Origin of the sequence: Microbulbifer pacificus (assembly GCF_002959965.1) — a bacterium.
Taxonomy (GTDB): domain Bacteria; phylum Pseudomonadota; class Gammaproteobacteria; order Pseudomonadales; family Cellvibrionaceae; genus Microbulbifer; species Microbulbifer pacificus_A.
Genome location: NZ_PREV01000027.1, coordinates 403,700 through 1,326,445, shown reverse-complemented (window position 1 = coordinate 1,326,445; position 922,746 = coordinate 403,700). Strand labels below are relative to the sequence as shown.

761 protein-coding genes, 19 tRNA genes, 1 other RNA gene and 1 riboswitch (2 of these 782 only partly in view) are annotated in these 922,746 nt (G+C 57.5%); of the genes, 297 read left to right on the top strand and 484 right to left on the bottom strand.

Annotated features, from left to right (window positions below):
* The 5 genes from C3938_RS16340 to C3938_RS16320 all read left to right on the top strand — a co-directional run.
* Positions 1-625, top strand: partial view of an OmpA family protein gene (locus C3938_RS16340; RefSeq protein ID WP_105104277.1) — the 3' portion only. It extends 26 nt beyond the left edge of the window; only the last 625 of its 651 coding nucleotides appear in the window; the start codon falls outside the window, past its left edge; it ends in the stop codon at positions 623-625.
* A 97-nt stretch (positions 626-722) separates the two neighbouring features.
* A complete protein-coding gene (locus C3938_RS16335) occupies positions 723-1,268 on the top strand; it encodes a hypothetical protein (RefSeq protein ID WP_158681743.1) in 546 nt (181 codons plus the stop codon).
* A 321-nt stretch (positions 1,269-1,589) separates the two neighbouring features.
* Positions 1,590-2,042 (top strand): hypothetical protein, encoded by a 453-nt coding sequence (locus C3938_RS16330; RefSeq protein WP_105104275.1) that lies wholly within the window; start codon positions 1,590-1,592, stop codon positions 2,040-2,042.
* Positions 2,043-2,173: 131 nt separating this feature from the next.
* Complete coding sequence (locus C3938_RS16325; RefSeq protein WP_105104274.1) at positions 2,174-2,542, top strand: STAS/SEC14 domain-containing protein; 369 nt, start codon at positions 2,174-2,176, stop codon at positions 2,540-2,542.
* A gap of 32 nt (positions 2,543-2,574) precedes the next feature.
* Positions 2,575-3,372 (top strand): class I SAM-dependent methyltransferase, encoded by a 798-nt coding sequence (locus tag C3938_RS16320; RefSeq protein WP_105104273.1) that lies wholly within the window; start codon positions 2,575-2,577, stop codon positions 3,370-3,372.
* A gap of 15 nt (positions 3,373-3,387) precedes the next feature.
* Here the strand turns inward: C3938_RS16320 and C3938_RS16315 are convergent, their stop codons facing one another.
* From C3938_RS16315 to C3938_RS16300, 4 genes are all read right to left on the bottom strand, one after another.
* Positions 3,388-4,773: an L-serine ammonia-lyase gene (locus C3938_RS16315; RefSeq protein WP_105104272.1), complete on the bottom strand. Its 1,386-nt coding sequence runs from the start codon at positions 4,771-4,773 to the stop codon at positions 3,388-3,390.
* A gap of 260 nt (positions 4,774-5,033) precedes the next feature.
* On the bottom strand, positions 5,034-6,008 hold the full coding sequence (cmoB, locus tag C3938_RS16310; protein WP_105104271.1) for a tRNA 5-methoxyuridine(34)/uridine 5-oxyacetic acid(34) synthase CmoB: 975 nt from the start codon (positions 6,006-6,008) through the stop codon (positions 5,034-5,036).
* A gap of 12 nt (positions 6,009-6,020) precedes the next feature.
* On the bottom strand, positions 6,021-6,761 hold the full coding sequence (gene cmoA, locus C3938_RS16305) for a carboxy-S-adenosyl-L-methionine synthase CmoA (RefSeq protein ID WP_105104270.1): 741 nt from the start codon (positions 6,759-6,761) through the stop codon (positions 6,021-6,023).
* Between the two features lie 10 nt (positions 6,762-6,771).
* On the bottom strand, positions 6,772-9,684 hold the full coding sequence (locus tag C3938_RS16300; protein WP_105104269.1) for an insulinase family protein: 2,913 nt from the start codon (positions 9,682-9,684) through the stop codon (positions 6,772-6,774).
* A gap of 218 nt (positions 9,685-9,902) precedes the next feature.
* Here C3938_RS16300 and C3938_RS16295 point away from each other — a divergent pair, with 218 nt between their 5' ends.
* Positions 9,903-10,607, top strand: a complete 705-nt coding sequence (locus tag C3938_RS16295; RefSeq protein ID WP_105104579.1) for a DUF599 domain-containing protein — start codon at positions 9,903-9,905, stop codon at positions 10,605-10,607.
* Positions 10,607-11,386, top strand: a complete 780-nt coding sequence (locus C3938_RS16290) for a methyltransferase domain-containing protein (RefSeq protein ID WP_105104268.1) — start codon at positions 10,607-10,609, stop codon at positions 11,384-11,386. The genes C3938_RS16295 and C3938_RS16290 overlap by 1 nt, the downstream gene beginning before the upstream one ends.
* Positions 11,387-11,413: 27 nt before the next feature.
* Here the strand turns inward: C3938_RS16290 and C3938_RS16285 are convergent, their stop codons facing one another.
* Positions 11,414-11,941, bottom strand: a complete 528-nt coding sequence (locus C3938_RS16285) for a molecular chaperone DnaJ (protein WP_233998984.1) — start codon at positions 11,939-11,941, stop codon at positions 11,414-11,416.
* A gap of 55 nt (positions 11,942-11,996) precedes the next feature.
* The gene (locus C3938_RS16280) at positions 11,997-13,262 is read right to left on the bottom strand and encodes a porin (protein ID WP_158681742.1); all 1,266 of its coding nucleotides are present in this window, start codon (positions 13,260-13,262) and stop codon (positions 11,997-11,999) included.
* 310 nt (positions 13,263-13,572) lie between these two features.
* Between C3938_RS16280 and C3938_RS16275 the strand changes: the two genes are divergently transcribed.
* Entirely contained in the window at positions 13,573-14,190 is a 618-nt protein-coding gene (locus tag C3938_RS16275) for a class I SAM-dependent methyltransferase (protein WP_199775633.1), read from the top strand.
* A 71-nt stretch (positions 14,191-14,261) separates the two neighbouring features.
* Positions 14,262-14,891, top strand: coding sequence for a peptide-methionine (S)-S-oxide reductase MsrA (gene msrA, locus C3938_RS16270; RefSeq protein ID WP_105104264.1), 630 nt, complete (start codon positions 14,262-14,264; stop codon positions 14,889-14,891).
* A 17-nt stretch (positions 14,892-14,908) separates the two neighbouring features.
* Here the strand turns inward: msrA and C3938_RS16265 are convergent, their stop codons facing one another.
* The 4 genes from C3938_RS16265 to C3938_RS16250 all read right to left on the bottom strand — a co-directional run bounded on the left by C3938_RS16265 (position 14,909) and on the right by C3938_RS16250 (position 19,647).
* The gene (locus C3938_RS16265) at positions 14,909-15,763 is read right to left on the bottom strand and encodes a sulfurtransferase (RefSeq protein ID WP_105104263.1); all 855 of its coding nucleotides are present in this window, start codon (positions 15,761-15,763) and stop codon (positions 14,909-14,911) included.
* A gap of 63 nt (positions 15,764-15,826) precedes the next feature.
* The gene (locus C3938_RS16260; RefSeq protein ID WP_233998956.1) at positions 15,827-17,497 is read right to left on the bottom strand and encodes an alpha/beta fold hydrolase; all 1,671 of its coding nucleotides are present in this window, start codon (positions 17,495-17,497) and stop codon (positions 15,827-15,829) included.
* An 86-nt stretch (positions 17,498-17,583) separates the two neighbouring features.
* Positions 17,584-18,210, bottom strand: coding sequence for a trimeric intracellular cation channel family protein (locus tag C3938_RS16255; RefSeq protein WP_105104262.1), 627 nt, complete (start codon positions 18,208-18,210; stop codon positions 17,584-17,586).
* A gap of 249 nt (positions 18,211-18,459) precedes the next feature.
* Positions 18,460-19,647, bottom strand: coding sequence for an acyl-CoA dehydrogenase (locus tag C3938_RS16250; protein WP_105104261.1), 1,188 nt, complete (start codon positions 19,645-19,647; stop codon positions 18,460-18,462).
* 351 nt (positions 19,648-19,998) lie between these two features.
* Between C3938_RS16250 and C3938_RS16245 the strand changes: the two genes are divergently transcribed.
* Genes C3938_RS16245 through C3938_RS16235 form a run of 3 tightly spaced genes read left to right on the top strand, consistent with a single transcriptional unit; the run spans position 19,999 to position 25,891 of the window.
* Positions 19,999-21,459 (top strand): efflux transporter outer membrane subunit, encoded by a 1,461-nt coding sequence (locus C3938_RS16245; protein ID WP_105104260.1) that lies wholly within the window; start codon positions 19,999-20,001, stop codon positions 21,457-21,459.
* Positions 21,459-22,730, top strand: a complete 1,272-nt coding sequence (locus C3938_RS16240) for an efflux RND transporter periplasmic adaptor subunit (RefSeq protein ID WP_105104259.1) — start codon at positions 21,459-21,461, stop codon at positions 22,728-22,730. The genes C3938_RS16245 and C3938_RS16240 overlap by 1 nt, the downstream gene beginning before the upstream one ends.
* Complete coding sequence (locus tag C3938_RS16235) at positions 22,727-25,891, top strand: efflux RND transporter permease subunit (RefSeq protein WP_105104258.1); 3,165 nt, start codon at positions 22,727-22,729, stop codon at positions 25,889-25,891. The genes C3938_RS16240 and C3938_RS16235 overlap by 4 nt, the downstream gene beginning before the upstream one ends.
* Before the next feature lie 390 nt (positions 25,892-26,281).
* Here C3938_RS16235 and C3938_RS16230 read toward each other — a convergent pair whose 3' ends face one another.
* The 4 genes from C3938_RS16230 to phhA all read right to left on the bottom strand — a co-directional run bounded on the left by C3938_RS16230 (position 26,282) and on the right by phhA (position 30,988).
* Positions 26,282-27,451 carry a cation:proton antiporter gene (locus C3938_RS16230; RefSeq protein ID WP_105104257.1) on the bottom strand — a complete coding sequence of 390 codons (1,170 nt, stop codon included), beginning with the start codon at positions 27,449-27,451 and terminating at the stop codon, positions 26,282-26,284.
* Between the two features lie 266 nt (positions 27,452-27,717).
* Positions 27,718-29,370: an aminotransferase class V-fold PLP-dependent enzyme gene (locus C3938_RS16225; protein ID WP_105104256.1), complete on the bottom strand. Its 1,653-nt coding sequence runs from the start codon at positions 29,368-29,370 to the stop codon at positions 27,718-27,720.
* 67 nt (positions 29,371-29,437) lie between these two features.
* On the bottom strand, positions 29,438-29,908 hold the full coding sequence (locus C3938_RS16220; RefSeq protein ID WP_105104255.1) for an Lrp/AsnC family transcriptional regulator: 471 nt from the start codon (positions 29,906-29,908) through the stop codon (positions 29,438-29,440).
* A 282-nt stretch (positions 29,909-30,190) separates the two neighbouring features.
* On the bottom strand, positions 30,191-30,988 hold the full coding sequence (gene phhA / locus C3938_RS16215; RefSeq protein WP_105104254.1) for a phenylalanine 4-monooxygenase: 798 nt from the start codon (positions 30,986-30,988) through the stop codon (positions 30,191-30,193).
* A gap of 166 nt (positions 30,989-31,154) precedes the next feature.
* Here phhA and C3938_RS16210 point away from each other — a divergent pair, with 166 nt between their 5' ends.
* Positions 31,155-32,600, top strand: coding sequence for a TyrR/PhhR family helix-turn-helix DNA-binding protein (locus tag C3938_RS16210; RefSeq protein ID WP_325027400.1), 1,446 nt, complete (start codon positions 31,155-31,157; stop codon positions 32,598-32,600).
* A gap of 5 nt (positions 32,601-32,605) precedes the next feature.
* On the opposite strand, the gene C3938_RS16205 is transcribed toward C3938_RS16210, so the two are convergent.
* Positions 32,606-32,956, bottom strand: a complete 351-nt coding sequence (locus C3938_RS16205; RefSeq protein WP_105104252.1) for a DUF962 domain-containing protein — start codon at positions 32,954-32,956, stop codon at positions 32,606-32,608.
* A gap of 163 nt (positions 32,957-33,119) precedes the next feature.
* Between C3938_RS16205 and C3938_RS16200 the strand changes: the two genes are divergently transcribed.
* The 4 genes from C3938_RS16200 to C3938_RS16185 all read left to right on the top strand — a co-directional run bounded on the left by C3938_RS16200 (position 33,120) and on the right by C3938_RS16185 (position 37,558).
* A complete protein-coding gene (locus C3938_RS16200; protein ID WP_105104251.1) occupies positions 33,120-34,343 on the top strand; it encodes a CaiB/BaiF CoA transferase family protein in 1,224 nt (407 codons plus the stop codon).
* A gap of 151 nt (positions 34,344-34,494) precedes the next feature.
* The gene (locus C3938_RS16195) at positions 34,495-36,171 is read left to right on the top strand and encodes a carbon starvation protein A (RefSeq protein WP_105104250.1); all 1,677 of its coding nucleotides are present in this window, start codon (positions 34,495-34,497) and stop codon (positions 36,169-36,171) included.
* 83 nt (positions 36,172-36,254) lie between these two features.
* Positions 36,255-36,548, top strand: a complete 294-nt coding sequence (locus C3938_RS16190) for a cory-CC-star protein (protein WP_199775632.1) — start codon at positions 36,255-36,257, stop codon at positions 36,546-36,548.
* On the top strand, positions 36,548-37,558 hold the full coding sequence (locus tag C3938_RS16185; RefSeq protein ID WP_105104249.1) for an ArsA family ATPase: 1,011 nt from the start codon (positions 36,548-36,550) through the stop codon (positions 37,556-37,558). The genes C3938_RS16190 and C3938_RS16185 overlap by 1 nt, the downstream gene beginning before the upstream one ends.
* Before the next feature lie 175 nt (positions 37,559-37,733).
* On the opposite strand, the gene C3938_RS16180 is transcribed toward C3938_RS16185, so the two are convergent.
* Together C3938_RS16180 and C3938_RS16175 are read right to left on the bottom strand one after the other, a co-directional pair.
* Positions 37,734-38,294 (bottom strand): DUF934 domain-containing protein, encoded by a 561-nt coding sequence (locus C3938_RS16180; RefSeq protein WP_105104248.1) that lies wholly within the window; start codon positions 38,292-38,294, stop codon positions 37,734-37,736.
* Positions 38,278-39,942, bottom strand: a complete 1,665-nt coding sequence (locus C3938_RS16175; protein WP_105104247.1) for a nitrite/sulfite reductase — start codon at positions 39,940-39,942, stop codon at positions 38,278-38,280. Before C3938_RS16175 ends, C3938_RS16180 begins: the two co-directional genes overlap by 17 nt.
* Positions 39,943-40,249: 307 nt before the next feature.
* Between C3938_RS16175 and C3938_RS18320 the strand changes: the two genes are divergently transcribed.
* The gene (locus C3938_RS18320; RefSeq protein ID WP_267893054.1) at positions 40,250-40,384 is read left to right on the top strand and encodes a hypothetical protein; all 135 of its coding nucleotides are present in this window, start codon (positions 40,250-40,252) and stop codon (positions 40,382-40,384) included.
* 151 nt (positions 40,385-40,535) lie between these two features.
* Here C3938_RS18320 and C3938_RS16170 read toward each other — a convergent pair whose 3' ends face one another.
* Both C3938_RS16170 and metH read right to left on the bottom strand, forming a co-directional pair.
* The gene (locus C3938_RS16170; protein ID WP_105104246.1) at positions 40,536-40,745 is read right to left on the bottom strand and encodes a DUF2970 domain-containing protein; all 210 of its coding nucleotides are present in this window, start codon (positions 40,743-40,745) and stop codon (positions 40,536-40,538) included.
* Between the two features lie 128 nt (positions 40,746-40,873).
* A complete protein-coding gene (gene metH, locus C3938_RS16165) occupies positions 40,874-44,569 on the bottom strand; it encodes a methionine synthase (protein ID WP_105104245.1) in 3,696 nt (1,231 codons plus the stop codon).
* Between the two features lie 206 nt (positions 44,570-44,775).
* Between metH and C3938_RS16160 the strand changes: the two genes are divergently transcribed.
* From C3938_RS16160 to C3938_RS16150, 3 genes are all read left to right on the top strand, one after another.
* Complete coding sequence (locus tag C3938_RS16160; RefSeq protein ID WP_105104244.1) at positions 44,776-45,462, top strand: type 1 glutamine amidotransferase domain-containing protein; 687 nt, start codon at positions 44,776-44,778, stop codon at positions 45,460-45,462.
* Positions 45,463-45,626: 164 nt separating this feature from the next.
* A complete protein-coding gene (nfuA, locus tag C3938_RS16155; protein WP_105104243.1) occupies positions 45,627-46,229 on the top strand; it encodes a Fe-S biogenesis protein NfuA in 603 nt (200 codons plus the stop codon).
* Between the two features lie 109 nt (positions 46,230-46,338).
* Complete coding sequence (locus tag C3938_RS16150) at positions 46,339-46,827, top strand: TIGR00645 family protein (RefSeq protein ID WP_105104242.1); 489 nt, start codon at positions 46,339-46,341, stop codon at positions 46,825-46,827.
* A gap of 85 nt (positions 46,828-46,912) precedes the next feature.
* Here C3938_RS16150 and C3938_RS16145 read toward each other — a convergent pair whose 3' ends face one another.
* Positions 46,913-47,659 (bottom strand): SDR family NAD(P)-dependent oxidoreductase, encoded by a 747-nt coding sequence (locus tag C3938_RS16145; protein ID WP_105104241.1) that lies wholly within the window; start codon positions 47,657-47,659, stop codon positions 46,913-46,915.
* A 124-nt stretch (positions 47,660-47,783) separates the two neighbouring features.
* Between C3938_RS16145 and C3938_RS16140 the strand changes: the two genes are divergently transcribed.
* A complete protein-coding gene (locus C3938_RS16140; RefSeq protein ID WP_105104240.1) occupies positions 47,784-48,725 on the top strand; it encodes a LysR family transcriptional regulator in 942 nt (313 codons plus the stop codon).
* Between the two features lie 66 nt (positions 48,726-48,791).
* Here the strand turns inward: C3938_RS16140 and C3938_RS16135 are convergent, their stop codons facing one another.
* The 3 genes from C3938_RS16135 to C3938_RS17975 all read right to left on the bottom strand — a co-directional run bounded on the left by C3938_RS16135 (position 48,792) and on the right by C3938_RS17975 (position 53,445).
* Positions 48,792-50,312: a family 16 glycosylhydrolase gene (locus tag C3938_RS16135; RefSeq protein ID WP_105104239.1), complete on the bottom strand. Its 1,521-nt coding sequence runs from the start codon at positions 50,310-50,312 to the stop codon at positions 48,792-48,794.
* A 302-nt stretch (positions 50,313-50,614) separates the two neighbouring features.
* Positions 50,615-53,158, bottom strand: a complete 2,544-nt coding sequence (gene hrpB, locus C3938_RS16130; protein WP_105104238.1) for an ATP-dependent helicase HrpB — start codon at positions 53,156-53,158, stop codon at positions 50,615-50,617.
* 8 nt (positions 53,159-53,166) lie between these two features.
* Entirely contained in the window at positions 53,167-53,445 is a 279-nt protein-coding gene (locus C3938_RS17975) for a hypothetical protein (RefSeq protein WP_158681741.1), read from the bottom strand.
* A gap of 52 nt (positions 53,446-53,497) precedes the next feature.
* Here C3938_RS17975 and C3938_RS16125 point away from each other — a divergent pair, with 52 nt between their 5' ends.
* The 3 genes from C3938_RS16125 (at position 53,498) to C3938_RS16115 (ending at position 55,352) form a co-directional block, all read left to right on the top strand.
* Positions 53,498-53,950, top strand: coding sequence for a MarR family winged helix-turn-helix transcriptional regulator (locus tag C3938_RS16125; RefSeq protein ID WP_105104237.1), 453 nt, complete (start codon positions 53,498-53,500; stop codon positions 53,948-53,950).
* Positions 53,951-54,084: 134 nt separating this feature from the next.
* A complete protein-coding gene (tmpT, locus tag C3938_RS16120) occupies positions 54,085-54,726 on the top strand; it encodes a thiopurine S-methyltransferase (protein WP_105104236.1) in 642 nt (213 codons plus the stop codon).
* Between the two features lie 20 nt (positions 54,727-54,746).
* Positions 54,747-55,352: a nuclear transport factor 2 family protein gene (locus C3938_RS16115; protein ID WP_233998983.1), complete on the top strand. Its 606-nt coding sequence runs from the start codon at positions 54,747-54,749 to the stop codon at positions 55,350-55,352.
* 39 nt (positions 55,353-55,391) lie between these two features.
* On the opposite strand, the gene C3938_RS16110 is transcribed toward C3938_RS16115, so the two are convergent.
* The gene (locus C3938_RS16110; RefSeq protein ID WP_105104234.1) at positions 55,392-55,877 is read right to left on the bottom strand and encodes a VOC family protein; all 486 of its coding nucleotides are present in this window, start codon (positions 55,875-55,877) and stop codon (positions 55,392-55,394) included.
* 58 nt (positions 55,878-55,935) lie between these two features.
* On the bottom strand, positions 55,936-56,199 hold the full coding sequence (locus C3938_RS17970; RefSeq protein ID WP_158681740.1) for a hypothetical protein: 264 nt from the start codon (positions 56,197-56,199) through the stop codon (positions 55,936-55,938).
* A 64-nt stretch (positions 56,200-56,263) separates the two neighbouring features.
* Here C3938_RS17970 and C3938_RS16105 point away from each other — a divergent pair, with 64 nt between their 5' ends.
* A complete protein-coding gene (locus tag C3938_RS16105; protein ID WP_158681739.1) occupies positions 56,264-58,456 on the top strand; it encodes a hypothetical protein in 2,193 nt (730 codons plus the stop codon).
* 49 nt (positions 58,457-58,505) lie between these two features.
* On the opposite strand, the gene C3938_RS16100 is transcribed toward C3938_RS16105, so the two are convergent.
* From C3938_RS16100 to C3938_RS16075, 6 genes are all read right to left on the bottom strand, one after another.
* Positions 58,506-59,750 carry an MFS transporter gene (locus C3938_RS16100; protein WP_105104232.1) on the bottom strand — a complete coding sequence of 415 codons (1,245 nt, stop codon included), beginning with the start codon at positions 59,748-59,750 and terminating at the stop codon, positions 58,506-58,508.
* Positions 59,751-59,962: 212 nt separating this feature from the next.
* On the bottom strand, positions 59,963-61,000 hold the full coding sequence (locus tag C3938_RS16095) for an NAD(P)H-dependent flavin oxidoreductase (RefSeq protein WP_105104231.1): 1,038 nt from the start codon (positions 60,998-61,000) through the stop codon (positions 59,963-59,965).
* A 91-nt stretch (positions 61,001-61,091) separates the two neighbouring features.
* On the bottom strand, positions 61,092-61,445 hold the full coding sequence (locus C3938_RS16090; protein ID WP_158681738.1) for a GFA family protein: 354 nt from the start codon (positions 61,443-61,445) through the stop codon (positions 61,092-61,094).
* Positions 61,446-61,452: 7 nt separating this feature from the next.
* The gene (locus tag C3938_RS16085) at positions 61,453-62,148 is read right to left on the bottom strand and encodes a class I SAM-dependent methyltransferase (RefSeq protein ID WP_105104229.1); all 696 of its coding nucleotides are present in this window, start codon (positions 62,146-62,148) and stop codon (positions 61,453-61,455) included.
* A gap of 80 nt (positions 62,149-62,228) precedes the next feature.
* The gene (locus C3938_RS16080; protein ID WP_105104576.1) at positions 62,229-62,435 is read right to left on the bottom strand and encodes a hypothetical protein; all 207 of its coding nucleotides are present in this window, start codon (positions 62,433-62,435) and stop codon (positions 62,229-62,231) included.
* A 160-nt stretch (positions 62,436-62,595) separates the two neighbouring features.
* Complete coding sequence (locus C3938_RS16075) at positions 62,596-64,758, bottom strand: PHB depolymerase family esterase (protein ID WP_105104228.1); 2,163 nt, start codon at positions 64,756-64,758, stop codon at positions 62,596-62,598.
* A 301-nt stretch (positions 64,759-65,059) separates the two neighbouring features.
* On the opposite strand from C3938_RS16075, the gene C3938_RS16070 reads away from it, so the two are divergent.
* Together C3938_RS16070 and C3938_RS16065 are read left to right on the top strand one after the other, a co-directional pair.
* Positions 65,060-65,518, top strand: coding sequence for an ATPase (locus C3938_RS16070; protein ID WP_105104227.1), 459 nt, complete (start codon positions 65,060-65,062; stop codon positions 65,516-65,518).
* Positions 65,519-65,588: 70 nt separating this feature from the next.
* Entirely contained in the window at positions 65,589-66,815 is a 1,227-nt protein-coding gene (locus tag C3938_RS16065; protein WP_199775630.1) for an alpha/beta hydrolase family protein, read from the top strand.
* Position 66,816: 1 nt separating this feature from the next.
* Here the strand turns inward: C3938_RS16065 and C3938_RS16060 are convergent, their stop codons facing one another.
* A complete protein-coding gene (locus tag C3938_RS16060; protein WP_105104225.1) occupies positions 66,817-67,191 on the bottom strand; it encodes a winged helix-turn-helix transcriptional regulator in 375 nt (124 codons plus the stop codon).
* A 94-nt stretch (positions 67,192-67,285) separates the two neighbouring features.
* Between C3938_RS16060 and C3938_RS16055 the strand changes: the two genes are divergently transcribed.
* Positions 67,286-67,612 (top strand): nuclear transport factor 2 family protein, encoded by a 327-nt coding sequence (locus C3938_RS16055; protein ID WP_105104224.1) that lies wholly within the window; start codon positions 67,286-67,288, stop codon positions 67,610-67,612.
* Positions 67,612-68,391: an SDR family oxidoreductase gene (locus tag C3938_RS16050; protein WP_105104223.1), complete on the top strand. Its 780-nt coding sequence runs from the start codon at positions 67,612-67,614 to the stop codon at positions 68,389-68,391. Before C3938_RS16055 ends, C3938_RS16050 begins: the two co-directional genes overlap by 1 nt.
* Positions 68,392-68,490: 99 nt before the next feature.
* Here the strand turns inward: C3938_RS16050 and C3938_RS17965 are convergent, their stop codons facing one another.
* The 6 genes from C3938_RS17965 to murI all read right to left on the bottom strand — a co-directional run bounded on the left by C3938_RS17965 (position 68,491) and on the right by murI (position 78,650).
* The gene (locus tag C3938_RS17965; protein WP_158681737.1) at positions 68,491-69,099 is read right to left on the bottom strand and encodes a hypothetical protein; all 609 of its coding nucleotides are present in this window, start codon (positions 69,097-69,099) and stop codon (positions 68,491-68,493) included.
* A gap of 91 nt (positions 69,100-69,190) precedes the next feature.
* Positions 69,191-70,114, bottom strand: coding sequence for a hypothetical protein (locus C3938_RS16045; protein ID WP_105104222.1), 924 nt, complete (start codon positions 70,112-70,114; stop codon positions 69,191-69,193).
* Positions 70,115-70,224: 110 nt separating this feature from the next.
* A complete protein-coding gene (locus C3938_RS16040) occupies positions 70,225-71,298 on the bottom strand; it encodes a 3-deoxy-7-phosphoheptulonate synthase (protein WP_105104221.1) in 1,074 nt (357 codons plus the stop codon).
* Between the two features lie 265 nt (positions 71,299-71,563).
* A complete protein-coding gene (locus C3938_RS16035) occupies positions 71,564-75,001 on the bottom strand; it encodes a UvrD-helicase domain-containing protein (RefSeq protein WP_105104220.1) in 3,438 nt (1,145 codons plus the stop codon).
* 4 nt (positions 75,002-75,005) lie between these two features.
* A complete protein-coding gene (locus tag C3938_RS16030; RefSeq protein WP_105104219.1) occupies positions 75,006-77,717 on the bottom strand; it encodes a PD-(D/E)XK nuclease family protein in 2,712 nt (903 codons plus the stop codon).
* Positions 77,718-77,813: 96 nt separating this feature from the next.
* Positions 77,814-78,650 (bottom strand): glutamate racemase, encoded by an 837-nt coding sequence (gene murI / locus C3938_RS16025; RefSeq protein ID WP_105104218.1) that lies wholly within the window; start codon positions 78,648-78,650, stop codon positions 77,814-77,816.
* A 230-nt stretch (positions 78,651-78,880) separates the two neighbouring features.
* On the opposite strand from murI, the gene rmuC reads away from it, so the two are divergent.
* The 3 genes from rmuC to C3938_RS16010 are packed head-to-tail and all read left to right on the top strand — an operon-like array spanning position 78,881 to position 81,732.
* Entirely contained in the window at positions 78,881-80,305 is a 1,425-nt protein-coding gene (gene rmuC / locus C3938_RS16020) for a DNA recombination protein RmuC (RefSeq protein WP_105104217.1), read from the top strand.
* Positions 80,306-80,326: 21 nt separating this feature from the next.
* Positions 80,327-81,271 carry an AEC family transporter gene (locus C3938_RS16015; RefSeq protein ID WP_105104216.1) on the top strand — a complete coding sequence of 315 codons (945 nt, stop codon included), beginning with the start codon at positions 80,327-80,329 and terminating at the stop codon, positions 81,269-81,271.
* A complete protein-coding gene (locus C3938_RS16010) occupies positions 81,268-81,732 on the top strand; it encodes a DUF2489 domain-containing protein (RefSeq protein WP_105104215.1) in 465 nt (154 codons plus the stop codon). The genes C3938_RS16015 and C3938_RS16010 overlap by 4 nt, the downstream gene beginning before the upstream one ends.
* An 8-nt stretch (positions 81,733-81,740) precedes the next feature.
* On the opposite strand, the gene trmA is transcribed toward C3938_RS16010, so the two are convergent.
* Positions 81,741-82,832 carry a tRNA (uridine(54)-C5)-methyltransferase TrmA gene (trmA, locus tag C3938_RS16005; RefSeq protein WP_105104214.1) on the bottom strand — a complete coding sequence of 364 codons (1,092 nt, stop codon included), beginning with the start codon at positions 82,830-82,832 and terminating at the stop codon, positions 81,741-81,743.
* Positions 82,833-83,208: 376 nt separating this feature from the next.
* Here trmA and C3938_RS16000 point away from each other — a divergent pair, with 376 nt between their 5' ends.
* Both C3938_RS16000 and C3938_RS15995 read left to right on the top strand, forming a co-directional pair.
* On the top strand, positions 83,209-83,826 hold the full coding sequence (locus C3938_RS16000) for a MarC family protein (RefSeq protein ID WP_158681736.1): 618 nt from the start codon (positions 83,209-83,211) through the stop codon (positions 83,824-83,826).
* A 13-nt stretch (positions 83,827-83,839) separates the two neighbouring features.
* Positions 83,840-84,253: a secondary thiamine-phosphate synthase enzyme YjbQ gene (locus C3938_RS15995; RefSeq protein ID WP_105104212.1), complete on the top strand. Its 414-nt coding sequence runs from the start codon at positions 83,840-83,842 to the stop codon at positions 84,251-84,253.
* Positions 84,254-84,272: 19 nt separating this feature from the next.
* Here the strand turns inward: C3938_RS15995 and C3938_RS15990 are convergent, their stop codons facing one another.
* The 5 genes from C3938_RS15990 to C3938_RS15970 all read right to left on the bottom strand — a co-directional run bounded on the left by C3938_RS15990 (position 84,273) and on the right by C3938_RS15970 (position 86,410).
* Positions 84,273-84,608 carry a TusE/DsrC/DsvC family sulfur relay protein gene (locus tag C3938_RS15990; RefSeq protein ID WP_105104211.1) on the bottom strand — a complete coding sequence of 112 codons (336 nt, stop codon included), beginning with the start codon at positions 84,606-84,608 and terminating at the stop codon, positions 84,273-84,275.
* Positions 84,609-84,614: 6 nt separating this feature from the next.
* Positions 84,615-84,893, bottom strand: a complete 279-nt coding sequence (gene tusB, locus C3938_RS15985; protein WP_105104210.1) for a sulfurtransferase complex subunit TusB — start codon at positions 84,891-84,893, stop codon at positions 84,615-84,617.
* A 1-nt stretch (position 84,894) separates the two neighbouring features.
* The gene (gene tusC / locus C3938_RS15980; RefSeq protein WP_105104575.1) at positions 84,895-85,257 is read right to left on the bottom strand and encodes a sulfurtransferase complex subunit TusC; all 363 of its coding nucleotides are present in this window, start codon (positions 85,255-85,257) and stop codon (positions 84,895-84,897) included.
* Positions 85,258-85,261: 4 nt separating this feature from the next.
* A complete protein-coding gene (gene tusD / locus C3938_RS15975) occupies positions 85,262-85,654 on the bottom strand; it encodes a sulfurtransferase complex subunit TusD (protein WP_105104209.1) in 393 nt (130 codons plus the stop codon).
* Positions 85,655-85,729: 75 nt separating this feature from the next.
* Entirely contained in the window at positions 85,730-86,410 is a 681-nt protein-coding gene (locus tag C3938_RS15970; protein ID WP_105104208.1) for a Bax inhibitor-1/YccA family protein, read from the bottom strand.
* Positions 86,411-86,710: 300 nt separating this feature from the next.
* Here C3938_RS15970 and C3938_RS15965 point away from each other — a divergent pair, with 300 nt between their 5' ends.
* Positions 86,711-87,136 carry a beta-lactamase hydrolase domain-containing protein gene (locus C3938_RS15965; RefSeq protein WP_158681735.1) on the top strand — a complete coding sequence of 142 codons (426 nt, stop codon included), beginning with the start codon at positions 86,711-86,713 and terminating at the stop codon, positions 87,134-87,136.
* Here C3938_RS15965 and C3938_RS15960 read toward each other — a convergent pair.
* From C3938_RS15960 to ycaC, 8 genes are all read right to left on the bottom strand, one after another.
* Positions 87,133-89,694 carry an endonuclease/exonuclease/phosphatase family protein gene (locus tag C3938_RS15960; protein ID WP_105104206.1) on the bottom strand — a complete coding sequence of 854 codons (2,562 nt, stop codon included), beginning with the start codon at positions 89,692-89,694 and terminating at the stop codon, positions 87,133-87,135. The genes C3938_RS15965 and C3938_RS15960 overlap by 4 nt on opposite strands.
* Positions 89,695-89,737: 43 nt before the next feature.
* Complete coding sequence (locus C3938_RS15955) at positions 89,738-91,018, bottom strand: glycosyltransferase (RefSeq protein ID WP_105104205.1); 1,281 nt, start codon at positions 91,016-91,018, stop codon at positions 89,738-89,740.
* The gene (locus C3938_RS15950) at positions 91,015-93,258 is read right to left on the bottom strand and encodes a hypothetical protein (protein ID WP_105104574.1); all 2,244 of its coding nucleotides are present in this window, start codon (positions 93,256-93,258) and stop codon (positions 91,015-91,017) included. The genes C3938_RS15955 and C3938_RS15950 overlap by 4 nt, the downstream gene beginning before the upstream one ends.
* Complete coding sequence (locus C3938_RS15945) at positions 93,258-93,962, bottom strand: TVP38/TMEM64 family protein (RefSeq protein ID WP_233998955.1); 705 nt, start codon at positions 93,960-93,962, stop codon at positions 93,258-93,260. Before C3938_RS15945 ends, C3938_RS15950 begins: the two co-directional genes overlap by 1 nt.
* A gap of 242 nt (positions 93,963-94,204) precedes the next feature.
* The gene (locus C3938_RS15940) at positions 94,205-95,656 is read right to left on the bottom strand and encodes an alginate export family protein (RefSeq protein ID WP_105104204.1); all 1,452 of its coding nucleotides are present in this window, start codon (positions 95,654-95,656) and stop codon (positions 94,205-94,207) included.
* Positions 95,653-97,299, bottom strand: coding sequence for an MFS transporter (locus C3938_RS15935; protein ID WP_105104203.1), 1,647 nt, complete (start codon positions 97,297-97,299; stop codon positions 95,653-95,655). The genes C3938_RS15940 and C3938_RS15935 overlap by 4 nt, the downstream gene beginning before the upstream one ends.
* Before the next feature lie 15 nt (positions 97,300-97,314).
* Positions 97,315-99,321, bottom strand: coding sequence for an amidohydrolase (locus C3938_RS15930; protein WP_105104202.1), 2,007 nt, complete (start codon positions 99,319-99,321; stop codon positions 97,315-97,317).
* A gap of 59 nt (positions 99,322-99,380) precedes the next feature.
* On the bottom strand, positions 99,381-100,007 hold the full coding sequence (gene ycaC, locus C3938_RS15925; protein ID WP_105104201.1) for an isochorismate family cysteine hydrolase YcaC: 627 nt from the start codon (positions 100,005-100,007) through the stop codon (positions 99,381-99,383).
* 181 nt (positions 100,008-100,188) lie between these two features.
* Here ycaC and C3938_RS15920 point away from each other — a divergent pair, with 181 nt between their 5' ends.
* Positions 100,189-100,467: a hypothetical protein gene (locus C3938_RS15920; protein ID WP_158681734.1), complete on the top strand. Its 279-nt coding sequence runs from the start codon at positions 100,189-100,191 to the stop codon at positions 100,465-100,467.
* Between the two features lie 76 nt (positions 100,468-100,543).
* On the opposite strand, the gene C3938_RS15915 is transcribed toward C3938_RS15920, so the two are convergent.
* From C3938_RS15915 to rne, 3 genes are all read right to left on the bottom strand, one after another.
* Positions 100,544-101,824 (bottom strand): MgtC/SapB family protein, encoded by a 1,281-nt coding sequence (locus tag C3938_RS15915; RefSeq protein ID WP_105104199.1) that lies wholly within the window; start codon positions 101,822-101,824, stop codon positions 100,544-100,546.
* A 109-nt stretch (positions 101,825-101,933) separates the two neighbouring features.
* A tRNA-Ser gene (locus C3938_RS15910) sits at positions 101,934-102,021 on the bottom strand.
* Positions 102,022-102,137: 116 nt separating this feature from the next.
* Positions 102,138-105,251, bottom strand: coding sequence for a ribonuclease E (gene rne / locus C3938_RS15905; RefSeq protein WP_105104198.1), 3,114 nt, complete (start codon positions 105,249-105,251; stop codon positions 102,138-102,140).
* Between the two features lie 852 nt (positions 105,252-106,103).
* Between rne and rluC the strand changes: the two genes are divergently transcribed.
* Positions 106,104-107,066 carry a 23S rRNA pseudouridine(955/2504/2580) synthase RluC gene (gene rluC, locus C3938_RS15900; protein WP_105104197.1) on the top strand — a complete coding sequence of 321 codons (963 nt, stop codon included), beginning with the start codon at positions 106,104-106,106 and terminating at the stop codon, positions 107,064-107,066.
* A gap of 53 nt (positions 107,067-107,119) precedes the next feature.
* Here the strand turns inward: rluC and C3938_RS15895 are convergent, their stop codons facing one another.
* Positions 107,120-107,713, bottom strand: a complete 594-nt coding sequence (locus C3938_RS15895; protein ID WP_105104572.1) for a Maf family protein — start codon at positions 107,711-107,713, stop codon at positions 107,120-107,122.
* Between the two features lie 136 nt (positions 107,714-107,849).
* Here C3938_RS15895 and C3938_RS15890 point away from each other — a divergent pair, with 136 nt between their 5' ends.
* The 15 genes from C3938_RS15890 to C3938_RS15820 all read left to right on the top strand — a co-directional run bounded on the left by C3938_RS15890 (position 107,850) and on the right by C3938_RS15820 (position 120,371).
* The gene (locus C3938_RS15890; protein ID WP_105104196.1) at positions 107,850-108,392 is read left to right on the top strand and encodes a YceD family protein; all 543 of its coding nucleotides are present in this window, start codon (positions 107,850-107,852) and stop codon (positions 108,390-108,392) included.
* A gap of 92 nt (positions 108,393-108,484) precedes the next feature.
* Complete coding sequence (rpmF, locus tag C3938_RS15885; RefSeq protein WP_043316110.1) at positions 108,485-108,676, top strand: 50S ribosomal protein L32; 192 nt, start codon at positions 108,485-108,487, stop codon at positions 108,674-108,676.
* Positions 108,677-108,703: 27 nt separating this feature from the next.
* Positions 108,704-109,714 carry a phosphate acyltransferase PlsX gene (gene plsX / locus C3938_RS15880; protein ID WP_267893062.1) on the top strand — a complete coding sequence of 337 codons (1,011 nt, stop codon included), beginning with the start codon at positions 108,704-108,706 and terminating at the stop codon, positions 109,712-109,714.
* A gap of 77 nt (positions 109,715-109,791) precedes the next feature.
* Positions 109,792-110,736, top strand: a complete 945-nt coding sequence (fabD, locus tag C3938_RS15875; protein WP_105104194.1) for an ACP S-malonyltransferase — start codon at positions 109,792-109,794, stop codon at positions 110,734-110,736.
* A gap of 73 nt (positions 110,737-110,809) precedes the next feature.
* On the top strand, positions 110,810-111,565 hold the full coding sequence (fabG, locus tag C3938_RS15870) for a 3-oxoacyl-ACP reductase FabG (RefSeq protein ID WP_105104193.1): 756 nt from the start codon (positions 110,810-110,812) through the stop codon (positions 111,563-111,565).
* A gap of 224 nt (positions 111,566-111,789) precedes the next feature.
* Positions 111,790-112,026 (top strand): acyl carrier protein, encoded by a 237-nt coding sequence (acpP, locus tag C3938_RS15865; RefSeq protein WP_010130751.1) that lies wholly within the window; start codon positions 111,790-111,792, stop codon positions 112,024-112,026.
* 170 nt (positions 112,027-112,196) lie between these two features.
* Positions 112,197-113,438 (top strand): beta-ketoacyl-ACP synthase II, encoded by a 1,242-nt coding sequence (gene fabF, locus C3938_RS15860; RefSeq protein WP_105104571.1) that lies wholly within the window; start codon positions 112,197-112,199, stop codon positions 113,436-113,438.
* A 73-nt stretch (positions 113,439-113,511) separates the two neighbouring features.
* Positions 113,512-114,375 carry an aminotransferase class IV gene (locus C3938_RS15855; protein WP_267893052.1) on the top strand — a complete coding sequence of 288 codons (864 nt, stop codon included), beginning with the start codon at positions 113,512-113,514 and terminating at the stop codon, positions 114,373-114,375.
* 73 nt (positions 114,376-114,448) lie between these two features.
* Positions 114,449-115,492, top strand: coding sequence for an endolytic transglycosylase MltG (gene mltG, locus C3938_RS15850; RefSeq protein ID WP_233998954.1), 1,044 nt, complete (start codon positions 114,449-114,451; stop codon positions 115,490-115,492).
* 65 nt (positions 115,493-115,557) lie between these two features.
* Positions 115,558-116,196, top strand: coding sequence for a dTMP kinase (gene tmk, locus C3938_RS15845; protein ID WP_105104570.1), 639 nt, complete (start codon positions 115,558-115,560; stop codon positions 116,194-116,196).
* Positions 116,197-116,199: 3 nt separating this feature from the next.
* Positions 116,200-117,255 carry a DNA polymerase III subunit delta' gene (locus C3938_RS15840; RefSeq protein WP_105104190.1) on the top strand — a complete coding sequence of 352 codons (1,056 nt, stop codon included), beginning with the start codon at positions 116,200-116,202 and terminating at the stop codon, positions 117,253-117,255.
* 135 nt (positions 117,256-117,390) lie between these two features.
* The gene (locus tag C3938_RS15835; RefSeq protein ID WP_105104189.1) at positions 117,391-117,744 is read left to right on the top strand and encodes a PilZ domain-containing protein; all 354 of its coding nucleotides are present in this window, start codon (positions 117,391-117,393) and stop codon (positions 117,742-117,744) included.
* A gap of 119 nt (positions 117,745-117,863) precedes the next feature.
* Positions 117,864-118,640, top strand: a complete 777-nt coding sequence (locus tag C3938_RS15830) for a TatD family hydrolase (RefSeq protein WP_105104188.1) — start codon at positions 117,864-117,866, stop codon at positions 118,638-118,640.
* Between the two features lie 29 nt (positions 118,641-118,669).
* On the top strand, positions 118,670-119,302 hold the full coding sequence (locus tag C3938_RS15825) for a dUTP diphosphatase (RefSeq protein WP_105104187.1): 633 nt from the start codon (positions 118,670-118,672) through the stop codon (positions 119,300-119,302).
* An 88-nt stretch (positions 119,303-119,390) separates the two neighbouring features.
* Complete coding sequence (locus tag C3938_RS15820) at positions 119,391-120,371, top strand: malate dehydrogenase (RefSeq protein WP_105104186.1); 981 nt, start codon at positions 119,391-119,393, stop codon at positions 120,369-120,371.
* A 77-nt stretch (positions 120,372-120,448) separates the two neighbouring features.
* On the opposite strand, the gene asnS is transcribed toward C3938_RS15820, so the two are convergent.
* The gene (gene asnS, locus C3938_RS15815) at positions 120,449-121,849 is read right to left on the bottom strand and encodes an asparagine--tRNA ligase (RefSeq protein WP_105104185.1); all 1,401 of its coding nucleotides are present in this window, start codon (positions 121,847-121,849) and stop codon (positions 120,449-120,451) included.
* A 342-nt stretch (positions 121,850-122,191) separates the two neighbouring features.
* On the opposite strand from asnS, the gene C3938_RS15810 reads away from it, so the two are divergent.
* From C3938_RS15810 to C3938_RS15785, 6 genes are all read left to right on the top strand, one after another.
* The gene (locus tag C3938_RS15810; RefSeq protein WP_233998953.1) at positions 122,192-122,713 is read left to right on the top strand and encodes a DUF2244 domain-containing protein; all 522 of its coding nucleotides are present in this window, start codon (positions 122,192-122,194) and stop codon (positions 122,711-122,713) included.
* Between the two features lie 87 nt (positions 122,714-122,800).
* Positions 122,801-123,277, top strand: coding sequence for a thioredoxin-dependent thiol peroxidase (gene bcp, locus C3938_RS15805; RefSeq protein ID WP_105104183.1), 477 nt, complete (start codon positions 122,801-122,803; stop codon positions 123,275-123,277).
* A gap of 327 nt (positions 123,278-123,604) precedes the next feature.
* Positions 123,605-124,051, top strand: coding sequence for a helix-turn-helix domain-containing protein (locus C3938_RS15800; protein WP_043316188.1), 447 nt, complete (start codon positions 123,605-123,607; stop codon positions 124,049-124,051).
* 135 nt (positions 124,052-124,186) lie between these two features.
* On the top strand, positions 124,187-124,519 hold the full coding sequence (gene yajC, locus C3938_RS15795; protein ID WP_105104182.1) for a preprotein translocase subunit YajC: 333 nt from the start codon (positions 124,187-124,189) through the stop codon (positions 124,517-124,519).
* Between the two features lie 130 nt (positions 124,520-124,649).
* On the top strand, positions 124,650-125,696 hold the full coding sequence (locus C3938_RS15790; protein WP_105104181.1) for a D-cysteine desulfhydrase family protein: 1,047 nt from the start codon (positions 124,650-124,652) through the stop codon (positions 125,694-125,696).
* Positions 125,697-125,961: 265 nt separating this feature from the next.
* Entirely contained in the window at positions 125,962-127,620 is a 1,659-nt protein-coding gene (locus C3938_RS15785) for an alanine/glycine:cation symporter family protein (RefSeq protein WP_105104180.1), read from the top strand.
* Positions 127,621-127,682: 62 nt separating this feature from the next.
* On the opposite strand, the gene C3938_RS15780 is transcribed toward C3938_RS15785, so the two are convergent.
* Positions 127,683-129,017, bottom strand: a complete 1,335-nt coding sequence (locus tag C3938_RS15780) for a glutamine synthetase family protein (protein ID WP_105104179.1) — start codon at positions 129,015-129,017, stop codon at positions 127,683-127,685.
* A 258-nt stretch (positions 129,018-129,275) separates the two neighbouring features.
* Between C3938_RS15780 and C3938_RS15775 the strand changes: the two genes are divergently transcribed.
* From C3938_RS15775 to cysB, 5 genes are all read left to right on the top strand, one after another.
* Positions 129,276-130,583, top strand: coding sequence for an NAD(P)/FAD-dependent oxidoreductase (locus C3938_RS15775; protein ID WP_105104178.1), 1,308 nt, complete (start codon positions 129,276-129,278; stop codon positions 130,581-130,583).
* 178 nt (positions 130,584-130,761) lie between these two features.
* Positions 130,762-133,134: a TonB-dependent receptor gene (locus tag C3938_RS15770; RefSeq protein WP_158681732.1), complete on the top strand. Its 2,373-nt coding sequence runs from the start codon at positions 130,762-130,764 to the stop codon at positions 133,132-133,134.
* Positions 133,135-133,261: 127 nt separating this feature from the next.
* Entirely contained in the window at positions 133,262-133,942 is a 681-nt protein-coding gene (locus tag C3938_RS15765) for a TetR/AcrR family transcriptional regulator (protein ID WP_105104176.1), read from the top strand.
* Positions 133,943-133,954: 12 nt separating this feature from the next.
* Positions 133,955-134,872 carry a 5'-nucleotidase gene (locus C3938_RS15760; RefSeq protein WP_105104175.1) on the top strand — a complete coding sequence of 306 codons (918 nt, stop codon included), beginning with the start codon at positions 133,955-133,957 and terminating at the stop codon, positions 134,870-134,872.
* A gap of 263 nt (positions 134,873-135,135) precedes the next feature.
* A complete protein-coding gene (cysB, locus tag C3938_RS15755; protein ID WP_105104174.1) occupies positions 135,136-136,110 on the top strand; it encodes an HTH-type transcriptional regulator CysB in 975 nt (324 codons plus the stop codon).
* Positions 136,111-136,195: 85 nt separating this feature from the next.
* On the opposite strand, the gene C3938_RS15750 is transcribed toward cysB, so the two are convergent.
* The 3 genes from C3938_RS15750 to C3938_RS15740 all read right to left on the bottom strand — a co-directional run bounded on the left by C3938_RS15750 (position 136,196) and on the right by C3938_RS15740 (position 139,005).
* Entirely contained in the window at positions 136,196-136,468 is a 273-nt protein-coding gene (locus C3938_RS15750; protein WP_105104173.1) for a hypothetical protein, read from the bottom strand.
* Positions 136,469-136,647: 179 nt separating this feature from the next.
* On the bottom strand, positions 136,648-137,979 hold the full coding sequence (pabB, locus tag C3938_RS15745; RefSeq protein ID WP_233998952.1) for an aminodeoxychorismate synthase component I: 1,332 nt from the start codon (positions 137,977-137,979) through the stop codon (positions 136,648-136,650).
* 147 nt (positions 137,980-138,126) lie between these two features.
* On the bottom strand, positions 138,127-139,005 hold the full coding sequence (locus C3938_RS15740; protein ID WP_233998951.1) for a pyruvate, water dikinase regulatory protein: 879 nt from the start codon (positions 139,003-139,005) through the stop codon (positions 138,127-138,129).
* Positions 139,006-139,034: 29 nt separating this feature from the next.
* Here C3938_RS15740 and C3938_RS17960 point away from each other — a divergent pair, with 29 nt between their 5' ends.
* From C3938_RS17960 to C3938_RS15710, 7 genes are all read left to right on the top strand, one after another.
* A complete protein-coding gene (locus tag C3938_RS17960; protein WP_158681731.1) occupies positions 139,035-139,235 on the top strand; it encodes a hypothetical protein in 201 nt (66 codons plus the stop codon).
* Complete coding sequence (gene ppsA, locus C3938_RS15735; protein WP_105104171.1) at positions 139,232-141,598, top strand: phosphoenolpyruvate synthase; 2,367 nt, start codon at positions 139,232-139,234, stop codon at positions 141,596-141,598. Before C3938_RS17960 ends, ppsA begins: the two co-directional genes overlap by 4 nt.
* Before the next feature lie 559 nt (positions 141,599-142,157).
* Positions 142,158-142,703 (top strand): L,D-transpeptidase, encoded by a 546-nt coding sequence (locus tag C3938_RS15730; protein ID WP_233998950.1) that lies wholly within the window; start codon positions 142,158-142,160, stop codon positions 142,701-142,703.
* Between the two features lie 217 nt (positions 142,704-142,920).
* Complete coding sequence (gene rraA, locus C3938_RS15725; RefSeq protein WP_105104170.1) at positions 142,921-143,409, top strand: ribonuclease E activity regulator RraA; 489 nt, start codon at positions 142,921-142,923, stop codon at positions 143,407-143,409.
* Between the two features lies 1 nt (position 143,410).
* Positions 143,411-144,253 (top strand): DMT family transporter, encoded by an 843-nt coding sequence (locus C3938_RS15720; protein ID WP_105104169.1) that lies wholly within the window; start codon positions 143,411-143,413, stop codon positions 144,251-144,253.
* A 129-nt stretch (positions 144,254-144,382) separates the two neighbouring features.
* On the top strand, positions 144,383-146,623 hold the full coding sequence (locus C3938_RS15715; RefSeq protein WP_105104168.1) for an acyl-CoA dehydrogenase: 2,241 nt from the start codon (positions 144,383-144,385) through the stop codon (positions 146,621-146,623).
* A gap of 15 nt (positions 146,624-146,638) precedes the next feature.
* Complete coding sequence (locus tag C3938_RS15710) at positions 146,639-148,861, top strand: acetyl-CoA hydrolase/transferase C-terminal domain-containing protein (RefSeq protein ID WP_105104167.1); 2,223 nt, start codon at positions 146,639-146,641, stop codon at positions 148,859-148,861.
* A 149-nt stretch (positions 148,862-149,010) separates the two neighbouring features.
* Here C3938_RS15710 and pta read toward each other — a convergent pair whose 3' ends face one another.
* The 3 genes from pta to C3938_RS15695 form a co-directional block, all read right to left on the bottom strand.
* Positions 149,011-151,149 (bottom strand): phosphate acetyltransferase, encoded by a 2,139-nt coding sequence (pta, locus tag C3938_RS15705; protein ID WP_105104166.1) that lies wholly within the window; start codon positions 151,147-151,149, stop codon positions 149,011-149,013.
* Positions 151,150-151,152: 3 nt separating this feature from the next.
* Positions 151,153-152,388 (bottom strand): acetate kinase, encoded by a 1,236-nt coding sequence (locus tag C3938_RS15700; protein WP_105104165.1) that lies wholly within the window; start codon positions 152,386-152,388, stop codon positions 151,153-151,155.
* A gap of 128 nt (positions 152,389-152,516) precedes the next feature.
* The gene (locus tag C3938_RS15695) at positions 152,517-154,115 is read right to left on the bottom strand and encodes an isocitrate lyase (RefSeq protein ID WP_105104164.1); all 1,599 of its coding nucleotides are present in this window, start codon (positions 154,113-154,115) and stop codon (positions 152,517-152,519) included.
* A gap of 221 nt (positions 154,116-154,336) precedes the next feature.
* On the opposite strand from C3938_RS15695, the gene C3938_RS15690 reads away from it, so the two are divergent.
* From C3938_RS15690 to C3938_RS15670, 5 genes are all read left to right on the top strand, one after another.
* A complete protein-coding gene (locus tag C3938_RS15690; RefSeq protein ID WP_105104163.1) occupies positions 154,337-155,272 on the top strand; it encodes a LysR family transcriptional regulator in 936 nt (311 codons plus the stop codon).
* A gap of 129 nt (positions 155,273-155,401) precedes the next feature.
* Entirely contained in the window at positions 155,402-157,576 is a 2,175-nt protein-coding gene (locus tag C3938_RS15685; RefSeq protein ID WP_105104162.1) for a malate synthase G, read from the top strand.
* A 139-nt stretch (positions 157,577-157,715) separates the two neighbouring features.
* Positions 157,716-158,036, top strand: coding sequence for a heavy metal-binding domain-containing protein (locus C3938_RS15680; RefSeq protein ID WP_105104161.1), 321 nt, complete (start codon positions 157,716-157,718; stop codon positions 158,034-158,036).
* Between the two features lie 61 nt (positions 158,037-158,097).
* Complete coding sequence (gene fdhD / locus C3938_RS15675) at positions 158,098-158,919, top strand: formate dehydrogenase accessory sulfurtransferase FdhD (protein ID WP_105104160.1); 822 nt, start codon at positions 158,098-158,100, stop codon at positions 158,917-158,919.
* 11 nt (positions 158,920-158,930) lie between these two features.
* The gene (locus tag C3938_RS15670; protein ID WP_105104159.1) at positions 158,931-161,264 is read left to right on the top strand and encodes an FdhF/YdeP family oxidoreductase; all 2,334 of its coding nucleotides are present in this window, start codon (positions 158,931-158,933) and stop codon (positions 161,262-161,264) included.
* On the opposite strand, the gene C3938_RS15665 is transcribed toward C3938_RS15670, so the two are convergent.
* The 8 genes from C3938_RS15665 to C3938_RS15630 all read right to left on the bottom strand — a co-directional run bounded on the left by C3938_RS15665 (position 161,261) and on the right by C3938_RS15630 (position 169,658).
* Positions 161,261-162,658 carry a sensor histidine kinase gene (locus C3938_RS15665; protein WP_105104158.1) on the bottom strand — a complete coding sequence of 466 codons (1,398 nt, stop codon included), beginning with the start codon at positions 162,656-162,658 and terminating at the stop codon, positions 161,261-161,263. The genes C3938_RS15670 and C3938_RS15665 overlap by 4 nt on opposite strands.
* Entirely contained in the window at positions 162,655-163,323 is a 669-nt protein-coding gene (locus C3938_RS15660) for a response regulator transcription factor (protein ID WP_105104157.1), read from the bottom strand. Before C3938_RS15660 ends, C3938_RS15665 begins: the two co-directional genes overlap by 4 nt.
* A 420-nt stretch (positions 163,324-163,743) precedes the next feature.
* A complete protein-coding gene (locus C3938_RS15655) occupies positions 163,744-164,205 on the bottom strand; it encodes a GNAT family N-acetyltransferase (protein ID WP_105104156.1) in 462 nt (153 codons plus the stop codon).
* Entirely contained in the window at positions 164,205-165,413 is a 1,209-nt protein-coding gene (locus tag C3938_RS15650; RefSeq protein ID WP_105104155.1) for a cupin domain-containing protein, read from the bottom strand. The genes C3938_RS15655 and C3938_RS15650 overlap by 1 nt, the downstream gene beginning before the upstream one ends.
* A 39-nt stretch (positions 165,414-165,452) precedes the next feature.
* Positions 165,453-166,826 carry an adenylosuccinate lyase gene (purB, locus tag C3938_RS15645; RefSeq protein WP_105104154.1) on the bottom strand — a complete coding sequence of 458 codons (1,374 nt, stop codon included), beginning with the start codon at positions 166,824-166,826 and terminating at the stop codon, positions 165,453-165,455.
* A gap of 65 nt (positions 166,827-166,891) precedes the next feature.
* Entirely contained in the window at positions 166,892-167,527 is a 636-nt protein-coding gene (gene hflD / locus C3938_RS15640) for a high frequency lysogenization protein HflD (protein ID WP_105104153.1), read from the bottom strand.
* Positions 167,524-168,741, bottom strand: a complete 1,218-nt coding sequence (gene mnmA / locus C3938_RS15635; RefSeq protein ID WP_105104152.1) for a tRNA 2-thiouridine(34) synthase MnmA — start codon at positions 168,739-168,741, stop codon at positions 167,524-167,526. The genes hflD and mnmA overlap by 4 nt, the downstream gene beginning before the upstream one ends.
* A gap of 242 nt (positions 168,742-168,983) precedes the next feature.
* Positions 168,984-169,658 (bottom strand): pseudouridine synthase, encoded by a 675-nt coding sequence (locus C3938_RS15630; RefSeq protein WP_105104151.1) that lies wholly within the window; start codon positions 169,656-169,658, stop codon positions 168,984-168,986.
* A 217-nt stretch (positions 169,659-169,875) separates the two neighbouring features.
* Between C3938_RS15630 and icd the strand changes: the two genes are divergently transcribed.
* Positions 169,876-171,126, top strand: a complete 1,251-nt coding sequence (icd, locus tag C3938_RS15625; protein WP_105104150.1) for an NADP-dependent isocitrate dehydrogenase — start codon at positions 169,876-169,878, stop codon at positions 171,124-171,126.
* 337 nt (positions 171,127-171,463) lie between these two features.
* Here icd and cspD read toward each other — a convergent pair whose 3' ends face one another.
* Positions 171,464-171,751 (bottom strand): cold shock domain-containing protein CspD, encoded by a 288-nt coding sequence (gene cspD / locus C3938_RS15620; RefSeq protein ID WP_105104149.1) that lies wholly within the window; start codon positions 171,749-171,751, stop codon positions 171,464-171,466.
* A gap of 358 nt (positions 171,752-172,109) precedes the next feature.
* Between cspD and clpS the strand changes: the two genes are divergently transcribed.
* A complete protein-coding gene (gene clpS / locus C3938_RS15615; protein WP_105104148.1) occupies positions 172,110-172,505 on the top strand; it encodes an ATP-dependent Clp protease adapter ClpS in 396 nt (131 codons plus the stop codon).
* Positions 172,506-172,639: 134 nt separating this feature from the next.
* Positions 172,640-174,928 (top strand): ATP-dependent Clp protease ATP-binding subunit ClpA, encoded by a 2,289-nt coding sequence (clpA, locus tag C3938_RS15610; protein ID WP_105104147.1) that lies wholly within the window; start codon positions 172,640-172,642, stop codon positions 174,926-174,928.
* A gap of 102 nt (positions 174,929-175,030) precedes the next feature.
* Here clpA and infA read toward each other — a convergent pair whose 3' ends face one another.
* From infA to trxB, 4 genes are all read right to left on the bottom strand, one after another.
* Positions 175,031-175,249, bottom strand: coding sequence for a translation initiation factor IF-1 (infA, locus tag C3938_RS15605; RefSeq protein WP_010130378.1), 219 nt, complete (start codon positions 175,247-175,249; stop codon positions 175,031-175,033).
* Positions 175,250-175,420: 171 nt separating this feature from the next.
* Positions 175,421-176,152 carry an arginyltransferase gene (locus C3938_RS15600; RefSeq protein ID WP_105104146.1) on the bottom strand — a complete coding sequence of 244 codons (732 nt, stop codon included), beginning with the start codon at positions 176,150-176,152 and terminating at the stop codon, positions 175,421-175,423.
* Between the two features lie 190 nt (positions 176,153-176,342).
* Complete coding sequence (aat, locus tag C3938_RS15595) at positions 176,343-177,074, bottom strand: leucyl/phenylalanyl-tRNA--protein transferase (protein ID WP_199775627.1); 732 nt, start codon at positions 177,072-177,074, stop codon at positions 176,343-176,345.
* 115 nt (positions 177,075-177,189) lie between these two features.
* Positions 177,190-178,131: a thioredoxin-disulfide reductase gene (trxB, locus tag C3938_RS15590; protein ID WP_105104145.1), complete on the bottom strand. Its 942-nt coding sequence runs from the start codon at positions 178,129-178,131 to the stop codon at positions 177,190-177,192.
* Positions 178,132-178,832: 701 nt separating this feature from the next.
* Here trxB and C3938_RS15585 point away from each other — a divergent pair.
* The 7 genes from C3938_RS15585 (at position 178,833) to C3938_RS15555 (ending at position 186,845) form a co-directional block, all read left to right on the top strand.
* The gene (locus C3938_RS15585; protein WP_105104144.1) at positions 178,833-181,154 is read left to right on the top strand and encodes a DNA translocase FtsK; all 2,322 of its coding nucleotides are present in this window, start codon (positions 178,833-178,835) and stop codon (positions 181,152-181,154) included.
* A gap of 145 nt (positions 181,155-181,299) precedes the next feature.
* Positions 181,300-181,917 (top strand): outer membrane lipoprotein chaperone LolA, encoded by a 618-nt coding sequence (gene lolA / locus C3938_RS15580; protein ID WP_105104143.1) that lies wholly within the window; start codon positions 181,300-181,302, stop codon positions 181,915-181,917.
* Positions 181,910-183,274 (top strand): replication-associated recombination protein A, encoded by a 1,365-nt coding sequence (locus tag C3938_RS15575; RefSeq protein WP_105104142.1) that lies wholly within the window; start codon positions 181,910-181,912, stop codon positions 183,272-183,274. Before lolA ends, C3938_RS15575 begins: the two co-directional genes overlap by 8 nt.
* A 131-nt stretch (positions 183,275-183,405) precedes the next feature.
* Positions 183,406-183,780, top strand: a complete 375-nt coding sequence (gene crcB, locus C3938_RS15570; protein ID WP_105104141.1) for a fluoride efflux transporter CrcB — start codon at positions 183,406-183,408, stop codon at positions 183,778-183,780.
* Positions 183,781-183,798: 18 nt separating this feature from the next.
* Complete coding sequence (gene serS / locus C3938_RS15565; protein ID WP_105104140.1) at positions 183,799-185,073, top strand: serine--tRNA ligase; 1,275 nt, start codon at positions 183,799-183,801, stop codon at positions 185,071-185,073.
* A gap of 18 nt (positions 185,074-185,091) precedes the next feature.
* Positions 185,092-186,471 (top strand): siroheme synthase CysG, encoded by a 1,380-nt coding sequence (cysG, locus tag C3938_RS15560; protein ID WP_105104139.1) that lies wholly within the window; start codon positions 185,092-185,094, stop codon positions 186,469-186,471.
* A 110-nt stretch (positions 186,472-186,581) separates the two neighbouring features.
* Entirely contained in the window at positions 186,582-186,845 is a 264-nt protein-coding gene (locus C3938_RS15555; protein WP_105104138.1) for a hypothetical protein, read from the top strand.
* Positions 186,846-186,956: 111 nt separating this feature from the next.
* Here the strand turns inward: C3938_RS15555 and C3938_RS15550 are convergent, their stop codons facing one another.
* Together C3938_RS15550 and C3938_RS15545 are read right to left on the bottom strand one after the other, a co-directional pair.
* Positions 186,957-187,562 (bottom strand): FMN-dependent NADH-azoreductase, encoded by a 606-nt coding sequence (locus tag C3938_RS15550; RefSeq protein ID WP_105104137.1) that lies wholly within the window; start codon positions 187,560-187,562, stop codon positions 186,957-186,959.
* A gap of 288 nt (positions 187,563-187,850) precedes the next feature.
* Entirely contained in the window at positions 187,851-190,208 is a 2,358-nt protein-coding gene (locus C3938_RS15545) for a penicillin acylase family protein (RefSeq protein WP_105104136.1), read from the bottom strand.
* Between the two features lie 377 nt (positions 190,209-190,585).
* Between C3938_RS15545 and C3938_RS15540 the strand changes: the two genes are divergently transcribed.
* The 5 genes from C3938_RS15540 (at position 190,586) to C3938_RS15520 (ending at position 197,316) form a co-directional block, all read left to right on the top strand.
* Complete coding sequence (locus tag C3938_RS15540) at positions 190,586-193,183, top strand: TonB-dependent receptor (RefSeq protein ID WP_233998948.1); 2,598 nt, start codon at positions 190,586-190,588, stop codon at positions 193,181-193,183.
* Positions 193,184-193,384: 201 nt separating this feature from the next.
* Complete coding sequence (gene egtB, locus C3938_RS15535) at positions 193,385-194,770, top strand: ergothioneine biosynthesis protein EgtB (protein ID WP_105104134.1); 1,386 nt, start codon at positions 193,385-193,387, stop codon at positions 194,768-194,770.
* 2 nt (positions 194,771-194,772) lie between these two features.
* Positions 194,773-195,744, top strand: coding sequence for an L-histidine N(alpha)-methyltransferase (gene egtD / locus C3938_RS15530; RefSeq protein ID WP_105104133.1), 972 nt, complete (start codon positions 194,773-194,775; stop codon positions 195,742-195,744).
* A gap of 268 nt (positions 195,745-196,012) precedes the next feature.
* On the top strand, positions 196,013-196,261 hold the full coding sequence (locus C3938_RS18345; protein ID WP_233998947.1) for a DUF411 domain-containing protein: 249 nt from the start codon (positions 196,013-196,015) through the stop codon (positions 196,259-196,261).
* An 83-nt stretch (positions 196,262-196,344) separates the two neighbouring features.
* Complete coding sequence (locus C3938_RS15520; RefSeq protein WP_105104566.1) at positions 196,345-197,316, top strand: hydrolase; 972 nt, start codon at positions 196,345-196,347, stop codon at positions 197,314-197,316.
* A gap of 29 nt (positions 197,317-197,345) precedes the next feature.
* On the opposite strand, the gene C3938_RS15515 is transcribed toward C3938_RS15520, so the two are convergent.
* From C3938_RS15515 to C3938_RS15495, 5 genes are all read right to left on the bottom strand, one after another.
* Entirely contained in the window at positions 197,346-197,681 is a 336-nt protein-coding gene (locus C3938_RS15515) for a hypothetical protein (RefSeq protein ID WP_158681730.1), read from the bottom strand.
* A gap of 168 nt (positions 197,682-197,849) precedes the next feature.
* Positions 197,850-199,118 (bottom strand): tyrosine-type recombinase/integrase, encoded by a 1,269-nt coding sequence (locus C3938_RS15510; RefSeq protein WP_105104130.1) that lies wholly within the window; start codon positions 199,116-199,118, stop codon positions 197,850-197,852.
* A 242-nt stretch (positions 199,119-199,360) separates the two neighbouring features.
* Positions 199,361-200,992: a hypothetical protein gene (locus C3938_RS15505; protein ID WP_158681729.1), complete on the bottom strand. Its 1,632-nt coding sequence runs from the start codon at positions 200,990-200,992 to the stop codon at positions 199,361-199,363.
* A gap of 56 nt (positions 200,993-201,048) precedes the next feature.
* Complete coding sequence (locus tag C3938_RS15500; RefSeq protein ID WP_158681728.1) at positions 201,049-202,275, bottom strand: serine hydrolase domain-containing protein; 1,227 nt, start codon at positions 202,273-202,275, stop codon at positions 201,049-201,051.
* Positions 202,276-202,423: 148 nt separating this feature from the next.
* Positions 202,424-204,721: a TonB-dependent receptor gene (locus tag C3938_RS15495; protein ID WP_105104127.1), complete on the bottom strand. Its 2,298-nt coding sequence runs from the start codon at positions 204,719-204,721 to the stop codon at positions 202,424-202,426.
* A 157-nt stretch (positions 204,722-204,878) separates the two neighbouring features.
* Between C3938_RS15495 and C3938_RS15490 the strand changes: the two genes are divergently transcribed.
* Positions 204,879-205,772 (top strand): LysR family transcriptional regulator, encoded by an 894-nt coding sequence (locus C3938_RS15490; RefSeq protein WP_105104126.1) that lies wholly within the window; start codon positions 204,879-204,881, stop codon positions 205,770-205,772.
* Positions 205,773-205,872: 100 nt separating this feature from the next.
* On the opposite strand, the gene C3938_RS15485 is transcribed toward C3938_RS15490, so the two are convergent.
* On the bottom strand, positions 205,873-208,830 hold the full coding sequence (locus tag C3938_RS15485; protein ID WP_105104125.1) for a TonB-dependent receptor: 2,958 nt from the start codon (positions 208,828-208,830) through the stop codon (positions 205,873-205,875).
* A 129-nt stretch (positions 208,831-208,959) separates the two neighbouring features.
* On the opposite strand from C3938_RS15485, the gene C3938_RS15480 reads away from it, so the two are divergent.
* From C3938_RS15480 to C3938_RS15465, 4 genes are all read left to right on the top strand, one after another.
* Positions 208,960-210,297, top strand: coding sequence for an MFS transporter (locus C3938_RS15480; RefSeq protein WP_105104124.1), 1,338 nt, complete (start codon positions 208,960-208,962; stop codon positions 210,295-210,297).
* Positions 210,298-210,306: 9 nt separating this feature from the next.
* A complete protein-coding gene (locus C3938_RS15475) occupies positions 210,307-211,389 on the top strand; it encodes a M24 family metallopeptidase (protein WP_158681727.1) in 1,083 nt (360 codons plus the stop codon).
* Between the two features lie 73 nt (positions 211,390-211,462).
* A complete protein-coding gene (locus C3938_RS15470; RefSeq protein ID WP_158681726.1) occupies positions 211,463-212,743 on the top strand; it encodes a S28 family serine protease in 1,281 nt (426 codons plus the stop codon).
* A gap of 337 nt (positions 212,744-213,080) precedes the next feature.
* Complete coding sequence (locus C3938_RS15465) at positions 213,081-213,572, top strand: Crp/Fnr family transcriptional regulator (protein WP_105104121.1); 492 nt, start codon at positions 213,081-213,083, stop codon at positions 213,570-213,572.
* A 16-nt stretch (positions 213,573-213,588) separates the two neighbouring features.
* Here the strand turns inward: C3938_RS15465 and C3938_RS15460 are convergent, their stop codons facing one another.
* Positions 213,589-214,191: an HD domain-containing protein gene (locus tag C3938_RS15460; protein ID WP_105104120.1), complete on the bottom strand. Its 603-nt coding sequence runs from the start codon at positions 214,189-214,191 to the stop codon at positions 213,589-213,591.
* An 8-nt stretch (positions 214,192-214,199) separates the two neighbouring features.
* Positions 214,200-214,973: a class II aldolase/adducin family protein gene (locus C3938_RS15455; protein WP_105104119.1), complete on the bottom strand. Its 774-nt coding sequence runs from the start codon at positions 214,971-214,973 to the stop codon at positions 214,200-214,202.
* Positions 214,974-215,075: 102 nt separating this feature from the next.
* Here C3938_RS15455 and C3938_RS15450 point away from each other — a divergent pair, with 102 nt between their 5' ends.
* Positions 215,076-215,768 carry a Crp/Fnr family transcriptional regulator gene (locus C3938_RS15450; RefSeq protein WP_105104118.1) on the top strand — a complete coding sequence of 231 codons (693 nt, stop codon included), beginning with the start codon at positions 215,076-215,078 and terminating at the stop codon, positions 215,766-215,768.
* A gap of 11 nt (positions 215,769-215,779) precedes the next feature.
* On the opposite strand, the gene C3938_RS15445 is transcribed toward C3938_RS15450, so the two are convergent.
* Entirely contained in the window at positions 215,780-216,844 is a 1,065-nt protein-coding gene (locus C3938_RS15445) for a DNA-binding protein (protein ID WP_105104117.1), read from the bottom strand.
* A 222-nt stretch (positions 216,845-217,066) separates the two neighbouring features.
* On the opposite strand from C3938_RS15445, the gene C3938_RS15440 reads away from it, so the two are divergent.
* The gene (locus C3938_RS15440; protein ID WP_105104116.1) at positions 217,067-218,074 is read left to right on the top strand and encodes a site-specific integrase; all 1,008 of its coding nucleotides are present in this window, start codon (positions 217,067-217,069) and stop codon (positions 218,072-218,074) included.
* Positions 218,075-218,107: 33 nt separating this feature from the next.
* On the opposite strand, the gene C3938_RS15435 is transcribed toward C3938_RS15440, so the two are convergent.
* Both C3938_RS15435 and C3938_RS15430 read right to left on the bottom strand, forming a co-directional pair.
* Positions 218,108-218,467: an AzlD domain-containing protein gene (locus tag C3938_RS15435; RefSeq protein ID WP_233998946.1), complete on the bottom strand. Its 360-nt coding sequence runs from the start codon at positions 218,465-218,467 to the stop codon at positions 218,108-218,110.
* A 13-nt stretch (positions 218,468-218,480) separates the two neighbouring features.
* Positions 218,481-219,188, bottom strand: a complete 708-nt coding sequence (locus C3938_RS15430; RefSeq protein ID WP_105104115.1) for an AzlC family ABC transporter permease — start codon at positions 219,186-219,188, stop codon at positions 218,481-218,483.
* Between the two features lie 304 nt (positions 219,189-219,492).
* Between C3938_RS15430 and C3938_RS15425 the strand changes: the two genes are divergently transcribed.
* The 4 genes from C3938_RS15425 to C3938_RS15410 all read left to right on the top strand — a co-directional run bounded on the left by C3938_RS15425 (position 219,493) and on the right by C3938_RS15410 (position 225,516).
* Positions 219,493-221,142, top strand: coding sequence for a VRR-NUC domain-containing protein (locus C3938_RS15425; protein WP_105104114.1), 1,650 nt, complete (start codon positions 219,493-219,495; stop codon positions 221,140-221,142).
* Positions 221,139-223,649, top strand: coding sequence for an ATP-dependent DNA helicase (locus C3938_RS15420; RefSeq protein ID WP_105104113.1), 2,511 nt, complete (start codon positions 221,139-221,141; stop codon positions 223,647-223,649). Before C3938_RS15425 ends, C3938_RS15420 begins: the two co-directional genes overlap by 4 nt.
* Before the next feature lie 2 nt (positions 223,650-223,651).
* Positions 223,652-224,455 (top strand): CLCA_X family protein, encoded by an 804-nt coding sequence (locus C3938_RS15415; RefSeq protein WP_105104112.1) that lies wholly within the window; start codon positions 223,652-223,654, stop codon positions 224,453-224,455.
* Positions 224,456-224,604: 149 nt separating this feature from the next.
* On the top strand, positions 224,605-225,516 hold the full coding sequence (locus C3938_RS15410; protein WP_233998945.1) for a mechanosensitive ion channel family protein: 912 nt from the start codon (positions 224,605-224,607) through the stop codon (positions 225,514-225,516).
* A gap of 24 nt (positions 225,517-225,540) precedes the next feature.
* Here the strand turns inward: C3938_RS15410 and C3938_RS15405 are convergent, their stop codons facing one another.
* The gene (locus C3938_RS15405; protein ID WP_158681725.1) at positions 225,541-233,886 is read right to left on the bottom strand and encodes a GH36-type glycosyl hydrolase domain-containing protein; all 8,346 of its coding nucleotides are present in this window, start codon (positions 233,884-233,886) and stop codon (positions 225,541-225,543) included.
* On the opposite strand from C3938_RS15405, the gene C3938_RS17955 reads away from it, so the two are divergent.
* Positions 233,869-234,216: a hypothetical protein gene (locus tag C3938_RS17955; RefSeq protein ID WP_158681724.1), complete on the top strand. Its 348-nt coding sequence runs from the start codon at positions 233,869-233,871 to the stop codon at positions 234,214-234,216. The two genes, C3938_RS15405 and C3938_RS17955, sit on opposite strands and share 18 nt — an antisense overlap.
* Here C3938_RS17955 and C3938_RS15400 read toward each other — a convergent pair.
* Positions 234,207-235,214, bottom strand: coding sequence for a universal stress protein (locus C3938_RS15400; RefSeq protein ID WP_105104110.1), 1,008 nt, complete (start codon positions 235,212-235,214; stop codon positions 234,207-234,209). The two genes, C3938_RS17955 and C3938_RS15400, sit on opposite strands and share 10 nt — an antisense overlap.
* Before the next feature lie 369 nt (positions 235,215-235,583).
* Positions 235,584-236,942, bottom strand: a complete 1,359-nt coding sequence (locus C3938_RS15395; protein WP_158681723.1) for an alginate export family protein — start codon at positions 236,940-236,942, stop codon at positions 235,584-235,586.
* A 135-nt stretch (positions 236,943-237,077) separates the two neighbouring features.
* On the opposite strand from C3938_RS15395, the gene modA reads away from it, so the two are divergent.
* From modA to modC, 3 genes are read left to right on the top strand one after another with little or no spacing between them, the layout of a single operon-like run.
* Entirely contained in the window at positions 237,078-237,917 is an 840-nt protein-coding gene (gene modA, locus C3938_RS15390; protein WP_233998944.1) for a molybdate ABC transporter substrate-binding protein, read from the top strand.
* Complete coding sequence (gene modB, locus C3938_RS15385) at positions 237,907-238,599, top strand: molybdate ABC transporter permease subunit (protein ID WP_199775626.1); 693 nt, start codon at positions 237,907-237,909, stop codon at positions 238,597-238,599. Before modA ends, modB begins: the two co-directional genes overlap by 11 nt.
* A 55-nt stretch (positions 238,600-238,654) precedes the next feature.
* On the top strand, positions 238,655-239,743 hold the full coding sequence (gene modC, locus C3938_RS15380) for a molybdenum ABC transporter ATP-binding protein (protein ID WP_105104108.1): 1,089 nt from the start codon (positions 238,655-238,657) through the stop codon (positions 239,741-239,743).
* Between the two features lie 12 nt (positions 239,744-239,755).
* Here modC and C3938_RS15375 read toward each other — a convergent pair whose 3' ends face one another.
* The 3 genes from C3938_RS15375 to C3938_RS15365 all read right to left on the bottom strand — a co-directional run bounded on the left by C3938_RS15375 (position 239,756) and on the right by C3938_RS15365 (position 245,093).
* Positions 239,756-240,562 (bottom strand): TOBE domain-containing protein, encoded by an 807-nt coding sequence (locus tag C3938_RS15375; RefSeq protein ID WP_105104107.1) that lies wholly within the window; start codon positions 240,560-240,562, stop codon positions 239,756-239,758.
* 136 nt (positions 240,563-240,698) lie between these two features.
* The gene (locus C3938_RS15370; RefSeq protein WP_105104106.1) at positions 240,699-243,872 is read right to left on the bottom strand and encodes an efflux RND transporter permease subunit; all 3,174 of its coding nucleotides are present in this window, start codon (positions 243,870-243,872) and stop codon (positions 240,699-240,701) included.
* Between the two features lie 6 nt (positions 243,873-243,878).
* Entirely contained in the window at positions 243,879-245,093 is a 1,215-nt protein-coding gene (locus tag C3938_RS15365) for an efflux RND transporter periplasmic adaptor subunit (protein WP_105104105.1), read from the bottom strand.
* Between the two features lie 372 nt (positions 245,094-245,465).
* On the opposite strand from C3938_RS15365, the gene C3938_RS15360 reads away from it, so the two are divergent.
* From C3938_RS15360 to xthA, 3 genes are all read left to right on the top strand, one after another.
* Positions 245,466-246,128, top strand: coding sequence for a TetR family transcriptional regulator (locus tag C3938_RS15360; RefSeq protein ID WP_105104104.1), 663 nt, complete (start codon positions 245,466-245,468; stop codon positions 246,126-246,128).
* A 349-nt stretch (positions 246,129-246,477) separates the two neighbouring features.
* On the top strand, positions 246,478-248,580 hold the full coding sequence (locus C3938_RS15355; RefSeq protein ID WP_105104103.1) for a carboxy terminal-processing peptidase: 2,103 nt from the start codon (positions 246,478-246,480) through the stop codon (positions 248,578-248,580).
* 110 nt (positions 248,581-248,690) lie between these two features.
* Entirely contained in the window at positions 248,691-249,506 is an 816-nt protein-coding gene (xthA, locus tag C3938_RS15350; protein ID WP_105104102.1) for an exodeoxyribonuclease III, read from the top strand.
* Between the two features lie 66 nt (positions 249,507-249,572).
* Here xthA and C3938_RS15345 read toward each other — a convergent pair whose 3' ends face one another.
* Positions 249,573-250,376: a S1/P1 nuclease gene (locus C3938_RS15345; RefSeq protein WP_105104101.1), complete on the bottom strand. Its 804-nt coding sequence runs from the start codon at positions 250,374-250,376 to the stop codon at positions 249,573-249,575.
* A 271-nt stretch (positions 250,377-250,647) separates the two neighbouring features.
* On the opposite strand from C3938_RS15345, the gene C3938_RS15340 reads away from it, so the two are divergent.
* Positions 250,648-253,785, top strand: a complete 3,138-nt coding sequence (locus C3938_RS15340; protein ID WP_105104100.1) for a TonB-dependent receptor — start codon at positions 250,648-250,650, stop codon at positions 253,783-253,785.
* A gap of 65 nt (positions 253,786-253,850) precedes the next feature.
* Here C3938_RS15340 and C3938_RS15335 read toward each other — a convergent pair whose 3' ends face one another.
* The 16 genes from C3938_RS15335 to C3938_RS15260 all read right to left on the bottom strand — a co-directional run bounded on the left by C3938_RS15335 (position 253,851) and on the right by C3938_RS15260 (position 269,668).
* Positions 253,851-256,058, bottom strand: coding sequence for a hybrid sensor histidine kinase/response regulator (locus tag C3938_RS15335; protein ID WP_105104099.1), 2,208 nt, complete (start codon positions 256,056-256,058; stop codon positions 253,851-253,853).
* A gap of 69 nt (positions 256,059-256,127) precedes the next feature.
* A complete protein-coding gene (locus tag C3938_RS15330; protein ID WP_105104098.1) occupies positions 256,128-256,334 on the bottom strand; it encodes a DUF2788 domain-containing protein in 207 nt (68 codons plus the stop codon).
* A gap of 142 nt (positions 256,335-256,476) precedes the next feature.
* On the bottom strand, positions 256,477-256,746 hold the full coding sequence (locus C3938_RS15325; RefSeq protein WP_105104561.1) for an acetyltransferase: 270 nt from the start codon (positions 256,744-256,746) through the stop codon (positions 256,477-256,479).
* 327 nt (positions 256,747-257,073) lie between these two features.
* Entirely contained in the window at positions 257,074-257,562 is a 489-nt protein-coding gene (gspM, locus tag C3938_RS15320; protein ID WP_105104097.1) for a type II secretion system protein GspM, read from the bottom strand.
* A gap of 60 nt (positions 257,563-257,622) precedes the next feature.
* Positions 257,623-258,969 carry a type II secretion system protein GspL gene (gspL, locus tag C3938_RS15315; protein WP_105104096.1) on the bottom strand — a complete coding sequence of 449 codons (1,347 nt, stop codon included), beginning with the start codon at positions 258,967-258,969 and terminating at the stop codon, positions 257,623-257,625.
* The gene (gspK, locus tag C3938_RS15310; protein WP_233998943.1) at positions 258,970-259,944 is read right to left on the bottom strand and encodes a type II secretion system minor pseudopilin GspK; all 975 of its coding nucleotides are present in this window, start codon (positions 259,942-259,944) and stop codon (positions 258,970-258,972) included.
* Positions 259,941-260,783, bottom strand: coding sequence for a type II secretion system minor pseudopilin GspJ (gene gspJ, locus C3938_RS15305; protein ID WP_105104095.1), 843 nt, complete (start codon positions 260,781-260,783; stop codon positions 259,941-259,943). Before gspJ ends, gspK begins: the two co-directional genes overlap by 4 nt.
* Positions 260,780-261,181, bottom strand: a complete 402-nt coding sequence (gene gspI, locus C3938_RS15300) for a type II secretion system minor pseudopilin GspI (RefSeq protein ID WP_105104094.1) — start codon at positions 261,179-261,181, stop codon at positions 260,780-260,782. The genes gspJ and gspI overlap by 4 nt, the downstream gene beginning before the upstream one ends.
* Positions 261,171-261,782: a type II secretion system protein gene (locus C3938_RS15295; protein ID WP_105104093.1), complete on the bottom strand. Its 612-nt coding sequence runs from the start codon at positions 261,780-261,782 to the stop codon at positions 261,171-261,173. The genes gspI and C3938_RS15295 overlap by 11 nt, the downstream gene beginning before the upstream one ends.
* Before the next feature lie 18 nt (positions 261,783-261,800).
* Positions 261,801-262,229, bottom strand: coding sequence for a type II secretion system major pseudopilin GspG (gene gspG, locus C3938_RS15290; protein ID WP_105104092.1), 429 nt, complete (start codon positions 262,227-262,229; stop codon positions 261,801-261,803).
* Positions 262,230-262,310: 81 nt separating this feature from the next.
* The gene (gene gspF, locus C3938_RS15285; protein WP_105104091.1) at positions 262,311-263,531 is read right to left on the bottom strand and encodes a type II secretion system inner membrane protein GspF; all 1,221 of its coding nucleotides are present in this window, start codon (positions 263,529-263,531) and stop codon (positions 262,311-262,313) included.
* Between the two features lies 1 nt (position 263,532).
* On the bottom strand, positions 263,533-265,011 hold the full coding sequence (gspE, locus tag C3938_RS15280; RefSeq protein WP_105104090.1) for a type II secretion system ATPase GspE: 1,479 nt from the start codon (positions 265,009-265,011) through the stop codon (positions 263,533-263,535).
* A complete protein-coding gene (gene gspD, locus C3938_RS15275) occupies positions 265,011-266,996 on the bottom strand; it encodes a type II secretion system secretin GspD (RefSeq protein WP_105104089.1) in 1,986 nt (661 codons plus the stop codon). The genes gspE and gspD overlap by 1 nt, the downstream gene beginning before the upstream one ends.
* 84 nt (positions 266,997-267,080) lie before the next feature.
* Positions 267,081-267,764, bottom strand: a complete 684-nt coding sequence (locus C3938_RS15270; RefSeq protein ID WP_105104088.1) for a type II secretion system protein N — start codon at positions 267,762-267,764, stop codon at positions 267,081-267,083.
* A 225-nt stretch (positions 267,765-267,989) separates the two neighbouring features.
* A complete protein-coding gene (locus C3938_RS15265) occupies positions 267,990-268,919 on the bottom strand; it encodes an electron transfer flavoprotein subunit alpha/FixB family protein (RefSeq protein ID WP_105104087.1) in 930 nt (309 codons plus the stop codon).
* Entirely contained in the window at positions 268,919-269,668 is a 750-nt protein-coding gene (locus tag C3938_RS15260) for an electron transfer flavoprotein subunit beta/FixA family protein (protein ID WP_105104086.1), read from the bottom strand. Before C3938_RS15260 ends, C3938_RS15265 begins: the two co-directional genes overlap by 1 nt.
* A gap of 440 nt (positions 269,669-270,108) precedes the next feature.
* On the opposite strand from C3938_RS15260, the gene C3938_RS15255 reads away from it, so the two are divergent.
* Entirely contained in the window at positions 270,109-271,746 is a 1,638-nt protein-coding gene (locus C3938_RS15255) for an electron transfer flavoprotein-ubiquinone oxidoreductase (RefSeq protein WP_105104085.1), read from the top strand.
* A gap of 166 nt (positions 271,747-271,912) precedes the next feature.
* On the opposite strand, the gene C3938_RS15250 is transcribed toward C3938_RS15255, so the two are convergent.
* The 4 genes from C3938_RS15250 to C3938_RS15235 all read right to left on the bottom strand — a co-directional run bounded on the left by C3938_RS15250 (position 271,913) and on the right by C3938_RS15235 (position 277,996).
* The gene (locus tag C3938_RS15250; RefSeq protein ID WP_105104084.1) at positions 271,913-274,636 is read right to left on the bottom strand and encodes a TonB-dependent receptor domain-containing protein; all 2,724 of its coding nucleotides are present in this window, start codon (positions 274,634-274,636) and stop codon (positions 271,913-271,915) included.
* A 163-nt stretch (positions 274,637-274,799) separates the two neighbouring features.
* Positions 274,800-276,467, bottom strand: a complete 1,668-nt coding sequence (locus tag C3938_RS15245; protein ID WP_105104083.1) for a serine/threonine protein kinase — start codon at positions 276,465-276,467, stop codon at positions 274,800-274,802.
* 271 nt (positions 276,468-276,738) lie between these two features.
* Entirely contained in the window at positions 276,739-277,293 is a 555-nt protein-coding gene (locus C3938_RS15240) for a DUF1285 domain-containing protein (RefSeq protein WP_105104082.1), read from the bottom strand.
* Positions 277,286-277,996 (bottom strand): TetR/AcrR family transcriptional regulator, encoded by a 711-nt coding sequence (locus tag C3938_RS15235; RefSeq protein WP_233998942.1) that lies wholly within the window; start codon positions 277,994-277,996, stop codon positions 277,286-277,288. The genes C3938_RS15240 and C3938_RS15235 overlap by 8 nt, the downstream gene beginning before the upstream one ends.
* 338 nt (positions 277,997-278,334) lie before the next feature.
* On the opposite strand from C3938_RS15235, the gene C3938_RS15230 reads away from it, so the two are divergent.
* The 6 genes from C3938_RS15230 to C3938_RS15205 all read left to right on the top strand — a co-directional run bounded on the left by C3938_RS15230 (position 278,335) and on the right by C3938_RS15205 (position 283,026).
* Positions 278,335-279,183 (top strand): acyl-CoA thioesterase, encoded by an 849-nt coding sequence (locus tag C3938_RS15230; RefSeq protein WP_105104081.1) that lies wholly within the window; start codon positions 278,335-278,337, stop codon positions 279,181-279,183.
* A gap of 120 nt (positions 279,184-279,303) precedes the next feature.
* A tRNA-Pro gene (locus C3938_RS15225) sits at positions 279,304-279,380 on the top strand.
* Between the two features lie 183 nt (positions 279,381-279,563).
* Positions 279,564-280,778: a hypothetical protein gene (locus tag C3938_RS15220; protein ID WP_199775623.1), complete on the top strand. Its 1,215-nt coding sequence runs from the start codon at positions 279,564-279,566 to the stop codon at positions 280,776-280,778.
* 552 nt (positions 280,779-281,330) lie between these two features.
* Positions 281,331-281,404: transfer RNA gene (locus C3938_RS15215), tRNA-Cys, on the top strand.
* A 71-nt stretch (positions 281,405-281,475) separates the two neighbouring features.
* Positions 281,476-281,562: transfer RNA gene (locus C3938_RS15210), tRNA-Leu, on the top strand.
* Positions 281,563-281,778: 216 nt separating this feature from the next.
* Positions 281,779-283,026, top strand: coding sequence for a serine hydrolase domain-containing protein (locus tag C3938_RS15205; protein WP_158681722.1), 1,248 nt, complete (start codon positions 281,779-281,781; stop codon positions 283,024-283,026).
* Between the two features lie 27 nt (positions 283,027-283,053).
* On the opposite strand, the gene C3938_RS18265 is transcribed toward C3938_RS15205, so the two are convergent.
* From C3938_RS18265 to C3938_RS15150, 11 genes are all read right to left on the bottom strand, one after another.
* The gene (locus C3938_RS18265; RefSeq protein ID WP_233998941.1) at positions 283,054-283,572 is read right to left on the bottom strand and encodes an HNH endonuclease family protein; all 519 of its coding nucleotides are present in this window, start codon (positions 283,570-283,572) and stop codon (positions 283,054-283,056) included.
* A 158-nt stretch (positions 283,573-283,730) separates the two neighbouring features.
* The gene (gene pgsA / locus C3938_RS15195; RefSeq protein ID WP_105104079.1) at positions 283,731-284,297 is read right to left on the bottom strand and encodes a CDP-diacylglycerol--glycerol-3-phosphate 3-phosphatidyltransferase; all 567 of its coding nucleotides are present in this window, start codon (positions 284,295-284,297) and stop codon (positions 283,731-283,733) included.
* A gap of 102 nt (positions 284,298-284,399) precedes the next feature.
* Positions 284,400-286,214, bottom strand: coding sequence for an excinuclease ABC subunit UvrC (uvrC, locus tag C3938_RS15190; RefSeq protein WP_105104078.1), 1,815 nt, complete (start codon positions 286,212-286,214; stop codon positions 284,400-284,402).
* Positions 286,215-286,330: 116 nt separating this feature from the next.
* Complete coding sequence (locus C3938_RS15185; protein WP_105104077.1) at positions 286,331-286,975, bottom strand: response regulator; 645 nt, start codon at positions 286,973-286,975, stop codon at positions 286,331-286,333.
* 468 nt (positions 286,976-287,443) lie between these two features.
* Positions 287,444-288,460 (bottom strand): UDP-N-acetylmuramate dehydrogenase, encoded by a 1,017-nt coding sequence (murB, locus tag C3938_RS15180; RefSeq protein WP_105104076.1) that lies wholly within the window; start codon positions 288,458-288,460, stop codon positions 287,444-287,446.
* Positions 288,461-288,530: 70 nt separating this feature from the next.
* On the bottom strand, positions 288,531-289,307 hold the full coding sequence (kdsB, locus tag C3938_RS15175) for a 3-deoxy-manno-octulosonate cytidylyltransferase (RefSeq protein WP_105104075.1): 777 nt from the start codon (positions 289,305-289,307) through the stop codon (positions 288,531-288,533).
* Complete coding sequence (lpxK, locus tag C3938_RS15170; RefSeq protein ID WP_233998940.1) at positions 289,304-290,365, bottom strand: tetraacyldisaccharide 4'-kinase; 1,062 nt, start codon at positions 290,363-290,365, stop codon at positions 289,304-289,306. The genes kdsB and lpxK overlap by 4 nt, the downstream gene beginning before the upstream one ends.
* A 64-nt stretch (positions 290,366-290,429) precedes the next feature.
* A complete protein-coding gene (msbA, locus tag C3938_RS15165) occupies positions 290,430-292,265 on the bottom strand; it encodes a lipid A export permease/ATP-binding protein MsbA (protein ID WP_105104073.1) in 1,836 nt (611 codons plus the stop codon).
* Positions 292,266-292,374: 109 nt separating this feature from the next.
* Positions 292,375-292,794, bottom strand: a complete 420-nt coding sequence (locus C3938_RS15160) for an ExbD/TolR family protein (RefSeq protein WP_105104072.1) — start codon at positions 292,792-292,794, stop codon at positions 292,375-292,377.
* A gap of 26 nt (positions 292,795-292,820) precedes the next feature.
* Positions 292,821-293,441: a MotA/TolQ/ExbB proton channel family protein gene (locus C3938_RS15155; protein ID WP_105104071.1), complete on the bottom strand. Its 621-nt coding sequence runs from the start codon at positions 293,439-293,441 to the stop codon at positions 292,821-292,823.
* 54 nt (positions 293,442-293,495) lie between these two features.
* On the bottom strand, positions 293,496-296,027 hold the full coding sequence (locus tag C3938_RS15150) for a DNA internalization-related competence protein ComEC/Rec2 (RefSeq protein ID WP_105104070.1): 2,532 nt from the start codon (positions 296,025-296,027) through the stop codon (positions 293,496-293,498).
* A 335-nt stretch (positions 296,028-296,362) separates the two neighbouring features.
* Here C3938_RS15150 and C3938_RS15145 point away from each other — a divergent pair, with 335 nt between their 5' ends.
* Positions 296,363-297,304 carry a porin gene (locus tag C3938_RS15145; RefSeq protein WP_105104069.1) on the top strand — a complete coding sequence of 314 codons (942 nt, stop codon included), beginning with the start codon at positions 296,363-296,365 and terminating at the stop codon, positions 297,302-297,304.
* Positions 297,305-297,387: 83 nt separating this feature from the next.
* On the opposite strand, the gene C3938_RS15140 is transcribed toward C3938_RS15145, so the two are convergent.
* Positions 297,388-299,613 carry an OsmC domain/YcaO domain-containing protein gene (locus C3938_RS15140; RefSeq protein ID WP_105104068.1) on the bottom strand — a complete coding sequence of 742 codons (2,226 nt, stop codon included), beginning with the start codon at positions 299,611-299,613 and terminating at the stop codon, positions 297,388-297,390.
* 475 nt (positions 299,614-300,088) lie between these two features.
* Here C3938_RS15140 and C3938_RS15135 point away from each other — a divergent pair, with 475 nt between their 5' ends.
* Positions 300,089-300,817 carry a hypothetical protein gene (locus tag C3938_RS15135; RefSeq protein WP_105104067.1) on the top strand — a complete coding sequence of 243 codons (729 nt, stop codon included), beginning with the start codon at positions 300,089-300,091 and terminating at the stop codon, positions 300,815-300,817.
* Between the two features lie 336 nt (positions 300,818-301,153).
* On the opposite strand, the gene speB is transcribed toward C3938_RS15135, so the two are convergent.
* Both speB and C3938_RS18110 read right to left on the bottom strand, forming a co-directional pair.
* Positions 301,154-302,071 (bottom strand): agmatinase, encoded by a 918-nt coding sequence (gene speB, locus C3938_RS15125; RefSeq protein WP_105104065.1) that lies wholly within the window; start codon positions 302,069-302,071, stop codon positions 301,154-301,156.
* 471 nt (positions 302,072-302,542) lie between these two features.
* Positions 302,543-302,749, bottom strand: coding sequence for a lipocalin-like domain-containing protein (locus tag C3938_RS18110; RefSeq protein WP_199775622.1), 207 nt, complete (start codon positions 302,747-302,749; stop codon positions 302,543-302,545).
* Between the two features lie 301 nt (positions 302,750-303,050).
* Here C3938_RS18110 and C3938_RS15115 point away from each other — a divergent pair, with 301 nt between their 5' ends.
* Positions 303,051-303,479: a hypothetical protein gene (locus C3938_RS15115; RefSeq protein ID WP_105104064.1), complete on the top strand. Its 429-nt coding sequence runs from the start codon at positions 303,051-303,053 to the stop codon at positions 303,477-303,479.
* A gap of 509 nt (positions 303,480-303,988) precedes the next feature.
* On the opposite strand, the gene C3938_RS15110 is transcribed toward C3938_RS15115, so the two are convergent.
* The gene (locus tag C3938_RS15110) at positions 303,989-304,567 is read right to left on the bottom strand and encodes a tRNA-uridine aminocarboxypropyltransferase (protein WP_105104063.1); all 579 of its coding nucleotides are present in this window, start codon (positions 304,565-304,567) and stop codon (positions 303,989-303,991) included.
* On the opposite strand from C3938_RS15110, the gene C3938_RS15105 reads away from it, so the two are divergent.
* Positions 304,561-305,025, top strand: coding sequence for a GNAT family N-acetyltransferase (locus tag C3938_RS15105; protein WP_233998939.1), 465 nt, complete (start codon positions 304,561-304,563; stop codon positions 305,023-305,025). The genes C3938_RS15110 and C3938_RS15105 overlap by 7 nt on opposite strands.
* An 80-nt stretch (positions 305,026-305,105) precedes the next feature.
* Here the strand turns inward: C3938_RS15105 and C3938_RS15100 are convergent, their stop codons facing one another.
* The 4 genes from C3938_RS15100 to C3938_RS15085 all read right to left on the bottom strand — a co-directional run bounded on the left by C3938_RS15100 (position 305,106) and on the right by C3938_RS15085 (position 307,640).
* The gene (locus C3938_RS15100; protein ID WP_105104061.1) at positions 305,106-305,669 is read right to left on the bottom strand and encodes a TetR/AcrR family transcriptional regulator; all 564 of its coding nucleotides are present in this window, start codon (positions 305,667-305,669) and stop codon (positions 305,106-305,108) included.
* 70 nt (positions 305,670-305,739) lie between these two features.
* Positions 305,740-306,876 carry a thiolase family protein gene (locus C3938_RS15095; protein WP_105104060.1) on the bottom strand — a complete coding sequence of 379 codons (1,137 nt, stop codon included), beginning with the start codon at positions 306,874-306,876 and terminating at the stop codon, positions 305,740-305,742.
* 160 nt (positions 306,877-307,036) lie between these two features.
* On the bottom strand, positions 307,037-307,414 hold the full coding sequence (locus C3938_RS15090; RefSeq protein WP_105104059.1) for a hypothetical protein: 378 nt from the start codon (positions 307,412-307,414) through the stop codon (positions 307,037-307,039).
* Positions 307,380-307,640: a hypothetical protein gene (locus C3938_RS15085; RefSeq protein ID WP_105104058.1), complete on the bottom strand. Its 261-nt coding sequence runs from the start codon at positions 307,638-307,640 to the stop codon at positions 307,380-307,382. Before C3938_RS15085 ends, C3938_RS15090 begins: the two co-directional genes overlap by 35 nt.
* On the opposite strand from C3938_RS15085, the gene C3938_RS15080 reads away from it, so the two are divergent.
* The gene (locus C3938_RS15080; RefSeq protein ID WP_105104057.1) at positions 307,639-308,550 is read left to right on the top strand and encodes a LytR/AlgR family response regulator transcription factor; all 912 of its coding nucleotides are present in this window, start codon (positions 307,639-307,641) and stop codon (positions 308,548-308,550) included. The genes C3938_RS15085 and C3938_RS15080 overlap by 2 nt on opposite strands.
* A gap of 65 nt (positions 308,551-308,615) precedes the next feature.
* Positions 308,616-309,050: an OsmC family protein gene (locus C3938_RS15075; protein ID WP_105104056.1), complete on the top strand. Its 435-nt coding sequence runs from the start codon at positions 308,616-308,618 to the stop codon at positions 309,048-309,050.
* A 31-nt stretch (positions 309,051-309,081) separates the two neighbouring features.
* Here the strand turns inward: C3938_RS15075 and C3938_RS15070 are convergent, their stop codons facing one another.
* The 28 genes from C3938_RS15070 to C3938_RS14925 all read right to left on the bottom strand — a co-directional run bounded on the left by C3938_RS15070 (position 309,082) and on the right by C3938_RS14925 (position 343,217).
* Positions 309,082-310,134 (bottom strand): hypothetical protein, encoded by a 1,053-nt coding sequence (locus C3938_RS15070; protein ID WP_158681721.1) that lies wholly within the window; start codon positions 310,132-310,134, stop codon positions 309,082-309,084.
* A 264-nt stretch (positions 310,135-310,398) separates the two neighbouring features.
* Entirely contained in the window at positions 310,399-310,833 is a 435-nt protein-coding gene (locus C3938_RS15065) for a GFA family protein (RefSeq protein ID WP_105104054.1), read from the bottom strand.
* Between the two features lie 162 nt (positions 310,834-310,995).
* Positions 310,996-311,919, bottom strand: coding sequence for a M14 family metallopeptidase (locus tag C3938_RS15060; RefSeq protein ID WP_105104053.1), 924 nt, complete (start codon positions 311,917-311,919; stop codon positions 310,996-310,998).
* Positions 311,920-312,064: 145 nt separating this feature from the next.
* Entirely contained in the window at positions 312,065-313,222 is a 1,158-nt protein-coding gene (locus tag C3938_RS15055) for an acyl-CoA dehydrogenase family protein (protein ID WP_105104052.1), read from the bottom strand.
* 19 nt (positions 313,223-313,241) lie between these two features.
* Positions 313,242-314,012, bottom strand: coding sequence for an SDR family NAD(P)-dependent oxidoreductase (locus C3938_RS15050; RefSeq protein WP_105104051.1), 771 nt, complete (start codon positions 314,010-314,012; stop codon positions 313,242-313,244).
* Positions 314,013-314,040: 28 nt separating this feature from the next.
* Positions 314,041-315,240: an acetyl-CoA C-acetyltransferase gene (locus tag C3938_RS15045; RefSeq protein WP_105104050.1), complete on the bottom strand. Its 1,200-nt coding sequence runs from the start codon at positions 315,238-315,240 to the stop codon at positions 314,041-314,043.
* Positions 315,241-315,255: 15 nt separating this feature from the next.
* Positions 315,256-316,080 carry a plasmid partitioning protein gene (locus C3938_RS15040; RefSeq protein WP_105104049.1) on the bottom strand — a complete coding sequence of 275 codons (825 nt, stop codon included), beginning with the start codon at positions 316,078-316,080 and terminating at the stop codon, positions 315,256-315,258.
* Positions 316,081-316,166: 86 nt separating this feature from the next.
* On the bottom strand, positions 316,167-317,798 hold the full coding sequence (locus C3938_RS15035) for a long-chain-fatty-acid--CoA ligase (protein ID WP_105104048.1): 1,632 nt from the start codon (positions 317,796-317,798) through the stop codon (positions 316,167-316,169).
* Positions 317,799-317,877: 79 nt separating this feature from the next.
* Entirely contained in the window at positions 317,878-320,154 is a 2,277-nt protein-coding gene (locus C3938_RS15030; RefSeq protein WP_199775621.1) for a TonB-dependent receptor, read from the bottom strand.
* Between the two features lie 30 nt (positions 320,155-320,184).
* Positions 320,185-321,015, bottom strand: a complete 831-nt coding sequence (locus C3938_RS15025; RefSeq protein ID WP_105104047.1) for an alpha/beta fold hydrolase — start codon at positions 321,013-321,015, stop codon at positions 320,185-320,187.
* Positions 321,016-321,176: 161 nt separating this feature from the next.
* Entirely contained in the window at positions 321,177-321,812 is a 636-nt protein-coding gene (locus tag C3938_RS15020; RefSeq protein ID WP_105104046.1) for a TetR/AcrR family transcriptional regulator, read from the bottom strand.
* A gap of 164 nt (positions 321,813-321,976) precedes the next feature.
* Complete coding sequence (locus C3938_RS15015) at positions 321,977-324,316, bottom strand: DNA polymerase II (protein WP_105104045.1); 2,340 nt, start codon at positions 324,314-324,316, stop codon at positions 321,977-321,979.
* 136 nt (positions 324,317-324,452) lie between these two features.
* Complete coding sequence (locus tag C3938_RS15010; RefSeq protein ID WP_199775620.1) at positions 324,453-325,682, bottom strand: sensor histidine kinase; 1,230 nt, start codon at positions 325,680-325,682, stop codon at positions 324,453-324,455.
* The gene (locus tag C3938_RS15005; protein WP_199775662.1) at positions 325,682-326,359 is read right to left on the bottom strand and encodes a response regulator transcription factor; all 678 of its coding nucleotides are present in this window, start codon (positions 326,357-326,359) and stop codon (positions 325,682-325,684) included. Before C3938_RS15005 ends, C3938_RS15010 begins: the two co-directional genes overlap by 1 nt.
* Positions 326,360-326,442: 83 nt before the next feature.
* Positions 326,443-328,827, bottom strand: coding sequence for a TonB-dependent receptor (locus C3938_RS15000; protein ID WP_105104042.1), 2,385 nt, complete (start codon positions 328,825-328,827; stop codon positions 326,443-326,445).
* Positions 328,828-329,059: 232 nt separating this feature from the next.
* Positions 329,060-330,034, bottom strand: a complete 975-nt coding sequence (locus tag C3938_RS17950) for a hypothetical protein (protein ID WP_158681720.1) — start codon at positions 330,032-330,034, stop codon at positions 329,060-329,062.
* Positions 330,035-330,158: 124 nt separating this feature from the next.
* Positions 330,159-330,839, bottom strand: coding sequence for a DUF998 domain-containing protein (locus C3938_RS14980; protein ID WP_105104038.1), 681 nt, complete (start codon positions 330,837-330,839; stop codon positions 330,159-330,161).
* Positions 330,840-330,849: 10 nt separating this feature from the next.
* Positions 330,850-331,059, bottom strand: coding sequence for a transposase (locus C3938_RS14975; RefSeq protein ID WP_105104037.1), 210 nt, complete (start codon positions 331,057-331,059; stop codon positions 330,850-330,852).
* A gap of 150 nt (positions 331,060-331,209) precedes the next feature.
* A complete protein-coding gene (locus C3938_RS14970; protein ID WP_105104036.1) occupies positions 331,210-333,315 on the bottom strand; it encodes a hypothetical protein in 2,106 nt (701 codons plus the stop codon).
* A 141-nt stretch (positions 333,316-333,456) separates the two neighbouring features.
* A complete protein-coding gene (locus C3938_RS14965) occupies positions 333,457-334,332 on the bottom strand; it encodes a DUF2971 domain-containing protein (protein WP_105104035.1) in 876 nt (291 codons plus the stop codon).
* Positions 334,333-334,380: 48 nt separating this feature from the next.
* Positions 334,381-334,680: a hypothetical protein gene (locus tag C3938_RS14960; protein WP_105104034.1), complete on the bottom strand. Its 300-nt coding sequence runs from the start codon at positions 334,678-334,680 to the stop codon at positions 334,381-334,383.
* Between the two features lie 89 nt (positions 334,681-334,769).
* A complete protein-coding gene (locus C3938_RS14955; RefSeq protein WP_158681719.1) occupies positions 334,770-335,474 on the bottom strand; it encodes a hypothetical protein in 705 nt (234 codons plus the stop codon).
* An 8-nt stretch (positions 335,475-335,482) separates the two neighbouring features.
* Positions 335,483-335,788: a hypothetical protein gene (locus C3938_RS14950; protein WP_158681718.1), complete on the bottom strand. Its 306-nt coding sequence runs from the start codon at positions 335,786-335,788 to the stop codon at positions 335,483-335,485.
* Between the two features lie 517 nt (positions 335,789-336,305).
* Positions 336,306-337,517 (bottom strand): 2-methylaconitate cis-trans isomerase PrpF, encoded by a 1,212-nt coding sequence (prpF, locus tag C3938_RS14945; protein WP_105104031.1) that lies wholly within the window; start codon positions 337,515-337,517, stop codon positions 336,306-336,308.
* Between the two features lie 2 nt (positions 337,518-337,519).
* Entirely contained in the window at positions 337,520-340,117 is a 2,598-nt protein-coding gene (acnD, locus tag C3938_RS14940; RefSeq protein WP_105104030.1) for a Fe/S-dependent 2-methylisocitrate dehydratase AcnD, read from the bottom strand.
* A gap of 171 nt (positions 340,118-340,288) precedes the next feature.
* Positions 340,289-341,413 (bottom strand): bifunctional 2-methylcitrate synthase/citrate synthase, encoded by a 1,125-nt coding sequence (prpC, locus tag C3938_RS14935; protein WP_105104029.1) that lies wholly within the window; start codon positions 341,411-341,413, stop codon positions 340,289-340,291.
* A gap of 195 nt (positions 341,414-341,608) precedes the next feature.
* The gene (prpB, locus tag C3938_RS14930; RefSeq protein WP_105104028.1) at positions 341,609-342,487 is read right to left on the bottom strand and encodes a methylisocitrate lyase; all 879 of its coding nucleotides are present in this window, start codon (positions 342,485-342,487) and stop codon (positions 341,609-341,611) included.
* A gap of 22 nt (positions 342,488-342,509) precedes the next feature.
* Positions 342,510-343,217, bottom strand: coding sequence for a GntR family transcriptional regulator (locus C3938_RS14925; RefSeq protein ID WP_233998938.1), 708 nt, complete (start codon positions 343,215-343,217; stop codon positions 342,510-342,512).
* A gap of 420 nt (positions 343,218-343,637) precedes the next feature.
* Between C3938_RS14925 and C3938_RS14920 the strand changes: the two genes are divergently transcribed.
* Positions 343,638-344,174, top strand: coding sequence for a DUF2062 domain-containing protein (locus C3938_RS14920; RefSeq protein ID WP_105104027.1), 537 nt, complete (start codon positions 343,638-343,640; stop codon positions 344,172-344,174).
* Positions 344,175-344,220: 46 nt separating this feature from the next.
* On the opposite strand, the gene C3938_RS14915 is transcribed toward C3938_RS14920, so the two are convergent.
* From C3938_RS14915 to C3938_RS14900, 4 genes are all read right to left on the bottom strand, one after another.
* Positions 344,221-345,489, bottom strand: a complete 1,269-nt coding sequence (locus C3938_RS14915) for a lipoprotein-releasing ABC transporter permease subunit (RefSeq protein WP_105104026.1) — start codon at positions 345,487-345,489, stop codon at positions 344,221-344,223.
* Between the two features lie 8 nt (positions 345,490-345,497).
* Positions 345,498-346,247 carry a lipoprotein-releasing ABC transporter ATP-binding protein LolD gene (gene lolD, locus C3938_RS14910; protein ID WP_105104025.1) on the bottom strand — a complete coding sequence of 250 codons (750 nt, stop codon included), beginning with the start codon at positions 346,245-346,247 and terminating at the stop codon, positions 345,498-345,500.
* 11 nt (positions 346,248-346,258) lie between these two features.
* On the bottom strand, positions 346,259-347,500 hold the full coding sequence (locus tag C3938_RS14905; protein ID WP_105104024.1) for a lipoprotein-releasing ABC transporter permease subunit: 1,242 nt from the start codon (positions 347,498-347,500) through the stop codon (positions 346,259-346,261).
* A gap of 97 nt (positions 347,501-347,597) precedes the next feature.
* Positions 347,598-349,244 carry an alpha/beta hydrolase gene (locus tag C3938_RS14900; RefSeq protein WP_233998937.1) on the bottom strand — a complete coding sequence of 549 codons (1,647 nt, stop codon included), beginning with the start codon at positions 349,242-349,244 and terminating at the stop codon, positions 347,598-347,600.
* Positions 349,245-349,419: 175 nt separating this feature from the next.
* Between C3938_RS14900 and C3938_RS14895 the strand changes: the two genes are divergently transcribed.
* A complete protein-coding gene (locus C3938_RS14895; protein WP_105104022.1) occupies positions 349,420-349,719 on the top strand; it encodes a hypothetical protein in 300 nt (99 codons plus the stop codon).
* A gap of 123 nt (positions 349,720-349,842) precedes the next feature.
* Here C3938_RS14895 and C3938_RS14890 read toward each other — a convergent pair whose 3' ends face one another.
* The 11 genes from C3938_RS14890 to C3938_RS14840 all read right to left on the bottom strand — a co-directional run bounded on the left by C3938_RS14890 (position 349,843) and on the right by C3938_RS14840 (position 360,917).
* Complete coding sequence (locus C3938_RS14890) at positions 349,843-350,310, bottom strand: thioesterase family protein (RefSeq protein ID WP_105104021.1); 468 nt, start codon at positions 350,308-350,310, stop codon at positions 349,843-349,845.
* The gene (gene sthA, locus C3938_RS14885; protein ID WP_105104020.1) at positions 350,307-351,704 is read right to left on the bottom strand and encodes a Si-specific NAD(P)(+) transhydrogenase; all 1,398 of its coding nucleotides are present in this window, start codon (positions 351,702-351,704) and stop codon (positions 350,307-350,309) included. The genes C3938_RS14890 and sthA overlap by 4 nt, the downstream gene beginning before the upstream one ends.
* 89 nt (positions 351,705-351,793) lie before the next feature.
* Positions 351,794-352,063, bottom strand: a complete 270-nt coding sequence (gene nqrM / locus C3938_RS14880) for a (Na+)-NQR maturation NqrM (protein ID WP_105104019.1) — start codon at positions 352,061-352,063, stop codon at positions 351,794-351,796.
* 2 nt (positions 352,064-352,065) lie between these two features.
* Positions 352,066-353,154 carry an FAD:protein FMN transferase gene (locus C3938_RS14875; RefSeq protein WP_105104018.1) on the bottom strand — a complete coding sequence of 363 codons (1,089 nt, stop codon included), beginning with the start codon at positions 353,152-353,154 and terminating at the stop codon, positions 352,066-352,068.
* 6 nt (positions 353,155-353,160) lie between these two features.
* Positions 353,161-354,387, bottom strand: coding sequence for an NADH:ubiquinone reductase (Na(+)-transporting) subunit F (nqrF, locus tag C3938_RS14870; protein ID WP_105104017.1), 1,227 nt, complete (start codon positions 354,385-354,387; stop codon positions 353,161-353,163).
* 18 nt (positions 354,388-354,405) lie between these two features.
* A complete protein-coding gene (gene nqrE / locus C3938_RS14865) occupies positions 354,406-355,014 on the bottom strand; it encodes an NADH:ubiquinone reductase (Na(+)-transporting) subunit E (protein ID WP_105104016.1) in 609 nt (202 codons plus the stop codon).
* A gap of 3 nt (positions 355,015-355,017) precedes the next feature.
* On the bottom strand, positions 355,018-355,692 hold the full coding sequence (locus C3938_RS14860) for an NADH:ubiquinone reductase (Na(+)-transporting) subunit D (RefSeq protein ID WP_105104015.1): 675 nt from the start codon (positions 355,690-355,692) through the stop codon (positions 355,018-355,020).
* 2 nt (positions 355,693-355,694) lie between these two features.
* Positions 355,695-356,477 (bottom strand): Na(+)-translocating NADH-quinone reductase subunit C, encoded by a 783-nt coding sequence (locus C3938_RS14855; RefSeq protein WP_105104014.1) that lies wholly within the window; start codon positions 356,475-356,477, stop codon positions 355,695-355,697.
* Complete coding sequence (locus C3938_RS14850; protein ID WP_105104013.1) at positions 356,470-357,681, bottom strand: NADH:ubiquinone reductase (Na(+)-transporting) subunit B; 1,212 nt, start codon at positions 357,679-357,681, stop codon at positions 356,470-356,472. The genes C3938_RS14855 and C3938_RS14850 overlap by 8 nt, the downstream gene beginning before the upstream one ends.
* 2 nt (positions 357,682-357,683) lie before the next feature.
* Positions 357,684-359,024 carry a Na(+)-translocating NADH-quinone reductase subunit A gene (locus C3938_RS14845; RefSeq protein WP_105104012.1) on the bottom strand — a complete coding sequence of 447 codons (1,341 nt, stop codon included), beginning with the start codon at positions 359,022-359,024 and terminating at the stop codon, positions 357,684-357,686.
* A 507-nt stretch (positions 359,025-359,531) separates the two neighbouring features.
* Positions 359,532-360,917, bottom strand: a complete 1,386-nt coding sequence (locus tag C3938_RS14840) for a glyceraldehyde-3-phosphate dehydrogenase (protein ID WP_418903587.1) — start codon at positions 360,915-360,917, stop codon at positions 359,532-359,534.
* A 416-nt stretch (positions 360,918-361,333) separates the two neighbouring features.
* Between C3938_RS14840 and mfd the strand changes: the two genes are divergently transcribed.
* The 3 genes from mfd to C3938_RS14825 all read left to right on the top strand — a co-directional run bounded on the left by mfd (position 361,334) and on the right by C3938_RS14825 (position 367,172).
* On the top strand, positions 361,334-364,819 hold the full coding sequence (gene mfd, locus C3938_RS14835) for a transcription-repair coupling factor (protein WP_105104011.1): 3,486 nt from the start codon (positions 361,334-361,336) through the stop codon (positions 364,817-364,819).
* Positions 364,820-364,933: 114 nt separating this feature from the next.
* Positions 364,934-365,821, top strand: coding sequence for a CsiV family protein (locus C3938_RS14830; RefSeq protein WP_105104010.1), 888 nt, complete (start codon positions 364,934-364,936; stop codon positions 365,819-365,821).
* A gap of 115 nt (positions 365,822-365,936) precedes the next feature.
* Positions 365,937-367,172, top strand: coding sequence for a DUF819 domain-containing protein (locus tag C3938_RS14825; protein WP_105104009.1), 1,236 nt, complete (start codon positions 365,937-365,939; stop codon positions 367,170-367,172).
* 189 nt (positions 367,173-367,361) lie between these two features.
* Here the strand turns inward: C3938_RS14825 and C3938_RS14820 are convergent, their stop codons facing one another.
* The 4 genes from C3938_RS14820 to C3938_RS14805 all read right to left on the bottom strand — a co-directional run bounded on the left by C3938_RS14820 (position 367,362) and on the right by C3938_RS14805 (position 370,807).
* Positions 367,362-367,577 (bottom strand): cold-shock protein, encoded by a 216-nt coding sequence (locus C3938_RS14820; RefSeq protein WP_066964075.1) that lies wholly within the window; start codon positions 367,575-367,577, stop codon positions 367,362-367,364.
* A gap of 278 nt (positions 367,578-367,855) precedes the next feature.
* Complete coding sequence (locus C3938_RS14815; RefSeq protein WP_199775619.1) at positions 367,856-368,989, bottom strand: mechanosensitive ion channel family protein; 1,134 nt, start codon at positions 368,987-368,989, stop codon at positions 367,856-367,858.
* Positions 368,990-369,091: 102 nt separating this feature from the next.
* Positions 369,092-370,105, bottom strand: coding sequence for a beta-N-acetylhexosaminidase (gene nagZ / locus C3938_RS14810; RefSeq protein ID WP_105104008.1), 1,014 nt, complete (start codon positions 370,103-370,105; stop codon positions 369,092-369,094).
* Positions 370,106-370,168: 63 nt separating this feature from the next.
* Complete coding sequence (locus tag C3938_RS14805) at positions 370,169-370,807, bottom strand: TetR/AcrR family transcriptional regulator (RefSeq protein WP_105104007.1); 639 nt, start codon at positions 370,805-370,807, stop codon at positions 370,169-370,171.
* A 277-nt stretch (positions 370,808-371,084) separates the two neighbouring features.
* On the opposite strand from C3938_RS14805, the gene C3938_RS14800 reads away from it, so the two are divergent.
* Entirely contained in the window at positions 371,085-371,420 is a 336-nt protein-coding gene (locus C3938_RS14800; RefSeq protein ID WP_105104006.1) for a DUF6763 family protein, read from the top strand.
* Positions 371,421-371,462: 42 nt separating this feature from the next.
* Here the strand turns inward: C3938_RS14800 and C3938_RS14795 are convergent, their stop codons facing one another.
* Positions 371,463-372,104 carry a TIGR00730 family Rossman fold protein gene (locus C3938_RS14795; RefSeq protein ID WP_105104005.1) on the bottom strand — a complete coding sequence of 214 codons (642 nt, stop codon included), beginning with the start codon at positions 372,102-372,104 and terminating at the stop codon, positions 371,463-371,465.
* Positions 372,105-372,307: 203 nt separating this feature from the next.
* Here C3938_RS14795 and lexA point away from each other — a divergent pair, with 203 nt between their 5' ends.
* Complete coding sequence (lexA, locus tag C3938_RS14790; protein WP_105104004.1) at positions 372,308-372,916, top strand: transcriptional repressor LexA; 609 nt, start codon at positions 372,308-372,310, stop codon at positions 372,914-372,916.
* A 149-nt stretch (positions 372,917-373,065) separates the two neighbouring features.
* Here the strand turns inward: lexA and C3938_RS14785 are convergent, their stop codons facing one another.
* The 4 genes from C3938_RS14785 to C3938_RS14770 all read right to left on the bottom strand — a co-directional run bounded on the left by C3938_RS14785 (position 373,066) and on the right by C3938_RS14770 (position 377,551).
* On the bottom strand, positions 373,066-373,320 hold the full coding sequence (locus C3938_RS14785; protein ID WP_105104003.1) for a hypothetical protein: 255 nt from the start codon (positions 373,318-373,320) through the stop codon (positions 373,066-373,068).
* A 100-nt stretch (positions 373,321-373,420) separates the two neighbouring features.
* The gene (locus C3938_RS14780; RefSeq protein ID WP_105104002.1) at positions 373,421-373,948 is read right to left on the bottom strand and encodes a DUF6586 family protein; all 528 of its coding nucleotides are present in this window, start codon (positions 373,946-373,948) and stop codon (positions 373,421-373,423) included.
* An 8-nt stretch (positions 373,949-373,956) separates the two neighbouring features.
* The gene (gene topA, locus C3938_RS14775) at positions 373,957-376,698 is read right to left on the bottom strand and encodes a type I DNA topoisomerase (protein ID WP_105104001.1); all 2,742 of its coding nucleotides are present in this window, start codon (positions 376,696-376,698) and stop codon (positions 373,957-373,959) included.
* Between the two features lie 283 nt (positions 376,699-376,981).
* Positions 376,982-377,551 (bottom strand): hypothetical protein, encoded by a 570-nt coding sequence (locus tag C3938_RS14770; RefSeq protein WP_199775618.1) that lies wholly within the window; start codon positions 377,549-377,551, stop codon positions 376,982-376,984.
* A gap of 215 nt (positions 377,552-377,766) precedes the next feature.
* Between C3938_RS14770 and C3938_RS14765 the strand changes: the two genes are divergently transcribed.
* Entirely contained in the window at positions 377,767-378,213 is a 447-nt protein-coding gene (locus tag C3938_RS14765) for a universal stress protein (RefSeq protein ID WP_105104000.1), read from the top strand.
* A 44-nt stretch (positions 378,214-378,257) separates the two neighbouring features.
* Here C3938_RS14765 and C3938_RS14760 read toward each other — a convergent pair whose 3' ends face one another.
* Positions 378,258-380,159, bottom strand: coding sequence for an ATP-binding cassette domain-containing protein (locus tag C3938_RS14760; RefSeq protein WP_105103999.1), 1,902 nt, complete (start codon positions 380,157-380,159; stop codon positions 378,258-378,260).
* A gap of 168 nt (positions 380,160-380,327) precedes the next feature.
* On the opposite strand from C3938_RS14760, the gene C3938_RS14755 reads away from it, so the two are divergent.
* Positions 380,328-382,367 (top strand): transglycosylase SLT domain-containing protein, encoded by a 2,040-nt coding sequence (locus C3938_RS14755; RefSeq protein WP_105104555.1) that lies wholly within the window; start codon positions 380,328-380,330, stop codon positions 382,365-382,367.
* Between the two features lie 90 nt (positions 382,368-382,457).
* On the opposite strand, the gene C3938_RS14750 is transcribed toward C3938_RS14755, so the two are convergent.
* Positions 382,458-382,718 (bottom strand): glutaredoxin family protein, encoded by a 261-nt coding sequence (locus C3938_RS14750; protein ID WP_233998936.1) that lies wholly within the window; start codon positions 382,716-382,718, stop codon positions 382,458-382,460.
* Between the two features lie 9 nt (positions 382,719-382,727).
* The gene (locus C3938_RS14745) at positions 382,728-383,615 is read right to left on the bottom strand and encodes an FHA domain-containing protein (protein WP_233998935.1); all 888 of its coding nucleotides are present in this window, start codon (positions 383,613-383,615) and stop codon (positions 382,728-382,730) included.
* A gap of 299 nt (positions 383,616-383,914) precedes the next feature.
* Here C3938_RS14745 and C3938_RS14740 point away from each other — a divergent pair, with 299 nt between their 5' ends.
* Together C3938_RS14740 and C3938_RS14735 are read left to right on the top strand one after the other, a co-directional pair.
* Positions 383,915-384,904, top strand: coding sequence for a PP2C family protein-serine/threonine phosphatase (locus tag C3938_RS14740; RefSeq protein WP_105103998.1), 990 nt, complete (start codon positions 383,915-383,917; stop codon positions 384,902-384,904).
* Positions 384,905-384,930: 26 nt separating this feature from the next.
* Positions 384,931-387,306, top strand: coding sequence for a bifunctional serine/threonine-protein kinase/formylglycine-generating enzyme family protein (locus C3938_RS14735; RefSeq protein WP_105103997.1), 2,376 nt, complete (start codon positions 384,931-384,933; stop codon positions 387,304-387,306).
* A 129-nt stretch (positions 387,307-387,435) separates the two neighbouring features.
* Here the strand turns inward: C3938_RS14735 and rlmKL are convergent, their stop codons facing one another.
* On the bottom strand, positions 387,436-389,643 hold the full coding sequence (rlmKL, locus tag C3938_RS14730) for a bifunctional 23S rRNA (guanine(2069)-N(7))-methyltransferase RlmK/23S rRNA (guanine(2445)-N(2))-methyltransferase RlmL (protein ID WP_105103996.1): 2,208 nt from the start codon (positions 389,641-389,643) through the stop codon (positions 387,436-387,438).
* 397 nt (positions 389,644-390,040) lie between these two features.
* On the opposite strand from rlmKL, the gene rmf reads away from it, so the two are divergent.
* On the top strand, positions 390,041-390,244 hold the full coding sequence (gene rmf / locus C3938_RS14725; protein ID WP_105103995.1) for a ribosome modulation factor: 204 nt from the start codon (positions 390,041-390,043) through the stop codon (positions 390,242-390,244).
* 207 nt (positions 390,245-390,451) lie between these two features.
* Here rmf and C3938_RS14720 read toward each other — a convergent pair whose 3' ends face one another.
* A complete protein-coding gene (locus C3938_RS14720) occupies positions 390,452-391,492 on the bottom strand; it encodes a quinone-dependent dihydroorotate dehydrogenase (protein WP_105103994.1) in 1,041 nt (346 codons plus the stop codon).
* 163 nt (positions 391,493-391,655) lie between these two features.
* Entirely contained in the window at positions 391,656-396,542 is a 4,887-nt protein-coding gene (locus C3938_RS14715) for an NAD-glutamate dehydrogenase (protein ID WP_105103993.1), read from the bottom strand.
* 276 nt (positions 396,543-396,818) lie between these two features.
* Here C3938_RS14715 and C3938_RS14710 point away from each other — a divergent pair, with 276 nt between their 5' ends.
* From C3938_RS14710 to C3938_RS14685, 6 genes are read left to right on the top strand one after another with little or no spacing between them, the layout of a single operon-like run.
* Entirely contained in the window at positions 396,819-397,778 is a 960-nt protein-coding gene (locus C3938_RS14710) for an AAA family ATPase (RefSeq protein WP_105103992.1), read from the top strand.
* Between the two features lie 12 nt (positions 397,779-397,790).
* The gene (locus C3938_RS14705; protein WP_105103991.1) at positions 397,791-398,756 is read left to right on the top strand and encodes a DUF58 domain-containing protein; all 966 of its coding nucleotides are present in this window, start codon (positions 397,791-397,793) and stop codon (positions 398,754-398,756) included.
* Positions 398,757-398,758: 2 nt separating this feature from the next.
* Positions 398,759-399,334: a DUF4381 domain-containing protein gene (locus tag C3938_RS14700; protein ID WP_105103990.1), complete on the top strand. Its 576-nt coding sequence runs from the start codon at positions 398,759-398,761 to the stop codon at positions 399,332-399,334.
* Positions 399,327-400,385 carry a vWA domain-containing protein gene (locus C3938_RS14695; RefSeq protein ID WP_105103989.1) on the top strand — a complete coding sequence of 353 codons (1,059 nt, stop codon included), beginning with the start codon at positions 399,327-399,329 and terminating at the stop codon, positions 400,383-400,385. The genes C3938_RS14700 and C3938_RS14695 overlap by 8 nt, the downstream gene beginning before the upstream one ends.
* Complete coding sequence (locus C3938_RS14690; protein ID WP_105103988.1) at positions 400,382-402,280, top strand: VWA domain-containing protein; 1,899 nt, start codon at positions 400,382-400,384, stop codon at positions 402,278-402,280. Before C3938_RS14695 ends, C3938_RS14690 begins: the two co-directional genes overlap by 4 nt.
* 47 nt (positions 402,281-402,327) lie before the next feature.
* On the top strand, positions 402,328-403,992 hold the full coding sequence (locus tag C3938_RS14685) for a BatD family protein (protein WP_233998934.1): 1,665 nt from the start codon (positions 402,328-402,330) through the stop codon (positions 403,990-403,992).
* A gap of 8 nt (positions 403,993-404,000) precedes the next feature.
* Here C3938_RS14685 and C3938_RS14680 read toward each other — a convergent pair whose 3' ends face one another.
* Both C3938_RS14680 and C3938_RS14675 read right to left on the bottom strand, forming a co-directional pair.
* Positions 404,001-405,089 carry a glycosyltransferase family 4 protein gene (locus tag C3938_RS14680; protein WP_105103986.1) on the bottom strand — a complete coding sequence of 363 codons (1,089 nt, stop codon included), beginning with the start codon at positions 405,087-405,089 and terminating at the stop codon, positions 404,001-404,003.
* 2 nt (positions 405,090-405,091) lie between these two features.
* Positions 405,092-406,204: a glycosyltransferase gene (locus C3938_RS14675; protein WP_105104553.1), complete on the bottom strand. Its 1,113-nt coding sequence runs from the start codon at positions 406,202-406,204 to the stop codon at positions 405,092-405,094.
* Positions 406,205-406,249: 45 nt separating this feature from the next.
* On the opposite strand from C3938_RS14675, the gene C3938_RS14670 reads away from it, so the two are divergent.
* From C3938_RS14670 to C3938_RS14655, 4 genes are read left to right on the top strand one after another with little or no spacing between them, the layout of a single operon-like run.
* Positions 406,250-407,581 carry a glycosyltransferase gene (locus tag C3938_RS14670; RefSeq protein ID WP_158681716.1) on the top strand — a complete coding sequence of 444 codons (1,332 nt, stop codon included), beginning with the start codon at positions 406,250-406,252 and terminating at the stop codon, positions 407,579-407,581.
* Complete coding sequence (locus tag C3938_RS14665; RefSeq protein ID WP_105103984.1) at positions 407,553-408,329, top strand: ABC transporter permease; 777 nt, start codon at positions 407,553-407,555, stop codon at positions 408,327-408,329. The genes C3938_RS14670 and C3938_RS14665 overlap by 29 nt, the downstream gene beginning before the upstream one ends.
* The gene (locus tag C3938_RS14660) at positions 408,326-409,027 is read left to right on the top strand and encodes an ABC transporter ATP-binding protein (RefSeq protein WP_105103983.1); all 702 of its coding nucleotides are present in this window, start codon (positions 408,326-408,328) and stop codon (positions 409,025-409,027) included. The genes C3938_RS14665 and C3938_RS14660 overlap by 4 nt, the downstream gene beginning before the upstream one ends.
* Positions 409,027-410,232, top strand: coding sequence for a hypothetical protein (locus C3938_RS14655; protein WP_105103982.1), 1,206 nt, complete (start codon positions 409,027-409,029; stop codon positions 410,230-410,232). Before C3938_RS14660 ends, C3938_RS14655 begins: the two co-directional genes overlap by 1 nt.
* Positions 410,233-410,272: 40 nt before the next feature.
* On the opposite strand, the gene C3938_RS18400 is transcribed toward C3938_RS14655, so the two are convergent.
* From C3938_RS18400 to C3938_RS14565, 18 genes are all read right to left on the bottom strand, one after another.
* Positions 410,273-410,917 (bottom strand): CatB-related O-acetyltransferase, encoded by a 645-nt coding sequence (locus tag C3938_RS18400; protein WP_418903586.1) that lies wholly within the window; start codon positions 410,915-410,917, stop codon positions 410,273-410,275.
* Between the two features lie 87 nt (positions 410,918-411,004).
* Positions 411,005-412,483: a hypothetical protein gene (locus tag C3938_RS14645; RefSeq protein ID WP_105103980.1), complete on the bottom strand. Its 1,479-nt coding sequence runs from the start codon at positions 412,481-412,483 to the stop codon at positions 411,005-411,007.
* On the bottom strand, positions 412,416-413,393 hold the full coding sequence (locus C3938_RS14640; RefSeq protein WP_105103979.1) for a glycosyltransferase family 4 protein: 978 nt from the start codon (positions 413,391-413,393) through the stop codon (positions 412,416-412,418). The genes C3938_RS14645 and C3938_RS14640 overlap by 68 nt, the downstream gene beginning before the upstream one ends.
* Before the next feature lie 216 nt (positions 413,394-413,609).
* The gene (locus C3938_RS14635) at positions 413,610-414,614 is read right to left on the bottom strand and encodes a glycosyltransferase (RefSeq protein WP_105103978.1); all 1,005 of its coding nucleotides are present in this window, start codon (positions 414,612-414,614) and stop codon (positions 413,610-413,612) included.
* A gap of 68 nt (positions 414,615-414,682) precedes the next feature.
* Positions 414,683-415,651, bottom strand: a complete 969-nt coding sequence (locus tag C3938_RS14630) for a glycosyltransferase family 2 protein (protein WP_158681715.1) — start codon at positions 415,649-415,651, stop codon at positions 414,683-414,685.
* Positions 415,644-418,067, bottom strand: a complete 2,424-nt coding sequence (locus tag C3938_RS14625; protein WP_158681714.1) for a CDP-glycerol glycerophosphotransferase family protein — start codon at positions 418,065-418,067, stop codon at positions 415,644-415,646. Before C3938_RS14625 ends, C3938_RS14630 begins: the two co-directional genes overlap by 8 nt.
* Before the next feature lie 75 nt (positions 418,068-418,142).
* Positions 418,143-418,538 carry an adenylyltransferase/cytidyltransferase family protein gene (locus C3938_RS14620; RefSeq protein WP_105103975.1) on the bottom strand — a complete coding sequence of 132 codons (396 nt, stop codon included), beginning with the start codon at positions 418,536-418,538 and terminating at the stop codon, positions 418,143-418,145.
* A 39-nt stretch (positions 418,539-418,577) separates the two neighbouring features.
* Positions 418,578-419,447 (bottom strand): NAD(+) kinase, encoded by an 870-nt coding sequence (locus C3938_RS14615; RefSeq protein ID WP_105103974.1) that lies wholly within the window; start codon positions 419,445-419,447, stop codon positions 418,578-418,580.
* A 179-nt stretch (positions 419,448-419,626) separates the two neighbouring features.
* Positions 419,627-420,604 carry a 1-aminocyclopropane-1-carboxylate deaminase/D-cysteine desulfhydrase gene (locus C3938_RS14610; protein ID WP_105103973.1) on the bottom strand — a complete coding sequence of 326 codons (978 nt, stop codon included), beginning with the start codon at positions 420,602-420,604 and terminating at the stop codon, positions 419,627-419,629.
* Positions 420,605-420,617: 13 nt separating this feature from the next.
* Positions 420,618-421,400, bottom strand: coding sequence for an RES family NAD+ phosphorylase (locus tag C3938_RS14605; protein ID WP_105103972.1), 783 nt, complete (start codon positions 421,398-421,400; stop codon positions 420,618-420,620).
* Positions 421,397-421,759 carry an antitoxin Xre/MbcA/ParS toxin-binding domain-containing protein gene (locus C3938_RS14600; RefSeq protein ID WP_105103971.1) on the bottom strand — a complete coding sequence of 121 codons (363 nt, stop codon included), beginning with the start codon at positions 421,757-421,759 and terminating at the stop codon, positions 421,397-421,399. The genes C3938_RS14605 and C3938_RS14600 overlap by 4 nt, the downstream gene beginning before the upstream one ends.
* A gap of 182 nt (positions 421,760-421,941) precedes the next feature.
* A tRNA-Asp gene (locus C3938_RS14595) sits at positions 421,942-422,018 on the bottom strand.
* Between the two features lie 24 nt (positions 422,019-422,042).
* Positions 422,043-422,118 (bottom strand) — tRNA-Val (locus C3938_RS14590).
* 183 nt (positions 422,119-422,301) lie between these two features.
* Positions 422,302-424,710, bottom strand: a complete 2,409-nt coding sequence (locus C3938_RS14585) for a DUF6351 family protein (RefSeq protein ID WP_105103970.1) — start codon at positions 424,708-424,710, stop codon at positions 422,302-422,304.
* Between the two features lie 315 nt (positions 424,711-425,025).
* Positions 425,026-425,649 (bottom strand): adenylyl-sulfate kinase, encoded by a 624-nt coding sequence (gene cysC / locus C3938_RS14580; protein ID WP_105103969.1) that lies wholly within the window; start codon positions 425,647-425,649, stop codon positions 425,026-425,028.
* A 176-nt stretch (positions 425,650-425,825) separates the two neighbouring features.
* Positions 425,826-425,901, bottom strand: a tRNA-His gene (locus C3938_RS14575).
* Between the two features lie 211 nt (positions 425,902-426,112).
* A tRNA-Arg gene (locus tag C3938_RS14570) sits at positions 426,113-426,189 on the bottom strand.
* A gap of 18 nt (positions 426,190-426,207) precedes the next feature.
* Positions 426,208-426,284 (bottom strand) — tRNA-Pro (locus C3938_RS14565).
* Positions 426,285-426,548: 264 nt separating this feature from the next.
* Here C3938_RS14565 and folD point away from each other — a divergent pair.
* Genes folD through C3938_RS14550 form a run of 3 tightly spaced genes read left to right on the top strand, consistent with a single transcriptional unit; the run spans position 426,549 to position 429,216 of the window.
* A complete protein-coding gene (folD, locus tag C3938_RS14560; protein WP_105103968.1) occupies positions 426,549-427,394 on the top strand; it encodes a bifunctional methylenetetrahydrofolate dehydrogenase/methenyltetrahydrofolate cyclohydrolase FolD in 846 nt (281 codons plus the stop codon).
* A complete protein-coding gene (gene rsuA / locus C3938_RS14555) occupies positions 427,387-428,142 on the top strand; it encodes a 16S rRNA pseudouridine(516) synthase RsuA (protein WP_267893046.1) in 756 nt (251 codons plus the stop codon). The genes folD and rsuA overlap by 8 nt, the downstream gene beginning before the upstream one ends.
* A 36-nt stretch (positions 428,143-428,178) precedes the next feature.
* A complete protein-coding gene (locus C3938_RS14550) occupies positions 428,179-429,216 on the top strand; it encodes a class I SAM-dependent methyltransferase (RefSeq protein WP_105103967.1) in 1,038 nt (345 codons plus the stop codon).
* 9 nt (positions 429,217-429,225) lie between these two features.
* Here the strand turns inward: C3938_RS14550 and C3938_RS14545 are convergent, their stop codons facing one another.
* The 10 genes from C3938_RS14545 to C3938_RS14500 form a co-directional block, all read right to left on the bottom strand.
* Positions 429,226-429,681, bottom strand: a complete 456-nt coding sequence (locus C3938_RS14545) for a hypothetical protein (RefSeq protein WP_105103966.1) — start codon at positions 429,679-429,681, stop codon at positions 429,226-429,228.
* A 95-nt stretch (positions 429,682-429,776) separates the two neighbouring features.
* On the bottom strand, positions 429,777-430,523 hold the full coding sequence (locus tag C3938_RS14540) for a spermidine synthase (protein WP_105103965.1): 747 nt from the start codon (positions 430,521-430,523) through the stop codon (positions 429,777-429,779).
* A gap of 19 nt (positions 430,524-430,542) precedes the next feature.
* Complete coding sequence (locus C3938_RS14535; protein ID WP_105103964.1) at positions 430,543-431,013, bottom strand: GAF domain-containing protein; 471 nt, start codon at positions 431,011-431,013, stop codon at positions 430,543-430,545.
* An 81-nt stretch (positions 431,014-431,094) separates the two neighbouring features.
* The gene (locus C3938_RS14530) at positions 431,095-431,583 is read right to left on the bottom strand and encodes a hypothetical protein (protein WP_105103963.1); all 489 of its coding nucleotides are present in this window, start codon (positions 431,581-431,583) and stop codon (positions 431,095-431,097) included.
* A gap of 141 nt (positions 431,584-431,724) precedes the next feature.
* Positions 431,725-435,360 (bottom strand): ATP-binding protein, encoded by a 3,636-nt coding sequence (locus C3938_RS14525; protein WP_105103962.1) that lies wholly within the window; start codon positions 435,358-435,360, stop codon positions 431,725-431,727.
* A 5-nt stretch (positions 435,361-435,365) separates the two neighbouring features.
* Positions 435,366-436,061 carry a DUF4194 domain-containing protein gene (locus tag C3938_RS14520; protein ID WP_105103961.1) on the bottom strand — a complete coding sequence of 232 codons (696 nt, stop codon included), beginning with the start codon at positions 436,059-436,061 and terminating at the stop codon, positions 435,366-435,368.
* The gene (locus C3938_RS14515) at positions 436,054-437,493 is read right to left on the bottom strand and encodes a Wadjet anti-phage system protein JetA family protein (protein WP_105103960.1); all 1,440 of its coding nucleotides are present in this window, start codon (positions 437,491-437,493) and stop codon (positions 436,054-436,056) included. Before C3938_RS14515 ends, C3938_RS14520 begins: the two co-directional genes overlap by 8 nt.
* A 31-nt stretch (positions 437,494-437,524) precedes the next feature.
* Positions 437,525-437,713, bottom strand: a complete 189-nt coding sequence (locus C3938_RS14510; RefSeq protein WP_105103959.1) for a DUF3012 domain-containing protein — start codon at positions 437,711-437,713, stop codon at positions 437,525-437,527.
* A 155-nt stretch (positions 437,714-437,868) separates the two neighbouring features.
* Positions 437,869-439,242 carry a cysteine--tRNA ligase gene (gene cysS, locus C3938_RS14505; RefSeq protein WP_105103958.1) on the bottom strand — a complete coding sequence of 458 codons (1,374 nt, stop codon included), beginning with the start codon at positions 439,240-439,242 and terminating at the stop codon, positions 437,869-437,871.
* An 85-nt stretch (positions 439,243-439,327) separates the two neighbouring features.
* Positions 439,328-441,001 (bottom strand): glutamine--tRNA ligase/YqeY domain fusion protein, encoded by a 1,674-nt coding sequence (locus tag C3938_RS14500; protein ID WP_105103957.1) that lies wholly within the window; start codon positions 440,999-441,001, stop codon positions 439,328-439,330.
* A gap of 153 nt (positions 441,002-441,154) precedes the next feature.
* Here C3938_RS14500 and C3938_RS14495 point away from each other — a divergent pair, with 153 nt between their 5' ends.
* Positions 441,155-441,664, top strand: coding sequence for a peptidylprolyl isomerase (locus C3938_RS14495; RefSeq protein ID WP_105103956.1), 510 nt, complete (start codon positions 441,155-441,157; stop codon positions 441,662-441,664).
* A 29-nt stretch (positions 441,665-441,693) separates the two neighbouring features.
* Positions 441,694-442,428 carry a UDP-2,3-diacylglucosamine diphosphatase gene (locus tag C3938_RS14490; RefSeq protein ID WP_105103955.1) on the top strand — a complete coding sequence of 245 codons (735 nt, stop codon included), beginning with the start codon at positions 441,694-441,696 and terminating at the stop codon, positions 442,426-442,428.
* 137 nt (positions 442,429-442,565) lie between these two features.
* On the opposite strand, the gene C3938_RS14485 is transcribed toward C3938_RS14490, so the two are convergent.
* Both C3938_RS14485 and C3938_RS14480 read right to left on the bottom strand, forming a co-directional pair.
* Positions 442,566-444,206, bottom strand: coding sequence for a SulP family inorganic anion transporter (locus C3938_RS14485; protein ID WP_105103954.1), 1,641 nt, complete (start codon positions 444,204-444,206; stop codon positions 442,566-442,568).
* A 90-nt stretch (positions 444,207-444,296) separates the two neighbouring features.
* Entirely contained in the window at positions 444,297-444,971 is a 675-nt protein-coding gene (locus C3938_RS14480) for a carbonic anhydrase (RefSeq protein WP_105103953.1), read from the bottom strand.
* A 123-nt stretch (positions 444,972-445,094) separates the two neighbouring features.
* On the opposite strand from C3938_RS14480, the gene C3938_RS14475 reads away from it, so the two are divergent.
* Positions 445,095-446,036 (top strand): hydrogen peroxide-inducible genes activator, encoded by a 942-nt coding sequence (locus tag C3938_RS14475; protein ID WP_105103952.1) that lies wholly within the window; start codon positions 445,095-445,097, stop codon positions 446,034-446,036.
* Positions 446,037-446,044: 8 nt separating this feature from the next.
* Here C3938_RS14475 and C3938_RS14470 read toward each other — a convergent pair whose 3' ends face one another.
* A complete protein-coding gene (locus C3938_RS14470) occupies positions 446,045-446,665 on the bottom strand; it encodes a tRNA-(ms[2]io[6]A)-hydroxylase (RefSeq protein WP_105103951.1) in 621 nt (206 codons plus the stop codon).
* 265 nt (positions 446,666-446,930) lie between these two features.
* On the opposite strand from C3938_RS14470, the gene C3938_RS14465 reads away from it, so the two are divergent.
* Entirely contained in the window at positions 446,931-447,875 is a 945-nt protein-coding gene (locus C3938_RS14465; protein WP_199775616.1) for a hypothetical protein, read from the top strand.
* A gap of 147 nt (positions 447,876-448,022) precedes the next feature.
* Here the strand turns inward: C3938_RS14465 and C3938_RS14460 are convergent, their stop codons facing one another.
* Positions 448,023-448,484, bottom strand: coding sequence for a DUF1289 domain-containing protein (locus C3938_RS14460; RefSeq protein WP_105103950.1), 462 nt, complete (start codon positions 448,482-448,484; stop codon positions 448,023-448,025).
* Between the two features lie 384 nt (positions 448,485-448,868).
* Between C3938_RS14460 and acnB the strand changes: the two genes are divergently transcribed.
* On the top strand, positions 448,869-451,484 hold the full coding sequence (gene acnB / locus C3938_RS14455; RefSeq protein ID WP_105103949.1) for a bifunctional aconitate hydratase 2/2-methylisocitrate dehydratase: 2,616 nt from the start codon (positions 448,869-448,871) through the stop codon (positions 451,482-451,484).
* Positions 451,485-451,607: 123 nt separating this feature from the next.
* Here the strand turns inward: acnB and C3938_RS14450 are convergent, their stop codons facing one another.
* Positions 451,608-452,150 carry a hypothetical protein gene (locus C3938_RS14450; protein ID WP_158681713.1) on the bottom strand — a complete coding sequence of 181 codons (543 nt, stop codon included), beginning with the start codon at positions 452,148-452,150 and terminating at the stop codon, positions 451,608-451,610.
* Between the two features lie 209 nt (positions 452,151-452,359).
* Between C3938_RS14450 and C3938_RS14445 the strand changes: the two genes are divergently transcribed.
* On the top strand, positions 452,360-453,205 hold the full coding sequence (locus tag C3938_RS14445) for a DUF72 domain-containing protein (RefSeq protein ID WP_105103947.1): 846 nt from the start codon (positions 452,360-452,362) through the stop codon (positions 453,203-453,205).
* A gap of 120 nt (positions 453,206-453,325) precedes the next feature.
* Here C3938_RS14445 and katG read toward each other — a convergent pair whose 3' ends face one another.
* Complete coding sequence (gene katG / locus C3938_RS14440) at positions 453,326-455,452, bottom strand: catalase/peroxidase HPI (protein WP_418903585.1); 2,127 nt, start codon at positions 455,450-455,452, stop codon at positions 453,326-453,328.
* A 375-nt stretch (positions 455,453-455,827) separates the two neighbouring features.
* On the opposite strand from katG, the gene C3938_RS14435 reads away from it, so the two are divergent.
* From C3938_RS14435 to C3938_RS14425, 3 genes are read left to right on the top strand one after another with little or no spacing between them, the layout of a single operon-like run.
* A complete protein-coding gene (locus C3938_RS14435; protein WP_158681712.1) occupies positions 455,828-456,949 on the top strand; it encodes an efflux RND transporter periplasmic adaptor subunit in 1,122 nt (373 codons plus the stop codon).
* Positions 456,949-460,116 (top strand): efflux RND transporter permease subunit, encoded by a 3,168-nt coding sequence (locus tag C3938_RS14430; RefSeq protein WP_105103944.1) that lies wholly within the window; start codon positions 456,949-456,951, stop codon positions 460,114-460,116. Before C3938_RS14435 ends, C3938_RS14430 begins: the two co-directional genes overlap by 1 nt.
* Positions 460,116-460,700 carry an exopolysaccharide biosynthesis protein gene (locus C3938_RS14425; RefSeq protein ID WP_105103943.1) on the top strand — a complete coding sequence of 195 codons (585 nt, stop codon included), beginning with the start codon at positions 460,116-460,118 and terminating at the stop codon, positions 460,698-460,700. Before C3938_RS14430 ends, C3938_RS14425 begins: the two co-directional genes overlap by 1 nt.
* Positions 460,701-460,729: 29 nt before the next feature.
* Here C3938_RS14425 and C3938_RS14420 read toward each other — a convergent pair whose 3' ends face one another.
* On the bottom strand, positions 460,730-461,296 hold the full coding sequence (locus tag C3938_RS14420; RefSeq protein ID WP_158681711.1) for a CPBP family intramembrane glutamic endopeptidase: 567 nt from the start codon (positions 461,294-461,296) through the stop codon (positions 460,730-460,732).
* A gap of 324 nt (positions 461,297-461,620) precedes the next feature.
* On the opposite strand from C3938_RS14420, the gene ahpC reads away from it, so the two are divergent.
* The 3 genes from ahpC (at position 461,621) to C3938_RS14405 (ending at position 464,890) form a co-directional block, all read left to right on the top strand.
* Positions 461,621-462,187: an alkyl hydroperoxide reductase subunit C gene (gene ahpC, locus C3938_RS14415; protein ID WP_105103941.1), complete on the top strand. Its 567-nt coding sequence runs from the start codon at positions 461,621-461,623 to the stop codon at positions 462,185-462,187.
* A gap of 216 nt (positions 462,188-462,403) precedes the next feature.
* Entirely contained in the window at positions 462,404-463,987 is a 1,584-nt protein-coding gene (gene ahpF, locus C3938_RS14410) for an alkyl hydroperoxide reductase subunit F (protein WP_105103940.1), read from the top strand.
* Between the two features lie 324 nt (positions 463,988-464,311).
* Positions 464,312-464,890, top strand: coding sequence for a YceI family protein (locus C3938_RS14405; RefSeq protein WP_105103939.1), 579 nt, complete (start codon positions 464,312-464,314; stop codon positions 464,888-464,890).
* A gap of 214 nt (positions 464,891-465,104) precedes the next feature.
* Here C3938_RS14405 and C3938_RS14395 read toward each other — a convergent pair whose 3' ends face one another.
* The 3 genes from C3938_RS14395 to C3938_RS14385 form a co-directional block, all read right to left on the bottom strand.
* Positions 465,105-466,427: a metal-dependent hydrolase family protein gene (locus tag C3938_RS14395; RefSeq protein WP_105103937.1), complete on the bottom strand. Its 1,323-nt coding sequence runs from the start codon at positions 466,425-466,427 to the stop codon at positions 465,105-465,107.
* Positions 466,428-466,614: 187 nt separating this feature from the next.
* The gene (locus C3938_RS14390) at positions 466,615-469,461 is read right to left on the bottom strand and encodes a M16 family metallopeptidase (protein WP_105103936.1); all 2,847 of its coding nucleotides are present in this window, start codon (positions 469,459-469,461) and stop codon (positions 466,615-466,617) included.
* 270 nt (positions 469,462-469,731) lie between these two features.
* Entirely contained in the window at positions 469,732-470,820 is a 1,089-nt protein-coding gene (locus tag C3938_RS14385; RefSeq protein WP_105103935.1) for a Glu/Leu/Phe/Val dehydrogenase dimerization domain-containing protein, read from the bottom strand.
* A 349-nt stretch (positions 470,821-471,169) separates the two neighbouring features.
* Here C3938_RS14385 and C3938_RS14380 point away from each other — a divergent pair, with 349 nt between their 5' ends.
* Together C3938_RS14380 and C3938_RS14375 are read left to right on the top strand one after the other, a co-directional pair.
* Positions 471,170-473,158 (top strand): VacB/RNase II family 3'-5' exoribonuclease, encoded by a 1,989-nt coding sequence (locus tag C3938_RS14380; RefSeq protein ID WP_105103934.1) that lies wholly within the window; start codon positions 471,170-471,172, stop codon positions 473,156-473,158.
* Between the two features lie 142 nt (positions 473,159-473,300).
* Complete coding sequence (locus C3938_RS14375; RefSeq protein WP_105103933.1) at positions 473,301-474,773, top strand: aminoacyl-histidine dipeptidase; 1,473 nt, start codon at positions 473,301-473,303, stop codon at positions 474,771-474,773.
* 47 nt (positions 474,774-474,820) lie between these two features.
* Here the strand turns inward: C3938_RS14375 and C3938_RS14370 are convergent, their stop codons facing one another.
* Positions 474,821-475,879 carry a WD40/YVTN/BNR-like repeat-containing protein gene (locus C3938_RS14370; RefSeq protein ID WP_199775615.1) on the bottom strand — a complete coding sequence of 353 codons (1,059 nt, stop codon included), beginning with the start codon at positions 475,877-475,879 and terminating at the stop codon, positions 474,821-474,823.
* Positions 475,880-476,057: 178 nt separating this feature from the next.
* Between C3938_RS14370 and ybaK the strand changes: the two genes are divergently transcribed.
* The 4 genes from ybaK (at position 476,058) to C3938_RS14350 (ending at position 479,036) form a co-directional block, all read left to right on the top strand.
* The gene (gene ybaK, locus C3938_RS14365; RefSeq protein WP_105103932.1) at positions 476,058-476,525 is read left to right on the top strand and encodes a Cys-tRNA(Pro) deacylase; all 468 of its coding nucleotides are present in this window, start codon (positions 476,058-476,060) and stop codon (positions 476,523-476,525) included.
* Positions 476,526-476,555: 30 nt separating this feature from the next.
* Complete coding sequence (locus tag C3938_RS14360) at positions 476,556-477,248, top strand: HAD hydrolase-like protein (protein WP_105103931.1); 693 nt, start codon at positions 476,556-476,558, stop codon at positions 477,246-477,248.
* Positions 477,249-477,417: 169 nt separating this feature from the next.
* Positions 477,418-478,407, top strand: coding sequence for a recombination-associated protein RdgC (rdgC, locus tag C3938_RS14355; protein ID WP_105103930.1), 990 nt, complete (start codon positions 477,418-477,420; stop codon positions 478,405-478,407).
* A gap of 95 nt (positions 478,408-478,502) precedes the next feature.
* Entirely contained in the window at positions 478,503-479,036 is a 534-nt protein-coding gene (locus tag C3938_RS14350) for a DUF4136 domain-containing protein (protein WP_105103929.1), read from the top strand.
* A 68-nt stretch (positions 479,037-479,104) separates the two neighbouring features.
* On the opposite strand, the gene gndA is transcribed toward C3938_RS14350, so the two are convergent.
* Positions 479,105-480,625, bottom strand: a complete 1,521-nt coding sequence (gndA, locus tag C3938_RS14345; RefSeq protein WP_105103928.1) for an NADP-dependent phosphogluconate dehydrogenase — start codon at positions 480,623-480,625, stop codon at positions 479,105-479,107.
* Between the two features lie 183 nt (positions 480,626-480,808).
* Here gndA and C3938_RS14340 point away from each other — a divergent pair, with 183 nt between their 5' ends.
* Together C3938_RS14340 and C3938_RS17945 are read left to right on the top strand one after the other, a co-directional pair.
* Positions 480,809-481,333 (top strand): PH domain-containing protein, encoded by a 525-nt coding sequence (locus C3938_RS14340; RefSeq protein WP_105103927.1) that lies wholly within the window; start codon positions 480,809-480,811, stop codon positions 481,331-481,333.
* A 187-nt stretch (positions 481,334-481,520) separates the two neighbouring features.
* The gene (locus tag C3938_RS17945) at positions 481,521-482,645 is read left to right on the top strand and encodes an esterase/lipase family protein (RefSeq protein WP_158681710.1); all 1,125 of its coding nucleotides are present in this window, start codon (positions 481,521-481,523) and stop codon (positions 482,643-482,645) included.
* 36 nt (positions 482,646-482,681) lie between these two features.
* On the opposite strand, the gene C3938_RS14330 is transcribed toward C3938_RS17945, so the two are convergent.
* From C3938_RS14330 to cysM, 11 genes are all read right to left on the bottom strand, one after another.
* Positions 482,682-483,689, bottom strand: a complete 1,008-nt coding sequence (locus tag C3938_RS14330) for a tryptophan--tRNA ligase (RefSeq protein WP_105103926.1) — start codon at positions 483,687-483,689, stop codon at positions 482,682-482,684.
* A 97-nt stretch (positions 483,690-483,786) separates the two neighbouring features.
* Positions 483,787-484,932, bottom strand: coding sequence for a tRNA-queuosine alpha-mannosyltransferase domain-containing protein (locus C3938_RS14325; RefSeq protein WP_233998933.1), 1,146 nt, complete (start codon positions 484,930-484,932; stop codon positions 483,787-483,789).
* A gap of 24 nt (positions 484,933-484,956) precedes the next feature.
* Positions 484,957-485,841, bottom strand: coding sequence for an NAD(P)-dependent oxidoreductase (locus C3938_RS14320; protein ID WP_105103925.1), 885 nt, complete (start codon positions 485,839-485,841; stop codon positions 484,957-484,959).
* 24 nt (positions 485,842-485,865) lie between these two features.
* Complete coding sequence (locus C3938_RS14315) at positions 485,866-486,666, bottom strand: undecaprenyl-diphosphate phosphatase (RefSeq protein WP_105103924.1); 801 nt, start codon at positions 486,664-486,666, stop codon at positions 485,866-485,868.
* Between the two features lie 60 nt (positions 486,667-486,726).
* Positions 486,727-487,452 (bottom strand): tRNA (adenosine(37)-N6)-threonylcarbamoyltransferase complex dimerization subunit type 1 TsaB, encoded by a 726-nt coding sequence (gene tsaB / locus C3938_RS14310; RefSeq protein WP_105103923.1) that lies wholly within the window; start codon positions 487,450-487,452, stop codon positions 486,727-486,729.
* Between the two features lie 215 nt (positions 487,453-487,667).
* Entirely contained in the window at positions 487,668-488,162 is a 495-nt protein-coding gene (locus tag C3938_RS18250) for a hypothetical protein (protein WP_233998932.1), read from the bottom strand.
* A 530-nt stretch (positions 488,163-488,692) separates the two neighbouring features.
* Complete coding sequence (gene hemH / locus C3938_RS14300; RefSeq protein ID WP_105103921.1) at positions 488,693-489,739, bottom strand: ferrochelatase; 1,047 nt, start codon at positions 489,737-489,739, stop codon at positions 488,693-488,695.
* A 238-nt stretch (positions 489,740-489,977) separates the two neighbouring features.
* Entirely contained in the window at positions 489,978-490,631 is a 654-nt protein-coding gene (gene adk / locus C3938_RS14295) for an adenylate kinase (RefSeq protein ID WP_105103920.1), read from the bottom strand.
* A gap of 198 nt (positions 490,632-490,829) precedes the next feature.
* The gene (gene mazG / locus C3938_RS14290; RefSeq protein WP_105103919.1) at positions 490,830-491,645 is read right to left on the bottom strand and encodes a nucleoside triphosphate pyrophosphohydrolase; all 816 of its coding nucleotides are present in this window, start codon (positions 491,643-491,645) and stop codon (positions 490,830-490,832) included.
* Positions 491,646-491,671: 26 nt separating this feature from the next.
* Positions 491,672-493,924, bottom strand: coding sequence for a GTP diphosphokinase (relA, locus tag C3938_RS14285; protein ID WP_105103918.1), 2,253 nt, complete (start codon positions 493,922-493,924; stop codon positions 491,672-491,674).
* 55 nt (positions 493,925-493,979) lie between these two features.
* The gene (gene cysM / locus C3938_RS14280) at positions 493,980-494,888 is read right to left on the bottom strand and encodes a cysteine synthase CysM (protein ID WP_325027411.1); all 909 of its coding nucleotides are present in this window, start codon (positions 494,886-494,888) and stop codon (positions 493,980-493,982) included.
* Positions 494,889-495,059: 171 nt separating this feature from the next.
* On the opposite strand from cysM, the gene C3938_RS14275 reads away from it, so the two are divergent.
* Positions 495,060-498,026: a response regulator gene (locus C3938_RS14275; RefSeq protein WP_233998931.1), complete on the top strand. Its 2,967-nt coding sequence runs from the start codon at positions 495,060-495,062 to the stop codon at positions 498,024-498,026.
* A 13-nt stretch (positions 498,027-498,039) separates the two neighbouring features.
* Here the strand turns inward: C3938_RS14275 and recO are convergent, their stop codons facing one another.
* The 7 genes from recO to C3938_RS14240 form a co-directional block, all read right to left on the bottom strand.
* Positions 498,040-498,834: a DNA repair protein RecO gene (gene recO / locus C3938_RS14270; RefSeq protein ID WP_233998930.1), complete on the bottom strand. Its 795-nt coding sequence runs from the start codon at positions 498,832-498,834 to the stop codon at positions 498,040-498,042.
* A gap of 14 nt (positions 498,835-498,848) precedes the next feature.
* Positions 498,849-499,784 carry a GTPase Era gene (gene era / locus C3938_RS14265; protein ID WP_105103917.1) on the bottom strand — a complete coding sequence of 312 codons (936 nt, stop codon included), beginning with the start codon at positions 499,782-499,784 and terminating at the stop codon, positions 498,849-498,851.
* A gap of 80 nt (positions 499,785-499,864) precedes the next feature.
* Positions 499,865-500,545, bottom strand: coding sequence for a ribonuclease III (rnc, locus tag C3938_RS14260; RefSeq protein WP_105103916.1), 681 nt, complete (start codon positions 500,543-500,545; stop codon positions 499,865-499,867).
* Positions 500,546-500,603: 58 nt separating this feature from the next.
* Positions 500,604-501,056, bottom strand: a complete 453-nt coding sequence (locus tag C3938_RS14255) for a DUF4845 domain-containing protein (RefSeq protein WP_105103915.1) — start codon at positions 501,054-501,056, stop codon at positions 500,604-500,606.
* Positions 501,057-501,145: 89 nt separating this feature from the next.
* Positions 501,146-501,922, bottom strand: coding sequence for a signal peptidase I (gene lepB / locus C3938_RS14250; RefSeq protein WP_105103914.1), 777 nt, complete (start codon positions 501,920-501,922; stop codon positions 501,146-501,148).
* 52 nt (positions 501,923-501,974) lie between these two features.
* Positions 501,975-503,780 carry a translation elongation factor 4 gene (gene lepA / locus C3938_RS14245; RefSeq protein ID WP_105103913.1) on the bottom strand — a complete coding sequence of 602 codons (1,806 nt, stop codon included), beginning with the start codon at positions 503,778-503,780 and terminating at the stop codon, positions 501,975-501,977.
* A gap of 187 nt (positions 503,781-503,967) precedes the next feature.
* The gene (locus C3938_RS14240) at positions 503,968-505,371 is read right to left on the bottom strand and encodes a DegQ family serine endoprotease (RefSeq protein ID WP_105103912.1); all 1,404 of its coding nucleotides are present in this window, start codon (positions 505,369-505,371) and stop codon (positions 503,968-503,970) included.
* Positions 505,372-505,591: 220 nt separating this feature from the next.
* Between C3938_RS14240 and mpaA the strand changes: the two genes are divergently transcribed.
* The gene (gene mpaA, locus C3938_RS14235) at positions 505,592-506,362 is read left to right on the top strand and encodes a murein tripeptide amidase MpaA (RefSeq protein WP_105103911.1); all 771 of its coding nucleotides are present in this window, start codon (positions 505,592-505,594) and stop codon (positions 506,360-506,362) included.
* On the opposite strand, the gene ycjG is transcribed toward mpaA, so the two are convergent.
* From ycjG to rpoE, 5 genes are all read right to left on the bottom strand, one after another.
* On the bottom strand, positions 506,363-507,370 hold the full coding sequence (gene ycjG, locus C3938_RS14230; RefSeq protein WP_105103910.1) for an L-Ala-D/L-Glu epimerase: 1,008 nt from the start codon (positions 507,368-507,370) through the stop codon (positions 506,363-506,365). It lies immediately after the preceding gene.
* 111 nt (positions 507,371-507,481) lie between these two features.
* Positions 507,482-507,958, bottom strand: a complete 477-nt coding sequence (locus C3938_RS14225; RefSeq protein ID WP_105103909.1) for a SoxR reducing system RseC family protein — start codon at positions 507,956-507,958, stop codon at positions 507,482-507,484.
* A gap of 54 nt (positions 507,959-508,012) precedes the next feature.
* Positions 508,013-509,071 carry a MucB/RseB C-terminal domain-containing protein gene (locus tag C3938_RS14220; protein WP_158681709.1) on the bottom strand — a complete coding sequence of 353 codons (1,059 nt, stop codon included), beginning with the start codon at positions 509,069-509,071 and terminating at the stop codon, positions 508,013-508,015.
* 84 nt (positions 509,072-509,155) lie between these two features.
* The gene (locus tag C3938_RS14215) at positions 509,156-509,851 is read right to left on the bottom strand and encodes a sigma-E factor negative regulatory protein (protein WP_105103907.1); all 696 of its coding nucleotides are present in this window, start codon (positions 509,849-509,851) and stop codon (positions 509,156-509,158) included.
* Positions 509,852-510,105: 254 nt separating this feature from the next.
* The gene (gene rpoE / locus C3938_RS14210) at positions 510,106-510,720 is read right to left on the bottom strand and encodes an RNA polymerase sigma factor RpoE (RefSeq protein ID WP_105103906.1); all 615 of its coding nucleotides are present in this window, start codon (positions 510,718-510,720) and stop codon (positions 510,106-510,108) included.
* Positions 510,721-510,900: 180 nt separating this feature from the next.
* On the opposite strand from rpoE, the gene nadB reads away from it, so the two are divergent.
* Positions 510,901-512,511 carry an L-aspartate oxidase gene (nadB, locus tag C3938_RS14205; protein WP_105103905.1) on the top strand — a complete coding sequence of 537 codons (1,611 nt, stop codon included), beginning with the start codon at positions 510,901-510,903 and terminating at the stop codon, positions 512,509-512,511.
* A gap of 23 nt (positions 512,512-512,534) precedes the next feature.
* Here the strand turns inward: nadB and C3938_RS18340 are convergent, their stop codons facing one another.
* Positions 512,535-513,044 carry a protein YgfX gene (locus C3938_RS18340; protein WP_325027399.1) on the bottom strand — a complete coding sequence of 170 codons (510 nt, stop codon included), beginning with the start codon at positions 513,042-513,044 and terminating at the stop codon, positions 512,535-512,537.
* Positions 513,019-513,264, bottom strand: coding sequence for a succinate dehydrogenase assembly factor 2 (locus C3938_RS14195; RefSeq protein WP_105103903.1), 246 nt, complete (start codon positions 513,262-513,264; stop codon positions 513,019-513,021). The genes C3938_RS18340 and C3938_RS14195 overlap by 26 nt, the downstream gene beginning before the upstream one ends.
* Positions 513,265-513,382: 118 nt before the next feature.
* On the opposite strand from C3938_RS14195, the gene C3938_RS14190 reads away from it, so the two are divergent.
* Positions 513,383-514,447 carry a YgfZ/GcvT domain-containing protein gene (locus C3938_RS14190; protein WP_105104546.1) on the top strand — a complete coding sequence of 355 codons (1,065 nt, stop codon included), beginning with the start codon at positions 513,383-513,385 and terminating at the stop codon, positions 514,445-514,447.
* Positions 514,448-514,499: 52 nt separating this feature from the next.
* Here C3938_RS14190 and ung read toward each other — a convergent pair whose 3' ends face one another.
* The 5 genes from ung to C3938_RS14165 are packed head-to-tail and all read right to left on the bottom strand — an operon-like array spanning position 514,500 to position 517,967.
* Positions 514,500-515,222, bottom strand: coding sequence for a uracil-DNA glycosylase (gene ung / locus C3938_RS14185; protein WP_105103902.1), 723 nt, complete (start codon positions 515,220-515,222; stop codon positions 514,500-514,502).
* A 45-nt stretch (positions 515,223-515,267) separates the two neighbouring features.
* Positions 515,268-515,858, bottom strand: coding sequence for a uracil-DNA glycosylase family protein (locus C3938_RS14180; RefSeq protein ID WP_105103901.1), 591 nt, complete (start codon positions 515,856-515,858; stop codon positions 515,268-515,270).
* A gap of 2 nt (positions 515,859-515,860) precedes the next feature.
* Complete coding sequence (locus C3938_RS14175; protein ID WP_233998929.1) at positions 515,861-516,868, bottom strand: hypothetical protein; 1,008 nt, start codon at positions 516,866-516,868, stop codon at positions 515,861-515,863.
* A 28-nt stretch (positions 516,869-516,896) separates the two neighbouring features.
* Entirely contained in the window at positions 516,897-517,379 is a 483-nt protein-coding gene (locus C3938_RS14170; RefSeq protein WP_105103900.1) for a YajQ family cyclic di-GMP-binding protein, read from the bottom strand.
* Positions 517,380-517,430: 51 nt separating this feature from the next.
* The gene (locus C3938_RS14165; RefSeq protein ID WP_105103899.1) at positions 517,431-517,967 is read right to left on the bottom strand and encodes a YaeQ family protein; all 537 of its coding nucleotides are present in this window, start codon (positions 517,965-517,967) and stop codon (positions 517,431-517,433) included.
* 96 nt (positions 517,968-518,063) lie between these two features.
* Between C3938_RS14165 and C3938_RS14160 the strand changes: the two genes are divergently transcribed.
* The 4 genes from C3938_RS14160 to C3938_RS14145 are packed head-to-tail and all read left to right on the top strand — an operon-like array spanning position 518,064 to position 521,049.
* A complete protein-coding gene (locus C3938_RS14160; RefSeq protein ID WP_105103898.1) occupies positions 518,064-518,693 on the top strand; it encodes a LemA family protein in 630 nt (209 codons plus the stop codon).
* A gap of 39 nt (positions 518,694-518,732) precedes the next feature.
* Positions 518,733-519,485 carry a TPM domain-containing protein gene (locus C3938_RS18310; RefSeq protein ID WP_105103897.1) on the top strand — a complete coding sequence of 251 codons (753 nt, stop codon included), beginning with the start codon at positions 518,733-518,735 and terminating at the stop codon, positions 519,483-519,485.
* A gap of 45 nt (positions 519,486-519,530) precedes the next feature.
* Complete coding sequence (locus C3938_RS14150) at positions 519,531-520,139, top strand: TPM domain-containing protein (protein ID WP_105103896.1); 609 nt, start codon at positions 519,531-519,533, stop codon at positions 520,137-520,139.
* Between the two features lie 37 nt (positions 520,140-520,176).
* Entirely contained in the window at positions 520,177-521,049 is an 873-nt protein-coding gene (locus C3938_RS14145; protein ID WP_105103895.1) for a PDZ domain-containing protein, read from the top strand.
* 77 nt (positions 521,050-521,126) lie between these two features.
* On the opposite strand, the gene lysS is transcribed toward C3938_RS14145, so the two are convergent.
* Together lysS and prfB are read right to left on the bottom strand one after the other, a co-directional pair.
* Positions 521,127-522,620 (bottom strand): lysine--tRNA ligase, encoded by a 1,494-nt coding sequence (lysS, locus tag C3938_RS14140; RefSeq protein ID WP_105103894.1) that lies wholly within the window; start codon positions 522,618-522,620, stop codon positions 521,127-521,129.
* A 226-nt stretch (positions 522,621-522,846) separates the two neighbouring features.
* Positions 522,847-523,942, bottom strand: a protein-coding gene (prfB, locus tag C3938_RS14135; RefSeq protein WP_105103893.1) for a peptide chain release factor 2 whose coding sequence is annotated in 2 segments (ribosomal slippage) — positions 522,847-523,869 and positions 523,871-523,942 — 1,095 coding nt in all. Because the reading frame shifts where the segments join, the coding sequence is not laid out codon by codon here.
* 225 nt (positions 523,943-524,167) lie between these two features.
* Between prfB and C3938_RS14130 the strand changes: the two genes are divergently transcribed.
* The gene (locus C3938_RS14130; RefSeq protein ID WP_233998928.1) at positions 524,168-525,337 is read left to right on the top strand and encodes a pectinesterase family protein; all 1,170 of its coding nucleotides are present in this window, start codon (positions 524,168-524,170) and stop codon (positions 525,335-525,337) included.
* Between the two features lie 5 nt (positions 525,338-525,342).
* Here the strand turns inward: C3938_RS14130 and C3938_RS14125 are convergent, their stop codons facing one another.
* On the bottom strand, positions 525,343-525,732 hold the full coding sequence (locus tag C3938_RS14125) for a MerR family transcriptional regulator (RefSeq protein ID WP_105103892.1): 390 nt from the start codon (positions 525,730-525,732) through the stop codon (positions 525,343-525,345).
* A gap of 309 nt (positions 525,733-526,041) precedes the next feature.
* Between C3938_RS14125 and C3938_RS14120 the strand changes: the two genes are divergently transcribed.
* Together C3938_RS14120 and C3938_RS14115 are read left to right on the top strand one after the other, a co-directional pair.
* A complete protein-coding gene (locus C3938_RS14120; protein WP_105103891.1) occupies positions 526,042-527,217 on the top strand; it encodes an efflux RND transporter periplasmic adaptor subunit in 1,176 nt (391 codons plus the stop codon).
* Positions 527,218-527,229: 12 nt separating this feature from the next.
* The gene (locus tag C3938_RS14115; RefSeq protein ID WP_105103890.1) at positions 527,230-530,370 is read left to right on the top strand and encodes an efflux RND transporter permease subunit; all 3,141 of its coding nucleotides are present in this window, start codon (positions 527,230-527,232) and stop codon (positions 530,368-530,370) included.
* Between the two features lie 72 nt (positions 530,371-530,442).
* On the opposite strand, the gene C3938_RS14110 is transcribed toward C3938_RS14115, so the two are convergent.
* From C3938_RS14110 to C3938_RS14100, 3 genes are all read right to left on the bottom strand, one after another.
* Positions 530,443-530,709 (bottom strand): hypothetical protein, encoded by a 267-nt coding sequence (locus C3938_RS14110; protein WP_105103889.1) that lies wholly within the window; start codon positions 530,707-530,709, stop codon positions 530,443-530,445.
* Positions 530,710-531,176: 467 nt separating this feature from the next.
* Positions 531,177-531,264, bottom strand: a tRNA-Ser gene (locus C3938_RS14105).
* 195 nt (positions 531,265-531,459) lie between these two features.
* Positions 531,460-532,032, bottom strand: a complete 573-nt coding sequence (locus tag C3938_RS14100; RefSeq protein WP_105103888.1) for a nitroreductase family protein — start codon at positions 532,030-532,032, stop codon at positions 531,460-531,462.
* Between the two features lie 335 nt (positions 532,033-532,367).
* Between C3938_RS14100 and C3938_RS14095 the strand changes: the two genes are divergently transcribed.
* Positions 532,368-533,762: an adenylate/guanylate cyclase domain-containing protein gene (locus C3938_RS14095; RefSeq protein ID WP_105103887.1), complete on the top strand. Its 1,395-nt coding sequence runs from the start codon at positions 532,368-532,370 to the stop codon at positions 533,760-533,762.
* Positions 533,763-533,818: 56 nt separating this feature from the next.
* Here the strand turns inward: C3938_RS14095 and queF are convergent, their stop codons facing one another.
* From queF to msrB, 9 genes are all read right to left on the bottom strand, one after another.
* Positions 533,819-534,649 carry an NADPH-dependent 7-cyano-7-deazaguanine reductase QueF gene (queF, locus tag C3938_RS14090; RefSeq protein WP_105103886.1) on the bottom strand — a complete coding sequence of 277 codons (831 nt, stop codon included), beginning with the start codon at positions 534,647-534,649 and terminating at the stop codon, positions 533,819-533,821.
* An 86-nt stretch (positions 534,650-534,735) separates the two neighbouring features.
* Positions 534,736-535,530 carry an ABC transporter permease gene (locus C3938_RS14085; RefSeq protein WP_199775614.1) on the bottom strand — a complete coding sequence of 265 codons (795 nt, stop codon included), beginning with the start codon at positions 535,528-535,530 and terminating at the stop codon, positions 534,736-534,738.
* Positions 535,506-536,456: an ABC transporter ATP-binding protein gene (locus C3938_RS14080; RefSeq protein ID WP_105103884.1), complete on the bottom strand. Its 951-nt coding sequence runs from the start codon at positions 536,454-536,456 to the stop codon at positions 535,506-535,508. The genes C3938_RS14085 and C3938_RS14080 overlap by 25 nt, the downstream gene beginning before the upstream one ends.
* Positions 536,457-536,594: 138 nt before the next feature.
* Positions 536,595-536,670: transfer RNA gene (locus C3938_RS14075), tRNA-Gly, on the bottom strand.
* Positions 536,671-536,710: 40 nt separating this feature from the next.
* Positions 536,711-536,786 (bottom strand) — tRNA-Glu (locus C3938_RS14070).
* Positions 536,787-536,915: 129 nt separating this feature from the next.
* Positions 536,916-536,991 (bottom strand) — tRNA-Gly (locus C3938_RS14065).
* Positions 536,992-536,993: 2 nt separating this feature from the next.
* Positions 536,994-537,069: transfer RNA gene (locus C3938_RS14060), tRNA-Glu, on the bottom strand.
* 242 nt (positions 537,070-537,311) lie between these two features.
* On the bottom strand, positions 537,312-538,073 hold the full coding sequence (locus tag C3938_RS14055; protein WP_105103883.1) for a DUF1499 domain-containing protein: 762 nt from the start codon (positions 538,071-538,073) through the stop codon (positions 537,312-537,314).
* Between the two features lie 46 nt (positions 538,074-538,119).
* Positions 538,120-538,527, bottom strand: coding sequence for a peptide-methionine (R)-S-oxide reductase MsrB (gene msrB / locus C3938_RS14050; RefSeq protein WP_105103882.1), 408 nt, complete (start codon positions 538,525-538,527; stop codon positions 538,120-538,122).
* 292 nt (positions 538,528-538,819) lie between these two features.
* On the opposite strand from msrB, the gene C3938_RS14045 reads away from it, so the two are divergent.
* Together C3938_RS14045 and C3938_RS14040 are read left to right on the top strand one after the other, a co-directional pair.
* On the top strand, positions 538,820-540,034 hold the full coding sequence (locus C3938_RS14045; RefSeq protein WP_105103881.1) for a pyridoxal phosphate-dependent aminotransferase: 1,215 nt from the start codon (positions 538,820-538,822) through the stop codon (positions 540,032-540,034).
* A gap of 34 nt (positions 540,035-540,068) precedes the next feature.
* Positions 540,069-540,464 carry a hypothetical protein gene (locus C3938_RS14040; RefSeq protein WP_105103880.1) on the top strand — a complete coding sequence of 132 codons (396 nt, stop codon included), beginning with the start codon at positions 540,069-540,071 and terminating at the stop codon, positions 540,462-540,464.
* Positions 540,465-540,861: 397 nt separating this feature from the next.
* Here the strand turns inward: C3938_RS14040 and C3938_RS14035 are convergent, their stop codons facing one another.
* Genes C3938_RS14035 through C3938_RS14015 form a run of 5 tightly spaced genes read right to left on the bottom strand, consistent with a single transcriptional unit; the run spans position 540,862 to position 545,604 of the window.
* On the bottom strand, positions 540,862-541,800 hold the full coding sequence (locus C3938_RS14035) for a class I SAM-dependent methyltransferase (RefSeq protein ID WP_233998927.1): 939 nt from the start codon (positions 541,798-541,800) through the stop codon (positions 540,862-540,864).
* A complete protein-coding gene (locus tag C3938_RS14030) occupies positions 541,801-542,994 on the bottom strand; it encodes an ATP-NAD kinase family protein (protein WP_105103879.1) in 1,194 nt (397 codons plus the stop codon).
* 14 nt (positions 542,995-543,008) lie between these two features.
* Positions 543,009-544,151, bottom strand: a complete 1,143-nt coding sequence (locus tag C3938_RS14025; RefSeq protein WP_105103878.1) for a 4-phosphoerythronate dehydrogenase — start codon at positions 544,149-544,151, stop codon at positions 543,009-543,011.
* Positions 544,148-545,089, bottom strand: a complete 942-nt coding sequence (locus C3938_RS14020) for a 5'-3' exonuclease (RefSeq protein ID WP_105103877.1) — start codon at positions 545,087-545,089, stop codon at positions 544,148-544,150. The genes C3938_RS14025 and C3938_RS14020 overlap by 4 nt, the downstream gene beginning before the upstream one ends.
* Positions 545,086-545,604 carry an elongation factor P hydroxylase gene (locus C3938_RS14015; RefSeq protein ID WP_233998926.1) on the bottom strand — a complete coding sequence of 173 codons (519 nt, stop codon included), beginning with the start codon at positions 545,602-545,604 and terminating at the stop codon, positions 545,086-545,088. The genes C3938_RS14020 and C3938_RS14015 overlap by 4 nt, the downstream gene beginning before the upstream one ends.
* Positions 545,605-546,184: 580 nt before the next feature.
* On the opposite strand from C3938_RS14015, the gene C3938_RS14010 reads away from it, so the two are divergent.
* Positions 546,185-546,871, top strand: a complete 687-nt coding sequence (locus C3938_RS14010) for a hypothetical protein (protein WP_105103875.1) — start codon at positions 546,185-546,187, stop codon at positions 546,869-546,871.
* An 83-nt stretch (positions 546,872-546,954) separates the two neighbouring features.
* Here the strand turns inward: C3938_RS14010 and C3938_RS14005 are convergent, their stop codons facing one another.
* Entirely contained in the window at positions 546,955-547,140 is a 186-nt protein-coding gene (locus tag C3938_RS14005; RefSeq protein WP_418903583.1) for a sulfurtransferase TusA family protein, read from the bottom strand.
* 210 nt (positions 547,141-547,350) lie between these two features.
* Here C3938_RS14005 and C3938_RS14000 point away from each other — a divergent pair, with 210 nt between their 5' ends.
* Positions 547,351-547,635 (top strand): antibiotic biosynthesis monooxygenase family protein, encoded by a 285-nt coding sequence (locus C3938_RS14000; protein ID WP_105103873.1) that lies wholly within the window; start codon positions 547,351-547,353, stop codon positions 547,633-547,635.
* Here C3938_RS14000 and C3938_RS13995 read toward each other — a convergent pair.
* The 3 genes from C3938_RS13995 to C3938_RS13985 all read right to left on the bottom strand — a co-directional run bounded on the left by C3938_RS13995 (position 547,613) and on the right by C3938_RS13985 (position 549,477).
* Positions 547,613-548,269, bottom strand: a complete 657-nt coding sequence (locus tag C3938_RS13995; protein WP_233998925.1) for an alpha/beta fold hydrolase — start codon at positions 548,267-548,269, stop codon at positions 547,613-547,615. The genes C3938_RS14000 and C3938_RS13995 overlap by 23 nt on opposite strands.
* Positions 548,269-548,499 carry a YheU family protein gene (locus C3938_RS13990; RefSeq protein ID WP_105104541.1) on the bottom strand — a complete coding sequence of 77 codons (231 nt, stop codon included), beginning with the start codon at positions 548,497-548,499 and terminating at the stop codon, positions 548,269-548,271. The genes C3938_RS13995 and C3938_RS13990 overlap by 1 nt, the downstream gene beginning before the upstream one ends.
* 162 nt (positions 548,500-548,661) lie before the next feature.
* A complete protein-coding gene (locus C3938_RS13985) occupies positions 548,662-549,477 on the bottom strand; it encodes a class I SAM-dependent methyltransferase (RefSeq protein WP_105103872.1) in 816 nt (271 codons plus the stop codon).
* 211 nt (positions 549,478-549,688) lie between these two features.
* Between C3938_RS13985 and C3938_RS13980 the strand changes: the two genes are divergently transcribed.
* The 4 genes from C3938_RS13980 (at position 549,689) to mnmC (ending at position 553,551) form a co-directional block, all read left to right on the top strand.
* Positions 549,689-550,219 (top strand): glycine cleavage system protein R, encoded by a 531-nt coding sequence (locus C3938_RS13980; protein ID WP_105104540.1) that lies wholly within the window; start codon positions 549,689-549,691, stop codon positions 550,217-550,219.
* A gap of 205 nt (positions 550,220-550,424) precedes the next feature.
* A complete protein-coding gene (trmL, locus tag C3938_RS13975) occupies positions 550,425-550,889 on the top strand; it encodes a tRNA (uridine(34)/cytosine(34)/5-carboxymethylaminomethyluridine(34)-2'-O)-methyltransferase TrmL (protein ID WP_105103871.1) in 465 nt (154 codons plus the stop codon).
* An 82-nt stretch (positions 550,890-550,971) separates the two neighbouring features.
* Positions 550,972-551,493, top strand: coding sequence for a flavodoxin FldB (fldB, locus tag C3938_RS13970; protein ID WP_105103870.1), 522 nt, complete (start codon positions 550,972-550,974; stop codon positions 551,491-551,493).
* 12 nt (positions 551,494-551,505) lie between these two features.
* A complete protein-coding gene (mnmC, locus tag C3938_RS13965) occupies positions 551,506-553,551 on the top strand; it encodes a bifunctional tRNA (5-methylaminomethyl-2-thiouridine)(34)-methyltransferase MnmD/FAD-dependent 5-carboxymethylaminomethyl-2-thiouridine(34) oxidoreductase MnmC (RefSeq protein ID WP_105103869.1) in 2,046 nt (681 codons plus the stop codon).
* Positions 553,552-553,717: 166 nt separating this feature from the next.
* Here mnmC and C3938_RS13960 read toward each other — a convergent pair whose 3' ends face one another.
* Positions 553,718-554,341: a DUF502 domain-containing protein gene (locus C3938_RS13960; protein WP_105103868.1), complete on the bottom strand. Its 624-nt coding sequence runs from the start codon at positions 554,339-554,341 to the stop codon at positions 553,718-553,720.
* 52 nt (positions 554,342-554,393) lie between these two features.
* Here C3938_RS13960 and C3938_RS13955 point away from each other — a divergent pair, with 52 nt between their 5' ends.
* Positions 554,394-555,173, top strand: coding sequence for a glutaminyl-peptide cyclotransferase (locus C3938_RS13955; protein WP_105103867.1), 780 nt, complete (start codon positions 554,394-554,396; stop codon positions 555,171-555,173).
* Positions 555,174-555,229: 56 nt separating this feature from the next.
* On the opposite strand, the gene C3938_RS13950 is transcribed toward C3938_RS13955, so the two are convergent.
* Positions 555,230-555,718 carry a hypothetical protein gene (locus tag C3938_RS13950; RefSeq protein WP_158681707.1) on the bottom strand — a complete coding sequence of 163 codons (489 nt, stop codon included), beginning with the start codon at positions 555,716-555,718 and terminating at the stop codon, positions 555,230-555,232.
* A gap of 163 nt (positions 555,719-555,881) precedes the next feature.
* On the opposite strand from C3938_RS13950, the gene recQ reads away from it, so the two are divergent.
* Complete coding sequence (recQ, locus tag C3938_RS13945) at positions 555,882-557,768, top strand: DNA helicase RecQ (RefSeq protein ID WP_105103865.1); 1,887 nt, start codon at positions 555,882-555,884, stop codon at positions 557,766-557,768.
* Positions 557,769-557,859: 91 nt separating this feature from the next.
* The gene (locus C3938_RS13940; RefSeq protein WP_105103864.1) at positions 557,860-559,212 is read left to right on the top strand and encodes a serine hydrolase domain-containing protein; all 1,353 of its coding nucleotides are present in this window, start codon (positions 557,860-557,862) and stop codon (positions 559,210-559,212) included.
* A gap of 110 nt (positions 559,213-559,322) precedes the next feature.
* On the opposite strand, the gene C3938_RS13935 is transcribed toward C3938_RS13940, so the two are convergent.
* From C3938_RS13935 to C3938_RS13920, 4 genes are all read right to left on the bottom strand, one after another.
* Positions 559,323-560,213 (bottom strand): SDR family NAD(P)-dependent oxidoreductase, encoded by an 891-nt coding sequence (locus tag C3938_RS13935; protein ID WP_105103863.1) that lies wholly within the window; start codon positions 560,211-560,213, stop codon positions 559,323-559,325.
* Positions 560,210-561,214, bottom strand: coding sequence for an SDR family oxidoreductase (locus C3938_RS13930; RefSeq protein WP_105103862.1), 1,005 nt, complete (start codon positions 561,212-561,214; stop codon positions 560,210-560,212). Before C3938_RS13930 ends, C3938_RS13935 begins: the two co-directional genes overlap by 4 nt.
* 70 nt (positions 561,215-561,284) lie before the next feature.
* Positions 561,285-562,250 carry a bile acid:sodium symporter family protein gene (locus tag C3938_RS13925; RefSeq protein WP_233998924.1) on the bottom strand — a complete coding sequence of 322 codons (966 nt, stop codon included), beginning with the start codon at positions 562,248-562,250 and terminating at the stop codon, positions 561,285-561,287.
* Between the two features lie 13 nt (positions 562,251-562,263).
* Positions 562,264-563,628 carry a flavin-containing monooxygenase gene (locus C3938_RS13920; RefSeq protein WP_105103861.1) on the bottom strand — a complete coding sequence of 455 codons (1,365 nt, stop codon included), beginning with the start codon at positions 563,626-563,628 and terminating at the stop codon, positions 562,264-562,266.
* A gap of 147 nt (positions 563,629-563,775) precedes the next feature.
* Here C3938_RS13920 and C3938_RS13915 point away from each other — a divergent pair, with 147 nt between their 5' ends.
* The gene (locus C3938_RS13915) at positions 563,776-564,771 is read left to right on the top strand and encodes a helix-turn-helix domain-containing protein (RefSeq protein ID WP_105103860.1); all 996 of its coding nucleotides are present in this window, start codon (positions 563,776-563,778) and stop codon (positions 564,769-564,771) included.
* Positions 564,772-564,830: 59 nt separating this feature from the next.
* Positions 564,831-566,273, top strand: a complete 1,443-nt coding sequence (locus C3938_RS13910) for a helicase HerA-like domain-containing protein (protein WP_105103859.1) — start codon at positions 564,831-564,833, stop codon at positions 566,271-566,273.
* 22 nt (positions 566,274-566,295) lie between these two features.
* On the opposite strand, the gene C3938_RS13905 is transcribed toward C3938_RS13910, so the two are convergent.
* Positions 566,296-566,793: a hypothetical protein gene (locus C3938_RS13905; protein WP_105103858.1), complete on the bottom strand. Its 498-nt coding sequence runs from the start codon at positions 566,791-566,793 to the stop codon at positions 566,296-566,298.
* A 75-nt stretch (positions 566,794-566,868) separates the two neighbouring features.
* Between C3938_RS13905 and C3938_RS13900 the strand changes: the two genes are divergently transcribed.
* From C3938_RS13900 to C3938_RS13890, 3 genes are all read left to right on the top strand, one after another.
* Positions 566,869-567,636 (top strand): hypothetical protein, encoded by a 768-nt coding sequence (locus tag C3938_RS13900; protein ID WP_233998922.1) that lies wholly within the window; start codon positions 566,869-566,871, stop codon positions 567,634-567,636.
* 507 nt (positions 567,637-568,143) lie between these two features.
* A complete protein-coding gene (locus tag C3938_RS13895) occupies positions 568,144-569,277 on the top strand; it encodes a M14 family metallopeptidase (RefSeq protein WP_105103857.1) in 1,134 nt (377 codons plus the stop codon).
* Between the two features lie 60 nt (positions 569,278-569,337).
* Complete coding sequence (locus C3938_RS13890) at positions 569,338-571,125, top strand: M28 family metallopeptidase (protein WP_105103856.1); 1,788 nt, start codon at positions 569,338-569,340, stop codon at positions 571,123-571,125.
* A 109-nt stretch (positions 571,126-571,234) separates the two neighbouring features.
* Here the strand turns inward: C3938_RS13890 and C3938_RS13885 are convergent, their stop codons facing one another.
* The 7 genes from C3938_RS13885 to C3938_RS13855 all read right to left on the bottom strand — a co-directional run bounded on the left by C3938_RS13885 (position 571,235) and on the right by C3938_RS13855 (position 578,250).
* A complete protein-coding gene (locus tag C3938_RS13885; protein ID WP_233998921.1) occupies positions 571,235-571,747 on the bottom strand; it encodes a phosphate-starvation-inducible PsiE family protein in 513 nt (170 codons plus the stop codon).
* Between the two features lie 146 nt (positions 571,748-571,893).
* Positions 571,894-572,253: a DUF1428 domain-containing protein gene (locus C3938_RS13880; RefSeq protein WP_105103855.1), complete on the bottom strand. Its 360-nt coding sequence runs from the start codon at positions 572,251-572,253 to the stop codon at positions 571,894-571,896.
* 103 nt (positions 572,254-572,356) lie between these two features.
* Positions 572,357-573,994, bottom strand: a complete 1,638-nt coding sequence (locus tag C3938_RS13875) for an AMP-binding protein (protein ID WP_105103854.1) — start codon at positions 573,992-573,994, stop codon at positions 572,357-572,359.
* Between the two features lie 361 nt (positions 573,995-574,355).
* Positions 574,356-574,682 (bottom strand): SCP2 sterol-binding domain-containing protein, encoded by a 327-nt coding sequence (locus C3938_RS13870; protein ID WP_105103853.1) that lies wholly within the window; start codon positions 574,680-574,682, stop codon positions 574,356-574,358.
* A 106-nt stretch (positions 574,683-574,788) separates the two neighbouring features.
* Positions 574,789-576,582, bottom strand: coding sequence for an acyl-CoA dehydrogenase C-terminal domain-containing protein (locus C3938_RS13865; RefSeq protein ID WP_105103852.1), 1,794 nt, complete (start codon positions 576,580-576,582; stop codon positions 574,789-574,791).
* A gap of 316 nt (positions 576,583-576,898) precedes the next feature.
* Positions 576,899-577,963 carry an AraC family transcriptional regulator gene (locus tag C3938_RS13860; RefSeq protein WP_105103851.1) on the bottom strand — a complete coding sequence of 355 codons (1,065 nt, stop codon included), beginning with the start codon at positions 577,961-577,963 and terminating at the stop codon, positions 576,899-576,901.
* A gap of 80 nt (positions 577,964-578,043) precedes the next feature.
* The gene (locus C3938_RS13855) at positions 578,044-578,250 is read right to left on the bottom strand and encodes a hypothetical protein (protein ID WP_105103850.1); all 207 of its coding nucleotides are present in this window, start codon (positions 578,248-578,250) and stop codon (positions 578,044-578,046) included.
* A 252-nt stretch (positions 578,251-578,502) separates the two neighbouring features.
* Here C3938_RS13855 and C3938_RS18305 point away from each other — a divergent pair, with 252 nt between their 5' ends.
* A complete protein-coding gene (locus C3938_RS18305; RefSeq protein ID WP_267893045.1) occupies positions 578,503-578,625 on the top strand; it encodes a hypothetical protein in 123 nt (40 codons plus the stop codon).
* A gap of 35 nt (positions 578,626-578,660) precedes the next feature.
* Here the strand turns inward: C3938_RS18305 and C3938_RS13845 are convergent, their stop codons facing one another.
* The 7 genes from C3938_RS13845 to C3938_RS13815 form a co-directional block, all read right to left on the bottom strand.
* Entirely contained in the window at positions 578,661-580,067 is a 1,407-nt protein-coding gene (locus C3938_RS13845) for a class II fumarate hydratase (RefSeq protein WP_105103848.1), read from the bottom strand.
* 240 nt (positions 580,068-580,307) lie between these two features.
* Positions 580,308-580,742, bottom strand: coding sequence for a hypothetical protein (locus C3938_RS13840; RefSeq protein ID WP_105103847.1), 435 nt, complete (start codon positions 580,740-580,742; stop codon positions 580,308-580,310).
* Between the two features lie 165 nt (positions 580,743-580,907).
* On the bottom strand, positions 580,908-582,944 hold the full coding sequence (gene ligA / locus C3938_RS13835; protein WP_105103846.1) for an NAD-dependent DNA ligase LigA: 2,037 nt from the start codon (positions 582,942-582,944) through the stop codon (positions 580,908-580,910).
* Between the two features lie 97 nt (positions 582,945-583,041).
* Complete coding sequence (gene zipA, locus C3938_RS13830; protein ID WP_105103845.1) at positions 583,042-584,463, bottom strand: cell division protein ZipA; 1,422 nt, start codon at positions 584,461-584,463, stop codon at positions 583,042-583,044.
* A 105-nt stretch (positions 584,464-584,568) separates the two neighbouring features.
* On the bottom strand, positions 584,569-588,072 hold the full coding sequence (smc, locus tag C3938_RS13825; RefSeq protein ID WP_105103844.1) for a chromosome segregation protein SMC: 3,504 nt from the start codon (positions 588,070-588,072) through the stop codon (positions 584,569-584,571).
* 229 nt (positions 588,073-588,301) lie between these two features.
* Complete coding sequence (gene ccmI, locus C3938_RS13820) at positions 588,302-589,564, bottom strand: c-type cytochrome biogenesis protein CcmI (protein WP_105103843.1); 1,263 nt, start codon at positions 589,562-589,564, stop codon at positions 588,302-588,304.
* Positions 589,557-590,087, bottom strand: a complete 531-nt coding sequence (locus C3938_RS13815; protein WP_233998920.1) for a cytochrome c-type biogenesis protein — start codon at positions 590,085-590,087, stop codon at positions 589,557-589,559. The genes ccmI and C3938_RS13815 overlap by 8 nt, the downstream gene beginning before the upstream one ends.
* Before the next feature lie 191 nt (positions 590,088-590,278).
* Between C3938_RS13815 and C3938_RS13810 the strand changes: the two genes are divergently transcribed.
* The 4 genes from C3938_RS13810 (at position 590,279) to C3938_RS13795 (ending at position 590,934) form a co-directional block, all read left to right on the top strand.
* Positions 590,279-590,354: transfer RNA gene (locus tag C3938_RS13810), tRNA-Val, on the top strand.
* Positions 590,355-590,402: 48 nt separating this feature from the next.
* Positions 590,403-590,479, top strand: a tRNA-Asp gene (locus C3938_RS13805).
* A gap of 254 nt (positions 590,480-590,733) precedes the next feature.
* Positions 590,734-590,809: transfer RNA gene (locus C3938_RS13800), tRNA-Val, on the top strand.
* A 48-nt stretch (positions 590,810-590,857) separates the two neighbouring features.
* Positions 590,858-590,934 (top strand) — tRNA-Asp (locus C3938_RS13795).
* A 68-nt stretch (positions 590,935-591,002) separates the two neighbouring features.
* Here the strand turns inward: C3938_RS13795 and C3938_RS13790 are convergent.
* The 13 genes from C3938_RS13790 to C3938_RS13730 all read right to left on the bottom strand — a co-directional run bounded on the left by C3938_RS13790 (position 591,003) and on the right by C3938_RS13730 (position 604,340).
* On the bottom strand, positions 591,003-592,643 hold the full coding sequence (locus tag C3938_RS13790) for a glycosyl hydrolase family 18 protein (protein WP_105103842.1): 1,641 nt from the start codon (positions 592,641-592,643) through the stop codon (positions 591,003-591,005).
* A gap of 72 nt (positions 592,644-592,715) precedes the next feature.
* Positions 592,716-595,178 carry a glycosyl hydrolase family 18 protein gene (locus C3938_RS13785; protein ID WP_199775613.1) on the bottom strand — a complete coding sequence of 821 codons (2,463 nt, stop codon included), beginning with the start codon at positions 595,176-595,178 and terminating at the stop codon, positions 592,716-592,718.
* A gap of 343 nt (positions 595,179-595,521) precedes the next feature.
* Positions 595,522-596,115 (bottom strand): IMPACT family protein, encoded by a 594-nt coding sequence (locus C3938_RS13780; protein WP_233998919.1) that lies wholly within the window; start codon positions 596,113-596,115, stop codon positions 595,522-595,524.
* Entirely contained in the window at positions 596,078-596,659 is a 582-nt protein-coding gene (locus C3938_RS13775; RefSeq protein WP_105103839.1) for a DsbE family thiol:disulfide interchange protein, read from the bottom strand. The genes C3938_RS13780 and C3938_RS13775 overlap by 38 nt, the downstream gene beginning before the upstream one ends.
* 46 nt (positions 596,660-596,705) lie before the next feature.
* Complete coding sequence (locus C3938_RS13770; protein WP_105103838.1) at positions 596,706-598,709, bottom strand: heme lyase CcmF/NrfE family subunit; 2,004 nt, start codon at positions 598,707-598,709, stop codon at positions 596,706-596,708.
* Positions 598,706-599,155, bottom strand: coding sequence for a cytochrome c maturation protein CcmE (locus C3938_RS13765; RefSeq protein ID WP_105103837.1), 450 nt, complete (start codon positions 599,153-599,155; stop codon positions 598,706-598,708). The genes C3938_RS13770 and C3938_RS13765 overlap by 4 nt, the downstream gene beginning before the upstream one ends.
* Before the next feature lie 98 nt (positions 599,156-599,253).
* A complete protein-coding gene (gene ccmD / locus C3938_RS13760) occupies positions 599,254-599,487 on the bottom strand; it encodes a heme exporter protein CcmD (protein WP_105103836.1) in 234 nt (77 codons plus the stop codon).
* 31 nt (positions 599,488-599,518) lie between these two features.
* Complete coding sequence (locus tag C3938_RS13755) at positions 599,519-600,283, bottom strand: heme ABC transporter permease (protein WP_105104535.1); 765 nt, start codon at positions 600,281-600,283, stop codon at positions 599,519-599,521.
* A 72-nt stretch (positions 600,284-600,355) separates the two neighbouring features.
* On the bottom strand, positions 600,356-601,045 hold the full coding sequence (gene ccmB / locus C3938_RS13750; protein WP_105104534.1) for a heme exporter protein CcmB: 690 nt from the start codon (positions 601,043-601,045) through the stop codon (positions 600,356-600,358).
* A 40-nt stretch (positions 601,046-601,085) separates the two neighbouring features.
* Positions 601,086-601,790 carry a cytochrome c biogenesis heme-transporting ATPase CcmA gene (gene ccmA / locus C3938_RS13745; protein WP_105103835.1) on the bottom strand — a complete coding sequence of 235 codons (705 nt, stop codon included), beginning with the start codon at positions 601,788-601,790 and terminating at the stop codon, positions 601,086-601,088.
* A gap of 33 nt (positions 601,791-601,823) precedes the next feature.
* Entirely contained in the window at positions 601,824-603,599 is a 1,776-nt protein-coding gene (locus C3938_RS13740; protein ID WP_105103834.1) for an ATP-binding SpoIIE family protein phosphatase, read from the bottom strand.
* Positions 603,600-603,613: 14 nt separating this feature from the next.
* Entirely contained in the window at positions 603,614-604,042 is a 429-nt protein-coding gene (locus tag C3938_RS13735; RefSeq protein ID WP_199775612.1) for an STAS domain-containing protein, read from the bottom strand.
* A gap of 124 nt (positions 604,043-604,166) precedes the next feature.
* Entirely contained in the window at positions 604,167-604,340 is a 174-nt protein-coding gene (locus tag C3938_RS13730; RefSeq protein ID WP_158681706.1) for a PA3496 family putative envelope integrity protein, read from the bottom strand.
* Positions 604,341-604,747: 407 nt separating this feature from the next.
* Here C3938_RS13730 and C3938_RS17940 point away from each other — a divergent pair.
* Positions 604,748-604,823: transfer RNA gene (locus tag C3938_RS17940), tRNA-Arg, on the top strand.
* Positions 604,824-604,847: 24 nt separating this feature from the next.
* On the opposite strand, the gene C3938_RS13720 is transcribed toward C3938_RS17940, so the two are convergent.
* The 5 genes from C3938_RS13720 to C3938_RS13700 all read right to left on the bottom strand — a co-directional run bounded on the left by C3938_RS13720 (position 604,848) and on the right by C3938_RS13700 (position 609,882).
* Positions 604,848-605,930, bottom strand: coding sequence for an isoaspartyl peptidase/L-asparaginase family protein (locus C3938_RS13720; RefSeq protein WP_233998918.1), 1,083 nt, complete (start codon positions 605,928-605,930; stop codon positions 604,848-604,850).
* Positions 605,931-606,207: 277 nt separating this feature from the next.
* Entirely contained in the window at positions 606,208-607,749 is a 1,542-nt protein-coding gene (locus C3938_RS13715) for an NADPH cytochrome P450 oxidoreductase family protein (RefSeq protein ID WP_105103830.1), read from the bottom strand.
* 41 nt (positions 607,750-607,790) lie between these two features.
* Positions 607,791-608,624, bottom strand: a complete 834-nt coding sequence (locus tag C3938_RS13710; protein WP_105103829.1) for a DUF4198 domain-containing protein — start codon at positions 608,622-608,624, stop codon at positions 607,791-607,793.
* Between the two features lie 31 nt (positions 608,625-608,655).
* Positions 608,656-609,189: a DUF2271 domain-containing protein gene (locus tag C3938_RS13705; protein WP_105103828.1), complete on the bottom strand. Its 534-nt coding sequence runs from the start codon at positions 609,187-609,189 to the stop codon at positions 608,656-608,658.
* 33 nt (positions 609,190-609,222) lie between these two features.
* On the bottom strand, positions 609,223-609,882 hold the full coding sequence (locus tag C3938_RS13700; RefSeq protein WP_105103827.1) for a PepSY-associated TM helix domain-containing protein: 660 nt from the start codon (positions 609,880-609,882) through the stop codon (positions 609,223-609,225).
* Positions 609,883-610,011: 129 nt separating this feature from the next.
* Here C3938_RS13700 and C3938_RS13695 point away from each other — a divergent pair, with 129 nt between their 5' ends.
* The 6 genes from C3938_RS13695 to C3938_RS13670 all read left to right on the top strand — a co-directional run bounded on the left by C3938_RS13695 (position 610,012) and on the right by C3938_RS13670 (position 620,784).
* Complete coding sequence (locus C3938_RS13695; RefSeq protein ID WP_105103826.1) at positions 610,012-611,385, top strand: Na+/H+ antiporter NhaC family protein; 1,374 nt, start codon at positions 610,012-610,014, stop codon at positions 611,383-611,385.
* Between the two features lie 287 nt (positions 611,386-611,672).
* On the top strand, positions 611,673-615,140 hold the full coding sequence (gene pulA, locus C3938_RS13690) for a pullulanase-type alpha-1,6-glucosidase (RefSeq protein WP_233998915.1): 3,468 nt from the start codon (positions 611,673-611,675) through the stop codon (positions 615,138-615,140).
* Positions 615,141-615,333: 193 nt separating this feature from the next.
* On the top strand, positions 615,334-616,707 hold the full coding sequence (gene ppnN, locus C3938_RS13685; RefSeq protein WP_105103824.1) for a nucleotide 5'-monophosphate nucleosidase PpnN: 1,374 nt from the start codon (positions 615,334-615,336) through the stop codon (positions 616,705-616,707).
* Between the two features lie 200 nt (positions 616,708-616,907).
* Positions 616,908-619,553, top strand: coding sequence for a DNA mismatch repair protein MutS (gene mutS, locus C3938_RS13680; protein ID WP_105103823.1), 2,646 nt, complete (start codon positions 616,908-616,910; stop codon positions 619,551-619,553).
* A 150-nt stretch (positions 619,554-619,703) separates the two neighbouring features.
* Complete coding sequence (fdxA, locus tag C3938_RS13675) at positions 619,704-620,027, top strand: ferredoxin FdxA (protein WP_105103822.1); 324 nt, start codon at positions 619,704-619,706, stop codon at positions 620,025-620,027.
* Positions 620,028-620,157: 130 nt separating this feature from the next.
* On the top strand, positions 620,158-620,784 hold the full coding sequence (locus C3938_RS13670) for a polysaccharide deacetylase family protein (protein ID WP_105103821.1): 627 nt from the start codon (positions 620,158-620,160) through the stop codon (positions 620,782-620,784).
* A 62-nt stretch (positions 620,785-620,846) separates the two neighbouring features.
* Here C3938_RS13670 and C3938_RS17935 read toward each other — a convergent pair whose 3' ends face one another.
* The 8 genes from C3938_RS17935 to C3938_RS13640 form a co-directional block, all read right to left on the bottom strand.
* Positions 620,847-622,892 (bottom strand): hypothetical protein, encoded by a 2,046-nt coding sequence (locus C3938_RS17935; RefSeq protein WP_158681705.1) that lies wholly within the window; start codon positions 622,890-622,892, stop codon positions 620,847-620,849.
* A 430-nt stretch (positions 622,893-623,322) separates the two neighbouring features.
* Entirely contained in the window at positions 623,323-624,543 is a 1,221-nt protein-coding gene (locus C3938_RS13660) for an ABC transporter permease (RefSeq protein ID WP_105103820.1), read from the bottom strand.
* Entirely contained in the window at positions 624,530-625,261 is a 732-nt protein-coding gene (locus tag C3938_RS13655; RefSeq protein ID WP_105103819.1) for an ABC transporter ATP-binding protein, read from the bottom strand. Before C3938_RS13655 ends, C3938_RS13660 begins: the two co-directional genes overlap by 14 nt.
* Positions 625,258-626,727, bottom strand: coding sequence for an efflux RND transporter periplasmic adaptor subunit (locus tag C3938_RS13650; RefSeq protein WP_199775611.1), 1,470 nt, complete (start codon positions 626,725-626,727; stop codon positions 625,258-625,260). Before C3938_RS13650 ends, C3938_RS13655 begins: the two co-directional genes overlap by 4 nt.
* 22 nt (positions 626,728-626,749) lie before the next feature.
* Entirely contained in the window at positions 626,750-628,111 is a 1,362-nt protein-coding gene (locus tag C3938_RS13645; RefSeq protein WP_105103818.1) for an efflux transporter outer membrane subunit, read from the bottom strand.
* 862 nt (positions 628,112-628,973) lie between these two features.
* Positions 628,974-629,402, bottom strand: a complete 429-nt coding sequence (locus C3938_RS17930) for a hypothetical protein (RefSeq protein ID WP_158681704.1) — start codon at positions 629,400-629,402, stop codon at positions 628,974-628,976.
* A 321-nt stretch (positions 629,403-629,723) separates the two neighbouring features.
* A complete protein-coding gene (locus tag C3938_RS17925) occupies positions 629,724-629,864 on the bottom strand; it encodes a hypothetical protein (RefSeq protein WP_158681703.1) in 141 nt (46 codons plus the stop codon).
* A 116-nt stretch (positions 629,865-629,980) separates the two neighbouring features.
* A complete protein-coding gene (locus C3938_RS13640; protein WP_105103817.1) occupies positions 629,981-630,382 on the bottom strand; it encodes a CHC2 zinc finger domain-containing protein in 402 nt (133 codons plus the stop codon).
* Between the two features lie 25 nt (positions 630,383-630,407).
* Here C3938_RS13640 and C3938_RS18105 point away from each other — a divergent pair, with 25 nt between their 5' ends.
* On the top strand, positions 630,408-630,545 hold the full coding sequence (locus C3938_RS18105; protein ID WP_199775610.1) for a hypothetical protein: 138 nt from the start codon (positions 630,408-630,410) through the stop codon (positions 630,543-630,545).
* An 84-nt stretch (positions 630,546-630,629) separates the two neighbouring features.
* Here C3938_RS18105 and C3938_RS17920 read toward each other — a convergent pair whose 3' ends face one another.
* The 6 genes from C3938_RS17920 to C3938_RS13615 all read right to left on the bottom strand — a co-directional run bounded on the left by C3938_RS17920 (position 630,630) and on the right by C3938_RS13615 (position 644,283).
* The gene (locus C3938_RS17920) at positions 630,630-630,935 is read right to left on the bottom strand and encodes a hypothetical protein (RefSeq protein WP_158681702.1); all 306 of its coding nucleotides are present in this window, start codon (positions 630,933-630,935) and stop codon (positions 630,630-630,632) included.
* Positions 630,936-630,943: 8 nt separating this feature from the next.
* A complete protein-coding gene (locus tag C3938_RS13635; RefSeq protein WP_158681701.1) occupies positions 630,944-637,312 on the bottom strand; it encodes an RHS repeat-associated core domain-containing protein in 6,369 nt (2,122 codons plus the stop codon).
* A gap of 600 nt (positions 637,313-637,912) precedes the next feature.
* Positions 637,913-638,806: a MaoC/PaaZ C-terminal domain-containing protein gene (locus C3938_RS13630; protein ID WP_158681700.1), complete on the bottom strand. Its 894-nt coding sequence runs from the start codon at positions 638,804-638,806 to the stop codon at positions 637,913-637,915.
* Between the two features lie 195 nt (positions 638,807-639,001).
* Complete coding sequence (locus C3938_RS13625) at positions 639,002-641,176, bottom strand: prolyl oligopeptidase family serine peptidase (RefSeq protein ID WP_105103814.1); 2,175 nt, start codon at positions 641,174-641,176, stop codon at positions 639,002-639,004.
* 183 nt (positions 641,177-641,359) lie between these two features.
* Complete coding sequence (locus C3938_RS13620; protein WP_325027398.1) at positions 641,360-642,730, bottom strand: SLC13 family permease; 1,371 nt, start codon at positions 642,728-642,730, stop codon at positions 641,360-641,362.
* Positions 642,731-642,732: 2 nt separating this feature from the next.
* Positions 642,733-644,283 carry a hypothetical protein gene (locus C3938_RS13615; RefSeq protein WP_158681699.1) on the bottom strand — a complete coding sequence of 517 codons (1,551 nt, stop codon included), beginning with the start codon at positions 644,281-644,283 and terminating at the stop codon, positions 642,733-642,735.
* Between the two features lie 197 nt (positions 644,284-644,480).
* Between C3938_RS13615 and C3938_RS13610 the strand changes: the two genes are divergently transcribed.
* Positions 644,481-645,368 carry a zinc-dependent peptidase gene (locus C3938_RS13610; protein WP_233998913.1) on the top strand — a complete coding sequence of 296 codons (888 nt, stop codon included), beginning with the start codon at positions 644,481-644,483 and terminating at the stop codon, positions 645,366-645,368.
* On the opposite strand, the gene C3938_RS13605 is transcribed toward C3938_RS13610, so the two are convergent.
* From C3938_RS13605 to C3938_RS13585, 5 genes are all read right to left on the bottom strand, one after another.
* Positions 645,259-645,924, bottom strand: coding sequence for a nucleotidyltransferase family protein (locus C3938_RS13605; RefSeq protein ID WP_158681698.1), 666 nt, complete (start codon positions 645,922-645,924; stop codon positions 645,259-645,261). The two genes, C3938_RS13610 and C3938_RS13605, sit on opposite strands and share 110 nt — an antisense overlap.
* Positions 645,925-645,982: 58 nt before the next feature.
* On the bottom strand, positions 645,983-650,017 hold the full coding sequence (locus C3938_RS13600) for a translocation/assembly module TamB domain-containing protein (protein WP_105103810.1): 4,035 nt from the start codon (positions 650,015-650,017) through the stop codon (positions 645,983-645,985).
* Between the two features lie 2 nt (positions 650,018-650,019).
* A complete protein-coding gene (locus C3938_RS13595; protein ID WP_105103809.1) occupies positions 650,020-651,882 on the bottom strand; it encodes an autotransporter assembly complex protein TamA in 1,863 nt (620 codons plus the stop codon).
* Positions 651,883-651,997: 115 nt separating this feature from the next.
* Positions 651,998-652,384 carry a hypothetical protein gene (locus C3938_RS13590; protein ID WP_105103808.1) on the bottom strand — a complete coding sequence of 129 codons (387 nt, stop codon included), beginning with the start codon at positions 652,382-652,384 and terminating at the stop codon, positions 651,998-652,000.
* A gap of 213 nt (positions 652,385-652,597) precedes the next feature.
* Positions 652,598-654,571 (bottom strand): acetoacetate--CoA ligase, encoded by a 1,974-nt coding sequence (locus tag C3938_RS13585; RefSeq protein ID WP_105103807.1) that lies wholly within the window; start codon positions 654,569-654,571, stop codon positions 652,598-652,600.
* Between the two features lie 201 nt (positions 654,572-654,772).
* Here C3938_RS13585 and C3938_RS13580 point away from each other — a divergent pair, with 201 nt between their 5' ends.
* Positions 654,773-655,669, top strand: coding sequence for a LysR family transcriptional regulator (locus tag C3938_RS13580; RefSeq protein ID WP_105103806.1), 897 nt, complete (start codon positions 654,773-654,775; stop codon positions 655,667-655,669).
* Here the strand turns inward: C3938_RS13580 and C3938_RS13575 are convergent.
* The 5 genes from C3938_RS13575 to ffs all read right to left on the bottom strand — a co-directional run bounded on the left by C3938_RS13575 (position 655,640) and on the right by ffs (position 660,242).
* Positions 655,640-656,611, bottom strand: coding sequence for a hypothetical protein (locus C3938_RS13575; RefSeq protein WP_158681697.1), 972 nt, complete (start codon positions 656,609-656,611; stop codon positions 655,640-655,642). The two genes, C3938_RS13580 and C3938_RS13575, sit on opposite strands and share 30 nt — an antisense overlap.
* Before the next feature lie 29 nt (positions 656,612-656,640).
* Complete coding sequence (locus tag C3938_RS13570) at positions 656,641-656,979, bottom strand: PadR family transcriptional regulator (protein WP_105103804.1); 339 nt, start codon at positions 656,977-656,979, stop codon at positions 656,641-656,643.
* 241 nt (positions 656,980-657,220) lie between these two features.
* On the bottom strand, positions 657,221-657,691 hold the full coding sequence (locus C3938_RS13565) for a Dps family protein (RefSeq protein WP_105103803.1): 471 nt from the start codon (positions 657,689-657,691) through the stop codon (positions 657,221-657,223).
* A 217-nt stretch (positions 657,692-657,908) separates the two neighbouring features.
* A complete protein-coding gene (locus tag C3938_RS13560; protein ID WP_105103802.1) occupies positions 657,909-659,831 on the bottom strand; it encodes a M2 family metallopeptidase in 1,923 nt (640 codons plus the stop codon).
* 314 nt (positions 659,832-660,145) lie between these two features.
* Positions 660,146-660,242: signal recognition particle sRNA small type (gene ffs, locus C3938_RS13555), an RNA gene on the bottom strand.
* A 215-nt stretch (positions 660,243-660,457) separates the two neighbouring features.
* Here ffs and C3938_RS13550 point away from each other — a divergent pair.
* A complete protein-coding gene (locus tag C3938_RS13550) occupies positions 660,458-661,300 on the top strand; it encodes a 6-carboxytetrahydropterin synthase (RefSeq protein ID WP_105103801.1) in 843 nt (280 codons plus the stop codon).
* A 5-nt stretch (positions 661,301-661,305) separates the two neighbouring features.
* Positions 661,306-662,046, top strand: a complete 741-nt coding sequence (locus C3938_RS13545) for a 16S rRNA (uracil(1498)-N(3))-methyltransferase (RefSeq protein ID WP_105103800.1) — start codon at positions 661,306-661,308, stop codon at positions 662,044-662,046.
* Between the two features lie 159 nt (positions 662,047-662,205).
* Here C3938_RS13545 and ald read toward each other — a convergent pair whose 3' ends face one another.
* Complete coding sequence (ald, locus tag C3938_RS13540) at positions 662,206-663,351, bottom strand: alanine dehydrogenase (RefSeq protein ID WP_105103799.1); 1,146 nt, start codon at positions 663,349-663,351, stop codon at positions 662,206-662,208.
* A 237-nt stretch (positions 663,352-663,588) separates the two neighbouring features.
* Between ald and C3938_RS13535 the strand changes: the two genes are divergently transcribed.
* Positions 663,589-664,074 carry an Lrp/AsnC ligand binding domain-containing protein gene (locus C3938_RS13535; RefSeq protein ID WP_105103798.1) on the top strand — a complete coding sequence of 162 codons (486 nt, stop codon included), beginning with the start codon at positions 663,589-663,591 and terminating at the stop codon, positions 664,072-664,074.
* Between the two features lie 58 nt (positions 664,075-664,132).
* On the opposite strand, the gene C3938_RS13530 is transcribed toward C3938_RS13535, so the two are convergent.
* The 6 genes from C3938_RS13530 to C3938_RS13505 form a co-directional block, all read right to left on the bottom strand.
* Positions 664,133-664,597: a DUF962 domain-containing protein gene (locus tag C3938_RS13530; protein ID WP_105103797.1), complete on the bottom strand. Its 465-nt coding sequence runs from the start codon at positions 664,595-664,597 to the stop codon at positions 664,133-664,135.
* Between the two features lie 167 nt (positions 664,598-664,764).
* Positions 664,765-665,277, bottom strand: a complete 513-nt coding sequence (locus C3938_RS13525; protein ID WP_105104530.1) for an O-acetyl-ADP-ribose deacetylase — start codon at positions 665,275-665,277, stop codon at positions 664,765-664,767.
* A 71-nt stretch (positions 665,278-665,348) separates the two neighbouring features.
* The gene (gene putP, locus C3938_RS13520) at positions 665,349-666,818 is read right to left on the bottom strand and encodes a sodium/proline symporter PutP (RefSeq protein ID WP_105103796.1); all 1,470 of its coding nucleotides are present in this window, start codon (positions 666,816-666,818) and stop codon (positions 665,349-665,351) included.
* 395 nt (positions 666,819-667,213) lie between these two features.
* Positions 667,214-667,624, bottom strand: a complete 411-nt coding sequence (locus C3938_RS13515) for a hypothetical protein (RefSeq protein ID WP_105103795.1) — start codon at positions 667,622-667,624, stop codon at positions 667,214-667,216.
* On the bottom strand, positions 667,605-668,567 hold the full coding sequence (ttcA, locus tag C3938_RS13510; RefSeq protein ID WP_105103794.1) for a tRNA 2-thiocytidine(32) synthetase TtcA: 963 nt from the start codon (positions 668,565-668,567) through the stop codon (positions 667,605-667,607). The genes C3938_RS13515 and ttcA overlap by 20 nt, the downstream gene beginning before the upstream one ends.
* Before the next feature lie 45 nt (positions 668,568-668,612).
* A complete protein-coding gene (locus tag C3938_RS13505) occupies positions 668,613-669,302 on the bottom strand; it encodes an arylesterase (RefSeq protein WP_105103793.1) in 690 nt (229 codons plus the stop codon).
* A gap of 55 nt (positions 669,303-669,357) precedes the next feature.
* On the opposite strand from C3938_RS13505, the gene C3938_RS13500 reads away from it, so the two are divergent.
* From C3938_RS13500 to bioA, 3 genes are all read left to right on the top strand, one after another.
* Entirely contained in the window at positions 669,358-670,086 is a 729-nt protein-coding gene (locus tag C3938_RS13500) for an ABC transporter ATP-binding protein (protein ID WP_105103792.1), read from the top strand.
* A complete protein-coding gene (locus C3938_RS13495) occupies positions 670,086-672,539 on the top strand; it encodes an ABC transporter permease (protein ID WP_105103791.1) in 2,454 nt (817 codons plus the stop codon). The genes C3938_RS13500 and C3938_RS13495 overlap by 1 nt, the downstream gene beginning before the upstream one ends.
* A 249-nt stretch (positions 672,540-672,788) precedes the next feature.
* The gene (gene bioA / locus C3938_RS13490) at positions 672,789-674,060 is read left to right on the top strand and encodes an adenosylmethionine--8-amino-7-oxononanoate transaminase (protein ID WP_105103790.1); all 1,272 of its coding nucleotides are present in this window, start codon (positions 672,789-672,791) and stop codon (positions 674,058-674,060) included.
* A 46-nt stretch (positions 674,061-674,106) separates the two neighbouring features.
* Here bioA and C3938_RS13485 read toward each other — a convergent pair whose 3' ends face one another.
* The 3 genes from C3938_RS13485 to C3938_RS13475 form a co-directional block, all read right to left on the bottom strand.
* Positions 674,107-674,754 (bottom strand): thioredoxin family protein, encoded by a 648-nt coding sequence (locus C3938_RS13485; RefSeq protein ID WP_233998911.1) that lies wholly within the window; start codon positions 674,752-674,754, stop codon positions 674,107-674,109.
* A gap of 99 nt (positions 674,755-674,853) precedes the next feature.
* On the bottom strand, positions 674,854-676,824 hold the full coding sequence (locus tag C3938_RS13480; protein WP_325027409.1) for a protein-disulfide reductase DsbD family protein: 1,971 nt from the start codon (positions 676,822-676,824) through the stop codon (positions 674,854-674,856).
* Between the two features lie 260 nt (positions 676,825-677,084).
* On the bottom strand, positions 677,085-677,618 hold the full coding sequence (locus C3938_RS13475; protein ID WP_105103788.1) for a carboxymuconolactone decarboxylase family protein: 534 nt from the start codon (positions 677,616-677,618) through the stop codon (positions 677,085-677,087).
* Between the two features lie 93 nt (positions 677,619-677,711).
* Between C3938_RS13475 and dinB the strand changes: the two genes are divergently transcribed.
* The 3 genes from dinB (at position 677,712) to C3938_RS13460 (ending at position 680,183) form a co-directional block, all read left to right on the top strand.
* The gene (gene dinB / locus C3938_RS13470; RefSeq protein ID WP_105103787.1) at positions 677,712-678,794 is read left to right on the top strand and encodes a DNA polymerase IV; all 1,083 of its coding nucleotides are present in this window, start codon (positions 677,712-677,714) and stop codon (positions 678,792-678,794) included.
* Between the two features lie 203 nt (positions 678,795-678,997).
* Positions 678,998-679,336 carry a DUF6116 family protein gene (locus C3938_RS18100; RefSeq protein WP_199775609.1) on the top strand — a complete coding sequence of 113 codons (339 nt, stop codon included), beginning with the start codon at positions 678,998-679,000 and terminating at the stop codon, positions 679,334-679,336.
* Between the two features lie 124 nt (positions 679,337-679,460).
* A complete protein-coding gene (locus tag C3938_RS13460) occupies positions 679,461-680,183 on the top strand; it encodes an RNA polymerase sigma factor (RefSeq protein WP_105103786.1) in 723 nt (240 codons plus the stop codon).
* A 551-nt stretch (positions 680,184-680,734) separates the two neighbouring features.
* On the opposite strand, the gene C3938_RS13450 is transcribed toward C3938_RS13460, so the two are convergent.
* The 6 genes from C3938_RS13450 to C3938_RS13425 form a co-directional block, all read right to left on the bottom strand.
* On the bottom strand, positions 680,735-681,661 hold the full coding sequence (locus C3938_RS13450) for an SDR family NAD(P)-dependent oxidoreductase (protein WP_105103784.1): 927 nt from the start codon (positions 681,659-681,661) through the stop codon (positions 680,735-680,737).
* Between the two features lie 121 nt (positions 681,662-681,782).
* Complete coding sequence (locus C3938_RS13445; protein ID WP_105103783.1) at positions 681,783-682,577, bottom strand: SDR family NAD(P)-dependent oxidoreductase; 795 nt, start codon at positions 682,575-682,577, stop codon at positions 681,783-681,785.
* Between the two features lie 2 nt (positions 682,578-682,579).
* Positions 682,580-683,356, bottom strand: coding sequence for an SDR family oxidoreductase (locus C3938_RS13440; RefSeq protein ID WP_105103782.1), 777 nt, complete (start codon positions 683,354-683,356; stop codon positions 682,580-682,582).
* Positions 683,357-683,388: 32 nt separating this feature from the next.
* Positions 683,389-684,438: a phosphotransferase gene (locus C3938_RS13435; RefSeq protein WP_105103781.1), complete on the bottom strand. Its 1,050-nt coding sequence runs from the start codon at positions 684,436-684,438 to the stop codon at positions 683,389-683,391.
* On the bottom strand, positions 684,439-685,653 hold the full coding sequence (locus C3938_RS13430) for an acyl-CoA dehydrogenase family protein (RefSeq protein ID WP_105103780.1): 1,215 nt from the start codon (positions 685,651-685,653) through the stop codon (positions 684,439-684,441). It abuts the gene before it with no gap.
* Between the two features lie 15 nt (positions 685,654-685,668).
* Positions 685,669-686,340, bottom strand: a complete 672-nt coding sequence (locus tag C3938_RS13425; protein WP_105103779.1) for a histidine phosphatase family protein — start codon at positions 686,338-686,340, stop codon at positions 685,669-685,671.
* Between the two features lie 210 nt (positions 686,341-686,550).
* Between C3938_RS13425 and C3938_RS13420 the strand changes: the two genes are divergently transcribed.
* The 3 genes from C3938_RS13420 to C3938_RS13410 all read left to right on the top strand — a co-directional run bounded on the left by C3938_RS13420 (position 686,551) and on the right by C3938_RS13410 (position 694,743).
* Complete coding sequence (locus C3938_RS13420) at positions 686,551-687,441, top strand: LysR family transcriptional regulator (protein WP_105103778.1); 891 nt, start codon at positions 686,551-686,553, stop codon at positions 687,439-687,441.
* 215 nt (positions 687,442-687,656) lie between these two features.
* Complete coding sequence (locus C3938_RS13415) at positions 687,657-689,690, top strand: NADPH-dependent 2,4-dienoyl-CoA reductase (RefSeq protein ID WP_105104528.1); 2,034 nt, start codon at positions 687,657-687,659, stop codon at positions 689,688-689,690.
* Positions 689,691-689,925: 235 nt separating this feature from the next.
* Positions 689,926-694,743 carry a CapA family protein gene (locus C3938_RS13410; protein WP_105103777.1) on the top strand — a complete coding sequence of 1,606 codons (4,818 nt, stop codon included), beginning with the start codon at positions 689,926-689,928 and terminating at the stop codon, positions 694,741-694,743.
* Between the two features lie 61 nt (positions 694,744-694,804).
* Here C3938_RS13410 and C3938_RS13405 read toward each other — a convergent pair whose 3' ends face one another.
* From C3938_RS13405 to C3938_RS13380, 6 genes are all read right to left on the bottom strand, one after another.
* A complete protein-coding gene (locus tag C3938_RS13405; protein ID WP_105103776.1) occupies positions 694,805-695,722 on the bottom strand; it encodes a transglutaminase-like domain-containing protein in 918 nt (305 codons plus the stop codon).
* Positions 695,723-695,735: 13 nt separating this feature from the next.
* Complete coding sequence (locus C3938_RS13400; RefSeq protein WP_105103775.1) at positions 695,736-697,016, bottom strand: HlyD family type I secretion periplasmic adaptor subunit; 1,281 nt, start codon at positions 697,014-697,016, stop codon at positions 695,736-695,738.
* Positions 697,016-699,199: a type I secretion system permease/ATPase gene (locus tag C3938_RS13395; protein WP_199775608.1), complete on the bottom strand. Its 2,184-nt coding sequence runs from the start codon at positions 699,197-699,199 to the stop codon at positions 697,016-697,018. Before C3938_RS13395 ends, C3938_RS13400 begins: the two co-directional genes overlap by 1 nt.
* Positions 699,200-699,240: 41 nt before the next feature.
* The gene (locus C3938_RS13390; protein WP_233998907.1) at positions 699,241-700,734 is read right to left on the bottom strand and encodes a TolC family outer membrane protein; all 1,494 of its coding nucleotides are present in this window, start codon (positions 700,732-700,734) and stop codon (positions 699,241-699,243) included.
* Between the two features lie 162 nt (positions 700,735-700,896).
* Positions 700,897-703,287 carry a BapA/Bap/LapF family prefix-like domain-containing protein gene (locus C3938_RS18335; RefSeq protein ID WP_158681696.1) on the bottom strand — a complete coding sequence of 797 codons (2,391 nt, stop codon included), beginning with the start codon at positions 703,285-703,287 and terminating at the stop codon, positions 700,897-700,899.
* 351 nt (positions 703,288-703,638) lie between these two features.
* Complete coding sequence (locus tag C3938_RS13380) at positions 703,639-704,982, bottom strand: MDR family MFS transporter (protein ID WP_233998906.1); 1,344 nt, start codon at positions 704,980-704,982, stop codon at positions 703,639-703,641.
* A 536-nt stretch (positions 704,983-705,518) separates the two neighbouring features.
* Between C3938_RS13380 and C3938_RS13375 the strand changes: the two genes are divergently transcribed.
* Positions 705,519-707,141, top strand: a complete 1,623-nt coding sequence (locus C3938_RS13375) for a carboxylesterase/lipase family protein (RefSeq protein ID WP_105103773.1) — start codon at positions 705,519-705,521, stop codon at positions 707,139-707,141.
* 95 nt (positions 707,142-707,236) lie between these two features.
* Complete coding sequence (locus C3938_RS13370) at positions 707,237-707,827, top strand: histidine phosphatase family protein (protein ID WP_158681695.1); 591 nt, start codon at positions 707,237-707,239, stop codon at positions 707,825-707,827.
* Between the two features lie 72 nt (positions 707,828-707,899).
* Here C3938_RS13370 and pepN read toward each other — a convergent pair whose 3' ends face one another.
* Entirely contained in the window at positions 707,900-710,545 is a 2,646-nt protein-coding gene (gene pepN / locus C3938_RS13365) for an aminopeptidase N (protein WP_105103771.1), read from the bottom strand.
* 39 nt (positions 710,546-710,584) lie between these two features.
* Positions 710,585-712,321 carry a gamma-glutamyltransferase gene (gene ggt / locus C3938_RS13360; protein ID WP_233998904.1) on the bottom strand — a complete coding sequence of 579 codons (1,737 nt, stop codon included), beginning with the start codon at positions 712,319-712,321 and terminating at the stop codon, positions 710,585-710,587.
* A gap of 312 nt (positions 712,322-712,633) precedes the next feature.
* Between ggt and C3938_RS13355 the strand changes: the two genes are divergently transcribed.
* The 3 genes from C3938_RS13355 (at position 712,634) to C3938_RS13345 (ending at position 716,444) form a co-directional block, all read left to right on the top strand.
* Complete coding sequence (locus C3938_RS13355) at positions 712,634-715,675, top strand: intermembrane phospholipid transport protein YdbH family protein (protein WP_158681694.1); 3,042 nt, start codon at positions 712,634-712,636, stop codon at positions 715,673-715,675.
* A gap of 162 nt (positions 715,676-715,837) precedes the next feature.
* The gene (locus C3938_RS13350; RefSeq protein ID WP_267893044.1) at positions 715,838-716,047 is read left to right on the top strand and encodes a YnbE family lipoprotein; all 210 of its coding nucleotides are present in this window, start codon (positions 715,838-715,840) and stop codon (positions 716,045-716,047) included.
* Positions 716,048-716,099: 52 nt separating this feature from the next.
* Positions 716,100-716,444, top strand: a complete 345-nt coding sequence (locus C3938_RS13345; protein WP_105104523.1) for a YdbL family protein — start codon at positions 716,100-716,102, stop codon at positions 716,442-716,444.
* 107 nt (positions 716,445-716,551) lie between these two features.
* On the opposite strand, the gene rpoS is transcribed toward C3938_RS13345, so the two are convergent.
* The 12 genes from rpoS to tilS all read right to left on the bottom strand — a co-directional run bounded on the left by rpoS (position 716,552) and on the right by tilS (position 728,839).
* Complete coding sequence (rpoS, locus tag C3938_RS13340) at positions 716,552-717,652, bottom strand: RNA polymerase sigma factor RpoS (protein WP_233998902.1); 1,101 nt, start codon at positions 717,650-717,652, stop codon at positions 716,552-716,554.
* Between the two features lie 245 nt (positions 717,653-717,897).
* Positions 717,898-718,533 (bottom strand): peptidoglycan DD-metalloendopeptidase family protein, encoded by a 636-nt coding sequence (locus tag C3938_RS13335; protein ID WP_105103769.1) that lies wholly within the window; start codon positions 718,531-718,533, stop codon positions 717,898-717,900.
* A 415-nt stretch (positions 718,534-718,948) separates the two neighbouring features.
* Positions 718,949-719,908: a DUF368 domain-containing protein gene (locus tag C3938_RS13330; protein ID WP_105103768.1), complete on the bottom strand. Its 960-nt coding sequence runs from the start codon at positions 719,906-719,908 to the stop codon at positions 718,949-718,951.
* Positions 719,908-720,579: a protein-L-isoaspartate(D-aspartate) O-methyltransferase gene (locus C3938_RS13325; protein WP_199775606.1), complete on the bottom strand. Its 672-nt coding sequence runs from the start codon at positions 720,577-720,579 to the stop codon at positions 719,908-719,910. The genes C3938_RS13330 and C3938_RS13325 overlap by 1 nt, the downstream gene beginning before the upstream one ends.
* A 107-nt stretch (positions 720,580-720,686) precedes the next feature.
* On the bottom strand, positions 720,687-721,676 hold the full coding sequence (gene truD, locus C3938_RS13320) for a tRNA pseudouridine(13) synthase TruD (protein ID WP_105103767.1): 990 nt from the start codon (positions 721,674-721,676) through the stop codon (positions 720,687-720,689).
* The gene (gene ispF, locus C3938_RS13315; protein ID WP_105103766.1) at positions 721,673-722,167 is read right to left on the bottom strand and encodes a 2-C-methyl-D-erythritol 2,4-cyclodiphosphate synthase; all 495 of its coding nucleotides are present in this window, start codon (positions 722,165-722,167) and stop codon (positions 721,673-721,675) included. Before ispF ends, truD begins: the two co-directional genes overlap by 4 nt.
* On the bottom strand, positions 722,164-722,907 hold the full coding sequence (ispD, locus tag C3938_RS13310) for a 2-C-methyl-D-erythritol 4-phosphate cytidylyltransferase (protein WP_105103765.1): 744 nt from the start codon (positions 722,905-722,907) through the stop codon (positions 722,164-722,166). The genes ispF and ispD overlap by 4 nt, the downstream gene beginning before the upstream one ends.
* A complete protein-coding gene (locus C3938_RS13305; RefSeq protein WP_105103764.1) occupies positions 722,904-723,215 on the bottom strand; it encodes a septum formation initiator family protein in 312 nt (103 codons plus the stop codon). Before C3938_RS13305 ends, ispD begins: the two co-directional genes overlap by 4 nt.
* Positions 723,216-723,445: 230 nt before the next feature.
* Positions 723,446-724,732 (bottom strand): phosphopyruvate hydratase, encoded by a 1,287-nt coding sequence (eno, locus tag C3938_RS13300; RefSeq protein WP_105103763.1) that lies wholly within the window; start codon positions 724,730-724,732, stop codon positions 723,446-723,448.
* Positions 724,733-724,847: 115 nt separating this feature from the next.
* Positions 724,848-725,693 (bottom strand): 3-deoxy-8-phosphooctulonate synthase, encoded by an 846-nt coding sequence (kdsA, locus tag C3938_RS13295; RefSeq protein ID WP_105103762.1) that lies wholly within the window; start codon positions 725,691-725,693, stop codon positions 724,848-724,850.
* Positions 725,694-725,780: 87 nt separating this feature from the next.
* Positions 725,781-727,412: a CTP synthase gene (locus tag C3938_RS13290; protein ID WP_105103761.1), complete on the bottom strand. Its 1,632-nt coding sequence runs from the start codon at positions 727,410-727,412 to the stop codon at positions 725,781-725,783.
* Between the two features lie 125 nt (positions 727,413-727,537).
* Positions 727,538-728,839: a tRNA lysidine(34) synthetase TilS gene (tilS, locus tag C3938_RS13285; protein ID WP_233998900.1), complete on the bottom strand. Its 1,302-nt coding sequence runs from the start codon at positions 728,837-728,839 to the stop codon at positions 727,538-727,540.
* A gap of 258 nt (positions 728,840-729,097) precedes the next feature.
* Here tilS and bglX point away from each other — a divergent pair, with 258 nt between their 5' ends.
* From bglX to C3938_RS13250, 7 genes are all read left to right on the top strand, one after another.
* Positions 729,098-731,392 (top strand): beta-glucosidase BglX, encoded by a 2,295-nt coding sequence (bglX, locus tag C3938_RS13280; RefSeq protein ID WP_105103759.1) that lies wholly within the window; start codon positions 729,098-729,100, stop codon positions 731,390-731,392.
* A gap of 268 nt (positions 731,393-731,660) precedes the next feature.
* Positions 731,661-733,115 carry a sugar porter family MFS transporter gene (locus C3938_RS13275; RefSeq protein WP_105103758.1) on the top strand — a complete coding sequence of 485 codons (1,455 nt, stop codon included), beginning with the start codon at positions 731,661-731,663 and terminating at the stop codon, positions 733,113-733,115.
* A 335-nt stretch (positions 733,116-733,450) separates the two neighbouring features.
* Positions 733,451-736,108: a glycoside hydrolase family 3 protein gene (locus C3938_RS13270; protein WP_233998898.1), complete on the top strand. Its 2,658-nt coding sequence runs from the start codon at positions 733,451-733,453 to the stop codon at positions 736,106-736,108.
* Positions 736,109-736,111: 3 nt separating this feature from the next.
* On the top strand, positions 736,112-737,023 hold the full coding sequence (locus C3938_RS13265) for a DUF4380 domain-containing protein (protein ID WP_105103757.1): 912 nt from the start codon (positions 736,112-736,114) through the stop codon (positions 737,021-737,023).
* A gap of 211 nt (positions 737,024-737,234) precedes the next feature.
* On the top strand, positions 737,235-738,125 hold the full coding sequence (locus tag C3938_RS13260) for a DegV family protein (RefSeq protein WP_158681693.1): 891 nt from the start codon (positions 737,235-737,237) through the stop codon (positions 738,123-738,125).
* A 176-nt stretch (positions 738,126-738,301) separates the two neighbouring features.
* Positions 738,302-738,508, top strand: coding sequence for a hypothetical protein (locus tag C3938_RS13255; protein WP_105103755.1), 207 nt, complete (start codon positions 738,302-738,304; stop codon positions 738,506-738,508).
* Between the two features lie 79 nt (positions 738,509-738,587).
* Positions 738,588-739,871, top strand: a complete 1,284-nt coding sequence (locus tag C3938_RS13250) for an OmpP1/FadL family transporter (protein WP_105103754.1) — start codon at positions 738,588-738,590, stop codon at positions 739,869-739,871.
* A gap of 29 nt (positions 739,872-739,900) precedes the next feature.
* On the opposite strand, the gene C3938_RS13245 is transcribed toward C3938_RS13250, so the two are convergent.
* Both C3938_RS13245 and C3938_RS13240 read right to left on the bottom strand, forming a co-directional pair.
* The gene (locus C3938_RS13245) at positions 739,901-741,418 is read right to left on the bottom strand and encodes a phospholipase D family protein (RefSeq protein WP_105103753.1); all 1,518 of its coding nucleotides are present in this window, start codon (positions 741,416-741,418) and stop codon (positions 739,901-739,903) included.
* A 9-nt stretch (positions 741,419-741,427) separates the two neighbouring features.
* The gene (locus C3938_RS13240; RefSeq protein ID WP_105103752.1) at positions 741,428-743,785 is read right to left on the bottom strand and encodes a multiheme c-type cytochrome; all 2,358 of its coding nucleotides are present in this window, start codon (positions 743,783-743,785) and stop codon (positions 741,428-741,430) included.
* A gap of 106 nt (positions 743,786-743,891) precedes the next feature.
* On the opposite strand from C3938_RS13240, the gene C3938_RS13235 reads away from it, so the two are divergent.
* The 8 genes from C3938_RS13235 to C3938_RS13200 all read left to right on the top strand — a co-directional run bounded on the left by C3938_RS13235 (position 743,892) and on the right by C3938_RS13200 (position 753,249).
* A complete protein-coding gene (locus C3938_RS13235) occupies positions 743,892-744,905 on the top strand; it encodes an AAA family ATPase (protein ID WP_105103751.1) in 1,014 nt (337 codons plus the stop codon).
* A 78-nt stretch (positions 744,906-744,983) separates the two neighbouring features.
* The gene (locus C3938_RS13230; RefSeq protein WP_233998896.1) at positions 744,984-745,943 is read left to right on the top strand and encodes a DUF58 domain-containing protein; all 960 of its coding nucleotides are present in this window, start codon (positions 744,984-744,986) and stop codon (positions 745,941-745,943) included.
* Complete coding sequence (locus tag C3938_RS13225) at positions 745,930-746,499, top strand: DUF4381 domain-containing protein (RefSeq protein ID WP_105103749.1); 570 nt, start codon at positions 745,930-745,932, stop codon at positions 746,497-746,499. Before C3938_RS13230 ends, C3938_RS13225 begins: the two co-directional genes overlap by 14 nt.
* Positions 746,496-747,506 (top strand): VWA domain-containing protein, encoded by a 1,011-nt coding sequence (locus tag C3938_RS13220; protein ID WP_199775605.1) that lies wholly within the window; start codon positions 746,496-746,498, stop codon positions 747,504-747,506. Before C3938_RS13225 ends, C3938_RS13220 begins: the two co-directional genes overlap by 4 nt.
* A gap of 2 nt (positions 747,507-747,508) precedes the next feature.
* Positions 747,509-749,167 (top strand): VWA domain-containing protein, encoded by a 1,659-nt coding sequence (locus C3938_RS13215; protein ID WP_105103748.1) that lies wholly within the window; start codon positions 747,509-747,511, stop codon positions 749,165-749,167.
* Positions 749,164-750,450, top strand: coding sequence for a BatD family protein (locus C3938_RS13210; protein WP_105103747.1), 1,287 nt, complete (start codon positions 749,164-749,166; stop codon positions 750,448-750,450). The genes C3938_RS13215 and C3938_RS13210 overlap by 4 nt, the downstream gene beginning before the upstream one ends.
* A gap of 173 nt (positions 750,451-750,623) precedes the next feature.
* Positions 750,624-751,634, top strand: a complete 1,011-nt coding sequence (locus C3938_RS13205; RefSeq protein ID WP_105103746.1) for an HAD family hydrolase — start codon at positions 750,624-750,626, stop codon at positions 751,632-751,634.
* Between the two features lie 46 nt (positions 751,635-751,680).
* Entirely contained in the window at positions 751,681-753,249 is a 1,569-nt protein-coding gene (locus C3938_RS13200; protein ID WP_105103745.1) for an arylsulfatase, read from the top strand.
* 80 nt (positions 753,250-753,329) lie between these two features.
* On the opposite strand, the gene C3938_RS13195 is transcribed toward C3938_RS13200, so the two are convergent.
* Positions 753,330-755,291: a DUF3604 domain-containing protein gene (locus tag C3938_RS13195; RefSeq protein ID WP_105103744.1), complete on the bottom strand. Its 1,962-nt coding sequence runs from the start codon at positions 755,289-755,291 to the stop codon at positions 753,330-753,332.
* Positions 755,292-755,512: 221 nt separating this feature from the next.
* Here C3938_RS13195 and C3938_RS13190 point away from each other — a divergent pair, with 221 nt between their 5' ends.
* Positions 755,513-756,640, top strand: a complete 1,128-nt coding sequence (locus tag C3938_RS13190; RefSeq protein ID WP_105103743.1) for a cation diffusion facilitator family transporter — start codon at positions 755,513-755,515, stop codon at positions 756,638-756,640.
* Positions 756,641-756,662: 22 nt separating this feature from the next.
* Here C3938_RS13190 and C3938_RS13185 read toward each other — a convergent pair whose 3' ends face one another.
* On the bottom strand, positions 756,663-756,986 hold the full coding sequence (locus C3938_RS13185; protein WP_105103742.1) for a TfoX/Sxy family protein: 324 nt from the start codon (positions 756,984-756,986) through the stop codon (positions 756,663-756,665).
* A 518-nt stretch (positions 756,987-757,504) separates the two neighbouring features.
* A complete protein-coding gene (gene purL / locus C3938_RS13180; RefSeq protein ID WP_199775604.1) occupies positions 757,505-761,383 on the bottom strand; it encodes a phosphoribosylformylglycinamidine synthase in 3,879 nt (1,292 codons plus the stop codon).
* 568 nt (positions 761,384-761,951) lie between these two features.
* Between purL and mltF the strand changes: the two genes are divergently transcribed.
* The 5 genes from mltF (at position 761,952) to C3938_RS13155 (ending at position 766,696) form a co-directional block, all read left to right on the top strand.
* Positions 761,952-763,430, top strand: coding sequence for a membrane-bound lytic murein transglycosylase MltF (gene mltF, locus C3938_RS13175; protein WP_105103740.1), 1,479 nt, complete (start codon positions 761,952-761,954; stop codon positions 763,428-763,430).
* A 146-nt stretch (positions 763,431-763,576) separates the two neighbouring features.
* Positions 763,577-764,089 carry a hypothetical protein gene (locus C3938_RS13170; protein ID WP_105103739.1) on the top strand — a complete coding sequence of 171 codons (513 nt, stop codon included), beginning with the start codon at positions 763,577-763,579 and terminating at the stop codon, positions 764,087-764,089.
* A gap of 26 nt (positions 764,090-764,115) precedes the next feature.
* Positions 764,116-764,397 carry a PepSY domain-containing protein gene (locus C3938_RS13165; protein WP_105103738.1) on the top strand — a complete coding sequence of 94 codons (282 nt, stop codon included), beginning with the start codon at positions 764,116-764,118 and terminating at the stop codon, positions 764,395-764,397.
* The gene (gene dld, locus C3938_RS13160) at positions 764,394-766,133 is read left to right on the top strand and encodes a D-lactate dehydrogenase (RefSeq protein WP_105103737.1); all 1,740 of its coding nucleotides are present in this window, start codon (positions 764,394-764,396) and stop codon (positions 766,131-766,133) included. The genes C3938_RS13165 and dld overlap by 4 nt, the downstream gene beginning before the upstream one ends.
* Positions 766,134-766,267: 134 nt before the next feature.
* A complete protein-coding gene (locus tag C3938_RS13155; RefSeq protein WP_105103736.1) occupies positions 766,268-766,696 on the top strand; it encodes a hypothetical protein in 429 nt (142 codons plus the stop codon).
* A 21-nt stretch (positions 766,697-766,717) separates the two neighbouring features.
* Here the strand turns inward: C3938_RS13155 and C3938_RS13150 are convergent, their stop codons facing one another.
* From C3938_RS13150 to C3938_RS13135, 4 genes are all read right to left on the bottom strand, one after another.
* Entirely contained in the window at positions 766,718-767,773 is a 1,056-nt protein-coding gene (locus C3938_RS13150) for a peptidase M42 (RefSeq protein WP_105103735.1), read from the bottom strand.
* Positions 767,774-767,853: 80 nt separating this feature from the next.
* On the bottom strand, positions 767,854-768,825 hold the full coding sequence (locus tag C3938_RS13145; protein WP_105103734.1) for an alpha/beta hydrolase: 972 nt from the start codon (positions 768,823-768,825) through the stop codon (positions 767,854-767,856).
* Between the two features lie 139 nt (positions 768,826-768,964).
* Entirely contained in the window at positions 768,965-769,354 is a 390-nt protein-coding gene (locus C3938_RS13140; RefSeq protein ID WP_105103733.1) for a VOC family protein, read from the bottom strand.
* Between the two features lie 27 nt (positions 769,355-769,381).
* Complete coding sequence (locus C3938_RS13135; protein ID WP_199775603.1) at positions 769,382-770,707, bottom strand: pectate lyase family protein; 1,326 nt, start codon at positions 770,705-770,707, stop codon at positions 769,382-769,384.
* A 401-nt stretch (positions 770,708-771,108) separates the two neighbouring features.
* On the opposite strand from C3938_RS13135, the gene C3938_RS13130 reads away from it, so the two are divergent.
* From C3938_RS13130 to C3938_RS13110, 5 genes are read left to right on the top strand one after another with little or no spacing between them, the layout of a single operon-like run.
* Entirely contained in the window at positions 771,109-771,339 is a 231-nt protein-coding gene (locus tag C3938_RS13130; RefSeq protein WP_105103732.1) for a hypothetical protein, read from the top strand.
* Entirely contained in the window at positions 771,340-772,914 is a 1,575-nt protein-coding gene (locus C3938_RS13125) for a cytochrome ubiquinol oxidase subunit I (protein ID WP_105103731.1), read from the top strand.
* An 18-nt stretch (positions 772,915-772,932) separates the two neighbouring features.
* The gene (gene cydB, locus C3938_RS13120) at positions 772,933-774,066 is read left to right on the top strand and encodes a cytochrome d ubiquinol oxidase subunit II (RefSeq protein ID WP_105103730.1); all 1,134 of its coding nucleotides are present in this window, start codon (positions 772,933-772,935) and stop codon (positions 774,064-774,066) included.
* A gap of 12 nt (positions 774,067-774,078) precedes the next feature.
* A complete protein-coding gene (gene cydX / locus C3938_RS13115; protein ID WP_105103729.1) occupies positions 774,079-774,198 on the top strand; it encodes a cytochrome bd-I oxidase subunit CydX in 120 nt (39 codons plus the stop codon).
* Positions 774,199-774,235: 37 nt separating this feature from the next.
* Positions 774,236-774,493: a cyd operon YbgE family protein gene (locus C3938_RS13110; protein WP_105103728.1), complete on the top strand. Its 258-nt coding sequence runs from the start codon at positions 774,236-774,238 to the stop codon at positions 774,491-774,493.
* Between the two features lie 57 nt (positions 774,494-774,550).
* Here the strand turns inward: C3938_RS13110 and nhaA are convergent, their stop codons facing one another.
* Positions 774,551-775,993: a Na+/H+ antiporter NhaA gene (gene nhaA, locus C3938_RS13105; protein WP_105103727.1), complete on the bottom strand. Its 1,443-nt coding sequence runs from the start codon at positions 775,991-775,993 to the stop codon at positions 774,551-774,553.
* Positions 775,994-776,222: 229 nt separating this feature from the next.
* Here nhaA and C3938_RS13100 point away from each other — a divergent pair, with 229 nt between their 5' ends.
* A complete protein-coding gene (locus tag C3938_RS13100; protein ID WP_105103726.1) occupies positions 776,223-776,990 on the top strand; it encodes a TlyA family RNA methyltransferase in 768 nt (255 codons plus the stop codon).
* A gap of 23 nt (positions 776,991-777,013) precedes the next feature.
* Here C3938_RS13100 and C3938_RS13095 read toward each other — a convergent pair whose 3' ends face one another.
* Together C3938_RS13095 and C3938_RS13090 are read right to left on the bottom strand one after the other, a co-directional pair.
* A complete protein-coding gene (locus tag C3938_RS13095; protein WP_233998894.1) occupies positions 777,014-777,235 on the bottom strand; it encodes a DUF1272 domain-containing protein in 222 nt (73 codons plus the stop codon).
* A 125-nt stretch (positions 777,236-777,360) separates the two neighbouring features.
* Positions 777,361-777,705, bottom strand: coding sequence for a 4a-hydroxytetrahydrobiopterin dehydratase (locus C3938_RS13090; protein WP_105103724.1), 345 nt, complete (start codon positions 777,703-777,705; stop codon positions 777,361-777,363).
* 203 nt (positions 777,706-777,908) lie between these two features.
* Here C3938_RS13090 and C3938_RS13085 point away from each other — a divergent pair, with 203 nt between their 5' ends.
* Positions 777,909-779,753: a DUF885 domain-containing protein gene (locus C3938_RS13085; protein WP_105104517.1), complete on the top strand. Its 1,845-nt coding sequence runs from the start codon at positions 777,909-777,911 to the stop codon at positions 779,751-779,753.
* Positions 779,754-779,998: 245 nt separating this feature from the next.
* Here the strand turns inward: C3938_RS13085 and C3938_RS17910 are convergent, their stop codons facing one another.
* From C3938_RS17910 to C3938_RS13060, 6 genes are all read right to left on the bottom strand, one after another.
* Positions 779,999-780,256, bottom strand: coding sequence for a hypothetical protein (locus C3938_RS17910; protein WP_158681691.1), 258 nt, complete (start codon positions 780,254-780,256; stop codon positions 779,999-780,001).
* Between the two features lie 170 nt (positions 780,257-780,426).
* On the bottom strand, positions 780,427-781,269 hold the full coding sequence (locus tag C3938_RS13080; RefSeq protein WP_233998979.1) for an IS3 family transposase: 843 nt from the start codon (positions 781,267-781,269) through the stop codon (positions 780,427-780,429).
* Positions 781,266-781,595 carry a transposase gene (locus C3938_RS13075; protein ID WP_233998893.1) on the bottom strand — a complete coding sequence of 110 codons (330 nt, stop codon included), beginning with the start codon at positions 781,593-781,595 and terminating at the stop codon, positions 781,266-781,268. The genes C3938_RS13080 and C3938_RS13075 overlap by 4 nt, the downstream gene beginning before the upstream one ends.
* A gap of 81 nt (positions 781,596-781,676) precedes the next feature.
* A complete protein-coding gene (locus C3938_RS13070) occupies positions 781,677-782,207 on the bottom strand; it encodes an SMI1/KNR4 family protein (protein WP_105103722.1) in 531 nt (176 codons plus the stop codon).
* A gap of 124 nt (positions 782,208-782,331) precedes the next feature.
* Positions 782,332-782,700: a zinc ribbon domain-containing protein gene (locus C3938_RS18220; protein ID WP_233998892.1), complete on the bottom strand. Its 369-nt coding sequence runs from the start codon at positions 782,698-782,700 to the stop codon at positions 782,332-782,334.
* Between the two features lie 167 nt (positions 782,701-782,867).
* Entirely contained in the window at positions 782,868-783,254 is a 387-nt protein-coding gene (locus C3938_RS13060; RefSeq protein WP_158681690.1) for a hypothetical protein, read from the bottom strand.
* A 203-nt stretch (positions 783,255-783,457) separates the two neighbouring features.
* Here C3938_RS13060 and C3938_RS13055 point away from each other — a divergent pair, with 203 nt between their 5' ends.
* Together C3938_RS13055 and C3938_RS13050 are read left to right on the top strand one after the other, a co-directional pair.
* On the top strand, positions 783,458-783,700 hold the full coding sequence (locus C3938_RS13055) for a type II toxin-antitoxin system ParD family antitoxin (RefSeq protein ID WP_105103720.1): 243 nt from the start codon (positions 783,458-783,460) through the stop codon (positions 783,698-783,700).
* On the top strand, positions 783,697-783,999 hold the full coding sequence (locus C3938_RS13050; RefSeq protein ID WP_105103719.1) for a type II toxin-antitoxin system RelE/ParE family toxin: 303 nt from the start codon (positions 783,697-783,699) through the stop codon (positions 783,997-783,999). Before C3938_RS13055 ends, C3938_RS13050 begins: the two co-directional genes overlap by 4 nt.
* A 145-nt stretch (positions 784,000-784,144) precedes the next feature.
* Here the strand turns inward: C3938_RS13050 and C3938_RS13045 are convergent, their stop codons facing one another.
* The 12 genes from C3938_RS13045 to C3938_RS13000 all read right to left on the bottom strand — a co-directional run bounded on the left by C3938_RS13045 (position 784,145) and on the right by C3938_RS13000 (position 793,334).
* On the bottom strand, positions 784,145-784,435 hold the full coding sequence (locus C3938_RS13045; RefSeq protein ID WP_158681689.1) for a hypothetical protein: 291 nt from the start codon (positions 784,433-784,435) through the stop codon (positions 784,145-784,147).
* 195 nt (positions 784,436-784,630) lie between these two features.
* Positions 784,631-785,041, bottom strand: coding sequence for a GNAT family N-acetyltransferase (locus tag C3938_RS13040; protein WP_105103717.1), 411 nt, complete (start codon positions 785,039-785,041; stop codon positions 784,631-784,633).
* Positions 785,042-785,165: 124 nt separating this feature from the next.
* Complete coding sequence (locus tag C3938_RS13035) at positions 785,166-785,573, bottom strand: SMI1/KNR4 family protein (RefSeq protein ID WP_105103716.1); 408 nt, start codon at positions 785,571-785,573, stop codon at positions 785,166-785,168.
* A gap of 124 nt (positions 785,574-785,697) precedes the next feature.
* Entirely contained in the window at positions 785,698-786,093 is a 396-nt protein-coding gene (locus C3938_RS17905) for a hypothetical protein (protein WP_158681688.1), read from the bottom strand.
* 130 nt (positions 786,094-786,223) lie between these two features.
* Positions 786,224-786,712, bottom strand: coding sequence for a GNAT family N-acetyltransferase (locus C3938_RS13030; protein WP_105103715.1), 489 nt, complete (start codon positions 786,710-786,712; stop codon positions 786,224-786,226).
* Positions 786,713-786,843: 131 nt separating this feature from the next.
* Positions 786,844-787,338, bottom strand: a complete 495-nt coding sequence (locus C3938_RS13025) for a hypothetical protein (protein WP_105103714.1) — start codon at positions 787,336-787,338, stop codon at positions 786,844-786,846.
* Positions 787,339-787,487: 149 nt separating this feature from the next.
* Positions 787,488-787,856 (bottom strand): nuclear transport factor 2 family protein, encoded by a 369-nt coding sequence (locus C3938_RS17900; RefSeq protein ID WP_158681687.1) that lies wholly within the window; start codon positions 787,854-787,856, stop codon positions 787,488-787,490.
* Positions 787,857-788,005: 149 nt separating this feature from the next.
* Entirely contained in the window at positions 788,006-788,545 is a 540-nt protein-coding gene (locus C3938_RS13020) for a hypothetical protein (protein ID WP_105103713.1), read from the bottom strand.
* A 186-nt stretch (positions 788,546-788,731) separates the two neighbouring features.
* Positions 788,732-789,166 (bottom strand): hypothetical protein, encoded by a 435-nt coding sequence (locus C3938_RS17895; RefSeq protein ID WP_158681686.1) that lies wholly within the window; start codon positions 789,164-789,166, stop codon positions 788,732-788,734.
* A complete protein-coding gene (locus tag C3938_RS13015) occupies positions 789,144-789,524 on the bottom strand; it encodes a hypothetical protein (protein ID WP_105104514.1) in 381 nt (126 codons plus the stop codon). The genes C3938_RS17895 and C3938_RS13015 overlap by 23 nt, the downstream gene beginning before the upstream one ends.
* A 1,345-nt stretch (positions 789,525-790,869) precedes the next feature.
* Positions 790,870-792,378 (bottom strand): fumarate hydratase, encoded by a 1,509-nt coding sequence (locus C3938_RS13005; RefSeq protein ID WP_105103711.1) that lies wholly within the window; start codon positions 792,376-792,378, stop codon positions 790,870-790,872.
* Positions 792,379-792,575: 197 nt separating this feature from the next.
* Complete coding sequence (locus C3938_RS13000; protein ID WP_105103710.1) at positions 792,576-793,334, bottom strand: hypothetical protein; 759 nt, start codon at positions 793,332-793,334, stop codon at positions 792,576-792,578.
* A gap of 339 nt (positions 793,335-793,673) precedes the next feature.
* Here C3938_RS13000 and C3938_RS12995 point away from each other — a divergent pair, with 339 nt between their 5' ends.
* From C3938_RS12995 to C3938_RS12980, 4 genes are all read left to right on the top strand, one after another.
* On the top strand, positions 793,674-794,255 hold the full coding sequence (locus C3938_RS12995) for a superoxide dismutase (RefSeq protein WP_105103709.1): 582 nt from the start codon (positions 793,674-793,676) through the stop codon (positions 794,253-794,255).
* A 186-nt stretch (positions 794,256-794,441) separates the two neighbouring features.
* Complete coding sequence (locus C3938_RS12990) at positions 794,442-796,343, top strand: DUF885 domain-containing protein (protein WP_105103708.1); 1,902 nt, start codon at positions 794,442-794,444, stop codon at positions 796,341-796,343.
* A gap of 124 nt (positions 796,344-796,467) precedes the next feature.
* Positions 796,468-798,543 carry a di-heme-cytochrome C peroxidase gene (locus C3938_RS12985; protein WP_105103707.1) on the top strand — a complete coding sequence of 692 codons (2,076 nt, stop codon included), beginning with the start codon at positions 796,468-796,470 and terminating at the stop codon, positions 798,541-798,543.
* Entirely contained in the window at positions 798,540-799,865 is a 1,326-nt protein-coding gene (locus tag C3938_RS12980; RefSeq protein WP_158681685.1) for a catalase family protein, read from the top strand. Before C3938_RS12985 ends, C3938_RS12980 begins: the two co-directional genes overlap by 4 nt.
* Here C3938_RS12980 and sodC read toward each other — a convergent pair.
* The 3 genes from sodC to C3938_RS12965 form a co-directional block, all read right to left on the bottom strand.
* Positions 799,859-800,398: a superoxide dismutase [Cu-Zn] SodC gene (sodC, locus tag C3938_RS12975; RefSeq protein WP_325027394.1), complete on the bottom strand. Its 540-nt coding sequence runs from the start codon at positions 800,396-800,398 to the stop codon at positions 799,859-799,861. The genes C3938_RS12980 and sodC overlap by 7 nt on opposite strands.
* 122 nt (positions 800,399-800,520) lie before the next feature.
* A complete protein-coding gene (hda, locus tag C3938_RS12970) occupies positions 800,521-801,273 on the bottom strand; it encodes a DnaA regulatory inactivator Hda (RefSeq protein WP_233998891.1) in 753 nt (250 codons plus the stop codon).
* 2 nt (positions 801,274-801,275) lie between these two features.
* Positions 801,276-802,373 (bottom strand): DUF2066 domain-containing protein, encoded by a 1,098-nt coding sequence (locus C3938_RS12965; protein WP_233998890.1) that lies wholly within the window; start codon positions 802,371-802,373, stop codon positions 801,276-801,278.
* 216 nt (positions 802,374-802,589) lie between these two features.
* On the opposite strand from C3938_RS12965, the gene purM reads away from it, so the two are divergent.
* The 8 genes from purM to C3938_RS12925 all read left to right on the top strand — a co-directional run bounded on the left by purM (position 802,590) and on the right by C3938_RS12925 (position 812,176).
* Positions 802,590-803,642: a phosphoribosylformylglycinamidine cyclo-ligase gene (gene purM / locus C3938_RS12960; protein ID WP_105103705.1), complete on the top strand. Its 1,053-nt coding sequence runs from the start codon at positions 802,590-802,592 to the stop codon at positions 803,640-803,642.
* Positions 803,643-803,648: 6 nt separating this feature from the next.
* Positions 803,649-804,326: a phosphoribosylglycinamide formyltransferase gene (purN, locus tag C3938_RS12955; protein WP_105103704.1), complete on the top strand. Its 678-nt coding sequence runs from the start codon at positions 803,649-803,651 to the stop codon at positions 804,324-804,326.
* Between the two features lie 61 nt (positions 804,327-804,387).
* On the top strand, positions 804,388-805,152 hold the full coding sequence (locus C3938_RS12950; protein WP_233998889.1) for a DUF3108 domain-containing protein: 765 nt from the start codon (positions 804,388-804,390) through the stop codon (positions 805,150-805,152).
* Between the two features lie 230 nt (positions 805,153-805,382).
* Positions 805,383-806,813: an OmpP1/FadL family transporter gene (locus tag C3938_RS12945; RefSeq protein ID WP_105103702.1), complete on the top strand. Its 1,431-nt coding sequence runs from the start codon at positions 805,383-805,385 to the stop codon at positions 806,811-806,813.
* A gap of 676 nt (positions 806,814-807,489) precedes the next feature.
* Entirely contained in the window at positions 807,490-808,872 is a 1,383-nt protein-coding gene (locus C3938_RS12940) for a CmpA/NrtA family ABC transporter substrate-binding protein (RefSeq protein ID WP_105103701.1), read from the top strand.
* An 83-nt stretch (positions 808,873-808,955) separates the two neighbouring features.
* Positions 808,956-809,948 carry an ABC transporter permease gene (locus C3938_RS12935; protein WP_105104510.1) on the top strand — a complete coding sequence of 331 codons (993 nt, stop codon included), beginning with the start codon at positions 808,956-808,958 and terminating at the stop codon, positions 809,946-809,948.
* 34 nt (positions 809,949-809,982) lie between these two features.
* Complete coding sequence (locus tag C3938_RS12930) at positions 809,983-810,867, top strand: ABC transporter ATP-binding protein (protein WP_105103700.1); 885 nt, start codon at positions 809,983-809,985, stop codon at positions 810,865-810,867.
* A gap of 82 nt (positions 810,868-810,949) precedes the next feature.
* Positions 810,950-812,176, top strand: a complete 1,227-nt coding sequence (locus C3938_RS12925) for an alginate export family protein (RefSeq protein ID WP_158681684.1) — start codon at positions 810,950-810,952, stop codon at positions 812,174-812,176.
* An 81-nt stretch (positions 812,177-812,257) separates the two neighbouring features.
* Here the strand turns inward: C3938_RS12925 and C3938_RS12920 are convergent, their stop codons facing one another.
* The 9 genes from C3938_RS12920 to C3938_RS12880 all read right to left on the bottom strand — a co-directional run bounded on the left by C3938_RS12920 (position 812,258) and on the right by C3938_RS12880 (position 824,537).
* Entirely contained in the window at positions 812,258-813,034 is a 777-nt protein-coding gene (locus tag C3938_RS12920) for a HesA/MoeB/ThiF family protein (protein WP_199775602.1), read from the bottom strand.
* A 19-nt stretch (positions 813,035-813,053) separates the two neighbouring features.
* Positions 813,054-814,601: a thiamine phosphate synthase gene (thiE, locus tag C3938_RS12915; protein WP_105103698.1), complete on the bottom strand. Its 1,548-nt coding sequence runs from the start codon at positions 814,599-814,601 to the stop codon at positions 813,054-813,056.
* Complete coding sequence (locus C3938_RS12910) at positions 814,598-815,407, bottom strand: thiazole synthase (RefSeq protein ID WP_105103697.1); 810 nt, start codon at positions 815,405-815,407, stop codon at positions 814,598-814,600. Before C3938_RS12910 ends, thiE begins: the two co-directional genes overlap by 4 nt.
* Before the next feature lie 2 nt (positions 815,408-815,409).
* Positions 815,410-815,613, bottom strand: a complete 204-nt coding sequence (gene thiS / locus C3938_RS12905; RefSeq protein ID WP_105103696.1) for a sulfur carrier protein ThiS — start codon at positions 815,611-815,613, stop codon at positions 815,410-815,412.
* Positions 815,613-816,695, bottom strand: a complete 1,083-nt coding sequence (gene thiO, locus C3938_RS12900) for a glycine oxidase ThiO (protein ID WP_233998887.1) — start codon at positions 816,693-816,695, stop codon at positions 815,613-815,615. Before thiO ends, thiS begins: the two co-directional genes overlap by 1 nt.
* Before the next feature lie 182 nt (positions 816,696-816,877).
* Positions 816,878-818,803, bottom strand: a complete 1,926-nt coding sequence (gene thiC, locus C3938_RS12895; protein ID WP_105103695.1) for a phosphomethylpyrimidine synthase ThiC — start codon at positions 818,801-818,803, stop codon at positions 816,878-816,880.
* Positions 818,804-818,901: 98 nt separating this feature from the next.
* Positions 818,902-819,000: riboswitch (TPP riboswitch) on the bottom strand.
* Positions 819,001-819,216: 216 nt separating this feature from the next.
* Positions 819,217-820,584 (bottom strand): sulfoacetaldehyde dehydrogenase SafD, encoded by a 1,368-nt coding sequence (safD, locus tag C3938_RS12890; RefSeq protein ID WP_105103694.1) that lies wholly within the window; start codon positions 820,582-820,584, stop codon positions 819,217-819,219.
* 17 nt (positions 820,585-820,601) lie between these two features.
* Complete coding sequence (locus tag C3938_RS12885; protein ID WP_105103693.1) at positions 820,602-821,375, bottom strand: sulfite exporter TauE/SafE family protein; 774 nt, start codon at positions 821,373-821,375, stop codon at positions 820,602-820,604.
* Positions 821,376-821,609: 234 nt separating this feature from the next.
* Positions 821,610-824,537, bottom strand: a complete 2,928-nt coding sequence (locus C3938_RS12880) for a di-heme oxidoredictase family protein (protein ID WP_233998885.1) — start codon at positions 824,535-824,537, stop codon at positions 821,610-821,612.
* Between the two features lie 10 nt (positions 824,538-824,547).
* Here C3938_RS12880 and C3938_RS17890 point away from each other — a divergent pair, with 10 nt between their 5' ends.
* On the top strand, positions 824,548-824,913 hold the full coding sequence (locus C3938_RS17890) for a hypothetical protein (protein ID WP_233998883.1): 366 nt from the start codon (positions 824,548-824,550) through the stop codon (positions 824,911-824,913).
* A 268-nt stretch (positions 824,914-825,181) separates the two neighbouring features.
* On the opposite strand, the gene C3938_RS12875 is transcribed toward C3938_RS17890, so the two are convergent.
* The 11 genes from C3938_RS12875 to C3938_RS12825 form a co-directional block, all read right to left on the bottom strand.
* Complete coding sequence (locus C3938_RS12875; RefSeq protein ID WP_105103691.1) at positions 825,182-826,138, bottom strand: acetyl-CoA carboxylase carboxyltransferase subunit alpha; 957 nt, start codon at positions 826,136-826,138, stop codon at positions 825,182-825,184.
* Between the two features lie 147 nt (positions 826,139-826,285).
* The gene (gene dnaE / locus C3938_RS12870; RefSeq protein ID WP_105103690.1) at positions 826,286-829,816 is read right to left on the bottom strand and encodes a DNA polymerase III subunit alpha; all 3,531 of its coding nucleotides are present in this window, start codon (positions 829,814-829,816) and stop codon (positions 826,286-826,288) included.
* Between the two features lie 469 nt (positions 829,817-830,285).
* Complete coding sequence (locus C3938_RS12865) at positions 830,286-830,528, bottom strand: DUF1289 domain-containing protein (protein ID WP_105103689.1); 243 nt, start codon at positions 830,526-830,528, stop codon at positions 830,286-830,288.
* Positions 830,521-831,072: a gamma carbonic anhydrase family protein gene (locus tag C3938_RS12860; protein WP_105103688.1), complete on the bottom strand. Its 552-nt coding sequence runs from the start codon at positions 831,070-831,072 to the stop codon at positions 830,521-830,523. Before C3938_RS12860 ends, C3938_RS12865 begins: the two co-directional genes overlap by 8 nt.
* Positions 831,073-831,177: 105 nt before the next feature.
* Complete coding sequence (locus tag C3938_RS12855; protein ID WP_105103687.1) at positions 831,178-831,660, bottom strand: methylated-DNA--[protein]-cysteine S-methyltransferase; 483 nt, start codon at positions 831,658-831,660, stop codon at positions 831,178-831,180.
* Positions 831,657-833,159 (bottom strand): DNA-3-methyladenine glycosylase 2, encoded by a 1,503-nt coding sequence (locus C3938_RS12850; protein ID WP_105103686.1) that lies wholly within the window; start codon positions 833,157-833,159, stop codon positions 831,657-831,659. The genes C3938_RS12855 and C3938_RS12850 overlap by 4 nt, the downstream gene beginning before the upstream one ends.
* A gap of 290 nt (positions 833,160-833,449) precedes the next feature.
* Positions 833,450-835,195, bottom strand: coding sequence for a dipeptidyl-peptidase 3 family protein (locus tag C3938_RS12845; protein WP_105103685.1), 1,746 nt, complete (start codon positions 835,193-835,195; stop codon positions 833,450-833,452).
* Between the two features lie 230 nt (positions 835,196-835,425).
* Positions 835,426-837,234: an ABCB family ABC transporter ATP-binding protein/permease gene (locus C3938_RS12840; protein WP_105103684.1), complete on the bottom strand. Its 1,809-nt coding sequence runs from the start codon at positions 837,232-837,234 to the stop codon at positions 835,426-835,428.
* 55 nt (positions 837,235-837,289) lie between these two features.
* Positions 837,290-837,919: an NUDIX hydrolase gene (locus C3938_RS12835; RefSeq protein WP_233998881.1), complete on the bottom strand. Its 630-nt coding sequence runs from the start codon at positions 837,917-837,919 to the stop codon at positions 837,290-837,292.
* 103 nt (positions 837,920-838,022) lie between these two features.
* Positions 838,023-841,169: an efflux RND transporter permease subunit gene (locus C3938_RS12830; RefSeq protein WP_105103683.1), complete on the bottom strand. Its 3,147-nt coding sequence runs from the start codon at positions 841,167-841,169 to the stop codon at positions 838,023-838,025.
* 33 nt (positions 841,170-841,202) lie between these two features.
* The gene (locus C3938_RS12825; RefSeq protein WP_105103682.1) at positions 841,203-842,645 is read right to left on the bottom strand and encodes an efflux RND transporter periplasmic adaptor subunit; all 1,443 of its coding nucleotides are present in this window, start codon (positions 842,643-842,645) and stop codon (positions 841,203-841,205) included.
* Positions 842,646-842,737: 92 nt separating this feature from the next.
* On the opposite strand from C3938_RS12825, the gene C3938_RS12820 reads away from it, so the two are divergent.
* Positions 842,738-843,274 carry an NUDIX hydrolase gene (locus tag C3938_RS12820; RefSeq protein ID WP_105103681.1) on the top strand — a complete coding sequence of 179 codons (537 nt, stop codon included), beginning with the start codon at positions 842,738-842,740 and terminating at the stop codon, positions 843,272-843,274.
* Here C3938_RS12820 and C3938_RS12815 read toward each other — a convergent pair.
* The 5 genes from C3938_RS12815 to C3938_RS12795 all read right to left on the bottom strand — a co-directional run bounded on the left by C3938_RS12815 (position 843,271) and on the right by C3938_RS12795 (position 847,862).
* The gene (locus C3938_RS12815) at positions 843,271-843,588 is read right to left on the bottom strand and encodes a YqfO family protein (protein ID WP_105103680.1); all 318 of its coding nucleotides are present in this window, start codon (positions 843,586-843,588) and stop codon (positions 843,271-843,273) included. The two genes, C3938_RS12820 and C3938_RS12815, sit on opposite strands and share 4 nt — an antisense overlap.
* A 22-nt stretch (positions 843,589-843,610) precedes the next feature.
* Positions 843,611-844,465 carry a thioredoxin gene (gene trxA, locus C3938_RS12810; protein ID WP_105103679.1) on the bottom strand — a complete coding sequence of 285 codons (855 nt, stop codon included), beginning with the start codon at positions 844,463-844,465 and terminating at the stop codon, positions 843,611-843,613.
* A gap of 110 nt (positions 844,466-844,575) precedes the next feature.
* Positions 844,576-845,304: a DUF4349 domain-containing protein gene (locus tag C3938_RS12805; RefSeq protein ID WP_158681682.1), complete on the bottom strand. Its 729-nt coding sequence runs from the start codon at positions 845,302-845,304 to the stop codon at positions 844,576-844,578.
* Positions 845,305-845,516: 212 nt separating this feature from the next.
* A complete protein-coding gene (locus tag C3938_RS12800; protein WP_199775601.1) occupies positions 845,517-846,887 on the bottom strand; it encodes a hypothetical protein in 1,371 nt (456 codons plus the stop codon).
* Positions 846,888-846,950: 63 nt separating this feature from the next.
* Positions 846,951-847,862, bottom strand: a complete 912-nt coding sequence (locus tag C3938_RS12795; RefSeq protein WP_105103677.1) for a LysR family transcriptional regulator — start codon at positions 847,860-847,862, stop codon at positions 846,951-846,953.
* Positions 847,863-848,049: 187 nt separating this feature from the next.
* On the opposite strand from C3938_RS12795, the gene C3938_RS12790 reads away from it, so the two are divergent.
* Entirely contained in the window at positions 848,050-848,625 is a 576-nt protein-coding gene (locus C3938_RS12790; protein ID WP_105103676.1) for an NADPH-dependent FMN reductase, read from the top strand.
* Between the two features lie 5 nt (positions 848,626-848,630).
* Here C3938_RS12790 and C3938_RS12785 read toward each other — a convergent pair whose 3' ends face one another.
* The 5 genes from C3938_RS12785 to C3938_RS12765 all read right to left on the bottom strand — a co-directional run bounded on the left by C3938_RS12785 (position 848,631) and on the right by C3938_RS12765 (position 854,855).
* A complete protein-coding gene (locus C3938_RS12785; RefSeq protein WP_105103675.1) occupies positions 848,631-849,071 on the bottom strand; it encodes a potassium channel family protein in 441 nt (146 codons plus the stop codon).
* Positions 849,072-849,084: 13 nt separating this feature from the next.
* A complete protein-coding gene (gene tadA / locus C3938_RS12780) occupies positions 849,085-849,519 on the bottom strand; it encodes a tRNA adenosine(34) deaminase TadA (protein ID WP_105103674.1) in 435 nt (144 codons plus the stop codon).
* A gap of 59 nt (positions 849,520-849,578) precedes the next feature.
* Positions 849,579-850,397 (bottom strand): 23S rRNA (guanine(745)-N(1))-methyltransferase, encoded by an 819-nt coding sequence (gene rlmA / locus C3938_RS12775; protein ID WP_105103673.1) that lies wholly within the window; start codon positions 850,395-850,397, stop codon positions 849,579-849,581.
* Positions 850,394-852,022, bottom strand: coding sequence for a GMC family oxidoreductase (locus C3938_RS12770; RefSeq protein ID WP_105103672.1), 1,629 nt, complete (start codon positions 852,020-852,022; stop codon positions 850,394-850,396). Before C3938_RS12770 ends, rlmA begins: the two co-directional genes overlap by 4 nt.
* A gap of 97 nt (positions 852,023-852,119) precedes the next feature.
* Positions 852,120-854,855 carry a family 20 glycosylhydrolase gene (locus tag C3938_RS12765; RefSeq protein WP_105103671.1) on the bottom strand — a complete coding sequence of 912 codons (2,736 nt, stop codon included), beginning with the start codon at positions 854,853-854,855 and terminating at the stop codon, positions 852,120-852,122.
* 494 nt (positions 854,856-855,349) lie between these two features.
* Between C3938_RS12765 and C3938_RS12760 the strand changes: the two genes are divergently transcribed.
* Positions 855,350-855,853, top strand: a complete 504-nt coding sequence (locus C3938_RS12760) for a hypothetical protein (protein WP_233998875.1) — start codon at positions 855,350-855,352, stop codon at positions 855,851-855,853.
* Positions 855,854-855,914: 61 nt separating this feature from the next.
* A complete protein-coding gene (locus tag C3938_RS12755) occupies positions 855,915-856,421 on the top strand; it encodes an RDD family protein (RefSeq protein ID WP_105103670.1) in 507 nt (168 codons plus the stop codon).
* A gap of 15 nt (positions 856,422-856,436) precedes the next feature.
* Here the strand turns inward: C3938_RS12755 and lptG are convergent, their stop codons facing one another.
* Positions 856,437-857,498: an LPS export ABC transporter permease LptG gene (lptG, locus tag C3938_RS12750; protein WP_105103669.1), complete on the bottom strand. Its 1,062-nt coding sequence runs from the start codon at positions 857,496-857,498 to the stop codon at positions 856,437-856,439.
* Positions 857,485-858,648, bottom strand: a complete 1,164-nt coding sequence (gene lptF, locus C3938_RS12745; protein WP_105103668.1) for an LPS export ABC transporter permease LptF — start codon at positions 858,646-858,648, stop codon at positions 857,485-857,487. The genes lptG and lptF overlap by 14 nt, the downstream gene beginning before the upstream one ends.
* Positions 858,649-858,972: 324 nt before the next feature.
* On the opposite strand from lptF, the gene C3938_RS12740 reads away from it, so the two are divergent.
* The 4 genes from C3938_RS12740 (at position 858,973) to C3938_RS12725 (ending at position 865,051) form a co-directional block, all read left to right on the top strand.
* On the top strand, positions 858,973-860,442 hold the full coding sequence (locus tag C3938_RS12740; RefSeq protein ID WP_105103667.1) for a leucyl aminopeptidase: 1,470 nt from the start codon (positions 858,973-858,975) through the stop codon (positions 860,440-860,442).
* Positions 860,443-860,813: 371 nt separating this feature from the next.
* Positions 860,814-861,239 (top strand): DNA polymerase III subunit chi, encoded by a 426-nt coding sequence (locus tag C3938_RS12735; protein ID WP_105103666.1) that lies wholly within the window; start codon positions 860,814-860,816, stop codon positions 861,237-861,239.
* Between the two features lie 20 nt (positions 861,240-861,259).
* On the top strand, positions 861,260-862,132 hold the full coding sequence (locus C3938_RS12730) for a hypothetical protein (RefSeq protein ID WP_105103665.1): 873 nt from the start codon (positions 861,260-861,262) through the stop codon (positions 862,130-862,132).
* A 147-nt stretch (positions 862,133-862,279) separates the two neighbouring features.
* A complete protein-coding gene (locus tag C3938_RS12725; protein ID WP_105104505.1) occupies positions 862,280-865,051 on the top strand; it encodes a valine--tRNA ligase in 2,772 nt (923 codons plus the stop codon).
* Between the two features lie 225 nt (positions 865,052-865,276).
* Here the strand turns inward: C3938_RS12725 and C3938_RS12720 are convergent, their stop codons facing one another.
* From C3938_RS12720 to C3938_RS12690, 7 genes are all read right to left on the bottom strand, one after another.
* Positions 865,277-867,415 carry a TonB-dependent receptor gene (locus C3938_RS12720; protein ID WP_158681681.1) on the bottom strand — a complete coding sequence of 713 codons (2,139 nt, stop codon included), beginning with the start codon at positions 867,413-867,415 and terminating at the stop codon, positions 865,277-865,279.
* A gap of 8 nt (positions 867,416-867,423) precedes the next feature.
* Positions 867,424-868,410 carry an alpha-L-glutamate ligase-like protein gene (locus tag C3938_RS12715; protein WP_105103663.1) on the bottom strand — a complete coding sequence of 329 codons (987 nt, stop codon included), beginning with the start codon at positions 868,408-868,410 and terminating at the stop codon, positions 867,424-867,426.
* Positions 868,410-869,942, bottom strand: a complete 1,533-nt coding sequence (locus C3938_RS12710; protein WP_105103662.1) for an inactive transglutaminase family protein — start codon at positions 869,940-869,942, stop codon at positions 868,410-868,412. The genes C3938_RS12715 and C3938_RS12710 overlap by 1 nt, the downstream gene beginning before the upstream one ends.
* A 108-nt stretch (positions 869,943-870,050) precedes the next feature.
* Positions 870,051-870,746: an ATP-dependent zinc protease gene (locus C3938_RS12705; RefSeq protein WP_105103661.1), complete on the bottom strand. Its 696-nt coding sequence runs from the start codon at positions 870,744-870,746 to the stop codon at positions 870,051-870,053.
* Between the two features lie 292 nt (positions 870,747-871,038).
* On the bottom strand, positions 871,039-871,365 hold the full coding sequence (locus C3938_RS12700) for a YqcC family protein (RefSeq protein ID WP_105103660.1): 327 nt from the start codon (positions 871,363-871,365) through the stop codon (positions 871,039-871,041).
* Between the two features lie 13 nt (positions 871,366-871,378).
* The gene (gene dinG, locus C3938_RS12695; protein WP_105103659.1) at positions 871,379-873,514 is read right to left on the bottom strand and encodes an ATP-dependent DNA helicase DinG; all 2,136 of its coding nucleotides are present in this window, start codon (positions 873,512-873,514) and stop codon (positions 871,379-871,381) included.
* 499 nt (positions 873,515-874,013) lie between these two features.
* Positions 874,014-875,189: a 1-acyl-sn-glycerol-3-phosphate acyltransferase gene (locus tag C3938_RS12690; RefSeq protein WP_105103658.1), complete on the bottom strand. Its 1,176-nt coding sequence runs from the start codon at positions 875,187-875,189 to the stop codon at positions 874,014-874,016.
* Between the two features lie 394 nt (positions 875,190-875,583).
* Here C3938_RS12690 and nhaC point away from each other — a divergent pair, with 394 nt between their 5' ends.
* Positions 875,584-877,080, top strand: a complete 1,497-nt coding sequence (nhaC, locus tag C3938_RS12685; RefSeq protein ID WP_105103657.1) for a Na+/H+ antiporter NhaC — start codon at positions 875,584-875,586, stop codon at positions 877,078-877,080.
* Between the two features lie 76 nt (positions 877,081-877,156).
* Complete coding sequence (locus C3938_RS12680; RefSeq protein ID WP_233998873.1) at positions 877,157-878,248, top strand: DUF3549 family protein; 1,092 nt, start codon at positions 877,157-877,159, stop codon at positions 878,246-878,248.
* 378 nt (positions 878,249-878,626) lie between these two features.
* Here the strand turns inward: C3938_RS12680 and C3938_RS12675 are convergent, their stop codons facing one another.
* A complete protein-coding gene (locus C3938_RS12675; RefSeq protein WP_158681680.1) occupies positions 878,627-878,974 on the bottom strand; it encodes a hypothetical protein in 348 nt (115 codons plus the stop codon).
* A 222-nt stretch (positions 878,975-879,196) separates the two neighbouring features.
* On the opposite strand from C3938_RS12675, the gene pgi reads away from it, so the two are divergent.
* Positions 879,197-880,810 (top strand): glucose-6-phosphate isomerase, encoded by a 1,614-nt coding sequence (gene pgi / locus C3938_RS12670; protein ID WP_105103654.1) that lies wholly within the window; start codon positions 879,197-879,199, stop codon positions 880,808-880,810.
* Between the two features lie 393 nt (positions 880,811-881,203).
* Here pgi and C3938_RS12665 read toward each other — a convergent pair whose 3' ends face one another.
* From C3938_RS12665 to C3938_RS12635, 7 genes are all read right to left on the bottom strand, one after another.
* Positions 881,204-881,965, bottom strand: a complete 762-nt coding sequence (locus C3938_RS12665) for a slipin family protein (protein ID WP_105103653.1) — start codon at positions 881,963-881,965, stop codon at positions 881,204-881,206.
* Positions 881,966-881,983: 18 nt separating this feature from the next.
* The gene (locus tag C3938_RS12660; RefSeq protein WP_105103652.1) at positions 881,984-883,423 is read right to left on the bottom strand and encodes an NfeD family protein; all 1,440 of its coding nucleotides are present in this window, start codon (positions 883,421-883,423) and stop codon (positions 881,984-881,986) included.
* 120 nt (positions 883,424-883,543) lie between these two features.
* Positions 883,544-885,220, bottom strand: coding sequence for a lysophospholipid acyltransferase family protein (locus C3938_RS12655; protein ID WP_105103651.1), 1,677 nt, complete (start codon positions 885,218-885,220; stop codon positions 883,544-883,546).
* Positions 885,217-886,008, bottom strand: coding sequence for a UDP-2,3-diacylglucosamine diphosphatase (locus C3938_RS12650; RefSeq protein ID WP_105103650.1), 792 nt, complete (start codon positions 886,006-886,008; stop codon positions 885,217-885,219). Before C3938_RS12650 ends, C3938_RS12655 begins: the two co-directional genes overlap by 4 nt.
* A 155-nt stretch (positions 886,009-886,163) precedes the next feature.
* Positions 886,164-886,898 (bottom strand): hypothetical protein, encoded by a 735-nt coding sequence (locus tag C3938_RS12645; RefSeq protein WP_105103649.1) that lies wholly within the window; start codon positions 886,896-886,898, stop codon positions 886,164-886,166.
* A gap of 73 nt (positions 886,899-886,971) precedes the next feature.
* Positions 886,972-888,345 carry a hypothetical protein gene (locus tag C3938_RS12640; RefSeq protein WP_105103648.1) on the bottom strand — a complete coding sequence of 458 codons (1,374 nt, stop codon included), beginning with the start codon at positions 888,343-888,345 and terminating at the stop codon, positions 886,972-886,974.
* A gap of 342 nt (positions 888,346-888,687) precedes the next feature.
* Positions 888,688-889,020 carry a DUF1820 family protein gene (locus C3938_RS12635; RefSeq protein WP_199775600.1) on the bottom strand — a complete coding sequence of 111 codons (333 nt, stop codon included), beginning with the start codon at positions 889,018-889,020 and terminating at the stop codon, positions 888,688-888,690.
* Between the two features lie 181 nt (positions 889,021-889,201).
* Here C3938_RS12635 and miaB point away from each other — a divergent pair, with 181 nt between their 5' ends.
* The 6 genes from miaB to C3938_RS12605 all read left to right on the top strand — a co-directional run bounded on the left by miaB (position 889,202) and on the right by C3938_RS12605 (position 896,289).
* Entirely contained in the window at positions 889,202-890,593 is a 1,392-nt protein-coding gene (gene miaB, locus C3938_RS12630) for a tRNA (N6-isopentenyl adenosine(37)-C2)-methylthiotransferase MiaB (RefSeq protein WP_105103647.1), read from the top strand.
* Between the two features lie 350 nt (positions 890,594-890,943).
* Positions 890,944-892,011 (top strand): PhoH family protein, encoded by a 1,068-nt coding sequence (locus C3938_RS12625; protein WP_105103646.1) that lies wholly within the window; start codon positions 890,944-890,946, stop codon positions 892,009-892,011.
* Complete coding sequence (gene ybeY / locus C3938_RS12620; RefSeq protein WP_325027392.1) at positions 891,965-892,582, top strand: rRNA maturation RNase YbeY; 618 nt, start codon at positions 891,965-891,967, stop codon at positions 892,580-892,582. The genes C3938_RS12625 and ybeY overlap by 47 nt, the downstream gene beginning before the upstream one ends.
* Before the next feature lie 8 nt (positions 892,583-892,590).
* The gene (locus C3938_RS12615) at positions 892,591-893,487 is read left to right on the top strand and encodes an HlyC/CorC family transporter (protein ID WP_199775599.1); all 897 of its coding nucleotides are present in this window, start codon (positions 892,591-892,593) and stop codon (positions 893,485-893,487) included.
* Positions 893,487-895,061 carry an apolipoprotein N-acyltransferase gene (gene lnt / locus C3938_RS12610; protein ID WP_105103645.1) on the top strand — a complete coding sequence of 525 codons (1,575 nt, stop codon included), beginning with the start codon at positions 893,487-893,489 and terminating at the stop codon, positions 895,059-895,061. The genes C3938_RS12615 and lnt overlap by 1 nt, the downstream gene beginning before the upstream one ends.
* 295 nt (positions 895,062-895,356) lie before the next feature.
* Positions 895,357-896,289 (top strand): TIGR01777 family oxidoreductase, encoded by a 933-nt coding sequence (locus C3938_RS12605; protein WP_105104501.1) that lies wholly within the window; start codon positions 895,357-895,359, stop codon positions 896,287-896,289.
* An 88-nt stretch (positions 896,290-896,377) separates the two neighbouring features.
* Here the strand turns inward: C3938_RS12605 and C3938_RS12600 are convergent, their stop codons facing one another.
* The 3 genes from C3938_RS12600 to C3938_RS12590 form a co-directional block, all read right to left on the bottom strand.
* Positions 896,378-896,764: a hypothetical protein gene (locus tag C3938_RS12600; protein ID WP_105103644.1), complete on the bottom strand. Its 387-nt coding sequence runs from the start codon at positions 896,762-896,764 to the stop codon at positions 896,378-896,380.
* Between the two features lie 196 nt (positions 896,765-896,960).
* Positions 896,961-897,743, bottom strand: coding sequence for a YdcF family protein (locus tag C3938_RS12595; protein ID WP_233998871.1), 783 nt, complete (start codon positions 897,741-897,743; stop codon positions 896,961-896,963).
* A 78-nt stretch (positions 897,744-897,821) separates the two neighbouring features.
* The gene (locus C3938_RS12590; protein WP_105103642.1) at positions 897,822-898,292 is read right to left on the bottom strand and encodes a zinc ribbon-containing protein; all 471 of its coding nucleotides are present in this window, start codon (positions 898,290-898,292) and stop codon (positions 897,822-897,824) included.
* 102 nt (positions 898,293-898,394) lie between these two features.
* Here C3938_RS12590 and leuS point away from each other — a divergent pair, with 102 nt between their 5' ends.
* The 3 genes from leuS to holA all read left to right on the top strand — a co-directional run bounded on the left by leuS (position 898,395) and on the right by holA (position 902,757).
* Positions 898,395-900,992: a leucine--tRNA ligase gene (leuS, locus tag C3938_RS12585; RefSeq protein ID WP_105103641.1), complete on the top strand. Its 2,598-nt coding sequence runs from the start codon at positions 898,395-898,397 to the stop codon at positions 900,990-900,992.
* Between the two features lie 226 nt (positions 900,993-901,218).
* On the top strand, positions 901,219-901,737 hold the full coding sequence (gene lptE / locus C3938_RS12580; RefSeq protein WP_233998870.1) for an LPS assembly lipoprotein LptE: 519 nt from the start codon (positions 901,219-901,221) through the stop codon (positions 901,735-901,737).
* A 15-nt stretch (positions 901,738-901,752) separates the two neighbouring features.
* On the top strand, positions 901,753-902,757 hold the full coding sequence (holA, locus tag C3938_RS12575; protein ID WP_105103639.1) for a DNA polymerase III subunit delta: 1,005 nt from the start codon (positions 901,753-901,755) through the stop codon (positions 902,755-902,757).
* Positions 902,758-902,814: 57 nt separating this feature from the next.
* Here the strand turns inward: holA and C3938_RS12570 are convergent, their stop codons facing one another.
* The 5 genes from C3938_RS12570 to arfB form a co-directional block, all read right to left on the bottom strand.
* Positions 902,815-903,966 carry a glycoside hydrolase family 18 protein gene (locus C3938_RS12570; RefSeq protein WP_199775598.1) on the bottom strand — a complete coding sequence of 384 codons (1,152 nt, stop codon included), beginning with the start codon at positions 903,964-903,966 and terminating at the stop codon, positions 902,815-902,817.
* 206 nt (positions 903,967-904,172) lie between these two features.
* The gene (locus C3938_RS12565) at positions 904,173-905,381 is read right to left on the bottom strand and encodes a pyridoxal phosphate-dependent aminotransferase (protein ID WP_105103638.1); all 1,209 of its coding nucleotides are present in this window, start codon (positions 905,379-905,381) and stop codon (positions 904,173-904,175) included.
* On the bottom strand, positions 905,378-906,832 hold the full coding sequence (locus C3938_RS12560; protein WP_105103637.1) for an amidase: 1,455 nt from the start codon (positions 906,830-906,832) through the stop codon (positions 905,378-905,380). Before C3938_RS12560 ends, C3938_RS12565 begins: the two co-directional genes overlap by 4 nt.
* 112 nt (positions 906,833-906,944) lie before the next feature.
* A complete protein-coding gene (locus C3938_RS12555) occupies positions 906,945-907,997 on the bottom strand; it encodes an Ldh family oxidoreductase (RefSeq protein ID WP_105103636.1) in 1,053 nt (350 codons plus the stop codon).
* A gap of 31 nt (positions 907,998-908,028) precedes the next feature.
* Complete coding sequence (gene arfB / locus C3938_RS12550; protein ID WP_105103635.1) at positions 908,029-908,445, bottom strand: alternative ribosome rescue aminoacyl-tRNA hydrolase ArfB; 417 nt, start codon at positions 908,443-908,445, stop codon at positions 908,029-908,031.
* Positions 908,446-908,563: 118 nt separating this feature from the next.
* On the opposite strand from arfB, the gene C3938_RS12545 reads away from it, so the two are divergent.
* The 5 genes from C3938_RS12545 to C3938_RS12530 all read left to right on the top strand — a co-directional run bounded on the left by C3938_RS12545 (position 908,564) and on the right by C3938_RS12530 (position 915,888).
* Positions 908,564-910,549, top strand: a complete 1,986-nt coding sequence (locus C3938_RS12545; protein WP_105103634.1) for a BCCT family transporter — start codon at positions 908,564-908,566, stop codon at positions 910,547-910,549.
* A gap of 41 nt (positions 910,550-910,590) precedes the next feature.
* Complete coding sequence (locus C3938_RS12540) at positions 910,591-912,579, top strand: BCCT family transporter (RefSeq protein WP_105103633.1); 1,989 nt, start codon at positions 910,591-910,593, stop codon at positions 912,577-912,579.
* A 16-nt stretch (positions 912,580-912,595) separates the two neighbouring features.
* The gene (locus C3938_RS17885; protein WP_158681679.1) at positions 912,596-912,817 is read left to right on the top strand and encodes a hypothetical protein; all 222 of its coding nucleotides are present in this window, start codon (positions 912,596-912,598) and stop codon (positions 912,815-912,817) included.
* Between the two features lie 52 nt (positions 912,818-912,869).
* Positions 912,870-915,239 (top strand): autotransporter outer membrane beta-barrel domain-containing protein, encoded by a 2,370-nt coding sequence (locus C3938_RS12535; protein ID WP_105103632.1) that lies wholly within the window; start codon positions 912,870-912,872, stop codon positions 915,237-915,239.
* Positions 915,240-915,345: 106 nt separating this feature from the next.
* The gene (locus C3938_RS12530; RefSeq protein WP_105103631.1) at positions 915,346-915,888 is read left to right on the top strand and encodes a GNAT family N-acetyltransferase; all 543 of its coding nucleotides are present in this window, start codon (positions 915,346-915,348) and stop codon (positions 915,886-915,888) included.
* Between the two features lie 111 nt (positions 915,889-915,999).
* Here C3938_RS12530 and C3938_RS12525 read toward each other — a convergent pair whose 3' ends face one another.
* Complete coding sequence (locus C3938_RS12525) at positions 916,000-917,700, bottom strand: sodium:solute symporter family protein (RefSeq protein ID WP_105103630.1); 1,701 nt, start codon at positions 917,698-917,700, stop codon at positions 916,000-916,002.
* 3 nt (positions 917,701-917,703) lie between these two features.
* A complete protein-coding gene (locus C3938_RS12520) occupies positions 917,704-918,039 on the bottom strand; it encodes a DUF4212 domain-containing protein (protein ID WP_105103629.1) in 336 nt (111 codons plus the stop codon).
* Positions 918,040-918,233: 194 nt separating this feature from the next.
* Here C3938_RS12520 and C3938_RS12515 point away from each other — a divergent pair, with 194 nt between their 5' ends.
* On the top strand, positions 918,234-918,524 hold the full coding sequence (locus C3938_RS12515) for a DUF1540 domain-containing protein (protein WP_105103628.1): 291 nt from the start codon (positions 918,234-918,236) through the stop codon (positions 918,522-918,524).
* 97 nt (positions 918,525-918,621) lie between these two features.
* On the opposite strand, the gene lipA is transcribed toward C3938_RS12515, so the two are convergent.
* The 5 genes from lipA to C3938_RS12490 form a co-directional block, all read right to left on the bottom strand.
* Entirely contained in the window at positions 918,622-919,671 is a 1,050-nt protein-coding gene (gene lipA / locus C3938_RS12510; RefSeq protein WP_233998869.1) for a lipoyl synthase, read from the bottom strand.
* Positions 919,664-920,374 carry a lipoyl(octanoyl) transferase LipB gene (lipB, locus tag C3938_RS12505; protein WP_105103627.1) on the bottom strand — a complete coding sequence of 237 codons (711 nt, stop codon included), beginning with the start codon at positions 920,372-920,374 and terminating at the stop codon, positions 919,664-919,666. Before lipB ends, lipA begins: the two co-directional genes overlap by 8 nt.
* Positions 920,374-920,655, bottom strand: coding sequence for a YbeD family protein (locus tag C3938_RS12500; RefSeq protein WP_105103626.1), 282 nt, complete (start codon positions 920,653-920,655; stop codon positions 920,374-920,376). Before C3938_RS12500 ends, lipB begins: the two co-directional genes overlap by 1 nt.
* Before the next feature lie 187 nt (positions 920,656-920,842).
* On the bottom strand, positions 920,843-921,994 hold the full coding sequence (locus C3938_RS12495; protein WP_105103625.1) for a D-alanyl-D-alanine carboxypeptidase family protein: 1,152 nt from the start codon (positions 921,992-921,994) through the stop codon (positions 920,843-920,845).
* A gap of 97 nt (positions 921,995-922,091) precedes the next feature.
* On the bottom strand, positions 922,092-922,746 hold the 3' portion of the coding sequence (locus tag C3938_RS12490; RefSeq protein ID WP_105103624.1) for a septal ring lytic transglycosylase RlpA family protein. 245 nt of this gene lie beyond the right edge of the window; 655 of the gene's 900 nt are visible here — the last part of the coding sequence; its start codon lies beyond the right edge, outside the window; its stop codon occupies positions 922,092-922,094.

Genomic DNA, 922,746 nt, shown 5'->3' with positions numbered 1-922,746 from the left:
CCTGGGCTCACTGGTAGGTTGTACCACTCTGGACCCCTACACCCAGGAAAGTAAAACCAGCAACGCCGCCAAAGGCGCAGGTGCTGGTGCGGTAGCGGGCGCTATCATTGGCGCAGCCACTGCCAGCAAGAGCGATCGCAAGAAAGGCGCCATCACCGGGGCCCTCGGTGGCGCTGCCATCGGCGGCGGTATCGGTTATTACATGGACCGTCAGGAAATGGCATTGCGCCAGAAGCTGGAAGGCACCGGTGTGCGGGTCCAGCGTGAGGGCGACAACATCCGCCTGATCATGCCGGGCAACATCACATTCCCCACCAGTGGCTACGAAATCCGTACCGATTTCTACGACACGCTGGACTCCGTGGTTCTGGTACTGAATGAGTTCGACAAGACTGCGATCCGCGTCAGCGGCCATACCGACAGCACTGGTTCCGACGTTACCAACCAGACCCTGAGTGAGCGTCGCGCGCAGTCTGTTGCCAATTTCTTCAGCTCCCGCGGTGTTGCCGCTGGTCGTGTGCAGGCCGTTGGTTACGGTGAGCGCTACCCCATCGCCAGCAACGACAACGACGCCGGCCGCCAGGCCAACCGTCGAGTAGAACTGGAGCTGCTTCCGCTGCAGTAACAGAAAGAGAGGGCGCTTCGGCGCCCTTTTTTGTTGATGATTTTCATGACAGGGGCTGGTGAGTCTCGCGGGCTTCGGATGGTTGAGGAGGGGAAGCGTGTCGAATAATTCAACTACAGGTTTCGTACTCGGCGCGACATGCGCATTGGCGCTGATGGCAGTAGCGACAGTCATCACCGGCTGCGCGGGCGCACCCGTGTCCGACGCTGCGCTGCATGCGGGCAATCCTCAGGATACAACGGCGACAGCCTCCGATGTTCCGAGTCTTAACAGCGAACGCCAGCCACTGGATGAAGCGGTATCCCGCCGTATCGACGACGCGGAACTGGTGGCGAAAGTCCGTATTACCGGCGTACACCGCATGATTGACCACGCATTGTCGGAGCCCGGAATGATGGCGATTCTCGGTTATGTCTATTCCGGAGTGGCGGAAAAGGTATGGAAAGGGGAGACCACACGATTGCTGGCATTCCGGCTGACGCTGGATGTCTGCAATGAAAAGCTCCAACAGGGCGAGCAGTATCTGATTTTCGCGAAAAGCGATGCACAAGGACGGCTGCAACTGGAAAGTTGTGAGGCAGCGGTTGCGGATGGCGAGGCGGGCAGTTTGCTGGTTCAGCTGGACCGCTACATACAGGGCTGAGTACCCGAGCAGTGTCGGGCCCAACCTGTTCCCGATGCCCCGGTCTGGCCGTTACATAGATCCTGCGCAAATAATCCAAAGATTTTTAATAGCAATTAAAACTGACATCAGGGAATAATGTTCCTTGAAGTGCAGCAATTGAAGATTATTCTTATCAGTATTGGCGTCCACTTCTTCCACTAACCTGAATTCTGCGAAATCCGTTGTGGCGCTGACCGGTAACGAAAAGGCAAATTGAGTACCGCGCTTAGCGGCGCATTGGGTAGATGCTTGCCTGATTCGTTCTGAATCCTGCACAACCGACCAGGGGTCATTGGGTATATGAAGAAATTACTGTTACCACTGATTATTCTGTTGCTGATCATCGGCTACTTCATGGCGAAAAAATCGGACCACTCCGTGGACGATGCCTACGACAAACTGGAAAAACCCCCGGCTGAAAGCACCCAACCGGCTCCAGACAGCGACTCGAGTATGCCGGACACCACTACGCCTCCGGATACAGATTCCGATCCCACCATGCCGCAGGAGGGGGACGATGTTGCCCCGACCACCGATGATCCTCAATCCTCAGGCTCTCTGAGAAATGAGGCCCGGGAAGCGGGTGACGCTATCAAAGATGCCGCGGATGAAACCGGTGATGTCCTGAAAGGCGCTGCCGAAGAGGCTGGCGATGCGATCAAGGATGCCGGCGATGCGACAAAAGATGCCGCCGAGGATGCTATGGACAAACTCCGTGGTGAAGATAAAACCGAGGAGGAACCGCAGCAATAAGCGGTGGATACGAAGGCCCCTTTTCCGCGGGGCCAAACGGAAAAAGGCCGCGAATTTCTCGCGGCCTTTTTCTTTCGCGCTCTGCCATTCTTTTCTAGGCTGATAGAGTAACCATGAGTTTCTGACCGCCGATGATTGAGCACTGTTGGCACCACGATCACGATATTCTTGAAATCCGACCGGTTGCGGAGTTGAGGCCCGCAGAGTTTCGCGCTCTGGCGGCGCAGGTGGACCCTGTGATCTGGCAGCACGGCTATCTACAGGGATTGCTGATCGACGCGCGTCATTTTCGAGGTTGGCAGAATTTCGCCGCGCTGGTATCAAACTGCGTGTTTACCCGTAACCAACACCGCCATCTGCACCGGATTGCCGTACTTTCCGACAACGTACTGCTCGGTTTCATGCCACAGTTGCTAAATCACTTTGTTGCCGCTGAAGTGCGCCCCTTTCCTGTCAGCGACAGCGAATCCGCTCTGGAATGGCTGCTCCATCCCGGTTAAATTCCCCGCTTTGAGCGAAGGAAGAGCCCGTCATGCAGTTGGCAGTCATCGCCGCGGAGCAGTTATATCTCGAACGAGCTGAAGTGATGGCGGCACAGCTGCAGCTGCCATTTCTCGCTCTGGCGGATGAAAAAACCATTGAAGACCGACCGTTCGTGCTGAGCTTTGGCGCGAGCCTGCAGCTCTGTGCGACCGGGCGCAAGGCGCCGGGTCCGATTGCGGTGGACTTCGTCACTGGCGCCGCTGCGCACCGCCGTAAATACGGCGGTGGCAAGGGGCAACAGATTGCCAAGGCGGTCGGGGTGCGCAGCGGGTTCTACCCGCAGGTGGTGGATGCTACCGCGGGGCTCGGACGGGACGCGTTTGTATTGGCGTCCCTGGGTTGCGAAGTGCGGATGCTGGAACGAAACCCGGTGGTACATGCGTTACTGGAGGACGGTATCAGACGTTTGCGGGTGGCGGCGGAGCGGGATGCGGAGCTGGTTCCCATCGCCGAACGCATGCTATTGGAGCCGCGCATAGAGAGTGCGGTGGGGTGGCTTGAGGCACAGCCGGCGGAGTCTGTCCCGGTAGTTTACCTGGACCCGATGTTTCCCAGCCGCGAGAAAAGCGCCAAGGTGAAAAAGGACATGGCCGCGTTTCACGAAATCGTTGGTACCGATGAGGACGCGGATGCGCTGCTGGCGCCAGCCTATGCTGCCTGTTACTACCGTACCGTGGTAAAGCGGCCGCGACTGGCACCGGACCTGAATGGAGAGAAGCCGAACCTGCGTTTTGAAGGTAAGTCCGGCCGCTTTGATCTTTACACCCGACACGGCGTGCCAGGCTGAGTAGAAGAGGGGACCTCAGCAGTTGACGGCATTCACCGCGAGCCCGCCGAGCGAGGTTTCCTTGTACTTGCTCTGCATGTCGATTCCGGTCTGGCGCATGGTTTCGATCACACTGTCCAGCGGCACGATGTGTGCGCCGGTACCGCGCAGGGCGAGACGCGCGGCGTTGATCGCCTTCACGGCACCCATGGTGTTGCGCTCGATGCAGGGTACTTGCACAAGACCGCCGATCGGATCGCAGGTGAGCCCCAGGTTGTGTTCCATACCGATTTCGGCGGCGTTTTCGATTTGCTGATTGGTCCCACCCTGTACCGCCGCGAGGCCGGCGGATGCCATGGAGCAGGCGACACCAATCTCCCCCTGGCAGCCCACTTCCGCGGCGGAAATGGAGGCGTTTTTCTTGAACAGCATGCCAACTGCACCCGCGGTCAGCAGAAATTCCACCACCTGATCTTTGAGATCCCCGTGTTTTTCCGGCTCGTGCACGAAATGCACGTAGTAGGCGATCGTGGCCGGAATCACACCGGCGGCGCCGTTGGTGGGCGCGGTGACAATGCGCCCGCGGGCCGCGTTTTCTTCATTTACGGCCAGTGCGAACAGGCTCACCCAGTCCAGGATTGCCAGCCCCTGACGGCGTTCTTCGTCGGTCTGTTTGGACAGTTCGCGGTAGTGCTCCTCCGCGCGGCGACGCACGCCGAGACCGCCCGGCAGTACGCCTTTCTGGTGGCAGCCGCGCTGGATGGAGGCGTCCATCACCTCCCAGATTTTCCACAGGCCGTCTTTCACTTCCTGTTCGCTGCGATAGGCCTTCTCGTTTTCCATCGCCAGCTCGGCAATGGTCCACCCCTGGCGCTCACAGATTTCCATCATTTCCTGGGCGGAGCTGAAGTCGTAGGGCAGCAGGGTGGCAATCTGATCCTTGTTGTGAAAATCCTCTTCGGACAGCACAAAGCCGCCGCCGATGGAAAAATAGCTGCGCTCAAACAGCAGCTCGCCAGCGGCGAAGGCCTTACAGGTCATGCCATTGGAGTGCTGGGGCAGGAAGACGTCCTTGTGGAACTGCAGGTCGCGCGGCTTTTCAAAGTGGATGGCGCGGGTGCCGTTCAGGATCAGCTGCTGGTGCTCGTCGATCGCAGCCAGACGGGCGTCGATACGATCCACGTCAATGGAGTCGGGGGCCTCACCCTCAAGCCCCATCAGTACCGCCATATCAGTACCATGGCCGACGCCGGTGAGTGCGAGCGAGCCGTACAGATGCACCTCCACGCGCTCGGCCTTTACCAGCTCACCGCGGGCGTCCAGATCGCAGACAAACTGCCTGGCTGCCACCATGGGGCCGACGGTATGAGAGCTCGATGGGCCCACGCCAATTTTGAACAGTTCGAAAACACTGATGCTCATGTGTGCGGATTTTCTCTCGTCGTGCGCTGGAAGCGTTCCCGCGCTCAGTAATCGTTATAGGAAGTGTAGTTACGGCGCATGGCTGCCCGTTATTCGCGGCGTACACGTTCGCCGAAGCCTTTATGTGGCGCAATATACGGGCGGGAAATCAAAATTTTATTTGGCGCGTTTGGTGCCTGGTGCAACAAACGACTAGCCTGCTGCACGCAGGCGCATGGAATATTGCGGATAAAGGCGAGAGATTGGTCGCGATCTTCGCGCTAGGCGGTTGCGGTCAGGGTGGCGCGCAGCGGTGCGGGGTGGCCCTCGATGGTACGGCTGTGGTCGTCCGGATCGAGAAAGTCGACGAGCGATTCAAACTGCATCCAGTCGGTTTTGCGCTGCTCCTCCAGACGGGTGTGGTCCAGGTCCACGGTGCGCACATCGGAGAAGCCGGTTTTGCGCAACCAGCTTTCCAGGGTGGCGGTACTGGGGAAGAAAAATACGTTGCGCATTTTGGCGTAGCGGTCTTCCGGCACCAGGCAGTCTCCAGGTCCGCCGTCGATCACCAGGGTTTCCAGCAACAGCTGGCCGCCGGGGCGCAGGGTTTCCCTGAGTTCGCGCAGGTGATCCAGCGGCGAGCGGCGGTGGTAAAGCACCCCCATGGAAAGTGTGGTGTCGAATGCCTGGAGATTTGCGGGCAGGGCCTCGATACCGACCGGTAGTACGTCCACCGGTTCGTTCAGCCCCAGATATTTTTTCAGCGCATAGAACTGCGCGACAAATTTGGCGGAAGGATCGATGCCGATCACCCGGCGCGCACCGGTGCCGTAAAGTCGCCAGCAGTGGTAGCCGCTGCCACAGCCCACATCCAGCACCAGACGATCCGTCAGATCGTGCAGGTGCGGGGCGACCCGATCCCATTTCCAGTCCGAGCGCCACTCGGTATCGATGAATATATCGAACAGGGTCCAGGGACCCTTGCGCCAGGGGTGAAGCTTGCGCAGTTGGGTTTCGAGAATCTGGCGCTGGTGGTCACTGGCATCCGCACGGCTGCCGATACGCACTTCGGCAGCAATTTCCAGCGAACTCGGCGCAATATCCGGCAGCGTCTCCAGCACCGCCCGCCACTCCGGCAGGTCGCCCCAGCGCGCGGGGCTGAGCCCCTCGGCGATCTGCTGTGGCAGGGTAGTGAGCCAGGGGCGCAGTGCGGGAATGTGCTGGAGGCCGGCGTAGAGCGGGGTGTAGTCAATCATCGGAGAGGTCTGTCAGCCGTCGCGTTGTTTGATGGCGATCAGCGAGGCAAAGTTGAAACACTGGAACCAGACATCGACGCTGTTGAAGCCGACATTTTTCAGGCGGGTGCGGTGGTCGAACAGGGTTTCCGGGATCAGCACATTTTCCAGCGCACTGCGTTTCTGGGCGATTTCCAGTGCACTGTAGCCGTTGGCGGCTTTGAACGAGTGGTGCAGGTCAATCATCAGTTCGTGGTGATCGGTGTCGGAGAAGGCGACCTTCTCCGACAATATCAGCACGCCGCCGGGGCGCAGGCCGTCGTAAATGTTTTGCAGAATCGCTTCGCGTTCACCGGTGGGAATGAACTGTAAGGTAAAGTTCAGCACCACCACCGAGGCGTTTTCGATGGCGACATTCTGCAGGTCGTCGCACACCAGATGCACCGGAATCTGGCCGCTGTCCGCGGCCAGGACCGTGCGTGCGCGCTCCACCATCGCAGGGGAATTGTCCACCGCGATGATTTCGCAATCCGCCGCCGGAATCCGGTGGCGCATGGCGAGGGTGGCCGCGCACAGCGAGCTGCCCAGGTCGTAACAGCGGCTGCCAGACTGGGCGTAGCGTTCAGCCAGGGTACCGATCATCGCCACGATGGTGGTGTAACCGGGCACCGAGCGCTGGATCATGTCCGGGAAGACTTCCACCACCGACTGGTCAAAGCTGAACCCGGCCACCTGGCCCAGGGGTTTGGCAAAAATGTTGTCTTTCTTGCTCACGTCGGACCGCTCACAACTTCTCTTCGTGCAGATCCAGTGCGAGGCCCGCCTCGCGGCCCTGGCTGCCGGTAACCACCGCGGTGCTGGCCTTTTCCGGTTGCAGGTAGGTTTTGCCCACTCGCTGCAGGTCTTGCAGGGTGACCTCGGTGACCTTGCGGCGGAACGCCTGACGCACGGCGTGGGTGCGACCGTAGAGGTTGGAGTGGAAGGCTTTCTTGGCTTCGCCGGCGGGAGAACCGGGCTTGTCCATACCGCCCACCACACCGAGGATCGCTTCTTCCACCTGGGAATCGTCGTGGGATTCGTTCAACAGCCAGTCGATGGACGCGTCGAAGTCCTTCAGGGTTTCCGCCATGCGCGGATCGCGATAGGAGTAAAAACGGAAGGCGCCGATGTTTACATCGTGGCTGGCGCCGCCACCGTAGGCGCCACCCTGTTCGCGGATGGTGCGGTGCAGGTAGCCGTTGCGCAGGAAACCGCCGAGCACCGCAAGCGCCGGGGCGTCGTCATGGGACATGGGCACGGTGGGGTAGGCCCTGGCGCAGAAGTTTACCTGGCTGTTGGCGACCCACACCTGCTGGATCTTGTGCGGGCTGAACGACGAACCGTCTTCGCTGCCATTTTCCGATCCGCTGTTCACCAGCGGTTTCAGGGCGTCGGTAAAGCCCGCCAGCTTGTCGTCTTCACCGATCAGCAGGAACTGGCGCTGGGCGCCGGCAATTTTCTGGTGAATGGCGCTGAACTTGCCGGCGAGGGCTTCCAGACCCGCCGCGGTGTCGAGGGATTTCACCATCGCTTTCAGCTGACGCAGGCCCAGCAGGCCGCCGGACTCGTGGCCATCGGCGGCGGCGCGGTTGAAGCCGGCGCTGGCGGCCGCCATGGCGAGGGCGTGGCCGTTGCCCACTACGGACTGTTCGCGACGGGCGAGGGTCTGCAGCAGCAGTTCCTTGATGCGTGGCAGCTCATCAAAACGTACGTCTTCGATGGTCGCCTGCATCAGCTCGGTGAGCGCGGCCTGATTTGCGGCCAGCGCTTTGCCAGACAGGATGAAGTGGCCGGACTGGCTGTGCAGGTTGTCGAGCGCGGTGCGGTGGCTGGTAAAACCGTGCAGGGAGCCCGCCACCGCGGCCTGCCACTGCTGCACGTCAAGGTAGCTCTTGTCGCCGACACCCAGCTCGCACAGGGTCTGGCAGTAGTAGGGCAGCAGGATGCGCTCTTCTTCGGTGAACTCCGGGAGGGTGGCCACCAGTTGCTGGTACACCAGACCATTGGTGCCGGCACTGTAACGGCTTACCTTGGCACCGCCCAGTTCGAGCTCTTCGCCTTCCACCTTGGGCAGCTCGGGTGGAATATCTTCCACGCCCACCTTGGGCAGGATGGACTCGTCGTCCTTGCGCTGCTGGCGTTCGGCCAGGGCCTTCGCGGTCTGGATAATTTGCTGCTTTTCGCCGTCGTCGAGACCGGCCTTGATGGCGGCGAGACGGGCTTTCTCCGCCTGCTCGGCGCGGCTGGCCATGTCAGGGTCCGGTGACAGTACCAGGCGCACCCGGTGCTGGTTGTCCAGCAACAGTTTGCGCGCGGCACTGGCGATGAATTTCGGGTCCTGGATCTGCTCGCGCAGTTTTTCCAGCGCGGCGTCGATATTGAGCAGACCGATGGCGTCTCCACGATGGGTGGCGCCGGTCAGTGCGGTGAGGATCAGCTGCAGACCGTAGGGGTAGCCGTCGCCACCGATCTCGCGCTGTTGCAATTCCAGCTGGTGCAGGGCGGCGGATACCTGCTCGTAGGGCACGCCGTTTTCCGCCACGTCTTCGAGTACCTTCAGTACCTGCTGTTCCAGCTCGTCGGCGCGCTCGCGCTCGCTGCCCTCGATACCGCACACGAATACCAGTTCGCGCTGGGAGTCGTCGAGGCCACACAGAGGGGAGGGCGCCTGGCCGAGTTCGGTGGTTTCCAGCAGATGCATCAGTGGGGAGGCACTGTTGTCCAGCAACACGCCGGCCAGCAGGTGCGCGGTCAGTGCCTCTTCCAGGTCGGTGACATCGCCCAGCAGCCAGCCGAGCACGATGTGGGTTTTCTCTTCCAGGCCTTCCTCTCCGGAAAGCGGGTATTTTTCTTCCACCCGCACTGGCGCCACATAGAGCTTTTCCCGACCCACTTCGATGGTCTTGTGGAGTTGGTCGAATTTGTGCAGGGCTTTTTCTTCGAACACCGCCTGGTGCTCCGCCGCTTCGATATTGCCGAAGGTCATGAAGATGGCATTGCTGGGGTGGTAGTGGGTGCGATAGAAGTTCACCAGTTCTTCGTAACTGAGGTCGGGAATATCCGCGGGTTCGCCACCGGAGTTGAAGTGATAGGTGGTGGTGGGGAACAGGTATTTGCTCAGCTTCTGCCACAGCTGGGAGGTCACCGAACTCATGGCGCCTTTCATCTCATTGAAGACCACGCCCTTGTACACCAGATCGCTGTCCGGGTTGTCGGCTTCCGCGAATTCCAGTCGGTGGCCTTCCTGGGCGAAGTCCAGCGGGTCCAGGCGAGCAAAAAACACCGCGTCCAGATACACGTCCAGCAGATTGTCGAAATCCTTGCGGTTCTGGCTGGCGAACGGGTAAGCCGTCCAGTCGGAACTGGTGAAGGCGTTCATAAAGGTGTTGAGAGAGCGACGTATCATCATGAAGAACGGATCGCGCACCGGGTATTTGTCGCTGCCGCACAGTGCGGTGTGCTCGAGAATATGCGCGACGCCGGTGGAATCTTCCGGTACTGTGCGCAGCGCCACCAGGAACACGTTTTCGGGGTTGTCGGCAGCAATGTGCAGGTGCTGGGCGCCGGTGCGGCGGTGGCGGTACTCTTCCACGCGGACACCGAGGGATTCGATCTCGGCGCTGGTAATCGGCTCGAATGCGGGGTGTACGTTACTCAAATGACAGCTCCATTGGGTAATTTGCGGTTGCCGGTCGCACCGGCTGGTCCGGCACAGGCAGAAACGGCGGCCATTTTAGCGCTCCGGGGCGGCGAATTGACAGGGTTGACAGGTTGGAGTTGACACCTGCGCCGCCGGTGCGAAACTTCCGGCTAGTCGTATGTTTTTAATTAGCGCCATAAATGTAGTAGTTGAAAGGGGAATACGCGTTGAACTGGATGGACTATGTAAGCTTGGCGGGATTCTGTCTGACGTGGGCGGGGTACACCCTGTTTGCCCGCAAAAAGGCAAAAACCGCCTGGTGTCTGGCATCGTCCATGCAGTGGTATCGCGTCGAATGGATGCTGCGCATGCTGGAGCGGGATATGCGCATGCCAGACGCGGCGATCCTCGGAAACCTGGAACGGGTGATCGGTTTCTTCGCCTCCACCAGCATCCTGATTCTCGCGGGTCTGGTAACGGCGCTGTCTGCCAACAGCGCCGCGGTGGAGGTATTGAGCAGCCTTCCATTTGCGCAGCCGACCACGGTGCAGCAGTTTGAACTCAAGGTGCTGGTGCTGATCCTGATTTACATCTTTGCCTTCTTCAATTTCACCTGGTCTCTGCGCCAGTACTCCTTCGCCAACGTACTGCTCGGCGCTGCGCCCCTGGTGGAGGAGGATGAAGTTACCCGGGAAGAACGCCGTCGCTACGCCATCAGTGCCGCGAAAGTGATCGACCAGGCCGGACACAGCTACAACTACGGGCTGCGCTGCTACTACTTTTCCATGGCGGTCATGGGCTGGTTTGTGCACCCGGTACTGTTTATCGCAGGCTTTGTGGCCGTGGTGTGGGTGTTGTACATGCGCGAATTCCACTCCAGGACCCTGCAGGCGATTCTCGCCGCCGAGGGGCGCTCCCTCGATCAGCAGCGAGAAAAATAGTGGGCGACCGCAATTTTGACGACCTCGCGCAGCGTTTCAGGAAGCGCATATATGGTGGTCTCAAGGGCGACATCCGTCTCGCGGTACTGAATCGGGATCTGGCGGCGCTGCTCGCTCCAGCGGGTGGCGTCCCCCTGAGTGTGGTGGATGCCGGCGGCGGACAGGGGCAGTTTGCGCTGGATCTCTGTGAACGCGGTCACCGTGTCTGGATCACGGATATCTCCGGCGAGATGTTGGCGCTCGCGCAGGAGCAGATCGACGCACGAGGGCTGGATGCGCGAACAATACAGTTGCCGCTGCAGGCATTGAGTTCGGATACACGTCTTCCCGCGGCGGATCTGCTGTTGTGTCATGCCGTGCTTGAGTGGTTGGAGCAACCGCAGCAGGCGCTGGTGCATCTGGCGGAGTGCCTGAAGCCCGGCGGCTACCTCTCGCTTACCTTTTACAATCGTCGCGCACTGGAATTCCGCCTGTTACAACGGGGCAGCTTGCGTCAGTTGGACCGCAATCGGGCAAGTGGCGACTGGAGCGGCCACCCGGGCAGCCTGACGCCGAGGAACCCTCTGTTGCCGGAAATGGTGATGGATTGGGTTGCGCAAGCGGGGCTGGCGTTGGTGGCTCACAGCGGTATTCGGTGCTTTCACGACTTCATGACTCCGGAAATGCGCGACAAGCTGCCAGCGGAGGCCATCGTGGAAAAGGAATTGCTCTATTCGCGCATCGACCCGTACCGGCAGCTGGCACGCTATGTGCACCTGTTGTGCCGGCGAGAACAATAGGCGGTCGATGCACTGGAGATATCCGGATCAGTGGCCCAGATGCTTCAGCAGGAGCACCTTCGCGGCATTGATACGGGCGGCGAGGTAGTCGTTGCCGCCTCGATCCGGGTGAAATTTCTGAATCAGCTTGCGGTGCGCGCCGATGATTTCCTCGCGGCTTGCAGTGGCGGAAACATTCAGAATCTTGCGGGCTTCCTCCAGCGTAAGTTCGGGGGCGCGCTGGGGTTGTTCGCCGGCTTCATTACTACGGCCGGCTTTTTCTTCGGCAGCCTTCTTTTTCTCCGCTCTGGCCTGCGCGTGTTTGGCGATCAGCGGCGCTATCCATGGAAGATGCCGCCCGAACATACGCCAGGCCTGGCTGATGATGGGCAGAACGACGGCGATGGCAGCACCCACCCAGTGCAGGCGACCGGTTATGGCAAGGAGTACAGCGGCCAGCGCCAGTGCAATCAGAACCCACTGAACGATCAGTTTGCGTCGCTGCTTTGGTGGGGTGTATTTGAATTTCTGAATTGCCAGCCAGGCAAAGATGCCAACGGCAACCAGCAGGATCATACGGCCCAAGGTGTGCGCTCCCGGGGTGGAGTGGATACGTCAGGCCGCAAGCGTATCAGATGTCGATGCGAAAACCGACGGCGATGAAGTCATCAAACTCGGGGCGCGCCACTTCATTGCTGTCATCGAAGGCATTTTCGAAATACAGGCGAACCCGTTCGTTCCAGCGGTATTGGAATCCCAGGTAGTACTGCGCCAGTTTGTATCGGTCGTCCACTACCAGGGCCGCGTCAAACTCCGGGTCGTCGGAAACCAGGTAGTTGTGCCCGCCGTACACGGAATAGCAGTTTTCTGGGCCCCAGGTGTAACTGAGAAAGGATTCCGAACCTTTGGCATCAAAAAAGTTGGTGACCCCAACCACGGATCCGGGTGGTGCCAGCTGATTATTCTGAGAACGCTGGAATACCACTGCGCCGTAAAAACCCTTGGCAAAGGCTTCCTTGCCGTAATACATGCCGACTGCGGTGGTCCAGTCATTGCTGCTGGCGTTAAAGGCATAGTCGTCCCGGATCAGTTCTGGCTGACCGCTGGAGACGTCATAGATACGCCCGTCCTGGCTGGCGATGTCCAGTTTGACGCGGTTGTAGGCCGCGCCGAAGAACAGCCCGTCGCCAATGTTGGCCCGGTAGACCGCAGCGATACCGTGACTGATGCCGTACTCACAATCGCCCACCGGGCACTCCAGCGTTGTGTCCGGGCCGGCGATATCCTCTACATTGATTTCCAGGTCGGCTACGTGTGCGGCGTATTGCAGACCGATCTTGAGTTCACCGGAATCAAACTCCCAGCTTTTGCGCCACGCAACCGCGCTGTCCGCACGACCGGTACCGGCGGGACCGCCGTCGGTGTTGAGCCCATAGGTGCCACTGGCGAGCCCTCCGGACACGTTATACCAGTCGGTGATATAGGTGACTTCGTAATACACTCCCCACTGCTTGCCCAGCGAAAACTCGCCCCACTTGGGATGCTTGAAGAAGCCGTGCCCCTGACGCAGGTAAAGTGATTGCCGCTCCTCTCCTGGGGCTGCCTGTTGGTCCCCCTGAATGACGATGTCCTGGGCGGCATTGATTGCCCGCACACCCCACTCGAGATTGAATCCGGTATCCCACTCGTCGTACGCGGGAACATTGAGCCCGAAGCGGATGCGCGACGCGCCGTTTTGCATGGTGGTATCGCCCATGGTGTTGACCATGTGTGCGGTAAAGTAACCCTCCATGTACAGGGTGACCTGATTGGACTGGTAAATGGGGACCGCCTGAACACCGGATGCCGTGGCAACCATGGAAGCAGCGAGAAGCTGTCTGCGGATGTTTTTCTTCATGCCCATTATCTCGTACGCGAAACCCATTGAGTTTATTGCCGTCACTGCAAAGCACTTTCTGGTGTGGGGGACCTGTCTGTGTGGGCGGCATTTCGGATTGCCGAAAAGGCTCATTTGCAAAAGTAGACCAAGAGGCTGAACCGCGCGGGTGGAATGGGTACACTTCGCAGTATTGGCAGTGGCTGCTTCGTTTTGGTGGAAAACTCCGCAGCGGGTATCACGGGATTGTTGTGGCGTGCTGGAATCTGATTTTCTGGCCACTGCATGGAATTGACAGGCTACGGCGATAGAAAACAGGGAGTAGAAAACTTTGTCTGAAAGCAATTCTCTCAGTCGACAAATGTTTGGCCTTACGGTGCGCACCAATGCGCACCCGGATATGCGTCGCTTGCGGCGGGAAGCGGGAGAGGCGAGCCTGCACGGCAACAAGTTCTGGAAGAGCTCCTGCCTGACCATGGACTACCTGACCAAAAACCCTCTGATTAAAGGCGCGCGGGTTCTGGATCTCGGGTGCGGCTGGGGGCTGGGGGGGATTTTCTGTGCCAAGGCCTTTGGTGCAAAAGTGACCTCGCTGGATGCGGATCCGTCCGTCTTTCCATTTGCGGAGTACCATGCCGCCCTGAACGGCGTGGAGATCACAACCTGGCGCAACCGTTATGAGAAGGTGACCCAGGCGGATCTTGCCGAGTTTGACGCGGTGATCGGTACCGACATCTGTTTCTGGGACAAACTCGAAGCACCACTGTTCAACCTTACCCGCCGGGCTTTGCGTGCCGGTGTTGACCGAATCGTGCTGGTCGATCCCGGGCGCCCGCCGTTTCGGCAGCTGGCCGAGCGCGCTGAGGAAAAACTCGACGCTAGTTATTTCGAGTGGCAGACTCAGCACCCCATGAAAGCGACGGGCTGTATCCTGCACGCCTGTGCTTAGGCGGCCCCAGAAAAGCCATCCGCAGGCCAGGTTTTTCAGTGGCGCTCACAACATGATTTCTGAGGTTCGCGATGCAATACGACAAATCCAGCATTCCCTCCGCCGTCGATGCCCTGCCGGGGCGCGCGGATGCCATGCCCATCAGCGGCAAGCACTTTGTGTCCGGTCACCCGATGAAGCCGCCATTCCCTGAGGGGCTGGAGCAGGCGGTATTTGGCATGGGATGCTTCTGGGGTGTGGAACGGCTGTTCTGGGAAGTCGACGGCGTTTATACCACCGCCGCGGGGTATGCCGGTGGCCACACCCCCAACCCTAACTATCGGGAGGTGTGTAGTGGTGGCACCGGTCATGCGGAAGTTGTACTGGTGGTATTCGACCCCGCCAAGGTGAGTTACGACGCGCTGCTGCGCCACTTCTGGGAAGAGCACGATCCGACTCAGGGCATGCGCCAAGGCAATGATCTGGGTACTCAGTACCGCTCCTGCATTTACACCTATGGCGATGAGCAGCTGGCCTCGGCGCAGGCCTCGGAGAAGGTGTTCCAGCAGGCGCTGCAGGAAAAAGGTTTCGGGGCCATCACCACCGAGATTCGCCCCGCGCCGGAATTTTTCTACGCGGAAGAGGATCACCAGCAGTACCTGGCAAAAAATCCCGGGGGTTACTGCGGTCTCGCCGGCACCGGCGCCTGCCTGTTACGCTGATCCATCTCAAGCTATCTTCATGCGGATTCGGTGCGCGGATGCAGAATATGCGCGCACCAGTCACTCCAGCTGCCTGGATACAGTCGCGCCTTGCGGCCTATCAGACTGAGCGAAAAGAGGTTCACACAGGCCGTCACTCCTGATCCGCAGTAGCAAACGATCTCGTCGTCCGCGGGGATGCTTTGCCAGTGCTCCCGCAATTCCACCAGTGGTCGCAGAAAACCATCGTCATCGCTGATGGCCTGCCACGGTTTGTTGATGGCGCCGGGAATGTGCCCGGCAATGGGGTCAATGGGCTCTTCCAGCCCCTGGAAACGCTTGTGGTCGCGTGCGTCTACGAGCTGCCACGGAAGATTGTCCAGGTGTTGGTAAATTTCTTCATAGTGCCGCAGTTCATCGTGGCTTGGTGACGGCGAGAAATTACCGCGATTCGGGGTGCTTGCGCTTCCCTCTGTCGTCTCCAGTCCGGCTTCTAACCACGCGCCAAATCCGCCGTTAAGGATTGCTACCCGCTGATGGCCAAAGTGCCTCAGGAGCCACCAGGCGCGCGCGGCAAAGGCGAAGCGCTGGGAGTCGTACACCACCACCTGGGTATCCTTGGAAATTCCATTGGCGCGTGCAAATTCCGCGAACTGGCTTGCGGAGGGGAAGGGGTGACGGCCGCCGTAGAGGGAGCAGGGGGCCGACAGATCTCGGTGCAGGCTGGCGTAGCGCGCCCCCGGAATATGCGCTGCGAGAAAAGCATTTTCTCCCGCATTGCTATCCGCCAGATCATAGCGGCAGTCGAGAATGACCAACTGGCCGCTTTGCTGCCCCAGCTGGCGAATACACTCAGTCAGCTCGGAGACTTCGATGACACCCTGATAGTTCATAGCTACTGCTTTTTTCTAATCGTTATGGGGCCAAATTAAGTCCCCGAAACGGATTTGTCCAGCTCAGCGTGACTCGGAATAGCGGCTCCCGGCGGGCGTTTGCCGCAGTCGCTGTTCGGTGTCCTCCTGGTCAGTGGACTGAACTGTCTTTTCTTCCGCGGTTGGCCGAGTGGGATCTGTTTCTGTGTGGAATGCCTTCTCCTCTTTTTCGCGCTCAGCTTCCAACTCAGCAATTTTTTTCTCCAGCTCTGCCTGTCGTGCCAGCTCCTCTTTGCGGCAGTTGGTCGCCATCTCCGTCACCGGCTGGTCCGGGTGGTCGAGGAACGCAGCGGCGGCCTGCGTGGCGCAGTCACTCGCAGAAATGACGTCATGGGCCAAGTGGGGAAACAGCAACCATTGGTGATTCGGCAATTTTTTGCGCGCGGTGTTGGCATCGTCGGCGGACAGCACCGGGTCGAGCGCGCCATGCATTACCAGTGTCGGCACTTCGGTTTTGATCGCGCGGGACTCGAGCAGCGCCGCGGAGGGGATGGCCCAGATACGGCACTGTATCTGCATCATGTCGATGTCCGAACGCACCGAGCCACCCAGGATGCCGCTGGTAGCCGCGGACTGGCGGGCCTGCTCGAAATCCACAAATGGCGCTTCTTCATAGCAGAAGTGGCTGATACCGGCGGCATCGCCGAAGTTGGGATCGAGTACCAATCCCATAAAACTGACAATGGCCGGTTTCAACTGCTCGGCCTGGTTCGCTTCCAGCTCTTCGATGATCGCCGGAAACTCCTTGTAGAAGTTCTCGTTGTAGAGGGCCTGAAACAGTACTCGCAGGAGGCGCTGGCCGGTGAGTACAAAGGGGTATGTCTTGCCTGGATGGATGTTGCCCGTTTCCACCGTGAGTGGCGACTCGTCCAGTTCCTGAACCAGGGCCTCCAGCCGGCGCTTCAGATCCGGATAACGCTTGTTGCACTCGGTGTCCTTCGCGCAGTAGTCGATACCGCGCTGATAGGCTGCGATCACATCCTGCGGTAGCTGCTGGGTATAGATGATATTGGGGAAAACGGCACTGTTCAGCACCATGGCGCGCACGGATTGCGGGAAATCCCGTGCGATGGTAAGGGCATAGCGGCTGGCATAGGACACCCCGTACAGATTCAGTTTGGGCACGCCCAGTGCCTGGCGCAGGGCTTCTATGTCTTTCGCCACCGCAGCACTGTTGTACTGCGCGAGATCGGCGGTTTCGCTCAGACGGCTGTAGCAGCGTTCCATGCTGTAGGTGAATACACGGGACTCCTCATCGGTACTGAGATTGCGGGTAAACGCGAGGCTGGCATCCTTGATGAATTCGTCACAGGCGAGTTTGGGGGATGCCATGCCAGTGCCGCGTGGGTCGATAACAATCAGGTCGCGTCCATCCTCGACACTCATACCGGCGTAGTTGACCCACAGCCAGTCACTGGCATTCTCCGGTTCCAGCCCCATGCTGGCGCCCGGGCCGCCGGCGCCCAGATGCAACAGGGGTTCCTTGTCCGGGTCGGTGATGTTGGCGAAAAAGCGCACAACCGGGAACTGGATCTTGCGCCCTGCGGGCCTGGCGTGGTTTTCCGGTACTTCCATCATGTAGCACCGGGTCGTCGGCCAGTTGCTCTCGGCATCGAACCAACAGGACTTGGGAATCAGCCGATTCGGGTTTGCGGCCCGGGTATTGTCTTCCGGTGCACAGCCTGTCACGAGCATTAGGGTCAGCGAGAGAAGCAGAGTGGCAGAAGAGAAGTGTCGGAGCATAGTTTGTATCTGGATTGTTGGGGGGCGTTGAAGCGGCATCAGGAGCCAGCTTTCGGGCCGATGCGGGCAACGGGGGCCGACAGGTTCCAGCGCAGGGCTGCGAGGCGGATGCTCAGTGTGACCAGAATGGCAATCGCCACCGCGGCTTTGCCGGGCAGGGCTTCAATGTCGTCCAGTATCACCAGAGCTGCGGCACCACTCAAGGCCGCGGTGGCATATATTTCCCGTCGCAGCAGCAGGGGGATATCGCCGCAGAGGATGTCCCGTATCAACCCACCAAAGGTGCCGGTCATTACGCCCATGACGATGGCGATGGCGGGGGAGTGGCCGAGATCGAGGACTTTCTGGGTGCCGATCACCACAAATACCGCGAGCCCGGCGGCGTCGGCGATCATCAGCAGGCGCATGGGCACCTGCAGGTAGCGAATGAGGTAGAAGCTGATGATCCCGGTGGCGGCGGCGATCCACAGGTAATAGCTGTCGGTGAGCCAGAACACCGGCACGTTCAGAATCATATCGCGGGTGGTGCCACCGCCAACGGCGGTCACGCAGGCGAGAACCACCGCGCCGAACAGGTCCATCTGCTTGTGACCGGCCGCCAGAACACCGGTAAAGGCGAAGACGATGATGCCGATCAGGTCGCACCAGTACAGCAGTTGTTCCATGGGAATCCGGCCCGCGATGAAATTTTCTGGCACTAGTTCAGCTGAAGTGGACCACAGAACTAGATGGGAAGGAGGCGATGCCGGGGACAGCCTTGTGAGACCTTCCGCGAGAGGGACCTCGCGGAAGAGCCCCCATGGATGGGTTCACGGCGTGTCTCACAAGGCTGTCCCCGGCAGCGGCTCCGCTATGCAAGACACGGCTCCTCTAGGCGGGGATTATGGAGTTCTATGTGACCTTGGTACAGCTCCTCAGAAAAACGCCTGCAATCCAGTCTGCGCACGCCCCAGAATCAGCGCATGCACATCGTGCGTGCCCTCATAGGTATTCACCGCTTCCAGGTTCATCGCATGGCGAATCACATGGAATTCATCGGCGATACCGTTGCCACCGTGCATATCGCGGGCGATGCGGGCGATATCGAGAGCCTTGCCGCAGTTGTTGCGCTTGACCAGAGAGATCATCGTCGGGTCAAAGCCGTTCTTCTGTTCGTCCATCAGTCGGCCCACCCGCAGAGAGCCCTGCAGGCCAAGGGTGATTTCCGTCTGCATGTCTGCGAGTTTTTTCTGAAACAGCTGGGTCTGGGCCAGCGGTTTGTTGAACTGCTTTCGGTCGAGGCCGTACTGGCGCGCGGCGTGCCAGCAGAATTCCGCTGCCCCCAGTGCCCCCCAGGAGATGCCGTAGCGTGCGCGGTTGAGACAACCAAACGGCCCACCCAGGCCCCTGATGTCGGGGAAGCGGTGGTCTTCGGGGACAAAGACATTGTCCATCACAATTTCGCCGGTGATGGAGGCGCGCAGGGAGAATTTGCCTTCAATCTTCGGTGCACTCAGGCCTTCCATGCCTTTTTCCAGTACAAAGCCGCGGATATCCCCTTCGTCGTCCTTGGCCCAGACCACGAACACATCGGCGATGGGGCTGTTGGTGATCCACATTTTGGAGCCCGTCAGGCGATAGCCGCCATCCACCTTCTTGGCCCGGGCTTTCATGCCGCCGGGATCGGAACCGGCATCCGGTTCGGTGAGACCGAAGCAACCCACCCATTCGCCGGTGGCCAGTTTGGGAAGGTACTTTTCTTTCTGGGCTTCGCTGCCGTAGGCGTAGATGGGGTGCATGACGAGGCTCGACTGCACGCTCATGGCGGAGCGGTAGCCGGAGTCCACGCGTTCTACCTCGCGCGCCACCAGGCCGTAAGACACGTAGTTGAGGCCGGCGCAGCCGTAGCCATCGATGGTGGAGCCCAGCAGGCCCAGCTCGCCCATCTCGTTCATGATCTCGCGATGAAAAATCTCGTGGCGATTGGCTTCGAGTACCCGCGGCATCAACTTGGACTGGCAGTACTCGCGCGCCGTGTCGCGGATCATACGTTCTTCATCGCTGAGCTGGCGGTCCAGCAGGAGAATGTCGTCCCAGTGCGCCAAAGGCTGGTTTTTGCTCATGGTTCGTGTCCGTGCGTTTTGGTGGTTTTCGTACTTGGGGCATTGACCGCAAAAAGGGGCTGCCCATCTCTCTTCAATCAATCTTAGGCAAATGGCCGGCGACTCTTCGGTTCCGGTGATGGCAGAATGCCCACCGGCATTGCGAGACGCCGAACCCGGTTTGAATACCGGGTCATCATAGCTGACCTGTCCAGCGACTTCGATAATGTGATCACTTTTTTGCGGGGTGATTGCAGCGGATTATTCGGAGCGGGCGTTTTCCCCACCGCAGGGTAAACAAACGTAAAACGCCTTGGCGCACCGGTCAAAATTTCGATAATGAGCACAATGCTGTCTTTTCGAACAAGAATTATGGGTTTTTTGCCGAAATTAGCCTCCTTGGGCTTGCTGGTGTGCGCACTGTCTTTGGGGGCGTGCAGTAGCCAGCCGCTTCCGCCCGATCTGCCGCAGCAAGCGCTCGGGCTTCCGCAGCAATTCTCCGCTTCCGGCGCGTTTGCGCAGGATCAGCGTTGGTGGCAGAGCTTTGGTGAGCGCGATCTCAACCAGCTGGTGGACATGGCGCTCGCCGCCAATCCGGATCTGCAGGCGACCTACTGGCGTTTGCAGCAGGCCGACGCCGCCGCGGCACAGGCCCGCAGCGGCTTCTGGCCGCGCCTCACCGGCTCTCTGGAAAATACCGAACAGCGGCGCTCTTCTGCAGATGGTTTCGACTTTTCCGGGGCGGAGAACGAGGGCAACAGCTGGAGTGGCAGTCTGGCTGCCGGTTATGAAGTGGACCTGTGGGGCCGGGTGCGCAGTGGCGCGCGGGCGGCGGAAGCCGGAAGGTTGGCACAGCAAGACATTCTGCAGATTGCCGCGCTCACTCTGGCGGCAGAGGTGGCGGGTGTGTGGTTGCAGTTGCAGGAAGCCTGGGGACAGCAGCAGTTGCTTGAGCAGCAGTTGGACATCAACCGCAAGACCCTGCGTGCGTTGGAGTTGCGGTTTGGCGGTGGTGTCGGTGCCGCCGCGGATGTGCTGCAGCAGCGCCAGCTGGTGGAGCAATCGCGTCAGGAGCTGGATCAAAGCCGCGCGGATGCGCGGATTCTGTTGACGCAACTGGCCGCCCTGCTGGGTGTGAGTAGTGAAGACCTTCCGGCGTTTGCGCATCAGCGCGAATCACTGCCGGAATTGCCCGCACTACCCGCTACCGGTGTGCCTTCGGAGCTTCTGCTGCGCAGGCCGGATGTGCGCCGCGCCCAGCGTGAATTGCTGCAGGGGCGCTACCTCGCGAACCAGGCCTGGGCGGAACGTTTGCCGGCACTGACCCTCGGCCTGTTTTTCAGTGGCGGTGGCCGCTCGCTGTCGGATATTACCGAGGACTGGTTGTTGAATTTCAGTGCCGCGCTCGACGGCGTCATTTTTGACGGTGGCAACCTGGCGGCGGCGGAGCGCCAGCAGAAGGCGGTGGAGCAGGAGCGCTGGGCGGTATTTCGCAACACGGTAATGCAGTCTCTGTCGGAAGTAGAGCAGGCCCTGATCAACGAGCAGGCCATTCGCGTGCGTCTGCAGCATCTCGAAACCCGATCGCAGCTGGCCGACCAGATTACGGTGCGCCAGCGGCGGGCCTATGGTCGCGGCGCGGTAGATTTTCTCAATGTTCTGTCGGCCACCGACAATCAACAATCTCTTGAGCGGCAGCTGTTGACGGCGCGCCGCGAACTGCTGGAAAACCGGGTAACACTGTACCGCGCGCTTTCCGGTGGGCTGCCGGCTGCGGATCTGCCGGCGCCCGCGGCGGTAGAGCTGGAAATTTACCGGGTGGAGAACCATTAATGGCGAAGTATGCGTTACTGAAAAAAATCAACTGGAGCATTGCCATTCCGGTGTTGTTGATCGCGCTGGCATCACTGATGTCGAGCTGGTTGCTGCGAGAGAAGCCCACCATGCAACGCGGCGAGCGCAAAGCGCCACCGCTGACGGTGGATGTTGCCCGCGCCGAGTACGGACAGTTTCCGTTAACGGTGCGCGCGCTCGGAAAGGTGAGTGCGCGGGAGTTGGTGGAGCTGCAGCCGCAAGTAGACGGCCGCGTAGAGTGGCTGAACTACAATCTCGGCCCCGGATCGACGCTGAACAAAGGCGAAGAGCTGCTGCGTATTGAACAGGAGCCATACCAGCTCGCGCTGCAGACGGCGCGCAGCACCCTTGCCGAGCGCCGTGCCGAACTGCAGCAGGAACAGGGCCAGCGCCGTGTTGCTCAGGAAGAGTACGAACTCCTGGGCGCATCCCTGCCGGACGCAGACCAGTCCCTGGTACTGCGCGAACCGCAACTCGCAGCCGCCAAAGCCCGCGTCGACGCCGCCCAGGCCCAGCTCCGGCTGGCGGAGCGCGACCTGCGTCTGACCAGTCTCTCCGCCCCATTCAATGCTCTGCTGGTTTCCCGCAGCGTGGATATCGGTGATCGCGTCGCGCCGGGCACCGTGATGTATACCCTTGCCGGCGCGGACCGATTCCAGATTGAAGTGGAAGTGCCGGCAAGTCAGTTGCCGCAACTCAACTCGCCCAAGGCGCAAGTGCGCATTCGCGGCAGCCAGTGGCCTCAGGGAGTGTATCGCGAGGGGCGCTTTGTGCGGGTGATTCCCGTGTTGGAAGAGCAGGGGCGGCTGGCTCGGGTACTGGTGGAGCTGGACGATCCTCTGGGCATCGAAAATCCCTCTCTCCCGCAACTGCTGTTGAATGATCTCGCCCGCGTAGAAATTACCGGTCGCGCTGACGGTGAGCAGGTGCGCATCCCCCTCACGGCGTTGCAGGATGGCAACCAGGTATGGGTGGTACAGGACGGAAAGATCCACATCCAGTCTGTAGTGGTCGCCCATTTCGATGGGGAACATGCTGTGCTGAAAAGCGGTTTGCGCGGTAGGGAAACCCTGGTGACGACACGCCTTACCAGCGTGACCGAAAATATGCCGGTGCGCATCGCCGGGGAAGCCCGCGGCGGTCGCGCGTCTCAACCATCGGAACAACCGGCGGGAAACCGTGAGCCGCCACAACTGCCGGAGCCCGGCGAAAAGAGCCGTAAGGCGGGCACCGATGGTGAACGCGGATGAGCAGTAATACCGATCTCAAACCCTTTGATGGCAAGCGTCCGCGCCCGCCGGTGGATACCCGGCACGGTGCCATCGCCTGGATGACCCACAACCATGTAACCGCCAATCTGTTGATGTTGGTATTCCTGATCGGCGGACTGTTTTTTGCCTTCGCAATCAAGAAAGAGGTCTTTCCCGATTTCGCCCTGGATATGGTTACCGTCAACATCTCCTATCCCGGCGCGAGCCCGGAGGAAGTGGAGCGCGGAGTGCTGGTGCCGGCGGAACAGGCCATTACCGGTCTCGAAGGGATCAAGGAGCTGCGCGGCAGCGCCGGCGAGGGCAATGCCAGTCTCACCCTGGAACTGGACGAGGATGCGAACGGCAACAAAGTCTTCCAGGATGTGCAGGCGGCCATCGACCGAGTGAGTACCTTTCCCTCGGATATCGAGCGTCCTCAGGTCAGCCTCGCAGAGCGCAAGCGCGATGTGCTGGACCTCGTCATTCACGGCAATGTTGACGAGCGCACCCTGCGCGAATTCGTTATGCAGGTGTACGACAAACTGGAAGCGCACCCGGACATCACCCAGATTGAGGCCTACGGGGTAAAGGATTATGAGGTGGCGATCGAAGTCGACCGCGACGACCTGCGCCGCTACAACCTCTCGCTGCCGGATATCGCAACACTGGTGCGTAACGCCGCGGTGGATGTGCCGGCGGGAGGCGTGAAATCGGAAGCTGGCGAGATTCTGGTGCGGGTGACGGAGCGCAAGGACTGGGCGCGTCAATTTGGCGAAATTCCGGTGGCCCGCAGCGATGGCGGCGGCACCGTGCGTCTGCGGGATATTGCCAGTATCCGCGACGCGCTCGTGGACGAGCCGCGCAACATGGTGTTCAACGGCGAGCCCGCGGCGGGCATCGACGTCTTCCGCATCGGTGATCAGACCCCCATGAGCGTCAGCGACGCCACCCACGAGGTACTGGCGGAACTACGGGAAACCCTGCCGCCGGGAATTCATGTGAGCGTGCGCGACGACGATTCGGAAATCTTCAAAGAGCGCCTGGCGCTGTTGTTGAAAAACGGTTTTCTCGGTCTTTTGCTGGTGTTTGTGGTGCTCGGCGCGTTTCTCGAATTGCGCCTCGCATTCTGGGTCACTCTCGGTATTCCCACCAGTTTCCTCGGCGCGCTGCTGTTCCTGCCGGCGATGGACATTTCCGTCAATATGGTCAGCATGTTTGCGTTCATCATTGCGCTCGGGATCGTGGTGGACGACGCGATTATTGCCGGGGAAAACATTCACGAGTGGCGCCAGCGAGGCTACAGCAATTTCGAGGCGGCGGTGGCCGGTGCGCGACAGGTTGCCGTGCCGCTGACCTTCGCCATTCTCACCAATATCGTTGCGTTTATCCCGCTGATGGAACTGCCCGGTTTTATGGGAAAAATTTTCGGGGTGATTCCGTTTGTGGTGGGGGCGGTATTTACGATTTCCTGGGTGGAGGCGCTGTTCATCCTGCCCGCGCACCTCGCGTACTCCAAGCGCGGCTACAAGAGCCGCTCCGCACGCCGGTTTGCCGCGCGTCAGAAAATGATTGCCCGCAGCCTCGATCGGTTTGTCGATAAGCGCTTTAAACCCGCGCTGGATCTGTGCGTGCGCCACCGTTACATCACCATCGCCATTTCGGTAGCGATTCTGATTGTGATGAGCGGCTACGCAGCCAGCGGACGCATGGGTTTTACGTTGATGCCGAAAGTGGAGCGGGATTCCGGGCGGGTGGAGGTCACTTTCCCGCCGGGTACCGCGGAAGCGCAACTGGATCGCGCGCGCCAACAGATCATGAATGCCGCGGATGAGATTCTCGAGGAAACTGGTCGCGAGGGTTTCTTTATTGGCATGCGCGGCCTGATTCGCAATGACTCGGTGCAGGTGGACGTCTATCTGACCCCGGGAGACCAGCGCAGCGTGACCACCGGCGAATTTGTCAGCCGCTGGCGCCGTGCAGTGGGTCCCGTACCCGGTGCGTTGCACTCAAGCTTCGCCAGTGATCGCGGTGGCCCCGGCGCGGGGCCGGCATTGACGGTGGAGCTGCGTCACACCGATACGGATCTTCTGGAGCAGGCGGCGCACCAACTGGCGGACGCGCTGAAAGGCTTTCCCGCGGTTGGCGACATCGACGCGGGTGTTTCCCAGGGCAAGCGCCAGCTCGATCTCACTCTCACCGACACGGCAAAAAGCCTCGGTCTTACCGCCGAAGATATCGGTCGCCAGCTGCGTGCCTCGCTGTACGGTGCGGAGGCCTTCCGTCAGCAGCGCGGACGCGATCAGGTGAAGGTGATGGTGCGTTTACCAGAGGAGGAGCGGGTCACCCTGGACGATGTAAACAACATCATGATCCGTGCGGGCAATGGGCTTTGGTTGCCTCTGCCGGATCTGGTGGAGATCGAGCAGGGCCGTGCCTATGCGACCATCAATCGCCGCGAGGGCCGCCGGGTGATGACGGTGACGGCGAACGTGGAGCCGGCGGATCAGGCGGCGCTGGTAATCAATGAGCTGAACCAGAGCGTGATGCCGCAGTTGCGCGCGCAGTATCCGGGTCTTTCCCTTTCGTACGAGGGGCGTCAGGCGGAGGAGCGGGAGGGGCTTTCTTCTCTCGGCGTTACGTTTTCACTGACGTTGGCGGTGTTGTATTTCCTGCTGGCGATTCCGCTGAAAAGTTACATTCAGCCGTTGACGGTGATGGTGGCGATTCCGTTTGGTGTGATCGGTGCGCTGCTGGGGCATCTGGTGATGGGTTACGGGCTCAGTATGGTGAGCATGCTGGGGATGGTGGCGCTGGCGGGGGTTGTGATCAACGATACGCTGGTGATGATCGAGTACGGGAACCGTTTGCGCGAGGACGGTATGCCGATTACCGATGCAATCAAGGCCGCTGCTGCCCGCCGTTTCCGTCCGATTATTCTGACTACGGTGACGACGTTTTGTGGTCTGATGCCGATGATTTTTGAAACGTCGGTGCAGGCAAAATTCATGATTCCCATGGCGATTTCTCTTGGCTATGGAATTCTTGCTGCCACCACGATTTCGTTGCTGCTGGTGCCTTGTCTGTATCTGATGTTTTCGCGGGACATTCCGGCGTTGTTTGGAATGATGAAAGGACGAGCTTTAAGTCGCCCAGCTTCCTGATTTTCACTCCGCATCGTTGGTGCTTTGGGCTGGCGTGGTGGCGGCAAAGCACTGGGTAACCCTTTTTGAAACCGCCATGAATACGTCCCTGTAGGCTGCGTCGGAAACATCCCTGTTTCCGACGCTTTCAAAAAGGGTTACCCAGCACTTTCCCTTCAATTCTTATTTATGTACTTCGTGAGCAATGGCGCTTACGGAGTAATGAAATTGGAATCGAAGGTGGAGCGCTGGGTGGCTGCTTTCAGGACTGTCGCAAACAGGGACGTTTGCGACAGAGCGTACAGGGATGTATTCACAGCGGTCCTGAAAGCAGCCACCCAGTGTTCCGCCGCCACAGGGCCTGCTTCAATGCACCAAAAGGCGTGGCTACGAAGCACCACACCAAAAAGCTCAATCCCGCCGCAGATGGTCCTTGATCGCAATCGGATTGGGGAAGTTCAAAACCACGATATAAGAAGAAACCAGGAAGGTAAGAATCGCCGTCGCCTGGATCAGGTGTGAGGCAGCGCTGCCGATCAGTTGCTGGCTCATGGCCAGGTATGCAATCAACAGCGAGAATTCGCTGATCTGCCCGAGGCGGAAGCCGATATCCCACGCGAGAATGGTTCTTTCGCTCTGTTGCCCCAGCAGGTAGCGGAACACCACCGGTTTGATGGTAAGTACGGCAATCGCGGCCACCAGTGCGGGCAGGGCGATTTCCGGCACCATGTCGAGATGGAACTGGGCGCCGAGGCTGAAGAAGAAGAGGATCAGGAAGAAGTCTCGTAACGGCTTCAGGCTGAGGGCGATGTACTGGGAAATGGGACTGGTAGCGAGGGTAATGCCGGCAATAAACGCGCCGATTTCCCGCGAGAGGCCGACGACTTCAGCGAGTTCGGCGAGACCCATGCACCAGCCGAGGGCGAGCAGGAATACGTATTCGTGGAAGCGGTCGAACTTTGCCAGTAGTGGTTGCAACACGTAGCGCACGGCGGCCCAGGCGACGGCAATGAGCAGGGGCAGGGCGGCGAAGGAGGTGCCGAGGCGGGTGAAGTCTACGGAGCCGGTGCTACCACTCAGCAGGATCATCAGGCAGGTAATGGCGACGAAGTCCTGGAACAGGAGCAGCCCGACCATCATTTCACCGAGATGTTTGTGGTGCAGGACGGTGGTAGGCAGGAGTTTGATGCCAATGATGGTGCTGGAGAACATCATGGCCATGCCGATAACCCAGGATTCGGTGCTGGTGAAGCCAAAGAGCTTGCCAATGGCGTAGCCGAGACCAAGGAATATGGCGCAGCTGATGATGCCGACAAAAGTGGCTTTGCGCAGGACGGAGATGAGCGCTTTGGGCTGCATGTCGAGGCCGAGCAGGAACAGCAGGAAGACGATGCCGATGCTGGACATTTCGGCCATGAGTTCGAGGTTGTCGATGATGCCGAAGACGGAGGGGCCGAGCAGCACGCCGAGGGCAATGTAGGCGACCAATAAGGGTTGTCGTCCCCAAAGGGCGAGTGAGGCGACGATGGCGGCGCCGCTGAAGATCAGGAAAAACGACTGAAACAGGGAGGTCTCGGGCACTGCGCGTCCTTGTAGCAGACTGGAGAATTACTTTGTTAGGGCATTATGGTTGTGGATCAGCAGGCTTTTCAATGGGCTCTGCGAGTTTCGGTGCTCTGGTTTGGCACTGTGGCGGTCAAGCGTCGGGTACCCATTTTCAGAACCGCTGTGAATACATCCATGTAAGCTGCGTCGCAAACGTCCCTGTTTGCGACGCTTCTGAAAATGGGTACCCGACGCTTGACCTTCAATTTTGAGTTACGCACTCCGTAAGCGTTGGGTACAAATCAAAGCTTGAACCAGCGCAAACTCTCACCTTTTTCGGAGAGGATTGGCTGTTCGCATTTTTCTCCCGGTGGATGTTCCAGAATCGGGCGCGCCTGCCGGATAAATTCATTCAGCGGTGTGCCTAGCTTCTCGGGAGCGGAAATATCCGTGTCAAAACTCAGCGCAAACGGCTCGTCCGCTTTGATGCCCTGGTAGCGCCATACACCGTGGCTGGTGTCGTACTGGTAGTAAGGCAGCATGCGGTGGCCAAATTCGGCGATGAGTTCGATGGCGTCGATCAGGTAATCGACGGTCTCTTCATCGAGGAAGTAGTTGAAGTTGAGGCGCACCCAGCCTGGCTTGAGGATGCTTTCACCTTGGCTGACGAGTTGTTCGATGGCGGTGCTCTGTTCGTCGGTGAGGTGCAGCAGGTGGTGGCCGTAGGGGCCGGCGCAGGAGCAGCCGCCGCGGACCTGGATGCCGAAGAGGTCGTTCAACAGGGCGACGACGAAGCCGTGGTGCAGGGGTTTGCCGTCGTGCAGCAGGTGCAGAGAGACGATGCTGACCCGCTCGGCGTCGGTGCCGCCGAGGATCTGGATGTTTTCGTTGCCGCCCCAGCGCGCGAAGGCACGGGCGAGCCAGTGGGCTTCGCGGGCTTCGATGGTGTGGGCACCTACCTGGTCTTTGAGGGTGAATGCCATGCCGGCGCGGATGGACTCGACGATCGCGGGGGTGCCGGCTTCTTCGCGGCGTTCGCCGGCGGGCAGGTAGGTGTGGCGCCCTGGACTAACCCAGGAGACGGTGCCGCCGCCGGTGACAGCGGGCTGGCTTTGCGGCAGCAGGGAGCGGCGCACGATGAGCAGGCCGGGGGTGCCGGGGCCGCCGACGAATTTGTGCGGAGAGATAAACAGGGCATCTTTGCTGCTGAGCTCGTCTTCTCCTTTTACGTCGATACCGACATAGGGGGCTGCGGCGGCGTAATCCCAAAAAGAGAGTGCGCCGTTTCTGTGCAGCAGGCGGGTGACGGCGTCGACTGCGGTACGGATACCGGTGACATTTGAGGCCGCGGAGAAACTGCCGATTTTCAGGGGGCGTGCGGCGTGCTGGTCGAGGGCGCTCTGCAATGCTTTGAGGTCAACACCGCCGTTGGCATCCAGAGGAATGGTGACGACGTCGGCAACGGACTCCCGCCACGGAAGGTCGTTGGAGTGGTGCTCGTAGGGACCGATGAATACCACTGGGCGTTTGTCGTCGGGAATCTGCCCGGCGCTGCCGCCAAACCGGCTGTAGCCGTCGGCGCGCAGGCCGAGGGAATCCACCAGGCGGTTGACCGCCGCTGTGGCGCCGGCACCGCAGAAGATGATTGCGTGATCGTCGCCGGCGTTTACCGATTTGCGAATGGCGGCGCGGGCCTGTTCGCGGAAGGCGGTGGTCTGGCGCCCGGTGGCGGAGGTTTCGGTGTGGGTGTTGGCGTACCACGGCAATACACGATTGCGGATCGCGTCTTCGATAAACGTGAGCGCGCGACCAGATGCGGTGTAATCGGCGTAAATCAGTGGGCGTTGCCCGAACGGCGTCTGCAGCGGCATGCGCTCGCCGATGACGTTATCGCGAATGCGTTGCAGCAGGGATTCGGTATTGTTATCGATTTCTGATGAATCGTTTGCGGACATGGCAACCTCAAATAATTGTGCCCGCGGGGATCACCCGCGGGCTTTGCGTAGCATTATTTGAGCTGGGCTATTCTCCCGGCGGTATGGGCAGTTCAGTAGAACTCTTGATCTGCTCCATGGCGAAATTGGAGGCTACATCGGATATTCCCGCGTGGGCGATCAGCTTCTTGTAGAAGCGGTCATAGGCGGCTACGTCGCTGACCACCACCCGGAGTATGTAGTCGTAGTCGCCCGCCATTCGGTAGCAGTCGACGACTTCCGGCAGGTCGGCCATGGCGTTGGAAAAGGAATCCGCCCATTCCGCGTTGTGCTGATTGGTTTTTACCTGGGCGAAAACCGATACCGGCAGGCCGAGGACTTCCGCATCCAGCAGTGCCACTTTGCGGCGAATGATGCCGCTTTTCTCCAATTTCTGTATCCGGCGCCAGCAGGGGGTCTTGGTAAGGCCCACGCGCTCGGCCAGCTCTTCGATGGAGAGACTAACATCAGATTGAAGGATGGCAAGAAGTTGTCGATCAATCGCGTCAAGTGAGGACATAGTGCTAAACATCTCCCGAAAACGCGGGGATCGGTTCCATAAAACGGTTCGGTTTCGCCGTCCTTAGCAACAAAATACCCCAGTGATTTTGGCGGGCGCAGCGAGATCCGACTTTGGCGAGCCTCGGAAGAATCCTTTGCTGTGCCCCGTATCATGTCGGTAACGATAATCTCTGATCTGGCGAATCAGTAGTGGAATTTTCTCTACGTCTTTACCGCATCAAAAAAGCCGGGCAATGCCCGGCCAATCAACAGGGGGATGTTGGAAATTTGTCCTGAAGAATCAGGCGGCTTCTTTGGGTGGGAATAGCGGTTCGTAGAGGCCGGCGGCCATCGCTTCGCGGACCCGAGCCATCAGGTCGATCTCGGTGAGTTGCTGCAGGTTCTCCAGATCGCTGAGTACGTAGTAAATGGGTTGCACAATATCAATGCGGTAGGGCGTGCGCAGTGCATCCACCACGTCAAACGGTGCGCGTACCGGTGCATCGCTCAGTGCATACAGGGTTTCTTTCGGTGAGGAGAGAATGCCACCGCCATAGATGCGCAGGCCGCCTTTGGTCTGCAATAGACCAAATTCCACGGTGAACCAGTAAAGGCGTGCGAGGTAAGCGCGCTCTTTCGGTGAGGCGTTCAGACCGAGCTCGCCATAGGTCTGGGTGAAATTGGCAAATGCCGGATTGGTGAGCATGGCGCAGTGGCCGAAAATTTCGTGGAAGATATCCGGCTCCTGCAGATAGTCGAATTCTTCCGGGGTGCGGATAAATGTCGCTACGGGAAACTTGCGCTCGGATAAAAGGCGGAAGAAGGTCTCGAAGCCAATCAGTGCGGGCACCCGCGCGCATTCCCAGCCGGTTTCCCGGCGCAGTACGGCGCTCACCTCGTCTAATTGCGGGATGCGGTCACGGGGGAGGTCGAGCAGCTCCAGCCCATTCAGATATTCGTCGCAGGCGCGACCGGGCACGACTTGCAGCTGGCGTTCGATCAGGCGCTGCCAGGTCTGGTGCTCGAGTTCGGTGTACTCGATAAAACCGTTGGCATCGGGTTCGCGGGCGATGTACTTGCTGGGCTTTTTGCCGCTCATGGCTGCTACCTCTGGCGGGCGGTCAGGTTGTGCCGCCTATCTGTTGTTATCTTCTCTCTATTTTTAGACACCCGGGTGTGGCTTCGGCAGAGGGGGCAGTGGAGAACTTGAAGGTCGGGGCGGTGGCTGGCTACACTTCCTGTAAATAAATGTTTACAGGTGTAACGTGAGAATTGAAATAACTTGCACGGATCGTGTAGGTATCCTGCAGGAAATAATGGAGATTTTTTCCAATTTCCGGGTCAACGTGCGCACTGGTGAGATTGGTGGCGATAGCGGGGACAAGGTGTACCTGTCTGCACCGGAGCTCCTCGTGGCGCAATACCAGTCCATAGAGCGGGCACTGCTCCGGGTGCCCGGGGTGAAGAAGGTGCGCAGGATTGCCCTGATTCCCTCGGAGCGTCGGCACTTCGAGCTGGATACTCTGCTGCGTCATGTGGCCTTTCCGGTGTTGTCTGTAGACAGGGAAGGCGCGATTGTCGCTGCCAATCTCGCGGCGGCCAGAGCGTTTGGTGTGAGCCTGGATCAGGTACCGGGAATGCACCTGCAGCGTTTTCTGCCGCGTTTGCAACTGGAAGAACTACTCAGGGGAATTACCGCCCCCCGCTATGGATTTCCGGTAACCGTGCGCGGGCGCGATTACCTGCTGGATTGGTCGCCCCTCGCCCTCACAGACGTCGCCGGCGACGTGCGCTCGCTGGCGGGCGCGGTACTGACACTGCAGCGCCGGGAAATGCCGCAGGACCAGGAACCGTCGCGGGAGCCTCCGCCACCGAGTGTCCTCTGGGATTTCGACCGGCGCCGGGAGTGCTGTCTGCGTCTGCAGCAGCTCGCACCATTACCGGATGCGCTGTTGATTACCGGCGAGCGCGGCAGCGGGAAAAGTACCTTTCTCAGCGCGGCCTACTACCTCAGTCCATTGGCCGAGTACGGAGACGTGCGGCATTTTTCCGGTGGGGAATTTACTCTGCAGGCGCTCGCGGAGACAACCGCACTGGCGCAAACGGCGGTACTACTGGTTGACGATCTCGACCTTGCGCCGGAAGCGACACAGCGCGGTCTGGCGGAATGCCTCCTGCACGGGAGGTTTCCACCACGGTTGATCACCGCCGCGCGGGCGCTCGACAGATTGCCTGCGCCACTGCGGCAGCTGTTCTCCACCAATGTAATTTCCCTGCCGCCTTTGAGATTCATGCGGCCGGCAATAGGCAAATTTGCAGACATGATTCTGAGGGATCTGGGCGAACGGGAAGCATCACTGGTGGATGAGGTTGTTCACACATTGCAATTGTGCGACTGGCCGACCAATTTGACCGGGCTCTGCGGGCACCTGCAGGGCGCGCTGGGTCACAGGCATGCGCGTAACGGCGGCGCGCTGACCGTTCAGGATCTACCGGGGTTACCCATAGAAGAGCGGCTGCCGTGGCGGGTGTGGGGGAGGGGCCTCAGCCTGCCAGAGCAGATGGAAAAGGTAGAGCGGGCCATTCTCGCGGAGCTGCTGGCGGAAACATCGGCAGGGGAACAGTCCAGCCGTGAGTTGGCGCGGCAACTGGGGATTTCCCATACCGCCGTCGCCAACAAGCTGCGCAAATACGGACTCTCAAGGGAATAGCGGCGTCAGCGCTCGATGTTGCCCAGCCACATATCCTTGTACATCACAAAATCCCCCCACAGCGAATACAGGGGATGCTTGAAGGTGGCGGGGCGGTTGTGTTCGAAAAAGAAATGCCCGACCCAGGCAAAGCCGTAACCCGCAACCGGCAATGCAGCGAGATACCACCACTGGCCAGTGAGCAGGGCCGTGGCAAGTAGAGCGATCACCAGGCTGGTGCCGACAAAATGCAGGCGACGACAGGTGAGATTGCTGTGCTCTTTCAGGTAGTAGGGGTAGAAGTCTCGGAAGCTGCGGAACTCGGTTGTTTCATTTGCTGGTGGTTGTTGCTGATGGTTCATTGTGCTGTCGACCATGTCGCTATCCTGTTATCAGTTATTGTGGATTCACTCATCGGGTTGCGCTGGCCAAAGTGTACGGCCGTTCCAGCATTTGACCAATCGGTACTGCTTTATCGTCGTCGGGCTGTTAATGTTCGCACCTGAATTTGTGATCACTTTTACAGGCAGGGTGGTAGTTATGGCTGGTCCGTTGGCGCATCTCAAGGTTCTCGATCTCAGTCGGATTCTGGCTGGCCCCTGGGCCGGTCAGGTGCTGGCGGATTTCGGGGCTGAAGTCATCAAGGTGGAGCGCCCGCAGAAGGGCGATGACACCCGCCACTGGGGGCCGCCCTATCTGAAGAATGAGGTAGGCGAAAATACCGGGGAGGCGGCCTATTACCTGTGTGCGAACCGCGGCAAGAAATCCATGACCGTCGATATCACCAGCGCGGAGGGGCAGCAGTTGATTCTCGCTCTGGCCAGGCAATGCGACGTAGTGCTGGAGAACTACAAGGTTGGCGGCCTGAAAAAATACGGCCTCGATTACGACGCCGTGCGCGCGGTCAATCCGCGGATCATCTACTGCTCCATTACCGGCTTCGGGCAGACGGGCCCCTATGCGCAGCGCGCCGGCTACGATGCGATGATACAGGGCATGGGTGGCTTGATGAGCCTTACCGGTGTGCCCGATGGCCAGCCCGGCGCCGGCCCCCAGAAGGTGGGCGTGGCGGTGGCGGATTTGATGACCGGGATGTACGCGGTCTCCGGAATTCTCGCAGCTGTGATCCATCGTGACCGCACCGGAGAGGGCCAGCAGATCGATTTGGCGCTGCTGGATACCCAGGTGGCGTGGCTTGCGAACCAGGCCCAGAACTATCTCACTTCCGGCAAAAGCCCCGAACGCCAGGGCACCGCGCACCCGAACATCGTTCCCTATCAGGCGGTGCCGGCAAGCGATGGCCACTTTATGCTTGCGGTGGGCAACGACACTCAGTTCCAGAAGTTCTGCGCCATTGCCGGGCTGGATGACATTGCACAAAACCCCGCTTATGCCAGCAATAATGCGCGGGTGGCGGCGCGCGAACAGCTGGTGCCACTGATTGAACAGGCCACACGGAAGCACCCCGCGGCCTGGTGGCTGGAAAAACTGAGTGATGCCCATGTGCCCTGCGGGCCCATCAACAATCTCGCGCAGGTATTTGCCGATCCTCAGGTGCTGGCAAGGGGCATGGTGGTGGAGCAGGATCATCCGACCGCAGGCAAGGTAAAAACGGTGCGCAATCCGCTTGGTTTTTCCGCGACAAATCTCGAGTATGAGCAGGCGCCGCCGGTGCTGGGGCAGCACACCAGCGAGATATTGCGATCAGTACTGCGCAAAACCGACGATGAGATCCGACTGCTTCGGGAGCGGGGTGTGATCTGACCGCGCTGATATTTAGCGTTCGGCGCCATGAATACAGGGAATCACGTGCCAATTGCTGTGTGGTAATTGGCGACTACGCTACTATTTTCTGAGTTCGGCAGGTTTTGAGTTTGTCGGGCGCGGACAATAATGCACAACAGGGATGGTATGCATGAGTGCAATTCTCCTGATGGTACTCGGGTTGGGGGGCATGGCCGCCGGCTATTTCTTTTACTCCAGTTTTATTGCCGATCGTATCTATCGCTTTGATCCGGATTTCATGACACCTGCGCATGAGTTTGAAGACGGCGTGGACTACGTGCCCACCAACAAGTTTGTGCTGTGGGGACACCACTTTACCTCTGTAGCCGGCGCCGCGCCCATTGTCGGTCCGGCGATAGCGGTGATCTGGGGCTGGCTGCCGGCATTTCTGTGGGTGGTACTGGGTACCATCTTTTTTGCGGGGGTGCACGACAGCGGCGCCATCTGGGCGAGCGTGCGCAATCGCGCGCTTTCTGTGGGATCGCTCACCGGCGAAGTCGTCGGCAAGCGCGCCCGCAGTATCTTCATGATCGTCATCTTTCTGGTACTGCTGATGGTCAATGCGGTGTTCGGTGTGGTGATCGCCGGGTTGCTGATCAAAAACCCCGCGTCGGTCGTGCCGATCTGGGGGGCAATCGCGGTGGCACTGGTGATCGGGCAGCTGATTTACCGCTTCAAATTCAATCTCGCGCTGGTTTCCCTGTTTGGTGTCATTGCACTGTACGCGCTGATCTATATCGGACCATCCGTACCGGTGTCGCTGCCTGAAACGGTGTTTGGCATGTCCGATGGCGCGGTCTGGATTTTGATTCTGTTTGCGTATGCGGCCATCGCTTCACTACTGCCCGTGTGGGTGCTGCTGCAACCGCGGGACTACATCAACGGATTGCAGTTGTTTGTAGGGCTCATCCTGCTGTACAGCGCGGTACTCATTTCCAGCCCGGAAGTGGTGGCACCCATGATCAATCACGATGTGCCTGCCGGCGCGCCGCCATTGATTCCCCTGCTGTTCGTAACCATCGCCTGTGGGGCGATTTCCGGTTTTCACGGCCTGGTGGCGTCCGGGACCACGTCGAAACAATTGAACAGAGAAACCGATGCGCGCTTTGTGGGGTATTTCGGTGCGGTAGGCGAAGGTGCACTCGCGCTCGCCGCCATTATTGCCGCGACTGCGGGCTTTGCCTCACTGGGCGACTGGCAGGCGGTGTACACGTCCTTCGGGCAGGGCGGGGTGCAGGCATTTGTGGATGGCGGTGCGACTATTCTGCAAAATGGCGTCGGTATTGATGTTGCTGTTTCCGGCACCATGCTGACGGTCATGGCTGCGCTGTTCGCCGGCACCACCATGGATACCGGGTTGCGCCTGCAGCGATATATTTTTCAGGAATTCGGCGAGATCTATGGTATCCGCTGGCTCGGCAAGCCGGCACCGGCAACGCTGATGGCGGTGGGTTGCTGTATTCTGCTGGCCTTTGGCGCCGGTGGGGCGGATGGTTCCGGTGGCCTTCTGATCTGGCCATTGTTCGGCACTACTAACCAGTTACTCGCCGGACTCACGCTGTTGGTGATTACCGTGATGCTGGTGCGCCTGAAGCGTCCCATGTGGATCACGCTCATTCCGCTGGTGTTTTTGCTGGTGATGACTCTGGCAGCGCTGCTGATCCAGTTGAACGAGTTTTACCGGAAACAGGACTGGTTTCTGCTGGGGCTCGACGTTGTCGTGCTGGTGGCGGCGATTCTGGTCACTCTGGAGTGTGCCTCCGCGTTCAGGAGGCCGGCCCGGGATTCCATTGGCGAGGAGTCCTGACGTGGCGGTAGCTGCTATTAACCCGGTGACATTTAGTTTACCGGGTTAATACTATCCCTGTTCATTCGCAAGAGGGTTCGGTGATGGAAACACCGCAGAAACCTGGATTGCCGAAGAATCTGAAGCTGGTATTTCGCAGAATCGGCGAACAACTGGAGGCCTATTACAACGGCCCCTATCGCAGTGCGCTGGCCCGCGCCGAGCGGGATGAAGAGGACCTGTTCATGCTGCTGGTGTATGCGGAGTCCCTCGGCATCCCCAATCCGGTGAGCCTGTATACGCTCGAGTTACAGCCGCTCATGTTGGAGCGATTTCACCAATGGCACCAGCGTATGGGGATGGAGCGATCCCCGCTCGATGAATTGCGCTGCTGTTGATGAAAAAAATACTGAATCTCGATGACCTGTTACAGCGCCGACTGATGCTGGTCGGTGGCAAGGGCGGTGTGGGAAAAAGCACCGTCGCCGCCGGTCTGGCGGTGGCTGGAGCGCAACGCGGACACAAGGTATTACTGGTATCCACCGATCCAGCACACAATCTCGGTGACCTGTTCGAGTCCTCCCTCGGCCGCGCCCCGCAAACGATCCCCTGGGCAGGGGCACTGCAGGTGTTGGAGTTGAATCCATGCACCGCGTTGAACCGTTATCTGGAATCCCTGCGCGCACAGATGTTGCCACATGTAGCACTCAATTTGCGCCCGCAGCTGGAGAAACAGTTGCACCTCACTCGTCACTCGCCGGGTGCGGAAGAGGCGGCCCTGCTCGATGAAATGACGCGGCTGATCCAGCGCCGCGACGACTACGACCTGATCATTTTTGACACCGCGCCAACCGGCCACACCCTGCGTCTGCTGTCGCTGCCCGCGGTGATGTCGACATGGGCCGACGGACTTGTCGCACAGAAAAAGCGCGCGGGCAGATTCCGGGATGTGATCGGCTCCCTGCGCAGCTCCACTCGGGAAGAGGAGGTCGAACGGGAAGCACCTTCAGTACTTGCGCCTCTGATCGAGCGCCAACAGCGTTTTCGCGAAGCCGCGCAGGTTCTGCGCGACGCGGAGGCAACCGGTTTTCTGTTCGTCATGACCGCGGAAAACCTCCCCTTTGAAGAGACCTGCCGCGCCGCTGCCGCACTCAAAGAGGTCGGCATCATGATTGCCGGGCTGGTGCTCAACCGGTTGCTGCCAGCAGAAGCGGAACCGGTGGAGTTTCTACAGGGCGCATGGTCAATGCAGCAGCGGGTGTTGGTAAAGGTGTCTGAAAAATTGGGTGATCTACCGCAGGTCCAATTGCCCATGACCGGACGAGCGCTGCAGGGCAGGGAAGGTTTGCGCTGGCTGGCCGGAGAGCTGGCCAGGTATTCGGCAACGGCAGAACTTCAACAGGCATAAAAAACCGGGCAGTGTTTTACCCGGCTTTAGGTAAATTAGAAAAACGTAGCGAGCGAGTGGCTGGTGGTGGCCGCCTGCGCGGAGAAAGCGGAGCGTACTTAAAGTACGTGAGCATTTCGACCGGGCTGGCGCACCAGCACAGCCGGACGCCACCAGGCGCTCGCGCAGTAGTTTTTCAGCCAAGTAGGGCGCGGCGGCGATAGATGGGCAGCGGCTGATCGACAGCCGACTGATAGCTGTCGGTAAAGTCCCGCAGGGAGTCCAGCAGGTTTTCCAGTGGCTGTTCGCTCTGAAATGCGAACGCATTAAAGCCGCAGCGCGTCAGATAGGTCAGCTGGTCGCGCATAAAGTTCCCCACGGCCCGCAGCTCGCCGGTAAAGCCATAGCGCTGGCGTAGCAGACGACCGGCGGTGAAGGCGCGACCGTCAGTAAACAGGGGGAAGTGCGCGGCGATCAGGGGCAATTCACTGGCGTCATCGCCAATCAGGTCTGCGGTCTCATCGCTGTCCAGCCACACGCCGATTTCGTTTTTGCGGTTTTGCAGTTCATCGCGCAGTACCAGCCAAACACTCAGGGGAAGAATGACTTTGCCCGGCGCCAGGTTGGCTGCGGTAATTTCTGTTTCGGCGTCCAGCGGTAACAGGTTCCATTGGTTTTCTGCCACCGCGCCATCGAGAATCAGATGTGCTGGATTTTCCGGCTGTGCGCCCACGGGTGTCTTAACTGGCTTTGGCATACACACGCTCCTTGAATGGCTGCAGCCCGATACGGTTGTAAGTGTCGATAAACAGCTCTTCCGGCTGACGGTTTTCCACGAACACGTCGAGGATCTTGCCGATGGTGTCTGGCATCTCATCGCGGGAGAAGCTCGGACCCAAAACCGTACCAAGGGCTGCCTTCTCGTTGGCGCTGCCGCCAAGCTGTATCTGGTAGAACTCTTCGCCTTTCTTGTCCACGCCGAGAATACCGATATGGCCGATATGGTGGTGTCCGCAGGCGTTCATGCAGCCGGAAATATTCAGGTGCAGGTCGCCCAGGTCGTAGAGGTAGTCCAGGTCATCGAACCTGCGCTGGATCGCTTCCGCCACCGGGATGGATTTGGCGTTGGCGAGCGAGCAGTAGTCACCACCGGGGCAGCAGATCATGTCGGTCAGGGTGCCGATGTTCGGGGTGGCAAAGCCGTGTTTGCGGGCTGCCTGCCACAGTTCATACAGGCGCTCCTGTTCCACATCCGCAAGCACCACGTTCTGCTCGTGGGTAACCCGCACTTCGCCAAAGCTGAATTCGTCAGCGAGGTCGGCAATAGCCTCCAGCTGGCGGTCGGTCACGTCGCCGGGAGGAATACCAGTGGGCTTGGTACTGAGCGTTACCGCCTGGTAGCCGGGCACCCGGTGCGGAAACGTGTTGCGTTCGAGCCAGCGGGAAAATGCCTTGTCGGAGCCCGCCTGGTCGCGCAGTACCGCCTCACCGTGGCTGTCGCTAAAGGATTTGTAGGCCGGCTGCGGGAAGAAGCGTTTGGACCATGCAATGGCTTCTGGTGGCAGCTCGTCGGCGCCGTCCCGAATCTGTTCCCACTCGGTTTCCACAAGGCGGGCAAACGCTTCGGCACCCAGCGCCTTCACCAGAATTTTGATGCGCGCCTTGAATTTGTTATCGCGGCGGCCGAGCTGGTTGTACACACGCACAATGGCTTCAAGGTACGAGAGCAGATGCACTTCCGGCAGGAAGTCGCGGATGGCAACACCGATGATCGGGGTGCGGCCAAGGCCGCCGCCCACAAACACCTGGAACCCGGTTTCACCCTGAGTGTTCTTCACGATCTGCAAGCCGATATCGTGGGCGCGAATGGCCGCGCGGTCTTCTTTTGCACCGCACACGGCAATCTTGAACTTGCGTGGCAGGAAGGCAAATTCCGGGTGGAAGGTGGACCACTGGCGGATCAGTTCGCAGTAGGGACGGGGGTCCACCAGTTCGTCGCGGGCGACACCGGCGAACTGGTCGGTGGTGGTATTGCGGATGCAGTTGCCGCTGGTCTGTACCGCGTGCATTTCCACTTCTGCAAGTTCGGCGAGAATATCCGGCACATCTTCGAGGTTCGGCCAGTTCAACTGTACGTTCTGGCGCGTGGTGAAGTGGGCATAGCCTTTGTCGTACTTGCGCGTAATGTGCGCAAGTCGGCGCACCTGAGTGCTGTTCAGGAGGCCGTAGGGCACGGCGATACGCAACATCGGTGCCAGGCGCTGGATATACAAGCCATTCTGCAGCCGCAGGGGCAGAAATTGTTCTTCACTCAGCTCACCGGCGAGATAGCGCTCGGTCTGGCCGCGAAACTGGGCCACCCGTTCCCGGATCAGCTTGTGGTCCTGTTCGTCGTATTGATACATAAGAGCTTGATTCCATTGCTTTTTTACGCCGAATCCGGGTGCCTGGCCAGTGTCTGGAGGGACTTCTGGAGCCTATCAGCCACCCTGAGATGGCGCATAACATACCAGCGGCCTTATACGAAAAATAACAATTTTTTTCGCTAAACCAGTAACTGCTGGTTATAAGCATCGGGTTGCAGTGCGCTGGCGGGAAAGGCGTGTGGTTGCGCCCCTCGCGGGGATTTGATCTACTTGGGCAACCGCCGTTTTTCCGCGGTACTGCTACCTTTAAAAACAATAATGAGTTCTTGAGTGACGGAGTATTCCGATGAGCGATCATGTAGCCCGAGAAGTAGTAGTTGTATCCGACGATAGCGATAATCTGGTAGACGCCCTTGCGGCGGTGGCCCTCGTAGCCATCTTCGTGGCGACCTGTATATTCTGGGTAGCCTCCCAGGGATAGCCCGGGGATAAATAGGTAAGCACGGAAGGTAAGCACTGAAAGCCGCGCGCGAATGCCCTGATGGCGTCCGGCCGTGCCGGGACGCCAGCGGCTCACTCGCTACGTTTTTCAACACTTCCCCGAAAAGGCTCGATGGGTCAAGTTTGGGGGCTTACCCCATATTGCTAAGAACCGTTTTCACTACCAGGATCAACGTGATCACAAAGAGGGTGGTGAAGATCACGCCTGCGGCAATGTACGCTTTGATACTGCCGCCCTTGAAATCCCTTTCCCGGTTTTTATTGGACTGTACGCCGATGGCGGCGGCCAGGGTGCTGAGTACCACCTGGCCGAAGGACGGTTTCTTGTCTTGATCTTCCATATTTTCCTCTCCTGCCCGCACTTTTCTCTGCCCTCACTTTGTAGGAGCCTGCTTGCAGGCGAACACTGCAAAGCAGTGAAACCTATCTCCGATTCGTCTGCAAGCAGGCTCCTGCACAGCAGGCGTCGTTAATCCTCGAGGTTCGGCCGCACCCAGCGCTCCAGCTCATCCACGCTCATGCCCTTGCGTTCTGCCAGGCTTTCCAGCTGATCCCGCGAGATCTTACCCACATTGAAGTACTTGGATTCCGGATGGGCGAAGTACCAGCCGCTGACCGCCGCCGCCGGTATCATGGCGAAACTGGAGGTCAGCTCAATACCGGTATTTTCCTCCGCGTTCAGCAATGTGAACAGCGTTGCCTTTTCGGTGTGGTCCGGGCAGGCAGGGTAGCCGGGGGCAGGGCGTATACCGGAGTACGATTCCCTGATCAGCTCCTCATTGCTGAGTGCCTCATCCGGCTGATAACCCCAGTACTGTTTGCGCACTTCCCGATGCAGGTATTCCGCGAACGATTCCGCCAGGCGGTCCGCCAGTGCCTTCACCATGATCGCGCTGTAATCATCGTGTTTTGCCTCATACTCAGCCGCCAGTTTATCGGCGCCGATACCGGTGGTTACCGCGAAACCGCCCACGTAATCCGCCACACCGGAACCGACCGGCGCAATAAAGTCCGCGAGCGAGCGACAGAAACCGTCGCCGCCGCGCTTCTGCACCTGCTGACGCATCTGATGCAACCGTGCGCGCTCCTCGGTGCGGCTTTCATCGGTATACACCACGATGTCGTCGCCGTCCGAATTCGCCGGCCACAGGCCGAGCACCGCGCGGGCTTTCAGGCGCTTGTTGTCGATGATGTCCGCCAGCATGGTCTGGGCATTTTTGAACAGATCGGTGGCCGCTTCGCCCACGACTTCATCATTGAGGATGGCCGGGTATTTGCCGGCAAGATCCCAGGATATGAAGAAGGGCGTCCAGTCGATAGTGTCGACCAGTTTTTCCAGCGGGAAATCGTCCAGTACCGTCAGGCCCGGCTTGTTCGGAGCCTTGGGTGTAAAGTTGGCCCAGTCGAGCTGGGGGCCTGCCTTCAGGGCGTCTGCATAGCTCAGGCGCGGGTCGTTGCGCTTGCGATTGGCGGTACGCTCGCGCACCTTCACGTACTCGTCCTGCACACCTTTGACAAAGTTCGGGCGCAGCTCGTCGGAGAGAAGGTTGGTGGCAACACCCACCGCGCGCGAGGCGTCCGCCACGTACACCACCTGATTGCGCTTGTACTGCGGTTCGATTTTTACCGCGGTGTGCGCCTTGGAGGTGGTGGCGCCGCCAATCAACAGCGGAAGATCAAAGCCCTGACGCTCCATTTCCGCAGCCACATGCACCATCTCGTCGAGCGATGGGGTGATCAGGCCAGAGAGGCCGATGATGTCGCACTGCTTTTCCCTGGCGGTCTGCAGAATGGTTTCCGCCGGCACCATCACGCCGAGGTCGATCACCTCAAAGTTGTTACAGGCCAGCACCACGCCGACGATATTCTTGCCGATATCGTGCACATCGCCTTTTACCGTCGCCATCAGAATACGGCCGTTGGGTTTGCTGTCTTCGGTTTTTTCCGCCTCGATGTAGGGCTGAAGATAAGCCACGGCCTGCTTCATCACACGCGCGGATTTCACCACCTGTGGCAGGAACATTTTGCCCTCGCCGAACAGGTCGCCTACCACGTTCATGCCGTCCATGAGTGGACCTTCGATCACATCCAGCGGGCGGCTGGACAGCTGGCGCGCCTCTTCGGTGTCTTCTTCGATAAAGTTGTTGATGCCTTTTACCAGCGCGTGTTCCAGGCGTTTCTTCACTGGCCACTGGCGCCAGGCCAGGTCTTCCTTGCGTTCGGCGGTGGCGCCGTCACCGCGGTATTTCTCCGCAATATCCAGCAGCGCTTCGGTGGCGTTGTCGTTGCGGTTCAGGATCACGTCTTCGACCTTGTCGCGAAGCTCCGCGGGCAGCTCGTCGTACACCTCGAGCATACCGGCGTTGACGATCCCCATGTTCAATCCCGCCTTGATGGCGTGGTACAGGAATACAGAGTGGATCGCCTCGCGCACCGGGTTGTTGCCGCGGAACGAGAAGGAAACGTTGGAAACACCACCGGAAACATTCGCACCCGGCAGGTTCTTGCGGATCCAGCGGGTGGCCTCGATAAAGTCCACCGCGTAATTGTTGTGCTCCTCGATACCGGTGGCTACCGCGAAAATATTCGGGTCGAACACGATATCCGTGGGGTTGAATCCCACCTTATCCACGAGGATGTCATAGCTGCGCTTACAGATTTCGATCTTGCGCTGGAAGGTATCCGCCTGGCCGGTTTCGTCGAAAGCCATCACCACCACCGCGGCGCCATAGCGCAGGCACAGGCGGGCTTTTTCGACAAATTCCTCTTCGCCTTCCTTGAGGCTGATGGAGTTGACGATGGGCTTGCCCTGGATGCACTGCAGGCCCGCCTCGATCACTTCCCACTTGGAGGAGTCCACCATAAACGGCACCTTGGCGATGTCCGGCTCGGTGGCGCACAGGTTGAGGAAGCGGCGCATGGCGGCGACGGAATCCAGCATCGCCTCGTCCATGTTGAAGTCGATTACCTGAGCACCGTCTTCCACCTGGGCGGCGGCGATCTGCAGGGCCGTATCGTAATCCTCTTCCATGATCAGACGCTTGAAGCGCGCGGAGCCGGTGACGTTACAGCGCTCGCCCACGTTCACGAACAGTGCGGTCTCGTCGGCCACGTAGGGCTCAAGACCGGACAGGCGCAGGGCCGGTTTGATCTGCGGCAACTTGCGCGGGGCGATATCCACCACCGCATCGGCAATCGCGCGGATATGTTCCGGCGTGGTGCCACAGCAGCCACCGAGAATATTGATAAAACCACTGCGCGCGAACTCCGCTACGATCGCCGCGGTTTCTTCCGGAGTCTCGTCGTATTCGCCGAACTCGTTCGGCAGGCCCGCATTCGGGTGGGCGGAGACGTGCTCCGCGCACACGCCGGACAAGGCTTCCACATAGGGGCGCAGCTCGGTGGCGCCGAGGGCGCAGTTAAGGCCCACGGAAAGAGGTTTGGCGTGCGCGACGGAATAGTAGAAGGCTTCCGTCGTCTGGCCGGACAGGGTGCGGCCGGAGGCATCGGTGATGGTGCCGGAAATCATGATCGGCAGCTCAAAACCGAGCTGGTCAAACACTTCCTGCACCGCGTAGATCGCCGCCTTGGCATTCAAGGTGTCGAAGATAGTCTCGATCAGGATGATGTCAGACCCGCCGTCGATCAGCGCATGGGTGGACTCGATATAGTTTTCCACCAGCGTTTTGAAGGTCACATTGCGCGCGCCCGGATCGTTCACATCGGGAGAAATACTTGCGGTGCGCGACGTCGGGCCAAGCACCCCGGCAACAAAGCGCGGGCGCTCAGGCGTGGAGAGCGCATCCGCCGCGCGGCGTGCCACTTCCGCGGCCACCCGGTTAAGCTCCGGCACCAGGTCTTCCATGTCGTAGTCCGACTGGGACAGGCGGGTCGCGTTGAAGGTGTTGGTCTCGATGATGTCCGCACCGGCCTCGAGATAGTCGCGGTGGATGCGCTCAATCAGGTCCGGCTGGGTCAGCACCAGCAGGTCGTTGTTGCCCTTGATATCCGATGGATAGTCCGCAAAGCGCGTGCCGCGATAGTCCGCTTCACCCAGTTTTTCCCGCTGGATCATGGTGCCCATGGCGCCGTCCAGAATCAGGATGCGCTCGCCCAGGGCGGCGTACAGCTGTTTCAGACGTTGGTCGCGGGACTGCAGAGACATGGAAACTTCCTATACCGAATTTAGCGGGGCACCGAGCCAGTGCCGGGGATCAAAAGGGCGGCAATCTTAGCACAGTTACCGGTGTTCTTTGGCGCCGCAGTCACTGGGCAATACCGAGTATGCATAAGCTTGTAACCAACGGATCTAGCGTCGTATCGGGGGCGCTTCACACTACACTCGGTGGACTGACGACAGGGGAGGAGCCCATGAAGATCCTGATGATACTGACGTCTCACGACCAGCTGGGAGACACCGGCAAGAAAACCGGCTTCTGGCTGGAGGAGTTCGCTGCGCCGTATTACGTATTCGTGGATGCTGGGGCGGATGTGACGCTTGCGTCCCCGAAAGGAGGGCAACCTCCGCTCGACCCCAAAAGTGATGCCCCCGATGCCCAGACACCTGCGACCCGGCGGTTCCGTGATGACCCTGTTGCTCAGCAGGCCCTGGCCAATACGGTCACTCTGGACGAAGTGGATACAGATGACTTCGACGCGCTGTTTTATCCCGGTGGCCACGGCCCCCTGTGGGATCTGGTGGAGGATCAGCGTTCGGTGGTCATCATTCACGGCTTCTACCGCGCGGGTAAGCCGGTGGCTGCCGTGTGCCATGCTCCGGGAGTGTTCCGTCATACCCTGGATGAGCAGGGCGACCCTCTGGTCCGGGGGAAAAAGATCACCGGTTTCAGCAACAGCGAAGAGGAGGGTGTCGGGCTCACCGATGTAGTGCCATTTCTGGTGGAAGACATGCTCAAGGAATGCGGGGCGGATTATTCCAAGGGCGATGACTGGCAGAGCCACGTTTGTACTGATGGACTGCTGATAACCGGTCAGAACCCCGCCTCCTCGGAAGCCACCGCGCGTGCACTGCTCGGTGCGCTGTCCCAAGTGCGCTGAGTGGCTGTGTTGAGTGGTTGCGCTGAAATGAGAGATTCCCCGGGTACCGCAGCCTGGTTTAACTCGGACGCGGATGGGCGTAGAATACCCGACCGCTGAGCTGGGTTATTCCCGCCCGGCGCGGTTTCAGCCAGTCCGCTTAGCCCGGTTATTTGAGAAGGTTTATGTCAGAACAGCCGTCAGAATTGAACGTCACCATCACAGACTCCGCCCAGGAGTACCTGCGCGACCTGCTCGCCAAGCAGGACTGCGAGGGCATCGCCATTCGTATGTTCGTGTCCAATCCGGGCACCCCGAACGCGGAAACCTGCATCGCCTACTGCCGCCCGGGAGAGGAAAAAGAAGGTGATGTGGCCATGGAGCTGAACGGCCTCAAGGCGTACTTCGAAGGGCGCAGCATTCCCTACCTGGACGAAGCCAGGGTGGATTACTCTTCAGACAAAATGGGTGGCCAGCTCACCATTCGCGCACCCAATTCGCGTATGCCGAAGGTGACCGACGACAGCCCCATCGAAGACCGTATCAACTACGTACTGTATGCCGATGTAAACCCGGGGCTCGCCTCCCACGGTGGCCAGGTCAGCCTTGTGGAAGTCACTGAAGACATGTACGCAGTGTTGAAATTTGGTGGTGGCTGCCAGGGTTGTGGCATGGTGGACATGACCCTGAAAGAGGGCGTTGAGAAAACCCTCAAGGAAAAAATCCCGGAACTGGCCGGTGTCAAAGACATCACCGATCACACCGATAAATCGCAGGCGTATTACTGACCGCGCAAGTCCGAGACGTATTGTTGATTAAGAAAGTCGCGGCAAAGCCGCGATTTTTTTGTTGCTAATCCCTTGTTAACGCGAATTGCATTGCCGCTGTGAGGTAAATTTGGAAAAGCTGATCGAACAAACCATGTACCGCTCCCGCTGGCTGTTGGCCCCCATATATCTGGGGCTGAGCCTGGCTGTGGTGGCACTGGCCATAATGTTTTTCAAGGAAACCTTTCACCTGCTCGCACATATTTTCACCATCCAGGAAGCGGATATGGTCCTGGTGGTTCTCAGCCTGATCGACATTGCCATGGTGGGCGGCCTGTTGGTCATGGTGATGATGAGTGGGTATGAAAATTTCGTGTCCCAGCTGGACATTGGCGATGACGACGAGAAGCTGAACTGGCTGGGGAAAATGGACTCCTCGTCACTGAAAGCAAAAATTGCCGCAAGCATCGTCGCCATTTCCTCCATTCACCTGCTGAAGGTGTTTATGGCAGTGGAAAAAACAGATGACTCCAAACTCCTGTGGTATGTGGTTATGCACCTGACCTTTGTGCTGTCCGCTTTTCTGATGGGCTATCTGGATAAGCTCACCAAGCACTGATGGCACCCCGGATACCCGTACATGCAGGCGTGCCACTGGGTATCCGGGGACAATACGGCGGGGGATGACTGGCAGAGGGCTGTAGTTACAGGGTGAAGCCTCCGTCTATGTCCAGGCAGGAGTTACGCATTCCCACGCTGGCATCGCTCAGCAAATAGCTGATGGCCGCTGTCATGTCATCAGGTCTCAATATTCTTCCCAGCGCCGTGCTCTGCATTACGCCCGATAGTTCTGCGATTTGTTCTTCATCCATTCCCGCCTTGCGCTGGATTTCAGTCGCGGTCACTCCGGGCCGTATCGAGTTAATGCGAATTCCCCGCTCTGCGAGTTCGAGGTTGAGTACCCGTGCAGCGGCCTCAAAGGCGGCTTTGCTGGCGCTGTACGAAGTGGCACCCGCGAAGGCTTTGTGGACCACCAGCGATGATATGAATACGACACTCGCTGGGTTATTCAGGCAGGGCAGTAGCGCATGCAGGGTGAACAGGGGCGCCTTGAAGTTGACCGTCATCGTCTGATCAAAACTGGCCTCGCTGAGCTCAGAAAAGTTCTGCGGCATAAAGATGCCCGCATTCAACACAATGCCGTCATAAGCAAGACCGTCACGCTGCAGTGCGGCAGCCATGCTAGTGATCTGCGTCATATCACCACTATCACACCGCTGAGTGATCACTTCACCGTTGCCAAGCCGGGCTATTTCTACCGAGGCATCCTGTAACTTTTGAGTGTTGCGCCCAACGATCGTCAGATTGTGTCCTTCGGACGCCAGCTGTTTAGCGGTGGCCAGCCCGATGCCCGCAGTTGCCCCGGTAATCAAATAGTGTTTCTGATTCATAAAATGCTCATTGCTTGTGATTGACGGTGATCACTCTAACTCTGACAATCCGTTCTGATTAGGCGCGTGCAAGGAAACGGATTGTTTCCATTTTGGAATCTTTTGAGTTGTGGAGATGTGAATAATGGACGAGCCGCTGCATTTGCAATTACCCAATCTCTATGTGTTTCGGCAGGTTGCCAAGCGCGGCAGCTTTCAGGCGGCTGCAGATCACTTGCAACTGTCTCGCTCAGCGGTCAGCAAAAAAGTGGCGCAACTGGAAGGGCATCTCAGCCAGCGTCTGTTACAGCGTTCTACCCGAAAACTGCGATTGACTGAAATCGGTGAATCTCTGCTGAAAGCCACGGCAACACTGGAACAATTGGTGTTTGATACGGAGCAATTGCGGCTGAACCGCCAGCAACAACCGTCGGGCTCGGTAAAAATAAGCAGTTCCACGCTAATCACTCAGCGACTGCTGCTACCTGTACTGACTGGGCTGAAAACGGAGTTTCCGCGGATCACGCTTGACCTCAATATTGATGATCAGCAGGTTGACCTGATCGATACCGGTGTGGATATTGCGGTGCGTATCGGGCATTTGCCTGACTCTTCCCTGGTGGCGCGCCAGATTGGTGTGAAGACCTGGGGGTATTTCGCGAGCCCGGCCTATCTGCGGTTGCACGGCGAGCCAGTTGATCCGTCGGGGCTGCGGGATCACCAATGCCTGGTTTTTCGCAGCCGGCAATTGAATGCAAACCACTGGTTATTTGTCGATTCCGAGGCGTCCGTCGGTGCTATTGAGTCAGCACTGATTGAGCCGGCTATTACGTCGGACAATGCCAGTACACTGGTTGAAATGGCAATAACGGGATTGGGGATCATTCAGGTCGATCCGTTGATCATTGAGCGGGAACTTGCGAGTGGCGCGCTGGTACCTGTTCTGCGTCGCTGGAGGCATCCGGAGAGCGCTCCGATTCACTTGGTGTGCCTTGGTCGCAAAGCCCGCAATCGTGCAGTGGATGCGGTTTGGGAATTTCTGGGGGAGAGGCTGCCGCCGAAAGCGGTCGATACTGGTATCGCTTAGCCTCAGTTACGGCATCAACGCCATTGAATATAAAAAACGCGGCCGTAGCCGCGTTTTTTATATTTACTACTGATAGACCCGCACGTAGTCCACATACATCCGCTGCGGGAACACACTGCCACCGTCCGGGCTTCCTGGCCAGCTCCCGCCGACTGCCACATTCAACAGGATGAAGAACGGGTGATCGAAGGCCCAGGGACCATATTGCTCCACCTGCGCGCGGGAGGCGTTGTAGAAGTTGTTGCCGTCCACGAACCAGCTGATACCGTTGCTGTTCCACTCCACCGCGTACACATGGTAGCCAGCATCGACACTCTGCCCGACATTGTAGGTACCCATGATCGGAGTGTTGCCGGAGTAGCCAGGACCGTGAAGGGCGCCGTGCGTGAGTGTCGGCTCGTATCCGACGTGCTCCATGATGTCGATTTCCCCGGAGTTCGGCCAAGGGGTACCGGTTCGGATATTGCCTCCCAGCATCCAGAACGCCGGCCAGATACCCTGGGTTTGCGGCAGCTTTATACGGGCTTCGATGCGGCCGTACTGAAACTCCTTTTTACCGCCTGTGATCATCCGGGTCGATGTATATTGGCAGGCGCCGTACCAGCAGCTGTAGCCACCCTCCCGACGCGCTTCGATCACCAGCACGTTGCTGCCCGCCTGGGCATCGTATTGGATTGAAGCGTTCTGGCCTGCGGTGTAGTACTGCAATTCACTATTGCCCCAACCACCACCGCCGGTTTCAAAGGTCCAGTCAGCGGTATTGATCGCATTGAACTCGTCCGCCCACACCAGGCCATTGGTGGCAGCGGGGCTGATAACGATGGATGTCACATTGTCATTGAAGCCCTCGTTGACCAGGCAATTGTCATCGCCGGTGATCGTTACCGAGGCGCCGGTAAAGTTGTCGTTGGCGTACAGGGTTGCCTGGTAGCCCGACGACACGCGAATGGATGAGGCATCGTTGTCCACAAATCCCAGCGCTTGCATGCTTGCCAGATTGTAACTGCCGACGCCGAGCCCCGCGGACCAGCCAGTGTAATCGCAATGCTGGTAAACCGTGGCGACGCCACCCGCCGGACTTGCGGGTACCACTTCAATCCAGTTCAGGTTCCAGTCTCCGGTCGTGGCATACACACCGAGGCTGTATGTGCCCGCATCGATATGGACCTGGTGAGAAATGGTCTGCCAGTTCTGCCAGCCGCCGGTGTTGGGCACATTCACGCTGCCGAGAATGATCGAACCACCATTCAGGTCGTTCGACAGGGTTCCGCCAGTAGCACTCGCCACACGAAATCGCACGATGTACTGACCGCTGGAGGGAATGACGAGATTGTTGTAGGCAAGCCACTCACCGGCAACCACCCAGCCCACATTGTGGCCACCGCCGCTATCGCTGGTGGCTTCGATATCCACATCATCGGCGCGGTAGGCACCGCCGGTATTGCCGGGGGTCGTATCGTAAAAGGCGTTGTAATCTTCCGCCTGAAAAATGGTGGCTTGCGCCTGGCTATACAGCACCGTTGCGCACAATCCTGTAACCAGCGAGTGAATCCATCGGCGTTTTTGCGTCCGGTTCTGATTTCTCATTTCGAATTTCTCTTTTTATTGTTAGGAGGTTACCCGCCGCTCCATCGCACAGCCGATCGGGTCCCGGAAATATCCAGAGAATTTTGTGAAGTGGCGTCCCAGAAACGCGCGAAATCAAAAGTGGCACGGTGGAAACAAGAAAATTGGCGGCTTGTTATTCCTGTTGATGACATCGCTGTCTTGATGGCGTGTGCGACAGGACCTCGGTAAAACCGAAGCCACAGCATTGTGGCTATGGTGCGGGCGTACCAGTTGGATGGGGTTTTCGGCAAGTGGTGCAGTCGTGCCAGTATGGAGGCTCGTTATTGCTCCATGCGCTTCTTGGTCTTGTTCGTCGCCTGCGCTGTCGTTGGGTCATCCGGCCAGAAGTGTTTCTGGTATTTGATACGGAGTTCCCTTTTTACTTCCTGGTAAGTGTTTTTCCAGAAACTTGCCAGATCCCGCGTGACCTGGACCGGGCGTTGGGCGGGGGAGAGGAGGTGGATCATCAGGGGGTAGCGGCCGCCGAGGATGGTTGGCGTTTGCGCGAGGCCGAACATTTCCTGCAGGCGTACGGGGAGAACCGGTGGTGTTTCGCCGTACTGAATGGCGATGTGCGAGCCGCTGGGAACCTGGATATGACTGGGGGTCAGTTCATCCACACGCTGCTTTATGGGCCAGGCCAGTTGCGACTGCAGAATCACTTTCAGATCCAGTTGCTTTACATGGTCCAGTTTGCTGAAACCGTCGAGGTGTGGAAGCAGCCATTCCTCCATAGTTTCCAGCAGCGCCGTTTCGCTCCAGTCGGGTAGTTCGAGAGGATCTACCAGATCCGAGAAATGTTCACGCTGGTTCTGTAAAAATCGAACCCGCTGCAACAGGCTTTCCGCTTCGTTGCTCCACGGAAGCGCACGCAGTCCCATCTGGCGGATGGCATCCAGAAGTGCGCGGCTCACCAGCGCCGGTGAGATATCCTGTGCCGGCTTTTCTTCCAGTACCAGTTTCCCGAGCCTTGTCTGGACGCTGGCGTTCGCACGGCCGGCGCTGTTGTCCCAGCGTACGGATTCTTCGGTTTCGATAAGATCGGCAAAATATTCGAACAGTGCCTCGCGGCTGATGCGTGCTGCCAGCTGGATGCGCGCATCGCGGCCCTGCCCATCGAGGTCGGCAATGACAAGGTAGTCCTGGAGCGCCAGTTCATCGTCGTGGGAAAAATGCGCACCGCGTCCGCTGGACAACAGAAAGCGCCGTTCGCGGTCGCGGCGGTTTTTGGCGATCCGGTCCGGATAGGCAAAGCCGAGCAATACCCCGGTGGTGTCGAACGGATCAGGCGCGTCGGTGACTTTCTTTACACTATCAGCCAATTGCGAGCGCCAGGTCTTTGCCTGCTGGCGAATCCGTTGAATCGCCGCGAAATCCGCGCTGTTGTTTCTGGATGTGCCGGTCAGCACTTCCGTGCGCTTGTGAATATCCCGGTCCCAGCGCTGCTCTCCTCGGAAAATATCCCGCTCGGACAACAGTGCGGCGAGCAGTGTAGCGGGTTCTTCAAGACCGAGTTCTCCACTTTTCAGCATCATGTGCGCGAGGCGCGGATGGGTACCGAGATTCAGCATCTTCGCGCCGTGATTGGTGATACGCAGATCGCGGTCGAGTGCCCCCAGCGCTATCAGCAACTCCCGGGCCTGAGCCGTTGGCCCCGGAGGCGGCAGGTCCAGCCAGCGCAGCTCGCGCACATCGCTCACTCCCCACTTGGCCAGCTCCAGCATCACCGGGGCCAGATCGCTCAGCAGGATTTCCGCGGAATTTTTCCTGGCCATACCGCGCTGGGTGGATTCACTCCACAGGCGCAGGCAGTGGCCCGCGCTAAGACGTCCGGCGCGGCCGGCGCGCTGGGTGGCAGAGGCCTGGGATATTTGCGTGGTCACCAACCGGTTCATGCCGGTGTTGGGGTCAAAGCGGGATTCCCGCATCAACCCGGAATCCACCACCAGGCGAATGCCTTCGATGGTGAGTGAGGTTTCCGCAACATTAGTGGCCAGTACTACTTTCCGGCGCCCTTGGGGGCAGGGGGCAATCGCCGCATCCTGCTGTTCTTTTTTCAGATCCCCATACAGCGGTGCGATGAGAATGTCCGGTCGCTGGCCCAGCGACTCGCGCAGGTTGCATTCCACCTCACGGATCTCGCTCACACCGGGCAGGAATGCCAGCACACTGCCTTCCTGTTGTTCAATCAGCTCGCGGATCTTGCGGGCCATCAGCGCAGGCATCTGGCGCGGATCATCAGCGACCTGCTGGTGGGGGAGGTACTCCACATCCACCGGATACGCACGCCCCTCGCTGGTAATGACCGGCGCATTGTCGAGCAGGGCGGCTACGGTGTCTGCGTCGAGTGTTGCCGACATCACCAGAAGCCTCAGATCATCCCGCAGTACTTCCTGGGATTGCAGACACAGCGCCAAGGCCAGGTCACCCTGCAGATTGCGCTCGTGGAATTCGTCAAAGATCACCAGTGCGGTGTCCGCAAGTTCCGGGTCAGACTGCAGCAGGCGGGTGAGAATACCTTCGGTCACCACCAGAATGCGGGTGTCGCGGCCGGATTTGCGCTCCGCGCGAATCTGGTAACCCACCGTCTTACCCACCGGTTCTCCCAGCAGATCCGCCATGCGCGCGGCCGCCGCGCGGGCCGCCAGGCGCCGAGGTTCCAGCATGATGATCCTGCGGCCGGCAAGCCAGGGGCTGTTCAGCAGCGCAAGCGGCACCGCCGTGGTCTTGCCGGCACCGGGAGGGGCCTGCAACACCACGTTGCTGTGATGGTTGAGTGTGTCCAGCAGCGCCGGCAGCACTTCATAAATGGGTAAATCTGACATGGCGGCGATTATAACGGTGGTGTGGCGGGCAAGGTATTGTTCGATCGCAAGCTCTTTGGGCGAAACGGCGACAGGCCCGTAAGCGGCAGGTTGTGTTCATCTCGGGCCTCTTCGCGGATTGCGGTACCTGGGCAACCTGAACAGAGCTGGCTATCCCTCAAGGCCGGTGTCACCGGTGCAGTGAAAAGGCGTAACGACAAGTTGCCGGTAACGGCCGCCCCCATCTGACTGACCAGCGGATGAAGGAGAAAGGTGTCGAGAATCTGCGGCTTGGTTGACAGTGTCATCTAAATCCCGGTATGGTTGACACTATCAATTAAGTGCGGTGGGCATGCACATATGAGTGAAGCGCATACGGATGAATCCCTGAGCAATATCCTCCACCGGCTGGTACACGGTTACAGAACCTGTTTGCGCGCCGAGGTTTCCGAGCGCAAGCTGGGGCTTCCCATCACCCATATCCGTGTCCTCAAGGGCATTTGCCGCAATTCCGAGTCCACTGCCTTTTCCATCGCTCAGCGCATGCAGCGCGATAAAGCCCAGATTACTCGTGTGCTCAAGGAGTTATTGAGCGACGGCCTTATCGAGAAGCGCCCGAACCCCGACGATGGCCGCAGCCAGTTGCTGTTTCCCACCGAAAGGGGCTGTCTCGTGATGGAACAACTGCTGGAGGTCGAGCGAAACACGGCGAACCGCATGACCCACGGCCTGACAAAGCGCGAGCTGCAACAGTTCACCGAGTTGAGCGCGCGCATGGTCGCGAACCTCAATACCGAATCCGGCGAGCAATGAAATCTCGAGGTAAACAGAATGTCGAGACCAGCACCGAGGGAGTTGGAAGTTATTGGCAGTCGCCAGGTCAAACGGCAAGATAAAAAAACGGCAACGCTCAAATGAGCGTACGGCAAACACGGAGCAGAACATTCATGGAAAAATCATTCTGGCTGGAGAAATGGCAGCGCAGTGAAATTGGTTTCCACAACCCGGAGGCTCATCCATTACTGGTAGAGCATTTCTCGCGGCTCGGGCTACATCCGGGCGCACGACTGTTTCTGCCGCTTTGCGGCAAAACGCTGGATATCCATTGGCTGCTGGCGCGGGGTTTTCGTGTGGCTGGCGCGGAGCTGAGTGAAATGGCTGTTCAGCAACTGTTCGAGGAGTTGGCGGTTGTGCCCGACGTGACGGAGCAGGGGGCTCTGAAGCGGTATCGCACTGAGGACCTGGATATTTTTGTCGGCGATATTTTCCAGCTGCAGGCTGAGGTTCTCGGTCCCGTGGATGCCATCTACGACCGCGCCGCACTGGTGGCATTGCCGGAACAGATGAGGGTGGATTACGCGGCGCATTTGCAGCGGCTGACGGGCTGCGCGCCGCAATTGCTGATTTCCTTCGACTACGATCAGAGCCAATTGCCAGGCCCTCCATTCTGTGTAAACGATGAGGAAATTCAGCGGCTATACAGGGATGAGTACCAGTTGCAACTGGTGGATGCGGTGGATGTGCGCGGCGGGCTGAAAGGAAGGGTCGCCGCGCGGGAAAAAGTCTGGCTGCTGCAACCCGACGGATAACGAAAAGCGGAGTGAAAATAATGACAAGAAAACGTGATAATTTTCTCTCTCCAGTTGTGGGAGCATTGCTGGGCTGCTTCTTCGGAACTGCTGTGGCGGAGGAGGCAAAGGTATCTCCTCGGCCCATCACCGACGAGCACCCGCTGCGGGTCGTATCCTCTGAAGTGCGTGCAACGGCACTTGCCGAAAGGATGCTTGTGGATACCCATGACCACGAGACCGCGCTGAAGGATGTACGGGGTACGTTGGATAGCTTTCACAACGCCGCGGCCGATGCAAATTTCGAAGCCTACTTCGATCTGTTCAGTAAGGAAGGTGTATTTATCGGCACCGACGCCGGTGAGCGCTGGACCGTAGATGCCTTCAGGGAGTTCGTGAAACCCTATTTCAGCCAGGGCAAGGGTTGGACCTATGTGCCGAGAGACCGCACTGTTGTGATTCACGGTGACGTGGCGTGGTTTGATGAGCTGCTGGACAATCCGGTCTATGGCGAATGCCGTGGTTCTGGTGTGCTGGTAAAGGAAAACGGCGAGTGGAAAATTGCCCAATACAATTTACATTTCCCGATTCCCAATGATCTTGCCAAACAGATTACAGCAATGATCAAACAATCCCGGAAAAAATGAACATTACTGTTCGTGCGCTGAGCCGTATTCGCGAGGGGTTCAACCAGCGATCGCGGCCTCAATCCGGGCAATATCAATTTTCCGCATCTGCATCATGGCATCAAATGCACGCTTGGCTATGGCGGGGTTGGGGCTGGTAATAGCTTCGATCAACGCGACAGGCGTAATCTGCCAATTCAATCCCCACTTGTCCTTGCACCAGCCACAGGCGCTTTCCTGGCCACCGTTGCTGACGATTGCATTCCAGTAACGATCCGTCTCTTCCTGATTCTCAGTGGCAACCTGAAAGGAAAAGGCCTCGTCGTGTTTGAATGCCGGCCCGCCATTCAGCCCCAGGCAGGGGATGCCCATTACGGTGAACTCGACGGTGAGCACGTCGCCGGCTTTGCCGGATGGATAGTTTCCTGGCGCAAGGTGTACCGCAGTAACCGATGAGTCGGGGAAGATCTCCGCGTAGAAGCGCGCAGCTTCCTCTGCGCAACCGTCATACCAGAGGCACACGGTATTCTTGGCGAGGGTTGTCATTTACTTCCTCCAGTTTTGTCAGAATTACGCCAGACGCCTTCGATAGCGGCATTGAATATCAATGCATGCGCAAGCGCAATATATCTGGGGTAGCCATCGCCAACATGACGGTGCGACCTATGCCGAGGAAACTTTCGTGCCATTGTTTGCGCAGGAGCCTCAGAGAATGCAATCGCGCTCGATCTCGAATATTCCTGTGCCATACTTTTTTCAATGGAATTGATGTCACTGAACTGCGTAGTAAAGGAGTGAGGTTCATGATGGATTCTGGCAGTTCGGGCTGCGTTTTTTTCAACAGAAAAGTAGCGGTCACCGTATTCATTCTCGCTCTGTCATGCGGCCTGGGCGTTTCTGATAAAACCAGAGCACAGAGCGCCTGGGGTGGTTTGTACAATTCCCCCCAGACACTTCCCGATTCCATTCCCCATGTCTCGTCGCCCAATGTCTCCTCGTTCAATGTCTCCACAAATTTGATCCCCCATGGTGCCGGAAATTTCACCGGCCAGGGCTGGGGTCATGCCGGCTTTCCCGGGCCCATTGGAAAATGGCTACCTTCGCGAAAATCACTGCTTGGAAGAGTGGAAGGCAATGGCAGCCCATTGCGCGGTTACAAGGTGTCACTGTATGCCAGTTATGTTGCCGGCCTGCCGTTTGACCAGATACTCGCGACCACCCACACGGACGCCTCTGGCGAATTTGAATTACCGTACTGGCTACCCCGGGGGCTGCCTGACAAGCTTAGCCCCGTGCTGTTTGTGATTGCCGAACGGGGTCCGGTTATGTTGGTCACTGCATTCAGCAGCGGCGAGAGAAGGCCCGAAAAAATTGTTGTGAATGAGCGTACCACGGTCGCTGCGGGCGCGGCGTTTGCTCAGTTTGTAGAGGGGCGCAAGATTCGTGGAAACACCTATGGTGTGCTCAACGCGGTGAGAATGGCGGAGAACATGGCCGACCCGGCAACAGGCAACGTTGGTGAGGTGCTGCGCCGTACCCCCAACGGAACAAAAACATCTACCTTCGCTACCTTCAACTCATTGACAAATGTTGTGGCCGGATGTGTCGCCGACAGCATAAATTGTGAGGCACTGTTCGCCGCTACCAGTCATATCGGTGAGCCCGTAACCACGAATGTGCTGCAGGCGATTGCGAATATCATGAAGTTTCCCGCGTACCCTAATTATCCTTCAGTTGCCGACGACCCGGTGTATCTGCTGTCACTCGCGTCTCCTTTTTATCAGCCCGCATTAACTGAACGGCCAACCAACTGGCTACTGTTTATCAAATTCACAGGTGGTTTTTACTCGAAACAGAACAGCAACAACCTGATGAATGGGCCGGGTAACGTCGCCATCGACGAAAAAGGCTATGCCTGGGTGATTAACAACTACAAGCCGCGGGCGCCCGACGAATTTGCCTGCACCGGGCAGCGTTTGCTGAAGTTTTATCCCTGGGGTGAAACCTTTCCCGGGTCACCTTTCACCGGTGGTGGTCTCAGTGGCGCCGGTTTCGGTGTGACCTTTGATCCCCGCGGCCTATTGTGGGTGGGCAACTACGGATTTGAGGCGCCAAGCTGTGCCAACGGCAATATTCCCCCCGACCCGGCGGAAAAAATTCCCGCGACGCACAACAGCGTTGCCCTTTTCTTACCCAATGGCAAGCCGCTGTCTCCCAAGAGTGGGTTTACCAAAGGCAATATCTGGTGGCCGCAGGGTACGGTTTCCGACCGGGAAGGCAACATCTGGATCGCAAACTGCGGTAATGACACCATCACCCTGTTGCCGAAAGGAAATCCACTGCTCGCTAAAAACTTCCCGTTGCCGGGCGCGGGAACACCGGAGGCGCCGAACCTCAAACCTTTTGCGATCGCCATCGATCCCAAAGGACGGGCATGGGTGACGGGAAATAATTCCGGTGAGGTATACATGCTCAATACGGATGGCGATATCGAAGTCAAAGACACCTCCATGGTCGATATTTCCTATCCCATCGGTATTTCCGGTGACAGCAAGGGCAATATGTGGGTGAACAGTACCAGCGGGGTTAGAATTCCCTGCGTTGATCCCTACGAGCCGCAGGAAGGCCCCAATCCATCGATTGTCTTTTTTCCCGCGGATGGCGGTGCACCCACGCAGATCACGAATCAGGGTGGACTCGGCTTGCCATGGGGGAACGCCATCGATGGCGCCGACTCACTGTGGGTATTCAATTTTGGCCAATCGCCCGTAGAAGGTATTACCGAGGATACCCAGTTCGCTGACACGGCCATTTCCCATTTCTGCGGCTCAGGCAAATGTCCCCATGGTCTCGGTCTGGGTGATCCTATTTCACCGCCAACAGGCTATACAAGCGATGCACTGGACCGCCTCACCGGCGGCGGCGTAGATCCGTCCGGCAACATCTGGCTGATGAACAACTGGAAAAAGGCGGGCCCGGCCCTCTACGACATCAACCCCGGTGAAAACTCCATTGTGATTGTTCCCGGTGCCGCAACGCCCGTCAAAACACCACTGATCGGACCTCCGCGCACGTTTGCGAAGCCGCACTTGGTCGATCACGACAACGCGAATGTGTCGCCGTAAAAGCAGGGGCTGAGGGTTAATCCTCAGCCTGCAAAAAACATAGCGGGTGTCAGAGGCTGTCCGCCACGCCAACATTTGCGCGCAGTGCCTCAGCGGATTCACTGCGTTTTTCCACCCATCGACCGGCAAGAAACACCAGTAGTCCGCCGATCGCCAGCACGGCACCCACGGGGCCGGTGATCGACCAGGCGTAGCCCGCATTGATTGCCACGCCGGCCAGCCAGGCGCCGAGGGCATTGGCCAGGTTGAACGCCGCGTGATTCAGGGAGGCTGCCATCGTCTGGCCGCCCTCGGCCACATCCATCAGACGGGTCTGGATGGCGGGGCCGAGGGCGATGCTGGTACCAACCAGCCCGACGAACAGAATACCCGGCCACACGAAATCCGCCGCAAAAAAGAAGCCTGCCTGCACCACCGCGCACCAGGTCAGAATCAGCGGGAAGGCCCGCAGCACATTCCAGTCCGCCACACGCGCGCCAAGCAGATTGCCGGCGATGGCACCGAGCCCGAATACGACCAGAACGATTGGCCCGAGGGATTCCGCCATACCCGCCTGCTGGGTCAGCGTCGGCATCACATAGCTGAATACCGAGAACATTCCGCCAAAGCCGATCGCCGCAATCCCGAGGGTAAACAGCACCCGATGATTCAGCAGCGCCGACAGCTCCCGCGCAGGGCTGGCATCGGGATCTTGCGGTTGTCTCGGCACAAATCGCCACACCATCAGTGCCGTCAGCAGCGCGACAATGCCCACGCCGACAAACGCGATCTGCCAGCCGAACAGGTTGCCGGCCCAAGTCGCGAGCGGTGCACCGAGCAGAATTGCTACCGTGAGTCCCGTCATCACCCGTGCGATGGCACGCGCCCGCTGGTTGGGCGGCACTGCCGCAGCGGCCACCAGCGCCGCCACACCGAAGTAGGCGCCGTGAGGCAGTCCAGCAATAAAGCGCAGGCCAATAAACGACCAGAATCCCGGCGCAACGGCGCTGGCAATATTGCCCAGCGCAAACACCAGCATCAGCACAATCAACAGTGCCCGCCGCGGCGCCCGCGCGGCAAGAAGGGCAATGATTGGTGCACCCACCACCACACCCAGCGCATAACTGCTGATGGCATAACCGACCTCTGGTGCCGTGACCCCCAGGTCCGTCGCCACCCGATTCATCAGCCCCATGATGACAAATTCGCCGGTACCAATACCGAAACCACCCAGAGCCAGGGCGATTTCCGCGAGGTAAGAATGCGGGGGCACACCGGTTGCGGCAGGCGCAACGGTGGAAGCGGGGGAGCGCATAGAATGTCCTTACAGCAAGAACGCGGATCTACGGGCGGTGCAACAGATCAGCGCAGAGTGGTAAAGCGCCGCAGTGTACGCCCGACAATGGATTTATGACAGTTATGTCAAGCAGAAAGAGTAATCCTCTATCCGCGCGTAGCAAGCACTGGGGCAGTGTTCGCCGCAGGTGTAAGCGGTGCAGAATTTTCTCAAGTTTTCTTTGCGCAGAACTAACTCAACTTCGCCAATTCGCAAGTAAGCTGCGCAGCTGAAATTTCCCTGCAACCGCTCGTATTTTGTCCGGCCCACAACGGCGAGAAATCTCCGCTGCCCAGGCTTTCCGCTTTGGTTCGCAACGGGGCAAGCGCGGTGGATGCAAGAGGGAAAGCGGGAGCGGCATCATTAATCGGGCCGAGTTCGCGCATCAAACGGTTTACGATTCCACGTGCGGCGCCGCCGCTGAACAGGTTTGTGAGCGCGGTAACTCGGGCCTCTTGCGTTTTCAATGCCGCTCGGTGCACTGCGGAAGTGGTGGCTTCTGGGCAGAGTAGGTAGGCGGTACCGACTTGCGCACCCGCGGCGCCGAGTGCCATCGCTGCCGCTACGCCATCGGCATCGGCGATACCGCCGGCGGCGATGACGGGCACCTTGACCGCGTTTACCAGCTGTGGAATCAGTGCAAAGGTGCCGACCTGAGTTGTCAGATCCTTTGACAGAAAGAAGCCGCGATGTCCGCCCGCTTCAAGTCCCTGAGCGATGATCGCATCGACACCATGGGCTTCCAACCACAGCGCTTCATCAACGGTGGTCGCGGAAGAAAGAATTTTTCCACCCCAGTCTCGAATCCGCTCCAATAGTTCCGGCCTGGGAAGTCCGAAATGAAAGCTCACCACAGGCGGTTTGAAGTCTTCCAGAATATCTGCGGCATCCGCTGAAAATGGTGAACGTCCCGCTTGTGAAGTTGTGCTGTTTGCATCAACGCCCAACTCATCGAAATAGGGTAAAAGTAATTCTCGCCACTGTTTTTCGCGCTGCGTATCGGGTACCGGCGGCACATGGCAGAAAAAATTGACATTGTAGGGTCGGTCAGTTTGACGGGTGATCTCCGTCAGTTCACTGCGCAACTTTTCCGGATTAAGCATTGCGCAGGGCAGCGAGCCAAGTCCCCCGGCATTGGAAACGGCGACCGCAAGCGCATGGTCCTGCACGCCCGCCATCGGCGCCTGGATAATGGGTAATTCGATTTGCAGCAGTTTCTGGATATTCATAATGTGCTTTCCATGGCCAAACGGGTGCGGCACTTACCACACAGCGGACATAAAAACTCCTCAAGCGGGTAGGGTGGAATTGTGATTCACTCTAGAAGGAAGCACCATCCACATGCCGGATGTTCAGGCTCTCCAGTAGTTTCGGGTCCGCCATGCGCGCATTCACCGCCACGCGTTTTACCGGGCATTTTTCCGTGGTTATGTAGTGCGTCAAGCTCCCACAATTGTGGCAGCGGTGGTGCTCGATATCGTGATCACCCCAGATGTAAAAGGTCTTTATGGGATTTTTGTAATGAATAGCGACTTCGCCGGGCTTATAGAAGGCCCAAAGCCCCATATTTCGCCTACACAGGGAGCAGTTACAGCTGGTAACCTCCGTTGGATGTGTAGCGACCTCCAGACTGATATTGCCGCAGTGGCAGCTGCCGAATGGTTGCATCTGCATTTGAACCTCAAACCCGTTTGGACGCCCAGGCATGAATCAGTCCCGCCTGAAAAAACTGCACCGGCAATTTAAACCCGCCCGAAACAATAATCTCTGCAATGCGCTGCGGCGGCAGCACGCCGACGTCGTTGGCGTAGGCCTTGCGCATGCGGTCAATCGCTTCAGGAGTGATGTCGGTCGCGGACATCATGTTCATCCATGCGTGCAGCAGAACATCGTACTCTGGCGAATTTACATCGGATGCCAGGTCGGAACTTGCGAGCAGGCCACCCGGTACCAGGCGAGTGGCGATTTCACGGAAGAAGCCGGCGCGTGACTGTTGGTCGAGAATAAATTGCGAGACCAGAAAACAGGTGGCCGCGTCATGTGCTTCCGTTTCCGGAAGTGAGTCGAGGTAGCCTTCATGGAATTGACAGCGATCGGCGAAGCCGTCCATTTCCGCACGCTTGCGGCATTTATCCAACATTGCGCCGGAGGGCTCTACGGCGGTAAACCGCCACTGAGGATTCTGCCGCGCGAGGTGTGCCATCTCCGCACCGGTACCCACGCCTACGCAGAGAATACGCGCATTTGCTGGCAAGCCGGAAAAAATGGAATCCACCAGGAGATGCAGGCAATTGCGGATCGGTGCGGTCTTGGCCCACTGGTTATCGTAATTGGCGGCTTGCTGGTCAAACAGGGCTTTGATTTCGTCTTGATTCATAGCTCACTCCGTAAATGCAATCGTTCAGTACTGGCGAATCGGATATACGTGCTGTGAGGGAGTAAATCCAAACACGATATTTACTGTTGCTGTGCCGGTTTGTGGCCCAGCACACGAGCGGGCAGCATAAGCAGGGCGCGCAGGAAGGCGAACAGGGCTTCGAAGGTGATGCCAACGAGGCGAAATGGCAGAGACAGGAGCCAGACGAGTGGCCAAAGAATAAGCGCGAGTAGCGCGAGCGGCCAGCAGAGAACAAACAGAATAAGCCAGAGTAGGAATTTGAGCATCGGGTCCTCGTCGACAGCAGTAATAATCCGAATCCGGTTGTGGTGAACTTCACAGCCTGTTTTGCCACCCATACCCTCGCGCGGGGCGAGGGCAGGGCGGCCAACAGTCTACGACCGATTCGGTTTTACTGCATTCTTTCCAAGGACAGTCAGACAGGTATCAGGGGCAGTTGCCCTTCACGTAGTAACCAGCGGCCGTCTCCGCCAGTGTGCTTGTCACAAACAGGTTGTATAGGCCCAGGTTGTTCCCCGAACCCACCGCATAGACGTAGCCGCCGTTGGTGGTGGCGCGGCCGGCCTGTACGTGGCTGTAGTTATTGGCGGTGTACTGGGTGCAGGTAAATGAGCCGTCCGGGGTGCTGTCACAGGCGTTGCCGATGCCATCGCCATCGTTGTCCTGCTGGCCGGGGTTGGCGACCGCGGGGCAGTTGTCGACGCTGTCGTTGACGCCGTCACCATCGCTGTCCAGCGGTTCCCCGTCCGGGGTGCTGTCGCAGGCATTGCCGATGCCGTCGCCGTCGTTGTCCGCCTGGTTGGCATTGGCGGTATTCGGGCAATTATCCAGCGCGTCTTCCACGCCGTCGCCATCGCTGTCGGTGGGTTGTTCGCCGCCGCCAGACGAGCAGGCCTGAACCGGGCCGGCACAGCTGCTGTTGCCATCGGCGATCCACTTGCAGTCGCCGCCAGATGGATACTCGCGCATGGTGAACTGGCTGGTACCGAAGGCCAGATAACAGGCCGAGTAACCCACGCCCCAGGTGATGTGCCCGGCACTAATGTGGAAGTTGTAGTCGCCAGTCTGTCCGGCATCGATGGTGAAATTTACGCTGGCCTGGCTGGTGAGTGAGGTGGTGTCGGTGGCGGTGACCGTCGCGGTGTTGGCTCCGCCGGGCAGGTTGCAGCCCTGTGCGGAATAGCTGTTGCCCGCAACATTCGCGGTGACATTGCCATTGGCAAATGCCACCACCACGGACGCCAGGTTCTGATTCGCATCCACCACGGTTCCGGTCACAGTGGCGCACTGACCGTTGACGCTGGCGGCGGTATCGCTCAGCACCGGCGCGGATGCCGCCGGCTCCGGGCCCACGCGGGTGGTGATGCTGGCGGCATCGCCATCGGCGCCTTCATTGTCCGTGGCCACCGCGCGCACCTGGTACAGGCCGTCGGCCAGCGTGGAGCTGGTTGCGCTGAAGAAGCCTGCAGAATCCACCGACGACAGGTTCAGGGTCTCTACCAATACCGGGGTGCCGCTGTCGATATTGCTGATGGTGATGACCACACCCGCCACGCTGCCCTCGGCATCTACCGCATTGCCGCTGATGCTCAGCAGGCCGTTGTTCTCACTGGCGGCGAGATTGGAGATTGCCGGGCCGCTATTGCGGTCCACACGCTTGTTGTTGGCGGCAAAGTACTGCCCGAGGTAGGAGGCATAGTTGATGCTGTTTGCGGAGATGTAACCGCCGGAGGCGCCCTCACCACCGGACCACGCGTGGGGCACGTCGTTCAGCCACAGCATGGAAACGCGGCCGTCCTGCCACAGGGTTTCTTCCGCAGTCCGGCTGCTGCCCTCGCTGACGGTATTGGTGCCGCTCAGTTTGGTTACCCCGTAAACCCCGGCCATGCCGTTGGCGTTCTGCTCGTTGTAGCAGAGGTTCACCGTGGTATCGGCATCGCCGTGGGCGATGGACGCGATCTGGGTAGAGAAATGGCTCTTGTAGCTACCTGCATAGGTGTTGCAGCGGGAGGTCACGTCCGCCGTTTCACAGGGGCCGAGGGCACCGTTGGACGAGGTTCCAATACTCGGGCCCGCGCTCACACCCACGCCGGCAAATACATCCGGTGCCAGGCAGGCGGTGGTATTGGCAAAGGACGCGCCGGAAGACAGGCCGGCGATGTATACCTGGTCCGGGTCGATATTGCGGCTGGCGTCACTACTCATGGTATTTGCCAGTGTAATCAGGTTCTTGTAGTCGCCCGCGGTGCGCGACTTGGTGCCCTGCCAGTACGACCAGCAACTGTAACCGGCCTTGTTCATGGCATCCGGCACCGCGATCACCATACCGTACTGCTCTGCCGCCACTTCCAGTTTCGCGGTCAGGTAATTGCTGGTGGGCTGCACACAGCCGTGTAACACAATCAGCAGCGCCTTACCGTTGCCGATGGGCGACACGGAATCCGGCGTATACACGTGCACAGAGTTGAAACCGCCGATGGACTGGCTCTGTTGCCAGCTGCCTGCGCTTGCAGCGGTGGCGAAGAGCCCGGAGAGAAATAGCAGGAATAGAGTAAGGACGCCCCTGTAGGGCGGTCGTTGATCGTTCATCGCTAGTACCTTCATTATTTGAATTATGTTTGGCTGCACAAACGACAGGCGCGCAAGGCAGCAAGCAAACCGCGCAGACGACGTTTGTCCCCCCAGCTTATTCAAGTACCAGATGGGGGCCACTAGACCAAGGTTGTAGAGCGCCGCAGTTCGGGGCGCTCAAACCGTCGACCGATTCACAATTTCGGGCTGGCTGCCCCGAAGCCCCACAGGGGCCCTTGCTACGCTTTGATAGAGACTTAATGGCGGTGATGACGCTGGCTGTGGCGCTCGCCGTATTAACTGCCACCGGAGACTGAACGTGCAAGTCGAGACCTTGAGAGATGTGCTGATGTGGACCCGTGAGTTCCACAAGAATTTAGCCGCCTGCCTGCAACACTGCGCGGGCAAGAATGAGAACGCCCGCTCCCAGATGCTGCTCGAATACCTGGCGCGGCACGAACATGAGCTTGCCCAGACCGTCGACGGTTTTGTGGGCTCCGCCGATACCGAGGCACTGAATACCTGGTGTTACGACTACATGGACAAGCACCCCATACTGCACAGCACCGACTGCGACGCGCCGTTTCAGAACCTAGATCCCGATGAAATCATGAGCGTCGTCACCGACCAGCACGACCAGGTGGTCGAGCTATACCGCTACCTGTATGGCAGGGCGGACATTGAAGAAACCCGCGAACTGATGGATGAGCTGCAATCGCTGGAAGAGCAGCAAATCAAGCAGATGGTGCAGGGCGTGAACCGGATGCAGGATATGTAAATCGCGGTGCTCAACCCCAACCGCTTCAATGCTCTTGTAGCTTCAGACCCATAATCGGGACGGCAATGAAATGGATAAATGTAAACCCACGCAACATTTCATGCAGCATGAACAGATGGACTTCGAGATCCAGGCTCTATTGGGTGGGTGCTTTTACCAGGCCACCGACGCCGGGGAAATTCTCGCGATGGCCGAGCGTATTCCGTCTGGTGATTTCGAGCAGTGGTACCGGCAGTGGTTCGCACTGGGCGAGCGGATACAGAGTATCGCGGAAGAGTGTTTGGCGGACGGTCATATCGTCAGTGCTCGGCAGGCCTTTCTGCGCGCTGCCAATTATTTTGCGACCTCGATCAATTTTATCGACGGCACCACCGATCCGTCTCGTGGCCTGAACGCCTGGAAGCGGCATCGGCACTGCTGGGATCGTTTTTGCGCGCATCTGAATCCGCACGCGGAGCAGGTACAAATACCCTATGAAAACACCGCCATGCCGGGCTACTTCTTCCGCCCGGCGGTTCGCGAAAATCCCAATAAGCCTCTTGCCACGATCATCTTCAATAATGGCAGTGACGGCGCCACCAGCTGCATGTGGCAATTCGGTGTGGCGGCTGCGCTGGAGCGGGGCTACGCCGCTTTGGTGTTTGATGGCCCGGGGCAGAACGCAATGCTGTGGTTGCAGGGCATTCCATTCCGTCACGACTGGGAGAAGGTTGTTGGCCCGGTAGTGGATTTTCTCTCCGATCATCCGGATGTGGACACTGGAAAGATTGCTCTCTCGGGCCTGAGCCAGGGCGGTTACTGGATATTGCGCGCGCTGGCATTCGAGCACAGGATCGCTGTCGGTATGGCAGATCCCGGGGTGATGGATGTTTCCACCAGTTTTTTCCGTCACATGCCGCCGGAAATGATTGCGCTGCTCGATGCCGGTGAAAAAGACGCATTCAACGAGGCGATGGAAGAGGGGCTCAATCTGGAGGGGCACAGCGTGCGACAGAATTTGGCGTGGAGAATGAAACCCTACGGCGTAAAAAATTATTTCGACCTGTACCGCGCCGTGCGCCAGTACAGCGTGCGCGATCTAATAAACCAGATTCAGTGCCCGATTTTTATCGCCGACCCGGAGGGCGAACAATTCTGGCCCGGGCAATCTGGAGAAGTCTACAGTGCGCTTACCAGCGCGAAAACACTCGCCCGTTTCACCGCAGAGGAGGGCGCCGCCTGGCACTGCGAACCCAAGGCCCGTAGCCTCTACGATCAGCGGATGTTTGATTGGCTTGCCGGTATTATGCCGGCGTAACTTAGGCCGTCGATCCCCCGCCCGTTGCCGGGTTTGGCTCTGCACCGCAGAGTGTTTCTTTCTGCTCGGCCCATTTCAGCATGGCATCCAGGGCAGGGCACAGTGCCTGACCCCAGTCCGTCAGGCGATACTCCACCTTCGGCGGCACCTGATCGTAGACCTTGCGCGTGACTATGCCATCCGCCTCGAGTTTACGCAGTTGCTGCGCAAGCATTTTCTGCGAGATACCGGGGATCAGTTTCTCGAAGTCCGAATAGCGCTGCACCTTGCCGTCGAATAGATGAAACAGAATCACCAGCTTCCAGCGCCCTTCAAGCAATTTCAGTACATCTTCGACACCTGCTGCTGCAGTGGTCGGGGTATAGGACTTACTCATAGGTAAGTTACTCACTTTTCTGTGCGTTCTTGCGAAAAAGTATGTGTGTTACCAGAATTGTAATCTCCCGATGGTTACCAGGAAACACACGAAAATGAGCCAGAAACTACCAGACTGCATATCCACCTATTTCACGGTGAGCAACGGTGCCGATGACGCATTGTTGGAGCAGTGCTTTACCGGTACCGCAGAGGTTCGCGACGAAGGCGAGACCCATGTGGGCATCCCGACCATTCGCGCTTGGCGGCGCAACGCGCAGAGCAAATACCAGTACACCCTGGAGCCACTGGAATTTTCGCGGCAGGACAACAGTGTGCTGGTGGTTACCAGAGTGAGCGGTAATTTCCCCGGCAGCCCGGCAAACCTCCAGCAAAGGTTTCAGCTGGCAGGCGATAAGATCCAAGTATTGGAGATTCAATAATGTCTTTGGATTTACAACTGCGCGGCAAGCGCGTGCTCGTCACCGCCGGTACCAAGGGCACCGGTGGTGCGGTGCTGGAACTCTTTCGTGAGCAGGGTGCGAGGGTACTCACCTGTGCACGCAGCCGCCCGGACGCACTGCCGGAAGAACTGTTCGTCGCCGCGGACCTGACCAGTGCCGAAGGCTGCGCGGCACTGGCGGAGGAGGTAAACCAACGACTCGGTGGTGTCGATATTCTGGTACACGTACTCGGAGGCTCCTCCGCACCGGGTGGCGGTTTCGCGGCGCTCGATGAAGTAGAGTGGCAGCGTGAGCTGGACCTGAACCTGTTGCCCGCCGTGCGCCTGGACCGCGCGCTGGTACCGGGCATGGTGGCCCAGGGTTCTGGTGTTGTCATTCACGTGACATCTATCCAGGATCGCCTGCCACTACCGGAATCCACCACCGCCTATGCCGCGGCCAAGGCCGCGCTGTCGACCTACAGCAAAAGCCTGTCTAAGGAGGTAACGCCGAAGGGCGTACGCGTGGTGCGCGTATCACCGGGCTGGATCGAAACAGATGCCGCGGTCGAACTTGCACAGCGACTCGCCGCACAAGCGGGTACCGACTACGAAGGCGGCAAGAAAATGATCATGGATGCTCTCGGTGGCATCCCGCTCGGACGCCCGAGCTATCCGAGAGAAATTGCTAATCTGATTGCCTTCCTGGCTTCTCCGCTTGCTGGGTCGATTTCTGGTACGGAATATGTGATTGATGGAGGCACTATTCCCGTAGTGTAAATCGGAAAACAGGTTGTTAGAGCTCGTCCGTGTGTTGGAGCTTATGCAGACTGCAGTTAGTCTGGTAGATTCCCGTTAGCAATTTTAATTCTTTCTACTTTAGGCGGCTCCTTTGGCATTGGTGTCTAGTTGGGTTGAGCAGTGAGGCTCGCGAATTTTAAATCCTGACATGAATGAAACGGATTTTTTAAAATTGGAATGTCGTATTAGACATGACACCGCTATTACGAATAAAGAAGCTGAAAAAATCGTTACAGGGGTGTCACTATAACTTGCAAAGCCATTTATGAAGATGGGGGTCAATGCAAGTGAGGCTGTAACTACGTACCAAGCGAAAAACCACTTGCTTGCTACAACTCTTGCGAAATTGTATCTATATACACCTTTCCATTCATAGGTTTTTGAAACATTGTTGAAAGATACAAAATTATCACTGTCCCGCCGTAGTTCCAGTGTGGTAGAGGGTGATGGTTGCGCCAAAAGGAATTTAATTTCTGGTACGGGATAAGTGCTTCCAGTTAGTGCAAAAAAGCCTTTTTCTAAAGTGTATGTATGTTCTGAATCATTTTTGAGGGCTAACAGATATTCCTTTACAAATTTGTATTCATCTCTTCGTCTGGCTGAGCGTGCTAGTACAACATCTACAACTATTTTGTAAACGGCAAAAAGAGTTGCAATTACTCCGACAGCTTTAATTAATTCATCCATTTCAGGTTTCCGATTCAAGGGTGTAGATTTGTTGGATTTTAATGGCTTGAAAAAGAGAATTATTGGGTGTCAGGGAAATTCATGCGGATTTTCACAGCCCCAGATTCGACAGCACAAACGACTTGGTGTTCGAATGCAGCCTGATCCACAACCCCGGATTCGCATTCAACTGCTGCAGCGCTTCCTCTCTATCCGAACTCAGGCGCGTATTCAGCACTTTCGCATAGGTCTGGACTTTGGCGGGTGCGGTATCCGCATCGACTACAGATTGCACAACTTTCTTAGCCTGCAGAATCGCTGCAGGACCCAGGGTGAGGATGTACTGGGCTGCGCGGCATTCGGCTTCATCTTGTTCATTCACCGCGCTGCCGCCGGCTTTGAACTTGCTGATATGGTGTTCGAGGATGCTGCTGGAAATCGGGATTACCCCGGCCACATGGTTGCTCTTGGCACCGGAGAAGGGCTTGATGTAGGCGAGGTGGGAGGCCTGGTTGGCTTCCGGGCCGTGGCCGATGAAGAAGATATCCAGGCCGCCCAGTGCCTCCAGTTTGTTCAGGTACGCAATCAGGCCGGCTTCCAGGTCCGCGGTATCGGTCTGCATAGGGGTAAAGCTTTTGATCTTTTTGAAGAAATCCGGGCCCAGGATGCGCTCGAAATCCCGCACGAAGCTGAAGCCGTTGGCCATGCCTATGGGGGCGAGGGCGTCCTGGGTGAATACGTTGAGGCGGCCGAGCAGTTCGTCGTGCTCTGAGGATTTGGCCAGCTCTCCCAGCAGGCGGTGCAGTGCCTGGGCGCCGCGGCCGCCGAGGAGGGCGATATTGATATCGCCGTCTTTCGCATTGGCGGTTTCGAACAGTTCGTTCAGCATGGCCTCGCCGACTTCCGCTTCTGTATCGAGTACGGTTGGGGTGATGCCGTGGTCGGTCAGTTCCAGGTCTTGTGCGGCAGCTTGAGCCAGCCAGACGTTGCCGGCTTCTTCGACTCGGGTGAAGTTTGTGTTGTTGCTGCTGTTCATTGGGTTTACCTCTTTATTCTCGTCTGTGGCATGCGCCGCGAAGTTCTAAATTTTATCTACAAAAAAGCCGGCAATGCCGGCTTCTTGTTTGAGTGTTGACAGGCTGGCGATCAGCCGTTGCGCGCCTTGAGTGGTCCGCGCAGTTGTTCGGCCATGTTCAGCAGCAGGGATTCGGTGGTTTCCCAGTCGATGCATTTATCGGTTACTGAAACGCCGTATTCCATCTTGCTGCGGTCTGCATTGATCTTCTGGTTGCCGGCTTTGATGTTGCTCTCGACCATGATGCCGATGATGGACTTGTTGCCATCCAGGATCTGGTGGGTGACGTTGTCGACCACCAGCGGCTGCAGCTCGTGGTTTTTGTTGGAGTTGGCGTGGCTGCAGTCGACCATGATGTTGGGAACGAGGCCGGCTTTCTCCAGTTCTTTTTCACACACCGCAACGCTGACGGAGTCGTAGTTGGGCTTGTCGTTGCCGCCGCGCAGTACCACGTGGCCGTATTTGTTGCCGGCGGTGTGGATGATGGCTACCTGGCCTTCCTTGTTGATACCGAGGAAGCGGTGCGGGTTGGCGGTGGACTGGAGGGCATTGATGGCCACTTCCAGGCTGCCGTCGGTACCGTTCTTGAAGCCTACGGCAGAGGAGAGGCCGCTGGCCATTTCGCGGTGGGTCTGGGATTCGGTGGTGCGCGCGCCGATGGCGGACCAGGAGATCAGATCCTGCAGGTATTGCGGAGAAATGGGGTCCAGCGCCTCGGTGGAGGTGGGCAGGCCCAGTTCGGAGATATCCAGCAGCAGTTTGCGGCCGATGTGCAGACCTTCCTCGATCTTGAACGAGTCGTCCAGGTGCGGGTCGTTGATCAGGCCTTTCCAGCCCACAGTGGTGCGGGGCTTCTCGAAATACACGCGCATGACGATCAGCAGGGTGTCGGAAACCTGGTCTGCGACCGCCTTCAGGCGGTGGGCATAATCCATGGCGGCATCGACATCGTGAACGGAGCAGGGACCGATAACGACCATCAGACGGTGGTCTTTGCGGTCGAGGATATCGCGTACTGCGGCGCGGCCGGCGGCTACCGTGGCTTCAGCGGCATCGCTGACGGGCAGTTCCGCTTTCAGGGCCTGCGGGGTGATGAGTACGTCCTGGGAGAGGACATTTAAGTCGTCAAACTGCTGCGTGGTCATGATCTTTCTATCGCTACTTACTGAATTGAATCGTCTTCCTTGTCCGCGGCATGCGCACCGCGGGCTGTCATCCTAACCAGACGCTGGGGGCAGGGCTAGGGTTTCATTTGAAACAGTTTTAAGTGTCACCTTTGCCGCTGATCGCTGTAATACCCATCCGGTATTTTCGGTACTTGAGGGGATGCTTTTGCCCGGCGGTTAGTATGTGGGGCTGTCTGTAGGATGGGGTGCTCGTGGCACCCCATCCCCGATTGCGGCGGAATGGTTACTCCGCTGGCAGCTCGGCGAGCCGCTGGAGCAGGGGGAAATACAGCGCGCAGCGCACGTTGCGCTCGCCGCGCTGGTAGAACAGGCGGCGGTAGCCGTCGAGCTGCCGGCGGTATTTCTCCAGCTGGCTTTCGATAAACACTTCCATTGATTCGCTACCGACAGGCTCCGCGGTTTTGTAGTCGATGATCCAGCGGGTGTCGTCGCCGTCGATAAACGTGCGGTCGATGATGTTGCGGCGCAGTTCTCGGCCACCGCTGTGCAGTTCCAGTTCCGCGGCGGAATCCCGATGGCTGGCATCCAGTAACCAGCGGCCGGTTTGGCAGAGCAGGGTGCGCAGCACCGCCTGTTCGACTTTTTCCTGAGCCTTTTCCAGGCTGCTGCCGTTGAGGCCGGACTGACTCAGGCGCAGTTGCCACAGCGGGCGCAGCTCTTCGATCAACTGTTCGGGTGCGGTGGCCAGGCGCTCGGGATTTTCGCTAAGCGTGGCCAGCGTCTCGTGGGCGACGGTGCCGGCGTGACGGAACCAGCGCTGGGTGACCAGACCCAGTTCCGGCAGGTTGAGTTCCTCTTCCGCCTTGCGCTCGAAATCCCCCATGCGATAGCGGGCGAGATAGTCCTCGCGCGGTATTGGCGGTGCCTGCCAGCCTTCCGGTGTGCGCAACAGGTAACTCTGGTCGGTGTGCTCCGACTTCCGCACGGTTTCTTCCGCGCTGAGCCAGTGACACCAGTCCGCATCGGTGGAGAGCGCGGGCCAGATGCTCGCCAGCAGTGAGGCGCTGGCCGGAGCCTTGTGGTCCTCGTTCTTTTTGTCCGACGACTTTACACAGGCCAGCAGGTGCAGGCTGTGAATGGCGCGGGTGCAGCCCACGTACAGCAGGCGCGTGCCTTCGAGGCGTTCGCGTTCGCTGTTGTCGTGTTTCACGTAGGCGTAGAGTGGGTCCTTGCCGCTGCGCGGGCTTTTGGGCGCGAGCAGGAAGCGGGTTTCCACATCGCTATTGAGCCAGGTGCACCAGCGCAGCAGCTGGTCGCTGCCGCCGGCGCCGCCGGTTTTGTCGAGCCCGGGAATCAGCACATGCTCGAATTCCAGGCCTTTGGATTTATGGATGGTCATCACCTGTACGCGCGCTTCCTGCGCGGGGCGGGCGAACAGCTGTTGCAGGGCCAGTTCGAACGCGGGCCAGTCGGTGATGCTGCCGCCGCCGTCGTATTTTTCCAGCAGCTGGAAAAAGTCCGCGGCGTTGCTGAGTTCCCGTTTGTCCGCCACGGTGGCGGGGCCGCCGAGGGCGAGCCACAGGCCTTCCACCCACACCCGTAGCGGTTTGCGGCCGCGCTGATGCCAGCTCTGCAGAATCAGGGCGGCGGTTTTCTGCAGTCGGCTGCGACCGTCGTCGCTGAGGCCGACGATTTCATCCAACGCTTCTAGGGAATTCAGGATTGGCGGCACACGCGGGTCGCGCGGGCCGTGTTCGCTCGGGTTGTGGTTGGCTACGGCGTAGAGGTCCGGCAGTGCCAGGCCGCACCAGGGGGCGCGCAGTATCGCGAGCCAGCTGATGCGGTCGCTGGGGTCCTGCAAGGCGCGGGTGAGGCTGAGCAGGTCCAGCACCACCATTTTGCTGGCGAGCGGCGCCAGGTCCTGGGCCTGGTAGGCGATGCCGGCACGGGTGAGGGCGGGCAGCACCTGCTGCAGGTGTTTCTTGTTGCGCACCAGGATGGCGATGTTGTCTTGCGGCGCCTTTGCTTGCAATTGCTGGATAATCTCCACGCATTGCTCGGCTTCTTTCAGTCGCTCTTCGTCATCCACACAGCCGTAGAACGACACCGGTGCGCCTTCCCATTGTTGCGGTTTGAACGCCACGGAATCCAGATAGCGCACGGCGCCGCGGCTGATGTTGTCGCGGGGCGGGAAGGCTTTGACGAAGGTGCGGTTGACCCAGTCCACCACCGCATTGCTGGAGCGGAAGTTCACCTGCAGGTTGAGCGGCGTGAGTGGCAGTTCGCCGATGCCCTCGTTACGGGCGTCGAGGAAAATACCCACGTTGGCGTTGCGGAAGCCGTAACAGGACTGCATGCCGTCGCCGACGATAAACAGGCTGCGGCCGTCTTCCGGCTCCCAGCCGGCGGTGAGTTTCTGCAGCAGTTCCAGCTGCAGCTGCGAGGTATCCTGAAATTCGTCCACGAGAATGTGGCGGATCTGCACGTCCAGTTTCAGCGCCACATCGGTGGGGGAGTCGCTGTCTCCCAGTGCCACCAGTGCGGCCTGGGCCACTTCGGTAAAGTCGGTGCTGCCGAGCTGCTGGAACACCAGTTTCAGTTCCGCCACCAGCAGCGGCAGCACGCGCGCCATTGCACGCAGAATCTGCCACTGGCTCTCGTCCATGCCGGCGGGCAGGGTGCGTACTTCGGCGATGACATTCAGCAGTTCGTCATTGTCGGCCAGCGCTTCCAACAGTGCGGTGATGCGATCCTTCTGCGCCTTGGCGCGCTCCGGGTCCGGGGATTTTTTATCTGCGGTGGGGAAGCCGGTGGTTTTGGTAACGGACTTGCGCCAGGTGCCGGTGCCGGTTACCAGCAGCTCCGCCAGTGCCAGCCACTGCGGCAGGCCCTGATCATTGCAAGGCGGCAGCTCGGTGATGCCGGCAAGGCTGCAGATGATGTGGTCGGGTTTTTCCTGTTGCAGGTTGGTGCCGGCGTAGTCTGCGAGGTCCAGCAGTTCACCGGCAAAGGTGCCCAGCGCTTTTTTGAATTCGCCGAGCTGTTGTTCGATCAGTTCGCGAATTACGAAGGTGAAATAGTCTTCCGCTTCCTCGCGGTGCACCGACAGCAGCGGCTCCAGCCATTGCTCGCGCTTTGCCAGCAGGGTCTGCAGCAGGTCCGTTACTTCCGGCAGGTTGTTGTCCAGGTGCAGCAGCAGAAGACTCAGGTTCTGGTCCGGCTCATCTTTCTCCAGTTTCTTCAGCAGGTTGGCGATGGCCATCTGATAGGCGATGGCGGGCTGCTCCAGCGGCTCACCGGGCGCGCCGAGGCCGCTGTCGATAGGCAGCTGGCTGGCGATATTGCGGCACAGGCCGTCGATGGTCTGGATGCGCAGGCGCTGCGGACTTTGCAGCAGGTGCCACTGGTGCTTTTCGTCGTGGGCGAGCAGATTGCTGGCCAGCTGCCAGGTAATTTTTGCGTGGGGGTTTTCCGGCTCGGGGTTGTCGCGGGCATCGAGCAGCGCGTGCAGCAGGCGCTCGCGCATTTCACCGGCGGCCTTGCGGGTAAAGGTAATCGCGAGCACTTCTTCCGGCTGCTGGCACGCGGCCAGCAGCTTCAGCAGGCGCTGGGTGAGCAGGCCGGTCTTGCCGGAACCGGCGGGGGCGGAAACCGCGAAGCTCTGCTGGATGTCCAGCGCCCGTTCGCGTTCGCGGGCGTCTACGGGAATATGTGTGGTCATGGTGTTACTGCCTCTCCGGCCAGCGGTTCAGGGGCCAGAGTGCCTTCTGGTTTTCATTGTCCGCCGGGCGATCGAAGGCGAGGGCGGCGTGGCCGGTTTTGTACTCTTCCGCGAGGCCTGCCAGTGCCTGTTGCCAGTGCTCCTTTAACTGGTCCCACTGGATGATTTCGGGTTCCTGTTGTTTTGAAGAGCCTTTCTGGCTGTCCGCCACGGTTTTGATGCCGTTGATCGGCTGGCTCAGTTCGCCGCAGCCCTGGTATTTGCAATCGCCGTTTCTGACAACGCCGAAGGCGATGGCTTTGGCTTGAGGCTGGACCAGGGCGTAGAGCGGCAGCTGTGGTTCGCGCACGCGCTGCTGTAGCCAGTCGGCCACGGAGGGCTGTCCGGTTTTGTAGTCGATCACCAGTTCCTCGCCTTCCGCCAGGGTATCCATGCGGTCGAGGCGCAGGGTGAAGGTCAGGCCCTGCAGGGTGACCGTGAGTTCGGATTCCACCTGGGAGACGGTAAACGCGGGGCGATCCTGTTCGAGCGGCAGCCACTGCTCGAAAATGTCGCGCAAACGGATCTGTTCCAGCTGCCAGAAGGCCTCCGGCAGTTCCGGGTGTTTGCGCTTGAGCCTGGCGATGGCAGTGTCGATGGCGGAGCGGATTTGCTGGTCGCGCTGCTCGGTTGTCATGGCGGCGAGCTGGTCTGAGCTTGTGCACTGCTGCCAGAAGGCGGCGAGCATTTCGTGGATCAGGTTGCCGCGCTCAGCGGCGCTGAGGCCAAGGGCGGGCTCGGCAAACGTTTCCGCACCCAGGCGGTAGCGCAGCTGGGCATTCTGCGGACACAGGGCCTGGGCCTTGAGCACACCGGCACCGCCGCGCACTTGGGCGCAGTCCTCGGGGCTGAGTGGGGGCAGGGTTGCGTCGCTGATGCACTCCAGTTCAGGGGCATCGGTAAGCGTCTGGTACAGGCTGGAGAGCGCGTCGCCGTCTTTTGTCTGCACGTCTAAGTCGCTGACAAACAGCGCGCTCAGTAGTTGGCCCACACCGTCTTCCTCGCAGGCGTAGCTGACCACGATATCGTCACTGGCATTCAGCAGGTCGCGGGTGAGCTGTTGGGCGAGCGCCAGTTCGCGCTCGGCGCTGGCGCGGGGCATCTTCCATTCTTTCTGCCACAGAACCGGTAGCATGGGGTTGGGGGACGGTGGCGTGGGCCACTGTTGCTGGCCGAAGCCCACCAGTCGGATATGGTCGAAGGCGAGGCCGCCGGCTTCCAGTACACCGAGGATCTGCAGCGGCCCATCGCGGGTTTCCGCCTGGAACGGCGTACGGCTGGCGATTTGTCGCAGCTGTTGCAGCGCCTTGTTGAGTGGCTGTGCGCCGGTGAATTCGCTGAGGCCGGCAAAGTTTTCCAGGGCCTGCTCCCACAACATCAGCTGTTGATATTCCTGGCTGTCGGGGTTGCGCTGGCCGGGCCAGCCGAGGTTGTTCAGCAGTTCAGAAAAGCGCTGGGCCCAGACTTCGGCAGGCGCGCGCTGCCAGCGGCGCGCCCAGTCCCCCAATTGATTCAGTTGCGCGGGCAGCGGGCTCTCCGGTGCGAGTTCTGCGGCGAGTTTCTCGGCCCAGGTGCGCAGGATATTGCCGGGAATTTCCTGCAGCTCGAGTTTTTGCAGGCGGCGGAACAGGGCGCTGCGCAGGTGCTGTTCCTGTGTACTGCTGTCGCCCCAGAACGGCGAGAACAGTACGTTGCGCAGCTGGCTGTAATCGAATTTGTCCCGCAGCATTTCCAGCAATTGCAGGGTGGCGGAGCCTACAGCCGTTTTCGCCAGCGGCGTACCGGCGGAAAAGTTGAACGGCAGGGTGTAGGCGGCCTGTGCAGGATCGAGCCACTGTGGCTCCAGCACACGGGCGAAAATTTGCTCGACCTGCGGTCGGCACTGGCCCAGGTTGTTCACGACAATGCCGATGCTGGTGTCGGGATTCTGCTGCAGCTTTTCCGCGGCCCAGCGCGCCGCCTGGGTGAGTTCGTCTTCCAGGCTGTGGCAGCGGGCGACCTGCAATTTGCTGTGTGTTTTTTCGGGAACGTCGAAGGATTCAATCGTGCCCGCGGCGCAAGTGAAAATGTGTTCGGTCAGCGGGGAGTTCTGTACGAAGCCGGCAAGGGAAAGCCGCGGTATTTTTCGCAGCACGCCTTCGGCGAATGCACGCGCGATCAACAGGTCGCGCTGGTCCTGGGTAATGGCGTTGTGCGTGCGCAGCTCCCGGTGGAATTTTGGCAGTATCGCGAACAGCGGATAGTCCGCCGGCTGCAGGCCGGTTCTTTCCCAGTGGTGGGCCAGAGTGGTGTCGGCCTCGTCCAGGTTTTCTACTAATCGCCACTGGATCAGCTGCGACAGCGCGGTATCGCAGTTGGCGGCGAGCTGCTGGGTGTTGATCAGCCCCTTGTCGAGACTCTCTTCCACGCAGCGTTGCCACAGCAGCTGGCGCTGTTCCCGGTTCAACATCCGGCACATGGCCGGTTGCCATTGTTGTTGCTGCAACTGGAACCAGAGTTTGTCGAGCCAGCCCTGCAGGGATTCCACCGCAGGCGGCGCCCAGTTTTTGCTCGCCTGCTGCCAGGTGCCGTACACCTGTTGGCAGCGGTTGCGCAGGCGATTGGTGGGCGTCAGCAACAGGCCGCCCGAGGGCAGCTGCTCGAGGATCTGCTTGAGCGGGAATGCGGGTTGCAGCATGGGTTCTGTGGGAACTCTGGTTGTCGTTATCTGTGAGGAAGCCGTGCCGCCCGGGTCTGCGGGCGGTGCGGCAAAGCGGGATACAGTCTAACCGGCTCAGGCTTTGATTGGGATGCTGGCGCCAAGGTAGGAGGGGGAAAACTCGGCGAAGGCGTGTTCGATCTGTTCGCGGTTGTCGTCGCTGCTGGTGAGCAGCTGGCTGGTGGCGGGGTTAAGCGGCAGCTCGAGCTTCAGTTCATCGAGCAGCCAGCGCACGCGGCGGGCAATGGCGTCGCCGGAATCCAGCCAGTTCACCGGACGCGGTGCCGCCTTGGCGAGTTCATCTTTCAGCAGCGGGAAATGGGTACAGGCGAGTACGGCGGTATCCACCAGGTTGCCGTTGGGAACGGAGAAGATCCGCTCGATCACCGGAATCAGGTCCGCGCTGGTGACCAGCTCTCCGCGCAATTTGGCTTCCGCGAGGCCCACCAGTTCCGGCGCCGGTACATTGATGACATGGGTGCCGTTGGCGAACTGTTCGATCAGCTCGCGGGTATAGCGCCGGTTGACGGTGCCCTCGGTGGCAATCAAGGCAATGGTGCCGGTGGCGCTGGTGGCGGCGGCGGGTTTGATGGCGGGAACCACACCCACCACGGGCTGGCTCAGGGCGGAGCGCAGCGGTGGCAGCGCGAGGGTGCTGGCAGTGTTGCAGCCCACTACAAGAATATCCGCGCCGCACGCGGCCATCATGCCGGAGGCCACATCCACAATGCGCGGCCGCAGCTCATCTTCAGATTTGTTGCCGTAGGGGTAGAAGCCGTTATCGATGCCGAAATGCAGGGTGAGCCCGGGAATCTGGCGGCGCACCTCTCGGGCGATGCTGATGGCACCGACGCCGGAATCGAATATCAATGCACTGGGGGCCTTGTTAGAATGGCCGCTTCCTGTTGGCATGTAAAAACCTGTCTCCCGTAGCCATTGGGTTGCGGGACCAAGGATAACTCAGCCCGCGTTCTGTATTAAGAGACCACTAAAAATCGTAGCGAGCGGGTGGCTGGTGGTGGCCGCCGGAGCGGAGCAACCGGAGCGTACTGAAGTACGTGAGGATTGCGAGCACCGCCGGACGCCGCGAGGCGCACGCGCAGTAGATTTTTCGAGGTCTCTTTAAGTTTAAGTGAATATTTATGACTTGGTTTCCCCTCGAATTATCCGTTGAGCAGGCCATTTTAGCCGCCGTGGCTGTGCTGATTGCCATGGTGCTGGCGGTGTGGGTGGGCAGGGCGCGTCTGGCGGAGCGGGTTCGGTCACTGGAGGCGGAGCGCCGGATCAGCGCCGCGCAGCTGGCGAACGCGCTGGAGCGTGAGGCCCGCCAGGATGTGGAGATCCAGCAGTTGCGGGAGGAGGTCTCCGGCAAGTCCCAGCAGCTGGCGCGGTTTCAGGTGCTGGTGGAGAAAGGCGAGGCGGCGCTGGCGGAGCAGAAGCAGCAGCTGGAGCAGGCCCGCGCTTCCATGACCCAGCAGTTCGAAAACCTCGCCAACCGTATTTTTGAAGAGAAGCAACAGGCCTTCGTGCGCCGCAGCGAAGACAGCCTGCGCAAGAGTCTCGACCCGCTGGAACGCCAGCTCGGCGACTTCCGCAAGCGGGTAGAGCACGTTTACGACCGCGAGAACGCGGAGCGCAACAGCTTGCTGGGCCAGATCAAGGCGCTCCGGGAGCAGACCCAACGCATCAGCGACGAGGCCCTGAATCTCACCTCCGCACTCAAGGGCGACCGCAAGATCCAGGGCAACTGGGGCGAGGTGGTGCTGGAGCGACTGCTGGAAGAGTCCGGCCTGCAGAAGGGCCGCGAGTACGAAACCCAGGTGAGCTTCACCAGCGACGGCCGCCGCCGTCAGCCGGACGTGATCGTGCGTCTGCCGGAACATAAGGACCTGATCATCGACTCCAAGGTCTCGCTGGTGGATTACGAGCGCTACGCCTCGGCGGAGACCGACGAGGAGCGCACTCAGGCGCTGAAACAGCACGTGAATTCCCTGCGTGCACACATCACCGGCCTGAATAAAAAGGCCTATGAGCAATTGGAAGGCGTGCGCACCCTGGATTTTGTTTTTATCTTCGTGCCGATCGAAGCCGCCTACATGCTGGCGATGCAGGCGGACCCGGAATTGTTCCGTTTTGCCTATGAAAAGCAGATCGTGCTGGTGAGCCCCACCAGCCTGATGGCGACCCTGCGCACCGTGGAAAATATCTGGCGCTACGAAAAGCAGAACAAAAATGCGGAAAAAATCGCCGCGGAAGCGGGCAAACTGCACGACCAGTTTGCCCTGGTGCTGGAATCCCTGGATATTCTCGGCAGCCGTATCCGCCAGGCGGACGAGGCCTATCAGGAAACCTACAAGCGCCTGGCCACCGGCCGTGGCAACGCGGTGAAACGCATCGACAGTTTGCGCAAGCTGGGGGCGAAAACCCGCAAGCAGATTGCCGCGCATCTGCGGGAGAAAGCGGAAGACGCACACCGGCTGCCGGCGCTGGAGCACAGCGAAGAGGACGAGTTGCTTGAGGATGTGCTGGCCGAGGATGAACTCGCCGGCGAAACCGAAACGGATTAAATCTGGGACATCGTTTACATCTTGGAATCCCTGCTCGAAACTTTTTCCTTTGCGCTCTCGGTTACCGCGCCTATCTTTCTGACCTTGCTGGTGGGGTATGGGCTTGCGTGCGTAGGCCTGCTGAGTGAAAGCTTCGTCGACGATGCTTCGAGGCTGGTGTTTCTGGTCACGCTGCCCGCATTGCTGTTCTTCAATATTTTCGGCTCCGATGCGCGTCTTGGTGACGAGTGGCCGCTGTTGCTGGCGGGCCTGATCGGCACCGTGCTCACGGTGCCGCTGGCTTGGCTCGCGGCACGCCCATTTGAATTCGGTGATCGCAGCACATTTATCCAGGGGGCCTTCCGCGGCAACCTGGGAATTATTGGCCTTGCCTGGGCCGCCAATGCCTACGGCCCGCACGGGCTTGCGCAGGCGGCGCTGCTGATGGCGGTGATCACGATTTTCTATAACATCGCCGCAGTGGCGCTGTTCGCCGTGTACAGCCAGAAAGCCAAATTCAGCTGGGCCAGACTCGGCAAGGACATCGCGCGCAATCCGCTGATCCTCGCGATTGTCGCGGCCCTGATCGCCAAGGCCGTCGGGCTCAAGCTGCCGGCGATGCTGGTGCAGACCGGTGATTATCTGGCCTCGGTGACGCTGCCATTGGCGCTGCTGTGTATCGGTGCCAGCCTCGACTTGAGTATGTTGAAGCGCAGCTCCTTCGGTGCATTTGCTGCGAGTGCCTTCAAACTGTTGATCGTGCCGCTGGTACTGCTCGCATTTGGTTTCCTGTTCCAGCTGGACGGGCAGGCGATGGCGATTCTGTTCCTGCTCGCTGCTGCGCCAACGGCATCCGCCTCGTTCATCATGGCGCGGGCGCTGGGTGGTAACAGCCAGCTGGCGGCCAATATCATTGCGATCAGTACTCTTTTATCCATTGTTACTGCCAGCCTTGGGCTGGCGCTGTTGAAGGTGTCTCTCTCATGACCGAAGTGCCGGTTTGGATTCTGGTGATTGCCGGACTGATTATTTTTACTCTGTCTGCTATTGCGACTTACTACTGCCTGGAATTGCGCAAGGCGCGCAAACGTCAGGCCCAGCAACTGGCCGAGCTGGAAGCTGCTGCGGAAGCACAGCGGGACCGGGTGAATACCAGTATCCAGATAATTGCCAAAACGCTGCTGGACGAGGGTGTGGGCCTGACCGAAGCTTCACTGCGAATCCGCGTGCTGCTGGATTCGCTACAGGTGGATGAGCCGGTGAAGAAGGAGTTTGTGGCTTTCTACAAAGTCGCCGACCAGACCAGCCACATTCCGATTCTGCAGGATTGGAAAAAGCTCACCCGCAAGGAGCAGTTTGCGTTCGAGAAGGAAATGGCGCGGGTGGAAGACGAGTACCGTGATTTTGCGCTGGATGCAGCCAAGCGGATTCTTGGCCGCAAATTCTGACTTTCGGTTTATTTCTTTATAAGCAGTACACCGGATTCGGTGTGGTCGGTGTAGGGGAACTGGTCGAAGATCGCAAAGCGCTCGATCTTGTGAGTCTTGGTGAGCTCGGCCAGATTTTCCAGCTGGGTCTCCGGATTGCAGGAGATGTACAGGATGCGCGGGAAGCGGGCTATCATCGCGCAGGTGTCCGTATCCAGGCCTGCGCGGGGTGGATCTACCAGCACGGTTGAGAAATCGTAGCTGTCGAGATCGAAATCCTTCAGGCGGCGGAAGGGGCGGACCTTGTCGATGGCCTGGGTGAATTCCTCGGCAGAGAGCCGCAGGATGTGCAGGTTCTCCACTCCATTAGCCGCGATATTTTCCTGGGCGGCATTTACCGACACTTTGGAAATTTCCGTGGCCAGTACGTTGCGGAACTTTTCTGCGAGCGGGATGGTGAAGTTGCCGTTGCCGCAGTAGAGCTCTACCAGATCACTTTCTTCACTTTTCTCGCAACAGCTTCTGGCCCACTGGATCATGGAGCGGCAGATTTCGCCGTTGGGTTGGGTGAAGCTGCCTTCCACCTGTTTGTACTGGTAAGTGCGGCCGTCGATCTCCAGCGTTTCAATCACGTAATCGCGGTCGAGCACGATTTTCTGTTTGCGCGAGCGGCCTAGCACCGGCACGCCGAGCTGATCCTGCAGTGCGCGGGCTTCCGCCTCCCACGTCTCGTCCAGCTGCTTGTGGTAGATCAGGGTAATCAGTGCGTCGCCACCAAGGGTTGTGAGGAATTCGGTGCAGAACAGGCGTTTGCGCAGGATTTCACTGCTGTTGATGGCCTCCAGTAACACTGGCATCAATTCGTTGATGCGCTTGGAGCCAACGGTAAACTCTTCGATCACGAATGGCTTTTTGTACTCGCCCTGCTTGTACATGGCGTAGTCCACGCGGCCGCCTTCCTGCCACATCTTGAATTCCGCGCGCAGTCGGTAATGGCTGGGTGGGGAGGGGAAGACCTCGGGGGCGAGATCGGTATACAAGGCATAGGCCTCCTGCAGGCGGGCCACCTTCTGGTCCAGTTGCTGCTGGTAGTCGTCGGGGTTTACGCGGTGAAGGGCCATGTCGGTACCGTAATTAGGGGTATTTCTGGATTGCGGGCGCGGATTATAGCGGATGTTGCCCGCGGTTGGATGGCAGGCAGTGACGATGCTGCCGCTGGGTCGGATTACCAGCGGTACACGTGGCCAATGCCGCAATTCGTGACCGTTCGTTCTATTTCGTTATTTCGCAGCAGATCTGTCTTGTCTGCACGCTGTCATTAGCAGGAGCACGCGCACACTGGACATCCCCGGCCGGGATACGCACGGAGGGCGGGCGATACGTCTATGCTTTTCGGTAAACGCGCCACTGGGTCTACCTCGATTCTCTGACGGATTGCCGAAGACCGGTCCCGGTGCTGAACCCAGCTTCACTAATTACCTGTTGTTGAACCGTGCTATGGATTACATGAAGGTTGTCCAGGCGACGATAACGTTGCTGTCTCTGATTAATCCCGTGGTCTGTGCCCTGATGTTGTCGCAAGTCAGCGCGGGACAATCGCCAGCGGCGCGCGCTATCAGCGCCACCAGGGCGAGTGTATCCATATTTGTCATTCTCGCGGTTTTTGCATTGGTCGGCGCGAAACTGTTGAAGCTTTTCGGTATTTCTCTGGATGTGTTTCAAGTTGCTGGTGGTCTGGTTCTGGCCGCCATGGGGTTTGGCATGATCCGCGCGAGCTTTGGCCAATCTTCGCCACGTGATCCGGCCGTGGGCAATCAGTCACATTCACTTACACCTTTGATTCTGTTTGCGGCAAGCCCCGGCACGATCACCGGAATCATCACGCTCTCGGTAAATCATTCCGGAGCGGAATTACCCATTACCGCTTTACTCGGAGCGCTGATCGCCGTAGTGGCTCTTTGGTTGGTGCTTCTACTTACATCCAGAATGTCCGGCTCGGGTGATGGTGATAATTTTTTGCACAACCTGGTCTCCGGTATGATGGGGCTTATTGTGATCGCCATGGGCTTTCAGTTCGGCATGACAGGGGCCAAGGCGTTTTTTACCGGAGGGTGATTCGGGAGGGATAATGGCGGTTGGACAATTGGATATTTCCGTGCCTGGGCAGGGGCTGCACGAGTTTACCGATATGGTGGAACACTGGCTGCAAGGCCAGATATTTTCTGGTGACGGTTTGTGTACTCTGTTTATCCAGCACACTTCGGCGAGTTTACTGATTCAGGAAAACGCGGATCCCAGTGCACGAGTGGACCTGGAAAACTGGTTGAACCGCCTGGTGCCGGAAAATGATTCGTTATATACGCACACCATGGAGGGTGCGGATGATATGCCCGCGCACATAAAATCTGCGCTTACTGCCAGCAGTCTTTCAATACCAGTCCACGGCGGTAAATTGATGCTTGGAACATGGCAGGGAATCTTTCTCTGGGAACACAGGCACCACCGCGGAAAGCGGCGGGTACTTGTGCACGTGAGCAGTTGATCATCCAGTGAACGCTGGCCTACAGACAGTTGGTCGGCTTGGGTAATCCCGCAATCTTGCTGCCAACCCTGGCGGGGCTCGGTGGAAACAGTTGCATCAGAAAAATACTGCGGCCTTTCTCCGGGCCCAGATGTTGGCCCACGTATTTGACCAACGGGCGCATCGCCGGTGACAGCTCGAACTCCCGGTAAAAATCCTGCAGCAGCCGGATTACGTCCCAGTGATCGTCCGTCAGTGCAATATTTTCCTGTGCGGCCAGCGCTTCTGCTACCTGCGGGCTCCAGTCGTCCAGATCGCGCAGGAAGCCCTCTTTATCCAGCGGAATTTCGCGGCCTTCGATCTTCAGATTTTCCATTGTGTATTACCGGAACCAGCTGACGACGGGGTTATGCTCGGTGCAGAGGGTGACCCAGCGGGCTTCATCGATACTTTCGACAGTGGCGGGAATGGAAACGCCACGCGCACGTGCGTCGGCAGTGAGACAGTAGGTGGCACCGGTGGGAAGTGCTGTTTGCCGGTCGGCGGCGGCGTAGACGCCGTCTTCAATCAGCAGCAGTGCGTCGCCGGGATGGAAGGCGTTCAGGCAATCCCGCAGGGCGCTGCCGGCGAACGGGGACTGGTTGACGATATGCAGGGTCATTTCAAAAACTCAGTACCTGGTCGAAGCCACTAATGAATTCGCCGGGCTGTTTCAGTATTTTCAGTTCCGCACCGGGGAGAGCCAGTTGTGCCGGATCGATACCGCGCTCCTGCAGACTGCGCTCGCACAGGTGCAGCGTTTCAACGCCGAACATGGGCAGCGCGGTCAGATTTCGACGCAGGTTTTTTTCTCCAATCTGCTGAGCGTCCTGATCCAGTAACAGGAATACCCCATCGTTGATCAGCAGTACCTCCGGAATCTGGTCCATTGCGGCGCAGGCAAGTACGGCTTCCAGCCCCTCGCGGGCGAGGGTATTGCCGTAGGGCGCATGGCGGCAGATAGCGAGGATGGATTTTCGGGGCATCGCATCAACCTCCAAACGTGACAACGCGGTCGCTGAGTGCCGCGGCTTCTGCCAACTGTCCGAGGCCGGCCAGTGCAAATCCGGCGGCCACATTCGCGGCAGGCTTTTCCAGGCGCCTGGCTTCACTGTCACTGAGCACCCCACGGCGCTGAGCGGCGGCGATACACAGGGTGAGATCGAGATCGTGCGCCTGCCGTAGTTGTTGCCACTGGGCGAGCAGATCCTGCTCATCCTGGGGGGGGGCCGCGAGCGCGCTGCCATTGTGAATGCCGTCGCCGTAGAAAAACACCCGGTAAATCCCGTGACCGGAGTCGAGCACGGCGCGGGCAAAACGCAGCGCGGTAGCGGCACTTTCAGAGGCGTGAGGGGCGCCGTAGACGACGAGGGTGAATTGCATCCGAGTAAATTTCTATTGCCGATAAAAAAATGCCCCGCGGAGCGGGGCACTGTTTGATCCTGTCGCGCGCGCTGATCAATCGTCGGAAGCGAAGCCGAAGATGTGCAGCAGGCTGGTGAACAGGTTCAGGATGTTCAGGTACAGCGAGGTGGTGGCCATGATGTAGTTGGTTTCACCGCCGTTTACGATACGGCTGGTGTCGTACAGGATGAATCCAGAGAACAGCAGGGCAATCACACCACTCAGGGCGACGCTGGCCAGCGGCATGTGTACGCCGAAGAAGCTGGCAATCATCATACCGAGGGCGCAGACCAGAACCGCGATCAGGCCGACAAACAGGAAGCCGCCCATGAAGCTGAAGTCTTTGCGGGTAGTCAGCACGTAGGCAGACAGTGCGAAGAAGATCAGCGCGGTGGTGCCCAGAGCCTGCATAACGACCTGGCCGCCACCGGGCAGGCCTACGAAATGATTCAGCATCGGACCCAGGGACGCACCCAGCAGGCCGGTGAACGCAAACACCACACCCACGCCGGAGGCGGAGTTGGCGGTGCGAGGCAGTACAAACCAGATCAGGGCCAGTGCGCCCAGGGAGCAGATCAGGCTCATGCCGCGGCCCATGCCGATGGCCATGGATACACCAGCGGTGACTGCGCTGAATAGAACAGTCATTGCCAGGAGTGCGTAGGTGTTGCGCAATACCTTGGCGGCCTCCGAGCGTTCCAGTACTCCGGACTGTGAATAAACTTGCGGCTGCATTAGCGTCTCCTGCTAGTGAACATAAAATCTTTCGGGATCATATAACCAGTGCTTTGGACCTTCAAGTAGGCACCGGGTTCGACCTTATTTGAAAACTTGGGGCAAAATAGCGTGTAAAACCGAGGATTGGAAATGAATTTGCCAAAAAGACCTTCAGTATTGTTTCTCTGTGCTTTCACTCTGCTTACAACCGCCTTGGTGGCCAGTGCGTCGAATGCGCAGGACGCCCAAACATCGCTGCCCCAGAGGTCAAAACAGGGATCAAACGTTCAAGTCCCGTCAGCGGATGAGATGGGGGCTGTGGTAGCGAATTACAATCGCCTGCGCCCGCAACTGGCCACTGGAGGCAGTATAGATCTTGATAAGGTGAGCGCCCTGAAACAGAAGGGCTTTCGCACGATTGTGGATCTGCGAACCCCGGAGGAGGGGACCGCGGAAGAAAAGGCGGTGGTTGAGGCGGCCGGTATGCGTTACATCAATCTGCCGGTCTCCGCGGGTGCGCCCTCCGATGCTTTGATCGCGGAGCTGGGAGAAATTCTGGCAGATACTTCAGGGGCGCCGGTGCTCTTGCACTGTGCCTCGGGCAATCGGGTGGGGGCCGTGTGGGCCATCTATCGCGTCAGAAAGGGCGCGCCATTGGAGACTGCACTCGAAGAAGGGCGTGCCGCGGGCATGCGCAGCGCCAGAGAGGCTCAGGTGCGTGAACTGTTGGGCACAGCGGATTAGTCGCGCGTTTGTTCGTGATCAGTGCAACGGAGTACGGGCACCTTGAGGTCAACAATCAGCGGCAGGTGATCCGAAGCCTGGCGAGTGAGTTCGCTGCGGGGTACGTGGATGCCATGGACCTCGAGTTCCGGGTCCACGAATACATAGTCGATACGAGCCTTCGGCAGCCGGCTGAAAAACGTGCCTTTTGGTTTATGACCTTTCAGCTTCAACTGCGTGTCGTCGAGAAATGCGGACATGCGCTTGATTTCCTGAGAACCCGGTAGCGCATTGAAGTCTCCTACCAGTATGCGTGGTCGCGGGCACTGCTCGCTGCCCATCCACTCCTTTCCTGTCAGCGCGTCGATCTGTCGCAGACGCTCCGCCTTGCTGAGCCCGAGATGGGTGTTGAACACCTGCACCTTGGTGCCGTGGAAGTCCACCTCTATCCAAAGCGCGCCCCGCGGCTCCGCGAAGCCGGGTAGCCGGGAATTGGTCGGTGGCCCGGGGAGAATATCTTTCTTGATCAGCCGCACCGGGTAGCAGGACATGATGGCGTCGCCGTAGCGTTCATCTTCCAGATGCATGGCCGGCTGGAAATGGCAGTCCATCGCCAGCAGGCGGGAAATCTGATGTGCCTGGTCGATGCCGCCCGTGCGCTGGCGCCGCACGTCCACTTCCTGCAGCGCCACAACATCCGGCGCGTACCGCGCAATCACTCTAGCAATGCGCTCCGGCGACAACTTGCCATCGGTGCCTTTGCAGATATGCACGTTGTAGGTCATCACCCGCAGGGTTTTGGTGACGGTGGCTTGTTCTTTGGGCGCCGATGCCACCGGGACGGCAGCGGAATCTGGATGCCGGGTGTGGGAAGCCGTTGACGAGACAACCGTGACCGGGGGGGGCGATTTAAGCTGACGTGCGGGTTGCGCGCGCAGAAATTTCAGCGCTGCATCACGTATATCCCTGGGGCGCCAGTGGCCCTTGCCATCCTCTGGAAAATGGATGTCGCCAGGCATCAGGGCAAACGCGTGCGTCTCGTTGGGCGCCGCACCGCCGTGGCTGCCGCACTCAATGGCAAAGGTGATGCTTTCGTGCCCTGCGCACCAGCCGCAGACGATGAAATCCCCGGCATCCGGGTGACGGCAGAGGTTGGCGAGATCCTCCACGGCCTCATCCGCAAAAGGGTGCTCTTCCCCCATGATCTTGCGACCGTCTTCGGGCAGGGAGAACGCGCCGTGACGCCACCAGCCGCGCACCTTGCGCACTTTTTTTCCGTCTGGCTGCACTTCCGTAGTTTCGGGGTCTTCGTACAGGACCATCGGTGCCCGGGTCTTCTCCACGATCAGACGGGCGACTTCCGCCGGTGGGGTATCCCTGCAATGGATGTTGTAGAGAAGGGCCAGTGGCCCCATGGCGGAGAGTGCCATGGGGGCTTCTCCATCCCGGTGTTTCTCGGGATCTTTGACCGGAAAGAGTTTCTGCACCCACTGGCCGCCAAACAGGCGGATACGTTGCAGCTGTATACCGTGGTTGCCACTGGCGCGATAGCCGCTGGGCTTTTGCGGCAGGTCGGAAAGCGCCTCACTCACGGCATCGGCGAAGCTGCGACCGTGCAGGGTTTCATAGGGGGTGCTGTCTTCCTGACCGTGGTCTGAATAGACCCACACATCGTAGTGGCGACGGGAGGAGCGGTGCGCAGCACGCCAGATGCGTCCGATGGCGTCGTCGATGCCTTTCAGTGTCCAGTGCGCAAATTTGGAGCTGGGGCCGCGGCGGTGTGACTGTTCGTCGTAGCCCAGAAAATTGATGTAGATCACCGGAAGGCCGCGGGCAATATCGATCTTGACGCCCACGGTGGATAATTCCCGCAGCAGGATGGTAATGCCTATACGAGTAGGGATGAACATCAGCTCGCGGATGAAATCCTGACCGTCGGTAAGGCCGCGGAAAAAATCCACAATCGACAACACCAGCTCCAGTAGAAGCAGCGCGCCGGTGCGGATCAGGCTCCAGATATTGGCCAGCAGTAACATCAGTAGCGCCAGCGGCCCCGCCTCCTTGAGAGAGGGACCCCAGCCCTGGGACGCGGGGCAGAAGTGAGCCTCGTCGTTGTCGGCACCAGCGCGAAATACGCTGACATAACAGCTACCGTGTTTCAGCAACGGCTCGCAACCGGCGTCGGTCAGCCGTTTTTCCACCTTGTTCGCCGCGTTGGATTCGTACATCCGCAGCATTTCCTGGGAGTCGGTGGACATAAACCCGAATGCCGGTACCGCCGCTTTTACACCATAGAAAATCTCCGCCTGCACCGCGGGGGTGGTAGCGGGCACGCCGGAATACATGTGATCCAGGTGGTAGTGTTCGCGCTCGATCAGGCGTTTCAGAAACGGCATCTTGCCTTCCGCGAGCGCGCGGTCGAGTTGCGGGCGAGCGAGACCGTCGACCTGGATCAGCACCAGTGCCGGTGCGTCAGGGTCACGTTCATTGATCTGTAACTTGAGCATCCGTGCCAGCCACTCGCTGCGGCTGATGCGGCGGCGCCATCGGCGCAGGGTGCTCTCGATACGGGTCATCATAGGGTTACGCCCACCTGTCCGTTGATCGACGTTATTGTGTGATTCACTTCTTCAGCGCATGGTCCCGGTCCAGTGCCGCGGTGGCGGCACTGGTGACGCCCTCGAGAATTTCCCACTGGGCGCCGATGGTGTTGCGCAGGCGCATCCACTGGGCATAGAGCGAATCGTCCAGTGGCCAGTGCTGGTGGACGAGCGACTGGTAGTGCTGCAGCGCGGATGCGGCGCAGTTTTCCATGGAAAAACGCTCCGCGGTCTGTACGGCGGCATGGCGCAGGTGCCGATACTCCTCTGGCTCGAGATCGTGAACCCACTGCAGGGCGGCCAGCATTTCCCGCGGGCAATGCTTCAGGACCAGACGACCATTGATGTGATCCTCCACCACCTCGCGGCTGCCGCTCGCATCCAGCGCCACCACTGGCACGCCGGCCGCCATGGCCTCCGTGAGCACCATGCCCTGGGTTTCACTGGTGGAGGAAAAACCGAAAACATCCATGGCGCTGTAGGCATCGCGCTGGGCTTCTCCCTGCAGGGTCCCCGTGAGGTGCAGGCGGGAGGAACAGCGCTGTGCTTCGAACTGGTCGGCTATGCGTTGTTGCATCGGACCAGAACCCACCAGCAAAAAATGAATGTCGTCGTTGCGGTGCATCAATTCGAGCACCACATTGGCCAGAAACTCCAGGTTTTTTTCTTCCGCCAGCCGCCCGAGGTGGCCGATCACAAATGCCGTTTCCGGAATGCCATACCGTTTACGCAGCGCGCCACCGTCGCCGTTGCGGTAGTGTGCCAGCTGCACGCCGGTCGGCACCACGGCAATGGGTTTCTTTACCCCGCGTTCACGCAGCAGGTCGGCGACGCTCTCGCTGGGGGCGAATACCATGCTCGCGAGATTTGCGTAGCGGGTGGCAAGCTCAATTACGAAACGCTTCAATGTCTCCGAGTCTGCGGGCACATAGTGGGTGTAGCGCTCATACAGCGTATGGTGGGTGAATATCAGCGGTAATTCCCGGCTGCGCGCGATGCGAAGGGCCGTCATGCCCAGCAGAAACGGGTGGTGGGAATGCACCAGATCCGGTTCAAAAAAATCGAGCCTTTCCGTCAGCTCACCGGAGAGCGGCAGCGCCACAGAAAAATCGCTGCCATTGAAATTCTGGATGGCCGGGATGCGTACTACGTCCAGTTCGTTGTCGATTTTTTCGGAAAATTCCGGCGCGACCACAAGTACGTGGTGCCCCTGTTTGCGATATTCCCGGCAGAAGGCATCGACGGATCGTGCCACACCGCCCACATGGGGCAGGTAGGTATTCGTGAGCATGACGATGTTCACTTGGGTTGCAGCTCCATCATTTCCACACCGGCTTCGGCAATTTCCGCGTTGTAGCCGAATGCGCGGACTTCAATGGTGGGCGCTTCCTTATGCCATTTCCCCGACCAGGAAATTCTCGGCTTTTCTCCCGGCGTGATTTCCAGCGAGATGGTTCCGAAATGGGTGGGTGCCGGTCCAAAGCGTATCGGCTTCTGCGCCGTGTTGTCGCTCAGCCACTCGGGTGGCAGTCCCGAAGCCAGAATCAGGCTGTCGCCTTCCTCGCGTACAAAACAGTTACGCTGCATGGTGACCCACTCCGCCGCCGCCCACGCGTGCTGCCCATCGCCCATACAACCACCGAAAGAGTGCGGGTGAATCGCCTCCGGCCACTGGCCGGTAGGCGAGGCGAGATTGGCCACATTGCGCATCAGCTCGATACAGCGCGGGTCGCCCGCACGCAGCAGGACCTGCGCCACATGAATGGTGAGATAGGCATTGATACCGGAGTGGATCATGTCCTGGAAGAAGCCGCCGGACACGAAACATTTTTCCTGTAGGAACTCCACCAGATCCAGAAGGCGCGGATCATTTTCCGGATAGAGTTTCAGCGGGTAACCGGCGGCGATGGAACCGATGGCGCCGGCATCCAGGCGGCGCTTGGGGGAGGCGGGCATGGCGGGGCGCTTGAGGCGCGCGGCACATTGCTGCAATGCGTCATCTACGGTAAGCAGGAAGTCATCCGCCTGATTCTGGAAGGTCTCTGCGTCCTGGGAATACCCCTCGCGCTGACAGATGGCCACGGCGGCCAGCTGGCCGCCAATACCCCAGAAGTCATCCCAGAAATAGCAGTCGTTCGGACCCAGGTGTTCGGCGCTGAAGCCGGCCGGTAGCAGACCACCGGTGAGGGTGCCATCTTTCGGCATGCGCTTGTTGTGAATCCACTGTGCGCCGCGCAGTACCGGGTCCAGCCATTCCGGTTTCAGTTTACTGCCGGTAATACGGCAGTACTGGTCGATGATCCACAGCGCCTCGCCGTTGGAATCCCATTCGCCATCCTGAGAGTGGAAGTACCCATCGCGCTTTTGCCGCGAGGGAAATCGTTCCAGCGCGCGCTCTGCGCGCTCCAGCAGTCCCGCGTGCAGCAGCGACTGGATCATGAACGCGGCGTCGCGGAACCAGAAGCGTTTGTAGGTATAAGGCCCGGGGTAAACGTCGTAGGGCGAGTGCAGGATCAGGGTGCGCACGGCAGCGTCGTAAAGAAACTGCAGCTGTGTGTCGGGCACGGACATGGCGCAGTGTCGTTCGAGATTCTGCTTCCACCCGGAGGGGGCGTTGCCGCTGGTGAGCTTGCAGCGCTGAGGAATTTTTACCAGGGTATCGACGGATTTTCCGGGTTCCAGACGAAACAGCGCAGCTGCCGTGGCCATGCCCACATCGCACTCCGCATGATTTTCATTGCCCTCGTCCCGCAGGTAGAGGGCGATGTCGCCCCGGCGGTAATCCGATGCGTGGTGGCGATCCACCGGGCGGTCGAAGAAAATCCGGTCCTTGCCGTCGATCAGCCAGCGGTCGCGATTCTGGTCGAGTGCGACCTTGTTGATAAAGGCCACACCCTCGGGGTTGCAGGGGCGGAGTGCCACCACCAGCCAACCGCCGGTGTTGTGCTGCGCCTGCACCTGTAGCAGGCAATTGTTGTTGCGCTCGTCCAGCTCTGCCCACACGCGGCTGGAAAGGGTCGCCTGCTCGGATTGCGCTTCTGTCACGACGGCCACGCCATCCTTCAAATCCAGACGCTGGGTGACGTGTTTGTGCTGGGAGGGATACAGATCCAGACCGTCGTCGCCGATGACCCAGCTGTCGATTGACCAGCCATCATAGTGGGGTGTGAGCAGTCCGCGAGGGTCGACAATCGGCATTTCCTCACTGCCCGGAACTCCGACCGCCGTCCAGTTGCGATGGCTCAGGTTGCAGTGTGTGATGGAAAACGCGCGGGGGATGAACGCTACATCCGCCGGGTCGAACTGGCGCTCGATCCAGTAGGGCCACACCCAATCCAGATTGTGCTGGATCACCTTGCTGTTCATCAGCGCGCGGGCGTGGAAAATAACCCCGGCGCGCAGCAGCTCGATGGGTTCACTGACCTCCGAGGGCTCGGCGAAACGCTGCAGGCGGGCCATGACCGCGAGGGGATCGAGGAATCCGTGCGCGGTGGCGAATTTGCGCACGAAGAACCGCCAGGGAAGCCATTTCATCCAGGGCATCATTGTGCTCCTTCGTCGATTTTTTTCCTCAGCGCGCGACGGGCCATGCGTGTCAGGCCGATAATGGCCACGACGGCGAGTGCAAAGCCAATGCCGTACAGCGTCCACTCTGTTGTTGTCCGCTCCGCGCGCTCACTGCCGATGCTGGCGAGATCCGCAGCGATCGACCCCACATATACGTTGTTCACCGTGATGGGGATGACGCCGATAAAGGTACCGATAACAAAGTCGCGAAATTTGAGTGGCGTCAGGCCGAAAAAATAATTCGTCAGCTTGAATGGGAACAGCGGCACCATACGCGTGAGCATGATCATGCGCCAGCCTTCATCGCGCACAATCTCGCCGAGATTGTCCGGTTTGATTTTTGACATCACCCACGCCGAGGTGCGCTGGCCAAACAAGTATCGGGCGATGAGAAACGCCATTGCCGCGCCGAGTGTCGTGCCCAGTACCACATAGATCGTGCCTTTGATCACCCCGAACACAAAGCCCGCGCCCATGGTGAATATCACCCCGGGGAACAGGAAAACGATGGCCACCGCGATCACCAGGGCGAACCAGATGCCCGCCTGCCAGCCCAGGGTGTCCATCCATTGCATCAGCTCGATCAGGCGGTCATCCAGATTGAAATAATGCAGGATCGCCAGTACTACAGCGACTGTAGCGACACTGACGAGGACCAGCCAAATAGGGGAAAACTTCACGCGGCTACTTTCCACATTCGTCCACAGACATCCACCGTTGCCTGAGCATGCCAAAGAGTTTCGGCGCCTCACTTTAGACTAGTCAATCGCGTGACGGCAGGGGGGAAAGGAAATCCCACGCAGGATGCCTCACTCTGATTATTTCAATTCGCTATATGACAGGGCGCCTGCGACACTCCACTGCGCAACTATTTAAAGCAGTGCAGGTTAAAGCTGTGCGGGTGATTCGAGGATCAGTGCCGTCAAAACCGATATTGCAGCGTCAATTCAGTGAAGTTGAGATCTTGGTGGGTGCCGGTCTGCTCAAGGAATGCCTCGGGTTTGCCGAACGTCTGTATGGCGGTAAACACCAGTCCGCGGGATAAGGTGTACTCCAGTGTCATGGACAGGGTCGTCGCTGAGAAATGGGCATCGCTGCCACCGGGGTAGCGAACGATCTGACCACTGGGGCTGTACAGGCCATCGGCGGTTTCCAGGCGCCAGAACAAATTGAGATCGGCCGTGAGAGACAGGTTCGGGCAGGGAAGAGCATTGACGAACACGTGGAAGTTGTAAAAATTACGCGGCCCCAGAACCGCGGCCTCCGAGAAATAATTGCCGCGGGGAAAGAGGGGGTTGAAGGTGCCCAGTTCGCGGTCCTCCGGATCGTCATCCCCACTGGCTATGTTGATGCTGAATCGCAGCTCCGGTTGCCAGGGCAGGTCGGTATAGTGATACCCGGTTTCGGTAGCCAGCGTCCATGCCGCTATCTCTCCACCCGCAAACGTACCCGACTGATAAAGCGTTTCCCAGTTCCAGCGCCAGTTTCCGGATTCTCCCCAGTAGCGCGCGCCGAAGGAATTGCGCTCCTCACGCCCACTTCCCTGTACGTACAGCGCGTCGGTATCCCGATATCCCAGGTAGTAGATATCCAGATTGCCGGGCGCGGTATACGGGCGCTGAATGGTCGCGTAGGCGCCCCACAGGGACAGTCGGCCGCTGCTTTCGTCATCAAAGACACCCGGGTTATCGGTGCGTGGGTGCACGGCCAGCAGGTCCAGGCGCCACTTCTCAACATCGTCGAACAACACTCTGCCACCGTCGAAGGTGCGCCGGACATTGGGCCCTTCGCGCACATCAACCAATCGCCCTGAACCCAGCACGATTTCCTGTCGTCCGGGGCGCAGAATAAGACTGTTTTGGTCGCCCGCGGGAACGTGGAAATCCAGGAACAGGTTCTGCCACTCGAGCTGATTTTCATCGACGGGACTTGGGCCCTCCGCACGCCCGGACTCCAAGGCACTGTTGAGCTGCCCGAACAGCCGCACATACGGGTTCCAGTGCAGGTCGGCCAGCAATACGTAGCGCTGGAACCAGACACCGTGGGGGTCCTGCGGGGCCTGCCCATAAGTGGGATTACTGGTGTATTCGTAGCGCTGACGGATTTCTCCGCCGAGGTTTACATAGCCGCCGGCGTTGTTGTCCAGTGGAATGGCTTTCCAGCATGCCGGCCAGCAGGATGACCTGGGTTGAGTAAGCAGTGACGCGTAGTCTTCATCAAAGCGCAGTTTTTCGAGTGGGGGCAGATCTTCAGCTTCGGCGCTCGCCACCGTCGGTGTGAGCGAAATCGAGATCGGCATTACCAGCCGTGCGACAACCGCCACAGACAGAGGGAGAACCGGCTGGCGCCAGATTTTCCGGGTTACCTCCGTCATTTCAGGGTGCCATCGGCACAAGCGTTATTTCGCACCGCGCGCCGGCTTGGGTCTGGCGCCAGCCGATGGATCACGATTGGTGCGGTACCCGGGCGCTGATACTGGAGCACGCGCTGTTGTATTTCGCTGTCGAGTACGGATGTCCGTTGGTGATGACGCAGGTGGGCGACCCAGGATTCTTCGATGAAATATTCCAGCATGCGCCCCGGAATGGCGACGTCCTCAAACAGTCCCCACGCGTAGGCGCCATGGCGCTCGCGCGACGCCTTCAGTGGGCGTATGGCATCCACGAAGGGTGCGGTATCGCTGGGATCGATCTGGTATTCCACGGTAACCATCACCGGTCCCCGATCCAGTGCAATGTCCTCGGCTACCAGCGGTTGCGGCCAGTAACCGCTGGGGGAGTGGTCCAGCGCGTCTCCCTGCAACAATTTGAAACGCCAGCTGAGCAGTGCCGCGAAAATTGCGCCGGCGGCAGCGATCAACTGGGTGGTGGGGATACCGAGTCTGGTTGCCACTTGCCCCCAGACAATACTGCCGAGTGTCATGGCACCAAAAAAAATCGTGATGAAGATGGAGAGTCCGCGGGCGCGTACCCAATCGGGGAGGGCGAGTTGCGCCGACACGTTCAGGCGTGACAGAACGGTGATCCAGCAGGCACCCGCGAGCAGGCTCGCGGCAATCACGGCGTCCGGGCGCTTCACCAGCGCCAGTACGGCAAGTACCAGCGCGGTACCCAGTGTTCCCATGGCCACCAGATGATCGGGAGAGAACTTCTTCGTCAATGTTGGGAGCCACATCGCGCCGGCCACGGCACCCACGCCAACAGCGCCCAGGATGAATCCGTAAAGCTGTGGTCCTCCATTCAACTCTTGCCGCGCAACCAGCGGCAGCAGTGCCCAGAATGCGCTGACAAACAGGAAAAATGCAACGGCGCGGATCAGCGTTGAACGCATCGCCCGGCTCGCGCGTACGTAGCGCACTCCGGCACGCATGGCGCTGAAGAACCGCTCCGCGGGCAGATCGCCGGGCACTGAGGGAGGCGGTGTCCACCAGCGCAGCGCGGCCACCACGACCAGAAAGCTTAGGGCGTTGATCAAAAAGGGCCAGGCAATACCGATCGCCGCAATAATGGCGCCGGCCAGTGCGGGCCCGATGGCGCGACTGATGTTGATCCCCACTCCATTGAGGGCAATGGCAGACTGGAGGCTTGCGCGCGGTACCAGCTGAGGCACGATGGCCTGCCAGGCCGGTGCAACAAAGGCGGCGCCGGCGCCATTGAGGAAGGTGAATAGCAGGAGCAACCAGGGTGTGATTTTCCCTGCCGTGACCAGAATAGCGAGCGCCAGTGTGTTGATAAACAGCAGTACCGTCGCGGTCATAAGCAACCTGCGCCGGCTGGTGAGGTCCGCCAGCGCACCGGCGGCCAAAGCGAACAGGAACACGGGAGCGCTGGTCGCCGCCTGCACCAGGGCAACCATCAGCGGCGACGGCGAGAGTGATGTCATTAGCCATCCGGACGCGACATCGTGCATCCAGGTGCCCACATTGGAAATCACCGTCGCCAGCCACAACACCGCAAAGGCGCGGTGCCGGAAAGGGGCCCAAGGCGAGCCGGGTTCCGTTGTTTTACCTGCGACCATGAATGTACCCGCCGTTCAGAATGCGAAGCAGGAGCATCCGAGCACGCCCCAGAAATCCCGCGGACTGCCCACGGGTATCGGTGAGTTCCAGGCGATCTGGTGATTGTGTCCGTGGAGCGCACAGGTACTTGCGCAACTGTCGTGGCAGGCACGCTGGGTTGCACCGCTCCGGAGCGGCGCCCTGGCCTGGCGCATGGCCGGCGAGGGCTCGCTGCGCACGGGGCTCCAGCCGGGGCTTGCCGGTGGCAGAGGGGGATCAAAGCGCGAAAACGGACCGGCGGCATACACGATGTTGCCGCCGACAATAGTGAGTTCGGAAATGATCTGGCGAATGGCATCGTCACTGACCTTGAAATAGTCCTGCGCGAGCACCGCCAGATCGGCGTATTGCCCGGGCCTGAGGGTACCTTTTACCTTGTCTTCGCCCGAGAACCACGCGGAGCCCGCCGTCCACAGGCGCAGCGCGGTGGCACGATCGAGAATGTTTTCGCGGTCGTAGAGTGACAGGCCGCCGACGGTTTTGCCGGTGGCCATCCAGTAGAGCGCCGTCCAGGGATCATAGGAGGCAACCCGTGTGGCGTCGGTGCCGGCACCGACCGGTAGATCCATGGCGAGCATTTTTGCGATGGGGGGTGTGGTTTTCGCCGCATCCGCTCCGTAGCGGTCGACGAAGTATTCCCCCTGAAACGCCATGCGGTGCTGGGTGGCAATACCGCCGCCGAGCGCCTTGATGCGCTCCATATTGCGTTCGCTGATTGTTTCCGCATGGTCGATGATGAAACGTGTCTTGAATGGCGTCTTGCCGTTCACCCGTTCAAACAGGGTGAGAAACCGGTCGATGGATTCGTCGTAGGTGGCATGAATGCGAAATGGCCACTCGTTTTCCGCCAGCAATGTAACAATGGGTTCCAGCTCCTTCTCCATCGTAGGGGCAAGATCTGGGCGGGGTTCGAGAAAATTTTCGAAATCAGCCGCGGACCAGGTCAGGTTCTCGCCGCCGCCATTCATCCGCAACATGGTGGAACCGGCACCGGGCTCCGTCATGGCGACCCAGCGCTCGTAATCACTTAACTCCGAGCCCGCCTTCTGTGCAAACAGGTTATACGCGATGCGCACGGTGAGCTGGTTGTCGCGGTCGAGCTTCTGCACAACCTCATAATCATCGGGGTAATTCTGGCCGCCGCCGCCGGCATCAATAACCGAGGTGATGCCAAGTCGGTTCATTTCGCGCATGTAATGGCGTGTGGAATTGATCTGGTCCTGCAATGGCAGCTTTGGCCCCTTTGCCAGGGTGGAGTAGAGAATCAACGCGGATGGCTTGGCAATCAACATCCCGGTGGGCTCGCCCTTGCTGTCCTTCTCGATGACACCGCCGGGAGGATTGGGTGTATTCCGATCGATACCGGCTGCCTTGAGAGCGGCGCGATTGAGCAGCGCATGGGCGTAGAGGTGGAGAATGAACACGGGGGTATCGGGCGCAGCCTGGTTGATTTCCGCCAGTGTTGGCATACGTCGTTCAGCAAACTGGAATTCCGACCAGCCGCCAACGACGCGAACCCACTGCGGTGCCGGTGTGCGCTCTGCCTGGTCTTTCAACATCCGCAGCGCATCGGCGAGAGAGGGGACATTCTCCCAGCGCAACTCCATGTTGTAATTCAGCCCACCGCGGATCAGATGTGTGTGGCTGTCATTCAAGCCTGGGATGACCCGTTTGCCGCCGAGATCGATTACCTGTGTCTCGCCGCCGGCGAGTGCCATGATGTCTCTGTCGTTGCCGATGGCCTGTACCAATCCCTTCTGCAGAGCAATCGCCGTGACTTCCGGTTGCCTGGGATCGAAGGTTGTGATGACACCGTTGCGAAGAATCAGATCTGTCACAGCACTACCCGTGGATTCCGATGCCTTTCCCGCAAGCGGTCCCAACAGCGTCAGTGCGCCAAAGGCCGCAGAGCCTTTGATGACCTGTCGACGTGTCGGGCCCGCAATGCCTGATTCAACTTCGCGTTCGGGTGAGTCAGACATATGTTTGCTTCAATGACCTTTTCCAGACGATGACCGAAGGGGTGCGGATCACCGCGGGACTACTTTGAACTTGTCACGGTGTTATAGCTCGTCATCAAATTCCGATAGTCGGGAATATGATTGCTGAAAAGCGTCCCCAATCCTTCGATGTCATTGCGCCAGTCCCGGTGCAGTTCACCTGCAACTCCAAACCAGGTCATAAGCTGAGCACCAGCTGCAGCCATACGGCTCCATGCTGAGTGACGGGTCAGCTCATCAAATGTTCCGGAGGCATCGGTCACCACAAAAACGTCAAACCCTTCTTCAATTGCCGAGAGCGTGGGAAAGGCCACACAAACCTCGGTGACAACACCGGCAATAATTAACTGCTTTTTGCCCGTTGCTTTCACCGCAGCCACAAAGTCTTCATTGTCCCATGCATTGATCTGACCCGGCCGGGCAATATAGGGAGCCTTTGGGAAACGTTCTTTCAGTTCAGGCACTAAGGGGCCATTGGGGCCGTCCTCAAAACTGGTGGTCAGGATTGTGGGGAGTTTGAAATAGGCAGCACAGTCCGCCAGCGCCAGTACATTGTTCTTGAATTTGTCCGGGGAGATATCTCTTACCAGCGACAATAGACCGGCTTGGTGGTCCACGAGTAAGACGGCAGCGTTATCTTTATCCAAACGTATATATGGGGGTTTCATTTGGTGACCTTGTGTTTGATCCAGATTCGGGAATGGCAATTCAATCGTTACTGCGTTGCGCGGAGCGTGCGGTAAATGGGCAGCAACAATTACTGATTCGAGTGTCGTGCATACGCACGAGCTTCAGCCTAGCAGACACTAGGGTTACTGCTTTGGAATTCAAAACGTGGGGAAGACAATCATGCGACTTTTGATGCAAATCGTGATTCCGGTAGAAAAGGGCAATGCGGCCGCCAGCGATGGCAGCCTGCAGAAGGCGTTTGATGACTTTGTAACGGAAGCCAAGCCGGAAGCAGCCTATTTTTTTCTCAGGGAAGGCAAGCGGGCCGCGTTTTTTGTGTTTGAGGAAGAGAGCCAGAAAAACCTGATTGCGCACAACGAAAAAATGTTTGTTGCGCTGGATGCGGAGATCAGTATCCAACCGGTCCTGAGTCATGGGGAATTGAGTGAACAGCTCTGATTGACGGTGAGACCAGCCTTGAACGTTCACCTAAGCCAAGTGTGCGCTGATTAAACGGGGGCGTGAACAGTCTCCATTACTCGGGCCAAAGGCACAGCACAGCCAGCCCCGCAGCGAAGGGAACCGTAAACAGCAGTAATACCCAGCGAAACAATGCAAGTCCTCCGAGAACGCCGGCGGCGCCAGCCTTGAATGCCAGGTTGGCGAGGCTTGCGATGACCATGGAGCGCCAAGCGGTGCTCACCTCCATGCCACCTTGGGCCGCGAGGTTGGCGGTCGACAGGGTGATGGCATCGACATCGGTGAAACCGGAAATCAGCGCGACCACGTAGATTCCCTGATTGCCGAAATAGTCCTTGGCCGCGGCGATGGCGAGGGTGACCAGGGCATACAGTGCGCCGAAAATCAGCGCTGGTTTCAGCTCTGCGGGGTTACCCGGTTCCGGCATGGAGTCCTCCCGCTGCCGAATGCGGAGGTAGGTGAGGGCGCAGATCACCAGGCTAATGGCAAATAACATGCCGAGTGGCGGTAAGAACGCTGTCAGCTTTCGCGGTGCTACCACCGCGATCTCCACGAATATACGGAGGAACATGGTGGTCGAGGCAATCAGTATCACCAGTGCCGACAGCCCTACGGCTTTTTTCTGATTGCGTGCCAGGCGCGCGTAAGTGACGGTCGTGGCGGTGGAGGAAATCAGTCCGCCGATCAATCCCGAGAGCAGGGTACCGGCACGGGCTCCCACCGTTTTGTAAGCCGCATATCCGCCGAGGCCAATGCCGACAATCAAGACCACCAGCAGCCAGATGGAAAAGGGGTTGAGCACGTCATATGGGCCAAAAGTGCGATTGGGCAGTACCGGCAGAATAATCAGAGACAGCACAGTGAACTGCATGATGGAGCGCAGATCTTTTTCCGAGAGCTTTTCCGCGAAGGCGTGCATGCCCGGCTTGAAATGCAGCAGTACCGCAATGGTCCCGCCCACCACCACCGCCACGGTTTTGTCGCCAAGTACGATAAACGCCCCCAGCAAGTACACCAGCAGTGCACTGACTTCCGTGGTGATGCCGGTATAGTCGTCGTTACCCCGCAGGCGCTCCAGATTGCCGAGCAGTATCAGTACGGTCATGGCGATCAGGCCTGTAACCATCAGCCAGCTGATCTCCGGCGCGCGACTGAGGTGCGCCGTCAGTGCGCCGAACAGGGCAATCAGCGGAAAGGTGCGGATCCCGCCGAGTCGATCGCTGGTGCGCTCACGCTGAAGGCCGATCAGCAGGCCGAGACCCAGCGCAATCGCAAACGCGAGAATGCTCTCCGAGTCGAGAATAGGGGGAGGATGTGCCGAATTGTCCGGGGCCATGGTGATGTGAGGTTTTGCTTGTCACATCAGTGTAGTGGAGGGGGCACAAAGTCTGCCCCAGCAGGAACTACCAATAAAAAAACCCGGCATAAAGCCGGGTTTTTCAGTATGGCGGAGGGGGTGGGATTTGAACCCACGGAGCTGTTACACTCGCCGGTTTTCAAGACCGGTGCTTTAGGCCACTCAGCCACCCCTCCAAATTGTTGGCGCATTATATCGGACTGTTTTTCCGGTACAAGAGCGCAGACAATTTTTTTAAGGAAGTTCAATGGGTTAGCTGCATTTTTAAGCAGCCAACCCATATTCCATTCCCTTAGCCTGCTTCCGCAGAGTCAGATCCCGCTTCCATTGTCGCATCGCGTTTGACACGGGGGTCATTGGCGGGGCGCTGTAGCGGGCGCGGGTTATGGGTGATGTTTGCAGGCTGAGCTGTGTCCAGTGGGCGCAGCTCGCCGATTTCCGGACGCGCGGTAACGACAGCGAAATCAACCAGTGGCTTGGGATTGATTCGCGGGTCGTTGCTGGCGCGGCCAGGCTGGCGCTCGGCGGCAGCCGGTGCGGTAGCAGTTTGAGTGGCAGTAGCTTCCGGTTGCTCTGCTGAAAGCGCTTCCGCAGGGGCTTCTTCCACCTTGCCGGCTGTTTCAGGTTCGGTCTGTTCAACGGCCGCAGGTTCCTTCGCTTCCTCTTTTACGGCTTCCGCTTCAACGACTTCGGTCGCTTGCGTTTCGACGACGGCTTCCGCAGGGTGAGCCGCTTCAGAAGTGTCCGCGGTTGCTTTTGGCGCGACTTCTTCAGCAGCTACCGGTGCAACTTCCTCGGCAGCGACATCCTGAGATTCGGCCGCAGGGGCCTCAGTTTCCACATCAGCGATGCGTTCTGCGAGCTCGGCCGCAGGCCTCTCTGCGGATTTCTTCTCAGATTCAGAGGCTTTTGCTATCGGTGCTTCCACCGCAGGTTCGACAGCGGCAACCTGGGGCTTGGCGTCGGCCCAAGGATCGCGTTTACGCGGCTGCTCTTTTTCAGCGACCGGGGTGTCGGTTGCGGCTTTCTCGGCACGCTCAGCCTCGACACGCTCCGCGCGCGCCGGCTTGGCGGCAGTTTCGCGCTCGGCGTTGTCGATGGCCTCATTGACTTCGCGGTTCAGGTCCTGCTGTTCGCTGTCGACACTGTCTGCTTTATCGCTGACATCCGTGCTGTCGCCGCGACGGCCGCGACGACGGGGTTGCGGGCGTCCGCGCACATTGCTCGGGCGGCGCGCCGGACGCTGCTGGTCGTCATCGGAATCCGCGGTTTGCGCCTCGCTGTCGAGGTTGAGGTTTTCCGCTTCCGCTGCACTTGGCTGCTGTTCGCGACGATCGCCGCGGTCGCCACCGCGACGTCTGCGGTTGCGGCGCTGGCCGTCGCGCTGATTCTCGCGGTTGTCCTGGGCGCTGTCGCGAGAAGTGTCACGAGCGGTTTCCGTTTCCTGGCGACGCTCGGCGGGTGCGCTTTCTTCACGATTGCGGTCATCGCGGTTTCTGTCGTTGCGACGGGAGCGGTTGTCGGACTTGCGCTCTTCGCGCTCATCGCCGGCCTGTTCGTCGCGGCGACCACCGCGATTGCCCCGGCTGCGTCCGCGGCCACCGCGCTGGTTATTGCGGTTGCGCTGCTGTTGGTAATTCTTGCCGCGACCGGTGGTTTTCTTGTGCTTGCCATCGGACTCTTTTTCTTCACTGCCGCTGAAGAGAGAGGCAATGGCGCTGATCAGGCGACTGAACAGTCCGGGTTCGGACGGGGCCTCTTTTCTCACCTTCGGTTTGGCCACCGGCGTCGGGGCGGGGGCGGTGTGAGCAATCTGCTGCACTGCGGGCTGGGCCGCAGTCGGCGCACGCAAAGGTTCTTCTTCGCGGTTCTTGTTGACCGTTTCCTCGATGGTGCCCGAGATCTTGTAGGAGGTCTCTACGGTCGCGGAATCGTCGTCGCGCAGGCGCAGTACTTCGAAATGCGGGGTTTCCAGATCGGCATTCGGTACCACCACAACGCGGGTGTGGTTGCGCGCTTCGATGTTGGAAATGGCTTTGCGCTTTTCGTTAAGCAGGTAGGTCGCCACATTCACCGGAGTGATCGCGCGAATCTCTGCACTGCGCTCTTTCTTCGCTTCCTCTTCCACCAGTCGCAGGATGGACAGGGCGAGGGACTTGGTGCCGCGAATGGTGCCCTGGCCGCTACAGCGGGGGCAGACACGGAAGGTAGTTTCGCCCAGGGACGGACGCAGGCGCTGGCGGGACATTTCCAGCAGGCCGAAACGGGAGATGCGGCCTACCTGTACCCGTGCGCGGTCCATGCCGAGCGCTTTTTCCATACGCTTTTCGACTTCGCGCTGGTTCGACTTGTTCTGCATGTCAATGAAGTCGATGACCACCAGGCCGCCCATGTCGCGCAGGCGCAGCTGGCGGGCGATTTCATCCGCGGCTTCCAGGTTGATGGTGCGCGCGGTTTCCTCAATATCCCCGCCTTTGGTGGCGCGGGAGGAGTTGATGTCGATGGAGACCAGGGCTTCGGTAACGTCGATAACGATGGAGCCGCCGGAGGGCAGTTTCACTTCGCGTTCGAATGCCGTCTCGATCTGGCTTTCAATCTGGTAGCGATTGAACAGCGGAATGTTGTCTTCGTAGTACTTCACCTTGTTGGCGTAGTTCGGCATCACCTGACGGGCGAACTCGGCGGCCAGCTGGTAGGCACCTTCTTCATCGACGATGACTTCGCCAATGTCATCGCGCATGTAATCGCGGATGGCGCGGATGATGACGTTGCTTTCCTGGAACAGGAAGTGGGGCGCCTTGGCTTCGTCCGCTTCCTTCTTGATCGCGGTCCACAGTTGCAGCAGGTAGTTGAGGTCCCACTGCAGTTCTTCACCGCTGCGGCCAACGCCGGCGGTGCGCACAATGATGCCCATGCCGGAGGGTACTTCAACATCAGAGAGCGCGTCGCGCAGGTCGCTGCGTTCTTCCCCTTCAATACGACGGGAAATACCGCCAGCGCGGGGGTTGTTGGGCATGAGCACCAGATAGCGGCCGGCGAGGCTGATAAAGGTGGTCAGGGCGGCGCCCTTGTTGCCGCGCTCTTCCTTGTCCACCTGGACAATGACTTCCATTCCCTCTTTGACCACATCCTTGATCTTGATGCGGCCTTCGATGTCTTTGGGCTGCTTGTTGAAGTATTCGCGGGAGATTTCTTTCAGCGGCAGGAAGCCGTGGCGCTCTGCACCGTAGTCGACAAAGGCGGCTTCAAGAGAGGGTTCTACGCGGGTGATTTTGCCCTTGTAGATGTTGGCTTTTTTCTGTTCGCGGGTACGGTTTTCGATATCCAGGTCATACAGCCATTGGCCGTCGACCAGTGCAACGCGCAGCTCTTCGGGCTGGGTTGCGTTGATCAGCATTCTCTTCATGCGTTTGTTTTTTCCTTGCGTTACGCAAAGGCAAAACACCGCTGAAGCTCGCAGGCTTTGGTGGTACGGCGGTGAAAGGGGGTGTCCCGCGTTCACGGCAGTGTGTATGCGCGCCGTACGGGGCCACCTTGTGGGCACCTGCGGACGTCATACTTTGTTAACTCCGGATACCCGTTCTCGTTTGGTATCCGTTCCTGCCAGTCCGGCCTCGTTTAGTTCCCGGGCGGGTCCTGGCTGCCTGCCGGGTAGGGCAGACATGGGTTACATCGCTTTTGGCTCCGGGGCCGGCTCGTGGCTGGGCCCTGGTGGTCATATCTAGTTGTTACCGGGGTGCGAGGATGGCATCAGGCATCGTTGCAGGGGCCGGGGGCCAGTTCGGTCGCTGGCGGATTGTTCTCGGAGCGAGATGTAACGAATCGAGTTTGTTCCAAGCGCTGCGGGCGTCAGCCCGTCTTACCTTCGCAAAAATCCCGCTATGTGCGGGGTCAGGTCGGCGAGAGCTTCAGGGGTGGCTCATTTTAGCCTCGTTCCCTTGGTGCAATCTTTGGCGCTATCTCGCGATATGCCTTTTGACGCGCTCTCGAAGTGTCTCGCCGACAGAGTTTTGTTGATAACGCGGTTTTCCGCGCACCGGCCCGACTGGCGGTATTTTCTCAAGAGCGGCACCTGAGTTTTTGTATAGCAGAAAAACCGTGCACCGCCGAAAACCAGCCCCAATTCAGGCCGGCCGAATATACCACGGGGTATGGACAGCTTCAATTGCGGCGCTTTAAAAGGGCAGAGCATGGGGCTATCATGCGCCCGGTATTGCAGTAACCCTCCCGTTTCCACCTCCCAGGTCGCCATTCCTCCATGAGTACTGATCAGTCGCCATCGCCCAAGGGCTCCGGTGTGCAATTTTTTACCGTTCCCGAAGAGCTGGCGGGGCAGCGTATCGACAATTTTTTGCAGGCCCGCCTCAAGGGGGTGCCGCGCTCGCGCATCTATCGAATCCTGCGCAAGGGTGAGGTGCGAGTGAATAAGGGGCGAGTGAAGGCGGAGTATCGGCTGCAGGGTGGTGATCTGGTGCGGGTGCCGCCGATCCGTATGGCCGAAGAGTCGGCGCCGGCGGTTGCCGGTGATTCCCTGCGCAAGGCGCTGGAAAGTGCAATCCTCTTTGATGAGGGCGGGCTGCTGGTGGTCAATAAGCCCGCCGGGCTGGCCGTGCACGGTGGTAGCGGTGTTCGCCTGGGGCTGATTGAAGCCCTGCGTCAGATGTATCCGGAAAGTCCGTTTATGGAGCTGGTGCACCGCCTAGATCGCGATACCAGTGGTGCGATTCTTGTAGCGCGCAAGCGCGCCGTGTTACTGCACATTCAGTCTGAGTTGCGCGCGGGCAAGCTCGGCAAGTCCTATCTGGCGCTCGCGGCGGGCAAGTGGCCACGCGGACGCAAGATTGTCGAAGCGCCGCTGAAGAAGAATACCCTGAAAAGTGGTGAGCGCATGGTGGTGGTGGATGGCGCGGGCAAGCCGTCGACGACCCGCTTCCAGGTGGAGGAGCGCTTCAATGGCGCGACCCTGGTGTCTGCTGAACCGGTTACCGGGCGCACCCACCAGATTCGAGTGCATGCGCAGTTTGTCGGCTGCCCGCTGGCGGGGGATGTGAAGTACGCACCGGACGAGGTCAATAGTGCATTTCGTGATCAGGGGTTGAAGCGGCTATTTCTGCACTCCGCCGGTGTGCGCTGCACCTTGCCGGACGGCAAGAGGGTCGACGTGAAGGCGTCGCTGCCGCCGGAGCTTGAGGCGGTACTGGTCAATCTGCGTCGGGCGTGACGGCGTCACCGTGTGGTGTAACAGTGATCGCCCTGGAGACCTCTGCTGCCTGATCAGGTGGGCGCGTAATTCAGTGGGTCGAGCTGATGCTGCTTGAGAAGGTCTATCAACCGAATAAGTGGGAGTCCGATCAGGGTATTCTGGTCGTTCCCTTCCATTTTTTCGAATAAAGCGATACCCAGCCCTTCGGCCTTGAATGAGCCGGCACAGTCGAGCGGGCGGTCGAGTTCGACATAGCGCCGGATCTCATTGGTGTCGAGCTTTCGGAAATGTACACGGAAGGTTTCGCACACCGTGCTGTGTGTGCCGGTTTTTGTGTCGGCAAGGCACAGTCCGGTGTGGAAGTTCACCGCCTTCCCGGAGCAGAGTTGCAGTTGCGCAATGGCGTTTTCCACGGTGCCGGGTTTTCCCAGTTGCTGCCCCAGGCATTCGGCCACCTGGTCCGAGCCGATGATCAGGGCGTCCGGAAACTGATCGGTTAAGGCCAGGGCCTTTTCCGTCGCCAGTCGACTGGCGAGCTCCGCTGCGGATTCTCCGGGAAGTGCTTCTTCCTTTATATAGGGGGCGGCGCACTCAAAGGGGATGCCCAGTTTTTCCAGAAGGGCGCGGCGATAGGGGGAGCTCGAGGCTAGAATCAATTGGCGCATGGCTTGGGCGTCTTGCTTGAATTGCGGGCCCGCTGTCTGGTGAGAGATCGGCGCGGGATCGGGGATTCGGGCGCTGATCATGCGGTGGCTGAATTGTTTTGACAAGGCTCAGGTGAGTCCATAGAATTGCGCGCTTATGTCGATACCCCCCCAGAAATCTGCGCTTCCGCGCCGCATAGACGCCCGAAAACTGGTGCAGCGCGAGCAGCATCTGGACGGCATTGTACCGCGGGACGCATTACCGAGACTGGTGTCTTCCACTGAGTCTGTGGTTGGTGACGTTGCGGTCAACCTGGCGTTTGCCAGGGATCTGCAGCGCAATCAGGTTGCTACCGGGCATGTCGAGTTGCAAGTGGAGCTGACCTGTCAGCGCTGCCTGCAGCCGGTTCGGGAGCAGATCGAAGCGGATATTGCCTGGGGTTTTGTGTGGTCTGAGGAGCAGGGTAAGAACTTACCCCGGTCTCTGGACCCGGTGATACAGGACGGTGATGAGCTGGATCTGTATCAGGTATTGGAAGATGAGATTTTGCTCAACCTGCCGATGGTTGCCTATCACGATGAGGAGTGTGTCCCGCGGGATGAATTCCACAGCAGTGGCAAGGCGTCGGAAGCGGTTGGGCAACAGGAAAACCCCTTTAAAGTACTGGAACAGTTGAAGGGTTCGTCAAACAAGTCTTGAGCGCTGGTCTCGAGGGATGTTTGAAGGGTTTGGGCTCGCCGGTAGGCGCCCCGGTTCCGGTGTTAACTGTTAAGTATGTTTAGGAGCACCACATGGCTGTTCAGCAGAACAAAAAAACCCGTTCCCGTCGCGGCATGCGTCGTTCCCACGATGCGCTGAGCGGACCGACTCTGTCCGTAGATCCGACTACTGGTGAGAAACACCACCGTCACCACGTGACCAAAGACGGTTTCTACCGTGGTCGCAAAGTGATCGATGTCGGCGGCTCTTCCGAAGAAGAGTAAGCTTTGTCCAGCCAATTGCGATTGGCCGTGGATGCGATGGGCGGGGACTTAGGTCCCCGCTCTGTCGTTCCGGCCTGCTCAAGATTTCTTATTCGATTCCCTCAGGCAGAACTGAAACTGTTCGGCCCCCGTTCCCAGCTGCAAACCCTTCTGATCAAAGAACCACCCTCGGTGCGTGAGCGTCTCGAGGTGATTGACTGTGCCCAGGTAATAACCCAGGGCTGCAATCCCGTGCAGGCGTTACGGCACAAGCGTGAGTCGTCGATGGCGCGGGCGCTGGAGGCGGTAGCCGGTGGCGACTGCGGCGCTATGGTGACTGCTGGCAATACCGGGGCGCTGTTGGCGCTCGGCCGCAGTATCGTGGGAACCGTTGAAGGGGTGCGACGCCCGGCGCTCGGAAAATCTCTTCCCACGGAGGATGGTTCCTGTTTTCTGCTGGATCTCGGCGCGAATATCGATTGCACGGCGGAAGATCTGGTGCAGTTTGCCCGCATGGGGGTTGAGGCGCAGAGAGTGTTTTCCGGCAAGTCCGATCTGACTGTCGCGCTGCTGAATATCGGTGCGGAGGAGCACAAGGGGACTGAGGAAATTCGCCGTGCCGGCCAGCTGCTGCAAGCGCTGCCAGGTATTAACTACGTGGGGTTTGTAGAAGGGCACGATATTTTTACCGGTATTGTCGACGTTGTGGTGTGCAATGGCCTGATGGGAAATGTCGCCATGAAATCCGCCGAGGGCGTCATCCGACTTATTGGTCAAAAAACGTTTACCATCGACAAAAAAGCGCCGATCAAGCGTTTTTTTGGCCAATTAGCCATAAATTTGTTGCGAAAATGGCGCGCACAGCTAGAACCCGGTCGCTATAATGGCGCCAGCTTTTTAGGGCTGGAAGGCAACGTCATCAAGAGCCACGGCGGTGCCAGTAGTGAGGCGTTTTACCGCGCTATGCTAACCGCGAAGGAGTGTGCAGAGTCAGACCTTGCGCAGCAACTGGGTGCCGCAATGGCTTTGCAGGCCCAGCGCCCGACAGGGTGTGATTGAGCTGCTGCCTTGGTCGGTGATGTCCGCTTCCTGGCCCTCCCAGTTAAGGCTCCACTTATTTGGTTGAAGGATGTTCCATGACCAATCCAGTTTTGGCGTTTGTATTTCCCGGTCAGGGTTCTCAGCAGATCGGTATGTTGGCGGAGGCGGCCGCGGCCTTCCCTGAAATCAACGCAACCTTTTCCGAAGCTTCCTCCGTTCTTGGCTACGATCTGTGGGATCTGGTACAGAATGGTGTTCAGGAAGATATCAACCTTACCGAACGCACCCAGCCGCTGTTGCTCACTGCGAGTGTGGCGCTGTATCGCGCCTGGCTGTCGCAGGGTGGTGTAAAGCCCGCATTGATGGCGGGGCACAGCCTTGGTGAGTGGTCTGCATTGGTCTGCTCTGGTGTTTTGGCATTTGAAGATGCGGTGCGCCTGGTGCGTGAGCGCGGCCGCCTTATGCAGGAAGCCGTGCCAGCGGGCGAGGGTGCCATGGCAGCAGTGATCGGCCTGGAGGATCCCGCTGTGGAGGCGGCCTGCGCAGAGGCTGCACAGGGCGCGGTCGTGGCGGCGGTGAACTACAACTCGCCAGGTCAGGTGGTGATTGCCGGCAGCTCCGCGGCTGTGGAGCGCGCGATTGAGGCCTGTAAGGCAGCGGGAGCCAAACGTGCTATGCCGCTGCCGGTCAGCGCGCCTTTCCATACCGAACTAATGCGCCCCGCTGCAGAAAAGCTGGCGCCACAGATTGAGGCCACTGCGTTCCTCGCGCCTCAAGTGCCGGTCATTCACAATGTGCATGCAAAACCGGAGTCTGATCCGGCCGCGATCAAGTCGTTGATGATTGAACAGATCTACAGTCCGGTGCGCTGGACATCGTGCGTTCAGGCTATGGCTGCGGCGGGTATCGCGCAGTTGGTCGAGTGCGGTCCGGGCAAGGTATTGGCAGGGCTGGCGAAACGTATTGATCGCAATCTTGTCGCACACAATATCGAAACGCCGGCGCAGTTGTCTGAAGCCGTTAAATCCACCGCACAATAAAACGAACAACGTCGGTAGATCGCGCGACTGCCTTGCGGCGGATGACGCGATCCATTGGACAACGGGAGAAACTATGTCTTTTTCAACGTCGCTCGAAGGTAAGGTAGCCCTGGTAACTGGCGCCAGCCGCGGCATTGGTGCTGCTATTGCAGATTTGCTGGGGGCTCAGGGTGCCATCGTGATTGGTACGGCGACCAGCACCGCCGGTGCGGAAAAAATTTCCGCGCGATTTGCGGAGAAGGGCGTTAAAGGTGCCGGCAAAGAACTGGATGTCACCAACCCAGACAGCGTCAGCGCTGTGTTGGATTCCGTGAAAACCGAATTCGGTGCGCCCACGATTCTTGTTAACAACGCCGGTATCACCCAGGACAATCTGTTGATGCGCATGAAGGACGACGAGTGGGATTCGGTGCTGAATACCAACCTCACGGCGGTCTATCGTGTGACCAAAAGCTGTCTGCGGGATATGACCAAGGCGCGCTGGGGGCGAATTATCAATATCAGCTCCGTTGTCGGCAGCATGGGCAATCCCGGCCAGAGCAACTACGCTGCTACCAAGGCCGGCGTCGCGGGCTTTGCTCGCGCACTGGCGGCGGAAGTTGGCTCTCGTGGAATTACCGTCAATACGGTGGCCCCCGGATTCATCGACACAGATATGACAAAAGTGTTGCCGGAAGCGCAGCGCGAAGCGCTGATGACCAAGATTCCGCTGGGCCGATTGGGTGCGCCAGAAGAGATTGCATCGGTTGTCGCATTTTTGGCCAGTGACGCTGGCGGCTATGTGACCGGAGAGACCATTCATGTGAATGGCGGCATGTATATGGGCTGATTTTCTTTCGAGAAAATTACCCTAAACGATTGATTGATAAAGAAAAATTTATCATTCATGGGTTGCTGGGAGTCGGTGCATTACATCCCGAAAAAATCAGGGTACAATGCCGCCTCGCATTAACCATAAGCTGTGTTAGCCGGTTGCTGAATCACCACATAACGTGGGCAACTTTTAAACAGCGACCAAATCAGATTTTTATCCACTAGGAGTTAAATTGAATCATGAGCAGCATTGAAGAGCGCGTAAAAAAGATCGTTGCTGAACAACTGGGCGTGAAGGAAGAAGATGTAAAACCTGAAGCATCCTTTGTTGAAGATCTGGGCGCTGACTCCCTCGACACAGTTGAGCTGGTAATGGCTTTGGAAGAGGAATTCGAAACTGAGATTCCTGACGAAGAAGCAGAAAAAATCACTACTGTTCAGCTGGCCATCGATTACATCAACCAGAACCTCGGTTGATCCCAGCTGGATAGCTCAGGTAAGGGGTAATTAGGCCCGTTACTGAAGTACTGTGAGAGCCGTTCTATGTTACATAGCGCGGCTCTCCGTCTATTTGAACCTTGTAAATAAACGACCGGTATAAGCAGTATAGTTTCCGGCGTGTTTGATTGATTTCGGGGGAGGCGCAAGTGTCGCGTAGAAGAGTTGTTATTACCGGAATGGGCGCAGTCAGCCCACTGGGAAATACCCTTGAAGATACCTGGTCCGCCTTGTTGGCTGGCACCAGTGGCGTAGTGCCGATTGACACCTTTGATGTATCGGCGTTCAGCACTCAGTTTGCCGCGACGGTTAAAAACTTTGACCCCGAGCCCCACGTTGCGCAGAAAGACGCGCGCAAGATGGATATGTTTTTACAGTATGGCCTGAGCGCTGCGATTCAGGCTGTTGAAGATTCTGGCCTGCAGGTAACCGAAACCAATGCCCCGCGTGTCGGTGCCTGCATCGGTTCCGGTATGGGCGGTATCGCCGCGATTGAAAACAACGCCTTGCTGATCGCGGAGAAAGGCCCGCGCCGGGTTTCTCCATTTTTTGTGCCGGGAGCCATCATCAACATGGTGTCCGGAAATCTGTCGATCAAGTACGGTATGAAAGGTCCGAACCTTTCCACTACGACCGCCTGCACCACCGGCACCCACGCTATTGGCCTTGGCCTTCGCACCATCCAGTACGGCGATGCCGACGTAATGGTGTGTGGCGGCGCGGAAATGGTGACCACGCCCGTCGGTCTTGGTGGATTCTGTGCGGCGCGCGCACTTTCTACCCGCAACGACAACCCGCAGGCGGCCAGTCGCCCGTGGGACAGCGATCGCGACGGATTCGTGCTGGGTGAGGGCGCTGGTGTTCTGGTGCTTGAAGAGTACGAACATGCGAAAGCCCGTGGAGCAAAAATCTACGCAGAGTTGAGCGGCTTTGGTATGAGTGGCGATGCGCACCATATGACCTCTCCGCCCGAAGACGGCGCCGGCGCTGCACTGTCCATGGCCAATGCGCTGAAAGATGCGGGGCTTGAGGCATCTGCAATCCAGTACATCAATGCCCACGGTACTTCCACCCCGCTGGGTGATAAGGCTGAAATTGCCGCGGTGCGTTCGGTGTTCGAGGGATGCCTGGATCAGCTTGCGGTAAGCTCCACCAAGTCCATGACTGGTCACTTGCTGGGTGCTGCGGGCGCTATCGAAGCGATTTTCTCGGTGATGGCGTTGCAGGATCAAATCGCTCCACCCACGATCAATCTGGATAACGTGGATGAAGAGTGCCTGGGTGTGAATCTGGTGCCTCATACCGCGCAGGAGATGAACATCGACGCGGTGCTTTCCAATTCCTTCGGATTTGGTGGTACCAACGGCTCGCTGATTTTTCAGCGGGTGTAATGTCAGCTCTGACATTGTCAAAAGCAGTGGGTGCGCTTCTTACGGATCGCACCTGCGCCGCTTCCCTTTCTTCGTGACCCAGCCAGCCTCAATATTTTATTCCTCGTCGGGCAGTCGGGAACTGTTGCCCGGTGATGGTGAGTTTTCCTGCGGTCTGCTGGAGACCATGCATGCCGCCCGGGGCTCAATTCCTCTGCTGTCGCTGCATCTCGCGCGCTTTACCCGTTGCGCGGGCGCGGACTCTTTTTTGCACTCGCAGGTCAAGACAGCAGCGGAGAAAATTGCCCTGCAAACGAAAAACTGGCTATACGGTGCCAGGATACGTTTCCGTTATGGCAATTGGCGTGGGGCGCCGTGCTGGGATTTTAGTGCTGTGCCACTTGAGGTTTCGTCTCCCTGGGATCTCGGCGTTAACCTTATCTGCTGTGAGACTCGACTGGAGCCAGAGGCTTCTGTATCTCTATTTACTTTCTCCAGTAATACGGAAACGAGAAGTGGTTGCGCGCCAGTAGCGGCGGCTGGCTGTAAATTACTGCAGCGCACCTTGTATGAGCGCGCCGCGGCAGAGTTGCCTCGAGTATCAGCGGCCGAGCCACTGCCGGAAGGGCTGCTGCTGGATCGCCACGGACACGTGATTGAAGCGCTGCGCTGCAATTTGCTAGTGCGCGACGGCGGTTGCTGGCTGACTCCGGATCTGTCCGAGTGTGGTGTCCGGGGCGTGATGCTTGAATGGCTGGCGAGTCACGCAAAAATCAGCGAACATCCGCTGACGTGTGAAGACCTGCTGTTGGCAGATGAGCTGGCGGTCTGCAACAGTGTGCGTGGTGTGGTCCCTGTGGTGGGTCTGCAGGGGCTGGATGGTAAAGCGGCACTGCGGATATCCACCGGTCCCGCAACGAGGGCATTGCAGCAACTGGTCGGTGAAAATTTATGGTAGAGGCACGGTGGTAGATAAAAAGAAAAAATCCTCAAGTGCGAGAACAAGGGGCTCAGAAGGCCGCAAGCGAGGGTTGAACGCCTGGCTGCGTGGTTTTCTCCTGCTGTTTTTCCTGGGAGTTGCCGGTGCCACAGCCGTGTTCTGGTCTGTGCAGAATGCACTGGTCAAGCCGTTATCTCTTCCCGTTGAGGGGCTGCGGATGGATGTAGAAGCCGGTAGCAATCTCTCCCGGGTTATCTCCCAGTTGCACGAACAGGGCGTTGTGCGCTCACCCATCTGGGTACGGGTATATGCCAGGATAAAAGAGCAGGGCAGTATTCACCCGGGGGAATATATGATTCCCGCAGGCAGTAATGCCATGGATCTGGTAGGTCGTCTCCATCGTGGCGATGTCACCCGTTATCGGGTGACGTTGGTAGAGGGATGGACATTTCAGCAGGCACTGACACAGATCCGTAAGGCTACGCGAGTCAAATCCACGCCAGCCGGTGAAACGGTGGCCGCTGCGGCTACTGCGCTCGGCATTGAAGGGAATCCAGAGGGGCGAATTTTTCCCGACACTTATGTGTATCGCTCAGGCTCTTCCGATCTGGATCTGCTGCGCCAGGCTTACGCACGGATGGAAACGGTATTGGCGGAAGAGTGGCAACAGCGCGCGGAAAATCTGCCTTACAAAGACCCCTACGAAGCGCTGGTCATGGCATCCATTGTAGAAAAGGAAACGGGTGTTCCCTGGGAGCGCGGTGAAATCGCTGGCGTGTTCGTGCGGCGGTTGGACAAAGGGATGCGCCTGCAGACCGATCCCACGGTAATTTACGGTTTGGGAGAAAATTATGACGGCAACCTTCGCCGCTCACATCTGCGCGCGGCGACTCCCTACAACACGTATGTGATTAACGGTATGCCACCAACACCGATTGCTCTGCCGGGGCGGGAGGCGATTCGTGCGGCGCTGAACCCGAAGGCCGGCGAGTCTCTGTATTTCGTGGCCAAGGGGGATGGTTCGCACCACTTTTCTGCGACGCTTCAGGAGCACAATCGTGCAGTGCAGAAATATCAGCTTAAACGTCGTTCCGACTATCGCTCTACACCATCGGAAGCCCAAAATCGCGAATGACAGCATAGCCTGATATGGCTCGCGACATTTCGGCGCTCATACACAACAGACTCAATAATGAATCCATGACAGATTTACCCAGAGGAAAATTTATCACCCTGGAAGGTGGTGAGGGCGTAGGCAAGTCCACCAATCTCCAGTTCATCACTCATTGGCTGCGCGAGCGGGATATCGATTTTGTACAGACCCGCGAACCCGGCGGCACACCGCTGGCGGAGCAGCTGCGCACGCTTCTGCTGGAAAAGCGCGAAGAGGCTGTCGATCCCACAGCCGAATTGCTGATGGTGTTCGCTGCGCGGGCGCAACATCTGAGTGGTGTCATCATACCGGCGCTGGCCGCGGGGAAATGGGTGGTGTGTGATCGCTTTACCGATGCTACCTACGCCTATCAGGGTGGCGGACGGGGACTTGACCGGGGACTGATCGCCGAGCTCGAACAGAAGGTGCAGGGAGACCTGCGCCCGGATCGTGTATTGCTGCTGGATCTCGACCCTGTCATCGGGTTGCAGCGGGCGGCGACTACCGGGGAGGCGGATCGGTTTGAGAGTGAGCAACTCGTCTTTTTTGAAAAGGTGCGCGCGGCCTATCGCGAACGCGCCGAAGCCTCGCCATCACGTTATGCGATGGTCGACGCCGCCCGGCCACTGGCCGCAGTACAGCAGCAGCTGGCGGATATTCTCGAAACCATAGCGGCGGCGCCGTGAGCCATGTCTGTGAAATCTGATCCTGCGAGAGAAGAAAGTTGCGCCGAAAGACAGCCGGCCATCCCGTCACCTCTGCCCTGGCAGGCGGCGCAGTGGCAACGACTTGGCGCCCAGTGGACGGCGGGGCGCTGTCCCCATGCTCTGCTGATGAGCGGTCAACCGGGACTCGGCAAGCGTCGCTTTGCAGAGGCGTTTGCGGCGTTGCTATTGTGCGATCAGCCCAGACACGGGCTGGCCTGCGGTGAATGCCGCGGTTGCCAGCTGCGTATTGCCGGCTCCCATCCCGACTTTATCCGTGTGGTACCGGAAAAGCCCCAGGGGCCATTGAAAGTTGAGCAGATCCGGCAGCTGGGTGAGTTTGTCGGCCGTACAAGTGGTCGTGAAGGCGCGCGGGTAGTGTGGTTGGCGCCGGCGGAAGCCATGAATGTCAATGCAGCCAACGCACTGCTCAAGAATCTGGAAGAACCCTCGGCTTCGGTGGTGTTTTTGCTGATTACCGACAACCCCTCAGGCTTACTTCCGACCATCCGTAGCCGCTGCCAGACGGTTGCGTTCCCGGTGCCGCCACAGCAGTCGGCGTTGCGCTGGTTGAGCGACAGCGGTGTAGAAGGTGAGGCGGCCACCGGTGCGCTTACCCTGGCGGGTGGCGCGCCTTTGCTGGCGGTCAGTCTCATGGAGCCGGAATTCCTCGACTTGCGCGAACAGTTTCTCGCTGATATCCGTGCGTTGACCCGGGGGGACGAAAGCCCAGTGACCCTGGCTGGTCGTTGGGAGTCTCCGGGTGATGGAGCTGATCTCAACCTGTTACTACAGTGCTGGCAAAGTTGGGTTGGCCAGATGCTGCGGGCGCGAAGTACCGATAGCAGTGGCGAGCGTACGATTATGTCGCTGCTGCAGCGCCTGCCCGGCGCTGGCCCGCAGGGGATGCAACGCCTGTTCGGCTTTTATGACCAGCTGTTAAAGGCGAGAGCGCTGCTCTCGGGTAACAGCAACCCCAACAAGCGCCTGTTGTTGGAGGAGCTGATGATTCGCTGGGCGGCGCTGTTTCGTCAGGCGTAATGACTTTTATCGGGCGAGTAGACACACCGCACCCAGGCGGGGTAAGTTACAGCGACCATCCGCCGCGGCACTGCGGGAAAATAAACATTGAATTCAGGCCGTAGCGGATCCGCGGCCACTGGAACGGGGTTGAGTATGAAAGGTATGGGAGGTGGTGCCCGTAACGGCATCCTGTCACTGAAAATTCAGGACAAATCCGTGCTGTATGCGGCCTATATGCCATTTGTGAAAAATGGTGGGCTGTTCATCAATACCGACAAAAACTACAGTCTGGGCGATGAGGTTTTCCTGCTTCTCAGCCTGATGGATGAACCGGAAAAGCTGCCAGTTGCCGGAAAAGTAGTATGGATTACTCCTACCGGTGCCCAAGGTAACCGAACACCGGGTATCGGAATTCAGTTCAGCGACAAGGAAAATACGGCCCAGAGCAAGATAGAAACCTTACTCGCAGGTTCGCTCGAATCCAGCCGGCCGACACACACCCTCTGATCCGCACCAGATTCTCCCGGCGCCATGACGCGCGCTCCGGGACCCCTATCTGTATAATTCCCGACTTTCTTCACGAGGCTACCCCGCAGGGGTAGCTCCCAACCAATGGGATTGGCTCCATGCTGGTAGATTCGCACTGTCATCTCGACAGGCTCAAACTGGACAAATTCGACGGTGGCCTCGATGAGGTACTCGAGCTCGCGCGCAGCCGTGGCGTGGGCAAGTTCCTGTGTGTTGGGATCAGTCTCGAGAATGTGAATGCAGTGGTCAATCTCGCGAGTCGCTATGAGGATGTGGTGTGTTCCGTAGGTGTACACCCCCTGGATGTGGATTCCGGGCTTGCGGATATTGAAAAGCTGAAAATACTCGCAGCGCAGCCCAAGGTGGTGGCCCTGGGTGAGACCGGTCTGGATTATTACTACAGTACCGAAACGAAAGACGTTCAGCAGAAGAGTTTTATCGCCCACCTGCAGGCGGCGGAGGAGGTGGGACTCCCGGTTATCGTACACACCCGCGACGCCCGCGAAGACACCATAGAACTGATCCGCACCCATGGCAGTCGTGAGCACGCTGGTGTGCTGCACTGCTTTACTGAAAGCTGGGAAATGGCGAGGGCCGCGCTGGACTTGAATTACTATATTTCCCTGTCTGGGATAGTGACGTTCAAAAATGCGGAAGAGCTGCGCGACGTTGCCAGGAAGGTACCTCTCGACCGCCTGCTGGTGGAGACTGACTCCCCTTACTTGGCGCCGGTGCCGTATCGCGGCAAACCGAACATTCCCGCATATGTACGCGAGGTGGCCGAGTTTATCGCCGAGCAGCGTGGCATCACCTACGAAGCATTGGCCGAGGCCACCACGCAAAACTTCCATCGACTTTTTCCTCGCGCTGCCTGAGCGCGAGGTTTGATTTAGCGAGAACGTTTATGTTGCAAACACAATTGCAGACCATGTTGGCACTGCAGGATGAGATCAATACGCTGGTGAACGAAAACTGGCGCGCACAGAATTTTCCCTGGTATCGGGCCATCTGGGTGGAAAGCGCGGAACTGCTGGATCATTTTGGCTGGAAATGGTGGAAAAAACAGCAGCCTGAAATGGAGCAGGTGAAACTGGAACTGGTGGACATCTGGCACTTCGGTTTGAGCCTGGAGTTACAGCAGGGTACCCCCGAGCAGGTAGCGGAAAAAATGTTACGGCAACTTTCTGCAGACAGCGCTGCGGCCGGTGACTTCCGCGAAAACCTGGAAGCCTTCACACTGAAAACACTCGCGAGCAAACAGTTCGATCTCGTCGGTTTCGCGCAGCTGATGGCCGATGTTGAGCTGCCGTTCGAAGAGCTCTATCGCCGTTACGTCGGCAAGAATGTTCTGAACCGCTTCCGCCAGGACCACGGCTATAAAGATGGCAGCTATCAGAAGCTCTGGAATGGCCGGGAAGACAATGAGCATCTTGCTGAAGTTGTTCAATCTTTGGACGCTGCAGCAGAAAATTTCAGCAATCGGCTGTATGAGGCTTTAAAAGACCGCTATCCGGGTCCGGTGAAGAATTTGGCCTGACAATTCCAGTCAGTTAGCCCGAGAAGGTTAATGAAATTTATTTGCAAGGCCCTATAATGCGGGCGCCTGAAAACAACGGAGATTAATCGTGAAAGCACCTGTTCGTGTCGCAGTTACCGGCGCCGCCGGCCAGATCAGCTACTCGCTGCTGTTTCGCATCGCTTCCGGTGAGATGCTCGGTAAAGATCAACCGGTCATTCTTCAACTGCTGGAAATCACTCCTGCGCTGGAAGCCCTGAAAGGCGTAGCCATGGAGCTGGAAGACTGCGCGTTCCCGCTGTTGGCTGGTATCGTACAGTCTGACGACGCTACCGTTGCCTTCAAAGACGTTGAGTACGCACTGCTGGTTGGTGCTCGTCCGCGCGGCCCGGGTATGGAGCGCAAGGACCTGCTGGAAGCCAACGCCGCCATCTTCTCCGCCCAGGGCAAAGCTCTGAACGAAGTTGCTGCGCGCAACGTGAAAGTGCTGGTCGTGGGCAACCCCGCCAACACCAACGCCCTGATCGCCCAGCGCAATGCGCCGGACCTGGATCCGCGCAACTTCACCGCCATGACCCGTCTGGACCACAACCGTGCCCTGACGCAACTGGCGAACAAGACCGATTCCACCGTGAACGACATCACTCACATGACTATCTGGGGTAACCACTCTGCCACCCAGTACCCTGACCTGCATCGGGCCAAGGTTAATGGTGAAGACGCGATGGGCAAAGTGGAGCAGGAGTGGTACGAGACTGACTTCATCCCGACTGTTCAGCAGCGCGGTGCCGCCATCATCAAGGCGCGTGGCGCTTCTTCTGCGGCTTCCGCGGCCAATGCGGCCATCGACCACATGCGCGATTGGGCACTGGGTACCGCAGAGGGCGACTGGACCAGCATGGCTGTGTACAGCGACGGTTCCTATGGTATCCAGGAAGGCCTGATCTACTCCTTCCCGGTAACCTGCAAAAACGGTGACTGGGAAATCGTCCAGGGCGTAGAGATCAATGAATTCTCTCGCGAGAAGATGACGGCTACGGAGACCGAACTGGCTGAAGAGCGCGACGCTGTTGCGCACCTGCTGCCCTGATTTCACGAATCCCGATTTGTGAAAACAAAAAACCCGCACAGTGTGCGGGTTTTTTTATGCCTGCGCGAACGTGAAAATCAGAATTTCACATTGCGCGGGGTGCGCGGGAAGGGGATCACGTCGCGGATGTTACCCATACCGGTTACGTAGGACACAATGCGATCAAAGCCGAGGCCGAAACCACCATGGGGTACGGTGCCGTAGCGGCGGAGATCGCGGTACCAGTCCAGATGCTCCTTGGGAATGCCCATTTCATCCATGCGCGCGTCCAGCTTATCCAGGCGCTCCTCCCGCTGGGAGCCGCCGATAATTTCGCCAATGCCCGGAGCAAGGATATCCATTGCCGCCACGGTTTTGCCGTCGTCGTTCATGCGCATGTAGAAGGCTTTGATGTCCTTCGGATAATTCAGGACGATCACCGGCTTCATGAAATGCTTCTCGGCCAGGTAGCGCTCGTGCTCGGAGGCGAGGTCGATACCCCAGGAAACCGGGAATTCGAACTTTTCGCCACATTTCTCGAGAATTTCGATGGCTTCGCAGTAATTGATGCGGGCGAAGTCATTGCCGATGATGTTTTCCAGGCGGCTGATGGCTTCCTTGTCGATGCGTTCGGCGAAGAACTTCATATCATCGGGACGCTCTTCCAGCACCGCCTTGAATACGTATTTCAGCATCTCTTCGGCGAGATTGGCACAGTCCGCCAGATCCGCAAAGGCAATTTCCGGTTCCACCATCCAGAACTCCGCCAGGTGGCGGGTGGTGTTGGAGTTTTCCGCGCGGAAGGTAGGGCCGAAGGTGTACACCTTGGACAGGGCCAGGCAGTAGCTTTCCACGTTCAACTGACCGGACACGGTGAGGAAGGTTTCCTCGCCGAAAAAGTCCTCCGTATAGTCCACGTCGCCCTTGTCGGTCAGGGGCAGATTGGACTGATCCAGGGTACTTACACGGAACATCTCACCCGCACCTTCACAGTCTGAAGCGGTGATGATGGGCGTATGCACATAGTTGAACCCACGCTCATGGAAGAAGCGATGGATGGCCTGGGCAATACAGTTGCGTACCCGCGCCACCGCGCCACTCACATTGGTGCGCGGACGCAGATGGGCGTGCTCGCGCAGGTGTTCCATGGTGTGGCGCTTGGGGGACATGGGGTAGGTGTCTGGATTCTCGACCCAGCCTACCACCGTCACCTGGGTTGCCAGCAGTTCGATAGCTTGGCCCTGGCCCTCGGATGGCTTGATAGTACCCTCAATATCTACCGCGCAGCCAGTGGTCAGGCGCAGCACTTCAGACTGATAGTTATTGATGCCGGACTCCACAACCACCTGAATGGGGTCGAAGCAGCTGCCGTCGTGCACGGCGAGGAAAGACAGGCCGGCCTTGGAATCGCGGCGGGTGCGAATCCAGCCCTGAATGCGCACGGACTCGCCTTCGCGCTGGCTGGATTTGAGAAGCGTATCAATGGATTCAACTTGCATGATGGTGCTCTTGTTGTTCGCGTTTGCTGATGGGCATGCCTCTGGGGCATCACGCGGCTTTCTTTTACAGGCGCCATAATCGGCGTGACAGGCGCGGCTTGTGGTCGCGCGGGCGAAAGACGCCGGCATCTTGCCCCCTGACCGCGCGAAAATCCAGCCCCCAAGTCTGGTGGCTATTCGGTTATTCCACTTCTGACCTGCTGGTCGCGCGCCCTGCCGGAGTGTAGTCCAGTCGTGGCGGCGGCTACGCCAATCTCCCCCTGATCGAAGGCATAGGGTGACCCTTGGTTCGAAAATGCCCTGTCCTACACTGAAAAAGTCACAGTGATGGAAGCCGTACCCATGGTCAAAGAAGTTGGCGGCGCGCGCGGGCGCCGGACCTGTATTCTCCTCGCGCCTAACCAATCCCTGTCGCTGGAAGGAAATCTCTGGGTATTCATCTCGCTGGTGGCCGTGTCGCTGGGGATCAGCATCGCGTTTGCCCTGGCGGGTGCCTGGATGGTGATTCCCTTCGCCGGGCTGGAAATACTCCTGTTGGCTGTGCTGTTTGGTTATGTATATATGGAGGGTACCCGACGGGAGGTGATCCGTATCAGCGATGACCGCGTAATTCTCGATACCAGTCGTGGCAGTCTCAAGCGTCCGGTCTATCACACCGAATTTGATCGCAACAGCCTGGCCGTGCTGGTGCGCATGGGCACCACACCGGCGGAACCCGCCGTCGTCACGTTTACTGGTCCGGAGGGGTGCCTGGAAGTGGGTGAATTTCTGACTGATGCGGAAAAGGCGGCACTGGTGGACAAGCTCGGTAATTGCGGTCTGCGCGCACGACGGGAGCAGTGTTTCCGTCTGCAGGAATTTTGACGATTCCGTATACCAGCAGTCGATTGACCTATTGGATATAATGCACGCGTTTCATTTACATCCAATAGACATCGAGGGGGAGGGGATATGGCATTTCCCAAAATCGGGAATCTGGCACCGGTATTTGCGCTGAGTAATCAAGACGGCGAAAAAGTGTCTCTAAAGGATTTTCGGGATAAAAAAAATGTGGTTCTCTACTTTTACCCTAAGGCGCTGACTCCCGGTTGTACCACACAGGCCTGCGGTATTCGCGATAGCGCGGCAGAGTTCGCCAGTCGGGATACGGTAGTTTTAGGTCTTAGCCCCGACCCGGAAACCAAGCTCCAGAAGTTTATCGAGAAGTACGACCTCAATTTTGATCTGCTGGCGGATGACGATCACAAGGTTGCCGACAAGTACGGTTGCTGGGGGTTAAAGAAGTTCATGGGGCGTGAGTATATGGGATTGTTGCGCACCACGTTTGTCATCGATAAGAGCGGTCGCTTGCGGCACATCATGGATAAGGTGAAAACCAAAACCCACCACGACGACGTGCTCCAGTGGATTGATGAAAATCTGGCCTGATAAGTGCAGGAGAGGTTTTTGTGCGGCAATTAAAAAAAATTCACTGTCGCCCCTTGCATTCTCCTCAGATGGTCTATACTGGCTTGTGTAAAGGAGCGCCGCTCAACCGTCTGGCCCAGAGCGATTGGGTGTGGTGCGAGGAAGTAGTGCAAAAAACAATCACTCTGGGTAGGCTTCGATGCCTGTTTTCAGGTGTGCCCCGGCACCCGGGTAGTAGTCAGCAGTCGATTTGATAATCCATATTGTTGGCAGTGGTATATAGGGACTCGCAGGAAGCGGGCATAGAACAATAACCGCGGCTCAAGGAACCCATCAAGGAGCAGCTCAATGAACCATATTCAGCCAGACCAAGCTTCGCTCTCAGAAGACAAACCCTTGCAGCAGGCAAGACTGTCCGGTGATCCGAACATTCTTGACCAGTTGCTGGCGCCGCCGGAAGCCACCAGCTTCGGTATCGCCGCTCGAGTAATCGACGTGCTGGAACAACGGATTGGAAAGGCATCTCTGGCAATTCGCCCGGTAGCATCTGACCTCAGCATGTCTACCCGGACCTTGCAGCGTCGCCTGCAGGAGCACAACCTGAGTTTTGCCTCGCTTCGCGATCACGTCCGTTTCCGTCACGCAGTGCACTTCCTGAAAGATACTGCACTTAGCGTGGATGGTATTTCCCGTATTCTCGATTTCTCTGATAGAACCAGTTTTACCAGTGCCTTCAAGCGCTGGACCGGCATGTCTCCCACGGGGTATCGCCGCCAGGTTCGTCAAAGATTCTGAGACATTTCTACAGAAACCTCGCATCACGTAATCCAGAGTCTCGGCTAACGGCCGATGCTCTGGATTGCCTCATTTTGACAAAGCCGTTAGAGTTGGCCCCCATATTTTACGACTGACTCTATCGAGGTTTGGAACATGGATTTCTTTATTCCTGCCGCTATGGCACAAGAGGCTGCGCCGGCTCCACAGGGTAACCCACTGGTAACTCTGCTGATGTTCGCTGGTCTGTTTTTGTTCATGTGGCTGTTTATTATTCGCCCGCAGCGCAAGCGCCAGAAAGAACACCAGGAACTGGTGGGTGCTCTCAAAAAGGGCGACGAAGTGGTAATGACCAGCGGCATGCTCGGGCGCGTTGAAAAAGTCGACGATGATTACCTGATTCTGGAAGTGGCGGACAACATGAAACTGAAATTTCAGAAAGTAGCTGTGCACGCCGTACTCCCGAAAGGCACCATTAAAAATATCTGATCCTCAATTCCTGTCTGGCTGCGTAATGTCAGCTTTTCCGGAGTACTGAGAGATAGCAGAAAACCCGGTTCTCTACCGGGTTTTTTTATGTCCGAGATGACTGTTGATCGACTGGTAGAGGAAGGAAACCGTGAACATTCAATATCCGGCCCGTGAACGCCTGGCGAATCTGCCCACACCACTGCATCCGTTGCGCAGAATCACAGAATTGTTCTCGACACCGTTCGGCGGGCCACAGGTTTGGATCAAGCGGGACGATCTCACCGAAAGCGCCATGTCTGGCAACAAATTGCGTAAGCTGGAATTCATTATTGCCGAGGCCAGGACGCGTGGGTGTAACACGCTGATTACGTGCGGGGGAGAGCAGTCCAATCACTGCCGGGCTACGGCATTGGCTGCCGCACGAGTCGGAATGAAGTCCCACCTCATTCTCCGTGGGGGGCATGAGCTCGCTACCGAGTATTTGCCGGATGGCAACCTACTGGTGGACTACCTGGCGGGTGCGCGGGTTTCTCTCTACCCATTAAAGGAGTATCTAAGCCGTTTGCCACAACTATTTGAGGAGTGGACGGATCACTATCGGACTCAGGGTGACCGCGCATTGTGTATCCCCACCGGTGGCAGCGATGGGCTGGGTATTTGGGGGTATGTGCAATGCGCGGAAGAGTTGTTCAAGGAATGCCGGGAGCAGGGCTTTTTTCCAGATCGGCTTGTCTGTGCCAGTGGCAGTGGCGGCACTCAGGCAGGGCTGACTCTCGGTTGCCAGCTGTTGGGTGTGGATACACAGGTAACCGGTTACGCCGTGTGTGACAGCGAAGCGTATTTTGTCAGCAAGATTCAGGAAGACATTCAGCACTGGGCTGAAAAGTATGCACAGACCTTTCCCTTTGATGCACAGCGTATTTCCGTCAACGATAAATACATTGGTCCGGGATACGGCATGGCTACGGAGGAGATTTATCAGTCCATTGCGCTTGCCGCGCAGCTGGAAGGAATTTTGCTGGACCCGGTTTATACGGGCAAGGCGTTTCACGGCCTACTCCAGGATATTGAGCAGGGGCGTTACGCCGGTTGCCGGCATGTTGTATTCGTGCATACCGGCGGGCAGTTTGGAATCTTTCCCCAGCGTGCGGGGTTCAAAGCGAGCTGGGCCGAACAGTCGGTAGATCGTCTCTGATGGCGCAGGGTTTTATTTGCAGCAGAGAGCTAGATTTGCGACAGAATTGTCGGTATCTGCAAAAAAATTAGTGAATTGTTGAATTTATGGCAGAAATAAGGACTATGCTGCTGTTGATTGGCGGATTACTGTTCTCTCGCGGGTGAAGCTGCTAATCTGCCGCCACTTGTGAGGTGTCTGACGTTCTTGTTGGCACAGAATTGTCTGTATTATTGCCATTCTGGTGATAAAACGATCAAAAAATAATTACGTAGTGGGGGTTGGTTTGGAATCGTTCAATCAATTGTTGTTGACCCTGGATGGTGTGCTGGGCTCTGCGGCCTGGTTTCCCTGGGTTCTCCTCGGTGTAGGCTTCTTCTTCACCATTTACCTTGGATTTCCACAGATCCGCTACTTTGGCCACGCCATCAAGATTGTGCGCGGTAAGTACGACAAGCCCTCCGATCCTGGCGACACCTCCCACTTTCAGGCTCTGGCTACCGCACTTTCCGGTACTGTGGGCACCGGCAATATCGGCGGTGTGGGCCTCGCCATTTTTCTGGGTGGCCCAGCTGCGCTTTTCTGGATGTGGGTGACCGCATTCCTCGGTATGACGACCAAGTTCGTTGAGGTGACGCTCTCTCATAAATATCGCATCAAGGCTGCGGACGGCTTTTATGCCGGCGGCCCGATGTTTTATATGGAGCGTCGCCTGAACATGAAGTGGCTCGCGGTGATCTTCGCCATTGCCACGGTGATCAGTTCCTTCGGTACGGGCAGTCTGCCCCAGGTGAATAACATCGCTCAGGCCATGTACGACACCTTTGGCCTTAGCAAAATGCTGACCGGTGGTGTGCTCGCTATTCTGCTCGGGCTGGTGATCATCGGCGGAATCACCCGAATTGCGAAAGTAACCTCCACCATCGTGCCGGTGATGGCGGTTCTGTACATTGTCGGTGCGCTGGCGGTCATCCTCTATAACTACCAGAACATCATCCCCTCCTTTGTTGAGGTGTTTGCCGGTGCATTTAATGGCAGCGCAGCGATGGGGGGATTCCTGGGTGCCAGTTTCGCTTACGCGTTTAACCGGGGGGTAAACCGCGGCCTGTTCTCCAATGAGGCGGGGCAGGGCTCAGCACCTATTGCGCACGCCGCGGCACGAGCCGACGAACCGGTGTCCGAGGGTATGGTCTCTCTGCTGGAGCCGTTCATTGATACGCTGATCATCTGTACGCTTACCGGTCTTGTCATTCTGTCGTCCGGTGTCTGGACCGAAAAGTTCATGAACCGTTTCGAACGTGCGGATATGATGGTTGTTGCCGGCACTTACTCAGATAAAGAAGAAGCGCACGTTCAGCAGCTGTTTGGATTCCTGAGTGGCCACAATAGCGAGGTTCGCCCCTACACCGGTACTATTGTGGTTGCCGATGGCCGTCCGCTGAACAATGGTGAATTTACCGTTATCAACTCCCGTTCCGTGGCGGAAGATGTGGAGTTCAGAGTGGGCAATGATAATTTCTCTGGTGTGTTGAACGTCAACAGTGGTCAATTAGTGAATCAGAATGTCGAGGTGTGGGGTAACTCCCTGCTTCACTCTGTTGCGCTCACCAATCGGGCTTTCCAGAAGGGTTTCTTCGGTGAGTACGGCAGTTACATTGTCACCCTGGGAATATTGCTGTTCGCGTTCTCGACAGCGATCGCCTGGTCATATTACGGTGACCGTTCGATGATCTACCTGTTCGGTCCCAAAGCTGTCATGCCGTATCGCTTGGTCTATGTGGTTGCATTCTTCTGGGCAGCCATTGAAGACACCACGATTATCTGGAATCTGTCGGCGGTGGCGATCGTACTGATGACACTGCCCAACCTGTTTGGTATTTCGGTACTGGCGCGGGAAATGAAGGAAACCGTGAAGGATTACTGGAAAGATCCCAGTCACAAGTGACGGACAGATTGGCTTCATAAAAAAACCCGGCATAGCCGGGTTTTTTTATGGTGAGAGGATGTTTACACGTTGAGCAGCAGGTATTCCCGTTCCCAGGAACTGATCACGCGGTTGAATTCTTCATACTCATCGCGCTTGATGGCGGCCCAGGCACGCACAAATTTTTCACCAAACATTTCCGAGGCTTCCGGGCATTCCGCCAGAAGGTTGAGGGCATGTTCCTGCGTGCGGGGCAGGGTGATTGGCTCGGAGGCACAGCTGCCCTCATAGGGATCGCTCGGTTTAACCTTCTTCATCATGCCCAGATAACCGCAGGCAAGAGATGCCGCAATCGCCAGGTAGGGATTGCAATCAGCTCCGGGGAAGCGGTTTTCGAGGCGTTTCGCCTGGGGAGGACTGTCGGGGACACGCAAACCTGTTGTGCGATTTTCGTAACCCCAGTGCAGACTGGTGGGCGCGGCCATCTCGGGGGTAAAGCGGCGATAGGAGTTCACGTTGGGAGCAAAAAAGGTGATGAATCCCGGGGTGAATTCCTGAGTGCCACCGATAAAGTACTTGAACAGATCGGTCTCATTGCCCTCATCATCGACGAAGATATTCTTGCCGGTTTTGATGTCCAGAACGCTTTGGTGCAGGTGGAGCGCGCTACCGGGTTCATCTTCCATCGGCTTGGCCATAAAGGTGGCGTAAATGCCGTGGCGCAGGGCGGTTTCACGCACGGTGCGCTTGAAGGTAAACACCTGGTCGGCGAGATTCAGAGGGTCGCCGTGCAGAAAGTTGATCTCCATCTGCGCGGTACCGGATTCGTGAATCAGGGTGTCCACGTCCAGTCCCTGGGCTTCGCAGAAATCATACATGTCCTCGATGATCGCCTCGTACTCGTTGGCGGCATCAATGCTGTAGGACTGTCGGGTTTTCTCGGTTCGCCCGGAGCGCCCGACGGGGGCGGAAAGCTTTTCGTCGGGGTCGAGATTGCGTTTGACCAGGTAAAATTCCACTTCCGGGGCAACCACCGGTTGCCAGCCCTGCTCAGCGTATTTGTCGAGTACGAATCTGAGGATGTTGCGGGTGGCGATAGGGTGAAGCTTGCCGTCGCGTGTGTAACAGTCGTGAATGATCTGTGCAGTAGGCTCGTTGGCCCAGGGGTTCAGCCGGATGGTTCCGGGGTCGGGTTCCAGCAGCATGTCGGTATCTGCCGGATCAACCAGCTCATTGTGCTCGTCGACATAGTCGCCGGTCACGGTCTGCACCAGGATACTTTCCGGGAGACGGCTGTCCTGGGCGAGAAATTTGGAGGTGGGGGTAAATTTGCCCCGCGCGTTTCCGGACATGTCCGGTACCAGGCACTCGACCTCGGAAATTGAGTGTTCTGCGAGCCACTGGGTAATCTTGTCCATGGTACACCTTGATGATGAAAGGCTTTTCCCCGAAATGGGGTTCATTAGTATATATCCCGCCTCGGCGACCCAAACAGGTGCCAGGAGGGGCCACAGCGCGTGAAGGTATATCGTCTTTCCGCCATGTGGGCTTTGATTATGGCAAAAAACCGAATTATCATTCAATAAATTTTGAATAATGATTCGGTTTTGTTTGGGCTGGGTGAATGACCTGGTAAATAAACCGTGTCGCACCAGTCTGTTTTTGGAGATTTATGCATGCCTGCCAGTGGAACTGTAACCAAGCTGCTCGGCCACACTGATTCCTACTATGCCGCCAGTGCCAATGAGGCACCGGCATACGCCCCCCTGGAAGGGCAAGTAGATGCCGATGTGTGCATTATCGGTGCGGGCTACACCGGACTTTCTTCCGCGCTGCATCTGGCGGAAAGGGGGTTCAAGGTGGTGGTGCTCGAAGCGGAGCGGGTTGCCTGGGGGGCCTCCGGGCGCAACGGTGGCCACGTTGGGGTAGGGCAGCGCAAAGGTCAGGAAGACCTGGAGAAAATGCTCGGTTTCGATACCGCCAAGGTCCTCTGGGATATGGGGCTTGAAGCCGTGCAGCTGGTGGAGGATCTTATCCAGAGACACAATATCCAGTGTGATCTCAAGCGCGGCATCATGCATCTGGCGGCCAAACCCAGTCACGACAGCTGGCTGAAAGAAGAGGTGGCACTCCTGAATCAGCGCTACGGTTACGACAAGATGCGCTACGCCGATCGTGAGGAAGTGCGCTCGCTGGTGGGATCCGACCGTTTCTACGGCGGACAAGTGGACAGCGGTTCCCTCCATCTGCACCCACTCAACTACGCCCTGGGACTGGCTGCGGCAGCAGAAAAGGCCGGCGTACGTTTTTTCGAATACAGTCGTGTCACCAGCTATCAGGGCGGTAATCCCTGTGTGGTGAATACCGCGCGGGGTAGTGTACGCGCCGGTAATGTCGTTCTGGCGTGCAACGGCTATCTCGGCGACCTGGAACCGAAAATGGCTGGTCGCATCATGCCCATCAATAACTTCGTGCTGGCTACCGAGCCGCTTCCGCCATCGCTGGCGCGGGAGCTGATCGCAAACGACTACGCGCTGCAGGACACCCTGTTTGTTATCAACTACTGGAAACTTTCCGGCGACAACCGGCTGGTGTTCGGCGGTGGCGAGAACTACACCTCCCGCTTCCCTCAGGACATCCGTGCTTTCGTGCGCAAGTATATGTTGCAGATCTATCCGCAACTGGCGGATACCCGCATTGATTTCGGCTGGGGGGGGACGCTCGCCATCACCCTGAACAGGATGCCCAGTATTGGGCGCCTGGAACCGAATGTGTACTACAGCCAGGGCTATTCCGGGCACGGTGTCCCGACGGCTACGTTCGCCGGCAAAATACTCGCCGAAGTACTTGCCGGTACAGAGGAAAGGTTTGATATATTGTCGCGCATTCCAACGCCCAGTTTTCCCGGTGGAACCCTGTTGCGTTGGCCCGGGCTGGTAGCGGGAATGCTCTATTACAGCTTGAAGGACAAGCTGGGCCAGTAAACTGGTGGCACCTCTACGGATCGACTGCGTCCGCGTTTGAAGGTTTTTAGTGGCGTCAAAAAATTGAATGTTTCTTCGGTTTGTGGGATAACAGGCCGGTCAGTTCAATCTCCGGGTCCGTCCTGAGTGGTAATGAATGGGCAGAAACCCGAACAAAAATAACCCACGGGGAGTAACAATGACGCAATCAGATCAGCGGTTTTCCGCCAAAAAACACGTGCTGGCTTCAACCATTGGTGCCGTAGTCTTTACCATCTCTGGTGGCGCCAGCGCAGCACCGGAGATCGAAGAGGTGACTGTCACCGCACAGATGCGTGCGGAGTCACTCAAAGATGTGCCCATGTCTGTCAGCGCCTTCTCGGGCGAGACCATCAAAAACAGTAATCTCAGCGATTTCAAAGATCTGTTCGCCATCACTCCCGGTATTTCCGGTGATACCACAGATTCCTTCTTCGACACCGTGTCTGTCCGCGGTGTCAACAACAACAGCTTTGGTACCGGCAGTGACCCGGCACTGGGTGTGTTTCTCGACGGTGTCTACCAGAGCCGCACCGGTGCCACGCCGACCATGTTCGACCTGGATCGCGTGGAAATCGTAAAAGGTCCGCAGGGTACCCTGTTCGGCCGCAACACCGCCTCCGGCGCGATTTCCATGACCTCCCGCAAGCCGGGAGATGTGTTTGGCGGCGAGATGTCTGTGAATGCCGGGCAGTACGGCCGCCTGAACTTCGAAGGTTCAGTGGATGTGCCCGTGAGCGAAGACTTTGCCGTGCGTATTTCCGGAATCCACCAGGAGGAAGACGGCCACGTCAAGAACCTTGCCGGTGGCCGTAATCTGGGGGCCAGCGAGGCGGATGCGATGCGCTTTACCGGTGTGTATGACGGCATCGAAGACACCACCATCTCTCTGCTGGCCCAATATGAAGACCGTACCAGCGACGGCACCATTTACCGGGCTCTCGGTACCGACGCGGATTACGATGAGGTTTACAACGATCAGCAGGGAATCGACCAGGCGGAAATTGCTGACGCGATCCTTACCATCGAACACCAGATGGGCGACGTAACCTTCAGCTCAATCACCGGTTACAAAACCCATAACTACACGTATGTGGAGGATTTCGACGGCACTGCGCAGTCCATCGATACCTTCGTGCGCGATCAGTCCGGGGAGTTCTTCAGCCAGGAATTCCGTCTCACTTCCAACAATACCGGCCCGTTTAACTGGGTATTGGGAGCCAGCTATTACCAGGAAGATCTGGACGCGTATTTCGCGGGTGTGGACTCCGAAGATTTCATCTGCGCCGGTGCGATGGAAGTGGATTACGAGCTCGATGTCGACTCCAGCATGACCTGTGAGCAGCTGGCACTTGCCTTCCCCGATGATATGGATGACGCTTTTGGAACCGGTGGGGATCCCTGGGAATACGCGCCTACCGCAGGTATGGGGATACCCGGTGGCGTCCAGATCGGTGACGGTATGTCCGTGGAAGAATCCTACACCCGCGGTGAATTCAGTGGCTGGGGCGTGTTCGCCAACACCACCTTTGATCTGACCGATTCCACCAGTCTCGGGCTCGGCGTGCGCTATACGGAAGATCAGAAGAAATACACCGTAGATTCCCCGTGGCCGGATACCTGGACCGCTGGCTGGAACTATCAGGCCATGTTTACGGACGGCCCGATCACTGGCGACAAGACCTGGAGCAACGTCTCTGGTCGCGCCACGCTAAATCACGATTTTTCTGACGCGGTCACCGCCTATGCCAGTGTGGCAACCGGTTACAAGTCTGGTGGTTTCGATTATCTGACTTATCGTGTAACCGATCCGGCCTTCGCGGAAGATTCCGACACCTGGCTCGAAGACTATGAGTGGACTGTCGACAGCAGTACCGGTGAGCCCAACAACTTCAACGAGGAGCAGGTGTTGTCCTATGAGCTGGGCGTGAAAGCGCGACTGCTGGACAACCGCCTGCACATCAATGCCGCTGCCTTCCAGTACACCTACGAGGACCTGCAGCAAGCCTTCTTTATCGGCGCCGCGGCGGTTACCCGCAATGTGGGCGAGAGTGAAGGGCAGGGGCTCGAAGTGGATGCCCGCTGGCTGATTACCGACAACCTCGACCTGTATATGGGGCTCGCATGGCTCAATACCGAGTTCACTGGTGCGCCGGAGGAACTGTGCGAGGATTGCGACGGTAATCAGATGGCGTTTTCTCCGGAGTTCTCCTCAGCAACTGTGCTGACCTACACCACCGAGGTAGGGTTTGGCACCGTGGCGTTGTCCGGTGAGTACACCTATACCGGCGAGCAGTTTGCGGACCTCGAAAATACGGAAGAAGTGAAACTGGCGAGCCGTGGCCTGGTTAACCTGCGCGCGTCACTGACCGCGCCCGGCGAAAACTGGACTGCCGGTGTGTATGTGGAAAATCTCACCGGAGAGGAGTATTACCACTGGGGCTACGCGGCGGCAGACTACAACTTGCCGGCCACCCAGACAGATCCTTCCCGCGGTCGGGTAGCCGGTATCAGCCTCGATTATCGCTTCTGATTATTCCGCACCTTTCTCCTTTCATCTCACAGGATGAGTAGAAAAGCCGGCAACCATTTGCCGGCTTTTCTGTTAATCAGGTTCCTCATTTGTGTTAAAAAGGCACTTCAGTTGAAAGGAACACGAAGTGTCGACCGCAGAACAGAATCGCCGTAGAAATCAGTTGTCGCCGCGACGGGAGCCGGTACAGGCTCGCGCCCGGGAGCGCGCCCGCCAGATACTGGATACCACTGGCCGTCTGCTGGAGCAGGTGGGGTTGAATGACCTGACTACCATCCTCATTGCCAAGGAGTTGGGTGTCTCGGTCGGATCCGTGTATCACTACTTTCCCAACAAACACGCAATCCTCTACGCCATGGGAGAGCAGTGGCTGATCAGTCTCACCGAGCGCCTTGACGACTTGGCGGCTGGCGAGCTGGAAGCGCTGAGTCTGCGTGCATTTCTGGATGACCTGCTCAATCGCTGGGTTTCCGTTTACCGGGAGCAGCGCGGTCTGCTGCCTCTGGTACAGGCCATGTGGGGAATCCCGGAGCTGCATGAGCTGGATGAGCGACACGATGAAATGGTCATCAACCATCTGATGGGTATGTTCCGGCGCCTCGGTTTTCGCTGTCCGCCCAACGAAACGAATCGCCTCGCCCGCGCCACACTGGAAACCTGCCACGCCATGCTGCTGGTGGTCGTCAATCAGCAGGGCGTCCGCTCCCAGCGTACCCGTGAAGACCTGCTGAATATGTTGATGGTGCTGCTTGAGCCGCACCGCGACGAACAGAAGCCCGCCGGGCTTGATGATGTGGAGGCGCCCTGAGCGCAATAGAGCATGAGCAGTGCGCAACAGACGCCGAGAGGCAACAAGCTCACCATCGCCATTTCTTCCCGGGCGTTGTTTGATCTGCGCGAAAGCCACCAGATCTACGAGGAACAGGGAGTCGATGCGTTTTCGGCCTATCAGATCGAGCGGGAAAACGATGTGCTGCCTAAGGGAGAGGCCTTTTCCCTGGTGGAGAAATTTCTCCAGATCAACGAATGCCTCGAGGGTGAGCCGCGGGTAGAAGTGATCCTTCTGTCGCGCAACAGTGCCGATACGGGCCTGCGGGTTTTCAACTCCATCGAGCACTATGGGTTGCAGATCAGCCGGGCCGCCTTCTGCAATGGCGGCAGCCCTTACCGCTACATCGCGCCCTTTGGCTGCCACCTGTTCCTCTCTACAGACGGTGGCGACGTGCGTCGGGCGCTGGAACAGGGGGTGGCCGCGGCGACCCTGATACCCGGTGGCGCCCGCCAGCGTGGGGACGATATCCTGCGATTCGCTTTCGACGGCGATGCAGTGATTTTTTCCGATGAGGCGGAGCAGATCTTCAAGCGCGAGGGGCTTGCCGCGTTTACTTCCGCCGAGCGCGCATCCGCGCGACAACCGCTGCAAGGGGGGCCGTTTAAAGGGTTCCTCGAGGCGTTGCAGCACTTGCAGGCGGAGTTCCGTCCGGAGTCCTGTCCTATTCGCACCGCCCTCGTGACAGCGCGCTCCGCACCTGCGCACGAGAGGGTGATCCGTACTCTGCGAGCGTGGAATATCCGAATCGACGAATCCATTTTCCTCGGTGGCCTCCCCAAAGGCGAATTCCTGCGAGCCTTCGGTGCAGATGTATTTTTTGACGATCAACCGAATCACTGCGCCTCTGCTGCGGCGCATGTGGCCACCGGTCACGTCCCGCACGGCATCGCGAATCTGGAGAGCTAGTGACTCTGGAGGCGAGTGGATGTTGCCGGGCGTTTCCATGCAAGTTCCCATACTTTAAACGTTTTTCTCCCAAGCTGGTCACTTTTAGTAACCTGTCCCCCGTTTTTGGCCCACTGGCTATAAAGGGCTATTGGCTCGCCGCCAGATTCGCTGCTATGCTTTTCCCGCATAAACTTACTTAGTTTTTATAACCAATAGCTGGCGTAAAAATGAGCGCTGCCGACCTTTGGCAGACTCGCGCCCGTAGTAGACAGGGAGAGGCTATGAAGCTGCAGCAGTTGCGTTATATCTGGGAAGTGGCACACCACGATCTCAATGTCTCTGCCACCGCGCAGAGCCTGTTTACCTCGCAGCCGGGGATCAGCAAGCAGATCCGCTTGCTGGAAGACGAGCTTGGTGTGGAAATTTTTGCCCGCAGTGGCAAGCATCTTACGCGGGTGACCCCGGCCGGTGAGGCTATTCTCAAAACCGCCGGGGAGATCATGCGCAAGGTGGAGAACATCAAGCAGGTGGCGCAGGAGTTCAGTAACGACAAGCGGGGCAGCCTCGCTATCGCCACGACGCACACCCAGGCGCGCTATGCGCTACCGCCGGTGATCAAGGCATTTATCGCGCGCTATCCGGAGGTGTCTTTGCATATGCACCAGGGCACGCCGATGCAGATTTCAGAAATGGCCGCGGATGGTACCGCGGATTTCGCCATCGCGACCGAAGCGTTGGAACTCTTCAGCGATCTGGTGATGATGCCAGTCTACCGCTGGAACCGTTGTATTCTGGTGCCGAAGGGGCACGAGCTGTGTCAGCTTTCGAAACTGACCCTGGAAGACGTCGCCAAATATCCGATCGTTACCTATGTGTTTGGATTTACCGGGCGCTCAAAGCTCGATGAGGCCTTTCTGGAAAAAGGGCTGTCGCCGAAGGTTGTGTTTACAGCGGCCGACGCCGACGTAATCAAAACCTATGTACGCCTGGGGCTCGGTATTGGCATTGTCGCGGATATGGCGGCGGTGGAAGACGAGGACAGCGATCTGGTGGCGCTGGATGCGAGTGAACTGTTCGAGTCCAGTGTGACCAAAATCGGGTTCCGCAAAGGTATATTCCTGCGCGGTTTTATGTACGAGTTTATCCAGCAGTTCGCGCCGCACCTCACCCGCGAACTGGTCGAGCAGGCCGCACAGGCCTCTTCCCGGGCCGAAGTGGACGAGTTGTTCTCTCATATCGAATTGCCGGTGTATTGAACCCGCGCGGACAATGCCTCCGCGCTCAAACCAAAAAGCCCGGCAGTGGAAGCCGGGCTTTTTGGTTTCAGTCAAACGGTCGCGGTCAACGGTTCAACACTTCTTTCACGAACTTGAAGTACACCGTGTACACCTCGGGCTCTTCACCTTCCTTCTCGACCACAAAGAATGGCGCGCGCTGTACGTTCAGACGCTGTGCCAGTTGCATACCGGCACTTTGCGGGTCGCGCTCGTCGGCAATCAAAATTTCATCGAGAAATTTTTCCTGATCGTTCTCCTTCAGCTTCTGCTCCACGTCGTTGCATTTGGGGCAGAGGGAGCCATCGGCGAGGATTTTTTTAACCAGGGTAATACGCATCGGACACAACCTTGTATAGAGCGAATCGGTGTCGTATATCGGCCTCCAGCGCCAATATCGCAGCGCGGCGGATAGGATAGACTGGCGCGGAATCTAGCAGGGTCACAAACGCCTTGGAAATACCAATGGGCGATAGGGTTATAACCGGGCGAGGCGGTGCCGTGCTGGACACGCGCTGCTCAGAGAAAGCGGTTTTCCAGTGTATCCATCAGCAGGCGTACTTTGTCGATACACTCGCGGTGTTCTGCCGCGGGCTCGGAATCGGCGACGATACCGCCTCCCGCCGCACAGTCGAGCCTGCCTTTGCTCGCTGTCAGGGTGCGAATGGCAATACTGGTATCTGCGCGGCCACAACTGCTGATGTAGCCGATACTGCCACAGTAAACTCCACGCGGGCTCAGTTCCAACTCTCGAATGACTTCCATTGCCCGCCGTTTGGGTGCACCGGTAATGGAGCCCCCCGGGAACCCGGCTTTCAGTACCTGGGCGAACTCCAGATGCTCGGGCAACTGGCCGGTAATGGTGCTCACCAGATGATGTACGTTGGCGAAGCTCTGTAATTCAAACAGTGCCGGCACGCGCACGCTTCCTCGGGTACAGACTTTTCCGAAATCGTTGCGCAACAGGTCCACAATCATGAGGTTTTCCGCGCGATCCTTGCGGCTTGCACTGAGTGCTCTGGCGAGTTCCAGGTCCTGCGACGGATCGGCGCTACGTGGCGCGGTGCCTTTGATGGGCTCCGTCTGCAGGAAGCGGCCGTCCGCAAGAACGAAACGCTCCGGAGACAGACTGAGGATGTCCCCCTGCGGCAGGGAGATAAACGCGGAGAAGGGCCCTGCAGCCCGTTGCCGCAATGCCAGATAGGCTGTCAGTGGGCTGCCTTCATACGCGGCCTGGAAGCGCTGGGTGAAGTTAGCCTGATAGATATCGCCCGCACCGATGTACTCCAGAATTCGTGCGATCCGCGCCTGGTACTCGTCCGGGGTGAATTCGTGCGCGAACGACGATGTGAGCTTAAAGGCTTCGGTGCGTGGAGCTGCATGCCAGTCGATGGCGCTGAGGCGTGCCCGCAGATCTTTCTTTTGAATGTCGGTACAGGCCGGGTGGAACACCAGATGGCTTGCCTGCAGCTGGTGGTCGACGATCAGCGCCCAGGTATAGAGACCAAAATAGCCCGCCGGCAGCGGTGTTTCACGGGTATCCGCGCTCAGGAAATTGCCCGCCGTCCCCAGCTCATATCCCGCGTAGCCAATGGCTCCCCCACAGAAGGGGAGCTGTTGGTCCACTTCCTGTGGCGCCAGCTCGCATAGCAGGTCATCCAGATCGTCAAATGGCGTCTTGTCGGTGGCGGACAGTGTCACTCCGCCTACCGGATCTGCGCTCACTATGTCAAAACGGCCACCGCGGGCAGAAGGTTGACCGGAATCCAGCCAAACCGGGTATGGCAGGTCCTGAAGAGCCGCGAACGCAGCCCCGGTGTTGAGCGAGTAGGGCAGAGAAACAATTTGCAAAACATCAACCAAAGATTCGGGCGGGACTGTCCGCACTGACGGATTTCGTATTGAGGCCTGTATGGCCGGTCTCACAGGCGCGCTACTTTACTCCAATTCGGCACTCCAATTCGACGCCAATTCAGAAATGCCCCCGCTACAGAAAATCTAGCTGATTCTGCGCTCGATTCCGGCCTGTGACATCAGCCGTGTGGCGAGTTCTTCTACTGACAGTTCCGTAGCATCAAGATAGGGCACCTGAGCGCGGCGCAGCATCTGCTCTACCTGACGGACCTCAAACTCACACTGCTCCGGCGAGGCATAGCGGCTATTGGCCCGGCGCTCCTGGCGGATGCTTGCGAGGCGACGAGGGTCGATGGTGAGACCGAACAGCTTGTGCTGATACGGACGCAGGATTTTCGGCAGTGATGTGGAATCCATGTCCTCTTCGGTAATCGGGTAATTGGCGGCGCGCAGGCCGAACTGCAGCGCGAGATAGAGGCAGGTAGGGGTTTTACCGGAACGGGAGACACCGACGAGAATAATGTCGGCGCTTTCAAACTCACGGGTTCGGCGGCCGTCATCATTGTCCATGGCAAAATGCACCGCGTCCATGCGCGCCGAGTAGCGACGGTTGTCGGCAATACCATGGGAAACGCCCACGGTTCGCGCCGGGTCAGTGCCAAACAAGGCTGCCAGCGGTGCAAGATAGCTTTCGAATACATCCAGCATCAGCGCGGAGCTCTGATGCAGCTGCTTGCGGATCTGGTCGGACACGATACTGGTGATGATGATCGGCTGCAGGCCCGATTCCTCGGCGGCGCGCTCGATACGCTGCAGTACCTGGTTGACTCTGCTCTCCGAATCCACATAGGGGAGGGTGACCTGCTCCACCTGCTGATCGCGAAACTGCGCCAACAGACTGTGGCCGATACCCTCTACGGTAAGACCGGTACCATCGGAGATAAAAAATGCCGTGCGCTTTCTTGCGCCTCTCGCGGACTCATTGTTATGCGCTTGGATCTCACTGTGCTGCTCGTCGCTCATCGTCGATGGTCTCCACTGATTTGTCGACAATGGTATATCAGCAGGACGATAAATTCGTGCGCGGATTTTCATCCCGCCAGTCGGCCTGTAATGTGCCGTTTCTATCGATTCTTGTAGAAAAATTACAACAGAAAACGCCCGATTTTAGCGGTGGCAGCGGGGTATTATTTACAAAACCCTTCCTTATAATCGGCGGCCTGATCACGCAGTTGCTGAGGGCAATCCATTGAGCATTTACACTCTCGAATTCGCGAAGCTGGGCATGGCGGATGTCGACAAGGTCGGCGGAAAAAACGCTTCACTGGGAGAAATGATTTCTTCTCTTTCCGGTGCTGGTGTCAGTGTTCCGGGCGGTTTTGCCACTACCGCCGATGCTTTTCGCGAGTTCCTCGCCGCAGCGCAGCTTGATACCCGGATAGCCGAGCGACTGAAAGGTCTGGATGTAGCCGATGTCACCGCGCTGGCCGCCGCCGGGGAGGAAATCCGCAACTGGCTGCTCGATGCGCCGTTCCCGGCGCCGCTTGAGGCCGAGATCCGCGCCGGCTACGAAGCCCTGGGTGGCGGCGAGACCGCCGTTGCCGTGCGCTCCTCGGCGACCGCGGAAGACCTGCCGGATGCCTCCTTCGCCGGTCAGCAGGAAACGTTCCTGAATATTCGCGGTATCGACGCGGTACTGCAGGCCGTAAAAGAAGTCTTTGCTTCACTCTACAACGATCGCGCCATTGCTTACCGCGTGCACACCGGCTACGCGGATGTCGGGGTGGCGCTGTCCGCCGGTATTCAGCACATGGTGCGCAGTGAAACCGGCGCATCCGGTGTGATGTTTACGCTGGACACCGAGAGCGGTTTCCGCGACGTGGTTTTTATTACCGCCGCCTATGGTCTCGGAGAGACTGTCGTACAGGGCGCGGTGAACCCGGACGAGTTTTATCTGTACAAGCCCGCGCTGGAAGCTGGACGACCGGCTATTCTGCGCCGCAACCGCGGCAGCAAAGCCATCAAGATGATTTACGATCAAAGCGGCGAATGTGGTCGCTCTGTCAAGACTGTACCGGTACCCGAGGCGGACCGCCTGCGCTTTGCCCTGACGGATGCGGAACTCACCGATCTCGCCAATCAGGCGCGCAAAATCGAAGCCCACTACCAGCGCCCCATGGACATCGAGTGGGCCAAAGACGGCGACAGTGGCAAGCTGTTTATTGTACAGGCACGACCGGAGACGGTGCGCTCCCGCGATACCGGTACCAGTATCGAGCGCTACAAACTGCAGGAGCGCAGCGAGATCCTCTGTGAAGGTCGCGCGATTGGTCAGCGTATTGGCGCCGGTGCGGTTCGGGTACTCGAATCCGTGGACGACATGGCGAAGATGCAGGAAGGCGAGGTTCTGGTTACCGATATGACCGACCCCGACTGGGAGCCGGTTCTGAAGAAGGCAAGCGCCATCGTTACCAATCGCGGTGGGCGGACCTGTCACGCGGCGATCATCGCCCGTGAACTGGGCATCCCTGCGGTAGTGGGCTGTGGCGATGCTACGGAAAAACTGACCACTGGCACACCCGTTACCGTGACCTGCGCGGAAGGCGATACTGGTTTTGTGATGTCAGGCCAGCTGGATTTCGAACGCTCGCTCACGGAAGTAAGTGATATGCCGGAGCTGCCGTTCAAAATCATGCTCAACGTGGGCAACCCGGATCGGGCATTTGCATTCAGCAATTTGCCAAACCAAGGTGTTGGCCTCGCGCGGCTTGAATTCATCCTGAACCGTATGATCGGCATCCACCCCAAGGCGCTGCTGGAGTTGGATCGTCTGCCTGCGGACCTGCAGCAGAATATCCGCAACCGTATCGGTGGCTATGCTTCGCCGGAAGACTTTATTGTCGAGAAACTGGTGGAAGGTATTTCTACTCTGGCCGCAGCGTTTGCCCCCAATCGCGCCATCGTGCGCCTGTCAGATTTCAAGTCCAATGAGTACGCGCATCTGGTGGGCGGACAGATGTACGAACCGAGCGAGGAAAACCCGATGCTTGGGTTCCGCGGTGCATCGCGTTACCGCTCCAAGGATTTCCGGGAGTGCTTTGCCCTTGAATGCCGTGCCTTGAAAAAAGTACGCGACGAGATGGGTCTCACCAATGTGGAGATCATGGTGCCCTTCGTGCGAACTCCTGATGAGGCGCGCCAGGTTGTCGAGCTGCTGGAAGAAAATGGTCTGAAACGTGGAGAGAATGGCCTCAAGCTCATCATGATGTGTGAACTCCCGTCCAACGCTTTGTTGGCAGAGGACTTCCTGCAGTACTTTGACGGCTTCTCCATCGGTTCCAATGACCTGACACAGCTTACTCTTGGTCTGGATCGGGATTCAGGGTTGGTGGCAGAGCTGTTCGACGAGCGCGATCCTGCGGTTAAAATGCTGTTGTCCCGCGCAATACAGGCCTGCAAGAAGGCAGGGAAGTACGTTGGAATCTGCGGTCAGGGCCCTTCCGACCACAAGGACTTTGCACAGTGGCTGATGGAGGAAGGGATCGACAGCGTATCGCTCAACCCGGATACGGCAGTGGATACCTGGCTGTACCTGGCCAACAGTCAGAAGCGCTAAGCAATCAAATTCGCTGTACCTGACCAGCGGCAACGTCCTTCCAGTCGCCGATTTGCTGCCGCAATCGGCTTGACTCTGAAAAAAGCGACCCCCGTGGTCGCTTTTTTTTCGCCCCTGCCTGAAACAATTTCCCATGGATTCCCGGTTTGCAATAAAGCTGTCTTAGCCGGCTATCGGTTCATAACCTTGTGAGGCGGGCAGGGGTACGCTAAGCCCATTGCCAATTCCCATAAAACGCCATTCCGCACATGCAAATCAATCTAAGAGTGTCTCACCCAGTCAATAGAATCGAAATGGTTCCGGTAAAGTGTTCCGCAATTTGCGCGGGGCTTTTAACCGGGCAATGACTTTGCGGCGATCGCCGTCACAACCTTCGATAGAAGTTTTGATTGAGTTGATTTCTGATTGAGGTGCCACCATGCAAAGCAGTCCCTTAAACCTAACAGAGAAACGTGCGTCGGAAACGTACTGCCGAAATTACACTCCCGTTGCGTGCTCTCCCGGTCTGATGGCCTTCCGCCAGTGCGGAAATACAACTTCAGCGCCAGGTGCGCGTGGAATGGCGGCCTTGTTGGTGCTGCTGCTCGGGGTATTGGTTGGAAGCCTGTGGCCGAATCTGGCGAGTGCTAATAGTGGAGCCAACTGGTTTGATGATGAAGCCGCGATGAATTCCTCCGGATCACCATCGATAAGAATCAACCTGTCGGAACAGAAAGCCTATTTCTATAAGGGCTCGCGCCTTGTGGGGGTCTCGCTGATCTCTTCCGGTAAGAAGGGATTCAGCACCCGGCCTGGCCACTTCCGTGTGCTGGCCAAAAACCCCAATCACCGCTCCAGCATCTACGGTAGTTATGTTGATAACTCCACCGGTCGTGTGGTGAAAGCCGACGTGGATACCCGCAAGCATCGCCGCCCGCCGGGCACGCATTACCGCGGTGCGAAAATGAACCACTATATCCGTTTTAATGGCGGCATCGGCCTGCATGCTTCTGGTCATGTACCGCGCTACCCGGCCTCCCACGGTTGCGTGCGTATGCCTCCGCATATGGCGAGTAAATTCTATCAATACGCCCGCGTTGGGATGCCGGTACGGGTGAGCTATTGATCGCGCGAACGTGAGCGGGCGAAGCCAAAACTGATTTGCCAAAACGGGTTTGAACGCCTCACCTGTTCTCATAGTGAGCTGTCGCAAAACAATGCCGGGGATTATCCATCAGGGTAATTCCCGGCATTTCTATTTGCGCACTGCAGGCGTATCGCCCACCCGCTAAGATGATCTGGTCAAAACGTTCGAGTTCAAACAATAAGCAGGAGCCTGACTCATGTCCCATACGACAATTTCCACTCCCGACCTGTGCGATGAGTTCCCGGAGCTGGTGCAGGTGGTGGAACCGATGTTCATCAACTTCGGGGGGAAAGAGCAGTTTGGCGGGCAGATCGTAACCATCAAATGCTTCGAGGATAACTCTCTGGTGCGGGATCTGGTTGCGGAAGAGGGCGCGGGAAACGTGCTGGTGGTGGACGCCGGTGGCTCCATGCGCAGAGCCTGCCTCGGGGATTTGTTGGCGGAGAAAGCGGTGCAGAACGGATGGGAGGGGATAGTGATGTATGGCTGTATTCGCGATGTGGATGCGATTTCTGGACTAAAGTTAGGAGTACAGGCGCTGGGAAGCCACCCCATGAAGACCGACAAAAAAGGGGTCGGTGAACGCGATATCGCAGTGACTTTCGGCGGCGTCACCTTTAAACCTGGAGAGTATTTGTACGCTGATAATAACGGCGTGATAGTTTCTCCCCGACCTCTTATTTAAATTGGAAATATCTGAATCCGTATTATTTGCGCTGGTCCTGCTGTCTGCCCTTGCGCACGCCGTATGGAACGCGGTGGTCAAACACAGTGGTGAAGGTTTCCTGCAGCTGGCGATGATTCGCAGTGTTGGCCTGCTGGTAGGGGCGGCACTGGCGACACAGCTGCCATTACCCGGCGAAAACGCACTGGGTTTTCTGATCGGCGGGGCCTTCTTCCAGTATCTTTACTTCTTCCTGCTTTCCCGCTCGTATGAAGCGCTGGATTACGGCACCGCCTATCCCATGGCACGGGGTGTTACACCACTTATGGTGGCCATGGCTGCTTTGCTGTTTCTGGACGAGTCTCTCGCCCCGTTGCAGATCACCGGGATTCTGTTGGTTACCTGCGGCATTTTTGCGCTGATCATGAAGGAGTTGAAGGTCAGCGGGAAAGGCATCTTTTATTCCCTTGGCACAGGCATTGCCATCACCGGGTACACCACCCTGGGAGCGGCGGGTGTACGCAGTGTCAGTAATCCGTTGAGCTATGTGGCCTGGCTCGAAATTCTCTCTGGTGGTGGCGTGATACTCGCTGTGTTGTGTACCCGTCCGCTGAAAGGATTGGCGTTCGCCCGCGCTAATTTCATACGCAGCTCCCTGTCTGGCGTACTCGCCACCGGGGGGTTCGGTATTGCGCTCTGGGCCACATCGATGATGCCGGTAGCCGCGGTGGCCGCCACCCGCGAAGTCAGCATCCTGTTTGCCTCTGTCATTTCCGTGTTCCTGCTCAATGAACGCTTTTCCACCCAGCGGTTACTCGCAGCATTGATAATTTTCTGTGGCGTTGGCACTCTGGCATTCGCCTGATCACAACGAACCGCCTTTGCTTTGCCGTGCATTGCCTATAGTTGCAGGCAAGTCTCTGTTTCAAATTCCCAGTGACTCCATGGATTTACATCCATGGCGGTCATTGCATTCAGCTGACAAGGATAAGTAATGAGCAACCTGCGCCAGAAGTGGATCACTGCACCGCTGTTGAAGTGGATCAAGAAAGTACTCCCACCGATTTCCGATACCGAACGCGAGGCGATGGAAGCGGGGGAGGTATGGTGGGATGCACAGTTGCTTTCCGGCAAGCCGGACTGGGATCAGCTTTTGAATATGGGGCCGCCAGAGCTGACGGAAGCAGAGCAAGCGTTTATCGACGGTCCGGTGGAAGAGCTCTGTCGGATGGTGGACGACTGGAAGATCTCTTACGAAGATCACGACATCTCACCGGAAATCTGGGACTTTCTGAAGAAGCACCGCTTCTTTGGAATCATCATCCCAGAGAAGTTCGGCGGCCTTGGATTTTCACCAACCGCCCACGCCCAGATCGTGACCAAGATTTCCACCCGCAGTACCAGTGTCGGTGTCACCGTGATGGTGCCTAACTCTCTTGGCCCCGGCGAGCTGCTGATGGCCCATGGTACGGAAGAGCAGAAAAACCATTTCCTGCCGCGTCTGGCGGACGGTCGCGAGATTCCCTGCTTTGGTCTCACCAGTCCGGAAGCGGGTTCCGACGCGGCCGCCATGGTCGACAACGGGGTGGTCTGCTACCAGGAGTACAACGGCGAGAAAACCCTGGGTATCCGGGCCAACTGGCACAAACGCTACATTACACTGGGACCGGTAGCGACGATCCTTGGGCTCGCGTTCAAACTTTACGATCCGGACCATATCCTTGGCGAGGACGAGGATCTCGGCATTACGGTAGCACTGGTGCCCACCAATACTCCCGGTGTCACCATTGGTCAGCGCCACCTGCCGGCATTGCAGGCATTCATGAATGGGCCCAATTGGGGGAAAGACGTGTTCATCCCCATGGACTGGATCATCGGCGGCCAGGAAAACATCGGCCACGGCTGGCACATGCTGATGAGCGCACTCGCTGCCGGGCGTGGTATCTCGTTGCCGTCACTTTCCACCGGTGGTGCCAAGTTGGCGGCGCGCACCACTGGTGCCTACGCACATATCCGAGAGCAGTTCGGCATTTCCATAGGAAAGTTCGAAGGCGTTCAGCGTCGTTTGGCGGAAATCGCTTCGATCGCTTATGTACTGGACTCCGCACACAAGACCACCACCCGCGCATTGGATCAGGGCCGTAAACCGGCCGTAGTCTCCGCGATCATGAAGGCGCACGCCACCAACGGGTTGCGACAGGCCATCAATGACGCCATGGATATTCACGCGGGAAAGGCCATTATGGACGGCCCTCTCAACTATCTGGGTAACGTATACCGTGCGGTGCCGGTGGCAATCACCGTCGAAGGAGCCAATATCCTCACTCGCAGCCTGATGATCTTCGGCCAGGGCGCCATTCGTTGTCATCCCTACCTGCTGCAGGAAATGGAGGCGGCCACCAACGAGGATGAGAATGAGGGCCTGAGGCAACTGGATGCGCTGCTTCCCAAGCATGTGCTGTTCCAGCTGAAAACATTCTGTCGCGCGGTGTTCCACGGCTGGACCGGTGGTCTGTTTGCCAGCAGCCCGAAACGGGTAGGGGATGCCGCCAAATACTATCGGCAGATGAATCGCTATTCCGCGGTGCTCACCCTGGTTACCGAAATTTCCCTGATGGCGCTGGGTGGTGAGCTGAAGCGCAAGGAACTGATCTCCGCACGGCTCGGCGATGTTCTCAGCGAGCTCTATCTGATGTGCGCCACGCTCAAGCGCTTTAACGACGATGGCAGTCCGGCGGCCGATCGTCCGTTGCTTGAATTTGCCATGCGCGCTGGTTTCCACAATATCGAAGTCAGCCTGATCGAGGTATTCCACAACTTCCCGATCCGCTTTATCGGTCAGCTGATGCAATTCCTTACCATGCCCTGGGGACACAGTATTCGCGCGGCCTCGGACCGTCAGGCGCGGGCTTGTGCCAACCTGATCATGGAGCCAGGTGAAACCCGCGATCGTCTCACCGAAGGTGTGTTTCCCGGCAATCCCGGCGATGGTATCGATATTGTGGAGCAGGCATTCCTGAGCAGTCACCAGACGGAAAGTATCCGCGAAAAGATGAAGAAGGGCGGGCTGCGCGCGTTGAATGACGATGCCATCGACAAAGCGCTGGAGAAAAAGCTGATCAGCGTGGAGGAGGCGGAAAAAATCCGCGAGACCGCCGTGGCGGTCAACAAGGCTATTCAGGTGGACTACTACGAATCCCTGTCTCCGGGCAAACCATCTCCGGCTCAGCAGTAAGCGCGGGAGGACGCCATGGCACAACCGGAATCATTCAGTGCGGTCGAGGCCTGTGTAGACGCCGTGCTGGCGCGGGTTGGCAAACGCATCGTACTGGGCTTGCCCCTCGGGCTCGGTAAGGCAAACCAGTTTGCCAATGCGCTCTATGCGCGTGCAGAAAATGATCCGGAAATTGAACTCACGATCTATACCGCTCTGACGCTGGAGCGCCCATCCGCAGGAAATGAACTACAGCGACGCTTTATACAGCCGCTGCTCGATCGGCTGTACGCGGACTATCAGGACCTCGCTTATAACGTGGCCCGCCGCAAGGGCTTGTTACCGGACAACGTGGAAGTGTGCGAATTCTTCCTGCAGCCCGGCAGTTTTCTGCACAAGAATTCGGTCCAGCAGAGTTACGTCAGCGCGAACTACACCCACGTACCCAGGGATTTGCTGGATCGCGGCGTCAACGTGATTGCACAGATGATTTCGCCGGCGAGCGACGACAGCGGTGATTTCAGTTTAAGTAGCAACCCGGACCTTACCCTGCCAGTACTCGAGCTGGCGCGCGCGCGTGGCTATGGCCCGATCACTCTGGTGGGCGAGGTGAATGCGCAGCTGCCATTTGTTGGTGGTGACGCGCGGGTCTCGGCGGATACGTTCGATTTTCTGCTCGAAGGCGACCTGTTTCGGCGAGAACTGTTTGCGGCCCCCAACGCCCCCGTGCGCCTGACCGATTACGCACTCGCCTTTCACATCGCCGGTCTGATCCGCGATGGGGGAACCCTGCAAGTCGGCATTGGTGCGCTGGGGGACGCCATCTGCCATGTACTGCGCCTGAGACACTGCAATAACGCCGATTACCGGGACATATTGCAATCACTCGACACGGACACCGCCCGCACACTGTTCAAACAACCTCCAGAGCTTGGCGACTTCCAGAAGGGGTTGTACGGTGCCAGTGAAATGGTACCGGAGGGCTTCTTACATTTGCGTCGCGCGGGTGTATTGAAGCGGCATGTATACGCCGATTCTGTACTGCAGAAAATATTAAACGAAGGTGCGGCGACCGATACCGTCGACGAAAAGCTGTTGATCGCGCTGCGGGATTCCGGACGTATTCAATGCCCGTTGACAGAAGCGGATACACAGTTCCTGCAGGATGCAGGCATCGTTGACCCCAGCTACAGTTGGCGTGGACACCGCTTCCTTGATACCCATGGTGAAATCGAAGAGTGCGATCTACATAGCAGCGCCGGGCGCAAAAAATTGATGGGTAATTGCGCGGGTAAGCCGCTGCCCGGTGGTATCTGGTTACACGGCGGTTTCTATCTGGGTTCTACGGCCATGTATCGGGACCTGCGGGAAATGCCGCTAGAGGAGATGGCCGGCATCAACATGACCGCGATTGATTTCATCAACGAACTGCAAAACAACAGGGCCCTTAAAATCGCCCAGCGTCAACATGCGCGCTTCGTCAATTCTGCCATGATGGTTACCCTGAACGGCGCAGTGATTTCCGATGGGCTGGAGAACGGGCAGGTGGTCAGCGGTGTGGGCGGTCAGTACAATTTTGTGGCCCAGGCCCACGAACTACCCGGTGGTCGCTCGATCATCGCGCTGCCCAGCACCCGTCAGATGAGTGGACGCATCTGTAGCAATATCGTGTGGGAGTATCCCCACTGCACCATCCCCCGCCACCTGCGGGATATTGTGGTTACCGAATACGGTGTCGCCAACCTGCGCGGCAAGTCCGACCGTGATGTGATTGAAGCCATGCTCTGCATTGCGGATTCACGCTTCCAGCAGGAACTCCTGGCAAAAGCCAGGGAGGCAGGCAAGATCGACGCCGGATTTTCTATTCCTGAAGCGTTCGCGAATAATACGCCGGAGCGTATCCACTCGGTATTTGCGCAGGGGCATCGTCTGCAGTTGCTTCCTTATTATCCCCTCGGCACTGACCTTACTCGTGAAGAGGTACAACTCGCAGTTGCGCTCAAGGCGCTGAAAGAAGAGGGGCGTAAAATCTGGGATCTGTGGCCGATTCTGCGCAAAGGGCGACGGGCCTGCAAAAGCAGTGCACCGGAATACCGATTTGTACATGATTGCCTCAAGCGCATGGCGTTTGAATACAGTGATACGTTCGAACATCGCCTGGAAGCGTATCTCGTTGCCGGAGCGCTGGTGCTGTTTTTCGATAAGGATCGACCGCTCGGGGATGTATTTGACCCGGCCTCTGCATTCAACCCCCATTAAGTTCTTATTCCTCCTGGAAATACTGGCCTGCGAGGCAGGATCAGCTGACCTGACGAGGAAATTTTTACTCCTCCGTCTATTTATTTTGTGTTAATTTCCGGCACTCAAACCTCACTGCTGCACGGAAAATGACACGGATATGTCGTTCATCAATTCAACTGACTGGCCTGAATTGCCGTCAGCGCAATGGTATAGATGATGTCGTCCACCAGTGCGCCGCGGGATAAATCATTCACTGGTTTGCGCATCCCCTGCAGCATCGGCCCGATGCTGATGAGTTCGGCGCTGCGCTGTACGGCTTTGTAGGTGGTGTTACCGGTATTGAGATCGGGAAAGATGAACACCGTCGCGCGCCCGGCGACGGGGCTGTCCGGGGCTTTTTTCTTGGCCACATTTTCCATAATGGCGGCGTCGTATTGCAGCGGGCCGTCAATGATCAGGTCCGGGCGCTTTTCCTGTGCAAGTTTGGTGGCCTCGCGCACCTTATCTACGTCGGTGCCCGTTCCGGATGTACCGGTGGAGTAGCTGATCATCGCCACTCTGGGTTCAATGCCGAAGGCCGCGGCGGAATCCGCCGACTGGATGGCGATGTCGGCGAGTTCCTGGGCGTTCGGGTCCGGGTTGATGGCGCAATCCCCGTAGACCAGCACCTGGTCCGGCAGCAGCATGAAAAACACCGATGACACCAGGCTTGCGCCCGGTGCGGTTTTGATCAACTGGAGCGCCGGGCGGATGGTATTCGCGGTAGTGTGCACGGCGCCGGAGACCAGCCCGTCCACTTCACCTTCCGCCAGCATCATGGTGCCGAGCACCACATTGTCTTCCAGTTGTTCCTTGGCGACGATATCCGTCAATCCCTTACCCTTGCGCAGTTTTACCATCGGCTCGACGTATTTGTTGCGTGCGGTTTTCGGATCGATGACTTCCACCTTGTCGCTCAAGGTGAGACCCTGCTGTTCGGCGACACGGTGGATTTCTTTCGGGTCGCCCAACAGTACCGGTCGCGCGATGCCGCGCTCGGCGCAGGTGAGGGCGGCCTTGACCGTGCGTGGCTCGTCGCCTTCCGGCAGCACAATGCGCTTGTTGGCGCGGCGGGCAAGTTCGGTGAGGTGAAAGCGAAAGGCCGGTGGTGACAGTCGTTTGGGGCGATTGGATTCGCTTCCCAGGGATTCCACCCAGTGGTTATCCAGATGCCCGGCAATAAAATCCTGCACTCGTTCGATACGCTCGTGGTCGTCAGTAGGAGTTTCCATGTTGAAGGACTGTAGCTGCAGCGCAGTCTGCCAGGTGTTGGTGTTGACGAGAATCACCGGTAGCCCAGTTTCCATCGCCGGTGCGCAGAGTTTGCGCACCATCGGTTCGATGTAATAGCCACCGGTTAATAACAGGCAGCCGATTTTCACCCCGTTCATGGCGGCGAGACAGGCGGCGACGATTACATCCGGGCGGTCGCCGGAGGAGACCAGCATGGAGCCCGGTTCAAAGCGATAGATCATGTTGCCGAGGGAGCGGGAACAGAAAGTGACGCTGTGCAAGCGACGGGAATCCAGCTCGCCGTAGTTGATGACTTCCGCCTGGAAGTGATCCGCCAAATCCTTGGCCCGCGGCGCGACGAGATCCGCATTCCAGGGGATACAGCCAATAATGGGCAATGGGCTTTTGCCAAACAGCGAGAGAATTTCCAGGTTGCCGCGCTGTACCCTTGGCCCTTCAAAAACCCCTGTGATATCCGCTCCCGGGGCGTCCGGTACCTGCGACGGTGCGCCCACCTTGTTAACCACGCAGCCCACCACGCGTCCCGACTGTTTGCCACCAAAAGTGGCCATAGCCACTTCGAGGCGGTCTTTCAGCTGCTGGGGGGAATCCAGATTGGGGCAGACCACCAGTACAATTTCCGCATCCAGGGTTTTGGCTATCTGCAGGTTCAGCTGATTGGCAAACTGGTTTTCGGCATTTGGCACCAGACCTTCGATAATGGCCACATCTGCCTGGTTCGCACTCTCGTTGAAGCGCGCGAGGATTTCCTCCAGCAGATCGGACAGACCTCCGCGGCCGATCATGGATTCGGCGTGGTGCATGGAGAACGATTCCGGTACTTTCAGGTTTGAGGCCTGACGCAGTATCTCGTTGCTGCGATCGCGGTGTTTCTCGTGCTTCACCGCCTCCGCGATAGGCTTGTAAAAACTGACACTGACGCCGTTGCGCTCAAGGGCTCTCAGCGCGCCGAGGCTAACAGAAGTAATGCCGACACTGGCGCTGATGGGAACCAACATGATGGTACGGGACATGTTTCACTCCCTGGAACTGGGGTCACCGTTCGGACTGGTCGGAGGCACCAGTCCGGCGGCGTCGCGGGCAATCACCCATTCCTCGTTGGTGGGGATTACCAAGGTAACTGCGGACTGCTCGGTGGAAATCGGGCCGTCCTCGCCAAACCGGGCGCGCCCGTTTCTCGCCTCATCGAGTACATAACCGAGCCCGCCCAGGTGGGAGAGCACTTTTCCCCGCACCAGACTGGAGTTTTCTCCGATACCGCCCGTGAACACCAGCGCGTCTACCTGGGGCAGTACGCCGTGATAGGACGCGATGTATTTGGCGAGTCGGTAGCAGAAAATATCCAGCGCCAGTTGTGCGCCGTCGTGGCCTTCGGCGGCGGCCTGCTCCAGCGTGCGGCAGTCGTTGCTCAGTTCTGAAATACCCAGCAGCCCACTTTTTTTGTTCAACAGGTCGTTGATTTCCTTCAGGCCGTAATCCAGCCGGGCGCCCAGATGCATCAGCAGGCCAGGGTCCACATCGCCACTGCGGGTGCCCATCACCAGACCTTCCAGGGGCGTCAGTCCCATACTGGTATCGACACTGTGGCCATTGTGCACCGCGGTTACCGACGCACCGTTGCCGAGGTGCGCGGAAATTATGTTCACCTCATTCACCGGCAGATTGAGTAGCTCCGCTGCACGCTCGGTGACAAAACGGTGGCTGGTACCGTGCATGCCATAACGGCGGATACCGTGATCCCGATACAGCTCGTAAGGCAGGGCGTAGATGTACGCGTGTCTGGGCATGGACTGGTGAAACGCGGTATCGAACACCGCTACCTGAGGTAAATACGGAAATGCGCTGCGTGCTGCCTCGATCCCTTGAAGGGCTGCGGGATTATGTAGTGGCGCCAGTGCCACGCACTCACGAATGGTATGGATTACCGCGTCGTCGACCAGCACCGAGTGCGAAAACTTCTCGCCGCCGTGGACCACGCGATGGCCAATGGCGACAAGGTGATCCCGCAAGTTAGGGCATTCACGCAGGATATTGTTTACCAGAAAGTGGATGACTTCCCGGTGTCCGCTGTTTGCTGGCAACGGGCTCGTCTTCTTCTCTCCGCCGATTTTCCAGCTGACTGTCGGTTCATTTTGCTCCAGGGCTTCGCCAATTCCAGTCAGTTCCAATGTACCGCTGAGCGGATCGATCACGGCGAATTTCAACGATGAGCTGCCGCAGTTCAGGACGAGGACACGGCTGGAGTTCGACATAGGCAGCGCGGCTTGGTTACAGGCTTGCCTTAAAGACTAGTGTGTGAAATGGAACAATAAAAAAGGGCTGCCAATTGGCAGCCCGAAGTGAGTGAAGCGGTTTCTCAGGGATATGTTGAGATCGACGCTTAACCAAACTGGTTCATGGTGTTGTCTTTACCGGCCGCTTTGAGTGCAGCCTCGCCGGCGAAGTACTCTTTATGGTCGTCGCCCATGTCGGAGCCGGCCATGTTCTGGTGCTTCACGCAGGCGATGCCCTGGCGGATTTCCTTGCGCTGAACACCTTCCACGTAACCCAGCATACCTTTTTCACCGAAGTACTCCTTGGCCAGGTTGTCGGTAGACAGGGCCGCGGTGTGGTAGGTGGGCAGGGTGATGAGGTGGTGGAAAATACCCGCCTCACGCGCTGCGTCGGCCTGGAAGGTGCGAATTTTTTCGTCCGCAGCCTTGGACAGCTCGGTGTCGTCGTACTCGGCGCTCATCAGGTTGTCGCGCTTGTAGGCGGATACGTCTTTGCCTTCTTCCTGCCAGGCATCGAATACCTGCTGGCGGAAGTTCAGGGTCCAGTTGAAGGACGGGCTGTTGTTGTACACCAACTTGGCATCCGGTACCTGCTTGCGGATTTCATCCATCATGGCACCGATCTGACGCACATGCGGTTTCTCGGTTTCGATCCAGATCAGGTCTGCGCCGTTCTGCAGGGAGGTGACGCTGTCGAGTACGCAGCGCGCTTCGCCAGTACCTTTCTTGAACTGGAACAGGTTGGAGGGCAGGCGTTTGGGACGCAGCAGCTTGCCATCGCGGTTGATGATCACGTCGCCGTTGGCCAGGTCGCCCGGCGCCACTTCTTCGCAATCCAGAAAGGCGTTGTACTGGTCGCCCAGGTCGCCGGGCTCACGGGTAACGGCGATCTGCTTGGTGAGACCGGCGCCGAGGGAATCGGTACGCGCAACAATCACACCGTTGTCCACGCCCAGTTCCAGGAAGGCGTAACGCACGGCGCGAATCTTGGCCAGGAAGTCCTCATGGGGAACGGTGACTTTGCCGTCCTGGTGGCCGCACTGCTTCTCATCGGAAACCTGGTTTTCAATCTGAATACAGCAGGCGCCGGCCTCGATCATCTTCTTCGCCAACAGGTAGGTAGCTTCGGCGTTGCCGAAACCGGCGTCGATGTCGGCGATGATCGGCACGATATGGGTGACGTGGTTGTCGATCTTGTTCTGGATCGCCTTCTCCTTTACCTGGTCGCCGGCTTCACGGGCTGCATCCAGCTCGCGGAACAGGCCGCCCAGTTCGCGGGCATCCGCCTGGCGCAGGAAGGTGTAGAGCTCTTCGATCAGGCTGGCCACCGCGGTTTTCTCATGCATGGACTGATCCGGCAGCGGTCCGAATTCACTGCGCAGGGCCGCCACCATCCAACCAGACAGATACAGGTACCGGCGGTCGGTCTTGCCTTCAAAGTGCTTCTTGATGGAAATCATCTTCTGCTGGCCGATGAAGCCGTGCCAGCAACCCAGGGACTGGGTGTACTTGGAGCTGTCTTTGTCATACGCAGCCATGTCCTTGCGCATGATGTCGGCAGTGTAGCGGGCGATATCCAGGCCGTTCTGGAACCGGTTCTGCAGGCGCATACGGGCGACGGACTCCGGGTTGATGGAATCCCAGGAGGGGCCATTGGCCTTGCAGAGCTGTGCGGCTTTTTCGATTTCTTGTGCGTAGGTGGACATGGGCATCTTTCCTCAACTTTCCTTAAAAAGGTGACTGCGATCAGGTTGTGCGTATCCTAGGAGTGCTGGCATAATTTGGCTAATTTATTGTCATGATTCCCGCTATACAAGCGGTGAATAAATCACTGAATCCCTTGTGAAACCTGGGCTCGAGCCCGGTGCTGACACACAGTAAAGGCCGGCTGATAACGGCCGTATGAAGCCCGCCGGGAGCCCCGTCAATGAATCTGGAACGCGCCGACCTGAACCTGCTGGTCTACCTGGATGTACTGCTGCGCGAGCGCAACGTTACCCGCGCCGCCAACCACCTGGGGTTGTCCCAGCCCGCCATGAGCAACGGCCTCAAGCGCCTGCGCGAGCTGTTTGACGATCCGTTGTTGGTGCGTACCCGCGAGGGCATGATGCCCACAGAGCGGGCCATGGAACTACAACCGATGGTGCGCGAGGCCCTGGCCGCCATCGATCAGGTCATCCAGCCCAACCGGGACTTCTCGCCCGCGGAGGCACGTCGCACCTTCCGTATCATGGCCAGCGATTACGCTGAATCCACACTGATTCCACCGCTGTTGAAACAGCTGCGTGTGAGTGCTCCCGGTATCAGTCTAGACATCATGACGCCGAGTGATGTGAGCTTTGTGGATGTGGAGCAGGGCAAGGTAGATATGGTCATCAACCGGTTCGACTCCATGCCCCAGAGCTTCCACCAGGCCACCATATGGAACGACAGTTTCTCCTGTGTCATGCGCGCGGATAACCCCATACTGCAGGACTACAATCTGGAGAGTTATCTGGGGGCGCAGCATATCTGGGTGAGTAAAACCGGCATGGGGGTAGGGGTCGGGGTGAATCCGGAAGATGTGCAGCGCCTCGGCTGGGTGGACGAGGCAATTGGCCGCCAGGGGCGCAAGCGCGATATCTCCGTGTTCACCCGCCACTACCAGGTGGCGATGCTGCTGGCGGAGCAAAGCGACCTCATTGTCACCGTGCCCACGCGGCTGGCGCAGTTGGCTTCCAGCAATCCTCGGGTGGTATTGCGCGACCCGCCGCTCAAAATTCCGCCGCTGGAGCTGAAAATGGCCTGGAGCCCTCTGTTGCAACAGAGTGCGCCACATCGCTGGATGCGCCGGTTGATTCTGGATGTGGGGCGCCAGCTTTGACTCATGCCGGGATTGAAATTCATCTGACAAATATCGAGTATCGCACCTATAAATTAGCGGCATGGGGATCCCCCTGTTTAGAATGCCGCGAAACTCACGAGTCCCCATCACCAGTACAAGAGGTCACTCATGACGGAAAGAATCCGTATTGGCGGTCTGCAGATCGCCACAGAACTGCACGCACTGATTGCGGAAGAAGTTATCCCGGGCACCGGAGTCAGTGCCGACGTGTTCTGGGCGGAGTTCGAGGGTGTCGTGAACGACCTGGCGCCGGTGAACCGCGCGCTGCTGAAAAAGCGTGATGATATCCAGGCCCGTCTGGATCAGTGGTATAGCGACAACCCACAGGGATACCGGGACCTCAATACGTACAAAGCGTTCCTGAAGGAAATCGGCTACCTGGTGGATGAGCCTGCGGACTTCGCCGTGAGAACGGAAAATGTGGATGCGGAAATTGCCACCATGGCCGGCCCCCAGCTGGTGGTGCCGGTGATGAATGCCCGCTACGCGCTGAACGCGGCCAATGCCCGCTGGGGGAGCCTGTATGATGCGCTTTACGGCACCGATGTGATCAGCGAAGACAATGGCGCGGAAAAGGCCGGCGCCTATAACCCGGTGCGCGGTGACAAGGTTATTGCTTACGCCCGGGATTTTCTGGATCAGGCCGCACCGCTCAGTGGGGTGAGCCACCGCGATGTAACAGCCTACCGTATCAATGGATCGCTGCTGGAAGCGGAACTGTCCAACGGCAAAGTGGCCGCGTTGAAAAACAGTCGCCAGTTTGCGGGTTACCGCGGCGCTCAGGAAGCACCGGAAGCCATACTGCTGAATCACCACGGCCTGCATTTCGAAATCCAGATTGATCGCACAAGCCCTGTTGGCAAGACCGACAAGGCCGGTATCAAGGACATTCTGCTGGAATCCGCGCTCACGACCATTATGGATTGCGAGGACTCCGTTGCTGCAGTGGATGCCGAAGACAAGGTGCTGGTGTACCGCAACTGGCTTGGCCTGATGAGGGGCGATTTGCAGGAAACGCTCAACAAGAACGGCCGGGAAGTGGTGCGCACACTGAATCCCGACCGCGAATATACCGATGCCGAAGGCGGCAAGCTGAGTCTGCCGGGTCGCAGCCTCATGTTTGTGCGCAATGTCGGTCACCTGATGACCAATGATGCGGTGCTCGACAAGGATGGCAACGAGGTACCCGAAGGTATCCTCGACGGTATGGTGACCAGCCTGATTGCCATGCACGATCTGCGCGGCACCGGCCCGCACAAAAATTCCCGCGCGGGCAGCGTGTATATCGTGAAACCGAAAATGCACGGCCCCGAAGAGGTTGCTTTTACCAACACGCTGTTCAGTCGCATCGAGGACGCCCTGGGTCTCGCCCGCAACACGTTGAAAGTGGGCATCATGGATGAAGAGCGTCGTACTACGGTCAACCTCAAGGCCTGTATTGCCGCTGCGAAAGAGCGTGTGGTGTTCATCAACACCGGTTTCCTCGACCGCACTGGCGACGAAATTCACACTTCCATGCTCGCGGGTCCAATGATCCGCAAGGGCGACATGAAGCAGTCAAAATGGATTGCTGCCTACGAAGACTGGAATGTGGATGTGGGCCTGGCTACAGGCCTCAAGGGGCGCGCGCAGATCGGGAAAGGCATGTGGGCCATGCCGGACATGATGGCGGCGATGATGGAAGCCAAAATAGGCCACCCACAGGCGGGTGCCAATACCGCCTGGGTACCATCGCCCACCGCGGCTACCCTGCACGCTCTGCACTATCACAAGGTGGATGTCGCCGAGGTTCAGGAGTCTCTGGCGCAGCACAAGCGTGCCAGTCTCGATGACATTCTCACCGTGCCGGTGTCCGACAACCCGGCGTGGAGCGCGGAGGAAATCCAGCGCGAACTCGACAACAATGCCCAGGGTATCCTCGGTTACGTGGTGCGCTGGATCGACCAGGGCGTGGGCTGCTCCAAGGTGCCGGATATTCACGATGTCGGCCTGATGGAAGACCGCGCGACGTTGCGCATCTCCTCCCAGCATATCGCCAACTGGCTGAAGCAGGGCATCTGTACGCACGCCCAGGTGGAAGAAACAATGCGCCGTATGGCTGCTGTGGTTGATCGCCAGAATGCCGGCGATCCGGCCTACCGTGATATGTCGCCGGACTTTGATCACAGTATCGCCTTCCAGGCCGCATGTGAGCTGGTATTTGATGGTTGTGCACAGCCAAACGGTTATACCGAGCCGGTTCTCCATCGCCGTCGTCGTGAGTTCAAAGCCAGCCTGCGCTAACCGTGGCTGCCCGTTTTATTGGATGAAAGTGCCCCGCCTTGTGCGGGGCTTTTTATTGGCGCCTGTTATTAATACACGCTCGAGAGATTATTTGTGTAAGCTCATCGGGTGCCTCACCACCCTCATACAGGAGCGACAAATGATCAAGACCACCACCCCCTCTATCGAAGGCCGCCCGATCGAGCAATATCTCGGTGTTGTCGTCGGCGAGGCCATTCTCGGTGCCAATATCTTCAAGGATCTGTTCGGTTCCATCACCGACATCATCGGCGGCCGCTCCGGTGCGTATGAGCGTGAAATGGGCAAAGCGCGCAAGATCGCCTTTGCCGAAATAGAAGCAGAGGCCCGCGCCCTCGGCGCCAACGCCATTGTCGGAATCGACCTGGACTACGAAGTAGTGGGCGAAAGAGGTGGAATGATGATGGTGAGTGTTAGCGGCACCGCGGTAAAGATCCGTTAGCAACCCAGTAAGAACCGCTGTGCGTGTGCCTGCGGTTTTTCAATTTATGTAGTCCTTATGTATGAAGTACAGCGAACAATCTTTCTATCGCTACAGCATGGCCGGGAACGGTGCCGGTGAATCCCAATTGTTGGCGCGGGAAACGGCTGTGGGTATCAGCTATAACGGCCTCAACTACGCGGTAATGATGGCGACACGGGATGACCTGGAAGATTTTGCCCTCGGCTTCAGTTTTACCAGTGGCGTTATTGAACAGCGCGAGCAGATGCTCGATGTGGAAGTTTCTGAAGTGGAGGAGGGCGTGCTGCTGGACATCCGTCTCAATCAGCGCGCGTTTTCCCGCCTGAAACAGCAGCGTCGCCATCTGGCGGGCAGCAGCGGGTGCGGACTTTGCGGGGTAGAAGCGTTGTCGCAGGCGCTTTCACTGGATCGTGACGGGGGTGACACGCTTTCCTGCGACTTTTTTCCACCACTGCCCCCGGTTCACCATTTTGAGCGGCTGCGCGAGCGTTTTGAATTTGCGCAGAAATACCGGCAAACAAGCGGCGCCATGCACTGCGCCCTGTATGTAGATCAGAGTGGAGACACCAGGCTGTGTCGGGAGGATATCGGCCGGCACAATGCGCTGGATAAACTGATTGGCGCCTGTCTGGGGGAGGGATTGGATGTGCAGCACGGGTTCGTTGCTATCACCAGTCGTTGTAGTCTCGAATTGATCCAGAAAGCCGTGCGCGTGGGAATCGGTACTCTGGTGAGCCTGTCGTCACCCTCGGATATCAGCGTGCGATGGGCCAGGCGGCATCAACTCAACCTGTTGCACCAACCGGCGGGCGATGCACCGCGTATCTACAGCGGTACGGACTCTCCGCTAAATGGCCGCTAAAGGGATTGCAGATGAAGACTCCCATTGACCGTTTTCGCTTCCGCCCCTACCTGCGCCCTGCCGCAGGGTGGGGGGCGCTGCGCGGCGTCGCCCACGCCTGGCTCGACAGTCGCCAGCCGTTCAAGAATCTGCGAGCCATGCTGCAGACCAACCAGAACGGCGGCTTTGATTGCCCAGGCTGTGCCTGGGGTGAGGCACCTGAAGAGGGCCGTATCCGGTTCTGTGAAAACGGTGCCAAGGCGGTGAACTGGGAGGCATCCGGTCGCGGCGTGGACCGGGCCTTTTTCGCAGAAAACAGCCTGCAGGAGCTGGCGGCACAGGATGACTACTGGCTCGAATACCAGGGTCGTCTGACCGAGCCGATGTATTACGACGGCGAGGTTCATCACTACAAACCCATTCGCTGGGAGCAGGCGTTTGCGCTGATCGCTGCGGAGCTCAACAAACTCGAGTCTCCTGATCAGGCCGCGTTCTACACCTCCGGCCGTGCCAGTAACGAAGCCGCCTTTCTCTATCAATTGTTTGCCCGCAGTTTTGGCACCAACAACCTGCCGGACTGTTCCAACATGTGCCACGAGGCCAGCGGCGCGGCATTAAAGGCGAGTATCGGTACCGGTAAGGGCACTGTGACCTATGGTGATTTCGACAGGGCGGAAGCCATCTTTGTGATCGGTCAAAATCCCGGAACCAACCACCCGCGTATGCTGGAACCGCTGAGTGAGGCGGTGGCTCGGGGTGCTCAGGTGCTGGTGTTCAATCCTTTGCGAGAGCGCGGATTGGAACGCTTCCAGGCACCACAGGACCCGGTGCAGATGCTGACTGACGGTGAGGCACCGCTGAATACCGGATATTTCCGGCCCGCCCTCGGTGGTGATATGGCCGTAATACGCGGCATCGCCAAGTTCCTGTTCCAGTGGCAGGATGAGGCGGAAAGAAACGGCGAAGCGGGCCCCCTTGATCTGGACTTTATCCGCGAGCACAGTGCAGGGTTTGAGCAGTATCGAGCGATGGTGGATGGTACCACCTGGGACGAAATTGTCGCTTACAGCGGGCTCGGCGAGGATGAACTGGAGCGCGCTGCGCACATCTACCGTCGCAGCAATGCCACCATCATCTGCTGGGCTATGGGCATTACCCAGCACCGCCATTCGGTGGCAACCATTCAGGAAATTACCAATCTGCAATTACTGCGCGGCCAGATTGGTCGCCCTGGGGCCGGGCTGTGTCCGGTGCGTGGCCATAGTAATGTCCAGGGCGATCGTACTATGGGGATCGACGACAACCCCTCAGCGCCTTTTCTCGATGCACTGGAGGGGAGGTTTGGTATTCCCATGCCGAGAGAGGCGGGGGTAAATGTGGTCAAAGCCATCGAGGCCATGCTCGCAGGCAAAATAAAAGTATTTATTGGCCTTGGTGGCAACTTCGCCCGGGCCACACCCGACAGCGTGCGCACCCACCACGCACTGCGCAACTGTGAGTTGACGGTACAAATCAGCACCAAGCTTAACCGCAGCCATCTGGTTACCGGCAAGCGGGCTCTCATACTGCCTTGCCTTGGGCGCACCGATATCGATATGCAGGTCGGCGGTGCCCAAGCCGTAACAGTAGAGGACTCATTCAGCATGGTGCACGCTTCGTCCGGGCAGTTGAAGCCGCTGTCTTCGGAAATGCGTTCAGAACCCGCGATCGTTGCCGGTATGGCGCAGGCCACGTTAGGGAAAACTCCGATTCCCTGGCTTGAGCTGGTGGAGGATTACACACGTATTCGAGAGTTGATCGCCGATGTGATTCCCGGGTTTAAGGACTTCAACCGGAAGCTGGAAACCCCGGGTGGATTCTACTTGCAGAATGCTGCAGGACAACGCCAATGGAAGACCAAGAACGGCAAGGCGAACTTCGTGAGTCATCCGCTGCCCGCGCCGTTACCTCCGGAGGTGCTGGAAAAAATCGGCAGAGTGGGTGCCGGCAGCGCGGATCTGGTATTACAGACTCTGCGCTCTCACGATCAATACAACACAACGACTTACGGACTCAATGACCGCTATCGCGGCGTAAGCGGTAATCGCCGGGTTTTATTTGTAAACCGGGAAGACATTCGCCGTCTGGGATTTGCCGACCGTCAGTCGGTGGATATCATCTCCCTGTGGAACGATGAGGTGGAGCGCCGGGTACGGGGGTTTACCCTGATTGCGTTCGATATTCCCAAAGGGCAGGCGGCGGCATATTACCCGGAGGCCAACCCTCTGGTGCCACTGGAAAGTTATGGCGTTGGCAGCTTCACGCCGACGTCCAAGTACATTGCCATTCGTCTGGAACCGAGCACGCTCCCGGAAAGAATCATTTAAGCCGAATTGCTTTTGGCTGGAAAGACGCACACGAAGCATGCGCCGCTGGTATCCGTGGCTTGTTGAAGTTCGACCGTGGCGCCATGGGCAAAAGCAATTTCTCTGACGATGGCAAGGCCCAGGCCGCAGCCCTCGCCGGAAATTTTTGAACGGAAAAAGCGTTCGAAAATTTGTGGCCAGTGCTCGCGGGGAATGCCTTGTCCGTCATCCTTTACCGTCAGTCTGATCTCGCTGCCATTGCGGGTGAGCGCCACCCACACGTTGCCGTCTTCCGGTACATAGAGAATGGCGTTCTCTACCAGATTCCACACCAGTTCCCGCAGTAGGAAATAGTCGCCGGAGACCTTGAAACCATCCGGAGGGGCGCCGGTGAAATTCTGGTGTATCTGCACCCGGCGGTCGCACGCGAGTTCACGCAGGCTTTCCGCGGCTTCGCGCACTACATTGTCCAGGGCCACAGGCTCGCTGCGCAAGCCGCGGCCCGACGCCGCTTCCGCGCGTGCAAGCTTCAACAGCTGGATATTCAGATGTGTCATGGCATCCGTGGTCTTGCAGATGCGCTCCAGTGCCCGATGCGCGGTGTCGAGATTGTTGTCCCGAAGTGCCAGTTGCGCCTGTAGCTTGATCCCGGCAAGCGGTGTTTTCAGCTGGTGAGAAATATTGCCGATAAACTGCTCGCGTGCACTGAATGCGTTATCGAGCCGCTCCAGCAGGCGGTTGGTGTTATCGATGACGGTACGCACCTCTTTTGGCGCCGACATCGTCTTGATCGGGGTCAAATCCCGCGGCGAGCGGTTGGCCAGTTCCTGACTGAGGCGGAGCAGGGGCCGGATACCGCGGCTGAGTGCGAACGCCACCACCAGCAGGGCGGCAATAATCATGGCGGCCTTTGACAGAACCACTTCAAACATCAGTGTGCGCGACAGTGGTATGCGCTTGTGCAGGGTTTCTGCAACGCTCACCAGCGCACTGTTGTTTGGGGAGTCCGGATTGGCCAGTACGGTGACGCTACGCACCCACTCGCCACCCATTTTTACATTGGTGAAAACCGGCCCCTGTTTGAGGGAAGAAATATCGGGGTTGACCCAGGCTTCGCTTTTCCCACCCAGTACCCGGCCATCCAGAGTGGAGACCCGGAAGTAGACTTCGTCCAGCTCGTCCCACTCGAAAACTTCGATGGCGGCCTCATCGGCGTGAAGTACCAAATGGCCGTTTTCCTGGCGAACTTCCTGCGCGAGAGAGTAGGCGGAATCCAGCAGCCAGCGATCGAACACCTGATTGGTTACATGCAGGCCAATACCAAATGTAACCAGCATTTCAATCAACAGCAGAAGAAACAACGGCCCGCCGACGAGCAGCAGTAGCAGTGAACGCAATCCCAGCTTGCTGTTCAATCCGCTTCCTCCAGCACGTAGCCTGCGCCACGCTGGGTGCGAATGACAAGCCCGGATTCCTGCAAGCGGCGACGCAGGCGGTGTACATAAACCTCCACCGCGTTGTCACCTACCTCATCACCTTCCCGGCTAAGGCGTTGGGCGAGGCGCGCCTTGGTGACCACCCGCTGTGCGTTGAGAGAAAGAATTTCCAGGATTTCATATTCGCGCGCGGGCAGTTCAAGGCGCTCGCCGTGGAGTGTGGCGGTACGCTGAAAGGGGCTCAGTTGTAACGCGCCGAGGCTGACCTCATCGGTGGAGAGACTGTGACTGCGACGCAGCAGTGCCCGCAGCCGCGCTTCCAGTTCACGCAGGTCGAAGGGCTTTTCCATGTAGTCGTCTGCGCCCTGGTCGAGCGCGGCAACCTGTTGCTCGACGCCGTCACGGGCGGTCAGCACCAGTACCGGCACGCGGTTTTGGCGTGCGCGTAAACGCCGCAGTAGTTCGAGCCCGTCCATATCCGGTAGCCCCAGATCGAGAATAATCAGGTCCACATCGTTGGCGAGAAGCAGTCCCTCCGCGCGTTCACCATAGGGAGCATGTACCACCGTGTAGGCGCTCTGTTTGAGTGCCTGTAATAACCCTTGGGCGATCAGGGGATCATCTTCTACCAGTAATACGTTCATGAGCTCCGCCAACTGTTAACGCTTTCACTGCGGGGAAGGTTACACGATTCCAGGCGTTTGTACCTGATTGTCGAAGCACGCAGAAAGAGGGCGGATTGAAAGGTTGTTGAAAGCGAGCGTAGGTAATCTCGCGGTGTAACCGTCACAATATCCGGCTTGCCGGTCCCGCGGTCAGTCTTGCCACAATCCTGTCCGGCGTTATGAAAGCAGTATTTTTTAAAAATTTTCGGCTTCGTGCCTTGTCGGTTGCTCAGGTGATTGAGCGGAGAAATGTGGTGTCGATATGGGAGGTAATGGAGGCGAGGGCGTCGAGCGGTTGTTGAACCATCAGATTGTTCGCCCCCGATAAAAAAGCCCAGGTTGCCATTGCAGCCGGGACTTTTTCAATTGTCTGAACTATTCGGCAGGAAGTGCGATTCGTCAGCGGTTCCAGTCGTCCGCATTTTCACTGGGCTCACTCTCATTCAGGGTGAGGTCCATGCGTACGTGAGGGATATCCGCCTCCATGAACTCTTCCCCGGTGACGGCAAAGCCGGCCTTTTCATAAAAGGGAACGGCGTGAACCTGGGCGTTCAGGTATACATTTTTTTGCCCCGACACACGGGCGAATTTACAGATGCGTTTCAGCAATTCCAGACCGGCACCATGACCGCGGGCCTCTTTGAGAATCGCCATGCGGCCGATTTTACCGCCGCCGGTCAGGCGCCCGGTGCCGACGGCTTTGTTGCTCAGGTACACGAGAAAGTGCTGCGCACTTTCTTCCAGATCATCCCACTCCAGCTCCTCAGGTACCTGTTGTTCTTCCACAAATACTTTCTGACGGATACCGCGGATGGTGTCCCGATCTGTCTGCCAGTCGGCGAGACGTACAAACAGGCTCATCAATCAGTCTCCTCTTCATCATCCAGGTCGTCATCCTCGAGGAGTTCAGGGTAAATGAGACTGCCTTGCGAAACCAGTACGTCGAGCAGCGCGTCTTTAGCGGCGAGCTCGGGATAGGCGTCGACATCGCTCTGAGTGATTTCGTGAGACTCGCAAAAGCCTTCCGCAAACAGCAGGGGGGCAGAGAAGGATTCTCCGTCTACGAACAGGGTTGCTGGATCGCGACAGAACGCACAGCGGGAGCCTGGATTTAGGATAAGGCTGCCGCCTTCAGCGAGCTCCTCACGCCAGTCGTCGGCGGCGCCGGCGTCCAGGGCGATGGTGTCCGGGTATTTGGCTTCCGTCATGATGGCGCCAAACCACTGAGCGATGTTCTGTGGTTGCTGCAGCCATTCCGCCAGTTGGCGTTGTACGCGCGCCACCGCTGCCCCGTCAATTTCCGCGGGATTTGCCGGCAGGCTCAGATCGACATCCGTGTAACGGTAGTGCTCCGGTAGACCGGCGCCTAGCTCTGCGGCCAAATCCTCCAGCATGGTGCGCGCAGATGGTGCCCGGAAACCGATGGAGATCGTGGTGCAGCCACCTTCGGCAATTCCCCAGTGGCTGTACTGGGGCGGCAGGTAGAGCATGTCACCGGGTTCGAGCAGCCAGCTGGTTTCGGACTCGAAATCCCGCAGAATGTTTAGCGGTGTACCTTCCACACGCGGGCTGTTGGCATCGGCTTTGGGGCCGAGATGCCAGCGGCGCGTACCTTCTGCCTGGAGCAAAAATACGTCGTAGAAGTCGTAGTGGGGGCCCACACTTCCCTGATCCGCGGCGTAGCTGATCATGATGTCGTCGAGACGCCAGTCGGGGAGAAACCGGAAATAGTCTTTGAGCATCGCAACTTCCGGAATCCACTGGTCTACCGCTTGCACCAGCAGGGTCCAGTGGGTTTTTGGCAGGGCGAAGAAATCCTCTTCGGTAAACGGACCGTTGCGCAGCTGCCACGGTCCGTCGATGCCATGCTCCTCGACGATACGGGATTCAATCCGCTCTTCCAGCGCCATACCGGCGAGCTCTTCGCCGGAAATCGGTGCCTCAAAGCCGGGAAAGGCGTTGCGGATCAACAGTGGCTTTTTTTGCCAGTATTCCCGCAAAAATATTTCCACCGGGATCTCTCCCAGATGTGTCAGCGGTCCAACGGAGCGATTCACCGACGCCGTCATGGAAGATCTCCCGAAGAAAATGCAGGTTCAGAGGTTTACTCAGATATTGTTCGCTTGCGCGATAGCGTTACCGATATAGGTGGCCGGCGTCAGTTCACGCAGTGCCTGTTTGGCGTCCTCGGGCATGTCCAGGCCGTCAATAAATACCGCGAGTGTTTCCTTGGTAATGCCCTGGCCGCGAGTAAGTGCCTTGAGCTTTTCGTAGGGCTCTTCGATGTTGTAGCGACGCATGACGGTCTGAATCGGCTCTGCGAGCACTTCCCACGCGTTGTTCAGGTCTTCTTCCAGGCGCGCACGGTTGATTTCCAGCTTGCTCAGGCCTTTCAGCGTGGCCGCGTAGGCAATGACGGAGTAACCGGCACCGACGCCCATGTTGCGCAGCACGGTGGAGTCGGTCAGGTCGCGCTGCCAGCGGGAAACCGGCAGTTTGGCGGCCAGGTGCTGGAATACCGCGTTGGCAATGCCCAGGTTACCTTCGGAGTTCTCAAAGTCGATGGGGTTGACCTTGTGCGGCATGGTGGAGGAACCCACTTCGCCGGCCACGACCTTCTGCTTGAAGTAGCCGAGGGAAATGTAGCCCCACACGTCGCGATCAAAGTCGATCAGAATGGTGTTGAAGCGTGCGATGGCGTCGAACAGTTCAGCAATATAGTCGTGGGGTTCGATCTGCGTGGTGTAGGGGTTCCAGCTGAGGCCGAGGGAGGTTACAAACTCCTCGGCGTTTGCCTGCCAGTCAACATCCGGATAGGCGGAGAGGTGGGCATTGTAATTGCCCACAGCGCCGTTGATCTTGCCCAGTAATTCCACATCGCGGATCTGCTTGACCTGGCGGCGCAGGCGCGCGACCACGTTGGCCATTTCCTTGCCCACGGTGGTGGGGCTGGCGGTCTGGCCATGGGTGCGGGACAGCATCGGGACATCGGCGAAATTTTTCGCCAAAGTGGCAATTTCATTCACGATCTGGTTCATCGCCGGCAACAGCACCTGATCGCGACCCGCGCGCAGCATCAGTGCGTGGGACAGGTTGTTGATGTCTTCCGAGGTGCAGGCAAAGTGAATGAACTCACTGACTGCCGCCAGTTGCTCATCACCTTTGACTTTTTCCTTGAGGAAGTACTCCACCGCCTTCACGTCGTGATTGGTGGTGCGTTCAATTTCCTTGATGCGCTCGGCATCCTGAAGGGAAAACTGGCTGACGATATCGTCGAGGATCTGATTACTGTCGCCGGTGAATGCCTGAACTTCTGCAATTTTTTCGTGGCGGGCCAGCTGTTGCAGCCAGCGCACTTCCACTTCCACGCGCGCACGGATCAGACCGTACTCACTGAAAATATCCCGCAGTGCTGCGGTTTTGCTCTCGTAGCGTCCATCAATGGGGGAAACCGCGGTAAGAGCGGATAGTTCGACAGTCATTACGTCTCTCCGGTATCAATATCGGCCGCCTGCGGGCAGTGTCCCGGCGGCAGAAAACTAAAAAATTAATGCTCGAGTGATTCGTACTTGGCCACCAGCGCATCCATGGCAGCGATCAGTTTCTTGCGCTGGAACAGCAGGTGCAGACGGCGACCACCGAGTTGGCGCCAGAGCATCGCAGAGCGCACACCGGCGAACAGCATGGTGCGGATCTGGTTGGCGATGCGCTGCTGTTGCAGGTAATTGAAGTCCCCCAGTACCTGGATGCGGAACCGGAACGTGCTCAGGGTATCGCTGTAAATGCTGGCCAGGTTGGCGTAAACATTTTCGTGGCCGATGCCGAAGTGTTCCGTTTGCGTGCGGGCCTTTTCCAGCCTGCTGCCGATGATGGAAAGCAGTCCGGGCTTTTTGGCCAACTGGCGTTGCAGATAAAGAATGGACAGGACATAGCGCAGGCAATCCGTGTATTCCGGATGGCTGCGGGTGGCGAGCAGTTGGCGTGCACCGCGCAGACCGGCAAGCGTTTTTTCAACGCCCCCGAACACATCCTCGGTTGTTTCCGGGTTCTGCTGAAACAGGCTGTATACGGCGGTTTCCATTTGCTCCGCTGGCGCGGTGCCAGTTTTGGCCAAGCGCTCCACCAGAATCGCTGCCTGAAAAACGCCGGCCAGCGCCAATGCCTGATCTCGCCAGTTGCTCAATGGTTGCTCCCTGCGGCCTGTTGGGTGTTTTCGACCTGTTGTTCGCTTCCGTACCGGGGTACGTCGACGTCACCGATGCCGGTGGCCTGCTCGATCACCGCACCGCCCAAGCAGATTTCGCCCTGATAGATGACCACGGACTGGCCGGGGGTGACTGCGCGCTGAGGTTTGTCGAAGGCGATCACCAGGTTGCCGTTGTCGCCGACGCTAATGAGGCAGTCCTGGTCTTCCTGGCGGTAGCGGGTTTTGGCCGCAGCGCGGAATTCGCGAGCCGGCGGAGCTCCGTTAATCCAGTGGGTCTGCGTGGCGATGAGACCGGTGGAATAGAGCAGGGGGTGATGCTTGCCCTGGGCCACAATCAGCACATTTCGCTCGAGATCCTTGCCCACTACGTACCAGGGCTGGTCGCCGGCACCTTTCACACCACCGATGCCAAGGCCCTGGCGCTGGCCGATTGTGTGGTACATCAGGCCACTGTGCTGCCCCATCACTTCCCCTTCCGGGGTCTGCATCTCGCCGGGCTGCGCAGGCAAATACTGTTCCAGAAAGTCTTTGAAGCGCCGTTCACCAATAAAGCAGATTCCGGTGCTGTCCTTCTTGCTGTGGGTGACCAACCCATGCTTTTCGGCGATGCGACGTACTTCCGGTTTTTCCAGTTCGCCGATGGGGAACAGCGAGCGGGCAAATTCCGCCTCTCCTACCGCGTGCAGGAAATAGCTCTGGTCTTTGTTGCTATCCAGTCCCTTCAATAGATAGGTACGACCGTTTTCATCCCGACGGCGGGTGTAGTGGCCGGTGGCGATGGCGTCTGCGCCGAGCGCCTCGGCGTATTCCAGGAAGACCTTGAACTTGATTTCCCGATTGCAGAGGATGTCCGGGTTTGGGGTGCGCCCGGCTTTGTACTCCGCCAGAAAGTACTCGAATACATTGTCCCAGTACTCGGCGGCGAAGTTGGCCGTGTGCAGCTTGATTCCAAGACGGGCACAGACCGCTTCCGCGTCTGCCAGATCCTGCTTCGCGGTACAGTACTCAGTGCCGTCGTCCTCGTCCCAGTTCTTCATGAACAGCCCTTCCACCTCGTAACCCTGTTGCATCAGGAGCAGGGCGGCCACGGAGGAGTCTACACCGCCGGACATACCGACAATGACTCGCCTCGGCGTTGTGACTGATTGGGCAGTGGAGCTGGACGGCACAGAGATATCCGAATCTGACATGGAATACCGGGTCATTACAGTGAGGGGCGTGTGGGGCTTTTCAACCCCGAATGCCACGCGAGTTTCCGAAACCTGACTGAAACCTGCAGTGGGCCGGAAAATGGGGGCGCATTTTACCTGTGAATCCGGTTGCTGACCAATATGTCGCTCCCGGACCCCGAGTGCACTGCAACAGGATCGGGAGGGAAGCTCGCGCCAGTTCTCTTTCAGCCTAGCCGAAAGGGGGCTCCTGCGTATTCCGTTCAGCGTTTGCGGCTCTGTCCATTGCGGCCCTTGCCCTGGGCACCACTGCGGGTACTCCCCGGCTTACGACCACTCGGAGCGGCTCTGGATCCGGTTTTGGACCTGGTTCTTGGCTGTGACTTGTCGGGTGAGAAGACGGTGGTCTCTGTGCGCTGTTCGCCGGGTTCCAGGCCGTCGATGCACCATTTGCCAACAGACCTGCGGACCAGTCGCAGGGTGGGGTGCCCGACTGCGGCCGTCATGCGTCGCACCTGACGATTGCGGCCTTCGCTGAGGGTTAGCTCGACCCATGTAGTAGGGATGGACTTGCGCTCTCGGATGGGCGGTGTGCGCGGCCAGATACTGGGTTCCGCGATAATCCGGGCCTTGGCAGGGGCGGTGCGGCCATCTTTCAGGTCCACCCCGTGGCGCAACATGTACAGTGCCTCTTCCGTGACCTCACCCTCAACCTGAGCCCAGTAAACCTTAGGCTGTTTGCTCGTGGGGTGAGCGATCTGATGTTGCAGGCGGCCGTCGTCCGTGAGCAGCACCAGCCCTTCGGAGTCATAATCCAGACGGCCGGCTGCGTAGACATTGGGCACGCGGATGTAATCCGCCAGGGTAGGGCGGCCATCCGTGTCCGTAAACTGGCAGAGTACCCCATAGGGCTTGTTGAACAGGATAAGTTGGCTCATGGGGTGATTGTGACCGATAAGGCCGCCTTGGTTGTAATGAAACTACAAAAGCGGGCGGATACTGGTATAATCCCGCCGATTTTTAGCCGGCTCGGCGTATGCAACGACGCAAACAATGGGCGGCAACCATGACCGGCGGTGGATGATTCGGCGCATTATGCCTGTTTTCCCCTGATCAAGCCGGGCGTTTAGTCAAAGAGTTACGGGAGTCAACTTAATGGGTCATATCCAAGTGCCGGCCAACGGCGAAAAAATTACAGTCAACGCAGATGGTTCTCTGAACGTACCGAGCAGCCCGATCATTCCGTTCATCGAGGGTGACGGCATCGGCGTGGATATCACCCCGGTAATGATCAAAGTGATCGATGCGGCAGTCAGCAAAGCCTACGGCGGCGACAAGTCTATTGCCTGGATGGAAATCTTCTGCGGCGAGAAAGCGGCGGAAACCTACAGCGGCGACTGGTTCCCGGCCGAGACCCTGGAAGCGATCAAAGATTACGTTGTCAGCATCAAAGGCCCGCTGACCACTCCGGTAGGCGGCGGCTTCCGCTCCCTGAACGTTGCCCTGCGTCAGGAGCTGGATCTGTATGTATGTCAGCGCCCGGTGCGCTGGTTCAGCGGTGTACCTTCTCCGGTGAAAGAGCCTAACAAGGTAGACATGGTGATCTTCCGCGAGAACTCCGAAGACATCTACGCCGGTATCGAGTGGAAAGCGGGCACCGATGAAGCGAACAAGGTCATCAAGTTCCTGCAGGAAGAGATGGGCGTCAAGAAAATCCGCTTCCCGGAAAACTGCGGTATCGGCGTGAAGCCGGTTTCCGAAGAGGGTACCAAGCGCCTGGTGCGCAAAGCCCTGCAGTACACCATTGATCAGGACCGCGACTCCCTGACCCTGGTGCACAAAGGCAACATCATGAAGTTCACCGAAGGCGCCTTCGCCGACTGGGGTTATGAAATTGCCCGCGAAGAGTTCGGTGCTCAGCCGATCGATGGCGGCCCCTGGTGCAGCTTCAAAAACCCGAATACCGGCAAGGAAATCGTGGTCAAGGACGTAATCGCCGATGCCATGCTGCAGCAGATTCTGCTGCGTCCGGCCGAGTACGACGTAATCGCTACCCTGAACCTGAACGGCGACTACCTGTCCGACGCACTGGCTGCACAGGTAGGCGGTATCGGTATCGCGCCGGGCGCCAACCTGTCTGACGAAGTTGCCCTGTTTGAAGCCACCCACGGTACCGCGCCGAAGTATGCGGGCCAGGACAAGGTAAACCCGGGCTCCCTGATCCTGTCTGCGGAAATGATGCTGCGTCACCTGGGCTGGAACGAAGCGGCTGAGCTGGTCATCAAAGGTATGGAAGGCGCCATCGAAGCCAAGACCGTAACCTATGACTTCGAGCGCCTGATGGACGGCGCCGAGCTGAAATCCTGCTCCGAGTTTGGCGAGGAAGTCATCAAGCACATGGCTTGATTTTGAGTCCAATAAAAAGCCCCGCACCGAAAGGTGCGGGGCTTTTTTTATATCCGTCCTGTCCTTGCGTCCGCCAAGCCCGGTGTACCGGGTGTGTGATCAAACGGCGTCAAAGCGAGGGTGCTTCAGGCTTGATGGTGGTACGAACGTTCCATTGCTCCGGTGCGCTGGCAGTCACCTCGCCACCCGGGATGCACAGAAGCTCCTGGGCTTGTCACGAAGTGAGTCATTGTTCCGGTTGACCTTTATGATCAAGCAGGGCAAACCCCCGGGGTCCAGTACCGGGTCACGTATTCTGGGGTGTCAGCCTTTTGAGACCTGACGGCCTGCAGCCCAATCAGTCGAGGGCTTCTTCGGTCTCTTTCTCACGCACGGCGTGCACCTGTTGTGGTGCGGGCGCGGCTGCCCGAGAGGCATTGGCGGTAGCGAGGCTGATATTGGCTGCGTGATAGCCTTTGTCGCCTTCAATGATGTCGAAGTTGACCTGCTGGCCCGCCTTCAGGGTGCGGTAACCCTCCATCTGAATTGCCGAGTAGTGGGCGAATAAATCTTCTCCACCTTCGTCCGCGAGAATAAATCCGTAACCCTTGGCATTATTGAACCATTTGACGGTACCGGTAGGCATGGCGAAATCCCTCTAAATTGCCGGGGCGACTGCTGGCCGCCTAAAAATGTCATTATTGTTATCGCGCTTCATGCGCTTGCATGCTCGCACAATGTCATTTGTACGAATAAATGCTAGTGCCCTTTCACCGCTTGGCGCGGTTAATACCTCTTGTAGCCAAGACCCCTTTAGTTGTCAAGCAAATCAGGCTGCCCGACTGTGTCGGGTGGCATTTGAGGTTACAATGCCCGCTTACCAAATTCGCCGCGGTGACCGATCTCGACAAGACGTTCCCGGTTTAATCCGGACCTGGCCAGGGCTACAAGTGCCCGAGCGTCAGTACTGCGAACTGATTCCTGAAACTTGATTGACTTGCGCTATGGGAAAATCACAAATCATTAAACTACACTCGAACGAAGGCGAGAGAGACGACGACTATCATTTTCACGAGCCCGGTGGAGATACTGCTCTGGCGGAGGCCCGTCCTCGACTGAAAAGACCGCCAATGTACAAGGTGGTCATGCTCAATGACGACTACACCCCGATGGAATTCGTCGTTGAAGCGCTGGAGCTTTTCTTTTACGTGAACCGGGAGCGTGCCACTCAACTGATGTTGCAGGTGCACACTAAGGGAAAAGCGATCTGCGGTGTCTATACTCGGGATATAGCGGAAACAAAGGCCGCGCAGGTAAATCAGTTTGCAAGGGATCACGAGCATCCACTGCTGTGTGAAATCGAAGCTGATGACGGCGATGAAAACGGTGAGGAGGGTTGAGATAGCAGTTCCGGCGCCTTTCCACAACAAGGCGTAATTTTCCCGGCCGGTACAGCGGCGACAAACATGAATACCGGGGGTGTGCGTGTGACAAGCAACCCGGACGACATTGGCCAGTAAGGTTTGAGGTTCAGATGCTCAGCAAGGATTTAGAGGTAACGCTCAATCTAGCGTTTAAGGGTGCGCGGGCAAAACGCCATGAGTTCATGACGGTAGAGCACCTTTTGCTGGCGCTGCTGGACAATGAATCCGCGGCGGATGTTCTCCACGCCTGTGGCGCGGACCTCAGTGCCCTGCGCCGTGAACTGTTGGAGTTTGTCGACTCAACAACGCCACTGATCCCGGAGAACGACACGGAACGTGAAACCCAGCCGACACTCGGGTTTCAGCGTGTATTGCAGCGCGCGGTCTTTCACGTGCAATCATCCGGAAAAAAAGAGGTGACAGGAGCCAATGTCCTGGTGGCCATTTTCTGCGAGCAGGAAAGTCAGGCGGTTTACTACCTCAAGCAGCAGAGTGTGGCCCGGATCGACGTGGTGAACTACATCACTCATGGTATTTCCCGTGTCAGTTCGTCCGGAAGCAACAATACACACCACAGCCCGGACCCGTCGCCCGAGCAGGTGGATGAAGATCTTGGGGCAACCTCGGAATCCGGCGGTTCCGACCCATTGGAAAGCTACGCCACCAATCTCAATCAGGAAGCGATTCTCGGCCGGATCGACCCCCTCGTTGGTCGCTCTCAGGAAGTCGAGCGTGTCACCCAGGTACTGGCGCGCCGCCGCAAAAACAACCCCCTGCTGGTGGGGGAATCCGGCGTTGGTAAAACCGCCATCGCCGAAGGTCTCGCCCGCCGTATCGTCGACGGTGAAGTGCCGGAGCCGCTCCAGAACAGCACCATTTACTCGCTGGATCTCGGTTCGCTGTTAGCGGGTACAAAATATCGGGGCGACTTTGAAAAACGTTTCAAAGCGCTGCTGGCGGAACTGAAAAAACGCGAACATGCGGTGTTGTTCATTGACGAAATTCACACCATCATCGGTGCCGGTGCGGCATCCGGTGGTGTTATGGATGCCTCGAATCTGTTGAAGCCGCTGCTCTCCAGTGGCCAGATGCGCTGTATCGGCTCCACGACATTCAACGAGTACCGCGGAATATTTGAAAAGGATCGCGCGCTGTCCCGGCGCTTTCAGAAAATTGATGTTCACGAACCCTCCGTGGAGGAGACCGTACAGATACTGCAGGGGCTTAAATCCTGCTTCGAAGATCATCACAAGGTGCGCTTTACCGACTCGGCACTGGAGGCCGCCGCGCAGCTGGCGAATCGGCACATTACCGAGCGCTTCCTGCCAGACAAGGCCATTGATGTGATTGATGAGGCCGGTGCCTATCAAGCGCTTCTACCTGCGGCGAAACGCACGGATGTTATCACCGTGACCGAGATTGAGCAGGTGGTGGCAAAAATGGCCCGAATTCCTGCAAAGAGCGTCTCCGCCTCCGACAAGGCTGCTCTGGCGAAGCTGGACGACAATCTCAAAATGGTGGTGTTCGGCCAGGACATCGCTATCGAGGCGCTCAGCACTTCCATAAAGCTGTCCCGTGCCGGACTCGGTGCGGAAGAGAAACCTATAGGCTCTTTCCTGTTTGCCGGGCCGACGGGAGTGGGTAAAACAGAGCTGTGTCGCCAGCTGGCTAAGGTGATGGGGATCGAGCTGATTCGGTTCGATATGTCTGAGTATATGGAGCGGCATACCGTGTCCCGTCTGATCGGCGCCCCTCCCGGGTATGTCGGTTTTGACCAGGGCGGGCTGCTGACAGATGCGGTCACCAAGCACCCGCACAGTGTGGTACTGCTTGATGAGATTGAGAAGGCGCACCCGGAAGTCTTTAACCTGTTATTACAGGTGATGGACCACGGTACGCTGACCGACAACAACGGTCGCAAAGCCGATTTCCGCAATGTCATTCTGATCATGACCACCAACGCTGGCGCCGAATTGATGAGCCGTCGCTCCATCGGATTTGCCAATCAGGACCACACAACGGATGGACTGGAAGAGATCAAGAAAATGTTCACTCCAGAGTTCCGGAACCGTTTGGACAGTATCATTCAGTTCAGCGCACTGAGTATGGATGTGGTCAAAACCGTGGTGGATAAATTTGTGGTGGAACTGCAGGCGCAACTGGACGAATCCAGAGTTACTCTGGAAATCGATAACGAAGCGCGTGAGTGGCTCGCCATTCATGGTTACGACGAAAAAATGGGGGCTCGCCCGATGGCGCGCCTTATTCGCGAAAAACTGCGTAAACCTCTGGCTGAGGCCGTGCTATTCGGTGAGCTCTCAGAGGAGGGCGGCAAGGTAGAGGTCACCGTGGAAGACGACCAGCTGAAGATCACAACGGCTGTACCGGCCCTGCATTGACCACAGCGGATTCGACGCCACTAAAAAAGCCACCGTCAAGGTGGCTTTTTTAGTGTCCGGGTAACTGCGCTTCGCTAGTTTCGGCGCAAACCGGATCAGTATTCAGCGGGCGCGATAGGTGATGCGGCCTTTACTCAGGTCGTAGGGTGTGAGCTCTACCTTGACCTTGTCTCCAGTCAGGATACGGATGTAGTTTTTGCGCATCTTGCCGGAAATGTGTGCGATTACCACATGTCCATTTTCCAGTTTTACTCGAAATGTGGTGTTGGGAAGGGTGTCGATCACCTCGCCTTCCATTTCAATGTAATCGTCTTTTGCCATACGGCAGGAACCTTTGATTAATGTGTACTTGCTATTCCGCCTGTTGATTATGGCTCGCAAAGTGGAGCCCGGCGGTACGACGGGCGTGCATTTTGCACGAAAAGTGGCAGCAGGCCAAGTGAAACCACGAGGTCGACGGAAAAGGGAAAACGAACGCGGAGAAATCGGGTTTCAGGGGCCGGAACCGCCTGACTGCAAGGTCCAGCGCCCCCCCTGGAGGATCTCCAGCGGTTGGAATTGCCTTTTGTAGGCCATTTTCTGGCACTCGGCTATCCAATAGCCGAGATAGAGGCTGGGCAAGCCCAGGCGGCGAGCCCATTCAATCTGGTACAGAATTGAATAGCTGCCGAGGCCGCGTTTAACCTCAGCGGGATCGTAAAAAGTGTAGATGGCGGAGACCCCACCGCCCAGCACATCGGTAACTGCCGTGGCCAGCAGTTTCCCGCGCGCGCGGAATTCCAGGTAGCGGGTGGTACCCCAGGCGTTGTTGAGAAAGCTGCGAAACTGATCTTTTGAAGGGGGATACATTTCACCGTCGGCATGGCGCTCTTCGATGTACCGCGCATACAGGGTGTAGTGCTCCTCAGTGTCAATGTCATGGCGGTGGAACACATCCAGGTCCCGATTGCGCCGCCAGCAACGGCGCTGAGTACGGTTGGGGACAAACAACTCAACCGGCACCCTTGCGGGGATACATGCCTGGCAGCTCGTGCACTGGGGACGATAGAGATAGTTGCCGCTACGACGAAAACCCAACTCGGAAAGCTGGCTGTAAAGGCGTTGATCTATGGGTGTCTGTGGGTCGACAAACACCGTCGTGGCTTCACGGTCATCCAGGTAGCCACAGCGGTGGGGGAGGGTGGCGAGCAGGCGCACAGAGTCCAGCTGGGAATACTGACTCATTTCCTGCGGGGTTCCTGTATTCGGGTCTGGCCGCGCACAAAGCCCACTGGTCGCTCCTTGTGTACCTGGGTATGGATTAGCCTGGAAGCAGTGCACACCGGCCTACCGCTTCTAAAGCTTGTTCAGACCCGAGGGTAATTTGCCGTCACAGAAAACACAAACCGCCAGGGAAAAGGTAATCACCGTTTGATCATGTGCCGTCAAACAATCCTGGCGAGGGGGTCGGCGGCCAGGGTTCGGGGAAGCCGGGTTTCTCGATTTCAACCCTGAGAGCCTCTTCAAACTCTGTCCTGGAGATTTCTTCCGCGCCGAGACTCAGCAAGTGGGGGTTACTGACCTGGCAGTCGATCAGTTCACAGCCCCAAACGGCCAGTTGCCGCACCAGGTGCGCAAAGGCCACTTTGGAGGCATCCGTAGCCCGGTGGAACATGGATTCGCCATAAAACATTCGACCGACGGCAAGTCCGTATAACCCGCCTACCAGCTTCCCGTCGAGCCATGTTTCCACCGAGTGCGCGTGGCCAAGCCGATGCATGGTCGTGTAGGCATCACACATGTCAGCGGTGATCCAGGTACCGGGCTGGTTGGCGCGCGGCGCGGCGCAGCCTTCCATGACTGCCTCGAAAGCGCGGTCGAACGTTACCTGGTAGCGTCCCTGGCGAATTACCTTGCGCAGACTACGGCTCAAGCTCAGTGCCTGTGGGCGGACGATACAGCGTGGAGAAGGTGACCACCAGAGAATGGGCTGGTCGTCTGAGAACCAGGGAAAAATACCGCGGCGATAGGCGGCAAGCAGCCACTCGGGAGTCAGGTCGCCACCAACCGCGAGAAGGCCGTCGGGATCTTTGAGCGCGTTGGCCGTATCCGGAAAGTCGATCAGATCCGGATCGAGCAGGGTAATGCTGTTGGCGGCCTGGCTCACGGAGACTCCCTGTGTAATGGCTCTTCGCAACTATACGCCAGAAGGTATGCCCCAGAAGGGGCGCCATAGACAAAAAGGGCGGCCTGAGGCCGCCCTCCGAAGCCCGTTACGCCTCTTACTGCGCGTCGAGGTAGCGCTCGGCGTCCAGTGCGGCCATACAGCCGGTGCCGGCCGAGGTGACCGCCTGGCGATAAATATGGTCGGAGACGTCACCGGCGGCAAATACCCCGGGAACTGAGGTCTGGGTGGCGTTGCCGTTAAGGCCGCTTTCCACCACGATGTATCCCCCATTCATTTCCAGCTGGCCTGCGAAGATATCGGTGTTTGGCTTGTGCCCGATGGCGATGAATACGCCGGACACTTCCAGCTCCTTGGTGGAGCCATCCTGCACGTTTTTCAGGCGAACTCCGGTTACACCCGCGTCATCACCCAGAACTTCCTCAAGGGTATGGTGCCAGCACAGTTTGATGTTGCCATTCTTCGCCTTCTCCATCAGGCGGTCCTGCAGGATTTTCTCCGAGCGCAGCTCGTCGCGGCGGTGCACCAGTGTGACTTCCGCAGCGATGTTGGACAGATACAGCGCTTCTTCTACCGCCGTATTGCCACCGCCTACAACGACAACCTTTTGGTCGCGATAGAAGAAGCCGTCGCAGGTGGCGCAGGCGCTGACGCCGCGGCCCTGGAAGGTCTGCTCGGAAGGCAGACCCAAATACTGGGCAGAAGCACCGGTGGCAATAATCAGTGCGTCGCAGGTGTAGGTCTCATTGCCCTTGAGAGTAAAGGGGCGCTGCTTCAGATCCACCTCGTGGATATGATCGAAGATGATGTTGGTGTCGAAACGCTCTGCGTGCTGCTGCATCTGCACCATCAGATCCGGGCCCTGAAGGTCGTGTACGCCGCCCGGCCAGTTTTCCACTTCGGTGGTAGTGGTGAGCTGGCCACCCTGCTGCATGCCGGTAATGACAACCGGGTTCAGGTTGGCGCGGGCCGCGTAAATGGCGGCAGTGTAGCCGGCGGGGCCGGAGCCCAGGATGATCAGTCGGTGATGATTGCTCATGAGGGAACTCTCAATACTTCAAGGTTGGAAATTTATTCGTGGTGTCACTGGTGCCAGCGCCCGTCCCGCGATCGCGGGTTGCGATATCGGCAGTGATGGAAGCAACTCGACCTGCCAAGTTGGCCTCGCCCCATTCACCAATATCGAGCCATTCTTGATAAAAACAAGATACGCACGCGACAGGCTACTGCATCACCAGCGACCGGCAAAAATTGTCGGCAATGATAGGTGAGGCGACTCGGCGAACCAAATAGTTTGGCCTTATTTATATGATTGCGGACCTTTATAGACTGTTCAAATGATGGCCTGATGGCCTGATGGCCTGATGGCCTGATGGCGTTTCTGTGCCGTCTGAACATAGACCTGAACATAGATAAGACATGGCGCATGAATCCTCAAAAGAACATTAAGAGTACATCAATAAACAATCATAACCATTTGATATATATAAAAATTTAATAACCTAAAGTAACTTGTCATCTTTGCATGCGGTAGCAATCGGGCAGAGGCTGTAGTACACAGAGCGGTAATCGAACCGGGACCAACTCATCGGCTGGAAACCAAAAAACTGCTGCTGTGTCGACGCACTTGTGGCGAGACCGCAGTAAACTCCCGGTACCTGGCGCCAGTCGCGCCGCTTTACCCTGAATAAAGGCGGGTCATTTGGCACTCGCTCATAAAATAGACGTCGAGGTAAGCCATTGAAGGCTGAAAGCGAAACAGAATCCGGTGCAGCCATTCCCGAAACACTGGTAGCGCGTATCCTGCGGGAGGGGGCGCTGATAACACTGCTCGCGGGTGCGCTGCTTGTGGGAATCAGCCTACTGAGTTACAGCCCGCAGGATCCGGGCTGGTCCCACACCGGCAATGGAGGAAATATCGACAATGCCATCGGGCCAACCGGCGCCTGGCTCGCAGATGTATGCCTGTCGCTGCTTGGGTGGATGGCGTATCTGTTCCCGATTCTAATCGGATGGCGGGCCTACCGGATCCTGCGGGATAAGAACGCCCGTTTCCACGGCCCTCTTTTTGCGTTGCGGGTTGGCGGCTTGCTGTTGCTACTGGTGGCCGGCGCTGCGCTAGCCACTCTCTGTTTTACCCAGTCCGATCAGCCACTACCGTTTTCCAATGGTGGGATTGTTGGAGCCGCGATATCCGATTTTATGGAAACCGGGCTTGGCTATGTTGGGGCCACCATTCTGTTACTGGCTATGTTTGCCATCGGGGTGACGGTGTTCACCGGGATGTCCTGGCTGAAACTGTTCGAGGACATTGGTCGCAGTGTGCTGTTTGTTTTCAGCTGGCTCGGCCAGCGGATGGCGCGCGCGCGCAAAGACCGCGAAGAGCAGCGGGTAGCGCGAGAAGCCGTGCTGGTACGCAAGGCGGTTTTTGAGGAAGAGAAACAACGCACCGCCAAGCGACAACCACCCCAGATCGCACCTGTGGCGCCTCCGCCCAAACAGAGCCCACGGGCAGTAAAGGAGAAGCAGGGGGAGCTGTTCAAGGGACCGGTGACCGGCGAGCTGCCGCCTCTGTCCCTGCTAGATGCCCCCGAGACGAATAAAAAGGCCGGCTTCAGCCGCGAGGCGCTGGAGGCGCTTTCGCGCTTACTGGAGCTGAAGCTGAAAGACTTCGGCGTGGTGGCGGAGGTGGTTTCCGTGCTGCCGGGGCCGGTGGTAACCCGCTTTGAGATCCAGCCAGCGGCAGGCGTAAAGGTCAGCCGCATCACCAATCTTGCCAAAGACCTGGCGCGCTCCCTGGCAGTGATCAGTGTGCGTGTCGTGGAGGTGATTCCGGGTAAATCGGTGGTGGGCATCGAGATCCCCAATGAAAACCGGCAGATGGTGCGCCTGTCCGAAGTCCTCGGTTCAGAGGCCTACGAAAAAGCCGGCTCCGCGCTGACGCTGGCGTTGGGGCACGATATTGCCGGACAGCCGGTGGTAGCGGATCTGGCCAAGATGCCCCACCTGCTGGTGGCCGGTACCACCGGCTCCGGCAAATCCGTAGGCATCAATGTGATGCTGCTGAGCCTGCTGTACAAATCCACCCCGGATGAGGTCCGTCTGATTCTGGTGGACCCGAAAATGCTCGAGCTCTCGGTGTACGAGGGAATTCCCCATCTGCTCACCCCGGTCATCACTGATATGAACGATGCGGCCAATGGCCTGCGCTGGTGTGTTGGGGAGATGGAGCGCCGCTACAAGTTGATGGCGGCGATGGGAGTGCGCAACCTGGCGGGCTTCAACCGCAAGGTTAAGGAAGCCAATGCCGCCGGCGAACCACTGGTCGACCCAACCTGGCAGCCGGACCCCATGTCCAGTGTGCCGGAGGCGGAGCAGACCGCGCCGCATCTGAAGCCTCTGCCTGCCATCGTTGTGGTGATCGATGAATTTGCCGACATGATGATGATTGTCGGCAAGAAGGTGGAGCAGTTGATCGCCCGTATCGCGCAGAAGGCGCGTGCCGCGGGCATCCACCTGCTATTGGCTACCCAGCGCCCGTCCGTGGATGTAATTACCGGCCTGATCAAGGCCAACGTGCCCACACGTATGGCGTTCCAGGTTTCCTCCAAAATTGATTCGCGCACCATTCTGGACCAGGGCGGTGCCGAGCAGCTGCTCGGGCACGGCGACATGCTATATCTGCCGCCGGGTACGGCGCTCCCCATAAGGGTGCACGGTGCCTTCGTGGATGACCATGAAGTGCACCAGGTTGTCGCGGACTGGTGCCGCCGTAGCGCGCCGGAATACATCGACGGTATCGTGGATGACTCCAACAACAGTATTCCGGTACCGGGGATGGCAACGGAAGGCGGTGAGGATGACCCGGAAGCGGATGCGCTTTATGACGAGGCGGTCGCGTTTGTGGCCAAATCCCGCAAGGCGTCCATTTCTTCCGTGCAGCGCCAGCTGCGCATCGGCTACAATCGCGCCGCGCGCATGATTGAGGCGATGGAGGCGGCCGGAGTGGTCTCCGCCCAGCAACCCAACGGCAACCGCGAAGTACTGGTGCCGGCGCCCTGATCGCCACTCGATTTTCAAGAAAATCGTAGCGGGTGGCTGATGGTGGCGCCAGGCGCACGCGCAGTAGATTTTCCGTGGTTCAGTCCGGGTTCACTTGTCGCCGACTAGGCTTTAGGGACTGGATCAGCAAATCTGGAAGGCACTTATGAAACGCACATTTTGCATTCTCCTTATCGCACTGGGGTTCAGCTTCGGCACAGCTGGTGCGAGCGCCGACGCCAGTGAGGAACTGAGCCGTCTGCTGCAGCCCCTGGGCTCCATCTCCGGCGGATTCCGCCAGACCCTGAAGGACCAGAAAGGCAAAACCCTGCAGAAGAGCAGTGGCAATTTCTCCGTGCAGCGCCCCGGCAAGCTGCGCTGGCAGACTGGCGAGCCCTTTTCCCAATTGCTGGTGACCAACAACGAGAAGCTGTGGCTGTACGACCCGGATCTCGAGCAGGTCACCGTGCGTCCGGTGGACAATCGCATGAAGGCCACCCCGGCATTGCTGCTCGGAGGCAAGGTGGAGGACATCCGCGGATCCTTCAGTGTGGAGAACAAGAAGGGGGCCTATTACCTGACGCCGAAGAACGCCTCCGCGCCGTTCAAGTCTATGGTGATCCGCTTTGACAACAGGGGGCTGCCGTCGGCCATGACCGTACGTGACGGCATGGGCCAGACCACCGACATCCAATTCAATGGTATGCAGGCCAATCCAAAGCTGTCTTCCGCGCTGTTCAATTTCAAACCACCCAAGGGTACCGACATCATCCGCGATGAATGATCTTTTCCAGGCGCCACCCAGGCACCAGCCTCTGGCCGCGCGTATGCGACCGCACTCTCTGGCCCACTATGTGGGCCAGACGCATTTATTGGGTCCCGGTAAACCGCTACGCGAGGCGGTGGAGCGCGGCCAGCTGCATTCCATGGTGTTGTGGGGACCACCCGGCGTAGGCAAAACCACCTTTGCACGGTTGCTCGCGCAGGAGTGCGACGTTCGCTTTGCCACGCTTTCTGCAGTACTGGCAGGTGTAAAGGAAATCCGTCAGGCGGTAGCTGAGGCGGAGCAGCACGCGGCGCAATTTGGGCGCGGCACCATCCTGTTTGTCGACGAGGTCCACCGCTTTAACAAGGCGCAGCAGGATGCCTTCCTGCCTTACGTGGAAGAGGGCACGGTGACATTCGTGGGTGCCACCACGGAAAACCCCTCATTCGAGCTGAATAACGCCCTTCTGTCCCGCTGCCGGGTTTACCTGTTGCGCAGTCTGGGACAGGAAGAGCTGGCTGGTCTTCTGCAGCGGGCGCTGACGGAAGATGAAGAGCTGCGCGCACGCAATATCCAGATGACACCAGAGGTGCTTGAGCGCATCACGCTGAGTGCCGATGGCGACGCCCGCAGTGCGCTCAATCTCCTGGAGATCGCCTGCGATCTGTCCCGGGAGGAGGGTGGGCGTCAGATTGTCGACGACGACGTTCTCGCTGAAGTACTGGCCGCCGATGTACGGCGCTTCGACAAAGGGGGCGACTACTTTTACGACCAGATTTCCGCGCTGCACAAGTCCGTCCGCGGTTCAGATCCGGATGCGGCGCTCTACTGGTTTGCGCGTATGATCGATGGTGGCTGCGACCCGCTGTATGTGGCCCGCCGTGTGGTGCGTATGGCCAGCGAGGACATTGGCAATGCAGACCCTCGCGCGCTGGAAATTGCACTGAACGCCTGGGATGTGCAGGAGCGCCTGGGCAGCCCGGAAGGGGAGTTGGCGATCGCCCTGGCGGTGGTTTATCTCGCAATCGCGGCCAAAAGTAACGCGGTGTACAGCGCCTACAAACGGGTGCTTGCGGATATTCGCCGCGAGCCCAGTTATGAAGTGCCGATCCATCTGCGCAACGCGCCCACCAAGCTCGCGAAAGAGATGGCACACGGTGCGGAATACCGTTACGCCCACGACGAGCCCGACGCGTTTGCGGCGGGGGAAAACTATTTCCCGGAGGCCATTGCCGGACGCCGTTACTACCATCCGGTCAATCGTGGTCTGGAGCTCAAAATCGAGGAAAAACTGCAGCGCCTGCGGGCGCTGAATGCGGCGAGCCCTTTTCAACGCTATACAGCAGCGCCCGCAGCGGACCCGAAAAAGCGCTAAGGATGTAAACCGGCGTTCGCGGGCAAAATATCGTCACCCAAATAAAAGACGCTAGAATCACCGCTCGCCGGCGCCGGGAAAGCCCGTGCGCGGGACACACAATAGTGGGAAAAGTAATAAAGGAGCATCCCATGCAGTGGATCGCAATTGCGCTGGGGGGCGCCATCGGGGCGCTGCTTCGCCACCTGGTAGCTATCTGGAGCTTCCCTGTGTTTGAAAACCGGCTTCCCCTCGGGACGTTTATCGTCAACCTGGTTGGCTCACTGCTGATCGGCATCGCCTACGTGGCCATCGTCGAGCGCGGCATGCTCGGCCACGAGTGGCGCCTGCTGATCATGACTGGCCTGTTCGGCGCGCTCACCACCTTTTCTACCTTCTCGCTGGAAACCGTGCTGTTGTGGCACAATGGCCAGCCTTTAACGGCGCTGGCCTATGTTGCGGTCAGCCTCCTGGCGTGCCTGGCAGCCACCGCAGCCACCATCTCGCTGGGAATGAAATATCTGTAACGCGGTAATCTAATCACCATGCTCGATCCCAAACTGATTCGTACCCAACTCGACGACGTCGCGGCGGCGCTGGCCAAGCGCGGTGTGCAACTGGACAAGGCAAAGCTGGAGCAGCTCGAGGAGCAGCGCAAGGAACTGCAAGTGCGCACCGAAGCACTGCAAAACGAGCGCAACAGCAAATCCAAGAACATCGGCCGCGCCAAGGCCAGTGGTGAGGACATTGCGCCACTGTTGAAAGAGGTCGAGTCCCTGGGTGGTCAGCTGAGCGAGGCCAAAGACGCGCTGACGAGCCTGCAGGAGCAACTCGACGATATGCTCCTCGCCATCCCCAATCTGCCGCACGAATCCGTGCCGGAAGGCAAGGACGAGAATGACAACGTGGAAGTGCGCCAGTGGGGCACGCCGCGCAGTTTTGATTTTGAAGTGCGCGACCATGTCGACCTCGGTGCGCGCCTCAAGGGGCTGGATTTCGAAGTAGCGAGCAAGATTACCGGCTCACGCTTCGCAGTGATGACCGGCCAGGTGGCCAGGCTGCACCGCGCCTTGGCACAGTTCATGCTAGATCTGCATGTAGAAGAGCACGGCTATCAAGAAGCCAATGTGCCGGTCATAGTCAATAGCGATTCCCTGTACGGTACCTCGCAGCTGCCCAAGTTCGCCGAGGATCTGTTCAAACTGGAGGACGAGCGTGGTTTCTACCTCATCCCCACGGCAGAAGTGCCCCTGACAAACCTGTACCGCGACGAGATCATCGATGCTGCATCGCTGCCGCAGAAATTTGTCAGCCACACCAACTGTTTTCGCTCCGAGGCCGGCTCACACGGGCGCGATACCCGCGGTATGATCCGCCAGCACCAGTTCGAAAAAGTCGAGCTGGTGTGGTTTGCCCACCCGGAACATTCCATGGACGCGCTCGAACAGCTCACCAGTCACGCGGAAAACGTTCTGCAGAAACTGAATCTGCCATACCGCACCGTGGTGCTGTGTGGTGGCGATATGGGTTTCGGTGCAACCAAAACCTATGACCTGGAAGTATGGATTCCGTCCCAGGACAAGTACCGGGAAATTTCCTCCTGCTCGCTGATGGGCGACTTCCAGGCCCGGCGTATGAAGGCCCGCTGGCGCAACCCGGAAACGGGCAAGCCGGAACTGCTGCACACCCTGAATGGATCCGGGCTGGCAGTGGGCCGTACGCTGATCGCGGTGCTGGAAAACTACCAACAGGCCGATGGTAGTATCGAGGTGCCGGAAGTACTGCGCCCCTATATGCGGGGTGCAACCAAGATCGGCTAAGCAGTATGGAACAAGACCTTGCGTTACCTGCCTCTCGCTTTTGATTTGAAAAACCGCCCCTGTCTTATCGTAGGGGGCGGTTCCATCGCCACGCGCAAAGCGCGTTTGCTCAACAAAGCGGAGGCCCGCCTGCTGGTGGTGGCTCCGGAAATTACCGACGAGCTGCGCCAGCTGGTGCTGGCGAGCAGTGGTGAATACATCGTTGGCCGCTATCGCAGTGAACTTCTGGACAGTGTTGAAATGGTGGTTGCCGCCACTGCCGATAGCGAGGTCAATGCACAGGTCTCCATCGATGCCCGCAACCGGCGCCTGCCGGTGAATGTGGTGGACTCCCCGGATCTCTGCACCTTTACCTTTCCCTCCATTGTCGAGCGCGGCCCGGTGGCCATCGGCATTTCCAGCGGCGGTTCCGCCCCCGTACTCACCCGTATGCTGCGGGCCCAGATTGAAACACTTCTCTCGCCCGGTCTCGGCCTGATCGCCGAACTGTCTGGCCGTCTGCGCGACAAGGTCAAAGCGGCATTACCTGAAGCCCAGCGCAAGGATTTCTGGCACTGGGTGTTCAACGGGCCGGTGGTGGGGCAAATGGAGCGGGGGCACAAGGCGGAAGCGGAGCGGGCGGTGCTCGAGGAATTGCAGCGCTGGCAGGATAAGCCTGCGCCGAGCGGCGAAGTCTATCTGGTGGGAGGAGGTCCCGGCGATCCGGATCTGCTGACGTTCCGCGCCCTGCGTCTGATGCAGCAGGCGGATGTGGTGCTCTACGACAGACTGGTTTCCACGGAGGTGCTGGAGCTGGTACGCCGCGATGCCGAGCGTATCTACGTCGGCAAAATGAAGCAGTTCCATTCGGTGCCCCAGGATGACATCAATCAGTTACTGGTGGATCTCGCAAAGGAGGGCAAGAAAGTATTGCGCCTGAAGGGTGGCGATCCGTTTGTGTTCGGGCGCGGCGGCGAGGAGATCGACAAGCTGGCGGAAGCCGGTGTGCCATTCCAGGTGGTGCCGGGTATCACCGCTGCCATCGGCTGCTCTGCCTATTCAGGGATTCCTCTGACCCACCGGGATCATGCGCAATCCGTGCGTTTTATCACCGGCCATCTGAAAGAGGGGGATCTGGTGCTGCCGTGGAATGAACTGATCACCAAGAACCAGACCCTGGTGTTCTATATGGGCCTCACCGGTCTGCCCACCATTTCTGAAAAGCTGATCGCCCATGGCATGGATGCGGATACGCCGGCGGCGCTGGTAGAAAAGGGCACCACCCGGGAGCAGAGGGTGATTGTCGGTACCATCAGTACGCTGCCTGAACTGGCCGAGACCCACAAGGTGGAGGCGCCGGCGCTGACCATCATTGGCGGCGTCGTCACTTTACGCGAGAGTTTGGGCTGGTATCAGTAACCCGCCATTCATTCTCCAATCAGACGCAAGAAGTATCTTTCGACTGCAACAGACCGACCACTGGCGAACCCCTAACTATACTGAAGGAGTTGTTTGTCAGTGGTGGTTCTATGTTTTGGATGCTGCTTCGTTTCTATTGCACACTTCTGGTGCGTAGCTTTCTGCCCAGAGAAAGCGAAATCGCGCTGCCCAATGAAGACGACAGCCATTTACGCCGCTATTCCCGCAACTACAAGGTCAAACGCAACTGGGTGAAGAACATCTGGATCGGCTCATCCTTGCTGATGATCTGCTTTCCACTACTGCCATTCGTTCTCGGGCTAGGACTTTTTACCTCCTTTCTCTCGTTCGCGATTCTCGACGAAACCGCGTGAGCTTCTATAAGACAACGGTATCGGCTGATACCGGGATCGAAAGAAACAGGCACAAAAAAGGGTGACCGCAGTCACCCCAAGCACGTGGTATGAAAATGTCAGCGGCCTGAATCAGGCCAGTTGCGCGAGGCGTTCCCGGGCCGTGTCCAGCGCAGTGTTTCTGGACTCTTCACTCAGCGCCAACCCTTCGGCATGAACGAACTCCACTTCCGTAATTCCGATGAAGCCCAGAAATTGGCGGATAAAGCTGGTCTGCGCATGATCCTCTCCGTACAGACCTCCGCGGGTAATGACTACATAGGCGCGCTTACCGGTAAGCAGACCTTCGGGGCCATTTTCCGTATAGCGGAACGTCACGCCAGCACGTGCAATATGATCAAAATAGGCATGCAGACTGGACGGCACACTGAAGTTGTACATGGGGATGCCGAAAACCAATGTGTCTGCGGCGCGGATTTCCTGAATCAGTGCGTCGGAAAAATCTACCACTGCCTGCTGTTCCTGTGTGCGCTCCGCGGGGTCACTATTGAGAGCCTGGAAACGCGACAAATCGAGATGTGGTACGGGGTTGGTTGCCAGATTGCGCGACACGACTTCGCCACCAGGATTTGCAGCGAGCCAGTTGTCAGCGAACTCGTTGGCCAGCTGCGAAGACTGCCCGTCGTTCTGAAACAGGCTGGTCTGGATTTTGAGAAGTTTTCTGGTTTGTACAGTCATTTCGGTGTCTCCAATGGGTTGTTGTTTACCCGATGGAGACATTAAACCAACCATAGATTAGATTAAAAATCGCAAATACTTGCTAAAAAATATCGATTTAATCGATAGGTTATATGTTTATACTCTCTATTTTTGACGGACAATCCTATTCGGGCGGGTAGTAGTGGCACTGGCGAGATCGCGTGCCGCACCCCGAATGTACATGCCTGCGAGGGGCGGGAAGCAATATGGCAAAAAGAAAAAAGGCGCATCTCAATGCGCCTTTTTCTTTAATTTTGAACCCCAGAATTAGTGCAATATCAGCGTATAGCGGGTCTCCTGCTTCTTCAGCGGCGAAGGTGCACCCTGAACCCAGTCGTCATGACCATTGCCAAAAAAGGGTGATAGCGGGTGGGCGCTTTGGCCGGTGGCCATATGGAAGATCCCTTGTTCCTCGTGACCAGGTGCAACCACCATACGCTCCGACGCACCATTGGTGGAAGACTGGAAGCGAGGCATGTGGGAGTCACCGGGAAGGTGGTCTGCCGGCATAGCCGTTAGCCAGTTAACCGCCGTCACAACACGGCCGAGCGGATGCTGGATTTTCGCGGAATTCTCTACCCCCCAGGTCTGTTGGGCAAACGGGAGTCCGTCTTTTGCCATATCGGCCAAGACCTCGTCCAGAGCCGCCAGCTTCAGTGCCGTCCACGACTCGAATTCCGGGTTCAACAGGTGGGCGGGCTCGTTGGCGAGCATTTCCCAAGCCGGGTACTCTACCTGGCGGTTGACCCGCCCGAAGTCGAAGCCTGGATCGTGGCGCTGCATGAACGTCAGTACCGGTGCAGTGGCGAGGTCAATAAAGCGCAGGCGGAAGTTGCGCACGATGCGATAACCGACAGAGTCCGCGCTGGCACGGCCACCCCAGTTATCCACCTGAGCACGCACCTCATCATAACCATCAACCGTGGAAAGCAGTGTGCTCAACTGCTCCTGCCAGCGTTCAAGGAATACCGCGCGATCGTCCAGCTGGATATCCAGAAGGTCGCGCTCGCTAAAGTGTTCGCGCGCGAACAGGTCATCGCGGATCTGTTGCTGGCGCGCACCGAGGGCGTAGCCACCGTCACCCATGACACTGAGATATTTGCCGTCCATCGTGCGGGAGTTTGCGGTCCAAATCCGGTGGGAAGGTGGATTGTAGACATGTGGCTGTTCTTCCAGAGGCAGATAACCATCCCAATAGGCGGTGCCGTCCGCCCAGCTTACGGAGCGGCTGCCGTCGAGCCCCACGCGACGGGGAATGGGGCCCGCTACAGTCCAGCCAATATTCCCGTCGCTATCACCGATCACAAAATTCTGATGCGGCAGACCCAGCTCCGGAGCCAGATTCATGGCCTCGCGTGTGCTGGACACGGTTTCCAGGCGAAGGATATTCATATTGGCACCTCGAGTATCGTGGGCGACCCAGCGATAGGCGAGGGGGGTACCCGCGTGATTCTCAGTCACTACGGGCCCCCAAATGGTTTTGCGGACCGCTAATCTGACGGGCTCCTTGCCCTTAACTGCGATTTCCTCTTCGGCAATGTCAAAATCCTGCCAGCCGTCGGGCGTACGATATTGTTTGCCGTCATCAGACATCTCCAGCGGAATCAGGTCACCCCAGTCCGCTGTGGTGTTGGTGAAACCCCAAGCTACTTTGGTGTTACTGCCGGCAACGATGATAGGGCCGCCAGGTAAGGTCGCCCCGCGCATGACGAAATCCGTGCCGGGCACATTCCAGCCTGCACGAAACCAGATGTTGGGCACGGTGATGGCAAGATGCATATCGTCGGCCACGATCGCCGCACCGTGCTCGGTGAGCGCACCACCGACGACCCAGTTATTGCTGCCGAAGATCATGTCTTCGCTTTCCATCTTCTGCCGTGCCATCGGCTCATCGTTCTGAACCAGAGCCGCGATATCGGTCTCCGGCAGTGACAGCGGGCCTCGGGCATCACCGATCAGTGGTGCGTCCCAGATCCCTCCTTTGGGTACGAAGAACGTATACAGGTCGCCCGGGAGCAGGTCCGCCAGGGCATTGTCCCGCAGTTCGAAGTCTCCGGTATTGCTTTGCAAGGTCAGATACATGCTGAAAATAGTCAGCAGGCTGTCCGCGGGAACCCATGGGCTTGGCTCCGCGCGGAGCAGGGCGTACTCCCAGGGAGCAGCGCCCAGCTGCGCCAGTCCGTAGTTGACGCCAGCGGCATAGTGCTCAAGCACCTTTTGTTGCTCTGTCGGCATGGTGGCGATATTTCGCTCGGCGCGGGCGCGAAACTGATGAATCCGGATTTCCCTGTCGTGAGAGAGGGCGGCGTCACCTACCAGTTCGGACAGCTCGCCAGCGGAATTGCGGCGCAGCAGGTCCATCTGAAAGAAGCGCTCCTGGGCGTGCAGGAAACCCAGAGCAAACGCGCTGTCATTGCGATCTTCCGCGGTAATAAAGGGAATACCTTGTGCATCACGGGTGATGGTTACCGGCTCCTCCAGCAAACCGGTAACCAGCTCACCGTCGAGCAGCGGAAGACTCTGACGCAGCCAGAGCCAGGCAGATGCCGCGGCTAGGAATAAGAGGACAAATAGTGCTGTCAGGCCCCGTTTGATAACGGTGGCCCAAGGGATATTTTTCAACATCGCGCGTTCTCTAGTGGAAGTTCCAGAATCGTTATTTTGGGACGTTATTGGTCTTAAGTCCGTTTATTGTCGATGGTTCCATGTGGTGCTGTTTAGCTGAGGCACTACTGAAAAGCGTCTGTCAGTCTAGCAGCGAAGGCAGTCGTGGACTGGTTACCAGCGGACCTGTTTTAGTCACATTACCGGGCTTTAGAATCAGTTTTACGCCACGTTGACGCAAAAATCATTTACAATAGACCTTAGAACTGACCAGTCACTAGAAAAAAGTCACAACAAGCTTTCCTTGGAACAGCTCTACCCGTAAGATGGCCCAACATAACTATCAATAACGACCATTTTCCATCACGCTTTTCATATAACTAGAACGCGAGGACGCGATGATGTACGACGCCGATCAGTCCGGTAAAAACCGGTTTTTCACTCTGTCCACTCTCTCTGCTGCGATCGCTGTAACTACAGCGCTGAGTGGCGCTGCATCCGCTGCTGAGATTGAAGAAGTAGTGGTAACCGCGCAGAAGCGCGCGGAAAACCTGCAGGACGTTCCGATTGCCATTTCCGCTTTCACTGGCGACAGTATGAAAGCGATGGGTGTAAAGAACCTCACAGACCTGGGTAAATTCACCCCGGGTGTGGAAATGAACAACGACACCCCGCTGCAGCCTACCTACAGCGTACGTGGTATTGAAACCGGTGACTTCACCGTGGGCTCCGACCCTGCGGTTGCGGTATACGTTGACGGTGTGTACACCGGTCGCGGCGCCGGTGCCGAGATTCCGCTCGCGGATATTGAACGTGTTGAAGTGCTGAAAGGCCCGCAGGGCACCTTGTTTGGCCGCAACGCCACCGGCGGTGCCATCCATATCATTTCTCAGAAGCCACAAGCCGATGACACCACCGAACTGAATCTGACGGCCGGTAATTACGGTCGCCAGTCTTCCGATCTGTTGGTGAACCGCCAGTTGAGCGACACGGTTTACGGCCGCTTCACGGCGTCCACCAACCGTCGCGACTCCTTCGCCGACAACCTGGCAAACGATTTCGAAACCGGGAACATCGACACCCAGACTTACCGAGCCTCTCTGCTGTGGGAAGCCACTCCGGACACTGAAGTTCTGTGGCGTGCGGATTACGGCATCATGGATCAGGGCAGTGCACTGCGTAGCTCCATCGTGCCATCCCTGCAGGCGGGTGACGGCGGTACTGACGTATTCGGTGATTATGCACTGGATACCCCGACCATCGAGGACCGTGACTCCTGGGGCACCTCGCTGTCCATTACCCACGACTTCGAGAATGTGACCTTCACCTCCATTACTGCATACCGCGGTTTCGACGCGCACCTGCAACAGGACGAAGATGGTACGGCGAACCCGGATTACATGTTCGGCTCCGCAAACTTCGATGAGCAGACTCAGTTTTCTCAGGAATTCCGTCTGAATGGCGCTACTGACACGCTGAAGTGGACCCTTGGTGCTTCTTATTCGCGCGAGCAGCTCGAGCATACTACCGAAGCCTACTTCACTGGCGGTTCGCTGGAGTCCTTTGCCGTCTATAAAGGTCTGCAATCAGATTCCATGGGTATCCTCGGTATTCCCCAGGATGTCTTTGACGCAATGCCTACTACCCAGCAGGAAGAGTTGGCCGTTGCGGTACGCCAGAGCATGATGCAGGCTGGCCAAGAGGGTGGCGCTGTTACTCAGTTCATGTATGACCTATTTGTAGCGCCGGGTGGTGTAGAAGATCAGCTCTTCAGCCAGATTGGTCTTCCCACGGATTACCAACTCCAGCGTCAACAACTGTTTGGTGCTCTCTATATGGGCGTTGCCCCATTTGTCGCAGCTGACACGCCTTGGAACGAAACAGTATTCAACAAAGGCGACTACCGTTCGGCCGCGATCTATGGTGACGCTACATGGAGCCTGACCGATAAGATGGATCTGACCGTAGGCGCGCGCTATACCGCGGATGAAAAAGATTTCTCTATTGTCAGCAGCTATCAGAACGCGTTGCCCGTCGGCGATTTGGCCATCAACGTGATGGATGCCAATGGCAACCCAGTGATGTTGCCAAGTGGCCCAATGACAATCAATCTGGCGCAGTTACCCCCGCTCGGTTTTGGCCTTGCCTTCAATAACAGCGGCAATCCAAATCTCAATGAAAAATTGAGTGATTCCTGGAGTGACCTGTCTGGCCGTGTCGTGCTGGACTACCGCTGGAACGATGACGTAATGACCTTCGTGTCGCTGGCTGACGGTTTCAAAGCCGGTGGTTTCAACAGCTTTACAGTAGCAGATGGCATTGATCCTTCTTTCGACCAGGAGAGCGTGACCAACCTGGAAATCGGTGTGAAGAGCAGCTTGTTTGACAATGCCGTACGGTTCAACGCGTCCGTATTTGCATACGATTACAAGAACTTGCAGCAGTTGGACCTGGTTGGCGATCCCATCCCCAACTACTATCTGCGTAACGCCGACGCCGAAGGTCGCGGTGCGGAGTTCGAAGTACAGTGGGCGGCGACTGATAACCTGTTTATTGCCGGTAACTACTCCTTCCTGGATACCGAATACACCCGTTATCAGATCATCGAGTCCATCGGTGAAACCGAAGAGACACATTCCCGCGTAGGTCAGCCTCGCGTTGGCACCCCGGAGAACAAGTTCAACATCATGGCCGAGTACACCTGGGAACTGGCCGCTGGTGGCGACGTTTCCGTACGCGGTGACTACAACTGGACTGACGAACGCGTTGGCTCCATCAGCGATCCGGCTCGTGTGATCCCGGACTATCAGCTGATGAACCTGCGCGCCGGTTGGAACAGCGCCTCTGACCGCTATTCCGCAGCCCTGTGGGTGCAGAACGTGACCGACGAGGAAATCGCCGGTGGTTACGGTGGTACTGGCGCGGCCATCGGCGCCAGCCCCGCTTGGCGCTTCATGCCACGCATGTATGGTGCGGACTTTACTGTTCGCTTCTAATCCTGACTCTGGTTGGGAACAACCGGAACAGGAAGGAAAAGGTCGGCACTGCCGGCCTTTTTTTTGTCCAAAATTTTCTGTTTTGCTGTTGGAGAAAAAATTCCTGGCGTTGATTGCCTCCCCAATGCGGGCGTGCCGATAGGAATTCGCCACAATGGTTGTATGATCAAAGACAGATTTTGCAGTTGACCGGACCAAAAGATGAGTCTGATTTCTGACGCAGGTTCAGGGGGCCTCTCCCGTGCGACGAGTGAGCAGTTGTTCGACAACGAGAATCGAGACCTCTCCCTGAATGAGCGCGCCGCGCTGATCGATCATTTTCAACAGGTCCGCCGCGAGACTGCAGCGCTCACCGATCCTCTCACTGCCGAAGACATGCAGCTGCAATCCATGCCGGATGCCAGTCCAACGAAATGGCACCTGGCACATACAAGTTGGTTCTTTGAAACTTTTATCTTGCGCGACGCGCTGCCCGGTTATGCCGTGTTCAATCGCGGCTTTCACCATATTTTCAACTCCTATTACAACACTCTCGGCCAGCCCTTTGCCCGCCCGGATCGCGGTCTGTTATCGCGCCCCTCCATCGAACAGATATTTTCCTACCGTGCTCATATCGATCGGCATATCGAGCAGTGGCTAATAGAAGAAGATGTGACAGCCGACCAGGCAGCTTTGTTTACGCTGGGCATCCACCACGAGCAGCAACACCAAGAATTGTTGTTGATGGACATCAAGCATGCATTCTTCCAGAACCCGGCATTTCCTGCCTACCGCGAGGATCTGGATCCGTTTCCGGACGATATGGATGATGTCCCGCCAATACAGTGGCTACAGGTGCCGGAAGATCACTACACCCTGGGTAGTGACGGAGAGGGAAGTGTCGGCAATTTCAGTTTCGATAACGAAGGCCCGCCCCACCAGCGATTCCAGTCTGCATTTCGTATGGCATCACGCCTGGTCACTAACGGTGAATTCCTTGAGTTTCTTCAGGATGGTGGCTATCGCGAGCCGCGTCTGTGGCTGTCTGATGGCTGGAACCATATCCGGCAAGCCGCTACACCCGGGCATCCACAAGCACCGATGTATTGGCGGGAAATCGACGGCGAATGGTTCCAGTTTACCCTGAGCGGTCTGCAACCACTGGACCTGACCGTGCCGGTTTGCCATGTCAGTTTTTATGAGGCAGATGCCTATGCGAGCTGGGCCGGGCAGCGTCTGCCGACCGAATTTGAGTGGGAAGTTGCCGCCTGGCTATATTGCCAAAAGGATGCCCGGGATAAAGCCAACCTGCTGGAAAACCGGAATTTCCAGCCAATAGCCGAATATGCGTCCCCCGATCGGCATATCCAGCTGCTTGGCAATCTCTGGCAGTGGACATCCAGCGCCTATGGACCATATCCGGGGTATCGTGCCAGCCGCGATGCGGTGGGTGAATACAACGGCAAATTTATGTGTAATCAGATGGTGCTGCGCGGTGGCTCCTGTGTAACACCGCGCAGCCATATCCGTATTGGCTACCGAAACTTCTTTTATCCACACCAGGCATGGCAGTTCAGCGGCATTCGCCTGGCGGGAGACATTCAGTGAATATGGCCATCAATACAGGCGGTACTGCAGTCCCGCCCGAGGAGTATTTACGTCGGCAGTTCGAGCGCGATGTGATCGCTGGACTTTCTTCCCGACAGAAGACGCTTCCGTGCAAATATCTTTACGACGAAACCGGTTCAAAACTGTTTGAGACAATCTGCGAACTTGACGATTACTACCTGACCCGTACTGAGGCGGCGATCTTTGCATATGCGTTGGAGGAAATGGCGGAGGCAGTGGGCAACCATGTTGCCTTGATCGAACCCGGGGCCGGAAACTGCGAAAAGGCGGAGCCACTGCTCGCCGCCATGGCGTATCCGGATGCCTATTACCCGCTGGATATTTCCCCGGAAATTCTTCTGGAAGCGCAACAGCGCTTAGAGCAGCGGTTACCAGATCTCAACGTTGTGCCAATGGTCGGCGATTTTACCCAGCCTGAGATCTGGGAGCGCTTACCGCAATCCGACACGCGCAGAGTGATCTTTTTCCCCGGTTCCACCATTGGCAATTTTTCCCCGGAGCAGGCCCGCCGCCTGCTGAACACCTTTGCAAGACATCTCAATACTGGGGACGGTTTGCTGCTGGGCGCAGACTTGGTTAAGGACTCCGTGATTCTGGAGCGCGCCTATCACGACAGCAATCACATTACGGAAGCCTTCAACAAAAACCTGCTGACCCGTATCAACAGCGAATTGCAGGGAAATTTCGATGCCCGGGCGTTCGCCCACAGGGCCTTTTATCACAGCCTGCGTCAACGGGTGGAAATGCATCTTGTGAGCCTGGCAGAGCAGGAGGTTTCGGTGTCTGGCCGAATATTCCGCTTCGCCGAGGGCGAGACCATCCATACCGAGAATAGCCATAAGTACACATTGCCGGGACTGCAGGCACTGCTGCGGGATACCGGCTTTTCTCCCGAACAATACTGGACGGATCAAAAGCATCACTATGCAATCTATTACGCTCAAGTACTCTGATCTCGCGACGATGTTCAGACGGTTTTTTTTGTCACTCGCACCACTCTTTCTGGGTGTTCTTGTTACAGCCTGCAGTCACTCCGGCGCACATGTAGAGTCGCCGGTGAGCGGAGGAGGGCACAGCGCGGAAATCGTGGTATACAAGTCACCCTTCTGCCTTTGCTGCAAGGAGTGGATAGCTCATCTGGAGCAGAACAATTTTTCCGTGGGTAGTGAAAACGGCTTAGATACCGCGGCTGTTAAACAGCGCTGGGGAATTCCGGCCAGTATGCAGGGTTGTCACACGGGTGTATGGCGGAATCAGTACGTATTTGAGGGTCATGTGCCCGCGCGCCTGATCCGCCAGTTCTTGGCTAATCCGCCCAAAGACAGTATCGGCTTGTCAGTGCCAGGCATGCCTCAGGGCAGCCCGGGTATGTATCGCGGTGGCGAATTCGAACCCTATGTGGTGTACCAGATCCAGAAAAATGGCGAATATCGATTCTATGAAAAGGTCACCGCACCGGAAGCGTCATAAGCAGCATATGTGATTGAACCCAGTGCCACGGAACGCTAGGCTAGCCGCCTGATTTTTCTGATATGTTTTATCCGGCGGCAGTCATGATTTCTCCATTCACACCGGCCATTGGCCTCGGCAACTGCCACCTCCAAACCATCTTTTCCCGTTTCCATCGCCCAGAACCCTGGATTCACACCCAATGCCAGTGGCTTGATACCCCGGATGGCGATCGACTTGCGCTACATACACCCGTGCAGTTGGTGGACGATACGACCCGGCCATTGGTACTTATTCTGCACGGCCTGGAGGGGTCGGTGGAGTCGCCTTATGCGCAGGGGCTGATGCAGGCGCTACTTGCGCAGGATTTTCAGGTTGCCGTGATGCATTTTCGCGGTTGTGGCGGCATCCCCAATCTGTTGCCCCGCGCCTATCACAGTGGCGACAGCGGAGATCCCCGCTGGCTCGCCACGCAACTGCGCGATCGCTTCCCGTCTACACCGCTCATGGCCGTAGGTTATTCCCTCGGCGGCAACGTACTGCTGAAATGGCTGGGTGAAGACGGGGAGGGCAGCCCGTTGACTGCGGCTGTTTCAATATCCGCCCCGCTGGACCTGCATCTCTCCAGCCGCCGGATGAACCGAGGCTTTTCACGTGTCTACCAAAAACATTTGCTGGACAGCTTGCGGGAAAGCCTCAACCGCAAGGCCCTCGATCCCGTGCTGGCGAAGCAGATGCCGCCGCTGAATTCGCCGCGCATATTCAGTAACTTTCGGCACTTTGACGATCACTTCACTGCACCACTGCATGGTTTTACGGGTGTAGACGATTACTATACCCGCGCCTCCAGCCGGCCACTTCTGCGGAATATTGCCAAACCCACATTACTGATACACGCCGTAGATGATCCCTTTGTCTGTCCCACCGCAGTTCCCGCGGAATCCGATGTAAGCCCGCAGGTGACGCTGGCCATCAGCCAGAGGGGAGGGCATGTGGGATTCATCGGCGGCGCCCTTTGGAAGCCGCATTACTGGCTGGAATCCGTCATTCCGCAATATCTGCAGGATCACCGTTAGCGCATTTGCTCTTACAGCCCGGTGACAATTCAGTGTTCGGCGTAACCAGCAGCCAACTGCATGTGGTTGAGGTCCATGCAAAACGTCATGTATTTGTGCATCGCGCTTGCCGCCGCAATATCCTGGTACATGGTCTGCTCAAATTCCGGATGCATAGCGATGACCTCAACCATACCAAGGTGATAGTCATTGCCGGAATGCAACCGCAAAGCATCAAAGGCGATACTCGCCATCTTGTGAGCCAGGTCATCCGCCGCACCCTGGTCCACGAGCACTTCCCGGAACGCATTGGTAAATTGCTTCCAGAACGTCGGCTCAACCGCGAACTGTTCAATGAGTTGGTAAATTTTCTGTCCGATAGACATCTTCTGGTTCCCCCCGAAAAATGAGCCGCGCATGCTAATCGATGGTCTGACTACACCAAAGAGAACGCACCGCCAGATTCACGATTTTCGTGACAGAATTTCAATGAATACCGAATTGGCACCGATTCCTTTTATTAATTCTGTACCCGGACAGAGTGCCATCCCGGATTACTCCACCCCCCGTCCTTTACCGCTTTGTGCACGAATCCGGTTTTCTGTCTGCACGTATACCGTATCGGTAGTTGCCATACTGGAGTGACCGAGATCTTCAGAAAGATCCTTGAGTGCTCGGCCACGCTCTACTTCCATACTGGCGCCGGTATGTCGCAACCAGTGTGTGGAGGCTTCGCGCAGCTTGCGCGCATTGTCTTCGCCCTCAACCTGGCGCATCTCGTCGTACGCGCGGTCGAAAACCTGCTGCACTACCCGGGTCAGTTGCCGCGCTGTCATTCCACCCTGGCCGCGGATTTTCTCCACGATAGGGTGATTCTCGGCGATGGCGGGCAGGGCGCTCAATCCCCGATAGTGGCGATAGCGCTTGAGGTAGGGAATAAAGCTGGGGGGTACAGTGATATCGCGCAGTTTTCGCCCTTTTCCGAACACCTTGAGCCACCAGTTGCCGTCGGAATCCTGCCAGAAATGGCTCATGACCGGGGTCCAGTTTGGGCGCTCGGACAGCTCCGAGATCCGCAAGAACAGGGTTTTCAGTGCACAAATAACGAACAAACTGCGCTCGTGGATGGGGTCTTCACCGGCCATACTGAGCGCCACGTTGAACACATACTGCCACTGGGCCTCGGTCAGGCGGCGAATCTCCTTGACCTGAGCATCCTTGATGAAATGCCGACAATCGGTCTTGGCAATCTGCGCGGGGTTACCGTATAGGTATTCCTCGTTCATCAGATACTTGTATAACGCGATGATGCCGGTAAATGTCGCGGTCAATGTCTGTTGCGATGGACGGTATTTCTTCTTGTCCGCCTCGTTATCCGAGGGCTGGCTGTTTTTTGCCAGTTTGAGCCGAAATGGTGCCCACGCAGGATTCTGTACAAAACAGCCGTTGTTCAGCTGGAATTTTTCGTGATTTGCCAGGCAAATCCAGTTTACCGGCGGCTGCCAGCAAAAGTCCACATACTCGAGAATATCTGCCTTGCGCAGACGATCCATAGGCGTCGCCTTGAGCAGAAATACCCATAACAGGAAACGTTCCGTCTCGTTGCGGAAACGTGTGAATGTATGCTCAGATTTGTTGCGGCCCACATAGCTCAGAAACTCCTGGCCCCAGAGCCAGTGTGGCATCCACCAGGATTCACCAGATTCCAGAAATTTCTTCAGCTCGGGGTAGTCATTGAAAAAGGTCTGATCCGGATTGATTGGCTTGAAGCCCTTGAGCTCGACGTAGGTTGGATACAGAGGGACGGGTGCTGGGATAGACATAGGAGCGCCTTGAAGTCCGGATTTTCGGTAGCGAATCCATTGTAATGGCAAAAATACACTATGTCGAATACTAAAGGGTATTGGATATAGATAGACCCCTTACTGTGCAAGGCCTCCGGCCTGTTGGCCAGAAACCTCCTGGAACTACTTCACAGCACGACCTGGCGAATTAGCCACGTGGTGGATCTGAATACCTTGATCGGAACTGCTATAGATCTTTGAATCGGTATGTCTAGACATCGTCACACACTGAAGGCGTTGACGAGCGCTGGCCGTAAATCCTCTGGAACTACATATCCCTCCGGACATTGGTACAGCTCGATGCGACAGCGGTTTCGATCCATATCGATCAGGGTGTATCCATTGCGTTCCCGCGGCGCGAGTAGCTCGTCAACCACAAGGGATTGCGGTGTTTGGGCACTGAGTCCTCGGGCCTTACTGAGCCAGCCGAGCCCGCCAACTCCTACCGGACCACTGAGGATAGACGTCACGGGATTGGATGTCAGATCCAGATCGCCGCTGTGTTTGATCTGCCCTGCCCCAAGCAGATGGAGATCACCGGAGACAACCAGAGGTTTGCGTATGTTCTGCAAAAACAGCGCCTCGATCAGGCGCTGGTGCTGGGACCACCAGCCCTGCTGCCACATAAACTTGTTGCCTCGACCATCACCTTTTACTTCTGCAAGCAGGGTGCCTTCCGATTTGATCAGGTCCGGATACCATTCCCTCCATTTGCCTGCAGTCCACCCCATGGGGTGAGACGGAATATGTATCAAGTGGCGGGTATCTTCCATAGACGTCTTTTCCAGCAGCCAGTTTTCCACTATCCGTGGTATCAGCCCCGCATCGACACCATTGAGATTGAGTTTGCCACCGCAGTCATACAGTGCGCCGCAGAAGAGATCACCGAATCGAGCCATACCAAAGTGGGTAGATAGCGCGATGCTGTTCTCTGTGGTGTAACCCGGGAATACTGAAGGTAGCTCCTCCTCCACAATGTATTCAGGAAAATACTGCGCCTGAAGGGTATCGCGCAGATCCTGATGAAAGTTATTCGGGGGAAAGGTCACCAGTTCCGGTGTGGCATCGTCGTTGTCGAAATAGTCGTGGTCGTCCGTCACGAAATACACCGGCGTGGAACGGAATCTTACCCCGTAGGCTTTTCCAATTTGCTCATCGGCGATAGCCTGCAGGGTGATTTCATTTTTGGTTCCTTTAACCGGCAGGGTTTCATCAAAGCTACCATAGGTGCCAAGAAAAAGATCGATTGCCATCCGCGCCATAGCGCTGTCCGGGTTTTTAACCCAGGATCGATAGTCCCAGTAGATGTGATCTCCATTGGAAATGACCATGTCGGGTTTCTGCTCGATAATGGTGTCGAACAGTTTCTGACGGTAGACAACAGGTTTGAAGGCATGACGATTACCGGGAAGAACCGGCAGATCAGGGCCACCTGCACAGGTATAACTGATGATTCGCAGCTGCTCCGGCTTTTGCTGCGGAGCTGGGAACGTCTTGAGCGGCCAGGCATCGCACAGGCTGTTTCCGGTTGAATCTACCAGTTGCAATTGATATTCCGTATTCGGTGTAAGATCTCCAACCCGAAATGCCCAGAAACGTCCCAGGGAATCCTGCTGGCAACCAGTAATTGTTCGCTTGCCGACTTTCAGAATCGGGGCCTTGTCCCGTGAATTGAAAAAAGAGAGTTTGATATTGAAAGCCCCGTGAGACACCAGCGGAATCAGGTGCTGAAGATCGCCCCGGTTCCAGCGGTCATTGGCTTGATAATCACCGGAGCAAGCAGTGGTGCCTAAAATGGTGGTACCCAATCCCAGTTTCAAAAGGCTGCGACGGTTAAGCTTGGAACTTATCATCTGTACTACTCGTTCAATTGAATGTGATCGTCGCCGCAAAGCGACCCTTTACCGGGTTAACCCTTCGCGGTATCCGAACTCAATGCAGATACGATGGCACGATATAGGTATACGCTCTCCTCCTTGGACAGGCTGTTGTACTGAGGATCGGCACTGGTTTGTACAATCACCACCTGTTGTGAGGGGTTCCCATATATAAACTGCCCGCCGATACCTACCGCCATAAATTCGCCGGCATCCCCCCGGGGTAACCACCACTGGTACCCATAGTCCATGATGGTGTGACCGGAAACGCTCGTTACTGCAGGGTTGTCGTTGGTCGTGGATTCTTTCAGCCACTGGGAAGAAACTACCTGCTGCCCCTCCCATCTCCCCTCGTTGGCGAGCATCATTCCCAAGCGTCCGAGATCCCGCAGACTGGCAATAAATCCCATGTAGCCGTGCTCAATGGCCTGTGCGTCGTCGGTGCGATCCGTCAGCCAGAAGGCCTGCTGCTCTGTGCCAATTCTTCGCCAAAGATGTTTGGCGGCGAACTCGGATACCGTCAATCCGCTTACCCGTTCAACCAGCACGGTGAGTGCCTGAGTGTTCGTGTTGAGGTATTCCCAGGTTTGGCCATGCATTTTCCCAGGCTTTCTCTTGGCAGTTTTCGGTTGCGTACGCAGATCTCCTTGACCGTAGGCAAGGCTGATCGCCGTGGCATTGCGGATATCACGGCCCGGCTCATTTACGCCATGATTTGCCCCCTCGATATACAGGGAAGTCGTCATCTGCAGAACATTTTTGATGCTAGCACCGTCAAAGGCACTACCTTTCAATTCCGGTAGGTAATCGGTGATCGGATCGTCGACGTTTTTCAGTAAACCCTGATCGAAGGCGATTCCGACCAGCAAGCTGATGACCGATTTTGAGGCGGAAAAAATGATGGACGCTGCGCGTTCGGAATTGCCGTAAAAGTAACTTTCGTGTGCAATTTTTCCATCCTTAAGTACCAGGAATCCGGTAGTTCGACGGCGGGTAAGATACTCCTGTAACGTGCTTTCCTTATCCTTGTATCGATAAGTAATGAGATCTGTCTCTAATGGCGCTTTCGATAGTGGTAACGGAGCGCCGTGCGCACTTTCAATTTTTCTGTTCGGATACAGATTCTGCAGTTGACGAAAGTGTATGGGAGCCGCTTCATTCTGGAAGCTGAAGTTGGCGGCCACCTGGCGAAATCGCCACGCCCTATCCTGCTCCGCTTGCGCGTTTGTTTCTGCTGTGCACAGCGCAAGTGTACTCATTAGGCCCGCCGCCAGGGCAAGCGCCGTTTTCGGTCTATCGCGAAACATAGTGGGACCTCTAACCAAGAAGAATGCCGGTCGTCGAAAAAAGCGAGCCCAATGACTCGGGCTCGCGCAAGGTTGGGCGGTTACAACGCCGTAAATGCCCTTACTGGAAGCGATACGAACCGGACACGCCAACGGTACGCGGATCGCCCTGCACACAACGAATCAGGGTGCCGCTATTGGATATGGTTCCGAAGATGCCGCCATTCGGCTGGTCAAACATGCCATCGCAGTATTTTTCGTCGGCGATGTTCTTGACATAAGCGCTGATCGACCAGTCTTCGCCAGCGGAATTGATACCGATGCGCAAGTTACCCAACGCATAGGCCTGCTGTATGGTCTGCGGATTGTTATTGGTGGTGGCACCCACGTTGGCATCATCGGTCCAGCTGAGCTCTCCACGAATAAACCATTCCATGCCGTTCTCTTCCAACGGCTGTGTCCACTGGGAAGTGAGATTGGCCTGATGCTCCGGCGAGTAGCGGTTCGGTGTACCGGCCAGATCCTGCACGCCACTTTCACCCGGCAGGTTGCTGCCGTTATCGAACGCCAGAAACTCGGAATCCAGATAGGCATAACCAAACTGAATCTGAAGTGCATCCAGAGGGTAGTACTGCACATCCAGCTCCAGTCCCTGCTGACGTAGCTCGCCGGCATTGGTAATGACGTAGCTCAGATCATCGAAAGAGCGATCCTGGAAGTTTTCGATATCGGTGCGGTAAATACTGGCATTGGCCACCATACTGCCGTTCAGCAGCGTGCTTTTCAGTCCGAACTCATAGTTCACCACGTCTTCTGAATCGAACAGGCGCTGATCAGCATTTAGCGCTTCCGTGGTCATCACAGAGTTAAGGCCGCCGGATTTGTAACCGGTAGAGACCGTGAGATACGACATAATGTCGCCGGTCACAAAGTACTTCGCGTTCGCCATCCAAGTCGTCTGGTTGTCCGTGAACGCGAGCTGATGGTTTTCTGGTGCTGCCAGCAGTGCCGATGCGATCGCATTGTTGGAGTCAACGAGGAAACTGCCCTCTTTATCGTCGTCGGAATAACGCACACCGAGTGTCAGGTCGAGCTGATCGGTAATGTGATACGTAGCCTGAACAAACGCAGCGAGGGATTCCGCACTCTGGGTGAACTCAGACGGGGTCGCGTCAGCTTGTGCACCCGCCGCACACATAACGGCATACACCGGATTAATGGCTCCGGTCATGGGGCAGAATGCTGAGCCAAGATGGGTAGTCTGATCGATGTCATAATCTTCCTGAAAATAGTACAGGCCAGCGACATAATCGAAACGTTCCCCGGTGGGAGAAATCAGCTGAATCTCCTGCGAAAAGGTATCGCTGTAAAATGCAGTTTCGCGACCGAGATCTTCTAGGGGCAACCTGAACACCGAATCTTCCAGAGACCGGTTCTGCCACTCCCGGTACGATGTTAAAAAACGCAGCGTATGCCCTGCGACCGCATCGTCCCAAGTGGTATCCAGCACCAGGCCCCACTGCCGGTCAGACATGTCGTCCTGGTGGCGCTGGTTGATCCGGTGATCCAGACCCGATACATCCGGCGCTGCACCCAGGTAATTCAACGTTGCCAGACGCTCGGGCGTCGCCGACTCCGGTAGCACTTCAATAACAGGCCCCTCGCCGGACAGTTCCTGGTAGTCCGCGCGCAGCAGTACGCTCAGGTTATCCGCGGGTTCGAACAGCAGAGATGTTTTCAGGCTCCTGGCATTATTCGCGCCCACTCCCTCGTTGTTGTCGTAGCGGTTTTCTCCATAACCGTCACTGCCGGAAGTACTCGCCACAAGCCGGGCGGAGGTGTTATCGCCCAGGCTTTTATTGGCAATTACGCTGGAGTTGAACGTCCCGTAATCCCCGGCACCGGCTTTGACCCTGATCGAGTCTTCACCTATGACCGGCGCCCGGGTGCGAAGGTTGAGCGCACCCATGGCGGCATTGCGGCCAAATAGCGTGCCCTGGGGGCCACGCAACACCTCGGCCACGTCGATGTCTTCCAGATTTCCGAGCAGCGCACCGGGGCGTGAGACGTACGCGCCGTCGATGTACACCGCAACGCTGGGATCCATCGCATTATTGCCGACGGTGCCGACCCCGCGGATCGCGATGCGTTGATTTACCGCCTGGCTGGATTTTGTGACGCCCAAATTCGGCGCGAGCTTGCCCAGGTCTTCCAGATCGTTGAGTCCGGAATTTTCCAGGTAATCACCGCTGAATGCGGATACGGAAATGGGTACGTCCTGAATACTTTCCGCTCTTTTGGTCGCGGTAACCGTAACTTCCTCCACGACGGGCGCCGCCAGGGTCGTAGCTGGGGGAATACTTGCGATCATTCCAAGGGAAATCGCGGCGGCCAGGGGCTTTAGTGACTGATGGTTCATCCGTTTTCTCTCCGTTATTTATTGTGTTTTGGAGCCGAGTTCGGATACTAGCCTGCCACTTATGTAACTTATAGTGACTTAAATTTTCCATGTATAAAATTTAAGTTACATTTAGGATACTTTTTAACTCCGGTTATTTTGGGACCTGCCCACACCCATGCTTACCCTGAAACAGCTCCGACATCTGCGCGCGATCATTCGGCACGGCACCATTCTGCGAGCGGCCGAGGCCTTGCATCTGACGCATCCAGCCCTGACACGCAGTATGAACAACCTGGAAGAAATTCTCGGTGTACAGCTATTCGAGCGGTCCAAGAGCGGCATGAGCCCAACCCCGTTTTGCCTGCAGCTGGCCCGCCGCTGTGACCAGGTCCTGCTGGATATCGACGATATTCAGCGCGAGGCCGATCTCTACCGTAATGTACAGTCGGGAACCTTACATATCGGCGTTGGGCGGGCGGTAAAAGAACTGGTCATGCGCAGCACGCTGCCGGAGTTTGTCGAAGCCCATCCCAACGTTATTGTCAGTATCAGTGAAGGCACCCCAGAAGAACTGGCGTACAAGCTTCAGCAGCGCGAACTGGATTTGCTGATTGCCGGATCAGGTAGCTACCAGAGTATTGAAGGCGTCAGATATCAGCACCTGAAGGATATACCCCTCTCGGTGATCACAAGTTCCACACACCCATTGCGCAGCAAGACCGCTATCCGGTTTGAGGATCTGGCCCACTACCCTTTGATTTCATCGACGCTGGTGAGTCCTGCAAATCCGCTTTATGCGGCCATACTCAACGCCGGGGATCCCAAGCGGAGTGTACCCTCGGTCTTGTGCAGCGATTATCCAACGCTTAAAGCCATTCTATTGAGAACCCATTCCTGGTTGATCGCATCGGAGTTCTTTTTTTCAGCAGAAATAGGTTCCGGGGAACTATCTACTCTGGATATTTCGCACCCTGCCCTGCTGACCAAACTGAGCATAATGGAGTTGAGCGAACGTTCACGCTCTCCGGCGGTTGTGGCATTTATTGAACTGTGTGAAAAATACTTGTAAGTAAAGTTGAGATGAAAATCGGGCGTCGCGCCCGCGACGCCGAAAAAGAAATCCCGGCGCAACCCGGGATTTCTTTTACAGACAAGATTCAACAGTAGAATCAGAAGTCGTAACGGGCAATCAAACTGAAGTAACGCGCCGTGGGGCGACTTTCCGTCAGACCGTAATCCGGATTGATCGTGGTGCCACCGCCCTCAAGTTGAATGGTGCGAATTTCATTGATATCGATCGCTGAATCGTCATTCAGGATGTTATACACCGTGCCCTTGAGCAACAGGTCTCCCTCAAACAGCGGCATGGTGTAAGCCAGTGAGAGATCCAATTGTTTACTCCAGGGTAGATTTCCCTTGCTGCCCCGGGGTGCCGGCTCTCCATTTTCGTCGTAAAAAGAGACTTCACCGTAGTACTGGCTTATGCAGTCACTCCAGGGGCTACCTTCCGCACAGCTGTCCTCACCCACCGGGTGCACGCTGAAATAGTTTTTCGGACGTCCGGATACCAGGGAGCCCACAAGGCCCAGAGTCAAGTTATCGGTGAGGTCGTAAAATCCGTTCAACTTGAATGCGTGACGGTGATCATTGGGCAGGTCGCCGTAACTGTGGTCCATCAGATCGGCGTAATCATAGGAGGTAGTCCAGCCTGGATCCGCCTGATCGTTATCGGTACGCACCAGCCCCTCGGTATTACCGTAGTTGTGAGACCAGGTATAAGAAGCGTCGACAAACAACTGATCTGTCACCTGACCTCGCAAGTTGGTTTCCAGGGCGAGGTAGCGACGACGGGCTTTGGGCAAGGCAAGCTCATCCGAAGAAAGACTGATGTTGTCCACCACACCGTCACCATCAAAGTCATAGCTGATGTTGACATCTTCACCCGGATTCAGCACAACATAGTAGCTACTCTGCCCCACATTGTCCTCGATGCCATTTGCTTCAAGGTAGTGGCTGAGAATCGGGCTCACATCGGAGTCTTCGATGGAACGCTTGAGGTCCCGATACACACCGCGCACGCCGAGTACCATGTCGTCGAATACCAGGGTCTCCATTCCCAGAGTGAATTCATCGGCATACATGCCTTCGAGGTTGCCCGTAGCGATCAGCGCGGGTTCGACAATGCCCTGCTGACGCACATAGCTATGCAGCAAATCGCCGCGATCCGGTGAGCCATCCGCGTTGAGGGTTACCCGCCCATTAGCGTCAGTCGCGCCCGGAGTGTAGTAGTCAAAGGTTTCCCGGGAAAAGGACCCCTGGGTGATATTCATATTGGCCGAAACCGGCTGGTAATAACGCCCATAGGTGGCAAAGAGCTTGCTGTCCCCGTCGCCATTGAAGTCCCATACCGCGGAGATCCGCGGAGAAAAACCGTTATTGTCCACATAGGCGTCGCCTCCGGTGACGGTATTTTCAAACTGCTCGTAGCGGCCGCCCAGGTTGAGAACCAGTTCGTCTGTTACCTGCCAGGCATCCTGGATGTAAAAGGCAGTGGAGCTGACATCGGAATCAGTACCGCGTGTGCGAATACGGCGCTCCACCAGAACCGTCCCTTCCGGCTGTTTGCTGGGATCATTGGCGGTGGCTATGCGTTGCTTCCACCAGCCCTGCGCATCGCCAGGGCCATTCGGGGTTGACTCGTAGAAGACATCCAGATGAGTGTAATCAATGCCCAACTTGATCTGATGGTCGAGAAGATCGTAACTCAGGTCCAGTCGCAACTGATCGCGGATATAGTCTTCATTGATGATGGTGGAATCACTGTGATTGCTGTAGCTGACGCAGGTGGCCCGGCAGTCCTCCACGTACGGCAGGCTATTCAGGGCCGAGTTATACACCGTTTCCTGCGTGCGGCCGGCGGTGACGTCCAGTGTCAAGTCATCGGTCAAGCGGCCGTTATAGTGAGCACCACTGACCTTGCCCCCACTGCGAAACTTCGTTTGTCCCTTGTAGTCCCCTATCGTGTTGTTTTCCGGGGAATACGCGTAGCTGCCGTAACTTCCATTTTTTTCGTTATTGATCGACGTGAAGTCGATCGCGTGGTTTTCATCGATGAACCACTCCACATTCACAAACCAGCGATCCTCTTCGCTGGTTCGATCGTAATATGAAGATCCTGTCGCCCAGGTATCATCCGTTTGGCGCGGGCTGAACAACGCGTAAAAAAATGCTTTGTCCTTTACGATGGGACCGCTGGCCCAGAATTGTGCCTCCTGGAAGTCCATCCCATTCTGCTCACTATTGACCGCATACTCACCAGCGGCATTGCGAATGGAACCGTGCTGTTTTCTGAGAGAATCCGGATCCATGCGAAGCTGAGACCCGAATTCGAAATCGTTGGATCCAGACTTGGAGGCCGCATTGACGATACCACCCAGCGCGCCACCAAACTCTGGTGCTATTCCGCCCGTCTTTATTTGTGTTTGGCGAATGGCCTCCCAGGGTAGGGAAATTGAACCCAGGCCAGTTTTAATATTGGCCACATTCAGGCCGTTCAGGTAGTAGCCGTTTTCCGCCGATGACGCGCCGCCAAAGCTGGACGCACCGTTAAAGCTCGAACCGCCCGGTGCCACCACCGACGGCGCCAGCTGTGCCATAGCCTCAAAACCGGTATTCACAGGCAATGCTTCCAGCCTGTCCTGGGTGATCACGACGCCGGCCGTCGACGACCCGGTATCGATCGGGCGCAGTCGGCTGCCGGTGACCTCAACCACCTCAAGGACTTCACCATTCGGTACCAGTCTACCGTCATAGACAACGGCCTCCCCCACGTTCACCCGTACCTCTGTGGCCTGCGCGGTACCGAAACCATCCTTTTCAAAACGGACGATATATTCCCCCACCGGCAGGTTGCGGAGGTTGTATTGTCCCTTTTCGTCACTCGTTACTCGGCGAGTTACCCCTTTCGCCGCGTGGGTTACGGTGATCTCCGCCCCGGCGAGTGCCTCTCCGGCATGGTTGATCACCTGCCCTTTGAGCGTACCGCCCGTAGTATCCGCGGCCAATACCACTTGGCCACTCAGGCTGGCACTGATCGCCAACGCCAGCAGACTTCTTCTTATATGCATCGTCTTACTTCCCTTGGTCAGAGTTGGTTATTTATTATCTGGCACACAAAATTTATCGCATGCAATGACAAATAAATCATACCTTGTGTACAATGACAACATTAAATAACCATAACGAGAGGGATCGACATGCCGCATGTGAATACGGCCAATATAGCGAGCGCCACTCCAGTGACCGGCACCGGCCACTGGAGCTTCAGTCGCTCCTTCTATCTGGCCAACGCCATGGAGATTTTCGAACGGCTTGCCTGGTACGGCTTTTTTACCCTTTCATCCCTGTATATGAGTACACCGCTGGCAGCGGGAGGATTAGGCTTCAGCGACTCCCAGCGGGGCTTCCTGCAGGGAGTCATTCCCTTTCTGCTCTACCTGCTACCGGTATTCACCGGCGCGCTGGGCGATAAATACGGTTACCGGAGGATGCTGTTACTGGCCTTTGTGATAATGGCGCCCGGTTACTATCTACTCGGTCAGGTACAGAACTTCTGGCTTTTCTTCGCCGTGCTGCTCTCTGTCGCGGTGGGGGCCGCCATTTTCAAACCTCTCGTGCTGGCCACCGTGAGCCGCACCACCGATAAGCACAACCGAGGTCTGGGATTTGGCATTTTCTATACGATGGTCAATATCGGTGGATTCGTGGGGCCTCTGGTGGCCGGCCTGCTGCGTGCGATGAGCTGGGAACATGTCTTTGCCATGGCGGCGTTTTGGATCTGCATCAACTTCACGCTGCTGTATTTCTACCGGGAACCAAGCACTGATGATCAGCCCCGGAAAAAACAGGGAGCGGTCGTTGAGGAAATCATACTGGTCCTGCGCAACCGCCCCTTTGTGATCTATCTGCTGCTGATGTCCGGATTCTGGGCCTGTTACAACCAGATCTTTCTCACCCTTCCCCTCTATATCCGCGACTTCGTCGATACCGGGCCGCTTCTCGGGTCACTGCCTCCGGCACTTGCGGATGCCATATCGGGTGATACCGCCGGGCAGATTAATCCGGAGTTCATCATTGCGTTCAACTTTGCCAGCATCCTGCTGCTGCAAATCGTTGTCAGCCATCGCGCGCAGTCATTACCCGCAGTGCCGCTGCTGGTGGGCGGCAGCCTGTTGCTTGGCATCAGTTACTTGTGGGCCGCCTTCGGGCCGGTGTTGGGCGGTATCGGCATCGTTGTCGCGGTGCTGATCTTTTCTCTGGGCGAAATGATCGCCTCACCCAAAAGTCAGGAGTATGTGGCCCGTGTCACGCCACACGACAAGGCCGCCATGTTCATGGGTTACTACTTCCTGTCCATGTCGCTGGGATTCCTGATGGCCGGCCCGCTCTCGGGATGGGGGTATGGCTATCTGGCACAGGAGCTGGGCAGAGCGGATCTTATGTGGAGCCTGTTTGCCTTCCTCGCTGGCACTACTGCCGTGGGACTGGTTTGGTTCCACAAAACCATGGCTACACAAATGGAAAATAGAAACTGAGGTATTACCGTGAAACGCATTCAAACACTACGCAATGCAATGACCACCGCGGGCATCGACGGTTTGCTGGTGGCAAGCATGAGCAATATCCGCTATCTGAGCGGCTTCGCCAGTGATGAATGGGATGTCGCCCTGCTTTTTGTCAGTCATACATGCCAGCTCCTGCTTACCGATTACCGTTTTGCGGAACAGGCGCGGGAGGAATGCCGGAATACCGAGGTAATCGTGCGTGATCGCACCCGACAGACCCTGGGTCAACTGGTGCGGCAGCTCGCCATTGACTGTGACCTGTCGAACCTCGGCTTTGAGCGCGATCATTTTCTGCATGGTCGCTGGCTGGATCTCTCCTCTGAACTTGCCGGCGTTCAATGCACACCCGTGCACGGAATGGTGGAACAGCTGCGGAGAATCAAGGACGAGGGTGAACTGGCAAATATCCGGCGCGCGGCGTCGATTGGTGACAACGCCTTCGAACAGTTGCTGGGCTATATCCGTCCGGGCATTACCGAAAAGGCAGCAGCAGCGCAGCTGGAATATACATTGAAGAGCGCCGGAGCGGAGTCGCTCGCCTTCCCTACTATTTTCACCTCGGGTCCACGCACCGCTCGGCCACACGGTATGCCGAGTGACCGCCTGTTGACCCGGGGCGATTTGATAACAGTGGACTTCGGTGCGGTGGTCGATGGCTATCGATCCGATATGACGCGTTCATTTGTGCTGGGAACGGCGGACAGAAAGCAGCGTGAGGTCTACCACCTGGTGAAGGGGGCACAAGCGTTGGGTGTGGCATCGGTGCGTGCCGGTATTCCATGCAGCGCGCCATACCAAATGGTTGCCGAATATCTTTCCCGCAGCCCATACGCCGCCTATGTGGGCGAGGGACTGGGTCACTGCCTGGGCCTGGACACCCACGAACAGCCATACCTGGCCGCCGGTGGCATGGATCTTCTACAGGAAAATTACGTGCTGACGGTCGAACCCGGTATTTATATTCCGGGCTGGGGTGGCGTGCGCATCGAGGATGATGTGCGGGTAACGGAAACCGGTGCGGACCTTCTCACTCACTCAAATCGCGAACTTATTGAACTGTAAAGGCGAATCCTGTTTCCGCCGACAAATCACACGGAGAAGCATCATCATGCTCTATCTATCCAGAGTTTTTCTTGTGAGTTGCGCACTCCTGGTCTGCGCATGCGACTATGTTCCCGCCGCTGGGGAAGGCGCCAGTCTGTACCAGAAGCTCAATCAATTGCCGGGCGTTGAAGTGGTGCGAGTCAAATCCGTCGCTGGATACACTCAGGGGTATGAACTGCGTGTAGAGCAACCACTGGATCATGACAATCCCGACGCTGGACGGTTCAAGCAACGGGTCTATCTGTCCCATCTCGACCACGCGCAACCGATGGTAATCGAAACTGACGGTTACTGGGTGCGCGATTTCCCCCAGAAAGAGTTACCCGATATTCTGCGGGCCAACCTTGTGGCCGTGGAGTACCGCTTTTACGGCGACTCACGCAATCCCGGGGAAATTCCCTGGCAGTATCTGACGGTTCAGCAGGCTGCGGCAGATCACCACCGCATAATCGAACTGTTGAAACCGCTCTATCCTGCCGCCTGGATCAGCAGCGGTTTCAGCAAGGGCGGAGAATCGGCCCTGATACATCGTCGCTTCTACCCGCAGGATGTGCAGGCTACGGTTGTCTATGACGCACCGCTGATTCTCGGCCTGGAAGATTCCCGAGTCGATGGTTTTATTCGCGAGCGAATCGAGAACAGCCAGTGCGGCAGTGAACTGGTGCGTTTTCAGCGGGAATTACTTGAGCGCCGTGCGGAAGTTATTCCCGCACTGCAGAAGCATGCCGCCGAAAATGCGCTTACCTTTTCCATTGGCGCCGACAAGGCGCTGGAATACGCCGCTCTGGAATACACATTCAGTTTCTGGCAGCGCGGCCAGTCCTGCGAGCAGATTCCTCCCGCCGGAGCCGCACCGGCACGGATGATCGAGCATATAGAAAATGGCGGTGGATTCTGGGTCTACAGTGACCACGGTGTGGAGGCATTGGAGCCGTCCATGTATCAGCATCACACCCAGTTGGGTTACTACGGTTTCATGACTCAGGATCTCGAAGATCTGTTGCAGGTTGCACCGCAGCCCAGCAATCTCGAATTCGCGCCGCGAAATGTGGCCATGGAATTTGATGAGACATTTACCCCTTCCCTGATTCAGTGGCTGCAGGAGAACGGTCACAACATTATCTATCTGTACGGGGAGAATGACCCCTGGTACGCGGGCGCCGTGGATCACGGGGAAATGACCAATGCGTTTACTCTGGTGCAGAAAGGCGGCCACCATTTAACCCGAGTCCGCCAACTGTCTGATGACCAGCGCGAACAAGTCTACGGCGCCCTAAGTCGCTGGCTCTCGATTCCGGTCAATCGGGGTTAGACGATGTATCCGATGACTGGCTGTTGAAACAGCCAATCGTCGGATAAATTCGCTGCTCCTCATGGCGCCAACTACGGCGATGGATTTTCCCTCGTTCAGAGGGGCAGGCAAAAGCAATGCCACATAGATCGCCGGGCCTGTGGAGAATATGGTCCGAATTCATCTCAAGCACAGCTCGAACACGGGAGCACAGTGCGTGTGGGACGCGACCATAGGTGTCCGCTGATGCCATCTGCGTGTTTTTGGCCGTCAGCATAGCGCCCATTACTCCGATATCGCAGGTGTTGACCCATACTTATTTCCAGGTAATCCATGCAGCGTGCCCGGAGAGAATTTTATGCGACAGATTGAGGGGGATCGTGTACTCGAAGATCTCGGTCTTGAGCATCTGAAAAATGCCGCGGCACTTGGCGCACTGTCTGACCAGGCCATTGCTTACCTCATGGCGAAAGGCAAGATTCACCGACTGCGCAAAGGCGAAACCCTGATTGAGTCTGGCAGTCCTTCCGGCTCGTTTTTTATCGTTCTCAACGGTTCCCTCGGTTACCACCAGACCGTGGAAAATGGCCACCTCGAGCATATCTATGACTTCCACTTTGGCGAAGCCATCGGCTTTGTCAGTATGATTGCGCTGACTCCATGGCCGGGAACCACGCTCGCCAACGACGATAGCCTGGTGCTGGAGGTTACGTCAGACCTGTTTTACCAGCTACATTGCGAAATGCCTCTGGACTTCGGTGTACTGCTGATCAATTTATCCCGGGAGCTGGCTCGGAAAATTCTCGAGCTTATTCAGATGGTGGGAGAATTGAAACGCAACCGCCAGTGACGGTTGCGCTTCGGATTCAGGCCTCAGTGTTCGCTTCCATCGCCAGTTTATAGATGGACTTCCTGGGCTGTGCGAAAACCCTGCGCAGCATGGGTGTAAAAAATTCAAGCGGCAGCGTTTCCCCTTCCGGATCAAATGCCGGCGCATCGTACTTCTCCACAAATTCCAGCGTCCGAGCGTAATATGGATGATCCCTGAATTGATCGCGCAGGTTGCGTTCCATTCCCAGATACTGGAAAAAATAGTATCCCTGGAAAATCGCGTGATGCTTGATCATCCAATGGTTTGCATCACTGACAAACGGCTCCAGAAGCACCGCCGCCACATCGGCATGATTGTAGCTGCCAAGAGTGTCGCCGATGTCATGCAGCAGTGCGCACACCACATACTCCTCGTCCTTGCCACCCCGATAAGCTAGGGTCGCCGTCTGCAGGCAGTGGGTCAGACGGTCAACCGGGAAACCACCACAATCGCCCTTCAACAGACCCAGGTGCGCCAGAATACGTTCTGGCAATTCCCGTGCGAAGGGACCGAACGCCTCAGCAATGATCTTCCAGTCCTCACTGGTGCCCTCTTCCATATGCCGGAATTGCGCCTGCTTTTCCACTACGTGTTTCATGGTTTTCCTCAGTCTCGATAGCCGGGATTGATACGGTCGAGCTTGCGCAACAGGCCTGGCCATGCGAGTAATCCGCCCTGGTTACTGGTGACTTTGTTACCTTCACTCTGAATCTTCTCGATCATCGGGCCCGGCACCGGGGTCAGCTGGCGATCCCCCGCCAGAGCCGCGACCTGAATTTCACAGGCACGCTGGAAGACGTACATGGCCAGAAACGCGTCGGCCACATTGGCTGCGCAGGTCAGCAGGCCGTGGTTGCGAAGGATCATGTAGTTAGCGGTGCCCAGGTCTCGCACAATACGCGCCTTCTCGTCCTCACGGACGGCAATACCCTCATATTCGTGATAGGCGAGTCCCGACAACGGGAACAGCGATTGCTGGGAAATCGGTAACAGACCCTCGCTGTGGGCGGAAGCAGCAACCCCCGCCACGGTATGGGTATGCATCACGCACTGGGCATCTTCCCGCGCCTCGTGAATCGCGCTGTGAATAGTGAACCCGGCAGGGTTCACCGGGAACGGACTGTCGTCCACCTTCTCACCATTCAGATCAATTTTGACCAGGCTGGATGCGGTAATTTCCTCGAACAAGGTCCCGAAAGGGTTGATCAGGAAGTGGTGCTCCGGGCCGGGAATGCGCACGGAGAGGTGCGTAAAAATCAGATCATCCCAGCCATAATGGGCGATAAGACGGTAGGCCGCCGCCAGGTCTACCCGCAATTGCCATTCGGTGGCGCTTACCCTGCCCTGGACAGATGAAAACGCTGGTGACTGAGTCTGCATTGGCTTGGTCCTTTCAACGGTTGCTGTGATTCCCGACATTCTAAGAACCGGATACCTCTCAACACTGTCAATTTATTGACGTTTTATGGTTAAACTCCGCCAATGATTAACCCAATACCCATATTCAAGGCCTGCCCCCTGCTCGGCGGCCTGCCAGACCATGCGATTGCTGAACTGGCGCCTTCCGCCCGTATCCGCACCTATGATGCGGATGAAGTCATTTATCTGCCGGGCTCCATGCAAAGTCAGTTGTCGATCGTGGCCAAAGGGCGTGTGCGTATCTGTTCCAGCAACAGCGAAGGCCGCGAAGCGACCCTCGCAATTCTGGATACCGGTGCCTGGTTCGGCGATACCGTATTTTCCCCCGGCATGCGGCGGGTGTTTGGCGCGACTGCGCACGATGACTGCTTGATCGTCGATGTGCCGGGGAGCGAGTTGCGCGCTGTGCTGGCACGCAACCCAGTAGCCTACCCTGTCGCCCTGGACTTGCTGAGCCGCCGCTTGTGGGCGGCGATGTCAATCATTCAGGACGATGTTCTCGGAGGCACCGAAGTGCGTATTGGTCGACGCCTCCTGTTTCTCGCACAGATGCACAATTCCACGAACCAGGAAAACGGCGGAGCGAGCTTCCGCCTGACCAGGGAGCTGCTGGCCAACATGATGGGAATGACCCGCCAAGGGGTACACGCGGTACTGAAAAAAATCGAGACGCAGGGGTTAATCGAGTTCGCCTACGGGCGGGTGACGATTCCCGATATCGCCCGCCTGCAGGCATATGTCGATGCCCTGGACTGAAGCGGGAAACATCACGCATCCGCTGGCGCGGTGCGTTGTACCTGCATCAACCGCCCCTGCAGCTCTGCTTTCTGCTGCAGCACCTTCTGGTACTCCGTATTCAATGACGTAAATGCTTCCCGGGAATGCTGGATCTCGGTTTCGAGCCTGCCGCAAACCGCACGCTGTAATTCTGACTCCCGGATAAAAGCGGCATTGCTGCTTGAAAGGGTGGCGATCTTTTCCTGCAGTGAGCCAATCTCTTCGCTTCGCACCTGCAGTTGTCGTTGTTGCTGGGCAAAATTTTGCCGCAGCGCGTCCAGTTCTGCGCGATTTCCGGCGAGCGCTTGGTGCGCCTGCTGCAGCTCCGAGGCGAGCTGTGTATTGCGAGTGCCCTGCACTTCAATCTGTTTTTCGCGTTCAGCAAGCTTCTGAACGGCGGCCGCAAGCTGTTCATTGAGAGTCGAAATCTGGCTGCTCAGCTGCCTGTTGGAGTGGCGGAACTGATCGCGCTCCTGTTGGCGATCGTCGGCAATCTGCCGCTGGTAGAACTCGAAGTGTTCACGCACGGTGCGATTTTCCTGTTTGAGCTCTTCGAGATGCGCTCGCAGTTCGGTGACTCGAGTATTGCTTTCCTCGCACTGGAACTCGCTTTTTGCCAGGGTCTTTTGCGTATCTTCCAGCGCGTGCCGCAGATTCCGCCCCTGTTCCTCCGAGTCCTGCAGATTCTGCTCCAGATCCCGCAGGCTGGCGGTGCGCTCAGCGAGCAAAGACCGCACCTGGGAAAGCTCCGTCCGCAGTTGCTCCACGGTTGTCGCCATTTCTTCACGCACCGCATCCACTTTGCGGTCGGCTTCGTCATGCACACGCTGGTGCACTGCCTTCAGCGCATCCACCAGGTCTCGCGGCAAACCGCCGGTATCAGCTTCACCATTTCCGGTCTCCGCTTTCCAGCGCTTCAGCAGCGGTGCAATCGTACTTTTGCTGCCGGTCCCCAGCTCCCCTCGCACCCGGTCTACTGTGGGCTCTTCCCCACGCTGACTGATGGATTCTGCCGCCCGGGCAATATCGAAGTAGTTGACGCCTGTACGTGCCATTTGGACTCCCTGCACTTGCAAACCGTAGTGATGCACTGTGAATTGCGTATCGTATTACATGGTACGTAATAATACATAATTCATGAGATCCAACCTGTGGTAGACCACTCAATTTGTAACCTTCGATAATTAAACTTATCGTGGGTTATAAATGTGAATTGTGGGAAAATGCTCGCTTCTCCGGTACACAAAATGCGTCTATACAGGCTACAGGCTCTCAGTATGAAAAAAGCCGTATCAAATTCTTTCATTGAAGCGCCCACCTTCCCCGACCAGGCAAGCACCATAGCCCCTGTCTCCAGGGAGACGGTGCAGACCTACCTGAACGCAGCCACATCAGAGAGCACTCGCAAGGCATACCGGTCCGCTGTCCGTCAGTTTGAAAAATGGGGTGGTCGACTGCCAACAGATAGCGACACTCTGGTGCACTACCTGCTACGCCGCGCGGAAACGCTCAACCCGCGCACACTGGAATTACACGTCACCGCCATCGGTCAGTGGCATCGCTATCAGGGCATGGCAAACCCGGTACTGGACCCCGTGGTTCAGAAGACCATGAACGGCATTCGACGGATGCACGCCAAACCCAAGCAGAAGGCCAAAGCGTTACGGCTTGAACATATCGCCTCGCTGACGAGCCATCTTCACTCGCAAGCGGACAGCAAAAAGAAATTTCGCGATCTGGCGCTGGTATTGATGGGTTTCTTCGGCGCGTTTCGACGCAGCGAGCTGGTGGCGATCAGGGTTGAAGACCTTATCTGGGAAGAGGAAGGACTGATCGTACACCTGCCGAGATCCAAAACAGACCAGACCGGTCAGGGCACGATGCGCGCCCTACCCTTAGGCCCCATTGGGGTATGTCCGGGCACGGCGCTGAGAAACTGGCTGAACGCAGCCTCTATCGTTGAAGGGCCGGTGTTTCGCGCCGTTAACCGCTGGGATCAGGTCCAACAGAAATCTCTCAACCCCGGTGCAGTGAATCAGTTGCTGAAACAGCTGGGCACCGAGTGCGGGTTTGACTTTGTCGAGAGCCTCAGCAGCCACAGCTTTCGCCGTGGCCTATCCACTTCCGCGGCGCGAGAAAAGGTGGATTTTGAGCTGATCAAGAAACAGGGCGGCTGGAAGAGCGACGCCACCGTCTGGGAATACATTGAAGAAGGACAGCGTCTGACGGACAACGCGGCCACGGTACTCATGCACAAGCTGGCCGCGCTGGAGCAGGTCGAGTAACACCGGATTTCGCGAACAGGCCCAGCCGAAAACTCAAAAAACAGTATTGGCCAGAAAAATCACAACCCCATAGATTGCGACACCCACAAACACCGGCCAGCCCAGCGATTTGGTCCATCGCCAGACAACCAGTGTCACCATCACCCCGAGTACCGTCGCTACACCGGAGGCAAGGTCGAGCTTGCCCGGCACCAGTGACACCCCGAACATGGCCGCAATCATCAGCGGTCCAAGCACGCTGAGCCAGGTGGGCATGGCATCCAGTGTGTTTTTGGCTTTGCGCTGAACAAGATGGCGCTGCATCCACACCAGAGGCAACGCCCGCAGCAGGAATGTTCCGAGCGCACATGCGATCAACGCGGCCCAGATACCGCTGTCCATTCCGTCGTTCATACACCCCCCTCAGTTATCTGAATGCGCCCAAGCCGAAAAAAACCACGGCGCCGGCAATCGCTGCGACAGGGATGGCCGCGTTGGTCATCCCCAACAAGGTCAGCGATAACGCAACAAGCACCGTACAGCCCAGCGCCAAGGACCACAGCCATGACGTAAACCGCGGCGCAAGCAGCACCAGGAAGAGTGCCGGTAAGGCAAACGGCATAACCTCCGCCAATAGCGGCCACTGCTGCGTCAGTTCCTTGCCGGCAATAGCGCCAAGCGCGGTACCCCCGATCCAGCTGAACCACGCCACGCACATGCCGCCGATATACCACCCGAGACGATCACCGGATGCAAGCTGCGGCAAACGGGTGTGCGCCAGGGCAAAGATCTGGTCAGTGAGGCCGTGCATCAGCCACGGCCACAAGCGATGGGCTGGCAGCCACGGGGCAATGTTTGGCCCGTAAACGACATGGCGGGCATTGATCAGAAGCGTCATCACGACCACAAACCAGAGGGGCGCGCCGGAGGCGACCATGGCCACAAACAAAAACTGCGATGCACCGGCATAGACCAGTGTCGAGATAGCCACCGCCTCCCAACTGCTGAAGCCGGACTGAACGGCAATCAGCCCGAATGAAATGGCCACCGGGATATATCCACCCAGCAGCGGGATTGACTCACGGGCGCCCAACAGCAGTGAACGATAGTTTGACGCGGTGGCAGGCTGACTCACCAGGGATTTCCTTTCATGCGTAGACAATCGAGTCCGGATTGCAGGCGAATAGCCAGCGCCACAGAAGTCGCTTTCGCGGACCGAGAGAGCATCAGCTCGCGGGTATCCCGTGGGTTGTATCACCAAAGGAACGCTTTATATGAGAATCGTCCTGTGAAAGAAACACCCGAGCGTCAATTAGCCCAAAAAAAATCCTCTGACCAGAACGGGAATACGCAGTCGCGATCCTGTTTGTTCCGCACGCCCAACTGCTGTATAACCATCCAGTTACACTCCGGCAATATTCAACAACTCGCAGTAAGCCATGCCCGCTCCCGTTGAACTGGCACCAGATTATTACCTGGCGAACTTCCTCGCCCTCATAGACTTCGTGATTTCCCGTTACGAGGATGTGCTGTCGGCAGATGAACGCCAGTTTTATGTGAATTTCAGGGCGCTGAGCCTGGACAGCCAGCGGTTGTACGTGCGGTTGCTCTCGCGCAAAGGCGTACCGTCTTCCGTCGGTGCGCTGTTTCGCCTGCGGAAGCTGGCCTACGGCGAGATTGCGGACATTCCCGGCGCCGCGGATCAACTGGTGCAGTCCGGGTTGCTGCTGCGTAATCCCGAGCTGACGGCGGACGAAATACTGCCGCTATTCAGCAAGGTCGAGCTGCTGCCACTGAGCAACGTCACTCTTCCCCGGTCCCTGAAGCGTCAGGCGCTCGAACAGAGATTACTGGAACAGGACATTACACCTGCGACGCTAACGGATGCAGAACCGATTCTCGCGGTGCAGGGGGCAGCGCACTTTGAAACCTTCAAACTGTGCTTTTTCGGCAACCTGAACCAGGATCTGACAGACTGGGTGCTGCGCGATCTCGGCCTCTATCGGTATGAGCACTACCCGCTTGATCGCGAACAGCTGCCGTTCCAGTATCGATTACAGATCGAGCAACATCTCCGCTACTACGACGCGCTGGGCCGGTTCGACGAGATAAAATGCGGCGAGGCGTCAGCCATCATCGCTTTGGCGGCGGAGCTCCCGCTAGCCCCGGAAGGGGATGTTACCCTGCGCCGCCGCGTCGACCGCCTGCGCCTTACCATGGCCCGCCAGCTGGAGCGACTGGACGATTGCGAAGCCGCCGATCGGTTGTACCGGCAATGCGCCCGTCCTCCGGCCCGAGAGCGACGGGCGCGGATCGCGGTGCAGCGTGGCGATGTGCGGGCCGGCCTGAATTTGTGCCGGGAAATACTCGCGGAACCATGGGATGAAGCGGAACTCATCTTTGCCGAACATTTCGGCTACCGTACCGCGAGGCAACACAAATGCCTGGGAGGATGGGAGCCACCTGCACGCTACCAGCCGCCCACAGAAACGGTCGCCCTGCCCGCGGCTGATGAACGCGTGGAGCTGCTGGCGGCAGCGTGGCTGCAACAACACGGCGACTGCCATTATGTGGAGAACACTCTGTTCAATGGCGTGCTCGGTCTGCTGGTATGGGACATTCTCTTCGCGCCTGTTCCCGGTGCTTTTTTCAATCCATTTCAGATAGCGCCCAGCGATTTCCGCACACCGGACTTCTATCCAGCGCGCCGTCATATGTTCGAGCAACGTCTCTGCGAACTCGACGATGAACGTTTTGCGGCGCGGGTCTGGCGCAATTTCGATGAAAAGTATGGCATCGCCAACCCGCTCGTCGCTTGGGAGGCGCTGCCCGAGCCGCTTCTCCAGCTCGCGCTTGAGCGCATTCCCACAACACACTGGCGCGCCCTGTTCCGGCGCCTGCTGAGCGACATCACCAGTCACCGCAGTGGCCTGCCGGATCTGATTGTCTTTCCCGACGCTGGCGGCTACGAACTGGTGGAAGTGAAAGGCCCCGGCGACCGTTTGCAGCAGAACCAGCAACGCTGGCTCGTCTTCTTTGCCCGCCATCATATTCCTCATCGGGTACTGCATGTGGAGTGGCAACCATGATGGAGACGCGGCCGGAGTTGCCGTTATCGGTTGGCGAACTGGTGGCATTTTCCTGCCGTCGCGGCGACCTGATCGCGGACATCCCCGCGGGCCCGACAGCACAGGAAGGGATCCGCGCGCATCAGCGTTTGCAGAACAAGCGCCCCGCCGGCAGCGAGGCGGAATACCGCGTGAACGTTCGGTACCCGCTGGAAGGGGAAACCCTCGTACTGCGCGGCCGCGTGGATATCCTGCACCCACAGGCGGACCTGCACTGCCCCGCCCAGCTGGATGAAATCAAGACCACCTACTGCGCCCCGGAAAAATTACCGGACGCGGTGCGAGATTTACACTGGGCGCAGTTGAAACTATACGGGTTCTGCTATCTGTTGCAGCGTCAGATCGAAACCGGTGCGGCGCCGTCCCCGCAGGGTCAGTTGCGGCTGCAGATGCTGTGGTACAACCTCAAACAGAAAAAAGTACACCCGGAGCTGCGTGAGATCAGCTGGGCGGAACTGGAAGCCTTCGCTCTCAAGGCGCTGCGCACCTATCTCCACTGGCACCGGGCGTGGCGGCAACACCGGCGGGCGGTACGCGGCAGTGCGCAGTCACTGGCGTTTCCGTTTCCGGGCTACCGACCTGGCCAACGCCAGCTCGCGATCGCGACCTATCGCTGCCTGCGGGACGGGGGTCAGCTGGTGGTGGAGGCCCCAACCGGGATCGGTAAAACCGCAAGTACCCTGTTTCCCGCGATCAAGGCGCTGGGTGAAAATCATCTGGATCAGCTGGTGTACCTGACGGCGAAGAATTCCGGGCGGGCGGTGGTGCGGGAAACCGTTGAACGCCTGCAGGTGCACGGACTGACGTTGTCTCTGCTGGAAATTCAGGCCAAGGATAAAACCTGTGCCTGCAGGCTCGGGCTGTGCACTCCGGATGCCGATGGGATCTGTCCGCGAACCGTCGGATTTTTTGATCGCTTGCCAGAAGCGCGCCAACAGTTGTTGGGAAAGCCATTTCTCACTCCGGACACCATCGCGGAGGTGGCGGACGAATTTCAGTTGTGTCCTTTTGAGTTGTCACTGCAGATGTTGCCCTGGGTGGATCTGGTGGTGTGTGATTTCAACTATGTGTTCGATCCACTCGTACGCCTGAACAGCCTGCAGACCGGCGAGCTCCGTCGCGCACTGCTGGTGGACGAAGCCCATAATCTGAGTGACCGTGCGCGCGCCATGTATACCGCGGAACTGACGCGCAAAATGAGTCGGCAGGTCGCCAGGAGTTGCACCGGTTCACCGACGCTGCGCCGGTCCATTCAGACACTGGTGCGCGCGCTGAATCAATGGGTCGGCGAGCGAGCCGACAATGACCGTTTGACAGCGATGGCGGGTAGCGACAACACCGAGGCCTGGGTGACCCCGCTCTCCACGGCAGATATCCGGGCGGATGTTGAACCACCCCCCTCTCCCGAAGCGGTGGTGGCCGCCGCCCACAAGATCTTTGCCATCGTCAATCAGATGCGGGAGCAGTCGCGGTTGCCGCCGGAGGAAATCCGTGAATGGCTGCATAACCTGCATCGCTTCCTGAGCATTGCCGGTCTGCCTGTTCTGCGGCACCACGGCCTTACACGCCGGGAAGACCGGGATGCCCCCTGGCAGGAGCAAAAACTGAAGTTGTTCTGCGTCAGCGCAGCGGAATATTTGCAGCAGTGCTACCAGCAGTTTCAAGGGGTGATCCTGTTTTCCGCCACGTTGCGGCCGGCGGAGCACGTCCTTGCGCAGTTGGGGGTAACCGCGGAGACCCCATATCTGTCACTGCCCTCACCCTTTGCAGGTGAACAGATGGGCACGTTTCTCTGTTCTTATATAGATACCCGCTACCGCGCCCGAGACCGTGCAGCGGATGCGCTGGTGGATGTCATCGCCCGGGTGTATCAAAGTCGTCCCGGCAATTATCTGGTGTTCTTTCCCTCCTATCGCTTTCTACAACAGGTGGCGGAACATTTTCGCGTGCGGTATCCGGCCGTTGACCTGGTCCAGCAGAGCGCTGGCGCCGGCGAGCAGGAACGCGCAGCCTTCCTCGCGCACTTCAGCGAAAACCGCCGTAGTCTCGGCTTTGCCATCATGGGGGGAATTTTCGGCGAGGGCATCGATTATGTTGGGGAGCAACTGGTGGGATGTATTCTCGCCGGAGTCGGACTGCCCCAGATCAGCGAGGAACAGGAACTGATACGACAAGCCGCGGTGAATGGCGGCGGCAACGGTTTTGATATCGCCTACCGCTATCCCGGACTTACCCGGGTATTGCAGGCGGCCGGCCGGGTGATCCGAAGCGAGACCGATCGCGGTGTGGTGATTCTTGCAGATGCCCGCTTTGCTGACCCGTTTTACCAGCCACTGTTTCCGCGTCAGTGGCGGTTACAGCGCTGTGCCGGTGGTGAGGCCTTATCAGATGCGCTCACAGCATTCTGGGGTACAGACACCTGCCCAACACTTGACGCCTGTCCGCGTACAGAAACGGAAGGTGAATAGCAATGGTTTCAAAACGGCAGTTTTATCGTAGCGGTCCTGTTCAGCGCGACAATGCCAATGTGAGCTTTGTGGATGTACGGCGGAAATTCGGATTTCGCGCCATCAGTATTGGCCGCTGGGTAACAGACGCCGAGCGGGACCGCGCTGCCGGGCTGTTTTACGACGCGCTCGCGGATCTGATGTCGATTCTGCGGGGACCGGAAATGCTCATCTCCCTGCGCGAGACACTGGCGTTCCAGTATGGTATCGGCGGGCGCCCACGCACCATGGCGCACTATCAACCAGCTACTCGCACGTTTTCCCTGGCAAAAAATGCCGGCCCTGGCGCCATCGCCCACGAATGGTTTCACGCCCTGGATCATTACTTGGCTGACAAGGCGTTCAGTGATGTTGCCAGCCTCAAGGAGACCCGGCATACCTATGCCTCCGCAGCCTGGTTACAGGACGCGACACCGGTACCCCACGGCATCAATGATCTGCTGTTCGCTTGCTTCCGCACCATTATGCTCGATGAAAGTGGCGAACACCCCAGCACGCTCTTCCGAGTCTCCTGTGCCGCGGACAAGGCCAATGGTTGTGTGTATTACAGCGACCCCGCGGAAATCTGTGCACGGGCCTTCGAGGCCTTCGTGCAGGACGCGAGTATCAGCAACAACTTTCTGGTTTCCGGTACCAAAGCCACGGAGGAAGCGCGCATGGGTTTGTACCCGACAGGCGCGCATCGGCGGGCTATCAATAGTGCCTTTGAGCACTATTTTTTCCGCCTCGGCAGTGCGCTGCGCGCAGATCAGTCGCGCCAGCAATAGTATTCCGCTTACAGGCGCCCCCCGAGGTTGCGCCGTTTTTGTCCGATCAGATACACTGCCGCCGGAAATAACCCACGCCAGCAGTCACCGCGCCATACTCAGATTCTCAACCCGGCGAATGTCGTTTGTGCCCGGAGAACATGATGCGATTGGCGACGCCCCTTCCCGATTACCGTATTACCGAGCCGTTCATGAGCAGCGATTTATTACGCCAACTTCTGCACAACCAACTGGTCTGGAGCATATTACTGGTTGTGGGCGTGGTGCTGGCGCGATTTCTGCTCTCGCAGATGTTCAAGAACTCCGGTTGGGCGCGCCAGGATATCCGCCGCCGTATTCATATGGTGCATAACTTCGGCAACCTGGTAATGGTGGTCGGGTTATTTGCCATCTGGGTTTCGGAACTGCGGGATTTCGCCCTGTCGATTGCGGCATTCTCCGTGGCAATCGTGATTGCGTTGCGGGATGTGGTGCAGTGTCTGGTGGGCGGCATCTATCAGGCAAGCATGCGCTCGTTCACCATTGGTGACTGGGTGCGCATCGGCGACCAGTTCGGGGAAGTGATCGACAACAACTGGCTCAGCACCACGCTACTGGAGATTGACCCCCACGGCCTCGGCAACGGCTACACCGGTACCACGCTGTATGTGCCGAACAGTGTGTTCTTCTCCCAGCCGGTAAAAAACCTCAATTTCATGCGCCGCTATATCGAGCACACGTTTTCCATTGTGCGTGAGAGCAAGGGGCAGAACCCGTTTGTCATCAAAGCGTTTATTACCGACCGGGTGCTGCAGTACTGCGAATCCTTCAAGGATGTGGCGGAGCGCTACTGCAAACTGATTGAAAACCGCATGGGTGTGGAACTTGCCAGCACGGAGCCGAAAATCGAGATCCGCACCAGCGATATCGGCCACGACGTACTGACCATCACCCTCTTCTGCCCGCGCGAAGCCGCCACGGAAATCGAGCAGAAGGTAACCGAGGACTTCTACCATTTCTGGTACGGCGATACCGGCAGCCAGATACCCGGCGCAGTGCCGGTATCACCGCAGACGAACTGACAGTGTCAAATGTTCTCCATCGGCTTACTCCGTGGAGACCACCGGTGTGCGCGCATAGGTAACCACGACCCGGTGCGTGTTGCCATCATCGGTTAACGGAATCTGATCACCCTCAATGACCCGACCATTCAAGCGCATTTCCGCGCTATGTCGGTCGAGACCACCGCAGTTCCTGACTTCAATCTCATAGCGGCTACTGCGGTGGCGCAGCGACACCCGATATACGTCCCAGGCGTCTGGCAGGCAGGGTTTGATCTCCAGCCGGTTGCCACCATAAATTCTCAACCCGAGCAGCGCCTCCAGCGCGCCGCGATATAGCCAGCCGGATGCTCCGGAATACCAGGTCCAGCCTCCCCGCCCTATATGGGGTGCCACACCATAGACATCACCGGCCAGCACATAGGGTTCGGTTTTATAGCGGGCAACGCCCTCGGCGCTGCTGGTATGTGTGACCGGATTGATCAGGCTGAACAGGTGATGCGCGCGCTCGCAATGATTGAGGCCGGCACTGGCCCAGACCGACCAGGTTGCCGCGTGGGTGTACTGGCCTCCGTTTTCCCGGATACCGGGGGGATATCCTTTGATATACCCGGGATCTTTCTTGGTTTTATCAAAGGCGGGTTTCAACAGCAGAATCTGGCGGGCATCCTCCTGCACCAGATGTTCATAAGCCGAGTGCATGGCCTGTTTTGCCCGCTCCGTCGGCGACTCCTGGGAGAGCACCGACCAGGTCTGCGCAATCAGGTCAATGTTGCACTCGTCGCTGTCCTTCGATCCGACAGGTGTGCCATCGTCATAATAGGCGCGGCGATACCAGGCGCCGTCCCAGCCACTTTCCTCCACCTGAAGGCGAAAGTTCTCACCCAGTGCTCGGTAGTGTTCGGCAAGTCCGGTATCGCCGATGTATTCGCACAGTGGCGCCATCTCACGGCATACCCGCAGTAGAAACCAGCCCATCCAAACACTTTCGCCGCGGCCAGTGGTACTGATGCGGTTAAAGCCGTCGTTCCAGTCACCGTTGCCGATCACCGGTAAGCCGTGTGGGCCTACGGCACTTGCTCTCTCGATCGCCCGACAGCAGTGTTCGTAGAGCGAACCGGATTCCTCGCTGGTTTCAAACTCCGCGTAGCGCTCGTGCTCGTCTTTCTGCAGTGGTGCGCCGTGCAGATAGGAAACCGTCTCGTCGAGAATACTGTAGTCACCGGTGGTACGAATATATTGGGCGGTAACGAAGGGCAGCCATAACAGATCGTCGGAGCACCGGGTGCGCACACCTCGCAGGGGGTTTTCATGCCACCAGTGCAGTACGTCACCGTCCTGAAACTGGCGCGTTGCCGAGCGCAGAATATGTTCACGGGTCCATTCGGGGTGCGTCCACAACAGCGCCTGCACATCCTGCAGCTGGTCGCGGAAGCCGAAGGCGCCGCTGGACTGGTAAAAACCGCTGCGCCCCCAAAGCCGGCAGGCCAGTGTCTGGTAGGGCAGCCAACGGTTGACCATAATCTCGGTAGCCTTGTCCGGGACCTCTACCTGTACGGCACCGAGATAGTCTTCCCAGAATTGTTCGCTCTCCCTGCGCGAGGCTTCCGCACGCTCCGGATGACGGAACTCCTTCGCCAGCGCAAGGGCCGTGGCGCGGTCCGAGCCCTCCCCCATAACGAAATACACCTGTTTGGTTTCACCCGCGGCGAGATCGACGTGCACCTGATAGGCGGCACAGGGGTCACCACCGCACTGTACGCGCCCGGAGAGACCGATCCGGAACAGAGCCTCGGGGGCTTCCAGGCCTGTGCCAGAGCCGATAAATTCGTGGCGATCCGTAGTCAATCCATGGGGGGATTTACTGGCAGTCAGGAAGGCCACCCCCGGTTTGGCATTCGGCACGAAGGCATTGCGTGCAAGTAGCGCACAGCTGTCGGACTCGAATTCGCTGACGATATGCTGCCAGCTGTTGGCCCGTACCAACCCCTGTACCCACTCTGCATAGTAGGTCGCGGTAAGACGTCGCGGCCTGTCCCAGCAGTTGCTCAGGGTCAGACGGCATATTTTTACCGGTGCCCTGCGGTCGACATAAACCCGCAGCGACTGTCGGAGCCCGTGGCTGTTATTGCAAAACTCCGTATACCCCGCACCGTGATGGACCTGATACGGGCCGGGTGCCGGTCGCGGCGCCGGTGTCGGCGTCCACACTTCCGCGGTCTCTTCGTCGCGCAGGTACAACACCTCGCCACTGGGGTCGCGCACCGGATCGTTGTTCCATGCGGTCAGACGATGCTCGCCACTGTTTCCGCTCCAGGTACAAATGGACCCCCCCTCCGACACCAGGCAGCCGAAATCCGGGTTGGCGATAACGTTAACCCAGGGCGCCGGCGGGCGCTGCCCCGCCTCAAGATGCATCACATATTCGCGGCCATCCGCGGAGAAACCACCGAGACCGTTATCGAACAACAGATCCTGTGGGCGCTCTAGCGCTGGTGTCGGCAGTACCCTGCTGTCCGCGGGCGGCACGGGTACGAACGGTGGCATCCGGTGCTGTTGTGAGCGCAGCGCGGCAATGCCCCTGTCGATCTGAGCGGGAATCGAGCCGGCCGCGGAATCGAGAATGACCCGCGCCGCCGCCATTAACGTGATACGTTCGGCGCCGGGGAGTTCCCGCCCGGGAACCATCACCACGGCCCCGGAAAGTTTACGCAGCGTGCGCCCGCGAATATCGACGATCATTTCGTTGAGACGATCGCGGGTTTCCTGCTCATAACCCGCGGAGTCCTCATCGAGGATCACCAGATCAATAGTGAGACCGCGCCCGCACCAGTAGGTATGCGCCTGCAGAATCGGCTCGGCGAACTCCACCTCCTGCTCGCTGCGGATATGTACCAGCAGGATTGGATTGTCACCGGAAATGCCACGGCTCCAAAGCCCGGACTGGATATGCCGGCTGCGCGCGAGAATTCGCGACGGTGCACGCAGGCTCGCCACGGGCGCCAGCACAGCGGACAGCAGGTCCGCGATCCATCGCAAGTTGCCCGCGGGAATATGCAGATTGCGAAGCTCCTGTTCCGACTGCATCCGCGCCAGGTCGAATATCCAGCGGGCCTTGGACCAGGAGCGGTAGGCGCGAAGCGCGGACAGCAGTTCCGTGCGGGATTTACTGACACCGGTCAGATAGACCACCTCAATTTCCGACTGCGGCGGAATAGTGACTTGCTGGGCGGCGGCAATGACCGGGTCGAGAACCGCTCCGGTGGCGCCCGTAAAGCCCGCCAGCCCTTCCCACATGGCCTTGGGATGAGCGGTGGAACCGCCGCGGCCAAGGAAGTTGGTGCGATCGGTTTCCCACCCGAGCCTGTACGGCGTATCGGATTGCACCAGTACACACGCCGCCAGGTACACCGGCTTCTCGTGGTCTCCCCGCGGGCGACGACGGTAGAGCATCACCTGCTCATCCGGCAGGTACTGGCTCTCGACAAACAGCTTGGCAAACGCCTGGTGCCTCTGGTCCTCACGCTCCGGCGCCAGGACTACTTCCGCGTAATCCGCGAGCAACAGGTGCCGCTCACGATCGGATTCGTTTCTGATGATCAGGCGGCGCGCTTCAATGTCGTGCTGGGAACTGAGCGCAATATGCAGACGGCAAAACAGCTCCACTTCCCGGCGTTGAAACTCGACACTCTGAGGAGAAAAAATCCCGGTGCAACGGCTGCTATCGCCACCACAAGGCGAGTGTCCTACGGAGAACAATTCTCCGCTGTCGAGATCCCGCACATAGCAAACCCGACCTGAAGAATGTCTGGTGGGGTCCGGCAGCCAGCGCGTCAAGGCAATGTTGTTCCAGTAACTGCCGCTGGAGCCGTCCGCCGCCAGTATCAGGGAATAGTGGCCGTTGGAAAGCAGGTTGTATTGAGGAAGCGCTCGCGCCGGTGTGGCGGTCCAGGTGTCGAGCACCATATCGGCCTGAAAGCTCCGCATCACACCAGGCCGCTTCCAGGGTTTTAACGCGGGGGGAGATACCGGCAGGCGTTCGTATAACAGCGGCGTGAGCCCACTGATACGAGTATCGCTATGGAAGCGATTCAGCATGACATTCCCATGCAGATAATTGTTCAGCGCCAGAAAAATCATGCCCTGATGGTGGCTCATGTAAGAGCGCACGACCCGGGCCCGGCGCGGCGCCGGCTTGGAGGTGCGACCGAAGTCGATGGCCTCATACAGCCCGAATTGCCCATAACCGCCGTGATTACGCAGCTGACGTAGATTTTCCATCACCCGCTCGGCGCCGAATGGCAATGCCATCATAGAGGCGTAGGGAGCGATAACCAGGCGCTCACCGAGATCGCGACGAAACCCGATCCCGGGTACGCCAAAGGCGCGATATTGATAGTGAAGCTGGGCATCCAACTCATAAAATCCGGACTCGGCAATGCCCCAGGGAAGGCCGAAACGTTCGGCAAATTCCCGGTGCACAGCGATTGCGTTTCGACAGGCCCGCCCCATCAGGCTGTGCTCCGGAGTGCGCATCAACAGGCTGGGCATCAGATACTCAAACAGGGTCGCACTCCAGGACATGAGCACGACCTTGCGTCGCAGATGGCGGAACGGGCGCTCGAGATGACGCCAGTGGCGGGCGGGCACATCGCCCTTGGCGATGGCAATGAATCCGGTCAAACGGGATTCCGAAGCCAACAGATCGTAGTAGTTTGCATCAAGCGCAGCATCGTTGATGTTGTAGCCGATGTGGAAAAGATGGCGCTCGGCGTCGTACAGGAAGGCAAAATCCATTTCCGCCACCCACTGCCGGGCGCGATTGGCGAGGCGCTGCAGATCACGGCGGAACCGCTCTGCATTTTCACGGGCCATAGCCAGCGCGTTGCGTAAATTTCTGCACCAGAGGATTTCATCCGCTCCGGAGTCCGCCAATGCGCTGGTTAGAGAGCGCTCCAGTCTGCCCAGCGCGATGTCCGCTGCCTGGCAGGCCTGCGGCATCGATGCAAGACTGATTTCGCTTTTCAGAATGGTTACAAGCGACTGGAAATCATTGCCACATGGTGTGTCCTGCTGCCGACACAGAGCGGGACACTGCGGCAGCAACCGCGCCCATGGCTCCAGGTGCTCCTGATAGCGCCGCGCGGCAGTCGCCTGCTGCTGCAATTCATCCAGCCAGCGACGCAGGCGGCCAAGGGATTCTGTGCTGAAGTTTTCGTCATCCTCGATCAATGCCAGTATTCGATCCTGTAACAGCGGTATTTCGCGCTCGTTAATGGCATCGATGGTTTGCCACCAGTGATCTCCACCCTCCTCCTCATCCAGTCGCCGACGCAATTCCGCTATATGCGTGCAGAGCGCCACTACCTCCGCGGGGATTTTATCCTTATCCGCCGACTCCAGTGTTTCCGCAACTACTCCGAGCGTATCCGCAATTCCCCGCACCAGCTGGCGACCACAGATCGCACGGGTGTGCAGCTCCTCCAGGCCGCCGGCAAGAGTGAGGAAGCTACCGGCGAGATTGCCACTGTCCACGGTGGAAACATACCGGGGATTCAGCGGATGCAATTCGCGGGTTTCATACCAGTTGAGAAAATGTCCACGGTATCGCTCCAGCCCGCGCATGCGCTCAAAACTGTTACTGAGTCGTGCCAGCAGCTGGGTCAGATCGAGATAACCGAAATCGTACGCACTGAGAATGGAGAGAAGGCCGAGACCGATATTGGTAGGCGAAGTACGCCGCGCGAGTACCGCCACCGGTTCTTCCTGGTAATTGTCCGGTGGCAACCAGTGATCATCCGGCCCCATGAAGTGCTGGAAGAAATACCAGGTGCGCCGGCTCAACAGCCGCAACTCCAGCTCTTCCTCTACGCTCAACGGTCGCGATGCTACTTTGCGCGGCCGACTGACACGTGTAACCAGTACCGGTACAGACAACCATGCCAGCAACAGCGGTGCCGCGGCCAGCAGTCCAAGGGGAGATACCACCACCAGTCCCAGCGTCACCAGAACCGCCGTCAGCGGGCAAACCCACAGCTCGCGGAAACCGCGGCTCACAAGCGAGCCCGCCCCGACTGCGCGATTCACATGGGCCGCCGATGTCCACTGCAGCAGGTTCCGACGTGAAATTCCCAGGCGATACAGGACGCGAATGATGGCATCCACGGAGTTCACCGCTTGCGCGGGCAGGATGGCGAGTGAAAGCAGCCAGTGCAGTGTCCGTTGATACAGGTTTGCCGGGCTCGCCCGCAGGTGGCGATGTGCACGAACCGGGTCCGCCGCGCTGCGCCACACCAGCGACATTATTTCGATCCACACCGGAGAGGCGGTAATCAGGAGCAGCCCCAGTGTCCACATCCATGCCCCGCCCGGTAACATACCGCCCCAGGCCAGCAGGAACAGGGCCAGTGCGCTCGGTGCTTCGATACTGCGGCGCAGGTTATCGATGATTTTCCAGCGCTGAATCGCCGGTAATGGATTCAGTACCTGTTCGTCGCCTTCCAGGCGAACCCACTTGCGCAGCCACGGTAGCAGCTGCCAGTCCCCTCTGATCCAGCGATGTGCCCGCCGTAACAGCGCGTATACATTGGGCGGATACTGCTCGTAAAACACCGCATCGGACATCAGTGCCGCGCCGCCAATCGCTCCCTCAAGCAAATCGTGACTCAGAATACTGTTCGGTGCGAGATGACCCGCAAGGGTCTGCGTGAATACCCGTGGATCATAAATCCCTTTGCCGGCAAAAATGCCCTCGCCAAACAGGTCCTGATACGCGTCCGACACGGCGTTGGTGTAGAGATCGACACTGCGGTCTCCAGAGAAAATTTCGCTGAACAGCGTCTCATCCGATCCCGCGGGATCGGTCTCAAGCCGCGGCTGCAGGAAACCGTAACCGGCGACGACCCGGCGACTGTTATCGTCAATCACTGCACGGTTGAGAGGATGGGCCATGGTGGCGATCAAGCGTGCCGCGGTTCCCGGCGGCATCTGGCTGTCCGCATCCAGTGTGACGACGAAATGGATGTGCTGCAGCTGTTGCCGATCCCCGAAACAGACGGTAAAGCTGTGGTCATCGTGCCCCTTCAGCAAACGGTTGAATTCGATCAGCTTGCCGCGTTTTCTCTCCCACCCCATCCAACAGTTTTCCGCGGGGTTCCAGCGTCGTTCACGATGCAGAAACAGAAACGGCAGGCGTTTTTTGTCATCGCTGTCACTTTCCGTCACGTCGCTTGCGTATGACGCATTGAGTGCGTCAATACGTTTTTTTGCCACCTGCAGCAACGCATCATCGCTCGAGACCTGCTGGCTATCGGCATCGGCGAAATCACTGAGTACCACATACACCAGATTCGGATCTGCATTGTTGAGATAGTTGGTCTCCACGCACTGCAGGATACGCTCAATGTCTTCCTCATCGGCAAACAGTACCGGGGTAATCACTGCCGAGCGCAGCTCGCCGGGGATACCGCGGTCAAAATCCATTTTCGGAAGCTGGCGGGGACGCAGACTGTGCGTTATCAAACCGTTCACAAGTGCGAGGGCGACGCCCACCAAGGGCACGCTGGCGAGCATCACCACAAACAGTGTCAATAGCGCGGAAGCACCAGTGGTCAACAGATAGACCGACAGCAACAGCAGTGGTGGTGATGACAGCAGAGCAAGGGCGGAGAAATAGACGCGGGAGGGGTGTTTTAATACACGTTCATGCACCCGCTGCGGAACATTCGCACGATAACCAACAGCGGCCTCAAGGCTGGAGCGACCTTCACCCACCAGGTAGTAACCGATATGGCGTTTGCGGATCTCGTCGGCATCCTGATCACACAGCTCGATTACCCGCGCGGCGACGCGGTGCTCCGCCGAGTCACTACCGCGGGCAAGCTGCTGAATAACCGCGCGATACTGATCGCGGGTGGTGAAATCCATTTTGTCATAGGCACCGGCGGGATCTGTACACAGAATTCGCTCCACCCGGCTGAGGGATTCCACAAACTCCCGCCAGTCGTGATTGCGCAATTCCCGCAGGCTGATGATGGTGCTGGCGATGCCGAGGCTTTCCGGTTCAACACCATCGACAATATCGCCCAATATCCCCTCGGCGAATTCCGCCAGATTTCGCAGCAGGCTCAGGCGCAACAGTGCCGGTAGTGCCCAGAGTTCGCCCGTAGTGAGGATGGTGGTGTCCTGATAACGTTCAACCAACCCGGTGGCCGACTCCATATCCAGCGGTTGCCGCACATCCGACACCAGTGCCTCCGCCAGTGCACGGGCGCGCAGGTCCGTTCCGCCATCTGCACGCGCGACTTTGGGAAGCTGCCTGAGATACTTACGCGGCAGGGACTCTCGCACAAGCGCCAGTGACTCCTGCACAATGTGGCGATTATCCAGCAACCACTCCTCGCCGCGAGTGCCTTTTTCACCAGACTCCACCCGCGCCGCCAGCCGTCGGTAAATTTCCTGGAAATCCTTTTCGAGGTGACGCAGATAGGTGTGCAGGCGGAAGTGTCGATGGATGTCAACGACATGCCGATGGCGTTTGGCAAGGGCTTCGATTTCTTCGAGATGGTGTTGCTCGTCGTTCGCGCTTTGCTGCTCTGGCCGTTCGACATTACCTGGAGTATTTTTTGCGGCCGCCACGATGCGGGGCCATTTTCTGCGCGCAAGAAACCTGCGCGCACGACCGAGTTGGTCGGTTTTTCCGCGACGCAATTTCATTGGTGAGCAGTACTGTTGTGGTCATTAATGGAATTTTTGATTTTAAAAACGTCGGCGCCGGACCGCAGTGACTGTAATTGCGATTCCGGAAGATCCTGAAATACCAGAACCGGGCGCGCACTGCGGCACAGGACCGTCTGACAGATAGCGCCGGTACCCTGCTGACCGCCGGTCTGCCAATCGTGAGCGCTGATCGCAATCAGATCGGCCCCCTCTTCCGCAGCCGTTGCGTAAACGCACTCAGCTACGTTCTGGGCCACCAGCAGTCTGGAATGCACCTTGATGCCGTTTTGAAGTTGTCGGGCGATTTCCTCCAGATACGCCTCGCCAGCCCGCCGGTTGCATTCAACAAACTTCTCCCGTGTAGCGTGTTCTTCCCGGGTAATCGGCATACGTCGTGGCATTTCCGGAATCGCGATCACCTGCAGTAGCAGGATTTCCGCTTTCTGCCCGCGCATCAGCGATGCCACCTGACAGGCGACCCACTCGGAGCGTGGTGAACCATCCATCGAGACGAGAACTTTTCGATACGACGTATCCGCGCCGACTGGCGCCTGCCCGGGGCGAACAATCAGGCAGGAACGACCGGCAGCACTGAGTACCTTGTGCGCGGTGCTGCCGAAATCAAACCGACTGACACCACCCTTGCCGTAGGCCGTGAGAACAATCAGGTCGATATCATGGTGCTCGCAGTATTCGACGATCTGCTCGGCCGGACGGCCCTCCACTATGGCCTGGGTTATCGTGATTTCTCTGCCATCCGCACCGTGACCGGTATTGCTGATGTTTTGAGACAGCCGGTTCATGTAACTACGCAATTCCGCGCGACGCAGCCGCCAGTCAACCGGGTCGGCGCAGTGATCATCGGTTCGGGAGGGAGATTTCTGTACGTGAAGGAGATGAATCTCGGCCGCCGTGTCGCGGGCAACGGCAACGGCGTGAGCGATGGCTTCTTCGGCAAGTGAAGAGCTGTCCAATGGCACAAGAATACGTTTGAACGGCATTTAGCCCCCAATTGATCAGCACAAGCGTAAATAACAAGATATATGGACGTCAGCGGTGTTATGGCGAACCACGAGTTCGGGAATGGCTGGCGTCTAAAATGCTACGGACGTTGGAAATAGACTGTGCATTCAGCTTAGTCGCGGTTATAGCTGAAGAAGGAAATTTCGCGAAAACTCGTGTAGAAAACAGAGCCAAGTTGACGCATGCAGCACGCCGCTGCTGTGTGCGCTGGCAGTATTCTCTGCCGGCGCCTCGATAGGACTGTTACCGGTGTACAGGCACCATGTCGTTGAAGCAGCACCACCCAAGACCCAGGTGGCGTGTGAGCTGTGGGGTAAACCGAAATCGGGCAGTGGCTTGAAGGTTCGTCAGAACTTCAGGGTGACCTGGCAATAAAGATAAGTCGCCGGTACCGTTTCGCCGCTGGCATCTTTGAGCGCGGCGCCCCTCGCCAGATATGCGCCACCTATTTCCGACTCGACGCTCTCCGTGAGCGGCGCCTGCAGGCGCACCTCCCACTGATGCCCGACAAAGCGGGCGCCATTGTCTGCACTGATCCCCGCTGTTGACTGGCCATCGGCGGTGCTTGCGCGCCATATCGCGCGATAGCCGACCAGCCCCTGTACGGTCGCCTCCGGAATCCAGTGGCCGGACTGGAATTGCCAGCGCACACCGGGCGACACAATATTGGTTCGGGCAAAGGCACCCCAGATGCCGGTCGGCCCGAAATCGAAGCGACGCGCGCCATACAGTGTATCGAAACGATTGTTCTCATCGTCCGCTTCGGAGCGATCACCGCTGGCATAATCCAGCTGCAGTCTGAGTTGCGATCTCAGCGCGTCATTGAACTGGTAGCGCCACTCCCCATGGGCGAAGCCTGCCCGATGGAGGAGGCGCGACGCATCCGGCGACGTTCCGCTTCTGGAGTAGCCAAACTGCCAGGCGGCTTCCAGCTCATAGCCCCAGGTATCTGGGATCGCGGCTTTGCGGGAGAAGAATCCGAGCGTAGTGAGTTCGCGGTCGCGGGTGGCAACGTTGGGTTGGTCGGACTCGTCGAGCCTCAATGCGTACAGAACCAGCGCCTCGGTTTCCCGATACAGTCCCCAGATGCGGGTGCCGCGCAATGCCCGATCCACCCCATAGTCGTTCTCCGCCAGTGCGGGCCTGTCGACGGGGTTCCTCTGGATGGGGTTGTACCAGAAAGCCTGCCAGTAACCAGGGTGCTCATGCGCGGGTTGCCACTGAATCCCGACGCCCTCGAAATTGTTGAGCGTATTCCGGAAACGGTTGCGTGCCAGCAACCGGCGGCTGCCGAGATCCGCCGTCAGCCGGCCGGCTTTGACCTCGAGATCACCGCTCCGCCAGGTACCCCGCCAGCCCAGATAGTACTGCAACGGTGTCAGGACGTTGATGTCGTCCGTGCCAAGTGGCGTCTCACGATCGCCTTTCCAGGCGCGGGAATCCTGCAATTCACCACCCGCAAACCAGTGATCACCCGTGTAACGGAGGTGCGCCAGCAACCGGGAAACCGCCAGCTGGTCGTCATTGCCGTGACGGAAGCTGTTGTTGAGACTCTCGTAACGCAGACGGTAGCTGCCATCGAACCGGATACGGGGCGATCCATCATTGTGACCGGAAGCGGGTTCCGCTTCGCGTTCCTGTGCCAACAGCGGAGTACTGGCAACAAGCAGCAGCAACCCTTTTGCCGTCCTTATCCTGAGATCCATTCTTCCCCTCTCCATTTCATCTCCGGTTTCTGGCGGATGACCAGTGGTTATCTGCTTGAAAATTTTCGTTATATACACAACTATATAGCGCTGCCAGAATAATCAGCCGCAATGAAGTGGTCAAGGAGGTTTAAAGTGAAATGCCAGTCATGGCGAAGGATACAGCGGTGCCTGTTGCTGGCCGTGGCGATGTTGAGTGCCGCGGTGCGCGCAGACGAACTGACAATCGCGGTTGCGTCCAACTTCACTGCTCCGATGCAGGAGATCACCAGGCAATTCGAGAAACGCAGCGGGCACAAGGTGAGGCTGGCATTCGGCTCCTCCGGAAAGTTTTTTGCACAGATCAGTCACGGCGCCCCATATCACGCGTTCTTTTCCGCGGATCAGGACAAGCCCCAACGGCTGGACAAACTCGGTCAGACCACCAAGGACAGTCGCTTTACTTATGCGGAAGGCAAATTGGTGCTCTGGTCCAGCGAACCGGGAGTGGTGGATGCCAAGGGCACGGTATTGAATCAGGGGGCCTACAACAAGCTGGCTATCGCCAATCCGAAACTCGCACCCTACGGTGCAGCGGCGTTAGAAGTGCTGCGGCATCTGCAGATTGAAGAGCAGTCCCGCACTCACTGGATACTGGGCGAAAATATTTCCCAAACCTACCAGTTTGTCGCGAGCGGCAACGCGGATCTTGGACTGGTCGCCTTGTCCCAGGTACTCAAAAACGGCGAGGTTACGAGCGGTTCTGCCTGGATTGTACCGACACAACTTTACCGCCCGATTCGGCAGGACGCCGTAATTCTGAAACGGGGCACGGAGCTGCCGGCGCTGCGGGAGTTCTGGGCATTTGTGCAGAGCGAGGAAGCGAGGGCAATCATCCGCGCCTATGGCTACAACACGCCCGCACCAGCCGCGAGTAACAGTAACAACCGTCGAGAAGCGCCCATCCACAACACCGGACACAATCATGCTGAGTGATGCCGATCTCACGGCCATCTGGCTCACATTGCGGCTGGCCACCACGGTTACGGTTCTGTTGTTGCTGCTCGGCACCCCGCTAGCCCTGTGGCTGGCGAGAACCTCCTCGCCCTTCAAAGGCCCGGTAAGCGCGCTGGTGGCATTGCCTCTGGTGCTGCCACCCACGGTGCTCGGTTTTTACCTGCTGATTTTCATGGGCCCATCCGGCCCCCTGGGAAGGTTTACCGAAATGCTTGGAATGGGCACCCTGCCCTTTACCTTCTGGGGACTGGTGGTGGCATCGTTACTGTATTCGCTGCCCTTTGTAGTACAGCCAATCCAGAATGCCATTGAGGCACAGGGAGCCCGGCCGGCGGAAGTTGCGGCAACACTGCGCGCTGGTCCGTGGGATCGTTTCTGGCATGTGACCCTGCCGTTGGCCAGGCCGGGCATTCTCACAGCATCCGTGCTGGGATTTGCCCATACGGTCGGCGAATTCGGCGTGGTATTGATGATCGGCGGCAATATTCCCGGAGAAACCCGTGTGGTTTCCGTGCAGATTTACGACCACGTGGAGGCGCTGGAATACACCCAGGCACACTGGCTGTCGGCGGCGATGATCGGCTTCTCGTTCTTCATTCTGCTGCTTCTGTACAGGCTGCAACATCGAAAATCGGCATCGGGAATGCGTTATGGGATTTGATTCCGTATTACCTGCCGCTGGATCATGCGGTATTTCCGGACATTTCAGGTTGTCGATGTCACCGAGTACGGCAGCCCGACAATTCTCGCTGGATGTGCAACTGGCATTACCGGGGCGTGGTGTCACCGGCATTTTCGGTCCGTCCGGCTCGGGAAAAACCACTCTGCTCCGCTGCATTGCCGGCCTGCAACCCTGCAAAGACGGCAGCCTCAATGTAAATGGGGAATCGTGGCAGATTTCAGGCAACACACTGCCAGTACACAGACGGCCCCTGGGATTCGTGTTTCAGCAGCCGAGTCTGTTCCCGCATCTGAGCGCCGGGGGTAATCTCGCGTTTGCGCGCAAGCGCGCCTGGGAGAAGGTCTCCGGGGCGGAGTACGAACAGATCATTGACCTGATGGGCATAGAACACCTGCTCGCGCAGAATCCGGCGGCGCTTTCCGGCGGGGAACAGCAGCGGGTGGCCATCGCCCGCGCATTGCTGGTGAAACCACGCCTGCTGTTGATGGACGAGCCGCTTGCCTCCCTGGACCAGATACGCAAGCGGGAAATCCTTCCCTATCTTGAAAAGCTGCATCGCACACTGGATATCCCGATTCTGTATGTCAGCCACTCGGTGGAGGAGATTGCCCGACTGTCTGATCACCTGCTACTGATGGAGGAAGGAAAAATTACCCGAGAGGGAGCGCCAACAACCATACTGTCCCGCGCGGATTTTCCGGTTCAACTGGGAGACGATCTGGGCGTACTGGTGGAAGCGCGCATTGCCGAACGCAACAGCGAATGGCTTCTGGCACGTGCGCAGTTTACCGGCGGCAATTTGTGGCTGCGCGACAGCGGCGAGGCGGTAGGCGAAACGATCCGAGTGCGTATTCTGGCACGCGACATCAGCCTGTCTCTGGATGAAGATTCCCGCAGCAGCATTCTCAACCGGTTGCCCGTACGTGTGCAGGAAATTAGCGCGGACCGCGACCCGGCCATGGCGTTGGTCCGCTTACAGCCCGAGCCGAAAAACGCACCCTTGGAGTCAGCTGACGAAACCCAGCTGATTGCGCGCATCACCCATCGTTCTCTGCAGCATCTGGATATCAAAATTGGCAGCGAACTGTGGGCGCAGATCAAGTCCGTGGCGATCGTCAGATAAGCATGGGTGCGATCATTCCACCATCAGGATCACGCTGGAGGATTTGAACAGCGCACTGGCCTCATCCCCAACCGCCAGCATCAGCTCTTTCACACTCTCGTTGGTGATGACCGCACCAATGGATTTACCATTACCGAGATCCAGGGAGACATCACTGTTCACCGCGCCGGTTTCAATACGGCTGACCCTTCCCCGGAACCGGTTGCGCGCGCTGGTTTTCAGCCCCACTTCCCTGGTGAGAATAACCCAGGAGGCCTTGACCAGCGCCAACGCGGCGCCGCCCGTGACAAGCTCGAGTGTTTCCACGCTGTCGTTGGTTATCATCGCCACCAGCGGCTGTTCAGCGCCGATATCCAGCATCACTTCCGCGTTGACCGCGCCGGGCTTGATCGCAGTGACTTTGCCTCGGAACTGATTGCGTGCACTGGTTTTCATAAGCCCCACTCCCGCAAATTCCGCGATATCCTCAAACGCCCGCACCTTGCGTCCCACCCGCTCAAGAAACAGCGCGTGCTCTTTTTCCAGTGCGGTAAATCCTTTCAACACTTTTTCACCCAGCGCCGTAAGCGCGGTACCCCCACCCTGGGAGCCTCCGGCGCTACGAACCACCAGGGGCGCCGTGGAGAGGTTGTTCATGGCATCAATGCGATCCCAGGCGGTTTTATAGCTGATGCCCACGCTCTTCGCCGCCGCGGAAATGGAACCGCATTCGGCAATTGCCCGCAGCAATTGCGCCTGTTGGGCCGCGAAAGACGCTTTCCCTTCACGGCCGAGGACAAGGCTGCCCTGTAGATGAGATATTTCTGATTTGGTTTTCATTGCCGCAGTCTAGCAGCCAGCCGGACGCAGGTCTGCTCTACTACAGGCAGGGTTTGCGCTGACAAATCCCGTGAATAAAAAAGGCCGGGGTGCAAACGCATTACCCGGCCAAGGTTTACAGTCTGGTTGATGCCGCTCAGGCGGGCTCGGTCCGCCGCTCGGAGGATCTGCCTTCAAGTTCCAATCTGCCCGTGAAGTCGTCGTCACTCGAGGCAAATTGTTTTCCACCGAACAGTTTTTGCACCACAACGAAGAACAGCGGAATAAAGAAAATACCCAGCAACGTACCTACAATCATGCCTCCCAGTACACCAGTACCGATGGCCTGCTGTGCACCGGAGCCGGCGCCGCTGGCGATTGCCAGCGGCAGTACCCCGAGACCGAAGGCCAGCGAGGTCATGATGATGGGGCGCAGTCGGTCCCGCACCGCGTGCATGGTGGCCTCAATCAGTTCCATACCCGCTTCCAGATTCTGCTTGGCAAACTCCACGATCAGAATCGCGTTCTTGCTGGTCAGGCCCACGGTGGTGAGCATGGCCACCTGGAAGTAAATATCCCGGTCGAAACCGCGGAAATTACTCGCCAGTACCGCGCCGAGAATACCCAGCGGGGCGACCAGCAGTACCGCGGTGGGCACGGTCCAGCTTTCGTACAGTGCCGCCAGGCACAGAAACACGATCAGAATCGACAGTGCGTACAGCAGCGTCGTCTGGGAACCGGCCTGTTGCTCTTGATAAGACAGTGCAGTCCACTCCAGGCCAAAACCTTCCGGCAACTGGCTCACCAGGCGCTCCATTTCAGCCATGGCATCGCCGGAACTCACACCGGGGGCGCCCTGCCCCTGGATCTGTACCGCGGGCACACCGTTGTAGCGTTCCAGTCGCGGTGAGCCGTATTCCCACTCAAAGGTGGCGAAGGAAGACACCGGCACCATCTCGCCGCTGCTGTTACGCACGGACCACAGGCGGAAATCTTCCGGGTTCATCCTAAACGGCGCGTCTGCCTGCATATACACACGCTTGATACGGCCGCGATCGATAAAGTCGTCAATGTACTGACCACCCCAGGCAACGCCGAGGGTGCTATTGATGTTGCCGATGGAAACGCCGAGTGCAGACGCCTTGGCATTGTTCACCTTCAGTTTGAACTGCGGCGTATCCTCCTGGCCATTCGGGCGCACGCCGGTCAGCAGCGGGCTCTGTGCAGCCATACCCAGCAGCTGGTTGCGCGCGTTGGTCAGGGCATCGTGGCCGAGGTTCGCATTGTCCTTCAGGTACATGGCGAAGCCCGCGGAGGTACCCAGCTCCGGCAGTGCCGGCGGTGAGAAGGCGTAGGCAATGGCGTCCTTGATCTGACTCAGGGCACCCATACCGCGCATGGCGACAGACTTGGCCTGCTCGGATTCTTCCTCGCGCTCGTCCCAGTCCTTCAGCTTGATAAACGCCATGGCATTGTTCTGACCGCTACCGGCAAAACTGAAGCCCTGCACCGAGAATACAGATTCCACCAGGTCACTTTCGTTGTTGAGGAAGTGATCTTCCAGCTTCTCCACCGACTCCATCGTGCGCTCCTGGGTCGCACCCACCGGGGTCTGTACCATGGAGAAGAGTACGCCCTGATCCTCCTCCGGCAGGAAGGAGCTGGGAGAACGCACGAACAGGAACACCATCACTGCGGTCAGCAGTCCAAACAACAACATAAAGCGACCGCTGCGGGCGAGAATGCCACGCACGCCGCGCTGGTAGGTTGCCGCGCTGCGATCAAACTTGCGGTTGAACCAGCCAAAGAACCCTTTCTGGCTGCCGTGGGAACCGGGCTTCAGCATGGTGGCGCACAGTGCCGGTGTCAGTACGATGGCAACGAGAACGGAGAAGGCCATGGCCGCAACGATGGTGGCGGAGAACTGGCGGTAGATCACGCCGGTAGAGCCATCCATAAACGCCATGGGCACAAATACCGCCGACAGCACCACGCCGATACCGACCAGCGCGCCGGTGATCTGCTTCATGGATTTCTTGGTCGCGTCCTTGGGTGACAGGTTTTCCTCGTGCATCACCCGCTCGACGTTTTCCACCACCACGATGGCATCGTCCACCAGCAGGCCGATGGCGAGCACCATGGCGAACATGGTCAGCATATTCACCGAGAAACCGAGTACGGACAGCACCCCGAAGGTACCGAGCAACACCACGGGCACCGCGATGGTGGGAATGATGGTCGCGCGAATATTCTGCAGGAACAGCAGCATGACCAGGAACACCAGGATGACCGCTTCCACCAGCGTCTGAATCACGCCTTTGATAGACACTTCCACAAACGGAGTGGTATCGAACGGAATCACGGTCTTCAGACCCGCGGGGAAGTTTGCGTTCATTTCCGCCAGTTTGGCTTTTACCGCATCCGCGGTCTCCAGTGCGTTGGCGCCAGTGGCCAGGGAAACTGCAATACCGGTCGCGGGGGCGCGGTTATAGCGGGTCAGGAAGTCATAGCTCTCCGTGCCCATTTCCACCCGTGCCACATCCCCAAGTTTCAGCACGGAGCCATCGGGGTTGGCCCGCAGAATCACATTGCGGAACTCTTCCGGGGTCTGCATGCGACTCTGCGCGGTAATGCTCGCGTTGAGCTGCTGTCCCTCCACCGCAGGCGTACCGCCGAGGCTGCCGATAGCGACCTGCTGGTTCTGGTTGTTGACCGCGGAAATGATGTCCGTTGGCGTTACCTTGTAGGCATCCAGTTTGTTCGGGTCCAACCAGATACGCATGGCGTACTTGGAACCGAATACCTGGATACTGCCCACGCCCGGTACCCGGCTGAGTGGATCGACCACATTGGATACCACGTAATCCGCGATATCCTCTTTCTGCATAGTGCCATCGGTAGATACGAAACCCGCCACCAGCAGGAATCCCGCGCGCCCTTTACCCACGGTCAGGCCCTGGCGCTGAACGGCTTCCGGCAGCAGCGGCATTGCCAGCTGTAACTTGTTCTGTACCTGCACCTGAGCGATGTCCGGGTCAGTACCGTTGGCAAACGTCAGGGTAACTTCAGTGGTACCGATAGACTGACTGGTGGCAGACATGTACAACAGGCCGTCGAGCCCTTTCATGTTCTGCTCGATCACCTGGGTTACCGTGTCTTCGATGACCTTGGCCGAAGCGCCGGGATAGGCACCGCTGATGGAAACCACCGGCGGGGCAATATCCGGGTAGCGCTCAACCGGCAATTTGGTTATCGCGAGGCCGCCGAACAGCATCACGACAATCGCGATCACCCACGCAAAAATGGGGCGATCAATAAAGAATCCTGCCATGACTACTTACCCCTTGCTGGCGTCGCTCTGTGCTTTTGCCGGTGCGTTTTCTGCTGACTCGCTGGCGGGCGCGGGCAGGTCCACCGGTGCTGGCGCTGCGGCCTCACCGGGATTGACCACCACGCCGGGGCGAATCTTCTGCAATCCCTCAACAATCACGCGATCGCCTGCCTTCAGTCCGCTTTCCACCAGCCAGGAGCTGCCCACGGTCTGGGAAACCTGCACCGAACGCTGCTCAACCGTATTGCCCTCACCAACTACCATCGCGGTGGTGTTGCCCTTCGGGTCGCGCGCGATGCCCTGCTGGGGTACGAGGATGGCATTTTCACGCTGACCACTGCCCACCGAGGCCCGTACATACATGCCCGGCAGCAGTGTGTGCTCCGGGTTCGGCACCACCACCCGCAGGCGAACACTGCCGGTAGTCGGGTCGACGCTCACTTCAGAGAATGCGAGTTTGCCAGCGTGGGGGTAGGGGCTGCCGTCTTCCAGCAGAATGGTTACCGGCAAATCGTCGGTCTTCTCCATGGTTCCCGCCGCCAGTGCTTTGCGCAGGCTCAGCAGCTCGCTCACCGATTGGGTTAGATCCACATAAATCGGGTCCAATTGCTGGATGGTCGCCAGGGCCGTGGCCTGATTGCTTGTCACCAGCGCGCCCTGGGTCACAGAGGAAATCCCGATACGACCGCTGATGGGGGCACTGATTCGGGCGAACTCCAGCATCACCTTGCTGCGCTGCACTGCCGCTTTCGCCGCGGCCACATCGGCTTTCGCCTGCTGCAGTGAGGCAATCGCGCTGTCGTTGTCCTGCTTGCTCACTGCGCCGTTCTTTACCAGCGCCTGGGTGCGGTCTGCCTGCAACTTGGCCACATTCAGCGTGGCCTCGGCGCGCTCCAGCGAGGCCCGTGCGCTGTCATAGTCCGCCCGGTAACGAGCGTCGTCCAACTGGTACAAAGCCCCTCCGGCTTCTACCAGTCCGCCCTCATTGAACAGCTGATCCTTGATGATGCCATCCACCTGCGGACGCACTTCCGCCACTTTAAAGGGGCTGGTGCGGCCAGGCAGCTGACGGGTCAGGGTGACGGGTTCGCTCGCCAGCGTAACGACGGTGACCTGTGGTGTGTGTCCTTGCATGGCCTGCTGTTTTTCACCGCAGGCTGACAGCAGCGCTGCGGCGAGCAACAAGCTGCCGGAGATCAACGATTTCTTCTTTTGCAACATGACGACCTCGTGATTGCATCCATACCGGTGCCTGAATCAGCACCTCTGACAATTGAATTCGTAATAAAAGGTGTGCCGGCTCTGGTCTGGCGAATCCGGCCCAGAGCGGCACACTCAAGCGACAGTGACGGGCTGACTGAATGCCCAGTCATTTCGATAGAGAAAAGATGTCTACCGGACATATGTGACTATGTGGCGACTTGACCGGGATTTAAATACATTCATGAATGAATATCAACTATTCATTCATGAATGAATGTAAAGTAAAATCAAGCCGCTCTGATCGGCCCAACCGGGACCGAATCGAGCCTCCACGCAGCTGGCTATGCCGCTGTGTGGTCAGTCCCACACAGAACAAGTCAGGTAGCGAAGATGGCGAAGCGTAAGAAAGAAGATGCACTGGAAACCCGTGAGCGGATTCTCGATGCGGCGATAGAAGTCTTCGACCATCGCGGTGTATCCCGTCCCTCCCTGACGGAAATCGCTGAGTTGGCTGGCGTCACCCGCGGCGCGGTGTACGGCCATTTTCAGAACAAGGCAGACCTATTCAGTGCCCTGGCAGACCGCATTCAACTGCCGGATGAATCCCTCTGCCAGGCCCCCCAGCATTCCTGTGACCCCCTGGGGGAACTGCGCAAACGTTGGCAGTTCCTTTACCGCGAGGTCATGACCAATGAGCAGTGGCGGAGAATCTTTGCCATCATCCTGCTACGTTGCGAATGGGTGCCGGAAAACGGTGAGATCAACCAGCGCTGTGCCCAGGGCCACGCCGAGGGCACCCAACGTCTTCGCAATCTGATTGAGAATGCCGTTTCTGTGGGTCAGCTGCCGGCGGATCTGGACATCCAGGTCGCGGTACCGGTACTCCATGCCGGAATTATCGGCCTGCTACAGGAATGGTTAATGAACCCCGATGCCTTCAATATCGCCGACGTCGGCGCACGCCATGTAGAGGCCATGCTTGAAATGCTGCAATCGTCTCTGCATTTGCGCAAGCAGGCGGAACAGGCTCAATCCGTATTATCTGAATCCTGAAAGGGTTCATTGTGCGGGGCAAACAGGACGATTGCTCGCCACCTGCCGCAGAAGACACTCATTTGGTCGAATTTCGTGCTACCAGGCAGCAAGCCCACCGGAAACCGCCGCTAGAAGAGAACTCAAAACGAGTAACTTCCCATCAAATACCCGCTGATGGCGGGAAAAACGTTTTACCGATCGCCGCAACCGGGACACCTTTCACCTTGTAATGGAAGCATTTCATGCCTTTCGGAGCTTTCAGCCTTTATACTTGTCCTAAGCTATAAGTCGCCACTGCCCGGAAGCCCTCTTCCGGTCCTTATAGACAGTGGGGCGCCTTGAAGTAGGACGTATAAAGAGACTCCTTATGCTTAGCAACCGAATTGCCGCTCTCATTTCCGGCCTTTCCTTTTCCCTCCTGGTCCTCATCTCGCCATTCGCACTGGCTGAAATCGAAGATCTCAAACCTCATCAAGACCAGGGCGGCACCGCCCGCGAGATCGTCAGCAAGCTCGAAATGCTGCACTACAACAAGCTCAAGGTGGGCGATGAGATGTCTGCGGGCCTGTGGGATGAGTACATCGACAGCCTGGATCCGAGCAAGAGCTACTTTCTCTCTTCCGACATCAATGAGTTCCGCCAGTGGCGCACCAAGCTGGATGATGACCTGAAGGCGGGTAATGTCGACCGCGGTTTCGAAATCTACAACCGCTATCGCCTGCGTGTATCCGACCGCCTCAACAATATCATTTCCCAGCTCGACAACGGCCTGCCCAAGTACGACTTCAATGTCGACGAGAACCTGGAACTGGACCGGGAAGACAGTCAGTGGCCCCCATCCATCAGCGCCGCTGACGACCTCTGGCGCAAGCGCATGAAAGGCAGTGTTCTGAGCCTGCGCCTCACCGGTAAAAGTGATGACGAAATCGCCGACCTGCTGAAGCGTCGCTATAAGGGCCAGCTCAAACGCCTGGGCCAGCAAAATTCAGACGATGTGTTTGAGCTCTACATGAACTCCCTCACCCGCCTGTACGACCCCCACAGCAATTACCTGTCTCCGCGCTCGCTGGAAAACTTCAACATGAGTATGTCGCTGTCGCTGGAAGGTATCGGCGCCGTACTACAGATGGAAGATGAATACACCAAGGTCGCGCGTCTGGTTGCCGGTGGCCCTGCCGACCGCACTGGCAAAATCAAACCGAATGACAAGATCGTGGCCGTGGGCCAGGACAAAGATGGTGAAATGGTGGATGTGGTCGGCTGGCGTCTCGATGACGTGGTAGACCTGATCCGCGGTGCGGCGGGCAGTTATGTTCGCCTGGAAACCATCCCCACCGGCGGCGATGGCACCCACCGCACCATCACCATTCAGCGCAGCAAAGTGAAACTGGAAGACCAGGCGGCCAAAAAAGCCGTGTTTGAATTCACCGAGGGCGACCAGACTTACAAGGTTGGCGTCATCAACCTGCCCACTTTCTATATTGATTTCGAGGCCTACCGCCGTCGTGATCCCAACTACAAAAGTACCACGCGCGACGTAGCGCAATTACTGGAAGAGCTGCAGAAGGAAGGCGTCGATGGCGTCATTCTCGATCTGCGCAACAACGGTGGCGGCTCCCTCCAGGAAGCCACCATGCTCACCGACCTGTTTATTGACCAGGGTCCGGTGGTGCAGATTCGTCACGCCAACGAGCAGATTTCCCGCCACAACCGCTCGCGCTCCCGCGCCATGTATCGCGGCCCTCTCGTCGTACTGATCAACCGCCTGTCCGCGTCCGCATCGGAAATCTTTGCCGGTGCCATTCAGGACTACAACCGTGGCCTGGTTGTCGGTAACCAGTCGTTCGGCAAGGGTACCGTGCAAACCATGGCGCCGCTCAAGGAGGGCCAGCTGAAAATAACCCAGTCGAAGTTCTACCGGGTTTCCGGCGACAGCACCCAACACGCGGGTGTATCGCCGGATATCAGCATGCCGCAACTCATCGACAGTGAGAGTGTCGGTGAAAGCGCCTACGATACCGCCCTGCCCTGGGACCGTATCCACGCCGTGCGTCACGCCAAATATTTCAATCTGAAAGACATGGTACCGGAGCTTGCACGCAAGCATGAGAAACGCACCGAAACCGATCCGGACTTCGTCTTCCTGCGGGAACAGTTCAAGTATCAGATTGACCAGACCAACAAAAAAACCGTCTCTCTGAATGAGTCTGTGCGCAAACAGGAGCGCGAACAGATGAATCAGGACATGCTGGTCATGGAAAACAAACGCCGTGTGGCCAAAGGGCTGGAGCCTTACGAGAGCTTCGAAGCACTGGAGAAGAGTGAATCCGAAGACACCGAACCGGTGGGTGGCCCTGTAGAGATATCCCTGGAGGAAGACCCCGTACTGAACGAGGCGGGCTTCATCATGGCCGACTTTATCGGACTCACCAAGCGCAGTAGCTCGCCGCAGGTGGCCAATTTCGATTGAGTTTTACACATAACAGGCCGGGTTAACCCGGCCCGCGTCAGAGCCTGGCCCGGCATTCGCAACCCGAATCCCGGGCCTTGGTTTATAAGAATTTAGGGGAGGGAAAAAATATGAAAGTCATATCGTTTAACGTCAACAGCCTGCGGGCGCGCTTGCATCAGATGGAAGCACTGGTACAAACGCATGCTCCAGACATCATCGGCCTGCAGGAAACCAAGGTTACCGACGAAGAGTTCCCGGTGGATGTCATTCGGGATCTCGGGTATGAGGTCATCTACTTCGGCCAGAAAACCCACTACGGTGTCGCCCTGCTCTCCCGCTACCCGTTCCTGAAAAAGCAGTATGGATTCCCTACCGATGCGAAAGACGCACAGCGTCGCCTCGTAGCCGGTCAGTTTGACATCGGTGCGGAAAAGCCGCTGACGGTCATCAATGGTTACTTCCCTCAGGGCGAGAACCGTGAGCATCCGGTCAAGTTCCCTGCCAAGCGCAAATACTACGCCGACCTGGACATCTATCTGAACAGCACCTGTGAAAAAGATGCTCCGGTGCTGGTGGTGGGAGATATGAACATTTCGCCAACGGATCTGGACATCGGCATTGGTGAACCCAATCGCAAGCGCTGGCTGAAAGACGGCAAGTGCAGCTTTCTCCCGGAAGAACGAGAGTGGTTGGAGAAGCTGCAGGGCTGGGGGCTGGTGGACACCTTCCGCGCACAGAATCCGGAAACCAACGATCTGTTCAGCTGGTTCGATTACCGCAGCCGCGGCTTCGAGCGCGAACCCCGCCGCGGACTGCGTATCGACCTGATCCTTGCCAGTCAGTGCCTCGCCGACAAATGCGTGGCGACCGGTATTGATTACGACATCCGTGGTATGGAGCGCCCATCGGACCATGCGCCGGTATGGGCAGAATTCAAACTCTGATCGCCGAACCACATAACGACAAAAAGGCCGTCGCGACGTATACGATAGCCTTTTTTATTTTCCCGTTCAGTCGCGCTCGGAATCTCCCAACGTCTGGTTCAGCAACGCTGCCAGACGAACACCACTCTGACGCAGCCGAAGCTCGACAACCGGTTTGTTTTTCCGATAGTAGTCATCACCCAGCTTCGCGCTTCCGGTATAGGCATTGGAGTGCGCAAGCCGGTGTGATTCCTCCGCCCAGACTTCCGGGATTTCTAGCTCTGCTTTCGCCAGCTCCCCACCATTAATCCGATCTACTTGCGCCGTTGCGAATACCTTCCAGTCCTCGACAAAACCCGCTGGCAAATACGTGTCCCAGAGTGCGTGAAGATTGGTTTCAAATCCGTAAAAAGAAACCTTTACATCATTGCCACCGCGATCGTCTCGCAGTCCGGTGTGCATCGGCTGGTGGATATCTTCGACAAAGTGTACGAGGAAGAGCAGCGCCTCTGCCCGCTCACGGTCGCTCAATGTTTTATCGGCAAGCTGTGAGCGATAGGTCTCGATAGCCTTGAGAATACAGCCCTGTGAAGGGCAGTCCCGCGACGGTTCGTAGGTCTGCCAGGTCACCGGCAGATTGATGTAATGCAACGGCGCGGCCCAGTTATAGCGCTCATCGCCGCGAATACGGTCCGCCCAGGTACCCGCTTCTGCCAGGCTGCCTTCGCCCTTCAGCCGTAGCAAACGTGTTACCTCACCCCGCACATCTTTTTCGAGCAGTTGCCACGCGATTTCACCGGCGGCGCGGTGCCCGTCCGGGCCCCACGCCAACACCGGCGAACACAGTAGCGCTGCCACAAGAAAACTGCTGATTTTAAAAATTCCGTTCATGGCTCCCCCAAAAAACGTACACACCAACGATAGCGGAGCAAAGCCTAGAGAATGAGTGTGACAATTTCTGGATCGACGAGAAGCCGGTATCAACGGTAACCATTTTGCGACAATCCGGACACAGATCCTTAACTCCCCTGAAAAACTCTCTGACCAGAATGGGCGCGCCGGAATTCCGGTGAACACATAAAGAACGATCAGAGATACCAATGTAGGGAACTGCAGTGCGGCGACGACTGCTCTGCGGTAAATACGAAATCAGGAGAGTTTCATGAATCACAGCCATTTTCCGCGCGCCCTTATTTCGGCCGCGGTAATTGCCACACTGGGTATGGCACCCGCGGCGTTTGCCCAGCAGACCACGTCATCCATTCGCGGTCTAGTGACCAGCGAGGCCGGCCAGCCGGTGAAAAATGCCACCGTAACTATCGTGCACCAGCCGTCAAAAAGCCGCAGTGTCATTCAGAGTAACGACAGTGGCCGCTTCAATGTTTCCGGTCTGCGTGTGGGAGGTCCCTATACCATTCGCGTGCAATCCGACGCGGGCGAAGAGGTCCTGGAAGGCGTCTATCTCAGTCTGGGCAATGCCTTGAACCTGCCCATCGAGCTGGATCGCGACAATCTCGAAGTGAACGCGGTGGAAGAAGTAGTGGTCACCGCTGAAGCCAATAATTACAGCAATCGCGGCTCCAGTGGCGTATTTGGCGAGGATCAGATTGCCACTGCCGCCACCTTCAATCGCGATATCAAGGATGTCATCCGTGCAAACCCGCTGGCGGTTGTGAGCCCGGACGGTACGGAACTGAGCATCGCCGGAAGCAACCCTAAGTACAACGCACTCACCGTGGACGGCGTGGGGCTCAATGATACTTTTGGTCTGCAATCCAACGGCTACCCAACCAATCGGCCACCAATTTCCCTGGAGGCAGTGGAACAGATTTCGATCGCATACGCACCTTTTGATGCGCGCATCGGACGTTTTACCGGGGGCAATGTCAATGTCGTGACCAAGTCAGGCAGCAACGAGTTTCACGGCAGTGCATTTATGGAATCCGTACCCTGGACCGGTACCGCACGAGACGATCGATTGCCGACAGATGGTAGTGTGGCTGAGTTTGACGTGGAAAACGAGGAGCAGACCTACGGTGCCACCTTCAGTGGCGCGCTGCTACAGGACAAGCTGTTCTTCTTTTCATCCTATGAAAAATGGGAAGAAGAGATCGCGTTCAACTACGATCTGAACACCCTGTCCAACCATCGGGTCAGTACCGCGGAAGCGAATCGTGTGCTCGATATCATGCGCGATGTCTACGGCCTTGAGGATTCCATTGGTGCTGCACCAGAGCCCGACAGCGATGAAAAATTCCTGATCAAACTGGACTGGAATATCGGCGACAATCACCGTGCAGACTTTACCTATTCCAGCCAGGAAACCCGCTCTGCAAACAATTACACCGACAGCGAAAGCACCCTGAACCTGGCCTCCAACCTTTGGACCATGGCCCAGGACACCACCTACTACAGCAGCCACCTGTTCTCCGACTGGAGCGACGTGTTCAGCACTGAGGTAAGCCTTTCCTACAAGGATTACGAACAGGCCTCTCTCACCAGCGCCAATTGGGGCGAGATCAATATCACCACCGACAGTGGCTACATCGTTGCCGGTGCCGATGAAAACCGCCACGCCAATGTGCTCGCCAACGAAGTATGGAGTCTGGGACTCCACGGCTTCTATACCGCGGGTAACGTGCAATATCGCTTTGGCGGTGAAATCGAAGACACCTGGAATTACAACCTTTACGGCCGCCACGCCGCCGGTACCTGGAGCTTCGACAGTATTGACGATTTCGAAAACCGCGAAATCAACAACTTCCAGTACAGCAACGCCTACACCAATGACATCCAGGATATCGCCTACGATGTCAACGGCAGAACCTACGCGCTCTACGGGGATGCCACTGTGGAGCCTGCAGCGGGTCTGGAGCTTGTCGCCGGTCTGCGCTATGAAACACTGAGCATTGACAGCGCACCGAATGCGAACCGCAATTTTGAACAGACCTACGGCTATTCCAATACCGAAAACCTGGACGGACGCGACATCTGGCTGCCCCGGCTGGGCTTCAACTGGGACCTGCGCGACGACCTGACCCTGCGCGGCGGTGTGGGTCGATTCAGCGGTGGTATGCCGCTGGTATGGGTCTCCAACGCCTATACCAACGATGGCACCACCAAGGATTCCGTCTATCTCACCAGCCTCGATGCAAACGATGTGGATTTCACCCGCATCCCCGGCGAGGCCCTGAACAGCCTGGCACCCGGCGCCGGTAGCACCAACAATATTGACCCGGATTTCAAACTGCCATCTGACTGGCGCTACCAGTTGGCCGCGGACTACGTTTTCGCGATTCTAGGTCTGGGGGACGATTTCAATTGGACCACCGAATTCACCTATGTTGAGCGTGAAAACGCCGTTTACTGGCGTGACCTGTCGCGGGTGGACAACGGCAAACGCGTGGGTAACCGGATTATCTGGGACAACGTTTATGCGGGCACCGAGTTCGAAGACAACTACGATCTGGAACTCACCAACGTCGACGACGGTGGTCGCAGTATCTTGTGGTCAACGGCATTGGACAAGGCATTCAGTAACGGGCTGTCTTTCAACGTCTCCTACACCCATCAGGACATCACTGAAGTCAATCCCGGAACCAGTTCCACGGCGGAGTCCAACTATCAATACGAGGTGGTGGAGAGCCGCAACCTGCCGCTTGAAGGCACCGCTTACTATGAAATTGAGCACCGCGTGGTACTGAACCTCGGCTACCGCACCGAGTTCTTCCAGGGATATGCCACCAACTTCAACCTGTTCCTTGAGCGCCGTTCGGGGCGCCCGTTCTCCTGGACCCTCGGCGCCTTCCGTGATGCGGGCCTTGGTGATCAGACCAACTTCGACGACTCCGATGTCTACCTGGCCTATATTCCATCCGGAGCCGATGACCCCACCGTGGATTTTAACACCGGCCTCGGTTACGACGAAATCATGGCGATTGCGCGCGATGCCGGCGTGGCGGGAGCCGCCGGAGGGTATACTGGCAAATACAGCGACACCATGCCCTGGGTAACCACCATGGATCTGGCCATTACTCAGGAGGTGCCCGGGTTTATGCCGGAGCATCGCGGCATGGTGTATTTCACTATCGACAATTTCGCCAACCTGCTGAACGACGACTGGGGCAAGGTGTACGACCTGTCGTTCCCCCAGCAGATCCTGTTCGACTACGACATCAATGATCAGGGACAGTATGTTTACTATGCCCCGTTTGATGGCGTGAAAAACAAAAACTACAGTCGTTTCCAGGCGGCCGAGTCCACCTGGCAGGTGAAGCTGGGGCTGCGTTACGCGTTCTAAGCGCGCCCCGCCCAAACAAAAATGGCCTGTCTTAGACAGGCCATTTTTATGCTTGCAGTTGCGTTTTACACCCCAACCCAGCGCTCCAACGTTTCCGCAAGGCTGTCCTTGCTCAGCGGCTTGGTAAGGAAATCATCCATTCCCGCCGCCAGGCACCGCCCTTCAAATTGTTCTTCCGTGGTACTGGTCAGGGCAATGATCGGCAAGCGGTCATCGGGTGAGAATTCGTTCTCCCAATGGCGCAGCCGCTCAATGATTTCAGCACTGTGGGTAGTGTTCTGTTGGCAATCCACCAGCAACAGGTCGTAACTGTGGTCGGGCAGCAGGCTCAGGGCGGCATCTACGGACGGTACCACTTCCAGCTGATAACCCAGTGCCTGGAGCATTTCTTCGGTAACCCCCTGGTGTTGCCGCGACTCCTCGATCAGCAACAGTTTGCGTTTGCGGTTAACCTCAGCGCTGGTGCAGACCACACGGCGGCTGGACTTCTTGAGGCCACCAAACAGGCGCACAACAAGTGCGTCATGAAATTCCTTGCGCGTCAACGGGCGCGGCAGATACTGGGCTTCCGGCTCGGAGGCCGCCAGCGGGGCAAAATGTTTTTTGTGCCCGAGACTGCCAAGGCACAACAGGGGAAACTTCGCAGGACTATTGCGCGACGCAGAGTTGATTACCTGGGTCACACCGCTCAGTAGACGGGAATCCCCCATGGCCGGCGCCAGAATGACCAACTGCCCTCGCGCGATCGCCTGCAACAGCTCATCGGTAGGCTCGGTACTGCCATCCGCCCAGTGTTTGCTCGTCACCTCCATCCCGAAAGATTGCAGCATCTGGGCAATACCGGTAACAAACAGGCCCTTCTGGTGCAGCAGCAGAACGTCGACGTCCTGCAGACGGCGGTCCGGCTGCAAGTAGATGCGCTGATTCGGTTCGATTTCGAACTTGATCACCGCGAGATAGCGGTTGCCATCGTCTGAGGAGTGCAGCTGGAGAAAGCCACCCATGGCTTCCGCCAGCCCCTTGGCGATATTCAAACTCAGCCCGGTGGTTACCTGGGTGGTATCCCGGCGGGAAAAAGCACCGAACAATTCGGACTCATCCGGAAGGATTTCACCACAGCCGTTGTCACTCAACTTGATGGTCAGCTGCCCTTCCCCGCCGCCGACCTGCTCGAATACAACCTCGCCCCACAGTTCGCCACTCTGGGCAATGACGGTGGCGGAGTCCACCAGGTTGCGGATCAGCTGCGCGGTTTTGCGGTTATCACCGGTCACCATGACCGGCAGATCTTCACTGATCTGAAAGTTGAACTCGAGGCGCTGGCGCTGGGCCGCACGGGCAGCCACCTTGAATGCTTTCTCCAGCGTTCGCACCAAATTGAAAGGCGCCCGGCGCAGATGAATATCCTTGCGCGCCACCCGGGTAAACATGCCGACGTTATCCACCAGCTTGAGTTGCTGGTTGTTAGCGTATTTCGCCAGTCGCAACCATTCCCGCTGGCGTTCGGAAAGGCGATCACCTTCAAGCAGCGCAAGCGCACCGAGCGAATCGGACAGCTGACTGCGGAACTCCTGCCCCACATTGGCCAGGAACTCATTGGTGACTTCCACCGCCGCATCCGAATTCTTACGCGCCGCGGCCAATTTACTGGCCTTCTGCTGCAACTCCTGCATGGCGGCCACGCGATCCCAGTAATTCTCCGACTCGCGCCGCGCCTGATGCGCCATCAGCCACACAAAAGTGAGCGTCAGCGCTCCATAGATAGCACCGAGGATCTCTCCGGTCATAAACCCCTGAAGCGCCACCGGCACCAGGGATGTCGCGAAAAACCAGGTGAGAAACCGGTAATAAGGTGCGAATACCGACGCCACACTGGCACAGAAAACTACGGTATACAGCCACAGGAACTGGGTGGAGGGCGAGAAGCCCAGAAGAAACACATGGAAAAATAGAATCACACCCCACCAGATGGCACCCAGGGTTGAGGCGAGGAAATAGCGGTGCCGCCAGCGTTTCGGGCCGGAAGCGTAAATATGTTCAAAACGAAAAACGTAATAACCCCGCACCAGGGTTACCAGCACCAGCACAATGGCCAGTACCAGCACCAGCCGCGGCGCTATGCTGCGCAGTTCGCCAATAGCAATTGCGATGGCAAACGCGGCCAGACTGAACAGAAGCCCACGACGGCTGTATTTGGCAATACGGGTGTCGGTATTGCGGCAAACACGGCGGTCCTTCTGGACCTTCAGTTCGGGGTGATCAAATAAAGGCATAAGACGATTCCGGTGAACGCTCCCTGTATCCGGCCGTGCGCTGGCAGCGGCCCTGGAGTCACTGAGGCCCTACTGGCCCAATCCCATGACTTCAACCAATACGGTTTTCACAACAAAGCCCAGCAAACCAAGGCCGAGGGCCGTAAACAGAATAAAGGTACCAAAGCGGCCTGCTTTGGACTCCTTGGCCAGATTCCACACGATAAACATCATGAACAGGATCAGGCCACCAATTCCCAACACCAGGGAATACTCTTCAAACAGCTCAAAATTCATGGCACAAATTTTCCGCTTCGGTGGCCAGGCTTGAAACGACACCCCGACGTCCAGCACCGGAGAAAAATTGGCGCGTATTGTATAGGAGGTATTGGTACGAAACCACGAATTAGCGGCAGATGGGAAAGGGATTTCCGGAGGTCTACGCGCCCTGGTAGTAGTCACCGTCGTCGATGCGGGTCCCGCACTTGATGCGGCGAACCTCCCGGTCCCGGTAGCGACTGTCGTGCCAACAGCGCGGCAGCGCCTCACCGGACAGGAACTCAAGCTGTGACTTGTCGAACACCTCAGGGTCCTGCACTTCTTCACCCCAGAGGTAGCGCCCGATGACAGTCAGCTCATAGGGATTGGCAAGGGTAACGATATCGGCAACGTCGACAAGGTGTTTGGTCCCGGAATCTCTTAACAGCATCTTCTTCCCCTGTTTCTCATCAATACTCATGAGTATAGGGAGAATTACACGCCATCTCCGGTGGAATTTGGTTCTACATTTTCACCTTGGGCGGTGGATAGATAGCACTGCAAAGAGGTTTATCCTTCGCAAAAACAGGTGAATTATAAATAAAGCCCGAAAGACTCACCGAAAAAATAGAATTGTCGATTAAACCCCACCCTCAGACTTCCAAAAGATACGCCAGGGGTCACCACCGTCGCGAACTCTCGACCCGATGCAGGATTGCCGCACCTCAAGCCGGCGCCCCTACAACTCCGGGGATTCACCCTCGATGTGGTTGAAGGGTCAACGCTCCAGAGTCAACCGGGCTGACACCATCCCCTCTTCCGCCAACGCATCGACGCTGACCGAGCGGATAATGAAACGCTGTTGCAGCAGGGTATTGAGCCAGGGCTGCAGATCCTGATAACGGGCCTCGTCAATCCACAGACGAATGCGGCCGTCCCCTTCCGGCTCAAACCGCTTGATGGTGACTTTGTGGTTGCTGGCCGCGGCCGTCACTCGCTGCAACAGGGTACCCTGAGCTTGGGAATTCCCACCACTGCTGCGCTGGATACGCTCCAGTTGGGGGCGCTGCTTTTCTATCCAGGCCAGCAGTTCCCGCGATTGCTCAGCCTCGGTACGGGCATTGTCAAAATACGACTGCGCCGGCTTGAACAGGCCAAACACAATAAATAATGCGCCGAGGAATAACCCCAGCAATCCCAGTGCGCGCTGGTCGTTGGCCGGTAGGGCCACCCATTTGCGACGCCACTGCTCAATGGTCTGTTTCATACTGATCGATGATCTTACTGATAGTTTTATTCGCTTGTGCCTGGTCGAAAGGCGCGCGGCTCAGCGCAGTCGAATCCGACCGGAAACACCATTTTCCAGCTCATTCGCGGCAAGAAGCTCGGCCCTGAACTGGCTTCCGTCATTGAGTTTGCCAACCACATCATCGAGCTGCCCGAGATTGGCCGCGCGCAGCTGTAGCACCAGCTCTCCGCGGTTACCGTCAAAGCGCAGGGACTGCAACTTCAGGTCCCCGGCATTGGCCGTGCTCCAGACGGCACTCAACTGCTGCAACTGACTGGCGAATTCGCCACCGCCACCGGCCGCCTGATTCAGGTAACCGGTCACCTGACGGCGCAAATCCGCACCGGGAGAATCGCCGGGGAAAATCTCACTGAACAGCGTCCGCGCGGCGTCGTCCGCCCGGTCCGCCTGAATTCTGTAGAAGGTACCCGCACCGACAAAGAACAGCAGCTGCAACACAAAACAGGCCGCAACCGCAATTGCGGGTGTTTTCCACCATGGACCGGCATCCGTCTTGAGGGAAATCTGATATTCGCCAGTCAGCAGATTACCCGGAATACTGGCTCCCTGCGCTTGCAACCAGGCTTCCTCAGGCGCCCCCTCGGCCACGGCAACTTCACCCAACTGCTGAAACGTCGCGAGTTCCAGCTCGTTCACATCCCCGCACAGGCGCAGCTTGACGCCGGTATCCCCAGCACCAGTGGTTTCGCTTTCACCTTCCTCCGCAAAGAGGCTCTCCGCAATGACGCCCGCAAGCGGACGATTGACGGTCAGGCCACGTCCTTCCGCCTGCCAGAAATGCGCTTTGTCGCGCTCCAGCCAGATGGCAGAACCCGCACCGGCAGCCAGCAAATGGTATTCGGGGATAGCGGCAACCACCGGCCACCCAAGGCGCTCGATCTGCTGTTTGAGCGCGGCCAGTTTGTCGTTGGAAGCCGCCATCAGGCTACAGAGGTCGCCCGCGACCGGCTCGCAGACAAAATGCAGATCTTCAACGTCTTCGGCCAGCTGGTCTTCCACCATATAGCCGAGGGCACTGCTCTGGCGCCGCGCCGCACGCGGCACAACTTCGAGACCACTCCACACCCAGCTCCCGGGCAGAATGAGCACCGCCCGCTCACCGGGCTCGAAAACGAGTGCGCTGGAATCCGGCAACTCCGCCTCTCTCACCGCTCCCGCGGCATCGGCATCGTTGGCGCCCGCCGGCACGGACGCTGAGGTATCCGCCGCGAAGGCCCTCTGGAATTCGTCGTCGATGGCGACTGTATGCCAACCGTCAGACTGCCAACGCTGCAGGAGCACACTACCGGCCGGCAGTATCTGCTCGCCGGAATGCGCACCGGCCCCCGGCTCCCACAGACGCAATAATTTCAGTTCCTGACTCAATTAATCCCCCAGTAATTCCTGCAAAAACTGCCCGGAAAATTCCCGCCGCTGACGTTGTATTACTTTTACTCGACCGGTTCTGGTGTCCAGTTTCAGAATGGATTCCCAATACTGGCGGTGCTCCAGCCCCAGCTGTACAGCGATATGCGCGACATAATACGCGCTGTTGAAATCCACGTCCCCGCCGCCGGTAATCCCAAAACCGGACAGATCCGCCATCTGCATGAAAGGCGTACCGCTCTCCCGCTGCGTGATCAAACCGGCGATATTACCGCTCGGGAACACGGCTTCCAGTAATGCCTGTGAGGCAGTATTGACGTTGATCTTGGTGCCCGCTTCCGGCAGCGCACACAACTGCGGTTCGATCAGTCGCCACTCCTCCGACTCCATACCCTGCACGGCGCTCAGTTCCGATACGTCGGTAATCATGGTATCGGGGGTGCGATGGGCGAACTCCAAACCGAGATAACCGGTATCTTCGGTATCCGAAGCCAGAGGGGTATCCCCTGGATCGACCCAATCCTCGATGGCGAGCGCACTCTCCTGGCGGGCACCGAGATTGCGCACCAGCCGCTTGAGGATTTCGCTGTTTTCATTCGCGCCGCCACCGGCTCGACTCAACGTTAAATTATTTACATTAAAACAAGACTGCAAATCTTTGATTTGTATGCGTATTTTTCCGTTGCTCGGATTAAATTCCGCCAGCCGTTGAGCCCAGGCTTCCAGCAGGTTGTCACTGGCATTACCCGCGTTTCGGTCTTCTTCGAAGTCCTTTTCCAGCGCGATGATGGCCCAAGCCTCGGCGCCCTGAACGAATTCGGCCAGCTGGGTATTCGCGAGAATCGCACTGGTACGGGAAATAGCCAGGCGATTACGCATGACCGCGTGGGTAACAGCGGCGATGGCGATAACCATCACCAGGAGTACCGTGATCAACGCCACACCGCGCTGCTGTCTGAGACCGACGCGGATCACGGTGAGTCCTCCGAACTCCGGCCGTTCTCAGAGTCACCGCGATCACCTGAGCCGCCACCGTCGTCTTTGGAACCACCGCCGTCATCGCCCTCCCCGCCGCCATCGCTTTCACCACTATCACCACCATTATCGCCACCCGAGCTTGAGCTGCCGCCCGTCTCGATGGTGTATTCCGGTAGTGAAAATACCCTGTGCATCTCGCCCGCCTTGCGGGTCAGCAGAGTAATCTCGATGGCCTCGGGCAGCCGCAAGTCCGCCTCACCGGGTGTAGCGCTTGATGACGCCGGCGGCCACTGCGCCAGCCAGACCTGGGTATCGCGATCGTAGTAGCGCACGTTGAGATCGAGGATACCGTCCAGGATGGGCTCCGCGACCGGCTCTGAGTCCGGACCGCGGTCGAGAATGCGCCAGCGGCTACGAAGGAGCAGTGCAGAGTCATCATCTTCGTCGCGGTCGCGACTACGCGCCGACTCCTCTTCCGGGTAACCGATACCGTAATGCAGGCGCAACAGGTTGCCGCGGGGCTCACCAGTCAGATTGGCGGCCCCCAGGCGGGTAAATTCGAATTCGTTGGCGACGCCCTGGAATGCGGGTTCATAGCCGCTGTAGGCGTTTTTAATCGGACGCACGGTTAATTGGCGCAGGTCGTCATCCAGCCGGTACATGGCCATGGAAAGACGGCGCATTTCGTCCGCGCGGGCGGTCAGCACCCGATCAGTGGTGAAGAAGGATTCAAGCAGCGAATAGGAGCCAATGCCAATGATCGATACGATCACCAGCACCACCATAACTTCGATTAGTGTAAAGCCGCGGTTGCGACCGAGGAGTGCCGCGTTCATGAATCCATCGCCGTGGGGTCGGGTTGCGCTACCCAGGAGTCGATAGTGAGAATCGGCGGTTTGTCCGGCCACCCGACCTGCACAACAATATGACGCATGCGCGGTTCACTGGTGCTCTTCACTTCGGCGCTGACCTGCCACTCTCGCTCGGACAGGATCATTTTTTCCGTCTTTTTCCCAAGCGGTGGCCAGTCAGTGCGCAAGCGAATTTCCGCCAGGGCCTGTTGCGCTACCCAGTTGGCGGCGAGACGTTCCTCCAGCGCCGTCTGCTGCCGAACACTGTCCTGCATGGTCTTCAGAACGCTCGCGGCAATCACCCCGAAAATCACCAGAGCGACAAGAACCTCAACCAGAGTGAAACCGCGCTGGCACCGGGGAAAACGGACGTCAGTAATCATCGGCCTGCCACTCCAACTCCATTCCGTGAAGGGTGCTGTAGGAAATGATCGCAGCGCGACCGATATCGCCATCTCTCAGCAGAAAGAAGCCGATTTCCACTGGCAGTACTTCGCCACTGGAAAGCGCCGCGAACTGGGGCAGCAGCTCCTCTTTGTCATCTTTATCGCGCCCGCCCCCCTTGCCACGGCGGCTGCCGCCGAAACTCGATTGCTTGCTGGTATTACCGGGTAGCTCAGTCTGCGACAGCACCTCTATGCGCATATTCGACGGCAGCTCATGAGCGGTAAAACGGCGGGCATTGGCCGCATTTGGCGTAGCCGAAAAGTCGATCTCCTGCCATTTCATGGTGCTGGAGTCGTAGCGCACCACCTGATAGCTGCGCTCTTCAAACACCACGCCGTAGTGGGCCTTGTCGATCAGCGCCCGGTCTGCCACCAGATTGAGGAGGTTTCCCAGCCGCTGAACCTCCCCGGTCCAGTGTCGGCTATCGGTATTGTTCAGGGAGAGCGTCGCCATACCCGCGAGAGAGGCGATGATGACAATCACCACCAGCAATTCGATCAGGGTAAAACCCTGTTGGTCGCGGGCTGTAACGCACATGGAAGGCTCAGATCAGCCTCAGAGTTCAGACGCAACGAGATCGGCGGCCTCGCCTTCGCCACCCGGCTTGCCATCGGCGCCCAGGCTGAACAGGTCATAGGGACCGCTGCTGCCGGGGCTGATGTACTGGTACTCGTTACCCCAGGGGTCCTTCGGCGCCTTCTTCAGGTAGGGCTCATTCCAGTTCTTGGCCTCCGGGAACCCGGACGGCTTGGTCACCAGCGCTTCCAGGCCCTGGTCAGAACTCGGGTAGACAAAGTTGTCCATGCGGTACATATCGAGCGCAGTGGAGATCGCCCGCAGGTCCACGGTCGCCGCCTTGACCCGAGCCTCACCGGTACGCCCCATGATATTTGGCACCACCAGTGCACCCAGCACACCCAGAATCACGATTACCACCATGATTTCGATCAGGGTGAAGCCCCCATTTTTACGCATGTTTCTCATCATTCACCTCGTATAGAGAGATTGGCCAGCAGGCCGTGTACTTTGCCGCATTGTTCGTCTTTTGAACAGATCTGGTGACCGTCAGACCACCAGCTGATTCATGCTCATGATCGGCATCATGATGGCCATCACGATAAACAGTACGATTCCCGCCATCACCAGCAGCATGATGGGCTCGAACAGGCTGACAAAAGCCGTCACCGCCCCCTGCAGGTCCCGTTCCTGGTTCTCCGCCGCCCGCACGAGCATCTGGTCGAGGGTACCGGAGGACTCACCGCTGGCGATCATGTAGGTCATCATCGGCGGGAAGTACTGCACGTCCTCCAACGCCCGCCGCAGGCTACCGCCCTCACGCACAAACTTCTGCGCGACCTGCAGGCGCTCCTTCAGGTAATCGTTGCTCATCACACCACTGGCAATCCCCATGGCCTGCACCAGTGGCACACTGCTGCCGGTCAGGATCGCCAGGGTGCCCACATAGCGCGCACTCTGGCCACCGCGCACCAGCCAGCCGATCACTGGCATGTCCAGCAGCCGGTGGTGGAAGCGGTAGCGGAAGCCATCCTGACGCAAGAGCAGCATCCAGCACACCACCAGCAGGACAATTGCGGGCGGAATCATCCAACCCCAGGCGGAAATGAAATCGCTGATGGCAACGAGAATACGGGTGGCCAGCGGCAATTGCTGACCGGTACCAGTGAATGCCTCGATCACATCCGGGACCACGTACACCATCAAACCGGTAACCACCAGAACACAGATGACCACCAGCACCAGAGGGTAGATCAGCGCCAACTGTACCTTCTGGCGGAACACCTGCTGGTTTTCGGTGTAATCACCGAGACGCTCCAGCACGTCGTCCAGGTGTCCGGAGTGCTCTCCGGCTTCTACGGTAGCGCGGTAAAGTTTCGGAAATGCGCGAGGGAAGCTGCCCAGAGCCTGTGCGAAACTGTGCCCCTCCAGCACTTTGGCCCGCACCGCAAGTACGATGCGTCGCACCTTCTGATTGCGGGTCTGATTGGCGATTGCGCCGAGGGTTTCTTCGAGGGGAATACCGGCGCGCAGCAGCGTGGCAATCTGTCGCGTCAGCAGTGCGAGCGCCTTGATCCCCAACCCGGGACTGCCGGAGATCAGGCTGCCGGAGGCGGCACCGCCAGAGGACTCTGAGGCCGCGGTGACCTCCAGCGGAATCAGCCCTTTCGCCCGCAACTGCTGACGGGCAGCCTTGGCGCTGTCCGCTTCCAGCGTGCCGCGATTCTTGCGCCCGCCGCTGTTGAGGGCGGTGTACTCGAATGCACCCATGTCAGGACTCCTGGGTTACCCGTAGTACTTCTTCCAGTGAAGTGATTCCAGCCAACACTTTGGCCATACCGTCGTCGCGAATACTCGGCCCCAGTTTGCGGGCCTCCTGAACCAGTGCGCTCTCCGACGCGCGGTCGTGGATCATCTGGCGCAGCTTCTCATTCACCGGCACCAGCTCATAGATACCGACGCGTCCAAGATATCCGGTGTGGTTACATTTCTCACAGCCACCGGGCCGGTGGATGGTGGCATCGGCCCCCTCTTCCAACCCGAGCATACGGCACTCAAATGCATCCGCTGCGTGGGGCTGGCGGCAATCCGGGCAGAGCACCCGCACCAGTCGCTGCGCCAACACCCCGATGATACTGGACGACAGCAGGAAGGGTTCGATACCCATATCCACCAGACGGGTCACTGCACCCAGTGCGGTATTGGTGTGCAGGGTGGAAAGCACAAGGTGACCGGTCAAACTCGCCTGAATGGCGATTTGCATGGTTTCGAGGTCGCGGATTTCCCCCACCATCACCACATCCGGGTCCTGACGCAGGATCGCACGCAGCCCCCGGGCAAAGGTCATATCCGCCTTGGTGTTCACCTGAGTCTGGCCGACGCCTTCCAGGTTGTACTCCACCGGGTCTTCCACCGTGAGGATATTCTTCTCGCGGTTGTTGATGCTGGCGAGGCCCGCGTAAAGCGTGGTGGTCTTACCGGAGCCGGTGGGACCGGTGACCAGCAGAATACCGTGGGGGCGACCCAGCAGATCCATCATCACCTTGAGGTCGCGCTCGGCCATACCCAGATTGCGCATGTCCATCTTGCCCGCCTGCTTGTCCAGCAGACGCATAACCACCCGCTCGCCGGCGGAAGACGGCATGGTGGAAACCCGCACATCCACTTCACGCCCCCCCATCAACAGGGAAATCCGTCCGTCCTGGGGTACGCGCTTTTCCGCGATATCCAGTTTCGCCATCACCTTGATCCGGGACACCAGCAGCGGTGCCAGGGCGCGGCGGGGCTGCAGGACTTCGCGCAGAACACCGTCAACGCGGAAGCGCACCACAAGGCGCTTTTCAAAGGTTTCGATATGGATATCCGAAGCCCCCTGTTTCAGAGATTCGGCAAAAATGGCGTTGATCAGCTTGACGATGGGGGCGTCGTCTTCCTGCTCCAGAAGGTCTTCGGTTTCAGGCAGAGAGTCCGCCACGGCGGCGAGATCGAGATCGTCGCCCAGGCTTTCCACATCGGAAAGATTGCCACCCTCGCGGTTTTCATACTGGCGCTGCAGAGACTGCTGGAAACTCTCCTGATCCACCGCGGCAATCCCCAGCGGCAGTTCGCAAAGCCGCTGCACTTCCGCCAGCACACCGGGATTGAGAGGTGCCACATACTGCAACACCGGTGTTCCCTCAACCTCTGCCAACAGCACCTGATGACGCTTGGCAAAGGCATAGGGCAGACGTTTCACCGCGAGCACCGCCATTATTTGAAGTCCTCAGGCTCCACGGGCGGTACTTCTTCCTGCTGCTCCATACTGGCAGCGGGAGGGAGCAGATCCGGGAGAATCTCACCGCGGTTCCAGTCCCATACGCGGCTGGTGGTGTCGCGCAGTCGCAGCTGCTTCTCCTGCATGTCGCGATAGCGACGGCGGGTTTCCTCATAACCGGCAACCTGGTTGCTCAGAATGCGCGGACGCAGGAACACCATCAGATTGGTCTTGTCGACGGATTTATCCGAGTTACGGAACAGACGACCGATGCCCGGAATATCGCCGAGCAGCGGCACCTTCTCATTGATTTCCGTGACCTTGTCTTCGATCAAACCGCCCAGCACCAGGATAGCGCCATCGTCGATCAGCACTTTGGTACGAATCTCGCGTTTGCTGGTAACGATATCCGCAGCGCCTTCGGAAAACGGCAGCACATTTTCCACCGTCTGTTCGATTTCCAGAGTGACGGAATTGTTGTTATTGACTCGCGGCGTCACCTTCAGCGTGGTACCCACGTCCTGACGCTGAATGGTGGTAAACGGATCATTGTTGCTGCCTGACAGCAGCTGCTCACCGGTAATAAACGGCACGTTCTGGCCGACGAGGATTTCCGCCTCTTCGTTATCCAGCGCCATGATGGTCGGTGTAGACAGGATGTTCGCATTGCTTTCGCTTGCCATGGCATTGATCGCTACCCGCACATCGGTACCGGTGAGAAAACCGAGGTTAAGGCCAGGGCGCGCGAGATTCAGAGGCGACAGGGAAAACGGGTTGTATTCAGAGAGTACATTGCCGTCATCGTCAATGATCGGAGTTTCCGCGAAATCATTTTCAAAGCCTGCGAAAACATCGTTGTTGTTGCCCGCAATCCATTTGACCCCGAGGCGGTTGCCGGTGCCCTCAGTCACCTCGACGATAATGGCCTCAATCAACACCTGCGCACGGCGCACGTCCAGTTTGGCAATCACGCCTTTCATGGTTTCCAACAGAGACGGAGGTGCGGTAAGCACCAGCGCATTCAGCTCTTCGTTCACCTGGATGCTCACTTCCACATCCGCGACCTGCTGATCTTTCTCTGTCTTCTGAATACTGCCGCTCATGCCTTCGAGTATCGGCTTGAGGTCCGCGGCGCTGGCGTACTGCACGTAAATCACCGCGGTATTGCCCTCACCGGATAGCGGCTGGTCCAGGCGCTCGATGACTTTTTTGAGTTGTTGGCGAGTAACGGGATCGCCCGTCAGGAGAATCGCGTTGGAGCGCTCGTCAACGGCGATACGCAGTGGCTGGACATCGCTGCCCGCCTGCTTGCCACCGCCCTGTAACAGCTCATTGATGACCTGCTTGACCTCCTTTGCGGAAGCGAACTCCAGCGGCACCAGCTCAATGTCGATAGCACCGGCGCGGTCCAGCTGCTTGATCAGACGCACGATCTGCTCGATGTTGGCTGCGCGGTCGGCAACAATCAGGGTGTTGGTATCGGCGTAGGCGGCCAGGTGGCCGGTCTGGGGGATCAGCGGGCGCAGCATGGCGATCAACTGCGCCGCGGAGATGTTCTCGACCTTAACGGTGCGTACAACCAGTGCCTCGCCGGGGGCCCGGGTCAGGTCATCGACGACCGGGATGGCCTGCTGTTTGGCCAGCGCATCCGGCACTACTTTCCAGGCATCACCCTGCTCCACCAGGCTGAATCCGTTGACCTGGAGCACCGACATAAACACATCGAATGCCTGCTCATGGGTCATGGGGTCACCGGCAACCACGGTAACCTTACCTTTTACGTTCGGGTGAACAATGATGTTCTTGCCGGTGAAATCCGCTGCCCAGTTTATGAGGTCACGAATGTCGGCGTTGTCCAGCGACAGCGTAACCCGCTCAGGAGTTGGTTGAACCCTCTCCGCGGACGTCTGAGCCAGCACCGAAAACGACAAAACACAACCCAGGGCGACTGCTACCAGCCGTCGGTGAAACACGCGAATCATTATAAATCTGGCTCTAATTCTTATTTATTCAGTTAAGTGATGGTCTTGAGTATTGCGCCCAATCCCCCATGGGCTCACGCGGAATCAGTTCGCAGACCGCGCCCCCTGCCGCTCTCTTGCCATTTCGCGCAGCTGCTCGAGACGCTCGCGAATCGACTGCTGCTTGTCCGCCCGGTCAGACGCCGCATTGGCACTGATGACCTCGGCGGCCTGGCGCGCATAATTGGCATACTGTTTTGGAACTGTGGGTCGGCCATCCGCATCCGGATAGGTCAGCTTTTCCATCTGTCCGTTTCTACGGAGGATAATATGATCGACCTCCACGGAATAGACTTCTGCGCCACCGGGAAGCTTGTGCCCGACATATACCCGCTCGGCGGGCTTACCGCGTTCAGACACCAACGCACTGGCGCGATCGGTGACGCTGCTGCTGAGCACGCCGGAAAGTACCAGATTCAACTGGGTGATGGGAATGTTGGCGAGGTCAATTTCCGGAGCAGCTTCGGTTTTTAGCGGGGCGACGCCGAAAAACGCCGTGGCCGGCAGAGAGACAGCGGAATTGGTCCCGACGGTACGCGTGCTGCGTTCGGCCAGTAAACCACTGTCGGCATCAGCGGCCATCACAAGATGACCGTACGCCATCAGATTGATCGCGAGCCAACCACCGACGACTGCACTCGTTGCCAGCAAACTGCGCCGAGCGGCACTGGCGGCACTACTTGCGGGGCCCTGCAGGGCGGATGTAATTGTACGTTTCACTAAAGACATGACCAAATCCGTCTCTAATAGATATCTGCTGTAGTGCGGACAGTTCGTTCTTCATTATCGGGCGCCTATTCTCGGGGCTTGAACCGAGAAAGGCAATGTTACAGCCCAGGAAAGAACAAAAAACAACCAAATGGCAACTCTGGCCGGACACACGCCCACAATTCGCACCAATAAAAAAGGCGGCTTACGCCGCCCTTTCATTGAACCCAGTATATGGCCTACCGGTTACAATTTTGTTTCAAGTTCCGGCACCGCATCAAACAGATCCGCCACCAGACCGTAATCCGCCACGGAGAAGATGGGCGCTTCTTCATCCTTGTTGATGGCGACAATCACTTTGGAGTCTTTCATACCGGCCAGGTGCTGAATAGCACCGGAAATGCCGACGGCAATGTACAGATCCGGTGCGACGATCTTACCGGTCTGCCCCACCTGCATGTCGTTGGGCACAAAGCCGGCGTCCACCGCAGCACGGGATGCACCAACCGCCGCACCCAGCTTGTCGGCAACCTTGTACAGAAGTTCAAAGTTATCGCCATTCTGCATGCCGCGACCACCAGAAATGACCACGCGCGCGGCGGTGAGTTCCGGACGATCGGATTTTGCCAGCTCCTCACCGACAAACTTGGAAAGGCCCGCGTCGTCGACAATGTCCACAGACTCAACGGCAGCACTGCCACCCTCGGCCGCTACCGGGTCAAACGCAGTAGTACGTACAGAGGCGACCTTAATAGCATCGGAGCTCTGCACGGTGGCAATCACGTTGCCGGCATACACCGGGCGCTTGAAGGTATCCGGGCTCTCGACCGCAATGATGTCGGACAGAGGCTGCACATCAAGCAGCGCCGCGGCGCGCGGCAGCATGTTTTTGCCCGTGGTAGTGGCTGGAGCCAATACATGGCTGTAGTTCTTACCCAGATCGGCAACCAGCTTGGCTACATTTTCTGCCAGCTGGTGCTCGTAAGCGGCGTTATCGGCCACCAGAACCTTGCTGACACCCTCGACCTTGGCCGCGGCTTCGGCCACCGCACCACAGCCACTGCCGGCAACCAATACATCAACATCACCACCGATAGCTTTGGCGGCAGCCACGGTGTTAAGGGTTGCGCCCTTCAGCTCGGCGTTATCGTGCTCTGCAATTACAAGAATGCTCATCAGATTACTTTCGCCTCACTTTTCAGTTTTTCCACCAGTTCTGCCACGTTCGCAACCTTGATGCCTGCCTGGCGCTCCGCCGGCGGCTCGACTTTCAGGGTCTTGGTGCGCGGGGCGACATCCACACCCAGCTCATCCGGAGTGGTCGTATCAAGGGGCTTTTTCTTGGCCTTCATGATGTTCGGAAGGGAGGCGTAGCGCGGCTCATTCAGGCGCAGGTCGGTGGTAACCACCGCTGGCAGTTTCAGTTCAACAGTCTGCAGGCCGCCGTCGATTTCACGGGTAACCTTGACCGAACCGCCATCAACATTGACCTCGGACGCAAACGTGCCCTGCCCCATACCAGTGAGTGCAGCCAGCATCTGGCCGGTCTGATTGTTGTCGCCGTCGATGGACTGCTTGCCCAGAATGACCAGTTGCGGGGCCTCCTTCTCCACCAGCGCTTTCAGGCACTTGGCCACCGCCAGGGGCTGCAGTTCGGCATCCGTCTCAACCAAAATGCCACGGTCAGCACCCAGCGCCAGCGCCGTGCGAATCTGTTCCTGACACTGCTTGGGGCCCATGGAAACAGCGACGATTTCACTGACCACACCCTTTTCTTTGAGGCGAACCGCTTCTTCAACCGCGATTTCACAAAAGGGGTTGATGGACATCTTCACATTGGCGGTGTCCACGTCCGAACCATCCGCCTTGGGGCGAACTTTCACGTTGTAATCCACAACGCGTTTCACAGCTACAAGAACTTTCATGAAAATCCCGTCTCAGTAGTCTACTTGGAAGTTGCGACCCGGCAGCCAAAACAGCGCTGACGCAACATGGGTAACTCGGGCAGCCTCCCGGCCGAGTACGATGGCGGCTCTGCCAAATCCCCGCCACGCGGGCAATTTCAGGCACCTGCGAGCCAGCCGCAAGTTCAAACAGTTGTTTGAGCGGCGTGTATGTTGGCCCTTTCAACAGGCAAAATCAATAGTGGAATACTAAGCCTAGCAGCCATTCACAGAATCAATTTCAGGTCATAATTTGGGCGTATTTCGCCGGATGAGGGCGTCAAATTTGCGCTGATTTTGCCAGCGGATTTGAAAAATGCTGCAATTGGTGGGGTTACTGAATCGCCGATATAATGCGCCAGCTTATAAATCGCCTGCCATAATTTGGCGGCTGAATAACTACATATGCTGAGGAGTGACCTGTGGAACGCGAGTCAATGGAATACGACGTAGTGATCGTAGGTGCCGGCCCCGCCGGACTTGCGGCTGCGTGCAAGCTACGCCAGATCAATGAAGACATTTCTGTCTGCGTGGTAGAAAAAGGCTCCGAAGTTGGTGCGCATATATTGTCTGGCGCAGTATTTGAACCAACGGCCCTCAATGAACTCTTCCCGGATTGGAAAGAGCGCGGCGCACCACTGCAGACCGCCGTCAACGGCGACGACATCTACGTTCTGCGCGGCCCCGAAAAAGCACTCAAAGTTCCTGGCATGCTGGTGCCCAGCACCATGCACAACGAAGGCAACTACATCATCAGCCTCGGCAACCTGTGCCGCTGGCTCGCGGAACAGGCCGAAGCACTCGGGGTTGAAATTTTCCCAGGCTTCGCTGCCGCTGAGGTGCTGTACAACGAAGATGGTTCGGTCAAAGGCATCGCTACCGGCGACATGGGTATCGGCGCGAATGGGGAACACAAAGACAGCTACATGCCCGGCATGGAACTGCACGCCAAATACACCCTCTTCGCCGAAGGCTGCCGCGGCCATCTGGGCAAACAGTTGATTGCCAAATTCTCCCTCGACGCCAACCGCGACCCGCAGCACTACGGCATCGGCATCAAGGAAATCTGGAAAGTCGACAGTTCTCGGCACCAGCAGGGTCTGGTTGTTCACACCGCCGGCTGGCCGCTGGATGAATCCGGCTCCGCCGGTGGTGGCTTCCTCTATCATCTGGAAGACGATCAGGTAGTTGTCGGTCTGATCACCGACCTCTCCTACAGCAACCCGCATGTCAGCCCGTTTGATGAATTCCAGCGCTACAAGCACCACCCGGTGATCAAACAGTACCTGGAGGGCGGCCAGCGCATAGCCTACGGTGCCCGCGCCATCGTCAAAGGCGGCCTGCAATCCCAGCCCAAAATGACCTTTCCCGGCGGCCTGCTGATCGGCGACGACGCCGGCACCCTGAACTTCGCCAAGATCAAGGGCAATCACACTGCGATGAAGTCCGGCATGCTGGCCGCGGAATCCGTAGCCGAAGCCCTGACCGCAGAGCGTGCTGGCGACGAACTTACCGATTACAGCGAACGCTACAAAAACAGCTGGGCCTGGAAAGAACTGCACATGCAGCGTAACTTCGGGCCCGCGCAACACAAATGGGGCAACATCCTCGGCTCCGCCTACGCTTTCGTCGACATCAATCTGTTCAAGGGCAAACTGCCCTGGACACTGAGCGACAGCAAGGCGGACCACGCGCAGCTGAAGCCCGCCGCCGACTGCAAGAAAATCGAGTACCCCAAACCGGATGGCAAGCTGAGCTTCGACAAGCTCTCCTCGGTGTTTATTTCCAACACCAACCACGAGGAAGACCAACCCTGCCACCTGACATTGAAAGACAGCGACATTCCGCTGAATCACAACCTGCCCATCTACGACGAGCCCGCCCAGCGCTACTGCCCGGCTGGCGTATATGAGGTAATCGAAGAAGCTGGCAGCAAGCGATTCCAGATCAATGCGCAGAACTGTGTACACTGCAAAACCTGCGACATTAAAGACCCGACCCAGAACATTGTCTGGATCGCACCGGAAGGTGGCGGCGGCCCCAACTACCCGAATATGTAATTTTTTCAGTACTCGAGACTTGAAAGGGCACCGATGGTGCCCTTTTTCATATCTGTCCATGTCACCAGGCCACAGTCCAAACGAAAAAAGCCAGGTGCCCTTCCCGGCACCCGGCTTACCAAGCGATCCCTGTTGGTATTGGACTTCCAGGAATGTTCTTAAGTTTTTAGAACTGGTATTGCGCACTCAGCGAGAACGACTGACCAGGTTTCTCTTCAAACACGACCACATCCGCACGCTCAATCTCAATAGCTTCATCCAGCAGGTTCTGCATCTTGGCCTTGATGGTGATTTCCGAAGTGGGATACCAGGAATAGGTCAGATCCAGAGAGTGGAATGGCTGCTCGTAGGCATCAGGCGCGCCATTACGGCCAGCCAGGTACAGACGATCACCAAACACGTTATAGCCCAAGGTCGCAGAATGGTTGCCATCCGGCGAATCGAAGCCAACCAGCATGTTCACTACATAATCTGAAGCGCCAGTCATTTCACGAACCGGATTGGTCGGTGCATCGGCCCCGGAACCAGCCACCAACTCTGTTTCCTGCAAGGTCAGGTTGCCTTGCAGGAAAAAGCTATCCATGAATTCACCCATGAATCCGAGAGACTTCAGACCCTCGATTTCAATACCGGTAATATCTCCAGACTCCGCATTGATGATCTCGCGTGCCACATTGGTGTCACTGGATGCGAGCTCGAAGAACTCAATCGGGTCCAGAATATCCTTGTAATAGGCAGACAGCGTCAGGTTATCCCCGTTATCGAAAAACCACTCGGCACGGACATCAAAGTTCGTAATCTCGGAAGGACGCGCATTCGGGTTGCCCTTGATCTGCTCATCGGTGATCGGGTCAATGTAGATCGCATCAGTAATTTCACGCAAATCCGGACGAACGGAAGTTTTACTTGCGCCGAAACGTAGCTGGAAAGTATCAGCCCACAAAGATCCCATGTAGGTGAGAGACAGCGACGGATAGACTGCATCTTCTACATAAGTGGCCTCAAGAAGTTCTTCCGGGTCATTAGGAATTTGCGGATCGTCCAAAGTGTAACCGTAGGGATTCCAATCAAGAGCAACCTGGTTGTACTCTTCCCAACGGGCACCTGCAGAAATACGCCAAGTCTCATTCAGGGTCCAATCGACTTTACCAAAGGCAGCATCGGTCAAGGTAGCGGCGATATAGCTCTGATTATCAGATCCAGCTCGATCAAACACATAATTGTTGTCAGCATTAGTGATTTGCTCATCACCAAACACTTCATCCAAGCCGCCGCTGAGGGAACCAGAATCACCCACACTCAGGGCACCCAAGCGGAACTCAGTCTGCTTGTAGCTACGCCCCTTTTCCGTCCTGGCGTAGCCGCCACTCAACTCAAGGGAAGAGCTAGAAAACTCCAGCGGAAGGGTAGCGCTCCAGCCGTAGTGAACAACCTGGTCTTCCAACTCTGTAAATCGGAACGCAGAGCTGTTTACGCCAGCACTCACCGCCGATGAAACCACTTCGCCCTTGGCGTTGGTTTTGGTATCCGCAAGAATGCTCACCTCATTGGGAATATCAGTCTGCGCGGTTGCATCAGAATAGAACCAATCAACGACTAGATCATCGGGAGTCCAGTTCAGAAGACCACCGGGTACCAATCCCTTACTGGCCGGCCCCGTCTGATGGCTTCCCTTTATCTGATTTAACATCAGGTCACGCTCTTCATACTTGAGCGTGTATTCACGGAACCCGCGGCCATCAGAAACTTCACGGTTTTCGTTGAAGTAATCGCGAATAGAGGAATCGTCATCTGTATTGCGCAGATACAGGCTGGTGTAGGTTACTTCCTGCTCATCGGCGTACCGAACACCTATGTTTATATTCGCACTCAAATCGACGGAGTAAGTAGAAGTGTTCTCGGTATCGATACGTTCGTCCGGAAAACCATAGGCACGCTTAATGGTTTCCTCTTCACGCCAACGATTCTTATAAGAGCCGCCAGCCAGAAAGCCCACTTCCCAGTCGTCGCTCAACACAAAACTATTGCCAACGCTAGCCTTTACATCCAAATCTGGTTTGCTGGACTCTTCAACGATAGCGATATCGCGATTCAGATTCAGAGCAAGCTCACGATTTAGTTGCTGAGCTGCCGCTATTGCTTCACTCGCTGAATTATAAGTATTACCTTCAGCTTCAAGTACCTTGCGGATATCTTGAACACCCAAGCGACCTTTAAAACGCTGCAGTGCCGTTTTTAGTTCCGACGACATCGCGCGGGTACCATCGTCTGAACCAAAACTATCGTCATCACCACCACTATAGCTGAGTACCTTGCCGTCTGTTTCGGTATTTGTACCGCTACCCAGCTCAATGGAATAAGTCAGCGAATCCGGAATACTCTTGGTGCGAATATCGACATTACCACCACCAAACGTCGCAGCCTGATCGGCAGAATAGGACTTTTGTACCGCCAGAGAGTCAACTACTGACGTCGGGAAAATATCGAGTGGGATTACATTTCGGGTCAAATCCGGTGATGGTACTGTCGCGCCGTTAAGAGTAGTACTGGAGTAGCGCTCACCAAGACCGCGGACATACACGAATTTGTCATTAACCAGGGATAGGCCTGACACCCGGCGCAATGCTGCAGCTACGGTAGAGTCACCCACACGGCCAATCATTTCGGAACCGAGAATATCGGTAACCACCTCATCATCCAGACGCTCCATGACCAGCGTTTCAGCTGAATCCTTGAGACGCCCCTGAACCATAACTTCTTCAATTTGCTGTGCTTGCGGTGCAGAGACGTTATCCATCTCCACTTGTGCATAGACATTCGGAGCAATGACGGAGGCCGTGGCGATAGCCAGTACCAGCGGCGCTCGTTGAAATTTTTCTTGCTTAATCATTTCCCAGGCCTCTTACCGTTCCTGCTTGTTGTTCTGCCCGTTTGTTCTGAACAAAAATTAGATCAACCAATTTCAACCATCAGAATCAAACAGGGCGCCGTCCCCAGTTGTTGAGGGCGGCGCCCTTCAAGATCGGGAGTCTCCCCCCGATCCCATTCAGCACTTACTGCTGTTCAAACCACAGAGCTTGTGCGCGGCTGCCATCATGCAGACCGTAAGTCCAACCTTGAGTCCAGTCGCTTCCACCTGCGCTCAAAGCGCCGAAGAATGCACGCTCAACCGGAGTAATAGCGATGGCCGCATCGTTCACCATCATGCTGCCGGTGGCGATAGAGTAAACGGACGGAGTACCCTCCAGCACCTGAAAACCTGTGTCTGCTGCGGCAGTCGGGTTCAGAGCTGCGTCGACCGGAACATTGGCAAATACGTTGCCGTTAGCTTCCGCCCACGCTTGCAGACTGTCGGCGCCAATCGGTCCACCTTTGGCTTTGTCAGTGCACGCGAAAATATTGGAAGTGATTGCAGCATCAGTGCCCGCTTCCAGAGCAGCAATAGTTTCGTCGCTCTCTACACGCAGACAGTAGTTGCTGCCGTCAGCACCTGTAGCATCCACCTTGAAAGAGCCGATAACCATGGAGTTGGTAATCATCGGGTAGATGCCTTCACGGAAGCGCCAGCCAGCACTCGGATCGTGAGTGACGGTGTCCGCACCAGCGCCCGAGATGATACAGGTCAGACCGTCAATTACTGGGCGGCTGTTCAGGCCGGCAGCAATCAGCGCAGAATAGTCGTTGGCCGCATCGTAAGAACCGATACCATCGGATTCGATACAGTGGTTGCCATCGGTTTCACTCTGAATCACGAGAGCGTTGGTGATGGAACCACTCCAGCCCTCATCGATGTCGATGGAGTCGTCGCGAACATACAGGGCAACATAGTTTTCAAAACTTACTGCACCACCGAACATTTCAATGCCGTCATCGTAGGTGGAGTAAACCTGCAGGTTTTTAACGATAGTACCGGCACCAACACCACCAAAGCTGATACCGTTCAGTTCGTCACCGTTAGCAACTTCTGCACCGGTGTGCTTGACGCGAACGAACTCCATCTGACCGGAGCTGTCGTCGTTGTTGTCACCGCCATAGTTGGATTGGTCTTTACCGGCGGAACCCTCAGCCAGTACGTGACATTCGGAGGTTTTCATTTCGGCATCGTAGGAGCACTTGTTTGTGATACCGAAACCGTTGATAACCATACCGCCCCACTGCTGTACGTCTTCAGGACCAACAGTACCTTCAACATCCGACAGGGAAGTGAAGGTGATAGGATCTTGAGCAGTACCAACGGCAAACAACTGAGAACCACGGTTGATTACCATAAATTTGGTGCTGTTCGGGAAGGCTACGGTTGCGCCTGCTTGCACCGTCAGTGTGGCGCCATCGCCACCTTCAGCGATACCGGCAGCCGCCATAGTAGTATCGTCATCGTAATTGTTCCCTACGAACAAGCTGCCTTCAAAAATGTGGGCACCACCGTTATCCAGAGCTGGGATTACCAGGTCAACGGTCAGCGGATTACCGGAATCAACAAAGCTGGCATTGTAAGTGCAGTTCCCGGTAGCTGAGCTGAATGCGCCCTGCTTTACCTGACCGGCTTTCTCGTAAGAAGCGCACGGATTGCTCTGACCACCACCATCATTGCCACCGCCGGTAGAATTATCTACTGAGTTATCTTCGTTAACTGGAGCAATGTTGATACCACCGCTATCACAACCAGCCAGCAAAGCAGAAATCGCAGCTGCCAGCAGCAGCTTGTTGGATACAAGTTTCATGAATCCCCCTAACAAGGATGAAGTGAGTTAATCCGTGACTATTTTTTTAAGCCAAAGCAATTTGGACGAAGGGGAGTCTAGAAAGGGAGTGTTGCGGAAATGTTACGAATGAAAGACGCGAAGAAAAAAATGGGAGAAATAATTCAAAAATATTTCAATGTGAAATATTTATTTCCATGTAATGACACATACATTTCTGAAACATTTCAGAGAGATCTCTGGCGATCAGATTGTAGCCAATCCGAATTTCTATGAACCCAGACAGTGGCGCTCAGTATTCGCCCAGCAGGAATTCTTCCCCATTGCTCTTCAGCCACATCTGGCAGAGGCGAGCCGGTGGCTCTTGGGGCTGGCGAGGTTCCGCCCAATCGATCAGCTGATAGTACACATCGCGGGACATACGCCCCTGAAGTCCAGAGCGAACGTCCACATACGGAATAGGCAGTGGCGGATCGCCGAATGGTTTGAGCAGTAGAGGATGGGATTTGTCGAGAGGAACGACATCACCGGTGTTGGTGGTCAACAGAATCTGGTCACCGTCGCGGGCCGCCTGAGTGATCAAAAAAGGAACATCCTCGACACGGATACGCCACTTCTCTACCGGCGTTACCAGGTAATAGTGGCGTCCTTCCCGCTTGAGGATACTGGCGAACAGGTTAACCAGCGGCTGGCGCTGGATTTCGCTTCCCTCATGAATCCAGTGCCCGTCAGACTGGATTACCAAGTCCATATCCCCGCACAGGTCAGGGTTCCAGCTGGCCACCGGTGGGTGGCCGCGGAATTCCTGCTGCAGCTTCTCCAGCTGCTGGAAGAGTGGCTCAGCCAAAGCTGCTTCCCGGGGTTGATGTGGGGTTGTGGGAACTCTGGTTGGACGACTCCTGCCCCTGAGACTGACCGGCACCGCGGCGACCCGACATGTCGCCAATATGGACACCCACATCCATAATGAACTCCATCAAGCCGGCCCGGTCCTCGATCACATCCGCGAACGACTTGGAGTGATAGAGCTCTACCGCACCCTGGACCAGTGCCCAGTAGGTGGAATAGTAGTAATAGGCGGGAACCTTCTTGAGGACCCCCTGCTCCATGCGTCGCTCAAATACCCGGTTCAGGGCGGAGGCATTGGAGTTGCGCAGTGCATGCAGCTCGGCAATCATCTCTGGTGCCAGATTCAGGGCGATGATCTTCTCTTCCAGCCTCTGGAACAGACGATCGCGCCCCGGGTCCGCCATACGGGATTCGAAGTAGGCCCGCGCCGGTGCAGTGATGTCTCCCTGCTCGGCGGTAGCCACAGCGACCTTGATACGTTCGGTGAGGGACTTCTCATAGTCCATCAGCAAACGCATGTAAATCTCTGTTTTTGAAATGAAATGCTTGTAGATTGTGCCTTTGCCGATATCTACTCGCTCGGCGATCTGCTCAACGGTTACTTTTTCTTCACCGTGCTCCAGGAGCAGCTCCAGCGCCGCATCCAGGATACGCTGCTCCCGCGCCCGAAAACGCTGAACCTTCTCTTTTGCCTTATCCATACTTCCGACCTTAGCTGTCCGTACAATTGGAGACTGAAATTGACTATCCATTCATGAATGATAGGCAATTCCCCCACGATGGAAAAGAAATTCAAGGTAACCGGCGCCGATTGCGCAACACTGAGCGCCAATAGGTGCGGCGCCGGTACTCCATCCGATCCCAGAGTACAATTGCCCTCAACTCATATGCCATTGAGCCGCTAATTTGCCACCCCCTCTGAGAGAATCAGCAATAGCCACAGAAACTGTAGTTGTTATCATTGCCCGTTGTTCGGCATACCGCGAACGCCAACTGTCACCGGCTCCGCTTGGAATCAACACAGGATGATGGCCCCCTGATGCAGCAATCCCTCAGCACGCTACTGGATGTAGAAAGACTCGACAGCAACCTTTACCGCAGCCGAGCGCATGTGGAGAACTACCGCAAGGTGCTGTTCGGCGGCCAGGTACTCGGCCAGGCCCTGATGGCGGCCGCCCGCACGGTGGAAGGCCGCCTCCCCCACTCCCTGCACGCCTATTTTCTGCGGCCGGGCTCCAGCGAAATGCCGGTCATCTACGATGTTGACCCGATCCGCGATGGGGGCAGCTTTACTACCCGCAGGGTCGTGGCGCGCCAGAACGGAAAGGCCATCTTTAATATGTCCTGCTCCTTCCAGATAGCCGAACCGGGCTTTGATCATCAGGCGGAGATGCCCACCGAGGGCATCATCCCCCCGGAGAAACTGAAGAACACCCAGCAACTGGCGGAAGAAGCCGGGATGAATGGCGCCGCCAGCAACCAACGGCGCTATATGGTGGACTTCCGCCCCATAGATCCCATGAGCTACTTCGACGCGGAAGTCCGCGAACCCCGCTGCATGTTCTGGTTCCGGGTAGATGGTCAACTGTCTGACGACCCCATCGAGCACCGCAGTGCACTCTGCTACGCCTCCGACATGGCCCTGCTGGGCACCAGCCTGCAGCCACACAAGATCAGCCTGTTTGATCCGCACCTGATGCCGGCCAGCCTCGACCACGCCATGTGGTTCCATCGCGAGTTCCGCGCCGATGAGTGGCTGCTGTACGTTACCGACAGCCCCTCTGCCAGCGGTGCTCGCGGCTACTGCCGCGGCCAGATTTTCACCCGTGAGGGCCGTTTGGTAGCCTCTACCACCCAGGAAGGGCTGATCCGGCAGATTAAAGGTTGATCAACCCCGGGCCTTTTTGAAAAAACTGCTAAATTTAATGAAATCAGTGGTTTACAGAAGCTCGGCGGTTGCTATAATGCCGCCCGCTTCGCAAGGAAGCTTGAGCGAAAGCTCAGACGTCGGTGAGTAGCGCAGCCTGGTAGCGCACTTCGTTCGGGACGAAGGGGTCGGAGGTTCGAATCCTCTCTCACCGACCATTTCTCAATTTTCCCGTGCTTTTTCTCTCACTTCCTGCTTTTCCTGCTGCCCTTAGGGCACCGAATTCCCCACTTGTTGTCATATGATTTGCCGCGCGCAGCGTCAGATTTACATGCAGCGCGCTCATCAATTTATGCAGGTAGAACTGAGCTTTTCTGATGCTTTTCTTTTTTCGAGCTGTTGTGGCCCTTTCCTTACTCCTTATGTCTACCGGAGTATTAGCCGCCGATCCCGAGTATTACGATATCCGCTATAAGGCTCGCCTGAATCCGGAAGAAGGTACGGCCCATGTATCTATTAACCTTGAAGGCGGAGAGCTCCCCAGCGAACTGACTTTGCACATCAACAAGGAGCGACACCTCAATATCGAGGGAAGCGATGAGCTGGAGGTTGAAGGTGAGAAAGTAGTCTGGCGCCCCAAAGGCCGGCGCTCAACGCTTCAATACGACTTCGTCATTGACGAAAAAAAATCCCGCGGCCGATACGATTCCCGCATTACCGATAAATGGGCCATCTTTCGGAGCGACAAGCTGATCCCACCAATCTCCGCACGGGCACCCAAAAGTCTTCAGTCGCGCGCTACGCTGGAAATCGAAGCACCAGAGAAATGGAACGCTCTCACGCCTTACGTCAAAGATGACAGCGGGATTTTCCAACTGAATGACCCCGGACGCCGCTTTATCCGTCCCAAAGGCTGGGTGATTGCAGGACACATTGGCAGTCGGCAGGACATCATTGACGGCACCGACGTGGTCATCTCCGCCCCTCTCGGCGAGAACATCCGCAGACAGGATACGCTCGCCTTCCTGAGCTGGACCCTGCCAGAACTAAAAAAAGTATTTCCCGAGTTTCCTCAAAAACTGCTGATCGTAATGGCCGGAGATCCTATGTGGCGCGGCGGCCTTTCCGGTACACGCTCACTCTTCATGCACGCGGATCGGCCGCTGATTTCGGGCAATCGCACCAGCAGCCTGCTGCATGAGTTGGTGCATGTGGCCACGGGTATCCGCGGCGACAAAGAAAGCGATTGGATTGTTGAAGGCATCGCCGAATATTACTCTCTGGAAACCCTTCGCCGGTCGGGCGGCATCAGTGAGCGACGTTACCACGAAGCGCTGGAGGATCTCGCTCACTGGGGCTCTGAATCGCCCAATCTGCTGGTAAAGCGCTCCGCCGGCCCGGTTACCGCGAGAGCGACCGTGGTACTCCATGAAGTCGACAAAACCATCCAGAAATCAAGCGACGGAAAGTCCAGCCTGGACGACGTTGTAAAAATACTGGCCACCGAACGCGGAGAAATCACTCTGAAGAAATTCCGCCACCTGGCGGAAAAAGAAGCCGGAGTACCGCTACCGCAACTTGAGCGCACTTTTCTTGAGGGCAAAAAAAAGCCCTGACGACGGGGGGGGGGAGAGCGTCAGGGCCAAGACCATTAGGAGTGAAACTTGGAGGATTTCATCCTTACAACACACTGGGCGCCTATTTGGAGGAGGGCGCCCGGCCGGCACTACTAAACACGACTTGGGGGGGAGATGTGTGCTAGCCAGCTACAACCAGTATTGGTCACCCCCGGGCAATTGCCAGTTCACGAAGAAAAAAACTTAGAACAATTAGAAATAGAAAGCTCTATTCCATTTCAAACGGTTATTACACCGTTGGCGAGAACACTAATTGACCGACTAATCACTAAAGTCAGATAACCTCTGACTTACCCTTGACTAATCTCCGGCAAACCATAGAATAGCGCCCTCTTACACGCCGCGAGGCACGTAAGTATCAGAAAATGCTAGGATTTTTATCTGACTTCCGATAGAATCCGCGACGTTTTCAACACCTAAGGCTAGGTGGCAGAGTAGTATTTCGAGGAATGCGACTCCTGCGCCAGCGGCGGGATAAAGAGGGCCGGTGAGACTCGAACCGGCGATCTGAACCTCTACAGAGTCAACAAAGGCTAGGTGGCAGAGTGGTCATGCAGCGGACTGCAACTCCGTGTACGCCGGTTCGATTCCGACCCTAGCCTCCATTTTCTCCCGGTCTTCCCGCAAGGCTGGTCTTTCAGTAACGGAAGCGTTCCGTCAACTGAGCGCCCTATCTGCCCGGATGGTGGAATTGGTAGACACAGGAGACTTAAAATCTCCCGACCTTTTGGTCGTGCCGGTTCAAGTCCGGCTCTGGGCACCACCCTCCTTCTTCTCCTAAACTTCCCAGCGACAAGTCGTTTCCTCCCGACCGCGTGGCAATTTGCCGCCTTGCGTCATCGCCGTTATGAGTGCCAACATTTTTTTCTTCGCGCTAACTCCGTTTGCAATCCTGATTGCCGCACTCGCATGGGTCTGGCGACACCAATTAATGAGGGGAACCCGCGCACTACATGAGTCCATTCGAACACTGCTTTCCATGAGCGCGAAGCTCGCCAATTCCGCACGGCACATTTCGAAATTCAGCGACGACTGTATCCATAAAGATCTCCTCAGTTACTCCCCATTGTTTTTTCTGGTTCGAGTCCGCCACAAAGGAAACATCACATCCGCCAGCCTGCTGAATTTCGCCACGGTGCAGGCCCGCTTCTGCCCCACCCGGGGCGCGCAACTGGATAGCGAATTGCTGGAAATGGCCAGCCCAGGTATCAACAGCGAAAACTCAAAAAAATTCCGCCACGCACGGAACAATGCCAATGTAGACCCGGTGATACAGGCACTGCTAGTCGCCCAGCTCGAAGAAGATAATCGCCTGGGGCTAGACACCCGCGCACTGCTGGTTATACGCGAAGGCGAGCGGATAGCCGCCGCCTATGGTGCCGGTATCACGCCTCAAACGCGCCTGCTGGGATGGTCCATGAGCAAAAGCCTTCTCGCCATTCTATGGGGAAGGATGGAGACGCTCGGACTTGCTGATACCGAGCAGAGCCGGCTTTTTCCGGAGTGGGAAGAGGATGACCGCAGCGCGATCACTCTGAAACACCTGCTGCAGATGTGCGATGGGCTGGCATTCGACGAAACGTATCGGCCAGGTAGCGATGCAACGCGCATGCTGTTTGACATTACCTGCAATGACCTGCTTCGTTATGCCCCCTCCCGCTATGCCTTGAATCGCAGACTCATCCACAACCCGGGCACACATTTCTCCTATTCCTCAGGTACCACCAACTTGTTAGCGAGATGGATGCATCGGCGCCTCGGGGGCACTCACGGCGCCTCAACATTTCTCAACCGCGAATTTCTGGCGCCCCTGGGGTTGCGACGAACATTTTTTGAAATGGATTCAGAAGGTGTGTTTATAGGAAGCTCTTACACCTATGCCAGCGCCGAGGATTGGGGAAAACTTGGCGCACTGATGGTAAATGATGGCCGCGCAGGCCCAAAGCGCATACTCAGTAGCGACTGGATCAAACGGGCCACCGAACCCAACACCAGTGCCAATGACCCACGTTATGGATTCCAGTTCTGGCTGAATTCCGATGGCGCCTTGCCACCGATGTTTCCAGAACTGCCCGCAGACAGCTACTTTATGCTGGGCAATCGCGAACAGAAGCTAATGCTGGCACCCTCGCAAAACACCGTCATCGTGCGGCTCGGGTGGTCCTCCCGCCCCTACCCCATCGAACAGCGCTTTGGAGAAATCCTGGCTCAGTTGCCTTCCAGCTGAAGGGAACCATTCAGCTTGAGCAGCCAATTAGCCGCGATGGCTTTCCAGCATCGCCAAGAAAATCCTGGATTCTCCCTGCGTTGACTGCAGGCCGTACTTTTCCACTACCGCCATAAATCGGCGGAGGTAATGGCTGCGAACTGGCCCGTACGGAGGCATCCACTGGTCCGGTCCTTTATGCCCCTTGCTCTGGTTGCGCCCGTCATCGACGAGCCACAGGTTGTCCAGGTCTTCAGCAAACTGTCGCTTCTTCTCAATACTCCAACCCGCCGCACCGTGATCGTGGGCCCATTTGAGCGGAACGATGTGCTCGACATCGAGATCCGAGGCACGCTCAAAGAAGTGACCGGTGTAGGGGTCCATCCACAAGCCGGACTCAACTTTGCACTGGTCTTCTCCCGTGTAAATTACCGGCGCCAGGGAGTATCGGATCAGCAGTTCGTGGCGGGTATCCTGACAGTCCCGGTCAGAATCTGACCAGTGCGGCAGCCATTCATGGCGCTTGTAGGGCTGCCCAACGGCGGTGTCCGCAGCGAGAAGAAGCAACGGGAAAGAGAAAAACAGAAAAAGAAAGGGGAATAAGGCTCTTAAAACTGCCGGCCTCTGCACAGATCACTCCATTGTCGCGTTATTGCTTGAATGGAACGATCGTACAGCATACCGGGTGACACGAAAATCATTGTCTGAAGAGTTTGAGAAGCAGGTCAGACCTCACCGGGTTCATCCGCGGTGAGCGCCGGCCATGCCGCGCGCAAGTAGATAAACATGGTCCAGATGGTGAGCGCCGCGGCGACATACAGAAGGATGTAACCGATGGTTTCCATCACCGGAAACTCGCGCACATCAAACGCCAGCAACACAATGATTGCCGCCATCTGTGCGGTGGTTTTGATCTTGCCGATATAGCTGACCGCGACACTGCTCCGGAGCCCCAGCTCAGCCATCCACTCACGCAATGCGGACACCGCAATTTCCCGCCCAATGATGATGGCCGCGGCAATGGTAAAGAAAAAGTAATTGTGAAGATCCACCAGTAGCACCAAGGCGGTGGCGACCATGAGCTTATCCGCCACGGGATCAAGAAATGCGCCAAATGGCGTGCTCTGATTGAGCTTGCGGGCAATATAGCCATCGAGCCAGTCGGTGATGGCGGCAAGGGAGAAGATCACTGCGGAGGCGATGTAACTCCATTTATAGGGGAGATAGAAGACCAGCACGAAAACCGGGATCAGCGCCACGCGCAGGAGAGTCAATTGGTTGGCGAGAGTCATGCTGATCCTTTTACATTCGCTGAACACACTTCGTCGGCAGTGCGTAACTTAGCAATCCGCAGAAAAAAAATAAACGCTAATGATATATCCGCTGGCGAGAGATCATTCGTTGTGCAGCGCCGAGTATATATCCTGGGCCAGCTTCCGGCTCACGCCCTCAACACTGGCTAACTCACTGACGGAGGCCCGCAGAATTTCCTGTAAACCGCCAAAATGATGCAGCAGCGCCCGACGCCGCGCGGGTCCGACACCGGCAATACCCTCCAGCGGGGACTCCCGGCGCTTCTTGTCCCGTCGCTGACGGTGACCGGTAATGGCAAAACGGTGGGCCTCATCCCGAACCTGCTGAATCAGGTGAAGCGCGGGCGAGTCGGACTCCAGCACCAGCTCACGCTTGTCCGCCACGACATGCAGGGTTTCAAAGCCAGCCTTACGCGTTGTGCCCTTGGCCACGCCAATAATCTGAACGCCGGTTACCCCAAGCTCATTCAGAGCGTCCACGGCTTGACGCACTTGCCCTTTGCCACCGTCGATCAGCAGAATGTTGGGAAAGCGCCCCTCCCCACTGGAAAGGCGGGTATAGCGCCGCTTGAGAGCCTGCGCCATGGCCGCGTAATCGTCTCCCATGGGGATCCCTTCGATATTAAATCGCCGGTAGTCGGATTTCACCGGGCCACCGGTGTCGAACACCACGCAGGAAGCAACGGTCGCTTCCCCACTGGAGTGACTGATATCGAAACATTCCAGTCGCTCAGGCAGTTCACCCAAGCGCAAAACCTGCTGGAGATTTTCAAACCGATCCTGCAACTTCTGTTGCGACGCGGTACGGCTTTGAAGGTTCTGCTGTGCCGCCTGCTGGGCCATTTCTACCCAGGTTGCACGATTGCCGCGCAATCGGTGGGCAAGTAAAACCTCCCTGCCGGCCTTCTCGCTGAGTGCCGCAGAAATGACACCCAGGTCTTCAACGGATTCCGAAAGCAGAATCTGCCGCGGAATTTCCCGGTTGGAGCCGAGATAGAACTGTGGAATAAATGCGGACAACAGGTCGGTCGCGTCCAGCCCAAGCTTTTCACTGGGATAATAACTGCGACTGCCAAGAATCCTGCCCTGGCGGATAAACAGGACATGCACACAGCAGAGCCCTCCCGCCATTGCTACACCCAGCACATCCGCATCACCGCCGCCGCTCTCCGCGACCTGATCGGACTGCAGGCGGCGCAGCGCCACAATTTGGTCCCTTAACCGCGCCGCCCTCTCGAACTCCAGCGCTACCGACGCCTTCTCCATTTCTTCCGCCAGCTCACGAATAATGCTGTCGCTCTTGCCCGCGAGGAACATTTCCGCATGACGAACATCCGCCCGGTAGTCTTCCGGAGAAATAAAATTCACACAGGGTGCAGTACAGCGCTCAATCTGATATTGCAAACAGGGGCGCGAACGGTTGGCGAAAACGCTGTCTTCACAGGAACGGATTCTGAATGTTTTCTGAAGAAAATTCAGGCTATCGCGCACGGAAGACGCATTGGGAAATGGTCCGTAATATTGCCCCGCTTTACGTTTTGAGCCGCGATGGAAGGCAATGCGCGGAAAGACGTCTTTACTGGAAAGGAAAATGTAAGGATAGCCTTTGTCATCTTTCAGCATGACGTTGTACGGTGGCCGCTGAGATTTGATGAGACTTTGCTCCAGCACCAACGCTTCGATTTCACTGCGGGTTACCGTGACTTCGATATCGGCGATTTTCTCTACCAGCGCCATGGTTTTGGCGGTAAGTCCGGTCGCTCGGAAGTAACTGGCCAGGCGATTGCGCAGATTTTTCGCCTTACCGACATAAAGCACCTTACCGCGGTCATCAAACATCTGATAGACACCGGGTTTACGGGTAACGGTGGTGAGAAAACGTTTGCTGTCGAACATCGGCCGTGTCAATCACTTTCAGCAATAAAAAAACAGGGGCCTGACTGGGCCCCTGTTTTGTGATTCTGGTTTCAGAAAACGCAAAGAACGATCAATTCAGCTCTGGTAACCCCACTTCAGAGCGCTTCTTCCGGATCAAGAATATTGTGTTTAACCGCCAGTAAGGTCAGTTCCACGTCGGAGTGCAAACCCAGTTTTTCAAAAATCCGATAGCGGTAGGTGTTCACGGTTTTAGGGCTTACCGAAAGTGTTTCGGCGATTTCAGATACCTTGTTGCCGTTAACAATCATCACCGCTGTTTGCAGTTCGCGCTCGGAAAGGTCTTCAAAAGGGGAAGAGCCTCCACAGACATTACGCAGCGCCAGACGGGTCGCCATGGAGCTGCTGATGTACGTCTCTCCCGCCATCACCGCACGAATCGCCCGCACCATTTCGTCCAGATCCGCACCCTTGGTGACATAACCCCGGGCGCCAGCCTGAATCAGACGGCTCGGAAACAGGTCGTCATCCAGTGCGCTCACGGCAACAACTTTTGCCTGCGGAAAGCGCGGAATCAGTTTGCGAGTAGCTTCCAGTCCTCCCATGCCGGGCATACGCACATCCATAAGGATGACATCCACCTCAGACTCCCGAACAAAAGCGATGGCCTCTTCGCCGCTCTTGGCCTCGCCTACTACTTCAATATCTTCAACGTCACTGAGCATGCGCGATATGCCCATGCGCACGAGGTCGTGATCGTCTACCACTAAGACTTTTATCAAATTAGCCCCAACCACGGATATTCGGACGGTCCTGCGCAAGAATTTCCTACGTCAACCTCTTTGCGCAAAACCGAGTTTCTTGTTATTGCTCAACGGGTTATTCCCGCAAAGATCCATCCACAGAGCCCTCGGAGAACATACCAGACAAACGACTTGGTGCAAAGCAACACTGTATCAGGCAGCGGAAGGTAAAACCGGGAGTGTCTTCTCAATTTTCAGTGCAATATCGCGGTAATTTTGCTCCGCACATCACTTCATGCTGCACTTTGAGGAAGGGCAATAGCGAGGAATGCTCTTTTGTAAACCCGCACCAAATAGCCCCGCCATGGGGTGTCCTATTGGTCACAATGTTATGACGGGTAACATGGCGATTCTGGCTCCGCACTGGTTGGAACTTTGTTCCTCCACCCCAGTAGCAACCGCCCGGCGGTAACAGAACTGCCCGAGGTTTCCTGCCCGGTGACGGCATCAGGGATAGAAGCGGGGTTCGGGCTCCAGTGTGACGCCAAACTTCTGCTGGATATCCAGGGCAATGTCCTGCGCGAGCGCTACCACCTGGCTACCGCAACGGTGCCCCGGATTGACCAATACCAGGGCCTGGCGGTCGTGAACACCTACCCCGTCTTTCTGGAATCCACGCCAACCGGCCTGGTCTATCAACCAGCCCGCCGCCAGTTTCCAGTGCTCGCCAGCCGCAAAGGCCACCAGCTGCGGGTTCTGCTCCTTCAGACGGCTGTAAAGCGACGCGTCCACCACGGGGTTTTTGAAAAAGCTACCAGCGTTGGGAATCTCTACCGGGTTCGGGAGTTTGCTGTTGCGAATTCCGATGACTGCCCGCGCCACATCCGCGGGAGTCAACGCATCCACCTCTTGAGAGGCTTGTGCAAAATGTTGCTGCAGTGCTGGATACGCCACCTGCGGTTGCCAGCTTGCGGAAAGTTTGAGCACAACTTCACAGATGATGTAGCGGTCTTTCTCAGTGTTCTTGAACACGCTGTCGCGGTAGGCGAACCGGCAATCCTCCGCGGTAAAGGTAACCAGCCTGCCGGTGGCAACCTCCATGGCGGTCAGCTCCTCGAAGGTGTCTTTGAGTTCTACCCCGTAGGCGCCGATGTTCTGGATAGGGGCCGCGCCGATATTGCCCGGTATCAGGGCCAGGTTTTCAAGACCGCCATGCCCCATCTCGACGCTGCGCATGACCAGCTGATGCCAGTTTTCCCCGGCCGCAGCGCGCATCCGTACCCCATCTGACTGAGGCTCGAAATCGAGTCCCTGCAAGCCTACATGCAGGGCCAGGCCAGGGAAGTCACCGGTCAGAACAATATTGCTACCCCCGCCGAGAGGAAGGATCGGTAGCTGTTGCTCTCTCGCAAACGCCAGGGCTTCGCGCAACTCTTCCCGGGTTGTCGCCGCACAGAAATACTTCGCGCGGGCAGCAATGGTCATGGTGTTGAACGGTTGTAAATCGACGTCTTTCTGAATCATGGAATTCCGATGTAACCGCAGGCCGGAGACTGCAGAAGGTATACCGCTCATCCCCGGCCAGTCTTGAAAATCAGGCAAACAGGGCGCGCATCCGCGCAAGATCCTGCTCGGTATCCACCCCACCCGGGACCTCTTCACAGGCGTCCGCGACATGGATAGCGTGGCCGTGGTACAGGAAGCGGAGCTGCTCCAGTGCCTCGAACTGCTCTATGGGAGCCATGGGCCAGCTGACAAACTGATTCAACAGGCCCGCACGGTAAGCATAGATGCCAATGTGGCGCCGTGGGTTCAGGCCTTCCGGAAGCACATTGCGCTCCCGTGAGAATGCGTCCCGCGGCCAGGGAATGGGTGCACGAGAAAAATAGCGTGCCAATCCCGAGGCTTCCGCCACCACTTTGACAATATTCGGGTTGAGGAAGTCTTCGCAGGAAACGATCGGTTCCGCCAGGGTCGCCACGCCCGCCGCATCGTTATTCGCGAGATTTTGCGCCACCTGATTGATGACCGCCGGCGGAATCAGCGGTTCATCTCCCTGCACATTCACCAGGATGCGGTCCGCCGCCGCCCCCAAGCTGGTGGCCACCTCCTGCAGGCGGTCGGTACCGGAAGCGTGTTCGGGACTCGTCATACACACTTCGCCGCCAAACCCCCGCACCACATCCGCAACGCGCTCATCGTCGGTAGCGACAATGACGCGCTCAGCCGCACTCGCGCGCGCGCGCTCGTAGACCCGCTGCACCATGGATTTGCCGGCGATATCCGCCAGCGGTTTGCCTGGCAAACGGCTGGAGCCAAAACGGGCCGGGATGATGACGTCAAAGGCGGACGATAGATTCTGCGCTGTCATGCGAGCTTGAAGTTCTCAATATGTTGGTAGATACGCTGGTAAAACAGGTCGGGCAGCTGCGCGGTCGCCTCCAGAGCCCACCAGTGGCCCTGCCAGAAGTCACGGCATTTCACCGCGTCTTTCATGGTCATGATCACTGGCGTCATACCATCCAGTTGCAGTTCCTGCTGACTGAACTGGTGGTGATCGGGAAATGCCATTTCCATCACGGTGTAGCCGAGGTTACGCAGCGCGCTGAAAAACCGCTGTGGGTTGCCGATGGCAGCGACTCCGTGGCAGGGGCCAATGTCGGGTCCGGATTCCAGTTTCAGGGTGGATGTCTGGTCGAGATTGAACTGGTGCCAGCGGGATGGAACCACCTCCATGGTGAAATCGATATGTTCGCCGCACTGGGAGAGGACAAGCTCGGAAGGCGCACCATTCACCACCACCATATCGACATCGTTCAGACGCTCCGGGGATTCCCGCAGAGGGCCCCGCGGCAGCAGATGTTCGTTGCCGAGACCACGCTGGCCATCGAGTACACAGATCTCCAGACTTCGCCACAAACCGTAATGTTGCAACCCGTCATCCGACAGAATCACATCGCAGCCGTGTTCCGAAACAAGTGCCTCGGCGGCTTCAACCCGCTTCGGAGATACCATCACCGGCAGTCCGGTCATCAGGTGCAGCATCAGCGGTTCATCCCCGGATTCCAGCGGATGAGACTGAGCGGTGACGTTGTAGGGATAGTGCCTGGCGCGACCGCCATAACCGCGGCTGATAATGCCCGGCTTGTGCCCCCGCTCCTGCAGCCAGCGCCCGAGCTCCGCCACCAGCGGCGTCTTGCCGACACCGCCTACGGTCACGTTGCCCACCACAATCACGGGCACCGTTAACGGTGCCGGCTGATTGCGCTGCTTGCGCCAGCGACTGCCATGGCGAAAGGCCATCTCCAATGGCGCCAACAGCGGCAGATGGGACCCGGAGCCCGCACCGTCTGCGGAGGCGGGATACCAACGTTTGTTCAACCAGTCTTCCAGCGACATTGCGCCCTGCTCTCCCTTTCTCTTATCCATACTTGCGCAACCGGAGTCACCCGGAGCCGCGCCAGCGCGATCCTGTCCATACCTCGAACGAATATCAGCCGAGATCGCTCGCCTGCTGTTGCAACAGCCGCGCATAACGCCCGCCTTGTGCCAACAGCTCACTGTGTGTGCCGTGCTCGACAATACGCCCCTGATCCATCACCAGGATACTGTCGGCGTTCTCGATGGTACTGAGGCGATGCGCAATGACAAAGGTGGTGCGGTTCTTCATGACCTCGGCCAGCGCGGCCTGGATATGACGTTCCGAGGCGTTATCCAGCGCGGAGGTGGCCTCATCGAGCACTAATAGCGGGGAGTCTTTCAATAGTGCGCGAGCGATGGCAAGACGCTGACGCTGGCCACCGGAAAGAATCTGCGCATTGTCCCCAAGGACCGTCTGCAACCCCTGCGGAAGCTCCTCGATAAAACCCCGTGCATGTGCCAGGTCGATCGCTCGCTGAACTTCCGCCTCAGATTTGTTCTCAAGTTCACCGTAGGCGATGTTGCGATACACGGTGTCATTGAACAGCACGATATTCTGGGAAACCAGACTGATCTGCTGGCGCAGGGCAACCACTGGCACCTGGGTTATGTCGACTCCGTCCAACAGAATCCGCCCAGAGGTCGGTTCATAGAAGCGGGACAGCAGGCTGACCAGAGTACTCTTGCCCGAGCCCGATGCGCCCACTAGGGCAACGGTTTGCCCCGCCTGCACACGGAAGTCGATATCGCTCAGCACCGGCGGCGTGTCATCGCTGTAACGGAACCCCAGGTGCTCAAATGTCACCGTGCCGGTAACCGGGCTCGGCAGCTGCAGAGTGCCACCGAGCGGTTCTTTTGGTGCATCGAACACTTCGAAAATACTCTCCGCGGCAGCGATACCTTTCTGGATTTCGGCATATACCTCGGAGAGATTGCGGATGGGTTTCGCCAGAGACGCCGCGGCGCCGATATAGGAGGCAAATACACCCGGGGTCATGGATTCCACCATACCCGGCGCCAGCGCAAACCACACCAGCACTGCCGTTGCCAGGCCAACCATAATCTGAATGACCGACACGCTGGCGTTGTCCGCCACCACTAGCTTCATAAACTGCTGGCGGTTTGCATTGCTGGCCGCCTGAAAGCGGGCATTCTCATAATCGCGCCCGCCGTACATCCGCACCACTTCATAACCGTTGATCGCTTCCTGGGTAACGTGGGTAACGTCACCCATGGTGTTCTGGATACGATGGCTCAGTTTGCGGAATCGCTTACCCACCACACTGACGACTGCGGCAATAATCGGCACGAACAGGAAAAAGGTCAGTGTCAGCTTCCAGTTCACCATCAGCAGGTAGGTCAACAGACCAATAGCCGTGAACGAAGAACGAATGATCACCTTCAGGGACTTTGTGATGGAGTTAGTAACCTGCTCGACGTTGTACGCCACCTTGGAAATCAGGTAAGCACCGGTATAGCGATCGAAATAGGCACTCGGCAACTGGCCAATATGCTCGAACAGCTCGGTGCGCAGCTGGTGAATCACCGCCCGCGCCACATAGGCAAGGCCATAACTGCCGACAAAATTTCCCACCGCCCGCAATCCAATGATCGTCAGCATGGCTGCAGGCACCAGCCAGCGGGCGGTCTCCTGGGGCATGACACCACCGGCGAAAAACTTCGCCACATACTGCGAAAGGAACCCCCGCCCCTGCTCTATCCCTACGCCGACAGCATCGAGCAGAAGCTCAGTAACGGCAATCAGCAGAACTTCCATACTGGAGAACAGCATGAAACCAAGCACCGCTATCACAAATAGCGGCCACTGGGGGATGGCGTAGGAAAGGAGGCGACGGTAGGTCTGGGCACCCTGCCGGGGCTTGGGCAGAGGCTTGGAGGATTTTTCCATAAAACTCTTGGCAGCGTGTTCTCCGCGAATCACCGGCTACCAGGTCTGAGACCTCGCAGCCGGGACTGGGCGCAGCAGTAGGCGCACCCGGCGTTCAACACTGTATAGATTACTGTTCGTCCGGCTGCCGCGTGGTGATACTGAGGTGAACAAACCCCAGCTGGCCGGCGGCATCCATGGCACGAACCACCGCCTGATGTTCTGCGGTGGCATCCGCGGTAATGATCAGCGGGCGATTGTACTCGCCGCCAGACACTTCCGACAGTGCAGATTTCAGCGTCGGCAGTTTCTTGTTGATCAGAGCGCGCCCATCCACGGAATAGGAACCATCCGCACTGATCAGAATTTCAATGGTAGACGGCGGACTCTCTGCCTGAGGCCCCGCAGCCTCCGGTAGATTCAGCTGGAGGTGGCTCTCTTTGGTAAAGGTGGTGGACACCATAAAGAAAATCAGCAGCAGAAATACCACATCAATCAGTGGTGTGAGGTTGACCCCCTCCTGCTCAACGCTCTGGCGGCGGAATTGCATCGTAGGCTCCTGAATCCAGGTTATTTTCAGGCGGCTTCGACGCGGCGGTCGCTGTGCAGGGCATCCACCAGTTTGACCGCTTCCTGTTCCATGGTGACCACGATGGAATCGACACGGCGCTGGAAGTAGCGGTGTGCCATCAGCGCGGGAATTGCCACACTGAGGCCCGCCGCGGTGGTGATGAGGGCCTGAGAGATACCTCCCGCCAGCACACCGGCATTACCGGTGCCTTCCAGCATGATCGCGGTAAAGACCTGAATCATGCCCACCACGGTTCCCAGCAGGCCAATCAGCGGTGCCACGGCAGCAACCGTGCCCAGCACGTTCAGAAAGCGTTCGAGATCGTGGACCACCTGACTGGCCGCCTCTTCGATACTGTCTTTCATGACCTCCCGGCCATGCTTGGAGTTGGACAGTCCCGCGGCAAAAATCCGGCCGAGCGGGCTGGAATCGCGCAACTCACGGATCTTATCCGTTGTGAGCTGATTGTTTTTGAGGTTGCTCCAGACTTCGCCGAGAAGTCCACGGGGGGCGATCTTGCGTTCATTCAACGTCCACAGACGCTCGATAAAAATCGCGATAACGGCCACGGAACAAAGCAGGATTGGCAGCATCAGCCAGCCGCCGGATTTGATGATCTCTAACACTTTTATAGGCCCCGACTGCGGAACGGAATTGTTATGGTTCGAAGAACAAGCACTCTACCACAGCTCACTTCGGTGGCTAAGTGCCTGATTGTTATCTTTTTTATTGCTGTGATCGGCATACCAAAAGCGGCTCTGGGCGCGGGCCTCGCGAACCTCCAGACGCCCGGTGTCATCCCAGCGGAAACGAATGGCTCCGCTCTCGGCGGTATTGAACAGCTGCGCGCTTGTGCGCGTGTACCTCGCCACTACCTCCGGGTGAGGATGCCCGAAGTAGTGACGGAATCCGGCACTGAACACGACCCGCGCAGGCTGCGCCCACGCGATCAGCGCGGCGGAAGAGGAAGTTTGGGAGCCGTGATGCGGTGCAACCAGCAGATCGACAGGAGCAAATTCGGGGTAGAGAGCCCGCAATCGCTCCTCCACGCTGGCGGTGATATCTCCGGTCAATAGCACACGTACATCGCGCCAGGTCAGAAGTCCCACGCAGCTGTGATCATTCTCCTCCCCGGTCAGTTCCAGGGTGCGCGGCCACAACCACTCGATGCGCAGCCCACCCCATACTTCATGCTCACCGGCGACGCACGATTTCGACGTGGTACCCCCGGACAACCGCGAAGCGAGATCCCCGGGGGCGATCAGTGCGTCGACGTGCAATTGCGACAGCAAACCCGTCACCCCGCCCGCGTGATCGCGGTCGCCATGGCTCACCATCAGTGCCCCCAGCTGCGGATATCCGGTGGCGAGAATATAGGGGGCCACAATACTGCGGCCGGCACTCCACCCACTGCCGGTGCTGGCGCCGGTGTCGTACACAAGCGTTGCCCGCTCCGTAGCAGCGACCACGGCTAGCCCCTGGCCCACATCCAGTGCGGTCAGTGTGAGGTGCGGGGGATCGGGTCGCTGCCACGGCGACAAACCCACCAGCAGCACAGGCAAAAGGCCCCAACCGAGGGCCCGCCCTGGAACGCCTCGCGGCAGCAGCAGCATCCCGCAGCTGATCAGCGCAAGCACGCCCACCGTTGCCGTGGGCGCGGGGATCGGCTGCCACCCCGGCAACATGTGGTCGGCCAGCCGAAGGAAATCCATCAGCCAGCCAAGCTGAACATCAGCAAGCTGCCACAGTGTCAGCTGGAGTGGCGCGGGAACCAGCGCGGCAAGAAAGATCAACGGGAGAATGACCATCCCTACCCAGGGAATGGCGATCAGATTCAGCAGCAATCCGCTCAGGCTCACTCCGGCAAAAATCAGGACGGACGGCAGCAACAGGCCGAGAAGAATGGCCCACTGGCTCTGCAGCGCAGTGCGTAGAGAATGCCATATTCGCAACGGACGGCGGCCGACCGGCTCCCGCCCCCTCGTCGCGTCATCGCCGCTGTCACTGCGTCCGCGAAAGCGCAATAACAGGGCGCCCACCGCCACAAATGACAGCCAGAACCCGGCGTTGATCACCGCCAGAGGCTGTAGAAGCAATACACCCGCGAGCGCCGCCGCAAACGCCAATCCGGCGCTGACACTGCGACGGAACATCAGGGCGATGATGGCAATCGAGGTCATGATCAATGCGCGTTGAGCCGACAGGGGCGCACCGCTGATCAGTGTGTACCCCAGTGCGGCCAACAGTCCGATGGCACCAGCCAGGAACGGCGGGTTGTGGGGGCGAAAAATACCTGCAGCGCGGCTCACCCATCCACCGAGCAGCAGGAAGAAACCCGCCACAATGCCCACGTGCAACCCTGAAATAGCCAGCAGGTGCGCGGTGCCGGTCCTGCGCAGGAGATCCTGGGTCTGCTGGTCTATTCCGCCCTTGTCCCCCAGCAACAGTGCGCGGATCAGGGCCTCCCGTGGCAGTAGATCAATACCGCCTTCGACGCCACGCATGCGATAGCGAAGTCCTTCACGCACCCGGTCGATCGCCGCCGCCACACCAGCCCCCTCCGCCAGGTGTTCCGGCATCGCGCCGCTATCGCGTACATACCCTGTGGCGTAGATGCCCTGCTCAAGCAACCAGGCTTCGTAGTCAAAAGTGTGGGGATTGACGCTGCCGCGCGGTCGCTTCAGGCGCAGCGTCATACTCCAGCGGCTGCCCGAGGTCATCTTCGACGCGAGCCGCGGCTCCACCCGGTACCAGCTCAGCAACAGGCGCATACCGACAAGTTCGCGATACTCGGATGTCAGCACCCGCGCGCGAAACCGGCTGTCCAGAAACCCTTGCACGGCGGTGTGGGAACGGAAACTGGCGACCGCCGAGGAGGTTTCCGGGAGGCCTTCAATCTCAAGCACAACCCTGTGGTCGGTTCCGTGCAATGAAGGTGGCAAACGCTCCGCGACGGAGTGGTGATGGGCGCTGAGCGCCCAGAAGCTTCCGAGCACAAATGGCAGCAGCAGATGCAGCAACACGAAGCGCGGCGCAGACGGACAACGGGACAACCAGCCACTGGCGGCAGCCAGCAGGACAAAGAGGATACAGCCGAGTGCCAGCGCCACGGCAGTATCTGCATCCCACGGCAGTGCCGGCCAAAAGGCCACCTGTCCAATCCCCACAGACAGCGCCCACAATGTGGCCACTACCCCACTCACTCGTGTCACCGAGCCTCCTGAATTCCCTTTCTTTTTGGCCTGTCCTTGCCCCTTGAAGGTGGCAAAAGCGCTGGGTGGCGTTTTTTCCGCCCGCGACCAAGCGCTCCGCTCTCACCATTGCACCGGGATATTGCACCGGGATTAAAACGAAGCCCCACCCGAGGTTCAAGCGCCCCATGCCGCGCCACTACCTGACCAACCTGTATTTTCTTTAGTTCAATCCCCCTATCCGCAACATAACTTACACAAACCTTTCACATTTCACATATTTGTAACAAAAGAGCAGCAAACTGCGCGGCATCCGAGCCAAGGCTCACCCGTTAAGCCACTTTACGAGACCGACCATGAAAAAGACCGCGATCACCCTGGCACTGGCAGCTGCCCTTCCCATTCCGTCCTTTGCCCAGTCCGACGTGTTCACCTTCTACGGCAAGGCCAATGCCTCCTTCCAGTCCAACGACGAGGGCGAAGGCACCCAAACTGATATCAAAAGCAACGCCTCCCGCCTGGGAGTGAAAGGCGAGCTGCCGCTGGATAGCGGTATCAAGGGTATCTACAAGATGGAATACGAAGTGGATATCGACGGCGAGGCCGATGAAACCTTCAGCCAGCGCAACATCTACGCAGGCCTTGAAGGCGGCTTCGGACAGGTGATCGGCGGTAAATTTGATACCCCCCTGAAAGAAGCCCAGAACCGCGTTGACCTGTTCAACGACCTGGAGGGTGATATCAAAAGCCTGATTACCAGAAGCGACAACCGCGAGTCGAACAACCTGCAGTACACCACGCCGTCTTTGGCAGGCTTCAAGGCTTCCGCTGCGTATATCAGCAACAAGGATGCCGAAATTTTCGACGGCGAAGGCAATCTGATCGACACCCGTGACAACGGTACTTCCGTATCCCTCGCCTACGACAACAACGGCGTATACCTGGCTTACGCCTTTGACCAGGACGTGGAAGCCAACGACTGGAACGTCAACCGTCTGGTCGCGCAATACAGCTTGGGCAACCTGCAATTGGGGGCCTTGTACGAGGAACAGGAAAAAGCGGACCGCAGCAAGCAGGACGGCTGGATGACATCCGTGGCCTACAAAATCAACAACTGGACCGCGAAGGCCCAGTACGGCCAATCCGACATCATCAAGACCGACGGCGAAACCTTCAGCCTGGGACTGGACTACAAACTCTCGTCAGCGGCCAAGGTGTTCACCTTCTACACCGATGAAACCGCCGCGGGCGACTATGAGCGCAGCTACGTTGGTATCGGCACCGAATTCAAGTTCTAATCGACGCCCAGCCAAGCGATCAAGAAAAAGGGAGCGAATACCACGCTCCCTTTTTTATTCGATCTTCTTTTCCCGCTCTCGTTTTATTTGACCGCGGTTTTATCTCCCTCGGAGAAACCGTTAACCACCGCGCGCGCCGCGTGCAGCTTTTTGTAGCTCTCGATCAAACGCAGGTGCTTGTCCAGCCCTTCCAGGCGCATGTTGGTGGGGGTGAGGCCGTAAAAGCGCATACTGCCGTCTACAGAACCCACAACCGCCTCCATAGTGCTCTCACCAAACATCCGGCGCAGATTGACGAGGTAATCGTCCAGCGACAGATCTTCGTCCAGTGCAATTTCCAGTACCGCCTGCACCGCGCGGTAAAAGAGTCCGCGTTCCACCGTGTTGTCGTTGTACTGAAGAAAACTCTCCACCCGCTCCAGCGCCTCCTCATGGCGTTGCAGTGACAGATATACCAGCAACTTCAGCTCGAGAATGGTGAGCTGGCCCCACACGGTATTTTCATCGAACTCGACCCCGATCAGGGTGGAGATTTTCTCGTAGTTGTCGAGCTGGCTTTCTTCCAGCCGTTCCACCAGATCTTCCAGGGCTTCGTCTTCGAGAATGTGCAGGTTGAGGATGTCCTCGCGATAGTCCAGAGCCTTGTTGGTGTTGTCCCAGATCAGGTCTTCCACCGGATACACCTCGGAATAGCCGGGTACCAGAATCCGGCACGCCGGCGCGCCGAGATCGCTGTAGGTCGCCATGTACACCTCTTTGCCCATGTCGTCGAGGATGGCGAACAGGCGGTTGGCTTCGGTGTCGTTGCTGTCGTGGTGGTTTCCGGAAAAGTCCCATTCCACAAATTCGTAATCGGATCTCGCGCTGAAAAAACGCCAGGACACCACGCCGGTGGAATCAATGAAGTGCTCCACAAAATTGTGCGGCTCGGTCACTTCCAGACTGTTGAAGGTGGGCGGCGGCACATCGTTCAGCCCCTCGAAACTGCGCCCCTGCATCAATTCGGTAAGACTGCGCTCCAGTGCCACATGCAGACTGGGGTGCGCGCCAAACGAGGCAAACACGCCGCCGGTGCGCGGGTTCATCAGGGTCACGCACATCACCGGAAACTGGCCGCCGAGAGAAGCGTCTTTCACCAGGATCGGGAAGCCCTGCTTCTCCAGCTCCTCGATGCCCTCGAGAATGTCCGGGTACTTCTGCAACACCTCGTGCGGTACATCGGGCAGTGCAATTTCCCGCTCCAGAATTTCCTTTTTCACCGCCCGTTCGAAAATTTCCGACAGGCACTGAACCTGCGCTTCCGCCAGGGTATTGCCCGCACTCATGCCATTGCTGAGAAACAGGTTTTCAATCAGGTTGGAAGGAAAATACACCGTCTCACCGTCGGAGCGACGCTCGAAAGGCAGGGAGCAGATACCGCGGTCCATGCGCCCTGAATTGGTGTCGATCAGGTTTGAGCCCGCCAGCTCCCCTTCCGGGTTGTAAATGGCCAGGCAGTAATCGTCCAGGATGCCTTCCGGCAATTCGTCGTCTTCGGGCAGTTCAAACCACTTTTCATTCGGGTAGTGCACGAAATCCGCATTGGCGATCTCCTCGCCAAAATACTGGTCGTTGTAGAAAAAATTGCAGTTCAGACGCTCGATAAATTCGCCCAGCGCCGAACACAGCGCGCTTTCCTTGGTCGCGCCTTTCCCGTTGGTGAAACACATGGGCGAAGCCGCATCGCGGATGTGCAGCGACCACACATGGGGCACGATGTTGCGCCAGGAAGCGATCTCGATCTTCATCCCCAGATCCGCGAGGATTCTGGTCATATTGGCAATGGTCTGCTCAAGCGGCAGATCCTTGCCCTCGATAAAGGTCTGGTGGTCCGCATCCGCCTGAACCATCAGCAGTGCCTGCGCGTCTTCCGCCAGATTCTCTACTTCCTCGATCTGGAACTCCGGCCCGGTCTGAATCACCTTCTTGACGGTACAGCGGTCGATGGAACGCAGAATTCCCTGGCGGTCTTTCTCGGAAATATCCTCCGGCAGCTCCACCTGAATCTTGAAGATCTGGTTGTAGCGGTCTTCCGGGTCGACGATGTTGTTCTGGGACAGACGGATGTTGTGGGTGGGTATATCCCGCGACAGGCAGTACACCCGCACGAAGTAGGCCGCACACAGGGCGGAAGACGCAAGGAAGTAGTCAAACGGGCTCGGCGCCGAACCATCGCCCTTGTAGCGGATCGGCTGGTCGGTAATGACCGTGAAGTCGTCAAACTTGGCTTCAAGTCTGAGGTTGTCGAGGAAGTTGACGTTGATTTCCATAGGAACTACCGGACGTGGAGAATTGGGTGAGCCATAGGCCGAGCGGCGGCATTATCCAGATTTTGGCAGACCCCGTCTCGCTGAATTGGCAGAACTCGGTTGAGCGACCCGCCGCTCTCTCCAGTACAGCACACCAACGAGCGGGTGTTCCCATCTCCAAGGGGGTACCACACCAACACGACGAATGCTCCACCAAACTCTGAGCCGAGTTGGCGCACGACAGGTTGGGTGTCCTGCGCCATCCCCATGCATATTGGGGACAGCGTGCTCGTCGCACTGGACTATTGAACAGCGCCTCCAATCCGCTCAACCGATAAATGACACATAGGACACATAAATTCGGTTTAGGAAATTTGTGGGCTGGGTATAACCGGAACCGGGTCACAACCTTCGCGCCGCAGATCACCAGATAATCACTGCTGCATTCTCGCTCCGGTTTTCCCCCGTCAATAACAAATAACCAGAGGATATCCTCGTGAATACCAGGCACCTGTACAGGACTTTTCCCGCCACGCTTTTTCTGTGTGGCATTATCGCCAACCCCGCCGTTGCCAGCGAAGCTGCCCTCCCCCACACGTTCAGCGCAGGCGCACCCGCCAGAGCCGGGGAAGTCAACGAAAATTTCAGCGCGCTGGAATCGGCAGTAAACGACAACAACAGCCGGATCGATACCAATGCCGATGCTATCGACGATAACGCTGCGGATATCTTGGCAAACAGCGAAGCGATCCAGCAGATCAAGGCTTTGCGCAGCAATATTTACCCGGTCAATGTGGCCGCGGTAAACAATGCGGGCTATCCGAACCTGCGCATGAACAGTTCCGGAATGTACAACATCACCGACCTCACGGATATTGTTCAGGCGCCCGTCATTTTACCCGACGGCGCCACCGTGGAAGATATGACCTGCCTGGTACGAGACAATAGCGATACCGCCAATTTCAGCGGCGGCAATATACTGCTGATGCGCGTCGCCCTCGAAGAGGGAGCGCCACCTGCTGTTTACGAAAGCCTTGTCGATATCGACCTCACCACCGCAGGCAATGTGAGCGGGCTGCGCAAACTGGTGGACGAAGACGGTATCGTAGAGAACGCCCTCATCGATAACAGTAAATACATGTATTACGTCCGCTTCTGGATTCAGCGCACTCAGGCGGTCTCCAACCTGATGATTTCCGGTTGCCGGATCAGCTATCAGTCCTGAGGTGGCTACATGAACACATTCAACACACCGATACGATGGTTGCTGGTCGTCTTGTGCGCGGCGAGCCTGGCGAGCTGTGGGTCGGGTTCCAGCGACGGCGGATCCCATTCCCCCCCAACAAATAGCACCCCGCAACCCACGGTGAGCAACTGGGACGAGTTCAACTGGGATGAAGCAGATTGGGATTGATCATCTCCCGGTACAGCCCTCCAGGCTTGCCCGGTCGAGAACATCGTGTAACCCGGAGGCGGTGAAGCAATCCATGAATGACGCCGTCGCGCCTATAGCCACAATGAGGCGCAGTGCCCGGCTCCCCCTGAGCCGGGCCGCTATCCATCACCCAGCCCGTGCCGCCAGCAGATACAACATTTCCAGCGCCAGGGTGGCGCCAGCGAGGCTGGTGATTTCCGCGTGGTCGTAACAGGGCGCCACTTCCATCACGTCCATACCAACAATGTTCAGATCGCCGAGGCCGCGGATGATCTGCAGCGCGCGGTCGGATGTCAGACCGCCCATCACTGGCGTACCAGTACCGGGGGCGAATGCCGGGTCCAGGCAGTCGATATCGAAACTCAGATACACCGGCGCGTCCCCTACCCGTGCGCGAATGCGCTCGAGGTTCTGTTCCAGCGAGTGGTTGTTCATCCACGCCGCATCCAGCACCTCAAAGGGATGGGTCGCCGCCGTGTACTCCGTACGAATACCCACCTGAATACTGCGCTCACAGTCCAGTAACTCCTCCCGTACCGCGTGGTGAAACATGGCTCCATGGTTGTAGACGAAGTCCGTCGCCTCGGTATCCGTGTGGGCATCAAAGTGCAGCAGTGCCACCGGACCGTGCTTGCGCACATGCGCCCGCAGCAGCGGCAGTGTGATGAAATGGTCACCGCCCAGGGTCAGCAGGGTCTTGCCGGCGGAGACGATATGGTCCGCATGCTGCTCCACCAATGCCGCCATGGCCGCGCTGTCGCCATCGCGGAATACGATATCGCCGTAGTCGATGGCCTTGAGTCTGTCGCCCAGCGCAAAGGTCCAGGGCCAGCGCTTGTGCTCCCAGCGCAGTTGTGCGGAAGCCTGGCGCACGCCAGAGGGCCCGAAGCGGGAACCGGAACGGCCGGTGGTAGCGAGATCAAATGGCACGCCCATAACCACGGCGTCCGCACCGTCGAGATCACGGGTCAACGGCAAGCCGCAGAAGGAAAAAATATTGGCGTAGGTGTTCGAGAATTCGGATAAAAAACGGGTATCAGTCATGAGAGGTTCCAGAGAGTTTTCTGTGTCCAATCCGGCCGTGATCAATAAATCACGCACAGATAAAAAAGGGACAAATACCAGGGATCTCTCGGACTCGAACCAGATGCGGTGGGTACGAGAAGATGCCTTGGCAACACTCTCGTTGTGGGATCCCAGCGCCCAGAACGGACATCAAGTTTAGGTGTCGTGATGTTTGCGACAGCGGACTGAGCCGCCCGCGCAGTATGCCCGAAGGCCGGTTAGTTTCAAGCTTCAAATACCCGCAAATTCAAATATTTGTGACCGGCAAGGGCCGCCGGGAATTCCCGTGGCCAGTCGATGTTTAAAGCAGGATTTGGCGTGCGCACGCGGGCCCAATTACCGTATCCGGTCATCTCCAGATACCCCCGCCTCAGGTGGCTGACGCTGACCGTGACGGGCCCTTCCCAGACGGGCCCTTCCCAGTAGCGCATCACCTCGATGTTCCAGAAGTCAACCGGGCCATGATTCGATCCGGAGATCAAGTGCGGCCGCTGGCACTCTCAGGTGCAGGACCAGCCAGTCCCAGCCCAGCTGGTCCGGGTTCAGGTACTGACTGCTCCATTCGCGGTCGAACCAGCCCTGCCCGCTTGCCCGAAAGAGCTCACCGGCGACTTCTACCTCGCCTGCAATGGCCAGGAACGGGCAACTGAAATACATGGACCCGCCACCGCCATCCCACGCCGCAGCTCCAGCGACAAACCGCGCAACACACGAATCCGCTTGCGGCCGTTGCGGTAAGACTTGCTCAGTTCCTGTGCATGAATCATGGGTATCGTTCATAGATCGCCAGGGTTAGTGCCAGGTATCGCCAACAAGTCTATTGCACCGGAGGCGGCTGGAAACACGACCCAGAAAGCAACAGCCAATTCGGCCTCAGAACTCTGTGATACTCCGCAACAAATAACGCCCCAGCTCCTCTATACTCGCCGCCCGGTTTCCATCCAACCACGAGGTATCCATGAAACTGCTCCGTATTGCGCTGCCACTACTGGCGGCATTTGTCAGTGCCCCTTCGCTCGCTTATAGCAATTCTGGTTTCGGCATCGGCGTTGCCTACGATCTTGGCGCGGGTGTGACCGCACAATTTCGCGATACGTCGTTCTTTGCAAATAGTGATGCGCTGGCGGCAGATTTTCGGTTGCAGAACCTGCGCAATGATCGCGGCACCCTGCACGCATACATCGATGGGGGCCTCTTCTATGAGGATGGTGGACACGACAGCTACAACGACAGAGCCGGTGTCCGCCTGCCGATAGGGCTAACCTTCCGGGTCGCCCCAAGCCTGCAGGCATATATTCAGGCGGTGCCCAACTACGCATTCAGTGATAATGAAGGCAAGGAAGGGTTTGAGGTTGACGGGGCTCTGGGGATACGCCTGCGCTTCTGACAAAGACTCAAATACCCACAGTACAGTGCGGGGCTCGCCAATCTGAGCCCCATCGATACGTCCCATTGATACTTCCCATCGATACTCCCAATACATCTGAATCATATTTCCCGGCAGATGAAAATAGCTCCTGGGGGCTATTTCCACCCCCTCAGAACTACACCCCATCAAAAAACAAATTTAGAACTTATATTTCTCTTTCCGAGAAAGAATGGGTGCATTTTTCCTGTGACATAAATCCAACAAATCACACGTTGCTCGAAGCACAAGCACAACCATTCTCTATGTCAGGGCTTTAACGAACATCATCTCCAGGGGGACTAATACAAAAAGTCTACTTTAAATCTGAAAGTAAAGACCCGTACTACTCAACCGAGATCCAGATGTTAAAAATGAGATTGATTGCTTTACCATAGATATAGCAGTCAACCTCATCAGTCGTCACGATGGTTTTTCTCTGCGTAAAAATTCTGCGTAAAAATATAGTTATAAAGCCATCAAAAAACTTGTCACCGCGTACCCAATGCTTTTTGAAGTGAAATCATTTTCTGGAACGGGCGTAGCACGACTTTAAAATTTCGAACCGGCTCAAGGCCCTGCATTGCCAAAACAATACTTTCAATGGTCGACAGACTGTTCTCAAACGATGAGTGGCGAATCTGGTAGTCCGATTGTAACGCCCCCTCAAAACTCACTCTCGGCAGCTGCTGCAATATCGGATGCAAATGCAGCATCTTCTTCGACTTCCGCCAGGTTGCATCGATCACTACCAGCTGCTCCAGCGCCTCGGCCTGTGGCGTGCCGGACTGCAGCTGCTCCGCTTCCGGCAACCAGCTCAATGATGGATAGAGCAGTGCAGACCTGGGTTTCAGCAACTGCCCCAGTTCTTCGTCCGACAGCTGCTCTGCCACAATCAACTCACTGTTGTCGAGACAGAGGTGCGCCATCCGTCCGGTATTGAACGGGTGCTTCTGTTCCAGGGGGTGCTGTATGATGAGAACCTTTATCCGGTTAGGGATATGGACCAGTGCACTGCAATAGCAGACCTTGAGGGGGCGCTGGCAGGTTGAGCAGATTTCGCGTGGCATGGAGTGATATGGATCCGGACTTTTCGACTGATTCTCTGACTGCTCAGTGGCTTTCCGACGTGGAGATACCGTTAGCCAACAAATTCTACCGCAGCCATAATTTTCGCGGCAAAGCACGGCGGCATGATCCCTGCTTGGTCATCCGCGACGGAAAAAACCAGATTATTGCCTGCGGCTCGCTACGCAAACTGACAGACAGCCAACTACTGACCGGTGTGGCAGTCGCCGAGAACCATCGCGGCCGTGGTGTCGCACGACTGTTGCTGGAACATATGGCAGAAGCCTGTGACGACCACACCTTTACCTTCCCCTACCAACATCTCGTACCATTTTACGAGTCCCTGGGTTATGCGGAAGTGTCCGAGATCGGGCTGCCTTCGGCCATTATCGACCGTTTTCATACTTACCAAAAACAGGGGCGTGATATTGTGCTGATGCACTTTCAGCGACGCCTCTAGCCCACAGCCCCTTGCATAAGCCGATGATGGCTTTACAGCGCTCTATAGAAGACAAGCGCGCTGCAAGGTCGAACCCGTTTTTACGAATCAGCCATTTCCTTTAGAAGTCGCCCGGTGGTCTGCAGGATACTGTCGGAAAGGCGCTTGCTCTTCACGCTGCGCGACAGCTGCAGGGCACCGACCATGGCGGACAGCATGAGTACGCTGCGTTCATCGGCGTCTTCATCACCGCCAAGTCCGGTGGCGATCTGTTCCAGGCGCTTCTTTACCAGCTGATCCGTGGTGGCACTGGGGGCGCCACGCTGGCCCAGCTCTGCGGCCATGGTAGGCAGCGGGCAGCCCTGCTCCGGGTGCTTGCGATGGGCCGCCGACAGGTATTGCTCAATCAGCGTCTGCAGCGGCGCATCCGCCTCCATGTACGTATCCACCACCTCATCACGTTCTTCGACCGCGCGTTGTAGCGCCGTTTCCACCAGGTCGTCCTTGGATTTGAAGTGCGCGTAAAAACCACCGTGGGTCAACCCCAGTGCTTTCATCAGCACCTGCAAGCCGGTGGCACCGATGCCATCACGGCGAAAACGCCGCGAGGCCTCATCCACAATCCGCAGGCGGGTTTCAGCCTTGTGTTCTTTGGAATAGCGCATGGCGCCCTCACATCAGATGTCGAACGTCATATTAACGTCGAAACTCCACAACACCTACTCCCCGCAACATTCAGGAATCGACACGCTCCAGCAGAGTCGCGACACCCTGGCCACCGGCAATGCACTGAGTGGCCACCGCATAGCGCTCATCGCTATCGCGCAGCAGCGCCGCCGCCTTGCCGGTGATGCGCGCGCCGGTTGCACCCAGCGGGTGCCCCAGTGCGGTGGCGCCACCGTGCAGGTTGATCCGTTCCATCTCCAGCCCGAGCTCACGCACACAGGCAATGGACTGACTGGCAAAGGCTTCGTTGATTTCTACCAGACCAATATCCGCAATGCTGAGACCGGCGCGACCCAGCAGCTTGCGGGCCGCGTGTACCGGTCCCATGCCCATGATTTCCGGTGCGCAACCAGCCACTGCCACCGCCTTGATCCGCGCGAGAATGTCCATTCCGTGACTGCGCGCGAAGGACTCGGTACACACCAGCAGCGCGGCAGCGCCATCGGTGAGTGGCGAGGCAGTCCCTGCGGTCACGGTACCCTCAAACGCCGGCTTTAGCTGTGCCAGCGCTTCCGTATTGGTGCCGGGGCGGATACAGCCGTCCTCTGCCACCAGTCCACTGGGTGTTTCCACCGCGATAATTTCCGGTGCCAGCAAGCCACGCTGCTGCGCAACAGTCGCTTTCGCATGGGATTCCACCGCAAAGGATTCCTGCTCCACCCGGCTAATGTCATAGCGCTTGGCCACCTCTTCGGCGGTGTGACCCATGGACATGTATACCTGCGGGAACGTCTCCAGCAGCGTCGGATTCGGCGATATGTTGAAGCCACCCATGGGCACTCGCGTCATGGACTCCACGCCAGCGGCGATAAACGCCTCGCCCGCCCCCACCGCGATCTGCCCATAGGCGTAGTGCACCGCGCTCATGGACGAGCCGCAGAAACGGTTGATCGTCATACCGCCCAGATGCTGCGGGAAGCCCGCGCGGAAGCTGGCGATGCGCGCGATATTCATGCCCTGCTCCGCCTCGGGATAGGCGCAGCCCATGATCACATCCTCGATTTCCGCCGGGTCCAGATCCAGAGACTCCACCAGGCCGCACAGTACCTGGGCGGCGAGATCATCCGGCCGCACATCCACCAGCGCGCCCTTGCGGGCAAAGTGAAACGGCGAGCGTTTGTAACCTGCGATAACGATTGACGGCATTGTCGTGTTCCTCTGGCGACGAAATGTGCGGAATCTGAACTCCAACCGCATTTATATTACAACCATCATCCAACAATACCAATAGATGTCGACCGTCATGCTATAACCAAATAGCATGAAAACACGTTGTACTCGCTACTCCGTTATGGCTGCCAGATCGTCAGGGGGCCGAAATCGCACCGGGTGTGGCGGCATCCTCTTGCAGGCTTTGGCTCTTTTCTCTTACCGCCGCATCCATTCCGCACAGCCAGCGCAGGGTATTCACACGGCGGATGACTTCATAGCCAATGAAGCACCCGGCAACCGTCAACGCCAACAGAACCAAAGCCTCCCACCACATCGGCAGTGCCAACGACTTGAGGCTCCAGGCAAACACAATGATCAATGTCTGGTGCAGCATGTACCAGGGCAAAATCGCTGGGTTGGTATAGCGGAGCAACGGGCTCGGACGATTCAGGTAGAAGCCGGCAAAACCCACCACGGAAAATATCCACGACCACAGGTTAAGTGCCACCACACTGGCGACCAGCAAGCGCATGGCCGGGGTGGCCCGCGACCCCGGCATCCAGCCCGTCGAAAGCCCCGTTGCGGTCGGCGACGATCAGTGCATAGCAACCAATGGCCAGGCTCAGGAATACGGCGCGCCGGGCAATTACAAACCGCCACCAGCGCGGTTGCTGGGCGAACAGGTAGCCGAAAACGAACACCAGCAGGTAACGCCCGTGGTTGTACCAGTGTGCAATGGTGGTAAGTGGGATGTCCATGGAAAACAGTGAACGGGAATCGTCACCATCCGGTGTGTGCCCCTCCCCCTGGATCGCCCGATTCGATCGCCATCGCACCGTGTATATCTACCTGATACTCGCGGTTTATATCTTCGCCAGCAATACCGTCAATGCACTTTCCGTGTGGGCAGACCACAATCGCAACGGCCCTGCGACCATCCAGCAGTGGGAACCCTTCGCCTGGGAGTACACCAGTGCCCTCAGCCTGCTGATACTGTTTCCCTTGGCATTCTTCGCCTTCCGCTACCCCCCCCCCCCGCGCCTGACCCGGATAGGCCGGCAGCTCGGCCTGCACCTATTGGCGTCGGTGCTGTTTTCCGTAGCCCATGTGGTATTGATGGTACTGATGTGTAAAGCGCTATATGCCCTGATGGGGAGCAGTTACGACTTTGGCCGCTGGCTGCCGGAACTCTGGTATGAGTACCGCAAGGATGTAATGGGATACGCGAGTTACTTCTGCATGTATTACGTGTTCCGCCTGGCCTACAGCCGCCTGAAAGGTGAAGCCAGCCTGATCGCGGAAAATGAAGCCCCGCAGATTGACAGCGCCGGGCAGCGGCCACCGGAGCACTTCCTGGTGAAAAAGCTCGACAAGGAATTTCTGGTGCGGGTGTCCGATATCGAATGGATCGAGTCCGCCGGCAATTATGTAAACCTGCACAGCCGCGGGCGCATTTACCCCCTGCGCAGCACTCTGAAGGACATCAGCGAACGCCTCGCCCCAGCCGGGTTCAGCCGCATTCACCGCGGACTGGTGGTAAACCACAATGTCATCGAACACATCCGTTTCGAACCCAGTGGCGACGGTGAGGTTCAACTACAGTGTGGTAAACAGCTGAACCTTTCCCGCAGATACCGGGATAGTTTCAAACTCGCATTAGCCGGATAACCGCGCCCAGACATTCCCAGCGCTTGCGCCCCTTCCGGACCACAGACACGTCGATAGGAAATGCCATGGAATCGCTTCCCCACAAATATCAGGTAGCCGCAAACGCAGCGAACGAAGGAAACGTCATTCTCACAGCCGGACAGCTAGCCCCAATTACCTCAGCTGGGCCGGTTCAGTTCGATGGCCCGGGCGACCAGTGGTCACCAGAGGAATTGTTGGTAGCCGCGGTGGCCGACTGCTTTATTCTCACCTTTCGCGCCATTGCCAAGTTCAATGGGCTTGAGTGGACGAATCTGGAATGCAGTGCCACTGGCACGCTGGACAAGGACGGTCGCAAGACCTGCTTCACGGCGTTTGAAGTGAATGCGAAACTCGATGTACCCCAGGGTACGGATACTGATAAAGCGCAAAAGTTACTGGAGAAGTCTGAGCAGAGCTGCCTGATTACCAACTCGCTCACGGCAGCAGTGACACTGCAAACAGAGGTCACAGTATCGTGACCTCCATTGCAGGGTTGTCAGATTAACGAGCTCAGAAAAGATCGAGGTCTTTGCTGAGAGAAACGCTATTTACCGTACCACTCTCGCCCTTCATGCTGTCGAAGCGGATATAGTAATCCTGCAAAGACACAAGGAATGAAACTCTTGTCGTCTCATTGCCATCGATCGCCTCGGCAAATCGGTTCTGGCCATCGCCAACAAATTTGTTCCAGCCGTGCTCAAGCCCCAGATAAAAGAATTGGGTTTCCAGAATAATGTTGGCGGTCACCTGGCGAGCACTATCATCGACCTCATACTTTTGACCGTCTTCTTCAATGTCGGCGTTCAACCAAGATTGATTGACTGTTGCCCCAATTGAAATATTCAGGTTCTGATTGAACTGATACCCGACCGCACCCTCAATGGAAATTCGGCCATCGCCCCCTTCCAGCATCAAGTCATCTGCGGCTTCTTCTGCCGTCTTGGATACATTTCCGGCCCCCAGGTCCAAGTTAACCCCGTAACCCCAATGCCATACATCCTTCAACGGAGTTTCAGGCTCCTTAAACACACCTGAATCCCATTTATAGAACGATAGCTTGGGGGAAATGGCATTGTCACCAGTACCAAATGACACGCCTGCCAGTGAGTCCAAGGGTTTCAATTCAACTTTATGCTGTCGCTTCTGCTGCTCAATTTGGTTGGACTTGTCCTCAATCATCTGATCGGCCAATTTTGCAATATCCTTGGCATCGTCTTTTGACAATGAGAATTGTCCCTTTTGGAATGATGCGTAATCGGCATCGTCGATCAAGGAGAATTCACCAAGTATCCCAACAATTTCAGCCAGAACTTCAGCCCGCTCGTCCGCAGGCAAATTGTATTGCGCTTTAATCGCACTGGCTCTGAGCTTTGTCAGCTTGTAAATATCCGTTTCCAGACGATGAATTTCCAATAACCCGATTTCTTCTCTGCGATCTGAATACAGGCCATTCAGCAGGCTTTCATTTTTCAGTTCTCTCATTGCACCTGTGCTAATCGCAAAGGCACCAGAACCATAAGACACGGCCAGTGTAGCCAGAACCAACTTCCATTTAGATCCCACGAACGTTATCCCCCAATTAAGTTATTTTGGAGAAAAATATACTAAACGTCACATTTCGTGAACCCTCTCACGTAAATAACGGGAAACAAATCATAATGATTGAGAAAAACTGACACGAATGACATCTACGTCATGATCGGCAATTCGAGCCCTACGCAAAGGGAAAGATCAGATCCACCCGCATAGGGCTGAAAGCCACCGCAGCACTTCCACTCCAATCAATAGCAGTGAACCTGAGCGCCTGAAGAAATGAGGTACCGAGTACTACTCCGGGATAATTTCACCTGAGCCACCAAATTCTGCCGGGAAATCCTTCAACTTGGGTAACCCGTCGCGGACACGCAATACGGCTTCCTGGTAATTCACATGCACACCGGGTTTATAGGGAAAGGTGGGGATCACCGCGGCAAACACATCCGTCAGGCCCAGTGTTGGATGTTCGGCGAAAACGTGTCCCCCGCAGGTTTTACACCATTTGCGATAACTCTTGGGTGTCTTACTGAAAGTAGCGATGTTATCGACACCCTGTGTGACTTTTACCGCCTCCGGCTTCCACAGGGTGAATGCATTGACCGGACCCGCTGACCAGTGTCGACAGGACTCGCAATGGCAATAGCCCATGGCAGCTGGCTCACCCGTGACAGTCAATTGGACCGCACCACAAAAACAGCTTCCTTCGTACGTCTGCTCATTACTCATGTTGCACCTGTTGGGTTATTCACTAATTCCCAATGCTAGATCAAGTTCGAGCAATCTAACTTTTTCAACGGAAAAAATTAGTGGTAGTGCAACATGTTGGCATTACATGAACTCAATCAAATTAATGCCATAACGTTAATCGGCCCCTTCGGTTTCCGTTTGTTAATGCTGTGCAAGCGCGTAATCGATCGCCGCACACACCGCGACCGCCTGTGCGGTGTTGCACTGCTCGGGCGTGGCACGGGGGCTGTCGGGGTAGACCTCGGTAGTGGTCTTGTAGCGGGCGTTGGTGATACTGGCACACAGACCCAGCTGCCTGAGCGGGTATTCGATCACGCCGCGAGCGACCACCGGTGAGCCGATGATCTCGTTGTTGTCGTCCGCCGGCGCGATATGGGTGACCTTCTCTACCGCTGCGATCACCGCCTGCTGGAATTCGGGCTGCGGGTTCTCGCTGTCGTCCACCAGATAAAAGCCATCGGGAATACCACCCGGCGTGAACGGCTTGCCATCACGGGCGGCCAGTGCCGGGCGGAATTCGGTTTCATCGGTATCAGTGGTTTCGTGCAGGTCAATATGCATCAGTGCACGGTCGCGGATGGGTTCCACAAGACGCAGCAGCGCCGCGGATTCTTCGGCCGGGCTGTTCTCGCGGAAGGATCGGTTCGGGTCGATGGCGTTCGGGTTCCAGCGGTGGATACGCTCGTAGGCCCAGGGGCTGACGCAGGGTGCAACCAGCAGGTTGACGCGACCGGCGTATTCCGCGGCATGCTGATCCACGAACTCCAGCGCACCGTGTACACCGCTGGTCTCGTATCCATGTACCCCGCCCGTTACCAGCACCACTGGCAGATCTTCACTCCAGTCATGGCTGCGGATTGCCAGCAGCGGAAAGCTCTCGTCGCCATATTCCAGACGGCCGTACTCTTCCACGTCAAAACGATCACGCAGGCCCTCGATCTTACTCACCACTTCAGATGCGTAGCTGCGCTGGCGAGTCTGTCGTGACAACCACTCGGCGCGCTCCAGATCGCCCCAGGGCGTGCCGGGAGTACCGATTGGATAGAATACGGGGGTGGTGTTCATTTCGCGTGTTCTCCGACGATGATCGAGGGAGGCATTCTACACCCCGAACAGGCCAGGCTGGCTATCCATCAGAGAGTGGCAAGGAACAATATGGCAGCCAACAGCGGCCTGACTGAGCCGGCCTCTCTTCCCGGCTTTGCTCAGCTCAACTCACGGCGTTCATGAGTTCGCGGGCAATAATCATTCGCTGAATCTCGCTGGTACCTTCATATATTGTGGTAATACGGATGTCTCGTACCATTCGCTCAAGCGGCAATTCCTTTGTGTAACCAGCACCGCCATGCATCTGCTGCGCGATATAACAGGCAGAGTTCGCCTTCTCACTGGCGTAAAGCTTGGCCATGGAGGCGGCGGGGCCGAAATGCATGCCCGCATCCTTCTGCCAAGCCGCCTGCATGAGAAGAAGTCGCGCAGCTTCCAAATCGGTGTACTTGTCGGCGAGCTGCCATTGCAAGCCCTGAAACTCCGCGAGTTTGCGACCAAACTGCTCCCGCTCCTGAAGATATAGTCGAGCTCGATCCAGCGCTTCCAGTCCGATGCCGAGGGCGAGGGAGCCAATACCAATCCGCCCGCCTGCCAGCTCTGCGGCGGCAATGCGAAATCCGCGATCAACCTCACCAAGCAGGTTACAAGCAGGGACTCGGCAGTGATCAAAGGCCACCTCGTTCGTCACTGTTGCCTTTTGCCCCATTTTGTCTTCAGCCCGCCCAATCACTAACCCCGGTGTTCCAGCCTCCACGAGAAAGCATGATATGCCCTTACCTTTACTGGCTTCTGTGTTGGTAACAGCCCATACGATGAAAATGCCGGCATATTCCGCACTACTGATAAAAAGCTTGTTGCCATTCAATACATAGCTGTCGCCGTCCTTCACCGCGCGGGTGCGCATCGCGGCAGCATCAGATCCGGATCCTGGCTCTGTCAGACAAAACGCCCCTGCCGAATACTCTCCGTTACAGAGCTTCGGCAGATACGCTGCCTTTTGCTCATTGTTTCCAACCGTCTGGATGACTTCCGCAACCATATTGGTGACAGACGTGGTGGTAGCAGTCGAGGCACAGCCGCGGGCCAGCTCCGTGATCGCAAGACTGAATGCGATTGAGCCGGCACCGGTTCCACCAAACGTTGGATCAATATTGATGCCCATAAAGCCGAGTTCGGCCAACTGCTTGAGTTTTGCCAAAAAGAGCGCTCGATTACCGGTCTCATCCAATTCCTTAGCAATGGGTTTTAGCTCTCGACTCGCAAACTCACGCGCGGCCTCCTGCACCATCATCTGCTCTTCAGTGAGTGCAAAATCCATAATGGTTTATCACCCCTAATTATTTTGGCTGCATGCGAATGCCAGCATCAATACGTATGCACTCGCCATTGATGTAGGAATTTTCAATCAGATGCGCGGAGAGATCTGCAATTTCGCTAACCCGTCCTAGGCGGGAGGGAAATACTGTGGAGGCTTCGAGCGATTTGTAATAGGTTTCATCGACCGCATCAAAAAGAGGTGTGTGCACCAGGCCGGGCGCTATGGTGACAACGCGGATACCGTAAGGGGCCAGCTCTCTAGCCATCGGTAAGGTCATACCCACCACCGCCGCCTTACTCGCACTGTAGGCTACCTGCCCTATCTGCCCCTCATACGCGGCAACGGATGCGGTATTGATGATTACGCCTCGCTCACCATCTTCGTTAACCGGGCTATTTTTTGCCATCTGCTCGGCACAGAGTCGGGCCATATTAAAACTCCCAACCTGATTGATCATAATGACCTTCATATAGTCAGGCAGTGGATGTGGGCCACGCTTGCCCAGGGTTTTACAGGCCGGAGCTATACCCGCAAAGTTATTCAGAATGTGAATTTCCCCGAAGGTGTGAAGTACCTGTTTAATGCCAGCGGCCACCGAATCTTCATCGGAAACATCAACGGTAAAGAACGCCACGTTGGCCCCAAGATCTGCCGCCAACCGGCTACCGGCCTCTGCATTCATATCGAATATCGCCACCTTGGCACCATCTTTCAGGTAGCGCTCCACCGTAGCCCGCCCCAACCCGGATGCGCCACCGGTAACAATGGCCACCTTATCTTTTATGTTCATACTCGAATTCCAAGCTCTTCAGTACCGCTTAAACGCGCTCAATGATCGCGGCAATTCCCTGGCCGCCGCCCACACACAGCGCGATCAAACCACGCCGCAATTGGCGACGTTCCAGCTCATCGGTCATTGTTCCTACCAACATGGCGCCGGTGGCACCCAACGGATGCCCCATCGCGATCGCACCGCCATTGACGTTGGTGACGTCATGGGAAATACCCAGATCCCGCATAAATCGCAAAACGACTGCGGAGAAGGCCTCGTTCATTTCGAACAGGTCGATATCCTCGACACTCAGCCCCGCCCTTTGCAGCGCCTTCTGAGCCGCCGGACCCGCTCCGATCAACATCAGGCTCGGATCATTCGCCAGCACCGCCGTCGAAACGATTCTCGCCCGGGGCGCAAGGCCCAGCTTCCTTCCTGCTTGTTCGCTACCAATCAGGACAGCCGCTGCGCCATCCACAATGCCAGAGGAGTTACCCGCGGTGTGCACGTGCTGTATTTCATCGAGTTCCGGGTATTTGCCGAGCAGTATTTCGTCATAAGCGGATATACCCAGATCGGCAAATGCGGGGCGCAGATTGCCAAGTATGTTCAGGGTGGTGTCAGGTTTAATGATTTCATCCTGGGCGAGCAGGATCGCTCCGTCGGCATCCACTACCGGCGCGATGGATTTGTCGAAGAAACCCTGAGAGCGAGCCGTAGACGCTCGCCTCTGTGATTCAACGGCATAGGCATCGACGTCCTCCCGCGTCCAGCCGCCCATGGTCGCGATGGCATCGGCAGCGACACCCTGCGGCACCAGGCTGTAGCGAAGGGCCAAGTTCGGGTCATGCTTCCAGGAAGAACCCATAGGTACGCGGGACATGGACTCTACGCCACCCGCCACTACCAGTTGTTCCCATCCGGAAGCCACCTTCATCGCGGCCATATTGACCGCTTCGAGTCCGGAGGCGCAAAACCGGTCCAACTGTACGCCAGGGACACATTCAGCCCATCCCGCGTACTGGACGATGGATTTTGCAATATCCCCACCCTGCTCTCCGACCGGAGACACGCACCCCATAATCACATCATCGACTTGGCTGGTATCCAGATCGTGACGGCGTTGCAGCGCGCCAAGGAGACCGCCGCCAAGCACCGCAGGTTGCACCTGATGCAGAGAACCGTCCACTTTCCCCTTACCTCGGGGAGTGCGAATGGCATCGTAAATATATGCAGGATGGGGCATGTTGTCGGGTGTCCTTTATTGGTGCGCGTTAAACCAACTCACGACCGCATTCGGGGAACTGGGGAACCATTCATGACTGCCCATCACCTCGGTCAACCGGTCGGTTTCTATCCCTTCCCAAAGTAGTCGATCGTAGTAGAGATCCATGGCCCACCATGGAGCGATGGTATCCAGAAAGCCGTGAACGAACCGCGTCGGCGGGTGGTCGTCCGGCAGGTTCAAAGGCACGACACAAGCGGGACCGGCACAAACAGCGTAAGAGGCGGAGTGAACCACCAGCGCTTTGAATTCGCCAGGCCAGCTGACTGCCATACGGCTGGTGTTGTAACCGCCACTGGAAATTCCGGTAGCGTATTTCCTATCTCCATTTAACGGTCCAAACAAACCAGCATCGATTGCATCGAATACATTGTTCAGGAAGCTGTAGTCAGTACTGAGCTCGTAAATTTCGTCGGGCGAGAGCATATTGGTATGCCATGCCAACTCCGCCGGGGCGCGCGGAGCAATAACAGCATAGCCCGCATCCAGCAGGGCTTTGATTGTCCGCGCCTCCCAGTAGCCGCCAAAAGGGTCGTTTTTCTTGCGGGAAAACTCCACAGGCAGGAAGGAGCCCTGATATATCAATGCCACTGGCCAGCCACCCGCCGGCGGTGTGCCGAGGGGAAGCTCCCAGATTACTTCACGATCGGTAATGGCACTGGAGGGGATACGTATTCCCCGGTATGTGCAGTCAATTCGTTCCTGTTTGAACCAGCTCCCCGGCGTAATCGTGCAGCGAGATTCAGCAGTGGCCTGTTGTACAGCAAAACAACACAACAGCGTCGCTATTATTTTTTTCATAAGACACCTGTTTGTTAGATTAGTCGTTTACACTCATCATTCTTCCACCATCCTGGTAGTACCGCAGACACCTCCATAATTCGTTGTCAGGCGGGTTCGAGCTGTGGCCAGTGAAAATCAGCCAGCTGTGCTCTCAGATCCTTTTTGCTGATCTTCCCCGTTGCCGTATGAGGAATTTCATCGACAATCAGGCAGCCATCCGGAATCCACCATCTGGCGACCTTGCCATGAAATTTTGCGAGCACTTCCTGCGGATTCAATTGGACTCCGGGAATGGGAACCACCAGTAACAGCGGACGCTCATCCCACTTTTCATGGGCAATACCGATCACGGCGGCCTCTTGAACCCCCTCCATTGCCACGGCGAGGTTTTCCAATTCGATGGAGGAAATCCACTCCCCACCAGACTTGATCACATCCTTAGTGCGATCGGTGATACCCAGATACCCATCAGCGTCAATCGTGGCGACATCTCCGGTATCGAACCAACCGTCCTCTGTCAGCGCAGTGTCATCCGCCTTGAAATACCGTTCACAGATCCAGGGGCCACGCACTTGTAGCGCACCATACGCAATACCATCGCGCGGTAATTCCACGCCGTCCTCACGCACAATGCGCATCTCCACCCCGTAAACTGCACGTCCCTGCTTGAGTCGCAGGCGTTTGGATTCTTCCGCAGCGAGACCACCCGGCACGCGCCCGTTATACGTCCCGAGTGGGCTCATCTCGGTCATGCCCCAAGCGTGATGGGTATAAACGTTGTGACGTTCCTCGAATTCTTCCATGATCGACCAGGGACAGGCGGCGCCACCTACGATGACGCGGTTCAGGCTCGGAATCTGCAAGTCGGTTTCGCGTAAATATTTCAGCAGGGCCAGCCATACCGTAGGCACTCCGGCGGCAACATTCACATTCTCTTCCCGAATCAGCGTGCACAGTGTTTCCCCACAGCCCATTTTCGGGCCAGGAAGCACCAGCTTGGCCCCCATCACGGGAGCGGCATAGGGTAGTGACCAGGCATTAACATGAAACATCGGCACAACCGGTAAAACCGCTTCACCTTGTTGCAGGGCAAACGCGTCGGGAAGAAGTACACCGTAGGTATGCAAAACCATGGCGCGGTGTGAAAAGAGCACCCCTTTAGGGTTGCCCGTCGTACCGGATGTGTAACACAAGGCCGCAGGAGCGTTTTCGTCCAGCTCCGGCCATTCGAAATCAGTATGCTCCCCTGAGAGCAGGGTTTCGTAACAGTGCACATTGGGTAGCTTGGTAGCCGGCATATGTGCCTCATCGGTGAGGATCACTATACCCAGAACCGACGTGAGCTGGTCAGCGACAGACTCCAGTAGTGGTACGAAGGCGGGATCAATAAACAGCCAACGATCATCTGCATGGTTGACGATATAGACGATCTGTTCGGCGAAAAGGCGCGGATTGATGGTATGACAGACCAAACCGCTACATGAAGTCGCGTAATAGATTTCAAAATGGCGGTAGTCATTCCAGGCCAAGGTGCCGATACGGTCGCCGGCGCGTGCGCCAACTCGCTGCAAGGCGTTGGCAAGTTGACCCGCACGTGCAAACGCCTCCGTGTAGCGGTAGCGGTGTCGGTCGTTGTCTGCCGTGATAGAGACAATTTCCCGCCCTGGAAAATTATTCTGCGCATGGCGCATGATACCGGTCAGGGTAAGCTGGCTTTGCATCATCAGACCCAGCATGGTTTCTCCCCCTATCATTTATTAGAGCGCAGGAGTGAGCACCGCCAGGATTGGCGGCACTCACTCTCAAAAGATATGGTTAAAGATCGAAATTAAGGCGCAGGGCCAGTGTGCGAGGATCACCGTAAAAACCGGTAACTATGGGGAAACCGGAGCCTCGCAGATCATAGCCGGTGGTACGGTATTCTTCATCGGCGAGATTCTTGCCCTCCAGTGCCAAACGCCAACTGCCACTCGGCGGCGTAAATACTACGGTGGCATTCCAGAGACCATAACCCTCCTGGAAAACAAGGTCACTGAGGTCGGTTGTCGGATAGACGTCATCCCGATAGCTATAGCTGAGGCGGGCATTCAACTCGCCGAGATCTGCCAGCGGAAAGTTGAAATTACCGTTTAACGAGTAGGCCAACTCGGGGGTGTTCGTGAACTCCTGCTCGTTCGCAACATCCACGCCACTGGAAATATACTCCTTGTACTCCGCATCCAGCCAGGTGGCGTTACCGCTCAGGGTGAAGAAATCGCTGGGGGCCCACAAGTATTCCAATTCCAGCCCCTGGATTACACCCGCACCGGCGTTTGTGAAGTCACCAAAGAAACTGTCAGGATTGCCATCTCCCGTGGTGTCTACACCGGTAAAAATACTGAGCTGAATGTCTTCATAATCGCTATAGAAGAGAGCTGCGTTCAGTCGAACGGTTGGCGACAGATCCGATTTAAACCCCACTTCATAGCTGGCAACACGCTCAGGCTTGTAGGGGCTCTGAGACTCGGGTACCTGTACCGTGTTAGCCCGGATATTGTAACCACCGCTTTTGAAGCCTTCGCTGTAGCTGGCATAGAGCATCGTGGTCTGGTTAAGCTGGTGATCAATGCCTACACGCGGTGAAAAATCGGTCCAACTTTCAGACTCGTCAAAGTCTGCGGTAACCTGGCCACTGGGAGTGGTGAAGTTCTCATCCACAAACCCCTGATTCAAAACAATCGCGCGCTTTTCCTCGCGATTGAATCGCGCCCCCAGGCTCAATGCCGTGTTGTCGGTCAGGCTGTAATTGAGATCACCAAACAGTGCCAGTGCATCTGTCTGAACCTCGCCGCCACTGTAACCATAGATTGCCATTACCGGCCCGATGATTGTTTCTAACCCCGGCGCAACCAGCGCTGTCGGAAGACCGAAACGGTTGCGCACATTCCCGCCCGCCGTCGCGTCCATCCAGTAAAGGCCGAACACACCGTCGAGCTTCTCGCCACTGTACTGCCATTGGAACTCCTGGCTCAGTTGATCATCGACCTGAATGCCGTCAACATCGGCTATCGGATGGGGTGTCGCATCGAAGTCGATTGCCTGGTTGTATCGCCCTTCCCGATAGGCCGTAATGGACTTGAAGCCCCAGTTACCCTGCCCTTCCCAGGCAACCGTTACGGCAGTACCGGAATTGTCGGTGTCGTTCGCCTGATTCTGGAAGCCGTTGTCAACATCGTAGCGATCATCGCTCACTGGCAGCGGCGCCGCACCGCTGAAAAATGGCTCAAACACATTGGGCACCAAGCGTCGAGCGCCGCGCACGGCGGACCGGTCGTAAACAACATCGTGGGCGAGGTTTACCGACCAGCTGTCGTTTGGCCGCCATTCAATAGCCGCTCGGCCTGCGTATAACTGTTTGTCGGAAACCTCGGCACCGGTGAATCGGTTTTCACCAAAGCCATCGCGCTCGAAAGAACCCACCGCCACCCGCGCGTACACGTTTTCTCCCAGAGGAGTACTGATTGCTGCCTTGAAATCCCGCTGGTTGTAACTGCCCAGCGCAGTACTCAGTGAAATCTCTGTTTCTTCGCCGATAGGTCTGCTGACATACTTGATTGCACCACCAATGGTATTGCGCCCATAAAGTGTTCCCTGAGGACCACGCAGCACTTCTACCCGCTCCACATCCAGCATTTCCAGCATCGCGCCCTGAGGCCGCGCCATATAAACATCGTCAACATAGATACCGACGCCCGGCTCAACACCCCATAGTGGGTCTGATTGACCTATCCCGCGAATATAGGCGGTCACTGTGGAAGTGGTTGCGCGTGCAGCGTAAACAGTAAGTCCAGGCGCCTGAGCCTGCAGATCACCGAGATTAGTAACACCGGCCTTCAGCAACTCCTCGCTGTTCATGGCACTGACAGCCTGGGGTACTTCCTGCAGGCTTTCGTCCCGACGGCGCGCAGAAACGACTATTTCTTCCATGGCTCCGGCGGATTCCTGGGCGTAGACCAGTGGCACACTGACAACACTAAGCCCACTCAACCCTGCCATTGCCAAAGGCAGATGCTTCAAATGAAAACCAGGTACCGCATTATTTTTATTGAACATACCCAATTCCTCTCTCTCGCTTTTATTGTTTCAGTTGGTTATTACTGCTTCCAACGGTCTTACTTCCTGTTCAACATGGTCACTCAAAAAATCACGGATCAACTGATTGCACACGTCGGGGCTGTCCATGGGTGAGGCATGTCCGGAGTTTTTGATCACGGACAATCGGGCATTGCCAAGTGTTGCAACATATTCCGCTTTGTACGAAACCGGGGTGTAGTCATTGTCCGCAGACAAAATCAGTGCCGGCATCTGGCTCCCTGCAACCTCAGCACAGACATTGAAATCGCCAATGGCCCGTAGCACGCGTACGTAGGAATCCGTATCAACAGCGTCGATGCTGCTCAGGAAAGCCTCTCGCAGCGGTTGCTGTTCTTTATGGGGGAAGAGTTTCGGTGCTATTTTTTTTGCCAGCATCGGCAAGCCAAACGTACGAATCAGAAGTGTGCGGAAAGCGACCAAAAAGCTCATCCGCCACTGGCCGGAGGTGAGACCCGGGCCGGAATTGATCACGGTGATAGAGCGCAGTCGATCGGGGCTATCGGCCAGTAGCTGAAACAGAACCATACCGCCGAGTGAGAGACCCACGACATGAGCCCGAGGGATTTGCAGGTGATCCAGGAGTGCCCTCACATCACCGGCAAGATCTGCCATGCTCACCGGCGCATGAATCGGGTCACTATCCCCGTGCCCCGGAAAATCGAGCGTGAGGACGCGATACTCGTTCGCCAAGCCGTTGATCTGCGGCCCCCAATCAGTGCCGCGCGAGCCCAGTCCATGCAGCAGCAACAGTGGCTCGCCATGGTTTGGGTTATCGTCCGAGAAATGCAGCCGGCGTCCACCGTTTGAAAAATGCGGCATGATATCTACTCATCTCGCTGTTGTTATTGTTGTTTCTTTCCACGGCATCGCGGAATCGGAATTCATCTTCCGAAAAATGATACTAATCGTCCGTTTCTGAGTTTGCAAGGGGTTCGCCGGAAGGAATGGTGTAAAAAAGCGCCAATAAAACCGAACGTGCGCTATTTGGGCCCGCGGAGATACCCGAGCAGAAGCCGCGCTATTTCTTCGCGAAGCTGCTCTGGTTTCAGGCCTCCAAGGGTGCCGGTCACGGTATGTTGGTTTAGCGCCCCCAAGACCATGTGAACGCCGGAAGATACCGCCTGGCGGGGGTTGGGATGAACCACCTGATCCATAAATGGCGTCAGGCAATCGCAGGCCGTAGCAGAAATATGCATGTTGAGCTGGTGCACCCTATCGCGGAACGTCGCACTCCGGGACGCCCGCAGAATCACCGCGCGCAACACGCCGCGGCGGCCAGTGTAAACATCGATATAGGTATCCGTCAGCAGACGCACACCTTCATACAAATTTTGGCACTGAGTGCCAGCATCGCGCAGTTGGCTTGTAGTATCAGCCAACCGCTGCATGAATCGCTGCAACAGGAGTAATGAGAGCGTGTCCTTATCGCCCAACAGTCGATAAAAGGTACCCACTGAAGATTCTGCGAGGCTCGCAATTTCCGTCACACTCGCCTCTTCAAACCGGTTGCCAGCAAGCAACTCTTCCCCAACGGTGAGCAGCCGCTCCAATGCCTGGCGGCTTCGAACCTGACTGGGCTCAGGCACTTGAACCAACGATAAATCAAGCTGTGACATAGATGTTGCTTCTATCCCCTAGGCCGCCCCACCTGCGGCAGATTGTCATGGCACCCAACGTCGGGCCATCTAATTCGGGGGATATTATCACGCTCATTAAAGATAAGTTGTGTGGAACCCGGTTTCATCGCTATCGGTGGTTTTGTGCGGACCGCTACGCGTCATCACACGCCGAACAGCCCCAGCTGCCCATCCACCAGGCTGTCGAAATCCAGATCGATGAAGGGCAATATGGCATCGGCCACCGGCTTGAGCTGCCGGTCGATATAGTGCTGGTAATCAATCGGTGACTGACGGTAATCCACCGGCTCCGGGCCGCTGAGGGTGATGACGTAACGAATCCAGCCCTTGTTCTGATATTTGGGTGAAAGCCCCTGCTGGCGGCGGTGTTCATCGGCGAGTCGCGCCGCGCGCACCTGCGGCGGTATGTTTTTTATGTATTGCTCCAGTTTCCGCCGGAGCCGCTTGCGATACACCAGCTGATCGTCCATCTCCCCTGCCCGGGTTTTCTCCACCATATCGCGGATATAGCCGGACGGATCCTCCCCCTTAAACGCCATCCCGTAGAGCTGGGTCTGGAACTTTTTGGCCAGGGCGGTCCAGTCGCTGCGCACCGTTTCCAGGCCCTTGAATACCAGCTTTTCCTCGCCCCCTTTCACTACCAGGCCCGCGTAGCGTTTCTTGGAGCCGGCCTCGGAGCCGCGAATGGTGGGCATCAGAAAGCGCTGGTAGTGGGTTTCGAATTCCAGCTCCAGTTCGCACTCCAGTGCCAGCTCGTCTTTGAGTTTGTTCCGCCAGCGCGTGTTGATCTCGCTGGCCAGGTGCTTGCCGATCGTATCCGCCTCTTCGAGGCTGGGGTGGCCACTCAGCCAGACAAAGGTGGAATCGGTATCGCCGTATATGACCTGATGGCCCAGTTCCTCGATCCAGCGCGCCGTCTGCTGCATGATCTCGTGACCGCGCAGGGTGATGGAGCTGGCCAGGCGGGTGTCGTAAAAACGGCAGCCCCCGGAACCCAACACGCCGTAGAAAGAATTCATGATGATCTTGATCGCCTGAGAGCGGGCGGCATCCTGCTCCTGCTTGGCGATGTCGCGCTGGGCCCAGAGGTTGGTGATGATGTCCGGCAGGAAATGTTTGTCACGGGAAAAGCGCGCACCGCGAAAACCGGGAATAGCATTGTCATCCACCAAGCCTTCGACCAGCCCCATCGGATCAATTTTGAAGGTGCGGATAATGCTGGGATACAGGCTCTTGAAATCCAGCACCAGCACGTTGTCGTACAGACCCGGCCGGGAATCCATGACATAACCACCCGGGCTCGCCAGGCCGCCGTCGGCCGGCAGGTTGGGTGCCACATAGCGGCTGCGGTGTAGTCTGGGCAGGTAGAGGTTGGTGAAGGCCGCCACGGAGCCGCCGCTGCGGTCGAGCTCAAGCCCGGTGAGCTGAGCCCGCAGGCGCAGGTAATCCAGCAACCGCGTGTGCTGGAATATATCCCAGACCAGGCGGCAGTCTTCCAGGTTGTAGGCCGCCAGCTTGGGTTTGTTATGGCGAAAATCGTGTTCAATCGCGGCCAGGCGGTTGTCCACGTCTTCGGTGTCCTTGCCTCTTCCCAGCAGCGTCTGGGACACGAACTCCAGGCTGAAGCTTTCAAAGTTGTAGGTAGCGCTCTTCAGACCGTCGATGCCGTCCAGCACCACCCGGCCCGGCAGCGTCACAAAGCCCTGGCTGCCCTCCCCGCCGTCACGCCAGCGCGCATCTGTGCCACCGCGCCCCAGCTTCAGGCGCAGGCCATGGCGCGCTGCCCGTTTCAGCAGCAGCCGAAAATCAAAGTCCACCACGGACCAGCCGATGATGATGTCCGGGTCCAGGCCCTGGATCCTGGCCTCCAGGACCTTGAGCAGGGCCCGCTCGTCTTCCACCCAGTGGATGGTGGTATCGGCGCTCTGCGGCTGCCCCACCATCAGTACCTCCTCCGCGCCATGCCCGTAGAGGCCGATGGAATAAAGCTCCCCCTGACCGGAGCACTCCACATCCAGCGAAACCACCCTGAAATCCGGCTGCACCTCGGCGCCTTTGAGGCGCACCTGGCGGTATTCCGTGTAGCCGTCTTTGGCCCGGGCTTCACCTTCAAAGTAGAGGCCACCGCGGGCAAAGCGCTCCATCAGGTAACGGTCGTGGAGTCGAAAATCCGCCTCAAACACCTCGATGCCGCGAGTTTGCAACAGGGCCTGGGCCCGGCGGTGGGCGTCGATGGTGGGGAAATACAGCATGGCCGCTTCCTCGCGGCCAAAGGTCTGGAAGCCCAGCTGCTGCCAATCGCAGGGCACGCCGGCCAACGCCTCGGTCACCTGGGTGTGGTCCGCGACCCTCACCATAAAGACCGGGCGCTCGCCTTCAATAACCAGCTTGACCGGGCCCTCGGGCGTGGCCAGCCAGTAGTGGATGCAGGTGCTGCCGCGCTGATCAAAGCTGTGGCGGGTGAGGAGAAATCCTTGGGGCAAGAGACTGTACTGGGTTGAGGCTTGGGTCGGCGCCGGTGTTGATGATTGGCGCCATTCTACTGGATAAATACACAGATATCAGTATCGCCAGCGCCGGACGAGAGGGCCCTGGCGTCTGCCCTCGTCACCATGCAAGTCACCACGCAAGACGGGCGATGACACGCGCCTCGTCGGCGTGCAGCGAAAACGACCAGCCATTGCGCTCACACAGCCGTTGAACGATACCCAGCCCCAGACCATACCCTTGAGACGGCGCCTCGACCGGCGTGGGCCGTTTATCCGCTTCACTGCCTACCTGGTTGGTGACGAATAGCTCATGCTCACTGATACGAATCGTAACCGGCACCTGCCCGTTGAGCGTGTGCTCGAACGCATTTCGCACCAGATTATTGACCGCGATGGAAAAAGCCTGCGGATGCCCGCAGACGCTGGGATTCACGAGTTCGTCGATATCAACATCGACGAACTTGCCGTTCAACAGGTGGCGCTGTTGATCTATCGCCTGGCTTACCAGCGGCTTCACTAGAAACTGCTCGTCATACAACCCATCGTCGGTTTCGCGAGCGAGGCACAAGAACATTTCAACGGTGGCTTTCATCTCGAGCGCCGCATACCTCACCCGATCTACCGCCTTCCTATCGGTCGCCGACAGATCACTTTCTTCCAGCAGTTCAAGCGCGCCCAGTATCACGGTGATCGGCGTACGCAACTCATGACTGGCCGAACTGGTAAAGTATCTCTCCCTCTCAACAAATGCGCTGATACGCTCAAGCGTCTTCTCAATGGTCCTGGCGAGCACGCCAACCTCATCATCACCGAACCGGCTGGACGCTATGCGTTTATGATCTTCCGCCGATAGCTTTTCCGGGTCGATGTCCGCAACCACGTGAGCGAGTTGCACAACAGGAGCGACCGCTCTGCGCATCACGACAACGCCCAGCCCGAAACCAAGCACACCGAGCGTACCCACGACTCCGGTGATAACGAGCAGCCACCACCAATCCTCTGAAGACGCAGCCTCAATGCCGGCAACATCAAAAACCACAAATGCGCGTCGCTGTTCGTTGCCGGTGCGTATTACCGCGACATGTAACTCTTCGGCATCGAATTCATACAAGCCTTCATCGGGATTTGTCAGCGCCCATTCCCTGAGTGATTCCGGCAAGCGGCCAACCTCATCGTATCCGCGCAGGCTCATCGTCAGCGAGGGATAGCTTTCAGCGGCACGCTGCAGCTGATGCGCCAGCACACGGTCCTCGCTCAATCGGATCGCAGAGAAAAACGCGAATCCCCAGACCACGCTGAGTACAGCAACACACACAGCAAAGGCAATGGCGACGCGCTTGCGCAAACTGTACCGGTACATCAATGAGTATCCTCGGCAATCCGGTACCCGATGCGATGCACCGTATGAATCAACGGGCGATCAAATGGTCGATCGATCGCCTGCCGCAATTTGTACATATGCGAGCGAAGCGCATCACCATCGGGGCGCTCATCCGCCCACAACAATGTTTCCAGATCATCGCGGGCCACCACAGACGGGGCCACTTTCATCAATCGGTGAAGTAGCCTCATGCCGGCAGGGGTGAGATCGATGTGCCGCCCCGCACGATAGACTTGCTGGGTGGAACGGTTCAGGGTCAGGTCACCTACCGTCAACAGGTTCGCGGCTTTACCGTGACTACGTTTGTACAGCGCCTGCAGTCGCGCATGGAGCTCCTGTAATGCGAAGGGCTTGATCAAATAGTCATCGGCCCCTGCCTCGAACCCCTTGAGCTTGTCGTCAAGGGTATCCCGCGCGGTTAGCATAAGCACAGGCGTTTCCAATTGGGCATCCGCTCGCAGCTTCTGGCAGAAACTCAGGCCATCCATCCCCGGCAGCTTCAGGTCCAGAACAATAACATCGAACGGATTCGTCAACGCCAGGTGCATAGCGCTGATACCGTCATAGGCAAAATCCATAACATAGCTATGCTTTTCGAGATAAGCGGCAATGTTCTCGCAAATGCCGCGACTGTCTTCGACAATCAACACTCGAATCGGCGCCGCACCAAGCGCATCTACCATCTACTGCTCCCCCATTACCAGGCTCGATTACCCGGGCACGATTTACCAGGCCTGATTTACCAGGCATAGTCCAGACGCAAACCAATAAGCGGCTCGGCTTCGCTCTCGTCTTCCACTTCAACACCTCGGCGGTAGTCAAACTCGGTATCGTCACTCGAGGACGCTGCCGTCAGGTTGATAACATCGAGAAAGGCCGTTGCATCTACGGGGCCAAAGGCACGCCGATAGTCAACGCGAACGTTGAACATGGCGGTGCTGTCTTTGCGACCGACATTACGCTCAGTGATCTCTTTCGAGTAGCGCAGTGGTTGCCCCTCCCCCAACACGTCTGAGTGAATGATAAACGCATCATCTGGTCTGCCGGAAAGATATTTGTAGCGCCCCGCCACCTTCCAGCGGTCGCTGATTTCCCAGGTGAGGCCGAGGGTAGCGACATGCTCACGGTTGAACTCGGCCGCCACGGCACCACGACCATCTTTGCGGTCCACTTCGGCATCGTTGTATGAGTAGGTTGCCGTAGCGTAAATACCCTCGCGAATCGTGCCATTGGCCACGATATCAACACCGTATGACGTGCCGTCGCCAATGTTGGCAAAGGTGCCGCTGGCTCGGTCAAGGTCTACCACCAGCTTGTCAAGGTTTTGATAATAGGCTTCCGTCAGCACCGACCAGCTGTTGTTCGGAAAGTATTCAAAACCGATACTAGCGTGCGTGATTTCTTCGTTTTCGAGGTCGTTCGACTCATTAGCCGCGAGATCCAAAAACCGCGGCGACTGATGAAAGAGTCCTGCCGTCACAAAGTATCTAACCGTTTTACCCGGCCGCCAATTGACGCCGAACCGGGGCGACGCAAAGCTTTCGTCCGCAAAACCGTCCCGCTCCAACCGCACGCCGGAGCGAAAATCCCAGTCTCCAAACTCAAAAACCTGTTCTACGTAACCTGCGTAGCTCGTTGCTTTCTGATTGAGAGAAGAGTTGATGTTTTCGGGCGTCAGCACAATAAAACGCTGATCGGGGTCTTGCCTGAAATCATCGTCGTCGTAGACGAACCGGATCCAATCGCCATCCAGGACGGTGCTATAGTCCAGCTCAGTTTGTGTGACTCGAAGACCGGCACTGAACACACCCCATTGATTCAGCGTCTCGAAGTCGCTGCGCCAGCCGATCTCGGTCTCACCCTCACCGACGGTAATAATGTCTTCCCGCACCGGAAAACTGGATGCCGGTGATCCCTCAGGTACGAGATCCGGAAAGGATTCACCCTCTGAACTGATCTTGTCGCTGGTGCGGTAGTAAACCTTGTTGGTCAATACAGCTTCTTCACCGATCAATGATCGCAAGGTGAAGCCGTACAAATCACTATCCTGTTCCGAGTATTGAAGCGCAGCATCTTCGAAATTGGGCGAGGCAAACACGTGCGTCACATCGCGAAAATAGTCTTCGTGCGTGTCGATCAATAGAACTTCGAAGGTGTGGTTCTGGTTGATTGGCACAACCGACTTTACGATGACGTCTCTTAAGACAGGCGCGCCAATGTCGAGTTCTTCAATCGTTTCAAAAAATGAGCCGAAGTCCAGTCGACGCGCAGAGACAAGCAACGTAGAGTCTTCCGTGATACCGGCAGGACCATCGTAACCAACTTCATAGCCGGCAATGTCAAAGCGCAGACTTGCGGAAGGGCTTGGGTTGCCATCCGCAACTTCCAGTTTGAGTAATGATGCAGCCCGGCCGCCATACGCCGCACTCCACCCACCCGGTGAGAATTCTGCACCACTGATCACGTTCGGAGCGAAAATCGAGAAGCGGCCACCGCCGCCGACATCCTCTTCTTCACCCAGCGTCGCATCAAAGTGCACCGCCTTATCAAACGGGAAATCATCAACGAATAACAGATTATCCCTTGGGCCACGTCCGCGCACGCTAAAGCTCGCGAACTCACTGGCGGATGCCAGGCCAGGCAAACCATCCAGCGAGAGGAGTGGATCCGAGCCGCCACCAACCGCACTGCGCAGCGCTTCCCTATCCAGGTAGGTACTGCTGGCGGATGCCAATACATCGGCTTGCTGAGCCCGGACCTCCACCTCCTCAATGGCCTGCTCGCGAAGTTCGAATTCAATTTTGAGATTCTTGCGCGTCACCACGCGCACGCTTGGCTCATAGGATGAACTGAACCCGCCTTTGGCTACGTTCACCGAGTAGAGACCGGGGTCGAGCAGTTCAACGACAATACGACCTTGTGCATCCGTTTGTACAGATCGCGTGGAATTGGTTTCCCGCTCCCTGATTACAATCTGCGCGGATGACAGTGGCCGATCCGTATTCTGATCCTTGACGACGATCGTCAACGCACCGGGCGTCTCTGCTGCGTGGGTAATAAGTGGAGTTCCCATCAACACCGCCGATAGAGTCAACCGCGATACCTGTCTCAATTGCCTGCTCATATTGTGTTCCCTTCAACGATCTGCCGTTATTATTTGGTGAAACGCTGGAAGGTTAGCAATGCAAATGTGACTGAAATGTCGCTGAGATGTGTAGGCTACACCAGGGCCCGGTTAACTACCCGGGTTCAACACAATGGAAATACCGGCATCCTGCTATTTGGCACGCAAAGTTACTTGTTTTCCCCTTATGGAAAAAAGCGTGCATGGGTTCTCTTCTATTTATTAGACAGAATCAATCGATCCGACGACGTGCTTCATTGGACCGACCAGTAAGCGGCTCACGCACCCGGATTACCTGATCGCGCTTATCCGTATTCTTTTTGGACTTCTTTTCCTGTGTCTTTTTCTTTGGTTGCTCACTCTTTGGCTCCTTACCCTCCTGGGGCGGAACTGGCTTCGCAGCGTTATTGTGCCGATCATTTGGCGCATTGCGCTGGGGCTGACCGCGCAGGTTTTGTGGCTTGGGGCTGTCGCGCACCGCGCGGCGATCGATTGCCGGACGCTCTAATGCAGGAACAACGCGCGGGTCCCGAATGCCGGTTGGCTTGTCCGCGAGTTTAACTGCGCGCACGTCCCGGCGTGGATTCGGAGATGGGTTCCGGTGTTCATTACGACGATCCCCACTGCGGTTATCTGCCTGAGGCGCCCGCGGCTCTGGCACCGCTTTACCAGCAAACCCCTGCTCGCCACCTCGGCCACGATTCTGGCCCTGCCCTGGGCGATCCCGGCCCTCGTCACGACGATCATGTCGTTGCCCATTGCCTTCATGCCGATCCCGCCGATTGTAACCGTCGTCATGATCCTGCCGGCGCGGCGGTGTGTAGTCGCGTCCTCCGGCATAGTGATGGCCATGACGGCGCAAACGCGTATGCCAGCGATCATTGAAGCTTCCCGAGACATAAAAATCTGGGGCGCGATACCAGGGGCCACGCCAGTGACTGGCACTGATCCAATGGTCCTGATACCAACGATAGTAATGCCCCTGTCGATAGAAAACGTCGCTGCGGTCGTAGAACACGTAAACGCCGAGGGTATCGTCGTAGTAGCGATAGCCGGGATCGGTGATCACTGAATAGGAGTAAACCGGAGGAGAATGGCGGACATAGGTGCTCCCGACGTACACCGGCGCAGATGGGTAGGTGACACAGCCACCGAGGGTCAAAGTGATGGTGAGAGCGGTGAGTAATCGGTATGGGAACGGGCGCATGGTGCCTTCTCCTTGGATTCACACCTGCTTTTTACCCCGGCACAACTGAATCGACCCTGAATTTACTCGCAAAAGAACCGAGAACCACCAATACCGAGAAATGAACACAACCCCATAAATTCAGCTACCGTTCAGAAAGCTCGATTTTTACGCGCTCATCTTCATTAGTAATAAATGGCAACATGCGGCTAGCGGTCAGCCATGCAACACCAAATGCGAACAAAGCTGTCGCTTCGACATAGTAAGTCAGCCGCTGAGTAACACCGCTAAAATCTACCCAATCCAGAATATTCAGCAGCTGTACGGCCATGGCGACAACCATCGCAATTGCGCAGATTCTATAAATTAGCCCCCTAGCCTTCGCCTCTTTGGAATCTTTTTCTCTCGCTCTCAGGTAAAACAGCCAACAAAAGATTGCGAGGATAATGAACATTGAAATTGCCGAGGCCGTATGGACAATTCCAGTCACCGTGGGTTCTCTAGCTCCCTCCTCAACACCCCGACCGGTAAAGCAATCGCATGGAAAAAATGCCACTGCTGCGACAGCGACTGCTGCGATTTTGCTTAAGACAGCTTGAAACAAAGAGTAGCCATTATACGACCAGAGAAAAGCCGAGATAACGCAGAGCGAGCCAACGAATACATTTCGGGCATTATCCGTTAAATGGTATGACAGGCTGATCGAGCAGATACTGACCCCAGGCGTCAGCAAGTCCGTGAAAATCGCGAGTGACAAAGCGATAAATCCCACGATGAATTTAGCCGTGTGGTGATCAATTTCTGTGTCTAGTGGCTTCCAATCCATGGACCCAACCTCATACGTTCGGAGTTACCAGCAGGTGGACGTGGTTGGTCATCAACACCCAGGCAGGTACCTGAATATCGAACTCCGTTGCATACTGCTTTAGCCAACCGGCGTAGGCGATCATATCCCACCCTGAACAGAAGCAACCCTGCCGGTTGTTACCTCGCTGTATGAACTGCTGAGGAATCCTCGCAGGACCGAGGCGCGGCAATCTGGCCATCGAACGTTCTCTTCCCTTTTGTCATGGCCACATGACTAACGGATACAAAAACTCAGTGGGTGCTAATGGGTGTCATAATGTTGACCTAACCCCATTTATTATTTCCGCCCAATTTAAAGTACTCTCCATGAGCTCGCAGGAAGCAGAAAATTAAATTTCTACATTTAGTTTTTGTTTATATATTTTTAGTCTATTTTCAGCCCTTTCGATGAATTGGCCATAGAAAAGAACTTCCGAATATAACTCTCCGTACGGAATTCTTGAACTCGGATCAACGATCGCATCCGTACTAAAGTAGCCCAAACCGCTTGGAAACCTAGTGTAATTTAATGGCATTCTGGACTCATCCATACAGTCACCTATTAGATATCCGTATATTTTTTTTATTCTTCCATTCGATTTCGCCGCGATAAGCCTGGCATACTGAGCCAGATCGGGAATATGCTCCTGAATTTCCACGCCGGGAGCCTTAAATTCAATTATAATTGCCGACCCTTCCTGATTAAATATCGCTATATCAGGTCGTTTCAGCCTGTGATCCAGATTGTTTTTTGCAAATAATTTCTCTAACTCTTCGTCAATATCATTCTCGAAAAGTTTCTCAGTTTCATTCCACGGAATTGAAGCCAAAGACTTATCCGACGCTATATGTTCAAAATAGTGATATTCTTCATTCAAGATCCAAATATCATGATCTATTGAATCATTACTATCCCTACCTGTCGGAAAGAAAACATTATGTATTATTTTTTCGTTTTCATTTCTCCCTCTAGAGTTAGCTTGGCAGTTCAGCATAAATTCCTGTGCACGTTTCAACACCTCAAGCATCGAACTTCGTCGCACAACAAGTTGAGACAGATTAGCCATATCCATCTTTTTTATGGTTGATGTATATGTCCACGATAGTGAATTAACCTTTTCCCTAAAGTCCTGAGACCTGGGATCCAAATTTAGAAGCTCCTGCTTTAAATCAAAAATCTTGGAGGTTTCATTGACTATATCTTCCTGATATTTCTTTAAAACTCGCTTTGCAAGATTTTTCTCAGTATCCGTATATCTTACTTTTATCTTTGCCTGCTCAAGCATAGAGCGACTGATACCAAACTTGCTTTCTGTAGAAGAAATTAATTCATCTTTATCAAAATCCAATGGAGTTAAAATACTAAAAACATAATCCTCTAGGGAATCCAACACATCCTGCATGGAAAGACTAAGATCAAAATCATCATTAGCAGAGCACTCACGAGGAATATTGAAGTCATCTCTTTGCTCGTTGACCTTATTTTCCAGGAAGTCACTTTCAACTAACAATAGCTCATATTTTTCATTTATCGGAAGGCGCCTATCTTGACCACCCTTCAAATAAGACTTTGTTACAGATTTCACTAAAGCAGAATTTGCACAAAGTGCAACTTCGTGCCCAAAATCGCTAAACGACGAATATGGGAGCGAATAACGAGTAACCCTAAGAGAGATCGGTGCATCGTCGACACTTCGACCATGCGAGCAACAAAGCGGTACTGATTCAACAGAAACTGGAGATGGCAAATCATCCGACTTAATAACAGCGGATTGTGTAGATTCGTTATCTGTCGAATTTATTGTTATTGTGAAATCGCCAATTATTTTTTTCAGAATAATAAATCGCTGCATAAACGTTAAATACAGGTACCGATGTATCGCCGGCGCAGAAAAGTCCGCTGCAATATTCGATCCACTAAAACCCTTATCATTGAACACATCTTTAAACGAGTTAACAGAGACAATCGTTCTTAAAGATTCCTCCTCCGTATTTTCAGTTTTGAAACTTTGCTCTGTTATCTCATGAATATTTTCATTCGTGCTTATAGTGCGCCTTAGATATTTATCGCCAGAAAAAAATATGCTATCGACGTGAAAATTCCTAAAAAAATGAAAATATTGAATCCTTCCCGCCCCTTTACACTTACCAATCCCTTGAATATTCAAGTAGTCTTTATATGTTGAATCCTTCGTGACAAACGCACGAATCTGGTCATCACCAAACCCAGCCCCATTATCTGTACACTTCAACTTAACGTCATGCTGACAATCATTAAATAAGGTTGAGTTGGTGACTTCTACATCTATATCTATCTTGAGATCTGGCAGGAGCTCCTCACTATTTTTTCGAATGAGATATGAGTCAATTGCATTTGAGACCAGCTCTTCCAAAACCACATATCGATTTGAACTTATGCTCGTATTCTTTAGACCACCCCTTATATCCAGAGCCATAGCCTTTCCTTAGTGAAAAATATTAATCGAAAAACCGAAGTGATCATTTGGCAACAAACATTAAATTAAATAAATGTGATCGACAGAACCTTTCCCCACGACACAATTAAAATAAATTAACAACCTAAGGTTGACACAGCCTCATATATTTTCACCCGCAACAATATTGATCTTAAAGTGAGACTCATCCGGGATACATTTAAGTAGTTGAACGTGAGACATGTTACTGTTTGTAGAAATTGCTAGGCGCGCCTGATCCTCAAGCGTACTTGATGCCCTTGCCCCAAGAATAACTGTCTTAATCGAATCTGTTGGCAACTGAAACAAATGAATATTCTCGGTAATTGAATTAACAACATGGTGCGCATCTTTGAGAGGTCGAAGCACTCTCCACTCACGCTCATAGAACCACTCTTTGCTTTTAACCAAGAACATCTCTGTCCCGTCTAGATCAATAAGGCTGGCGCTAGGGCGAGTATCTCGATACTTAACTTGGCGAAGATAGCCAAACTCGTCTTGATCAGATCTACGAGCATTAAAATATGGATGTCCTGGGTCAAGCTCCAACACAAATCCCGTATGGCTCGCAGCGTAGTGAGCCCACATGAGAAGACTGTTTGGAACTTCACACAGAGAAAGAACTCCCAGCACGTCATCTAACTTGTTAGGAATTGATGAAATAAATTGCTTTGACAAGGTCCCAAGCATCGCCAGAAATTGGTCTTGCTGCTTTTGCATAAATGGTGTTGAAGACTGAATCCACTGCTCAAGGGAAAGACGCGCTCTGACTTCAGCCGGAAAATAGTTGTAAACGGCCTGAAGCTCACCGGGAATTGTTTCAGCGAAAGAAGAGAGAGCTACTTCTTTTGAAGCCAGCCCCTTAATCTCTGGCCTTCCTTCGAATGGATCATTGAATGCTCCTAACGGTGTGTAGCGGATCAATTGATCAGAAAGTATGTTGATGCGGGCCGGCGAGAGATACTTAAATAGCCTTTCCGGTGCACGAAGATCTTCCATAAGCTCTCACGAAGTGGCGTTACTGGTTTGATTTTATTAAGCAATTCCCTAGATTCGCAGCAGTTCATCAGCATTATCCAAACGCCATTGTGCAGCTTCAACAACTTCCGCACTGAACTCGGTTGAAAACTGAACAATAACAGCCTCAAAAGTATTTCTAAGGTCTCCACGATCGCGGAGCACTCTAAAACCAGTTTGTAGATCTGGGCTTTGCACTAGACGAGAAAGAGCCGGTATGTAGCCATTATCATTTAGCATTTGCCTAGTTCGACCAGCAAAATTTCCGATGGCCTCTTCATAGACCTCAATTGTGCGATGTACTTCTGATATCAATTCCGAAGATGCCATATCGGATTCCTTGCTTATACAGTCTGAGTATTAATCACCCCAAGCACGTACACGGCGTCTCTACGCCCTGGGGCTTGGATTTGTTAAATCTATTTCATTGCCTTAAGCAACTCTACCGGAAGAACGCTTTTTAAGTCAGCAAAGTCTTTGTATGTAACGACTCTTTTTGACTTAATATCTACTGGTAATTCATCGAGCAGCTGGGAAACTAGAATTGTTGTTTTATCAAATGCGTGCGCCAACCCGAGCTCATAGAGTACATTAGGGTTTCTCCCCCCAAGATTTGCAACAACAACTTTTGCCTGAACTAGATTCTTTAGAACATGCGAGAAAATATCGCCTTTAAAATTTTGCTCATCTCCTCGAATGCACCTAATGTCTGCTTTTTTGCATATAGACTTGATAACTTCATAAACTTCATCAAATTCACTATGAAACGGCGTAAGTACAAACACGAAATCTTTTTCAATTAGGTCGGATTTATTGAGACCAGCACTTTTTAAAAAACCGTTCAGGGCAATACTTGATTTCTCTGACTCGATTGAGCCCTTGTTGCCATCCAACTGAAGGTGGTATGCGTCCTCAAATCTCGCTGAAGTTTTACTAAGTCTTTTGTTCAATCCATATATTTCTGACTCGACATTGTGACGAAGTAAGTCAAGCTCAATCCTCATCTTCTCTTCGTTATAACGTGACTCTCTTTTCTTTTGCATTGTATAAAACATCAATGCCATAAGTGCTGTCATAGCTAGCATTAAGATGGCAAATGCTACAATAAATTCAAATGAACTCATGCCTCCCATCACCTCACCACCTTAAAAACCAAGAAACTAAAAACACCAAACGTAATAAGTACATTCAAGAACCACAAGCCGAACGAATTCCAATTTTTATCTTCATCAATGTATTCTTTGCACGGCCTATACAACGCCCCTAATTGAAACGCCGCCACTAACAATATCCCGACTATTAGCGTGGCTCGATTATCCAACCAATACTGAATCATTGCCGCTGAAGAAATGGCTACTGAAAGTGCTACAAAAGTAAGATCTACAGGTAGACCCAACCCAATTTCGCCTAATATGGTTGGCGTACTACTTTTGTTCACTATAAAGCTCCTTAACACCGCACTTAGCAATACCAAGAGCGCAGGCACTATGAACGCTTCCACCTATCGAACTTCCTCTTTATTCACCTTATTTCTCCCACTTCCACTGATTAGCACGAAAAACATACGGTTTTTTCAATAGACACATTTATATAATTAGAATTTTTATAACCCTGATCGCCTCGAGGCCTGCACAACCGAAAACACTACAAATCAAATAGTCATCAGTGCCCCCATACATCTATTCAAATTAAACTATAAATCACCTATATGCTTCTGGTTAGACCTACATTCGATAGTATTTCAATTGTCTTTTAAGTCAATGACTTAACCTAACCCCGAGGAACTCAATGTCGAACATTGCTGATCTAGGAGTTTCCCGCCGTAACCTGCCTAAATTTTCGACGACTTCTTGTAAATATAAAAAAAGCGAGCCTCAATTGAGGCTCGCTTTTTCGACATTCGAAGTCAGCTTAGACAGCTCTCACCGCTATTCCCGGTTTCTACTGCAAGCGAATTAGAAGCAGTCGCCTGGTACCCGCACCCACCCTTCCATCAAAATCCGCGCACTGCGGCTCATGATGGCCTTGGTAGCCGTCCACTGCCCATTGGTGATTTCCGCTTCCGCACCAACCCGCAAGGTGCCGGACGGGTGGCCAAAGGTCACCGCATTGCGTTCCCCTCCTCCCGCAGCCAGATTGACCAGGGTGCCGGGAATGGCGGCGGCGGTGCCGATGGCGACGGCGGCGGTGCCCATCATGGCGTGGTGCAGTTTGCCCATTGAGAGCGCGCGCACCAGCAGGTCGATTTCACCAGCGTCCACTTGCTTGCCGCTGGATGCCGCATAGCCCTTGGGGGCCGCGACGAACGCGACCTTGGGGGTATGCTGGCGAGCGGCTGCCTCTTCCACGGTTGCGATCAGGCCCATCTTCACCGCGCCGTGGGCGCGGATGGTTTCGAACATGGCCAGCGCCTTGTCGTCACCGTTGATGGCTTCCTGCAGTTCGGTGCCGGTGTAACCGATATCCGCGGCGTTGACGAAGATGGTCGGGATGCCGGCGTTGATCATGGTGGCCTTTAACGTACCGACGCCGGGCACTTCCAGTTCATCCACCAGGTTGCCGGTGGGGAACATGGAAGACTTTTCACCATCCGCCCCCGCCCCATCCGCCGGGTCCATGAATTCGATCTGGACCTCGGCCGCGGGGAAGGTGACGCCGTCCAGCTCGAAATCACCGGTCTCCTGCACTTCCCCATTTGTGATGGGTACGTGGGCGATGATGGTTTTTTTGATGTTGGCCTGCCAGATGCGCACGGTGCAGATGCCGTTTTCGGGAACACGCGCTGCATCGACAAAACCGCTGTTGATGGCGAAGGCGCCGACGGCGGCGGTGAGGTTGCCGCAGTTGCCGGACCAGTCCACGAACGGCTTGTCGATGGAGACCTGACCGAACAGGTAATCCACGTCGTGCTCCGGCTGCTCGCTCTTCGACAGGATGACGGTTTTGCTGGTGCTGGAGGTGGCTCCGCCCATGCCGTCGGTCTGCTTGCCGTAGGGATCGGGGCTGCCGATCACCCGCAGCAGGAAGTTGTCGCGCGCGGTGCCCGGAACCTGTGCGGATTCCGGGAGGTCCTGCAGACGGAAGAACACACCCTTGCTGGTGCCGCCACGCATGTAGGTGGCGGGCACCCTTATTTGTGGTGATGGGATCTGCGGTGCAAAAGTCATGATCAGGCTGTTGCCTCCGCTTCGAGGAAGTCCTTGGCGAAGCGCTGCAGTACACCGCCGGCTTCGTAAATGGAAACTTCTTCTGCGGTATCCAGGCGGCATTTCACCGGCACTTCTACGGTCTCACCATCCTTGCGGTGGATCAGCAGTGTCAGGGTTGCGCCCGGGGTGCGCTCACCGACCACGTCATAGGTTTCGGTGCCGTCGATGCCGAGGGTCGTGCGGGTGGTGCCCGGCAGGAACTCCAGCGGCAGCACGCCCATGCCGATCAGATTGGTGCGGTGAATGCGCTCGAAGCCTTCCGCCACGATCGCTTCCACTCCGGCGAGGCGCACGCCTTTGGCGGCCCAGTCGCGGGAGGAGCCCTGGCCGTAGTCGGCGCCGGCGATAATGATCAGCGGCTGCTTGCGGTCCATGTAGGTTTCGATGGCTTCCCACATGCGGGTGACTTTGCCTTCCGGCTCGACGCGGGCCAGCGAGCCCTGCTTCACTTCACCGTTTTCGCTGCGCACCATTTCGTTCAACAGTTTCGGGTTGGCGAAGGTGGCGCGCTGAGCGGTGAGGTGATCGCCGCGGTGGGTGGCGTAGGAGTTGAAATCCTCTTCCGGCAGGCCCATTTTCGCTAGGTATTCACCGGCGGCACTGCTGGCCAGGATGGCGTTGGACGGCGACAGGTGGTCGGTGGTGATGTTGTCACCTAGCACCGCCAGCGGGCGCATGCCTTTCAATGTGCGCTCACCGGCGAGTGCGCCTTCCCAGTACGGCGGGCGGCGGATGTAGGTGCTCTGCGGGCGCCAGTTGTACAGGGGCTCGCCCTTCTCAGCTTCCGCTTTATTCAGGTCGAACATTGGGATGTAGACCTCGCGGAACTGCTCCGGCTTCACGCTCTGTTTGACGATCGCGTCGATCTCTTCGTCGCTAGGCCAGATATCTTTCAGGGTGACCGGGTTGCCGCCTTTGTCGTAACCCAGGGCGTCTTTTTCGATATCGAAGCGGATGGTGCCGGCGATGGCGTAGGCCACAACAAGTGGCGGCGAAGCCAGGAACGCCTGCTTGGCGTAGGGGTGGATACGGCCGTCGAAGTTGCGGTTGCCGGACAGTACCGCGGTGGCGTACAGGTCGCGGTCGATCACTTCTTTCTGGATCACCGGGTCCAGCGCGCCGCTCATGCCGTTACAGGTGGTGCAGGCAAACGCGACTACGTCGAAGCCCAGTTGCTGTAGTTCTGGCAGCAGGTCGGCTTCTTCCAGGTACATTTTTACAGTTTTGGAGCCCGGTGCCAGGGAGGTTTTTACCCAGGGCTTGCGGGTCAGGCCGAGCTTGTTGGCGTTGCGCGCAATAAGGCCCGCGGCAATCATGTTGCGCGGGTTGCTGGTGTTGGTGCAGCTGGTGATCGCGGCAATGATCACCGCGCCGTCCGGCATCAGGCCCTCTTCTTCCTTCCACTCTTTGGCGATACCACGGTTGGCCAGTTCGGATACCGGCAGCAGCGCGTGCGGGTTGGACGGGCCGGCGAGGTTGCGGCCTACGGAAGAGAGGTCGAACTTGAGCACGCGCTCGTATTCGGCGTCTTTCAAAGAATCCGCCCACAGACCGGTTTCTTTCGCAAATTTTTCTACCAGGGCTACCTGCGCGTCGTCGCGGCCGGTGAGCTTCAGGTAGTCGATGGTCTGCTCGTCGATGGCGAACATGCCGGCGGTGGCGCCGTATTCGGGCGTCATGTTGGCGATGGTGGCGCGGTCGCCCAGGCTCAGGCTGGAGGCGCCTTCGCCGAAGAATTCGAGATAGGCACCTACCACGCGCTCGCGGCGCAGGAATTCGGTCAGCGCCAGTACCATGTCGGTACCGGTGATACCGGGCTGCAGTTTGCCGGTGAGCTCGACGCCGACGATGTCGGGCAGGCGCATGTAGGAGGCGCGGCCGAGCATGACGCTTTCGGCCTCTAAACCGCCCACGCCCACGGAGATTACGCCGAGCGCATCCACCATCGGGGTGTGGCTGTCGGTGCCGACGCAGGTATCCGGGAAGGCGACGCCGTCTTTTTGCTGCACCACTGGAGACATTTTTTCCAGGTTGATCTGGTGCATGATGCCGTTGCCGGGCGGGATTACGTCGACGTTTTCAAACGCGGTCTTGGTCCAGTTGATGAAGTGGAAGCGGTCTTCGTTGCGGCGCTCTTCGACTTCGCGGTTTTTTTCAAACGCGTTTTTTTCAAAACCGGGGTGTTCGACGGCCAGGGAGTGGTCGACGATCAGCTGGGTGGGCACCACCGGGTTTACTTTGGCGGGGTCACCGCCCTGCTCTGCGATGGCGTCGCGCAGGCCGGCGAGATCCACCAGTGCGGTCTGGCCGAGAATATCGTGGCAGACGACGCGCGCGGGGAACCAGGGGAAATCCAGGTCGCGCTTGCGTTCGATGATTTGCTTCAGGGCTGCGGTGAGGTTTTCGGGTTCGCAGCGGCGTACGAGGTTTTCTGCCAGGATACGGGAGGTATACGGCAGTTTTTCATAGCTACCCGGCTGGATGTTTTCGACTGCCTCGCGAGTGTCGAAATAATCCAGGTCTGTGCCGGGGAGTTTCTTGCGGAATTCGGTGTTCATGGGTTCCACCAAAAAATGATGCTTGGCAAGGTTTGTAGGAGCCTGCCTTGCAGGCGAACAGGTTCGGAGTTCGGTGCTGTTCGCCTGCAAGCAGGCTCCTACAATTTGTGTGTTGGTTGCGCTTCTGTTGGTTCGCCTGCAGGGCAGGCTCCTACAGGGGGGGGTGCGCGATTAACGCTCGGAGATTGGGGTCACTTTCCGCAGTTCGGGACCGACATATTCCGCGCTTGGGCGGATGATGCGGTTGTCGGCGCGCTGTTCAAACACGTGGGCGGCCCAGCCGGTTACGCGGGACATGACGAAGATCGGCGTAAACAGCTTGGTGGGGATGCCCATGAAGTGGTACGCGGACGCGTGGAAGAAGTCGGCGTTACAGAACAGCTTCTTCTCACGCCACATGACTTCTTCACAGCGTACGGAAACCGGGTACAGCACGGTGTCGCCCACGTCGGCGGCCAGTTTTTCGGACCACTGCTTGATGATGGCGTTGCGCGGGTCGGATTCGGTGTAGACCGCGTGGCCGAAGCCCATGATTTTTTCTTTGCGCTCCAGCATGCCCAGCAGTTCTTTTTCCGCTTCGTCGGCGGAAGAGAAACGCTCGATCAGTTCCATCGCGGCTTCGTTGGCGCCGCCGTGCAGCGGGCCGCGCAGGGAGCCGATGGCGCCGGTGATGCAGCTGAACAGGTCAGACAGGGTGGAGGCACATACGCGCGCGGTGAAGGTGGAGGCGTTGAACTCGTGCTCTGCGTACAGGATCAGGGAGACGTTCATTACCTGTGCGTGCAGGTCGTTCGGCTTTTCGTCGCGCAGCATGTGCAGGAAGTGGCCGCCGATGGAATCGTCATCGGTTTCGGTTTCGATGCGCACACCGTCGTGGCTGAAGCGGTACCAGTAACAGATGATGGACGGGAATGCGGCCAGCAGGCGGTTGGCGCGGTCCTGTTGCTGCGCGAAGGACTCTTCGCCTTCCAGGTTGCCCAGCATGGAGCAGCCGGTGCGCATGACGTCCATCGGGTGCGCGTCGGCGGGGATGCGCTCGAGCACTTCGCGCAGCGCCAGTGGCAGGCCGCGCATGGTTTTCAGAATGCCTTTGTAGTCCGCCAGCTGGGCGGCGGTGGGCAGTTCGCCGTTGAAAATCAGGTACGCGACTTCTTCGAACTCGCAGTTTTCCGCGAGGTCTTTGACGTCGTAGCCGCAGTAGGTCAGGCCGGAGCCGGATACGCCCACGGTGGAAAGTGCGGTTTTACCAGCGACCTGGCCGCGCAGGCCTGCTCCGCCAACTTTTTTCTCTGCCATCTCTAATTCCCCTATTCGTCTTTAGTTTGTTTGCCTTGTAGGAGCCTGCTTGCAGGCGAATGGTTGCGGAGTGCAGACCGGTTCGCCTGCAAGCAGGCTCCTACAGGGTCGAGTGGATTTGTAGGAGCCTGCCTTGCAGGCGAACAGGCCAGAGCGCGGTTCGGTTCGCCTGCAGGCAGGCTCCTACGGGGTGCATCATTTATTGAACAGCGCGTCGAGTTTGTCTTCAAACTCGTGGTAGTTCAGGTAATCGTACAGTTCGGCGCGGGTCTGCATGGTGTCTACCACGGCCTGCTGGTCGCCATTGGCCAGAATGCTGGTATAGACGTTTTCCGCGGCTTTGTTCATGGCGCGGAACGCAGACAGCGGGTACAGCACCATGTCGGCACCGGATTCCGCGAGTTCCGCCTTGTTGTACAGGCGGGTTTTGCCGAACTCGGTGATGTTGGCAAGAATCGGGACATTCAAAGCGTCTTTGAACGCGCGGTAGTGTTCCAGCTCGGTCACGGCTTCGGCGAAGATGCCATCGGCGCCCGCTTCGATACACGCCTGTGCGCGTTCGATGCCGGCTTCCAGGCCTTCCTGTGCGAAGGCGTCGGTGCGGGCCATGATGAAGAAGTCATCGTCGGTGCGCGCGTCTACCGCGGCCTTGATGCGGTCGACCATTTCCTCTTTGGAAACGATCTCTTTGTTCGGGCGGTGGCCGCAGCGCTTCTGCGCGACCTGGTCTTCGATGTGCACGGCGGCGGCGCCGGCGCGGATCATTTCTTTGATGGTGCGCGCGATATTGAACGCACCGCCCCAACCGGTGTCGATGTCCACCAGCAGCGGCAGGCTGGAGGCGGCGGTAATGCGGCGCACGTCTTCCAGCACGTTGTCGAGGCTGGTCATGCCGAGGTCCGGCAGGCCGTAGGAGGCATTGGCAACGCCGGCGCCGGAGAGGTAGATCGCCTGGTGGCCGATGCGCTCGGCCATGATCGCGGTGTAGGCGTTGATGGTGCCCACTACCTGCAGCGGCTGGTTTTCTTTCAAAGCCAGGCGGAAGCGTGCGCCGGCGGATTCTGGTCTGCTCATAGACTGCCTCGGTTCTCTCTCGTTAACTGTTCGTCAGTTTCTTTTCAATGTTGCTGCGCGACGCGCGGATATGGCGTCGCATCAGGATTTCTGCCAATTCCCCGTCGCCGGCTTCGATGGCTTCGATGATGTGGCTGTGTTCACGGAAGGCGCGGTGCGCGCGCGGGCTCGCCATACCCAGCTGGTAGCGGTACATGCGCACGCGGTAATAGAGTCGGTTGCAGAGGGTGTCGATCAGCAGATCGTTGTGGGAGGCCTGCACGATGCGGAAATGAAAGTCGAAATCCCCTTCCGGCTGGTAGTAGGCGGTGCCCGCCTGCAGCTCTTCCTGCTGCTCGTGGCGATGCAGCATCTGGCGCAGTTCCACCAGGTCTTCTTGCGAACGATTCTGTGCGGCAAGGCGGCAGGCCATGCCTTCGAGGGCTTCGCGCACGTCGTAGAGTTCCAGCAGGCCGCGTTCGGTGAGCTCCACCACGCGGGCGCCGACATTGACCTTGCGCTCAAGTAAACCGAGGGATTCCAGGCGCATCAGCGCTTCGCGCAGGCTGCCGCGACTGGCGTCGAAGCGGCGGGCCAGTTCCGGCTCGCTGATCTTGCTGCCGGCGGCCATGCGCCCTTCGACGATGTCCTTGCGCAGAGAATAGAACAGGCGGTCAGCGAGGCTCTGGGAGCCGCGAGTGCTTTTCGCTGTTTCTATGTCCGAACTGGTAACCGCGGTATTGGAGTCCACTGGATAGCCCACCCGTTATCGCCCACAACATTGTCGACACTTTTTAGTTTGAGAGAGCTTAAATGGCCACTTTTTCGGCGTCAACCGCAATTTATGTCAACAATTTAGCATTTTGTGACTGGGCAGAGATACTGAGAATCCGAAATCCGGCCACTGGCGTCCCGACTTTTGCGCGGAACCCGTGCCAAATTGGCAAACTGTCGTCTGCGAGAGGGATAACCGAGGCTGAAAGGACCAATCCTGCGGTCGCGGTGAGAATGGTAGTCTTGAAATAGCGATATGGGCATAATAGCGCCCGCGCCGGACCGGGCGCGCGCAAACGGACCATGCCACCCTATCCTTGTGGATGGTTGCGCTGATGATGCACCTTGCCATCAGCATCGAACATGAAAAATCGAGAGTACCGAGCAGATTTGAATCATGCCTAAGAGTGTTATCAGGCGCTGGCTGCCAACTCCCGAACAAGTGCGTGCCAACAATGGCCTGAAGTTTCTCGGCACTCTGCTGCACGACCCCAACCTGTTCCACCTGAACCGCCACTCGGTTTCGGTGGCCTTCGCCGTAGGCATATTCACCAGCTTCCTCCCCCTGCCCGGCCAGATGCTGATTGCCGCAGGCCTGGCGCTCTGGTTCCGCTGCAATCTGCCGCTCTCCATGGCCCTGGTGTGGATCAGCAACCCCATCACCATGCCGGCGATTTTCTACAGCGCCTACAAACTGGGGGCCTGGATACTCGGCACACCGCCGATTCCATTCAAGATTGAGCTGTCCTGGGAGTGGTTGACGGAAGAAGTGGGAAGGATCTGGCTGCCGTTATTTTCCGGCTCGCTGATCTGCGGGATTTTCTTTGCCACGGTCGCCTATTTTGCGATGCAGGCAATCTGGCGGTGGCATGTGGTAAAGCGCTGGAAGGCGCGGCTGGAACTGCGCAAGACGCAGATCGACCAGAGCAACTGAATCGATCTACCCCTCTCCCCATCCCCGAAAGGCATGACGGCAGTGTTTAGAAATCCTGGCGCAGTGCCGCTGCCGGTTGCACGCGACTGGCCTGAAGCGCCGGGTAGAGTGTGGCGATCAGGCTCAACAAAAAGCCCGCGCCCACCACCAGTGCCACATCCCCCCACTGCAATTCTGACGGCAGATAGTCCACGGGATACACGTCGGACTTGAGGAACTGGATACCGAACAGGGACTCCAACCCCGCCACCGCGTCGGTCACCAGCAGCGAGCCGATCACCCCGAGCAACCCGCCCACCAGCACACCAACCAAACCAACCAGCGCGCCTTGACTGACAAACGTGAGCAGGATTTCGCGGGTACTGGCGCCCATGGTGCGCAGGATGGCAATGTCGCCGTGTTTGTCGATGACCACCATCACCAGGGTCGACACCACGTTGAACGCGGCAATGGCAATGATCAGGAATACCAGCAGGCTGACGAGGTTGCGCGACATCTGGATCGCCTGATACAGATTGCCGTGGGTGCCGGTCCAGTCATTGCCGTAGAAACCTTCCGTCGGCAACTGGCGCAACAGGTTCTGGAACACCGCAAACGAGCCCAGCATGTTCTGCACGCGCATCTGTACACCGGCGCCACCAGCGCCACCGGCCAGCGCCTTGGCCTCCGCCCAGTCCACCAGTGCCAGCGAATGGTCCAGCGCAGTGCCGGAATGGAAAATATCCACGACTCTGAAGCCCGCAAGCTGCGCAGCGGTGCGGCCACCGGTTTCGTCATTGCCACTCTGGGGCACGATGATGGAGAGCTGCTCGCCAACGGCGATGCCGAGTTTGTCTGCAATGCCCTTACCGAGAATGATGCCCGGCTCTACGGGATCACTTGTAAGCGCGGCAAAACTGCCCGCCTGCAGAAATTCCCCGATGGTGGACACATTGACGATGGTCTCCGGGTTTACCCCCTGCACCAGCAGCGGTGAGACCTCAAGACCGTTGCGCGCGAGGCCGTTGACCTGCCACACCTCCGCGGCGGCGGTAACACCATCGGCTGCCGCTACCTGGTTGCGCACCGAGGTCCAGTCGATGTCCGGACTCGCGTTATACACCGTGGCATGGGGCATGATGCCGAGAATGCGCTCGCGCAGTTCGCGATCGAAGCCATTCATCACCGACATCACCACGATCATCAGCGCCACGCCGAGGATCAGGCCAATCATGGAGAGGCCGGAAATAAACGACACCAGCCCGCCGGAGTCGTCTCCGCTGCGCTGGGCGCCGGCATAGCGCAGGCCGATAAACGCTGGAAGCGGTCTAAACATGTTTCACCTCAAACGCCGTCGCCCTGCTGCCAGCCGTCCACCAGCTGGCCATCCACGAGATGCAGACAGCGGTCCAGCGCACCGGCGAGGTCCGGGTCGTGGGTGACAATGACAAAGCTGATGCCGGTTTCGTCGTTGAGACGATCCATCAGCTTGTGAATTTCTTTGGCGGTTGAGCGGTCGAGGTTACCGGTGGGTTCATCCATCAGTACACATGCGGGCCGCGCCACCAGGGCTCGGGCAATGGCGACACGCTGGCGTTCACCGCCAGACAGCTGCGCGGGCTTGTGGTCCAGGCGCTGGCCGAGGCCGACCGCTTCCAGCATCTCTTTTGCCTGAGCGCGGGAATCTGCCACGGAGCGCTTGCCGATCAACAGCGGCATGGCGACGTTTTCCAGGGCGGTGAATTCGTTCAGCAGATGGTGAAACTGGTACACAAACCCGAGGCTGCTGTTGCGCAACCAGCCGCGCTCGTTGGCGTTGAGTGACGCCAGATTTTTACCGTCCACCCAGACCTCGCCGGTGCTTGGCGTGTCCAGACCACCCAGCAGGTTCAACAGCGTGGACTTGCCGGAGCCCGAGGCACCGACAATGGCCAGCCGCTCGCCTTTCGGCACCTGCAGCTCAACACCCCGCAACACTTGCAGTTCGTTGGCGCCCTGGCGGTAGGTTTTGGTGAGGCCGTGACAGGCGAGTACTACTTCCAGGTCGGCCTGTGGGCGCGATTCTTCGGGATGGATTTCCACTTGGCTGTTCATCTGATTATTCGTTACTCGTATCGCAGTGCTTCCGCGGGCGCAATCTGCGCCGCGCGCCAAGCGGGGAATAAAGTCGCCAGCAGGCTCATAATGATCGCCGCGCTCAACACCAGCACCGCGTCGGCGGTGCGGAATTCCGACGGCAGGAAGCTGACGAAGAACACCCGCGGATCAAATATTTTCATCCCCACCACATTTTCGATCCAGGACACCAGATCGGTGAGGTTCAGCGCAATCAGCGTGCCGAGAAGACCGCCCGCCACCGCGCCGATAATGCCAATGGCACTGCCCTGCACCACAAACACCGCCATGATCTGACGCGACGTGAGGCCGAGGGTGCGCAGCACGGCGATGTCGGAGCGCTTGTCTGCCACCATCAGTACCAGCGCGGACACAATATTGAATGCGGCCACCGCCACGATGATCATCAGCATCAGGGTGACGACGGTTTTCTCCATCTTCACCGCCTGGAACAGGCTGCCCTGGGAGTGACTCCAGTCTTCCCCGGTGAAGCCCTCCCCCAGCGCAGCGGCGTAGCCCTCCACCGCCCCGAGGGCGTTGTTCATATCGTCAAACTTGAGCTGCAGCCCCTGCACCTTGCCGGGCATACGCAACAGGCGCGCGGCATCGTCCAGATGCATGAGCGCCATGTTCTGGTCCACCTGGGCACCCACGGAAAACACGCCGGCGACGGTAAAGCGCTTGGTGCGGGGGAAAATACCGGCGGGGGTAATGGTGACTTCCGGCAGGGTGAGAATGACACTGTCGCCGGGGATGACACCCAGCTGACGCGCGAGAATACGCCCGAGCACGATGTGGTAACTGCGCGGCTGCAGCCCGTCGAGACTGCCCATCAGCATATGTTCGCCGACGGAAGAAACTTCTCTCAGGGCAGTCGGATCAACACCCTGGAATTCCACGCCGTGAGACTGGTTGTTGGCACCGAGCAGCGCAAATCCACGCACGAAGGGACTGGCGGCCAGCACATGGGGTTGTTGACGCAGATCACCGGCGACCGCTTGCCAGTCATCGAGGCCTTCTTTCTTTTCCACGAATCCGTGGGGCACCACGGACAGGATGCGGGTTTTGAGTTCCCGATCGAAACCGTTCATCACCGAAGTGACCACGATCAGTGCCAGTACACCCAGCGCCATGCCCAGCAAAGAGAAGCCATTGATAAAAGAAATGAACTGCTGCCGGCGGCGGGCGGCCACATAGCGCAGGCCGATATAGAGGGGAACTGGTTTTATCATGGAGCTGATTTAAGCGGAAAAACGCCAAGAAATCCAAGTATTTACGCGCAAAAAGCGCGTCACATCGACACCTTCGACCACGCCCGCGGTAAAAAAGTCAGCGCGGATTCCACTTCAGCAGTTTTTCATTCAGCTGCTTGAGCTTTTCCGCATCCCATCCGGGCGGCGCCACCAGCTGGTGCCAGGCGTGCACATAGTCAGACGGCGCGTAGCTGTGGCCGAACCCCATCGGGGCGATACCCGCGTGCATGTCCATCGCCAGCTGCAACATGGTCACAATGGGATACCACTGCAGGTCTGGTGAGACATCCGGTGCGCGCGGCGCTTTCATCCAGGCCGGCATCCGGTAAGCGGCCTCCGGCTCGAAAAACACAATCGGATCGCTGCCATGCTGCAGGTAGGCAAGGCGGAAATCCCCCCACGCCGCGCGGCCCTTCTCGTAACCCCCAAAATGGTTGCCAAATCGCACCACGGCGCCATCCCGAAACTCCGGTAACCACGCCGGCGAACCGGCATCCCGATCCGCGGTAACCTCACGCCAGGTATCACTGCGAAACGGGGGCCCCACCCACAGGGCGCCCTGGAACGGATCGTTGATAATGTCGTAGAAGTCGAAGGAGCGATCGGAATTGAGTGCGCCCAGACTCAGCCCGAACAGGTACAGCCTGGGCCGGGTATCCCGCGGTAGTGCAGCCCAGTGGCCGTAGACGGTCCGAAACAGCGCCTGCGCGGTTTCGCGGCCATAGGCGTCCTGCGTCATCAGCGCGATCGGGCTCGGCAGATAGGAGTACTGTGCGGCGACGCTGGCGACATTTCCTCGTAACAGATATTCGATCGAATTGATCGCGCCGGGGTCCACCCAGCCGGTGCCGGTGGGCGTAATCAGGATCAGGTAGGGGCGGTCAAATCCCCCTACCCTTATCAATTCTTTCAACGCGAGTTCCGCACGTTCCGCCGGTGTTTCCGCGGCATTCAGGCCTACGTAGACACGAATCGGGTCTTCTGCCCTACCGGTCACCTCAGCAATATCCCGGGCCTTGGGCCCCAGAACGAGGTAACGCCGCCCCTGGTGGCCCATGTCCTGCCAGCGAATCAACGACGCGGCGCTTCCCGGTGTCATCGGGTCTGTGGGCACCGCCATGTCCGGTGCAATCCCCGCGTCGAGCTGCTGATAGATACGGTCCACACGCTTCAGTGCGGCGGTAAGAATGACATCGTTGAACGCCGACCAGAACAGAGCCGTAGCGGCGAGCAGTCCCAACAGCAGAGAAATACGCCGCGGCGCACGCCGCTCCAGCTTGCCCGACAGGAAGTAGAAAAGACGCCGAAACAGCTTGGCGATACCGATTAGCACCAGAAACACCAGAATCGCGACCACGGCTACGGTAAGCGGACGAACGCCCGGTGCTTCCTCCAGCCCCATCAGCCCGCGCACGGTATTCTGCCAATGCGCGGCTCGCCACAGAAAAGCTACTGCCAGCAACAGGCACAAGCTGACGGTGATCCAGCGCAGAATTCTGCTGGTGCGCTCACCAGTGGCAGGCAGTTCCAGAAAGATCCACAACCAGTGAAGAAAAACACCCACGCCGTAACCGGCCGCCAGTGAGAAGCCGGAGATAACGCCCTGTACCACCCCCTCGCGAGGAATCAGCGAAGGCGTCAACGACAGCGCGAAGAAGATGGTCGCCACCAGCAGACCGGCGGTGGAAAAATAGCGGGTGAGCCGCATTCGTGACTGTCCCATGAGTCAAGTTCGAATTTCAGACTAGCACACGCCGGGCGAGCGGTATCGACGGCTACCGCGATAAGCGCAGTTACCGGGCGAATCAGGGAAAGGAAAAACGTGAAGAATGCCCTCTGTTTCGGCAGAATATCTGCTTTAATGCTCGACAACTCGAATAAACAACAGGGGAGCCTACATGTTCTCAACCACCACCCTGCGCAACCTGACTCTGGCCGGCCTCCTCGGCCTGACCATTTCCGCCTCCGCCACCTGGGCGGAAACCATCGAAGTGCCGGTGGGCAGCCAAGGGGTCGTTGCCGAAGCCTCTCATCTTCGCGGCAAGAAACAGGAACAGGTAACCCGGGAACTGGGTGAACCACTCTCCGTGCAGGGGCCGGTGGGTGCACCCGCGATCTCCCGCTGGGAGTATGGCAATTTCTACGTCTACTTCGAGAACGACCGGGTTCTGCACACGGTGGCTAAACACCAGGGTTGAGAACTGAAAAACATACGCTGAACTATGCTAACCCGTCTCCGCCAGCGATGAGCGAAAGCAACGTCCCTACAGGGCCAATCTGACGGGAATCTTTTATTTTGCCTCTGCGTTACGGCCACATGTTCAATACAGAAAGGTGGCCGTACCGGTGGCGATCAGTTCGTCCACATCGTTGTGAAGCTCCATACGGGTAACCACCAGCTTGTTACCCACTCTCAGGATGGAGCCGCTGCAGATGAAACGCTCACCGCGCCCCGGCTTCAGGTAATCCACCCGCATATCCACCGTCCCCAATCGCATCAGACGCTGCATTTTTTCTTCCCAGTCAATGGCACCGCCCATGCGCTGATACGCGGCCACCATTGCCGTGAAGCCACCAACCTGATCCAGCGCGGTGGCAATCACACCACCGTGAAGAATGTTGTGGAAGTGATTGCCGATCAGTTTTGGGTTGCTCTCAAATCTGGCGGATAGCGTCTGCTGCTCCAAATCGACCTCGTGCAGTTTGAGGCCGATTTCCCGCACAAAGGGCACCCCTTCAAAGACGCCCTCGATCAACTGGAAGAATTCGCTATACGAAGGTTCCGTCACAGTCGGGTTACCCGGTTGAGTCCGTCCAGTGCGGCACTGCGATAGGCTTCCGCCATGGTCGGATAGTTGAAGGTGGTGTTGACGAAAAAGTCGATCCGGTTATTCGGTGCCGGCTGCTTCATGATCGCCTGACCGATGTGCACGATCTCCGCCGCTTCCGCACCGAAGCAGTGGATACCGAGAATTTCCCGGGTCTCGATGTGGAACAGAATTTTCAGCATACCCACACGTTCACCGGAGATCTGCGCGCGTGCGGTGTGCTTGAACAATGCACGGCCCACTTCGTAAGGCACCTTGGCATTGGTCAGCTCGCTTTCCGTTTTACCCACCGAGGAGATTTCCGGGAGCGTGTAAATACCCGTGGGAGCGTCTTCAATCACGCGATGATCGCGCCCGGCGATGGCATCCGCCGCAGCGCGCCCCTGGTCATAGGAAGCGCTGGCCAGGCTCGGCCAGCCGATGACGTCGCCCACCGCAAAAACATTCTCAACCGCGGTGCAGTAGTGATCATCCACCGCCAACTGGCCGCGGTGATTGGCTTCGAGACCAATATGTTCGAGGCCGAGTGAGCCGGTATTACCGGAGCGGCCGTTACACCACAGCAGCGCATCGGCGGAAATCCGCTTGCCGGACTGCATTTCCATGGTCACGCCGCGATTGCTGCCGGCCACTTTCGCGTACTCTTCCCGATGACGCACGGTCACGCCCATATCGCGCAAGTGGTAGCTGAGCGCATCGGAAATTTCGTCGTCGAGAAATTCCAGCAAGTGGCTACGGCTGTTGATCAAGTCCACCTTCATGCCGAGGGCGGCAAAAATGGACGCGTACTCACAACCGATAACACCGGCACCATAGATGATGATGGACTGCGGCGTGTGCTCCATATCCAGGATGGTGTCGCTGTCATAGACTCGCGGGTGATTGAAATCTACGTCTGCAGGGCGATACGGGCGCGATCCCGTTGCAATGACAAATTTCTCGGCGGTAACAATTTCCCGTGCGCCATCCGCCAGTTGCACCACGACACTGTTGGCGTCCTTGAACTGGGCATCGCCCACAATCAGATCCACACGGTTGCGCGCGTAAAAACTGGTGTGCATTTCCACCTGATAGGAAATGACCTTGTTCACCGTCTGCATGACTTCAGGAAACGTCAGACGACGCGGCTCACCGAGTACGCGGAATACTGGCTGGGTGTTGTAACGCATCAGCTGTTTGACGGAATGACGCAGGGCTTTGGAGGGAATGGTGCCCTTGTGGGTACAGTTGCCACCCACCGCCTGGCTGCGCTCGATGACCGCTACACGCAGGCCCTTCTTGGCAGCACTCATGGCCGCAGCCTCGCCCGCCGGGCCCGAGCCGATCACTACCAGGTCGTACTTGGAATTTGCCATTGATTTACTGTCTTTGCTTTTTTAGAAATACCCACCGCGGTACAAAAACGCCACCGCGGCTTCTCCAACTGGGATGCGCAGTATCAGAGCTATTTGCCCTGTTTTTTACTCGCGGCAGTCGCGTCGTAGGCGAGATCAGTATCCGCAGACTCTTTCGCCAGAGCGGCCTGACGCTGGCGCTCCTGTTCTTTTTCACATTCGACGTCGTCACCGCCGCAAATGTCGCAATCCTTTTTCATACCGATTTTGTTGAGACCGCCACAGGACCCTTTGAGCGGTTTGTTCTGGACAATCGCGCCGAGCGCCATACCTGCAACGATGAGAATCATCGCAACGAACGCAAGAATATAAATAGTCACGGTTACCTCCCCTGACGTTCAAGATAAGGGCTGAATGCGCTACTGACGCGCTCCTCAAACCCGGAGTCGGTTTTTACCAGCAAAAAGACCGCCAGTTGCTGCTCTTCCGCCAATTTTAGCGCTGCGTCGGCGCCCATCACATTCAGTGCCGTGGCATAGCCATCCGCTGCAGCACAGGTCTCGGCAATGACGGTGACCGATGCCAGCTTGTGCTCCACGGGCCGCCCCGTGCGCGGATCGATAGTGTGCGCATAGCGCTTGCCGTCGCGCTCGTAATAGTTGCGGTAATCCCCGGACGTGGCGATACCCTTGCCGCTTACCTGGATGGGTTTCTGCACCACCTGGCCGGCGCTCGGCCGCTCAATACCCACACGCCATACCGCGCCCTGAGGATTGACCCCGGCCGTGCGCAGTTCACCACCCACTTCCACCAGGTAATTGGCGATGCCCCGCGCTTCCAGCAGGTCTGCCACACGATCCACGCCATGCCCCTTGGCAATGGCGGACAGATCGATGGTAACCGCGCGGGATTTCGTAAGAACGAGACCATTGAGATCCAGCGCGTCAGAACCGATCGCCTGTACCAGTGACGCGATTTCGTCTTCCGCAGGAATCTTCTCCGGCTCCGGTAGAGGGCCAAACCCCCACAGATTCACCAGCGGACCAACGGTGACATCGAAGGCACCATCGCTGTGGCGGTAGATTTCCAGTGAGCGCGCAATGACATCCGCGAGATGCGCGGAAATCTCCACACCCTCCCCCACTGGTGCAGCGTTAAAGCGCATCAGTTCCGAGTCCGGGATATAGGTGGACATTTCCTGGTTGACCGCTGCCAGTTCGGCATCGATGACCGACTGCAGCTCCGCCTTGCTCACACCCGGTGGCACATCGGTCACCGTAATGTGATACGCCGTGCCCATGGTCGGGCCAGACAGCTTCCAGGTCGTTTTCTCCGGCGCACAGGACGCCAGCAGAACCAGGGAGAGGACAAAAATAGCGCGCGAGGCACCCGCAAACCCGGAGGCTACAAACAAAAACAGGGCCGAATACAGCGGCCCTGTTTTTGTGGATGCGTTAGCAAATCCAATCATGCGCGATCAGCCACCGAAGTCGTCGAGCAGGATGTTTTCATCCTCTACGCCCAGGTTCTTCAGCATGTTGATCACCGCGGCGTTCATCATGGGCGGTCCGCACATGTAGAACTCGCAGTCTTCCGGTGCCGGATGGTTCTTCAGGTAGTTTTCATACACCACGTTGTGAATGAACCCTGTGTAACCGGTCCAGTTGTCTTCCGGCTGCGGGTCGGACAGCGCAATGTGCCACTGGAAGTTGTCGAACTCTTCCTGCAGACCGTTGTAGTCGTCCTCGTAGAACATCTCGCGCAGGGAGCGCGCGCCGTACCAGAAGCTGATCTTGCGCTTGCTGTTCAGGCGCTTCAGCTGGTCGAAGATGTGTGAACGCATCGGCGCCATACCGGCACCACCACCGATGAAGACCATCTCGTTGTCGGTATCTTTGGCGAAGAATTCACCGAAGGGACCGTACACACGCATTTTGTCGCCCGGCTTCAGGTTGAAGACGTAGGAAGACATCTGGCCCGGGGGAATGCCCTCGGTACGTGGCGGCGGAGTGGCGATACGAATGTTGAACTTAACAACGCCCTTCTCTTCCGGATAGTTGGCCATGGAATAGGCGCGCACTACCGGCTCGGTCACCTTGGACTCCAGCTTGAAGAAGCCGAAGTGCTCCCAGTCTCCGCGGTATTCCGGCTGAATATCGAAGTCGGAGAATTTCACGTGATGGGGCGGCGCTTCCAGCTGCACGTAACCGCCAGCACGGAAGTCCACGTTCTCGCCTTCCGGCAGACGCAGGGTCAGCTCTTTGATGAAGGTGGCCACGTTCGGGTTGGATTCCACAGTGCACTCCCACTGCTTCACGCCAAACACCTCTTCCGGCACCTCGATCTTCATGTCCTGCTTCACAGCCACCTGACAGGACAGGCGCTTGCCGGCTTTGGCATCGCGCGGGGTGAAGTGCGCAGCCTCGGTCGGCAGCATGTCACCGCCACCTTCGAGCACCTTACACACACACTGGGCGCAGCTGCCGCCGCCACCGCAGGCGGATGCCAGGAACAGGTTGTTCGCCGCCAGGGTCTGCAGCAGTTTGCCACCCGCGGGAACGGTAAGAGTCTTCTCACCGTTGACCTCGATGTTGACGTCACCGGTGTTCACCAGGCGCGAGCGGGCAACCAGAATGATGGCTACCAGCGCCAGCACGATCACGGTGAACATGCCTACGCCAAAATAAATATCCGTTAATTCCATGTTATTCGACCTCCCCGCTTAGATATCGATGCCGCCGAAGGACATGAAGCCCAGCGACATGAGACCAACGGTGATGAAGGTGATGCCCAGGCCTTTCAGACCATTCGGCACGTCGCTGTACTTCAGGCGCTCGCGGATACCCGCCAGGGCCGTGATGGCCAGCGCCCAGCCGAGACCGGCACCGAAGCCGTAGGCAACAGATTCACCAAAATTGTACTCGCGCTCCACCATGAACAGAGACGCACCCATGATGGCGCAGTTCACGGTAATCAGCGGCAGGAATACACCCAGGGCGTTGTAGAGCGCTGGCACATACTTATCCAGGAACATTTCCAGGATCTGTACCAGAGCCGCAATGACGCCGATGTAAGACAGCAGGCCGAGGAAGCTCAGGTCCACGTCCGGGTAGCCGGCCCAGGCCAGCGCGCCGTCTTTCAGCAGGTAGGTGTAAATCAGGTTGTTCACGGGCACGGTGATGGTCAGAACCACGACCACCGCCACACCGAGGCCAACCGCCGCTTCGACCTTCTTGGATACCGCGAGGAAGGTACACATCCCGAGGAAGAAGGCCAGCGCCATGTTTTCAATGAAAACGGCGCGAACGATCAGAGAAATAAAATGTTCCATCTATCAGGCCTCCTGTTGCGCCACAGGCATTTTGGAATTGGGCGCAATGGTGAACTCTTGCTCTTCCACCTGAGCGGGCTTCCAGGTACGGATGGCCCAGATGATCAGACCGATCAGGAAGAAGGCGCTCGGCGGCAACAGCAGCAGGCCGTTGGGCTGATACCAGCCACCGTTGTTGACGGTAGACAGGATTTCAAAGCCAAACAGTTTGCCGGCACCGAACAGTTCGCGAATGACCGCCAGACAGATCAGGATAAAGCTGTAGCCGAGACCGTTGCCGATACCATCGAGGAAGCTGTCCTTGGGACCGTGCTTCATGGCAAAGGCTTCCGCGCGGCCCATCACGATACAGTTGGTGATGATCAGACCAACGAATACCGAGAGCTGCTTGGAAATGTCAAACGCGTAGGCCTTCAGGATCTGGTCCACAACGATTACCAGGGAGGCAATCACCGTCATCTGCACGATGATCCGGATGCTGTTGGGAATCTGATTGCGGATCAGAGAGACCGACATGTTGGAAAACGCGGTCACCAAGGTCAGCGCGATACACATGACCAGCGTCACCTGCAGGGAGCTGGTCACCGCCAGTGCGGAGCAGATACCGAGGATCTGCAGCGCGATGGGGTTGTTGTTGAATACCGGCTCCAGCAGAGTGTCTTTCAACTTCTTGCTCATGCTCATGCCTCCCCTGCTTCAAGGTTTTTCAGGAAGGGACCGAATCCCTGGCTGCCGAGCCAGAAATTGATCAGGTTGTTGACGCCGCGACTGGTCAGCGTAGCACCGGACAGACCGTCAACCTGATGCACCGCGTTGGCGCCATTCGGGTCGACACTACCCTTGATCACGCTGATATCCACATCGCCGTCGGCGTTGAAGACCTGCTTGCCTTCCCACTGAGCCTTCCAGCGAGGATTGTCTACCTCGCCACCCAGCCCGGGGGTTTCCTTGTGCTCGTAGAAGCCGAGGCCGGCAACGGTTTTCAGATCACTTTCCAGTGCCAGGAAGCCGTACAGCTGTCCCCACAGACCGTAACCGCGAACCGGCAGGATGATGCGCTGCAGCTCACCATCTTTCTCTACCAGATACACCTCTTTGGTGTTCTCACGGCGCATGATCTTGGCAGTGTCCTGCTCCGACGGCAGTTTTTCACTGGCGCTCGGAATCTTGGCGGCGGCGCGGCCAGAGCCACCCGCCGGCGCTTCGTCGGTGAACTTGCCGGTACGCAGGTCGACGTACTTGATGGTTACCGCTTCAAACGCTTCCTCGATGGCCTTGGCATTGTGCTGATCCGCATCGATCAGACCACCGGCCATGAGTACGTTGCGCTTCATGTCCAGTACGGCATTCGCTTCCTGCTTCGGCTTCAGTACCACCGCCGCAGTGGACACCACCACGGAACAGACGATACACAGCACCAGTGCGACAATCAGCGTGCCTTTTACAGAATCTTTATTAGCCACGTGCCAACCTCCGCTTGATATGGGACTGCACAACGAAGTGGTCAAACAGCGGCGCGAACAGGTTGGCGAACAGGATCGCCAGCATCATGCCTTCCGGGAACGCCGGGTTGACCACGCGGATCAATACACACATCACGCCGATGAGAATGCCGTACCACCAGCGACCGGTGTCGGTCATGGCGGCGGATACCGGGTCGGTGGTCATGAAGATCAGACCAAAGGCGAAGCCGCCCACCACCAAATGCCAGTACCAGGGCACATTGAACATGGCGTTGGTGTCGGAGCCGATCAGGTTGAACAGGAAGGACGTCGCCATCATGCCGAGCAGCGTACCGGCGACAATGCGCCAGCTCGCAATCTTCATGCCCAGCAGAATCACACCCGCCAGCAGCATCGCCAGGGTGGAGGTCTCACCGATAGAGCCCTGCATCTTGCCGAAGAAAGCGTCCATCCAGGTCAGCTGACCACCTGCGACATTAACCACGCCGTTCTGGATGCCCTCGCTCGCCAGCACAGACAGCGCGGTCGCACCGGTGTAGCCGTCAACGGCGGTCCAGACGGCATCGCCGGACATGGCGGCCGGATAGGCGAAGAACAGGAAGGCACGGCCGGTCAGCGCCGGGTTCAGGAAGTTTTTGCCGGTACCACCGAACACTTCCTTACCGATCACCACACCGAAGCTGATACCCATCGCCACCATCCACAGGGGCAGATCTGGCGGACAGGTCAGAGCGAACAGAATGGAGGTTACGAAGAAACCTTCGTTGACTTCGTGGCCGCGTACCGCCGCGAACAGCACTTCCCAGATACCGCCAACGATGAACGTCACTGCGTAGATCGGCAGGAAGTACATGGCGCCGTGAACCAGGTTGTCCCACAGGCTGTTGGCATCGTAGCCAGACAACGCGCCGATGATGGCGTGGCGCCAGCCCGCGGCTTCGGTCATGCCCATCTCGGCCATGATGGTGTTGGCCTGGAAGCCCACGTTCCACATGCCGTAGAACATCGGGATCATGGCACACGCCCACACGGTGATCATGATGCGCTTGAGGTCAATACCGTCGCGCACATGGGCCGTCGCCTTGGTGCGATCGGCGGGCTGGAACAGACCGGTGTCGATCGCTTCATACAGTGCGTAGAACTTTTCGTATTTGCCGCCCTTGTGGAAGTGCGGCTCCATGGAGTCGAGTAGTTTGCGCAGCATCCTTAACCCTCCTTCTCAATACGGGTCAGGTTGTCCCGCAAAATGGGGCCGAAATCGTACTTGCCCGGGCACACAAAGGTGCACAGTGCCAGATCCTCTTCGTCCAGCTCCAGTACGCCCAGTTGCTGAGCCACCTGGGTGTCGCCGACGATCAGTGCGCGCAGCAGCTGGGTCGGTAGGATATCCAGGGGAACCACACGCTCGTAGGTACCGATCGGCATCAGCGCGCGCTCGGAGCCATTGGTGCTGGTTGTGAAGTTGAACAGCTTGCTCTTCATGAAACGGCTGATGTAGATCGGCAGCACGGAGAAGCGGTTCGCACCCGGGGTGAAGTAGTGCAGCATCGGGCGCTCACGGCCTTCCTGCAGTACGGACACCTGGTTGTGGTAACGACCGAGGTACCCCAGCGGACCGGACGCGGTGCGGCCACCGAATACAGAGCCGGAGATGACGCGGTTGTCGCTGCCTTCGGTTTCTCCAGCGACCAGCGCTGTCAGGTCTGCACCCAGACGGGTGCGCACCAGACGCGGCTTGGTGACCTGTGGGCCAGCCACGGAAACCACGCGATCGGTGTACAGCTTGCCGGTTTCAAACAGCTTGCCGACAGCGATTACGTCCTGATAACCGATAGTCCAGACCTGGCGACCGGGCTTGACCGGGTGCAGGAAATGGATGTGGGTACCGGACAGGCCGGCCGGGTGCGGGCCGGCAAAGGCTTCGCGCTGCACGGACGCAGAGCTCGGCACCGGAATATCCGCATCGGGCGCGGTGCAAACAAACGTCTTGTCCGCCAGTTTGGACAGGATCTCAACGCCCTGGGCAAAGGCATCGCGCTGCTCGGCGATGATCACCGCCGGATCTGCCGCCAGCGGGTTGGTATCCATGGCGTTGATGAAAATCGCAGAAGGCTGGGCGTTGAGCGCCGGCACCTTGCTGTATGGGCGGGTGCGCAGGGCCGTCCACAGTCCGGACTCCACCAGATTCACACGAACCTGTTCCGCGGTCAGGCCGGCCAGCTGGTCAGCACTGTAACTCGCGAACTGCTCGGCTTCGTCGCCCTCCACTTCGATAACGACGGACTGCAGAATCCGGCGAACACCGCGGTTGATGGCGACCACACGGCCGGCGGCCGGTGCGGTGTAACGAACACCTTCGGTTTTCTTATCGGTGAACAGCAGCTGTCCGAGTTTGACGCTATCCCCTTCCGCGACTGCCATGGTCGGTTTCATCCCGTTGTAGTCGGGACCGATCACTGCAACAGTCTTGGCAGCCGGGCCATCATGGATGACCTGCTCGGGCGCGCCGGATATGGGTAAATCCAATCCCCGACGGATCTTTCTCATACGCCTATGCCTAAGTTCTAAGTTGGTAGGTTTAAAAATTTCTAGGTCTGTAAAACGCTAAAAACGGAATAGAGGAACCCATAGCGGGGGCTTATGGTCGTGACTCACCGGAGGGTAGCGGTTAAATATTAGCCACTACGACAGGCACAACTGTTATTAAAGAAGATGCATTCTGCCCCGGGGCGCAATGACCCCGACGTTGCCTCAGCAACACGCAGTCTTTGCGTATCAATTTCCCGGCACACGACAGCCCCGCAAAATCGCGCGCATTATAAGGATGGGGCTGGGGGTTTACCAGAGCAGATGGAGCCAAATCGGCTCAGGATGAGGAAAGTTTTGCTGAAAAAACAAAGACTTTAGGGGATGGCGCCACATCATTGACGGGGAAGCCCCCTGGCGCCGGAATAAACTGCCTGACCAATGATCGATCCGCCACAAACCGGGATTGCCCGAGGATGAAGCGGCCGATCATCCGGGGCACGGGACGGGTCCCGCACCCCGGCGCTGTTAGTCCTTCTTCGGGAACAGCTCGTAACGCACGCCAGCCATATCTTCGAGGCAGCGCACCACCTGACAGCTGTAGCCGAACTCGTTGTCGTACCAGCAGTAGAGCACCGCATTGTTACCATCGACGATAGTGGCAATGGAGTCAAACACACAGGCGCGACGGGAGCCGACGAAGTCGCTGGAGACCACTTCCGGCGAATTGGTAAAGTCGATTTGCTGGCGCAGCGGCGAGTGCAATGCCACCTCGCGCATGTAGTCGTTCAGCTCATCCTTGGTGGTTTCCTGGCCCAGACGCAGGTTTAGGATCGCCATGGACACATTCGGGGTCGGTACGCGGATGGCATTACCGGTGAGCTTGCCCTTCAACTCCGGCAGCGCCTTGGCGACAGCCTTGGCCGCACCGGTCTCGGTCAATACCATGTTCAGCGCAGCGGAGCGGCCGCGGCGCTCGCCCTTGTGGTAGTTGTCGATCAGGTTCTGGTCGTTGGTATAGGCATGGACGGTTTCTACGTGACCATGCTCGACACCGTACTTGTCTATCATCGCCTTCAGTACCGGCACGATGGCGTTGGTGGTGCAGGAGGCGGCGGACAGGATCTTGTCTTCCGGTTTGATATCGCCGTTGTTGATACCGTACACGATATTCTTCAGGTCGCCCTTGCCCGGCGCGGTCAGCAGCACCTTGGCGGCACCCTTGCTCTCCAGATGCTGGGCCAGGCCGTCTTCGTCGCGCCATACACCGGTACTGTCGACGATCAGCGCGTTGTCGATGCCGTACTGGGTGTAGTCCACTTCCTGCGGGGAGTTGGCGTAGATGACCTTCACTTCGTTGCCGTTGCAGATCAGGGTGTTGGTCTCTTCGTCCACACGGATGGTGCCGTTGAAGGCGCCGTGGACGCTGTCGCGACGCAGCAGGGAGGCGCGCTTGACCAGATCGTTTGCCGCACTGCCCTTGCGCAGCACGATGGCGCGCAGGCGCAGTACATCACCACTGCCCGCTTTTTCGATCAGCAGACGGGCCACGAGGCGGCCGATACGACCGAAACCGTAGATCACCACGTCCTGGGATTGCGGCAGCGGCTTGCCGGCACCGGCAGCGTCCTTCAGCTCTTCGCGTACGAAGTCTTCGATGGCGAGGCCGCGCTGGTCGCGCATGTATTTGTTGGTGAGAGTGCCCAGGTCGATATGCACGGGACCCAGGTCGAGTTTGCAGATGGCCTCCAGAACCGGAAAGGTTTCGAACTCGGACAGTTCGTTCTCTTCCACCTGACGCACGAAGCGGTGGGCTTTCATGATGCTCAGCACGGAGCGGTTAACCAGGTTCTGGCCGTACATATAAATGCCGACGTTGCTTTCCCGGTTGAGCTTGCCAATCATCGGAATCATGGATTCCGCCAGCGCTTCACGCGCTTTCCAGTCCTTGAAAAAGTCCGCGGGCTTCGGTCGCTTCTGAGTCACTATCAGACACCTCTGCAAAGTGAAAAATTAGGTCGTGCCAGGGCCGGCTTCGGGGCGCTGATCCGGACATTAAGAATGGATCAAAATTTCACCTCCGGGCCGAAGGCTGGCGCATTATGTGGATTCACCTGAGGGCGTGCAACCGGGCAAAAAACAGCCGAAAAACTGTAGTTAAACTACATTTTTTCCCAGAAAAAATTGCACTTCCGCTCCCCGGGTTCAAGCGACCTGACCGTCAGATTTCGCCTTTGGCGGAAGCCCGCACCTGCAGCGTCACCGGATCGCAGTTACAATAGCCGCCCCAAGGCCAACAGCGGTCAGAAAGCACGGAATTATAAGGAAAGATGAGTCAGTTCCCCCCTTTATCCCCCCCCGCGTTCCGCGCGCAGAACGACCGCCAATTCTGGGGCCAGTTGCACGGCGCCAGCGCTGCACTGGCCATTCTGAATGCCGCAAAAAACAGCCGCACTCCCACCCTGCTGATCGCACGCAACAGCCAGGAAGCACACCAACTCGAGGTGCAGCTGAAATTTTTTAACAAAGTGCGGCGAGATGGCGACGCCGGCCAAAACAGCGGCGGACTGGAAATTTTCCAGTTTCCGGACTGGGAAATTCTCCCCTACGACACGTTTTCACCGCACCAGGACATCATCTCAGACCGGCTGGCCACTCTCTACCGGCTGCCGCAGATGGGCAGCGGTGTGGTCATCGCGCCGGTAAGTACACTGCTGCACCGGCTGGCACCGAAAGATTACGTTGCCGGCAACGCACTGATCCTGAAAGAGGGACAGAAATTCGATCTCGACAGCCAGCGCCGGCTGCTGGAACAAGCGGGTTACCACTGTGTGGATACCGTGTACGAACACGGTGAGTTCGCCGTGCGCGGCGCGTTGATGGACATATTCCCCATGGGCAGCAACCTGCCCTACCGCATCGACCTGTTCGACGATGAAATTGAATCACTGCGCACCTTCGACCCGGAAGACCAGCGCACCGTCGACAAAGTGGAGCAGATACACCTGCTGCCGGCGCGGGAATTCCCGATGCACAAACCGGCACTGGCAAAGTTTCTTGAACGCTGGCACGAGCGCTTCGACTGTGACCCGGGCCCCGTGTCCATTTACCAGGACATCAGTGCGGGCATCGCACCCGCGGGGATCGAATATTACTTGCCACTGTTTTTCGACCGCTGTGCGAGCCTGTTCGATTATTTACCCGAAGGCAGCCAGGTATTTGTTCAGGGCGACCTGCAGCAAGCGGTGGAGTCCTTCTGGCGCGAGGCGGATAACCGCTACCAGAGCCGCTGCGGCGACCTCACTCGCCCGATTCTGCCGCCGCGCCAGGTACTGCTGGATATCGACGAATTTTACGGTGCACTGAAATCCCTTCCGCGTGCCTTTTTCTCCGCGGAGACACTTCCGGAAGCCGAGGGCAATTACAATTTTGCCACCCGCCTTCCCCCAAGCCTGCCCGTCAACGGCAAGTCCGAACAGCCGCTGGCGGCACTCGAAGCCTACCTGATGGAATATTCCGGGCGGGTGCTGTTCTGCGCGGAGAGCGGCGGCCGCCGCGAGGCACTGCTGGAACTTCTGAGCGGCATTCGACTCAAGCCAAAAACCTTCGACACCTGGCAGGCGTTCCTCGACGCCGACGAACGTGTCGGCATAACCGTTGCCCCTATTGATCAGGGCATGCTGCTCGAGAATCCGCAACTTAACCTGATCGCCGAACCGCAGTTATTTGGCGACCGGGTGCTACAGCAGCGCCGGCGCCGAAAGGCGAAGGAAGATGCAGACAATGCGGTAAAAAACCTGGCGGAACTGCGTATCGGCGCACCGGTGGTACATATCGACCACGGCGTCGGGCGCTATAAGGGTTTGCAGAGCCTGGAAATCGACGGCCAGCAGGCTGAATTCCTGACGCTCGAATACGGCGACGGTGCCAAACTGTACGTGCCGGTGGCGAGCCTGCATCTGATCAGCCGCTACTCCGGTGCCGATGAAGAACTGGCGCCACTGCATAAACTGGGCAGTGATACCTGGCAAAAAGCCAAACGCAAGGCCGCGGAAAAAGTACGCGATGCGGCAGCCGAACTACTCGACATTTACGCGCGCCGCGAGGCTCGGGTGGGTCACGCGTTTGACAACCCCGGCCTCGCCTATCGTGAGTTTGCCGCCGGCTTCCCATTCGAAGAAACCCCCGACCAGCAACAGACTATCGAAGCGGTGGTGGCCGACATGCTGTCGGATAAACCGATGGATAGGCTGGTGTGCGGCGATGTGGGTTTCGGCAAAACCGAAGTGGCCATGCGCGCGGCCTTCGTCGCCGCCCACGGAGGCAAACAGGTCGCCATGCTGGTGCCCACCACCCTGCTCGCCCAGCAGCATTTCCAGTCTCTGCAAGACCGCTTTGCGGACTGGCCCATCAGCATCGAAGTGGTTTCGCGCTTTCGCAGTAGCAAAGAGGTGGATGCGATCAAGGAGCGCGTGGCCGATGGCAAAGTGGACATCCTCGTCGGCACCCACAAGTTGCTGCAGAGCGATCTCAAGTTCAAAAATCTCGGCCTGCTCATCATCGACGAGGAGCACCGCTTCGGTGTACGTCAGAAAGAAAAGCTCAAAAGCCTGCGCTCGGAGGTGGACATCCTGAACCTCACGGCGACACCGATTCCACGCACCCTGAATATGGCGATGGCCGGCATCCGCGACCTCTCCGTGATCGCCACACCGCCAGCACGGCGCCTGTCGGTGAAAACCTTCGTACGCGAGCGCGACGACGCCCTGATCAAGGAAGCGATACTGCGGGAAATCCTGCGCGGCGGTCAGGTGTATTTCCTGCACAACGAGGTGAAAAGCATCGAACGCATCGCCCGTGAGTTGCAGGAGCTGGTGCCGGAGGCGCGTATCGGCATCGGCCACGGTCAGATGCGCGAGCGCGAGCTGGAACAGGTGATGAGCGATTTCTACCACAAGCGCTTCAACGTGCTGGTGTGTACCACCATCATCGAAACCGGTATCGACGTGCCCACCGCCAACACCATCCTGATCGAGCGCGCCGACAAATTCGGCCTCGCCCAGCTGCACCAGCTGCGCGGGCGTGTGGGGCGCTCCCATCACCAGGCCTACGCCTATCTGCTGACTCCCAACAAGCGCGCCATGACCGCCGACGCGGTGAAGCGACTGGAAGCCATCAGTGAGGCCCAGGACCTGGGCGCCGGCTTTACCCTCGCTACCCACGACCTGGAAATCCGCGGCGCCGGTGAACTGCTCGGCGAGGAGCAGAGCGGCCAGATCCAGAGTGTGGGATTTACCCTTTATATGGAAATGCTGGACCATGCGGTGAAGGCCATCCGCGAGGGGCGCGTCCCCAATATCGATGAACCACTGGAATCCCCCGCCGTGGACGTCAACCTGCGGGTACCGGCGCTGATCCCGGAGGACTATCTGCCGGATGTGCACAGCCGCCTGATCATGTACAAGCGCATTGCCAGCGCCGAGGACTCCGCCGCACTGAAGGAGTTGCAGGTGGAGATGATCGACCGCTTCGGCCTGTTGCCGGAACCGGTCAAACATCTGTTCCGCATTACCGAGATCAAGCTCAGTGCCAGCAAAATGGGCATTCGCAAACTGGAAGCCTCCGCCAGCCGCGGCCGCATCGAGTTTGCCGACAACGCCAAGGTGAACCCGCTGACCCTGGTCAAACTGGTGCAGAATCGACCCGGCCAGTTCCAGCTGCAGGGGGCAAACCACCTGAATTTCGCTCTGGACGAGAGCGGTGCGGAGCACCGGCTACAGCAGGTTAACGAGGTGCTGCAGCAGCTGTCGCAATAGCCACAAGGAAGTCCGGCTGGCGGCACCTTCGACACACAATCAATGCTAAGATGGCCCCAGCCTTTGACCAGATCAAAACCCAGACAATCCTGAAATAACGACAGTGGTAATAACATGACCTTTACCAACCATCAGGTCACAAAATGCCTGAAACAGCTGGCCGGCGCCGCGCTGTTGACGCTCTGCGCGGTCAACACACAGGCCGCGGGCTATGCGGGCACCCAGTTTGAAATCGAGATGGTGGTGTTCGCCCGAGAAAGTGGCATGAACCAATCCCGGGAAACCTGGCCTGCCGCTCCCCGCCTCACTTACAGCGAGCGCTGGGTGGACTTCAACACCCCCTCCCGCACGGACCCCATGGTTCCGGCCCTGCAGCCGGCGCCCAATCAGCTGGACAACAAAGTGGCCGCCCTCCGACGCGATCCCGGCTACCAGGTGCTGTTCCACAAGACCTGGCGCCAGGTGTTACAAGGCGAGCGCAGTGCCCCCGCGGTACTGATCAGCGGCGGACCGCAGAATGGCAGCCACCACCAGCTGGAGGGCAGCGTGACCCTGAGTGTGGCCCGCTACCTCCACCTCAGTACTGATCTCTGGTTCAGCGAGTGGCTGCCGCAGACGGCAACCCTCCCCGCCCCGCTGAGCCAGGGCAGTGCCGGACTGGTCGCCCCCCGCGGCATCGCAGTGCCCGCCCGCCCTCGCGCCGCCGTGGTAGATGCTGCGAATACCGCCACCAGTGAGGAACCGCTGAATCTGAACCGTGCAGAACCCGCTGTGTTCCACAGCAACAACAGCTTCTCAGACCGCCCTGTTGCAGAGGCCGCACCCCAGGCAACGGAACAACTGGCGGCACGCGTGGCCGTACTGCAGGAAGAGCGCCGTCTCCGCAGCGGTGAGCTGCACTATATCGACCACCCCAAACTGGGTGTACTGGTGGAGGTTCGCGCCGTTACACCAACAGCAGAGCCGGAGCCCGCCGATGAACCGGTGGAGTTCACTCCCTGATCCGATGTCGGTAAGACATTCGCGGACGGCCCCTAGCGGGCCGTTTTTGTAACCGGCAATTCGCGGTACCTTCACCCATTACCAATATTCAATAACATCCGGGCCAGATCATTTCATGATTACCAATGACGCCATCATTCTCGGCATGCTCGCGGCCATCCTGGGCTTCGTGTTCTACACCGCCAGCAGCGAGCAGCGTTTCTGGAAACGCTTTTACCGCTTTGTACCCGCACTGCTGCTCTGTTACTTCCTGCCGAGCCTGCTCACTACCTTCCATATCATCGACGCGCACAATTCGAACCTCTATTTCGTCGCATCGCGTTACCTGCTGCCGGCGAGCCTTGTATTGCTGACGCTAAGCATCGATTTGAAAGGCATCATCAATCTCGGGCCGAAGGCACTGGTCCTTTTCCTTACCGGTACGGTGGGCATCATTATCGGCGGCCCGATAGCACTGCTGATCATGTCAACATTCAACCCAGACATGCTGAACGGCAATGGCCCGGATGCGATCTGGCGCGGCATGACGACGATCGCCGGCAGCTGGATCGGCGGCGGCGCCAATCAGGCGGCGATGAAAGAAATATTTGAGGTGGGAGGCCAGGTGTTTTCCGCCATGGTGGCCGTGGATGTAATCATCGCCAACCTGTGGATGGCCGTGCTGCTGATCATGGCGGGTAACGCCAGGCAACTCGACGCCAGACGCGGTGCCGATACGTCCGCCATTGATACCCTTAAAGATCGGGTAGAGGCCATGCAACGCAAACATTCCCGCAACCCCACCCTGCAGGACCTGATGCTGATTGCCGCCGTAGGCTTCGGTATTACCGCCATCGCCCACGGATTTGCCGACGTACTGGCGCCCTGGTTTCAGACCCATGCGCCGCAACTTGAAAGCTTCAGTTTCACCAGTCAGTTCTTCTGGCTGATCGTCATCGCCACTACCCTCGGCATTTTTCTCGCGTTTACGCCGGCGAAGAAACTGGAAGGTGCCGGCGCATCGAAAATCGGATCGGTATTCATCTACTTTCTGGTGGCTACTATCGGCACCCACATGGATATTACCGCGCTCAGGGACAGCCCCGAGCTGTTCCTGCTGGGCGTCATCTGGATGGCGATACATGCCGGATTGATGCTGTTGGTGGCGTGGCTGATCAAGGCACCCACGTTTTTCATGGCCGTGGGCAGCCAGGCCAATGTGGGCGGTGCCGCTTCCGCACCGGTCGTGGCGGCGGCGTTCCACCCGTCGTTGGCACCGGTGGGCGTTCTGCTGGCAGTGATGGGCTATGCGCTCGGCACCTACGGTGCCTGGTTCTGCGGACAGCTGTTGCGGATGGTGGGCGCACTCTGACGCAGCCGATTGCGCCAGTGCCATTTCAGACACAATAAAAAGGCCATTCCAGACAACTGGAATGGCCTTTTTACTGACTGACTTTCTACCTCAGAAAATCAATGCAAAAAGCAGACACCCAAACAACCTCTTCAAGGTGTCTGGATGCGCTATTTCTGCGCCGGGCGCAAACGTATTTGCGGGAACGGGTTATTCGCAGGGAACAACGTCTTCCGCCAGCAGGCCTTTGTCGCCCTGCTGCATTTCAAACTCAACGGCTTGCCCCTCGTTGAGGGTCTTGTAGCCATCACCGCGAATGCTGCGGTAGTGCACAAAAATATCCTCGGAACCTTCGGCACAGGTGATGAATCCATAACCCCGGGCATTGTTAAACCACTTCACGGTACCCGTAACGCGATCACTCATTAAGCCAACCTCATTTATTGTTATTGCGCTCGCCTCGGTTGCGGGCGATGCGCCTACCCCAATTCCCGTATCCCGGCCACAGTCTGGCCGGAATTACTGCCTCGAAGCGCCTGCCCGGTCACCCAGACAAGTCGATACCGATTCTTAGATAAAACCGCGCCAGTGTCTAGGTTTCCCCGTGAATTTAATGTTACTTCCCAGAAACTTTGCGCAACAATTCACCAAAAACGACCGATATACACCGCAAATTTTGACAATTCATGCACGCTGCGAATACATCACTTAGCTGTCATTCCGGTATCAACGGGAATACGTCGGTCGCCCGCGACAGCGAGTTCCGGCAACTCGGCAATATGCAGTGTCGAGGTGGGGAAGGCACAGGAAGCGCCGTGCTCCTGAACAATATTCAGGATCTTCAGCAGCACATCCTGCTTGATTTCGTGGTAGCGCACCCAGTCCGTGGTCTTGGTAAATGTGTAAATAAAGAAATCCAGGGATGATGGCGCAAAGGAATTGAAGTTCACAATCAGCGTCTGGTTCGTATCGATCTCCGGATGCTGCTGAAGCATTTCCTTTACCGACTTCACGATCGGAGCCATCAGGTGTGCATCGTCATAGCGGATACCGACGGTTTCGTAAATACGGCGATTCAACATGCGCGACGGGTTTTCCACCGAAATCTGGGTAAACACACCATTGGGAATATACAGCGGGCGCTTGTCAAAGGTGCGAATCCGCGTGAGGCGCCAGCCAATATCTTCTACAGTGCCCTCGATTTCCTTGTCCGGTGAGCGAACCCAATCGCCCACCTTGAAGGGCCGATCGAGATAGATCATCAAACCACCGAAGAAGTTCGCCAGCAAGTCCTTGGCCGCGAAGCCGATGGCGAGACCACCGATACCACCAAAGGCCAGCACGCCGCTGATGCTATAGCCAAAGTGCTGCATGATGACCATGCCGGCGGTTACGATAATCGAGGCGCGGATCAGCTTGCCAATGGCGCGCACCGTCGTGGCATCCATGGGCTTGCCCATAAAACGCGGGTCCGCCAGGTTGTGTTCCACCGCCTTGGCAAAGCGCAATGCAAACCAGGTGATCAGTACGATAAAGCCGATTTCACGGATGGTGTGGGCAACGGAGAAAATTTCCGCCCCGGTTGCGCTGCCGGCACGCGCCGCCGCCAGGGAAAGGCCAATGAGCCAAACCAGCAGCGACGCCGGCGGGTTGATACTGCCACACAGAGCGTCATCCCACGGATTGACCGTGCGCTCCGCCCTCAGCTCAAGTCTCCGCACCAGTATGCTCAATAGCCAGGCCGCAAAGGCTGTGGTGAGCACAATCAGAAAAACTTCGGCAATCCAGAAACGGTCATCCCCCACCAGAGAGCGCAAAAATGCTTTCGCCGACTCCACAAATCACTCCATATATCGACAATCAAAAGACTACGCGCTGACGCGCTCGGATACTCCACCTGGGGTTAAAAAACAGCAGATTAACCCCGGTATTTTGCGGATTTACATCCAGGATGCCAGCCACTCACGGGTTTGCTGCCAACGGGAAGACTCCTCAAGCTCCTGCCAGCTGGTGATTTTCGCCTGACCGCGCATACGCGCCAGGCGTCGACCGGATTCGGGATCCGGCGTAAACCCATCCAGAGCCGCCAGTACTTCCAAGGCACCCCGGCGGTTATTACATACCACACCCATGTCACAACCCGCCTGCATCGCCGCGCGAATCCGCTCCGCATATCCGCCGGCGGCACCGGCCCCCTCCATGGTCAGATCGTCACTGAAAATAACCCCGTCAAAACCCAGGCGCTTGCGCAGGATTTCCTGCAGCCAGAAACGCGAGAAGCCCACCGGATTTTCATCAACCTGGGCGAAGCGTATATGCGCGGGCATCACCGCCTGAAGCTCACCGGCGGCAATGCACTGGGTGAACGGCGTGCAGTCGGAGGCCATTACCTGCTCCAATGTGCGCTGATCGACGGGCAGTTCTTCATGGCTGTCCTCGAGGACCTGACCGTGCCCGGGAAAGTGTTTACCGGTAGTGGCCATCCCCGCCTCATGCATCCCCGCCATAAAAGGCCGAGCCTTTTCCGCGAGCAGCAGAGGATCCCGCGCAAAACTTCGGTCGCCGACAATCTTGCAGAAATCATCGTCCGCATCCAGCACCGGCGCAAAACTGAAATCGACCCCCACCGCCAGCAGTTCCGCCGCCAGCAGCCAACCCACATCGCGCAATTGCCCGGTGTTGGCACGGGCGCTCAGTGCCTGCATGGATGGAATGCGGGTGAACGTATCGCGAAAGCGCTGCACCCTTCCCCCTTCCTGATCCACCGCCAGCAGGATCTGTGGGCGCACACGCCGAATATCCGCTACCAGCGCCTCAAGCTGCTCACGGTCGCGGAAGTTACGCGCGAAGAAAATCAGCCCCCCCACCATGGGGTGGCGCAACAGCTCGCGATCCTCATCGGTGAGTTCCGTGCCGTCGACATCAATCATTACCGGACCAATCTGCTCAGACATGCTATGTCAGCTCCTGTCACCAATCTGGATTCTCTCCACGGCCAGCGTACGCTACGCGCCGATTCAGCCTGCGCCGCCATCCGCTGCGGTAAGCATGGCGACGGCTGCCGGCGCGAGACGGGCCAGGGTCTCGTCGAGGCTGCTCTCAGCGCCAAAATCCTCCCTCAGGATAGCTTCGATGGCATCAAAGCTCGAAAGGGAAAATATGGTGGCGCCCAGCATAAAGTACAGGCGCCAGTAGAAGGTGACCGGATCCACCTGCGGTAACACACCGGATAACAGTCCGGCGAAACGCCGGTAGCTGGCGCCATAGCGCGAAACGATGAATCGCCGCAGATGCCCCTGGGACTGGGTATAGGCGAGCCCCAACAGGCGCATGAAGCGCTTTGGATCGCGTCCCTCGCGGGCGAGCCCTGCCAGGGCCACCCGGTAGAGGCTCTGCAATAGATCCTCGACTTGAAGCTGGGCCTGGGATTCGCGACGGCTCAGTTCGCGATCGAGACTCTCCGTAAAAGGTGTAAGAAAGCGCTCAAATACTGCCTGGATAAGCTCTTTTTTCGAACCGAAGTGATAATTTACCGCAGCGAGGTTCACCCCGGCGGTACTGGTAATTGTGCGCAGTGAGGTTTCGGTAAAGCCGCGCTCGGCAAACAGCACTTCGGCTGCATCGAGTATGCGGTTGACGGTATCCAGCTGACTCATCCAAATTCAAACCATCAATTAAAACGTTTGTTTGTTTCACCGCTGAGACTAGCACATCCTCATCCCTGCGAACATTTCAGAAGTGCCTGGGCTGGATTGGTTGCCGCGCCTTTGGCATTCGGACCCACCACACCCAGGCTGACACATGGCATGGCCCCCTCCCGTTACCAGTCCCCCGGTTACCAGCCTCCTGTCGCCCACGCTAGATTGGAAATACCAGTAACTGGCTGGCAGAACCCATGAAGTACCGGGACACATAACGAACAGGAGGCACGTCATGGCAAGAATCGCACCGGAAATCGGCAGCTGGTTCGAAAATTTTGAAAGCGGAGACCTGTTTGAGGTAGTCGCCGTGGACCAGCCATCCCGCACCATCGAGATCCAGTACCTCGATGGAACACTCGACGAAATAGACTTTCACAGCTGGCCACAACTGCCCGTGATTGGCGCGGCGGCGCCGGAAGATGCCAACGCGGGTTACGGGTCCTGGGCAAAAGAAATGCAGGACGATGAAGACGCAGGGTTTACAAGCCCAATTTTTTCTCCACCGCAGAGTGCCATCGACCGCCTCGAAGGGGAGACGTTTCCCGGCACTGACGAGGGGCCACAATAGAGCGGCCCCGGAGAGAAAAGTGTCTCGCGGTCGCTTTTTGGTTTAAGGCTCGCGCTGCCGAATGTAGTCGATGATGATTTCCGCCGCTTCGTCCACGGTATCGACCAGAGTGAACAGATCCAGATCACCGGCGTCAATACACGCGCGCTCAAGCACCGTGTTCATCAGCCAATCCAACAGCCCGGCCCAATAGCGTTTCCCCACCAGCACGATGGGGAAACGCCGGACTTTTTGCGTCTGTACCAGTGTCAGGGCTTCGAACAATTCATCCATTGTGCCGTACCCACCCGGCATGGCGATAAAACCCACCGCGTGTTTCACGAACATGAATTTGCGCACAAAGAAGTAGCGAAAATTCAGACTGATGTCGAGATACGGGTTGGGCATCTGCTCGAATGGCAACTCGATGTTGAGCCCAATAGACGCACCGGCATGCGTGAACGCCCCTCGATTACAGGCCTCCATGATACCGGGACCACCTCCGGTGATAACCGGAATTCCCTCACCGGCCAGCAACTCACCAAGACGCATCGCCTCCTGATATTCAACGGCCTCCTCCCGGAATCGGGCACTTCCAAATACCGTGACCGCACCTTTCAGAGTAATGAGGCGCTCAATACCATCGACGAGCTCGGACTGGATACGCAGCACACGCCACGCTTCCGGCATTTTTGCATCCAGCATTTGCCTTCTCCCTATCGCTTCCCTTCTTATTCTGACAATCGGATCGCGAGCGCGAATCCGGAGTAGCGGATTGATTCAGGATTCGTATTCCGGTAACCACCCCAAGTCTAGCAGTCGCAACACCACGCCCTTGGATTGCATGGGGTAAAAATCTGTATATAATCCCAGCAACTGTATAAAAATACAGACAACAGGAAGCGCTCATGACAAACCTTACCGCTCGCCAGGCTCAGGTACTGGAACTGATCAAGTCTTATCTGGATGAAACAGGCTACCCGCCCACAAGAGCGGAAATAGCTCAAGAGCTGGGTTTCCGCTCACCCAATGCAGCGGAGGAGCACTTGAAAGCACTGGCGCGCAAAGGTGCCATTGAGATGGTGGCCGGCGCTTCCCGTGGTATTCGCATTCCCGGCCACCAGAGTGGCCTGCCGATTGTCGGTCGAGTTGCCGCAGGCAACCCGATCCTGGCGGAAGAAAATATCGAGGAATACTGTGAAATTCCCGCCGAATTCTTCCATCCACCCGCGGACTATCTGCTGCGCGTCCACGGCATGAGCATGAAGAACGCCGGCATCTTTGACGGAGACCTGCTGGCAGTACAGCGCACCGACAATATCCGCAATGGACAGATCGTGGTGGCACGTATCGAAGATGAGGTGACCGTCAAGCGCTTCAAGCGCCGCGGCAATCAGGCCATGGTACAGCTGTTGCCGGAAAATGAAGACTTCGACGTCATAGAAGTCGATATGCGCGACAAGAATTTTGCGATCGAGGGTCTCGCCGTGGGAGTGATCCGCCAGAATCCATACTGAGTGGCCAGCAAATCGATAGACGCAGGCTTTGAGTGGAACCTTGTGCCGCAAGGCAATAAGCACCGGCTACAGGCAAAGAAAAAACGGGGCTCACAGGCCCCGTTTTTGTTTTCTTTCGCGGCTGATCACCGCAACCGTTACCCCACCCTTTAGTGGATGGTGTGCTCGGCAATATCTACATCTTCTTCCTCGAAAGGCTCGGGCTCGATCGCGCTCAAGTCCTGTACAGCCTCAATGCCCGCCTCCAGCATGGCGCGAGCAATAGCAATCTTGTGCTCACGCAGGAAATTCAGGCTTTCGTCCGAGAAGTGAATACGCACCAGCGGGTCTTCCTTGTGACCGGCACGTCGCAGCGCCACATCACCATTGGACAACTCGATGATTTCGTAAGTCTCAGAGGACATTCACTTCTCCAGTTACAGCGGGATTTGCGGGCAGTGTAACACAGGGATCAGTGAATGATCAGTGGTCAGACAATGGCAGCTTTAGCGGTAGGCCGGCGCCCTACCACTCCCGCCCCTGGTCACGCTGGCGCAGGATCAGCTGGTCGAGTTGCGACAGCCAGTGCCGGAGGTTCTCAAGATCGAGACCCGCCGCAGGAATCGAGTCCATCTGACGTAGCGGGATAAGAGCCTGAACGCCGCCTCCCGTGGCAGACGTCTGATCACCGCCACTGGTTGGGCGCCACAGTGCCGCCCAGCAGCGCGCCATGGCACTGAACCAACTGTCTGGATTCTCCTCCAGACTAACCAGCTCCGTCACCTCGGCACTGAACTTCCCCCGGGCAAGTACCAGCTCCTGCAGTTTCCGCGCCGTGTCCGGCTCACCACCCGGCCTGAAACCCAGCTGCAACTGATGGCCCTGCTCCGCCAGAAAAGCCCGGTGCGCGCGCCACAACTGCAGCAGCGCGCCTTCAAGCTGTGCGGACTGCAACAGTCGATTGCCGTCCACAGACTCGACCTCCTGTGCCTGCAGTATCAACTGGGTTTTCCGCAAGGCGGACGCCACCATTCCGGTATAGGGGTTGCTCACAGCCTTACCTACTTCGCCGGTGATTTTTTTGCGGGCGCCTTTTTGGCGGGAGCTTTTTTCGCCGCGGCCTTCTTGGCCGGAGCTTTCTTGGCTGCCGCCTTTCTCGGTGCTGACGACTTGTTAGCAGCCTCCTCTACCAGCCATTTACCACCGGTGTAGAAAGCCTTCCAGCCGGTCGCTTTGCCGTCTTCCTCAGTTTGCACATACTGCTCCTGAGTTTTGCGGCTGAAGCGCACGACCGTATCCCTGCCCTCACTGTCTTCTGTCGGCGCGGAAAACAGGAAACTGTACTTCGGATCAATTTCGTCCTTATGCGGCAACAGTTCCTTCACCAACGGTGCACGAGTCTCGCGGTTTTTCGGGAACTGGCTGGCGGCCAGGAACAGCCCGGAAGCACCGTCGCGCAGGATGTAGGTATCATCCACCTTTTCACAGGCGAGCTCTGGCATAGGCACCGGATCCATTTTGGGCGGTGCGGCCTGGCCATTTTTCAGCAGCTTGCGGGTGTTTTTACAGGTGTCGTTGGTACAGCCAAAGTATTTGCCAAAGCGCCCGGACTTCAGCTGCATGTCGCTGCCACATTTGTCGCATTCGATCAGCGGGCCATCGTAACCCTTGATCTTGAAGGTGCCTTTCTCCACCTCAAAACCGCTGCAGTCCGGGTTGTTGCCACAGATGTGCAACTTGCGCTGCTCATCCAGCAGGTAGCTGTCCATGGCAGTACTGCATTTCGGGCAGCGGCGCTTATCCCGCAGCTGGCGGGTTTCCGCTTCTTCGTCCTTGTCTGCGTCGATAGCCTCTTCGCCCGACACCAGATTCATGGTGTTGGTGCAACGCTCCTTCGGCGGCAGTGCATAGCCTGAACAGCCGAGGAACACACCGGTGGAACCGGTGCGGATCTGCATATGACGACCGCACTGGCTGCATTCGATGTTCGTGTCCGTAGGCGCGTTGCGACGCATACCGGCGTCTGCGTCTTGGGCGTGCTCGAGGCGCTGACTGAAATCCGAGTAGAACTCGTCCAGCAACGCCTTCCAGCCTTTCTTGCCTTCCGCTACCGCATCCAGGGATTCCTCCAGGCTCGCGGTAAAGCCGTAGTCCATCAGGTCGGTAAAACTCTCGCTCAGGCGGTCGGTGACGATATCACCCATTTTTTCCGCGTAAAAACGGCGGTTTTCCAGACGCACATAACCGCGATCCTGAATCGTCGAAATAATTGACGCGTAGGTGGACGGGCGGCCGATGCCCCGTTTTTCCAGTTCTTTTACCAGTGCCGCCTCACTGAAGCGCGCCGGCGGTTTGGTAAAGTGCTGTTTCGGATCCAGTTTCTTCAGGTCGAGTCTTTCCCCGACCTTGATGTCCGGCAGAACCACGTCTTCGTCTTTCTTGCTCTGCGGTGGTGCCACTTTGAGGAAACCATCAAAGCGGATCACACGACCGCGGGTACGCAACTCAAAGTCACCGGCGCTTACCACCACAGACGTGGAAGTGAACTGCGCCGGCGTCATCTGACAGGCCACAAACTGCTGCCAGATCAGAGTGTAGAGACGCTCGGCATCGCGCTCCATTCCCGACAGCATGTTCGGTTTAACCCGCACGTCAGACGGGCGGATGGCCTCGTGCGCCTCCTGAGCGCCCTCTTTGCTGCTGTACTGATTCGGGTTTTCCGGCAGATATTTTTCACCGTAACTCTCACCGATAAATTCCCGCACAGAGGTCACGGCCTCTGCGCTCAAGTTGGTGGAGTCCGTACGCATGTAGGTAATGTAGCCAGCCTCATACAGGCGCTGGGCCATCATCATGGTTTTCTTCACGCTGAAGCCGAGGCGGTTACTGGCCGCCTGCTGCAGAGTTGAGGTAATAAATGGTGCACCGGGCTTTGAGCTGGTGGGCTTGTCTTCCCGCGCGGTGACTTCAAAGCTGCTGGACTGAAGTGCCTTAAGCGCCGCCATGGCCTGGGCTTCGTTGACCGGACGGAAGCTCTCACCGCCCTGCTTCTTGACTTCAAGGCGCAGCGCATCGGATTTTGCGGTTTCAGTATCCGCAAACAGCGTCCAGTACTCTTCCGGAATGAACGCGCGGATTTCCCGTTCGCGTTCTACCACGAGACGCACGGCAACAGACTGTACGCGACCGGCAGACAATCCGCGGGCGACTTTCTCCCACAGCAACGGCGATACCATGTAGCCCACGATGCGGTCGAGGAAACGGCGCGCCTGCTGGGCATTGACGCGGTCGATATCCAGCGGCCCCGGGCTCTTGAACGCCTCCTGGATCGCGGATTTGGTAATCTCGTTAAACACCACACGGCGGAAGCGCCCTTCGTCGCCGCCAATAGCTTCGCGCAGATGCCACGCGATGGCCTCTCCCTCGCGATCCAAGTCGGTTGCGAGATAGACGGTATCAGCATTGGCGGCGAGCTTGCGCAGCTCATCAACCACTTTTTCCTTGCCAGGAAGGATCTCGTAGTGGGCCTCCCAGTTGTGATCCGGGTCGATCCCCATGCGCTTGATCAGCTGTTCATGGCTTTTTTTGCGCTTGTAGATCTCTTTTTCTTCCTTGGAAAGCTTGCGGGTTTCCGCAGCCCGGCGCGCACGCTCCTTGGCATCCACCGGCTGTTTGCTGGAGGCGCCGGTCGGAAGATCCCGGATATGACCGATACTGGACTTCACTACAAAGTCCTTGCCGAGATACTTGTTGATCGTTTTTGCCTTCGCCGGCGACTCGACGATGACCAGTGATTTACCCATAAGCTTCTGATTTTTAATAGAAAATTTACTGCTTTCGCACCTAAGGCATAAGCCGTTATCAGCGGTGCGCTGCGCGAATATATATGCTCCGCCCCTAGTGCGGTCAAGCAAAGGTCACATTTTGGTGACCAGATTGCCCATTTCCCATACAGCTCTGACTCATCATCCGGCCGTTGGTTCTTCGATATTTCACTGCTCGCCAGGCAGGGCGCCGACATCCTGTCATGCAAAAGTCCTGATGCTGGCCGCTAGAAACAGTAGACCAGTTCCGCGCCCCAGCCAGTCAGGAGTCACTGCGCGGGTTCACGTCATCGTTGCCATTCGTAGTTTCGCTGCCCGGAGCACTGCCAGGCTGCGGCAAGCGTATTGCTTCCTCTATTTCCGGGCGCACCTCACTCAGCGCGTGGACAATCGCATCGAGACCGGCATCACCACTGCGTTCGTGCCACTGCACACCGAGACCGGCATCGTTGGCAAAAATGGCGGTGGCGTCCGCCGGCAGCATGGCGATCAGTTCTTTGAGCGATGATTTGGCAGCCGCGGGGGCTTCACGCTTTTTACGCCAGTCCCAGACGCCGTCGAAATTCAACTCGTGAGACATTCTCTGGAGTTCCAGTGCCCAGCCACTCTGGAGGCGGCGCGGATTGCGCCACTGGGAAAAATAGACCGCAGCATTGCCGGTACCTTGAGATTCCGGCAGCGGTTGTATCTGAACCTTGAGCCCGGAACTGGCGGCACGCTGGCGTAACGCCGCCAGTTTTTTGTCACGGCCACTGGGCCTTAACCACATCACGGGCCCGATAACGAGGGCGACAGTAAAGACAATGAGAACGATAGGCAGCCAGCTGGCCATGAGCACTCCCTGTGAGTAGGCTATAACGTTGTCGGTACACAAGCTGGCAGCCAAAAGCCCATTCATGGCTCAGGCCACCCATTCAGGCGCGCATTTTTCCCCGCAAGACCTCGCCTGTGTCAAGCCTGTTTTTTTAAAGTAGACTCAATGAAGCAACCGGGCGCACGGCCAAATCATGTCAATGTACCCGACATTCACTAGCACGCGAGGACCGCATGTCAGGCTACAACAATATTCTGGTAGGACTGGACCTCTCCGAAGAATCTTCCCAGGTTCTCGACCGCGCTGCGCAGATCGCGGCCCAGAGCAGCGCGCGATTGAGCCTCGCCCACATCATCGAGCCGCTGACTTTTGCCTACGGCGGCGATATCCCGATGGACCTCTCGGAAGTGCAGGAGCAGTTGCAGAACCAGGCAAAGGAACAACTGCGACGCGCGGCAGCAAGCCTGAATATTCCCGCCGATCGCCAGCATGTTGTGCTGGGCCAGCCGGCCACGGAGATCCACCGACTGGCAGAGGAAAGCGGTTGCGACCTGATCGTGATCGGCAGCCATGGACGCCACGGCCTGGCATTGTTACTGGGCTCTACCGCGAATGGTGTCCTGCACGGCGCGGGGTGTGACGTGCTGGCGGTGCGTGTGTACTCGTCGGACACCAAATAAACAACGGGGGCCTGAAGCCCCCGCTGTGTTGGCTGGCACCCGTTTTACATACCATCCAGCTCCGCCCAGCGCTCAAACGCCACTTCCAGCGCCTGCTGCAGCTCTGTCAGTTTCTGCAAGCGCGCTTGCACCAGCTCGCTCTCCTGCTGATAGAAATCCGGTTGCCCAACCTCCTCCTCCAAAACCGCTATTTCCGATTCGAGGGTTTCAATCTGGGCGGGCAAGGCATCCAGTTCCCGCTGCAGCTTGTAGCTGAGCTTTTTGCTTTTTGGCGCCACCGGGGAACTCTTTTCCGGCGAAGCCACAGTGGCGGAGATTGCTTCGGCCTCTCCGGCCTGCGCACGTCTGCGGGACCGGAGTTGCTCCTCCGCACTCAGAAACCGCCCCCCCTGACGCACAAAGTCCTGATATCCGCCCACGTACTCACGCACTACGCCTTCCCCCTCAAACGCGAGGCAGCTCTCCACCACATTGTCGAGAAACGCCCGATCATGGCTGACAAGCAGTACGGTGCCGGGGAAGTCCATCAGCAACTGTTCAAGCAATTCCAGGGTTTCCACATCCAGATCGTTGGTGGGCTCATCCAGCACCAGAATGTTCGCAGGCTGACTGAACAACTTCGCCAGCAAAGCACGGTTGCGCTCGCCACCACTCAGGGCGCCAACTTTGGTGCGCGCCTTGACACCCGTGAACAGAAAGTCGCTCAGGTAGGACATCACGTGGCGGCTGCTGCCGCCCACATCGATGCTTTCCCGCCCTTCGGCAATGTTGTCTACCACCGTCTGCTCCGGGTCGAGCATGTCCCGGCGCTGGTCGAAATAGGCCACCTGAAGCTTTGTGCCGAGGCGAATATTGCCCGCCTGGGGTTCGAGCTCTCCCAGCAGAAGCCGGATCAGCGTGCTCTTGCCAGCCCCATTGGGACCGATCAATCCCACCTTGTCGCCCCGCATAAGAGTGAAATCGAGATCGCGTATCAGTGGTACGGGATCACCCTGCTCATCTGAAAAGCCAAAGCTCACACCTTTCAACTCCGCGACCAGCTTGCCGGAGCGCTCACCGGCATCCAACGACATCCTGGCCACACCCTGACGCTCGCGGCGGGCCTGTCGTTCACGGCGCAGTGCCTGCAGGGCGCGTACACGGCCCTCATTGCGTGTCCGCCGGGCCTTGATGCCCTGGCGAATCCACGCCTCCTCCTGCGCCAGTTTTTTGTCGAACAAGGCGTCGTTGCGGGCCTCTTCCTCCAGCTGCTTTTCTTTCTCCTGCTGATATCGATCAAAGGGGCAATTGAAAACCCGCAGGATACCGCGGTCGAGATCCCACACCGACGTCGCCAGCCGCTGCGCCAACGCGCGGTCGTGGCTGACAAACAGCAGCGCTCCGCGGTAGTTGGCGAGAAAAGTCTCCAGCCACTCCACCGCTGCAATATCCAGGTGGTTGGTCGGTTCGTCGAGGATCAACAGATCCGGTTCGGTCACCAGTGCACGGGCGAGCGCTGCGCGGCGCTGCCAACCGCCGGAGAGGTCCATGACCAGCGCCTGCTCATCCAGATCCAGGCGGTCGAGCACACTGTCGATGCGGGCGAGCAGTTCCCAACCGTGGGCACTGTCGATTTTCGCCTGCAAATCAGGATTCTGGTTGTCGCGGTATTCGGAAAGCCACCCTCCCACCTCACCGAGCCCCTCGGCCACATATCGGTATACCGTGTGGCCGCAATCATCCGGCAGCGCCTGCTCGAGGGTGGCGAGAACCACACCGCTCTGACGGATGACTTCACCGTCGTCCGGGTCGCCGCTTCCGCCGATCAATCGCAACAGGCTGGATTTCCCCTCGCCATTGCGCCCCACGAGACAGATACGGTCCCCGCGTTCGATCTTGGCACTCACATGATCTGCCAATACCTGCACGCCATAGCGCAAACAAACGCCATCCAACTGAAGCAACATAAATAAACACTACAATGGTTTTGGGACACCGCTACAAATCGCCGGCGCACACACCGGTCGCGACCGGGACGTACGGCCTGGATTTTTAGCGGGACCCAGGTGAAAACGGATATTTTACGCTTTATTCTGCGCCCTTCGAATAAGCGATTTCTCAATCGGGTGTTCAGTATGTCGATTGGCAGTAAAGGACTCGCCACGTTCCTCTCCACACTGGTAGCCGGCTGCCTCGCGGCGGTGCCGGTTTTCAACCCTCACAACGCCGCCGCGGCGGTACCCGGCACCGCCAACAAGGCGGAATCCCGTGACATTCGCGAGGCTGAAGCCGCGGTCGCCCAGCGTAAAAAGCTGCAGGAGGCCCGCATGGCGATTGCGCACAACGACCAGCGCCGCCTGAACCAGCTCAAAAAGGAACTGAAAGACTACCCGCTACTGCCCTATCTCGATTACTGGAATATCAGCAAGAATCTACCTCGCCTGCCCTATGACGACATAGACGCCTTTCTGAAGGAGTACGACGGCACCGCCATTGGCGACTGGATGCGCATCCGTCTGCTGCGGGAGCTGGGAGGACGCGAGCGCTTTCGCGAATACCTCAAGTACTATCGCCCGGAGTGGATTACCCGCACCCAACTGCGCTGCTACTACGCCGATGCGCTCTCCCGCCATGGCGATAAAAAAGAGGCTTATGCCCTGATCGAAGAGCTATGGACCGTCGGCGCATCCCAGCCCAAGGAATGCGACCCCGCCTTCAATCGATGGATCAGCGAAGGCGGCCTCACCCAGGAGCGCACCTGGAAGCGGCACGCCTTGTCCGTGAGCGCCGGCAACCTGGACCTGGCGGGCTTTATTGCCCGCAAACTGGACAAAGACCGCGCCCGGCGCGCGGAGTTGATGCGCGATGTCTACCGCAAGCCGGAGTTGATTCTCAACTACGACCGCTTCATTCAAAAAGAGCCGGAGTATCGCGATATTGTGGCCATCGGCCTGCGCCGGCTGGCAGCACAGAACGCGGAAAAAGCTCAGGTCGCCTGGCAGCGTTACAGCGCGAGCTATCTCTTTTCCGACGAGGACAGCGACGATTTCCTGCGGTACCTGGCGCTGCAGTTTGCCCGCCAGGATGACCAGAAGGGGCTGGAGACGCTGATCAAATCCACCCCGGGTTTTTTCGATCTTCGCACCTCCGAGTGGCTGATCCGCCAGTCTCTTCGCGAAATGGATTGGGCGCAGGTGGAATTCTGGATCGACCGCCTGCCCGCCGACGACCAGAACCTGGATCGCTGGCTCTACTGGAAAGCGCGGGCCATCAATGAGCAGAACAAAAAGAACGATCCCGCACGCAAGGCCCAAGCGGAAAAGCTTTTGCAAAAAGCCGCCGCAGAGCGCAGCTATTACGGCTTTCTCGCGTCTGACACCGTCAAGCGTGAATACAGTTTCGTCGACCGGCCCGCGCCGGTAACCCCCAAACAGGTAGAGGAAGTGGCCGCACGCCCTGGCATGCAGAGGGCGCGGGAGCTGCAGGCCATCGGCGAGTTCTATCACGCGCGCCGTGAATGGGATTACGCCACGGAAAAAATGACTCCCGAGGAGCTGATGACGGCAGGTAAAATCGCCAGTTCCTGGGGTTGGTACCACAAGTCCATCCAGTCGATTCTGGCGGCAAACTATCTCGACGATCTGGAACTGCGCTTCCCACTGGCGTTTACCGATATTGTTCAGGATGTCGCCAGCAACGTCGGCAAGAAGAGCGCACTGGACACCTACCTGGTACTCGCAGTAGCGCGCCAGGAGAGCCACTTCAGCCACGATGCCAAATCCCACGCTGGCGCCATGGGACTGATGCAGTTACTGCCATCCACCGCTGAAGCGACGGCCCGCAAGGCCGGCGTGCCCTACCGGCGCAGCTGGGATCTGTTGAATCCCAGTACCAACATCACTCTCGGCGCCCACTACCTGAACTCGCTGTTGAACCGCTTCGATAATAATCGGTTCCTGGCCGCGGCAGCCTATAACGCGGGACCAACACGGGTTTCCACCTGGCTCAAGGACACCAACAAGAAGCTGCCATTCGACGTGTGGATCGAGACGATTCCCTACAGTGAAACCCGCAAGTATGTACAGAATGTTCTGTCGTACTCGGTAATTTACGCCTACCGCAGCGGAGACAAGGCGCCACTGCTGACAAAAAATGAGGCGGAATCGCGACTTTAGGAATCCATTAGGCGTGATTGTAAACAGGAGTACCCGGGGAGACGTTGAGGTGCTCCGGCAAGAACCACCTCAATGTCGCGGATGCAGCCCTCAGGCCAATCGGGCCTGCAGCCAGGATACGAGTTCGCCGCTGGTGAACGGCCAACAGAGCACATCGTCGAGGTCACCGAGCCCCACCACGGGAATACTCCAACCGAAGCGCCGGGTCAGCTCTTCATCATCGGCAATATCCACCGGTTGCAGGCGCAGCTTAAATTGATCCAGCAGCGGCCAGATTTCTGGTTTCGCCTTCTCACACAGGCTGCAACCAAGGGTGGTGTAAAAAAACAGAGCGCGGTGCGAGATAGTCAAACCGGCGCCCTATACCAGCCCCTGGCTCCGCGCCCAGAGGTAACCGCCAACGGCCAGCGCCATCACCAGGGCATAACCCCAGATCCAGGAATTCCCTCTGTCGGCAGATCGGCCCCCACCCATCGGAGTGACCTGCGTTGCTGGCGATGCCAACACCCCCTCCTGAGCCACTGGAGACTGCATAGAGCGTGAACGCGCCCGGTCGATCGCCTGAGTCAGCGCCGCACTCTGGCGAGCCGCCTCCGGCGTGGATACGGCTTGGCGTACCGTAGTCTTGTCGATATCGTCCGCGGGACCAACCACACTGAAGCTGAGGGTATCGAAACGCAGCTCATCGCCGCGGCGCACGCGGGACTCTGTCACCCTCTGATTGTTCAGAAATGTGCCGTTGGCAGAGCCCAGATCCACCACAAACAGCAGCCCTTCCCGCACCTCAAGCCGAGCGTGACGGCGGGAAAGGTGGGACATGGCGAACGTCAGGTCACATTCATCCGAACGCCCTACTACGGACGTTTCACGCACTGGAAATACTCTCCCAACGATCGCCGGGTGATTGGCACGTAGCGCCCAGGAAACGTTGGCATTGGCACCTGCCGCCTTGAGGCGGGTGATTTTCGGATCAACTACGGTGAGACTGCGCTCCCCCAGCTGAACCCGGTCATTGCGATGCAGGCGACAACGATCATCAACCAGCTTGCCATTGACCATTACCTGACCGCTTCCGGCCAGATTGCGTAGCTCGAGTTCCTCCCCGTCTACCAGTATCTCTGCATGGAGTTTCGCCACAGAAGCATCCGCCAGTGTCAGATCGCACTGACTGCCGCGGCCGATTGTGACCTTGGGTGCCACCAACCACACACTTTGGCTGGCATCTTTGACATCACAAAGTTTCAGCATTGTCCAGGCTTCCTCGCGTGTACATAACAGCGTACAATTTTTAACCAGTCGCCATTAGCGAAGCGAACAGACTCCGATCAGGCCCCATCGCTTCCAAGATTGCGCGCCCGACCGGCGGTAAAACAGGCTACCGTAAATCCCGTTGCGGGAAGTTTATCACGGCCAATTTCGTTGGCCTGTGAATCGGTTTGCAGCTTACAATGCCGGCAGGCTCTAGTATGGAAGTGTCGAAAACCGCATGGATTCCCGCGGATTTGCACTTGCGACAATAACGACAGGTAACAGGTAGTTGTATACCAGTGAGTGAAGCCAAGGTAGATGCCCACGTCAATACCGGCGAAAGTAGCCGTAGCGGTGAAGGTTCCGGCGGAGTAAATCGCTCTGCCCTCCAGACTACGCAACGCAGTGCCGGTGCAACCCACCCGGGTTATCGTCGTGACCAGAACGAGGACGCCTTTTGGGGTGACGAGTCCCGGGGCATCTGGGTGGTGGCTGACGGCCTTGGTGGTCACCAGGCCGGCGAAATTGCCAGCCAGACTGTCGTAGAAGAAATTCAGCGCTCCTCCGCTACCGACCGGCATTACGAGCAGGCCCTGCGCCGCGCCCACGCGCTACTTGTGGGAGAGGAAACCAGCAGCGCAGCCATGGGAACCACCGCGGTGGTGGTGGCGGAAGACGGCAATTACTTCCACATTTATTGGGTCGGCGACAGCCGCGCCTATTTGTGGACACCTCCGACGACATCCGACAGTGATGACCATCAGCCCAACGGCACGCTGAAGCAGCTGACTGTGGATCACTCCTACGTGCAGATGCTGGTGGACTCCGGCGCGATCAATCAGGAGGAAGCCGCCAATCACCCCAATCGTCATGTCATCACTCGCTGTATTGGCGGCTCTGCCAACCCGACCCTTGAAATCGACCGCGCCTCCTTTGCCTGGAACCCGGGCCAGAAATTACTGTTGTGTAGTGATGGACTGAGTAACGATGTAGGCCAGGAAGAAATTTGTCATATCCTCGCGCACAATACGGATAACCAACGCGCCAGTGAACTGCTGGTAGCCGCGGCACTGGATGCCGGAGGTCGCGACAATATCACCGTCCAGGTCATCAGTTCTCCGGATTCCGCGACGGTAAATAGTGAAAACCTGAACTCTCGCACACCGCCGCGGCCACCTGTGTCCCGGCAATTTTTTACCGCTCCCGGCACACTGGCTGCCAAAATCGCTACACTTGCGATTATTTTTTCACTGGGTGTTTACGCGGCCTGGCAGCTGCTGAACGGTTAACAGAATAGGGAACAGGACGGGCTCGAATGGAAGTTGTCAGCAGCGGTGCCGCTTCGCTGGAAATTCCCGGCTATCAAATCCTGAAGAAAATCAATCAGGGTGGGATGTCCACCGTCTACCTTGCCACCCAGCGCAGCATGGGCCGCCAAGTGGCGCTCAAGGTCATGTCACCGGTCCTGAATGCCGACCCGATTTTCAGCGAACGCTTCCAGCGTGAAGCCAACATTGTTGGCCAACTCTCTCATCCCAATATCGTCGCGATTCATGATATCGGCCGCTACCGCAGCCTCAATTACATCGCCATGGATTATCTGCCCGGTGGATCGGTGGCGGACGCACTCACCCGCGGTGCCATTGAGCCGCTGGAAGCACTGCACATTACCCGCCAGATTGCGATGGCGCTGGATCACGCCAGCAACAAAGGCTATGTGCACCGGGATCTGAAGCCGGAAAATATCCTGTTCCGGGAAGATGGCTCCGCGGTGCTTACGGATTTCGGTGTGGCCCGCGCCGTGGCCCGCACCACACGGATGACCAATACCGGCATGGTGGTGGGCACCCCACACTACATGAGCCCGGAACAGGCCCGCGGCGCCGCCGTGGACGGCCGCGCCGACCTGTACAGCCTCGGGGTGGTCCTCTACGAAATGCTCACCAGCGCGGTGCCCTTTCAGGCCGAAGAGGCGGTGGCCATCGCAATCAAGCACCTGACCGATCCGATTCCGCGGCTACCGGCGCGGCACTCGCTGTATCAGGGGCTGATTGACCGTTTTCTCGCCAAAGATCCGGATCAGCGCTTCCAGCGTGGCCTGGACGTGGTAGATGCCATAGACCAGCTGTTGGCGGCGCTGGACGGAAAATCCCCGGGCAACGCCACCAAACTCAACAACACTTCGGTGCGGGTTTCCAGCCTGTTGCGGGCCTTGGTAATGACCCTCTACGGCACGCTGTGCGACCGCGCCAGCGCCGCCTGGGCGCGGTGGCGCGACAAGCCACTGCACCAGCAGAATCCCCGCGCCGAGCAGCAGACCATCATGCGCTTCCAGCAGGTACTGCAGCAAAGCGCGCCCGCCAAACGTCGCTCCTGGCGCCTGGCGACGGTCATTGTTGCAGCCGCCGTCGTCACATTGATTATGTGGGGCAAAAACCCCCAGTGGTCTTCGGTGTCCAAACCCCACGCAGCACCAGAGGACGTCGGCGTACCGCCAGTGGCCAACACTGTGGCCAGCAACAATACTCAACCGCCCTCTCTGCAGGCGCAGCCCGCCATCACCGAGGCGACCAGTCAGCCGCCGTCCACTGCCCGCGAGCTGAAAGATCTGACGGCTACCGATTCTCCAACTGCCGGCACAGGGTCGGGGTCAGAAAACCAGGCCGCAAGCGCCTCTTCACACCAGGCGGTTGAAGAGTTGCCGGCCAAGCCCTCTCAAGCACAAGCTGCGCAGGAAACACCGCCCACCTTTGCACTGCTGGTATCCGCCAAGCCGGACGATGCGCGTATTCGCATCATGAATATTGTGCCGCGCTACTCTCCGGGTATCACTCTGGAACCGGGACGTTATGACATCGAAGTCAGCAAGCCGGGCTACAGCACCGTGCGCCGCTGGATAGAAATCAGTAGCGCAGACATCAATTTGGCCGTGGAACTGGAGCGCAAGTACTTTCCCGGCAAAAGCTTCCAGTCACCGCTTAAATCTGGTGGTAACGGACCGGAAATGGTTGTGATATCTCCCGGCAGTTTTGTCATGGGCAACAACCAGCGCCCGTTTACCAGCCCAGAACACAAGATTTCCATCGACCGCCCCTACGCCATTGGCGCCCACGAAATCACGTTCAATGATTACGACCGCTTTGCCAAAGCGAACGGCCGTGTGCGCCCCAGTGATGAAAACTGGGGGCGAGGAACCAGGCCCGTAGTGAATATCAGCTGGCAGGATGCCAAACGCTATGCCGACTGGTTGAGTGAAGAAAGCGGTCATAAATACCGCCTCGCCAGTGAGGCGGAGTGGGAATACGCGGCTCGTGGCGGTACCGACACACCCTTCTGGTGGGGCGATGGCAGCGCCAAGGGCAAAGCCAACTGCCGGCGCGGCTGCGCCAGCGAGTTCAATACCCTCTTCAGCACCTCGACGGCGCCGGTAGGCAGTTACAAAGCCAACGCGTTCGGTATCTACGATACCTCGGGCAACGTCGGTGAGTGGGTGCAGGATTGTTTCCTTGGAGATTTCACCAATCACCGCGCAGATGCCCGCCCGGTCCAGTTGAAAAACTGCGATCTACGTGTGGTGCGGGGTGGCTCCATGCGCGAACCATTGCGCAATATCAGCTCCGACTACCGCACCGGCCTCAGCGAGCAGGCCCGTTCCAAGGAAGTGGGATTCCGGCTGGTGATGGAACTGTAAAATACCCGTTGCGCAAGTGACGGGCGGTGCCCGGATACGCATGTATTAGATCTACATTCCGCTTCCTCCGTTCCGGCGGCCACCACCAGTCACCCGCTCGCCACGGCGTTTAGATCCCCACCCTAATAACTACTTCGCGTGAATCTCCCACACATTGTGGATTTTGGGGTTGCGCTGGAAATCCTTGTCCAGCAACTTCGACGACAGATTCTCCACGGCGTATTCTCCGAGCACCGTTTCATCCATCTTGAAACTGCGCAGGTTGTTGGAAAACAGCAAAGTCCCGGCCGGGCGCAATAGAGCCATACACTGACGGATCAGTTCGGCATGGTCGCGCTGAATATCCAGTACGCCGCGCATTTTCGCCGAGTTGGAAAAGGTTGGTGGGTCGAGAAAAATAACATCGTAGTGGCCACGCCGATTCTGTTGCGCCGCCTGTAGCCACTGCAGGCAATCCGCTTCGATCAACTGGTGCCGATAGGGATCCAGCTGGTTCTGGCGGAAATTCCGTAGCGCCCAGGCCTGGTAGGTTTTGGACAAATCCACACTGGTACTTTCCACACAACCGCCCAGCGCCGCCTGCACCGTGGCCGTGGCCGTATAGCAGAACAGGTTGAGAAGCTTCTTTCCCTTCACAATCTGCCGCAGGTACTGACGTACCGGGCGGTGATCGAGAAACAGGCCCGTGTCCAGATAATCCCACAGGTTGATTTCCAACTGCGCGCCATATTCGCCCACCCAGAATCCAGCGGCGGCCTCTCGCCGAGCCCCGGATTCCGCGCGTTTCTGATACTGGCCACCGCTCTCTTTGTGACTGTGACGCCGACGCTCCTTGATGGAGACACTTCGCGCAGGCAGGTCCAGCACCTGCCGGGTCGCGCGCACCAGATCACTCAGGCGACGACGGGCCTTGTCTTCGGAGATGCTTGCGGGTGCGCGGTACTCCTGGATATGCGCAAACATTTCTCCGTCCAGAGACTGATAAATATCAATAGCCGCAGCAAACTCCGGCAGATCCGCGTCGTAAAGGCGATAACAGCTGATACCGCTCTTCTGGGCCCACTTACCTGTGGTCCGCAGATTTTTCTGCAGCCGATTGGCCACCATCTGCGCCTCTTCGGAAAGTTGTGCGCGGGGTTTCTCGCCACCCTGCTCGCCGCCTTGCCCCTGTTGGTGAACATCAAACAGCAGCAACTGGCTGGGGATGCTGCCGTTAAAGAGTTTGTATTGTTTATGGGAGCGCAGGGACATGGAATGGCACAACTCCGGGTTGCCGGTAAAGACCGCCGCCTTCCAGCCTCCGAACTCCTGCTTCAGTTGCCGTCCCAATTCACTGTAGGTTTCGCGCAGAGCTTCCTGTTCTCCGAGACGCTCACCGTAGGGTGGGTTTGTGATGATCAGGCCAGGCTTCACCTCGCGGTGGCTCGGCGCCTTGAACGCGGCAACCGGGCGACAACTGACCCTCACATGTTTATCTAGACCGGCGCGGGCAATATTCGATTCCGCCGCAAACAGTACCTTGGCATCCGCATCGTAACCGCGAATTTCCGGCAGAGATCTGGCAAGTCCCTCCACGCGTCGCTGCAGCGCCTCTTCGCGCAGCGGCAACCAGAGATCATTCTGGTGATTCAACCAGCGCTCAAACGCAAACCCCTCCCGCATAATGCCAGGCGCCACGTCCGCAGCCATAAGAGCAGCCTCGACCAGAAAGGTGCCCGAACCGCACATGGGGTCCAACAGAGCACCACCCTCCGCGGCAACCTGTGACCAGCCTGCACGCATCAGCAATGCCGCTGCCAGGTTTTCTTTCAACGGTGCCGCGCCAATATGGGTGCGATAACCGCGGCGGTGCAGACTGTCGCCGCACAGATCGATGGCGATTTCGAGACTGTCCCGATGCAGGCGCAGCATGGCGGTCAGGTCCGGATCGCGCTTGTCGACATCCGGGCGCGCACCGGTCGCCTTGCGCAAACGATCGACTATCGCATCCTTGGCCTTCTGTCCACCAAACTGGCTGTTGCGAATTTCACGGTTGGTGCCGGAAAACTGCACCCACAGCACGCCGGTGGGGCTGATGTGCTCCTCCCAGGGAATATCCACGACCGCCTGGTACAGCCCCTCTGCATCCGCGATACGCGCGATTCCCAGATTCAGCAATACGCGATTGGCCAGACGGCTCCACAGACAGACGCGGTAGGCCATTGCCAGATCGCCAGCAAACCGCACCGCGGCGGGTTGCTCTCTTTCAACTTCGGCGCCGAGCGCACGCAGCTCTTCGGCAAGCAGGTTCTCCAGCCCTTTGGGACAGGTAGCGGTAAAAGAATACTGAGCAGTCAAAGTTGGCTCTCGATCTCGTGATAAAACGGCAACGGCCGGTAATTTCGGCCAAATTTGCACTGGCAATCTGGCCACAGAACCGTTGAATGTGCGCAAGCATACCGGAAACCGGGAGCGCATTCTCCTTTTACCGGCGACGCGGCATAACCCTCTTCCTTCATAGGCGGATTTCGACTCAATCCGCACGTTTTCAGAAAAATTCATTCATTCCGGCGCAGAGATCACTCTGGTTTTCTGTAGCTCTTCTCGCCGGGCAGCATCCACAATAAGCTGGATTCTGTACAAGGGGGAAATTTAAATCGGATTCATCCGGGAAATGGTCAGGACAGCCCCTGCAGGGAAAGCCCGAGCAGAATGACCCGGAATCAGACGCGGAATCACAAGAGGTACCCTATCTATGAAACGCCAAAAACGTAATCCCAACGATAGAGCTTTTCACAAAGGTTACGTTGCTGCCATGGAGGGTAGAAACCACGATAGTTGCCCCCATGAAAATGGATCCTTACACCAGGAATGGGTAAATGGCTGGCGTCAGGGCCGGCAGGATTACTGGAGTGGATTTGGGCGTGCGGCGCAGGCTCAACGCATAGCCAACATGTAGCCGTCCCCAGGTGGTTGCTCCGAGCAAATCTCTTAACACGTTTGTCACGTGCCAGTAAGAACCCCGGGCGAACTTGAAGTTGTGTCCGGGGTTCTATTACCCCTGCATTCAAATATTTCGTCCTGAAATATTTGAATGACGGCCCTGAAATACTGGCGAACCGGCAACATTTAGTTGCCGCGTTAATCGCATCTCCAGCCGTTTTTCTCAGCTGGCGATCACCCGCCCCTTGTGCAGCTCGGCAATCGCCGCAGCAGCCTCACGAATGACCTCGGGGCCCCGGTAGATAAATCCGGAATAGATCTGCACTGCGGTAGCGCCCGCACGAATCTTGTCCGCCGCGGAGTCACCATCAAAGATACCGCCCACGCCGATGATCGGGATTTTTCCTTTCAGCTCTTCCGACAATTTACGGATTACCTCGGTGGATCGTTCTGTCAGCGGTCGACCGCTCAAGCCACCCTCTTCCGCACCGTGCTCAAGACTGGCAACCGATGATTTGTCGATAGTGGTGTTGGTGGCGATAACGCCGTCGATGTCGTGCGACAGCAGGGTTCTGGCCACCTGCGCAATGGCCTCGTCGTCCATATCCGGGGCAATCTTCACTGCCAGTGGCACATAGCGACCATGCTCGGATGCCAGCTGCTGCTGTTTTTCTTTCAGCGCATTGAGCAGCTGACTCAGGCTGTCGCCAAACTGCAGATCGCGCAGCCCCTTGGTATTGGGAGAGGAAACATTGGCGGTAATGTAATCCGCATGGGTGTACACCTTTTCCATGCAAATACAGTAATCGTCCGCGGCCTTTTCCACTGGCGTGTCGAAGTTCTTGCCGACATTGATGCCCAACACCCCTGAGTAGCGGCGGCGCTTGACCTGCTCGAGCAGGTAATCCACACCCAGATTGTTGAACCCCATGCGATTGATGATGGCTTCTGCTTCCGGAAGGCGGAACAGGCGCGGATGCGGATTGCCCGGCTGGGGGCGCGGCGTCACCGTGCCCACTTCCACAAAACCAAATCCGAGAGCACCGAGGCCATTGAATGCCTGGGCATTCTTGTCGAGACCCGCGGCCAGTCCCACCGGGTTCGGCAAGGTCAGCCCCATCAGCTCCACCGGATTGTCCGGAATCGGCTTGGCGAACAGAGACATGAGCCCGAGGCGCTCGGCGGCACCGATGGCATCGAGAGAAAGATGGTGAGACCGCTCCGGGTCCAGCGCAAACAGAGCTTTGCGCAGATGCTGATACATGGGCGTCCTTTTGAGTTGAGGCGATCCAGATCTGGGGTTTCCAAACTACAAACGCCCGCCCGTGGTCGTCTACTCCGCGGGCGGGCGCGCTATTGTACGAACTTCCTGATCGTATTTCCCGTACGGATTTCCGACGGCCGTTGCCGCCGGAAACGTTCCTGTCCTACACCGCCAGCGATTCCTGATCGGCGGTCGCATTGGCCAGATACATCAGCTCGCGCAGGGCCACGGTGAACATGGCAAAGTCACCCTGCGGCGAGGACTTCAGCTCCTTCACCAGACTCTCCCAGCGCTGGATCGGTTGCGCCATAACGTCCACCCAACGATCCACGGCACTGTCGATGTCCAGGCCGTCCTCACCGGCGAGGCGCAGAATGTTGATCGCGAGCCGGGAGATCTGGCTGTCGAGATCGTCCATGCTGGTTTCCCGCGCCTGCGACTGCCAGAAGCTCTCCGCCGGCAACTCGATGATCTGGTTGCCAAACCAGTAGAGCCCCAGTTTATCCGCCAGCGCAAAGTAGATCTTCGCCACCTCTTCCACTGGGCGATCACTCACCCTCGCCGACTGGGAAATTCCCAGGGCGGAGAACAGATAGGTGGGCGACGCGGCCAGCAGCGCCAGATTTTCCGGCACACCCGCCTCGATGAACTGCTCGTGACGTTTCTGCCACTCCCGCAGCGGCTCACCACTCAACACCTCCGGCAATGCCCGAATAACCCGCTGTACCGGCTCTTGGAAGAGATCCCGTTCCTGCGCCGGGTCCAGATCACCGCGACGGTTGCGCACGAACCAGCGGGTGGCGCGGCGGACGCGACCGATCATGGAGTTCATCAACTGCATTTGCAGCTCTGCCGGCACCTTGTAATCCAGCGCCGCCACGCCATCCTGGAACTCGGACATCAGATAAACATCACGCGCGCTGATATAGGCCCCGAGAATGGTGTCGATATCGGCTCCTGTCGCACCACTGATACGGTGGTAGAAGGTGATCCCCATACTGTTGACCAACTCGTTGGCCACCTGGGTAGAGACGATCTCGCGACGCAGCTGGTGGTCGTAAACCAGTCCCTTGTAGCGTGCCACCAACGCTGGCGGAAAGGCGGACTCGACCGCTTCCTGCACCCGCTCGTTATCAATGATGCGCGCGTGCAGCAGTTCTTCCTTCAATTTCACCTTCACATAAGAGATCAACACCGCCAGTTCCGGTCTGGTGAGATACTGCCCCTTGTTCTGGCGATCATTCAGGGTGTCGTTATCCGGAATGAACTCCAGCGCACGGCGCAGACGGCCCTCAGCCTCCAGAGAAATGATGGTGCGGCGATATTCGTCGAAACGATCACCCACCTGATATTCCGCCACACTCAGCGCACGGGTCTGGTTGTAGTTGTTGTCCAGCACCAGCTCCGCCACCGACTCGGTCATTTCCTCCAGTAACTGATTGCGCTGCTTCTCGGTGAGATCCCCGTTGGCGACGACTTTGTCCAGCAGGATCTTGATGTTTACCTCGTGGTCGGAGCAGTCCACACCACCGGCGTTGTCGATAAAGTCGGTATTACAGCGACCACCGTTCAGGGAGAACTCGATGCGCCCGCGCTGAGTCATCCCCAGGTTTCCGCCCTCGCCGAACACCTTGCAGCGCAACTGGCTGCCGTTGACCCGCAGATTATCGTTGGACTTGTCACCCACCTGCGCGTTGCTCTCGGTGGTCGCCTTGACGTAAGTACCAATGCCACCATTCCAGATCAGATCCACCGGCGCTTTCAGCATCGCACTGATCAGCTCGTTCGGCGTCAGCTGGTCTTCCCTGATGTCGAATGCCTGCTGCATTTCCGGGGTGATTTTTACGGACTTGGCGCGACGCTCAAAAATACCACCGCCCTTGGAAATCAGACTGCGGTTGTAGTCCGACCAACTGGAGCGAGGAAGCTCAAACAGGCGCTTGCGCTCAATAAAGCTGCTGGAGGCATCTGGCGTCGGGTCCACAAAAATATGCAGGTGGTTGAAGGCACCTTTCAGACAAATATGCTCGGACAGCAGCATGCCGTTACCAAACACGTCGCCCGCCATATCGCCGATACCGATCACGGAAAAATTTTCCGCCTGTACATTGATACCCATCTCGCGGAAGTGACGCTGCACCGATACCCAGCCGCCACGCGCGGTGATGCCCATTTTCTTGTGGTCGTAGCCGTTGCTGCCACCGGAAGCAAAAGCGTCACCCAGCCAGAAGTCGTACTCGGCGGCGATACCATTGGCGATATCCGAGAAAGTCGCGGTGCCCTTGTCTGCGGCAACCACCAGGTAGGGGTCGTCTTCATCGCGACGGATCACACGCTCCGGCGGAATCACCTCCCCGTCTTTCAGATTGTCGGTTACGTCCAAGAGTCCGCGGATAAAGGTCTTGTAGCACTTGATGCCGGCTTCGAGAAACGCCTCGCGACTGTTGTCCGCTGGCGGGCGACGCACCACAAAGCCACCCTTGGCACCACTGGGAACGATCACCGCATTCTTCACCGCCTGCGCCTTCACCAGGCCCAGCACCTCGGTACGGAAGTCCTCCAGACGATCGGACCAGCGCAGGCCACCGCGCGCCACCTTGCCGCCGCGCAGGTGTACGCCTTCCACCTGTGGCGAGTAAACAAAGATTTCAAATTCCGGGCGCGGCTCGGGAATATTCGGGATACTGCGCGGGCTGAACTTGATGGAGATGTAATCTTTAGGCTGATCCTGCTCGTCCAGCTGGAAGAAGTTGGTGCGCAGGGTTCCGCGGATCAGATCCAGATAACGGCGGATTACCTGGTCTTCGTTCAGGTTGTCTACGCCGTCCAGACCTTCGTGGATTTTCTTGATCAGGCGCTCGACGCGCGACTGGTCCTGGCGATCCGCACTGTTGATACGCGGGTCGAACATGGCCCGGAACAGCGCCACCAGGTTGCGGGTGATTTCCACATGGTTGGCGAGCGTCGCGGCGATGTATGACTGGCTGGCGGCGAACTTGGTCTGCTTCAGATAACGGGCGTAGGCGCGCAGCATGCTGACTTCACGCCAGTTGAGGCGCGCCGCCAGTACCAGGCGATTGAAGGAATCGGATTCGGCAACGCCATCCCAGATCGCGGCGAACGCATCCTGGAACAGGGAGCGGGAGGCCTGCGCATCAATGCGCGTGGGCAGACCAAACTCCAGATGAAACTCGTGCATCCACACATCCTGCTGCCCCTGCGGGCGGATGGTATAGGGGAATTCCCCCATCACTCGCAGGCCGAGATTTTCCAGCACCGGAATAACATCGGACAGGGTCAGACCACACCCCAGGTTAAATACTTTGAATCGCAGGCTGCCGGGCTCGGCACCAATGGGCTGGTAGAAGCTCATGGCAACGCGATTGTCGCCGCACAGCTCTCGAATAAAACTCACATCCTGCACGGCGATGCGCGGTTCAAAGTCTTCGCGGTAGCCCGCGGGGAACGCCTGACCGAAGGTGCTGATCAGGCGGCTGCCCTCTTCCTCACCGTGGGTTTCAATCAGGGATCTCTGGAAGACGTCTTCCCAACTGCGGGTAATATCCACGATTTGCGCCTCCAATCGCGCTACATCAAATTCTACGGGTTCGTTGGGATCCACCCGAAACACCAGGTGCACCCGGGCGAGAATGGATTCGGAAAAATAGGTGGTGAAGTCGGAATCCAGTGCGTGTACCGCACGAGCGATGCGATTCGCAATGCGCTCACGTACCACACTGTTGAACTGATCCCGCGGTACATACACCATGGCGCTGACAAATTTGCCAAACGGATCCTTGCGCATGAATAGTTTCAGGCGCGCGCGCTCGTTCATCGCCAGCACGCCGAGGGTGGTGTCAAACAGTTCGCGGGTGCTGCTCTGGAACAGTTCGTCGCGGGGGAATGTGTCGAGTATCCGCTTCAGCGCCTTGCCGTCGTGGCTGGTGGGGGCGAGACCGCTCTGCTCGATCACCGACGCCAACTTGCGGCGAATGATGGGAATTTTCGCCGGGCTCTCCGTGTACACCGGCGAGGTATACAGCCCCATGAACGCCGACTCACCGATCACCTCACCGTTGGGATCGTAGCGCTTGATGCTCACATAATCGGAATAGGCGGCGCGGTGCACACGGGACTTAACCGAAGATTTGGCGAAGGTGAGGAAATTCGGCCCTTGATAGAAGCGCTGCTTGCCCTCGTTAAAAGCGTACTCCGGGGTCGGCTCGGCCGGCTGCTCCAGGTTCTTGAAAATCCCCAGGCGACGGTTTTCCACCTCGCACAGGATTTTCTTGTCCCCCTGCTGGCAGAACTCGTATTCGCGGTAACCGAGGAAGGTGAAGTTGCCGTCGCGCATCCACTGCAGGAACGCCGCGGCCTCCTCCAGGTTCGCATCATTGTCGGCCACACTGGCCTGCAGCTGGTCTTCCATGGCAGCGCAGGTATCCAGCATTGGCACGTAGTCGTCTACCACCAACTCGACATCGCCGAGGATTTCGCGGATCGCCCGGGCCAGATCGGAGGCGTGGGAGGCCGAGGTGTCCAGGTTAATCTCCAGGTAAATCAGCGCTTCGCTGGAAACCTTGGGATCCTCTTCAACACCGTCCGCCACTTTGCGACCGGGTGGCAGCAGCTGACGCAGGCGGCCGTCGTCGCCGCGCTGCAGTTGCATCACGGTACTTTTGATCGAGTGGATCACGGTGTTGCGGCGGTTGATCTCCATGCGCACCGAGTCCACCAGAAATGGCATGTCTCGCTGCAACACACACACCACCGTGTGGGAACACTCCCAGCCGTGCTCCTCAAGGCGCGGGTTGAACACCCGGATCTTGGGCTCTCCTGCGGAGCGCTGCTGGATGAAGTCCCAGCAGGTGTAGATGCACCCGTACACATCCGCCAGACGCCGCCCCGCCAGATCTTCCAGCGGGTACTGGTTCAGAAACCGCTCCGCAAAGGCGGCCACCGGCTCTGCCTTATCCCCCAGCTTCTCGCGGATGAAACTGCCGACCTGCGCCAGCAGCTCTTCCCGGCTATCGGTAATGACCGTCGCCATATTCACGTGCTTCCTCCCATCGCCGCGATCGCCATCGCGGCCAAGAATGCTAAATATGCTGCATTAACGTAGAACAAAACGTCAGATTTGTTGTCTACCTTGCCGCCTTGAGGTCGCCCAAGCGGGCGCAACGGTTGCCTCTCAGCGCATCGCCGCTAAAATCAACCGGCCCGCGAAAACCGGACAAGTGGCTATATATAGAGATGCTCTAATGATAGTTAGCCCCTCGTCCCGGGCAGCGTATTGAAACAGGAAATTGGCAAAAGAAGTGACGATATGGACACACGCCAGCAGATAAAAATTCTGGGTGAATGGCTGGAACAGCAGATTATTGGCCAGACGACTTTGGTCAATCGGATTCTCATCGGACTGCTTGCCGACGGGCACCTTCTGGTGGAGGGTGCACCGGGTCTCGCCAAAACCAAAGCCATCAAGACTCTGGCCGATGCCATCGAGGGTGACTTCCACCGGGTGCAGTTCACACCGGACTTGTTGCCCGCGGATATTACCGGCACCGACATCTATCGCCCGGAGACCGGTGAATTTCATTTCCAGCCGGGCCCCGTATTTCATAACCTGATTCTCGCCGATGAGATCAACCGCGCCCCGGCCAAGGTGCAGTCCGCGCTGCTCGAAGCAATGGCGGAACGGCAGGTGAGCGTGGGCAGAAAAACCTACGCGCTTCCCCCGCTCTTTCTGGTGATGGCCACCCAGAACCCCATTGAGCAGGAAGGCACCTATCCTCTGCCGGAAGCGCAACTCGACCGTTTTTTGATGCAGGTCAATCTCTCTTACCCGGACGCGGATTCGGAGAGAAAAATTCTGCAGCTGGCCCGCTCCGAGGCGAGCCAGGGGGAGAGCCATCCCACCGCCGTCGTCAGTCAGGACACCATCTTCGCCGCACGCAAGGAGATTCTCGAGCTCACCATGGTGGAGGCGGTGGAGACATACATTGTCCAACTGATCATCGCTACCCGTGAACCTCAACGTTACGACGCGGAACTCGCCTCCTGGCTCGACTTCGGCGCCAGCCCGCGCGCCACGATTGCCCTGGACCGCTGCGCGCGCGCCTATGCCTGGCTTGCAGGGCGCGATTATGTGACCCCGGATGATGTGATGGCGATTGCGCCGGACGTGTTGCGCCACCGACTGCTGCTGAGCTTCGAAGCAGAGGCCGCGGGCGCCAGTGCCGACCAGGTTATCCGACGCCTGCTGCAACAGGTCCCGGCGATTTAGGGGCTGACAGAAGTGCAGAAAGCGATCAACCACAGTGAATTGAACCTGCGCGGCGCCTACCCGGAAGTGGCGCCTTTGGTGCGCCTGCGCCATATCGCCCGCCAGTTGCGCCTGTTCAAACCCAGGGTGAATCGCAGCGATCAGGCCGGCAACCTGCTGACCCGCTATCGCGGCCGCGGCATGAACTTCGAGGAAGTACGCTATTACCAGCCTGGTGATGACGTGCGTTCCATCGACTGGCGTGTAACCGCACGCACTGGCAAGACCCACACCAAGCTGTTTCAGGAGGAGCGCGAGCGCCCGGTGGTGATCCTTCTGGACCTTCGCTCACCGATGTTTTTCGGCAGCCGGAACGCCTTCAAGTCGGTCGCCGCCTGCAGTATCGCGTCGGCCCTGAGCTGGGCCGGCCTGCAACATGGTGACCGTATCGGCGCCCTGCTTTTTTCCGATCACGACGTTGAAACCGTTCGCCCGCGCCGCAGTCACCACGCGGTGCTCGCCGCAATCCACGGCATGGTCGAAACCGCGGGCGCCCTGCAAAGCCCGGTTGCCAGTGGCGGCAGCCAGCCTCTCAGCGTACTGCTAGAGGAGGCTCGCCGTGTTGCCCGCCCCGGTAGTGCCCTGTTCCTGATCAGCGACTGTCACGACCTCGACGACAGCTGCGAGCAACCGCTCTACCTGCTTACCCGCCATGCGGACCTGCAGGTACTGCGGATAGCCGACCCGCTGGAACAACATATTCCCGATCAGCCGCTCACCATCAGCGATGGCAAACAGCGCACCTTTCTCGGCAAGTCCAGCCGCGGCCTCCGCCAGCAGTTTGCCCAGGACCAGGCGCGGCTGCGAGAACAAACCGCGCAACTCTGCCGCCGTCTGCATCTGCCCCTGCTGGACTTTGATAACACCCAGCCGGTAGTGCCGGTTCTCCTGAACCGCTACGGAGAGCGCAGTGCGACCAATGGCCGGAGGCCCGCGTGACGATGTTGCCGAAGCAGGCCGCACCAGCGCCCACCAACCCAATGACGCCAGAGATGCAGGAGCTGCTGGCGCAACTGCGGGATATTCACGAACCCGCGCCTATCGGCTGGTGGCCGCTGGCGTCCGGCTGGTGGATTCTGGCCGGCGCCGTTATCGCACTTGTATTTACTGGCATCCTCTTCGCCCTGCACCTGCGTCAGAAGCGCCGCCGCAACCTCTACCGCAGCGAAGGCGTACGGCTACTGCAGGCACTGAACCTCGGCACACCGCGCGCCATCGAGGAAATCAACATTCTGCTGAAACGGGTGGCGGTGGTGACCTATGGCCGCAAGGCCACCGGCCCGCTCACAGGGCAGCGCTGGATCCGGTTTCTCGAAACCTCCTCAGAAGTGCCAATGCCAGAGCCCGCACGTCGCGCAATCCTGGAAAACCTGTACAGCGGTGCAGAAGGCGACCAGCAAAGCCTCAAAGATTTTCGCGAATTCGCCATCGACTGGGTACGCAAACACCAGCCCACAGCTTTGCCTACCGCGGCGAATAAAGAGATGAAAAAAAACGAGGGGGCCGAAGTTGTTTGAGTTTGCCCTCCCCTGGCTGTTTTTACTGCTACCGCTGCCACTACTCGCCCGGCACCTGCTCCCCAAGAGCGAGCCATTGAACAGCGCGCTCAAGGTTCCCTATTACCAACAACTGCCACGCAAAGGCGGCAGCGCCACCAGCAATCGCCTGAGTCTGATGCTGCTGTGGCTGATCTGGTCCCTGCTGATGGCCGCTGCCGCTCGTCCACAGTGGTATGGCGAACCCATTACCCAAACCACCAGCGCCCGCGATCTGCTGATTGCCGTGGATATTTCCGGCAGCATGGAAACCCCGGATATGATCCTGAACGGCAACCCCGCCATGCGTATCACCGCAGTAAAAAATGTCGTGGGTGATTTCGTGCTGCGACGCAAGGGCGACCGCCTCGGGCTGGTGTTGTTTGGTACCCGTGCCTATTTGCAAGCGCCACTCACCTTCGACCGCGAGGCCGTCGATACTCTGCTGACGGAAGCGCAGATCGGCTTTGCCGGCCAGGGAACGGCGATTGGCGACGCCATCGGTCTTTCCGTGAAACGCCTCACCCAGCGTCCCGCGGATCAGCGCGTTCTGATTCTGCTGACCGACGGCGCCAATACGGCCGGCGAAGTGGAACCATTAAAAGCCGCCGAACTGGCAAAGCAGGCTGGAGTAAAGGTGTACACCATCGGTGTTGGCGCGGAGGAAATGGTGCAGCCCGGACTACTCGGCTCTCGTTTTGGCGCGCGCCGTGTAAACCCATCCCGCGATCTCGACAGCGAAACCTTACAGGCCATAGCCGACAAAACAGGGGGGCGCTACTTCCGCGCACACAACCCCACTGAGCTTGCAAATATCTATGAGGAGCTGGATCGCCTGGAGCCCGTAGAACAGGAAGCAGAAACCTACCGTCCTCTACGTGCTCTCTATATCTGGCCACTGGGCATTGCCCTGCTGCTGTCTTTTTTTTGGGCGGCAATTCCGCTGCTCACCGCAGGAAGCGCGGAACTGCAGCGCCGCACTCATCGTTCCGGCAAGTCTGAAACAAGCACCGCGGGAGGCCTGACCCCATGAGCCTCGTTGCCGATCTCACCGCCAATCTCACCCAGTTTCACTTTCTGCGCCCGGTGCTGCTGTGGCTGATTCTGCCCGCCGCCCTTCTCTGCTGGGCGCTGGCGCGTACCCTGTTCGCCGCCGGAGGACTGCAAAAACTCATTGATCCGGATCTGCTGCCCCACCTGCTGATGCGCGGCGGCGAAAAGCGTCCGTGGCTGTTTACTTTGATTTTTACATTGCTGGCCTGCGCCATCATCGCACTTGCCGGCCCCAGCTGGCGTAAATTGCCAACACCGGTGTACAGCAACCAGGATGCCCTGGTCATACTGCTCGACCTGTCGCCATCAATGATGGCAACAGATCTCTCTCCCGACCGTCTCACCCGCGCGCGCCTTAAAATCCTGGATATCCTCAAGCAGCGCAAAGATGGCCTCACCGCCCTGGTAGCCTATGCCGGCGAAGCCCATGTGGTTACCCCGCTGACCGACGACACCGGAACCATCGCCAACCTGGTACCCTCCCTTTCACCCCAGATCATGCCGGTACCCGGCAGCAACATCGAAATGGCGGTGGAGGCTGGACTCAGATTGATCAGAGATGGCGCCAACGGTAGCGGGCGCCTGCTTGCGGTCACCGATGGCATCGACAAGGCCGCCATCGGCACCATCAAAGACACATTCAGAGGCAGCGGCGTCAGCCTGTCGATTCTTGCCGTCGGCAGTGGCGATGGCAGCCCGATTCCCAAAAGCAACGGCAGCGGCTTCGTGACCGATGACAGCGGTGCAATCATCATCACCAACTTCGACCGCCGTGAACTCACCCGCCTGGCCGAAAGCACGGGAGGAGAATTTGCCCAGATCACCGTGGATGACAGCGATATTGCGCACGTCCTCCCGGAAAACGGCACCCCGGAGCAAGCTGAGCTCACAGAACGCGAGTTTGACCAGTGGCACGAGGAAGGTCCCTGGCTAGTGCTGTTCTTGCTTCCATTTGCCCTGCTTCTGTTCCGCAGAGGCACGCTTGCCTGCGCCCTCCCGCTGACCGCGGCATTAATTACTTTGCCCGCCCCGGAAGCGACAGCTGCGGAGCTTGAGAGCCTGTGGCAAACCCCAAACCAGCAGGGGCGCGAACTGTTGCAACAGGGCGATGCCGCCGGCGCCGCGAAGGTGTTTGAAAATTCCCAGTGGCGTGGCACCGCCCAGTACCGTGCCGGCGAGTATGACGCGGCGGCAAAGAACTTTGCACAGAGTCCGGATCCCCAAGGGTTGTACAACCTGGGCAATAGCCTCACCCAGCAAGGACGTTTTGATGACGCCATCAAAGCCTTCGACCAGGCGCTCGCACAAAACCCCGAATTCGCGGATGCTGCCCACAATCGGGACATCGCCGAACAACTGAAAAAACTTCAGCAGCAACAACAATCCCAGGGCGGGCAGTCCGAAGAGCAGCAACAGAACGATCAGCAACAGGATCAGCAGGACGAAAATCAGCAAAGCCAGCAGGGGCAGCAGGAGGACCAGCAGCAAAACCCGCAGCAGGGCGACCAGTCCCAGCAACAGAATGCCGGACAAAACCCCCAGGACCAGCAACAGAATCAGCCGCCCTCCGATCAGGAGCAAGCGTCCTCCGGTCAGGAAGAGCAAGACGAACAGGAACAGCCCGAAAGCCAACAGCAGCAGCAACAGCAGGAAGGTGATGCGCAGAACCAGTCTGCCCAAGCCCAACCCAGCGATGAGGAAAGCCCTCTGGATCCGGAAACCCAACAGGCCCTCGACCAATGGTTGCGCCAGATTCCCGATGACCCCGCCGGCCTGATGCGGGAAAAATTCAAATATGAAAGCCTGCAGCGCCGCCGCGCCTATCGCAGCGGTGAATGGCAGCCCCCGGAAAACGGAGCCACCCAACGATGGTAACCAGCGCTACCAAAACCTCCTGTCAAAGCCTTTGTTCAGGCGAAACCATGCGCAGAATTTTCCAGATTTTTTCCGCTCTGCTGCTGATTGCTGTTTCCTGTATTGCCAACGCCCAGGAACTCACCGCGAGCGTCGACCGCAATGAACTCGCCATCAACGAAACCTTTACCCTTACACTCCGCTACAGCGGCTCCCAAAGCGGCGGCCAACCGGACTTCGACCTGCTGGAACAGGACTTCGAAGTGCTATCACGCCAGCAGTCCAACCAGTATCGTGTGTTCAACGGCCAGGCAGAAAGCTTCGTCGAGTGGACCGTCGTCCTCGCGCCCCTGAAAGAAGGCAAGCTGTTCGTCCCCTCCCTGCACCTTCACGGCCAGGTCTCCGATGCCATCCCCATTACCGTGAATCCGGCCGGCGAATCCCCCAGCGGCAACAACCGCCAGGCGTTTCTGGAAGTTGAACTGGACAAAGATAAGCTCTACGTCCAGGAGCAACTCCTGGTGAAAGTCCGCCTTTACACCACCGTAGGCCTCCACGATATCGCCACCGATCCCCTGCAGATTCCAGGCGCCCATGTGGAAAAAGTGGATGAACAACGCTATGAACGCAGAATCCAGGGCGTAGGTCATGCCGTTTACGAACTCACCTACGCGGTCTTCCCGGAAAGCTCCGGTGAACTGCAGATTCCAGCCCTTAACTATGTCGCCGTTACCGGCAGACGAGACCCCTTCTCCCTCTTCAACCGCAACGCCCAACGCATCCGCCTGCGCTCGGAAGCCAAAACCGTAAAAGTTGACCCCAAACCCGGTAGCTACAGCGGCAGCCATTGGTTACCTGCGGCAAGTCTTGGGCTGGTTCAGAGTTGGAGTAAGGATCCGGAAGAATTCAAAGTCGGCGAGCCGATTACCCGCATCATCACCTTACGGGCGGAGGGACTGCGAGCAGCACAACTGCCGCCGCTGAGTACCCCTGACATAGACGGCCTGAAGATGTATCCCGACCAGGCCCAGAAAGAAGACCAGCCCGGACCAAACGGCATCACCGGCACACGTACCGAAACAACGGCCATCGTCGCGACCAAACCCGGGCAGTATCAATTGCCGGCGATAACGATCACCTGGTGGGATAGCAAAACTGGTCAACAGCGTGCGACTCAGTTGCCGGCGTTTCGGTTTAACGTATCAGGCGCGGCCATTTCTGACTCTAACGCAACGAGCAATCCGAATCTCCCCGGCACCACCATTCAACCAGCAACTGAAAAGGCCGTACCCGGCTTCTGGCAAAAAGTCGCCATAGCCGCAATTGCCTCTCACTTTCTTTGGGTTGTTTATTTCTTCCATCTAAGAAGAAAAACCACTCCTCCCCGAAAATCAAAGCAAACACCTCGTGAAAGTACAAATTCAGAGCAACTTAAAGGCCTTATTGCAGCGGGAACTCCTCAGGAGATTCACACCGGGGTACTCGACTGGGTTAACCACCGCTGGAAAGGACTCGGAGCAGTTAACCTAAACAGCGCAGCGCAAAAGCTGAGCATTCCGGAACTGACACAGATCACCGAGCTTTTACACGACGCAATTTACAAGGCTCCTCCGAAGCCATTAAACAGACAACAACTTCAAATACTGATCGACAGGCTTTCCCGCTTGAGCAATAGACGAGCGGGCATAAAGGAGAGTGATTTGCCAGGCTTGTTCGAAAGTAAATCCGTGTAAATCAGGCTTTAACCGTTGAGCAGAGAATCCATGACATCGAGAGTTTGCGTAGCCGCGCGCTTCCAACAGAACCGCCTTGCTCGCGCATGAGCGCAAAGCTTAAGCCGCCCGACAAAACCTCGATCCTCGGTGAGCTTCAAGAGACCGGAAGCCAGTTCTGAGACATCCTCGGGATTTACAAGTAACGCGCCATCACCCGCGATTTCCCGCATAGCCCCACGGTCCGATGTCATAACCGGCGTAGCTTGGCTGAAAGCTTCTACAATAGGGAGCCCAAATCCCTCGTAAAGCGACGGGATCAATAGTGCACGTGCATTACGATAAAGGCGCGGTAATTCCTCGTCGGTAACATAGCCCAATATCTCTACCGCATCTTCAATGTGCAATTCCTGCAGTTTGCCTTCGAGCTCAGGCAGTCCCCACCCCTTTGCTCCGCAAATCAGCAACGGCAAAGGGGCGCCACAGGATTTCCGATATTCCGCGTATGCAGATAACAGCCTTATTAGGTTTTTTCTGGGCTCGATGGTCCCAACAAAAAGAAAGTACTCACCAAGCCCAACATCGGCGTCACCGAGAGCTAGAAAGGGAGCTTCGTAAATAGTATGCACCCGCTCTGAAACCCCGGGGTATGCGGTCCGCACCTCACTTGCGGTGCTTTGTGAAACGGCGATGACAGCATCTGCGAGCCACAACGTCGGAGGCATCAACAGCCTCTCTAATTGCAGACCAGCGCGAGACATCGTCTCTGGAAACTTTTGCCAAACCAGATCATGAACGGTGACGAGTTTTGAAACTGAAGGCCTCAGACATAACGGCAAGTGATGACGCGGTGACCAAAAGAGGTCAATCTTGTCCCGCCACGCCCAAAATGGAAAAGCAGTCTGCGCGAAAACGGAGCTGAGGCTCGGCCTGCGAATATTGCCGCAGCGAACAGTGACGTTTGACGCCCCCTGAAAATGCATTTGCAACGGTTCATGACTGTAAAGATAAAAATGATGCTCACAGTGTACGAGGCGCGACAGTATCGCGTGAGTGTAGCGCCCTATTCCTGTAGTGGAGGCCGAAAGTGGGCGAGCATCCACACCAATCCGGGCCATTCTTATTCTCCCCTCTCTCTCAGAACTTCGTCATAGAGTCTCCTGTAAGCATCCGCCATTTTTTCACCCGTGAAAAATTTTTCGTAACGGCGGCGACCAGCATGCCCCATTGCTTGTGCAGAATACGGATCATGCCACATCGCCAGCATGGCCTCGCGAAGGGCATCGACATCTGCCGGAGGGATTACATAACCAGTCTCCCCATCCTGGTTCACATAGCTTGTTCCAGTCCCTATTTCGCAGGAAATAAGAGGTTTACCACACATCAACCCCTCTATAAGGGTGACGCCAAAAGCTTCTGATCGCAGATGTGATGGGAAAACTACAGCGCGGCACAACCTTAACAGCGCCATTTTTTCGTCATCGGCCACAAAGCCAGCAAAAACGACATTGCTGGCCCCGAGAGCCCGAGCCAAAACTTGCAGTCTCCCAAACTCCGGCCCCCTTCCGGCAATTACAACCTGATAGGGTTGCCCCACCGCTGCCTTGATCAGGTATTCAAGCCCCTTGTAATATCGCAGCACCCCAATGAAAAGCATAAAGTCACGGCCAAAGCGACGCTCCACCGAGTTGAGCTGGCTATCTGAAGGCTCAGGGTAACCCTTCTCAGAAATACCCAACGGTATCACTTCTACCTTGTGTCTATATGACGCCAGTATGGGGCTGCTATCGACGTAATTCTGCGAGGTCGCGACGATGCGATCAGCTCGCGTCAGGAAACGCGTCATCAGAGGCCGGTACAACATACCCAAGAACCGTTGACGAACGATATCAGAGTGATAAGTGATCACCATAGGGCGTGACCGTCCCGCCACAAGGAAAGCCAAGTCGCCAAAAGGCCATGGAAAATGGAAATGCAGAAGGGATGCCCTCAAACGATATAACGTCCGGATGAATCCTGGACCGATACAACAAGATGCAACCGACAGCCAGCGCTTCTCCGCAAGTACGGGAACCTTTCCCACCACTGGTTCCATGGCTGGCTTTTCTGCGAGCGTCAGCACGCCACAACCGCCTACATTTTGGGCAATCTCGAGAATAACCTGTTCCAGTCCCCCTTGGGACTCGGGAAAAAAGGTCCTGTAGCACTGGAGTATTCGGAACTCTGGAGGCAAAGGAGACTCACTTAACAATCGGGCCGGACGCCCAATGATAACCTGTTGTTTTTAAAAGCATTACGGTATATTACCGCCCCCAACAGCCCCGGTGTCAACGTGAGAATATTACTCTGCACCATGCAATTCGGTCCTGGGTACAACCAGGGAACTGAAAAGTACATTCGCAACCTGGCTCGCCATCTGAGCGCGCAAGGGTGCGAGGTTGTTGTGGCAGGGGGGAACCCGGAGCGGATAGTAACTGATCTAGCCCAGTGTCACGACGAAAACCTCCAAATCGTGACATTACCGACCGCGGGATGGCATACAGTTCGCGGGGACTCGATTACCAGCTATTTGAGCCTTCTCGCCAAATTGAAGCCAGATGTACTGCACATGGCAAATCCTGCCCATATCGGGATAAATATTCTTCATGCAGCACGAGAGCTCGGCATTCCCTACTTTGTGTCTGTCACTGACTTCTGGTGGCTTTGTCCCAAGCACACTTTGACTCTTAAGTCACAGGAATTTTGTGAGGGCTTTGCGGATTCGCGGAGCTGTATGCGCTGTATAGCGGAAACGCACCCAAACAACCTGATCCGTGCAGTCTCGCAAATCCCCTCTATCCGTAATGGCGTTGCCGAGATTCTGAGGCTCAAGAACTCCGCATCCGCAAGGGCAGACACCTGGGACAATCGCGAGCGTCAGCTTCGTGAAGTGCTAATCGATGCCCAGCGTGTAATCTGCTTATCCAGGACCGGCCAAAAGCGATTGAAGGGTTATTTTGATCTGGATAACTGCCACTACATTCCTGCCGGCCTCGCGGCAACTTGGTTTGAGGCGAAAGAAATCGAACGGGAAGAAAGTGATCGGTTTGTCGTTGGCTTTCTGGGTGCAATCGCACCTCACAAGGGACTTCACACGCTCGGACAAGCACTGCACGAACTAGCTGATCCTGAAATAGAACTGCGAGTCGCAGGAAGAATTGTCGACCAAAAATATGCTAATGATGCGTTGGGAAAATACACATTTACCCGCTATATGGGTGAACTGAACGAAAGTGAGAGCCGCGACTTCCTTGACGCTGTTGACCTTTTTGTAATTCCGAGTAATTCACCGGAGAACCAGCCCCAGGTGCTACTTGAAGCGGCGGCCAGAAAAAAGCCAACTATTGCGTCCAACATTCCAGGGTGTGCGGAAATACTGCCGAAGCCGGCTCTCTTCCCCATCGGTGACGTAGAAAAACTGAAAATTCTTTTATGTGAGGCTAAACGTGATATTGACGTTATCGGCTTGCCGGAAGTTGGCTTGTCTGCACAGTCCGTCGCCGCACATGTGTTAACTGAATACCAAAAAAGTATTGTAAATCGTGATTTTTCTGAAAAAGCATCATCGTGACATCGTCTTCTACAAGGCACTGTGCAACCTCCGTTCGGAGGCATCAAAAACATACCTGAGTTTTCTTTGGTGGATAATAGAACCCCTCTTTTCAATGGCAATCTATTACTTTATTTTTGGAGTAATTTTCCAGAAAGGAACTGACGACTTTGTTCCCTTTCTGCTGGTTGGATTGGTCGTTTGGCAATGGTTTGCACAGTGTGTCAATCATTGTTCAGTATCGATAAATCAGAACCAAGCACTAATCAGTCAAGTAAACTTCCCCAAGCTAGTTCTGCCATCGATTAACGTCGTAATGGATACCTTTAAATTCAGTATAGTATTCAGTTTATTATTAATTGCACTTTGGGGGATGGGATACCCACCAACCATTACATACATCTATCTTCCGGTGATCTTAGTTCTCCAATTTTTCCTGAATTACGCCTGCGGCCTGATCGCCAGCTCACTGATCCCCTTCGTGCCAGACCTATCCAATTTAATTCCACACTTACTTCGTCTTGGCATGTATGGTTCTGGAATTCTCTACGCAGTCAGCTCACTGCCACAAAGCATTCAAAGTGTTCTCGCATACAACCCGATGGTCTGGATCATCCAGAGTTACCGAGACGTACTTATGTATAATAATGCTCCCGATACCAGCAGCCTGGCCATCTACACAGGCAGTGTTTTCTGCTTGTATACGCTGGCTCGCCTGCTGATATGCAAACTCAACCCGGTATTTGCCAGAGCCTTGATGCAACGATGAGCGATAGTAAAACCGTAATTAGCCTTAAAGATGTACGAGTGACTTATCGCTCGGGGATTCCATTTACGCGGGCAACCACAACTCATACGCCACTCAACGGTGTGAGCTTTGACCTTAAAGAAGGTGATTCTCTTGGCGTCATTGGCCGGAATGGTGCGGGGAAAAGCACACTCCTACGCCTGCTGAACGGAATCATCAAGCCCGACGCTGGGGAAATGATTAATTACGGGTACCATACAACCCTCCTCTCTCTCACCGTTGGCTACGACCAAAATCTTACCGGGCGCCAGAATGCCGTAATCAGCGGTATGATGATGGGGCTGAAAAAGAAGCATATCGTCAGCAAGCTTGATGAAATTAAAGAATTCTCCGAACTGGGTAACTTTTTTGATCAGCCCATAAAAAACTATTCTTCAGGCATGAAACAGCGACTTGGATTTGGCGTCGCCATTCATCTCAAGTCCGACATTCTTCTTATTGATGAAATTCTCGCTGTCGGAGACACCAAATTCAAGAAAAAATCTGAAGCGATCATGAAAGATAAGATTCAATCTGGTGATACTGTTGTGCTGGTTTCGCACTCATCTTCTACCGTAAAACGGCTTTGCAACAAAGCGGTTTGGATTGAAAACGGAAAAGTAGCGAAGTATGGCGACAGTGCTGATGTTGTAGATGCCTACGAAAACTCCCAGAACTAATGCGTATACTCATTTATGAAGCAATGCCGGATATTACCCGGGCCGACGTAATCACCCGCATTGCCCGTGATTACGAGAATCAGGGATATACCGTATTTCTTCTACTTGATGAAGATGTCCAGCTTCTCAAAAGGAACGACATCGTAAAACCGCATATTGTAAACTGCCTGAACGTCATTCGATCAGGGGTGCCCAAAACGGGCGTTCCATTTTTTGCTACGCCTCTAAACCGACCGTTAAACAAGAAGTTCCTGGAAGACCCCTCAATCAAAACCCTCGAAGAGATATCGGCGTACAAGTCGTACTTTCACGAGAAAATACTTAAAAAATTCCGGCCAGACACCATCGTCATCTGGAACGGACTTATGGACTACCAAAAAAGCTTCATCAGCCTCGTCAAAAGCTTCAACCCAACGCAACAGTTTTTATTTCTGGAATCCGGCTGGTTTCCCCAGAAGAACACCTACTATTCGGACCCACAGGGGGTAAATGCAGCTAGCTCAATATCCAGAGCTACCCCCCCGCCGCTGGATCCAGCGCAAACAAGTGAAATCAAAAAGTGGAAAACCCTGTACCGCCAAAGCTACGGAGTACCGAAAAGCCGCGATAACGGGTACTATTTTGTCCCTTTACAACTGGAGACCGATACCAACATCACACTCTTCTCTCCCTTCAAAGGCATGAAAGCGCTTTTGCAATGGGTCATCGATAACACTGACCCTGTTCGGCCAATTGTTGTTCGGCCACACCCTCTTAGCGACACTAACCATGAAGAATTCAATAGGCTAAATGATCGAATCCATGTGGATGGAAATACGCCGCTTCAGAAGTTAATCGCGGAATCGCATGCGGTAATTGGAATCAATAGCACCGTCCTACTGGAAAGCCTGATTTTTGAAAAGCCGACGATTGCATTAGGTCAGGGGATTTTTCAAAACAGCAACGCAATTTATTTACAACCCCTGGATTCCAGCATTCCTAAAAACCTTAACAACACCGCACCCCAGGTCGTGTTACAAGAGGCATTTCTGTATTACTTGAAAGAACGCCAACGTCCTATTCCCAACTCTGACTTGAATTCAAAGCGCAAAACTCTGCCATTTGATATTGAAATCACGAGATACAGCACAATTGAGCAAGCTATAAGCGCCATAAAAATACGAGCACGACAATGCTTGAACTCATTGTTCTCTCACACGACATAGTGAGAAGATCAATGACTGTTGAGTGACTATCACTACCGAATTAAACGACAGCAGCGCACTCTTTTCGGATGCGCTTCAGGCCTTTAATGCAATCATCGATACAGTCAAAATTAAGCTCCGCAATCTTATCCAGAGAAAGCCCCCACCACTGTAGCTCCAGCAACTGCGTGATAACCTCAGGCTCAAAGCGGTAACGGAGTATCCTCGCGGGCACACCACCTACAATGGCATATGCCGGAACATCTGAAGTAACGACAGCCCCTGCTGCCACCACCGCGCCATCGCCGACAGTAACACCACTACTAATTGAAGCCTTGGCACCTATCCAAACATCATTTCCAATTTTTGTTTCTGGATGAAACTGCCAACTTTTTCTACTCACCATGGCATATACCGGGTCTCTCATAAACAGCGAAGATGCGTACTGAAAAGGGTGCGTACTGAGGAAGTCAACAGGGTGCTTTGCTGTCCCAATTTCCACCTGCCGGCCAACACTACAGAATCGACCGACACTGACATTAGAGTACACCACCGTCCCCACGTTAATGTAAGTATACTTACCAATAGCAGTTCCACCGTACACAGTCGCGTAATCAGCGATATCTACCGGGCGCTCCAGTCGGGAAGACTTGGCCACTCCGGCTGTCACAGCCACCCGGCCAAAATCAGCTGTATTCTCTGCCATCTGCTCCACGCATTAACTCTCTGTGATGCTCAAAATAATGTTTCCCTTGAAAACAAAACTTTATCATTTACTCGCTATTAGCCAGTATCAAAAAATCTTGCCGAGAAGAGATTTAAAAACAACTCTAGCATCAATCAGAATCTGTTCGGGTCGCTCTAGAATTTTGAAAATATTTCTTTTTATGAAATTCCTTTCAACCAAATACTTGTATTCTGGACACTCCACCTTTGTCGCAACTTTTTTCGACCGATGACTAATACATCCACTCAAAACCCTGGATAGCTTCTGCGACGAAGCATCTGTTAACTTCTCTTCGATCAAGCTATCGTGCATACAAAAGTTCATGAAGTTAATGAACTTGTCGTATTCACTGAGACATATTTCTGAGCAATATTCCTCACTCAGAATATGGCTGACAACAGCCGCTGGATCGGAAAACTCATAGGAAAAGCCTTTTGAGGCATAAAAAGCAGAGTTACTGACTATTGGCTTTTTCCCCAGAAAAGCAGCTTCCAATGCGGACTGAGAGCAAATAGTAATAAACGCAGCGCAACCTTCAATTAACTGGCTCAAGTTCTCTGACTCAATTAGTTTAACCCTGCATCGAGTATCTTCAGGAAGGTCACTGGCGAAATCACGAATTACTTCTTCAGTAAGAGAGGTCTCGCGCGCTAGCTTTACTTTTTCCCAAGGATGAATCTTTACAAAAACATCTAAATCCGTTTTATCTAGAATCTCTTTAATTATTAATACGTAGGTTTCTGCACTTGCAAGTTTTGGGTAATTACTATTCAGAAGGGAGTAATCATTGATCACCTGGCAGCTAATCAACGCATAAGCGTTACTCTCGAGATGACTAATAGCATCAATCGGCTGCTTCACATTTTTGTTGCGCGACGAGACACACGACAAATATTCTGAGGATAACTTCCATTTGGCGGAATCAATATTTCCAGTGCTTCCTCTGAAAAATCTTACATCTGATTTGTTTGGTAGTGGAGAATACCGATTCTCAAAGTAATAGTGGGCTCCGGTGAAGAAACTCTCAACTAGCACTGGCTCGGTCGGCATTAACTCACAACACTTGGACAACGCTCGGGTTGCAATACTTGATCCAGAAAAAATTATGGCGTATCGATACTTTTCTCTTGAAATCGAACTCAACCAGAAATCGACCCAGTAGATCGCAAGGGCGTAAGACGTGATCAGCAGAGAATTGTGGTTTTGATAGGCGTGCTTTATAAAATCTTCACCATTCATGTACCTGTAGCTTGATGAACCCTCCGCAATCATTTCGCCAAGTAGCTCATATTCGACAATTTTACTTAAATCTATTCCCTGAAACTCAAATTCAATAATTTCTTTGAATTCGAGATCTTTAAGCCTATCAATGTATCCAACTAGCTCTTCCTGATGATTACACTTTCTAATCCTAATATTCCTGAGGTGTTTCGCGTGAAAACACTCTTTATACCGAATACTGTTTTTATCCAGGTACTCAAACAGGCTGGAAAAATTCCTTCTGTGAATATGAACCGGGTCCGAAATTAAAATATCTGTTTTCATTTTTTTCAACAACCGCCTGATATACCGAGTGATATTTGCTTACAACTTCCTGCCACGATAAAACGGGGGAAAAGGAAAGCGATCTTTTTAGCGAAAAAAACTCCATTATCTCCTCGGCAGCAATATCAAAATCATCGTCAAGGAACAGGCCATTTTCACCAAGGGCTGGCCTGACATAATCAATAGCCATACCAACACGAGTCGAAAAAATTGGCGTATGGGTGTAAACAGCTTCCGGGATACAGGCAGGACCACCCTCAAAATTCGACAAAATCAACAGGGCATCAATTTTAGCGTAGGCGTCTGGCATAAGGCGATACGGCAAAAATTCGTAACATTCGACCTCAAAACCCATTGACTCGAGCTTTTTCGCGTCGATCAAGCGATCTTTACCAACAAGAAGAAAACGAAAATTTTCAGCAGACAGACGCTTGGCAATTTCATACAACCGAAACTCACCCTTTACTCCTCGACCATAACGGCGAGAAAAGAACCCTAAAGTGACCTTTTCACGCGCTGAGGCAGAATTTTTCTTAGGATCAAATACTGCGGTATTAATTCCGTGAGGAATTACAATCGTACTGTCTATTTGATATTGATTATTTAATAGCCGCTCCTGCTCTGAGTTCAAACAGACGACTGCCGCCGAGTCACGGTACGCTTCGATGAACTTATCCAGGCTGAGCCACCCATCCTGATCCTTCAAGTCGTGGTGCACCGTACAGACAGAATTCTTGGGAATAGACTTGGAAATATGGGGACGATGGTGGTGATAGACATCACAGCCTTCGATAGGGTCAGGAGAGACGAGATGCTCTACGGAAGGCGGTGCATATTTTTTGAAATACCCGATGAAAGCATCGAATATTGAGCTATGAGTCGTGTTGCCCATTACGTGGTTGATTTTCATGACATTCAAATTTTTCAATAGATGTCATTATTTATACGTCTTACCTATGAACTTTTAGCTACAAAGAAATTACAAATTTGTGTAAGCATTTTACTTGGATGGTTAAAATAAATACAGCTGGAGGTCGCACCGAAGTAATGAAAACACTAAGTTAACTTAAATTCTACTAACACAATTGCTGGCATAGAGTATAAATTAAACCTAATTGAGAAGGAGTTACTCAATACGCATGATCTTCCTGTAAGCACGAACAACTCGATTCTTTCTCAGTAAGAAATCTCTTATCGTAGCGATTAACCTCCCCTTTTTAGCTTGCTCGAAAAACAGGTGGTACTGGGAATAAATTGGGTGCCCCGGGTGAAACTTAACCTCCTCAAAAGAAGGAAACACCAAAGCTTTACTTCTCTTAACAAACGTCTGTAAATTATTACTTACAAAGGATGAACCAGAAAAATAGGTATTCTTACTATGATAGGCGTGAAGTAAAAAAAGATTGTACATAGTGGCCAATCGACCATAAAGCGCGTACTTCGCTCGCCATCCCACATACCGAGATAAAGACTGCATCGGTCGCGGATCAAAAAGATGCGATTTTCGTGGCGTAATAAATGTAGAGTCCCGACTTACCAAGTGCATCGCCATATCGTGATCTTCATACCCCCATCCGCGATAAAGCTCGCAGTACCCCCCCAATTTTTTCAAATATTTGCTCCTGGCAACTATCACACTCGACCCAAGAACCCAGTGGTCAATAGGTATATCGCCACAAACAAATTCACCAAAATTTTCTGCTAACTGCAATTTACTTACTGGAACATTCTCTGAAACATAAACTACAGGTAAAGTAAGAAAGAATGTCTCACTGGCAACAATATTGCTACTGAACAACCTCTCCAGTCCTACTGAAAACTGTTTTGGCAAAACTAAATCTGCGTCTAAGAAAATACACCATTCCGAATCGCAGCTTTTTAAACCGATGTTCCTAGCTTTTGAAAGGTTAAATATCGAATTATCACTGTATGTTAATAAATTAACTGATTTCTTAATTGAATCATTAAGTTCAATAGGCTTCTCACCATTTTCAGTATGCTGAACAACAATTACGGAAAACCCTTGAAAAACACACTCACCCGCTAAAGCCTTTACTCGTTCTTTCAAATCTGGCCTGCTAGAGTCCGTTTTGAAAGGGATAATCGCTGTGACCTTAAGTTGATTTAACATATTCCAAATTAAATCTAGTCGTAGTTAAGATAGCGAAGGGATTCCTCCCCTCGCCTAATATTGTTGTTCTATGATTCAATCAGATACTTACTTTTTATACGTGAAGAAAGAATCTCATAAATTTTTTCAGGGCTCTCATTGATAAATAAGTTTAACAAATGCACCGTGTTCGACCGAAAATAAATATACATCTTTTCTGCATCTTCAGAATACAGATCAGCCGTAGTTATTCCCTCATAACACTTTTTAGCATCGCAGATGAATGCGAGACATTGCTCTCTACTGTATACAGATACAGCATCCGTTAAAACTTTGAAGCGATGCTTTGAACTCCTCAAAAGTGTGTAAAAAAACGCTCTGGGATGCTCGCTAAGATTCTCTCGTACCAAAAGTGGCCACGTCAGTTCATCTGATATTTTTTTCAGTGACAAACCGTACGTCATTGAATCACCGTTATCTCGGTAATAGTACGTATAACTAGGACAAAAAGAAATTGAAGACGCAAGAGGCATAGCCTTGCTGACAAACACTTGATCCTCGCCATACATCACGGGCTCATGGAAATTAAGTTTATGTTCCACCAGAAAAGTTCGTTTGAAAAGATAGGTGTAAACATTACCCAAGTGTGGCCATAACTTTGGCTCGTCACCAAAAACAATGTGGCTTTTATGCTCCATATGCCGAGCTAACCAACTCTCTCGCTTGATCCCTTCGGATGTCAGTCTTGCCGCATTTCCACAAACAATATCACTCCCAGTATCAACTGCTATTCGCACTAACTTCTCTGTTGAGTCGTAAGGAATGACATCATCACTGTCTACATGTCTAACGTAGTCGCCTGTAACTTTTGCAACTCCGGTGTTTCTAGCAGCTGGCAATCCTTTATTTTTCTCATGATGGACAAGAACTATCCTAGGATCTTTCAATTGCCATTTTTTAATCACATCAACAGCTTTATCAGGGCTGCAATCATCAACGACAATAACTTCAATATTTTTATATGTTTGATTAACGATTCCATTGAGGCAATCATCCAAGAGACTCTCCGTATTGTACACCGGAACTACTATTGATACCTTTGGATTTATCATACTTTTTACCAGAAAGCTCACCTATCAACTCTAATATTCTTGACGTCGCCATGCCATCACACTTATTCAAGAATATACTTTTATACAGATCATACGAATGCTGATCGAAAGACTCAGCCCTTAAATACTCCAGCAACTTTAACTCGTCAGGTTCCTCCATTAGGGGACATGGGGCAAGAGCTCGGTAGTCATATGTAATACCCCGGTCAATGTTATAGAGATCTATGTCTTCTGCGTATAGAACCATCTTCTTATTTGATAGAACCGCATCAAATACAATTGACGAGTAATCTGATACGACAGCCTCGGAAACTGCCAAAAGTTGGTCAATCGAAAAAGAGTGAGCGTTGATCACTTTATTCTCAACAAATTCAACGTCATGCCATCCTGCATACCGATCTATTGCAGGGTGGAGCTTAACTAGCACAACTTCGTCATCTTCTAGCATTGACGCAATTTTAGAAAAATCAAGCTTCGAGCTATACCAAACATTATTTGGCCATTGACCTCGAAAAGTAGGCGCAAATAGATAAATTTTCTTACCATGCAATAGCGCATTTTCTTTAAAAAAATCATCAATTAATTTTTTACTATCTACAGCACATAGCAATTTATCTGTTTTCGGAACCCCCAATGCTCGGACCTTATTCACATTGACATTAAAATACCTCGCGTATTTTTCCCGCATATCATCAGAGGGCGAAACAATTACAAAATCACCGGACACACTGTTATAGGATGTATTCGCGACAGATTTTATTGCACCAGAGGCATGCCATAACTCGATGCGACGCCCTTTTTTGTTTACATCTCTTTTTGCAGCTCCACAGCCAGACACCACCACACGTGCACGCGCTATTTTTAAATCTCTAAGAAATGGGTAGGGTACATCTTCAAAAAAACATTCAGCGTCAAAGTACCCACCAAAAGTACTTTTCATATCTTGGAAACCAGGCACATCGATAAAGACAACCTGACCAGACGAAAAGAACTCTCCGACTTTTCTCAGTATAAAGTTCCTGAAATTAACTTTTCGCGCCTTCAATTTAGCTATCAACGCAGATACATCGGAGAGTGTTTTAACTAAATAATTTGCCCAGCGTAATATTTTTGTTAAGCGCCATGAGTAGGATCGCTCCACTCTATCAATATATTTTTGCGCACGTTGCCAATCCCCCCAGTAACTCTTACTAGGAAATCTCTTCCAGAAAGAAAAACTTGACGTGAGCTCATCCAATTCAAAGTCTAATTGCTGCTCTAAGTTGAAACTGGGGCACCTCTGTAGCTTAGGTCCCGCCATCTTGGCTTGAGAAACAGTTTCAGATATGAGGCTTTCCCACTGATCAAAGACGCATTCTCTTGAATATTTCTTTGCATCCTGCAATGCGAGTTCAGACAAGTGACTTAGATAACTCTCATCTCTAATCAGTGTCTCTAAAGCATTGGACAGATCTTTAGCTGTTCTTCTTTTAACCAAAAGCCCATCTTCACCATGTGAGATCATCCCTCTTACGCCAGTACAGTCGTCAAACCCAATAGCGGGAACACCCAACGCCTTTGCTTCAACAAGAGTGAGAGGGCAACCTTCAAAAATAGAAGGGATACAGAATATCTTCGCTCGCCCGATTGCCAGTTCAGGGCTCTCAGTAAACCCTTTTAGCTCTACAATCCCGTGCAGCCCTTCCCTAGATATAATATCTTCATAGTACTGTCTTGAGGGACCATCCCCATAAATATGAAGCCGCCAGCCATTAAGTTTTTCTTTAAGAATAGAAAACGCATTTATAAGCAGACTGAGCCTTTTCCCGGACTCATCTAGGCGCCCAATAGATACAACTAACTTCTCCCGACTTGAAAAATCGGAAACACTCGGTACTTGAATGGGCACAGGATTAGGAATAACGGAAACTTTTTCCCTCAAAAAATCCGGTAAATCATCCGAAAACTCTTTATTCAGTAAATGGATTCTATCCGCGCCGTGAAAACAGAGCATTCGAGCTCTCTGCTTTTCCTCTTTGCCTCGCCCCCAAAGCCACCATCGCCCAACGTAATGGTTGGGGTCACTATGCTCAGAAAGAATTAATGGAACGTCCAATCCACGTAAGGCAGCCAAAAAAATACTAACGATGGAGTTACTAAACATCGGCACAACAACGTCAGGTTGCTCCGCCCTCACGATGGACCGCAGCCGCTCAACGTTGTCGTTTCGGTAGTTTTGATGAATATAGTGAATTCGAACTTTTCTATCTAGCTCGAGATAGTTGCTTTTAAAGCTACCGGGAATAGTAATGTATACAATCTCATGACCTCTAGCGATCAATTCATTACTAAGCTCAACTGCAACCTTATCAATACCCGTCATTTGCCTCTTCAGGCTCAGACTAAACATGCAAATTTTCATGGCACCAACTACTTAAAACCCGCTCTTAAAAATCTTTTAACTAAAATCTAATGCGACACGCTCTATTATCATCGAAGTGGAAATTCCCTCTGTTCTCGGGAAGTATCGAACTTCACATAGATCGGAAAACTGATCAAATTTTCCTTCCCAGTCATCCCCCATCACCATCAAATCTGCTTTGTGATCAAGTATGTAGCTGCCTTTAAGTTCTAGAGACTCCTCTAAAAAAACTTCATCTACACAATGTAATGAACTTACGATTTTCATCCGTTCATACTGGGTATAGACAGGTGGGCGCCCTTTCTTTCTGATATTTAGGTCATCAGACGAAACTCCAACGATCAAGTGTTGCCCTAACTCTTTCGCTCGTTCAAGTATATTTACGTGCCCGATATGGAACACATCAAATGTTCCGAATGTAATAACTCTCATTTCTACCCTTAAAGTTTTTGATAGCTAACTAAGTAAAATTTACTCGGCCCATCCAAGTTTCGTACGACACGTCTCGTAGAAATTGTGATCAATTGGATGTATCAAAGTCAATCTATGCGGTTTTTTATGAATCCGGATTACATCACCCGGCTCGGTGATTACTTGCTCGTGCCCGTCACAGGTTACATAGGAGTGAGTGCTGTTTTGTTGACCCACGACGATCTTGAATTCACTACTACCCTCAACCACAATCGGTCTGCTACTGAGCGTATGAGGGTTAAGCGGAACAACAACGATGGCATCCAGCTTTGGATGCATGATGGGACCGCCACCAGATAGTGCATAAGCGGTTGATCCGGTAGGCGTTGATACAATCAATCCATCAGAGCGCTGCGTATAAACAAACTGCCCATCAATAAAGAGATCAAACTCAATCATGCGGATATATTCACCGGGGTGAACCACCACATCATTCAGTGATGAGCCTTTGCCGATTCGCTTGCCATCACGGGTGACAGACATATCTAGCAGGAAGCGGCTTTCAGCCATATATTTGCCGGAAAGCACTTCGCCTACTTTTTGTTCGATTTCGTCAGGAGTGATGTCGGTAAGGAATCCGAGGCGGCCGCGGTTGATCCCCAATAGAGGAACGCTGAATTTGGCCAGGGCTCGTGCGGCGGTCAGCAGGCTGCCATCGCCCCCCACTACGATCACCAGGTCGCAGAGTTCGCCCAATTTGTCTTTAGTGGACACTCGGGTGTTGTGGTTGGCTACGTCATTGGCTGTATTTTTTTCGAGCACGACGGAGTAGCCCTCACGCTGCAGGAACGCCATCAGGCGTTTCAGCGATAGGACTGCGCTGTCACTTTCGGTGCGACCAATAAGGCCAATATTTTGAAATTCCGACACCGCTCCCCCAAGGTGCCCGAATTAGGGCCAATGCAGTTTTGTTCGTATCCATTAGGGCGATAATCGATCAAAAATCAATCAAACCCGTATAATTTGACACGTAATTATGCCCGAGCAAGGAGTATGAGTCGAACGGACGGCAGGTTTATATCTGTCCTTCCAGTCCGATTTGAAATCGATCAACTATTGATCAAAATCTGGCTTTTTCCTACTCTTCTTACCACTCCTCTACACCCCTGAAGCCCCCCGGTATGCAGAAGCAACACTCGCGGATAATGGCTAGTTTTACTCCTTTGCTGTTTTTGCAAACAGGCACTCATTGCTGAATATCCCACTTTCGCAGTGTACACATGATCGAGACCTAAACCCGTCTGCTGCGCGATCGCAGACTGGAATTCGTCGAGGCTGTCATCACGTTTAGCGTACCCCCCGTGGTGGCCGTCGATCACAGTAATAGGGGCTTGAAGCGTGTTATCTGTCCGGTCCCCCCCTGCAGCTGCTGCGGCAATGCTCTTTCCCGCTTTCAACACTGCTACGCCAACAAGCTCGATGCTGGAAGGGAGGCTAGTAGCCAATGCGCCGAGCGTCAGCCCGGTGCCACATGCAACCCAGCACTCGTCAAAAAGCACCGGGCTAGTCTCGCCAATCAGACTTCCGAGCAACCTAACCCCCTTTAAACCATATTGATTTGCCCCACCCTCAGGAATAAACCAGCTGCCCGCCATATTGATCCCGATACGCTCGAGAAAACCCGGCTCATGGCGATTTCGGTATTCAGAACGGGGGATAAACCGCAGCTCCATCCCAAACCGCTCTACATCCCGGAGCGTGGCACTCAATACCAGCGGTCGTTCACCCCGGATGATACCGATGGTTTTAAACCCAAAGCGCAGCCCCGCCGCGGCAATCGCATGTATGTGATTTGACCAGGCGCCACCGCAGGTGATGATTGTTTCCTTACCCTCGGCACGCGCTTCCAGCAGGTTGTAGATCAATTTGTACGCTTTGTTACCGGAAATCAGCGGATCAATGAGGTCATCGCGGCGAATCCAGAGGTCGATACCAGGGAACAGGTCGGAGTGAATCTGCTGGTAGGGGATATTGCGAGCAGCCTCAATAAAACTGTCGAGGCTGAGCTCGGTGAGATAGCGGACCATATTGTGCTGCGCCCTACGCCGGCTGAGGCAAGTCGCCAAACGCTAGAAACGCACGACGCTCGAAGCGCGTGGACGTTACACTTCTGCCAGACTTCAGCAGAAAAGAAATTCCGCCCTGATCAGATTCCGCGGTAACCTCTGCCTCAATCGTTGGCGGGCGGCGCAACAGTGCACCAGGATTGAATAAAGCAACATTAACGCCTTCACCAGAGCTGACCGGTAGCGTTGATATTCCGGCACTCAATGCCCGGGCAGATGGGGTCTCCAGCCCCTGGATACCACACTCACGCATTTGCGCGCCGAGCTTCTGGCAAAATCCATATTCTGACGTATGAGTAAGCGATGCCCAGTGGGGCCGCCAGCTCTCATCCTGGAGACGCACCCCCGGGTCAGCACAGTATTTTGCAGAAAATATCTGGTGGTAACTGGTCACAGGGGTACGCGGAGCCTGCTCCATATCATTCAAAAACAACAGCCGGTAGTAAGCCGCTTCTGCCAGGACAGTCGCCACAGTTTTACTGCCATAGAAAATTCCATTCTCTGCAGTACCCCCAAAACGTGACCCCCACGGGAGAGGAGGATATCGAAATGGCGTCGCCAGTAGGTAGTGGAGATGTTCACTACCGGGGAGTCGCGCTGGCTTGCTCTGCTCCAGCAGGTTCTCCAAGATGGCCTGTTTCTGAAGGCTATCCACCAGGCTCCTGGTCGCAACCTCCTCTTGCGATTCAATGATGCGATACAGGCGTCCAATCAGACGGGTAGTAGAAGTCCGGATTTTGTCGCGGAGATCGATCACACCTTGCCTCTCATGGCGTCGAGGTAGGTAACAATCCTTACCAGGCCATCAATACGGCTGGCCATTTCTTTCGGGGTACCATTCAGTGCGCGATTCGGGGTAGAAAACCACGTCCTAGCACCGCCCTCTCCTCCCATTAGGACAAAAGCCGATCGATAGGCTCGCACCAACAACAGCGCCAATTGACCTTCCGCACTTTGCGGCGCGAGGCCACTGCGGCGACGCAGGGTTCGGTCATCCAGGTGGATGATTTCACTGAGCTCTTTCTTTTTGAGCCCCAAATGATCCGCCGTGTTCAGAGCTGCCTCAAGAAGAACCTGATCTTCTGTGATTTGGGGGGTATGAGCAGGGTTTGCCATGCGGTCTCCGGATAGCGATGTAGTCACATGTCCAAATTTATCCACAAAAAGGACAAAATGCAATCACATGGCATGAAACGCCTCCACTGAGAGCAAGATCCTGTAGTGCCGAGCCCGGTGAGTTCAGAGCGGGGCGCCCAAAATAAAAAAGCCCTGTTCTTTCGAACAGGGCTTCCTGCATATGGCGGACCGGACGGGACTCGAACCCGCGACCTCCGGCGTGACAGGCCGGCATTCTAACCAACTGAACTACCGGTCCGCGGTAGTGGCTTCCCAGGGAAAATGGTGGGTGGTACAGGGGTCGAACCTGTGACCTACGCCTTGTAAGGGCGCCGCTCTACCAACTGAGCTAACCACCCGCCTTGAGAAGCTCGGCGAATATCAATCACACATGATTGACTCTTCCGAATTGCTCAGGGGCATCCCCTGCGAGCGAGGCGCATCATACTCGACTGCATTTTCGTGTCAATAAAAAACGCGCCAAAAGTTCCACCTCATCTGACTCGCCCATTTTTTAGCCACCCAACGCGCCTGGCTTCAGGTCAATCGATATCCGGCTCACGATGCGGTACCGATACAGGTGTTGGCTGAATTTCGTCCTTTGGCGCCTCAACGTCGCGAGCGACATCTTCAAGCAATCCGCGGTAATCGGTGCTTACCGAATGACCCGCAATGATCACATCACCGCCGTGAGGAAAAAGTGGGCCCTTCGGGCGCCCAACATCCGGCGCATTGAAGTTACAAACACCATCGGGAAAGATTCGGTGCATGTCATCAATTCGCTCAACAATCGCAGCGGTCGCCGCGCCGTATGCGTCTTTCGCGATAGCACGCTCGATAGGCTGCAATTCACATTTGAAAATATCTCCGGTAATGGGACCTCCGGCCACCTGACGGGGAGTACTGTAGATGGGGTATTTGCGCATGCAGGCGCCGTCGGCTTTGTGATTCCACTCACCGTCCCAAACATGCTCACCTGCAGCAATAACATTACCGTCTTTGTCGAAACAACGATCGGTCGCTTCTACGGGTTTGTTTCCCGCTACACCCAATTCTGGATGTTCGATGATTTTCTGCATCCAGTGATCGATGATATCGAGCGCCTCATCAATGGGATCGTAGCTTTTGTGGCTCATCCAGATCAGCTGGTTATCCGCATGGCCCCGCGCGCGACGGATACGCTCGCGGCTGGCGAAGGACGCGAGGCTGTGGTGCATATCCAGCTCACCCTCAAGATAGTGCCGCACATCCAGAATCGGGATCTCCACATCACCGAGAAAGACATGCCCCGAACGATAAATTCCCTCGATGGCTTCGGTACTGGCAACACTTCTGGGCGCCGGCTTATCCAGGCTACCAAGATTCATGTTGTGCTCACTCCATACCGACAGCTCTACAGGAAAGACCTCGCCATTCATAAACCAGAGCTTTTCTCCACCCTGCTCTGTCGGCACTTTCCAACCTCCGATGGTTGCGTTTATACGCAAGAACTCATCGACACTGAGCTCACCATTTTTCAGTGCATTCAGCCCGTACTGGACACCCTGGTTATCCCAGGCACTGTTGGCATAGCCATCCTGACCCGCACCATAGAAATCACGCAAATCTTCCCAGTGAGTCCAGTGGGTTCCCTTCGCGACAGAATCGGCGAAGCTCTTGCTGAAATGCACGAAATTGGGGTTGTTTACCAGCGGCACCAGGCCCCGCCAACCCTGCACGCATTCGGATGCACCATCTGCTGCATCGCGATAGCGGCCATCGAAAAGTGCAGCTGCGTTTTCAAGAATCTTGAAGCGGTGGTCAAACTCCTTTCGAGAAGCCAAGCCAATGATCGCCTCTCGTTCGGTGACATCCTTCCAGCGAGGATTCTCGGACGCAACCACATCAAAGAAGTATTCCAGAGGCTCGCAATCGAACACATAAATGGTTTGGCTTACCATGTCCGGGTAGGAATACAGAGGCAGCGCTGCATCAAGAACACCGGGGGCATTCTGTGCCAAGAGATATTGCTGAATTGCACCGCCGGAGCCGCCGATTCCAACGGTGTACATGGGTTCTGCATAAAGTGCGGAGAATTGTTTTTTAAGACGGCGCGCTGTGTCTTCCGCCAACCAGATATTGTAGTGATTACTCGTCTGGTTGGCCGTTGAATACACCACGGCATAACCGCGAGCGAGCTGATCTTCGCGGCGTTCAATAATCGACTTTCTTGTCATGTTGCCCTGACGGCGCCCGACACCCACGCCACCGCGGAACTGATAAATCAGGCGCTTGTTCCAATTGCTGGTGGTCGGCTTGCTTTCCGTTTCACCCTCGCCACGCAGCACAGCAATTGCGTAAAAGAATCGGTTTATAGTGCCCGTTTCAAGACGAACAACGAAATCCGTGGTTTTTCCATTAACGGTTACCTGGTCAATATCGCCGTTTGCACTTTCCAAAGGATGAAAGAAGCCATCCCGAGTACTGCGATAGAAATAGGAGACGGACGTGGCATGACTGCAGTCCCGGCTGTAACCAACAACTTCATCCGTCTGCTTGCCATCCTCATCCAGCGCGAATACAGGAATACCCTCGCCATTGTGATTGTCCACTAATGGTTGTGCGTTAGTAACGGAGTTTTCACCGCATAGAAATGGATAGGTAGAAGGTCCGGAGAACAGGGTTTCCACCGGTCCGGTCTCACCGATTGCTATTGGAAACGGAAAATACTCCGCTGGGCGGCCACTTTTGCGAGGGTGCTCACCGGCATAGGCAGGCTTGGGTGCGTGATCCAAAGCACCTGCAGGCACACCAACGACAGGAGCCTTTGGGACACCGGGAACTCTGGGCAGCTTTTCATATACAAACCAGCCCCCCAGCCCCAACAAAACAAAAAATGCAGCAGCGACTGCTTTTACCGTCCGCCGAGTGCCGAACCACCGCGCAAAGAAACTCCGTGCGCTCCAAGCCATATACGCCTCCGTACGCCTTTACGTCTTTCCCTGTGCCAGAAAGCTTCCAATCAAGCCGAGTGAACAGTCAAATCAGGAAATTGAGATGGCACAGCAACAGTATATGTGGCGCCGGGAAAAGCGTCGGAGACTTGGCGGATGAGTAGACTAGAAGAAAATAAATCGGTAGGGGTCGCTTAAAATTTAGACCGCGGGAGATAAGAATACAAAGAAAGAAATCCAGATATTCCGGGGCATTAAACAATTATTTGCCCCGAAAGCAGAAATTGGCAGCACATCGATATATTCAACGACGGGCCGCCAACCGAGCGAACGTCAAACAATGATGCCGCGTTCCTGCAGAGACTTGATCACCGCCGCCACTTCATCTTCCAGAGTCATCTGGTCGGTGCGCAGGTGCAACTCCGGGTTCACCGGTGCTTCGTAGGGATCATCGATCCCGGTGAAGCCGCGAATTTCACCGGCACGGGCTTTTTTGTACAGGCCTTTCGGATCGCGCTCTTCCGCCGCTTCCAGGGAGCAATCGATAAAGACTTCCATAAATGGCAGGCCGCCCTCTTCATGTACTTTGCGCACCATATTGCGGTCATCCGCGTACGGGCTGATAAAGCTGCTGAGCACCACCACACCGGTATCCGCGAACAGTTTGGAGATTTCCCCTACACGACGGATGTTTTCCTGGCGATCTTCTGCAGAAAACCCCAGATTAGAGTTGATGCCAAGGCGGATGTTGTCACCATCCAGACGGTAGCTCAGCACACCGCGTGCCGCCAGTTCCTTCTCCACGGCAACCGCAACGGTGCTTTTGCCGGAGCCGGAAAGGCCGGTAAACCACAGAGTCACGCCTTTATGACCCAGCATGGCAGCACGGTCACCACGAGTGACTTCGCCGTCGTGCCAATGAACATTGGTTGCCTTGCGCTCAACTACTTCCGTCACATTCTTCCCCTAAATCCAATGGTTATCTCCGGCCATTTCCAAGACCGAAATCACAAATCTGGCGCGCATTATCCTTGATCGCCCCAACCGAGGTAAAGGCAACCCATAGAACAATAAAGTCCCAAAACCAAAAAACCCGGCATATAGCCGGGTTCATGGGACCAGAAGGTCAAATATGGGGTGGCCGACGGGGATCGAACCCGCGACCTCAGGAGCCACAATCCTGTGCTCTACCAACTGAGCTACGGCCACCATTGATAAAGTTTTAATTGATGCCCTGTGGCGACACCAATGTTCCCACCTGGGCACAGCGCCCGGCAGGGTCAAAACCGCTGATTGCAAAACACTGCTTTGCGGCGGTTTTGACGCCCATCAGCTACGCTGATGGGCCGGAATAGTCCTGCGACTCTAAGCTGACAGCGGACCATTTCAAGTCCCTCAAGCTCGCAGCCACCATTAAATATGGCGCACCCGGCAGGACTCGAACCTGCGACCATCCGCTTAGAAGGCGGATGCTCTATCCAGCTGAGCTACGGGCGCAAGGAAACCCGGTAAATTTGGTCGGGGCAGAGGGATTCGAACCCCCGACATCCTGCTCCCAAAGCAGGCGCGCTACCAGACTGCGCTATGCCCCGATTCCCTATGGGGTTGCCCCCGTTCGAGAGCGCGCATATTACTTGCGGCCCCCAGGGGTGTCAACGGCGCTAAGCTATTATTTTTAAAGAAATTTACCCTTTCCTCCCTCCGCTCCCGGCCACGCTGTCCTCGCGGGTCACTCTATGGGGAAATTGTTTGCTGTCTGTGCGAAAATAGCGCCCTTTCATTAAGCTTCCAAACAACCTCCACCTGAGCCCGGCCGCTTCCGGTATCCGGCTCATTGATCAAGTTGAGATATTTCTATGTCTGCACTGGTTCTGGACGGCAAAGCTCTTGCCCAGAAAACCGAAGAGGAACTCACTACCCGTGTCGCCGCGCTGAAAGAAAAAAGCGGCGGCCAGACACCGATTCTTGCCACCATTCTAGTCGGTGATGATCCCGCTTCCGCAACCTATGTAAAGATGAAGGGCAATGCCTGCCGCCGCATCGGTATGGACTCCCTCCAGGTTGAGCTGCCCTCCTCTACCACGACCGAAGAACTGCTGGCGAAAATCGAGGAGCTGAACGCCAACCCAAACGTCCATGGAATTCTGCTACAGCACCCGGTGCCTGAACAGATTGATGAACGCGCCTGTTTCGACGCGATCGCACTGGAAAAGGATGTCGACGGCGTTACCTGTCTGGGCTTCGGGCGTATGGCCATGGGAGAGGAAGCCTACGGCTGTGCAACACCCAAAGGCATTATGCGCCTGCTGGAAGCCTACAATATTGAGTTCGAAGGCAAGCATGCTGTGGTTGTGGGGCGCAGCCCGATTCTCGGTAAACCCATGGCAGCGATGCTGCTGAATGCGAACGCCACCGTCACCATTTGTCACTCCCGCACCAAGGACCTGGCGGACCACATTCGCCGTGCGGATATTATCGTCGGCGCAGTAGGTCGCCCGGAGTTCATCAAGGCCGACTGGATCAAAGACGGTGCGGTCGTCGTCGATGCCGGTTACCACCCCGGTGGTGTAGGCGACATCGAACTCGCTCCACTGGTGGACCGCGTCGCCGCCTACACCCCTGTGCCCGGCGGCGTGGGTCCAATGACCATCAACACCCTCATCTATCAGTCCGTTGATTCCGGCGAGAAAAAGATTGGCTGAAGGTAAATTCCTGCGCCTCGACAAGGCCATCAGCCAGGTCACCGACCTGTCGAGGGCAGAAGTAAAACGAGCGGCAAAACAGCAGCGAATCACCGTCAATGGAGTGACGGTGACCGATCCCGCAAGCAAGATTCTCGACACAGACGAACTCTGCCTGGACGGCGATCTGCTCACGGAAGCGGGCCCGCGCTACTTCATGCTCAATAAACCACTGGGTTATGTATGCGCAACCAAAGATGGCGAGCACCCAACGGTACTCGACCTGCTGGATGAGCCCAACAAGCACAAACTGCACATTGCCGGCCGCCTGGACATCGACACTACCGGGCTGGTGCTGATTACCGATGATGGCCAGTGGTCCCACCGGATTACCTCCCCCCGACATCACTGCGCAAAAACCTATTACGCGCATCTTGCGGATCCAATTGAAGACAATGCCATCGACAAGTTCGCCAAAGGAATTTGGTTGAACAATGAAAAGAAGCGCACCAAACCCGCCGAACTGGAGATTCTGTACCGCAATGAGGTCCGAATCACTATCAGTGAGGGCCGCTATCACCAGGTCAAGCGCATGTTTGGTGCGCTCGGCAACCGGGTACTCGAACTGCACCGTGAACGCATCGGCAACATCATATTGGATGAAGAACTCTCGGAGGGCGAATACCGCCTGCTGACCTTTGAAGAAATTGCCAGTGTCACTGAACCCGAGTTCGTCGAACCGGAAAACAGCGCTGGTGACACGGATTAACCTCCACGCAGCTGCTTTTAATAAGATTCCGCGATCATGCACATTCTGCTCTCCAAACTCCTGCGCGAATGCGACCAACACGCATTGTGGATTGCCGACGAAAACAGCAAGGCCCTACTGGTAACCGGCATCGAGTTTGCGGGGCACCTGCTCAGCAATCGCTGGGACATTGTCTGTACAGCAACAGCCATCGGAATTCCCGCGAGCTTCAGTGATTTTGATCTCGCGTCCCACGAAACGAAATTTTCGCGCATCGTGTATCCGGTATCCAAGGAAAAAGCCATAGTGCACCACGTCATCAACTCGGCAGTGGAAACGCTCGAGGACAGCGGTGAACTGCTACTTATCGGAGAGAAATCCAGCGGGATAAAAACCTACGCACAAAAGGCTGCGCTAAGGCTCGGCAGTAGCAAGCAACTTCAGAAGCATGGCAGTGACTACCTGAGTATTCATCGTTTTAACGCAAGTGCCGCCGGCGTACCCCTGGACGACAGCGGATACACCAGTCTGCGTCAGCCCGAAATACTAGGCGGACTCTGGTCAAAGCCCGGGCTGTTTGGCTGGAATAAGATTGATGTGGGCAGTGCCCTGCTGGCCGATCAGCTGTGCGCGGAGTTACCGTCTGACAATACCGGCGCCCTGAATATCGTCGATCTGGGTTGTGGCTACGGCTACCTAAGTGCTCGGGTTGCCGCCCTGGCTTCTTCGCCTGAGCAATGGCGAATTCAGGCAACGGATAATAACGCCGCGGCAATTCGGGCCTGCCGAGACAACTTTCGTGCGCTTGGTATTAATGGAAGTGTAACCGCGGGAGATGCCGGTTCTGAAATTGCATCCGACTCTGCCGATCTGCTGCTCTGCAACCCACCTTTTCACCAGGGTTTTCAGGTCGAAGGTGATCTCACTGAGCGCTTTTTACAGCAGGCAGCCCGTATACTGCGCACAGATGGAAAAGCCTATTTCGTGGTCAACGAATTTATTCCAATTCCGAGAAAAGCCGCGGGACTGTTCCGCAATGTGAACCTTTTGGCCAAAGAGAAAGGATTCTGTGTATATCGATTGAGCGAGTTGTAACAGTCAACTTCAGATATCGCGCAGATTGAACAAATTGGTCGACAGTGTGTGCTCCTCCAGCTGCTCAAGCTCAAGTAAACGCTCCAACGCATGCTTGGCACTGGGTGTATCGGCAATCATTAGCAAATCCCGATATTGGTCCGCGAGATATATCTCGATATCCATTGCCACCTTGCCGATGGCCTCAACATCCGAGATATCGATATTTCTAAGGCGCTGAAGCAGTTCTGGCTCACGCCCCTCTGGAGCGAACTGAACCCAGGTGTGCAGAGCCCCCTCACCGATATCCTCGCGGAAATTCTCCAGCGTGTGGGTCATCGACAACTCCCGCCGTTTGAGCTGATCCAGCAGCAGACTGGCTCGCGTGTCAGCGGCCACTAATTCGAATTCTTCATATTGCCGGCTCAACTTCAGGTGAAATTCCCTTCCCTCCTGAATCACATCTTCCAAGGTCTTGTAGCGCATCAATGGATCCCGGGAAAATAACTGCCTAAAAACAGTATAGACTCACGGATCATTAAGCCGCCAATTGGGTTGATGCTACAGGAGCCACCAGGATATCAACGAAGGGTTCGCAACCGCGCCCGGAGTCTGCGAGAGGGGCAGGACGGGTTGATTTGAGGAGGAGCCTCGTCGGCCAGAACGGCACGGGACAGCGCTCTTCTGCTGAATATGCCTATACAGTTTTCATACCCGGGTAAATCCGCACTGTAAGAATCCGATAGGCACGCTCTCATCTCCGGAGTTCGCCAACCGCTTTGCAGTAGCTCTTGCCGACACCCGAAGTTGCTGACTGCCAATCCACCAGGGTCAAGCAGCTTCAGCAACTGGCGACACCAGGGCAGATCCGCAGCAACCGCCCGTTCAGCCACGCCCGCACCGTGCCCAAACAAATCATCCACGATCAGGTCGAAGCGCTGGGGATTCGCTTCGGCGGTGCGCTCCGCAATATATTTCCGGGCGTCAGCGCAGATCAGAGTAACGCCTTGCACACCGAAAAATTTTCTCGCAACAGTCAAATGATGAGGGTCGATGTCCACCCCGACAATGAGTTCCGGCTCAACGAATTGTTGCAGTAACCGGATCAGTGCTCCCCCGCCCACACCCAGAATCAATACCCGACGCACAGTACGCCGAGGAACAAAAAACGCCGGCAGCAACAACAGCTCCCAAAGGGACCCCTTGAGCGGATCTCTCGGGTTCCACTGGGAATGAAACACACCATTACTGTACAGCCGCACAGTGGCACCGTGGGTTCTGACCTCGTAACGGTTATTCCCTACCTGCTTTCGCCAGATCAATGCCATCCCTGTACCAGTCCTATTTTTACCCTGCGGGCAGGTCGGAATGCCGCAGGAGCGTTTGGGCAAAAGCCTCGATACCCGCCAGGTCCTGTTCGGAAAACCTCGCGACCGTGGGACTGTCGATGTCCAGTACACCGATACAGCGATCGCCCGCATAAAGCGGCACTACGATTTCAGATGCGGAAACCGCATCGCAGGCGATGTGCCCCGGAAACTGATGCACATCTTCCACCCGTTGAGACCGACCGGTCTGAACAGCCGTGCCACACACCCCCGAACCTACCGGGATACGGGTGCACGCCGGTTTGCCCTGAAACGGCCCCAGACACAACTCATCGCCGTCAAGAAAATAGAATCCCGCCCAGTTGATATCCGGGAGTTCCAGAAACAACAGCGCACTGGCATTGGCCGTATTGGCCAGCCAGTCGCGTTCGTCCGACAGCAAGCCAGCAAGCTGATCGCATAGAGATTGATAAAATGCATTAACGCTCATGTCGAAATCCAGATACTTACAATCAAAAGCCCGCTATATAAGCGGGCTTGTATGTCAAAAACATCAGTGTGATGTGAGTTTCTATTGGTAAGGGTCCGCCACCGTACCATTCCCGGCCTGAGACTGGCGTAACTCTACTTCACTTAACTCTGCATCAAACTCCGCATCCACCGTAGGCTTGGACCAGGCACTATCATCCCCTGACTCACCGCGAGCGCGGATGGCCGGCGCAGACGCGGTCACGTCACCCGCCACCAGGCTACGTCGATTGCCGGCTTGTGAAGGCGCCTCTACCGACCCACCAGTACTCGCCGCCGTAGCCTTCACAGGCTCATTGTGGAGTACACGGGTGGCAATGTTGTTCAGATTGGGACGCCGCCGCTCGGCCAGCTTCACAGACTCAAGTTCCGCATTCAGCCTTTTTATCTCAGCCTGCATGTCACCCACTCTGGCCTGCAGATCGGTGATCTGGGACAGCACCCCCTTCACCTTGCGACTTTCCTGCTCATACAGCACCGCGGCGCCACCAAATGCCACCACAAAGACCAACAATATCGAAAACTGACGCATCCCAGCCTCCCCTGCTCTAGCGCGAATAGATTATCAACTCGCAGAATACTAACGAAAGTGGGGATATCTTCCGCGAACTGGCGCGTAAAACTCAAGATTAAAAAGTGACCGGCAAGGCTTGCCGCTTTCGCACTATAACGGTCAGGTCTCCGCAGTCTCCAACATATCCAGAAACTCCAGACTGGCCTGCTGGCGGATGGTGCGGCGGTGGTTGGCCCAGAGCGCGGCAATTTTCTCCTGGTTACACACTTTGCGGTCTACATAGACCCGGGTTTTCAGTTCGCCAATGAGCCTCGGACTCGGGCATTTGCTGAACACAAACTGGTTGGAGATCAGGTCCATAAACGGGCCGGACTTGCTGCTCGGCATGATGAACAGCAACTGCAACCCCAAGGTCTCCGTCAGATAGCGGATCACTTCCCGAGAACGGGACTCGTCCATCTTTGAAAAAGCCTCATCCACCAACACCATCTTCAGGTGACTGCTGCCATCGTTGAAGCGAAAGGCGGAGGTCACTGCCGCTGAGCGGATGATGTAGGCCGGGGTTTCCAGCTGGCCACCTGAGCCGGTGCCGTACTGGCTGAGCGCGATGGGCTCCTTGCCCTCCGGCTCTTTGAAAATTTCGTAACTGCGATAGTTGCGGTAATCGCTGATCCGATCCAGCTCGCGGCGAGCCAGCTGCTCGTCGTCGCTCAGCAGCATATTCAGCAGTTTGTCCCGCACCTTCTCATGCTTGGGGTCCAGATCCGCGTCAAACAGGCTCTGCTCTTCACCCAGGTTTGGTAGCTCGATGACCGCCTTGAAAAAATTCCAATACTCTTTGAACTCCGGGATGAACTTGTAATCGAAGCGGAAACGCTCGCGATCGGCGCCGAAACGATGATGTTCCAACTCCTGGTTCAGATCATCCAGCACGCGCTTACCATCGTTGATCGATTGGTAAATTGCATGGCACAGGTGCGTGACGAAGGTGGTGTTGAATGACTTCTTCAGCGCCTGTAATTGCTCGTGACGATCCACCAGCAGATTGTTCTTGAGCCTGTTGCGCAGCGCAGCCACCTGTTCCACCAGGTGGCACACCAGTTTGAACTGGTCCTCGGAGTGCCCGCCAGCGAAATCCGGATCGAACGACAGAGTATCCCCCGTGGTACTGCAGCTGTTGTAGTCCATGACCGCTTTCAGCAGCTGATGGCTGTACTTCTGCAACAGGCCTTGCCAGTCACTTACATCCCGCGAAAAATCGAATCCATCTCCGGCCTGCGCCGCCTGTGCATCGGCATGCTGCAGTGCGGATTCCGCATCAAAGCCGGGTGCAACAGGCGCAATACGCTGCACCGCTGCTTCACAATCTGAAAGTTCCTCGTCCAACTGATCCAGTTGATCCGAGAGCGCATTCAACTGTTTGCCAATACCGTCGAGATTGGTCTCGAGTTTGCCCACCAGCTTCTGCAGACCAGCTCCCTGCTGCCGTTCTGCTACGAGCTTCTGATGCAGTTCATTGGCCTGCAGCTCCAGCTCAACACCGTCGTTGAGATCCAGGTTCGCAAGCGCCTGCTCGGCATTGCGCCGCTGGCGCTGAGCATGCAAGGCGGTATCCACTGAATCCAGCAATTTCAGCGGCGTGAGGCTGCGCACCGACTGGGCCAGCTTACGCAATTGTTGCTGGTACTCATTGACCTCAGTGGCCTCTTTCAACAGCTGCCGCATGGCGCGCTCCTGGGCCGCCAGTGCCCGCGCACGCGCCCCCTGCCCGAACACCAGCTCGCCATCGTCGATATCACATCGCCACATGCTGTAGTTACCGCTGGCCAGTCCCTCCGGGGTAAGTCCGCGGCGGGTGCCGCGCAGCTCGGCCGCATCCCGGACCTGCATTACGGAGCCGTAGGACGCACGCAGGTAATACTCAGCGGTTTTGTGGTTGAACGACATCAGTTCAATAATGGACTTTTTCGGGGTTTCCATCCGCTCAGCATCAGCTCGAGCCTTGTCTCCCTGAATCACACGCGCGCGGTTATTTTTTCCCGTCATGGCCCGGACGATGCTGATAGCTTCCGCTTCAAACCGGGTGTCCACAATGATGGAGAACCGGGCACCGCCCAGATAGCCCTCCACCGCCATCTGCCAGCGCTCGTCCAGCACTTCCACAAAATCGCACAGCACCTGCGGCTCTGCCTGCGGGCACTGCTCGCGGATAGCGGCCAGGGCCTGGTCCACATAGGGGGGATAATGCACCCGGTTGGACTGCAGGTAGTGAATTCGAGACTCCTGCTGCTGCAGCGCCTTTTGCAACTGGTGGGTTTTCTGTTCACCACGGGAAACCAGATCGTTTACAAGATCCCGCAATGTCACCTGCCCTGGCTCGGCATCGGTGATCTGCTGCACCAGCCGGTTTTGCAACGCCTCCACCATCGCCACCTGCTCCCGCAACGACTCCTGCGCAGAGAGATCAATCCAGTCCTTGCCGAGCAACCCTTGCAGCTCCGGCAAGCCATCTTCCCGAACGACCGCTTTCAGGGATTTAAGTAAACCACCATCACTGAATGCGGGGATTTCCAGGGACACGGAAGTACTGTGTAACAGCGACAAAAGATCGGCGGCTGCCGCTTGGTTCGCGGTAAAAATCTGTTGCTGGGTCGCCAGCGGCGCGACCAGTGAAGAAAGTGAGCGATTGGCATCAGCGATTTTCTGGTCCAGCTCATCTTTGCTACGCAGTGCGGCAATTCCCTGGCGTTGAGCCTGGATCGATACCAGTTGCTCATTGAGCAGTCGTTCACGCCCCTCCGACAGCTGGATTTCCTGCGCGGTGCGCTCCAGTTCTGCACGGGTGTCCTTCTGCCGGTTTTTGCCTTCCAGATAGGTTTTCTGCACCCGCAACTGCTGGTGTTTCGCCAGCAGATATTCCTGCACGCGCAATTGCAGCCACTGCCCGGTATACATATCCGCAGATTCGGCAATGCGCTGAAGACTGTCGACACGGTCGACAATCTCCCGAGCCTCCTGCTCCATACCGTGGATGGTTTTCATCAACTCGGAGACGGAACGGATGGCCTCGCCCAGATCGCGTTTTTCCAGCACCTCCTGGGCGACAAAATCGTTAATGCTTTTTACCGGCTTATACGCCATAAAGTTGGCAAAGGTGCGTGCAGCGTGAGTGGCCTCCCGGTCCGGCACGGCGTCTTTACGTCCACGCAATGCACCGTAAAGACGACGCAGATAGGCCTTCTTTTTGTCGTACTGCTCGACCTTGTCGAACTGCTTGCCAATCACGCCGTAAAAGCGGTCCAGCGGCAACAGATGTTTGCCGTCCTGATACTCCCGGATAAAATCACTCATCCCCAGCTGTTCGCCGGGAATGACAAAGAACTTCAGACTGTCCTGCCTGGCCTGGGCGGGTTTGGCACTGGTATCCAGGTGCGCGCGGATCCCCATGATTGCCGTAAATGGCTCACTGTCTTCGCCTTCGGTCGGATGAAAAATACCTGTGATATAGCAATCGGTAGGTTGCAGGCGTGCATAGCTGCCATCATCACAACCTAGCACGTAAGACGCCAGTGTCCGCACCTGTTTGCCACCACGACCACGCTGGGTGGTTTCATCCTGACCTGGGTTAAAGGTGAACAGCGTATCGTGCGCGGCGGTCATCAGCGTCTGAATGGCATCCGCAGCCGTAGTCTTGCCGGAGCCATTACCACCGGAGAACAGGTTAATCGGGCCAAAATCATATTCCAGCTGGGGAATGTTGCCCCAGTTGATCAGGATGAGTTTTTTCAGAAACATGGAATTCAGGACTCGCTGAACAAACTGTGGTCTTCGCTTTCCGGGGTGATCCGCCCGATTTCCTCGTTCACTTTTTCGGACTCATTGAGCAATTGTTCCAGTGCGGATTCAGAAACAAACTGAGCGATAGTCGGACGCACCCGCAGTAGGGTATCAACCACGGCCTCACTGTCTTCGCCGAGAAACTGAACAAGGCGCAGCTGTCGCAACTTTTTCAGCAGCAGTTTGCGCTCCACCTGTTTGTCCGGCAGCGACATTTTGAGCAGATTGCGCATGCCGAACTCCAGCGCTTCCAGAGTCAGGGCCACACATCCCTGATCATCAACTTGCCCCTCCCGTAAGGATTTGTCGTATTCCACCCGCAACACGAGAATTGCGGCGACCTCCTGCTGGGTGAGACGCGCGCGGAAGCCACCGTGGTGAGGCTCTTCCTGATCTGGCATACCAGGAACTTCCGCCCCCGGCGGATACACGCGAATAAACTGGAAGCGACTGTCGTGCTGCAGGCGTAATCCGAGCGGTGCGATCCACTCACGGATTAGCCGCTCACAACGCTGGAAGCGATCGTAAAGCACGGTTTCCACATTGCTTTCGTCCCGGCAGATTACGCCGTAATCCAGCAGGCGCACCAGCAGTTCGGAAAACTCATTGTGAGTCAGCCGGCACTGGGTCAGCGCCTCTTCCAAAGCCTGTTCAATCACGATTATTCAGCCCAGATTTCATTTCAAGCGTGTATTCATCAAATTGCGCGAAGTAGTCGTTACTCGCAACCTCCCCAGTAAACGTCACCTCCATGAAGGGACCACTGCCGTCCTGGGATACTGCGGCTGCCTCCAGAGCGTGGCTCATGGCAAGCAGGTCACGGGCGGTATTCAGCGGCAGATCACGGCTGCTGACTTTCTGCCCGCGTCCCAGCGCATTGCTCAAATAGCGACGCAGATCGCCGCCATTAAAATTGAACGCCTGATCGAGCAATTGTTGCAGGACAATTTCCCGCTGGCTGTCCTCGCTTATGGGCGCGTCCTCTTCCATCCGCGTATTCACTGGCGCACGGCGGCTGCGCTGCCAGAGTTGGATTTGTTTCGGGTCAAACAACCTGAGCTGGAAGGACGCCAGCTGATCCCCCAGCTGATTCAACAGCACATCGCGATGCGGCGACTTACCGAGATCCTGACATAGATCGGTAAATGCACCCTCGGTGTGACTCTGCAGATAACTGAGCTGACGGATGATAATTTCAGCCCGTTTGGTAAAGCCCTGCAGTGCGTGGCGCAGTGCCGGCAGCTTCACCTCACAGGCGCGACGCATACGATCTTCAATGGTATCCAGCATCAGCCAGAGGACGGATTGCCCCTCACTGTAGAGTTCCGGCAACTGTTGGCGAAGGCGGCGCTCCCATTCAGCCTTCTTACTATTGTCCTTGCGGCGAATTAGGCCGATAACGCGGCTAATGCTGTCGCGGTGCTTCTCCACGCTGTCGGCGGAAAGACGGATGGCCAGATCCGGCTGGAAGCGGCTCTCCATAAAAGAGAAGAACTCTTCTGTGGCCTGCTGCACCAGGATCTGGGCTTCTACTTCCCGCACCAGTTCCCGCTTACGCTCTTCCAATTCCGCAATCATGTCGGTGAAGTCGGCGACGATCCGCTCGGAATACTCCCATGCGTCGATCAGGTCGTAGACCTCACCGCGACTGTTGAAGGCTTCCAGCGCATTCAGTGTATTGCGGGTGTTGCGGTGCCGGGTGCGCACACGGGTACTGTTCAGCTCGACCAGAGGTTGGGTAAACAGGCGACCACGGCGGCTGAAGGGGAAGGACACGGAAAGCGTGGCCGTATCCACCAGCTTTTCCAGCCAGCCAAATTCCACCAGGCTGTTCAGCACCCAAACCGATTGCTCGCGCAGATTGCGAAAACGTCCTTCCGGCTCGCCGCTGTCCTCGCTGTCGAGTTGCGGCGCACGTGTGAGAGCCTCGGCGAAGATTTCCAGGATCTGTTCGCGATTCAGCGACTCACCGTAATCCGCCTTGGCAGTGTACAGCCGCTCATATAACAGGCGCAGGCACTCCACCACCTGCTCGCGGTATTTACCGGTCAGTGGGCGAAAAAAATGCTGGTGGGAATCTGCAAAAAACAACGCAGCGATTTCCGTTTACCTGGAGAAGTGCTTAGTTGTCTTCCGGTTTCTGGTTCAATACGCAGTATTTGGTATAGTCGCCGGCGTCTTTGAAGCTCCAGTCCCCCTTGGGGGTTTCGTCCATTTTTTTGCACCAGGCATCGGAGCCCCGCTTGGGTTCACAGGCGGTGAGGGTCAGGACGGCAATGGAAGCGATGACGAGACTCAGAATATTTTTCATGGCCGATTTCTTCTGGTTTGATTTTTGTTTTGGTTTATTGCGCAGTTGCGCACCGTCTTTCTTTGTAGAAGCCTGCTTGCAGGCGAACGGTTCGAAGCGCTTGACTATTCGCCTGCAAGCAGGCTTCTACAATGGGATTGCATTCAATCCCGGGCTTACTCCCTCCGCCATTTGGTGCCTTCACGGCTATCTTCCAGCACCACCCCTTTCGCCTTCAGTTCTTCTCGAATTTCATCGGCACGCGCGAAATTGCGCTCGACTTTGCTCTGTTGGCGCTCGGCGATCAGGGCTTCGATTTCATCTTCGCTGATCTCGTCACCACCACGGGATTGTTTAAACCAGGCTTCCGCATCCAACTGCAGAATCCCCAGCATTTCGCCGGCCGCCAGCAGCTGGCCCTTGAGCGTGGGCTTGTCGGCATCGGCTGCCTTGTTCAATTCGCGCGCCAGCTGGTGCAGCTCGCTGATCGCGATGGGGGTATTCAGGTCGTCGTGAAGGGCTTCGATAAATGCGGAGCCTTCCAGATTCGTATCAGCCGCTTCGACGGATTGGGTTTCACGCAGCGCACCGTACAGACCGTCGAGGGTACGCCAGGCCTGATCCAACAGATCCGCGCTGAAGTTCAGCTCGGAGCGGTAGTGGGCAGACAACAATGCGAAGCGCAGTACTTCACCGGGGTACTGTTGCAGCAGATCGTTGACCATGCGGAAGTTGCCCAGGGATTTGGACATTTTCTCGCCGTCAATGTTGACGTAGCCGTTGTGCATCCAGTAACGCACAAAGTCTTTACCGTTGGCACAGCAGCTCTGGGCGCGCTCGTTCTCATGGTGCGGGAAGGTGAGATCACGACCACCGCCGTGGATATCAATGGTATCCCCGAGGTGCTTCTTGATCATCGCCGAACATTCAAGGTGCCAACCCGGACGGCCGTAACCCCAGGGGCTGTTCCAACCTGGTTCATCTTCGGAAGACGGCTTCCACAGCACGAAATCTCCGGCGTATTTTTTATACGGCGCAACTTCCACACGGGCACCGGCGAGCATATCGTCCAGGGAGCGCTTGGAGAGTTTGCCGTAATCCTCCATGGACTGCACGGCGAAGAGCACATGGCCTTCCGCTGCATAGGCATGGCCCTTCTCCACCAGACGCTCGATCATCGCGATCATTTCCGGCAGATGCTCGGTGGCGTATGGAGTGACGTCCGGCTGCAGGTTGTTCAGCGCCTGCATATCCTCGACATAGGCCTGGGCATAGCGCGCGCTGAGCGCCGCAATTTCCTCGCCGTTTTCCCGCGCTGCCTTCATGATTTTGTCGTCGATATCGGTGATATTGCGCGCGTAGATCACATCGCTGTAAAGCGTTTTCAGAACCCGATACAGAGTATCGAAGACCACCACCGGACGCGCGTTGCCGATATGCACACGGTTGTATACGGTCGGGCCGCACACGTACATACGCACACGGTTTTCCTGCAGGGGTTTGAAGAGTTCTTTTTCACCGGAGAAGGTGTTGTGGAGCTTGAGAGACATCGCTTCCCGCTAGTATTTTCTGTGTATTCATACGGAGTGAACGATGCAGCTCGCCCACTCCGCGCGATCCGTGCCATTGCCGGTATCAGTTGTCCTGCTCTTTTGCCCAGGAATCACGCAACCCGATGGTGCGGTTGAACACGGGCTTTTCAGCACTGCCATATTTACTGTCGCGGCAGAAATACCCGTTGCGTTCGAACTGATAGCCCTGACCAACCTGGGCCTCAGCAAGGCTGAGTTCGGCCTTACAGCCGCTCAGGATTTTCAGGTTGTCCGGGTTAACCGAATCCAGGAAGTTCTTATCGCCGACGTCCGGGGATTCATCATTGAACAGGCGGTCGTACAGACGCACCTCACAATCCACATGGCTGTCCGCAGACACCCAGTGAATCACGCCCTTGGGTTTGACGCCATCCGCGGGATCTTTGCCCAGGGTATCCAGATCCACAGAACACAGCAGCTCGACGATGTCACCGGCCTCGTTCTTGATAACTTCGTCTGCCTGGATCACATAGGCGTTGCGCAGGCGCACTTTTTTACCCAGCACCAGACGCTTGTATTTCTTGTTGGCTTCCTCGCGGAAATCTTCCTGCTCGATATACACGGTTTTGCCAAACGGCAGCTCCCGGGAAGGCAGATCGTCGCGCACCGGGTGACCGGGGGCCTTCAGCATTTCCTGCTGGCCTTCCGGGTAGTTGGTGAGGGTGACTTTGAGGGGTTCCATCACACACATGGCGCGCGGGGCGTTCTTGTCCAGATCGTCGCGGATCGCATATTCGAGCATGCCCATATCGACAGTGGAATCCGCGCGGGTGACCCCGATCATTTCGCAGAACTGACGGATGGAAGCCGGGGTGACGCCGCGGCGGCGCAGGCCGGAAATGGTCGGCATGCGCGGATCGTCCCAGCCGTCAACGAAACCTTCATCCACCAGCTGCTTGAGTTTGCGCTTGGAGACGACGGTGTAGTTCAGATGCAGGCGGGCAAATTCGTACTGGCGCGGGCGCGCAGGCACCGGCAGATTTTCGATAAACCAGTCGTACAACGGCTTGTGGTCTTCGAACTCCAGTGTACAGATGGAGTGGCTGATCCCCTCAATGGCGTCGGACTGACCGTGGGCAAAGTCATAACTCGGGTAAACACACCATTTGTCACCAGTCTGATGGTGGGCCATTTTCTTGATGCGGTAGATAACCGGATCGCGCAGATTGATGTTCGGTGCGGCCATATCGATTTTGGCGCGCAGACTGCAGCTGCCCTCATCGAACTCACCCGCGGTCATACGCGCGAACAGGTCCAGATTTTCCTCAACCGAGCGCTCGCGGTACGGACTGTTTTTCCCCGGCGCCTTCAGGCTGCCGCGGTATTCACGGGCCTGCTCCGGCGTCAGGTCGCAGACGTAGGCCTTGCCCTCCTTGATCAGGTGGATGGCCCACTGGTGCAGCTGATCGAAATAATCCGAGGTGTACTTTGCCTTTCCGGCCCACTGGAAGCCAAGCCACTCCACATCGCGCTTGATGGATTCGACGTATTCCTCGTCTTCCTTGGCCGGATTGGTGTCGTCAAAGCGCAGGTTGCACTCGCCGCCGAACTCTTTCGCCAGACCAAAATTCAGGCAAATGGATTTGGCGTGACCGATATGCAGGTAGCCATTGGGCTCAGGCGGGAAACGGGTGGTCAACTGGCTGACCCGGCCCTCGGCCAGATCTTCGCGGATGATGTTCTGTAAGAAGTGAGCGGGCTTGCTCTCGGATGTCATAGCTTTCTCTATATACAGCTGTACGAACTAAGCGCGGGATTATAACGCAGTTAAACGTTACCGCATGGGGTTTTGATTGGCGATGTCGGGGCTGGGATCGGCGCGGCGATAAGAGTATCATGCCGCCCGAAACCGACCCGGACAGGACAATTTATGATCACTCTGCACACTACGCACGGCGATATCGCCATCGAACTGGACTTTGACAAGGCCCCGAAGACCGCCGCGAATTTCCTGCAGTATTGCCGCGACGACTTTTACACCGGCACCATCTTTCACCGGGTAATCAACAACTTCATGATCCAGGGCGGCGGCATGACCCCGAACATGGACCAGAAGCCCACCCGCGAGTCCATCGAGAACGAAGCGGACAACGGCCTCAAGAACGACACCGGCACTCTGGCCATGGCGCGCACCATGGACCCGCACTCCGCCACCGCCCAGTTCTTCATCAACGTGAAGGACAATGACTTCCTGAACTTCCGCTCCAAAGACACCCAGGGCTGGGGCTACTGCGTATTCGGCAAGGTGGTCGACGGCATGGATGTGGTGAACAAAATCAAGGAAGTGCCCACCGGCAGCAACGGCTTCCACCAGGACGTGCCCACCGAGAGCATTGAGATTACCGGCGTAACCGTCTCTGACGCTTACGCTGACAAGTAATCCCCAGCACCAAAGGGCGGAGTTCTCCAGTGGCCAGCTACCTTATTTCCGACCTGCACCTGGATGAATCCCGCCCGGACATCACCCGGGCCTTTTATGACTTCCTCGAAGGCCCGGCCGCCGGTGCCGACGCTCTGTACATACTTGGTGATTTTTTCGAAGTATGGATCGGAGACGATGATGATGCCCCCCTCCCACGCGAGGTGGCGCGCCATCTGAAAGCCTATCGGGAGCGCGGCACCCCGGTGTTTCTCATGCACGGTAATCGAGACTTTCTGCTGGGTGAGGACTATGCCGCGCGCTGCGGTGCGAAACTGCTGGCAGACCCCACCGAGATCGAACTTGCCGGTCAGAAGGTACTGCTGATGCACGGCGACAGCCTCTGCACCCTCGATCAGGAGTACATGGCATTCCGCCAGCAGGCGCGTAACCCTCAGTGGCAACAGGCGCTGCTCGCCAAATCCCTGGAAGAACGGCGCCAGATCGCCGCGCAGATCCGCGCCGTCTCCAAGTCCATGAACAGCCGCAAGGCGGAAGACATAATGGATGTCACGCCTGACGAAGTGATTCGCGTCATGGCCGAACACGACGTCCACACCCTGATCCACGGCCACACCCACCGCCCCGCACGCCACGCACTCACGGTAGATGGCAAACCCGCGGAACGCCTCGTACTGGGTGATTGGGGAACGCAGGGCTGGTGTATCAGAGCGGATGAAAACGGGTTGGAACTGATGCACTGGCCCCTCACACAAGAGTCGTGATCCGGCGCCGCCACCTCGGCGAGCACGAAAAAGTCTCAACGTAAACGACAAAGCGCCTGCCGCCCGCCGGTTTTCACCGGGGTCGGCAGGCGCTTTCACATCTCCGGGCCCCTCCCTGGCGGAGTGCCCGAAGGCAGTCAATGGGCGGCCGGCAGCACCTTCTGTCTATCGTCCCCCATATCCACCAGCTGCAACGCTTTTTCCGCAGCCTGCAGCGCCTCATTCAGAGTGTCGAAGGTTCCCTGTGCGGGGATGCGACCGTTAAGCCCCGTCAACACCTTGTGTACCTCTTCGTTCATACCCGCAAGGAACAACTGCTTGCCACTATCCTTCGCGTCGGAGGCGATGGTTTCCACCGCCAGCGCTGCAGACAGATCCAGGAAGGGCACCGAAGAAAAGTCCAGAATCAGCACGCGGGACTGATCACTGCTCTGCTCGCGCACGTGGTGGCCAAGATCCGCCGCTGCGCCAAAGCTCAGCGGGCCGCTGAACTCGAACAGGGCGATACGGTCGCGGTTGCGCTGGAGAATCGCCTTCTCGTCTTCGCTGTCGAGATGCTCCGGCAGATTGCGCAGATGCTCGATCTGCAGACGCGCCACCTGTTTGACGTAGGCCAGCGCCGCCAGCACCACACCTACGCCGACGGCGGTAATCAGGTCGACGAATACTGTCATCCCCAGCACCAGCACCATCAGCAGAAGATCCCAGCGGGGTCCCTGGTGGGCACGTTTCAGGTATTTCCAGTCGATGATATCGAGACCGACCTTAACGAGAATACCGGCCAGCACAGCCTGCGGAATATTCTCCGCCAGCGGGCCGAGCCCCAGCGCCACCGCCAATAGCACCAGGGCGTGCACCATACCTGATATACGAGTCTGGCCACCGGAGCGAATATTGACCACCGTACGCATGGTCGCACCGGCACCGGCAATACCGCCGATAAACCCCGCCGCCGCGTTACCGATACCCTGCCCGATCAATTCTTTGTTGCTGTGGTGCCGGGTACGGGTCATGTTGTCCGCGACCAGCGAGGTCAACAGGCTGTCGAGAGAGCCCAACACTGCCAGGATAATCGCCGCCTCAACCACCAGCATCATCTGGTCACCACCAAACACCGGCATATGCAGTTCGGGCAACCCAGTGGGGATACTGCCGAGTACAGGCACATCCAGAGCAAAGAACGCAACCAGCGTACCGGCAATCAGTGCCGCCAGCGGTGCGGGAACATAGCGCCCCCACTTTGCCGGCCACAGATAAACCATGGCCAGCGTGGCGAGACCGAGCAGCAGGTTGGCAGGATGTATATCCGACAGCGCTTCCGGCACATTACCCAGCGCCCCGAGAGTACCGCTGGGCGAGGCATGTCCAAGCAGCGGGTTTAGCTGCAGGATAATGATGATGACACCAATACCGGTCATGAAACCGGAAATCACCGGGTACGGCACCAAGCGGATGTAGTGCCCAACGCCCAGCACGCCGAACGCCACCTGCAGCGCACCGGCGAGAATCACCGCGGTAAAAATCAGCGACGCATCGCCAGATAGACTGGCAAACAGCCCCGCCAGCACGACCACCATCGGACCGGTAGGACCGGAGATTTGCGGCCCGGTGCCGCCGAACAGCGCGGCAAAAAAACCAACGGCAATAGCACCGTACATACCCGCCATCGGGCCAAGGCCCGAGGCCACACCCAGCGCCAGCGCCAGGGGCAGCGCAACCACACCGGCGGTGATACCCCCAGTGATATCACCGCGCACATTGGACAAATCAAACTTCATGACAGCTCAACCTCATTGAAACTACTCGGCTTCCTTGCCAGGACGCCACCATCTCAGACCGTGCAACACGGACGGTGAAACCGCGGTGTGTTACTCGCCGCAGGCACTGCCGATTGCCGATTCCGGCAAATCGCCAAACAGGGCGCGATAGCGCTCATCCATCGGCTTGAATTCCCGGGCTTCCTCGTCGAGGCACAGCACCTCACCACTGCCGATGTTGTATACCCAGCCGTGCAGGGTAATTCCGCCATTGGCAATACCACTGGCAACAGACGGATGGGTGCGCAGGTGCTGCAGCTGCTGAATGACGTTTTCGCAGATCACTTCGTCCAGATGATCTGTGCACAGATCGCCGTGGCGCCCGCGCACCACTTCCGTAGCGGACCGGCAGTGACCCAGCCACTCCTTCACATGGGGCAGGCCTTCGAGCTTCTCCGGGGCGATGGCACCTTTCATGGCACCGCAATCGGTGTGGCCGCACACCACGATGTGGGAGACACCCAATGCCGCCACCGCGAACTCGATAGAGGCCGTCATGCCGCCGGTCTGGCTGCTATGGGGGGGGACGACATTGCCGGCGTTGCGACAGATAAACAGCTCGCCGGGTTCGGTCTGCGTCACCAGATTCGGGTCAATGCGGGAGTCCGCACAGGTGATGAACAGCACCTCGGGATTCTGGCCGTCCGCCAACTTGGAAAAACGTTCCTGTTTTGACGGAAAAACTTCTCTCTGAAACTTCGCCACGCCAGAAATTACATGCTCCATGAGAACTCCTTACTGAAATACAAAACTGGGCAATCAGGTTCGAATCCATTATTTTGTGATAGTTCAATAAGTTAAAATACTATTTGCTGATAACTTATAGTTATCAGTGCCACTGGAGCCACCATGCCCGCAAGTGCGAATCCCCCGAGTTTCAAGCAACTGGAATATTTTGTGACCATTGCATCGCACTCCAATTTCCGCCGCGCCGCCGAAGAGCTGCGGGTCAGCCAGCCGGCCCTCACCACCCAGATTCGCGCACTGGAAACTGCGCTCGGCATCCCACTGTTTGAACGTTCACGCTCGGGAACCCTGCTGACCCCGGAGGGGCGCGAGCTGCTGGAGCAGGCACGCCAGCTGATACTCGGCATGCGGGAATTTACCGAACACGCCGAACTGATTTCCCAGGGACACCAGAGCACCTACAAACTGGGTGTACCTCCTACGCTCGGGCCCTATCTGCTTCCCAACGTGCTTCCCACACTGCACGCGCGCCACCACCGACTGAAGCTCTATGTGCGTGAAGCTCCCCCGCGGCTTCTGCTGCAATCACTCGCAGAGGGCGCCTATGACATCGCCATCGTGCCACTGCCGGTGACCCGCGATGACATCGCGGTAGAGCCGCTGTTCACCGAGCCCCTCAAATTCGTCGTTCCCGCGGACCACCGCCTGGCAGGTAAATCCCAGGTGACACCATCGCAACTGCGCGGCGAAAAAGTGCTGACCCTCGAGGATCAGCATCACTTTCACCACCAGGTGCAAGAAATCTGCCAGCGCCTGGGCGCGCAGCTGCAGCGTGACTACGAAGGCACGAGCCTCGACACATTGCGGCAGATGGTTGTGATGGGGTTGGGGGTCGCATTTCTGCCCGGGCTCTACGTCCATTCAGAAATGCATAACCCGGAAGCACTGCATGTCAGCGAATTGAAATCGAAACCGATTCGCCGGCAACACGGGCTGGTGTGGCGGGCAAGTGCGCCCGCGCGGCGGTTCTACCGCGGACTGGCCGCAGACTTAAGAGAGATCATCCACGAAAGACTCGGGGATGTAGTTACGGTGGACAGGTAACCGGCCGGTCAGGCAAGCGCGGGCACGCCACTGTGGAAACGGAAATCCCCATCAACGCTTTCTATCAGGGACTTCTCCACTTCGAGCAACTGCCGGATTCTCGGCGCAATATCCTCATCGGCCACCCTCTGCGCGAGGGTCAGGTAATCGCGAAAGTGACGCGCCTCCGACTTGAGCAGTGACAGATAGAACCTCTGCAGCTCATCGTCCAGATGGGGTGCCACTTTGGCAAAACGCTCGCAGGAGCGCGCCTCGATGATGGCACCACAGATCAGCGTATCCACCAACCTGCCCGGCTCCGCACCGCGCACCTGCTCGCGCAACCCCGCCGCATAGCGGGATGCACTGACGTGGGGATACTCAATCCCGCGCTTTTTCATGATCGCAATGACCTGCTCAAAGTGCCGCAGCTCCTCACGCGCCAGCCGCGACATTTTGTTCAGCAGATCAAAATTGTCGAGATAGCGAAACATCAGATTCAGCGCGGTCCCCGCCGCTTTCTTCTCACAGTTGGCGTGATCCACCAGCATCATCTCGGGCTCCGCAAGCGCCGCCTGCACCCAGGTATCCGGCGTCTGGCACAGCAGAAATTCGTGAATGGCGGAAAGGTCGGGAACAGGGTGACTCATATTGGTGGACCGGGGACTCTACTGCGGGCACCGGCAGAGGGCCAACCTGGCCTGCCGGACGATGTTTAGGCTGCGGATTATAACGCCGCCCCAGGGTTTGTGCTGATCAACCTCAACCTTCAGGTTCGCACAGGAGGGAATTGGGGTGTAGATTGTGTTCAATCAATTTGGTAACGGCTTATTAAGTGGATTAATATTTCCAAGACTCACATGCCTTAAAAGCCGGGCCTCCCCGGCAAGCTTATCAATATCGAGCACTAACCCGATGCCCCAGCCCCCGCTGAAACCACTGATTGCAAAACTGCAGCCAACTCTGGATGCACTCCACCGGGACGCCGCCACACTGGCGGATCAAATGCGGAGTCTGGACAACCAAACTCGCCCGTGGCAACACTTTCTGCTGAAACCCGACTTTGCGGCTGACGCAGCAAATCAGCTGCTCGCGCACTCGGAACAGCCATTTGACAATCCCTTCTCTCTAGCCGGCACACTTTTCGCCCAGTTGAGTTACAGCGACGAAATGGCCTCGGGAGATGCACGCAATACGTTACAGATTCCAGGGCTGCTCGCAGTTCCCACCGGCGTCATCGAGCTCGCACAAGCCCTGAACGTTAAAAAAGCGGAATTCCAGCAGTTGACGTCCGCGATCAAAGACGCGCTGGCACCCCGCCCTGCACTTGAGAGAGATAGAATTCTTCGCGATCTGCTGGCCGATGCCGGCTATCCGCGCGCACATCTGCGCCACTGTTATCGCCAGATACTGCTTTGCCCCGAAAAGCCCGATGCCATCGCACTCAGTTGGATCAAGGCACGTAAATCCATCAAGAAAGTCAGCGTCGACTGGTGCGAAAGAAAGCTGATACAACTGGACCCACAAGGCCAGGATGCGGGCATTCAATACCAGCGCCAATTGCTGGCTGGACTACACAACACTCGTCACGACTGCCTGCGCCAAGTGCAGATCCAGAGTCGCCCCAACCTGCAGGTTGCGGAGATTTTTCGCATGGAAAAGGAAGAGATTTACCGACAGGTGGGCTACTCGGCCATGCCGGTATTGGTACAGGGAGGCGAGACCCGGGAATTGCCAGACTTTACCCGGGTAGATCACCATCCACCGGTTTCACGCCGGCGCACACGGAAAGACCTGAAAATCGAACCCACACCGTTTCTCGCCGCTCTCAGGGTGCACCTGATCGCCAAAACGTATTAGTAGCCAGAACCCCTCACCCGGGACCGTACGAGACATGGATGCCGGTGACGAGCGCACAGGAGTGTATTCACAGCGCGTCTCGGCAGAGGGGTATTCATTCCCTCCTCCCCGTGAGTAAAAACAAATCCTAATACGGAAGCACGCGCCTCAGGCGCTACAGAGCCCAGGCGCCACAAAACGCTGGAAATAGGCTACAGATAACGCATAAAAATCTTCATCAATGCGCTTGCGCAATTCCACCAACGAAACTCCGCGGGCCGCCGGTGTCGGTCGCAATCCATACTCAGCGGGGTCTTGAATCTGACTGGCGCCCGCGCGCAGTAATTCAAAAACCCAGCAATACGGACTCTGGTCCTCATTGAAACGAATTTGTTGGTGACGCATCTGTGTCAGCAACAGATTCTGGTCCACAATTTCCAGCTGACTGCGCACGGCATTTGCAAGATATCCGTCACGGCGTTCCGCTATGATTTGGCGCTGCTCTTCGGAATACGCGTTCCAATTGATCACCTCATGGGCAAAGCGCTTACAGCCGCGACACACGTTGTCTCCGATTCCTGTGGAACAGACACCGATGCAGGGTGTACGCACTTTTTTGTAAATCGCCATGGAGCGTGGATACCTCGTGGTCCTGCAGGAACGGATTAGCCGTGTGAAAGCGAGCGGCAGAGAATAGCATTTTTGCTGAGCGGTTTGGTCCATTCACCACATGGATATATCAATGGCCCTCACACGGCCGAGCCCCGCAAAAATGCGATTAATTCTCACTTCCGGAATGGCAATTAAACGACCTTTATTCACGAAGTGAATGGTCGAAATTTGCGTAAGTTATTGATTTTTCAACGAACTTAACAGGGTCTAGCCTTTAATGTAGAATTCGCCACCCGCCTCCAGCGGCCATTGTTGATTATCGGAGTTCGGCTGGCGCAGAAGTCACATCCGGATTCCTGGAAAGCTGTTGGTTCTACCCCACATACAGAGAGGGAATTATCCGTGCTTGAAGCCTATCGCAAACACGTCGCCGAGCGCGCCGAACAAGGTATCCCGCCCAAGCCCCTGAGCGCCGAACAGGTGGCCGGTCTGGTTGAATTGCTGAAAAACCCACCCGCCGGTGAAGAGCAGGAGCTGCTGGACCTGATCACCAACCGCGTTCCCCCAGGCGTAGACGAAGCGGCCTACGTAAAAGCCGGCTTCCTCACCGCCATCGTCAAGGGTGAGGCGACCTCTCCGCTGATCGACGGCGAACACGCCACCAAACTGCTGGGCATGATGCTCGGCGGATACAACATCTCCACCCTGGTAGAGCTGCTGGACGACAACAACCTGGCCGCACTGGCCGGTGAACAGCTGAAAGACACCCTGCTGATGTTCGACGCCTTCCACGACGTGGAAGAAAAAGCCAAAGCCGGCAACGAAGTCGCCAAAGCGGTGATCCAGTCCTGGGCTGACGGCGAGTGGTTCACCAAGCGCGCCAAGGTGCCGGAAAGCATCAAGGTTGCCGTATTCAAGGTCACCGGCGAAACCAACACCGACGATCTGTCTCCGGCGCCCGATGCCTGGTCCCGTCCGGACATCCCCCTGCATGCGCGTGCCATGTACAAAATGACCCGCGACGGCCTGACTCCGGAAGAACACGGCGTCACCGGCCCGCTGAAACAAATTGAAGAAGTACAGGCCAAAGGGCTCCCGGTCGCCTTCGTGGGCGACGTGGTGGGTACCGGTTCTTCCCGTAAGTCCGCCACCAACTCCGTACTCTGGTTCTTCGGCGACGACCTGCCGGGCGTACCGAACAAGAAAGGCGGCGGCATCTGCATCGGCGGCAAAGTTGCGCCGATCTTCTACAACACCATGGAAGATGCCGGCGCACTGGTGTTCGAAGCACCGGTTGACGAGCTGAACATGGGCGACGTGATCGAAATCCGCCCCTACGACGGCAAGATTCTGTCTGAAGACGGCAAAGTCCTGTCCGAGTTCGCACTGAAATCCGACGTGCTGCTGGACGAAGTTCAGGCCGGCGGTCGTATCAACCTGATCATCGGCCGCGGCCTGACCACCAAGGCCCGTGAATCTCTCGGCCTCGGCGCGTCTGACCTGTTCCGCAAGCCCGAGCAGCCCGCCGACACCGGCAAGGGCTACACCCTGGCCCAGAAAATGGTGGGCAAGGCCTGTGGCGTGGAGGGTATCCGTCCCGGCACATACTGCGAGCCGAAAATGACCACCGTTGGCTCCCAGGACACCACCGGCCCGATGACCCGCGACGAGCTGAAAGATCTGGCGTGCCTGGGCTTCTCCGCGGACCTCACCATGCAGTCCTTCTGCCACACCGCGGCCTACCCGAAGCCCGTGGATATCGACACCCAGCACACCCTGCCGGACTTCATCATGAACCGCGGCGGCGTTTCCCTGCGCCCGGGTGACGGCATCATCCACAGCTGGCTGAACCGCATGCTGCTGCCGGACACCGTAGGTACCGGTGGTGACTCCCACACCCGCTTCCCGATGGGCATCTCCTTCCCCGCCGGTTCCGGTCTGGTCGCGTTTGCCGCAGCCACCGGCGTTATGCCGCTGGATATGCCGGAATCCGTACTGGTGCGCTTCAAGGGCGAACTGCAACCGGGTATCACCCTGCGCGATCTCGTGCATGCCATCCCCTACTACGCGATTCAGGAAGGCCTGCTGACCGTCGAGAAAAAAGGCAAGAAGAACATCTTCTCCGGCCGCATCCTCGAGATCGAAGGTCTGGATCACCTGACCGTGGAGCAGGCATTCGAACTGTCCGACGCCTCCGCCGAGCGTTCCGCAGCCGGCTGTACCATCAAGCTGCCGGAAGAAGCCATCGCCGAGTATCTGCGTTCCAATATCACCCTGCTGCGCTGGATGATTGCGGAAGGTTACGGCTCCAAGCGCACTCTGGAGCGCCGCGCGCGCGCCATGGAAGAGTGGCTGGCCAACCCGCAGCTGATGAGCGCTGACGCCGACGCGGAATACGCCGCTGTAATCGAAATCGACCTGGCCGACGTGAAAGAGCCGATCGTGTGCGCCCCGAACGACCCGGACGACGCCCGCCTGCTCTCCTCCGTTGCTGGCGACAAAGTGGACGAAGTGTTCATCGGGTCCTGCATGACCAACATCGGCCACTTCCGTGCTGCCGGTAAACTGCTGCAGCAGCACAAAGGTGGCATCTCCACCCGCATGTGGATCGCTCCGCCCACCAAAATGGACGAGCACCAGCTGATGGAAGAAGGCTACTACAACATCTACGGCGCAGCCGGTGCCCGCACCGAAATGCCCGGATGTTCCCTGTGCATGGGCAACCAGGCGCGCGTGGCCGCGAACAGCACCGTGCTGTCCACCTCCACCCGCAACTTCCCCAACCGCCTGGGCGATGGTGCCAACGTGTACCTGACTTCTGCCGAGCTGGCATCTGTGGGCGCAATCCTGGGCAAACTGCCGACTCCTGAGGAGTACCAGCAGTACGCGCAGAACCTGAACTCCATGTCTGCGGAAATCTACCGCTACATGAACTTCGACCAGATTGAGGAGTTCCAGAAGTCTGCCGAAGAAGGCAAGCGCATCGCCGCTACCGAGATTCAGGATGTTGCTGTTTAAGTAACTGATTGGAACTCGATAAAAAAAGCCCCGCTCTCACGAGCGGGGCTTTTTATTTTGTGGCAATGGGACCTTGAAAATACCGATCAGTTGTCGCCACCAGATTGCGTCGGGCTACTCACTTCAACGCTTTGAAAGGGTTGAACCCCGAGCATCCAGCGAAGCGAGAATACGCTTCATTTCATCCGCTTCTTCCTGGGCCCGCTTTGCTTTCGCCGCTGCCATGGCTGCTTTTTCCGCTTCAATCCCGGCTTTGATGGCGCGTTCACGAGCGGCACTGCCGGTGCGTCCTGTCGCCAGCTTTTCCTTGACCGGCTTGGTGGTGCGCTTTCTGCTTGACGCAGGCGCGGTGCTCGCAACCAAAACCGCGGCACCTACGCCCGGACGCGGTTTCGGTTTGGGCTTCGACAACGCCGCTTTGGTCGCGCCCGGTAATACGGTTGTGATACCCACCAGGCTTTTTCCGTTGTAGGTATCCAGCGCCTCCTCAACCAGCTGTTGCAATTCCACACGATCCTCGGCCACCGCAAACAGCTCGACGGAGTATGATTGCCGACCAAAGACTTTCAGCTCCCTGTAAAATGGATGATCGATGCCGAGGGGAAGCGCGTCCTGCAATTGTTTGAAGCGGGCTTCGGGGGTCACGCCTTCGCGGGCGGTGCCCACCCACACATCGTCAGTCTCTTCATTTGTAAGGGTAAATACGATCATGGAACCTCAGTCAACATCATTGAGATGAAAAGTGATTTGCCAGTTCACGATTATCTGAATGGCCAAAAGGCCGCGCATTCTAATGATTTAAATCAAAAAGTGCAGACTTGACTTGAGGTGCTTTTACCATGAACTTGCCCGATAACATTTTCCACTGAAAAACGATGAATCTTCCCTATTTCCTCGGCTGTCCCCAATGGCAACACCCGGCGTGGCAGACTCGCCTTCCAACCGGCGCCGCACCGTTGGAACGCTACAGTCAGGTACTCAATTGTGTCGAGGGAAATACCACGTTTTACGCAACCCCGACACAGGCACAATGTGCCCAGTGGCGGCGCCAGGTCGGGGACGACTTTCGCTTTCTGCTGAAATTTCCTCGGAGTATCAGTCACGACCACCTGTTGGCGGCGCCGCAGAAGGAAGTGCGTGGGTTTCTCGATATCACAGCACCGCTGCACGATGTGCTCGGCCCGTTTCTTTTGCAGCTGCCCGCGGCCTTCGGGCCTCAGCAACTGAACAATCTCTGGTGTTTTCTGGACAACCTCCCGGCACCAATATCCTGCGCGGTGGAAGTCCGCCACACCGCGTTTTTCCAGAAGGGTGACGTGGAGCGGGCGCTCAATCGGGGACTGCGGGAGCGCAATACGTCGCGTGTGTGCCTCGACAGCCGCGGCCTGTTCGCCGCACGCGCGGACAGCGAGGCCATCCGCGACGCCCAGCGCAAGAAACCCAATCTACCGATACACCTGCTTCCGGTCGATGCGTCTCCGGTGATCCGCTACGTCGGTCACCCAGACCTGGAAAGCAACCGGATGTACCTGGCACCGTGGGTTGAGCGCGTTGCGTGCTGGATTGAAGAGGGAAGACGCCCTTACGTATTCATGCATATGCCAGACAAAGGCGATGCTCTGAGCCTGGTTTCCCTGTGGAGTGAATTGCTGAATACACGCTTGCCGAGTATTCCGGTGATACAACTCAAAGAAAAACAGCCCCAGATGGGGCTGTTTTGACGAGCGAGTTTCCGGGAGCGGCAACCTGCGCAGGCGGTGAGATCGAAACACAGAACACACGGACTGAGGCGCGGATCACCGCCATCCATTCCCGTCACCTATTCCCGTCACCTATTCCCATCACCGATCAAGATTCATCACCTTGTTCCACGCCTCGGCGAAGTCATCGACGAATTTCTGTTTGGCATCATCCGCGGAATAGAACTCGGCAATCGCACGCAGTTCGGAATTAGAACCGAAAATCAGGTCCACCGGCGTTGCCGTCCATTTTACCTTTCCAGAGGTGCGGTCTTTGCCCTGGTATAGACCCTCTCCGGATTTGCTCCACTCGGTGGACATGTCTACCAGATTGACGAAGAAATCGTTGCTGAGTGTGCCCGGCTTACTGGTGAAAACACCATTGGCGGACTTGTCACTGTTCGCGTTCATCGTGCGCATACCGCCGATCAATACCGCCATTTCCGGCACGCTCAGGTTCAGCATGCTGGCTTTGTCGACCATGGCTTCCGCCGGTGACAGCACATTGCCTTTTCCGTAGTAGTTGCGGAAGGCGTCGGCCCTGGGTTCCAGCCAGCTGAAGGATTCCACATCGGTCTGCTCTGCGGTGGCATCATTGCGACCTGGCTTGAAGGGCACTTTTACGCTGTAGCCCGCTTTTTTGGCCGCCTCTTCCACCCCGGCATTGCCCCCAAGCACCACGATATCGGCGAAGGATATTTTCTTTCCTCCCCCCACGGAGCTATTGAAATCCTTTTGAATGGATTCCAGTTTGGCCAATACCTTGGAAAGTTCCGCCGGCGAATTTACCGGCCAGTCTTTCTGGGGCGCAAGCCGAATGCGGCCGCCATTGGCGCCGCCCCGGCCATCGGAATCGCGGTAAGACGACGCCGCGGCCCAGGCCGTACGTACCAGTTCCGGGACGGTGAGACCGGAAGCGAGAATTTTCTGCTTCAGGTTTGCCGCGTCGCTCTCACTGATCAGGGTGTAATCCACCGCAGGAATCGGATCCTGCCAGATCAGGTCTTCATCCGGTATTTCAGGTCCCAGGTAGCGGGATTTCGGCCCCATATCCCGGTGAATCAGCTTGAACCAGGCCCTGGCAAATGCGTCCTCAAGCTCCTTCGGATTTTCAAGAAAGCGCTGGGAAATTTTCTTGTACTCCGGATCCATTTTCAGTGACAGATCCGTGGTGAACATGATGGGAGCATGGCGTTTGGACGCATCATGGGCATCCGGCACCAGATTTGCCCCCTGATTGTTTTCCGGTATCCACTGAGTAGCGCCCGCCGGACTTTTGGTCTTCACCCAGTTGAACTTGAACAGGTTCTCAAGGTACTGGTGACTCCACTGAATCGGGCTGACGGACCAGGCACCCTCAAGGCCGCTGGTAAAAGTGTCGGCGCCGTTGCCTGAACCGCATTTGTTCTTCCAGCCGAAGCCCTGTTCCTCCAACCCGGCAGCCGCGGGCTCCTTACCCACACAGTCGTGCTTCACCGCGCCATGTGCCTTGCCAAAGGTATGCCCCCCGACAATCAGTGCGACGGTTTCTTCGTCATTCATTGCCATACGCCCGAAGGTGTCGCGAATGTCCTTGGCGGCAGCTATGGGATCCGGATTGCCGTTGGGTCCCTCCGGGTTGACGTAGATCAGTCCCATCTGCACTGCGGCCAGAGGCTTCTCAAGCTCGCGGTCGCCCTTGTAGCGTTTGTCCTCGAGCCATTTGGTTTCCGGGCCCCAATACACCAGGTCCGCTTCCCAGTCATCCCGGCGACCGCCAGCGAAACCAAACGTCTTGAACCCCATGGACTCCATGGCCACATTGCCGGTCAATGCCATCAGGTCCGCCCAGGAAATTTTGTTGCCGTACTTCTGCTTGATGGGCAACAGAAGGCGCCGCGCCTTGTCGAGGCTGACGTTGTCCGGCCAGCTGTTGAGCGGTTCAAAACGCTGCTGACCTCCACCGGCACCGCCGCGGCCATCCACGACCCGGTAGGTGCCCGACGCGTGCCATGCCATACGAATCATCAGCGGGCCGTAGTGGCCGTAGTCCGCGGGCCACCAGTCCTGGGAAGTGGTGAGAACCTTTTCAATATCCTTTTTCAATGCGTCGTAATCGAGGCTGTTGAATGCCGCGGCGTAATCGAAGTCCTCGCCCTGTGGATTGGATGACGCGCCGTTGCTGCGCAATACGGAAAGATCCAGTTTGTCCGGCCACCAGAAACTGTTGGGCTTCGGTTCACCCGGCATTGGCTTTTGTTGCGCCTGGGTCATTGTGCTGGCGGAGAGCGTCGCCAACGTCATCGCGACGGCGGTGCATAGTGGAATCATTTTTTTGATCATGGCCGTGCCTCCTGGGAGAAACCGCTGGTTAGTTATGGGAGTAGCTGGATTTGAATATAGGCGCAGGCATGACCACTGTTCGCACAATAAAAAACATCTGGCGCCAACTCATGCAAAGAAACTGGAAAATCGGAAATTTGTCACTCACGCCATAAAGCAGGTAAATCAGCCTTATTGTTTTTCCTTATTCAAACCCGCCGAGTCCACACTCGTCCCCCCCTCATGCCCCACGGGGTAAGCACGATTACTACACTAGCGACATACTTTTTACGATCTCGCCCCATGTGGTTTACCAAACTGCTTATACCAGCCCTGCTGGCCACCGTCAGTGCGCTCCCCCTCTATGCGGCAGACCAATCGACCGCAGCAGCACCCGTGGCGGTCGAAGCCGCGGTCGCACAGCGGCGGCCTCTGATTGAAGAAATACCCGTCACCGGCACCATCAATCCGTTACGCCAGGCATTACTCTCCGCCGAAGTCTCCGGACTGATACGGGAAATTCATACGGACATCGGCAAACGGGTACGGAAGGGAGCGCTGCTACTTTCACTCGACCCGGAACTCAGCAGCATCAGCCGCGACGCGGCACTGGCCGAAGTCGCGCGCGTGCGGGAAACACTCGCGGACAGCCGTCGGCGGCTGGCGGAACTGCAGCGGTTGCTGGGCGACAAACATGTCGCGGAAACCGAAGTGGAAAGTCTCGGTTCCGAAGTCCGCGAGCGGAGCGCACAGCTGGAGGCCGCGCAGGTGGAAACCGAACGCCAGACCGCCCTGCTTCGACGACACCGGATTCACGCTCCTTTTTCCGGCACCATCAGTTTGCGCGAGGTGGATGTGGGTGAGTGGGTGGAACCCGGCACAGCGCTGTTTGAACTGGTAGACACCGATTCTCTGCGCGTGGATTTCCAGGTACCGCAACAGTACTTTCCCCGTATTCACGCCGACACCACCATCCGTGTGAGTCTGGACAGCGGTCAGCTACTCAGTACCCGTGTGGAGCATCGGGTCCCGGTGAGCCGCAGCAGCAGTCGCACCTTCCTGTTACGAACCGTCATCGACACCACGGCGCAACCTGCCACGGCGTTGATTCCGGGTATGTCGGCCTCCGCGGTACTTCAGATCAAAAGCGACAGGCAGGGTATCGCCGTACCCCGCGACGCCGTGCTGCGCTACCCCGATGGACGTATTACCGTGTGGGTTGCCGCGCCCGGCGTCGACTGGGATGAGTTAGTAGAAGTGAGGGAACAGCAGGTAACCACCGGGCTCAGTTTCAACGGCATGATCGAAATCCAGTCGGGCGTAGAGGCCGGTCAACGTGTCATCGTGCGTGGCAATGAGAGCCTGCAACCGGGTCAGAAGGTGATTCTCAAGCGCGCGTCGATACCCAACATGGATAGCCGCTGATGTTCGAGCAAATCGTCAGGAACGGCATTCTGGTTACCGTCGCAGTACTGATCATTGCCATCCTCGGCGTGGTAGCCGCGCTCCGTATCCCGGTACAGATGATTCCCGACCTCGAAGTGCGCACCATCTCCATTCGCACCAGCTGGCCCGGTGCCACCCCGCAGGATATCGAAAAGGAAATCCTGATCGAGCAAGAAGAATATTTAAGAAACATTCCATATTTACAGGAGCTGCAGTCCACTGCCGATCTCGGCTCCGCGGACATCGAGTTGGAATTTCCATTCGGTGTGGACATTCTCGAAACCCAGATCCGGGTCAATAATGCCCTCACCCAGGTGCCCTCCTATCCCGAAAATGTGGATGAACCACGGGTGTACGCCACCTCCTTTTCTTCCAATGCCTTCATGTACTATCGGGTATCGCCACTTCCGGGTAATCCTCGCGGCCTGGATATGGACATGCTGCGGGACTATGTGGAAGACAATGTGCGCCCGCGGATGTCCGGTGTGCCCGGCGTGGCCCAGGTGGACGTGGGTGGCGGCGCAGAACGCCAGATCCAGATTCGACTGAAGCCGGAGCGGCTCGTGGAACGCAATCTGACCCTGGCAGAAGTGCGCGCGGTGATCAGCGCCCGCAACCGGGACATTTCCGGCGGTGAGGTGGAAAGTGGAAAGCGTCGCTATCTTTTGCGCACGCTCGGACGCTTCAAGGATCTGGAAGAGCTGCGCGCACTGATACTTCGCCGCGACGGTGACGGCATTGTACGCCTCGGTGATGTGGCCGAGATCACGCTGGATCATTTCAAAATCCGCAGCAGTGCCTTTGTTAACGGACTGCCGGTAATCAGTCTTTCCATCCGGCGCGAGAGCGGCTCCAACGTCATCGACATCAAGCGTGCGATGGTGAAGGAAGTTGAGCGGATCAATCGGGAATTGCTGGAGCCCCAGGGAATGAAACTCTCGCTCACCGCGGACGACGTGGGCTATGTGGAGTCTTCGGTATTCAATGTATGGAAAAACCTCGCCCTAGGAGCACTCCTTGCCACCGCCATCATGTACTGGTTTCTGCGTTCATTCCGCGCGACGGCGCTGGGGGTATCGGGGATTCCTATCTGTACGATTGCCGCGTTTATCGGTCTGTTGATCGCCGGACGGACCATCAATGTTATTTCCCTGGCCGGGGTGGCCTTTTCCATAGGCATGACACTGGACAACAGCATCGTGGTGCTGGAAAGCATCGAGCTGGAACGCCGCCGCGGCCTTGATCGTCTCAACGCCGCCATCAGCGGGGTAAGAAAAGTCTGGCCAGCGGTACTGGCGTCGACGCTTACAACAGTGATGGTATTTCTGCCGGTCGTATTTATCGCCGAGGAGGCCGGGCAACTGTACTCCGATATCGCCATCGCTATTTCCGCCTCAATTCTGGTTTCCATGCTGGTGGCGATCACGGTAATCCCTACCGCCAGCGCGCGCCTCAAATTTGACGGTACCAACGCAGACGACATCAGGCACAGCAGACTGCGTCACGTCATAATCCACAGGATTCAGTGGCTGTTGGCCTCTCCCCTGCGCCGCACCTGTTGTATCGCGAGCACGGTTGTATTCAACCTGGCCATAGCCCTGCTACTGACACCACCAGCGGAATATCTGCCGGAGGGGGAGGAGGCGAAAACCTTTGCCAGTATGAATGCCCCCCCAGGCTACAATCTCGCCACCATGACGGAAATCGGTCTCGAATTGCAGGAGTATTTCCTACCCTATGTGGATCATGAACCGGAAGCCTTCGACAGCGGTGAGGCGGAAGTACCGGCAATGAAATTCTTCATTATCAGTGTGTCTCCTCAAAGCCTGCGCATCATTGCCGAAACCAAAGACCCTCGACATATCGACGAGTTGATGGCGATTATTGTGGAGAAGTACGAGCGCTACCCGGGGATGCGCGCTTTCGCGACCCGAGGCTCTATTATCAGCAGCAATGACGGTGGTACCCGCAGTGTGAATCTCGACATTTCCGGGAGCAATCTCGCCGACCTCTATCAGGTCGCCCGCACCGCTTACCGTCGCGCGCAAGAAATCTTCGACAAACCGAATATTCAGACCCAGCCGGCCAGCCTTTCTCTGGCGCAACCGCTACTGGAAGTAAAGCCGAAATGGGAGCGCGCCGCGGAAGTGGGCATGAGCGCGGAGGACATAGGATTTGCGGTTGCCGCCCTGACAGACGGCGCCTTCGTCAATGAATTCTTTATGGATGACGACAAAATTGACATCTATCTGTACAACCAGCAGGGCCCGCAAGCCACCATCGAGACCCTGGAACAGATTTTTGTCTACACCCCCAGTGGCGCCGTACTGCCGCTATCTGAACTGGCGCGCATCGAAGAAACCGTGGATACCGCCACCGTGCGCCGCATCGACGGCCGTCGTACCGTCACGCTGAATATCATTCCCCCGCGTTCGGTGGCACTGGAAACCGGCGTCGAAAAAGTGCGCACAGAGCTCGTGCAATACATGCGGGACGGCGGACAGGTACCTCTCGGAGTATCCATGAATATTTCAGGCGCCGCAGATCAGCTGGATGCCACCCGCGCATCACTCGGCAGCAATTACCTGGTGGCACTCGCCATTATTTATCTGCTGATGGTCGGGATCTTTTCCCACTGGGGTTATCCATTGCTGATCATGACAACCATCCCATTGGGCATCGCCGGGGGTATCGCCGGGCTGGCACTCCTCAACGTTGTTGGGGCGATACTGCGCAACCTCGGATTTGAAGGTATCCATCAGCCCTTCGACATGATCTCGATGCTGGGCTTCCTGATCCTGATGGGCACCGTGGTCAACAACCCGATTCTCATCGTGCACAGAGCCATTTCCAATGTGAAGGATGAAGGGATGCGTGCGGTGGAGGCGGTACAGGAAGCCGTCGACTCCCGCCTCCGCCCCATCGCCATCTCCACCATTACCACCATCTGCGGTCTGGCACCACTGGTATTCCTGCCCGGTGCCGGTACCGAGCTCTACCGGGGAGTGGGAGTGATTGTGATGGCCGGGATCATCGGTGCAACGATCGTTACCCTGACCATGTTGCCCGCACTGACCGTATTTGTACTGGAGTGGCACGAGCGCCACGCTCGGGAACAGAACCCGAATAGCCGAAGCGCCACATAATGCCGGAAGAATTTAGCAATCTGAGCCAGTTACTGCAGCAGCTGCAGCAACTTACCCATGAGTGCAGGCGCATCACCCTATTGCAGGTACTTGAAGCGTTGGGGCAACGTTCATTTGCCCCAGTGATACTCGTTGCCGGACTGATACTGTTTTCACCGTTATCAGGTATCCCCGGGATGCCGACGCTGATGGGAGTATTGATTCTGCTCGCGTCTGTACAGATGCTGTTGTTTCGCCGGCATCTCTGGCTGCCACAGTGGCTTCTGCAAAAATCCACAAGCGCAGAGCGGTTTAACCTGGCACTGGTGTGGCTGCGGCGACCGGCGGCGATCGTTGACCAATGGCTGCAACCCCGCCTGCCCTGGCTGACGCACCGAGGCGGAACTTACCTGATTGCGCTGGCGTGTACAGCAATTGCACTGGCACTTCCCGCGATGGAAATACTTCCCTTCTCCGCCACCATCGCCGGTGCCGCACTCATTGCATTCGGACTCGCGCTTGTTGCCCATGATGGTGTGGTGGCGCTACTGGCGTTGGCGGTTACAGGGTCCATCTGGATACTCACCCTGCAGCTCTGGCTCTGAGTACACCAGACCGGCGAAGGCGGATATCGCTATACCGGTACTTCCCGCTGCAACCCGAGCAGGTGCGGATACTTCGCGAGAACCGCGAGCGCCATGAAATCATACACACCGTGCCAGACAACAACGGCGATCAGGCTTTCACTCCACCAATACACCGCGCCAAGAATCACCCCCATTACGGCAGTAATCGCAAAATAGATAAATGAGGCGTAGTGCAGTAAACCAAAGACAACAGATGCCACCAGCAGCCCCAGAATGGGTGTGCTGACCGAAGTAACCCATGGTTGCAAAAAGCCGCGGAACAAAAGCTCTTCACAGATTCCTGCGGCCAGCGCCAGGGCGCCGATCTGCCACCAGGTCAGGTGACGAAATACCCGATGTAATTTTTCACAATGTCCACGCAGCGTGACACCGGCGACGGAATGGGAGCAGGTGATGGCGCGGCCAATCCAATAACTCAGCAGCGCACCCACCAACCCCAATGCGCCGGAAACAGGTACCCTATGGATACCCCACAACACCTCGATACCAGCAAAGTACAGACCGGCCCATGCGATGAGCAGAACCACCGCCTGAACAGCGAGTGCGGCGATCATTATTGATTTCGTCGAGGCCCCGGTTCCCGAAGTCAAGCCGATTTCCTCATCTACGTCTTCCACGGTTCCTTCTCCCCTGAAATTCGACCTGCAGGTCCTTATACCTCGGTGCTTCGAAGGCATCGCCAAGTCTGAGGGATAGCGCCCACCCCACCAACGATCGAAAAACTATCGAACTACATGCCCCCATCAACCCAGGCTATCAAACCCATAAAAATCAAAAATTTTTATCGACTATCAATCGCTAATAGTATTTATCCCGTACCTAGTAACCCACGCCCCAAACCACGGGGCAACACTTCTCTCAGGAGATAAGGAAATACCATGGCTAATTACATCAACAGTGAAGTCAAACCGTTCAAAGCCAAGGCTTACCAGTCTGGCGATTTCTTCGACGTGACCGACGCGGACCTGAAAGGCAAGTGGTCCGTAGTGTTCTTCTACCCCGCGGACTTCACCTTCGTGTGCCCGACCGAGCTGGGTGACCTGGCGGACAACTACGAGGAGTTCCGGAAGCTGGGGGTAGAAATCTACTCCGTATCCACCGATACCCACTTCACCCACAAGGCGTGGCACGACACCTCCGACACCATCGGCAAGATCCAATTCCCGATGATCGGCGACCCCACCGGCACCATCACCCGCAACTTCGGAGTGATGATCGAGGAAGAAGGCATCGCTGATCGCGGCACCTTCGTCATCGACCCGGAAGGCAAGATCCAGATTGTTGAGATCAACGCCGGCGGTATCGGCCGCGACGCCCAGGACCTGCTGCGCAAGATCAAAGCCGCCCAGTACGTTGCCGCCCACCCGGGGGAAGTTTGCCCGGCCAAGTGGAAAGAAGGTGAAGAAACCCTCGCTCCTTCTCTGGACCTCGTAGGCAAGATCTAACGAGTAGCTGCGGGCTCCGGCCCGCAACAAATCTGAGCTCTGAATAGAGTTCAGTGGCGCCGCCGCTACCGGGTGCTCTCTTGTGAGACACGCCGTGAACCCATCCCTGGGGGCTCTTCCGCGAGGTCCCTCTCGCGGAAGGTCTCACAAGAGAGCACCCGGCATCGACGCCTTCACAGCAACTTCTGATAAATACCCGAATTTCAGGACACACCGATGTTGGACGCAAACGTAAAGAAACAATTGGACACCTATCTGCAGAATATCGTCACTCCGATCGAGATCAGTGTGTCCGCCGACAGCAGCCCCAAGGCTGTTGAACTGAACAACCTCGCCAGCGAAATCGCCGGACTCTCCAGCAAGATTGAATTGAAACAGGAGAACCGCAAGCGCACCCCCAGCATGGCCATCGCGGCAGCCGGAGAAACACCGCGCGTCAGCTTCGCGGGCATCCCCATGGGACACGAATTCACCTCCCTGGTGCTCGCCCTGCTGCAGGCCGGCGGCCATCCATCCAAGGCCGATCCGCAATTGCAGGAACAGATCCGCAAACTCCAGGGTGAATTCCACTTTGAAACCTACATCTCGCTGTCCTGCCAGAACTGCCCGGACGTGGTCCAGGCACTGAACCTGATGGCGAAACTGAACCCGAACATCACCCACGAGATGATCGACGGTGCCCTGTTCCAGGAAGAAGTGGACGAGCGCCAGATCATGGCGGTACCCGCAGTCTACCTGAACGGTGAACACTTCGGTCAGGGCCGCATGGGCCTGGAAGAAATCGTGGCCAAAATGGATACCGGTGCCGAAGCGCGCAAGGCGGAAGAGCTGAACGAGCGCGAACCCTACGATGTACTGGTTCTGGGCGGTGGCCCGGCCGGTGCCGCTGCAGCGATTTACGCGGCCCGCAAAGGCATCCGCACAGGACTTGTGGCCGAGCGTTTCGGCGGCCAGGTGATGGATACCGTGGGTATCGAAAACTTTATCTCGGTACCCTACACCGAGGGCCCGAAACTGGCAGCGAGCCTTGAACAACACGTGAAAGAGTACGGTGTGGACATCATCACCGGGCAACGGGCCGCCGAGCTCAGGCGCGACAAGCTGATCGAACTGAAAATGGAGAGCGGCGCCACCCTGGCGAGCAAATCGGTAGTGCTTGCCACCGGTGCCCGCTGGCGCGAACTGGGCGTACCCGGGGAAGCCGAATACCGTACCAAGGGCGTGGCCTACTGCCCGCACTGTGACGGTCCCTTCTTCAAGGGCAAGCACGTGGCGGTCATCGGCGGCGGTAATTCCGGTATCGAAGCAGCCATCGATCTCGCGGGCATCGTCAAGCACGTTACCGTGCTGGAATTCGCCGATACCCTGCGAGCGGACGAGGTGCTGGTGCGCAAGGCGCGCTCCATGCCGAACGTGGACATCATCACCAATGCCCAGACCACCGAAGTGCTCGGCGATGGCAGCAAGGTGAATGGCCTGCAGTACACCGACCGCAAGAGCGGGGAAAGCCGGACACTGGAACTGGCGGGAATCTTTGTACAGATTGGCCTGGTGCCGAACACCGAGTTCCTGAAAGACAGCGGACTGGAAATGAACCGCATGGGTGAAATCGTGATCGACCACCGCGGCGCCACGTCCATTCCCGGCGTATTTGCCGCGGGGGATGCGACCACTGTGCCCTATAAGCAGATTGTAATCTCCATGGGTGCTGGCGCCACCGCCGCACTGGGGGCGTTTGATCACCTGATCCGCGCTTCCGTCACCGACGAACCACAGGAAGCACTCTCAATCGCGAGCTGATCCTTCTACCAAACCCTAACCGGGTTACCGGCTTCCCAGCGGTATCCCGGTCTCTCCCCGCGGGCACCCCTCCCGCCAATACTGGGAATCTCTCTTCATGAGAAACATCCTCAACTTGCAGCCGGCCCAGTGCCGGCTTTTTTTATGCCGCAGACACACATTGTTAACCATCCTTTACTGGCCTACAGGCGCACCGACTGATAGTGTTTCTCACCTGGAACCAATTAGTCGTATCCGCTCGCCCGGGTATCTTCTCTAATTACCGACTCAAAACGCGCCGCGATGCATTCGCTCCACACGATTGGTTGAAACAGGAGAATTACCATGTCCTTCAAGTCTATTGCTCTGGCGTCTCTGCTCGCCCTGCCCGCTTCCGCCTTCGCCGACTGGCAGCTCGCCAGCGGCGATTCCAGTGTCAATTTTGTTTCCGTGAAGAAAACAAATATTGCCGAGACCCACCACTTCAAAAACCTGAGCGGCAGTATCTCCGACGCGGGCAAAGCACAGTTGGTCATTGATCTGGCCAGTGTGGAAACCAATATCCCGATCCGCAACGAACGCATGCAGCAGATGCTGTTCGACACCGCCAAGTTCGCCAAAGCCACCATCAGCGCCGATGTGGACATGGCCAGGTTGAGCGCCCTGAAACCGGGCCAGACCGCGATGATCAACGCAGACGTCACCGTTGATGTACACGGCCAGCAACAGACTGAAAAAGCCGCTCTACAGGTAACCGCCCTTGAAGGTGGCAGGCTGCTGGTCACTACCAGCGCGCCGATTCTGGTGAATGCCGGCAACTACAAACTGCTGGAAGGCATTGAAAAACTTCGCGAAGTGGCGGGTCTCGACAGCATCAGTCCGATCGTACCGGTAACGGCAAAACTGGTATTTACCCAGAACTAGTAGCGGTTAACCCGCAGGCCTTGCGAGATACGGGTTTGGAGGGTATTTGCCCGAATCCACGTCTCGCGAGGCGACCCGCAGATGCGCACCTTCGCGAAACGCTTCTCCGTTCTGACCACGGGAAAGCCCACGCTCTCGATGGTGACTTTCGGTGATTCCTTTCGGCGGTTCCTTGCGATAGCTACTTGCGATAATTGCATTCATCAGGCCGGACTCACTCCGGCTGCTTGAACACCTCCCCACCCTTCATTACAAACCGCACCCGCTGCAGCGCGGTAATATCCTCGAGCGGGTTGCCAATGACCCCGATCATATCCGCCCACTTTCCAGGGGCGATGCTGCCCAGTTCATCTTCCACTTTCAGCAACTGCGCCGCATTCAGGGTAGCGCTGCGGATAGCGTCCGCGGGGCTCATCCCCCCCTGTACCATCAGGGAAAACTCCTTTGCGTTGTCGCCGTGACGGCTGACCCCCGTATCGGTACCGAACGCAATGTTCACGCCCTTTTTGTGTGCGCGACGAAAAGTGTCCTGAATCAGCGGACCAATCTTCGCCGCCTTGGTGCGTACCATATCCGGAAAAAATCCATCCACCGCCGCCTTCTGGGTAACCCAGTCTCCCGCCATCAGCGTCGGCACATACCAGGTGCCCCGCTCCAGCATCAGCGCCATAGTCTCGTCATCCATGTACGTGCCGTGCTCCACGGAATCCACACCCGCGCGAATTGCCCGCTCCATACCCTCTTTCCCGTGGGCGTGCACCGCAACGGTAAAGCCGTAATCTTTCGCGGTCGCGACGATGGCTTCCAGCTCATCCTGCATAAACTGAGGATTCTGACCGCTTTTTGCCACGCTCAATACTCCTCCGGTGGCAGTGATCTTGATCAGATCCGCACCATCCTTGTAGCGTTGTCGCACCGCTTCCCGCGCGCTCGCGATACCGTTGATCACACCGTCGGCCGGGCCGGGGCTGCCCATCAGATCCTGGCGGTAGCCATTGGTGGGGTCGGCGTGGCCACCGGTGGTGGCAATGGATTTACCGGCGGTGTACACCCGTGGCCCGATGATGTCCCCGCGGTTGATGGCATTGCGCAGGCTGATGGTGACATTGGCCTTGTCCCCCAGGTCCCGCACCGTGGTGAAGCCGGCCATCAGGGTACGCTCCGCTGTATTGACTGCACGCAACGTGTAATCCGCCGGATTCCAGGTGAAGCTCTCGGTATAGGTGCTGGGGCCGTATTCGTACGCCAGATGAGTGTGCATATCCATCAGCCCCGGCAAAATGCTGAAGCTACTCAAGTCGATAACCCGCTCACCGGAGCGCCTGGTAAACCCACGTTCCACGGATTCCACCCTGCCATCTACGATATGCACCGTGCGTTTTTCCAGCAGGCGTCCACGCTCGCTGTCAAACAGCCAACCGGCATGCACCGCAATATTTTCCGCACTGGACAGAGAAGACCAGGTCAGAAGAAACAGAGCCAGCAAACCGTACAATCCACGCTTGCCAAAGATCGCTTGAGTGAAAGGAATAAACATTGCGCCCCCAGGGTCGTTCCGGGCCCAAATATTGATTCGCCCGTTTTTTATCTCTCTCGCGGGTGTAACCGCTCAACTTTGATCACATTAAATCCGAGCCAATGTAGCGCATTTTTGAGACATAAAAAAAGCCCGCTGCATCGCAGACGGGCTTTCACTGGAAACGCCAGGCGGTGGAGAGATAGCGTTACTCGCTGCTGGGAATCACCTCCACCTGCCCGATATTCAGCGCCTCTATCTCTTTCTGGATCTTGCTCAGATCACCCACCACCATCCAGGTAAACTGATCCGGAGCCAGGAACTCCTTCGCCGCGGCCTCGACCTGATCGGTGGTCAAGGCACTGACACGTTGGGGGTAATCGGCGATATATTCCGGCGGCAGCCCTTTTTCCACCTGCCAGGCAATACTGGAGAGCAGCTGGCCTTTGGTCTGGAAGCGGGCACTCTGCTTCAATACTTCGTCGTCCTGGTAGTCCTTCAGCTCTACCTCTTCGATCGGGCGCGTGGTGAGGTAATCCCGGTATTCTTTCAGCAACTCTTTCATGGCCTGCGCGGTCTTGTCGGTCTGTACCGGCGCAAACACAATGTATGGGCGCTGTGCCTCAGTATCCAGAGACACGGCCCTGGCACCATACGACCAGTGCTTTTCCTCGCGCAGGTTCATATTGATGCGGGAGGTGAACTTGCCGGCGATGGCGGATGCCATCGCCTCAAATGCTTCGGCACCCTCCGGCGTCCACTCGGGCATAACGAGCCCCGCCATAATGTAACTCTGCTGCGCCCCCGGGCGGTCCAGCAGATAAATACGTGGCTTTTCCGGCCTGGAGACCTGAGGAATATCTATCTTCGGCAGAGGATCCTTGGGCGCGCGCCAGTCGCCAAGTGTTCTGTTTAACAGCTGCTGGAGTTCCTCCTTGGTGATGTCCCCCACCACTGTGAGCTGGGCGTTGTCCGGGCGCAGCCAGGTGTTATGGAAATTCACCAGATCTTCGCGGGTAACGGATTCAATGGCCTCAGGCGTACCGGATCCGGTCAGCGGTGCACCGTAAGGATGATCCTTGCCGAACAACAAGGGCGGCAACTTGCGCATGGCCAACCCCTGGGGCTGGGCTTCTTCCTGACGAATCGCATCCAGCCAATTGGATTTGATCCGCGCGAGATCTTCCTCCGGGAACAGCGGGCTGGAAATAACATCTCGGAGCAGCTCCAGGGAAGGCTCCAGCTGAGATTTCAGGGCGCTGAAACTCAGCGAGTTGTAATCGAGCCCACTGCCTGCGCCGATACTCGCCCCCAGCTCTTCCAGGCGAGCACTGAACGACAGGCTGTCGTATTTGCCCGCGCCCTCACTCAGCATGCGCGCCACCACGGATGCCAGCCCCGGCTTGTCACCATCGGCGGAAGCTCCGCTGCGGTATTGCAGGTTCATGAATACAACCGGTGTATCGTGGCGCTCCGCCAGCACCACTTTGAGACCGTTCTCCAGGGTGAACGCCTGCTGTGCCGGCAGTTCAAGCTCCACCGTTTTGTCCACCGCCGGTAATTTACTGCGGTCCACACTGGACTCATTGACCGTGTACTTTTCTTTGGGGCTGATGATCAACGTGAAATGCTCTGGTTTGAGCCACTTCTGCGCCACTTCCTGAACGTCTTTGGCAGACACCCGGGCATAATCCTCAAGCCCATTCACAAGTGCATTCGGATCGCCGTAATAAAACTCGGAACTGGCGAGAATATCCGATTTGCCACCGAAACCACCGATTTTCTCCAGCCCCTTGACCAGGCTGGCAAACTCACTCTGTTTAATGCGCTTCAGCTCCTCCGCGCTTACACCGGCGCGGACAAACTCACGCAGTTCCTTTTCGAGCAGCTTCTCCACTTTCTCCACCGACTGCCCGGGCTTCACATCCACCATGACAATCAGCTGTCCCGCCAGCTGGCGACCGTAGTAGAAGGCACTGACGCTTGTCGCCACTTTTTCATCCCGAACAAGACGACGGTAGAGCACGGAATTTTTGCGATTTGCCAGCAGTGATGTCAGCAGGTCCAGCGCATTTTCCTCGTCGCTGCCGATTGCCGGTACATTCCACACCATATAGATCCGGGTCTGAGGTACCTGGTCCGTGACTTCAAGGCGTTTGTTGACCTGGCTCGGCAGCTCCCAGTTTTTCAGTTCCGGCGGCACGGAAGTACTTGGAATACTGCCGAAGTACTGCCGCGCCTTATCCATAGCTTCTTTGACCGTGATATCACCCGCGATAACGAGGATGGCATTGGCCGGCTGGTAAAAGTCGGAAAACCATTGCTTGACGTCTTCCAGACTGGCGTTGTCCAGATCTTCCATGGAGCCGATGGTGGTCCAGGAATACGGATGGTCGGACGGAAAAGTGTTGGTGGCTATCAGATCAAATGCCTGGCCATAGGGTGCATTTTCCCCTTGTCGCTTCTCGTTTTTGACCACGCCGCGCTGCTCGTCGAGCTTTTCCTGACTGATGGCGCCCTTGAAATGGCCCATGCGATCGGATTCCATCCACAACGCCATATCCAGAGCCCCCTTGGGCACTGTTTCAAAATAATTGGTGCGGTCGTTGTTGGTGGTGCCATTCATGTCGGTAGCACCGGAGCGTTGAAAAGGCTCGAAGTATTCGCCGGGAAAATTTTCCGAACCATTGAACATCAGGTGTTCGAACAGATGGGCAAAACCGGTCTTTCCGCGGGTCTCGTCCTTGGACCCCACCTTGTACCAGATATTGATGGCCACCACCGGCGCCTTGGGATCTTCATGGACAATAACCGTGAGCCCGTTGTCGAGTACTTCCTTGTGGTATGGCAGCTCAATTTTCGGCGGTTCGACAAATGCCTCGTTGCCACTGGCGGCTGCTTTACTGCTGGCAGCGGCCTCTTTGTCGACACTCAACGCCTTATGCACTTTTTCATTTGTGTCAGAGGCGTCCTGATGCCGGTCGCAAGCTACCACGCTGACCAATAACAATACGCTGAACAGGCGCGCGGGCCACAGGGAGGTTCGCATTTCCATTGTCGTTTATCCTGATTTTCCCGGTTGGTTCCGGCAAATTATGCAAAGCTGGTCAAAGGGGTAAAGGAGCCGCTCAAAAATTCAGCGAGGGGCAGCCCACGGTGGCCTCCCGGGCGCCGTCAGCTGAGTGCGCTGTAGATTTTTAACGGGCTCTAAAGTGTAGACAAAAAAATGGGCGCCGTAGCGCCCAAAAATTACTTCACAGAGAGACGATGTTGTCGTCAGAGGGAGACTAATGAGCAATGCACAGCAATGCTGTGCAGATTGCAATTACGCCGCAGCGGATTCCGCACTATTCAAGGCGTCTTTGTGGCCAAAGCGCTCTTCGGCAATACGATCGGCCACGTGCGCGGTGGTTTCACCGCTTTCATCGGCGCGCTGGAATACTTCCTGCATGGTGGTGCCAATGGTTTCAATGTGGGCCTTCACCTGGTCAGCGTTGTACGCACCTTGCTCCTGGCCGATCTGCTGGTAGTAGACATCAATGATGCCGCCGGCGTTGATCACGTAGTCCGGCGCATACAGAATGCCTTTTTCTTTCAACACCTGTGCATGACGCGCTTCCGCCAACTGGTTGTTGGCGGCGCCGGCAATGGCGCCCACCTTGAGGCGGCTGATGGTGTTGTCATTCAGAATCGCGCCCAGTGCACAGGGTGCAAACAGGTCCACATCCAGGTCAAAGATTTCGTCCGCACCTACCGCGGTTGCGCCCAGCTCGTTGACGGCGCGATCAATGTTGTCCTGGAAGATATCGGTGACATACAGCTCGGCACCGGCTTCTTTCAGCAGCTTGGCCAGGCGGAAGCCCACATTGCCCACGCCCTGGATGGAGACCTTCAGGCCGCTCAGGTCGGTACGACCCCAGCGGTGGGCAACCGCCGCCTTGAGGCCCACGAAGACACCGTAGGCAGTGGAGGGAGACGGATCACCACCGTGCTCCTGACCGGCAATCACGCCGGAGACAAACTTGCTGCGCTCACCGATGATTTTCATATCGGCCACGCTGGTACCGGAGTCCTCGGCAGTGATGTACTTACCACCCAGTGTGTTGAGGAAGTCACCCATGGCGCGCAGCAGTTCCGGGGTTTTCTGCTTGCGCGGATCGCCGATAATCACGGACTTGCCACCGCCCAGCTTCAGGCCGGCCATGGCGGATTTGTAGGTCATGCCACGGGACAGACGCAGTACGTCTTTCAGCGCTTCAGAATCGTCCGCGTACGGCCACATACGGCAGCCGCCGAGGGCGGGGCCGAGGTTGGTATTGTGAACCGCGATAATCGCTTTCAGGCCGCTTTTGGCGTCGTGGTAAAAGGCCACTTCTTCGTGATTATCGTAAGCGGGGTGGGAAAATATACTCATTTCATTCCTCTCCGGAGGCCGGTTTTACAACGGCGCCAGACTCGACCGATTTTGTCGGCGTCGTCCGCAACCGCGCTTTATTCTCGGTCCTTAGAATATAGCCTTCGGCACCGTACGAGCATTGCGTTCTTTGCGCCATTAGACCAAACGGTATCAGGCGCATCCCAAAAAAGTCCATTTTTTAGGATGAACAATCTTACCGAAACCACGATAGCCAACCGGTCGCCCATGGAACAGATACGTGGCGCTCGCTCAACTGGCCTGTAATCCTGCGTCTGGTAGAATCCGCGCCCAAACACACCATACTCCGCGCAGCGAAGCCATCCGAACAACCATCAGAGACGTCTCCATGCTGAATGCCGATGCCCTCAAACAGCTGACACAGCTGAAAACCGAAATCCGCTCCACCAAGGAATTTGCCGAGGGGCGAGTACGCGGCAGCAGCGGGAAATTCGGGTTTGTGGTGCTGGATGACGGTCGCGAAGCGTTTCTGCCGCCGGCGGAGATGGATCGGGTCTTCCCGGGCGACCGGGTGCGTGTGAGTCTGAGTGAAGAAGAACAGGGCAAACTCTCCGCGGAGCTGGACCAGCTGATTGCGTCGGACCTGACCTATATGGTGGGTCAGTACATCCAGCGAGGTCAGGGCCACTTTATCCAGCCCAGTGAACAGGGGCTGTCGCGCTGGATCTTCCTGCCCCCCAAGGCGCGGGGCAAGGCACAGCCGGGAGAGTTCATCGCCTGTTCCATCACTCGTCACCCGTTCAAGGACGGCAAGTCCCAGGCGAAGGTCGAGAGTGTCATCGGCAAGCCGGACATGGCTGGCATCGAACATGCGTTTATCGTCGCGCAGCACCGCCTGCCAAAACGGTTTAGCCAGGCTGCCCTGGAGCAAGCGGCAACCATCCCGGAAAAACTGGAAGCGCTGTGTGCCGAACGCAAGGATCTTTCCGAGCTGGGTTTCGTCACGATCGACGCCGAAACCACCCGGGATATGGACGACGCGCTGGCCGTTACCCAGGCGGAAGATGGCTGGATCCTGCACATCGCGGTTGCCGACCCTTCGAGCCTGATTGAACCCGGCTCGCCACTTGATAAGGAAGCACACCAGCGCGCCAACAGTGTTTACCTGGCCGGCGAAACCCTGCCGATGCTGCCGGCGAGCCTGTGCGAAAACAGTTTCTCTCTGTTGGCGGGCGAGCTGCGTCCGGCCCTGGTGCTACACATCACCATCGGTGGCGACGGCGCTCTCAATGGCTTCGAGTACGAATTCGCCGCCATTCGCTCCCGCCACAAACTGAGCTACAACCAGGTGGCTCGCTTTATCGAAGGTGATGACAGTGCGGTACCCGCGGACCAACACCAGAGCCTGCGCCTGCTGGATGCGCTGAGTAAAGCGCGTGCCGGCTACCGTGCAGGCCACTCCCTGATGATGGAAGACCGTCCCGATTACGACCTGATCCTGAACGAACAGCGCAAAATCGAGCGCATCGAAAAGCTGGAGCGCACCGTCGCCCAGCGCATGGTGGAAGAAGCCATGCTCGCGACCAACATCTGTGCAGGGCAAAAACTGGCAGAACTCAACGCCGGTTGCTTCTCCATCCACCTGGGCTTTCGCGACGAGCGTATGGCGGAAATCCGCGCGCTGCTGAAAGATACCCTGCCCACCTACGTGGAACAGGATCTGCACCAGCTGGACGTGTACCTGAAACTGGTGAAGGAACTCGAAGCGCACGATGACGCGGAAATGAAAAATGTCCTGGCGGTGCTAAAGCGCATGTTGCGCCCGGGCGAGCTGTCCAACAAAGCGGCCCCCCATCTGGGCCTGGGCCTTGCGCATTACGCCACCGTCACCTCGCCCATCCGCAAGTTCAACGATCTGCACAACCACCGTGTACTACGCACTGCCCAGGCCGGAAACCCGCTGCCGTCGTTCAATGACCAACAAAGTGAAATCCTGCAGCAGCAGGTTGCCACCGGTCGTCAGGCGGACCGCGCATTGCAACAGTGGCTCTACTGCCAGTATCTGGAAAGCAAGATTGGCGAGACATTTACCGGCACGATCACCCTGGTGAACGGCGCGGGTATCGGTGTGCGCATGGAAGAGAATGGGATCAATGGCTTTGTACGTTTCAACGGCAAAAAAAATCCATTCGAATTTGACGGCAAGCGACTGCGAATCACCCGCGGCGAAGAACGCTTCCAACTGGATCAGAAAGTTCCGGTAAAAGTAAGCGCGGTGGATATCGACAAGCGCCGTATCGCACTGGAGCTGGTGGCTGATACCCAGGAAGAGCGCCTGGACTCTACACCGGAACAGGCCGATAGCACGGCCGGATAATTCCACCACCCACGCTACCGCCAACTTCCAGCAGACAGTTTCCACCCACATACTTCCGGTCGCGGCGCCAAAAGTGCCGCGACCTTTTTCGGCCCACCCGGATTGCGGTCTATACCCCCGGGCCCAAATAAAAGGAAATTCCATGTCGACCATCGCAGCGCTCAATCCCACACCTCTGTGGAAACATTTCGCCAAGCTGTGTGAAATCCCGCGCCCATCCAAACACGAAGACCAGGTCGTTGCCTACATCGTCGATTTCGCCAGAAATCGTGGTCTCGATGTAGCGCTGGACCAGATTGGCAATGTCATCATCAAGAAACCGGCCACCCCGGGCATGGAAGACCGTAAAACGTTGGCCATGCAGAGCCATGTAGACATGGTGCCGCAAAAAAATGCCGACACCGAGCACGACTTCCTCACCGATTCCATCAAGCCCTATGTCGATGGCGAATGGGTAACCGCGGAGGGCACCACCCTCGGCGCCGATAACGGTATCGGCGTGGCGGCTATCCTCGCACTGCTGGAGTCCACCGATATTCCACACCCCGCTCTCGAAGCGCTGCTGACCATTGATGAAGAAGCCGGAATGACTGGCGCCAAGAACCTGCAGCCGGGCCATTTTGAAGCGGATCTGCTGTTAAACCTGGACACCGAGGACGAAGGTGAGCTCTACGTGGGTTGCGCTGGCGGTGTAGACGTGAATGTTTCCCTGCCCTATTCCGCGGAATCCATGCCCGCCGGGCACCAGGCGTTCAAGCTGAGCGTACGCGGCCTGCGTGGCGGTCACTCCGGACTGGATATCGACAAGGGGCGCGGCAATGCCAACAAGATTGCCAACCGCATCATCGACACGGCTTTGCGGCAAGTGCCCGAATTGCGCATTGCCAGCCTCGACGGCGGCAGCCTGCGCAACGCCATTCCACGCGAATCGTTCAGCGTCATCACCGTGCCCGCCGAGAAGGCTGTGCAACTGCTAGATATCGCGCAGCAGGCGTCAGCTGTCATCAAGACGGAGCTGGATGGCGAAGCCAAACTGGAAATCACACTGGAGCCAACCGGGGCGCCGGCATCGGTAATGGACGCAGATGCCCAACTGAAACTGATCCGCACCATCCGCTGCTGCCCAAGTGGGGTCGAGCGTATGAGCACCGCGCTGGAGGGGATTGCCGAAACCTCCAACAACCTGGCCCGCGTTGTCACTGAAACAGAGAACGGGAACAGTCGCGTGCGCATCCAGTGCCTGGTCCGCAGTCTCTCCGATACAGCGCGCGATGAGCACGGCCTCAACGTGGCCGCCGCCTTCCAGCTCGCCGGTGCCCACACAAGCCTTGACAACGCCTACCCGGGATGGACTCCGAATATGAAATCGCCATTGCTGGCGCTGATGAAAGATGTCTATAAGGAAATGGAAGGGAAAGAGCCAGAAGTCAAAGTGATCCACGCCGGACTTGAATGCGGCCTGCTGGCCAAGCCCTATCCCAACTGGGATATGGTCTCCTTCGGCCCCACCATCCGCCGCGCACATTCACCGGAAGAACGGGTACACATCCAGAGCGTGGCGAATTTCTGGGATTACTTCCTGAAGGTCGTCGCTGCGATTCCCGCTGCTAAATAACCGCATGGCAACAGCCCGGCATCAGGCCGGGCTCGACATTTCACGGGTCACGGCTCCACGCGATCCGCCATCGTGAGTGTTGCCACCCGGCCATCGTGCCCGGCGGCCAGAATAACCCCCCGCCCCGCGGCCAGGGTGTAATAGCCTTCGCCGGGCAGCGGTTGCCAATTAGCGCCATGATCGAAGGAAACATCGCTGCCGGTCTTTCCCGTGATCACACACAACTCATCAACACAGGACATGGCTGTACGCAGTCCCCGTTGACCGGCGCTCACTGCGTACCAGCCCTGATCCCCTAGTGCCGCGAGATTCGGATATTCTCCAGGGCGATTCTGGAAGTCCCCACCCAGGACAAAGACCTGTCCCTTGTGATTCTGAGCGAGCGCGTAACCTCCAGCTGTAGCGGTTTCCGCATAAAGCGGCACCGGCATGCGCGTCCAGCTCTGGCCGAAATCCGCAGTCGAATAAACAGACGCGGCAAAGCCACCGGTGGTGAACCAGGCTTCGCCGTCGGCGCCGGCGCCGGCGCCGGCAATCAGCGTGTTACCACTGGCAGCGAAGGCAGCTTCCTTCGGTTTCATGGGCGGCAGGTGATCTTGTGCAACCCGCGACCAGCTGCGCCCTCCATCGCGGGTCAGCATAACCACGTAATAGCCTTCAACCGGATCGCCCAATAACATACCGTCATTGCGATTCCAGAAAGCGATGGCGTCAAAAAATCCGGTGGCATCAGGATTTTCGTACAACAGCTTCCAATGCGCCCCACCATCCTGAGTCAGGTAAAGCCGCGACTCGGAGCCGCTACCAACTCCCATTACCATCGCGGTGCGGTCATCAAACACTTCAATGTCGCGAAAGTCGGTAGGTGGCTGCCCGACAACCGATACATCCTGCCAGGAGCCGCCGCCATCCAGGCTTTTGAATACGGCATTTTCCGTACCGGTAACCCAAAGACTGGCCTCAGCGACAGCACTCCCGCGCAGCGAAACCTTTCTTTCCAGCTGCGAGCTCCGCCATTTCGGCTCAGTCTCGGCGGCAGTGGTACAGACACTCGCAAACACAAAAGGCAGAGCAAAAGGGAGCAGTAAGAGTATTCGCATGATCATGATTTGGCCCGGTAAGTTAGTACGGGAGAATCGCAGGGTTATCGGCCAATATAGGTCTTTTTTCGCCGTCAGTTCAACGCCCCGAGCCGTGGAGTGAGCACAGAAAAAGATCGGGTATTGAGAGGTGTGGGAATTTCTGGGACTATTTTTCCAATTCACGTGCAGCAGGGAACGCCCCATGACACCGGCAATCAACAGCGCCATCAACGCAAAAATTTCCTATCAGATCCACGAATACACCCATGATCCCGCGGCAGAATCCTATGGACTGGAGGCCGCGGAAAAGCTTGGGCTTGAGCCACACAAAGTATTCAAAACGCTGGTGGTGGCGTTGGACGGAAAATCCCTTGCGGTGGCGATACTGCCGGTGGAATGCCAACTCAGCATGAAACTGATCGCCAAAGCCGCCGGGGCGAAAAAGGCGGCCATGGCCGACAAGAACGCGGTAATGCGCTCTTCCGGCTATGTACTCGGGGGCGTAAGCCCGCTGGGGCAGAAAAAACTCCTGCCCACCTTCCTGCACTCTTCCGCAGAATCCGAGTCGACCATCTTTGTCAGTGCAGGCCGACGGGGACTGGAAATTGAGCTGGCACCCCAAGACCTGTTACAACTGACCCGTGGCCGGTTCGCGCCGCTGTTGATCTGAATAAAACCGGATGGAATAGAGGAATTATCCATGGCCCGTTATGAATGGTTGCTGTTTGACCTGGACGGCACATTGAGCGACCCCGCCGAGGGCTTCATCAACTGCATGAACCATGCCCTTGAGCAACACGATTTCGCCCCCTGCGCCGCCGCTGTACTCACACCTCATATAGGCCCGCCCCTGGAACAGACCATGGTACATCTGACCGGCAGCAGCGATGAAGCACTCATCCGTTCGATGGTGGAAAAGTACCGCGAGCGCTACGGTGAAACGGGATATGCGGAAAATACGCTCTACCCCGGTGTCGCCGAGATGCTGGAAAACCTGAGCCAAATCGAGCACACCCGCCTCGCTGTCTGCACCTCTAAGCGCGCGGATTTCGCCGGGCGAATTCTCGAACAGTTCGAACTTCATCACTACTTCGAATTTGTCAGTGGCGGCGATATCGGCATTGCGAAGTGGCAGCAACTGGAGAGACTGCTGGCGGAAAAACGCATCACTTCCCACGCACTTATGATCGGAGACCGTCACTTTGACCTGAGCGCGGCACACAGAAATAACCTGCCCTCCGCCGGCGTCCTGTGGGGATATGGCTCACGCCGGGAGCTGCTGGAGCACAACCCCGCATATCTGTTTGAAGCGCCCAATGACCTTCACGAAACCCTCGCAAAGCACATCGAATCCATTGCCGGGAACCCAAACAATGCGACTTTTCGCGAATAATCCACCCAGATCCTCCGCGAAGTACAAGAACCCGAAACTCAAAGTCAGATAAAACTGCGCGAAACCGAACTACCAGTCCCGATTTTGACTGGCCCCGTTTTCGCAACCATCGGATAATGCGCGGCCGCTTTGACGATCCCGATAAATCCGACAACAAACGGCCTGCTGTATGTGGTTTAAAAACCTGCGTGTCTATCGCCTCACCCGCGAATTCAACCTTTCCGCCGAACAGCTGAACGAGCTGCTCGAACCCGATACCTTTACCCCCTGCGGCAGTCAGGATATGGCCCGCTACGGCTGGGTTGCGCCCCTGGGCCGCCATGGCAGCGAACTGGTACACGCCGCCAACGGCTACCTGATGGTGTGCGCGAAGAAGCAGGAAAAGGTCATCCCCACAGCGGTGGTGAATGAAAAGGTCGAGGAAATGGCCCAGGCCATCGCCGACAAGGAGGCCCGCAGTGTAGGCCGCAAGGAGCGGCAGAACCTGAAGGATGAGGTGCTGCTGGAAATGCGCCCCAGGGCGTTCGCCCGCTCGCGCCTGCAGTTCGCCTACATCGACCCCAAAGACGGCTGGATTGTGGTCAACGCCTCTTCCGCCAAGGCAGCGGAGGAACTGCTGGAAAACCTGCGCGAGGCCATCAGCAGCCTGTCGGTGGTGCCGCTTACGGCGAAGAATATTCCCCAGCAGTCTATGACCCATTGGCTGTCCGCACCGGAAGCCCCGGCCAATTTCGAATTCGGCAACGAATGCGAACTACGCGACCCACAGGAATCCGGCAGTGTGATCCGCTGTAAAAACCAGGACCTGTGCGCGGAGGAAATCCACAATCACCTGGTGGCCGGTATGCAGGTACACAAACTGGGGCTTGTGTGGCGTGACGGTGTGGAGCTGATGGTGGACGACCAGCTCGCGATCAAGCGCCTCAAATTCAGCGACGCGGTCACTGAAAAGGCCGACAATGTGGATGCTGACGGCGCCGCGCAGCGGTTTGACATCGAATTTTCGGTAATGACCCTGGAAATTTCCGCGCTGCTCAAAGACCTGTTACAGGCCTTCGGTGGAGTGAATACCGACACTGCCAGCGTCGACGAGATTGTCGCCCGCGCAACACAGAGCGAGCGCGACCGGCAGCTGGCAACGGAAGTCGAGGAAGTCTGACCAGCAGGTTTTTCCATGATTTCCGGGCGTGGTTTCAGGCCAATCCCAAACTAAGCTGGTGCGGGTCAGCAGCAGAGTAGTTTCGGGATTGCCCCATGAAACAGAATCCACACAACATCGTGCGCGCGATATCCGCTTCCAGCCTGCTCACCCTCGCCGTGGCGGGTGCCGCAGTCAGTAGTACGTTCACCCTGACCGGCTGTACCAGTTCGGAGACACAGCGCACCACTTCTACGGCCTTTGGTCAGTATCAGACGTTTGGCTTCGCACCGGTTTCCGGCAGTAATGGCCGCGCCATGTCGCTGGCACAGAACGAAGTTTCCCAGCAGCTGATGGCCCGCGGCCTGATGCCAAGCAATAATCCCGACCTGCTGGTAAGTGTGCAGGTACGGGCAAATCCCATCGTCCGAATGCCGGGAAACACTAACCTCGGTAGCGCGCATGCCAATGTCAACACCTCCACCGAGGGGCACCTCACCATTGACCTGACAGATGCGCGGCAAAAACAGGTGGTGTGGCGCGGCTACACCTCACAACCCATTACCCGGAAGGTGCTGGACAACCCGGAGCGATCCATGGACCGGGCGGTGATTGATGCTTTCCGCAGTTTTCCGCTACGCGCACGCTGAGTGGTCTTCAGCAAAATCAAAAATGGCCGCAACTTGCGGCCATTTTTGTTCAGACATGTTGTTACCGGTCAGACTTTCTTCACGGGCCGGCCGGGCTCCCCCCAGAGCACGTGATATTTTTCCTGCTCCGGTCGATCCACCCGCGAAAAGGTGTGCGCACCAAAGAAATCCCGCTGCGCCTGCAACAGGTTGGCCGGCAGGGATTCGCGGCGGAAGGCATCGTAGTAGCTGAGTGCCGAAGACAGTGCCGGTACCGGAATACCACCGATGGTCGCGTCGGCCACAGCGCGGCGCCAGTTACCCTGATGATTGGCGATCTGCTCGATAAAGAATTCGTCCAGCAGCAGATTGGAGAGCTTGGTATCCCGCTCGTAGGCATCGCTGATGGACTGCAAAAACACCGCGCGAATAATGCAGCCTGCGCGCCAGATACGTGCGATTTCCGCGAAGTTGAGTTCCCAGTCCTGCTCGCGCGCGGCGAGTTTCATCAGGTCAAAACCCTGGGCATAAACGCAGATTTTCGCGCAATAAAGCGCATCGTGCAGCTGCGCGATAATCTCATCGCGCTTGTCATTCGCAACCGGTGCCACATCCGGGCCCACCAGTTTTTTCGCCGCGCGGGTACGCAGTACCTTGCGGGTGGAGAGCGCGCGGGCAAAAACCGCTTCCGCAATACTCGGCGCCGGACAACCCAGTTTCAGGGCGTCCACCGCAGTCCACAGGCCGGTGCCCTTCTGTCCCGCGCGGTCGAGAATCATATCCACCAGCGGCTTGCCGGTTACGGAGTCCGGGGTGTCCAGTACTTCTGCACTGATATCGATCAGATAGCTGTTGAGTACACCCTTGTTCCACTCGCGGAATACCGCAGCGATTTCCTGAGGGGTCATCTCCAGCGCGCTGCGCATCACATCGTACACTTCGCAGATCATCTGCATATCCGCGTACTCAATACCGTTGTGCACCATTTTGACGAAATGACCGGAGCCGATGGGGCCAATATAGGCGGCACAGGGTTCGCCTTCAGTGACGGGATTGCCCGGCTCAAAGCGCTCGATAGGCTGGCCGGTGGCGGCATCCACCTTGGCGGCGATGGCATGCCACACGGGCTCAATACGCGCCCAGGCGTAGCGGTCACCACTCGGCATCAGCGACGGCCCGAAGCGGGCCCCCACCTCGCCACCGGACACGGCGGTGGTAAAGAAAATCAGCTTGCCCTCGTAACGTCTGGCGCGCTTGACCGAATCGGTCCATAGGCTGTTGCCGGTATCGATCACGATATCGTCCGCGCGCAGGCCCGCGTCCAGCAGCTTGTTGCACACGTCGTCCACCGGTGCACCGGCCGGGACGGAGAGAATCACCAGATGTGGCGCTTTTACCCGCGAGAGCAGCTCGGTGTAAGAGTTACAGACCTCCACTCGCGGCGCCTGATCGCCGCGCTCTTTGGCATCCTGCGCCAACAGTGCCTCCAGGCGCCCGTGGTCCAAATCAAACGCACACACGCGGTATCCGTTGTCGACGAGATTGAGAATGAGGTTTTTCCCCATGACGCCCGCGCCAATAAAACCGATATCACAGCGTGAATCCGACATGAATTTCTCCAGAGTTTGGGTACAGCAAAATGCGCGCGGAGTATAGCAATCGACAGCGCTGGCCGGGAGCGGAAACTTGCCAGTCAGGACATCGGTGACCGACGATTTCCCCTTGCCTCGAGATGTCATTACACTCCGGTGTTATCAGGCCTCATTCCACCACGCAGCCCAGAGCGATATCCCGTGCCCATACCAAACACACCCGGCAGAGAATTTTCAGCCCCCTGGAGCCGTGCGCTCGGCTTCCTGACATTGTTGACCAGCCTCATTCTGCTCGGTATTGGCATTACCCTCTGGCTGAAAGCCCCGGAAAATCCGCCACTTCTGTATCAGTTAAGCATCTGGATGTGCCCCGGCATTCTGCTGCTGTCTGCGCTGTTTGCGGTGCGCGGCTACCGCCTGCAGGATCGGGAGTTATGGGTACTGCGCCCCGGCTGGAAAACCCGCATCGCACTGGATGGGATGACGTCCGTCAGCTTCGAACCCGATGCTACCAAAGGATCTATCCGCCTGTTTGGCAATGGTGGTTTTTTCGCATTCAGTGGCCTGTTTCGCAATCAGAGCCTGGGCAGGTATCGCGCGTTTGCCACGGATATGTCCCGTACCGTTGTCATTCGGTTGCCAACCCGGACACTGGTGGTTACTCCCGACAAACCCGAGCACTTCGTGGACATGCTGAAACCGCTCACCGATACCGCGGCCAGATAAACCCTACATGTCCGTGATACCGTCGTCCCTTCGCGCTCGCTGGACTACACTGAGGTTCAACAGGTTAATTTCACGCCAACTCATTCAGGGAGCGTTACTACTGGTGACTCCGCCTCGACAGCCTTTACCTTCCCTGCCGCAGCTGTTTACCGCGGTATTACTGATATTGAGTTTTTCCGGGCCCGGTATGGCCGCCCCCTCAGCCACAGCAGATTGTGTAATTCTCCTGCACGGCCTGGCGAAGTCCAACGGCTCCATGAAAAAGCTGCAGCAGACAATCGCCGAGGCGGGTTTCCGCACGGTGAATGTTGACTACCCGTCGACGGACTTTCCGATTGAAGAACTCGCGGGCCCAGCCATTGCACCGGCGCTGGACCAATGTGCCGCGCCGGATTCCCAAGGCTCGGGGGCCCGGGCATCGGGCTCGAAAAAAAGTCGCGTACATTTCGTCACCCACTCCATGGGGGGTATCCTGGTGCGTCAGTATCTGAGTCAGGTGAAGCTCGATAATCTCGGTCGCGTGGTCATGCTAGGCCCACCCAACCAGGGCAGTGAAGTTGTGGACAAACTGGGAAAATTTCCCGGATTTCATTTCATGTTTGGCGATGCGGGGCTACAGCTCGGCACGGGCAAAATGAGCGTGCCCAATCAGCTGGGGGCGGCGAATTTTGATGTGGGCATCATTGCGGGAACCAAGAGCATCAACCCTATTCTCTCGACACTGTTGCCGAATAGAGACGACGGCAAGGTCTCGGTGGCACGCACCCGTCTAGAGGGCATGAACGATCACCTGGAAATGCCCGTGACGCACGTATTCATGATGAAAAATGCCGGCGTCATTGAACAGGTCATCCACTATCTGCGCCATGGCCGTTTTCAGCGGGATTCGACCGACACGGCCAACGGCGACGACTCCACTTCCGCGCCCCGGCAAGAAAAAATCCTGTTTCCGGAGCCCGCGGCAGACACGGACGAAGCGAGCGGCACCCCGCCATCTGGAGATCGGGGTCAGAGCACCAGCGTGCATGCCACGATCAACGGCCATCAGGCGATTGAATATCTGCTCGATGCCAAGACCGGTCAGTCCCTGGCGCTGGATCTACACAGCGACAATGCCCACGCCGCATACCGCATCACCGCGCCAGCGGCCGCACGCGCCTTGCATAATGGGCACGGACAACAGTCGAGCTATTCCGTCACGCTGCCGCGGGATGGGACCTATCGACTGCTGATTTATCTGCTGGAAGGCGCGGCCAGCGCTGGGGAAAGTGCAGAGTTTTCTCTGGATATCCAGTTGCGCAACCCCGGCTGAAGGATCCAACCGGGACTCCGCCTGAAACCGCGGAGATCAGCCAATCTTGCGGATGCCCACCGCTTCGCGGAGCTTCGCAAGGAATGGACGGGAATATTCGCGGGCCTTGTGCGCCCCCTTTTCCAGCTCCACTTCAATCTCAGCGGGGTTCGCCAGCAGCTCGTTGTAGCGCTCCCGCGCCTCTCCGATCTGGCCATTGATCAGTTCAAACAACTGCTTCTTGGCCTCGCCCCAGGCGATACCCTCGGCAAACGCCTTGCGCATCTCCGCGGTCTGCTCGGGAGTGGCGAAAGCCTGCCATATCTGGAATACAGTGGAAGTATCCGGGTCTTTGGGCTCACCGGGCTCCAGCAAGTTGGTCAGAATCTTGTTGATGTGTTTTTTCAGCTGCTTTTCCGGCAGGAACAGCGGGATGGTATTGCCGTAGCTCTTGCTCATCTTGCGACCATCAAGCCCCTGTAACACCGATACATGTTCGTCCACCACCGCTTCCGGCAGCGCGAAGTGCTCCCCGTAATGGTGATTGAACCGCTGGGCGATATCGCGAGCCATTTCGATGTGCTGGACCTGGTCTTTGCCCACCGGCACCTTGTTGGCGTTGAACATCAGGATATCCGCCGCCATCAGGATCGGGTAGCTATACAGACCCATGGTGATACCAAAATCGGAGTCCTGGCCGTCGTCACGATTGCTGTCGACCGCCGCCTTGTAAGCGTGAGCGCGATTCATCAGCCCCTTGGCAGTCTGGCAGGTGAGCAGCCAGGTGAGTTCCGGAATCTCGGTGATGTCCGACTGGCGGTAAAAGACCACGTTATCGGTGTTCAATCCCAGCGCCAGCCAGGTGGCGGCGATTTCCAGGGTAGACTGATGCACCAGCTGCGGGTCCTGGCATTTGATCAGCGCGTGGTAATCCGCCAGAAAATAGAACGACTGATTGTTCTCCTCCTGACTGGCGGCAATGGCCGGGCGAATGGCGCCCACGTAGTTTCCCAGATGAGGAGTGCCGGTGGTGGTAATACCGGTGAGTACGCGCTGCTTGCTCATAGATCCTTGCTGTTCCGTTCTTCTGAATTACTGTCGGCGAATGCAGGGCCGAATGATACCTGTTTCCCTCACAGGGGGGTACGCTCAGTTACTCCGGTCATTCGAGAGCTCGGATATCCATCAATAGATCGCGATACTCAGTACCGAGATGGCTCCAGGAATAGCCGCTCATATCGAGGCGGGGCAATGCCCGCCCTTCTGACAGATAGCCGGCCAGCGTTTTCAAACGATCTACGGCGCCAGATACCGAGCTGTATCGGTGCTCACTACCGTAATACTCGGGATAGGCAAGCGCATCGGGGACCACCGGGCAGCATCCGAGTGCCACCGCCTCCATCACAGACAGGCCCTGGAACTCGTGATTGGCCGTGGAAAGAATGATGTGGCTGTGTTTCAGAGTCGCCCGATAGAGTTCGGCACTCTCCACGTAGCCAACTACAAGGAGATGATCGGCGAAGCACGTCTGGATAGTAGTGAATTCGTCGGGGCTGCTTCTGAAAGACTGCCCCATCATATTCAGCAGGAACTTGACGCCAGCCTCCTTCAGCCCTTCGAGTATCTTCAACAAACGGTCAGCGCCCTTATCGTATTCCCAGCGCGCTGCCCAACTGATGATCAGCGTATCCGCGTCAGGAGTGCCGGTGAAGCCATTCTCCCAGCGGTGATGCCAGGCAAACTCTGCGGCTGGAACCTCACCGGTTGCCGGACGAGATGCGGCCTCTTCCAGCGGCACCGGCAGCACGCGGGATTTTCCGGCGATTTCTTCACAGATGCCTTTCGGCACCTGGTCCGGCAATTTTTGCAGCAGTGCCGCGGCGCCGCACAACAGGGTCTTGCGGTTGTACTCTGAATTGAATAGCAGCAGGTCGCCACACAGCGCGGTGTAGATATTCAACAGTTGCGGCTCCACGCTCACCACCGCGTCTTTACTGCGTGGGTAGTCGAACTGGTTTTCGTGAAAATAGACGGCGGTCGGTATACCAGCGAGGGATGGCACCAACCCGCGCAGAGAAGCGAGGTCGGTCATCGACGTAGTAACCAACAAATCCCAGGACTGCTGCAATAGTGAAAGCGACTCTCCCCGCCCCCAACTGAGGCTGTTACCGCGCACCCGCCAGCTGAAATAGCGCGGCGGCAGACTGAGAACCGTCCACTCCCATTCTGGAAGTGCCGCAACCAGACCGCGCCGCCAGCGCTTGTGGCTGTCGGCGTCATAGGCGGAAAGCAGAAGTACCTTCACCATTCTGGCTCCCGCGAAAATCGCCGCTTAACGGAAATCGCGGATATTCGTCAGGCGTGCAAACAGGCTGGAGGTATCCCAGCGGTTCCCCCCCAGGGCCTGTACTTCGCTGTAGAACTGGTCCACCAAGGCCGTGACGGGCAACAGAGCACCATTGCGCTTGGCCTCATCGAGCACAATGCCGAGATCCTTGCGCATCCAGTCCACCGCGAAGCCGTGTTCATACTCGCCGGCCAGCATGGTCTTGTAGCGGTTTTCCATCTGCCAGCTCTGTGCGGCACCTTTGGAAATCACCTCAACGACCTGCTCGGCATCAAGCCCTGCGGCACGGGCGAAATGCAGTCCTTCCGCAAGCCCCTGAATCACTCCGGCGATACAGATTTGATTGACCATCTTGCACAGCTGACCACTGCCCACGGGGCCAAGCAAATTCACTGCGCGGGCGTAGCAGTCGAGCAGGGGTCTGGCCCGCTGATACGCACCCTCGTCGCCACCAACCATGATCGTCAGCGCACCATTCTCCGCACCCGCCTGGCCACCGGACACCGGCGCGTCCAGAAACCCGATACCCTGGGCAGCGGCTTCTTCCGCAAGCTCACGTGCCACGTCCGCCGACGCCGTGGTGTGATCCACGAACAGACTATCGTGATCCATACCGAGGAAGGCCCCGTTCGGTCCGGTGGTAACCTGGCGCAAATCCGCATCGTTGCCTACACAGGCAAATACAAACTCCGCGCCACGCGCCGCTTCCTCCGGCGTGGCAAAGGACTCTCCCCGGTAGGTTTGCAGCCACTGATCGGCACGGGCCGCGGTACGGTTATAAATCCGTACCCGATAACCCGCGCGAGAAAGATAACCGGCCATGGGGAACCCCATAACTCCGAGCCCGAGGAAAGCGACAGTGGTTGTCATAGAAATGCCCGATAAACGATTGACTCAGTGAACAAGAAGAAGCCAGATCAGCGCACTGCCAAGCAAAAGGCGATAGATGGCAAAGGGTGCCATGCCGATACGGCTGATAAATTGCAAAAAGAAATGAATACAGAGATAGGCGCTGATACCCGACAGCAATACGCCAAGGAAAATGCTGCCCCATGGTACCGAGTGGCTGTCCAGCAACTCCAGCGTCAGTAACAGCGCACTGAGCGCTATCACCGGTATCGACATGAGAAATGAGAAACGTGCAGCGGCTTCCCGCTTCATTCCGAGCATCAAACCCGCCGTCATGGTGATACCGGAGCGCGAAGTGCCAGGAATCAGCGCCAGCGCCTGAGCAGCGCCGATCATCAGTGCCTTTTTCCAGTTCAGTTTTCCGATGTCGTCCCGCCGTGAACCGCGGACATCCGCCCACCACAGCAACACACCAAACACAATTGTGGTAATGGCGATGACGAAAGAAGAGCGCAGGTGGGTTTCAATAAATCCCTTGAAGACCAGGCCGACGATTCCTGCGGGAATGGTTGCCAGCACAATCAACCAGGCAAGGCGGCCTTCATCACTAAATTGGCCGGTTTTAAAGCCCCCCAGTCCGTCGGTAATCAACTGCCACACGTCCTTGCGGAAATACACCAGCACCGCAATAAGAGAGCCAAAATGCACCGCCACATCAAACGCCAGCCCCTGATCAGGCCACCCCAGCACTTGATTCGGAAGGATCAGGTGAGCGGAGCTGGAGATCGGAAGAAACTCGGTGATGCCCTGAATGAGGGACAGAATGATGATCTGAAAAATTTCCATAATTGATGACTACTGCCTGCAGATCCGCTACCCACGGACGCCCTGTTGATGATCGGTGATTCAATGGGGACGAATGCGCTCGCGCTTTTTCCAGGTCACTTCATTGCGAAGATATGCGGGCTCCAGCTCTTCCGCACTGACCTGAATCCCCAGCCCCCAAAGATTTGCCGCCAGTACCGCAATGTCCTGCGCATGGATGGCCGACTCGCGAGAAACGGCCAGGGGACTCAGTGCCGCCAGCTCCGGATATTCCCAGCCGGGCCCCGCAGCATAGAATGAATCGCGACCGGAGCTACGGCCCTCCTGCACATGCCCGGTGGTCCGCAGCACGGATACAACCTGTTGTGGTGAAGAAACGGCATCAGCGATCAATGCACTGGTGGGATTTTCCTGCGGGTAAAGCCCCCAGTAAACCTCCTGCGTTCGTGCATCCAATGCCGCCAGTACCGGGGCCTCGCCCCACTCGGGATGGGTTCGTCGCGCGCCCAATGCCAGCGCCGCCAGACTGGATACGGGCACTACCGGCTTGTCTGCCGAAAAGGCAAGCCCCTGAACACTGCTGATGGCGATTCGCAGACCGGTGAAGGAACCGGGGCCCTGGCTTACGGCCAGGGCATCCATTTGCCCCAGACTACTCTGACCTTCCGCCAGTACCGCCTCCAGCATGGGCAGCAGGCGACGGGTATGATCCCGCTCGGCCCGAAAAAACTGTTCGACAACCTGCCCATCAACGTAGAGGGCGACGGAACAGGCACCGGAAGTGGTATCAACAGCCAGGATTTTCAAGGAATACGCCCCTCACTCGCATCACACAGTCGAGTCCGACCCCCGGGGAATGGGTGCCAGACGAAGGAGGCGAATTGTGGCACGACCAGCGACAAACGCAAACCGGGCGAGGCGCGCCCATGCATACGGCAGGTCCCACTGAGGCGTTGAGAGATAGAGAAGATAGAGCGACAAAAACCCCGGCACAGGGCCGGGGTTCACAGATCAGCGGAAGATCAGGCCGCTTTTGGTGGACGACCGCGGCGACCTGCGGCTTTCTTTGCCGCCGTCTTTTTCGCGGGGCGCCCACGCGCGGCGGACTTCTTCGGGGCTGATTTCACGGCTTTAGTGGCGGCCTTTTTGGCTGCGGACTTCTTGGCAGGAGACTTCTTCACGGCCGTTTTCTTGGCCGCCGATTTACTTGCTGCCCTTTTTTTGCTCGCAACCTTGCTCGCCTTTTTGGCCTCTGCCTTCGCTTTGGCCGCGGCCTTCTTCTCCAGAGCCTTGGCACTCGCCGCCGCCTTTTTCGCCGCGGCCTTCACTTTCGCAGTGGCTTTCTTCTCCGCCGCTTTTACTTTTTTGGCATCAGCCTTTGCTCTGGCCTTTTTCCAGCGGCTCGCAAAGGCCTTCACGGCCTTCTCCAGCTCTTTATCCGCTTTGGCGGCAAGCTTGTCGGCCATGTCTGCAACTTTTTTCTTGGCTGACTCTTCCGCCTGACGCACCGCATCCATTGCACTGGCTTTGGCCAGCCCCAGCTTGGCCTGTGCCAGCTGAGCTCTTTGCGCTCTCAGCTTGGCGTTGGCCGAAGTCAGCGCCTGCTTGGCAGCAGCGGAATTGCTTTTCTGCGCACGTGCTCGGGCTTTACCCACTCGATCCAGCTGAGTATCCAGAGCTTTGGCTGCGGCATCTACCGCTTTCTGAGCCTTGGTAACAACCGGTGAAGTGGATGCCGGTGAGGTGGTTGCTTTGACCTTAGCGGCCGGTTTTGCTTTCGCTACGCGTTTCGCTTTGGCAGCTTTCTTTGCGACTCGTGCCATTCCCTTGTCTCCTCTTTCTCTGTAGAAGAAGTCACTCTGAACACAGATAGGTGTCGGCCAGCCATAGAAAATGACACGGCTGTATCAAAGTTAATAAAAAAAAAGGCGTTTGCAAGAAATAAAGTAAAAAAACAACCAAAAAATCAAAAATATTTCGATTTTTTACGTTTCGACAGGGGGCAACGGGTGAATTTCGCAGGCCGAAAGTAAAAAACTCAAAAAATTTATCCGGAAAATCCCTCAGGCATTCTCTCCCGGACAATCGCCTCAATAGCGATAAGGTGATCCTCGCGCGCATTCAATGCCGGAATGTATCGATATTCGCTGCCACCGGCATCAATAAAATTAGCGCGATTCTCCACCGCGATTTCTTCCAGAGTCTCCAGACAATCCGCGGAAAAGGCCGGACAGATCACATCGACACTCGCCACACCGGCCCGCCCCCATTCCGCCAGGGTTTTGTCCGTATACGGCTGCAACCATTCCGCCTTGCCAAATCGGGACTGAAATGTAATTTCCCATTTATCCCGCGGCAGCGCCAACGCCGCAGCCAAGCGCTCAGCAGTGCCGCAGCAGTGCCGGTAATAAGGGTCGCCTTTGCGGATGTTGGCCTTGGGAATACCGTGGAATGACATCAGCAGTTTTTCCGCCGGGCCATGCTCCTCCCAGTGTTCCCGTACGGAGTTGGCTAGTGCTTCTATATAAAGGGGGTGCTCCCAGTAATCATGTACCACGGTGATATCTGGCACATTGCGCGAGGTGCGGATGACGTCCGCCACCTGATCGTAAATGGCGCCAGTAGTTGTAGCAGAGTACTGAGGGTAAAGCGGCAAGATGGTGAAACGGTCGGCCCCCTCCGCTTGCAAACGGGCAATGGTATCGGCCAGCTTTGGGGCGCCGTAGGTCATGGCGTGGGTAACGATAACCTCTCGCGGGTTATTTTCCGATCCACTGCTTCCCGAGGCCTCCCCCTCCGCTAGCGCATCAAATCGCTGCTGCAGAAGCGCGACCTGACGCAAGGTGTAGTAGGTAATCGGCGAACCGGTCACCGCCTCACCATCGAGACCGTGATCCCAGATTTCCTGGTAGGCCGGTGCAATCCGAGCCGGCCTGAGCGGTAGAACAAACAGGTTGAGTATCACCTGCCAGACCGGGCGGGGAATTTCCACAACTCTGGGATCAGACAGAAACTCCCTGAGAAAACGCCGCACCGCCGCCGGGGTGGGCTCGACAGGGGTGCCGAGGTTCATCAGGATAATCGCGTGAGCCATAGTCGTTTGCACTCCAACGGGTTCAGGTGCTATTCCCGGCTTTTTGTCGTAACGACAAAGGTCATTCTTCACCGGAAGTCTGCTCCAATACAGGGCGGCAGTATTCCAGAGTCCGGCGTAAAAGTATTTATCGACGTAACAAACAGCCAGACAAACATGAACAGTAGCGCGGCCAGCGCGCCAAAGAAAAAGGCTCCCGGAGGAGCCTTTTCTCTTATCTCTGCCGATGGCTGCGGTATCAGCTCAATGCGGAGATCACTTTTTCACGGATCTGATCCATGGAACCAACACCCTCAACCTTGCTGTACTTCGGGGCAGTCTCTGGCGCGCGCTGAGCCAGTTCGCGGTAGAAACCCACGAGAGGCTCGGTCTGCTCATGATAAACAGAGAGCCGGTTGCGCACGGTTTCTTCGCTGTCATCCACACGCTGTACCAGCGCTTCACCGGTCACATCATCCACACCTTCGTTTTTCGGCGGGTTGTACACCAGGTGATAGACGCGGCCAGAACCTTCGTGCACCCGGCGACCAGAGAGACGCTTGACGATTTCCTCGTCATCTACAGCAATTTCCAGTACATGGTCAATTGCCACATCCGCGTCCAGCAGGGCCTGCGCCTGGGGAATGGTGCGGGGAAAACCGTCGAACAGGAAGCCGTTGGCGCAGTCCGCCTGGGCAATACGCTCTTTTACCAGGGCAATGATCAGATCGTCGCTTACCAGTTTGCCCGCGGCCATCACATCCTTGGCCTGCAAACCCAGCGGCGTACCCGCCTTGACTGCGGCTCGCAGCATGTCTCCGGTAGAAATCTGAGGAATTCCAAACTTCTCGGTGATGAATTGAGCCTGGGTGCCCTTTCCGGCGCCCGGCGCGCCCAGAAGTATGATTCGCATAATCAGATAATCTCCAGATCATACCCGGAGCAAAGTTGCCCCAGTGATAAAAAGAGCGCTACCTTACACTTTGCCCCAAGGCAGAACAAGTCCGTAAGTGGTCAGGCCGAATTCGGTAATTTTTCTACAAAACTCAGGTTTTATTGCCCAATCAATACGGATTAGCGTCTGATCCGTTCCTGCAGAGCAACCCGGGAATCACGATTCCTCCGAGCTTTTTGCCGCTTCCCAGAGCCGGTCCAGCTCCTCCAGCGACACATCGGAGGGTTGCTGGTTGCGCAGTCTGAGCGCGCTTTCCACCTCGCCGAAACGGCGCTCGAATTTGCGATTGCACTGACGCAATGCCGTTTCCGGATCGACACTCAGGTGTCGCGCCACGTTGACACAGGAAAACAACAGGTCACCCAGCTCTTCGCGGGCATGTGCCGTATCGCCGGAGGTAATTGCTTCGCGCAGCTCCTGGAGTTCCTCCGCCACCTTTTCCAGAACGCCGTCGACTGCCGGCCAGTCGAACCCCACCTGGGCGGCACGCTTTTGCAGCTTAGCCGCGCGGGTCAGGGCCGGCAGGCCCGAGGCCACCCCACCGAGGGTGCCGCGCTCACCTTTGGACTCACGCTCTGCCGCCTTGGTCGCTTCCCAATTGGCTTTGATCTGCTCTTCGTCGATGTCGACACTCCGATTATCGCCATACAGATCTCCGGAGGGGAACACATGGGGATGACGCCGCACCAGCTTGCGCACCAGAGTGTCAACAATGCCGGAGAAATCGAAGTGTCCCTGCTCGCGGCCGAGCTGCGCATAAAAGATGACCTGAAACAGGAGATCTCCCAGCTCTTCCCGCAGATGCGTGAAATCTTCCCGCTCGATGGCCTCCGCTACCTCATAGGCCTCTTCAATGGTGGAGGGCACGATGGTGGCAAACGTCTGCTTCAGATCCCACGGGCAACCGCTTTCGGGATCGCGCAGTTGCGACATCAAATATTGCAGGTCTTCTACGCTATATGGCTGTGTCATCGGTTCTGCCTGTTAGCCATTACGGGTTAATGCAAAATCCGCCGTTTCGCGGATGCCACGTTGGGTAGCTGATTGATACGGTGCAACACATGGCTGAGTTCCTCGAAATTGTGGATCTCCGCGGTAATTACCATATCCACCGTGTGCTTGTGCTTGTTGGAACGGGTTTGCATGGCGGTAATATTGATCCGCTGACTGTCCAGCATGGTGGTTACATCGCGCAACAGACCGTGTCGATCGTAGGCCTCAACCATGATCTCGACCGAATACACTTCAGTGGGCTTTTCGGCCCATTCCACCTTGAGAATACGCTCCGGCTCCTCCGACTGCATGCGCAGCATATTGGCGCAGTCTTTACGGTGGATGGACACTCCGCGTCCAAGGGTGATATAGCCCATGATGTCGTCCCCCGGCACGGGGTTGCAGCAGCGCGCGATATGGGTCAACAGATTGCCGACACCATCGATATAGACATCTGTCTGCCCTTCCCGGGCAACCGGCGCGGTGAGGGAAAGTACAGGCTCTCCCTGTTCGACCTTCACCATGCGCTGGGCGGCATTCAGCACCTGCCCCACGCCGATATCACCGGCACCGACCGCGGCATAGAGATCGTCCAGTGAATGCATGTTGAGTTTTTTCGCGAGTTTCTCGAAATCGAAATCCGCCAGTGCCAGCTGTTTGAATTCGCTGTCGAGAATGGTCCGCCCTTCAGCCACGTTCTGGTCCCGCGCCTGCATTTTGAACCAGTGGATGACTTTGGCCCGCGCGCGCGACGTATTGATATACCCCATGCTGCGGGAGATCCAGTCACGGCTGGGCGCCTCGCGTTTGCCGGTGAGAATTTCCACCTGGTTCGCGGTCTGCAGCTCGTGGTTTAGCGGCACGATGCGGCCGTCCACCTTGGCGCCGCGACAGCGGTGGCCAATTTCCGTATGGATTTTGTAGGCAAAGTCCAGCGGCGTCGCCCCTTTCGGCAAGTCCACCACGTGACCATCCGGGGTGAATACATAGATGCGGGTATCCACATCGCTGGCCTGCAGATCCTCCTGCAGCGGGTTACCACCCACCTCTTCGTGCCAGTCGAGCACCTGACGCAGCCAGGCAATTTTCTGCTCGTAACCATCCTGCCCGTCGAGCTGGCCGGATTTTTTGTCCGTGCCCTTGTAGCGCCAGTGCGCACACACCCCGTATTCCGCCTCTTCATGCATGGCGAAGGTGCGGATCTGCACTTCGAGCACCTTGCGGTCGGGACCGATCACCGCGGTGTGCAGCGAGCGGTAGCCATTGCCCTTGGGTGAGGCGATGTAATCGTCGAACTCGTTGGGGATGTTGCGCCACAGGTTGTGCACGATGCCCAGTACCGCATAACAGTCCCGCACGGTGGGCACCAGAATACGCACGGCGCGGATGTCATACACCTGGGAAAAACCGATGTTCTTGCGGCGCATCTTTCGCCAGATGCTGTAGATATGCTTGGCCCGACCAAATACTTCGCCTTCGATCTCGGCTTTTTCCAGCTCGCTGCGCAGGAGCTGAAGCACATTGTCGATATAGTCCTGCCGCGCCAGACGCTTTTCGTCCAGGAGACGGGCAATCTGCATGTAGTCGTCGGGTTCGAGGTAGCGGAAGGAGAGATCCTCAAGCTCCCATTTGATATGGCCAATACCCAGGCGGTGTGCCAGCGGTGCGTAAACGTCGGCCACCTCTCTGGCCACCCGGCGACGCTTGGCTTCCGGTGCGTTTTTGGCCGCACGAATTGCGCAGGTGCGTTCGGCCAGCTTGATCAGTGCCACACGCACATCGTCCACCAGCGCGACCAGCATGCGACGGATATTTTCCGAGTGCTCTTCCACCGCACCACTCTGGTTTTCGACACCGGTATCCGCACTGCGATTGCGGATGACCGCCATCTGCAACACGCCGCGAATCAGCTTGGCGATGGTCTCGCCCATTTCCTCCTCAACAGATTTGAGGGGTAGGCGTTTTTCCCGCACCGCGCGGTAGAGCATGGCGGCGCACAGCGCTTCGCCATCAATCTGCAGGTCCGCGAGAATTTCCACCATTTCGAGGCCGGTAAGAAAACTGCTGGTCCCTTCGGCCCATATGTTTTCCGCCTCGATGGCTTTCTGCTCCGCCTGCTCGCTCATCTCGATGGCTTTGCGGAGTGTGACCAGTGCGCCGCCGTCCAGCTTCGCCAACGCCTGAATGTGGCGCAGCCAGGTTTCCCGGTCCAGGGTGCCGTCTGCCAGTCGCGGATAGTTTTTTCTGACTTGTACCAATGTCTTAACTCGCGGTCAGAATATACGTGATGTCGTGTTTGTTCTCTGGCGTTCGCTACGCCGGTACCTCGGGGTTGAACAGCCCGGAAGAGAGATAGCGATCGCCGCGGTCACAGATGATGGCGACGATGGTGGCATTCCGCACCTCAGCGGAGATTCTCAGGGCACCTGCAACCGCACCACCGGAGGACACACCACAGAAAATACCCTCCTCTCGCGCCAGTCGCCGGGTCATGGCTTCGGCTTCCTGCTGACTGATATCCATCACCCGGTCCACTTCTTCGGGAACGAATATTTTCGGCAGGTAAGCCTGGGGCCAACGGCGGATGCCGGGAATCGCGGACCCTTCTGTGGGCTGCAAACCAATGATCTGGATTTCCGGGTTCTGCTGTTTCAGGTAGCGACCACAGCCCATAATGGTGCCGGTAGTCCCCATGGAGGACACGAAATGGGTGATCTCTCCCCCCGTCTGTCGCCAGATTTCCGGACCCGTCGTTTCGATATGGGCCGTGGGGTTGTCGGAATTGGAAAACTGATCCAACACCAGTCCTCTGCCCTCCGCCTGCATTTGCAATGCCAGATCCCGCGCCCCCTCCATACCCTGTTCCGCACTGACCAGTATCAGCTCAGCACCGTAGGCCGCCATGGAAGCCTTGCGTTCTTCTGTCGCACTCGCCGGCATGATCAGAATCAAACGGTAACCCTTGATCGCGGCGGCCATGGCCAGGGCAATACCGGTATTGCCACTGGTGGCTTCGATCAGCGTATCTCCGGGGCGAATCTGGCCCCGCGCCTCCGCGCGGCTGATCATCGACAGTGCCGGGCGGTCTTTTACCGAACCCGCCGGATTGTTGCCTTCCAGCTTGAGCAGAATGGTGTTGGAGCTATTTCCCTGTAGTCGCTGTAAACGCACCAGGGGCGTATTGCCTATACAATCGGCAATCGTCGGATATTCCATAGTCAGCTTCGGATCCATCGGCTTGTGCGGGCGCACATTCTACCCCCCCGCTGCCGTTGCTGCGAACTCGCCTTGCCCACCGCCGGTATAAACCGTACTGGCGTACGCGAATTTGGGGTGGCTTCTGTGGCCAGCAGGGGTAGAATCGGACAAAAATAACACAGCAACGTTACCCTCATGGCCCAAGCTCCCCAGTTGCAAGCAGAGCGCCGCTCTGAGCCCGCCGTGCTCACCAGCGGCGAATCGGCGCAAACACAGGCGCCGCTCTCCGGGCGCCGCCAGAGTCGCGCCAGTTCGCGCCGTAGCCACGGCCGCCGCTATTCCCTGCGCGCGATTCTGTTCCGCTACATCATGGCACCAGCACTGATTCTGTCACTGCTGCTGGCCCTCCTGTTTACCCTGCAACAAATGAACGACCGTCGTGACCTGCTCCTCAGCCACGGTCGCGCCAGCGCCGAACAGCTGGTTGAACTGATCCACCTGAGTGAAGGCCACTCCTTCGAGGAGCGCATCCGCTGGCTCGACAAAAGCCTGATGGTACTGATGCTGGAACGGGACATGATCCGCTCCGTACAGCTGTATCGCGCTGACCGCAATGAGGCGGGTCAGGAGGCATTCAAGCTGATTTCCAGCGTCGGACCGCGCCCTCGTACCAGTTTCACCGCAGACCAGTTGCGCGGTAAACAGGCCCATGTGTATGAAGATCTGAACAGCCTGCAGGTACTGCAACCACTGCGCGGCGAGGGTACAAACTGCTGGCTGGCCATCGAGCTGCATCGCCCTTATTTTCTCGTCGGTACCTATCAGGTGGCGCTGGTCGGTCTTGTCGGCCTGATTGTGTGCGCACTGATTGCCCTGGTGTGGGCGATGGTGCTCTCGGAGCGTGCCGTCAGAAGCCTTGAGCGAATCAAAGATGCGCTGCGTTCGGTGGGTCAGGGCAAGTTTGCCACCCGTGTCGCGAGTTCGCGCAATCTGGAACTCGCACAGCTGACGGAAGAAATCAATCTGATGACTGGCAATCTGGCGGAGTACCAGCGGGACTACCAGGACGGGCTGCACCAATCCATGGAGGACCTGCGCCAGTCGCTGGATGCGATGGAAGAGCAGAACATCGAGCTTGAGCTCGCACGCAAGAAAGCCGTGGAAAACAGCCGGATCAAATCCACGTTCCTCGCCAATACCAGCCACGAAATCCGCACGCCATTGAACGGCATTATCGGATTTACCAACCTGCTACTGAAAACCGAGGTGGACCAGCTACAGCAGGATTACCTGCAAACCATCCTGCGGTCCTCCGAAAGTCTGCTGACGACCATCAATGACATTCTGGATTTCTCCCGCATTGAATCCGGTAACCTGGTGCTGGATCACAGCCCCATGAATCTGGGGCAGGTGCTGGAAGAAACGCTGCAGATCCTCGCCCCCTACGGCTACGAACACAATCTGGAACTGGTGCCATTTGTAGACCCACAACTGCCGCCATCACAGATCGGCGACCCTCTGCGCATCAAGCAGATCCTCACCAATCTGGTAAGTACCGCGATCCGCTGCTCGGAAAACGGCAGTATTCCGGTGCGCATTGCGGTTCAAAGTGGCAAAGAGTCCGAGCTGACAGTACAGATCAGCATTGTCGATAACGGGGCCCGCTGCGATGAACAGGGGCGCCGTGAGCTGCGCCAGTTGCTCAATAGCAGCCCACAACAACAGCAGTCATCAAATAACGGCATGGGGCTCAGTATCGCCCGTAGCCTGGTGCAGTCCATGGGCGGCGAGCTGGAACTCGAGAACAACGAACAGGGCGGTTGCAATTACTGGATACAACTGCCGCTGACCATCGATCGCAACCGCGCCGTCATCACCAGGGAACAGTTCCCCGGCTGCCGGATATTACTGGTTGACCCCAACCCCATGACCCGTCAGCAGATATACCAGCAACTCACCCATTGGCAGGTACTACCCCAGGAGCACTGCGATGGCCAGAATCTGGTGCCCGCGATCGAGCAGATGTGGCGTCACGACGCCCTGCCTGACGCTCTGATCATCGACACGGCGATCGCCGCTGGAAATTTCGACAATTTCATCGCCACGGTGCAGCAATTGGTGGACACCTATCAGTGTCGGGTGGTGATTCAGGGATCGCCGGTTGATCTGCGCCGCTGTTACGATGCGCTTCGCACCCGCGTACTGGCATTCCTCGGCAAACCAGTGAGCCGCGAGGGACTGCTGCGGGCACTCAAACGGGTTGTGCCCAATCAGGTGCAGCCGCGCCCGCAGACCGGCACCTATCCAGTGTTGCCTTGGCCGGCAAAGCCGAGGGTACTGGCCGTGGACGACAACGAAGCCAACCGCCTGCTGATGAGCGAACTGTTGCGCACGCAGAATATCGAAGCGGTGGTGGCTGCGAGTGGCACCGAAGCTCTGACGCTATGGCGCGACCAGTACTTCGACATGATTTTTATGGATATCCAGATGCCGGATATGGACGGCATTGCCACCACACGCAAAATTCGCGAGCAGGAGTCCGGCCGCCGCACTCCGATCATTGCCCTCACTGCCCATGTGGGCACCGAGGAAAAGTCGCGACTTCTGAGTGCGGGCCTCGACGATTACCTCAGCAAACCTGTGAGTGAAGTTCAGCTCACCCACACAGTGAAACGCTGGATGGATGTGAACAGTGCCGACACGGGATTCACCATATCCCCCGCGGTAGCGCCGCGCCTGGTGGATATCAGTGAAAGCCTGAACCTTGCCAACCAGGATCCCGGGCTCGCCCGCGACCTTTTGCGCATGCTGCTGAAAGGATTGCATGAGGACGAGCAGGAGCTGGCCAGACTGTTCGCACAACGGAATCACAAGGGACTGTTTGAAGAAGTCCACCGCCTCCACGGAGGCTGTTGCTATTGCGGGGTATTGCGGCTGCGATCCGCCACGGGACAGTTACAGGAACTGCTGCGACCGGTACAGGAACAGGCAGAAGTCGACGTGGAAAACTACGAGAGCGCCTATGAACTGGTACGCAAGGAGATTCGCAATCTGCGGGACTGGGCGTCGGATCAGGACCTGGATACGCTGTTCGGGCTGGAACAAATCGACGATTCCGGCACCAGTCACGGTAACATCGGTGAGGAGGAACACTCCCTCTGACGCTGGCGGCCAGTCAGGGGACACCGTACACTTGGCGAAACAGCTCGCGGCTTTTCAATGGGCGGTTGCCCAGCATGGGGGATAGAATCAACCGGCAAAGGCGTTTTGCGGCGCTAAGCACTTCGCCCCCGCTGCGCCCACAGGTCTCTGGCGCAGTACATTCTCCTTCATCTGCCAACAGCAGAGATTTCAGGGCCAGTAAATCCGCTCCCCAAAAATCATCAGCGCGCAACAGGGCACCCGGGGGCAAATGCACCGGTGTAAATCCCTCTTCCGCGGTCAGACGATATACGATGTCGGCGCGTATCGGCCCGTTTTCCAGCGGGCTGAAATCCAGCTCGGGGCAGCTGCCGAGCGCCTGCAGTAGCTGTAACTCAAAGCGGCGCAGGGGCCACTCCAATGCCGCGCTTTTCGCCCCACCCTCATCGCCTTCCAACGTCGCAAGTCGGGCCAATAACGTCTGGTAAGCCGCGAACACCGACAGTTGCGCTTCCCCTTCCGGAAGCAGACGCACCAGCAGCTCATTCACGTAAAGTCCTGCGTACACTGCACGCCCTTTCAACCACAGTGATTGACCGGCATTTTCTACCGGACCCAGTGTTTTCAAGTCATGGCGCCCCAGCAGAGTCACCAGTAATGGGGCAAAGGGTTGCAGGGCGCGTTGGCGGCGCTGCTTGTCGCGGCGCGCACCCTTGGCGATACAGGCAAGGCGCCCGTAGTCGGGCGTCAGTAACTCCAGAATCAGACTGGTATCCCGAAATGGCCGTGAATGCAGGATATAGGCCGGTTGCGGGGGCAGCTGCTGCACGGTGAAAAGAACAGTTACTGTTTATCGATATAGCCGAGACTGCGCAGCGCGCGCTCGTCATCGGACCAGCCGGATTTGACCTTTACCCACAGGTTCAGCATCACTTTGCTGTCAAACAGCTTTTCCATATCCAGCCGCGCCGCCTGGCCGATCTGTTTGATGCGCTCCCCCTTGGTACCGATCAGGATGCGCTTCTGTCCATCGCGCTCAACCAGAATCGCGGCACTGATATGCAGGATATTGCCCTGCTGCGCAAACTCTTCCACTTCCACCGTAACCGCATAGGGAATCTCCGCACCCAATTGACGCATCACCTTCTCACGCACAATTTCTGCGGCGAGAAAGCGCGAGCTGCGGTCGGTAATCTGGTCTTCTTCATAGAAGTGCACACCTTCGGGCAGTCGCTCGACGATCACTTTTTCCAGGGATTCCAGATTGGTTGAGCGCAACGCCGAGAGGGGAACGATTTCCGCGTGGGGGAAGCGGTCGGAGAGAGCCTGCAACTGGGGCAACAGATCACCCTTGTCGTCCAGTTGATCCACCTTGTTGACTGCGATAATCAGCGGGCACTTGAGCCCCTGCAGCTTCTGCGCCACCAGCTCGTCGCCCTCGGTCCAGCGCGCGCGCTCTACTACGAAGACCACCACATCCACATCGCGTGTCGAACTGATGGCCGCGCGATTCATATAGCGATTGATGGCCTTGTCTTCCCCCGCATGCAGCCCGGGGGTGTCCACGAAGATGATCTGGTTTGCCCCCTCGGTCTTGATACCGAGCATATTGTGGCGGGTCGTCTGCGGCTTGCGCGACGTAATACAGATTTTCTGACCGAGAATGTGGTTCAACAGGGTGGACTTACCCACATTCGGTCGACCCACGATAGCCACATATCCGCAGCGGGTAGACGGGCTGTCAGGTGAACTGGCCGATGGGTGTGTAGATTCGCTCAAGGAAGATCTCCGGGGCAGCCGGCGTCCACACTGGAGCACCGGTCAGGCAGTAACGTTGGGTATCGAAGCGGATTATAGAGTCAGCCCTGCCCGGTCAGTCGAGCATAGGCTTCGGTGGCGGCGGCTTTCTCCGCTGCACGCCGGTTGCTGGCGGTGCCTCGCACCGGCGCTTTCAGACCGGCCACCCGGCACTCCACCACAAATTCCTGGGAGTGTTCCTCCCCCCCGACCTCCACTACCGTATATTCCGGCAGTGGTTTCTGGCGTGCCTGCAGCCACTCCTGCAGACGGGTTTTCGGGTCTTTCGCCGTTTCCAGCGAGAGGCTCTCCAGACGCGGGGCAAACCAGGCGAGTACCCGTGCGCGCGCCGCTTCAAGGCCAGCATCCAGATATATGGCACCGATAATGGCCTCTACCGCGTCCGCAAGAATCGAGGCGCGGCGGTGGCCGCCACTTTTCATCTCCCCCTCACCGAGTCGCAGGCACTCGCCAAGCTCGAGCTCCTTTGCCAGTTTGGCCAGGGTCTCGCCGCTCACCAACTGCGCACGCAGGCGGCTCATCTGGCCTTCGCGGCCATCGGGGAACTTTTCAAACAGCGCGGCACTGATGGTAAACCCGAGAATGGAGTCGCCGAGGAATTCCAGTCGCTCGTTGTTGCGGCTTCCATGGGAGCGATGGGTAAGAGCCAGAGAGAGCAGCTCCCCTCGGCCAAACTGATGGCCGAGGCGACCGCAGAGTCGTTGAAGTAAAAGGTCTGTCACCGTAAGTCTGTCATCTTTCGCTGTGAGCACCCACCATTCGCTGTGAGTACCGGGGCACTCAGTCTTCGCGGCGGCGGAACTGCTCGATGTCTACCAAGGGTTCGCAACACAATTCCGGCTTGGCGGTATTGAGCTGCTTGTCGAACTTCATCACCACATCCACATTGTGGAACAGTGGCTGGCGCAGTTCGTAATTGATGCTGACGAGGGTACTGTCAGCACCGCGGATGATTTTTACCGCTTGAGTGGGTTCACCGCGCACGTTATTGATGGTGAAGAAGCGGTCCAGTTCGCGCTTGATCTCGGTATTGCTCATTTCGCGGATACCGCTGTTCTGCGACAGGGACTGCAGCCCCTCTTCCACAAAATGCGCGTCGATATAGGCCGGCCCCAATTTGGATACGATGGTAAGGCCAAAGCCAAACACCGCAATCACAAACAGCCAACCCCAATAACTCATACCCCGTTGCGCCTGCAACAGACGCCCACTGGAAAGGTGTCGTAAAGCCATCTTCTGCCACCGTGTTATCTTTCTAATAAATGACGGCCGTCCCTGGTTCCAGCACTCGGCTGCATGCACCGCGTCCTATTCGATGCTCACTACTCAATGCCACCTACCCGGTCAAAACTGGGCAGGCTCAGTAGTTTGTCCCAATGCATCCAGATTGCAAAGGCCTTACCGACGATGTCTTTCTCCGGCACGAAGCCCCACTCACGACTGTCGAGACTGTTGTCACGATTGTCCCCCATCATGAAGTAGTGGCCTTCAGGCACAGTGACGGTGCGGATATTACTGTAGCGGGTGGGTGCGACGTGCTTGGCCATCAGGTGGCGGTGGCCATCAATCTCTTCCCACAGGAATTCTTTCTGAGGATTCCCAGGCGGCAGCGCCTGAATCAACTCCTGTGGTGCCGGTTCACCATTGATATACAGCTGGTTGTTTACCACCCGAATTTCATCCCCCGGCAGGCCGATAACCCGCTTGATGTAGTAGGTGTCATTCATATGTGGGGGGAAAAACACCATGACATCACCGCGCTTGGGCTCGCCAATCCCCAGCACTTTGGTGCGGGAAACCGGCAGGCGCAGACCATAGGCAAACTTGTTTACCAGGATGAAATCACCCACCTCCAGCGTCGGATCCATGGACGCGGACGGAATCTGGAAAGGCTCTACCAGAAAAGAGCGCAGAACAAAGACGATGGCCAGCACCGGAAAAAACGACTTCGCATATTCCACCAACACAGGCTCGGGCTGGCGCTGCCCTTTGGCCGCCAAAGCCTTGCGCCCGCGTGCCAGAAACAGTGCATCAAACAGCCAGATTGCCCCTGTCGCCACGACCAGCAACAGCAAAATAAGGGGGAAATTGATATCCATTCAAACGTCTCTTTCTGACTGGTTTTTATCTGTTGATTGGCCCGTCTGCGCGTCAACTGTCGACCTTGAGCACCGCGAGGAACGCGTCCTGGGGCACTTCCACCCGGCCGAGCTGTTTCATACGGCGCTTACCGGCCTTCTGCTTCTCGAGCAGTTTCTTCTTCCGGGTAACGTCACCACCATAGCATTTCGCGGTTACGTTCTTGCGCAACGCCTTCACCGTCGTACGGGCAATAACGGAACCACCAATGGCCGCCTGGATGGCCACATCAAACATCTGCCGCGGAATAAGATCTTTCATTTTTTCCGCGATCGCACGCCCGCGGCTCTGCGCATTGTCGCGGTGCAGGATTACCGCCAGAGCATCCACCCGATCACCATTGATGAGAATATCAAGGCGGACAAGTTTTGCCGGGTCAAAACGCACAAAGCTGTAATCCAGCGAGGCAAAACCGCGGCTCACCGACTTGAGGCGATCGAAGAAATCCATCACCACCTCACTCATGGGCAGCTCGTAGCGCAGAGATACCTGCCCCCCCACATACTGCATGTCTTTCTGGACGCCGCGCTTTTCGATACACAGGGTAATCACGTTACCCAGATAATCCTGCGGAACCAGAATGTTGGCCTCGGCGATAGGCTCGCGCATTTCCTCAATGGAACCGAGTTCCGGCAGGCGCGAGGGGTTGTCCACGTAGACGATGGAACCGTCGTTCATCAACACTTCGTAGACTACGGTCGGCGCGGTAGTGATCAGATCGAGATCGTACTCGCGCTCCAGTCGCTCCTGAATGATTTCCATGTGCAGCATACCGAGGAAGCCGCAGCGGAAGCCGAATCCCAGGGCATCGGAAGACTCGGGCTCATAAAACAGGGAGGCATCGTTCAGCGACAGTTTGTCCAGCGCATCCCGGAAGGCCTCGTAGTCGTCGGAACTGACCGGGAACAGGCCGGCGTACACCTGCGGCTTCACCTTTTTGAAGCCCGGCAACATGGGCACGTCCTCGGCGCCCTTGGCGTGCGTCAGGGTATCCCCCACCGGCGCGCCATGGATATCCTTGATACCGGCCACCACGAAACCCACCTCACCAGCGCGTAGTACGCCGGTTTCCTTGCGCTTAGGCGTGAATACGCCGACATTGTCCACGACATGCGCACGGTTGATGGACTTGGTGACAATCTTGTCCTTGACCCGCAGCGTGCCGTGCTTGACCCGCACCAGCGACACCACCCCGAGGTAGGAATCGAACCATGAATCAATGATCAGTGCCTGCAGTGGTGCATCCACGTCCCCTTCCGGGGCGGGTACCAGACGTACCAGATCTTCGAGCGCATCCTCGATGCCGAGACCGGATTTGGCACTGCAGCGGGTGGCGTTGGTCGCATCAATGCCGATGATATCTTCAATTTCCTGCGCCACACGCTCTGGCTCCGCCTGCGGCAGATCCATCTTGTTCAGAACCGGGATCACTTCCAGGCCCTGTTCAATGGCGGTATAGCAGTTGGCCACGGACTGAGCCTCAACGCCCTGGGCGGCATCCACTACCAGCAGAGCGCCTTCACAGGCCGCCAGTGAGCGCGACACTTCATAGGAAAAGTCCACGTGCCCCGGTGTATCAATAAAGTTCAGCTGGTAAGTTTTGCCGTCGCGAGCGGTGTAGTCCAGCGTCACACTCTGGGCCTTGATGGTAATACCCCGCTCCCGCTCGATATCCATGCTATCGAGTACCTGGGCGGCCATCTCGCGGTCGCTCAGGCCACCGCACACCTGAATAAAGCGGTCTGCGAGGGTGGATTTCCCGTGGTCGATGTGAGCAATGATGGAAAAATTGCGGATATGGGAGAGATCAGTGGCCACTGCGAGGACAAAACCTTTTAAAAATCAGCGAGTTAATGAGCGGACCGGGCCGCGTTGTGGGCGCAAGTCTAACAGGTTGCAGGAAAAGTGCATCCAGTCAGCGTGGCGCCCCGTCAGTGCGGGGCTCCATACCTTCAGCGGGCTTGGCGGCGTGGCCACCGCCTGCCCTCCGGCGTTCAACTCACACTCAATCCTCGTCGATCTGGATGGTACGGAAGGTGGGCTGACCACCGCGGAAAAAGCGAATTGGCAGCAGCTCGCCCTTCGGCAGCTTTTTCACGATTTTCTCGTAGTCGCTCAGCGACTCGACCTGATCGAAACCGAGCTGGGCAATGATATCGCCGCTGCGCAGGCCGGCATTGGCTCCAGCCTTGCCGGGTACTACCTGTTTCACCAGCACGCCGGTTTCCACACCAAGGCGCTGTTTGAGCCCGTCGGGGATTTCATCCACTGCCAGCCCCAGACGCCCGCCAATATCGGTGGTCGCGGGCGCATTGCTGGCTTGCTGCTGACCATCGTCATCTCCCGGAAGTGCACCCACGCGCACCTTGAGCCTGCGCTCTTTGCCTTCCCGCATGAGAACTACCGGCACTTCGGCACCCGGGCGAGTCTGACCGACCACATGCGGCAGATCACCGGGCATCAGGATTTTCTGCCCATCGAAGTGCATGATGATGTCACCCACCTGAATACCTGCCTGAGCCGCAGGAGAACCCGCCTCCAGCTGCCCCACCAGGGCACCGGCCGGCTTGTTGAGCCCCATGGCAATTGCCAGTTTGCGATCCACATCCTGGATACCCACGCCAAGCCAGCCGCGATCCACGCGCCCTTTTTCTCTCAACTGGGCGACCACGTCCTGGGCAAGGCTCGAGGGGATAGCAAAGGAAAGGCCTATGGAACCGCCGCTGCGGGTGTAAATCTGGGAATTGATACCCACCACTTCACCGTTCAGGTTGAACAGGGGGCCGCCAGAGTTACCTGGGTTGATGGCCACATCCGTCTGGATAAACGGTACATAGTTCTCGCGGCTTTCATTGGGAATACTGCGGCCCATGGCGCTTACGATACCGGCGCTGGCTGAGTAATCCAGGCCGAACGGGGAGCCAATGGCCACCACCCATTCGCCCACTTTCATTTTTTCGGAGTCACCCCAGCGCACCGTGGGCAGGTCGTTCGCGTCCACCTTGATCAGCGCCAGATCCGAGCGGGGATCGGTACCAATCACTTTGGCGTCGTATTCGCGGCGGTCGGTCAGGGTGACCCTGACTTCGTCGGCACCGTCGACCACATGGTTATTCGTGACGACATAGCCATCACTGGAAATGATGAAGCCGGAACCCATACTGGCCACCGGGCGCTGTTGGCGCTCGCGGGGCTCCAGCAGGTGACGAAAAATATCCGGAATTTCCTGCTGGTACTGCGGAGGAACGGAATTCCGCGTCACGCGAGCATTTTCCATTGTATTGATTTTCACCACAGCGGGAGAATTCTGTTCAATGAGATCGGTCAGCTCCGGAAATCCGCGAGCGTTGGCCGCCGCGGAAACAAGGAGACAGAAAGCGAGCAAAAACTGCGTACAGCGTGCAACCATATTTGCCACCCGTGATAAGCCCTTTTACTAATATGAAAAAAAGTGTGTTCCGAATTGCCCCCGGGATGGTTATCAATCAGCGTTACCATCACTCAATTCATTAAGCAATCGGCGCCACGAAGAGAGCCGAGTAATCTCCAGCCCACTTGCAACAGTCCGTTAGTCGGAAAAATCGCGGAAAAGTTCTCACAATCCAGTGTAAAACAGTGTTAAGGACTTAATGGCATCACCGCAGATGACGAATCCACAGCGCCAGCAACTAGCCCCATCACCGCCAAGCCACAGGCCGTCCCTGCGCCCCCGTACCGAAAGAGGCCTGTTTCAGCACCAGAGGCTGCAGTATGGTCAGTCTGTACTGGGGGCACCGCTGCTCTACTTCCCGGCAGAGGTGCAAGATGAACACACGGGCATGGTACTTGCCGGTACGCACGGAGACGAGGTGGCCGCCGTGGTCACACTCTCCTGTGCACTGCGCTCGCTGGGGCCGGGGCAACTGCGTCATCACGTCATTCTGGCGGCCAATCCCGACGGCTGCCAGCTGGGAACCCGCGCCAATGCCAACGGGGTGGACCTGAACCGCAATTTCGCCACGGTCAACTGGAAGGCCGATGGCACCGTGTACCGCTGGAACAGCGCTGCCGATGAGCGCGATGTCTCCCTGTTCACAGGCGACGAGCCCAGTTCAGAGCCGGAAACCCGGGCACTGTGCCGTCTGATAAAGACGCTCAAACCCGCGTGGCTGGTGTCCATTCACGATCCACTCGCCTGCGTGGATGATCCACTGCAGAGCCCTCTGGGACACTGGCTGGCGGAGCGTATGGAACTGCCATTGGTCACTGATCTCGGCTACAAGACACCAGGCTCCTTCGGTACCTGGTGCGAAGAGCAGAAATACGCGTGTATCACTCTGGAGTATCCACCCATTTCCGCCGACGCGGCGAGCGAACGCTATCTGACTGCGATGATCGAACTGCTGTGCTACACGCCCTGATCATCCTCCCTCTCCACCACGCTTGTCTGTCCAGTAGACCCGCCCCCCCTCAAACCGAAGCGGGTCCACATCTTTCGCCAGCCAGGTGGGCCCATCGAGATCCACAAAGCGCGCAGACGGCCCCAGCGGCCAGGCCGCCCGAATCGCGCGGGATGTGCACAGCATACATCCCAGCATGAGCTCAAATCCCCGGGCTTTTCCCTCTTCCGCCAGTGCCAGCGCCTCCCGAAGACCACCGGTCTTGTCCAACTTGATATTCAGCATGTCGTATCGCCCAACAAGACGCGGCAGGTCCGCACGGGTGTGGCAACTCTCATCGGCACATATGGGCAGTGGATGGGGAAAGGTCGCCAGTAGTTCATCATCTCCAGCGGGTAACGGCTGCTCCAGCATCGCCACCCCCTGCCGCGCAAGGGCATCGCACAGATCGGGCAATCCCTCAGCACCCCAGGCCTCGTTGGCATCAATCACCAGTTGGCATTCGGGAGCGGCGCTGCGCACCGCCGCTACCCGCTCCAATACCTGATGGCGGTCAAGCTTTAGCTTCAGCACCGTCACACCGCGACCAGCAGCAACGCGCGCCGCTTCAGCCATGGCATCGGGAGCAGCAATCACCAGGGTCTGTACCGTAGGCAACCATGCATGCCCGGAGTCGACATTGCCCGCCCGTTGCTGCTCCCAATCGGCCAGCGCGCAGTCAACGGCGTTGCGCGCGGCACCGGCCGGCAGTGCCTGCTGCAATTGCGCTCGCGTAAGCCCCGAGCGGAGGGACGGCAACACCGACGAGATCTCTGCGAGTACCGATTCGACACTTTCGCCATAGCGAGGATATGGCGTGCACTCGCCAACGCCGGTTACCCCCCCTGCTGAAACCTCCACCACTACCACCTGGGCCTCGGTACGCGACCCGCGGGATATCACAAACGCCGTCCGCAGAGGCCAGCTCTCGGCATAACAACGCGCTTCGAAGCTGCCACACCCATCGCAACTGGCATCCGTTTCCGTCATTCGAGCTCTCCACAATTGAATAGCGCCCCCGCTCAGACGAACGGGAATGCAACATGCTCTCAGTGTAGAAAGATATTCGAAAACAAAGGGGGAAGAAGGGTAACCACCCGCTCAGCGGGTTTCCGTCACTGGAATGGTGGAACAGGAACCTTCTCGTTCCAGACGCAAGAATACCGGGACCAGTGCAGGGTTTGCGCGATTGAGATGGCTGTATAGGCGAATGGCCAACGCCCCGAATATCAGACCGGCAGCGGCCCCCAGAATGGCCATGATTTCAGTGCCAAGCGACTGTCCGGCGAGCGCACCCAGCACCAGAGCGGCCAGAGGCAGCAGGTAAACGATCAGGGCGCTGCTGGCAAGGGTATTCTCTGCGATACCGATCACCACCGTGTCGTGCAGCTGGACGCTGGCATGCGCCTGCGGCGATACGGCAACGCGCACCTGGGAGGCGCGGCTCCAGAAATCACCCAGCAAGCCAGTACCACAGCCGGACTTGGCGGCGCAGCCGTGACAGCTGCTGCGCTGCACGGTCTCCACCCAGATACCGGTATCATCCAGGGCCACTACCCTGCCGCGCTCTTCAATCATCGCCTGAATACTGTCGCTATCCGAAAATCTGGTATCACTGCAACTTAGCCACACTCACCGTGGAGTCTTTACCGCCTTGGCCACCAGTTGCGCGGTATTGTCGGGGATCTCCCCGACCACTGTCACCGTGTAATGCTCATCATTGACTTCGATATGATCCATGTAAGCCACTGTGGCACCACGTACCGCACGTCCCCGGTAATTCATACTGGGACCGAGCTTCTGTACGAACACCGTAAATGCACTCAGACCATCACTGAACACCTGCATTTCCCCATCCGCCAGCTCGCGCGCCGCCACCGCCTTGAAGCCGCTCGGCACCCACCCCATCTGCCAGCGGCTCACCAAACTGCCGCAGTGGCCTGTGCCCTCGCTTTCTCGCGCGGACGCGGAGTGCGGCTGCAGTTCACTGTCATCAATAGCCGTCAGATCCAGCTCCACAAACTGAAAACGCTCCAGCACACGCCCGGCAGGCGCCACCAGCAGTGACTTCAGCGGCAGGCCGGTTTCACGGTCGACACTGACCACCAGGCCGAAACGGTGCGCGTCCCGCGGGCGCGCCTCCAGTACCACGGCCTCGCGATCGGCAATACGCTCTTCACCGCGCTGTAGAAACTGGTAATTGTTCTGCACATTCTGCAAACCCATATTGCTCCACAAGCCCGCGCGGGACAGCGGGCTGCCATCGCGGCGGCACTGGGCGTCGTGTCCGCGGCTCACCATCTCCCGGGGAGCCCCGGTCAGAAAGCGGATACGCTCCACCGGCTCTCCATTGCGAATGCCGTGCACCACCTCCAGGGTCTCCATCACCCCCATGTGCTCGAAGGTCACAAGGCCGCGGTACTCGAGGTTTGCCACCGCATTGGCCAGCTTGCCCAGCAAGGCCTGAATTTCTGCATCGCCAGTCGGTGGGGCGACCCGGGATTCTGCGGGAGCCGCCCCCCCCGGATTTTGCGGAGCGGACCCAGTTCCCGGGACTGCCTCCGGCGCCTCAGCCTGTGGAGTATCCGCCTCCTGGGCAACAGCCACAGGCAGCAGAGGACTGGCAAACAGCAAAAAAGCCAACAGGGAACTGTTGGCTTTCAGAGTGAGGAGGGAAAAATCTTTTGCCATGATCATTCTTTATTCAAAGTCGACATATGCTGGCAATACAACCGAATGGCAGGACACGCTCCATTACCACCCATCACATCACCGTCATTCCGGCGGGCGCTCTCCATAGGTAGCGCGAGCAAAGGGGACCATTCCCTGACTGCCCACACGGGCCGCCTGCTCAGAGTGCTCCATCATCACCCGGTTGAGGTGACGCATCAACTCGGGGGACGGCACCACCTGCACCTGAGGTGAAACACCCATACCACCAATTCGCTGCTCGGGAACCAACTGGGGATTGGTACTCACGGAACGGGTATTCAGTGTCGGCACCAGGAACCCGCTGGGCTGTGGTACGGACTGCACCGGCTGCTGCGCGGGGCGTTCTATCTCGGCAACCAGCTCATCGCCACCCATCTGCGGCGCCTGCATCTGCTGTACGCCGAGCACCGCCGCAAATGCCACAGTAGCCGCCACCGCGCCGCGCGACAGCGGGCGCCACCAGCGACTGTGGATCGCGCTGGCGTCATTCGCCGCCTGCGGCTCCGCAGACGCGGTCAGCGGTAGTTCGTCGGCAATGGCCGCTGAAATGCTTGCCGCCAATCCCAGGTTCACCGGCGCGACCTTTTCGCCACGCATCACACTGGCGGCCAGCTGGTAGCGCGACCAGCGCTGACCGAGATCGCCGCCGGAGGCATCACTTTCTTTGAGCAGGCGCTGGACTTCCAGTTCACTGGCCTCGCCATCCATCAATGCCGATAGCGATTCATCCAAACGCTGCTGATGATTCCCGTGAGACATACGGGTCAACCCTCTTTCAGTGCAATTCTATAGGTGCTGTCACCGGGCGCCGTTACCGCACCCTGTCTGTTGGTAAATGAGACAGGCTTCTAACGGAAAAGTTTTACCCGGCAGGCAAATTTTGTGTGAATTACGCAAAAAAATTACCTGTCGTTCCGGTCACCGCTACTGGTTAGACCGACAAACTCCCACTCGACTCCCAGACAGAACAAATATGACCAAACGATGAGCAAATAAAGTGCACACCGGCGAAATTACCCGCGTCCCCCCACCGGTTCCGGCTCCCCGGCCATTGCCGCCTGAACCGCCCGGTCGATGGACTCGCGGGCACGAAAGATCCGCGAGCGCACGGTGCCCACCGGGCAACCCATGACCTCGGCGATCTCCTCGTAACTCAGCCCCTCCAGCTCCCGCAGGGTAACCGCAGAGCGCAGGTCTTCCGGCAACTCGCGGATGGCGCGGTGCACGGTGGCCTCAAGCTGATCGCGGAACAGCTGGTTTTCCGGGGTATCGTTATCCCGCAACATCTCGGCACCGGAGTAGAATTCGGCGTCTTCGAGATCCACATCGTAGGACGGCGGACGGCGACTGCGGGACACCAGGTAATTTTTCGCGGTATTGATGGCGATGCGGTACATCCAGGTATAAAAGGCGCTCTCTCCACGGAAATTCGCCAGCGCCCGGTAAGCCTTGATAAAGGCTTCCTGTACCACATCATTCACTTCGGCGTGGTCGTTGATATAACGGCTGACCACCGCAGCGATTTTGTGCTGATATTTGAGCACCAGCAGATCAAAAGCGCGCTTGTCGCCCTTCTGAACCCGCTCTACCAGCTGTTGATCACTCGGCGACGCCTGATGACCTGTCATCCCCTACTCCCAACCGCGGTCCCGGCGCGCAATCGCCCGGGGCACAGGATTATTCTGTTGTGTCGAAGACAACCCGTTTCGGTCATAAGTTCCTGACAAATCGGTAATTTTTGAAGATGGCGTATACTACGCGCCCTCCGACTCGAATAAAACTCTACCAGCAAAGAGGTTCAGAGCCCCTTGAACAACTACAATGTTCTCGTTATCGGCAGTGGCGCCGCAGGTCTCACCCTGGCCCTGCATCTGGCCACCCGCCACCGTGTGGCACTGCTGTCCAAGCAGCGCCTGCAGGACGGCTCCACCTGGTTTGCCCAGGGTGGCATCGCCGGCGTGCTGGATGAGACCGACTCAGTAGACGCACACATAGCCGATACATTAGATGCGGGGGCGGGACTCTGCCACCCGGAAGCCGTACGATTTACGGTAGAGAACAGCCGCGACGCCATCCAGTGGTTGATCAATCAGGGGGTCGACTTCACCCGCGAAGGCGCTGGCGATTATCACCTCACCAAAGAGGGCGGCCACAGTCACCGCCGCATCATCCACAGCGCCGATGCCACCGGTCGCGCGGTGCATAGCACCCTGATCGAACGCGCGCGCAATACCCCAAACATCGACTGCTTCGAGCACCATATCGCCCTTGATCTGATCCGCCAGCCCGACCCCGTTACCGGTCGCTTCCGTTGCGCCGGCTGTTACGTCTACAACAAGGATACCGAAGAGGTTGAGGTATTTCAGGGGCGCGCGGTAGTCCTTGCCACCGGCGGCGCCGCCAAAGCCTACCTCTATACCAGCAACCCGGACGGGGCCAGCGGCGACGGCATCGCCATGGCCTGGCGCGCCGGCTGCCGGGTGGCGAACATGGAATTCAACCAGTTCCATCCCACCTGCCTCTACCACCCCAAAGCCAAGTCGATGCTGATTACCGAAGCACTGCGGGGTGAAGGCGCGCAGCTCAAGCTGCCCAATGGCGAACGTTTCATGCAGCGTTTCGACAAGCGCGGCGAACTGGCACCGCGGGATATCGTCGCCCGTGCCATCGACCACGAGATGAAGCGCCTGGGTGCCGATTGCGTGTATCTGGACATTTCCCACAAGGATGAGAAATTCGTTCGCGAACACTTCCCCACGGTCTACAAGAACTGCCTGCAGTACGGCATCGACATCACCAAAGAAGCCATACCGGTGGTACCCGCCGCCCACTACACCTGTGGCGGTGTCATGGTGGATCAACACGGGCGCACCGATCTGGATCAACTCTACGCCATCGGTGAAACCACCTTCACCGGTCTCCACGGCGCCAATCGCCTGGCCAGCAACTCGCTGCTGGAATGCGTGGTTTACGCTCGCTCCGCGGCTTTACACATCGACAGTACCCTGGACAAAATCACCCCGCCGCGCCCGGCACTGGCCTGGGATGCCTCCCGCGTGACAGATTCCGATGAAGACGTGGTGATCTCCCACAACTGGGACGAACTGCGCCGATTTATGTGGGACTACGTGGGTATCGTGCGCACCCGCAAGCGCCTGCTACGGGCGGAACACCGGGTGCGACTGCTGCAACAGGAAATTCTGGAGTTCTATGCCAACTACAAGATCACCAGCGACCTGATCGAACTGCGCAACCTGGCGAAAGTGGCCGAACTGATCATTCGCTCGGCACTGGATCGCCGCGAGAGCCGTGGCCTGCACTACTCGCTCGACTATCCGGGATTGCGGGAATTAGCGATGGACACCATCCTGGTGCCGGAAAACTACGCCAACCAGCGGCATTTCATCGACGCCGATTGAACAGACGGAAATTTCGCGTGAACTTATCGGGAGTAGCGCAACGCCACCAGTAACCGGCGCCAGTCGTCGGCACTGGTCGCGTCGCTACTGAGAACCAGCCGCAGCCGGCGCCCCTCCAGATCGCGGGCATTGATCACCACCAGCCAACCCCAAAGCGTCAGCTCACCGCGAAAGTGAAATTCACGCTTTGCGCCGCCCTTCACCTGCCAGTACCAGCGCCTTTCCGCGGTCGATAAACGCCCCACCGACCGATCGAGACGACGCCACTCCCACCAGGTAAATACGGCAATTACGGGCAATGCAAACCCTATCGCCAGCCATGGCAGCCGGGAAAGAACGAGCAGGATTGAAGATTGAACGGCTGCCAGTCCAAGCAGACTCCGCAGCAGGAGCGAAGACGAGAAATCACAGGCAAGCCGGGCACTGCGTTCAGCGCGGGCACCTGTGCAATCCCCGGAGACTCCGTCCAGCGGAATCGCAGCCTCGCGAGAGGAAGACAGAGTGGAATCAGTCCTGCAGACCGGTGTTGTCACGGATGATCTGCACTATTTTCTGAAGCTCCGGGTCTTCGGGATCTTCCCGGCGCAGGAACCAGGCGAACAGATCCTGATCCTGCTCGTCCAACAGGCGGATATAGCGCTGCTTGTCATCATCCGACAGCGTTTCGTAGACATTCTCCAGAAACGGCAGCAGCACCAGGTCCAGCTCCAACATGCCGCGACGGCTGGCCCAAAACAGGCGGTTGCGATCCATACTTCTTTTCTCAATAGCCGGTTGCAAAGTGCGCGCAGTATAGCGGTAGTTGAAATCCCGCCGCAAAACCCCAGATACTGCACCACTTCAACAAGCGGTCGATGAAGGCGAATTCAGCATGGATCAACAGCAGTGGCAGGAATTTCTCAGCAGCCAGGGCGCCCAGTGGATGGATGGCGCGGCAGGCTTCCCCCCCCGAGATGGGGACACCTCCAGTGCCGAACTGCAACTCATTGACCTCAACCCCATGGGTGCCATCGCCGTCAGCGGGCCCGACAGCCAAAAATTCCTCCAGGGCCAGCTCACCTGCGATCTGGTAAAACTGCCGGACGAACACCTCACCCTTGGCAGCCACTGCAACCCCAAGGGTCGCATGATCAGTGCGTTCCACGCCCTGAAAATCTCACAGACCGAATTTGTTCTGCTGATGCCACGGGATCTGGTGAGCACAGCCCTCACGACCCTGAAGAAATATGCGGTCTTTTTCAAAACCCAGCTTGAAGACGTGAGCGACAGCCAGCACTGGCTCGCCCTCTGCGGTCGCGATGCAAGCGCCGCTGCCAGCCAGCTCCTGAGCCTGTCCCACGGCGGCAGTACGGATCTCGTGCCCGGCCAACTGCGCAGCTTCGATCATAACGGCCACCGCGCGCTTGCAGCCTGCTTCGGCGAGCGCAATGTGGTGGTACAGCTGCCACTGGAGCAGGCTGCGGACCTTTGGCTAAAGCTCGCGGGCAGCGGCCCCGCACCCGGCAGCTACCACGTCTGGCAACAACAAGTGATCGAAGCGGGGCTGCCGCAGGTTTACCTGAGCAGCAGCGAAATGTTCATTCCGCAGATGGTAAACCTGCATCTGCTGGGCGGCGTGAGCTTCAAGAAAGGCTGTTACACCGGGCAGGAAGTGGTAGCACGCATGCAGTACCTCGGCGCTGCCAAACGCCGCATGTACCGTGCGCGTATCGACAGTGGCGAGCTGCCGCAGCCCGGAGCAGAAATCTTTGTTCCCGCAGGCGGGTCAAGTGTCGGCAACCTGGTACAAGCCTGTATGACAGGTGATGACATTGAATTGCTAGCGGTACTGACCAAGAGCAAGGTGGCCGACGGCGAGAGCCTGCAACTGGCCGACGGCCGTGTACTGGAGTTGCTCGAACTCCCTTACGATGCGGACGCCGATCCGCTGGCCTGATCCCCGCCAAGGCCTATTGTAGGAGCCTGCTTGCAGGCGCCTACAAGAACAATCAAATCTCTACCGCGACCCGGTGCAATTCGGATACCGCAGGCAGCGCCCAGTCGATGGGCGCCTCTCCACGCTGCTGCAAGTAGGCATTTGCCTGCGAAAACGGCCTGGTGCCGAAAAATCCGCGGTGCGCCGACAGCGGCGAGGGATGCGGTCCCCGCAGCACCAGGTGCTTGCGGCGATCGATGAAACTTCCCTTTTTCTGGGCGTAACTACCCCACAGTACGAACACCAGCCCCTCCCGCCGCTCTGCCAGCGCGTGTACTGCGGCATCGGTAAACTGCTCCCAACCGCGCCCCTGATGCGCTCCGGCTTTACTCTCCTCCACCGTGAGCGTGGCATTCAACAACAGCACGCCCTGCTCCGCCCACGGCTGCAGGCAGCCGTGATTGGGCGGCACAATGCCCAGATCCGAGTGCAGTTCCTTGTAGATATTCTGCAACGAGGGGGGAATACGCACGCCGGGCATCACGGAAAAACACAGGCCGTGCGCCTGCCCGGCACCGTGGTATGGGTCCTGACCGAGAATGACCACCTTCACCTGATCAAACGGCGTGGAATTGAAGGCATTGAAGATCTGCCCACCCGGGGGAAAGATTCTCTTGCCCGCCTGTTTTTCCTGCTGCAGAAACTGACGCAACTCGGCCATGTAGTGTTTGCTGAATTCAGGCTCCAGCACCGAGAGCCAGCTGGGGTGAATCTTGATCTTGTCGGAAACCTGCATATTTTTTCCTAAGTTATTTGTAGGAGCTTGCTTGCAAGCAAGCTCCTACAAAATCGAGTGAACCCGTTGGCGCAGTGCCGGCACCACGTGCTCATCAAACCACGGGCGGCGTTTCAGCCACAGGGTGTTCCTCGGGCTCGGGTGTGGCAACGGAAAGAAGCCATGTGGTAGCGCATCGGCGAAGTGGTGAACATTTTCGCTAATGCTGCCCCGCTTTGAAAAGAGAGGGCGGGGCAGATAGTAGCGCTGGGCGTACTGACCAATGAGCAGGGTAAGCTGGATATTTGGCATTTCCGCAAGCAAACGGGCATGCCAGGTCGGCGCGCACTCGGGGCGTGGCGGCAGGTCGCCGCCCTTGCCGCGCCCGGGATAGCAGAAGCCCATGGGCATGATGGCAATACGGGATTCGTCGTAGAAAATTTCCCGGTCTATCTGCAGCCAGTCTCGCAGGCGATCACCAGAGGGGTCATTCCACGGAATACCCGTGGCATGTACCCTGGTACCCGGCGCCTGGCCGATAATCAGCAGGCGGGCACTGCGTCCCGCACTCAGGACCGGGTGCGGCCCGAGGGGCAAGTGCGCTTCGCACAGCCGGCAGGCGCGCACCTCGTTTAACAGCAGGTCCAGTTTTGTCACCGTCAAATCCGGTTACCGCCTTCCATTTCCGCTTCGGGAAAAGCCAGGTGTAACAGCAATCCTCGCGTGTCTTCCGGTGCAGCAGCACGACCAATGCCATTGTTATCCAGTACCACGAAAATTCCCCGCTCGTTAACCGCAAGCCCTTCACCCTTACCAAATCGGGTATCCAGATAAACGAATTCCGATCCCTCTTCGACATCGTGATAGTGAATGCACCATTCCGCCTGAAGACTCTCTACATTGCGGCGACACACTGCGAACGCATTGCGCTCCAGGGTAAACAGCGCACCGTCATACGCCGCAAGTCCGGCGATATCTTCCGAGCGGCCACGGAAATCAAGCCCTTTCACCTCCGGCACGACGCGAAAATCTCGCCCTTCCTGATCGCCCGCGTGCAGTTTGAGCAGTCCGCGCGGATCGCGCTCCAGCGCCACCCAGAAATCATCGCCGATCTTGGCCACGCCTTCACTTTCGGCGTTGAACACGCGCAAGAAGCCGCGCGTTTTTGCCGATTCTGACCAGCGCACCGGCAGCCACTCCCCCCGGCTTTCGATGCTGTTGAGCCGTGCAATACGGTTGTACCGCTCACTCAGCAGATAGATGCCATCAGCGTCACAGGTAATGCCCTCAAAATCCATGCTCAGAGATGGGCTTGCGACATGTAGTGCACGAGCTTTCAGTGGCACCGGTTGATCATCCGGCAGAGAGGGCCGGGTAAAACCGGCTTTGGTCTTGAGCGCGACGGAATCCCGATCGGATTCGGGTGAGAGCTGGAATATCTGTTCCGACACTTTATCTGCAACCGCCAGCAGTTCGCCATCACAGAAGCTCAAACCGGAGATGTCCAGCCCCTCACTGCCGTCGATCCACCAGGCATTCAGGAGTGTCGCCGGCGATACTGGCACCCCGGAATGCGGTTCAGCAATGGCGAGCGACGCCAGCGGTGTCCACATACCCAGCAGCGCGCCGGCGCCAACACACAACCAGCGTTCGGATAAATACTTCAAAGGCCTCTCCCGTATAAATGGGATCACCTCAATCGCGGAAGTTTTCGAACTGCAGAGGTTGCTCCAGCTCTTTACTCCGCAACATGGCAATCACCTGCTGCAGGTCATCGCGCTTCTTGCCGGTAACCCGCACGGCGTCACCCTGAATCGCGGCCTGCACCTTGAGTTTTTCGTCCTTGATGATCTTAACGATCTTTTTTGACAACTCTTTGTCGAGACCATTTTTCAGTTTGATTTCCAGCTTCACCTGCTTGCCGGACTGCGTCGGCTCGCCAACATCCATTACCAGTGGGTCGATACTGCACTTGATCAACGCCTGGCGCACCAGGTCTTCCATCTGACCGATCTGCATCTCGGAATCGGCGCGCAGAGTCAGGACAAACTCACTGCGCTCCACTTCCGCATCCACGCCTTTGAAATCATAGCGGGTGGTGATGGTCCGATTGACCTGATCCACGGCGTTGGTCAGTTGATGTTTATCCACTTCGGAAACGATATCGAATGACGGCATAGTTGAGGCTCCCTTAATCTCGCCCGCACACCATGCGGGCCATATAAAACGTTATTTCCAGCGCTCAGGCAGGACTTCAATGTTGTTGTCATTACTGGCGAACCACAGGTGCCCGTCCTGGATGGTGACTGACAGATCCATGGTACGCTCAGCCATCGCCGCAAGTTGTACGCAACTGTCTGCGGGCAGATAGAAAATCTCCAGATTGTCGAAACGCGCACTGATAGATTCCATCTTCTGCCACCACACCGACGCGGTACGTTGCCCATAGGCGTAGACAGTGACCTTACGCGCGCGACCACAGGCCTTGCGAATACGATCTTCCGCGGGCACGCCCACTTCAATCCAGGTCTCTATTTCGCCGCTCAGGCTGTGCTGCCACAAATCCGGTTCGTCGTCGCTGGAAAGGCCGCGGGTGAATTCCAGCTGCTCACTGGCATTGTGGGCAAAGGCCAGCAACCGGATCATCATCCGCCCATCGGTCTCCGACGGGTGGCGCGCCAGGGTCAACAGGTGTTCCGCGTAATAATCCCGGTCCATATCCGCGATCTGCACGCGGGCTTTGAATATCGTCGCTTTTAATGCCATTACTACTCTCTGAATCGGTCGCCTGCCGGTAGTTGCCGGACATCGGCTTTTGGGAGTCTATTATTGTCTTGTTCGGAACCAACATGGATGAACGGAATGAACACAGCACTCACGGGCAAACTAGATTTCCCGCAACGGCGTTTCTGGCAAACCCTGTTGCTTTCACTACTGGCGTTTGGCCTGACGGGCTGCGGCATCAACAACATCCCCACCTACGACGAGAATGTGAAGGCCACCTGGGCCCAGGTACAGAACCAGTACCAGCGCCGCGCGGACCTGATTCCCAACCTGGTGAAGACCGTTAAGGCCTATGCCGCCCACGAACGGGAAACCCTGGAAGCGGTCACCGAAGCGCGCGCCAAGGTCAATTCCATGCAGGTAGACTCCGGCATCATCAACGACCCCGAGAAACTGAAGCAGTTCGAAGCAGCCCAGGCCCAGCTCAGCAGCGCCCTCTCCCGCCTGATGGTGGTGGTCGAGCGCTACCCGGACCTCAAGGCGAACCAGAACTTCCTCGCTCTGCAATCCCAGCTGGAAGGCACCGAAAACCGCATCAGCGTGGCCCGGCGGGATTATATCGCCGCGGTGGAGCGCTACAACCGCGAGATTCGCACCTTCCCCGGCCGTATCTGGCACACCATCATGTATAGCGACATGCCCATTCGCGACACGTTCGAGGCCACGTCGGAAAACGCGGACAAGGCACCCGAAGTCGACTTCCAGTAAGCGTCGCCACTGTATGTCACTGTAACAGCGGAGTCCTGAATGACGATCCGGCGGATCGCCCTGCTGCTTCTCCTGCTCCCGGCCCTGTTTGGGGCCGGGCTTGCCGCAGCGGACGTGAAATTCCCCAGCCTCAGTGGGCGGGTGGTGGACAATGCCAACCTGTTGAACCAGAGCACCCGCTACCAGCTCACGGAAATTCTGCAACAGCACGAGAAGGAAACCAGCAACCAGATCGTGGTGGTCACCCTGCCCGACCTGCAGGGGCTCACCATCGAGGAGTACGGCTACCAGCTGGGACGACACTGGAAAATCGGTCAGAAAGGGAAGGACAATGGCGTCCTGCTGATTGTTGCCCCCAGTGACCGACAGGTGCGTATTGAAGTCGGTTACGGTCTCGAAGGCGCCCTCACCGATGCACTTTCCGCCAATATCATCCACACCAAGATCCTGCCCTATTTTCGCCAGGGCAACTTCGACGCCGGCGTGGTGAACGGCGTTGACTCCATCATTGCCGCGATCAAAAACGAGTATGTTCCCGAACCCACAGAGTCCAACCGCGACCGGCAGCTGGCGCTACTGGTGGGGATTTTCCTGTTGTTCATCATGCTGCAGATTTTCGGCTCTTCAGTACTCGGCTCCCCCTCAGGCGGCAGCAACTATCGTCGCGGCCGTTACGGCGGCTACTACGGTGGAGGTGGATTCGGCGGCGGTTATAGCGGCGGAGGCTTTGGCGGTGGATTCGGCGGCGGGGGCGGCGGCTTCGGCGGTGGAGGAGCTTCCGGTGGCTGGTAAACACCCTGTACCGAAAGTGGATTTGGCGGACAACGGAAAACCAACATGCTGAATGCAAGCGAGCGGCGCAAAGTCGCCGACACGATCAAGGATGTGGAATCGCGCACCGACGCGGAGCTGGTAACGGTGCTCGCCCGCCGCGCCGACAACTACCTGTACATTTCCACCCTGTGGGCGGCCTTTCTCGCCCTGCTGCTGGCACCACTGATGCAGTTCCTGCCCTGGTGGATCGAATACCAACAGGCCTTCACCCTGCAGTGGGTCCTGTTCATCATGCTCGCAATCCTGTTCCGCTGGCGACCGCTGACCATGCTGCTCATCCCAAAGAAAGTGAAGTACTGGCGCGCGTCCAATCTAGCCCGCCGCCAGTTTCTTGAACACGAGCTGCACAGCACCAAAGACCGACTGGGCCTGCTGATCTTCGTCTCACAGTCGGAGCACTATGTCGAGATTCTTGCCGACCGCGGCCTGGCGGAGCAGATCACCAATGAGAGCTGGCAGGAAATCGTCGAGAACTTCATCCGCGAGGTGAAAAAAGGAAAAACCGGCGAGGCATTCGTTCACTGCGTGGAAAAATGCGGTCGCCTTCTGGAGGAGGCCGCACCCGCCACTGTCGTCAAGAACGAACTGCCCAACCACCTGGTACTTCTATAATTGGCCAATACCGCCTCTGAAGTGACTTGGTGATTCCATGAACCTGCACAGACACGCCATTCCGCTGGCGATTTCCCTGCTTCTTGTCGGTGCCGCAGTGGCCCACTGGACCAATCCGGACAATCCCGCGGCATCCACCATTCGCGAGACACTCTTCTCCGACAGCGCCAAATCCTCCCAACCCAGGGGCGATCTGACCGCGCGGGTACAACAGCTGGAAAAATCCCTGGAGCAGACACTCAAAATCCAGAACCAACTGCTGGAACTGGTGAATGACCTGAGCAAACGGCTGGACCCCGCAGCCGCAACGGGGGATATCCGCCACGCAACACTGGAATCGCGCGAAGCACCAGAGCCAGCAATCCACCACCGATCTATTCGCGAGCAAGAAAACGGCGATCGCTACGCCCGCGTGAGGGAAGGCCAGATCAGACATTTTACCGATGCCGGGCTCAGCTACGAGCGCGCGGAATATATTGTCGACAAGCAGGAGCGCATTCAGTACGAACAGATGCAGTTCAGCTATGAGTATCACCACTTGCAGGACAAACGATCCAAACGGGCCAAGGAGCTGCAGGAACAATTGCAGACTTATAGCAATCCACGCCGGGTTTTCGAGCAGGAGCTAACCCAGGAGGAGTTCGAGCAGTATCTGAATGCCACTGGAGGACGCTCTGAATTCGAGATCAGCAGTATTCTGGAGTCCGCGCCGGCCTACGATGCGGGCCTGCGCGCCGGCGACAAGATCATCCGCTACAACAATCAGCGGGTATTCCACATGGGCGATCTGCGCACCCAGGTCTATCAGGTTGCGCCAGGTACTTCGGTGCCTGTGGAAATCCAACGCAAGGGCAGCACAGCCCCGGAAACCATTTATCTGCCAGCGGGACCGCTGGGCATACGCCACTGATTTCAGGGCGCCCTGAGTGGGTACAAAAAAGGGCGATGGCCGCAAAGCCATCGCCCTTTTTTAGCGTCCGCCGAACATTACTCGACGGAAGCTTCCGGACGCATATGCGGAAACAGCAGGACGTCACGGATAGACGGTGAGTTGGTGAGGAACATTACCAACCGGTCGATGCCGATACCCTCACCGGCGGTAGGTGGCAGACCGTATTCCAGCGCACGTACATAGTCGGCGTCGTAGTGCATGGCTTCGTCGTCACCGGCATCCTTTTCGGCCACTTGCGCCATGAAGCGCTCGGCCTGGTCTTCGGCGTCGTTGAGCTCCGAGAAGCCATTGGCAATCTCGCGGCCGCCGATGAAAAACTCGAAGCGGTCCGTCACAAACGGGTTGTCGTCGTTGCGACGCGCCAGCGGGGATACTTCGGTCGGGTATTCGGTGATGAAGGTCGGCTGATCGAGCAGGTGTTCAACGGTCGCCTCAAAAATCTCGATCTGCACTTTGCCGAGCCCCCAGATCTCCTTGACCTGGATGTTCAGTTTTTCCGCCACCTTGCGCGCGCTTTCCATATTGTCGATGTCGGAGGCGCTCAGTTCCGGGTTGTATTTGAGAATCGAGTCGAACACGCTGATACGCGCGAACGGCTGGGCGAAATCGTAGCTCTTGCCCTGGTACTCGACGGTGGTGCTGCCGAGCACGTCGGTGCAGATGCCGCGCAGCAGCGCTTCGGTGTGGTCCATCATGTCGCGGTAGTCCGCGTACGCCTGGTAGAACTCGAGCATGGTGAACTCGGGGTTGTGGCGTGTGGACAGGCCTTCGTTGCGGAAGTTGCGGTTGATTTCGTATACGCGCTCAAAGCCGCCGACCACCAGACGCTTGAGGTACAGCTCCGGCGCGATGCGCAGGTACATGTCGATGTCGAGCGCGTTGTGATGCGTCACAAACGGGCGCGCGGCGGCGCCGCCGGGGATGACCTGTAACATGGGGGTTTCCACTTCCATGAAGTGGTTTTTGTTCAGGTACTGGCGGATGTAGTCGATGATTTGAACGCGCAGCTGGAACACCTTGCGGGATTCCGGAGTGGCGATCAGGTCGACGTAGCGCTGACGATAGCGCATTTCCTGGTCGGAAATACCATGGAATTTTTCTGGCAGCGGGCGCAGGGCTTTGGTGAGCAGGCTGTACTCTTCGCAGTTGACGTAGAGGTCGCCTTTGCCGGATTTGTGCAGTGCGCCTTTGACGCCGACGATGTCGCCGATGTCCCAGGTGCCCCAGCGCTCTTTGATGTCGGCCTGGGCCTGCTTGTCGGCGTACAGCTGGATGCGGTCGGAGACGTCCTGAATCACGAGGAAGGGGCCGCGCTTGGCGAGGATACGGCCGGCGACACAGGCCGTGTTGCCTTCGGCTTCCAGCTCTTCCTTGCTCTTTTCACCAAACTCTTTTTGCAGGTCGGCGGCGAGGTGTTCGCGGCGAAAGCTGTTCGGGAAGGCATTGCCCTTCTCGCGCATGGCGCTGAGTTTGGCGCGGCGCTCGGCGATCAGTTTGTTTTCGTCTTGCTGAGTTGGTGTGTTGCTCATGATCTATCACATGTCTTTCTGGTGTGTTTCGGACTTCGCCGCTTTTCTGTAAAGCTCTGTTCTGAATTCCGTGGCGGTGGAGCACTGGGTATTCGGTTTCGAAACCGAACACCCAGCACTCCACCTTTAATTCGACGTATTTTGCTTCGTAAGCCAAGTAAAAACTCAGCTCTAATCAATGCCGTATGTTGGGCAAAGCGAAGCGTGCCCAACAATCACTGGAACCTTACAGCCCCGCCTTCAGGCTCGCTTCGATAAACTGATCCAGGTCCCCGTCCAGCACTGCCTGGCAGTTACTGGTCTGGACGCCGGTGCGCAGGTCTTTGATGCGCGAGTCATCCAGAACGTAGGAGCGGATCTGACTACCCCAGCCGATGTCGGATTTGCTTTCTTCCAGCGCTTGCTTTTCGGCGTTGCGCTTCTGCATTTCCTGTTCGTAAAGTCGCGCCCGCAGCATTTTCCAGGCTTTGTCGCGGTTCTGGTGCTGGGAGCGTTCGCTCTGGCAGGCGACGACGATGCCCGTGGCTATGTGGGTCAAGCGCACCGCGGAGTCGGTTTTGTTGACGTGCTGACCGCCGGCGCCAGAGGCGCGGTAGGTGTCTTCACGCACCTGGGATTTGTCCACCTCAATCTCGATGTTGTCGTCGATCTCCGGGGAGACGAAGACGGAGGTGAAGGAGGTGTGGCGGCGGTTGCCGGAGTCGAACGGGGATTTCCGCACCAGGCGGTGTACGCCGGTTTCGGTGCGCAGCCAGCCGTAGGCGTATTCGCCCTGAAAGTGGATGGTGGCACTTTTGATGCCGGCAACGTCGCCTGCGGAAGCTTCCTCGAGGGTGGTTTTGAAGCCGTGGGCTTCGCCCCAGCGCAGGTACATGCGCAGCAGCATTTCGGCCCAGTCCTGGGCTTCGGTGCCGCCGGAGCCGGCCTGGATGTCCAGGTAGGCGTTGTTGGGGTCGGTTTCGCCGGAGAACATGCGGCGGAATTCGAGGGTTTCGAGCTGCTGTTCGAGGTTACCGAGTTCGCCCGCTACTTCTGTCACGGAGTCTTCATCGCCCTCTTCCACAGCCATGTCGAGCAGTTCGCGGCAGTCGCTGAGGCCACCATCGAGGTCTTCGATGGTTTTTACGACGGCCTCCAGAGAGGAGCGCTCGCGACCCAATTCCTGAGCGCGATCGGGGTCATCCCAGACGCTGGGTTCGGCCAGTTCGAGTTCGACTTCGGTCAGGCGTTCTTTCTTGCCAGCGTAGTCAAAGATACCCCCTGAGAACGTCGGTGCGCTCTGCGAGGTCTTTCATCTGGTTGAGAAGCGGATTGATTTCCATAGGGCTGTCAGCTTCGGTCGGTTAAAGCGGGCGCGCATTCTACCCCAGCCAGCCCCGCAAAATAAGGGGCTCAGCCTCCAGCTGAATAGTTTTCCCCACGATTTCCGCGGTGTGCGCTGCTCACAACGCGGGTTGAGGCCCGTATGGGGAACCCGCTAGAATGGCCTGACCAATATCAAAAACAAGAAAAATTCGACCTGACCAACAATCAGACGGAGCTGTACCATGGCGATGCCTGCACGAGATAATTCAGACCTTCCCCCCTCGCTCCATCGATCACTGCGGCCCGGTCTGTGGTTGCTGGCACTGCTGGCGATGACGTCCTGTGCCAAGAGCGATGTCCAACGCCGATATGACGCGGTAGTCGGTACCGCTTCTGCCGAGACCGGTAACACGCCGGCCTTCCCCACGATTACCGCGGCGCTGGCGGCGGCGCCGGAAGCAAACACGACGCCCTATGTGATCTACCTGCCCGAGGGCCTGTATGAAGAGAAACTGCTGGTCAACAAACCCAACATCTACCTGATCGGCGCCGGGCGCGACAACACCGTCATCCGCTACGGTGACTACGCAGGGATGCCGGCGGTGGGTACGGAGCCGAGTTCCGAAGCCAAGATGGGCACCTTCGACACCGCGACCCTCACAATCGAGGCGACCGATTTTCGCGCGGAGAATCTCACCATCGAAAACAGCTTCGACTTCCTTGCCACCGATGCCCTTCCCAGCGATCACACCGACAAGATCAACGGCACCCAGGCGGTAGCACTGGAGACAGGCCTCAACAGCGACCGCTCGGCCTTCCGTAATGTGCGCCTTATCGGCTACCAGGACACTCTGTTCGTGCAAGCGGGTCGCAGCTATTTCGTAGACAGTGTGATTGAAGGGAACGTGGATTTCATTTTCGGCGCGGGCCAGGCGCTGTTCGAGAACAGCGATATCATCACCCGCCCTCGCGGCACCGAGCGCGACATCGTAGGTTACGTCACCGCACCCAGTACCAGTATCGACCACGAGTTCGGGCTGGTTTTCCTGAACTGCCGGCTGCTGAAGGCGGAGGGTGTACCCGCCAACTCGACCCCGCTCGGCCGCCCCTGGCACCCCACAACGACGTTTGCCGACGGCCGCTACGCGGACCCGGATGCCATCGGCGCGGCGGTGTTCATCCGCTCCTTTATGGACGATCACATCACCACCAACGGCTGGGACTCCATGCGCGGCACCAGCCGCGACGGTACCAAGTCCACGGTGTTCACACCGGAAGACTCGCGTTTCTTTGAGTTCGAAAGTCACGGCCCCGGGGCGTCCACCAACGACAAGCGTCGTCAGCTGAGCCAGGTACAGGCCGCGACCTATACCCGCGAGCGGATTCTCGCCGGATGGGAACCGGGCTTTTGATCGCCTTATTCTTTGCTGGCCAGCTGCGACAGAATGGCACACTCCGGCGAGTCATCTCCGGCGCAGCTGTCCGCCAGCTCTCCCAAGGTCTTTTTCATTACCTGCAAGGTCTGCAGCTGTTGCTCTACCTGCTGCAGTTTTTCCTCTACCAACAGCTTGGCATCGTGACTGTGCCGCGCCGGGTTCCGGTGCAGCGTGAGCAGCTGGCGCACTTCCTCCACAGAGAACCCGCAAGCCCGCGCCCGCTGGATAAACTGCAGAGTTTCTACATCATCGCGGGAGTACTCCCGGTAGCCATTGGGCCCCCGCGCTGGCTGCAACAGGTCGATGGATTCGTAATAGCGCAGCGCCTTGGCGGATAACCCCGCCTGCTTTGCCGCCTGTGAAATGTTCATCTCATTCCTCCCGTTCCACCGAGATTCTCCCGGCCGTTATGGTGGTAGAGCCTCCGGGTTACCGCAAGGGGAAGGTCAAGTGCACAACACCATTTGTCCCGTGCGGCATTTCCCCGTAAATATTTTTGTCCCTCACTGCATCCAGAACCGCGTCTCACCGAGTCCATTCAGCAAATAACCGGACGTTTGCCGACAATTCCACTCGTTCCGGCTTTTGACCAATAGCTAACAAATGGACTTCGTGATCCCATGGATACTCCAAATCGGCAGCCCCCGTTGGCGAACTCGCACACAGGCAAAATAAGACATATGAACAAAAAAATCCTGAAAGCCGCCGCTCCCGTACTCGTACTGGCGGTGGGCTTCGGCACAGTGCAATGGATGTCCGCTGCAAAACCGCAGCCGGAAAAGAAAGAGGAAGAACAGCGCCTGGTTTCCCTGGTGTACTCCGAGGCCCGCGAGGAGTCGGTAGCCCTCAGCGTTACCACCCAAGGTGAAGTACGGCCACACACAGAGATTGATCTCACTCCGCAGATCTCCGGGCGCATTGTTGCCATCGCCGACGGGTTTGCCGAAGGTGCCGGTTTTGAAGCCGGTGAAACCCTGATCCAGCTGGATGACGCGGACTACCAGTTGCAGGTCGCGCAGGCCAAAGCGCGTGTGGCACAGGCGGAGGTGCTGTTACTGCAGGCAGAAGCCAACGCAGCCATCAAGCGCCAGCAGTGGCTAGATCTGAATCCAAACAAGGAGCCCACCCCGCTGCAGGTGAACAAGCCCCAGGTCATTGAAGCGCAGGCCAATTTGCGTGCCGCGCAGGCGGAGCTGGCGGATGCGGAACTGAATCTTTCCCGAACCAAAATCCGCCTGCCCTATCGCGGTCGCGTTATCAGCCGTGATGTGGGTGTAGGTCAATACGTAACCGCCAGCACCCCCCTTGGGCGGATCTTCGCCACCGACCGGGTCGAAGTGCGCCTGCCGCTGACCGACAGCCAGCTACTGGAGCTGGAGCTTCCCATGGGCTTCGTCGCCAGCAGGACAAACCCAGGCCCGCAAGTCACCCTCTCCGCCCTTGTCGGCGGCCACCAGCAGGAGTGGCGTGGCCGTATTGTGCGCACCCAGGCAGCCGTGGACCAACAGACCCGCCTGATTTATGCAGTGGCGGAAGTGGAAGACCCCTATGGCAAGGGCGCGAGCAACGGCGTACCGCTGGCGGTGGGACTGTTTGTTACCGCCGAGGCGGAATCCACTGAACAGCGCCAGGCGGTGATAGTACCGAGAGAAGCGTTGCGCAGCGCAGACAAGGTGTATGTGGTAGATGAAAACAACCGTCTGAATATCCGCACAGTGGACGTACTCTCCACCTCCGATCACCGCGTGGTACTCGCGTCCGGCGTCGCCGACGGCGAGCGCGTAGTGACCTCCACCGTCGCCAACGCGGTCGACGGCATGGAAGTACAACCCATCACCCACCTGGCCCGTCGTTAAGGAAGTGTATTTATGAACAGCCTTATTGCCTGGTGGGCGCGCAACAGCGTAGCCGCCAATCTCGCGATGGTCGGTATTCTGGTGGCCGGCGCAATCGGATTTTTCAAGATGGAACGGGAAATGGACCCGCAGGTGCGCTTCCCCGGCCTTGAGATCCGTGTGTCCTGGCCCGGTGCCTCACCACAGGAAGTGGAAGAGCAGATCGTCTCCCGCATTGAGGAAGCGGTACGCGATCTCGACAACATCGACTGGGTCCGCTCCACTTCATCGGAGGGTTTCGGTGAGGTGTATATCCTCGCGCAAACCTCGGTGGACTTTTCCCGTTTTATGAACGACGTAAAGATCCGCGTGGACGGCATCTCGTCATTCCCCCGCGATATCGAGCCGCCTCAGGTGCACCAGTGGGTCAACCGCGAGGAATTTATTCGCGTGGCAGTCCACGGCGACGTGGGTGAACGCGAACTGAAGCGCCTGGCGGAACAACTGCGCCGCGAAGTAGCCACTCTGCCCGCCATTTCTGTGGTGGAACTGTTTGGCACGCGCATGGAAGAAGTATCCATTGAAGTCAGCGAACAGGCCCTGCGCCGCTACGGCATGACCTTTCAGGACCTCGCGGACGCCATCCGCAACAGCTCAATCAATCAATCCGCCGGTACCGTGCGAACCGAGGTGGGCGCCTATCAGCTGAAAGTGCGCAAGCAGGCGGACAGCGAACAGGATTTCGCCAATATCATCGTTCGCCAGACCGCCGATGGTGGCACCATCCGGGTGGGCGACGTGGCCAAAGTGGTGGACGGCTTTGAAGACAACGAGATTCTCGCCACCCTGAACGGCGAACCGGCGGTACTGCTGCAGGTGATGAGCACCGAAACCATGGACATCGTCACCGCATCCGATTCCATCCGCAAATGGATCAAGGACCGCAGTAACACCCTGCCCGCGGGCGTAAAGCTCACCCTCTGGACGGACAACGCGGAAGATTTCAAAGGCCGTATGGAGACCATCGGCAGCTCCGCCTTCCAGGGCTTACTGCTGGTACTGCTGGTACTGGTGTTCAGTCTGCGCCCGAAAGTGGCCTTCTGGGTATCCATCGGTATCGGTACCGCATACGCCGGTGCTTTCGTACTGCTGCCCAGCGTGGGGGTTTCCCTGAACATGCTTTCCACCTTCGCCTTCCTGCTGGTGCTCGGTATCGTGGTGGACGACGCAATCGTGGTGGGTGAGAGCATCCACACCGAATCCCACAATCCGGAACACCAGCACCCGGGCGGCGGTCTCAATGCCGCAACTCTCGGTACCCAGCTGGTGGCAAAGCCGGTGATCTTTGCGGTCATCACCACCATTCTCGCATTCCTGCCGTGGATTTTTATCAGCGGTTCCACCAGCGAATTCACCCGGCATATCACCTGGGTGGTCATACTTGCGTTGCTGTTCTCACTGATCGAGGCGCTGTTCATCCTGCCGGCGCATCTTAACAACCTGAAACCGCAAACCAATCCGGGTCGCTTTGGCCGCGTACAGAACCGCATCGCCGACAGCATCGTGCACTTCGCGCAGAACCACTATCGTCGCATCGGCAGCTGGGCTGTGGAGCGCCGCTATCTCACGGTGAGCATTTTCATCGCGGTCATGATGGTCGGCTTCGGCGCATTCGGCAGCGGCTGGGTGAAAAAAGGGTTTATGCCGGATATTGAATCCGACCAGATCATCGTCAACGTGGTGATGCCAGAGGGCGCACCCTACAGCCGCGCACTCGAAGTTCTCGCACAACTGCAGGACGCGGAGAAACGCCTGGAAGAAGAAGCCAACCAGCATACCGACGGCGAAGGTGCCCTGATCGAAAACTGGTACACCCGGTCGCGCCGCGACAGCGTCATGGCCATCGTGCAGCTGGCGCCGCCGGAAACCCGCTCCATGACGGCGAAAGATGCCGCCCTGCGCCTGCGTGAACTGCTCGGTGACGTACCGGACGCGAAGGAAGTTTCGGTGCAATACTCGCTGAACAACAACGGACCCGGCTTTGAACTGTCCATCCGCCACCCCGATCTCGACATACTGCGCGAGGCCACCGCAGACCTGGAGTCCAAACTGCGCACCTTCGAGAGCCTGTACGACGTACGCAATAATCTGGAGGGCGCCTCGGAAGAGATCCGCATCGACCTCAAGCCCGGCGCCACAAAACTCGGCCTGACCCTCGCCGACGTCAACCGCCAGGTGCGCCAGGCCTATTTCGGTGAAGAAGTACAGCGTCTGCCCCGCGCCGGCCAGGATGTAAAAGTCATGGTGCGCTACCCGCTGGAATCCCGCCGCTCCATTGAAAGCCTCAAGGACTTCCGCGTGCGCACCGCCGACGGCCGTGAAGTACCGCTACTGGCTATTGCCGATCTCGAATACGCACCGGGAATCAAGCGTATCCAGCGCTGGAACGGCAACCGCGCCGCGCGTGTTATGGCTGATCTGAAAGACGATGTGCGCGGTGAAATCATGAAAGACCTGGAAGAAAACTTCTTTCCCGAGTGGGAGAAGCGTTACCCGGGTATCATCCGCGGCGCCGTCGGCCAGGCCGAAGGAGAAAAACGCTTTATCCAGGAAGTACTTGGCCTCTACACCATGGCTTTCTTCGCCATGTACAGCCTGTTGGCCATTGCCTTCCGCAGCTACTTCCAGCCGATCCTGATTCTGGTGGCCATTCCGTTTGCCTTTATCGGTGCCATTCTGGGGCACGGCGTGATGGGCATGACCATGGCCATCTTCAGCTACTTCGGCATCGCCGCGGCCGCCGGTGTGGTGGTGAACGACAACCTGGTATTGATGGACCAGTGCAACCGCCTGCGGGAAAAAGGTGTGGAACCCCTGAAGGCCATTGTGGAAGCCGGCGTATCCCGCTTCCGCCCGATCCTGCTAACCACCGTCACCACCATCGTCGGCCTGCTGCCAATGATGATGGAACGCAGTATCCAGGCGGCGTTCCTGCAGCCGATTGTGATCGCACTGGCGTTCGGGGTGTTCGTGGCCTTCTTTGTGACACTGCTGCTGGTACCCGCCATGTATGGCGTTGGTGTAGATATCAGTGCGTTCTTCGGAAGACTCAAGCAGAAGCTGTTTGCTCGGGGTGGGGATGCCACCCAGGGAGATGTTGTGGCTGCGGATTGATGAACTGGTAGCGGCCACGCCAACCGGGTTGGTGTGGCCGCCTGCCGCACGCTCATAACCTTCAATTTCTCGTCAAGTCCTGCCCGCCGGCGCCCCATCCCTGAGCGCCCGGTAAATTGCCCGTACAAGAAACCCAAACGGGATCAATCCGAGTAAAAACAATCCAGCAAGATTCAGGAAAAATTTGGAAAACCCGACAAATTCGTAGCCGAAGATTGTTGCGGGACTACCGGGAGTAAACAGTCCCCAGATCAATGTTGCGAACAGTGCAATGTAGCCAAGAGCCAGTCCGACGCTTCCGACTACTTCAAGGTTTTGTTTGAATTTTGAATCTTCCATTTCATTCTCTCCCAGGCCAAATCTTATTGCTGATCAGCACCTTGATATTTGACGGTGTGTTTGAGTGCATCATGTGCAAACGGGGATTGGTGCGGTTATACAAATGTGCACTCAAAAAACTCGAGCGATTGTAGCGTCCTTTCTCGGGTTTGCAGGACTGATGAGGAACTTGACGGGAGTGAAGAGCCAGCACGGACAAGGCCGCCTGAATGAGTTTTGCCGGAAACAAACTTCGGGAGGGATGGGCTCAAAACACACTCAGACGTGTTTTGAGCCTGCGAGCTCGGTTTAACCTCGGTCTCAACTCGCAACGCGAGTTGAGACCGAGGTGGTGAGGGAGGGATTAGCTTCGCTGCGCTCGCTGGTCTCCGGCGCTACGCGCCTCCGGCTCGAACGGGGTTCTAATCCAGGTCTCCCTCACTGCCACATACGAAAAAGCCCGGCATAGAGCCGGGCTTTTTCGTATGTGGCGGTGAGGGAGGGATTCGAACCCTCGATACCTTTCGATATACACACTTTCCAGGCGTGCTCCTTCGACCACTCGGACACCTCACCAAATTGTATGCGTGTCACGGTTTGTTTAGCGAGCTAACCGTCCGCACGCTTGCGGGCTCGTCGGCGTTTTGCCTTGCTAATCAGTAACATAGCTCCCGATCAGCGAGCGCGCACTTTACAGAAAGGCGGCGGCAGGTGCAAGTCCATTTCGAAAAAAATCCTGACAGCCGCCTCCCGATCATGCGTCGATTGCAGTTATTCGCCGTGCCAGTCCGCGAAGAAGTCGCTCACGGCGAGTTCCGGCGCCGAACGCGGGGGTTTCTGGGGGGTACCCATGTAGATGAAGCCACTGATCTCTTCGTGGTCGGTAAGCCCCAGAGCGCGGGCGACCTGACGATTCTCAGCCAGCTCACCGGTGCGCCAGTAGGCACCGACGCCTTCAGCGAAAGCGGCGGTCAGCATGGCCTGTACAGCACCCGCAGTGGACATCCGCTGTTCATTGAGGGGGACTTTAGGGTGCACCTGCAAGCGGGTGATGGCGACGAGGATCAGGGGCGCGCGCAGGGGCATGGCCAGGAGGCGCTCGCGTTGCGCATCACTCAGGGGCTCGCCAGTTTTAGCACTACCCTCGCTGGCTTTGAGGTAGATCTCCCCGAGGCGGCTGCGGGATTCCCCCTCCACCACCAGGAAGCGCCAGGGGCGCAAATTGCCATGGTCGGCGGCCCGCAGGGCCGCGCGGAAGATGTTGTCGCGCTGCTTGCAACTGGGGGCAGGGTCCGTCAATACGCCGACTGATACGCGGTTGTGTAATGCTTCCAGCGCGTCCATGGTCGTCTCCTGATCTGGTATGTCTGGCAGAGTAACAGCGCCGGTATGCGGGGCACCGGGTCGCCAAAAGTGCGGGATTTTACCTCAAGGCGGCGAAATTCCGATACCAGACGAACATCCAATTTTAGGAACTTATCCCTATTGACCGTCGCTTTCCGGGGTGCTTGGGGGTAAACTTTGCGCCTGTCCGTGATCCATCGCTCGAAATTACTACCAAAGCGCTGAATGTAACGTCGAGTGGTACACTGCACCGAGCCCTTGGGCCGGCCAGTCAGAAAATAAAACAACAGACCCCGGACATCCCAGACCCAGCTACCAGATAAGATCCAGCATTCATGCAGAATCCGCCAGAAGAAACCAGCGGCCGCCAGACGGAATCCCGGTATCCGCTCTATTTCCGCGCCCTGATCTGTTTTGCAGCGTCGGGCACCCTTCTGAACAGCATCACCTGGTCCTCAGTATTTACCCAGAACACCCTGCTGCAACTGGCGATGGCGGCCCTGTTGCTGGGCTATATCCCCATCGCCTACCAGATTGGGCGACGCAGCGACCCGGACAACAGCGCGAAAATCCGCCGCTGGCTCGCCTTCACCGATGCCCTGCTCATCGGGATGGCGATGGCGATGTCCAACTTCAGCCTGCTGCCCTGTCTGCTGTTTTTGACCATGATCCAGTTCAATGCCCTGACTGAGGGCGGTGGGCGCTGCTGGTTTGAACACAACACGGCAATGCTGCTGGGTGTGGCCATCGGTTACCTGATCCACCGCCCTGCTCTGGTGGTAAACGCAGACCTGAATATCAGTGCCGCCAGCCTGATCGGGGTATTCACCTATTTCTGCTGCTACGCCTTTTATACCCACAAGCAGATCGCGCGCCTGAAAACGGATAACCAGCAGTTGCAGCAGGAACAGCGAACGGCCAACCTCGCCAGCTACAAGTTGTCCCGCTATCTGTCCAAGCGCCTCTGGCGTTCGGTGACCAGCGGACGGGAAAAAGAGATCGTTACCGAGCGCAAACTGCTGACAGTGTTCTTTTCTGACATCAAGGATTTCAGTCAGCTGAGCGAAGAGATGGAGGCGGAAACGCTCACCCGCCTGCTGAACAATTACCTCACCGAGATGTCTCGTATCGTCGCCCATTACGGTGGCACCATTGACAAGTTTATCGGCGACGCGGTGATGGTCGTGTTCGGGGACGACCAGAGCAAGGGCCCCAAGTCCGACGCTCTGCGCTGTGTGGCCATGGCACTGGCGATGCGCAAGCGGGTGCGGGAAATGATGCAGGAGTGGTATGACCAGGGGATTTCCCACCCGCTGCAGATCCGTATCGGCATCAATACCGGCTACTGTACTGTCGGAGTTTTCGGCACCGCGGATTACCAGACCTATACCGTTATGGGAACCCACGTGAACCTGGCGGCACGACTGGAAAGTGCCGCGGAACCCGGCGAGATCCTGATCAGCCACGAGACCTGGGCGATGATCAAGCAGACCGTCATGTGCCGCGACAAGGGGCATATAAGCGTGAAGGGTTTCAGCACCCCGGTGAAGGTCTATTCGGTCACCGACCTCCGCAAAAACCTCGGCGGTCAGCTCAGCTATCTGGAAGAACACGCCCCGGGCTTCGCCATGCATCTGGATCTCGACAAGATCCGAAATTACGACAAAGAAAAGGTGTTGCAGGCTCTGCAGAAGGCACAGGCGCACCTTAAGAGCAAAGTGATCATCTGAGTTCGTGGGCGCACGTTAACGCCCCCCCCCTCTTTACGCCCTTAGCCCAGCCCCTGTCATTGCCGCGCAAAGCGCCCCGGAAAGTCGATTTCACCGATTGAAGTGCGCAACGGATTGATATCCAGGCCACCGCGGCGAGTATAACGCGCACAAACGGTGAGCTTTTCGAAGACGGTCAGCTGCTGCAGGTCGCAGTAAATACGCTCCACGCAGTGCTCGTGAAAATCCTGATGCTCGCGGAAAGATATGATATAGGCGAGCAACGCTGCGCGATCCAGGGCAGGTCCGCGGTAGTCGATCATTATCGTTGCCCAGTCCGGCTGGCCGGTTACCGGGCAGTTGCTGCGCAAAAGGTGACTATAGAGCACCTCTTCGACGACATCCGTCCCCTCTTCCAACTTCAGGAGCGCGGCGTCGGGCTGGTAGCTACGGGCTTCGATATCCAGCCCATCCAGGCAGAACCCCGCGGGCTTGTGTACTGAAAGTGCCGGATCTTCCACGCCATACAGAGTCACCGCCACGTCACTGCCGGCGGCCGCCCCCAGATCCCGCTCGAGCGTCGCCAGTACGGCTTCCCAGGATGGGAATTCGGTCTGGTTGAACGAATTCAGATACAGTTTGAAAGACTTGGATTCAATCATCGCCGGGCTCGAAGCAGCGAAGCGGAAGCGGGCAACGGCTACCTGCGGCACGCCTTTCGGATTCAGCCAGGAAAGCTCAAATCCCCACCATTCGTCCGCACCGGTAAACGGCAACGTCTGCCCTTCCAGCCCCAACTGCGCACGGGAAACCGAACGCGGAATCGGGTGCAGCAGGTTGGGGTTATAGCTGGATTCGTAGCGGGTTTCCTGCCCCAGGGGGAGATTTTGCCAGTCTTCTCTGTTCATGCTTCTGCTCGATCAATTTGTTCGCCTGCAGGCAGGCTCCTACACAGTGCGCTGTAGGAGCCTGCCTGCAGGCGAACCCACTCTCATTAATGACGCAAACGCTTGCCGTGCTTCATCAGGTGCAGCGCCCAGCCGGAAAGCAGTGCGATAAATATCAGCACGCCGGTGAATGCCCAGCCCACATTGATATCGGAAACCCCCAGCACCCCGTACCGGAAGGCGTTGACCATATACAGGATTGGATTCAACTGCGATAGCCCCTGCCAGAAAGGCGAGAGCAGTTCGATGGAGTAAAACACGCCCCCCAGATAGGTCAGCGGGGTGAGCACGAATGTTGGAATGATGGAAATATCATCGAAACTATTGGCGAATATCGCGTTGATAAACCCGGCAAGAGAAAACAGCACCGAGGTCAGGAATACAATCAGAATCGTGAGCCCGATGTGCTGCACACTCAGTGAGGTAAAAATCAGCGCAATCACGGTAACGATCAGGCCCACGATCAAGCCGCGCGCCACGCCACCCAGTACATAGCCAGCCATCACCACCCAATTGGGTGTAGGCGACACCAGCAATTCCTCGACATTGCGCTGGAACTTGGCACTGTAAAAAGACGAAACCACATTGGCGTAGGAGTTGGTGATCACCGACATCATGATCAGCCCCGGCACCACGAATTCCATATAGGAGTATCCCCCCATCTCGCCGATCCGGCCGCCGATCAGCGAGCCGAAAATAACGAAATACAGGGACATGGTGATCACCGGCGGCACCAGCGTCTGCGGCCAGATACGGGTGAAGCGCCGTACTTCGCGACGAAAAATGGTGAAAAAGGAAGTCCAGATCAGTTGCGGGCTCACGACTTCACCTCCTTGCCACATGCTTCCTGCATTTTGTTCTGTGCCAACAGGGAAACAAACAATTCCTCCAGGCGGTTGGCGCGGTTACGCATACTGGTAACGGAGACACCTTGCGCGCTCAGATGGGCAAACAGATCGGACAGGGACTGCCCCTTCTCTACGGTAACCTCCAGACTGTGCTCATCCAGTACACGTCCGGCGAAGTCACCAAAGTCTGGCGCCGCACTCAGGATTTCGCGGCTGTCGAGAATGAACACTTCCTTACTCAGGGTCTTGATCAGGGATTTGATCGAGGTGTTCTCAATAATGTCGCCTTTATCGATGATGGCGATATTGCGGCACAGACTCTCCGCCTCTTCCAGATAGTGAGTGGTGAGAATGATGGTAGTCCCCTGGGCGTTGATCTCCTGCAGGAACTCCCACATGGAACGACGCAACTCGATATCCACGCCCGCGGTGGGCTCATCGAGAATCAACAGACGCGGCTCGTGAATCAGTGCGCGCGCAATCATCAGCCGCCGCTTCATCCCCCCAGAGAGCATGCGCGCCTGAGAAGTACGCTTGTCCCACAGACCGAGCTTGCGCAGGTATTTTTCCGTGCGCTCTTCCGCCAGTGCCCGCGGCATGCCGTAAAAGCCACCCTGGGTGCAGACGATGTCGAACACCTTTTCAAACTGGCTGAAATTGAATTCCTGCGGCACCACACCGAGCATCTGTTTGGCGGCAGGAAAATCCCGGTCGATGTCGATACCAAAAATTGACACCTCGCCGCCGGTCTTGCGTACCAGCGAGCAGAGAATACCGATGGTGGTGGACTTGCCGGCACCATTGGGGCCGAGCAGTGCGAAAAAATCCCCCGGCTGCACATCAAAACTGATGCCTTTCAATGCCCGGAAGCCGTTGTCGTAGGTTTTTTCAAGATTCTTGATGGAGAGCGCAGCGGTCATGGTGCCTCCTTTACTGGGTGGCGCTATTCAACGCCCTTCGACGGCAGATTTCAACGGCAGCCCTATTCATGGCCACTCTTGTCAGAGCGCCGCGGACTGCTGAGAAAAAAAAAGCCGCTCATTGAGCGGCTTTGAAATTGGAGCGGGAAACCGGGTTCGAACCGGCGACCTCAACCTTGGCAAGGTTGCGCTCTACCAACTGAGCTATTCCCGCTTTTTCTGTAATCAGAACCGCTTATGCAGCCCCGACAAATTGGCATCCCCAAGGGGAGTCGAACCCCTGTTACCGCCGTGAAAGGGCGGTGTCCTAGGCCTCTAGACGATGGGGACAGAAACTTTGCTTCGACTCTTGCTAATTAACAGCAACCAAAGCACCCGGTCTGACTGGCCGGGGTTGGCAAAACATCTACTGCTTCACCGGCTCATCCGCACCCTAGAGTGGCACGCCTGAACGAAATTTGGAGCGGGAAACCGGGTTCGAACCGGCGACCTCAACCTTGGCAAGGTTGCGCTCTACCAACTGAGCTATTCCCGCGGTGGCATCCCCAAGGGGAGTCGAACCCCTGTTACCGCCGTGAAAGGGCGGTGTCCTAGGCCTCTAGACGATGGGGACCCAGAAACCTTCTCGGCATCTCTCACTGCGTTTCGGCAAGTGCTTACTGCGTCGAAGTGGGGCGCATTCTATGGAGACCCCTGGGGGCTGTCAACACTTCGTTGCAAAAAATTTTAAGAATTTTTCCTTTGCATACAGGCACTTACCAACCCCTCATCGCGAAGGGCAACAAACTGCTCAATCGGCAGTCAGTTACCAAATAAAGATCGGCACGCCAGCGAGAAGAGACAACATGGAAAGGTTCAGCGCTGCCCGGCGCGACTCTTCATCTCCTTCAAAAAAACACGGATACGCTGGCCATTACTGCCGAGATCAGCGGTTCTGGTGCGGGAAGCAGACCGAATATCCACCTTCACCCCCTGCCCCTCTTTCTTCACCCGCACCACCACGTCCTCGGTAAATCCGAGTATCGGCGTACGCGCCACCGCTTCAAGGCGGCCCTTCCTGGGGCTTTTCGCAACCACACGCCAACCGAGCCGCTGGGCTACGGTGTCCGCCAGTTCGGTAGCCTCAGCCACGGTCATGTTGAGCTGCAGGGGCCGGATGTCCCCGTAGAGGGGCGCATCGCGCTGCTGGCTGGCCACCGCATCACCGGGATAATCCGGGCTGTTGTCACCCGGGTTGCGCAGGGAGACAACAGCCTCGAATGCGGGGGGATCCTTCAGATCGGTAGAAATATCATGGATGGGAGGCGCACCGAAGTTGTGCTCTCCCACCGAGAACAGAGGGATCGCAACAGGGATTACCCCCAGAGCTGTGGCCAAAAGCGCGGCCTTACGGGCTTTCGGATGGCGCGTCACCAATCCCCAGATAAACACCAGAATCGATACCAGAGCCACCGCCACGGCCGCTAGCCCCGCGTATTTGAACACCTCGAATGCGGCTTGATAACGGATCAGATCCAGCCTGAGCGCCGCCACCGCCAGGGCAATAATGGCGAGCAATGTCCACTGTGTGCGGTACAGCCACCGGCTCCAGTGGCGTTTTCGACCTGATCGAAACATGGGTACCCTCTGGTCAATGTCACGCGGTCACGTCACACCGCGGGTCTCAGTCAGTATCTTTCTCCCTCTCGGGATCGAGTTTTACCGACAGTGAATTAACACAATAGCGCAGCCCGGTAGCGGTCGGACCATCTGGAAACACGTGCCCCAAATGACAGCCGCAATTGGCGCACACAATTTCCGTGCGGTGCATACCGAGACTGTGGTCCGCTCGCTCCTCCACCACCCCTGCCCTGGCCTCGGCGTCAAAGCTCGGCCAGCCACAGCCGGCGTCAAATTTGGATTCCGAGTCAAACAGCACCTCGCCACAGCAGCGGCAGCGGTACTGTCCGTCCTCAAACGTCGCCCAGTACTCTCCTGAAAATGGCCGCTCGGTCCCGGACTGCCTGCAAACGTGAAACTCTTCCGGGGTCAGGCGTTCGCGCCAGTAGTTATCGTCTTTTTCTTTTGACATACTGTGATTCCTTTTTTGCCTGATAAGTCAGTATCCTGCGGCACTATCCTGCCCGGCCCAACGCTTAGCGGCAGCACCTTACCTACCTACGGTGCCAGACCCATCGCGCCGGTTTACCCGACCAGCTCCCGATGGCGTACTCCTCGCCGCAACCGATAGGGAATCCTATCAGAGCGAGCGAAGGGGATGCCTACAGGAAACGTAGGTGCCAGTTACAAGATTTCGCCCGTCAGACGGTCTTCTGCAGGCCCTCTGTTACCTATCAGTCAATGACTCTACGAAGTAAGCAGCAATGAAGGATATTCACAAGTCGGAAAAACTCCACGGCGTCTGTTACGAAATCCGCGGCCCGGTCATGGAACAGGCGTCACGCATGGAGGAGGAAGGCCACCGGATCATGAAGCTGAACATCGGCAACCCGGCCCCGTTCGGTTTTAACGCGCCAGACGAAATTCTGCAGGACGTAATCTACAACCTGTCCCAGGCGCAAGGCTATGTGGAATCCAAGGGGCTGTTTGCTGCGCGCAAGGCGATCATGCACGAGTGCCAGATTCTCGGGGTACCGGGAGTCGACATCGACGATATCTACCTGGGCAACGGCGTATCCGAGCTTATCTCCATGTCTACCCAGGCGCTGCTGAATAACGGCGACGAAATGCTGCTGCCGATGCCTAACTACCCGTTGTGGATGGCGGCCACCAATCTGACCGGCGCCAAGCCGGTGCTCTACCGCTGCGACGAACAGGCGGGCTGGCTGCCGGATATCAATGACATCAAATCCAAGATCACCCCCCGCACTCGCGGCATTGTGGTGATCAACCCGAACAACCCGACTGGCGCGGTGTACCCGAAGGAATTACTGGAACAGATTGTCGAGGTGGCACGCCAGCATAACCTGGTGATATTTGCCGACGAAATTTACAGCAAGATACTGTACGACGATGCAGTATTTACGCCCATGGGCACCCTCGCTCACGACGTGCTGTGCCTGAGCTTCAACGGCCTTTCCAAGTCTTACCGTCTGGCAGGTTTCCGCTCAGGCTGGATGGTGATCAGCGGGGCCAAGCAGCGCGCACGCGGTTTTATCGAGGGCATGGATATCCTTTCCTCGATGCGTCTGTGCGGCAATGTGCCAGCGATGTTCGCGGTCCAGACCGCGCTTGGCGGTTACCAGAGCATTAAGGATCTGGTACTGCCTGGCGGCCGTCTGCGCAAACAGCGGGATCTGGCGTGGCAGATGCTGAACGATATTCCCGGGGTCAGCTGTGTGAAGCCACAGGGGGCCATCTATATGTTTCCACGCATTGAGCTGGACCGTCACAAGATCCAGAACGATGAAAAGTTCGTGCTCGATTTCCTGCGTCAGGAAAAAATCCTGCTGGTGCAGGGAAGTGCTTTCCACTGGGATGCGCCGGATCACCTGCGCATTGTGTTCCTGCCCCGCGTGGATGACCTTGGCCACGCGATTGAGCGGCTGGGCCATTTCCTCGAACGATACTCAGGTTAAAGCGTTACACCGGTTAACAAGCATTAAGCAATCCATGCTGGACGATCTGCACATTCACGATTTTTACCGCGATGCGGGGCGGATTCTGCTGGCACTGTTCCAGCGGTTTCCGGCCCCGGCCACGATCTACGTGGAAGACATTGCGGGTCCCGATACCCCGGATGAATTCGGCCTCCACTCTCCCCGCCATCTCGCCTGTCTGGGTGCGATGACGTGGCTCAAGCAGTGTGGCTATATCCATTTTCCCCAGCTAGTACGGCAGGAAGCTGTTGAGGAGGCGACGCTCTCTCACCGGAGTTTTCTGGTGTTGGTCAGTCGCGGGGAGGATGGGGTCAGCAATGCGGAGAAACTGGATCAGGTTGTGCGCGGAGGGTCTTCGCCTCAGCTTGAGGAGTTGATGGTTGGGTTGATGGCGCGGCTCGGGAGCTAGTTTCAACTGGCGCTCCGTAGTCAATTTCTGTGGCGGCGGATCAGCGGGTACGGGTTTTCAGGACCGCTGTGAACCCATCCCTGGGCGCTGCGGCGCAAACTTCCTGTTTGCGACGCTCCTGAAAACCCGTACCCGCTGCTCCACCTTCAATTCGAATGTAGTGACTTCGTAGCCAGATAAACAGGCGTCATTTCTCCCGCTTTTCCAGCTTTAATTCTTAACGCTTACGGAGCTAGGCTCGTGATGCGAAGGACAAGTGCTGGAGATCGGTTTTCAAAAGCGTCGGCGACAGGGACGTCGCCGACGCAGCGTACAGGGATGTATTGAAGGGGGGCGCCTAGCTCGGTTTGAAAACCGATACCCAGTGCCTGGCCGCCACAGCGACGTCTACAAAGCACTAGGAGCTTCGACGAAACCTCACATGTAGCATCTTCAACGCCGCATCCGGATCACTATCTGGGAAATCCGGACTCTGCGGTAACCGCTCAATCACCGAATACCCTGGATTCGCTGAGCCGATCAGATCACGGAAATCCGTCTCGCTGATGCGCGGCGAGTTCACAACCAGCAATAAATCTGCCTCATCGGCCAGACAGGCCGGTAACAATTCCAGCATCCGCGTATAGTTTTCTCCAACGTCAAAACTGCCCTTCTGGAATGTGGGCGGATCGACTACGGCCAGCTGAAATGGTCCGCGGCGGTCGTAAGTGCGGAAATCCCGTAGTGCGTCTTTGGCGAGAAAACTGATGCCCTTCAACGGCAATCTATTGGCACGGTGATTGGCTTCACCTCGTCTCAGCACACCCTTGTTGAGATCGACATTGAGAACGCCCAGCTCACCTGCTGCACGCGCCACCACTGAAAATGCGCAGGTAAACGCGAACAGGTTGAGCACTTTCAGGTTCTCGACTTGCCCAGCCTTCTCCCGAACCTGCTGCTCCAGCCAGCGGCGCCCCGGTTCGATATCGAGAAAGAAACCCACATTCTGGCGATCAAATGTCAGCGGAATTTCCAGATCGCCACGACGGGCGACAGGCACCTCCACCGGTGTGCCGGCCTGCCATACGATCGGTGCGCTGCGCTCGTAGCGGCGCTGTACCGCAATACCGGTATAACCAAACGGAGCCGCAAGTGCCCACAGCGATGCCACCAGCCCGCCTTCATCCTCGTAAGCATCAAATAGCGTAACCAATAGTGCAGGGTTGTAGCTGTCGACACAGACACTCTCAAACCCCGGGTAACAGCGTCCACGACCGTGAAACAGGCGACGACTGTCCACCTGTTTCTCTCCCAGTTTGCCGTGGACCACCTGCAACAACGGTTCCCAATTCATCATCTACTCACTTTCATTCTGAACAGGCGGAATTGCACCACGTCCATCGCCAGACAACGGGTAAAGAATTTCGTCGCGGTAGCCGGTCACCACCCGCACAAACCCGCTCCACGCCTCGTCCAGTGAGGGCTCGCCACTATCGATCAGCAGCGGCCGCCCGCCCAGTTCGGTGATCTTGGTTTTGGTGGCGATCACCATCAGGTTTTCGCGCCCTACTGCGCGCAACACTTTAGGACTCAGTTGCTGGTTGCCACGCCCGATCAGATGTCCCTGACCGCCAATGGCGGTCAGGATGATTTTTACCGGAATGTGGGGCTGGGTTGCGCGGTGTTCGGCGATGGTGGCTTCGATCTGCGGTGCACTGACATCGGCAGCCACCAGACCTCCATTACGCCACAGGTCCACCCCCAGCAGGGTGCCCTCCTCGCCGAGTTCGGAGAGCACCGCGAGGGTGGTGGAGCCGGGGCCTACGACGTAGAGGGTTTCCGGGTCCAGGTGATTGATTTCCTCGACCACCTGCGCAGCGATGTCGGCAACGGCCAGTTCTTCCACTTCGCGTCCGGCATTTTTTACCGCCTGCAAAAAATGGCCTTCTTCCGGCACCAGTAACTCCCCGTAATAACGGGTGCTGACACGACCTTCGCGGAAGGAGTTTTCATCGATATCGCGTACTTCACGCGCGTGTAAATCCACCAGCTCGCCGGCCATCAGGCGGCGCAACACTTCGCCGCCGGCTCTGGGGGAGATAGCAAAGCAGGCGGAATGCATTTTGACCCCGGCGGGAATACCGAGAACCGGAAACGTATCACCGAGGGCATTGACCATGTTGCGGGCCGTACCGTCACCACCGGCAAACACAATCAGGTCGGCACCGGCGTCGCGAATTGCCTGTGCGGCGGCCTCGCTGTCCTCGGGAGTTGAACGCGCGCCTTCGGCCGCGCCTGCCACCACCACCGCGAAACCGAGTTCGCGGGCAAGGCTCTCTCCCATGTCGCCAGCGAAGGTCACCAGTTCCAGTTGTTCGGCAAAGGGCTTGAGCGCCTCCAGTGCGATGGCCGCGCGCCTGTGTGACTGAGGCTGAATACCCGCCGCCAGGGCGCGCGCCACAGTTGCCGCTCCGTCGCTGCCTTTAAGGCCCGCCGGGCCGCCAATACCTGCCCAGGGGTTGATGATGAGTCCGAGCTTCTTCAGTTTCACGTTCGCCCTGATGTTCAGTTAAGTCCGAGAATGGAGAGCTGCTGTCGCGCGGCGCGATCCAGATTTGGCGCCTGCACCCTGAAGTGCGAGAACTCCAGGCGTTGCGGATAGTGTTTGCGCAGCAAGTCAAAGGATACCGCTACGGGCGTTTGCCCGGCGGCAGCAGCCATCGCCGCTTCGCGCAGTCTGGCATCATCCTCCCGCGGGTCGTAGATACCGAGCAGCAGTTCGCGGATCGCGGCGAAGCCGGATTGCCGGGTGACAACGGGCTGTTTCAAGTCCTCGGTATTTTCTGAGTACACGGTTTCCGGCAATCGCAATGCGCGGTTCAGCGCATCGCGGATCATGCGAGTACCCGCCAGCTTTCCGTCGTGGCTGTAACCGGCGATATGGGGGCTGCCGAGATCCACGGTTGCCAGCAGATCGGTGCGGATATCCGGCTCGTTTTCCCATACGTCGAGCACGGTAGCAAATCCCGGATTCTGTTTCCGGCATTCGAACAGCGCAGCATTGTCAATCACCGCGCCGCGCCCGGCACTGATCAGCACCGCGCCGGGTTTGATCGCCGCCAACGCCGTCGCATCAATCATATGCAGGCTGGGGTGCGGCCCATCCTTTACCAGCGGCGCGTGCAGGCAGATGACATCCTGCTGCAACACACTGCACAGATCGCTGCTGTCGGGGTTATCCGCGAGCCACGGGTCGTAGATTTTGCAGGGAATATGTAATGCGTGAAGCCGCTGTTGTAACAGACCTCCCACATTGCCACAGCCGACAATGCCGAAACTGCGTGTACGCCAGTCAATATCGAGTGCGGCGAGTGCGCAGAACACGTATTCCACCACCGAGTTGGCATTGCATCCCGGCGCGGCGCTCCAGGAAATCCCCTGTGCTTCCAGCCATGGAATATCCAGGTGATCGGTGCCGATGGTGCAACTGCCCACGAAGCGCACTGGCGTATTCCGCAACAGCGTTTCGTTCACTTCCGTGACCGAGCGCACCAGCAGCACATCGGCATTAGCCAGTTGCGCCTGCGACATGTTGCGCCCGGGGATTCGGGTGACAGTACCCAGATCTCCGAACCAGGCATCCAACCCGGGAATGTTTTCGTCCGCGACGATATTGAGCCGCGATTTCTGTTTTGTTTCAGCGATCATTGCACTGTGGGCTCCACTTGTTCGCGCGCGCGATTTTTTCGGCTCTTCCACTGGTGGCCGTTGAGCGTGCGGCGAATTTTGCCGGCAAGGCCGCCGAGACCAAACTCTTCTGCCAAAGCCACAGCGTACTCGGGCGCCACCGGTTTGCGAGCCAGGGCGTCAAAACCGATACCGAGCGGCACCGCATATTCCAGCTGCGCCAGTTGCCGCGCCATGCGGATCTGGTCCGCGTGGCCGGCGATTTTTTCTGCGATACCTTTGGCTCCGCGCAGTTTTAGGTCTGCAATCTGTGCGGTATTGGCAATCAGGGCATCCACATCGGCAAACGCTTCCAGCAATCTCGCCGCGGTCTTGGCGCCGATACCCGGCACGCCGGGAATATCGTCGATACTGTCGCCCACCAGTGCGAGATAGTCGGCGATCTGAGCGGGCACGACACCAAACTTCTGCCGAATACTCTCCCGGTCCAGAATCTGATTCGCCGCAAAATCCCATAGACTGGCAGCGCCCTGATCCAGCAGCTGCCCAAGATCTTTGTCACGGGTGACCACCACCGGTGCGCAGTTGTTTGCCGCACACAACCGGGTCAACGACGCCAAAATATCGTCCGCCTCGAAGCGCTCACTGGCGAAACTCGCGATGCCCAGCGCTTCCGCCATCTCACGGCAGGCCGCCAGCTGAAACGCAAGGGCCTCGTCAGGAAGTACGCGACTGCTTTTGTAGTCCGGATAAATATCATTGCGGAAACAGTTGCCGAGAGATTCATCGAAGGCACAGGCGATATGCCCGGGGTTGCGGGAGAGCAGATCCAGCAGGAAGTTGCTGAAGCCGTACACCGCCTCAGTGTTGTAGCCGGAACGGCTCTCCCAGTTGGGCGGCAGGGCGAAGTAGTAGCGGAAGATATAGACCGAGGCATCGACCAGGTAGATCCCGCTCACCCCAGCTCCTCCAGCCGGTAGTGTTGCGGCTGTAAGGGGTCGGGACGCGCGAAGGCGCTGGCGAGTGCGCGAGCAAACTGCCCGGCACGAGGATTTACCCCTTCACAGCAGTAACGCTGTACCTGCTGCCAGATATCGCGCCTGAACGTCTCACTGGGACCGAGACCGGCGCCAAGGTTATCGGCACTGACGCGGAACTTGAGGCCGCAGGCGCGGGCAAAAACCCACTCCAGGGCCTGCGGTTTCACTTCCACCCGCTCGAACTCCGCCTGCTGCTCGGAGTTCCGCCCATCCGGTGCATACCAGTACCCGTAGTCCGGCAGCTGCCGGCGCGCGGCGCCGGCGACACACCAATGTGCGGCCTCGTGCAGGGCGCTGGCGGGGTAATCGCGGGTGAACTCCACCTGGTGCCAGGAGACCCCATCAGTAGATGCGGGGCGATAGTAAGGCTCCTCGAAGCCACCGGCGAGACGGGTATTCAACCCCGCCGGTGAAGAAAAACAGGAATTGAACACGGTGACTATCCGCTCAGCCACAGTCACCCCATGCGCCGGGCGCATATTGGCACCCGGTGTTGCGGAGTGGTATGAAATTTGCTGACCTTGAATGGCAGCTGGCGAAAGGTGTGACAACAGCGGCTCCCGAACCTGTGCCTGAAATCGGTACTTACTATCAAATTAGGCGCGGACTATAACAGCGAGCGCTGTCGGATCAAGGCCGTCTCTACGGGAGCCATTCACCGCGGTGGGTGACGATTCGTCCAGCCCCCACCAGCACTCATCTTTACAGGTTGATGAAAGGAGGAAAATCGAGGCAAAGAACCTGCGTCCGCCGGTTGTATTTCCGCGGATCAGAATATACCTTTGAACATAGGGATACCGGAAACCTGCTGCCGCTCAGTGCAATCATTTTGAGGGCTTTGAGTGGTTGTTTTCGGTTGCGGTACCGGCTTCCCAGGGAGGCAAAAAAGCGCTCCCGGAGTCAGGATTCGGCGATTGGTCGCCCGACCTTCGCTCGGTATCTCTACGCCGGTTGCACTTGATAAGTAGTACAAGACCTTCCCGCCCTACTACCGGCCCTGCAAGGAGGTGCACTATGACCGACCACCGCAACAGCAACGTGGTTGACCTCTTCACCGGCAAGCCTATCGAAACTTCTGAGAGTCGGCGGTTTATCCGCTTATCTCCGGAGCTGGATGGCTTGGAAATGCTCTACTCCAACAATTCCAGTGGAACTGATCTCTACAGTCTGAAAATCCTTTGCTGGGGCCTGCGCGCCAACGGAGAGGTGGTCGGACTGGTTCCCTGGTTGAACGCCATAACGGCCTGCCCGGATATCCAGGACCCCCTGGATGGCCGGTTTGAAGGCTACTATGACCCGGGTATCGAGGAAATTTTCCACGAGCCCCCCATCCACAAAATCGTCGAGCTGGAGACTGCGGCGGAATACTTCGAGTTCGAAAGCAATCAGGCGGACGAGGTTGTGCAGGAGATCCCCGACACCATTGGTACCCACGCGGTATTTATGGATGCAGACCGGGAAAACCTGACCCTTTCCGAAGTCGTGAGCTGGCGGCTGTTCGCCAGCGGAGAGATCCACGGCATGCTGATTGATCACAGCAGTGTGGAAACCACACCGGTTCTCCCCGGGGACACTTGCCTGTACCCGGCCCAGGAGTCGGAATGTTTCCGCTACTTCTTCCAACACCACATCGCCAACAAGATCAAATCCGAGGATCCGGAGGCCCTGGCTGCGATCGCGGCGCTTGTCACATCGCCCTGAATACTTCCCTCAATTCCAGACAAGACAAGGGCGACCCGTGGTCGCCCTTGCTGTAACTGCGAAACTGCTTCTGACAATTGTTGCTACGCCGAATCCTCAGCTTTCTTGATCCAGTAAACAAACTCATCATTTTCTTCCAGATGCTGCACCAGCTCATAGCCGAGAAACTGACAGAACTTGGGGACATCCCTCTGGGTAGACGGATCGGTGGCGAACATCTGCAGCACTTCTCCCGCAGCGACCTTGCGTACTGCAGAGTGAAGCATCATGACAGGTTCCGGACACAAAAGGCCGCGGGCATCAAGGGTGTGGTGTGATTTCATCGGGCTATTGTCGGAGATTTGACAGGGCGCGTCACCTATAAAGACTGACCGGGCAGGATAGCACCCACAGACGGCTCGTCAGTCGACACCGAAAAAGACTAGACTGCAGGGTATGGAATCGCCACAACGGCGTACGGTTGAGGATCACGAACACCGATGATTTACGTATTGATCGAGCGGGAAATTGCAGAAGATCTGGAAGCGACCTACGAGGAGGCTGCGCGCCAGTTGCTGACCAACGCCTACCAGACCGACGGTTTCGTCGACGGCCACACCTACACCGAACTCGACAACCCCAGGCGCCGCTTTACCCTCTCCCAATGGAAATCGGTACTGCACTGGCAACAGTGGTACAACAGCGAGCAGCGCCGTGAACAGATGTCCCAGCTCGCCCCCATGCTCGCGCACGAGGAACGCATCACGATTCTGCAACGCGCATAAACGCCGCTGCTCTGTCTGCCGCCGATTGCCAGTGTTGCTGTTGGGTCCAGCCGCTGGCTTTGCGCGGATTGAAATCGTGGTCGCCATCGTCAAGCCACTGCACGTCAATCACAGGCGAAAGCGTATAACTCTCCACCTCCTCTCGATTCCCCAACTTGTCGCGAGTCCCCTGCACAATCAACGCAGGACTCTCCAGGCACTCCAGGTGCGCTGTTCGTAAGCTCTCCGGCTTGCCGGGCGGATGAAACGGATACCCAAGGCACACCACCCCGGCCACCTTTCCGGCCCGATAATTCTGCCCCGCCAACATACTCGCCACCCGTCCCCCCATGGACTTGCCACCGATAAACAACCGTTCGCCTGGGAAAATCTCACCAAAACGATCGATCTGTGCCTGAAAATCCTCGAGCAATACCTCTATCCTGCTCGGTGGTCTGCGCCTGCCCGTCTCCCGCCGCTCCGCCATATACGGGAACTCAAACCGGATTACCCCCATGCCCTGCGCCGCCAGCATCTCCGCCTGTGCCTGCATAAAATCACTGTCCATCGGCGCCCCCGCGCCGTGGGCGAACAGGAACCAGCCTCTATGGATTCCCCGCGACGGATCAACCAGCCAGCCGTCCATATCGGTCATCAGTAATCACCATCCCCGGGAATGTCTTCCGCGAGGATCAGATTCACCGACTCCTCTCCCGGCTCAAACCAGATAACCACGGTTTTTTTCTCGAGTTGCCGACGCAGACTGGCGACTTTGCTTTCAAGACTCACTTCCTGCTCACCGTAGTCGGTGCCATCGCGAGTGGCATATTCCTCCAACAGGTTTTGCAGGGTTTCCGGGTCTAGCTGGTGATGGGGAATGATCATTTCAAACACTCATATGCTCAAACAACGGGAGCGCTAACGAAGCACGTAGTGTGAATCGAAAACCGATACCCAGCGCTCGACCGCCACAGAAATTCTATAGAACTGCCAACAAAAATGCCCCGGAAATTCCGGGGCATTTTCGGTATGGAAGCAAGAGAAATATCAGGACTTCGGCTTACGGAACCGCAAAGTCATACGGTCACTTTCACCAATTGCCAGGTACTTATCCTTGTCCTCATCGCCAAGTCGCAGAGACGGCGGCAGGGTCCAGACACCTTTTGGATGATCCGCGGAATCCTTGGGATTCGCATTGATCTCACTGGACTCCTCAAGCACAAAACCCGCATTTTTCGCCAGTTCAATCACATAGTCCTGGGTTACATAACCGCTCTTGCCCATATCCTCACGGCTCGTGCCCGGCTTGGCCCGGTGCTCCACCACACCCAGCACACCACCCGGCTTCAAGGCCTTGAAAAAGGCCTTGAATGCCCTCTGCTCATTGTTGCCTCCCATCCAGTTGTGCACATTGCGGAACGTCACCACCGCATCCGCAGAACCTTCCGGTGCAATCTCACTGTCGCCGCCCGGGGCGAACTCCGTCAGTTTCACCGCACTGTAGATATCGTCCTCAGACAACAGCTTCTCAAAGCCCTCGCGCGAACGCTTGAAATAACCGACATCCGTATCCTTCGGGAAATGTGCCGCATACAGCGTACCCTTCTCCTTCAGCATTGGCGCCAGGATCTCGGTATACCAGCCGCCGCCCGGCCAGATCTCGACCACGGTCATCTCCGGCTTCAGCTGGAAAAACGTCAGCGTCTCCGCCGGATGGCGATACTTGTCCCGCTCAGCGTAAGCTGGCGTGCGCTGATCCCCTTTGATCGCGTCCTGCAGCGCATCCGCCTGAACCGATCCAGCAAAAGATGCCGCGCAGGCCAGACCCGCCAGCCAGTGTGCAACCTTGTTCGGAACTATCATCGAGTTTCTCCTTTTGAGAGCTGACTTGGAATTATTTTCCTCGACCGGGGATTCAACACTTCCCACCCGCGCTTGTAAAGACTCCTTCCACCACCCGTGGTTCCCGGTGAGAACTTTGCCCACCTCGCGCCGCACTGGCTACAATTCAGCACAGCAAGGCGGTATCGGCCCTCCGACACCGCATTTCAGCAGCACCAATAAGGATATCCCCATGCAACAACACCTCGTCATCTCCATCATCAGCGACGATAAACCCGGTGTAGTGGAAATGCTCTCCGCCGCGGTGGCAGAAAATGGCGGAAACTGGGAAGACAGCCGCATGGCCCACTTCGCCGGTAAATTCGCCGGCATATTGCGGGTCAGCGTGGCCACGGAAGATAGCGCACGGCTCAAGGATGCGCTGAAAGGACTGGCCGGTGCAGACTTCAAACTGCAGGTGGAAGACGCGCTCGCGGTCGCTGCAGAGGGGCGCCAGACCCTGCAACTCAAGCTCGTGGGCAATGACCGCCCCGGGATCGTCAAGGAAATCTCCCGCGCGCTAGCCGCCCGCCGGATCAATGTGGAAACCCTCGATACCCGCTACGGCAGCACCCCCTGGAGCGGTGAACCCCTGTTCACCGCCGAGTGCACCATCAGTGTGGCGGAAGACGTCAACATTGACGGCCTGCACGATGAACTGGACGAGATCGCCGACGAACTTGGAGTCGAGATCGACTGCGAAGAGACCTCCTCCGCGTTATAATCCCCGCCCTTTCGGCTTCATCCCACTGAACGAGTTCAGTGGCGGTGCCGCTACCGGGCATAACCTTGTGAGACACGGGCTCGTCGCCCACCTCAACCCATTCATGGCGGTGCAGGTCTCACAAGGTTATGCCCGATATCGTCACCTTCACGTGAAGCATCTTCGCCGGTCCATTCGGCATTAAGCATTAATCCTTGCGGCAGTCATGTTCAAAATCGTGCTCTATCAACCGGAAATTGCCCCAAACACCGGCAACATCATCCGTCTGTGCGCCAACACCGGTGCCGAATTGCACCTGATCGAGCCCCTCGGCTTCGAGATGGACGACAAACGCCTGCGTCGCGCCGGGCTCGACTACGCCGAATACAGCCGCGTGGTGCGCCACCGGGACTGGCAGGCGTTCGTGAAATCCGAACAACCGGCGCGAATACTGGCCCTGTCCACCAAAGGGGCTCGTCCCCATTCGGAAATCGCGTTCCGCGACGGCGACGCCATTGTCTTCGGCCCCGAGACCCGCGGTCTGCCCGCGGAGTTCCTGGCCATGACCGGCAGCGAGTACACGTTGCGTATCCCCATGTGCGCCAACAGCCGCAGCATTAACCTCTCCAATGCAGCGGCAATTGTGATTTATGAGGCCTGGCGCCAGCTGGGCTATGAAGGCGCTGTCTGAACAAATTCGGACAGAGCGCAAAAATACGAAATGAAGGTGCCGCACCAGATGCCGCACCCCCGGAAACCTGACAACGAGCACCATGCGCGCACCAATCGGACTTTTTTACGGCTCCAGCACCTGTTACACCGAAATGGCGGCGGAAAAAATCCGCGATCGTATCGGCGAGGAGTGGATAGACATTCTCAACGTGGCCGATGAAGACGTCACCCAGATGCAGGAGTACGACTTTCTGATCCTCGGCATCCCCACCTGGGACTACGGGGAGCTGCAGGAAGACTGGGAAAACTGTTGGGACCAGTTAGCAGTGCTCAATCTTGAGGATAAGAAAGTGGCCCTTTATGGCCTCGGGGATCAGGCCGGCTACCCCCAGTGGTATCAGGATGCCCTCGGCTACCTGCACGCTCAGGTTCTCGCTCTCGGCGCCAAAGCTGTCGGTTACTGGCCGGCGGAGGGATATGAGTTCGAGGAATCCAAAGGGTTGACACCAGACGGCCGTCACTTTGTCGGGCTCGCCCTCGACGAAGAAAACGAATTCGATAAAAGCGACGAGCGTCTTGATCGGTGGTGTGCCCAGATCATGCGCGAATTCGGCCTGCGCTGAGCGTCTGCCTCCATGCCTGAACAGGAACACAAACCCGTCACACTGGCGCAGCTCGAATGGAGGGACAACGGCCAGCCCGTGTCCTCGGCGTTCGATGACATCTACTTCTCCACCGCTTCCGGCCTCGAGGAAACCCGCCACGTATTCCTCAACCACAACCACCTGAACGAACGCTGGGCGAATCTCACCGATAACACCACCTTTACCATCGGCGAAACCGGCTTCGGTACCGGTCTCAATTTTCTCGCAGCCTGGCAACTGTGGATACGGACCGCCCCAAAGAGCGCACAGCTGCATTTCGTCAGCGTGGAGAAATTCCCCCTCGCCCCGCAGGACCTGCGCCGCGCCCTGGCGCTGTGGCCCGAATTGAGTGAATTCAGCGAACAGTTGGTCAGCCAGTACCCAGCCTATCTGGCCAAAGGGGTACACCGGCTGAAATTCACCGGCAACGTGCATCTTACGCTGATCATCGACGAGGCGAGCCGCGGTTTTGAACGGATACAGTTGGATGCCCCCGAGCGAGACCGCCAGATCAACGCCTGGTTTCTGGACGGCTTCGCGCCATCAAAAAACCCGGAGATGTGGAGCGACGACCTGTTCAGCGCCATTGCTGATCTCAGCGCAAAAGACAGTACCTTCGCCACCTTTACCTGTGCCGGCATTGTCAAACGGGGCTTAAAAGCGGTTGGGTTTGCCCTGGAAAAAGTGCCGGGCTTCGGTCACAAACGGGAAATGCTGCGCGGCCGATTGGTACCGGAAATACCAAGGGAAAAAACACCGCACCGCGCAACACCCTGGCACTTGCCACACGCAGCGGACAATACACCCAAAACCGTCGCGGTGATCGGCGCCGGCATTGCCGGCACTGCCACCGCGCATGCACTGGCAGAACGTAACTTCCAGGTCACCGTGTTCGAGCAGGGCGGCGAGCCCGGCAGCGGCGCCTCCGGCAACGACCAAGGCATCCTTTACGCCAAGCTCTCCCCCAAACCCGGCCCCAACGGCGACTTCAACCTGCTCGCCCTGCAGTTCGCCCAGCGCTTTTATGCCTCACACTGCTCCGATGCCATCCATTTCGATGGACTGCTGCAACTGGCGGAAACGGAAAAGGAGCAACAGCTGCAACAGCAGGTCGTCGATCATTTGGCGCTGGGCGCGCACGCCCTGCTCGCACAACCGGTAACCTCAGCGCAAGCGAGTAAGCTCGCGGGCGTCGACCTCGCGATGCCCGGTCTTTACTTCCCCTGTGCCGGCTGGCTACGCCCGAAGCAGGTGTGCAACAGTCTGCTGCGACACCCGCACATTACGTTCCACCCCAACACAGCGGTATCCAGTATTTGGCCGAACGGCGAAACCTGGGAAGTGGAAACAACAACTCAAGGCGAACAGCTCGTGCAAACCTTTGACGCTGTCATCCTGTGCAGCGCCAATTTCAATCGCCAGTTCCCGCAGACCGCGCCACTGCCCCTGCAGCCGATTCGCGGCCAAGTCTCGTTTGCCCAAGCCACAGCGCCTTCGAAAAACCTGAAAATTGCCCTCTGCGGTGAGGGCTACATCGCCCCGGCCGCACCGGTTTCGGGAACCGACAAAACGCAGCAACACAGCTTCGGCGCTACCTTCAAACTGAAACAGACCGATCTCGAAATCCGCGAAGAGGAACACCGGGAAAACCTGCAAACGCTCACCAACCTGCTTCCCGAAATCGCCGAATCATTCGCGCACCAGAAATTGAATGGCCGAGTCGCTGTGCGCGCCGCCACCCCGGACTACCTGCCCATGGCAGGCCCGGTGGCAGATTGGGAACAACTGGAAAACACCTACGGCGGCTTGCGCAGAAACCGCAAGCAATTGATCAACCACCGCACCCCATACCAGCAAAACCTGTACGTACTGGCCGGACTGGGCTCAAGAGGATTTGCTTACGCTCCGCTCGCTGCAGAGGTAGTAGCGGCTTGGGTTAGTAAAGAAGTGATGCCTGTTTCAGAGGATTTGGTAAAAGCGCTGCACCCGATGCGGTTCGCAATCAGAAACCTGGGAAAAAACAAAGAAACGCTCTGATCAGAGCGCAGGACGTGAATCGAAGGGAGAGCGCTGGGTACGGGTTTTCAGGAGCGTCGCAAACAGGGATGTTTGCGACGCAGCGTACAGGGACGTATTCACAGCGGTCCTGAAAACCCGTACCCAGCGCTTTCCCGCCACCGGACTTTCGTAGAACCACATAGACTCAGACAGAACGCTCAGGAGCCTTCAGCAAGGCCCCACTCCCAGACCCACAAGAAACAATAGACTTCATCGCCGCCTCCACCGTCACATGCGGCAGAATCTCCACGCACTCCGCCGGCAAGTGATAAACAAACCCCGAAGTCGGCACCGGCGCCGTCGGCACATACACCGTGAAATCCCCATTCGGATGCTGCGAAGTCACAATCGCCGTCACCGACAGCGGATTGTCCGCCCCGTGGATCCGCGCCCGCGCCACCGGCCCCGACAGTACGCCCTCGGAGCCGGCACCACCAATAAACTGCAACACCACATCCTTGATCGTGCTGTACCCCGGCGCCAGTCTGCCAAGCCAGTAATCCAGATGCCGGTGCGCCCAGCGTCCCACGCTGGTCTTCACCAGCAGGCCAATCACAAAACACAGTCCCAGAATCAACGCTAGGACGATCAGGCGCGCAAAGTTATCCTTGAACTCCGTATGCGCCTGCATCCACTGCGTCGCCGGTGCCACCAGCTCGCTGATCTGGCCAAACAGCCACTGGAACAGCAGGATAAAAATGGCAATGGGCAACACCACCGCCAGGCCACCCAGCAGGGTTAACGTGACAAAGGCTTTTATTCTGGTCATAAACTACTGCACTGAAAAAATAACGGTTAAACAGGAAAACGCTCAGCCAACCATGAAAGCCGCCACTACCGCGTTACTGTCTCTGCTGCTGTCCGCGACGAGCCTGGCCGCAGAAAGGCCACAGCCACCAACGCTCGACTACCAACTGCTCGACAGCAAAACCCGTGCCGCGGATCACTTCACCCAGGGACTGTTTTTCGACGGCGAACGCTGGTTGGAAAGCAGCGGACTCTACGGCCGCTCCTGGCTGGCGGAGTATACCGACCCGAGTGCCAATCCCGTAAGACGCAAGTGGCTGGCGGGCGACCGCTTTGCGGAAGGGCTCGCAGTATTTGGAGAGCGGTTGTACCTGCTCACCTATCGCGCGGGCGAGGTGCAGATCTACCGTCGGAAGGACTTTTCACTGGAGGAAGTTCTGACTTACACCGGCGAGGGCTGGGGGCTCACCAGTGATGGCGATCAGCTGATCATGAGCAACGGCAGCGACACCCTCACCTTTCGCGACCCGAACACCTTCACCATTACCCGCACCCTCAAAGTTACCGGTGGCAGTGAGCGCTGGAGCCGGCTGAATGAACTGGAGTACGTCAACGGCCTGATCTGGGCCAACATCTGGCAAGACCCGAGAGTGATTGCCATCGACCCTGAAAGTGGTGAAGTGAAAGGAATTCTGAATCTGGAAAACCTGCTGAGAGACAGTCAGGCCGACCGCTGGAATGTCGACGCTGTTGCGAATGGCATCGCCTGGGATCAGGTCCGCAACGGGCTCTGGGTAACGGGAAAATACTGGCCGAAACTCTATCTGATTCGCCCCGACGGGCTCGGATTCTGAAACGGCCGGAAGAGCCCCCCAAAATCTGCTGCGCAATTTTTGAGGTGCCCGAAAAATCAATTGCGATAGTAGTCAATCACCGTCAGAAAGCCGCCACTGCGGATCGACTCCAGCGCCGCCCCCTGCAACTGCAACCGGTAGCCACGCTGCTGGCGCTCCAGGGTCACGCCATCAGCCCCTTCCGCGCCGTCAAACAGCATCGCATGCTCACCGCTGGCACCCCGCCACTGCACCCCCTCGACATTGCGCATCCCCGGCAGCTCGATGGTGACCGCCTGCAGATCCGCGGGCAATTCACGCATCTCCATGCGGGCAATACCACTGGACGTAGCGAGCGAATAATTGAGCTGGTGCGCAGGCGCCGGTTTCCAACCGAGATGGGTATCCGCCACGGCGGACTGGGCGAGATGGCGGGGGTTAATCGGGCTGCTACCGGAAATGGAGCAACCTGCGAGCCACAACAGTGCGCTGGAAACCAGGGCACCGATCAGAATGGATGACGATATGGGTGAAGTCGTAGATGACGTCGTTGTCATTGCGCGCATAGCTTTGTCCCTGTCTATGTCTGCGGTGGTCGGATTATAGGACAAGTTCACACTTCGTGAATGAAACTTGCGCCAGCAAGAGAAAAACCGGCGCCAACAATTCGACACCCACCCCACCAAAGCGGTTCACACCTGGCGGAGGGCAAACGGTATACTGCCGCCCATGACTGAATCACACCCGGCTTTAACCACTTCCGCTTTCGCGGGGGCCACCTCTGCAGGCAACCCCCACTTCATCCTCGAGCACACCTTTGGCTACACCGAATTTCGCGGTGACCAGGAAGCCATCATCAGCACCCTGGTGGCCGGCGATGACGCGCTGGTACTCATGCCCACCGGCGGCGGCAAATCCCTGTGTTACCAGATCCCCGCACTGGCGCGCCCGGGCTGCGGCATTGTGATATCGCCACTGATCGCGCTGATGCAGGATCAGGTGGAGGCATTGCGGGCCGCGGGCGTGTCCGCGGCTTTTCTGAACTCGTCACTGGGGTTCGACGAGGCGCAGCAGATCGAAAGCCGCCTGCTGCGCGGTGAACTGGAACTGCTCTATCTGGCGCCGGAGCGCCTGTTACAGCCGCGTACCCTGGATCTGCTCGAGCGCGCGGAACTCTCCCTTTTCGCCATCGACGAAGCCCACTGTGTGAGCCAGTGGGGACACGACTTCCGTGCCGATTACCTGCAGCTGTCCTGCCTGCACCAGCGGTTTCCCGAGGTGCCGCGGGTGGCCCTTACCGCCACCGCGGACCAGCGCACCCGCCGGGAAATCGCCCGGCGGCTGGATCTGGAAAGTGCCCGGCACTTCGTCAGCAGCTTCGACCGCCCCAATATCCAGTACCGTATCGCCCCCAAAAACAACCCAAAACGGCAACTGCTGCAGTTTCTGAATACGGAACAGCAGGGCAACGCCGGCGTGATCTACTGCCTCTCCCGCGGCAAAGTGGAATCCACCGCAGAGTGGCTGCAGCAACAGGGCTTCAATGCCCTGCCCTACCACGCCGGTTTAGCCGCCCAGGTTCGCGCCGAGCACCAGCGTCGCTTCCTGCGGGAAGAAGGCGTGATCATGGTGGCCACCATTGCCTTTGGCATGGGAATCGATAAGCCGGATGTGCGTTTTGTCGCGCACCTGGACCTGCCCAAGAGCATTGAGGCGTATTACCAGGAAACCGGCCGCGCCGGGCGCGACGGCGAACCCGCTACGGCACTGCTGCTGTACGGCCTCGAGGACGTGGTGAAACTCAGTCAGATGGCCGCGATGTCGGAAGGCAGCGAAGAACACAAACGCCAGGAGCGCCAGCGGCTCGACGCCATGCTGGGGCTGTGCGAGATCACCAGCTGCCGGCGCCGTGCACTGCTGCGCTATTTCGAAGAGGAGCTCGCCGCGGACTGCGGCAACTGCGACACCTGCCTGGAGGCCCCCGCCACCTGGGACGCCACGGACGCCGCGCGCAAGCTGATGTCCGCGATTTACCGTAGCGGGCAGCGCTTTGGCGCGGCGCACGTAATCGATGTGCTGCGGGGAGCGGATACCGAGAAAGTTCGCCAGTTTGGCCACGACAAACTCTCAACCTATGGCATCGGCACCGATATGAGCGCGAATGAGTGGCGCGCCATCACCCGCCAGTTGGTGGTGCGCGGTTATTTACGGGTCAATGCCGAAGCCTTCAATGCCCTGCAACTGACCGAGCAGTGTCGACCGGTGCTGCGCGGCGAGGAAGCCTTGCAACTGCGCACCTTGCCCAAAACCCCATCCACCAGGGCTACCAAGCGGGATACCCGTGCCGGCGACGCCTCGGCGGAAGTTTCCGTGCAAGAACAGCCTCTGTGGGACGCACTGCGCGCCCTGCGTAAGTCCCTCGCGGAAGAGCGCGGCGTGCCGCCCTACGTAGTCTTCCACGACGCGACGCTGCGGGAGATGCTCAGCGCCCGCCCGCGCAATACAACGGAAATGCTGGCCATCTCCGGCATCGGCGACAGCAAGCTGGCGAAATTCGGTGAACCGTTTCTGGCGCTGTTGCGGGAGTTCGAGGGCGAACTCAGCGATCACGCCTGAGCACCGCCGGGCAAAGCTGGCCGCCGATAACCTGCCGGCGGCCGGCGCGTGGTTGCTAAAATCCCGCCAACACGAATAAAGGGGTCAACCCGTGAAAAAAATAATCCTGACTCTTCTCGCCACGCTCACCTGCCTCGGCCTCGCACTGGCCCTGCTGGCCCCTACCCTGCTCGGATTTTCCATTACCCAGCTTGGCAACGCCGTCACGGTCGCCACCGGTATGGGGGCTAAACTGGCGTGCTCCGGGCGCTACGTATCAGGCTTCAGCGCCGCACAGAATCTTGAGGATCTGGCCTCTTACTCCCCCGCCAATCGCCTGCTCGACCTGCGCTATGAAGACAACCCCAGGCGGGTAACCGCCACCCTGCTCGGCCTCGGTGAAACCAGCGCTCGTTACCGCCCCGGTCTCGGCTGCACCCTGGATATCGGTGACACCACTGCGCTGGACAGTCTCGCCTTCACGCCAATTGCATCGAGTGATGCCGAATGGCCCGTGGGCAACGGCGCGCAGGATATTGACGGGAAACTCCAGCGGACCCTCGACGAGATACTCGCCAGCGACAATGCCGCTGGCCTGCACACCCGCGCGCTGCTGGTAGTACAGAACGGAAAGCTGGTGGCAGAGTCCTACGGCGAAGGGGCCAACGCACAGACGCCACTGCTCGGCTGGTCCATGGGCAAGAGCCTGACCTCAATGATGGTGGGTCGCCTGCAAACGCTGCAGCCACAGCTTGAAGCGTCACAACCACTGTTTCCGGAATGGGCCGACTCGCGCAGCCAGGTTTCGCTGGAAAGCCTGCTGCAGATGTCCTCCGGGCTCGATTTCGACGAAACCTATGCGCCGGGCAGTGATGCCACCCGTATGCTGTTCAATGCGCACAGCGCGTCCGACGTCGCCCTGAACAGCCCGCTCAAGTTCGCGCCGGGCAAGCGTTTCTCATACTCCTCCGGTACCACCAACCTGCTTGCGCGCTGGATTTCCCAGCAACTGGGCGGTACCCCGCAGGCCAACGCGGACTTTTTTCAGCAACAGATTCTCAACCCGCTCGGCATGCGCAACACGGTGTTTGAGATGGATGCCAGTGGCGTATTCGTGGGCAGCTCCTACATTTACGCCTCCGCCCGCGACTGGGCGCGACTGGGTTTACTGATGCTGAACCGGGGCAACTGGAATGGCGAGCAACTGATCGCGGAACACTGGGTGGATGCCGCCCGGCGTCCAAATCAGAGCGACAACGACCCGCGCTACGGCTACCAGTTCTGGCTGAACGGTGGAGGGGAAGCGCTGCGCTTCCCGGAATTACCGGAAGACAGCTATTTCATGCTGGGTAATCGCGCGCAGGCCGTGATGATTTCCCCGTCCACCAGTACCGTGATTGTGCGCCTGGGATGGACTGCCGGCGATTACCCCACAGGAGAAAATTTCGCGCGCATGCTGCCATAACGCACGTGTCCGACACGCTTCTGGCCGCGCCGTATACGGGGCAGTTTGGTTGGCCGCACTACCCCCTACCTTCTCAAGAACGGCAACCTGTTTCAGTAGCGGAGAATAAACTACTCCGCTGAAACAATGGTTGCCGCGCGGGGTTGCCGCGCGAGCTTCCTGCCTTCTTCGAGTTCCACCCGGAAGTTTTTCACCATCTGGCGCAGGAACAGTTTCGGCGCGAATTTGTAGAGGTAAGCACCAAGCAGCGATTTGTCGCGCGGAAACAGACGTTCTTTGCCTGTCATCAACGCGCGAACGATCTCACTCGCCATCCAATCGGCGCTGCGCACCTGGCCGACGGTACTCTGGGCATGCTGGGCACGGCCACCATCACCCGCCAGGGCATTGGTGTCGATATTGGTAGCAACAAAGCTCGGGTAAACCATGAGTACGCGTACGCCCTCATCGCGCACCTCTTCGCGGAACGTTTCGAAGTATTGATGCAGCGCGCTTTTGGCCGCGCAATAGCCGGCGCGCCCGAGCACCGGCATCCAGCCGGCCATGGAGCTGATGTTGATAACGCAGCCGGAGGCGGCACGCAGCTCATCCATCAACCCCTGGGCCAGCTCCACCGGTGCATGGTAATCCACCGCCATGACCCGGCGGATAACCGCATTGCTGGTCAGGGTGGAAAGGCTGCGATGGGTGATGCCGGCGTTGTTTACCAGCAGGTCGACACACCCATACCGGTTGCGCAGGCGCACGCAGAGTTCCGCCACAGCGGATTCCGAAGAGAGGTCAGCAACAAATACATCGGCATCGACATTCCGCGCCGCCAGCTCGCGCGCGCGCGCGGCCACCGCATTGGCCTCCACATCGATCAGCGCAAAACGCAGCGGCCCCTGATTGGCGTACGCCTTTTCCAGCGCCTGCACGAGCGCCCAGCCGAGGCCGCCGGCGGCGCCGGTAACGACAAAAACCTTCTCCCGGTTCTGCGGGGTTTTCAGAGCTACCTTCATGCGGTCTGCCCCTCCGTTACAGCATTTGGGGGTATCTCGGCATGGGTTACCCGCGCAGTGCGCGGATCTATGTCGATGCCAAGAGCCTCTTTCGCGAAAAAGGCAAACGCTTCTGCGGAGGTCTTACGCGGCCGGTAACCCAGTTCACGCTTGAGACGCGTGTTGAGCAGCACCGGACGGTACTGCAGGAACATCACCTGTGCCGGCTGCACATTGCCGAGCCGCAGTTTAAAGCTGACAGCCAGCAGCGCCTTCAGCAGCCACACCGGCGGGCGGCGCAGGGATTTGCCCAGCAGACGGGCAATTTCCTGTGGCGTCAGTGCGCCATCGCCAGCCAGGTTGTAAATGCCGCAGGCGTTTTCCAGTACGCCGTACTCGATAGCGCCGATGACGTCCTGGTCCCAGATAAAGACAAATGGTGAGTTGTGGCCACCCGGGTCCAGAATGCCTTTACCGGCAAACAGCGCACTGATCTTGCTGTTGGTAGTAGCGCCGACGATGGAACAGGGGCGGAAAATCAACTGCTTCAGCTGCGGGTGATGCTGGCGATACTCCGCCAACATCTCCTCCACAAGACGCTTGTGATCGGAATAGGCAAATTCCGGGTTGCCTCGCAGTGGGCAGTCTTCGCTTAACCAGGCGGGATTGTCCGCATGGTAGCCATAGGCGGCACCGCTGCTGGTGAGAGTGAGGTGGGTTACACCGGCGGTGATACAGGCATCCAGCACATTGCGCGTACCCTCGACATCAATGCGGTACTCGCGCGCGCGGTCGCGCCCAGGCGATACGACCGATGCCAGATGCACCACGTGGGTGATGCGCTCGGCGCGCATCAGCTCCGCCAGTGCCGCGTCGCAGATATCCATCTGGAAAATGGGAAATGCCGCGTCGCGCACCGCAATATCGACACCAACCACGTCCATACGCGCCGCCAGTGCCTCCCCCAGCAAACGGCCCACATAGCCTGCTGCCCCTGTGATCAGTACTCGCTTTTCACTCATGTTATGCACTTGTTTTTATGTATGTTGTTCTTTGTTCTGACAGTCGCCAGCCTTCGCCGGCGAACACGCGTTACAGCGAATCCGCGATCCGCCCCTCTCCGCGGGGCGCGTGCCGATTGCTGTAATTCCAGTAACCGGCCAGGCTGAGTCCCGACACCAAGTGCCAGACACCCCAGAAACCCGCCACCACCAGCATTTCCCCGGAGCCCGGGTAAAAGGTAAAGAGGATCGCGAGTGCGAGCCCGGAATTCTGGATACCGACTTCCATGGTCACCGCGCGCCGGTCCCCCTGAGGCAGTCGCGCACTGCGGCTCGCCAGATCGCCAATCAGGAAGGCGACCGCATTGTGCGCAATCACCAGCACCAGAACCGAGCCCGCAATTTCCAGCGCGGTCTGCCAGTGCTTGCTGAAGGAGATGACCACAAACAGCAGAAACACCCCCAGCGATGCCGTGCGGAAGTACCGCTCACTGCGCAGCGCGAAACCGGGAAAACGCGCTCCCACCAGCATGCCGAGCGCCATGGGCAGCGCCAGCACCATCACCACCATCAGCACCATATTCTCCGCCGGCAGGTGAATCGCCTGCAGGGCTTCGCGGGTGTGGGGGTTAAGGCTGCCGTACAGGGCGAAATTGAGCGGCGTGAGAACCACCGCGGCGAGGCTGGAAATGGCGGTCATGCTGACGGATGTGGCCACATTGGCGCGCCCGATCCAGGTCATCACGTTGGAAAAAGTACCACCGGGGCAGCAGGCCACCAGAATCATGCCGAGCGCCAACCCCGGGCTGATATCCAGTGCCCAGGTGCCAAAGCAGGTAATGGCCGGCAACAGCAGGAACTGGGCCACGAGGCCCGTGACCGGCGCCACCGGGCGACTCAGCACCCGGCGAAAATCCGAGGTTTTGAGACCCAGAGACACACCAAACATCATGAATGCGAGCACCGCATTCAGGGCGAGCAGCGCCCCCGAAGACATCTGGAAGCTGTCGATGGACGAGGATACGGAGGCGGAGATGATTGCATTCACGTTATTCATGGTCCTGGCGACCTCAGCGGGTCGCCGCGGCCGGATTGTTTGAAAAACGTGCAGTATCCGCAACCTGACAGTCACGGAGCAAGTCCCGGGTGTGACCGGCCAGTGCTTTCAGGTAAGTATCTTTGTGTACGTAATAGGCCATGCGCTCGAGTTTCAGGTACTGCATGCCACCGTCGGCGCGATCGCCGACCTGTACCCGCTTCATCTGCTTGAGCTTCGTCGCCGAAGCCGCCCCCGCCGCCAGCTGGCGAATATACAGGGCTACCATCTCCGCCTGGCGATTGCGTCCTTCCCACCCCAGACCGGCGGCCTCCACCATCCCCATCAGGAACAGATTGTCGTACTCCGGGTGGAACACGTTCAGGTACATGCGCGGCGCAAAGCCCTCCCAATTGAGATGGGAGGAATCGATAAAGGGATAGTGCAGCTTGTACCCCGTCGCCATCAGGATCAGGTCGTACTCACCGCTGCTCCCATCCGCGAACGTCACCTTGTGGCCATTCACCTCGGCAATGTCCTTGCGCGCCTTGATATCGCCGTGGCCGATATGGTGCAGAATCAGCGAGTTGATCACCGGATGGGATTCGAACATTTTGTAGTCCGGCTTCGGCAGGCCGTACTGCTCCGGAGTACCCAACATGAATTTAGACAGCGCGGCGCTGATACGCTGCTGGATAAAGCGCGGCAGTTTGATTTTGCCACCCACCGCATCGGTGGCCTTGCCACCGATGAATTTGGGCAGGAAGTAGTAGCCCCGACGCAGGCTGATGTCGACGCTTTTGGCACGGTGTGCCGCGTCCACGGCGATATCTGCGCCGCTGTTGCCACAGCCCACCAGCAGCACGCGCTTCCCGGCAAAAATAGCCGGGTCGCGGTAGTCGGAGGAATGCAACAGCTCGCCGGCGAATGCACCGGGCAGCTCCGGCATATTCGGATGGTGCAGAGTACCGTTCGCGATCAGCAGCCCCCCAAAGACACGGGTCTGCTCTTCACCCTTACAGCGCGTGGTGATGTGCCAGTCGTCATCGATACGCTCGCAACTCACCACCTCGGTTTCAAATTCGTAATGGCGGTACAGGTCGAACTCTCTGGCATAGGCGCGGAAGTATGCCCGCAGCTCACTGTGGTGCGGGAACAGTGCCACCTCCTCGCCCATGGGAAATTCGGCGAACTCGGTCATACGCTTGGACGAAATCAGATGCGCGGACTCGTACATGGTGCTGGTGGGACTGTCGATATCCCACAGCCCGCCTACATCACGATGGATCTCAAACCCCACACAGGGGATTCCGTGCTTGACCAGATTGCGTACACTACACAGCCCCATGGGACCGGCGCCGATTACCGCGTATGGCTTATTCACCGCTAATGGCTTCATTATTCTTTTCCCGCTATTGCCAGTCAGAAGGAACACCTGTATTCCACTGACTTTCTTGTCATATCACATCGGGATTCAATATAACGTGACATTCCCAAAGGCCGTCGTCATAATCGGGCAGCATCTGGTTAATTTCGGACAATCAAATTGAATACCGTCGACAGCAGAAGTGTCACTCTTAGCTATACACGAGCAGTTATAAGCGCTCTGGAGCGGCTTCAACTGAAGCTCCCGCCCCGCGCACAGGCACTCCTGACCGCCATTAACGAAAATGAGCGCGTTCCCATGAACGTTCAGGAAGAGATCTGGCTGGCCGTTCAGGACGCCCACCCGGACCCATTGCTCGGCATCCGCCTGGGACAGGCCATGCAAGGCAGCCAGATGGGGCTCGTGGGCTATCTGCTGATGACCCAGAAAAATCTCGGTGCCGCGCTGGAACAACTGCTCATCTACCACCCACTGCTGGGTGAGGGCGGACAGTTCGAAATGCGCCGCGGCAGCTTTTACGTGGAGCTCTGCTACCGCCCCAACTACCTGCGCTGCGCGCGCCTGAGAGTCGAAACAGTCCTGTCCATCTGCCTGGCCCAGGCCCGTGTGATGACCGGGCGCGAGTTCCAGCCACAGAGCGTACTCTTCGCCTACCCCACCCCCTCTCTGGCGGTGCAGCAGCAATACCAGCAACTGTTGCAGGCCCCTGTACAGTTCAACGCGGAATCATCCGGTATCCGGTTCCGTCCCCAGGATCTCGAAATTCCGCTGGTGGCCGCTGACCGCCAGGTAATGGCGCGACTGAAACCCGAAGCGGATGCCCTGCTGAAAGCACTCACCAGCAAAAGCCTGCAGCTGCGGGTTGCCCACCTGCTACAACAGGAACCGCAACTCTCTCGCGAACAGGTGGCGGCGCGCCTGTGCATCAGCCCGCGTCACTTGGGCCGCAAACTGCTGGAGGAGAACGCGAGCTTTCGCGCCATCCAGGATGAAGTGCGCAGCCACTATGCCTGCCAGTGGCTGCGGGAGGGTGAAAAAACGAACGTGGATATCGCCGCGGCTCTCGGCTACTGCGACGAGAGCGCCTTCGGCAAAGCCTTCCGGCGCTGGACCGGTCTCTCGCCCAAAGCGTTCAAGTCGATGAAATCCGCATAACCGGGCGGGAACAGCGAGGCTACAGTTACAGGGATTCCCTGCCGCAAACAGGAACCTCCATGCCGAACCAACCCGACCTCTCGCAACCGATCGCCATAGGCCTGGAAGCCACATCCGCAGAGACACCCGCCACTACCGGCCGGCTGCTGCCACAGATGCTTAACCGGCACGGCCTGATCTGCGGCGCCACCGGCACCGGCAAGACCGTTACCCTGCGCTATCTGGTGGAGCAACTGAGTGCGCGCGGTGTCGCCACCCTGGTGACCGACCTGAAGGGAGATCTCAGCGGTCTCGGTGCCGCCGGCGGCGGCAACGACAAGGTTCGCACGCGGCTGCCACAGTTCGGTCTGGATGATAAATACTTTCGCGGCTTCCCGCTGATCCTCTGGGGCAAGGGCGGGCTGCCGATGCGCACCACCCCGACGGAACTCGGGCCGGAACTGATCGGGCGCATGCTGCAGCTAAACGACAATCAACTGGGGCTGATGCAACTGTTGTTCCGCATCGCCGACCAGCAGGGTCTGCTGCTTCTGGACTGGAAGGATCTGTTGGCGCTGATCGACTACGCCGACCAGAACCGCAAGGCGCTGCTGACGGAATTCGGCACCATTTCCTCCGCCAGTCTCGGCGCCATCAAACGCAAATATCTCGCCCTGGAATCCCAGGGCGCCGACGCCTTATTCGGCGAACCCGCCCTGGATCTCAACGACCTTACCGGCAGCAACAGCATTCACCTGCTGGACGCCAGCGACATGCAGCCTGCGGTGTATGGCATTTTGCTGCTGTGGCTGCTCGCAGAGCTGTACGAAAACCTTTCGGAAGTGGGCGATCGCGAACTGCGACTGGTATTGTTTTTCGACGAGGCCCACCTGTTGTTTGACGACCTGCCGAAAAATCTGTGCGACGAAGTCGAGCAGATCGTGAAGCTCATCCGCTCCCGCGGGGTGGGAATTTTCTTCATCACCCAGAATCCGCTGGACATCCCGGAAGACATTCTGGCCCAGCTCGGCAATCGGGTGCAGCACGCGCTGCGAGCCTACACGCCCAGCGAGCAGCGGGCCGTCAGGGCCGCCGCCAACAGCTTTCGCGTCAACCCCGAAATCGACACTGCGCAGGTCATCGGTGAACTGGGCGTGGGTGAGGCGCTGGTTTCCTGCCTCGACGAAAACGGCGTACCGCAGCCGGTCTCACGCCTGCTGATTCACCCACCCGCGAGTCGCCTGACGCCGCTCGATGACAACGAGCGCAACGCACTGATGAAAAACGATCCGCTGAGAAACAAATACAGCCAGAAACTGGACCGGGAATCCGCCTATGAGCAGCTGCAGCAGCGCCGCACACAGGCGGAAACCGAGCCGGCGCAGGGCAAACCCCGGGCGGCCGCCACTAAACCGAGCGCCCTGGAAAAATCCTTCGACAAAATGGCCACCAGTTTCGGGCGCCAGATCGGCAGAGAATTGATGCGCGGCATTATGGGAGCGCTCACCGGGCGCAAACGCTGACGCCAGAAGAGCGCCGAGACGGTTAGCGTGCGGCCGTTGCCCGCTGCTCCGCGCGCGCCTGCTCCAGCGCCGCCAGATCCTGCAACCACACAATATCCGCCATCGCCACCGGCTGACCGGTGTATCGCGCCAGTGCCGTATGTACCTGGCCCAGGCTCAGGGTATCAACGGCATGCTCACTGTTCGCAGCGTCCAGTGGCAGCTCAACCCACGCCTGCCCGTTCTCGTCGACCACTTGAGGCGCATCAGGCTCGCTTGCAGTGAGGTGACGGTCGATGGCGGAGGAACCACCCGCCGGCAAGTAGATGGTGCCGTTGGTAATATCCACCGCAAACGCCACGATCCCCGGCAGGATACCGAACAGCAAACCCGCACCGTCGAGAATCACTACCACCGGGTCGACACGACCACCTGACTGCCCCTTGCGCTCCGGATACAGAAAGTAACCGCAAGCAGTGAGGTTAAGCACCAGAGTAAGCAGACAGGAGGCGGCCACGCCCCGTTTGATGGATTGGTTCATGCGTGTGTTTCCCTTATGGAATCCCGAAGTCGTTATAGGGCGGCAAGAATACCCGATTTGGCAAAGGGGCTGAAAGTGGCGTCAATTCGCTCTTTGTGCGCCATGTCGCAGGCGCTGCGGGACAGTATCGGTATTCTCGTCACAAGCCCATCCACGACCTCACAACACCGACCGCCACTGGCGGAAACATTGGATATCCGTACGGCTCCGCCCATGGCCTGTACGCATTTTGGAGAAACCACCATGCCGCTTTTACAGCATTCATTTTTACGCCGGGTTTTTCGCCCCGCCGCACTACTGTCTGTGCTGCTCCAGACATTGCTGATCACTGCCTGTGCCGCACCCGGTCAGACTCGCGATGAACAGCGCGCCCATATCCAGCAGACCGAGCGTCAGGTATTGGACGAGCTCTACCGCCTGAAACCCGACCTGCGCGGTGACGTAGCCCGCGCGCCGGGTTATGCGGTGTTCAGTAACGTCAACGTCAACCTGCTATTGGCCAGCGCATCCACCGGTTATGGCGTTGCGGTGAGCAAGTCCGGCGAACGCACCTATATGAAAATGGGGGAAGTGGGTGTCGGCCTTGGATTTGGCGTCAAGGATTTCCGCGCACTGTTTGTGTTCGATTCCGCCGAAGTGATGAACCGTTTTGTGGAGCACGGCTGGTCTTTCGGCGGCCACGCGGACGCAGCGGCAAAAGCTCAGGATAAGGGGGTCGCCGTGGGTGGCGAGGTGGTAGCGGATGGAATGCGTGTCTATCAACTCACCGAAAGTGGCGTCGCGTTGCAGGCAACCCTCAAGGGCACCAAATACTGGAAAGACGGCGAGCTGAACTTCGACTGACGTCAGATTCACTCCAGTCGCGCACATGCGCAGAGCTGTATAAACTGTCTAAAAGTTAACCGATTGGACGCCAAGTTTCCGCCTGCACGGAACGGGCTCCCGAAAGCCTGCCTAAACTTTAAACAGCATCTGCTGAGGTATGTCAGGGAGCAGTACAACGTTTCTGAAGGTGTGTTTGTGGTTCGCACCGCGCGATGACCGGGGCAGTGAGAAGTCGTCATTGGTCTGACGCCAGAAATTTCAGGGAGCAGTAGTCTCAGCAGGTGCCGCCAAGGATTGGCAGAAGCGCGGTGTTCGACAAGAGCACCGCGCTTTTTTATTGCCCGCCGCTCAAAATATTTCGCTGTAAAATCGCCCCCGGAAAGAAAATTGCTTCAAGCTGCCTTGGGCTATCCTGAATTTTTGTTGCGAATCTGTATCCTGCCAGACAGTCACAACAACACGCCGGGCGCCTCATCACGCTCCCGGTAGCCCTTTCCATTGCGACGATTACTGCGGAGCTCACGCATGCACATCAGCAGCGCCTTTGACAGCGGCAACATCAAAGTCATCAATAAAGACAGCAACCCTATCGAACTGGCCATCCGGATCGACAACCAGTCCGATTTCTATCAATGGTTCCACTTCCGTCTCGAAGGCGAGGTAGGAAAAAAATACCCGTTGCGCATCAGCAACGCTGGCAAGGCGGCCTACCCCGCCGGCTGGGAAAATTACCGGGTTTGCGCTTCCTACGACCGCCACAACTGGTTCCGCATCGACGCGCAGTACGACGGCTCGGTACTCGATTTCTCCGTCGAACTGGAACAGCCCGGCATCTATCTCGCCTACTTCGCGCCCTTCTCCTGGGAGCGGCACCTCGACATGATTGCGTGGGCACAAACCGACGAGAGAGTTCAGACTGAAACCCTCGGCCTCACCCTGGACGGGCGCGATATGACCCTGCTCACGATCGGCAACCCGGATAATGCGAAACGCAAGGTGTGGATGATTGCCCGCCAGCACCCCGGTGAAGCCATGGCGGAATGGTTCGTCGAGGGCTTCCTTGAAGCACTGCTGGACGACGCCAACCCGTCCGCTCGCAGCCTGCTGGAAAACACCGTGTTCTATGTAGTGCCGAATATGAACCCGGACGGCAGCGTGCGCGGCCACCTGCGTACCAATGCGGCCGGCGCCAACCTGAACCGCGAGTGGCAAACCCCGAGTATGGAGCGCAGCCCCGAGGTCTACCTGGTGCGCGAGCGTATGCTGGCCACAGGTGGCGATATCTTCCTCGATATCCATGGCGACGAGGCACTGCCCTACAATTTCGTCGCCGCATGCGAAGGTATTCCCGGCTACGACGACCATCATGCGGCCCTGGAAAACGTGTTCAAGCAGGCCTATCAAAAAGCCAGCCCGGACTTTCAGACCGAGCAGGGTTACCCACTGGACAAACCCGGCGAAGCCAACATGACCGTGGGCACCAACTGGTGCGGTCATCAGTTCCGCACTCTCGCCCTCACCCTGGAAATGCCCTTCAAGGACAATGCCAACCTGCCGGACCCGGTAGAGGGATGGTCACCGGCGCGCAGTCGCCAGCTGGCCAAAGATATCCTCTTCCCGATTCGAGAAACCCTCGCCTATATGGACACAGCCAAATAAGCAACTGCTGGAAAAACGGGTACCGAACAAATTCACCATAAGCAATAAAAGGAAACGACCATGAAACTGCCCCATCATTGGCGGCGTCTGGCGCTGCCGCTGGCCCTCACCGGCCTGACCGCCATCGGCGGCTGCGCCGAGAAAGAGACTGATAAAGCGTCCCCAGAAGCCGCGGTTGCCGCAGAACAGGCAGGCGAAGCCCAGACCGCTATCGCCGTTGAGAGCGCGAACCAGCCCACGTTGAGTGCGGAAGAAAAAACGGAAATCGCTGAGCTGGCGAAAGACCTGCACAAACACATTGCCGTGCTCGCATCCGATAAATTCGAGGGCCGAGCCCCTGCGACCAAGGGCGAGGAACTGACCGTCAATTATCTGGCGGACGAGTTCAAAAAACTGGGACTGGAGCCCGGTACTACGGATGCAGACGGCAACCCCAGTTGGTTCCAGCAGGTGCCCGTGGTCGAGATGAATATCGAAACCAGCCCGCTGATCATCAAGGGCAAGGACTTTGAAAAGTCCCTGGAACCCCTGACGGATATGGTGACCTTTACCCAGCGCCAGGTACCCGAGAGCAAGCTCCAGGACAGTCCACTGGTGTTTGTGGGCTACGGTATCGTCGCACCGGAAAACGACTGGAACGATTACGCCGGCCTGGACATGAAAGGCAAGACCGCGGTGATACTGGTCAACGATCCGGGTTACGCCACTCAGGATAAAAACCTGTTCAACGGCAACGCCATGACCTACTACGGTCGCTGGAGCTATAAGTTTGAAGAGGCTGCCCGTCAGGGAGCCGAAGGCGCCATCATCATCCACGAAACCGGCGCAGCCGGTTACCCCTGGGAAGTAGTCAGTGGCAGCTGGTCCGGGGCCCAGATCAGTCTTGCGGCGGATGACAAGAATGCCGACCGCGTAGCGGTGGAAGCCTGGATGACCGGCGACGCGGCGAAGGAACTGTTCCGTGCCGCCGGTCTCGACCTGGCACAGGAAATGGATGCCGCCAAGCAGCGCGGGTTCAAACCCAAGGCAATGGACCTCAGCGCCTCTGTGGACCTGAAGAGCAAGGTACGCACCTCCAATTCCCGTAATGTGGTGGCAAAAATTCCCGGTAGTAAATACCCGGATGAAGCTGTCATCTACACCGCACACTGGGATCATCTCGGTGTGAACGATCACGCGGAAGGTGGTGACCATATCTTCAACGGCGCGGTTGACAATGCCACCGGCACCGCCGGTCTGCTGGCCATGGCACACCAGGTGAAGAAAATGCCGCAACCCCCGGAGCGTTCTCTGGTGTTCGTCGCGGTCACCGCGGAAGAATCCGGCCTGCTCGGTTCCAAGTACTACGCGGAAAATCCAGTGGTGCCACTGGAGAAAACCGTGGCTGGTATCAACTTTGACGCCATGGGCGTGCTGGGTCCAATGCGCGATGTGATCGTAGTGGGTTATGGCAACAGTGAGCTGGAAAAGCTGCTGGAGAAGGCCGCCGCCAAGCAGGGGCGCTATCTGGCTCCAGAAGACCATCCTGAACGCGGCTACTTCTACCGCTCAGATCATTTCAGCCTCGCCAAGAAAGGCGTGCCCATGCTGTATTTCGATTCCGGAACCGACAGTTTTGAGCACGGCCGCGAGTGGGCGCAAAAAAAGGGGGAGGAGTACACCTCCCACGCCTACCACAAGCCCGGCGACGAGTATGACCCCCAGTGGAATCTGGAAGGTGCGGCAATGGATCTGGCACTGGGTCTCGACCTGGGCCTGGAACTCGCCAATAGTCGCGACTGGCCGAACTGGTACTCCGGCAATGAATTCCGCGCAGCCCGCGACAAAAGCGCAGACGCCCGGAAGTGAAAGTGACACCGATTACCACGTTTGCACAGTAAGCGCGGGCGTTACACACGTACCGCAGACGCAGGGCGCCAACACGGCGCCCTGTTTTTTAAGGGCGTATGAGAGGGAATCATTCCTCCTGGTCGTCGAGCAGTCTGCGTCGCTCGCGGCATGCCAACGCTTCCTTCTTGGCAACCAGCCAGTAGGTGACCCCCAGCGCCAGTACCACTGCGCCGATGCCCAGAATGTAATTCGGCCCGGTGTCATCGAGATCGAGCACAATGACTTTCCGCGCGATCGCCATCAGTGCCGTCGCCACCACCAGCTGGATCGGAATCACATTGGATCCAAGGTACAGACGGATATTGATGAATATTTCGATTGAAATCAGCACCAGCATAATCGCACCGAAAACATCGAAAAGGTCGTTGTGATTCAGTAACAGCACCGGCTCCGAACGAAGGCGCTGGTACAGGACCCAGACCACGTCGGCGACACTCCACATGATGACCAGCGCCATCAATATGGCGAGAAAGCGCACCGAAGCGCGAATGACGATATGCAAAACACGAATCAGCGGATCTTCGTGTTCCGCGGGTAACTCCTCATGGATCAGTGTGGGGCGTCGGCGCTGATCTGACATTCCCTGCTCCAGTCGTAGACTTCCTTCTTCTAGTAACCCGGCATGTCCAGCCGCATTAACCCGGAAAATCTATTGACTGCCGGGTTAATAGTTATAGCGCAACTGCCAGTTCCCCATCACCAATTCCCTCCGATTGGCAAATCGCTTTACCTTTCCACCAGCGTTTTGAATCCCCCCCAGATCATGCGCCTGCCATCAAATGGCACCTTATCCTTGCCCATTTCAGCAATTCGCGGGTCAGCCATAACCTTCTTGTTGATCTCATCCCGCGCTTCCCGCGAAGGATAAGTAATCCAGGAAAACACCACGACCTCGCCCTCTTCCAGCTTCACGCTCATGGGAAAGGACGTGATCTCGCCTTCCGGCACATCGTCCGCCACACACTCCACATACTCCAGAGCGCCGTATTCCTTCCAGACCTCACCAGCGAGCGTTGCCAGCGCCAGGTAGGCGTCCAGATTTGCCCTGGGAACCGGAACCACAAAACCATCAACGTAACGCGACATGGGAATCTCCTTATTGAATGACTGCGGATCTCGGCAGACAAAAAACAGCGAAAAAAAAACCGCTGCAAGCAGCGGGTTTTTTATTACCGGAACGCGCCTGTCGTCAGGCGCTGACTTCCGCTTCCACTTTCTTGAGTTCCTCGTCGCGCAACTCGCGACGCAAAATCTTGCCCACATTGGTTTTCGGCAGATCTTCGCGGAATTCGATGTTTTTCGGTACCTTGTAAGCGGTCATATTCTCGCGGCAGTAGGCGATAACTTCCTCCGCGGTCAGAGATTGATCCGCTCTGACAACAAACAGCTTGACCGCCTCACCACTGCGCTCGTCAGGGATACCGACAGCGGCGGCTTCTGTCACTTTCGGATGTGCGGCAACAATGTCTTCAATTTCGTTCGGATAAACATTGAAGCCGGAAACGATGATCATGTCCTTTTTGCGGTCGACAATTTTGATGTAACCGTCGTCCTGGATTACTGCCATATCACCGGTTTTCAACCAGCCTTCCGCATCGATGGTATCCGCAGTAGCTTCCGGGCGCTCCCAATAGCCTTTCATTACCTGCGGCCCGCGCACACACAGCTCTCCCGGCGTGTTGTTGGGAAGATCATTGCCGTTTTCGTCCGTCACCTTCACTTCGGTACCCGGCACGGCAACACCGACGGTGCCCAGCTGTACCGCTTCCGCAGGGTTGAAGGACACCACCGGAGAGGTCTCGGTCATACCGTAGCCTTCGGTCACCACACAACCGGTCATCTGCTCCCACTTTTCCGCTGTGGCGCGGGTCAGCGCCATACCGCCGGAACAGGTAGTGTGCAATTTACTGAAGTCCAGGTTGGCAAATTCCGGGTTGCGCATCAGGCCGTTGAACAAGGTATTCAGACCACAGAAACCAGTGAAACGCTTGCCCTTGAGGGTTTTGATGAATCCAGGGATGTCGCGGGGATTCGGAATCAGCAGCGAATGGTTACCTGTGGTAAACAAACACATACAGTGAATCGTAAATGCGTAGATGTGGTACAGCGGCAGCGGCGCGACGTAGTATTCCTCGCCCTCTTTCATGGAGTCACCGAGCGCTTCGCGTACCTGCTCCATGTTCGCCACCAGATTGCGATTGGTGAGCATGGCGCCTTTGGCGACACCCGTGGTACCACCGGTGTACTGGAGCACAGCAATATCATCCGGGGTGCGCGCGACATCCTGATGGGGCCGTTTGGCACCGGCGGCCATCGCATCGCGGAAATCCACCTGCTTGGCGAAACTGAATGCCGGCACCATCTTCTTGATGTACTTCGCGACGTTGTTGATCAACATACGCTTGAGCGGCGGGTGCAGGTCGGCGATTTCGGAAACAATCACCTGCTCCACGGAAGTTTCAGCAACGACGGCGGAAGCGGTATCGGCGATGTTCGCCAGAACTACCAGAGCTTTGGCGCCAGAATCATTAAGCTGATGTTTAAGTTCACGACGGGTATACAGCGGATTGGTGTTGACAACGATCAGCCCCGCGCGCAGCGCGCCGAACACCACCACCGGGTACTGCAGTACGTTGGGTAGCTGCACAGCGATGCGGTCACCGGGTTTGAGGTTGGTATTGTTCTGCAGATAGGAGGCAAAGTTGGCACTGAGCCGATCGATGTCGCCAACGGTAAGCGTGTGCCCGAGACAGGTAAACGCTGGCCGCTCAGCATACTTCGCCGCGGCACTGCTAAACACGTCAAGAATACTGCGTTCGATGTCCAACTTATTTTCTCCCAATGTTGTTTTTGTGGTGCTGCCCGCCAATCTGGCGTCGAACCTTACCCTGCGAATTATCACTCAGGCTACAGAGCGAAGAAACCTGTCGCCGATCGTCCCACTGGCAGGCACCAGAGAAACAAAACGGGCCAACACGTAATTCCTTGTCCGTATATAGACGAAATCACAAGGTCAGGGTTATGCGGACAGATAATTATTGTAAGTTTTGATAGTTATCCGATGAATGCGCTGGAAAGAGGCAAATCATCCGCCTGAATTTCCAGCCGGAAGAAATGCACGTTGCGGGGCCCCACGGATTTGCCGAAAGCAAACAGGTGACCCGAAACAAACTTGTATTTCCCCAGAATCACTGGATGGAAAACAGATCCGCCAGTGCGGCCGCCAGTTCGCGGCTTCCGGTATAGCGGATATCTCCCAGCAGGAAGGCATGCCGCGCGCTCAACTGGCCGTCAATGATGTCGTTCAAGGTCTGGAAAGACATCTCAAGCTCCAAATCGGCGACTTCCACCTCACCCGAGCCCTGAACGGCCTCAATGGCGCCATGCGTGTCACCTGCGCGCTGCACCTGCAGGTAAAAATCGCTGCCGTCCGGCAGTCGAAACTGTACCCGAGTGGTACTGGGCAGACAAGTTAACCCCCGCAGTCGCTCGAGAATTCGCGCCGGTAATTGCATCAGTGTTCCAGTTTTACTTTCATCCGCCTTACACCTCCGTTGGTGCAAGCTGGATTCAAAAACACCGCCACTGTTACCAGTGGCGGTGTCTCAGGTGATGTCAGTCTCAGAATACGAAATGTTCCGCATCGAGGCTCATCAGGTTGTCAGCACCGCTCTGCATGGCAATCGCGTGATACGACGTGCGCGGCAGAATACGATCGAAGAAGAAGCGTGCAGTAGCCAGCTTGGCGCGATAGAAGTCTTCTTCCTCGGTGCCCGCGGCGAGTTTCTCGTTTGCCACCTTGGCGGCCAGCGCCCACAGGTACGCCTGTACCGCGTAACCGGAATACATCAGGTAATCCACGGAAGCCGCGCCGACTTCGTCGGGGTTTTCCATGGCTTTTACGCCGATGTTCATGGTCAGCTCGCCCCACTGCTGGTTGATCTCCTGCAGCTTGGCGACATAAGGAGCGAGAGCTTCGTTATCCACTTCCGCCTTGCAGAACTTGTGCACGATCTTGGTGAACTTGCGCAGCAGTTCGCCCTGACTCATCAGTACTTTGCGGCCCAGCAGGTCCAGCGCCTGAACGCCAGTGGTGCCTTCGTAAATGGTAGAAATACGGGAGTCACGCACGTTCTGTTCCATGCCCCACTCGGCGATGTAGCCGTGGCCACCGAAACACTGCATGCCCAGGTTGGCGGACTCATAACCGGTTTCGGTCAGGAATGCCTTGGCAATCGGGGTCAGGAAGGCCAGCAGATCATCGGCGTCTTTGCGCTCTTCCTCGCTGCCCACCTGGGTGCGGTCCACCTGCTGCGCACACAGCAGCACCAGCATACGACCACCCTCGGCAAAAGCCTTCTGGGTCAACAGCATACGGCGCACATCCGGGTGCACGATGATCGGGTCGGCCGGGCCGTTCGGGTTTTTCGGGCCACTCAGGGAGCGCATCTGCAGGCGGTCCTTGGCGTAGGCCAGGGACTTCTGGAAGCCCGCTTCGGCGTGCGCAACACCCTGCAGGGCGGTACCCAGACGCGCGGTGTTCATGAAGGTGAACATACAGTTCAGGCCCTTGTTCGGCGGGCCGATCAGGAAGCCTTTGGCGCCGTCGAAGTTCAATACTGCAGTGGCGTTGCCGTGAATACCCATTTTGTGTTCCAGGGAGCCGCAGCTGACGCCATTGCGCTCACCTACGGAGCCGTCGGCCGTCGGCAGGAACTTAGGAACGATAAACAGAGAGATACCCTTGGTGCCGGCGGGGGCGTCGGGCAGGCGGGCGAGAACGATGTGGACGATGTTCTCGGCCATATCGTGCTCACCGGCGGAAATGAAAATCTTGGTGCCGGAAATGGAGTAGGAGCCGTCGTCGTTGGGCTCGGCCTTGGAGCGCAGGATACCCAGGTCGGTACCGCAGTGCGGCTCGGTCAGGCACATGGTGCCGGTCCAGCTGCCCTCGACCAGCTTGGTCAGGTAGGTGTGCTTCTGCTCATCGGTACCATGAGCTTCCAGGGTGTTCATAGCGCCATGGGAGAGGCCGGGGTACATGCCCCAGGACCAGTTGGCGGTGCCCACCATCTCACTCAGGATGGTTCCCAGAGACGGAGGCAGCCCCTGGCCGCCGTGATCCACACTGTGTGCCAGAGACGGCCAACCGGCTTCTACGAACTGCTGGTAGGCCTCCTTGAAGCCTTCCGGGGTGATGACTTCGCCGTCTTTCCAAGTACAGCCCTGCTGGTCGCCGATCTGATTCAGGGGGGCGAGCACGTTCTCACAGAACTTGGCGCCCTCTTCCAGGATGGCATCCACCACGTCCGGGCTCGCATCTTCATAGCCCAGAGACTCGTAGTGCTGGTCCCAGTTCAGCAGCTCACGCATGGCGAAGCGCATGTCGCGCAGCGGAATCTTGATCTCGCTCATCCTGATTACCCTCTTCTGGCAATTTTGTAGTCGGTGGACCGGGGCCCGGAATTCACAGCCATCACGGACGGCCACTAAAAGCAGTACCGGGCCGTCACTTCTGTGACTCAACTTTTGGTTTTATTCATATTAGTTGCAAATTGCCAAAAGCCACTATGGCGAAAAGTGTCCAAACCACTAACAAAATACGGCGTAGAGAACGACATTTTCTCTCTGACGAACCAGTCAGAAACCGTCGGTAAAACTGAGGGAAAATCTTCCGACAGACGGCGGAAAACCATGAAAAAGTGCGAAGCCGATCCTGTGGGCGCGAAGCTTACAGACCCGCGGATGTGGCGCGTGGACTCTTGCGATATTCGCCGGGCGTTACCCCCGTCCACTTTTTGAAGGCGCGGAAAAAGGCGCTGGCCTCATCAAAACCGAGCATTTCCGCAATCTGGGTATTGGAAAGATCCGGGCAGCTGAGATAGTGAAATGCAGCCTCCATGCGGCACTCGTCCTTCAGCTTCTGGTAAGACGTATTCTCGTGTTGCAGCTTGCGTCGCAGTGTGGTGACCGACATGTTCAGCCGCTCGGCCACCGCCTCGGCCGCCGGCATGGATTCACTGACATCCCGGTTGAGGATGGTTTTCACCTTGGTCTTGATGCTGTTGGCATTCCCATCGCTGATCACCAGATGATAGGGGGCGGTGCGGATGAAATCCTCCACCGTCTGGGGGCTCTGCACAATGGGATAGTCGAGGTAGCGGCTTTCGTACTCCAGCGCGTTACCGGGCTGCTCAAACAGCAGCTCACCGGCCTCGCTCTGCGCCAGAGTCAGAAACTCCTCCGGGCAGGGAAAGGAAAAATGCAGCTTGGCCAGGGGGATCTCTCGCCCCACCAGCCAGCAGTAGAAACGGTGCCACACCGCGAGCGTGGTGCGAATAACCCCCGGTGAGGTCTCTGCAATCAGCTGATCGAATTCACCGGGCGCCAGGGAACTGATCCCCTGAATGACAACTCTGTCGCGCTCCCCTTGCGGATGCAGTACCGGCTTGACGCGAAAGCCGCGACAGATTTCCATGAACTCTGCGCTCAGTGTGATGGCCTGGCGCACCGTCGCGCAATTCACCACGGTAAGACACAGCAACCGGAAAGAGCCCGAGCGTACCCGCCCGCCACTCAACATACCGAACCACTCGTCCTGGGCAAGCCACATGACCCGCTGGTAGAGGCGACCGTACTTGACCGCGGAGAAGGCCGCGGTGTCTTCCAGATCCGGCTCGGAAATACCCACGGATGCCAGCAGTTCGCCGCGGTCACAGCCATGTTTCGAGGCCTCGTCCAGCAGCCGCTGCACATAGGCAATGGGAATGCGGATATCGTCGTTGGCGCTTTCCATTTTCGCTGGTTTAACCCGTCGGGCTCCCGTTCTCGCAGACTTTCTCTTTGTTTACCACCGTCCGAACGACGGATCCCGGACTATTTGTCTCTGCGGTTGCGCAGCCAGTTCAACAGCGCACCGAAACCCAGGGCCAATGCCACGATCCCCGCGAGGAACAACAGCATCAACACCAGATAACTGAGCACATCCGCCACCGGCAAGTCCCAGCTCCAGATCGCCGCGGCAATAAACGCGATACACGCAAGAACACTGGTAATGAACGAACGGCGACGTTTTTTGGCCATAGCTGAAACACTTCCAGTGAGAAATGAATGGATGGTCGACGGCAGTCGCCAACACTACCCTTAAAGCAGGGCGGACAGCAGCGCCCCATGCGAACGGGTACTGGATACTGGCGCAGGCCAGCAGCACGGCGCGGAATCCTGCAACATCGGGGCAGGAGTGTCAACGAAGGGGCTGCTCAGAGCTTGGACCAGCGACTGGGCTCAAGCCATGGTTCGCCCGGCATTTCCGCGTATACCAGGGAGATGCAAGCCATGAAACATCGACTGCTCTACCGTAGGGAAGATCGCCGCACGTTGCGCAGACTCGCAACCTGGATCGAATGCATGATGTTACTCACCGGCTCGATGTTGCTGGGCATTCTGCTGCTCACTTGAACGCGCGCCCCGTCATTGAAATCGCGCTGCAGACATCACTCAACGATTCCTCCGCGACTGAGGCGTGCCGGGTCCAGCAGATGCTCAAGTTCCGTGCGCGATAACGTCGTCATCTCCATGGCGACCTCCAGCACAGGGCGACCGCTGGCATAGGCAGTCTTGGCGATTTCCGCCGCTTTTCCGTAGCCAATAACTGGATTGAGTGCCGTAACCAGTATCGGATTTCTCGCCAGCGCCTCACTGATACGGGGCTCATTCACGGTAAAACCGGAAATCGCCCTATCCGCCAGCATACGCGTGGCGGCGGTAAGGATTCGCACGCTTTCCAGCAGGGAAAAAGCAATCACCGGCAACATGACGTTGAGCTGGAAATTACCGCTCTGCCCCGCCACCGCAACGGTAGCGTCATTACCCATCACCTTGGCCGCAACCATGGCTACGGACTCTGCGATCACCGGATTCACCTTACCCGGCATGATGCTGCTGCCGGGCTGGAGCGACGGCAACGCGATTTCACCGAATCCGGCCAGCGGTCCGCTGTTCATCCAGCGCAGGTCGTTGGCAATTTTCATCAATGCCACTGCCAGAGTTCTGAGTTGGCCGGATACCTCTACAGCGGTATCCTGGCTCGCGATGGCCGCAAACGGGTTCTCCGCCGGCCGCAGGGAAACACCGCAGGCACTGCTGAGCTTCCGCGCAAACATCACCGCAAATTCCCCATGGGCATTCAGCCCTGTGCCCACCGCCGTCCCCCCCTGCGCCAGCGCTTCCAGACGCGGCAGCGACGATTCAATGCGCGCCTTGCACAGTTTTATCTGCGCAGCCCAGGCCCGCAGTTCCTGGGACAGCGTAATGGGCACCGCATCCATCAGATGCGTGCGGCCGGTTTTCACCACACCGGCCACGTTTTCGGCCTTCTGATCTATCGTTTCGATCAGATGCACCAGTGCCGGCAGCAATCTGTTCTGCAGAGCGAGTAGCGTGGAGAGATGAATAGCGGTGGGAATCACGTCGTTGCTGCTCTGGCACATATTGACGTGATCATTGGCGCTGACGGCTTGCCCGCAGGCTTGCGTGGCGAGATGGGCCAGCACCTCGTTTACATTCATATTGGTGCTGGTGCCGGAGCCAGTCTGGAAAACATCGATCGGAAACTGGTTCTGGTAATCCGACTCACTCAGCTGGTCACAGGCCTGGATTATGGCCTCTGCCAGATTGCCATCGAGAATGCCAAGGTTGCGATTGGTCTCCGCCGCTGCGCGCTTGATCGCCACCACAGCGCGCACAAATTCCCGCGGCAACGGATAGCCGCTGACCGGAAAATTTTCCACCGCGCGCTGGGTCTGGGCACCATACAGCGCCGACACCGGGACTCGCACCTCCCCCAGACTGTCTTTTTCAATACGAAATTTTTCTGCGCCTTCAGATGACTTGTCGGGCATTGACCACCTCTGTTGCGCCAAAGATTAGGCAGGCGCACAAATTGTGCAAACGGAAAGCCGTCACCAATTTAGTGTGCCAAGCCGCGGATTGGAAACAACTTCAAAAAGGTTCAAAAAATCGAAGCGAACAGGTGGCCGCCGGAGCGAAGGCAGCGGAGTGTACCGATCATATATGTGTATGCCGACCGGGCTGGCGCACCAGTACCACCGGACGCCGCCAGGCGCACGCGCAGTAGATGTTCAGATGCTGACGCGGCCTTCCTGGGTCCACTCACAGCGCACCTGCATTTCACCGCAGCCGGGCTCGTGGTACAGGCCGGCAGCCTCCCAGTTGAAAGAGTGCGTTCCGGAGAGTTCGGTTTCGAGGTGCACGGTGGCAGAGACCCAGTACATGCTGCGCAGCAATTCTTCGAATTTCTGAATCCAGTGGTTCCACTCGTATTCGATAGCGCGGTAAGAGGCACCGAAGTGAATCACGTCGGTCTGATACTGGGACTGTTTGACCTTGATCGTGGGAATGGAAAACATATCGCGACAGAGAAAGGGCCACTCATCGGCACTGGGCAGGGCCAGAATAGCTTCGCGATTGACCCGGCGGCGGTCACTGCCGCCGGTCAGGCTGTTGCTGTCTTTGATACAGCCATAAACGATGGATTCCTGATCACCCTGAATCACGCTGTGCCAACCCCTACACTTTCCTGCAGCACAATTACATTGGTCAGCAGGCGCTGTCGAAAAAACTGATTTCGCCAACTGTAACGGCGCACCGGTCAGAAAGCCACCTTGGATTGTCGTCAAATTCACGACTTGATCGCAATTCGACCAGATGGGTGGAAGCGATCAGATCTCGATACCCTGTTCCCGCAACATCGCCATCAGCCCCTCCTCATCCAGCACCGGAAGATCCAGTTCCCGCGCCTTGTTCAGTTTCGACCCGGCGCCAGGCCCCGCCACCACCGTATGGGTATTGGCTGAGACACTGCCGGCGACCTTGGCGCCGAGACGTTGCAGGTAGTCTTTCGCTTCGCTGCGAGAAAGGGTTTCCAGTTTGCCGGTGAGCACCCAGGTCTGACCGGCAAGCGGTTGCGTCCCCTCCTCACGAACTTCGTCTTCCCAATACACACCGGCCTGCTGCAGCGCAGCGACCTCTTCCAGATTGTGGGGTTGTTCGAAGAACTCCGCTACATAGTGGGCCACCACCGGACCGACATCCTCGACCTGCTGCAGGGCCTCGGTATCCGCCTGCATGAGTTTTTCCAGTTGGCCAAAGTGCCGCGCGAGGTTGCGCGCGGTGGCTTCGCCGACTTCGCGGATGCCGAGCGCGTAGAGGAATTTGGGCAGCGTGGTGGCCTTACTGCGCTCCAGTGCATCCAGCAGATTCTGTGCGGATTTCTCGCCCATACGCTCCAGCGCCATCAGCGGTTCCAGCGAGAGGCGGTACAGGCCTGAGACGGAATTGAGCAGTCCTTCATCCACCAACTGCTCCACGAGCTTGTCGCCGAGACCGTCGATATCCATGGCCTTGCGCGAGGCAAAATGCTTGATCGCCTGCTTGCGCTGGGCACTGCAGATCAGGCCTCCGCTACAGCGGGCAACCGCTTCGCCCGGCGTGGCTTCCACCGGTGAATCACATACCGGACAGTGACTGGGAAATTCGATATCCCGTGCATCGGCGGGACGGCGACTTGCCACAACGGAAACCACCTGGGGAATCACGTCACCAGCGCGGCGGATAATAACCGTATCGCCGATTTTCACACCGAGACGTTCGATTTCATCGCGATTGTGCAATGTGGCATTGGAGACGGTCACGCCGCCGACAAACACCGGCTGCAGGCGCGCCACCGGGGTAACCGCGCCGGTGCGCCCCACCTGGAACTCCACATCCAGCAGCTCGGTCATTTCTTCCTGAGCGGGAAATTTATACGCGGTTGCCCAGCGCGGTGCGCGCGCGACGAAACCCAGACGCTTTTGCAGCGCGATGCTGTTGACCTTGAATACGATGCCGTCAATGTCATAGGCCAATTGTGCGCGCTTCTCCCCGAGCTTGCGGTAATACTCGAGACAGGCCTGGATATTTTCCGCCACCGCCATCTCGCTGTTGATCCGGAATCCCCAGCGATTCAGCTGGGCAAGAATTTCGCTGTGACGCTCCGGAAGTTCACCACCTTCGACAATTCCCACACTGTACACGCAGAGCTCCAGCGGACGCTGGGCGGTAATACGCGGATCCAGCTGGCGCAGGCTGCCGGCGGCCGCATTACGTGGATTAACGAAGCCTTTCTCTCCGGCTTCCCGGGCCTTGTCGTTCAAAGCCGCGAAGCCCGCCTTCGGCATGTAAATCTCGCCGCGTACCTCCAGCACCGCCGGCACATCAGAGGCAAGCAGTTTTAACGGCACAGAGAAAATAGTGCGCACGTTCTGGGTGATATCTTCGCCCACGGCGCCGTCGCCGCGGGTGGCCGCGCGCTCAAGGACACCGTTGCGGTACAGCAGGCTCACGGCAATGCCATCGAGTTTCGGTTCACACGCGTATTCCACCGGTTCCACACTGTTCAGGCGGTCGCGGATACGCCGATCGAAATCCTCCATTTCCTCATCGCTGAAGGCGTTGTCCAGTGACAGCATGGGCATTTCATGGCGGACCTGGGTAAAGGCCGCGAGCGGCTCCGCGCCGACACGCTGGGTGGGGGAATCGCTGGTGACCAGCTGCGGGTACTCATTCTCCAGAGCTTGCAGTTCACGCAGGCAGCGATCGTACTCGACATCCGGCAGTTCCGGAGTATCCAGCACGTAGTATTGGTAATTGGCGCGATTGAGAATGTCGTGCAGTTCCAGAGCGCGTTTTTGCGTCTCAGGGGGAATGGTTTTTGTCATTTTTTATCCGCAAAAATGGGGAATTCTTGCTGGTGCAATCGGGACAGTATTCTGCGGGAGCCGTATTCCGACTCCCGCAGTGCCGGGTATCAGAAGCTCAGGCCTGCGCCTTGGCCAGGGCCTTGCGGCGCTGGAATTCCATCACCCGCTGGCGATAGTGCTCCGCGGTCTGCGCGGTAAACACACTGCGATTTTCATCTTTGAGTTCACCTCCCAGCTGCTCGGCGATATAACGCGCGGTGGTCAGCAGCGTGTTGAAGGCTTTTAGCGCTTCCACTTCCGCCGGCAGCGCCAGGAACAGGCTGACACCAGGGGTGGTGAAGTCTTCCATTGCCGACATATCGAACGTGCCGGGCACCACAATATTCGCCAGACTGAAGAGCGCAGGCCCCTCGCCATCCTCACCGGTGTGGTAATGGAAAATGTTCATGTCACCAAAGCGCATGCCACAAGCAAACAAGGCACGCAGCAGATCATTGCCCTCGAAATAGTCCCCCGCGGGCGCCATGATATTCAGGATGAGAACCTCTTCCACGGGACGCTCCTTACGCGCTGTGGTTTCACGCTTGCCCGAACGGCCTTTCGCCGGCACCTCGGTTTGTTCGCGACTCTCCCGTGCGGGTGTAACCGCCCTTTTCAGGTCGGGGAATTTCAGTTCCGGCAGTTTGAGGTCGGCGCTCGCCCACAGAGATTTAGCGGTGCGCGCTTTTTCGTCCGGCACGTCGCGCTGAACTGCCGGTTCATCGACACTGGCGCTCAAAGAATCCAGGCTTGCGGACTCGTCCAACAGTGGCTCGCGGCGACCGCTGGCAAACGGCTCGTCCGCCAGGCCAGCCAGAGGATCAATGTCACTACGCGCAGCGGTCTCGGTGTTCGCATCACCCTGCGGCGACACCGCGCTGAGGGAGGCTTCTTCCTCAAGCTCAGATATCTGATCCGCGACGGAATCCATCAGCACCGGTACCTGCTCATCCAGGTTCAGCGACACCTGTTCCGGTACGCGTGCGGACTCCAGACGCGGTTCTCCAGGCATTGGGGTTTCACCATCATCGGAGTCCCGGCGATCGGGGCGGCTGCCGGCCAGCGGTTTGCGGGAGGAGTAAAAATTCTGCTGAACCTGTCGATTGACCTGGTTTGCATCCTCCGGCTTGCGACGCTGCACAACGCGTACCGTACCGGGCAGTTCCGCGGAAATCTGGCGGCGCTTCTCCGCCTCTTCCGGGTCAATGAATTCCAACGGCGAATCTGCCAGCGAGGCACCACACGCCGGCGCTTCACCACTGCGCACGGTCGTTGAAAAAACGTCATCCGCACGGGTATCGGGACGCTCGACCGCGTCCACTACGCGTGGGGTGGAGAGAATGTCTTCATTGTAGTCATCCACATCCCTGCGCATGGTGCGGGACAGGTTGCGAGACACTTTCATGCTGTCGCGATGCTTGAGCCACGCGCGGCGAGCGCCATCCAGCACGACCACAAACAGCACCAGTGCCAGCAGATTGATCAGCCAGTTATCCATTTCTGCTTCCCTCTCCCTTTGCCGACTTCCCCTGAATCCGCCACGCCGGACTCCATGCGTTGCAATTCACCGGGATCATCCGATCACAACTCACTCGTACCTTCATCACGCCGATGCCAGCTCCGCGGCCTCTTCCACATTCACGGATACCAGTCGGGACACGCCCGGTTCGTGCATGGTTACCCCAAGCAACTGATCGGCCATCTCCATGGCGATCTTGTTGTGAGTAATGTAGATGAACTGCACGTGCTCGGACATTTCTTTTACCATGCGCGCATAACGCCCGACGTTGGCATCATCCAGTGGTGCATCCACCTCGTCCAGCATACAGAAGGGCGCCGGGTTGAGGCGGAAAATGGAAAACACCAGCGCAATCGCAGTCAGTGCCTTTTCACCACCGGACAGCAGGTGGATGGTGCTGTTCCGTTTCCCCGGCGGGCGCGCCATGATCGCGATACCGGTATCCAGCAGATCCTCGCCAGTGAGTTCGAGATAGGCGTGACCGCCGCCGAACACTTTCGGGAACAGCTCCTGCAGGCCGCTGTTGACCTGGTCGAACGTCTCCTTGAAGCGGGTCCGGGTTTCCTTGTCGATGCGACGGATGGCATTTTCCAGGGTTTCCAGCGCGTCGTTCAGGTCGCCGAACTGGCGATCCAGATAATTTTTGCGCTCGGATTCCGTTTTGTATTCGTCGATGGCTGCCAGGTTGATGGGGCCGAGCCGCGAGATCCGTGCAGCCACCAGTTCGATATCCTGTTGTACCGCTTCGACGGTCAGCTCGTCCGGGAGTTCCCCCAGCAGTTGCTCCACGTCATGATCGGATTCCCGCAGCTGCTCCACAAGACCGTTGCGCTGGGTTTCCAGTGTCTTGGCCTCCAGGCGCTGCATCTCCAGCTGCGCGCGCACCCCCTGCAGGGCGGATTCCGCCTTCTGGCGCTCCTGCTCGTGGCTGCGCAGGGTGCTTTCGACTTCTTCGAGTTTCTTGCGCGCCGCGGTCAACTCCTGTTCCACGTCGATGCGCGCCGCGAGTTTTTCTTCCAGTTCACTCTGGAAATCCTGTGACGGGTCCTGAGCTTCCTCCATCTGCAGATGCAGTTGTTCGCGACGCTCCTGCAAACGCTCAACCTGCTCGCGCAGCACCTGCAGGGTGCGCTCCAGGGAAACCTTCTGGGTACGCACGGACTGCTCGCGCATAGCCAGCTCGTGAGAGCGGTCTTTGTCCTCACGGGCTCGCTGGCGCGCAGCGTCAAGGGCTTCGCGCAGGGCCTCGCGGCGCGCCAGCATGGATTCGCGGCGATCGGTATCGTCGCTCATGGCCTCGACTGCCTCCTGCAGGGCGACGCGCGCTTCGGAAATGGATTCCGCTTCCGCGTCTTTCTGCTCGCGTACCTCGGCAATTTCCTGCTCGATACGGCGGCGGCGTTCGTCCATCTGCTCCTGGCGTGCACGCTGGGCGGACAACTGGCTGCGCAGATCGCCGGTGCGGCGGTTCAATTGCTCGGCACTGTTGCGGGACTGTTCGATGCCGGATTCCAGTTCCGTGGCGCGACGGCGAAGCTGCTCGCGCTGCTCGCTCAGCTCCTCAATGCGCGCCTCGCACTCTTCCACGGCCAGGGAGAGATTTTCCAGTTCTTGCTTGCGCGCCAGTACACCGGCTTCCGCATCGGCACCGCGGCTGACCCGCAACCAGTTTGGACCGATCCACAAACCGTCGCGGGTGACAATGGATTCACCGCCCTTCAGCTGGTCCCGTTTGGCCAGTGCTGCATTCAGGTCTTCTGCGGTATAGATGCTGTCGATCAGGCCTGCCAGGGAAACCGGCCCCTCCACCACATCGCACAACCTGGGCAGGCTACCGGCGCCAGACGCGGCCACGCTGCGGCCATCCACGAATATCGCCTGACCACCATCAAAGCTGGCAAGGGACTCTTGCAGTGACTCGATCTGGTCGATACACACGGCCTGCAGCTGGGCACCGAGCACGGTTTCCACCGCGGTCTCCCAGCCGGATTGCGCGCGGATCTGTTCCGCCAGGCGCGGGCGATCCTGCAGGTTGTGCTGCTCCAGCCAACCGGCCACCGCCTTGCCCTGCCCCATGGCCGCCTGCTGCAGTGCCTCGAGGGAAGCCTGGCGCCCGCGACTGGTCTGCAGCTGCAGGCGCTCTTTGTCGAGCTCACCGGCAAGGTCGGCTTCCTGGCGGCGCAGGTCGGCCAGCTGCTCCACCTGCTCGGAAATGGACTCACGCAGCTCGGCGAGCTGCATTTCCAGTTCCGCCAGCTCTTCGTTCTGCTGTTCCAGCTCGCTGTCGTCGGCGGAACCGCTGAGACTCTCGAGCTCGCTCTGCAGTTTGTTTATGCGGTCGCGCAAGCGCTGGGAAGAGGTCTCCAGGTGTTGAATGCGGGACTGCTGCACCTCAGCGCGCTGACGGGAGTCGGACGCACCCTGGTTGAACTGGTCCCACTCGTTCTGCCACTCGCGCATCTGATCTTCCGCGGTGAGCAGGGTCTGCGCGGACTCTTCTTCGGCGGCCTGAACCATCTCCAGATCCGGCACAATCACTTCAAGCTCGGCCTCGAACTCCAGCGCACGCTCCTGATCCGCGGACAGCAGCGACTGCGACTCGGCAAACTCCTGCTCGGTGCGGGCAAGATCCGACTGCAGACGGGAATTGCGCTCGCGCGCATGGGAGATGCTCTGTTCCAGGCGCGCAATATCCGCGCCCACCGCGTAGAAACGGCCCTGCACTTCATTGAAGGCATCGGAGAATTCGTGATAGGCCACACGCTGGGTTTCAATCCCGGTATCGCAGCTCACCTGGCGAGTAACCAGCTCTTCCACCGTGAGCTCCAGCTCACCGATCTGCTGCTGCTTGGCCCGGGTCTGGTCGTCCAGCTCGCGATACTTCAGCGCCTGCAAATGCGCCTTGTGGGTGCGCTCTTCCTCTTTGAAACGGCTGTACTTTTCCGCGGCGGCAGACTGTCGCTCGAGACGCGCCAGCTGGCGGTCCAGCTCGTCGCGGATGTCGGTGAGGCGCTCCAGGTTTTCCTTGGTGCGGCGCATGCGGTTTTCAGTGTCGCGGCGGCGCTCCTTGTACTTGGAGATGCCCGCCGCCTCCTCGATGAATACCCGCAGCTCTTCCGGCTTGGCTTCGATCAGTTTGGAGATCATGCCCTGTTCGATAATCGCGTAGCTGCGCGGGCCGAGGCCGGTACCCAGGAACAGGTCCGTCACGTCGCGACGACGGCACTTCTCGCCGTTCAGGTAATAGATGTTCTGCCCGTCACGGGTCACCTTGCGCTTGATGGAGATCTCGCTGAACGCGGCATATTCACCGGTGAGTTTGCCGGCGGAATTGTCGAACACCAGTTCGATGGACGCCTGACCAACCGGTTTACGGCCGCTGGAGCCGTTGAAGATAACGTCGGTCATGGAGTCGCCGCGCAGATTCTTGGCGGACGATTCCCCCATAACCCAGCGCACGGCGTCGATGGTATTGGACTTGCCACAGCCGTTGGGGCCGACCACGGCGCTCAGATTGGAGGGGAAGTAAACGGTGGTCGGATCAACGAACGACTTGAACCCGGCCAGCTTGATGCACTTCAAACGCATGGTCTTGAAACTCGGTAATACCCGGCGCCCGTACGGTCACTACGCACCGCCGCCGGACGCTCTTCGTTGTAATCTGCGGAAGATCTAGCTATGTGAACGCCAAATCGCCGATTGTCTTGCAAACCGCCGATTGTACATGGCTGCGGGCAGTGTTTCAGCGCTAATTTTGACCGCCGGGGCCAAACCCCGCCGCGCCCGATCGGCGCCACACGGGCACAGGCACCAAACCTCAAATCTGCTGATCGATGGCGATATGTGCCGGCTTCGCCCAGTCACTGCGAGGCAGTGTTTTCACCTCACCCTGCCAGTCACCTGGCGCCGGGCGGGCATTCCCATTGACCGCGAGCCGCGCCACCAGTTGAACCTGATCCACCGTCTTGAGACTGCGTCCGGGCATCATCGCCGTGGACTCATCCAACACCACCTCGGCCGGCAGATCCGCCGCGGTGAGGCGCACAATGGCCAGTGGCATAGGGCTGTCCGCGGTGCGGGCATAGATAAACACCGGGGTATCCGGGGCGACAGGGACACCTTCAGGCAGGGTCACCTTGACCGCAATGCGATTCTCATCCGCCCCTGCGTCGGCAACGCCCCCAGACACCGGCACATCCGTCTGCACGCCAGCCTTCGCCAACGCCTGTTCCGCGCGGGCCACCCCCGCAGACAGTGCCTGGGCGGCGCTGGAACCGGGCGGCATTTGTGCCAGGGCGCGCTGCCAGTGCGAGCGCGCTGCCGCAAAATCTTCACGTTCGAACGCGGCGATACCCGCCAGCCCCAGGGCCGTGGTGTTGCCCGGCTGCTCCGACAATACCGCGTTCACTTCCCCAACCACTTCCGGAGTCATCTTTGAGCCACCGGCAAAAAAGAGTGCCTGAGCAAGCTCGGCGCGCACATTCGCCGCCTGCGGCTCTCGCTCAACGATATATCGATACTGACCAATGGCGCCCTGCAGGTCATTACTTACCAGAAGGCGCTGGGCCAGCACATAGCGACCGGTCAAATCTTCAGGGTGAGAGAGTGTCCGCGCACGAAGCCGCTGGGTGATACGGGCTTCCGCCACCATATCCGTCTCCCCGACCTGGCTGGCGGCGATATCGCGATACAGCGCAAGGTCGCTGTAGGAGCCCCAATAGAAATACAGGCCCACCGCGGCAAAGGGCAACAGGAGCGCCAGGCCGAACAACAGACCGCGCCCGCCCTGACGGGCACTGGCAGTGCGGTACCCCCCCCGTTCCTCCGACAGCAGCTTGCGCGCGAGTTCGGTCTTTAGCGACTGGTAATGGACATCGTCAATCACACCGCTGGCGCGGGACGCTTCCAGTTCCGCAAGATGCTCGCGATACAGCGCGGTGTGCGTCGCCAGGTCGCTGTCACCAGCCACTTGCATGCCTATCACGCGGTCACCGCGACCACGCGCGCGCAGTAGCGGCCAGGCAATGATGACAGCCAGCGGCAACAGCAACAGTGCCAGAATCAACCAGAGATCAATCATTGTGTTTGCTTCCACCCTGTTCGCCGCTGCCGAGCAGTTCATCCAAACGCTGCTGCTCTTCTGCGCTCAACGCCTGCGACACCTGCCCCTGACGGCCTCCGCGGCCATTGCGGGAACGCGCCACAATGATGATCAAGGTGAGCAGGCCCAGTGCGGCGAATACGCCGGGGGCAATCCACAGCGCAACCGTGTTCCGCTGTAGCGGGGGCCGATAGAGCACAAAGTCGCCATAGCGCGCCACCATATAATCCTGAATATCCGCATCGCTAAACCCCTCTTCCAAAAGGCGGCGAATCTCGCGGCGCAGGTCGGTGGCCACCATGGAGTCAGAGCCGGCCAGGTTCTGATTCTGACATTTGGGGCAGCGCATCTCCTCGATCAGTACCTGATAGCGCGCCTGCAACTCGGCGCTGGAAAGTGGCTCCACCTCCACCGATGCCCAAGTGGCGCCCGCATACAGGGCCGCCACCACAAGCAGTGCCCGCACGGCGCGCAATGGTTTCATATCGATCTGGCTCAGCACGAATAGTCTCCCGCGGCGGATGGGCGGATGAATGAGGGGCGGATTATAGCAGCGCCAAGCGCCCCCGACACGCCCGACCAAATCCGTGGCAAATCCACGAAAAATGGCCATAAGCCTTTGAATCACAAAAAAATTTTCAAAAGGCGTTGACGCCCCAAAAAATATCATTACTATACGCAGCTCCTGACGCGGGGTGGTTAGCTCAGTTGGTAGAGCGGCGCCCTTACAAGGCGTAGGTCACAGGTTCGACCCCTGTACCACCCACCACTTCCCTTTCTCTGCCAGGCAGATTTTTCAAAGGGATGTCAGGACTGCGGACCGGTAGTTCAGTTGGTTAGAATGCCGGCCTGTCACGCCGGAGGTCGCGGGTTCGAGTCCCGTCCGGTCCGCCACATACGAAAAAGGCCCACACGAAAGTGTGGGCCTTTTTCGTATGTGGGAAATATCTCTGCGCCCCCATCCGGATCTCCACGATTCGTGTATAGCGTATCGGTGCACGGCTTTTTATTTATCCGATCTCAGTTAATTTCCATGCTGTTTTTCGAGGATGAACAGCTGTTCGTGTTCCCACGAAAAATGAAAAATATTTTCCTCCCAACAGTTGCAACTCTCAAAACTATCATTAATATACGCACCTCCTGACGCGGGGTGGTTAGCTCAGTTGGTAGAGCGGCGCCCTTACAAGGCGTAGGTCACAGGTTCGACCCCTGTACCACCCACCACTTCCCTTTCTCTGCCAGGCAGATTTTTCAAAGGGATGTCAGGACTGCGGACCGGTAGTTCAGTTGGTTAGAATGCCGGCCTGTCACGCCGGAGGTCGCGGGTTCGAGTCCCGTCCGGTCCGCCACATATCAAAAAGGCCCACACGATAGTGTGGGCCTTTTTTGTTTTTATCCGCGATGTTTCAGCTTGTTATCAAAGCTCATCCAGAAACTCCCGATGCTCCGTAGAAAATTCAAAGTTATTGAATTTGTCCCAGTTGATTGACCAGGTCATCAGTCCGCCCAGCCCTGTCCATCCGGTACTGGTGTGCGGGGTGTAAGTGGTGCAGCCCTGAAGTTTTACCAGACAGTTCAGCGCCTTGTGCACTTCACTCACTGAAGTAAACCCACCCCCCGCATTCACGTTGGCAGGCAGCCCGATCAGCACCTGGTCCTGCCGCAGTGGCGGGAAGAAATAATTCGGGTTGCCGCCGACATTGAAGCCGGTGAGTACCATATCCGCCATGGCGATATGGAAATCCGCAACGCCCATGCTGTGATACTGGTCGTCGAGACCAATGATCGCGCCAGAGTTGTAGTGCTGCACCTGCAACCAGTCGAGCTGATCGCGCATGGCGTGAATCACCGGCAGGTAGGCGCCAGCACGGCGATCACAGCCGGAACAGGAGCCACCGTAGAAGCTGTATCCCAGCTGCACGAAGAATGTTTCCGGAGCCATGGTGAGCATGAAGTCATCGCCGTAGTGCGAAGTCAGCGCCTGCAATGCTTCGATCAGGTGCACGATCACCGGCGTAGTCGGATTGCGGAAGTCCACATCGCCCGCGTTCAACTCCAGGGAGTGCCCCTCAAAATCCACATCCAGTCCATCGAATCCGTAGCGGTCGATAATTCCAATCATGGAACTGACGAAATTATCGCGGGCCTGAGCACTTTCCAGGCGCACCTGACCATTGGCACCACCAATACTGATGATGACTTTTTTACCCGCCGCCTGCTTGGCCTGGATACCGGCGACAAACTCCTGCTCATTGAATAGAGGGTCGAGCACAAAGCCGATTTCTCCCGGCGCGGCACCCGTAGGCTCAGCGAACGATACATTGATCGCATCAAATGCATCAGACACTTGCGCAATCGGGATCACGCCGGAACCGTTGTCAAAATTGTGCCAGTAACCGGAAATCAAACGACTGCTGTTGCTGCCGCTGGAGCCACCCGAGGAACTGCCGGAGGAAGATCCGGAAGACGACGATGATCCGGATGAACTGCTGGACGATCCACCGCAGCTCGCCACCTGAGTCCATGCGTGCTCCCAGTATGTCCCCTCTCCCGGCGCATAGGCCCATGCGGAGGCCGAGGAGCACCAGCCGGCGATATCACACACAAATTCCTCGCCCACATTCTGCACCAACTGGCCAGCCACATAACTCGTGCCCGCGATATAGTGCGGCGAAGTGCAGCTGCCGGCACCGGAGGATCCGCCGGATGAAGAGCCGGAAGAAGACGAGGACGAGGAACTGCTGGAGGAACTCGACGAAGAACTGGATGAACTTGAAGAGCTTGAGGAACCACCGGACGAACCACTGCCATCACACTGCCCGAGCGCCGTCCATTCCTGCCACTGCCCGGAATACTGTGCGGGATCTTTCCCCTGACTCCACCAGTTGGCCTGATACGCAGTGCCCTGATGTTGTACCTGGGCGCCCCCGCTGTATGCCTGAGTACTGTTCCAGCTGGACAACCCGGAACAATCTACCGCAAACGCCACACTGCCGAATACCGACAGTGCAATGCCACAAAGCCACCTCGCGGCGGCACGCTGGAAACGATTTTTCATATTTTCACCATTATTGTTATGCCAATAAAAACGGGCAGCACAGAACTCTGACTGCCCGAAAATTCTGCGACGTTATTTCAGCGGCGCAATCAATGTTTCACACTCAACTGCGGTCAGATTGCGCCCGCACACGGGAATCTGATCCGCGGGGCTCGCATCGGCGCGGTCGACGATGCGCGCATTGCCGAGCACATGGTTGACCGCGTTCAGGTTGTAACCGTTGTCCTGCTCCGCCATCCAGAAAAAGATGCCGGCTAGTCCACGGTCTTTTGCGTACTGGGTTTTCAAGGCCACGGTGCGCGGCGTCTCCACCGAGATGAATGCACCGACACTGTCGTTGTAGAGATAATCCGCATTGGCCTCCCTGTCGGTATACAGCCAGTAGCCGTTGCGGGGGGCGAGATTTCGATCCAGATAATTCTGATAGAGATCGTAACCTTCGATCACCCCCGCTTCCCAGGAACCGAGGCCAGCGACGCCCAGGATCAGATCCCGTCCACTCCAGTTGCTGTCGCCATAACTGCTCGCCCCGGCAAGACCGTAGGTGTACTCGAGAATATCCCCCGGATTGGTGGCCTTCGAACGGTGATAGTTGGCGGCGCCGATCATCAGCTTGTTTGCGGGAACACCAAGGCTCTGCAGATAATTCAGCGTCCAGTCCGCGGAGGTGCCGGCAGATGATCCGGTGGCCATGGGATTGGTATAGAGCGGCGTATGGTGAGACAGCTCCCGCTCCCAGGCACCGGTGAGGTCGTAGGTCATGGCATAGAGACGATCCATGTAGGGGTGCACCTCGGACCAGTCTATTTTCTGCAGACGCCCCAGCCCCGCGGGAATCGCCGATGACAGGCGATAGGGCTTACCGGTTTTTTGCGTCAGCCAGTCCATCCCCGCACGCAGTTCGCGGATCAGAATTGCGTAGTTTTCGCCATCATCCTCCCGCGCCATACCCACCACCGCGCCATCACTGCCGGGGTACTCCCAGTCAATATCGACACCGTCAAAATCGTAACGCTCAAGGAAGTGAACAATGGAATCCACAAACACTTTGCGTCTCACCGGATCGTGCGCCATCCACGGGAAACCTTCCGACAGCGTCCAACCGCCGACGGAAAGATCGAGTTTCAGATGCGGATTCTGTTCGCGTAAGTGATACAGCACACCAAACACGCCGCCGACCTTGTCGCGATCCAGCTCGTACATGCTCTCGGTGCCCACCACACCGGTCGGCGCTACCCCCACGTCTCGTAGAAAGGCCGCCTCGAAATCGGCTATCGCCATGGCACCGTCGGGTAAATTGCTCTGATTACAGGTGCGCATGACCGCCGCTGGTGCCGATGTCGGGAAACCACCATCCTGCTCGTTTTTTGCGTCCGGATAACAGATCCCCGCAAACCCATACACTATGCGGTTCAGGTTGGACGCCGGCAGTTTGGTAAAGTCATAGCGCCGACCATAAATGGCCCAGTCGCCGATATAGCTGACGATTTCGGTACCCGCGCTGAGACCGTAGGTGTTGTGCTGCAGTGGCAGACTGCCGGGCACCAGTTTCGATCCGCGAGCGCCGTTGTCGACATCGAGTCCAGCGTGATCACCACCATTGTCGGCGGCGGGATCAACGGCACCACGGGTACCGCTCAGAGTGGACTGGACATCAGCAATACGTGCCGCGGCGATGGCACCTGTGGGATTGACGGTACCGACATTGGGGTTTCCATCAACGGGTTGTGGCTCGCCATAGTCAATGCTGTTGGGGATCGGCACCGGACAGAGGGCGTCGTCCGGGTAGCCGGCAATCTCCCACTGACCGGGATATGCGGTATTGCCGGGCGCGATGGAATGGGTGTCTACCAATGCGCGGTAAGCAATACCCTGATAGGCAACCACGCTGCCCTGAGTGTAAAGTGTGCCGGTTTTCCACTCGGCAGCGCAGAAATAGGCATCGGGCACCGTCACTCCGCCGCCACTGCTGCTGCCGCCGCAGGCCGCAGCACTGCTTGTAGACCAGGCCTGCTCCCACGCCCAGCCCACCCCGGGTTCATACGCACCGTTGCCCGAGGAGCACCAACCGGCAACTGAGCATGCGTAAAAGCCATTCGCGTTGGTGACTACGTCACCCGCGGCATAGGTGCCGCCAGCGACATAGACAGGGCAATTCTCACCGCCGGATGATCCGCCGGAACCCGACCCGGAACCTGAACTGCTGCTACCGGCACCAGAGCTCGAACCACTGCCCGAGCTACCGGTACCTCCACTACTGGAACCTCCAGGTTCACAGGCTCCCAGATCACTCCAGGCGTGAACCCAGGCCCAGCCCACACCCGGTGCATAGGCACCACCCTGACTGCACCAGCCACCCACATCGCAGCGGTAGGCATTTTCATTGTTTGTTACCGTAGCGCCTGCGCCATAGCTGGCACCGTCTACATAATCCTGTGTGCCGCTGCAGTCATAGGCGACTGCGGCGGTGCTGCCCAGCAGGCCGCACCAGAGTGCGCCGGCCTTCAACATCCTTTTTATTATTGTTGCTTGCATCTTGTCTTCTTCTCCCGATCGAAGAGTCTTGAATTCCGGAACCGGATCGCACCGGCTCCGATTGGGGAATTACTTACTGCCTGGAAAGAACACTGCCTGGAAACTGGCCGCGTGCGAGGAGAATGCGCGGATATGACGGCCTCTCATGGAGGCGGGACTAGAGTCGGCTTGTGACCGACAACGCTGTCAAACTAGCGACCACCTGACAACGCTGTCAACGAAGGCGGAGGGGAATGGCGACAGGAAAATCAGAAGTTCGAAGGAAAATGTACTGGCTCACGAAACGAGCACTAAACAGGCGCCAGATAATTGAGAGGGAAATGAGAAGTGGACGGTATCGCGGTCAGGAAAGCCGCACAAAACCCTCGGCCTGTAACTGCGTCTGCAGCAACGGCCAGCGGTCTTCCGGCAACACCACGTCGAGTTCCACACGGGTGCCGTAATCGGCACCGCCGCACTCCCCGCCCTGCTGTGCCACAAGAAAACGCAGGCGGGATTCGCCGGAAAAATCACAGGCGATGCGCAGCGGCAACAACGGAACATGCGGCTTCAATTCCGCACCTTGCAGCGCGGCGCCCACAGCGCCGCGATAGGCACGCATCAAACCACCCACACCGAGTTTGGTACCGCCGAAATAGCGCGTAACGATAGCGCCCACATTGCCAATTTCCTGCTTCAACAGGAGTTCCAGCATGGGTCTGCCGGCACTGCCACCGGGCTCGCCGTCATCATCCGCCTGCATTACTTCCGGGTTTGCGGGGTTGCCGATCACCAGCGCGGTGCAGTGATGGGAGGCATCGGGATAGCGCGCGCAGATAGTTTCCAGCTCCCGCAAAAAAACCGCCTTATCCGTCACTGGCCCCAGCCAGCAGATAAAACGGCTCTTCTTTTCTTCCGTCTCAGCGACAACGGGAAAGCAGGGAATCTGATAGCTCACCGGAAAACTCATCCCAGGGTTGCGTTTGCAACTTTTCGTACAGCGGTTGCAGCTTGGTCTGCCAGACGCGGTCATCCACAACGCCCACATGCTTGCAGCGAATGGTGCCACCGGCATCCACCAGGAAAGTTTCCGGCGCACCGAATACACCGAGATCAAGCGCCAGGCGCCCTTCCACATCGGCAACGGAAAAAAGATAGGGATCGTGGAATTTTTCCAGCCACTGTTGCGCCGCGGCGTTGTCGTCCTTGAGATTGATGCCGACGATGGGCACCCCCTCCTGCGCCAGTTTGTTGAGGTACGGATGCTCCACCCGGCAGGAAATACACCAGGTGGCCCACACGTTCAGCAATAACGGTTTACTGGGAAGGTCGGCTTTTTTAAGTTCCCGAGCACTTTCGACATCCTGCAGCGCAAATTCCGGCACGGGTTTATTTACCAGTGCCGAGGGCATATCCTGCGGATTCAATGAGAGGCCACGCCAGAACAGCAGCGCCAGCGCAGCGAATATGATCAGTGGCAGAAAGAGTTTCAGCCTTGCCATCAGTTGTGTAAATCCCCGCTGTGTGATCCTCTGTCGTCCCGCCGCCTCAGGCGCGGGCCAGTGACCCATCCTGGGTATCGCCGGTCGCGATGCTATCTGCACGCGCTGCCTTCACCTTGCGGTAGCGCTTGTCTGCGACCGCGATGGCTCCACCGAGGGCCATCAGCGCGGCACCCAGCCAGATCCACACGACAAACGCTTTGTACTGCAGCCGCACGGCCCAGTCACCGGCCGGATTGTTCTTGTCCATGGGCTCGCCGAGCGCCACATACAGATCGCGAAACAGGCCGCTGTCGATCGCGGCTTCGGTCATGATGTTGCCACCGGAAAAATAACTGCGTTTCTGCGGGTGCAGTTCCGCGACCAAACGCCCCGCTTCACGTACAAAAATCACCCCTTCCGACGCGCGATAGTTCGGTCCGCGCGCTTCGCGTACACCGTCGAAGGTAAATTCGTAACCGGACATTTCAGCACGCTGCCCCGGTGACATGCGCAGGTCTTTCTCCACGCTGTACACGGTAGTCAGCGCCACACCGAGCACCGAGACGGCGAGACCGACGTGCCCGAGATGCATGCCGTAGTAGCTGGCGCGCTGGCGCTTGAGGCCGCTCCACAAGGAGTCCGCATTGCGGGATTTTGCCAGCATGTCTGCGACACTCGCGGCGATCACCCATAAGCCGGCAAAAATCCCCAGCATCGCCCCCCAGCGGAAATCACCGGCCAGCAGTGTCAGCAGCGGCGCGCCGATGGCCGCTACCAGCGCAGGCAATGCCCAGGCGCGAGCCAGTTTCTGTAGGCGGCTGTCTTTCCAGTTTGCGTGAATACCAAGCCCCAGCAAAAGACACAGCACCAGCATCAACGGCACAAAGAACATATTGAAAAACGGCGGGCCGACACTGATCTTGCCCCAGTTCAACGCATCTGCGAGCAGCGGATACAAAGTGCCGGTCAGTACCACCGCCATGATCAGCACCAACAGGATATTGTTGCCAAGCAGAAAGGTTTCCCGGGCGCGGGCGGAAAACACACTGCCGGCACTCACCGCCGGCGCACGCACCGCAAACAGCAACAGCGACGCCCCCACCACTACAGCGAGGAACGCGAGAATGAAACCACCCCGCAGCGGGTCGGTGGCAAAGGCGTGCACCGACGTCAGTACCCCTGAGCGCACCAGGAAGGTTCCCAGCAGGCTGAGACTGAACGCAAAAATCGACAGCAGGATGGTCCAGCTGCGGAAGAGTCCGCGCTTTTCCGTGACCGCCAGAGAGTGCAACAGCGCCGTGCCGACAAGCCAGGGCATGAAGGAAGCGTTCTCCACCGGGTCCCAGAACCACCAGCCGCCCCAGCCAAGCTCGTAATAGGCCCACCAGCTGCCGAGAGCGATCCCCAGGGTCAGGAACGACCAGGCCACCGCAGTCCACGGACGCGCCCAGCGGGCCCAGGCGCTGTCGAGCCGACCTTCCAGCAACGCCGCAATCGCAAAAGCAAAGGCCACCGAGAAGCCCACATACCCCATATACAGCAGCGGCGGGTGGATAATCATGCCCGGGTCCTGCAGCAGCGGATTCAGATCGCTGCCGTCATTGGGCGGGAACGGCAGAAGGCGATCAAACGGGTTGGAGGTAAGCAGGATAAACAGGAAGAAACCGATCAACAGCATGCCGAGTACCGACAACACCCGCGCCACCAGTACCGCCGGTAACTGACGGCTGAACAGTGCCACCGCCGCGGTCCAACCCGCCAGCATCAGCAGCCATAACAGGATGGAACCCTCGTGACCGCCCCACACCGCAGTGACCTTGTAGATCATGGGGAGGATACTGTTGGAGTTCTGCGCCACATAGGCGACAGAAAAGTCGCTGTTGACGAAGGCCACCGTCAGGCACAGGAACGACAGTGCGGTAAAAGCGAGTACCCCAAGGGAAAGCGGGCGCGCCGTCTCCATCCACAGCACACGACCGGTATAGGTACCGAGCATCGGCACCACCGCCAGTGCGAGTGACAGCAGCAGACCGACGATCAGGGCAAAGTGACCGAGTTCCGGGCTCATATCTTGGCGTCTCCGCGACAGCTGGCCTCGGCACTTATGGACTCCGCCACCTCCGGTGGCGTATAGGACTCATCGTGCTTGGCCAGTACCTGATCCGCGCGCACAAAGCCGCCCTCCTGCAATTTGCCGGTAACCACCGCCGCTTCACCCTCTGCAAAGAGGTCCGGGAGAATTTTGTCGAACACCACTTCCAGCTCCGCCTCACCATCGGTGAGCGCAAAGCGCACATCCAGGGAATTGCCATCGCGAACGATACTGCCGGGCACCACGCAGCCCCCGGCGCGAATGCGCTTGTCAAACGGCACCTCGCCGGCGGCGAAGGCCTTGGGCGCATAGAAGTAATCCATATTGGAGCGCATGGCGTAGGCCACAAACCCCACCGCAGTGGTGGAAAGTACCACCAGGAGTAGCACCAGGATCAGACGTTGTTTACGGGCTGGATGCATGGTTGTCCTGTCATGAAATGAAAAATCAGTCCGCCATCGAATCAGCGATGACGGAAGTGGACCCCACGGGGAGGTCGGAAAACATGGGCAACGTATCGTCAGTCCGCGGTCACGGCTTCCGATCGGGCCCGACCCTCGGCCGTAACACGGCGGAGCGCCTCTTCCCGGCGCAGCTGGCGTCGAAACATCTCGCGCATTTTCCGCTGACGCAGAACGGGTACCAGCACCAGTGCCGCCATCACCGCCATGGTTACTCCGTAGGAGAACCACACGTAAGGGCCGTGGCCGCCCATGGCCAGAAAGCTGGCGAGATCATCAAACTGAAATTGCATGATTCTGTCCTCGGTGTTCTCTGCCCTGCACTCAGGTCTTCGCCGCCGAAGCGGACTGCCCCAGCAGTTCGCGTACCCACTGAGTGCGCCATTCGCGCTGCAGTATCAGCCCACGGGTATGCAGGGTCAGCACCCAGGCATAGAACAGGTAAAAGCCGGCGATCATGGTGATCAGCGGATAGAACATGCTGGGGTCAATGGTGCTGGCCTCAGTCAGTTTCAGGGTGGCCGGCTGGTGCAGGGTGAACCACCAGTCGACCGACTTGTAGATGATGGGAATATTGACCGTTCCCACCAGGGCCAACAGTGCACTGGCTTTGTCGCCGGACTGCTCGCGGCTGAAGGCCCCGGATAATGCCATCACACCGAGATAGAGGAAAAACAGGATCAACATGGAGGTAATGCGGGCATCCCAGACCCAGTAGGTACCCCAGGTCGGCTTGCCCCACACCGCCCCGGTCAGCAGAGCGACGAAGGTCAGGGCCGCGCCGATGGGCGCCGCCGCGCGCATCACCACAAAGGAAAGTTTCATTTTCCAGATCAGGCCGATGGCGCCGCAGATGGCCATGATGTAGTAACCGGCGAGGGCCAGAAAGGCCGCGGGTACATGGATATAAATGATGCGGTAGCTATTGCCCTGCTTGGCATCCTGGGGGGCGAATCCGAGTCCCCAGACACCCCCTACCGCCAGCAGCAGCAGACTGGCCGCGCCGAGCCACGGCAACCAGGCACTGGTTTTCTGATAAAACCAGCGCGGTGATCCCAATCTGTGAAACCATTGCCAGGAAAATTTCATGTTCGCCAACTTCTCTACGCCCATTTCTCGCCCAGGTAACGCTCCGCAAGCGTCACAAGGTACGGAAAAGAGTCAGTTTTCCAAGCTGATGCGGATTGCACCCGCCGCAGCCAGCGGCGCCAGGGCCGCGGCGGCAGCGAGAATCGCACCGAGAATCGCCAATTGCGGGCCATAACTGTACCCGTCCAACGCCGCCTGCACCGTTCCGGTGCCGAAGATTAACACGGGCACATACAGCGGCATAATGATCAGTGCCAACAGCAGACCCGGTCGGTGCAGCGCAACCGTAAGCGCCGCCCCGACCGCCCCGATCAGACTCAGGCTCGCGGTGCCCAGTGTCAGGGAAATAAATAACGGCCAATAACCGGCCGGGCCCAGGTTCAGCATCACACCAAGCAAGGGGGAAAGCAGCGCCAGTGGCACACCAGTCACCAACCAGTGCACCAGTATCTTGGCCAGCACCGGGAAATACAGCGGTTGCGGCTGCAGCGCGAGCTGCTCCAGTGAACCGTCTTCGTAGTCGCTGCGGAACAGGGACTCCTGGGACAGGAGTGTCGCCAGCAGGGCCATCACCCAGATCAACCCCGCCGCCATCCGCGCCAACATCTCCGGTTCCGGCCCGATACCGATCGGCATCAACGCCAGCACCGTAACGAAAAACAGCAGCGGGTTGACGATATCGGAGCGCCGGCGCACCGCCAGCGTGAACTCCGTATGGAACAGGGTATAAAAGCCCGGCGTAGCGGACGGAACTGCGGACATCGACTCCTGGCGCATCACTTCGCCACCGCCGTCAACGGTTTCAGCCTGCACGATACGCCTCCTCAACGGTCATCCGCGGCTGAAAATCCGCGAGGCTGACCCGTTGCAACGGCGCAATATTAACGGGCTGATGAGAGGTCAGAAGCACACTGCCTCCACGCTGCAGATGACGGTTCATCCGAGTCTCAAGACTCGCCACCCCCGCCACATCGAGCGCGGCCAGGGGCTCATCCAGAATCCACAGGGGCGCCGCCACCGGCAGGTACAAGCGCGCCAGTGCCACCCGCCGATTCTGTCCGGCGGAAAGCTGTTGGCACAGCACATCCTCAAAGCCATAGAGCCCGACTTCATCCAGCGCCTGCAGGGCATCCTCCCGTCGGGCGCCGTACCACGCAAGGTTTTCGAGTGGCGTCAGGCCGCGCCGGATACCGGCGCAGTGACCGATGTAAAGGAGTGATGACCGCAGGGCCGCAAGCCCCCGGGGAAAGGGCTGTCCGCGCCAGGAAATAGTGCCGGTGAAGTCAGAAGTACTGCCGATCAGGGTTCGAATCAGGGTGCTCTTTCCCGCCCCGTTTGCCCCCTCCACCTGTACCGCGCAGCCCGCCGCCAGGGTAAGCTCAAGCCCCTCAAACAGCACCCGTCCGTCGCGCTCGCACGCCAGCCCTCGCACCGTCAGCGACTGCTCACATGCACGTTCAGCTTCGAATCCGGATGTACCGGGTGTCAGGGGGAGCTCAGATGCCATTACACACCGCAGTTGATGAAAAACTGAGCGGGATTATACCGGCACCGGGAGGATTTGTACGGCATCTGATGACGATCCACCGGAATCCGGTTCCGCAGGCCGGTCGCTACTCCAGCGAATGATTGCCTCCACCCGGCTGCTGCCGGGCACCAGCTGCACCTCACTGCACACCGTCTGTAACAGCGCAAGGCCGCGGCCGGAGTAGATACCTTTGGGCTCACGAACTTCCGGGAAACCCGCTCCGCTGTCTTCCACCACGAGTTTCAGCTCACCGCCGGTATCGCCCTCGCGGCAGCAGAGCGCGATGCTCACCCAACCGTCACTCAAACGACTCCGCCGTTCCGCCATCAGGTCGTAATAACGGATAAAGCCGTCGTCCGTAGACTTGATGGAGGAATCCAGTTCCAGCACACCGTGCTCCAGTGCATTGCGAAACAGCTCCCCAAGAACAATGGCGAGATCCTCCTGAAAGCGGGCGGCACCAGGCATCTGCGCGAGGACGCTCAGCAGATGTGGCAATGGATCCGCAGTGCGCAACTCCTCCTCTGCCAGCCGGAACTCAATCGACCAGGATCCAATCCGACTCCCCCTGCGCTCTCCGTTCTGGTCCGGGGTCGGACAGCCGCTGCGACGCAGGGAAGCATCGGTGAGATCCAGCTCCACCAGCGACAGATCGTCGTGCTGCTCCGACGCATGCGCATTGACCGCCATCAGGATCTGATCGAAGGCCAGGCCGCCCTCACCATCCGCGCGCAGAAGTTCCAGCAGACGGGATTCCCCAAAATGCTCCCCATTACTGTTGCGCGCCTCGTGAATGCCATCGCTCCACAGATAGAGCCGGTCACCCGGCAACACCCGTAAATTGACGATGGCCTCATCGATCTGGTCCGTGGCCAACACACCGAGAGGCAGATGGCGGGATTCCAGCATGCGCAACTCACCGCTGGTGCGCTTGAGGCAGGGACTCGGCATACCCGCGTTCAGCAGACGCAAATGCTTGCGCCGTGGATCCAGCTCCAGCATCACAAGGCAACAGAACATCTGCCGCGGAAGAATACCGTAGAGTTTGCGGTTGATCTCCCGCAGCACGCGGCCCATGGAAAAGCCTCTGGGTATCATGGAATAGAAAATCGATGTCAGCGGCACCGCGCCCACCGCCGCCGCCAGACCGTGACCGGCAAAATCGCCCAACATTAAAACCAGCTTGCCATCCGGGGTGTAGGTGGCGGCCAGCAGGTCGCCATTCAGCACCGCGCGCGGCGACAGGTGATAGCGGATTGCCGATGTGCCGTCCAGGCAACTTTCATTGCCAAGGTTGGAGAAGATTTCACGTGCACTGGCCTGCTCCTGCAGGAAATCGGCATGGTGGCGGCGCAGCCGGTCCCGCTGCGCCATCAGCGAGCGGCTGAACTCACAGAAGCGACGGATCGAGGCAAGTTTGAGCTGAACCAGAGAGGGGCTGTAGGGTTTGGTCAGAATATCGTCGCAGTCTGCAGGTGCTGCGGATGACTCCGCAACGGCGAGGTCCTGTACGAACAGAATGGGTACCGGCTCGATTCCGCCACTCTGGCGCAACTGACGGATCTGGCTACCGGTGACCTCCCGCGCGGACGTACACCCAAAAATCACCAGGTTCGGTAGAAACCCGCCGTAAGCTTCCAGTGCACCTTCCACACACGAAACAGAATGAATGGCTGCGGGCTGTTTGCACCCCGTGGAACTGATGTACTCCCAACTGTGAATCAGCGCGCGGAGTTCATCGGCTTCACTGGTTGTACGTTCGACGATCAGGATCCGGAAGGTGGACACGGCAGCACGTCGCTTCAGCGTATGCTGAAAATCCGGTCGAAATTGGAAACGGAAAGGATATGGGAGACGTGGGCATTGGCATTCATCAGTTCCACCTCCGGCTGGAACCCACCTCGCCCCAATTCAACACAGTAGTCGCGCAACAGCAGCAGCATGCCGAGGGCGGCACTATCGAGGTGGTCAGTAGCGGACAGGTCCACCAGAAACATTTTGGGTGGCGGTGCCACATTGCGGTAGGCCCGCTGGAAATCCCGGTGCATATTGAAATCGAAATTGCCGGTCACGCGGATAACTACCGCCTCCCCGCTCTCGGATATTTCAGAAGTTACCCGGCTTTCAAACCTGTCGGAAACCACCATCGGAAGGTTCCTTTTATCCTTCTCTTCCTGACCAATGCGGCCAATATACACCCCCCCGGCGGACGTGCAAACCGGCCAGTCCATACGTCTTACCAAAGTAGGATGGCCTGCACAGAAAGAAACCAAACAGAAAAGGGTGCCAGTGGCACCCCTTTCATATTTCCGGGCCGGGCCCGGTCGTGCGAAAGCCGATCATTCCGGCCCCGGCTTAAAAGTCGTACTGATAATCCATCAGTTCCCGTCTGAGACGCATCTCCTCCAGCTTGTCTTCGACCATCCGGCGGGCGTCCCTGGGGCTCTTGCTTGACTTCAGTACCTCTTCTGCCAGAGAGGAATCAGAATCATCAAAATCAATGTCATTTTCGATAACGTTGCCGCTCATAGAAAACTCCACAATCTCGATCTGCCAGGGCAGAAACTGTTTGTCTGTTGTTGTTATGTTGCCTGTTGGCACCTGGAGATTAGCCAGCTCCGGCTTTTCCGGTCAAGCAACTTTTTGCGGTGGAAACAACTTTTCATCAGGGGTTACACCAAGCCGCAAACACGGCCTCCCACCATGTAAGCCCCAAGGCTCACCAATGGCCTCTGGGGAGCCAAAATACCCCCGATTGATGAACAAATTACGACAATTTCCCAGTGAAAATCCGCAACGGAATTACCCTGGCTTGCGGCGAACGAGAGTAACTGAACAGCGATATCCGTTACCCAGGGTTACAGTAAAGCCAATCCCGCCATGACAGCAGCGACCTCAGCCGCTAGAATGGCCCGCCTGCCCATTCGGGCAATACCGTCCCCGTCGGTTAACAGGATAAACCACGGACCTCCTAAGTCCGGACTGCCCGTTCGAGTCGGGCCGGGGACGCCATCTGATTCCCGCCCCTTCAGGGCGTCAACCTTCACCAAAAATCGCCACCTGCGGCTCTTGCCCGACCACGCGGCTGCCGCGGTACATCCCTGCGGTGTTGAAGGTGAGTGCGATATTGCCCTTGGCGTCCAGCACGATGACACCACCGGTGCCGCCCACTGGCAGAAGTACCTGATTGATCACTTCATCCGCGGCCTGCGCCACCGTTTTGCCCTGATAGGCGACGCGAGTACAGATATCAGCGGCGACGTTATAGCGGATAAAGTACTCACCATGACCGGTGGCGGAGACTGCGCAGGACGCGTTGTCCGCGAACGTGCCGGCACCGATTACCGGGGAGTCGCCGATACGCCCGTAGCGCTTCGCGGTCATCCCCCCGGTGGAGGTTCCGGCGGCGAGATTGCCCTGCTGATCCAGAGCCACGGCACCCACAGTGCCCATTCGCCAAGGTACCGGCAGAGCCTCTACCGCCGCCCGGTAATCTTTGTCCTGCTTGTTTTCCCGGTCGAGTTTTTCTTTTGCGCGGTCAAGCTGCTTGCGACGCTGTTCGGTGTCGAACGTCTTGTTGTCTACCATCGGTACGCCGCGGCTGCGGGCGAACGTCTCGGCCCCTTCCCCCGCCAGCATTACAAACGGAGAGTCCTCCATCACCATCCGCGCAAGATTGATGGGGTTGGCGATATGCCTGACCCCGGCAACAGCCCCGGCCTCGCGATTGCGTCCATCCATAATCGACGCATCCAGTTCGTGAGCACCGTCATAGGTGTAAACCGCGCCCTTGCCGGCATTGAACAGCGGAGAATCTTCCATCACGTTGATCGCGGCCACCACCGCATCCAGGCTGGAGCCACCGTTCTCAAGAACGCCATACCCGGCATTGAGAGCCTCTTCCAGCTTGGCGCGATAGGCACGCTCTTTTTCCGGTGTCATACCGGATTTTTCGATAGTGCCGGCACCGCCGTGGATGGCGATGGCGAATGTCGGGGTTGGGGTTGGGGTTGCGGGCGCGGGCGGTTGTTGCGCCTGAGATGTCAGGCAGGCGACCATCAGAATGCCCGACAGAAGTTTCAGACACGGGCGGTGAAGCGGATCAAAAAAGCTCTTCATGACAACTCTCTGGTTTCTTGTTCGAGTAGCGCCAGAAAATAAAGCAAAGACTTTTGTTTCACCAGCCCGACACAGTCAGACCGGTTCAAAAATCGGCGAAACATGCCGGCAAAGAATCAGGAGCGACGCTCAAGTATCAATGCGGGTGCTTTTTGAGTGTGGAGAGTTTGAATAAGAAATACTGCCCAATGGCAGTGGCGCATTCAGACTCCAGACATATCATCGAAAGGTCCGTGCCTGGAAATCGGGGGAGAAAAACCGGGGTAAAAAATTGAGATCAGTAGAGATCCCGCCGATAGCGCCCGGATTGCAGCAGCACATCCAGCTCGACCTCACCCAGTAATTGCTCAAGCACCCGATGTACGCCTGCGCCCATACCGGTGCGATTGCCGCACACATAGATATCCGCGCCACGGGAAATAAAAGAGCACAATTCCGCTGACTGTGCTGCGAGAAAGTCTTGTACATAACGGAATTCCGTGTGCGCTCTGCGGGAGAAAATCCGGTCGCAGCGGGACAGGGTTCCCTGCCGCAGCCAGGTGTCCAGTTCCCGGGACAGGGGCCGATCCGTGTCGGGGCAGCGCTCACCGAACACCAGCCACACCAGCCCGGCATCCGGCGCGCCCGCGCGCTCCGCCAGTTGCGCGCGCAACCCGGCAAGGCCGCTACCCGCACCAATCAGTAATAACGGACGGCTGTGATCTGACGTGTGGCAGTTGCGGTTCTCCCGCAGATCGCCCGCAAACAGCTCACCCACTTCACAGTATTCCGTAAGCCAGCCTGAGCCGACCCCGTGTTCCCCGGATGGACGGAATTGCTGCCGTACGATCAATTTGAGCGCTTTCTCTTCACCACAGGACGCTACGGAATATTCACGTGCGGGCAGCAGAGGAAATTCGGAAAAATCGCCGCGCAACAACTTTTCCCGATCGAATGCCGCCACAGGCAGAACACGGTCCCGCAACCAGGCTTGCAGGGTCTGGCCGCGACCGCCGCTAACGATCCACTCGTTCGCATCGAGCGCATATCGTGCGAGCCAACGCACCACCACCTCGCGCGGCTGGCGCGGCTGTAATACGAACACATCGCCCGCCCGCCATTTGGGCCAATCGTTCACCGCACGCAGGGTCAGTTCAAATAGTGGCGCGCCGGGACTGCCGGGATTGAGCAGACGGCGCTCCGCCAGTCTCCACCAAGTGCTGGGCTTGCGGCTGGTATTGCTCTTCGCCATTGCTGCTGCGCTGAACCAGGCCGGCATGGCGCTCTCAATACTGCCACCAGCACCATCGGCGGCCGCACGGGCGCTGTCGACTTTGTATAACGGCTCCAGTGCTTTCGCACCCAATTTCGCCATGCCGTCGTACAGCAGTTGACCGAAGGCGCAGAAGCGCGCGTAGGTACTGTCACCGAGTGCAACGACTGAATAGGAAAGATGGGAGAGATCCAGCGCGGTCGCATCCCCGTTGAGGTAATGTCTGGCAAAGCGTTGACCGTTATCCGGTGCCTCGCCTTCCCCGTAGGTGCTGACAACGAACAGCGCTTTACTGGCGGTTTGCAGTGTCTGCGACGACACCTGACTGAGAGGTAACACGGTGACCGGCTGCGACGTGCGCAGGTGCTCCGCACTCTGGCGGGCCAGCGCGGCGGCAGTACCGCTCTGGCTCGCGTAGGCAATGAGTACGGCACCCGGCCTCTGTGTGCGCTGCTGACGCAGTGCGCAGTGCAGGTCCCGGCGATGCCGTACAAACAGCACTGCAACCCACAGGAGCCAGGCCAGCGTGCACACGACGGCAATGGCGATGCGCTGATTCTCTGTCATCTACCCGCTCCCGAATTCATCAAATGCACCGCGTTCAGGAATTACATCGGCAACACTTCAAAGGTCGCAGCGTAAGAAGCACTGCGCACCGTGGCCGGTGCCTTGGCTTTATTGTCTTCGTATTCTGCTTCCATAAAGTACTGGCCGGCGCTCGGCCAGGTGACACTGAACAGACCCGCGGTATCCGCTTTCACTTTGATTTCATCCTGATTGTCGCGGTAACGACTGCCACCCGGGATCAGTACAACGTCGGCACCCTTGGCGGGCTCACCGTCGATCAGCAATTTGAATTTGGCCGCTTCACCGGCGTACAGATCGTTGGGGTGGGTCACCGGCACCAGTTCCAGACCGACACCTTCGGGTTTCAGCACCGTGTCAGACGGTTCGCCGGCTGTAACAAAAGTTTCAATGCGACGGGAGCTCTGGCTCACGCGCAACTCTTTGGCATTTTTGGGAACTGCGGTCGCGAAATCGGCATCGTTCGCTTGCTGGCCACGGCCAGGCCACATCTTGCGATTGCCTTCGTCGTCTTTCCAGAAGGCGCGCAGGCCGGAGGACGCAAGGCCGATTTTATACGTCCCCTTTTCCTTCAGTTGCACATCAAAGGTCGTGCGGTATTTGCCTCTGGCCGCATTCTCCAGCGCAACCTTTTCACCATTTGGCGCGATTGCGGTTACCGCGTCGGCCCCCAGGGCAACGTGGTCCGGAAAGAAAATGGTGTTGGAAACCGCCGCGTCGAAAGTCACGTAGGGATCGTCACCGGACAGTACGGTGGAGCTCGGCAGAATCCAGGCGCGGTGCGCCTGTGCCTGCATGGCAATACCGGCGGTGATAACGCCGGCCAGCAACAGGTTGGCAAGGGTCATTTTTTTCATGGGTTTTTCCTTATCCATTTTCAAAACGTTTTCAGGGAAGCATCGCGATGCGGATGCTACCGAGTTCTTCTTCGCCCTTGGCGGACAAAGGCAGGCTGGACTTCTCCAGCGGCCAGGTCAGGGGAATTTCCACCAGCTCGCGGCCGCCCACTTCGCGGGCCGCTTCCACCCGCAGGCGGTATTTGCCCGGGGCCAGCTTTGCCAGATCGCTCTCGGCAATAACCACGTCTAGCGCGTGCTCACCGGGGCCGTAGGTGGCGGAGGTAATGCCGTCGACCGGCACATCCAGGCTGCGGCCGCCGCGACGCCACCACTGGCGCAGATCCTTGAGCCATTTTTTGCCTTCGTTGTTGCGCATTTCCAGGTCGTACCACACCGCAATCTGGGTGGCTTTGCGGGCTTCGTCTTCCAGCCATACCGCGACATAGGGTTTGTGGTATTCCGCTACATTGAGGCGCGGAATTTCGATGCTGACCTGCAGGGTTTGGGCCTGTGCAGCGCCGGCAATACAGCCGCCTGCAATAAAGGCCGCTGCGGCCAGTTTCTTGAACAACGTTATTTCCATGTCTCTCCCCGAAAGTGCATGAAACAGAAAGAATCAGTGAATGAAAACCAGCGCAATCACCAGGGGAATCAGCACCCCCAGTGCAGTAACCGGCCAGGTGGATACGCGGCGTGACGACTGCTTCCACAACAGCCAGAAACCGGTGAGACAAAAAACGACACAGGCCACCGCGAACACATCCAGGAACCAGCGCCACACGCCGCCGGTGTCGCGCCCTTTGTGCAGGTCATTGAAATAGGCGATCCAGCCGCGGTCGGTGCTCTCGAAGGTGAGATCGCCACTCTCCGCGTCGAGCGAGAGCCACGCGTCCCCGCCGGGACGCGGCATCGCCAGGTAATATTCGGAACCATCCCATTCACCACGATGGTATCGCGGGACATGAATGCGATATTCGCTCGCCAGCCAATGCACCAGCTCGGGCGACAACTGAGGCGTTTCGGATGCACTGCCCCAGCCTTCCAGCAATTCCGCCGGCACGCTCAACTCGTGACTGACCACATCGGGGTGCGCCGGAATCTCCGCGGCATGATTCAGGGTGATACCGGTGATCGCAAACAACAGCATTCCCACCAGGCACACCGCGGAGCTGATCCAGTGCCATTGGCGCGCCGATCCGAGAGAAATTGCCACTACTGCCCGATCCCTGTTATGTCTGACCATTATTAGAAGGGCATAGATGATAATGTATCTCATTATCCACTTAAAGAAGGAAGCGCACCGTAAAGCGTAAAAATCTGTAAAGCGGCCGCTGGATCAGCCAACCCTATACTGTTTAGAATCCGCGCCTTTTTTAGCCAGCAACCCAGATTCTCAGCGGTACCTATGAATCCACAGTTCAGCTCGACATCGTCCAGTTCGCCATCTCCCACCTCGCCATCCGCCCTCGCCCTGCTCCCGCTGACATTGTTTCTCGCGCTCTTTGTAGGGGCCGGGCTGTGGTTCCAGTGGCAGGGGGAGGAAATGGCCTTTTACAAGGTCTCTGCGACGGTGGCGATTCTGCCAGCCATAGCACTGGCGATACTGCTCGCACGCGGCCCGCTCAACCGTGCCATCGATACCTTTGTCCGGGGTGCCGCCGACAACACCATCGTCACCATGGTGCTGATCTACCTGTTTGCCGGCGCATTCGCCAGCGTGGCCAAAGCCATTGGCGGTGTGGATGCGACGGTGAACTTCGGTCTGAGCGTAATCCCTCCGTCACTGGTACTGCCGGGGCTCTTCCTGATGACCGCATTTATCGCCACCGCCATGGGCACCTCCATGGGCACCTCCATGGGCACCATTGCCGCGATCGGCCCCATAGCCGTGGGACTCGCGGACGCCACCGACCTTTCATTGCTGCTCACGATCGGCACGGTGGTCGGCGGCGCCATGTTCGGTGACAACCTGTCGATCATTTCCGACACCACCATTGCCGCCACCCGCACCCAGGGGGTATCCATGCGCGACAAGTTCCGCATGAATCTGTTGATCGCCCTGCCCGCCTCTTTCGTCACCCTGGCCTGGTTGTGGTATTCCGGCACCACGGCCCAGGTGCCCAACCCCGGTGACTATGATCTGGCGCTTATAGCCCCCTATATTTTGGTGTTGGTTCTCGCCGTTTCCGGCGTGAATGTTTTGCTGGTGTTGTTTGTGGGGATTTTATTGGCGGGCAGTATCGGCTTCGCCCTGGAACCGGACTACAACATAGCGCGCCTGTCCCAGGATATTTATGCGGGCTACACCGGCATGCAGGAAATCCTGATTCTGTCGCTGATGATTGGCGGGCTCGGTGCAATGATGCAGGCCGGTGGTGGCATCGCCTGGCTGGAGAAGACAATCGACCGCCTCAGCCGAAGAGGCCGCAAAGGCCAGCCCGGCCGTAAAACCGGCGAGCTGGGCATCAGTGCCGCGGTGGCAATGACCAACATCTGCACCGCCAACAACACCGTAGCCATTCTGCTGACCGGACAACTGGCCAAAGACATGGCCACCCGTTACGGTGTCGACCCACGTCGCAGTGCCAGTCTGCTGGATATTTACTCCTGCACCGTGCAGGGGATGCTGCCTTACGGCGCGCAGGTTCTTCTGGCCTCGTCACTCGCCAGCGTTTCCCCACTCGCACTGGCGGGCAGTATTCATTACTGCTGGCTGCTGGGCATCTGCGCACTGTTATCCATTCTTGTATATGGAAGGGTTAGCGCTCACAAGGACTGATGTCAGACGCAACACCTCGAAGTATGTGCGTGCGCCCGTCTTTTCCGATCCCGCACGCTCAACCGGTGGGCCCCTTCGTCCTCCTTGATCATCAATTGTCTCCTCCCCCCACGGGTGGGATGCCTCTGGCACAGGCGTGTCTTTTAATCCAGATTCCGGTCTTTTTATGAGCACAGGTTTCCCGTCGGTTTGAGGGGAGCGGCTCGTAGCGATGATGAACCGGTTACCGGCAAAACCGCTTCCATGCCGGAACAACAGCAATAATTTCAATAACAAGGTTTCCAGAAATGCATGCATCCTTTTCAGCGCGGGGGCGCTCCCGTGCGGTTTCGCTATTGGCCATGGCCATCGCGGCCTCAATCCACACCAGCACACAGGCGAGCGCCAACTCCGAACTTTCCCAGGTGAATATTCCCGGCAGCCTCCAGCCAGCCATCGGTTGCGCCGGGGAATGGCAACCGGATTGTGCCGCATCACAACTCACCTACGATGCGGCGGACGATATCTGGTCCGGCAACTTTTCACTGCCGGCGGGCAGTTACGAGTACAAAGTGGCGATCGACGGCACCTGGGACGAAAACTACGGTGGCAACGCCGATGCTGGTGGCCCGAATATCGGCCTCAATGTCGCAGAAGCAGGCGCGGTGAAATTCCTGTACGACCATGAGACGCACTGGATTGCCGACAACATCCGGCATGCGATTGTCACTGCTGCTGGCAGTTTCCAGAGCGAGCTGGGCTGTCCCGGTGACTGGCAGCCTGACTGCCTGCGCAGCTGGATGCAGGATGTGGACGGAGACGGGATCTATACCTTTATCACCGGAGATATTCCGGCTGGCAATTACGAAATGAAGGCCGCTCTGCACGAGGGTTGGGACGAGAGCTACGGCAGCGGCGGTAGCAATATTGCGTTCACGGTGGAAGCCGGCAAGGAAGTGTATTTCGCTTTCGACAGTGCGACCCAAAATGTGGTCGTCAGCACCGACGGCATTCCCAAAGGGGATCTCTCCACCGATAAAGCGCACTGGGTGGATGCCAGCACCATCGTATGGCCAGTCAGCCCACCGCAAGGCGGCAGCGCGAAACTGGTAATGAGTAATAGCGCTGCGCTGACACTGGGTGCGGACGGCGTCGACTGCGACCTTGAAATAAGCCTTACCGAAAATGCCCAAGGCATGTCCGCCGCGGCAAAAGCCAAATTCCCGCACCTGGCAAATCACACCGCGTTCACCCTGCCCGCCAGCGCGGATATCGCCGCACTGATACAAGGCCAGCTGGCCGTCGCCCTCTACGATGCCGAAGGCAATATCGTCGACGCGACCGGTGTGCAGACCCCCGGTGTACTGGATGCGGTGTTCGCCTACGACGGCACCCTCGGCGCGACCGTCGGTGAAGATGCCATTGAGTTCGCGCTGTGGGCACCCACGGCCAAGTCGGTGAAAGTGCACCTGTTCAGCACTGCGGATCAGTACGAGCCCACGGCGACAATTGAAATGACCGCCAACAACGGCGTGTGGACGGCATCTACCAGTATCGACTGGAACCGAAAATTCTACCTGTACGAGGTGGAAGTCTATTCTTACGCAAGTCGCAAGGTGGAGAAGAACTGGGTTTCCGATCCCTACTCCCTGAGTCTCACCACCAACTCGTACAAATCCCAGATCGTCGACCTGAATGACGCCGACCTGAAACCGGAGGGCTGGGATGCACTGACGAAACCTTCCCTGGCCGCCGCGGAAGACATCAGCCTGTATGAACTGCATGTGCGCGACTTCAGCATCCGCGACGATTCCGTCAGCGAAGCCGCTCGCGGCACCTTCGCCGCCTTCGCAGAAGAAGGTCGCGGCAGCCAGCACCTGGCGGAGCTGGCGAGTGCGGGCCTCACCCACGTACACCTGTTGCCGGCCTTCGACTTTGCCACGGTCAATGAAGATCGCACAGCACAGAAAACCACCGCTGACCTGAGCGTCTACGCCGCCGACAGCAGCGAACAGCAGGCCGCCGTCAACGCGATTCGCGATGAAGATGGGTTCAACTGGGGCTACGACCCATTGCACTTTACCGTGCCCGAGGGCAGCTACTCCACCGACCCGAACGGGGCCAAACGCATTCTGGAGTTCCGCCAGATGGTGCAGTCGCTGAGCAATATGGGCCTGCGCGTGGTAATGGATGTGGTGTACAACCACACCAGCTCCTACGGCCAGTATGAGCGCTCGATCCTCGACAAGATTGTTCCCGGCTATTATCACCGCCGCAACGGCGAGGGCTTTGTGGAAATGAGCAGCTGCTGTGCCAATACCGCCAGCGAACACACCATGATGGAAAAGCTGATGCGCGATTCCATAAAGACCTGGGCCACCGCGTATAAAGTGGACGGCTTCCGCTTCGACCTGATGGGCCACCACAGCAAGGAAAACATCCTCAATGTGGCGGCGGATATGCAGGCACTCACCGTTGAGGCCGACGGCGTGGACGGATCGGCCATTTACCTCTACGGCGAAGGCTGGAACTTCGGCGAGGTGGTGGACGACGCGCGTTTTGTTCAGGCACGCCAGGGCAACATGGGTGGCACCGGCGTTGGTACTTTCAATGATCGTTTGCGCGACAGCGTCCGCGGCGGCAACCCATTCGGCGGTTATGAGGAGCAGGGCTTTGGCACCGGCCTGTATACCGACAGCAACGGCAAGTTCGATGGCACCGACGAACGCGCCACACTGCTAACACTGGCGGACAAGGTGCGTATTTCTCTCGCCGGCAACCTCGCTGATTACACTCTCACCGATGCCACCGGCACCGCACTTACCGGTGCGGAACTCGTCTACAACGGCCAGCCCACGGGTTACACCACGGATCCGCAGGAGTCCATCAACTACATTGCCGCCCACGACAACGAAACCCTGTTCGACGGCATCCAGATCAAGGCCAACAGCACCACCGCACTTGTGGATCGCGTGCGCCTGCAGAATTTCAGCAATTCACTGGTGATGCTCGCCCAGGGCGTGCCGTTCATTCACGCCGGCCAGGAATTCCTGCGCTCCAAATCCATGGACCGCGACAGCTACAACTCCGGCGACTGGTTCAACGCCATCGACTTTTCCCTCGCCAGCGACAACTGGGCAGCCGGCCTGCCGGTTGCCGACAAGAACGAGGACAAGTGGGGCATGATGGCACCGCTGCTGGCGAACCCGGATATTGCGCCGCAACAGAGTGATCGTGAGTTTGCCCTCGCGGTGTTCAAGGAATGGCTGCAGATCCGTGCCAGCAGCGGACTGTTCCGTCTGCCAAGCGCGGAGGCAATCCAGTCTGTGGTGTCTTTTGAAAATACCGGACCGGAGCAGATTCCCGGCCTGATCGCCATGCATCTGAACGATCCCGCCGGCGATTACGACGCGGAAACGTCACAGATTCTCGCGCTGTTCAATGGCGCCGCCGAGGCCGTTGAGTTCACACTGGAGTCCGCAGCCGACCTGCCGTTTACACTGCACCCGGTCCAGCAGGAATCCGCCGATGCGACAATGGCCACGGCCAGTGTCGATGCAGGCGTATTCACCATTCCCGCACGTACCACCGCGGTGTTTGTGCTCAAACGCGAGAACGATACCTCCATCGTCAACCAAGAACCGGAAGAAGAAAACAACGGCAGTTCCGGGGGCAATTCTGGCAATGGCTCCGGTGGTGGCTCCAAAGCGGGCGCCATGCACTTCGGCCTGATGCTTCTGTTGGGCCTCGCTCTCCTCCGCCGTCGTCTGCGCTGAATTTCATATAGAAAGCTCGCCAATCAACCAGCCCCGGCGAATCGCCGGGGCTGGTATTTTTACACAGTCATCCAGGACACCTGCCGGGGATGAGTACCCCGACCTTCTTCAACAAGCAGTGACTGACAAGTCGCAACCAAAAGCATGCCATCACCTATACTGCAAGTGCACATAACATAAGTAAGGGGATCGCATGTTCTCAGAAGTAGTCGATGCGCAAGTATCACCCACCGGACAGTTCGATATTCTCTCCAAATACGAAATACACAAACTCAGCGACGAGAGCCGAGGGCCGCAATATCAGGCGTTTCGCAACTGCTCCCTGGCGGTGCTGAACAGCGGCGGTTACATGGACGACGGCAAAGAGCTGCTAGAAAAATTTGCCGATTTTGACATTTCCGTAATCCCCACCGAACGCAGCGTAAAACTCAATGTGGTCAACGCACCGGCCAGTGCGTTTGTGGATGGCAAAATGATTCGCGGTATTGCCGAGCACCTATTTGCGGTGCTGCGAGACATTATCTACGTCAACAGTGAAATCACCGGAGACCCCCGCTACAACCTCGTGTCCGCACAGGGGGTTACCGATGCGGTTTTCCATATCCTGCGCAACGCCGGCACCTTCAATCGCAATCGTACGCCGCGCCTTGTGGTCTGCTGGGGCGGCCACTCCATTTCCACGGAAGAATACGATTACACCAAGAAAGTGGGTTATGAACTGGCCCTGCGCCATCTGGATATCTGCACCGGCTGCGGGCCCGGCGCCATGAAGGGACCGATGAAAGGCGCCACCATTGGTCACGCCAAGCAGCGCGACCGTCACGGCCAGTACCTGGGTATTACCGAGCCCGGCATCATTGCCGCGGAAGCGCCGAACCCGATCGTCAACCAGCTGGTGATCATGCCCGACATCGAGAAGCGCCTGGAGGCGTTTGTGCGCACCGGTCACGGTATCGTGGTCTTCCCCGGTGGCGCGGGCACCGCAGAGGAAATCCTTTACCTGCTCGGTATCCTGTTGCACCAGGACAACCGGGATCAGCCCTTCCCGGTAATTTTTACCGGCCCCGCCAGCGCGGCGGAGTACTTCATCCGTATCGACCAGTTCATCGCCAGCACACTTGGGGAGGCGGCGAGATCGCGCTACCAGATCATCATCGACGACCCACAGGAAGTCGCGCGGCAGATGGCCGCGGGTATCGAAAAAGTACGGGAACACCGCAAGGAAACCGGCGATGCCTATTATTTCAACTGGCAGCTGAAAGTCTCCACGGAATTCCAGCGTCCGTTCGCACCCACCCACGAAAACATGCGCAGCCTGGCACTGCACACTAACCAGGAGCCCTACCTGCTTGCCGCCAACCTGCGCCGTGCGTTTTCCGGCATCGTGTCGGGCAACGTCAAAGATGAAGGCATCCGCAATGTGGAGAAAAATGGCCCATACCAGCTGAGTGGCGATCCCGCACTGATGCACAGCATGGATACCCTGCTGGAATCCTTCGCCAAACAACAGCGGATGAAATTGCCCGGCAAGCAGTACGTTCCCTGTTACCAGATCAGCGCGGACTGACCCCCGGCTCTATCTGCCCCCACACCGAAGTCAGCGGGGGCAGACTTCTCCCCCTCCAGTCACGGACCATCGATAGTGGTTTCCCCACCGCTTTGGTATCCTTGCGCGCTTGTCGCGAGCGCCCGCAATGGGGCCCATCGGTCTTGAACACCGACACGCAACAACAACCAAGCCATTGATTTATAAAGATTTTCTTATCCATGCCTGCAACCACCAGCACGAACCAGCAAGTCGAACACACGCCGATGATGCAGCAGTACCTGCGCATCAAAGCCGAGCACCCGCAGGAGCTGGTGTTCTACCGTATGGGGGACTTTTACGAGCTGTTCTACGACGATGCCAAACGGGCCTCCGAGCTGCTGGATGTGACCCTCACCGCCCGCGGCAAGTCCGGCGGGCAGCCGATTCCCATGGCGGGCATTCCCTATCACGCGGCGGAAGGTTATCTGGCGCGACTCATCAGGGCCGGGGTTTCCGTGGCCATCGCCGAGCAGATCGGTGACCCGGCCACCAGCAAGGGTCCGGTGGAGCGCAAGGTGGTGCGCATCGTTACCCCGGGCACCGTCACCGACGAGGCGCTGCTGAACGAGCGCCGCGACAACCTGTTGGCGGCCACCGTGATGGTGGGCGGCAAGTTCGGTCTCGCGCTGCTGGATGTGGGCACCGGGCATTTCGCGGTACAGGAAGTGGAGACACTTGAGGTACTGATGGAGCAGGTACAGCGCTATAGCCCCACCGAGCTGCTGGTGTCCGAAGACCTGATCCTGCCGACGGAGATCGAACGCCGCGCCGGCCTGCGCCGTCGCGCGCCGTGGGAATTCGATCTGGAGAGCGCCCTGCGGGTACTCAACCGCCAGTTTGGTACCATGGATCTCGAAGCCTTCGGCTGCAGCCATATGCACGCTGCGCTGTGCGCCGCCGGTTGCCTGCTGCAGTATGCCCGCGACACCCAGCGCACCGAGATGCCGCATATCCGCACCCTGCGCACCGAGCGCACGGAAGACACCGTGGCGCTCGACCCGGCCAGCCGTCGCAATCTGGAAATCGACACCAATCTGAATGGCGGTGACGACAACACCCTGCTGTCGGTCTTCGACGCCTGTAAAACTGCCATGGGCAGCCGTCTGCTGCGCCGCTGGCTGAACAACCCGCTGCGCAACCTGCACATCCTGGAGCAGCGCCAGCAGGCCATTGCCGCCCTGATCGCCGATTACCGCTTCGAACCCTTGCGTGAAGCGCTCAAGCCCATTGGTGATATGGAGCGCATCCTCGGCCGCCTGGCCCTGCGCTCCGCGCGCCCGCGGGACCTGTCGCGCCTCGGCATGTCCCTGGCCCAGTTCCCGGAACTGCAGCGCCAATTGAGTGAGACCGACGCCCCCCTGCTCGCCCAGCTTTCCCGCGAAATGGGCGAATGGCCCGAAACGGTGGAACTGCTGGAACGCGCACTGGTGGAGAACCCTCCGGTGGTGATCCGCGAGGGCGGTGTGATTGCCGAGGGCTTCGACGACGAGCTGGACGAGCTGCGCGGTATCAGTGAGAACGCCGGCGACTATCTGGTGCAAATGGAGGTGCGCGAGAAGGAGCGCACCGGCATCCCCACCCTCAAGGTGGGCTACAACCGTGTACACGGTTACTACATCGAAATCAGCCGTGGCCAGAGCGACAAGGCGCCGGCGGACTATATCCGCCGCCAGACCCTGAAAAACGCCGAGCGCTTTATCACCCCGGAACTGAAAGAATTCGAAGACAAGGCGCTCTCCGCCAAGAGCCGCGCACTGGCCCGAGAGAAGTTCCTGTATGAGGAACTGATCACCACCCTGAATGAACACCTCGCAGCACTGCAGAATGCCGCCGCCGCGGTATCCCAGCTGGACGTGCTGGCGAATATGGCCGAGCGTGCGGACCAGTTGCGCCTAACCAAACCGGAGCTGTCCAGCCAGCCCGGCATCCACGTGGAGGGCGGCCGTCACCCGGTAGTGGAACAGGTGCTCGACGTGCCCTTTGTGGCCAACGATATCGACCTGCACGAATCCCGCCGCATGCTGGTGATCACCGGCCCGAACATGGGCGGTAAGTCGACCTATATGCGGCAGACCGCGCTGATCGCACTGCTCGCCCACTGCGGCAGCTTTGTGCCCGCAGACAGCGCATGCATCGGCCTGCTGGACCGTATCTTCACCCGCATCGGCAGTGCCGACGACCTGGCCGGCGGCCGCTCCACCTTCATGGTGGAGATGACCGAGACCGCCAATATTCTGCGCAATGCCAGCGAGCACAGCCTGATCCTGATGGACGAGATCGGCCGCGGTACCAGCACCTACGACGGCCTGTCTCTGGCCTGGGCCTGCGCCCACTTCCTGGCCGACAAGGTGCGCGCGTTCACCCTGTTCGCCACCCACTATTTCGAGCTGACCGAGCTGCCGGCCCAGTGCCCGGAGGCCACCAATATCCACCTGAACGCCACCGAACACGGCGACTCCATTGTGTTCCTGCACCGTATTCAGGAGGGGCCGGCGTCCAAGAGCTACGGCCTGCAGGTGGCCAAACTGGCCGGTATTCCCCAGGAGGTGCTGGACGAGGCCAAGGCCCGCCTCGCCGCCCTGGAAGCGGGTCACACCACCCGCGATTCCGGTCCCGGCGCCCCGGCGGCACCCCCGGCAGCACCCCCGGCGCCGGCACCTAAGCCACCAGAAGCGCCCAAGGCAAAACCCCAGGCCCCCGCCCAGGTGGACCTGTTCGGCAGTGCCCCGCACCCGGCAGTAGAAGCGCTGGAAGCCCTGGACCCGGATGAACTGACTCCACGCCAGGCGCTGGAACAGCTCTACGCCCTGCGTAAACTGTTATAAGCACCCAACCAATTCGACTCAAAAGCCACTACAATTCGCGCCAGTTATTGCTAAAATCCGCTGCTTTCAGAATCGGGCACAGCGCCAGTAAGGGGCTGGCCCGGCAGCGGCAACGCGCAGCACTATTGATAGCACTATCGAGGGACAAGCATGACATTCGTAATTGGGGAAAACTGCATCAAGTGCAAATACACCGACTGTGTGGAAGTTTGCCCGGTAGACTGCTTCTACGAAGGCCCCAACTTCCTGGTGATCCACCCGGACGAGTGTATCGACTGCGCCCTGTGTGAGCCCGAATGTCCCGCCAACGCCATCTTCTCCGAAGACGAGGTGCCGGAGGATCAGCAGGAATACATCGAACTGAACGCAGAACTCGCCGAAGTATGGCCGAACATCACCGAGAAAAAAGACTCACTGCCCGATGCCGCGGAGTGGGATGGTGTGAAAGGCAAGCTGCAGTATCTGGAGCGCTGAGTACCCACAGGTAAATAAAAAGCCGTCTTTTCAGACGGCTTTTTTGTTTTCCGGAGATTAAGCCCCTCGTTCTTGTCAAATGAAATCCCCTACCGTTTCCCTGAAGTAACCAAGTACAGACGAATTGTTTATGTCTACCATGAAATCCCTACGCGTTCTGCTGCGCCGCACCATGGCCATCGCCGTGCTGGCGATCCCGATGGAAGCCACCTCCGGTGAAGATCGTCGTATTGCCCTCGCCTTCGACGACGGCCCCAGCTCCAGCAGCAACGAAGCATTGCTGAACGAACTGGAACGCCTGGAGATCAAGGCCACCTTTTTTCCGGAAACACTGACCCTGAAGAACGAAAAAAACAACGCGCAGAAACGCGGCAAAGGCAAAACCCCAAAAAGCCGGGAAATCGCCTCCGCCAAAGCACAGCGCGAAATTGACGGCGCCAAGAGGATCCTGCGCAACCTGGGTGAACGCAACCCCAACCTACTCGCCCCGTCTTTTGCACGGTTGCCTGAAGCGTATGAACAGGACAGCGCAAATTATTGGAACTTCCCCGGCGACACGCTGGCAGACCTGGACGACCCCCAGGAAATTGCCGATTTGCTGGTGGAAAACGCCTTCCCGGGGGCGGTGGTGATACTGCACCCGCTGTATAACCAGCGCGAGCAAATTCTCCGGGCACTGCCATTGATCAATGAACGGTTGAAGGCCGAGGGTTATGAATTCGCTACACTCTCGGAGCTGCCATACAAACTCACGTAAGTTTTCTCCCTAGCGAGACAATGAAGGCCACCGTTTGGTGGCCTTCATTGTCGGATAATCATTTACTTGGAAATGATTACAGAACTCCCGCTTTCAAAGTCCAGCTGTTTCAGCTTGTTGAAATAGGTTCCCAAAAGCTGACCTTCCGAGGTTACATCGAGATTGAACACTCCATCCGGCACCTGCTTGGACTCCGCATTACACGCGTCAGCAGCGAGATCTACACGAGCCAGATTGTCACTGACCACCCACAGACTTCCGGAGGTCTTATCTAACAGCAGATCCTGGGCGGTACTGTGATCCGGGTCTATCCCCTGAGTAATAGCCGCATCGCGACACCCCCCAAGCATGCTGGTGAGCGTTCGACTTTCCAGATCGTAATGGAAGAGATCTCCTTTGGACTGCTCCAGAATATAAAGAGCATTATTTTCGGCATTCAATGCAACATCAACCGGTGCCGGTAACTCTTCCGCAGACTGCATGAGTGTATCTACAGCGCCGGTGGCGAGGTCCACCGTCAGCACGCCATGTGCATAGGCATCCGTAACCAGTAATCGATTATTCGCACTGTCCAGTGTCGCACCGGTAAAGCCGAACACATTCATTCGGCAGTCTTCTCCTGGAGCATTACCTCCGACCAGACGGGTCCAGGTTCCATCTTCAGGATTCACACTGAAAATATCATTCACATACACCGCATAGAGGCGATTACGCGCTTGGTCTCGGACCACTTCCTGGGAAATTTGATGACAATTAAAATCAAACTGGCTCAGAACTCGCCGGTTTCCGTTCTCCAGATCCACTTCAAACAAGTAGCCACCACTGTAGGCATCCTCAAGTAGATAGGCCTTACCCGCGTTTTCATCCAGTGCAATTCCGCGCGGAACTGACAAGCGCTTGCCAGAACCAACACCATTGCCTGCAAATTCCGATCTCGCTCCCGTTTGCGTATTGACGGCAAGCACATAATCAAAATCTGAATCGGCAATCAACAGACGATTATTGGCCTCATCCAGGCCCACGGATCGAATCTGATTGATATTGAAAATGGATTCTTCCGCTTCCAGAGAAAGAGTACTGACCGTTCCACTTTCAAGGTCAGCTTTCACAATGCCATCGTAACCGGCCATAAATGCGGAAGTACTGGCAGAATCAACAGCAATTCCGGCCAAAAACAGGGAGGAAGATGGCGCGACATCGTTGATCACTGAACCATCCAGGGTCAACTTGCGCAAAGAGTCGTCCCACTCGCCCCAGAATTCGCTGAACACCAACAAACCATCTTGCGTCAGCGCCATTTCGTCAGATGCAAGCCTCTGCTTGTCCGCCGCTTGCCCGTCTACAACCGTAATGAAGCTTTCACTGGCAAAATCGTAGCGCACGACCACGGACTTGTTCTGGGAGTAGTCTTCCGCAGAAAAATACTTCAATAACAGATAAAGAGACGTTTCGTCTTCAGTGATTTCGATTTTTTTCAGCTGTACGAACGACCACTCGGCGGAATCGAAATCGAGATTGTGGATTTCGAGTTGGGACTTCACACCGGTTTCCAAAGAAATACTGGAGAGTGTTAGCCAGCTGCCACTCACTTGCCCGCATACAACCCGGTCTTCGCTACTGAGAAATGTCAGCGCATCGCATACCCCGAGATAAGGAACATCAATCGGAGAATAACTGTTATCGTCCAGTCCATAACGAATCAGCTGGTCCCTTTGCGCCTGGCCGACCAGTAATCGCCGGTCAGTATCCAGTGCAAATTGGGTCGGCACCTTACGTTGAATGACCTCGGCAACCCCGGCCTCACCATTCACGTTGCCGCTGTTATCTTCCGTACTCACCACCAGTAATGTGCTGGCCGCTTCGGCCAGAGGAAGATTAACCTCCCACTCCACTTCGTCAGAGTCGGACGCTTGCGTTGAACTGGTGGACTGAAAAGATGACACCGCGGAGCCGGACACCGCCTGCGGACCGGCACTCGTTTTCAGCGTAGCGGCAACCCCATTGACCTTGACGGAACGAACACCATCAATATCGCTGGCGACCCCCTTTACCAGTATGCTGCCATCTTCCGTACGAGAAACCTTCCACGGAAACAGAATAGTTGCCACCGGTGCATCGGAAGCCGAGCCGGACGAACTGCCGCCGGAAGAGCTACTGCTACCCGAAGAGCTGCTGGAGGAACCGCTACCGGAAGAACTGCCCGATGAGCTGCTGGAGGACCCACTACCGGAAGAACTGCTCGATGAGCTGCTTGACGAGCTGCCGGAGGGAGTACCATCGGAAGAGCCGCCGCCTCCCCCACACGCAGTAACAATGATACTCGACAGCACTAGCGCGCTAAGCCTGGCCAGCCCCATATATCCCCCGAAAATGACTTTATATTTAGTTAATAGAACGAAGGATTATGTAGATCCTTTTGGGAACTGACAATGCTCCAAAGACTCGTGTATCGCCTATTGGGATGTCGTTCCCATCTGCGGCGAAAACGAGAATATTTCTATCCGCTTGACGTTTCAGTCACTGCGACCTGGATATTTTTTACTCATGCCGCAACGCCTCAATCGGGTCCAGCTGCGCCGCCCGTCTCGCGGGCATATAGCCGAACAGCACACCGATACCCGCCGAGAACAGGAACGAAATCAGGTTGATGCCCACATCAAAGTGATAGGGCAATCCCATCAGTGCAGCGAGGCTGACGGAGGCAATGGTGGCAATGAGTATCCCCAGCAGGCCTCCCAGGGCCGCCAGTACTACGGCCTCGATCAAAAACTGTAATAACACCTCCCGCTCCAGAGCACCGATAGCGAGACGAATACCGATTTCCCGTGTTCGTTCGGTTACCGATACCAGCATGATATTCATGATGCCAATACCCCCCACCAATAAACTCACCGAGGCAACTGCACCGAGCAGGCCGGTAAGTACCTGGGTGGTACCGGAGAGGGTGTCGGCGATCTGACGGGTATCCAGCACATTGAAATCATCGTCTTCGTGAGCGGCCAATCGCCGTCGCTCACGCATCAGCGTTGTGAGCTGCGCCTTGACGGTATCGATCTGCTCCGCGCTGGCCACGGAGATCATGATGTCGGAAATACTGCGGCGGCTACCGGCGAGCCGGCGCTGCACGGCACCGAGCGGCATCACCACTTTGTCGTCCTGATCGCCCATGGGCGCCTGCCCCTTGGATTTGAGTACGCCGATAATTTCACAGGAGAAATTCTTGACGCGCAGGCTCTCACCCACCGGCACAGACACAGCGCCGTACAGTTCTCTGCGGATAGTTTCCCCGATCACGCACAGCGTTGCGCCACTGCTTGCTTCCTGCTCGGAAAAGAAGCGCCCGGCGGCAAGTTCCCAACTGCCGGCAACAAAGTAATCCGCAGTGGTACCCACCACTTCCGTGGACCAGTTTTTGGAGTAGGCCACGACGGTGCTGTTGACTTCGATTTCCGGAGCCACCGCGGCAATACCCGGGATGCGTTCGCGAATGGCTTCCACATCACTCAGCTTGAACGGGGGCGGGCCACTGGCACCGGCGCTACCGGGTGGACCGCGACGAAATCGCGCCTGGCGCAGCATCAACAGATTACTGCCAAGGTTTTCCACCTGCTGGCGCACGGACTCGGTAGCACCATTACCGAGTGTCACCATGGTAATCACCGCGGACACACCGATGACGATGCCGAGCACCGTGAGAAAGGAGCGCAGAATATTGCGGCGCACTTCGCGCACCGCCAGCAATAAACTACTCCACAGCATGGTGGCGCTCCCGCTTCAATCCCGCGGTCTGTTCCTGTTCTTCGTCGCGCGCGACCAGCCCATCCACAAAATGCACCACACGGCGGGCGTAGGCCGCCATGTCTTCCTCATGCGTGACCATCAGTACCGTAATACCGCTATCGCGGTTGAGAGATACCAGTAACTCCATGATTTCGTGGCTGCGACGGGTGTCCAGGTTGCCGGTGGGTTCGTCCGCAAGTAGCAGTGTTGGATTCGTGACGATCGCGCGGGCAATAGCCACGCGCTGCTGCTGACCGCCGGAGAGTTCCGCAGGCGTGTGGTGCTCCCAACCCGCAAGGCCGACCTGCGCCAGCGCGCGTTTGGCTGCGGCCGCGCGCACGTCGGCGGGTTCGCCTCGATACAGCAGTGGCAGTTCGACATTTTCCTGTGCGGAAGTGCGAGCCAGCAGATTGAATCCCTGGAAAACAAAACCGAGAAAATGTCGACGCAGCAGCGCGCGCTCATTGCGCGACAGCGCCTCGACGCTCACATCGCGAAAGCGGTAACTGCCAGTGGTGGGTACATCGAGACAGCCGATGATGTTCATCACCGTAGATTTACCGGAGCCACTGGGCCCCATCACCGCGACAAAATCCCCTTCGCTCACTTTCAGGTCCACACCGCGAAGTGCCTGGAAGGCAACGCCACCCTGACCATAGCTTTTGGTGACTCCGGAAAATTCCAGCAGTGCACTCATCCGCGCGCTCCCGCTATTCCCGTCACCACCTGTGCCCCCTCCTGCAGGGGGCCACCGACAATTTCCGTGTGGCGACCGTCGCTTACGCCAGTGCGCACGCGCACGGGCTTGAGCTGGCCATTTTCCAGTATCCAGACGTGACGCGGACCGCGGTTCTGCAGCGGTGGTGCTCCTTCCGGTTGATTGCGGTTGCGCGGCCCTCCAAAACGGCGCGGACCGGGCATCAGCTGCGCGAGCATACCGCTGCGTTCGCTGTTGCGTTCACCGCCGCGATTGCCCGGACGCTCTCCGGGAGCGCCTCCTGCACTACGCGGCTCGCCCTCTCCACGCGGAGCGCGAAGAAACGCCCCCGCCTCACCCGCTTCCGGCTCCGGCATCAACTCCGCCGGCGGCGTAAAGCGCAGCGCGGCGTTGGGCACCAGCAACACATTCTGTTTGGATTCGGTAACGATGGTGGCGGTAGCTGTCATGCCCGGACGCAGGGTCTGGTCCGGATTTTCCACCGACAGCAGAGTGGAGTAGGACACGACGTTGTCGACGATGCTGGAACCCAGGCTTACACGGGTAACTTCCGCCGGATACTCGCGTCCCGGCCAGGCGTCAACACTAAAACGCGCGGCGAGGCCCCTGTCCATCTGGCCAATATCCGCTTCATCCACACTCACTTCCAGTTCCATTTTCGACAGGTCTTCGGCAAGGGTGAAGAGTGTGGGCGCGGACAGTGAAGCGGCAACCGTCTGCCCCGGCTCTACCACCCGCGACAGCACCACTCCGTCGATGGGAGAAATGATGATGGCCTTGGCGAGGTTGGTTTCCGCAGTGGCGAGGTCCGCCTGGGCGGATTCTACATTCGCCTCCGCCACCGCGAGATCGGCACGCGCGCGACGGTCGGCGGCTTGTGCGGATTCCAGTTCCGCCTGCGCCGGCAGGCGGCCCTCCGTCGCCACCTTCAGTTCCTGCAGGCGCTTCAGGTTTTGCGCGGCTTCGATCTGCGAGGCCTCCGCCTGCTGGCGGCGGGCCTTGGCGGAATTGAACGCAGCCTTGCTCTTGCGCACCTGATCCTGCCATTGCACGGTGATCAGACGGGCCAGTTCCTGACCTTTCTTGACGTGATCGTTGTAGTCCACGGAGACGGTTTCCACCGTGCCCGACACCTCGGTACCAATATCCACCTGGTTAAGTGGCTGCAGGTTGCCGGTGGCGGTGATCGTCACTTCGAGATCGCCGCGACTGATCATTGCGGTGGCAAATTGCGGAGCACCACCGCCACCGGTAAAGCCCCACAGGGTCCAGACGCCGGCTACCGCGACCCCAACGCCCGCGGCGATCCAGATTTTGCGCGGTTTATGGGTGGAGGCGCCTGCGGCGTTGCTGTTGCGCCCGAACAGTCCAGACAGGAAACTCCGTTTACCGGACGCGTTCAGCATCTCGCGTACAGATCCGTTACTCTTCAAGTTGTTCTCCATGTTTCTTTCTGCCTCCCGGGCCTCACCAGCTGCCGCCGAGGGCTCGGTAAAGGCCAATGGCGGCGAGAGAGTTCTCAGCACGCACCTGCAATACACCCTGCTCCGCGCTCAGTACCTGGCGCTCGGCATCCAGCACCGTCTGGAAATCCACCGCCCCAGCCTGATAGCGGGTAAACGCCAGCTGTCGAGTGTCACGAGCGAGATTGAGGTTTTCCGTCAGTTGCGAGATGCGGCGCTCGCTGCTCTCGAGTGTGGCGAAGGCATCGGCCACTTCCGCCAATGCCGCGAGCAGGGTTTTTCGGTAGCTGTTCACCGCCTGATCGTACTGAGCATCGCGTACGGTAACCTGCTGTTTGAGCCGGCCGCCGTTGAACAACGGCACGCTGATGGAACCGAGGAGTGAGCGCGCCATGCTGGTGGTGTCGAACAGATCAACAGCATCCAGACTGCTGAAGTCCAACCCGCCGCCGAGGCGAAAGCTCGGATAGCGCGCGGCTTCCGCGGCATCGCGACGGAAAGCCGCCGCAGTGACATTGTGCTCCACCGCTCGCAGATCCGGGCGGCGGCGCACCAGGTCCGCGGCAATTTCACGATCGGTGGGGATCAGCGGTTCCGTCACGTAGGGCACACCGGTGGGGAGTTGCAGGCGTGCATTCAATGCTTCCGGCTCTTCACCGGAGAGAATCGCCAGTGCGTGCATAAACTGGCTAACCGCCCTCTCCTGCTCTGGCAATTGCGCCAGCAGCTGGCCAAGACTGAGACGACTTTGGGCGAGTTCCAGCTCACTGTCGAGACCGACCTTGTAGCGGGCCTCGATCAACCCCGCAGTTTCCCGCTGTGCGGCGAGATTGCGCTCGAGAATATCCATTTGTGCCTGCGCTCGACGCAGGTTGATGTAACTGCTGGCGACTTCGGCGGCCAGCGAAATCTGCGCATCCTGCAGGTTGGCGGTGGTCGCCAGGATATCTTCCTCAGCGGCGCGGGCGCTGTCGCGGTTGCCGCCAAACAGGTCCAGTTCCCAGCTGGCACTGAGACCGGCACCGTAGCGACTCTGGTCGTCATTGCGCGATGCCGAACTGCTGCCACTCAGTTCCGGCTTGAGTAAGGCACCGGCGATCACACCCTGGGCGCGGGCCGCGCGCAGGGAGGCCTGGGCACTGCGCATATCCGGATTGGCGGCCAGTGCATCGTCGATCAGGTCCACCATCAACGGATCGTCAAAGCGCTGCCACCACTCCGCAGCAACCGCATCCTGAAACCGGGCGTCGGCTACGGACTCAGAAATGGGGACGCTGGCAGGATCAATTTCCACCGCCGGTGCGATGCCGGCGGCAATACTGAAGAGGATGGCCACTGCCAATGGCAGCGGCCCTGTGCAATGCATTGTCTGATTCACGGCGAGGCCAATGTGTTTATTGGATGGCGATAGAATGCCGCAAACCCGCAAAAAGGCCGCGTTAAGAAGGGTTAACTTTAGGTAATCAAGATTAAGGGCGGCTCGTATCAGAGCCGCCCCAAAGCGCTGTATCCACTCAGCGGCGGGACAAACTTCCAATCAGATGTGATCGCGTACGGCGTTTGTGTCGACTTGGAGTTCCCTACAGTCACTTCTGCTGGCAAATGTCTTCCATTTCAGACCTCCCACCTGTCGTCACAAAAGCCAGTGGCTGGCTTCATGCTGATTACCGTTCTGAATCTTGACGCCGGTGCAGTCGGCGCGAGTGAGTATGGGACCGTGCCTGTCGTAACTCATGGCCGGACCCTCTCTCTTGCTTGGCGACCGTCTGCCACAGCAACTCACGGAGCCCGGATAGCCGTGGGCCCAGTTACTATTGCCTGGACTGACCAATTTGAATCGATGATTCCGATCCTATTGATCGAAACTCACCAACTAAAATTTAGTTGAAAAGTGAGTTTTCGGACTATCGTGGAACCAAAATTTATGGAAAAAATTAACCCTCACATTAATTTCGATTTCAAACCAGGCCTTATAAGACTGTAGAAAATTACCATAGAGCAGGCAACAAAAACATCGATCGCCATTGGTTCACTCAGTCTAAGAAGCCAAAAAATGGGAATAAAAACACCAAATGGCAACCAAAAATTATACAACCAACTTTTCGAAGAAATTTTTTTTCCACCAAACCCAGTGCAAATAAGAAATTCAAAAACTAGAAGCAAGGTCCAATAAAATAGAATTTTCGTGAACTTTAGCGACCCAACCCATAACAATAGATCATGCATAATTATTCGTCCTGAGAAAGTATAGCGTTTGCAGCTGTACTTGTTGTTGTCGCGCCATTTATAGCCAGCCCCGCAGGAGTAATACTCCACCTGACTGCTCGAAAGTCAGACGAATACCTTGGTGTCATTTTTGCTAGATATTTGGGTACAGCAAGTACATTTAGCCCAGCCAAGTCTGCAGTAAGGTTGAGGACTGCATTCGCAGCAACAGCATGCTGATCTGAAAAATCGAAAGCTTCTTGAATAGCGGCTTGAGTTAAATTAAACCCATCACCAGTAGGGCTCATAAATGCAGTAACAGATTCGCCAATATTTGATACCCCCAATACGATTAAAGGAATTCCAATTACACAGCCTGCACCGGTTGCGCAAGCCGCAAGCCCTGCGGCAATCTGACCTGCTCCGCCAATTCCGGTTAGAGCATTGCTCACGTTTTTAGGTTTTACTTTCGAAAGTAGTCCCGAATCCTCTTGTGCAGAGACATCACCCCGAGGCCGGTCCTGCGCCAACTTGCGGTTTTCCCCTGTGCAATCAACGGCTTAGCTTCCACTTTTCCCGGCGCCGCCGGCTCCCTCCCGGCTTTTGGCCCCGACGCGGGTTTTACCTTAGCGGGATGCGGAATCAGTGGCAATGCGCTTTTCCGCTTAGCTGCCCTCCGGGCGCGCCAGCGCCCGAAGGGCAGCCGACAGGCGGCCGGTTCGGCCGCTGCAAGCGGCTAAAGCGGAGGGGCGTTTGCCCCTCCTGGTTGGTCGCTAGAACGGCGGCGCGGCTTCTTCGATGGCTTCGATCAGGTGCCGGCAGTCCTGGCGCAGGTGCTTGACGTAGTGCTGCCATTCGATATCGAGCCGCTCCCACGCCTCGATGACGCCCCAACCTTGCGGCAGGTATTCCATGCGCTCCAGGACGAAGGCGGCGGCGATTAGCTCGCCGGTGCTGGCGCCGGTGGTGCCGGTTTGACGCAGGCTGTTCGCGGTGTTGAGGATTTTGTCCAGCGGATACGGCAGCTGGTTTATTTCATCTTGGGGTTGAGCAGCTGCAGGGCCTCGTCGTCCTCGGACAGCAGCACTTCCATTTTTTGCGCAGTGCTGTGCTTGACCGGCTTGCCGGCCGACGCAGCCAGGGCCGGGATATCGTCCCGCAGTATCTCCACCGCGTGGCGGAAGCTGATGCCCTGGGTTTTCATTACCCAGTCGATCACGCTGCCGCCGGTGTTGCAAGCCCCCAGACAGTGCCACAGGTTGGACTGCGGACTGACCACCAGCGACGGGGTCCGGTCGTCGTGGAAGGGGCAGCGGCCCACCTCGTCCCTGCCGTGCTTCTTCTTCAGCTCGACCCCGAAGGTCTCCACCAGCCGCTCCAGGGACACCTCCGCCTTGATCCGCCCGATCACTTCGTCTGCGATGCGCGCCATGGTTTTCCCCAGTTTTGGCTAAACATTGAAGGACACGGCGGCCAAGCGGGGGCCTGCCCCCAAGCTACAGCGCCAGATCGAGCAGGTGGCCCTGCTGCCCAAGGCCAAGCAAAAGTTTGTCAGCGAGATGCTGGAGACGGTTATCCAGCAGGCGTCTCACTGACTCCATCGCCAGATACGGCAAAGCCCCGGCAGAACAACCTCCCGGGGCTTTGAGATTTTAATTGGCGGGTAAAAGAAGGCTACCCTACCGACTGCGATTACGAGGTTCAATAGGCTTAATGGGAGCTAGCAGCATTGCCAACCCTCCAAACAATATTGCCGCCGCCAGCCATAAAATTACCGCATGACCAATGCTTACAAAAAAGATTAAGTAAAACAGCAATGTGCCCAGCCCTGCTGCGACAAGATTAATTAGCAAGCCGTATCCACGCGAATAATTATATTCAGTCGCGCATTCTGTGCAGCGCACGTTACGCCCCTTCCTCATAAATATCTTGGCTAGAAGCGGGATACCATCTTTGCCACAACTTTTACATTTCAGCTTAATCATTCTGCCTCCTACTGACTCCCGTAAACGCCGTGGGTAATAACATCAATAGGATTACTCATCCCATTTTCAATTGCTCTTATCCCGCCGCCAAGACTGGCCGTGGTTTGCAGAGAAATACCAAGCACAAATGTTGCTACGGTCCCTCCAGCGCCTGCCGTATAGAAAGGCAGGCTTAAAGTAGCAGAGGTCCCAAGATTCGCGGCAAAACGCCCTCCGAAATAACTTGGATTATTTTGGACCATTTCGCCAAATTGCTTTAATGCTATATCGCGAGCACTAACAACTTCCCCGTTGTATGTAATCTGTAAGCCCTGAGAGATAGCCCTAACCCCTGCCATAAGTATTCCGTGAGAAACCCTTGCACGCGCTTGCGCTTCTGGCCCGTTTGCGCCAGCCAAGTCATCGAGGTGAGAGAGGAACTTCGCCTGATCAGAAAAGTACTGCTTAAAGCCGTCTATAAAGCCGCCCTCTTGTGCAACACACTCTCCCGCTGTGTTAAACGACCCTCCCCCGCAAACCTGAACTTCTTCCGTTTGCGTATTATCTTCCTTCATGGAAGAGCTAATTGCTATCTCCTCACCCGGTGTCCTGAGATTATCGTAGTAGCTGCCGTACTCACGCATAACATCATGCCACGAAATTTCACTAAACCCGCTGCCCACTTGGCTGCCCAAAACATAGACATCCCAGCCGTCGCTGCTTCGACCACCTCCTGCATCAGGGAACTTCTGGCGGATGCCCATGTACCCGCTGGGATCAGTGAAGTTAACCGGACTGTTAAACACATAACTGTACCGATTCCAGCTCTGACTATTCGACGGCGCCTGTACAAACGGATCCGAACTCAGGAAACGTCCCAGAACCGGGTCATACAGGCGTCCGTTCATATGGATCAGACCGGTGCGATCCAGATGCTCATGGCCCGTGAACCCCCGCTTCGTAGTCAACCCCTGAGAACTGAGTATGGTTTCCAGATCATTAGCACTTATCTCGCTCTGCCAGGTGGAATCACGACGAGACCCGAAGGCATCGAAGCTACTGCTCAGAATGACGTTTCCTGACTCGTCAGTAACTTTCTCTACAGAACCAAGATGATCCCGATGAATGTATTCGAATGTACCAACAGATACACCAGCCAAATAGGTAAGCGCAATATGTTGCACGCTACTTTCGATCTGAACCTTTTGAATACGCTGGTAATCAGGATCGTTTGCAGGAAGGAGATCCTCATAGTTTCCTACTATAAACGCTTTTTCCGAATGCACTGACTGGCTTGATTCATCCCACCATGCACTTTCACGATAGAACCGCTGACCGTTCGGGCCATACTTAAAACGGTCTCTTGCCGTTGGCGTTTGTGTCGACTTGGAGCTCCCCACGGTCACTTCTGTTGGCAAATGTCTTCCATTCCAGGTCACCCACTTGTCGTCACCAGAGGCGGCATCATAGGTAGTAATGGCACCATTATTGTCATAGTAGAGGTTATAGGCAGCACCATCGACAGACACGTAACTGACGGCATTACGGCCGGCATTGCCTCCCTGACCATACTGATAACCACTGACATTGGTATCCGAGGCATTGCTGCTTGTTTTCGCCAAAATATTCCCTAACTTGTCATACTGAGTAGAGAGCGTACGCACTAAGGTACCGTCGATTCGAGTTTCCGAATTTTTGAGCCGATTGATCGAGTCGTATACGAATTCTTCCCGCCTTTCGGTTCCCATTGAGGAGACCCGGCTCTCTAAAGTACCGTTGGTACGCCATTCATAGCTATTGTTCTGGATTGCAGCTGAACCCAATGTGGCAATGGATTCTAACTGACCGGTCATTGGATTGTAGGTGCGGCTTGTCGCAACATTATTGCCATAGAATTCTTCGACAGACTGACCGCTCGCAGAGGTATCCGTGATTTTTTTGAGCAATGAATCTCCATCGGTGATGGTTTCCAGGTAGCCTGCTGCATTGTATTGATAGTGCGCTTCGATTCCGCTTGGATAAGTAATCGCCTGCAATCGCCCCGCGCCGTCATAATCGTAGTCATGCCGGTAGGTTCTGGTTAATCCGCCTGCAATAAGGGTCGTCGTTTTATAGTCCAGTTTTGAATTTACGTAAAAATAACTTTCACGGAAAACGTCTGACCCACCCTCTTGATAGATGACGCTATCGAGCTCCCCAACTGCACCTTCAGGGTCAAAGTTCCAGGTGGCTACACCATCGGCATCCGTTATTTCGATCAAGCGTCCCAACTTGTCATAGCGATAGTCGGTTTCCTGAAGCTCTCCGTCAGTCTGATTCCAAAGTTCATTCAGTGCGGTGTAAATTGTAGTTATCGTGCCAAAATTCGGATCATTCAGTGAAACTCTATTTCCGGCGGAGTCATACCCGAAACTTGATTTCGTGGAAGCGTCTCCATTAATTTCAACATTTTTCAAAAGACCCATTCCATCATATTCAAAAACTGTGGATATCTGGTCTGAAGTACCAAATGCGTCTATAGTTTTAACCAGATCACCGGTGATATCGTAGTAAGAAACCTTCGTTTGCGTCTCTTCAAAATTACCCGCGTGGTTATAGATATCTTCTTCAATCGCGACTTTCACCTGTCCTTCAGAAGCCAAAGGAGTAAAGGTTGCTCTGACCTCACCCCCACCCGGTTTCTGAACCGTTTCAATTCGATTTCGAATATCGTACTTGTAAATCGAAATAGGCTTTGCACCACCTACAAAATAAGGCTCGGTTTCCAGGTAAAGCCGACCGGTTTCATCGTAATTGTATTCTTTCCTAGACTTCTTGCTCCCATCAAAAGATTCAATATCTAGCTGTACCGGTCGCCCCAGAATATCAAAGTACCGCTCAGAATAAGGAGTAATGGATGAACTCGTTGTGACTTTGTATGCCGCAATTAAACCGTTGTACACCGGACAATCTGAAGAACTGCAAATACTATAGTCAGTTAAAAATTGAACACCATCCAAGTTTTTTCGAGAAATCTCCCGACCAAATCCGTCATACTGACTTTCAGTGAACTTTGAGTTTGCATTTGTTATTTTCTTAGGGGCGCCAAAACGTGCGTCGTAGGTAACGGTAATTGGCTGATCCAATGCATTTGTCAGTGTCCCTGGATATCGCGCATCTATATAGTCGCTTGCGGTAGATACTCTTTCTTCGACATTAACCCCTGAAGACGTCTCAGTAGATATATTGCCAAAACCATCATATGTATAGGTGGTGGTAAGCTCCAGTTCTGAGTTTCCAGGGAAACGTGTAACACTTTCGACCTTGTTACTATTTTGATACGGCAAAGCGGTAACAACCTGACTGCGGTCGTGAGCTATATCACTTGTCCCATCGTAGTGGTTTACTGCTTTCCCACTAACAAACCCGATCACCCAGGGCAATACGCGATTATTTAATGTGAATACACTCTCCGTTGTCCGCTCTACCCCTGAAAGCGTTGCGAGCTGAACATCACCCCAGGCACCTTGATCGGCATTAAATTGTGCATTTTTCGAATAGATTTTTCTATGCACTTCGCCGTCAACAAATTCGCCATAGCCGGCTTTCGCTTCTTTGGTTAGACTGGTCTCTTCGGCGATGTACCCAATAACCTCGTTACCTTCAATCTGGGTTTGCAGCTTCTGCTTGACAAACGGATACAAAGTGACACCGGCTTCTACATCAAGTGTTAGCGATTGATGATGGAACTGCTGAGACGTCAGGATTTGGAGGCTGTCGTCAAAATTTCCCTCATACTGCTCGATACGAGCTACCTTGCCCATATATGGGAAGTCTGAACGAAACTGCTTATATGTTACGATGCCGGTCTCATCATCGGCGATCTTTTGCGCATAATATCCAAGAAAACCCCAGTGATTATTACTGACTAGACCTGTTCCCTGGTAGCTATATCGCGTGACATGCCAACCATTGGCGAATCCGTTCGACCGACGTACCTCGGTGACAACACATCGATAATCACCATTTACCGGTGCCAGCAGCTTGGTACCTGCCGGTATTACACCTTCACCAAACGGTCTTTCACCAAATAGCCCGTCAACGGATCCTTCACGCATCATCGCGTGATGGAATTGAGTCGTCTTACCCAGCCCATCCGTAACTTCACCAACACCCGTTTTGAAATCAATCGGGTTTTCGCCATCCGGATCTAACCAGCTAATTGACAAAGGCTCGAAACACTCAGAGGTTTGCCCAAGCTCATCGTAGCCACAAAGCTGGACATATTTCAAGCGACGGTACTGTTCCGTATCCGGTTCGGTAATTAATCGATATTCACGCACCAATTTTTCATCGAGACTTACTTTGATATGGTGCAGTAAAACCAGTTGCTCCTGTTCAATTTCTCCGTGATTCAACGGCTGAGGGGGAGCATCATTCCTGGTACCATAGAAAAACTCAATTTTCGCGTCACCATTCTGGCCGTAAGTAATTTCCAGTGGATAGTTAATCCCTTCAACGGTGTCACGATGGTAGAGATAGTTAACTTCATTACCGAATGAGTCCAAGACCTTGTTTAAGGTCCAGCCAAAATGTACTGAATTACCAGCTTTCAAGCGGCTATCAGGAGTCTTTCCGTACTCCTTGATTTCACCGTTTGGCTCAGAAACCTGGAACCAGGTTTTTCCATTGAGAACCTTCAACTCAATCAACCGAAAACTATCACGCAAAGTCCTGTACCGTGCTCCTGACTGCCAGTGTGTTCCGGAAACAAGTACTAAAGGCTCACCATCCAAACAGATGGAGTCCGTCGAATCGAGTTCGATAGAATCTGTCTCCGGGCGATTTTTCACACAGCGGCGAATAGCGCTCATCCCGGAAATCTGCCATCCATACCCCAAGATATCCTCGGGCAACACCTCGTTATTGCGTTGTCTATAGCGTGCACCAGAATAGTGGATACCAACACTTGGCATCAGCCCATTAACACCAGGAGCAGCTTGTATCGGCACGGAAACAACCGCATCTCCCTGATAGGTTACGCCAGCATCGTACTCTATGCTTCCCGGACTTGTGCCCGGAGCCAACGAAACGGCGGGCGAAACGCCATCCAGATTATGAACGTCAATCCAGGGAGTTGTAGCCCATGAGGTTGCACAAGCATCAACGTTACAACCCTTCACCCGATACTGGTACTTATCCGCTACATCCCCCCGTGCTTCAAAAATACGACTTAGTGGACCTCCGGTAGGTTCGATGTCCTGCCACCCATTAGTTCCACAAGTCGCAGTTCCCGATTTGCATTGTCGCTGTAACTCATAGGATGTCACGGTTCCCGACGGTAATTTCCAGCGAATATCGTAATCGCCATAATCACTGTCTTCCGGTAATGCTTCAAACGAAGCATTACCCGGTAATGGAAGTGGTATATCAACTGGAACTGTTTTAGTCGGAGACCACCCACCGCATCCTTTTGCATTGCAAGCGCGCGCTCGGAAACTATAAGTACCCTCAGCACCAGCAGGTAGAGTGATTACTTTAAGGTTGCTTGTCCCATTGTCTGTTATGCTGTTATCCGATTTAGTACAGCTTGCATCTCCCCACGCAGATTGCCCCGGGATCTTGCATTGGAGCTCATACTTAGAAATAGGATCAAATTGACCAGAAATGGAGCTCCATGCGACCTGAAAGGTGGTCGTTTGCGTCCCTGCTCCCGGTTGGGTAAATGTACCGAGCTGATCAGGCTTGCGGTTAACTGTTATAGTGCTTGAGTATATGTAATCGCCCCAATTGGTCGTACTTCCTACTGTGGTGAAAGCGCGAACACGATATCTATAGGTACCATCATCCAGCTGCCCTGATGATGGGACTTGAATGGATCGTGTGGAAGTGTTGGATTGTCTATAAATTTCTCCCCAACTGGGCCCACTGTTTGCCTGCTCCTCAACCTGGTAGCCGGTAATTTTTGGTGGAGTGGGCGATGCTCCCCAGTTGAATTTAAACTGACCATTTCGGTCTGTGGATCCACTTGTTATCTCGGAAAAACTGGCACTAGTGGGCGTATTAGGTTTAAGAGCTACATCCACATAATGTAATGCCGACTGTTCTCCGGCCGGCTCCATGCAAGTTCCCTTGTAGAACTGCAGGCACGTTGTCGCAACAGTCAGCTTAAAAACATAGCTTCCGGACTCACCAAGAGATACATCTTGGTGATTTTTTCCCAATGTGTTCCAGTTACCTACCACCGTCGACCCATCCAGTGTCAAATAGAGTCTAGATGTGTATCCGCTATTCCCCTCCAGATTTATCCGGAACTGACCGGTGGTGTGAGTTGTTGGTCCCGATAATCCGACGGCCAGTGCCGAGCCAGAAGAACACAACAATAGGAATGCCGAAAATTTTCTTAGTATTTTTTTCACTTACTTAACCCAATGGATACCGGCCGAGACTAGCAGGCTACTTCCCCAGTTTTATTTGGTCGCGATGCTAGCACCACCCATAGGGAAATGAAGTACAGCAAGTTCAATTTGAAATTTTGTATGCAGCCAAGATTCCTAATCCCTTGAAAAATATTTTCTCGGATTCTCGGCCAAGTAAATCAATCTCCTCAGGTCTTATAAAGTTTTTCAGGCTTAGCACTTCAAACAGCCATTAGCTGAAAAATAAACAGCTGTTGATCATGTTCGAAAGGAATCACCCCCATTGCCCACTCCTCAAGACCTTTTCTTGATCAATTTGACCAAATTTCAACGTGGGACTTCAAAGGATGCGAGCAGGTGATCATTAGGGATCTTCGTACCTGCAACCTGCGCTTAATGGGCGGTAATGTCGTAGAGGACGGCGGCGGTCAATGGCGGTAGGAATGAAATCAATACTGGACTCACGGCAAGGCCAATGTGTTTATTGGATGGCAACAGAATGCCGCAAACCCGCAAAAACGCCGCGTTAAAAAGGGTTAACTTTAGGTAATCAGCGTCAAGGACGGTGCCCTACGGACCGTCTCGACACATCGCGCTTACTCAGCGGCGGGACAGACTCCCGCTCAGGTGCGTCCGTTTGCCGCCACCACTGGTCACCGTAAAAACGGTCGCATCGTCACCTTGCGCAGACTGAAAGCTCACCTCCGCGGGCAGGAATACCGGTTTGATAAATGCGACGTCCAGCGTAAAGCTCTCCGGTAGCGCACCGCCAAAGGTCTCGCCCTCCAGCGCCGCCAGGCATCGCGCCTTGGTCCACATGCCGTGGGCAATGGCGCGGGGAAAACCGAACAGCTTGGCGGTGGGAGCGCACAGGTGGATGGGATTGCGGTCTCCCGAGATACGTGCGTAGCGCCGCCCGATGTCCGCCGGCACCGGCCAGCGAACCCCCGCGGTTTCACACAGATCCACGGCGACACCGGTTTGCCCGGCAGCCGCGCGGGGCTTTGGCCGTTGTTGGTGCTGGGCCCGGCTCAGCAGTGTGCTCGCACACTCCCACACCAGCTCTTCAGCCACACGCACACTGGTCACCAGCTCGAACTCATAACCCCGCTTTACCGCCGTTGGCGCGCGCAGGTCGCAGCGGATATCCATCCGCTCCATCTCCCGCAGAGGGCGATGCTGGGTTATGCGGTTGCGCACGTGCACCACCCCCAGTACCGGAAACGGAAACGCCTCGCTCACCAGCAGCTTCAGCTGCAGTGGCATCGCGAGTACGAAGGGATAGGTGGCCGGCAGATGCGGACCGGGTGCAAAGCCACAGACTTCGCGGTACGCCTGCAACAGCGCGCGGTCGATGACCTGATTGTGGAGATTGACACTGGCGAGGACCTGCTCGTCCTCCCCACTGAAACTGCCGGGCTTGCGGGCAGTCAGCGCGCGAAAGTACAGCGGCAATATCGCCGGGCGGGAACTGAGATCAAACTGTAACGGCATGGGTATGTGTTCTGCGCGCGGCGCAGTGGCAGTCCTGTGCATCTTAACAACGGCTCCGCATGATAATTCGAATGGGAACGGGCAGATAGCCTACTCCGGCGTCATTGTACCGGCTATTGATGCCGCAAAAATGACAAAACCCGGCGATTGCCGGGTTTTGCGTCGAATCACGCGAAACGTCAACGTGGGATCGAATCAACCCTGAGGCAGCTCGCTAATGCCCATGTTGTACAGGGTAAAACCGAAAATATCCGCGTACTGCTCGATGGACTTGGACACCGGGGTGCCGGCACCGTGGCCCGCGTTGGTTTCGATGCGGATCAGTGTCGGCGCCGCACCCGCCTGCTTGGCCTGCAGCTCGGCAGCAAACTTGAAGGAGTGCGCCGGCACCACGCGATCGTCGTGATCGGCGGTGGTGACCAGCGTCGCCGGATAATTCACGCCCGCCTTCACGTTATGCACCGGCGAATAGCCCTTCAGGTACTCAAACATTTCCCGGCTCTGCTCGGCGGTGCCGTAATCGTAGGCCCAGCCGGCACCGGCGGTGAAGGTGTGGTAGCGCAGCATGTCCATCACGCCCACCGCGGGCAGTGCGACTTTCACCAGGTCCGGGCGCTGGGTCATGACCGCGCCCACCAACAGACCACCGTTGGAGCCGCCGCGAATAGCCAGGTAATCGCGGGAGGTATAGCCCTGCTCCACCAGATATTCGCCAGCGGCGATAAAGTCGTCGAACACATTCTGCTTCTGCAGCTTGGTGCCCGCATCGTGCCAGCGCTTGCCGTACTCACCGCCGCCGCGCAGGTTCGGCACTGCGTAAACACCGCCCAGTTCCAGCCACACCGCGTTGGGAATGCTGAATGACGGCGTCAGGCTGATGTTGAAACCGCCGTAGCCGTACAGGATGGTCGGGTTCTTGCCGTTGAGCTTGAGACCTTTTTTGTAGGTGATCAGCATCGGCACCTTGGTGCCGTCTTTTGAGGTGTAGAACACCTGTTTGGACTCGTAACCGGCCGGATCAAACTTGGCACCGGACTCGCGGTAAACGCTGGATTTACCCGCTTCCACATCGAACGCAAAAATGGTCGACGGCGTTTTGTAGTTGGTGAAGGTGTAGTACAGGGTTTTGTCTTCACGTTTGCCATCGGGGGCACTCACGCTACCCAGGCCCGGCAGGGCAATTTCCCGCACCTGCTTGCCGTTGTAGTCGTACTGGTAGACCTTGGACAGCGCATCCACCATGTACTCGGCAAAGAAGTAACCACCACCGGTGGAGGCCGTCAGTACGTGTTCGGTTTCAGGGATAAAGTCCTGCCAGTTTTCCGGTACCGGATTGGCCGCGTCCACGGTGACGACTTTCTTGTTGGGCGCATCGCGGTCGGTGACCAGGAACAGCTTGCTGCCCTGGTTGTCGATCACGTAGGTGTCTGAATCAAAATCGGTCAGTACCGGCACCAACGGCGCGTCGGGCTTGGAGAGGTCAACAATGAACAGGTCGTTGCCGGAAGTAGAGGTAGCCCCGGAAATCACCAGATAGCGATCATCCTCGGTCACGGTGCCGGAAACGTAGCGGCGTTTCTGCTCTTCGGTGCCGCCGAATACCAGGGTGTCTTGCGACTGCGCCTGGCCCAGCTTGTGGTAGTAGAGCTTGTGCTGGTCGGTCTTGGCGGAGAGCTCGCTGCCTTGCGGTTTGTCGTAGCTGGAGTAGTAGAAGCCTTCGTTGCCTCTCCAGGAAATACCGGAGAATTTCACATCCACCAGCGGCGCTTCGAGGACTTCTTTGGTCTCGGCATTGATGATGTAAATCATGCGCCAGTCGCTGCCACCTTCGGACACGGAATACGCGGCGATGGAGCCGTCCCTGGAAAATTTCAGGGTGGCGAGAGAAGTGGTGCCGTCGTCACTGAAGGTATTGGGGTCGAGGAAGATTTCCGCTTCGCCGTCACCCTTCTTGCGCCACACCACGTACTGGTTCTGCAGACCGTCATTGCGGTAGAAGTAGGTGTAATCCCCCTCCTTGAACGGCGATCCCACTTTCTCGTAGTTCCACAAGGCCTCGAGGCGCTGCTTCAGCGCGTCGCGGTAGGGAATCTGTTCCAGGTAGTCGAAGGTGACCTTGTTCTGGGTTTTTACCCAGGCCTCGGTTTCCTCGCTGCGATCGTCTTCGAGCCAGCGGTAAGGGTCGGCGATTTCGGTACCAAAATAGGTGTCGACGACCTCGCCCTTGCGGGTCGCGGGATAGGTCAGCGCGGCCATCGGTGCGGCGGGCGCAGCCATTGCGGTCTCACTCATGGATTTGTTGGTCTCCGGGGATTCACCCGAGCACGCGGCCAACACCCCCGCCACGGCCAGTACGGATAGTTTTTTCATTATTCGGGTTCCTCCCGGTTGTTCCCAGCGCATTGAATGGTTTTTGCAAACCCGATAGGAAACCCAATTACTGCGGGCAGATCAAGGAAATGCCGAAAAGCGAAGAAATGCCAGATAATTCACGGATAACAATAAAAATAACGGTATAAAAACCCGAAATAAAAACAGGCCCAAAACATTCATCTACACCAGCATGACCCGGCACACCCCGGCAATCACCAGCGAGGCGAGTACACTCAGCACCGCCCCCTCGCGCACCATTTCCTGAATACGTATCTTGCCAGTGCCGTAGACAATGGCATTGGGCGCGGTGGCAACCGGCAGCATAAAGGCACAGCTCGCGCACATGGCGGCAGGAATCATCAACACCATGGGATCAAAACCGGCACTGGTCGCCACTACCGCCAAAATCGGCATCAGCAATGTCGCGGTCGCGGTGTTACTGGTGATCTCGGTAAGGAAGGTGACCGAGAAGCACAGCAGGATCAGCATCAACCACAGGGGCATGGCAGTGAGGAAGGTGAGCCCCTGCCCCATCAGCTCGCTGAGACCGGAGACTTCGAACCCTTTGGCAATGGCGATACCGCCGGCGAACAACAACAGCATACCCCAGGGAATACTCTCTGCGGTTGGCCAGTCCAGCAGGCGGCCGCCCTTGCCATCGGAAACCAGAAACATCAGTACCACCGCGCCGAGAGCCACGGTACTGTCACCGGCCCCCTCCACGCCGAGCCACTCGCTCCAGCCACCAAAAGGCTCGCTGCGGGTCACCCAGAACAGAATCGCCACCGCAAACACCAGTAGCGTGCGCACCTCTTCCGGGCGCCACGCACCCACGGCTGGTGATTCGAGGGACTTGTGCATATGTACGCTGCGGGTCAGCCACAGGGCCATCAACGGCAGCGTAATCAGTACTACCGGCAACCCGATTTTCATCCAGCTGAGGAAACTGAACTCGCGCCCGGTCACCTCTTCGTAGATCCCCATAAAAATCACGTTCGGTGGCGTACCCAGCGGGCTGCCGACGCCGCCGAGGCTGGCGGCATAGGCAATACCCAGGATCAACGCCACGGTGAGACGATGATTGTCGGCGCGGGACAGAATCGCCAACGCGATAGGCAGCATCATCAGAGTGGTGGCGGTATTGGAAATCCACATACTGAGAAGACCCGCTGCCAGCATGAATCCCAGCACCAGCCGCCGCCCACTGGAGACACCCACCAGCCTCAGCATGTACAGCGCCAGCCGCTCGTGCGCACCGCTTTTTTCAAGCGCCTTGGAGAGCATGAACGCCCCCATCAGCAAAAGGATCACATGGCTGCCGAGGGATGACGCCACCAGTTTGTGGTCACCCACACCAAACAGCGGCAACAATACAAATGGCACGATGGAGGTGGCGGGAATCGGCAATGCCTCGGTAATCCACCATATTACGGTAAGCAGAGTAATGGCCGCGGTGACCGCCGGCAGATAGGGCATACCGAGTGTCGCCAGCAGAGCGTAACCGCCCACCGCCATTACCGGTCCGAGGAATACAAACAGGTTTCTGGACATGATCAATCCTGCGGCTCAGCGACAGGTTCTGGAACCGGTGTCGCCACGGGAACTGCATCGGCGGTACGCCGGCGCAGCAGGAACCTGGCCGGCTCCCAGGCGGGGCTTGGCGAGCCTTCGGCATTCCGCTCATTGACGTTCCAACACCGGACAAGCACGTGGATTCCATTTTCAGCGCGGGAAAAATTCAGCGTGGCGAAATTATTGTCGGAGATATACCCAAGGATTTTTCTGCGGAAATTTCCGGCCCGCAAATATTCAACCGCGGCGCGGATGCCCGTTATGGGCCTGTCCGGGAAAATCTCCAACGCGGTACTCGGCTTGTCGCCTGCGCTCGGTAGGCAGGAAAGCGGTGTCGATACCACTTCCACCACCTGCTTTCCATTCAATTCCATCCTCGCGAGACGGCTGTAGTGCACGTCGCCCGCCAGTATTACCACATCCTGTGAGCAGTCGTGCAGCGCCTGAACCAGCGGTTGGTACTGGCTGCTGTCCGCCAGAGAATGATCCCCCAACCCCAATTTGACACGCCATGCGGTAAAGGATTTTTTAAACCGATGGATGAAACTTCCACCCTTGCGCAGATGCCAGTGAGTCAACAACGGCATCGGCAACACGAGTACACCGGGACAGGTGAGTCCCCTCAACCAGTCGCAAGCGCGCTGAAGCGTCTCGTCATCGGTAAACTTCGCGTTGTAGCCTTCCTTTCGCTGCAGGTAGGTATCCAGGTAGAAAAACGCCAGTTCATCACCGATGGCAAACTCGCCGGAGGCATTTCCGGCGGGTAACTGGTAGGCGTCAAACAGCGCACGCGCGCTCGCTTTCCAGGTTTCCCGGAGACTCGCGATTCTTAGCCCCCAGAAAAATCCCGGCGGGTTCGGATAATCGTTCCAGAACTCATGATCACCAGCGAGAAAATGGTGATTACCGGAGCGGAGCAAACGGTGCAGTCCCCTGCTCCAGTTACTGCGATATTCCTCAGTAAAAATCCGCTCCAGCTCCGCTTTGCCTTCCGCGCTGTTCAGTGCCGCCAGGCGCAGGGATTTGATAATGCTGAGACCGGGAATGGGCGCGAATCCCCAACCGGAAGTGGCCACAGCGGTATCCAGATACACCTGGTCCCCCCCCAGAAACGACACGTCCGGCCGGCAGTCCCGCGGCAGCGCATCAAAGGCCGCCCCCAATGCACCCTTGTCTTCATTTCCATAGAAGCAAGAGCCATACCAGACGCTGAAGCCATCGTCGAGGTTGCGCGGGCGCGCACGGCACTCGGCGTCCGCAAGTTCGCGTTCGCCTTTATCAGTCGTCGCCCACAGGGAAAAGAGATAGCGGCGGCCCGCAATTACCGGGAGCAGCAGCACGGTGTAACGCAGTGAAGGGGCCACTCGATCCAGCACCACCGGGAAATCCACGCTGCAGGTTCCGCCGTCCGGAAGGTCGTCCACCCCCAGCAGTGTGCGGCGTACCCACAGCTGCTCGGGCAACGCTTCGCCATGGGCCCCCACCCACAACTGCAGGCGCCCCTCGGTGCCGTACCCGTGGGGTACCAACATGAACTCCGAATTGGTCGAACTTATCTCCACAACCCCAACCCCTGACATTCCTGTCTGTTTTTCATTTTTTTAATGCGTACCGCACGACGGTACGGGCGCGCCAATGGTCGCAGAATCTCACCGAAGGTCAACATGAGCGCCAATGACCCGACGGTTACGGTAAACTTGCGGACCATGGAATTTGCAGGGACTCGGCTTTGGAAACGTTCTTCGCGATTATTCTGGTCGCCATCCTCATCTGGGTAGTGCCGATGGCGTGGCAGCGCGTGCGCCGACGCTATCTGCGCTCACGCCCACTCACCCGGCAACAGCTCTCGATACTGGCAGACCGCCTCACGCTCTACCGCTATTTACCGGAGGAGCGCCAGAAAGAGCTGCAGCGCAATGTGAGCCTGTTCCTGCAAGAAAAGGAGTTTGTCGGCTGCGACGGGCTCGCGATTAGCGAAGAGATGCGGGTGGTGATTGCCGCACATGCCTGCCTGTTGTTGTTGGAGCGGGATAACAACTGCTACCCGGATCTCTACACGGTACTGGTCTACCCGGACGCCTATGTAGCGGAGGAAACCCATTACGACGGCCACATTCAATCGACTCATCTGAGCGCGCGCGCCGGCGAGGCGCATTACCGTGGGCCGGTGGTGCTGTCATGGCGGGATCTGCAGGAGGGGTTAGCCCACCCGGAACGGGGGCACAATGTGGCGATTCACGAGTTTGCCCACAAGCTGGACGAAGAGGATGGCTATGTGGACGGGAGGCCGCCATTTGCGAAAAGCGCCGACGGCAAGAACTGGGCGCCGGTGATGCGCGAGGCGTTCGCCGAGCTGCGCCAGCGGATTCACGCGGAACATGTGGGCGCGGGACTTCGGATGGAAAACGGCGAGACACCGCCTTCGCTGCGCGACAACTCCGTGTTGGACACGTACGGCGCCCAGTCCCCAGCAGAATTCTTCGCAGTGGCCACCGAGGCCTACTTTGTTATTCCAACGGCGATGGCTGCGACACACCCGGTGCTGTATCGCGAGATGCAAAAATTTTACCGAACAGATCCTGCCGCACTGCTGCGTGGAAGTCGTCCGGCCGGTTGATGTCGCAATTGATGGCCGGATCCGGAACTTCCACATCGTGGACCGCATCGCTGTAGATGCGCAGTACCTTTTCAACGCCGGTGCGGCGCAGGCGCGAAAGAGCCGTGAGATAACGCCGGCCAACGGCTATCGGATAGCCGCGGGTACCCGCGCACACGGGCACGCAAATGCGGTCCTCCTGCACCGAGCGCAACAGGGTCACGAGGGTTTCCTGCTCCACGAATGGCATATCCCCCAGACACACCAGAATGGCTTTGGGGTTGCTTCCCTGGCGCTGCAGCTGCTCCACACAGGACGCGAGGCTCGCGCCGATGCCCACCGGCCACACCGGAGCGTGAAGCACCTGCACCGGCATCTTGCTGAGGCCGTTGGCGATAACCGGATCGCGTGCGCGGATGACCACCTGAATCCGGGTATCTTCGAGAGAGGAAGCCGCCGCCATGGCGGTCTGCAGGGTGCGCAGCAGCATGGGCTCGCCCTGAATACTGGCGAGACGCTTGTCACTGCCAAAGCGATGGGAGTAACCGGCGGCCAGAACAACGATCGCATATTCCATTTCGTTTTTTCCCATCGTTTTTTATCACGGATTTAAAGCGTTTATTTTTTATAGCCGGTCAGTAATCCTTCTTCCACTGCAGCTCGACACTTCCGCCGCCGCTTTCCTCGTTATCGGATGATTTGATATCCAGGCGCAGATTTTTGCGCAGTTCGATCTGCATTTCCGCCCGCCAGGGATTCAGGGGGTCGGTGCTGCGTTGCAGCTCCAGGTAGATACGGCTGGTGATGTATTTACCAAGGCTGAGAGCATACTGATCCTCACCGCTCTCGGTGGACTCGGATTCGAAGTCCAAGGTATCCAGACCCACCAGGTCGCGGGTACTGGCGAGGGGGTCGAAACCGGTATTCCCGGTTTGCAGCGTACGCACCACACTGACCAGACGCACCGCCTGTAACGGAGAGATATCCGTGAGGGACTTGCCGAACAGCAACTGCGCGAAAATCTCATCCTGAGCCGCCGCGGGGTTGGAGCTGAATTCGATTTTCGGATTGTCGGTCGTGCCGGAAATTTCCGCTGTAATCTCGCCTTCCGGATAGGTGTGCACCCCCTTCACATAAATCGCCGCCACATTGTTTTCAAACTGTACCTGCCCCTCCTGCAGCTCGAACTTCTTGCCGAGCAGGTCGAACTTGCCACGCACGATGGTAAGCGTGCCGGAGGCCTGCGGGTCGGCGGCGGTGCCGGCAATTTCCACCTTGCCTTTCAGGTTGGAATCAAGCCCCAGACCACGCACATAGGATTGCTGATCGAGCACGATCTCAAGCGCCAGGGCGACATTGCCCATAAACGGTGAGCTCTCTTCCTGCTCGCCACCATCTACCTGCACTTCGATGACGTCGATTTCCGGCACACTGCTGCCGATAAAATGCTCCACCTGCACCGCGAGCGGTCGCAGATTCAGTGATCCCGCGAGCAATGCGTCCTCGGTATTTCCCGTGAGGCGCATTTCACCAGTGAACGCGCCCTTGGCACCGGGCATATTGAGCAGATGCGCATTGCGAGCCGTCATGGAAAAATTCAGCGCCGGTGGCGCAGGCGCATTGAAGGTCACCGCACCGGCAAGGTCTACCCGTCCGCGGTCACCATCCCGCGCGCTGGCCTCCACGATACGCCAGGCATCCGGCGTAAGATCGGCGGCGAACACAACATCGGTCAGACGCGTGTTACTGGGGCGGTGTTCGTAATACCCGCCCTGCAGGTTGATCTTGCCTCGGGCGTTGGGCGCTGCGGTGGTGCCATCCGCCACCAGATTGAAGTCCAGCCGGCCGCGCATGGTGTGGATTTCCGGGTCGAAGAAGCCCCCGAGCGCCGCCAGGTCGGCGGTGCCGTTTGCCTCGAGATCTACAGGCAACGGCGGCGATTCACCCGCCGGCTTCTCGCGGAAAAGCTGTTCGAGGATCGGCGCAATCGCGAGTGTGGCCCGGGCGTCCGCCGCAGTACGGTTGCCGTGACTGGCGTCCAGATCCATATTCAGGTCGCCGTCACTGGTTTGCCACTTCAGTGACAGGGTCAGTGGTGACTGCACCAATGCGTCGTCCCGCAACGCAGGCGCGCGACCACTGATGCGGAGTTCGCCGGCGAGGTCCGGATCTTTCGGTGTACCGCGGGCTGTCGCTACGAGGTTCAGTTCGCCACTGTCGCTGATGTCCGCGCTCAGCCACTCCTCGAAATCCGCCAGTACCGCCTGAGCACGCAACTCCAGATCCAGCGACTGCGCACTCAGACTGCCGTCGGCGGTCAGCTGGTTGCGCCCGGCCCAAAGCAGCTTTACTTCCGACAGCATGATCTGGGCCTTGCCATAGCTCACATCCCCCTGCACCTGCCACGGCTCGCCGCGATATTCGCCAAGACCAAGGATATTGGCGGTGGCCTCCGGGTCGCTGAACGAACCGGTAAACTGGCCATCGATACTGAGTTCCCCACGCAGCGAGGGCGGCAGCTCCACACCCGCGAGGCGCGCGAGGCGTAGCGGAATATTGCGCCCCGCCACGCTGCCATTGGCGCGCTGGGCCCTGGGCTCCACCACACCATTCAATTCCAGCCAGGCGGTGCCGCGCTGGCGCGCCTGCTCCGAATCTGCCGCCAGCGCTGCCGCGCCGGTGACAGGTTGGCGGGACTGCGCCACCCGTTCACGGGACTGCTCCAGGGGATAATCCGTGCCCGGCTCACGCACATCATCCGGCCGCAGTGACTGATCAACAGTGTGATCGGCCGCTGCCGCGGCACGCGCGGCAGCGGTGTAGAGATCCAGACGCAGACGGTCGAAGGTGATGGCTTCGGCCGTACCGGCGGCGCCGCCGCGCAGGCGGTAGCGGTACTCACGGTACTCGCCGTCGGAGGAAAGGCGCGCGGACATTTTAGGGTTATCCCAGGGGCCGTTTACCGAAACGACCGCATCCATACTGACCTCGGTACCCTCGTCCACCGGCAGCCCGAACTGCTCCGCGGGCTTAACCCCCCGTGCGGCCACATCCAGCTGGAATTGCAACTCCTTGCCTTGCACATCGACCTCGCCGCTGCCGCTTACCCTGACACCCTCGCCTTCCAGCAGCAGATCGCTCACCGCAAACCTGTTCAGATCGCCCTCGGCCTTGCCCTGCAAACGGGTCCGCAACTCGCGGTATTGCACATCGCTCTCGAGCTTTACGCCGAGGCGCGGATTCTTCCAGGGACCGGCCGCGGTCACCTGCAGATTCCCGATCGCGCCATCCAGTTCCGGGGGGATTTCGAGTTCCTTGGTCTCCTCAAAAGCGGCGAGAATCCGGCGGATCTCCATAAACGGCAGTTGCGCAACCTGCGCTTTCAGGTCGATGGCTTCACTGCCGACATCCACATCGCCGCTGATCTCCAGCTGAGCTTTTGCCACCCGCAGGCGCGCGGTGCGCAGGTAGATCTTGTCGCCAATGGTTTCCACGTCGCCGGTAAGGTGCAGCGGTTGCTTCTGATAGGACGTTTGGAGCTCCAGGGTGCCATCTGCATTAGGCAGTGCCAATGGTCCCTTCAGCGCGAGATCCGCCGACAGCCAGCCACCCTGCAGGTAGTCCTGCCAGGGCTGGGAGATGGCCACGGGCAGGCGGTTCAGCAGCAACTTGAGATCCATTTCCTCGCCGTTGATGTGGCCGCGAATGCTGTGACGGGTATCGTCCACGGTAAGTGTCAGATCGTCGGTGGCGGCAGACCACGGCGACAGCACCAGGTCCGCGCTACCGCCAAGTCCGAAACGGTGCTCCACCAAGGGCAGGGAAAAGTGTTCGACGGTGACCCGCAGTCGTTGTTCACCCGGTTCTTTTTCGCCGGTAAATTGCAGCAGGAATTTTCCGTCCGCATCGAGGTTTTCCCCCTCGGGCAGCATCAACCTGCGCGGTAAAAAGCCGCCCGCCAGCTCGCTCGCAGACAGGGTAATGGCGTACACGGTATCGCTCTGCATCCGGCCCTCGAGCCGCAGATGCATCTGGTGATGCGCTTCTTCCTCCGGCACTTCGGCAATATCCAGAGTCAGCGCGGACGCCCGCTCCGGCCAGCGATAGCTGCCCTCTCCATTCACAGCCACCATCGGAATATCCTCGAAATCCCCGTCGATGACCGTGAGCTGCGCTACCGACAGGCGTTCAAGCCAGATGGCGGGCACACGGGGAGCACCGGTGTCGCTCCCGGCATCATCCTTCTCATCGCTCCCGTGGGCTTCGAGATATTCTCCCAGCAGTGTGTTGTCGAACAGCAGTGTCTGCGCACTCAACTCGGGAATATGGATCTGGCTGTGCCACAGTTTCGGTATATCCAGATGCAGGGTCAGCTGGCGCGCCTCCGCCACAGACCGGTCTTTGTAGCGCACCTGCAACAATTCGAAGTACCAGCGCCCCAATTGCGGGCTGCGTAATCCCTGGGCGTCAATTTTCAGGTCGGGCAGATAGTGGCGGGCAATGGCCAGACCGCTGTTGGTCAGGGCGACGCGTCCGGTTTCCGTGCCCACCAGAAAAATGGCCCCCAGCAGCGGCAGTAAAAATGCCGTGGCCATCAGGGTCAGACGCGGTGCACGCGGCCAGTGCCAGCGTCTGCGTTCGGGGGCGGCAGGTGGGGTCGACTCAGACATGATCAGAACGCCTGCCCCAGGCTCACATATACCTGGTAACTGCTGTCATCCAGGTCCTCACGCCGATCCAGGGGGAACGCGATATCCAGGCGCAGGGGAGCGAACGATGTCATATAGCGCACACCGATACCCGCCCCCCAATAGAGGTCATCGAAACTCGGCTGCGGATCGGCATAGGCGTTACCGCCGTCCAGGAACAGCACCCCGCCCCACGTCTCGGTAAAGCGGAAACGGCCCTCAAACGACACTTCGCTGAGACCGCGCCCACCGATGGGATCGGACAGAGTGGGCGGCGCGCCGGCCACCTTGGACGGAATCAACCGCCGCGGCCCCAGTGCCTGGTAGGCGTAGCCGCGCACAGAACCGCCGCCACCGGCATAGAAGCGTTCGTCCGCGGGAATATCCAGATTGTCGATCCCGCTGATCACCCCCGCCTTGATGCGCACTGCCAGAGTAGGGTCGTAACGGACTTCTTCCGCGGTGAGATAACCCGTGGCCACCAGAGTATTTTTCACAAAGCGGGTGCCGGTACCCTTGAGGTCGAAATAGGGTTTGATCTCCAGCGCCACGGTGGCGCCGCGATGGGCGTCCAGCAGGTTGTCGGTGGTATCTATTTTCATGCCGACAGGGAACGCCAGCAGGTTGTAATTTTCGCTTTCCTCGCCCTCTTCCTGCACATCGCTGAACTTCAGCTCGCCACCGATACTGAACGTGCGATGTTTGGTGTGACGGCGGGAAAGGGTTCCGCCAAAGGTGATGGCCTCGGACTGATAGGATTCACGGTCTTCGTTGGACGCTTCCGCTTTGGCGGTAAAGTCCTGGTCATCACGAAAAAAACGCGGCACCAGCAGTTCGCCCTTGAGAGACTGCGTAATTTCACTGACCCGGGTTTCCACCTCGATTTTTTCGCCGCGCCCCAGGATATTGCGGTGCTCCCAGCCGGCGGAGACACCCGCCCCTTCGTCTGAGTCGTAACCGACACCGAAGCGCACGGTACGGTGTTTGCGTTCGATCACCAGAAAGGTGATATCGACGACACCTTCCTGCGGCTCAGACACCTCCGCGTTCACACCGGCAATCAGGTTTGTGCGCAACAGGCGTAATTTCGCGGCATCCAGCTTAGTGCGGCTGAAACAGTCTCCGGGCTTCATTTGCAGGCGCTTGCGCAGAAACTCGTCTTTTACGGTTTCCACGCCCTCAACATACACCTGCCCGACATGTACCTCCGGGCTCTTGGCAACGCGGTATTCAAGGCGCGCGGCGTGCTCACTGTGAATCACCGTCGCCTTGTAGGTTACGTTGACGTTGAGCAGGCAGGCGTTTTCCGCAAGATAGGTCTCAATCTTCTTCACGCCTTCGGTAACTTTTTCCGCCTCCAGCGGGTCACCTTCCTGCAGCCCCACGCCGGGGAAGCCCGCCTTCAAGTGCTGCGGCATGCGCACACTGATGGATTTGATACGGAACTGTTGCCCGGGCGCCACGCGATAGAGGATCTCACCGTCGGTTACGGACTGGCGCACACGGCCATCGTAATAGCCGCGGGAGCGCAGCAGCTTCTCCAAGGTACCGCGCTCGTAGCGCGCCACATCCAGTGGATCGTCGTAGGACTTGAGGACACTGCTGGATTTGCGCTGTTCGTTGACTTTTTCGCGCAACCAGTCTTGCAACTCGCGGTTTTCCGGTACGCGAATCTTGAATTTTGGGAGACTGTCAAAAAAAGGCAGCGCGGTACCGTGCTGCGGCACAAGCAGTAACAGTGCCGCCAGCAGGGCCGCCATGAAAATGGATGGAAATACCGCTCTGGGAGCGAAGGGAAAATCGCGCAACGTTACAACCCGCTCTACAACCCACTTGCCAGTCTTCATCACTGCGACGCGTTTGGAGAGATAAAGTTGCGAACGCTGCCGCAACTTTACCGGTCTTTACACCGGTGCAGCGCCCCGCTCACACAGGGTCGCCCTCGCCATTCCGTCGACACATTCAGCGCCCGGGTACCCCCGGGGTGCCGGCGCGCTCCATCAGTGGGTTGCAATTCTTGATGATAACCCGCCCCTCCAGAAGGTTGCCTTTGGAATACTCGCTGAAGATGCACTCGTTGGTGCGGGGGTCGAAGTTCTCCACCCACAGGTTGTCGTCTTTCCAGGTAGCGCCCAGGTGCCGCTGCCCCTCCGGCACACTGATGCGCATGACGCCGCCAAAGCGCTTTACGAACACCTGCTCGAAATGGAAGTAGTACGCGAGCCATGCGGCAAGAAAGATAATGGCTGCAACGATTGCGCCCTTGCCAAGGCTGCCCAGGCGGCCACCGGCAAACAGGCTCAGTACGATCAGGGCGATAACAGCGGCCCAGTACAGGTAGGTAATCATGCTTATCTTCCGTGACGTTATTGGTTTACGGGATTGTTTTACTTTACTGGATAGGTTCAGGGCACCTTTTTTGCTTCCAACAGGGTAGCGCAGAATAGCTGGCGCGGCATAGCACCGAAATCGTTCGGTGGGATGAAAGGAATGAAATAAGCAGCCGGTGCGGTACACCGGCTGTGTTTCAAGCGTTCGCCTCTTTCGTCGGAACTGGTAGGGTCACCCCTCTGCCAGTTCTGGCAGGCTCTCGAACAGCTTCAGCGCCTCCGGATTTGCAAGCGCCTCCTGGTTTTTGACAGGCTTCCCGTGCACCACGTTGCGCACCGCCAACTCGACGATCTTGCCGCTGATCGTGCGGGGAATGTCCGCCACCTGGATCACCTTTGCCGGCACGTGGCGCGGCGTGGTATTGGCGCGGATGGTGGCGCGAATTTTCTGAATCAGCTCGTCGTCCAGTATCAGCCCCTCACGCAGCACAACAAACAGCACCACACGCACGTCATCGCGCCAGTCCTGACCAATACAGATACTGTCCAGCACTTCTTCCACCTTCTCCACCTGACGGTAGATTTCCGCAGTACCGATGCGCACGCCACCCGGGTTCAACACGGCATCGGAACGGCCGTAAATGATCACGCCACCGTGTTCAGTGATTTCCGCATAGTCACCGTGGGCCCAAACACCGGCCCAGCTGTCAAAATAGGCCCCGTGATACTTACTGCCGTCGGGATCGTTCCAGAAGCCTATGGGCATGCAGGGGAAGGACGTGGCGCACACCAACTCCCCCTTCTCTTCCCGGACCGGTTTGCCATCATCGCTCCACACCTCCACCGCCATCCCGAGGCCGCGACACTGTAGCTCTCCGGGGTATACCGGCAGCGTCGGATTACCGAGGGCGAAACAGGAGATGATGTCAGTGCCACCGGAAATGGAGCTCAGACATACATCGGACTTGATGTCGCGGTATACGTAGCGGAACCCCTCGTGGGCGAGCGGTGAGCCGGTAGAAAGGACAGCGCGCAGGCGCTCGAGACGATGACTCTCCCGCGGCTTGCACCCGGCCTTCTCCAGAGCGGCAATATATTTGGCACTGGTGCCGAATACGCTGATATTTTCCTCGTCCGCCATATCCCACAGGCACTGGGCCGCGGGATAAAACGGCGAGCCGTCGTAGAGCACCAGAGTGGCGCCACAGGCGAGACCGCTCACCAGCCAGTTCCACATCATCCAGCCGCAGGTGGTGAAGTAGAAGAGGGTATCATCGCGGGAGATATCGGTGTGCAGACGGTGTTCCTTGATGTGCTGCAACAGCGTGCCACCAACCCCATGCACAATGCATTTGGGTACTCCGGTAGTACCAGAGGAATACATGATATAGAGCGGATGATTGAACTCGGTCTGCTCGAAGGTGAGCGGGCGCGCCGGCGCTTTCGCTACAAACTCATCCAGGGTAACGGCACGAGCGAGGCCGGCGATGTCGGTGGCCGTCTGCTCCGGCGAGCGGGCCACAGGGACCACCACCAACTGCCGGATGGAGTTGATCTGTTCGACGATCTGCTCCAGGCGCGGCAGCGAGTCAATCACCTTGCCGTTGTAGAAATAGCCCTCGCAGGCGAACAGGACTTTCGGCTCCACCTGACCGAAGCGGTCCAGCACACCGTTGATGCCAAAGTCCGGGGAGCAGGAAGTCCAGATAGCGCCGAGACTGGTGGTCGCGAGCATGGCCACCACGGTATCGATGATGTTGGGCATAAAGCCCGCCACCCGGTCGCCCTTGCCCACACCCGCACTTGCCAGTGCCGCAGCCAGCTGTTCCACCTTTCCAAACAGCTCGCGATAGCTGAGTTCGCGGCGGCGGCCGTTTTCCAGCCGCTCGATCAATGCCGCTTTGTCATCGCGAAAGCGCAGCAGGTTTTCAGCGAAATTCAGCCGAGCTTCAGGGAACCACTCGGCGCCAGGCATAACGTCTTTACCGAGAATCCGGTCTCCCCGGGCACTGGCGATGACCTCACCAAAAGCCCACAGATGGCTCCAGAACTGCTCGCGGTTGTCCACCGACCACTGGTACAGAGCGTGATAATCCGGCAGCGCCTGCTGGTGCAGTTCGTTGATCTGGCGGCGAAACTGATCCATCTGGGTGGCGGCGACGGCCGCATCGGTGGGTTGCCACAGTGGCTGTACGGGATTGCTCATCTCGGCTGCATCTCTCTATTTTGCGTTATTGCCTGCGCTGATCACCCGCCCCCGAATCCGAGTTTGCGGGCCTGATAATGGTTGACCATTATTCGCGCTCTCGCCATGTGAACAATCATGCCTTGGTCTGACACTTAAGACTAATTTAAACTTATTAATAATTATTAAATTTTACTTAACAATATTTGAGCGCGAGGATTTGTGAGTACGACCATAAAACAGCTGCGTGCATTCGTCGCGGTGGCGAAAACACGCAGTCTCGCCGAGGCCAGCGCCCAGCTGCATGTCTCCCAGCCGGCCATTTCCATCGCCATCCGCAGCCTGGAGGAATCCCTTGGCGGCGCCCTGTTCAGTCGCGACGCCCGCCAGCTGGTGCTCACGCCCGAGGGCGTGGCGTTTGTCGAGCGCGCCCAGCAATTGCTGTACAACTGGGACAACACCCTGGATGCGGTGCAACAGCGCTTCCGCCTGCAACAGGGGCAGCTTTCCATCGCCGCCATCCCCGCGTTTGCGCTGAATCAGCTGCCAGAGCTGCTACAGGAGTTTCACCGGCGGCACCCGAGTATCAATATTGTTCTGGAAGACATCGTGATGGAGCGGGTGGTGAACGCGGTACAGGAGGGGCGCGCGGAGCTGGGCATCAGCTTCCGTCCGGACGATCTCGGCAACCTGAGTTTCACCCCCATCGGCGACGACCGTTTCGTCGCCGTGCTGCCACCGGGCCACTTACTGCAGCGCAGGAAAGTACTGCGCTGGCAAGATCTTGTGGGCGAACCATTCATCGCCATGAACCGGGGATCAGCGGTGCGCCGCTGGACAGACACAGCATTTGCACAGAGCCAGCAACAAGGTGCACAGCCGCGGCTACTGTGCGAAGCCAACCAGCTCAGCACCATCGGCAGACTCGTACAGACCGGACTGGGCGTGAGCGCGGTACCCAGCCTGTGCGAACGACAGATGCAGTCCTACGGCCTGACCTGCAAGCCTTTGAGTGAACCCGTGATAGCCCATCCGGTAGGTATCCTCGCACGCGAGGCCGGCGCACTGTCCACGCCTGCGCAGGCCTTTTTATACCTGGCGCTCGACACCGGTCTCTGAACGCGCGCGCAAAAGACTGCGAATATTCTCCAGCAGATCCCAGGCGGTAATCGCGATGACTATACCCACCGCCACCTGCCAGCTCCCCTGGCTCGGCTGCCAGACCTCACCGCTACGCCACTCCAGGGAAAATGGCGTGTTCAGGCTGAGCAGAAACGCCAGCATCACCAGCCAGTAAATATTCAACGCCGCATCGGACAGCAGCCGCGAGCGCGTCCAGAACGGAGAAAAAAGTTTATACAGCGACATCAAGACACTGGCACCAAGCGCAATATTGAGCCACGGCAACAGCGCGGATAATTCCGCGGACAAAACAAGCGACGAATGCTCCCCAGTGCCGGGCACCAGCCAGACATCGTTCAACCACGCCATCGTCAGCAGTGTCACCACAAATTCCACGGACGAATCAAACCGCTTTATACGCCGACCGTGATCGATCACATTTGGCATGGTGCGGGGGTTCCAGTTGGCAAACACCTTTCGATAGCTGAACCCTTCCCCAGCGAGATAAAACACCAGTGTCACCCACGCAAATGCGTGAATACCTCCCTCATACAGGCCCGCGAGCCAGCCCACTGCAGCGGACAGCAGCTTCGGATGCTCATCCGTATACAGAGCCCCCACCGCGCCGATGGCACTGACGGTCGCGATCACCAGCAGTGTCCATTTCAATACCTGCAGGTACAGGGGAAACAGCGGCTCGCTCACCAGGGTGCGGCGGGGCTGGTACCCGGCAGCAACTGCCATCGGATGCCCCTTTCGCTGTAACAGCCGGAGAATGTCCGATTCCATGGGCGCGCGACCGAGAGACGCTTCGAGCTCATCTCGCTGATCCTGTAGATCGGAATAGAGTTCATTTCCCGCGTCTTCCCGCAGACGCGCCGGCAAGTAGGTACGAACATTGTCCACATAGCGCTGCAGCCAATCGGTGTGAATTGCCATTCCCTTCGACTCCTTATTCATATCCAACATCAATTGCTTTCCGCCAGCTGGTCGATAACCCCGTTGAGACCCGACCATTCGCTGCGCATGGCGGCGAGCGCAATCTCGCCACCGCGGTCAATTCGATAAAACCGTCGCTTGCGCCCTTCCTCCTGCTGCCAGTGGCTGTTCAGCAGACCCTGCTCTTCCAGTCGGCGCAACAGTGGGTACAGCGTGCCCTCGTCGATATCCAGCCCTCGCATCGCCAGTTTTTTCCGCAGGGAATAACCGTAGTGCGGCTCGCGCAGCGCCAACAGCACCGCCAGGGTAAGCGCCCCCCGGCGCACCTCCATCACCAGCCTGTCGAGTTTTTCCGGCGCATCCGTCATTCTTCCCACCCATACTGTGCGTTACACAGTATTTACTGTGCACCACACAGTAACAGGATGCAAGGGGGACACGCGACATAAATGGCCAGGCATGCCGGAACGACATCGGACGCAAGTAATGAGAAAGCCTGGAATCTAGGCGGGAAGCCGGGTGCAGCAAATCTGCCACCCAGAAAAAACGAAACCGGCCACAAGGCCAGTTTCGTTGGGGGCTATTTAGAAGCTCAGTGTACGCAAGAGCTCAGTGTGCGGTCGCCCGCAACATCCAGGCCGTTTTCTCGTGCACACGCATGCGGTCAGATACCAGTGCAATGGTGGATTCGTCATCCCCGGCCTGTGCAGCCTTGAGTACGTCGCGACAGGTTTTCACTACCTGTTCGTGCCCCTGCGTCAGAATACGCACCATTTCTTCGGCAACGGGTACGTCCTCCACCTCCTTGATGGAACTGAGTTCAGCAAATGCCTTGTAGGTCCCCGGGGCAACGACATCCAGGGTGCGAATGCGCTCGGCGATATCATCTACCGCAACGGACAGCTCGGTGTACTGCTCCTCGAACATCAGGTGCAGTTCACGAAACAGCCGACCGGTGACATTCCAATGAAAATTGTGCGTCTGCAGATACAGGGTGTAGGTATCCGCCAGCAGGCCTTTCAATCCCTGGGCAATTTTTTCGCGGTCTTTGGCACCAATTCCGATATCTATATTGCTCATCAGCAACCTCTTGCTTGGCTCGGGTTCATTCCTTTAACCGATTGCGCCGGACCTATCATCTTCGGTCCGGCGCCGCCGGGTTGTTCAATCAACGGATGACAGCTGTGCGCCGCGATCCATTGATGACATCAGGTCAGACAAAATACTAAGGTCAAAACTCGGCATTCAAACCCCGAAGGCCATTGGCTGTGAATATCCGGTCAATAGCCCAGACCAATCACCAGCCGCAGTCCCGGCCCTTATTCTGCTCCTGCAGGTACACCATCAGCGGCTGGAAGTAATCCACGATGGCGGAGGCGTCGAGCTCGCGCTGGCCGGTCAGTGCTTCCATCGCATCCGGCCACGGCTTGCTGGCGCCCATGGCGAGCATATCGCGCAGTTTCTTGCCAGCCGCTTCATTTTTGAAAATCGAGCAGCGGTGCAGCGGGCCGGTCTCCCCGGCCGCTTCACACAACGCGCGATGGAACTGGAACTGCTGGAGGCGCGCAAGGAAATAACGGGCGTACGGGGTGTTGCCGGGGATATGGTATTTGGCACCCGGGTCGAAGTTCGCTTCACTGCGCGCCACCGGCGCCTGGATACCCTGGTACTCTTCCCGCAGTTTCCACCACGCCTTGTTGTAGTCACCGGGCTTCACTTCACCGTTGAACACCTGCCAACGCCACTTGTCCACCAACAGACCGAAGGGCAGGAAGGCAATCTTGTCCAGCGCCTGCTGCATCAGGTAGCCGATATCCTTGTCCTCGCCGGGAATCTCGTCCATCAACCCGATTTCCTTCAGATATTTCGGTGTGATGGACAGCGCGATGGTGTCACCCACGGCCTCATGGAAACCGTCGTTGGCGCCCTCCTTGTACAAAAACGGTTGCTGATTGTAGATACGCTGGTAGAAGTTGTGCCCCAACTCGTGGTGCACGGTAATCAGATCCTCTCCGGTCTTGTTGATGCACATCTTGATACGGATGTCGTCTTTACCGTCGAGATTCCACGCGCTCGCATGACACACCACATCGCGGTCCTGCGGTTGCACAAACTGGGAGCGCTCCCAGAAGGTTTCCGGTAGCGGCTTGAAGCCGAGGGAGGTGAAGAACTTCTCCCCCACCTTCACCATATCCTGCTCACTCATACCGGAATCGACGACCAGCTGGGTGAGGTCGTAGGGCGCTTCCATATCGTCATCTTTAACGATGTCGTAGATGTTGCCCCACTCCTGAGCCCACATATTGCCCAGGAGATGCGCGGGGATCTTGCCGCTGGCGGGCGCTACGTCGTCGCCATAATGCTCATTCAGCTTCGCACGCACATGACAGTGCAGTGCTTCATACAATGGCTTGACCTTGTTCCATTGGGCATCCATATCGGCAGCGAAGTCATCTGCGGGCATATCGTACTTGGATCGCCACATAACACTGAGGTTGTCGTACCCCAACTCCTTGGCACCGGCATTACCGATTTCCACCTGGCGTTCGTACAGCGGTTTCATCGGTGGCGCCACCTTGCGCCAGCCAACCCACAAATCCTTCAACAGTTTTGGATCACGGCTATTGGCCATCATCTGGCCCATTTCGGTCAGGGTGTAACACTTGCCTTTTTCGCTGCCGGCACTCTCTTCCGGACAGTATTTACCAGCGCCATACATGCCCTGCATTTTTGAGCCGATCTGGGCCAGCTCCGCGGTCAGTTTGGGGTCATTCGGCGCGGGGAATACCAGGCCCTGCTTCAGCATGGTGAGCATGCGACGGGTTTCCGGGTCCAGATTTACCGCGTCAAACTTGGCCGCTTCCTGGGCCAGCTCCACCGCCAGCGAGGTGTAACGTTCAACCGCCAGCGCCTCGGTGTACTGGGAGTCCACGTTGATATAGGTGGAAGCAAGCCAGCTGGCATGACTCACCTCTTCCGCCATTTTCTCCAGTCGCTCCTGCGCGCTCTGTAAAAATGCTTTGGCGTCTTCCGCGTCGAGTGCATCCGCATTACTTCCGGCCTGGGCCACGGTTCCAGCGGCAATGCTGTCTGCACCATAAGAAACTTTTGCAGCGGAAGTGGATGCGGGTCCCGGCTGGGCTCCGGCTTCCTCGCTACCCCTGTCACATCCTGCTGCGGCCAACGCGGCCACGGCAACTACCAACGCGAGCTTTTTCATCGGCATCCTCTGGTCAATTTTTCGAATTATCTGCTGAGCGAGCCCCGGGAACGGGGAGAAAAAAATTGAATTGCTGTCGCCGTTTATAGCACAGGCGCCAACTCCGGCGAGACGATACCGCGCTGCACCAATGCACATCGGCACAAAATTCCCCTTATGCCCGGGGATTTGGAGAATTGTATTGCAAAGGTAAACCGAACAGCATCCACGGCGACGAAACGGCGAACAGAAACTGAACGCATCAGAGCCAGCCAGCGAGAGGACGTACACGGATAAATAGAAAGCGCGAAGGCGAAGGGAGGAGTTGGAGGCAGCCCAACCAGCACACCCCCGGCACATGATGTCACTGCTACCGTTGCTCCCTTCCGGGCCTGGCGGGGTTCACAGCTGATCATTGCGAGGAGACCGGAAGGGCCGCCATCACGCTACGAGCACCCAGACTGCGGCTGCCATGCTCGAAGAGGGCGCGATTATAGAGACTCCAGGCGCCAGGTGCCAGCCCCAATTCCGGTTTCACGATTTCCCCGTGCAAAAACCCCGCGGCCACGGTCAACTAAAGCCCTCAAATGGCTATACTGTGCCCCGCCCAGAACCGGGCATAGATGTCACTGTTATCCGGAATCAATATGCACCTGTTTGTCGACAGCCTTACCAACGTGGACTTCAGCTACCTCCACCGCACCCGCGGTATCGTGGGCGAAACCTGGCTCGCCAACGCCGCCCTCGACGGCGCACTGGACCACCAGGGCATGGTGTGTGATTTCGGCATCGTCAAAAAAACCCTGCGCAGCTGGCTCGACAGTGAACTGGACCACCGTTTGCTGGTGCCAACAAAAGCCCCCAATCTGGAGCTTATCGAAGTGGGGCAAAACGTAGAGCTGCACTGGACGCTGGAAAGTGGCGAAACCATCAGTGTGAGCGGGCCGGCACAGGCGTTTGCCCTGGTCAGCGCCGAGAGTATCACTCCGGAATCCACCGCGGCCTGGAGCGTGCAGCAGCTGGATGGCACCTTCCCTACCAGCGTTGACCAACTCAGCCTTGACTTCATCAGTGAATCCATCGACACACCCTATTACCACTACAGTCACGGTCTGAAAAAACACGACGGTAATTGCCAGCGGATCGCCCATGGACACCGCTCCCGTATCCGTATTGACCTGGACGGCACGCGCAGCAGCACTCTTGAGGCGCAGTGGGCGGAGCGCTGGAAAGATATTTATCTCGGCACCCGCGAGGACCTGGCAAGTCAGGATGGCGATACCCTTTACTTTGCCTACCGCGCGCGTCAGGGAGATTTTACCCTGCGCATTCCCGCCCGCTGTTGCGCGCTGCTGGAGTGCGACACCACGGTAGAACAACTGGCCCAGTATATTGCCGACGAACTCGCCACCGCCCACCCCGGACGGGAGGTGCGAGTGCGCGCGTACGAGGGCATCGGCAAAGGTGCCGTTGCCAGCGCCCGACGCTGATCCTCATGAATCTCATCCTTCTGGAGCCTGGGGATTTCCAATCCGCTGATTCTGCATCGCCGCGAGCCGCACGGCTCGCGCAGGTTCGGGGCCGGCGCCTGCAGCATATTCTCGAAGTCCATCGCGCAGACGTCGGCGATGTTCTGAAGGTTGGAATGCTCGACGGCGAGATCGGTGAAGGCGTGGTACTGCAGCGCGATGAAAGCGGAATCACCCTTGATGTATCACTGCATCGCGCGCCTCCTCCCCCGCTCCCCCTGACCCTGATTCTGGCGCTGCCGCGCCCGAAAATGCTGAAGCGCACCATCCAGCACGCCACCGCCCTCGGGGTCAAAAAGCTCTATCTGATCAACAGCTATCGGGTCGAAAAATCTTACTGGCAGAGTCCATGGCTCGCAGTGGAACAACTGCGCGAACAGTGCCTGCTGGGGTTGGAGCAGGCCGTCGATACCGCCATGCCACAACTGGAACTGCGCAAACGCTTCAAACCCTTTGTGGAAGATGAGCTGCCGGCAATCGCCGCGGACTCTCTCAAACTGGTCGCCCACCCGGGTACCGACACGCCATGCCCGGTGGATATTGATCAGCAGACCACGCTCGCGGTGGGCCCGGAAGGTGGATTCATACCCTATGAAGTGGAAAAACTGCAGGAAGCGGGATTCCAGTCGGTCCACCTGGGCCCGAGGATATTGAGGGTGGAAACCGCGCTGCCGGTATTGTTGAGCCGACTGTTTCCCGGTCGCTGACGTGTCCCGAACAACAGAAAGAAAAAAGCCGCGCAGGAAAGCGCGGCTGCAAAGGCAGTGATGACACTGCCGGGTCTCACAGAGCGGGGCGTGGGGACGCCCCAGAAGAGAACCTTGTGTAGTTACCCGTAAGGGTTACCTGTGCGATATCTTTCGCGATCAGGCAGCTTGGTCAGAGGCCACCGCAGATTTCTGCAGTGCCAGTTTCGGGTCTACGAATTCATAACCCAGCACATCGGCTACGGCTTTGTAAGTCACCATACCGGCGTGCACGTTCAGGCCTTCCAGCAGGTTCGCATCGTCCAGCAGCGCCTGCTTGGCACCTTTATTGGCCAGCGCTACCGCAAACGGCAGGGTGGCGTTGTTCAGCGCCATGGTGGAGGTGCGCGCAACACCGCCGGGCATATTGGCCACACAGTAGTGCACCACTCCGTCTACCACGTAAGTAGGCTCCTGGTGCGTAGTGGCTTTAGAGGTTTCGAAGCAACCGCCCTGGTCGATAGCCACGTCTACCACTACCGCGCCTTTCTTCATGCGGCTGATGTGATCGCGGGTCAGCAGTTTTGGCGCCGCCGCACCGGGGATCAGTACCGCACCGATCACCAGATCCGCTTCCAGTGCATGCTGTTCGATCGCGTCATTGGTGGAGTATTCAGTGCGCACCGCACCACCGAAAATATCATCCAGCTGACGCAGGCGCGGCAGCGAGCGATCCAGAATGGTGACATCCGCACCCATACCCAGCGCCATTTTGGCCGCGTTGGTACCCACCACACCGCCGCCGATGATCAGTACTTTTGCCGGTGCAACACCGGGCACACCGCCCAGCAGTACACCGAGACCACCCTGGGCTTTTTCCAGATGGTGGGCGCCGCACTGTACCGACATACGGCCGGCCACTTCAGACATAGGCGCCAGCAGCGGCAGTCCACCAAAACGGTCGGTTACGGTTTCATAAGCGATACAGGTCGCCCCAGATTTCACCAGCAGCTCGGTCTGCTTGGGATCGGGGGCCAGGTGCAGGTAGGTATACAGCAGCTGGCCCGGGCGCAGCATTTCGCACTCGTGGGGCTGGGGCTCTTTCACCTTCACAATCATATCGGCGGAAGCAAAGATTTCTTCCGGGGTGTCGATAATCTTCGCACCTGCCTGCTCGTACATTTCGTCGGTAAAGCCAATGGCAGAACCGCCGTCTTTCTGCACGATCACCTCATGACCATGGCCTACCAGTTCACGGACGCTGGCCGGGGTCAGACCAATACGGTATTCGTGGTTTTTGATCTCTTTCGGGACACCGATCAACATAACGTTTCTCCTCGATACTCTGTTTAGCTCAACTCTGCTGAATCAACGTGAGCGCAATCTCGTGCGCCCCTTCTTTGTTCGATTTACGCAGTATAAGCGCCAGAAAGAAGTGGATTTCAGTACACTTTTGAATGAAACCAGTTGATTCCACTGGTAAAATGCCGCAAAGTGCGTTTTTTCGCCAAGGAGAACCCGCTTTGCGAATCGGGACATGTCAACCAGTGAATTGGAGAGAAAATGAAACGGCGCGCTAACGAGCTCAGCACCATTGATCGCAATATCCTGCGCGTCCTGCAGAAAAACGGGCGCACCAGTTACGCCGAGCTGGCCCGCCAGGTCGGGCTTACCCCCACCCCCTGTGTGGAGCGGGTCAAGAGAATGGAGTCCGATGGCGTGATCCAGGGCTATACCGCACTGATCAACCCGGAGTTTCTCGACGCCGCGCTGGTCGTGTTTGTACAGATCAGCCTGAACCGCTCCGCCCAGGATGCCTTTGAGGCCTTCCGCAACGCAGTATCCGCGCTACCGGAAGTCCAGGAGTGCTATCTGGTCTCTGGAAATTTCGACTATCTGATCAAAGCCCGGGTGGCGGACATGAGCGCCTACCGCAAGTTCTACGGGGAAACCCTGCTCACCCTGCCGGAGGTGCAGGAGTGCACCAGCTATGTGGTGATGGAGCAGGTAAAAGAAACTCTGGAAGTGCCGGTGCACTACAACCGGTAACCAATAATCGAGGACGGGATATGGCGAAGAGCCCACAAGAGGCCCTTCGCTCAAAGAGTCAGTAGGGAATGCCCAGCTTGCGATACAGGAAGCCGATCACCCAGGCCGGTCCGATCAGCAAAAACTGCAGATCCTTGAAGAAGGAAGGTTTTTTACCTTCAATGTGGTGCCCTACAAACTGGAATATCCACATTACAACGAAGATCCCCACAGACCACCACCACACGCTCTGCCCCGCCGCCTGCAGGGCGCTGCAGGCCCACAGACACAGCCCGGAAAGAGTGGCCATTCCCAGAGCCAGCGGCACGGACATTGCCAGGTAAAACAGGATCGTCGGCACCAGTGCCACTACCGCCCAGTTGAGCCACGACAGCTGCGCCATCCAGTGAGGCTGGGGTATAGACCAGAAAAGTCCGACTACCGTCAGGTAGATGAGGGGGACAGCCACCCAGTGGATGGTCTTGTTGATGGGGTTCTGATGGCTCTCGCCGTATTCGCTGAACCACTGTTGTGCCGTGCGCATGGTTTCCCTCGCCTTAATTGTTATTGGGTTTGGCTTCGGGTGGATGGTACTCGAAAACCCGACAAGACCAAATGGTCACAAACTTCCAACCGGCAAGGCACCGGGCGCCCTCCGGAGCCCGGTGCCTACGCACAGTACAAAAGGATGGTATCGCGTCGCTAACAACGTTACCGGCGCACGCAGGCATCCAGCTGCATCCGGTACCGCTCCGCCATATCGTCATCAAAACAGCAGAAAACGATGTGCCGTGGCCCACCGTCGCGATCCAGGTGGTGCTGCGCCTGTTCCACGGCAATTTCGACGGCCAGTTCTGGTGGGTAATCGTAAACCCCGCAACTGATGGCGGGGAACGCAATAGAGTGAACATTTTCACGACGGGCGAGATTCAGGCACTGGCGGTAACAGCTGGCCAGCAATTCGGGCTCCCCCAGATTGCCGCCCCGCCACACAGGGCCAACGGTGTGGTATATGCGTTTGACCGGCAGACGGAACCCCGGTGTCACGCGCACATCCCCCACCGGACACCCGCCGATCTGGCGACAGGCCTCCAGCAGTTCCGGACCGGCGGCGCGATGAATGGCGCCGTCCACGCCACCACCACCGAGGAGCCTCTGGTTGGCTGCATTGACGATTACATCCACATGCAACCGAGTGATATCACCGAGGTGTACTTCGATCACTCCAACTACTCCAACCGCGGCGCCAACCGTCAATCGCGCATCGCTGCGCCAGTACCGCAATCAGACTGCTGCTACTGCCCCATTAACTGACGGTGGCGCGTGGATATTCCTTCGGGGCAATGCGTCACGGCACTTACTAAAACAATAGCAGCTGCGGACAGCACGAACCCCGGTAGAAGCTCGTATATATCGAAGATTCCACCAGAGAGCTGTTTCCAGATCACTACGGTTATACCGCCCACAAGAACCCCGGCAATGGCGCCGGCGCCCGTCATGCGCGACCAGTACAGGCTGATCAGGATGGCGGGACCAAAGGCGGCACCGAGACCTGCCCACGCGTAAGCCACCACGTCCAGCACTTTGGAATCCGGGTCCATCGCCACCCCTACGGCAACCAGGGATAGCGCGACCACCGCCCAGCGGCCGACCCTGACGATACTCTCCGACGTCGCCTGTTTGCCAAACCAGACATGGTACATGTCTTCCGCAAGCGCAGCCGACGACACCAGCAACTGGGAATCCGCAGTACTCATGATGGCGGAAAGTATTGCCGCCAGCAGAATGCCCGCCGCCAGTGGATGGAAAAGCGTTTCCACCAGTGCCATGAAAATGCGTTCACCGTCCGGCAGTGTCTGGGTGAGCTCCAGATGTCCAAACAGACCCACACACATGGCCCCGAGGAAACCCGCCAGAGACCAGATCGCTGCCACGGTGGCCGCCGCCGGCATATCGTCCGGATGACGCAGCGCTTTGAATCGGGCGAGGATATGTGGTTGTCCGAAATAGCCCAGCCCCCATGCGAGTGAACTCAGAATGGCGGCTATACCGAGAGACTTGCCGGTGTTATCACTCATCCAGTGCATCAACTCCGGATGCTGCTCCTGCATGGATGCCCAGGCAGACCCCCAACCACCTTCATCGGAAATCACCATCACCGGCACAATGACCAGCGCCAGGCTCATCAGCAGCCCCTGAAACACATCCGTCCACGACACCGCGAGAAAACCGCCGAACAGGGTGTAGGAAATGACAGCAATGGCTCCAATCACTACCGCCCACTGATAATCCCAGCCGAATACGGTCTCGAACAATTTGCCACCGGCAATCAGACCCGAGGCCACATAAAACAGAAAAAACAACAGTACGAAGAAGGCACAGATGGTGCGCAGGTAGGGATGGCCCATGTTAAAGCGACGGTGCAGATACGCCGGAACCGTGAGCGAGTCGTCGAGCGCATAACTGTAAATTCGCAACCGCCGGGCCATCGTCGTCCAGCTGAGTACTATGCCGCTGAACAGACCGATCGCAATCCACCCGGACGAAAGACCGCTGGCGTAGGCCGCCCCCGGGAGCCCGAGCAACAGCCAGCCGCTCATATCCGAGGCGCCGGCACTGAGCGCGGCAACTGCGGGTGGCAGTGAGCGGCCGCCAAGAAAATAATCACTCGCGTCTTTGGTTCGCAGATACGCGTAGACACCGATCGCCAGAATCAGCGCCAGGTAGGCGATGAATGTCAGCGCGACAAGCCATTGTCCAGACATGTGGGGTTCCCCGTCAGAATTGGCAGATTCCGCTTTCTTTGGCGAAAGAATAGGCTGAATCCGTCTTTATTGGTCTTTAATGCGCGTAAATCTACCCATTCGCTGGCGTTTACTCAATCGGCAAACTAAACCAAGGGTGATAGAGACGAAACAAGTCCAGCGCTTGAAAGCCGCCAAGGATGGCGTTTTCAGACTGAGCTGTAAGGGAATCACAAAGCATTATGGGTATTTGTCTAGACGAACTGCGCCTGCTCGTGGTTCGTCCCACACTCAAGCAATTGCGCGCCTGGTCTCCGGGGATGGAAGCCCTGCTGCTCGGCACTGCGGCACAGGAGTCCGAACTCGGATTTCACCTCAAACAGGGCTCGCGCCACGGCATGGGAATATTCCAGATCCTACCCAGTACCCACCGTCAGGTGTGGGATAAATATCTCATCAATTTTCCAGCGCTCGCCTCCAAGGTACGCGGACTCGCGAGCCAGCGGGATTTCCTGCAACACCCCCACGCCGAACTCGCCACCAACCTGCGTTATGCCACCGCCATCGCCTGGCTGATATATCGCGCCGCCGGAGTGGAAAACGTAGAGAGCGGCGATCTGCCGCGCATGGCAAAGCTTTGGAAAAAATACTTTCACCACGGTCCCAGCGCCAGCCTGCGGGACTTTGTCGACAGTTACTGCAAACTGATTAAACCCACAGAAAATCCCGATGCCGAAAACGAAACAGCCGCGGTAGAAACCGCGGCTGTAACGAAAACCGACACGTTGCTCGTGGAAGACGACGAACTTACAGATTGCGGGCCTCAATATACAGAGGTCGGGAAGTCTCAGCCGAATTCACTGCATTCGCCATCCCATCTGCCACATCCTCATCGCGAGCATCTTCCGGAATCCAGGAATCCACATACTGCTCGATCGAACGCGCGTCCGCCGCAGGCGCGGGTTTAGTACGATCCAGCTCCAGACTCTCGAAATCGTACAGATCCCGGTCCGCCAGCTGTGACGGCGACACCCGTGTCAATGCGGCAAATATATTGTCGCTACGGCCGGGGAATTTGCGGTCCCATTCATTCAGCATCCCCTTGATCGCCTGTCGCTGCAGATTCTCCTGGCTGCCGCACAGGTTGCATGGAATGATCGGGAACTGTTTATGATCCGCGAACGCAATCAGGTCCGTCTCACGACAGTAAGCCAGCGGGCGAATCACGATGTTGCGCCCGTCATCCGCGCGCAGCTTGGGCGGCATCGCCTTCAGGCGGCCGCCGTAAAACATGTTCAGGAACAGCGTCTCGACAATATCGTCCTTGTGGTGCCCCAGCGCCACCTTGGTCGCACCGATCTCCTCGGCAAACCCGTACAGAGTACCGCGACGCAGGCGGGAACAGAGCCCGCAGGTGGTCTTGCCTTCCGGAATCACCTCTTTCACCACGCTGTAGGTGTCCTTGTTCACAATGTGATAAGGCACCCCGATGGATTGCAGATACTCCGGCAGGATGTGCTCCGGGAAGCCCGGCTGCTTCTGATCCATATTCACCGCCACCAGCTCAAAGTGCACCGGCGCGGTCTTCTGCAGGTTCATCAGGATATCCAGCATCGCATAGGAATCCTTGCCGCCGGACAGGCACACCATCACCTTGTCGCCCTCTTCAATCATGTTGAAGTCAGCGATCGCCTTGCCCACATTGCGGCGCAGGCGCTTCTGCAGCTTGTTGAATTCCAGACGCTCGCGGCGGTTTTCCAGATCAGACATGGGTAAATCTCGAAAAAAATCAGGGCGCGATTGTACGCTTTCCGATCAAGAAGTGCACAGGCTATCGGACCGGGGGTCCACATTGCCTTTCAATATGATTTCCAGGCACGGCCATACATGCTCCAGCAGCGCCGGCTGGGCCTTGGCCGTCGGGTGGATACCATCCCGCTGCATGGCCCCCTCCACCAGTGCCACCGTCTCCAGAAAGAACGGCACCAGCGGCACCTGCTCGGATTTCGCCACCTTCGGGTATACCGCCGCAAATGCCTGCGTATACGCCTTGCCGTAATTCGGCGGCATCTGCATCCCCAGCAGCAGCACCTCGACGCCACCCTCTCGGGCCAGCTGCACCATCCGCACCAGATTCTGCTGCAGCGCCCGCGGCGGATAGCCGCGCAGCCCATCGTTACCGCCAAGCTCCACCACCAGCCAGTCAGGTGAGTGTTCACTCAGTAGTCTCGGCAACCGCGCCAGGCCACCGGCGGATGTCTCGCCGCTGACACTGGCGTTCACCACGCTTACCGCCAGATCCCGCTCCCTGAGGCGATCCCGCAGCAACTGCACCCAGCCCTCACGCTCATCGATGCCATAGGCTGCGCTGATACTGTCCCCCAGTACCAGCAGGGTTTTCTGCGACTCATCGGCCTGCGCTATGGTCGCGTACAACAAAACGATCAACAGCAGACTGTGCGAGATAAAACCCGGGCTCAGATACCGGAAAAAAACTGCCGCCATGTCATACTCTCCACTTCTCAATGCACACATTTTGCAGGAATTACAGGGACTTGCCATGTCAGTGATGCTCAAAGCCGAAAACCTCCACCATCGGGTAGCAACCAGTGAAGGTCCTCTGACTCTGCTGACGGATATCTCCCTGCAACTCCCCGCCGGCCAGAGTCTCGCCATTACGGGCGCCTCCGGTTCCGGCAAGTCCACCCTGCTCGGCCTGCTGGCCGGGCTGGACCGCCCAACCGAAGGCAAGATCTGGCTCGCCGGCGAAGAAATCACCGCCATGGACGAAGAACAGCGCGCGGCGCTCCGCGCCCGCAGCGTCGGCTTCGTATTCCAGACCTTCCAGCTGCTGCCCGGCCTCACCGCCCGGGAAAACGTCATGCTCCCCAGCGAGCTGCGCGGCGAACGCAACGCCGGCAAGCGCGCCGAGGAGTTCCTCGAGCGCGTCGGCCTCGGCCACCGGTTGCACCACTACCCCCGCCAACTCTCCGGCGGCGAACAGCAGCGCGTGGCCATCGCGCGCGCGTTTTGCAGCATCGCCAACGACGCGTCGACCGCAGCCCACGGCATCCTGTTCGCCGACGAGCCCACTGGCAGCCTCGACGCCCACAACGGTGAGAAGGTTATCGACCTGCTGTTCAACCTCAATGCCGAAACCGGCACCACCCTGGTACTGGTAACTCACGAGCAGCGCCTGGCGGAGCGCTGTCGTGCGCACCTGCGCATGGCCGCGGGCGAAATCACCACCGCGGATATTCCCGATAATTTCGTTGAGGTGTCTGCCTGATGCTGCCGCTGAAACTGCTCGGCCGCGACTGGCGCGGCGGCGAGCTGGCCCTGATCGCCACTGCGCTGGTACTGGCGGTGAGCTGCGTGACCGCCATCGCCCACTTTTCCGACCGCCTCACCCGGGCCATGCACATCCAGTCCCAGAGCTTCCTGGCCGCCGAGCGCGTACTGCAGAGCAGCAAGGAAGTTTCGCGCGATTGGCTGGATAAAGCGGACGAGCTGGGACTGCAACAGGCAGAAACTGTTGAGTTCGCGTCCATGCTCTCCGCCGGCGATGAATTCCAGTTTGCCTCGGTCAAGGCCGTAAGCGACGGCTACCCGCTGGTGGGCCATCTGGAAATGCGCGCGAACACCGATGACCAGCCCCAGAAAGTCCACCGTGGCCCCGCACCCGGTCAGGTGTGGCTGGAAGCGCGCCTGCTACCGCTGATGGATCTGAAGATCGGTGACAGCCTGCAGCTGGGCGACGGCGACTTCACCGTCGCCGGCATTCTCGACCACGAACCGGATCGCGGCACCAATCTGTTCTCCATGGGCGCGCGCCTGATGATGAATCGCGCCGACCTCGCCGCCACCAATATCCTGCAGCCCGGCAGCCGCGTGACCTATCGCTACCTGTTGGCCGGCGACGACGCGGCACTGAAACAGTATTTCGACTGGCTGAAACCCCAGCTCAGTGATCACGAGCGGGTGATCGACCTGGAGGAAGGTCAGCCGCGGGTCGCGCGCACCCTGGATCGCGCAGAAAGTTTCCTGTTCCTCGCCGCCAGCCTCGCGGTGTTGCTCGCCAGCGTCGCCGTCGGTCTCGCCGCGCGTCGCTACGGCCTGCGCCACGCCAATTATGTGGCGGTGATGAAAAGCCTTGGCGCCGGCAGAAACAAAATCCTCGGCATCTACATTGGCCAGATGACGGCTCTCGCGCTGATCGCCACCGCAATCGGCCTTGCCATCGGCTCCCTGATCCAGGCTCAGGCCGTCAACCTGCTGCAAGGCTTCTTCCCGGTCACTCCGCCCCCAAGTGGGCTGCAACCCTTACTGGTCGGCCTCGCCACCGGCATCGCCTGTGTTATCGGCTTTGCCCTGCCGCCGCTCTTCCGTCTGGCCAAAACCGACCCCATGCAGACATTGCGGCAGGACTGGAGCAACCCGGACAAACGGGAGTGGCTCGGCCTGATTCCCGGCCCGCTGTCCATGCTTCTGCTGATCTGGTGGCTCTCCGGCAGTATCAGTATCACCCTCGCCCTGCTCGCCGGCCTCGGCCTGCTGGTGGCCGGCGCCGCGCTGATCAACCGCATACTGGTGCGCGGAAGACTGGCCAACCTCGGCGGCAGCTGGCGCATTGCGCTCGGCAGCCTCCAGCGCCGCGCCGGCTTCAACACTCTGCTGATCGCCGCCTTCGGCACCGGCCTGCTCGCCATGCTCGCCATGTTCTACGCGCGCACCGCACTGATCGACGAGTGGAAAATGCAGCTCCCGGACAACGCGCCCAACCACTTCCTCGTCAACATCGCCCCTTACGAACTGGACGGTATCAAGCAGAAAGTCGAAGGCAAAAATCTTGAAGGCACCGAGTTCTACCCCATGGTGCGCGGCCGTCTCATCGCCGTTAACGGCACCCCGGTCACCGAGCGCGAACAAAAAGACGGCGCCATCCGCCGCGAACTCAACCTCAGCTGGACCGACACCCTTCCCGCCGACAACAAAATCGTCGCCGGTGAATGGTGGAATGAGAACCTCAGTGAAGGCGTATCGGTAGAAGTCGAAGTCGCCGCCCGCCTCGGCCTAAACCTCGGCGACGTGCTGCGCTTCTCCATCGGCGGCCTCGAAACCGAAGCCACCATCACCAGTCTGCGCACCCTCGACTGGAACAGCATGCGCCCCAACTTCTTCATGCTGTTCGCCCCGGGAAGCCTTGACACCTTCCCTGCCACCTACATTCAGAGCTTCTACCTGCCGCCGGAAGACAAACTGTTCGTCAACGAACTGGTGAAAAACTTCCCCAGCGTCAGTATTATCGAACTGGATAAAATCCTCGAAAATATCCGCGAAACCATCGGCCAGGTCGCCGTCGCCGTCGAGTCCGTTCTCGCCCTCATGCTAGTAGCCGGCGTACTCGTGCTGATCGCCGGCGTCCGCGCCAGTATCGCCGAACGTTTGCAGGAAGCCGCCGTCATCCGCACACTGGGCGGCCGCCGGCAATTGCTGATGCGCAGCCTGATGATCGAATTCGGCTTGCTGGGGATTGCGGCGGGATTGCTTGCGGCCATCGGTACCGAAGCGACACTGGCCGTGCTTACCCAGCGTGTGTTCGATATGCCGTTTAATTTCCACCCGGGATTGTGGCTGCTTGGGCCGCTTGTTGGCGCGCTGCTGGTAGGCACCGCAGGTACGCTGGCATGTAGAAGTGCAGTAAGCCAGCCGCCGCTCAAAGTTCTGCGGGAACTGGCTTGATCCGACTTCGTAGCGCTGGATTCCGGCCTTCGCCGGAATGACGATAGAGCGATTTTTTTTGCTTACGAAGTAAATTGCTAAAAATTGAAGGTGAAGTGCCGGGTATCTGTTTTCGGAAGCGTCGCAAACAGGAAGTTTGCGCCGCAGCGCCCAGGGATGGGTTGAAGGGGGGCGCCTAGCCCGGTTCCGAAAACAGATACCCGGTGCTTCACCGCCACCCACCTGCTTAAAAAGAAATCCCACTGAACCATGATGGATTTACAGTTCGACAAAACCCACATCTGGCACCCCTACTCCTCCCTGATCAATCCGCCCCCCGTCTACCCCATCACACGAGCTGAGGGTGTACGGATTTTTCTGGAAGACGGAAGAGGACTGATCGACGGCATGAGCTCCTGGTGGAGCACCCTGCACGGCTACAACGTTCCCGAACTGAACGCCGCCATGCAAAGCCAGATGGAAAAAATGAGCCATGTCATGTTCGGCGGACTCACGCACGAGCCCGCCATCGATCTGTGCAAGAAGCTCGTCGCACTTACACCGGAACCCTTGCAGAAAGTCTTCCTCGCTGACTCCGGCTCAGTATCCGTCGAAGTCGCCATAAAAATGGCCCTGCAATACTGGCACTCCCAGGGCAAACCGGAAAAAAACAAACTGCTGGCCCTGCGCAACGGCTATCACGGTGATACCTTCGGCGCCATGGCTGCCTGCGACCCCGTCACCGGCATGCACCACCTCTTCGCCAGCCAGCTAACCCAACACCTGTTCGCACCAGCTCCCACCCCAATATTCGACGCCACCTGCACAGAACAGGACACCGCCGAACTGCAGCGCCTTATCGAACACAACCACCAAAACCTCGCCGCCGTCATTCTCGAACCCATCGTCCAGGGCGCCGGCGGCATGCGCTTCTATTCGCCGGGATACCTGAAGCGTGTACGCCAACTCTGCGATCAGTATGACCTGCTGCTGATTGCCGACGAAATCGCCACCGGCTTCGGGCGCAGCGGCAAAATGTTCGCCTGTGAACACGCCGGCATTTCGCCGGACATCCTCACCCTTGGCAAGGCACTGACCGGCGGCACCCTGACCCTGGCAGCAACACTATGCACCGACAAAGTGGCGAGCGGGATCTGTAACGGTGAGGCTGGTGTGTTCATGCACGGCCCAACGTTTATGGGTAACCCCATGGCCTGCGCCGTCGCCAATGCGAGTATCGATTTATTGCTGTCACGCGACTGGAAACAACAGGTCGACGCCATCGAGCAGCAATTGCGGCAGGAGCTGGCACCGTTGAAAAGTGCCAGTGGCGTCGCCGATGTACGCGTACTCGGTGCTATCGGCGTAGTGGAAATGAAACAGCCGGTCGACAACAGAACGCTGCAGCAAAGCCTGATCGAGCGAGGGGTCTGGTTGCGCCCCTTTGGCAAACTGGTTTATACCATGCCGCCCTACATCATCGGTGCCGATGCTTTACACCAGCTGACCGAAGCAATGGTGGCAACACTGGGAGATAACTAGAGGTGTGCGCGATCGCCCGGTATTGCACCGGGCGCCACTCACCAACTCAATATTTAACGCTGCAACCGTACGCGCGCGAAGACGCGACCGCTACGGCATTGCCTGCCATCGACGCGTCCAGTGCGGCCGCCACGTAGTTTGCAGAATCGGCGATAACCGCAGGATTGGCAGAGTCGTTATCATCAATTGCGCCCGCGTAGACCACCTGCCCCTCCGGATTGATGATGAACATATGCGGTGTCGTCTTGGCACCGTAGGCACGCCCCATACTGCCATCGACATCCAGCAGGAACGGCGCGCTGGCGTTCAGGTCGTGGCTCTCCGCCACTTCCAGCGCCTGTGCCGGCTCCAGATAGCCCTGTTTGCCCTTGGAGGAGGAAATTACCGTAAGCCAATTGATATCCCGGCTGGTATATTTTTCCTGCAGGGCCTGCATATTCCCACTGCCGTAGTGCTTTTTCACATAGGGGCAGTCCTTGTTGAACCATTCCAGCACCAGCCATTGGCCTCTGTAATCAGCGAGACGGTGAGATTTCCCGGCCGCATCCACCTCGGAAAAATCCGGTGCCTTTTCGCCGGGAACAGCGGCGGCAAAAGCCAATGTCGGCGCCGCCAAAAGGGCCAGGACAAAATTTCTTACCGCGTACAGTTTGCGAGAGGTCAAATGAGACGACATCAGATCGGGTTTATTCACAATGGTCATCCTTTTTGTCGTGAGTCATGTGGAAAGAGCGATGGGCAAGTATTACACGCGGACCTTCGCGACCGCCGGTAGAACAGGTGCTCATACCGCCTATTCAAATAACGCCGCAATCATGCGCTCCTGCAAAATCTGAGGTAGCAGCTCCGGGGTACTGGCACCGGGTGCGTACCAGGCATAGACAGGCACGGAATTACGCCCCAGTTCCGCCAATGCCGCGGTAATTTCCGAATCCTGATTCGTCCAGTCCGCGCGGATCAACAGAACATCATTTTCGTGAAACATGTTTTGCACTGGCGCAGTATCCAGCACCAGTTTTTTATTTACCTGACAAGTGATGCACCAGGCCGCCGTGTAGTCGATAAAGACTGCGCGATTTTCCGCTCTCGCCTGGGCGATAGCCGCAGCATCGAACGGCTGCCAGCCGGACAACAGCTCGGGGCTTCCCTGCAGTGCATCTCTCTGCGGAACGCTGAGTGTGCCAAAGCCGGTGAACAAAACCAGCAGCGCCATCACATAACCTGCAAATTTTGCGCGCCGGCTGCCGGAGAAGCTGGTGCCGATCCACAGGGCAAACCCCAAGCCCAGCATAAGTACCGTGCCTATCACCCAACCGGTGTCGCCCAGCATGCGCCCCAGCACCCAAAGCAACCAGATCACCGTAGCGTAAAGCGGAAAGGCCAACAGTTGCCGCACCCGATCCATCCAGGGGCCGGGTTTCGGTAGCCTGTGCAACAGTGCGGGAGAGGCACAGAGCAACAGAAACGGGGCAGCGAGACCCGCGCCCAGTCCCAGAAATATCACCATGGCATAAACCGCCGGCATCACGGCCGCCGCGCCCAGCGCCGCGCCCATAAACGGGCCGGTGCAGGGGGCGGCCACAAAAACCGCAAGTACACCGGTCACAAAAGAGCCACCGCGACTGTGCCCTGCCACCAGCATCAACCGATGCCCGAATTCAAACACACCGCTGAACGACAGGGCCATCAGCCAAAAGAGCACAATCAATCCCAGCACAACCGACGGTGACTGCAACTGGAAACCCCAGCCGACGGCGGCACCACCGGCGCGCAGTACCATCAGCAGGCCGCCGAGTATGGCGAACGTGGCGAGCACGCCGGCACTGTATAGCAGGCCTTCTTTCACGCGACTGCCACTGCCCTGGTCAATCAACCCAAAGAGTTTGATGGACAGTACCGGAAATACACAGGGCATCAGATTCAGGATCACGCCGCCGGCGAACGCCGCGAGCACCAGCAACCAAAAGGATTGCGTCTCTTCCTCAAGTACCGCAGTGACCACGGGCGCAGCCACAATGGGAATAGCGTCGAACTGCCAGGCGGAGCCTTCATCAACAACCACAAACCCAGTCGCCTCCGCCGCGGGCGCTCCCGGTACTTTGCTGAATGTAAAGTGCACGCGGTCACCGTCGATTTCCAGTGTCGGCTGGCTGGCCTGCAGCAGTTCCCCGTCCAGAGGAAAGACCGACGGTTGTCCGTCCCGATGACGGCCAGACGTATTGCGCAGGGAAAGGCGCAAGAGGTCGCCGCGGCGAGTGAGGCGCTCCACCTGCCATGGACTTTGCCCGGATGGTTGCGGCACCCGGGCGAGAAAGTGGTTGCGCAACGTCAGATCGTCTTGATTCCAGCGGCTTTCGCTCCCGCTATTTCCCCCACCTGCCGGCCGCGACAACGTCAGACTGCCGAAACCGGGAATACAATCCACCTTACACACCAACCATTCCAGATTGACGGCCAGCTCGAGTGTTTCCATTCGGGCAGTCACATCAAACAGATAGGCAACATTGCCCGCATAGCCGAGATTGGTGAGGTGTTCGATGGGCAGGCGCTCGGGGTACGGCCACAGTATCTTCCCCACGTCCCCATTGCCGGAAATATCAAACCGCGGCGCCGCACCGGAATCCCCGGCATTGCGCCAGTAAACGTGCCAGCCGGGATCGACCTCGAAATAGAATCCGAGCGTTTCTGCTGAAGCTCCCATTTGCTGAGGGGCCAACCAGCGAACGCGGACATGATCACCACTGGCCGTTTCCTGCGCCCCCACATTCGTCGACAGCGCGTACGAGAGAAACAGTACGGCCACCGCCGCCAAGCGGTGGCGGATGTGCCCTATTCCGAAGAGCGTAAATTTCGGGGAAGCAAATGCCACAATAGCCTCGACTGCGGTGAACGTCCGGGCAGACCAAACCGCAGCTGCGCCAGTGCATGATGTTGGTAATCCGGATTCAGCCGGATTCAAAATTCCGGTCTATTGAACAGAAGTGCATCCAGCACTGCAAGCCCGTCCCCGGATACCCAGGCCCATCAAGAACGCATATCGACTGGGAGATCCAGCATGGCTGAAACGTGGCTGATTTCCGCCGCAAGACTTGCAACCGCAAGCGCCTCAAGAATATCCGCATCCGCGGCACCGGCATCCCTGGCGTGCTCGATATAACGCTCCCCGTGATCGTGGGGCGAAAGATTACCGTGGCGGGCGATTTCCAGCAGGGCGTGTTCACGGGCTTCCAGGTGCGCGTGGTCGGGGTCGGTGCGAACACGCAGGATCTCGTGGGGATCCATTCCCAGTTGACGCAGCGCATTACTGTGCAAGGTGATGCCGTAATCGCTGTGCTCATCCGCAGCTACCATCAGAGCGATCTCCTCTTTCAGTCGCCGTGACAGGCCGCCGGTCAGCATCGTGTGCTGGTAGCGATCCCAAAGCTCCGCGAGCAGGGTGGGATGATTGGCGTAAGCCCGAAACACCGTGGGTACAAACCCGAGCTGTTCCCGGACTTCGCCGAGAATATCTGTCGCCCGTCGCTCCATATCGCCATTCGTCAGGGAAATTCTGCTCATCACTTGCCTCCTCACCACCGGTGCAATCAGGGTCCGCGCCACCCATAAACCAAATCCGGTTGGCGCACCCAAAATACTGGATATAATCACAGCATGCGAAAGATCATCCACTGCGACTGCGACTGCTTCTACGCCTCGGTAGAAATGCGAGACGACCCCAACCTGCGGGGCCGGCCTGTTGCCGTGGGTGGGTCGAGCGATCGCCGCGGAGTCATATCTACCTGTAACTACGAAGCACGCAGTTTCGGCGTGCGCTCGGCCATGCCGACCTCGCAGGCCAAAAAACTGTGTCCTGACCTGATTGTAGTGCCGGGCAATATGAAAAAATATCGGGAAGTGAGCGCACAGATCCGGGAAATTTTCCTCTCCTATACCGACATTATTGAACCGCTATCCCTCGACGAGGCCTTTCTCGATGTTACTGATAGCGTGCATTGCAATGGCAGCGCAACTCTGATTGCCAGAGAAATCCGTGCCCGGGTGTTCAAGGATCTGGGTATCACCATTTCCGCCGGTGTCGCCCCCAATAAGTTCCTTGCCAAAATCGCCAGTGACTGGCAAAAACCCGATGGACTGACAGTCATTAAACCGGACGCGGTAGAAGACTTTGTATTGCGCCTGCCCGTGAAAAAAATTCACGGTGTGGGACGGGTCACTGCAGAAAAAATGCACCGAGAGGGCATTCGCACCTGCAGCGATCTCAGGCGTTTTTCCATGGTGGAACTGGTGCAGAAATACGGAAAGTTCGGCAACCGGCTATTCCAGCTCTGTCGCGGCCAGGACCAGCGGCCGGTGAGCGGCGACGGGGCACGCAAAAGTGTCAGCGTCGAGCATACCTTCTCCGAAGATCTGCAAATGCACAAAGAGTGGCAGGAAGAAATGGTCAGTTTGTATGGCCGTCTTCAGGAACGTCTTGACAGGCTTGGGGATCGTTACGAAATCAGCGCTGCCGTCGTCAAGGTCAAGTACGCCGACTTCAGCCAGTCGACCCAGGAGCGAGGCAGCCGCGCCGCACGGATCACTGAGTTCAAGCAGCTGTTGCAACAATGTTGGGACAGGCGCAGCGATCCGATCAGACTGCTCGGTATCGGTGTGAAACTCAAAGATTTACGCGCCGATTTAGGGCCGGAGCAGCTGCCTCTTCCCCTCCGTGACAGAATGGGCCCGGCAGCCTGAAACTGCTCACTTTTCAGTCTACACGCGCGCCGAGCCATGTGCTCGGTCCCTGAGTAACAAGATAATTTGCCGCCATCTCGTACGTATTTTTACACACGGAACCTTTTCGCCAAACTCAGGTCCAGCGGCCCCGGACTATACTCCCAACACGGTCCTGAAAGCAGTTTCAACCACAAGTTTCCGTTTCTCCTTATTGGCACAAAATGAAGCGCGTACTTCCCAGTGCCCTGGTGGGTTGGTTCCTCAACTATGCCCGCGGGCTTAAACATCCCCAGCTGTTCAAGTGGATATGCGCACTATTTTTGGTCGACCTGATCATTCCCGACCTGGTGCCATTTGTGGATGAACTGCTGCTTGGACTCGCAACCCTGTTTCTCGCTGCATGGAAAAAACACAGCCAGGTGGAACAGGCGGGGCCAACCGCCCGCGACCATGCCGAAAAAGGAAACGGCAGGGACGAAAAGGTCGTCGGCGGATATGCGGAAAAAGTTACCGACGCAGACAAGACGTCGGAGCCCCAGACCGGAAACGGAAAACACTGAATCAGAGCGTGGTATTCGCTACCGCTGAGAATGCGAGCGAAATAAGGTTAACAGGCAGGTTACTCGTTTAACGATTTACCCGCGGACAGGAGTGTCCTCGGGGTGTGCAACCGGGTAAGTAGCAATGGGAATTAACGCCAAGGAGGCAAATCCCATGTTTGCGGACAAGTTGTGCAGTTTCAGTGATGAAGACTTGGTCAGCAAGTATTTCGTTACGCGCAGTCAGCGGGTTTTTCGGGAAATATATCGGCGTTACAAGGATCCCCTGTTTCGCTATTGTGCGCAGATGACACCGCAGCAATGTGTGTCGGTGATGGAGAACTTCTGGCGCAGCTTCATGCACACGCCACCGGACCTGCGCGGCAGAAATCTTAAAAACTGGCTGTTTATACACATCAGTCGACAGTTGCCGAATCCCGACCCGGCACATGAGACAGGCAACAGCGAAGACGAGTCCCTGCAATCGGCACTGGATAACTCAGAGGTTCTTCGCGCTATCCAGCAACTGCCCCACCGTGAGCGGAATATTTTTCTGCTGTTTACCGAGTGCGGACTTTCACTCACCACCATCGCCGATATCGAGAGACTGCCGCTGGCGCTGTGCAGAAATCTTCTGCAACAAAGCCGGCGGACCGTAGAGCTGGCCGTTCACGGCAGCCCGCGCAAGCCATGGAAATCCGCGGCTACACTGGCACAAGAAGCGGCCGCACAGCAGGAAGCTGCGCAACAGGGCACAGAAAATCCAGCAGCGCCCCAAAAGCCCGCAACCGGCTTCCCCTGGCGCAAAGCTCCAGATATTGCAGTGGCCGCCACCGCAGGTACCAACCGCTCCGTTGAGGTAGTGTGAGCATGAAGCGCAATCACTGGGAATCATCCTATCGTCAGGCGCGCAGCCAGTTGCGCACACCGGCGCCGTTGGAAACGAAAATCCTCGCGGATATCCGCGCGGTAAAGCCTATACACCCAACTGCAAGGTCAAGCAGCCGACTGTTGTCCCGTGCGGCCTCCGGGTTCAGCGCCGTGGCGATTGCTATCGTGTTGCTGCACCCCGCGCAGTATATTGGAGCGGCTCCCGGTCAGTGGACACCACAGCAAAGTGCGGAGCCTGCCGCACTTGAACGGTACCGCCCAAAGCCCGTGGCGATTGAAAAAAACATTGATGAATGGCATTCACTTCGCACCGAAGTAAAAGCGGGAAGTTACACAGAACTTTGCGCCCAGTGGCGCAGACAGCAACGGGGCGCAGCGACCAATACACTGCCAAATGATCTGGCCTCTGCAGCCCGCAAGCACTGTCGAATCCTTCCCTGATCCGCGTCGATACAGTCCTATAAAAAACGGGAGTACGTCACCTCACTCCCGTTTTTTATGCTGAGTATTTTCCCTCCACGGCCTTGATCAACCTCCCAGGCTGACCCCCATGGCCCGGGCTGCTTTCTGAATAAACTTCACGGTCTGATTCAGGCCGCCAACCAGCTCCCGCTGCCCCTTCTCGTCGGCAATCGCATCCAGGTTGGCCAGTACGTTTTCCGCCGTCTGCTGCTCCGGCGGCAAGTAGATGCCTTCCGTTTCCACAATACGCGCCTTCGCATAGCCGCCTGCACCGGCGCAGAGAATAAAGCGGTTGGGCGCGTCATCGGCAACGAGTGCAATCAGGCCCGCGGTGACGGATTCCGGTGTCAGCAAGTCCAGCGCATTCTGATCCGGGATAATATCTTCCGTCATACGGGTGGCCGCGGTGGGAGAAAGACAATTCACTTTGATGCCGTATTTCTCTCCCTCCAGATGCAGGGTATTCATCAGGCCAACCACGCCGGTTTTTGCGGCACCATAGTTGGACTGACCGAAGTTGCCATACAGACCCGAGGAAGACGTGGTCATCACAATACGGCCGTACTGTTGTTCACGCATAATATCCCACACCGCTTTGGTGCAGTTGACACTGCCCATCAGGTGAACATCCACCACCAGCTTGAAATCATCCATAGGTGCCTTTGCGAACGACTTGTCCCGCAGGATACCGGCGTTATTCACCAGAATGTCCACCCGCCCCCAACGCGCGACGGCCTCCGTCACCATTTCCTGTACTTGCTGGTAGTCGGTAACGTTGGCACCGTTGGCGATGGCCTCACCACCAGCGTCTACAATTTCCTTCACCACAGTTTCCGCTGCGGTCAGCGATCCGCCTGAACCATCGCGGGCACCGCCGAGATCGTTGACCACCACACGGGCACCGCGACGGGCCAGTTCCAGTGCATGAGAGCGGCCGAGGCCGTTACCCGCCCCGGTAACAATCGCCACCCGTCCTTCAAATGAAATCGTCATGGTTCTCTCCATCAATAGGTATTACTCAGTGTCAGAGCCTGTCAGCAGCCCTTGCAGGCTGTTGAAAAGCACGGTCCCACTGCGCCGTAAAACAAGACAATAAAAAATGGTTTCGAGAGCATCAAAATGCCGAAACTCCGCCATCGACCGCCAAGGTCTGACCAGTGACATAGGTCAGAGCCGGCGAACACAGCATCAACATCGCACTGACGACCTCTTCCGGCTTACCCAGTCTTTTCATCGGACAACCGGCGGCGAAAACTGCACGCATCTGGTCCGCGGTAGCGCCTTCCGGTGCCTGCATGTCGGTGATCATGGGTGTCAGGGTGTAAAACGGGCAGACGGCATTGACGCGTACATTGTGGCGGGCGTATTCCACCGCCGCAGTGCGGGTAAGGCCGACAACAGAGTGTTTTGCCGCGGAGTAAGATGAGGCCTTGGGGGCACCGCCGACACCGGCCATGGAACTCACATTCAGGATGACACCATCACCCTGCATGCGCATCACCCTGAGCTGGTGCTTCATACCAAAGAACACTCCCTTCACGTTTACCCGCTGTTGCAGGTCGAAGGTTTCTTCGTCCACCTCTTCGAGATACTGCAGAGGTGGCGCAATCCCCGCGTTGTTGACGGCTATGTCCAGGCGACCAAAATGCTCCCGCGCCAACGCCACCATAGCGGCGCCGTCTGTTTCGGACGACACATCACAAGCCATTGCCCGCACCTCGACACCATATGCCGACAGTTTTTCTTCGACCGCCTGCAGTCCCGTCAGGTTGATGTCTCCCAACACAAGGCGCGCACCCCGGCGCCCCAGTTCTTCGGCGAGCAGTGCACCAAAGCCACTGGCGGCGCCGGTAATCAGAGCGACCTTGCCTGTGAAATCCAGCAGGGGATCACGTTGGAATTCCGACATGCTCAAAGCCCTCCACAGGCGGTAAGGCCGCCGTCGACCACCACGCATTCACCGTTGGTGTAGCTGCCGGCGTCGGACACCAGGTACAGCACGGTTCCCGCCATTTCCTCCGGCTCCGCATGGCGATGCATGGGAATATGGCCGATGGCGGTTTTGTAGATCTCCTCATGGGAAAACAGCGCACCGGCAAATTTGGTTTTGGTGAGCCCCGGCAACAGCGCGTTAACGCGGATATTGAACTGAGCACATTCCTTCGCAAAGGCCTTGGTCATATTCACCACCGCCGCCTTGGTGATGGAGTAAATGCCCTGCCCCACACCCGGTTGCAACGCGTTGATGGAGGCCGTATTGACAATACAGCCGCCGCCGTTTTCCCGCATCAACTTGCCCGCTTCCACCGACATGAAAAAATAACCGCGAATATTGACCGCCACGGTTTTCTCGAAAGCACCCAGATCCGTATCCAGAATGTGTCCGAAGTAGGGATTGGTGGCCGCATTGTTTACCAGGATATCCAGCTTGCCGTACTGAGTGCGGATATGACGGAATACCTGGGCGATGTCATCCATACTGCCGATATGGCAGGGCAGCGCTTCCGCTTTCCCCCCCGCATCATTGATGGCATCCGCCACCGCCTGACACCCATCGAGCTTGCGGCTGGATACCAGTACATGGGCACCCTGCTCCGCCAGCAGTTTGGCAATCGCCTCGCCGATACCGCGACTGGCGCCGGTTACCAGGGCAATCTTGCCGCTCAGATCAAAAAGATTCGTCGCCATAACATTCTCCCGACAATCGTTAGTTGTATTTTTTAATCGCTTTCTTTTTCAATGACATCCAGGGCGAGCTTCGCCAGCGGGTCGACGAAGGCACCCAGTGCCGCCGCATTTTTGCTGGAGGCATTACCTTCATGCGCGCGCTTGGCCACACCCTGGATAATGGCCGCCAGGCGGAAAAAACTGAACGCGAGATAAAAGGCCCAGTTGTCGATGCGTTCGATGCCCATGCGCTCGCAGTAACGCGCTACATACTCACGTTCGCTCGGTATACCAAGTGCGCGCCGGTCCACGCCCATCAAGCCGGAGATGTTCCCGCTGTCCGCCGGCATACGCAGTTGCATGCACTGATAGGCCAGGTCCGCAAACGGATGCCCGAGGGTAGACAGTTCCCAGTCGAGCACGGCAATGGCGCGGGGCTCGGTGGCATGAAACACCATATTGTCGAGACGGTAATCGCCATGCACCAGCGATACGCGACCGTCGTCCTGCGGAAGATTTTCACCCAGCCAGCAGATCAACCGATCCATAGCGTCGATGGTCTGCAGCTCCGAGGCCCGGTACTGGCCCTGCCAGCGCTCGAACTGGCGCTCGAAGTAATTACCGGGCCGGCCGTAATCGGTGAGACCGGCTGCTTCCAGATCCACGCTGTGCAGAGCGGCCAGCACCCGGTTCATTTCCTCGTAAACGGCGCGACGCTCGCTGTTGTTCAGTTCCGGCAGCGCGGCATCCCAGAAAATCCGGCCCTCGCAATACTCCATGAGATAGAACATGGAACCGATCACCTCGCGGTCTTCACAGAGGTGCAGAACTTCGGGCACCGGCACATCGCTATCCACCAGTGCCTGCATTACACGAAATTCCCGATCCACTGCGTGTGCGGATTTCAGCAGCTTTCCCGGCGGCTGGCGACGCAGCACATAGGTGCCCGCGCTGGTCTCTACCTTGAACGTCGGGTTCGACTGACCGCCAGAAAATTTATTGGCGCGCACCGGCCCATCAAACCCCGGAATCCGTCCCTTCAGATACGCGGACAGCGTTTTCGTATCCAGCTGATCCACCGATGGGCTTTTCACCTCTGTCATTCATCCCTCCTCTGCGGCGTATTGCGCCGCCAGATTGCGTCCCAGTTGCATCATGTGGACCTGATCGGGCCCGTCGGCGAGGCGGATGGTGCGGGCGTAGCTGTAGCCCCGGGCGAGACTGAAATCCTGGCTGAGGCCGGCGGCACCGTGGATCTGGATGGCGCGGTCAAGGACGTTGCAGGCCATCTGCGGTGCGACGATCTTGATCATCGCGATCAGATCCCGCGCGGCCTTGTTGCCATGTCGATCCATCTGATCGGCGGCCTTCAGAGTCAGCAGACGCGCCTGCTCAATTTCACACGCGGATCTGGCAATGTCTTCGCGTACGGAGCCCTGCTTGATCATCGGCCGGCCGAATACCACACGACTCTCCGCACGCCGGGCCATCATTTCCAGCGCGCGCTGGGCCTGGCCGATAAGGCGCATACAGTGATGAATACGACCCGGCCCGAGACGGCCCTGAGCGATTTCAAATCCGCGACCTTCGCCGAGAATCAGGTTTTCCTTCGGTACCCGCACATTGTCGAAAATGATTTCCGCGTGTCCCTCCGGCGCATCGTCGTAACCGAATACGGTCATGGGGCGAATGACCTTAACTCCCGGCGTATTCATCGGCACCAGGATCTGAGACTGCTGGCGGTAGCGATCTTCGCTTTCCGGCGCCGTCTTTCCCATCACAATCATGATTTCGCAGCGGCGGCTTAACGCGCCGCTGATATAGAATTTACGGCCATTGATGACGTAATCATCGCCGTCGCGCACAATCGCGGTTTCGATATTGGTGGCATCACTGGAGGCCACTTTGGGCTCGGTCATGGCGAAGGCGGAGCGGATTTCGCCGGCCAGGAGCGGCGTCAGCCAGCGCTCTTTCTGCGCCTCCGACCCGTACTGGGCGAGCACCTCCATATTGCCGGTATCCGGCGCGCTGCAATTGAAAATTTCCGAAGAAAACAACACCCGCCCCATCTCCTCCGCCAGCGGTGCGTACTCCAGGTTTGTCAGCCCGGCACCGTGTTCGGCTCCGGGTATAAACAGGTTCCACAGGCCTGCGTCCCGAGCCTTGCGCTTCAGCGCTTCCATAATGGGTGGTTCGCCCCAGCGATCCTGCTCCAGTTGCTCCATATACAGGGCTTCAACGGGGATCACTTCCTCCGCCATGAACTGCTTCAGACGCTGGAGCAGATCCTGCACTTTCGGGGAATACTCAAAATTCATCGCTGCTTTCTCTTGTTAACTGTAAGTAATGAATTCGCGGCGCTGGCGCGTATCCAGATGTGGGACATGGTTGAAGCTGTGCAGGCTCACACCGCTGCGGCCGGCGAAGAAGCGGCTGACCGCGGTATTTTTTATCTGCATGTTCAGCTGGGTCACGCTGTGGGACGGTGCCCCAAGAATCTGCCGCACCATCATGGCAATGGCGCCACCGGAGCTCACCACCAGGGTCCTGCCACCGCGGGCACCCGCAGCGAGAACACCCAGCACTTCTTCAATACGCTGTTCAAACTGCTGCCAGGATTCCGCCCCGGTAATTTCGCCGGCGGACCATGCATGCATGGCCATCTTCAGAAAGCGGTAATAGTCCGCGCGCTCCGCGCCGGCGGCCGGTGTTGCCTGTGGGTTTTTCTCGCTGTAGGCGTGCATCACGGTTTTGAAATCAAACTCGTTCAGCTGCGGCAACTCCTCCACTTGCGTGCTCGCGAGCCCCAGGCCTTCGCAGATACCGCGGGCCGTTTCGCGGTGCCGCCGCAGGTCACCACAAACGATGTGATCGAATTGCTGCCCCTCTTCTGACCAGTGTTCCCCCAGCCAGCGCGCCTGCTGCCAACCGAGTTCAGACAACTGGTCGTAGTTGTCGCTGCCAAAGGACGCCTGACCGTGGCGCACTACAAAAATTTCCGGCACAGCTCCTCTCCCGTGGTTGGCCCAGTAAACATTGCATCGAAGGTTTCGAATTACGTCCCGGGTTATTCACTCAACCGCCGGACTGGGAGATAAAGCTAGCGATTCCCCGTGGATCATCAAAGTTTATTATGTAAATATTCAAACATTCACAGTGGTGATGGCTGGTCACGCGAAAGGTTCGGTGGCCGCGATTCGAGGAGAGCGCTGACCATGCAGTTGCAACAGATCGACATGAACCTGTTCCCGGTACTGGATGCCATCTACACCACGCGCAACCTCACCCGGGCGGCGGAGCGCCTGCATATCACTCAGCCCGCGGTGAGCAACGCGCTGGCGCGATTGCGGCGAGCCCTGAACGACCAACTGTTCACACGTACACCGAACGGTATGAGCCCCACGCCACTGACGGAAAGCATCATGCCGCGGGTGCAGCAGGCGCTGGCGTTGCTGGACAGCAGCGTGACCGAGCAACATCAGTTCGAACCGGCTACTGCACAGAAGACCCTGCGTCTGTCCATGAACGACATGGCAGAAACACTGGTGCTGCCGCCACTGCTGGAGCATTTGCAGCGCGTCGCGCCGGGTGTGAGTGTGGAATCCTATTACGTACCGCGCGAGCAACTGGTCAGGGAATTGGCGGCCAACAACCTGGATTTCGCCCTCGATATTCCCATGGTCTCCGCGACCCAGCTGAATCAGCAGCGCCTGGTAGCAGACCGCTATCAGTGCATGCTGCGACCGGACCACCCCCTTGCCGGGGAGGCGAGCCTTACCCTGGAACAGTATCTGGCGCTGGAACACATCCATGTATCCAGCCGGCGCAGTGGCCCGGGGATCACGGATATCGCGCTCAACAAGCTGGGGAGGCGGCGCAAGATCAAACTGCGGGTGCAGCACTACCGGGTTGCACCCCTTGTGGTGTTGAAAACCGACCTGGCCCTTACCGTCCCCATCAGCCTCGCCCGTCAATACCCGGCCAGATGCTTCGAACTGCCGTTCCAGATTCCGCAGATGGACTGGCACCTGTTGTGGCACCGCAGCCAGGACGAGGACGGTGCACACCGCTGGCTGCGGGAGCAGGTCATTGCCCTGTTCCGGTAGTTCAGAGAAGGGGGACTGGCGCGGCCAGAAGATTCGAGCGGATTGGTCAGTGTCGCCGTTCTCCCGGGCTTGCTATCCTTGAGGAAAGATATGCAACTTTTTGCATAGTTTCTGCAGGGACCGTATAGCACGTTGCCGAGAACCGCCCCATCGGGCGTAACCCACCGGACTCCCGCTCCCGGGCGCGGGCGCCGCACAGAACGAGAATGACCGCCATGTCACAGCAGCCTTACCCACATCTGCTCGCCCCCCTGGACCTGGGTTTCACCACCCTAAAGAACCGGGTACTGATGGGCTCCATGCATACCAACCTGGAGGAGCATCCCGGCGGCTTCGAGCGTCTGGCCGCCTTCTATGGCGAGCGCGCCAGAGGCGGTGTGGGCCTGATCGTAACCGGAGGGATCGCCCCCAATGAGGAAGGCGGGGTATTCCAGGGCTCCTCCAAAATGACCACCGCCGAGGAAGCAATGGCGCACCGCGCCATCACCGATGCCGTACATCGCGAGGGCGGCAAGATCTGTATGCAGATCCTGCACGCCGGCCGCTACGCCTATAACCCCAATCTGGTGGCGCCTTCCGCCATTCAGGCGCCGATCAACCCGTTCACGCCAAAGGCGCTCAGCGAAGGGGAAGTGGAACAGCAAATCGACGACTATGTGCGCTGCGCGGTGCTGGCGAAAGAAGCGGGTTACGACGGCGTCGAGGTAATGGGCTCCGAGGGCTACTTCATCAACCAGTTCATCGTCGCCCGCACTAACCACCGCGATGATCGCTGGGGCGGCAGCTTCGAAAACCGTATCCGCCTGCCCATCGAAATCGTCCGTCGTATTCGCGAAGCGGTAGGTGAAGACTTCATCATTATCTACCGCCTGTCCATGCTGGACCTGGTGGAAGGCGGCAGCGATTTTGACGAAGTGGTGGCACTCGGCCAGGCCATCGAACTCGCCGGCGCCTCCATCATCAACACCGGCATCGGCTGGCACGAAGCGCGGGTTCCCACCATCGCCACCAGTGTGCCGCGCGCGGCATTCAGCGATATCACCGCCAAGGTGAAGCAGCATCTTTCGGTACCGGTCGTCACCAGCAACCGCATCAATATGCCGCAGGTGGGCGAAGACGTACTGGCAGCCGGCCAGGCGGATATGATTTCCATGGCGCGTCCGTTTCTGGCGGACGCAGAATTCGTCAACAAGGCGGCGGAAAATCGCGCGGACGAAATCAACACCTGTATCGGCTGCAACCAGGCATGCCTGGACCACACCTTTGAACTGAAACTCACCTCCTGCCTGGTCAATCCGCGCGCCTGTCACGAGACCGAGCTGAATTACCTGCCGGTGAAAAGCGCCAGGAAAATTGCAGTGGTGGGCGCGGGCCCAGCCGGCCTCGCCGCCGCTACAGTGGCCGCCGAGCGCGGCCATGAGGTAACCCTGTTCGAAGCCAGCGACGAGGTGGGCGGCCAGTTCAATATCGCCAAACAGATTCCCGGTAAGGCGGAGTTTGAAGAGACCCTGCGCTACTTCAAACGCAAGCTGGAAATCACCGGCGTGGACGTGCGCCTCAACACCATCGCCACCGGGGACAACCTCGAAGGATATGACGAGGTCATCATCGCCACCGGCATCTCCCCGCGTACCCCGCCCATCGAGGGCATTGAACACGCCAAGGTGCTCACTTACCTCGACGTGCTGAAACACAAGAAGCCGGTGGGCAAAACCGTTGCGATCATCGGCGCCGGCGGTATCGGCTTCGATGTGGCCGAATACCTGACCCACAGCGAGGAGCACGGCAGCGAGCTGATCGCCAGCAGCAAGCAGGAATTCTTCGACGAGTGGGGGGTGGATATCACCCTGGAACACCGCGCCGGCCTCAAGCCCCAGCAGCCGGTCACCAGCCCCCGCCAGATTTTCCTGCTGCAGCGCAAAGCCTCCAAGGTAGGCGCCGGACTCGGCAAAACCACCGGATGGATTCACCGCACCAGTCTCAAGCACCGCGCAGTACAGAACCTGGCCGGGGTCACCTATGAAAAGATCGACGATCAGGGGCTGCATATCCGCCTGGGCGACGAGCAGAAGATCCTCGACGTGGACAATGTGATCATCTGCGCCGGCCAGGAACCCCTGCGTGCGCTGCACGACCAGCTGCAGGCTCGGGGCCAGTCCAGCCACCTGATCGGCGGCGCCTTTGAGGCGGCAGAACTCGATGCGAAGCGCGCCATCGACCAAGGGTCCCGCCTCGCAGCGTCTCTGTAACCACCACCGCGCATCGGATTGCTGCGGTCGCCATCGACCGCCAGCAATCCCGATCAGCGGACGCACTCCTTTCCCACAGCTCTCCCGGCAGAATCCCATCCCAGACCTATACTGTGTGATACGGATTTATCTGCCAGGGAAGATCCTTTCACCGCGCGCCAACGCCGAGTAACAACGTAGAAACCCCATCTTCCCTGCGCCGTCACAATAACGACCGACAGGAAATTTCTGCGCCATGGCTGCGTCCAATGCCCTCTCTGAATTGCTCTCCCGCGCACGCCTCACGATAGAACAGGAGTTATCGGAACTCACACCACCCTACACACTCTTCTTCTCGGTAAGCGACGGAATACAGCGGGCACGGGTATGCCACGGGCGCGGGATGGATCTCGATACGCTGTGGTTACAACTGGCCACGCAGGCGCGCAGACTGCTTTCCAGTGCGAAAATGGCGGGTCACTGGTTACGCATCGACTGGGTCACCAAAAGCGAAACACTGGACTGGCGCCAGTTGCACCAGAGATTCGAGAAAACCAAGCGCGGATACTTCCGCTATGGCCTGGCACTGGACGACACATGGAATATCGCATTTCTGGAGCAGGAACTGAACGGCAACGCCATGCTCTACGGTGGCAACAAGATTGAGCATGTCGTCGTCAACAAGCGTAACTTCCGCGCTTATACAGACCGCCGCTTTGGCCGTAAAACGATACTGGACTTTGCCGACACCAGCCCGGTCACTCTACTCCATACCGAGGGGGTATTCCTCGATCGCAAAACTGCCCCTCAACGGCTATATGGGCCGGGTCGCAATGCCGGGCGTCGCATTATCGACACACTGGACGACGCCACCACTAATCATCTGATCAACACCAGCAGCCAGTATCTTGCTTCCCAGGTCCTTGAGAACGGACGCTTCGAGTACGGCTGGCACTGTTGCTTCGATCGTCCCATCGGCACATACAATACACTGCGCCACGCCAGTTCGACGTACGCCCTGACGGAAGGTTGGGAAGTAACCGGTGACGAACAGAGCAAACACGCCATCGATCGTGCGCTCGCCTACCTCACCGAGCAACTGATAAAAAAAGTTCAACTTCCCTCGGGCCGGCAAGCCGCCTTTCTCGTTGAAAGCAATGGAGAGATCAAGCTCGGTGGCAATGCGGTGTGTCTCCTCGCATTGGTAAAGTACAGTGAACTCACCGGCACCAAGGAATACTGCCAACTGCTTGAGGAGCTCGCACTGGGCATACAATTTATGCAGGACAACACCAGTGGCAAGTTTGTGCATGTGTTGCAGTATCCCGAACTCACCGTGAAAGAGAAATTCCGCATCATCTACTACGACGGTGAAGCAGCGTTCGGCCTGATGCGACTGTACGGTTATACCAAAGATGAACGCTGGTTGAGCCTGGTTGAAAAAGCCTTCGAATATTTCATTGCAAACAAACACTGGCAGGCACACGATCACTGGCTCAGTTACTGTGTCAACGAGCTGACGCTGTATCGTCCGGAAACACGTTATTATCAGTTTGGTATCCAGAATGTAAGCGGCCATCTGGATTTTATTATCGAACGAATTACTACATTCCCCACGCTACTGGAACTGATCATGGCCGCGGAACGCATGGTTACGCGGCTGCGCCACGATAAAGAACACGCACATCTGCTCCGGCAACTGGACCTGCACAAATTTTATCGGGCGCTCCATACTCGGGCCATGTATTTATTAAATGGATATTACTGGCCGGAATATGCCATGTATTTCTCCAACCCCGCCAAAATATCGGGAAGTTTTTTTATTCGCCACCACGCTTTTCGCGTTCGCATTGATGATGTTGAACATTATCTTTCCGGATTTGTTGCCTTCCGGAAGTATCTTCTTCTTGGTGGTTGCCCGCCGGAGTTTCAGAAAGACACTCAACACCTTGACCTTGCTCCAGCAAATACGTCATCCCTACCTATTCTCGCCTGGGGGGGCGATGTCAATCTGGCGCGACGCCAGCATTACCGAACGGCCTTACTCGGTGAAGAAGAAGTCCTGGGAAAGATTCCGGCACTGAATAACGCAGATCTGAGTGTTGTCAACCTCGAGTGCGTTGTTGCCACCACCGGCGAACAGGGTACAGACAAGGGCGAACATGCCCCGTACTACTATCGCGCGCGCCCTGGCATGCTCAAACTGCTGTATCAAAGCGGTATTGATGTAGTGACGACAGCCAATAATCACAGCGGTGATTATGGCAAGCAAGCACTTCTGGAGCAGGGATACTGGCTGGATACAGTAGGGATTGGTCACACAGGATCTGGCTTTGACTTCGACACTGCTATGAAGCCAGTGATCCGTCCTGCCGGCGCGCTCAACGTCGCGATATTTTCTCTGGATGCTACGCAAAAACATTTTGCGGCGGGCCCAAGAACACCTGGATGCGCCCATCTTTCTATACAGAAACCAGACCTGTGGTTACAGGTCCTGGAACCCAGGATTGCCGCTGCGAGAAAATATGCTCATGTAGTGGTTGTGGCTGTTCACTGGGGTGACAACCTGGAGGAACAGCCCAGTGGTGCAGAAATTGCAGTTGGGCACCGGATTATTGAGGCTGGTGCCGATGCGGTTCTCGGAACCAGCGCTCACATACTGCAAGGTATCGAAATTTACCAGGGACGCCCCATAATTCACGATGCGGGAGATCTGTTGTTTGACTCCGTACAAAGGAGTCTAAAGGATGGCGGCATCTTCCAGCTGGCCTTGAGTTACCGGGGTGTCGAGGAAGTGCGATTTATCCCTATCGGTGTAGGGTTCGGCTTCAGCCATCAGTTATCCGGTCAAAGTGCAGATAGCGTAACCAGACGGTTTGAAAAATTGTGTGCCGTATTTGGAACGAAGTTACAGATTCTTGGCGACGGCAGCGGAAAAATAGCATTGAATCCACCGGTTAGAAAGTACCAGCGAGTCCCTCCAGCCGCGAAACCTTCAGTGAATATGGACCTACTGGATCGCTTACAGCGCCCCCTCAACCCGAGCTGGGCTGTTGCTGAAGTCCCATCAGCTGCACAAATTCCACCGATGGATTTCGGCCCGCTCCAACTGATCGGAGTCCAGTATCACCCAAAGGCGATCGAGCGCAGACAGTTGCTGTATGTCGAAACATTCTGGCGAATTGCACCATCATACGCCGGGACAATTGACATGGATCTGCGCCTGAATATTCGCGCCGTGCCTGTTAATGATTCAGAAATACCCTACTGGGGAAAGGGGATGGACCATGATCCCTGCGATTGGCAGGTCCCAACGAGCTGCTGGCAACACGGTATCATTTATCGCGACTACTACTGCCTGAGGCCACCAGCTACGAAACACCTGAAAAATATTCCTCTGCAGTTACAGGTGGGAATCATCAGCGAAAAGACCCAGATAAAACCCATACCCGTACCGGACAGGGTTGTACCTGTAATACTTCCACTACAAATAAGCCAGCCACGCACGGCAATCTCCCACAGCCGCCCCATATATCGCTCAGAGTTTCCTGCATCGGTCTACAGAGAAATACCAGGCCAAACCTGGAATGCTCAGCAATTGGAAGATGTTACCGGAGGAACCTGGCTCGTAGCACCACCTCCAGGGTGGTATGTTGCCAGTGTTGTGTCAGGAAAAAGCTTTATTCACCAGTCCCAGGCACCGACACTATTCGTCGCACATAGTAGTCGTGATCGCGCCTTTCATGAAAACAGATCACCGAAACATTACTCCGACTGGGACCTGCACCGCCAGCTAAAAAAAATTGTCGATACATTTGGCAGTGGTACCGGACGACAAATAGCTGGAGTAATGGTATCCAAGCCCGTGAAAGATCTGCCAGGACACCTTCCAGTATTACTAGTACAGGATCCGATTCGCGCTGTTGTGGAATTGGGATTTTCCGCGAGAAATCGGTTTCGCAAGGATGTCGTTGCAATCACTGGTACAGCCGGAAAATCGTCGACATTAAAGATGCTGAATGGGATTTTAAGGGAAAAGGGAAACATCTTAACGAGTCTGGGAAACTACAACTCCCGTGTTGGTGTACCGACCACATTGGCCAGCCTCAACAACAATTATCAGGCAGCACTACTGGAAATTGCACAGAGTGCACTCTGGATGCGCGACGGCCCGATAACCCAGCGAGTACACCCCACCGTCGCGGTTATCACTGAAATCGGCGTTTCTCAAACCGCTCAGGGTATTCGCACCACCATGGATACCGCCACCTGGAAGTCTCGGATCTTCACAGGCCTTACAGGACGCTCAATTGCCGTCATTGGCGAGCATCTCGCGCATTTCGACTACATTCGACAAGAAGCCAGCAAGCACGCAAAAAGAATCGTTGTATTCGGGGCGAGTGCCCAGGCCGACATTCGTATCCTGCATATCACCGGCAATAACCAAGGTAGTCACGTTACGTTGCAGATAAACGGTGAGCACCTTACCGTTTCTATCCCCGTCCCGAGCACAGGAATGGTATATAACGCGGTTGCCGCAATCAGCGTCGCCTACGCCATGGGCTATTCTGCGAAAGAGGCGATTCAGTCGATTCAGTCATTTCAGCCGGACGATGGTCACCTCCAACAGACCCGAATTCCCGTAAATAACGGTTTTGCGACCATGATTGATGACAGCTGGAATGCAGAAGTGACCTCGATGTTAAATGCATTTTCAGTACTAGAAAAATCATCCCCGCCTGAAGTCAACAGAAAAATCGCGATACTGGGGCGTATCGTTCACTTGGGTGAACAGGCGTCCGTGTTGCATCGCAGCCTGGCCAGACCACTTATGGAAAGCGGCGTTTCCTATGTGATCACCCACGGGGAGGAGATGAAGCACCTTAGAACAGAGTTACCGGCGGAAATTCTTGGCCCGCACTATTCAAGTGCCAGCGAGCTCGCACGATCATTCGCATTGGAAATAAAAGCCAGTGATCTTATTCTGGTCAAAGGGTCTAGACGCGATTCGGATTTCGGAGAGATCCCCAAGCTGCTGCGAGATCTCTTGAACAAGGAGCTGGTTAACGGGTAACCAGAAAACACAGTGGCGATTTTCTCAAAACCATGCACTTCAGAACTTCACATAAATCATCTCACTCGATATGCCATTGAACGTCCACTTCAACCTGATTTTTTTTATTGAACCCTTTCGGCCACCGATTAGACCATACCCAAACAGAGTTACGATTAAGAACAACTTTTGTCCGGCCTCCATAACCAAAACCGTAACCGGAAGACGGATCCAGAGCCAAGTTTGGATCCACGGGGATCCATCGCTCGTTTAGGTACACCTCAGCCGCGTGGTGATTGGGGCGATCGAATGACCTCCGTTCGCGGAAATGGAACTCTGAAGTCATCCGAGCTGGATAGCCCATAGCTCTGGCGAGGGCAACGAACAGTGCCGAAAACTCAGTACAATCTCCTTGGCGCACCGACACAGCGTACAGTGCTCCCCTGTTAGGTTGGGGTCGATACTGGATTATTTGCTGAGGCAATAAATATGCTGCACGCAGTCTGCCCTCCGATGAAGAGTAACTCCGCTCTATCTGTTGAGCCAAACGTCTGATCTCAACAGAATCTGCCTCTATATATTTTGCAGGCTGTAAATAACTTTCCTGGGGCTCAGACTGCCGGAGATGCTCACTCCATTCCGTAGTTTGAGAGGGATAATGGAAATCTCGCAACAGCAGTTCGAAATAGACTTTTCTGACAGATTGTGCATTCGCGGGAATATCCCAGACTATCTCCAGAAATTCTCCAGCGGTATCTTTGAATGGCTTTCGTATGGCGCTTTTGACAGGATCGTGACGGATCTGGAGAAGCTCCTGTTGCCAATGCCCATTAACTGGTATGGATATCCTATGTACATATCCCGAAATAGGGAGGTTGCTCTTGTTGACAATCTGAATCTCGGCGATCAATGTGACTTTCTGACCAGATCCAACCGTTTCTGCAGGTAGATTTCCAGCCAGAAAAATACCAAAAAGTAAAATGCCAATATTGCGAATCATATATATCCGTCGGTCAACGTTCGCGCAATGCTTCTCCCGCCTGGTTAAACGGTTTGACCAGGTAATCAAATATCGTCTTCGATCCAGTTTTTACATCTACGGTTGCCACCATTCCCGGAACAATAGGAAATTCCACACCAGCGCGATTGATTAGAGCATCGGAATCCGTAAGTATCAGCACGTGGTAGTAATATTCACCGGGTTTGGTTTCATCCTGGATTGTATCGGGAGATATTGTCGTTACCTTTCCATCAAGACCACCGTATACACTGAAATCATATGCAGTAATTTTTACTTTGGCGTCCTGTCCCGGATGAATGAAGGCGATGTCCCTTGGGGAAATTTTCGCCTCGATCAAAAGACGGTCGTCGAGAGGAACAATTTCCATCAGACGTCCATTAGGTGGTATCACCCCTCCAATGGTAGTAACTTCAATATCCTTGACGATTCCGCGTACCGGAGATTTCAGGGTAAGTCTGGTGAGGGAATCCGATCGCCCTTCAATAACGGAAGAAAGCGCATCCACTTCTGCACTAACACTCGCCAGTTCCTCGCGAGCGCGCACCATGTATTCGGACTGCACATCTTTTATCTTAAGATCGAGCTCCGATTTCTGTCGGCTTAACCGAAGAACTTCGACATTGCTCGCCGCGCCAGATTTTACCAGATCGCGGGTGATAGAAAGTTCACTCTGAATTAGTGCCCGTGATTCGCGGAGGCTGCTTAGAGAATCTTGCAAACTTCTCTGACGTGTCTGATAGAGCTTCTTCTCTTTTGCAATAAGTTCGGGATGCCCAGCCAGAGCCTCCGGAAATGCGAGATCTGTACCGTTGACTTCAGCGCTTAAACGCGCGGCGCTAGCAAGCGCCGCGCGGTATCTAGCCTCGCTTTCCTCGACATTCGATCGAATTTTTGTAGGATCCAGCTGCGCAAGTATTTGCCCTTGCTCGACGATGTCTCCCTCCTTCACGTCAAGACGGGCCAGTATTCCCCCCTCCAGAGACTGTATTACCTGCGCTCTGGATGTTGGAATAACTTTTCCCTCTCCTTTGGACACCTCATCTACATTGGCAAAGTAGGACCAGCCAATGAAACAGCTCAACATTAGAAAGAATAACCAGACCACTCGACCGGAATGTGATAATTTCGCCTCGTCGGACTCCTGGCTGTAATGTGAACCAGCATTGTGAAAATCCGCTTCTAAAAGAGCAATATTTGCGGCAACGCCCGGTGATTCATCCCTGCGGCTGATGGCGGATTTATGGTTACTGGGTGAGGGAATTTCACTGGACATCAATTCACCTGTTCTCTACTCAGCATTTTATCAGAATCCCGTGGATTCACCCCGCGCGCATGAACCTGAGAGAGCTTCTGAAGCGCGACTGATTTCGGCTCATCAAGAATTATCTGCCCGCCATCAACTACCAGTATTCGATCAACCAACTGTAACGTACTGCTTCGATGCGTAGCCAAAATCAGAGTACGCCCCTCAATCCATCGGAGCAATTTTGTGATGAACCTTTTTTCTGTCATATCATCCAGAGATGCAGTTGGCTCATCCAACAGAACCACACTGGGGTTTCGGATAAACAAGCGTGCGAGGAGTAATGACTGACGCTGCCCACCTGAAAGTCCGAGACCGCCTTCCAATACAACATGATCCAACCCCTTGGGAAGCTTGCGTATAAATTCCAGCGCGCCTGCCATATCCAGAGCAGCCATCAGCTCGCTATCATTTGCTCCGGGCATGCCCAGTGTTACATTCTCCCGCAAGGTGCCATGAAAAAGATTGGAATTTTGAGTAAGGAGACCAATGTCACGACGAGTATCAGATGGGTCAATATGCTCAAGACTCACCCCTTCGAGAGTTACCTCACCATTACTCGGTTCCAGCATTCCAGACAACGCCTGTAGCAATGTGGATTTACCTGCGCCATTTCGCCCCAGAACACCAACTCTTTCACCCGCACGAATTTTCAGGGAAGCAACATTCAATGCCGGCACACTGCAATCAGCTCCATATTTGAAGCTGGCCTGACGCATCCCAAAATTCCCGCGAATCGAAGAGAGATGTACCCGCTTGCTTCCCTCCGGGTGATCCACGGGCAGCCGCATTATCTGGTCCAACCCTCTCAGAGCATATTTCGCCTGCTGCCAACGACTGAGAACCTGCGTAATCTGTGACATCGGAGCCATCATCCGCGACCCGAGAATAGAAGCCGCAACCAACGAGCCAGTGGTCATGTCACCAGCCATCACCATAGGTGCGCCAAATAGCACAATCACCGCAAAGACAGATGATTGAACATTGTGAGTCCAGGTAACCAGGTTTCCAATCAGTGCGCGTAATCGCAAATTGGATTCTGCGGTGACCGCGTTGTAATGGTTCCATTGCTGCTGAAAGCGCTGCTCTGCTTGAAGTCCCTTAATGTCCTCCATCCCTTGAACTGTTTCTACCAACATGGCGTTACGCAACGATGACTCGCGAATGGATTCCCCAGCGAGCTGAGCGAGTCTCCCCTGCGCAAGAACGCCGGGAACAATAAGTAGTACTAAAGCACACAAAGGAACCAGTGCCAGTGGTCCTGCCACGTACCACATGAAACCTAGGAACAAAATAAAAAATGGCATGTCCGCCATGGCGAGAATGGTGGTGGAGGTCACCATCTCCCGGACTTTCTCCAACTCGCGAATCTGCGAAATAAAGGCCCCGGTGGATTTCGGTCGAGCGCTGTTACGCAGCCGAACGGCATGACCATAAACCAGATCAGAAACTCGTATATCTGCCCGCTTTCCAAGAACATCAGTAATACGGATGCGATTAACCCGCATGATGAAATCAAAAACAATCGCGATCATTACACCACTGAATAGCACATATAGGGTCGGAGTGGATTCAGCGGGTATTACCCTGTCATACACCTGCTTGGAAAACAGAATTCCGGCCAGCGCAAGTATGTTTGCTACAGTAGTAGCAACCATAACATGAGCATAAGGTTTCAGGTCTCTCAGAATAATGGACCTGAACCAGTGCTTCTCCTGAGGCTTAACATACTCATCGACCCGAACGTCCGCCACATTGTTAGCCGGCCTCAGAACTACAACCGAGAGAATATGCCCCACAATAAATTCTGACTTTACAGTAGATGATGCGCCTTTGTCGCCACTGAAACTTACTGAAAGATTACCTTCGGCATCTATGGTTTCTATAACACCGATTTGACCGTCCTTGAGTTGGAAAACCAGCGGCAATCTCCACGGACTCAACATAGACGTATCAAACTCAGAAAACTTAACAACCATTCCAGCCTGGCGAGCCATACTTCTCACCACGTTTTCTATCGTTTCCTCCTGACCCCACTTCGATGCAATTCGAATATTTTCCTCAGAAAATTCAAGACGATAATGCTTCGCAACGCAGACTACAGCTTCCATCCATTGAGAGAAATCTGTTTTCTCATTCCCGGATTCGCCCATATTCATCTCCTGCTTAAAAATCTGGATACAAATCCCGCAGCTTACGGAAGCACCTTCACACCCTGAATTGGCCTATCTTGTAAATTGAAGGCGTTCCTAATTTCTCCAACAGAGTACAGGCAGTCCACTCTTAGTTTATTGAGATCATACTCTGTGTTATTCTTTTCGATTCTCGCCTGATAAAGCTCCTGCTCAGAATTAAGAAGTTCTACCAAGGTTCTGGTTCCAAGGGAAGAATATTGCTGTCGATACAAATCACGTGTTTCGGATATCGCACGCAGGCGCGCATCCAATATCGATAGGCTTTTTTCCAGACCATCACTCTGATTCTGTGATATACGCAGATCTCGCACCGCACTCAGTCGTGCATTATCTTTGGCCGCTTCCGCGGAGCGCAGAGCGAAACCCGCCGCGTCCCGATTCGCGAAAATCCTTCCCCCTTGATAGATCGGCATAGACAGGTTCAGGAATACCGCATTCTCGTGGTTATTCAGAGCATTCGCATCCACATACTCCTGATCCAGATAACTATTAACACTCCCATCCAGTGAGAGCGTAGGCCACGACTGGGCTTTGGCCTCTTTTAGTTGAGCTACCGCCTCGGCACGCTGTGCCTCAGCCAGTAACACAGCGGGAGCGTAACTAGCCTGCACAGGATCAACCTGGCAGCCACGCACCACTGTTTCGGGTATCCTCATGGTCAGTGCTATTGGCTGCTCTACTCCCATCAGGTTCTGTAGCACACCCTTCCACCGATTCAACTGCGCCAGGAGCTGTTGCCGCGTCGCTCTTGCAGATTCAATGCGAGACTGCGCCTGCAGTACATCGGAGCGAGAACTCGCACCGCGCTCATTCCGGAGACTTACGAGTCTCGATATGGCGGAAACTCCCTGTATCTGTTCTTCCGCAGACGAAAGCAGCGCCTGGTACCTCTGAACCTCGATAGCCGCCTGAGCCGTGTCTCTTCCAATAAGATCGACCTGCTGCAGGACTCGAGCCTGAGAGACCTGTGCACCTGCAGTCGCAGCATCTACTTCGCTGGAGATCTTTCCAAAATCATACAAGACCTGCGAGAGGTAAAGCTGTACAGCGTGACCATCCCCGTCACCATCGTATTCACTCTCGTATCCTCCCACGACACCGATGCTGAGCTGAGGGAAATAGCCCGCGCGGGCGGCACGAATATTCTGCTGTTGCTGGTAAAGCTCGCTTACGGACTCCCCGATTGATGGATGCCAACCAACGGCCCTCTTAACAGCATCCTCCAAGCCTACCTCCAGAATACTCGCACTCATGGTAACCGCGGGATTGAGAGATTGTGCGGCAAACAGTGATTGCTCTGACCCTTCACCGTAAAGTTGTGACGGGTTTATGGTCTGAAGTGCCTCGTCCTGACTGGCAGCCAGCACTGGAATGTAGGCGGCAGATACAACGAGGAAAAGTAGTGCGGATACTGAAGGGGTTTCTATGAATGTCTGGCGGAAATTACCGCGTTCGACCTTACATGATTTACGTTTCGCGTGTTCTGAGATCACTGTTATTCACTTTTATTGTCGCCGTATAGCACCGAAAACTCGGAACGTGGCGGCCGGTTTTCTCGGTTTACCACATGCAAGTCTAGTCCAAAAAAAAGCACCGGGTTTTTGGCCCGGTGCCTTAGGCGCACAAATCTTCAGTGCGGAATTTCGACGAAGGATCTACAGGTCGTATTGAGTGTATTGCGACCACATAACATTGACAGGATCATCCATATCCATCGGCATCATCTCCAGCGTTTCCAGCGGGCTCATTGCATCGATGTTTGTTCCATGGATACCGCCGACCAACGTTTCGAAGCCCAATTGAGAGAGATGGTCACTTTCAAAGAAATCATCCAGTAGATCTTTCAGTGAAAGTAACGATCCATCATCATGGTGTGGCGAGTCAGAACATTCGCAATGATCATCAGCAACGAGTTTGGCCAACGCCACCTCAATGGCTTTTTCGAGCAGTAACTCCAGACTGCTCTCCAGCATACTCTCCATTACTTCTGAGTGAGCATGGCCGGATTCCGGAGTGGCATCCTGCTCAGAATCAACCAGAGCCAGTGACTCCGGTGACTCTTCATTGGTTAGCGCCATGGATTCCTCATCATCACACAGCTCGTCCAGGGAGATTACAGGAACAGTCGCCCCCCCCACATTGCCCGCCGGATTGGTAGGCCATCCCAGCATGACATCGAGTGGCGAAACTAAATTTCCATCCTCATCGTAGTGGTTGTTACCTGCCTTGATGATGTATTCCACCACAGGGGATCCAAATTCATCTTCAACACAGTCGAAGAGAGTTTCGGGATGGGATGGATCTTTAATATCGTCATCCTCGCCATATTCGACTTTGACGACCTGGCCATTTTGCAATCTGAACGCGACATAGGAGATACCATTTGGCAGCTCCATGTCAGAATCGGAATCGGAATCGGCGTCTGCATCGGCGTCTGCATCGGCGTCTGCATCGGCATCGGCGTCGGCATCGGCGTCGGCATCGGCGTCGGCATCGGCATCGGCATCGGCGTCTGCATCGGCATCGGCATCGGCATCGGCATCGGCATCGGCATCGGCATCGGCATCGGCGTCTGCATCGGCGTCTGCATCGGCGTCTGCATCGGCGTCTGCATCGGCGTCTGCATCGGCGTCTGCATCGGCGTCTGCATCGGCGTCTGCATCTGAGTCCGCATCTGCATCATCATCATCCGGCGTGATATCCGGCTTGTCGCACTCAATATCTATATCGATGTCGACATCGATATCAAGACTGCACTCATTGTGACAGTCGTCATGCCCCACCGTCTTCATTTTCTCAACGTCGATATCTATATCGATGTCGATGTCAAAGCCGTGAAGATCCAGTTCGTAGCTGAAGTGCCAGTCGCTATCGGCATCCGCGTCTGCATCGGCGTCTGCATCCGAGTCCGCATCTGCATCACACTCGAAGTCAATATCCACATCCACATCGACATTGATATCGCAAATGTGATGGCAGGGTTTGTCGCAATCGGCGTCGGCGTCGGCGTCTGCATCGGCATCCGCGTCAGCATCGGCATCGGCATCGGCATCGGCATCGGCATCCGCGTCAGCGTCAGCATCAGCATCGGCATCGGCATCGGCATCCGCGTCAGCGTCGGCATCGGCATCGGCGTCTGCATCGGCATCGGCATCGGCATCGGCATCCGCGTCAGCATCCGCATCGGCATCCGCGTCAGCGTCCGCATCGGCATCGGCATCCGCGTCCGCATCGGCATCGGCATCGGCATCGGCATCCGCGTCAGCGTCCGCATCGGCGTCGGCATCCGCATCGGCGTCTGCATCCGCATCGGCGTCGGCATCCGCATCGGCATCCGCGTCAGCGTCAGCGTCAGCGTCAGCGTCCGCATCAGCATCCGCATCGGCATCAGCGTCCGCATCAGCATCAGCGTCCGCATCAGCATCAGCATCGGCGTCCGAATCTGCATCCGCATCCCCGTCCGATGGTGTGGGAGCAGGAGGAGGCTCTTCTCCGACAGGCGGCGGTGTATTTCCACCGGGAAAGGATCCGGGATTGATAACGGGCGGTGGCGCAGATGGGGGGGGCGGTGGTTGGGGAACGGGCGGTGGTTCTACGATTGTGAATGTGGGGTTCGAGTCATCATCGTCGGTCGCATGTGCGATACCGATAATACCCAGGGCTGCCAGTCCCGCCCACACCCACGGACAAACAACCTCACCAGTCGGCGGAATGACTCCAGCCAGATCCGCGCCGGAGCTTACCTGAGCCAAGGAGAAAATAGATCCGTCGGCACCTTTCTGTGCCAGCAGGACGGCACCGGTCTCAGGGTCTTCCAGAAAAAGATCGCTTTCCAAGCTGTTCGTATCCGCCAGGTAGAAGTTCTCTATGGTAATGACTTCACCCGACGCCAACTGAATGATCAGATCTGTGCCAGACCTGGAGAAAGACACAATATCTTCCTGAGACAACCCTAATTTGACAAAGCCCGGAGAGCTTAAAACCACGTTCGCGGTTTCAAACGAACTCAGGGTGCCGCTGGACTTATCAACTACCTGCGTTTGCATCCTGCATACCTTTGTTTTCCATCATCCACTGATGAAGCCCTGACTCACTTTGGCGCACTCATACTCGACGTCAGAAATTATGATCGAGCAAAAACCATACAATGCGCGCAAATTTTAAACACTACTTATTTGGTATGGCTGAGTTATTCATTTATTTCAAGTCAGGGAAGGAGTTACCGCTCATTGAATATAAGGCGCAGGCGTTAACTTGCGACAAAAACTCAGACACTGATCACAGTTTACGCAACTCAGAAGCTGATAGCGGTGCAACGGGACGTCAGTGAAATATATACCACGCCAAAACGGAACAATTGTCGCAATACCGATCCGGCGTGGTCGCACTGGAGAAGGTTAGATTGTCGTAGGATTTTCCGAAGAAATTGGCGGCTTGGTATATTTTTCGTCCCCAATCAAAAAACGATTGCTCAGAAAATAAAGGTACAAAACCAAACCGCAGAGACAGAAGGTAGTGAGGTACAAAGTCGGCCCCCCCAACCATTCAATCACAATACCACCGACCAACGGCGCGCTCGACCACCCCAGCGTATAGAACGACGTAGCGCCGAAATAACTGCCTCTCAAATGATCGGGAGCCATTCGATCTACCTGGATACTCATTGTCGGAAATAAAATTGTCTCCGCCACACTTACAACGAATGTTGCTCCCAACCAACCGTAGAACCAGTAAACCGGATTGATTGCGAACCAAACCTGCCCTGCGGCAAGAATCAAAATTCCCACAATGACTCGATGATTGACACTCAGTTCCGCCATCAATTTCAACAGTGGAAACTGCAGAAGAATGATGGTCAGGGCATTGACCAGAATCATGCTGGATATCAGCGGTATCAGACCCGGAGCGTTACTCTGCGTGAGATACTGCACCAGGCTGGAATCCATGTGCGCGTAAATGAAAAGCGTGAGGATATTGGCGAGCACAACGATAAGGAAAGCCTTATCCGCCCGCAGAACCCTTAAAGTGGCGCGGAAATTCGTCGAGGGATCTTTTTTCCGTCGTGCCATCAGTCCGGAGTCCGTATAGCTGAATGCCCAGACAAATCCGAGACACAGGAAAAAGTAACTCGCTGACGTCAAACCGAAAGTAGTCTGCTGTGCACTAATACCTGCCCAGACACCGACAACTGGCCCAAGCGCCGCCCCCACATTGATCAGGAAGTAGCGGAACTGCAGCGCCAGTTCACGGCTCTGCTTTTCAGGAATCAGATCACCAAACAATGCGCTGGCCGGTGCCTCCCAAATCGCACGGCCAATAGAGCAAAGTGCGATGGAAAGAACAAAAGTCGACAATGACTCCGCCAACGCCAACAGCGCAAAGGCAAACGTATTGATCGCAGTTCCCAATATGAGAAGGTTGCGCCGACCATAGCGGTCAGACAATGTACCCACATAGAAGCCGAGCACGGTTGCGGCCATGGCGGAAACACTGAGTATCAGACCGATGCTCGTCGGAGTCAGCGCGAATTTTTCATGCAGAAGAATTGCCAGGAACGGCCACACCATAAAGTAGGTTCCACGGCCAAAAAAACTGCCAATCAGAACAATCCATATTAAAGGCGGTAAGCCGTAAAGTGATTGCCACCACTGCCTGTCCATGCCGATTTCTCCCAAATTGACGGCAAAAAAAAACCCGGAGGCAAGACCTTCCGGGTTTTTCCTGGAGGGTCTTGATGACACCCTCCAGAACACTCATTCAGTAATCTGTCAGGTAATCATGCTGCGCACTCGTACGGATACCGCGGAGCACACCATGGAAATATTCAGGTGCTTACGCAGGTGTACCGTCAGCTTATCTGCTGGAATAGCGGATATAGAAGAGTAAGAGATACAGGAGCGCGCACTGGCAGTTAGCGCGGACAGTACACACTGCCATCGACTAACTGAGAAATGGGTACGCAACTTTGGAAAATTCATTTGCATTTGTATCCGGTAATTCCCGAATAGCTCCTGTATCAATCGTGAAGGTTCTTCCACTGTTCCGGCAGCCATCTGCTCACCAGTAGAAAAGAAGGTATCCATCATATCCGACCTGATAATCAGCGCAACAGCTATTTCCTGGTTTATCGTATTTTTGTTCATGGAAACAAAACGGTCATGAAAGCCATGCGGAAAACATCGTTATATGACGGCTTCTATACTGAATCGTGATTCCAGTGAGAGATTGCCTCTGTACTGTTCCTCTCTGAATACCAGTGAATAGGAAGCTGTACCCCATGTCCCATCCCAAAAAGCCAGACATCGCTAAACTCAACCTCCGCGAGGCGGCTCTGTGTGTTGAAACAGACTGCGGATGTTTGAAAGGCAAAATCACCAAATTTAACAAAGGCGCCAATGCCGCCCAGCACGGGGCCATAAGACAATTTCTGGGCATTCCCTACGCAGCCCCTCCCGTCGGGCCATTGCGCTGGCGCCCTCCCATGCCCATGCCCCCCTGGGATCACATACGGCAAGCCACACACTTCGCCATGCCCGCACCACAGAATCCCAACCATTTGTTCGAGATCCGGGGGCCGCACGGGGAGGCGCCGGAAAATGAAGACTGCCTCTATCTCAACATCCATGCCCCGCTTTGCCACGCGCACTCACGGCTGCCCGTCATGGTTTGGATTCATGGCGGCTCCTTCTATCTCGGGTCAGGATGCCAGGTGCTGTACGACGGCCAGCATCTCGCCGGTAGCGGACGAGCCATCGTGGTAACGATCAATTACAGACTCGGTGCACTGGGATTTCTGAGACTCAGCGAGTTCACCGACATACCGGCCACCGGCAATGAGGGTATTCTCGACCAGATCGCTGCACTTCGCTGGATCAAAAAGAATATAGAGGCGTTTGGCGGTGATCCAAACAATATCACCCTGTTCGGTGAATCGGCGGGGGCTATGAGCATTGCCAGTCTGTTTTCCGCACACGATGAGAACAAAGAGTTCTTCAGCGGCCGTCTCTTTCATAAAGCCATTGTGCAAAGCGGTAACCCCGCCGTCTACAGCCGGGTGGAAAATGCCACGGCAATGGCCGAAAGGTTTTGTGAAATTTTATACACTCTGCGTAACGGTAAGCCGCTTAAGCAAACGCCAACAACCCGGGAGCTGCTCAGTGCCCAGGAAATATTACTAAATGATCCGGAAACGGAACGTCGCTGGGGACACCTCCCTTTCAAACCCGTACTGGATGGAGAACTGATTACCCGCCCCCCCCTGGATGCCGTGCGCAGTGGTGCTGGCGCCGATGTCGTCATGATGGTGGGTAGTAATCGCGACGAGTGGAATCTGTTCAGCGCAGCACGACCGGAGTCCCTAAGCCTTGACGAACAACAGATCCGCAGTCATCTGCAGCGGTTTCTTTCAAAAGATCGGATTCAGCCATTATTGGACCACTACCGTCGGCAGGCGGAGTCGCTGGCGGAAAATCCATGGCCTTTATGGAGCAGAGTCTGGAACCTTTTGCTCACTGATATGATTTTCACTGTACCCGGCCTGCGCCTACTTCAGGCACACCAGGGGAAACGCTTTCACTATCACTTTGCACAACCCCTAAGTACCCAACCGATGCTCGGTGCCTGCCACGCCTCCGAACTGGGTTACGTATTTGGTACTCATGGAGATCCCTCGTTGCAGCACCTGTACGGGGGAGAAACAGATGCACATATTCTCAGTGACTCCATGCGCAACGCCTGGCTGAATTTTGCCGAAACCGGAGATCCCGGAGACAACTGGCCCGACTTCGAGCACGGGCGTAGCCGGTATTTCGGCAATCAGGAAGTAGCCGCTATGGATACCGATGCCTTGCAACAGGTATGGAAAATCCTGGATGATTCGAATCTGAATGGCCTTCTCTGAATTCGGGTTGTCGGTGATTCGTCCGCGTTTCGACCTGCTGCCCGATAAACGAGAAAGGACTTAGGGCCCTCAGGCCACCATATGAGACCGATGATTTGCACCAGATACTATTGATTCGTCATGGCGAAGCCGCCAAGTCCTCCACCGACGCCGACCCCGGCCTCACCGAACGTGGCCAGCAACAGGCGGAGGCACTGGCGGACAGGTTGGTCAGGGAGTTTCAGGATGGAGTGGGTGTACGTCTGATCAGCAGTCCGAAAGCGCGCGCCATACAGACAGCTGTTCCCATTGCAACGCGCTGGAAAACACAGATAGTCGAAGACCCGAGTGTCATTGAGATTCCTTCCCCACAGGGCATGCCGCTGAAGGAACGGAGCCGGTGGATTCGCAATCTGCTCAACAGTCAGTGGGACTCCCTTACGCCCACACAGGTTCAGTGGCGTAAAGGCATTACCGATCGACTACGACAACTCTACTCATCCGCAGAGAGAGAGCCATTCCACACTACACTGGTATTCTGCCATTTTATGGTGATCAATTCCGTTGTAGCGGCCATTCGCCATGACCTTCAGGTCGCTCAATTTCACCCGGACTACGCTTCGCAGACTCGCCTGGCTCTCAATGAAGGCAAATTGATAGTGAAGGAACTCGGGCAGGAAAAGAGCTCCGATAACCTGATCCAATAATACGAGGCAGGGCCCAGCGGGCCCGCCCGTAACCACTTCCGCGAATAATTGCGTCAATCCCGCCCGCGGCAATCAACTCTGATCGAGACTTTTACTGACCACCTCATACAGATCCCGAGAAAGGGTTCCGCTATCGGAAATCCGCAGCAAAGCAGAATGAATCTGGCGGGACTCCTGCTCGCGGTATTTTTTCCAACGGGTCAGCGGCGTAACCAGACGTGCGGCAATCTGCGGGTTGAGTTTATCCAGGGCGATGACCTGATCGGCAAGGAAACGGTAGCCCTGGCCATCTTCCCGGTGGAACTGGGTGAAGTTGCGCATGGCGAACCCGGCAATGACGGCACGCACCTTGTTGGGATTTTTCATTTCAAAAGCCGGGTGCTCCATCAACTTCTGCACGCGTTCGAGGGTACCAAATGTTGGACTGCCGCTCTGTAATCCGAACCAGATTTCCACCACCTGGGTATCCTGCTGCCACTGTTGATAAAAAGCTTCAAGAACCAGCTCCGCCCGTTCCCGTGGGCCGAACTCCACCAGCGTGGCGAGCGACGCGGCAGTGTCGGTCATGTTTTCCCCGCGATCAAACTGTGCTTTTGCCAGCATCAGCGCATCTTCATTTCCCGAGGCGCAAAGATAAGCGAGGCAGGTATTTTTCAAACTGCGCTCCGCGATATCTGCGGCGCTGGGAGTATAGGGGCGACACGTTTCCAGAGCGTGGTAGCGAGCGAGGAACCGCTCCCCCAGCGCTGTTGCAACAGCATCACGGAGAAACGTGCGCGCGGCAATGATCGCGGCCGCGTCTATTTTTCCCTCTTGCTCCGCCAGTTCCTGCGCACTGGGCAGCGTCAGCATTTTTGCTACCAGGGCCGGATCCAGAGTCTCATCGTCGAGCACCGCGGCGTAACCGTCGATCAGGGTTTCCGGCACCTGCAGTGTTTCACCAGCACGGTACTGTTGCTGTAAAACCTGCAGGCTGTTCAGAGCCAGACGCTGACAGGCGTCCCAGCGGTTGAACGGGTCGGTGTCATGCTGCATCAGGAACTGCAGTTGCGTGCTGGAATAGTCATAGTGCAGTCTGACCGGTGCGGAAAATCCCCGCAGCAGTGAGGGTACAGGGCGAGAGGCAATACCGCTGAAGGTGAAGGTCTGAGAGGCTTCGGTAAGATGCAGTACCATTTCCACCTCCCCGTTTGCATCGATCGGCTGCGGAGTGCCATCTTCGCCAAGTAATCCCATGGTTACCGGAATGTGCAGGGGCAGTTTATCCTTCTGCCCGGGAGTATCCGGCGTATGCTGCCGAATAGTGAGAAAATATTCTCCTTTTTCCTCATCGAAGGCATCTTCTACGTCGAGCACTGGCGTCCCCGCCTGACTGTACCAGCGGCGGAACTGTGTCAGGTCCGCGCCGCTGGCATCCTCCATGGCCTTGACAAAATCTTCACAGGTTACCGCGCAGCCGTCATGGCGTTTGAAATAGAGATCACTGCCTCGACGGAAGGCTTCCGGCCCCAGGATGGTGTGGATCATCCGCACCACTTCAGCCCCTTTTTCGTACACGGTAAGGGTATAGAAATTGGAAATTTCCATATACGAATCCGGCCGTACCGGGTGAGACATGGGGCCGGCATCTTCGGCAAATTGTGAAGTTCGCAGCAGAATGACATCCTCAATCCGCTTGACCGCCCGCGAGTTCATATCCGCAGAAAATTCCGCATCACGAAATACCGTAAAGCCCTCTTTCAGGCTCAGCTGGAACCAGTCCCGGCAGGTCACCCGGTTGCCAGACCAATTGTGGAAGTATTCGTGGGCAACGATGGATTCGATACGCTGGAACGCGGCATCGGTGGCCGTCTCCGGGCTGGCGAGAACACAGGCCGAGTTAAAGATGTTCAGACCCTTGTTTTCCATGGCGCCCATGTTGAAATGGTCCACCGCCACGATCATGAAGATATCCAGATCGTATTCACGACCGTAGACCTCTTCATCCCAGCGCATGGAGCGCTTGAGCGATGTCATGGCGTGCGCACACTTGCCAATATTGCGGGCCTCGGTAAACAGCTGCAATTTTACTTTACGGCCACTGCTGGTGATAAAGCTGTCTTCCACATGCTGCAGATCCCCTCCCACCAGAGCAAACAGATAGGATGGTTTGGCGAAAGGATCTTCCCAAGTCACCCTCAGGCGGCCGTCTTCCGTAGTGCCGCTATCAACCTTGTTACCATTGGACAACAGCACCGGATAGCTGGGGGGCGCAATGATGGTGGTCGTAAATACCGACATTACGTCAGGGCGGTCGGGGTAAAAAGTGATTTTGCGGAATCCCTCGGCCTCGCACTGGGTGCAATACATGCCGTTAGAGAGATACAACCCTTCGAGGGACGTATTCGCCTCTGGGGCTATACGGGTCTGAACTTCCAGGTCGAATTCGCTTCTATCAACCTTGAGTGACAAGCCACCCGGCTTTTCCTCATAACGCTGAGCCGGGAGAAGTTCACCGTCGAGAGAAACGGAAAGAAGTTCCAGATCGACCCCATCCAGCCATAGTGGCGGCAGAATTTCTCCGTCCTGGGCTACCGCAGGATTGCGCCGGACTTTCAGGTGAGACCTCACCAGCGTGGCATGCGGATCGAGATCAAAGGTTAGATTCGTCCTGTCCACCAGATAGTCCGGAGCCTTGTAATCCTTCAGGTAAATCGTACGCGCTTGGGAATCTTTCATGCACTGCTGTCTCTTTCAGAAATTGGTCGCGGTATCACTTTAATAACCGGCGGCCTGACCGTCCTTTCGGCTTTCGGACGCTCCGTGATAAACGCCATTTTTGTCCTTCATAATGGCCTGGTAGCCGCCATAGGGGCCACTTTCAAAGCGAATCTGATGCCCCATTTGCACCAGCGCACGGCGGGTTTCCATGGGGAAGCCATCTTCCAGGCTGAGGTAGCCGCCGTCTGTCATCAGCTCGTCGGTGGGCTGGCTGGAGCCCGTGTGCAGAATGCGTGGCGCGTCACCCGCCTCCTGGACATTCAGGCCAAAATCCACCATATCAATGATGATCTGTGCATGCATCTGAGGTTGCGTGGCACCGCCCATGACGCCGAAACTCAGCCAGGGCTCGCCGTCTTTGGTGACGAACGCAGGGATAATGGTGTGGAACGGACGCTTACCGGGCTGGTACTGATTGAAATGCCCCTCCTTCAGGCTGAACATTTCTCCGCGATCCTGCAGAATGAAGCCCAGTTCACCGGGGGTCATACCTGAACCCATTCCGCGGTAGTTGCTCTGGATCAGTGACACCATATTCCCGTCTTTGTCTGCAGTGGTGAGGTAGATGGTATCGCCGTGGCGCAGGGCCACTGTACCCGCGTCGTAGCGCTTTGCGGCCTTGTCAGGGTTGATGAGCTTACGGCGTTTTTCCGCATAGGATTTCGAGATCAACTCGTTCACCGGCAGTTTATTGAACGCCGGATCGGCGTAGTATTTCGCGCGATCTTCGAATGCAAGTTTTTTCGCTTCCGTGAACAGGTGAATGTACTCCGGACTCAGACGCCCCATTTTCGCCAGATCGTAGCCCTCGAGAATATTCAGAATTTGCAGCGCAGCGATGCCCTGGCCATTGGGAGGCAACTCCCACACATCGTAGCCACGGTAACTGGTGGATACCGGTTCCACCCAATCGGATTTGTGGCCGGCGAGGTCTTCGTAGGACAAAAAGCCGCCATTGGCTTTCATGTAACGATCGATTTTCCGTGCGATATCCCCTTTATAGAAAGCGTCACGACCACCATCCGCTATTGCCTGCAGGGTATTTGCCAGGCGGGGATTGCGAAACAGCTCACCTTCCCGTGGCGCTCGACCACCGGGCATATAGGTTTCACGGAACCCCGGGTATTTTTCCAGCAGCGGTACGGAGCGGTTCCAGTAGTAGGCTACCAATTGGGTAACCGGAAAACCGTTATTGGCGTACTGGATTGCCGGAGCGAGCAAATCTTTCATCGGCAGCCGGCCGAATTTTTCATGCAGCTCAAACCAGCCGTCCACGGCGCCAGGCACCGACACGGGAAGAGGACCATGAGATGGAATCTTTTCGAGATTATTGTCGGCAAAATACTGGAATGACAGCGATTTTGGCGAACGACCGCTGGCGTTCAGTCCATGGAGCTTTTTGTCTTTGGCACTCCAGACAATGGCGAACAGATCGCCACCAATACCGTTACCGGTCGGCTCCATCAGGCCCTGGACCGCATTGGCGGCAATAGCTGCATCCACAGCAGTTCCGCCCATTTTAAGGATATCCAGCGCCACCTGAGTAGCCAGAGGTTGGCTGGTCGCCGCCATCCCCTGGGTGGCCAGAACCGGCGACCGGCTGGCGAACCCCTCACCGTTAATGCGGTCATAGGCCTGAACGCCGGTGACCAGCGACAGGGTTGCCACCAGCGATACCGCGACCGTTGCGACAGCGCCTCCGGCCCATCTGGCCTTATTGCGCAAAACTGTCATTTCTAATTTCACAATTTCTGCCCCTGTCGTTATTCTCACAGGCAAGTCTCTACATTTAGTCGCGAATACTCAAGGGCGCCTCTAAAAATCGTAGCAAGCGGGTGGCTGGTGGTGGCCGCAGCGCAGGACGCCATCTCGCGCACAGGAGATTTTTAGAGGTACCCACAAGCTAGTCGCAATTGTTTTATCCCGGCCAATGAGGAATTCGTGCGTTTCTTCCCCCGCGCCCTGAAGATTGTCGCAGGTATACTCTCTGCGCTCTTTCTGGTCTCCAGTCTTGGTTGGATGACCAGACATACATGGATTCCCGCTGTGATTAACAGCCAGCTGGACAGTATGCGCTTGACGGAATTTCAGGGATTGCAACTCTCCCTCTCGGATCACGGGCTGGATATGCGAATCCAGCATCTGCGCCTTGTCACCAGTGACCATCTCTCCGTTGATATCAGCGATATCCAGATCGCCAGAGTCCACGCACTGGTACAAGCCCTACTGAGTTCCGGCATGGAATCCGTGCCGAAATCTGACATCTCGATTGAACATCTAGAAATCGTGTCACCCGAAATGCCGTCCACCGGGGCCGGGAACAATGCCGCCCCCAAAGTGGTACAGGGCGATGCAACGATGAGTCCGCTGTCACCGGAAACTGAGCCAAACAATGGAGAAGAGTCAGCCACCGGCTTTTCCATTGGAGACACACTCAACAGACTGCGCCACTTGCCGATACAAACATTGCGCATCCAGCACATCCTCTGGCCGGGCACCCTGGACAGCGAACTTTCTCTGCGTGCTTCCCAGACTCCGCAGCGCCTCATTCGAGGCGAATTGCTCAGCGCTCGCTGCGATACCTGCCGCCTGGAACTGACCCTTCAAAGCGAGGAAGCGCAGGTAAAACTCGCATCGCAGCTATACAACGGCAGCAAGGCAGCCGTACAACTGGATTCAACGCTGCAAGCAACGACGTCCAGTGACGCCACCACCCCACCTGTTCGCTGGGCGTTGTACGGCAGGTTCCGATTTGCCGCGGATCAGCTTCTGCCGTTGCTGGAACAAACGGGTATATCCGGCGGTAAGTCCGCAGACCTGTTAGCTATCGCACGATCCCTGACCGGAACCGTTGATCTGGCAGTGAATGGAGATATCCAGGACAGGATTACCGGCCCCGAAGATTTTCATGACATCAGTGCCTCAATCGAAGCCCGCGACTTTACTCTTGTACTCCCGGAAGTATTTGCAGGCCTGCCACTCGCGACAGAAATAACCAGTGCACAGCCACTGAAGCTGCACATTCGCTCAATGGTTCCCCTATCAATCGGCTCACTGGAAGGAAACCTGAAAATCCGCGCGGATCTTCCATCAACGTCAAAGGTATCGAAAGTTACTCCGGCTCTACTGACCAGCAGCTTCGAACTGTCTATGGAAGGTAATACCCCCCAAATAGTATTTCGCGGTCAGACCCGTCTGGATGAAGCCTCGCGCCTGTGGAACACGCAGAAGTGGCAGCAGTTACACACTCGAATTCCGGTGACGGAAATGCGGGGAACATCGAGCTTCACCGGCGCATTCACGCTCCCCGGTTTCGATGGGCTATTTGACGAATCCACTGCATTGAAAATTCAGCAGTTCCTGATGGAGATCAGACTGGATGACGAGGCGGAGTTCAGACTGACACTACCGGAAAACAACAACCCACTGGCTGGCATAAACTGGGAAAAATTGCAGGTAAAGATCCGCAGCGGAGAAGCGGTAAAAATTTCGTCCTCTCAGCTCCCCGGTAAAGTGAACCTGGAATCCACAGGAATAACGCTGGCAGTGAACGAGATCAGTAGTTCCGGGGACAGGGAAAATACATCGGGTGTTCAAGGAGAAATTGGCAGGTTCCGCTGCGAAGCGTTACCGCAGGTCGATTGCACCCTGCAACTGAAAGCGACAGTACCGAAACTGGATATACCGGACACCAACACCATCATAGAGGACCTCAACCTGTCACTGGCAGAGGCCCGCATTACCTCCACTGGAAACGGCTCCACGTCGGTAGAACTGGGAGAACTAAACCTCGCCGCAGCTCAGGTTTTATCCGGCGAGATTTCCGTTACCAAGCCGGAACTCTTCGCACAACAGGCCAGATGTCGGCTGGAGAGCGATACACTCTCCTGCCAAAGTCCACAACTGGCTCTGAATCTCGATCCTGTGCGCCATGGAGACAACCAGTTGCGCGGTGTTGTGTTTCTCGAGAATCTGTCGGTTACCCGACTCTTCGACAATCGGCGGAATCTGCATGCGACATCCCGGTTCCGCACAGACAATTTGAACATTCACGCACTGAAAGAATACAAGGCCGGCATCGCCGCTACGGGGCAATGGCAGGTCAACAATCATCAGATATCCGGAAATAGCGATATTACAGCGGGATCGACGGCCATACAGACAACCTGGCAACACAATCTTGAAACGGCCAAAGGCCAGCTAACGCTGAATCTGCCGCAAGTGGAATTTTCCCCCAAGAATACGCTCAGCCGTGCGCTACAGGGGCTGCCGATAGACATCGTTGGCGGTAGCCTGAGCGCAGGAGTCAGCCTGCATTGGCCGCCGTCTGAGAATAACATTCTGAAACTCGCATTCAGAGACACCGCAATTCAGCACAACGACAGTTATGCGGTAGGAATCAACACACAGATTGTGCTTCAGCAAAAAGCCGGCAGCTGGATAATGCCAACGTCGGCCCCGGTTTCGGTGAATTCCGTAGATACCGGTGTCGCCCTCAACAATCTGCACTTCGCGCTATCGTTGGCAGCTAACGGTGACCTCACTCTGGGTAATTTTTCTGCCGAACTTCTGGAGGGTGCGCTTACCGCAGACCGTCTCCGCTGGAATATCAATGGCGAGGAACGCCACTCGAAACTGCAGTTCACCGGGCTATCCATTGGCGCCCTGGCCAGGGAAATGGAGGCCACCAACTTTGCTGCCAGCGGTCTGCTGGATGCCAGAATCCCTATTACCACCGACCGGCAGGGTGTCACTGTAGACAACGGTACCGTGCAATCCAGGCCCCCCGGGGGACGGCTGCGGTACTACGGGGCCTTCTCTCCCGGTATGCTCGGCAGTAACCCACAGCTCAAACTGCTCGCCGGTGCGCTGGAAGATTACAACTACCGGGACATTTCTGGCACCATGAGCTACCCCTTGAGCGGGGACCTGAAATTGAACCTGAAACTCACCGGACGCAGCGCCGCCATTGATGCCAATCGCGATCTGATCATCAACCTGAATCTTGAAAACAACGTTCCGTCTATGTTGAGGTCCCTGCAGGCGAGCCGGGATCTCACCGATGTGTTGGAGCGTCAGGTACAATAAATCGCGCCTACGGTCCAAATACGCCCCCTGCTGCAGAACGCTACCAGTCTGTTCAGTTGCGGTTAATGGGGCAATATCTATAGTAATCATCAACAACTCCCGGGTGACCCGGCTCTGGTTCCAGACAGAGATCTGCAAACCTGAGAAACACAGGAGTATTCAGTGAAACCAGGAACTTTCAAACAGACCGCGGTATGCCTTGCGCTGCTCTTCGGGAGTGCCTTCATGGCCGCCTGTACCCCAACGGTGGCGGTACAGGCACCCAGTGAACCCATCACCGTCAACCTGAATGTCAAGATCGAGCACGAAATCCGCGTAAAAGTGGACAAGGAACTCGACGATCTGTTTGACGACAAGGAGGGGATTTTCTGATGCCACCCGGCAAAAGAATTATCCATACCGTATGAAAGAAGGAGCACAGATCATGTCTGCAAATGTATCCATCAAGAAACTGTTCAATGGCCTGCTGGCTCTGACCCTGCTGATTGCCCTGCCTGCCAGCGCCATTACCCTGAAAGAAGCGCAGTCCCAAGGACTGGTTGGTGAGGCCAACAGCGGCTACATCGCCGCCGTACAAAGCTCCACGCCGGAACTGGAAAAACTGATAACAGAAGTGAACAACAAGCGTAAACAGGAGTACGCCGCCATTGCCCAGCGCAATAATATCGACATAGCCCAGGTCGCCGCCCGCGCTGCAGAGAAGCTCGAATCCCGCCTGAGCAAAGGCGAGTTCTACCAGGACAATCTAGGCCGCTGGCAACAGAAATAACCAGGCTCACAAAAACAAAACCCGCAACACAGGTTGCGGGTTTTGGCTGGGGATCGTCACGGCAAGGATATTCGATATAACCCTGCCGACAGATCAGAGACTACGGATCAAAGGTTGGCAAAGAGTGACATGCCGTCGAGCCCCTGGCTCTCCATAACTTCGCGCAAGCGCTTGAGTGCATCCACCTGAATCTGACGTACGCGCTCACGGGTCAGCCCTATTTCTCGCCCAACCTCTTCCAATGTACTGGCTTCGTAGCCACGCAGTCCAAAGCGACGGGAAACCACTTCACATTGCTTGTCCGGCAATTCACCCAGCCAGCGATTGATACTCTCGAACAGATCTTCGTCTTGCAACAATTCCGCGGGATCGGACTCATGCTGATCGGGAATGGTATCCACCAGAGTCTTTTCGGACGACGGACCGATAGGGGTATCTACCGAGGTAATGCGCTCGTTCAGGCCCAACATCCGCTCAACATCTTCCACCGGTTTTTCCAGCAGGTTGGCGATTTCTTCCGCAGAGGGCTCGTGGTCGAGCTTCTGTGCCAATTCACGGGAAGCGCGGAGATATACGTTGAGCTCCTTGACCACATGAATCGGCAGACGGATGGTGCGCGTCTGATTCATGATAGCCCGCTCAATGGTCTGGCGAATCCACCAGGTGGCATAGGTGGAGAAACGGAAACCACGCTCAGGATCAAATTTTTCCACCGCACGTATCAGGCCCAGATTTCCTTCTTCAATCAAATCCAGAAGTGCCAGGCCACGGCTTACATAACGACGGGCTATTTTTACCACCAGTCGCAGGTTACTTTCGATCATACGCTTGCGCGCAGCAACATCACCACGCAGAGCCTTGCGTGCGTAGTAAACCTCTTCCTCCGCAGTCAGCAACGGAGAAAAGCCGATTTCATTGAGATAAAGCTGGGTTGCGTCGAGGTTCTTGTTTGCGTGGGGGTCGTCCATCCGGCGGATGGGAGATTTCGTTGAGGTGCTTTTTATTGTAGATCTGGGTGAGATAGTTTCGGAGCTTTTCTTGGCCGCTTTTCTCCGTGGGCGGCTGGTTTCTACTTCTTCATCTTCCGATAAGGAATCGTTTTCATCCAATTCCAAAGTTTCATCATAGGAATCATCGGTGTCCATCGAGTCGATTGAGAGGTCGGCTCTGACATCATATTCCAGATGATCACGACGTTGTGCTTCCATTTCCCCAACTCCTTGTACTTTGCCTGTATCAGCCGCTTCGACAGCACGCGATCGCTGAACCGGTCGCTGTCTGACGCGACAGCCTCCGTTCCCGGCAACTCACCTTCGTTGGTGAGCCTTGTCACTGCAGGGCAGTTACTGCCGATCCCGGTGACTACCTCAAGTGGTTATAAATAAAAGTCCATTTTTATTGCGCAACAGCGATACGGCTTACAGATCCTCGCACCCACCAGCTATCCGATAGATCACGGCAGATAAGCCATGGGATCCACCGGCTGACCATTGCGACGAATTTCGAAGTGGAGCATATCGCGGTCGGTACCACTCGAACCCAGATCCGCTATCCGTTGCCCCGCCTTGACCTTCGCCCCTTCACCCACAAGAAGTTTTTCGTTGTGGGCATAAGCACTGAGAAATTCCTCGCTGTGCTTGATGATCAAAAGCTTACCGTAACCTCTCAGTGCGCTTCCGGCGTAAATCACTGTGCCATCCGCTGCTGCCTGAACAGATTCCCCCTTTTTACCGGCGATATCAACACCCTTTCGCAAGGGGTCACCGGCCTGATAGGTAGCGATCACCCGACCGCGAACAGGCCACTGCCAATTTATGTCAGATTTATGTCTGGCCGAATTTGACGATTTTTGGGAAGTCGCTGGCGCGGGTTTCGGGGTACTGACAACAGGCTTTTTGACCGGCACACGCGGCCTTTCCACAACAGTAACAGGCCTGGGAGTCGCCTTTACAGGCAACGGACCAGAAAGCTGCAACCGCTGCCCCGGGAATATTCGATAGGGTGAGGGAATACCATTGATCGAAGCTAACTCTTTGAAATCTTTACCATATCTCCAAGCGATGGAATACAGGGTTTCACCTTTACTCACCGTGTGGTGCTGGATTCTGTGACTGGGAGGCTGATTGAGAGTCGACGTAGGTGCGAGATTGGAGGCGCAAGATACAGTACCCGCGCAAAGTATCATCACAGCAATACCCCGAAAAAGGGAAAGGTAAAAATGGCGCAAATTACCTTCCGAGGATTCGGAATTTTCGTATCTGGAAAGTAGAAAAGTGCGCCGTTTCATTATTCTCTTTTTACATCAAAGGGGTGCATTTATGGAAAAAGTGTCTAAAGAAGGCCGCGGTTTTTATTCGTTCCGAGGTCCAAAAAAGCGGCCTGATTTCCCGCCGCTTAACGCCTGTATCTGATACTGAAATCCGATGAAAGATAACCTCTATTCCACCTGTCATTTCCCGGAAATCCGCCGGTAATCCCCCGTCCCCATGAGCGTAAGCCAGCGCTCATTTTTTCTGTACGATATTTCCTACATGGCGCCAACTGCACCATTCAATCGCGAGTACCAGGATCACCGCCACCACTGCCGCCACCGAAGCTCCGACAACATACGAAGGCTGACCCGACACGCTCGCGAACTCCGCAGGTAGTACATTGGACATCAGTGGTGCGAGTTTCTCACCATCCAGTCCCGCCATATCACCGGAGGCAAGCTTCCAAGGCCAGACAATTTTCAGACTGCCCAACAATATGCCTACCAGAAATGAAAGGGTCACGGAGGGAAAGCGGTGCATCAGCCAGGACAGCAGGCGACTGAACAGTAACAGGCCACTGGCGGCACCGGCGGCAAACCAGACCAGAGAACTCACCTGGAACTGATGCACCGCGGCAATTACCTGTGGGTAGATCCCAATCATCAACAGAATAAAGGAACCGGAAATTCCCGGAAGAATCATGGCGCAGATCGCCAGTGCTCCCGAAAAAAATAAGGTGACAGGGGTCGCGGCAATTTCCGTTGGTCGCATTTCGCTGACAAGGATGGCGAGAGCAACACCCGACGCCAATGCAAACCAGCATTGCCACGTCCATATGGGGACACGTCGGGCAATGGGTGCAATCGAGGCGAGAATAAGACCGAAGAAAAACGCCCACACCACGATGGGATAGTGGTGCAGCATATAGCTGATCAGCTTGGCAAGGCTGAAGATACTGACAAGGATTCCGGAAAACAGCGCCAGCAGAAATGTGCCATTGATCTGGCGCCAGGCGGCCGCTACACCGTCTTTAAATAATACGGCCAGTGTCTGTGGACCAATGCGGCTGAGAGAATCCAGCAACTCCTGATAGATACCGGTAATAAAGGCTATGGTACCGCCGGATACACCGGGAACCACATCCGCAGCACCCATCGCAATGCCGCGGGCGGCAATGCCCCAATAGCGATTGCGAAATACATCCCTGGACATCAGCGTACAACTCCACTCAAAAGAGGAACAAAGCGCACGGGCTCCGCTTTCTCCACATCAAATCGGCCGCCGTCTTCGCTGCGGGTAACAATGGTCAGATATTGGCTGTCACTGCCCACCGGAATGATCAGTACCCCACCGGGTGCCAGTTGCTCCCGCAGTTCGTCCGGAACAGTGGCGGGCGCTGCAGCACAGAGAATGGCATCGAAGGGCCCCTGCTCCGGCCAGCCAAAGCCGCCGTTGCTAAGGCGCATTTCCACGTTGAAGATCCCAAGCTCCCGCATCCGCTGGCGGGCCTTGGACAGCAGTGGTTCAATGCGCTCAACGGAATACAGTTTGTCGACCAGGCGAGCAAGGATGGCAGTCTGGTACCCGGACCCTGCTCCCACCTCCAACACGCGGGTACGAGAGCGGGCGCGGCTGATGAGCAGCTCGGTCATACGCGCAACGATATAAGGTTGGGAGATGGTCTGACCGTAACCAATGGGCAGGGCGGTATCCTCGTAGGCGCGGAGTGCCAGGGCTTCATCCAGAAACAGATGCCGGGGTGTGGAAGCCATAACATCCAACACCTCTTCGCTGCTGATACCTTCATCCCGCAGGCGCTGAATCAGGCGATTGCGGGTGCGCTGGGATGTCATACCCAGGCCTTCGTGTCTCAAACGATCCATAAGGACGCACTGTCTCCCTGAAAGCAACTTGCTGAATTACCTGAGCCACGGGTATCCAGCAGCCGACCGAAAGCTTAAACGTGCCATCGGTCACATTTTATTGTCGTTTATTTTATTGCGCGATCGGTCTGATTGGCCAGTTCGGAGACTTCGCGCAGTAATGCAGTGGCGAAGGTCCCCGGAGGCAGGGCGAAGGCCAGAGTCAGGTCGTCCCCCTGCCACTGGTACTGAAAACCCTGAGGTTGCAGCAGCAGCGGGCGACGCTCCTGGCCGAGACCACAATGTTCAAGCCAGTCACACCAGTTTTTCCAGGGCTCCATCGCCATGTCTTCCAACTCCAGCTGCGCGCCCACGGACAGGTTGCGGCCGCGCCCCCACAAGGGCCCACTGGCGCCGGATTCTGGCTCTCCCTCCATGACCGTTTGCCAATTGCCCTGTTCGACTCTCCGCGCCAGTACCTGATTGAACAGCCAGCTGCGCGCGGCGGACATGGCAAACGCCTTCTGCTGGCGTGGCGTCCGCCGACGCTTTCCAGCGACCTGCTCATCCATCATGGTTTCTACCAGGTCCAGGTTACCGCCATTGTGTCCAAACCGCTGTTCACCGAAATAGTTGGGCACGCCATCGCCGATCCGTTGCAGTACCGCTTCGGCCCCGGTGCGATCCCCCTGCACGTTGCGCAGGCGAATCTGAAAACGGTTGCCCAGATGTTCGCCGCGCCGGAATTTGCGTTGACCGCGGAAGTGCTGCAACACTTGTACTTCTCCGCTTCCCAGACGTTTCCAGTCCGGCTCCGGCTTCTGTGCCAGCCACACACTGAACCACTGTGTGGTGACGGCGTGGCGATCTTTCAGACCAAAAAAGCCCACGTCGTTGCTCTTCACCCCGGCAAGCTGCGCCAGCTGCTGGGCAACGAAACCGGTATTGGCACCGCGTTTGCGGATCTGTAAATAGACATGCTCACCCTCTCCTCGAGGGGGCAAGGCAAGTTCGTCCACGACAAAATCTTCCGGTTCGGTGCGGAAATCCGCGCGGATGCGCGCACCGCCCAGGGCGCGAGGCCAGTCGAGGTTCCAGTCTCGGTTCTGTTCGCTCATAGCGCACGTCCAGTAATTCCAGCCAACAGCACCACTGCCTGCGCAGCGATACCTTCCTTGCGGCCGGTGAAGCCGAGTTTTTCGCTGGTGGTCGCTTTTACACTGATGGCATCCGCACCTACCTGGCAGTCTGAAGCGATGTTCGACCGCATGGCGTCAATGTGCGGGGCCATTTTCGGGGACTGGGCGATCAGAGTGGCGTCGGCGTTCACCAGGCGATAGCCTCTCTGGTGAATCAGTCCCACCACGTGGCGCAGCAACACGCGGCTGTCAGCGCCGGAGTAGGCGGCATCGGTATCCGGAAAGTGTTTGCCAATATCCCCAAGCGCAAGGGCGCCCAATAAAGCGTCTGCCAACGCGTGCAGCAGCACGTCACCATCAGAGTGGGCGACAAGACCTTGTTCATGGGGAATGGTGACGCCGCCGAGAACGACGTGGTCTCCGGGGCCGAAGGCGTGTACGTCGATCCCCTGGCCGATTCTGAGGTTCATAGGTTGTTTTCCAAAGAGGAGGTAACAGCCCTGTGCTGTAACAGGGCCTCCGCCAGGATCAGGTCGGCGGGATGAGTAATTTTGAAGTTGCTGCGGCAGGCGGCGACCAATTCGGGATGAAAGCCGGCCAGTTCCAGTGCGCTGGCTTCGTCGGTGATGGCGTTGGGACGTTCTTTTAGACCACGCTGCAGCGCTTCCCGCAGTTTGCCAAGAGGCGCTTTCTGCGGGGTCTGGGCAAGCCAGATCCGGTTTCTGGGCAGGGTCTGCGCAACTTCTTCTCTGCCGTCCTCGGAATGTGACTGTTTGACGGTATCGCTCGCGGGCTGGGCAAGCAGGGCCATGGGACCGGCGGCAAGTAATTTCTGTATGTCGTCGGTGCTGACCAGGGGTCTGGCGGCGTCGTGGACGAGCACGGGAATCTCGGGTACGTCGCGCTCGCTCAGGTATTCGAGGGCGGCGAGTACGGAGTCGGCGCGTTCGACGCCGCCAGTGACGCTCTGGACTCTCGGGTCCTGCGCACAGTCGAGGGTCGAAAATTCGGTGTCGTCGGCGGCAATGGCGACGACGATGCCCTTGAGTCCGGGCCAGCCAAGTATATTTCCGAGGGTGTGGGCGATGAGGGGTTTGCCGTTTAGTGGCAGGTATTGCTTGGGTTTGTCTGCGCCCATACGCTTGCCGGCGCCGGCGGCGGGGACGACGACCCAGTACGCATTCTCAACCGGGCTTTCTGCGGTAGTCATTTTTTTTCCCGCTGTGACTGCTCAGGAGTTTTTTTATCCTGGTCGAGAAAAATAAACAGGGTTTCGCCTTCTTTGACGAGGCCGAGGTCGTAGCGGGCCTTGGCTTCTACACCGTCGGTGCTTTCTTTCAGACTGCGGACTTCCCGCAAGAGCTGGCGGTTTTCGCGCTCGAGTGCGGCGTTTTTCCTCTGCTGATCGTCGAGCTGCCGCTCGAGCCTCGCCACATCCGCAAAACTGCCCTCGCCTACCCAAAGCCGGTATTGGGTAATCAGCAGCATTACGGTGAGAATTGCCAGCAGCCATTTCATTTTGTGTGTTCTCTTCTGGCTATTGTGATCCGATTCTTTCGAATCTTGTGGCGGCTCCGCCGCCGGTGATTGTTTGCGAGACACGTCGTGAACCCATCCCTGGGGACTCTTCTAAAACATCCCTGTTTTAGAAGGTCTCGCAAACAATCACCGGCGTCGAAGCCTTCGCACCCAAGCTCAAATGTCAGAGCCAGTGTGCAAACACAAGCCAGTGTACCGGGCCCGCCGAATTACTTGAACTCAGCGATGCCGCGGTAAGGCGCTTTGCCGTCCAGTTCGGCTTCGATGCGCAGCAAGCGGTTGTACTTGGATACGCGATCGGAGCGGCACAGGGAGCCGGTTTTGATCTGGCCGGCAGCGGTGGCCACAGCGAGGTCGGCAATGGTGGTGTCTTCGGTTTCACCGGAACGGTGGGAGATGACCGCGGTGTAGCCGGCATCTTTGGCCATTTTGATCGCATCCAGAGTCTCGGACAGGGAGCCGATCTGGTTGAACTTGATCAGGATGGAGTTGCCGATGCCTTTTTCGATACCTTCTTTCAGGATCTTGGTGTTGGTGACGAACAGGTCGTCGCCCACCAGTTGGACTTTCTCGCCGATTTTGTCGGTGAGTACTTTCCAGCCGGCCCAATCGCTTTCGTCCATGCCGTCTTCGATGGAGATGATCGGATAGGTTTCGGACAGTTGCTTGAGGTAGTCGGCGAAGCCTTCGCTGTCGAATTCCTTGCCTTCGCCGGCGAGTACGTACTTACCGCCTTTGTAGAATTCGGAGGAGGCGCAGTCGAGAGCGAGGGTGATGTCATCGCCCAGTTTGTAGCCAGCGGCTTCTACTGCTTCGGCGATGACTTTCAGGGCGCTTTCGTTGGACGGCAGGTTCGGGGCGAAGCCGCCTTCGTCACCTACCGCGGTGTTGAGGCCCTGGGCAGACAGGACTTTTTTCAGGGAGTGGAAGATCTCGGCACCCTGACGCAGGGCTTCGGCGAAGGTTTTGGCTTTCACCGGCTGGATCATGAATTCCTGGATGTCGACATTGTTATCCGCGTGCTCGCCACCGTTGATGATGTTCATCATCGGGACCGGCAGGGTGTACTGACCGGGGGTGCCGTTGATGTCAGCAATGTGCTGATACAGGGGGATGCCTTTGGAGACTGCCGCGGCTTTGGCGGCGGCCAGGGAAACGGCCAGGATGGCGTTGGCACCCAGCTTGGATTTGTTGTCGGTACCGTCGGCGTCGATCATGGCCTGGTCGAGGGCGCGTTGATCGGTTGCATCCATGCCGACCAGCAGCTTGGCAATTTCGCCGTTGATGTTTTCAACCGCTTTCAGCACGCCTTTACCCAGGTAACGGCTCTTGTCGCCGTCGCGCAGTTCGAGGGCTTCGCGGGAGCCGGTGGAAGCGCCAGACGGTGCGCAGGCAGAACCTACCGCGCCGCACTCGAGAATAACATCGGCATTAACGGTGGGGTTACCGCGGCTATCTAATACTTCAAAAGCTTTTACAGCAACAATCTTGCTCATGTTTACAACGGGCTCCTTGTTTTCAAGAAATAATCAGACCTAAAAATTCACTTCTGTGAGGTTTGGATTTGGCGGCCGCGTTCTCAGGGCCACTCTTTCTAGTTATCTGTGAAATTTATTTGGTATCCAGGGCTTCGAAGCCTTTTACCAGATCATCCACGGCTTTCATCTGCGCCAGGAATGGTTCCAGCTTTTCCAGTGGTAACGCGCTTGGGCCATCGCACAGAGCCCGGTCCGGGTTCGGGTGGGATTCCAGGAACAGGCCGGCGATACCAATGGCGAGGCCGGCGCGGGCCAGTTCGGTGACCTGAGCGCGACGACCGCCAGAGGCGGCACCGCCGGGGTCACGCATCTGCAGCGAGTGAGTCACGTCGAAAATCAGGGGCGCACCGCCGGTAGCATCGATCATGGTGCGGAAGCCAAGCATATCGACCACGAGATTGTCGTAACCAAAACAGGCACCGCGTTCACACAGGATGATATTTTCGTTGCCACCCTCGGCAAATTTCTCCACCACATTTTTCATCTGCGGCGGACTCATGAACTGAGGCTTTTTCACGTTGATGACCGCACCGGTGGCAGCCATGGCAGCAACCAGATCGGTCTGGCGGGCGAGGAACGCGGGCAGTTGGATGACATCCACCACTTCGGCTACCGGCGCGGCCTGATGCGGTTCGTGCACATCAGTAATCAGCGGCACTCCGAAGGTTTTTTTAATTTCCTCAAAAATCTTCAGACCATCTTCCATGCCGGGACCGCGATAGCTGTGAATGGAAGAGCGGTTGGCCTTATCAAAGGACGCTTTGAAGACGTAGGGAATGCCAAGTTTGTCGGTAACCCTGACATAGTGCTCCGCTACCCGCATGGCCATATCCCGGGATTCCAGCACATTCATGCCACCAAACAGGGTAAACGGTTTGTCGTTGGCAACCTGCAGGTTACCGACCGAAATGGTTTTCATCGCTTTCAATATCCTTATCGCGCCTCGGGCACGAGGCGCGGGTATTCACCGTATCGTTACGGGTGGGCAGGCGGCCCTGACCCGTGCTTACTTCGCCTGGCTGTGTTTTAGCGCAGCGGCCACAAAGCTCTCGAACAGCGGGTGGCCATCGCGAGGTGTGGAGGTAAACTCCGGGTGGAACTGGCAGGCGACGAACCACTCGTGTTCCGGCAATTCCACCATTTCCACCAGGGTGTCGTCCGCGGACCAGCCGCCAATTTTGAGACCGGCCTGCTGAAGACGATCGACGTAATTGTTGTTCACTTCGTAGCGGTGACGGTGGCGCTCGACAATGACGTCTTTGCCGTAAATTTCACGCGCTTTGGAGTCTTTTTCCAGACGACACTCCTGGCCACCGAGACGCATGGTGCCACCGAGATCGGATTTTTCATCGCGGGTCTCGATGTTGCCTTCGCTGTCGATCCACTCGGTAATCAGGCCGATCACCGGGTGCGGCGTCTTGATGTTGAACTCGGTGCTGTTGGCGCCTTCGAGGCCGAGCACGTTGCGCGCGTATTCGATGACCACAGACTGCAGACCGAGACAGATGCCGAGGAACGGGATGTTGTTCTCACGGGCATAGCGCACGGACTCCAGCTTGCCTTCGAGACCGCGTTCACCGAAGCCGCCGGGAACCAGAATCGCATCGGCGCCCTTGATCAGATCGAGACCGTTTTCCGCTTCCACGTCTTCGGCGTTGATGAAGTCGATATTTACCCGGGTGCGGTTCTTGATACCGGCGTGTACCAGGGATTCAATCAGGGATTTGTAGGCATCCAGCAGCTCCATGTACTTGCCGACCATGGCGATCTTGATTTCATGCTGCGGGTTAAGTTTGCCATCCACCACGGCATCCCACTCGGACAGGTCCGGCGCCGGACACTCGAGCTGCAGTTTTTCCACCACGATTTCATCGAGACCATATTCGTGCAGCATGCGCGGCACACTGTAAATGGTCTTGGCATCCGGCAACGGAACCACCGCACGCTCTTCCACGTTGGTGAACAGTGCGATCTTGCGACGGGAGTCTTCGTCGATGGCGCGCTCGGAACGGCACAGCAGGATGTCCGGCTGCAGACCGATGGAACGCAGTTCTTTCACGGAATGCTGGGTGGGCTTGGTTTTGGTCTCACCGGCGGTGGCGATATACGGCACATAGCTCAGGTGGATCAGCAGGGCGCGATTCAGGCCCAGCTCCACGCGCAGCTGGCGCACGGATTCCAGGAAGGGCTGGGACTCGATATCGCCCACGGTACCGCCGATCTCGACAATGGCCACGTCCATATCGCGGCCGCCTTCGAGTACTCGGCGCTTGATCTCGTCGGTGATGTGCGGGATCACCTGCACGGTGCCGCCCAGGTAGTCGCCGCGGCGCTCTTTGCGCAGTACGGTTTCATACACCCGGCCGGTGGTGAAATTGTTGCGCTTGGACATGCGCGTGCGGATGAAACGCTCATAGTGCCCCAGGTCCAGATCGGTCTCGGCGCCATCTTCGGTCACATAGACCTCGCCGTGCTGGAAGGGGCTCATGGTGCCCGGGTCTACGTTGATGTAGGGGTCGAGCTTGAGAATCGTGACCTTGAGGCCGCGGGCTTCGAGAATAGCGGCCAGAGAGGCGGAGGCGATACCTTTCCCCAATGAGGAAACCACGCCGCCAGTGACAAAAATGTAGCGCGTCATGCAAAACCTTGGTCAGTTGAATGCCCGACGGGTTCGGGCGTGCGGGACTGGACCGGGGCGCGCAGTCTCGCGCAACCCGGTGCCATTGAGATGGGACGCCAGACTACCAGAAAGCAGTTTTCCACTCAATCGGAAAACCGCCATTGGGGCGGCTCCGAGGGGCCCTCCGCGGTGACGAAAAGATCGCCGACGGCGACCAGTCGCCCCTCCCGGAAAACAAGTGGCACACGACCGCGAAGCCACGGCACGAGTCCAAACTCCTGCAGTAGCTTTTTCAGCGTCTGGGAGTGATGTCGCTGCCGCGGTTTCGCTCTTTCGCCACCCGAGCGAAGGCGGACTGTATAGTCCCCCTTTGGCCAGTCTCGCCCCGGGCTCAGTGTCCAGCCATCCGGCAGATGCAGCTCGCTTGCCCCGTCCCACGGCCACTCGCCCTCCTCATCAGCGTCAAGCGGTTGCAATTGTGGTGTGAGAAACAGGCGATCGCGATAGCGGCGCAACACCAGGTTGCCCAGTGCGACTTCCGGCACGGCATCGGTCGCGGCCTGCGCCTGCCGCAATGCCTGATGCAGGTGAGCGGCTTCCGGCATCGGCGCCCCCATTCGGGCCAGCCAGTTCCGCAGCAGGTTCTTGCGCCGGCCCGCGGAAAACGCGAGGAACGTCGGGAGGTCGATGCTGTGACCGAACGCCTCGCAGCGCTCTCCACAGCGCCGGAGATCCTCCTCGGCCAATTCACCCAGCAGATCGGCGGTTTCGCGCAGGTTGTCCGCCGCCTGCGCCACACGATCGCCAATCGGCCAGCGTGCGGCAAGACCGGGAATTACCCGAAGGCGGAGATAATTGCGCTCCAGAGCCACGTCGCCATTGCTGTCATCGTTTACCCAGATCAGCCCATGTTCACGGGCATAATTCTCCAGTTCGTCGCGGCCGGCTTTTAACAGCGGGCGCAACACTGTCCGATTCTCCCCACGGTCCCCCAGGACTCGGCACTCCGCCATGGCGGCGAGCCCCAGTACTCCAGCCCCTCGCAACAGCCGCAGCAGAAAAGTCTCCACCTGATCCTCGCGGTGTTGGGCCAGCAGAATCTGGTCACCCGGCGCCAAATATTGCTCAAAGGCGGAGTACCTCGCCTTTCGGGCCCCGTGCTCCAGTCCACCGTCACCCCGTTCCACGACCACATGCTGCGCCACAAATGGCACCCCCAGCGCTTCCGCCACGGCTCCGCAGTGCGACAACCACTGATCCGCATTTGTACTCAGGCCGTGATGTATGTGCAGTGCAGTAAACGGAATCCCCGCGCTCGCCAGCAGATGCAGCAGCACAGTGGAATCCAGGCCGCCGGAGTAGCCCAGCCACAGCCGACCGCCTGCGGGATGACGGCGCAGGCATCCCGTGACCTGTTGGGCAAGCGTGGAGGAGAGATTTGACACTGAGTCTTTGTGCATCGAACGTTTGGGCAAGCTGGCTGTGCAAGGCCACCATTATAACGGTCAGAGAGGTCCCGCCGAGCCCCATCGGGTCCGAGAGCGTAACCGGCGGACCGAATGTCCCCTTTTGCATCGCGGCAGAGAAAAGTGGGATTCACCCCCATCCCACTTTTCTCTGCGGGAAAATCCGACAGTTGGACGACAGCCACAAACAACAATGGGCAAGGTTGATGGCGAGAGAAACCAACCCGGGACTACAAAATGAAGACAATACCCCTGATCGGCCGCTGCCTGGCGGTTGCCGGCCTGCTGCTCGCCGCCGGCGCCTCGGCCATACCGCCGATCGCTGGCAATGACACCATCGACACCCGCATTCAGACACTGCTCGCGGAAATGACCCAACAGGAAAAGATCGGCCAGCTGGCTCTACGTGACTGGGGTGTTTATCAGGCTGAAGATATGACGGCCATCAAGCAGGCCGTCCGCGAAGGGCGCATCAGTGGCTTCCTGAATGTCAGTTTCAGCAGTGTCGACGACAACGCGTTCGCAGAGCTTCAACGTATCGCGGTAGAACAGAGCCCACACGGAATTCCCCTGTTATTCGGTCAGGATGTCATCCACGGGTACGAAACGATCTTCCCCATCCCTCTTGGCCAGGCGGCCAGTTGGGATCCAGAAATAATCAGAAACGGCGCCCGTATCGCCGCGCAGGAAGCCAGCGCCGACGGTATCCGCTGGACCTTTGCACCGATGATCGACATCAGCCGCGATCCGCGCTGGGGACGCATCGCCGAGACACTGGGCGAAGATCCCTATCTCACCTCCACGCTCGGTGCGGCCATGGTGCGGGGATTTCAGTCCGACGACCTCGCCAATCCCACCAGCCTCGCTGCCTGCGGCAAGCACTTTGCCGGCTACGGCGCCGCCGAGGGCGGGCGCGATTACAACAGCGCCTATATTCCGGAGCGCTTGCTGCGCGACATTTACCTGCCACCGTTCAAGGCGGGAATCGATGCCGGCATGCAGAGCATCATGAGTACTTACAGCACCCTGAACGATGTACCCGGCACCGGCAATCCCTTCCTGTTCAGGCAGATCCTGCGGGACGAATGGGGTTTCGATGGCTTTGTGGTAAGCGACTGGAACGCGGTAATGGAAATGATCCCCCACGGTTTCGCCCGCGATGCCAAACACGCAGCCACCCTTGCCGCCAACGCCGGCATCGATATGGAGATGTACACCGATACCTACGACCAGTACCTGCCACAGCTGCTGGATGAGGGGAAATTCTCCGAGGCGCAACTGGATACTGCCGTTGCCAACATCCTGCGGGTAAAACTGCGCCTGGGTTTGTGGGAACATCCCTACCCCCGCGCAAAATCCCCGCAGGAGCGCGCGCAGATTATCCGCAATCCCGAATTCCTCGAGGCCGCGAGAGAGGCCGCAACGCAAACCTTCGTACTGCTTAAAAATGACAACCAAGTACTGCCACTGAAAAAAAACCAGACGGTCGCCGTCATCGGCCCGCTGGCGGAGGCGGCCCACGACCAGCTGGGAACCTGGATCTACAACGGCGACAGCAAATACTCCCACACCCTGCTGCCCGCACTGCGGGAAATGGTCGGAGACAAAGGTGAAATTCTGTACGCGGCGGGTCTTGAGTACAGCCGCGACACCAGCACAAAGGGGTTCAGGGCCGCATTGCAGGTAGCGAAGAGGGCCGACGTCATTCTGTACGTCGGCGGTGAGGAAGCGATCCTCACCGGCGAAGGGCACAGCCGCGGTGATATCCGCCTGCCCGGCGCGCAGGCCCAGCTGGTCGCCGAGCTGTCGAAAACCGGCAAGCCTCTGGCCATGGTTCTGATGGCAGGGCGCCCGTTGCAGCTGGATAACACTCTGCAACAGTCTGACGCCGTGATGATGGCATGGCACCCGGGCACCATGGCGGGCCCGGCGCTGGCGGATGTCCTCTACGGCGAGACCTCCCCTTCCGGCCGCCTGCCGCTGTCATGGCCGGTGGGCGCGGGGCAAATTCCGATCTACTACAACCATCTGGCAACAGGGCGCCCGGCTACGGACGACAACTACACCCGCATCGACAACATCGGCCGCGAGGTGTTCCAGCACCAGCCGGGCAATTCTTCCAACCACCTGGACTACGGCCACCGGCCCCAATTCCCGTTTGGCTACGGGTTGACCTACAGCACATTTGAGTACCGCGACCTGGCCATCAGCGGCAGCGAACTGGACGCAGATGGCCAGCTCAGTATTTCCGCCACCATCACCAATACCGGCAAGGTCACCGCCACGGAGACGGCGCAGTTGTATGTGCGCGATCTGGTAGGCAGCGTGTCGCGACCAGTACGGGAACTGAAAGGCTTCGAGCGTGTCACCCTGGTACCCGGTGAGTCCCGCACGGTGACCTTCTCCCTGTCCGCCGCGCAGCTCGCGTTCCATAACGCGAAAATGCAGCAGGTTGTGGAGCCCGGGGAATTCCAGGTGTGGATAGCGCCGGATGCCTTGTCGGGACTGAAAGGCGGGTTTACCCTGCGCTGATGGCGACCGGACGGACACCTCCCTGACGTCCCACAAAAACGTGGGGTCTCACCGAAACTGGGACGAGTGAATGGCAGAAGTGGCGTCCAACTTTAGGAATTTTTCCAAAGTAGGACGCTTTTCCCCCTCTGAAACGTCACCATAGAGACTCCCCCCATTACGGGTGGTCTGTGCCGTGAATCTGCGCGCGCAAGTAGAACGACAAATACATAGATCGGACGGACACCCAGTGCCCGCCCGCCCACAATAAAAATGCAGGTAGTCACTCATGCAAGCGATTGAGAATACCATCGACGGCCTTCAGGGCAGCGCCCAGAGCCGTCAAGATGCTCCCCCCCTCCCCTTCATCATCCTGATCTGCGGTGTCGCCACCATTGGCGGCTTTCTGTTCGGATTCGACAGCGGTGTGATCAACGGCACCGTCACCGGGCTGCAGCAGGCGTTCAACTCCAATACCGCCGGCACCGGGTTCAACGTGGCATCCATGCTGCTGGGCTGCGCGGTGGGCGCGTTCTTCGCCGGGCGCCTGGCGGATCTGTGGGGGCGCAAGACGCTGCTGCTGATCTCCGCAGTATTTTTCGTGGTCAGCGCCTGGGGCTCGGGAATCGCGACCAGTTCGCAGGAGTTCGTGTTCTATCGCATCCTGGGCGGCCTCGCCGTGGGTGCTGCCAGCGTGATGTCCCCGGCCTATATCAGTGAAATTGCGCCGGCTGCGATTCGCGGGCGGCTGATCACCATTAACCAGATCGCCATCATCTCCGGCCTGTTCGCGGCCTTCGTCAGCAACTACTGGCTGGCCAACACCGCCGGTTCCGCTGTCAACGAGTGGTGGATGGGCTACAACGCCTGGCGCTGGATGTTCTGGATCGAGATCGCGCCGGCGGCGCTGTTCTTCTTCGCCCTGCTGCTGATTCCCGAGAGCCCCCGCTACCTGGTGCTGTCCAAACAGACCTCCCGCGCCACCGCGGTACTGCGCAAGCTGTACGGCGAAGCGGCGGTGGAAGAAAAGCTGAAAAGTATTCGCGAATCCGTGGCCGGCGATCACCGCCCGCGCATGGCGGACCTGCTGGAAAGCGCCGGCCAGCGCGTGGGCAAGGTGCGCAAAATCGTTTGGGTAGGCATCGGTCTCGCGGTGTTCCAGCAACTGGTAGGCATCAACGTGGTGTTCTACTACGGGGCGGTGTTGTGGCAGGCGGTAGGCTTCTCCGAGTCGGATGCGCTGATGATCAATATCATCTCCGGCGGCGTAAGTATCGCGGCCTGCCTGATCACCATGGCGCTGATCGACAAAATCGGCCGCAAGCCACTGCTGCTGGTGGGCTCCATCGGTATGGCGGTGACCCTGGGTCTGGTGGCTTTTGCCTTCGCCAACTCCTCCCTGGTCGATGGCAAGTTGCAGCTCTCCCAGAGTATGGGTCTGCTGGCGCTGATCGCCGCCAACGCCTATGTGTTCTTCTTCAATGGTTCCTGGGGCCCGGCCATGTGGACCATGCTCGGTGAAATGTTCCCCAACCAGATCCGCGGCTCCGGCCTCGCGGTCTCCGGTCTGGCACAGTGGGTGGCCAATTTCGCCATCACCATGACCTTCCCGATCATGCTGACCGGTATCGGCCTGGCGGGTGCGTACGGTATCTACACCCTGTTTGCGCTGCTTTCCGTGGCGTTCGTGCTGTACATGGTGCACGAGACTAAAGGGCTGGAGCTGGAGCAGATGCGCGGCTGATCGGCGTCACGGCTTCGTCGTTATTTCAGAGGGGGCACGCCCCCTCACACACCTTCCATGCACATCTTCCATGCACACCTTGTCGGCCAGCGGATTGGCGATCACTTTGCAGGGACGCATCTTTTTCCCGAATCGACGGCCGGATGGGGCCCGAATCAGCGCCTCACACGTCTTAACAGCGGGGACGCGAAGCGGTCGATCCGATTGCGAGTTGCCACTGTATTCACCGATCCCCAGGGCCAAGAGGTCCGAACTTGTGGGCGTTTCCGTTCTCACCCTTTCTCGGGAGCGCCCACTTTTTTCCGAACCTGCAATAAATCCAACCCGGAGCGACCATGACTTATTCAACCGGTAACCTCCCCCCGCGGCAAACCTCCACTCTCGCAGGACTCTGCACCCGACGCCTCACCGCCTGCATTGTGTTCGCCGTGGCACTGGCGGCCTGCGAAAAATCCGGACAGCGTGACATGGGCACAGACACCGCTCCCCCTGAAGCTAGGACGGAGGCTCCGATAGATAACGCCGCGACGACGTACTCGCTGGAAAACTGGCCGGCGCTTGAACCCGCCCTGCCCCGGGACGAGAAACTCGAAGCCCACGTCGCCGATCTGCTTTCCCGGATGACACTGGAAGAAAAAGTCGGACAGATGATGCAGGCGGAGATCAAATCCATTACCCCGGATGAGGTGAGGCAGTACCACATCGGCTCCATCCTGAATGGCGGTGGCACCTTCCCCAACAATGACAAATTCGCCACCCCGGACGACTGGCGCAAGCTCGCGGACGCCTACTTTGCCGCGTCCATGGACACCAGTGACGGCGGCGTGGCCATTCCGATCATCTGGGGCTCGGACGCGGTGCACGGCCACAACAATGTGATCGGCGCGACCCTGTTCCCCCACAATATTGCGCTCGGCGCCGCCCGCGACCCGGAACTGATCCGCCGCATCGGCGAAGCCACTGCCCGCGAAGTGGCGGTAACCGGTGTGGACTGGACCTTCGCCCCTACCATCGCCGTGGTGCGCGACGACCGCTGGGGTCGAACCTTTGAAAGTTACTCTGAAGACCCCGAGATCGTCGCCGCCTACGCCCGTGAAATGATCAAGGGCATCCAGGGCGACAAGAACAGCGACGAATTCCTCGATGGCCGCCACCTGATCTCCGCCGCCAAGCACTTTGTGGGCGACGGCGGTACCACCCGCGGCATCGACCGCGGCGACACCGCCGTGAGCGAACAGGAGCTGGCCAACATCCACGCCGCCGGATACATCACCGCACTGGAGTCCGGTGTTCAGTCGGTAATGGCGTCCTTCAACAGCTGGAACGGCAAGCGCCTGCACGGACATAAATATCTGCTCTCCGATGTGCTCAAGGGCCGCCTTGGCTTCGATGGCTTCGTTGTGGGTGACTGGAACGGCCACCGCTTTGTGGATGGCTGTACCGTCGACAGTTGCGCCGCCGCGGTCAACGCGGGGCTCGACATGTTTATGATTACCTCCGAATGGAAGGCGCTGCTGAAAAACACCATTGCGCAGGTGCAGAGTGGCGAAATTCCCATGAGCCGCATCGACGACGCGGTGAGCCGGATCCTGCGGGTTAAAATCCGCGCGGGTCTGTTCGAGCGCGACCGCCCGCTGGCCGGCAAGAGCGGCATTATGGGCAGTGCCGAGCACCGCGCCATCGCCCGCGAAGCTGTGCGCAAATCCCTGGTGCTGCTGAAAAATAACGACCAACTGCTGCCCATCGACGCCCGCAAAAAAATCCTTGTAGCGGGCAGTGGCGCAGACAATATTTCCAAACAGAGTGGCGGCTGGACCATTTCATGGCAGGGCACCGGCAACACCGCCGAAGACTTCCCCGGCGCCACCTCCATTTATACCGGTATCAAACAGGCGGTAGATGCCGCCGGTGGCGAGGTGGTACTGAATGAACATGGCGAGCTGGACGCAAACGCATTCAGTAACGGCGCAACACCCGACGTGGCGATCGTGGTCTACGGCGAAGACCCCTATGCCGAGTGGCACGGGGACCTCGCCAGTATCGAATATCAGCTGGGCAGCAAGGAGGATCAGGAGCTGCTGCAGAAACTCAAGGCGCGGAATATTCCGGTGGTCAGCGTGTTTCTCTCCGGCCGCCCGCTGTGGGTAAACAAGGAATTGAACCTGTCCGACGCTTTTGTCGCCGCCTGGCTCCCGGGCTCCGAAGGCGCGGGTGTCGCCGATGTACTGCTGACCGATGCCGAAGGCCACAAGCGCTACGATTTTACCGGTCGTCTCTCCTTCAGCTGGCCGGAGCGCGTTCATCAGACCGTAATCAACCGTAACGATGCCGACTATCAGCCTCTGTTCGCCTACGGCTACGGTCTCGATTACTCGAGCGACGTGCAGCTGGCCAACAACCTGAACGAAGACGGTGAATCCTATGTGGATGGCAAGCTGGAAGACGCCTGGCTGATGGTGTCGCGGCCGCAGGCCCCCTGGAAACTGTTTATTGCCGATGGAGAGCTGCCCCCACTGTGGGTCAATGGCAATCTTGCCCACAGTGCCGACGACAACATCACCGTGGCCTCCATCGACATGCTGTCCCAGGAAGATGCGCGCGCGCTGAGCTGGAAGGGACTGCGGGCCGGCAGCGTGGTACTGCAGACTCAAAAACCCCAAAACCTGAGCCGCTATCTCGATGAAAACGCCGCACTTACCCTGGATGTCCGTGTCGATCAGGCACCGGAGTCTGCGGTATTTGCGCAGATCCGCTGCGCGGGTAGCAACTGCGGCGGCTCCCTGCCCCTGCACAGCGCATTGAACGACCTGCCCCGTGGCAACTGGTCTGAAATTTCCATCGATCTGCAATGCTTTGCCGATGCCGGTGTGGATTTTTCCAGAGTCTCTCAGGGACTGTCGCTGCACAGCGAAGGCAAACTGGCGATAGCGGTGGCGAATATCAAGTTCGTGCCCGGCGCCGGTGATCAGGCCCAGATTCGTTGCGGGAGCTGAGACATGGCGATAGCGCGTTTGTCAAAATACCCGATCTTCGCCTTGAGTCTCTCCGCGCTGCTGGCGGTTGCCGCCAGCGCCACGGAAAACGACACCATCAGGCTCAATAAAGATTCCCTCACTGTAGCGCTGGACCCCGGTTTCGGCGGCCGCATCACCGAGTTCCGGTACGGTGAGCGCGATCTGCTGGCGGTGCCGGAGCCGGGTGAAAACAGCTTCGGTTCCACCTTCTGGCTGAGCCCGCAGTCACTCTGGAACTGGCCGCCGGTTCCAGAGCACGACACGTCACCCTACACCGTGTCCGCACAGGAAGCTGACTCCGCCACCGTCATCGGCACGTTTGGCGCAGGTGCCCGGGTGAGAAAAACCGTCACGCTGAACAGTGGGCGGAGCGCCACCCTGCACTATCGCATCGACACCGACAGGGACTTTCCGGAAATCGCCGCCTGGGAAATCACCCGGGTGCCGAACCGCGGCCTCGCCTTTGCCCCGGTCGGCGCGGACACGGTGAAAACCGTACGCGGCCGTATGGCCTATACGCTGGAAAATGATGCGCTGTGGCTGTCCATGCCGGATGAGACCTCGCTGGTGGAAGGCAAGATCATCGCCAACGGCAGCGAAGGATGGCTGGCCTATGCGGTGGACGGGCTGCTGTATCTCAAGGTCTACCCGAAAGTCGCCCTGCGCGAACTGGCCACCGGCGAGGGGGATATCGAGCTGTATCTCAGCGGAGAAAGACCTTATCTGGAACTGGAAGTGCAAAGTGCCGCACGTCATCTGAAACGCGGTGAAGGGCTCAACTGGTCGGTGAAATGGCTGGTCGCTCCGATTCCTGACACACTGGAAGTGCACGCCGGATCCCCGGCACTGCTGCAATTCGCCCGCGAGCAGATTGCACTCGCATCGTTCCCCTGAATAACGGTATCAATCGCTTTAAGTCACAGCAGCTTTAAGGTGCGACGCCGCACAAAATCTCGGGCCGCAGCCTCGGCTGCCGCTTGGGATGCGAAACCGGCCAGTCACTTATGTCAAGCCAAAAGGCCAGTTTGAAACTGTCGTAAATTGTGACGAAATGCTACATTTGGCGACTTTTCCGACATTGAACCGAACAATAAGAGGTACTCCCATGGTTCAGTTAGTCGTCGATTCCGGCTGCGACCTGCCCGATGAATTTTTGCGTAAATTCAGAATTCCCGTTCTTCCTCACAGCGTAACTGTCGGTAGCGAAGTATTTGGTGATCAGCGCAATCCGGCGCAGATGAACCACTTCTACTCGCTATCCCTGGTGGATCGCTCCCGCCAGGTAAACTCCGGTCCCGCCGGTGAACCCGAGATTGAACAGGTACTTTCCAAGCTGGTGCAGCAGGGGCAGAAGGACATCGTTGTCCAGACCATCAACGCCGCCAACAGTCCCACCTATGCCAACGCGCAAAATGTCGCCAAGCGGCTGGGAGGTGAAGGCGTCAGGATTCACACCGTAGATTCCCACACGCTTTTCTCCGGTCAGGGGCTGCTGGCACTGTTCACTCTGTCGCTGATTCAGAAAGGGCTCAGTGGCGCGCAGATCAAATCCCGTACAGAGGAATTCGGGCGCAAGATTGTAGGCTACGCCGCAATCAAGGATGTGTACTATCTGCGCGAGCGCGGCCGCCAGAAAAATGAAAAGAGTGTGAGCTGGCTGAAAGCCTTCATGGCCAGATCCCTGAACCTGCACCCCATCCTGTCCATGACCTGGGAGGGTTCCGCGGTGGCGGATACGGTGAAAACCTACGACGCCTGCAGCGAGCGCCTGTTTCAACTCGCGGAAGAAAAAATCGTCGGCAAGTCCCTGCTGATGCCTGCGGTGGTGGTGAGTATTGCCGGTGCGTTGAAAGATCTCGATCTCGTACCAGGCTTCAAGGCCTTTGAAAAAATGGCCGCCGAACACAAGGTGAAAATCTACCGTTCAGTCATGAGCCTTTCCGGTGGCATCAACCTCGGCCCCGGCACCGTAGCGCTGGCCATCGCCGCCAGATAATTTTCGCTGAGTTTTTCAGGCGGCGTCGCATTTTGGTTGGGCGTCGCTTGAATATTTCTCCTCATAGACAAAAACACCACTCCACGTTGCCAACGACGACGCGGGAAAACAAATACCACCCGGTACCGCTAGACTGAGGAAAGCCGTTTTACGACTTTGCCACTCAGGTGAAAGAGATGTACCGAAATTTCGCCGTGCTGATCGCTCTGTTTGTTGCCATCGCCAGTCCCCACGTGATCGCCGATGCCGACCTCGCCAAAAAACTCAGCAACCCCGTCTCCGATCTGATCAGTGTTCCGTTCCAGAACAACTGGGACAACCGCGTCGGCCCAATGGAAGGCGGGCGGAAATATCCCCTGAACTTGATCATGCTGCTTCCATAATCCTGAGTAGGCGCTTTCCTCGCGAAGGAATGCATCCTCATGATCAATTACCTGTGAGAAACCAGCCAAGGGACAGGAAATGAAAAGCTCTCGCCGCATCTACATATCCCTATCCACGGTCACCGCGTTGCTGTGCGTGCCCGCCGCCCATGCCGGCGGCCTGTTTCTCTGGGAAATTGGCACGCCCACACTGGGTACCGCCAGCGCGGGCTGGGCGGCCATGCCGGAAGACGCCGCCACGGCATTTACCAATCCCGCAGGAACCGTGTGGCGCGACGAAACCCAAGTACGCGTCGCCGCTCAGGCGCTTTACGGGGACGTGGGCTTTACCAACGGTGGCGAAAGTAATGTACCCGGCAACGACGGAGGCAATCCGGTGGGCTGGTTCCCGGGTGGCGGTGCGTATGCCGCGGGTACGTTCTCGGAAAATCTTGGCTGGGGTGTTGCCATGGCAGGCAACTTCGGCCTGGGGCTCGATTACGACAGCGATTGGGCAGGACGACGGTTTGTACAGGAATCCGACCTGATCGGCATGAGCCTGATTCCCTCCCTGAGCTGGAAAATCAACGACTGCCTGTCTATCGGCGCTGGTTTGAATGTGATGGGCGCATTCTTTGAATATGTTTCCGCCCCCCGGGCCGGGTTGATTCCGGAAAATGCCCACCTGAAATACGAAGACATCGATGTCGGTTACGGTGGCAATGTAGGTATTATCTACCGCCCGGTAGCGAGCACCACATTCGGCATCACCTACACCTCAAAAGTGGATCTCACTTTCAAAGACAATCTGCGTCTGAGTAATTTCGGCCCACTGTTCGAGCCGGTGGTTTCACAACTGAACGGCACGCGCACCCAAATAGACATGACCGTTCCTGCGACTGTCACCGCCAGTCTGCAGCAACAACTCACCCCTGCCATCACACTTTATGCCAATCTCGCCTGGCAGGACTGGTCGGAATTTTCCGGTTTGACCCTGGCGCTCGACAACCCGGATCAGACCAGGGTATTTGTCGATGAGGGCTATGAGGACACCGGTCATGTAGCGCTGGGTATCCGTCACGCTTTTTCCCAGGGATTTCTCCAGGGTTGGAATCTGTCTACCGGATTCGCATTTGACAGTTCCATGCAGAATGAATCCAATCTTACCGCCAACCTGGTCACCGGAAAGGCATACCGATTTGGATTGGGGGCAGGCAAAGAACTCTGTCCAGGCCTGGCGCTGGACTTGGGTTATACCTTCCTCTGGTCCGGTGATCTCGATATAGACCAGACCGGGCGCCCACCTTTCAATCCAAGACTGGAAGGCACATACAAAGACACGGCGCTGCACTTTTTAGGCGGTTCCGTGCAATTTGAATTTTAACCAGGCAACGTGCGCCCTCCCTCAGAAGTTCAGATCTGAGACTCGATCGGCAACCAGGATAACGCCCAGGAAAGGGTACGCTGCCACAGGGTTGTGTCGGGGTCTTTGGTTGCCAGCATCAACCCGCCGTTATCGTCGCGCGCACGCCAACGAATGTTTCCGCGCGCGTCCAGAGAAACACGCCACGCGGAATCCCCAGCAACCCAATCCTCGAACAACGCGTTCAGTTCCCGATTGATCGCTTCATTTTCCATCAACAGACCAATTTCCGTGTTCTGCAGGATTGACCGACTGTCGAGATTGATGGAACCGACGAAGCCGAGATCATCGTCAATAATAAAGGTTTTCGCGTGCAGCGTTGCGCGGGATTCCCCCTGAAACCAACGCTTGCGGCGCTTTTCACCGGGAGCGCGACGCAATTCCCAGAGGTCCACGCCCCGCCGGAGCAGTTTCTTGCGATAGCGCGCATAAGCGCCGTGCACAATGGCGACGTCATTGCTGGATAGGGAATTGGTGAGGATGTCCACGTTCACTCCGCGCTCCTGTAGCTCGGTGAACAGAGCAGTGCCCACACTCCCTGGAATAAAGTAGGCAGCGCTGATCCGCAGATTCGCGCGGCTGTCGCGGATGGTTTTCTCAAGCTGATATCCGGGAAATTTTTCACGCGGGATACTATCCCGGCACAGGGCTTTGTCCGGAGGATCGGCCAATAGAGTGGCCTTCCCCCACTGGAAAGGAATGGCACCCGCGAGCATTTCACTGGCTATTTTCGATTGCCGCAGCGCCTGGGTAAATTCCGACTTCGCTTCGCTCTCAAGAAACCGGCTTACCTCACAACGCAAATCGTCCAGGTTCCGCTCATCCAGACTATTCAGTGGAAGTTCGCTCACCGGAACCGACACCGGATTGTTCCAGTAATCATCAAATACCTGTTCCGCATCCGGCACGACACCCCCAAGCGCCATCACGTCGACATCGAGAAACTCCACATCTGCACGCGAAAAATAACCATCGGCGATATTCCGCCCACCGGTGATCATCACCAGACCGTCGGCCAGCAGCAGTTTGTTATGCATGCGGTGATTGATACGACCAAAATTCGCCGCCTGCTCCAGCGCGCGGCGAATACCGGAGCGGCCCGTCACCGGATTGAATACGCGGATCTCGATCAGCGGATGTTCATCCAGGGTAAGCACAAGCGGATTGACCACACGCGTACCCAGGTCGTCCACCAGCAGGCGCACACGGACACCCCGATCCGCTGCTTTCAGTAACAGGCTCAGGAGAACACGTCCGGCGCTGTCGTCCTCATAGATGTAGTACTGAAGATCCAGTGATACACAGGCCTCTTGCACAAGCGCGGCCCTGGCCGCAAAAGCCGAAAGCCCATCCTGCATCAGATAAAAGCCGCTGAGTTCCGCCGGGTGCTCGCTCATCTCGCGTCGCACGGCACACGCAAGATGACTGCTCTCCGGCGAGGGCAGTGCGCGGGATACCGGATAGGGCGATGTTCTGGGTGATTGTTGCAACGTCAAGGTCCGGGTCATCTTCCGTAACTAGTGTTCACCACGCAATTGCTTTTCGTAGTATTGGGCATCTTCCGTATTTCCCTGCTCGCGGTTGAGAGAAATCAATAGCTGCAGGACTTCGGGGTTGCCAGGAAAGCGTTTCAACGCGGCTTTTTGGTACGCAATGGCTGCGTCCGGTTCGCCCATGGAGTGGAGGGCGACACCGTACACATACGCATAGCGCGGCGGCGCATTCTGGCTATCTGCGGCTTCCCGCAAAAAGCCCAGTGCGTCCGGCAAGCGCTGCTGGCGTACCAGAGACAGTCCCAGCGCATGCTGTAGCGGGGCCTTGTCGACGGCGCCCTCCAGGGCATTGCGTAACAGGATTTCACTTTCCTTTTCGCGACCACTACTGCGGTACAGATCGGCGAGATTAATCACCGCGGGCACATAGTAGGGGGCGAGCTGTATAGCTTCCTCGAGCAACGCCTCGGCAGCGACGCGGTCTCCTTCACGCCCCCGCAACCCGGCAAGATTTACCAGGCTTTCCGGGCGGTCACCATTAAATGCCGCAGAGATTTCATAATCCGCGAGTGCTGTGTGGAAACGCCGGCCGACTTCCTCCGGGTAGGCGTCCATTGGCGCACCGGCGATCGCATTGGCGGCGAGCGAAGCGGTCACCCGCTCGTCTTCGTACAACAGCGGAATCGCCAGCGCCGGCCGTACCTGTTGCGGTACCTGATCGAGCGCTTGCGCCAGACCCAGGTGCATCAGCGCGTTGTCCCCCTGCGCGATGATCTGCAGCAATTGCGCGGACTGGCGGGAAAGATAGCGGGGCAGTAGCGATACCGCGGTGGCGCGCACGATGTCGGGTTGGGTTTTATCCATGGCCAGCGTCTGCAACGCCTGGTCGGCACCCGGTGCACCGATACGCGCCGCGTAGATCACCTCGCCGTAATGAGGGTCAGGGGCGCCGAATTTTTTCTTGAGGATATCCGCGGCCCATTGATTGGATTTCTCCGTATGGCAGCCGATACAGGCATTGGGCGAGCCGACTTTTTCCGACAGGTCGGGGCGCGGCACGCGGAAGCTGTGATCCCGGCGTGCATCCACCTGCATATAGGTTTTTGCGGGCATGTGGCAATTGACACACTGGGCGCCGTCACTGCCCACGGGGTGCAAATGGTGCTCGGCGGTATCGAATTTCGACGGCAGGTGACACTGGGCACATAGCCCGTTGCCCTCCGTGCGCGTTTTCAAACTGTGGGGATTGTGGCAGTTACTGCAGGTGACGCCGGCGCCGTGCATCTTGCTCTGCAGGAATGAGCCCCACACGTACACTTCATCGTCAATCTGCCCATCCGCGTGGTACAGATTTTCACTCAACAGGGCTGGGTGAAAGTAATCGAGAAATTCATCTTGCGGCCGGACGCCCGGAAACTGGGTACCGCGGCGGGAATGACACTGGGCACAGACGGAGATTTCTTTCTGGGTCTGCGCGCGGGAACCAACAGCAAGATGCGCAATGCCGCGCTCGGCATTCATTTCCCAGCGCGCATTCAAGCGCTCGGCATAGGAAATATCCAGCCCCCTGCCAGGCTCGGCCTTGCGCGCCGCCTCACTCAAACCCGCCCATGTCACGTGCGGCGCACCGGGGCCGTGGCAGGATTCACAGCCCACGTTGATTTCCGACCACTGGGTGGCAAACGTCTGTGACGCCTGATGGTAATTCTTATGCAGATTGGTGGAGTGGCAGTCGGCGCACTGAAAGTTCCAGTTCTGGTTGATACCAGTCCAGTGCAATGGGTCTCCGGCTTTGATCTCTTCATCCGGGTAGAGGTGAAACCAGCGCTGGCCGCCCTCTTCTTTCGGCCGGGAGTCCCATGAGAGGCTCAGCACCTGCAGGCGGCCTCCGGGGAATGCGATCAGGTACTGCTGCAGCGGGTAAACGCCGAAGGTATAGGCAATGGGAAATTCCTGTAGCTTGCCCTCGGGTCCATCGGTGCGCACGAAGTACTTGCCGTCGCGCTGGTAAAACGTGGATTCGGTGCCGAAGTAATCGAAGGTCGCATTGTCGAAATTGCCCACGACGGTGTCCGGGCCCGGCGTCTTCATGGAGAAATCGTGATGAGAACCCCGCCAGGATTCGTATTGCTGCTGATGACATCCCGCGCATTGCAAAGCGCCCACATACTCGGGGTGGCCATCCTCTCCCGGTACCTCCCCACCGTGGCCTTTACTTTGTTCATGCGTTGTTTTTCGCGTCGTCGCAGCCCGCTCAACAAGCACGGTCCGGTTCCCGGGGGCAGTATCAGAACCAGTCTCCGGGACGGTATTCCGCTCCAGATTCTTATCGCAGGCACACAGTAAGAACGCGACCAGCAGCGCCAGGGAAGAGATCCGCATCGCATCTCCGGATTATTCAGGTAATGGCACGCAGTATAGTCTTTCACGTCGTCGTCCTCCGCTTCCCGTCTGCTAGCGTTAAACAGATACAGCGAGAGAGACAACCATGTCGGCACGGGAACAGATTGCAGCACTGGAACAAGGCGTGGGGCGTGCAATCGTCGGCCAACAGGATGTAATCCGGCGTCTGATCATCGGCCTGCTGGCCAACGGCAACCTGCTGGTGGAAGGGCTGCCAGGTCTCGCCAAGACCCGCGCCATCAAGGCGCTGGCAAAAAACCTGGAGGCGGATTTCAACCGTATCCAGTTCACCCCGGACCTGTTACCGGCGGACGTCACCGGCACCGATATGTTGTACCGGGACGACACTTCCCCCAGTAAGGGTTCTGAATTCCGTTTCCACCCCGGGCCGATTTTCGCCAACATAGTACTCGCGGATGAAATCAACCGCGCGCCCGCCAAGGTCCAGTCCGCATTACTGGAGGCGATGGAAGAGCGGCAGGTCACGGTTGCCGGCAAGACCCACAAGATGCCACCGCTGTTTATGGTGATGGCCACCCAGAACCCCATCGAACAGGAAGGTACCTATCCGCTGCCGGAGGCGCAGATGGATCGCTTTCTTATGCACGTATTGATCACCTACCCGCCGGTAGAGGACGAAGTGCAGGTGATCGAACTGGTGCGGAGCGAGGAAATGGCCGCGGCCGGCACCGCCGATACAGAAGCTCTCGCAACAGAACCGCGGCAACCGGCCGACGTGATTCCACAGCAGGCCGTGTTCGATGCGCGCCGTGAAATCGCCGCCATTCACGTCTCCGATGCCATGGCGCGCTACATGGCCGACCTGATCGACGCCAGCCGCTATCCCGCCAACCTGTCCGAGGAACTCGCGCGCTGGATCGAGATTGGCGCCAGCCCGCGGGGCTCCATTGCCCTGGACAAGGCCGGGCGCACCAACGCCTGGCTGGAGGGGCGCGATTATGTGGATCCGCAGGATATCCATGCGGTCATCCATGACTGTCTGCGCCACCGGCTGGGGCTCAGTTTTGAGGCACAGGGCGAAGGGGTCAGCGCCGATCGGGTGATCGACGAATTGCTGAAACTCGTCGCCCTGCCCTGACGCCGAGCCACCGGCAATATGTTCAAATTTCCGCTTCGCCATCGCCATCACAGCCGGGCCGGGGTAAAGACTGCCGCCGTGAAGCCGACAACCACGGACCCACGCATTCATGTAGACCTAGCCCATCTGCAGGCACTGGAAGGCCCCGCACAAACCCTGAACCTGCTGCCGCGCCAGCCCGCCCGCAGCGTCTTGGCCGGGCGCCACACGTCACGCCTGCGCGGGCGGGGGCTCAACTTTGAGGAGTTGCGCGAGTATTGGCCCACAGACGACGTGCGTGCGATCGACTGGAAAGTAACGGCGCGCACCGGTGAACCCCATGTGCGGGTGTACACCGAAGAGCGCGATCGCCCCGCGCTGATCGTGGTGGACCAGCGTATGTCCATGTTCTTCGGTACGCGACACGCAATGAAATCCGTCACCGCGGCCGAGGCTGCGGCACTCGCCGCGTTTGCAATACTGCATCAGGACGACCGCGTCGGCGGAATTTTGGTGCGAGATGATGGTCTATACGCCCAGCGTCCACAGCGCAATCGCCGCGCCCTCATCCGCTTTCTCACGGAACTCGCCCACGCCAACGGCGCACTGCACGCCGACGCGCCACCCGCAGCCCCCACCTCACTCGACACCGTTTTACAGGCGGTGGCCAACCTCGCCCGTCGCGACCATTTGATCCTGCTGATCAGCGACTTCGATGTGATCGGTCCCGCGAGCGATCGCGTGCTCGCCGGTCTCGCACGCCACAACGATGTGATCCTGATGCCCGTTGCCGATCCCAGTAGCGAGAGCATGCCGAGGGGATTTGTCAGCGCTATATCCGACGGCGACCGGCAGGCAACGCTGGATACCAGTGACCGCGGCATCCACGATGCGCTCGACCGCTTCAACCGCGAACGCCGAGTTGCCATTGAGCGCTGGCAGCGCCGCTACGGGCTACCACTGGCACCACTCTCCGCTGCGGAAGAAACGCTGCCACAGCTGCGCCGGCTGCTGGGGCTGGTGCCACCGGTGAAGGGGACGGTTCATGGCCCAGGTTGAAACTACGCAGGCAGAAGCTACTCCGGCAGAAGCCATTCCCGCAGAAACGGCTCCGACAGAAACCACATTGCCGGATCTGATCGAACAACTGGTGCCGCCACCGGTGCCGGAAGCCGTATCCCTGTGGCCGCAGACTCCACTGGCCAAATCCCTGCTGGCACTGCTGCTGGTATTGGTGCTCTTCCTGGCCTGGCGCGCCTGGCGCCACTACCGCGCCAACGCCTACCGGCGTGCGGCACTGAAAGCATTGGCCGGCGCCGGCGACAACCCCGCGCAGATCGCCGCCCTGCTGCGCCGCACCGCACTCGCGGTCTATCCGCGAGAACAGGTCGCAGGCCTTACCGGGGAAGACTGGCTGGCGTTTCTGAATCGACAATACCGGGGCAATGCCTTTAAGGGCGATGTGGGCGAAACACTGCTGCGCGGTGCCTACCGCAACTGTCCGCCGCATCCCGCACTCACCCGCGCAGCGCGCGACTGGATACGCCACCACCGCAGGGACTATCTGCCGCTAGCGCATCCGCAAAACATTTCCCCTGCGGAGACATCGCCGTGAACGGTGTGCTGGCTGGCCTCAGCTTTGCCGCACCCTGGACATTTCTGCTGTTGCCGCTGCCTTTGCTGGTGTGGTGGCTAACACCGCCGCACCGCGAGCGGGTGCCGGCGATTCGCGTGCCGTTTTTTCAGCGCATCACCGACCGCCTGGGGCTCACACCCGGCACGGGCTCCACCGTGCGCGGCCGTCGCTCGTGGCAATGGATTTTCGCTGCTCTCATCTGGTTATTCATCGTCACCGCACTGGCGCGCCCGGAGCGGGAGGGCGAAGCCGTCACGATCCAGAAGCCGGCGCGGGACCTGATACTCGCGGTGGATATTTCCGGTTCCATGGAACAGCAAGATTTCGTCGGCGCCGACGGCAGTCGCCAGCAGCGCCTCGCTGGCGTCAAAGGCGTATTGGAGGAATTTCTCAAAGGTCGCGCCGGGGAACGCGTGGCGCTGATCGTTTTCGGCAGTAGAGCGTTTGTGCAGGCGCCACTCACCACCGATCTCGACACGGTACTGGAACTGCTGCAACAGACCGATGTGGGCATGGCCGGCCCGCATACAGCACTCGGTGACGCCATCGGCCTCGCCATCCGCCAGTTCGAAAGCAGCGAGGTAAAACAGCGATTGTTGATTTTACTGAGCGACGGCAGCGATACCGCCAGCCGCATGAGTCCACTCAACGCCGCCGCCATCGCCGCCCAGCGCCAGGTCAGGATCCTCACCATCGGCGTGGGTGACCCGCAGGGGGAATCGGAAAACAGGCTGGACGAAGAAACCCTTAAGGCCATCGCCCGCCGCACCGGTGGCGAATTCTATTTCGCCAACGACCAGCAGGCACTCACCAGTGTCTACCGGCAGATTGATGCGCTGGTGCCGAAAAAAATCGACAGTGAGACTTACCGGCCGCACCGCAGCCTCGCACACTGGCCACTGGCAGCCGCGCTGGTACTGTCACTGCTTGGTTTGGCGTTGCGTCTACTGGAACACCGTACACCATTGCGGGAGGTCAACCCGTGAATATGTTTACGGAGGATCTTTCCGCGTTTTTCAGCGCGTTTCATTTTCTGCGCCCGCTGTGGTTGCTGCTGTTGCCCGTCATTCTGCTGGCGTGGTGGCGTCTGCGCCGCCCGCAACACAGCCCGTTGCCCAACGCCTCCGAACATATCGCCCCACATATCGCTACACATCTTGCACGCGCCCTCAGCGTCGGCCAGCGGGAACAACGGCGCTGGCCGCACCTGCTTCCCGTCGACAGCCTTGCCGCGCTGTTGGCACTGCTGACCCTGGCCACCGCCGGTCCCAGCTGGACACGCATGCCGGACCCGTTGATGGCGCGCACCGCACCGCTTGTGATCGTAATCCAGGTCAGCCAGAGCATGACCGAAAAAGACGTACCGCCGAACCGGCTGGCGCGGGCCAAGCAAAAAATTTTCGACCTGCTGGCGCGCCGCGACGGTGCCCCCACTGCACTGGTGGCCTATGCCGGCACGGCCCACAGGGTAGTGCCACTCACCGATGACCAGAACCTACTGCGCCCCTACGTGGAAGGGCTGGAAGCAGACGTGATGCCGGTGGACGGCAACAACGCCGCCAGCGCACTGCACACGGCCGAGGGCATTCTTGAAAAAGCAGAAACACCGGGGAGCATTCTGTTCCTCACCGATGGCATTGAGGCTCGCGACCTGCCCGCGTTCAAACAGCGGAGCAGTAACAACAGCCTGGGTTTTTTGATACTACAGCCGGGAAACGCAAAAACTCCCGGCATGAACCAGATCCCCACTGCGCGGATTTCCCGCGTCACCCCGGACAGCCGCGATATCGACGGCTTCGCGCGCTATTTCGACAGCAATTTCCGGCAGGCAATGGCAAAAGACAGTAACCTGCAGTGGAACGACCGCGGCTGGTGGCTCGCCTGGCCCGCGGCACTGCTTGCCCTGCTGTGGTTTCGCCGCGGCTGGGCGTTGCCTGCATCGAGTAAGCGCCCTGCGCAAAAAATCCAGCATGCTGGCACGGACCTTGCGCTGCTGCTCTGTTTCGCTGGCAGTGTCTATTCGTTCATACCAATCACCACGGCCCAGTCCCCGATCACCTCGGTCGCCCACGAAGAGTTCCCTCCGGAAAATGCTTTCCTCTCCCGCCTGTTCACACCCGACCAGTTGGGCCACTGGCTGGTGGGGCGCCGGGAATATGCCCGCGCTGCGAACGCTTTTTCCGATCCCTACCGGCGCGGCTACGCACAGTACCAGGCCGGATATTTTGAAGACGCGGCAAACACACTAGCGATGCTGGACAGCCCAGAGGCAATATTTACCCGCGCCATGGCACAGGTAAAGAGTGGCCAGTATCAGGACGCCATCAACAGTTTCGAGCGGGTGCTGCAGATGGACGCAAAATATCCCGGTGCGGAAAAAAATCTGAAACTCGCCCGGGAAATTTTGCAGTACATGAAAAAATCCCGCGGCGATGAAGAAGAGAAAGACGAGCAGACCCAGAGTGATGAAGACAGCTACGACAAGGAGCAACAAAAAGAAGTACAGGCAAACGACCAACCCACAAACCAGATACCGGTCAATCCCGAGCAGTGGATGTCGACGCTGGACACCAGCACCAGCGAGTTCATGAAGCAACGGTTTGCAGCGGAGGCGGCCGCTGGACGCGCCGGTGGAGATTCTCCATGAAGGCCCGGCGCCACCCGTTTTGCGCTGTATGCGCCCTGCTCGTCTGCATGGCATTTTTCTCCGGTGCCGGCGCGCAACCCGGCAAAAAGAGCCAGCCCATTGTCCAGACCAGGCTGTCGCAGACAGAAATCGTCCCCGGCCAGGCCGTTACGTTTCAGGTGACCGTACTGGTACCTAGCTGGCTCACCCGGCCGGTGGAATTCCCGGTGCTGGACCGCCCCAACCTGTCCGTGAGCCTGCCGGAAAAGTCCACCTTCTCCACCAGCCAGACTATTGCAGGTTCCACCTGGTCGGGTGTGGTTCGCGAATACCGGCTGGTACCACTGACACCGGGAATATTTCAGCTGCCGCCCACCCGCGTCGAAGTGCATTACCGCAGTCCCGACGGCACCAACGATATCACCGCCACCATCCCGCTCACGGCGGAGAGGCTCACCGTTACCGCTCCCAAGGGGGCGGAACACCTGAACCCCTACGTCGCCGCCCGGGATCTCACCCTGGAGCAGAAAATTGACGGCGATCCGGAAAATCTTCGCCCCGGGGACAGTTTCAGCCGCACCGTGACCGCCCGGATTCAGGGCTCCACGGTGATGTTCGTGCCGCAAATGCTGAACACCACCGCACCCAGTGGCATCGCGGCTTACGCGGATACCCCCCGGGCCGAAGACCACACTAAAGACAACGGCAACGGGCGAGGCGATGGGGGCGGAACCCGGGTGGAAAAAATCACCTACATCGCCGAGGCCGCGACGCGGGGCGAACTGCCCGCGATAACCCTGCAGTGGTACAACCTGGATGACGGCCGTATCCAGACCGCGACACTCGCTGGGGTACACCTGCGGGTAAAAGGTACCTCAGTGGTCAGCCGGATATCCCTTCTACACTGGCTGATCATTCTCGCGCTGCTCGGTGCTGCGGCATGGGGAGCTTGGCGCTGTCTGCCTCGACGCATTGCGCAACTGCGCCAGCGACGTTCAGTCCGGCGGCAAACCACGGGGCAGGCGGCGTTGCAGCGGCTGCAACTTGCGGTCCGCCAGCGCAATTACGCCGCCGCGCTCACCGCCGTGGTGGCGCTGGAAAAGATGCCCGGCTACCGGGAATCCGCTATTTCAGGTGCCCTACTCGACCTCGGGCGCGCCCAGTACGGAAATACCGCCGCCACAGAAAGCGCCGGCCCCCTGTGGCAGCAACTCGAGCGCGCACTGGATGACTATAAGTCGACTAACCGTTCAGATATCCGAACCGGGGAATTGCCTCCACTGAATCCCAATGGAACGCATTGAGCAGGTTTGGCGCTCAGAAAAACCACATGGTCACTCTCACTTGCTGCAGATATGAAAAAAAAATTATCTCATGCCAAAGCCCGGAATAGCCCGGAGCAGAAAAGACGAACTAAGGTTTAAGAAGCACCAATTTCAGACACGTACTTCACTGCGGTATTTGGGAAGTTGTCTCTATGGGAATTCGGAAAAAACTTCACAGCACGGTCGTCACCGCGCTGCTACTGCTTTTGGCTGCCGCCGCAAGCCTCGCCGATTCCCACTCCGACCCATTGCCCTCCTGGAGTGAGGGAAAGACCAAACAGGCCATTGTCGGGTTTGTGGAAAAGATCACCCGCGACGGCTCACCGGACTTCGTGCCGCAAGACCAGCGCATCGCCACCTTCGACAACGATGGCAACCTGTGGGCGGAGCAGCCGGTCTATTTCCAGCTGATCTACGCGCTGGATCAGGTCAGGAAGATGGCACCGCAGCACCCTGAGTGGAAAACCCAGGAACCCTTCGCCTCCATCCTCAAGGGCGATACCGAAAAAGTTATGGCCAGTGGCAAGGAAGGACTGATGAAAATCCTCGCCGCCACCCACGCCAATATGACGGCGGAAAAATTTCAGTCAGACGTGGCGGCATGGCTTAAAACCGCCCGCCATCCCAAAACCAATCGCCCCTATAACGAGATGGTTTACCAGCCCATGCTGGAACTGCTCGATTACCTGCGCGCAAAGGGGTTCAAGACCTTTATCGTTTCCGGCGGCGGAGTGGATTTCATGCGGGTGTTCGCCGAGCAGACGTATGGTATTCCGCCCGATCAGGTGGTGGGTTCCAGTATCAAAGCGAAATATGAAATACGCGATGGCAAGCCGGTGATTGTAAAGCTGCCGGAAATCAATCTGATCGATGACAAGGAAGGCAAGCCCGTCGGTATTCATCAGTACATCGGCCAGCGACCCATATTTGCTTCCGGCAACTCCGATGGCGACTACCAGATGCTGGAGTGGACCACCGCCGGCGATGGCGCGCGGTTTGGTCTTCTACTGCATCACACTGATGGCAAACGCGAGTGGGCCTACGATCGCGACTCACACATCGGAAAACTGGACAAAGGCCTCAATGACGCCGGCAAAAAAGGCTGGACCGTGATTGACATGAAGAATGACTGGAAGGTGGTTTTCCCCTTCGAGAAACCCTGAAACCTATTGCACTAACGCAACACGACGTGATGCCCTGGAGGAAAACATGAAGAGACTCGACTTGCGGCGGCTGCTGAGGGTGCCGCTTAGCGTCGCCGCGGCGGCCCTGCTGTCTGTATGTAACACCGCGGCCCACGCCCAGGACAAGCCCAATATTCTGGTGATCTGGGGTGACGATATCGGCGTATGGAACATCAGCGCCAACAGCCGCGGCATGATGGGTTATATGACACCCAATATCGACCGTATTGCCAAAGAAGGTCTGTCGTTCACCGATTACTACGGCCAGCAGTCCTGTACCGCCGGACGCGCCGCGTTTATCGGCGGAAACGTACCGGTGCGCACCGGCATGACCAAAGTTGGCCTGCCGGGCGCAAAAGAAGGCTGGCAGAAAACCGACGTCACCATCGCCACGGTTATGAAAAGCCTGGGCTACGCCACTGGCCAGTTCGGCAAGAACCACCAGGGCGACCGCGATGAACATCTGCCCGTCAATCACGGCTTCGATGTATTTTTCGGCAATCTGTATCACCTGAATGCGGAAGAGGAACCGGAGAATCGCGACTACCCCAAGAACCCCGAGTTCCGGAAAAAATATGGACCACGCGGTGTGATTCGGGCTACCGCCGACGGAAAAATTGAAGACACCGGCCCACTCACCAAGAAACGTATGGAAACGGTGGATGAAGAAACACTCGCTGCGGCCATGGACTTCATCAAGCAGCAGGTGAGTGCGGGGAAACCCTTCTTCGTATGGTGGAATGCGACCCGAATGCATTTTCGCACCCATGTAAAGGAAGAGCACAAAGGTCTCTCCGGCCCCACGGGTAACAATTACCAGGACGGTATGGTCGAGCACGACCAACAAGTAGGCCAGCTGCTGGACCTCCTGGATCAACTGAATATTGCCGACAACACCATCGTATTCTATTCAACCGACAATGGTCCGCACTTCAACACCTGGCCCGATGCCGGTACTACGATCTTCCGCAGTGAAAAAAATTCCAACTGGGAAGGTGCCTACCGGGTGCCCGCCTTTGTGCGCTGGCCGGGAAAATTTCCGGCGGGGAAAATGCTGAACGGTATCGTCTCCCACGAGGACTGGTTGCCGACTCTGGCGGCCGCGGCTGGCGCGCCGGACATCAAGGAAAAGCTGCTGAAGGGCGTAAGCCTTAACGGGCGCAGCTATAAAAACTACATTGACGGTCACAACCAGCTGGACTATTTCACCGGTAAAGTCGACGAGTCACCGCGTCACGAGTTCATTTATGTGAACGACGACGGTCAGATAGTGGCCATGCGTTACGACGCGTGGAAAGCGGTATTCCTGGAAAACCGCGGCAAGGCATTCGAAGTCTGGCGGGAGCCGTTCACCGAGTTGCGTGTTCCTCTTCTGTTCAACTTGCGTCGCGATCCGTTCGAACGCGCCCAGCACAACGCCAACACGTACAACGACTGGTTCCTGGACAGAGCGTTTGTACTGGTCCCCATGCAGGAAATGGCCGCGAAATTCCTGAAATCCATGGAACAGTACCCACCCAGTCAGACTCCCGGCTCGTTTAACCTCAAGAAAATCGAGGAGCAGCTGAAGGCCGGTGCCGGCGCCAGCAACTGACGTTTTCCGAGCGCCACGAATCCGAGCACGGTAAAAAGGCCCGCAGCATGCTGCGGGCCTTTTTACATCGGTCCCCCTTTTTACTCCGGCGAGTACCATATGGGTGAACTGAACGCCCGCTCCTGCAATATCAGCGGCACCTTTTCATCCATCTCGATCTTGTTGCGCACCTTGTCATACAGAGTCCAGCGCGGCGTGGGAATTTCCATAACCCGCAGGTAATACACGGCCTTGTGCTGTGGATTAAACTCCTTGTCCTCGAAAAATCCGATCAGCTGGGCCTCACCAATGCTGTTTTCATACGTGGCGTTTTCCAGGTTTACCGTATTACCCACGTGCTGGATATGTCCCAAATTATCCACGGTGCGATTTCCGGCCCAGGCTACGTTGTACACTTTTTCGTGGGTTTGCCCGCGTCCATCCACCCAGCCTTTGACGATTTGTACCCGGTCCAGGTTTGCACCTTCCGGATCTTTCATCGCCGCTACCAGAAAGCGGAGTTTCTGCCCGTCTTGCGCGCCTGTGAGCTTGCCACCCATCGGCACGCCTTTTTCATAGCCCTCGGCGACAAGATCACCCTTGGCATCTTGCTCGCTAAAGTCGAAACCGCCGAAAAATCTTACGGTCATCCAGGGACCGGTCGTGGCGAAGGTTTCTTTGCGCATCATGGCATCCCAGATCGCCTCCCGCGTATTCTCTGTTGCCCACACTCCGGTGACGCCCGAGGCCGACTGCTCCCATCCCATGTAACTTCCGGAAGGGCCCGTCAGCAGTGGGAATTTCCAGCGTTCCTTATTGCTTGGTTCAAGGGATTTGAACTTGCCAAAGAAATTGCTCTCCACCGGATTGGACAGGCCTACGTGGTCATCACCGCCACCATTGGCACCGTATTGAAACGGATTCACCCCCAGTGTTTCTTCAATCACCATCCCGTCCTTGAGTGCGGGACGCCAGTATTCGTAGCGGAACGATCCCTTCGGCTTCGGTGCGAGAATCAGGTTGCCGCGATCCCACAGATCCCAATTGGCGAACTCGTCTTCCGGCGAAAGACTGGGGTGTGATTCGCTCTGCCCCTTGATTTGTGTGACTTCATACAGAGGTTCATAACGCGCACGCATTTCCGCCCACTCTTTGGTCATGGGTGATCCGTCGAAACGCTTCTGTTCGAACATGCGGCCGTTGGACATGTTGCCATTGTGGGGAATGGCGAGCACACGGCCACCGGTTTTGTCTTCATAGGCCTTCATCCAGGCCCATAGTTTTTCCGGATCCTGGGTTTCAAAGGTGGTGAGAGGAAGCAGATTGCGGGTCTTGCTGGCGTCATCCCGAAAAATCACGTTGCGATGCAGGTTGTCACCGCCATCGGCATTCACTGTCCATTCGTAGGCGATGAAGGTGGTGAATTCTCCGGGCTTGTAATATTTCTCCGCGGCCTCCACGGTTTTTTCCCATGCGGATTTCATCCATTTGGGATCCATGACGATCTTGGGCAGCCGGCCCTGAGACTGCATGACAACCAGCTCACTCTTGGCATCCGCCGCGGCCTTTTCATCGCCGGATTTCAACGCATCGTGCCATCGTTTCAGGGTCTTGTCGGCCATCATTTCCGGATTACCGGCTACCAGTTCGTTGATGACGCCCATACCATCGGAGTGATCGGTGATCATAAACCAGTCGTAAGGACGTACGCGCTGGGCCTTCAATCCTGTATTGGATTTCACTGCTTCACCGGTAGCGAAACGGTATGCATCCTCTGGTGAAAGGATGGCGCCATCCATCCCGGCGTCGGCGGACCAACCAGTGTGTACATGGGTATCCCCAAAGTACGCATTGCGTGGAATGGACTCGGGTTGCGCCGATTGCCGATCCGTATCTTCCGCATCAGACTGGGCCGCACCGGAGGATGTACTGGCGGGGGGCCCGGAAGATGCCTCACCGCTGGCGGATGGAGACAGATCATGTTCTGCACGCTCTCCACAAGCCACAACGATCATCGCCATTGCAATCGCAGCGGCCAGGTTTAGGGAAGAATGTCGGATCATGCTGTAAGCTCCATCTGTAAGCTCCATTGGTATGGCGCATGGTAGGGCACGGGTTGTACTGGGTATTCCAATGTCGGGTTGCGTCGCGCCGTCAAATCAGAGCAAGTGTAGACGCCACCTTATGGCACACTTGATCGCAACCGTGTCCAATGCGGCGATCCACGCCAAACCGGCATTGGCGCGGATTAACGAAAGACTGATGACATCTGCAGGATTTTTTTATGGCCCAGGGCTCAAAGAAAGCCGTTCTTTACGCCATTTTTGTCAATGCCATTATTACCGTGTTAAAAGGGCTGGCGGCTCTGGCGACCCACTCCGCGGCAATGATGAATGAGGCCGTGCACAGCCTGATGGACACGCTGAATCAACTGTTCCTGTTGATTGGCTTGAATCGGGGCAGCCGGCCGGCGGATGGCGAATACGCCTTCGGGCACGGGCAAAAGAAATATCTATGGAACCTCTGGAGTGCCATCGGCTTGTTCTCCATCGGTTGCGGGCTCGGCCTCGCCCACGCCTGGCATGCCTATCAGAACCTCACCCACCTCCCACGCCCGGATGTTATCCAGATATTCGGTTTCGGCATCCACCCCATCTGGATTTCCGGGTTGGTGCTGGCGATTGCCCTGGTACTTGAAGGTTATGTTCTGTTGGTGGCGGGCAGAGAGTTTTTGTCGCGCATGCGCGCCGAGGGCGTCCGCAACCCGTTCCGCTATCTGGCGGACGCCGATGACCCCACGCTGATCGCGGTGTTACTGGAGGATTCCATCGCCGTAACCGGTGTGATTCTCGCCGCAACCGGGATCGGAATGACCCAGCTCACCGGAGATCCGCGCTGGGATATCAGCTTCTCCGTATTGATCGCACTCATGCTGGGAGTAACGGCAATTTTTCTCGGCCTTGTGAATATGCGCTATCTGACCAGTATTCGCGATCAGGATGCCGAGCGCGCGTTTCATGACATCGTGAAAGACCGACGGGAGATCGAGCGCTATCACGATCTGCGTTCTGTGATTGTGGATGACCGGCACACGGTGGTTGTGGCGGCAATCGAGCTTCGGGAAGAAGTACTTACCCGCAATATGCGCAGCCGGATTCAGTCGCATCTTGCGCAGCTGTTGGAGCGGGTTCCGGAACACCGCCGCACCGAAAATGTGGTGGACTATGCCGAAACCCGTGCCATTATCCAGGCCACTCTGGAAGCCACGGAGCTGGTGATTGATTTTCTGGAAGCGGATCTGAAACAGCGCTGCCCACAGGTTTCACATTTGACCATTGAAATCGACGGGATTGCAGCGCCATCCAAGCTGGACAACCCGCAACTCCTGGACTCGGAAGCGCGGGGTCAATGACCCCGCACGGCCACATACTTCTCTATTTCGGGGGAAGTGTTTCGGCAAACTCCACACCGCGGGAGACCCAACCGTTGAGGTCCTCGATGATGGCGTCCTCCTCCACATACACCATGCCTTTGAGCGGCCTTCCGGTGTAGTCCATGGGGCGGGTGTAGCGCTCCCCCAGCGCATTGTCATAGTTTTCCGGCCCTACCCGCACCATCAGCTCTTCCCCCACTACACCGCAAGCCATGTTGCCGTTCAGCATGAATGCGAGACCGCCGAACATCTGTTTTTCCGTCAGGGCGTCACTTTTCGGCAACAGCTCTCGCACTTTCTCTACCAGTTCTTCGCTGTAACTCATAGCGCTCTCCTTGATTGACTTCGCGTCCCGTGAATTCTGTTTCCTCAATATTCAAACTTTCCAGCTTATTTCCTGGCCCGGCGGGGACCCACACAGTTTGCGAACGCAGGAATTCGCGCCGCACAACCGGTGCCGATCTCGCGAGTTGGCAATACTAAATTGAGGGGAAATTTCGTGCCGGAGTGGCGATCCGCAATGATAAGACCGTGCAGCGTCAGAAGCCTGTTGCTGCATGCTGAAACGAGGTGGCTGATGTACTCAGCCTGTCGTTGCGGTACGGCTGCCATACTTGAAAATTTATTGCGATTATTGCTTCAAGTGTAGCAAAGAATATAAAAGGCGCCCGGGAGATGGGTTTTTCTTTCCCGACACAGGTACCCGCCAGCAACGCTGGACAGAAATTACCCCTCAACCAGACAAATGCTCCCGCTTGCCATTCGAATCCCGGATAAAAGAAAGCCCCGGATTTCCGGGGCTTTCTGTTTTGCCTGCACGCAGGCTCCCGACAGGGAAAAATATCAGTTTACGAATACGCGCGCGTTGCGGAACAGGCGCATCCAACCGGAATCCTCTTCCCATTCGTCCGGGCGCCAGCTGTTGCTGACGGCGCGGGCGACGCGCTCCGGGTGCGGCATCATGATGGTGACACGGCCGTCTTCAGAGCACAGGGAGGTGATACCGTTGACCGAGCCGTTGGGGTTGGCCGGATAGGTCTCGGTGATCTGCTGATTGTTATTGAGGAAACGCATGGCGATGGTGCCGGATTGCTCACAGGCTTCCAGCGCCTTCTGACTCGCGAACTCCACACGGCCTTCGCCGTGGGCCACAGCCACCGGCATGTAGGAGCCGGCCATGCCCTTGAACAGTACGGACGGGGAATCTTCGACGCCCACCAGCGCGAAGCGCGCTTCGTACTGCTCGGACAGGTTGCGCACAAAACGCGGCCAGTGGCCCGCACCGGGGATCAGCTCCTTGATCACGGAGAACATCTGGCAACCGTTACACACGCCCAGGCCAAAGGTGTCCTTGCGATTGAAGAAGGCTTCGAACTGATCGCGGGCGCGGTCGTTGAACAGAATAGTCTTGGCCCAGCCCTCACCGGCGCCGAGTACGTCGCCGTAGGAGAAACCACCACAGCCCACCAGACCTTTGAACTGATCCAGCTCTACGCGACCGGCAAGAATGTCACTCATGTGCACATCGATCGCGTTGAAGCCGGCACGGTGGAAGGAATGCGCCATTTCCACATGGCTGTTGACGCCCTGCTCCCGCAGGATGGCCACCTTCGGACGCACGCCTTTTTTGATGTACGGTGCAGAAATATCTTCGTTGACGTCGTAACTCAGCTTCACAGACAGGCCCGGATCCTGCTTGGCGGTCTTCGCCAGCGCATCAAACTCCTGCCGGGCGCAGTCGGCGTTGTCGCGCAGGGCCTGGATACGGTAGCTGGTCTCACTCCAGATCTGCTGCAGTTCAGCGCGGCTGCGGCTGAAGATTTCCTCACCATTGCGGGTAATGCGCAGTAGCTCCTTGTCGTTCAAGCCACCGATCTGGTGGGCGGGAACACCGACGGAGGCGAAGCGCATGGCAATCATGTCCGCATCCGCGGCGGGCACCTGCAGCACCGCGCCGAGTTCTTCAGAGAACAGCGCGGCAATGGCATCTTCACCCAGATCATAGATTTCCACGTCGATACCGACGCGACCGGCGAAGCTCATTTCCGCCAGGGTGGTGAACAGACCGCCATCGGCACGGTCGTGGTAAGCGACGACCTTGTCTTCCGCAAGCAGCTCCTGCATCACCTCAAAGAAGCCCTTGAGACGCTTGGCGTCGTCCAGGTCCGCCGGCTTGTCGCCCAACTGGTTGTACACCTGCGCCAGGCAGGAGCCCCCGAGGCGATTTTTGCCGGCGCCCAGGTCGATCAGCATCAGCTCCGTCTCGCCCTTTTGGGTGCGGCGTAGCTGCGGGGTTGCCACCTTGCGCACGTCGGTGACCGGGCTGAACGCCGAGATCACCAGCGACAGGGGCGCCGTCACCGCTTTGTCTTCACCACCGTCGTTCCACGCAGTGCGCATGGACATGGAGTCCTTGCCCACCGGGATGGTGATGCCGAGCGCCGGGCACAGGTCCATGCCGATGGCTTCCACGGTACGGTACAGTTTTTCCTCTTCGCCCGGGTGGCCGGCAGCACACATCCAGTTGGCGGAGAGTTTGATGTCGGACAGCTGCGCAATCGGCGCACAGGCAATATTGGTGATGGCTTCACCGACAGCGAGACGCCCGGACGCCGGCGCGTCCAGCAGAGCTACCGGGGTGCGCTCACCCATGGACATGGCTTCACCGGCGTAGCTGTCGTAGGCGACGGTGGTCACCCCGCAGTCCGCCACCGGCACCTGCCAGGGGCCGACCATCTGATCGCGGGAAACCTGGCCGGTTACGGTGCGGTCGCCGATGGTGATCAGGAAGTTCTTGCTGGCAACCGTCGGCAGACGCAGTACGCGCTCGGCGGCCTCTGCAAGGTCGATATTGCTGGTATCAAACGCGGTGGTTTTGGCCTCGCGTTTCTCGGCCACGCGGTGCATCTTCGGCGGCTTGCCGAACAGCACGGACATAGGCAGGTCCACCGGCTTGGCATCGAACTGCTTGTCGTTCAGGGTCAGATGCTTCTCGCTGGTGGCCTCGCCCACTACAGCGAAGGGCGCGCGCTCGCGTTCGCAGATCTGCTGGAAGCGCTCCAGATCCTGCGGCATCACCGCCATCACATAGCGCTCCTGGGATTCGTTACACCAGATCTCCAGCGGGCTCATGCCCGGCTCGTCGGACGGTACATTGCGCAGTTCAAACTTGCCGCCGGTGCCGCCGTCTTTCACCAGTTCCGGGAAGGCGTTAGACAGACCGCCGGCGCCCACGTCGTGGATAAAGGCGATGGGGTTCTTGTCGCCCAGTTGCCAGCACTGGTCGATGACCTCCTGGCAGCGGCGCTCGATCTCCGGGTTTTGGCGCTGTACCGAGGCGAAGTCCAGGTCCGCGGAGCTGGAGCCGCTGGCCATACTGGAGGCCGCACCGCCGCCGAGGCCGATCAGCATCGCCGGGCCGCCGAGCACGATCAGCTTGGCACCGGGCTGGAATTCCGGCTTCTCGATATGTTCTTCACGGATATTGCCGTAGCCGCCCGCCAGCATGATCGGCTTGTGGTAACCACGGCGCTCGCCGTCGAAGTCTTCTTCAAAGGTGCGGAAGTAGCCGCAGATGTTCGGGCGACCGAATTCGTTATTGAACGCGGCGCCGCCGATGGGGCCTTCGATCATGATATCGAGGGCGGTCACGATGCGCTCCGGTTTGCCGTAATCCGCTTCCCACGGCTGCAGATAGCCGGGGATCAACAGGTTGGACACGGTGAAACCGGTCAGCCCCACCTTGGGCTTGGAGCCGCGGCCCACGGCGCCCTCGTCGCGGATCTCGCCGCCAGCGCCGGTGCCGGCTCCGGAAAATGGCGCAATGGCAGTCGGGTGATTGTGGGTTTCCACCTTCATCAACAGATGGATGGCTTCCTGGCTGAAACCATATTCCCTGGTCTCAGGATCCGGGTAGAAACGACCGGCGTTGTGACCGACCACTACCGCGGCGTTATCCGCATAGGCGGAAAGTACATTCTCACCGCCCAGTCGGTAGGTGTTCTTGATCATGCCAAACAGGGAGTTCGGCATCTCTTCGCCGTCAATGGTCCAGCTGGCGTTGAAGATCTTGTGGCGGCAGTGCTCGGAGTTCGCCTGCGCGAACATCATCAGCTCCACGTCGGTGGGGTTGCGCTCCAGTTCTTCGAAGCTGGTGAGCAGGTAGTCGATCTCATCTTCCGCCAGTGCCAGACCCAAGGTCACGTTGGCTTCCACCAGCGCCTCACGGCCGCCTTTGAGTACATCCACACGCCCCATGGCACGCGGCTTTTCCACCTGAAACAGCTGCTCAGCCTGTGCCAAATCAGAAAAGACACTCTCGACCATGCGGTCGTGCAGTTCCGCAGCCAGCAGATCGCGTTCAGCCCCGGTTAATTTGACCCCGCTAAGGTAGTAGGCAACCCCCCGCTCCAGGCGGTGGATCTGGGTCAGCCCCGCATTGTGGGCGATGTCCGTGGCCTTGGAGGACCAGGGCGAAATGGTACCCGGGCGGGGCACAACCAGCAGCAGTTCGCCTTCGGGCTGATGCTTTTCTTCGGTGGGGCCATACTGCAGCAGACGCTCCAGCAGGGCCTGCTCTTTCTTGCCGAGCTTTTTGCTGTCGGCAAAGTGAACAAACTCGGCGTATACATCCCCGATGGCGGGCTGCAGGGCGCGGAGTTGGGTCAGAAGTTTTTGATGGCGAAATTTCGACAGTGCGGGAGCACCACGCAGAACTAGCATCGCGGGAGTTAGCCTCTTGTCTGGAATTGAGCGCCTGTGGGCATAAGCAATCGGCTACGGGATTGGCTTTGGCGAGTGCCGCACAGGAACGAGGGGTATCGTGAGCGCGCGCATTGTACCCGAAGCGATCGCGCTCCAACACTGCCGCCGCCAACTCTCCGTTAGATGGCAGGCCGGCACATAACGGGCAAGGTGTAAGAGCAGTAAAGATGAAGGGGGTGGGCAACACCACCACGAACTCTCTGGCCCGGCAATCTCTGGCGCGATTTGCTTCACCAGGCCGGATTCGGGCATTTGGGCGTCGGCGTCAAGTACTACACTTACCCTGTTAAAACAAGCCAATCGGTCACAAAGGTTAGGACGACACCGTTAACTGATTGGTCAGCGCGCAGAGGTTTAGGGTAGAATTGCCGCGCTTTTGACCCAAGCCTGTTCAATTTGTAGACAACGGGCTTTGCGCGCGGGTGGCAATGGAGCCGCCGCCCGCAGGAACTGACGCGTCTGACCAGCTTTCCTCGAGTCGGATGCGCTGAAAATAAAGCAGAGAACGGACTCGAGGGAACAACCTATGATCATGAAAAGCCGACTGTTGCGATACAGCCGCCGCCTGGTGAAGTGCGCGGCGCTGGCCTGTTGTGCTTCTCTCCTGGTGGCGAGCAAGGCGCCGAGCCTGCTGGAGCAGGTCAAGGCCTCCGGCAAGCTGGTGGTCCTGTCACAGAACGGACCCACCACCTATTACGAAGACGCCAACGGCAACCACACCGGTTTTGAATACGGCATGCTCGACGCCTTTGCCCGCGAGCTGGGTGTCGCCCTTGAGATTCGGGATGTGCACGATCTGGGCCACCTGTTTCGCGAACTGGAAAATCCGGATTCCGGGGCCCACCTGGCTGCCGCCGGACTCACCGTGACCCCTGAGCGCCGCGAGCAGGTGCGCTTTGCCCCGTCCTATTTCGAGATCCGCCAGCAAGTCATCTACCGTGTGGGCGAGAGTCGCCCCCGCAGCGTGGCCGACCTCGCCGGAAGAAATATCGCAGTCATTGCCGGCAGCGCCCATGCCGAACAATTGCGCAAGCTGTCCGAGCGCTATCCGGAACTCACTTGGGAAGAAATTTCCGACGTAGACGCCATGGAGCTGGTGGACCTGGTGAACGAGGGCAAATACCCCTATGCGGTTGTGGACTCCAATGCCTACGCAGTCCATCGCGGCCTCTACCCGAACACGCACATTGCCTTCAACCTGACCCAGTTCCAGCCGGTATCCTGGGCCTTCCCCAAGGGGGATGACGACACCCTCTACCGCGCCGCGCGCAATTTCATGCTGCGGGCCAACACCAGCGGACTGGTGGCGGAGCTGCGTGAACTGTACTTCGGGCATGTCAGCAAAATGAATGTCGGCGGCGCACAGACCTTCGCCCAGCTCAGCCGTGAGCGCCTGCCCCAGTGGCGTACCGAAATGGAGCGGGTGGCGAAAGAATACGATCTGGACTGGGAGCTGTTGGCCGCGCTCAGCTACCAGGAGTCCCACTGGAACCCGCGCGCCAAGTCGCCCACCGGGGTTCGCGGGCTGATGATGCTGACCCGCGCTACGGCGCGGGAAATGGGTGTCAACCGCCTCGATCCGATAGAGAGTATCGAAGGGGGGGCACGCTATTTCATTCAGGTACGCGACAAAATCCCTGAGCGCATTCGCGAGCCGGACCGTACCTGGATGGCGCTGGCCGCCTACAACATCGGCTACGGTCACCTTGAAGATGCCCGTGTGCTGACCGAGCGCATGGGCGGCAGCCCGGACCGCTGGGCAGATGTCCGTGAGCACCTGCCGCTGCTGGCCAAACGCCAGTACTACGCCACCCTGAAGCACGGCTACGCCCGCGGCTGGGAACCGGTCACCTATGTCAAAAACATCCGCCACTACCAGGCACTGTTGACCTGGACCAGTCGCATTGAAGAGCAGCGGCTCGCTGCGGCCGCCGCCAATGACAATGGCGAAACCCTCGCGGACCTGCCCGCCGCCGAGGCCGCGAGCTCTCAATCGGCCCTGTAGCCCTCACCGATCGATAGACAAAACAGGCGGCCACTGGCCGCCTGTTTTGTTTCAGGGCCCGTGCAAGGCACAAAAATCAACCTATGCTTATCTCACATGCCCACTTCATGTGGCGCCAAATTTCCCCTCAAGCTAGGAGATCAACCATGCGCACGCTCTTGTTCGCCGCACTGGCAACCATGCTGGCAAGCTCCATCGCCCTCACCGGTTGCAGCCGTAAAACGGAAACCCACGAGCCGGGCAACACCGAGACAGAAACCGAAGTCGTGGAGGAAATTACCGTGGATGAAACGGATGACAGCAGTCCATCCACTCCTGCGCCAAAAGACTCCACCGCTCCGGGTGATGCGTCCTCCTCCACGACAGATAATGCGGATGCCGCCTCGAGCGAGTCATCCGAACAAAACCCCGAAAGCCCCAACAGTGAAGGCCAGCTGATCTGCAATGCCGAGTGGTTCGAATGGGTCAACCAGCAGGTAATGAGCGACCAGGCCGCAGCCATTGCCGAACAGTACCCCACTGGCCTCCCGGATGTCGGCAGTGACGAGTGGTTCATCGCCATGGATCGATTGACCGGCGGCGACGGCGCCCATGGTCCGGACGGTGGCAGCGACGAGTGGTGCTTTATGATGCAGCAGCGCCTCAGCAAGAACGACTGATCCGCGGATCTGACCAAGGAGAACCCATGAAGAATGTAAAAAACTCCCTTCTTGCCGTTACCCTAAGCGGGATTGCCGCCATGACCGCGACGCAGGCGAGCGCCAAAGATGAAATGCCGCCGCCCGGCGCCATGGCACTGTCAACGCTCCTCACCAAGCTGGAGCAGCAGGGGTACACCCCGGTGGTGGATGTATCCCTCGACCGCGGCCGCTGGGAGGTCGAGGCGTACAAAGAAGGCAAGAAATACGATCTCGAAGTAGATCCCAATAGTGGTGAAATCCTGCAGATGAAGGAAGACCGGGACTGAAAACGTCAGACTGCGACAACAACCGGCAATTGCTCCTGAACCTGGAGCAATTGCTCGGTGCGGACAGGATCATTACGGATCCCACGCGCAATGAGCATTACCGCAGGGGATTTCGCTCCGGCGAAGGCGATGCCCTCGCGGTGATTTTCCCGGAAAAGCTGCTGCCACTCTGGCGCGCGCTGCAAATCTGCGTCGACGCCGGTGCCGCCATTATTCTTCAGGCTGCCAATACCGGCCTCACCGAAGGCTCAACACCTAGTGGCTGCGATTACGATCGTCCGGTGATTGTGATCAATACCCTGCACATGAACGGCATCCACCTGCTGGAAAATGGCAAACAGGTCATTGCGCTGCCCGGCGCCACTCTGCATGCACTGGAAAAGCGGCTCGCACCAATCCAGCGTGCGCCCCACTCCGAGATTGGCTCATCCTGTCTCGGTGCCTCCATCGTCGGGGGCATCGCCAACAACTCCGGTGGCGCCCTTTGCCAGCGCGGTCCGGCCTATACCGAACTCGCGCTGTTCGCACGCGTGGATGAGTGCGGGAAATTACACTTGATCAACCACCTGGGCATCGACCTCGGCGCGACGCCGGAAGAAATATTGACGAATCTGGAGCGCGGCGAATTCGGCCAGATACGACCGCTGCACTACTCCGAACACAACGAGCGTGTGCGCATGGCATCAGATCTGGAATATGCAACGCGCATACGCGATGTGGATGCCGATACCCCGGCGCGCTTCAACGCCGACCCCAGACGCCTGTTTGAAGCCAGTGGCTGTGCGGGCAAGGTTGCGGTGTTTGCTGTGCGTCTGGACACATTTCCCATTCCGCGGAAAACCCGGACCTTTTATATCGGCAGCAACGATGCGCAGACGTTCGCGCGTCTTCGCCGAGGGCTGCTGCGCGAGTTGCCGGAGATTCCGTTGCTGGGGGAATATCTGCACAGGGACATGTTCGACCTGGCCGCGACCTATGGCAAAGACAGTTTCTATACCATCGAAAAACTTGGCACACGCAATATGCCGCGTTTTTTTGCGTTAAAAGGACGAGTGGATGCCTGGCTGGAAAAACGCCGTTTCCTGCCCAAATTTCTGACCGACCGAATGTTGCAGAAATTCAGCCTGCTGCTTCCCGCACACCTGCCGCCAAGAATGCGGGAATACCGGGAAAAATTCGTGCACCATCTCATCGTCAAGGTGGCGGATGGGAATATCGAACCCACAGAGTCCTGGCTCAGGGAGTTTTTCGGCCGCGCGGAAAACAGCGGAGAGTACTTTGCCTGTACCGCAAAGGAGGCCGCCAAGGCGATGTTGCACCGCTTTGTGTCCGCCGGGGCCGCCATCCGCTACTGCGCCGTACACCACAATGACGTGGGCGAACTTCTGCCACTGGACATCGCCCTTCGCCGTAACGATATGGAGTGGGAAGAACACCTGCCCCCGGAAATTGCCGGGCAGCTGAAATTCCGGCTCTATTACGGACACTTCCTGTGTAACGTGTTTCACCAGGATTACATCCTGAAAAAGGGCGCGGATCCGGAAGCGGTCAAAAAGGCCATGCTGCAACTGCTCGACCGTCGCGGTGCGCGCTATCCGGCAGAGCACAATGTAGGACATCTGTATCAGGCGCCGGAGGCACAGCGCCAGTTCTTTGAACAGCTGGATCCCACCAACACCTTCAACCCCGGTATTGGCAAAATGGACAAGTTTCGTCGCAACTGCGGTTGCGGCTAAGCCGTACGCCGCGAGCAGAAAAAAGAAATCCGTATCAGGAAAACCGCAGCGCAGGAAATACGGTCAGAGAAAAAGTGGGCGTTCAGGCATTGCCACCCTATCAATGACGGGATAAAGGCAATTTGGGGAACGCCATGCTGTTTGCCACCCACGGGCTTTCGGCCCATCGCGCTATTTCAGTTCACTTCAGGGCGCTGGCCCTGGCAATCGCACTGCCAGCCGCTGCAGTCGCCCAGCAGCCGGGGCCATTTACCGCGCAGGATTTCCAGTTTTCCGGCTCACCGCAATCACAGATCCCGCCCCATCTGTACGGCCCCGATCTGGATGGGGCTACACCGTCTGAAATTGCCCTGAGTGCCGGCGCTGTGAAAATGCGCCTGAAGCAGCTGGGTTTCCACTCGTTTTCCAACATCCGGTTTCGCAACGGTTACTGGAATGTGGTGGCACTGCACGGCAACAAAAAGCGACAGTTGACCGTACACCCGGAAAGCGGCGCAATCCGCTCTGACCGCCCCTACTGCAACAATCGCTGCAACCATTACCAGATGAGCGATGAGTTCTGATCCGGTTACCCGCTTGGGGGATCACCCGTCCGCGGCAATCGCAAACAGCAGGTCGCTGAATGCACTGTTGGCCTGAATGGACGCCGATTCCTGCATGGTGTGGTAACCGGTAGTAGGAATCTGCAGTGTGGTGCCCTGCACAAATCCGGACGACGCCGACACAATCCGTCCGAGCTCGGTACTCCCGAGAGACTGGGGCTCCTGTCCCTCGGCGATAGCCTTGTGATTTTGTGCTTCGATATAGGTGTCTTTGTAGCTGTAGGTAATACCCTGCGCATCACACAGCGCCGCGAGTCGTTCCGTGGTGCCGGGGTGGAACTCGGCATTGGCGTCACGACGCCGCAACACCACCTGCTGGGCGTCCGCGCTGATCCGGTCGGGATAGGGACTGGTATCCACCACAATCAATTTTTCGGTGCCACCATTGAAACGGCGGAACCACTCCAGCAGATAACGCCAGCTACTGCCAGACTCCTCTTGCGCGGTAAAAAACGCGGTACCTTGAAAGCCAAGCCCATACAGATGCACCAGGTGTGCGGCAGTGAGTACGTTGTCGAGCTGGGCACTGAGTATACCATCACTGACTTTCAGGCGGTCGGTAAACGCTACCGGTGTGCCCGCCACCACATGCTCAAGCCCTGCCACCTCAAAGATGAGGTTGTTGCGGTAGCCACACACATAGGCCCTGCGGATTACCCCGGAGCCAAAATATGACCCGGACCAGGGCTCATAGGCCGTCACGGATACGCCCTGGAAGCGATCCACAATTTTGGTCATCAGCTTTTCCGATACGGAATTGCCAAGCAGGTCGGAACGGTGACCGGAGACGAAAGCCGCGTACTGGAATTCATTGGGACCGGTACAGATCAGACCGTGGCGATCGATGTGCGCTGAGAACTTGGCACTGTGGGGACGCTGCCCCTGGGCCACCAACAGGCCTTCATACCAGGTGACATGGGCGCCGCGCTCCTCCAGCTCGCGCTGCAGAACCCGGAAAAACGAGTGCTCGGCGCCCACCACGCTGGGGCTGCGCACCAGCAGTTTGAGCAGGTCGATAAATTGTTCTGACTGTTGCATTCCGCGAACCTCTACTCCCCTCGCTTTTACGCCTGTGATTCGGCGCGAGTATAGCGAGCAAAATCCGCCCATTGCGACCGTTATTTCAGCACACGTTCAAGAAAGTTTTCCACCCTCTCAGCCGTCGGCTCAAACCAGGGATCAAACAGCCAGTATGGATGTGGCGTTTCGCGGTGCGTCATTACTTCGGTTTGAACATTCGCCGCCGTCAGTCTCGCGACGTACTCATCGCGCCCGGCATGAAAGCGCGGCTTGCTGCTATTGATGAACAGTGTCGGCGGAGAACCACTCCCTGCGTATTCCAGCGGCGAAGCCTCGCGCCAGAGATGCGGCACTTCCTCGAAGCGGCCTCCAAACCAGGCGCCTGCTGCTGAAGGGTTCTTGCGCGGATCGTTCTCATGCGCCAGAGCCACAGGCGTGACAAAGCTTACGATACCATCCAGATTGACAATGGCCGCAACAGACTCACACGCCTCCAGGCGCCCCATACCCTCTGTGCGAAAGGCTGACAATCCGGGAGTCACCCCAACCAGAGTCGCCAACTGCGCACCGGACGAGGCCCCGAGAATAGCAATACGTTTGCGATCCACACCCAGCTCACCGGCATTCCGGTGCAGCCAGCAGAGCGCCGTCTTGATGTCCTGCACCGCCGCCGGATAACGCGCTTCCGGCGACAGCCGGTATTCCACCGTGGCGGTGATGAAACCACGGTTGGCGAGGTAGGTGGCCATAGGTTCCTGCATGGTGCGATTGCCAGAGCGCCAGCCGCCACCATGAATGAGCAGCACGGCAGGACGCCGGGATTCCGGTTTCGCACCCCCAGGCCGGAACAGGTCCATATGCAATGCGCGCGTGCCAATCTGGCGATAGACCCGATTCCGCTCCACAACCACCCCCGCCGCCGGTTCAATCCGGGTAATGCGGATGTCGGGATAATTTTTGTGCTCCCTAACGAACGCCGACTCCGCGGTAAAAGAGTCGTCCACCGGGAAGGCCAATGCCGACCACGCGACAGGTGGCAGCGCCATACACAGCATAACGACGGGAAGCATGAACCGGCGGAACACCGGGACCCGGTGCCGCGGCAGATGTCGCGAAACCTTTGCGTGACAAAATCTCACCTGTAACTCTCCTGACAACCGCTCTGCGCGAGCAGGCAGTGAAACCAGCAGGTTGTTTTGCAACAACCTGCTAAACCGCGAACATTGGGTTTCCGCGCTTGCACAGTTGTATCGCGAGCCCCCAGGGGTCACGCATCATCACCAGGTGAGAACCGTCAGGGATATACACTTCCTCCACAAAGGTTGCACCGGCCTGCTCCAGCATTAACCGTTTGGATTCCGGCTCCTCGCACACAAATGCGAGGTGAAGAAGCAGCGGATTCATGGTTTCGTAACGGGGGACTTCGTCAGTGGGGTTGTTATAGATTTCGATCATTACCGAACCGCTGGAATCTGCCAGAAAATGGGTAAACGGCCATTTATCCAGACTGCGCGCAACGGTCATTCCCAGATGTTCGACGTACCAGGTTGCGACCGCGACCGGGTCGGCCACATTAAAAGCAAAGTGCTCAATTTTCATCGTGTTGTACTCCCCGATTTTCCCGTCTTATTTTTCCAGTGTGGCCGTCTGCAACGGCGTTTGGAGCATTTCTCGTGAAAGTTGTGTCAGCCAGTGATCAACGTTTTCTGGAATTTGTAGCGGCCGATAGGTCGGCTTTGACGTCGGGTAACCTCCAACAACCATCTGACTATCGATAATTCGTCCGTTGGCCGTTTTCGCTTCGGCAATGATGCGCAGATCCGTAGCATCGCGATCGCCGGGCCGGGCACCGACGGAGGTTAACAGTACCTGCTCAAGCCCGGCAGCGGGCAGTGCACGCAACCCCTCTGGCCATACGGGCCTTTCTTCCAGCTGGTGAATATCCCCCTGCACAATATTCATGGGGTCACCATCCAGGTTCCAGGCCAGGTTGTCTTCCAGATAGGTATCCCCCTGATAAGAAACCAGAGCCAGGTCACTGTAGGTGTCCCGACCGTAGCGAAGTACATTCCCAACCACCGCAACCCGCGGGTTGGCCGGCTCAAATTCCGCTTCTTCCCACTCGTCATTTATGTAGCCCAGCTGCACCGCCGCGGAGCCGGGATTAACGATAAGGTTGTTCACCACAACACCTGTGGTATGCGCTTTGAAGTAAGGATTGCGGCGATCATTGTTTGCGAACAGGTTGCCGAGGATCGCTATATCGCTGGCAAAATCATGTACCAGTAGTCCCTTCGAGTGTTTGCCTTTGCGGTGCGAGGAATAATCCAGTGCTTCCGCAATAATGGAATTGCTGATAGTCACTTGACGACTGGTGGCTCCAGGCCCCTCGGTGCGTGGGCCCGATGCAGACATGTTTTCGTCCACTGCCCAGCTGGTAGAGCAGTGATCGATATGAATCCGGTAGGCGTTGCGCCCGGAAATACCGATGCCGTCCGGCGCCCAGCCACTGCGTGCCGGCTGTCCGGCGTCGCCGGGTCTCACCCTCAGATGCTGTACCCGCACATCGTGTGCGCGAATACTCAATCCGCCGCGTATCAGGGTGATACCCGGGCTGGGCGCAGTTTGCCCGGCAATAGTCAGGAAAGGTTCGGTGATGAGGATATTTTCCTGGGCCAGGTCAATCACCCCGCCAACCTCAAACACCACAATTCGCGGCCCCGATTGCTCAAGAGCCCAGCGCAGCGACCCCTCGCCACGATTATCCAGATTGGTGACGCGGAATATCCTGCCACCGCTACCGCCCGGTGTATCCGCACCAAAGCCGGATACTCCGGTGAGATCCACCTCCGCCGAAACCAGCGCGCTGGCAAGTGTCAGCCACCACAGCGCCGCCAATGCACACAACCTCGCCGGAAAAAAGCGATACAAACCGATTGCACCCACGCTCATCCTCAGCCTCACTTATTTTGATTATTGAAAGGTTGACCAATATTCCTGACCGACCAATTTGGACTTACCAAAAATCCGGGTGGTGATAGTAACACAAGAAATTCCACAGAAAACCGGGCTCCATACCCAACATTGGTATTACCAGGAAGCACCTCTCCCAGCTCGCTGTCCGACGCAAGCTGTGCCGATGTCCCACCCTGGTCTACCACCTACAACCGTTTCCCGCTCTCTTGGAAGTCAATAAATCGCCTGTAACCGGATACCATAAAGTGCATTTTTATTGCGCCAAAACCAATGCTATTGCGCCAATTCACGCTACAAAATTCTTGTTCATCGCCAGCCATTGCTAAAATTACGCCGCGCAGCGCCTTATTTAACAGTAATCAACACGCGGAAGTACCATGACGCTTTCCGACCGTCGCCTGCTGGTCGAACTCGGCGCGGTTCTGATCATCAAGCTCATACTGATCGCCCTGATCAAAATCCATTTTTTCTCTCAAGCCCCGGATCAAACGGCATCTGTACCAAGCCGCTTTTTCCCTGAAGCCCGGGTCGAAACGAGTCTCGACAAAGAGCTATCAATGCCAGACTTGTCTCCCGCCACATCAGGTCATCAAGACAAGGAGCGTTAAGTGATCGATGAAACCGTTGTCGACCTCTCCCGTTTACAGTTTGCCCTGACGGCGCTGTATCACTTTCTGTTTGTACCGCTGACGTTAGGTCTGTCGTTTCTGCTGGCGATCATGGAGTCCTGCTATGTCCTGACGGGTAAAACCATCTACAAAGACATGACCAAGTTCTGGGGCAAACTCTTCGGGATCAATTTCGCCCTCGGCGTCACCACCGGGCTGACCATGGAATTCCAGTTCGGAACCAACTGGAGCTATTACTCGCACTATGTGGGGGATATTTTTGGGGTACCGCTCGCCATCGAGGGGTTGATGGCATTTTTCCTCGAGTCCACGTTTATTGGCCTGTTCTTTTTTGGCTGGGACCGCCTGAGCAAGATTCAGCATCTGACCTGTACCTGGTTGGTGGCCATCGGCTCCAACCTCTCCGCGCTCTGGATTCTAATCGCCAATGGCTGGATGCAGTACCCCGTCGGCGCCGAGTTCAATTTCGAGTCCATGCGCATGGAGCTGGCGAGCTTTAGCGATGTGCTGTTCAATCCGGTGGCACAGGTGAAATTCGTGCATACCGTGGCCGCGGGCTACGTCACCGGTGCCATGTTCGTCTTGAGTGTTTCCTCCTATTATCTGCTGAAGCGGCGCGATGTTCCCTTCGCCCGGCGCTCTTTCGCCATTGCCGCGAGCTTCGGTCTGGCCTCTATTCTCTCGGTGATCGTGCTCGGCGATGAAAGCGGCTATACCGTGGGCGACGTACAGAAGGTAAAACTCGCCGCGGTTGAAGCGGAGTGGGAGACCCAGAAGCCTCCCGCCGCCTTTACCCTGATCGCCTTCCCCGACCAGGAAGAGAAGAAAAACCACTTCGAAATTCAGATTCCCTGGGCGCTGGGTCTTATCGCCACCCGCTCCCTCGATGAGGAAGTGGTGGGGTTCGATCGCATTCTTCCGGAAAACGAACAGCGAATTCGTCGCGGTATGCAGGCGTTCGCACTACTGCAACAACTGCGCAGCGGTGACACCAGCGAGGAAACCAAAAATGCGTTTTCCGACCTGCAACACGATCTCGGCTACGGCCTGCTTTTGAAGCGTTACACGGAAAACATCACGGACGCCACCGATGAGCAGATCAAGCAGGCGGCGGAGAACTCCATTCCGCGGGTAGCGCCATTGTTCTGGACCTTCCGTGTCATGGTGGGTGCCGGGTTTATTATGCTGCTGGTGTTTATTGCTGCGTTTATCCAGTCGGCGCGCCATCGCAGTGCCGGCAGCCGTGCAGTGCTTTATGCCTGCCTCTGGTCGCTGCCGCTGCCCTGGATTGCTGCAGAGTGTGGCTGGGTTGTCGCGGAGTATGGGCGCCAGCCCTGGTCCATCGCCGAAGTACTGCCGACCTACATGTCCGCGTCCAGTATCAGTCGCGGAGAGGTCATTGGCAGCCTCACCGCCATCATCGCCTTCTACTCCGCGCTCGCCGTGGCGGAGATTTACCTGATGCTGCGCTTCACCCGCCTCGGCCCGTCGAGCCTGGGCACGGGCCGGTATCACTTCGAACTGATACCGGAAAAAACACCCTCACAGACCTGATGGGACAGGAGACGTGTAATGGATTACGAAACACTGAAACTCATCTGGTGGGTGCTGATCGGTGTGTTACTGATCGGTTTTGCCGTCACCGACGGCTTTGATATGGGCGTGGGCATGTTATTGCGAGTTATCGGCAGAACCGACATGGATCGCCGTGTGATGATCAATACCGTAGGGCCTCACTGGGAAGGCAACCAGGTGTGGTTCGTTACCGCTGGTGGCGCCATATTCGCCGCCTGGCCAATGGTGTACGCGGCGGCCTTTTCCGGGCTCTATGTGGCGCTGATCATCACGCTGTGCGCGCTGTTTTTCAGGCCTGTAGGCTTTGACTACCGCTCCAAAGTCGACGATCCACGCTGGCGTAATCTGTGGGACTGGGGGCTCACTATCGGTGGCCTGGTACCGCCACTTATTTTTGGCGTGGCATTCGGGAATCTGATGCTGGGCCTGCCATTTGATCTGGATGACCTGTTGCGCCCCAGTTACCACGGCAACTTCTGGCAGCTGCTGCATCCCTTCGCGCTGATCTGCGGACTGCTGTCCGTGGCCATGTTGGCCATGCACGGCGGCGCCTGGCTGCAACTCAAAACCCGTGGCCTGTTACACAGCCGCGCTCAACAGGCTACGCAAATCACCGCGCTTGCGGTCATCGTGTTGTTTGTACTGGCGGGAATCTGGCTGCTCGTCGGTATCGATGGTATGCGCATTGTCGACATCAAGCCCCTCGGCGAAAAAATCAATCCACTGATGAAGTCCGTGGCCTACGGCAACAGTGGCTGGCAGGCCAACTATCAGACCTATCCCCTGCTGTGGACCATCCCGCTATTGGGTCTCCTCATGGCGGCGGCCACCTGGCTGCTGTCACGGGCAGAAAGCGTGCTGGTTTTTCTCTCCAGCGCGCTCACGGTGACCTGTGTGATCCTCACCGCCGGAGTGGCGCTATTTCCCTTTGTGATGCCCTCGTCGCGCAATCCGGATATCAGTCTCACGCTCTGGGATGCCACCTCCAGTGAATTGACCCTGGGGCTGATGTTTGCCGCCGCAGTAATCTTTGTCCCACTCATCCTGCTCTACACCACCTGGTGCTACCGCAAGATGTTCGGGCGGGTAAGCAAGGAATATATCGAAGACAACTCGCACAGCAGCTACTGAGGAGATCAATGGATGTGGTATTTCGCGTGGATTCTGGGCGTGCTTCTGGCCTGCTCCTTCGCCATCGTCAACGCCCTGTGGCTGGAAGTCACAGAAAATATGGATCGCCATGAAACCGAGTTTGAAGAGTGAATCAGGGCAATCTGACACCGCAGGTGTGGCTTCACCAATGCAAGTGCTGAGGCTCACCACTTTTATCACCTGTCTGCTGGTGAGCCTCGCCATCACCTTCTGGCCGCCACTGCTGTACCGCAATGGCGAGGCGCCTGGAACCGGACAGACAAGCCTGCTGCTACTGGGGCTGTGTGCGGGGGTGGTCTACGGGTCGGGTATCCTCAACCGCACACCGCGCAACTGGCAATTCGGTTGCGCACTGGTGGCATGGGTCTCGCTGGTGGCAATCGGGTGGCTGGCTCTGGCGGACTGATGCCCACTCCCCACCCGGCGATACTCCCCCGTCGACGTCGGAGCGGTAACCGAAAGATCAGGGCAGCTTCCGCCCCTCCCCGCTCTCAACACCAGTCTGGTGACCGGCCTCACTCTTCTGCGTGGACTCCTCGATCGGCGCCCGCCGCAGCACCAGAAATCCGGCCACCCCGGCAATCACCGACGCCAGCAGAACCCCGGCCTTGGCCTGGATCAGCATCTCGGACTCCCCGGCAAACGCCAGTTCGGCGATGAAGATCGACATGGTAAAGCCGATCCCCCCCAGCAGCGCCACACCAATGATGTGATGGAAGGTCGCCGACTTGGGCAGAGCGCCCCAACCCAGTTTCCAGCCGATCCAGGTAGCTCCCACAATGCCGATCAACTTGCCGAATACCAGGCCGCAGATAACACCGAGGGTCAGCGGGTTGAACACTGCGCTGTAGCTGGTAAAGCTGGCAATGGGGATACCCGCGTTAGCCAGCGCAAAAATGGGTACAACCACGAAGGCCACCGGTGTATGCAGGCGGGTTTCCATCCGCTGCAATGGCGACTGCACCATATGGATTCCGTTGTCCAGAGCCGATACGCGCGCGCGCAACGCATCGTTCGCAATAATCTTGTCTCCGGGACGGAAGCAGCGATCGAAGCTGCGGATGATGTCTTTGACGAAGGTGCTGAAAGCTACCGGATCGTATTTCGGTCCGGCGGGAATCGCCATCGCGGTAATGACTCCGGCCAGTGTCGCATGCACCCCCGTCACATACAGCGCGTACCACAACAACACGCCCACGAATATATAACCGGCCGAACGTCGCACGCCGACAAATTGCAGCAGCCACAATACTCCCACCAATACACACGCGGCGATGAGGGCGTGAGTATTTACACTCTCGGTATACCAGATGGCGATAACAAGAATTGCGCCCAGGTCATCCACGATCGCCAAAGCCACCAGAAATGTCACTACCGCCCTCGGCACCCGATTGCCCAGAATCGCAATACAGCCCACCGCAAAGGCGATATCCGTGGCCATGGGAATGCCCCAGCCCCGCTCAGAGGGCATCCCGCCGTTCATCGCATAAAAGATCAACGCCGGTATCACCATGCCACCCAACGCAGCCATTACCGGCAACACCGCGTGTTTCAGCTCCGAGAGTTCGCCGACGAGGAATTCCCGCTTGAGCTCCAGTCCCACCAACAGGAAAAAGATCGCCATCAGACCATCATTGATCCAGTGGTGAAAACTCATGGACAGCGACCAGTCACCGAAGTTGTAACCAGCGGGGAGATGGAGAAGGTGCCTATACCCCTCCTGCCAGGGCGAGTTGGCAATGATCAGAGCGATAACGGCGCACGTCATCAGCAGCAGGCCACTGCTACTCTGGCGGTGAATAAACTCTTCGAATGGCGTGACAAGCCGACCAAACGCATTTTCCAGAGGAGCCTTAAAGACACGCCCCTTGCGCACCCTGAATTTGCTCAGTACCGTCTTCGCCATTTATCCGGGCTCCTTACCATCACCGCAGCGTCACACACCCATAGCGCAGACTGCCGCATCACGGACGTGTTATACCGATCGGTAATAGCTTCACGATCACATGCTTCCAATACTTCTCAGAGTCAGAGGCAAAGGGTAGCATAACCGCCCTTTTCAACCCTGATCCCATCACCGGCCAGTGGTGACACTGCCGTTTTGAATACTGTGTGCCCGAACTATAGTGCCATCCATGACCCGTCTCGACTTGTTGTTGGTGGAGCGCAACCTCGCCAGCTCCCGCACCCATGCCCGCAAACTGATCGATGCGGGGCGCGTTCTGTTGCGCGATGGCCCCAACTGGCGCCCCGCCGCCAAGGCGAGCCAGGCGGTCAGTGAAGACGCCCAGCTCTCCGTGGAACCCCTCCCGGAAGACCGCTACGTATCCCGCGCCGGCCTGAAACTGGCGGGCATTCTCGACCACACCAAGCTCGACCCCACCGGCTGGCGAGCGCTGGACGTGGGCTGCTCCACCGGTGGCTTCAGCGACTGCCTGCTACAGCGCGGCGCCGCGCTGGTCGTCGGTGTGGATGTCGGACGTGACCAACTGGCCGAACCGCTGCGCGAACATCCCCGCATGCACCTGTTTGAAGGTATCAACGCGAGATATCTGACTGCGGATCAGCTGGCCCCCTTCGCAGACGAGCCCTTCGATGCGGTGGTGATGGATGTTTCCTTCATTTCCCAGACCCTGATCCTGCCGCAGCTCCCACCATTGCTGAAAGCCGGTGGCCACCTGCTCAGCCTGGTCAAACCCCAGTTTGAAGTGGGACCGGAAGGTATCGGCAAGGGTGGTCTGGTGCGGGACCCGGCGTTGTATCAGGGAGTTCAGGAGAATATCCAAGCAACGTGTTCATCACTGGGATTGCAGGTGAAAAGCTTTATCGAAAGCCCCATAACCGGTGGCGATGGCAATCGGGAGTTTCTCCTCTGGGCGCAAAAGAATTCACAGCCCACATAGCCGAACAACACACTCCCGCTACATCAGGAAAGGATCGCTTCCAGCTTGGCCTTGAAACCACTTCTCGGCACTTCGGTAGGTGACGTACGTCGCTCCGGACGGATGACCAGATTACCCTGGCAATTGGGACAACAGAAATGCAAGGCGTCACTGCACTCAGGGCAGAAAGTGCATTCATATGAACAGATAAAGGCCCGGTCTGAAAGGCCCAATTTCGTGCTGCAACGTTCGCAGCTGGCTTTCATCCTCAGCATGTTGTCCTACTCACTTGCTTGCCGAATTATTGACACTTCGGAGATGAACTGAGCACAGCTGGCCGCACGGGCCGTATTCGCATACAGCGAATACGGCATACAAGGAAACCCCTTACCTACTCCACATCCAGCTGCTTATCCGTGCGAGCCGCCATGATGAAATCATTCTTGTGCAGGCCGCCAGCCTCATGACTCCACCAGGTTACCGTCACCTTCCCCCACTCCGTCAGCAGAGCCGGGTGGTGTCCCACCTCCTCCGCAATAGCACCTACGCGGTTAGTGAACGCCAGTGCTTGCTTGAAATTTCGGAACTTGAAAACGCGCTCGAGCTGCATCACGCCGTCTCGTACCACAGGGGTCCAGTCCGGAATTTCACGAATCAACTGCGCCAGCTCCTCATCGGATACTAACGGCGCGTCCGCTCTGCAGGCTTCGCAGGCCTGCGCTGCGAGTTCTGTCATACCTGATTCCTCTGTCGAACATACAAAAATGAAGGGAATGAATCGCGGCACTCGGCCACAAATTCGGGCTTTGCCACTTTAGCGGCCCTCCCAATGTGAAACAAGGCGACGTGGATCACACAAAATAATTACTGGAGCAAGCGATAACTATAAGTCGTGTGTGCTAGTTTTTGAGCAGAATCCGCCAAAAATTCGAGCACTTCATGAAAAATATGACGACTGTCCTTATTCTCGTCACATTGCTATACGCCTGTAGCGAAAAAAGCACCCCGCTCACCGGTAAAGGCGACGAAAACGTCGACGCCCACGTCGAACAGCTGTCGCGGGAAGTCTCCGAGCGCCTTCCAGCGGATCGCGCCTCCGAAACGGACAAATCGTTCCAAAGCCTTAGCGCCGAGATGATCGGACGCATGTGGCAACTGTTCCCATCCTGGGCCATTAGCAATGGTTACTATCAGGTCGCGGATACGCTTGAAATCCCCGACAAACACTATCGTCAGGAGGTTCTGGACTTCGCCCAGGATTACCGTAATCGCTTCGCAAAATTTAAACGCGAAGAGCTGGATATCAATGCGCGTACCGATCTGGCACTCATCAATAACTTCCTCAATGAAACCATCTGGAACCTCACCGAGTTTAAATCCTATGAATGGGATCCTAGTATCTATAACGTATCCCACGGATTTGCACGGATACTCGACACCGAATACACAGCACTGGATGATCGTCTGCGTACGTTCAGTCGCCGCATGCAAAATGTACCGGCCTATTACCTAGCAGCAGAAAAATCCTTGCACAACCCCGCAGCACCTCAGCTTGTATTGGCCATTCAGCAGAATGAAGGTGCCATGTCAGTATTCGGGAAAGATCTGGAGAAAAAACTCGCAGAAAGCGGCTTATCCGATACGGAAAAGGATCTGTTCAAAACACGCCTGGACGCCAGCAGAAAAGCCATAGAAGAATATGTTGTTCTACTACAAACTCTGCAGGCTCAAATGGATAATGCGGACAGTTTCAGAAGCTTCCGCATTGGAGAAAAACTGTATGAAGAGAAATTCCATTACAACATCCAGAATGGCACAAATGGTCGAGAGCTATACCAACAGGCCCTGAAAGAAAAAGACCGAATACATCTGGAAATGTCTGATCTTGCAGACAAACTATGGCCAAAACACTTCCCCAGTGAAACAAGGCCGAAAGATATTTTGGAGAAAATCCGTAAAGTTTTGGACAAGCTTTCTGAGAATCACAGCACCAAAGAAAATTTCACGGAATCTATCGAAAAGCAAATTCCACAACTAGTCGCTTTCGTAAATGAAAAAAAACTTCTGTCAATCGATCAAGAAAAACCTTTGAGGGTAAGAACAACCCCACCTTACATGCGCGGCTTCTCTATCGCCTCCATTGCGGCACCAGGTCCTTACGATAAAAATGCCAACACCTATTACAACATAACACCCATTTCGGAACTTCCGGAAGATCGCGCCGAAAGCCTTTTGCGCGAATACAATATCTACACCACGCAGATACTAAACATTCACGAAGCCATTCCCGGTCACTACACACAACTTGGGTACGCGAATCAATCTTCGAGCCTTGTAAAAATTATCCTAGGCAATAGTGCAATGATCGAAGGCTGGGCCGTTTATGCCGAACGGATGATGCTGGAATCCGGCTATGGTAACTCCTCACCAGAGCTATGGATGATGTATTACAAATGGCACCTCCGCACAGTAATCAACACAATTCTGGATTACTCCGTGCAGGTAAAAAACATGGAAGAAGATGCAGCTATGGAAATGCTTATAAAGCAAGGCTTCCAGCAACAAACAGAAGCCCTGGGAAAATGGCGCCGCGCCACATTAAGCCAAGTCCAACTTACGAGCTACCTGGCCGGCTATATTGACATTATGGCGCTAAGAGACGAAATCCAGAAAATTCAAGGAGATCAATTCGATTTGAAGGCGTTTCACGAGCAGTTTCTGAGTTACGGAAACTCCCCGATTCCGATTATTAGAGAGTTGATGGTGGAAAATGTAAAAAAATAAATGCGATGTGTATTTTGTAGGTCATCAATGATCGCATTGGATTGATTACTTAACTATACAGGGTGTCTACTTTCTATGGGTAACTCGGAATGCTAACGCCGCCGGCAGGGGCAGCTTACCTTGTGGGCTTTTTGAGCCAAAATGGGAGCGCAGCGAGCTGCGCAAAACGTGCATAAGGTAAGCTGTCCCGCGGAGGGCCGCAGGCCCGCAGCAAACTGCCGGGCCTTGTTAAATTTGGCCGAGATTTAGCTTTCGGAGCGCCGCTTCCTTTGCGCTTGCAAATAAGCTCTACGAGCTTGCTCATCACAATATTTAGCATTCGACTGCCGCTCTCGTGTACTTACTGAAGCAGAAGAGTAGTTTTCTTGACACCAGTCGGTATCTTTTCTTTCTGGGTATGGGTTGCTAGGTGCATCAATACTTGCCATATTACCTGAGCTTGAGCAGCCAGTACCTGCTAGCGATAGAAGAACAAGACCAATAGATAATTTAAGAATTTTCATACTTTTTCTCCTTAGAATTTAACGCCGCCGGCACGGGCAGCTTACCTTGTGCGCGTTTTGCGCGAAAATGGGAGCGAAGCGACCCGCGCAAAACGTGCACAAGGTAAGCTGCCCCGCGGAGGGCCGAAGGCCTGTAGGGGACTTAACCCGCTTTTGCACACACCTAGTTGTTAGCAACTGATTTTACACTCGAATTCTTGAGGTGAAACATACCCAATAGACGAATGTGATCTCTGATTGTTGTAGTAGCGCATATATTCGGTCACTGTCGATCTTAACTGTTTATCAGAATCGAAGACCTGGCGCTTAATACGCTCTGTTTTAAATTGGTGAAAAAACGACTCCATGAATGCATTGTCATTCATGTTCTTCACCCGATTCATGCTCTGACTGATCCCATACCGACGTAGTCGCTCACGATATTGGCCTGACAGATACTCGCTACCACGGTCAGAGTGGAAGATCAGCTCCGGGTGATGCCCGCGGTTGCGTACCGCCCTATCTATGCTGGCCAGAGTCAGAGAAACATCTCTGCGAGCACTCAGCGACCAGGAGACCACTTTCCTACTGTAGCGATCCATGACTACCGATAGATACTGCCAGCTACCATCACTCAGCTTTATATAAGTAACATCACCCACCCAAAGCTGATTCGGACGCGTCAGTTCGATGCCCTCTATTTTGCACTTGATCCCGTAGACATGCTTGTACGTGCCCGGCCGAGCTGTATAGATCTTCGACTTTACGGCCAGAAGGCCGTGCTTTCGCATGATTCTAGCAACTCGCTTTTGACCGACATTTATACCTGTTTTCTTAAGCTCTTGGGTGATTTTCGGGCTGCCATAGCAGCCATCATGCCGATTGAAGATCGATCTAATATGCTCGAAAAGCTCGCTGTCTTCCTGCTCACGGTCAGAAGTACCCCGCCGGCGCCAGGAGTTATATCCATCCCGGGTAACACCATAGAGCCTGCACATCATAGCGATACTGTGCTTTACCCGGTGCTGATCTATGAATTCGAAGATTTCCCTTTTTGCTGTAAAGAGAATTGGATGGCTTTTTTTAAAAGGGCATGCTCTTCCTGGAGTAGGTTATGTGCCCGCTCCAGCTTTCTCAGCCGCTTCAGCTCTGATTTCACCTCAGGATCAATCTGTATGTTTTTCTTCTTGGCCATGATCTGCCCCCGTCGCATCTCCATACGCCAACGATAAAGCATCACTTCATGGATATCGAGCGCTTCAGCCACATGTCTGGCTAGCACACCAGGAATCTCGGTTAGCGAGACTGCTGTTGCTTTGAAATCATCGTCGTAGCGGTTGTAGTGCTTTCTGCGTGCCATTTGACACCTCCAACTCAGTTAGATGGAGGTGTGTGCAAAAGCGGGTTAGGTTCCTAGCAAACTGCCTGCGATTGTTAGGCGCTACGCTACAACCCATCTATAAAGCTCCCTTATGGAAATTGCGACTGCAGGAAACAACAAAAAAATCACTATCAGAGCAATTATTACAGGTGTGTAAAATTTTAAGTTAAATAAAAAATCACTCTTTATCTTGGAAAATCCAGTTAGTGGGTCGCCGTCAGCCGCTTCAGCTTTCTCTCTGAATTGAAGATACCGTGCTGTGATGAAATCTTGCATAGAAGCATAAGTTTCCAGTGCTTTGCGATCCAAGCTTCCGTGATCCAACCTACTCAAATTTCCAGTGACACAATTAAGTACAAAAGGGCATGCATCAGCTTCATCACCAACATAAACTAGATTTTTAGGCCATTGTTGGTTCCAGCTGCCATTCCTATACGCCATAGTAGAGGTGACAATTAAGCTGGCGTCATCAATTAGAGTAACGTCGTCAATGACATCGAGGTCTCTATCTGACAGCAGAAAATCTACATACTCAGAAGGAAGATCGACTCCCAAACGTTCTTCGATTAATTGAATGTCACGTTGATTCATATTCGCCTAACGCCGTGCTCAGCGGCGGCTTACTTTATGCGCATTTTGCGCGAAAATAGGAGCGAAGCGACTGCGCAAAAGGTGCATAAAGTAAGACGTCAGCTGCAGCACCTTGTTAGGCGAATCACCCCACAAATATATCCAATACATCCGATATGCGATCTTTGGAGCATCGATAGACTTCGGTGTAACTACATCTACGACACGAAACCGTTGTGAATTTTGATGTTTGTATATCAAAAAATTTTGCCAAGCCACTACCTGCAGCATGGAACTCACCCAAATCATAATTTTCATGGCCACATTTCATGCAACTATGTTTTGTGCCTCCTGTTGCCCTTAATGCAGGATTGGGATTCTCTTGGGGCTCGGAGTCTCGAATTGCTATCCATTTTTTGAGCTCTTCGAAGCGTTCAGGATGCTCACTGATATTTATCGTTCTATATGCCTGCTCAAGCTCTTCTCTAGAATATTTTGAATAATCTATTTTCATTTCTGCTTTCTCAATTACCGCCTAACGCCGCCGGCAGGGGCAGCTTACCTTGGGCGCATTTTGCGCGAAAATGGAAGCGCAGCGACCCGCGCAAAATGTGCACAAGGTGAGCTGTCCCGCGGAGGGCCGAAGGCCTGTAGCAAACTGCCCGGCCTTGTTATGTGTTTTCATATCCACAGCAACATGGCACCAAGAATTATTACAACCGTGGCCAACCCATAAATGTAAAAGTAAATTGAACTTAGCGGTTGATCTGAAATTTCTACCGAACTTAATGAGTCCCTATAGCCGTAGTTTAATGAAAAAAATATAAAGGCAAATCCCAAAATTGCCAGCATAGTATGCTCGTGCTCTCCGAAAATTACGTCATTTATTGCCACAAATCTGCCGCCCAACAAATCCTCAGTAACAAGAAGTATTGACCAGATGTTTACCAACATAAGCAGCGCAACCACACCCACAGCGGATATCCTAGCAACAAAGAGTGACTCGCCCTTAAAAAGTTGTTTTTGCACTAAAGCTTTTAGAATTTTTCCCAAAATAGCTACTTTCAACTGGTAACTCGGACACATAACGCCGTGCTCAGCAGCGGCTTATTTTGTGTGTTTTTTGCGCGAAACTGGGAGCGCAGCGACCGCGCAAAAAATGCGCAAAGTAAGACGTCAGCTGCAGCACCTTGTTAAGTGCATGTTCGGAGTACTTGACAACCCACCCTCTAGATACCATATTTGGGTACTTATTGGTACCAGGAGGCGCTATGGCCAAGAACACCAGTATGACCTTGGGGTCACATTTTGACGAATTTATAGCCAAAGAAGTAGCCAGTGGCCGCTATGGCTCCGCAAGTGAGGTGGTTCGCGCAGGTCTGCGGCTACTCGAGGACACCGAAACCAAACTGGAAACACTCCGGTCACTACTCCAGGAAGGCGAGCAAAGCGGTTTCACCGATTATACCTATGAGTCATTTATTGCCGAGCTTGATGAAAAGAAAACTCCATGAGTTCATTTAAATTAAGCCGTAAAGCAAAAGATGACTTGAGAGGTATCGCCAGATTTACTGAACGTCGCTGGGGAATAGCTCAACGGAATGTCTACATAAAAAAATTTGACGATGCCTTTCATGACCTCGCAGAATCCCCTCTTTCTGGAGTTAGCTGCGAAGATATAAAACTTGGCTACCGGAAAATCCCACACGGCGCTCACGTTATTTTCTATAAAATTTCTGAAAATAACTGCGTTGAAATAATCAGAATTCTTCACCAGAGCATGGATGTTAGACCGAAGCTCCTAGGCACTTAACGCTGCCGGCAGGGGCAGCTTACCTTGTGCGCGATTTGCGCGAACATGGGAGCGAAGCGACCTGCGCAAAACGTGCACAAGGTAAGCTGTCCCACGGAGGGCCGAAGGCCCGGAGTAAATTGCCCGGCCTTGTTATGCATGGCTTCTAAGCCGCCAGCTTCCGTGCCGCCAAAATTATGGCAACAAAGAGTCCAAGGTAGTACGCGCTCCACAAATTGAACTGCCTATCACGTAGTTTCTGGATACCACCAAATAATAGAAAAATGGAAGGTATAAGGGCGAAGTTCATTAGAAGGCCAAAAATTGCAGTTAATACTGCTTTCTCATTTTGAACAATGGCAATTGGGGCCAGTGAAACTAGTACACCAACGAAAACCAACGAGATTGCGATTTCCTTCGGGAATTTTTTCTTCTCTTCCATTTCTGCGGTATTCACTTCAACTCTCTAAGATGCATAACGCCGCAATCAGCCGCGGCTTACTTTGTGTGCTTTTTGCACGAAAATGGGAGCGCAGCGACCGTGCAAAAAACGCACAAAGTAAGACGTCGGCTGCATTGCATTGTTAGGGCTCGGGGGCGGAGTGCCAAATCATTTTCTTTAGCTCTACCCCTGAACTACCACCCGCCTCCTTTAAATCCCTGAATCCGACCTTTGAATACAAGCTATATGCTGCTTTGTTTTTAAAGATACATTCAAAATCACAGAAGCAAAACCTTGCAACTTAGCATGGCCGAGCAACTCTTTTACTAAGCTTACGCCAATTCCGCCATTTCTTTTCTCGGGCTTTACCCACATAGAAACTAGCTCGTATTGACCTTCGGTGTGAATACCACCGACTAATCCAACATCCTCTCCATTACAACGAGCAAGGAAAAATTTTAGCCCATTTACTTCCGAGGCTATTGACTTCCATTTTTTGTCAGAAATCTCTTTTGCATCATGATAGGCAAGACCAAATGCATCGGGAGAATCAAGAAGTGACTCTAGTCGAATTTTTTTTAACGATTTCCAATCGCTTTCAGTGACGGGCACGATGTTCATAGTCTTGGAGCCCTAACGCCCAGCGCAGGCGCAGCCAGCGCGGAGCGCATTTTGTGTTAATGTTTGAGCGCCAGCGAGTAACACAAAAGGTGCGTAGTGTTGGCTGTCGCTCTGCCGCTGCTTGTTAAGCGGCCTCTCCGAGCCACACATCTTGAACCCACTGGTTGAATGTTGACCACCTTTCATCTTTGGTGCCGTTATGTGACCAAAACTCAACCTCACCCAAACCATTAAAACAATAAAAATCAGAATTATCTTCGCAAAATGGAAAAAGATGACTTGGCACGCCAAGCTGTCGCGCCAAATCAACGACTTTAGGTAAATAGCTACCGCAATTTGGCAATACGATATTTGCAGGCTCTAAGGTACCAACAAATACATTGCTTGCTAGAAGAAGAAACTCTCTGTATTCCTCAGTGAACTTAATTCCCAACTCAATTTCCATGAAATCCACTTCGTCTTCAGAAGGGAGCCGAGGCTTCTTTGGAACCGGAATATCTCTTTCTAGTAGCTCGCGTATCACTTCGTTCATGGTTTCTGACGCTTAACGCCCAGCGCAGGCGCAGCCAACGCGGAGCGCCTTTTGTGTTAATGTTTGAGCGACAGCGAGTAACACAAAAGGTGCGTAGTGTTGGCTGTCGCTCTGCCGCTGCTTGTTAAGCCAACCAGAGCTCATACAGGCACCACGCGCCATAGATAGTTAGTGGGAGTACAAGAATCCCGTAAAACACAATAGCGGTAGGCACAGTAAATAGCATTACAAGTGTTATGCCAGCTCCTAACAATACTGCGGGTACACCCAAAACTGTAGAAATCGCCTTTTCAAGTGTACCAATTTTAGACAAAGGAGTTTCTTTATAAAGCAGCCTCCAAAGCTGCACCAATGCTAGACATGGAACAAAGAGTAGGAAAGCCGTTTGATAAGGAACTGGTCCAAAATCTGACTTACCTTCATTTAAGACAACCATCCCAAGAGCAGCTGTTAGATAGAGTACCCAGACAGTTCCAGGAATTATTGATATCAGCCCGATTATTCTGCTCTTTCTTTTCATAATGGCTTAACGCCGTGCTCAGCGGCGGCTTACTTTATGCGCATTTTGCGCGAAAATAGGAGCCTAGCGACTGCGCAAAAGGCGCATAAATTAAGACGTCAGCTGCAGCACCTTGTTAAGTGGAATTACGCTAGGCTACCTTGGCCATGAGATGAACATCCGCGTACTCGCCGCCTCTGAAAGCATAGGCCTTAGCAGTTCCCTCAATTTTAAAGCCAAACTTCTCATAGAGGCCTATAGCGTGCTCATTATCAGTATAAACCTCTAACTCTATGCGCCTAATAGCCAGCCAGTTTATGGCGAGGTTTAGCATAGCCTCAAGGAGCTTAGAGCCAACACCAATTTTCTGATGTTCCTCGCTAACCGCCATGCCCATATTCGAGACATGCTTCCTTCGCGGATTGGTAAACACCTCCATTCCAATTTGGCCCACTACTTTTCCATCTAATACCGCAACTAAGCTGTAGAAATTTTCCGGAGTATTCCCAAGAAATTTTTCCCACTTATCAATTGATGGATAAGGCAACTGCAGTGTGCCCGCATAGCATGACGACTGAGCGTAGATATCCCGAATCTCCGGAATATCTTCTTTATTGCTATGCCTGATTTTAACGCTCATAGTTTATTTCTCGTGACACTTAACGCCCAGCGCAGGCGCAGCCAGCGCGGAGTACCTTTTGTGTTAATGTTTGAGCGCCAGCGAGTAACACAAAAGGTGCGTAGTGTTGGCTGTCGCTCTGCCGCTGATTGTTAGGTGTTTTGGGAACCGATGAACTTCAACCCACTCCTCTTCACCATGTTTTTAACCGCGTCTAAGGCTGATTCATCTTCCATAAAAAACCAAGCAGTATAATCGTGCCCTTCTCGGTAAATAGCTCTGATTTCCGGAATGAAAATATCACCAGGTAAGTATTCCTGACGTTCTATATCTTCTAGCAATTGCTCTAAAGAGGCCAGTCTCTTGAAGCATTTTCGGCGTTCATTGTATTTATAGATAGAAAATGAACTGACTATTTCTTTACTGAGATTAATTGTACAACGCTCTCGGCGAGCCTCTTCTTCTTTTGTGACACCCCACAGCAAATCATCCACATTATCCGTAATTTCGTGGGCCCATTTATCCCAGAGGGAAACCGGATACGCTGTATATATACCGACTTCTTCCCATTCATAGCCATGAGCGTGCGGAAATACCTTCGCCACCTTCGCATTTTCTTTCGGTGAAATATGTTTAAAAGCTCTCATATACTCACTTGTACGTACGGACACCTAACGCCGTGCTCAGCGGCGGCTTACTTTATGCGCCTTTTGCGCGAAAATGGGAGCGCAGCGACCGCGCGAAAGGTGCATAAAGTAAGACGTCGGCTGCAGCACCTTGTTAGTTGCTTCGTGGCCTAGGACTTTCCGTAGCTGCAAACTCTGTTGATTTTTACACATTTTGCACTTGTAAATTCAATGAAGTGGCAAAAATGAAATACTTTGCCTTTCTTATCTTGGACATACCCATTTACTGAGCCAGATTTTCCATGTGAAATTACGTGGTCAATTTTTACTAGAGTAACGTACTTTCCACAACTTTGAATATGAGCTCGGAGGTTATCTCCTTCCGTTACACTTCTATCCGCGAGCTCCCAGACAGCGCTTTCAGATAGAACCTCATCAAGAAACCCAAAATCGCCAGTTTCTAAAGCAATGACTATCTTCTCAACAAACTGATTCTTGGGAGAATTTCCGCAATCTTTACTTCCTTTGATTTCAACCACGCTTTAGATTCCTGGTTGCAACTAACGCCGCGCTCAGCCGCGGACAATTTTGGGCGCTTTATGCGCGAAAATAGGAGCGCAGCGACTGCGCATAAAGTGCACAAAGTTGGCCGTCGGCCTGCAGCGCTTTGTTAGCTGTTTCATCCTTATTACTTGGAATACGCTTTTTCTAACTGCTGAGGTAAGCCTTTTAATTTTCCGGAGAGCATCACTTTCCAATGCTTGTCGATTCTCCTTAGAGAAACAACCTCCATTGCCTCTAAGTTAACTTCCCCTACACTTACTTTATTTCGAGTTACTAGGTGAGATGTATCATCTCCCTCCTTTACCTCGCCAAGTATCTCCATACCATCAAAGTTGATACCGCCTGCAGCTTCCGCTCTAAGCATTATGAAACTGAATAGTCCGGCAAAAAATTCTACGTCACTTTTATTTTTGACTGATTCTTCTGTTTCATTTTCTCCAAAGAAAGAGTTAATGAACTGCGACCTCTCATTTTCAGGAAGAACGGTATAGAAGCTCATTAGCTCCCTGAATTCTCTGAGCTGTTTGGGGTCGAAATGCTCAGCAGCTTGCGCATAGCGGCCCTCCGCCAAGTCATTAAAGTAAACTTGCGCTCTATCGCTAGCAGTTTCCGCGAAAACGATAGAGGAAAATATAGCGAGGAAAGAAAAAACTAGATATTTCATTTTTATTCATTCTTGTGGAAAAGGTTAATGTACAGCTAACGCCCGCAACAGGGGCGACCAATGCTATGCACATTTTGTGCGAAACTGGGAGCGCAGCGACCCGCACAAAATGTGCATAGCGTTGGGCGTCCCGCGGAGGCCCGAAGGGCCGGAGCATACTGCTTGCGCTTGTTATGCATTTACAGATCACGAGCGCGTCGAGGAATTTAAAGAAACTTGCCATCCACGCATGCCAAACGCAACGGCGACAAGTGTCAACGTTCCTAAGGTACGCCAAAGGTCATCCCCCAGTATTTGACTTGTTTCAATATATCCAAAAGCTACAGCGGCCACTGTAACAATAGCGAAAAACAGAACTCCAATAGCCGCACTAAGAACCGATGCCCGAGTCTCATCTTTTGTTCTTTTAGCAGCGAATAGCGCCACAAAATGGCTCGCAGCAATACAGATAATAATTAGAGCAATGTTCATATTTCGTTTAGATGCATAACGCCCAGCGCAGGCGCAGCCAGCGCGGAGCGCATTTTGTGTTAATGTTTGAGCGCCAGCGAGTAACACAAAATGTGCGTAGCGTTGGCTGTCGCTCTGCCGCTGTTTGTTAGGCCGTTGCGTTGGACTCACTCAGCGGCTTGCCCCAGATGGCTACTCGGTATGTAAAAGAACCAGGTTCGCTAGCAACAATGTTAATTGCAGAGGGAATAAAACTCTTGCCTTGATACTCAGGAGTCGCGTTGTAACGAGTTACCTTACCCTCCTGAGCAAGAGGCAAAACTACGTTATGATCGGTTCTGGCTTTGAGCTCAACTGCAAATTCAGGTACATACACGACGTTTGGTGGAACGTCTTCGCCACCGAACTCGGAAGGTAGGAGTAAGAGCTTTTTAAGCACTCCTTTTTGAACTAGAGCCTCGGCCTTTTCTCTTGAGTCTACGCTAGAAAAATCTGGGGCTGACTCTTTTTTCTTAAACCATCCGAACATCATTTTCTCCTAGTGGGCCTAACGCCCGCAGCAGGGGCGACCAATGCTGTGCACATTTTGTGCGAAACTGGGAGCGCAGCGACCGGCACAAAATGTGCATAGCGTTGGGCGTCCCGCGGAGGCCCCGCCAGGGGCCGTAGCAAACTGCCTGCGTTTGTTAGAGCTTTCACGGCCCAGGGCTTCCGAGGACCGCTGCCATAACCCAGATTACCACCGCCGGGAAAATGGCTATAGAAGACGCGATAAGTCCAAACTTGTAGCTGCGATTTAGCTCAAGCCCTCCGGTATAAGAGAGAGCAAATAAATACGCAGCTACAACCACTAGCTTACCAACTAAAAGGTACGGCCTCGCGTAACCCTCCTGGTGCCCGCAAAAGAACTCGCTTCCATAAGACGAGCTCATTTGTACGCAAACGGCAAACTTGTCGATCTCAAAAAGAATTGCTGGAGCACTGACCATAAGAAGCGTGAGGATCAGTGGGAGCCAAGCAATAAAGACCTTCGGACTATTTTCGATCATGAGCTCTAACGCCGCGCTCAGCCGCGGACAATTTTGGGCGCTTTATGCGCGACAATGGGAGCGCAGCGACCGCGCATAAAGTGCACAAAGTTGGCCGTCGGCCTGCAGCGCCTTGTTAGTGTTTTGGGGCTCTACCGACCTTTTTCATGGAGTGATGCTTGACGCAACCACTCCGGAGAACGAACGGAAAAACCTTTTACAAAACCGAAATATACCACGGTGCGGCGCCGCCCTCCTGGCACAGACCTTCCGTACCGAATCGTGGGCGAAGCCGACGATTAATCAAATTGGTGGCGCGGCACAAGCGAAACCGCCGAAAAGTGCCCCATTGCCTGACCGAAAAAGCCAAATGGTGGAACCACGATTTCTACAATACTTTTGAGAAATCTATGGCTTGAATCTACCACCGTTCATCATGCATTACTTTCTACGAAGCCGTATTTTCATTCGACAGCTAATAAAAACACTAACAGTTTATTCAAAAGCCCAAGCTATATATGTCGGCGCCATATATCTCTCAGCCAACAAATCCAAGCTCTTAAAAAAATCCTTCTACAGCAAGAGCTTACAGCATCCTCTTTCAAATCCCATAGAGAAATATATAGCCGACTTGCTATATATCTACCTCTATTACCACCCCAAAATCAAAAAAACTTATTCAAAATCAGTAGCTTATCGAACCAACAAACTCCCGCTACTGATCTAGGACTCACTTGGACACCATCAATTGGCTTGGATCAGTCCCATTATGCAAGGCGCAGATACAAAAAAGCCGGCCCATAATCGGAGCCGGCTTTAATTGCCAATCAAGGAATGCGGGTTTTGTTACACCGCGCCTTCCTCGATCTTGTGCTTCCAGATGACCGGGCCGGTGTTGTGTACGGATTCTCCGTTGCTGTCCACCGCTACGGTGACGGGCATGTCTTCCACTTCGAATTCGTAAATGGCTTCCATACCCAGTTCCGGGAACGCGATAACCTTGGCATCCTTGATGGCCTGGGCCACCAAATAGGCGGCACCGCCGACAGCCATCAGATAGACCGCTTTGTTGTCGCGGATAGCATCGATCGCCGTGGGGCCACGCTCGGCCTTACCGATCATGCCCAACAGTCCGGTTTCTTCCAGCATGGTGCGGGTGAATTTGTCCATACGGGTGGCGGTAGTGGGGCCGGCCGGACCAACCACTTCGTTGCGCACCGGGTCCACCGGGCCCACGTAATAGATGAAGCGACCGGTAAGATCTACCGGCAGTTTCTCGCCCTTGGCGAGGATATCCACCATTTTCTTGTGCGCCGCATCACGGCCGGTAAGCATTTTGCCGTTCAGCAGCAGGGTATCACCGGGTTTCCAGCCGAGCACGTCTTCGCGGGTCACTTCGTCCAGATTCACGCGACGGGTGTTGCCGCCGGCTTCACGGGTAATTTCCGGCCAGTCTTCCAGCTTCGGGGGAGCCTGGCGCGCGGGGCCGGAACCATCCAGGGTAAAGTGGGTGTGGCGGGTGGCGGCGCAGTTCGGGATGATGGCTACCGCCTTGTTGGCGGCGTGGGTCGGGAAGTCCTTTACCTTCACATCCAGCACGGTGGTGAGGCCGCCCAGGCCCTGGGCACCGATACCCAGCTTGTTGACTTTGTCGAACAACTCCAGACGCAGCTCTTCGGCGCGGTTGGAGGCACCGCGCTCCTGCAGATCCTGAATGTCGATCGGGTCCAGCAGGGATTCCTTCGCCAGCAGCATGGCCTTTTCGGCAGTACCACCGACGCCGATGCCCAACATGCCGGGGGGACACCAGCCAGCCCCCATTTTCGGCACCATTTCCAGTACCCAGTCCACCACGGAGTCAGACGGGTTCAGCATGGCAAATTTGCTCTTGGCTTCCGAGCCGCCACCCTTCGCGGCCACGTATACGTCTACGGTGTCACCGGGCACGATTTCATAGTGAATGACCGCAGGGGTGTTGTCACCCGTGTTCTTACGGGCGCCGTCCGGATCCGCCAGAATGGAGGCGCGCAGCACATTGTCCGGGTTGTTGTAGGCGCGGCGCACACCTTCGTTGACCATGTCGGTCACGCTCATTTCTGCTTCCCACTGAACGTTCATGCCCACCTTGAGCTTTACGGTCACGATACCGGTGTCCTGACAGATGGGACGGTGGCCCTGGGCACACATGCGGGAGTTAATGAGAATCTGGGCCATGGCGTCTTTCGCCGCCGGGTTGGCTTCTTTCTCGTAGGCCTTGTTCAGGGCCTGGATAAAATCCTGCGGATGGTAGTAAGAGATGAACTGCAGCGCGTCAGCCACGCTATCGATCAGGTCGTCCTGGCGGATTATGGTCATTGCCGGCTCCGTGTATGGTGTCGTCTCGAAGGCGGCGATTTTACACGAATTGCCCGCAGGTGTTGGATTTGGCGAAGGCCGAATTACGTGAAATAAACAGGGTGAGAGAAGAAATTCAGGCGGAGGATGAAAATGAGAATGGTTAGCGGCAGTTGAGCTCGCCGCTAACCAGATTCAGAGAAGGTTCCTGTCCCGGATCAGGGGGCTGAGGCAGTGCTGGAACTCGACTGCAGGCTGCGGATGGCATCGCGCAGCTGCACCAGGTCCTTATTGACGCTACGGCGGTAACTGTCGATGGACTGCACCGCCTCCTCATTGGCGCCAACACGGGCAGTCAGATCCGCACGCACGGAGGTCAGCTGACGCTCGAGGCTCGCTACCTTGTCCCTGGTCTCACTGGAGGCACTGGCAGTGGCTTCTTTCAGCTTGGCCATTTCGCTCTCCAGCGCGGCCACTTTTTTCAGGCCGGACTCAACACTGTTAACTTTGCTGGTCAGGGCCGCGATGGATTTCTGCTGAGCCGCATTCGCCTCTTTATTGGCGGCGATGTCCTTGCGGTTGGTGTCGTACGACACGCCCCACAGCTTGCGGATCTCAGAGGCGTTCTCCTTGACTTTCGCATTCAACACCTCGACAGAGGCTGCCGACTCTTCGCCGGACATTTCAAAGCGTTTCTCCAACTGCACAATGCGCGACTCCGCGTCGCTCAGCTGCAAGCGGGTCACTTGCCACTGATTGTAGAGAAAGCCGGCCGCACCGAGACCGGCCAGCGCCAGTAACAGGGCCAGTACCGAAAGAAAGGAAGATCCACCACCTGAGGAAGGTTCGCGACCAGATGCCGGCAGAGGCGGTTCAGGCGCTGCGTAGCGCTTGCCACCAATAGGTCCGCTGGCGGAAATCTGAGGGTCCATAGAAGATGAGCTGCCGCCATCGAATGTGGGCTCTCTGCGTTGCATGCTGTTGTCCTGCGTTGGCTTGCGGCCCTCGGGCCGGATATAAGTAGAAAACTGCGGCAGTTATACCAAAAACTGACGAAAAAGTAAGCGGGCACAGTGATCAGAATAGGCCATTCCCGCAGCACAGGTCTATCAGTGACCGCACCGTCAAAACCGAACGACGACGCATTTGTTTACAACTTGCGCATATCTTGCCGACAACGCCGCCTCTGGAGCCCATTGGTTCGTCCAATGGCTTAATAATGACTTCAAGCGCGTGTAGAATGCCTCCCACCAATAACTGACCTGCCGCCGGACATGCGGTCGGCGGGGGTCCCAAGACAAAGGAAGGATTATCACATGGCACACGTTCTCCCCGAACTCCCCTATGCTATGGACGCGCTGCAGCCACACATTTCCCAGGAAACCCTGGAATACCACTACGGCAAGCATCACAAGACCTACGTCGACAAACTGAACGGCCTGCTGGAAGGTACTCCGGACGCGGACAAATCCCTCGAAGACGTGATCAAATCCTCATCCGGCGGCGTGTTCAACAACGCCGCACAGATCTGGAACCACACGTTCTACTGGAACTGCCTGAGCCCTAACGGTGGCGGCGCGGCCAGCGGTGCAGTCGGCGATGCCATCAATGCAGCTTTCGGTTCCTTCGACAAGTTCAAGGAAGAGTTCACCAACAGTGCCGTAAACAATTTCGGCTCCGGCTGGACCTGGCTGGTGAAAAAGGCTGACGGCTCCGTGGCTATCGTCAACACCTCTAATGCCGAAACTCCGCTGACCGACAGCAGTGTCACCCCGCTGCTGACCTGTGATGTGTGGGAGCATGCCTACTACATTGACTACCGCAATGCCCGCCCGAAATATATGGAAGCATTCTGGGCTCTGGTGAACTGGGATTTCGCGAACCAGAACTTCGCCTGACCGTCAGAAGCTCCGCGCCGACGAGCGCGACCAGAAGCGGGCTCCGGCCCGCTTTTTTTATGCTCGCCATGTTCCCCACTCTTCTACTGGAGAGCGCGGGATTTGCATCGCACTTCCATTATGGTTACAACACACGGCGCTGTAACCGAGCAGACATTCCTTAATAACAGAAGCTGAGAGCACACAATGAAGCTGAAGATGACTTTACTGGCCGCCGCCATAAGCGCCCTGGCCATGGCGGGTTGCGAGCGGGAATCCGCAAATACCGACCAACTCCCATCCGCCACCCAAGGCGCCGACATCCAGGCAACCTCTGATGCAAGCCCGGATGATGCCAATAAAAAGGGAAATACCGGCAATCCTGACATCATCGCCAGCACCAACCAGCTCTTCGAAGACCAGTTCCAGGCTCATCTGAGCCGCAGCCCGGAGTTCAGAACCTTTCTGGGTATGAAAGATGGTTACGACAAGTGGGACGACATTTCGCCGGCATTCGAAAAAGAAACTCACGAGATCAACAAACGCCAACTGGAAGAGTTGAAAAAAGTCGACCCCGCGCAGCTGGACGACGCTACCCGTCTCTCACTGGAACTCGCCATTCGCAAGCTGGAGCAGGATATTGAGGGCTATCAGTGGCGACTGCATACCTACCCGGTCAATCAGATGTACGCCGATCACACCGGCGTCGCCTCGCTACTGATCAACCAGCACCGAATTGATGACACTTCCGACGCAGAGGCGTATATCGCACGCCTGAGTGCATTGCCGGAGCATTTCGACCAGGTGATTGCCAATCTCAAGGAGCGCGCGGATGCCGGGGTTATCGTGCCGAAGTTCGTGTTTCCCTATGTCATCAGTGACGGCAAAAACCTGATTACCGGTGCACCCTATGACGAGGGTAAAGACAGCACTCTATATGCGGATTTCAAAGGCAAGGTTGACAAGCTGGAGATCAGCGCCGAAGAAAAAAACGCGCTGATCGAGAAAGCCCGAACGGCCATGCTTGAGCGTGTCAAACCCGCTTATGAAAAACTTAACGGCTACCTCGCAGAACTGGAAAAAAAAGCCACTACCGACGACGGGGCGTGGAAATTTCCCGACGGTGACAAGTACTACCAGCATCGCCTGAATGTCTACACCACCACCGACATGACCGCAGCCGAGATCCATCAGAAAGGTCTTGAAGAAGTCGCGCGCATTCACGACGAAATGCGCGAGATCATGAAAAAGGTCAAGTTTGAAGGTAGCCTGCAGGAGTTCTTCGAATTCATGCGCACAGATCCGCAGTTCTACTACCCGGAAAGCGAAGACGGCAAGCAGCGCTACCTGAAAGAAGCCACTGCCATCATCGATACCATGAAGGGCCGCCTGGATGAACTGTTTATCACCAAACCGAAAGCGGATCTGACCGTGAAAGCCGTCGAGCCTTTCCGGGAGAAATCCGCGGGTAAAGCCTTCTACCAGCGCCCCGCGCCGGACGGCTCGCGCCCGGGCATCTACTACGCCAACCTGTACAAGATGAGCAGCATGCCCACCTACCAGATGGAAGCGCTCGCTTACCACGAGGGCATTCCCGGACACCACATGCAGCTGTCCATCATGCAGGAACTGGATAACGTCCCCTCTTTCCGCAAGTTCGGCGGCTACACCGCCTATACCGAGGGGTGGGGTCTGTACTCCGAGCTGGTGCCGAAGGAAATCGGTTTCTACCAGGATCCCTATTCCGACTTCGGTCGCCTCGCAATGGAACTCTGGCGCGCGGGACGGCTGGTGGTGGATACCGGCATTCACAGCAAGAAATGGACCCGTGAACAGGCCATCGACTGGCTGACGGAAAACACCCCCAACCCATCCGGCGATGTGCAGAAGGCCATTGAGCGCTATATCGTGATGCCCGGCCAGGCAACTGCCTACAAGATCGGAATGATGAAAATTGTCGAATTGCGTGAGAACGCCAAAAAGGAACTGGGAGATAAATTCGATATTCGCGAATTCCACGATGTGGTACTGGCAAATGGCGCCGTACCATTGGACGTGCTGGAAGATCTCGTGAACGGCTGGATCGAGGAAAACAAAGGCAGCAACTGATTTTCCTGACACTCTCCCATTGCGATCATCTGCCGGGTATGGACAGCCATACCCGGCTTTTTGCTTTTGGGCGCATGGCATTTACAATCCCGCATTCAACCAACCAATCGCTCCAAGACTCAAAATGGATTTTCAACAGTCTTCTCGACAACAGGCCGCGATTCGCCGCGGGGTTCTAATTCGCCGCGGGGTCTTACGCGGGGCCCTATTAGTCGCGCTCATAACCGGTATCGCGCTCACTGGCTGCTCGATCGCCCGGCAGTACTTCTCCCCCAATATCACCAGTGAGCACATCACCGAAGTGCGCTATCTCGACCAGGGCTGGAGCCCGGAGGATCGCGCGCTGTTCTATTCCACACCACAGGGTACGGAGCTGCAGGGGCTGCATTACCAATGGCTGCCTGCCCTGGAGTTGCCATTTTCCCGCGACCGACTTGCCAGCGAGGAAAACCTGCGCGGCTGGGGATTTATCGTGGAAGGTCGGGACCATACCCACGGAGGAGATACCGGGCTCCATCCGGTGGGCATGGGCAAACACCTCAACCGTGACGACAACAGCGAACGGCTCGATCTGGGCTGCGCACTTTGTCACACCGGCGAGCTGCACTATAAGGGCACAGCCCTGCGGGTCGATGGCGGACAGGCTATTCACGGTATGTCCACCAGCGCGCCGGGTGAGTTCATTGTTTCGCTGAATGCCGCCGCGATCGAAACACTGGTCAACCCGAAAAAATGGTCGCGGTTCGCAGACCGGGTCGCCGGGGAAGACGCCGACGCCCGCAAGCAGTTGCGGCGCGACCTCAAACACTATGTCGGTGAAGTGTGGAATTTTTCCAGGGGGCCAGGTCAGTCGAACCTGTTCCCTACCGCCGAGGGACGCGGCCGCACCGATGCCGTCGGGCGCATCGGCAACGTCGTGTTCGGCTACAACCTCGGGATCGAGGAAAACTACAAGGTGGCCAACGCACCGGTGAGCTACCCCTTCCTGTGGGATATCTGGCGCTTCGACTGGGTGCAATACACCGGCTTCACCAATCAGGCCATGGCGCGCAATGTGGGTGAAAGCCTCGGGGTAATGGCACCGGTAAAACTGGTGGACGACGACGGCGCACGGTTACCGGAAGGAGAGTTTGGCCGCTCCACCATCGATGTGGAAGGCATGCAGTGTATCGAAACCACACTGCGTAAACTCAAGCCACCAAAATGGCCCGAAGATGTACTGGGAGAGATCGACATCTCCCGTGCACGCCGCGGCAAAGCCCTGTTTGCGGACCAGTGTGCCCACTGCCACGGCCCGCACGAGTCCAAACCCTATGCGTGGCCTCTGGCCAGCAGCTCGGATGACAATCCCGGAAACCAGCGCAGCGTCAACTGGCAATGGGATATGGCTGGACAGATCTCTTACGATGACGAGGGCCGCCCGGTGCGCGAGGACTGGCGTGCGTCCCTCTGGTCCATTCCATGGATTGATATCGATGTCATCGGTACCGATGCCACCGCCGCGCTGAATTACAAAAATCATACCTACGATCCCGGCCCACTGGTGCCCCAAAATGCCACCGGACCCGATGCGAAAAAAAACAGACGGGTTAACGCGGGGGATGGCCTGCAACTGCTGCTGAATGAGCTGGTACCGGCGCTGTACAAAAACCGCGGCATTTCCAGCGACGACAATGGTATTGCCGATTACGATGGCCTTAATGTGCCCTTCCGTATTGTCAACAAGACCGCCTACAAAGCGCGCCCACTGCATGGTGTCTGGGCAACGCCGCCCTTCCTGCACAACGGCTCGGTACCCACCATTTATGACCTGCTGTCGCCGCTGGAGGCGCGCCCGGTGGAATTTGGCGTGGGTCATCGCGAATACAACCCACAGAAACTCGGCTATGTCACCGACATGCGCCCAGGCAGTTTCGAATTTGATACCACCCGGACCGGTAACAGTAACGCAGGACACCTGTTTACCGACGCAAATGTGGCGGGGCGCATCGGCAAGCGTCTGAGTGAGAAAGAGCGCATGGCGCTGATCGAGTATCTCAAGGTAATGGGCAATCCCGACTACAACGACGCTCTCGGCGGCGATCCGCAGGACTGGAGCCAGTATCCCCCGCCGCCCGCCAGCGCCATTGGCGAACTGGCCTGTGACAAATACCATCCCCACGCGACGGCTACTCTGGCACAGGGGCATGTTCTGCAATGAATTACAAAACATTCTGGCGAATCACTTGCGCACTGACATGTTCCCTGTACTGCGGGATCAGCTCTGCACAACATTCGAAAAGTGAACCGGACGCCCTGCGCGCCCTGGATATCAGCATCCAACAGTTGGGGATGGATATTTCCGGCGAAGAGCGCACCGCCATCGCTTCCGCCATGCTGGCCGGGCTCGAAATTTCCCGTATCGCGCAACAACAGAACAGCCTCCATTATGGCAACCAGTTCCGTCGGGATGCGCACGCCAAGGCCACCGCCTGTGTGCGCGCGACGTTTGAAGTGAACGGCGATATTCCCCCACAGTTTCGCCACAGTGTATTCGCCGAACCCGGGCGCAGTTACCAGGCCTGGATTCGCTTTTCCAACGGCGACATGCTGGTCCAGGCCGACGGAAAGAATGACGCGCGCGGCATGGCGATAAAGCTGATGGGAGCCGATGGTGAACCCATCGCCCCGGAACTGGGGGACGGCGCTACTCAGGATTTCCTGATGGCCAACAATCAGGCATTTTTCAACCGCAATATTCACGATTACGCGGAGAACATGCAGTACCTGGCGCGACAAGACAGAAGCGGCTGGTTTTTCAGTGTGTGGCCGCCGCGACTACACCTGAAGCAGATGATGCGCGCCGCTCAGACGGTATCGTCCACCATCGACACACCGCTGCAGGAGCGCTACTTCTCCATCCTCCCCTACCGGTTAGGCGACACGGAAATCAAATTCACCAGCCGCCCATGCCCTGGGGCCGACTATCCGATCACGGTCGACCAGACCGGCGACAACTACCTCACCGAGCAGCTCGCCGATACCTTGCAAACGGCGAGCGCCTGCTTTGAATTCACCGTACAGCCGCGCAATACCCACGCCGACACACCTCTGGATGACGCCACCGTGATCTGGGATGAAAAGGACTCACCGTTTCTTCCCGTGGCGCGTATTCACATCCCACCGCAGCACTTTACCAGCGACGCACAGTGGGCATTCTGTGAAAACCTGTCCATGAATCCCTGGCACGGGGTAGGAGCGTGGGAACCCCTGGGAAGTCTCAACCGGGCACGCAGGCTGGTGTACCACGCCGTTTCCGAGTTCCGTCACACCGGCAACAACGTATCGCAACAGGAACCCTCCGACTGGTGTATACCGGGAGAACCCTGCACACCGCACCAGGGACTGAATATCGTAAAGCCGATATGGCCCCTGCCACGGTGTTTTGATACGCACTTACGCCCTGCTGGCGACGAAGTAATCAGCAGTCAGTGTGATGGCTATGGCGCGAACACGGAGGTGCTGGCGGAAAACCACTACTGAATCACGCCGCAGGCCATCCGCGCACCGCCGCCACCCAGAGGCTTCGGCTGGTCGGAATAATTGTCGCCACCGGCGTGAATCATCAGCGCCCGCCCCTTGAGGTCAGACACCTTGACCCTGGGGGCCAGCACCGGTGTCGTCGCCTTGCCGTCGCTGTCCACATACAGCGCCGGCAGGTCTCCCAGGTGTCCGTCGCCCCAGGGCATGCCGTGTTTGCCGGTTTTTTGCGGATCGTAGTGTCCTCCGGCCGCTAACCCCGGCACCATCGCCCCCTCCTTTTCCGCCGGCTCACAGCTGCCATTTTCGTGCAAATGGAAGCCGTGCACCCCATGTGGCAGCCCTTTCAGGTTCGGAGTGAACACCAGGCCGTACGGGGTTTCGGCAATGGTCACTGTACCGAGCAATGTGCCGACCCCCTTGCTATCGAGCTTCAGAACACTGACCACGGTCTCGGCGCTCACAAATGCCGCCGTGCTCATCAGGGCCGCAGCTATTCCTGCGCGAATAAAGCCATTTCGGGAAAATCGGAGCATGGGTCTCCTCCACTGCATGCCGACAGCCACAGCCAGCGCCGGCGGATAAATACACATCAACGAATACAGTGTAGAAGTAAATGCCAAGAAGGCCGGGCGGATGCACCGGCCAGGGAACAGGTTCAGATATTCAGAACCTGTTTGACGAAGGGGATGGTGATCTTGCGCTGTGCCTGTAGCGAGGCGCGGTCGAGCTGTTCAAGGCAGGCAAACAACGCGCGGGTGTCCCGCGGGGCCCGGTGAAGAATATAGTGGGCGACGTCCTCCGGCAGGTCGAACCCGCGCAACTTACTGCGCTGGCGCAGGGCCGCCAGTTTGTCGTCGTCACTCAGTGGGTGCAGCTGAAAGGTGAGTCCCCACTGCAGCCGCGACTGCAGGTCCGCCAGTTCCAGCTCCAGGCCGCGGGGGGACTTCCGCGCCCCCAGCAACAACTGACGACCACTGTCACGCAGGCGATTGTAAAGATGGAAGAGCGCGGTCTGCCAATGGCGGCGCCCCTCGATCAGGTGCAGATCATCGATGCACACCAGGTCGAGGAATTCGAGCCCCTCCACCATCACTTCGGGATCGCCGTCGATCAGGTCCGCCAGTGGCAGATACTGGAAGCCGCGGCGCGCGATTTCCGCCCCCTGGCATACCGCCTGCAGCAAATGGGTCACCCCACTGCCAGATTCCCCCCACAGGTAGATACAGGGCTCGGCATTGTCGCCACTGGCAAAAGCTTGCAGCAGGCCGACGATCTGGCGATTGCCAGCCTCCCGCTCTTCGCCCGCCTCATGGGACTGGAAAAAATTGGCAAAAGTGGCGTCATCCCGCAGGGAGACACCCAGCGATAGCTGCTGTGGCACGTCGCCGGACTGATTGTTCTGCGCCACAATCAATGCCAGCTGTAGCGCAGCGGATTCTGGGCACTGCCCAGTGGAGCGCGGTAACCGGTGAGGTCCACCAGCCCGTCCTCTCCCGCCAGTTGCAGGTTGCGGTTGAGCGAAAGCACATCGCGCAGGTTTTCCAGCGGTGTGCTGGTAGTGAGCGACAGAGTCAGACGGTCGCCATTGACGGCCAGGACATCGGCACTGCTGACCTGAGCCAGCCCCTGCAGGTAGCTGGTAGCGGCGGAATAGTCCGCAAAACTCCGAATGCCGGCAATCTCCACCATTACTGCGCTGGCGACACCTGTGCCGCCAGCGCGCACGGCATAGCGCTCGGCCATGCGGTTGGCCGCTTCATTCACGCCGCGCAGCGCCACTTCCTCCAGCGAACTGCCCTCGGCGTCGAACGCGTAGCTGCGGCCACCGTGGATCAGCAGCCAGTTGGCCTGCCAACGTTGCGCTGAGGTCTGCAGCAGGCGCCCCATGAGCGTGGCATCAGGGCGATAGCGGACACCCGCCTGCTGTGCGGCATTCTCGTCCTGAGCCCAGAGGCTGCCGAGCGGCATATTGCGCTGGTCATTGAGGTCCATCACCGGGAAGTCCAGCGGCAGACCGCGCTCCAGGGCAAGACCATCCAGCAAACCGAACAGCTCGGGATAATCTTCCTGGCGCAGGGTGTCGCGGCCCGCCTGCAACGTATCCACGGCCATCCACACCAGGGTGCCCGGACGGTTGTTCGGCCACAGCGGCAGTTGCAGTCGGTGCACCAGCTCGTTGACCGCCTTCGGGTCGAAAGACAGATTCAGATAGAGCTGGTTGTTGTCGCTGTCGTAGCGGTAGCTCTGCACATACTTCTGCGCCTGCTCCAGCACCGGGGTCAGTTTCGGGTCACTGGCGATGTTCTGGTCACCGGTCACCCGCACGAAGACACGCCCGAGACCGCGCACAGCGGCATCGGCACGATCGGTGGTGCCACGGCTGGCCACCGCTTCACTGACCTCGTACAGATCGGGCAAAACTCTCGCCGAAGACGGCATGGCCAGCATGATTGTCGCCAGCAACAGTGAGAAGCAGAGCACCGTACGGAAATTCGTCGTTAATGGCATCGGCTCTCGGTCCCCTTACCTCTTATGATATTGCGTGTGACTGCCCTGTCGCGGGCCCCATTCGCGGCGCCTCTGCGGATCGGGAGACATCTCCCGGCAGTCAATTAGCGGCTATTGTATCAGTGTCGGCTATTTCTCCCAGCCTTCAGTTCGCACATTGTGTACTTTTTCCACTAGAATACGCGCCCTCCGAAACAGGCCCTTACAGGTTGAACCATGAGCGACTCCAAGCCCACCACTCCCTCTCTCAGCTATAAAGATGCCGGCGTTGATATCGATGCGGGCAACGCCCTGGTTGAGCGTATCAAGCACGTTGCCAAGCGTACCGCGCGCCCGGAAGTGATGGGCGGATTGGGGGGCTTCGGCGCCCTGTGCCAGCTGCCGAGCGGCTATAAAGAGCCGGTACTGGTGAGTGGCACCGACGGCGTGGGCACCAAGCTGCGCCTGGCCATGGACCTGGGCATTCACGACACCATCGGTATCGACCTGGTGGCCATGTGCGTCAACGACCTGGTCGTGGCCGGCGCCGAGCCGCTGTTTTTCCTCGACTACTATGCCACTGGCAAGCTGAATGTGGATATCGCCGCGGACGTGGTCAGCGGCATCGGCAAGGGCTGTGAGCTGTCCGGTTGTGCCCTGGTGGGCGGCGAGACCGCGGAAATGCCCGGTATGTACGAGGGAGAAGACTACGATCTGGCGGGCTTCTGCGTGGGCGTGGTGGAAAAATCCGGCATCATCGACGGCAGTCAGGTACAGGTCGGCGACAAACTGATCGCCCTGCGCTCCTCCGGCCCCCACTCCAACGGTTACTCCCTGATCCGCAAGGTACTGGAAATCAGCGGTGCCGACCTGCAGAAAGACCTGGAAGGCAAGACCCTGGCCGAATCCCTGATGGCCCCCACCCGTATCTATGTGAAAAACCTGCTGACCCTGATCAAGGAGCAACAGGTCAATTCCCTTTGCCACATCACCGGCGGCGGCCTGCTGGAAAATCTCCCGCGCGTACTGCCGGAAAATGCGCGCGCGGTGATCGACACCAAGAGCTGGGAGCTGCCGCCGGTATTCCGCTGGCTGCAGGAAGCCGGCAATATCGAAGGCCGCGAAATGTACCGCACCTTCAACTGTGGTGTGGGCATGGTGGTCTGTGTGCCGGCCGCGGATGCCGACAAGGCACTGGCTCGCCTGCAGGAACTGGGCGAAGAAGCCTTTGTGGTGGGCAGTATCGAAGCCGGCAACGGCGGCGAAGCCGTAGAGCTGGCGGGACTCTGAGCCCCCATGCCCTCCGACACCAACACCACGCCCAACGCCACCGAAAAATGCCGCGCCGTAGTACTGATCTCCGGCAGCGGCAGCAATCTTCAGGCGTTTCTCGATGCCGCTGCGGACGCCGCTTGTGACTTCACCGTGGAAGCGGTGATCAGCAACAAGGCGGACGCCTATGGCCTGACCCGGGCAAAAAGCGCAGGTATCAACACCGAAGTCCTGAGCCATCGGGACTTTGCGGACCGGGAAAGCTTTGATGCCGCGATGACTGAGGTCATTGACGCCTACCGCCCCGATCTGGTGATCCTGGCGGGGTTCATGCGCATCCTTACTCCCGGCTTCGTGCGCCATTACAGCGGACGTCTGCTGAACATTCACCCGTCTCTGCTGCCCAAATACCAGGGCCTGCACACCCACCAGCGCGCCCTGGACGCAGGCGACAGCGAACACGGTGCTACCGTGCACTTTGTCACCGAAGAGCTGGATGGCGGCCCTCCCATTGTGCAGGCGGTGGTACCCATCGAACCCGGTGATACCGCGGAAACCCTTGCACAACGGGTACTGGTACAGGAACATCGGATCTACACCCTGGTCGCCAGCTGGTTTGCCCAGGGGCGACTCCGAATGGTCGGCGACCGCGCCGAGCTGGATGGCGAACTGTTGCCACGCAGCGGCAAGCGTCTCGACTGACAGGCCGGCTACACTTCCGGCCTGAATCATGGAAACAGAATTACAGGCCGGAGGTGGAATCTTGTCACGTTACGCAGCATTCAACGCTTTTTCCGTATTCGCTGTTACGCTCGCTCTCACGTTGGCGCCCGGAGCATTCGTGATTGCCGAGGAAGGCACCACCACCTCACCGCCCCCTCAAATCCTTATCCCCTTCTCCGCCACCTACCAGGCAGAGTTCAGCGGTTTTGGCGTCACTGCCGAGCGCAAGCTGAGCGGCGGCCCCGAAAGCTGGCGCCTCGATTTTTCCGCTCACTCCATGTTCGCCAAAATAGAGGAGTACTCCCGCTTCACCCGCCAGGGATTGCGTTTGATTCCGCAGCATTACGATTACCAGAAGTCCGGCCTCGGCAAAGACCGTCACACCGCGCTCAGCTTTGAAGACAGCGCCACCCGCGTGATCAATGTGTACGACAAATCCCGCAGTATTGAGAATGCCCCCGACAATATCCAGGACAAGATCAGCTATCAGCTGCAACTGGCCGTCGACGTTGCCAATGGAAAATCACCACTGAAGTACCAGGTGGCCGATGGCAAAAAAATTCGCGAATACGAATTCGAAGTTACAGGCCGGGAAAAACTGCAAACATCAATGGGATTGATCGAAACGATCAAGGTGCAGCGGGTACGCGGTGAGGATGCCGAGCGCGTCACCAATATCTGGTTTGCACCCGATTGGAATTATGCGTTGGTAAAGCTTATGCAGCGGGAAGATAATGGCAAAAGCTACCAAATCACCCTGACAAAATTATCCATCGACGGAAAAGAAGTCAGCGCTAAAAAATAAATCCGAAAAATTTTTCACATCTGCATAAAAATCTACGCCAAAGCGTAGATTTTTCCGCTCAGGACCACTATAAAGTCGCCGCATTCTCCACGAGCGTAAAATTCTCACTGCTAGAATCAAGCTACTGAGAATTTGTTTGCTTCAGTAAAACCATTTCAGGAAATGCTTCTCAGCCAGATTCGGGCATCGTTCTCCCGTCGGCGTAAATTTCAGCAATAGAGTGGGACCTCATGACTATCAAAACACTGCGTAAAGCCGCACTGGCTGCGGCGATCTGTTCCGTGTCCAGCGGCATTTTTTCCAGCGGTGCAATGGCCGCCGGTTTTTTACTTCAGGAATCCAGCAGTTCTGGTCTCGGCCGCGCCTTCGCTGCGGAAAACGCCATCGGTGACAACGCCGCCATTCTTGCACGCAACCCCGCTGGTTCTGCGCTGTTCAATGAAATCGCCTTTTCCGTCGGCGTCACCTATGTGAATCCGGAAATCGACGCCGCCGGTACAACAACTTATTTTTTGCCAACGCCTCTCGGCGTGCTGAGCGAATCCGTGTATGCAGAGGCGAATGATTACGCCAGCAGCGCCTGGGTGCCCAATGCCTACCTGGCAGTTCCCTTCGATGACTGTTGGTCATTCGGCCTCGCCGTCAACACCGATTACGGCCTGGAAACCGATTTCGATTCCAACTGGCCTGTGACCCATATCGCGGACCAGACTGAGCTGCTGAGCGTCAATATTGCGCCATCCGTCGCCTTTGATTACAACAATCAGTTCAGCATCGGCGTGTCGGTGAACTTCCTGTATGCGGACGCAACCCTGAAGAGCAAAGTCCCCAACGACTTTATTCTCGACCCCTACCTTCCCACACCACTTTCCGACGCGTACCTGCTGAATGCCGATGGCGATGACTGGGACTATGGCTGGAGCATCGGTGCACTGTGGCGCAGCGTAGATGGCCGCACCCATATCGGCCTCTCCTACCAGTCTGAGCTCGACCCGGAAATCGACGCGGATGTGGATTCCGACCTCCTGCGTTCTCTCACAACGGGAGCGCTGCTGCATAATGAGCCCGCCAACCTGACGCTGGATCTGCCGGACATGGCGGAATTGGGTATCTATCATCGCTTCGATGATCACTGGGGTATCGCCTTCGGGGCTGCCTGGACCGACTGGGACGATTTCCAGCGTCTTGAGGCCTTCTTCCCCGATCAGCCCGCCAACGGTGTAGGGCCGATTGATTACAACCCACTGCACATCAAAGAAGAGAACTTCAAGAGCGGCTGGCGCTACAGCCTGGGCCTGGAGTACTACCCCTGCGAGGAAGTCACCTGGCGCATGGGTTACGCCTATGACGAAGGCGCCGCACGCGATGGACTGAATCAAGACGCCGTACTGGAAACCGAACAGGTTTTGGGTATTCCCGGTGGTCTGCCGGTAACCTGGCGTACCCTTTCCATCCCGGATGCGGATCGCCAGTGGGTGACCTTCGGCGGTACCTTTAAGTTCAACAACCAGTTGAGCATTGATGCCGGCCTCGCCTATCTGTGGGGTGACGATGAACCGATTCAGGAGTTCACCGCTTCACCGCTCCCCACCTACTTTGATGGTGGCACTACCAATCTCGAAGCCTGGCTGGTGGGAGCGTCCCTGAACTACAGCTTCTGATATGCAGGCGGAATAAGATTTGCCAATGGGGTCGGACTAAACATCCGGCCCCTTTTTTTTGTCCACCCATGGGCCTGTGGACATCCAGCGCCCTGCGCTGTTTTATAGCGCGTGCACCAGAACGGCTTCCACCGCACACGGTAACAGCCTCCTGCGACACGCAATATGTATGTGATACCTTCGCTGAAATCGCTCCCTTAATCGCCCCATGCTCTGGCGGGACCAGATTTTTATCTGCAGCATCGCTATGCACCGAGCACCGGACCAAACCTCAAACTGACAATAATTTCAATCACTTGCGCAATGTATAGAACTGGATAGCGCCATTAGATCCACCTGCTCATTGAACGCATTTATATTCTTCCCTCCCCCCCCGGAAAAAGTTGGCACAGAGACTGCAAGGCTAAAAGTAATGGTGGAAACCTTGCAGATAACGGCCCCGCAAATTATCTGCACCGAAATGTTCCGACACTCGACACCACCCATTTCCGTTGATTGACCGGGTAAACCATTAGCCCGGAGTACAAAACAGACTGGCGACGCGTATTGCGTTTCCCTTGAGCAGAGGCGCTCACCGATCCTGCCCCTTGGCAGAGTATCGGTGAGCGCTTTTTTTTGCGCTGAATAATTGCCATACGGATTCTGAAAACCCTTTGATCGCAGGAGCACAATAACCATGCTGTGGAAAACACCCTTTAAAAATATCTTTTCGTCCCTGGTATTGGTGGTGGGATTCAGTAGTGCAGTCTGCACCGCACAGGCCGCGGAGCTGGGCTATCCGGAAAAGGAAGAGCTGACCTTTGGATTTATCAAGCTCACGGATATGGCCCCAATCGCCATCGCCTACGAGAAAGGTTTTTTCGAAGACGAGGGTCTTTACGTCACCATCGAGGCACAGGCCAACTGGAAAGTATTGCTGGATGGTGTGATCGACGGCCGCCTCGACGGTGCCCACATGTTGGCAGGCCAGCCCATCGCCGCCACCATGGGGTTCGGCACCAGGGCCGATATCATCACGCCCTTTTCCATGGATCTGAATGGCAACGGTATCACCGTGTCCAACGCGATCTGGGAACAGATGAAGCCGAATATCCCCAGGCAGCCCGACGGCAAACCGGTGCACCCGATCAAGGCCGACGCACTCAAACCGGTGGTGGATAAATACAAGGCCGACGGCAAGCCGTTCAACATGGGCATGGTATTCCCGGTCTCCACCCACAACTACGAGCTGCGCTATTGGCTCGCCGCCGGCGGCATCCATCCCGGCTACTATGCGCCACACAAGGGTGATATTTCCGGGCAGATCGACGCGGATGCACTGCTCTCCGTAACTCCGCCACCGCAGATGCCCGCCACTCTGGAAGCCGGCACCATTTACGGCTATTGCGTAGGTGAACCCTGGAACCAACAGGCGGTGTTCAAGGATATCGGCGTACCGGTGGTGACCGACTACGAAATCTGGAAAGACAACCCGGAAAAAGTGTTCGGTATCACGCGAGAATTCGCGGAAAAATACCCCAACACTACCGTGCGTATCACCCGTGCACTGATCCGTGCGGCCATGTGGCTGGATGAAAACAACAACATGAATCGTCCGGAAGCGGTGAAAATCCTGTCCCAGTCCAACTACGTGGGCGCAGACTACGATGTGATCGCCAACAGCATGACCGGCACGTTTGAATACGAGAAAGGTGACAAGCGTGAAGTACCGGATTTCAACGTGTTCTTCCGCTACCACGCCACCTACCCCTACTACTCCGACGCCATCTGGTACCTGACGCAGATGCGCCGCTGGGGACAGATTTCCGAAGACAAATCCGACGAGTGGTACAAGGAACTGGCGGCGAAAGTCTACCGCCCGGATATCTACCAGGCCGCGGCCAAATCCCTGATTGTCGACAAGCTGGCCAGCGCCGACCAGTTTCCGGACTTTGCTACGGAAGATGGGTTCCGCGATCCGCAGACCCACTTTATCGACGGCATTGTCTACAACGGCCACGCACCCAACGAATACATCAATAAATTTTCTATCGGCCTGAAGTCCGGACAAAAATTGTGATCAAACGCGGGCGCATGGTGACGAATACCCGGTACGCCCGCCACGCAACACTAAAAATGCTCATCGAGAACCGAGGTAGTATCATGAACGCAATTACCGCATCGCTCTCAAGCTTATTGAAGTTTCGAGTGCCGCAAGTCGACGGTAGTTTTGTCGGCAACGCCTTTCAGCTGGTCGCACTGCCACTGCTCGGCATACTCGCATTCCTGCTGCTGTGGTCGGTCACCGCGCAGAATATTGATACCTCGTTGGGGAAATTTCCCGGACCTGCCGCGGTAATGGATCAATTCAATGCGCTCTACGGCGAGCACCAGCGCTCGCGGGAAAAGGAGCGCGCGTTCTACCAGCGTCAGGAGGAGCGTAACGCGCAGCGCCTCGCGGAAGACCCGACGTTTGATCCCAAAATCCGCGCCTACACCGGCAAGGCAACCTTCATCGATCAAATCGGCACCAGCCTGGTAACGGTGCTGAGCGGGTTCCTGCTGGCGGTGGTCATTGCTGTGCCTCTAGGGATCACCATCGGTCTCAGTAAAACCCTAAACGCCGCCATCAACCCGGTTGTGCAGATCTTCAAGCCGGTATCGCCGCTGGCGTGGCTGCCGCTGGTCACCATGGTGGTGTCCGCACTCTACACCAGCCCCGATCCGTTGATCGCGAAGTCCTTCCTCAATTCCATGATCACCGTGACCCTGTGCTGCCTGTGGCCCATGGTGATCAACACCGCGGTGGGAGTCGCCAGTATCGATCAGGATCTGGTGAACGTGAGCAAGGTACTGCGCCTGCCGGCCCTGCGCCATGTGCAAAAAATCGTGCTGCCCGCGTCGGTACCGATGATGTTCACCGGTATGCGTCTGTCTCTCGGTGTGGCCTGGATGGTACTGATTGCCGCGGAAATGCTGGCACAGAACCCGGGGCTCGGAAAATTCGTGTGGGATGAATTCCAGAACGGCAGCTCCGACTCCCTGGCGCGCATCATGGCCGCGGTGCTGGTGATCGGCTTTATCGGCTTCCTGCTGGACCGAGGCATGCTGACGCTGCAGAAGCTCGCATCCTGGGACAAGGCCGCTACCCAGTAACCGGCACCGAATCATTTTCAAGGAGATCGACACTATGAGCGTACTTCTGGATATCAGCCATATCGACATGGAATTCCCCACACCGAAGGGCACCTTCACCGCCCTGCGCGATGTGAACCTGAAAATCCGGCAGGGGGAGTTTGTTTCACTGATCGGCCATTCCGGCTGTGGCAAGTCCACCGTGCTGAATGTGGTAGCGGGCCTCTACCGGGCCACCCGCGGCGGTGTGATTCTGGGCGGCAAGGAAGTGACCGAACCGGGTCCGGAGCGCGCGGTGGTGTTTCAGAACCACTCCCTGCTGCCGTGGCTCACCGCCTACGAAAACGTCGAGCTGGCGGTGAAGCAGGTATTCGGCAAAAGCAAATCCCGGGCGGAAATGCGCGCGTGGATAGAGCACAACCTGGAGCTTGTGCACATGAGCCACGCCATGCACAAGCGCCCTGGAGAAATTTCCGGTGGTATGAAACAGCGTGTGGGTATCGCGCGTGCGCTATCCATGCAACCCAAGGTGCTGCTGATGGACGAGCCCTTCGGTGCACTGGACGCGCTGACCCGAGCACATATGCAGAACTCGCTGATGGAAATCCAGGCGGAACTGAATAACACGGTGGTCATGATTACCCACGACGTGGACGAGGCAGTGCTGTTGTCGGATCGCATCGTGATGATGACCAACGGCCCCGCTGCCACCATCGGCGAAATTCTCGAGGTCGATCTGGAGCGGCCGCGAGAGCGGCTGGCGCTGGCCTACGACCAACAGTATCTCCAGTACCGCGCGCAAGTGTTGAAATTCCTGCACGAGCGCCACAGCAAACCGGATGTCCCGGTGAAAAAGAAAAGCACACCTCCGTCAACGCGGAAGGTCGATGTCAAACCCACGCGCAACGCAGAAAAAGAAGCCGTAGTAGATGCAGCGTGACGATTCCACGCTATGCCAGGAATCCGCGAATACGAATAGTTGACCAATACATTTTCAGATAACCAGAACCAGGAACCAAACCATGCAAATTACAATGAACCGTCTTCTGACTTCCCGCCGCGCACTCGCCACCGCCATCGCTGCCCTGTCGATCGGCATCACCGCGCCACTGCAGGCGCAGGAAACGCTGGAACAGCAGGCCCCGGGCGTCACCAGTTTCCGCGATGCGCTGGCCCAGGGCGAAGTGACGCTCGGCCTGCGCGCGCGTACGGAAATGGTCGACGTCGGTGGCAACGACATGGACCTGACCACCCTGCAGACCCGCCTGACCTTTGCGTCCGCCAGCTACCAGGGTTTCACTACTCTGATTGAAATGGACGACGTCACCCATGTCACCGACTTTGAAGGCGGTGTCAGTGACCCCGAAGGCACCGAAGTGAACCAGGTCTATCTCGCCTACACTGCTGGTGCCACCACCTTCAAATACGGCCGTCAGCGCATCCTGTTGGACAACCAGCGCTTTGTCGGCGGCGTCGGCTTCCGTCAGAACGAACAGACCTACGACGGCTTCAGTGCAAGCAATACCAGCTTCGAAAACACTACCCTGTTTGCCGCCCACGTGCACAACGTCAATCGCATCTTCGGTGAAGACAGCCCCGCCGGCGACCACAGCAACGACAGCTACCTGCTGAATGCCAAATACACCGGCTTTTCCGCCGGCGCACTGAGCGGCTATGCCTACCTGCTGGACAACGACGACGCCGCGGCCTTCTCCACCGACACCTACGGCCTGCGTTTTGCCGGCAGCCAGGCCAACATCGGCTACGCGCTGGAGTACGCCACCCAGTCCTCCGCGGCCGATAATCCGGCGGACTACGACGCGGACTATCTGCTGGCCGAAGCAAACGTCAAGCTGGGTCAGTTCACCCTGGCGGGCGGCTATGAGCTGCTCGGTGCGGACGGCACCAACGGCCAGTTCATCACCCCGCTCGCGACCCTGCATATGTTCCAGGGCTGGGCAGACCAGTTCCTCGGCGGCGGCACCGGCAATATTGCCGGCGGTATCGAAGATGCGTACCTGTCGCTGGCCACCAGCCTCGGCGGCGTCAAGTTAGCACTCAATTATCATCAGATCAGCTCAGACGACAGCGGTGTTTCCGGTATGGACAAACTCGGTAGTGAAGCCGGTTTCCTCGTATCCGGTGCGCTCGCGGGCGTGAACCTGAGTATGAAATACAGCGCCTACAGCGCCGACGAATTCAGCGTGGATACGGACAAGCTGTGGCTCACCGCTGAAGCGAAATTCTGATCATCCTCACAGGAACATCAACGCATTTCCGGTTACTCGTTGAGCCCTTGCCCGGCCGCAAGGCCGGGCCTTTTTCAACCGTTATTCTGCCGGACCACACACTGGACAATGCCTGTTTTCCGGCAGCACCAGCGCCCGCCATTCGAGCGTCGCCGCCTCGAACAATTGCAGACGGTTGAGACTGGAAAGCGGCAGGCCGGTAATCAGTTTGATCGCTTCCAGCGCCTGGGCGCTGCCCATCATGCCCAGTGCGGGACCGATCACGCCGACGGTGGAGCAGTTTTCCACTTCCGGCAGATCGCGCTGTTCCGCTGTTGGGGGAAACAGGCAGGCGTAGCAGGGACTGGTTGCGCTGCGGAAATCAAAACTCACCAACTGCCCCGAAAACCCCCGCACGGACGCCATGACTACCGGTACCTTCTGTGCGCGGCATACGCGGTTGATGGTGTGACGGATATTGAGATTGTCGGTGCAGTCCAACACCAGATCGAAAGGCTGCTGCGACAGCAGTGAGGTCAACCAGGCCTCGTCGGCCATGCGGGTGTGGGCGTGCACGCGGATTTCCGGGTTGGCGGCAGTCAGTTGCTGCGCCGCCACCTGCGCCTTTTCCTTGTCCCGGTGGTTGGTCTTGTACAGTACCTGACGCTGGAGGTTGGATATTTCCACCGTGTCTCCGTCCACCAGATGCAGCTCGCCGATACCCGCCGCCGCCAGATACAGCGCGGCTGGACTGCCGAGGCCGCCGAGGCCGACGATCAACACCCGCGCGGCACCGAGCTTCTCCTGCCCCGCCTCGCCAATCTGCGGCAACATGATCTGGCGGCTGTAGCGCTGCAACTGTTTGCGACTCAACACCATCTGACTCCGGCCTTCCCGATTACTCAATAACAGCGCGTAATTGTGCCACAGCCTGCCGGTAGTCGGGGGCCTGGGTGATGGCGGTGACCACCGCGATGCTGCCAACACCGCTCGCGGCCACCTCTGATGCGCGCGGCAGGTTGATGCCACCGATGGCCACCAGCGGATAGTCCGGCAACAGCGCGGCCATGCGCGCGAGCTTGAGCGGCCCCTGCAGCTGTCCGCTCATATCCTTGGTGTTGGTGGCATAGATGGCGCCGATGGCAAGGTAGCTGGGGCGAAACTGCCAGGCGTAAAGCAGCTCGAAAAAACCATGCGTGCTGATGCCGAGTTTCAGCCCCGCGCGCTGAATAGCCCTCAGATCCGCACTCCGTAAATCCTCCTGCCCGAGGTGCACGCCGTAAGCGCCACACGGGATGGCGAGCTGCCAATGGTCGTTGATAAACAAGCGCAGGTTGTAACGGCGACCAATGGCCACGGCGCGCTCGATCTGTGCGCGCAGATCGCTGCCCGGGCTTTTAATGCGCAATTGCAGGGTGCGCACCCCCTCCACCGCCAGCTTCTCAATCCACTCCACGGTATCCACCACCGGATACAGGCCGAGGCGGTTTGAATCCAGCTGCGCGAACTCCGCGGCGAAATTGGCCGCGGCGGATTCGCTGTAAACACCGAATCGCTTGGCGCGCCGACTGCCGACCACCAGCACTTCCGGAAAATCCTTCAGCTCCGTCGGCCAACCGCAGTGCCCCACGGGGCCAGCACCGGTTCCGATATGTTCGCAGTTGCCGAGGCGCAGTCCGCGGCGCACATAGGCGTTGGCCACCACGCAGGCGTCGTTCAGCGGATAGCCCAGCGCCAGCAGCGCGGCGATAGCGGAAGACAGAGTGCAGCCGGTACCGTGGGTGTTGCGGGTGTCGATTCTTTTGCCGATCAGCCAGTCTTCGCAGATGTTCTCATCCGAGCCACGGCATAACAGATCCGCGGTGGTGCCGGGTTCGATCTCAAAGTGGCCACCGGTGACCAGCAGTGAACAGTGATGTTCTCCCCGGACTTTTCGTGCCGCACTCAGGATTTCCATCGCGCTCTCGATCTTGGTACCCGCCAGCCATTCCAGTTCGATACTGTTGGGAGTGAGCAGATCGCACACGGGTAACAACTCGTTCACTACCGCCGCGCCGGTGCTATCTTCCGTCAGCTGCGCGCCACTGGTGGCGACCGCCACTGGGTCATACACAACGGGAATGTTTTCTCCGCTCGCTTTCAATACCCGCAGGAAATTGGCCACCAGTCTGACCTGCGCCGCATTGGCCAGCAGGCCGATCTTGATCGCCGCCGGCTTCAGATCGGCGAGCAGCGCGTCAAGTTGAGATTGCAGCACCTCGTCGGACACGGCGTTGATGGCAGGCACACCGAGGGTGTTCTGGGCGGTATTGGCGGTGATGGCGCTGCAGCCGTGCACGCCGAGGTCGTGCATGGTGAGCAGGTCCGCCTGGATACCGGCTCCGCCACCGGAATCACTGCCGGCAATGGTCCATACGATCGGGCGCGATGGTTGAGTAGTACTCATACCTTTTCTCCGCTACTGACGGTCTGCTGCCAGAACGGCATATCCAGAGTGGGCGTGCTGGGGCTCGCGGTCTGGCGTTTCAGCATCAGTCCCGCATTGCGCGCGGCGCGGCCGGAGGCCACTGCGAGCCGGAACGCCTCGGCCATCAATACCGGATTCTGGGCCTTGGCGATGGCAGTATTCAGCAGCACCGCATCGAAGCCCAATTCCATCGCTTCCGCCGCCTGTGATGGTGCACCGATGCCGGCGTCGATAATCAGCGGCGTATCGGGAAGTCGCTCGCGCAATGTCTGCAGGTTGTATTTGTTCATCAGCCCGCGACCAGTACCGATGGGCGAACCCCAGGGCATCAGCACTTCGCAACCCACATCCAGCAATTTGCGGCATACCACCAGGTCGTCGGTACAGTACGGCAGCACCTTGAAGCCGCGCTTGATCAGTTCCCGCGCGGCGTCAACCAATCCAAATGGATCCGGCTGCAGATTGTAGTCGTCGCCGATCACCTCGAGCTTGAGCAAGTCGGTGCCGAATATTTCTCGACTCATTTCCGCCAGCGCGATCACTTCCTTCGTTGTTTTGCAGCCGGCGGTATTCGGCAGCAGCTGGCAACCGGATTCGCGAATGTAGTCCCACAGCATTTTTCCCTGTTGTTGTTCCGGACTCTGGCGGCGCAGGGACAGGGTGATGATTTCCGACCCGGAGGCGGCGACGGATTCGCGCATGATCGCCGGGGATGGATACAGTGCGGTGCCGACCAACAGGCGACTGCTGAATTCCTTGCCGTAGAGTTTCAGTTTGTCCTGCATCGTTAACCTCCCACCACCGGGGCGACGATATCGAGGCAGTCGCCATCATGGAGTGAGGTTTCGCCATAAGTGGCGCGCGCGACGAAATTGCCGTTCAGGGCGACGGCGAATATTTCGCCGCTGTAGCCGAGTTGTTGCAACACACCGGCAATGGTTTGTTCGCTTTGTTGAACCGTTAGCGATTCACCGTTGACCATTAAATTCATCAGGTCACCTGTTCTGTTTCAGAAATAATTTGATGTATGTGGTTTTCCACCTGTGCGACGAGGGCCGGTGCCAGCAGGAAGCCGTGGCGGTAGAGGCCGTTGACGCGGATCAGGCCGGGTTCGCATTCCACGATGGGTAAATTATCCATGGTGGCTGGGCGGCAGTTGACGCGGGTTTCCAGGATGCGTGCTTCAGCAAACGCGGGGTGGATAGAATAGAGCGCGCTGGAGAGTTCCATGCTGGAACGCAGGGAGATGGGGCTCATATCTTCGCTTTCGATTTCGGTGGCGCCGATGACAAATTGATTGTTGGCTCTGGGTACGGCGTAGAGCTGGTATCTGGGGTGCAGCAGGCGCACGGGGCGGTTGAGTTGCACTTCGCTGGTTTTTACCACCATGACTTCGCCGCGGATGCCACGCAGGCCGTTGATCTGCTGTTTGGCACCTAGACCGCGGGTGTCGATGGTGAGGTCGAATTGTTCGCTGCCGGATTGGGTGTGGATTGTTCCTGGGATGCATTCTACCGGGATGTTTTCCAGCAGACGGACGTTGTTTTGTTTGAGGGCTTTTAGAAGCGCGGGGAGCAGTTTGCGGTTGTCGATGTCGGCTTCGGTGGCGAGCAGTAGTCCCTGGTCGAAGCGGCCGAGTTCGGGTTCGAGGGATTGCAGGGATTGGCCGTCGAGCCACTGGAGTTGGTGACTGTTGTCTTTGCCGAGTTTTGCGGTGAGCTCCTGTTGGAATTGCAGGAGTTCGGTTCGGTCTTGTGGGTGGGCAATGAGGATACTGCCGTTATGGCGGTAGTCGACCTCGATGCCGGTTTGTTGTTGCAGTTGTGCTGTCCATACTGGCCAGTGTTGCAGGCTTTGCAACCCTAGTTGGTAGATGGGAAGTGGGCAGTGGTAGAGCTCGGACAGTGGCGCGATCATTCCTGCGGCGGTGTGGCAGGCACCGGTTGGATTTTCCAGACTACCGGATTCGAAAAGTGATACTTGATGGCCTTTGTTCGAAAGGCGCCAGGCGAGCAGGCGGCCCATCAGGCCGGCGCCTGCAATTCCGATATTTAAATTTCGTTCAATGCTCACGGAAAGCCCTGCTACTCACTCGGAAAGTTCTGGGCGGCACCACTGCCGGGAAGCGTTCACCAGACACGCCGTAAACCCATCCATGGGGGCTCTTCTAAAACATCCCTGTTTTAGAAGGTCTGGTGAACGCTTCCCGGCAGTCGCGCCTTCACGCCAACCTGATTCGTACTTGGCAGGATTTCTCAAGCCTTGTGATAGATCTCTGCGCCCATGTCTTTAAATTTAATCGACATTTCCTCCATTCCCTTTTCCGCCTCCTGCTTCGCGGCATACTCCCTGACATCCTGAGTAATTTTCATCGAGCAGAATTTCGGGCCGCACATGGAGCAGAAGTGGGCGATTTTTCCGGATTCCTTGGGCAGGGTTTCGTCGTGGTAGGCGCGGGCGCGTTCGGGGTCGAGGCCGAGGTTGAACTGGTCTTCCCAGCGGAATTCGAAGCGCGCCTTGGAGAGGGCGTTGTCTCTCATTTGCGCCCTGGGATGCCCCTTGGCCAGGTCGGCGGCGTGGGCGGCGATTTTGTAGGCCATGAGACCTTCTTTTACGTCTTCTTTGTTTGGTAAACCCAGGTGCTCTTTGGGTGTTACATAACAAAGCATGGCACAGCCCATGCTGCCAATCATGGCGGCGCCGATACCGGAGGTGATGTGGTCGTAGCCAGGGGCAATATCGGTGGTCAATGGGCCGAGGGTATAAAAGGGCGCGCCGTGACAGTGCTTCAGCTGTTCATCCATGTTCTCTTTGATTTTGTGCATGGGCACGTGGCCGGGGCCTTCGATCATGGTCTGGACGTCGTGTTTCCACGCGATTTCAGTGAGCTCGCCCAAGGTGCGCAGTTCGCCGAACTGGGCTTCGTCGTTGGCGTCGGCGATGCAGCCGGGGCGCAGGCCATCACCCAGTGAGAAGCTGACGTCGTAGGCTTTGAGGATTTCACAGATGTCCTCGAAGTGGGTGTAGAGGAAGTTTTCCTTGTGATGAGCGAGGCACCATTTGGCCATGATGGAGCCACCGCGGGAGACGATACCGGTGACGCGCTTGGCGGTGAGTGGTACGTAGCGCAGCAGTACACCGGCGTGGATGGTGAAGTAGTCGACGCCCTGCTCGGCCTGCTCGATCAGGGTATCACGGAAGACTTCCCAGTTGAGGTTCTCGGCGATGCCGTCAACTTTTTCCAGTGCCTGGTAAATCGGTACGGTACCGATGGGAACCGGGCTGTTGCGCAGAATCCATTCGCGGGTTTCGTGGATGTTCTGGCCGGTGGAGAGGTCCATGACGGTGTCACCACCCCATTTGATGGACCACACGAGCTTTTCCACTTCTTCTTCGATGGAAGAGGTAATCGCGGAGTTACCGATGTTGGAATTCACTTTACACAGGAAGTTGCGGCCGATAATCATCGGTTCCAGTTCTGTGTGGTTGATGTTCGCGGGGATGATGGCGCGCCCTTCGGCAACTTCGCGACGGACGAATTCCGGGGTGATTTGCGGTGGAATGTAGATGCCTTCGCGTGCCTTTACAAAATCCGCTTCCGTCAGTTGTTCGGCAAGTCTTGCGCGGCCCATGTTCTCGCGGATGGCGATAAACTCCATTTCCGGAGTAATGATGCCCTGGCGGGCGTAGTGCATCTGGGTGACGTTTTTTCCTGACTTGGCTCTGCGCGGCGCGGGCAGATTGTCGAAGCGGATATGGTCGAGGCCCTGGTCGGCCATACGTTGCTGACTGTAGGCGGCCTGGCGGGAGTCGAGTATTTCGGTATCGCCGCGGGCTTCGATCCACTTCTGGCGCAGTTTGGGCAGGCCTTCGCGGACGTTGGGTTTGTAGTCTGGATCGGAGTATGGGCCGGCGGTGTCGTAGACCTGTAGGGGTGCGTTGGGTTCGAACACGGGATTGCTTTCGTCGCCGCCGACGAGACTTTGTCCGAGGCAGATTTCACGAACGCCTACATTAACGCCCTCGATTTCCCCTTGCAGGTAGACTTTGCGGGAGTTGGGGAATTGTTGGGCGGTCAGGTTTTCCAGGAATTCTTTGGCGCTTTCCTGTTGGGCTGCGCGTGTGCTTTTACTGGTTTTGTTGACGCTGTTATCGGTTTTTGGTTCGGCGACTTGAGACATGCTGACCCCTTGCGTGATGTATCCATGTGTGGATTGCCGGGGGTGCAGTGAGTGAGCGGTTTTCGGGTGCGCGGGTAAAAAATGGCGCCCGAAAATAAGCGAATTCAGATCTTGTTCCCTACGCGGGGGTTACCCCGATCAGGTTCAACGGATCTCGCTACTGCGATCTCAGCCCGAAGGCACTCCGACAAGTTGGGTCGGAGTATAGGGGATATTGGTTGGGATCGCCAAGTTTGTGTTTTTAGTGGCTTTGAAGCTGGACTGGTGGCGGGCCTGCCACCGGGTATGGGTTCGCAAGACACGCCGTAAACCCATCCATGGGGGCTCTTCCGCGAGGTCCCTCTCGCGGAAGGTCTTGCGAACCCATACCCGCCGCCAGTCCCTTCTCATCGAGTAGTGCGTTTCAAACGAAATCAAATTACCAGTGTTTTCTGGTAGCTCATTTCGCGAATGGCGTAGCGCACGCCCTCTCGCCCTACTCCGCTTTCCTTTACGCCGCCGAACGGGAAATGCTCTGCGCGGAATCCGGGGCCGTCGTTGACGGCGAGCAGGCCCACATCCAGCTGGTTGTACAGGCGTTTGGCCAGTGCGAGGTTCTGGGTGAATACGCCAGCCTGCAGGCCGAATGGTGAGCTATTGATCAGGGAAATCAGTTCGGATTCATCGTCGAATTTACGCAGCGGGACGACGGGGCCGAAGGTTTCTTCTGCAACCAGTTCGGCGTCGTCGGGGACATTGCTCAGAATAGTTGGCCAGAGGATGTTGCCTTCACGCCTGTGGCCGAACAGGACGTTTGCACCGGCATTTACGGCAGATTCGATACGTGCTTCCACTTCATCGGCGGCGGCGGTGTGGATGAGGGGGCCGATGAAGGTATTGTCTTCGGCGGGATCGCCAACCTTCAATTTGGCGGTGGCGGTGACGAGTTTTTCGGCGAAGGCGTCGAAGACGTCACTGTGTACGAACAGGCGCTTGGCGGCGGTGCAGCGTTGGCCCGCGGTGGCGAAGCGTTGGTTGATGATGGCACTTACCGCGGCATTGAGGTCGGCGTCGGGCATGACGATCAGCGGGTCATTACCACCGAGTTCGAACAGCATTTTCTTGTAACCGGCATTGTCGGCAATGGCGTTGGCGGCGGCGGTGCCGCCGGTGAAGTTGATGGCCTGGATTTGCGGATGTTTTACCGCATAGCTGGTGGCTTCGATATTCGGGATCAGCATTTGCAGCACAGACTTGTGTATGCCCGCGGCGTAACAGAGTTCCACCAGCAGTTCTGCGGAGCGTTTGTTCTGCGGGCCCGGTTTGAACAGGATGGTGTTGCCGGCGGCGAACGCGGGGCCGATTTTGTGCATGGCGATGTTGATGGGGAAATTGAACGGCGTGATGCACAGTACCGTGCCGAGCGGCTTCCACAGTACCACGCCGATTTTTTCGCGCATGGGAGGGAAGGCATCGGAGTCCAGTGCTTCGCCGTTGATATTGCGCGCTTCCATGGCGCTCGACAGTGCGGTGTTGTAGGCGCGGTCGATTTCCACGCGGCTGTCGCTGATGGTTTTTCCGGTTTCCTCGGTGATGGCGCGGGCCAGGTCTTCCTTGCGTTCCAGCAGAAGTTGCGCGAGTTTCAGCAGGATATTGGAGCGTTCGAACGCAGGCGTAGCCAGCTGGATATTACGGCCGGCGACCAGAGTATCGATGGCTTCAGCAACCTGCTCTCTGGTATGGAAATCGTAAGCTTCTATCACTTCGCCGTTGTACGGATTGATGATCTGGTAGTCGGCCATGGAAACACCTGTAATTTTTATACGGCAAATAACTGGTAAACGATACGCGCTCCGGCAACCAGCAGGGCAGCGCGCATGAGATTGAAAAACAGTTCGCTGTTGATCCGGTTCAGCAGTGCTATCCCGATACGGGTGCCGATAACCGCCGCGACGGTGAGTAGCAGGATCAGCCCCAGATGATCGGAGAAGGCAAAGCCGAGGTAGATAAAAGCGGGCACCTTGAGTGCATGGCACCAGGCCTGCATGACGGACTTGTTCGCGACGATTTCCTTTGGCGTCATGTCCTTGCGTACGAAGAACGCGGCCAGCAATGGATCTACCGCACCCGCGATAATTCCGAGCGTACCGGTGGCAATACCGACCCAGAAAAAATTCCGCGGTTTGAGGCGGATTTCCGGCAATTTTTTCGGTTTGAAGACGGTGTAGAAAATCAGCGCCGCGAGCAGTATCAGCGGCAGTTGTTGCCAGTCGAGATTGGCAAGCCCGAGGGTCATGGCGGCGGAGCCCAGGGTACAGCCAATAAAAAACGGTATGCACTGATCCCAGCGGATATGCTCACGCACGTAAACCACACGTGCGAGGTTGTTGAGCAACTGCACGGCACCGTGGATCGGTACCAGCATGCGCAGCGGAATGGCGACATTGAGGGCGGCGAACATCAGAATGCCCCCCGCCCCGCCAGTTACCGCGGAGATAAAGGCGCTGACAACACACACCAGTAGCAGCACCGCCAGCATCAGACCGGACGTCTGGCCGGGCAACAGACTGAACAGCTCTCCCAGTTCCGCCAAGGCAGACCTCGTCTTGTATCGTTATGGATTGGTTAGTTCCGCCGCAGCGACCGGGCACTGGTCGAATTTTCAGCGGTGGCCAGTCTAACCTCAGGACAGCCTCAAACCCAGTAGTCACGGGCCTATAACTGGTTATTTACGGACTTACGAATATGAGGGTGGCGGACCGTGGCGCCCACCGAACCCGCATACCATGCGACTCCGGAGGCGCCATTGGCAATAGACGATGAACAATTACAGAGAGCGTAAAAAGGCGATCAGCTCGGCGCGCTGTGCGGCATCCAAGGCGCGATACCCGGTCTGGCTGGCTGCCGCTTCTCCGCCGTGCCACAGGATCGCCTCCTCGATGGAGCGCGCGCGGCCATCGTGTAGCAGACTGCTGTGGCCACTGACCGCTTCCAGCATACCCAGCCCCCAGAGCGGAGCCGTGCGCCACTCCCGGTTCAGCGCCGGGGATGCCGTCAGGTTGTCCGCCAGCTCGTCGCCCATGTCGTGCAGCAGCAAATCCGTATAAGGGCGAATGGTGTTGCCGCGCAGTTCGGCGAGATCGTGACGGTGCCCGGTTTCCATGGATGGCCGATGGCAGGATGCGCAGCCCAGGTTGTGGAAGTGCTGCTCACCGGCAATCACCGCGGGCAGGCTGACCTCATCCGGGCGGCGTGAGGGTGCGCCCAGCGCCTGCAGGTACACCACCAGTTCGTCCAGGCGCTGGTCACTCAGTTCGGTGCCCTGCCCAGAGTTTTGCCGGCAGGCGAGTTGCTGGTCGCCGCAGGCGGGGTTCGGCAGCACCGATGTGGTAACACCAATGTCGGTGCTGAGTGCCTCGGCGGCGAAGTCCCGCAGGCTGGAAGACGTGGCTTTCCAGCCAAAACGACCGATTTGCCGCTCCCCCGCGGATGCAGAATCCACAATGTTCGCGCGCCCCGATATTCCATCGCCATTGCTGTCATCCGGGTCGTGCCACGCCAGGAGGACACTCTCCGGCACCGCCTCCAGCAGGCCGAGGCCGGTAATATTCTGCGGCATACGCGGTGAAATAAATGGCGTGCTACCGCCGGCAGTGTCATGCCGGTTGACGGTGTAGTGCGGCGCTTGCAGCGAGAAGGACGTGCCATCATTGAACGTGCCATTTTCTTCGGTGTAACTCACCACCACCGTCGCCTCGGCGGGAATCGCAGCGTTCAGAGACGTACCCTGCAACACACGGCCGTAGTACCGGTGCGCCTCCGGCTGTCCCAGCTCATCGAAATAGCCACTGCCCACTTTGGTCACCAGCGTATCCAGCGGCTGGTTGTTCTCGGGCGCCAGGCCGCGTCCATTATTGATATGGCAGCCGAAACAGGAATTTTTCACCAACAGACCACTGGCGGTGTTGGCCAGCTCAGGAAAATCCGGGTTACCTGCCTCCTCGTGAACGCCTGTATCAAAACGCGTATGGAATACCCGACGCCCCTGCATAAACGTGTTGTGGGTTGCCCACTGTGTATTCAGCCCTTCGCGCATGAAGGTTGTCCAATCGGCAACGCCACTGCCCACCACATAGTTGTCGTAAACATCGATGCCATCGAGAATGGGGTACGTCACCACCTCGCCAATGGGGTTGTCTTTCTGAGTCCACTTGCCGTTAGCCGCCGCTTTGTAGGTTACGGTATTGTCGGCGTTGACTGAGATCACTTCCGCGGCGGGCACCGCATCGCCGGCACGAACATAGGGTGCCGATGCACGACCACCACTGCGCAGCTGCGCGTCCAGTACTTCGTCGCTCACGATAAACAAGCCCGGCTGACCGAGCTTTATTCGGTAGGTATCGGTGTAATACACCGCTTGCCCGCGGACGTTCGGGTCGCTCTCAAAGCGCCCCAGGAACTGCTGCAGTTCAAACTCCATCCACTCACCCACGCGCATCACGCCGTCATCGCCGTTGTGAGCATCCCGCTGGATGCGGCAAACCCAGCGCTCGCCGGTGCCGTCCATCGCCGCTTGCTGGAGTTTTTCATCCATCCCCGCATTGTTATTGAAATCCGCACGCCACTCGTTGCTGTAAGACGAACGACAGCCCGGTGGAACATAGTTTGCGTACTCCGGGTGATAGAAAATCTCCAGCAGATTTTCTCCGGCTGGCGTGTGGTCGTGGATCTCAATTTCGAACGTGCGGTGTTCAAAGTAATGGGTGGGGAAGGTATAGAAAATATCTTCCGACTCATGCCGCGAGCGGGCGCGCCCGGAAGCGATAGTCACAACGGTGCCATCGGATTCCACGTACCATTCCTGCGAACTTTCCGGCGTGTAGACCGTATCGAACAGAGTGCCGTAGCTGAGGTTTGAAAAATCCGGGGGTGGAAGATCCGCGGGTATATCGACATCCGGTGGCGGCTCGACATCCGTGCCGTCGGCAAAAATCCGGAACTCCCAAATCGAATAACCCCAGGCATTACCCGCACTGCGCTCGGTGCCATACATCCGCACATGCCGGTAATTGCCACTGATATTCAATGAATCGCTACGTGTACCAAACTGGCCACCGGTAAAGGTCTGCAGCGTATTCCAGTTGACGCCATCCACCGACCCCTGCAGTTCGTAACGCCCCGCGTTAGCCGCCTCCCAATCAATAACCACACGGGAAAGCTCATAGTCTGAACCCAGGTCCACCGCCAGCCACGAGGGATCGACACCGTGATCGCTCTCCCAGCGTGTACCGCTGTTACCATCGGTCGCCAGCGATCCATCACCAGAACTGGCGCTGGCGTTCCCCTGTAAAGCCACGTTGTCACCCGACGTCGGCGGCTCATCAATAATCACCGAACCCTGCACATCCATTTCCCAGATCGAATAACCCCAGATGTTTTCCGCAGGCCGTTGTAAAGCATTCAGACGCACATAGCGGTAATTGCCGGACAGGGGAAGTACATCCGTTCGGTTACCGAAGGCACCACCACTATGGCTCATGATCTGTGTCCAGTTCACACCGTTTGTACTGCCTTCGATCAGGTAGTCTGAAGCATTTGCAGCCTCCCAGTGAATAGTGACGCTCTCCAATTGGTAGGTATCTTCCAGATCCACGACCAGAGTGCCGGGGTCTACCTGATGCGCACTTTCCCAGCGCGTATTCTGGTTGCCATCAACTGCAAACGACGCGGGCTGTATCTCACTACTCGCCGACACCGGTTTTCCAATGGAGAGATTTTCCGCGGCCAGAACCGGCCATGAAAATACAGAGAGAAGCGAAGCAACGGCCACGAGCCGCCCCGCGATGCCACCCTGTGGGTGTCGCGTAGTTTTGATTTTCCTCATCATGCAATTCCTGTTTATCGCTGATTATTTTTCTATTTCATTTTTTCCGGAAACTAAGAACATCCGGGGAAACGGCAGGATTAAAGTAAGGTGCTTTGACGAGGAAATGGCCTCCCACCTTTCAAGCAGTGGAAATCGGGAGGGAAATAAAAAATCAGGCGACAGGTTCGGAATTGCCGCACGCGATGAAGAGGAAACCCAGGTCAGGGAATTGGATTCACTTCATCCAAAAAAGAAAGTGGGATAGAAAAATACAGATGAGAAAGATGTAGAAACTGCACTTATCCAGCCTGCAGCTACGAAGCCAGAAAATACAAAGCGAAGGGCAAGTGCCGGGGACCGGTTTTCAGGAGCGTCGCAAACAGGGCCGAATGCGCCGCGTTGAAGCGGCCGGGTACTTTGCGCCGCAGCGCCCAGGGATGGGTTGAAGAGAGGCGCCTAGCTCGGTCCTGAAAACCCGTCCCCGGCAATTGACCGCCACCGGACCGGCTTCAGAACCACTACAAAGCAAAGGATCAGACAGCGACGTTACCGTAGCTCATCAACCGCTGGTAACGTTTCTCAAGAAGCTCGTCAATCGGAATCGCCGTCAACTTATCCAATTGAACAGACAGGCGATCACGCAGACGCTCCGCCATCAGGTCCGGATCGCGATGCGCACCGCCGAGAGGCTCGGCGATGGTCTCATCCACAATCCCCAACTCCTCCAGCACCCCGGACGTTACCCCCATGGCCTCCGCCGCCAGCGGCGCCTTCTCCACGGTCTTCCAGATAATGTTCGCGCAACCTTCCGGAGAAATCACAAAGTAAGTGGAGTACTGCAGCATGTTCAGCTGGTCGCCCACACCAATCGCCAGCGCACCACCGGAAGAGCCCTCACCGATTACCGTACAGATGATCGGCGTACGCAGACGCGACATTACCGCCAGGTTTTTCGCAATCGCCTCCGAAATACCACGCTCCTCGCTGTCGATACCCGGATAGGCCCCGGGAGTGTCGATCAGCGTCAGCACCGGCAGCTTGAAGCGCTCGGCCATCTCCATCACACGCAGTGCCTTGCGGTAACCCTCCGGCTTCGGCATACCAAAGTTGCGCTTTACCTTCTCGTTGACGGTACGCCCCTTCTCCTCACCAATCACCGCCACCGGGCGGCCCTCAAGGCGCGCGATACCGGAAATGATTGCCTTGTCATCGCCGAAGTGACGATCGCCATGCAGCTCATCCCAGTCGGTGAAAATGCGCTCGATATAGTCTTTGGCATAAGGGCGCTGCGGGTGCCGCGCTACCTGCACAACCTGCCATGGCGACAGGCTGGAATAGATGGATTCGGTGAGCTTCTCGCTCTTCTCCCGCAGGCGGGTGATCTCTTCAGCGATGTTGAGCTCGTTGTCGTCGCCCACATGCTGAAGTTCCTTGATCTTGCTTTCCAGTTCCGCAATCGGCTGTTCAAACTCGAGAAAACTGAACTTCATTTAATTCGCGCCTTGATAATCCTGTGGGCCTGCCAAATGTTGGAAAATGCGACCAAATCACCCCGATCAGTCGCAAACAGACCCCGTCCACTGAAAATGGCGGCTAGCTTACCGGGATAGGACCACTCAGTCGAGTGCAGGGGTCACTCAATGCCGTTGAGTGTAGTTGAGCTGCACTCTCTCGCGACCAACCACCTCCCGCAGGGACTGGATCAGCTGATCGTTTGGCTCGACTTTCCACTCATCCGCGAGGCGGAAGGTGCCGCGCGCGTCGCTGCGCTCCACTTCCACCAGAATCGGACAGCTGCCCCCGATATAGGGCCGCAGACAGGCGCTCAGGCGCTGCCCCATTTTCGGCAGCGCCTGAGCGCTGTCGATCTTGAGCGTCACACCGATGACGCTGCCGCTGCGCAGGTCGTCAAGCGTGGACACACTGTTCACGCTCATCTTCAGACCGCCGCTGTAATCATCGTGGGAGATGGAACCCTCCAGCACCAGCAGCGAATCCTTCACCAGCTTTTCCCGGTGTTGTCCGAACGCCTCACTGAACACCGCCGCCTCAATCCGCGCGCTGCGGTCGTCCAGGGTGACAATCGCCATGGAATCGCCCCGCTTGGTCTTCATCACCCGCATGCCCACCACAAGGCCGGCCACCTTCTGGTTCTCGCGCCCCGGTTTCAGGTCCGCGATACGCGCCTGAACCAGATGCTTGAGCTCCTCCTCGTATTCATCGATGGGATGGCCGGTTAGGTACAAGCCGAGCGTGTTCTTCTCCCCTTCCAAACGCTCGCGAATACTCCAGGGGCGTGCGTTGCGGAAATCCTGGTACACATCGCCGTCGGATGCGCTGCGCACTACCTCGCCGAACAGGTCCATCATGCCCGCGCTGTCGTTTTTGCTCTGCTGTTCCGCGGATTTCACCGCTTCATCCAGTGCCTCGAACAAAACTGCGCGGGAATAATCGAGACCATCGGCACCGGTGGTATCCGGACCAATACTGTCCAGCGCGCCGGAGCGCACCAGGGCTTCCAGCGCCCGCTTGTTCACCTTGCGCGGGTCGATACGCGAACAGAAGTCGAACAAATCCTTGAAGGGCCCGTTTTTCTTCCGCTCGCTGATGATGTTATCGATCGGTCCTTCACCCAGCCCCTTGATGGCACCGAGACCGTAAATGATGCGGTTGTTGCCACCTTCGGAGACAGGAACAGAGAACTGATAGTTGCCGAGGTTTACATCCGGCGGCACCAGGTCGAGCTTCATCGCCCGGCATTCTTCGATGAACGTCACCACCTTGTCGGTCTTGTCCATGTCCGAGGACATGGTGGCCGCCATAAACTGCGCCGGGTAGTGCGCCTTCAGCCACGCCGTCTGGTAAGACACCAGTGCGTAGGCGGCGGAGTGGGATTTGTTGAAGCCGTAACCGGCGAATTTCTCCACCAGGTCGAAGATCTTCATCGCCAGTTCGGGATCGACACCCTCTGACTTCGCACCCTCCTCGAAGGTACTGCGCTGCTTCGCCATCTCCTCGGGCTTTTTCTTACCCATGGCCCGGCGCAGCATGTCCGCACCGCCGAGGGTGTAGCCCGCGAGCTCCTGGGCGATCTGCATTACCTGTTCCTGGTAAACGATAACGCCGTAAGTGGGTTCGAGAATCGGTTTCAGTTTCTCGTGCTGGTACTTCGCATCCGGATAGGCCACCTGCGCGCGGCCGTGCTTCCGGTTGATGAAGTCGTCCACCATCCCCGACTGCAGCGGACCCGGGCGGAACAGCGCCACCAGGGCAATCATGTCTTCGAGGTTGTCCGGCTGCAGGCGCTTGATCAGATCCTTCATACCGCGGGATTCCAGCTGGAATACCGCGGTAGTCTCGGCGCGCTTGATCAGCTTGAACGTCTTGTCGTCGTCCAGCGGCAGCGTCTCGATCACGAGCGGCTCCAACCCTTCGTGCGCGCGCTGTTCATCCACCATGGCCTTGGCCCAGTCAATGATGGTGAGCGTGCGCAGCCCCAGGAAGTCGAACTTCACCAGGCCCGCGTCTTCCACGTCGTTCTTGTCGAACTGGGTTACCAGGCCGGCGCCGGTCTCGTCACAATAGAGCGGCGCAAAATCCGTGAGTTTGGTGGGGGCGATCACCACACCACCGGCGTGTTTGCCGACGTTACGCGCCACCCCTTCGAGCTGCAGCGCCATCTCCCAGATTTCCTGGGCTTCTTCGTCGTTCTCCAGAAACTCGCGCAGTACTTCTTCCTGTTCGAACGCCTTCTGCAGGGTCATGCCCACATCGGCGGGAATCATTTTCGAGAGTTTGTCGGCAAGGCCGTAGGACTTGCCCTGTACCCGCGCCACATCGCGCACCACCGCCTTCGCCGCCATGGTGCCGAAGGTGATGATCTGGCTCACCGCGTTGCGGCCGTAGTTCTCGGCCACATAGTTGATCACCCGGTCGCGCTTCTCCATGCAGAAGTCCACGTCGAAGTCGGGCATGGATACCCGTTCCGGGTTCAGGAAACGTTCGAACAGCAGGTCGTACTGCAGCGGATCGAGATCGGTAATTTTCTGCGAGTAGGCAATCAGCGAGCCGGCACCGGAACCCCGCCCCGGGCCGACCGGAATATTGTGATCCTTGGCCCACTGGATAAAGTCCATCACGATCAGGAAGTAGCCGGGGAAACCCATCTGGATAACGATATCCAGCTCGAAGCGCAGACGGTCTTCGTAGACTTTCTTGCGCGCTTCGTAGTCCGGCGCGGACTTGTCCAGAATGGTTTCGAGGCGTTCGTAGAGCCCGTCGAAGGAGACCTTTTCGAAAAATTCGTTTTCGGTCATGCCTTCCGGAATCGGGAACTGCGGCAGGAAGTACTTGCCGAGCTGGATCGGCGCGGAACAGCGGCGCGCGATTTCCACGGTGTTTTCCAGCGCTTCCGGCAGATCCTTGAACAGCTCGCACATTTCTTCCGGAGAGCGCAGATACTGCTCCCGGGAATAACGCCGTTCACGGCGCGGGTCATCGAGGGTACGCCCCTCGCGAATACACACCCGCACCTCGTGGGCTTCGAACTCGCTGTCTTCCAGAAAGCGTACGTCGTTGGTCGCCACCACCGGCAGGTTCAAGTGCCCCGCGAGCTTCACCGCTGCATGCAGATACTCTTCCTCACCCGGCCTGCCGGTGCGCTGCAGCTCCAGGTAATAACGTCCCGGAAAAATCCTCGCCCACTCACTCGCCAGCGCCTCTGCCTGCGCATTGCGCCCGGCAACCAGTGCGCGGCCCACATCGCCGTACTTGGCACCGGAGAGCATCAGCACCCCTTCTGCGTACTCCTTCACCCACTCACGCTGGATATAAGCGTGCCCGTGGTACTGTCCTTCCATCCAGGCGCGGGAAATCAGCTCGGTGATATTGCGGTAACCGGTGGTGTTCAGCGCGTACAGCGTCAACAGCGTCGGCTGCTCCTCACCACCCTCTTTCAACCAGAAATCCGCACCGGTGATGGGCTTGATCCCGGCACCGAGACAGGCCTTGTAAAACTTCACCTGTGCGTAGAAGTTGGTCTGATCCGTGATCGCCGCCGCGGGCATTTCCAGCTCGGCCAGACGACCAATCAACGGCTTGATACGCACCAGGCCGTCGATCAGGGAATATTCGGAGTGGATTCTTAAATGTACGAAGGGTTGGGTCATTCTCTATCGTTCTTTTCTGGCCCGGAGGTCTATTTAAGAGTTCTGATCCGGGAACGCGGCGCTAGGCGGTGCACCCTTCCGGGACACGCTGTGAATACGTCCCTGTAGCTCTCCGCCGACATCCATGTCGTCGAAGGTCCCGGAAGGGCGCACCACCCATCGCCGCTATGTACAATTCTGAAAATTAAATACTTTGTAAGCGTTTGTACGCGCTAATGGAGAGCGGGTGCAGCACTCAAAATTCTGACCAGGCGCAAAACGTTATGCGAAGGCGGAGCACCGGGTGCGGGTTTTCAGGAGCGTCGCAAACAGGGCCGAAGGCGCCGCGTTGAAGCGGCCGGGATGTTGCCGACGCAGCGTACAGGGACGTATTTAAGGGGGGCGCCTAGCTCGGTCCTGAAAACCCGCACCCGGTGATCCGCCGCCACAACACGAAACCAAAACCCCAGCCCAAATTCACTACAAAACGTCAGTCAGACCACCAAACCCGGCGCATCTGCACAGCCCGCTCATGGCATTTACCCAATACCTGCTTTTTCTCAGAGTTAGACATCCGCCCCCACTGACTGATCTCAGTTCCGGAGCGAAAACACCCCTCACAGATATCCTCGCGATTCAACGCGCAAACCGACACACAGGGCGACTTCACCGGAAACTCAAATTCCGGCTCCGGCTCTTTATCTTTCAGCCGACTCCAATCGCTCTCAGTCATTGCTCTCGTTACCGTTTACCGCATCAACCGGCACCAGCTCATCCGCAAACCGCGCACCGTTCGCCACATAGATCTCGCTGCTCGCCTTCAGCAGCTCAAACATCGATTCATCCAACGTTTTCACTACCTTGCCCGGGCTACCCAGCACCAGCGAAAAATCCGGAATATCCGCATTCTCCGTCACCAGCGCATTCGCCCCTATGATGCAGCAGCGGCCAATCCTGGCGCCGTTCAGCACCACCGAATTCATCCCGATCAGTGAATACTCTCCGATCTGACAGCCGTGCAGCGTCACCTTGTGTCCCACCGTCACCCCGGCGCCCACCGTTAGCGGGACTCCCGGGTCCGTGTGCAGCACCGAGCCATCCTGGATATTCGCCCGCTCGCCGATCGTGATCAGATCATTATCCCCGCGGATCACCGCGTTGAACCACACCGAACTGTGGGACTCCATCAGCACATTGCCGATAACCCGGGCACCCGGCGCAATATAGTGCCCCTCGCCCTCAAGCCTTGGCTGTTTATCGCCCAATCGATACAACATCCGGCCTCCGGTCATCGTCTGGTGGTGGTAGATCATGGCAGTGAAAATCAGCCCGGCATTATCCCGCCCAAGGCTACCGATTGCCACCCCGACCGACTGGACACCTCAACCGATCAAGGCCCCTTCAAGCACCAGCAGACGCGCCTTCATCTCCAGCCCACCCGCATAACCTGTGAGAGTTCCGTCGGAGCCGATCACCCGGTGGCAGGGAACCACCACAGACAGCGGGTTGGCTCCGTTGGCCCGCGCCACCGCCCGCACCGCCTTGGGATTGCCGATGGCCTCCGCCAATTGCCGGTAGTTGCGGGTCTCACCGTAGGGAATGGCGCAGAGCGCCCGCCATACAGACTGCTGAAAGGGAGTGCCGGTGGCCGCCAGAGGGAGATCAAACGCCTTGAGCGCACCGCTGAAATAGGCCTGCAGCTGCGCCGCCGCCTGATCGGTAAATGCCGTCGCCCCCCGCCGCCACTCCCTCCTGACCGGAAGTGGGCGCTTACCCGTTTGCAGGTCGATACCCACCAACCCGGTTTCGCTGGCGGCAATGCCTAACTCACCGAAGGCGCTGGGGTAGATTTCGTAACTGATCATTTTTTACCTCCCTTCGGAGAATGCAACTTGAGGGATTGCCACAGCAGCAGCGCCGCATAGGCCCGCCAAGGGCGCCAGGATTCGGCACGGGCGAGGGCCTGCTTCGGGGTCGCTTTCTGCTGCTCGTCTCCGAGCGCAATCAGAATGCCCAGGTCGGATGCGGGAAAGGCATCCGGCATGGAGAGACCACGCATCGCGGTGTAATGGGCCGTCCAGTCGCCGATGCCGGGCAAAGCCGTCATCTGCGCGCAGAAGCTGTCCAGGTCCGGTGCATCGAAGTCGATTTCCCCGTTCAATGTCGCGGCAACGAAATGCCGGAGCGTATTGGCGCGGGTGCGAGTCACGCCGATATCGGAGAAGTCCGCCCCGCGCAGCTGCTCCGCAGTGGGGAACAGCAGCAGGCTTTCACCACCCGGTCCGGCGAACGATTCGCCATAGCGACTTGCCACGCGCCCGGCGATGGTGGTGGCTGCCGCCACGGAAATCTGCTGACCAAGAATCGCGCGCAAAGTGTATTCAAACGGGTCCCAGGCACCGGGCAGACGCACGCCGGGGTTTCGTTGCAGTACGTTCTGTAGCAAGGGGTCTGGCTGCAGGTGACTGCGGATTGCCTCGCTGTCCGCATCCAGGTCAAACAGCCGTCGCAGCTTTTCCCGCAGCGGATACAGCACCGCGCCACAGCCTTCGCCATAGACGCTCACCCGCAACCGACCTTTCTCCGGCTCGTGGGCCACCCGCAATACACCCCGTTGGCCGAGCAGTTCAAAACTGCGCTGATACATCCCCTGCTGCGGATTCTCTCCCGCAACCACCTGCTCTACGCCGGGCAATGCGCGCGCGGCAAAAAATTCCAGCAGGGCGGGCCAGTCAAACGGCGGTCGGTAACTCAGGGTGATCTGCACGGGAGCAACACTGGAATTCCCGGATTTGGCGTCCGCGGTCGAGTTCTCCCGGCGAACTTCCGACGGCGTGCGCTGGTAGATGTCTTTGAAGACGCCATTGAAACGACGCAGGCTGTTGAAGCCCGCAGCATACGCGATATCACCAATGGGAAGATTTGTGTCCCGCAACAGGCTGAAGGCAAACAGCGCGCGCTCGGTCTGCCAGACCTGCAGCGGGCTGAGGCCGATATGCTCTGCGAACAGTTTGCGCAGATAGCGGCTGGTGATACCGAGCCGCTCGGCGAGTTGTTCAATCGACTGGGCCTCGCGCTCCCTACGCATCAGGTTCAGGGCACGCTGGACGGTGGTGGAAACAAGTCCCCAGGCGGGACTCCCGGGTGCGGCGTCGGGGCGGCAACGCAGACAGGGTCGATAGCCGGCTGCAGCGGCTTCTGCGGCGGTGCCGAAGTACTCTACATTGCGTTCCAGCGGCGGGCGGGCGGGGCAGATGGGCCGACAGAAGATACCCGTGGTCTTCACCGCGGTATAGAAACGTCCGTCGAAACGTTTGTCTCGGGCAAGTCGGGCACTGTGGCAGATATCCGGGTCTGGTTTCACTACTGGTCCGCTGGTTAAGTTCACGGTTACCAGTGTATGGCGGGGCGCACGTCCGGGCTAGTCAGATTCGGAACTCACTGTTTACGGCGGCTCAAGAGAGCCCGCCGCTTCCTGTTCTGGCGAAAAGCACCGGGTATGGGTTGAAAGGGGGCGCCTAGCCCGGATTCAGACACCGATACCCGTTGCTCGGTCGCCACCTCACCAAACACAGAGCACAACAAAAAAAACACAACGCCGGAAACAAAGAAGCGGGCACAAGGCCCGCTTCAAATCCCGAGAAATCAAAAAAATCACTTTATCCCAAGCACTTCCTTGCCCTGAATAAAGGTGACGTCCACCGGAATATCCGCTTCCGCCAGGCGATCGAGGTCGGCCTGCAGTTCAGGACTGATCACGCCCATGCCATCCAGCAGCTCCACAGCCTTCGCATAATTGCCATCGCCCTGCACCGTCAGGATCAGGTTGGAGAGTTTGGTCATGGCCGCCTGCATTTTTTCGAAATCCACACGATATTCACCGGTGGCTTCATCGCGCGTAAAGGCACCTTCATTTTTGAAGAAATTGAAGCGCATCATGTTCGCCTTGCCGTGGGCACTGGCGGCACCGAAGCGAACGCTGCGGAAGATACCGGCGAGGAAGGTAACGTAATTGTCCATCAACTCGCCTTCTTCCAGTTCACCTTTTTCGTGCAGCTTGGTGATCATGTACAGGCCGAGAATATCCGCCTTGCCCTCCTCCAGCGCGGAAGAAGTTTCCTTCAACGCCTGACGGACATTCGCACCGTCGGTGACCGTCTTCTTGATACCGAGGCCGTGCGCCACTTCGTGGAACATGGTGTTGGCAAAGAACGCATCGAAGGTGATGTGTTTGCGCTGGTCTTCCGCAATCAGCTCTGCGCTGATCGGCACCATGATCTGGTCGAACTTCGCGCGCATGGCGTTTTTCAGCTGCAGACGGCGGGTACCCTTCTTCAGCTGCACCTCTTCATCGTTCGGCAGGTTGATGGCGATGGTCTTGGAGCCGGCATTGCTGTGCCCCGCGTAGTACAGCACATCATAGGCATTTAGGTCGGAATCGGTTCCGGGAGTCTCCGCCTTGTACTTGTCCTCCACCGGCAGACCGCGCTGTAGCTCCGGCAGGAAAGCGGCAAATTTGGCCAGTTTTTCGCTCCACGCCATATCTTTCAGCAGTACATAGGACTCGTACGCCGTGCGATAGGCGAACAGCTGATCTTCGTAGTTTTCGATCGGACCAATCACCACATCAATGCGATTGTTCTTCATGTCCATCCACGCCATGTCGCTGTCGCGGAACTGGTCACTGGTCAGGGCATCCGCGCGGAGTTTCAGATAGCTGGCAAACTCGGCGTCCTCAGCAAGCTCAGATGCTTCGCGCAGCAGCGTCGCGGCATTTTCCAGCTCGGCTTTATAGGCCTCGTGATAGGGTACGAGCTTCAGTTTGCCATCGGCATCGCGGCGCACCAGCGTGTACTGACCGTTTTTGTCCGGCTGATTCCACGCCTCGAATTCCTGCTTGGTCATATCTTCCGGGTAGAACTCGGCACCCAGCGGTTTGTCACCGTAGCCTTCGATAAACGGCTTGTTGTCGTTCAGGCGATCCCAGGGACCGTAATTGATATCGGCGAACTTGCGCGCGGCGCTGTCGTCGATGCCGCTCAGCAGTTCCTGTGCCGGACCGTAGGACTGCAGCCAGAACAGCTGGTCCATGATCTTGCTGGCATCGATCAATTTACCGATCAGCTGACGCTGGTTGTCAGACAGGGAAGAGAGATCCGCATTCAGCTCTACCGGTGCGTAGATATTGAAACGCGACGGGTCCACACCCTTGGCGATACCCCCCGCCTGGGGCCCGGTGGCCGGCGGCGTTGTGTCGGCTTTCGGTTGTGCCGCGACGGATTCCGCGGGGGCAGCAACACCGGCTTTACTGGTGGATTTTTCGTCAGAAGAACAGCCGGCGACGATGGCAAGAGCCAATGCGGAGGCGGCAAAAGAAGCAATAAGGTTCGCAGATTTCATTCTGATTCCTGCCTGTTGTTTTATTTAATGGAGACCCAGCACTCTGCTTGAGAGGTTCAGCGCCTTGCGCGCCACATTAAATGTGGCCCGGAATGATGTCCAGCAATGACCGGGGTCAGGCGCCCCGGGCCGGATATTCGACTGCAATTATGGGCAATCAGAGAAAAATGCGCGGCGTGAATCCGGGAGAAAAATACAATTCACGCCACTTCCAGAGATGTGGAAGCCGCTTACTGCACCAGTGATTCCTGATCCAGCGCGCGCTCGCGCTGCTGCATCCGCCACAGGCTGGCGTAGTGGCCGTCGGCCGCAATCAGCTCGCGGTGACTGCCCTGCTCTACCACGCACCCCTGATCCATCACCAGAATCAGGTCCGCATCCACCACGGTGGACAAACGGTGAGCAATCACCAGTGTGGTCTGCTCCCGGGAAATGTGCTGCAGCGCGCGCAGGATGCCCTGTTCCGAGTGGCTGTCGAGGCTGGATGTCGCCTCGTCGAATACCATGATCGGCGGGTGCTTGAGCAGGGCGCGGGCGATGGCCACACGCTGTTTCTCGCCGCCAGACAGTTTCAGGCCGCGTTCTCCCACCATGGTGTCGACACCTTCCGGCAGCTGCTGCACGAATCGGTCGAGCTGGGCGTGGTGAATGGCCTCCATCACGTCCTCATCGCTGGCCAGGACGCGGCCGTAGCGTACATTTTCCAGAATGGACTGGTTGAACAACACCGTATCCTGTGGCACCACGCCGATAGCACTGCGCAGAGAATCCTGACTCACTGTGCGAATATCCTGACCATCCACCAGAATGCTGCCCTGATTGACGTCGTAAAAACGGAACAGCAGCTTGAACAGGGTGGATTTGCCGGCGCCGCTGGCGCCGACGATGGCGACTTTCTGTTTCGGCGCCACGGTAAAGCTGACACCCCGCAGGATTTCCCGGTTGGCGTTATAGCCGAAGTGCACATCGCGGAATTCGATATGGCCCTGCGCCACCGCGAGCTGGCCCGCCTCACTTGCGTCTTCGATCGCCGGTTTCACGTCGAGAATGGAGAACATTTTTTCGATATTCGCGAGTGCCCCTTTCATCTCACGGTACACGAACCCGAGGAAATTGAGGGGGATGAATATCTGCATCATCACGGCGTTGATCAGTACAAAGTCGCCGATCGTCATGGTGCCCTTGGTGACATTCACCGCGGCCATCACCATGGCGCCGCACATGGCAGCGGCGATGATCACCGCCTGCCCGGCGTTCAGGCCAAACAGTGACAGCCGGCTTTTGCGCCGCGCCTGTTCCCAGGTAGCGAGCTCGCGGTCATAGTGTTCCGCCTCGTGTTTTTCGTTGCCGAAATACTTCACGGTTTCGTAGTTCAGCAGGCTGTCCACCGCGCGGCTGCTGCTCTGGGATTCCGCCTGGTTCAGCTCGCGCACATAGCGGGTGCGCCACTCCGTCGCCACCACCGAAAATCCGATATACGCCGTCACCGCACCCAGCACCAGCAGCGCGAACGCGACGCTGTAATTCCACCACAGCAATCCCACCACCATCAGGATTTCCACCAGGGTGGGAACGATGTTGAACACCATAAAGCGCATCAGAAAGCCGATACCGGAATTGCCGCGTTCGATATCCCGCGACAGGCCGCCGGTGCGACGGTTGAGGTGGTAATCGAGATCCAGCCGGTGCAGGTGTTGGAAGACCTCGAGGCCGACACGACGCTGCGCGCGCTCGGTCACACGGCCGAAAATCGTGTCCCGCAGTTCACCGAACAGCACCGAGGACAGGCGCACAAAACCGTAGGCGAGCAGCAATCCCAGCGGCAGGGCGATGGTTGCGGCGGCACCGCCGGCACGATCGAGATCGTCGACGATGTGTTTCAACAGAAACGGCAAACCGACACTCGCCGCTTTGGCACCCACCAGGCACAGCAGCGCCAGCAATACCGGGCGCTTGAACTCCAGCAAATAGGGAAACAGGGTTTTGAGCGCGCTCCAGTGGACGTCCTCCAGGGCGACGGTGGATTTGGATCTCGGCATGGTATGTCTCGGTAAAACTGACTGGCAGTATAACCGAGTGCCTTGTGAACAGGCCCTAGCTTAGGGCCCTGACCGGGACGTCATCCCTGCGTCCGATGGGAACATCGAGAACCCGCACCAGGAATTCCGTAAGAACGCCAGCGGTGAAACCCCAGATCTCGAATCCTTCGTATTCGTAGGCGGGCAGATAAATACGTCGCTGGTCGATGGTGATGCGGTCGGTGCGAATGCGCGGGTCGTCGAAGAACCAGGACAGCGGCACGCGGAAGATGGCATCCAGTTCACCGGGATTGGGCGTGAGCGGTGCGTCCGGTGGCACGATGCCGAGCCACGGCGTGACTTCCACCTGCCAGCGCGTGGTACGTGTCCACAGCGGCCCCAGCACCCGGATCTGATCCGCGGGAAGTCCGATTTCCTCGTGGGTTTCCCGCAGCGCAGTGAACTCCAGGGATGGATCGGTTTCGTCCCAGCGTCCACCAGGCAGCGAGACTTCTCCGGAGTGGCTGGAGAGTTGCTGCGAGCGCAGGGTCAGGATGACCTGCGGGTCCGCTTCATCGGTCAGCGCCAGCAATACCGCCGCGTGACCGTGTAGATCGGGCCCTTTCGGAACCTGCGCCGTCAGCTCATCTCTCAGTGTGGAGAACTTGTGTTCGATAATTTCCAGCATGCCTGTTTCGACTACCACTTCTGCGCTCTGAACCACTATACCGAGACGAACCGGATTCACCAGTGCCCCGGTCACCGCCTCAGTGCTGATCTGTTCCCATTACCGGTGGTGCCAGTGCCCACTAGTGACTCCCGGTGTCCATGGGTTTGTGCCCACCTTTGATTTTTTCCCGTATACCCTGTACCAGCGCGTAGTAAATCGGTACCAGAAACGTGGACAAAATGCTTGCAGCAAGCATGCCACCGAATACCGCCAGCCCCAGAGACACACGGCTGGCCGCGCCAGCACCGGTGGCAATCACCAGGGGAAAAATGCCGAGCACGAAGGCCAGTGCCGTCATCAGTACGGCGCGAAAGCGCAGCCGGGTGGCCTGCAGCGCCGCCTCCTCGATGGATTTTCCCTGATCCCGCTGTAACACAGCGAATTCCACCATCAGGATCGCCGTCTTCGCGGCCATGGCAATCAACAGCACCAGGCCAATCTGCGTATACAGGTTGTTGTCGTGCCGCATCAGAAAACACGCCAGCAGCCCGCCGCCGATGGCGATGGGAATCGCGAGCAATACCGCAATGGGGATAGACCAGCTCTCGTACTGGGCCACCAGAAACAGATAGGCAAAGACGATTGCCAGGCTGAACAGGATAGGCGCCAGATTTCCGGCACTGATTTCCTCCAGGCTGGCACCCGTCCACTCGTAACCATAGCCGTCCGGCAACTGCGCTCCCAGTGCTTCCATGGCCTTCATGGATTCACCGCTGGAAAACCCGGGGGCAGCGGCGCCGTTGATGGTAATACTGTTGTAGAGGTTATAGCGGGTTACCGTTTGCGGAGCCACGATGGGGACCACTTCCGCCACCGAGCTGACCGGTACCAGCCCCCCGCTGTTGGCACGCACAAAAAATCCGGTGAGATCACTTTCGCTGTCGCGATACTGGGCATCCGCCTGCGCCAACACCTGGAATACCTTGCCGAAGCGGTTGAAGTCGTTGATGTAATAACTGCCCAGGTACGTTTGCAGCGTCAGGTAAATATCGGAAAGCGGCAGCCCGAGCACATGCGCCTTGTCCTTGTCGAGATGCAATTCCAGCTGCGGTGTGGATGCCTGGTAGGTGGTGAAGGCGCGGGCAATCTCTGCGCGCTGGTTGGCCGCGCCGAGCAATTCGTACATCACACCCGCGAGGTCCTGAATGTCCCTCCCCTGCAGGTCTTCCAGCACAAATTCGAAACCGCCGATGGTACCGAGCCCCGGCAGCGCCGGTACCGGAAACACCTGCACCTGAGCCTCGGGTACCGCCGCGGCAATCTGCTGTGTTTTCTTGAGAATCGCGAACTGATTGAGCGCCGCCGTAGGGCGCTCCTCCCAGGGGCGCAGAATCGCGATCATGAATGCGGTGTTTGGCGCGAGGCTGCCTGAAAGCAGGCTGAAGCCCGGTACGGCCAGCACATGGGCGACCCCGTCCAGCTCGCGTACCGCCTGCCCCAAACGGTCCACCACCGGCGCGGTTCGCTCCAGCGATGCGCCGTCCGGCAACTGCACGTTCATCATGAAGTAGCCCTGGTCTTCGTCGGGAATAAATCCCGTGGGTACTGCCGTAAACAGCCAGACACAGAGTGCGATGGAACCCGCGATAACGGCGAGGCCAAGCAGTGGTACGCGTACAAAAAAACGCACGATGCCCATGTACAGATTGGTAGCGCCGCGCAGGAAGCGATTGAAAAACCCCCAGACTCCCGTGAGCTTTTCACCGTGTTCTCCCTCCCCTGCGGGCGCGCGCAACAGAATGGCGCTGAGTGACGGGCTCAGAGTCAGCGCATTGATGCCGGAAATAAACACGGCAATTGCGATCGTCAGCGCAAACTGCTGATACATTTTCCCGGTCAGTCCCGGCATCAACATGACCGGCACGAACACGGAAAACAACACCGCTGTGGTGGCAATCACGGGTCCGGTCACCTCCCGCATGGATTCCATGGCGGCCTCTTTCGGCGGCATTCCCTCCCCCAGCAATCGCTGGGTGTTTTCCACCACAATGATCGCATCATCCACCACGATGCCGATCGCCAGAATCAGCGCGAACAGGGTAACCGTATTGATGCTCATACCCAGCGCATACATCACCGCAAAGGTACCGATCAGCGACACCGGAATCGCAATGGCCGGAATCAGCGTGGCACGCCAGTCCTGCAGAAATACAAACACCACGATGATCACCAGCAACAGCGCAATGATCAGCGTCTCCACCACTTCATGAATGGAGGCCCGCACAAAGCTTGTGGTGTCGTAGAGCACCTCGACTTCCAGCCCCTCCGGAAAACTGCCGGAGAGTTCATCGACTTTCGCACGGATCTGTTCCGCAACGTCCAGCGCATTGGCGTCGGGCAACTGGTACACCGCGATGTTTGCAGACGGCTTTCCGTCCAGCTCACCGTAGGCGCTGTAGCTGGCGCTCCCCAGTTCCACACGGGCAATGTCTTTCATGCGCACAATGGCGCCGTCGGGCTTTGAACGAAGACTGATATTCTCAAACTGCTCGACGCTCTCCAGGCGTCCCTTGGCGAGAATACTGTACTGGAACTGCTGGTCGCTGCGGATCGGCGGGGCGCCGATCTTGCCGGCCGCCACCTGCAGGTTCTGGGACTGGACCGCGGCAATGACATCGTTTGCCGTCAGGTCGAGTGCCGCCATCCTGTCGGGATTGAGCCACAGGCGCATGGCGTAGTCCTGTGAACCGAGGATCTGCACATCGCTGACACCATCCACCCGCGCCAGCTCGTCCTTGATAAAAATCGTGCCGTAGTTCGCCAGAAACAGATTGTCGAACTTGCCTTCCTTCGACAGCAGATTCACCACCATCAGAATGGTGTTGGATTTTTTCTCCACGGTGACACCGCTGCGCGTAACCTCTTCCGGCAGACTCGGCGTCGCCTGCTGCACCCGGTTCTGCACGTTCACCTGTGCAATGTCGCCGTCGTAACCACTTTCAAAGGTGACGGTCAGGCTGTAGGTGCCGTCGTTGCTGCTGGTGGAAGACATGTATTGCATGCCTTCCACGCCGTTCACCTGGCTCTCGATGGGAATGGCCACACTGTCGCGCAGAACTTCCGCGCTGGCACCGGGATAGCTTGCGGAGACCACGACCGTGGGCGGCGTAATGTCCGGATACTGAGCGATGGGCAGCATAGGCAGCGCGAGCGCGCCCGCCATCGTGATCAGGATGGAAATCACCAGAGCAAAGCGCGGCCGGCGGATAAACGGCGCGCTGATCATCTGGGCACCCCGCGTTGCAAGCCGCGGAAAGCATCATTTGCCATCGTAATATGCATCCGGCTCGCGATCCCTGTCTTCGGAACGGGGACGTTCACCGTCTTCGGTCGGAATACCGGTGCCCTCCCGCACTTCCGCCTCGAAACGTTCCAGATGGCTGCCGGGATCGGCAGCACCGCTCTGCCGACGCTCCTCGGGGCTGATATCGCCCTCGCGGATCTGATGTATCGGACTCACCTGCTGCGGCGGCTTCTCCTGCTTCATGCCTTTGTAGGGATCGAGAGCGGTGTTCTGTGCATCTACCGGCTTGCCCGCCGCCACCCGCTGCAGCCCATTGACGATGATGCGCTCCCCCGCCTTCAAACCCTTATCCACCGCCCACAGGGCATTTTCCCGCTGCCCCAGCTCCAGGTAGCGCTTGTGCGCGATGCTCTTATCGTCGACCACGTACACAAAGCGGCCCTGCATGTCCTCCATGACCGCGGCCTGAGGCACCAATGGCTTCACCGCCTCGCGCCCGGCAAATACGCTGATCGCCACCCGCGCAAACTGCCCCTGTACCAGGAGGCGCTCAGGATTCGGAAAACGCGCGCGCACCAGCGCCGACCCCGTGGCCTGATCGATCTGGTTGTTCACGAACACAATAATCCCGGGATATGGATAGAACGCGCCATTGGGCTGTTTGATGCGCACCTCGCGTTTGACCGGCGGCAACCCCTGCTGACGCCGAAGCTCCCCTTCTTCCTGCACCGCAAACAGGCGGTTCTCCGGCACTTCAAACGCCACGTAGATCGGGTCCATACGCACAATGGTGGTGAGAGGCTCGGTACTGGGCCCCACGAGTGAACCCTCGGTATATTCCGAGCGGCCAATCAGACCGGTGAGGGGCGCGCGAATTTCGGTGTAGGACAGGTTGAGCTGTGCCGCTTCCAGATCCGCCTGCATGGCGGCGACCTGGGACTCGGCCTCCTCGAAGGTTCCGGTAAGTTCGTCCATCTGCACCTTGCTGATCGCACCGGTTACGATCAGCTCACGTCCGCGCTGGTAATTGCGCTGCGCCACCTGAAGGGCGGAGCGGGCCTGGGCAAGCGTGGCGCGCTGATTGTCCAGCGCGGCAATAAATGGCTTGGGGTCGATCTGATACAGCAGCTCGCCCTGCTGCACCAGCTGCCCCTCAACGAAGTGACGGCTTTCGATGTAGCCCTCCACCCGCGGGCGCACCTTGTATTCGTCCGTAGCTTCCACGCGCCCGACATATTCGAAGCGTGGGATAACCTGATGTGCACGCACCGCGAGGACTTCCACCGGCGGTGCCTTCGGTGCAGCCGGCGCCGGCTCTTTTTTGGCACAGGCGGCAATCAGAACAACGAACAGCACTGTGATAACAGCACCACGAAATACCGCGGCGAGCGGGCGGCAGAACGCTACGAAGCGTATGCACAGGAAATTTTTGGAGGTGCCCGCAAGATATCGCGCCATGGAAAACCAACCATCGCTTACAACGTCAACTATCCAACTTCCACTATAGAAGGCAGGCTGGCGCTTACCCCTTCCGTGGGTATACTTGCGCCATGAAATTTTGCAGCCATTGTGGCCATACCGTCGTTTTCGAGATCCCCGCCGGGGACGACCGCCCCCGCCATCTATGCCGGGATTGCGGCGCCATTCACTATGTCAATCCCCGAGTGATTGTCGGTACCCTGCCCTATCTGGGCGACCGGGTACTGCTGTGCAAACGCGCGATCGAACCCCGCTACGGACTCTGGACCCTCCCCGCCGGCTTCATGGAAAACGGCGAGAGCAGTGAGCAGGGTGCACTGCGGGAATCCTGGGAGGAGGCGCGGGCCAGACTGCGCATCGATGAACTGTTCTCGGTCTACGACATCCCCCATATCAACCAGGTATACCTGATGTACCGCGGGGAACTCACCGACACAGATTTCGGTCCGGGGCCGGAATCACTGGAAGTGGAATTGTTTGAAGAGAAGGATATTCCCTGGGACGAGATGGCCTTTCCGGTAATGACACAGACCTTGCAGCACTACTTTCGCGATCGGAAAAATGGCGTGTTTCAGTTGCACCGTGGTGTGATCGAGCGGAAGCTTTAACCGCATCGATCGTCCAGTTTCCACAGATCAAACGCCGGCTCTTCGTAAGGATGAGCACGGCGCATGGCGGCGAGCACCTCATCCACCAGCTCATCCGCGCACACGGTTTCCACCCGGTACTCCGGCACCTGCTCCACCCGTCCCCGCTGGCCGATAAACGGCTCGCTGCCGTCCAGCGGACGGAACTGGCCGGTGCCGAGCACCTGCCAGCTGCAGCTGTCGTAAGCGCCGATGCGCCCGGCACCGGCGGCGAACAGCGCCTGCTTCACCGTTTCAAGGTGTGCTTCGGGGATATACACGCAGAGTTTGAACACGGGCCACCCCCTCAGAAGTGCATCAGAACAGCAGAGTCATCAGCTTGCGCTGGTACGCGGTCGCCACCGGATCGCCCTTGCCCAGCGCTTTCACGATGTCCAGATAGGCCTGTTTCGCCGCGCCGTCGGCATAGCCCATGTCCCGACGCAGAATGTTCAGCAGCAGCTCCAGCGCTTCTTCGTGGCGTTCGTTCTGGCTGTACTGTACGGCCAGTTTGTGCGCTGCATCGAAATCATCGGGGTTTGCGGCGAGGACCTCCTGCAGCGCTTTGATCTCGGGAGATTCCGCCGCCTGCTGTTTCAACTCCAGCTGCGCCACCAATTGCTGGTAATCGCTGTCCTGGTCCGCCAGCAGGATCTTGCCGAGAACGGCTTCCGCATCCTTGGTGCGGTTTTTCTCCAGCAACACCGCCGCATACTGCTTCGCGATATCCGCGCGCTCTCCGGAATCGGTGTAAGCCTGGCGCAAAATCGGCAGCGCTTCATCCAGCGCCCCCTCGCCCACCAGGGTTTGCGCCCTTTGCAGCGCCAAATCCCAAGGCTTTGGCAGATACTTGTCGAGCATTTCACGGATCTGCTTTTCCGGTTGGGCACCGGCGAAGCCGTCTACCGGCTGACCGTCTTTCAGTACCATCACCGTCGGCAGGCTGCGCACCCCAAGCTGGCCCGCCAGCATCTGTTCGGTATCCGCGTTCAGCTTTGCCAGCAGGAACTGGCCTGCATACTCGTTCGCCAGTTTTTCCAGCACCGGCATCAGCTGCTTGCAGGGCTCGCACCAGTCCGCCCACACGTCCACCACCACCGGACGCTTCATGGACTCTTCGATCAGTACCTGCTGGGCGTTCTGGGCTGTGACATCAATAATGTATTCGTTCAAAACCAATCCTCATTGAACAGATATGTACCGCTGAATGGTACACGCTACCGCGCCGATTTGTCGGGCGCCAGGCCTTGGGCCTTGCGCTCACCGACTTCGCAATCGGACAATTATTTACCAGCGCGCCGGGCCAGTCGCCACAGCGCTCGCACGATGAACAGGGCGATCAACAGCAGGAGTAACCAGGGCAACAAGTAGGCCACGGCGGTTACCGCATCGGCAATCCCGCGGGAGAACTTGCTCCCGAAATCTTTTATTGCCGCCTTGATGGGAAATAAAAATGAGCGCTGGGTGTACGCGTTAAAGTAAATGGTGACCAGGTCCATTTCGACACGCTGTAACAACCTCTGCCGTTGTCCACTCGCCAATTCCAGATCCGACTGGACCTTGGCCATTTCCCCGGCCAGTTTGATCAGCGCATCCACGTCGTTGTTGGGCTTGCCACTCAGCACCTCCAGACGATCCCGGTAGTTTTTCAATAACTCGAGTCGTTTCTGGTTGTCGACGATGGCATCGCCCAAATCCTCGACAGATGTTGCTTTACTGGTAACCTCTCCCGCCCCGGATACCAATTCAAGCAGCTCGGGAACACCTTCCGGCACGATGCGTAATTCTATACGTCCGCTGACGTAATTATCGGTCTCCAGCTGGCTCTGCAACATGGTGCAACGATAACGCTCTGCCGCACCGCACCAGTCCAGAATCCGGTTATAGCTCTTCTCCAGCTGTGCGGAGGGCAAAGCGATCGACAAACGATGTGTATAGGCGAGGTACTGTTCACGCTGCCGCTGCGCCATATCGGCCGCTTTCAGCGATGCGGGTGCAACTATATCCGCCATTACAGCGGAATCTTCAGAATCCCTGCTAGAGCAGGATGCCAGCAGAATCAGCAAAAAAAGAAAGAGTAGTTTCAGAGTGTTCATTTTTAGCATTGGTTTCCAATGAAAACTTCGACGCATCCCACCGGAATAACGGAGAAGCTCAGCGGGCCACATCATCATTGACAGCGACGATATGGCCCGCGGGCTATCCGTTTTCCATCACCTCGACATTACCAGTTCAGCGACGAGGGCAACCGCGGCGATGACAGCAGCCTGGAAAATTTCTGCCAACGCTCCTGCGGAGAATCCGCCCCCTGCTCCACGTAGTCCTGCACCAGCTGCTTGCCCCAGTTGTAATTGATCACGTAGGCGCCGTAGGTGTCCACGAACCTCACCCGTTGCGCGGCCTTCTCCGGGCTCATTCCTGTGTATTTCTGAAAACGGGCAATAGCCTCGTCGCGGTCTATTTCACGGTCGATGTATTCACGCGCAACGATATTTTCCGCGAATTTCAGTTTTGCCAGCAGATTCAGTACACGCTGGTATTTTTCCGCTCCGGCCGGGTCGAGCCCGGCGAGCGGGTAGAGAGTCTCCCGTTCAAAGCGCGTCTTTTCCTCATCCGGGAAGGCGAGGTCGATACCGTAATTCGCACTGCCTTCGGCAATCAGGGATTGCGGACTGAACAGTGGGTACACGCTGTATTCCACCCAGCCATGATCTCTGACCAGCTTCTGTTCCAGCAGCGCGTTGTAGGTGTGGTGTCCGGGGTACCCTTCATGGCAGCCGAGATCCACCGCGCGGTCGATATAGATGGGGAGTTCCGTGTTTATCTGAATCAGGCTGTGGGCGCTGCCCTGATACCAGTTGTAACCGCTCCAGGGTTTGTCCTGTACCGTTTCCAGGCGGAAACTCTCGCTGTCCGGTAATTGGATATGCGCCTTTGTGCGTTTTTTGCATTCATCGATCGCGGCATTGAAGACCGCATCCAGCTTGTCCTCGGGAATGCGGTACTGCTGCTGGAACGTCTGCACACGCAGATGCAGTGGCTCGCTGCCCGGCAGTTCCTGTTCCAGCTCTGCCAACACCGGCTCGAACTCTGCATACCGCTGCACCGGAGGTTCGGTGTCGTACAGCGCCTTGGCCTCGCGCTGGAAGTTGCGATAACTCGCGTCGGCAATATGATGCGCGTGGTACGCGACGGCACCCAATTGTGTCTTGAGGTAGTGCTGGCGCAAGGCTTGAAGGTCGCCAGCGGGCTCAACGGTGCGCGGCAACTTTGCCAATAATGACTCCGCACGGCTCGCGAGCTCGGCCGGCGTCGCCTGGTCCGCTTCCGCCTCGGCCTTCCACGCTGCGGGACCGTAGTAGGCATCCACATAACTTTTATCGTGATTGCCGAGGGTAAGCACCAGCCGCACATAGTCTTCCGCCAGCTGGTCCAGTGCAGGATCGTTCTCGGGGCGTTCATCCGCAGGCTCGGTCGAGGGCGATGATGCATCAGGTGCTGTGGGCTTCCGGGCATCTTCCGTATTGCGGCTGTCACAGCCTGCCTGTACGGACAATAACAGGCCGATGGCCGTGGAGATTATTATATTTTTCACTTGGACGTTTCCCGTTGAAGATTTCAAGAAAGTTTACGGCGGTTGCCGACGATCATAACGGATTCAGGGTTTCACGCCGATCTCCGGGGGCAGGCGCGCCAGCTCCCGCTTTAGCCACTCCAGAAAGAGCTGCACCTTGCGCGTGCGGTGCATGTCCCGATGAGTGACAAGCCACAGATTCGTGCGCCATTCCGGCGGCGGCTCGAGCATTCGTTGCAGCCCGGGGCGTGTCTCGGCACACCAGCTGTGCAACGCGGCAATCCCGACACCGCTGCGGGCGGCGTCCTCGAACCCGAAAAACTCATTGCAACGGAACACTATCTGTTCATCCGGAACCTGTCTTGCAATCCACGCCAGGCTTGGGATGAAGTCATACACCTCAACGGGCGCAATAAAGCGATGGCCAGACAGGGCATCGCGGCTTTGCAACGGACCGCACTCGCGAATATAGGCATCGGACGCATATAGGGTGTTCTGCAGAGAAATGCCCGGCTGCACCACATAGTCCGGTTCCGTGGGTTTGGCGCCGGGGCGGATGCCAATATGCGCCTCGCCGTGCTCCAGCCGAAGGTGGCGTCGATCCGCCACCAGTTGCAGGCGCACCTGGGGATTTTCGGCCTGGAAGCTGCGCATGATCGGCATCAGCTGCGGTATCAGGGTATTGACCGTGGTGATGATCAGGGTGCCGTGCAATGCTTCGTCCACCCCCTGCATTTTGCCTACCAGCAGGTCCAGCTGGTCCTGCATATTCTCCGCCGCACGCATCAGCATCTGCCCGGCTTCCGTGGGCACATAGCCGCGAGGGTGGCGGATAAACAGCCGGGTCTTTAGCGCCCGTTCCAGCGCGTCAATGCGCCGCAGCACGGTCGAGTGAGACACCTCGAGCTCCAGCGCCGCACCCGACAGAGTACCCGTGCGGGCCACCGCCAGCGCATAGTGCAGGTTGTTCCAATCCTTGACCGAGCCGCCAGACATGCGGACCTCCTTGCCAGTTACGCGTGGGCGTCAAGTTACCCGCATATCCAGTTCTGTGCAAATTTGCACAGAATCATTGCAGAAACCCTATTTCTGTCTCTTTCCGATTTATACAGAATGCGCCCATCACAGAGACCAGCGTTCCGCCCGCCGGCGGAGCCGCACCAAATACACCGGAGAAAATGCCATGAACAGCTCTCGAAAACCCCGCCTGCTGGCCCTCGCCGGCAGCCTGCGCCAGAACTCCTGGAACCGCCACCTGGCCGCTGCCGCCGCACAAATGGCGCGGGATGCCGGCGCGGAGGTCGTGGAAGTGAATCTGCGGGACTACCCCCTGCCCCTGTTTGACGAAGACATCGAAGCCGTCGGCGTACCCGAGCCTGTCCGCCGCCTCAAGGATCTGTTCGCCAGCGTTGACGGCCTGTTGATTGCGAGCCCGGAGTACAACGGCTCGGTCACTGCTGCGCTGAAGAATCTGATTGACTGGGTTTCCCGCCCCGATGGCCAGTACGGCCGTGCGGAAGTGTTTCAGGGGCGCCGCGCCGCGCTGTTTGCCACCTCCCCGGGAGGTCTCGGCGGGATGCGCGGGCTCAATCACCTGCGGGATATCCTGCAGCCGCTGGGCACCTGGATTGCGCCTACCATGCTGGCAGTGCCGGCGTCCATGCACGTGTTTGATGACGAGGGGAATCTGGTGGACGAAGGTGCAAGGAACCAGCTGCGCACCCTGGTGGAGCAGACACTCGCTGCCATCGCAATCTGATGATTTCAACCTTCCTGTTCTTCGTAGCGTTTCCAGTAGCGCTGCATCTTCAGAAACAGGAAGGACGCGGTCCAGGTGATCAGCACCAGCCCCGTCAGCGCTTCGAGCCCGGCAGTGAAACGCAGTTCACCGTGGGGCTCGACGTCGCCAAAACCCAATGAGGTGTAGGTGGTAAAGGAGAAGTAGGCGCAATCGAGCAGGGTACCGTCAAAATTCCCGGTGAGTGTGCCGAAATGCGGCGAGTGGTACATGAAGTAGTATCCGAAGGCAAACATCCAGATTTCCGCGACATGTCCGATCAGAGCACCGAACACCCCCATCAACACCCCGAGGTTGCGCCGCAGTTTCAGTCTGTGGCCAAGCATGAACAGTCCGTTCAATACCTCGTGATGTATTACCACCGCAACGGCAACCAGCAGACTGTTGAGAAATAGCGTGAGCAGCATAACAGGAATCGCTTCAGCGTCGCCGCTGGAAAAAATCCTTTACCAACACACCGGCTTCTTCTCCCATAACGCCGCCCTCTACCTGAATTTTGTGGTTGAAGAATGTCTGCTCCGCCAGCTGCAGCTGGCTCACTACCACACCGGCGCGCGGTTCCGCGGCGCCGTATACCAGGCGCGCGATACGGGCGTGCACCAGGGTGCCAAAGCACATGGTGCAGGGTTCGATGGTGACGTACAGGGTAGCGCCCGGCAGGCGGTAATTACTCAGGCGACTCGCCGCAGCGCGCAGCGCAACCACTTCCGCGTGGGCGCTGGGATCTGACGCGGTGATCGGCTGATTAAAGCCCTCACCAATCACCTCCCCATCCAGCACTACCAGCGCCCCCACGGGCACTTCCCCGAGATCGGCAGCTCTGGCGGCAAGCGCCAGGGCCTGCTGCATAAACATATAATCACGCGGCGTTGCCAAGTTCAGGCTTCCTTCATCCAGGTTCGGTTTCTGAAAGGTTATTCAGCGGCAGGTTTCGCAAAGCACCGCAGCAAAAAATCCGCTTCCAGCCGCAGGGTGCCCTGCTGTTCGAGCGATTGCCGCGCGTCGGCTCTCCCCGTCCACGCAAACGGTGTCATCGCGAGGAAGTCCCGCACAGTCTCATTGCCCGCTATGGCCAGGGTAAATGTACATCGGGACTCTCGCAGCGCCGTCAGCCCGGAAACCGGTTTGGGCGCGCTGTGCTGCTGCGGAGTATCGTACAGATGCGATTTCAGGCTCCACAGATGATCGGGCCCCGGTGATACATCCAGCAGCACGCCGCCGGGCTTGAGTACCCGCACCAGCTCCTCCGCAGGCCCCGGGGCAAATACGCGCAACAGGGCATCGACACTGCCGTCCGCTACCGGCAGATGAAAACTGCTGGCCACCGCAAAATGCGCCTGGGGCTGCTTCTTTGCCGCCAGCCGTATTCCCGCCTTGGCGATATCCACACCGAAAATATTCCCGAAGGGCCAGCCACCCTCCGCCAGCATGCGAGTGTAATAGCCTTCACCGCAACCGAGATCCAGCAACACCGGGGCGCCACTCCCGGCAATGGGCAGGAGCTGCGCGCAAATGGCCTCCGCGAGGGGGAGATAGTAGCCCGCTTCGAGAAAGCGCCGCCGCGCACTCAGCATTTCCGCAGAATCGCCGGGTTCGCGACTGCGTTTCTGCTGCACCGGCAACAGGTTGACATACCCCTCTTTTGCGCGGTCAAAACTGTGGCCGTTACTGCAGCGCCAGTTTTGTTTTTCAAGACTCAATGGGTGATTGCAATGAGGACACTGCCAGATCATGCGTTCTCGATGATTTCCTGTGGTTTCGGCACGGCGGATTTATTGAGGATCATTTCCGCCGCTTTTTCCGCGATGGCAATCACCGGTGCATTGGTGTTGCCGCTGATGAGGGTCGGCATTATGGAGGCATCCACCACTCTCAGTCCATCCACGCCACGCACCCGCAGCTCCGCATCCACCACCGCATCATCGTCGTCGCCCATTTTGCACGTGCCGACAGGGTGGTAAATGGTCTCCGCGTTCTGACGGATAAAATTCGCAATTGCGTCTTTCTCACACAGTGTCTCCCCGGGAGACCACCAGCGTTTTTGCAGTGTTTTGAGTGCGGGCTGGTCGATAATGTCGCAGGCCATTTCAAATCCCTCGATCATCACCGTGAGATCTTCAGCGGCAGACAGGTAGTTGGGCTGGATCAGCGGCGGCGCCTTGGGATCGCGGGAGGCGAGCGCAATATACCCGCGGCTTTTGGGCCTCAGTGCGCAGGCGTGCAGGGTGTAACCATTACCGGGCTTTTTTTCCAGGCCGTGTCTGAACAGCGGCGCCGCGGTCAAATGAAACTGGATATCCGGGTGTTCATCGGCCAAGCTGGAGCTGGCGAAACCGCCGGCGTCCGCCACGTTGTTGGTGAGCATGCCCCGGTTCAACAGCAAATACTCCGGCAGACGCATGGCAGTGGCGAGCTTCGGGAAAAAGGCATCGTTAAACCCGACCCGGCGATCCGTTTCCACCACCAGAGAAATATCCAGGTGATCCTGGAGATTCTGACCGACTCCCGGCAGGTGGCACTGAGGCACGATGCCGAGTTTTTTCAGTTCGGTTTCCGGGCCTATGCCGGAGAGCATCAGCAGTTGTGGCGACTGTATGGCACCGGCGCACAGAATGATTTCCTTGTTGGCAACGATGCGTCGGCCATTCAACAGGTTCACCGCACTCACACGGCTGCCTTTGAATTCCAGACCCGCCACCTGTGCACTGGTACAGATACTCAGGTTGGGCCGGTTCTTTACCGGGTACAGATAAGCGGTAGCCGCAGAGCAGCGGCGACCAAATTTCTGTGTGACCTGATAGAAACCCACGCCATTTTGCTGATGACCATTGAAGTCGTGATTGGGTCTCAACCCCGCTTCGAGCGCGGCCTGTACAAAGGCGTGCCCGGCGGGCGATTTCCACTTGAGATCGGAAACTGCTAGCGGGCCGTAACCGCTGTGGTAGGCATCACTGCCGCGCTGGTTGCCTTCCGCCAGTAAAAAATAGGGCAGCATGCCAGACCAACCCCAGCCGGGATTACCGGCGCGCTCCCAGGCGTCGTAATCCCCGGGATTACCGCGGATATAGATCATGGCGTTGATGGCGCTGCTGCCACCCAATACCCGTCCGCGCGGCCAGAACAGGCGCCGGTTATCGAGGTTGATCTGGGGTTCGGTATGGAAATGCCGGTTAAAGCGCTTACCCGGCACCAGATAACCAATACCCGCCGGCATCTGGATCAGCAGGTTGTGGTCGGAGGGGCCCGCCTCCAACAGGCAGACGCGATTTTGCTCATCTTCACTGAGACGGTTGGCCAGCACGCAACCGGCAGAGCCCGCCCCTACAATGACATAGTCGTAGACCCGGCTTTTTCCCATACCCGCCTCCCATCTGCTGTTCTGATCGTTGTATTGGTATTAACCCGGCAGCAGGCTCCGGTCAATGATCAGAACAGTTTAGACAAGGCGGGAAACGTTAATTAACGCTCAGGTTGGCCGATGCCTCCAAAGTCACTTCGCGGCCCGCGCGCTTGCCGTCGGCACTCTTCGCGCGCAGGGAATGGATGGCCTGCGGTGCGACGCCGTCCTTCAGGGGCTGCCACTGTTCACCATCGAAGTATTCCAGCGCCAGGCCGGGATAGGGAAGCGCGGTTTTCAGCGCGCCCCCTTCCACCACCGCACCGGGCACCGGTATACGGTAGCCGACACCGGCGCGGTCCAGCTTCAGCAGCTCCTTGTTGCCGAGTGCCGCGGAGAATCCGGCCCAGTCACGGGCCAGTGCCTGTTTGTCCACAAAGGTAGTTTCCGCGGAAAACGTCTGCCCCTCCTTCAATGGCAGTTCCCAGCTCGCCTGGTGCCAGGCGCGCTCGGCCAGCGCCAGCAGGCGCGGGAACACCTGATACTCCACCGCGTCATCGGTGCGCACCACCTCACTCCACAACTGCCCCTGGATACCGCGTACGCTATCGGCGAATTCCGGTGCGGGCGACGTCGCTTCCCAACCGTGACCATCGCGGTTGGGATAGATTTCCGCCTGCTGCGCGGTATTCAACGGCGCGTAACTGAAAGTCTTGCGCACGTCGGTGTAACGGGAAGCCCAGTAGTAACCGCGCTCCGCCGGATCCACTTCCTGAGGCATGTCGAAATAGAGATAGTCGGAGTGAGACTGCACCAGGTCAAAACCGGTTTCGGCAAAGTGCGCGCTCTCGTCGCCACCGCCCCAGAAAAGCGGCGCCCAGGAATTCACGTAGTTGTGCTCGGTGGCCAGCTCCTCGCGGGCATTACCGATCTTCTTCACGCCATCGTTCCAGGCAGCCATGGTGGGAATACCCGCATCCGCCACCAGTTTGCTCACACGCTTGGCATAGAGCTCCCCCAGTTCGTCGAGAGCCTTGACTTCCCCACTGGCGATGAGCTTCTGGCACTGGGGTGAACGGCTCCAGGGTTTGTCGCGCATATCCGCACTGGTATCCCCTTTTTCCGGATCTTTGCCCGGCCCCACTTCAAAGCCGCCGGAAGCGAGAATGTTGATCGCCTCGTCACCTCCGAAATGCCAGCTTTGCAGCGGTACGCCCGCGCTGTCGTGCATGGCTTTCACTTCGCGAACCAGCTTGCCGACAAAGTGATAGGTAGAGTCCACACAGGGGTTGATATAGCTGTCGTTGTAGAACTGAACGGACAGGTACTTGGTGTCATCCGCCGGATCGATCAGTCGGTAGGCCTCCGCGGCGGCGAGGTCGGAATCTTTCAACTTGCGGTAACGCGCCTCCATGGCGATTACGGCGGAGCGGGCGTGGGCCGGCATGTCGAATTCCGGTACCACCTCAATATGCCGGTCTGCGGCATAGCGCAGGATTTCAACGTAGTCCTCCACGCTGTAGAAGCCGGAGCCGAAGTTGTCCGCCTTGGGACCAGACCCCAGCTGCGGCAGCAGGCACCTGTTTTCCTCCAGATCGAAACAGCGCTGGCTGCCAACGTCGGTAAGTTCCGGCAACCCGGGAATTTCCAGACGCCAACCCTCATCGTCAGAAAGATGGAAATGGAAGCGATTGAGTTTGTAGGCTGCCATCTGATCCAGCAGTTTCAATACCACCTGCTTGCTATGGAAATTACGGCCAACGTCCAGGAACATGCCGCGATGGGGGAAGCGCGGCGCATCTGTTACCTGCGCCTGAGGCAGGCTTTTGCTGTTCAGGTCCACCAATGCGATCAGGGATTGCACGCCGTAGAATGCACCATCGGTATCCGCGCCGGTTATCCGGGCGCCATCGGCACCCACACTCAGGCGGTATGCCCCCGAGGGCTTGCCGGCAAAGGCCGATTTGTCCACAACGACCTGCACCGGATAAGCGTCATCGCCCTTTGCGGAGAGGCCCAGCTGCGACAGGCGCTGCTCCAGCGCGCCGACACTGCCAGCCGTCAGGCCCGTTGCTTCTATTGCCACTCCCGCGCCCAGAACCACTGGCGCGCCATCGAGGATTTCACTGGAGAGTGGTTGTGGAATGATGCGACCGCGCCAGTCCTGCTCACTGACCTTTGCTATTTCGTCATCCGCGGTAAAGCGCTCGAAACGAGAGGAGGCAGAGGCCAGCACATTGGCGTCGTCCGCCGCCCGTTTCCAGTTGTTGGGGTCGTTCTTGTTGATGGGCAACACGATGCCACTGAGGTCATCGGTGTCCGTGGATTCAATCACCCGCGCTTCGCCATCGGCGCCCACCACAAACAAACGCGGCTGGAAGTCGGAGGCGAACTGCATCCAGCTCTCCGCCAGCATATCCAGCGGCAGCGTCTCGCCACTGGCAATACCGGCAAATTTCTCGGTAGGGATCAGGCGATGCAGGTCACCATTAACCCGCTCCAGGGTAAACGCGTCGCTATTCAGCAGCGCCAGCGAGCGGCGCACACTGTGAAAGTAGAGAACCCAGTCCCGCTCATCGGCGGCAATGGCTGGACCATTGTTGATCAGACTGACGCGGTAGGTGGAACAGGCGGCGCTGCTTCCCCCGGACTGCTTGCACAGCGCGCGCATCTCGTCGTCCATCCCCTGAAAATTGGTCAGCACCTCCTGAGTCACCGCGAAATTGGCGGCGATGCGTTCCGGTGCGGAAGCCGTCACTTCGGCATGGCTCGGCGTCGCAGCGGACTCGGGGTCAGAACAGGAGGCGATGACGGCCGACAGGGCCAGACAGGCAAAGAGGGGAAGCCGATTCATGGGTCTTCTCTTTTGTGAGTGGTGCTCTATTGATTTCTTATGCGCGGACGCGGTGAACGGGCACCGGTCAGCCGTCCACCATAGCGAAAAAGACAACGCTGTCAACAGGATCTGAACTCCCCAAAACGGAAGCGCCAAGCAGACTGGTTTCGCGCCAATAGTCACGTGACCACTGAACCACGGCAATTCCTAATGATCCAACGTCTCGTTCACTAGACAATGTTTTTATAAGGCGCGGATTCCATCGGACGTTTTGGTATTAAAAAACATTGGCGGAAACCTCCCCGCAGCCCCCGGAAACTCGGCGAAACTCTGTATGTCCAGTAATCACGGGGCATGCGGCAAAATGACCGCCATCCCGTGAAAATTCACAGCCAGGGTTGGCAAAATGGTGGAATTTGTGAGACAAAACGGCTCAGTAAGGGTGAGCCATAATAAATTCAGTGGTTGTTCAGCAACCAACTGAAGTAGACAAAACGCCCCGGGGTGGAAAAATGGAAACTCGCAGTTCTCGGTTTCGTTCCAACAAACGCCTGGCCCGCAGCCTGCCAGCCGCGTTCGGCATTTTGTTGCTCCCCATATCCACGACCCTGCTCGCCGAAGACACCATTTTCATTCCCGACTCCTCCAGCGCTCTCAACCTCCAGGCCGACAACGCCTTCTTCATCGACAGCGCCTTCGGCCTGGATAACACTGCGCTGTATGAATCCGCGGAAAACCTGCGCAACAATTCCATGGGCATGGTGCATCGTCGCCTGAACCATCAATGGCTGGAAGTGCACACCTACCCCGATCAGTCCGAAAACGTCACCGGTGGCCGCGCGATCAACGAAATCCTCAAGATGGGTTTCAAGACCTACATGGAACAGCACAAACGCGCCCGGCAACACCCGCTACTGCGCTACACCAACAGCCACGGCAGCCTGAACAGCGGAGTGGATTACGACTTCCGCCTGTCGGACGACAAATTCTCGATTTCTTTCGAGTATGAATTCTGACGCTGGCTTCCCGCGTCGCGCACGATAGAATCTCCACCAACTTCTACCGGCGGAGATTCCCGTGCCCGAAACTGTCAAATCCCCCACCCAGTTCAATCACCTTCCCCACGCCGGTGTTCTCCCCCGCCTGGTGGCACTGATTTATGATTTTCTTATCGTCGCGGGCCTGTGGATGGTATATGGCTTCCTCGCCATGCTGTTGACCGCCACTTTCGGCGGCCTGCATTGCCAACCCGAGCACATGGACTACACACCCTGTGTCGGTGGCCCGCTTTACCAGTTGGGACTGCTGCTGGTTACCGCGGGATACTTCTTCTGGTCCTGGCGCGCCGCCGGGCAAACCATCGGCATGCGCGCCTGGCGCCTGATGTTGGCGAACAATAACGGTATGCAGCTCAGCTGGTACCAGTGCGTTGTTCGCGCGCTGGTCGGCGCGATCTCACTGACCTGCCTGGGGCTGGGTTTTTTCTGGGGTTACCTGCGGGAGGACCGCGCAAGCTGGCACGACCTGGCGTCGGATTCAGAAGTGCGGCAATTGCCGAAGAAAAAGAAAGAGAAGAAGTTGTAATGCCCGCGCGGGCGCTCAACGCGCCCGTTTCAGCAACAGCCATCCGATAAGGAAGCTGGCAAGAATCGGCACCAGCACCGCGATAAACGGCGGAAATCCAAACACCACCGACGACGGCCCGAGCATGTCCTGCAGGGTCTGGAACACGATCCCCACAATCACACCAGTAAATACCCGCAGTCCCGTGGTTACTTCCCGTAACGGACCAAAGATAAACGAGATCGCCATCATCACCAGACCGGCGATGGTCAGTGGCTGCAGCACCTTTTTCCAAAACGCCAGCCAGTAGCGGGCCGACTCCTCCCCCTTGCGATCCAGAAACTTGCCATAGGACCAGAGATTGCGCGGGGACAGGTCCGACGGCAAGGGGACAACCAGCGAAAACAGATTCGGAGACATATCGGACGCCCAGACCATCTCCGCCTGCTGGCTGCTGTGGGCGCGCTCCGGTGTCAGACGGGTCTCGCGATTGTTTTGCAACTCCCAGTGCCCATCCCGGTAATGACCGCGTTCGGAAAACACCACCTGCTGCAGCTGGCGGTCTTCATCAAACCGGTAGCGGGTAATACCGAATAGAGTGCCGCCGGGCAGCGCCGCGTTGAAGTGCACAAACTCCCCGTTCTCATTAAACCAGAGCCCCTGCTCCAGTCCGGCATTCTCCAGTTCCCCGCGCGCGATGGCACGACGGCTCTCCGCGGTCTGGTTGGTAACCGGCACCACCAGTTCAGCCAGCACCAGGCCAAGCACAATCAACACCAGTACCGGCTTCATCACCGCCCAGGCGATGCGCGCGATGGAAACGCCCGCAGCGCGCATTACGGTAAGCTCGCTGGTGCCCGCCAGGGTACCAAGGCCCACCATACACCCCACCAGCGCTGAAAAACCGAGCTGGCTGTAGATACGCTCCGGCATGGTCCAGAACACATATTCCAGCAGGTTGGTGAACTGGTAGCCGCCACCGAGCTCGCCGAGCTGGTCGACAATGGCGGAGATCAGATCCAGACCGAGAATCACCAGCAATACAGCGAGAATCGCGAGGGTAACGGTGCGGGCGATATAAAGATCAAGCCGGGACATTGGATCCTCCATTGCCACGGCCTGCGCCACCGTGACCACCACCGGACCGAAGCCCCTTGCGCCGCCGGGGCTTGCGGTTGCGCCCCCCCAACAGCAGCAGCCCTAGAATCAGAAATGGCGGGTGTACCAGCCAGATGGCCCAGGCCTGTTCGATCTTGCCGTCTTCAATCGCGCCGCGCACCCCCTGCAGGGCCACCAGGTACACGATATACAGCAGCACAGCGGGGATCATTTTCGCGTAGCGACCCTGGCGGGGATTGGTGCGGCTCAGGGGCACCGCGAGAATGGCTACGACAAGTACCAGTACCGGCAGGCTGAAGCGCCAGTGTAAATTCACCCGCTCGCGGGGATCTTCACTCTTCCACAGTGCCGCCGTAGACATGGATTGCAACTGCTCACTGACCTTGGTGCGCAGGCGCGGTACTTCAAGCAACACTTCATAACTGGAAAATGCCATCTGCCGGTAGTCGCTCTGGCCAGGTACGCCCTCGTAGCGGTAACCATCGCGCAGAACGAGATAGCGCAGGCCCGTTTCCGGGTCTATCTGCTGCACCCCCTCCCGGGCCACGGTAACGATCTGGTGATCCGTCGCGGTCTCACCGCGGGAGTTTCCCAGCTCGGCGAGAAACACGTCGTGCATGGTGGATTTGTCGTCACTGAGGGAATCCGCGTAGTACACCGCGCGGTCGCCTTTCGTGCCGACGAATTTCTTCGGTACCAGGTGATCGAATTCGTTGCGGGTTTTGTCTGCGGTGAGCAGGTGGGAAGTGCGCTCAATGCCGGTGGGGGTCAGGTACAGGCTCATGGCGGCAACAAAGGCGGCCACCAGCAGTGCCGGCACCAGGGTATAGCGCAGCAACTGGCGTTCACTGAAACCGCAGGCGTGCAGTACCGTCATTTCGCTTTCAATATACAGACGCCCATAGGCGAGCAGGATACCGACGAAAAAGCCGAGAGGGATCACCAGTTCGAGAAACCCAGGCAGGCGAAACCCCATCAGGGCGAACAGGATGCCTGCGGAAAGATCCCCTGCCGCCGCCTCAGCCAGATATTTCACAAAACGGCCGCTCATTACCATCAGCAGCAGCACCGCGCTGACAGCCAGGGTTGCACCGAGCAGCTCGCGACAGAGGTAGCGGAAAATAATCACTGAACGACCAGCTTCCCTGATTGCACTTAATTGAAAGAACGGCGAAAAAGAAATCGAAAAACCGACGTTTGGACACTCGAATGACGGATAAGACACCCGATCAAGCAATCCGATCCTTCCCGGGTTAAACTTGCGGGGCGCATTATCACCAAAAACCCAGGCCATGTCTCGGCCTGGCAGGCCCCGACCCCACCGTGTTCCCGCGCGCTACGCCTTGAGGATTCTGGCCCCGAGCCACGAAATCCGCCAGTGCGACGGCAACGGACACGTTGTCCACCCGGTGGCTGCGGCTTCAAAGCACAGAGAACATCAAGGAAACTTTTCATGCAGTTTTTCGCCAAGGTCACCGACATCAGCAAACAGCGTAGCGCCTGCGTCATCATCGCCGTGGACCACAAAGACCAGCTCACGGAGAGCGGCAGTGCCCTCGACAAAGCGAGTAACGGCAGCCTCGGTAAACTGCTGAAACGCGGCGACCTCGGCAAGGCCGCTGGCAGCACACAGCTGGTATCCCTGCTGGACGGCGGTGCCGAGCGTGTGCTGCTGGTCCGCGCGGGCAAAGCCCCGGTGTCCCAGGCGGAGTTCCGCAAGCTTGCCACCGTGAGCGCCAAGGCAGCTGCCGCGTTCAAAGACGCCTCCAGCTACCTCACCGAGCTGTCCGTGCGCGATGCCGACATAGACTGGCAGGCGCAGCAACTGACCCTGGCCGCCGGCCTCGCCAGTTACAAATTCACCCGTTTCCACAGCGACACCAAACCCAATCCTCTCGCCAAATTCACCGTACATGCCGGTGACAAAAAGCAGCAGAAAGCCATTCAGAAGGGCGTCGACCTCGGCAGCGCCCAGGCCATCGGCAGCAACATCGCCCGCGAACTCGGCAACCTGCCCGGCAATCTGTGCACCCCCACCTACCTCGCCAATGAAGCGAAGGAGCTGGCGAAAAAGCATCCAAAGCTCACCACCACGGTGCTCGACAACAAAAAAATGGAATCCCTCGGCATGGGCGCCTTCATGAGCGTCGCCAAGGGCAGCGACGAGCCGGCGGCGATGATCGCCATGCAGTACAAGGGTGGGAAGACCAATGACAAGCCCATCGTACTCGTGGGCAAGGGCATCACCTTCGACACCGGCGGCATCAGCCTCAAGCCGGGCCTGCAGATGGACGAGATGAAGTTCGACATGTGCGGCGCTGCCAGTGTATTCGGCGTGATGAATGCGCTGGTGGAAATGCAGGCACCGGTAAACGTGGTGGGTGTGGTCGCCGCCGCGGAAAATATGCCCAGTGGCCGCGCCAGCAAGCCCGGTGACATAGTCACTTCCATGAGTGGCAAAACCATCGAAATTCTCAATACCGATGCTGAGGGACGCCTGGTGCTCTGCGATGCTCTGACCTGGGTAGCCAAGTTCAAGCCGAGCGTCGTGATCGACATCGCCACTCTCACCGGCGCCTGCGTGATCGCCCTCGGCCACCACGCCACCGGCCTCTACGCCAACCAGGATCAGCTGGCCAACGACCTGATCGCCGCCGGCGAAACCACCGGCGACCGCGCCTGGCGCATGCCGCTGTGGGATGAGTATCAGCCGATGCTGAATTCCAATTTTGCCGATCTGCAGAATATCGGCGGTCGCGAAGCGGGCTCCGTCACCGCCGCCTGCTTCCTCGCCCGCTTTGCCGAGGAATACAACTGGGCACACCTGGACATCGCCGGCAGCGCCTGGACTTCCGGCGCCGCCAAAGGCGCGACCGGCCGCCCGGTACCGCTGTTGCTTCAGTACATTCTGAACAATAAGTAATCCGATAAATATCGATTGCTACGTAGTCATTAACTCGATGCGAAGGTGGAGGTGGCGGGGACGATTTGCGGGACCGTACGCGGCCTGGATGGCCGCGTCCGAGCCCCCATGGATGGGTTAAGGGGGGGCGCCTAGCCCGTGTCTCGTAAATCGTCCCCGCCACCTCCGCCGCCACAGTCACAGCTACGAAGCACGAAACAATGCCCACGAAACAATGCCGGTGGCGGCGCCGCTACCGGGAACAGTCTTGCGAGACTCGCCGTGAACCCATCCATGGGGGCTCTTCCGCGAGGTCCCTCTCGCGGAAGGTCTCGCAAGACTGTTCCCGGTATCGCCGCCTTCTCGATTAGTCCGCTACTTCGAACAAAAGCATGACCCGAATAGATTTCTACGTCCTGGCCTCTGAGAATCCCGATGAGATCCAGATATTCGCCTGCCGACTTGCGGAAAAAGCCTTCCGCAACGGACTGCATGTGCTGATCGCCGTGGATAACGCGGAGCAGGCACAACAACTGGACGAACTGCTGTGGACCTACCGGGAAGACAGCTTCCTGCCCCACGCACAACAGAACAAAGACCAGCAGGCCGCCATTGAGATCAACAGCGGCGAAGATCCCGGCCAGCACCACGGCCTCCTCATCAACCTCTGCAGCGACATCCCCGCCTGGTTCAGCCGCTTCGAGCGCCTCGCCGAAATCGTCTGCCAGCACCCCGACTCCCTCGCCCGCTCCAGAACGCGATACAGTCACTTCCGCGACAGGGGATATCCGCTACAATCCCACAACATCACCAACTGATCACAACCGAACCCACATCCATGTCCGGTCGCAAAAAGAACAGAAGACACCAGCACGGCCAACCGCCCCATGAACTCCTCCGGGAACTCAACTCCCTGCGGGAACTGCTGGGCAACGACATGGACGCCGACATCCCCCTGCTGGATCAGGTGGCCGAGTCTTCCAGTGATCAGAAAGCAAACAACGCGCAACCACACCGCTCATCGCAGCGCGCTCCCAATCACTCGTCGAACTACGCCCCGAGGCCCCCCCAGCGACCGCTGACGGAAGTAGACCTGCCCATCCTGTTTTCTCCCGTTGACGAAGAACCCGTGGACGATTTCGACGAGTATGTGCCGGAACTGAGTGAGGCCGACCGCGAATTGCTGCGCCCGTTACAGGATCTGCCGCGCCCGCCGGCTGTGGAGCCCACTCCGGCCATTGGTGCCTCCCAACCAAGTACTCCGGTGGATGCCCATCGCTCCGAGTCACCCCGTGGTGAATACCAGCCGGAGCTGTTCGAGCCGGAATCCGAAACCCTGCCGGCACCAGCCGTGCCGCGGAAGACGGCGGCAACGAACCCCGCGCCCCCGCCAACCGTGCAGCTCCAGGCAAACCTAACGACCGGCAAAACGCCCATGACGGACAACCCCTTCCTGCCGCCCCACATTCGCGCGCGACTGACTGGCGGCAAGATCCCGCGTCCGGAGCCAACGCCCCCGCAGGTGCCGATAGCCAGCCCGGTTACTCAGGCCAGACCTGAGGCGGCACAGGCCAATAGCCACAGACTCTCCGAAGCAGAGCGCGAACAACTGCTTGAGCAATTGGTGGCGGAGCAACTGCCAGAACTGGAACGGCAACTGCGCCGCGGTATCACCCTGGTGCTGGACGAACTCTACCCCGGGAAAACCTGACTTCAGCAGACTTCCCAGTCGGCCGGCCTTTTGCCCCCATCGGCCCCGGCGGTATAATCCCGCCCTTTTATTTATTCACCCATTTTCATGGCCCCCGGCGATTTCGAGCAGGCGGCCAGCCCTACAACGCAAGGCACTCCCCCGCGCATGGACAAGACATACCAGCCCAACGCCATCGAACAGCAGTGGTACAAAACCTGGGAAGAAAACGGCTACTTCAAGCCCTCGGGCGACACCGAAGCCGATCCCTACTGCATCATGATCCCGCCGCCCAATGTCACCGGCAGCCTGCACATGGGCCACGGTTTTCAGGAGTCCATCATGGACGCCCTGATCCGCTACCACCGCATGAAGGGCGACAACACCCTGTGGCAAGTGGGCACCGACCACGCCGGTATCGCCACCCAGATGGTGGTGGAGCGCCTGCTGAGCGCCGAAGGTAAATCCCGTCACGAGCTGGGGCGCGACAAGTTCATCGAGAAAGTGTGGGAGTGGAAGGAAGAGTCCGGCGGCAACATCACCCGTCAGCTGCGTCGTCTCGGCGCCAGCCCGGACTGGTCCCGCGAACGTTTCACCATGGACGACGGTTTCTACAAGGCGGTACAGGAAGTCTTTATCCGCCTGTATGAAGACGACCTGATCTACCGCGGCAAGCGCCTGGTGAACTGGGACCCGAAACTGCACACCGCGATTTCCGACCTGGAAGTGCTGAACGAGGAAGAACAGGGGCATCTGTGGCACTTCCGCTACCCGCTGTCCGACGGCAGTGGTCACCTCGTCGTCGCCACCACCCGCCCCGAAACCATGCTCGGCGATACTGCGGTGGCGGTACATCCGGAAGACGAGCGCTACAAGCATTTGATCGGCAAGACCATCACGCTGCCGCTGGCGGACCGCGAAATCCCGATCATCGGCGATGACTATGTCGACCGCGAGTTTGGCACCGGCTGTGTGAAGATCACCCCGGCCCACGATTTCAACGACTACGATATGGGGCAGCGCCACAGCCTCGAGATGATCAACATCCTCGACGCCGACGCCAACCTGAACGACAACGTGCCGGAAAAATACCGCGGTATGGAGCGCTTTGCCGCGCGCAAACAGATTGTCGACGACCTCGATGATCTCGGCCTGCTGGAAAAGATCGACCCGCACACCCTGAAGGTCCCCCGCGGCGACCGTTCCGGGGTTGTCATTGAGCCGTGGCTCACGGATCAGTGGTACGTAAAAACCCAACCGCTGGCGGAAGAAGCCATCAAGGTGGTGGAAGACGGCCGTGTCAATTTCGTGCCGAAGAACTACGAGAACATGTACTTCTCTTGGATGCGCGACATTCAGGACTGGTGTATTTCCCGCCAGTTGTGGTGGGGCCACCGCATCCCGGCCTGGTACGACAACGATGGCAAGGTCTACGTCGGCCGCAGCGAGGAAGAGGTGCGCGCGAAACACAACCTGGGCGATATCGAACTGCGCCAGGACGACGACGTGCTCGACACCTGGTTCTCCTCCGGCCTGTGGACCTTTGGCACCCTGGGCTGGCCGGAGGAAACCCCGGAGCTGGCGGCATTCCACCCGACGTCCGTCCTCGTAACCGGCTTCGACATCATCTTCTTCTGGGTCGCGCGCATGATGATGCTGACCCTGTACTTCAAGAAGGAAGTGCCCTTCCATACCGTGTATGTACACGGCCTGGTGCGCGACAGCCACGGCCAGAAGATGTCCAAGTCCAAGGGCAACGTGCTCGACCCCATTGACCTGATCGACGGTATCGACCTGGAAAGTCTGGTGCAGAAGCGCACCTCCGGCATGATGGTGCCGCACCTGCGGGAGAAGATCGAAAAGCAGACCCGCAAGGAATTCCCGGAAGGCCTCGCCGCCTACGGTACCGATGCGCTGCGTTACACCTACTACTCGCTGGCCTCTACCGGCCGCGACATCAAGTTCGATGTGGGCCGTATCGAGGGTTTCCGCAACTTCTGCAACAAAATCTGGAACGCGTCCCGCTATGTGCTGCAGAACTGTGAGGGCCACGACTGCGGCCAGGACGGCAGCGATGATTTCGAACTTTCGATTGCCGATCGCTGGATCATTTCCCAGCTGCAACGCACCGAAATCGCGGTGAAAGACGCCATCGAAACCTATCGCTTCGACCTCGCGTCCCAGGCACTGTACGACTTCGTGTGGAGTGAGTACTGCAGCTGGTATCTGGAACTGTCCAAGCCGGTACTGTGGGACGACAACGCTTCCGCCGCGGTAAAGAAAGGTACCCGCCGCACCCTGATCCGCGTATTGGAAACCACGCTGCGCCTGGCGCACCCGCTGATGCCATTCATCACCGAGGAAATCTGGCAACGGGTGAAAAATCTCGCCGGCGCGGCCGGCGACACCATCATGCTGCAGAAGTATCCGGTTGCAAACGAGCACCGCATCGACGAAAACGCAGAGGCCGCGATTGCCTGGTTAAAAGGTGTGATCGAAGGTGTGCGCAATATCCGCGGTGAGATGAACATCTCCCCGGCGAAAAATATTCCGCTGATTCTGCGCAATGTTTCCGCGGCAGATCAGAAATTGCTGGAGCAGACCCGCACGCTGCTGACCAAACTGGCAAAACTCGAGTCCATCGAGATGCTGCCAGTTGGTGCCGAAGCACCTGCCTCCTCTACCGCACTGGTCGGCGAGCTGGAGCTGCTGGTACCTATGGCCGGACTGATCGACGTGGCGGCAGAAAGCGCGCGCGTGCAAAAAGAAATCGACCGTCTGAACAAGGAACTGGCGGCGGTTTCCGGAAAACTGCGTAACCCCAACTTTGTCGACAAGGCACCGGAAGAGGTGGTGAACAAGGAACGGGCGCGCATGGCGGACCTGGAAATTGCGCTCAGCCGTTTTGAGCAGCAGTTGGAATCGCTTAAGCACCTCTGAGTTCGACTTGACGCGGATTCAAAATGTACTCAGAGCCTTCCGCGAAGGTGCTGATACCGGGTGCGGCCTCGCGAGACCTTCTAAAACAGGGATGTTTTAGAAGAGCCCCCAGGGATGGGTTCACGGCGTGTCTCGCGAGGCCGCACCCGGTAGCAGCACCGCCACTCAAACCTGTTCAAAACAAAAATGGCGAACCAGAAATGGTTCGCCATTTTTCATGCCCGGTCAAAACTCGAAACGGACATCTCCGAACACACTTCTCGGCTCGCCGATAAAATACCGGTCACCTCCCGCCAGGCTCGAATAATCCGCCCGCTCCGCATAGTCCGCATTCGCCAGATTATTGATCCGCAACCCCAGATGAATTCCGGGAGTCAGCCGGTGGCTCATGCGAAGGTGAAGAAGTTCATGCCCCGAATAGCGGTGGGCGTTCTCGATATCGGTGTAGTAACTGCCCATGGACTGAACCTGCAGTTCGACGCTGGTCTGCGCGAGCGGCGTCCAGTCCAACGTCAGGCTATGCATATGCCGGGGCGCGGTATCGATGTCGTTACCGCGGGTTTCCATCAACGTGTCACTGCCGGGCTCGCTCACGCTGTTGGCGTAAAGGTGACGGGCGTAGGTTCCGGCCAGGGTAAGCGCCCACTGCGGAGCAAGAGCCCACTCCAGTTCGTACTCAACACCGTAATGCCGGGTCTCGCCATCACTCAGATTGAGACGCTCGGACGACTGGAAAATTACGTCGGCCTTTTCCATGTAAAAGCCAGTCACACTGAAACGTGAGCGTTCACTCTGCTTCTGCAGCCCCAATTCCACGCTGTCGATGGATTCGGAGTCGAGATCGGCCGCCACCTGTCCACTCTGCAGACGATACAGCTCCGCCGTCTGAGGCGCACGAAAACCATGGGCAAGGCGCAGGCTCGCGGACAGGTTGTTTTCAAATTCGTGGATCAGGCCTGCGTTGAATGAAAGATTCGAGAAATGATCGGTACGATCCTCCGGGCGACTGTAGCGGCACCCCACGGCGCCGGTGAATCCGTTGATACACAGACTGCCATCTTCCGCGGTATCACCGGCGAGCATACGGTTGTCGTAGCCGTAGAGGAGAGATTCGAAGCGCGTACCGAATGACAGGTTACTGCGCCCGGCAAACCGCCACTGCATATTTGAGAACGCGGCGAGTACATGTGCATCAACATCGTAGTCGTACTGGCGCCCGGCGGGAAAGGAAGAAAAGCCTTCGACCTGTGTCTGTCGCAGCCAGCCATCGGTGTACTCCAGATCCACACCACTCAACAGATCCAGACGTTCATCGAACAGTTGCTGGTAGGAAATCTGGATCCCGACACCCCGCTGGCCGTTATCCTCCAGCGGTGTCCCCGGCAGGAAGTGCATCAGAAAGGCCATATCGGTGTAGCGGGCATAGGGAGTGATCTGCCAGTGATTGCCGGCGCTGGTACTGTGCGTGAAGCGGGTCTGCAGCCGCGCAGACTGGCTGTCACGAAATGCTTCGGGGTTCGGGTTTTCCCGTTTGCGGTGGGCATCCCTGTAAGCATTGAGTCCGCTCACATAACCCGCGGTTTCCTGATTGAGGTTGGCGAGACTGAGCAAGGTGCGTGCATCCCATTGTTCACCGCGGTAATCATGGCGCGCGCTGAACTGCTGCTGGTCATAACCGGAATGGGCCTTATAACCGCCGTCACGGCTGCCGTTGAAGCCGAGGCGGAGTCCGTTGCGCCCGGACGATTCGCTGAACCCACCGGCTATACGCCGATAGTCGTTCGCCCCCACTTCCAGGCCCACGTACCTTTGCCGGGTTTCCGCAGGGGCGGCACTCAACAGGCGGATAACACCGTGCTGCGCATCGGAGCCGTACAGCACACTGGCGGGACCACGCAGCACCTGCACGTTGCCGCCCTGGAGCAGAGGAAGATCAAACAACTGATTGACATTGCAGAAGCCGGTACCGCGCACGGGGATATCCCCTTCCAGCACCGCAAATGCGCCGCAGCTGCCGGCACCACTCAATACCGGTGAGCGGATGGCTGTAAGATGTTCCTGGCCGTTGCCCCGGCTGATCCAGAGTCCGGGAAGGCTGTTAAACAGTTCCGCCGGGTGTGCGGGTGCGCGCAGGGCAATGTGATCTCCGTGGATGGTGGATAACGGGATGATGTCCGGAGCTGCGGCCTTGTGTGTCAGCGTCCCGGTGACCACGACGGTTTCCAGCACCGCTTCGGGAGATGGCTCGGTAGCGGCGCCCGGGGAGTCGGCAAATGCGGGGGGTACCAATACAGTGGAAAGCAGACTGGCCGCGGCAGCGAGAAACCGTCTTTTCGCGGGGATCTTCGTTGCGCGGCGTCGCACCACAAACCTCAGAGCGTGGCGCGCGCGGCAAAGTAATCCATGGAATAGTTCACGCGCTCTTCCACGTTCTTTTCCAATTGTTCCAGCGTCATGGATTCAATGTGTTCCAGGCGCGTGCGCAAACCGATACCGTTGGCGATCTGGATGGCGAGGCCGGGGCGCGCATTGGCCTCCAGCAACAGCGGTCCGCGCCTGCGATCGAGCACAATGTCGCAACCGAGGTAGCCGAGTCCCGTCATTTCATAACAGCTGGCCGCGAGGTTAACCAGATCTTTCCAGCCCGGTACTTCGAGGTCCGCAAACGGCATCTTGGTATCGGGATGAATATCCACACGCAGCCCGCGCTGCACCGCGTGGGAGGCTTTGCCGGTGGCGAGATCAATCCCCACGCCCACCGCACCCTGATGCAGGTTGGCCTTGCCGTCAGAATCGTGGGTGGAGCAGCGCAACATGGCCATTACCGGGAAACCGCGGAACACAATGACGCGGATATCCGGCACACCTTCGAAGGAATATTTGTCAAACACCGGATCAAAATCCACCAGCGCCTCCACCATACAGCGGTCCGGTTTGCCACCGAGACTGTACAAACCGCTGTGGATATTGCTGACGTGGCGCTGAATATCCAGCGCGGTAACTTTGCTGCCGGACGGTTTGAGATAGTCGTCGCCCTCGCGCCCGACAATCACAAGAATTCCCTTGCCACCGGAACCGCGCGCGGGCTTGATCACAAACTGCTGCAGCGGTTCGATCACCTGCATGATACGGGTGCGGGTGGGCTGGGTTTCGAAGGCGGCAATCAGGTCCGGCACCGGTATACGGTAGCGCCGCGCCGCGCGCTTGGTATTGAGTTTGTCGTCGACAATGGGATATTTGTCGCGGTCGTTGTAGCGGGCGATATAGCGCACATTGCGCGCATTCATCCCAAGAATGCCAAGCTTTCGCAACTTGAACGGCGACACCAGGCCGCCGCTGAAAAATGGTGGCAAACGCATCAGCGCACCAGCTGGCGGAACCGCGCCAGTTCACCCAGCCGGTAACCAGTGTAGTTACCGATAATCATGACCACGGCGAGCAGCACCAATAACAACTCGGGGAAGTTGAAGGTCCAGTGTTCGATATAGCGGTTGGTCATCACCCACCAGGCGAGCACCGCCACCAGCAGGCTGCCACCCGCCTGTATCACCACCTCGTAGGGGCCGTCTTCCTCCCACAGAATCGACATGCGTTCGATGGTCCAGGCGAGAATGATCATCGGGAAAAAGGTTACCGTCAGCGCCTGTTCGATGCCGAGTTTGAAACTCACCACGCTGATGGCCCCCATCAATATCACCACCGTAATCACCACGGCGGCGATCCTCGCGACCAATAAAAGGTTGAGCCTGCTGAGATAGAAGCGCACCCACAGGCCGAGAATCAGAATCAACACGAAAATCGACAGGCCGGTAATCAGCTGGGTTTCAATAAAGGCGATGGCGAGCAGTACCGGCATAAAGGTACCGGATGTGCGCAACCCGACGAATACCCGCAACAGCACTACGACCAATGCACCAACCGGCACCAACAGGATCAGTTTGAAAATACTCTGCTGCTCGATGGGCAGGCTGTAGATGGAGAAATCCACCAGTGCCTCTTTTTCCTTGCTGGTACTGAGCATGGCCACATCACGGGCGGGCACATCGTTGGATATTACCGAGAAGGTCACGCTGGAATTGCGCCCTCCCTCCACGTCCAACAGGCTCTTGCCACCGCGCTGCCAGATAAAGAAATTTTTCGGCACACCCGGTGTGCCGCTGGTGGGTTCGAACACCACCCAGCGCTTGCCGTCGTAGATTTCCAGCAGGTCCTCCGGGTCAAGGCGACGGCGATCGTCCTCGAGGTACAGCCCGCGAATGCGGTGCGCGGGGATATCCGCGGCCGCCAGTACCAACAGCGCGACATCCACAAAATTGCGGTCTTTGTAGTAACCGAAAATCAGGTTGCGATCCTGATTGCGGGTATCCGCCAGGGCCAGCAACAGCTCGGAGGTAAACGTGGAGACATCGGAAGAGCGCGCGCGGCCGGCCTCGACCAGCGAGTAAATCGCCTGGCGTACGGCCTCCTGCTCGCGGGCGCCGAGCAGCGGCTTCACCACTTCGGTGCTGAGATCCAGTGGCTGCTCCAGTGCCGCGCCGGGCGTCTGGTGTACATCCAGCTGATAGAACAGAGACTGCCGGCCCGAGGCGTGGCGCTTCGACCAGACCGCGCGGTGCTCGTCGTCCTGATGAATGATATTGAAGCCGTAACCGGAAGAGCTGAAGGTTTCCCCCAGCACCGCCATGTTGCGCTGTGAGCGCGGCAGCGTGAGCGCAGCCTTGACCGGGCCGCCGTCGGCATCGAAGCTCACCTTCGCCTCGATGGTCCACACGGTGCGGTATTCACCGGGCAGCAGGGGGAAACCCAGCGCGAAGTGCTTATAGATGGTAAGGCCGGCACCCAGAACAGTGAGCAGCGCGGCGAGAATATAGACCTGAGCCCGTGGCGACATTCGCCATTCCCCGATTGTTGTTGGAAGCAGCTTTTGGCCACGTATTCTTGCCGAGTACCCGTGCCTGCGCCAGTACCCGGCCCACATTTTCGGGCATTGGATGCAGGATTATTTGCTAACGATGGGCAACTTGGGCTGCCCCTGCACCTGCTTGCGGCTTACATCCACCACCGCGGCGTCCTTGAGGAAATTGCGCCCTACCAACAGAGGGAATTCAAACTCGCTGCCCTCTACCAGATTCACTTCCACCATGTGAGTAACCTCTCCCACCGTCAGGCTCATATCGACGATGGGACGGCGCTGGCGGTCAAAACCGGGGCGCGCGACGCGCACGTGGCGCTTGATCGGCAGTTCAATTTGCTGCGGCTCGTCCTCGACGCTCTCCGCCAGTTTGAAGCGCACCCACTCACTGCCATCGCGTTCAAACCGGGTGAGATCCTGCACGGTGAGAGCACAGGTGGCTGCACCGGTATCCACCAGCGCCTTCAGGCGAACACCGCCGGGTTCAACGGTAAAGAATTCTTCCGAGCCGAGCACCAGTTTGTCTTTGGCGACGGGCACTTCAATCACCCGCTCCAGCTTGCGCTCCACGACCCGCTCCACCACCTGCACTTCGGGTTCCGCGCAGACAACCGCCTCAACGGAGGGACAGTGGCTCGGATCAAAAGAGGCGGGAATCGGAGAGGGCTGCTCTTCGACAGCCGTTGCCGGGGATTCGGCCTGGGTCGAGATGGGAGCCAGGTTTTCACAACCGGACAAAAATTGTGCAACCAGCAAAAAGGAGGCTATGGGTAAAAACCGCATCTGTTATTACTACCTTAGGGGCGGAGCACCGGCCCTGAGCATGTTATCAAGCGAAATTCCTGGCGGTATGAAGCTCGGGCCATCCGTGACACCCGTTTTTTTCAAGCTGCGCATACTATCGTATCCCCGCTCCCTCTGCACAGTGACCGTGACAGAGAACACATTCCGGACCAACAGCCCCAATAAGCCGTCAGGGAAGGATAGTCTCCGGCAGATTCCGAAACGAGATGGTACCAATTGGTCACAATCAATCAAGCGCCAACCGGGCATTCTTGATATTTGGCGCTACCCATCAGCCTCTGGCGAGACGCTCATCAATCTCCCGCAATTTACGGGTAAGAATCTCCACCGACAGCTCGCTGCCGCGAAAAAACTCTTCCGCCATCGGGGCAATACCGCACGCCTGCGGCAATGGCATTTCTGTTTCAACCATCTGGCTCATGCGCGGCAGGAACACAAACTGTAGCCACTGGGGCAGAGTCAGGGTATCCACACAGAAAGGTTCAGTACTTGCGAGGGCCGCCAGTGAGGGCGGCTCGGCATCCCACAGGTCCAGAGCGCGAAGCTCCGCTTCCAGCTCCAGCAGCAAGGTGGCGATATCGGGGTAAATCGGTTCCATAAAGCGAAATGGTTCAGTTTATTGAGCGCTTGAAGGGCGGCAGTGAATCCAGCATGGCGCGTCCGTACCGCTTGGTGACGATGCGACGGTCCAGCAGAGTGATGGTGCCGCTGTCCTGTTCAGTACGCAGCAGACGGCCGCAGGCCTGTACCAGTTTGAGCGCGGCGTCTGGCACTGTGATCTGCATAAAAGCGTTGCCGCCCTTGGCCTCGATCCATTCCGCCAGCGCCGCTTCAATGGGGTCGTCCGGTACCGCAAAGGGTAACTTCGCGATCACCACATGGCGACAGTAATCCCCGGGAAGATCCAGCCCCTCGGCGAAACTGGCGAGGCCGAACAACACACTGTGACCACCGCTGTCGACATTCTTTTTATGGCTGTCGAGCAGTTGCTGGCGGGACTGCTGGCCCTGCATGAGGATGCGGTTGCGCCAGGTGCCGGGCAGCGATTCGTGGACCGTCTCCATTTGCCGGCGGGAAGCGAACAGCACCAGCGACCCGCCGGGACCGTCCAGCAGACCCGGCAGCGCCTCGATCACTGCGTCTGTATGCAGATCCGCGTTGTTCGCCTCCACTGCGTCTTTCGGCACCCGCAGCTCGGCGCGGGAGAAGTCGAACGGGCTGGGCACGATTTCGTAACTGGCATTGTCCGGGGTGCCGGCGCGCATTTTCAGGCGGTCAAAGCGGCCGAGCGCGGTAAGGGTGGCGGAGGTCAGCACCGCACCGTAGCAGCGGCGCCACAAGCTGTATTCGAGCGTCTTGCCCGCAAGAATCGGCGAGCTGCACACCTCGAAATCGAACGAGCCGCCCCACTCTACCAGGGTCACCCAGCGCGCCTGGGGTACCGTGCCCTCATCGATGCGGGAATAATTGGCCCACAGCTCCAGGTTGGCCTCGGCGCGGCCGTGCCAACTGCCGAGTATGGGGTACCATCGCTCCAGGTCGACAATCGGTACCGGACTGTGGGCGTCTTCCATCATCCGCTGGGCGGACTGCACCATCTTGCTAAGCAGGCCCTCGATCTCATCGAAATCCTCGCGCAGCTGCTCCGCCAGATGCATCAACGGCTCCGGCACCACCCCACCCTCAAAGCGGTGGCGCTGCACACGGCCGCGCTCGTCCTCGAATTCGCACAGGTCTTCCAGCAACGGCCAGGCCATTTCCATTTTCTGCTTGGCCGCGGTAAACAGCGCGGGCAACTCTTCCCCGGCGCGATCCAGCTCGGCACCGTCGCCGATCTCGCCAAGCATCTGCCCCAGATTCTTGTTGGCCTGATCCAGCCAGCCGGTGGTAGCACCCACGCGGCTGTGGTGGGCAAAATGGTTCAGCGCCTTGTCCGGCAGGTGGTGAGCCTCGTCCAGCACGTAGATGGTTTCTTCCGGCGGCGGCAGGATCGCGCCGCCGCCGAGCGCCAGGTCCGCCAGCAACAGGTCGTGATTGGCGACAATGACACGGCTCTTGCCCAGGCTCTCGCGGGCGCGGAAAAAACTGCAGCTGCTCACATGGGGGCAGCGGCGGCCACTGCACTGGCGGTGGTCAGTGGTGACCCGGCTCCAATCGTCACCTTCGATGGTGTCTTTCCAGTTGTCGCGGTCGCCGTCCCATTTGCCACTGGCGAGTTCATCGGCCATAGCGCGGTACAGCTTGATGCCGGCTTCATCCACCTGCGGTTTTTCGTCTTCATACAGTGCCATGGAGGCACCGATGCCGCTGGAGGTAAGTTCGGTAAGCAGCTGGTCGAGCTTGGACAGGCACAGGTAGCGGCCGCGGCCCTTGGCGAGAGACACTTCGAATTTGAGGCCGGAGTGCCGGATCAGCTCGGGCAGATCCTTGTTGATGATCTGTTCCTGCAGGGCCACGGTGGCAGTGGAGACCACAAGGGTTTTGTCGTGGGCGATGGCCATGGGGATGGCCGCCAGCAGGTAGGAGACGGTCTTGCCGGTACCGGTGCCCGCTTCCACCACGCAGATGTGCTCGCCATCGGTCTTGCCGTGATCCCGCTCGCCGGCGCCGTTGCGCTGGATGCCACCGAGGGCGCGTGCGATGGCGGCAATCATCAGTTTCTGGCCGTAACGGGCCTTGAGCTCACGCCCATTGAGAAACTGACGATAGGCGTTCTGGATGGATTCTTTGTCTTTATCGCTGAGCACTGGGGACCGACGGAATGATCTGCACTGGGGGTTAAATCAGCCGGACATTATCCATGGTTGTTCAGGGTTTAGCCAACCGGGTTTGGCTCAAACCTGGCTAGTAACCGGGAAGCCCGAGGACGGAGCCCGGAAAGTCCTGTGGCGGCAAAGCACTGGGTATCCGTTTTCGGAACCGCTGTGAATACATCCCTGTACGCTGCGTCGGCGACGTCCCTGTCGCCGACGCTTCCGAAAACGAATACCCAGTACTTTGCCTTCGCATCAAATACTGAGCCATTTGGAAAGTTTGAAGAATTGCTAACGAAGTTCTGCACGGGATGCGAAGGCGAAGTGCAGGGCAGGGGTTTTCAGGATCGTCGCAAACAGGGACGTTTGCGACGAAGCGTACAGGGATGTATTGAAGGGGGGCGCCTAGCCCGGTCCTGAAACCCCCTGCCCTGTGCTTCGCCGCCACCGAACCAGCTTCAGAGCTCAACAAGGACCCTGGCACAGAACAGCGTTACTGCTCAAACGCCAAGCGGGAGACCACCGGATTGGCATAGGCCTGGATCGCCTTGTCCCGCCAGCGTTCATCAATTGCAGCCATCCGCTGTTCAAACTGCTCACGGATTTCCTGGTGCTCGTCCGGGTGCCAGGGCTTCGCGGGGTAGCCAACGGGTAGATCCGGCGCCACACCATAGATCATCTGGTAGGCGATCAGGTTGGTGGGGTGCAACACGTAGTTGCCAATGATCTGGCGATCGATCTCGTCGGCCAGAGCGGCAACATCGTTGAAATCCCCCTCGATTGGCGTACCAAAAGCCGCGTGGATGTGGCCTTTTTTGCCCACCACGCCCTTGCCGATGCTGCCCAGATCCTCATGGGCCTCTTTCTGATACTCGTCCTGGTGCTCGGTGATATAGAGCTCTCGCGCCTTGTAGCGGTCGCAGGGATCCCACTCGTAGGAAATCGACAGTGGCACGATATGCAGCTCGCGCCAGAAATCCGCAAACGGTTGATCCTTCGGCTTCGCCATCGCAAACATCGCCGCCAGCGCCGGATTGGTGCGGTCCCGGCCGTCTTTGGCACGGCCGGCGCGCTGAGCAATCCACACGTGCTCGTTGTCATTGACGATAGAGTGGTGAATGTACTGGGACAGAGTGGTCGCCGCATTCAGCTTTTCGCGGCGGCTGCCGGAACTGCGCTTCACCACGAAACACTTGTTCAGCTTCATGATGTCGGTGGCAAACTGCTTGGACAGCAGGTTGTCGCCGATGGCAATGCGGGAGGTCTCATGTCCTTCCTTGAACATGGCGAGAATGGCCAGCGCCGGGTCCATGGCGATATCGCGATGGTTGCTGACAAACAGGCAGGCGCGATTCCTGGGCAGAGTGTCCAGACCGGAAATGGTGAGCCCACAGCTGGTGCGATTGACCGCCTTTTCCAGATAGCGGGCGATCACCTCCTGCACACCGCGGATATTGTTCGCCCTGCGGAATTCGAAACGTACAAACTGACGCACCAGCCACGCCAGCGGCCGCTCCAGCTTGCTGGCAGCACCGGGCAGCAGGAAGTGTGCCACCACACGGGACATCTCCGGGTCTTCTACCAGGCGCCGGAGTACCGGCCGCACCTCATCGTCCCGGTAGGGGCGGATTTCATCGAATTGACTCAGGTCCAGATTTCTCGCATTCATGGAAATTTTCTACCTGCCAACAACAGCGCCATCATCGAGGATACTGCGCTCTGGCTCATTCTTATTGTGGCCCAGCCCCGGGAACACCGGGGAAGCCGGATAAAACCGGCGCAGAACATACCGGATGCAACGGCGAACTGCCAGCGTTGCAACGGACCCGATGGTGCCGCAGAGAAATATCGGCATCGTGATCATCGGACTGCCTAGCAACCGTCAGACGCCAGCCAGACGCCACCGAACCACTATGGACATATGTCGGCCCGGGCCCGAGAATAAGCCGCTTTGCGCCTATAACAAGATTCAGACAACAGGAAGCCGCCCTGGGGCGATCCGGCCATAAGCGGGATTCTGCCGCGGATGTCCGGCACTGTTTGTCAACGATAAGGAGAACCCCTTGAGCCAGAGCAGTTCCAGCACTACCAGTGACGCCCACCGCAAGCCCAGCCTGCTGGATGCACTGATCCCCCTCCTGATCCTTATCGCCCTGCTGTCCCTTTCCGTGTTTTTCTACGGCGCCGATTCTTCCTACGGTCCCAACCAGATTGCCCTGCTGCTGTGCGCCGGCGTCGCCGCAATGGTAGGGATGAAAAACGGCTTTACCTGGAAGGAAATGGAAGGCGGCATGCTGCACGGCATGAGCCTGGTGTTTGGCGCCATCCTGATTCTGCTGGCGGTAGGGGCATTGATCGGCAGCTGGATTCTCGCCGGCACCGTGCCGTCGATGATCTATTACGGCGTGCAGATGCTGTCACCACACTGGTTCTACGCGGCGAGCTGCATCATCTGCGCCATTGTCGGCCTCAGCATCGGCTCCAGCTGGACCACCGCGGGCACGCTGGGTGTTGCGCTGATGGGCATTGCCGCCGCGCTGGGGTTGAACCCGGCGATCACAGCGGGCGCGGTCATCTCCGGTGCCTATTTCGGCGACAAGATGTCTCCTCTTTCCGACACCACCAACGTGGCGGCGGCGGTAACCTCCAACGACCTGTTCCTGCATATCCGCCATATGCTGTGGACCACTATCCCAGCATTCGTCAGCGCTCTGGTTATCTTCGCCGTCATTGGCCTCAGTTCCGATACCGGCCACGCCTCCGCGGAAGACATCCAGAAACTGCTGGGTGCGCTGCAGGAGGAATTCAGTATTTCCGTGATCAGCCTGCTGCCTCTGGCATTACTGCTGTTCATGGCCTGGAAAAAAATCCCCGCCTACCCCACCCTCATTATCGGGGCGCTGGTGGGCTGTCTGATCGCTGTCATTTTTGAGCCCAACGCCACCCGCCAGTTGGCCGGCGGTGAAGGTGCGCTAAGTCTGGTCAAGGGCGCCTGGCACAGTCTGTTCGACGGCTACAAGTCCTCCTCCAGCAACGAGGCCGTGGCTTCCCTGCTGTCGAAGGGCGGCATGAGCAGCATGCTCAATACCATCTGGCTGATCATCTCCGCCATGGCCTTTGGCGGCGTGATGGAACGCGCGGGCTTCCTCGAGCGCATCGTGAACTGGGCGCTGTCTGGTGTGCATACCGTGGGTGGACTCATCACGTCCACCGTGCTCACCTGCTTCGGTATGAACGCCGCTGCGGGCGACCAGTACATGGCCATCATCATTCCCGGGCGCATGTTCCGCGACGCCTTTACTGACAAAGGCCTGCATCGTCTGAACCTGTCCCGCACCCTGGAGGATTCCGGCACCATCACCTCCGTACTGATTCCCTGGAATACCTGCGGCGCCTATATGAGCGCCACTCTGGGTGTTGCCACCTTCACCTATGCGCCCTTCGCCCTGTTCAACATCATCTGCCCGCTGCTGGCCATCGCTTACGGCTGGACACACTTCAAGCAGATGCCGCTCGGCAAACAGGATGAATTGCAAATCGTCGAAGAGGCCCGCACCTGACGCACTGCCCGGGCGGATTCGCAGCCGCGCCGCCCGGCATTTTTCCCGAACCGACCCCACTCCGGATTCCCTCGCCGTGACTGACACCCGCCAGCCTTCACCCAATCGCCCCCCCAGCTCTCTGGCCGAATTGATTACCGCCGCAGAGTTCAACCTGCGCTGGTTTGATGTGGGCCGCAGAGTCCAGCCCGTCAACAGCCGGATTGCTGAAGATTTCGAGGCGGGTGCCACACCCTGGCCGCACCCGTATCTGCGTCAGGCCTGGTGTGGACTGCTGCTGTGGCCCCGAGGATCCAATTCAGATGACGGAAAAGTGGAGAGCACGGAACCGGTAGTGTGGTTTCTGCGCCTGCCCCTGGATGAGCAGGGCAAACTGTTGCTGCCTGTGCGCGACCGCTTTCTCAAACAAGTGCAGCAGGCTCTGTACCGCGAGCAGCGCGGTGATCTGTACACACATCTGCAGAAAGCGCTGGATGACAGCGGATTGATGTTCACACCGCCCGCCGACAAGCGTGCGGTATTTCATGCAAAGTCCGGCCGCCTGCTCAAGCGGGAGGCCAGTGACCACTATCCCGCCGCGCGCGCCTACGCCAAAGATCCGGCGTCATTTCCCTGGGAACAGCTGGCACTGCAGGGCGTGGCTGATCTCGCGGTGCGCTGGGAGGAAGAAAAATCACGACTGATAAAAAACCTGCCGCGTTTTGCCACCCCCGCACTCATCTCCCTGTGCCAGTGCCTGGAAAGTGAAGCCATCGACCACCAGATTGCCGAACCAATCATCCAGCGCGCCGAACAGTCCCTTGCTCGCGATACGCCGGATTTCAATCTGATTACCGCCACCGTACGGGGACTTTCCCACAGCGTCGCCACAGGTATGCGCCAGCAGTTCCTGACGCGGATCCTGCAGAGCCATGCAGGAGCGCATGGCGAAGTGCTCGCAGCCATTGGCAGTCGCTGCCATGTCGACCTGCAGCAGCCGGAGCTCGCCAGCCTCTGGCTGGAAAAACTGAGCGAGAGCCAACCTCAACAGACCTTCAATCTGCTGTTGAGCGACCTGATGTTTTTACCGCAACTGCGCAGTGTCCTGCTGGGCGTTTTACGCGATCCCGAGCGCCCTGAATCTGTCGCCCGCGCCTTTGGTACTTTTCTGCAGCCATCCCACCCGTAAGCACACAAAAAAATATACGCGCAATTCATCGAGCCCGAGCATCGCTACAGGAACAGTTTTCCGAAGTTTCTGACGTGTATTCCCGCGGGAATTTACTGCAAAGCGAAAAAATAAAAATATTTTCGCTTTAATGAAAAAAAATCTTCGACGCCCCGCAAGAATAAAAAGCGCATTTTGGCGGAAAAAGCCGCAAATTAACGCTTACTGATACGACAAACTGGCGGCGGTTTTATCCTGAATTGAACTGTGGCGGCTATTTTAACCGCGCGCCTATTACACTCCATTGGGCGGTATGTTTGTAGAAAAGATTTTTACAAAGCACACCAAACAGGTGACGTTTTATTGTCTATGCTATTGACTAACATCAACGGAAAGGAGTTAGGGGATGAATTTCACTCCAGCCAAGTACTTAACCGGAATTATTTGTGCACTGGTCCTCGCAGGTTGCTGTGCACCGGCTCCGATGCCGGCCGCCTGCCCTCCGGGCTCAGAACAAATTCCGACTTCTATGGCCTGTCCTGCGGACGCGGATTGCTGGATGGCATCCGATAACGTGCGCTGCATGAAGGTGGTCAAATAACCACCCTCATACAGGAACATGCAAATGCCGCTTTTCGAAGCGGCATTTTGCATTTCCAGACTTCCGGCTTCCATCGACCGCCAAGGTCTACCGGCAGTAAAAAGGCAGCCAAGGATGCGCAAAGCTTCGCTGTCGTTGTTTACCAAGAGCTACGCTCCGCTTAGTAGCACCCTTGGTAGCACGTAGCACCCTGCCGTTTTTTCTCCCGTTCTCTGCCTCATTCCCACCAGCCCCTCCCCCCACCGGCACCTTACCCCGATGCCATAAGCAGGCCTCGACTCTCGCCCGCCCGCACTGGCCGCACTGAGTATTTGTCGCTAATATTTGCGCCTTCCCCGACCACTTCATTCAGCGAAGAATTATTGACCATGGATGCTCTACCTCTTTCCGCCGCCATCGCCCAACTGCAACAACACAAAGATCAGCAGCGCTGGTCACTGCGCGAGCTGTTTGCCTCGGATCCGGAACGGGCACAAACGTTCAGCGCGCAGGCCGCGGGAATCTATCTGGATTACAGCAAAAACCTGCTGAGTGCGGACACCCTGCAATTGCTGCTGGACTATACCGGCACTGCGGAGCTGAAAGGCCGTATTGAGGCGCTCTTCTCTGGCAGCAACATCAACAACACCGAACACCGCCCCGCACTGCACACCGCCCTGCGTTTTCAGGGAGAGCCCAAGACTGAGCACGAACAGGCTGTGGCGGAGTGCCGTGTACAGATGGCCAAGTTCGTCGAGCAGGTGCACGGCGGCACCTGGACCGGATTCAACGGCAAGCGTATCCGCCACGTGGTCAATATCGGCATCGGTGGCTCCGACCTCGGCCCCCGCATGGTGTGCGAGGCCCTGCGCCCATGGCACAACCCGGACCTGGCAGTGCATTTTGTTGCAAATATCGACGGCGCCGACCTGAGCGATACCCTCTCTGCGCTGCCCGCGGACGAAACACTGTTCATCGTCGCCTCCAAGTCCTTCTCCACCCTCGAAACCCGCCAAAACGCCCTTTCCGCGCGCCAGTGGGTGCTCAATGCCGGCTGTGCAGAATCTGATCTGGAAAAGCACTTTGTCGCGGTGAGCAGCAACATCGTGGCCGCGCAGGATTTCGGCATCGCCGCGCAGAACATTTTCCCCATGTGGGACTGGGTGGGTGGCCGCTATTCCCTCTGGTCCGCCATCGGCCTGCCCATCGCGTTGGCCTGCAGCTTCGAGGTGTACAGCGACCTGCTGAAAGGCGCCAACGCCATGGACAGGCACTTCGCGGAAGCGGAGTTTGCGCAGAATCTGCCAGTTCTGATGGCGCTGATCCACTTCTGGTATCGCCAGTGCTGGGGTGCCACCAGCCTGGCGGTCCTGCCATACGCCCAGCGCCTGGCAAAGTTCCCGGCGTGGCTGCAGCAACTGGATATGGAGAGCCTGGGCAAGAGCGTCACCCGCGACGGCCAGCCCCTGACTTATCCGAGCGGTAGCGTGATCTGGGGGGCGGAGGGCAGCAATGGCCAGCACTCCTTCCATCAACTGTTGCACCAGGGCACGGATATGATTCCGGCGGACTTTGTGGCGATCAAACAGCCGACATCGGAATTGAAAGAACAACACCAGTGGCTGCTGTCCTGCTGCCTGAGCCAGAGCCAGGCGCTGTTGCGCGGCAAGTCCCTCGCTGAAGCACGCAAGGAGCTGGAGGCGTCCGGCCATACCCACAAGGAAGTTCACCAGCTGGCACCGCACAAGGTGGTACCGGGCAACCGCCCGAGCAATACGCTGGTTGTGGAAAAACTCGATCCTTTCCACTTGGGCGCTCTTCTGGCCCTGTATGAGCACAAGGTGTTTACCTTTGGCTGCCTGCTGGATATCAATCCGTTTGATCAGTGGGGCGTGGAGTTGGGCAAGGTGCTCGGCAATGGAGTGCACGATGCGATTGAGGGGGAGATTCCGGAGGATTGGGACGGCTCTACTGCCCATCTTCTGAAACTGCTTCTCAAGTAATCGTTAGTTTTGTGGTATTCACTTAGCTAGCCCAGTGGCGGCAAAGCACCGGGTATCTGTTTTCAAAACCGGGCTAGGCGCCCCCCTTCAATACGTCCCTGTACGCTGCGTCGGCAACATCCCTGTTGCCGACGCTTTTGAAAACAGTTACCCGGCACTTTGCCTTCGCATCTAATCCTGCGCTCTGATCATCCGGTAGTTACCTCTTAGCCTGGGCAAAGCCACAAAACTTCGAATCTAAGGCGGAGCACCGGGTGCGGGTTTTCAGGAGCGTCGCAAACAGGAAGTTTGCGCCGCAGCGCCCAGGGATGGGTTCACAGCGGTCCTGAAAACCCGCACCCGGTGATCCGACGCCACTCAACTATCTAATCGGGACCACGGACTACCCAATTCCTATTCTGTTCGTTTTACCTGCTGATCCAAGAGTGGCTTAATCAAATCCATCGGCAAGGGAAACACAATCGTAGAACTCTGATCACCGGCAATATCAATCAGCGTCTGCATATACCGCAAAGTAATCGCGTTCGAGTTTTTGGAGAGCTGATCCGCCGCCTCGGTGAGTTTCGCCGCCGCCTGCGCCTCACCCTCCGCATGAATGACTTTCGCCCGCCGCGCCCGCTCCGCTTCCGCCTGCTGCGCAATCGCCCGGATCATGCTTTCATCCAGGTCGATGTGCTTGATCTCCACATTCGTGACCTTCACACCCCAGGCATCCGTCTGCTCATCGAGAATCTTCTGGATATCCACATTGAGCTTGTCGCGCTCCGACAGCATCTCGTCCAATTCGTGTTTACCCAGCACCGAACGCAATGTCGTCTGCGATAGCTGGCTCACCGCCTCGTGATAATTTTCCACATTGATGATCGCCGATTGCGGATCGACCACACGGTAATACACCACCGCGTTCACCTTCACCGACACGTTATCGCGGCTGATCACATCCTGAGTGGGAACATCCATCACCACCACCCGCAGATCTACCCGCTCCATCGTCTGGAGAATAGGAATGATGATAATCAGACCCGGGCCCTTCACCGCCTGAAAGCGGCCGAGGAAAAACACCACCGCGCGCTCATACTCCCGCAGGATACGGATCGCATACATCACCACCAGCACAACCGCCAGAATTAACAGACTGGCAAAGTAACTGAGCATAAACACCTCCTTGTTTGATTATTCCGGCGCTACCTGCAATACCAATCCGTGCTCCGCCGTCACCGTCACCAACTGCCCTTCCGTCAGCAGGTTTTCGCTGTGAGCACGCCAGATTTCACCGTCGATTTTTACCAGCAGATCCGGTTCCACCTCCCAGACCATTGCGGTGCGCCCCACCATCGCCTGATTGGCAGGTACCGAGGGCTTCCGCAAACTGCGCCCAACGGCATACAGAATCCCCAGCAACGCCAGGCCACTGACCGCGGCAATGGTACCTATCAGCGTTTTAGACACGCGCATGCCGGGCACATCGCTGTCGATCAGTAACACCGACCCGATCACCAGAGCCACCACGCCGCCGATTCCCAGCGCACCGAAGCTCGGCACAAACAGCTCCGCCGCAATCAGCAGCGCACCGACGATGATCAGCGCCAGCCCGGCGTAATTGACGGGCAGAACCTGTAAGGCATAGAACGCCAGCAGCAGACAGATAACGCCCACCACACCGGGCACAATGGCACCGGGACTGTAGCCTTCGAAGATCAGCCCATAGATGCCGATCAGCAACAGGAGGTAGGCCACCTGGGGGTTGGTGATCAGGGACAGTAACTCGTTGCGCCAGTCCGGCTCGTAGGCCACCACAGGAAGTGTGGCGATACTGCCCGCGATTTGCTCTCTGCCAGAGACCAGGATCACTTCCCGATTGGGTAACTGCTGCAGCAGCTGCTGTTCGTTGTCCGCCACCAGGTCCACGACATTTTCTGCCTTTGCCTCGTTCGCAGTCAGGGTCGCAGCATCCCGCACCGCTTTTTCCGCCCAGTCGGCATTGCGCCCGTTGCGCTGGGCGAGTCCGCGTATGTAAGCCACGGAATCGTTGATGACCTTGCGCTCCATCGCCGATCCTTCGCTGGCGCCGTGCGTTTCATGGCCCTTGTCACCGCCGCCCTTCTTTTCCGTTTCCTCCTCAGACTTCTCCGGTGCATTCTGTGGCGGTTCCTGCTGGCCAGGCATCCCCCCGATCTGTACCGGTGTGGCGGCACCAAGGGTCGTGGAGGGGGCCATCGCCGCCACGTGGCTGGCGTAGAGAATATAAGTGCCGGCACTGGCGGCGCGGGCGCCAGCGGGAGTGACGTAGGTGACGTAGGGAATATCCGAGGCGAGGATGTGTTGAATGATGTCCCGGGTGGCGGCGTCGAGTCCGCCCGGGGTATCCAGCGTGACGATAAATAATCGCGCACCACTCCGGCGCGCCCTGTCACTGGTACGGATCAGATAGTCGGTAGTTGCGGGGCCGATCGGGCCATCGATCGAGAGACGGGCAATATGGGGGCCGATGCCTTCCTGTGATGTTTCCGTCTCTTCGCTGTGCGAAACCTCCTGGGCAAAACCGAAAGCAAAAAAAAGCTGCGCCAACAACAGCAGGCAGGCAAGTACTCCTTTCGACAACCGCTTGTCCATGGACATTACCCGGGGTGCGGAAAGACAGGGGAACCACAAGCGTAACAGAACGGAGCAAAAGCGAAGGGAATGGAGCGCCGGATGCAGAGGCTAACCGTCTGCATCCGGCATCAGGAAAGATCAATCCGTTGCCAGATAGCGTTTGGCAAACTTCGGGTCCATTTTCTCCAGATCCACCACCACCAGTCCGTCCACGGAATCACAGAAGTCCGGGTCGATATTGAAAGCGTGGAAGCTGGTGCCACCGGGAACGGTGACCGCGGTGTATTTTTTGAACAGCGGAGGCAGTACCACCCCTTCCTCTTTCAGGATCTGCTTCAGCTGCAGCATATCGCCATTGGCATCACCGCTCAGTTCCGGCAGGTCCGCACGCGCCTCGATAAACGGCAGGCGGGCGTTACCCATGGGCTGCAGAGTGGCAAAGTGGTGCAGGAAATAGCGCACGATGGCGGATTTGGCTCGGCGGGAGAAGTTGCCGGGCATGGATACCGGCCCGAACAGATAGCGACGGTTGTTGCGTCGAATCCACTGACCGATGCCACACCACAGCAGATCGAGCCCGCGGCTGCGCCAGTAGTCCGGCAACAGGAAACTGCGACCGAGCTCGGCGGACGCCGGCAAGCACTCTTCCGGAGAACCGGAATAGTTGAACAGTGTGGTGCTGTAGATCTTGTCTGCACCGAGGCCGTCGGTGCTCACCAGACGGTAGGCGCCAGCAAGGCGCTGATTGTCCTTGTCCCACAGCAGCAGATGATCGTACCAAGCGTCGAAGGCATCCCAGTCGCGGCTATTACCGGTGCCCTCACCCACCGCGCGGAAGGCGATTTCCCGCAGGCGCGACAGTTCACGCATCACCGGGCAATCCGGTTGCTGACGGTAAAGTTTTACCTCGAACTCCCCTTGGGCCACCAGGGTTTCGCAGCGTCCAATCACCGCGGCAATATCCGCTGTCGCTTCCGCGCCAGCGATGGGTTCCGGTGCAAGCCCCTGGGGGTTTTTGTGCAGCCGATAGACCTGCTTTTTCCACAGCTTGGCCTGAGCCCGTGGCGCCATGGGCCAGCTGCGGTAATGCTCCGGCGCCACCGGGGTACCGATGCGGATGTCGATGCCGCGACGTACCTGCTTGAACATTTCCCGCACCAGCCACAGAGTGGACAGCGGTTTGTTGACCATGGAAAGGCCATACCACCAAAGGGAGTTCCTGCCACGCACCTGTACCGGCAGAATCGGCGCGTCGGTCTTGTCGGCAAAGCGGATAAATCCGGGATTCCAGTGGCCATCGCGCACACCTTGAGGCGTGAGGCGAGACACTTCTCCGGCCGGGAACACGATAATGGCACCGCCGGCGCGCAGATGACTGTAGATGCCTTCCACATCCTCGCGGCGGGTGCGACCGTTGAAATTGTCCACCGGCAAGAGGTATGAACGCAGGGGCTCGATATTCCACAACAGCTGGCTGGCTACGGCTTTTACATCCTTGCGCACCCGCGCCACCAGGTCGATCAGCGCGAGTCCGTCGAGGCTGCCGAGCGGGTGGTTGGAGACGATCACCAGCGGTCCGCTGGTGGGAATCCGCTCCAGTTCCGCCAGATTGACGTCGTAACGGAAGTCGAAGGAGCGGAATACCTGGCGGATAAAATCGAGCCCGCCCAAGTGCGGAAAATTCCTGCCGAATTGCTGAATCTGTTGCTCACAGCAGATCTTCTTCACTGTGGCGGAGACCAGGCGCCGCGTGGGGCTCTTTGGCGCAGCACTGTACCAGGGGTTTTTCTGCAACAGGTTTTCAAGCTGGATCATGCGGCAACAGCCTCCGTCATGATTCGGGCAATTTTGGGTGTGCGGTGCCAGTGGAGGACATTCAGCGCACCATTTTTTTCTTCCACCACGGCGGTCATGGAGTCGACCCAGTCGCCGCAGTTGGCATAAGTAACCGCCCGATTTCTGGCGTCACAATGGCGAATGCCGGCGCGATGAATATGCCCACAGATGACGCCGTCAAACCCGCGGCGGCCAGTCTCGCGAATCGCCACCTCTTCGAACTTGTTCATCATGCGACGGGCAGCGTTTACACGGTTTTTCACATGATTCGCGAGCGACCACCAGGGCTTGTCGAAGCGACTGCGCCAGTAGTTGATCCAGCGGTTAAGCCGCAACATCAGGTAATAGCTCTGGTCGCCGATGTGGTAACTGACCGGATTGATTTCGATGTGGTGCTCGAACTGGTCGCCGTGGGTTACCCAGTAGCGTTTGCCATCCGCGGCGGTATGGGTCCACTCGCGCTCCACTCGGATATTGCCGAGGCGCTTGCCCGCCCAGCTGCGCATGGGTGCGTCGTGGTTGCCTGGAACATAGATGATTTCGGGCACGCGGGTACTGAGATCAGAGAGCATTTCCAGCAGCAGACTGGACGCCTGGCACCAGCTGCCTTTGCCCTGGGACATGGCCTTCATATCAAAGATATCGCCCACCAGGTACACCGTGTCCGCGGAATTCTGAGCGAGGAAGTCCGCCAGCCGTTGCGGCTCGCTGTCCCGACTGCCCAGGTGAACATCGGAAATCCACAGTGCGCGATATCGATTACTCATTGGCAAGTCCCATCGTTGGTTCGGAGCACATCTGATGGAATGAAACTTTGCTTGAGTTTTCTTACAAATCGACGGCTGTTTCTTGAAGCTTCTATGTCAAACCGGCAAACAGGAGAAATCTGGTGACACAAATGGCAGGTGAGGGAAATGTGGTTCTAATTTCGCACCCTCTGGATGGCTTCCAGCCGGGATACACTGCCCAGATAATCCTGCCAGCTGGCCTGTAGCTCGGCCGTCTGGTAACGCTGATACTTCTCGCGATCGAGCCAGTAAACGCGGGTGCGCGCCCGGCGCAGGTCGATCAGCGGCAGCCGGTCAATAGCGGCGGACCCCAGCTTGAATACGGAACCGGCGCGGGAGTTCTGGATCATGTCGCTGACGATGGTGAGGTGAATATTTTCTGCAGCCGGGTCGAAGTGATTCAACGCCGCCACATCCGACAGCGCCTCGTAAATGGGTGATACCGGCTGCTCACCGGCCCCGACCGCCGTGGCGATAGCCCGGTCCAGCGGCTGCTCGAAACGCTCGCGATATAGCGCATGCACAAATTCGCGGTTGGCAGTCAGTGCACTCACATCGCTGCCGGTGCTGGGCTTGCACAGATCCACCACCGGCTCCGACAGACCGTTGTAGTGATCATCCAGTACAAAAATCGAGAAGCGATCGTTGACCGCGGCGGACTCAAGCAGGCCGGCAAGATGGGTTTTCAGGAAGTGCGCCTGGTGAGCGGAAAGCGTGTCCGATGCATCAATCACCACGATATGCTGGGCAAATCGCGGCAAGCTGGGATTGCACAGCGTCACCCGATCGTAATCCCTCTCCGGCGCACGCACGACTTCCAGCGCAAAAATGACCAGTACGATAAGAATCGCAAGACTGAACGCGATCACCAGCAGACCTTTTCGGTCTTCGTTCGATAACCGGCCTCGGCGCTTCCCGCGACATCGTCCCACAGCCATTGCGTCACGCTCTCCGCAAACCGTGATCCAGCTCCAGCTTGTCCACCAGCTCGGAGAGCGTGTGCTGGATATCCTCACAGCGCTGATTCACCGTGGCAATACCCTGGTCGTACACACCGTCCAACTCCGCCATCAATTCCTCAAAGGCCGCGAGGTCCCGCTGATGCTGTTCAAGTCCGGTAGTGTTCAGGCGCGGCAGCTTGTCCAGTTCAAAGCGCAACAGCTCCCCAAAATAGGCGGCGCGGCGGTTCAGCATACGCGCGGAATAGGACTGGTAATAGCGGATCAATTCATCCAGCAGGGTCTGCGCGCGGGCGATGTCTTCCTGGTAGTGGCGATGAATTTCTTCGCTGCGCTCGATGCTCGCCTTGAACTGGATAAACTGGGCGCGCAGGGTTTTCTCTTTTTCCGCCAACAGCGCGTGCAGATCGTCCGCCACCTCATTGACGCTCTCAATCGCATCTTCATAAGCCTCGCCCCAGGAAGCCTGCAGCCGCCGCACCCGCCGGGTAATGGCGGTGTAGCCGGGATAGCGGTCGTCCACCACAAAAATCTTGGTGGTGAGCAGCACCAGGGCAATGCTGCTCACCACCACCATTACCCATGAGTTGAAGTCTTCAAGTGCCAACGGCGCCGTGCGAAGGCTGTTGATCGCCAGTTGCGAGGCAGTAAACGGGTCCTGCTCCAGCGCCTCCCGGTAATGACCGACGCCCAGAACAAAAATGACGGACAGCGTCGCGACGGCCGATAGCAACACTACAGCGAGAGCTTTTCTCGCGAGGTTCAGGTGGAAACAGTTACTGAGAGAAAATGCGATGAAGGCGGCCAGCCCAAGATTGATCAGGGAAATGATAAACGCCTGAAAGAATCCACCAACCAGACCAAGCTCACTGCCCTTGGAAAGGAAAAATGCATTCAACAGCGTTTCCAGAATCACAATGAAAAAAACTACCGAATAGTGCAGCAGTCTGGATTCCCGGTATTCCGCTTCGCGGGTAAGGCCATTGCGATGCCGGAAAATCTCGAGATCCATACGCAGTGCCGAGTAATCCTGCGCGCTACGCTTGAGGCCACTGACCAGATTGGCCATGCGACTACCGATTTTTTTCTCCACCAGGGCTTCGGTATTCTTCAGCTCCTGAAAAAGCTGGCGGATATCCACCTCGCTCCTCTCCGCCAGTTCCTTGTCCAGCTCTGCCTGGCGATTGTCATGCACCCGGCCGATGACTTCCCGTACCACATAGGCACGCAGGCTTTCTTCACTTTCCGTATGACTGCGGCGATCCACTTCCGGGATCCCCGCTTTCACATCCCGCTCCACCCGCTGTTCAATCTTGAGTGCGGAGATCGCGGTCTTGGTGGCTGGTATCGACGTCATGAGAGCACCTAAAAACTTCCATTACATTTTAGGTTTCGGAAATAGCCGCACCCGGCTCGCGACTCCGCATGGCTAATCCGATCGCGGATGGGCGATTCGCGCACGTCTTCTCTCAGAATAGTTCGCCACCGGATGTCACCAGCGACATTGCGATAAACCGTTGCCAGAAAACAAAACACCGCGCCAGAAATTCCAGTTTCTGTCGCGGCGTTAAACAGCCCCGAACAAAACAGAGGCTGCCTCGGGGGATCGATTCGAGCCGAACAGGGCCTCGCCCAAAAGAAAACGGGCCCGAAGGCCCGCTTTCTGGAGAATGTCACGATCGCCACATCCGGCGAGTAATCACTCCGAATCGACCGGGGGGCGCAAAGGTGTGGGAAACGGAAAATGCGCGATCTTGTCCCCTTTCACTTCGTGGACTTTGCCTACGCCTTCCTTTTCCACTTCGTCGATGCGCACGATGCTGTGGAGGGGGATATAGGAACGCTTCACCGAAGCGAATTCGTTCTTGAGTTTTTCCTCGCTGGGGTCCACCACCAGTTGTGACTTTTCCCCGAACACAAACTCTTCCACCTCGATAAAGCCATACATCTCGCTCTGATAGATGGCGCGGGCGTAGAGCTCGAACACCTGGTTCTGGTTGAGAAAAATAACTTTGTAGATTGGGTTGGCCATGAAACTCTCTGAAAGGATGCGCGGGAGACGGGAAGCGCCACGGAATTCTAGTGTCGGGAACGCACTGGCCCCGAAAAAGCGCGGAAGGTTATCACTAGCGCGGCTCCCCGTCTATGCAGCCTCTGGGGCGCCCGGTATAATGCCCCACCCTTAAATTGACCAGTTTTTAACCAGGCCTACCATGTCTTCCGAGAAGTCTTCCGAACTATCCGAAAAACCGGTGAAAAAGCTCTTCATCAAGACCCACGGCTGCCAGATGAACGAATACGATTCTGCGCGCATGCGGGACCTGCTGGGCGAATCCCATCAGATGGTACCCACGGACGATCCGGAAGAGGCGGATGTGCTGCTGGTGAACACCTGTTCTATTCGCGAGAAAGCCCAGGAAAAACTGTTCCACCAACTGGGCCGCTGGCGGCACCTGAAAGAAAAAAATCCCGATCTGGTGATCGGTGTGGGGGGCTGCGTCGCCAGCCAGGAGGGCGAGGCCATCGCCAAGCGCGCGCCCTATGTGGATCTGGTATTCGGCCCCCAGACCCTGCATCGCCTGCCGGAAATGATGGAAACCAGAAAGCAGCAGAGCGGGGCCATCGTGGTGGATGTCTCCTTCCCGGAAATTGAAAAATTTGACCGCCTGCCTCAGCCAGAAGCGGATGGTGTAAGCGCATTCGTTTCCATCATGGAAGGTTGTTCCAAGTACTGTACCTTCTGTGTCGTGCCCTACACCCGCGGCGAGGAAGTGAGCCGCCCGGTGGCGGATGTGCTGGAAGAAGTGGCGCACCTGGCTGGCCAGGGCGTGCGCGAAGTGAACCTGCTGGGCCAGAACGTAAACGCCTACCGCGCTGCGGGCGAGGATGGCCAGATGGTCGACTTCGCCGAACTGATCACCTACGTGGCCGCCATCGACGGTATCGACCGTATCCGCTACACCACCTCCCACCCGGTGGAGTTCTCCGATGCGCTGATCGATGTGTACGCGGAAGTTCCGGAGCTGGTCAGTCACTTGCACCTGCCGGTACAGAGCGGTTCCGACCGCATCCTGATGGCGATGAAACGCGGCCATACTGCGCTGGAATACAAGTCGAAAATCCGTCGACTGAAAGCGATCCGCCCGGATATCTGCCTGTCTTCCGACTTTATTGTCGGCTTCCCCGGCGAGACCGAGCGCGACTTCGAAGCCACCATGAAACTGATCCAGGATGTGGGTTTCGATCTGTCCTTCAGCTTCATCTATTCCCCGCGCCCGGGCACCCCGGCGGCGGATCTGCCGGACGACACCCCGGAAGAGGTCAAGAAGCAGCGCCTGCAGCTGCTTCAACACCGCATCAACCAGCAGGCCACCGAGATTGCGCGCCGCATGGTGGGCAATGTGGAGCGGGTGCTGGTGAGCGGCGTGTCCAAGAAAGACCCGGGTCAGCTGCAGGGTCGGACCGAGAACAACCGTGTGGTCAATTTCCGTTGTGACCAACTGGATCTGATCGGGAAGTTTGCGGACGTGTTGATTGAGGAAGCGCTGCCGAACTCTCTTCGCGGCACGCTTGTGGGATCTGAGCTGGATGGCTCGCTGAACTGAATTCAGGGTTCCTGCTCGAAAGGTCCAGTGGCGGTCCTGCTACCGATTGCCCTTCGCGAGACACGAGCTAGGCGCCCCCCCTCAACCCATCCATGGGGGCTCTTCCGCGAGGTGGCCCAGCCGCTGCATGTATTCGCGGCGCCTTCGGCCCCTCTCGCGGAAGGTCTCGCGAAGGGCAATCGGTATCAGAACCTTCGCTTCCGGCCTCCAGAGATCCTGCGCACATTGAATCGTCATACTCACCTGTTATAAGCCGCGAGACCGGTTAGAACCCAATCGTCACAATCCAGCCTTTCCCATATCGGCGAAATGGGTATAACCTACAGACAGAACCCATAGACGAAAGGTGCATGGAAACCAATTTGGAAACACAAGCCCTCGCTCACAGCATCACTCTTGAGCCCAACGACGCCCGCCGCCTGGCCAACCTCTGTGGCCAATTCGATCAACACCTGCGCCAGATTGAACAGCGATTGGATATCGAAATCCGCAATCGCGGCAATCAGTTTGCCATTTACGGGGATGCCGACTCCGCCCGCGCCGCCGGCGAGATCCTGAGCAGCCTGTACCGGGAAACCGGGGCAAAGGACAACCTGACCCCGGACGAGATTCACCTCGCCCTGCAGCAGTCGGGGATCGAAGAACTGGTGGACGCCCGTCAGAGTGCCGCGGAAGGTGAAGGGGATCAGGTGGTTCTGATCCGCACCAAGAAGTGCAGCGTGCGACCGCGCGGCGTCAACCAGCGCAACTATGTGCGCGCCGTGCAGACCCATGACATCAACTTCGGCATCGGCCCCGCCGGTACCGGGAAAACCTACCTCGCTGTGGCCTGCGCGGTTGAGGCCCTGCTGAAAGATTCCGTCGAGCGCATCCTGCTGGTTCGTCCGGCGGTGGAAGCGGGTGAGAAACTGGGCTTCCTGCCTGGCGACCTGAGCCAGAAAGTCGACCCTTATCTGCGCCCGCTCTACGACGCCCTGTATGAAATGCTCGGTTTCGAAACCGTAGGCAAATTGATTGAGCGCAACGTAATCGAAGTGGCACCGCTCGCCTATATGCGCGGGCGCACCCTGAACAATGCCTTCGTAATCCTCGACGAGAGCCAGAACACCACCCGCGAGCAGATGAAAATGTTCCTGACCCGCATCGGGTTCGGCTCGACCGCGGTCATCACCGGCGACCCCAGCCAGATCGACCTGCCCCGCGGCGCGGCCTCCGGCCTGCGCCACGCCATAGAAGTACTGGATAACGTCAACGGCATCAGTTTTACCCACTTCGGCGCCAAAGACGTGGTGCGCCACCCGCTGGTCCAACGCATCGTGGAAGCCTACGACGTGCACGAAGCGGAAGTGGAAGCAAAGCAGCAGGCGGAGCGTGAAGCCCGCAGAGCGCTGCGCGCAGCCGGAGAAGATGCGGCCTGATGCCGCGCCCATGAACGCCAACCAATCTGATTCTTCGCAGCGTGAGCCCGCGGGTGTCTTCATTGATGTCCAGCGGGCCACCCGCCAGACCAACCTGCCTGCCGATGATGATCTCGCGCGCTGGGCCACCGCTGCGGTGGGGGACCATCGCCCTGAGGCCGAAATCTCGCTGCGCATCGTCGATGAAGGCGAAAGCGAGGCACTGAACAGCCAGTACCGCGGCAAGAGCAAACCAACCAATGTGCTGTCATTTCCGGCCGACATCCCCGAGGAACTGGGCCTGCCACTGCTCGGCGACCTGGTGATCTGTGCTCCGGTGGTTGCTCTCGAGGCGGAACAGCAACACAAAGCGCTGAACGCACACTGGGCGCACATGGTCGTCCATGGCACACTACACCTCCTGGGTTACGACCATATCGCGGACGATGAGGCCGAGATCATGGAAAATCTCGAAACCCGAATTATGTTGCAACTGGGGTTCCATGATCCCTATACCCCCGTTGACACCTCCTTTGACGAACCGGCGCAAGGTGCGCCGGTGGAAAAGATTTCAGACGGAACCGACGAGTAACGCGGAGTATGGCCACTTCCATGACCACCGACGAACCCCCAAGTAGCTCCTCCTCCAACCGCCCCCGATCGGGGGAGAAGAACTGGTTGGAGAAATTACTGGGTGCCTTCTCTCAAGAACCAAAATCCCGTGATGAGCTGCTAAGCATTATCAAGGACGCTGCCGAGAACAAGGTGGTCGACCCGGAAGCACTGTCCATCATCGAGGGCGCGCTGGACGTTTCCAGCCAACAGGTGCGGGAAATCATGATTCCCCGCTCGCAGATGGTGGTGGTCAGCATCCAGGACTGCCCCAAAGACTTCCTGCCCAAGATCATCGAATCCGGCCACTCCCGCTTCCCGGTAGTGGGCGAAAGCATTGACGATATCCGCGGTATTCTGTTGGCGAAAGATCTGCTGGCTCTGGTATTGAAAGGGGTGGACGAATTCCGCCTGGAAGACATTATCCGCCCGGCCAATATCATTCCCGAAAGTAAACGCCTGAATATCCTGCTGCGGGAATTCCGCGAGAACCGCTATCACATGGCTGTCGTAATCGACGAGTATGGTGGTGTATCCGGTGTGGTGACCATTGAAGACATTCTCGAAGAGATCGTCGGCGATATCGAAGACGAGACCGATGAGGATGAGGAAGACAGCTTCATCCGCAAGGTGAGTGACAACGATTACGTGGTCAAGGCACTCACCCTCATCGAAGACTTCAACGAGTACTTCGATTGCGGATTCAGCGATGAAGAGTTCGACACCATCGGCGGCCTTGTCATGCAATCCTTCGGCCATCTGCCCGGGCGTGACGAGACGACCAGACTTGGCGAGTTCCGGTTCAGGGTACTCTACGCGGATAACCGACAGATTCACCTGTTGCGGGTCAGTCGCTCAGACAAGCCCGCTGAAGAAGATGGTTGATGCCTAACGCTGCCTCCTTAAAGCTCCTGCCCTCACTGGCCGCTCTGATGGCGGGCGGCCTGCTGACGCTCTCCCTTGCCCCGTTCGATCACTGGTGGTGCAGCCTGCTTTCCCTCGGCCTGTTTGCCTGGCTACTGGCGCCCGGGCGCGGCGCTGCGGTAGCCACTGGCAAGAGCACTTTCTGGCTGGCGCTGTGCTACGGACTCGGACTGTTCGGCACCGGCGGTTCCTGGGTATATGTCTCCATTACCGACTTCGGCAACTCCTCGCCGCTGCTCGGAGTGCTCCTTACCGGCGGCTTTGTCGCAATCATGGCAGTGCTGTTCGCTCTGCCATTCGCCTTTCTCGCCCGCTTCCGCGCACACCCGGCATCCTTCGCCCTGGCGTTTGCCGCGCTGTGGTTTGCGAGCGAGTGGTTCCGCACCTGGATGTTTACCGGCTTTCCGTGGCTATTCGCCGGTTACGGGCACATTCATACCTGGCTCGCGGGCTGGGCACCTGTACTGAGCGTATACGGCATCGGCCTGCTGTTGGCGTTTTCCGCGGCGGTGTTCGCGCTGCTGGCGCGCCGCGCTTTCGAGTCCTGGACATCCCCCGGCACCATTTCCCTGCTGGTGACCGCCGTACTGCTGTGGCCGGCCGGCCTGCTTTTGAGCAAGATCGAGTGGACACGCGCGGATGGAGAAACCCTGACTGTAGGGCTGGTGCAGGCGAATATTCCACAGGAGAAGAAGTGGCTGCCTGAGTTTCGCGGCGAAACCATCAAGCGTTATCAGGTGGCCTCTGAAGAGCTGAATCGCCAGGGTGTGGACGTGGTGATCTGGCCGGAAGCCGCACTGCCACTGTTGTACCATCACGCCCCCAATCTGATGCAGGCGCTGCAGGACAACGCACAGGCAACCGGCACCGACCTGATCACCGGTATCCTCTATGACACCGAACAGGACCTCCGCCCAGTGGTGCACAATTCCGCCGCGGTCTTCGGTAGCGAGCAGCAGCTCTACCACAAACGCCACCTGGTACCCTTTGGCGAATATGTACCGCTGGAGGACTGGATTCGCGGCACCATTCAATTCTTCAACCTGCCCACATCATTTATCCGCCCCGGACCGGAAGGCCAGCCCCCACTGCAGGCCGGCAACCTCAGTTGGGCGCCGCTGATCTGTTACGAGATCGTCTACCCGCAGCTGGTGGCAAAGAGCAGTGGCGACGCGCAGGTTCTGTTGACGCTGAGCAACGATGCCTGGTTTGGCCGCTCCATCGGCCCACTGCAGCACATGCAGATGGCGCAGATGCGCGCTCTGGAAACCGGGCGTTACCTGGTGCGCGGCACCAACACTGGCGTTACCGCCATCGTTGCACCGGATGGCCACATTCTGAAACAACTGCCTCAGTTCGAGCGGGCAACCCTTACCGGTAAGGTCGAGGCCCGCAGCGGCTTTACCCCGTTTATGGTGGTTGGCGTATGGGCCATGGTTGCCCTGGCCACTCTGATGCTGGCGGTCGCAGCCCTGCTGCAGCGCAGGCCAGATAGCGGAGCCGAAGCCGTCTTTGCCCGCGAAGTTACCGACTGAACTGTGTCAAAACTTCGCGCGTGAGAACGCATTTCTTTCGAGTCATGCACAATCGCGGACGGCTTTTCCCCCGATTTGCCGTCCGCTTTCACCTGCGATGCCCTGAATCCTACGGAATATCGCCACATTCCGCCGCACCGACAAATACCACTGCTATTATCCTGTGATATTCGCGGGTCCGTTCAATTCGCAGGCTTTCACTTCTTTCTGCTACTGCCTCTGAAATATCCGAACCCGCAACCTGACACAAATGTTTCTGCACACTCCGACAATGTGCGGCACGGATGCCAGATTTATGCATTGTTTAATCACTGGCGGCACTGGATTGATTGGCCGTCTTTTTTGCGCGAAATGGCTGGCGCGCGGGCACAGCCTCACTGTTCTCAGTCGCGATCCGGACAGGGTTCGCAAGCTCTGTGGGGAAACTGCGGTGGGCGTGCGCGACCTGCAACAGGTGGAAAAACCGGTAGACGTTGTTGTCAACCTCGCGGGAGAAACCATAGCCCAGCGCTGGAGCGACGCCCGCAAGCAGGAAATCCGTCGCTCGCGACTGGAAACGACTGCACGGTTGGTGCAGTGGATAATGACGCTCCCCCAGCCCCCGAAATACGTGCTCTCAGGCTCTGCTGTAGGCTATTACGGCGACCGCGGTGGTGATCTGCTGAAGGAAGCCAGCGGCCCCGGCGGCGGCTTTGCCGCGGAACTCTGCCGCGATTGGGAGGCGGCAACACTCCCCCTGCAACAGGCGGGGATCTGCGTAGGCCTCATGCGTACCGCCATCGTACTCTCCACCCGCGGCGGCGCCCTCCCGGAAATGCTGCCCGCTTTCCGTCTGGGGGTCGGCGGTCCCATGGGCAACGGCGAACACTGGATGAGCTGGATTCACGAAGACGATATCGTCGGATTGATGTTGCATGCCATCGACCAACGCCTGTGCGTTCCCTTCAACGCCTGCGCACCCGAACCACTCACCAACAACAGTTTTTCCCGTCTGCTGGCAAAGCAGCTGCACCGCCCCTGCCTGCTGCGCACACCGGCATGGGCACTGAGGTTACTCTTTGGGGAAATGGCCACGGAACTGTTGCAAGCCAGCCAGCGGATGGAACCCCGCACCGCGCTCGACAGTGGCTACAGTTTCCAGTTTCCCACGTTGGAAAAGGCCCTCGCCGATCTGTTAGGTTCACAGCGGGAGAGCAACGGCGCACACGCCTCCTCGCGCTTGCGCTGAGACACACCTTCGCGCCGTATTCCCGGAGCCCACTAAGCAACGAGCCCGCACAGGGCGGGCTCGGCTGAAATTTGATTTTGCTTCCAGGTTACGCGGCTGCGCTGCTGCGGATCAGCACCTCGTCGAGATAGGTACGTGCCGACTCGGAAGTCACGGGATCCGCCTTGCATTCCATTGGCGCCGTACCCACCCAGTGGGCATGCCAGCGGAGCCAGCTGTTGGTCATCCCCTCTTCACACTGCTCCTGCCGCAGCTCCACAAAATCCGTCTGCGCCGGATCCAACTTGAACTCGCGCACGATCTGGCCAACAAAAGTCTCGAAGTTCTTGCTCAACTGAGCACCACTCTCATTGCCAGCGGAGAGCAGAACCAGCTGACGCTTGCCTCGCCGGGTCAGCTTGAAACCGATCCACACCGGGCGGTTCAAGCGGTTGTGCAACTGAATAGGGGAAAGAAAAGATGGAATACCCGTCATCTGAACGTTACCTCGTTTTTATCTTGTTATTGCGCACGATTCGGCCATCTGAGGTTCACTCCTGATCCTTCCGGCATCCGGCCATCTCCTTTTGACACCCGGATGGTTTCAACAGAAACCTTTGATCAGGGCGCCCATACTAGTTATTCACCGCAATTGCTTCAAGCACTGATCCGGAACCTATGGACCATTCAGGTCAGCAATTGCGTTTCGCCGGCAGTGCGCGCCAGCGATACCACTGATCTCCCAACAGCTCGCGCCAGTATATCTGGCTGCGCAGAAGCGCAGCCGCGCTGGGGAGCCAACGCAACAGAATGCTCTCTCCCCTGGGCACCAGCTCTCCAGGGCTGCCAACTGGCAGCGGCTGGACCTGTAACCCCGCGCGCGCGAAGCTTTCCGCCGCTCGGGGCATATGCCACCAGTGGGTTACCAGAAGTACGCTTTCGACTCCGGAATCGTGCAAAAGTGCCGCCGAATTTGCGGCATTCTCCGCCGTATTACGACTGCAATTCTCGCGCCATGTTGCCGGACGCCGGAACAAATTCTCCAAGGCATCGGCCATCAGATCCGACTCCGCCGTCTTCTCCTCGGCGTAAACCCGTCCGCCGGAGACCATCACCGGCAGGTCCGCTGGCGCCCTTGCAACGGCCCAGGCCACACGTTCCAGACTCAGCGCAGAGAGGCGCTCGGCACCGGTACGTTCGTCGCGGTAACGACCACCCCCGAGGATCACCACTGCCGCCGGATCCACTTTGGGGGCCGTCAGTTGCTGGCTCACCAAACGCTGCCCGAGCCAGCCGGAAAACGCCGGTGTCGCGCAGATCCACAGGGTGAGGAAGCAGAGAATAGCCAGCGGCAGTGACAGTTTGGCGACAGGGGTAGATGCGGGGAAAAACCCGAAGATGAAGGCCAGTAACATCCCCACCAGAGGGGCGAAAGGCGGCATGATCAGAGTGGTTAGGGCGGTCTGCAGTTCCATCTTGACCCGCATGGCTCCGTTTTCAGTTCCAGGGTAGTTGCGTGGAGCCTCTCGGCCCGATCGCGATTCCGGACTTTCTCATTCCGACGTAAGTCCGCCACGGATCTGGCGAAAGCAGCCGTAGCCACAGCGGTGACAGGGGGTGATCTGGCTCCCGGCCTCCGGCAGAGCGCGATAGCCACAACCTATGCACTGCAACTCCTCACCCGCGCCAATGGTCTCACCGGCGAGCGCCCAGGGCTCACCGCGGCGAATACAGTACATCAGCGCTGGCCAGGCAGACTTGGTGGGATCAGCGGCTTCCAGAAGCCAGTCGCCGGTGCGCTCCTCCAGCGTCCTGATCTCGCCACCGAGATCCCGGAGGTAATCCTCCGCACGATGGGCGTCATCCTCTAGCCAGGCACGCAGGAAAGCGGCCTTGCTGGCGGTAAGCTCCTCCACCGCCAGCTCCCCCTCCACCAGTTTCTCCAGGTCCCGGCGCAGTTCCGCCGTCAGCCCTTCGTCTTGAGATGGCAGGTCGGGTTTGCCCGCTACAGGTTTCTTACTCACCCCATCCCTCCTATAATTCGCCGTTTTCTGGCCGAAAGGCCGGGGCCGTTCACGGCCGGAATATCCCAATAGATTGAGTCACAGAGTATAGGTTCCCCACAGATGGAAGAGCAGTACAACCCCTCCGCAGTCGAAGCTTCCGCCCAGGCCCACTGGGCCGAGCAGAAGAGCTTCGAGGTAAAGGAAGACCCCAGCCGCGACAAGTTCTACTGCCTGTCCATGTTCCCCTACCCCAGCGGCAAGCTGCACATGGGGCATGTGCGCAACTACACCATCACCGACGTGATTTCCCGCTACCAGCGTATGCAGGGCAAGAACGTACTGCACCCGATGGGCTGGGACGCCTTCGGCCTGCCGGCGGAGAACGCCGCGATCCAGAACAAGACCGCGCCGGCCAAGTGGACCTACTCCAACATCGACTATATGAAAGGTCAGCTGAAAGCACTGGGCTTCGGCTTCGACTGGTCCCGCGAGCTGGCCACCTGCAAGCCCTCCTACTACCGCTGGGAGCAGTGGTTCTTCACCCGCCTGTACAAGAAAGGCCTGGTGTACAAGAAAAACTCCGCGGTGAACTGGTGCCCCCACGACGCCACCGTACTCGCCAACGAACAGGTGGAAGACGGCTGCTGCTGGCGCTGTGGCACCACCGTCGAGCGCCGCGAACTGGCACAGTGGTTCATCAAGATCACGGACTATGCCGAAGAACTGCTGAAAGACCTGGATCAGCTCCCCGACTGGCCGGAGCAGGTGCGCACCATGCAGCGCAACTGGATTGGCAAATCCAAGGGTGTTGAACTCGCGTTCGCGTTGCCGAAGACCATCGCCGGTGTCGACCACTTCGACGTGTACACCACCCGCCCCGACACCCTCATGGGCGTAACCTACGTGTCTCTGGCCGCCGAACATCCGATTGCACTGGAACTGGCCGAATCCAATCCGGAGCTGAAAGCGTTCATCGCCGAGTGCAAGAAGCAGTCCATGGCTGAAGCCGACATGGCCACCATGGAAAAGAAAGGTATGGACACCGGCCTTGTGGCCGTTCACCCACTCACCGGCGAAGAAGTCCCGGTGTGGGTCGCCAACTACGTGTTGATGGATTACGGCTCCGGCGCTGTGATGGCGGTACCCGCCCACGACCAGCGCGACTGGGAATTTGCCCGGAAATACAACCTGCCGATTAAACAGGTCATCGCGCCGGTGAACGGCGAAACCCTGGACCTGGATAAAGAAGCGTTCACCGAGAAAGGGGTTCTCACCAATTCCGGCGGCTTCGACGGTCTCGACTTTGACGCCGCCTTCAATGCCATCGCCGACGGGCTGAAAGCCGCCGGCAAAGGCCGCGTCACCACCAACTACCGCCTGCGCGACTGGGGTGTCTCCCGTCAGCGCTACTGGGGAGCCCCCATCCCCATGTTCAACCTCGCCGACGGCACTGAAATCCCGGTTCCCGCAGAAAAGCTGCCGATCCTGCTGCCGGAAGATGTGGAACTCGACGGTGTCACCTCGCCAATCAAGGCCGACGCCGAATGGCGTAAGGACGAATACAACGGCGAAGCGGTGGAGCGAGAAACCGATACCTTTGACACCTTCATGGAATCCAGCTGGTACTACGCCCGCTACACCTGCCCGGACTTTGAAGAAGGCATGCTCGATCCCGAGCGCGCCAACTACTGGCTGCCGGTAGACCAGTACGTGGGCGGTATCGAACACGCCATCCTGCACCTGCTGTACGCGCGCTTCTTCCACAAACTGATGCGCGACGAAGGCCTGGTGAAAAGCGACGAGCCCTTCAAGCGCCTGCTGTGTCAGGGCATGGTACTGGCCGAGTCTTTCTACAAAGAGGTGGACGGCCACAAAACCTGGATCGCCCCCACCGCAGTAGATGTGGAACGGGATGACAAGGGCAAGCCGATCAAAGCCATCGAGCGCGCCACCGGTGAAGAAGTCATCGCCGGTGGCGTGGTGAAAATGTCCAAATCCAAGAACAACGGCATCGACCCCCACGCCGCGGTGCAGGAATACGGTGCCGACACCGTGCGCCTGTTCACCATGTTCGCCGCGCCCCCCGAGCAAACCCTCGAATGGCACGACTCCGGCGTGGAAGGTGCCAGCCGTTTCCTGCGCAAACTGTGGAAGACCGTACACGGTCATATCGAAGCCGGTGATGGCAGCACTGAAATTGATGTAAACAACCTCAGCGACAAGCAGCAGCAACTGCGCCGCAAAACCCATGAGACCATCCAGAAAGTCAGCGACGACTACGGCCGCCGCCAGACCTTCAACACCGCCGTTGCCGCGGTCATGGAACTGCTGAACGAAGTGGGCAAGGTCGCAGAGCGCGATTCCGCCAACGGTCTCGCCGTAGAACGCGAAGCCCTGCAAACTGCCGTCCTCCTCCTCGCCCCGGTCACTCCACACATCTGTCATGAACTGTGGAAACTGCTCGGCAACAGCAGCGAACTGGTCGATACCCGGTGGCCGCAAGTGGACGAAAAAGCCCTGGTGCGCTCCACCATTACTCTGGTGGTGCAGGTCAACGGCAAATTGCGCGCGAAACTGGAGGTGGCCGCGGACACCGACAAGGCGACCCTGGAAAAAATGGCGTTGGAAGACGAGAACGTCGTGAAGTTCACCGACGGTCTTACCGTGCGCAAAGTGATTGTGGTGCCCGGCAAACTGGTCAACGTCGTCGCCAATTAAAAAAGAGCCAACGCTCAACGCCCCGGCTTACGAAGCATCAAAGCACGATGCGAAGGCCGGGTGCCGGGGGTGGGTTTTCAGGCGCGTCGGCGACATGCACGTCGCCGACGCAGCGCCCAGCGATGTATTCACAGGGGGCGCCTAGCTCGGTCCTGAAAACCCACCCCCGGCATCCGGCCGCCACAAGACCTAAAAAAGAACACAACGGACCTCGATGAAAACAACCATGCTCCGCACACTGACTTTAATCCTGGCCGTCACCATCTCAGCCTGCGGCTGGCAACTCCGCGGCGCACCGAAAAACTTCCCCCCTGGCAGCAAGCTCTATATCACCACCGAGGACCCCAGAAGCGAGCTGGCAGAAAGCATTACCCGCCTTCTGCAAACCAGCGGCCTGCCCCTGGCGGAAACCCCCATAGAAGCCGACTTCACACTCACCATCCACAAAGAAACGGAAAAGAAACGCACGGTCTCCGTGGACGCCAAAGGCCGCGCCTCCGAATACGAACTCATCACCAGCGCCGAATACAGTGTGCGCGACAACAGCGGACGGGACCTTCTTACCAACGCCAAAGCCGACGTTTATCGAACACTGGAATGGGACGACAGCGAAGTCGTCAGTAAGGGCGAAGAAGAGCGTTTACAGAGGGAAGAAATGCGCCGCGAACTGATCAGCCGCATCATAGATCGCATTCGCCGCCTCAATATCAGTGCCTCCGTCACCGACAACCCCGCCACCCCCTGAGGGCAAGGGATCCAAATGGCTCGAATATCCCCCCGCCAGCTCAGCCAGAACCTGCGCCAAGGCATCGCTCCCATCTACGTCGTCACCGGCGACGAACCGCTACTGGTGCAGGAGTGCTGCGACAGCATCCGCGACACGGCGCGCGAACACGGCTTCAACGAGCGCGACCTCCTGCACGGGGAAAGCAACTTCGACTGGGGCCAGCTGCTCTCCGCCGCCGGCAGCCTGTCCCTGTTCGCCGACAAAAAAATCATTGAACTGCGCCTGCCTGGCGGCAAGCCCGGTGACAAAGGCAGCAAAGCCCTGCAGGAATTCGCCAGAATGGCGAGCGACGAAACCCTGTTGCTACTGGTCCTGCCACGGCTCGACCGCGCCCAGCTCAACAGCAAATGGGTCAAGGCGCTGGAAGAACGGGGAGTACTGATCCAGATCTGGCCGGTGGACGCCAGTGAAATGCCGCGCTGGATTCACGAACGTCTGCGCAGTGCCGGCCTCCAGGCCGAACCGGAGGCCATCCAGATTCTTGCCGAACGCGTTGAAGGCAATCTGCTCGCCGCCAGCCAGGAAATTGAAAAACTGAAACTCCTGTCTCGCGACAACATCATCTCTGCCGACATCATGAACAGTGCTGTCGCGAGCTCCGCGCGCTACGATGTCTTCGGCCTGATCGACAAGGCCCTCGCCGCCGATGCCGCCGGTGCCGTGCGTACGCTCCAGGGGCTGCGCACTGAAGGCGTGGAAGCAGCGGTAGTATTGTGGGCCATAGCGCGGGAAGTCCGGACACTTCTGGAAACCCAGCAGAAGCTGGATCAGGGCCAGCCGATCAACCGTCTGGTGCGCATCCAGAAACGCCAGCCGTTGATTCAGGCTGCCTGCCAGCGCCTGCGCCCGCGCCAGCTGGAAAACTTTCTGCTGCGCGCGCGCGCCGTGGATAACGCGATCAAGGGCGGTAAGGAAATGGACCCTTGGGCAGGGCTGCTGGAACTGACCCTGAATCTTTCGGGCAAGAGAAGTATCTGATCAGCCGGGAGCACGCCACGCGTCCTCCCAAGGGCTGCCATCGTCAGTCAAAGCGATTTATTCGGCGATTTTTGTTGAGTAAATGGCATCAACCAATGCACCATCGTCGCTATCCCCTGGCAACTCCCAGAACATGATGCCCCCCAACCCGCGCTTCTTCGCATATCCCGTTTTCAGGGCCACTGAGCGCGGATTATCGAAGGTTGCGTATCGTTTTTTCTCCGGGTTGTAGGCATAAGCTGCGCCCGCATCGTCATCCCAGAATACGCTATACCCATTTTCCTTCCGATATTCCGCACCCTGTTCATGGAAGCGCAGCCCCCGAACATGCTTCCCGTTTTGATAGAGACCATGACCACTGTCGCTTACCTCGTCCCAAACCCGGGAATAAAATGCCGCACCCACTACAATTTTCTGTGCGGGCACTCCCGCATCCAGTAAAAAATTCACCGCATTATCGGTAGACTGCTTCTGCCGATCCGTTGAATAAAGCGGTGTGTGATGGCCGGTAACGGTACTGAATCCGTTGACCAGATCGTAACTCATCAGGTTGATGCTATTGATCAGCGGTGTAACGGCTTTCCAATCCAGAGACTTTTGCAGAAATTCATCAAATCCACCGGCGGCGACAGTAATCAGGTAATCCATTCCAAGCACATCCCGCAACTCCCGAACCAATGCCGTAAAATTGTCGCGATCTGCCGACTTGAATGAGTGCCCCGGATGCCCCTCGATGGCGGGATATTCCCAATCAAGGTCCAGGCCATCACCGCCGATCTGCTCAAGCGTGGCCTTCACCGACAAAGCAAATGCACGGCGATTGTCCGCCGTGGAAAAAATTTCCGAACAGGGTTCACAACCACCCCATCCACCGAAGGCGAGCATCACTTTAAGATGGGGATATTGCTGTTTGAGCGCCAAAAGCCGGCGGTACGATGCGCGCGCCTCATCGTCGCGAAATGCGATTTCGCTGCCATCCAGATGTACAAAACTGTAGATCAGATGCGTCAGTTTATTGAAATCGTAACGCGTTAAATCTTTCCCATCACCGGTGTAATATCCCATTACCGCCAGCTCGCTAGAACTGATCGGCGCCGCCAGCGGATTTTCTCCGGCAACCCCGTTGATCTTCTCTGCCGCAACGCTTACATCACATGCCGCAAGCAACATCAGAAGACCAACCATTCTCCCCAATTGAACCAGGCGCATCTTACTCTCCATCAGGCTTTCGCGTAGTGTGCCGAATATATATCGGCCGGGAGTATTGTTCTATCGATACCTGCTCACACGCACCGCCGAGCGAACTGATATGACCGTCGAATAGAGCCTGTAGGATCATCGATACAGGTTTATGGGACACCGTACGTTATGCTGGAGAGAAATCGCATATTCCCCACCCGCACCGCAAAAGTAATTCAACCAAAATCCTGCTTTTCCATCCATGGGATAATGCGCTCAAATGCGCGTTCGATATTCTCGATGGACGTTGCGTAACTGAAGCGCAGTGCGTTGCGGCTGCTCTCACCAAAGGTATCACCGGCGATGGTGCACACACCCGTCTCACGCAGCAACCTCAGGGCCACATTATTGCCATTCACCCCTTCCGGCAGTGCGGGAAACATATAGAAAGCACCGTCGGGTACATAACCCTCCAGGAAAGGAGTCTGATCCACCAGCTCCACCAGGCGATTGCGGCGCTTCCGGTAAGTATCCACCACATCGGTAATGAAACTGCGATCACCTTTGAGTGCCGCCACCCCTGCCCACTGGCAAGGGGTGTTGGCCACGGTGGTGGTGAACATGTGATAACGACGCAGCTTGCGAATTGCACCCTGACTCGCGATCAGCCAGCCAATACGCATGCCCGCCATACTGAATGTTTTGGAGAAGCTGCTCATCACCATGACATGATCCAGATCCGAGCAGCAAGACAGCACGCTGGCGTAACTGTTAAAACCACGCTCGTCGTAAATCAGATGGTCATAAACCTCGTCGCTGATCACATAGATACCGCGATACGCCGCCTCCTGTACGATGGTTTCCACGGTTTCCCGAGGGTACACGGTTCCCGTGGGATTACTGGGAGAATTCAGGATGATGGCGTGGGTGTTGTTATCGATCGCGTCGATCACTTCCTGTGGGTCGAGTTGATGATGGTTCTCCGCGCGTGTCGGAATAGACTTCACTGTGCCGCCGTTCATTCGAATCAGCGGCGCATACAGCATGAAGGAAGGGTCCGGTACGATGAATTCCCGGCCCGGTGCGGAAACTGCCGTCAGCGCCAGATAAATCGCTTCCGTCGCGCCGGTGGTGATCAGGATATTTTCCGGCGTAATCACACGGCCGGAACGCTCACTGTAGTAATCCGCCAGTGCATCCAGCAACTCCGGCAAGCCCGCATCCATGGTGTAACCGGTCTGCCCGGCATTCAACGCCTCTACTGCCGCCCGTACCACATGTGGCGGTGTTGGTGCGTCCGGCTGACCAATGGAGAGGTGGATCACATCATCCATGGTGGCTGCAAGGTTCACCATTTTTCGGATGCCGGGAACCGGAATTGTGAGCAGCGCCGGGTTCCAGACCGGATCTTCCGATTCATAGAAATCGAAGTCGAGCCGGCTCACGAACGCACCTGCCCATCAACATCCATAAGCGCATTTTCATAGAAGAGATCCGGGCGTTTGCCCGTCAGTGGTGCTGCCACCTGATAGGCCTGGGCCGCTCGCAGTACGGCAACATCATTGAAACGCGCCGCCACAAATTGCAGGCCGATGGGCAAACCCGACGCATCAAACCCACAGGGAACAGAGATCGCCGGTTGACCGGTCATATTGAAGGGGTAGGTAAACGGCGTCCATGAAGGCCAGCGGGTGCTGGGCCAGTTTTCCGGTACTTCACGTCCAGCTTTAAATGCCGTAATAGGCAGTGTCGGTGTGAGCAGCAAATCGTACTTCTGGTGAAACATCGCCATGCGCTCACACAGCGCCATACGCTCATTTACCGCTTCCAGATAATCCAGCATGGAGAGCTGTGCCGCCTTTTCCGATACTCCCACCAGTTGCGGGTCCATCAACGCGCGCTGCCTCCTGCCAATATCCCTCAGCGCATTGGCCGCACCGCCGTAAAACAGATGTCCAAAGGAGGCGATGGGATCATCGAACCCGGGCGCCACCTCGGTAATCTCCGCGCCCAGTGATTGAAGTAGTTCGGCAGCCCTGCGTACGGCAGCCTCCACTTCCTTGTTCACGTCCACATATCCAAGGGTGACACTGAACGCGATACGCACACCGCGCAGCAGATCTTCCGGCTCCCCGCGTATCTCCGCGAGATAGTCGATATTGCGGCGTGGAATGGCATTGGTATCGCGACTGTCTGCCTCGGTCAGTGCATTCATCATCAATGCGCAGTCCGCGACGGTCCAGGTCATGGGACCTGCGTGCGCGAGCGTGCCGAATGGACTTGCCGGCCAGTGCGGCACTTCACCGAAGCTTGGCTTCAACCCCACCAGGCCACAAAAACCTGCGGGAATGCGAATGGAACCTCCGGCATCGGTGCCGAGGGTCAGAGGCCCCATTCCCAAAGGCACCGCCGCAGCGCTGCCGCCACTGGAACCGCCGGCGGTTTTATCGGGATTCCAGGGATTACGGGTAATGCCATCCATCGGATTGTCGGTGACGCCTTTCCAGCCGAATTCCGGGGTGGTGGTTTTTCCCAGAGGCACCGCTCCGTGGCGGCGCAACGCCGCGACACTCGGCGCCTCCTTGCCCAGCGTGGATTTCGGATCGATGGTTCTGGAGCCTTTTACCGTGGGCCACTGAGGTGTGAGGAAAACATCTTTGATGGCAACAGGCACACCATCGAGCAGGCCGCACACGTTACCTGACATATAGCGCTGCTCCGCTTCACGCGCACATCGCAGTGTGGTTTCCTCGTCCACCAGATTGAACGCATTTACCGTCGCGTTGCAGCGTCGGATCTGTTGCAACATCGCCTTCGCAGCGTCCACCGGAGAAAAAGACCTCTCACGGTAACCCTGCAGAAGCTCCTGTGCCGATTTCTGAATCAGATCATTCACGCGCGACGCTCTCCCAGCCTAATCCGCTTTTTGCTTTTCTCCTAGACTAGTCCCATCTCGCGTCGAATTCGTCAAATGCGGGTGGAACAACCCGCCCCGATGCAAAATCGACTCAGGAAATGGTATTGGGCATGGAAATTCCCGTCTTTTCGGCAAGTTTTCTCAGATCATCAACGATGCTGGGATAAAGTTTCACGCCCTTTTCCAACTGCGCGGTTCGCAATGACCAGGCACGTTTGCCCGGTATACGCACTGGATCGTCGCTATCGCTCTCACACTGCTCCCATAAAGCCATCAGCGCCGACGTCTGCCGCAAAAAATTTTGCATGGGCCCAAAGGCAGCGGGATCAATAATCTGCAGGAATACCGAATTCGCTTCGTCATCCTCACTTATTTCATCTCCTCGACCATAGCCGGATAACGCCATTGACAACACCTCGAACATGGCGGAGAGCGCAGCGCCCTTGTAACCGTGATCCGCGCCGCCCACCGGCAGAATACTGCCACCATTTTCAAAGGCTCCCGGATCGTCCGAGAGCAGGCCGTCCCGGTCTTTGAGATAGAGTCCCGGCAATTTTTTGGCCTCGCGCGCGGCACGGGACACATAGCCACCGGCCGTAACGGACATACTGATATCAAACAGCAGTGGATAATCGCCAGCCGGTGCACAGAAGGCGATGGGGTTGGCGGAAAACAGCGGAGTTTTACTCCCCTGAGGCGATACCGTGTGTTCCGCCGGTGTCGAACAGGTGAGAATGCCCACGCAATTGTGTTCAATGATTTTCGGCAGATAGGCTGCGAGACAGGCGATATGCTGGCTGCGGCGTATGGTCGCGGTAACAACGCCATACTGCTGAACCCGCGCCAGCGCCTGATCAATCGCGCAGTGTACCACCCAGGGACCCGGTAGAAATTCCGCGTCCCAGTTGAAGACATTGCCGCGATCCACCAACACGTGGGGCTCACCCGTCAAGCGCGAGGCACCCGATTGCAGCCACTGCAGATTGGTGCTCGCCCTGTGCAGCCCGTGGGTGGTGAACCCCATCAGGTCCGCCTGCAGAAAGGTGTCCGCCATAACTTCCGCCCGCGCAGGTTCCAGTCCGGTAGAAGCAAACAGGGCACTGGCAAAGGTGCTGAGATCTTTCGCGCTGTAGCGCTGCGACATGCCTTTTCTCCTGGTGATTTGGGTATATGAGTCAGTGATCAGTCACTCGCCCGCGCAGGGATTTTACCTGCCCACGGCGCGATTTCTTCTGCAGGCGTCGCTCGCGCGAACCTTTGGTCGGTTTGGTAGCAACGCGCTTTTTCGGCGTTTTGAGCACACTTGCAATCAGGGACTGCAGGCGCGCGAGCGCATCTTCCCGATTTTTTTCCTGGGTGCGAAAGCGCTGTGCCTTGATCACCACTGTCCCATCCGTGGAGATCCGCTGATCCCGCAATGCTAGCAAACGCTGTTTGATCTCCTCCGGAAGACTGGACGCGAGCACATCAAATCGCAGGTGAATCGCGCTGGATACCTTATTGACATTCTGTCCTCCGGCACCCTGAGCGCGCACGGCGCTGAGTTCAATTTCCACATCCGGGATGCGAATATGGTTAGAAATAATCAACATGAAAAATACTCTGGATATTCATCCGAAGACTAACCTCGGCCGTCTACTATGCTCAAAGGGTTCGACACCGAATGTTTCCACCTGTCCATTGTTTAAATCATCAGGGGCTATCCACAACATGGATAAACCGTTGACCACCCAAAAAGCCCACTTCAATCCGCCGGTGTTTTACTGCGCTACCGGCGTGTTGATCCTGGTAGTGGCCTATGCGGTTCTTTTTGCCGAGGATGCAACCGCGCGTTTCAAGGGTGTGCAGAACTTTATCGTGCACAACCTGAGCTGGTACTACGTGCTGGTTGTGGCACTGATACTTCTCAGCGTGATCGGAATCGCCATATCCAGATTTGGCGATATCAAGCTCGGCCCTGAGCATTCAAAACCGGATTATGATTTTACCACCTGGTTTGCCATGCTGTTTTCCGCCGGTATGGGTATCGGACTACTGTTCTTCGGTGTGGCCGAACCGGTAATGCACTACCTGAATCCACCGGAAGGGCAAACCGGTACGGTTGAGGCGGCACGCCACGCCATGGTTTTGACCTTTTTTCACTGGGGATTTCACGCTTGGGCGATTTACGCCATAGTGGCACTCATCCTCGCCTATTTCAGTTACCGCCACAAACTGCCACTCACGCTCCGTTCCGCACTATACCCGGTGATTGGCGACCGAATATACGGCCCGATCGGTCATGCGGTAGATGTCTTCGCCATTCTCGGTACCGTGTGCGGTGTAGCCACTACCCTCGGGTATGGTGTGCTGCAGATCAACTCCGGCCTCAATCACCTGTTCGGGATACCGGTGAATGCAACCGTTCAGGTGATCCTTATTGTGGTCACGACGATGCTCGCCACTATTTCCGTGGTTGCCGGGCTCGACACCGGGATCAAGCGTCTCTCGCAACTGAACATGGGACTCGCCGCCCTGCTGTTGCTGATGGTGTTGCTTCTCGGCAGCACCGTCTATCTACTACAGACGTTCGTGCAGAACTTCGGCAGCTACGTTTCGGTACTGGTAAGCCGCACGTTCAATCTCTACGCCTACGCGCCTACGGATTGGCTGGGCGGCTGGACGATACTCTACTGGGGCTGGTGGATGTCCTGGTCGCCGTTTGTGGGGCTGTTTATTGCGAGGATTTCCCGAGGCCGTACCATCCGTGAGTTTGTGATCGGCGCCATGCTGGTACCGGCCATGGTGACGTTGTTGTGGATGACCATTTTCGGCAATTCAGCAATTCATATGATTCTCGACGAGGGACTGACCTCACTTGGCGAAATCGTCAGTAAAGATCAGTCACTGGCCCTGTTTCAGTTTCTCGAACAGTTTCCCTTTTCCGGAGTTTTCTCTCTGATCGCGGTCATCATGGTGATCGTCTTTTTCGTAACATCCGCCGATTCCGGAGCCATGGTGGTCAATATGTTGTCCTCCCACGGACGTGACGACACGCCGCTGTGGCAGCGAATCTTCTGGGCTGGAATCATCGGCACGGTTGCCATTGCGTTGCTTTTGGCTGGCGGGCTCAGTTCTCTGCAAACTGCGACCATTGCCAGCGCTCTGCCCTTTTCCCTCATCCTGCTCGCAGCGATTTATGGTTTGCTTAGTGCCCTGCGCACGGAAACGGCAAAACGCGACGCACAAAATGCTGTTATAGCGCCGATCAGTGCCCGCGATCCTGTACCCTGGCAGCGACGACTAAAGAATCTGTTGAAGCTGCCCTCACTGGTGGAGGTACAGGACTATATTCGCGACACCGGTGAACCTGCACTGCGTGAATTCGCCAGCGAGCTTCAGAAAAACGGTTTTTCAGCACAAATCTCCCACGGTAATAACAGCTATGTGTATCTGGAGGTTTTCCACGGCGAGGAGGTGGATTTTCTCTACGGACTACACCCCAAGGCGCACCTCAAGCCGGATGCCGCGCCGCGGGATGAAGAGCTGGACGATACCGTGGATGATGGAGACCCGGAAAAATATTTCCGCGCGGAGGTGTATCTATCGGAAGGCGGCCAGGACTACGATGTCATGGGCTGGACAAAAGAACAGCTGCTTACCGACATTCTCGCGCAGTATGAGCGCCACCTGCAATTCCTGCACACCGTGCGTTAGCGGCACCGCACACCCCTTTACCAGAGAATACGAGTGACCAGATGCAACTGCGCACAACAAAGGACGGCAAAGCACGCTTCGATCCGCCCGTGTTCTACACCGCCACCGGTATACTTCTTCTGCTCGTTGCCTATGCGGTGCTGTTTCCCGAGAACGCCACTGCACGCTTCCAGAGTATGCAGGCCGCCATCGTCGATTACATGGGCTGGTACTACGTACTGATCGTCGCGATCCTTCTGGTCACGGTCGTCCTCATCAGCATGTCGAGACTGGGCGACATTAAACTGGGGCCGGAACACGAAAAGCCTGAGTACGGCTTCTGGGCCTGGCTCGCCATGCTGTTTTCCGCAGGAATCGGGATCGGCCTGTTGTTTTTCGGCGTGGCAGAACCAGTCATGCATTACCTCAACCCGCCGGATGCCAGCGTGGGCAGTGTCCAGGCCGCGCGCGATGCCATGATCCTGACCATCTTTCATTGGGGCTTTCATGTATGGGCCATCTTTGCCGGCGTCGCCCTGATCCTTGCCTACTTCAGCTACCGGCACCATCTGCCACTCACCCTGCGCTCGGCGCTCTACCCCCTGATTGGCGAACGTATTCACGGGCCTATCGGCCACGCCACAGATGTATTCGCTATCGTCAGCACCGTCTGCGGTGTGGCCACCACCCTCGGTTTTGGCGTGTTGCAAATGAATTCCGGGTTGAATCACCTGTTTGGGGTGCCAGTCGGCGAGATGACCCAGGTCATTCTGATCGTCGTCACCACGGCGCTGGCCACACTGTCGGTAGTGGCGGGACTGGACGCGGGCATCAAGCGTCTGTCGCAGCTGAATATGGGGCTCGCCGCCCTGCTGTGTCTTACGATATTGATTCTCGGCAGTACCGTATTCCTGTTTCAGGCCTTCGTGCAGAATGTGGGGAGTTATCTGTCGGTACTGGTAAATCGCACCTTCAATCTTTATGCCTACGCGCCCACCGACTGGATCGGTGGCTGGACGATTTTTTATTGGGGCTGGTGCCTGAGCTGGTCGCCATTCGTAGGACTGTTCATCGCACGGATTTCCCGCGGTCGTACCATCCGCGAGTTCGCCGTCGGCACGCTGTTCATGCCAACACTCATCACCATTATCTGGTTGACGGTGTTCGGCAACTCCGCCATCCGTATGATCCGCGACGAAGGCCTCGAATCCCTCGCCACTGTCATCGAAAAGGATCAGTCTCTCGCCCTGTTCCAGTTTCTTGAACAGTTTCCCTTCTCACAGGTGCTCTCCGGGCTCGCCATCGTGCTCGTCGTTATCTTTTTCATTACATCCGCCGATTCCGGCGCCATGGTTATGAACATGCTGTCGTCCCATGGTCGTGACGACACACCGGTGTGGCAGAGAATTTTCTGGTCAGCGATCATCGGTGTTGTTGCCATCGCACTATTGCTCGCCGGCGGCCTCGCATCATTGCAGACCGCTGCCATCGCCAGTGCCCTGCCCTTTTCCGTCATATTACTGGTGGCGATATATGGTCTGGTCAAGGCGCTGCGCATGGATTCTGCGAAACGCGATGCGCAGTCTGCGCCAGTGGCACCAATCAGTGCCCGCAATCCCGTTTCCTGGGAGCGACGCTTGCGCAACCTGGTCCAGCTGCCATCTCTGCAGGAAGTGCATGAATATATCGAGGAAACGGCGGAACCGGCGATGCAGAATTTTGCCGCACAAATGCGGAAAAATGGCTTTCAGGCTGAAGTTCGAAGGGAACGGAATACGCAGGTTTACCTGACGGTATTCCAGGGAGAGGAAGTAGACTTCATCTATGGCATTCACCCCAAGGCCCACCTCAAACCCAACGCCAGCAACCCCGACACCAGCCTGGATGACACCGTTGATGATGGCTCCCCAGACAAGTATTTCCGTGCGGAAGTCCACCTTTCAGAGGGCGGCCAGGATTACGATGTAATGGGCTGGACCAGTGATCAGTTGTTGACGGATATCCTCTCCCAGTACGAGCGGCATCTACAGTTTCTGCACTCGTTGCGCTGACCGCGGAAAAGTTCGAATGGCAGCGGTCGGATATCACGCGAGATTTAAAACCCACCAGTCACACAAACTGCGCCTGACTGTAAATGGACCTCTGGTCATAGGCATGGTGCTTGGTTACTATCAAGGGGTTTCCGGTCAATTCGCGTCGGGTAGTCCTGTTCCCAGCCCTGGAGCGATGAGAAACACCAACAATAAAAATCTGAACGTCATTTTAAAAACAATAACGATGAGCAGCTGACCCCGCCTTCCGTCTCGCGGAATTCGAGATCAGTGTGCGAGAGGAAAACTTCATGCCCAACAAGCAACACCGCCTCGCGGCGGCCATCGCCTGCCTGACACTTTCTTCCAGCTTCGCGGCGTCCGCCAACGAATCTCCCTTCTCGCAGGTTATCGCCTTTGGTGACAGCCTGACCGACGTCGGCAATGCCGGTATTTTTACCAGTGGCGACGATAAGCAGGCGGCCATCAGCCTGCTGTCGCAGCAACTGGGCCTCGGGCCGGTAACACCGTCCTGTGCCGGCATGTATCTGTGCCTGCCGGATGTGGACACCAGCCTGCCGGAGGATGAAATGCTGGCGGCGGCGCAGGCACAGGTGAGTGCCTCTCTGCCGAATGTCGGCGGCGGCTGGGCCGTCGGTGGCCACCGCGCTGCGGACGTGCTACTGAACATTCTCGGTACCGAAGGCTATATGCAATACCTGAGTGCCCAGGGTCTGGCACTGGACGTGAGCGCCCACAACTTTGCCAGCGCATTGCTGCCCGATCCCACCCGCAACACCAGCACCGGCCTCTATGCGGACCTGAATCTGCTCGGCCTGTTGCTGCAAGGACCCGATGCCGTCGCCCAGCTGCGTGCTGGCGCCGCGCAGGCGGAAGCAGCGGGCGACCCCGATACCGCCGCGGCATTCACCGCACAGGCGGATGCACTTCAGGCGCAGATCGACGCCGCGCCCGCGGCCATCGTGGCCGATTCCGGCATCACCGGTAACCCGCACCCACTGGGCCTCGGTTACCTGGAAGCCAGCAACGGCCGCGCCGACAGCAAGGCGCTGTACTGGGTTAACGGTGGCGGCAACGATCTGCTGAGCGGCTTCAGCGCTTCGCTTACCGGCGCCATGACCGCCGAGCAGTTTGGTGCCCGCGTCGGCATCGCGGCGAATATGCTGGCCGACGGTGCCCAGGCTCTCGCCGATGCCGGAGCCAACTACATTCTGCTGTCCAACGCACCGGATATCGGTAAGACTCCCGGTATGTATGCCGCCGTCAGCCAGGCCGTCGCCAGCAGCCCCGAAGCGGCACAACTGGCCGACGCCGTGACCGCCGGCCTGATGACCCAGGAACAGGCCAATGCCCAGTTGAGTGCGGCCATCGATGCCACACTGGCCCAGGCCAGTGCAGGGGTAGACCTTTTCAACCATACGCTGATCAGCGATGCCAAAAATATCGACGGCGTGCTGCTGGTGGACCAGAACGGTGTGCTGCAGGTGTCCATCGCCAACGCCGCAGCCCTCGGGCTTGACGCCGAGACGGATCACACCAAATTCTGCTACGACGGCAGCGGCGGCTGTATCGAGCATCCGGTCTATGGCAAAAATGGCAGCGCTCCGGATGCAGACCGACTGCTCTTCAACGATGCGGTTCACCCCACCCAGGCGGCACAGCAGGTGCTCGCGGACTACTATACCGGCGTGGTCAGCGCTGCCCAGGTTGCCGGGCAGCTACCTGATATTGGGGTGCAGGCTGCACGCAGCCACCTCAGTGCCCTGGAAGAAAATCTGGTCAGCGCACGCTATCGCCCAGCTCAGACGGGTGTGTTTGTCAGCGGCGTGTTCGGCAGCAGCGACTACGACAATAATTTCGCGCCCACTGCCAACGGAGACCGCTCTGCGGGTGTGATCGGTGCCAGCTATGCACTGCGCGACAATACCGAACTGGGCTTTGCCGTCAGCCGCTCTGACGCGGAGTTGGACAATGCGCTGTCGAGCGTGGATTCGACGTCCACCAACTACAGCCTGTTCGGCCGTTTCCACTACAACGAGTTTTTTGTCGACGCCAGTGCGACCATAACCGACGTGGAGTACGATCGTATAGGTCGCCACCTTACCCTCGGCAGTCAATTTGACGGCACCCTGGAAGCCAGCACCAAGGGCGAAAACGTCACTCTCGACCTGATGGGCGGCGTCAATATGTCCAGCGGTGGTGCACATTACGGTCCATTCGCCGGTGTAACCCAGGTTACCGCGGACGTGGATGGTTACACCGAAAATGCGCTTGCCGGCTTTACCTATACCGATGCCAACGGTGCCGAACAGGACCCGCTGGGCATGCATTTCGGAAACCAGGAGCGGCGCTACACCACCATGCGCCTGGGCGCGTTCATGGACCAAAGCTGGGACCGTATCAGTGTCTATGGCCAGCTGTGGTATGAGGACACCACTGGTACCGAAAATGACGTACTGGAAGTCGGCATCAAGTCCATGGGCGGTAACATGAACGCGATGCCAAGCTACGCCAGCAAGGATACCGGGCTCTTCGAAAGCGGCGCCGGCGCCCTGCTCGGCCTGCGCTGGCAGGCTGCAGAGGCCATTGCTGTAAGTGCCAACCTCAGCGCTCGTCCGACCTCGGAACACGGTTCGATCAGTGTGAGTTACCGTTTCTGATTTTTTTCCATAGCACGCATTGAAAACGCCCTCCCGTGAGGGCGTTTTCTTTTGTCGCCAGCAAAATTCTGTCATCCTCACGCCGACTGATTTTCCGGATATCTCCATGTACCTGCTGAACACCGACCGACTGCAACTGCGCAAACTCACCGACAGCGACGACGATGCGCGCTTTACCCTGGCACTAATGAACGATCCCGATTTCCATCGCTACATCGGCGACCGTGGTGTGCGCACCGTGGAAGACGCCCGCAGCTATCTTCAACGCGGCCCCATCGCCATGTACTGTGAGCACGGATTCGGGATGTTACGGGTGGAATTGAAGGACGGTACCCCTATTGGCCAGTGCGGACTGTTGAAACGAGATGGACTCGACGATGTGGATATCGGCTTTGCCTTCCTGCCCGAGCACCGCGGTCGGGGTTATGCGCTGGAAGCTGCGCAGGGGGTGATGCAGTGGGGAGAATCCGAGCTCGGCCTTACCCGTATTGTCGCCATTGCGACACCGGATAATCGCGCCTCCCTCGGACTCCTTGAACGACTTGGCCTGCGAAGGGAAAGAATGATAAGGCTCCCCGGGGGTACCGAGAATCTGATTCTGATGGGATGGGATGCAGGGAGAACCACAACCCCGGCTTGCTGCCGCTGATCGCACCGTTCAATCGTTCCGCACAGAGCCGGCTCGGTGACCGGGATTTTTCGTCAGGTGGAAAATAAAAAAGCGAGCTGACGCTCGCTTCTTAACTGTACACGACGGTTGTCAGTGCGCGCTCGCCTCACCGGCGCCCTGAGGGAAGCGAATACTCTCCACCATTTCCTGTACCTCCTGTGGCGCTTCGCGGGTCATTTTTGCCACGGCGATGGCAACGGTGAAGTTGATCATCATACCAAGGGTACCGATACCTTCCGGTGAAATACCAAACCACCAGTTGTCCGGCATGTTGGCGGCGGGATTGATGAACTTGAAGTACACAATATAACCTGCGGTAAACAGGATACCTGACACCATGCCGGCAATCGCGCCTTCCTTGTTCATACGCCTGGAGAAAATCCCCATGATGATCGCCGGGAAGAACGATGAGGCGGCAAGCCCGAAAGCAAAGGCCACCACTTGCGCCACAAAGCCCGGCGGGTTGATGCCGAGATAACCGGCGATACAAATCGCAACGGCGGCCGCGGAGCGCGCGTACAGCAACTCCTGTTTCTCGCTGATCTTCGGCATCAGATTCCGTTTCAGAAGATCGTGGGAAATGGATGTCGAAATCACCAGCAGCAGCCCCGCGGAGGTGGACAGGGCCGCAGCCACACCGCCGGCGGCCACCAGTGCGATGACCCATGCCGGCAGGTTCGCGATTTCCGGATTTGCCAGCACCATAATGTCGCGATCGACCGTCATTTCATTGCGCGCATCGCCGGAGTAAAACATCTTGCCGTCGGCATTCTTGTCGTCCCAGTGGATCAGGCCAGTCTCTTCCCAGTTCGATACCCAGCTGGGCGCCTTATCGTGGGGTGTTCCCTGGCCGTCGGCACCATTAATGGTGTCGATCATGTTCACTCGCGCAAAGGTGGCAATGGCCGGCGCGGTGGTATAGAGCAGCGCGATAAACAGCAGCGCCCAGCCAGCAGATTTGCGCGCATCGCGGACCTTGGGCACGGTGAAGAAGCGCACGATCACATGCGGCAGGCCGGCGGTTCCCACCATCAACGCAGCGGTGATAAAAAACACATCGATGGTGCTTTTGGTGCCCGTAGTGTATTCCGCAAACCCGAGTTCCGCAGAGAGGCCATCCAGCTTGTCCAGCAGATAGGTACCGTCAGGCAGAGCGGCACCGAAACCCAGTTGCGGCAGCACATGGCCAGTCATCATGATGGAGATGAAAATAGCCGGCACCATATAAGCGAAAATCAGTACACAGTACTGTGCCACCTGTGTGTAGGTAATGCCTTTCATACCGCCGAGCACCGCATAGAAAAACACTACGCCCATGCCAATCACCACACCGGTGGTGATATCCACTTCCAGGAAGCGGGAAAAGACCACGCCCACACCACGCATCTGCCCCGCCACATAGGTGAAGCACACAAAAATCGCACAGATCACGGCCACCGTGCGCGCAGCCTGGGAGTAATAGCGGTCACCAATAAAGTCCGGCACGGTGAACTTGCCAAATTTGCGCAGGTAAGGTGCGAGGCACAGGGCCAGCAGCACGTACCCGCCAGTCCAGCCCAGCAGATATACCGCACCGTCGTATCCCATAAAAGAAATCAGGCCCGCCATGGAAATAAATGAGGCCGCCGACATCCAGTCCGCCGCCGTCGCCATGCCGTTGGCCAAGGGGTGCACACCACCGCCAGCCACATAGAAATCATTGGTAGAGCCGGCGCGCGCCCAGAGGGCAATGCCGATGTAGAGAACGAACGTTGCACCAACAATCAGGAAGGTCAGGTTCTGTACATCCATGACTCAGTGCCCTCCCTGGGGTTGTTGCACTTGGGGCTCCAGGGCAGATGTTTCCGGCTGTTCGACGGATTCATCGTCCTCGTAAACACCGTATTTACGGTCCAGACGGTTCATCTTGTAGACGTAAACAAAAATCAACACCAGGAATACGTAAATGGCCCCCTGCTGGGCAAACCAGAAACCGAGCTTGAAGCCGCCCAGACGGATCTGGTTCAGCTCGTCCACCAACAGAATGCCGCAGCCAAACGCTACGGCAAACCAGATACTCAGAAGACTGAGCATCAGCTTGAGATTTTCTTTCCAGTAGCGCTCGGCCTGCTGCCGGTTGGCAAAGCTCATCGCAAGGCTCCTTGTTTATTTTTATTGAATTGGTTGGACACTCTACCCGGATAGCGGCGGCTTTGTCATCGTTTACATCCGTCTCCGCAGCGCCAAAGACTCGCTATTGGGAACAAACTTGACAGTCGATGACGCTGAACTAGGCTCAAAGCGGGAGCTTGATCCTTCGACCATAATTAAATGAGAAATGCGCCATGATCATCGCCACCGATATGCCCGAAGTGAGCCGCTGTGCCGCCGTTGAGTGTGCGTACAATACCGATTCCGCCTGCCACGCCCGCGCCATTACCATCGGCGACGGAAACCATCCGGACTGCGATACCTTCTTCAGTAACGATCACCATACCAAACGCGAGCGTGTAGCCGGTGTCGGCGCCTGCAAGGTTACCGGTTGTAGTCACAATGTGGATTTCGAGTGCAGCGCGGACCGCATTGAACTGGGCTACAGCGGCAATAGCGTGAACTGCCTGACCTACGCACACTGAAGAATCCGACGATTCGAACCGGGGCCTGACGCCTATATCGGGCAAAAAAATCCCGGCATAAAGCCGGGATTTCGAGTGATGCGTCTGGTCAGCCCTGTCAGCTGACTTTTTCTCCGTGGGCCTGCTTATCGGCGTGGTAGGAGGAGCGCACCATGGGGCCACAGGCCGCGTGCTTGAAGCCGATCTGCTCGGCGTAGCGGCGGTACTCCTCGAACTCGTCGGGGTGCACGTAGCGCTGTACCGGCAGGTGCTCCTTACTCGGCTGCAGATACTGGCCGATGGTGAGCATGTCGATATCGTGGGCGCGCATGTCGTCCATCACTTCGAAGATTTCTTCGCGGGTTTCACCGAGACCCACCATCAGACCAGACTTGGTGAGAACGTCCGGGCGGCGCTTCTTGTATTCCTGCAGCAGCTTCAGCGACCACTTGTAGTTGGCACCGGGACGGGATTCACGGTACAGACGCGGCACGGTTTCCAGATTGTGGTTGAACACATCCGGCGCCTCGGCTTCGAGGATGTCCAGTGCCACCTCCATACGGCCGCGGAAATCCGGGGTGAGGATCTCCACCTGCAAATTGGGGGAGAGCTCACGGGAGCGTCTGATGCAATCGGCAAAATGCTGGGCCCCGCCATCGCGCAGGTCATCGCGGTCCACGGAGGTAATCACCACGTAGCGCAGGCTCATGGCGGCAATGGCTTCCGCCAGGTGCTGGGGCTCATTCGGATCCAGCGGGTTCGGCTTGCCGTGGCCCACGTCGCAGAAGGGGCAGCGGCGGGTACAAATCTCGCCCATAATCATGAAGGTGGCGGTACCGCCACTGAAGCACTCCCCCAGGTTGGGACAGCTGGCCTCTTCACACACGGTGGCGAGCTTCTGCGAGCGCAGGATGCTCTTGATCCGATCCACTTCCTGGGATGCCTTCACTGACGGGACCTTGACGCGGATCCACTCCGGCTTGCGCAGGGTCTGATCACTGGCAATCACCTTTACCGGAATACGCTCGACCTTGTCGCCGTCGCGCAGCTTCTCTCCCTGCTGCAGACGGCGGGTGCGTTTTACCGGGCTGATCTCCGGAACCACCGTCTGCACACCTCCAGAGGTGGCGATGATTTCCGGCTTGTCGGCGTCAATTCGTTCAGACATTGCTTGTTCCTGATTCGGTGGCGGGCACCAAAAACATGTTCTCGTCGACCGGTTGCCACTGGGCCTCCGGCAGTTGCAACCTGCGCGCCAGCGCAGCTACAAATTTTTCGGCCACCCCCAGCCATTCCGGGGTGGGCTGGATCAGCTCCGCCATCTGGACCATCTGCATGCCGGCATAGCCGCAGGGATTGATGCGCAGGAAGGGTGCCAGGTCCATGTCGATATTGATCGCAATACCGTGGAAGGAACAGCCGCGGCGCACCCTCAAACCGATAGAAGCGATCTTGTTGCCTGCGCGCGGGCCCTCGGTGAGATACACCCCGGGAGCGTCAGCGCGTGGGGCTGCAGCAATTCCATAGGCGGCGAGCATATCCACGGTCGCATCTTCCAGCGCGCTGACCAGTTCACGCACACCGATCTTGCCACGACGCAGATCCAGCAGCGGGTAGACCACCAACTGGCCGGGGCCGTGATAGGTCACCTGGCCACCGCGGTCCACCTGCACCACCGGGATATCGCCGGTGTTTAGCAGGTGCTCGGCTTTGCCGGCCTGCCCCTGGGTAAATACGGGAGGGTGCTCAACACACCAGATCTGATCCCCGTCGTTGTTGCCACGGGTATCGGTGTAGTGGGCCATGGCGCGCCATACGGTTTCGTAATCGCGACGTCCCAGGTTACAGATGGCCGTTTGCGGTATCGACATCACAGCACCATGTGCACGCCCGGATGGGCCTTGAGTTCTTCGAACAGCGCCTTCAGCTGGGGCTCGCCGGTGGCCAGTATGTAAAAGGTCATGGAGGTAAAGCGCCCGTTACGGCTCGGCGTGTGCTTCAGCCGGGTCTCATCCAGGTCCGACACATGGCGGCGCATGACTTCGAGCACGAATTCATGCACCTGGTCATCCGTGTCACGCACGACTTTGACCATGTAGTCTTTACAGGGAAACTCGATTTTCGGGGGCTGCTGCTCTGAATCCTGGGTCATACCACACTCACAGGGCCACAGGTGGGAAATGGAAACGCGGGGCGAACCCAGCGGGGATTGCGGCCGGGCGGCGATTATACAGTGCCGACAGGGGGCTGGACAGGGAAGAAAAATTGCAGGAGAAACCGCTTTTGAGAGAACCCGGCGGCAGATACCGCCGGGATAGTGCGCAAAATTTCAGTAGGAGTTACTGAAAGAAGCCCATCACAAAGCGCTTGATGGAATCCCACAGACGTTTGAAGAAGCCGCCCTCTTCCACATCTTCCGCAACCACAGCCGGAATATCCGCAACGGTCTGGCCGTCCAGAGTCACGATCACCTTACCCACCTGCTGGCCTTTGGCCAGGGGCGCCTTCAGTTCGCCGTCGATGATCAGGTCGGCCTTGATGCTCTCTTCGCCACCGCGGGGAATGGTCACGAAGACATCGCTCTGCACCGCAACCCCCACGGAGTCTGCCTTGCCGCCCCAGACGCGCTCGGTCTGCAGGACGTCGTTGGCGCCATAGACCTTATGGGTCTGGAAGTAGCGGAAACCATAAGCCAGCAGTTTCTGGGTCTCGGCCGCGCGCTTCTCGTCGCTGTCGGTGCCGACCACCACAGAGATCAGACGCATGCCGCGTTTGACCGCAGAGGCCACCAGGCAATAGCCCGCCTCTTCCGTGTGTCCGGTTTTAATGCCATCCACCGCGGAATCACGCCACAGCAGGCGGTTGCGGTTGGGCTGGTTGATACCGTTGAAGCGGAAGTACTTTTCAGAATAGAGCGCGTAGTGCGACGGGTGATCAGCAATCAGTGCGCGCGCCAGGGTACCCAGGTCGCGGGCTGTGGTCATGTGACCATCGGCCGGCCAGCCGGTGGCGTTCACGAAGTGGGTATCGGTCATACCCAGGCGCTCGGCCTGCTGGTTCATGACCTCGGCGAAGACTTCCTCACTGCCGGAAACATGTTCCGCGAGCGCGATGCTGGCGTCGTTGCCGGACTGAATGATGACACCGCGCAGCAGGTCAATGACGGGCACCTTGTCGTTGACCTTGACGAACATCTTGGACCCGCCCATACGCCAGGCTTTCTCGGAGATGTTCACCGGATCCTGTTCCTTGATGGCACCCTTCTCCAGCTCTTCCGACACAATGTAGCTGGTCATCATTTTGGTCAGACTGGCCGGTGGGATCTGCTTGTCGGCGTCATGCTCCACCAGCACCTGACCGGTGTGGGCATCGATAAGAATGTAGGCTGTGGCCGCCAGCTGCGGCGGTGCCGGAATCAGCGGTTTATCGGCCTGGGCCACACTACTGGTGCTGACAATCAGGAGCAGGCAGGCAAATAAGCGTTTGAACATGGGACTCTCTTTATTCCTTACATCAATGGGTGTCAAAGCCCGGCTCCAGCCATCCTTAAGGCTGCTGGCCGAGAATGGGACGTTGCGAACGGCGCGGTCAATCCACCACAACCTGGGGCTGTCCGAATTTCTGCTGTTCTACGGATTCCCGCAATGCGGCCAGAACCCGTTGCTGTGCAATAGGCCCGATACGCACCCGGTAGAGCGTTTTTCCGCCGCTCTTTACCGGACTGACGGATACAGGATAGCCGAATGCAGCGGCCAGTTGTCCGCGAATCTCTTCTGCCTGGCTTGCAGAGCTGTATGCACCGACTTGCAGGAAGGTATTTGACGGTAGTTTGAAGCTGGCGTCCTCGGGTAACCCCTTCCGCGCCGCGGCGTCTTTCTCCACTGCCAGGGTCTGGGTGGCGCTGGGCAGGCTGTCCGGGTCCAGTGCTTCCACCTCTACCCGCGCCGTGCCTTTGTCGATATATCCGAGTTTCTGCGCTGCGGTATAACTCAGATCAATGATTCGCCCCGGAACAAACGGGCCGCGGTCATTGACCCGCACGATTATGCTGCGACCGTTGTCCAGATTGGTCACCTTGGCGTAACTGGGCAGCGGAAGCGTTTTATGCGCCGCAGACAGGGCATACATATTGTAGACCTCGCCATTGGCGGTTTTACGCCCGTGAAATTTGGTGCCATACCAGGAAGCGCGGCCGCGCTCGCGGTAGCCCTTCACTTTATTCAGAACCTTGTAACGCACCCCA

Bases quoted from the DNA above. Each gene is read 5' to 3' on its own strand.
- rmuC (WP_105104217.1), top strand. From the start codon at position 78,881: ATGACTTGGTTTCCCCTCGAATTATCCGTTGAGCAGGCCATTTTAGCC.
- C3938_RS14805 (WP_105104007.1), bottom strand. From the start codon at position 370,807: ATGAGTCAGCTGGATACCGTCAACCGCATACTCGATGCAGCCGAAGTG.
- C3938_RS14215 (WP_105103907.1), bottom strand. From the start codon at position 509,851: ATGTCTCACGGGAATCATCAGCAGCGTTTGGATGAATCGCTATCGGCA.
- C3938_RS13075 (WP_233998893.1), bottom strand. From the start codon at position 781,595: ATGGCACGCAGAAAGCACTACAACCGCTACGACGATGATTTCAAAGCA.
- C3938_RS13100 (WP_105103726.1), top strand. From the start codon at position 776,223: ATGACCCGTCTCGACTTGTTGTTGGTGGAGCGCAACCTCGCCAGCTCC.
- ald (WP_105103799.1), bottom strand. From the start codon at position 663,351: ATGTTGATCGGTGTCCCGAAAGAGATCAAAAACCACGAATACCGTATT.
- C3938_RS13910 (WP_105103859.1), top strand. From the start codon at position 564,831: ATGCCGAACCAACCCGACCTCTCGCAACCGATCGCCATAGGCCTGGAA.
- C3938_RS17905 (WP_158681688.1), bottom strand. From the start codon at position 786,093: ATGAAAAGAAAGAGCAGAATAATCGGGCTGATATCAATAATTCCTGGA.
- C3938_RS17975 (WP_158681741.1), bottom strand. From the start codon at position 53,445: ATGACACTGTCAACCAAGCCGCAGATTCTCGACACCTTTCTCCTTCAT.
- C3938_RS12515 (WP_105103628.1), top strand. From the start codon at position 918,234: ATGATCATCGCCACCGATATGCCCGAAGTGAGCCGCTGTGCCGCCGTT.
- C3938_RS13000 (WP_105103710.1), bottom strand. From the start codon at position 793,334: ATGCAACGCAGAGAGCCCACATTCGATGGCGGCAGCTCATCTTCTATG.
- ccmA (WP_105103835.1), bottom strand. From the start codon at position 601,790: ATGGCATCTGAGCTCCCCCTGACACCCGGTACATCCGGATTCGAAGCT.
- C3938_RS13330 (WP_105103768.1), bottom strand. From the start codon at position 719,908: ATGTCCAGGGATGTATTTCGCAATCGCTATTGGGGCATTGCCGCCCGC.
- C3938_RS13730 (WP_158681706.1), bottom strand. From the start codon at position 604,340: ATGAGCGGCAACGTTATCGAAAATGACATTGATTTTGATGATTCTGAT.
- C3938_RS13420 (WP_105103778.1), top strand. From the start codon at position 686,551: ATGCAGTTGCAACAGATCGACATGAACCTGTTCCCGGTACTGGATGCC.
- C3938_RS14550 (WP_105103967.1), top strand. From the start codon at position 428,179: ATGCACATTCTGCTCTCCAAACTCCTGCGCGAATGCGACCAACACGCA.
- rlmA (WP_105103673.1), bottom strand. From the start codon at position 850,397: ATGATCTGGCAGTGTCCTCATTGCAATCACCCATTGAGTCTTGAAAAA.
- C3938_RS12940 (WP_105103701.1), top strand. From the start codon at position 807,490: ATGCTGTGGAAAACACCCTTTAAAAATATCTTTTCGTCCCTGGTATTG.
- rmf (WP_105103995.1), top strand. From the start codon at position 390,041: ATGAAACGCCAAAAACGTAATCCCAACGATAGAGCTTTTCACAAAGGT.
- C3938_RS13240 (WP_105103752.1), bottom strand. From the start codon at position 743,785: ATGCGGATCTCTTCCCTGGCGCTGCTGGTCGCGTTCTTACTGTGTGCC.
- C3938_RS15670 (WP_105104159.1), top strand. From the start codon at position 158,931: ATGAAGACTCCCATTGACCGTTTTCGCTTCCGCCCCTACCTGCGCCCT.
- C3938_RS13185 (WP_105103742.1), bottom strand. From the start codon at position 756,986: ATGAGTTACAGCGAAGAACTGGTAGAGAAAGTGCGAGAGCTGTTGCCG.
- C3938_RS16250 (WP_105104261.1), bottom strand. From the start codon at position 19,647: ATGAGCAAAAACCAGCCTTTGGCGCACTGGGACGACATTCTCCTGCTG.
- C3938_RS15435 (WP_233998946.1), bottom strand. From the start codon at position 218,467: ATGAACGACGGAATGGACAGCGGTATCTGGGCCGCGTTGATCGCATGT.
- C3938_RS15080 (WP_105104057.1), top strand. From the start codon at position 307,639: ATGGAAAACAGTGAACGGGAATCGTCACCATCCGGTGTGTGCCCCTCC.
- C3938_RS14005 (WP_418903583.1), bottom strand. From the start codon at position 547,140: ATGATGCTTCACTCTGCAGTACGCAAGGTCGCTGCGGGAGAAGTGCTG.
- C3938_RS15020 (WP_105104046.1), bottom strand. From the start codon at position 321,812: ATGTCACAGCTTGATTTATCGTTGGTTCAAGTGCCTGAGCCCAGTCAG.
- ccmI (WP_105103843.1), bottom strand. From the start codon at position 589,564: ATGATTGATCTCTGGTTGATTCTGGCACTGTTGCTGTTGCCGCTGGCT.
- nqrE (WP_105104016.1), bottom strand. From the start codon at position 355,014: ATGGAACATTTTATTTCTCTGATCGTTCGCGCCGTTTTCATTGAAAAC.
- C3938_RS13935 (WP_105103863.1), bottom strand. From the start codon at position 560,213: ATGAAGGTAGCTCTGAAAACCCCGCAGAACCGGGAGAAGGTTTTTGTC.
- C3938_RS13735 (WP_199775612.1), bottom strand. From the start codon at position 604,042: ATGGACTGGCCGGTTTGCACGTCCGCCGGGGGGGTGTATATTGGCCGC.
- dinB (WP_105103787.1), top strand. From the start codon at position 677,712: ATGCGAAAGATCATCCACTGCGACTGCGACTGCTTCTACGCCTCGGTA.
- C3938_RS15600 (WP_105104146.1), bottom strand. From the start codon at position 176,152: ATGAGTCAGTATTCCCAGCTGGACTCTGTGCGCCTGCTCGCCACCCTC.
- C3938_RS12635 (WP_199775600.1), bottom strand. From the start codon at position 889,020: ATGGCCAACCCAATCTACAAAGTTATTTTTCTCAACCAGAACCAGGTG.
- C3938_RS15495 (WP_105104127.1), bottom strand. From the start codon at position 204,721: ATGAACCATCAGTCACTAAAGCCCCTGGCCGCCGCGATTTCCCTTGGA.
- ttcA (WP_105103794.1), bottom strand. From the start codon at position 668,567: ATGTCTGATCTGGAAAACCGCCGCGAGCGTCTGGAATTCAACAAGCTG.
- rne (WP_105104198.1), bottom strand. From the start codon at position 105,251: ATGAAGAGAATGCTGATCAACGCAACCCAGCCCGAAGAGCTGCGCGTT.
- C3938_RS14660 (WP_105103983.1), top strand. From the start codon at position 408,326: ATGAGCGATAGTAAAACCGTAATTAGCCTTAAAGATGTACGAGTGACT.
- smc (WP_105103844.1), bottom strand. From the start codon at position 588,072: ATGCGTTTGAAGTGCATCAAGCTGGCCGGGTTCAAGTCGTTCGTTGAT.
- C3938_RS15230 (WP_105104081.1), top strand. From the start codon at position 278,335: ATGCAGCAATCCCTCAGCACGCTACTGGATGTAGAAAGACTCGACAGC.
- C3938_RS15250 (WP_105104084.1), bottom strand. From the start codon at position 274,636: ATGATTAAGCAAGAAAAATTTCAACGAGCGCCGCTGGTACTGGCTATC.
- C3938_RS13405 (WP_105103776.1), bottom strand. From the start codon at position 695,722: ATGATTCGCAATATTGGCATTTTACTTTTTGGTATTTTTCTGGCTGGA.
- mnmC (WP_105103869.1), top strand. From the start codon at position 551,506: ATGCCTGAACAGGAACACAAACCCGTCACACTGGCGCAGCTCGAATGG.
- fdhD (WP_105104160.1), top strand. From the start codon at position 158,098: ATGAAGTACAGCGAACAATCTTTCTATCGCTACAGCATGGCCGGGAAC.
- C3938_RS14955 (WP_158681719.1), bottom strand. From the start codon at position 335,474: ATGAGTTCATTTGAATTTATTGTAGCATTTGCCATCTTAATGCTAGCT.
- C3938_RS12615 (WP_199775599.1), top strand. From the start codon at position 892,591: ATGGCCACTTCCATGACCACCGACGAACCCCCAAGTAGCTCCTCCTCC.
- C3938_RS14715 (WP_105103993.1), bottom strand. From the start codon at position 396,542: ATGGCGACGGTCATTACCGATAGCCGGGAAGAGCTGCTGGCGCAGGTC.
- C3938_RS14025 (WP_105103878.1), bottom strand. From the start codon at position 544,151: ATGATCGCTGAAACAAAACAGAAATCGCGGCTCAATATCGTCGCGGAC.
- tadA (WP_105103674.1), bottom strand. From the start codon at position 849,519: ATGTTTATGCAGCAGGCCCTGGCGCTTGCCGCCAGAGCTGCCGATCTC.
- C3938_RS15715 (WP_105104168.1), top strand. From the start codon at position 144,383: ATGAGCAACCTGCGCCAGAAGTGGATCACTGCACCGCTGTTGAAGTGG.
- C3938_RS12845 (WP_105103685.1), bottom strand. From the start codon at position 835,195: ATGAAATCTGCGAACCTTATTGCTTCTTTTGCCGCCTCCGCATTGGCT.
- C3938_RS12840 (WP_105103684.1), bottom strand. From the start codon at position 837,234: ATGCCGAGATCCAAATCCACCGTCGCCCTGGAGGACGTCCACTGGAGC.
- C3938_RS13715 (WP_105103830.1), bottom strand. From the start codon at position 607,749: ATGACAGAGAATCAGCGCATCGCCATTGCCGTCGTGTGCACGCTGGCC.
- purB (WP_105104154.1), bottom strand. From the start codon at position 166,826: ATGACTGTCGAACTATCCGCTCTTACCGCGGTTTCCCCCATTGATGGA.
- C3938_RS17910 (WP_158681691.1), bottom strand. From the start codon at position 780,256: ATGAAAATTCTTAAATTATCTATTGGTCTTGTTCTTCTATCGCTAGCA.
- C3938_RS16110 (WP_105104234.1), bottom strand. From the start codon at position 55,877: ATGACAACCCTCGCCAAGAATACCGTGTGCCTCTGGTATGACGGTTGC.
- leuS (WP_105103641.1), top strand. From the start codon at position 898,395: ATGGAAGAGCAGTACAACCCCTCCGCAGTCGAAGCTTCCGCCCAGGCC.
- C3938_RS16135 (WP_105104239.1), bottom strand. From the start codon at position 50,312: ATGAGAAATCAGAACCGGACGCAAAAACGCCGATGGATTCACTCGCTG.
- acnD (WP_105104030.1), bottom strand. From the start codon at position 340,117: ATGAACACCGAATTCCGCAAGAAACTCCCCGGCACAGACCTGGATTAT.
- C3938_RS15930 (WP_105104202.1), bottom strand. From the start codon at position 99,321: ATGTCTGACTCACCCGAACGCGAAGTTGAATCAGGCATTGCGGGCCCG.
- C3938_RS16200 (WP_105104251.1), top strand. From the start codon at position 33,120: ATGGCTGGTCCGTTGGCGCATCTCAAGGTTCTCGATCTCAGTCGGATT.
- msbA (WP_105104073.1), bottom strand. From the start codon at position 292,265: ATGGAAAAATCCTCCAAGCCTCTGCCCAAGCCCCGGCAGGGTGCCCAG.
- C3938_RS15355 (WP_105104103.1), top strand. From the start codon at position 246,478: ATGCTTAGCAACCGAATTGCCGCTCTCATTTCCGGCCTTTCCTTTTCC.
- mltF (WP_105103740.1), top strand. From the start codon at position 761,952: ATGATCATGAAAAGCCGACTGTTGCGATACAGCCGCCGCCTGGTGAAG.
- adk (WP_105103920.1), bottom strand. From the start codon at position 490,631: ATGCGAATCATACTTCTGGGCGCGCCGGGCGCCGGAAAGGGCACCCAG.
- C3938_RS13155 (WP_105103736.1), top strand. From the start codon at position 766,268: ATGCTGTTTGCCACCCACGGGCTTTCGGCCCATCGCGCTATTTCAGTT.
- C3938_RS14325 (WP_233998933.1), bottom strand. From the start codon at position 484,932: ATGGTGAAGGTACTTCTGCTTTCCGCCTATGACGCCGACAGCCACAAG.
- C3938_RS14915 (WP_105104026.1), bottom strand. From the start codon at position 345,489: ATGTTTAGACCGCTTCCAGCGTTTATCGGCCTGCGCTATGCCGGCGCC.
- C3938_RS13530 (WP_105103797.1), bottom strand. From the start codon at position 664,597: ATGCGCACGGCACAACAGTGGTTCAGCGAATACGGCGAGAGCCATCAG.
- C3938_RS18305 (WP_267893045.1), top strand. From the start codon at position 578,503: ATGAAACATCGACTGCTCTACCGTAGGGAAGATCGCCGCACGTTGCGC.
- ligA (WP_105103846.1), bottom strand. From the start codon at position 582,944: ATGACAAAAACCATTCCCCCTGAGACGCAAAAACGCGCTCTGGAACTG.
- C3938_RS13885 (WP_233998921.1), bottom strand. From the start codon at position 571,747: ATGTCAGATCAGCGCCGACGCCCCACACTGATCCATGAGGAGTTACCC.
- gspF (WP_105104091.1), bottom strand. From the start codon at position 263,531: ATGGGTGCATTCGAGTACACCGCCCTCAACAGCGGCGGGCGCAAGAAT.
- C3938_RS15145 (WP_105104069.1), top strand. From the start codon at position 296,363: ATGAAAAAGACCGCGATCACCCTGGCACTGGCAGCTGCCCTTCCCATT.
- asnS (WP_105104185.1), bottom strand. From the start codon at position 121,849: ATGCAAGTTGAATCCATTGATACGCTTCTCAAATCCAGCCAGCGCGAA.
- nfuA (WP_105104243.1), top strand. From the start codon at position 45,627: ATGTCAGAACAGCCGTCAGAATTGAACGTCACCATCACAGACTCCGCC.
- C3938_RS15990 (WP_105104211.1), bottom strand. From the start codon at position 84,608: ATGGAAAATCTGAAGATCGAAGGCCGCGAAATTCCGCTGGATAAAGAG.
- C3938_RS15205 (WP_158681722.1), top strand. From the start codon at position 281,779: ATGAGCGCGAAGCTCGCCAATTCCGCACGGCACATTTCGAAATTCAGC.
- C3938_RS18310 (WP_105103897.1), top strand. From the start codon at position 518,733: ATGACGATCCGGCGGATCGCCCTGCTGCTTCTCCTGCTCCCGGCCCTG.
- C3938_RS15340 (WP_105104100.1), top strand. From the start codon at position 250,648: ATGAATCACAGCCATTTTCCGCGCGCCCTTATTTCGGCCGCGGTAATT.
- C3938_RS14610 (WP_105103973.1), bottom strand. From the start codon at position 420,604: ATGGTCCGCTATCTCACCGAGCTCAGCCTCGACAGTTTTATTGAGGCT.
- ppnN (WP_105103824.1), top strand. From the start codon at position 615,334: ATGTTCTCAGAAGTAGTCGATGCGCAAGTATCACCCACCGGACAGTTC.
- yajC (WP_105104182.1), top strand. From the start codon at position 124,187: ATGGATTTCTTTATTCCTGCCGCTATGGCACAAGAGGCTGCGCCGGCT.
- C3938_RS12820 (WP_105103681.1), top strand. From the start codon at position 842,738: ATGAAATTTTGCAGCCATTGTGGCCATACCGTCGTTTTCGAGATCCCC.
- C3938_RS14430 (WP_105103944.1), top strand. From the start codon at position 456,949: ATGTTCGAGCAAATCGTCAGGAACGGCATTCTGGTTACCGTCGCAGTA.
- C3938_RS13260 (WP_158681693.1), top strand. From the start codon at position 737,235: ATGGTTCAGTTAGTCGTCGATTCCGGCTGCGACCTGCCCGATGAATTT.
- ycaC (WP_105104201.1), bottom strand. From the start codon at position 100,007: ATGAAACCCCCATATATACGTTTGGATAAAGATAACGCTGCCGTCTTA.
- lptE (WP_233998870.1), top strand. From the start codon at position 901,219: ATGCTCCGCACACTGACTTTAATCCTGGCCGTCACCATCTCAGCCTGC.
- C3938_RS16220 (WP_105104255.1), bottom strand. From the start codon at position 29,908: ATGTCCTCACTTGACGCGATTGATCGACAACTTCTTGCCATCCTTCAA.
- C3938_RS12520 (WP_105103629.1), bottom strand. From the start codon at position 918,039: ATGAGCTTTGCCAACCGGCAGCAGGCCGAGCGCTACTGGAAAGAAAAT.
- C3938_RS13495 (WP_105103791.1), top strand. From the start codon at position 670,086: ATGCTGCCGCTGAAACTGCTCGGCCGCGACTGGCGCGGCGGCGAGCTG.
- C3938_RS16225 (WP_105104256.1), bottom strand. From the start codon at position 29,370: ATGTCCGCAAACGATTCATCAGAAATCGATAACAATACCGAATCCCTG.
- C3938_RS15655 (WP_105104156.1), bottom strand. From the start codon at position 164,205: ATGAGCCTGTTTGTACGTCTCGCCGACTGGCAGACAGATCGGGACACC.
- C3938_RS12740 (WP_105103667.1), top strand. From the start codon at position 858,973: ATGCAGTTTTTCGCCAAGGTCACCGACATCAGCAAACAGCGTAGCGCC.
- C3938_RS12760 (WP_233998875.1), top strand. From the start codon at position 855,350: ATGGAAACTCGCAGTTCTCGGTTTCGTTCCAACAAACGCCTGGCCCGC.
- C3938_RS13050 (WP_105103719.1), top strand. From the start codon at position 783,697: ATGAGTTCATTTAAATTAAGCCGTAAAGCAAAAGATGACTTGAGAGGT.
- C3938_RS13625 (WP_105103814.1), bottom strand. From the start codon at position 641,176: ATGAAAAAACTATCCGTACTGGCCGTGGCGGGGGTGTTGGCCGCGTGC.
- C3938_RS15445 (WP_105104117.1), bottom strand. From the start codon at position 216,844: ATGGCACGTACAGGCGTCAACTACTTCGATATTGCCCGGGCGGCAGAA.
- gspM (WP_105104097.1), bottom strand. From the start codon at position 257,562: ATGAAACAGACCATTGAGCAGTGGCGTCGCAAATGGGTGGCCCTACCG.
- C3938_RS13995 (WP_233998925.1), bottom strand. From the start codon at position 548,269: ATGACCGATATGGACGGCTGGCTGGTTGATCCGTCGCGGGGAATCCAT.
- C3938_RS14425 (WP_105103943.1), top strand. From the start codon at position 460,116: ATGCCGGAAGAATTTAGCAATCTGAGCCAGTTACTGCAGCAGCTGCAG.
- C3938_RS13645 (WP_105103818.1), bottom strand. From the start codon at position 628,111: ATGCATTGCACAGGGCCGCTGCCATTGGCAGTGGCCATCCTCTTCAGT.
- egtD (WP_105104133.1), top strand. From the start codon at position 194,773: ATGGCCATCAATACAGGCGGTACTGCAGTCCCGCCCGAGGAGTATTTA.
- C3938_RS16260 (WP_233998956.1), bottom strand. From the start codon at position 17,497: ATGCTCGTGACAGGCTGTGCACCGGAAGACAATACCCGGGCCGCAAAC.
- C3938_RS14170 (WP_105103900.1), bottom strand. From the start codon at position 517,379: ATGCCGTCATTCGATATCGTTTCCGAAGTGGATAAACATCAACTGACC.
- C3938_RS15550 (WP_105104137.1), bottom strand. From the start codon at position 187,562: ATGACTGTACAAACCAGAAAACTTCTCAAAATCCAGACCAGCCTGTTT.
- C3938_RS15045 (WP_105104050.1), bottom strand. From the start codon at position 315,240: ATGCCCCATCCTGCATATATTTACGATGCCATTCGCACTCCCCGAGGT.
- topA (WP_105104001.1), bottom strand. From the start codon at position 376,698: ATGGGTAAATCACTGGTCATCGTCGAGTCGCCGGCGAAGGCAAAAACG.
- C3938_RS13395 (WP_199775608.1), bottom strand. From the start codon at position 699,199: ATGGGCGAATCCGGGAATGAGAAAACAGATTTCTCTCAATGGATGGAA.
- mutS (WP_105103823.1), top strand. From the start codon at position 616,908: ATGCCTGCAACCACCAGCACGAACCAGCAAGTCGAACACACGCCGATG.
- C3938_RS18220 (WP_233998892.1), bottom strand. From the start codon at position 782,700: ATGAAAATAGATTATTCAAAATATTCTAGAGAAGAGCTTGAGCAGGCA.
- lolD (WP_105104025.1), bottom strand. From the start codon at position 346,247: ATGAACAGCCAAGTGGAAATCCATCCCGAAGAATCGCGCCCACAGGCC.
- C3938_RS16010 (WP_105104215.1), top strand. From the start codon at position 81,268: ATGACCGAAGTGCCGGTTTGGATTCTGGTGATTGCCGGACTGATTATT.
- C3938_RS15330 (WP_105104098.1), bottom strand. From the start codon at position 256,334: ATGAATTTTGAGCTGTTTGAAGAGTATTCCCTGGTGTTGGGAATTGGT.
- C3938_RS13265 (WP_105103757.1), top strand. From the start codon at position 736,112: ATGGCGATAGCGCGTTTGTCAAAATACCCGATCTTCGCCTTGAGTCTC.
- katG (WP_418903585.1), bottom strand. From the start codon at position 455,452: ATGCCGGGTGAACCGAAGCCCAACAGTTTCTGGTGGCCGGACAAACTG.
- C3938_RS16080 (WP_105104576.1), bottom strand. From the start codon at position 62,435: ATGCTCAAATTCCTACTCTGGCTTATTCTGTTTGTTCTCTGCTGGCCG.
- thiC (WP_105103695.1), bottom strand. From the start codon at position 818,803: ATGTCTCAAGTCGCCGAACCAAAAACCGATAACAGCGTCAACAAAACC.
- phhA (WP_105104254.1), bottom strand. From the start codon at position 30,988: ATGAGCGGCAAAAAGCCCAGCAAGTACATCGCCCGCGAACCCGATGCC.
- thiE (WP_105103698.1), bottom strand. From the start codon at position 814,601: ATGAGTACTACTCAACCATCGCGCCCGATCGTATGGACCATTGCCGGC.
- ccmB (WP_105104534.1), bottom strand. From the start codon at position 601,045: ATGTCCGCAGTTCCGTCCGCTACGCCGGGCTTTTATACCCTGTTCCAT.
- C3938_RS14000 (WP_105103873.1), top strand. From the start codon at position 547,351: ATGATTTACGTATTGATCGAGCGGGAAATTGCAGAAGATCTGGAAGCG.
- folD (WP_105103968.1), top strand. From the start codon at position 426,549: ATGTCTGCACTGGTTCTGGACGGCAAAGCTCTTGCCCAGAAAACCGAA.
- truD (WP_105103767.1), bottom strand. From the start codon at position 721,676: ATGAGCGAACAGAACCGAGACTGGAACCTCGACTGGCCTCGCGCCCTG.
- cydX (WP_105103729.1), top strand. From the start codon at position 774,079: ATGTGGTATTTCGCGTGGATTCTGGGCGTGCTTCTGGCCTGCTCCTTC.
- cspD (WP_105104149.1), bottom strand. From the start codon at position 171,751: ATGCCTACCGGTACCGTCAAATGGTTCAATAATGCCAAGGGTTACGGA.
- gspE (WP_105104090.1), bottom strand. From the start codon at position 265,011: ATGGCGGTGCTCGCGGTGAAACGTCTGCCCTATGCCTTTGCCAAGCGT.
- C3938_RS15500 (WP_158681728.1), bottom strand. From the start codon at position 202,275: ATGAGTACACTTGCGCTGTGCACAGCAGAAACAAACGCGCAAGCGGAG.
- C3938_RS13435 (WP_105103781.1), bottom strand. From the start codon at position 684,438: ATGACAGAGGTGAAAAGCCCATCGGTGGATCAGCTGGATACGAAAACG.
- C3938_RS12535 (WP_105103632.1), top strand. From the start codon at position 912,870: ATGCCCAACAAGCAACACCGCCTCGCGGCGGCCATCGCCTGCCTGACA.
- mazG (WP_105103919.1), bottom strand. From the start codon at position 491,645: ATGACACAGCCATATAGCGTAGAAGACCTGCAATATTTGATGTCGCAA.
- C3938_RS17960 (WP_158681731.1), top strand. From the start codon at position 139,035: ATGGTATATCAGCAGGACGATAAATTCGTGCGCGGATTTTCATCCCGC.
- C3938_RS14225 (WP_105103909.1), bottom strand. From the start codon at position 507,958: ATGATTGAAGAGCGCGGCAGGGTAGTGGCCCTGGATGATACCGGTATC.
- C3938_RS12910 (WP_105103697.1), bottom strand. From the start codon at position 815,407: ATGCAGGACAAACTGAAACTCTACGGCAAGGAATTCAGCAGTCGCCTG.
- gspI (WP_105104094.1), bottom strand. From the start codon at position 261,181: ATGATTACTGACGTCCGTTTTCCCCGGTGCCAGCGCGGTTTCACTCTG.
- C3938_RS14040 (WP_105103880.1), top strand. From the start codon at position 540,069: ATGCTGGACGATCTGCACATTCACGATTTTTACCGCGATGCGGGGCGG.
- C3938_RS12640 (WP_105103648.1), bottom strand. From the start codon at position 888,345: ATGACGTCGATACCAGCCACCAAGACCGCGATCTCCGCACTCAAGATT.
- C3938_RS16085 (WP_105104229.1), bottom strand. From the start codon at position 62,148: ATGAATCAAGACGAAATCAAAGCCCTGTTTGACCAGCAAGCCGCCAAT.
- C3938_RS14275 (WP_233998931.1), top strand. From the start codon at position 495,060: ATGGCCCAAGCTCCCCAGTTGCAAGCAGAGCGCCGCTCTGAGCCCGCC.
- fabG (WP_105104193.1), top strand. From the start codon at position 110,810: ATGTCTTTTTCAACGTCGCTCGAAGGTAAGGTAGCCCTGGTAACTGGC.
- C3938_RS17970 (WP_158681740.1), bottom strand. From the start codon at position 56,199: ATGAATACGGTGACCGCTACTTTTCTGTTGAAAAAAACGCAGCCCGAA.
- C3938_RS12765 (WP_105103671.1), bottom strand. From the start codon at position 854,855: ATGAATCGGCTTCCCCTCTTTGCCTGTCTGGCCCTGTCGGCCGTCATC.
- C3938_RS13985 (WP_105103872.1), bottom strand. From the start codon at position 549,477: ATGATAGTTCCGAACAAGGTTGCACACTGGCTGGCGGGTCTGGCCTGC.
- C3938_RS12495 (WP_105103625.1), bottom strand. From the start codon at position 921,994: ATGTTCAAACGCTTATTTGCCTGCCTGCTCCTGATTGTCAGCACCAGT.
- C3938_RS13145 (WP_105103734.1), bottom strand. From the start codon at position 768,825: ATGCTTCCCGTCGTTATGCTGTGTATGGCGCTGCCACCTGTCGCGTGG.
- C3938_RS18345 (WP_233998947.1), top strand. From the start codon at position 196,013: ATGCAGGGTTGTCACACGGGTGTATGGCGGAATCAGTACGTATTTGAG.
- C3938_RS13210 (WP_105103747.1), top strand. From the start codon at position 749,164: ATGAAGGCCCGGCGCCACCCGTTTTGCGCTGTATGCGCCCTGCTCGTC.
- bcp (WP_105104183.1), top strand. From the start codon at position 122,801: ATGGCATTTCCCAAAATCGGGAATCTGGCACCGGTATTTGCGCTGAGT.
- C3938_RS14825 (WP_105104009.1), top strand. From the start codon at position 365,937: ATGATTACCAATGACGCCATCATTCTCGGCATGCTCGCGGCCATCCTG.
- C3938_RS16095 (WP_105104231.1), bottom strand. From the start codon at position 61,000: ATGAATATCCAGAAACTGCTGCAAATCGAATTACCCATTATCCAGGCG.
- C3938_RS12665 (WP_105103653.1), bottom strand. From the start codon at position 881,965: ATGCTCAGTTACTTTGCCAGTCTGTTAATTCTGGCGGTTGTGCTGGTG.
- C3938_RS18110 (WP_199775622.1), bottom strand. From the start codon at position 302,749: ATGTATTTCAGTTGCCCGTTCCTGGCCATTGCAGGCGAGGTAGAAGTC.
- C3938_RS15420 (WP_105104113.1), top strand. From the start codon at position 221,139: ATGATGGAGACGCGGCCGGAGTTGCCGTTATCGGTTGGCGAACTGGTG.
- C3938_RS14435 (WP_158681712.1), top strand. From the start codon at position 455,828: ATGTGGTTTACCAAACTGCTTATACCAGCCCTGCTGGCCACCGTCAGT.
- C3938_RS14395 (WP_105103937.1), bottom strand. From the start codon at position 466,427: ATGTTTATTCCTTTCACTCAAGCGATCTTTGGCAAGCGTGGATTGTAC.
- C3938_RS16235 (WP_105104258.1), top strand. From the start codon at position 22,727: ATGAGCAGTAATACCGATCTCAAACCCTTTGATGGCAAGCGTCCGCGC.
- C3938_RS15360 (WP_105104104.1), top strand. From the start codon at position 245,466: ATGGCGAAGCGTAAGAAAGAAGATGCACTGGAAACCCGTGAGCGGATT.
- C3938_RS14125 (WP_105103892.1), bottom strand. From the start codon at position 525,732: ATGAACATTTCACAGGCGGCAAAGCAGGCGGGGTTATCCGCCAAGGCG.
- C3938_RS14120 (WP_105103891.1), top strand. From the start codon at position 526,042: ATGAACAAAAAAATCCTGAAAGCCGCCGCTCCCGTACTCGTACTGGCG.
- C3938_RS18250 (WP_233998932.1), bottom strand. From the start codon at position 488,162: ATGGATGCGGTGCGTCAGGCGGAAGAGTCAGCCAAGAAAAAAGTTGCA.
- C3938_RS14035 (WP_233998927.1), bottom strand. From the start codon at position 541,800: ATGATGAATTGGGAACCGTTGTTGCAGGTGGTCCACGGCAAACTGGGA.
- C3938_RS15460 (WP_105104120.1), bottom strand. From the start codon at position 214,191: ATGAAACACGTAGTGGAAAAGCAGGCGCAATTCCGGCATATGGAAGAG.
- C3938_RS14370 (WP_199775615.1), bottom strand. From the start codon at position 475,879: ATGATCATGCGAATACTCTTACTGCTCCCTTTTGCTCTGCCTTTTGTG.
- C3938_RS15825 (WP_105104187.1), top strand. From the start codon at position 118,670: ATGTTGCAAACACAATTGCAGACCATGTTGGCACTGCAGGATGAGATC.
- C3938_RS14530 (WP_105103963.1), bottom strand. From the start codon at position 431,583: ATGCGTCAGTTTTCGATATTGTTGGTCTTTGTGGTGGCATTTGGTGGC.
- C3938_RS14445 (WP_105103947.1), top strand. From the start codon at position 452,360: ATGAATCTTCCCTATTTCCTCGGCTGTCCCCAATGGCAACACCCGGCG.
- C3938_RS15465 (WP_105104121.1), top strand. From the start codon at position 213,081: ATGCGACAGATTGAGGGGGATCGTGTACTCGAAGATCTCGGTCTTGAG.
- C3938_RS14655 (WP_105103982.1), top strand. From the start codon at position 409,027: ATGCGTATACTCATTTATGAAGCAATGCCGGATATTACCCGGGCCGAC.
- C3938_RS14160 (WP_105103898.1), top strand. From the start codon at position 518,064: ATGAACACAGCACTCACGGGCAAACTAGATTTCCCGCAACGGCGTTTC.
- ung (WP_105103902.1), bottom strand. From the start codon at position 515,222: ATGCAGGTTTCCGACAAGATCAAGATTCACCCCAGCTGGCTCTCGGTG.
- acpP (WP_010130751.1), top strand. From the start codon at position 111,790: ATGAGCAGCATTGAAGAGCGCGTAAAAAAGATCGTTGCTGAACAACTG.
- C3938_RS12570 (WP_199775598.1), bottom strand. From the start codon at position 903,966: ATGCGCCTGGTTCAATTGGGGAGAATGGTTGGTCTTCTGATGTTGCTT.
- C3938_RS13765 (WP_105103837.1), bottom strand. From the start codon at position 599,155: ATGCATCCAGCCCGTAAACAACGTCTGATCCTGGTGCTACTCCTGGTG.
- C3938_RS14115 (WP_105103890.1), top strand. From the start codon at position 527,230: ATGAACAGCCTTATTGCCTGGTGGGCGCGCAACAGCGTAGCCGCCAAT.
- zipA (WP_105103845.1), bottom strand. From the start codon at position 584,463: ATGGATAACTGGCTGATCAATCTGCTGGCACTGGTGCTGTTTGTGGTC.
- C3938_RS13535 (WP_105103798.1), top strand. From the start codon at position 663,589: ATGAAACGGCGCGCTAACGAGCTCAGCACCATTGATCGCAATATCCTG.
- C3938_RS14700 (WP_105103990.1), top strand. From the start codon at position 398,759: ATGTTGCCGAAGCAGGCCGCACCAGCGCCCACCAACCCAATGACGCCA.
- xthA (WP_105104102.1), top strand. From the start codon at position 248,691: ATGAAAGTCATATCGTTTAACGTCAACAGCCTGCGGGCGCGCTTGCAT.
- C3938_RS15335 (WP_105104099.1), bottom strand. From the start codon at position 256,058: ATGCCTTTATTTGATCACCCCGAACTGAAGGTCCAGAAGGACCGCCGT.
- C3938_RS13865 (WP_105103852.1), bottom strand. From the start codon at position 576,582: ATGAGCGAGATCAAGATTCCGCTGCGCGACATGCGCTTCGCCATGCGT.
- C3938_RS14085 (WP_199775614.1), bottom strand. From the start codon at position 535,530: ATGTGGCAAGGAGGTGAAGTCGTGAGCCCGCAACTGATCTGGACTTCC.
- murI (WP_105104218.1), bottom strand. From the start codon at position 78,650: ATGCCAACAGGAAGCGGCCATTCTAACAAGGCCCCCAGTGCATTGATA.
- C3938_RS13775 (WP_105103839.1), bottom strand. From the start codon at position 596,659: ATGGCAAGGCTGAAACTCTTTCTGCCACTGATCATATTCGCTGCGCTG.
- tusC (WP_105104575.1), bottom strand. From the start codon at position 85,257: ATGCCCCGAAAATCCATCCTCGCTATCTGCCGCCATGCGCCCTACGGC.
- C3938_RS17920 (WP_158681702.1), bottom strand. From the start codon at position 630,935: ATGATTAAGCTGAAATGTAAAAGTTGTGGCAAAGATGGTATCCCGCTT.
- C3938_RS14495 (WP_105103956.1), top strand. From the start codon at position 441,155: ATGATCACTCTGCACACTACGCACGGCGATATCGCCATCGAACTGGAC.
- C3938_RS12730 (WP_105103665.1), top strand. From the start codon at position 861,260: ATGTCCGGTCGCAAAAAGAACAGAAGACACCAGCACGGCCAACCGCCC.
- C3938_RS13130 (WP_105103732.1), top strand. From the start codon at position 771,109: ATGACGCTTTCCGACCGTCGCCTGCTGGTCGAACTCGGCGCGGTTCTG.
- eno (WP_105103763.1), bottom strand. From the start codon at position 724,732: ATGAGCAAGATTGTTGCTGTAAAAGCTTTTGAAGTATTAGATAGCCGC.
- C3938_RS13415 (WP_105104528.1), top strand. From the start codon at position 687,657: ATGTCACAGCAGCCTTACCCACATCTGCTCGCCCCCCTGGACCTGGGT.
- C3938_RS12985 (WP_105103707.1), top strand. From the start codon at position 796,468: ATGGATTTTCAACAGTCTTCTCGACAACAGGCCGCGATTCGCCGCGGG.
- C3938_RS15690 (WP_105104163.1), top strand. From the start codon at position 154,337: ATGAATCTGGAACGCGCCGACCTGAACCTGCTGGTCTACCTGGATGTA.
- C3938_RS13755 (WP_105104535.1), bottom strand. From the start codon at position 600,283: ATGAAATTTTCCTGGCAATGGTTTCACAGATTGGGATCACCGCGCTGG.
- C3938_RS14770 (WP_199775618.1), bottom strand. From the start codon at position 377,551: ATGGCCAGCTGGCTGCCTATCGTTCTCATTGTCTTTACTGTCGCCCTC.
- C3938_RS14150 (WP_105103896.1), top strand. From the start codon at position 519,531: ATGCTGAATGCAAGCGAGCGGCGCAAAGTCGCCGACACGATCAAGGAT.
- purM (WP_105103705.1), top strand. From the start codon at position 802,590: ATGAGCGACTCCAAGCCCACCACTCCCTCTCTCAGCTATAAAGATGCC.
- C3938_RS16280 (WP_158681742.1), bottom strand. From the start codon at position 13,262: ATGAAGAAAAACATCCGCAGACAGCTTCTCGCTGCTTCCATGGTTGCC.
- rraA (WP_105104170.1), top strand. From the start codon at position 142,921: ATGTCCCATACGACAATTTCCACTCCCGACCTGTGCGATGAGTTCCCG.
- C3938_RS14735 (WP_105103997.1), top strand. From the start codon at position 384,931: ATGGAAGTTGTCAGCAGCGGTGCCGCTTCGCTGGAAATTCCCGGCTAT.
- queF (WP_105103886.1), bottom strand. From the start codon at position 534,649: ATGAACAGAGAAGACTGGCAAAATCTCCCCCTGGGGCAGGAAACCCGC.
- C3938_RS13085 (WP_105104517.1), top strand. From the start codon at position 777,909: ATGAAAAATATGACGACTGTCCTTATTCTCGTCACATTGCTATACGCC.
- holA (WP_105103639.1), top strand. From the start codon at position 901,753: ATGGCTCGAATATCCCCCCGCCAGCTCAGCCAGAACCTGCGCCAAGGC.
- tmpT (WP_105104236.1), top strand. From the start codon at position 54,085: ATGGAAAAATCATTCTGGCTGGAGAAATGGCAGCGCAGTGAAATTGGT.
- C3938_RS13990 (WP_105104541.1), bottom strand. From the start codon at position 548,499: ATGATCATTCCCCATCACCAGCTAGACCCGGAAACCCTGCAAAACCTG.
- C3938_RS14095 (WP_105103887.1), top strand. From the start codon at position 532,368: ATGCAGAATCCGCCAGAAGAAACCAGCGGCCGCCAGACGGAATCCCGG.
- C3938_RS14220 (WP_158681709.1), bottom strand. From the start codon at position 509,071: ATGGCAAAAGATTTTTCCCTCCTCACTCTGAAAGCCAACAGTTCCCTG.
- cydB (WP_105103730.1), top strand. From the start codon at position 772,933: ATGGATTACGAAACACTGAAACTCATCTGGTGGGTGCTGATCGGTGTG.
- C3938_RS16050 (WP_105104223.1), top strand. From the start codon at position 67,612: ATGTCTTTGGATTTACAACTGCGCGGCAAGCGCGTGCTCGTCACCGCC.
- arfB (WP_105103635.1), bottom strand. From the start codon at position 908,445: ATGTTGATTATTTCTAACCATATTCGCATCCCGGATGTGGAAATTGAA.
- C3938_RS14820 (WP_066964075.1), bottom strand. From the start codon at position 367,577: ATGAGTGATCGCGTTACGGGTACCGTGAAGTGGTTTAACAATGCCCGG.
- C3938_RS12785 (WP_105103675.1), bottom strand. From the start codon at position 849,071: ATGCTGCTCACGCTATTTCTCAACAGTCTGCTGGTTGCCGTTGCGGTG.
- prpB (WP_105104028.1), bottom strand. From the start codon at position 342,487: ATGAGCAGACCAGAATCCGCCGGCGCACGCTTCCGCCTGGCTTTGAAA.
- C3938_RS15265 (WP_105104087.1), bottom strand. From the start codon at position 268,919: ATGAGCATTCTTGTAATTGCAGAGCACGATAACGCCGAGCTGAAGGGC.
- C3938_RS12860 (WP_105103688.1), bottom strand. From the start codon at position 831,072: ATGTTGTATCGATTGGGCGATAAACAGCCAAGGCTTGAGGGCGAGGGG.
- C3938_RS15840 (WP_105104190.1), top strand. From the start codon at position 116,200: ATGTCTGTGAAATCTGATCCTGCGAGAGAAGAAAGTTGCGCCGAAAGA.
- C3938_RS15750 (WP_105104173.1), bottom strand. From the start codon at position 136,468: ATGCGTATTACCCTGGTTAAAAAAATCCTCGCCGATGGCTCCCTCTGC.
- C3938_RS14850 (WP_105104013.1), bottom strand. From the start codon at position 357,681: ATGCTGCGCAAACTACTCGACTCCATGGAGCCGCACTTCCACAAGGGC.
- C3938_RS16295 (WP_105104579.1), top strand. From the start codon at position 9,903: ATGGACTATGTAAGCTTGGCGGGATTCTGTCTGACGTGGGCGGGGTAC.
- C3938_RS14100 (WP_105103888.1), bottom strand. From the start codon at position 532,032: ATGGACGCGCTGGAAGCATTACACAACCGCGTATCAGTCGGCGTATTG.
- C3938_RS13325 (WP_199775606.1), bottom strand. From the start codon at position 720,579: ATGGATCGTTTGAGACACGAAGGCCTGGGTATGACATCCCAGCGCACC.
- rluC (WP_105104197.1), top strand. From the start codon at position 106,104: ATGAGTACTGATCAGTCGCCATCGCCCAAGGGCTCCGGTGTGCAATTT.
- C3938_RS14640 (WP_105103979.1), bottom strand. From the start codon at position 413,393: ATGAAAATCAACCACGTAATGGGCAACACGACTCATAGCTCAATATTC.
- C3938_RS13955 (WP_105103867.1), top strand. From the start codon at position 554,394: ATGAAAGCCGCCACTACCGCGTTACTGTCTCTGCTGCTGTCCGCGACG.
- trxB (WP_105104145.1), bottom strand. From the start codon at position 178,131: ATGAGCAATCATCACCGACTGATCATCCTGGGCTCCGGCCCCGCCGGC.
- C3938_RS18100 (WP_199775609.1), top strand. From the start codon at position 678,998: ATGAAGCGCGTACTTCCCAGTGCCCTGGTGGGTTGGTTCCTCAACTAT.
- C3938_RS14465 (WP_199775616.1), top strand. From the start codon at position 446,931: ATGCCCCAGCCCCCGCTGAAACCACTGATTGCAAAACTGCAGCCAACT.
- C3938_RS13195 (WP_105103744.1), bottom strand. From the start codon at position 755,291: ATGATCCGACATTCTTCCCTAAACCTGGCCGCTGCGATTGCAATGGCG.
- C3938_RS13700 (WP_105103827.1), bottom strand. From the start codon at position 609,882: ATGAGATACATTATCATCTATGCCCTTCTAATAATGGTCAGACATAAC.
- cysS (WP_105103958.1), bottom strand. From the start codon at position 439,242: ATGTCTCTCAAGCTCCACAACACCTTCTCCGGTGAAAAAGAACTCTTC.
- C3938_RS12595 (WP_233998871.1), bottom strand. From the start codon at position 897,743: ATGGAACTGCAGACCGCCCTAACCACTCTGATCATGCCGCCTTTCGCC.
- C3938_RS15505 (WP_158681729.1), bottom strand. From the start codon at position 200,992: ATGATAAGTTCCAAGCTTAACCGTCGCAGCCTTTTGAAACTGGGATTG.
- ahpC (WP_105103941.1), top strand. From the start codon at position 461,621: ATGGCTAATTACATCAACAGTGAAGTCAAACCGTTCAAAGCCAAGGCT.
- clpA (WP_105104147.1), top strand. From the start codon at position 172,640: ATGCTCAGCAAGGATTTAGAGGTAACGCTCAATCTAGCGTTTAAGGGT.
- C3938_RS14190 (WP_105104546.1), top strand. From the start codon at position 513,383: ATGGATCAACAGCAGTGGCAGGAATTTCTCAGCAGCCAGGGCGCCCAG.
- murB (WP_105104076.1), bottom strand. From the start codon at position 288,460: ATGATTCAGAAAGACGTCGATTTACAACCGTTCAACACCATGACCATT.
- C3938_RS17950 (WP_158681720.1), bottom strand. From the start codon at position 330,034: ATGCGCCCGTTCCCATACCGATTACTCACCGCTCTCACCATCACTTTG.
- C3938_RS12995 (WP_105103709.1), top strand. From the start codon at position 793,674: ATGGCACACGTTCTCCCCGAACTCCCCTATGCTATGGACGCGCTGCAG.
- C3938_RS18400 (WP_418903586.1), bottom strand. From the start codon at position 410,917: ATGGCAGAGAATACAGCTGATTTTGGCCGGGTGGCTGTGACAGCCGGA.
- C3938_RS13030 (WP_105103715.1), bottom strand. From the start codon at position 786,712: ATGAGCGTTAAAATCAGGCATAGCAATAAAGAAGATATTCCGGAGATT.
- C3938_RS15235 (WP_233998942.1), bottom strand. From the start codon at position 277,996: ATGGATAAGGCAAAAGAGAAGGTTCAGCGTTTTCGGGCGCGGGAGCAG.
- C3938_RS15365 (WP_105104105.1), bottom strand. From the start codon at position 245,093: ATGTTGCAAAAGAAGAAATCGTTGATCTCCGGCAGCTTGTTGCTCGCC.
- C3938_RS12925 (WP_158681684.1), top strand. From the start codon at position 810,950: ATGCAAATTACAATGAACCGTCTTCTGACTTCCCGCCGCGCACTCGCC.
- miaB (WP_105103647.1), top strand. From the start codon at position 889,202: ATGTCTTCCGAGAAGTCTTCCGAACTATCCGAAAAACCGGTGAAAAAG.
- C3938_RS13545 (WP_105103800.1), top strand. From the start codon at position 661,306: ATGAATCTCATCCTTCTGGAGCCTGGGGATTTCCAATCCGCTGATTCT.
- C3938_RS15770 (WP_158681732.1), top strand. From the start codon at position 130,762: ATGACGCAATCAGATCAGCGGTTTTCCGCCAAAAAACACGTGCTGGCT.
- ahpF (WP_105103940.1), top strand. From the start codon at position 462,404: ATGTTGGACGCAAACGTAAAGAAACAATTGGACACCTATCTGCAGAAT.
- C3938_RS13905 (WP_105103858.1), bottom strand. From the start codon at position 566,793: ATGAACCAATCCATCAAACGGGGCGTGGCCGCCTCCTGTCTGCTTACT.
- lexA (WP_105104004.1), top strand. From the start codon at position 372,308: ATGACAAACCTTACCGCTCGCCAGGCTCAGGTACTGGAACTGATCAAG.
- C3938_RS13705 (WP_105103828.1), bottom strand. From the start codon at position 609,189: ATGGAAATAACGTTGTTCAAGAAACTGGCCGCAGCGGCCTTTATTGCA.
- C3938_RS15440 (WP_105104116.1), top strand. From the start codon at position 217,067: ATGAAAAAAGCCGTATCAAATTCTTTCATTGAAGCGCCCACCTTCCCC.
- C3938_RS14460 (WP_105103950.1), bottom strand. From the start codon at position 448,484: ATGGCGATTTACAAAAAAGTGCGTACACCCTGCATCGGTGTCTGTTCC.
- C3938_RS13020 (WP_105103713.1), bottom strand. From the start codon at position 788,545: ATGAAATATCTAGTTTTTTCTTTCCTCGCTATATTTTCCTCTATCGTT.
- C3938_RS13040 (WP_105103717.1), bottom strand. From the start codon at position 785,041: ATGAACATCGTGCCCGTCACTGAAAGCGATTGGAAATCGTTAAAAAAA.
- C3938_RS13950 (WP_158681707.1), bottom strand. From the start codon at position 555,718: ATGCGCGCAATGACAACGACGTCATCTACGACTTCACCCATATCGTCA.
- pulA (WP_233998915.1), top strand. From the start codon at position 611,673: ATGCATGCATCCTTTTCAGCGCGGGGGCGCTCCCGTGCGGTTTCGCTA.
- C3938_RS15110 (WP_105104063.1), bottom strand. From the start codon at position 304,567: ATGCCACGCGAAATCTGCTCAACCTGCCAGCGCCCCCTCAAGGTCTGC.
- C3938_RS15510 (WP_105104130.1), bottom strand. From the start codon at position 199,118: ATGTCTATCCCAGCACCCGTCCCTCTGTATCCAACCTACGTCGAGCTC.
- C3938_RS13290 (WP_105103761.1), bottom strand. From the start codon at position 727,412: ATGACGCGCTACATTTTTGTCACTGGCGGCGTGGTTTCCTCATTGGGG.
- C3938_RS15485 (WP_105104125.1), bottom strand. From the start codon at position 208,830: ATGCATATAAGAAGAAGTCTGCTGGCGTTGGCGATCAGTGCCAGCCTG.
- ycjG (WP_105103910.1), bottom strand. From the start codon at position 507,370: ATGACGGAAACGGATGCCAGTTGCGATGGGTGTGGCAGCTTCGAAGCG.
- gspD (WP_105104089.1), bottom strand. From the start codon at position 266,996: ATGATTCGCGTGTTTCACCGACGGCTGGTAGCAGTCGCCCTGGGTTGT.
- C3938_RS15065 (WP_105104054.1), bottom strand. From the start codon at position 310,833: ATGAGTAATGAGCAGACGTACGAAGGAAGCTGTTTTTGTGGTGCGGTC.
- C3938_RS13920 (WP_105103861.1), bottom strand. From the start codon at position 563,628: ATGAAGCCATTAGCGGTGAATAAGCCATACGCGGTAATCGGCGCCGGT.
- C3938_RS12600 (WP_105103644.1), bottom strand. From the start codon at position 896,764: ATGACGGGTATTCCATCTTTTCTTTCCCCTATTCAGTTGCACAACCGC.
- C3938_RS13015 (WP_105104514.1), bottom strand. From the start codon at position 789,524: ATGTTCGGATGGTTTAAGAAAAAAGAGTCAGCCCCAGATTTTTCTAGC.
- metH (WP_105104245.1), bottom strand. From the start codon at position 44,569: ATGTCTCTGCAGTCCCGCGACCAACGTCTGAAACAGCTGTACGCCGCC.
- C3938_RS14755 (WP_105104555.1), top strand. From the start codon at position 380,328: ATGTCGATTGGCAGTAAAGGACTCGCCACGTTCCTCTCCACACTGGTA.
- C3938_RS13925 (WP_233998924.1), bottom strand. From the start codon at position 562,250: ATGAATAACGTGAATGCAATCATCTCCGCCTCCGTATCCTCGTCCATC.
- C3938_RS15950 (WP_105104574.1), bottom strand. From the start codon at position 93,258: ATGCCCTGGATGAAATGGCTTCCCTGGCGGTTCTTCGTGCGCAAATTC.
- C3938_RS14690 (WP_105103988.1), top strand. From the start codon at position 400,382: ATGAGCCTCGTTGCCGATCTCACCGCCAATCTCACCCAGTTTCACTTT.
- C3938_RS15270 (WP_105104088.1), bottom strand. From the start codon at position 267,764: ATGTCTTTAGTGAAACGTACAATTACATCCGCCCTGCAGGGCCCCGCA.
- nhaA (WP_105103727.1), bottom strand. From the start codon at position 775,993: ATGGCGAAGACGGTACTGAGCAAATTCAGGGTGCGCAAGGGGCGTGTC.
- C3938_RS12540 (WP_105103633.1), top strand. From the start codon at position 910,591: ATGCAACTGCGCACAACAAAGGACGGCAAAGCACGCTTCGATCCGCCC.
- C3938_RS16315 (WP_105104272.1), bottom strand. From the start codon at position 4,773: ATGAGCATCAGTGTTTTCGAACTGTTCAAAATTGGCGTGGGCCCATCG.
- C3938_RS15245 (WP_105104083.1), bottom strand. From the start codon at position 276,467: ATGAAACTTGTATCCAACAAGCTGCTGCTGGCAGCTGCGATTTCTGCT.
- C3938_RS14720 (WP_105103994.1), bottom strand. From the start codon at position 391,492: ATGTATCAGCATCTGCGCAAAGCTCTGTTTGCGCTGGACCCGGAGCGG.
- lpxK (WP_233998940.1), bottom strand. From the start codon at position 290,365: ATGGATAAGAGAAAGGGAGAGCAGGGCGCAATGTCGCTGGAAGACTGG.
- C3938_RS15060 (WP_105104053.1), bottom strand. From the start codon at position 311,919: ATGAACACCACCCCCGTATTCTATCCAATCGGTACTCCCGGCACGCCC.
- C3938_RS12545 (WP_105103634.1), top strand. From the start codon at position 908,564: ATGGATAAACCGTTGACCACCCAAAAAGCCCACTTCAATCCGCCGGTG.
- C3938_RS15050 (WP_105104051.1), bottom strand. From the start codon at position 314,012: ATGAACATAAAAGATAAGGTGGCCATTGTTACCGGTGGCGCATCCGGG.
- C3938_RS15035 (WP_105104048.1), bottom strand. From the start codon at position 317,798: ATGCTGGGTCTGATGATGCAAAGCCAGCTTACCCTGACCGGTATCATG.
- C3938_RS16170 (WP_105104246.1), bottom strand. From the start codon at position 40,745: ATGGAAGATCAAGACAAGAAACCGTCCTTCGGCCAGGTGGTACTCAGC.
- C3938_RS12790 (WP_105103676.1), top strand. From the start codon at position 848,050: ATGAACAGCTCTCGAAAACCCCGCCTGCTGGCCCTCGCCGGCAGCCTG.
- C3938_RS15680 (WP_105104161.1), top strand. From the start codon at position 157,716: ATGATCAAGACCACCACCCCCTCTATCGAAGGCCGCCCGATCGAGCAA.
- cysB (WP_105104174.1), top strand. From the start codon at position 135,136: ATGAAGCTGCAGCAGTTGCGTTATATCTGGGAAGTGGCACACCACGAT.
- C3938_RS12660 (WP_105103652.1), bottom strand. From the start codon at position 883,423: ATGGACAAGCGGTTGTCGAAAGGAGTACTTGCCTGCCTGCTGTTGTTG.
- tmk (WP_105104570.1), top strand. From the start codon at position 115,558: ATGACAGATTTACCCAGAGGAAAATTTATCACCCTGGAAGGTGGTGAG.
- C3938_RS15000 (WP_105104042.1), bottom strand. From the start codon at position 328,827: ATGAGCAGGCAATTGAGACAGGTATCGCGGTTGACTCTATCGGCGGTG.
- C3938_RS15545 (WP_105104136.1), bottom strand. From the start codon at position 190,208: ATGTTGAAAAATATCCCTTGGGCCACCGTTATCAAACGGGGCCTGACA.
- C3938_RS13845 (WP_105103848.1), bottom strand. From the start codon at position 580,067: ATGCCCGACAAGTCATCTGAAGGCGCAGAAAAATTTCGTATTGAAAAA.
- hemH (WP_105103921.1), bottom strand. From the start codon at position 489,739: ATGGCTCACGCGATTATCCTGATGAACCTCGGCACCCCTGTCGAGCCC.
- C3938_RS13870 (WP_105103853.1), bottom strand. From the start codon at position 574,682: ATGCAATTACCGGCGCGAATTCTCGAGCGACTGCGGGGGTTAACTTGT.
- C3938_RS14380 (WP_105103934.1), top strand. From the start codon at position 471,170: ATGCTGAATGCCGATGCCCTCAAACAGCTGACACAGCTGAAAACCGAA.
- C3938_RS13460 (WP_105103786.1), top strand. From the start codon at position 679,461: ATGGGAATTAACGCCAAGGAGGCAAATCCCATGTTTGCGGACAAGTTG.
- kdsA (WP_105103762.1), bottom strand. From the start codon at position 725,693: ATGAAAACCATTTCGGTCGGTAACCTGCAGGTTGCCAACGACAAACCG.
- C3938_RS15095 (WP_105104060.1), bottom strand. From the start codon at position 306,876: ATGCCGTCAATCGTTATCGCAGGTTACAAACGCTCGCCGTTTCACTTT.
- C3938_RS14540 (WP_105103965.1), bottom strand. From the start codon at position 430,523: ATGGCATTGATCTGGCGAAAGCAGGTAGGGAATAACCGTTACGAGGTC.
- ggt (WP_233998904.1), bottom strand. From the start codon at position 712,321: ATGACAGTTTTGCGCAATAAGGCCAGATGGGCCGGAGGCGCTGTCGCA.
- C3938_RS15935 (WP_105104203.1), bottom strand. From the start codon at position 97,299: ATGGTCGCAGGTAAAACAACGGAACCCGGCTCGCCTTGGGCCCCTTTC.
- C3938_RS14785 (WP_105104003.1), bottom strand. From the start codon at position 373,320: ATGTCCTCTGAGACTTACGAAATCATCGAGTTGTCCAATGGTGATGTG.
- C3938_RS15345 (WP_105104101.1), bottom strand. From the start codon at position 250,376: ATGAACGGAATTTTTAAAATCAGCAGTTTTCTTGTGGCAGCGCTACTG.
- C3938_RS13770 (WP_105103838.1), bottom strand. From the start codon at position 598,709: ATGAGCCCGGAACTCGGTCACTTTGCCCTGATCGTCGGTCTGCTGCTG.
- C3938_RS15915 (WP_105104199.1), bottom strand. From the start codon at position 101,824: ATGGCCCCGGACAATTCGGCACATCCTCCCCCTATTCTCGACTCGGAG.
- C3938_RS15115 (WP_105104064.1), top strand. From the start codon at position 303,051: ATGAAACTGCTCCGTATTGCGCTGCCACTACTGGCGGCATTTGTCAGT.
- C3938_RS12655 (WP_105103651.1), bottom strand. From the start codon at position 885,220: ATGATCCAGCTTGAAAACCTGTTGCAGAAAAACCCCTGGTACAGTGCT.
- C3938_RS17885 (WP_158681679.1), top strand. From the start codon at position 912,596: ATGGCAGCGGTCGGATATCACGCGAGATTTAAAACCCACCAGTCACAC.
- lepB (WP_105103914.1), bottom strand. From the start codon at position 501,922: ATGGATATCAATTTCCCCCTTATTTTGCTGTTGCTGGTCGTGGCGACA.
- C3938_RS12855 (WP_105103687.1), bottom strand. From the start codon at position 831,660: ATGATCAGTTACGAAATCTACCCCAGCGCCTTCGGTGAGTTAGGCATT.
- C3938_RS15995 (WP_105104212.1), top strand. From the start codon at position 83,840: ATGGCGGTTGGACAATTGGATATTTCCGTGCCTGGGCAGGGGCTGCAC.
- C3938_RS14830 (WP_105104010.1), top strand. From the start codon at position 364,934: ATGACCTTTACCAACCATCAGGTCACAAAATGCCTGAAACAGCTGGCC.
- C3938_RS13570 (WP_105103804.1), bottom strand. From the start codon at position 656,979: ATGACGGATGCGCCGGAAAAACTCGACAGGCTGGTGATGGAGGTGCGC.
- C3938_RS12710 (WP_105103662.1), bottom strand. From the start codon at position 869,942: ATGTCGCCACGGGCTCAGGTCTATATTCTCGCCGCGCTGCTCACTGTT.
- C3938_RS13400 (WP_105103775.1), bottom strand. From the start codon at position 697,016: ATGTCCAGTGAAATTCCCTCACCCAGTAACCATAAATCCGCCATCAGC.
- C3938_RS12935 (WP_105104510.1), top strand. From the start codon at position 808,956: ATGAACGCAATTACCGCATCGCTCTCAAGCTTATTGAAGTTTCGAGTG.
- C3938_RS15895 (WP_105104572.1), bottom strand. From the start codon at position 107,713: ATGCGCCAATTGATTCTAGCCTCGAGCTCCCCCTATCGCCGCGCCCTT.
- C3938_RS14840 (WP_418903587.1), bottom strand. From the start codon at position 360,917: ATGATTCCGATGATTGGCAAGCTCAACCGGGAAAGCAACGTCGGCATT.
- C3938_RS13140 (WP_105103733.1), bottom strand. From the start codon at position 769,354: ATGAAAATTGAGCACTTTGCTTTTAATGTGGCCGACCCGGTCGCGGTC.
- C3938_RS12945 (WP_105103702.1), top strand. From the start codon at position 805,383: ATGACTATCAAAACACTGCGTAAAGCCGCACTGGCTGCGGCGATCTGT.
- C3938_RS16065 (WP_199775630.1), top strand. From the start codon at position 65,589: ATGGATAAATGTAAACCCACGCAACATTTCATGCAGCATGAACAGATG.
- C3938_RS12795 (WP_105103677.1), bottom strand. From the start codon at position 847,862: ATGTCTGGCGGCTCGGTCAAGGATTGGAACAACCTGCACTATGCGCTG.
- putP (WP_105103796.1), bottom strand. From the start codon at position 666,818: ATGTCTGGACAATGGCTTGTCGCGCTGACATTCATCGCCTACCTGGCG.
- C3938_RS15830 (WP_105104188.1), top strand. From the start codon at position 117,864: ATGCTGGTAGATTCGCACTGTCATCTCGACAGGCTCAAACTGGACAAA.
- C3938_RS14600 (WP_105103971.1), bottom strand. From the start codon at position 421,759: ATGGCAAACCCTGCTCATACCCCCCAAATCACAGAAGATCAGGTTCTT.
- C3938_RS13630 (WP_158681700.1), bottom strand. From the start codon at position 638,806: ATGCCGTTACAGTTTGATCTCAGTTCCCGCCCGGCGATATTGCCGCTG.
- dnaE (WP_105103690.1), bottom strand. From the start codon at position 829,816: ATGACCCAACCCTTCGTACATTTAAGAATCCACTCCGAATATTCCCTG.
- C3938_RS16035 (WP_105104220.1), bottom strand. From the start codon at position 75,001: ATGACCACACATATTCCCGTAGACGCCCGCGAACGCGAACGGGCGCTG.
- C3938_RS13880 (WP_105103855.1), bottom strand. From the start codon at position 572,253: ATGTCGCGTTACGTTGATGGTTTTGTGGTTCCGGTTCCCAGGGCAAAT.
- C3938_RS14475 (WP_105103952.1), top strand. From the start codon at position 445,095: ATGCCCGCAAGTGCGAATCCCCCGAGTTTCAAGCAACTGGAATATTTT.
- pepN (WP_105103771.1), bottom strand. From the start codon at position 710,545: ATGAAAGATTCCCAAGCGCGTACGATTTACCTGAAGGATTACAAGGCT.
- C3938_RS13345 (WP_105104523.1), top strand. From the start codon at position 716,100: ATGTCTGCAAATGTATCCATCAAGAAACTGTTCAATGGCCTGCTGGCT.
- C3938_RS14535 (WP_105103964.1), bottom strand. From the start codon at position 431,013: ATGAGCGTTAATGCATTTTATCAATCTCTATGCGATCAGCTTGCTGGC.
- lysS (WP_105103894.1), bottom strand. From the start codon at position 522,620: ATGAGCAACACACCAACTCAGCAAGACGAAAACAAACTGATCGCCGAG.
- purL (WP_199775604.1), bottom strand. From the start codon at position 761,383: ATGCTAGTTCTGCGTGGTGCTCCCGCACTGTCGAAATTTCGCCATCAA.
- C3938_RS13930 (WP_105103862.1), bottom strand. From the start codon at position 561,214: ATGAGTGAAAAGCGAGTACTGATCACAGGGGCAGCAGGCTATGTGGGC.
- C3938_RS12805 (WP_158681682.1), bottom strand. From the start codon at position 845,304: ATGGCGGATATAGTTGCACCCGCATCGCTGAAAGCGGCCGATATGGCG.
- C3938_RS12865 (WP_105103689.1), bottom strand. From the start codon at position 830,528: ATGACTGAGAGCGATTGGAGTCGGCTGAAAGATAAAGAGCCGGAGCCG.
- C3938_RS14905 (WP_105104024.1), bottom strand. From the start codon at position 347,500: ATGATAAAACCAGTTCCCCTCTATATCGGCCTGCGCTATGTGGCCGCC.
- C3938_RS13600 (WP_105103810.1), bottom strand. From the start codon at position 650,017: ATGTCTGAGTCGACCCCACCTGCCGCCCCCGAACGCAGACGCTGGCAC.
- C3938_RS15055 (WP_105104052.1), bottom strand. From the start codon at position 313,222: ATGGATTTTGCACTCACTGAAGAGCAGATGATGGTGCAGGAGGCCGCG.
- C3938_RS13095 (WP_233998894.1), bottom strand. From the start codon at position 777,235: ATGAAAGCCAGCTGCGAACGTTGCAGCACGAAATTGGGCCTTTCAGAC.
- C3938_RS14240 (WP_105103912.1), bottom strand. From the start codon at position 505,371: ATGGTTGCACGCTGTACGCAGTTTTTGCTCGCTTTCTGTCTCCTTGTT.
- mfd (WP_105104011.1), top strand. From the start codon at position 361,334: ATGAGTCAGTTCCCCCCTTTATCCCCCCCCGCGTTCCGCGCGCAGAAC.
- C3938_RS14360 (WP_105103931.1), top strand. From the start codon at position 476,556: ATGGCCCGTTATGAATGGTTGCTGTTTGACCTGGACGGCACATTGAGC.
- C3938_RS13450 (WP_105103784.1), bottom strand. From the start codon at position 681,661: ATGACGATTTCATTTGAAGGACGGGTGGCGATTGTTACCGGGGCGGGT.
- C3938_RS14645 (WP_105103980.1), bottom strand. From the start codon at position 412,483: ATGAAAACAGATATTTTAATTTCGGACCCGGTTCATATTCACAGAAGG.
- C3938_RS14055 (WP_105103883.1), bottom strand. From the start codon at position 538,073: ATGTTTCGATCAGGTCGAAAACGCCACTGGAGCCGGTGGCTGTACCGC.
- C3938_RS14165 (WP_105103899.1), bottom strand. From the start codon at position 517,967: ATGGCATTAAAAGCGACGATATTCAAAGCCCGCGTGCAGATCGCGGAT.
- C3938_RS14375 (WP_105103933.1), top strand. From the start codon at position 473,301: ATGTCGACCATCGCAGCGCTCAATCCCACACCTCTGTGGAAACATTTC.
- C3938_RS14485 (WP_105103954.1), bottom strand. From the start codon at position 444,206: ATGAAGTTTGATTTGTCCAATGTGCGCGGTGATATCACTGGGGGTATC.
- C3938_RS15415 (WP_105104112.1), top strand. From the start codon at position 223,652: ATGGTTTCAAAACGGCAGTTTTATCGTAGCGGTCCTGTTCAGCGCGAC.
- C3938_RS16320 (WP_105104273.1), top strand. From the start codon at position 2,575: ATGCAGTTGGCAGTCATCGCCGCGGAGCAGTTATATCTCGAACGAGCT.
- C3938_RS12650 (WP_105103650.1), bottom strand. From the start codon at position 886,008: ATGAGTAATCGATATCGCGCACTGTGGATTTCCGATGTTCACCTGGGC.
- C3938_RS13565 (WP_105103803.1), bottom strand. From the start codon at position 657,691: ATGAGCAATATAGATATCGGAATTGGTGCCAAAGACCGCGAAAAAATT.
- C3938_RS13560 (WP_105103802.1), bottom strand. From the start codon at position 659,831: ATGAAAAAGCTCGCGTTGGTAGTTGCCGTGGCCGCGTTGGCCGCAGCA.
- C3938_RS13895 (WP_105103857.1), top strand. From the start codon at position 568,144: ATGCACATCAGCAGCGCCTTTGACAGCGGCAACATCAAAGTCATCAAT.
- C3938_RS12625 (WP_105103646.1), top strand. From the start codon at position 890,944: ATGGAAACCAATTTGGAAACACAAGCCCTCGCTCACAGCATCACTCTT.
- C3938_RS15480 (WP_105104124.1), top strand. From the start codon at position 208,960: ATGCCGCATGTGAATACGGCCAATATAGCGAGCGCCACTCCAGTGACC.
- C3938_RS16145 (WP_105104241.1), bottom strand. From the start codon at position 47,659: ATGAATCAGAAACACTATTTGATTACCGGGGCAACTGCGGGCATCGGG.
- C3938_RS13235 (WP_105103751.1), top strand. From the start codon at position 743,892: ATGTCGGCACGGGAACAGATTGCAGCACTGGAACAAGGCGTGGGGCGT.
- C3938_RS13135 (WP_199775603.1), bottom strand. From the start codon at position 770,707: ATGAGCGTGGGTGCAATCGGTTTGTATCGCTTTTTTCCGGCGAGGTTG.
- modB (WP_199775626.1), top strand. From the start codon at position 237,907: ATGCTGAGTGATGCCGATCTCACGGCCATCTGGCTCACATTGCGGCTG.
- lipA (WP_233998869.1), bottom strand. From the start codon at position 919,671: ATGTCTGAACGAATTGACGCCGACAAGCCGGAAATCATCGCCACCTCT.
- C3938_RS14960 (WP_105104034.1), bottom strand. From the start codon at position 334,680: ATGGCATCTTCGGAATTGATATCAGAAGTACATCGCACAATTGAGGTC.
- C3938_RS13430 (WP_105103780.1), bottom strand. From the start codon at position 685,653: ATGAATTTTGAGTATTCCCCGAAAGTGCAGGATCTGCTCCAGCGTCTG.
- C3938_RS16160 (WP_105104244.1), top strand. From the start codon at position 44,776: ATGAAGATCCTGATGATACTGACGTCTCACGACCAGCTGGGAGACACC.
- C3938_RS14970 (WP_105104036.1), bottom strand. From the start codon at position 333,315: ATGGCTCTGGATATAAGGGGTGGTCTAAAGAATACGAGCATAAGTTCA.
- C3938_RS13500 (WP_105103792.1), top strand. From the start codon at position 669,358: ATGTCAGTGATGCTCAAAGCCGAAAACCTCCACCATCGGGTAGCAACC.
- clpS (WP_105104148.1), top strand. From the start codon at position 172,110: ATGGGAAAATCACAAATCATTAAACTACACTCGAACGAAGGCGAGAGA.
- sthA (WP_105104020.1), bottom strand. From the start codon at position 351,704: ATGGCAAATTCCAAGTACGACCTGGTAGTGATCGGCTCGGGCCCGGCG.
- C3938_RS13070 (WP_105103722.1), bottom strand. From the start codon at position 782,207: ATGAATCAACGTGACATTCAATTAATCGAAGAACGTTTGGGAGTCGAT.
- C3938_RS15490 (WP_105104126.1), top strand. From the start codon at position 204,879: ATGCTTACCCTGAAACAGCTCCGACATCTGCGCGCGATCATTCGGCAC.
- C3938_RS14965 (WP_105104035.1), bottom strand. From the start codon at position 334,332: ATGGAAGATCTTCGTGCACCGGAAAGGCTATTTAAGTATCTCTCGCCG.
- C3938_RS16180 (WP_105104248.1), bottom strand. From the start codon at position 38,294: ATGCCAAAGCCAGTTAAGACACCCGTGGGCGCACAGCCGGAAAATCCA.
- C3938_RS14620 (WP_105103975.1), bottom strand. From the start codon at position 418,538: ATGAGAGTTATTACATTCGGAACATTTGATGTGTTCCATATCGGGCAC.
- C3938_RS13860 (WP_105103851.1), bottom strand. From the start codon at position 577,963: ATGGAAAGCGCCAACGACGATATCCGCATTCCCATTGCCTATGTGCAG.
- C3938_RS14545 (WP_105103966.1), bottom strand. From the start codon at position 429,681: ATGCGCTACAAGACCTTGGAAGATGTGATTCAGGAGGGAAGGGAATTT.
- C3938_RS13005 (WP_105103711.1), bottom strand. From the start codon at position 792,378: ATGACCATAATCCGCCAGGACGACCTGATCGATAGCGTGGCTGACGCG.
- ccmD (WP_105103836.1), bottom strand. From the start codon at position 599,487: ATGCAATTTCAGTTTGATGATCTCGCCAGCTTTCTGGCCATGGGCGGC.
- C3938_RS15740 (WP_233998951.1), bottom strand. From the start codon at position 139,005: ATGAGCGACGAGCAGCACAGTGAGATCCAAGCGCATAACAATGAGTCC.
- C3938_RS15515 (WP_158681730.1), bottom strand. From the start codon at position 197,681: ATGTCTATCGGACAGAAAATTTACCAACTCATTGAACAGTTCGCGGTT.
- C3938_RS13170 (WP_105103739.1), top strand. From the start codon at position 763,577: ATGCGCACGCTCTTGTTCGCCGCACTGGCAACCATGCTGGCAAGCTCC.
- C3938_RS14130 (WP_233998928.1), top strand. From the start codon at position 524,168: ATGGCGATGCCTGCACGAGATAATTCAGACCTTCCCCCCTCGCTCCAT.
- rdgC (WP_105103930.1), top strand. From the start codon at position 477,418: ATGTGGTTTAAAAACCTGCGTGTCTATCGCCTCACCCGCGAATTCAAC.
- C3938_RS14320 (WP_105103925.1), bottom strand. From the start codon at position 485,841: ATGACAACCACTGTCGCTTTCCTCGGGCTCGGAGTTATGGGGTTCCCC.
- C3938_RS13615 (WP_158681699.1), bottom strand. From the start codon at position 644,283: ATGTTGGTACCCCACGGGTACGGCACCGAGGGGCGCCTGCAGTTGTGG.
- purN (WP_105103704.1), top strand. From the start codon at position 803,649: ATGCCCTCCGACACCAACACCACGCCCAACGCCACCGAAAAATGCCGC.
- C3938_RS14875 (WP_105104018.1), bottom strand. From the start codon at position 353,154: ATGATTGGATTTGCTAACGCATCCACAAAAACAGGGCCGCTGTATTCG.
- C3938_RS16255 (WP_105104262.1), bottom strand. From the start codon at position 18,210: ATGGAACAACTGCTGTACTGGTGCGACCTGATCGGCATCATCGTCTTC.
- C3938_RS14765 (WP_105104000.1), top strand. From the start codon at position 377,767: ATGTCAGGCTACAACAATATTCTGGTAGGACTGGACCTCTCCGAAGAA.
- C3938_RS15730 (WP_233998950.1), top strand. From the start codon at position 142,158: ATGGCGGCCTTGTTGGTGCTGCTGCTCGGGGTATTGGTTGGAAGCCTG.
- C3938_RS15710 (WP_105104167.1), top strand. From the start codon at position 146,639: ATGGCACAACCGGAATCATTCAGTGCGGTCGAGGCCTGTGTAGACGCC.
- fabD (WP_105104194.1), top strand. From the start codon at position 109,792: ATGACCAATCCAGTTTTGGCGTTTGTATTTCCCGGTCAGGGTTCTCAG.
- C3938_RS13215 (WP_105103748.1), top strand. From the start codon at position 747,509: ATGTTTACGGAGGATCTTTCCGCGTTTTTCAGCGCGTTTCATTTTCTG.
- C3938_RS14390 (WP_105103936.1), bottom strand. From the start codon at position 469,461: ATGGAAATGCGAACCTCCCTGTGGCCCGCGCGCCTGTTCAGCGTATTG.
- C3938_RS16330 (WP_105104275.1), top strand. From the start codon at position 1,590: ATGAAGAAATTACTGTTACCACTGATTATTCTGTTGCTGATCATCGGC.
- prpF (WP_105104031.1), bottom strand. From the start codon at position 337,517: ATGACTTTTGCACCGCAGATCCCATCACCACAAATAAGGGTGCCCGCC.
- C3938_RS12875 (WP_105103691.1), bottom strand. From the start codon at position 826,138: ATGAAGTTCAGTTTTCTCGAGTTTGAACAGCCGATTGCGGAACTGGAA.
- C3938_RS15920 (WP_158681734.1), top strand. From the start codon at position 100,189: ATGCGACTTTTGATGCAAATCGTGATTCCGGTAGAAAAGGGCAATGCG.
- crcB (WP_105104141.1), top strand. From the start codon at position 183,406: ATGCAGTGGATCGCAATTGCGCTGGGGGGCGCCATCGGGGCGCTGCTT.
- C3938_RS15660 (WP_105104157.1), bottom strand. From the start codon at position 163,323: ATGAACGTATTACTGGTAGAAGATGATCCCCTGATCGCCCAAGGGTTA.
- C3938_RS16125 (WP_105104237.1), top strand. From the start codon at position 53,498: ATGAGTGAAGCGCATACGGATGAATCCCTGAGCAATATCCTCCACCGG.
- ybaK (WP_105103932.1), top strand. From the start codon at position 476,058: ATGACACCGGCAATCAACAGCGCCATCAACGCAAAAATTTCCTATCAG.
- C3938_RS14510 (WP_105103959.1), bottom strand. From the start codon at position 437,713: ATGAAAAATATTCTGAGTCTCGTCATCGCTTCCATTGCCGTCCTGACC.
- C3938_RS13590 (WP_105103808.1), bottom strand. From the start codon at position 652,384: ATGATTACCTACCTGTACTGGGCCGCTGTTATCGCCCTGATCGTACTG.
- kdsB (WP_105104075.1), bottom strand. From the start codon at position 289,307: ATGACAGCGCAGAATCTATCGTCCGCCTTTGACGTCATCATCCCGGCC.
- C3938_RS15010 (WP_199775620.1), bottom strand. From the start codon at position 325,682: ATGTACCGGTACAGTTTGCGCAAGCGCGTCGCCATTGCCTTTGCTGTG.
- C3938_RS16100 (WP_105104232.1), bottom strand. From the start codon at position 59,750: ATGCGCTCCCCCGCTTCCACCGTTGCGCCTGCCGCAACCGGTGTGCCC.
- C3938_RS13595 (WP_105103809.1), bottom strand. From the start codon at position 651,882: ATGAAGACTGGCAAGTGGGTTGTAGAGCGGGTTGTAACGTTGCGCGAT.
- C3938_RS13035 (WP_105103716.1), bottom strand. From the start codon at position 785,573: ATGAACGAAGTGATACGCGAGCTACTAGAAAGAGATATTCCGGTTCCA.
- C3938_RS18335 (WP_158681696.1), bottom strand. From the start codon at position 703,287: ATGCAAACGCAGGTAGTTGATAAGTCCAGCGGCACCCTGAGTTCGTTT.
- msrA (WP_105104264.1), top strand. From the start codon at position 14,262: ATGCAATACGACAAATCCAGCATTCCCTCCGCCGTCGATGCCCTGCCG.
- C3938_RS12725 (WP_105104505.1), top strand. From the start codon at position 862,280: ATGGACAAGACATACCAGCCCAACGCCATCGAACAGCAGTGGTACAAA.
- C3938_RS16175 (WP_105104247.1), bottom strand. From the start codon at position 39,942: ATGTATCAATACGACGAACAGGACCACAAGCTGATCCGGGAACGGGTG.
- C3938_RS14975 (WP_105104037.1), bottom strand. From the start codon at position 331,059: ATGGCCAGATTGCCGCGCCTCGGTCCTGCGAGGATTCCTCAGCAGTTC.
- sodC (WP_325027394.1), bottom strand. From the start codon at position 800,398: ATGCTCCGATTTTCCCGAAATGGCTTTATTCGCGCAGGAATAGCTGCG.
- C3938_RS17965 (WP_158681737.1), bottom strand. From the start codon at position 69,099: ATGGATGAATTAATTAAAGCTGTCGGAGTAATTGCAACTCTTTTTGCC.
- lipB (WP_105103627.1), bottom strand. From the start codon at position 920,374: ATGTCGATACCGCAAACGGCCATCTGTAACCTGGGACGTCGCGATTAC.
- C3938_RS13790 (WP_105103842.1), bottom strand. From the start codon at position 592,643: ATGAAAAATCGTTTCCAGCGTGCCGCCGCGAGGTGGCTTTGTGGCATT.
- C3938_RS13410 (WP_105103777.1), top strand. From the start codon at position 689,926: ATGGCTGCGTCCAATGCCCTCTCTGAATTGCTCTCCCGCGCACGCCTC.
- C3938_RS14195 (WP_105103903.1), bottom strand. From the start codon at position 513,264: ATGGATCGCAACCGCCTGTTTTGGGCCAGCCGTCGCGGCATGTTGGAG.
- C3938_RS13275 (WP_105103758.1), top strand. From the start codon at position 731,661: ATGCAAGCGATTGAGAATACCATCGACGGCCTTCAGGGCAGCGCCCAG.
- C3938_RS13620 (WP_325027398.1), bottom strand. From the start codon at position 642,730: ATGTCCAGAAACCTGTTTGTATTCCTCGGACCGGTAATGGCGGTGGGC.
- C3938_RS16265 (WP_105104263.1), bottom strand. From the start codon at position 15,763: ATGAACTATCAGGGTGTCATCGAAGTCTCCGAGCTGACTGAGTGTATT.
- C3938_RS16140 (WP_105104240.1), top strand. From the start codon at position 47,784: ATGGACGAGCCGCTGCATTTGCAATTACCCAATCTCTATGTGTTTCGG.
- C3938_RS14480 (WP_105103953.1), bottom strand. From the start codon at position 444,971: ATGGAGCATGTAATTTCTGGCGTGGCGAAGTTTCAGAGAGAAGTTTTT.
- rpmF (WP_043316110.1), top strand. From the start codon at position 108,485: ATGGCTGTTCAGCAGAACAAAAAAACCCGTTCCCGTCGCGGCATGCGT.
- C3938_RS14315 (WP_105103924.1), bottom strand. From the start codon at position 486,666: ATGGAAATTTTTCAGATCATCATTCTGTCCCTCATTCAGGGCATCACC.
- C3938_RS14420 (WP_158681711.1), bottom strand. From the start codon at position 461,296: ATGATCGCCGCACTCGCTGTTCAGGCGGTGGTTCTGCTCATCGCATGG.
- uvrC (WP_105104078.1), bottom strand. From the start codon at position 286,214: ATGTTCGACAGCAAACGTTTTCTCACCACCGTTACCCGTAAACCCGGT.
- C3938_RS15970 (WP_105104208.1), bottom strand. From the start codon at position 86,410: ATGCAGCCGCAAGTTTATTCACAGTCCGGAGTACTGGAACGCTCGGAG.
- C3938_RS12920 (WP_199775602.1), bottom strand. From the start codon at position 813,034: ATGGTGTTGAGTCGCAAACAGTTGCAGCGCTACAGCCGCCAGATCATG.
- C3938_RS13855 (WP_105103850.1), bottom strand. From the start codon at position 578,250: ATGGCCAAAAAACGTCGCCGTTCGTTCATTACCAGTGTTCTTGCGTGT.
- C3938_RS14330 (WP_105103926.1), bottom strand. From the start codon at position 483,689: ATGAGCAAGCAGCGCGTACTCACCGGTATTACCACCACCGGCACTCCT.
- lnt (WP_105103645.1), top strand. From the start codon at position 893,487: ATGCCTAACGCTGCCTCCTTAAAGCTCCTGCCCTCACTGGCCGCTCTG.
- C3938_RS13720 (WP_233998918.1), bottom strand. From the start codon at position 605,930: ATGAAGAGCTTTTTTGATCCGCTTCACCGCCCGTGTCTGAAACTTCTG.
- C3938_RS13575 (WP_158681697.1), bottom strand. From the start codon at position 656,611: ATGGCAATTCACACCGATTGGCTGCAGCGCTATGTGGACAATGTTCGT.
- ispD (WP_105103765.1), bottom strand. From the start codon at position 722,907: ATGACTACCGCAGAAAGCCCGGTTGAGAATGCGTACTGGGTCGTCGTC.
- C3938_RS12700 (WP_105103660.1), bottom strand. From the start codon at position 871,365: ATGGAACCGATTTACCCCGATATCGCCACCTTGCTGCTGGAGCTGGAA.
- C3938_RS13440 (WP_105103782.1), bottom strand. From the start codon at position 683,356: ATGGCGACGAATCTTTTTGATCTGAGCGGCAAGATTGCCCTGGTAACC.
- C3938_RS12690 (WP_105103658.1), bottom strand. From the start codon at position 875,189: ATGAATGCGAGAAATCTGGACCTGAGTCAATTCGATGAAATCCGCCCC.
- C3938_RS16195 (WP_105104250.1), top strand. From the start codon at position 34,495: ATGAGTGCAATTCTCCTGATGGTACTCGGGTTGGGGGGCATGGCCGCC.
- C3938_RS14145 (WP_105103895.1), top strand. From the start codon at position 520,177: ATGAACCTGCACAGACACGCCATTCCGCTGGCGATTTCCCTGCTTCTT.
- C3938_RS15040 (WP_105104049.1), bottom strand. From the start codon at position 316,080: ATGAAAAAAATAATAGCGACGCTGTTGTGTTGTTTTGCTGTACAACAG.
- C3938_RS13445 (WP_105103783.1), bottom strand. From the start codon at position 682,577: ATGTCGGAATTCCAACGTGATCCCCTGCTGGATTTCACAGGCAAGGTC.
- C3938_RS13270 (WP_233998898.1), top strand. From the start codon at position 733,451: ATGACTTATTCAACCGGTAACCTCCCCCCGCGGCAAACCTCCACTCTC.
- fdxA (WP_105103822.1), top strand. From the start codon at position 619,704: ATGACATTCGTAATTGGGGAAAACTGCATCAAGTGCAAATACACCGAC.
- C3938_RS13245 (WP_105103753.1), bottom strand. From the start codon at position 741,418: ATGACCCGGACCTTGACGTTGCAACAATCACCCAGAACATCGCCCTAT.
- C3938_RS15555 (WP_105104138.1), top strand. From the start codon at position 186,582: ATGTTTTGGATGCTGCTTCGTTTCTATTGCACACTTCTGGTGCGTAGC.
- C3938_RS15960 (WP_105104206.1), bottom strand. From the start codon at position 89,694: ATGATGACCCGTATCGAGAGCACCCTGCGCCGATGGCGCCGCCGCATC.
- modC (WP_105104108.1), top strand. From the start codon at position 238,655: ATGTCACCGAGTACGGCAGCCCGACAATTCTCGCTGGATGTGCAACTG.
- C3938_RS14045 (WP_105103881.1), top strand. From the start codon at position 538,820: ATGAAGGATATTCACAAGTCGGAAAAACTCCACGGCGTCTGTTACGAA.
- C3938_RS12525 (WP_105103630.1), bottom strand. From the start codon at position 917,700: ATGGATGTACAGAACCTGACCTTCCTGATTGTTGGTGCAACGTTCGTT.
- msrB (WP_105103882.1), bottom strand. From the start codon at position 538,527: ATGTCAAAAGAAAAAGACGATAACTACTGGCGCGAACGCCTGACCCCG.
- tusD (WP_105104209.1), bottom strand. From the start codon at position 85,654: ATGCAATTCACCCTCGTCGTCTACGGCGCCCCTCACGCCTCTGAAAGT.
- C3938_RS15075 (WP_105104056.1), top strand. From the start codon at position 308,616: ATGGAATCGCTTCCCCACAAATATCAGGTAGCCGCAAACGCAGCGAAC.
- C3938_RS14080 (WP_105103884.1), bottom strand. From the start codon at position 536,456: ATGACCGCTGCGCTCTCCATCAAGAATCTTGAAAAAACCTACGACAAC.
- C3938_RS14525 (WP_105103962.1), bottom strand. From the start codon at position 435,360: ATGTTTCTGAAAAAACTCATCCTGATCAACTGGGGCAACATTCCCCAG.
- C3938_RS15450 (WP_105104118.1), top strand. From the start codon at position 215,076: ATGATTAACCCAATACCCATATTCAAGGCCTGCCCCCTGCTCGGCGGC.
- C3938_RS12530 (WP_105103631.1), top strand. From the start codon at position 915,346: ATGTACCTGCTGAACACCGACCGACTGCAACTGCGCAAACTCACCGAC.
- C3938_RS14500 (WP_105103957.1), bottom strand. From the start codon at position 441,001: ATGACATCCGAGAGCAAGCCCGCTCACTTCTTACAGAACATCATCCGC.
- C3938_RS15395 (WP_158681723.1), bottom strand. From the start codon at position 236,942: ATGGATCTCAGGATAAGGACGGCAAAAGGGTTGCTGCTGCTTGTTGCC.
- C3938_RS13505 (WP_105103793.1), bottom strand. From the start codon at position 669,302: ATGGCGGCAGTTTTTTTCCGGTATCTGAGCCCGGGTTTTATCTCGCAC.
- C3938_RS16205 (WP_105104252.1), bottom strand. From the start codon at position 32,956: ATGGTCGACAGCACAATGAACCATCAGCAACAACCACCAGCAAATGAA.
- C3938_RS14010 (WP_105103875.1), top strand. From the start codon at position 546,185: ATGACCGACCACCGCAACAGCAACGTGGTTGACCTCTTCACCGGCAAG.
- C3938_RS15835 (WP_105104189.1), top strand. From the start codon at position 117,391: ATGAAAGGTATGGGAGGTGGTGCCCGTAACGGCATCCTGTCACTGAAA.
- C3938_RS14685 (WP_233998934.1), top strand. From the start codon at position 402,328: ATGCGCAGAATTTTCCAGATTTTTTCCGCTCTGCTGCTGATTGCTGTT.
- C3938_RS13225 (WP_105103749.1), top strand. From the start codon at position 745,930: ATGGCCCAGGTTGAAACTACGCAGGCAGAAGCTACTCCGGCAGAAGCC.
- C3938_RS14255 (WP_105103915.1), bottom strand. From the start codon at position 501,056: ATGGCTTTACGACACCTTTCCAGTGGGCGTCTGTTGCAGGCGCAACGG.
- C3938_RS14585 (WP_105103970.1), bottom strand. From the start codon at position 424,710: ATGGCTTGGAGCGCACGGAGTTTCTTTGCGCGGTGGTTCGGCACTCGG.
- nagZ (WP_105104008.1), bottom strand. From the start codon at position 370,105: ATGTCTGAGCAGATTGGTCCGGTAATGATTGATGTCGACGGCACGGAA.
- C3938_RS12930 (WP_105103700.1), top strand. From the start codon at position 809,983: ATGAGCGTACTTCTGGATATCAGCCATATCGACATGGAATTCCCCACA.
- C3938_RS15800 (WP_043316188.1), top strand. From the start codon at position 123,605: ATGAACCATATTCAGCCAGACCAAGCTTCGCTCTCAGAAGACAAACCC.
- C3938_RS14680 (WP_105103986.1), bottom strand. From the start codon at position 405,089: ATGGCCCGGATTGGTGTGGATGCTCGCCCACTTTCGGCCTCCACTACA.
- trmA (WP_105104214.1), bottom strand. From the start codon at position 82,832: ATGGCCCTTCACCGCGTAAACCCCGACGACTACCAGCAGCAACTGGAC.
- C3938_RS16060 (WP_105104225.1), bottom strand. From the start codon at position 67,191: ATGAGTAAGTCCTATACCCCGACCACTGCAGCAGCAGGTGTCGAAGAT.
- bioA (WP_105103790.1), top strand. From the start codon at position 672,789: ATGATGGATTTACAGTTCGACAAAACCCACATCTGGCACCCCTACTCC.
- C3938_RS14385 (WP_105103935.1), bottom strand. From the start codon at position 470,820: ATGAGTATATTTTCCCACCCCGCTTACGATAATCACGAAGAAGTGGCC.
- tusB (WP_105104210.1), bottom strand. From the start codon at position 84,893: ATGACCCTGCATATCGTCAACCAGTCCCCGTTCGCCGGCAGCGCCCTG.
- C3938_RS15700 (WP_105104165.1), bottom strand. From the start codon at position 152,388: ATGTCGAACTCCAGCCGTGTCCTCGTCCTGAACTGCGGCAGCTCATCG.
- gspJ (WP_105104095.1), bottom strand. From the start codon at position 260,783: ATGAACGCGGCACTCCTCGGTCGCAACCGCGGCTTTACACTAATCGAA.
- C3938_RS15295 (WP_105104093.1), bottom strand. From the start codon at position 261,782: ATGTGCGTTACAGCCCGCGACCAACAGGGTTTTACCCTGATCGAATTG.
- C3938_RS13025 (WP_105103714.1), bottom strand. From the start codon at position 787,338: ATGAGAGCTTTTAAACATATTTCACCGAAAGAAAATGCGAAGGTGGCG.
- C3938_RS13650 (WP_199775611.1), bottom strand. From the start codon at position 626,727: ATGGAGAACAACTTGAAGAGTAACGGATCTGTACGCGAGATGCTGAAC.
- C3938_RS17890 (WP_233998883.1), top strand. From the start codon at position 824,548: ATGGAGAGATTTTCCGCGGCCAGAACCGGCCATGAAAATACAGAGAGA.
- C3938_RS13055 (WP_105103720.1), top strand. From the start codon at position 783,458: ATGGCCAAGAACACCAGTATGACCTTGGGGTCACATTTTGACGAATTT.
- recQ (WP_105103865.1), top strand. From the start codon at position 555,882: ATGACTGAATCACACCCGGCTTTAACCACTTCCGCTTTCGCGGGGGCC.
- C3938_RS13890 (WP_105103856.1), top strand. From the start codon at position 569,338: ATGAAACTGCCCCATCATTGGCGGCGTCTGGCGCTGCCGCTGGCCCTC.
- gndA (WP_105103928.1), bottom strand. From the start codon at position 480,625: ATGTCGGATTCACGCTGTGATATCGGTTTTATTGGCGCGGGCGTCATG.
- C3938_RS13785 (WP_199775613.1), bottom strand. From the start codon at position 595,178: ATGCAAGCAACAATAATAAAAAGGATGTTGAAGGCCGGCGCACTCTGG.
- C3938_RS14110 (WP_105103889.1), bottom strand. From the start codon at position 530,709: ATGGAAGATTCAAAATTCAAACAAAACCTTGAAGTAGTCGGAAGCGTC.
- C3938_RS16075 (WP_105104228.1), bottom strand. From the start codon at position 64,758: ATGAACGATCAACGACCGCCCTACAGGGGCGTCCTTACTCTATTCCTG.
- C3938_RS15260 (WP_105104086.1), bottom strand. From the start codon at position 269,668: ATGAAAGTTCTTGTAGCTGTGAAACGCGTTGTGGATTACAACGTGAAA.
- C3938_RS13960 (WP_105103868.1), bottom strand. From the start codon at position 554,341: ATGACCAGAATAAAAGCCTTTGTCACGTTAACCCTGCTGGGTGGCCTG.
- C3938_RS13375 (WP_105103773.1), top strand. From the start codon at position 705,519: ATGTCCCATCCCAAAAAGCCAGACATCGCTAAACTCAACCTCCGCGAG.
- C3938_RS13640 (WP_105103817.1), bottom strand. From the start codon at position 630,382: ATGGCGCGCATCGCAGACGAAGTGATCGGGCGGATCAAGGCGGAGGTG.
- C3938_RS15780 (WP_105104179.1), bottom strand. From the start codon at position 129,017: ATGGACAAGATTACCCAGTGGCTCGCAGAACACTCAATTTCCGAGGTC.
- C3938_RS16000 (WP_158681736.1), top strand. From the start codon at position 83,209: ATGGATTACATGAAGGTTGTCCAGGCGACGATAACGTTGCTGTCTCTG.
- C3938_RS17945 (WP_158681710.1), top strand. From the start codon at position 481,521: ATGGCCGCCCCCTCAGCCACAGCAGATTGTGTAATTCTCCTGCACGGC.
- C3938_RS15375 (WP_105104107.1), bottom strand. From the start codon at position 240,562: ATGAAAACCAAATCAGAAATATCTCATCTACAGGGCAGCCTTGTCCTC.
- C3938_RS15760 (WP_105104175.1), top strand. From the start codon at position 133,955: ATGAGCAGTGCGCAACAGACGCCGAGAGGCAACAAGCTCACCATCGCC.
- C3938_RS14760 (WP_105103999.1), bottom strand. From the start codon at position 380,159: ATGTTGCTTCAGTTGGATGGCGTTTGTTTGCGCTATGGCGTGCAGGTA.
- C3938_RS15455 (WP_105104119.1), bottom strand. From the start codon at position 214,973: ATGCAGACTCAGTCACCAGCGTTTTCATCTGTCCAGGGCAGGGTAAGC.
- C3938_RS15695 (WP_105104164.1), bottom strand. From the start codon at position 154,115: ATGTCCACCTACGCACAAGAAATCGAAAAAGCCGCACAGCTCTGCAAG.
- C3938_RS14635 (WP_105103978.1), bottom strand. From the start codon at position 414,614: ATGTTAAATCAACTTAAGGTCACAGCGATTATCCCTTTCAAAACGGAC.
- C3938_RS13255 (WP_105103755.1), top strand. From the start codon at position 738,302: ATGTACCGAAATTTCGCCGTGCTGATCGCTCTGTTTGTTGCCATCGCC.
- C3938_RS15685 (WP_105104162.1), top strand. From the start codon at position 155,402: ATGACGGAAAGAATCCGTATTGGCGGTCTGCAGATCGCCACAGAACTG.
- C3938_RS13200 (WP_105103745.1), top strand. From the start codon at position 751,681: ATGAAGAGACTCGACTTGCGGCGGCTGCTGAGGGTGCCGCTTAGCGTC.
- C3938_RS15370 (WP_105104106.1), bottom strand. From the start codon at position 243,872: ATGGCAGGATTCTTTATTGATCGCCCCATTTTTGCGTGGGTGATCGCG.
- C3938_RS13605 (WP_158681698.1), bottom strand. From the start codon at position 645,924: ATGGAATATGCGATCGTTGTTCTGGCCGCCGGTTACTCCCATCGCTTT.
- C3938_RS15890 (WP_105104196.1), top strand. From the start codon at position 107,850: ATGTCGATACCCCCCCAGAAATCTGCGCTTCCGCGCCGCATAGACGCC.
- C3938_RS15025 (WP_105104047.1), bottom strand. From the start codon at position 321,015: ATGCCGCATTTTTCAAACGGTGGACGCCGGCTGCATTTCTCGGACGAT.
- C3938_RS15575 (WP_105104142.1), top strand. From the start codon at position 181,910: ATGAATGATCTTTTCCAGGCGCCACCCAGGCACCAGCCTCTGGCCGCG.
- rpoS (WP_233998902.1), bottom strand. From the start codon at position 717,652: ATGGAAGCACAACGTCGTGATCATCTGGAATATGATGTCAGAGCCGAC.
- gspG (WP_105104092.1), bottom strand. From the start codon at position 262,229: ATGAGAAACATGCGTAAAAATGGGGGCTTCACCCTGATCGAAATCATG.
- fldB (WP_105103870.1), top strand. From the start codon at position 550,972: ATGCGCGCACCAATCGGACTTTTTTACGGCTCCAGCACCTGTTACACC.
- C3938_RS15140 (WP_105104068.1), bottom strand. From the start codon at position 299,613: ATGGAAATCAACGTCAACTTCCTCGACAACCTCAGACTTGAAGCCAAG.
- C3938_RS13550 (WP_105103801.1), top strand. From the start codon at position 660,458: ATGCACCTGTTTGTCGACAGCCTTACCAACGTGGACTTCAGCTACCTC.
- C3938_RS15325 (WP_105104561.1), bottom strand. From the start codon at position 256,746: ATGCTGTTAAGAGATTCCGGGACCAAACACCTTGTCGACGTTGCCGAT.
- C3938_RS15030 (WP_199775621.1), bottom strand. From the start codon at position 320,154: ATGTTCAATAAAAATAATGCGGTACCTGGTTTTCATTTGAAGCATCTG.
- C3938_RS13205 (WP_105103746.1), top strand. From the start codon at position 750,624: ATGGGAATTCGGAAAAAACTTCACAGCACGGTCGTCACCGCGCTGCTA.
- C3938_RS16045 (WP_105104222.1), bottom strand. From the start codon at position 70,114: ATGAACAGCAGCAACAACACAAACTTCACCCGAGTCGAAGAAGCCGGC.
- C3938_RS15425 (WP_105104114.1), top strand. From the start codon at position 219,493: ATGCCCGCTCCCGTTGAACTGGCACCAGATTATTACCTGGCGAACTTC.
- C3938_RS13305 (WP_105103764.1), bottom strand. From the start codon at position 723,215: ATGAAATGGCTGCTGGCAATTCTCACCGTAATGCTGCTGATTACCCAA.
- nqrF (WP_105104017.1), bottom strand. From the start codon at position 354,387: ATGGAATTAACGGATATTTATTTTGGCGTAGGCATGTTCACCGTGATC.
- pgsA (WP_105104079.1), bottom strand. From the start codon at position 284,297: ATGACTCTCGCCAACCAATTGACTCTCCTGCGCGTGGCGCTGATCCCG.
- C3938_RS14860 (WP_105104015.1), bottom strand. From the start codon at position 355,692: ATGAGCAAGAAGTTGAAAGACACTCTGCTGGAGCCGGTATTCAACAAC.
- C3938_RS13150 (WP_105103735.1), bottom strand. From the start codon at position 767,773: ATGCAACAGTCAGAACAATTTATCGACCTGCTCAAACTGCTGGTGCGC.
- C3938_RS16285 (WP_233998984.1), bottom strand. From the start codon at position 11,941: ATGATCCTGCTGGTTGCCGTTGGCATCTTTGCCTGGCTGGCAATTCAG.
- C3938_RS15090 (WP_105104059.1), bottom strand. From the start codon at position 307,414: ATGCGCTTGCTGGTCGCCAGTGTGGTGGCACTTAACCTGTGGTCGTGG.
- ispF (WP_105103766.1), bottom strand. From the start codon at position 722,167: ATGAACCTCAGAATCGGCCAGGGGATCGACGTACACGCCTTCGGCCCC.
- C3938_RS13165 (WP_105103738.1), top strand. From the start codon at position 764,116: ATGAAGAATGTAAAAAACTCCCTTCTTGCCGTTACCCTAAGCGGGATT.
- mpaA (WP_105103911.1), top strand. From the start codon at position 505,592: ATGGCATCACCGCAGATGACGAATCCACAGCGCCAGCAACTAGCCCCA.
- C3938_RS16030 (WP_105104219.1), bottom strand. From the start codon at position 77,717: ATGCTGCAACCCGCATTCCCGCTCAAGCAGATCCTCGAGCAGCTGCCC.
- C3938_RS14980 (WP_105104038.1), bottom strand. From the start codon at position 330,839: ATGGATTGGAAGCCACTAGACACAGAAATTGATCACCACACGGCTAAA.
- C3938_RS12735 (WP_105103666.1), top strand. From the start codon at position 860,814: ATGACCCGAATAGATTTCTACGTCCTGGCCTCTGAGAATCCCGATGAG.
- C3938_RS15775 (WP_105104178.1), top strand. From the start codon at position 129,276: ATGCCTGCCAGTGGAACTGTAACCAAGCTGCTCGGCCACACTGATTCC.
- icd (WP_105104150.1), top strand. From the start codon at position 169,876: ATGGGTCATATCCAAGTGCCGGCCAACGGCGAAAAAATTACAGTCAAC.
- C3938_RS14745 (WP_233998935.1), bottom strand. From the start codon at position 383,615: ATGCTGAAACTTTGTGATGTCAAAGATGCCAGCCAAAGTGTGTGGTTG.
- C3938_RS14350 (WP_105103929.1), top strand. From the start codon at position 478,503: ATGAAACAGAATCCACACAACATCGTGCGCGCGATATCCGCTTCCAGC.
- C3938_RS12965 (WP_233998890.1), bottom strand. From the start codon at position 802,373: ATGCCATTAACGACGAATTTCCGTACGGTGCTCTGCTTCTCACTGTTG.
- speB (WP_105104065.1), bottom strand. From the start codon at position 302,071: ATGACTGATACCCGTTTTTTATCCGAATTCTCGAACACCTACGCCAAT.
- C3938_RS13655 (WP_105103819.1), bottom strand. From the start codon at position 625,261: ATGAGTGCACTGCTGGAATTTTCCGGAGTCACCAAAAGCTATGGTCAG.
- C3938_RS16325 (WP_105104274.1), top strand. From the start codon at position 2,174: ATGATTGAGCACTGTTGGCACCACGATCACGATATTCTTGAAATCCGA.
- C3938_RS14920 (WP_105104027.1), top strand. From the start codon at position 343,638: ATGCCTAAGAGTGTTATCAGGCGCTGGCTGCCAACTCCCGAACAAGTG.
- C3938_RS12770 (WP_105103672.1), bottom strand. From the start codon at position 852,022: ATGGGAAAAAGCCGGGTCTACGACTATGTCATTGTAGGGGCGGGCTCT.
- safD (WP_105103694.1), bottom strand. From the start codon at position 820,584: ATGGCCGACTACCAGATCATCAATCCGTACAACGGCGAAGTGATAGAA.
- C3938_RS15085 (WP_105104058.1), bottom strand. From the start codon at position 307,640: ATGGACATCCCACTTACCACCATTGCACACTGGTACAACCACGGGCGT.
- hrpB (WP_105104238.1), bottom strand. From the start codon at position 53,158: ATGTCAGATTTACCCATTTATGAAGTGCTGCCGGCGCTGCTGGACACA.
- C3938_RS16115 (WP_233998983.1), top strand. From the start codon at position 54,747: ATGACAAGAAAACGTGATAATTTTCTCTCTCCAGTTGTGGGAGCATTG.
- C3938_RS15400 (WP_105104110.1), bottom strand. From the start codon at position 235,214: ATGCCGTTCAAACGTATTCTTGTGCCATTGGACAGCTCTTCACTTGCC.
- C3938_RS16240 (WP_105104259.1), top strand. From the start codon at position 21,459: ATGGCGAAGTATGCGTTACTGAAAAAAATCAACTGGAGCATTGCCATT.
- C3938_RS14795 (WP_105104005.1), bottom strand. From the start codon at position 372,104: ATGCTGGATGCAAAAATGCCGGAAGCGTGGCGTGTGCTGCGTATCCAG.
- C3938_RS13660 (WP_105103820.1), bottom strand. From the start codon at position 624,543: ATGCTGTGGAGTAGTTTATTGCTGGCGGTGCGCGAAGTGCGCCGCAAT.
- C3938_RS14710 (WP_105103992.1), top strand. From the start codon at position 396,819: ATGGACACACGCCAGCAGATAAAAATTCTGGGTGAATGGCTGGAACAG.
- C3938_RS15520 (WP_105104566.1), top strand. From the start codon at position 196,345: ATGATTTCTCCATTCACACCGGCCATTGGCCTCGGCAACTGCCACCTC.
- C3938_RS15540 (WP_233998948.1), top strand. From the start codon at position 190,586: ATGATGTACGACGCCGATCAGTCCGGTAAAAACCGGTTTTTCACTCTG.
- C3938_RS15160 (WP_105104072.1), bottom strand. From the start codon at position 292,794: ATGCAATTCCGCCGCCAGAGCGTTGAGCAGGAGGGGGTCAACCTCACA.
- C3938_RS13670 (WP_105103821.1), top strand. From the start codon at position 620,158: ATGTCTACCATGAAATCCCTACGCGTTCTGCTGCGCCGCACCATGGCC.
- pgi (WP_105103654.1), top strand. From the start codon at position 879,197: ATGGATGCTCTACCTCTTTCCGCCGCCATCGCCCAACTGCAACAACAC.
- C3938_RS14405 (WP_105103939.1), top strand. From the start codon at position 464,312: ATGTCCTTCAAGTCTATTGCTCTGGCGTCTCTGCTCGCCCTGCCCGCT.
- C3938_RS17925 (WP_158681703.1), bottom strand. From the start codon at position 629,864: ATGGAATACCTGCCGCAAGGTTGGGGCGTCATCGAGGCGTGGGAGCGG.
- C3938_RS12715 (WP_105103663.1), bottom strand. From the start codon at position 868,410: ATGCGTTTGCCACCATTTTTCAGCGGCGGCCTGGTGTCGCCGTTCAAG.
- C3938_RS14800 (WP_105104006.1), top strand. From the start codon at position 371,085: ATGGCAAGAATCGCACCGGAAATCGGCAGCTGGTTCGAAAATTTTGAA.
- C3938_RS15650 (WP_105104155.1), bottom strand. From the start codon at position 165,413: ATGACGGCGTCGGTGAATCGCTCCGTTGGACCGCTGACACATCTGGGA.
- C3938_RS14895 (WP_105104022.1), top strand. From the start codon at position 349,420: ATGTTCTCAACCACCACCCTGCGCAACCTGACTCTGGCCGGCCTCCTC.
- C3938_RS13110 (WP_105103728.1), top strand. From the start codon at position 774,236: ATGCAAGTGCTGAGGCTCACCACTTTTATCACCTGTCTGCTGGTGAGC.
- C3938_RS16185 (WP_105104249.1), top strand. From the start codon at position 36,548: ATGAAAAAAATACTGAATCTCGATGACCTGTTACAGCGCCGACTGATG.
- C3938_RS13475 (WP_105103788.1), bottom strand. From the start codon at position 677,618: ATGAGCAGAATTTCCCTGACGAATGGCGATATGGAGCGACGGGCGACA.
- serS (WP_105104140.1), top strand. From the start codon at position 183,799: ATGCTCGATCCCAAACTGATTCGTACCCAACTCGACGACGTCGCGGCG.
- C3938_RS13090 (WP_105103724.1), bottom strand. From the start codon at position 777,705: ATGACAGAACTCGCAGCGCAGGCCTGCGAAGCCTGCAGAGCGGACGCG.
- C3938_RS13190 (WP_105103743.1), top strand. From the start codon at position 755,513: ATGGCCCAGGGCTCAAAGAAAGCCGTTCTTTACGCCATTTTTGTCAAT.
- C3938_RS14900 (WP_233998937.1), bottom strand. From the start codon at position 349,244: ATGGGACAGTCACGAATGCGGCTCACCCGCTATTTTTCCACCGCCGGT.
- cmoB (WP_105104271.1), bottom strand. From the start codon at position 6,008: ATGATTGACTACACCCCGCTCTACGCCGGCCTCCAGCACATTCCCGCA.
- thiS (WP_105103696.1), bottom strand. From the start codon at position 815,613: ATGAATTTAATGGTCAACGGTGAATCGCTAACGGTTCAACAAAGCGAA.
- C3938_RS14625 (WP_158681714.1), bottom strand. From the start codon at position 418,067: ATGACGGGTATTGATAAGGTTGCAGTTGAGCTTAGTAATGAATTGATC.
- C3938_RS13695 (WP_105103826.1), top strand. From the start codon at position 610,012: ATGAATCCACAGTTCAGCTCGACATCGTCCAGTTCGCCATCTCCCACC.
- C3938_RS14470 (WP_105103951.1), bottom strand. From the start codon at position 446,665: ATGAGTCACCCTGTTCCCGACCTTTCCGCCATTCACGAATTTCTGCTG.
- mnmA (WP_105104152.1), bottom strand. From the start codon at position 168,741: ATGTCAGATTCGGATATCTCTGTGCCGTCCAGCTCCACTGCCCAATCA.
- C3938_RS14845 (WP_105104012.1), bottom strand. From the start codon at position 359,024: ATGAGAAAGATCCGTCGGGGATTGGATTTACCCATATCCGGCGCGCCC.
- C3938_RS12555 (WP_105103636.1), bottom strand. From the start codon at position 907,997: ATGTCGCAGCGCTACAGCGCGAAAGATCTCAGCACCTTTGCCAGTGCC.
- C3938_RS13980 (WP_105104540.1), top strand. From the start codon at position 549,689: ATGCAACAACACCTCGTCATCTCCATCATCAGCGACGATAAACCCGGT.
- lptG (WP_105103669.1), bottom strand. From the start codon at position 857,498: ATGTCCCGGCTTGATCTTTATATCGCCCGCACCGTTACCCTCGCGATT.
- C3938_RS12980 (WP_158681685.1), top strand. From the start codon at position 798,540: ATGAATTACAAAACATTCTGGCGAATCACTTGCGCACTGACATGTTCC.
- C3938_RS15940 (WP_105104204.1), bottom strand. From the start codon at position 95,656: ATGACGGAGGTAACCCGGAAAATCTGGCGCCAGCCGGTTCTCCCTCTG.
- rpoE (WP_105103906.1), bottom strand. From the start codon at position 510,720: ATGACAGGTCATCAGGCGTCGCCGAGTGATCAACAGCTGGTAGAGCGG.
- lolA (WP_105104143.1), top strand. From the start codon at position 181,300: ATGAAACGCACATTTTGCATTCTCCTTATCGCACTGGGGTTCAGCTTC.
- C3938_RS12605 (WP_105104501.1), top strand. From the start codon at position 895,357: ATGCATTGTTTAATCACTGGCGGCACTGGATTGATTGGCCGTCTTTTT.
- C3938_RS15630 (WP_105104151.1), bottom strand. From the start codon at position 169,658: ATGAGCCAACTTATCCTGTTCAACAAGCCCTATGGGGTACTCTGCCAG.
- infA (WP_010130378.1), bottom strand. From the start codon at position 175,249: ATGGCAAAAGACGATTACATTGAAATGGAAGGCGAGGTGATCGACACC.
- C3938_RS13585 (WP_105103807.1), bottom strand. From the start codon at position 654,571: ATGAGCAATCCCGTACAGCCACTGTGGCAACCCACCGATGCGGCCGTC.
- C3938_RS16190 (WP_199775632.1), top strand. From the start codon at position 36,255: ATGGAAACACCGCAGAAACCTGGATTGCCGAAGAATCTGAAGCTGGTA.
- C3938_RS13710 (WP_105103829.1), bottom strand. From the start codon at position 608,624: ATGAAAAAAATGACCCTTGCCAACCTGTTGCTGGCCGGCGTTATCACC.
- C3938_RS15810 (WP_233998953.1), top strand. From the start codon at position 122,192: ATGGTCAAAGAAGTTGGCGGCGCGCGCGGGCGCCGGACCTGTATTCTC.
- C3938_RS18320 (WP_267893054.1), top strand. From the start codon at position 40,250: ATGAGCGATCATGTAGCCCGAGAAGTAGTAGTTGTATCCGACGATAGC.
- C3938_RS12500 (WP_105103626.1), bottom strand. From the start codon at position 920,655: ATGACCCAGGATTCAGAGCAGCAGCCCCCGAAAATCGAGTTTCCCTGT.
- C3938_RS13250 (WP_105103754.1), top strand. From the start codon at position 738,588: ATGAAAAGCTCTCGCCGCATCTACATATCCCTATCCACGGTCACCGCG.
- trmL (WP_105103871.1), top strand. From the start codon at position 550,425: ATGTTCAAAATCGTGCTCTATCAACCGGAAATTGCCCCAAACACCGGC.
- C3938_RS16055 (WP_105104224.1), top strand. From the start codon at position 67,286: ATGAGCCAGAAACTACCAGACTGCATATCCACCTATTTCACGGTGAGC.
- C3938_RS12705 (WP_105103661.1), bottom strand. From the start codon at position 870,746: ATGCGGTTTTTACCCATAGCCTCCTTTTTGCTGGTTGCACAATTTTTG.
- egtB (WP_105104134.1), top strand. From the start codon at position 193,385: ATGAGTCTGATTTCTGACGCAGGTTCAGGGGGCCTCTCCCGTGCGACG.
- C3938_RS16245 (WP_105104260.1), top strand. From the start codon at position 19,999: ATGGGTTTTTTGCCGAAATTAGCCTCCTTGGGCTTGCTGGTGTGCGCA.
- C3938_RS12830 (WP_105103683.1), bottom strand. From the start codon at position 841,169: ATGATCAGCGCGCCGTTTATCCGCCGGCCGCGCTTTGCTCTGGTGATT.
- C3938_RS12825 (WP_105103682.1), bottom strand. From the start codon at position 842,645: ATGGCGCGATATCTTGCGGGCACCTCCAAAAATTTCCTGTGCATACGC.
- pta (WP_105104166.1), bottom strand. From the start codon at position 151,149: ATGTCCCGTACCATCATGTTGGTTCCCATCAGCGCCAGTGTCGGCATT.
- bglX (WP_105103759.1), top strand. From the start codon at position 729,098: ATGAAGACAATACCCCTGATCGGCCGCTGCCTGGCGGTTGCCGGCCTG.
- prpC (WP_105104029.1), bottom strand. From the start codon at position 341,413: ATGGCAGAGAAAAAAGTTGGCGGAGCAGGCCTGCGCGGCCAGGTCGCT.
- C3938_RS15100 (WP_105104061.1), bottom strand. From the start codon at position 305,669: ATGCGCTATTCCAAAGAACACAAGGCTGAAACCCGCCTGCGGATTGTG.
- C3938_RS16040 (WP_105104221.1), bottom strand. From the start codon at position 71,298: ATGACCACGCAGCAGTTTGACGACTTAAATGTCCTCTCCCAGGACGTA.
- C3938_RS12990 (WP_105103708.1), top strand. From the start codon at position 794,442: ATGAAGCTGAAGATGACTTTACTGGCCGCCGCCATAAGCGCCCTGGCC.
- C3938_RS16090 (WP_158681738.1), bottom strand. From the start codon at position 61,445: ATGCAGATGCAACCATTCGGCAGCTGCCACTGCGGCAATATCAGTCTG.